Origin of the sequence: Parabacteroides chongii (genome assembly GCF_029581355.1) — a bacterium.
Lineage (GTDB): Bacteria > Bacteroidota > Bacteroidia > Bacteroidales > Tannerellaceae > Parabacteroides > Parabacteroides chongii.
In genome coordinates this window covers 4,585,864-5,508,609 of sequence record NZ_CP120849.1, presented here as the reverse complement: position 1 = coordinate 5,508,609, position 922,746 = coordinate 4,585,864, and the positions used below count along the sequence as shown (strand labels likewise).

At 44.3% G+C, this 922,746-nt stretch carries 736 protein-coding genes, 15 tRNA genes and 15 pseudogenes (2 of these 766 cut by a window edge); 438 read left to right on the top strand and 328 right to left on the bottom strand.

Annotation, left to right across the window (positions count from 1 at the left end):
* On the bottom strand, positions 1-34 hold the 5' portion of the coding sequence (locus tag P3L47_RS21170; RefSeq protein WP_122361489.1) for an HU family DNA-binding protein. The gene continues 560 nt to the left of window position 1, outside the view; the window shows 34 of its 594 coding nt (coding positions 1-34); it begins with the start codon at positions 32-34; its stop codon lies beyond the left edge, outside the window.
* A gap of 499 nt (positions 35-533) precedes the next feature.
* Between P3L47_RS21170 and P3L47_RS21165 the strand changes: the two genes are divergently transcribed.
* Positions 534-2,594: a glycoside hydrolase family 2 protein gene (locus P3L47_RS21165; protein WP_427910576.1), complete on the top strand. Its 2,061-nt coding sequence runs from the start codon at positions 534-536 to the stop codon at positions 2,592-2,594.
* Between the two features lie 126 nt (positions 2,595-2,720).
* Here the strand turns inward: P3L47_RS21165 and P3L47_RS21160 are convergent, their stop codons facing one another.
* On the bottom strand, positions 2,721-3,311 hold the full coding sequence (locus P3L47_RS21160) for a nitroreductase family protein (protein ID WP_129732674.1): 591 nt from the start codon (positions 3,309-3,311) through the stop codon (positions 2,721-2,723).
* Positions 3,312-3,400: 89 nt separating this feature from the next.
* Between P3L47_RS21160 and P3L47_RS21155 the strand changes: the two genes are divergently transcribed.
* Together P3L47_RS21155 and P3L47_RS21150 are read left to right on the top strand one after the other, a co-directional pair.
* The gene (locus tag P3L47_RS21155) at positions 3,401-3,682 is read left to right on the top strand and encodes a hypothetical protein (protein ID WP_277782031.1); all 282 of its coding nucleotides are present in this window, start codon (positions 3,401-3,403) and stop codon (positions 3,680-3,682) included.
* On the top strand, positions 3,679-4,041 hold the full coding sequence (locus P3L47_RS21150; protein WP_199715625.1) for a type II toxin-antitoxin system RelE/ParE family toxin: 363 nt from the start codon (positions 3,679-3,681) through the stop codon (positions 4,039-4,041). The genes P3L47_RS21155 and P3L47_RS21150 overlap by 4 nt, the downstream gene beginning before the upstream one ends.
* Here P3L47_RS21150 and P3L47_RS21145 read toward each other — a convergent pair.
* Positions 4,032-4,877: an endonuclease VIII gene (locus tag P3L47_RS21145; protein ID WP_277782030.1), complete on the bottom strand. Its 846-nt coding sequence runs from the start codon at positions 4,875-4,877 to the stop codon at positions 4,032-4,034. The two genes, P3L47_RS21150 and P3L47_RS21145, sit on opposite strands and share 10 nt — an antisense overlap.
* A 178-nt stretch (positions 4,878-5,055) precedes the next feature.
* Here P3L47_RS21145 and P3L47_RS21140 point away from each other — a divergent pair, with 178 nt between their 5' ends.
* The 4 genes from P3L47_RS21140 (at position 5,056) to map (ending at position 7,663) form a co-directional block, all read left to right on the top strand.
* Positions 5,056-5,670 carry a TetR/AcrR family transcriptional regulator gene (locus tag P3L47_RS21140; RefSeq protein ID WP_277782029.1) on the top strand — a complete coding sequence of 205 codons (615 nt, stop codon included), beginning with the start codon at positions 5,056-5,058 and terminating at the stop codon, positions 5,668-5,670.
* Positions 5,663-6,391: a T9SS type B sorting domain-containing protein gene (locus tag P3L47_RS21135; RefSeq protein WP_277782028.1), complete on the top strand. Its 729-nt coding sequence runs from the start codon at positions 5,663-5,665 to the stop codon at positions 6,389-6,391. The genes P3L47_RS21140 and P3L47_RS21135 overlap by 8 nt, the downstream gene beginning before the upstream one ends.
* Positions 6,388-6,726 carry a hypothetical protein gene (locus P3L47_RS21130; RefSeq protein WP_277782027.1) on the top strand — a complete coding sequence of 113 codons (339 nt, stop codon included), beginning with the start codon at positions 6,388-6,390 and terminating at the stop codon, positions 6,724-6,726. Before P3L47_RS21135 ends, P3L47_RS21130 begins: the two co-directional genes overlap by 4 nt.
* Before the next feature lie 85 nt (positions 6,727-6,811).
* On the top strand, positions 6,812-7,663 hold the full coding sequence (gene map, locus P3L47_RS21125) for a type I methionyl aminopeptidase (RefSeq protein ID WP_277782026.1): 852 nt from the start codon (positions 6,812-6,814) through the stop codon (positions 7,661-7,663).
* Between the two features lie 82 nt (positions 7,664-7,745).
* Here the strand turns inward: map and P3L47_RS21120 are convergent, their stop codons facing one another.
* On the bottom strand, positions 7,746-8,069 hold the full coding sequence (locus P3L47_RS21120; RefSeq protein ID WP_122361496.1) for a hypothetical protein: 324 nt from the start codon (positions 8,067-8,069) through the stop codon (positions 7,746-7,748).
* A gap of 145 nt (positions 8,070-8,214) precedes the next feature.
* A tRNA-Trp gene (locus P3L47_RS21115) sits at positions 8,215-8,287 on the bottom strand.
* Positions 8,288-8,473: 186 nt separating this feature from the next.
* Here P3L47_RS21115 and P3L47_RS21110 point away from each other — a divergent pair.
* On the top strand, positions 8,474-9,976 hold the full coding sequence (locus tag P3L47_RS21110; protein WP_122361695.1) for a glutamine synthetase family protein: 1,503 nt from the start codon (positions 8,474-8,476) through the stop codon (positions 9,974-9,976).
* Positions 9,977-9,994: 18 nt separating this feature from the next.
* On the opposite strand, the gene P3L47_RS21105 is transcribed toward P3L47_RS21110, so the two are convergent.
* The 7 genes from P3L47_RS21105 to P3L47_RS21075 all read right to left on the bottom strand — a co-directional run bounded on the left by P3L47_RS21105 (position 9,995) and on the right by P3L47_RS21075 (position 14,508).
* Positions 9,995-10,570: a uracil-DNA glycosylase family protein gene (locus P3L47_RS21105; RefSeq protein ID WP_122361497.1), complete on the bottom strand. Its 576-nt coding sequence runs from the start codon at positions 10,568-10,570 to the stop codon at positions 9,995-9,997.
* A gap of 21 nt (positions 10,571-10,591) precedes the next feature.
* A complete protein-coding gene (locus tag P3L47_RS21100) occupies positions 10,592-10,906 on the bottom strand; it encodes a cupin domain-containing protein (protein WP_122361498.1) in 315 nt (104 codons plus the stop codon).
* A gap of 8 nt (positions 10,907-10,914) precedes the next feature.
* On the bottom strand, positions 10,915-11,271 hold the full coding sequence (locus P3L47_RS21095) for an arsenate reductase family protein (protein WP_122361499.1): 357 nt from the start codon (positions 11,269-11,271) through the stop codon (positions 10,915-10,917).
* A 12-nt stretch (positions 11,272-11,283) separates the two neighbouring features.
* Positions 11,284-11,919 (bottom strand): hypothetical protein, encoded by a 636-nt coding sequence (locus P3L47_RS21090; RefSeq protein ID WP_122353088.1) that lies wholly within the window; start codon positions 11,917-11,919, stop codon positions 11,284-11,286.
* 64 nt (positions 11,920-11,983) lie between these two features.
* Positions 11,984-12,646: an MgtC/SapB family protein gene (locus P3L47_RS21085; RefSeq protein WP_122361500.1), complete on the bottom strand. Its 663-nt coding sequence runs from the start codon at positions 12,644-12,646 to the stop codon at positions 11,984-11,986.
* 17 nt (positions 12,647-12,663) lie between these two features.
* The gene (nhaD, locus tag P3L47_RS21080; RefSeq protein WP_122361501.1) at positions 12,664-14,094 is read right to left on the bottom strand and encodes a sodium:proton antiporter NhaD; all 1,431 of its coding nucleotides are present in this window, start codon (positions 14,092-14,094) and stop codon (positions 12,664-12,666) included.
* 341 nt (positions 14,095-14,435) lie between these two features.
* A tRNA-Gly gene (locus P3L47_RS21075) sits at positions 14,436-14,508 on the bottom strand.
* Between the two features lie 70 nt (positions 14,509-14,578).
* Between P3L47_RS21075 and argB the strand changes: the two genes are divergently transcribed.
* Positions 14,579-15,352 carry an acetylglutamate kinase gene (gene argB / locus P3L47_RS21070; RefSeq protein ID WP_277782025.1) on the top strand — a complete coding sequence of 258 codons (774 nt, stop codon included), beginning with the start codon at positions 14,579-14,581 and terminating at the stop codon, positions 15,350-15,352.
* A 45-nt stretch (positions 15,353-15,397) separates the two neighbouring features.
* Here the strand turns inward: argB and P3L47_RS21065 are convergent, their stop codons facing one another.
* Positions 15,398-16,063: a 3-keto-disaccharide hydrolase gene (locus P3L47_RS21065; protein ID WP_122361503.1), complete on the bottom strand. Its 666-nt coding sequence runs from the start codon at positions 16,061-16,063 to the stop codon at positions 15,398-15,400.
* A gap of 440 nt (positions 16,064-16,503) precedes the next feature.
* Between P3L47_RS21065 and P3L47_RS21060 the strand changes: the two genes are divergently transcribed.
* From P3L47_RS21060 to P3L47_RS21045, 4 genes are read left to right on the top strand one after another with little or no spacing between them, the layout of a single operon-like run.
* A complete protein-coding gene (locus P3L47_RS21060) occupies positions 16,504-17,949 on the top strand; it encodes an ATP-binding cassette domain-containing protein (protein ID WP_277782024.1) in 1,446 nt (481 codons plus the stop codon).
* Between the two features lie 13 nt (positions 17,950-17,962).
* Positions 17,963-18,406 (top strand): DUF6057 family protein, encoded by a 444-nt coding sequence (locus P3L47_RS21055; protein ID WP_277782023.1) that lies wholly within the window; start codon positions 17,963-17,965, stop codon positions 18,404-18,406.
* A complete protein-coding gene (locus tag P3L47_RS21050) occupies positions 18,403-19,713 on the top strand; it encodes a DUF6057 family protein (RefSeq protein ID WP_277782022.1) in 1,311 nt (436 codons plus the stop codon). The genes P3L47_RS21055 and P3L47_RS21050 overlap by 4 nt, the downstream gene beginning before the upstream one ends.
* A gap of 12 nt (positions 19,714-19,725) precedes the next feature.
* Positions 19,726-21,186 carry a TolB family protein gene (locus P3L47_RS21045; RefSeq protein ID WP_277782021.1) on the top strand — a complete coding sequence of 487 codons (1,461 nt, stop codon included), beginning with the start codon at positions 19,726-19,728 and terminating at the stop codon, positions 21,184-21,186.
* Positions 21,187-21,282: 96 nt separating this feature from the next.
* Here the strand turns inward: P3L47_RS21045 and P3L47_RS21040 are convergent.
* Both P3L47_RS21040 and P3L47_RS21035 read right to left on the bottom strand, forming a co-directional pair.
* Positions 21,283-22,889, bottom strand: a pseudogene (locus P3L47_RS21040) (SusD/RagB family nutrient-binding outer membrane lipoprotein).
* 11 nt (positions 22,890-22,900) lie between these two features.
* A pseudogene (locus P3L47_RS21035) lies at positions 22,901-25,854 on the bottom strand (SusC/RagA family TonB-linked outer membrane protein).
* Between the two features lie 639 nt (positions 25,855-26,493).
* On the opposite strand from P3L47_RS21035, the pseudogene P3L47_RS23800 reads away from it, so the two are divergent.
* The 16 genes and pseudogenes from P3L47_RS23800 to P3L47_RS20955 all read left to right on the top strand — a co-directional run bounded on the left by P3L47_RS23800 (position 26,494) and on the right by P3L47_RS20955 (position 50,400).
* Positions 26,494-29,694: pseudogene (locus P3L47_RS23800) on the top strand (SusC/RagA family TonB-linked outer membrane protein).
* Between the two features lie 193 nt (positions 29,695-29,887).
* Positions 29,888-30,784 carry a RagB/SusD family nutrient uptake outer membrane protein gene (locus P3L47_RS21025; protein WP_277782020.1) on the top strand — a complete coding sequence of 299 codons (897 nt, stop codon included), beginning with the start codon at positions 29,888-29,890 and terminating at the stop codon, positions 30,782-30,784.
* A gap of 64 nt (positions 30,785-30,848) precedes the next feature.
* A complete protein-coding gene (locus P3L47_RS21020; RefSeq protein ID WP_277782019.1) occupies positions 30,849-31,373 on the top strand; it encodes a RagB/SusD family nutrient uptake outer membrane protein in 525 nt (174 codons plus the stop codon).
* 195 nt (positions 31,374-31,568) lie between these two features.
* Positions 31,569-32,778 (top strand): annotated as a pseudogene (locus tag P3L47_RS21015) (ATP-binding protein).
* 285 nt (positions 32,779-33,063) lie between these two features.
* The gene (locus P3L47_RS21010; protein ID WP_277782018.1) at positions 33,064-33,873 is read left to right on the top strand and encodes a TonB-dependent receptor plug domain-containing protein; all 810 of its coding nucleotides are present in this window, start codon (positions 33,064-33,066) and stop codon (positions 33,871-33,873) included.
* A gap of 1 nt (position 33,874) precedes the next feature.
* Complete coding sequence (locus P3L47_RS21005) at positions 33,875-35,590, top strand: TonB-dependent receptor domain-containing protein (RefSeq protein WP_277782017.1); 1,716 nt, start codon at positions 33,875-33,877, stop codon at positions 35,588-35,590.
* Positions 35,577-35,960: a hypothetical protein gene (locus tag P3L47_RS21000; RefSeq protein WP_277782016.1), complete on the top strand. Its 384-nt coding sequence runs from the start codon at positions 35,577-35,579 to the stop codon at positions 35,958-35,960. Before P3L47_RS21005 ends, P3L47_RS21000 begins: the two co-directional genes overlap by 14 nt.
* A gap of 21 nt (positions 35,961-35,981) precedes the next feature.
* Entirely contained in the window at positions 35,982-37,577 is a 1,596-nt protein-coding gene (locus P3L47_RS20995; protein WP_277782015.1) for a RagB/SusD family nutrient uptake outer membrane protein, read from the top strand.
* Between the two features lie 276 nt (positions 37,578-37,853).
* Positions 37,854-38,006 (top strand): hypothetical protein, encoded by a 153-nt coding sequence (locus P3L47_RS23795; protein WP_427910523.1) that lies wholly within the window; start codon positions 37,854-37,856, stop codon positions 38,004-38,006.
* 1,228 nt (positions 38,007-39,234) lie between these two features.
* A pseudogene (locus tag P3L47_RS20985) lies at positions 39,235-42,179 on the top strand (SusC/RagA family TonB-linked outer membrane protein).
* A gap of 22 nt (positions 42,180-42,201) precedes the next feature.
* Positions 42,202-43,782 (top strand): RagB/SusD family nutrient uptake outer membrane protein, encoded by a 1,581-nt coding sequence (locus tag P3L47_RS20980; RefSeq protein WP_345799055.1) that lies wholly within the window; start codon positions 42,202-42,204, stop codon positions 43,780-43,782.
* 503 nt (positions 43,783-44,285) lie between these two features.
* Positions 44,286-45,448, top strand: a pseudogene (locus P3L47_RS20975) (site-specific integrase).
* A 223-nt stretch (positions 45,449-45,671) separates the two neighbouring features.
* A complete protein-coding gene (locus tag P3L47_RS20970; protein ID WP_277782013.1) occupies positions 45,672-46,943 on the top strand; it encodes a replication-associated recombination protein A in 1,272 nt (423 codons plus the stop codon).
* A gap of 188 nt (positions 46,944-47,131) precedes the next feature.
* Positions 47,132-48,199 carry a 3-phosphoserine/phosphohydroxythreonine transaminase gene (serC, locus tag P3L47_RS20965; RefSeq protein WP_122361517.1) on the top strand — a complete coding sequence of 356 codons (1,068 nt, stop codon included), beginning with the start codon at positions 47,132-47,134 and terminating at the stop codon, positions 48,197-48,199.
* A 4-nt stretch (positions 48,200-48,203) separates the two neighbouring features.
* On the top strand, positions 48,204-49,127 hold the full coding sequence (locus P3L47_RS20960) for an NAD(P)-dependent oxidoreductase (RefSeq protein WP_122361696.1): 924 nt from the start codon (positions 48,204-48,206) through the stop codon (positions 49,125-49,127).
* Positions 49,128-49,152: 25 nt separating this feature from the next.
* The gene (locus tag P3L47_RS20955; protein ID WP_277782012.1) at positions 49,153-50,400 is read left to right on the top strand and encodes a DUF1015 domain-containing protein; all 1,248 of its coding nucleotides are present in this window, start codon (positions 49,153-49,155) and stop codon (positions 50,398-50,400) included.
* A 64-nt stretch (positions 50,401-50,464) separates the two neighbouring features.
* On the opposite strand, the gene P3L47_RS20950 is transcribed toward P3L47_RS20955, so the two are convergent.
* Together P3L47_RS20950 and P3L47_RS20945 are read right to left on the bottom strand one after the other, a co-directional pair.
* A complete protein-coding gene (locus P3L47_RS20950; protein ID WP_122361519.1) occupies positions 50,465-51,013 on the bottom strand; it encodes a DUF4833 domain-containing protein in 549 nt (182 codons plus the stop codon).
* A 3-nt stretch (positions 51,014-51,016) separates the two neighbouring features.
* Entirely contained in the window at positions 51,017-51,484 is a 468-nt protein-coding gene (locus P3L47_RS20945) for a WbuC family cupin fold metalloprotein (protein ID WP_122361520.1), read from the bottom strand.
* Between the two features lie 101 nt (positions 51,485-51,585).
* Between P3L47_RS20945 and P3L47_RS20940 the strand changes: the two genes are divergently transcribed.
* Positions 51,586-54,321 carry a substrate-binding domain-containing protein gene (locus P3L47_RS20940; protein ID WP_277782011.1) on the top strand — a complete coding sequence of 912 codons (2,736 nt, stop codon included), beginning with the start codon at positions 51,586-51,588 and terminating at the stop codon, positions 54,319-54,321.
* Positions 54,322-54,497: 176 nt separating this feature from the next.
* Positions 54,498-55,376 carry a carbohydrate kinase family protein gene (locus P3L47_RS20935; protein ID WP_122361521.1) on the top strand — a complete coding sequence of 293 codons (879 nt, stop codon included), beginning with the start codon at positions 54,498-54,500 and terminating at the stop codon, positions 55,374-55,376.
* 191 nt (positions 55,377-55,567) lie between these two features.
* Here the strand turns inward: P3L47_RS20935 and P3L47_RS20930 are convergent, their stop codons facing one another.
* Complete coding sequence (locus P3L47_RS20930) at positions 55,568-56,059, bottom strand: SPOR domain-containing protein (RefSeq protein ID WP_122361522.1); 492 nt, start codon at positions 56,057-56,059, stop codon at positions 55,568-55,570.
* 85 nt (positions 56,060-56,144) lie between these two features.
* On the opposite strand from P3L47_RS20930, the gene dpp5 reads away from it, so the two are divergent.
* The 8 genes from dpp5 (at position 56,145) to P3L47_RS20890 (ending at position 71,664) form a co-directional block, all read left to right on the top strand.
* Positions 56,145-58,250 (top strand): dipeptidyl-peptidase Dpp5, encoded by a 2,106-nt coding sequence (gene dpp5 / locus P3L47_RS20925; protein ID WP_427910522.1) that lies wholly within the window; start codon positions 56,145-56,147, stop codon positions 58,248-58,250.
* Between the two features lie 373 nt (positions 58,251-58,623).
* Complete coding sequence (locus P3L47_RS20920; RefSeq protein WP_486651780.1) at positions 58,624-59,166, top strand: DUF3575 domain-containing protein; 543 nt, start codon at positions 58,624-58,626, stop codon at positions 59,164-59,166.
* Between the two features lie 13 nt (positions 59,167-59,179).
* On the top strand, positions 59,180-60,637 hold the full coding sequence (locus P3L47_RS20915; RefSeq protein WP_277782009.1) for a DUF3868 domain-containing protein: 1,458 nt from the start codon (positions 59,180-59,182) through the stop codon (positions 60,635-60,637).
* A gap of 56 nt (positions 60,638-60,693) precedes the next feature.
* The gene (locus tag P3L47_RS20910) at positions 60,694-62,727 is read left to right on the top strand and encodes an Mfa1 family fimbria major subunit (RefSeq protein WP_277782008.1); all 2,034 of its coding nucleotides are present in this window, start codon (positions 60,694-60,696) and stop codon (positions 62,725-62,727) included.
* Positions 62,728-63,355: 628 nt separating this feature from the next.
* Positions 63,356-64,432 (top strand): FimB/Mfa2 family fimbrial subunit, encoded by a 1,077-nt coding sequence (locus P3L47_RS20905; RefSeq protein ID WP_122361527.1) that lies wholly within the window; start codon positions 63,356-63,358, stop codon positions 64,430-64,432.
* Between the two features lie 20 nt (positions 64,433-64,452).
* Positions 64,453-65,304 carry a hypothetical protein gene (locus tag P3L47_RS20900; protein WP_277782007.1) on the top strand — a complete coding sequence of 284 codons (852 nt, stop codon included), beginning with the start codon at positions 64,453-64,455 and terminating at the stop codon, positions 65,302-65,304.
* 17 nt (positions 65,305-65,321) lie between these two features.
* Positions 65,322-65,804, top strand: coding sequence for a hypothetical protein (locus tag P3L47_RS20895; RefSeq protein WP_277782006.1), 483 nt, complete (start codon positions 65,322-65,324; stop codon positions 65,802-65,804).
* Between the two features lie 13 nt (positions 65,805-65,817).
* Positions 65,818-71,664, top strand: coding sequence for a T9SS type A sorting domain-containing protein (locus tag P3L47_RS20890; protein ID WP_277782005.1), 5,847 nt, complete (start codon positions 65,818-65,820; stop codon positions 71,662-71,664).
* A 78-nt stretch (positions 71,665-71,742) separates the two neighbouring features.
* On the opposite strand, the gene P3L47_RS20885 is transcribed toward P3L47_RS20890, so the two are convergent.
* From P3L47_RS20885 to P3L47_RS20875, 3 genes are all read right to left on the bottom strand, one after another.
* A complete protein-coding gene (locus P3L47_RS20885; protein ID WP_277782004.1) occupies positions 71,743-73,089 on the bottom strand; it encodes an MATE family efflux transporter in 1,347 nt (448 codons plus the stop codon).
* Positions 73,090-73,354: 265 nt separating this feature from the next.
* Entirely contained in the window at positions 73,355-74,119 is a 765-nt protein-coding gene (locus P3L47_RS20880) for a peptidylprolyl isomerase (RefSeq protein ID WP_129735547.1), read from the bottom strand.
* Between the two features lie 18 nt (positions 74,120-74,137).
* Complete coding sequence (locus P3L47_RS20875; RefSeq protein ID WP_075556793.1) at positions 74,138-74,809, bottom strand: peptidylprolyl isomerase; 672 nt, start codon at positions 74,807-74,809, stop codon at positions 74,138-74,140.
* Positions 74,810-74,935: 126 nt separating this feature from the next.
* Between P3L47_RS20875 and P3L47_RS20870 the strand changes: the two genes are divergently transcribed.
* From P3L47_RS20870 to P3L47_RS20855, 4 genes are all read left to right on the top strand, one after another.
* Complete coding sequence (locus P3L47_RS20870) at positions 74,936-76,219, top strand: DcaP family trimeric outer membrane transporter (protein WP_122361532.1); 1,284 nt, start codon at positions 74,936-74,938, stop codon at positions 76,217-76,219.
* Between the two features lie 178 nt (positions 76,220-76,397).
* The gene (locus tag P3L47_RS20865; RefSeq protein WP_277782003.1) at positions 76,398-77,426 is read left to right on the top strand and encodes a FecR family protein; all 1,029 of its coding nucleotides are present in this window, start codon (positions 76,398-76,400) and stop codon (positions 77,424-77,426) included.
* A 218-nt stretch (positions 77,427-77,644) separates the two neighbouring features.
* The gene (locus P3L47_RS20860; protein ID WP_277782002.1) at positions 77,645-81,067 is read left to right on the top strand and encodes a TonB-dependent receptor; all 3,423 of its coding nucleotides are present in this window, start codon (positions 77,645-77,647) and stop codon (positions 81,065-81,067) included.
* A 13-nt stretch (positions 81,068-81,080) separates the two neighbouring features.
* Positions 81,081-82,880, top strand: a complete 1,800-nt coding sequence (locus tag P3L47_RS20855; RefSeq protein ID WP_277782001.1) for a RagB/SusD family nutrient uptake outer membrane protein — start codon at positions 81,081-81,083, stop codon at positions 82,878-82,880.
* Positions 82,881-82,941: 61 nt separating this feature from the next.
* On the opposite strand, the gene P3L47_RS20850 is transcribed toward P3L47_RS20855, so the two are convergent.
* From P3L47_RS20850 to fabD, 8 genes and pseudogenes are all read right to left on the bottom strand, one after another.
* The gene (locus P3L47_RS20850; protein ID WP_122361698.1) at positions 82,942-83,538 is read right to left on the bottom strand and encodes an RNA polymerase sigma-70 factor; all 597 of its coding nucleotides are present in this window, start codon (positions 83,536-83,538) and stop codon (positions 82,942-82,944) included.
* Between the two features lie 113 nt (positions 83,539-83,651).
* Positions 83,652-84,563, bottom strand: coding sequence for a glycosyltransferase family protein (locus P3L47_RS20845; RefSeq protein ID WP_122361536.1), 912 nt, complete (start codon positions 84,561-84,563; stop codon positions 83,652-83,654).
* Positions 84,564-84,745: 182 nt separating this feature from the next.
* A complete protein-coding gene (locus tag P3L47_RS23790; protein WP_122361537.1) occupies positions 84,746-84,901 on the bottom strand; it encodes an alpha-L-arabinofuranosidase C-terminal domain-containing protein in 156 nt (51 codons plus the stop codon).
* Positions 84,882-85,319: pseudogene (locus P3L47_RS20840) on the bottom strand (alpha-N-arabinofuranosidase); the annotation flags it as partial. The gene P3L47_RS23790 and the pseudogene P3L47_RS20840, both read right to left, overlap by 20 nt.
* Positions 85,320-85,344: 25 nt before the next feature.
* Positions 85,345-87,312, bottom strand: a complete 1,968-nt coding sequence (locus P3L47_RS20835) for a hypothetical protein (protein ID WP_233577101.1) — start codon at positions 87,310-87,312, stop codon at positions 85,345-85,347.
* Between the two features lie 298 nt (positions 87,313-87,610).
* Positions 87,611-88,702, bottom strand: coding sequence for a 6-bladed beta-propeller (locus tag P3L47_RS20830; RefSeq protein WP_277782000.1), 1,092 nt, complete (start codon positions 88,700-88,702; stop codon positions 87,611-87,613).
* Positions 88,703-88,712: 10 nt separating this feature from the next.
* Positions 88,713-89,894 carry a 6-bladed beta-propeller gene (locus P3L47_RS20825; protein WP_277781999.1) on the bottom strand — a complete coding sequence of 394 codons (1,182 nt, stop codon included), beginning with the start codon at positions 89,892-89,894 and terminating at the stop codon, positions 88,713-88,715.
* Between the two features lie 227 nt (positions 89,895-90,121).
* Positions 90,122-91,003 carry an ACP S-malonyltransferase gene (fabD, locus tag P3L47_RS20820; RefSeq protein WP_277781998.1) on the bottom strand — a complete coding sequence of 294 codons (882 nt, stop codon included), beginning with the start codon at positions 91,001-91,003 and terminating at the stop codon, positions 90,122-90,124.
* A 140-nt stretch (positions 91,004-91,143) separates the two neighbouring features.
* Between fabD and P3L47_RS20815 the strand changes: the two genes are divergently transcribed.
* The 4 genes from P3L47_RS20815 (at position 91,144) to P3L47_RS20800 (ending at position 95,659) form a co-directional block, all read left to right on the top strand.
* Positions 91,144-91,338, top strand: coding sequence for a Sec-independent protein translocase subunit TatA/TatB (locus P3L47_RS20815; RefSeq protein ID WP_007652767.1), 195 nt, complete (start codon positions 91,144-91,146; stop codon positions 91,336-91,338).
* Positions 91,339-91,341: 3 nt separating this feature from the next.
* Positions 91,342-92,202: a twin-arginine translocase subunit TatC gene (tatC, locus tag P3L47_RS20810; protein ID WP_122361541.1), complete on the top strand. Its 861-nt coding sequence runs from the start codon at positions 91,342-91,344 to the stop codon at positions 92,200-92,202.
* Between the two features lie 103 nt (positions 92,203-92,305).
* A complete protein-coding gene (locus tag P3L47_RS20805; RefSeq protein ID WP_277781997.1) occupies positions 92,306-94,522 on the top strand; it encodes a GH92 family glycosyl hydrolase in 2,217 nt (738 codons plus the stop codon).
* 138 nt (positions 94,523-94,660) lie between these two features.
* Positions 94,661-95,659: an isoaspartyl peptidase/L-asparaginase family protein gene (locus P3L47_RS20800; protein ID WP_277781996.1), complete on the top strand. Its 999-nt coding sequence runs from the start codon at positions 94,661-94,663 to the stop codon at positions 95,657-95,659.
* Positions 95,660-95,738: 79 nt separating this feature from the next.
* On the opposite strand, the gene P3L47_RS20795 is transcribed toward P3L47_RS20800, so the two are convergent.
* Complete coding sequence (locus P3L47_RS20795; protein WP_122361544.1) at positions 95,739-96,602, bottom strand: alpha/beta hydrolase; 864 nt, start codon at positions 96,600-96,602, stop codon at positions 95,739-95,741.
* Positions 96,603-96,738: 136 nt separating this feature from the next.
* Between P3L47_RS20795 and P3L47_RS20790 the strand changes: the two genes are divergently transcribed.
* On the top strand, positions 96,739-98,997 hold the full coding sequence (locus tag P3L47_RS20790) for a monovalent cation:proton antiporter family protein (protein WP_277781995.1): 2,259 nt from the start codon (positions 96,739-96,741) through the stop codon (positions 98,995-98,997).
* A 72-nt stretch (positions 98,998-99,069) separates the two neighbouring features.
* Here P3L47_RS20790 and P3L47_RS20785 read toward each other — a convergent pair whose 3' ends face one another.
* The 4 genes from P3L47_RS20785 to P3L47_RS20770 form a co-directional block, all read right to left on the bottom strand.
* Complete coding sequence (locus P3L47_RS20785; RefSeq protein ID WP_277781994.1) at positions 99,070-100,668, bottom strand: SusD/RagB family nutrient-binding outer membrane lipoprotein; 1,599 nt, start codon at positions 100,666-100,668, stop codon at positions 99,070-99,072.
* Between the two features lie 17 nt (positions 100,669-100,685).
* Entirely contained in the window at positions 100,686-104,126 is a 3,441-nt protein-coding gene (locus tag P3L47_RS20780; protein WP_233577105.1) for a TonB-dependent receptor, read from the bottom strand.
* A 295-nt stretch (positions 104,127-104,421) separates the two neighbouring features.
* On the bottom strand, positions 104,422-105,390 hold the full coding sequence (locus P3L47_RS20775; RefSeq protein ID WP_277781993.1) for a FecR family protein: 969 nt from the start codon (positions 105,388-105,390) through the stop codon (positions 104,422-104,424).
* 46 nt (positions 105,391-105,436) lie between these two features.
* Positions 105,437-106,054 carry an RNA polymerase sigma-70 factor gene (locus tag P3L47_RS20770; RefSeq protein WP_122361548.1) on the bottom strand — a complete coding sequence of 206 codons (618 nt, stop codon included), beginning with the start codon at positions 106,052-106,054 and terminating at the stop codon, positions 105,437-105,439.
* 185 nt (positions 106,055-106,239) lie between these two features.
* On the opposite strand from P3L47_RS20770, the gene P3L47_RS20765 reads away from it, so the two are divergent.
* The 11 genes from P3L47_RS20765 to P3L47_RS20715 all read left to right on the top strand — a co-directional run bounded on the left by P3L47_RS20765 (position 106,240) and on the right by P3L47_RS20715 (position 132,105).
* Positions 106,240-108,942, top strand: coding sequence for a glycoside hydrolase family 3 C-terminal domain-containing protein (locus P3L47_RS20765; protein ID WP_277781992.1), 2,703 nt, complete (start codon positions 106,240-106,242; stop codon positions 108,940-108,942).
* Between the two features lie 5 nt (positions 108,943-108,947).
* On the top strand, positions 108,948-111,260 hold the full coding sequence (locus P3L47_RS20760; RefSeq protein WP_277781991.1) for a glycoside hydrolase family 20 protein: 2,313 nt from the start codon (positions 108,948-108,950) through the stop codon (positions 111,258-111,260).
* Positions 111,261-111,370: 110 nt separating this feature from the next.
* Complete coding sequence (locus P3L47_RS20755) at positions 111,371-112,201, top strand: DUF5032 domain-containing protein (RefSeq protein ID WP_158585874.1); 831 nt, start codon at positions 111,371-111,373, stop codon at positions 112,199-112,201.
* Between the two features lie 306 nt (positions 112,202-112,507).
* The gene (locus tag P3L47_RS20750) at positions 112,508-113,674 is read left to right on the top strand and encodes an alginate lyase family protein (RefSeq protein WP_277781990.1); all 1,167 of its coding nucleotides are present in this window, start codon (positions 112,508-112,510) and stop codon (positions 113,672-113,674) included.
* Positions 113,675-113,725: 51 nt separating this feature from the next.
* A complete protein-coding gene (locus P3L47_RS20745; protein WP_277781989.1) occupies positions 113,726-114,970 on the top strand; it encodes a glycoside hydrolase family 88 protein in 1,245 nt (414 codons plus the stop codon).
* 17 nt (positions 114,971-114,987) lie between these two features.
* Positions 114,988-117,456, top strand: a complete 2,469-nt coding sequence (locus tag P3L47_RS20740) for a glycoside hydrolase family 2 protein (protein WP_277781988.1) — start codon at positions 114,988-114,990, stop codon at positions 117,454-117,456.
* Between the two features lie 99 nt (positions 117,457-117,555).
* Positions 117,556-121,674, top strand: a complete 4,119-nt coding sequence (locus P3L47_RS20735) for a hybrid sensor histidine kinase/response regulator transcription factor (protein WP_277781987.1) — start codon at positions 117,556-117,558, stop codon at positions 121,672-121,674.
* A 160-nt stretch (positions 121,675-121,834) separates the two neighbouring features.
* Positions 121,835-124,972 (top strand): SusC/RagA family TonB-linked outer membrane protein, encoded by a 3,138-nt coding sequence (locus tag P3L47_RS20730; protein ID WP_277781986.1) that lies wholly within the window; start codon positions 121,835-121,837, stop codon positions 124,970-124,972.
* Positions 124,973-124,996: 24 nt separating this feature from the next.
* The gene (locus tag P3L47_RS20725) at positions 124,997-126,472 is read left to right on the top strand and encodes a RagB/SusD family nutrient uptake outer membrane protein (protein WP_122361702.1); all 1,476 of its coding nucleotides are present in this window, start codon (positions 124,997-124,999) and stop codon (positions 126,470-126,472) included.
* An 82-nt stretch (positions 126,473-126,554) separates the two neighbouring features.
* The gene (locus P3L47_RS20720) at positions 126,555-130,544 is read left to right on the top strand and encodes an SUMF1/EgtB/PvdO family nonheme iron enzyme (protein WP_277781985.1); all 3,990 of its coding nucleotides are present in this window, start codon (positions 126,555-126,557) and stop codon (positions 130,542-130,544) included.
* Positions 130,545-130,551: 7 nt separating this feature from the next.
* A complete protein-coding gene (locus tag P3L47_RS20715; RefSeq protein ID WP_277781984.1) occupies positions 130,552-132,105 on the top strand; it encodes a hypothetical protein in 1,554 nt (517 codons plus the stop codon).
* Positions 132,106-132,161: 56 nt separating this feature from the next.
* Here P3L47_RS20715 and trmD read toward each other — a convergent pair whose 3' ends face one another.
* Positions 132,162-132,842: a tRNA (guanosine(37)-N1)-methyltransferase TrmD gene (gene trmD / locus P3L47_RS20710; protein WP_122361558.1), complete on the bottom strand. Its 681-nt coding sequence runs from the start codon at positions 132,840-132,842 to the stop codon at positions 132,162-132,164.
* A 259-nt stretch (positions 132,843-133,101) separates the two neighbouring features.
* On the opposite strand from trmD, the gene nrfA reads away from it, so the two are divergent.
* Positions 133,102-134,577, top strand: a complete 1,476-nt coding sequence (nrfA, locus tag P3L47_RS20705; RefSeq protein WP_277781983.1) for an ammonia-forming cytochrome c nitrite reductase — start codon at positions 133,102-133,104, stop codon at positions 134,575-134,577.
* Here nrfA and P3L47_RS20700 read toward each other — a convergent pair.
* Positions 134,563-136,866, bottom strand: coding sequence for a sensor histidine kinase (locus P3L47_RS20700; RefSeq protein WP_277781982.1), 2,304 nt, complete (start codon positions 136,864-136,866; stop codon positions 134,563-134,565). The two genes, nrfA and P3L47_RS20700, sit on opposite strands and share 15 nt — an antisense overlap.
* 313 nt (positions 136,867-137,179) lie before the next feature.
* Between P3L47_RS20700 and pheT the strand changes: the two genes are divergently transcribed.
* The 3 genes from pheT (at position 137,180) to P3L47_RS20685 (ending at position 141,316) form a co-directional block, all read left to right on the top strand.
* On the top strand, positions 137,180-139,642 hold the full coding sequence (gene pheT / locus P3L47_RS20695) for a phenylalanine--tRNA ligase subunit beta (RefSeq protein ID WP_277781981.1): 2,463 nt from the start codon (positions 137,180-137,182) through the stop codon (positions 139,640-139,642).
* 35 nt (positions 139,643-139,677) lie between these two features.
* The gene (locus P3L47_RS20690) at positions 139,678-140,412 is read left to right on the top strand and encodes a YebC/PmpR family DNA-binding transcriptional regulator (protein WP_122361562.1); all 735 of its coding nucleotides are present in this window, start codon (positions 139,678-139,680) and stop codon (positions 140,410-140,412) included.
* 148 nt (positions 140,413-140,560) lie between these two features.
* Positions 140,561-141,316 carry a hypothetical protein gene (locus P3L47_RS20685; protein WP_277781980.1) on the top strand — a complete coding sequence of 252 codons (756 nt, stop codon included), beginning with the start codon at positions 140,561-140,563 and terminating at the stop codon, positions 141,314-141,316.
* Positions 141,317-141,386: 70 nt separating this feature from the next.
* On the opposite strand, the gene P3L47_RS20680 is transcribed toward P3L47_RS20685, so the two are convergent.
* Positions 141,387-142,433, bottom strand: coding sequence for a 6-bladed beta-propeller (locus P3L47_RS20680; RefSeq protein WP_277781979.1), 1,047 nt, complete (start codon positions 142,431-142,433; stop codon positions 141,387-141,389).
* Between the two features lie 80 nt (positions 142,434-142,513).
* Positions 142,514-143,278 (bottom strand): peroxide stress protein YaaA, encoded by a 765-nt coding sequence (gene yaaA, locus P3L47_RS20675; protein WP_277781978.1) that lies wholly within the window; start codon positions 143,276-143,278, stop codon positions 142,514-142,516.
* 250 nt (positions 143,279-143,528) lie between these two features.
* Between yaaA and P3L47_RS20670 the strand changes: the two genes are divergently transcribed.
* From P3L47_RS20670 to P3L47_RS20660, 3 genes are read left to right on the top strand one after another with little or no spacing between them, the layout of a single operon-like run.
* Positions 143,529-144,167 (top strand): HU family DNA-binding protein, encoded by a 639-nt coding sequence (locus tag P3L47_RS20670; RefSeq protein ID WP_122361566.1) that lies wholly within the window; start codon positions 143,529-143,531, stop codon positions 144,165-144,167.
* 16 nt (positions 144,168-144,183) lie between these two features.
* Positions 144,184-144,879 carry a hypothetical protein gene (locus P3L47_RS20665; RefSeq protein ID WP_277781977.1) on the top strand — a complete coding sequence of 232 codons (696 nt, stop codon included), beginning with the start codon at positions 144,184-144,186 and terminating at the stop codon, positions 144,877-144,879.
* Entirely contained in the window at positions 144,863-145,375 is a 513-nt protein-coding gene (locus tag P3L47_RS20660; protein ID WP_122361568.1) for a phospholipase D-like domain-containing protein, read from the top strand. The genes P3L47_RS20665 and P3L47_RS20660 overlap by 17 nt, the downstream gene beginning before the upstream one ends.
* 56 nt (positions 145,376-145,431) lie before the next feature.
* Here P3L47_RS20660 and P3L47_RS20655 read toward each other — a convergent pair whose 3' ends face one another.
* Positions 145,432-145,806 carry a lipocalin-like domain-containing protein gene (locus P3L47_RS20655; protein ID WP_277781976.1) on the bottom strand — a complete coding sequence of 125 codons (375 nt, stop codon included), beginning with the start codon at positions 145,804-145,806 and terminating at the stop codon, positions 145,432-145,434.
* A 150-nt stretch (positions 145,807-145,956) separates the two neighbouring features.
* On the opposite strand from P3L47_RS20655, the gene P3L47_RS20650 reads away from it, so the two are divergent.
* On the top strand, positions 145,957-146,721 hold the full coding sequence (locus tag P3L47_RS20650) for an ADP-ribosylglycohydrolase family protein (protein ID WP_277781975.1): 765 nt from the start codon (positions 145,957-145,959) through the stop codon (positions 146,719-146,721).
* Positions 146,722-146,764: 43 nt separating this feature from the next.
* On the opposite strand, the gene P3L47_RS20645 is transcribed toward P3L47_RS20650, so the two are convergent.
* The 3 genes from P3L47_RS20645 to P3L47_RS20635 all read right to left on the bottom strand — a co-directional run bounded on the left by P3L47_RS20645 (position 146,765) and on the right by P3L47_RS20635 (position 148,896).
* Entirely contained in the window at positions 146,765-147,625 is an 861-nt protein-coding gene (locus P3L47_RS20645; protein WP_277781974.1) for a hypothetical protein, read from the bottom strand.
* Positions 147,626-147,792: 167 nt separating this feature from the next.
* Positions 147,793-148,383: a hypothetical protein gene (locus P3L47_RS20640; protein WP_277781973.1), complete on the bottom strand. Its 591-nt coding sequence runs from the start codon at positions 148,381-148,383 to the stop codon at positions 147,793-147,795.
* Positions 148,384-148,389: 6 nt separating this feature from the next.
* A complete protein-coding gene (locus P3L47_RS20635; protein WP_277781972.1) occupies positions 148,390-148,896 on the bottom strand; it encodes an RNA polymerase sigma factor in 507 nt (168 codons plus the stop codon).
* Positions 148,897-149,158: 262 nt separating this feature from the next.
* Here P3L47_RS20635 and clpB point away from each other — a divergent pair, with 262 nt between their 5' ends.
* The 7 genes from clpB (at position 149,159) to P3L47_RS20600 (ending at position 157,749) form a co-directional block, all read left to right on the top strand.
* Complete coding sequence (gene clpB / locus P3L47_RS20630) at positions 149,159-151,747, top strand: ATP-dependent chaperone ClpB (protein ID WP_122361574.1); 2,589 nt, start codon at positions 149,159-149,161, stop codon at positions 151,745-151,747.
* 123 nt (positions 151,748-151,870) lie between these two features.
* A complete protein-coding gene (locus tag P3L47_RS20625) occupies positions 151,871-154,558 on the top strand; it encodes a glycoside hydrolase family 2 protein (protein WP_277781971.1) in 2,688 nt (895 codons plus the stop codon).
* Between the two features lie 88 nt (positions 154,559-154,646).
* Complete coding sequence (locus tag P3L47_RS20620; protein ID WP_075558232.1) at positions 154,647-154,988, top strand: DUF6565 domain-containing protein; 342 nt, start codon at positions 154,647-154,649, stop codon at positions 154,986-154,988.
* A gap of 73 nt (positions 154,989-155,061) precedes the next feature.
* A complete protein-coding gene (locus P3L47_RS20615) occupies positions 155,062-155,388 on the top strand; it encodes a hypothetical protein (RefSeq protein WP_122361577.1) in 327 nt (108 codons plus the stop codon).
* Positions 155,389-155,430: 42 nt separating this feature from the next.
* A complete protein-coding gene (locus P3L47_RS20610; RefSeq protein WP_122356242.1) occupies positions 155,431-156,111 on the top strand; it encodes a YiaD family glycine zipper/OmpA-like lipoprotein in 681 nt (226 codons plus the stop codon).
* 306 nt (positions 156,112-156,417) lie between these two features.
* A complete protein-coding gene (locus P3L47_RS20605) occupies positions 156,418-157,089 on the top strand; it encodes a DUF4136 domain-containing protein (RefSeq protein ID WP_277781970.1) in 672 nt (223 codons plus the stop codon).
* A 30-nt stretch (positions 157,090-157,119) separates the two neighbouring features.
* Positions 157,120-157,749, top strand: a complete 630-nt coding sequence (locus tag P3L47_RS20600; RefSeq protein ID WP_075558228.1) for an outer membrane beta-barrel protein — start codon at positions 157,120-157,122, stop codon at positions 157,747-157,749.
* An 83-nt stretch (positions 157,750-157,832) separates the two neighbouring features.
* Here P3L47_RS20600 and P3L47_RS20595 read toward each other — a convergent pair whose 3' ends face one another.
* The 7 genes from P3L47_RS20595 to P3L47_RS20565 all read right to left on the bottom strand — a co-directional run bounded on the left by P3L47_RS20595 (position 157,833) and on the right by P3L47_RS20565 (position 163,962).
* The gene (locus P3L47_RS20595; protein ID WP_199715630.1) at positions 157,833-158,477 is read right to left on the bottom strand and encodes a hypothetical protein; all 645 of its coding nucleotides are present in this window, start codon (positions 158,475-158,477) and stop codon (positions 157,833-157,835) included.
* Positions 158,458-159,261 (bottom strand): metallophosphoesterase family protein, encoded by an 804-nt coding sequence (locus P3L47_RS20590; protein ID WP_122361580.1) that lies wholly within the window; start codon positions 159,259-159,261, stop codon positions 158,458-158,460. The genes P3L47_RS20595 and P3L47_RS20590 overlap by 20 nt, the downstream gene beginning before the upstream one ends.
* A gap of 88 nt (positions 159,262-159,349) precedes the next feature.
* Positions 159,350-160,072 carry an HAD family hydrolase gene (locus P3L47_RS20585; RefSeq protein ID WP_122361581.1) on the bottom strand — a complete coding sequence of 241 codons (723 nt, stop codon included), beginning with the start codon at positions 160,070-160,072 and terminating at the stop codon, positions 159,350-159,352.
* Between the two features lie 7 nt (positions 160,073-160,079).
* On the bottom strand, positions 160,080-160,994 hold the full coding sequence (locus tag P3L47_RS20580; RefSeq protein ID WP_122361582.1) for a CDP-alcohol phosphatidyltransferase family protein: 915 nt from the start codon (positions 160,992-160,994) through the stop codon (positions 160,080-160,082).
* Positions 160,994-161,851 carry an ATP-grasp domain-containing protein gene (locus P3L47_RS20575; protein ID WP_122361583.1) on the bottom strand — a complete coding sequence of 286 codons (858 nt, stop codon included), beginning with the start codon at positions 161,849-161,851 and terminating at the stop codon, positions 160,994-160,996. The genes P3L47_RS20580 and P3L47_RS20575 overlap by 1 nt, the downstream gene beginning before the upstream one ends.
* Positions 161,852-161,854: 3 nt before the next feature.
* A complete protein-coding gene (locus tag P3L47_RS20570; RefSeq protein WP_277781969.1) occupies positions 161,855-162,556 on the bottom strand; it encodes a sugar phosphate nucleotidyltransferase in 702 nt (233 codons plus the stop codon).
* Positions 162,557-162,669: 113 nt separating this feature from the next.
* Positions 162,670-163,962 carry an inositol-3-phosphate synthase gene (locus tag P3L47_RS20565; RefSeq protein ID WP_122361585.1) on the bottom strand — a complete coding sequence of 431 codons (1,293 nt, stop codon included), beginning with the start codon at positions 163,960-163,962 and terminating at the stop codon, positions 162,670-162,672.
* A 433-nt stretch (positions 163,963-164,395) separates the two neighbouring features.
* Here P3L47_RS20565 and P3L47_RS20560 point away from each other — a divergent pair, with 433 nt between their 5' ends.
* A complete protein-coding gene (locus tag P3L47_RS20560) occupies positions 164,396-164,641 on the top strand; it encodes an RNA-binding regulator (RefSeq protein WP_122361586.1) in 246 nt (81 codons plus the stop codon).
* A 105-nt stretch (positions 164,642-164,746) separates the two neighbouring features.
* Positions 164,747-166,000 (top strand): LpxZ family protein, encoded by a 1,254-nt coding sequence (gene lpxZ / locus P3L47_RS20555; protein ID WP_277781968.1) that lies wholly within the window; start codon positions 164,747-164,749, stop codon positions 165,998-166,000.
* A gap of 27 nt (positions 166,001-166,027) precedes the next feature.
* On the opposite strand, the gene P3L47_RS20550 is transcribed toward lpxZ, so the two are convergent.
* The 7 genes from P3L47_RS20550 to P3L47_RS20520 all read right to left on the bottom strand — a co-directional run bounded on the left by P3L47_RS20550 (position 166,028) and on the right by P3L47_RS20520 (position 171,509).
* Positions 166,028-166,405 (bottom strand): cyclic nucleotide-binding domain-containing protein, encoded by a 378-nt coding sequence (locus P3L47_RS20550; protein ID WP_122361588.1) that lies wholly within the window; start codon positions 166,403-166,405, stop codon positions 166,028-166,030.
* Positions 166,406-166,414: 9 nt separating this feature from the next.
* A complete protein-coding gene (locus P3L47_RS20545) occupies positions 166,415-167,440 on the bottom strand; it encodes an FAD:protein FMN transferase (protein ID WP_277781967.1) in 1,026 nt (341 codons plus the stop codon).
* Positions 167,441-167,485: 45 nt separating this feature from the next.
* Complete coding sequence (gene ilvD / locus P3L47_RS20540; protein ID WP_277781966.1) at positions 167,486-169,231, bottom strand: dihydroxy-acid dehydratase; 1,746 nt, start codon at positions 169,229-169,231, stop codon at positions 167,486-167,488.
* Between the two features lie 11 nt (positions 169,232-169,242).
* Positions 169,243-169,806, bottom strand: a complete 564-nt coding sequence (locus P3L47_RS20535) for a manganese efflux pump MntP (protein WP_122361591.1) — start codon at positions 169,804-169,806, stop codon at positions 169,243-169,245.
* A 20-nt stretch (positions 169,807-169,826) separates the two neighbouring features.
* Positions 169,827-170,777 carry a glycosyltransferase family 2 protein gene (locus P3L47_RS20530; RefSeq protein WP_122361592.1) on the bottom strand — a complete coding sequence of 317 codons (951 nt, stop codon included), beginning with the start codon at positions 170,775-170,777 and terminating at the stop codon, positions 169,827-169,829.
* 17 nt (positions 170,778-170,794) lie between these two features.
* The gene (locus tag P3L47_RS20525; protein WP_122361593.1) at positions 170,795-171,325 is read right to left on the bottom strand and encodes a DUF4199 domain-containing protein; all 531 of its coding nucleotides are present in this window, start codon (positions 171,323-171,325) and stop codon (positions 170,795-170,797) included.
* Between the two features lie 110 nt (positions 171,326-171,435).
* Positions 171,436-171,509 (bottom strand) — tRNA-Thr (locus P3L47_RS20520).
* Between the two features lie 650 nt (positions 171,510-172,159).
* Here P3L47_RS20520 and P3L47_RS20515 point away from each other — a divergent pair.
* The 6 genes from P3L47_RS20515 to P3L47_RS20490 all read left to right on the top strand — a co-directional run bounded on the left by P3L47_RS20515 (position 172,160) and on the right by P3L47_RS20490 (position 178,351).
* Complete coding sequence (locus P3L47_RS20515; protein WP_122361595.1) at positions 172,160-173,563, top strand: amidophosphoribosyltransferase; 1,404 nt, start codon at positions 172,160-172,162, stop codon at positions 173,561-173,563.
* Positions 173,564-173,822: 259 nt separating this feature from the next.
* Entirely contained in the window at positions 173,823-175,043 is a 1,221-nt protein-coding gene (pepT, locus tag P3L47_RS20510; protein WP_122361597.1) for a peptidase T, read from the top strand.
* Between the two features lie 14 nt (positions 175,044-175,057).
* On the top strand, positions 175,058-176,143 hold the full coding sequence (gcvT, locus tag P3L47_RS20505; protein WP_122361598.1) for a glycine cleavage system aminomethyltransferase GcvT: 1,086 nt from the start codon (positions 175,058-175,060) through the stop codon (positions 176,141-176,143).
* A 78-nt stretch (positions 176,144-176,221) separates the two neighbouring features.
* Positions 176,222-176,746 (top strand): GNAT family N-acetyltransferase, encoded by a 525-nt coding sequence (locus tag P3L47_RS20500; protein ID WP_277781965.1) that lies wholly within the window; start codon positions 176,222-176,224, stop codon positions 176,744-176,746.
* Positions 176,747-176,844: 98 nt separating this feature from the next.
* Positions 176,845-177,798 (top strand): transporter, encoded by a 954-nt coding sequence (locus P3L47_RS20495; RefSeq protein ID WP_122361600.1) that lies wholly within the window; start codon positions 176,845-176,847, stop codon positions 177,796-177,798.
* A 115-nt stretch (positions 177,799-177,913) separates the two neighbouring features.
* Positions 177,914-178,351: a DUF695 domain-containing protein gene (locus P3L47_RS20490; protein ID WP_122361601.1), complete on the top strand. Its 438-nt coding sequence runs from the start codon at positions 177,914-177,916 to the stop codon at positions 178,349-178,351.
* A 104-nt stretch (positions 178,352-178,455) separates the two neighbouring features.
* Here the strand turns inward: P3L47_RS20490 and P3L47_RS20485 are convergent, their stop codons facing one another.
* A complete protein-coding gene (locus tag P3L47_RS20485; RefSeq protein ID WP_277781964.1) occupies positions 178,456-178,869 on the bottom strand; it encodes a DUF5856 family protein in 414 nt (137 codons plus the stop codon).
* A 147-nt stretch (positions 178,870-179,016) separates the two neighbouring features.
* Between P3L47_RS20485 and P3L47_RS20480 the strand changes: the two genes are divergently transcribed.
* Positions 179,017-179,373: a DUF488 domain-containing protein gene (locus P3L47_RS20480; protein WP_122361603.1), complete on the top strand. Its 357-nt coding sequence runs from the start codon at positions 179,017-179,019 to the stop codon at positions 179,371-179,373.
* A 113-nt stretch (positions 179,374-179,486) separates the two neighbouring features.
* On the opposite strand, the gene thrC is transcribed toward P3L47_RS20480, so the two are convergent.
* The 10 genes from thrC to P3L47_RS20430 all read right to left on the bottom strand — a co-directional run bounded on the left by thrC (position 179,487) and on the right by P3L47_RS20430 (position 190,580).
* Positions 179,487-180,800 carry a threonine synthase gene (thrC, locus tag P3L47_RS20475; protein ID WP_277781963.1) on the bottom strand — a complete coding sequence of 438 codons (1,314 nt, stop codon included), beginning with the start codon at positions 180,798-180,800 and terminating at the stop codon, positions 179,487-179,489.
* A complete protein-coding gene (locus tag P3L47_RS20470) occupies positions 180,797-181,999 on the bottom strand; it encodes a cofactor-independent phosphoglycerate mutase (RefSeq protein WP_277781962.1) in 1,203 nt (400 codons plus the stop codon). The genes thrC and P3L47_RS20470 overlap by 4 nt, the downstream gene beginning before the upstream one ends.
* A gap of 55 nt (positions 182,000-182,054) precedes the next feature.
* On the bottom strand, positions 182,055-182,405 hold the full coding sequence (locus P3L47_RS20465) for a four helix bundle protein (protein ID WP_277781961.1): 351 nt from the start codon (positions 182,403-182,405) through the stop codon (positions 182,055-182,057).
* A gap of 106 nt (positions 182,406-182,511) precedes the next feature.
* Entirely contained in the window at positions 182,512-184,953 is a 2,442-nt protein-coding gene (gene thrA / locus P3L47_RS20460; protein ID WP_122361606.1) for a bifunctional aspartate kinase/homoserine dehydrogenase I, read from the bottom strand.
* Between the two features lie 362 nt (positions 184,954-185,315).
* Positions 185,316-185,609, bottom strand: a complete 294-nt coding sequence (locus P3L47_RS20455) for a nucleotidyltransferase family protein (protein ID WP_277781960.1) — start codon at positions 185,607-185,609, stop codon at positions 185,316-185,318.
* Positions 185,610-185,678: 69 nt separating this feature from the next.
* Positions 185,679-187,229 carry a DHA2 family efflux MFS transporter permease subunit gene (locus P3L47_RS20450; protein ID WP_277781959.1) on the bottom strand — a complete coding sequence of 517 codons (1,551 nt, stop codon included), beginning with the start codon at positions 187,227-187,229 and terminating at the stop codon, positions 185,679-185,681.
* Positions 187,229-188,254, bottom strand: coding sequence for an HlyD family secretion protein (locus tag P3L47_RS20445; protein ID WP_277781958.1), 1,026 nt, complete (start codon positions 188,252-188,254; stop codon positions 187,229-187,231). The genes P3L47_RS20450 and P3L47_RS20445 overlap by 1 nt, the downstream gene beginning before the upstream one ends.
* A gap of 67 nt (positions 188,255-188,321) precedes the next feature.
* Entirely contained in the window at positions 188,322-188,513 is a 192-nt protein-coding gene (locus P3L47_RS20440) for an alpha/beta hydrolase family protein (protein ID WP_122361610.1), read from the bottom strand.
* A 40-nt stretch (positions 188,514-188,553) separates the two neighbouring features.
* A complete protein-coding gene (gene bla, locus P3L47_RS20435) occupies positions 188,554-189,621 on the bottom strand; it encodes a subclass B1 metallo-beta-lactamase, long type (protein WP_122361611.1) in 1,068 nt (355 codons plus the stop codon).
* A gap of 2 nt (positions 189,622-189,623) precedes the next feature.
* Complete coding sequence (locus tag P3L47_RS20430) at positions 189,624-190,580, bottom strand: DMT family transporter (protein ID WP_277781957.1); 957 nt, start codon at positions 190,578-190,580, stop codon at positions 189,624-189,626.
* Positions 190,581-190,719: 139 nt separating this feature from the next.
* Between P3L47_RS20430 and P3L47_RS20425 the strand changes: the two genes are divergently transcribed.
* From P3L47_RS20425 to P3L47_RS20405, 5 genes are all read left to right on the top strand, one after another.
* Positions 190,720-191,457 (top strand): copper homeostasis protein CutC, encoded by a 738-nt coding sequence (locus tag P3L47_RS20425; RefSeq protein WP_277781956.1) that lies wholly within the window; start codon positions 190,720-190,722, stop codon positions 191,455-191,457.
* A gap of 8 nt (positions 191,458-191,465) precedes the next feature.
* Complete coding sequence (locus P3L47_RS20420) at positions 191,466-194,129, top strand: DUF5916 domain-containing protein (protein WP_277781955.1); 2,664 nt, start codon at positions 191,466-191,468, stop codon at positions 194,127-194,129.
* Positions 194,130-194,193: 64 nt separating this feature from the next.
* Complete coding sequence (locus P3L47_RS20415; protein ID WP_122354091.1) at positions 194,194-194,397, top strand: PspC domain-containing protein; 204 nt, start codon at positions 194,194-194,196, stop codon at positions 194,395-194,397.
* Positions 194,397-196,418, top strand: coding sequence for an excinuclease ABC subunit UvrB (gene uvrB, locus P3L47_RS20410; RefSeq protein WP_122361615.1), 2,022 nt, complete (start codon positions 194,397-194,399; stop codon positions 196,416-196,418). Before P3L47_RS20415 ends, uvrB begins: the two co-directional genes overlap by 1 nt.
* A gap of 270 nt (positions 196,419-196,688) precedes the next feature.
* On the top strand, positions 196,689-197,549 hold the full coding sequence (locus P3L47_RS20405; protein ID WP_277781954.1) for an N-acetylmuramoyl-L-alanine amidase-like domain-containing protein: 861 nt from the start codon (positions 196,689-196,691) through the stop codon (positions 197,547-197,549).
* On the opposite strand, the gene P3L47_RS20400 is transcribed toward P3L47_RS20405, so the two are convergent.
* Complete coding sequence (locus P3L47_RS20400; RefSeq protein ID WP_277783725.1) at positions 197,543-199,723, bottom strand: DUF5686 family protein; 2,181 nt, start codon at positions 199,721-199,723, stop codon at positions 197,543-197,545. The two genes, P3L47_RS20405 and P3L47_RS20400, sit on opposite strands and share 7 nt — an antisense overlap.
* Before the next feature lie 162 nt (positions 199,724-199,885).
* Between P3L47_RS20400 and P3L47_RS20395 the strand changes: the two genes are divergently transcribed.
* Complete coding sequence (locus P3L47_RS20395) at positions 199,886-200,587, top strand: Crp/Fnr family transcriptional regulator (protein WP_277781953.1); 702 nt, start codon at positions 199,886-199,888, stop codon at positions 200,585-200,587.
* 116 nt (positions 200,588-200,703) lie between these two features.
* Here P3L47_RS20395 and kdsA read toward each other — a convergent pair whose 3' ends face one another.
* The 7 genes from kdsA to prmA form a co-directional block, all read right to left on the bottom strand.
* On the bottom strand, positions 200,704-201,507 hold the full coding sequence (gene kdsA, locus P3L47_RS20390; RefSeq protein WP_122361619.1) for a 3-deoxy-8-phosphooctulonate synthase: 804 nt from the start codon (positions 201,505-201,507) through the stop codon (positions 200,704-200,706).
* A complete protein-coding gene (miaA, locus tag P3L47_RS20385) occupies positions 201,494-202,435 on the bottom strand; it encodes a tRNA (adenosine(37)-N6)-dimethylallyltransferase MiaA (RefSeq protein ID WP_277781952.1) in 942 nt (313 codons plus the stop codon). Before miaA ends, kdsA begins: the two co-directional genes overlap by 14 nt.
* Positions 202,436-202,504: 69 nt before the next feature.
* Complete coding sequence (gap, locus tag P3L47_RS20380) at positions 202,505-203,506, bottom strand: type I glyceraldehyde-3-phosphate dehydrogenase (RefSeq protein ID WP_007652928.1); 1,002 nt, start codon at positions 203,504-203,506, stop codon at positions 202,505-202,507.
* A gap of 236 nt (positions 203,507-203,742) precedes the next feature.
* The gene (locus tag P3L47_RS20375; protein ID WP_122361620.1) at positions 203,743-204,129 is read right to left on the bottom strand and encodes a hypothetical protein; all 387 of its coding nucleotides are present in this window, start codon (positions 204,127-204,129) and stop codon (positions 203,743-203,745) included.
* Positions 204,074-204,484 carry a phage holin family protein gene (locus P3L47_RS20370; protein WP_122361621.1) on the bottom strand — a complete coding sequence of 137 codons (411 nt, stop codon included), beginning with the start codon at positions 204,482-204,484 and terminating at the stop codon, positions 204,074-204,076. Before P3L47_RS20370 ends, P3L47_RS20375 begins: the two co-directional genes overlap by 56 nt.
* Positions 204,485-204,490: 6 nt before the next feature.
* Positions 204,491-204,712 carry a YtxH domain-containing protein gene (locus P3L47_RS20365; RefSeq protein ID WP_007652933.1) on the bottom strand — a complete coding sequence of 74 codons (222 nt, stop codon included), beginning with the start codon at positions 204,710-204,712 and terminating at the stop codon, positions 204,491-204,493.
* A gap of 88 nt (positions 204,713-204,800) precedes the next feature.
* On the bottom strand, positions 204,801-205,652 hold the full coding sequence (gene prmA, locus P3L47_RS20360; RefSeq protein ID WP_122361622.1) for a 50S ribosomal protein L11 methyltransferase: 852 nt from the start codon (positions 205,650-205,652) through the stop codon (positions 204,801-204,803).
* A 753-nt stretch (positions 205,653-206,405) separates the two neighbouring features.
* Between prmA and P3L47_RS20355 the strand changes: the two genes are divergently transcribed.
* The 9 genes from P3L47_RS20355 (at position 206,406) to P3L47_RS20315 (ending at position 222,979) form a co-directional block, all read left to right on the top strand.
* Complete coding sequence (locus tag P3L47_RS20355) at positions 206,406-206,990, top strand: RNA polymerase sigma-70 factor (RefSeq protein WP_277783724.1); 585 nt, start codon at positions 206,406-206,408, stop codon at positions 206,988-206,990.
* A 57-nt stretch (positions 206,991-207,047) separates the two neighbouring features.
* A complete protein-coding gene (locus P3L47_RS20350; protein ID WP_122361624.1) occupies positions 207,048-208,028 on the top strand; it encodes a FecR family protein in 981 nt (326 codons plus the stop codon).
* A gap of 97 nt (positions 208,029-208,125) precedes the next feature.
* On the top strand, positions 208,126-211,650 hold the full coding sequence (locus P3L47_RS20345) for a TonB-dependent receptor (protein ID WP_277781951.1): 3,525 nt from the start codon (positions 208,126-208,128) through the stop codon (positions 211,648-211,650).
* Between the two features lie 20 nt (positions 211,651-211,670).
* The gene (locus tag P3L47_RS20340; protein WP_122361625.1) at positions 211,671-213,464 is read left to right on the top strand and encodes a RagB/SusD family nutrient uptake outer membrane protein; all 1,794 of its coding nucleotides are present in this window, start codon (positions 211,671-211,673) and stop codon (positions 213,462-213,464) included.
* 84 nt (positions 213,465-213,548) lie between these two features.
* The gene (locus tag P3L47_RS20335; RefSeq protein ID WP_277781949.1) at positions 213,549-214,439 is read left to right on the top strand and encodes a sugar phosphate isomerase/epimerase family protein; all 891 of its coding nucleotides are present in this window, start codon (positions 213,549-213,551) and stop codon (positions 214,437-214,439) included.
* A 100-nt stretch (positions 214,440-214,539) separates the two neighbouring features.
* Positions 214,540-215,796: a Gfo/Idh/MocA family oxidoreductase gene (locus P3L47_RS20330; RefSeq protein ID WP_122361627.1), complete on the top strand. Its 1,257-nt coding sequence runs from the start codon at positions 214,540-214,542 to the stop codon at positions 215,794-215,796.
* Positions 215,797-215,856: 60 nt separating this feature from the next.
* On the top strand, positions 215,857-219,318 hold the full coding sequence (locus tag P3L47_RS20325) for a 3-keto-alpha-glucoside-1,2-lyase-like domain-containing protein (RefSeq protein ID WP_277781948.1): 3,462 nt from the start codon (positions 215,857-215,859) through the stop codon (positions 219,316-219,318).
* Between the two features lie 163 nt (positions 219,319-219,481).
* Positions 219,482-221,854, top strand: coding sequence for a sensor histidine kinase (locus tag P3L47_RS20320; RefSeq protein ID WP_277781947.1), 2,373 nt, complete (start codon positions 219,482-219,484; stop codon positions 221,852-221,854).
* A 72-nt stretch (positions 221,855-221,926) separates the two neighbouring features.
* Positions 221,927-222,979 carry a DUF1848 domain-containing protein gene (locus tag P3L47_RS20315; RefSeq protein WP_277781946.1) on the top strand — a complete coding sequence of 351 codons (1,053 nt, stop codon included), beginning with the start codon at positions 221,927-221,929 and terminating at the stop codon, positions 222,977-222,979.
* Positions 222,980-223,053: 74 nt separating this feature from the next.
* Here the strand turns inward: P3L47_RS20315 and upp are convergent, their stop codons facing one another.
* Positions 223,054-223,707, bottom strand: coding sequence for a uracil phosphoribosyltransferase (upp, locus tag P3L47_RS20310; RefSeq protein ID WP_277781945.1), 654 nt, complete (start codon positions 223,705-223,707; stop codon positions 223,054-223,056).
* A gap of 339 nt (positions 223,708-224,046) precedes the next feature.
* Entirely contained in the window at positions 224,047-224,337 is a 291-nt protein-coding gene (locus P3L47_RS20305; RefSeq protein WP_007652950.1) for an HU family DNA-binding protein, read from the bottom strand.
* Positions 224,338-224,568: 231 nt separating this feature from the next.
* On the opposite strand from P3L47_RS20305, the gene P3L47_RS20300 reads away from it, so the two are divergent.
* The 3 genes from P3L47_RS20300 to P3L47_RS20290 all read left to right on the top strand — a co-directional run bounded on the left by P3L47_RS20300 (position 224,569) and on the right by P3L47_RS20290 (position 227,424).
* Positions 224,569-225,528: a hypothetical protein gene (locus P3L47_RS20300; RefSeq protein WP_277781944.1), complete on the top strand. Its 960-nt coding sequence runs from the start codon at positions 224,569-224,571 to the stop codon at positions 225,526-225,528.
* A 127-nt stretch (positions 225,529-225,655) separates the two neighbouring features.
* Positions 225,656-226,669 carry a UDP-N-acetylmuramate dehydrogenase gene (murB, locus tag P3L47_RS20295; protein ID WP_277781943.1) on the top strand — a complete coding sequence of 338 codons (1,014 nt, stop codon included), beginning with the start codon at positions 225,656-225,658 and terminating at the stop codon, positions 226,667-226,669.
* On the top strand, positions 226,669-227,424 hold the full coding sequence (locus P3L47_RS20290; RefSeq protein ID WP_277781942.1) for an MBL fold metallo-hydrolase: 756 nt from the start codon (positions 226,669-226,671) through the stop codon (positions 227,422-227,424). Before murB ends, P3L47_RS20290 begins: the two co-directional genes overlap by 1 nt.
* On the opposite strand, the gene P3L47_RS20285 is transcribed toward P3L47_RS20290, so the two are convergent.
* The 7 genes from P3L47_RS20285 to gpmA all read right to left on the bottom strand — a co-directional run bounded on the left by P3L47_RS20285 (position 227,388) and on the right by gpmA (position 233,196).
* Positions 227,388-228,290, bottom strand: coding sequence for a hypothetical protein (locus P3L47_RS20285; RefSeq protein WP_277781941.1), 903 nt, complete (start codon positions 228,288-228,290; stop codon positions 227,388-227,390). The genes P3L47_RS20290 and P3L47_RS20285 overlap by 37 nt on opposite strands.
* A 3-nt stretch (positions 228,291-228,293) precedes the next feature.
* Positions 228,294-228,935, bottom strand: coding sequence for an endonuclease III (gene nth, locus P3L47_RS20280; RefSeq protein WP_122361635.1), 642 nt, complete (start codon positions 228,933-228,935; stop codon positions 228,294-228,296).
* A gap of 4 nt (positions 228,936-228,939) precedes the next feature.
* The gene (crcB, locus tag P3L47_RS20275) at positions 228,940-229,326 is read right to left on the bottom strand and encodes a fluoride efflux transporter CrcB (protein ID WP_337940706.1); all 387 of its coding nucleotides are present in this window, start codon (positions 229,324-229,326) and stop codon (positions 228,940-228,942) included.
* A 75-nt stretch (positions 229,327-229,401) separates the two neighbouring features.
* Positions 229,402-230,421 (bottom strand): phenylalanine--tRNA ligase subunit alpha, encoded by a 1,020-nt coding sequence (pheS, locus tag P3L47_RS20270; protein ID WP_122361637.1) that lies wholly within the window; start codon positions 230,419-230,421, stop codon positions 229,402-229,404.
* 236 nt (positions 230,422-230,657) lie between these two features.
* On the bottom strand, positions 230,658-231,539 hold the full coding sequence (locus P3L47_RS20265) for a DUF3078 domain-containing protein (protein ID WP_277781939.1): 882 nt from the start codon (positions 231,537-231,539) through the stop codon (positions 230,658-230,660).
* Positions 231,540-231,775: 236 nt separating this feature from the next.
* Entirely contained in the window at positions 231,776-232,336 is a 561-nt protein-coding gene (locus tag P3L47_RS20260; RefSeq protein ID WP_277781938.1) for an RNA polymerase sigma-70 factor, read from the bottom strand.
* Between the two features lie 107 nt (positions 232,337-232,443).
* The gene (gene gpmA / locus P3L47_RS20255; RefSeq protein WP_277781937.1) at positions 232,444-233,196 is read right to left on the bottom strand and encodes a 2,3-diphosphoglycerate-dependent phosphoglycerate mutase; all 753 of its coding nucleotides are present in this window, start codon (positions 233,194-233,196) and stop codon (positions 232,444-232,446) included.
* A gap of 148 nt (positions 233,197-233,344) precedes the next feature.
* Here gpmA and P3L47_RS20250 point away from each other — a divergent pair, with 148 nt between their 5' ends.
* The 5 genes from P3L47_RS20250 (at position 233,345) to P3L47_RS20230 (ending at position 242,165) form a co-directional block, all read left to right on the top strand.
* On the top strand, positions 233,345-234,373 hold the full coding sequence (locus tag P3L47_RS20250) for a FecR family protein (protein WP_277781936.1): 1,029 nt from the start codon (positions 233,345-233,347) through the stop codon (positions 234,371-234,373).
* A 165-nt stretch (positions 234,374-234,538) separates the two neighbouring features.
* Positions 234,539-237,925 carry a TonB-dependent receptor gene (locus P3L47_RS20245; protein WP_427910521.1) on the top strand — a complete coding sequence of 1,129 codons (3,387 nt, stop codon included), beginning with the start codon at positions 234,539-234,541 and terminating at the stop codon, positions 237,923-237,925.
* Positions 237,926-237,940: 15 nt separating this feature from the next.
* Positions 237,941-239,560, top strand: coding sequence for a SusD/RagB family nutrient-binding outer membrane lipoprotein (locus P3L47_RS20240; protein ID WP_277781934.1), 1,620 nt, complete (start codon positions 237,941-237,943; stop codon positions 239,558-239,560).
* A 226-nt stretch (positions 239,561-239,786) separates the two neighbouring features.
* On the top strand, positions 239,787-240,188 hold the full coding sequence (gene nikR, locus P3L47_RS20235) for a nickel-responsive transcriptional regulator NikR (protein ID WP_277781933.1): 402 nt from the start codon (positions 239,787-239,789) through the stop codon (positions 240,186-240,188).
* A gap of 84 nt (positions 240,189-240,272) precedes the next feature.
* Positions 240,273-242,165: a TonB-dependent receptor plug domain-containing protein gene (locus P3L47_RS20230; protein ID WP_277781932.1), complete on the top strand. Its 1,893-nt coding sequence runs from the start codon at positions 240,273-240,275 to the stop codon at positions 242,163-242,165.
* Positions 242,166-242,485: 320 nt separating this feature from the next.
* Here the strand turns inward: P3L47_RS20230 and P3L47_RS20225 are convergent, their stop codons facing one another.
* A complete protein-coding gene (locus tag P3L47_RS20225; protein WP_122361645.1) occupies positions 242,486-244,792 on the bottom strand; it encodes a cation:proton antiporter in 2,307 nt (768 codons plus the stop codon).
* Between the two features lie 101 nt (positions 244,793-244,893).
* Here P3L47_RS20225 and P3L47_RS20220 point away from each other — a divergent pair, with 101 nt between their 5' ends.
* Both P3L47_RS20220 and P3L47_RS20215 read left to right on the top strand, forming a co-directional pair.
* A complete protein-coding gene (locus P3L47_RS20220) occupies positions 244,894-246,912 on the top strand; it encodes an alpha amylase C-terminal domain-containing protein (protein ID WP_277781931.1) in 2,019 nt (672 codons plus the stop codon).
* Positions 246,913-246,932: 20 nt separating this feature from the next.
* Positions 246,933-247,907, top strand: a complete 975-nt coding sequence (locus tag P3L47_RS20215; RefSeq protein ID WP_277781930.1) for a type I phosphomannose isomerase catalytic subunit — start codon at positions 246,933-246,935, stop codon at positions 247,905-247,907.
* A gap of 108 nt (positions 247,908-248,015) precedes the next feature.
* Here the strand turns inward: P3L47_RS20215 and P3L47_RS20210 are convergent, their stop codons facing one another.
* A complete protein-coding gene (locus P3L47_RS20210) occupies positions 248,016-248,948 on the bottom strand; it encodes a ketopantoate reductase family protein (protein ID WP_277781929.1) in 933 nt (310 codons plus the stop codon).
* Positions 248,949-249,020: 72 nt separating this feature from the next.
* A complete protein-coding gene (locus tag P3L47_RS20205) occupies positions 249,021-249,881 on the bottom strand; it encodes a pyridoxamine kinase (RefSeq protein ID WP_277781928.1) in 861 nt (286 codons plus the stop codon).
* 317 nt (positions 249,882-250,198) lie between these two features.
* Here P3L47_RS20205 and P3L47_RS20200 point away from each other — a divergent pair, with 317 nt between their 5' ends.
* On the top strand, positions 250,199-250,489 hold the full coding sequence (locus P3L47_RS20200; protein ID WP_277781927.1) for a hypothetical protein: 291 nt from the start codon (positions 250,199-250,201) through the stop codon (positions 250,487-250,489).
* 181 nt (positions 250,490-250,670) lie between these two features.
* Here P3L47_RS20200 and P3L47_RS20195 read toward each other — a convergent pair whose 3' ends face one another.
* The 6 genes from P3L47_RS20195 to P3L47_RS20170 form a co-directional block, all read right to left on the bottom strand.
* Positions 250,671-250,904 carry a YecH family metal-binding protein gene (locus P3L47_RS20195; protein WP_122361650.1) on the bottom strand — a complete coding sequence of 78 codons (234 nt, stop codon included), beginning with the start codon at positions 250,902-250,904 and terminating at the stop codon, positions 250,671-250,673.
* A 170-nt stretch (positions 250,905-251,074) separates the two neighbouring features.
* A tRNA-Lys gene (locus P3L47_RS20190) sits at positions 251,075-251,147 on the bottom strand.
* 18 nt (positions 251,148-251,165) lie between these two features.
* Positions 251,166-251,238: transfer RNA gene (locus P3L47_RS20185), tRNA-Lys, on the bottom strand.
* A gap of 115 nt (positions 251,239-251,353) precedes the next feature.
* Positions 251,354-252,157 carry an MBL fold metallo-hydrolase gene (locus P3L47_RS20180; RefSeq protein ID WP_122354047.1) on the bottom strand — a complete coding sequence of 268 codons (804 nt, stop codon included), beginning with the start codon at positions 252,155-252,157 and terminating at the stop codon, positions 251,354-251,356.
* A gap of 46 nt (positions 252,158-252,203) precedes the next feature.
* Positions 252,204-253,262 (bottom strand): asparaginase, encoded by a 1,059-nt coding sequence (locus tag P3L47_RS20175; RefSeq protein ID WP_370449275.1) that lies wholly within the window; start codon positions 253,260-253,262, stop codon positions 252,204-252,206.
* A 30-nt stretch (positions 253,263-253,292) separates the two neighbouring features.
* The gene (locus P3L47_RS20170; RefSeq protein WP_122354045.1) at positions 253,293-253,904 is read right to left on the bottom strand and encodes a trimeric intracellular cation channel family protein; all 612 of its coding nucleotides are present in this window, start codon (positions 253,902-253,904) and stop codon (positions 253,293-253,295) included.
* A 159-nt stretch (positions 253,905-254,063) separates the two neighbouring features.
* Between P3L47_RS20170 and P3L47_RS20165 the strand changes: the two genes are divergently transcribed.
* Positions 254,064-255,539: a DUF3943 domain-containing protein gene (locus P3L47_RS20165; RefSeq protein WP_122361651.1), complete on the top strand. Its 1,476-nt coding sequence runs from the start codon at positions 254,064-254,066 to the stop codon at positions 255,537-255,539.
* Between the two features lie 131 nt (positions 255,540-255,670).
* On the opposite strand, the gene P3L47_RS20160 is transcribed toward P3L47_RS20165, so the two are convergent.
* Complete coding sequence (locus P3L47_RS20160) at positions 255,671-257,314, bottom strand: ABC-F family ATP-binding cassette domain-containing protein (protein WP_277783723.1); 1,644 nt, start codon at positions 257,312-257,314, stop codon at positions 255,671-255,673.
* 194 nt (positions 257,315-257,508) lie between these two features.
* On the opposite strand from P3L47_RS20160, the gene P3L47_RS20155 reads away from it, so the two are divergent.
* Positions 257,509-258,057 (top strand): 30S ribosomal protein S16, encoded by a 549-nt coding sequence (locus tag P3L47_RS20155; RefSeq protein ID WP_122361653.1) that lies wholly within the window; start codon positions 257,509-257,511, stop codon positions 258,055-258,057.
* 98 nt (positions 258,058-258,155) lie between these two features.
* On the opposite strand, the gene trxA (P3L47_RS20150) is transcribed toward P3L47_RS20155, so the two are convergent.
* Entirely contained in the window at positions 258,156-258,629 is a 474-nt protein-coding gene (gene trxA, locus P3L47_RS20150) for a thioredoxin (RefSeq protein WP_122354041.1), read from the bottom strand.
* A 189-nt stretch (positions 258,630-258,818) separates the two neighbouring features.
* Here trxA (P3L47_RS20150) and P3L47_RS20145 point away from each other — a divergent pair.
* Positions 258,819-258,903 (top strand) — tRNA-Ser (locus P3L47_RS20145).
* 17 nt (positions 258,904-258,920) lie between these two features.
* Here P3L47_RS20145 and P3L47_RS20140 read toward each other — a convergent pair.
* Positions 258,921-259,304 carry an LbetaH domain-containing protein gene (locus tag P3L47_RS20140; protein ID WP_277781926.1) on the bottom strand — a complete coding sequence of 128 codons (384 nt, stop codon included), beginning with the start codon at positions 259,302-259,304 and terminating at the stop codon, positions 258,921-258,923.
* A gap of 511 nt (positions 259,305-259,815) precedes the next feature.
* Between P3L47_RS20140 and P3L47_RS20135 the strand changes: the two genes are divergently transcribed.
* Positions 259,816-260,337, top strand: a complete 522-nt coding sequence (locus tag P3L47_RS20135) for a methylated-DNA--[protein]-cysteine S-methyltransferase (protein WP_075558138.1) — start codon at positions 259,816-259,818, stop codon at positions 260,335-260,337.
* Between the two features lie 15 nt (positions 260,338-260,352).
* Here P3L47_RS20135 and P3L47_RS20130 read toward each other — a convergent pair whose 3' ends face one another.
* From P3L47_RS20130 to P3L47_RS20110, 5 genes are all read right to left on the bottom strand, one after another.
* Positions 260,353-261,120, bottom strand: a complete 768-nt coding sequence (locus tag P3L47_RS20130; RefSeq protein ID WP_075558137.1) for a GNAT family N-acetyltransferase — start codon at positions 261,118-261,120, stop codon at positions 260,353-260,355.
* Positions 261,121-261,127: 7 nt separating this feature from the next.
* Positions 261,128-261,973, bottom strand: coding sequence for an AraC family transcriptional regulator (locus P3L47_RS20125; protein ID WP_277781925.1), 846 nt, complete (start codon positions 261,971-261,973; stop codon positions 261,128-261,130).
* A gap of 106 nt (positions 261,974-262,079) precedes the next feature.
* Positions 262,080-262,607 carry a signal peptidase II gene (locus P3L47_RS20120; RefSeq protein ID WP_122361658.1) on the bottom strand — a complete coding sequence of 176 codons (528 nt, stop codon included), beginning with the start codon at positions 262,605-262,607 and terminating at the stop codon, positions 262,080-262,082.
* 3 nt (positions 262,608-262,610) lie between these two features.
* Positions 262,611-263,198 carry a GrpB family protein gene (locus P3L47_RS20115; RefSeq protein ID WP_122361659.1) on the bottom strand — a complete coding sequence of 196 codons (588 nt, stop codon included), beginning with the start codon at positions 263,196-263,198 and terminating at the stop codon, positions 262,611-262,613.
* Positions 263,199-263,217: 19 nt separating this feature from the next.
* Positions 263,218-263,607: a VOC family protein gene (locus P3L47_RS20110; protein WP_075558133.1), complete on the bottom strand. Its 390-nt coding sequence runs from the start codon at positions 263,605-263,607 to the stop codon at positions 263,218-263,220.
* 196 nt (positions 263,608-263,803) lie between these two features.
* Between P3L47_RS20110 and P3L47_RS20105 the strand changes: the two genes are divergently transcribed.
* Positions 263,804-264,688 carry a D-isomer specific 2-hydroxyacid dehydrogenase family protein gene (locus P3L47_RS20105; protein WP_075558132.1) on the top strand — a complete coding sequence of 295 codons (885 nt, stop codon included), beginning with the start codon at positions 263,804-263,806 and terminating at the stop codon, positions 264,686-264,688.
* Here the strand turns inward: P3L47_RS20105 and P3L47_RS20100 are convergent.
* The 3 genes from P3L47_RS20100 to P3L47_RS20090 form a co-directional block, all read right to left on the bottom strand.
* Entirely contained in the window at positions 264,671-265,459 is a 789-nt protein-coding gene (locus tag P3L47_RS20100) for an aspartate dehydrogenase domain-containing protein (protein WP_277783722.1), read from the bottom strand. The two genes, P3L47_RS20105 and P3L47_RS20100, sit on opposite strands and share 18 nt — an antisense overlap.
* A 134-nt stretch (positions 265,460-265,593) precedes the next feature.
* A complete protein-coding gene (locus P3L47_RS20095; protein ID WP_122361662.1) occupies positions 265,594-266,010 on the bottom strand; it encodes a DUF3788 family protein in 417 nt (138 codons plus the stop codon).
* A gap of 57 nt (positions 266,011-266,067) precedes the next feature.
* Positions 266,068-266,406: a DsrE family protein gene (locus P3L47_RS20090; RefSeq protein ID WP_075560046.1), complete on the bottom strand. Its 339-nt coding sequence runs from the start codon at positions 266,404-266,406 to the stop codon at positions 266,068-266,070.
* A 247-nt stretch (positions 266,407-266,653) separates the two neighbouring features.
* On the opposite strand from P3L47_RS20090, the gene P3L47_RS20085 reads away from it, so the two are divergent.
* Positions 266,654-267,076, top strand: a complete 423-nt coding sequence (locus P3L47_RS20085; RefSeq protein WP_233577116.1) for a pyridoxamine 5'-phosphate oxidase family protein — start codon at positions 266,654-266,656, stop codon at positions 267,074-267,076.
* 62 nt (positions 267,077-267,138) lie between these two features.
* Positions 267,139-268,074: a helix-turn-helix transcriptional regulator gene (locus tag P3L47_RS20080; protein WP_277781924.1), complete on the top strand. Its 936-nt coding sequence runs from the start codon at positions 267,139-267,141 to the stop codon at positions 268,072-268,074.
* A gap of 29 nt (positions 268,075-268,103) precedes the next feature.
* Here the strand turns inward: P3L47_RS20080 and P3L47_RS20075 are convergent, their stop codons facing one another.
* Positions 268,104-268,457, bottom strand: a complete 354-nt coding sequence (locus tag P3L47_RS20075) for a winged helix-turn-helix transcriptional regulator (RefSeq protein ID WP_277783721.1) — start codon at positions 268,455-268,457, stop codon at positions 268,104-268,106.
* A 167-nt stretch (positions 268,458-268,624) separates the two neighbouring features.
* Between P3L47_RS20075 and P3L47_RS20070 the strand changes: the two genes are divergently transcribed.
* The gene (locus P3L47_RS20070; protein ID WP_122361666.1) at positions 268,625-269,152 is read left to right on the top strand and encodes a DJ-1/PfpI family protein; all 528 of its coding nucleotides are present in this window, start codon (positions 268,625-268,627) and stop codon (positions 269,150-269,152) included.
* Between the two features lie 6 nt (positions 269,153-269,158).
* Here P3L47_RS20070 and P3L47_RS20065 read toward each other — a convergent pair whose 3' ends face one another.
* The gene (locus P3L47_RS20065) at positions 269,159-269,434 is read right to left on the bottom strand and encodes a hypothetical protein (protein ID WP_277781923.1); all 276 of its coding nucleotides are present in this window, start codon (positions 269,432-269,434) and stop codon (positions 269,159-269,161) included.
* Between the two features lie 26 nt (positions 269,435-269,460).
* On the opposite strand from P3L47_RS20065, the gene P3L47_RS20060 reads away from it, so the two are divergent.
* On the top strand, positions 269,461-271,017 hold the full coding sequence (locus tag P3L47_RS20060) for an ATP-binding protein (RefSeq protein WP_277781922.1): 1,557 nt from the start codon (positions 269,461-269,463) through the stop codon (positions 271,015-271,017).
* 27 nt (positions 271,018-271,044) lie between these two features.
* On the opposite strand, the gene P3L47_RS20055 is transcribed toward P3L47_RS20060, so the two are convergent.
* The 22 genes and pseudogenes from P3L47_RS20055 to P3L47_RS19950 form a co-directional block, all read right to left on the bottom strand.
* The gene (locus tag P3L47_RS20055; RefSeq protein ID WP_277781921.1) at positions 271,045-271,254 is read right to left on the bottom strand and encodes an HU family DNA-binding protein; all 210 of its coding nucleotides are present in this window, start codon (positions 271,252-271,254) and stop codon (positions 271,045-271,047) included.
* 134 nt (positions 271,255-271,388) lie between these two features.
* Positions 271,389-272,924 (bottom strand): amidohydrolase family protein, encoded by a 1,536-nt coding sequence (locus tag P3L47_RS20050; RefSeq protein WP_277781920.1) that lies wholly within the window; start codon positions 272,922-272,924, stop codon positions 271,389-271,391.
* 164 nt (positions 272,925-273,088) lie between these two features.
* The gene (locus P3L47_RS20045) at positions 273,089-274,822 is read right to left on the bottom strand and encodes a fimbrillin family protein (RefSeq protein WP_277781919.1); all 1,734 of its coding nucleotides are present in this window, start codon (positions 274,820-274,822) and stop codon (positions 273,089-273,091) included.
* 11 nt (positions 274,823-274,833) lie between these two features.
* On the bottom strand, positions 274,834-275,787 hold the full coding sequence (locus tag P3L47_RS20040) for a fimbrillin family protein (RefSeq protein ID WP_277781918.1): 954 nt from the start codon (positions 275,785-275,787) through the stop codon (positions 274,834-274,836).
* A 90-nt stretch (positions 275,788-275,877) separates the two neighbouring features.
* The gene (locus P3L47_RS20035; protein WP_277781917.1) at positions 275,878-276,798 is read right to left on the bottom strand and encodes a fimbrillin family protein; all 921 of its coding nucleotides are present in this window, start codon (positions 276,796-276,798) and stop codon (positions 275,878-275,880) included.
* A gap of 38 nt (positions 276,799-276,836) precedes the next feature.
* The gene (locus tag P3L47_RS20030; protein ID WP_277781916.1) at positions 276,837-277,916 is read right to left on the bottom strand and encodes a hypothetical protein; all 1,080 of its coding nucleotides are present in this window, start codon (positions 277,914-277,916) and stop codon (positions 276,837-276,839) included.
* A 399-nt stretch (positions 277,917-278,315) separates the two neighbouring features.
* Complete coding sequence (locus P3L47_RS20025; RefSeq protein WP_129732906.1) at positions 278,316-278,654, bottom strand: hypothetical protein; 339 nt, start codon at positions 278,652-278,654, stop codon at positions 278,316-278,318.
* Between the two features lie 37 nt (positions 278,655-278,691).
* On the bottom strand, positions 278,692-279,633 hold the full coding sequence (locus tag P3L47_RS20020) for a hypothetical protein (RefSeq protein ID WP_277781915.1): 942 nt from the start codon (positions 279,631-279,633) through the stop codon (positions 278,692-278,694).
* 36 nt (positions 279,634-279,669) lie between these two features.
* Positions 279,670-280,335 carry an aquaporin gene (locus P3L47_RS20015; RefSeq protein ID WP_129732908.1) on the bottom strand — a complete coding sequence of 222 codons (666 nt, stop codon included), beginning with the start codon at positions 280,333-280,335 and terminating at the stop codon, positions 279,670-279,672.
* Between the two features lie 44 nt (positions 280,336-280,379).
* Positions 280,380-282,305: a fibrobacter succinogenes major paralogous domain-containing protein gene (locus P3L47_RS20010; protein WP_277781914.1), complete on the bottom strand. Its 1,926-nt coding sequence runs from the start codon at positions 282,303-282,305 to the stop codon at positions 280,380-280,382.
* Between the two features lie 28 nt (positions 282,306-282,333).
* Positions 282,334-284,379 carry a fibrobacter succinogenes major paralogous domain-containing protein gene (locus P3L47_RS20005; protein WP_277781913.1) on the bottom strand — a complete coding sequence of 682 codons (2,046 nt, stop codon included), beginning with the start codon at positions 284,377-284,379 and terminating at the stop codon, positions 282,334-282,336.
* Positions 284,380-284,406: 27 nt separating this feature from the next.
* Positions 284,407-285,474, bottom strand: coding sequence for a hypothetical protein (locus P3L47_RS20000; protein ID WP_277781912.1), 1,068 nt, complete (start codon positions 285,472-285,474; stop codon positions 284,407-284,409).
* Positions 285,475-285,496: 22 nt separating this feature from the next.
* Complete coding sequence (locus P3L47_RS19995; protein ID WP_277781911.1) at positions 285,497-286,771, bottom strand: FimB/Mfa2 family fimbrial subunit; 1,275 nt, start codon at positions 286,769-286,771, stop codon at positions 285,497-285,499.
* Between the two features lie 111 nt (positions 286,772-286,882).
* Positions 286,883-287,680, bottom strand: a complete 798-nt coding sequence (locus P3L47_RS19990; RefSeq protein WP_277781910.1) for a DNA-binding domain-containing protein — start codon at positions 287,678-287,680, stop codon at positions 286,883-286,885.
* A 58-nt stretch (positions 287,681-287,738) separates the two neighbouring features.
* Positions 287,739-289,097, bottom strand: a complete 1,359-nt coding sequence (locus tag P3L47_RS19985) for an Mfa1 family fimbria major subunit (protein ID WP_277781909.1) — start codon at positions 289,095-289,097, stop codon at positions 287,739-287,741.
* 70 nt (positions 289,098-289,167) lie between these two features.
* The gene (locus P3L47_RS19980; protein ID WP_129732915.1) at positions 289,168-289,449 is read right to left on the bottom strand and encodes an HU family DNA-binding protein; all 282 of its coding nucleotides are present in this window, start codon (positions 289,447-289,449) and stop codon (positions 289,168-289,170) included.
* 23 nt (positions 289,450-289,472) lie between these two features.
* On the bottom strand, positions 289,473-290,033 hold the full coding sequence (locus P3L47_RS19975; RefSeq protein WP_277781908.1) for a DUF3575 domain-containing protein: 561 nt from the start codon (positions 290,031-290,033) through the stop codon (positions 289,473-289,475).
* A 151-nt stretch (positions 290,034-290,184) separates the two neighbouring features.
* Positions 290,185-291,492: a tyrosine-type recombinase/integrase gene (locus P3L47_RS19970; RefSeq protein ID WP_277781907.1), complete on the bottom strand. Its 1,308-nt coding sequence runs from the start codon at positions 291,490-291,492 to the stop codon at positions 290,185-290,187.
* Between the two features lie 156 nt (positions 291,493-291,648).
* Positions 291,649-292,524 carry an Rpn family recombination-promoting nuclease/putative transposase gene (locus P3L47_RS19965; RefSeq protein ID WP_277781906.1) on the bottom strand — a complete coding sequence of 292 codons (876 nt, stop codon included), beginning with the start codon at positions 292,522-292,524 and terminating at the stop codon, positions 291,649-291,651.
* Positions 292,525-292,696: 172 nt separating this feature from the next.
* Positions 292,697-292,843 (bottom strand): annotated as a pseudogene (locus P3L47_RS19960) (ORF6N domain-containing protein); the annotation flags it as partial.
* 78 nt (positions 292,844-292,921) lie between these two features.
* Positions 292,922-293,827 carry a DMT family transporter gene (locus tag P3L47_RS19955; protein WP_277781905.1) on the bottom strand — a complete coding sequence of 302 codons (906 nt, stop codon included), beginning with the start codon at positions 293,825-293,827 and terminating at the stop codon, positions 292,922-292,924.
* 15 nt (positions 293,828-293,842) lie between these two features.
* Positions 293,843-294,121, bottom strand: coding sequence for a hypothetical protein (locus P3L47_RS19950; protein ID WP_277781904.1), 279 nt, complete (start codon positions 294,119-294,121; stop codon positions 293,843-293,845).
* 159 nt (positions 294,122-294,280) lie between these two features.
* On the opposite strand from P3L47_RS19950, the gene P3L47_RS19945 reads away from it, so the two are divergent.
* Together P3L47_RS19945 and P3L47_RS19940 are read left to right on the top strand one after the other, a co-directional pair.
* Entirely contained in the window at positions 294,281-296,857 is a 2,577-nt protein-coding gene (locus tag P3L47_RS19945; protein WP_277781903.1) for a hypothetical protein, read from the top strand.
* 91 nt (positions 296,858-296,948) lie between these two features.
* Positions 296,949-297,638, top strand: coding sequence for a CDGSH iron-sulfur domain-containing protein (locus P3L47_RS19940; RefSeq protein ID WP_277781902.1), 690 nt, complete (start codon positions 296,949-296,951; stop codon positions 297,636-297,638).
* A gap of 153 nt (positions 297,639-297,791) precedes the next feature.
* Here the strand turns inward: P3L47_RS19940 and P3L47_RS19935 are convergent, their stop codons facing one another.
* From P3L47_RS19935 to P3L47_RS19925, 3 genes are all read right to left on the bottom strand, one after another.
* On the bottom strand, positions 297,792-298,199 hold the full coding sequence (locus P3L47_RS19935) for a pyridoxamine 5'-phosphate oxidase family protein (RefSeq protein WP_122361679.1): 408 nt from the start codon (positions 298,197-298,199) through the stop codon (positions 297,792-297,794).
* 77 nt (positions 298,200-298,276) lie between these two features.
* On the bottom strand, positions 298,277-299,083 hold the full coding sequence (locus P3L47_RS19930) for an AraC family transcriptional regulator (protein WP_277781901.1): 807 nt from the start codon (positions 299,081-299,083) through the stop codon (positions 298,277-298,279).
* A 38-nt stretch (positions 299,084-299,121) separates the two neighbouring features.
* Positions 299,122-299,397 carry a zinc ribbon domain-containing protein gene (locus tag P3L47_RS19925; RefSeq protein WP_122361681.1) on the bottom strand — a complete coding sequence of 92 codons (276 nt, stop codon included), beginning with the start codon at positions 299,395-299,397 and terminating at the stop codon, positions 299,122-299,124.
* Positions 299,398-299,496: 99 nt separating this feature from the next.
* Here P3L47_RS19925 and P3L47_RS19920 point away from each other — a divergent pair, with 99 nt between their 5' ends.
* Positions 299,497-300,432, top strand: a complete 936-nt coding sequence (locus P3L47_RS19920; protein WP_122351646.1) for a TIM barrel protein — start codon at positions 299,497-299,499, stop codon at positions 300,430-300,432.
* A gap of 402 nt (positions 300,433-300,834) precedes the next feature.
* Here the strand turns inward: P3L47_RS19920 and P3L47_RS19915 are convergent, their stop codons facing one another.
* The gene (locus P3L47_RS19915) at positions 300,835-301,956 is read right to left on the bottom strand and encodes a Card1-like endonuclease domain-containing protein (RefSeq protein WP_277781900.1); all 1,122 of its coding nucleotides are present in this window, start codon (positions 301,954-301,956) and stop codon (positions 300,835-300,837) included.
* 96 nt (positions 301,957-302,052) lie between these two features.
* Between P3L47_RS19915 and P3L47_RS19910 the strand changes: the two genes are divergently transcribed.
* On the top strand, positions 302,053-303,321 hold the full coding sequence (locus tag P3L47_RS19910) for a hemolysin family protein (RefSeq protein WP_122361683.1): 1,269 nt from the start codon (positions 302,053-302,055) through the stop codon (positions 303,319-303,321).
* Positions 303,322-303,426: 105 nt separating this feature from the next.
* Here P3L47_RS19910 and P3L47_RS19905 read toward each other — a convergent pair whose 3' ends face one another.
* Complete coding sequence (locus P3L47_RS19905) at positions 303,427-304,113, bottom strand: potassium channel family protein (protein WP_122361684.1); 687 nt, start codon at positions 304,111-304,113, stop codon at positions 303,427-303,429.
* Between the two features lie 13 nt (positions 304,114-304,126).
* Positions 304,127-305,950: a TrkH family potassium uptake protein gene (locus P3L47_RS19900; RefSeq protein ID WP_277781899.1), complete on the bottom strand. Its 1,824-nt coding sequence runs from the start codon at positions 305,948-305,950 to the stop codon at positions 304,127-304,129.
* Between the two features lie 268 nt (positions 305,951-306,218).
* Between P3L47_RS19900 and P3L47_RS19895 the strand changes: the two genes are divergently transcribed.
* From P3L47_RS19895 to P3L47_RS19850, 10 genes are all read left to right on the top strand, one after another.
* Positions 306,219-306,959 (top strand): NUDIX hydrolase, encoded by a 741-nt coding sequence (locus P3L47_RS19895; protein WP_122361686.1) that lies wholly within the window; start codon positions 306,219-306,221, stop codon positions 306,957-306,959.
* Between the two features lie 12 nt (positions 306,960-306,971).
* Positions 306,972-308,462: a xylulokinase gene (locus tag P3L47_RS19890; protein WP_277781898.1), complete on the top strand. Its 1,491-nt coding sequence runs from the start codon at positions 306,972-306,974 to the stop codon at positions 308,460-308,462.
* Positions 308,463-308,504: 42 nt separating this feature from the next.
* Entirely contained in the window at positions 308,505-309,833 is a 1,329-nt protein-coding gene (xylA, locus tag P3L47_RS19885) for a xylose isomerase (RefSeq protein ID WP_277781897.1), read from the top strand.
* 139 nt (positions 309,834-309,972) lie between these two features.
* On the top strand, positions 309,973-311,520 hold the full coding sequence (xylE, locus tag P3L47_RS19880) for a D-xylose transporter XylE (protein ID WP_277781896.1): 1,548 nt from the start codon (positions 309,973-309,975) through the stop codon (positions 311,518-311,520).
* Between the two features lie 110 nt (positions 311,521-311,630).
* The gene (locus tag P3L47_RS19875) at positions 311,631-313,451 is read left to right on the top strand and encodes an AraC family transcriptional regulator (protein ID WP_277781895.1); all 1,821 of its coding nucleotides are present in this window, start codon (positions 311,631-311,633) and stop codon (positions 313,449-313,451) included.
* Positions 313,452-313,612: 161 nt separating this feature from the next.
* Positions 313,613-313,810: a hypothetical protein gene (locus P3L47_RS19870; RefSeq protein ID WP_129733941.1), complete on the top strand. Its 198-nt coding sequence runs from the start codon at positions 313,613-313,615 to the stop codon at positions 313,808-313,810.
* A gap of 44 nt (positions 313,811-313,854) precedes the next feature.
* A complete protein-coding gene (locus P3L47_RS19865) occupies positions 313,855-314,643 on the top strand; it encodes a DNA-binding domain-containing protein (protein ID WP_277781894.1) in 789 nt (262 codons plus the stop codon).
* Positions 314,644-314,825: 182 nt separating this feature from the next.
* Positions 314,826-316,535 carry an InlB B-repeat-containing protein gene (locus tag P3L47_RS19860; RefSeq protein ID WP_277781893.1) on the top strand — a complete coding sequence of 570 codons (1,710 nt, stop codon included), beginning with the start codon at positions 314,826-314,828 and terminating at the stop codon, positions 316,533-316,535.
* Positions 316,536-316,570: 35 nt separating this feature from the next.
* Complete coding sequence (locus tag P3L47_RS19855) at positions 316,571-317,014, top strand: hypothetical protein (RefSeq protein WP_277781892.1); 444 nt, start codon at positions 316,571-316,573, stop codon at positions 317,012-317,014.
* Positions 317,015-317,022: 8 nt separating this feature from the next.
* Positions 317,023-320,157 (top strand): GLUG motif-containing protein, encoded by a 3,135-nt coding sequence (locus P3L47_RS19850; RefSeq protein WP_277781891.1) that lies wholly within the window; start codon positions 317,023-317,025, stop codon positions 320,155-320,157.
* A gap of 154 nt (positions 320,158-320,311) precedes the next feature.
* Here the strand turns inward: P3L47_RS19850 and P3L47_RS19845 are convergent, their stop codons facing one another.
* On the bottom strand, positions 320,312-321,025 hold the full coding sequence (locus tag P3L47_RS19845; RefSeq protein WP_277781890.1) for a PD-(D/E)XK nuclease family transposase: 714 nt from the start codon (positions 321,023-321,025) through the stop codon (positions 320,312-320,314).
* 162 nt (positions 321,026-321,187) lie between these two features.
* On the opposite strand from P3L47_RS19845, the gene mtgA reads away from it, so the two are divergent.
* Genes mtgA through P3L47_RS19830 form a run of 3 tightly spaced genes read left to right on the top strand, consistent with a single transcriptional unit; the run spans position 321,188 to position 323,528 of the window.
* Positions 321,188-321,982 carry a monofunctional biosynthetic peptidoglycan transglycosylase gene (mtgA, locus tag P3L47_RS19840; protein ID WP_277781889.1) on the top strand — a complete coding sequence of 265 codons (795 nt, stop codon included), beginning with the start codon at positions 321,188-321,190 and terminating at the stop codon, positions 321,980-321,982.
* Complete coding sequence (gene lipB, locus P3L47_RS19835) at positions 321,928-322,593, top strand: lipoyl(octanoyl) transferase LipB (RefSeq protein ID WP_277781888.1); 666 nt, start codon at positions 321,928-321,930, stop codon at positions 322,591-322,593. The genes mtgA and lipB overlap by 55 nt, the downstream gene beginning before the upstream one ends.
* Entirely contained in the window at positions 322,593-323,528 is a 936-nt protein-coding gene (locus P3L47_RS19830; RefSeq protein WP_277781887.1) for a tRNA-dihydrouridine synthase family protein, read from the top strand. Before lipB ends, P3L47_RS19830 begins: the two co-directional genes overlap by 1 nt.
* Here P3L47_RS19830 and P3L47_RS19825 read toward each other — a convergent pair.
* A complete protein-coding gene (locus P3L47_RS19825; RefSeq protein WP_277783720.1) occupies positions 323,488-327,960 on the bottom strand; it encodes a translocation/assembly module TamB domain-containing protein in 4,473 nt (1,490 codons plus the stop codon). The genes P3L47_RS19830 and P3L47_RS19825 overlap by 41 nt on opposite strands.
* Positions 327,961-328,103: 143 nt before the next feature.
* Between P3L47_RS19825 and tsaD the strand changes: the two genes are divergently transcribed.
* The 5 genes from tsaD to P3L47_RS19800 all read left to right on the top strand — a co-directional run bounded on the left by tsaD (position 328,104) and on the right by P3L47_RS19800 (position 332,130).
* Positions 328,104-329,123, top strand: coding sequence for a tRNA (adenosine(37)-N6)-threonylcarbamoyltransferase complex transferase subunit TsaD (tsaD, locus tag P3L47_RS19820; protein ID WP_277781886.1), 1,020 nt, complete (start codon positions 328,104-328,106; stop codon positions 329,121-329,123).
* 181 nt (positions 329,124-329,304) lie between these two features.
* The gene (locus tag P3L47_RS19815) at positions 329,305-329,544 is read left to right on the top strand and encodes a hypothetical protein (protein ID WP_277781885.1); all 240 of its coding nucleotides are present in this window, start codon (positions 329,305-329,307) and stop codon (positions 329,542-329,544) included.
* Between the two features lie 116 nt (positions 329,545-329,660).
* Positions 329,661-330,143 (top strand): CinA family protein, encoded by a 483-nt coding sequence (locus tag P3L47_RS19810; protein ID WP_277781884.1) that lies wholly within the window; start codon positions 329,661-329,663, stop codon positions 330,141-330,143.
* Entirely contained in the window at positions 330,136-330,690 is a 555-nt protein-coding gene (locus tag P3L47_RS19805; RefSeq protein ID WP_277781883.1) for a Crp/Fnr family transcriptional regulator, read from the top strand. The genes P3L47_RS19810 and P3L47_RS19805 overlap by 8 nt, the downstream gene beginning before the upstream one ends.
* A gap of 87 nt (positions 330,691-330,777) precedes the next feature.
* Positions 330,778-332,130, top strand: coding sequence for an MATE family efflux transporter (locus tag P3L47_RS19800; protein WP_277781882.1), 1,353 nt, complete (start codon positions 330,778-330,780; stop codon positions 332,128-332,130).
* 18 nt (positions 332,131-332,148) lie between these two features.
* Here the strand turns inward: P3L47_RS19800 and P3L47_RS19795 are convergent, their stop codons facing one another.
* Entirely contained in the window at positions 332,149-333,006 is an 858-nt protein-coding gene (locus P3L47_RS19795; RefSeq protein ID WP_122374485.1) for a BRO-N domain-containing protein, read from the bottom strand.
* Positions 333,007-333,032: 26 nt separating this feature from the next.
* Positions 333,033-334,769, bottom strand: a complete 1,737-nt coding sequence (locus P3L47_RS19790) for an SGNH/GDSL hydrolase family protein (protein ID WP_277781881.1) — start codon at positions 334,767-334,769, stop codon at positions 333,033-333,035.
* Between the two features lie 124 nt (positions 334,770-334,893).
* Between P3L47_RS19790 and P3L47_RS19785 the strand changes: the two genes are divergently transcribed.
* Positions 334,894-336,885 carry a retaining alpha-galactosidase gene (locus P3L47_RS19785; RefSeq protein ID WP_122360456.1) on the top strand — a complete coding sequence of 664 codons (1,992 nt, stop codon included), beginning with the start codon at positions 334,894-334,896 and terminating at the stop codon, positions 336,883-336,885.
* Positions 336,886-336,984: 99 nt separating this feature from the next.
* Positions 336,985-339,585: a glycoside hydrolase family 2 protein gene (locus P3L47_RS19780; RefSeq protein ID WP_277781880.1), complete on the top strand. Its 2,601-nt coding sequence runs from the start codon at positions 336,985-336,987 to the stop codon at positions 339,583-339,585.
* Between the two features lie 102 nt (positions 339,586-339,687).
* Here the strand turns inward: P3L47_RS19780 and P3L47_RS19775 are convergent, their stop codons facing one another.
* The gene (locus P3L47_RS19775) at positions 339,688-339,879 is read right to left on the bottom strand and encodes a hypothetical protein (protein ID WP_277781879.1); all 192 of its coding nucleotides are present in this window, start codon (positions 339,877-339,879) and stop codon (positions 339,688-339,690) included.
* Positions 339,880-340,169: 290 nt separating this feature from the next.
* On the opposite strand from P3L47_RS19775, the gene P3L47_RS19770 reads away from it, so the two are divergent.
* The 14 genes from P3L47_RS19770 to P3L47_RS19705 all read left to right on the top strand — a co-directional run bounded on the left by P3L47_RS19770 (position 340,170) and on the right by P3L47_RS19705 (position 354,302).
* On the top strand, positions 340,170-340,376 hold the full coding sequence (locus P3L47_RS19770) for a hypothetical protein (protein ID WP_277781878.1): 207 nt from the start codon (positions 340,170-340,172) through the stop codon (positions 340,374-340,376).
* 226 nt (positions 340,377-340,602) lie between these two features.
* Positions 340,603-341,580 (top strand): tyrosine-type recombinase/integrase, encoded by a 978-nt coding sequence (locus tag P3L47_RS19765; RefSeq protein WP_277781877.1) that lies wholly within the window; start codon positions 340,603-340,605, stop codon positions 341,578-341,580.
* Positions 341,581-342,131: 551 nt separating this feature from the next.
* On the top strand, positions 342,132-343,469 hold the full coding sequence (locus P3L47_RS19760) for a DUF3575 domain-containing protein (protein WP_277781876.1): 1,338 nt from the start codon (positions 342,132-342,134) through the stop codon (positions 343,467-343,469).
* A 33-nt stretch (positions 343,470-343,502) separates the two neighbouring features.
* Positions 343,503-344,423, top strand: a complete 921-nt coding sequence (locus tag P3L47_RS19755) for a DUF5119 domain-containing protein (RefSeq protein ID WP_277781875.1) — start codon at positions 343,503-343,505, stop codon at positions 344,421-344,423.
* An 18-nt stretch (positions 344,424-344,441) separates the two neighbouring features.
* Positions 344,442-345,371, top strand: a complete 930-nt coding sequence (locus P3L47_RS19750) for a fimbrillin family protein (protein WP_277781874.1) — start codon at positions 344,442-344,444, stop codon at positions 345,369-345,371.
* A gap of 31 nt (positions 345,372-345,402) precedes the next feature.
* Positions 345,403-346,617, top strand: coding sequence for a fimbrillin family protein (locus P3L47_RS19745; RefSeq protein WP_277781873.1), 1,215 nt, complete (start codon positions 345,403-345,405; stop codon positions 346,615-346,617).
* Positions 346,618-346,685: 68 nt separating this feature from the next.
* Positions 346,686-347,786 carry a fimbrillin family protein gene (locus P3L47_RS19740; RefSeq protein WP_277781872.1) on the top strand — a complete coding sequence of 367 codons (1,101 nt, stop codon included), beginning with the start codon at positions 346,686-346,688 and terminating at the stop codon, positions 347,784-347,786.
* Between the two features lie 68 nt (positions 347,787-347,854).
* Positions 347,855-348,979, top strand: a complete 1,125-nt coding sequence (locus P3L47_RS19735; protein WP_277781871.1) for a BF2992 family fimbrillin-A clan protein — start codon at positions 347,855-347,857, stop codon at positions 348,977-348,979.
* A gap of 19 nt (positions 348,980-348,998) precedes the next feature.
* Entirely contained in the window at positions 348,999-351,701 is a 2,703-nt protein-coding gene (locus tag P3L47_RS19730; protein ID WP_277781870.1) for a BACON domain-containing protein, read from the top strand.
* A gap of 16 nt (positions 351,702-351,717) precedes the next feature.
* The gene (locus P3L47_RS19725) at positions 351,718-351,999 is read left to right on the top strand and encodes an HU family DNA-binding protein (RefSeq protein WP_277781869.1); all 282 of its coding nucleotides are present in this window, start codon (positions 351,718-351,720) and stop codon (positions 351,997-351,999) included.
* 114 nt (positions 352,000-352,113) lie between these two features.
* Positions 352,114-352,536, top strand: coding sequence for a hypothetical protein (locus P3L47_RS19720; RefSeq protein WP_122360440.1), 423 nt, complete (start codon positions 352,114-352,116; stop codon positions 352,534-352,536).
* Positions 352,537-352,740: 204 nt separating this feature from the next.
* Positions 352,741-353,184: an HU family DNA-binding protein gene (locus P3L47_RS19715; protein WP_122360439.1), complete on the top strand. Its 444-nt coding sequence runs from the start codon at positions 352,741-352,743 to the stop codon at positions 353,182-353,184.
* 46 nt (positions 353,185-353,230) lie between these two features.
* A complete protein-coding gene (locus tag P3L47_RS19710) occupies positions 353,231-353,434 on the top strand; it encodes a hypothetical protein (protein ID WP_122360438.1) in 204 nt (67 codons plus the stop codon).
* The gene (locus P3L47_RS19705; RefSeq protein ID WP_277781868.1) at positions 353,427-354,302 is read left to right on the top strand and encodes a D-Ala-D-Ala carboxypeptidase family metallohydrolase; all 876 of its coding nucleotides are present in this window, start codon (positions 353,427-353,429) and stop codon (positions 354,300-354,302) included. Before P3L47_RS19710 ends, P3L47_RS19705 begins: the two co-directional genes overlap by 8 nt.
* A gap of 26 nt (positions 354,303-354,328) precedes the next feature.
* Here the strand turns inward: P3L47_RS19705 and P3L47_RS19700 are convergent.
* Together P3L47_RS19700 and P3L47_RS19695 are read right to left on the bottom strand one after the other, a co-directional pair.
* Positions 354,329-354,403: transfer RNA gene (locus P3L47_RS19700), tRNA-Cys, on the bottom strand.
* 38 nt (positions 354,404-354,441) lie between these two features.
* Positions 354,442-354,513, bottom strand: a tRNA-Cys gene (locus P3L47_RS19695).
* Positions 354,514-354,671: 158 nt separating this feature from the next.
* Here P3L47_RS19695 and rfbC point away from each other — a divergent pair.
* Entirely contained in the window at positions 354,672-355,232 is a 561-nt protein-coding gene (gene rfbC / locus P3L47_RS19690) for a dTDP-4-dehydrorhamnose 3,5-epimerase (RefSeq protein WP_122360533.1), read from the top strand.
* An 8-nt stretch (positions 355,233-355,240) separates the two neighbouring features.
* The gene (gene rfbB / locus P3L47_RS19685; RefSeq protein ID WP_277781867.1) at positions 355,241-356,380 is read left to right on the top strand and encodes a dTDP-glucose 4,6-dehydratase; all 1,140 of its coding nucleotides are present in this window, start codon (positions 355,241-355,243) and stop codon (positions 356,378-356,380) included.
* On the opposite strand, the gene P3L47_RS19680 is transcribed toward rfbB, so the two are convergent.
* Positions 356,381-359,677, bottom strand: coding sequence for an AsmA family protein (locus P3L47_RS19680; RefSeq protein WP_277781866.1), 3,297 nt, complete (start codon positions 359,675-359,677; stop codon positions 356,381-356,383).
* Between the two features lie 87 nt (positions 359,678-359,764).
* Here P3L47_RS19680 and P3L47_RS19675 point away from each other — a divergent pair, with 87 nt between their 5' ends.
* The gene (locus tag P3L47_RS19675) at positions 359,765-360,649 is read left to right on the top strand and encodes a LysR family transcriptional regulator (protein WP_277781865.1); all 885 of its coding nucleotides are present in this window, start codon (positions 359,765-359,767) and stop codon (positions 360,647-360,649) included.
* 2 nt (positions 360,650-360,651) lie between these two features.
* Here P3L47_RS19675 and P3L47_RS19670 read toward each other — a convergent pair whose 3' ends face one another.
* Positions 360,652-361,113 carry an Lrp/AsnC family transcriptional regulator gene (locus P3L47_RS19670; RefSeq protein ID WP_122360433.1) on the bottom strand — a complete coding sequence of 154 codons (462 nt, stop codon included), beginning with the start codon at positions 361,111-361,113 and terminating at the stop codon, positions 360,652-360,654.
* Positions 361,114-361,291: 178 nt separating this feature from the next.
* Here P3L47_RS19670 and P3L47_RS19665 point away from each other — a divergent pair, with 178 nt between their 5' ends.
* The 4 genes from P3L47_RS19665 to glpK all read left to right on the top strand — a co-directional run bounded on the left by P3L47_RS19665 (position 361,292) and on the right by glpK (position 367,671).
* Entirely contained in the window at positions 361,292-362,578 is a 1,287-nt protein-coding gene (locus P3L47_RS19665) for an O-acetylhomoserine aminocarboxypropyltransferase/cysteine synthase family protein (RefSeq protein ID WP_277781864.1), read from the top strand.
* A 128-nt stretch (positions 362,579-362,706) separates the two neighbouring features.
* Positions 362,707-363,648 carry a YeiH family protein gene (locus P3L47_RS19660; RefSeq protein WP_277781863.1) on the top strand — a complete coding sequence of 314 codons (942 nt, stop codon included), beginning with the start codon at positions 362,707-362,709 and terminating at the stop codon, positions 363,646-363,648.
* A gap of 35 nt (positions 363,649-363,683) precedes the next feature.
* Positions 363,684-366,029 carry a transglycosylase domain-containing protein gene (locus tag P3L47_RS19655; RefSeq protein ID WP_277781862.1) on the top strand — a complete coding sequence of 782 codons (2,346 nt, stop codon included), beginning with the start codon at positions 363,684-363,686 and terminating at the stop codon, positions 366,027-366,029.
* A 130-nt stretch (positions 366,030-366,159) separates the two neighbouring features.
* Positions 366,160-367,671, top strand: a complete 1,512-nt coding sequence (gene glpK, locus P3L47_RS19650) for a glycerol kinase GlpK (RefSeq protein ID WP_277781861.1) — start codon at positions 366,160-366,162, stop codon at positions 367,669-367,671.
* A 9-nt stretch (positions 367,672-367,680) separates the two neighbouring features.
* Here the strand turns inward: glpK and P3L47_RS19645 are convergent, their stop codons facing one another.
* The 7 genes from P3L47_RS19645 to P3L47_RS19615 all read right to left on the bottom strand — a co-directional run bounded on the left by P3L47_RS19645 (position 367,681) and on the right by P3L47_RS19615 (position 374,162).
* On the bottom strand, positions 367,681-368,124 hold the full coding sequence (locus tag P3L47_RS19645) for a HyaD/HybD family hydrogenase maturation endopeptidase (protein WP_277781860.1): 444 nt from the start codon (positions 368,122-368,124) through the stop codon (positions 367,681-367,683).
* Positions 368,117-368,857 carry a Ni/Fe-hydrogenase, b-type cytochrome subunit gene (gene cybH / locus P3L47_RS19640; protein ID WP_122360427.1) on the bottom strand — a complete coding sequence of 247 codons (741 nt, stop codon included), beginning with the start codon at positions 368,855-368,857 and terminating at the stop codon, positions 368,117-368,119. Before cybH ends, P3L47_RS19645 begins: the two co-directional genes overlap by 8 nt.
* 11 nt (positions 368,858-368,868) lie before the next feature.
* Positions 368,869-370,590: a nickel-dependent hydrogenase large subunit gene (locus P3L47_RS19635; protein ID WP_122360426.1), complete on the bottom strand. Its 1,722-nt coding sequence runs from the start codon at positions 370,588-370,590 to the stop codon at positions 368,869-368,871.
* Positions 370,591-370,602: 12 nt separating this feature from the next.
* Entirely contained in the window at positions 370,603-371,700 is a 1,098-nt protein-coding gene (locus P3L47_RS19630; protein ID WP_122360425.1) for a hydrogenase small subunit, read from the bottom strand.
* 28 nt (positions 371,701-371,728) lie between these two features.
* Entirely contained in the window at positions 371,729-372,775 is a 1,047-nt protein-coding gene (hypE, locus tag P3L47_RS19625) for a hydrogenase expression/formation protein HypE (RefSeq protein ID WP_277781859.1), read from the bottom strand.
* A gap of 83 nt (positions 372,776-372,858) precedes the next feature.
* Positions 372,859-373,938 carry a hydrogenase formation protein HypD gene (gene hypD, locus P3L47_RS19620; RefSeq protein WP_277781858.1) on the bottom strand — a complete coding sequence of 360 codons (1,080 nt, stop codon included), beginning with the start codon at positions 373,936-373,938 and terminating at the stop codon, positions 372,859-372,861.
* Positions 373,935-374,162, bottom strand: a complete 228-nt coding sequence (locus P3L47_RS19615; protein ID WP_277781857.1) for a HypC/HybG/HupF family hydrogenase formation chaperone — start codon at positions 374,160-374,162, stop codon at positions 373,935-373,937. The genes hypD and P3L47_RS19615 overlap by 4 nt, the downstream gene beginning before the upstream one ends.
* Positions 374,163-374,296: 134 nt before the next feature.
* On the opposite strand from P3L47_RS19615, the gene hypF reads away from it, so the two are divergent.
* From hypF to P3L47_RS19595, 4 genes are all read left to right on the top strand, one after another.
* Entirely contained in the window at positions 374,297-376,618 is a 2,322-nt protein-coding gene (hypF, locus tag P3L47_RS19610; RefSeq protein WP_277783719.1) for a carbamoyltransferase HypF, read from the top strand.
* Complete coding sequence (locus P3L47_RS19605; RefSeq protein WP_122360421.1) at positions 376,611-376,952, top strand: hydrogenase maturation nickel metallochaperone HypA/HybF; 342 nt, start codon at positions 376,611-376,613, stop codon at positions 376,950-376,952. The genes hypF and P3L47_RS19605 overlap by 8 nt, the downstream gene beginning before the upstream one ends.
* 16 nt (positions 376,953-376,968) lie before the next feature.
* Complete coding sequence (gene hypB / locus P3L47_RS19600) at positions 376,969-377,724, top strand: hydrogenase nickel incorporation protein HypB (protein ID WP_277781856.1); 756 nt, start codon at positions 376,969-376,971, stop codon at positions 377,722-377,724.
* A gap of 79 nt (positions 377,725-377,803) precedes the next feature.
* The gene (locus tag P3L47_RS19595) at positions 377,804-379,864 is read left to right on the top strand and encodes an acetate--CoA ligase family protein (protein ID WP_277781855.1); all 2,061 of its coding nucleotides are present in this window, start codon (positions 377,804-377,806) and stop codon (positions 379,862-379,864) included.
* A gap of 76 nt (positions 379,865-379,940) precedes the next feature.
* On the opposite strand, the gene P3L47_RS19590 is transcribed toward P3L47_RS19595, so the two are convergent.
* Entirely contained in the window at positions 379,941-380,576 is a 636-nt protein-coding gene (locus tag P3L47_RS19590) for a recombinase family protein (protein WP_122360418.1), read from the bottom strand.
* Between the two features lie 217 nt (positions 380,577-380,793).
* On the opposite strand from P3L47_RS19590, the gene P3L47_RS19585 reads away from it, so the two are divergent.
* The 6 genes from P3L47_RS19585 (at position 380,794) to rho (ending at position 388,847) form a co-directional block, all read left to right on the top strand.
* Positions 380,794-380,868: transfer RNA gene (locus P3L47_RS19585), tRNA-Pro, on the top strand.
* A 724-nt stretch (positions 380,869-381,592) separates the two neighbouring features.
* Positions 381,593-383,350 carry an aspartate--tRNA ligase gene (gene aspS, locus P3L47_RS19580; RefSeq protein ID WP_122360352.1) on the top strand — a complete coding sequence of 586 codons (1,758 nt, stop codon included), beginning with the start codon at positions 381,593-381,595 and terminating at the stop codon, positions 383,348-383,350.
* 10 nt (positions 383,351-383,360) lie between these two features.
* Complete coding sequence (locus tag P3L47_RS19575) at positions 383,361-384,458, top strand: Nif3-like dinuclear metal center hexameric protein (RefSeq protein WP_277781854.1); 1,098 nt, start codon at positions 383,361-383,363, stop codon at positions 384,456-384,458.
* A gap of 1 nt (position 384,459) precedes the next feature.
* Positions 384,460-385,224 (top strand): zinc ribbon domain-containing protein, encoded by a 765-nt coding sequence (locus P3L47_RS19570; protein ID WP_122360350.1) that lies wholly within the window; start codon positions 384,460-384,462, stop codon positions 385,222-385,224.
* A gap of 79 nt (positions 385,225-385,303) precedes the next feature.
* Positions 385,304-386,644, top strand: coding sequence for a tRNA lysidine(34) synthetase TilS (gene tilS / locus P3L47_RS19565; protein WP_277781853.1), 1,341 nt, complete (start codon positions 385,304-385,306; stop codon positions 386,642-386,644).
* Between the two features lie 187 nt (positions 386,645-386,831).
* Positions 386,832-388,847: a transcription termination factor Rho gene (gene rho, locus P3L47_RS19560; protein ID WP_277781852.1), complete on the top strand. Its 2,016-nt coding sequence runs from the start codon at positions 386,832-386,834 to the stop codon at positions 388,845-388,847.
* Between the two features lie 82 nt (positions 388,848-388,929).
* Here the strand turns inward: rho and P3L47_RS19555 are convergent, their stop codons facing one another.
* The gene (locus tag P3L47_RS19555) at positions 388,930-390,219 is read right to left on the bottom strand and encodes a DEAD/DEAH box helicase (RefSeq protein ID WP_277781851.1); all 1,290 of its coding nucleotides are present in this window, start codon (positions 390,217-390,219) and stop codon (positions 388,930-388,932) included.
* 183 nt (positions 390,220-390,402) lie between these two features.
* Here P3L47_RS19555 and P3L47_RS19550 point away from each other — a divergent pair, with 183 nt between their 5' ends.
* Positions 390,403-391,545, top strand: coding sequence for an ATP-binding protein (locus P3L47_RS19550; protein ID WP_122360524.1), 1,143 nt, complete (start codon positions 390,403-390,405; stop codon positions 391,543-391,545).
* A gap of 16 nt (positions 391,546-391,561) precedes the next feature.
* On the opposite strand, the gene P3L47_RS19545 is transcribed toward P3L47_RS19550, so the two are convergent.
* The 10 genes from P3L47_RS19545 to P3L47_RS19500 form a co-directional block, all read right to left on the bottom strand.
* A complete protein-coding gene (locus tag P3L47_RS19545) occupies positions 391,562-392,386 on the bottom strand; it encodes a transporter substrate-binding domain-containing protein (RefSeq protein WP_122360347.1) in 825 nt (274 codons plus the stop codon).
* A 5-nt stretch (positions 392,387-392,391) separates the two neighbouring features.
* On the bottom strand, positions 392,392-394,527 hold the full coding sequence (locus P3L47_RS19540; protein ID WP_122360346.1) for a putative porin: 2,136 nt from the start codon (positions 394,525-394,527) through the stop codon (positions 392,392-392,394).
* 70 nt (positions 394,528-394,597) lie between these two features.
* A complete protein-coding gene (locus P3L47_RS19535; protein ID WP_122360345.1) occupies positions 394,598-395,140 on the bottom strand; it encodes a 2-oxoacid:ferredoxin oxidoreductase subunit gamma family protein in 543 nt (180 codons plus the stop codon).
* 17 nt (positions 395,141-395,157) lie between these two features.
* The gene (locus P3L47_RS19530; RefSeq protein ID WP_007653276.1) at positions 395,158-395,922 is read right to left on the bottom strand and encodes a thiamine pyrophosphate-dependent enzyme; all 765 of its coding nucleotides are present in this window, start codon (positions 395,920-395,922) and stop codon (positions 395,158-395,160) included.
* A 13-nt stretch (positions 395,923-395,935) separates the two neighbouring features.
* A complete protein-coding gene (locus P3L47_RS19525) occupies positions 395,936-396,106 on the bottom strand; it encodes a hypothetical protein (protein WP_199715370.1) in 171 nt (56 codons plus the stop codon).
* A 5-nt stretch (positions 396,107-396,111) separates the two neighbouring features.
* Complete coding sequence (locus P3L47_RS19520; RefSeq protein ID WP_122351577.1) at positions 396,112-397,191, bottom strand: 3-methyl-2-oxobutanoate dehydrogenase subunit VorB; 1,080 nt, start codon at positions 397,189-397,191, stop codon at positions 396,112-396,114.
* A 7-nt stretch (positions 397,192-397,198) separates the two neighbouring features.
* A complete protein-coding gene (locus tag P3L47_RS19515; RefSeq protein WP_007653280.1) occupies positions 397,199-397,426 on the bottom strand; it encodes a 4Fe-4S dicluster domain-containing protein in 228 nt (75 codons plus the stop codon).
* Positions 397,427-397,621: 195 nt separating this feature from the next.
* A complete protein-coding gene (locus tag P3L47_RS19510; protein WP_277781850.1) occupies positions 397,622-398,995 on the bottom strand; it encodes a sigma-54-dependent transcriptional regulator in 1,374 nt (457 codons plus the stop codon).
* The gene (locus tag P3L47_RS19505; RefSeq protein WP_277781849.1) at positions 398,992-400,236 is read right to left on the bottom strand and encodes a GAF domain-containing sensor histidine kinase; all 1,245 of its coding nucleotides are present in this window, start codon (positions 400,234-400,236) and stop codon (positions 398,992-398,994) included. The genes P3L47_RS19510 and P3L47_RS19505 overlap by 4 nt, the downstream gene beginning before the upstream one ends.
* 95 nt (positions 400,237-400,331) lie before the next feature.
* Positions 400,332-402,626 (bottom strand): GH92 family glycosyl hydrolase, encoded by a 2,295-nt coding sequence (locus P3L47_RS19500; RefSeq protein ID WP_277781848.1) that lies wholly within the window; start codon positions 402,624-402,626, stop codon positions 400,332-400,334.
* A gap of 298 nt (positions 402,627-402,924) precedes the next feature.
* Between P3L47_RS19500 and P3L47_RS19495 the strand changes: the two genes are divergently transcribed.
* From P3L47_RS19495 to P3L47_RS19475, 5 genes are all read left to right on the top strand, one after another.
* Positions 402,925-404,457 (top strand): TolC family protein, encoded by a 1,533-nt coding sequence (locus P3L47_RS19495; RefSeq protein ID WP_122360341.1) that lies wholly within the window; start codon positions 402,925-402,927, stop codon positions 404,455-404,457.
* A gap of 247 nt (positions 404,458-404,704) precedes the next feature.
* Complete coding sequence (locus P3L47_RS19490; RefSeq protein ID WP_233576983.1) at positions 404,705-406,120, top strand: NEW3 domain-containing protein; 1,416 nt, start codon at positions 404,705-404,707, stop codon at positions 406,118-406,120.
* Between the two features lie 30 nt (positions 406,121-406,150).
* A complete protein-coding gene (locus P3L47_RS19485) occupies positions 406,151-406,870 on the top strand; it encodes an ABC transporter ATP-binding protein (RefSeq protein ID WP_122360339.1) in 720 nt (239 codons plus the stop codon).
* 30 nt (positions 406,871-406,900) lie between these two features.
* Positions 406,901-408,436 (top strand): ABC transporter permease subunit, encoded by a 1,536-nt coding sequence (locus P3L47_RS19480; RefSeq protein WP_277781847.1) that lies wholly within the window; start codon positions 406,901-406,903, stop codon positions 408,434-408,436.
* 15 nt (positions 408,437-408,451) lie between these two features.
* Positions 408,452-409,846, top strand: coding sequence for an ABC transporter permease (locus P3L47_RS19475; protein WP_122360337.1), 1,395 nt, complete (start codon positions 408,452-408,454; stop codon positions 409,844-409,846).
* A 412-nt stretch (positions 409,847-410,258) separates the two neighbouring features.
* Here the strand turns inward: P3L47_RS19475 and P3L47_RS19470 are convergent, their stop codons facing one another.
* Genes P3L47_RS19470 through P3L47_RS19460 form a run of 3 tightly spaced genes read right to left on the bottom strand, consistent with a single transcriptional unit; the run spans position 410,259 to position 414,386 of the window.
* Positions 410,259-411,170, bottom strand: a complete 912-nt coding sequence (locus P3L47_RS19470) for a DUF368 domain-containing protein (protein WP_122360336.1) — start codon at positions 411,168-411,170, stop codon at positions 410,259-410,261.
* Positions 411,170-412,612, bottom strand: a complete 1,443-nt coding sequence (locus P3L47_RS19465) for a tetratricopeptide repeat protein (protein ID WP_277781846.1) — start codon at positions 412,610-412,612, stop codon at positions 411,170-411,172. Before P3L47_RS19465 ends, P3L47_RS19470 begins: the two co-directional genes overlap by 1 nt.
* 25 nt (positions 412,613-412,637) lie before the next feature.
* A complete protein-coding gene (locus tag P3L47_RS19460) occupies positions 412,638-414,386 on the bottom strand; it encodes a glutamine--tRNA ligase/YqeY domain fusion protein (protein ID WP_277781845.1) in 1,749 nt (582 codons plus the stop codon).
* Between the two features lie 130 nt (positions 414,387-414,516).
* Here P3L47_RS19460 and P3L47_RS19455 point away from each other — a divergent pair, with 130 nt between their 5' ends.
* Positions 414,517-415,170, top strand: a complete 654-nt coding sequence (locus P3L47_RS19455) for a DedA family protein (RefSeq protein ID WP_277781844.1) — start codon at positions 414,517-414,519, stop codon at positions 415,168-415,170.
* Here the strand turns inward: P3L47_RS19455 and P3L47_RS19450 are convergent.
* The 3 genes from P3L47_RS19450 to P3L47_RS19440 form a co-directional block, all read right to left on the bottom strand.
* Positions 415,157-416,410, bottom strand: coding sequence for an Nramp family divalent metal transporter (locus P3L47_RS19450; RefSeq protein WP_277781843.1), 1,254 nt, complete (start codon positions 416,408-416,410; stop codon positions 415,157-415,159). The two genes, P3L47_RS19455 and P3L47_RS19450, sit on opposite strands and share 14 nt — an antisense overlap.
* A gap of 122 nt (positions 416,411-416,532) precedes the next feature.
* On the bottom strand, positions 416,533-417,849 hold the full coding sequence (locus P3L47_RS19445) for a sensor histidine kinase (protein WP_122360331.1): 1,317 nt from the start codon (positions 417,847-417,849) through the stop codon (positions 416,533-416,535).
* Positions 417,850-417,851: 2 nt separating this feature from the next.
* Positions 417,852-419,204 (bottom strand): sigma-54-dependent transcriptional regulator, encoded by a 1,353-nt coding sequence (locus P3L47_RS19440; protein WP_122360330.1) that lies wholly within the window; start codon positions 419,202-419,204, stop codon positions 417,852-417,854.
* A 250-nt stretch (positions 419,205-419,454) separates the two neighbouring features.
* On the opposite strand from P3L47_RS19440, the gene P3L47_RS19435 reads away from it, so the two are divergent.
* From P3L47_RS19435 to P3L47_RS19365, 15 genes are all read left to right on the top strand, one after another.
* Positions 419,455-420,795, top strand: a complete 1,341-nt coding sequence (locus tag P3L47_RS19435; RefSeq protein ID WP_277781842.1) for a TolC family protein — start codon at positions 419,455-419,457, stop codon at positions 420,793-420,795.
* 53 nt (positions 420,796-420,848) lie between these two features.
* Positions 420,849-422,099 (top strand): efflux RND transporter periplasmic adaptor subunit, encoded by a 1,251-nt coding sequence (locus P3L47_RS19430; RefSeq protein WP_277781841.1) that lies wholly within the window; start codon positions 420,849-420,851, stop codon positions 422,097-422,099.
* A 280-nt stretch (positions 422,100-422,379) separates the two neighbouring features.
* The gene (locus tag P3L47_RS19425; protein ID WP_277781840.1) at positions 422,380-424,755 is read left to right on the top strand and encodes an ABC transporter permease; all 2,376 of its coding nucleotides are present in this window, start codon (positions 422,380-422,382) and stop codon (positions 424,753-424,755) included.
* An 11-nt stretch (positions 424,756-424,766) separates the two neighbouring features.
* Positions 424,767-427,148: an ABC transporter permease gene (locus tag P3L47_RS19420; protein WP_277781839.1), complete on the top strand. Its 2,382-nt coding sequence runs from the start codon at positions 424,767-424,769 to the stop codon at positions 427,146-427,148.
* Positions 427,149-427,252: 104 nt separating this feature from the next.
* Entirely contained in the window at positions 427,253-429,583 is a 2,331-nt protein-coding gene (locus P3L47_RS19415; protein ID WP_277781838.1) for an ABC transporter permease, read from the top strand.
* A 197-nt stretch (positions 429,584-429,780) separates the two neighbouring features.
* On the top strand, positions 429,781-430,461 hold the full coding sequence (locus P3L47_RS19410) for an ABC transporter ATP-binding protein (RefSeq protein ID WP_122360320.1): 681 nt from the start codon (positions 429,781-429,783) through the stop codon (positions 430,459-430,461).
* 122 nt (positions 430,462-430,583) lie between these two features.
* Positions 430,584-432,911, top strand: a complete 2,328-nt coding sequence (locus P3L47_RS19405; protein WP_277781837.1) for an ABC transporter permease — start codon at positions 430,584-430,586, stop codon at positions 432,909-432,911.
* A gap of 706 nt (positions 432,912-433,617) precedes the next feature.
* Positions 433,618-435,990: an ABC transporter permease gene (locus tag P3L47_RS19400; RefSeq protein ID WP_277781836.1), complete on the top strand. Its 2,373-nt coding sequence runs from the start codon at positions 433,618-433,620 to the stop codon at positions 435,988-435,990.
* Between the two features lie 19 nt (positions 435,991-436,009).
* Positions 436,010-438,358, top strand: coding sequence for an ABC transporter permease (locus P3L47_RS19395; protein ID WP_277781835.1), 2,349 nt, complete (start codon positions 436,010-436,012; stop codon positions 438,356-438,358).
* Between the two features lie 96 nt (positions 438,359-438,454).
* A complete protein-coding gene (locus P3L47_RS19390; protein WP_277781834.1) occupies positions 438,455-440,797 on the top strand; it encodes an ABC transporter permease in 2,343 nt (780 codons plus the stop codon).
* Positions 440,798-440,825: 28 nt separating this feature from the next.
* Entirely contained in the window at positions 440,826-443,213 is a 2,388-nt protein-coding gene (locus P3L47_RS19385) for an ABC transporter permease (RefSeq protein WP_122360316.1), read from the top strand.
* 160 nt (positions 443,214-443,373) lie between these two features.
* Complete coding sequence (locus tag P3L47_RS19380) at positions 443,374-445,764, top strand: ABC transporter permease (protein WP_277781833.1); 2,391 nt, start codon at positions 443,374-443,376, stop codon at positions 445,762-445,764.
* A gap of 209 nt (positions 445,765-445,973) precedes the next feature.
* Positions 445,974-448,331 carry an ABC transporter permease gene (locus P3L47_RS19375; protein WP_277781832.1) on the top strand — a complete coding sequence of 786 codons (2,358 nt, stop codon included), beginning with the start codon at positions 445,974-445,976 and terminating at the stop codon, positions 448,329-448,331.
* 90 nt (positions 448,332-448,421) lie between these two features.
* Entirely contained in the window at positions 448,422-450,797 is a 2,376-nt protein-coding gene (locus tag P3L47_RS19370) for an ABC transporter permease (protein ID WP_277781831.1), read from the top strand.
* Between the two features lie 155 nt (positions 450,798-450,952).
* Positions 450,953-453,313 (top strand): ABC transporter permease, encoded by a 2,361-nt coding sequence (locus P3L47_RS19365; RefSeq protein WP_277781830.1) that lies wholly within the window; start codon positions 450,953-450,955, stop codon positions 453,311-453,313.
* 94 nt (positions 453,314-453,407) lie between these two features.
* On the opposite strand, the gene P3L47_RS19360 is transcribed toward P3L47_RS19365, so the two are convergent.
* Entirely contained in the window at positions 453,408-453,653 is a 246-nt protein-coding gene (locus P3L47_RS19360; RefSeq protein ID WP_277781829.1) for an RNA-binding regulator, read from the bottom strand.
* A gap of 388 nt (positions 453,654-454,041) precedes the next feature.
* Here P3L47_RS19360 and P3L47_RS19355 point away from each other — a divergent pair, with 388 nt between their 5' ends.
* The 7 genes from P3L47_RS19355 to P3L47_RS19325 all read left to right on the top strand — a co-directional run bounded on the left by P3L47_RS19355 (position 454,042) and on the right by P3L47_RS19325 (position 473,039).
* Complete coding sequence (locus P3L47_RS19355) at positions 454,042-457,461, top strand: glycoside hydrolase family 2 protein (protein WP_277781828.1); 3,420 nt, start codon at positions 454,042-454,044, stop codon at positions 457,459-457,461.
* Positions 457,462-457,708: 247 nt separating this feature from the next.
* A complete protein-coding gene (locus tag P3L47_RS19350; RefSeq protein ID WP_277781827.1) occupies positions 457,709-459,850 on the top strand; it encodes a TIM-barrel domain-containing protein in 2,142 nt (713 codons plus the stop codon).
* Positions 459,851-459,884: 34 nt separating this feature from the next.
* Positions 459,885-463,067, top strand: a complete 3,183-nt coding sequence (locus P3L47_RS19345; RefSeq protein WP_277781826.1) for a sugar-binding domain-containing protein — start codon at positions 459,885-459,887, stop codon at positions 463,065-463,067.
* Positions 463,068-463,231: 164 nt separating this feature from the next.
* A complete protein-coding gene (locus P3L47_RS19340; protein ID WP_277781825.1) occupies positions 463,232-466,615 on the top strand; it encodes an endo-alpha-N-acetylgalactosaminidase family protein in 3,384 nt (1,127 codons plus the stop codon).
* A 20-nt stretch (positions 466,616-466,635) separates the two neighbouring features.
* Positions 466,636-468,918: a glycosyl hydrolase family 95 catalytic domain-containing protein gene (locus tag P3L47_RS19335; RefSeq protein ID WP_277781824.1), complete on the top strand. Its 2,283-nt coding sequence runs from the start codon at positions 466,636-466,638 to the stop codon at positions 468,916-468,918.
* A gap of 226 nt (positions 468,919-469,144) precedes the next feature.
* On the top strand, positions 469,145-470,530 hold the full coding sequence (locus P3L47_RS19330) for an alpha-L-fucosidase (RefSeq protein WP_277781823.1): 1,386 nt from the start codon (positions 469,145-469,147) through the stop codon (positions 470,528-470,530).
* A 166-nt stretch (positions 470,531-470,696) separates the two neighbouring features.
* Positions 470,697-473,039, top strand: a complete 2,343-nt coding sequence (locus P3L47_RS19325) for a glycoside hydrolase family 3 N-terminal domain-containing protein (RefSeq protein ID WP_277781822.1) — start codon at positions 470,697-470,699, stop codon at positions 473,037-473,039.
* 72 nt (positions 473,040-473,111) lie between these two features.
* On the opposite strand, the gene P3L47_RS19320 is transcribed toward P3L47_RS19325, so the two are convergent.
* Positions 473,112-473,675 carry an RNA polymerase sigma-70 factor gene (locus P3L47_RS19320; RefSeq protein ID WP_277781821.1) on the bottom strand — a complete coding sequence of 188 codons (564 nt, stop codon included), beginning with the start codon at positions 473,673-473,675 and terminating at the stop codon, positions 473,112-473,114.
* 226 nt (positions 473,676-473,901) lie between these two features.
* Between P3L47_RS19320 and P3L47_RS19315 the strand changes: the two genes are divergently transcribed.
* The 18 genes from P3L47_RS19315 to P3L47_RS19230 all read left to right on the top strand — a co-directional run bounded on the left by P3L47_RS19315 (position 473,902) and on the right by P3L47_RS19230 (position 506,989).
* Complete coding sequence (locus P3L47_RS19315) at positions 473,902-474,897, top strand: FecR family protein (RefSeq protein ID WP_277781820.1); 996 nt, start codon at positions 473,902-473,904, stop codon at positions 474,895-474,897.
* Between the two features lie 219 nt (positions 474,898-475,116).
* The gene (locus tag P3L47_RS19310) at positions 475,117-478,521 is read left to right on the top strand and encodes a TonB-dependent receptor (RefSeq protein ID WP_277781819.1); all 3,405 of its coding nucleotides are present in this window, start codon (positions 475,117-475,119) and stop codon (positions 478,519-478,521) included.
* 15 nt (positions 478,522-478,536) lie between these two features.
* Positions 478,537-480,357: a RagB/SusD family nutrient uptake outer membrane protein gene (locus tag P3L47_RS19305; RefSeq protein WP_277781818.1), complete on the top strand. Its 1,821-nt coding sequence runs from the start codon at positions 478,537-478,539 to the stop codon at positions 480,355-480,357.
* Positions 480,358-480,437: 80 nt separating this feature from the next.
* Positions 480,438-481,811, top strand: coding sequence for a glycoside hydrolase family 27 protein (locus P3L47_RS19300; protein ID WP_277781817.1), 1,374 nt, complete (start codon positions 480,438-480,440; stop codon positions 481,809-481,811).
* Positions 481,812-481,897: 86 nt separating this feature from the next.
* Complete coding sequence (locus P3L47_RS19295; RefSeq protein WP_277783718.1) at positions 481,898-483,367, top strand: arylsulfatase; 1,470 nt, start codon at positions 481,898-481,900, stop codon at positions 483,365-483,367.
* A 91-nt stretch (positions 483,368-483,458) separates the two neighbouring features.
* The gene (locus P3L47_RS19290) at positions 483,459-483,683 is read left to right on the top strand and encodes a putative signal transducing protein (protein WP_277781816.1); all 225 of its coding nucleotides are present in this window, start codon (positions 483,459-483,461) and stop codon (positions 483,681-483,683) included.
* A gap of 261 nt (positions 483,684-483,944) precedes the next feature.
* Entirely contained in the window at positions 483,945-487,022 is a 3,078-nt protein-coding gene (locus P3L47_RS19285; RefSeq protein WP_277781815.1) for a SusC/RagA family TonB-linked outer membrane protein, read from the top strand.
* 12 nt (positions 487,023-487,034) lie between these two features.
* Positions 487,035-488,639, top strand: a complete 1,605-nt coding sequence (locus tag P3L47_RS19280; RefSeq protein ID WP_277781814.1) for a RagB/SusD family nutrient uptake outer membrane protein — start codon at positions 487,035-487,037, stop codon at positions 488,637-488,639.
* Between the two features lie 208 nt (positions 488,640-488,847).
* Positions 488,848-491,751, top strand: a complete 2,904-nt coding sequence (locus P3L47_RS19275) for a glycoside hydrolase family 2 protein (RefSeq protein WP_277781813.1) — start codon at positions 488,848-488,850, stop codon at positions 491,749-491,751.
* Between the two features lie 466 nt (positions 491,752-492,217).
* Positions 492,218-492,697 (top strand): helix-turn-helix domain-containing protein, encoded by a 480-nt coding sequence (locus P3L47_RS19270; protein ID WP_277781812.1) that lies wholly within the window; start codon positions 492,218-492,220, stop codon positions 492,695-492,697.
* Positions 492,698-492,708: 11 nt separating this feature from the next.
* A complete protein-coding gene (locus P3L47_RS19265; protein ID WP_277781811.1) occupies positions 492,709-493,287 on the top strand; it encodes an RNA polymerase sigma-70 factor in 579 nt (192 codons plus the stop codon).
* An 86-nt stretch (positions 493,288-493,373) separates the two neighbouring features.
* Positions 493,374-494,384, top strand: a complete 1,011-nt coding sequence (locus P3L47_RS19260) for a FecR family protein (protein WP_277781810.1) — start codon at positions 493,374-493,376, stop codon at positions 494,382-494,384.
* A gap of 225 nt (positions 494,385-494,609) precedes the next feature.
* A complete protein-coding gene (locus P3L47_RS19255; protein ID WP_277781809.1) occupies positions 494,610-497,960 on the top strand; it encodes a TonB-dependent receptor in 3,351 nt (1,116 codons plus the stop codon).
* Positions 497,961-497,979: 19 nt separating this feature from the next.
* Complete coding sequence (locus P3L47_RS19250; RefSeq protein WP_277781808.1) at positions 497,980-499,677, top strand: RagB/SusD family nutrient uptake outer membrane protein; 1,698 nt, start codon at positions 497,980-497,982, stop codon at positions 499,675-499,677.
* 93 nt (positions 499,678-499,770) lie between these two features.
* Positions 499,771-500,874 (top strand): acyltransferase family protein, encoded by a 1,104-nt coding sequence (locus tag P3L47_RS19245; RefSeq protein ID WP_277781807.1) that lies wholly within the window; start codon positions 499,771-499,773, stop codon positions 500,872-500,874.
* Between the two features lie 12 nt (positions 500,875-500,886).
* Positions 500,887-502,020 (top strand): acyltransferase family protein, encoded by a 1,134-nt coding sequence (locus tag P3L47_RS19240; RefSeq protein ID WP_277781806.1) that lies wholly within the window; start codon positions 500,887-500,889, stop codon positions 502,018-502,020.
* Positions 502,021-502,098: 78 nt separating this feature from the next.
* Positions 502,099-504,321: an alpha-N-acetylglucosaminidase gene (locus tag P3L47_RS19235; RefSeq protein WP_277781805.1), complete on the top strand. Its 2,223-nt coding sequence runs from the start codon at positions 502,099-502,101 to the stop codon at positions 504,319-504,321.
* The gene (locus tag P3L47_RS19230; RefSeq protein ID WP_277781804.1) at positions 504,302-506,989 is read left to right on the top strand and encodes a glycoside hydrolase domain-containing protein; all 2,688 of its coding nucleotides are present in this window, start codon (positions 504,302-504,304) and stop codon (positions 506,987-506,989) included. Before P3L47_RS19235 ends, P3L47_RS19230 begins: the two co-directional genes overlap by 20 nt.
* Before the next feature lie 128 nt (positions 506,990-507,117).
* Here the strand turns inward: P3L47_RS19230 and P3L47_RS19225 are convergent, their stop codons facing one another.
* From P3L47_RS19225 to P3L47_RS19165, 14 genes and pseudogenes are all read right to left on the bottom strand, one after another.
* Positions 507,118-507,405 (bottom strand): HU family DNA-binding protein, encoded by a 288-nt coding sequence (locus tag P3L47_RS19225; RefSeq protein WP_122360294.1) that lies wholly within the window; start codon positions 507,403-507,405, stop codon positions 507,118-507,120.
* A 106-nt stretch (positions 507,406-507,511) separates the two neighbouring features.
* Positions 507,512-509,752 (bottom strand): hypothetical protein, encoded by a 2,241-nt coding sequence (locus P3L47_RS19220; RefSeq protein WP_277781803.1) that lies wholly within the window; start codon positions 509,750-509,752, stop codon positions 507,512-507,514.
* An 80-nt stretch (positions 509,753-509,832) separates the two neighbouring features.
* On the bottom strand, positions 509,833-512,685 hold the full coding sequence (locus tag P3L47_RS19215) for a hypothetical protein (protein WP_277781802.1): 2,853 nt from the start codon (positions 512,683-512,685) through the stop codon (positions 509,833-509,835).
* A 155-nt stretch (positions 512,686-512,840) separates the two neighbouring features.
* A complete protein-coding gene (locus tag P3L47_RS19210) occupies positions 512,841-513,593 on the bottom strand; it encodes a DUF4469 domain-containing protein (protein WP_122360293.1) in 753 nt (250 codons plus the stop codon).
* 182 nt (positions 513,594-513,775) lie between these two features.
* Positions 513,776-515,458, bottom strand: a complete 1,683-nt coding sequence (locus P3L47_RS19205) for an AAA family ATPase (RefSeq protein WP_277781801.1) — start codon at positions 515,456-515,458, stop codon at positions 513,776-513,778.
* 219 nt (positions 515,459-515,677) lie between these two features.
* Positions 515,678-516,022, bottom strand: coding sequence for a type II toxin-antitoxin system RelE/ParE family toxin (locus P3L47_RS19200; RefSeq protein WP_122360291.1), 345 nt, complete (start codon positions 516,020-516,022; stop codon positions 515,678-515,680).
* A gap of 34 nt (positions 516,023-516,056) precedes the next feature.
* A complete protein-coding gene (locus tag P3L47_RS19195) occupies positions 516,057-516,362 on the bottom strand; it encodes a helix-turn-helix transcriptional regulator (RefSeq protein ID WP_122360290.1) in 306 nt (101 codons plus the stop codon).
* 523 nt (positions 516,363-516,885) lie between these two features.
* Positions 516,886-517,023: pseudogene (locus P3L47_RS23785) on the bottom strand (GNAT family N-acetyltransferase); the annotation flags it as partial.
* An 89-nt stretch (positions 517,024-517,112) separates the two neighbouring features.
* Positions 517,113-517,271: a hypothetical protein gene (locus P3L47_RS19190; protein ID WP_199715368.1), complete on the bottom strand. Its 159-nt coding sequence runs from the start codon at positions 517,269-517,271 to the stop codon at positions 517,113-517,115.
* 306 nt (positions 517,272-517,577) lie between these two features.
* Complete coding sequence (locus P3L47_RS19185) at positions 517,578-521,099, bottom strand: fibrobacter succinogenes major paralogous domain-containing protein (protein WP_277781800.1); 3,522 nt, start codon at positions 521,097-521,099, stop codon at positions 517,578-517,580.
* Between the two features lie 32 nt (positions 521,100-521,131).
* Positions 521,132-522,085 (bottom strand): FimB/Mfa2 family fimbrial subunit, encoded by a 954-nt coding sequence (locus P3L47_RS19180; RefSeq protein ID WP_277781799.1) that lies wholly within the window; start codon positions 522,083-522,085, stop codon positions 521,132-521,134.
* An 18-nt stretch (positions 522,086-522,103) separates the two neighbouring features.
* A complete protein-coding gene (locus P3L47_RS19175) occupies positions 522,104-523,771 on the bottom strand; it encodes a DUF3868 domain-containing protein (protein ID WP_277781798.1) in 1,668 nt (555 codons plus the stop codon).
* Positions 523,772-523,782: 11 nt separating this feature from the next.
* The gene (locus tag P3L47_RS19170; RefSeq protein WP_199715366.1) at positions 523,783-524,343 is read right to left on the bottom strand and encodes a DUF3575 domain-containing protein; all 561 of its coding nucleotides are present in this window, start codon (positions 524,341-524,343) and stop codon (positions 523,783-523,785) included.
* Positions 524,344-524,905: 562 nt separating this feature from the next.
* Positions 524,906-526,165, bottom strand: coding sequence for a tyrosine-type recombinase/integrase (locus P3L47_RS19165; protein WP_277781797.1), 1,260 nt, complete (start codon positions 526,163-526,165; stop codon positions 524,906-524,908).
* A 193-nt stretch (positions 526,166-526,358) separates the two neighbouring features.
* On the opposite strand from P3L47_RS19165, the gene P3L47_RS19160 reads away from it, so the two are divergent.
* From P3L47_RS19160 to P3L47_RS19135, 6 genes are all read left to right on the top strand, one after another.
* Positions 526,359-527,225 (top strand): AraC family transcriptional regulator, encoded by an 867-nt coding sequence (locus tag P3L47_RS19160; protein ID WP_075557960.1) that lies wholly within the window; start codon positions 526,359-526,361, stop codon positions 527,223-527,225.
* 142 nt (positions 527,226-527,367) lie between these two features.
* Entirely contained in the window at positions 527,368-528,060 is a 693-nt protein-coding gene (locus tag P3L47_RS19155; RefSeq protein ID WP_277781796.1) for an RraA family protein, read from the top strand.
* 15 nt (positions 528,061-528,075) lie between these two features.
* Positions 528,076-529,245 carry a mandelate racemase/muconate lactonizing enzyme family protein gene (locus P3L47_RS19150; RefSeq protein WP_075557958.1) on the top strand — a complete coding sequence of 390 codons (1,170 nt, stop codon included), beginning with the start codon at positions 528,076-528,078 and terminating at the stop codon, positions 529,243-529,245.
* Positions 529,246-529,251: 6 nt separating this feature from the next.
* Positions 529,252-530,043, top strand: coding sequence for an SDR family NAD(P)-dependent oxidoreductase (locus tag P3L47_RS19145; RefSeq protein WP_277781795.1), 792 nt, complete (start codon positions 529,252-529,254; stop codon positions 530,041-530,043).
* A 14-nt stretch (positions 530,044-530,057) separates the two neighbouring features.
* The gene (locus tag P3L47_RS19140; protein WP_277781794.1) at positions 530,058-531,611 is read left to right on the top strand and encodes a sodium/sugar symporter; all 1,554 of its coding nucleotides are present in this window, start codon (positions 530,058-530,060) and stop codon (positions 531,609-531,611) included.
* Between the two features lie 35 nt (positions 531,612-531,646).
* Positions 531,647-534,628, top strand: coding sequence for a glycoside hydrolase family 2 protein (locus tag P3L47_RS19135; RefSeq protein ID WP_277781793.1), 2,982 nt, complete (start codon positions 531,647-531,649; stop codon positions 534,626-534,628).
* A gap of 110 nt (positions 534,629-534,738) precedes the next feature.
* On the opposite strand, the gene P3L47_RS19130 is transcribed toward P3L47_RS19135, so the two are convergent.
* A complete protein-coding gene (locus tag P3L47_RS19130; RefSeq protein WP_277781792.1) occupies positions 534,739-535,206 on the bottom strand; it encodes a GAF domain-containing protein in 468 nt (155 codons plus the stop codon).
* A 76-nt stretch (positions 535,207-535,282) separates the two neighbouring features.
* Here P3L47_RS19130 and P3L47_RS19125 point away from each other — a divergent pair, with 76 nt between their 5' ends.
* The 3 genes from P3L47_RS19125 (at position 535,283) to P3L47_RS19115 (ending at position 538,266) form a co-directional block, all read left to right on the top strand.
* Entirely contained in the window at positions 535,283-536,635 is a 1,353-nt protein-coding gene (locus P3L47_RS19125; protein ID WP_122360282.1) for an MATE family efflux transporter, read from the top strand.
* A gap of 45 nt (positions 536,636-536,680) precedes the next feature.
* Complete coding sequence (locus P3L47_RS19120) at positions 536,681-537,322, top strand: cytidylate kinase-like family protein (protein ID WP_122351505.1); 642 nt, start codon at positions 536,681-536,683, stop codon at positions 537,320-537,322.
* A 173-nt stretch (positions 537,323-537,495) separates the two neighbouring features.
* The gene (locus tag P3L47_RS19115; protein ID WP_122360281.1) at positions 537,496-538,266 is read left to right on the top strand and encodes a sulfide-dependent adenosine diphosphate thiazole synthase; all 771 of its coding nucleotides are present in this window, start codon (positions 537,496-537,498) and stop codon (positions 538,264-538,266) included.
* A gap of 91 nt (positions 538,267-538,357) precedes the next feature.
* Here the strand turns inward: P3L47_RS19115 and P3L47_RS19110 are convergent, their stop codons facing one another.
* Positions 538,358-539,320 (bottom strand): hypothetical protein, encoded by a 963-nt coding sequence (locus tag P3L47_RS19110; protein ID WP_277781791.1) that lies wholly within the window; start codon positions 539,318-539,320, stop codon positions 538,358-538,360.
* Positions 539,321-539,849: 529 nt separating this feature from the next.
* Here P3L47_RS19110 and P3L47_RS19105 point away from each other — a divergent pair.
* The 5 genes from P3L47_RS19105 (at position 539,850) to P3L47_RS19085 (ending at position 548,015) form a co-directional block, all read left to right on the top strand.
* Positions 539,850-540,239, top strand: coding sequence for a DUF6769 family protein (locus P3L47_RS19105; protein ID WP_199715364.1), 390 nt, complete (start codon positions 539,850-539,852; stop codon positions 540,237-540,239).
* A gap of 93 nt (positions 540,240-540,332) precedes the next feature.
* Positions 540,333-541,571, top strand: a complete 1,239-nt coding sequence (locus tag P3L47_RS19100; protein WP_122360279.1) for an efflux RND transporter periplasmic adaptor subunit — start codon at positions 540,333-540,335, stop codon at positions 541,569-541,571.
* Between the two features lie 15 nt (positions 541,572-541,586).
* On the top strand, positions 541,587-544,724 hold the full coding sequence (locus P3L47_RS19095) for an efflux RND transporter permease subunit (protein ID WP_277781790.1): 3,138 nt from the start codon (positions 541,587-541,589) through the stop codon (positions 544,722-544,724).
* The gene (locus P3L47_RS19090; RefSeq protein ID WP_277781789.1) at positions 544,721-545,902 is read left to right on the top strand and encodes a TolC family protein; all 1,182 of its coding nucleotides are present in this window, start codon (positions 544,721-544,723) and stop codon (positions 545,900-545,902) included. Before P3L47_RS19095 ends, P3L47_RS19090 begins: the two co-directional genes overlap by 4 nt.
* 94 nt (positions 545,903-545,996) lie before the next feature.
* The gene (locus tag P3L47_RS19085) at positions 545,997-548,015 is read left to right on the top strand and encodes an SUMF1/EgtB/PvdO family nonheme iron enzyme (protein WP_277781788.1); all 2,019 of its coding nucleotides are present in this window, start codon (positions 545,997-545,999) and stop codon (positions 548,013-548,015) included.
* 182 nt (positions 548,016-548,197) lie between these two features.
* On the opposite strand, the gene P3L47_RS19080 is transcribed toward P3L47_RS19085, so the two are convergent.
* Complete coding sequence (locus P3L47_RS19080; RefSeq protein WP_277781787.1) at positions 548,198-549,148, bottom strand: NAD(P)H-dependent flavin oxidoreductase; 951 nt, start codon at positions 549,146-549,148, stop codon at positions 548,198-548,200.
* A gap of 113 nt (positions 549,149-549,261) precedes the next feature.
* On the opposite strand from P3L47_RS19080, the gene P3L47_RS19075 reads away from it, so the two are divergent.
* Together P3L47_RS19075 and P3L47_RS19070 are read left to right on the top strand one after the other, a co-directional pair.
* Positions 549,262-551,379, top strand: a complete 2,118-nt coding sequence (locus P3L47_RS19075; RefSeq protein WP_277781786.1) for a M3 family metallopeptidase — start codon at positions 549,262-549,264, stop codon at positions 551,377-551,379.
* Between the two features lie 96 nt (positions 551,380-551,475).
* A complete protein-coding gene (locus tag P3L47_RS19070; protein WP_122360274.1) occupies positions 551,476-553,590 on the top strand; it encodes a M3 family metallopeptidase in 2,115 nt (704 codons plus the stop codon).
* Between the two features lie 91 nt (positions 553,591-553,681).
* Here P3L47_RS19070 and P3L47_RS19065 read toward each other — a convergent pair whose 3' ends face one another.
* The gene (locus P3L47_RS19065) at positions 553,682-554,560 is read right to left on the bottom strand and encodes an aldose 1-epimerase family protein (RefSeq protein ID WP_277781785.1); all 879 of its coding nucleotides are present in this window, start codon (positions 554,558-554,560) and stop codon (positions 553,682-553,684) included.
* A gap of 124 nt (positions 554,561-554,684) precedes the next feature.
* Here P3L47_RS19065 and porU point away from each other — a divergent pair, with 124 nt between their 5' ends.
* The 3 genes from porU to P3L47_RS19050 all read left to right on the top strand — a co-directional run bounded on the left by porU (position 554,685) and on the right by P3L47_RS19050 (position 562,623).
* On the top strand, positions 554,685-558,155 hold the full coding sequence (gene porU, locus P3L47_RS19060) for a type IX secretion system sortase PorU (RefSeq protein ID WP_277781784.1): 3,471 nt from the start codon (positions 554,685-554,687) through the stop codon (positions 558,153-558,155).
* A gap of 599 nt (positions 558,156-558,754) precedes the next feature.
* Positions 558,755-559,744: an L-glyceraldehyde 3-phosphate reductase gene (mgrA, locus tag P3L47_RS19055; RefSeq protein WP_277781783.1), complete on the top strand. Its 990-nt coding sequence runs from the start codon at positions 558,755-558,757 to the stop codon at positions 559,742-559,744.
* A complete protein-coding gene (locus tag P3L47_RS19050) occupies positions 559,741-562,623 on the top strand; it encodes a PD-(D/E)XK nuclease family protein (RefSeq protein WP_277781782.1) in 2,883 nt (960 codons plus the stop codon). The genes mgrA and P3L47_RS19050 overlap by 4 nt, the downstream gene beginning before the upstream one ends.
* Before the next feature lie 20 nt (positions 562,624-562,643).
* Here P3L47_RS19050 and P3L47_RS19045 read toward each other — a convergent pair whose 3' ends face one another.
* From P3L47_RS19045 to P3L47_RS19020, 6 genes are all read right to left on the bottom strand, one after another.
* Positions 562,644-563,360: a porin family protein gene (locus tag P3L47_RS19045; RefSeq protein ID WP_277781781.1), complete on the bottom strand. Its 717-nt coding sequence runs from the start codon at positions 563,358-563,360 to the stop codon at positions 562,644-562,646.
* 4 nt (positions 563,361-563,364) lie between these two features.
* Positions 563,365-563,931: a flavin reductase family protein gene (locus P3L47_RS19040; RefSeq protein ID WP_277781780.1), complete on the bottom strand. Its 567-nt coding sequence runs from the start codon at positions 563,929-563,931 to the stop codon at positions 563,365-563,367.
* Positions 563,932-564,006: 75 nt separating this feature from the next.
* Positions 564,007-564,471 carry an aspartate carbamoyltransferase regulatory subunit gene (gene pyrI, locus P3L47_RS19035; protein ID WP_122351489.1) on the bottom strand — a complete coding sequence of 155 codons (465 nt, stop codon included), beginning with the start codon at positions 564,469-564,471 and terminating at the stop codon, positions 564,007-564,009.
* A gap of 14 nt (positions 564,472-564,485) precedes the next feature.
* Entirely contained in the window at positions 564,486-565,400 is a 915-nt protein-coding gene (gene pyrB, locus P3L47_RS19030; protein ID WP_122360268.1) for an aspartate carbamoyltransferase, read from the bottom strand.
* Positions 565,401-565,469: 69 nt separating this feature from the next.
* Positions 565,470-567,164 carry an alkaline phosphatase gene (locus P3L47_RS19025; protein WP_277781779.1) on the bottom strand — a complete coding sequence of 565 codons (1,695 nt, stop codon included), beginning with the start codon at positions 567,162-567,164 and terminating at the stop codon, positions 565,470-565,472.
* Between the two features lie 20 nt (positions 567,165-567,184).
* Positions 567,185-568,360, bottom strand: coding sequence for a M24 family metallopeptidase (locus P3L47_RS19020; RefSeq protein WP_277781778.1), 1,176 nt, complete (start codon positions 568,358-568,360; stop codon positions 567,185-567,187).
* Between the two features lie 318 nt (positions 568,361-568,678).
* Between P3L47_RS19020 and P3L47_RS19015 the strand changes: the two genes are divergently transcribed.
* From P3L47_RS19015 to P3L47_RS19005, 3 genes are read left to right on the top strand one after another with little or no spacing between them, the layout of a single operon-like run.
* The gene (locus tag P3L47_RS19015; protein WP_277781777.1) at positions 568,679-569,236 is read left to right on the top strand and encodes a LemA family protein; all 558 of its coding nucleotides are present in this window, start codon (positions 568,679-568,681) and stop codon (positions 569,234-569,236) included.
* Between the two features lie 2 nt (positions 569,237-569,238).
* Positions 569,239-570,219: a M48 family metallopeptidase gene (locus tag P3L47_RS19010; RefSeq protein WP_122360264.1), complete on the top strand. Its 981-nt coding sequence runs from the start codon at positions 569,239-569,241 to the stop codon at positions 570,217-570,219.
* 9 nt (positions 570,220-570,228) lie between these two features.
* A complete protein-coding gene (locus P3L47_RS19005; protein ID WP_122360263.1) occupies positions 570,229-570,708 on the top strand; it encodes a DUF456 domain-containing protein in 480 nt (159 codons plus the stop codon).
* A gap of 150 nt (positions 570,709-570,858) precedes the next feature.
* Here the strand turns inward: P3L47_RS19005 and P3L47_RS19000 are convergent, their stop codons facing one another.
* Complete coding sequence (locus tag P3L47_RS19000; RefSeq protein WP_122351471.1) at positions 570,859-571,365, bottom strand: ferritin-like domain-containing protein; 507 nt, start codon at positions 571,363-571,365, stop codon at positions 570,859-570,861.
* Between the two features lie 80 nt (positions 571,366-571,445).
* Positions 571,446-572,573, bottom strand: a complete 1,128-nt coding sequence (locus tag P3L47_RS18995) for an alpha/beta hydrolase (protein ID WP_277781776.1) — start codon at positions 572,571-572,573, stop codon at positions 571,446-571,448.
* 200 nt (positions 572,574-572,773) lie between these two features.
* Here P3L47_RS18995 and P3L47_RS18990 point away from each other — a divergent pair, with 200 nt between their 5' ends.
* From P3L47_RS18990 to P3L47_RS18845, 30 genes are all read left to right on the top strand, one after another.
* Entirely contained in the window at positions 572,774-573,115 is a 342-nt protein-coding gene (locus tag P3L47_RS18990; RefSeq protein ID WP_277781775.1) for a hypothetical protein, read from the top strand.
* A 25-nt stretch (positions 573,116-573,140) separates the two neighbouring features.
* The gene (locus tag P3L47_RS18985) at positions 573,141-575,333 is read left to right on the top strand and encodes a DUF4838 domain-containing protein (protein WP_277781774.1); all 2,193 of its coding nucleotides are present in this window, start codon (positions 573,141-573,143) and stop codon (positions 575,331-575,333) included.
* Positions 575,334-575,529: 196 nt separating this feature from the next.
* On the top strand, positions 575,530-577,251 hold the full coding sequence (locus P3L47_RS18980) for a phosphoethanolamine transferase family protein (RefSeq protein ID WP_277781773.1): 1,722 nt from the start codon (positions 575,530-575,532) through the stop codon (positions 577,249-577,251).
* Between the two features lie 30 nt (positions 577,252-577,281).
* Positions 577,282-579,765, top strand: a complete 2,484-nt coding sequence (locus P3L47_RS18975; RefSeq protein WP_277781772.1) for an ATP-binding response regulator — start codon at positions 577,282-577,284, stop codon at positions 579,763-579,765.
* A 367-nt stretch (positions 579,766-580,132) separates the two neighbouring features.
* Complete coding sequence (locus P3L47_RS18970; RefSeq protein WP_277781771.1) at positions 580,133-581,308, top strand: DUF418 domain-containing protein; 1,176 nt, start codon at positions 580,133-580,135, stop codon at positions 581,306-581,308.
* Positions 581,309-581,357: 49 nt separating this feature from the next.
* Complete coding sequence (locus P3L47_RS18965) at positions 581,358-582,677, top strand: sigma-54-dependent transcriptional regulator (protein WP_277781770.1); 1,320 nt, start codon at positions 581,358-581,360, stop codon at positions 582,675-582,677.
* Between the two features lie 34 nt (positions 582,678-582,711).
* The gene (locus P3L47_RS18960) at positions 582,712-583,776 is read left to right on the top strand and encodes a PDDEXK nuclease domain-containing protein (RefSeq protein WP_277781769.1); all 1,065 of its coding nucleotides are present in this window, start codon (positions 582,712-582,714) and stop codon (positions 583,774-583,776) included.
* 365 nt (positions 583,777-584,141) lie between these two features.
* On the top strand, positions 584,142-584,585 hold the full coding sequence (locus tag P3L47_RS18955) for a hypothetical protein (protein ID WP_277781768.1): 444 nt from the start codon (positions 584,142-584,144) through the stop codon (positions 584,583-584,585).
* Positions 584,533-585,837, top strand: coding sequence for a DUF3440 domain-containing protein (locus P3L47_RS18950; protein WP_277781767.1), 1,305 nt, complete (start codon positions 584,533-584,535; stop codon positions 585,835-585,837). Before P3L47_RS18955 ends, P3L47_RS18950 begins: the two co-directional genes overlap by 53 nt.
* Positions 585,821-586,330: an IbrB-like domain-containing protein gene (locus P3L47_RS18945; RefSeq protein WP_122360253.1), complete on the top strand. Its 510-nt coding sequence runs from the start codon at positions 585,821-585,823 to the stop codon at positions 586,328-586,330. The genes P3L47_RS18950 and P3L47_RS18945 overlap by 17 nt, the downstream gene beginning before the upstream one ends.
* Before the next feature lie 113 nt (positions 586,331-586,443).
* The gene (locus P3L47_RS18940; protein ID WP_277781766.1) at positions 586,444-587,142 is read left to right on the top strand and encodes a response regulator transcription factor; all 699 of its coding nucleotides are present in this window, start codon (positions 586,444-586,446) and stop codon (positions 587,140-587,142) included.
* A complete protein-coding gene (locus P3L47_RS18935) occupies positions 587,126-588,493 on the top strand; it encodes a sensor histidine kinase (RefSeq protein ID WP_277781765.1) in 1,368 nt (455 codons plus the stop codon). The genes P3L47_RS18940 and P3L47_RS18935 overlap by 17 nt, the downstream gene beginning before the upstream one ends.
* 226 nt (positions 588,494-588,719) lie before the next feature.
* Positions 588,720-589,499: a class I SAM-dependent methyltransferase gene (locus P3L47_RS18930; RefSeq protein ID WP_277781764.1), complete on the top strand. Its 780-nt coding sequence runs from the start codon at positions 588,720-588,722 to the stop codon at positions 589,497-589,499.
* Positions 589,496-590,551: a ribosome small subunit-dependent GTPase A gene (rsgA, locus tag P3L47_RS18925; RefSeq protein WP_277781763.1), complete on the top strand. Its 1,056-nt coding sequence runs from the start codon at positions 589,496-589,498 to the stop codon at positions 590,549-590,551. Before P3L47_RS18930 ends, rsgA begins: the two co-directional genes overlap by 4 nt.
* A gap of 268 nt (positions 590,552-590,819) precedes the next feature.
* On the top strand, positions 590,820-591,335 hold the full coding sequence (locus tag P3L47_RS18920; RefSeq protein WP_277781762.1) for a GNAT family N-acetyltransferase: 516 nt from the start codon (positions 590,820-590,822) through the stop codon (positions 591,333-591,335).
* Between the two features lie 105 nt (positions 591,336-591,440).
* Entirely contained in the window at positions 591,441-591,749 is a 309-nt protein-coding gene (locus P3L47_RS18915; RefSeq protein WP_277781761.1) for a nucleotidyltransferase domain-containing protein, read from the top strand.
* A 675-nt stretch (positions 591,750-592,424) separates the two neighbouring features.
* Entirely contained in the window at positions 592,425-593,342 is a 918-nt protein-coding gene (locus P3L47_RS18910) for a tyrosine-type recombinase/integrase (protein WP_277781760.1), read from the top strand.
* Positions 593,343-593,832: 490 nt separating this feature from the next.
* A complete protein-coding gene (locus tag P3L47_RS18905; protein WP_277781759.1) occupies positions 593,833-595,305 on the top strand; it encodes a DUF3575 domain-containing protein in 1,473 nt (490 codons plus the stop codon).
* Positions 595,306-595,309: 4 nt separating this feature from the next.
* Positions 595,310-596,248: a DUF5119 domain-containing protein gene (locus P3L47_RS18900; RefSeq protein WP_277781758.1), complete on the top strand. Its 939-nt coding sequence runs from the start codon at positions 595,310-595,312 to the stop codon at positions 596,246-596,248.
* A gap of 48 nt (positions 596,249-596,296) precedes the next feature.
* Positions 596,297-597,247 (top strand): fimbrillin family protein, encoded by a 951-nt coding sequence (locus P3L47_RS18895; RefSeq protein ID WP_277781757.1) that lies wholly within the window; start codon positions 596,297-596,299, stop codon positions 597,245-597,247.
* 115 nt (positions 597,248-597,362) lie between these two features.
* A complete protein-coding gene (locus P3L47_RS18890) occupies positions 597,363-598,334 on the top strand; it encodes a fimbrillin family protein (RefSeq protein WP_277781756.1) in 972 nt (323 codons plus the stop codon).
* Positions 598,335-598,383: 49 nt separating this feature from the next.
* On the top strand, positions 598,384-599,700 hold the full coding sequence (locus P3L47_RS18885; protein ID WP_277781755.1) for a fimbrillin family protein: 1,317 nt from the start codon (positions 598,384-598,386) through the stop codon (positions 599,698-599,700).
* A gap of 26 nt (positions 599,701-599,726) precedes the next feature.
* A complete protein-coding gene (locus P3L47_RS18880) occupies positions 599,727-600,836 on the top strand; it encodes a fimbrillin family protein (protein WP_277781754.1) in 1,110 nt (369 codons plus the stop codon).
* 48 nt (positions 600,837-600,884) lie between these two features.
* Entirely contained in the window at positions 600,885-602,102 is a 1,218-nt protein-coding gene (locus P3L47_RS18875; protein WP_277781753.1) for a BF2992 family fimbrillin-A clan protein, read from the top strand.
* Complete coding sequence (locus tag P3L47_RS18870) at positions 602,086-605,139, top strand: BACON domain-containing protein (protein ID WP_277781752.1); 3,054 nt, start codon at positions 602,086-602,088, stop codon at positions 605,137-605,139. The genes P3L47_RS18875 and P3L47_RS18870 overlap by 17 nt, the downstream gene beginning before the upstream one ends.
* Before the next feature lie 36 nt (positions 605,140-605,175).
* The gene (locus tag P3L47_RS18865) at positions 605,176-605,457 is read left to right on the top strand and encodes an HU family DNA-binding protein (RefSeq protein WP_277781751.1); all 282 of its coding nucleotides are present in this window, start codon (positions 605,176-605,178) and stop codon (positions 605,455-605,457) included.
* 101 nt (positions 605,458-605,558) lie between these two features.
* On the top strand, positions 605,559-606,044 hold the full coding sequence (locus tag P3L47_RS18860) for a hypothetical protein (protein ID WP_277781750.1): 486 nt from the start codon (positions 605,559-605,561) through the stop codon (positions 606,042-606,044).
* 101 nt (positions 606,045-606,145) lie between these two features.
* Positions 606,146-606,772, top strand: coding sequence for a coiled-coil domain-containing protein (locus P3L47_RS18855; protein WP_277781749.1), 627 nt, complete (start codon positions 606,146-606,148; stop codon positions 606,770-606,772).
* Positions 606,773-606,783: 11 nt separating this feature from the next.
* Positions 606,784-607,338, top strand: coding sequence for an ImmA/IrrE family metallo-endopeptidase (locus P3L47_RS18850; protein ID WP_277781748.1), 555 nt, complete (start codon positions 606,784-606,786; stop codon positions 607,336-607,338).
* Positions 607,331-608,416 carry a beta family protein gene (locus tag P3L47_RS18845; protein ID WP_277781747.1) on the top strand — a complete coding sequence of 362 codons (1,086 nt, stop codon included), beginning with the start codon at positions 607,331-607,333 and terminating at the stop codon, positions 608,414-608,416. Before P3L47_RS18850 ends, P3L47_RS18845 begins: the two co-directional genes overlap by 8 nt.
* Here the strand turns inward: P3L47_RS18845 and P3L47_RS18840 are convergent.
* Positions 608,410-609,039: a sce7726 family protein gene (locus P3L47_RS18840; protein ID WP_277781746.1), complete on the bottom strand. Its 630-nt coding sequence runs from the start codon at positions 609,037-609,039 to the stop codon at positions 608,410-608,412. The two genes, P3L47_RS18845 and P3L47_RS18840, sit on opposite strands and share 7 nt — an antisense overlap.
* A gap of 216 nt (positions 609,040-609,255) precedes the next feature.
* Between P3L47_RS18840 and P3L47_RS18835 the strand changes: the two genes are divergently transcribed.
* From P3L47_RS18835 to P3L47_RS18805, 7 genes are all read left to right on the top strand, one after another.
* Positions 609,256-610,359, top strand: coding sequence for a Fic family protein (locus P3L47_RS18835; RefSeq protein WP_277781745.1), 1,104 nt, complete (start codon positions 609,256-609,258; stop codon positions 610,357-610,359).
* 454 nt (positions 610,360-610,813) lie between these two features.
* Entirely contained in the window at positions 610,814-611,254 is a 441-nt protein-coding gene (locus P3L47_RS18830; protein WP_277781744.1) for an HU family DNA-binding protein, read from the top strand.
* 117 nt (positions 611,255-611,371) lie between these two features.
* Positions 611,372-611,557, top strand: a complete 186-nt coding sequence (locus P3L47_RS18825; protein WP_277781743.1) for a hypothetical protein — start codon at positions 611,372-611,374, stop codon at positions 611,555-611,557.
* Between the two features lie 338 nt (positions 611,558-611,895).
* On the top strand, positions 611,896-612,339 hold the full coding sequence (locus tag P3L47_RS18820; RefSeq protein WP_277781742.1) for an HU family DNA-binding protein: 444 nt from the start codon (positions 611,896-611,898) through the stop codon (positions 612,337-612,339).
* Positions 612,340-612,390: 51 nt separating this feature from the next.
* Positions 612,391-612,609 (top strand): hypothetical protein, encoded by a 219-nt coding sequence (locus P3L47_RS18815; protein ID WP_007659354.1) that lies wholly within the window; start codon positions 612,391-612,393, stop codon positions 612,607-612,609.
* Entirely contained in the window at positions 612,590-613,000 is a 411-nt protein-coding gene (locus P3L47_RS18810; RefSeq protein ID WP_277781741.1) for a D-Ala-D-Ala carboxypeptidase family metallohydrolase, read from the top strand. The genes P3L47_RS18815 and P3L47_RS18810 overlap by 20 nt, the downstream gene beginning before the upstream one ends.
* On the top strand, positions 612,997-613,449 hold the full coding sequence (locus P3L47_RS18805; RefSeq protein WP_277781740.1) for a hypothetical protein: 453 nt from the start codon (positions 612,997-612,999) through the stop codon (positions 613,447-613,449). Before P3L47_RS18810 ends, P3L47_RS18805 begins: the two co-directional genes overlap by 4 nt.
* A gap of 25 nt (positions 613,450-613,474) precedes the next feature.
* Here the strand turns inward: P3L47_RS18805 and P3L47_RS18800 are convergent, their stop codons facing one another.
* Together P3L47_RS18800 and P3L47_RS18795 are read right to left on the bottom strand one after the other, a co-directional pair.
* Positions 613,475-614,044: a YdeI/OmpD-associated family protein gene (locus tag P3L47_RS18800; RefSeq protein WP_277781739.1), complete on the bottom strand. Its 570-nt coding sequence runs from the start codon at positions 614,042-614,044 to the stop codon at positions 613,475-613,477.
* Positions 614,045-614,048: 4 nt separating this feature from the next.
* The gene (locus P3L47_RS18795; RefSeq protein ID WP_277781738.1) at positions 614,049-614,864 is read right to left on the bottom strand and encodes a transglutaminase-like domain-containing protein; all 816 of its coding nucleotides are present in this window, start codon (positions 614,862-614,864) and stop codon (positions 614,049-614,051) included.
* A gap of 894 nt (positions 614,865-615,758) precedes the next feature.
* On the opposite strand from P3L47_RS18795, the gene mgtA reads away from it, so the two are divergent.
* On the top strand, positions 615,759-618,413 hold the full coding sequence (gene mgtA / locus P3L47_RS18790) for a magnesium-translocating P-type ATPase (RefSeq protein WP_277781737.1): 2,655 nt from the start codon (positions 615,759-615,761) through the stop codon (positions 618,411-618,413).
* Between the two features lie 200 nt (positions 618,414-618,613).
* Here the strand turns inward: mgtA and trxA (P3L47_RS18785) are convergent, their stop codons facing one another.
* Genes trxA (P3L47_RS18785) through P3L47_RS18775 form a run of 3 tightly spaced genes read right to left on the bottom strand, consistent with a single transcriptional unit; the run spans position 618,614 to position 620,372 of the window.
* Positions 618,614-619,099, bottom strand: a complete 486-nt coding sequence (gene trxA, locus P3L47_RS18785) for a thioredoxin (protein WP_277781736.1) — start codon at positions 619,097-619,099, stop codon at positions 618,614-618,616.
* 24 nt (positions 619,100-619,123) lie between these two features.
* A complete protein-coding gene (locus P3L47_RS18780) occupies positions 619,124-620,149 on the bottom strand; it encodes a TQO small subunit DoxD (RefSeq protein WP_277781735.1) in 1,026 nt (341 codons plus the stop codon).
* A 1-nt stretch (position 620,150) separates the two neighbouring features.
* Positions 620,151-620,372 carry a DUF6132 family protein gene (locus tag P3L47_RS18775; protein WP_075557749.1) on the bottom strand — a complete coding sequence of 74 codons (222 nt, stop codon included), beginning with the start codon at positions 620,370-620,372 and terminating at the stop codon, positions 620,151-620,153.
* Between the two features lie 275 nt (positions 620,373-620,647).
* Here P3L47_RS18775 and recR point away from each other — a divergent pair, with 275 nt between their 5' ends.
* Genes recR through P3L47_RS18760 form a run of 3 tightly spaced genes read left to right on the top strand, consistent with a single transcriptional unit; the run spans position 620,648 to position 622,990 of the window.
* Positions 620,648-621,271, top strand: coding sequence for a recombination mediator RecR (gene recR, locus P3L47_RS18770; protein WP_075557748.1), 624 nt, complete (start codon positions 620,648-620,650; stop codon positions 621,269-621,271).
* An 11-nt stretch (positions 621,272-621,282) separates the two neighbouring features.
* A complete protein-coding gene (locus P3L47_RS18765) occupies positions 621,283-622,458 on the top strand; it encodes a glycosyltransferase family 2 protein (protein WP_183671538.1) in 1,176 nt (391 codons plus the stop codon).
* A 1-nt stretch (position 622,459) separates the two neighbouring features.
* Positions 622,460-622,990 (top strand): GNAT family N-acetyltransferase, encoded by a 531-nt coding sequence (locus tag P3L47_RS18760; protein WP_277781734.1) that lies wholly within the window; start codon positions 622,460-622,462, stop codon positions 622,988-622,990.
* On the opposite strand, the gene P3L47_RS18755 is transcribed toward P3L47_RS18760, so the two are convergent.
* A complete protein-coding gene (locus P3L47_RS18755; protein ID WP_277781733.1) occupies positions 622,991-623,587 on the bottom strand; it encodes a YqgE/AlgH family protein in 597 nt (198 codons plus the stop codon).
* 119 nt (positions 623,588-623,706) lie between these two features.
* On the bottom strand, positions 623,707-625,020 hold the full coding sequence (locus P3L47_RS18750; protein ID WP_075557744.1) for an aminotransferase class I/II-fold pyridoxal phosphate-dependent enzyme: 1,314 nt from the start codon (positions 625,018-625,020) through the stop codon (positions 623,707-623,709).
* A gap of 138 nt (positions 625,021-625,158) precedes the next feature.
* On the opposite strand from P3L47_RS18750, the gene P3L47_RS18745 reads away from it, so the two are divergent.
* A tRNA-Asp gene (locus tag P3L47_RS18745) sits at positions 625,159-625,232 on the top strand.
* 154 nt (positions 625,233-625,386) lie between these two features.
* On the opposite strand, the gene P3L47_RS18740 is transcribed toward P3L47_RS18745, so the two are convergent.
* Positions 625,387-626,016 carry a nitroreductase family protein gene (locus tag P3L47_RS18740; RefSeq protein ID WP_277781732.1) on the bottom strand — a complete coding sequence of 210 codons (630 nt, stop codon included), beginning with the start codon at positions 626,014-626,016 and terminating at the stop codon, positions 625,387-625,389.
* Between the two features lie 128 nt (positions 626,017-626,144).
* Here P3L47_RS18740 and P3L47_RS18735 point away from each other — a divergent pair, with 128 nt between their 5' ends.
* Positions 626,145-627,014 (top strand): AraC family transcriptional regulator, encoded by an 870-nt coding sequence (locus P3L47_RS18735; protein ID WP_277781731.1) that lies wholly within the window; start codon positions 626,145-626,147, stop codon positions 627,012-627,014.
* A 35-nt stretch (positions 627,015-627,049) separates the two neighbouring features.
* Here the strand turns inward: P3L47_RS18735 and P3L47_RS18730 are convergent, their stop codons facing one another.
* Complete coding sequence (locus P3L47_RS18730; RefSeq protein ID WP_277781730.1) at positions 627,050-627,430, bottom strand: ASCH domain-containing protein; 381 nt, start codon at positions 627,428-627,430, stop codon at positions 627,050-627,052.
* A gap of 36 nt (positions 627,431-627,466) precedes the next feature.
* The gene (locus tag P3L47_RS18725; RefSeq protein WP_277781729.1) at positions 627,467-627,943 is read right to left on the bottom strand and encodes a YdeI/OmpD-associated family protein; all 477 of its coding nucleotides are present in this window, start codon (positions 627,941-627,943) and stop codon (positions 627,467-627,469) included.
* Positions 627,944-628,143: 200 nt separating this feature from the next.
* Here P3L47_RS18725 and P3L47_RS18720 point away from each other — a divergent pair, with 200 nt between their 5' ends.
* Together P3L47_RS18720 and P3L47_RS18715 are read left to right on the top strand one after the other, a co-directional pair.
* A complete protein-coding gene (locus P3L47_RS18720; RefSeq protein WP_277781728.1) occupies positions 628,144-628,374 on the top strand; it encodes a winged helix-turn-helix transcriptional regulator in 231 nt (76 codons plus the stop codon).
* 108 nt (positions 628,375-628,482) lie between these two features.
* Positions 628,483-628,911: pseudogene (locus P3L47_RS18715) on the top strand (helix-turn-helix domain-containing protein); the annotation flags it as partial.
* Here the strand turns inward: P3L47_RS18715 and P3L47_RS18710 are convergent.
* The gene (locus P3L47_RS18710) at positions 628,906-629,892 is read right to left on the bottom strand and encodes an aldo/keto reductase (protein WP_277781727.1); all 987 of its coding nucleotides are present in this window, start codon (positions 629,890-629,892) and stop codon (positions 628,906-628,908) included. The pseudogene P3L47_RS18715 and the gene P3L47_RS18710 sit on opposite strands and share 6 nt — an antisense overlap.
* 304 nt (positions 629,893-630,196) lie before the next feature.
* Between P3L47_RS18710 and P3L47_RS18705 the strand changes: the two genes are divergently transcribed.
* Positions 630,197-630,631, top strand: a complete 435-nt coding sequence (locus tag P3L47_RS18705; RefSeq protein ID WP_277781726.1) for a DUF6078 family protein — start codon at positions 630,197-630,199, stop codon at positions 630,629-630,631.
* Between the two features lie 250 nt (positions 630,632-630,881).
* Here the strand turns inward: P3L47_RS18705 and P3L47_RS18700 are convergent, their stop codons facing one another.
* The 4 genes from P3L47_RS18700 to P3L47_RS18685 form a co-directional block, all read right to left on the bottom strand.
* The gene (locus P3L47_RS18700; protein WP_277781725.1) at positions 630,882-631,523 is read right to left on the bottom strand and encodes a flavodoxin; all 642 of its coding nucleotides are present in this window, start codon (positions 631,521-631,523) and stop codon (positions 630,882-630,884) included.
* Between the two features lie 72 nt (positions 631,524-631,595).
* The gene (locus tag P3L47_RS18695; protein WP_277781724.1) at positions 631,596-632,759 is read right to left on the bottom strand and encodes an aldo/keto reductase; all 1,164 of its coding nucleotides are present in this window, start codon (positions 632,757-632,759) and stop codon (positions 631,596-631,598) included.
* Positions 632,760-632,892: 133 nt separating this feature from the next.
* The gene (locus P3L47_RS18690) at positions 632,893-633,705 is read right to left on the bottom strand and encodes an AraC family transcriptional regulator (protein ID WP_277781723.1); all 813 of its coding nucleotides are present in this window, start codon (positions 633,703-633,705) and stop codon (positions 632,893-632,895) included.
* Positions 633,706-633,709: 4 nt separating this feature from the next.
* The gene (locus tag P3L47_RS18685) at positions 633,710-634,537 is read right to left on the bottom strand and encodes a carboxymuconolactone decarboxylase family protein (protein ID WP_277781722.1); all 828 of its coding nucleotides are present in this window, start codon (positions 634,535-634,537) and stop codon (positions 633,710-633,712) included.
* Positions 634,538-634,794: 257 nt separating this feature from the next.
* Between P3L47_RS18685 and P3L47_RS18680 the strand changes: the two genes are divergently transcribed.
* The 4 genes from P3L47_RS18680 (at position 634,795) to P3L47_RS18665 (ending at position 641,672) form a co-directional block, all read left to right on the top strand.
* On the top strand, positions 634,795-635,550 hold the full coding sequence (locus P3L47_RS18680; protein ID WP_277781721.1) for a class I SAM-dependent methyltransferase: 756 nt from the start codon (positions 634,795-634,797) through the stop codon (positions 635,548-635,550).
* Between the two features lie 69 nt (positions 635,551-635,619).
* A complete protein-coding gene (locus P3L47_RS18675) occupies positions 635,620-636,540 on the top strand; it encodes a cation diffusion facilitator family transporter (protein ID WP_165359884.1) in 921 nt (306 codons plus the stop codon).
* Between the two features lie 172 nt (positions 636,541-636,712).
* The gene (locus P3L47_RS18670; RefSeq protein WP_277781720.1) at positions 636,713-637,330 is read left to right on the top strand and encodes a TetR/AcrR family transcriptional regulator; all 618 of its coding nucleotides are present in this window, start codon (positions 636,713-636,715) and stop codon (positions 637,328-637,330) included.
* Positions 637,331-637,424: 94 nt separating this feature from the next.
* A complete protein-coding gene (locus P3L47_RS18665) occupies positions 637,425-641,672 on the top strand; it encodes an acyl-CoA dehydratase activase (RefSeq protein WP_277781719.1) in 4,248 nt (1,415 codons plus the stop codon).
* Positions 641,673-641,677: 5 nt separating this feature from the next.
* Here the strand turns inward: P3L47_RS18665 and P3L47_RS18660 are convergent, their stop codons facing one another.
* Positions 641,678-642,589, bottom strand: a complete 912-nt coding sequence (locus P3L47_RS18660) for a helix-turn-helix domain-containing protein (protein ID WP_277781718.1) — start codon at positions 642,587-642,589, stop codon at positions 641,678-641,680.
* 182 nt (positions 642,590-642,771) lie between these two features.
* Here P3L47_RS18660 and P3L47_RS18655 point away from each other — a divergent pair, with 182 nt between their 5' ends.
* Positions 642,772-643,260: a cyclophilin-like fold protein gene (locus tag P3L47_RS18655; RefSeq protein WP_277781717.1), complete on the top strand. Its 489-nt coding sequence runs from the start codon at positions 642,772-642,774 to the stop codon at positions 643,258-643,260.
* Positions 643,261-643,307: 47 nt separating this feature from the next.
* On the top strand, positions 643,308-643,724 hold the full coding sequence (locus P3L47_RS18650; protein ID WP_277781716.1) for a putative quinol monooxygenase: 417 nt from the start codon (positions 643,308-643,310) through the stop codon (positions 643,722-643,724).
* Here the strand turns inward: P3L47_RS18650 and P3L47_RS18645 are convergent.
* Entirely contained in the window at positions 643,648-644,430 is a 783-nt protein-coding gene (locus P3L47_RS18645) for a zinc-binding metallopeptidase family protein (protein WP_277781715.1), read from the bottom strand. The two genes, P3L47_RS18650 and P3L47_RS18645, sit on opposite strands and share 77 nt — an antisense overlap.
* Positions 644,431-644,544: 114 nt before the next feature.
* On the opposite strand from P3L47_RS18645, the gene P3L47_RS18640 reads away from it, so the two are divergent.
* Complete coding sequence (locus tag P3L47_RS18640; RefSeq protein ID WP_277781714.1) at positions 644,545-645,579, top strand: alcohol dehydrogenase; 1,035 nt, start codon at positions 644,545-644,547, stop codon at positions 645,577-645,579.
* Positions 645,580-646,205: 626 nt separating this feature from the next.
* Here P3L47_RS18640 and P3L47_RS18635 read toward each other — a convergent pair.
* Together P3L47_RS18635 and P3L47_RS18630 are read right to left on the bottom strand one after the other, a co-directional pair.
* Complete coding sequence (locus P3L47_RS18635) at positions 646,206-646,772, bottom strand: sugar O-acetyltransferase (protein WP_277781713.1); 567 nt, start codon at positions 646,770-646,772, stop codon at positions 646,206-646,208.
* Positions 646,773-647,003: 231 nt separating this feature from the next.
* On the bottom strand, positions 647,004-647,513 hold the full coding sequence (locus tag P3L47_RS18630; RefSeq protein ID WP_277781712.1) for an HXXEE domain-containing protein: 510 nt from the start codon (positions 647,511-647,513) through the stop codon (positions 647,004-647,006).
* A 70-nt stretch (positions 647,514-647,583) separates the two neighbouring features.
* Here P3L47_RS18630 and P3L47_RS18625 point away from each other — a divergent pair, with 70 nt between their 5' ends.
* Positions 647,584-647,832, top strand: coding sequence for a hypothetical protein (locus tag P3L47_RS18625; RefSeq protein WP_277781711.1), 249 nt, complete (start codon positions 647,584-647,586; stop codon positions 647,830-647,832).
* A gap of 104 nt (positions 647,833-647,936) precedes the next feature.
* On the opposite strand, the gene P3L47_RS18620 is transcribed toward P3L47_RS18625, so the two are convergent.
* The 3 genes from P3L47_RS18620 to P3L47_RS18610 all read right to left on the bottom strand — a co-directional run bounded on the left by P3L47_RS18620 (position 647,937) and on the right by P3L47_RS18610 (position 651,634).
* Positions 647,937-648,551: a flavodoxin family protein gene (locus P3L47_RS18620; protein ID WP_277781710.1), complete on the bottom strand. Its 615-nt coding sequence runs from the start codon at positions 648,549-648,551 to the stop codon at positions 647,937-647,939.
* A gap of 98 nt (positions 648,552-648,649) precedes the next feature.
* Positions 648,650-650,056 carry an aldo/keto reductase gene (locus P3L47_RS18615; RefSeq protein ID WP_277781709.1) on the bottom strand — a complete coding sequence of 469 codons (1,407 nt, stop codon included), beginning with the start codon at positions 650,054-650,056 and terminating at the stop codon, positions 648,650-648,652.
* A 30-nt stretch (positions 650,057-650,086) separates the two neighbouring features.
* Entirely contained in the window at positions 650,087-651,634 is a 1,548-nt protein-coding gene (locus P3L47_RS18610; RefSeq protein WP_277781708.1) for a 4Fe-4S binding protein, read from the bottom strand.
* Between the two features lie 170 nt (positions 651,635-651,804).
* Here P3L47_RS18610 and P3L47_RS18605 point away from each other — a divergent pair, with 170 nt between their 5' ends.
* On the top strand, positions 651,805-652,704 hold the full coding sequence (locus P3L47_RS18605) for a helix-turn-helix domain-containing protein (RefSeq protein WP_075557326.1): 900 nt from the start codon (positions 651,805-651,807) through the stop codon (positions 652,702-652,704).
* A 3-nt stretch (positions 652,705-652,707) separates the two neighbouring features.
* Here the strand turns inward: P3L47_RS18605 and P3L47_RS18600 are convergent, their stop codons facing one another.
* Positions 652,708-653,214, bottom strand: a complete 507-nt coding sequence (locus P3L47_RS18600) for a hypothetical protein (RefSeq protein ID WP_122360191.1) — start codon at positions 653,212-653,214, stop codon at positions 652,708-652,710.
* Between the two features lie 153 nt (positions 653,215-653,367).
* Here P3L47_RS18600 and P3L47_RS18595 point away from each other — a divergent pair.
* Together P3L47_RS18595 and P3L47_RS18590 are read left to right on the top strand one after the other, a co-directional pair.
* A pseudogene (locus P3L47_RS18595) lies at positions 653,368-653,571 on the top strand (MBL fold metallo-hydrolase); the annotation flags it as partial.
* A gap of 53 nt (positions 653,572-653,624) precedes the next feature.
* Positions 653,625-654,470, top strand: a complete 846-nt coding sequence (locus tag P3L47_RS18590) for an aldo/keto reductase (RefSeq protein ID WP_277781707.1) — start codon at positions 653,625-653,627, stop codon at positions 654,468-654,470.
* Between the two features lie 197 nt (positions 654,471-654,667).
* On the opposite strand, the gene P3L47_RS18585 is transcribed toward P3L47_RS18590, so the two are convergent.
* Together P3L47_RS18585 and P3L47_RS18580 are read right to left on the bottom strand one after the other, a co-directional pair.
* Positions 654,668-655,102: a DUF6078 family protein gene (locus tag P3L47_RS18585; protein WP_122360189.1), complete on the bottom strand. Its 435-nt coding sequence runs from the start codon at positions 655,100-655,102 to the stop codon at positions 654,668-654,670.
* A 90-nt stretch (positions 655,103-655,192) separates the two neighbouring features.
* Positions 655,193-655,753, bottom strand: coding sequence for a YdeI/OmpD-associated family protein (locus tag P3L47_RS18580; RefSeq protein ID WP_277781706.1), 561 nt, complete (start codon positions 655,751-655,753; stop codon positions 655,193-655,195).
* Between the two features lie 199 nt (positions 655,754-655,952).
* On the opposite strand from P3L47_RS18580, the gene P3L47_RS18575 reads away from it, so the two are divergent.
* The 7 genes from P3L47_RS18575 to P3L47_RS18545 all read left to right on the top strand — a co-directional run bounded on the left by P3L47_RS18575 (position 655,953) and on the right by P3L47_RS18545 (position 661,129).
* Entirely contained in the window at positions 655,953-657,308 is a 1,356-nt protein-coding gene (locus tag P3L47_RS18575; RefSeq protein ID WP_277781705.1) for a dipeptidase, read from the top strand.
* Complete coding sequence (locus P3L47_RS18570) at positions 657,305-658,615, top strand: DEAD/DEAH box helicase (RefSeq protein ID WP_277781704.1); 1,311 nt, start codon at positions 657,305-657,307, stop codon at positions 658,613-658,615. The genes P3L47_RS18575 and P3L47_RS18570 overlap by 4 nt, the downstream gene beginning before the upstream one ends.
* Positions 658,612-659,868, top strand: coding sequence for an amidohydrolase (locus P3L47_RS18565; RefSeq protein WP_277781703.1), 1,257 nt, complete (start codon positions 658,612-658,614; stop codon positions 659,866-659,868). Before P3L47_RS18570 ends, P3L47_RS18565 begins: the two co-directional genes overlap by 4 nt.
* A 3-nt stretch (positions 659,869-659,871) precedes the next feature.
* The gene (locus tag P3L47_RS18560) at positions 659,872-660,699 is read left to right on the top strand and encodes a purine nucleoside phosphorylase I, inosine and guanosine-specific (RefSeq protein ID WP_183672495.1); all 828 of its coding nucleotides are present in this window, start codon (positions 659,872-659,874) and stop codon (positions 660,697-660,699) included.
* A gap of 136 nt (positions 660,700-660,835) precedes the next feature.
* Positions 660,836-660,908 (top strand) — tRNA-Gly (locus P3L47_RS18555).
* Positions 660,909-660,957: 49 nt separating this feature from the next.
* Positions 660,958-661,042: transfer RNA gene (locus P3L47_RS18550), tRNA-Leu, on the top strand.
* A 3-nt stretch (positions 661,043-661,045) separates the two neighbouring features.
* Positions 661,046-661,129: transfer RNA gene (locus P3L47_RS18545), tRNA-Leu, on the top strand.
* 80 nt (positions 661,130-661,209) lie between these two features.
* Here the strand turns inward: P3L47_RS18545 and P3L47_RS18540 are convergent.
* On the bottom strand, positions 661,210-661,731 hold the full coding sequence (locus tag P3L47_RS18540) for a TlpA family protein disulfide reductase (protein WP_277781702.1): 522 nt from the start codon (positions 661,729-661,731) through the stop codon (positions 661,210-661,212).
* An 828-nt stretch (positions 661,732-662,559) separates the two neighbouring features.
* On the opposite strand from P3L47_RS18540, the gene P3L47_RS18535 reads away from it, so the two are divergent.
* The 9 genes from P3L47_RS18535 to P3L47_RS18495 all read left to right on the top strand — a co-directional run bounded on the left by P3L47_RS18535 (position 662,560) and on the right by P3L47_RS18495 (position 668,592).
* Positions 662,560-663,525, top strand: coding sequence for a helix-turn-helix domain-containing protein (locus P3L47_RS18535; RefSeq protein ID WP_122360182.1), 966 nt, complete (start codon positions 662,560-662,562; stop codon positions 663,523-663,525).
* A gap of 203 nt (positions 663,526-663,728) precedes the next feature.
* Positions 663,729-663,813: transfer RNA gene (locus P3L47_RS18530), tRNA-Ser, on the top strand.
* Between the two features lie 274 nt (positions 663,814-664,087).
* Complete coding sequence (locus tag P3L47_RS18525; protein ID WP_277781701.1) at positions 664,088-665,326, top strand: site-specific integrase; 1,239 nt, start codon at positions 664,088-664,090, stop codon at positions 665,324-665,326.
* Between the two features lie 74 nt (positions 665,327-665,400).
* On the top strand, positions 665,401-665,943 hold the full coding sequence (locus P3L47_RS18520) for an ORF6N domain-containing protein (protein WP_054349763.1): 543 nt from the start codon (positions 665,401-665,403) through the stop codon (positions 665,941-665,943).
* A 257-nt stretch (positions 665,944-666,200) separates the two neighbouring features.
* Positions 666,201-666,653: a JAB domain-containing protein gene (locus tag P3L47_RS18515; RefSeq protein ID WP_234232310.1), complete on the top strand. Its 453-nt coding sequence runs from the start codon at positions 666,201-666,203 to the stop codon at positions 666,651-666,653.
* A 409-nt stretch (positions 666,654-667,062) separates the two neighbouring features.
* Complete coding sequence (locus P3L47_RS18510; protein ID WP_277781700.1) at positions 667,063-667,596, top strand: antirestriction protein ArdA; 534 nt, start codon at positions 667,063-667,065, stop codon at positions 667,594-667,596.
* A 43-nt stretch (positions 667,597-667,639) separates the two neighbouring features.
* The gene (locus tag P3L47_RS18505; protein WP_032533122.1) at positions 667,640-667,852 is read left to right on the top strand and encodes a hypothetical protein; all 213 of its coding nucleotides are present in this window, start codon (positions 667,640-667,642) and stop codon (positions 667,850-667,852) included.
* A 24-nt stretch (positions 667,853-667,876) separates the two neighbouring features.
* Positions 667,877-668,092: a DUF3873 domain-containing protein gene (locus tag P3L47_RS18500; protein WP_028897889.1), complete on the top strand. Its 216-nt coding sequence runs from the start codon at positions 667,877-667,879 to the stop codon at positions 668,090-668,092.
* A 20-nt stretch (positions 668,093-668,112) separates the two neighbouring features.
* Positions 668,113-668,592, top strand: a complete 480-nt coding sequence (locus tag P3L47_RS18495) for a DUF7258 domain-containing protein (protein ID WP_234232308.1) — start codon at positions 668,113-668,115, stop codon at positions 668,590-668,592.
* A 301-nt stretch (positions 668,593-668,893) separates the two neighbouring features.
* On the opposite strand, the gene P3L47_RS18490 is transcribed toward P3L47_RS18495, so the two are convergent.
* The 17 genes from P3L47_RS18490 to P3L47_RS18410 form a co-directional block, all read right to left on the bottom strand.
* Positions 668,894-669,211 (bottom strand): hypothetical protein, encoded by a 318-nt coding sequence (locus P3L47_RS18490; protein ID WP_277781699.1) that lies wholly within the window; start codon positions 669,209-669,211, stop codon positions 668,894-668,896.
* Between the two features lie 13 nt (positions 669,212-669,224).
* On the bottom strand, positions 669,225-669,674 hold the full coding sequence (locus P3L47_RS18485) for a DUF3872 domain-containing protein (RefSeq protein WP_028897891.1): 450 nt from the start codon (positions 669,672-669,674) through the stop codon (positions 669,225-669,227).
* A gap of 21 nt (positions 669,675-669,695) precedes the next feature.
* A complete protein-coding gene (locus tag P3L47_RS18480) occupies positions 669,696-670,274 on the bottom strand; it encodes a conjugal transfer protein TraO (RefSeq protein ID WP_277781698.1) in 579 nt (192 codons plus the stop codon).
* A gap of 2 nt (positions 670,275-670,276) precedes the next feature.
* Positions 670,277-671,185 carry a conjugative transposon protein TraN gene (gene traN, locus P3L47_RS18475; protein ID WP_028897893.1) on the bottom strand — a complete coding sequence of 303 codons (909 nt, stop codon included), beginning with the start codon at positions 671,183-671,185 and terminating at the stop codon, positions 670,277-670,279.
* A 32-nt stretch (positions 671,186-671,217) separates the two neighbouring features.
* Complete coding sequence (gene traM / locus P3L47_RS18470) at positions 671,218-672,585, bottom strand: conjugative transposon protein TraM (RefSeq protein WP_277781697.1); 1,368 nt, start codon at positions 672,583-672,585, stop codon at positions 671,218-671,220.
* Positions 672,560-672,865 (bottom strand): TraL conjugative transposon family protein, encoded by a 306-nt coding sequence (locus P3L47_RS18465; RefSeq protein WP_022470971.1) that lies wholly within the window; start codon positions 672,863-672,865, stop codon positions 672,560-672,562. Before P3L47_RS18465 ends, traM begins: the two co-directional genes overlap by 26 nt.
* 3 nt (positions 672,866-672,868) lie before the next feature.
* A complete protein-coding gene (traK, locus tag P3L47_RS18460) occupies positions 672,869-673,492 on the bottom strand; it encodes a conjugative transposon protein TraK (RefSeq protein WP_005926197.1) in 624 nt (207 codons plus the stop codon).
* Between the two features lie 12 nt (positions 673,493-673,504).
* Positions 673,505-674,530 carry a conjugative transposon protein TraJ gene (gene traJ / locus P3L47_RS18455; protein ID WP_277781696.1) on the bottom strand — a complete coding sequence of 342 codons (1,026 nt, stop codon included), beginning with the start codon at positions 674,528-674,530 and terminating at the stop codon, positions 673,505-673,507.
* A 19-nt stretch (positions 674,531-674,549) separates the two neighbouring features.
* Positions 674,550-675,179, bottom strand: a complete 630-nt coding sequence (locus P3L47_RS18450; RefSeq protein ID WP_277781695.1) for a DUF4141 domain-containing protein — start codon at positions 675,177-675,179, stop codon at positions 674,550-674,552.
* 4 nt (positions 675,180-675,183) lie between these two features.
* A complete protein-coding gene (locus P3L47_RS18445) occupies positions 675,184-675,540 on the bottom strand; it encodes a DUF3876 domain-containing protein (RefSeq protein WP_277781694.1) in 357 nt (118 codons plus the stop codon).
* A gap of 28 nt (positions 675,541-675,568) precedes the next feature.
* Complete coding sequence (locus P3L47_RS18440) at positions 675,569-678,073, bottom strand: TraG family conjugative transposon ATPase (protein WP_277781693.1); 2,505 nt, start codon at positions 678,071-678,073, stop codon at positions 675,569-675,571.
* Positions 678,070-678,402: a DUF4133 domain-containing protein gene (locus tag P3L47_RS18435; protein ID WP_008775036.1), complete on the bottom strand. Its 333-nt coding sequence runs from the start codon at positions 678,400-678,402 to the stop codon at positions 678,070-678,072. Before P3L47_RS18435 ends, P3L47_RS18440 begins: the two co-directional genes overlap by 4 nt.
* Before the next feature lie 11 nt (positions 678,403-678,413).
* A complete protein-coding gene (locus tag P3L47_RS18430) occupies positions 678,414-678,710 on the bottom strand; it encodes a DUF4134 domain-containing protein (protein WP_005926215.1) in 297 nt (98 codons plus the stop codon).
* A 164-nt stretch (positions 678,711-678,874) separates the two neighbouring features.
* Positions 678,875-679,588: a hypothetical protein gene (locus P3L47_RS18425; RefSeq protein ID WP_277781692.1), complete on the bottom strand. Its 714-nt coding sequence runs from the start codon at positions 679,586-679,588 to the stop codon at positions 678,875-678,877.
* Position 679,589: 1 nt separating this feature from the next.
* Positions 679,590-680,060 (bottom strand): DUF3408 domain-containing protein, encoded by a 471-nt coding sequence (locus P3L47_RS18420; RefSeq protein WP_277781691.1) that lies wholly within the window; start codon positions 680,058-680,060, stop codon positions 679,590-679,592.
* A gap of 4 nt (positions 680,061-680,064) precedes the next feature.
* On the bottom strand, positions 680,065-680,826 hold the full coding sequence (locus P3L47_RS18415; RefSeq protein WP_028897900.1) for a ParA family protein: 762 nt from the start codon (positions 680,824-680,826) through the stop codon (positions 680,065-680,067).
* A complete protein-coding gene (locus P3L47_RS18410) occupies positions 680,823-681,200 on the bottom strand; it encodes a hypothetical protein (RefSeq protein ID WP_277781690.1) in 378 nt (125 codons plus the stop codon). Before P3L47_RS18410 ends, P3L47_RS18415 begins: the two co-directional genes overlap by 4 nt.
* A gap of 356 nt (positions 681,201-681,556) precedes the next feature.
* On the opposite strand from P3L47_RS18410, the gene mobA reads away from it, so the two are divergent.
* From mobA to mobC, 3 genes are read left to right on the top strand one after another with little or no spacing between them, the layout of a single operon-like run.
* Positions 681,557-681,994, top strand: a complete 438-nt coding sequence (mobA, locus tag P3L47_RS18405; protein ID WP_277781689.1) for a conjugal transfer protein MobA — start codon at positions 681,557-681,559, stop codon at positions 681,992-681,994.
* Positions 681,979-683,217 (top strand): conjugal transfer protein MobB, encoded by a 1,239-nt coding sequence (mobB, locus tag P3L47_RS18400; protein WP_277781688.1) that lies wholly within the window; start codon positions 681,979-681,981, stop codon positions 683,215-683,217. The genes mobA and mobB overlap by 16 nt, the downstream gene beginning before the upstream one ends.
* 20 nt (positions 683,218-683,237) lie before the next feature.
* Positions 683,238-685,247, top strand: coding sequence for a conjugal transfer protein MobC (mobC, locus tag P3L47_RS18395; protein ID WP_277781687.1), 2,010 nt, complete (start codon positions 683,238-683,240; stop codon positions 685,245-685,247).
* A 46-nt stretch (positions 685,248-685,293) separates the two neighbouring features.
* On the opposite strand, the gene P3L47_RS18390 is transcribed toward mobC, so the two are convergent.
* Genes P3L47_RS18390 through P3L47_RS18380 form a run of 3 tightly spaced genes read right to left on the bottom strand, consistent with a single transcriptional unit; the run spans position 685,294 to position 688,184 of the window.
* On the bottom strand, positions 685,294-686,124 hold the full coding sequence (locus P3L47_RS18390) for a hypothetical protein (protein ID WP_277781686.1): 831 nt from the start codon (positions 686,122-686,124) through the stop codon (positions 685,294-685,296).
* 34 nt (positions 686,125-686,158) lie between these two features.
* Positions 686,159-687,721, bottom strand: coding sequence for a hypothetical protein (locus tag P3L47_RS18385; RefSeq protein ID WP_277781685.1), 1,563 nt, complete (start codon positions 687,719-687,721; stop codon positions 686,159-686,161).
* Between the two features lies 1 nt (position 687,722).
* Positions 687,723-688,184 carry a hypothetical protein gene (locus tag P3L47_RS18380; protein WP_277781684.1) on the bottom strand — a complete coding sequence of 154 codons (462 nt, stop codon included), beginning with the start codon at positions 688,182-688,184 and terminating at the stop codon, positions 687,723-687,725.
* 391 nt (positions 688,185-688,575) lie between these two features.
* Here P3L47_RS18380 and P3L47_RS18375 point away from each other — a divergent pair, with 391 nt between their 5' ends.
* The 3 genes from P3L47_RS18375 to P3L47_RS18365 are packed head-to-tail and all read left to right on the top strand — an operon-like array spanning position 688,576 to position 692,368.
* Entirely contained in the window at positions 688,576-690,105 is a 1,530-nt protein-coding gene (locus P3L47_RS18375) for a DUF3945 domain-containing protein (RefSeq protein ID WP_277781683.1), read from the top strand.
* A complete protein-coding gene (locus P3L47_RS18370) occupies positions 690,102-690,290 on the top strand; it encodes a hypothetical protein (RefSeq protein ID WP_025814982.1) in 189 nt (62 codons plus the stop codon). Before P3L47_RS18375 ends, P3L47_RS18370 begins: the two co-directional genes overlap by 4 nt.
* Complete coding sequence (locus tag P3L47_RS18365; RefSeq protein ID WP_277781682.1) at positions 690,287-692,368, top strand: type IA DNA topoisomerase; 2,082 nt, start codon at positions 690,287-690,289, stop codon at positions 692,366-692,368. The genes P3L47_RS18370 and P3L47_RS18365 overlap by 4 nt, the downstream gene beginning before the upstream one ends.
* Positions 692,369-692,472: 104 nt before the next feature.
* Here P3L47_RS18365 and P3L47_RS18360 read toward each other — a convergent pair whose 3' ends face one another.
* The 8 genes from P3L47_RS18360 to P3L47_RS18325 all read right to left on the bottom strand — a co-directional run bounded on the left by P3L47_RS18360 (position 692,473) and on the right by P3L47_RS18325 (position 700,394).
* On the bottom strand, positions 692,473-692,994 hold the full coding sequence (locus tag P3L47_RS18360) for a dihydrofolate reductase family protein (RefSeq protein WP_277781681.1): 522 nt from the start codon (positions 692,992-692,994) through the stop codon (positions 692,473-692,475).
* 384 nt (positions 692,995-693,378) lie between these two features.
* Positions 693,379-693,657 (bottom strand): helix-turn-helix domain-containing protein, encoded by a 279-nt coding sequence (locus P3L47_RS18355; protein ID WP_277781680.1) that lies wholly within the window; start codon positions 693,655-693,657, stop codon positions 693,379-693,381.
* Between the two features lie 12 nt (positions 693,658-693,669).
* A complete protein-coding gene (locus tag P3L47_RS18350; RefSeq protein ID WP_277781679.1) occupies positions 693,670-695,712 on the bottom strand; it encodes an AAA family ATPase in 2,043 nt (680 codons plus the stop codon).
* Positions 695,675-696,034 (bottom strand): helix-turn-helix domain-containing protein, encoded by a 360-nt coding sequence (locus P3L47_RS18345; RefSeq protein ID WP_017141651.1) that lies wholly within the window; start codon positions 696,032-696,034, stop codon positions 695,675-695,677. The genes P3L47_RS18350 and P3L47_RS18345 overlap by 38 nt, the downstream gene beginning before the upstream one ends.
* A 209-nt stretch (positions 696,035-696,243) precedes the next feature.
* On the bottom strand, positions 696,244-697,032 hold the full coding sequence (locus tag P3L47_RS18340) for an RteC domain-containing protein (protein ID WP_427910519.1): 789 nt from the start codon (positions 697,030-697,032) through the stop codon (positions 696,244-696,246).
* Positions 697,033-697,118: 86 nt separating this feature from the next.
* Positions 697,119-698,060 (bottom strand): DUF1848 domain-containing protein, encoded by a 942-nt coding sequence (locus P3L47_RS18335; protein WP_277781678.1) that lies wholly within the window; start codon positions 698,058-698,060, stop codon positions 697,119-697,121.
* An 11-nt stretch (positions 698,061-698,071) separates the two neighbouring features.
* Positions 698,072-698,920: a methylated-DNA--[protein]-cysteine S-methyltransferase gene (locus P3L47_RS18330; protein ID WP_191031536.1), complete on the bottom strand. Its 849-nt coding sequence runs from the start codon at positions 698,918-698,920 to the stop codon at positions 698,072-698,074.
* A gap of 151 nt (positions 698,921-699,071) precedes the next feature.
* A complete protein-coding gene (locus P3L47_RS18325) occupies positions 699,072-700,394 on the bottom strand; it encodes an MATE family efflux transporter (RefSeq protein ID WP_225549109.1) in 1,323 nt (440 codons plus the stop codon).
* Positions 700,395-701,260: 866 nt separating this feature from the next.
* On the opposite strand from P3L47_RS18325, the gene P3L47_RS18320 reads away from it, so the two are divergent.
* From P3L47_RS18320 to P3L47_RS18295, 6 genes are all read left to right on the top strand, one after another.
* The gene (locus P3L47_RS18320) at positions 701,261-703,381 is read left to right on the top strand and encodes a KamA family radical SAM protein (RefSeq protein WP_277781677.1); all 2,121 of its coding nucleotides are present in this window, start codon (positions 701,261-701,263) and stop codon (positions 703,379-703,381) included.
* Positions 703,382-703,416: 35 nt separating this feature from the next.
* Entirely contained in the window at positions 703,417-703,962 is a 546-nt protein-coding gene (locus tag P3L47_RS18315) for a ferredoxin domain-containing protein (protein WP_122360178.1), read from the top strand.
* 35 nt (positions 703,963-703,997) lie between these two features.
* On the top strand, positions 703,998-704,954 hold the full coding sequence (locus P3L47_RS18310) for a hypothetical protein (protein ID WP_122360177.1): 957 nt from the start codon (positions 703,998-704,000) through the stop codon (positions 704,952-704,954).
* Positions 704,955-704,988: 34 nt separating this feature from the next.
* The gene (gene radA / locus P3L47_RS18305) at positions 704,989-706,362 is read left to right on the top strand and encodes a DNA repair protein RadA (RefSeq protein WP_277781676.1); all 1,374 of its coding nucleotides are present in this window, start codon (positions 704,989-704,991) and stop codon (positions 706,360-706,362) included.
* Between the two features lie 31 nt (positions 706,363-706,393).
* Entirely contained in the window at positions 706,394-707,974 is a 1,581-nt protein-coding gene (locus P3L47_RS18300) for an NAD(P)/FAD-dependent oxidoreductase (protein WP_277781675.1), read from the top strand.
* Positions 707,975-708,431: 457 nt separating this feature from the next.
* Complete coding sequence (locus tag P3L47_RS18295; RefSeq protein ID WP_277781674.1) at positions 708,432-708,773, top strand: hypothetical protein; 342 nt, start codon at positions 708,432-708,434, stop codon at positions 708,771-708,773.
* On the opposite strand, the gene P3L47_RS18290 is transcribed toward P3L47_RS18295, so the two are convergent.
* Positions 708,770-710,218 (bottom strand): mechanosensitive ion channel family protein, encoded by a 1,449-nt coding sequence (locus P3L47_RS18290; RefSeq protein WP_277781673.1) that lies wholly within the window; start codon positions 710,216-710,218, stop codon positions 708,770-708,772. The two genes, P3L47_RS18295 and P3L47_RS18290, sit on opposite strands and share 4 nt — an antisense overlap.
* A 105-nt stretch (positions 710,219-710,323) precedes the next feature.
* Here P3L47_RS18290 and P3L47_RS18285 point away from each other — a divergent pair, with 105 nt between their 5' ends.
* Positions 710,324-712,756 carry an alpha-2-macroglobulin family protein gene (locus P3L47_RS18285; protein WP_277781672.1) on the top strand — a complete coding sequence of 811 codons (2,433 nt, stop codon included), beginning with the start codon at positions 710,324-710,326 and terminating at the stop codon, positions 712,754-712,756.
* Between the two features lie 83 nt (positions 712,757-712,839).
* Here P3L47_RS18285 and P3L47_RS18280 read toward each other — a convergent pair whose 3' ends face one another.
* Together P3L47_RS18280 and ettA are read right to left on the bottom strand one after the other, a co-directional pair.
* Complete coding sequence (locus P3L47_RS18280) at positions 712,840-713,493, bottom strand: 3-keto-disaccharide hydrolase (RefSeq protein WP_122373225.1); 654 nt, start codon at positions 713,491-713,493, stop codon at positions 712,840-712,842.
* A 24-nt stretch (positions 713,494-713,517) separates the two neighbouring features.
* Positions 713,518-715,206 (bottom strand): energy-dependent translational throttle protein EttA, encoded by a 1,689-nt coding sequence (gene ettA / locus P3L47_RS18275; RefSeq protein WP_075557311.1) that lies wholly within the window; start codon positions 715,204-715,206, stop codon positions 713,518-713,520.
* A gap of 158 nt (positions 715,207-715,364) precedes the next feature.
* On the opposite strand from ettA, the gene P3L47_RS18270 reads away from it, so the two are divergent.
* The 4 genes from P3L47_RS18270 (at position 715,365) to P3L47_RS18255 (ending at position 720,098) form a co-directional block, all read left to right on the top strand.
* A complete protein-coding gene (locus tag P3L47_RS18270; RefSeq protein WP_277781671.1) occupies positions 715,365-717,881 on the top strand; it encodes a glycosyl hydrolase family 95 catalytic domain-containing protein in 2,517 nt (838 codons plus the stop codon).
* Positions 717,882-718,024: 143 nt separating this feature from the next.
* Positions 718,025-718,097 (top strand) — tRNA-Lys (locus P3L47_RS18265).
* Positions 718,098-718,282: 185 nt separating this feature from the next.
* Entirely contained in the window at positions 718,283-719,116 is an 834-nt protein-coding gene (locus P3L47_RS18260) for a helix-turn-helix domain-containing protein (RefSeq protein ID WP_277781670.1), read from the top strand.
* Between the two features lie 22 nt (positions 719,117-719,138).
* Positions 719,139-720,098 (top strand): ketopantoate reductase family protein, encoded by a 960-nt coding sequence (locus P3L47_RS18255; RefSeq protein ID WP_277781669.1) that lies wholly within the window; start codon positions 719,139-719,141, stop codon positions 720,096-720,098.
* A gap of 83 nt (positions 720,099-720,181) precedes the next feature.
* Here the strand turns inward: P3L47_RS18255 and P3L47_RS18250 are convergent, their stop codons facing one another.
* On the bottom strand, positions 720,182-721,057 hold the full coding sequence (locus tag P3L47_RS18250) for an arginase family protein (protein WP_277783717.1): 876 nt from the start codon (positions 721,055-721,057) through the stop codon (positions 720,182-720,184).
* Between the two features lie 289 nt (positions 721,058-721,346).
* On the opposite strand from P3L47_RS18250, the gene P3L47_RS18245 reads away from it, so the two are divergent.
* Complete coding sequence (locus P3L47_RS18245) at positions 721,347-721,493, top strand: hypothetical protein (protein WP_199715412.1); 147 nt, start codon at positions 721,347-721,349, stop codon at positions 721,491-721,493.
* 35 nt (positions 721,494-721,528) lie between these two features.
* Here the strand turns inward: P3L47_RS18245 and P3L47_RS18240 are convergent, their stop codons facing one another.
* The 3 genes from P3L47_RS18240 to P3L47_RS18230 all read right to left on the bottom strand — a co-directional run bounded on the left by P3L47_RS18240 (position 721,529) and on the right by P3L47_RS18230 (position 725,695).
* Positions 721,529-724,549, bottom strand: a complete 3,021-nt coding sequence (locus P3L47_RS18240; protein WP_277781668.1) for a GLUG motif-containing protein — start codon at positions 724,547-724,549, stop codon at positions 721,529-721,531.
* Positions 724,550-724,551: 2 nt separating this feature from the next.
* A complete protein-coding gene (locus P3L47_RS18235; RefSeq protein WP_122360162.1) occupies positions 724,552-724,845 on the bottom strand; it encodes an HU family DNA-binding protein in 294 nt (97 codons plus the stop codon).
* 391 nt (positions 724,846-725,236) lie between these two features.
* Positions 725,237-725,695 carry a hypothetical protein gene (locus P3L47_RS18230; RefSeq protein WP_277781667.1) on the bottom strand — a complete coding sequence of 153 codons (459 nt, stop codon included), beginning with the start codon at positions 725,693-725,695 and terminating at the stop codon, positions 725,237-725,239.
* A gap of 105 nt (positions 725,696-725,800) precedes the next feature.
* On the opposite strand from P3L47_RS18230, the gene P3L47_RS18225 reads away from it, so the two are divergent.
* The 18 genes and pseudogenes from P3L47_RS18225 to P3L47_RS18140 all read left to right on the top strand — a co-directional run bounded on the left by P3L47_RS18225 (position 725,801) and on the right by P3L47_RS18140 (position 745,641).
* Entirely contained in the window at positions 725,801-726,607 is an 807-nt protein-coding gene (locus P3L47_RS18225) for a helix-turn-helix domain-containing protein (RefSeq protein ID WP_277781666.1), read from the top strand.
* Between the two features lie 15 nt (positions 726,608-726,622).
* The gene (locus tag P3L47_RS18220) at positions 726,623-727,468 is read left to right on the top strand and encodes an AraC family transcriptional regulator (RefSeq protein WP_122360159.1); all 846 of its coding nucleotides are present in this window, start codon (positions 726,623-726,625) and stop codon (positions 727,466-727,468) included.
* A 62-nt stretch (positions 727,469-727,530) separates the two neighbouring features.
* Positions 727,531-727,755, top strand: a complete 225-nt coding sequence (locus P3L47_RS18215; protein ID WP_122360158.1) for a hypothetical protein — start codon at positions 727,531-727,533, stop codon at positions 727,753-727,755.
* Positions 727,746-728,060, top strand: a complete 315-nt coding sequence (locus P3L47_RS18210; protein ID WP_122360157.1) for a type II toxin-antitoxin system RelE/ParE family toxin — start codon at positions 727,746-727,748, stop codon at positions 728,058-728,060. Before P3L47_RS18215 ends, P3L47_RS18210 begins: the two co-directional genes overlap by 10 nt.
* Before the next feature lie 231 nt (positions 728,061-728,291).
* The gene (locus P3L47_RS18205) at positions 728,292-729,668 is read left to right on the top strand and encodes an FAD-dependent oxidoreductase (RefSeq protein ID WP_277781665.1); all 1,377 of its coding nucleotides are present in this window, start codon (positions 728,292-728,294) and stop codon (positions 729,666-729,668) included.
* 23 nt (positions 729,669-729,691) lie between these two features.
* Positions 729,692-731,146: a decarboxylating NADP(+)-dependent phosphogluconate dehydrogenase gene (gnd, locus tag P3L47_RS18200; RefSeq protein ID WP_277781664.1), complete on the top strand. Its 1,455-nt coding sequence runs from the start codon at positions 729,692-729,694 to the stop codon at positions 731,144-731,146.
* An 18-nt stretch (positions 731,147-731,164) separates the two neighbouring features.
* Positions 731,165-732,634: a glucose-6-phosphate dehydrogenase gene (zwf, locus tag P3L47_RS18195; protein ID WP_277781663.1), complete on the top strand. Its 1,470-nt coding sequence runs from the start codon at positions 731,165-731,167 to the stop codon at positions 732,632-732,634.
* 47 nt (positions 732,635-732,681) lie between these two features.
* The gene (gene pgl / locus P3L47_RS18190) at positions 732,682-733,383 is read left to right on the top strand and encodes a 6-phosphogluconolactonase (protein WP_122360153.1); all 702 of its coding nucleotides are present in this window, start codon (positions 732,682-732,684) and stop codon (positions 733,381-733,383) included.
* Between the two features lie 77 nt (positions 733,384-733,460).
* Positions 733,461-733,643, top strand: a complete 183-nt coding sequence (locus P3L47_RS18185) for a hypothetical protein (protein ID WP_122373167.1) — start codon at positions 733,461-733,463, stop codon at positions 733,641-733,643.
* A gap of 271 nt (positions 733,644-733,914) precedes the next feature.
* Positions 733,915-737,722: pseudogene (locus P3L47_RS18180) on the top strand (CusA/CzcA family heavy metal efflux RND transporter); the annotation flags it as partial.
* A gap of 695 nt (positions 737,723-738,417) precedes the next feature.
* Positions 738,418-739,335: an efflux RND transporter periplasmic adaptor subunit gene (locus P3L47_RS18175; protein ID WP_277781661.1), complete on the top strand. Its 918-nt coding sequence runs from the start codon at positions 738,418-738,420 to the stop codon at positions 739,333-739,335.
* 13 nt (positions 739,336-739,348) lie between these two features.
* Positions 739,349-740,386: a sensor histidine kinase gene (locus P3L47_RS18170; RefSeq protein ID WP_277781660.1), complete on the top strand. Its 1,038-nt coding sequence runs from the start codon at positions 739,349-739,351 to the stop codon at positions 740,384-740,386.
* Positions 740,383-741,150, top strand: coding sequence for a LytR/AlgR family response regulator transcription factor (locus P3L47_RS18165; RefSeq protein ID WP_277781659.1), 768 nt, complete (start codon positions 740,383-740,385; stop codon positions 741,148-741,150). Before P3L47_RS18170 ends, P3L47_RS18165 begins: the two co-directional genes overlap by 4 nt.
* 127 nt (positions 741,151-741,277) lie before the next feature.
* A complete protein-coding gene (locus P3L47_RS18160; protein WP_277781658.1) occupies positions 741,278-742,180 on the top strand; it encodes a DUF6268 family outer membrane beta-barrel protein in 903 nt (300 codons plus the stop codon).
* Between the two features lie 94 nt (positions 742,181-742,274).
* Positions 742,275-743,363: a sensor histidine kinase gene (locus P3L47_RS18155; RefSeq protein ID WP_122360146.1), complete on the top strand. Its 1,089-nt coding sequence runs from the start codon at positions 742,275-742,277 to the stop codon at positions 743,361-743,363.
* Positions 743,360-744,406 carry a sensor histidine kinase gene (locus P3L47_RS18150; RefSeq protein WP_277781657.1) on the top strand — a complete coding sequence of 349 codons (1,047 nt, stop codon included), beginning with the start codon at positions 743,360-743,362 and terminating at the stop codon, positions 744,404-744,406. Before P3L47_RS18155 ends, P3L47_RS18150 begins: the two co-directional genes overlap by 4 nt.
* Positions 744,407-744,414: 8 nt before the next feature.
* Positions 744,415-745,137 (top strand): LytR/AlgR family response regulator transcription factor, encoded by a 723-nt coding sequence (locus tag P3L47_RS18145; RefSeq protein ID WP_122360145.1) that lies wholly within the window; start codon positions 744,415-744,417, stop codon positions 745,135-745,137.
* A 114-nt stretch (positions 745,138-745,251) separates the two neighbouring features.
* Positions 745,252-745,641, top strand: coding sequence for a GtrA family protein (locus tag P3L47_RS18140; protein ID WP_122360144.1), 390 nt, complete (start codon positions 745,252-745,254; stop codon positions 745,639-745,641).
* A gap of 3 nt (positions 745,642-745,644) precedes the next feature.
* Here the strand turns inward: P3L47_RS18140 and P3L47_RS18135 are convergent, their stop codons facing one another.
* Entirely contained in the window at positions 745,645-747,297 is a 1,653-nt protein-coding gene (locus tag P3L47_RS18135; RefSeq protein WP_277781656.1) for an amino acid permease, read from the bottom strand.
* Positions 747,298-747,393: 96 nt separating this feature from the next.
* Complete coding sequence (locus tag P3L47_RS18130; RefSeq protein ID WP_277781655.1) at positions 747,394-748,119, bottom strand: SDR family NAD(P)-dependent oxidoreductase; 726 nt, start codon at positions 748,117-748,119, stop codon at positions 747,394-747,396.
* Positions 748,120-748,255: 136 nt separating this feature from the next.
* On the opposite strand from P3L47_RS18130, the gene P3L47_RS18125 reads away from it, so the two are divergent.
* Positions 748,256-749,173, top strand: coding sequence for a ThuA domain-containing protein (locus P3L47_RS18125; protein WP_277781654.1), 918 nt, complete (start codon positions 748,256-748,258; stop codon positions 749,171-749,173).
* Between the two features lie 415 nt (positions 749,174-749,588).
* Here the strand turns inward: P3L47_RS18125 and P3L47_RS18120 are convergent, their stop codons facing one another.
* The 4 genes from P3L47_RS18120 to recJ form a co-directional block, all read right to left on the bottom strand.
* Positions 749,589-750,848 (bottom strand): ABC transporter permease, encoded by a 1,260-nt coding sequence (locus P3L47_RS18120; protein WP_277781653.1) that lies wholly within the window; start codon positions 750,846-750,848, stop codon positions 749,589-749,591.
* Between the two features lie 8 nt (positions 750,849-750,856).
* A complete protein-coding gene (locus P3L47_RS18115; RefSeq protein WP_277781652.1) occupies positions 750,857-752,161 on the bottom strand; it encodes an ABC transporter permease in 1,305 nt (434 codons plus the stop codon).
* A gap of 66 nt (positions 752,162-752,227) precedes the next feature.
* Positions 752,228-754,183, bottom strand: a complete 1,956-nt coding sequence (locus P3L47_RS18110; RefSeq protein WP_277781651.1) for a RecQ family ATP-dependent DNA helicase — start codon at positions 754,181-754,183, stop codon at positions 752,228-752,230.
* 9 nt (positions 754,184-754,192) lie between these two features.
* A complete protein-coding gene (gene recJ / locus P3L47_RS18105; protein WP_277781650.1) occupies positions 754,193-755,917 on the bottom strand; it encodes a single-stranded-DNA-specific exonuclease RecJ in 1,725 nt (574 codons plus the stop codon).
* A 209-nt stretch (positions 755,918-756,126) separates the two neighbouring features.
* Here recJ and P3L47_RS18100 point away from each other — a divergent pair, with 209 nt between their 5' ends.
* The 6 genes from P3L47_RS18100 (at position 756,127) to P3L47_RS18075 (ending at position 762,875) form a co-directional block, all read left to right on the top strand.
* The gene (locus P3L47_RS18100) at positions 756,127-756,687 is read left to right on the top strand and encodes an L-threonylcarbamoyladenylate synthase (protein WP_277781649.1); all 561 of its coding nucleotides are present in this window, start codon (positions 756,127-756,129) and stop codon (positions 756,685-756,687) included.
* Positions 756,688-756,689: 2 nt separating this feature from the next.
* Complete coding sequence (locus tag P3L47_RS18095) at positions 756,690-758,090, top strand: sugar transferase (RefSeq protein ID WP_277781648.1); 1,401 nt, start codon at positions 756,690-756,692, stop codon at positions 758,088-758,090.
* Position 758,091: 1 nt separating this feature from the next.
* Entirely contained in the window at positions 758,092-759,876 is a 1,785-nt protein-coding gene (locus P3L47_RS18090) for a chloride channel protein (RefSeq protein ID WP_122360135.1), read from the top strand.
* Positions 759,877-759,879: 3 nt separating this feature from the next.
* Positions 759,880-760,854, top strand: coding sequence for a methionyl-tRNA formyltransferase (fmt, locus tag P3L47_RS18085; RefSeq protein ID WP_277781647.1), 975 nt, complete (start codon positions 759,880-759,882; stop codon positions 760,852-760,854).
* Positions 760,855-760,856: 2 nt separating this feature from the next.
* Positions 760,857-761,228 carry a YbaN family protein gene (locus P3L47_RS18080; RefSeq protein ID WP_277781646.1) on the top strand — a complete coding sequence of 124 codons (372 nt, stop codon included), beginning with the start codon at positions 760,857-760,859 and terminating at the stop codon, positions 761,226-761,228.
* A 96-nt stretch (positions 761,229-761,324) separates the two neighbouring features.
* Positions 761,325-762,875 carry an alpha-L-fucosidase gene (locus tag P3L47_RS18075; RefSeq protein WP_277781645.1) on the top strand — a complete coding sequence of 517 codons (1,551 nt, stop codon included), beginning with the start codon at positions 761,325-761,327 and terminating at the stop codon, positions 762,873-762,875.
* Between the two features lie 123 nt (positions 762,876-762,998).
* Here the strand turns inward: P3L47_RS18075 and P3L47_RS18070 are convergent, their stop codons facing one another.
* The 6 genes from P3L47_RS18070 to P3L47_RS18045 all read right to left on the bottom strand — a co-directional run bounded on the left by P3L47_RS18070 (position 762,999) and on the right by P3L47_RS18045 (position 769,802).
* Positions 762,999-763,541 (bottom strand): flavodoxin, encoded by a 543-nt coding sequence (locus P3L47_RS18070; RefSeq protein ID WP_277781644.1) that lies wholly within the window; start codon positions 763,539-763,541, stop codon positions 762,999-763,001.
* A gap of 11 nt (positions 763,542-763,552) precedes the next feature.
* Positions 763,553-765,583: an alpha-ketoacid dehydrogenase subunit alpha/beta gene (locus P3L47_RS18065; protein WP_277781643.1), complete on the bottom strand. Its 2,031-nt coding sequence runs from the start codon at positions 765,581-765,583 to the stop codon at positions 763,553-763,555.
* Between the two features lie 18 nt (positions 765,584-765,601).
* A complete protein-coding gene (locus P3L47_RS18060; protein WP_277781642.1) occupies positions 765,602-766,978 on the bottom strand; it encodes a dihydrolipoamide acetyltransferase family protein in 1,377 nt (458 codons plus the stop codon).
* A 113-nt stretch (positions 766,979-767,091) separates the two neighbouring features.
* Positions 767,092-767,835, bottom strand: a complete 744-nt coding sequence (locus P3L47_RS18055; protein ID WP_122360128.1) for a lipoate--protein ligase family protein — start codon at positions 767,833-767,835, stop codon at positions 767,092-767,094.
* Complete coding sequence (gene lpdA / locus P3L47_RS18050; protein ID WP_277781641.1) at positions 767,835-769,184, bottom strand: dihydrolipoyl dehydrogenase; 1,350 nt, start codon at positions 769,182-769,184, stop codon at positions 767,835-767,837. Before lpdA ends, P3L47_RS18055 begins: the two co-directional genes overlap by 1 nt.
* A gap of 15 nt (positions 769,185-769,199) precedes the next feature.
* Positions 769,200-769,802 carry a nitroreductase family protein gene (locus P3L47_RS18045; RefSeq protein ID WP_122360126.1) on the bottom strand — a complete coding sequence of 201 codons (603 nt, stop codon included), beginning with the start codon at positions 769,800-769,802 and terminating at the stop codon, positions 769,200-769,202.
* Positions 769,803-770,063: 261 nt separating this feature from the next.
* On the opposite strand from P3L47_RS18045, the gene rpmB reads away from it, so the two are divergent.
* From rpmB to P3L47_RS17975, 14 genes are all read left to right on the top strand, one after another.
* Positions 770,064-770,303, top strand: coding sequence for a 50S ribosomal protein L28 (gene rpmB, locus P3L47_RS18040; protein ID WP_005638129.1), 240 nt, complete (start codon positions 770,064-770,066; stop codon positions 770,301-770,303).
* Between the two features lie 18 nt (positions 770,304-770,321).
* On the top strand, positions 770,322-770,510 hold the full coding sequence (rpmG, locus tag P3L47_RS18035; protein ID WP_005642977.1) for a 50S ribosomal protein L33: 189 nt from the start codon (positions 770,322-770,324) through the stop codon (positions 770,508-770,510).
* A gap of 16 nt (positions 770,511-770,526) precedes the next feature.
* On the top strand, positions 770,527-770,679 hold the full coding sequence (locus P3L47_RS18030) for a DUF4295 domain-containing protein (RefSeq protein ID WP_005638125.1): 153 nt from the start codon (positions 770,527-770,529) through the stop codon (positions 770,677-770,679).
* 222 nt (positions 770,680-770,901) lie between these two features.
* Positions 770,902-772,026, top strand: a complete 1,125-nt coding sequence (gene dnaN / locus P3L47_RS18025; RefSeq protein ID WP_122360125.1) for a DNA polymerase III subunit beta — start codon at positions 770,902-770,904, stop codon at positions 772,024-772,026.
* A gap of 10 nt (positions 772,027-772,036) precedes the next feature.
* Entirely contained in the window at positions 772,037-772,810 is a 774-nt protein-coding gene (locus tag P3L47_RS18020) for a 3'-5' exonuclease (protein ID WP_122360124.1), read from the top strand.
* Between the two features lie 5 nt (positions 772,811-772,815).
* On the top strand, positions 772,816-773,967 hold the full coding sequence (locus P3L47_RS18015) for an iron-containing alcohol dehydrogenase (RefSeq protein ID WP_277781640.1): 1,152 nt from the start codon (positions 772,816-772,818) through the stop codon (positions 773,965-773,967).
* 111 nt (positions 773,968-774,078) lie between these two features.
* Positions 774,079-775,281 (top strand): bifunctional phosphopantothenoylcysteine decarboxylase/phosphopantothenate--cysteine ligase CoaBC, encoded by a 1,203-nt coding sequence (gene coaBC / locus P3L47_RS18010; RefSeq protein ID WP_277781639.1) that lies wholly within the window; start codon positions 774,079-774,081, stop codon positions 775,279-775,281.
* A complete protein-coding gene (gene porD / locus P3L47_RS18005) occupies positions 775,278-776,195 on the top strand; it encodes a type IX secretion system protein PorD (RefSeq protein ID WP_122360121.1) in 918 nt (305 codons plus the stop codon). Before coaBC ends, porD begins: the two co-directional genes overlap by 4 nt.
* A gap of 9 nt (positions 776,196-776,204) precedes the next feature.
* Positions 776,205-777,869, top strand: coding sequence for a DNA repair protein RecN (gene recN, locus P3L47_RS18000; RefSeq protein ID WP_122360120.1), 1,665 nt, complete (start codon positions 776,205-776,207; stop codon positions 777,867-777,869).
* A 67-nt stretch (positions 777,870-777,936) separates the two neighbouring features.
* A complete protein-coding gene (locus P3L47_RS17995) occupies positions 777,937-778,719 on the top strand; it encodes a hypothetical protein (RefSeq protein WP_122360119.1) in 783 nt (260 codons plus the stop codon).
* Positions 778,720-778,777: 58 nt separating this feature from the next.
* Positions 778,778-779,125, top strand: a complete 348-nt coding sequence (locus P3L47_RS17990; RefSeq protein WP_122360118.1) for a DUF1622 domain-containing protein — start codon at positions 778,778-778,780, stop codon at positions 779,123-779,125.
* A gap of 63 nt (positions 779,126-779,188) precedes the next feature.
* Positions 779,189-779,614, top strand: coding sequence for a hypothetical protein (locus P3L47_RS17985; RefSeq protein ID WP_277781638.1), 426 nt, complete (start codon positions 779,189-779,191; stop codon positions 779,612-779,614).
* Between the two features lie 55 nt (positions 779,615-779,669).
* Complete coding sequence (gene rlmB, locus P3L47_RS17980) at positions 779,670-780,422, top strand: 23S rRNA (guanosine(2251)-2'-O)-methyltransferase RlmB (RefSeq protein WP_122360116.1); 753 nt, start codon at positions 779,670-779,672, stop codon at positions 780,420-780,422.
* A gap of 12 nt (positions 780,423-780,434) precedes the next feature.
* Positions 780,435-780,815 carry a RidA family protein gene (locus P3L47_RS17975; RefSeq protein WP_277781637.1) on the top strand — a complete coding sequence of 127 codons (381 nt, stop codon included), beginning with the start codon at positions 780,435-780,437 and terminating at the stop codon, positions 780,813-780,815.
* A 116-nt stretch (positions 780,816-780,931) separates the two neighbouring features.
* On the opposite strand, the gene P3L47_RS17970 is transcribed toward P3L47_RS17975, so the two are convergent.
* From P3L47_RS17970 to P3L47_RS17955, 4 genes are all read right to left on the bottom strand, one after another.
* Positions 780,932-782,494, bottom strand: coding sequence for a TlpA family protein disulfide reductase (locus P3L47_RS17970; RefSeq protein ID WP_277781636.1), 1,563 nt, complete (start codon positions 782,492-782,494; stop codon positions 780,932-780,934).
* Positions 782,495-782,688: 194 nt separating this feature from the next.
* Positions 782,689-784,215: a SusD/RagB family nutrient-binding outer membrane lipoprotein gene (locus tag P3L47_RS17965; protein WP_277781635.1), complete on the bottom strand. Its 1,527-nt coding sequence runs from the start codon at positions 784,213-784,215 to the stop codon at positions 782,689-782,691.
* A 13-nt stretch (positions 784,216-784,228) separates the two neighbouring features.
* Positions 784,229-787,567, bottom strand: a complete 3,339-nt coding sequence (locus tag P3L47_RS17960; RefSeq protein WP_277781634.1) for a SusC/RagA family TonB-linked outer membrane protein — start codon at positions 787,565-787,567, stop codon at positions 784,229-784,231.
* Positions 787,568-787,759: 192 nt separating this feature from the next.
* A complete protein-coding gene (locus P3L47_RS17955) occupies positions 787,760-788,782 on the bottom strand; it encodes a FecR domain-containing protein (RefSeq protein WP_122360111.1) in 1,023 nt (340 codons plus the stop codon).
* 152 nt (positions 788,783-788,934) lie between these two features.
* On the opposite strand from P3L47_RS17955, the gene P3L47_RS17950 reads away from it, so the two are divergent.
* On the top strand, positions 788,935-789,513 hold the full coding sequence (locus tag P3L47_RS17950) for an RNA polymerase sigma-70 factor (protein WP_122360110.1): 579 nt from the start codon (positions 788,935-788,937) through the stop codon (positions 789,511-789,513).
* Positions 789,514-789,549: 36 nt separating this feature from the next.
* On the opposite strand, the gene P3L47_RS17945 is transcribed toward P3L47_RS17950, so the two are convergent.
* The gene (locus P3L47_RS17945; protein WP_277781633.1) at positions 789,550-790,125 is read right to left on the bottom strand and encodes a class I SAM-dependent methyltransferase; all 576 of its coding nucleotides are present in this window, start codon (positions 790,123-790,125) and stop codon (positions 789,550-789,552) included.
* Positions 790,122-790,931: a 4-(cytidine 5'-diphospho)-2-C-methyl-D-erythritol kinase gene (ispE, locus tag P3L47_RS17940; protein ID WP_277781632.1), complete on the bottom strand. Its 810-nt coding sequence runs from the start codon at positions 790,929-790,931 to the stop codon at positions 790,122-790,124. Before ispE ends, P3L47_RS17945 begins: the two co-directional genes overlap by 4 nt.
* Before the next feature lie 121 nt (positions 790,932-791,052).
* Here ispE and P3L47_RS17935 point away from each other — a divergent pair, with 121 nt between their 5' ends.
* Positions 791,053-793,500 (top strand): S9 family peptidase, encoded by a 2,448-nt coding sequence (locus P3L47_RS17935; protein WP_277781631.1) that lies wholly within the window; start codon positions 791,053-791,055, stop codon positions 793,498-793,500.
* A gap of 110 nt (positions 793,501-793,610) precedes the next feature.
* Here P3L47_RS17935 and P3L47_RS17930 read toward each other — a convergent pair whose 3' ends face one another.
* Entirely contained in the window at positions 793,611-795,425 is a 1,815-nt protein-coding gene (locus P3L47_RS17930) for a YgiQ family radical SAM protein (protein WP_122360106.1), read from the bottom strand.
* A 182-nt stretch (positions 795,426-795,607) separates the two neighbouring features.
* Between P3L47_RS17930 and P3L47_RS17925 the strand changes: the two genes are divergently transcribed.
* The gene (locus tag P3L47_RS17925; protein ID WP_277781630.1) at positions 795,608-796,609 is read left to right on the top strand and encodes a malate dehydrogenase; all 1,002 of its coding nucleotides are present in this window, start codon (positions 795,608-795,610) and stop codon (positions 796,607-796,609) included.
* An 88-nt stretch (positions 796,610-796,697) separates the two neighbouring features.
* Here P3L47_RS17925 and P3L47_RS17920 read toward each other — a convergent pair whose 3' ends face one another.
* The 6 genes from P3L47_RS17920 to P3L47_RS17895 all read right to left on the bottom strand — a co-directional run bounded on the left by P3L47_RS17920 (position 796,698) and on the right by P3L47_RS17895 (position 803,893).
* Positions 796,698-798,017 (bottom strand): TldD/PmbA family protein, encoded by a 1,320-nt coding sequence (locus P3L47_RS17920; RefSeq protein WP_277781629.1) that lies wholly within the window; start codon positions 798,015-798,017, stop codon positions 796,698-796,700.
* 52 nt (positions 798,018-798,069) lie between these two features.
* The gene (locus P3L47_RS17915) at positions 798,070-799,602 is read right to left on the bottom strand and encodes a TldD/PmbA family protein (protein WP_277781628.1); all 1,533 of its coding nucleotides are present in this window, start codon (positions 799,600-799,602) and stop codon (positions 798,070-798,072) included.
* A 6-nt stretch (positions 799,603-799,608) separates the two neighbouring features.
* Entirely contained in the window at positions 799,609-800,850 is a 1,242-nt protein-coding gene (locus P3L47_RS17910) for an anaerobic sulfatase-maturation protein (protein WP_277781627.1), read from the bottom strand.
* A 98-nt stretch (positions 800,851-800,948) separates the two neighbouring features.
* The gene (locus P3L47_RS17905; protein ID WP_277781626.1) at positions 800,949-801,962 is read right to left on the bottom strand and encodes an N-acetylmuramoyl-L-alanine amidase family protein; all 1,014 of its coding nucleotides are present in this window, start codon (positions 801,960-801,962) and stop codon (positions 800,949-800,951) included.
* Between the two features lie 499 nt (positions 801,963-802,461).
* Positions 802,462-803,286, bottom strand: coding sequence for an exodeoxyribonuclease X C-terminal domain-containing protein (locus tag P3L47_RS17900; RefSeq protein WP_277781625.1), 825 nt, complete (start codon positions 803,284-803,286; stop codon positions 802,462-802,464).
* A gap of 55 nt (positions 803,287-803,341) precedes the next feature.
* Positions 803,342-803,893, bottom strand: a complete 552-nt coding sequence (locus P3L47_RS17895) for an NUDIX hydrolase (RefSeq protein WP_277781624.1) — start codon at positions 803,891-803,893, stop codon at positions 803,342-803,344.
* A gap of 186 nt (positions 803,894-804,079) precedes the next feature.
* Here P3L47_RS17895 and P3L47_RS17890 point away from each other — a divergent pair, with 186 nt between their 5' ends.
* The 6 genes from P3L47_RS17890 (at position 804,080) to P3L47_RS17865 (ending at position 811,786) form a co-directional block, all read left to right on the top strand.
* The gene (locus tag P3L47_RS17890) at positions 804,080-805,531 is read left to right on the top strand and encodes an SGNH/GDSL hydrolase family protein (RefSeq protein WP_277781623.1); all 1,452 of its coding nucleotides are present in this window, start codon (positions 804,080-804,082) and stop codon (positions 805,529-805,531) included.
* Positions 805,506-806,882 carry a GDSL-type esterase/lipase family protein gene (locus P3L47_RS17885; RefSeq protein WP_277781622.1) on the top strand — a complete coding sequence of 459 codons (1,377 nt, stop codon included), beginning with the start codon at positions 805,506-805,508 and terminating at the stop codon, positions 806,880-806,882. Before P3L47_RS17890 ends, P3L47_RS17885 begins: the two co-directional genes overlap by 26 nt.
* Positions 806,883-806,913: 31 nt before the next feature.
* Positions 806,914-808,521 (top strand): MBOAT family O-acyltransferase, encoded by a 1,608-nt coding sequence (locus tag P3L47_RS17880; RefSeq protein WP_277781621.1) that lies wholly within the window; start codon positions 806,914-806,916, stop codon positions 808,519-808,521.
* Between the two features lie 24 nt (positions 808,522-808,545).
* On the top strand, positions 808,546-810,159 hold the full coding sequence (locus P3L47_RS17875; protein ID WP_277781620.1) for an energy transducer TonB: 1,614 nt from the start codon (positions 808,546-808,548) through the stop codon (positions 810,157-810,159).
* 347 nt (positions 810,160-810,506) lie between these two features.
* Entirely contained in the window at positions 810,507-810,887 is a 381-nt protein-coding gene (locus tag P3L47_RS17870) for a GntR family transcriptional regulator (protein ID WP_122360095.1), read from the top strand.
* A 5-nt stretch (positions 810,888-810,892) separates the two neighbouring features.
* Positions 810,893-811,786 carry a slipin family protein gene (locus P3L47_RS17865; protein ID WP_277781619.1) on the top strand — a complete coding sequence of 298 codons (894 nt, stop codon included), beginning with the start codon at positions 810,893-810,895 and terminating at the stop codon, positions 811,784-811,786.
* Between the two features lie 192 nt (positions 811,787-811,978).
* Here the strand turns inward: P3L47_RS17865 and P3L47_RS17860 are convergent, their stop codons facing one another.
* A complete protein-coding gene (locus P3L47_RS17860) occupies positions 811,979-813,247 on the bottom strand; it encodes a mechanosensitive ion channel family protein (RefSeq protein WP_277781618.1) in 1,269 nt (422 codons plus the stop codon).
* Positions 813,248-813,313: 66 nt separating this feature from the next.
* Positions 813,314-814,483 (bottom strand): mechanosensitive ion channel family protein, encoded by a 1,170-nt coding sequence (locus P3L47_RS17855; protein ID WP_277781617.1) that lies wholly within the window; start codon positions 814,481-814,483, stop codon positions 813,314-813,316.
* A gap of 690 nt (positions 814,484-815,173) precedes the next feature.
* On the opposite strand from P3L47_RS17855, the gene P3L47_RS17850 reads away from it, so the two are divergent.
* The 11 genes from P3L47_RS17850 to P3L47_RS17800 are packed head-to-tail and all read left to right on the top strand — an operon-like array spanning position 815,174 to position 828,849.
* A complete protein-coding gene (locus P3L47_RS17850) occupies positions 815,174-817,087 on the top strand; it encodes a UDP-N-acetylglucosamine 4,6-dehydratase family protein (RefSeq protein WP_277781616.1) in 1,914 nt (637 codons plus the stop codon).
* A 9-nt stretch (positions 817,088-817,096) separates the two neighbouring features.
* Positions 817,097-818,146: an endonuclease/exonuclease/phosphatase family protein gene (locus P3L47_RS17845; protein ID WP_277781615.1), complete on the top strand. Its 1,050-nt coding sequence runs from the start codon at positions 817,097-817,099 to the stop codon at positions 818,144-818,146.
* Positions 818,147-818,199: 53 nt separating this feature from the next.
* Positions 818,200-819,408: a glycosyltransferase gene (locus P3L47_RS17840; protein WP_122360089.1), complete on the top strand. Its 1,209-nt coding sequence runs from the start codon at positions 818,200-818,202 to the stop codon at positions 819,406-819,408.
* 8 nt (positions 819,409-819,416) lie between these two features.
* Entirely contained in the window at positions 819,417-820,940 is a 1,524-nt protein-coding gene (locus P3L47_RS17835) for an oligosaccharide flippase family protein (protein WP_122360088.1), read from the top strand.
* Positions 820,937-822,082: a Coenzyme F420 hydrogenase/dehydrogenase, beta subunit C-terminal domain gene (locus tag P3L47_RS17830; protein WP_122360087.1), complete on the top strand. Its 1,146-nt coding sequence runs from the start codon at positions 820,937-820,939 to the stop codon at positions 822,080-822,082. Before P3L47_RS17835 ends, P3L47_RS17830 begins: the two co-directional genes overlap by 4 nt.
* Entirely contained in the window at positions 822,064-823,113 is a 1,050-nt protein-coding gene (locus P3L47_RS17825; RefSeq protein ID WP_122360086.1) for a polysaccharide pyruvyl transferase family protein, read from the top strand. Before P3L47_RS17830 ends, P3L47_RS17825 begins: the two co-directional genes overlap by 19 nt.
* On the top strand, positions 823,110-824,252 hold the full coding sequence (locus P3L47_RS17820) for a glycosyltransferase family 4 protein (protein ID WP_277781614.1): 1,143 nt from the start codon (positions 823,110-823,112) through the stop codon (positions 824,250-824,252). The genes P3L47_RS17825 and P3L47_RS17820 overlap by 4 nt, the downstream gene beginning before the upstream one ends.
* Positions 824,253-824,293: 41 nt before the next feature.
* The gene (locus P3L47_RS17815) at positions 824,294-825,370 is read left to right on the top strand and encodes a hypothetical protein (RefSeq protein ID WP_277781613.1); all 1,077 of its coding nucleotides are present in this window, start codon (positions 824,294-824,296) and stop codon (positions 825,368-825,370) included.
* A gap of 38 nt (positions 825,371-825,408) precedes the next feature.
* On the top strand, positions 825,409-826,359 hold the full coding sequence (locus P3L47_RS17810; RefSeq protein ID WP_277781612.1) for a glycosyltransferase family 2 protein: 951 nt from the start codon (positions 825,409-825,411) through the stop codon (positions 826,357-826,359).
* A 13-nt stretch (positions 826,360-826,372) separates the two neighbouring features.
* Positions 826,373-827,671 (top strand): glycosyltransferase family protein, encoded by a 1,299-nt coding sequence (locus P3L47_RS17805; RefSeq protein ID WP_122360082.1) that lies wholly within the window; start codon positions 826,373-826,375, stop codon positions 827,669-827,671.
* 35 nt (positions 827,672-827,706) lie between these two features.
* Positions 827,707-828,849: a glycosyltransferase family 4 protein gene (locus P3L47_RS17800; protein WP_233576968.1), complete on the top strand. Its 1,143-nt coding sequence runs from the start codon at positions 827,707-827,709 to the stop codon at positions 828,847-828,849.
* A 139-nt stretch (positions 828,850-828,988) separates the two neighbouring features.
* Here the strand turns inward: P3L47_RS17800 and P3L47_RS17795 are convergent, their stop codons facing one another.
* The 5 genes from P3L47_RS17795 to P3L47_RS17775 all read right to left on the bottom strand — a co-directional run bounded on the left by P3L47_RS17795 (position 828,989) and on the right by P3L47_RS17775 (position 832,927).
* Entirely contained in the window at positions 828,989-829,462 is a 474-nt protein-coding gene (locus P3L47_RS17795; RefSeq protein WP_122360080.1) for an N-acetylmuramoyl-L-alanine amidase, read from the bottom strand.
* Between the two features lie 2 nt (positions 829,463-829,464).
* Entirely contained in the window at positions 829,465-829,596 is a 132-nt protein-coding gene (locus P3L47_RS17790) for a smalltalk protein (RefSeq protein WP_158585845.1), read from the bottom strand.
* A gap of 63 nt (positions 829,597-829,659) precedes the next feature.
* The gene (locus P3L47_RS17785; protein ID WP_122360079.1) at positions 829,660-830,124 is read right to left on the bottom strand and encodes an HU family DNA-binding protein; all 465 of its coding nucleotides are present in this window, start codon (positions 830,122-830,124) and stop codon (positions 829,660-829,662) included.
* A 220-nt stretch (positions 830,125-830,344) separates the two neighbouring features.
* Positions 830,345-830,566 (bottom strand): DUF4248 domain-containing protein, encoded by a 222-nt coding sequence (locus P3L47_RS17780; RefSeq protein WP_277781611.1) that lies wholly within the window; start codon positions 830,564-830,566, stop codon positions 830,345-830,347.
* Positions 830,567-830,794: 228 nt separating this feature from the next.
* The gene (locus P3L47_RS17775; protein WP_345799081.1) at positions 830,795-832,927 is read right to left on the bottom strand and encodes a VapE domain-containing protein; all 2,133 of its coding nucleotides are present in this window, start codon (positions 832,925-832,927) and stop codon (positions 830,795-830,797) included.
* 208 nt (positions 832,928-833,135) lie between these two features.
* Between P3L47_RS17775 and P3L47_RS17770 the strand changes: the two genes are divergently transcribed.
* From P3L47_RS17770 to P3L47_RS17760, 3 genes are read left to right on the top strand one after another with little or no spacing between them, the layout of a single operon-like run.
* A complete protein-coding gene (locus P3L47_RS17770) occupies positions 833,136-833,474 on the top strand; it encodes a hypothetical protein (protein ID WP_233576964.1) in 339 nt (112 codons plus the stop codon).
* Positions 833,475-833,489: 15 nt separating this feature from the next.
* Positions 833,490-834,098: a sugar transferase gene (locus P3L47_RS17765; RefSeq protein WP_122360077.1), complete on the top strand. Its 609-nt coding sequence runs from the start codon at positions 833,490-833,492 to the stop codon at positions 834,096-834,098.
* A gap of 7 nt (positions 834,099-834,105) precedes the next feature.
* Positions 834,106-834,744, top strand: coding sequence for an acetyltransferase (locus tag P3L47_RS17760; RefSeq protein ID WP_122360076.1), 639 nt, complete (start codon positions 834,106-834,108; stop codon positions 834,742-834,744).
* On the opposite strand, the gene P3L47_RS17755 is transcribed toward P3L47_RS17760, so the two are convergent.
* Positions 834,637-834,933 (bottom strand): AAA family ATPase, encoded by a 297-nt coding sequence (locus P3L47_RS17755; RefSeq protein ID WP_255419266.1) that lies wholly within the window; start codon positions 834,931-834,933, stop codon positions 834,637-834,639. The genes P3L47_RS17760 and P3L47_RS17755 overlap by 108 nt on opposite strands.
* Before the next feature lie 189 nt (positions 834,934-835,122).
* Between P3L47_RS17755 and P3L47_RS17750 the strand changes: the two genes are divergently transcribed.
* From P3L47_RS17750 to P3L47_RS17700, 11 genes are all read left to right on the top strand, one after another.
* Positions 835,123-836,433, top strand: a complete 1,311-nt coding sequence (locus P3L47_RS17750; RefSeq protein ID WP_277781609.1) for a DegT/DnrJ/EryC1/StrS family aminotransferase — start codon at positions 835,123-835,125, stop codon at positions 836,431-836,433.
* 39 nt (positions 836,434-836,472) lie between these two features.
* Positions 836,473-837,546 (top strand): polysaccharide biosynthesis protein, encoded by a 1,074-nt coding sequence (locus P3L47_RS17745; protein ID WP_122360073.1) that lies wholly within the window; start codon positions 836,473-836,475, stop codon positions 837,544-837,546.
* A gap of 15 nt (positions 837,547-837,561) precedes the next feature.
* A complete protein-coding gene (locus P3L47_RS17740; protein ID WP_277781608.1) occupies positions 837,562-838,710 on the top strand; it encodes a capsular polysaccharide biosynthesis protein CapF in 1,149 nt (382 codons plus the stop codon).
* An 11-nt stretch (positions 838,711-838,721) separates the two neighbouring features.
* The gene (wecB, locus tag P3L47_RS17735; RefSeq protein ID WP_277781607.1) at positions 838,722-839,864 is read left to right on the top strand and encodes a non-hydrolyzing UDP-N-acetylglucosamine 2-epimerase; all 1,143 of its coding nucleotides are present in this window, start codon (positions 838,722-838,724) and stop codon (positions 839,862-839,864) included.
* Positions 839,865-839,916: 52 nt separating this feature from the next.
* Positions 839,917-841,164: an OmpA family protein gene (locus P3L47_RS17730; protein ID WP_277781606.1), complete on the top strand. Its 1,248-nt coding sequence runs from the start codon at positions 839,917-839,919 to the stop codon at positions 841,162-841,164.
* A 4-nt stretch (positions 841,165-841,168) separates the two neighbouring features.
* Complete coding sequence (locus P3L47_RS17725) at positions 841,169-842,386, top strand: OmpA family protein (RefSeq protein WP_277781605.1); 1,218 nt, start codon at positions 841,169-841,171, stop codon at positions 842,384-842,386.
* Positions 842,386-842,781, top strand: a complete 396-nt coding sequence (locus tag P3L47_RS17720; protein ID WP_277781604.1) for an HU family DNA-binding protein — start codon at positions 842,386-842,388, stop codon at positions 842,779-842,781. Before P3L47_RS17725 ends, P3L47_RS17720 begins: the two co-directional genes overlap by 1 nt.
* Positions 842,782-842,870: 89 nt before the next feature.
* Entirely contained in the window at positions 842,871-843,680 is an 810-nt protein-coding gene (locus tag P3L47_RS17715; protein ID WP_277781603.1) for a polysaccharide biosynthesis/export family protein, read from the top strand.
* 29 nt (positions 843,681-843,709) lie between these two features.
* Positions 843,710-846,064 (top strand): GumC family protein, encoded by a 2,355-nt coding sequence (locus P3L47_RS17710; RefSeq protein ID WP_122360067.1) that lies wholly within the window; start codon positions 843,710-843,712, stop codon positions 846,062-846,064.
* Positions 846,042-846,464 (top strand): helix-turn-helix domain-containing protein, encoded by a 423-nt coding sequence (locus tag P3L47_RS17705; RefSeq protein WP_158585844.1) that lies wholly within the window; start codon positions 846,042-846,044, stop codon positions 846,462-846,464. The genes P3L47_RS17710 and P3L47_RS17705 overlap by 23 nt, the downstream gene beginning before the upstream one ends.
* Positions 846,439-847,524 (top strand): nucleotidyltransferase family protein, encoded by a 1,086-nt coding sequence (locus P3L47_RS17700; RefSeq protein ID WP_277781602.1) that lies wholly within the window; start codon positions 846,439-846,441, stop codon positions 847,522-847,524. The genes P3L47_RS17705 and P3L47_RS17700 overlap by 26 nt, the downstream gene beginning before the upstream one ends.
* 18 nt (positions 847,525-847,542) lie before the next feature.
* Here the strand turns inward: P3L47_RS17700 and P3L47_RS17695 are convergent, their stop codons facing one another.
* The 6 genes from P3L47_RS17695 to P3L47_RS17670 are packed head-to-tail and all read right to left on the bottom strand — an operon-like array spanning position 847,543 to position 852,413.
* Positions 847,543-849,165, bottom strand: coding sequence for an ABC transporter ATP-binding protein (locus P3L47_RS17695; RefSeq protein WP_277781601.1), 1,623 nt, complete (start codon positions 849,163-849,165; stop codon positions 847,543-847,545).
* Positions 849,162-849,455: a PqqD family protein gene (locus tag P3L47_RS17690; RefSeq protein WP_158585843.1), complete on the bottom strand. Its 294-nt coding sequence runs from the start codon at positions 849,453-849,455 to the stop codon at positions 849,162-849,164. Before P3L47_RS17690 ends, P3L47_RS17695 begins: the two co-directional genes overlap by 4 nt.
* 8 nt (positions 849,456-849,463) lie before the next feature.
* Positions 849,464-849,940 carry a S24/S26 family peptidase gene (locus P3L47_RS17685; protein ID WP_158585842.1) on the bottom strand — a complete coding sequence of 159 codons (477 nt, stop codon included), beginning with the start codon at positions 849,938-849,940 and terminating at the stop codon, positions 849,464-849,466.
* Positions 849,941-849,954: 14 nt separating this feature from the next.
* On the bottom strand, positions 849,955-851,313 hold the full coding sequence (locus tag P3L47_RS17680; RefSeq protein ID WP_122360062.1) for a hypothetical protein: 1,359 nt from the start codon (positions 851,311-851,313) through the stop codon (positions 849,955-849,957).
* A gap of 27 nt (positions 851,314-851,340) precedes the next feature.
* On the bottom strand, positions 851,341-851,520 hold the full coding sequence (locus P3L47_RS17675; protein WP_147382970.1) for a hypothetical protein: 180 nt from the start codon (positions 851,518-851,520) through the stop codon (positions 851,341-851,343).
* Between the two features lie 26 nt (positions 851,521-851,546).
* Positions 851,547-852,413 (bottom strand): hypothetical protein, encoded by an 867-nt coding sequence (locus P3L47_RS17670; protein ID WP_277781600.1) that lies wholly within the window; start codon positions 852,411-852,413, stop codon positions 851,547-851,549.
* A 263-nt stretch (positions 852,414-852,676) separates the two neighbouring features.
* Between P3L47_RS17670 and P3L47_RS17665 the strand changes: the two genes are divergently transcribed.
* The 9 genes from P3L47_RS17665 to P3L47_RS17625 all read left to right on the top strand — a co-directional run bounded on the left by P3L47_RS17665 (position 852,677) and on the right by P3L47_RS17625 (position 863,936).
* Positions 852,677-855,538 (top strand): M16 family metallopeptidase, encoded by a 2,862-nt coding sequence (locus tag P3L47_RS17665; protein ID WP_427910574.1) that lies wholly within the window; start codon positions 852,677-852,679, stop codon positions 855,536-855,538.
* 88 nt (positions 855,539-855,626) lie between these two features.
* Complete coding sequence (locus P3L47_RS17660; protein ID WP_277781599.1) at positions 855,627-856,082, top strand: DUF4268 domain-containing protein; 456 nt, start codon at positions 855,627-855,629, stop codon at positions 856,080-856,082.
* 4 nt (positions 856,083-856,086) lie between these two features.
* Positions 856,087-858,642 (top strand): M1 family aminopeptidase, encoded by a 2,556-nt coding sequence (locus tag P3L47_RS17655; protein ID WP_277781598.1) that lies wholly within the window; start codon positions 856,087-856,089, stop codon positions 858,640-858,642.
* 7 nt (positions 858,643-858,649) lie between these two features.
* Positions 858,650-858,967: a DMT family transporter gene (locus P3L47_RS17650; RefSeq protein ID WP_122352747.1), complete on the top strand. Its 318-nt coding sequence runs from the start codon at positions 858,650-858,652 to the stop codon at positions 858,965-858,967.
* A gap of 258 nt (positions 858,968-859,225) precedes the next feature.
* Complete coding sequence (gene hisG, locus P3L47_RS17645) at positions 859,226-860,077, top strand: ATP phosphoribosyltransferase (protein WP_122360058.1); 852 nt, start codon at positions 859,226-859,228, stop codon at positions 860,075-860,077.
* Positions 860,078-860,091: 14 nt separating this feature from the next.
* Positions 860,092-861,372 carry a histidinol dehydrogenase gene (gene hisD, locus P3L47_RS17640; RefSeq protein ID WP_122360057.1) on the top strand — a complete coding sequence of 427 codons (1,281 nt, stop codon included), beginning with the start codon at positions 860,092-860,094 and terminating at the stop codon, positions 861,370-861,372.
* Positions 861,369-862,400: a histidinol-phosphate transaminase gene (gene hisC / locus P3L47_RS17635; protein WP_122360056.1), complete on the top strand. Its 1,032-nt coding sequence runs from the start codon at positions 861,369-861,371 to the stop codon at positions 862,398-862,400. Before hisD ends, hisC begins: the two co-directional genes overlap by 4 nt.
* A gap of 2 nt (positions 862,401-862,402) precedes the next feature.
* A complete protein-coding gene (gene hisB, locus P3L47_RS17630; protein WP_277781597.1) occupies positions 862,403-863,530 on the top strand; it encodes a bifunctional histidinol-phosphatase/imidazoleglycerol-phosphate dehydratase HisB in 1,128 nt (375 codons plus the stop codon).
* A gap of 10 nt (positions 863,531-863,540) precedes the next feature.
* Positions 863,541-863,936, top strand: coding sequence for a lipocalin-like domain-containing protein (locus P3L47_RS17625; RefSeq protein ID WP_277781596.1), 396 nt, complete (start codon positions 863,541-863,543; stop codon positions 863,934-863,936).
* Between the two features lie 87 nt (positions 863,937-864,023).
* On the opposite strand, the gene P3L47_RS17620 is transcribed toward P3L47_RS17625, so the two are convergent.
* From P3L47_RS17620 to P3L47_RS17585, 9 genes and pseudogenes are all read right to left on the bottom strand, one after another.
* Complete coding sequence (locus tag P3L47_RS17620) at positions 864,024-864,341, bottom strand: type II toxin-antitoxin system RelE/ParE family toxin (RefSeq protein WP_122360053.1); 318 nt, start codon at positions 864,339-864,341, stop codon at positions 864,024-864,026.
* The gene (locus P3L47_RS17615) at positions 864,332-864,604 is read right to left on the bottom strand and encodes a hypothetical protein (RefSeq protein ID WP_122360052.1); all 273 of its coding nucleotides are present in this window, start codon (positions 864,602-864,604) and stop codon (positions 864,332-864,334) included. Before P3L47_RS17615 ends, P3L47_RS17620 begins: the two co-directional genes overlap by 10 nt.
* A 253-nt stretch (positions 864,605-864,857) precedes the next feature.
* Positions 864,858-866,270, bottom strand: a complete 1,413-nt coding sequence (gene tnpC, locus P3L47_RS17610) for an IS66 family transposase (protein ID WP_277781595.1) — start codon at positions 866,268-866,270, stop codon at positions 864,858-864,860.
* A gap of 239 nt (positions 866,271-866,509) precedes the next feature.
* A pseudogene (tnpB, locus tag P3L47_RS23775) lies at positions 866,510-866,861 on the bottom strand (IS66 family insertion sequence element accessory protein TnpB).
* Positions 866,848-867,423, bottom strand: a complete 576-nt coding sequence (locus P3L47_RS17605; RefSeq protein ID WP_277781594.1) for a hypothetical protein — start codon at positions 867,421-867,423, stop codon at positions 866,848-866,850. The pseudogene tnpB and the gene P3L47_RS17605 overlap by 14 nt, the downstream one beginning before the upstream one ends.
* A gap of 129 nt (positions 867,424-867,552) precedes the next feature.
* Entirely contained in the window at positions 867,553-870,648 is a 3,096-nt protein-coding gene (locus P3L47_RS17600; protein ID WP_277781593.1) for a GLUG motif-containing protein, read from the bottom strand.
* 2 nt (positions 870,649-870,650) lie between these two features.
* Entirely contained in the window at positions 870,651-870,944 is a 294-nt protein-coding gene (locus tag P3L47_RS17595; RefSeq protein ID WP_277781592.1) for an HU family DNA-binding protein, read from the bottom strand.
* 391 nt (positions 870,945-871,335) lie between these two features.
* Positions 871,336-873,735, bottom strand: coding sequence for a DUF3987 domain-containing protein (locus P3L47_RS17590; protein ID WP_277781591.1), 2,400 nt, complete (start codon positions 873,733-873,735; stop codon positions 871,336-871,338).
* A gap of 35 nt (positions 873,736-873,770) precedes the next feature.
* Positions 873,771-873,995 carry a DUF4248 domain-containing protein gene (locus P3L47_RS17585; RefSeq protein ID WP_122360498.1) on the bottom strand — a complete coding sequence of 75 codons (225 nt, stop codon included), beginning with the start codon at positions 873,993-873,995 and terminating at the stop codon, positions 873,771-873,773.
* 203 nt (positions 873,996-874,198) lie between these two features.
* Here P3L47_RS17585 and P3L47_RS17580 point away from each other — a divergent pair.
* The 4 genes and pseudogenes from P3L47_RS17580 to P3L47_RS17565 all read left to right on the top strand — a co-directional run bounded on the left by P3L47_RS17580 (position 874,199) and on the right by P3L47_RS17565 (position 876,113).
* A pseudogene (locus P3L47_RS17580) lies at positions 874,199-874,673 on the top strand (PD-(D/E)XK nuclease family transposase).
* A 282-nt stretch (positions 874,674-874,955) separates the two neighbouring features.
* Positions 874,956-875,405 (top strand): HU family DNA-binding protein, encoded by a 450-nt coding sequence (locus P3L47_RS17575; protein WP_122360049.1) that lies wholly within the window; start codon positions 874,956-874,958, stop codon positions 875,403-875,405.
* A 37-nt stretch (positions 875,406-875,442) separates the two neighbouring features.
* A complete protein-coding gene (locus P3L47_RS17570; RefSeq protein WP_277781590.1) occupies positions 875,443-875,910 on the top strand; it encodes a glucosaminidase domain-containing protein in 468 nt (155 codons plus the stop codon).
* A gap of 35 nt (positions 875,911-875,945) precedes the next feature.
* Entirely contained in the window at positions 875,946-876,113 is a 168-nt protein-coding gene (locus P3L47_RS17565; RefSeq protein WP_277781589.1) for a hypothetical protein, read from the top strand.
* A gap of 65 nt (positions 876,114-876,178) precedes the next feature.
* Here the strand turns inward: P3L47_RS17565 and ybaK are convergent, their stop codons facing one another.
* The 4 genes from ybaK to P3L47_RS17545 form a co-directional block, all read right to left on the bottom strand.
* Positions 876,179-876,667, bottom strand: a complete 489-nt coding sequence (ybaK, locus tag P3L47_RS17560; RefSeq protein WP_122360047.1) for a Cys-tRNA(Pro) deacylase — start codon at positions 876,665-876,667, stop codon at positions 876,179-876,181.
* A gap of 1 nt (position 876,668) precedes the next feature.
* A complete protein-coding gene (locus P3L47_RS17555) occupies positions 876,669-878,795 on the bottom strand; it encodes a Tex family protein (protein WP_277781588.1) in 2,127 nt (708 codons plus the stop codon).
* A 175-nt stretch (positions 878,796-878,970) separates the two neighbouring features.
* A complete protein-coding gene (locus P3L47_RS17550) occupies positions 878,971-880,380 on the bottom strand; it encodes an MFS transporter (RefSeq protein WP_129733480.1) in 1,410 nt (469 codons plus the stop codon).
* Positions 880,381-880,404: 24 nt separating this feature from the next.
* A complete protein-coding gene (locus tag P3L47_RS17545; RefSeq protein ID WP_277781587.1) occupies positions 880,405-881,712 on the bottom strand; it encodes a bifunctional folylpolyglutamate synthase/dihydrofolate synthase in 1,308 nt (435 codons plus the stop codon).
* Between the two features lie 84 nt (positions 881,713-881,796).
* On the opposite strand from P3L47_RS17545, the gene P3L47_RS17540 reads away from it, so the two are divergent.
* Positions 881,797-882,051, top strand: coding sequence for a TIGR03905 family TSCPD domain-containing protein (locus P3L47_RS17540; RefSeq protein WP_122352810.1), 255 nt, complete (start codon positions 881,797-881,799; stop codon positions 882,049-882,051).
* A 23-nt stretch (positions 882,052-882,074) separates the two neighbouring features.
* Here the strand turns inward: P3L47_RS17540 and P3L47_RS17535 are convergent, their stop codons facing one another.
* The 6 genes from P3L47_RS17535 to P3L47_RS17510 all read right to left on the bottom strand — a co-directional run bounded on the left by P3L47_RS17535 (position 882,075) and on the right by P3L47_RS17510 (position 888,818).
* A complete protein-coding gene (locus tag P3L47_RS17535) occupies positions 882,075-883,847 on the bottom strand; it encodes an SUMF1/EgtB/PvdO family nonheme iron enzyme (protein ID WP_277781586.1) in 1,773 nt (590 codons plus the stop codon).
* A gap of 21 nt (positions 883,848-883,868) precedes the next feature.
* Entirely contained in the window at positions 883,869-884,552 is a 684-nt protein-coding gene (locus P3L47_RS17530; protein WP_075557622.1) for a response regulator transcription factor, read from the bottom strand.
* Positions 884,553-884,565: 13 nt separating this feature from the next.
* Positions 884,566-886,002 (bottom strand): sensor histidine kinase, encoded by a 1,437-nt coding sequence (locus P3L47_RS17525; RefSeq protein ID WP_277781585.1) that lies wholly within the window; start codon positions 886,000-886,002, stop codon positions 884,566-884,568.
* 65 nt (positions 886,003-886,067) lie between these two features.
* On the bottom strand, positions 886,068-886,802 hold the full coding sequence (locus P3L47_RS17520; RefSeq protein WP_277781584.1) for a DUF3307 domain-containing protein: 735 nt from the start codon (positions 886,800-886,802) through the stop codon (positions 886,068-886,070).
* Positions 886,803-886,806: 4 nt separating this feature from the next.
* On the bottom strand, positions 886,807-887,448 hold the full coding sequence (locus P3L47_RS17515; protein ID WP_122360040.1) for a hypothetical protein: 642 nt from the start codon (positions 887,446-887,448) through the stop codon (positions 886,807-886,809).
* A gap of 164 nt (positions 887,449-887,612) precedes the next feature.
* The gene (locus P3L47_RS17510; protein ID WP_277781583.1) at positions 887,613-888,818 is read right to left on the bottom strand and encodes a C45 family peptidase; all 1,206 of its coding nucleotides are present in this window, start codon (positions 888,816-888,818) and stop codon (positions 887,613-887,615) included.
* 271 nt (positions 888,819-889,089) lie between these two features.
* Between P3L47_RS17510 and P3L47_RS17505 the strand changes: the two genes are divergently transcribed.
* The 7 genes from P3L47_RS17505 to P3L47_RS17475 all read left to right on the top strand — a co-directional run bounded on the left by P3L47_RS17505 (position 889,090) and on the right by P3L47_RS17475 (position 893,758).
* Positions 889,090-889,992 carry a helix-turn-helix domain-containing protein gene (locus tag P3L47_RS17505; protein WP_277781582.1) on the top strand — a complete coding sequence of 301 codons (903 nt, stop codon included), beginning with the start codon at positions 889,090-889,092 and terminating at the stop codon, positions 889,990-889,992.
* Between the two features lie 218 nt (positions 889,993-890,210).
* Positions 890,211-890,537, top strand: coding sequence for an ArsR/SmtB family transcription factor (locus tag P3L47_RS17500; RefSeq protein WP_129733487.1), 327 nt, complete (start codon positions 890,211-890,213; stop codon positions 890,535-890,537).
* Between the two features lie 48 nt (positions 890,538-890,585).
* On the top strand, positions 890,586-891,398 hold the full coding sequence (gene arsM / locus P3L47_RS17495; protein ID WP_277781581.1) for an arsenite methyltransferase: 813 nt from the start codon (positions 890,586-890,588) through the stop codon (positions 891,396-891,398).
* Between the two features lie 25 nt (positions 891,399-891,423).
* Positions 891,424-891,948: a DUF6125 family protein gene (locus P3L47_RS17490; protein ID WP_122360035.1), complete on the top strand. Its 525-nt coding sequence runs from the start codon at positions 891,424-891,426 to the stop codon at positions 891,946-891,948.
* A gap of 55 nt (positions 891,949-892,003) precedes the next feature.
* Complete coding sequence (locus tag P3L47_RS17485; RefSeq protein ID WP_122352822.1) at positions 892,004-892,447, top strand: VOC family protein; 444 nt, start codon at positions 892,004-892,006, stop codon at positions 892,445-892,447.
* 198 nt (positions 892,448-892,645) lie between these two features.
* Positions 892,646-893,191: a flavodoxin gene (locus P3L47_RS17480; protein ID WP_122360033.1), complete on the top strand. Its 546-nt coding sequence runs from the start codon at positions 892,646-892,648 to the stop codon at positions 893,189-893,191.
* A gap of 6 nt (positions 893,192-893,197) precedes the next feature.
* Positions 893,198-893,758 (top strand): flavin reductase family protein, encoded by a 561-nt coding sequence (locus tag P3L47_RS17475; RefSeq protein WP_122360032.1) that lies wholly within the window; start codon positions 893,198-893,200, stop codon positions 893,756-893,758.
* A gap of 87 nt (positions 893,759-893,845) precedes the next feature.
* Here the strand turns inward: P3L47_RS17475 and P3L47_RS17470 are convergent, their stop codons facing one another.
* Positions 893,846-894,163 (bottom strand): branched-chain amino acid transporter permease, encoded by a 318-nt coding sequence (locus P3L47_RS17470; protein WP_122360031.1) that lies wholly within the window; start codon positions 894,161-894,163, stop codon positions 893,846-893,848.
* A complete protein-coding gene (locus P3L47_RS17465; protein ID WP_233576961.1) occupies positions 894,160-894,873 on the bottom strand; it encodes an AzlC family ABC transporter permease in 714 nt (237 codons plus the stop codon). The genes P3L47_RS17470 and P3L47_RS17465 overlap by 4 nt, the downstream gene beginning before the upstream one ends.
* Before the next feature lie 193 nt (positions 894,874-895,066).
* On the opposite strand from P3L47_RS17465, the gene P3L47_RS17460 reads away from it, so the two are divergent.
* Positions 895,067-895,519, top strand: coding sequence for an Lrp/AsnC family transcriptional regulator (locus P3L47_RS17460; protein WP_075559998.1), 453 nt, complete (start codon positions 895,067-895,069; stop codon positions 895,517-895,519).
* Between the two features lie 31 nt (positions 895,520-895,550).
* On the opposite strand, the pseudogene P3L47_RS17455 reads toward P3L47_RS17460, so the two are convergent.
* Positions 895,551-899,862, bottom strand: a pseudogene (locus P3L47_RS17455) (DUF4011 domain-containing protein); the annotation flags it as partial.
* A 336-nt stretch (positions 899,863-900,198) separates the two neighbouring features.
* Here P3L47_RS17455 and P3L47_RS17450 point away from each other — a divergent pair.
* Both P3L47_RS17450 and rnr read left to right on the top strand, forming a co-directional pair.
* Positions 900,199-902,568 carry an outer membrane beta-barrel family protein gene (locus P3L47_RS17450; RefSeq protein ID WP_277781580.1) on the top strand — a complete coding sequence of 790 codons (2,370 nt, stop codon included), beginning with the start codon at positions 900,199-900,201 and terminating at the stop codon, positions 902,566-902,568.
* A gap of 161 nt (positions 902,569-902,729) precedes the next feature.
* A complete protein-coding gene (gene rnr / locus P3L47_RS17445) occupies positions 902,730-904,808 on the top strand; it encodes a ribonuclease R (protein WP_345799049.1) in 2,079 nt (692 codons plus the stop codon).
* On the opposite strand, the gene P3L47_RS17440 is transcribed toward rnr, so the two are convergent.
* Positions 904,777-906,417 carry a beta-N-acetylhexosaminidase gene (locus tag P3L47_RS17440; protein ID WP_277781578.1) on the bottom strand — a complete coding sequence of 547 codons (1,641 nt, stop codon included), beginning with the start codon at positions 906,415-906,417 and terminating at the stop codon, positions 904,777-904,779. The two genes, rnr and P3L47_RS17440, sit on opposite strands and share 32 nt — an antisense overlap.
* Positions 906,418-906,643: 226 nt before the next feature.
* Here P3L47_RS17440 and P3L47_RS17435 point away from each other — a divergent pair, with 226 nt between their 5' ends.
* On the top strand, positions 906,644-907,969 hold the full coding sequence (locus P3L47_RS17435; RefSeq protein WP_075559996.1) for a PhoH family protein: 1,326 nt from the start codon (positions 906,644-906,646) through the stop codon (positions 907,967-907,969).
* Between the two features lie 89 nt (positions 907,970-908,058).
* Here the strand turns inward: P3L47_RS17435 and P3L47_RS17430 are convergent, their stop codons facing one another.
* Positions 908,059-909,171, bottom strand: coding sequence for a family 20 glycosylhydrolase (locus P3L47_RS17430; protein WP_277781577.1), 1,113 nt, complete (start codon positions 909,169-909,171; stop codon positions 908,059-908,061).
* A gap of 452 nt (positions 909,172-909,623) precedes the next feature.
* Positions 909,624-910,127 (bottom strand): GNAT family N-acetyltransferase, encoded by a 504-nt coding sequence (locus tag P3L47_RS17425; RefSeq protein WP_075557600.1) that lies wholly within the window; start codon positions 910,125-910,127, stop codon positions 909,624-909,626.
* Positions 910,128-910,285: 158 nt separating this feature from the next.
* On the opposite strand from P3L47_RS17425, the gene P3L47_RS17420 reads away from it, so the two are divergent.
* The 7 genes from P3L47_RS17420 to P3L47_RS17390 all read left to right on the top strand — a co-directional run bounded on the left by P3L47_RS17420 (position 910,286) and on the right by P3L47_RS17390 (position 917,877).
* Positions 910,286-910,876 (top strand): hypothetical protein, encoded by a 591-nt coding sequence (locus P3L47_RS17420; protein WP_122354516.1) that lies wholly within the window; start codon positions 910,286-910,288, stop codon positions 910,874-910,876.
* A gap of 1 nt (position 910,877) precedes the next feature.
* Positions 910,878-911,747, top strand: coding sequence for a DUF2764 domain-containing protein (locus tag P3L47_RS17415; RefSeq protein WP_122360024.1), 870 nt, complete (start codon positions 910,878-910,880; stop codon positions 911,745-911,747).
* 2 nt (positions 911,748-911,749) lie between these two features.
* Positions 911,750-913,507: a V-type ATP synthase subunit A gene (locus P3L47_RS17410; protein ID WP_122354514.1), complete on the top strand. Its 1,758-nt coding sequence runs from the start codon at positions 911,750-911,752 to the stop codon at positions 913,505-913,507.
* Positions 913,508-913,515: 8 nt separating this feature from the next.
* Positions 913,516-914,835 carry a V-type ATP synthase subunit B gene (locus tag P3L47_RS17405; protein WP_075557596.1) on the top strand — a complete coding sequence of 440 codons (1,320 nt, stop codon included), beginning with the start codon at positions 913,516-913,518 and terminating at the stop codon, positions 914,833-914,835.
* A 94-nt stretch (positions 914,836-914,929) separates the two neighbouring features.
* Complete coding sequence (locus P3L47_RS17400; protein WP_075557595.1) at positions 914,930-915,553, top strand: V-type ATP synthase subunit D; 624 nt, start codon at positions 914,930-914,932, stop codon at positions 915,551-915,553.
* A complete protein-coding gene (locus P3L47_RS17395) occupies positions 915,550-917,370 on the top strand; it encodes a V-type ATP synthase subunit I (RefSeq protein ID WP_277781576.1) in 1,821 nt (606 codons plus the stop codon). The genes P3L47_RS17400 and P3L47_RS17395 overlap by 4 nt, the downstream gene beginning before the upstream one ends.
* Before the next feature lie 54 nt (positions 917,371-917,424).
* Positions 917,425-917,877 (top strand): ATPase, encoded by a 453-nt coding sequence (locus tag P3L47_RS17390; protein WP_028729164.1) that lies wholly within the window; start codon positions 917,425-917,427, stop codon positions 917,875-917,877.
* A 64-nt stretch (positions 917,878-917,941) separates the two neighbouring features.
* Here the strand turns inward: P3L47_RS17390 and P3L47_RS17385 are convergent, their stop codons facing one another.
* The 6 genes from P3L47_RS17385 to P3L47_RS17365 all read right to left on the bottom strand — a co-directional run.
* On the bottom strand, positions 917,942-919,327 hold the full coding sequence (locus P3L47_RS17385; protein ID WP_277781575.1) for an ATP-binding cassette domain-containing protein: 1,386 nt from the start codon (positions 919,325-919,327) through the stop codon (positions 917,942-917,944).
* Positions 919,324-920,241: a substrate-binding domain-containing protein gene (locus tag P3L47_RS17380; RefSeq protein ID WP_277781574.1), complete on the bottom strand. Its 918-nt coding sequence runs from the start codon at positions 920,239-920,241 to the stop codon at positions 919,324-919,326. Before P3L47_RS17380 ends, P3L47_RS17385 begins: the two co-directional genes overlap by 4 nt.
* 235 nt (positions 920,242-920,476) lie before the next feature.
* Positions 920,477-922,036, bottom strand: a complete 1,560-nt coding sequence (locus P3L47_RS17375) for a sodium:solute symporter family protein (protein ID WP_277781573.1) — start codon at positions 922,034-922,036, stop codon at positions 920,477-920,479.
* Positions 922,033-922,173, bottom strand: coding sequence for a symporter small accessory protein (locus P3L47_RS23680; protein ID WP_337940218.1), 141 nt, complete (start codon positions 922,171-922,173; stop codon positions 922,033-922,035). Before P3L47_RS23680 ends, P3L47_RS17375 begins: the two co-directional genes overlap by 4 nt.
* A gap of 13 nt (positions 922,174-922,186) precedes the next feature.
* Positions 922,187-922,612, bottom strand: a complete 426-nt coding sequence (locus P3L47_RS17370; protein WP_122360019.1) for an acetolactate synthase — start codon at positions 922,610-922,612, stop codon at positions 922,187-922,189.
* 32 nt (positions 922,613-922,644) lie between these two features.
* Positions 922,645-922,746, bottom strand: partial view of a phenylacetate--CoA ligase family protein gene (locus P3L47_RS17365; protein WP_122360018.1) — the final stretch only. 1,200 nt of this gene lie beyond the right edge of the window; only the last 102 of its 1,302 coding nucleotides appear in the window; the start codon falls outside the window, past its right edge; it ends in the stop codon at positions 922,645-922,647.

The following is a 922,746-nucleotide window of genomic DNA, read 5'->3' as shown; positions in this document are numbered from 1 at the left end:
CCGGATTTCTGAATAGGTTGTAAGTGGCTGACATCTACGGTATTGTTAAAGTGTTTATATAGGTTGTTATTTGGCTCGTCCCGGTCTTCTTTTCAAAAGACTGCCTTCTAAGCTTCCTTTCCTCGCGACAAAAAGTTTGTTCGACCTCCGTCAGACAGCTGTCCGACACTAGTGGGACAGCTATCCCACCCGGGTCGGACAGCTGTTCGATTGCCGTCGGACAAAGATTAGGATAGCACCAAAGATACATTATATTGGGACAAAATGTATCTCTCGCGGCATCTTTTTTTATTTATCCCCGGGTGAAGGCGAAAAGAACTCTTCTATCGGTGCGTGTCGGCCTGCGATTGATACTTATTCGGCTTAGTAGGGACGTTTGGCAGCAAATAGAGACAATCGTGATCGGTAATGAGATGATTTTATTAGTTAGTTTGGGAGTGGAGAGGTATATTTGCAACTCATTCAATTAACAAATCATGAATAAACGAGTATTAAGTTTAACCTTATTGTTAGCCTGCCTGGGATTGATGACGATGCAGGCGGAAGGCCGGAAAGTGGAGTCTTTTAATTCCGGCTGGTCATTTAAGAAAGCTCCGGCGGAAAAAGAGCTGGCCCTTAATGCCCCGAAATGGGAGAGCGGCTGGTCGGAAGTGGAAATTCCCCATACCTGGAATGCCAAGGATATGCAGGTACAGGCCAATAACTTTTATGAAGGGGCGGCTTATTATAAGAAAAACTATTTCTTCCCTGCCGACCTGAAAGGGAAGCGGGTCTTCCTGCGCTTTGAGGGTGTCGGTTCCTGTACGGAAGTGTTCGTGAACGGAATGCTGGCTACTTCTCATAAAGGCGGTTATTCGGCTTTTGCCTGTGAGATCAGTCCGTTGTTGAAGGTAGGAGAGGAGAATGAGATCATCGTAAAGGCGGATAACAAATCGCGTCCGGATGTGATTCCGGTCAACCATAATTTATTTGGTGTGTATGGCGGTATTTATCGTCCGGTATGGTTGATCGTTACCGAACCGTATAATATCAGTGTTACCGATTGTGCCTCTCCGGGCGTTTATATAACCCAGAAGAATGTATCCAAAAAGCAAGCGGATGTGAAAGTAAAGGTCAAACTGGATAACGGAACCTTGCAGCCCGTCCCTGTGACCTTGCAGAATACGATCTACGACCAGGAAGGGAAACAGATTGCAACAAACAGCCAGTCGTTCGAACTGACTGCACAGGGCGAACAGGCTTACGAATCTTCTTTTACAATCAAAAAGCCGACGTTGTGGCAGGGACGTGAAAATCCGTATCTGTATAAGGTGGTCAGCCGTCTGATCAAAGACGGGCAGGTGATCGACGAAATGGTACAACCGCTGGGACTGCGCAAATATGAAATTGTAGCAGGTAAAGGCTTTTATCTGAATGGAGAGAAGTACCCGATGTACGGTGTTACCCGTCATCAGGATTGGTGGGGGCTGGGTAGTGCCCTGAAGAATGAGAACCATGACTTCGACCTGGCTACTATTATGGATGTCGGTGCAACGACTGTCCGTTTTGCTCATTATCAGCAATCCGACTATCTGTATTCGCGTTGCGACAGCCTGGGACTGATTATCTGGGCGGAGATTCCATTTGTCAACCGGGTTACCGGCCAGGAAGCGGAAAACTGCCGTAACCAGTTGCGCGAAATGATCCGTCAGAGTTTCAACCACCCTTCCATCTATGTGTGGGGATTGCATAATGAGGTATATCAACCGCACCAGTACACAAAAGAGTTGACCCAATCGTTGCACGACCTGGCAAAGACGGAAGACCCGGATCGTTATACGGTGTCGGTAAACGGATATGGTCACATGGAACATCCGGTGAACCTTGTTGCCGATATCCAGGGAATGAACCGCTATTTCGGCTGGTACGAAAAGAAAATACAGGATATCAAACCCTGGGTAGAGGGACTGGAAAAGGAATATCCTCACCAAAAACTGATGCTGACGGAGTACGGTGCTGATGCCAACCTGAACCATCAAACCGAATATCTGGGAGATGCCTTGAACTGGACAAAAGAATTTTATCCGGAGACATTTGCCACCAAGACACACGAATATCAGTGGAGCGTGATTGCTGCCCATCCGTATATCATCGCTTCTTATCTTTGGAATACGTTCGACTTCTGTGCCCCGATGTGGGTTCGCGGCGGTGTACCGGCCCGTAATATGAAAGGGTTGGTTACTTTCGACCGTAAGATCAAGAAAGATTCTTATTTCTGGTATAAGGCCAACTGGAGCAAAGAACCTGTACTGTTCCTGACACAACGTCGTAACTGGGATCGTGAGAAAAAGGAAACATCCATCACTGTTTACTCCAATATCGGTACGCCGACAGTCTACCTGAACGGTAAGGAACTGAGCGGTATTCGTGAAGGTTATACGCGCGTACATTATATAATAGATAACGTGACGCTCGATATGGGTAAGAATATCGTAAAGACAGTCGTAGTGAAAGACGGCAAGACCTACGAAGACGAAATCGAATGGATGTATAGCGGAGAAAAGAAACGCGATTCGGACCAGTCGGTCAACAAAGAAGAACATGCCGGATTCTGATCTTTAGTCGATATTAGAGAACGCAGATGACGCAGAAGATACAGAGTCTCGCAGATTTATATAATTATTTAGTCTGCGAGATTCTGCGTTTATCTGCGTCATCTGTGTTCCTTAATATTGTCTTTCTCACCACCCATTGTAATGTATCTGCTTCTTGTTGAATTTATCCTTCGGCTTCTCTATGCCTATGGGGTAGCCAATCGGAATAACCGTAAGAGGAATGACGTGGTCGGGCAGGTGCAGGGCATCTCGCACAACATTCATCCGTTCGGGATAAGGATAGGCGGCCGTCCATACGGCTCCCAGTCCTAACGATTCGGCTGCCAGCAGTACGTTTTGTGCAGCAGCGGAACAATCCAACTGCCAGGCATTGCCGGATTTGACGGTATCGCCACAAACGATAATCGCCTGTTTGGTCTCTTTCAACATACGGGCTAATGGTAATCCGTCTCCCATCGTATCCAGGATATCACGGTCTGTTACGATGATAAACTCCCAGGGACGGCGGTCTCTGGACGAAGGGGCTGCCATTCCTGCACGGACCAATGTTTCCAGCTTCTCTTTTTCAACCGGTTGCTGTGTATATTTACGTACGCTTTTGCGGTTGAAGATTGTTTCCAATGTCTGGTTTTCTTCCTGACTGTCTTTTGGTTCTGTATGGTTGTTGCAAGCAACCAGGACAGAGAATAATGCGATAAAAGAATATGTCCATTTCATACTGCAAACATACAAATTGAAACGGATAAAATCCGGAATTACAATAAGATTATTTCTATCTTTGTGAAGTCACTTTAAAAATCAAAATCATGTCGATCAATTCAATAGACAGGCGTCGGGAAGACTTGATAAAGCAGATCAGTCAAATAGAAGACGAAGAATTGCTGATTTCTCTGGAAGATCAGATATTTGCTTACCAACAGCAAGGTGATCGGGAGCCATTGTCATCTCCGGTGAGTTTTCAGATTCGCTCCGCAGAACATTTTCGTAGCCTGATCGATCAGGTGCTGGATGATGATCGGAATGGGAGGATGATAGACGGGGATGAGTTTTTTGCGGAAATGGATAAGGAATTTGAACTTGACAAATGAAAAGATTAAAATTGATTGTGTCCCCTTTAGCAAAAGGACAAACCCGGGAAATGAAGGTCTTTTATAAGACGATGTATGGTTTGCCGGTTGCCCAGAAAGTTTATGCTTCTATCAAAGAGAATATGAAAACTTTAACTAGTTATCCTGGTTTAGGATATGTGGAACCGACATTGGTGGACTACCCTCAATGTTTTCGGACTTTTGTTCAGCATCCGAATCTAAAGATCGTTTACTGGATTGAGGACGGAACAGTGAAAATAGCCATGTTCTTCGATACTCGTCAGGAACCGGGAAAGCTACGTTATACAATAGAACATAGCTCCGACTGGGTATGTGAAGATATGGAACCTTACGGTTGAGACTGCTTCTGACATTCAAAGCAATAATAGATACTGCCTCCCATATAACTCTCTTTGCGTATATCTTCTCCGCAAACCGGACAAGGCTTGCCGGCGGTATCTTTGGACAGTATGGGGATATAGCGGCCTTTATTCCCGAGCAGGTCTGTTTCCGAATTGCGTCCGCCTGCCTGATAGATTTCCTGAAGTGTCGCTTTAGTGCAATGAAACAACGTATCTTTCTGTTCTTCAGATAATATGTTGATACGAGTCTTAGGATGGATACGTGCTTCGAACAGGATGTCCTGTAATACGCCGTTACCTAATCCCGGAATTGTTTGCTCGGTCGCAAGGAAAGCCTTTGCCGTTTTCTTTTGTTTCTCCTCACTGTTTATCAGGCTCAGAAAATAGGTTTTGTCGAAAGCTTCCGAAAGCACCTGGGGTTTAGTACGTGCCCCTTCACGATAGGAGCTGAAGCCGCAATCGAAAGCACCGTCAGGAAAACACATGACTGCCCCGTACATCCGGACGGATCCCATGATACAACTCTCGTCTTCGAAAGCAATGAGCAACTGGTGTTTTTCCGGTATCTTTTCACCGGGAGCGTAGTACCGGATATTCATTCCGTCTCCGAATAATAAACGCACATCTTCTATATCTATCTCGATCAGACCACCATAAGCATGGGCTTCCCCAATTATCTTACCGGTAAGCATCCCCGAATAATTAGCCGGATCTCCATAGAACCAGGCAAACTTATGAGGTGTATATCCTGCGCTGACAAATGTTATTCTTTTCCCTTTAATCGTTTGATTCATCTGCTCGGAGATGTACAAGGCTTCCGGTGCTTCTATCATTTTTAACAGGTTTATTCGTTACGTATGTTTTTACTTGGTAAACATACGAATATATCTCTGTTTAGAAAGCAGCCGGATCGCTTTTTCTGAAGAAATAAATAAAATAATTAGTTTTTTCTTGTGATGTTACCGCTGGGTAACTTATGTTTGTGACCGAATGGTAACAACAGTAAGAATGATGGAAAAAGAAAGAATGAGTAAAAACAGAGAACTGACGGAGTTGGCTTTCCTGAAGGCGATAGATGACTTGATAGAGGAAGACGGTTTTGAAAACCTTGGAGTAAATGCCGTGGCAGCAAAAGCCGGATTGTCGAAGATGCTGATCTATCGTTATTTCGAATCGTTGGACGGACTGATCGTCGCCTATATTCAACGGACTGACTATTGGATCAACCTGGAGCCGGAATTGCCTGATGTAGCACATTTGGGAGACTTCGTCAAGAAGTTATTTCGTGATCAGATCACGATGTTGCGCGACAGTTACACCTTGAGACGGTTGTATCGCTGGGAACTTTCAGCGAAAAATAAAGTGATAAAAGAGTTACGCGAAAGGAGAGAGGCAAAAGGCATCTGGCTGATTGAAGCAGTCAGCCGATTAACGAACCGGCCAAAAGAGGATATAGCCGTTATGGCGACTGTCCTGACTTCTTCCATCACTTATCTTGTCCTGCTGGAAGAAAATTGTCCGGTTTACAATGGCTTCAAACTGCAAAGTGAGACAGGCTGGGAACAACTGGAGAAAGGATTAGACCGATTGATCGATAACTGGATTAAAAATTATACAAATGAATAAGACAAGTATTTTTGCTGGAGCCTGCATGGTTTTGCTGGCTTGTTGTTCATGCAACAACGATTTGGTGGAGTATAAAAAGAATGACCTGAAAATCACGTTGGAGAAAGGCGAATCATGGTTGCATGACTTTCCCTTGTTCCTGGGAATAAACAAAAAGAATCCTCCCCAGATAGCTATATGGTTGGAAGACAGGGACGGCAACTATCTCTCTACAGTTTATGTGACCCATAAGATCGCGACCCAAAGCTGGCAAATGGCAGGTAACAACAGGAGGAAGGAGTCTTTGCCGCATTGGTGTTACTCACGTGGAGTAAAATATGATGACGGACTGTATCTGCCGACCAAAAAAGAACCTTTTACGGATGGTTTGACTGGAGCGACCCCGCATGACGGTTTCGATGTGAAGATGCAACCTGCGGAAGGATTGAAGCAGTTCAGAGTGAAAATAGAGATCAATCATTCCACTGATTTTAATGACAACTATCCAAAATCGGCTCAGGAGGGAGATAAGAATTATTCAGGCGGAAAGGAGGGGAGCGGACAACCTGCCGTTATCTATGCAGTGGATATCGACCTGTCGTCGGATGCTACATCGTATGTCGCTACGCTGGTCGGACATAGTTCGCCGGACGGAAGTGACGGACAGATATATCCGGATACCTCTTCCCTGACCTCCGCCTTACAGATTGTAAAACAGATCACAATAACGATCCAGCCATGAAACAATACCTGTTCGTATTTTTCTTTATTCTGATCCCTTTAACTGGTAATTTGCAATTCGATCTGTTGAAACCGGCCCGGTTTACTCCTTATCTCGATTGTTCGGCCGGTTATTCTTTTGCTCCTTCCGGAAAGGTGGTGGGAGGATTTTATTTGTTGCCTTCCGTCGGGGTCCGGATGAATATATGGTCTGATAAGAAACTTTTGTTTGCTTTGGGATATGGGCTGCAGGATCTAAAACGTTTACGGGAATATTCAACCTCCCATTTTGTTTCTTCTTATGAAGAATCATTGAATTATCATTGTCTTTCAGTCAAACTGGGTATCGTTTTTTGAACTTTATTAAACTGATTTTACCTGTAAAGATTAAAAACTAATGTACCTTTGTTGTGTTATTACTAAAGAATAACGGAATAAATGTATGAGAAAAAGAAATAATTGGCAGGTAATCAAGGGCCAACCACTTACCGAACTAGATAAAAAGATTCTCTATCTCCAGAATAAAGGTCATTTGGTTCCTTCCCGGAAATTGATTAAAACAGAAGAACAGATTGAAGGTATCCGCAAAAGCGGAGTTGTAAATTCAGGAATCCTCGATTTAGTGGGAAAAGAAATAAAAGCCGGTATGTCGACCGCTGAAATAGATAAACTGGTCTATGACTATACGGTTTCCCACGGGGCTATCCCGGCTCCGTTGAATTTTGAAGGATTCCCGAAAAGTGTCTGTACTTCCGTCAATGAGGTTGTTTGTCATGGAATTCCCAGTGAAAAAGAGATATTGAGAGATGGTGATATCATCAATGTGGATGTTTCTACGATCCTGGACGGTTATTATTCGGATGCTTCCCGGATGTATATGATCGGCAAGGTTTCTCCAGAAAAAGAGAAATTGGTGCGTGTGGCAAAGGAATGCCTGGAAATAGGTATGGAAGCTGCTAAACCGTTCAGTTATGTGGGCGATATCGGTCATGCGATCCAGAAACATGCGGAGAAGAATGGTTTTTCGGTAGTCCGTGACTTATGCGGTCATGGAGTAGGCCTGGAATTTCATGAAGAGCCGGAAGTTACTCATTTCGGCCGTAAAGGAACCGGTATGTTACTGGTTCCGGGCATGGTTTTCACCATCGAGCCGATGATCAATATGGGAACATATCGTGTCTATATTGCGGAAGAAGATGGCTGGACTGTCATTACCGACGATGAACTTCCATCCGCCCAGTGGGAACATACTTTCGTGATGCGGGAAGACGGACTGGAGATATTATCCGATTAATTATATAGGTGAGTGTCAAAAGTCTGTCACATTTTGTTCAGTAATAGATTTTTGACATTCCCTGCTACGATTCTTTATACTATTATTTCTCCTGACAATTATTTTTGCATTTGTTAGGTTGCAGGTAATCCCACTCCTGAAGTTCCCCGTCAAGCAGGCGTAACCGATAAAGTCCATCCTGATAGTCTGAATATCCGAGTGTTTCCTGGTAACCATCGGACGTTTGTTTAACCTCAAGTCTTTTATAAGTATTCCCCATAATGGTTATAACTTCCTGTTTGGTCATTCCCAACTCCAGTTTTTGAATATTGTTATCCGCTGCCAATGCATTGGTAAGAGTTGCCCCGCAAGAAGTTAACAGGCAGATTGAAAGAATGGATATGAATGCGTATTTAATTATATTCATGATGTTATTTGTTGTCTCTTGATTTTTAACCAGTGATAAACTGTACGCAATATACAACTATTATTTGATATAAGAATATGATGTAGATGACGTATCGGGGTTTAGTCTAAAAAATAAAAAAGCGATACAATCTGTATCGCTTCTGCACGGAAGGAGAGGCTCGAACTCCCGACACCTGGTTTTGGAGACCAGTGCTCTACCGACTGAGCTACTTCCGTATTGCGGGTGCAAAGGTAGGGCTTTATTTTTAATATGCAAGAGTTTTTGGGAAAAACTACTTCTGTATTTTTTCTTACGCGATAAAAGTGAAGGAAAACGAAGCTGCCGTAATATCTTTTTTTTATCTTTGGAAGCATATAGAAAATGTAATTGAATCTATACTGTATAAAAACAATCAACAGAAAATGGAAAACGAATTAGAAATGAATTCGAATCTTTTAGTCGAATTCTTACAAAAACCTTCATCTGAGTTTACAAAAGCGGACATTATTTCTTTCATCCGCGAAAAAGGGATCAAGATGGTCAATTTTATGTATCCGGCAGGAGACGGGCGTCTGAAAACATTGAACTTTGTTATTAATAATGCGGCTTACCTAAATGCAATCCTTACCTGCGGTGAGCGTGTCGACGGTTCGAGCTTGTTCTCTTTCATTGAGGCCGGCAGTAGCGACTTATATGTTATTCCTCGTTTCCGGACAGCTTTCGTCGATCCTTTTGCCGAATTGCCGACGGTGACGATGCTTTGCTCTTTCTTTAACAAGGATGGCGAACCGTTGGAAAGCTCTCCCGAATATACTTTACATAAAGCCAGCAAGGCATTTACGGAAGTGACGGGCATGGAATTTCAGGCAATGGGCGAACTGGAATATTATGTGATTGCTGAGGAAGAAGATTTGTTTCCGGCAACCGACCAGCGGGGATATCATGAATCAGGCCCTTTCGCTAAATTCAATGAATTTCGCACACAATGTATGCAATATATAGCCCAGACTGGCGGACAGATCAAATACGGTCACTCTGAAGTCGGTAACTTTACATTGAACGGAAAGATATACGAACAGAACGAGATCGAGTTTCTGCCGACCAAGGTCGAAGATGCTGCCGACCAGCTGATGATCGCTAAATGGGTAATTCGTAACCTGGCTTACGATTATGGTCTGGATATCACCTTTGCCCCTAAGATCACGGTTGGAAAGGCAGGATCAGGATTGCATATCCATATGCGTATAATGAAAGACGGCAAGAATCAGATGTTGGCAGACGGTGTTTTGTCTGAAACAGCCCGTAAGGCAATTGCCGGTATGATGGAGCTGGCTCCGTCCATCACCGCGTTTGGTAATACGAATCCGACTTCTTATTTCCGTTTGGTACCTCACCAGGAAGCTCCGACAAATGTTTGCTGGGGTGACCGGAACCGTTCGGTGTTGGTTCGTGTACCTCTCGGATGGGCAGCGAAGAAGGATATGTGTGTGCTGGCTAACCCACTGGAGTCGGAAAGCCATTATGATACGACACAGAAGCAGACGGTCGAAATGCGTTCACCGGATGGTTCGGCCGATCTGTACCAGTTATTAGCCGGTTTGGCTGTGGCCTGCCGTCATGGATTTGAGATTGATAATGCGTTGGATATTGCGGAAAAGACGTATGTAAATGTAAATATCCACCAGGAGGAAAATAAGGACCGTTTACAGACATTGGATCAGCTTCCCGACAGTTGTGCTGCATCCGCTCAACGTTTGCAGAAGCAGCGTGCTGTCTATGAAAAATACAATGTGTTCAGTCCGAGCATGATCGATGGTATTATCAAAAAGCTGACTTCGTATAACGACTTTACCCTTCGTGATGATTTGAAAAATGATCCTGAAGGAATGCTCCGGTTGGTGAAGACTTATTTCCATTGCGGATAAGATAAAAGGCTGGGGGTGTTAAAGCATCCCCAGCCCTTCAAACATACCCCGGTAAACTGCAGCTTTCTCTTCCAGCGGTTTGGGGTAAGCACGTGAAGAGGATGGCATCCGGTACAACCTGAATGTCCGGTCCAATAAGGTGAAAGTCGAGTAGCTGCCGACTTTAGGTTCTTCTGTCGGAGGCAGAACCGATAGGAGGGTATCCATTGCTTTCTGTCCTGTAACGACAATAGCTTTACATTCCGGTATTTGCGACAAAACCTCTTCCGGGTCGATAGGCTTGATCACTTGCAGGAAGTTATCGGAAGCATTATTCTTTAACCGGATAATTTCCATTGCCGTATCACCGATACCGATTCCTTTTTCCAGGCAAAACTTCTTCGCTTTTTCTTCACTGAACGCTTTCTTACTTTCCAGGAAATATTCCTTATTACTATAAAATAGCAATCCGAGAATACGCCACATGTCATTCTGGATATTCGGATAGTAGAAATTCATAGACCAACGTGGCATGGGAGGGGGGAAACTTCCCAGCATCAAAAGTTTGGTATGTTCAGGCAGGAAGAAACCTAACGGGTGTAATTCTGAAACCATATGCTATGACAGATAAGATGATTATTTTGCTTTTACAGAAATACCGATCATGACGGTCGTACCATCTATATTATTCCATACTGAATGGGGAATATGGCCATTTACGAGAAACGATTCGTTTGCATCTACGATCCTGATCTCGCCATCGAGTTCAACTCTGGCTTGCCCGCTGACCACAATGAACAGATGATTATGCTCGTGAGTATGTAGAGAAGTAGGTCCACCACCGCCTTTTTCCAAATAGGCAATAGAACCGTCGATAATTTCCCCGCAGTCTGCAAATAGCTTTTTTGCCAGGAAATGAATATGATCCGGAGGGGTGATGAACTCTTTCATATATTTTACTATTTAACGGATTCTTCCCATTCTGCAACTTTAAAACCGACCAGAACCTGGTTTTCGCTCACCAGCAAAGGGCGTTTGATCAGTTTTCCATCGGAAGCCAGCAATTCGATCTGCTCTTTTTCGCTCATGGACGGCAATTTGTCTTTCAACTGCATTGCTTTATAGACCAATCCACTCGTATTAAAGAAATTCTTCAATGGTAATTGGCTACGTTCTATCCATTCAGTTAATTCTTCGACAGAAGGATTCCGGTCGATGATATGACGGTCTTCGTAAGAAACCTTCCGTTCATCCAGCCATTTCTTTGCATTCCGACAGGTTCCGCATTTCGGATATTCTAAAAAAAGATATTTCATAACCTTAGGGATTTATTTGTCTTTTTTACGCTGGTTCTTAGCATCTTCTTTGGCTAACAGGACGACATTGTAAACAAAATCCGTCATCCATTCTTCCGAATAGCCTAATGTTTCTTTGTATTTACGGATGCTCCATGCCGTTTTCTGAACGCTGACTTCTTTCCATTCCGAACGGGTTACGATCTCATGGATTGTTTTTGCCGTTTGATTGTATAACAGCTTTTTTACTAGCATCGAGAAACGGAATTTCCATTGCATCAGGTTGTCCAGTAAAGAAAACAAATCGTTACAGAATCCCTGGAAAAGGAAAAAGTACGATTTGATATCGTTCTGCGACTTACAGTTCTTTTTTACCGACGCATCTATTTCTTTGAAAAAACTTTCTTTCATGCCGTAATCCTGCATCAGTATCTTGCGAACCCGTGACTTTTCTGCAATACCTGGTTTGTTATTTTGTGTCGGGATTTTCAGCATCCTTTTGAAAAGGGCCATATCCGATAGCATGTTGATATTGGTTATACCCAGTTGTACTGCCATTACGGCTTGATAATAAACGCGGATAAGCGATACGAATTCTTCCACGCTACCCTTTGACGATGCTTCGGTTTCCTCTTTTTCTTTCTTGAAAAGTTTAGAAATGATATTCATGTGTATTTGTTATATAATGATTACGGGGACAAATATACTAAAACTTGTCCCCGTTTCAGTCATTCTATTCAATTCTCTCGACTGTTACTTCCGGAAAATCTTCCATAAAGAGTAATAACTGGTTGTCGTCTGTACTTTTTTTGGCTTTAATGACCAATGTGACGATGAAAGTATCCACGTCTGAATGGCTGACTTTTTCCATTTGATAGGAGACAAGTAAATAGCCTTTATCATTCAGCACATGCGTTACTTTACTTATAATTTCTTTCTCATTGGTGGAGAAAATGATCATCGAGCTTTTCATCCCCAGGCTTTTAAAGATATAGCTCAGCAGTTCCAGCCCCATTAACGTCAGGATAGTTGCTGCAACTCCGATGCCATACATGCCGGCTCCAATCGCAAGTCCGATTCCGGCTGTTGCCCATATTCCGGCAGCAGTGGTCAGGCCGCGTACAAATTGTTTTTGGATGATAATTGTTCCGGCTCCGATAAAACCGATACCGCTTACTACCTGTGCCGCCACACGGCTCGGATCGAGCGATACACTGTTTTCCTGAATGATTTGTTGGAAGCCATATTGAGACACGATCATGATCAGGGCACTTCCCAGCGACACCAGAAAGTGCGTACGATAGCCGGCCTCTTTAGCCCTGTATTCCCGGTCAAGACCAACTACGGCTCCGAGAATACCAGCAATGAATAATCTCAGAATAAAATCCCATAACATATTAGTGTCTCCTTTTATTATAGTCCCAATAGAACTTTTTGTAAAATATAAACTCCGGCCCCCGATAAATATCCGAGGAATGCAAGTAACGAAATATTTTTGAGATACCAAATAAAATTAATACGTTCCAGTCCCATGACAACGACTCCGGCTGCCGATCCGATGATCAGCATACTTCCTCCGACACCGGCACAATAGGCCAGGAATTGCCAGAAAGTACCATCCATGACAAAGTGTGCCATATAGGTAGGATCTGCGGCTGTAGCGATCATGGCCTCGTTTGCTACCGGATACATTCCGATCGCCCCGGCTACCAGCGGAACGTTGTCTACGACTGCCGACAATGTACCGATGATCAGGTTTACGGCGTATACATTTCCTACGGTTTCATCCAGCCAAAATGCAAAATCAGTCAATACGCCGCTACAACGAAGGGCATCGACCGCCAGAAGGATTCCGAGGAAGAACAATAAGGTCGCCCCGTCTATCCGGCGGACTATTTTAGACAGACGTAACTTTATATCTTCATTTGCGATATTCCGTTTATACATTAATTCCGTATATACCCATAAAATGCCGACCCCCATCAGGATTCCCATGAATGGTGGTAAATGAGTGACTGTTTTAAATATAGGCACGAATATGAGACAGAATATACCCAGTATCAGTATGGATAATTTTTCTTTTGTCCTTAATTCTTTCAGTAATTCGTTATTCTCATTATCGACGAATGCATTGGGTGGAGTTACTTTCCCATGTAAAAAACGCATCATGATCAATACAGGTACCAATGCTGATACTATACTGGGTAAAATCAGATGGGGGATGGTTGAGGAAGAAGAAATATTCCCTCTTACCCAAAGCATGATCGTCGTTACGTCGCCGATGGGTGACCAGGCACCACCGCTGTTCGCTGCAATAATGATAACGCTTCCGAATACCCAGCGTTCTTTGTAGTTGCCAAGCAGTTTCCGCATCAGCATGACCATAACGATGGAAGTCGTCAGGTTATCGAGTATGGCAGACATAAAGAATGTGATACATGCGATCAATAGTAATAGTTTCTTTTTTTGATTGGTTTTGATACGGTTCGTAATAAACATAAAACCTCCGTGAGCGTCTATCAACTCGACAGTGATCATGGCTCCAATCAGGAATATCAAAGTTTCTGCAATTTCACCAATACTGTCGAGTACCTGATGTTCAACGACAAAGCGGGTACACTGTTCGACGAATGGAAGTTCTGCGATGGCCGGATAAGCATCTAAAAATTCTTTGAACTCTTCTGCAGAAGCGAGTGGGATTAAATCTGGCGCAGCAAATGTGTATAAAACCCAAAGTATAGTACCTGTTAATAAGGCTGTTCCGGCTTTGTTTACTTTTAATGGATGCTCTAAAGCAATACATAGGTATCCAATCAAAAAAACAAAAATCATTACTGTCAACATGGCAATTCTTCTTTTTCTTTTTAATTTTAGTTAACTGATGCAAATGTAGGAATAATATAGAACTAACACTCATTTTGGATGAATTGTTTTTATAGACCTGTGCTATTCGGCAATAGACAGTATTGAACAGGTGGAATATTCGAATGTTCGCTTAAACTACATATAAAAAAGTGTTTCATAGTAATGAAACAAGTGTTTCACTTAGAAGAAACAACTGTTTCATTACTGTGAAACACTTTTAACAATACTGTTTTTGTAAGCATTTATCAGTTGTTTGTATTACGTCGAATGCTAAAAAAAACAGGAAGAAAACAGCTTCGTTTTCCTCCTGTTTGATTGTGAGCGGTAAATGGGACTCGAACCCACGACCCTTAGCTTGGGAAGCTAATGCTCTACCAACTGAGCTACTACCGCGTTGAGCGCTACAAAAGTATTAAATCTTTTCTTTTTTTAGTAACTTTGGCGCTAAAATATTTTATCAAATATGAAGAAAGAAAAGCTTACGCTTATAAAAGTCGGAGGAAAAATCGTAGAGGAAGAAGAAACGTTGAAAAATCTGCTTCGCGATTTCTCTCAGATAGAGGGTTTTAAAGCGCTGGTGCATGGCGGAGGACGTTCTGCAACTAAGCTGGCTAGCCAGCTGGGCATCGAAAGTAAAATGGTGAATGGACGCAGGGTAACGGATGCTGAAACGCTGAAAGTCGTAACGATGGTATACGGCGGACTGGTGAATAAGAATATTGTTGCCGGTTTGCAGGCCTTAAATGTGAATGCACTGGGATTGACCGGAGCCGATATGAACCTGATGCGTTCGGATAAACGTCCGGTGGCCGAAGTCGATTATGGCTTCGTGGGAGATGTAAAAGAAGTGAATGCAGATTTGCTGGCCTCGCTTATTCATCAGGGGATTGTTCCGGTACTGGCACCTTTGACACATGACAAACAGGGACATATGCTGAATACAAATGCTGATACGATTGCCGGAGAGGCAGCCAAAGCCCTGGCAAAGCATTTTGATGTGACTTTGGTGTTTTGCTTTGAGAAAAAGGGAGTGCTGAGAGACGAGAATGATGACGAAAGTGTTATTCCCGAATTGGACCGTGCTGTTTTTAAACAATTGGTAGAAGAGGGCGTTATACAGGGAGGTATGATCCCGAAACTGGAAAACTCATTCCAGTCCATCGATGCCGGAGTGAAAGAGGTTATTATAACACAAGCTTCTGAAATCCATCAGGGAAAAGGAACAAAGGTTTATTGAAAATAAAAAGAGGAAAGTCAATCGAACTTTCCTCTTTCCTTTTTATTATAAGCTTCTTACTTTTACGTTACGGAACCAAATCAGGGAGTCTCCATGCTTGCCTTGCAATCCGATGTATCCTTTTGTCGGAAGTTCAGCAAAAGGCTTGGGTAACCAGCTGGGGATTTCGCTGCCATCCGGGTTTACTGTTCCGGAAGTCCATTTGCTCATGTCCATCTCCGTTACTTTCTTTCCGTTCAGAATCACACTGATGTGTTGTCCTGAACATCTGATACGCATATGATTCCATACTCCGGGCTTTTTTACCACTTTGTCCTGACTGGCACCTAAATGACCGTAAATAGCTCCGCATTTTTCATAAGGCTTTCCATTTCCCCATTTTTCACAGTGATCGTCTGCTATCTGTATTTCTACGGAATTGGGAATCCAGTTCTGGGTGTCGGTACAATAGATGACAACACCGCTGTTAGTTCCTACGTCAGTCTTGAAATCCAGATCCAGTTCGAAATTTTCATATTCGGTCTTTGTCCAGATAGATTCATCCTGAACGGCTGCAAGCACGCCGTCTGTCAAACTCCAGACTTCCGGATTGTAGCTGGCATCGGACAGGTTTTCACCAAATAACGGTTTCCATTTGTTGCCGGATATAGAAATACAAAGGATACTGATGATACCCAGAATGAGAATTGAGAAAAAAACTAGTCGTTTCATGTTATTGATTTTAATAAAAATAAATTAGGTGTTCAAAGATAGAGAATCTGTTTTAATCAGCGAGTAAAAAGGATGAAATATTACTCTTGCTTTTTGATTGATAGCAAACTGCGTGCTTTTGTATAAAAAATGATATTTTCTATTGCTTTTTTCCTTTGTTTTATTACTTTTGTTTCATAAAGACTAAGGTCTGATTACTGAATTAAACAGGATAAATAATGAATACGATAAATATGTATTGAATAGAATCGTTGAGTTGAGTAGGGAATTTACAGGCATTAAAATAACTAATTTGTAAGAATTTCATAGACATACCAGGCCTGTATATATAATAAGGGATTGCTCGGGATGAGTAATCCCTTTTCTAATGGCTCCTTTTGCACCGGTATGCTTAATTTTATAAATAAACTATTTACCTTTGGGGAGACAAATTAAGAACAATGGAAAATAATAAAGCGATAGCCTATATAAATAATGTAGTGACCCGTTTGCCGGAACTGCGTTTTGCTGAACCTTTCAGCTGGACAATCAACGAAGGGGAACAGTGGGCGATAGTGGGACCTAACGGTTCGGGAAAAACTTTGATTGCCGATCTGATGCAGCGTAAGTTTGCATTGAAAGAGGGAGAGGTGATCTTTGGTTATGACGACAAAGTCAGTAACCTGATCAAAAGTATAGCATTCAAGGATATTTATTCATTAGCCGATTGCCGGAACACATATTATCAGCAACGTTGGCATTCCACGGAGACAGATGAGGTGCCGACGGTGGAGGAAATATTGAAAGATCATTCCAGAACGGATGATTTGCAAAAGATACTTTCTTTTTTCGGCATCGCAGATTTATTGCCTAAGAAACTTATTTTTCTTTCCAGCGGGGAGCTGCGCAAATTCCTTATTGTCCGTTCTTTGTTGAGCCATCCGCGCATCTTGATATTGGATAATCCTTTTATCGGTCTCGATGCCGCTTCGCGCGATGTTTTGGTAAGTCTGTTGCAGCAAATGGCGAAACTGGAGAATGTACAGGTTATTCTGTTGTTGTCGAATCCGGGTGATATTCCGGAAATGATTACTCATGTTCTTCCTGTACATAACCGGAAACCTTATGAACCGTGTACACGTGCGGAATTTATGGCGGATAAGGAGTTGCAGGCACATTTGTTTCCCTGTCATCCGGAGGATTTGTCATTACCTCTGTCAGACAAAGAACCATCCGTACATGAAATTACATTCCGTATGGAACATGTTTCTATAAAATACGGCAGTCGTACGATCCTGAAAGAACTGGACTGGGAAGTGAAAAACGGGGAAAAGTGGGCTTTATTCGGTCCTAACGGAGCCGGAAAATCTACTTTGTTGAGTCTGATTTATGCCGATAATCCGCAATCTTACGCAAATAGTTTATTTTTGTTTGACCGGAAGCGGGGATCGGGTGAAAGTATCTGGGATATAAAGAAAAGGATAGGGTATGTTTCTCCGGAGATGCATCTGTTTTATATGGAGAATGTGCCGACTCTGAATATTGTAGGTTCCGGTTTTTTTGATTCTATCGGGCTGTATCGTAAATGTACGGAAGAACAGCAGGCTGTTGCTTTGGCATGGATGCGTGTCTTTGGTATTGAAGAGTTGAAAGACCGTTCATTTCTGACATTGTCTTCCGGCGAGCAGCGGCTGGCTTTGCTGGCACGGGCTTTTGTGAAAGATCCGGATCTGATCATTCTGGACGAGCCGTTGCATGGCCTCGATATCAGTAATAAGCGGAAAGCAGCACATGTGATCGAGCAGTTTTGTGCGCGTCCGGGAAAGACACTGATTTACGTAACCCACTATCCGCATGAATTACCTTCGTGTGTCGACAGGCGTTTCGAACTGATTAAACATACTTAAAAATCATAATACCATGAGATTGAAAGTCACAGCTTTCTGGTTGGTTGTATTGGCTGCTTTGTTCGTCTTTTTACAGGAATATAGTCGATTCCATTTCTTTTTTATTGAGCAAAGCCAGTTGTTTCAGTTTACCGGTGAATATATCTCCGGCAAATTGTCTATGCCAGGCGGATTTGCGTTAACCTTATCTGAATTTTTAGTGCAGTTCTTTCGGTATCCGTATGCCGGGGCAGGGATTACGGCTGTATTGCTACTGTTCGCAGGGATTGGAATGAGAGGAATCGTCCGCCGGATCGTACCGGGTACAGGGTTGTTCCTGCTTTATCTGATACCAGTTATTTTGCTTATGTTCCTTCATTTTGATTTCAATTATCTGGTTTTCGGAACGATTGCGTTCAATCTGATGCTTCCGCTCTGTATTTGTGCTTGCGTATATCGGATGATAAATGGCGGATGATAGCAGAGATCGTTGTGACACCGTTGCTTTATGGGCTGGCGGGAGCGGTGGCATGTTTGTTTGCCCTGTCTGTTTTGATTTATGAGTTCCTGAATAAAACTCCGAAGTTTTACTGGGTTTTATTAGCTGTTCTGTTGGGGAGCTTATGTGGAATTTGCAGTGTTTATTTTGCCTTGTTGGGAGAGTACCGTTTTGCCTTTTTACCGGATGCATATTATCATACGGCATTGGAGCCTAAATCTGTCATCTATTATTCATGGATTTCATTCCCTCTCATTCTGATTGTAGCTTTTCTGCTGAGGAAAAGGAAGAAAGAGATCGGTAAAAAAACAAGAATCGCAGGAGTTGTTTTACAACTGGCTCTTTTATTTGCGTTCTGTTGGTGGGGTATTCCAAAGTACGGAGATAGAAAGTCAGCCAAGGTGAAAGAACTGGATTATTATGCAAGAACGGAGCAATGGGATAAGATCCTGGATGCCAGTAAAGGTACGTTGACTAATTATTTGAATATGTGCTATCTGAATCTGGCTTTGGCACAGAGAGGAGAATTGGCAGATCAGATGTTCAATTTCGATCAGAGAGGTCCGCAGGGATTGATGGTCGGTTGGAATAAAACTGAACAGATATCTTCTTTATTGAGTGATATTGCTTTTGCGATGGGCAATTCGGCAATGGCGCAGGAAATGGCTTTTGAGGCTTATGCGACCGCCATAGGAGAGGGGGATCCGAGAATGCTGAAAAGGCTTGTCCGCACAAATATTATTTACGGAGAATATCAGGTAGCGGAAAAGTATCTGAATATATTGGGGAATACGGTTTATTATAAGAATTGGGCAGATGAACACCGGAAGTTTTTATATAACGATGCTGCGGTAGAGCAGGATTCGGCATTAGGATCAAGGCGTAAATGCCTGCCAAAGGAAAATTATCTTTCCGAAATAAACTATATGGAAAAAGATTTGTGCATGGTTGCAGAGGCTAATCCGAAAAATAAAGCGGCTATCCAGTATCTGGGGGCTTTGTATTTGCTGGCGAAGAATATGGATGGCTTCAAAAAGATGGTGGAGACTTATTATGGTACGGAGGTCCTTCCTTCATTGCCGAAATCTTTTCAGGAAGCTGTGATCACTTTGTCGGAGGCTGAACCGGATTATTGGAAACGTTTCGATATTTCTCCGTCTGTGGTGCAGCGTTTTGCCGAATACAAGAAACAGGTATTAGGAAACCGGAATAATAAAAATGCGTTGCCCGGATTGATGAGACGGGCTTATGGAGATACGTACTGGTTTTATTTTATGTTTAAATAAAAGAGATGGAATATGAATGGAAATTATAAATATATAGCTTTGCTGACCCTGTTTTTTTCATGTTCGGATTCGGTTCAGGTGAGTGAAACATTGGATAGAAAGCCAGCTATTGTTCCGGATTATGCGGATATAACAATTCCGGCAAATATCGCTCCTTTGAATTTCTCCCTGAAGGATTCTGTCGAAGATGCACAGGTCGTTTTGTCGTACGCCGGTCAGCAGGTGGAAGTGAGGGCAAAGGATAACCAATTTGTTTTCCCGATCTCTAAATGGAAGAAACTTTTATCGTCTGCAACAGGAAATACGGTAGAGGTGGTTGTCCGTGTGAAAGAGAAGGGAAAGTGGCTGGAATATGCTCCTGTCAAATGGAGTGTGGCGGCAGAACCGATCGATCCTTATATTGCTTACCGTCTGATCGCTCCGGGATATACTCTATGGAATAAAATGGGACTTTACCAGCGCAATTTGGAAAACTATACAGAAACTCCGATCATCGAGAATAAGATGAGTGGCAGGAATTGTGTGAATTGCCATTCGTTCTGTATGCAAAATCCCGATAAGATGTTATTCCACATGCGAGAAACCTATCCGGGAACAATCCTGGTCGATGGTGATAAGATCGAGAAACTGAATACAAAAACGGAACAAACGATTTCATCTTTGGTATATCCTTCCTGGCATCCTTCCGGAAAGTATGTCGCATTTTCTGTGAATAATACAAAACAGGGATTCCATGCAAATGACAGGAACCGTATAGAGGTGTTTGATGAGGCTTCAGACGTGGTTGTATATGACGTGGTGAAACATGAAGTTGTCACAACAGCCAGGCTGTTTTCAAAAGATGCTTTTGAAACTTTTCCCACGTTTTCTCCGGACGGGAAAACACTTTATTTCTGCACGGCTGTTCCCCGTCCTATTCCGGAAGAATATTCCGAAATTAAATATAGCTTGTGTTCTATCGGTTTTGATCCGGATACCCGAAGCTTCGGTTCGGTAGTGGATACTTTATATAACGCTTCTGTTTCAGAACAAAGTGCATCTTTCCCCCGTGTGTCTCCGGATGGAAAACACTTGATGTATACGCTGTCCGGTTATGGTAATTTTTCTATTTGGCATAAAGATGCCGATCTGTATATGGCTGATTTGTCAACCGGCGAAAGCACACCTTTGGATATATTGAATAGCGATGATGTGGAAAGCTATCATTCCTGGAGCAGTAACAGTCGTTGGGTCATCTTCAGCAGTCGTCGGATAGACGGGTTGTATACGCGTCTGTATATCGCTTATATCGATGAGAACGGACAAGCATGCAAACCATTTCTGTTGCCTCAGAAAGATACCGGATTTTATGACCGTTTTATGATGTCCTATAATATCCCGGAATTTATTACCGGAAAGGTGAAAGTAGGAGGGAGAGTCCTCGGGCTAAAAGCAAAAGAAGATAAAGGTATCGATGTGAAGTTTGTGAAATAAATAAAAAAGTTACTTGATAGAAATAAAAAAGAAAGACCGGTAAAGTTCAACAGCAACTTTACCGGTCTTCTTTTTTATTTGAAATGAGTATTTCGTTTATCGGCTTCCTCCGGCCCACCAAACATTTTCAGAAAATACATACTGACCATTGCCATAAGCATTTTTAACATTAGGGTTGGTTGTAACGTCATCGCTGCCGTAAGGCGTGCGTAGCGGAAATTTACCCGGATTCTCGAAGTCATAGATGTCATGACCTTCTGATTTCAAACGGCGTACGCCGTTATAGCATTCGGTTGATTCACCGTTCGCTCCCCAAAATGCCGATACTTACGGATCATTGTTTCTTTTAGCGGATCTGCATTGAACAAAGGAACAACTTCTGTCTCAAAATATTCTTCAGCCTCTGCTATTGTTACAGCTTCTGTTGAGTTACCTTTAACCGGAACAGAGGTGTTTTCCAAAGCTGCATCAACGCTAACTTCCATATTCATCAAACCGGCAACAATAGCTTCTTTCAATGTTGCTTTTGCTTCTTCCAAACGATTTAATCTTACTAAAGCTTCAGCTTCCAGGAATTTAACTTCATGGTAACTCATGAACATAGTAGGCGCAGTTGCAGCAAACAAGAAAATAGATGTGTTATAAACTTCCTGTACCTGTTGAGGCTTGCCGTTGGGAGCCATCATGGATAAGAAGTTCTCTTCCTTTCCTGTTAATTGTTTGCTGTAAAACCTTCGGCACCCGGACTTTCATCGGCACCGAGCATCAGCAAAAGCACGATGTAAGCGTGGATCATTACGAACGATCAGTTTTTTTGTCAGACTGGCACTGGCTGCAGTATATTCGCGGCTATAGAAAAAATCAAACAAAGGGTTTAAATTAGCAACACCGTCATACACATTGAAAGCTGCTTGATCACCAGCATTCTGTGCAGCTTTTTTGCAGCATTCTAAAACTGTATTTAATGCAGCGGTTTTATCTTCCGTCACATTTAATGTATGCATTGTATAACGTGCTTTTAGTCCGTAAGCTAACTTTAACCATTTGTTGGCATCTCCTTTGAACAGAATATCCTGAGCTCCGGGTTTACCTGTTGCATGTGTATCTCCTTTAGGAAGGTCTTCAATAGCGGCATCCAGGTAGGCAATGATAGCAGTGTAAATATCTTTCTGTTTGTCCATCTCCGGTGTCATGAACTGAGGTTTACCATTGTCTAATTGAGGCAATGCTGCCTGGCTGAAAGGTGCATCTCCAAAAGCATCAGCTATCAGACCTGCATTTACAGCAGCCAAAACTTCACCCATACCTTTTGTTGTATAGTTACCGGGTTGACTTCCTTCTTCCGAGCATTTGTCGATAATAATACGTGCATTTTTCAATGAACTATAAACTCCTCCCAAAATATTGTTGAAGGTGGCAGATGAATAAACCTCAGAAACACGGGTTTCAGCATTGTATAACTGATTGAAAATACCAACTTCATTTTCTACATAAGAAGAAAAGTAGTGGTTGAAATCGCCACCGATATTACTGAATGCTGTAGAAGTGATTACATCTGTCAGAATGAATTTAGCATCGACACTGTGCGGATTGTCTATATCCTGGTTGATCTTGTCCATTTTGTCTTCAGAGCAAGAGAACAAAACTCCGGCTACTAAAGCTACAGACAGATATGTTTTAATTTTATTATATCTAACTTTCATATTATTTTTGTTTAAAATTTGAATGTTAAACCGAAACCGTAACTAGAACTTCCCGGCATAGAGAAACGTTCGAATGCACCAGCCATGTTGTTGTTTCCTAAAGTCGCTTCCGGATCAAGACCTGGTAATTGAGACCAAAGAAGAATATTACGTGCAAATACACTAGCAGTAATATTTAAATATGATTTTTCAAAGACAGGGTAGCTTAAAAGATATTTCACGCAGTTTGATGAATGAATTATCGTAAACACTGGCTTCATCGATAGCATTCATTGCGTTGAAGTAGTCGTAGGCATTTTCTCCTTTGATCTTGATATCATTCGGAGAATAAGAACCGTCAGCATTTTGTTTAACCGCTGATTTTTCAAATAAGAATTCGGACATTTTGCGATAATCGGCAGAACGTTGAGTTACACCATAATAGTCAAGAACACCCATTGTTCCGCTATAGATCTGTCCTCCTTGTTTCCAATCAAGAACTGCTGATAAACGGAACTTATACAGTTCGAATGTTGTATTGAATCCTAAACGGAAGTCTGGAGAAACTTTACCGATAACCTGAGGTTCACCTGCTTGAGGCAAACCATTTTCATCGACAATGATCTGTCCTGCATCATTACGCAAATAACCGGAACCGTAAATAACCGGGAATTTATCACCGATACCTGCACGTACCTGAGGTGTTACGAAACCTCCCAACATAATGCTATTTACGCCTTCTGCCAGTTCATCCACATAATTGTCGATTTTAGAGAAGTTAAATCCGAAGTCCCAGTAAATATTCTTTTTCTCGATCGGTTTAACTGTTAAAGTGATCTCATGAGAATTAGTGTGAATAGCCCCGCCATTTGTTACCATAGAACTATAACCGGTAGAAGTTGACAATGGAACTTCAAAGATTTGATCTTTTACGTTTTGGCGAGAGTAGGTATAATTTACAGAAACCAAACCGTTCAGGAAAGTCAAATCTAAACCTAGTTCATAAGATTTGGTGTTCTGCGGCTTTAAATTCGGGTCATATATTTTGTAATAAGGGATATACGCGGTTGTAGAACCGAACGGATATTGAATAGGAGTACCTGCTGAGAAACCACCACCATATCCTGGTGTATAATATAAATTATCTACATAATCTCCGGCCATACCAACTTCTGCATAAGAACCACGTATTTTACCAAATGTAAGAATATTATTGTCTTTCAAAGCGGGTAGTTCTGTAAAGATCCATCCCAAAGAGACAGAAGGATAAGTAAATGAACGACTACCACGCGGCATGGAAGATACGATGTCATTACGAACAGTTGCGTTTAGGTACAGCATGTTTTTCCAAGATAAAGCCAAATTTCCGAAATTACCTACTGTACGCTTTTTAGTTGTACTTTGATTGGCTTGGAAAGTTGTAGCATTACCGATATGATTCCAGCCCGGAAAGTTAAAGTTGTATCCTTCACCGGTTGTAATTCTTGTAGATTTATTTACAAATTCATTTGCCATATAATACATTTAAATCCAATTCCGGAGTAATTTTCCAGTCGTAATTCAATGTGAACAAAGAGTTCATTTCATTGATATGATAACTGTCCTGACGAGAGTAACCACTTGAATAACTTTTATCGCCATATCCGTAATTATCGGAATAAATGGTACTGTAAGCATCTGCTCCTAACTGGTATTTTGCTGTCAGAATATGATTTTCGCCAAATTGGGTCTTATACTGTGTATAGGCATTACCGAAAAAGCGTTGTGAGCGTTCTACGAAAGAGTTATTTTCGCTAGCCCAGTAAGCATTATTGAATGTAGTAGGACGGTAGTTGTTTTGTGTATAAGGGTCGCCGTCTACGTGCGAAGGAATGCCGTTAAAGTCATAGCTGGAGGGTGAACCATAAATAGTTGCGACAACACCTTCATTACCTGCACTCTGTTTTCTGATCTTTGATGTTACAAAGTTTCCGCTGAAACCTGTTGTCCAATGCTCGCTTAAATTGGCTGTAGCATTCAATTTTGCATTGTAACGGTCCATACCTGTATTAGGAATAATACCTTCGGTAGTATTATTACCTAATGAGAATGAATAATTACCTTTATCAAACGCCTGTGCAACATTGACGTTATTGCTCCAGGATACTCCTGTGTTGAAGAAATTCTTGGCGTTGTCGTAAGCACGCGGTGTAGCCCAAGGATCTAATCCGGCTGCTGCACGCTGAGACACATAATACATTCCTTCATGTTTACCATACTGCTGTGTATAAGTATTATCCGTATTACCTCCATAATTGGGGTCATTTGCTAGGTCGGATATTTTCGGTCCCCACGCTAATGAAGATGTAGGAGAGAATGTACCGCTACCTTGTGCAAATTCTTTCTGGAATTCAGGAAGAGTTGATACTTTGTCGAATGCCAGATTAGAAGTGAATGTGATAGAAGGCTTACCTTTTCTTGCATTTTTTCCACTCTTAGTTGTAATAACAATTACGCCGTTAGAAGCACGCATACCATAAAGGGCAGAAGCGGCTTGGCCTTTTAGGATATTGATACTTTCAATATCGTTAGGGTCCAGGTCGACAGCACGGTTAGCAAAGTCTGCTCCAGCAACACTACCAGTATTTCTTTTGTCTGTGTCAATATCTGCAGCAGATGCAATGGGCATACCATCAATTACATACAGCGGAGTATTGTCACCCGTAAAAGAACGGACACCACGAATCGTGATTTGAGAGGAGGCTCCTGGCATACCTGATGAAGGAGTAATATCTACACCCGAAACTTTTCCTTGTAATGCAGAAGAGATGCTAGTGCTGGCTGCACGTGTTAAATCATCTCCTTTTACATCCTGAACAGCATAACCTAATGCTTTCTTTTCTTTAGAAATCCCCATTGCTGTAACAACAACTTCTTCAATATTCTGTGTATCAGAGTTTAACAGAATATTTATCACAGGCTTAACAGAGACTTCCTGGCTTTTCATACCTACGTACGAAATTACCAGAGTCTTTGCAGAACTATGTTTTTTATTCACTTATCACCCATCATTCATGATGAGCAGACTCAGGGGAGTACATTACTATATAGATATGGGTAACTTTTATGCACTTTTTATCTTATTAATTTAGAAATAGAAATATTCTTGATTACGACTTTTTTTAGAGTAAAAAAATAAAAGATCAAGATGCTTTATACGAAAAATGAGTATTGAAAAAGATCCATGCGGCGTTACGTTTCAACAGTGCGTACTGTATTTCTGCATAAATTTAGGGCAAAAAAAGCTTTGTCTTTTCTACCAAAATGGACCCAACACCTTTTTAGAGCATGATTTACTTACCTAGAAGAATAAACAAGGTCCGGTTAAAAATAAGAAAATTTAAACTATCAGCCCTGTTAATTTATGAAATAGGAAGATGAATAATTATCAGAAAACAGCCATTTGAAGGACTATTTAGTTAATTAACAGTCTGTTTTTTGTAAATTCCTGTTACATTTGTAGTGTTATAATAAATTTATTATTACATTTGCAGCTTCTCAGATATGTTTTAGAATAGGTTTTAGGCGAATTATACATAATATAGTACAAATTAGTTATCTATAAGTTAAATAAAAAAGTGTGTCTATGAAGAAGTTGACTTATCTTCTATTTTGCCTGTTTTTAGGCATTGGATTGGCTAATGCTCAGACGACCAAAGTAACAGGTACTGTTATTTCGGCGGATGACAATGAGCCAATTATTGGTGCATCGATTGTCGTAAAGGGTACGATGGTCGGTACAGTGACTGATTTTGATGGTGCGTTCTCTTTGGATGTACCAAGTTCTGCAAAGACTCTGGTAATTTCGTACGTGGGTATGGAAACCCAAGAATTGGCAATTAAGCCTAAACTGCGGGTACTAATGGAGTCTAGTTCACAGGCTTTGGAAGAAGTAATGGTCGTAGCTTACGGTACGGCAAAGAAATCAGCGTTCACAGGATCTGCATCTACAATGAAAGCAGAAAAGATTGCAGAACGCCAAGTTGCAAACGTTACAAATGCTTTGGCTGGTCAGGTAGCCGGTGTACAGGGTGTGAGTGCAAACGGACAACCGGGAAAAGCTGCTACTATCCGTATCCGTGGTATTGGTTCTATGAGTTCTAGCAGTTCTCCTTTATACGTAGTTGACGGCGTTCCTTATGATGGTGATATTGCAGCGATCAACCCGAACGATATCGAATCGATGAGTGTACTGAAAGATGCTTATGCCAGTGCAATCTACGGAGCACGTGGTGCAAATGGTGTTGTATTGATTACAACTAAAAAAGGTACTGCTAGAGAAGCAGTAGTAACTGTCGATGCAAAATGGGGTAGCAATTCACGTGCCGTACCTCAATATAATGTAATGAAAGACCCTGCCATGTATTATGAAACAGCATACAAGGCTCTGTATAACAGCAAAGCTTATGCCGGAGGAAGTGCTGCGGATGCTCGTGCTTATGCATTGAATAATATTTTCTCTTCAGACAATGGTGGAGTAGGATATCAGGTTTATACTACTCCTAACGGAGAAGATTTTATCGGTACAGACGGTCGTATCAATCCTAATGCAACATTAGGTTACAGTGATGGTTCTTATTATTATACACCGGATGACTGGTATGATAATACTTTTAATAAAGGAAATTTACGTCAGGAATATAACGCAACAGTATCAGGTGCTTCTGAAAAGATCAATTATTATTTCTCTTTAGGTTATTTGGATGATGCAGGTATTATTTCCGGCTCAGGTTTTACTCGTTATACAGGGCGTTCAAAAGTAGACTACCAGGCAAAGAGCTGGTTGAAGATTGGTGCAAATATGGCTTATACATATTATGACAGTAAGGCTCCGGATGCTCAGGACAAATGGGGTTCATCTGGTAACCTTTTCTATATTACCGACCTGATTGCTCCGGTTTATCCGATCTATGTAAGAAATAATGACGGTAGCATAAAGGTGGATAATCGCGGTTATACTGTTTATGACTTTGGTAACTCTACAGGTCAGGTTCGTCCTTTCATGCCTATGGCTAATCCGGGCGTAACTTTGGAACTGGATAAATTCCATGCATATACAGATGTATTGAATACTAAATTTTACGCAATCGTTGATTTGTATAAAGGCTTGCAGTTTACAGCAAATGTCGGTGTAAACTCAAGTAACCAAAGAAGTTCTATCCTGAACAATCCTTTTATGGCGGAGCTGTTGGTTCTGAAGGTTATGTAAACGTTAAGAATGAAAGAAATATCGGTTTGAACCAGCAATATTTGCTTACTTATAAGCAAAGTTTCGGTTCACATAATATCAACGCATTGGTAGGTTATGAATCTTATAATCTGAAAATCCGTAAAATGGAAGGTTCAAACAAAAACTTTATAACCCGTTCATTGGTGAACTTAGCAATGCTATCCAAACACCTCCGACTGTAAGTTCCTCTACGGATACTTATTCTACACTCGGTATTCTGGCTCGTGTTCAGTATGACTATGATGGAAAGTATTTTGCTTCTGCTTCTTATCGTCGCGATGCTTCTTCACGTTTCCACCCGGATCACCGTTGGGGTAACTTCGGTAGTGTTGGTGCTGCGTGGTTGATGAACAAGGAAGAGTTCTTCAAGAATCTGGATGCTACATGGATCGACTTGTTGAAGATAAAAGCCAGTTATGGTGTACAAGGTAATGACAACTTGTTGCTTACAGATGGTATTACTCCTAACTATTATGCTTATTTGGATCAGTATACTGTATCTAACAGTGCTGGTGATTTTGCAACATCATTTACTTACAAAGGTAATAAGGATATAACCTGGGAAACTTCATATAGTTTTAATGCCGGTCTTGAATTTACCTTGTTCAAAGAAAGATTAAGCGGTAGTTTCGAATATTTCAGCCGTAAGACAGTCGATTTGCTTTACAACCAGCCGGTGCCTATTTCATTAGGTTATTCAACGATCCCGATGAATGTTGGTTCTATGAGAAATGCAGGTGTTGAATTAGATTTGAATGCTGATATTATCAGAACGAAAGATTTGACATGGTCATTCAATCTGAACATGACTCATTATAAGAACAAGATTCTTGATCCGCAGAGACAGCAAAGAATAATGGCGGTATCAAGAGTTCTGTAACTATCCGTAATGTCGGAGGTTCTTTGTATAACGCATATTTGGTTAAAGATGCAGGCGTTGATCCTGAAACAGGCAAGGCTTTATATTATGTAGATCCGGATAATGGAGACATGACTACTACTGATGATTTCAGTGCAGCCAAGCAATCAGATTTAGGTTCTACTTTGCCTAAGATATACGGAGGTTTCGGTACTTCTGTTCAATATCGCGGATTTGACGTTTCTGTAGGATTGTCTTATCAATTGGGTGGTAAAGTGTACGACTATTCTTACCAACAGTTGATGCACAGTGGTGAGGCAAATACAGCAGGTACTAACTGGCACAAAGATATTTTGAATGCATGGAGTGAAACCAATAAAGGCAGCAATATCCCTCGTATCAGCAGTGCAGATAAGAGAAATCAGGATTTGTCTTCACGATTCCTTCAGAGCTCTAACTATTTGAGCTTGAATAGCGTGATGGTAGGATATACATTCCCGAAAAAATGGACAACTAAATTTATGGTAAATAACTTGCGTATCTTCTTCTCTGGAGATAACGTGGCACTTATCGCTTCCAGAAAAGGTCTTGATGCTCGCCAGAACTTAGGTGTTGCATACTTCGGTAATGATGATGCCGTAGGTGCAAAATATTCTGCACTCCGTAGTTTGTCAGGAGGTATCAGTGTTACATTCTAATTTATTGTAAACAAAAAAGATGAAGATTATGAAATTTATAAATAAATCATGGATATTAATTCCGGGACTGGTTTTGGCAACTGCCTCTTGTACAGATCTAGATACACAACCCGAAGGCGGAAATTCTACTTCTGACTAGAAACAGGAAATAGCGGAAGCAATTCCCGAACGTGTAGCAGCCGATTTGAGCGGTATGTACTTTTCAATCGGTAAACAGTATTGTGTGTATGGTGAAGATAATCCACGTGATGACGACTTCGGTTATCCGGCAGCTTGTTTGTCGCTGGATTTGAATGGAGCGGACATGGTGAGTGATGCCAGTGGATATAACTGGTTCTCCGTTGCCAGTGAATATGCGGATAGAATATATAATTATGCAAATCCGAATATGCGTTGGGCTATGATTTACAACCGCATTAAAATGGCAAACGATATTATCGCCACTATCCCGGAAGATAATACGGATAAAACACTTAATTACTATAAGGCACAAGCTATCGCAACCCGTGCATTCGATTATCTGACACTGGTTCAGCAGTATCAGTTCACTTATAAAGGAAATGAAAGTAAGCCGGCTGTTCCGATTGTGACAGATAAGGTAGAAGGTGATCTGTTGAATAATCCGCGTGCATCTGTTCAAGAAGTATATGACTTGATCATGGACGACCTGAATACTGCAATTCCTTTGTTGGAAGGATACAACAGAAAGTCTAAAAACGAGATCGATCAGAATGTGGCTTATGGACTTCGCGCTCGTGCAAATCTGGTTATGCAAAACTGGGCTGCTGCTTATGAAGATGCAACAAATGCATTAGGCGGATATACTCCTTATAGCCGTGACGAAGTAAGCAAACCGGGTTTCGTTGATTCTAATGACCATAACTGGATGTGGGCGTTGATTCTGACTCCGACCAATATGCCGGATGCTTATCCTTCATGGCCTTCTGTGATTTCTTCTTTCTCTGGTGATTCATATTCTTGTGGTGTTGGATGTTATAAAATGATCAATACGCTGCTTTATACGAAGATACCGGATACGGATGTAAGAAAAGGATGGTGGGTAGATGAAAACTGGATTCTCCGAACCTGAAAAATGTATCTTGGAGAGGCTACGATGGACAACCTATCGGACCGTTGGTAGTTCCTGATGTAAAATGGCATATCTTCCTTATACAAACGTTAAGTTTGGTGCTTATCAGGGTATTTTGGGGAATAACATCAATGCCGGTGACTGGTGTATGATGCGTGCAGAAGAAATGATCTTGATCCAGGCTGAAGCTAAAGCTATGAGCGGAGATCTCGGTGGTGGAAAACGTATCCTGGAAGATTTCGTAAAGAATTATCGTGATCCGTCTTATACAAGCAAAGCTACTTCTGCTACAGGATTCCAGGATGAAGTATGGATGCAGCGCCGTGTTGAATTGTGGGGAGAAGGATTTGCTTTATTTGATATCCTACGTCTTCAGAAAAATGTTGTTCGTTTCAACAATCGTGTCGAGAGTAACTTCCCGGATGGATTCAAATTTAATTTGGCTGCCAACAACGGTTGGTTGCTGATGCGTATCCCGCGTAATGAAATTAATGCCAACAACGGTATTTCGGAATCAGACAATAATAATGAAGGTACATTACCACAGAGTGGTGAAGGTGCAGGTCTGACTGATGGAGTAGTTGACTAATTAGAATTTGCAATATTATAGAAAAGAAGGTGTCCTCCGGGATGCCTTCTTTTTTTTGTTCGCCCAAACATGTTCCCCCTACTCAGTGAAGGATATCAGGTAACACCAAATAACTTTAATTACAAGTAGTATCTATTTCTTATAAGAAATAAAAGTGCTATATTTGCTTTTAGTTTTACTTATAAGTAATAAAAAATGAAAACTCCGGAGTTCTATAATAGAGATTTATATCTTGATCGTATCAAACCATTTGTCAATACACAGATGATAAAAGTTCTGACCGGTCAACGCCGTGTTGGAAAAAGTTTTCTTCTTTTCAATTAATGGATTATATACGCATCTCATACCCGCTTTCGGATATAATCTATATTAATAAAGAATTGTTTGAATTCGACAGCTTAAAAGACTATGCAGATCTGATAAATTATGTAACACAGAAACGTAATGATCCGAACAATAAATGTTTTTTGTTTATTGATGAGGTACAGGATATTGCGAGTTTTGAGAAAGCATTGCGACATTTCTTTGCAGAAGGAAGTTATGATATATATTGTACTGGAAGTAATGCTAATATGCTTTCAAGTGAATTGGCAACCTATTTAAGCGGTCGGTACATCGAATTTAAAATATATAGTTTGACTTATAAAGAGTTCTTACTGTTTCATAAGTTGGAAGATAGTTCCGATTCTTTCACTAAGTTTTATAAGTTTGGAGGTTTACCATATTTAATAAATCTACCTTTTAATGAATTACTGGTTTCGGATTATTTACGAAGTATTTATGACACAATTATACTTAAGGATGTAGTAAATAGATATAATATAAGGAATGTCAGACAGTTACAGGATTTAACAATATATTTGGCTGATACGATTGGTAATTTGTTTTCAGCCAATAAAATAAGTGAATACCTTAAATCTCAACGTGTCGATTTGCCTCCTAAAACCATATTAGAATACTTGAATTATCTGAATAATGCTTACTTTGTAAAAAGGTTACGTCCGTCAGATATCCAGGGAAAACGTCAGTTTCAAATCGGAGAAAAATATTATTTTGAAGATTTGGGGATTCGACATGCGATCCGTCCTTTCAGAGCAAACGATATAGCACAAGTATTAGAGAATATTGTATGCCATCATCTTCTTGTCAACGGCTACACTTTATCGGTAGGAAGGGATGGAGATAAAGAAATAGACTTCGTTGGTGTGAAAGATGGAGAAAAATATATATACAAGTAGCCTATTCTGTAATGGATCCCAAAACTTATGAGCGTGAATTTGGAAACCTCTTAGCAATAAAGGACAATTATCCTAAGATGGTTATTACAATGGATGAAATAGAGGGGATTTCATATGAAGGAATAAAACAGATTCCGATCCGCAAATTTTTGATGGAATTCAAATAACTTTCCCACTTTGTTAAGCAGTTAGAAAACCTTGTATATCGGGTAGAATTTGAGTGTTTATATTTTAATATCAAATTCTACCCGATTTATTATATCTAATTTAAACAGTGTAAAAACTTGTTGATAATCAATATTAAAATACACTTCCGATTTAATAATAAATCTCTAACAAATGTATTTTCCATATTAGTAAACAAATAACATACAAGCATATAACATTCTATTAATCAGTGATTTAGTAATGCGCGTAGTTCTGCAAAGACGCTGGTCGTTTCTTACGTAGGTATGGAAACTCAAGAGCTGGCGGTGTCTTCCAGGGTTTATATCAAGTTGAAATCAGATACACAGAACCTCGATGAGGTTGTCGTTGTAGGCTATGGAACTCAACGCAAGAAAGATGTTACAAGCTCTATCGCCAAAGTTGGAGGCGAAGCGCTTAGCAACCTGGTAGCATCCTCATTTGATACCCAGCTGGCAGGACGTGCTGCCGGGGTACAAGTTACAACCCCTAGCGGAGTACTCGGTGCTGGACCTCAGTTTAAGGTTCGCGGTATGAGTACCATCAGCTCCAGCTCACAACCACTGTTTATTGTAGACGGTATGCCTATCGCTACCGGAGACAATGGAGATGGTAAAACCGGTCTGGGACAGTTGTATGCTTCATTCAATGCCATGTCGGATATAAACCCGAATGATATTGAATCAGTTGAAATATTAAAAGACGGTGCTGCTACGGCCATTTATGGTTCACGTGCAGCGAATGGCGTTGTTTTGATCACTACGAAAAAGGGAACAAAAGGACGTGCTAAAGTTACTTATGACGGATATGTAAGTGCAGCCAGTGCAGCTAAATTACATGATCTTTTGGGTGCAAAAGATTTTGTCATGATCGCTAATGAAAAATTAGAGAACTGGGATGAGAAAGGACAAGCGGTTTATAATGCTTCAGATCCTGATACAAAATGGAACGATTATATCTTCCAGACCGGTTTCCAGCATAATCACAACGTTGCTGCCAGCGGTGGTACAGACAAAAAGTCAGTATTATGTATCTTTCGGGTTTACAGAGCAGGAAGGTATTGTTCGTTCAAATGATATGAATCGTCTGACTTTGAAAGCCGATTTGACCCAGCAGGCAACAAAATGGTTACGTATTGGTTTGAATGGCCAAATGAGCCGGACCAAATTGAATGGTATATCAAATTCGGAAAACTCACTGGGTGGTGTAGGTTTTGCCGGAGTTCGTATGCTTCCGAATGTGGCCGTTTTCGATCCTAATGATGTAACAGGTTACAATATTGATAAAGAAAGCCGTAAAACATTGGGACGCGGAAACAATCTTTCTTATATCGACAATGGTATTCAAAACATCGTTTGGGCATTGGATAATAATGTGAACCGCTCTACCAATACACGTACCATCGGTGGTGGTTGGGCTGAGATCACTATTATAGACGGACTTACACTGAAAACTCAGGGAGGTCTCGATATCTCTAATGTAAAAGACTTCATGTATTGGGATTCTGAATCAGGTGACGGTTATGGACGTAAAGGTTTGCTTGAAGAAGTAAATACAACTTACGAAAACTGGAACTGGCAAAATATCCTGAATTTTAACCGTTCATTTAACGATGTGCATAATTTAAGTGCAACAGCTGTTCAGGAATACACTCACAGTGAGTATGAATATACAGATGCTGCCGTTCAGCAGTTGTCCGACAGGTTCTTTACAGACCATATTATCTCCAATACTTTTGGAATAAAAGATATCGGCGGATACAAAACATTTAACGGGCTTGCTTCTTATATGTTCCGTGCGAACTACAATTATGATAGTAAATATTATGCAGGTGCATCTATCCGTTACGATGGATTGTCCAGTTTGCCGAAAGATACTCGCTGGGGTACGTTTTGGGGAGCTTCTGTTGCATGGCGTTTATCCCGTGAGAACTTACGGAAAGATTCTCAGGTGAACGAATGGTTCAACGATTTGCGTATTCGTGCCAGCTACGCTACATTAGGTAATTCAGATTTGGGTAATAACTTCCCGTATTTGGGAACTTATGGAGCGAAACTGTACGGCTCGCAATCCGGTGTTGCCTGGAACCGCATGGGTAATAACAACCTGAAATGGGAAACGACCGAAACTTTCGATTTAGGCCTGGATGGTTCTTTCTTCAACAACCGTCTGACATTTGAGCTGGCTTATTGGCAGAAAAATTCAAAAGACCTTGTATTGGAAGTTCCGACTCCTCCGACAATGGGTATTCCTTACAATTCATATTACGATAACATTGGTAAAATTAAGAACTCCGGATTTGAGCTGACCGTAAGTGGAACAGTTATCTCAACGAAAGATTGGAACTGGCGTTCAGAATTGAACTTCTCTACTGTAAAGAATACAGTTAAGTCATTGTATGGTGGAACTGATATCATTGACAATTATACAATTATTCGCGAAGGTGAGTCTTATCGTTCACTATACGGATACGACTATTACGGTGTCAATATGGTAAATGGTAACCCTATCTGGAGAAAAGCTGATGGCAGCCTGGTTCAGTTCGATACATTCGGCTCGTATGACTATGTTGAATATGATCCGTCCAATGCTAAAGACGTATCCAAACCATCCTCTTTAGGATCCAGCGACCGTAAAATATTAGGTTCATCTATGCCTACCTGGTATGGTGGATGGAACAATACAATAACCTATAAAGATTTTGATTTGAATGTATTCCTTCGTTTCTCAGGCGGTAATAAAATCATGAATGCCTCTCCGCCGAAGCGCTTTGATGAATATGGAATTTGCTAATAACGGTAAGGAAATTTTAGGCAGATGGGTATCTCCTACACAAACGGGTGATGGTATGACTCCAAGAATCGGTTATAATGACCAGTCTGTCTTGTTTAATGACGGTTTCACTGACTCTCACTTCGTTGAAAAAGGAAATTACCTGAAACTGTCTAACCTGGCTTTGGGATATACTTTGCCGAAATCTGTTTTATCGGCAATAAATATAACAAAGGTACGTGTGTATGCACAGGCTCAGAATTTGTTCACTATCACCGGGTACTCAGGTTTGGACCCGGAAACTAACACTCGTCCGGGCGTAGACTGGAATGGTATGCCTCAGCAGCGTTCGTTTACTTTTTGGAGCAAATGTTACATTCTAAGATTATAAAACAGTAGAAAAATTACAATTATGCTAAATAGAAAACTATATAAAAATATATCAGTTGTAGCATTGGGCGCAGCCTTAATTTCGCTACCCTTATTCACTGCTTGTGAAAGCGATGTGGTGGATCTATCTCCGGTCGATAAATTCTCCGATTTGACAGCTTACGGTACTCCGGCACGATGTGAGTTATCTATGATCGGTGCTTATGATGCAGCCCAGTGCGGCATGTATATCAACTCAGACAATGGCTGGCAACGTGGTTATCCATTCGGGGCTGCCAGCATACAACAAGGTGAAATGAGAGGCGAAGATATGAACTTGACAGCCGTATTTTACGATTACACCTATTCTGCGACCTACAATTTGTCTACGGCAAATAATGTCGCTATGTGGGAGACTTCTTTTGAGGCCATAAACCGTTACAATACAGTTTATGCAGGTCAGGAATATGCCGGTAGCAATGGCATACTCGATGAAGCGACAGCTAATCAATATAAAGGCGAATGCCTGTTTTTACGTGCTTTAACATATCATAATTTGATGGTTCATTATGCACTCCCTTACAATGTGGATGGTAATAATAATTATGGTATGCCGCTTTATATTACGGCAATCAATACACCGGAAGCCATTCAGGAGGCTTTGCTGATCGGTCGTTCAACTGTTGCTGAAACATATGCACAAATCATTAAAGATCTGGATGATGCAGAACAATTATTGCCGGAGGTTGTCACTGCAGGCAAGATATCCCGCGCATCTAAAGGGGCTGCTATTGCTTTAAAGACCCGTGTTTACTTGCATATGCGGAATTGGGCTAAAGTTATCGAAGAAGCTGAAAAACTGGATGGCGGACGTTTCCAATTGGAAGCAGATCCGGTTACTCCGTTTACTTCAAGTGCTGATAACAAAGAATCTGTTTTCTCGATTGAACATACTACGGAAGATAATCCGGACGTCAATGGTTCTTTAGGTCAGATGATGTCGGGTCGTAACGGAGGACGTGCCATTATAACTTCATCTCCTACCGTTTATAACTCCAAATACTGGACAAAAGACGACAAGCGGCGTAACTTGCTACTATACCGTGAATCCGACAAATATTATTACTGTGATAAATATCAGGATCCTACTTCTCAGGACGCATGGGCTCCGATTCTTCGTTACTCGGAAGTTCTTCTGAATGAAGCAGAAGCAGCAGCACGTAGTAACAATAAGACATTGGCTCTTGAAAAATTGAATGAAGTGCGTGACAGATCACTGGCAAATCCGGCACAGGAAAGTTACAAGGCTTCAGATTTCGCTGATACCAAAGCGCTGTTAGAAGCTATTCTTTGGGAACGTCGTATTGAATTTCACGGTGAAGGCCGTCGTTGGGAAGATATTCATCGTCTTGCAAATGACGATCTATTCCCTTCCGGTGGTATCCCGGCTAAAATTGAATACAACAACAGCAAGGGCGTAGGTGCATTCGTTGTAAACGGAGAAGTTAAATCTGAATGGTATAGTTCCAGTAAGAAATTTATTCCTTATACAGACAAACGTTTTATTTGGCCTATTCCGTTGAATGATATCTTAAGAAATCCGACATTGGCAAAACAGCAAAATGCGGGTTGGGAATAAACCTCATATTGACAAGAAGATATATTTTCGAGTCTTTATGCATTAAATAGATATGTTAAAAAATATTAGTCGCCAAGGTATTTTCATTTACCTGGTATATTAATCCGATTTACCCGGTAAGGTAGTGACAAATTGATAATTAGAAAAAAGTGTCCGGTAAATATTTTAACGTAAAAAACAGATAATAACCAACAAATTTGAAATCAATTGATTTCAAATTTGTTGGTTACATCTGTTTTAATTACCTTTGTTTCAATCGAAAAATAGATAAAAGTTATGAATACTCCTTTTGTGTATGGCCGCATAGCCGATAAAGATAATTTTACAGACAGGGTACAAGAGGTTAAGTTGCTTACCCAAAATTTCAATGGCTTGGTTAATACCGTCATTATTTCTCCACGCCGTTGGGGAAAAACTTCTTTAAAGTAAGACGGCACAAATACTTCAAAGTTCAAGTAGGGATTTTATTATTTGTCAGGTAGACATATTTAACTGCCGGACAGAAGAAGAATTTTATGTTGCTTTTGCCAATGCATTGCTAAAAGTTTCAACCTCTGCCTGGGAAGAATTTGTATCCGGTGTAAAAAAATATTTAGGAAAAATGGCTCCGCTTATTTCAGTATCAGACAGTAGTCAAACCTATGAGTTTTCATTCGGAATAAGTTTTAAGGATAATAAGATGGGATATGATGAAATATTGATTTACCGCAAGTCATAGCGAATGATACCGGAAAAAAATCATTGTCTGTATCGATGAATTCCAAAATATCAATGAATACGAAGATTCTTTGGCTTTCCAACGTAAACTGCGCGCTCATTGGCAGAAACAAACTTCTGTCTGTTATTGTCTTTACGGGAGTAAACGGCATATGTTACTGGATATTTTTAATGACTATAGCATGCCATTCTATAAATTCGGGGACATTTTATTTCTTCACAAGATAGGAAGGGAAGATTGATTTCATTTATTTCAGTCGCTTTTCCGATACCGGAAAAGAAATTTCAAAAGAATTATGTAATCAAATAGCAGCCAGGGTAAAGGATCATCCATATTATGTTCAGCAGTTAAGCCAACAAGTTTGGTTACGTACAGAAAAAAAGTGTACCGACAGTATTCTCGATGAAGCATTCTTAAGTCTGACAGGTCAGTTAAGTCTTCTGTTTGCCAATATAATAGACACATTAACATCCAAACAAATTAATTTTTTATTGGCGGTGGCAGATGGTGTCACAAATTTCTCGTCGAAAGATGTTCTTACAAAATATAAACTGGGAACTTCTGCAAATATAAAAATCTAAGAAAGGCGACTTTGGAAAAAGATTTAATAGACATTCTACCCGGAAATATAACCGAACTTCAGGATCCTGTTTTTGAATATTGGATAAAAATATTTATACAGGTTCACTACGGTAAACACCTCCTTTTAGGTAGAATTTGAGTATGCAAATTAGCTACTCAAATTCTACTTTTTTTCAGTATAAATTATCATAAGTTAGATTTCAATAGATCTAAAAAATAATCCATTAGTTTAAGCTGTTTGGATAGGGGTATTTATTGGATTGACAGAGATTTACGCGCAAATTATAATACATTGATTATCAATATATTACAGATAAACGTAGTTCTGCAAAGACTTTGGTAATTTCGTACGTAGGTATGAAAAGCCAGGAAGTAGCTGTAAAACCAGTATTAAATGTAATGTTGGAAGGTGATAATCAAGTGCTTGATGAAGTTATGGTTGTTGCGTATGGTACTGCAAAGAAATCTGCATTTACCGGATCGGCTGCAACGATTAAAACCGAAAAGATTGCAGCACGTCAGGCAGCCAACCTGACAGGTGCTTTGGCTGGTCAGGTTGCCGGTGTACAAACAACCAACAATAACGGACAGCCAGGTAAAGATGCTGAAGTACGTATCCGTGGCATCGGTTCTATTTCTGCCAGCAATAAGCCATTGTATGTAGTGGACGGTGTTCCTTACGATGGCGAAATTTCAGCAATCAGCACTTCTGATATTGAATCGATGACAGTGTTGAAAGATGCAGCATCGAATGCTTTGTATGGTGCTCGTGGTGCTAATGGTGTAATCTTAATCACTACTAAAAAAGGTAAGTCCGGTGATGCTCGCGTGACATTTGATGCTAAATGGGGTGTTAACAAACGCGGTATTCCTTCATACGAAGCTGTAACAGATCCGGGTAAGTTCTATGAATTGGCTTATGCGGCTATTTATAATGGAGACTTGGAAGGATATGCGGCGGCGGGTGATCTAGCTAATGCAAATCTTTATGCAAATAACGCTATGCTTTCCAGCAGTTATTTAGGATATCAAGTATTTACTTTACCGAATGGTGAACGGCTGATCGGCATGGATGGTAGATTGAATCCGAATGCAAAATTAGGATACAGTGATGGTACATATTATTATAAACCTGACAACTGGAGCGATGAATTGTTCGAAAACAATACCCGTCAAGAATATAACTTGAGTGTCAGCGGAGCTACTGAAAAAATGAACTATTATATGTCTGCAGGTTATTTGGATGATAAGGGTATTGTTCCGAACTCAGGTTTTCAACGTTATACAGCTCGTTTGAAAGCGGAATATCAAGTGAAATCTTGGTTGAGAATGGGTGGTAATGTCTCATTTACTCATTATGACAGCCGTGAACAGGATACAGAAGGTGGTACTTCCAATGGTAATGCTTTCTATGCTGCTAATATAATGGGGGCTATTTATCCGATGTATATCCGTGATGCAGAAGGAAATATCATGACTGACAATCGTGGTTACAAGCGCTATGATTACGGATCTGATACAAACTTCAGCCGTGAAAACGTAGTTCCGAATGCGAATCCGCTGGCTAGCTATATGTTGGATAAGAGAAACTATTCTGGTGATGTAGTAAGCGGTAAATGGTTTGCTGATATTGATATTTGGGGTGGCATTAAAGCTAAAATCAATATCGGTGTTGATGCAAATAACGTACGTATGAGAGATTTAATAAATCCATTTTACGGACAGTATTCAGAAACAAGTGGTGTTGGTGGTATTATCAATACTGAAGCTACTCGCTCATTCAGTACAAACCAGCAGTATTTGTTGACTTACAATAAGACATTCAATGATGTTCACAATTTGGATGTTTTGGCAGGTCACGAAAACTATAATTATAAGTATTCTTATCTGTATGGTAGTCGTGAGAAGTTGTATAACCCGAATGTTCCTGAACTGAACAATGGTATCCTGAACCAGAACAATGCATCTTACACAAACAATTATGCTACAGAAGGTTGGTTGTTCCGTGTACAATATGATTATGATGGCAAATATTTCGGTTCTGCTTCTTTCCGTCGTGATGCTTCTTCTGCTTTCCATCCGGATAACCGTTGGGGTAATTTCTGGTCAATCGGTGCTGGCTGGTTGATGAACAAGGAAGCTTTCTTAGCTGATCAGAATTGGATCGATATGTTGAAGTTCAAAATTAGCTATGGTTTACAGGGTAATGATAATCTGATGTTTCAAGGTGGTTTATACCGTAACTACTATCCTTATATGGATCAGCTAACCTTATCTAATAGTAATGGCGATTTTGCAACCTCTTTGTATTATAAAGGTAATCCGGACATCACTTGGGAAACATCACACAGTTTCAATACCGGATTTGACTTTAATTTCTGGGGTGGAAAGTTAAGTGGTACTGCTGAATACTTCTCACGTAAGACAACTGATATGCTTTACTTTAAGCCGGTTTCTCCGTCTATGGGATATTCCCGTTATCCGGAAAATGTAGGTTCAATGGTAAACCGTGGTGTTGAAGTAGATTTGAACTCTGCTATCATTGATACAAAGAATTTTAGCTGGAATATCAATTTGAACTTGACGCATTTTAAGAATAAAGTGTTGGAATTAGCCCCTGAATTGAATGGACAGTTGATTGATGGTTCTCGTATTTATCGTGAAGATGAATCTATGTATCAACTTTATTTGCCTAAATATGCGGGAGTTAATCCGAAACAGGTGAAAGCCAGTGGGCATTATTGGAACCGGATAAAGATGGTAATACAGTTACTACTGAATATTCTGTAGCTTCTAATAATCGTTTTGCTACAGGTGATATTTTGCCGAAAGTATATGGCGGTTTTGGAACTAGCTTCACTGCTTACGGATTCGATTTCTCTATTGCATTTGCTTATCAGTTAGGCGGACGTGTTTTGGATTATACCTATCAAGGTTTGATGAGTGTTGATGCTCAGGGATCTGCTTGGCATAAAGATATGTTGAATGCCTGGACTCCGGAAAATAAAAATACAGATGTTCCCCGTATGAATGTACAAGATCAGTATGCTAACAGATTGACGGACCGTTTCCTGACAAGTTCCGATTATTTGAGTTTACAGAATATCACATTCGGTTATACATTGCCGAAATCATTGACACGGAAGTTCCAGGTTGAGGGTATTCGTTTGTATTTCGTAGCAGATAATGTTGCATTACTCACAGCGCGTAAAGGGCTTGATCCACGTCAGGGTTATGTGTCTTCTGATAATGTTTATTCACCGATCCGCACTATCTCAGGCGGTATCTCTTTGAATTTCTAATCCGTAAATGTATTTAGAGAATATGAAAATGACAAATAAATATTTAATGTTCGCAGGTGTTGCTTTAGCACTGGCTTCCTGTGATTTGGATAAATTGCCGGAAGGTCAATATGTAGGTGGCGAACAAAACGAGGATATTATCGAACAGCGTCCGAATATGGTGATAGCTGGTGTGAATGCAATGTCAGCCCAGTTGAATGTATTCGGCACTATTTCCGATGATGCAAATACATATCACAATGATTATGGTATAGCAGCCGTTTTCCAGTTTTATGATCAAAGTTGTCAAGATATGCCTTGTACGACTTCTGGTTATAACTGGTTTAATCGTTCTCAGAATTATTCAGATCGTCTTTATGATAGTTCTGAAGGCGAATTGATTTGGAAGACATATTATAACCATCTGAAAGCAGCAAATGATGTTATTGCATTGACAGAGGGGACTGATGATCCCACTATGTTGGTTTATCGTGGTCAGGCTTTAGCTGCCCGTGCTTTCGATTATCTGAATTTAGCTCAGACTTATCAATTTACATATGTTGGTCATGAAAATGATCTTTGTGTTCCGATCATTACAGAAGGAATGACAGAAGAAGAAATGCAGACGAATCCGCGTGCTACAGTTGCTCAGGTTTATGAATTGATTATGTCTGATTTGAATCAAGCTGTTGAATTATTGGCAGGTAATGATAACGGTACAAATAAGGACAAGATTGACGAAGCTGTTGCTTATGGTCTGCGTGCTCGTGCCAATCTGTTAATGCAGAAGTGGGCAGATGCTGCTAAGGATGCAGAAAAGGCTTTGGCTGGTGGAACTCCGTATTCTTTGGCTGAAGTGTCAAAACCGGCTTTCAATTCAGCTTCTGCTGATTCCTGGTTGTGGGGTGTGATGATTACTCCGGATAATGATGTTGTAACGACCGGTATCATCAACTGGCCGCCGCACTTGTGTTCATTGACTGGTAACGGATATACAACTTTGACAGGTGCATGGCGTTATGTAAGTTCTGCATTATATAATCAGATTCCGGATACAGACATCCGTAAACAATGGTTTATTTCTCCGGATACAACCTCTACTTTGGTTGATAATGCTTCAGTTGGAGGTGAATCTGTGATTGATTATTTTGGTTTGACACCTTATGCTAATGTGAAATTTGGTGCTTATCAGGATGTAATGGGTAATACGACCAACTCTCAGGACTGGCCTTTAATGCGTGTGGAGGAAATGTACTATATCAAAGCGGAAGGTGAAGCAATGTCCGGAAACGTATCTGCAGCAAAACGTACATTGGAAGATTTCGTAAAAACGTATCGTAATCCGTCATACAGTTGTACGGCTTCTTCTGCTCAGGATTTGCAGGATGAAATTTGGTTGCAACGTCGTATGGAATTTTGGGGTGAAGGTTTTTCTTTGTTCGATGTTTTACGCCTAAAAAAACCTATCGTACGTAAGAATACGAATTATGCTGCTATTGTTCAGTATAATATAGAACCGGAGTCTCAGATTTTGATTTATCGTATTCCGCAATGTGAAATGGAAACCAATAAAGGTATTGCAGATAAAGACAACAATCCTGCAGCGCCTCAACCTACTGTATAAGGTAGTTTTGATATATTGATAAAAATGTTGTAGATGCTTTGAATGATTATACAAACAAAGCATTTACAACATTTTTTTTGGGTAGAAGAACATCTGTTTTTTTCTTGCTTTAATCCCCGGATATATAATAATCTGATACTATTTCTCTTATGAATAATCAAAAAGAGTTACATTCCAATGATTTTTCTTTCTAACATTAGAAAATAATAATAATCTTGTTTTGTTTTTAGAACCGAGTGGGCAAAAAAGGCTTTTTTGTATCCATTTTGGAAAGCTACTTCTTGTTTTTTGTTTTTTATGATTAGTAAGTCTCTTTTATCTTTGTACACTCATAGTAGAAATGAGTTTTCCGGATCATTTGTTTTTTAAGGCAAGGGTAAGACGTGATATCGTCTTTTCGGAACTCCGGTAAATATGTAATAACAAATTTTTAATTTGTCTTAGACATAAGAAAGAACTAATTATTGTTCCTTCGTGTTTCATTCAGAAAATAATTATATATCATGGAAAAAGTAATTTATAACTTGGTGTTCAACCGTAAAAAACAGTTGAACTCAGAGGGTAAAGCTTTGATTCAGGTAGAAGCCTACCTGAACAAGCAGAAAAAGTATTTTTCGACAAAGGTTTATGTCAAGCCTTTTCAGTGGGATGCAAAGAGAAAAGCAGTGAAGAATCATCCTAATATGGAGTCTTTAAATCAGTATCTGACTAATTTCATTGCAGAATTGGAACAGGTGGAGCTTGAAGTTGCTCATAGTGGTAAAGAGTTTTCTTTGAGTGATCTGAAAGAGAAACCTGATGCTGGTCAGACTTCTTTTTCTTTGTTTATGAAAAATGAGATCACTCAGAGTAATCTGAAACAGTCAACGCTGAAGAATCATTTTTCGACATTACAGGTGTTGTCTTCGTTTCAAGCGGATGTGAGTTTCAATGATCTGAGCTTTAATTTTCTTTGCGATTTCGAGCATTATATGCTGGTAAATAAATATCATCGGAATACGATTGCTAAACATATGAAGCATTTGAAGCGCTACATAAACCTGGCTATCAATAAGGATCTGTTTGATTTGCACCGTTATCCTTTCCGCAAATATAAAATAAAGTATATGGAAAGCAAACGAACTCATCTTACACCGGAAGAATTGGAGCAGTTGGAAAGTTTAAATCTGAAAGGTCGCCGGACGCTGCAACGGACACTGGATATGTTCTTGTTCAGTTGCTATACTGGGCTTCGTTTTTCGGATATCGTAAGTATCACGAAGGATAATTTTCTCTTTATCGAAGATAAAGTCTGGTTGATCTATTCATCTGTTAAAACAGATGTCCATGTTCGTCTGCCTTTGTTCTTATTGTTTGATGGGAAATCTCTTCCTATCTACGAGCGTTATAAGAATAATCCGTGGACCTTGTTCGATATGCCAGTCTCTTCCAATTCGAACGTGAACAAGCAATTGCGCCGGATTTGTAAGATGGGAATGTAGATAAGAAAGTCTCATTCCATACGGCCCGGCATACGAACGCTACATTATTATTATATAACGGTGCAAATATTACGACTGTACAGAAGCTTTTAGGACACAAAAGTGTGCGTACAACAGAGATATACAGTAATATTATGGACATGACTGTGGTTCGTGACTTATCGAGTCTGTCAAGTGTTAAATGATATTGGATAATGGCATTAGGGAACGTGGAAGAAATGATGGAGGGATTTCTGTGTTCTCTAATGTTTGTTGACAAAATGCTAGTATTGTATATGTTTGACTTTGGTATTAGGGTTAATCAGTTGACTTTTGTTATAAAAATCTGTTCTCAAACATTTGTTTACGGATTAATTTTTACGCTGGTTATGCTTTGAAAAGTAAATAAAATATCCGACTTTTGTCTGCATGATGAATCAACCTTTAGCAGAGAGATTACGTCCGAAAACACTGGATGATTATATCGGACAGAAGCACCTTGTAGGGCAAGGAGCCGTGTTGAGGAAAATGATAGATGCTGGCCGGGTCCCATCTTTTATTTTGTGGGGACCACCGGGAGTAGGTAAGACCACACTGGCACAGATCATTTCCAATAAACTGGAGGCACCTTTTTATACATTGAGTGCTATCAGTTCGGGTGTGAAGGATGTACGTGATGTGATTGAAAAAGCAAAGAGCAATCGTTTTTTCAATACGGTATCGCCTATTTTATTTATTGATGAAATACATCGTTTCAGTAAATCCCAGCAGGATTCTTTGTTGAATGCTGTAGAAACGGGAGTGGTTACGCTGATCGGGGCTACAACGGAAAATCCTTCTTTTGAAGTGATCCGTCCGCTATTATCCAGGTGTCAGGTTTATGTATTGAAATCGTTGGATAAAAGTGATTTGCTTACCTTATTGAATCATGCGGTCAAAGAGGATATCGTATTAAAAGAGAAAGATATTGTCCTGACAGAGACAGATGCTATGCTTCGTTATTCGGGTGGAGATGCACGGAAATTACTGAATATACTGGAACTGGTCATATCGGCAGAAGAAACGGATAAGATCGAGATAACGGATCAGAAAGTAGTAGACCGTTTGCAGGAAAATCCAGCAGCATATGATAAAGGCGGAGAGATGCATTATGATATTATTTCAGCTTTTATCAAATCGATCAGGGGAAGTGACCCTGATGGAGCTATTTATTGGTTGGCACGTATGGTGGCAGGAGGGGAGGATCCGGAGTTTATTGCCCGGAGGCTGGTAATCTCTGCATCGGAGGATATAGGATTGGCTAACCCCAATGCGTTATTGCTGGCGAATGCCTGTTTTGATGCTTTGAAGAAGATCGGTTGGCCGGAAGGGCGTATCATCCTGGCCGAAACGACAATTTATCTGGCCAGTAGCCCTAAAAGTAATTCTGCCTATATGGCAATCAATGACGCATTGGCTTTGGTAGAGCGTACTGGTAATCTTCCGGTTCCGCTTCATTTGCGGAATGCTCCGACGGCTTTGATGAAGGAGTTGGAGTATGGGAAAGAATATAAATATGCACATGATTATAAGAACAACTTTGTTGAACAGGAATATTTGCCCAAGGAAGTATTGAATCAATGCTTTTGGAAAGGGCAGAATAATCCGGCTGAACAGAAACTGATTGAACAGATGAAAAAATTGTGGGGAGATCGGTTTTAGTAATTGACAATTGATAATTGAAAGCAGAAAATTGACTGTGTAAAAGACGGTGAAAATGATGAATATGTGCCTTTTTGCTAATAATTTTCGGGTTTTGATTTTCAAATTTCAATTTAATTCGTACATTAGCCGCCTGTTTTCGAAAAACACGTTACTTAAATAATATATAACATTAAAAAGAAATAGATATGAAGAAGCACAATTTTTCTGCAGGACCTTCCATTCTGAGCGAATACACGATTAAGAATGCAGCAGCAGCTGTTGAGAATTTCGCAGGTACAGGGTTATCAATTCTTGAAGTATCTCACAGAGGTAAAGAATTTGTTGCAGTAAACGACGAGGCCAGAGCTTTGATCAAAGAGTTACTGGATGTGCCGGCTGGTTACGAAGTTGTATTTCTGGGTGGTGGTGCCAGCATGCAGTTTTGTATGGTTCCTTTTAACTTGTTGAACAAAAAAGCTTCTTATCTGGATACGGGGACATGGGCCTCTAATGCGATCAAGGAAGCTAAATTATTCGGAGAAGTGGATGTTGTAGCATCTTCAAAGGAAGCTAACTACACCTATATCCCTAAAGGCTATAAAGTCGCAGAAGATTCGGACTATTTCCACTTTACATCTAACAATACGATCTATGGTACGGAAATGCGTTATGATCCTGATATGAATGTACGTTTGGTATCCGACATGTCTTCTGATATTTTCTCTCGTCCGATCGATATCTCCAAATATGATATAATTTATGCCGGTGCACAGAAAAATCTGGCTCCTGCAGGTGTCACTTTGGCCATTGTACGTACGGATGCTTTGGGGCATGTAGATCGTGCAATTCCTACCATGTTGAATTACAACACTCATATCAAAAAAGATTCTATGTTCAACACTCCTCCTGTATTTCCGATCTTTGCTGCATTGCAGACATTGAAGTGGTATAAGGAATTGGGTGGTGTTGCTGTTATTGAAAAGATGAATCTTGAAAAAGCAGCAATTCTGTATGATGAAATCGATCGGAATAAATTATTCAAGGGTACGGCTGCTGTGGAAGACCGTTCTATTATGAATGTTTGTTTCGTTATGAATGACGAATATAAGGAACTGGAAGACGAATTTAATAAATTCGCATCTGCAGCCGGTATGGTAGGCATCAAAGGACACCGTTCTGTCGGTGGATTCCGTGCTTCTCTTTATAACGCTATGCCGAAGAGCAGCGTAGAAGCTTTGGTTGCAACAATGAAAGAATTTGAAAAACTACATTGATCCTATGACAAAAGTATTGGTTGCTACAGATAAACCTTTCGCTGCGATAGCAGTGAAAGGCATCCGTGAAGTGGTTGAAGGTGCAGGTTATGAACTGGCTCTTCTTGAAAAATACACGGATAAAAGTCAATTGCTGGACGCTGTTAAAGATGCGAATGCGGTAATCATCCGCAGTGATATCATCGATGCTCCGGTATTGGAAGCTGCGAAAGAATTAAAGATAGTGGTTCGTGCCGGTGCCGGTTACGACAATGTGGATCTGGCTGCTGCGACTGCACACAACGTTTGTGTGATGAATACGCCGGGGCAAAATTCCAATGCTGTCGCCGAATTAGTTTTTGGTATGTTGGTATATGCTGTCCGAAACTTCTATAACGGAACTTCCGGAACAGAACTGAAGGGTAAAAAACTGGGCATTCTGGCTTATGGTAATGTGGGTCGTAATGTGGCACGTATTGCTAAAGGCTTCGGCATGGATGTATATGCTTTTGATGCATTCTGTCCGGCAGAAGTGATAGAGAAAGACGGAGTGAAAGCAGTAGCTTCTACTGCAGACCTGTTTAAGTCTTGTCAGATTGTATCTCTGCATATTCCGGCAACAGCCGAAACAAAGGGATCCATCAATTTTGAATTAATGAATTCAATGCCTAAAGGTGCTATCGTTGTGAATACAGCCCGTAAGGAAGTGATCGACGAAGCAGGTTTGGCAAAGATGATGGAAGAACGTCCTGATTTTAAATATATCACAGATATCAAGCCGGCTATCGATGCGGATTTGGCTGCTAAATATTCGGACCGTTATTTCGGGACACCGAAGAAGATGGGAGCACAGACAGCTGAGGCGAATATCAATGCCGGTATTGCTGCAGCAAAACAGATCGTCGATTTTCTGCAGAACGGTAACGAGAAATTCAGAGTCAATAAATAAGTTGTCAATTGTCAACTGTAAAACTATGGCAAAAATAAAACCATTCAAAGGTATCCGTCCGCCGAAGGATTTGATAAAGGAAGTCGCTTCACGTCCTTATGATGTGCTTAATTCTGAAGAAGCGCGTGAAGAAGCACTAGGTAACGAGAAATCATTATATCATATAATCAAACCGGAGATTGATTTTCCGGTGGGAACAGATGAACATGATCCGGCTGTCTATGAAAAAGCAGCAGAGAACTTTCAGAAATTCCAGGATAAAGGTTGGTTGATTCAGGATCAGAAAGAACAATATTACGTATATGCCCAAACTATGAACGGGCATACACAATATGGATTGGTAGTCTGTGCATATGTGGATGATTATCTGAAAGGGAATATCAAAAAGCATGAGTTGACTCGTCGTGATAAGGAAGAAGACCGTATGAAACATGTACGTGTCAACAATGCCAATATCGAACCGGTTTTCTTTGCTTATCCCGATAATGCGGAACTGGATGCTATTGTAAAGAAGTATACGGCAAAAACTCCGGAATATGACTTTGTCGCAGAACTGGATGGCTTTGGACATACATTTTGGATTATCGATGAGGAAAATGATATAGCCCGTATCACGGAGTTGTTCGAAGCAATGCCTTCCTTATATATTGCAGACGGACATCACCGTTCAGCTGCAGCAGCTTTAGTTGGTGCGGAAAAAGCAAAACAAAATCCGAATCACCGTGGAGATGAAGAATACAACTATTTTATGGCTGTATGCTTTCCGGCAAATCAGCTGACTATTATCGATTATAACCGTGTAGTCAAAGATTTGAACGGACTGACTGAAGAAGAGTTTTTGGCAAAAGTAGCCACAAACTTTACGGTAGAAGAGAAAGGTACAGATATCTATAAACCGGCAGAGTTGCACAATTTCTCCCTTTATTTGGGTGGCAAATGGTATTCTCTGACAGCCAAACCGAGAACATATAACGATCATGATCCGATCGGTGTACTAGATGTTACAATCTCTTCGAACCTGATTCTGGATGAAGTGCTGGGGATTAAAGACCTGCGTTCGGATAAACGGATTGATTTCGTAGGGGGAATCCGTGGCTTAGGTGAACTGAAACGGCGTGTAGACAGTGGTGAAATGAAAGTGGCATTAGCTCTCTATCCTGTCACTATGAAACAGTTGATGGATATAGCCGATACAGGAAATATCATGCCTCCTAAGACAACCTGGTTCGAACCGAAACTGCGTTCGGGATTGGTTATTCATAAGCTGGTGTAAAAAGGTATGTCTGTAAGATAAATAAGTAAGCGAGTGTGTTCTATATGAAATACACTCGCTTTTGTTATTTCTTTATTTTTTCGGAAACTTTGGCTCCGGTACTGGTTGAAATACCTCTCAGTTCAACATAATCTACACTTAAAGGGCTGCCGGATTTGGTCTGGACATAGAGGGATTCCAGTATGGCCGGTTGATTGTCGATCATTGTCATGCAGACATATTTCGAATCCTGCTTGCATATCTTCAGCTTTTTACCCGCATAAGCTGTTAGTGTCACTTCGCTGTAATCGTTTCCTTCCGATATCAGTTTGTATCCGTATGCCATCTTTTTCTGGAAGAAACTTAAACCGTTGGTTTCTCCCGGTCGTTCTTCCCGGTTGACCCAATATACGTTGAGAGGAGATTTGGTGTTCAGTTTTCCGTTCTCCAGATTCACATCGTAGCAAACCAGGTTTTTGTTTGTACTTCGTGCTATGTGGAAAAGCCTTTCGGTTGTCGGATAAGTGTTTTCTTCAGGGTTACCTGCATAAGCGGTGATAAAGGTGAAAAGCAGAACTGTCAGGAATGAAATCACCCTCCTCCCTGTATGATTGATTGTATTGAAATTTTCCATCTTTTATAGTTTGGACGCTAGATAATTCATGTATTCTTTTACTCCTTTTTCATCATTCGGTTCCGGACTCCAGGGTGCCATATTATTCGGATCCAAGGGAGCAAAAGGACCTGGTTTCACTTCATAGACGACTGTATCACGTTCCAGAACGAGCAGGCAATGCCAAACGCCTGGTTTGATTTCTGCACCATAGGACCCAGCCATGGGATCGAGCAGGAATTTTTCCGTAATATTACCTTCGTCGTCAAAAGTAAATACTACAACTTTTCCGCGTAACAACAGGAATATTTCGTCTTTGTCGGGATCCAGATGACGGTGCGGACGGATATAACTACCCGGTTCCATTGCATTCAGCAAACGGTTTACCGGATCGTCCAATCGTTCATGGAAGTTGTAATTCATGCGGAGACGGGGCGATTGTTTCGCCTGTTCGTTTGTCTTGTCAAGTAGCTGCTTATCTATAATCTTCATGTTATGCAATAATAATTTAGAGGACGAATGTACAAAATAAATTTTGTCTGTTATGCTGATAATCCGTACTTTTGTACGAAACCCTGAAAATCGGCTGCTTCATGAAACCCATTATATATCGCTTTTGTCTGTTGATATTTATTCTGTCTCTAACGATTTCCTGTAAACGGGGAGGGGAGGAGAAAGAGTTTGTTGTGGGAATCTCCCATAGCTCTGTTAACGATAGCTGGCGAAAAGCGATGATGCTGGATATGCAAGTGAAGGCTTCTGACTATCCGGGAATGACCCTTGAAATGAAAGATGCCAATGAAGATAATGATACTCAAATCAAACAGATTCGCGAGTTGGTTAAAAAGAAGGTGGATCTTATCATTATTTCAGCCAATGAATCCGGTCCTGTGACAACGGCTGCCGTTGAAGCTTACAGGGCAGGTATCCCGACTATTATCATTGACCGAAAAATCTATTCGGAAGAATATACGACTTTCATTGGAGCCGACAATTACGAGATAGGGCGTGCTGCCGGACTGTTCACGAACTCTTTGCTGAAGAATGGAAAGACAACGATTGTCGAAATTTGGGGACGCGAAGGTTCCTCTTCCGCTCTCGACCGTCATAATGGCTTTAGCGATGCTCTTATTCATAATGATAATATAATCCTGAAAACAGTGTACGGACGCTGGCATCGGGATGAGGCCAAGGTAAATATCGCAGCACTCGGTTCTTTTGAGGATATCGATATCGTATACGCACATAATGATGTGATGGCGTTGGCTGCCAGAGAAGCAATAATGGAAGTGAATCCGCAGGCGGCAGAGAGGATAAAGTTTATAGGTATAGATGCTTTGCCCGGTAAGGGAAAAGGAATCGAAGCGGTTCGTGACGGTTATCTGACAGCCTCGTTCGTTTATCCTACAGGAGGAAGTACGGCAGTAAAGGTTGCCTGGCAGATTCTGAACGGAGTGCCGGTCTCCAAACAGTACGCTTTGACATCGGCTCTGATCGATAAGGATAATGCCGGAACCATCTATTTGCAGACTGAGCAACTGGCGGATTATCAGGAGCAGATTGAAAAGCAACGCAATAATCTGGATAAGATGTTCTCGGAATACCGTTTTTTACAAAATTCAGTCGGTCTGATCCTGCTATTGCTGGGAGTCGTGCTCCTGCTGGCTCTTTACGTGATACATATTTTTCGGAAGGTCCAGCGTAAGAATCATGAATTGAAGCATACCAATATGCAGGTCGAGCAGCAGCGTGAAGAACTGGCAATTGCTAACCGGAAGATCGAACAGGCAACCACCCGTAAGTTACAGTTCTTCACCAATGTCTCCCATGAAATAAAAACGCCGCTTACGCTGATACTCGGTCCGTTGAATAAGCTATCGAAAGAATTGCCTCCCGATTCGCCGATTGTCGACGACATACATATAATAAAGAAAAATGCCGACCGCCTGAAACGGGTAGTCAGCCAGTTGCTCGACTTTCGCAAGGTCGAGAGCAACAAAATGGATATGCGGGTGACGGAAGTGGACCTGGTTGCATTTATAGAAGAGGTTAAGTCGTATTTTGACAATATGGCGCAGAGTAAACAGATACATTATTCGTTTCAGCATACCGTCCGGTCTGTTATGCTCTGGGTGGATACAGACAAGATGGAAAAGATATTGGCCAACCTGTTGTCGAATGCCTTTAAGTTTACTCCGGAGGGAGGAACGGTCACCATCCGTTTGCAGGAACATGCAGGGTATGTGATATTGTCGGTGGAGGATAACGGAAAAGGAATACTGCCCCAAAACCTGTCCGCTGTCTTTGACCAGTTCTTTACGGCCGATCAGGTTACCGGAACCGGTATCGGTTTGCATTTGACACGTGAGTTTGTCAGTATGCATAAAGGCAGTATTCATGTGGAGAGCGAACCGGGTAAACGGACCGTCTTCTTTGTCGAATTGCCTAAAGGAAAATCTCATTTTGATGAAACCTGTACGTTTGCTCCTTCCGTAACTGAATTGTCGAGCGGTGTGGCAAACCTGGATACCCGCGAAATGGACGAGATCGTGAATCGGACCTATGATTATACGATTCTGGTTGTGGAGGACGATCCGGATATTAACGCTTACCTGCAAAAGGAGCTGAAGCCCAACTTCCGTATCCTGGCTGCCGGGAATGGTGCGGCGGCTGTCGATATATTGGCAAAAGAGAATGTATCATTGGTTATCAGTGATGTGATGATGCCTGAAATGAATGGTTACGAATTGTGTAAACGGATCAAATCGGATATCGCTTTCAGCCATATTCCTGTCATCCTGCTGACAGCCCTTTCCGATGATAAGCAGCGAATGTACGGCATTGCCAGTGGAGCCGACGAGTTTATTCAGAAACCTTTCCATATCGAAGAACTGAAACTTCGCATTGTCCGCCTGCTGGAAGAACGTGCCCGTTTGAGAAATGCCTTCGCGCAGGAACTTCAGTCACCTGCCGCTTCCGACCTGAAGATCGGTAAAACGGAAAGCATGGATGATGTATTCATGCGTAAGTTCATGGCGCTGATCGAAGAGGCCTATCCCGATTCCGATTTCAGCATAGAGAAAGCGAGCGATATGCTCGGTCTGTCGCGCGTACACCTGTATCGGAAAGTAAAGGAGCTGACTGGTGTGACACCGACAGACTTCCTCCGTAACTATCGTTTGAAGCGTGCGGCTGCTTTATTGAGAGAGAAAGGTCGTAATGTGAATGAGGTCGCTTATGCTACCGGTTTTAGTTCTCCTCCTTATTTTTCCAAGTGTTTTAAAGCTGCCTATACTGTTACACCCACCGAATATCAGGAAAAAGGATAACAATTGTTACATTCGTGTAACTAAAGTGTAAGGACTCTGTAAATAAACTTGTTATGTAACGAGCGTTATTCTTTCTGTAGCATGAGTTATCGTTTACTTCCATGGCATTCCCTAGTTTTGCACTATCGAAATTCAAGGGGTAACAATCTTGTATTATTAAAAGAATTATTTAGACCATGGAGCAGATGAAGCAACAAAGCAAAAGACCGGTAGTAGTCGGTATAGGTGAACTTTTATGGGATTTACTTCCCACTGGTAAAACAGCAGGTGGTGCGCCTATCAATTTTGTTTACCATGCTTCCCGTTTAGGAGCAGAAGGTTATGCTGTCAGCGCCATCGGTGATGATGAAGACGGAGTCGATATCCTGAAAGAACTGGATAAAAACTCTATTCAATACCTGATTGAAAAAGTCCCTTATCCGACAGGAACGGTCAAGGTCGATCTGAAGGAAGACGGGATACCGGAATATACGATTACAGAACGCGTTGCCTGGGATCATATGTCGCCTACATCGGATGCCGTCGATTTGGCAGAAAGAGCTGATGCTATTTGTTTCGGGGCATTGGCACAGCGTTCGATTCAATCGCGTGAAACGATTCAGGCTATTCTGTCATTTGCACCGGATACGGCTTATCGTTTGTTCGATATAAATTTGCGTCAGCATTATTATAATAAGGGATTGATAGAAGAGTCATTGTATCTATCCAACGTACTGAAGATGAATAGTGATGAGATGAACCAGCTGAAAGAGCTGTTCGGGTTGAGCGGTACGGAAGATGAAATAGCTATCTGGTTCATGGAAAAGTACAATCTGAGAATGGTTGTCCTTACGGCAGGAGCCTCTTACAGTACGGTTTATACGCCGGATGAAGTGTCTACATTGCCGATACCCGAAGTGGAGGTCGTAGATACGGTAGGTGCAGGAGATGCCTTTTCAGCCGCTTTGATTATGTCACTGCTCAATGGCGGCACATTGAAAGAAGCTCATCGACATGCTGTGAAAATTGCGGCTTTCGTTTGTTCCAATAAAGGAGCATGGCCGGTTTACGAATAAGAAAGATAATTCATGTATGTATAGGTTTTTTATTGTTTAAGGCAAAAAGATGGTTAGTTTTAGGTTTTTAGTTTAGGTTGGTTGAAAGGTCCGGTATCTCCGGACCTTTTGGTTTATAGTATCTTAGATAGAATAAAAAAAGGACCGACTATATGGTCGATCCCTTTCCATGTTATTTTATAAAAAGTATATTAGTACTGTCTTTCAAGTAACCATGCATCCTGGAAATCAGGAGCATATTTAGCTTTGATAGCATCGCGGCTGTCGGCTGCATCAGCTTTATCATCGAAGCTGGCAACGATTACGCGCAACATGCCTTGTTCGTTTTCACCTAATACCGCATTGTAGCCTGCATTCTGCATACGCTCTTTCAAAGAGTAAGCGTTTGTCTTGTTCTTGAAGCTACCGATAACAACACTGTAACGTTTCAGACGGCTTGCATCTTCACCTTGTGCAGCGTTGATTCTTTCCGAGCGAGTCGTTGCCGTAGAAGTTCTGGGTTTAGAAACCGGTGCAACCTCTTCAACAATCTCTTCTTCTTGTTCTACTACCTCAACAGGAGCTGTAGATTCTTTTTCTTTGGCTTGTTCGTAAGCAGCCTTATAAGCACTCTGTTTAGGTTTACATGAGCCGAATGCTAATACCATACTTATAGCGGCTCCAAATAACCAAATCTTGTTCATACTGTTCAGTTCTTAAATTACTTGTGCAAAGATATAAATTATATTTACTAATTTCGCACACAGAATATAATATATTATAATGTACATGAATAAATCTATTGCAACAATGGTTATGGCAACATCCGTATTACTAGGTGCTTGTAACCAAGATGCTAAAAAAGCAGAGGACACAAGACCCGTTATCGGACGCTCGGAAATCAAGATTACCGACGGACGAATGACGCCTGAGGCTCTTTGGGCTATGGGCCGTATCGGAGGGATGAACGTATCTCCGGACGGACAAAAAGTCGTTTATACGGTTGCCTATTACAGTGTTCCGTTGAACACTAGTAACCGGGAAGTATTTGTAATGAACGCCGACGGATCTGACAACAAACAGATCACTCACACTCCTTTCTCGGAAAATGAAGCAACCTGGATTAAAGGAGGAACAAAGATCGCTTTCCTTTCGGGTGAAAGCGGGAGCAGCCAACTTTGGGAAATGAATCCTGACGGAACGGATCGTAAGCGACTGTCTGACTATGACGGTGATATCGAAGGATTTGCTTTCTCGCCGGACGAAAAGAAAGTTCTTTTTATTTCGCAAGTAAAGACTGTTCCGAGTACTGCCGACAAGTACCCGGATCTGGATAAGGCAACAGGTATAATTGTTACAGACCTGATGTATAAGCATTGGGATGAATGGGTGACAACCGCTCCGCATCCTTTCGTTGCCGACTTCGATGGAAGCAAAATAAGTAATCCTGTCGATGTGATGGAAGGTGAACTGTTCGAATCTCCGTTGAAGCCTTTTGGCGGTATCGAACAACTGGCATGGAATACAACTTCCGACAAGGTGGCTTATACCAGCCGTAAGAAAACAGGAAAAGCATACAGTCTTTCTACTAACTCGGATATTTATGTATATGATCTGAATACGAAGCAGACGGTAAATATCAGCGAAGGGATGATGGGATACGACACTAATCCGCAGTATTCGCCTGATGGCAAAAGTATTGCCTGGTTGAGTATGGAGCACGATGGTTACGAATCAGATCAGAACCGTTTGATGGTGATGAACCTTGAGACAGGTGAGAAGACTTTTGTTAGTAAGGCTTTCGACTCCAGTGTCGATGGATTTTGCTGGAGTAATGATGCCCGGACAATCTATTTCACTGGTGTATGGCATGGTGAATCACAGGTTTATCAGATCGATCTTGCTGCAAACAACACCATCACTCCTTTGACGAGTGGTATGTACGACTACGAAGGAGTTACCCTGTGTGGTGCTGACAAACTACTTGTTAAACGTCATTCTATGTGTATGGGAGACGAAATCTATTCAATTGCTTTGGATGGAGATCATACTGTAAATCAGCTTACCTTCGAGAATAAACAGATCTACGACCAGTTGAAGATGGGTAAGGTGGAAGAACGTTGGATGAAGACGACCGATGGAAAAGAAATGCTTACCTGGGTAATTTACCCGGCAAACTTCGATCCGAACAAGAAATATCCTACCTTATTATTCTGCCAGGGTGGTCCTCAGAGTCCGGTCAGCCAGTTCTGGTCTTACCGTTGGAACTTCCAGATCATGGCTGCTAACGATTATATTATCGTGGCACCTAACCGTCGTGGCTTGCCGGGCTTCGGTAAAGAATGGAACGAAGCTATCAGCGGCGATTATGGTGGTCAGTGTATGAAAGATTATTTTACAGCAATTGACGAGATGGCAAAAGAACCCTATGTAGATAAAGATCGTCTGGGATGTGTGGGTGCCAGCTTCGGCGGCTTCTCCGTTTACTGGTTGGCCGGTCATCATGATAAACGCTTCAAAGCTTTTATTGCTCATGACGGTATCTTCAATATGGAAATGCAATATCTGGAAACAGAAGAAATGTGGTTCGCCAACTGGGATATGGGCGGTGCTTACTGGGAAAAGAACAATCCGGTAGCTCAACGTACATTTGCTAACTCTCCGCACCTGTTTGTAGACAAATGGGATACTCCTATCCTGTGTATTCACGGGGAAAAGGATTACCGTATCCTTGCCGGTCAGGGAATGGCTGCTTTCAATGCCGCCGTACTTCGCGGTGTTCCTGCCGAACTGTTGATCTACCCGGATGAAAACCATTGGGTTTTGAAACCGCAGAACGGCGTGTTGTGGCAACGTACTTTCTTCGAATGGCTGGATCAGTGGTTGAAGAAATAAGATAGGGACTCTCCAAATACTGTATCAAGATTGCTTCGGTCTTCTGCAACAAAAGCAGACGGCCGAAGCAATCTTTTTTTTTGTCTTATTCGAAATAACATGAAATACATAATGTTTCGAATAACAATGTTAAAACCAGCTTGAATTGGTACTAAACTTCTCTAATTTGATACCATATGTCGTGTACGGACATCAGTCTATTACTGGAATATTTATTTTTGCAAAACGTGAAATGACTTGATTTACATGTTATTTCGAAAAAATAGTTGTTGTAGGTTTACTTATGCTGAAACACAGGTATATAAAGAGAACTAAAAGTACAGTATCTATGAGAAACGTTTTAATACTAATTCTAATCTGCTATACCAGCCTTATGTCTGCGAAAGAGGGCATACAACTGGGAAAAGGTCCTGTAGTTGCACTGAAGAGCAACATCCCTTATTGGGCAACCGCGACTTTTAATGCCGGACTCGAATTCCGTTTGGTCCGTAAATGGACGCTCGACCTGGAAGCCGGACTCAACCCCTTCTCCGGCAAAAACGATGATGGCAGCTACGACAAGTCGCTGAAGCATTTGCGTTTGCACCCGGAAGTTCGTTACTGGTTTTGCGAGAGCTTCTACAAGAGTTTTATTGGCTTACACGTACCTTATATTATATATAATGTATCCGACATTAAATGGCTGGGTACCGAAAGTGAACGTCATCAGGGTTGGGGGACAGGAGTCGGCATCAGCTATGGCTATCAGTGGCTGCTTTCGAAGCATTGGAACCTGGAGGCCACGGTCGGAGTGGGCTATCTCTATCTCGAATTGGATAAATACCCTTGTTCCAACTGCGGCAGCAACATCGAGAAAGAAAAGAAACACTATTTCGGTCCTACGCAGGCCGCTGTAAGTTTTATCTATTTATTCTAAAAAGAACTCCCTTATGAAACGCTTACTAACTATAACATGCATGCTATTCGGTGCCGCAACACTCCTCACAGCCCAGGAAACCGCTCCCAGGGCTGTGCAGGAGGGCACCATCCTGATAGAGCGGAAAATGGTGGAGAAGGCCGATTCTTTTCTGGTAGTGGATATGACTGTCAATATCAGTGGGATAGAGGTAGACCGCAACCGTTCGGTCGTATGCACTCCGCTGATTCACCATGGTGATAGTTTGCGTCCGTTGCCTCCTATTGTTATCAACGGACGTGATCGTCATATCTTGTATGAAAGACAGGAGCGCAAAGCCGAACCGGGATTAAGCTTCGTGGTGCGCCGCCAGAATAAGAAAGAGCAGCGGATCGACTATCATGCCCACTTCCCGTTCAGCAAATGGATGGAGAAGTCGGAACTCTCTTTGGTGACCGACCTTTGCGGTTGCGGCTGGGAGGCCTTGCAAAACGACAGCTCTGTCTTGTTCTCCATCAATATGGCCGACCCGATCTTGCTGGTGCCCCAACTGGCCTATGCCGTTCCGCAACCCGAACCCGTGAAACAACGTGCCTTGGAGGGACGTGCTTTTCTGGACTTCCCGGTCAATAAGACGGAGATTTATCCGGAATATCGCAACAACCCGCAGGAGCTTTGCCGCATACGCGAAAGCATCGAGTCGGTGCGCAACGACACCTATGCAACCATCACAGACATAGATATCAAAGGGTATGCTTCGCCCGAAGGAAGCTATGCCAACAATGCCTACCTGGCGGAATATCGCGCCAAGGCCTTGATGGGATATGTAAACGAACTCTACGATTTCGGCTGTGCCTCGATGCAGGTCAACTTCGAGCCGGAGGACTGGAAAGGGCTGGAAGAGTATGTCGAAAACTCTGACCTCCCCGAAAAGGAAGAGCTTCTGGCCATCATCCGCGCCGACGAGCCGGCCGACTGGGATCAGCGCGAATGGCGACTGAAAACGCTTGCCGGCGGTGTGCCTTATCAGACCCTGCTGCGCGAGGTATATCCGGCCTTGCGGCATTCGGACTATGTGGTAAAATACACCATCCGCAACTTCACCGTCGAGGAGGCGAAGGAATTGCTCTACACCGACCCGAGCCGGCTGAGTGTGGAGGAAATGTTCCGAGTGGCACAAACCTACGAGCCGGGTGGCGACCGCTTCAAGGAGGTATTCGAAATAGCTGTCCGCATGTATCCGGACGACCCGGTTTCCAACCTCAACGCTGCCAACATTGCTATCAGCGAGGGCAAAGTGGAGCAGGCCAAACGTTATTTGGCGAAAGCCGAAACCTCTCCGGAGAAGCAGCTGGCTGAAGCGGGTATTGCCATGCTGGAGGGTGATCTGGATAGGGCAGAGACTTTGTTGCTCCCGTTGAAAGATAACCTTGGTCTGGCTGAAGATGTTGCCAATAACTTGGAGCAGATAGCGACGAAGCGGGCTGAATAGTTTGGACAGAAGAACAAAACTAGATATTAATATTAATAACGTAAATTCTATACATAATGAAAAAGAAAAACTTTTATAGCTTATGGGCAGCCGCGCTATTGATGATGGCGGGAGGTTGTTCCGAAGAGTTGGGAGAGGGAGATGACTCGAATGGCGGTGGCGATGGCACTGGCGATAAGGCGTATGTAACCGTCCGTATTTCTTCTCCGTCAACTGGGGCGAGGACAAAGGCGGGTGATAAGCCTGAAGGTGGAGAAGGTGGTGATGGATTTGTGCAAGGAACAGTGGATGAGAATTACATTAGGGATGTGAATATATTCTTATATAAGACAGAACAGCAACAAGAAGGTGCTGAACCTGATAAATATTTGTCTTTAGAAACACCAATAGTAGGAAGTGGATTTTCAGAGCAGGTAGATAATGACCCTAAGACTCCTTCTAATAATCATACGCCACAAGCTACTGTTGAAATTAATATTCCAAAGCTAGGAGAGAAAATTGAATATTACAATATCTTGACTATAACTAATGCTGGTGAGAAGTTGACTTTTAGTACAGTCAAGCAGTTACGTGATTATTTATTTGAAAAGCAGGATGCTTGGGAGCATGGTGTGGAAAGAGAGGATGGGGAGATAGTTACAACTCACTTCGTGATGTCTACTCATACGATGACCTTAGGCAATGATAAGTCGGTTGTAGGATTGAGCCAAGCTAATAATAATCCTGCAGATGCACCATCTGTAACTGTTTATGTTGAGCGTTTGGCGGCTAGAATTGATCTGAAATTAGGGGACGAAAATGGGAGCTATGATGTTGCAACAGATAAAGTACAACTTACTGCTTTTTCTGTTGTCAACCGATTAAAAGCAGGTTCTTATATGTTTAAGAGAGTGACTGTCCCTGAACTTGGAAACGATATGGATAAACAACCGATTAGAACAGAAAGTGATGGAGATATCTATTTAGGTGATGAATATTGGAATACAGAAGGTTATTATAATTATGTAATTGATCCCTGGACACGTGGAAAGAAGGTGGATTTGTTTACAGCAGATGGATATACTCCAGTTTCTTTAGCTTCACATTATGTGGATAATGGAGAAGCTAAAACTGGTTCTACTTCCTTTGATGATCTGTATATTAATCATTTTAATAAAGAACTTAATGAAAAAGAAACTTTTGTGACTTATGGTGACAACTTACCAAACGCAGGAATAGGGGAGAACGAAGGAAATTATGGTGAGAAAGGTTACAAGCTTATCGCTTATACCTTAGAAAACACAACAGGCTGGGAACAACAACTTAACGGCTTTTCTACTGGGGTGATCTTTAAGGGGACATATACTCCTAAATATGTAATAAAATATAGTATAGAAGAAAATAAAAATGAATCAGTTGAGTATGCCAACCTTGAGAAAGAGGATCAATATTTTTACACAACTAAAGTAACAACAACACAGTCCACACAAGACGACGATGGTAGTACTGGAACAACAACGAAAACGGTTCTATATGCAGATTTGAAATCATTGCTGGTTGGATCATTTAGTGATGATGTTAATGGTGATATTGTTAAACTCTTATTTGGAGGAGCAGGCAGTACTACTACTACTGTAACAAAAGAAGAAGTAGAAGCAGTAGTTAATACACTTCAAGGAAAGTTTGGTGAGGCATATGCGGCGTTTGTAGGAAAAAACATACAGGAGTCTGTTAATATTAGTGATATAAATTATGAAGCTTTTGCACAGACTATCAAACCCAATGATGCCGAAGTTCTAGCTGAAAAATACGACATTCACTATTATAAAGACGGTACCTGCTACTACAAATACTGGATCCGTCACGCAAACAACGGACTGAATCCCCCCGATAATCCTAACCTGGGTATCATGGAATACGGTATTGTCCGTAACAACCTTTATAAGTTGGATGTAACAGCGATTAAAAAGTTAGGTGATCCACTACCGTTTACTCCGGGAGTAGACGATCCTAAAAATCCGAATGAAGACGATAAAACGCAGTATTATATCACGGTTATGGTTTACGTTAAAGACTGGGTAATCCGCGATAACGGGCAAATTGAACTCTAACCATCCAGGTGTGGTAGCACTATAGTCCTACAGGGGCTGGCACTATAGTCCTAACACCCTTAGCACTATAGTGCTACAAACAGCACCTAGTCATAGCGACCGCGAACTCTGCTCATAACGACAGAGACCTTTGGTTGTTACGACTGGAAGCCCTGTAAGGGCGCAACAAGAAATACGACTTTTTTGCAAAAACCGCCCGCTTTTTTTCGCAAACGTCGGCGGCTTTTTCCAAAAACGTCGGCAGCACTATCCAAACGGATAGGCACCCATTCCAAATGGCTGCCTATTCATTACCAAACGGGTCAGCACCCATTTCAACCGGCTGCCGACCCGTTCAAAACCGATAGCCGGGCGAAGCAGACCGGCGGAACTTGTTTCCGAAACACTGCTTCTGAAAAAGTTTTTACAAAAACAGCGTCACTTCCATCACCCTTATAAGCTGTTTCTTGATAATCAATCAATAGAAGGGTGAATGCAGTTGTCTTTCCGGCGTCACCTCGCTGAACGAGTGGCGTCACCAGGTGACGCCGGAAAAAGACAACCCTTCATCTCATTATTCCTTGTATAACAAGGCGTAAAAGGCAAAAAGTGAAAGGTGAACCCAAATTGGGACAAAAAAATATAGCATATGAAACGATTAATTACGTACATCCGATTAGTCTCTTCACTCCTTTTATTGGGAGCGTCTGCCTGCGACTATATCCACGACGACACCTTGCCGCCGTGCGAATTTCGTCTGCATTATGTGTACGATTATAATATGAAGTTTGCCGACGCTTTCCAACACGAAGTCGACCAGGTCTCCCTCTTTATCTGCGACGACCAGGGTACCTTCCTCCGGCAGCGGCAGATTGAAGGCGACGAACTGAAGGCCAACGACATCCGTCTCGACCTTCCTCCCGGCACCTACTACCTGGTTTCGTGGGCAGGCCTCGACGAAGGCACCTACCAACTGCCGCAACTCACCCCCGGCACTTCGCCGGTGGAAGACATACGCGTGCGCACCCTCCGCCAGTCGGACGGCACGCAACCCCGCGAACTGCACCCCCTTTGGCACAGCCTCGACACCATCGTCGTCTCCGGCCTTGCCCACGAGAGCGACACCATCAGTCTGGCCAAAGACACCAACAAACTGCGTTTCGTACTCCAAAACGTGAAAGGCGACAATATGGACGTGAACGACTTCACCTTCCGCATCGTGGCCGACAACGGCTATATGGACTACGACAACAGTCTGCTGCCCGACCCGGCCATCAGCTACCTCCCTTACTACACCGAAAACGTGGAGATAGCTGCCGACCCCGACCCTGAGTCTACGGTCTCCGGCCAGCTGGTAGCCGTTGCCGAAATGAACACCATGCGTCTGATGGCGGGCGAGAACTTCCGTCTGATCGTACAGCATAGGGGCTGGGAAAAAGATGTGTTGAATATTAACCTCAACAATTACCTTTTGCTCACAAAAATGGAGGGTCACGACATCAGTGCCCAGGAATACCTGGACCGTCAGGACGAATATTCCATCATCTTCTTCCTGACCCCAATCACTTGCCCGGATCCCGATCCTGATCCTGATCCTGACCCTGACCCTGATCCCAATCCCGACCCAGACCCTGATCCCAATCCCGAAGATCCGATCATCGGCTATGCTTGTTACACTATCCAGGTAAAGGATTGGGTGATACGGTTGAATGAAACGGATTTGTAAATGGATATAAGTAAATGTGTATGAAATATCAATTCATAAATATCGGCTTCTTGCCTTTGCTGCTGTTCTTGCTCCCCTTCTTCCTTTGCACCTGTGCAGACGAGGAGCCTGTCGGCCCGCTGCCGGGAGATTTTAAGACGGTGGATTTTCATTTGATGCTTAAAGGAAGTGGAGAGGATATCAATTCGACGCAGTATGAGGGAATGGAGGATGTGCTTTTAGTGATTACGGACAGTGAAGGCGTGATTTTGCAAACCCATAGCGAAGTGTTAAAGGAAGAGAACAACAACATGACCGTCTTTGAGAAAACCATCCGCTTGGAGGATGTGCCTAAGGAGGCGGCTTATGTGTATGCGTTTTCTAATTTGAAAAGCGAGCTGCTGACGAATAGTGATGAGATTTTGGCTGCGCTGGAGGTGGGGAAGAAGTTGCCGGTGACGTTTAATGTTGAAGGGGCATTAGTTGGGATGCCACATGTCAGGATAAAGGAAGATTTAGTGATAGACAATGGGAAAGAGGGTACTGAACCTAAAACTCCTCCTATTCCCATGTCCAGTCATTTTCATGAACTAAGAGAAAAGGAGATAAGTATTCCTTTATATCGTATGGTTGCCAAGGTGAAGGTGAGCATAAGCAATAAAATGGAAGATGATTTTACAACCACAGTGGATGTAAGCAAATTTCGAAATAGAGACTCTATTTATACCCTACCTTATAAATCGTTGTTGAATGATATAGGGAAAATAGAGTTACCGTTATTCCCTAATGGTACTACGTCGTTGAATCCTGTTTGGGGGATATTAAATAATGCTGTAGTTGTAGGTGGGGGGGGCCGGTGGAAAAAGTCTTTTATGTACATGAAACTTCGTTAGGTAAAGATAGTATTAAAGTGGATGTTAAGATTACGAAACCAAAGAATGAAACGAAGACCGGTGTAACCAACTTCACCTATGTGCGTCGCAATGACTATTTAATAATACCATTAGTATTGAGCGAATATGCCTTGAATGTATCGGTTAGCGAGCAGCGTGCTCCTATCGGTGGCTACCCGTTTGCGTTTCAACTGGATTTTATCTCCAGCCGTGAGTATCAGATTAAGAATACCGGTGTACTGACGATTCATTTGGAGGCTGTGAAAAAGGCTCTTGGGTCAACTGACACTGAGGTTAACTTTACAATAAAAGATTGTAAACTAATATCAGAGGATGGGGCTATTACTTGGTTGAACGGAAGTGAACCGGAAGACCTTACTGAGGTTAAGGAAGTTAAATTAATGGTTCATAGAAAGGGAACGGCTACCTTATCATTTACGGTAGAGATTGCTAATGATAGCAAAACAAATATCGACTACGAGATAAAGCTTATTTACTAAACAGATAGAAAGTATGAAAAGATTTCAATATAATAACATATTACGCCGACCGGCTTATCTCTTCTTTCTTTTCTTGCTGGCAGCAAGCCGTTTAGTTTCTGCCCAGGAAGTAGAGGGGGAACAGTATGAACGAGGACATATCTGGCATGAAAGAACGGATACAATCTATGTATATCCGGGTGAGCATACACGTATGTTTGTACAGTCCAACTCCTCAGCTGCAAACATTCATGGATTTTCACGTTGGCTACAATTAGGGGATAATAAAGATATAGATGAGGGTTGGTATGAAGAACATTTGCTGTGGAAAAAGCAAAGTGATACTATAGCTTTTAAATATGATCAAAATCTAAAATGTTATGTGGCAAAAACTCAGCAATCAGCAGTGTCTCAGCCTCATTATAGCTATGTGGAATATGTTGCAGATAAAGATAACGTAGGAGGTGTTACCGGTATCCTCGATTCACTGGCATGGGATGCAAGTGCCTGGAACGATTGGAAGTGGAATGAAGATAGTACTAATATTAATCAATTACCCACAGCTATCAATCTCCGCCGTAAGTTCATTATCAAAAATGCAAAGAGTAGATATGAGCAGTTGAAAAAAGCGAAGGAAGAATACGAAGAGGCAGCTAAAAAGCTGGGGGTAAACACCTTGGTCGAGGCTGGTTTCTTTGAAAAATATACTGTACATACACCTCTTCGTCTCAAAAAGAATCATGGAACTAAAGAGTGGCAGACGGGGGTTAATTTCCGTTTGAAGGAAGTGTTGTCGAATTATTATCTCAAGAGTTCTGAAGATATTAAGATAGATAGTATTCATTCTGGTGCAGCTAGATATGTTCGTTGGCGAGTGTTTAATGGGAGTAAAGAGCCTATGGAGTGTACAACAGTACATAAAAAGAAGCAGGGGGATAGTAATAAGGAGCATCTAGTACCCAAAGAAGGGTATGTTATGGAGCATTTGTTTGCTACTTTGGGTGCTACGTATGCTGATTATGTGAAAGGTACTGATCTGCCGGGAAAATTTATTAACAATGCTTCGGTCTTTTATTGTGTCGGTTTGGAAGGAGATGCTACAGCTAATTCGAGTGAGGAGGATCTGACTAGATATATTACGGCTGAAGTCTCTCTTGATGAAAATGATTGGTATCCGGTAGCCCTTATCACGGTCTATTTAGATCCTTATTCAGACCCTAAAACGGCAGAAGAGTTGAAAGGCGCAAACGATTACAACTATGTTAAGCGCGAACAGGATCGCTTGGATGAGGATGTGAACTATGACCTGATTGCCGAAATCAACTTCGATGATCCGGAGGCAGATGGGAATAAGGTTCCTGAAAAGTCTGCGGAAAATTATAGGTTGACACGCTTGAATAAGGGGTCGTCCGATTATGCTTTTGCTGATTTGAGGGCAGTAGATAAGGGGCAGAGAACTCCGATGCAGCGTTCTTTATCCCGTTCCGAATATGCCTTTTTTAAAACATTGGAAGTATATGGTCTTAGTAGCTACAATAACTACTACTATAAACCCGGTGGATATTATGTAAAAACGTATGACCGGCTGTACGAACGGCAGTTATTGAGTGGCAAAACCACCCCGGATAAGATGGGATATTTTTTGTATCTGGATGCTATTGATGAGCCGGGGCGTATCGTTTCTCTGCCGGTAAATACAGAGCTGTGTTCGGATACCAAGCTGTTGGTGACGGCGTGGGTCTGCAATATGGAGTCTACTTCCGCTACTGATGCTGTTGCCGGAGATATCGGTTTGACATTCAAAGGTATTACGGAAGAAGGTGAGGAGGTAGATTTACATACCTTCTATAGCGGTTCCATGCGGCGTACTCCGGCCAGGGCGGACAATGCAAATAATCCGAATCTTATGAGGTGGCAGCAGATTTGTTATGAATTTTCAGTTCCTAATACGCTGAGCTTTCAGTCGTATCGTTTGGATTTATTCAACAATTGTCAGCACTCCGACGGTGCGGACTATGCTGTTGATGAGATTAAAGTGTATCGCTCTACTCCCAATATCTATGTGCGCCGTAAAGCAACTTGCGATTTGAACTCGGTGTTGCTGCGCTCTAATTATCAGACCTTGCTGGAGAATATGAACTTGAAGCCTGGTGATAAGGTATGGAGTCAGCTTTCTGATGATGATAAAAAGAAGTACGCTTTGCTTCGCCTGGGACTTGAAGGTTTGGATGATACTAGTAATGGGGAAGATAAAGATCAGAAAAGTGACTACTTCAAGAATTTGTATTATTCCTTCCTAAGAGACTTTCACGTGCAGCCGCCTACGAGGGATATTTATGATGAAGTGCATGAATGGTTGCAGATGGATTATAACGGGGATGGATTTATTAGTCAATTCGGACGTGTAATCATATCGACGAGAATAGAGGATATACCGACGAATCAAGAGGAGGCAAATGAGTTGTCTAAAAAATTGAACCTTCGGGCTTTGAAGGAATATCAGGAACGGTTTAATGATTTGAAGGATAAAAACATTTTACCGGAAGATGCTAAGGAGCCGAGCCAATATGAGTCAGGTGATTTGAGCTCTGCTTATCAGCTCTTTCACGATTTGGGGATAGCCCCTATCAACTGTGCCTGGTTTATGCCTGAAAATGTGGATGAGGGAGGTTTCCCTACAGAAGGCGATGCCAATCCTGATAAGGGATTTATCTTTTTGGCGGATATACAGACGGGGATGAAGGCCAGGCAGGCTGTGAGAGAATCGGATGACAAAAAGCCAGATGAGTTGCTTCCGGGAGTAGAGTATTATGTGATGTTGCTCAATGGTAATCAGAAAGATGTGTCTGATGGCGGTAGTGCCGACCCGCACTCCAAATGTGCGTTGATTGCCCCGTTTCATGTGATGGATCCGATCCGGTTGGTGATTAACGGACAGGCGGAATATGACCCACATGGGTTGTGTATGAATAATCCGGTGAATGTGAATGCTGCTTTGCAGGCGGTTGATCCCGATGGTAATGTTATCACGTTTGCACCAACTTATTACTGTTTCGACTGGTATTTCTCGCCCAACGATCCGGAAGTGGAGGGCGAGGGTGAAGTACCGTCGTATATATGGGAGTTGTTTGATGATCTACAAACTTTCAGAAAGGAACTGAATAAGGACTTGTCGCCCAATGACCGGAAAGAAGGTACGGAAGAGGATTTGAGGAAATGGCAGCCAAGTTCTCAGACATTGAAAGAGATACAGCAGAGGCTGATAGAAATGGTAGATGACGGCCAATTACTATTGTCTGTTCATGATCCGGAATTTATATTGGATAAAGAGCGTCTAACTTTCTACTCCCTGCCTTTTTCGGTAGATATGGATAAGTTGCTGGAGGAGATAGAAAATAAGACGAATCGAGCCGGTGCATTGCTTTGTATGAATCCCCGTCAAATGATACTTGAAGCGACAGAGACAGCCCCTGTAGTACAGTTGGGGCTGCCTGATATAAAGTATCCGGATGATATGTTGCAAGTACCTTTGCGTATTGGGACTCATTACGTAAAAGAATGCAGAAAGAGTTCTATGGAAGCTAATGCGGGCAAGTCATTACGGATACCCGTACGGCATTTTAAACTCTCACAAGCTGAAAATGCTGATCATTTAGGTTTTTCAAAAGGAGTCTCCGATACAATCAGATTGTATAGTTTGAATGGTAATTATGTGGAGGGAGAGCCAGCCAGGGCTGTACTTACTGGAGCAGATATAAAAACATCATTAGCCAATAATAATTATATCCAACTTCAGTTTCTGCCAGACTTCAAGCCGTTGGAGGGTTTTATTTATACTTTAAAAATTGAGTTAGAGGAACAGCAAATAAGTGGTGAGCCAACCAATAGTTGCCATGGTATAGTTTATCTGCCTCTGAAGATTGTTCCTAAATATCTGACATGGGTCAGCGATGGATCTTCGCGTAACTGGAACAACGATGGTTTGTGGCGTCGTTCGAATCAGGCAGAGCTATATGTGGATGGAAAACTGGAAAGTGTGGATGCAAATAAGACAGATGGACCAATACGAACAGACCTGGAGTTTGCCTTTGCTCCGATGGATTTCTCGTATGTAACGGTTCTTAAACCGGAAAATAGTTCCTGGTTATATAAACTGGATCAGAAGAATGATGATCAATCTTTGGATATGAAACCGAATATTCAGGAAATTCAGCAAATCGGCGATGCCACTGAGCGTATAGAATATGATATGGTGATAAAGAGTTCTCCCTCTGATAACGTATATTCGGTAACTCATTATTATGGAAATACGTGCAATTTTATTTACTTTAAACCTAGAGCTACCTTGATGCGACAGGATTTGCTGCATTACAATAAGGCAAAAGTTGAGTTTGAAATGGATAAGAATAAAAAGTATTTCTTGTCTTCTCCTTTGCAAGAGGTGATAGCGGGTGATATGTATTCCACAGGAGGTACCGGACGACAGGAATCTCCAGTATTTATAGTGTCGAGTTCTACTGGAGGGGAGTATACAATAAAATTTGATGAAAAAAGCAATAACCGTTTTAATCCTGCTTTCTACCAGAAGATATGGGATAATAGTGCAAAGATATATTTAAAAAATGGAACGGCAGATGAAACATATGCTGCTGTCGCTTCCAACTGGAGCGTAGAATATAATGATGTGTCAGTTCCTTATAAACCGGGTACCGGCTTCTACAGCAGTGTGGAAAACTTTAGTAATGATAGGGCTTTGGTGCGTTTGCCTAAAGGTGATACATGGTATAATTATTATGATACAGAAGGTAAGACAGAGGAAAGTGATAAATATTCTATTAATCAGGGAATTATATCTTTACGTGATAAACTAAGTTTTGATGCTGACACACCGGAGCAAGAATTAAAAGCAACAGTTACCAATGCTACTAACGGTACCTTCTTCTTTGTCGGTAATCCGTTTATGACTTATCTGAATATGGATGCTTTCTTTAATGGAAATCCTGGATTGTCTCGTACTTATTGGACGGAATACGATGCATTTGTATTAAAAGAAGATGGAACAGTAGTAAGTACCGGCGGTAGTACCGGCGGTTTCCTGAAGACTATGCAAGGTTTCTTTGTGCAGAAGAATAGTACTCAGAAAGAAGGGGAGAATCCATCCCTTACCGTCACTTTCACTCCGGAAATGATGGCGGCAGATTATGCCTCTACGTTGGAGACCCGTTCGTCGGAAGAAGAAGCCTTCCCGACTCTTTACATCTCGACGGAGCGGAAAGGGGAGCGCAGTGCTATTTCCATCATCAAGCGGGAAGGGGCGGATGCCGCCTACCGCGTCGGTGAGGATGCCGTCGTCTTGTTGGATACGGACGAGAAACAGCATCCGGCTCTTTACAGTGTAGCCGGAAGCCAGGCGGTGGCCATTAACCAAACGTCGGACATCAGCAACATCCCATTGGGTATCTATAGCGATGATGCAGAAGATGTAACCCTTACCTTCGAAGGCATCGAGCAGTTTGACAGCCCGCTCTATCTCTACGACGCCCTGTTGGATGAAAGTATCCGGCTGGATGCCTTGAACACGAAGATAACTGTGCCCGGCTCTACGCACGGCCGTTATTTCCTGAATGGAGGAAAAGAAGGGCTGGATGCAGAAAGTGATATTGCTATCTATTCACCGGTAGCCGGTGAAATCATAGTGGCCACCTCTGCTTCCGACCTGCTGAAGACAATCCGTGTATATGACCTTGCCGGTCGTTTGCAGCTCAGCCTCCAGTCAATCAACGAATCGGTCAAACGCCTCTACCTGACAGGCGGAGTCTACATAGTAAAGGCTTCAACAGAAAAGGGAGAAGTGAAAGGTGGTAAGGTGATTGTGAGGTAGTAAAGTGGATAGATATAAAAAATCCCTTTTGTAATTGTTTGTATACTATACAACATTGATTACAAAAGGGATTTTTGATTATAACTTTATAGGTTTCAGAGTAAGCCTATTAAACCGTCTCCATAATAATACTCCCAACGTTGTCAGGCTAATTGGGAACCCGCACCAGATACCGATCGCTCCCCAATCGAAAACAAACCCGCAAATATACCCGATCGGCAACGCTAGTCCGAAGTGGCAGATAAAAGCGCAGTAAGCCATATATTTCACATCGGATATGCCGCGCAAGGCGTTGGCAAACAAAATTTGTAGTCCGTCGCCGAACTGATAAAGAACAACCGACCACGACAACAATGCCACCATCGCCACCACATCATGCTCCGGTGTAAACAAATACCCCATATTCTTATGGAATAACATGATAAATGAAACGAACAGGACGGCAACCCCCATAATCAGATGCAACCCGGCAAAGGAAGCCTGACGGATATTCAGCCAATCGCTATACCCTTTAAATACGCTGACCCGTATCGTAACAGCTGCCGCTATTCCATAGTAAACCATAAACCCCAGCGTGGTGATAACCCCCAATACCTGATGCGCTGCCAACGCCGTACTTCCTATCCAGCCCATCATAATAACACTTAGGCTGAACGACCCTGTTTCAACTCCCATCAACAGCCCGACCGGAAAGCCTAAACGTATCAGCTTAGAGAGATTCAGCCGGTTGACAAGACCCTCTTTGAAACCTTTCAGATATTCTTTGTATTTTTCCTTCCGGGTAAATAAAATAAAGAAAACAACAAAAGTCAGGATACGGCTGACGAGCGTAGAAATACCGGCCCCTGTCAGCCCCAGTTCGGGTACACCGCATTTACCATAAATAAGGAAATAATTGCCTATGATATTCAGCACATTCGCCCCCAGCATGATCCACATCGGCGTAACCGTATCGGTCGTACCGTCGCTGAACTGCTTAAAAGAATTGAACAGCATGGCAAATATCACCGAGAATAGTTGCAGGATGTAGTAAGGAACGATATACGGCATCAACTCTTCCGGCTGTTTCAGTATATCGATATTCAGTAAGAGAAGAAGCATCAGACAACTCAACAGGACACCGACGATGAAGTTAATAAAAAGGCTGTTCTTCAGTGTCTCGCCGGCTTGGTGATATTCCTTGTTGGCATGAAGTCCGCCGATAATAGGAGTGAGACCGTATGAGAAACCCATCCCGAAGATAAAAGCCAGATTGAAGAAATTATTGACGAATGAGGCGGCAGCCAGTTCGTTGGTGCTGTGATGTCCCACCATGATGTTGTCGGCAAACCCGACAATGATAATGCCCAACTGTCCCAACATGATCGGAACACCCAGGCGTATCGTTTCTTTATAATGTTCTTTGTAAGCAGAGAGTTGTATCATGTAATTCTGTCGAATATTAGTCTGTTTAATGTCAGATTAGTGAATTGGCGAAAATAGGTTATGCGGCTAAGACATAATTGATTACAGTTTCCTCGTAGTTTCTTGCTTTGGAAACTCCAGTTCCCTGCGCAGGAAACTCTAGTTCCCTCGGCAGGAAATTGTAGTTTCCTCCTAAGGAAACGCCGGTTTCTTCAGCAGGAAACTGTAATATCCTCCCAAGGAAACCGGCGTGTTACTATATGCTACGGATTGGAATACCGCTTACTTATATTATTTCCACTGATTCGATAACCACATTTTCCAACGGACGGTCCTGTCGGTTGGTCTTGACATTTTGGATGGCATCCACAATGTCCAATCCTTCTACCACTTCGCCATAAACCGTATATTCATTATCCAGGAAAGGAACACCTCCGATTGTTTTGTAAGCCTCACGCTGTTCGGGAGTCAGCTTGGCTTCATCCTTACGCTTTTCGGCTTCGAGTTCGGTCTTGCCGATCAGCGTATCGCGGATAACAGCCAGTTCGGCTTTGTCGCCACTTTGGTAAGCCGCTTTGATCTTGGCACTGTTTTCTTTTTGCAAGCGTGCAAAGATCGCTTGTTTCAGACGACCTTCTTTTTGTTTCTCCATCTGGTCCAGTTCGGCGTCTTTGTAAACCTTTCCGGTGACGATATAAAACTGGGAAGCAGAAGATTCTTTCTCCGGATTAACCTCGTCACTGGTACGGGCGGCAGAGAGAGCCCCTTTTTTATGGAAATATTTCGGATAAACAAATTCGGCCGGTACGGTATATCCCAGGTCGCCGGCACCTAGCTGTTTATTCATAGGAGCATCTTTTGAGGTTACATCACCACCTTGCACCATGAAGTCCTTGATCACACGGTGGAAAAGCAGGCCGTTGTAAGTTCCGTCCTCAACCAGTTTGATAAAGTTATCGCGATGTTTCGGTGTTTCGTTGTATAGTTTCAGTTTAATGTTACCCAGGCTGGTTTTCATCAGCACCTGTGTCTCTTTTGCTTGCGTTTCCATTCTTATTTTGTTTAATGATTATTTATCGACAATAGTCATTGTCTTGATCTTTATATTCTTTAACGGCCTGTCGTCCTCATTTGTTTCGACAAACTGGATTTTATCTACAACTTTCATTCCTTTAACAACTTCACCGAAGACGGTATATTTGTTATCCAGATGGGGAGCCCCGCCTTCAAGCATATAGGCCTGGCGTTCTTCGGGTGTAAAGGTTTTATTGTCGCTTTTCTCCATCTTATCCAGTTCCATTTCTGTGTAGAACTTTCCGGTTACGATATAGAACTGTGTGCCTGATGAAGCGCGTTCCGGATTTTCGTCGTCGCTGGTACGGGCTGCACATAGCATGCCGCGTTTGTGGAAATATTTCGGATAAACGATCTCTGCCGGAATCGTATAACCCGGATCGCCGTCGCCTAGATGTTGTTCGATAGGTGCATCTTTCGAATTGATGTCGCCGCCTTGTATCATAAACTGTTTGATCACACGGTGGAACAGTAGACCGTCGTAACGTTTTTCTTTTACATTTTTGATAAAATTATCCCGGTGTTGGGGGGTGTCGTTGAACAACTTCACCTTAATCTTTCCCATGTCGGTATCGATCTGAACGAGTGTCTCAACATCCTGCGCTTGCGAATGAACGGATGTCAATAATCCGGCAACTAATAAACATATAGCAAACAGCTTTTTCATCTTCGTTTTATTTTGTTATTAAGGCAACAAAAATAGTTACTTTTAGTCGTTAACGCAACCTTTTAACACAACCTTTTCAACCAACGCTTGTTCCTTACTGGTAAAACGTCTAAACAAAACACATTTATGAAAGCATTTGTTAAAGGAGCAGTCTTTTTGCTCGGGTTAGGAATTTTCTCCTCCCATGCGCAGGCTCAGAAAGTGATCATTAAGGATGAGGAGCCTAATTCCATCATGTTTATATCCCGCGACAAAGCGGGAGATGAAATTATCCGGATACTGAACGAAACACAGAGTCCGCGTTTCCATGAACCGGGTATCCCTCGTTTCCTGCTGACCGATCGTAAGGGGCGATTCGCTTTAGGTATCGGCGGATATGTAAAAGCAACAGCCGAGTATGACTTTGGCGGTATTTCCAAGGATATTGATTTCTACCCGGCGCTGATTCCCAACAAAGGCGCTTCACATGTTAGAAACCAGTTTCAGATGGATGCAACGACCAGTACGGTCTTCCTGAAATTGGTAGGACATACCAAGCATCTGGGAGACTTTGTGGTTTATACTGCCGGAAACTTCCGTGGTGACGGTAAAGGGTTTGAGTTGAGAAATGCGTATGCTTCTTTATTGGGCTTCACACTCGGGTACGACTACGGTTCATTTATGGATCTGGCGGCTATTCCACCGACGATCGATTTCGCCGGGCCGAACGGGATGGCTATCTATCACGCTACCCAGTTCCGTTACGAACGTGCCTTCGGAAAAGGATGGAAAGCCGGTATCGGTGTGGAAATGCCGGTAGTAGACGGAATTACCAATGATAATTTAAGTATCGGTTCCCAGCGTATGCCTAACTTCCCGGCTTATCTGCAATATGGGTGGAACTCTAAAAGCCATCTGCGTGCCGCCGCTATCGTAAGAAGCATGACGTATGATAACCTGGTGGCTAATAAAGCCGAATCGGAAACCGGCTGGGGTGTTTTACTTTCTACGACATTCAATCTTTGTAGTAAAGTACAGGTGTACGGACAAGGTGTCTACGGTAAAGGTATCAGCCAGTACATGAACGATTTGAGTAACCTGAACGTGGATATTGTTCCCGATCCGGCCAAAGCTGGCCGTATGCAGGTACTTCCGATGATGGGATGGTATGCCGGTTTGCAGTATAATATCACACCGAAAGTATTTGTTTCAAGTACTTACAGCCAATCCCGTTTGTACAGTGACAACGATTACCCTGCAACTCCGTCGGAACAATATCGTTATGGTCAGTATCTGGTGGCTAACCTGTTCTGGAATATAACTCCCGATCTGCAGGTAGGAGCCGAATACCTGAGAGGATGGCGCACGGATTTCAACGATCAGACACGTCATGCCAACCGGATGAACCTGGCGGTTCAGTATAGTTTCTAAGAGTAAACCGAAAAATTAAACAGATAGCGACACGGGGTTTATTTGCTGGGCAAATAGATCCCGTGTTTGTGTTATTTGCTAATATGTGTTAAATAAATAATTCCGACCCCTAGATGAACATGTATTGTGTGTATACTTTATAAACGGACCAGAAAATGGTACTATTATAAGGAAACATATGCAGGATACAAGCGTTATATCTCTTTTACAGAAGTATATAAAGAACCAATGTACGGAAGATGAATTGCGTACATTGCTTCAGTGGCTGAAAAAGCCGGATGATTCGGTTAGTCTCGATTGGGTTATAAAACCTTTATGGGATACGATCGATAAGAATATGATATTGCCTGATTGTGAGCGGGAAAATGAGTTGCAGAAAGAAGTCTCTTTGCTGTTGTCAAATATGAAACGGAAAGAGCTAAATTCTGCCGATTCTATTTTGAAAGTCAGAAAGAAAAAATATTTGAATGTTTTTTATCGCGCTGCAGCTATTGTTGTTTTGGTACTCAGCGTTACTTTAGGTTTATTGAAAGTTACGGAACAAGCACAGGAAACAATTACATATACAGAAAAGATATCGAACAAAGGGGAAACTAAAAGTATTTTCCTGGCAGACGGGACAAAAGTGATCCTGAACTCGGACACAAAATTGACCATCCCCAGTGATTTTAATCAGGAAGAACGTATTATCGAAATGGAAGGAGAGGGCTTTTTCGATGTCACTCCGAATCCGGACAAACCATTTATCATAAAGAGCGGTGAAGCGCAGGTCAAGGTATTGGGAACCTCATTCGATTTTAAGTCATATAAGGAAGATGATTTTATTAAACTGACTGTATCGACCGGCAAGGTTCGTGTGAACGTGGTTAATCAGGATATGCAATTATCAGTCTCTCCGAATGAACATTTATCTGTCAATAAGGTAGATGGTACTGTCAGCAAAGAGGCGATCAGAGAAAACAACTATATTAAATGGATACAAGGTTCTTTATATTTTAATAAGGAACCGATACGTGAAGTTATAAAAACCATCAATCGTACTTATAATCGTAAAGTTGTTTTGCAATGTAAAGGCAGCTGCGATTATAAAATTACAGGGACTCATGACAATAAAAATATAGAAGCTGTTATCGAAGCTATTTGTTTTACAACCGGCTTGTGTAGCCGCCTGGAAGGGGATAATATTATTATATATGATAAACTTTAAGTCTAACATAAATATACTGCCTATGACAAATACCGGAAAATGAGACACTATAAAAAAGCAGTAGCGCTGTTACACTACTGCCTTTAAAAATTTTGCAGAGTCCTAGGAAACAGTATTGAGCCACTGGGTTGTAAGGTTTCTCTGCCTGTTTTAACAAACATCATTCATTAAAACATTACAAATGTATGAATTATAATCTAAAATTAAACAAGACTGTTATGCGAACTTCGTTAACCGTATGTACTATAGCTTTATCATCTCAGTTGCTTTGTGCAGAAGGTGCTTTCGGACAAAGTCTGAAAGAGAATGATATTACTTATGTCGTAAAGCAGACTTCTGTGAGCGAAGTATTTGAACAGCTTAGTAAAATGACTGGCTTTAACTTCTTTTACGACGAATCGGTATTGAAAGGACTGAAAAGTGTATCTGTAAAGGTAAATGATGCTTCGATAGATACTATCTTAAACGAATTGTCACGTCAGACAGGTCTGTCTTTCAAAAAAATAAATAATACTATTTCGGTAAGTAAGCCACAAGTAAACATGGTTCCTCAAAGTATTGCCCAGGATTCGAAAAAGCTGACCGGTCAGATTTTGGACAATCATGGTGAGCCTGTTATCGGTGCCAATGTAATCGTAAAGGGCACCACCAGCGGTACGATTACAGATATTGACGGAAACTTCTCGCTGGAAGTTCCTCAGAGCGGTACACTGATTGTTTCCTATATTGGTTATCTGACAAAGGAAATGCCGATCGGGAAACAGAATAATTTGAAAATAACATTACTTGAAGATACACAGGCGCTTGATGAAGTAGTTGTAGTCGGATATGGCGCTCAGAAGAAAGTCAATCTAACCGGTGCGGTTGGTACGATCGATTCAAAAGTGCTGGAATCCCGTCCTATTATGAATTCGACAAGTGCTTTGCAGGGAACAATCCCTAACTTGCAGATCACATCGAATAGTGGAGAACCTGGAACAAGTGCAACGCTGAACATTCGCGGTACGACTTCTATCAATGGCGGTAGCCCATTGGTGTTGGTCGACGGAGTTGAAATGAACCTGGATATGATCAACCCGAGCGATATCGCTAATGTGACGGTTTTGAAGGATGCTGCCGCATCGGCTATTTACGGTGTGCGTGCTGCCTACGGTGTTATTTTGGTAACAACCAAGAATGCGGGTACTGACATGAAGACTACCGTTTCTTATTCCGGAAACGTGGCGTTTTCAAAACCCACGGTTTTGCCCGATATGGTCGAGTCGAGTTGGGAACATGCCGAATTTGTAAACAGGGCAATGACAAATGCCGGACTCGATCTGATGTATAGTCCGGAGACTGTGCAGAAAATGAAAGATTATGCTGCTGATCCTCAGAATAATCCGGAATATGAAGTATTGAACGGTTCGATGTATTATTACGGTCATTCGGATTGGGTGGACTTGATGTTGAAGAAATTGACGCCTTCTCATCGCCACAATGTAAATATTTCGGGTGGAAATGAAAAAACTAAGTTCTATTCTTCCGTAGGATATCTGAATCAGTCGGGTATGTATAAGATCGGCAATGACGATTACCAACGCTTGAATACCCGTCTGTCAGTTGAAAACCAGACAACACCGTGGTTGAAATTAGGAGCAAAGGTTTTGTATAACTATACTTCTGCTGATAAGCCTCATAAATATAAGGATGATGTTTGGCAGCAGATGGTGTTCTCTACGCCTACACGTATGGCCAGACCTTGGGGTGTCGATTCGCGTTACCCGGAACTGGATCAGTATGCCGGAAAATATTTCGATGATCAGAATCCGATTTCTCTGTTGGAGATGGGGGGACGCGATAAGAATAAGACGCATGATGTATGGTTGACTGGTAGTGCAGACTTTACATTTACGAAAGACTGGCGTGCACGTGTCGACTTTACCTATAACTTGAGTTATGATCACAACTCGGAACACCGTAAAAGAGTAGATATGATTACCAACAGTTTTGTTGAAACCGAAGGTAATACGAATAACAATAGTTATGCCTGGAAAAATAATAATAAGGATTATTATTCATTCAATGCCTATACGGAATATGAACACACTTTCGCTGAAAAGCATTACGTAAAAGGTATGTTGGGCTTCAACCAGGAGCTGACAAAGTATATTACCAGCACGGCAACTCGTCAGGATCTGATTTCTCAAACGTTGCCGTCATTAAGCTTGGGTACGGGTATGCAGACTGTGGTTGAAGATGGGTACGAATGGGCTTTGCGCGGTGGTTTCTTCCGTTTGAATTATATCTATGACGACCGCTATTTGCTGGAAGTGAACGGACGTTACGACGGAACCTCACGATTCCCTTCAGATAACCGTTTCGTATTCCTGCCTTCTTTCTCAGCTGCATGGCGTATTTCGGAAGAAGCCTTTATGGAGTCAACCCGTACCTGGCTGGATAATATGAAAGTACGTGCCTCTTATGGTATATTGGGTAACCAGCTGCTGACGGCTGAGGACTGGAAAGGTAATACCAAATATTATCCGTACATTCCATTTATGTCTTCCGGTTCGGCAGATAAATGGCTGTTTACGAACACAGAGAAATCTTTGTATATTAATCCGGCCGGTCTGGTGTCTAATAGCTTGACATGGGAGAAGGCCTCTACAGTGAATGTGGGTCTGGATATGACTTTCTTGCAGCAAAAACTGGATGTGTCATTCGACTGGTATCAGCGTACAACATCTGATATGCTGGTCAAGGTTGAATATCCGGAAGTGCTGGGAACGACGGCTCCTCCTGCCAATATGGCTGCACTTCGTACACGCGGATGGGAACTTTCAATCAACTGGAACGACCGTATCGGTAAGGACTTTACCTATAGCTTAGGACTTATTTTGTCAGACTCTCAGGCTGAGATCACAAAATATACCAATAAAAACGGTTCATTGAGTGATCATTATGTAGGAGAGAAGATCGGTGAAATCTGGGGATATGAAACAGAAGGTTTTTATCAGACAGAAAGCGATTTGACCAGTCATGCCGATCAGGCAAAGCTAGGCTCCAACTGGGATTTAGGTGACATCATGTATAAGGACTTAAATAACGACGGCAAGATCGATAATGGTTCGAACACACTGGCTGATCACGGTGACTTGAAAGTGATCGGTAATACGACTCCGCGTTACCAATATGGTATTACCGCCAATCTGGGATATAAGAACATATATATGAATATCTTCTTCCAGGGGATCGGTAAGCGCGATTACTGGCCTAGTAGTCAGCCGTTCTGGCCTGTCGCTACTCAGTATTATAATACGCAGAAATGGTTTGTTGCCGATTCATGGTCGGAAGATAACCGTGATGCTTATTTTGCCCGTCCGATTGCCCGTGAAACCAAGAATCAGCAGAAGCAGACCAAGTATTTGCAGGATGCATCTTACTGCCGCCTGAAAAACCTTTCTGTCGGTTATGACTTCCCGACAAACTGGACCAATTTTCTACATCTCTCGAAAGCCAGTATTTACTTTAGTGCGGAAAATTTGTTTGAATTTACCAATGTAAAGGGAGCATACGACCCGGAAGCAGCCGGTAAAAACGGTACAATGGTATATCCGTTCCAGCGTACTTATTCATTCGGACTTAATGTTACATTCTAAATAAACCGATAAGATGAAAAATATAAAATTAAATATAGCAGCATTGGCTGTGTCATCCCTGCTGGTGGTGTCCTGTAATGATTCTTTTTTAGATAGGAATCCGACACACGATTTGAATGATAATAGCTACTGGAATACAGAAACGGATCTGGAAGTATATAACAACGGAATCTACAACGAGGCCGCAGATGCGTCTTACTATCGTTTTATGGTAGGACATACTGGTGACGCATGGAGTAGCAGTTATGCCGATTACTTTTGGAAAGATGTACAGAGTGATAACTTCGTGTCGAAAAGTAATTCAAACCATACGAGCTATACCCGGATTGCTGCCGGAAAGGAAACAGTTCCTAACGACCCCACTGCGGGCGGATGGTATTGGACACTACTGCGCCGCATAAATGTCTTTTTTGCTAATTACGACAAGGTTGACGTTCCGGAAAGCGTTAAGAGCAAATATGCGGGCGAAGCTTATTTCTTCCGTGCCTGGTTCTACTTTGACAAGGTGCAGATGTATGGTGACGTTCCTTACATCACTGAACCGCTGACAACGGAGTCTGAAGAATTGTATGGTCCGAGAACCCCGCGCAAGGAGGTAATGGATCATGTGCTCGATGATATCAACAAGGCTTGTGAACTCTTGCCGGAAAGTTGGAGTTCGGATAAAGGCAGTCGTGTTTCGAAAGGTGCAGCCCTGGCCCTGAAATCACGTATCTGTCTGTTTGAAGGCACTTATCGCAAATATCATAACCTGGGTGATGAGCAGAAATATTTGGAAGAAACTGTAAACGCTTCTCAGGAATTGATGAACATGAAAAAGTACAGCATTTATAATACTGGAAATCCGGATTCTGACTATGCAACTTTATTCAATAGTGAGGATCTCGAAGGTAATCCGGAAGTCATTATGTACAGAAAATATGTGCTTGGTCTGCTGGGACACCGTTTGTGTGGTTATTTGGTACAGTCTGGAAATGGTGCTACAAAAGATTTTGTGGAAGATTTTTTGTGCAAAGAATCTGATGGCAGCGTAAAGCCTGTTTCGTTGAGTCAGTCTTATAACGATGAAAGCATAGAAAACGAATTGGACAACCGCGATCCGCGTCTGACTCAGATTGTGTTGGATCCGCGTCACTCCAAAGAGATTCTGTACAATAAGGATCAATATATATTTCCACGTGTTGCAGGTATGACCGGCTGGGAGTCTGCTACCGGATATCATGTTATTAAGCACTATGCTGCTGAGCAGGATCAGAAAGGATATGGCAATGAAACTCATGATGCGCCCTTGTTCCGTTATGCAGAAGTGCTGCTGAACCTGGCGGAAGCAAAAGCCGAACTGGGAACGATTTCACAAACAGACTTGGATCAGACTGTCAATGTTTTGCGTGACCGTGCCGGTATGCCTCATTTGACATTGAATCCGGTTATGGACCCGAAGTATACCGATTTGGGTATTTCTTCCTTATTGGTTGAAATACGTCGTGAACGTCGCGTTGAACTTTGTTTTGAAGACACCCGTTACCAGGATCTTATGAGATGGAAACAAGGCAAGCGACTGGCGCAGCGAGTTTTGGGTATGCGCTTTGAACCCTCTTACTTCGATCTGCCACGCTTTACACCGGAAGAGGGTAAGGCCGATCCAAACCGTGTCAAGTTGGTGGAAGTGAACGGAAAGCATTATATTGATGTATTTGCCGGAACAGACTGGGAAAATCGAGTATTTGATGAAGACAAGCATTATTTACATCCGATACCTGTAAATGTGATCGGTAAGAATACTGAAATAAAACAGAACCCGAATTGGGATTAATGTTTATCTCCTGAGAGTTTTATTATCCCGGCTTCATCTTTATGGTGAGGTCGGGATTCTTTTAATTGAGGAAAGTGAATAAAGGAAATAACAGAGTCATCGTAAGGTCAGCATGTTTATTGAAATATAACTTGATAAACTTTAAAGCTTCAGAGATATGTTCCTGTACTGTATTGACTGAAATACCTAATTTCATAGCGATTTCCTTATGCGACATGTTCTCGACACGGCTCATATTGAATATTTTTTTTCTTTGTGCAGGTAAGAGGTCTATTGCAGCCTGAAGGATCTCCTGATATTCGGTGTAAATAAGTTGTGATTCAGTGGTTTCTTCAACAGTAATTTTTTGTGTAGTCAGTATTTCTTTCACTTTTATATCAATGTCCATATCACGAAAATAATTCATGATGCGATTTCGTGCCATGGTGTAAAGGAAAGAAGAAAAAGATAGTTGAGGGTTTATGAAAGAACGTGATTCCCAGATACGGATAAAAATATCTTGTACAATGTCGTTGGCTTCTTCATTTGATTTAAGCAGATAGGAACAGAAATAGAATAATTTGTCTTTGTAACGTATATATAACTCACTAAATGCAGCTTCGTCATTTTGTGTGAGTCGTGTTACAAGGTCTACATCTGTTTTTTCTTTTAATCTCATCAGCATTCCATAAATGTATGACAATTATTATGACTTTTTTCATCAAGATAAAAAATCCCGGTAGATTACCGATTTTAATGAGTCTACCGGGATTTTATGATATGTTTTGCCTATTAAAACAATTTATCAGGATATTCACCAGCATTCACTAATGCCTGGATCTTATCAACCACTTCCTGGCGGTCTTCCGGATAAGTGACACCGAACCATTTACTGTTTGTATCCAATACTTTTACAGTAGCTGTATCGTCACTAATCAGTTTGTCTACCATCAGCGGGATGAAGAATTCGCTTTTCAAGTTTTCCATGTTCTTCGGATCACTCAGGAACACTTTGAAGAACTCCTTGCTGTAAGCAAAATAATCGGGAGTGAAGCCCCAGAAGTTCATACTTACCGGAGTCGTATCGGGGGTTGCTACCCATTCGCCATCGTCGTCGATGTATTTTACTTCGCCGTCCAAACGCTGGATCTTAGTACGTTCAACAACAGATGTCAGCAGCTGGTTGTCGTCTGTGCTGCAAATACCACGGGAAACAGTTCCACTTTCGCTCAATGTATTTCCTACGCGGAAACCTACCATTGCATATGTGTTTTTAGAACCTTCAGGCAGTTCAGACAGGAATTTACCCATTACCTGGAAAGAGTCGCGACCGTAGAAATCGTCGCAGTTGATTACGGCGAACGGTTCTTTGATAACGTCGGCACCCATCATAACGGCATGGTTTGTTCCCCATGGTTTAGTACGTTCAGCCGGGCAAGTGAATCCTTCGGGCAGGTTGTCGATAGCCTGGAATACTAATTCACAAGGTATATGACCTTCATATTTAGAAATGATCTTATCACGAAAATCTTGTTCAAAATCTTTACGGATAACAAAGACAAGCTTTCCGAAACCGGCTTGAATAGCATCGTAGATGGAATAATCCATGATTGTTTCTCCGTTAGGACCCAGTCCGTCCAACTGCTTCAAACCTCCGTAGCGGCTGCCCATACCGGCTGCCAATAGAAATAATGTAGGTTTCATAATTCTTTTATTTTAATTAGATAGTGTATTTTTCATTACTGCCGACAAAGGTAGGAAACAATTAATAATACACAATTGTGATTTGTGATTAATTTCTCTTTAAAACCCGAACTGCCAGGCAATAGTCTCCGGCTTTGAGATTATCGGTAACGATAAAATATCCCTGGTTATACATTTAACGCTTATTTTACTTCAAGTACGACAATCGATTGAGCCGGGAGAGTGATTTTTAATTGACCTTTCTCAACTTTTGCCCCATTAAATACTGTCGGCTTTACCAGTTCGGGTTTCTCAAAAGTATTGTGGTCATTGATGGTTCCATGCCTTGTCACGACCATTCTGGCAACGTAAACGGGCCATCGGACTGTCACCTTCCGAAGTCATATATTCAACCCATTTCGCCATTTCTTCCACTGTACCGCTACCTACATTGGCACTGATATAGGGTTCACATCCCAACAATTCGCAAAGGTTGAGGAACTCGTGGGTTCCGAAGCTATTGTCTTCGATCGCTCCACCCCAGTTGTTGTTTACCATTTTGGGACGGTTCTCTTTCGGACCGATACAGTGGTATTCGTCGGCAAAGCAACCGCCTGGCCAGCGTAGATTGGGGATTTGCAAATTCTTCAACGCACTGAGAACATCATTACGGTATCCTTGTGTGTTCGGAATGTCAGAATCCGGACCGACCCAAAGTCCACCATATATACAGGTTCCCAGATGTTCGGCAAACTGCCCGTAAATATGTTTACTGATCTGTTATGTTCCTTCTACAAATATTCTACTCTATTTGTGGCAGATCGATAGCATCCAACTTCCTTAATGTTTCCAGTCTGAAAGCTCCGGGCCAGGCGACCAGCCATGAGTTGATCCGGTCAAAACGGGGAGCGGCATCCCAATTCCAGAGACTTTGCAGATAGGCTTCATTTTGTGAACCGGCAGGGCGGACACGTCCGTTAATTACCAGCGTCCCGTCGGAAATTAATTGACATCCGTTATTCCATATGGCAACAGCTTTTTCTTTCCATTGGTTATCACCGGTAAGTTTTGCCAGTTCAAACCATTCCGGAATCCAGAATAAGGCGTATGGATCCAGATGATGATGCTGAACGGAAACCGAAGTGGCGCCGAATGTCTTATAATTGTATTGGGTAAAATTATCATTTTCAGGATAAATACCATTGTAATGCCATAACCAGGTAGATAAATAATAAGATACGGCAACGGCATCGTCCAGATATTGCCTGTCATTTGTCAGTTTAAATAATTTCAAAGCCGAACGCAGAAGGGAGATGGATGACTCTTTATCGATACACCAGGTATCCAGAGCACCCGCTGTAGAATATCCTTTTGTTTTCAGTTCGCTGACATAATGATCATAGGCCCTGGCAGCAGAAACAAAATAAGTACTGTCTTTAGATCTGCTGAAAGCCTCCAGCATCGGAGGAACCAGAAAACAGCCGATCGTTCCTTCCCGATAGAAACATTGTCCATTCGGATACCATCCACGGGCATATACGCCGTTGGCCTGCTGATCACTTTTGACAAAGTTACAAATGCCGAAAGCCAGGCGTTCATATTCTGGTCTGTATAATCCGCATGCTTTCACCAGTTCTGCTGCTTCAAAATAATTGAGAGCAGCCGTTCCCAGGTTACAAGCATCCAAAACAATGTTATCGTTCAGGTTTTTCTGGTTGGAGACACGATCATAATTCGTGATGAACAAGCCGTTGGGCAATTGGCAGAGTTTAGCCCATGCGTCGAGAGTGGCCAGTCCTTTTTCTAAAGATTCTTTATTCTTGTATTTGATGTAATCGAAAAGGAGGGAATTGGCAAAAGAAGCATTCTGTCCGCACCATCCGATTTCATACCCTTTGCGTTTACTCCATTTTCCGTTTTTCTCCGGTGAGAAACCGATTGTGAAACCTCTGAAAGCACCGTCTTCTACCCATAGGTATTCTTTGGCATACCGAAGACCTAAGTTCCATATTTTTTCAGGGGGGTAAATATCTGTATCCTGTTTGTCTGCCCGGTCCCATGCTTCGCGCAAAAAGTGGCGCATCGCGTGATGGTGAGGTTCCTGCTCGCTGATAGTAAGGTAAGCAGTCAGTGTGACTGTTTCTCCTTCAGAAAGTTTTTCCTGTTTCTGATATCCTGGTTTGTAACGGTCTCTGGCTGCGTACATAACAGGCATTTCTTCTTCCGGCCATATCAGCCGATGGGTAGTGGTTTGCTTCTCCGGAATGAGAGAGCAGGAGAAACTTTCTTTTTCATTTTGGGGAACATCGCTCCACATGGCAACGGCGAATTTTGTTCCTTCCGAATAAGTTGCCCCGGGTATAGGAGTACTGCGATAAGAATAAGTTCGCCATTTCCCGTTTTGTTGTGCTCCTTTTGGCTCTTTTCCTCGTCCCCAATTATTTCCGTTGTAAGACACAGAAGGAATCATCCAGTAGTCTGAGGTCGATTGATGTACAAAATCCAGGTAAATCCTGGCTTGTTCGATATTTTCCAGTGCAGTAAACTGGCTGGTAATCTTAAAAGTACAGGAATCGAGTTTTTCAATCTGATCCGTACGGTTCATTCCTTTGGTGACAGATGGATTCAGTTCTCCTACAATGGTTTTTCCGGACATGAGAATCATTCTGTTATCCTGATCCTTCCAGTGATATTTATCCTGGGTATGACAGGAGCAAAGGACAAAGCATAAAATGAAATAGAATGCGTGTAACTCCCTTAATGTTTTCATAACCAAATAACTGATGAATAAGTGTATACAAATGTAAATAAAATATCCGGATAAAGTGTTTAAAATAACCTTTTGTTTTGGAGAAAAGAAACAAGGAGATACTCTTCTTTTTACATTACATGATAAAAATATTTATTAAAATAATTACTTTTTCATATTCGTATATGTTTAATTGTTTATTCAGGTTATTTCTATCTTTATCTACTCTATTCGGTTTTCGATAGTCGAATGGCATCTGTAGCACATTCTGTTTTGTCGGTTATACTACCATTTTTACCACCAAATCTGTTTCCCATTCTCATACGTAATTATTGAAAAACTCGACAATAACCGGATTATCATCTATTTGGCACTGGATTTCTTGACCTTGCTTGTCAGTTAGTTTTTGGGGGATTTCCTGTAATTGGTCCGGTTGCAGATAGAGCAGCAGACTGTTTTCGCTGTCGCCTACGCTGATGGTTGACAGGAATGAGCCGTAGGTAAATTCGGTGGAAGTCATTTTTCCGTTATCTAGCTTGGATAAGTAGTTCTTATCGGCGTGACGGATTTGTAGCCAAAGCGTATTTCCAAGAGGTATTATGTTTGACAGATGCGTGCCGTTGTTTGCTTCGCGGATAAAATCAATTCCGAATGTACTGTATAATTCAATTAATTGTTGGTCGGTCAGGTAATCGTTTTGAGGGGTATATACGCCTCTGCTGAAAGTCTCCGTTTCCGGATTGAAGGAGACGTAGGAGTTGGACATTCCCAGTTGGAACAAATATTCATTCTTGTATTTGACGAATTGGACGGCTCTGAATAGGAGGAAGGGGACCTCTTTTTCCAAGTATTCGGAAAGAATGTTTCCTTGTTCGTCCGTCAGTGTTAAGAAATGGTCATTTTGTCCGGTGACCAATAGAAGATGTCCGTTTTCCATTCGTTTGAACTTGTATATGGTGAAAGGAAAACTGATTTTCCGGAGGAAGGAGCCGTTGTTGGCATCGTATATTTTCAGGTTCTCGTAGTCGGAGATCCATATTTCTGTTTGGCCGTTGATGCTGTATATGTCAAAGTCTTCCACATGGATGTATTCTTCGGGGCCTTGTCCTTTCTTGTTCAAAGACATGACGTGTTTTCCCTCGTTGTTGAAGCGGTGGATGGAGGAGCCGGATGAGGCTATGTAATATTCGTTATTAAACTTCTTTATTTTGTCGATGACTCCGATCATGCAGGTTGAATCGGTCTCCAATGGGGTGGCGGTGTAATTGCTGGAGAAGAGTTCTGACCATTCTAGGTGATCTTCTTGCGGAAGAGAAAGATCTTCCAACAGGGGTTGCTGCTTTGTTGTGTCGCATGAGAACAGGGTGAGGAGACACAACAGGACGATGAATAAAGCTAATATATGTTTCATAATAAGACGATTATTTAATATTGATAGTCAGTAAAATCCAGTCGTTCCTGTCTGCTGAGAAAGACGATGTTATTTTCTTTATGGCAGGGTAGGAGCATCTTATGTTTGCATAATGTTCCATCAGTTCGCTTTCACGTGCCAGTACATAGAGTTTTCCTCCCTCAGATCCGATAAAAGGATTTATATGTATAGATTGGAAATTGTCAAACAATCGGTCGAACCGGTAAAGGGCATTGGTTTTCCGGTCAATCATGCAAAAGTTTTCCTGTTTACCTTTGAGTTTAAAGAATAGTTTGTCGGAGGCTTCGTAGAAGCTGTAATGACTGTAGATATATTGGCGTTGAGTGATGATCTGATGCATTTTCTGATCATTTTCCGAATATTTGTCCAGTGTTAGAAAGTCGCCGTGAAAGTCGAGTGCATAGAGCGGGAACAGTTCCTTTTTCTGATAATTGTAGGAATAAATAGTGTCTATCCTTGCCGGGAAGATAAAGATGTTTTTGTTCCTATCTGTTGTGTAGATATTATAAGATGCATAAGGCCTTTTTTGTTCTCCCCACATGGGAATGAAGAGGTTGTGTATGGCTTTAAAGTCTGTCAGTGCCATAAAATGACCTTCGATGCTGCCGCGTTCATGGTTGGCTCCTCCCGAATAGACAAGAAACTCTCTATCTTTTGTCGGAATGATATGGGTACAGGGGAAAGGCAAGGACACTTTCGTTAGGGGGGTACCGTCCAGTTTGAATTTGTTGATTATTTTGAAACGACTGACAACCCATAGTTCTTCTAATTCCGGTACAATGCACATGGAATTGACTATTAATGCGTCCGAGAAGGTGATTTCTTTGATAAATTTTCCTGCAGTGTTGTAAATGACCAGATTTCTTCCGGCTATGGAATAACCCATGAGATAGAAATAGTCTTTATACTGTATCATGTTTATGCATCCGTCAAACATGTTTTTCTCTAATCGGGTACATGAAATATCGGTTACCAGGCTGTCGAAGCTGATGGTTTGATATTTGTTCATATCCATTTGAATGATGTTTTTGTCTGAAGGATAGGTGTCTGCGCATTTCCCATCGTAAGCAAACAAGACAAAAGCGAAGAGGATAAAGAACACTTTTGTTTTCATGGCGTGAATGCCGGAAAGGGGGCGTTGGGTCGGGACATTGTAATATGTTGCCTTCATATAGCTTGTTATTTAAGTTTAAGTCTCCAAATATATGAATTATTTATTACGATATAATCGTATTTTGTATGTTTTTTAGTGCATTACGATTTGTTAGTATGTTTTGGCGTGTTTCGGTTTTGAGAAAAGGAGGAATATCGGAAATAATAGGAGAGGATAAAAATAAAAATGGGGAAGAAGAATGTCTTACCATCCTTTTCCCCCATTTTCTTTATAGTGGAGTGACTTTATTGCATGCCTTCAGTCGTCATTTCCTTATTGATCTTCTTAACCAATCCCTGGAGAACTGCACCCGGACCTAATTCGATAAAATGGTCAGCACCGTCAGCGATCATGTTCTGAACGCTCTGAGTCCAACGGACAGGAGCAGTCAGCTGTGCGATCAGGTTAGCCTTAATCGTTTCAGGATCAGTTTCACCTTTTGTGCTTACATTCTGATAAACAGGGCAAGTCGGTGTATGGATCGGAGTCGCTTCAATAGCAGCAGCCAGTTCGGTACGTGCCGGTTCCATCAGCGGAGAGTGGAATGCACCGCCTACTTTCAGCTTCAAAGCACGTTTTGCTCCTGCAGCCAGCATCTTTTCGCAAGCAGCATCGATTCCGGGGATTGAACCGGAGATAACCAGCTGGCCCGGGCAGTTGTAGTTTGCACAAACAACCACTTCATCATTAATACTTGCACAGATTTCTTCAACAGTAGCATCCGGCAAAGCCAAAACAGCTGCCATGGTAGAAGGAGTGGCTTCGCAAGCTTTCTGCATAGCCATGGCACGTTTGGAAACTAATACCAGACCATCTTCAAACGACAATGCTCCGGCTGCAACAAGGGCAGAGAACTCACCTAGGGAGTGACCGGCCGTCATATCCGGTTTAAACTGGTCGCCTAATGTTTTGGCGAGGATAACCGAGTGTAAGAATATGGCAGGTTGCGTAACCTTTGTTTGTCTCAGATCTTCGTCTGTCCCTGCGAACATAAGGTCTGTGATGCGGAAACCGAGAATTTCGTTTGCTTTCTCAAACATCTCTTTTGCAAGGGGATTGTTATCGTAAAGGTCTTTTCCCATTCCGACAAACTGTGCACCCTGACCGGGAAATACATAAGCTTTCATCTTTCTAATCTTTTTCTAATTTCAGTTTTTTAAGACGGTGCAAAGGTAATAAATTTAGAATAATGGAGTGACTATTCGTTACAAATAGTATCTTTGCCGCATATAAAAGGCGAATATTAACGACTAATTATTATAATATCATGAACGAATTACTATTTTTAGGAAATTTAGGTACAGGCGAAATTGTTATTATCGCCATTGTTGTGTTGTTACTTTTCGGTGGTAAGAAAATTCCTGAACTGATGAAAGGTATTGGTAAAGGAGTAAAGAACTTTAAAGACGGTGTAAAAGGTTTGGAAGACGACATTAAGCTGGACGACAACGATAAGAAATAGGAAATGGAAGAAGAATTGGAACAAGATGAAATGTCATTCTGGGACCACCTGGAGGAACTTCGTTGGACTTTATTCCGTTCTATTCTAGCGCTCTTTGTTTTTGCTATCGGTAGTTTTGCCTTTATGCGTGATCTTTTCGATCACGTTATCATGGCTCCATGCTATGCTGATTTTATTCTTTACCGTTGGTTGTGTGAATTGAACAAGTGGCTTATCGATATAAGTCCTTGGTTTGATGTACTGCCTGATTTCTGTAATGATACTTTTCACGTAGATATCGTGAATATCAAACTGGCATCTCAGTTCTTCACTCACATGACCACCTCATTTTGGCTGGCCCTTGTATTGACTTTCCCTTATCTGATGTATGAGGTGTGGAGATTCATCAGTCCGGCTTTATATGAAAACGAGAAGAAAAATATCAGATGGGTATTCTTTTTCGGAACGATCATGTTTTTCTTGGGATGTGCCGTAGGTTATTTTATGGTATTCCCGATGACACTCCGTTTCCTGGCAACGTACCAATTGAGTGCTAATATTACAGAACAGGTCTCTTTGGATTCGTATATGGATAACTTCCTTATGCTGATCTTCGTGATGGGAATTGTTTTTGAAATGCCGTTGGTTTCGTGGTTGCTGTCGAAGCTGGGATTGTTGCACAGAGGATTTTTCCATAAGTACAGACGACATGCTATTGTCGGATTGCTGGTTGCTGCAGCATTCATTACTCCGAGTAGCGATCCGTTTACACTGAGTGTCGTATTCTTCCCATTATACGGATTGTATGAATTAAGTGCATTCTTTGTAAGAAAAGCCCCGGTAGAGCAGCCGGATGAAGAAGACGAAGAAGAAAACGAAGGTTAATAAACCATAGACATTAGAAATTAGTTATAGAAAGAGACGTACATGTTTAAATGTTACGTCTCTTTTTTTGTATATTTGTCAGGACTTAAACAATTTATAAACAATGAGGCACTTTTCTTTATTGGCGGTCTCCTTGCTGGCTTTAATGGCCTGCACGTCAGAGAAACAACAGGAGATTGATTATGCGCAGTATGTAAATCCTATGATCGGTACGGATTTTACCGGAAATACTTATCCGGGAGCACAGGCTCCTTTCGGTATGGTGCAGTTAAGTCCTGATAACGGATTACCCGGATGGGACCGTATCTCCGGTTATTTTTATCCGGATACGACCATAGCCGGTTTTAGTCACACGCATCTTTCCGGTACAGGAGCTGGTGATTTGTATGATATCTCTTTTATGCCGGTGACACGTCCGTATAAAGAAGCTGAAGCGCCGTTAGGCATTTATTCTACTTTTTCTCATAATGATGAGGCTGCTTCTGCTGGGTATTACCGGGTATTGTTGAAAGACTATAATATTAATGTAGAGCTGACAGCTACCGAACGATGTGGTATCCAGCGTTATACTTTTCCGAAGGCGGAAGCCTCCGTTTTCCTGAATCTGAAAAAAGCGATGAACTGGGATTTCACACTCGATTCTTATATAGAAGTAGTCGACTCGGTGACGATCCGCGGATATCGTTTTTCACAGGGCTGGTCGCCTGACCAGCATGTCTATTTCCAGACCCGTTTCTCTAAACCTTTTGCAGGGTATCATATGGATACGACGGCTATTATAACCAAAGATAAGGGACGTATCGGCACAGCGTATATAGCACGTTTTGATTTTAATACGGAGAAAGATGAAGAGATTCTGGTGAATACGGCCATTTCCGGTGTCAGTATGGAAGGTGCTGCTAAGAATCTGCAGGCAGAAGCTCCTCTGAATGATTTCGATAAGTATCATAAAGAGGCGGTTGCCCGTTGGAACAAGGAACTGTCGAAGATCGAAGTCAATGGGAATAATACGGACGATTTGGTTAAATTTTATACGGCTATGTACCATACTATGATTGCTCCGACCATTTTCAGTGATGTGGACGGCTCTTATTATGGACCGGATAACCAGATTCATAAGACGAATGGCGGCGACAATTACTCTACATTCTCTTTATGGGATACTTTCCGTGCTGCTCATCCGCTTTATACGTATACGGACCCGGAACGGGTAAATGATATGGTTCAGGGTTTCCTGAATTTCTTTGATCAGAACGGTGCGCTTCCCTTGTGGAATTTGTATGGACATGAAACAAATATGATGATCGGTTACCATGCGGTACCTGTTATCGTGGATGCTTATCTGAAAGGAATCGGTAATTTTAATCCGGAAAAGGCATTGCAGGCTTGTATAGCAACGGCGAACCGGGACGATTACCGCGGTATCGGATTGTATAAGAAATTAGGTTATGTTCCGGCATTCAGTGATCCGGAGAAATGGGAAAACTGGTCGTTGTCCAAAACGCTTGAATATGCTTATGACGATTATTGTATCGCCCGTATGGCAGAAAAGATGGGCAAGAAGGATATTGCCGATGAGTTTTACAAACGTGCGCAGAATTACCGGAATGTCTATAATAAGGAAACGACCTTTATGCAGCCTCGTGATGAAAAAGGAAACTTTGTCACTCCGTTCGATGCCAAGGAATATACGGAAGATATTTGTGAGAGTAATGCCTGGCAGTATTTTTGGTATGTGCCGCAGGATTTGGATGGTCTGATCGGCCTGCTGGGGAGCAAGGAACGTTTTACAGAAAAGCTGGATAGCATGTTCACTTATGCACCGGATGCAAAAGAAGATTTGCCAATCTTCAGTACGGGTATGATCGGGCAGTATGCACATGGTAATGAGCCGAGCCATCATGTAATCTATCTCTATAACAAGGTAGACCAGCCCTGGAAGACTCAGAAATATGTAGCTCAGGTATTGCACGACCTGTATCTGAATGCCCCGGATGGTATCTGTGGTAACGAAGATTGCGGACAGATGTCTGCCTGGTTTGTATTCAGCGCAATGGGCTTCTATCCAGTCGATCCGGTGAGCGGCCGGTATGAGATCGGTACACCTTTATTCCCGGAAGTGAAAATGAATTTGGCAGATGGTAAAGTGTTTACAATCCTGGCTCCGGGTGTGGATGCAGAAAATATTTATATCCAATCGGTTAAGTTGAACGGCAAACCTTATGATAAGAGTTATATCACCCACGAACAGATCATGAGTGGTGCAACGCTTGAATTTGAAATGGGCAGCCAGCCGGGACCGGTTTGGTATAAGAAATAAATATCTTTTATAGAAAAACAATAGCCCCTGAGTCCTGCGATTCGGGGGCTATTGTTTTATGGAAATGATGATTCGATTGTGCGGATTACAGCTTATTTGTATTTTTGTCGGAAACTATCATTTAATCTATTGTACGATATGTTTAAGAATTTATCTTATTTGATTATTTTGCTATTTAGTGCAGCCACTAGCTTACAGGCTGAAGAACGTGAATATGTGATTGTAGTGCACGGTGGTGCCGGAAACGTTGGCAAGCTGGAAAACGATCCGGGACGTTCCGCTCAGTATTATGCGGCGCTCGATTCGGCTCTGACTATTGGCGACCGAATTCTTTCTGCCGGAGGGGAAGGTCCGCAGGCTGTTATGGCGGTAATCAATTATTTTGAAAACAATCCGTTATTCAATGCCGGTAAAGGAGCGACCTGTACGGCTGAAGGTACATTTGAACTCGATGCTTCCATAATGGAAGGTAAGGATCTTTCTGCCGGAGCCGTTGCCGGAGTAAAGACTGTTAAAAATCCTATCAATGCTGCATATGCTGTTAAAACACAGACTCCGCATGTCATGTTGTCCGGAACCGGAGCAGATGCTTTTGCTGCCAGCCAGGGGTTAGAACTGGTAGATAATATGTATTTTGCAACTCCGAAGACCATGGAATGGATCGAAAAGTTGAAGAAGGAAAGTCGTAAGAATGGTACTGTCGGTTGTGTTGTTCTCGATAAACAAGGGAATCTGACTGCCGGGACCAGTACCGGAGGAACGTTCAAAAAGAAATGGGGGCGTATCGGTGATTCACCTGTCATCGGAGCCGGCACTTATGCTGATAATAACAGTTGTGCTGTTTCCTGTACCGGACATGGCGAGTATTTTATCCGTCATGCCGTGGCTTTCAATCTTTGTGCACGCTATAAATACCTGAAGGAACCTGTTGAACAGGCGGCAGACTATATCATCCATACGGAATTGAATGTGAATGCTGGTGAGGGTGGTCTTATAGCTGTCGATAAAAACGGGAATATCGCTATGCCGTTCAATACGACCGGAATGTTCCGAGGCTATTTGTATAAGGAAAAAGGAAAATCGGCGATAGAGAAAAGGATCGGCATTGGTGAGAATATGATCACTCCGGATCGTTAGACTGTTTTGGTTTATCTTTATATTTAAAAACTGCGTTCTTTTCCGTTGTGATACGGTTGGGAACGCAGTTTTTATTATATTAGTTATTTCTGCGGAAGGCTCCGCTTACGAATTCCAGTACTTCCGGCAAAGCTGTACGCCAGTACAACCATGTATGGCCACCGCCACGAACACGAAATTCATGTTTCATACCTTTCTCGCGCATAATCTGGTGAGCCTGGAAATTCCCTTCCAGTAAACCGTCCTGGTCACCACAGTCGATATAATAACGGATACGCGGAAGATTCTCCTTATCCAGATCAGAAAGCATTTTCAATACGCTGTTTTTATGCCAGTAGTCGAGTCCCGGACCAAACAGGCGGTTGAACAGGTCTTTGTGTGACTTGGCCTGGCGTTGCTCCATAACGCTGTCATCGAAAATGGCTGCACTAAGTGGTGCGCAGGCACTGAACATATCCGGATGATGTAAAGAATAGAGGAATGAACCGTATCCGCCCATGGAAAGACCGGCAATAGCACGGAATTCTTTGTTGCTTCGGGCACGGTAAGTCTTTTCGATATAAGGGATTAACTCTTCAAAAAACATATCCTCATAAGGAGCTTTCCCGTCATATTGATTGATATACCAGGTATCCCAGGCGTTCGGCATGACAACGATCATAGGCACAGCCTGATCGCTTTTGATGGCGCGATCGGTTATTTCCTGCATTTGACCGGTTTGTATCCACATAGTCTCATCATCGGTATAGCCGTGTAACAGGTAAAGTACCGGATAATGGCGGTCTGAAGTGGCATAACCATCAGGCAGGTAAATGGAGTAGGAGACTTCTTTTCCCAACTTTTTACTCTGGAACTTCACAGATTCATGAACCGTACTTTGAGCTATTCCTGCAAAATTAATGCAGAAACATAAAACAAGGAAGAGGATAATCTTGTTTTTCATATGCAAACAGATTTAAGTAAATAGATAGATGTTTTTGTTTATTTCTAGCAAAGTTAGGAAAAAGCATTGTCTATACCGGATAAAATCTGAAAAAATATTATTTTTGTTAGCTAACTGATTAATCCAAATTGTATATATGTCGCATTTACCAGATTTAATTTCAGATCTCGCTTTAATACTCATATCCGCAGGTGTAATAACTTTATTATTTAAATGGCTGAAACAACCGCTCGTATTAGGATACATCGTTGCCGGATTGTTGGCCGGGCCATACGTTCATATCTTTCCTACTGTTGTCGATGTGGAGAATATCAATCTTTGGGCGGAGATGGGAGTTGTTTTTTTACTGTTTGCCCTGGGGCTTGAGTTTAGTTTTAAAAAACTGATGAATGTGGGTTCGACGGCATTTATTACAGCGATGACAGAGGTAATAACGATGCTGATCGTGGGGTATCTGGTCGGACATTTATTGGGATGGTCTACTATGAACTCTATATTTCTGGGCGGAATGTTGTCGATGTCGTCTACGACTATTATTATAAAGGCTTTCGATGACCTGGGATTGCGAAATCAACGATTTACGGGGATTGTATTCGGAACGTTGGTGGTGGAGGATTTGGTAGCTATTATCATGATGGTGCTGCTGTCGACTATGGCTGTGAGCCAGGAGTTTGCCGGAGAGGAGATGGTTGGCAGTATCCTGAAGGTCGCTTTCTTCCTGATCCTTTGGTTTTTGGTAGGAATCTTCGTTATTCCGGCTTTGTTGAAAAAGGTGAGAAAACTGATGAATGATGAGACATTGCTGGTAATTGCATTGGGCTTGTGTTTGGGAATGGTGGTGGTAGCAACAAAAACCGGTTTCTCCGCAGCTCTTGGTGCGTTCATTATGGGATCTATCCTGGCAGAAACAATTGAAGCGGAACGTATCGAGCATATTATCAAACCGGTCAAAGACCTGTTCGGAGCTATCTTTTTCGTATCGGTGGGCATGCTGGTCGATCCGGCTATCCTGGTGCAGTATGCTTGGCCGGTTATTCTGATAACGCTGGTTACTATTGTCGGAAAGGCTTTCTTTTCTTCATTTGGAGTTTTATTGTCCGGTCAACCGTTGAAAACATCCATACAATCGGGGTTTAGTTTGGCACAGATTGGCGAGTTTGCTTTTATTATTGCAGCTTTGGGTGTCTCGCTGAAGGTTCTCGACGATTTTGTATATCCCATCATTGTTGCAGTATCGGTGATAACAACTTTTACTACTCCTTATTTTATCCGCCTGTCGGGACCGTTTGCAGAATGGTTGTATAGGGTATTACCGGATAAGGCACGTGATTTTCTGGACCGGTATTCTTCCGGATCGAAGACGATCAATCATGAGAGCGATTGGCGGAAGCTACTGAAGCTGTATGTCGGAAAGATATTGATCCATTCTGTTTTATTGACAGCTATTCTGTTGTTGTCTACCCAGGTTATTCATCCGTTGCTGGTAGAAAAGTTTCCGGCTATGGAGATGTGGGGGAGTATTATTATGAGTGTATTGACGCTTCTCCTGATGACTCCTTTTCTCTCCGGGTTAGTAGCCAATAAAAACAACTCTCCGGAGTTGTTTATGAGTTTGTGGAAAGATAACAAATATAACCACGGGAAGTTGGTGGCGCTTGTTCTGTTTAGAGTGTTTGTCGCTATTCTATTTGTTTCGATTGTATTGATCAAATATTATCATGTGCAGTATGGTATCGGTGCGATCATTGCGGTGGGAGTCCTGATCTTGATTATTCTGTTCCGCCGCGATTTGAATCAATATGCAAAACTGGAAGCCCATTTCCTGACTAATCTGAATCGTCGGGAAGAGGTGGACCGGAAACGGAACCCTTTGAAGACCAGCTTTAATAAGCAGTTGAGTGATAAGGATATTCATTTGGCAGTGGTACCGGTTTCACCTTGTTCTCCCTATGCCGGAAAATCGTTGGCGGAATTACCTCTCAGAAAAGACTTTGGAGTGAGTATTGTCGAGATCATTCGGGGTGATTATAAAATTTATATTCCCGGAGGTACAGATCATATCTATCCGCAAGATAAGGTTGTTGTGGTTGGAACGGATGAACAGCTGAAAGCGTTTCAGGCGAAGCTGGAAGATCAGGAGAATGGGCATAGTTGCGGCAATCAACCGGAAGAGATTACCGTCAATTCCTTTATTGTTGATGAGAGTTTCCCTTTCCTCGGACAAAGCATTACACAGTCGAATGTGGGACGTCGATATAATTGCCTGATCGTAGGTCTTGAACGTAACGGTGACTCACTGATAACACCGGATAACGATACGATTTTCGAAATGGATGATCTGGTATGGGTTGTGGGCGACAAGAGTAAGATAGAGGAAATGATAAAAGGAGAATAACGAATACCAAAAGAAAGAAAAGGGGCAGCCAGCGTAAAGCAGGTTGCCCCTCAATATTTGTAAGAACTTTATTTATTCTTTATCCCACCATACGCGTGAAGTCATTTTGTCTCCACCATTCATACGGCTGATAGCCTCCTGATAGTTAGCCTCGTTGTTTTGGCTTTCTGTTACAGGGTACTGGAAACGACGCGGAATGGTTCCGTTCGTTACACAGGTTGAGTAGCCTTTATTTACTGGGGTTAATACCGGGTAACCCGAACGACGCCAATTAGCAAATGTTTCATATTCATCACAAAAAGTCGTGATATAATATTGTGTGTTGATTTGCTCAAGAGCTTTGGACTGATCAAAAGGATTATCAGCCAAATATTTATCGATAGCCTCGGCATTCAGATATCGATTGTAAGAACTTTCAGCAGCGGAGTAGAAAGAGAACTGTTGCATGGCAGATCTTACACCTGCTTCATAATAATCTTTAGCGCTCCCCGAAATCCAGCCTCGGTAAGCTGCTTCGGCCAGTAATAGCTGATTTTCGGTATAAGTCAGCAACATTGTCGGAGCATCTGGCCGTGCATAGGTCTGACGATTCGGTAAAGAATAGTAGGATCTCCAGTTTGTGCCCGGATAGCCAGGAGCATTAGACAAATCCCATTTTTCTCCTTTTACATCATAGCCAATCGGCAAACCGACCTGTTTGGACGGGTCATTATCTCCGAAATCAAAATCACCCTGCCATTTTTCAGACGGAGTAGTACAAACTGTTGCGATTAACGGCAAACGAGGGTCATTAGAGTTTTTCAACATGTTGATAAAGAATTCGCTCAGATAAAATGCTTGTGGATCTTCATGACTCAGCACTTTTCCATAAGGTTCGGCTGAATCGTCAGTAACCAGGCCGTCTGAATGTTTTACCATTGCATTATCAGCTGCACTCTCAAACAAGCCGTTGGCAATAGCTTTTTTTACCCATGTTTCGGCTGTCCCCGGGTCTACCTTTGTTAAGCGCATGGCCAGACGTAACATCAAAGAGTTGGCAAATTTTTTCCATTTAGTAACATCTCCACCATAAACTAGATCTTCATTTTTTACTGTTGTGGCTGCGGATGTACTTAAGGCTGCCTGGGCTTCGTCTAACTCTTTAAATAAATCATTGTAAATCGCCTGCTGTGTATCGTATTTAGGATATCCGACACCTTCTATTCCTTTGGAGGCATCGAAATAAGGAACATCACCATACAAGTCAGTCATGCGATGGAACATAAATGCACGTATGATACGGCACATTTGATATTCATTCTGATATTCAGGCCTTTCTTTCCATTCCTGCATTACCAGATAGACATTGCGGATAGCAGCTCTATCGCCGCTGTAATATCCATCCCAGTAAGCGGCATTATATCCATCCGAATAAGCATAGAATGTACCATAATCCCAGTCTACAGAGGTAGTATGTTGTAACATACTTGCACTATAGATCATACCGTTACGCCAGACATCCCAGTCTGAACCGCAAGCTTGTGACATGACTTGTGTAAATACCAGTTTAAAATCCAGGATAGACGGGGTCATCTGTTCAGGATCGTTGTTTACGTCTCCAAAATCGCTACAACTTGTTGCGCTTGTTATTAAAGAAAATGCCGCCGCAGCATATAATATTGCTTTTTTCATATTACCAATGCATTAAATTAAAATTTGACATTCACATTGAAACCAATGCTTCTTGTTGCCGGATAGCCGTTCAACTCTAACCCTTGACCGTTTGTATTGTTATACGCTGATTCAGGATCGATGTTGTCGGTATGTTTCAGAATAGTCCAAAGGTTACGTCCAACTAATGAAATGGATGCCCCTTTCACTATATTTTGTCTGCCTAACAATGATTTCGGGAATGTATAACCAAGGGATAATTCGCGTAACTTGATGAAGCTCGCATTGTAAATAAACTCTTCTGCTATGTTGTTACTTACGATACCTTGCCAGTATGTTTGAGCAGAAACAGCAACATCATTAGTTACATAATTTCCGTTACCGTCAAGTTTAACACCTTGACCTATGATAGTACCTTTACCGTTGTCCCCACGACCTTCCAGTGTGTTTTTATGTAAACCATCGTTATACAAACCATAATTTGTTCCCGAGAATAGTTTAGCACCAGCCTTGAAATCGATCAAGAAAGACAATGTCCAATCTTTATATGTGAATTCATTACGCCAGCCTCCGGTCAGGTTATAAACACCACTTCCCAAATTTTCTGTTTTTGAAGTTGCTTGTGCAATACCATCTTTGAATACAATGTTACCTTTGTCGTCTCTCAAATATTTGAAACCCACTAGTTCACCATAAGGCATTCCTACGATATTCTTAACGGTCACATTTCCACTTCGTGCGCTCGCACCATCAATACTCAGACTGCTTACACCTTCTCCAAGATATTTAACTTCGCTATTGTTATGAGCGATATTGAAAGTTGTGCTCCATTGGAATTTACTGGTTTGTACCGGTACGGCATTCACCATAATTTCTATACCGTTGTTTTGGATCTCACCGATATTTTGGATAGCAGATGAAAAACCGGATGCATTACTGGTGGTTACCTGAGCAATATCATCTTTCGTATTTTTCACATAATAAGCAGCGTCTAAAGTCAGGCGATTATTAAGGAACGATAAGTTCAAACCAGCTTCCCATTCTGAGATACGTACCGGTTTCAACATACTGTTAGGAACTGTACTGTTATTGACTGTTGCTACAGATTGACCGTTTATCTTATAGTTCTGAAGTTTGTAGGTCAGATAATTCTGATAAGGGTTTGTTCCGTTTGATGCAGAAGCATAAGAAGCACGTACCTTACCGAAAGTAAACCATTCCGGCATTTCAAAAGTATCACTGAACACCCAGGATAAACTTACAGAAGGATAGAAATAGTGATTATCATCCGGGTTCAATGTGGAGAACCAGTCGTTACGTCCGGTCAGGTTTAAGAATACCTGATTCTTCCATCCGATATCGGCAGTTGCATAAACCGAATTAACGCGATATTCCGTATAGTCTTTTAAATAGGTACGATTGCTGATGTTGTTGGCAGATTCGAATCCTGGAACCAGGAAGCTCTTGATGTTGCCGTCAGTACCCCACTGTTTGGTTATATTACGCTGACGGTTACCTCCGATAGTTGCGCCTATATTCCAATCTCCGAATTCTTTATTAAAACCGATCAGGTAGTTCAGGTTCATTTCAGAATAGTTTTTTTCATATTCTTGCAAATAACCGGCAGCATCAGCTGCTGCACCATAAGGCTGCACATTTCTGAATTCAAAGCTAAAACCGTCACGGGTTATGCCTCCCTGAGCATATAACCAGTCAAAGATATCATATTTCAATGTGATACCACCTGTCAGACGGTTCTTATTGGTTGTGTTTACTTTCCGGTATTGTAGCCAATACGGGTTATTGAAATATTCATTCGTACCGCCGATCATTTCTTTTCCACTGGCCGTTGTACCCCAGTCACAGTCTTCGTTTTCACGTTCCATCCAACGAATATCGAATGTGTTGGCACGATATAACAAAGATGCGTTGGTACTGCCATTTCCGTCAGATAGGTTGGAACGGCCCTGGTTTTTCTCAAATACATAGTTCGCATTTACACTCAAATGCAGGTTTTTGAGGATATCATAAGTGGTATTCATGTTGATACCCTGCTGACTGATGCTGGCATTAGGAAGGATACCTTTTTCGTACGTATTGGAAACGCCAAAACGATAGGTGATTTTATCACCGGCACCGCTGATAGCTAGCGAAGTCGCATTATTAACGCCTGTACGATAGAAGTTAGACCAGTTGTCGACCGGAGAATAAGCATATTCTCTTCCAAGAAAGTTGACTGCTTTGCCTCCATCCATACGTTCACCCCAGCTCAAGACTTCGGTTGCTTTCGCTGCATCGGCAGTTAGAGGACGTTGTCCTTCCGAACCTTGACCGAATACATTCTGGAAATCTCTGTAGTCATAGATGGTATTGAATGTCAGGTTGTTGTTGAAATCGATGCTAACGGGTTTTCCTTTCTGACCGGATTTTGTTGTGATCAGAATAGCTCCATTACCTCCGCGATAACCATATAATGCGGACGCTGCAGCTCCTTTTAGAACCTGAATATCTGCAATATCGTCGGGGTTGATGTTTGACAGACCGTCACCGAGGTCGAGACCGCCCCAGGTTCCGGCATTACCCATATTCGAATTGTCGAAAGGTACGCCATCCACCACATACAAAGGCTGGTTATTACCTGTTAAAGAAGCATTACCACGAATAACAACACGGCTACTACCACCGCTACCTGTAGAGTTTCCGGCAACTGTAACACCGGCAATTTTTCCGGACAAGGCATTACCCAGGTTTGGATCACGGGCAACCGTAAAGTCATCACCTCCTACGGTTGTGGTAGAGTAACCTAGTGCTCTTTTCTGACGTTTGATACCTAAAGCTGTTACGACAACTTCATCTAGAGTCTGTGTGTCCTCTTTTAGAATAACATTAAAAATAGTCTGTCCGTTGACGGGAATACTGACTGGAGCGTATCCGATATAACTGAATTCCAGTATGGCATTGGCTGGTACTTCCAGTGTGAAGTCTCCGTCCAGCCCGGTCATGACACCGTTAGTCGTTCCTTTCTCGATGACATTAGCTCCGATGATAGGTTCGCCGGTTGCATCTTTAACTATACCTGTTACTTTTTTGGTTTGTTGTGTTATACTTGTTCTTGCATTATTTTTGGAAGTGTTTGCGGCATAAAGTACAACGATGTGATTTTCTATTTTGTAGTTAACGCCCGTATTTTTCAGGGCTTGTTTTAGTATAGATTCAATACTTTCATTTTTAGCTTTAACTGATACGTTGTTTACTTTGATTGATTCCAACGCATGATCGTAGCTGAATACGATATCAGTTTGCTCCTGTAGCATATCTACTACATTCTTCAATGTTACTTGATTAAGAGAGAACTGAACATCAAACTTCTTTTCAAATGCGCTGTTAGATGCAGCTTGCGCTCCGCTTGCCATACAGCATAAGGAAAGTCCTATGCAGAGGCTTTTGACTGCAATAAAGTTTTTACTTTTTCTTTTCATACATTCTTTTTATTTGTTTTCTTAAGATTAACTGGTAACAATTTACTCTTTTTCTGTCCAGGGTTAAAAAACCGAGGTTCTTTTTTGTGTTTCACATAGGCTTCTCTTTTTAGTTTAACATAATTGATTTATAGTACATTATATTGATAATGCGTGTTCTCATGAAATCCCGCTTTATGATATGGCGAACGGGTGTATTTATTATGTAGGAATGGCGTTAGCATTACGCTTTTACCACTCGTTACATTATAAATACAATTTTGTTTAAAGAAATACCTAAAGGAAAATTATTTTTTTATTCGGATAGGACAGTCGCTTGCACACCAGTGAGATAGAACAGGTGCCGTAGCGCGTCTTCCAGGCTGTTTGTTTGTTTGAATGAGAAGTTATAACGGCGATCAGATAATTGATGGATGTCCATCTGTATTTTTACATGATAGATCTCTTCCAGGCTGGAAAGTATTTCATCTAAAGAGACGTCGGAGAGACAAACCAGTCCGAATCGCCATAAGGTATGCTGACGTGCATCTATTTTGTTTACTTTGACAGACGAATAGTCGTTGGTAAATAACACTTGCTGGCCCGGTTGAAGAACAACCAGATTTTCTCCGTTGGCTTTTTCCAATTGGATGGATCCTTCCAGCAATACCGCTTCCCCCATATCTTCTGTATTGCTGGTGTTGATGCTAAATATAGTACCCAGTACTTTGATACGGTATAGTTCGGTGGAAACGATAAAAGGATGCAGTGAGTCTTTGGCTATTTCAAAGAAAGCATTTCCTTTCAGATTGACAGATCTGGTGTCGGCTGTAAACTCATCAGGATAGCTTAGAGATGCTCCGGAATTTAGCCAGACAGTACTGCCGTCTGTTAATTTTATTTGCATGACTGAGTCGGTGAAGACATTGGTGATTGTATGCATCGCCAAGGATACTGGTCGTTTCATCGTATAGAAAACCGAGAAGATAAGGAAGATGGCTATGATAGCGGCGGCACTACTCCATAGATACAGATATTTCCTGGAGAATAGACGCTTGTTTGCTTGTTTTTCCACATTGTCGATGCGCTGGTTTAAATTGTTCAATGAATGCTTCAAAAACCATGGATCTTCTTTTTTTTGTTCGGAGTAAGTATGCCATATTGTCTTTAATTCAAAGAACAGAACTTCATTCTCTTTTGAAGCCTTTATCCAGTTCAAAACAGCTTTATCCTCTTCTTCTGTAGTCTGACAGGTGAAATATCTGTATATAATATCCTCTTCCATTTGCTAACTCTCTTATTGTTATATACAACTTTATAAGAAAAAATACCTAATTCGTTTTATAAATAATTTCTATAATTTTAAACAAGACCGGAATGAACAGTAAGCCTCCTTTATAGGATTTCAGTTTTGTCCGGAGAATTTTAAGAGCGTTGTAGATATGATTTTCTACGGTGCTTTGGGATACTCCTAACTTTGTACTGATCTCTTTAGCAGACATATCATATAAGAAACTTAAAGAGAAAGCTTCTCTACAACGGGGTGGGAGGCTTTCAATAGCTGCATTCAATTCAATTCTGAGATCTTGATTATATAAATTCCGTAATGTATCATTCGTATCGGGATTATAGTACTGATATCCGATTTCTTCAATCTCTTGTTTATATATATTACTATAATTGTCTAGTAAACCTTTGCGTTTCAGTATATTTAAGGCAGTGTTGTAAGTAGAACGGAGCAAATACCCACGTAAAGAAAGGGTTTCATTCAACGTATCCCGATGTAGCCACAAATTGAAGAAGACATCTTGAACGACATCCTCAGCTTCACTTTCATCCAGCAATAACCTGGCGTATGAACGGACAGAAAAATAATGCTGTTTATAAAGATCATCAAAAGCATTTCGATCTCCATTTTTGATTCTTTCTGTTGGCGAGATGTCTTTCATCAAATATTCCTTTAGACTCGTTTTCAGAGGTCAAATATATCCCTTTTTTTCTTCTTTTCCATTTGTTTTATTCGTTATTTTTTTTGAATATTGCACATGGAAGTGGTTGTGACATATATACTAAGCTATATGTGCACGACCACTTTTTGTTTATTATTGTGTAATCATCTCTTATATTATTATGTATGAAAATACTTGGTTATTGTTGTATTTTGATTTTGTTTCTGTGTTCCTTTACCCAGTCGGAAAAACGTTTGCCTTATAAGGATCCGACATTGCCGGTTGAAGAACGGGTGAAAGATTTGTTAAATCGGATGACGGTTGAAGAAAAATTTTGGCAGATCTATATGATGCCGGGCGATCTGGATTTGGGAAAGGAAAAGTTCTCCCATGGGATTTTTGGTTTTCAGGTGTCGACTGTCGGGGCGGATAATCCTGAACTGAAACAACTTTTACAGTATAATCCGACTTTGACAGCGCGTGAGACGGTTAAGAAAATAAATGAAATTCAGCGTTTTTTTGTAGAAAAAACCAGGTTGGGAATTCCTATTATTGCTTTTGATGAGGCTTTACACGGATTGGTGCGTGGCGGAGCTACTGCTTTCCCGCAGGCGATAGCGTTGGCAGCCAGTTTCGATACTACTTTAATGAAAAAAGTATCTCATGCAATCGCTATGGAAACAAAGACACGTGGTATTCGGCAGATTTTGTCACCAGTTGTCAACCTGGCAACGGATGTACGTTGGGGACGTGTGGAAGAGACGTATGGGGAAGATCCTTATTTATCGGCTTGTATGGGGGTAAACTTTGTGAAAAGTTTTGAAGAATTGGGTGTGATAACTACTCCCAAGCATTTTGTTGCCAATTCCGGTGATGGCGGGCGTGACAGCAATCCAATCCATTTTACCGAACGTTATTTGGAGGAAACACATTTCGTACCGTTTAAAGCCTGTTTTATGGAAGGTGGTTCACAATCGGTAATGACTGCTTATAATATGCTGGACGGAACACCCTGCACGGCCAATCCCTGGTTGTTGATAGATAAACTTCGGGGTGAGTGGGGCTTTGACGGCTTTACAATAGCCGATGCCGATGCGGTCGGTATCATTCATAAATTACATCATACTGTTAATAATTTTGCAGAGGCCGGTGCTGATGCTGTTAATGGTGGACTGGATGTTATTTTTCAGACGACTTATGATGAGCATCTTCCTTTTTTACAGGCTTGTTTGGATGGTCGGGTTACAAAGGAGGCTCTCGACCGGGCTGCCGGACAAGTATTGAAAGCTAAGTTCCGTCTGGGACTATTCGAACATCCTTATGCCGATGAAACCGAAGCAGATCGGTGGAATGCTTGTGCAGAACACAGGGCTTTAACTCGTGAGGCTGCCTGTAAATCGATGGTCCTGCTGAAAAACAACGATCAGGTATTGCCTTTATCCAAACAGATCGGTCGTATTGCACTAATAGGTGAGGATGCTACCGCTGCACGCTTAGGAGGATACAGTGGTCCTGGAGTAAAGAAAGTTAGTATATTGGAGGGATTGAAGAATAAATTGGGCGATCAGACAGAGATCTTTTGTGAAATGGGGTGTAAACGGGTTAATCCTGCTTACGTAACAGTACCAGGTAGCTCTCTTTTCACTTCGGATGGAAAACCGGGATTGGAAGGAACTTATTTTAATAATATAACCTGTGACGGACAACCGGATCTGAAACGGATTGATAAACAGATCCAATTTTCCTGGACGCTTTTTGCTCCGGATACTTGTTTGGCAGTTGACTGGTTTTCTGTCGAATGGAATGGAAAAATGCAGTCACCTGTTTCCGGAACGTATCAATTCGGCCTGGAAGGCAATGACGGTTACCAACTTTGGATAGACGGGAACAAGTTGATAGATAAACCTTATAAAACATCATTCGGAACTTCTCTCGTACCATTCTGTTTTGAAAAAGGAAAGGTCTATGATATAAAGATCCGTTTCTATGAGAACACTCGTAATGCTCGTATTCGTTTGGTTTGGGATTATGGAGTTAAAAGTGAAGATGATAGTATTGAACGTGCGGTACAGGCGGCTCGTCAGTCGGATGTGGCGGTTGTGGTGGTCGGTCTGGAAGAGGGAGAGTTTCGCGATAGAGGTTATCTGACTTTACCAGGAAGGCAGGAGGAATTGATCAATCGGGTGGCTGCAACCGGAAAGCCGACAGTTGTTGTACTGATAGGAGGAAGCGCTGTTGTGATGTCGGAATGGATAGACAATGTACAGTCCATATTAAATGCTTGGTATCCAGGTGAAGAAGGAGGAAATGCAGTTGCCGATGTCTTATTTGGCGATTATAATCCATCCGGAAAGCTTCCGATTACATATCCTATCGATGAAGCCCAGCTGCCATTGAACTATAGCCATAAACCGACTGGGCGCAGCGATGATTATCTGAATTTGACAGGAGAACCTTTATTTCCGTTTGGCTACGGATTGAGTTATTCGGAATTTGATTACAAAGATCTAAATATAGAACCTGCTCCGGGGAATACCTCTTCTTATACAGTCTCATTTTGGGTAAAGAATACGGGAAAGTATCCGGCAAATGAAGTCGTACAGCTTTATTTACTTGATAAAGTTGTCTCTGTCACACAGCCTATTACCCGGTTGATCCATTTTAAACCGGTGTCGTTGGCTCCGAACGAAGCCCGGAAAGTGAGCTTTCTGATAACAGAAGAAGACCTGTCGATGTTGGATAAAGATTTAAACCGTGTAGTAGAACCCGGCGATTTTCGTATTATGATAGGACGCTCCTGCAAAGATATCCGTTTGAAAGGAACTATCCGTCAACAATCAAAAATAAATCTGGGAACTGTTTTCCGTTCTTCACAAGCTAAATTATAAGTACAATGAAAAGAACATTCAAACAGATAGTAGCAGTAATGCTGGCAGTTTTGTTTTTGTCATGTACAAACGGTGATAAAAAACTGTCGGCTGATTATCATGTCATACCTCAACCGGTAAAAATAGAAGAAGCCGGAACTTCCTCATTCATTCTTTCCGGAACAACGCGTATCGGATATTTCACTGGTAATGAAAAAGCGAAACAGTTGGCTTCTTTCCTTTCCGGATATATAAAAGAGGCAACTGGATTTCAACCGGAAATAGTGGAAGGAGCAGTATTTTCTAACGGAATAAATCTGTTGTTAGAGGATATTTCTGAAAACTCTCCGGAAGCTTATTGGTTAGAAGTGAATGATAAAACAGTTTCCATTACAGCTAAAAGTGAAGCCGGACTTTTTTATGGAATACAAACCCTGCGTAAATCGTTAGTGTCAGAAGTTGGGAATAAAAAAATAATTCTTCCGGCAGTTCAGATAAAAGATCGTCCCCGGTTTCCATACAGAGGGATGCACCTGGATGTAGGACGGCATTTTTTTTCAACAGATTTTATCAAACAATATATTGATATTTTGGCTTTACATAACTTTAATACCTTTCACTGGCATTTGACGGAAGATCAGGGATGGCGGATTGAGATTAAGAAATATCCCCGCCTGACGGAGATCGGTTCACTGCGTAAAGAGTCGCTACTGAACGATGGTTCCGGTAAGTTTGACGGAACTCCTTACGGTGGGTTTTATACACAGGATGAAGTTCGTGAGATTGTAAAATATGCAGCAGACCGTTATATAACGGTTATTCCGGAAATTGATTTGCCGGGCCATATAACATCAGCACTGGCAGCTTATCCGGAACTAGGGTGTACAGGAGGACCGTACGAGGTCGCTACGACGTATGGTGTTCATAAAGACGTTTTATGTATTGGAAATGAACAGTCTCTTCATTTTGCGGAGGATGTTTTATCGGAAATTATTGACCTGTTCCCGTCACATTATATCCATGTTGGTGGTGATGAATGTCCCCGAGACCGCTGGAGTGTTTGTCCTAAATGCCAGCAGTTAATTCGTAAGATGGGCTGGAAAGAAACGAAAGAACATAAAGTGGAAGATAAGCTACAAAGCTATTTCATGACCCGTATCGAAGAGTTTGTGAACAGCAAAGGTCGCCGGATAATCGGTTGGGATGAAATATTGGAAGGTGGTCTTGCCCCGAATGCAACTGTCATGTCATGGCGTGGCACGGAAAATGGAATTAAAGCGGCACAACAACATCATGATGTGATTATGACACCAGCCGGAATCCTTTATTTTAGTAGTAAGCAACTGCTGGAACTTGGCGGAAATCGTGGTGTCAAACGAGTCTATGATTTCGACCCTACTCCGGATTCATTGCCGGCAGATGTGCAGAAGCATATTATCGGTGTTCAAGGTTGCCTTTGGTCGGAACGTATTGAAAAGCCGGAACGGGCAGAGTATCTGATTCTTCCCCGTATTGCCGCTTTGAGTGAGTTAGCATGGTCTGCTCCTGAAACACATGATTTTGATGATTTTATGACAAGACTTTATCGTCTGATCAAGTTGTATGATCAGAAAGGTTATGTCTATTCGAAACATGTTTTTCAAATAACGGAATCATTTGATCCGGATACGGTAAAGGGTAATTTAGCAGTTTCACTGTCTACCATAGGGAATCGTCCGGTTTATTATACGATGGATGGAAGTATACCGGATACACATTCGTCTCTCTATACAGAACCTGTCCGAATCGATAAAGATGCGGTTTTGCAAGCGCGGGTCATTTTGGATAAGGATACAAGCGAACTGTTTTCTGAAACTATCCGGGTAAATAAAGCTACATTTAAGCCTTGTCGATTAGTAACCCCTCCTCATTCTAACTATACGTTTAGTGGAGTCTCTACTTTGATTGATGGTCTCACAGGAAATACGAATTATAATACTGGACGCTGGCTCGGTTTTCTTACGGATATGGACTTGATAATTGATCTGAAGGAAAAGACTCCGGTCAGGATCGTATCGTTTACTGCGAATATATCCAAAGGGGCGGCAGTGATGGGCCCTGTCGGATTTGAAATCCGGCTTTCCGATAATGGTACGGATTTTCATACTGTTGCTTCCCGGTCTTATCCGATACTGAACAAAGATGATAAAGATGGTATTTATCCTTATTCACTAAGTTTTCCGGAAACGGAATCTCGTTATGTACGTATGGTGGCAAAGGTGACTCCGAAACTTCCTGCATGGCATATGTGGCCGGGAGCTGCTGCTTTCTTGTTTGTAGACGAGGTTTGTGTAGAATAAAAAAGGTGTTATTAAAATTTAGTTATTACTTAAAATAAGTTACTTCGTTCTTTATTTTGCCAAATGTTCTACTTTTGTGACGTTGAATAGTTAATATAGGAGAGATGAAAATGAAGAAGTATGTTTTTTTATTAGTGGTAATGACTTTAGGTTTATTATCATGTGGGGATGATGATAAACCTGTTATACCGGAATTGGACAAGTTAACTAAAGTCGTTTGTGCTAAAGGTACGGATGTGCTCTATTTTGCATATATCAATTATACCGATGACGGTAAGATCGCTTCTATGGATTTTGTTAATGGTAAGAATGTTCCTTTCATATATGTAGGAGATAAAATCACGATGGTTAATCCGGATGAAGATATCGAACGTATTGAATATCTTATGAATGGAAATGTTATTATTAAGAAATCCGTTAATAAAAATAATCCTTTTAACAAGGAAGTATATACGAGCGATGAATATAACTACCTGTATAACGGAGCCAGTCTGACTAGTGCATCTCTGACAATGAAGTGGCCGAAAGAAGGTGAGAGCGGCTATGAATCGCAGAAGTTTGATAAGGAAGAAGCTTATATATGGGAGAATGGTAATGTCACTCTGTTTACCCGGGATAAGAAAAGAATAGAATATAAATATAGCAGCACGGCTCTGACTCCGCGTAACTTCCCGTGGCGTGTAATCCCATCTTTTAATCCGGTGGGATTCGACGCTTTTTCTCCTATAAATCTGCTTTATGGAAATCAGAGCAGAAATTTGCCTGAATCAGCCAATTCCTACAGCCTGTCTGGAGATGATGATACGACTGCAAGTTATACGTATCATTTTACTACTACCGGCGATTATATTACAGGTTTGACAATTCGGGAACAGATTAGTTCTACCGATAAAATAGCAGAGGTGAATACGTATGAATATACGTTTATTTATTCAAAATAAGAATACATTATACTATATATAGTAACTTCTTTTCCGAAAAACGAACTTTTTGCTTGTCGACAATTATCGACAAGCTTGTTCATAATAATGAACAGGCTTGCCGACAATTGTGAGCAGGCCTGCCGATAACTATCCACAAGTCAATAGGATGATTCTTTTCTTTTTAGGATATGACTATCTGTCGGTATTGTATAAATATCTCACAAATTTCCTCTTTTGCAATAAATCTACAAGCTTTTGCGATAATATTAAAAACGAGAAAGGGGGACAAACTGTATTTTTGAGCAAGAAAAATCTGTCTATGCCATGAATACGAAGTTTTTATTATTAATTTCAATAACAGCATTTATTTTTTGTTCTTGTTCTGTCAAAACAGAATTAAAGCAACAAGTGTCAGACTTGCTACGCCCCGAAATTATCCTCCGGGGAGATGATGCATTAGGAGAGGAACCTGTTACAATAACCTCTTTTGTGGCAGAACGGAGTGCCGGGGGAATTCATGATTTTTATTCAGAAGGCGATTACTGGTGGCCGAATCCGGTAAGTCCGGATAGTGCCTATATCCGTCGTGACGGCGAAACGAATCCCGATAACTTTGTGGCCCATCGCCATGCAATGATCCGTTTCAGCACCGTCGTAGGCGATCTTACTTCTGCCTGGATCGTTACTAAAGATACCAAATACATCGAACAAGCCCTGAAACATGTTCATGCCTGGTTCATTGACCCTGAAACAAGTATGAATCCGGACCTTCAGTATGCCCAGGCTATCAAAGGTATTGTGACAGGGCGGGGAATAGGGATTATCGATACGATCCATCTGATGGAAGTCGTGCAGTCTCTGATCGTAATGGAACAGAATGGTTTGCTATCAGCGGAAGAGGCGGTTGCGACAAAAGACTGGTTTTCGAAATATCTGCATTGGCTGACCAATCATCCGTATGGGAAAGATGAAATGAATGCGAAGAATAACCACGGGACCTGTTGGGTGATGCAGGCAGCTTTGTTTGCTAAATATACAGGGAATACCGAAGTACTGGAGTTTTGCAGAGAACGTTACCGGAATGTATTATTGCCGGATCAGTTGGATACGGACGGCAGCTTTCCATTGGAATTGAACCGGACAAAGCCGTATGGATATTCTCTTTTTAACCTGGATGCAATGGCAACAGTCTGCCATATCCTTTCGGATGAAAATCATAATTTATGGCAATATACAACGGAAGACGGACGGAATATGCAGAAAGGAGTTGCATGGTTGTATCCTTATATAAAGGATAAATCCGTATGGCCGTTTAATAAAGACGTGATGTATTGGGATGAATGGCCTGTTGCCCACCCGGCTTTGCTGTTCAGTGCCTGTGATACACCTAACGGAGACTATGTATCTCTTTGGACAATGCTGGAACATTTTCCTGTCAATGATGAAGTGGTAAGGAATTTGCCTATCCGTCATCCGTTGTTATGGTTGTAAAAAAACAATGTTTTATAGGACAATAAACTATATTTTATTCGTTAAAAAACTATGGATTTTAAAACACCTCTTTTACTTTTATTGGTTGCCTTCACTTCTTGCGGAACCGATCAGCCTGATCTTGTTCAGGATAATTTCTCTTTTGCTTCGACGCAATTGAAGCAGGCTTTTGTTGAAATGGATGCTGTACGTTCCGCAGAACCCAGGGAAAAGCAGGCTTTGCGCGATAAACAGAATCTCGGGCCATTAGCCAGTCCGCGTAATGTGGAAGCCGACGGTACGTTGCATATGGTCATTTCCCGTGACTGGACCAGCGGATTCTTCCCGGGCGAACTTTGGTATATGTATGAATATACCAAGGATGATTTTTGGAAAGAAAAGGCTCAGAAACAAACGGCTTTGATTGAGCGTGAGAAGATGAATGGCGGGACACATGATATGGGCTTCAAGGTTTATTGTAGTTTCGGGAACGGTTATCGTCTGACGGGCGATGCTGCCTATAAAGATGTATTGCTGCAGGCTGCTTATACGTTGACTACGCGTTACAAGGAGAAAGCAGGAGTGATCCGTTCATGGGATCACAGTCGTGACAAATGGGATTGCCCGGTCATTATCGATAATATGATGAATCTGGAGCTTCTTTTTTGGGCATTCAGGACGAGTGGTGATTCTTTGTTCTATGATGTAGCTGTGAATCACGCCCGTACAACGATGAAGAATCATTTTCGTAAAGATTATAGTTCTTATCATGTGATCGATTATGATACGATTACCGGAGCTGTGCTAAAGAAACAGACACATCAGGGGTATTCACATGAGTCGGCATGGGCACGTGGTCAGGCATGGGGACTTTATGGATACACCCTGTGTTATCGTGAAACTGGTTTACCTGAATTTCTGGAACAAGCTGAACATATAGAGAATTATATCTTTACTCATCCGAATCTGCCTGAAGATCTGATTCCTTACTGGGATTTCAATGCGCCGGGGATACCAGCCGAACCTCGTGACGTGTCGGCTGCAACGGTAACGGCTTCTGCTTTGTATGAACTGAGCATGTACGACCCTGTCAACGGCAAGGATTATATAACGAAAGCAAATACCATTTTGGAGAATCTATCCAAAAGCTACCGTACAACACCCAGCAAGGACAGAGGTTTTCTGTTATTACACAGCACAGGTTCTAAAATGCATAATGTAGAAGTAGATGTACCTATCGTCTATGCCGATTATTATTATTTGGAAGCCCTCCTTCGAAAACAAAAACTAGAGAACGAAGGAACAGCCATATTATAAATATAAAAACAAACATAATGAAAAACATTCTTTACACCTGTCTTTTCCTGTTCTGTTGTTTTTCGATGGCGGGAAAAGTACCGACAAAACAAAAACAACGGTTAACAGAAAACTGGGAATACCTGAAAGGTGACCTGGGAGGAATTTGGGAAGCCGTACGTCCATTCTCGCCAGGAAATCCGGAATCTGTCCCCATCTGGCAGAAAGTCACTTTACCTCATTGCTTTAATGCTGAAGACGCAGTAGATCCGGATATCAATTATTATCAAGGACCGGGCTGGTACAAAACGCTGCTGACGATCGACAATCCGTACGCCGGCGGTCGTGTCGTACTTGACTTTGAAGGTGCCGGACAGAAGACGAAAGTCTATATCTACACAACACTGGTCGGTGAACACGTAGGAGGTTACGATGAGTGGAGTGTCGATATAACCGAAGCTGTAAAGGACTTTATGGCTGATGATAAGTTAATGAAACGCTTCAAGGGAAAAGTCCCTTTGTCTATCCGTTGTGACAACTCGCGCGATGTGGAGATGATCCCGTCCGACCTGTCCGACTTCAATCTTTATGGCGGCCTGTACCGTTATCTGAATCTAGTCTATTTGCCGAAAGCTTCTTTTGAACAGATACGTTTGGAACCGGAGCTTTCTGCCAACCGGAAAGAGGGGACAGTCAAAGTAAAAGCCTCTTTCTATAATCCGGAAGATGTCCGTAAGGCCGACGTGACTGTCACTATCTATGATGCCGGGCATCAGCAAATATATTCTCAGACAGTAGAGAATATCCTCCCTTTGGGTGACCAGTTCCTGGTAGAAACCAAGATCAAGAATCCAGCCTTGTGGGATGTCGATTCTCCGAATCTATATACCTGCGAGCTGACTATCAAAGCTGACGGTCAAACCCTGACAGCCAGTGAGCGCTTCGGTTTCCGCCAGGCAGAATTTAAGGAAAAAGGCCCGTTTTATCTGAATGGCCGCCGCCTTCTGCTTCGCGGAACACATCGTCATGAAGACCATGCAGGCGTAGCACAGGCTATGACGGAAGAGATGATGCGTACCGAGATGCAGATGATGAAAGACATGGGTGTCAACTTTATCCGTCTCGGACATTATCAGCAATCGGATATCATCCTCCAATTATGTGACGAGCTAGGTATTCTTGTATGGGAGGAAATCCCTTGGTGTCGTGGTGGTTTGGGTGGAGAGACCTACAAGAATCAAGCACGCCGTATGCTGACAAATATGATCAATCAACATCATAACCATCCTTCCATTATTATTTGGGGATTAGGAAATGAAAACGACTGGCCGAACGATTTCAGTACGTTCGATAAAGGTGCCATCCGTGCTTTTATGAAAGAACAACATGATCTGGCACATCGCCTGGACGATACCCGTATGACCGCTATCCGCCGTTGTGAATTTTGCAGCGACATCGTCGATGTCTATTCCCCCTCCATCTGGGCAGGCTGGTATCGTGGTGTATTCACTGATTATAAATCCGTATCCGAAGAAGAGATGAAGAAAGTCAAACATTTCCTGCATGTGGAATGGGGAGGCGACAGCCATGCCCGTCGTCATTCGGAGAATGTTTTTGCCAATCTGAAAGGAATTGAATCGGGAAAAGGTGCTGATGAGCGCGACGGGGATGCTTCCCTTTACGGAGGTGCCGCCCGTGCATCCAAAGATGGCGACTGGTCGGAAAGTTATATTGTCCGCCTGATCGACTGGCATCTGAAAGAACAGGAAACGATGCCTTGGCTGACAGGTGCCGCCTATTGGCCATTCAAGGACTTCTCAACACCTGTCCGTCCTGAAAATCCGGTTCCCTACGTAAACCAAAAAGGCGTTATCGAACGTGATTTCACTCCCAAGGAAAGCTATTATGTCTTCCAATCTTACTGGACGACTGAGCCGATGGTACATATTTATGGTCATAGCTGGCCTGTACGCTGGGGAAACAAAGGCGACCGTAAGGAAGTTTTGGTCTACTCGAACTGCGAAACCGTAGAACTGTTCGTCAATGGCATCAGCCAGGGAGTAAAGAAGCGTAACAGCCAGGATTATCCGGCTGCCGGATTGCGCTGGAACTGTGTGTACGAGGAAGGAAAGAACGAGATACGTGCCGTTGCCATACAGGGAAAAACAAAGGTGACAGATGAAATCAGCCAGGAATATCAGACTGCCAAGTGGGGCAAAGAATCAGCTGCTGCTGTATCAATCGTTTCGCGTGAAGGCGATACTGTTTTACTGGAAGTCCAGCTTTTGGATAAGGACGGTATCCGTTGTCTTGATTCGAAGAAATATATTGAATTTGAAATAGCCGGTGACGGATCACTGATACAAAATCAGGGAACATCTACCGGTAGCCGAAAGGTCCAGGCATACAATGGACGGGCATGCATCAAAGTGAATCTGAATAAAGGCAAGAGTCTTGTTGCTGTTAAGGCGAAAGGCATACCGACTGCTTTTATTGAATTGAAATAATGATGAAAATAGCGACAGGTGGTAACGGATAAATACATATCTGTTACCACTAACCGAAACTTTTACTATTTTTGCTTTATCTAATCAGATTCGACTGCCATGGAAAGGAGATTTTCGTTTATATTGTTTCTAGCCCTTTTTTTATCTGCTCTACATGCAGAGAAGGCTAACTATTTGTATTCCTTTAACTCTGACCTGAACGAAGGTATCTCTCAGCTGTCTGTCATGGATATATATCAGGATTCGAAAGGTTACCTTTGGTTTGCCACCAAGAACGGGCTGAATCGTTTTAACGGCAAGGAATATGTAATCTATCGCCACGAGGATGGAAATGAACAGAGTTTGTCTAGTAATTCGATCTCCTCCGTCACTGAAGATCATGAAGGCTATTTGTGGGTCGGGACCTATAACGGATTGAACCGGATCAATTTAAATACGAATCAGGTTAAGCGATATGGTTCAGGACTGCATGGCTTGATGCCTGGGGGAATTACTAAAGTATATACCGATGCTTCCGGTTGTCTCTGGGTTGGAACATGGGGTGGATTAAATCGTTATAACAGGGAAGAAGATTGCTTTGAACAGATTCTTTTGGATAATGAATTGAATGATACTTCCATATCCGTTTTATTTGAAGATAGCGCAGATCGGTTGTGGATCGGAACAGTGGCAAAGGGTGTTTATTTGTGTGATAAACAACTGAATATTATAAGCCATTTTACAAGTCAATCCAGAAATATGCCATTGAATAATAATAATATTACCAGTATATATGAAGATTCGCATAAACAGATATGGATCGGTAGTAAATATGGATTGAATAAGATTAATTTGCGTGATAATGAGGTTCAGTCATTTACAAGTAAAAATAGTCAGTTGAGTAATAATACCATCCGTTGTTTGATCGAATGGCAGGGAAAGCTGTTGATCGGAACTTTTGACGGTATATTTGCTTTGACTCCGGAATCCGGAAAGATAACGAAAGTGGCTGGATATGACGATATAAATCATTCTTTAAGCCATTATTCCGTTTATTCATTTTGCGTGGACAAGGATCATACATTGTGGGTCGGGACATTTGCAGGCGGTATCAATTATCTGAATAAATTTACCAACCGATTTGTGCTTCATCGTCCGGAAGACGAACTGAATATCCGAACGGGTATTTACGGTGCAATAACCTATGAATCCCCTTCCAATTTATGGATCGCGACAGAGGGTTACGGATTGTTGAATTACAATAATCAAACTAATGAATCACGCTATTATCTGATCGATCCGTCCACGCGTTTTACTTTTAATACGAATATTATCAAGTCTGTTTTTTATGAAGACGGAACTGTCTGGTGTGGAACGACGAAGGGGGAAATATATAAATTTGATATCCGGACAAAAAGGTTTACTCTTTATCATAAATATCCGCAGGAATATTCCATCTATTCTATTTTGCGTGACAATAAAGGCCGGTTATGGATAGGAGGGGCATCGACGGAATTCGGTCTGACTTGTTTTGTTCATGACCAGTTGGTCATGAACTTTACCAATAACGTGGATGAACCTTTTATAATTTCGAACGTCCGTTCTATTCTGGAAGAAGAAGACGGTATATTATTGTTGGGTAGTACGTCTGACGGATTGCTTCGTTTCGACACGAATAAAAAACGGATGACAAAATATTCCAATGAGGCAACAGTTGATAGTTACCGTATTCCTAATAACTATATCTCTTCCATTATCCGTACGAAATCAGGTGAAATATGGGTATCGACCTACGGAGGCGGTATATTTCAGTTTGATAAAACAGAGCATGTAAAGCGGGTGATGACCACCCGTGAAGGATTGCTGGACAATAATATCTGTTCGTTGGTAGAAAGCAGCGATCAGAAGTTGTGGATGAGTACGGTGAACGGGTTGATTATGGTTGATCCCGTAGGAGGTGAAGTTAGGAACTATCATCGTCATAACGGAATTGATATCCGGGAGTTTACGTTGCATAGCGGGATTGCTCTTCCGGACGGGTCTCTTTGTTTTTCCGGCAGTAACGGTTTTGTCACTTTCCAGGCCGCCGAGATGGATAAGAACGAAAATATACCGTCGGTAGTACTGGAACAATTATCCGTCAACAACCAGCCGATTGAAGTAGGAGACCAGTCGGGTATTTTGGATAAAGTATTGGACAGCACGGATACGATTCGCCTGCTCTATAATGAGAATAATTTCTCAATTACCTATCAGGCATTGAATTATATTTATTCTACGCAGAATCAGTATGCCTACAAACTGGAGGGCTACGATGACAACTGGAACCAGGTCGGCGGACGAAACTCGGCTTTCTATACGAATCTGAGTCCGGGCAAATATATTTTCCATGTAAAAGGTTCCAACAATGACGGTGTATGGAATGAACAGGGTCGTTCGTTGGTCATTATCGTACAACCGCCTTTATGGAGAACCTGGTACGCTTATTTATTCTATATAATTGCATTGGCTGCCATCAGTTATGCGATTCTTCATTACGCGACAATTAAGCGAAATCTGGAAGCCGGGCTAAAACTTAAGCAAATGGAAAAACAGAAACAGGAGGAGTTTCACGAAGCAAAGATCCGTCTGTTCACCAACTTCTCCCACGAGTTGCGTACACCTTTGATGCTGATCATAACCCCGTTCGAAGAGTTGGTCAAGCGGGTAGACATTCCTGCTGAATTGCATGATAAACTTTCTATTATTTATAAGAATGCCCAAAAACTACTGCTTTTGGTCAATCAGCTGATGGATTTGCATAAGAACCAGGCGGGTAGTTTGGAACTGAAAGTCAGTGAAGGGGATATTTGCGAATATATAAAGGAAATATATTATGCCTTTAATCAAATTGCTCTCACTAATGAAATTAAGTTTTCATTGAACTGTACGCCTAAAACGATCGATGCCTGGTTTGATAAGTCACTTTTAGAAAAAGTTGTATTTAATCTCTTGTCAAATGCTTTCAAATATACACCCTCCGGAGAATCCATCACCATGGAGGTTTCGGAAACCTCATGGAACGGACTGAATCCGAAACATATAGACAGACTATATAAAGATGAGAATGCGAATTATCTTGTATTGCGTGTAAAAGATTCCGGTAAGGGTATAGAAGAGGGAGAGGTGGATAAAATATTCACTCCTTTCTATCAGATTCCGGAGACATCCGGTATCAACTTGTCGGGAACAGGTATTGGGCTGAGTCTTGTCTATACGATTGTTCAGCTTCATCGCGGTGTTATTTATTGCGATGTGGATAATACAGAACAGGCAGGTGCTTGTTTTGTTGTCATCCTTCCGATTTCCCGATCTGCGTTCTCTGACGATCAGATTGAAAGTGTAGAATTAGATAAAATTTCGGAAGTAGCCAATACTGATGATATTTCAGCTTCACTTCCTGCACCGGAAAAGGCTGAAGGAACGAAATATAAAATTCTGCTGGTTGAGGATGACAAGGATGTGCGTAGTTATTTGAAAAAGAGTCTGGAAGCTGAATATACCGTTATTGAAGCGGGTGACGGAGTACGGGCCTACGAAAAAGCAATTCAGGATTTCCCGGATTTGGTGCTTAGCGATATCATGATGCCGAAGCGTGACGGACTGGAACTTTGTACAATGATTAAAAACGATCTGCGAATAGGACATATCCCTGTGATTTTGATGACGGCACGTTCTATGGTTGTGCACATAAAAGAAGGGTTCCAGGCGGGAGCTGACGATTATATCGTCAAGCCGTTCAATATGGACGTGTTGCAAACCCGTATCCGTAGCCTGCTGGCTTCGAGGGAACAGTTAAAAAAGTTATATGGAAAGCGTTTCTCTCCGGATGTACTGGGAATAGAAGTTAAATCGGCGGATGAACGTTTCTCTCAGAAATTATTTGCCGTAATTGAGCAGAACATCTCCAACGATAAACTGGATGTGGAACTCTTATGTACGGAGATTGGTATCAGTCGTGCCAACCTCTACCGCAAACTCAAATCTATTACCGAACTTTCGCCTATGGAGCTGATCCGTAATAAACGATTGGAGATGGCGGCGAAACTATTACAAGATTCGGAAATGAATGTATCTGAAATTGCCTCACACCTTGGTTTTAATAGCCACTCTTATTTCTCCAACTCTTTTAAGACTTTTTATGGTTGTACTCCGACCGAGTTTGTGCAATCTAAAGGAAAGTTGGAACAGGGAAACTGATAAATTTGTATCAGTTTCCTGTTACTTTTGTCTCAAACTATTTATATAGAATAATTTAATACTAAATTGGGAAGTATGTTTTCTTTTGTGAAAAAGAAAATATGTTTCTTTGTGTTATTGAATTTGTTGAAATTTTAAGTCTAATTAAATCCATGATTAAATGAAAAAGAGAATTAAGAAGGTCACTGTATCGTTTTGGCGATTATTATTATTAATGGTGGCATTTAACTCAAGTCTAAGTTTGTTCGCGCAAACACAGTCTGTCTCCGGAATCGTTCTGGATGAATTCGGGGAACCGATGATCGGAGTGTCTGTACTAGTAAAAGGAACAACCACAGGTATCATTACAGATGTAGACGGTAACTTTACCGTGTCGGCAAAAAATGGCGATGTCTTATTGGTAAAGTATCTTGGTTACAAAGACCAGGAAATAAAAATTACCGGTAATGGTCGTCTGAAAATTACTCTCCAGGAAGATACTCAGAATTTGGATGAAGTAGTTGTAGTAGGTTACGGTACGCAGAAGAAAGTAAACCTGACAGGTGCCGTTGCTGCTGTGACGGGTGAAGAAATAGCTAAACGACCGGTAGCAAACACTTCGACAATGTTACAAGGACAGATGCCGGGTCTGCGCATCACTTCCGACAAAGGGCAGCCGGGTAATGAAAATGTTCAGATCCGTGTACGTGGACAGGGTACATACTCGGGAACAGGCTCCAACCCATTAATCCTGATTAATGGAGTCGAGGGAGACTTGGCCTCCCTCGATCCAAACATTATTGAAAGTGTTTCAGTATTGAAGGATGCAGCTTCGGCGTCTATCTATGGTTCGCGTGCCGCAAACGGTGTAATTTTGATTACTACTAAAAATGGTTCGGAAACAAAAGACCGTATTTCAGTTCGTTACAATGGAAACTTTGCTGTTCACAATCCGACAAACTTGCTGGATGTGATTTGGGATTCTCCTACATATATGAAATATTTCAATATGGCAAAAGACAATTCCGGTGCTCCGGCAACAGACCGTTACTCGGATGAAATGATTGCGAATTACACGAATCCATCCGATCCGACTAAGTATCCGAGTTTCAACTGGCTGGATTATATGTTTGATCCTGCTTTCGTTCAGCAGCACAACTTGAGTGTTGCCGGTACGACTGGTAAAACTTCTTATAATGCTTCTTTAAGTATGGTCAATCAGCCTGGTACAATGAAAGGACAGAAGTTCAAACGTTACAATGCAACATTGGACCTGACTTCACAGGTAAATGATTGGATCAGATTCGGTATGTATTTTACGGGTAGCCGCAGTGATCGTCAGGAAACACGCCAGGGTGATACCGATGCTTATTTGTCTACTATTTCACAGGCCCCGACTTATATGCCTTGGTTACCGGATGATGGAACGGGTGTTAAGCGTTACACAATGAAAGCTTTTACTTTTGAAAGTAATAATAAAAACATGGTTGCTATCACTGAAACAGAGAACTTTAAAAACTATATAAATACAGATGTCAATGCGCAGGCTTGGTTGGAAGTTAGTCCTATCAAAGGTCTAAGCTGGTATACTAAGGGTGCTATGCGTTATAAACAACAGCATACAAAAGATTGGGGTGCATTGCCTACACCAGTTTATTATTATCATGACGGTGTTCAGAATGGTACTTTGAATACAAATGGTACGGGTTTAACTAGTAAAATGGATAATAGCTCTTACTACAACTTATATACTTATTTGAAATATGATTGGGCAACTCCTAATCAAGAACATGATTTCTCTGTAATGGCTGGTTATAACCTGGAATATTATAAATTAGATAATCTGGAAGGTTATCGCCAAAATTTTGACTTCCCGTTGCATGAACTGAATACTGGTATTTCTTCGGTACAGACCAATAAGGGGTATTCAGAAGAATGGGGTATTATGTCTGCTTTTTTCCGTGCTAACTATGCATTCAAACAACGTTATCTGTTAGAAGTGAATGCTCGGTACGATGGTTCTTCCCGCATTTCTTCGGATTCTCGCTGGGGTATCTTCCCTTCTTTCTCTTTGGGATGGCGTGTAAGCGAAGAAGAGTGGATGAAAGAACTGAACTGGGAATGGTTGAATAGCCTGAAATTACGTGGTTCATGGGGTATTTTGGGTAATCAGAATATTGATCTTTATTCTTACTATGCTTTAGTTACAACAGGTAAAGATTATAGCTTTGACAACTCAAATTTGGATGCAGGTGTGGCACAGACAGCTCTTACTAACCGTGATCTGAAATGGGAATCAACTTCTATAGGTGACTTTGGTATCGATATTACTGCTTTCAACGGTTTCAATATTACTTTTGACTGGTATAAGAAGAGAACATACGATATTCTTCGTGAAGCACAGAGTAATTCATTGTTAGGTTTGAAGTCTCCGTATATCAATGCCGGTGAAATGGTAAATAAAGGTATTGAAGTTTCGTTAGCTTATAATGGATATATCAAAGAAGGTGTATTTAAGGGGTTAAATTATAATGCCGGTGTATTTTTTGATCGTACGAGAAACGAATTGACGAAATACGGTGCAGATTTTATAGACTCTTCTAAAGGCTTGATCTATAAGGAGGGTTTGCCTTATGAGTCATATTATGGTTATGAAGCAATTGGTATTTTCAGAGATGAAGAGGATGTGGCTAATTCTCCTAAACAGTTTAATGACAAAACGTTGCCGGGGGATATCAAGTATGCAGATATCAGTGGTCCGAACGGAGTTCCGGATGGTATTGTTGATGAAAATGACCGTAAAGTTCTTGACGGGCGTTTACCGAATTTCGAATATACAATTAATCTGGGTGCCAACTGGAAAGGTTTCGACCTCTCTTTAATGGGACAAGGCGTACAGGGTGCCAAACATTATGCCAGCGGTTGGGGATTGCGTCCGTTCTATCAAGGAACGCCAATTTCACAGGATTATATTGATAATATGTGGACAGAAGATCACAAAGACGCTAAATATCCACGTTTATATTTTGCAGATTTAGGCGGAGCAAAGAACCAGCGTGAAAGTACTTACTGGTTGTATAATGCTTCTTATTTCCGTTTGAAGAACTTGACATTCGGTTATACATTGCCGAAAGCATTGACAAGTAAAGCGAAAATTGAACGTCTGCGTTTCTATTTCTCGGGTGATAACTTGTTAACGATTACCAAATTCCCGCAGGGTGGTGACCCGGAACGTAATTATAACTCTACGAAGGGTACACGTTTGGTTTATTATCCTCAGAACCGTATTATCTCATTCGGTGTAAATCTTGAATTCTAATTAAAATGTAAAATAATTATGAAAATGAATAAACTATCATATATTTCACTATTGGTTGCCGGTATGATGACAGTGTCTTCCTGTTCTGATATTTTGGATACTCCTCCGACAACTTCTCCGTCAGAAAGTATTTTCTGGCAATCAAAATCTGATTTTGATTCGGCTTTGACCGGCTGTTATCAAGGTATGCAAGCTAAAACATTATCTTATGGAATGGTTGTTTATGATTGTTTGACAGACAATGGTTATGGTAGCTCCGGTTCCAGTTATGTATATAAAACGGACTTGATTCAGGCTGATAATATAGACCCGTCCATGCAGGGATTTGTTCCGGATCTTTATAAGGAAGCATATGAGGCTATTACTCGTATGAATATCTTTTTATATCAGTTGAAAAATTATCAAGGTGGGGACATGAGTAATGTTCGTAACCAATATGAAGGTGAAATTATGTTCCTGCGCTCTTATTGCTACTATCTGCTTTATCTGTGTTATGGTGAAGTTCCGTATCCAACGATGCCGTTGGATCTTACGACACAAAATATGCCGAAAGAAACGCTTGATAATGTATATAAGAATTTGATTGCCGATTTACAGACTGCGATTGATAAATTGGATGATAAAACTTATAAGGGATCCGGCGGACATGTAACAAAAGGTGCAGCAAAAGCACTGAAAGCTCGTGTACTTATGTTCCATGCTTTTGGAGAAGACGGAAAAGTGGCTAATCGTGATGAGGTTCAGGAAGCTTATAATTTGTTGGACGAAATCAAAGGGTACTCTTTGGCTGATCGTTATGCTGATAACTTCACTTATGATACACAAGAATCTAGTCCGGAAATCCTTTTCTCTATTAAGTTCTTGGCTCCGAATAACTATAATAATTTTGACCATATATATGGTAATTATTCCGGAGTTCGTCCGGTTGCAAACCTGACGAATGAGTATGAAGAAGGTGATAATCGTTTAGGACAGATCGTAGCTTTCGATGATAAGTACCAATGGCCGGGCGGTGAAGTTGTTTCTTTGAATAGAAGTGACTTAAAGAAAGCTATGGTGAAATGGTTGACCCCATTGATGAAAGATGGCGATATGTGGCAGGCTAGTACTCGTAGTGAACAAGATTGGGTTTTCTTGCGTTGGGGTGAATTGTTATTGTTGAAAGCTGAAGCAGCTAATGAACTGGGTATTACTGGTGCCGCCGATATGGTAAATCAGGTACGTAAGCGTGCCGGATTAGACGATTTGGCAGCTAATCTGACTCAGGATCAGATGCGTGAGGCCATCCGACATGAACGTCGCGTTGAGACACCATTTGAGTTGATTCGTTATTATGATATGAAACGTTGGAAGATCATGGATAAGCTGAATGGTCTTGAACTCGATCCGTTATTGGCCGGACATGTAACGGCTTGGTCGAAAGCCCACGAATATTTCCCGTTGCCACAGAGTCAGATCGACTTCTCTAACGGAGTCTTGATCCAGAATCCGAACTATTAATCGTTCGCTAATAATTAATATGGGTGAGGAGCCTCGCTGTTATTGGCGGGGCTTCCTTCGCTGAATATAGGAGATAGATATCATGGAAAAGAGATTAATTATTTTATCAGCCTGCATGGCTTTTTCACTTTCTGCCTTTTCCCAAAAGCAGAAAAAGCAAGTGAATACACCTGCTTCCTGGCCGGAAAGAATTGCCGTAGCCAAACAGAATGCCTATGAGCAAATGAAGAAAAGCTCTCTTCCGGTCGCATCCAAAGTGATCAAGGCTAGGAAAGCTGCTGAAAAGTTTACAGCCGATGTAACAGGGCTGGATGAAATGGTTCTTTACACCTGGGGGACTGTCGACGGTACAGCCGACGACCAGGCAGTATGGGCAAATGCCCGGCTGATTGCAGCCGACGGATCATCAGTTTGGCTGAATGACCTGAAAGATACATTTAAAGATACCGGCACAGGCCGTCTGGTCTTTAATGCCAATGCGAAAGATGTCCCGGTCGTTATGGCTGGGAAAACCTATGAGCGGACGATCATGGCGAATGCTAATGCACAGATCGTCGTGCCTTTGGATAAGAAATATGTCCGCTTTGAAGCTGAGATCGGACTGGAAAGCCGTTCTTCTACAGGAACAGTTATTTTCCGCTTACAGGGGATAACCGGAAAAGAGTTATCCGAAGAGATTATTGCCGGATTTCCGGGTGAATCGGCACAATTCCTTCCGTTTGCCGGAGGTGACATGAAAGCACTGGTCACAACCTACACATCCGACATAGAAAAACATATAGCTCAATCGGTCGCAGACTTGCTGGCGGATAAAAGCTATTTTGCAACTCGTATTGCTGCAGCCGATCAGGAAAAAGAGTTGGATAAACAGGTGATCGCTTATCTGGACATAGCACGGGATGCTATGCAGGTATACGAATTGCAGGAGTCTTTGAGCTGGCTGAATGTGCGGGCCATCGAAGAGGCTTTTAATGATATGAAACGTAACAAGTCATTTGACCAGGCTGCCAACCAATCCAGGCTTTCTACATTGAAAGCATTGGTAAATAAAGGATTTGACGGTATCTACTCAAATGATGCGACAACTATAAAGGAGGCAAAACAAGCCTTGCAGTTGAAACGTGATATCCTGCTGGCAAATCCGGAACTGGATATGGATAAATTGATCGTCGGCCGTTATCATATAGGGACGGCTGCACGGAAAATCAATCCGCCGGCATTAGGGACACAAAATAATAACTGGTCGAATCAAAGTAACGCTTCCCGTCGTGGGTTTAATGCAGAAATCGTCGAATTGTCGAATCTGCGTGGTGATGTTCAGTCGCGTACCATTTTCAAACCGGATAACGGATCGTCCGTACCTGACCTGAAATTGCATTGGAATGCAGACCGTGTGATGTTTTCGATGGTCGATACCGATAACCGCTGGCAGGTTTTCGAAGTCGGGATGGATGGAAAAGGATTGAAGAATCTGATCGAATCTCCCGAGAAAGATTTGGAGTTTTTTGATGCGACCTGGTTACCTTCCGGAAAGATCATGGCTGTATCCAATATCGGTTACAACGGTGTGCCCTGCGTGAACGGGAATTCCGAAGTCGGTAATATGGTTTTATATAATCCGGAAGATAAATCCTTGCGCCGTCTGACATTCGACCAGGACGCAAACTGGTCGCCGGTAGTGATGAATAACGGAAAGGTGATGTATACCCGCTGGGAATATACCGACCTTACCCATTATTTCTCCCGCTTCGTCATGCATATGAATCCCGACGGAACGGAACAGAAAGCCCTTTACGGCAGCGGCGCCTATTTCCCGAACAGTACTTTCGATGCGAAACCGATCCCGGGTCAGGCATCCGGCTTTATCGGAATTATCTCCGGACATCATGGCGTTGCCCGTTCAGGTCGTCTGATCCTGTTCGATCCGTCCAAAGGACGTAAATCGACATTGGGAATGGTTCAAGAGTTACCTTTCCGTGACCGGAAGATCGAACCGATTGTAAAAGACCGTTTGGTGGATGATGTATGGCCCCAGTTCATCAAACCTTATCCTCTGAACGATAAATATTTCCTGGTAACAGCCAAATTGAATCCGAATGCATTGTGGGGTATCTATTTGGTAGATGTATTCGACAACCTGACGTTGATTGCAGAATACGAGGGTGAAGGACTGATCCATCCGATACCGGTACGGAAAACGCAGGTTCCTCCTGTTATTCCGGATCGTACAAAACCCGGAACGAAAGAAGCAACTGTCTTTATTCAGGATATTTATGAAGGTGAAGGTTTGAAAGGTGTACCACGCGGTACGGTGAAAGCTTTCCGTGTACTTGCTTACGAATATGCTTATAACAAAACACCGTCCGACCATTGGGCACAGGGCATACAAAGCGGATGGGATATAAAACGCCTGCTGGGTACTGTTCCGGTAGAAGAAGACGGTTCGGCTTTGTTCTCCATACCGGCGAATACGCCAATCTCGCTTCAGCCGCTCGATTCATGCGGGCGTGCCGTGCAATGGATGAGAAGCTGGCTGACTGGTATGCCGGGTGAAACCGTTTCCTGCATCGGCTGTCATGAAGACCAAAATCAGATACCTATTCCGAAACGTGTGGTCGCTTCGACGATTAAACCGCATGCAATCACCTTGCCGGAAGGAGGACAACGTCCGTTTACATTTGATCTGGAGGTTCAGCCGATCCTGGACCGTGCTTGTATCGCCTGTCATGACGGTTCCAATAAATTAGCCGATTTCACCGGTGGTACTATCGATGAATTTTCCGGATATGGTAAAAGCTATCTGAACCTGCATCCGTATGTTCACCGTCAGGGACCGGAAGCTGAGATTGAAGTTCTGAATCCTTACGAATATCATGTATCTACCAGCCAGTTGGTCAAGATGTTGAAGACCGGTCATCATGGTGTGGAGTTGACAGATAAGGAATGGAAAACACTTTATAACTGGATTGACTTTAATGCTCCTTATCACGGTACGTTTAAAGCCAACCTGTTTAATGGCATCGAACAGATCAGCCGTCGTATAGAACTGACCGATAAATATGCAGGTTCGGGCGTTGACTGGCAGGCAGAGATTCGCAGCTATGCAGACTATCTGAGCAAGCAGCCGAAGCCGTCTCCCGTAAAACCTGAACGTCAGGAATATAAGGATAAAGACGTGAAAGTAAAAGGCTGGCCGTTTGATGCGGATGCAGCAAAAGCGATGTTGGTAAAAGAACAGGAAACGAAGAAAAGTATCGAGCTGGCTCCGGGTATCGTCATGAACTTTGTCCGTATCCCGGCAGGTAAATTCGTCATGGGGACTAACCGGAAGCATTCCGATTATTCACCGGCAAACAAGCAGGAAGTGAAAAAAGGTTTTTGGATGGCTGAGATCGAAGTAAGTAACGAGCAGTTCCGTACGATCTTCCCGGATCATAACAGCCGTTTCGTCAACCAACTTTGGAAAGACCATGTGCATGAAGGTTATCCGGCAAATAATCCGGAACAACCTGCTATCCGTGTCAGCTGGGAAGAAGCAATGGCATTCTGTGAGAAGTTAAGCGAAAAAACAGGGCTGAAAGTGACATTACCGACAGAGGTACAATGGGAATGGGCATGTCGTGCCGGTAGCGGAGACGATTTCTGGTACGGTGCATTGAATACCGATTTCTCCCGGTTTGAAAATATGGGTGACAAACAGTTGAATAAACTGGCGGTAAGAGGTGTAAATCCCCAGCCGATGAGTCCTAATGACTCCTGGTATAAATATTATACTTATCAGCCGAAGGATAATAATGTAGACGACGGCAATATGCTGATGGTAAAAGGTGGCGGTTATCAGGCAAACCCATGGGGATTGTATGATATGCAGGGTAACATTGCCGAATGGACCCGCTCGGATTATCTGCCTTACCCGTACAACGAGAAAGTACAGGGTAACGGAGTGGAGAAAGTGGTTCGTGGCGGTTCATGGACCGACCATCCGAAAACATCGACAGCATACTATCGTAAATCTTATCTGCCCTGGCAGAAAGTACATAATGTAGGTTTCCGTGTGATCATAGAAGATTGAGTATAAAGTGGGCGCATTTAAATATGTAATAATTGGATTGGCAGTCGGGGTAACATTCGTTTGTAATGCACAAACGAAGTTACCTCCGGCATGGCAATCTTCTTTTGTCAGGATCAGTGATACGGGCACTTTGACATATATCCCGGATGAAGAAGGAAATACGATTCCGGATTTCAGCCGGGTCGGTTATCATCATGGAGATAGAAGCATTCCTGCATATCCGGTTGTGAAAGAGGTTCTTCCTGCAAAAGAGGGAGATAGCGGAGCATTGATACAGCAGGCTATCGATGAAGTTTCACGCAGAAGTCCGGATGAGAACGGACATCGGGGTACCATTTTATTGAAGCGCGGAGTTTACGAGATTGGCGGTACGATTACGATCCGTACAGGCGGTATTATCCTGAAAGGAGAGGGGGATAACGTCAATGAAACCTGCTTAATCGCTACCGGAAAAGAAAGACGTTCACTGATACAGGTGAAAGGTAACGGTACTATGGAGGAAGTTCCGGGTACAAGAGTGAAGATCACAGATGATTTTGTACCGGTCGGCAGCCATTCTTTCCGTGTCTCTTCAACCGAAGGGTTTAAAGTGGGTGACCGTGTGATCGTTTACCGCCCCGGAACGCAGGAGTGGATACATGATATAAAGATGGATCAGATCGTAGAGCGAAAAGGTACGCGCCAATGGACACCGCAGGAATATAATCTGGCGTTTGAACGGGAGATTACCCAAATAGAAGGGAACCGTATTTTCATCGATAACCCTGTCGTTATGCAAATGGATAAAAAGTATGGCGGGGGTGAAATCTATAAGTACCGTTTTGACGGTCGTATCGGCGAAGTCGGTGTATCTGATATCTGTTTCGAATCAGAGTTTGAAGATTACGAAGATTTGGAGCATGGCTGGATCGCTGTGGAACTGGATAAGGTGGAGAACTGCTGGGTAAAGAATATTACTGCCCGTTATTTCGGTTACTCCGCTGTCAGTTGCGAACGTTTTGCCAAAAATGTTTCTGTGATAGACTGTCGTTGCCTGGAATCGAAATCTCTGATAACTGGCGGATACCGCTATTCTTTCAATAACTGGGGACAGCAGAATCTTTTTATGAACTGCCAGGCTACGGAAGGTCGTCATGATTATGTGACCGGTGCTCAGGTATGCGGGCCGAATGTGTTCTATAATTGTACAGCTTCCCAGACATTTGCTGATATAGGCCCCCATCATCGCTGGTCTGTCGGAACTTTGTATGATAATATTGTAACCGATGGGGAAATAAATGTGCAAGATCGCGGTCAGATGGGGAGCGGACATGGTTGGGCAGGCGTGACACAGGTATTATGGAATTGCCGGGTAAAACGTGCTGCTGTACAGAATCCGTGGACTTCCGGGAAGAATTATTGTATCGGACTGAAAGGGGAGAAGTATCCCGGTCATTTTACGGACCGCCCGTATGGCATCTGGGAAGGACAGAATGAGATCAATATATTCCCCCGTTCATTATATATAGCCCAATTGATGGCGCGACAGAAAAAGAGTCATTTGTGTATTTTAATAAAATAGGTAGTTAACAGAGAAAAGGCGTAGAACGATATTCATTCTGCGCCTTTCGTATATAATCATTTCTCTTTCAATAAGTCCGGACGTAATCGTGCAGTCCGTTCGTGTGCCTGCTGCAAACGCCATTCGTCTATTTTCCGCTGGTGTCCGGAAAGGAGGACATCAGGAACTTTCCATCCCTTATATTCTGCCGGTCGTGAATAAACCGGCGGAGCCAGCAAATCATCCTGGAAAGAATCGGAAAGGGCACTTTGTTCGTCACCGATGGCACCGGGTATCAGCCGTACGACCGCATCGGTAATGATGGCAGCCGCCAGTTCGCCGCCCGTCAGTACATAATCGCCTACCGATATCTCTTTGGTGATCAGATGTTCCCGGATGCGATAGTCTATACCCTTATAATGACCGCATAAGATGATCATATTATTTAATAATGACATACTGTTCGCCATCGGTTGGTTGAATGTCTCACCATCGGGCGAAGTATAAATCACTTCGTCGTACTCCCGTTCGCTTTTTAAGGCAGAGATAGCCCGGTCGATGGGTTCGATCTGCATCACCATTCCGGCTTCGCCGCCAAAAGGATAATCGTCGACACGTCTCCATTTGTTAGTGGTGTAGTCACGCAGGTTATGTAAATGGATTTCAGCCAGGCCCTTGTCCTGTGCCCGCTTTACGATGGAGCAATTAATCATTCCATCAATCATCTCAGGAAGTACGGTAAGTATGTCGATACGCATAATAGGAATCTCTCGTTGGATATTTTTATCTGATAAAACGATGCAAAAATACGATATTATTTGGGATGCGTATGCAAATAGGTATAAGAATCGTTCGGGAACGGAGGATATGCAGAGTGGCATTTAATCTTTTTCTGTTATAAATAGGTGATAAATCTTGGCTCGTTATATCTTTTTACTAAATTTGTGTCGTGGTCTGAAACTTTGGAAAATCAAAGCTTTTTGAATGGCGTAGGGTTGAATGAACAAATTGATTTGGATGAATAAAAAACTAAATATAAAATATCATTATTTACTATTAGGAGGAATCATACTGGGAAGCTTGGTTGCGTCTGTCGTATATTGTTTTACCGGGGAGGATAACATTACTTTTATCGATGATGTAAATACAGGAAATCAGGGAATAAATGAGAATTTATCAACGGATAAGCTCGAACTACGTAATTCAAATGAATACCGGAGCTGGAAAAATACGACGGATACGAGTTTTACCAGTCTGTTTAATGGAAATCAAGCGGTAGACCTTTTGGCTGAACGTCCAAACCTGGTTATTCTGTGGGCCGGATATGCATTTTCTAAAAGTTATAATACACCGAGAGGGCATATGTATGCAATCGAAGATATGGATCTCAGTTTAAGGACCGGTGCTCCAAAAGGAAAAGAGGATGGCCCTCAACCGGCTGCTTGTTGGGCTTGTAAAAGCTCGGATGCTCCACGTCTGATCGAGCAAGTAGGCCGGGAAGCTTTTTATAAAAGGAAATGGGCAGGCTGGGGCAGTGAGATCGTGAATCCGGTCGCTTGTGCAGATTGCCATGATCCGGAGAGTATGGAGTTGCACATACCTCGTTTATTTCTGACGGAAGCCTGTACGCGGAAAGGAATGAACATCGATAATGTCTCGGAACAGGAAATGCGTTCGCTGGTCTGTGCTCAGTGTCATTGTGAATATTATTTTTCAAAGGAAGATAAACGGGTAGTCATACCTTGGGATAATGGATATTCGGTAGAAGATATCGAGGAATATTATGACCGGATGGACTTCTCCGATTATATTCATAAATTGAGCAGAGCCCCTTTGTTGAAAGCACAGCATCCCGATTATGAACTGGCACAGATGGGTATTCATGCCCGCCGGGGAGTCTCTTGCGGAGAATGCCACATGCCGTATGTGGGCGAAAATCAGGAAGGCTATAACGATCACCATATACAAAGTCCTCTGGCTATGATCGACCGGACCTGTCAGACCTGCCATCGTGAGACGGAAGAAACTTTACGGCAGGATGTATATACCCGTCAGATCAGAGTGGCTGAAATACGTGAACGGTTGGAAACAGAATTAGCGAAAACCCATATCGAGGCTAAGTTTGCATGGGATCGGGGAGCAACGGAAGAGCAAATGAAAAATATATTGAAATTAATCCGGCAGGCACAATGGCGTTGGGACTTTTGTGTTGCATCTCACGGAGCGTCTTTTCATGCATCGCAGGAAGTGTTGCGTATAATGGGAAACGGTATCGATAAAACCCTGCAGGCACAGATGGATATAATGAAAGTTCTTTTCAAACTGGGATATTCAGGCGATGTTCCTATGCCGGATATCTCCACGAAAGAGAAAGCCCAAAGATATATCGGCCTTGATATGAAAGCCGAAAATGAAGCCAAGGAGATATTCCTGAAAACAGTAGTACCTCAGTGGCGTGAAGAAGCCAAAGCGAATAAATTACTGACCGAGTGAGGATGGTTCATAAGGCAGTGATACTATAAATTTGCTGCCTTTCCCTTCTTCGGATTCCAGCTGGATCGTCCCTTTGAAAGTCCTGATGATACTTTGGCTGATCGCAAGTCCCAAACCCGTACCTTTGGCAAACTCATCCAGTTTCTGAAAGCGTTCGAATACTTGCTTTATCTTTTCCTGGGGAATGCCTTTCCCCGTATCTTTGACAGAAAGCAGGATGAACCGGTTATCGTCGCTGTATTCATACTTGATTTCGATATATCCTTCTTCCGTAAATTTTGTGGCATTATTGATGAAGTTTGTAAGAACCTGGGTTAAGCGGATGCGGTCGGTATTAATGATCGCTGGTTTTTCAGGTACTTTCTTTCGTAACTCCACTCCGTCAGGCATCAGTAGCCGGTGCGTATTATAGACATCATCCATCAGTTCGCTCAGATTACATATTTCGTAGGCGAATGAAATATGACCGGATTCTATACGTGACAAATCGAGTATGTCGTTGATCAGTTTAAGCAATTGATCGCTGTTCTTGTTGATCAGACTGATAAACTCTTTTTTTTCTTCGTCTTCCAGCTGCATCTCTTCGGAAGCTATCAGCTGGGAGAAACCGACTATCGCATTCAGCGGCGTACGTATTTCATGGCTCATATTAGCCAGGAACACAGATTTCATCTGATCCGATTCTTCTGCTTTTTTGCGGGCATCGATCAGTTCCTGTTCTGTATCTTTTGTATGCTGGATATTCAAGCATAGACCGTTTACTTCGACCTGATTGTCTGCGCTCTGACTGTTTAGATTGGTGTTTTGTGCATAACGGAATTCCCACCAAAGGTATCCCTTTTTGTTAAAGTCGTATCGTCTTCTGGTAATCTGACGGGAAGTGAAGCCATGATCCAGCTTATAGCGGTTTAATAGAAAGTCAGCCTGTTCGCTTGGATGAATGGCCTGTTGGAAACGGTCTGCGCTGATTGGCTCTTCCGGCATATCCAGATAATGATAAAACTCTTTGTCGAATAGGAATGTACCGTTTTTGTAACGGAAAGTAAAAATGTTACCGCTTTCCAGGGCGAATGAGAGAAATTCCTTTTCCTGCCTTAGGTTCTCCTGTATTTCTATTTTACGTGCATTCTCTCTCTTATAGAGTATCCGTTGATAAGTGATAATGATGATGAATGAGATTCCGACCAGAATAAGCAAGAATATGATATATATTTTATACTGTATATAAAAAGGCATGTTTACGAACAGGGAACCGGCGGGTAATTTGCTTCTGCTGATACCCCATTGCTCCAGTACTTTATAATCGAAGATATAGGCTTTGCTGGTTTCTGTGATCTGTGAAAAATCACTGGGAGAAGCTCCTTTCAGTATGCTGGCAATACGGTTTGCTGCAAGAATTGTCAAATCTTCGAGTGGCGAAACGAAACCGCCAACCACTCCATTGTTGCTTCCGATCATTTCATAAATGACGGAAAAGCCCGGAAACGAACTGAAACGTCCCAATGAAAGAGTCAGATAATCCCTTTTGGTAGCAAGGTAGGCTTTATTGTAATAATTTTCGCCTAATCCTTTGACCAGCGATCGCGTGGACTTTCCGTTGATCGTACTGACATACATGGTATCCGGTTCTATTTTCTTTTCTCCGTTCAGCGAAATGCCGTTCTTTCCGGAGATGCGTATCCTGTCAGGCGAGTAAAGGTCGTTCATTTTGCAGATGTTTTTGATCTGCTCGTTCATGTCTTTTAAGATAAGTTGATCGATGTACTCTCCGTCGGTAACCCTGACTACGATACATTTTCCGATCAGCTGTTCAATCAGTTTGATATTTGTTTTATAATCCGGCTTGTCGTGGAAGCCGGTAATATTGGGATATTTTTGAATAAAAGAAGCATTGGGATAATTCACTCCGGTGAAAACAACCGGAATCGTGGCTATGCACGGATGGCCGCAACTTAGTAAAATATTCAATGCCTGGTCGTCGAAAGTCAGGATGATGTCAGGCTTCCAGGGGCACAGTTCGTTCAGCTTCCCGAAAAGATTTATTTTTTGCTTTTTCTCCAGATTCTGTTCACAGTCCAGATAGTAGGAATAGACTTCTGCTTGTATGTCTTTTTTCTGTAATCGGGATGCCAGGATCTTTTTCATTTCCTTATAGGCAGGAAAACTGGATTCATACGATTGAATGATCAATATATGTTTTTTCTTTGCGGCCTGCGAACAGGAGTTGAAAAGCAGGAGAGCCAACAACGGGAAAAGTATGAATTGTACCGATAAATATTTGCCAGACATATCGTTATAATAAAGAATACTAGTGTTTTAGAATGTTAGATTTGATTTTCAAAACGCTTTCTTAGTATTCAAGCTAATCTTATCGGTTGAAAATGCGCATCTAAGGTAGAGTGATTTTTTGTATTAGGCAAGGAATATCGAAATGAATTGCCGATATTATTCATTGATTTATAAGATTTTTCCGGCAATGTGAGAATAAAGTCAGTGCACGTTTTGAATAATAGTTCTATTATTTGTACTTTTGCCAGTCAAATTGCCGTAAGCGGGAAATACCGCAGACGCATAGTAACTTGATTGAATAAATTTTAGAACAATGAATATATCTTACAACTGGCTGAAAGAGTATCTTGATTTCGACTTGCAGCCTGAAGAAGTATCAGCAGCACTAACCTCTATCGGTTTGGAAACCGGCGGAGTTGAAGAAGTTCAAACAATCAAAGGTGGACTGGAAGGATTGGTTATCGGTGAAGTTCTTACCTGTGTGGAACACCCGAACTCTGATCACCTGCATATTACCACTGTAAATGTAGGCGGTGAAGAACCTTTACAGATCGTTTGTGGCGCACCTAATGTGGCAGCAGGCCAGAAAGTGGTCGTTGCTGTGAACGGTACGAAACTGTATGACGGTGATGAAGTCTTTACGATCAAACGCTCGAAGATTCGTGGTGTTGAATCGAACGGTATGATCTGTGCGGAAGACGAGATCGGTATCGGAACAGACCATGCGGGTATTATCGTACTGCCGGCTGACGCAGTTGTAGGAACTCCGGCGAAGGAGTATTATAATGTAAAGAGCGACTACGTACTCGAAGTGGATATCACTCCGAACCGTGTGGACGGAACCTCTCATTTCGGTGTAGCCCGCGACCTGGCTGCTTATCTGAAACAAAACGCTAAGCCGGCAGCTTTGAAACGCCCGTCGGTAGACGCGTTCAAGATCGACGATGAAACTCCGGCTATCGAAGTGATCGTTGAAAATACGGAAGCCTGCCCGCGTTACTCCGGCGTGACGATCAAAGGTGTAACGGTAAAAGAAAGTCCGGAATGGTTGAAGAACCGTTTGACTATAATCGGTCTGCGTCCTATTAATAATGTAGTGGACGTGACCAACTATGTGTTGCACGAAATGGGGCAGCCTCTGCACTCGTTCGATGCAGGTAAAGTGAAAGGAAACAAAGTGATCGTGAAGACACAGCCGGAAGGAACGAAATTCGTTACTTTGGACGGTGTTGAACGTACGTTGACCGATCGCGACCTGATGATCTGCAACACGGAAGAAGCGATGTGTATCGGTGGTGTGTTCGGTGGTCTCGATTCAGGTGTGACGGAACAGACTACGGATGTGTTCCTGGAATCAGCTTGTTTCCATCCGACATGGATCCGTAAGACAGCTCGTCGTTTCGGCTTGAATACCGATGCCTCTTTCCGTTTCGAACGTGGGCTGGATGCTAACAATACCATTTATGTCTTGAAGCGTGCCGCTTTGTTGATCCAGGAAGTAGCTGGCGGTAAGATCACCGGTGCTATTCAGGATGTCTATCCGAGTCCGATGCTGCCTTATACGGTCGAACTGACTTATAATAAGATCAATGCCCTGATCGGTAAGGATATTCCGGTGGAAACGGTTAAGAGCATTCTGGAAAGTCTGGAAATGGAAATCGTTTCAGAGACTGAAGAAGGTCTGACTATCCATGTACCGGTTTACCGTATCGACGTACAGCGTGATGTCGATGTCATTGAAGATATTCTCCGTATCTACGGATATAATAATGTAGAGTTCAGTGAAAATGTAAAATCGAATCTGAGCTACAAGACAGCTACCGACCGTGGTTACCAGTTGCAGAATCTGATCTCTGAACAGCTTTGCGGTTCGGGCTTCAATGAGATCATGAACAATTCGTTGACTCGTTCCGCTTATTACGACGAACTGACTACTTATCCGGTTTCTCATTGCGTCATGCTGATGAACCCGTTAAGTGCAGACCTGAACGGTATGCGTCAGACGTTGTTGTTCGGCGGTCTGGAAAGTATCGAACACAATGCGAAACGTAAGAACGGCAATATCCGTTTCTTCGAATTCGGAAACTGCTACGATTATAATGTTGAAAAGAAACGCGAAGACGCAACTTTGGCTGAGTTCTCGGAAGACTATCGTTTGGGATTATGGGTTTGCGGTAACCGTGTAGAGAATAGTTGGGCACATGCCGACGAGAAATCCAGCGTATACGAACTGAAGGCTTATGTTGAAAACATCCTGGCACGCCTGGGTGTCGACAGAAAGAAAGTGATCTTCGGAAACCTGAGCAACGATATCTATTCGTCAGGTATCAGTATCACGACCGGTTCAGGACGCGAGCTGGGTACTTTCGGTATTGTCAGCCGTAAGATATGCAAGGCGATGGATATTGACTTTGACGTATATTTTGCCGAATTATCCTGGACACTGCTGATGAAAGAAACGAAGAAGAGCAAGGTTACTTTCTCTGAGATATCTAAGTTCCCGGCAGTAAAACGTGACTTGGCGTTGTTGCTTGACAAGTCGGTACAATTTGCCGAAATCGAGAAGATTGCCCGCGACAGTGAGCGTAAGCTTCTGAAGGATATCTCCCTGTTCGACGTTTACGAAGGCAAGAACCTGCCGGCAGGAAAGAAATCGTATGCCGTAAGTTTCTTCCTGCAGGATGAGACAAAGACATTGAACGACAAACAAATCGATGCGATCATGCAGAAGATCCGGAAGAACCTGGAAGACAAACTGGGCGCATCATTGAGATAATGATTCATTTATAACAATAAAAACATTCATATAATATGGGAAGAGCGTTTGAGTTCCGTAAAGCAAGAAAATTTAAACGTTGGGGCAATATGGCCCGCGTATTCACGAAACTGGGTAAGGAAATCACTATTGCAGCGAAAGCGGGCGGTCCTGATCCGGAAAACAATCCCCACTTGCGTGCATTGATGCAGAACGCGAAGAAGGAGAACATGCCGAAGGACAATGTTGAACGTGCCATTAAACGTGCTGTAGAAAAAGACTTCACCGGTTATAAGGAAATGAACTATGAAGGATACGGCCCGTATGGTATCGCTATCTTCGTGGAAACAGCGACTGATAACACTACCCGTACGGTTGCAAACGTGCGTAGCTATTTCAATAAACACGGTGGTTCGCTGGGTACAAGCGGTAGCCTTGAATTTCTGTTCGACCATAAGTGCGTATTCCATATTGCGAAGAAGGAAGGCATTTCACTGGAAGACCTGGAACTCGAACTGATCGACTATGGTGTGGATGAAGTAGATGAGGACGAAGAAGAAGTGGTTATCTACGGCGAGTTTGCACAGAACTCGGCTATTCAGAAATATCTTGAAGAGAATGGCTTTGAGATCACAAGCAGCGAGTTTGTCCGTATCCCGAACGACTTGAAAGAAGTGACTGCCGAACAGCGTGAAGCACTGGATAAGCTGATCGAAAAGCTGGAAGAAGACGATGACGTTCAGAATGTTTTCCATAATATGAAGGAAGATCTGAGCGAAGACGAAGAATAAAATTCTATCCGATATGTTAAAAGGAAGTGGTGCAGGAGTAATTCATGCACCACTTTTTTTATGTCATTCCCTTTTTTCGTACTTTCGCGGACTGACTGGTATATAGCAGTAAACTCAGAACTAGTATACAATATTAAACTCTATTAGTATGAAAAAGGTGATTTTCCTTTGGGCATTCGTATGCCTGAACGTATTGTTTAATCCCGTTTCCGCTCAGAAGGAACTGGGAATTTTCAACTCTCTTTCGGTAGGTGTAAGTGCCGGTACGATAGGTATCGGTGTCGATGTGGCAACTCCTGTCACGCCTTATTTTGCTATTCGCGGAGGTGTTTCAATCATGCCGGGTATTCACATTAATACAGATGTGGATGTAGACCTGGTTGCTGTGGATGAAGGTGTTAATTCGAAACCTGAGGTGCGTTCTCTTGATATGACAGGTAGCACAAAGCGTGCTTCCGGTGAATTGCTGGTCAATTTTTATCCGTTCCCTAATGCTTCCTCTTTCTTTGTGACTGCCGGTGCTTATTTCGGTGGTTCTAAGTTGCTGAAGATAGACGGACATAGTGATGAACTGGCTGAGTACGTGCAGCATGAAGGTTTTGCCGGAATCGTTATCGGCGACCAGACTATTCCGGTGGATAAGAATGGTAATGTTTCCGGTGGGCTGAAAGTGAATGGATTCCGTCCTTATGTCGGTGTGGGCTTCGGGCGTGCTGTACCTAAAAATCGTATCGGTGTGCAGTTTGAACTGGGTGTACAGTTCCATGGTTCACCTAAACTTTATTCAAGTGCCGGTGACTTGGGTGACGCTTTTACGGATGGAGATGATAGCTTTACAAAGATTATGGATAAACTGACTGTTTATCCGGTAATGAAAGTACGCTTCTGTGGCAGATTATTCTGATCCTGAATAAATTTTGACCAGGTATTTGCCTTCATCATTCATTTTAGGAAGGTAAATGCCTGGTCTTTCATTATGCCTTCATCCGGACGATAAACAGAACCGGATTATCTTCTTCCGTACGATCCGGAAATGCGTTTTTCACTTCTTCCCCCGATCGGCAGTAACAGAAAGAACTGTTGTAAACATCCAACGCCTTCAAATCGGGTACTCTTCCCGTATGATAGAAATTATCTTCGAAACCGCCTGTTACATTATAAGCATATTCTTCGCGGCGGTCGTAACAGAACGTGTAATTCTCTTCTTCGTCAGCTGCATTCGAATAAGTGGAAACCAGGTAACGTCCGGCAATGCACAACGGCAGGATCGAGGAATAATCATTATGGATATTCAGCTGGTTCCGGCTGATCAGATAAAGTGTATCGGCCAGTAATTCGTCCGGTTGCGTGGAGGGTGAATAGGCATACACATTACCGTCGGCAACAGAAAGCTCCGTGGAGAAGCAGGTGCCGAGATAGAAACGTCCCAGGTCGGCAGCCGTCAGTTTACGTGCGTCCTGCAGGTTGAGTGTCGTATCGAATTTGTAAAGCCACTGGTCCATGCATTGTGTGTCGGCATCTTCTTTGGAGGGTGACAATGCTTGTGCTGTCAGCCAGATATGGCGGTCGTAATACATCAGGCGGGTAGGGGCTTTCAGCGGATTGATTCCGGCAAGGCTTTTCCTTTCCAGCAACGTTCCGTCGTAATCGTAGTAATAAACATTTTCCTCGTTATCCATGACGATCAGTTGTCTTTCGAGCGGATTGATGACGTAATCGGCAACGGGGAAATGCTGGTTGCTGGTAATGCGGTTGACGAACTTGCCGGAGCAGTCGAAATGATAAAGCTGCCCGTTGCTAACCAGGAACAATTCATTCCTGTCGCGTTTGATCTGTGTGGCATATTTCAGCCGGCAGTCCGATTTCGTTTCCAGCGGAATGGCTATCACCTCGTCGGCAATGTCCGATAGGGAACCTTTGGTGGTACTTTTCACCGGCATATCGTCGCTGATAATCCGGAAACCTTCATGTATATAGATTATCCCGACGAGCAAGAGTAATAGTAAACAGGTCTTTTTCATTTCATAAGTCGTTTAAAAAAGGAACGTAAATATAACGTTTCTCTTCCTGAATTATTGAGTGGAAGGGCAATCTTTTGTATTTAGCTTTGCAGGAAAACCCAATTATCCCCTTCTGACAAGCTCTCGTCATAAGTAAACCCTTCCCAGGAGAATTGTTTGAGCTCTTCAGGATCAGTGATCCGGTTTTTCAGCATATACCGGGTCATTTGTCCGCGTGCCATTTTCGTGTAAATGACAATTGTTTGTGCTTTTCCGTCTTTCCAAACCTTGAACTCCGGCGTGATGATGCGGACGGCTTTTTCCACCTCTTTCCAATTGTAGGCTCCCTGTATCTCCTGGCTGGCAAGGTTCATCAGGATATTACCGTTCTTTTTCACTTCATCGATCAGCAGCTGGGTCTGACGCGGACGCCAGTAATTATACATATTCCCTTCGCCCAGTTCCGGCAGTTTCACTTCATATTCCATCCGGTAAGGCTTGATCAGGTCGAGCGGACGGAGCAGGCCGTAGCAGATGGAAGCGATCCGCAGATGGTCGTTGGCGTACAGAAAATCTTCTTCCGAAAAGTCCTTCGGGTTGATATTCTTGAAAACAACGCCCGTGTATGCCAGCAACGCCTGTAGCGGATGCACTTCTTCCGTATGGAATTCCTGGAACCGGTTGTAATTCTCCAGCGCCAGCTTGGGGTTGAGCTTCAATATCTTTTTCAGTTCATCGGCAGAGAACTGTGCCATATTCAGGGCTATTTCCGTCGCTTCCTGTGTGAAACGGGGTGTTGTCCCTGCGGGCGCTTTTATCTTGGAAGTACCGGTCATTGTTTTTGCCGACGTTAATATAATTAGCATATTTATATGTTGTTTCTGGTTTATCGGGTAAATTTAGTGTTTTCTTTCCTATATTCTAACTCAAAACATACGAATAACTATTATTTTTCTCCCTTATTTTTTTACTTTTGAGCAAGCTCGAAATCAATTTTCAGCATGCTCGAATTTGATTTTTAGCTAGCTCAAAATTGATTTTATGCTTGTGAAAAAGAAAAATTATTGCTATCTTTCGAACTAAATAATAAGGACTTAAAACTTAAATCTACTGTATATGTGTGCTAAATATACGTTTTATAAGAATCCACCGAACCGGGAAACGGGAGAAACAGGTTCGCTGTATGCCAAAGTCGTCTCCGGTGGTAAGATCACGACCGACCAGTTGGCTGAAGAGATAGCCGGACGGTCGACATTCACTTCAGGTGACGTAAAAGGGGTTATCAGGGCTTTGTCCGAACAGTTGCATTACCATCTGCGTGAGGGTGAGACGGTTGATATCGAAGGCGTCGGTAACTTCTCTGTGACACTAAAGACCCCGAAAGGTATCACTGACCCTAAACAAATCCGTGCCGAATCGATCAGTTTCAACAATGTTGTCTACCGTACTTCTCCGGACTTGAAACATAAGTTGAAAGTGATGCCTCTTGTCCGTGCCGTCCTTCCGAAACGCAAAGAGATCGCAGAAAAAGAACGGCTGGATAACATCCTGTCCAAATTAAAAAAGGAGCGACTGGTCTCTTCCACCGATTGTATGTTGTTCAACCATTGCAGCCGTTACCAGGCACTGAAGGATTTGAAAAAGCTGAACGAGCAGGGCAAGCTGACCTGGCTGGGGAGAGGGAAGCAGAAGTATTATGTGTTGCGCGAGAACTGGTTGAAGGGGATGCGTAATGAAGATTTGAAGGAAGAATAAAATAAATGCATTAAATATGTCGATAAGGGATTTGGAAAATAAGTTGTTTGATGACTGGAGCTCTTCGTATATTGCTCCTTTTGTTATGGACGGATTGGTTAATGAAGAATGCTGGAATGCTGTAAACCGAAAGATCTTGTTTGTGCTGAAAGAAGCGAATGCTGGAAATCGTTTTGATTTAAGACATGAGTTGAACAAAGGTGGCAGACAAGAAACTTGGCAAGTTTTATCAGAATGGGCGTATGGTCTGTTACATTTAGAAGAGAATCTGTCGTTTAGAGAGGTTGTTGAGGTGTTTGGAAAAATTGACCGTAAAGATATATTGAGGAACTTATGTATTGTCAACATCAACAAAGAGCCTGGTGGTTCAGTGTCTAAAAATAGAAAGTTGAAAGAGACCTTTCATGAAAAAGATAGAAAATACTTGCCAATGCAGTTGAGTTTGTATGAAGGTGTCGAGATAATAATCTGTTGTGGTAGTGTTATAACTCCATTGTTTGTTATTTTATTTGAGGATTTATATGGTTATAAATATCAACCTGGCCAAGGCCATAAATTTGGTGGAGTTTGGACATATCAGATAAAGAATGGGCCTTTGTTAGTTAGCTTTTATCATCCACAACAAAGAAGATATTCAAAAGAACTTTTATATAATAAACTATTGAATGCTGTTAAAGAAGGATTAAAGTTGAATTATGCTCCAATACATTAAAAACGAACAACATTACTCTTCCCTTATCGAGGCTATCCGGCAGGCGAAGCGGACGGTATGGATCGGTACGGCTGATATAAAAGACCTTTATATCAAAGAAGGAAAAGACGCTGTGCCCCTCCTGAAGCTGTTGGAGCAAAAGGTGAAGGAAGGTGTCGAAGTACGTCTGATCCATGCTAAAGAACCGGGACAGAACTTCCGCGATGACTTTGACAAGTATCCTTTGCTTTGGAGTCGGATGGAGCGTGTACTTTGTCCGCGTGTCCATTTCAAGTTATTGATATTCGACCTGAAGCAGGTCTATATCGGATCGGCAAACTTGACGGGAGCCGCGTTAGGCATGAAAGGAAAAGACAACCGTAACTTCGAAGCGGGAATCTTCACCTCCGTAGAAGAGCTGGTGACGGAAGCCGTCGAACAGTTCGATGAGCTTTGGATGGGGATTCCTTGCAAGACATGTAAGCGGAAGAAGTATTGCTCGGACAGGATTACATGATTGAAGATCAGCACTGTCTGTAAGACGGAATCCGTATTACAGACAGTGGCTTTCTTTTACTTTTTTGTATATGTTCTGGTGTAACTGTCTTGGGTGAGCGTCAGGGAGTTTTCAGATATCTTGTCAATCTTTAGTGTGTCGGAGAAGGAGAGTGTTTGCCCGTTGCCGATACTTTTCCCCTGAAGTACCAGGGCATCCGCTTTGTCCAGTTTTATAGTTTCCCACTTCTCATAAACCAATGTTGCCATATTGATGGAAGAGGCAAGTCCATTGTCTTTCAGTTCGAAACCTTCCATCTGTTCGGGCATACCGTTGATAGGAGCGACCCAGGAACCTTTTAATTGGTTTGTAAGATCATTATTTCCGCTGCAAGCAATCAATGCCAGTGTGGCGATAGGTAATAGGAAGCCACACGTAATCATCTTTTTCATATTAAATACTGTTTTGAATTTGAATAAGTACACAAATATATCTGAAGGATATAGGAATCCGATGATTTATATAGTTTTTTTAGTACAAGCGAGTAAGGTTTGAATATATTTATTATATTTATGCAACCGAAGAATATTAATTAACATACTATGATAGGTGCAATAGCAGGAGACATTATCGGCTCCGTTTATGAATTCGATAATATAAAGATAACGGACTTTCCGCTGTTTACGAGTGAAAGTGATTATACGGACGACACGATCATGACGGTTGCCGTTGCAGACTGGCTGCTTAATGGGGGAGATCTGACCCGTGTCATGCAGGAATACGGACGTAAATATCCATGTCCGATGGGAGGTTACGGCGGTCGTTTCAGTGGTTGGCTTCGGGAAAAGGATCCGCAACCGTATAATAGCTGGGGAAATGGTTCGGCGATGCGGGTAAGTGCTGTCGGATGGAAATTCGATTCGTTGGAAGAGACTTTGGATATTGCCAGGGAAACAGCTATTGTCTCTCATAACCATTCTGAAGGAATAAAAGGAGCACAGGCTACCGCAGCTGCTATTTATTTGGCACGAATCGGAAAAAGCAAGCAAGAAATCAAACAATATATAGAAACTACTTTTTCCTACGATCTGAACCGTACCTGTGACGAGATACGTCCGACCTATCATTTCAATGAAAGTTGCCAGGGCACCGTTCCCGAAGCAATCATCGCCTTCCTGGATAGTACAGATTTTGAAAACGCCATCCGCCTGGCTGTCTCTTTGGGTGGCGATAGCGATACGCTAGCCTGTATCTCCGGAGGGATAGCCGAGGCTTTTTATGGCGTACCGGACGGAATCCGGTCGGAAGTATTTAAACGGATACCACGGAAATTTCAGGAGATAGTGAAGCAATTATTAGTAGGCTAACTTTTTTATAGTAAACATTATGACACGACAAATATCGATACCTTTATGGCATCTGACTCCACACCTTGTTCTCTATATCTTCGATTGAAAAGTTGTCTATTTCTTTGTCATAAGACAAAGTGAATTTGTAGTAAGTATCTGGGTTTGTGTAGTGACGTGAGTTTAGGTATAGATCACTATTGGGCTCAGAGACGTTTATTTTGGGGCTTAATTTGATACAATAAATTTTATTAGTCATAGTAATATAAAGGTCTGCATAACCATCTCCACAATAAGAAAAGACGATCGCCTTATAATGCTGCGGATTCGTCTTCTCTCTGAATGGTTGGATAGGCATCCGGCTTTTTATCATGACGGTTGCAGATTCGGGAACATTCTTCAACTTAAAATCCAGAAAAGAATTGTAATGAACTAAAATACCGGAAAGATAGGTCGATACTTTTCCTGAATATTGGCAAGACAAACAGTCGGCGGCAAATAACTTCTCTTCAGTTGTTTGATCAAAGTTCATTTGTAATGTAGTGTCGGTTCCGGATATGAAATTAGAGTAGAAACTATGAGATGCAAAGTGAAGATACGGACCTAATCCCGAGATAATCCAATCCTGCCCATCCTCATTTTCTGTTATGTATGGACCATATATATAGCTGAGGGTATCTTTAGGAGTAGCTTTAATTATATTTTTATCTATGGTATAATTGTATATACAATCGAAGTTCATAATCAGTATCCAATTCTTTCGGGCAGACAGGTCAATATTTGAAATGGCTTCAAATGTTTCAATAGGAACATCCTCCTTCTCTTTCACTTTGTCTTTCTCATTCAGGAGATATTTATTACACGATATACATCCTGATATACAGAGAATAGCAAATAATAAACCGAATATGTTTTTTCTAGTCATGCTGCCGATATTAGACTAAGCTTTTCAATGTGAAAACCTTGATGCACAAAGATATTCTTTTATTTCAAAAACCAACAGGATTATACATCGTTAATTCGATATAAGTTATATAGCGACAGATATGATCTGCCGCTATATTTCGAACACACAAATGATTTTGAGTTTGCCTATTCCTCTTCCATCCTCCGAATCTCCTCCATCTCCTTATTCAACCGTTTGAACTGTGCCGGTAAGACATATTTCAGATTTATGAATATGGAGGCAGCCATGACGGCCATGATGAGTAACAACATGACAGCCCCTTCGGTAGTAGTAAACAGAGGCGCATTGATCATCAGGAAAATACCGGCTATTCCCACCGGGCTGCAATAGTAATTCCTTTTCGTCACATTCAGTTTATACAACTTCAGTTCCCGTATAGTCTTTTTATTTTCAAGATATGAATCTGTTATATCCAGCTTTCTCAGATTCAGATAATATTTTATCAGTCCCCATGAAGCAAAGCAGGCAAAAGCCAGAAACAACACTATTCCAATATAGAAATTAACCATGTTATGGATATGAATGTGTGAAAATAATATAGCAAGTATAACTACCGGAAAAGGGATTCTGAACAACAAGAGTAACAGATTCTTTCTTTTCATACGGTTTGTTTCTGCCGAGATCTTTTTCATCAGGGCTGTTCTATTCAAATGTACATTCGCTACAATTTGCTGGTTTTCCTGTTTCCAGCTGTTTTTTATATTATCGAGTTCCATAACGATTCATTTATTGGGGTTCATTTGTTTTCTTAATTGCTCTTTTATCCGGTTCAAACGTGTACTGACATTCGTCCTGGACAGACCGAGGATTTGAGAGATCTCTTCGTACGATTTATCATCCAGATACAATAGGATAATCGCCTTGTTCTGTTCCGATAAACTTTCGATGCACTGATAGAGTTGGCCGATTTCGGAGGAGTTGTCGGTCGGGACTTCGAGGATATCACTGCCGTCCGCTACCTTCAACTCATCGAAAAACAATACTTTGTTATTGTCCCGCTTTCGTTTGACATTCAACGCCACGTTGAGCGAGACGCGATAGATCCAGGTTGATATTTTGGAGTCGCCTTTAAACTTCGGGTACGACTTCCACAATTCGAGGATGATGTCATTGATCAGGTCTTTCCTGTCGTGCGTGGTATAAGCATACACCCGGGCGATTTTGATCAGTATGCTTATGTTCGATTCCAGCGCAGAAAGGAAGTCTGCTTCACCTTTTACCATATTCATTTCTCTTTTAGTTTGTATTGGATTAGTACCTCGGCACGTGAAAAAGTCACACATCTTCTGCAAAAGTAAACCTTTTTTGCTTCCCTGTTGTTTTCTTACCGAAAGTGCAAAATATGTCGTTAATCCCGACTGATCGGCATAACTCTTTCTCTTATAATTAAATAATACTGACAAAATGACTTGTTTTCGATCTGGTATTTGTTTTGTAGAGTTATCAGTGAAAGTTTAAAATAAAGAAGATAACAAGAAAGTAATATAAGGTATGAATTTAAACAATTTTACAATTAAATCACAAGAGGCTGTTCAGCAGGCGGTGCAGTTGGTTCAGAAGAATAACCAACAGGTGATCGAACCTGTTCATTTGCTGAAGGCTGTCATTATGACGGGCGAGAGCATCACGAACTTCCTCTTCCAGAAACTGGGTGTGAATATCCAGAATCTGAACATGGTGCTGGATCGTCAGATAGAATCCTATCCGAAAGTATCCGGTGGCGAACCTTACCTGTCGAGCGAATCGAATGCCGTTTTGCAGAAAGCTATCGATTATTCCGGTAAGATGGGTGACCAGTATGTTTCTCTAGAACATATCATTCTCGCTTTGTTCACCGTAAAAAGTACGGCTTCGCAGATATTGAAAGATGCCGGTGTTACGGAAAAAGAACTGGAGAAAGCGATCGAGGAATTGCGTAAGGGAAATAAAGTAACGAGCCAGTCGGCTGAAGACACATACGACTCTCTGAATAAATACGCCATCAATCTGAACGAACGTGCCCGTAGCGGCAAGCTCGACCCGGTGATCGGCCGTGATGACGAGATCCGTCGTGTACTTCAGATCCTGAGCCGTCGTACAAAGAACAACCCGATCCTGATCGGTGAACCGGGTGTCGGTAAAACAGCTATCGCCGAAGGCTTGGCACACCGTATTGTTCGTGGCGACGTTCCGGAGAATCTGAAATCAAAACAGATTTACTCTCTGGATATGGGGGCATTGATTGCCGGTGCCAAATATAAAGGAGAATTTGAAGAACGGTTGAAATCCGTAGTCAACGAGGTGACCAAGTCGGAAGGCGAGATCATCCTTTTCATCGATGAGATCCATACATTGGTAGGAGCCGGTAAGAGCGACGGGGCTATGGATGCCGCCAATATCCTGAAACCGGCGTTGGCACGTGGTGAATTACGTTCTATCGGTGCGACGACACTGGATGAATATCAGAAATATTTTGAAAAAGATAAGGCGTTGGAACGTCGTTTCCAGGTTGTGATGGTCGAAGAACCGGATGAACTGGATACTATTTCTATCCTGCGTGGTCTGAAAGAGAAGTACGAAAACCATCATAAGGTACGTATCAAAGACGATGCCATTATCGCTGCCGTCCAGCTTTCGACACGGTATATTACCGACCGTTTCCTGCCGGATAAGGCGATCGACCTGATGGATGAGGCTGCTGCCCGTCTGCGTTTGCAGGTGGATTCGGTGCCCGAATCATTGGATGAAGTTTCCCGCCGTATCAAACAGCTGGAGATCGAACGTGAAGCCATCAAACGTGAAAACGATAAGACGAAACTGGAACAGTTGAACAAAGAAATCGCCAACCTCAAGGAAGAAGAAAAGAAACAGAAAGCCCAGTGGGAAAGCGAAAAGGAACAGATCAACAAGATACAGCAAAATAAGATTGACATCGAGAACCTGAAGTTTGAAGCCGATAAGGCAGAACGTGAAGGCGATTACGGCAAGGTTGCCGAGATCCGTTACGGCAAACTGCAGGCGAAAGAAGAAGAGATCAAGGAAATACAGGCCAAGCTGCACACCATGCAGGGTGCTGCCGCTATGATCAAAGAGGAAGTCGACAGTGAAGACATTGCCGATGTGGTATCCCGTTGGACCGGTATTCCCGTCAACAAGATGATGCAGAGCGAACGCGACAAACTGCTCCGCCTGGAAGACGAATTGCACACCCGTGTGATCGGTCAGGAAGAGGCTATTACAGCCATAGCGGATGCCGTGCGTCGTAGCCGTGCCGGATTGCAAGATCCGAAACGTCCGATCGGTTCGTTCATCTTCCTCGGTACGACCGGTGTGGGTAAGACAGAGCTTGCCAAAGCGTTGGCTGAATACCTGTTTGACGATGAGAACAGCATGACCCGTATCGATATGAGCGAGTATCAGGAGAAATTCAGTGCGACTCGTCTGATCGGTGCACCTCCGGGATATGTCGGTTACGATGAAGGTGGACAGTTGACGGAAGCAATTCGCCGTAAACCTTATTCTGTCGTTTTGTTCGACGAGATCGAAAAGGCGCATCCGGACGTATTCAATATCCTGTTGCAGGTATTGGATGACGGTCGTCTGACGGACAACAAGGGACGCGTCGTGAACTTCAAGAACTCGATCATCATCATGACCAGCAATATGGGTTCATCCCTGATTCGTGAAAGCTTCGAGAAGATCACGCCCGACAACCGCGAAAAAGTGATCGATGAAACCCGTATCCAGGTACTGGAATTACTGAAGAAATCCATTCGTCCGGAATTCCTGAACCGTATCGACGAGATCATCATGTTCACTCCGCTGAATGAGGAAGAGATCCGTAAGATCGTTACCTTGCAGTTGAACAGCGTGAAGAAGATGCTGGCAAACAACGGTGTCGCCTTGAACTTTACGGATGCTGCCGTCGATTTTATCTCGGATGCAGGTTACGATTCCCAGTTCGGTGCCCGTCCAGTGAAACGTGCTATCCAGAAGTATGTCCTTAACGAACTGTCGAAGGAGATACTGGGTATGAAGATCGATAAGAACCGTCCGATCATTATCGATCGAGAAGGGGATGGACTGGTATTTAAGAATTGATTCTAAATAGTCCGAATCTATCCCGGCAACATTAATAATATTTAAAGAGGAAGGCTTCTCCCATTTTCGGGGGAGGCCTTTTATCTTTTTATTGTATATTACGCCTATTAAATAGAATACATTATGAAACATACAACTCTTTCTTTTATTGTTTTGCTGTTGATAGCAAGCGGAGTATTCTCTGCCTTTGCACAGGAAAATACAATAACAATCCCTGAACCCGGAGAAAAAGCTTTGCTTAATTCCGGCTGGATGGCACGGAGAGCCGGTGAGATAAAGACAGACGGAAACCTTTTAAGCTCTGCTCCCCTGGAAACAACAGGTTGGATGCCTGCCCGTGTCCCCGGGACAGTACTGACCACTTTACTGGAAAACGGTCTGTATCCTGCACCGGAGTTCGGAATGAACAATAACCTGATCCCCGATATTTATGAAGCCGGCAATGATTTTTATACATTCTGGTTCGTTTGCCAGTTTGAAACTCCGACAGTACCGGACGGTAGGATTGTCTGGCTGAACTTCCGGGGAATAAACTATAAAGCAGAACTGTTCCTGAACGGCAAACGGCTTAATAATACCACCCATGAAGGAATGTTCCTGCGGAAATCGTTTAATATAACGGAACATCTTCAAAAGAAAGGAACGAATGTTTTGGCTGTCCTCGTATATCCTCCGACATACCCCGGTGATCCGAATGGCGGCCAAGGCGGTGACGGACAGATCGCCCGTAATAACACTATGCAATATACGCCCGGCTGGGACTGGGTTCAACCCATCAGGGATCGTAATACCGGTATTTGGGATGAGGTGTCGGTTACTACTACCGGTGCTGTTACCGTCCAGTCGCCATATATCGTAACGAAAGTACCGGGTGTCCGCTCTCCGGAAAAGAAAACGCAGGAGGATGCTTTGGTAAAGACCTCTGTTGAGGTAGAGAATGTCACCGATACACCACGCAAAGGTCTGTTAGTCTGCGAAACAAACGGTATCCGTTTAACGCAACGTCTCACCTTGTCTCCATACGAAAAAAGGGAAGTTCATTTCGACCCGATGAAAATAAAAAATCCGCAGTTGTGGTGGCCCAACGGAGTAGGGGAACAGCCACTATACGATATGCATATTTACTTTGAAGCAGATAACCGGGTCAGCGACAGCCAACAACTCAAATACGGAATCCGTGAGATCACAACAGATAAATGTCCGGACAACGGAGGCCGTCGCTTCTATGTGAACGGCCAGAAGATTTATGTAACCGGAGGTAATTATATCTCTTCCGACTGGTTACTGCGCCTTTCCCCTGAACGTTACCGCGATGAAGTCCGTTTCCATGCCGAAATGAATTTGCGTATGATCCGCGTATGGGGAGGTGCCCTGCTCGAACGTCCGGAGTTTTATAATGCCTGTGATGAATACGGAATACTGGTCTTCCAGGATTTATGGGGCAGTGGCGATTGTAACGGTGCCTGGGAAGACCCGATGAAAATGGACTCCCGCGAACGTCGTTGGGAATATCCCGACAATCATGATCTTTTTATCGCCTCGGTAAAAGACCAGGTCAAAATGATACGTAACCATCCGAGCCTTTGTCTTTGGTGTGGAGCTAACGAATGGCCGTTGGCTAAAAACATCGACAAGCAACTGAAAGAAAAAGTCTTCCCGGAGCTTGATCCCGAACGCCTGTTCGTCAGCTATTCGACCGACTCCCTCTTTACCCGCAACCTGCTGGGCGATAACGGCGACGGTCCTTACGGTATTCAGGAGCCGGAATGGTTCTTTACTTTCCGTTCGCATCCGTTTAATCCGGAGGCAGGCTCCGTCGGTTCGCCGGAGGTGGAAAGTATGCGGGAAATGATGACGGAGAAAGACCTGGCAGAATTTCCTAGAAAAGGTTTTACCCGTAATGCCACCTGGCGTTATCATCGGGATCTGGGATATCAGGATCATTTGGAACGTTATGGCGAGGTAAAGGATATCGAAACTTATTGTAAATATGCTCAGGTCGTGAATTACGATCAATACCGTAGCTTTATGGAGGGCTGGGGTTCGCATCTTTGGGACTGGTATACCGGCATACTGATCTGGAAAACCCAGAACCCGTGGACTTCCCTGCGCGGACAGATGTACGACTGGTTCCTCGATGTAAACGCTTCCCTGTACGGTACACGTAAAGGATGTGAACCCCTACATCCGTTTTACAATCCCGTTACTCGGCAGGTAGAACTGTTGAATACATCCCTGTCTGATTACCCGGATCTGATCGTAAATGCCCGTATCTACGACACCAGCGGTAAGATCCGTTGGGAAAAAGAAATAAAGTCGGAAGCCAAAGCCAATACGGTAGCGCCCTTGTTTGATGTTCCCGTTCCGGAAGAGATACAAGGAGTCTACTTCCTTCGCCTGTCTATGCAGCCGGCTGATCCTGCCCGGCCTTCCAACGTAGCCGTCGCATTACCGGACGCCCCGAATATCTATTGGCTGACCACGCTTCCGAAAGATTATTCCGACTTATCCCGTTTGCCCGAAACAAAGCCGGAGGTGAAAGTTTCTCTGCAAAGGGAAGGAACAACCTATTCTGGTATGGTATCGCTCCATTCGAAAACGAATATTTCTTTTTTCAACCGTATCAAAGTACTGGATAAGGAAACCGGCAAGCGTATCCTTCCCGTACATTATTCGGATAACTATATCACGCTTATGCCGGGTGACCATTGTACTTTAACGATCAGTTTTACCTCTTCTTTACCCGCAGACCGGATACAGATAGTAGTTGATAGTTGGACGGCAGACCGGATCGTAGCTACAGCCGATTAATACCTGCCCGGCAGTTTCATTCTGCCGGACAGTGCAGATCCTCTTTTTTTGTTTACTTTTGTTGGAATTAATCTAAAAAGGAAAAGATATGAAAAGGTTTTTAATGATGATGTTTGCAGCGACGGCTCTTTTTGTCATGAGCAGTTGTGGGGAATCGAAAGATTCATATATAAAGGACTTTACAAAATTCGTAGAGAAGGTACAGGCGAATGAAGATAAGTATTCGGAAGATGACTGGAAAGAGTTGGAAAAGAAGTATGTCGAATTTGCAGAAACGAAATATGACAAGTACAGTTCCGAACTATCTACGGATGAGATGATCGGCATTACGAAGTTGAAAGCCATTTATCTGACGATCCAGACAAAACACGGCATTATCGACAACATTCTGAAAGAAGGAGATAATGCAGTAAGATCTGTATTTAAATAATTTATTCGTTTTACAAATAAATAAAAGATACTTATCTTTGCATGAGTATGTAACCAATTAAACTGAAAAAGTTATGAGCGACAAAGACGATTTAATTTACGATGAAGACGAATCTGTAAAATTTATTCAGAACTATCTTCCCCAGGAATTGAAAGGCAAATTCAGTAATGACGATATTAACTATATTGTAGACCTGATCTACGATTTCTATGAATCACGCGGTTATCTGAACGATGATGCAGACGATGATGTCGATGTGGAAATAGATGAAGATGAATTGATTGAATATGTAGTGAAGAATGCGCAAAAGGATGGTGTCGGTAAATTCGATCCCGAAGCAATCGGTTTTATTGTGCAGGGAGAACTTGAATATTGCGATTCTATCAACATGTTCGATTGATAAACTGTTATATTCATATAAAGTTTATAAAAGAGCAAAAAGATGAAACATTTTAAGTTATTATCCATACTGTTATGTATGGCGGTAGTATTTACGAGTTGTGGAACATGGAATAACACAGCAAAGGGAACTGCGATAGGTGTAGGTGGCGGTGCTGCTGCCGGAGCCGGTATCGGTGCGTTGGCAGGTAACACGGCATTAGGTGCTGTTATCGGAGCTGCCGTAGGCGGTACAGCCGGAGCCTTGATCGGTAAGAAGATGGACAAACAGAAGAAAGAACTGGAAGCTACTTTGCCACCCGAAACCACTGTTGAAACAATCAATAACGGTGAGGCTCTGAAAGTGACTTTCGATTCAGGTATTTTGTTTGCAACCAACTCAAGTACATTGAGTGACGCTTCACGCAGTGCATTGCGTAAACTGGCTGTCAGCTTGAATGAAAATCCGGATACCGACATCAAGATCGTTGGCTATACCGACAATACGGGTAAGGTAGACTATAATCAGACCTTGTCTGAAAAACGTGCCAAAAGCGTATACGACTATATGATGGTCGACCAGGGTGTAAGCGGACGTCGTATGGAATATGAAGGTAAAGGCGTTCATGATCCTGTTGCCAGCAACGATACGCCGGAAGGACGTGCACTGAACCGTCGCGTAGAAATCCTGATCCTTGCCAACGAAAAGATGATACAGGATGCACAGCAGGGTACTTTAAGGTAAGCTGAAACACGCTATTACCGTACGCAGACGACGCAGATAACGCAGATTCACGCAGATAAATAATTAAAAAGTCTGCGAAAGTCTGCGTTTTCTGCGTCGTCTGCGTTCCTTACCTGATCTTTTCTTTTCCGTAAAAAATCTATCTCGTTTAACTATCGTTTATAAGCATTTTGAAGTCTTACAAGAAGTTAATTAACACAGCCAAAATAACATCAAAGAGAACCTTTTTTTAGTATTTGCTGTTTCATGGATAACTTATATATAAGCACAAATAATAGTATAAACTGTTTTAAACGTTAAAATGAGATGAAAAAGATTATTCCTTTTTTCTTGTTGATCCTTTTACTGGCATCCTGTCAGAAAGATCCGGATATGTCAAAGCTGGATAATGATTTCGTGGTGTACACAAACCATGATAGCAAAACGGATTTTAAATCGTTCACTACATTCTATGTACCTGACAGCGTGCTGGTAATCGGTAGTAGTGAAAAACCTCAGTACTGGACAGCATCAGAAGCTGACAATATTATTTCTACAGTGATCGGCAATATGGAAAGTCGTGGTTATACACGCACAATGGATAAAGAAGACGCAGATCTGGGTCTGCAGGTTTCTTTTGTAGAAAATGTAAATTATTTTACAAACTGGTATAATGATTATAATAATAACTACTGGTGGTGGGGTTACCCAGGTTATTGGACACCGAATTATTGGAGACCAGGATGGGGGCCGACATGGGGATATGACTGGCACGATTGGTATTATCCGTACCCGGTGGTTTACAGCTATAGCGTAGGTTCACTGCTTGCTGAAATGGTTGATCTGAAAGCTCCGACTCCAAAAGCTGATACTAAACTGCCGGTTGTCTGGACTGCTTACATGGCTGGATTATTGTCCGGTTCTGATAAGGTCGACACTCAGTTGTCAATCCGTGCAGTCGATCAGGCATTTGTTCAATCACCATACCTCAGGAAATAATTAAACGCGAATCAGTAAAATTTGAGTCTTATGAAAAAGATAAATAAATCAATAAAATTAGTCGCTTTACTTATCGCCTGTTTAGCGATGCCCTCACTGGCTGGCGCCCAGGTTGTAAACAATATGTATTTCAATATCGACTGGGATATTAACACTCCGTTCGGCAATAGCTTTGCCGACAAGACAAGCGGTTGGGGTGCTCACGGTGAAGCCGGTTATTATGTAGTTCCTAATTTTGCAGTAGGTGCATTTATTTCTTATCACACGAATAATAAATACATCGACCGTCAGACACTCAATGTAGGCGAAACTTCTGCTATCACATCCGATCAGCAACATTCCTTATTCCAGTTGCCTTTTGGTGCAGCATTCCGTTATAGCTTTACACGTGAAGGTCAGTTCGAACCTTATGTATCAGCTAAATTGGGTACTGAATACAGCGAAATGTCGACTTATATGAATGTAATGAAAGTATACGACCGCCAGTGGGGTTTCTATGTAGCTCCTGAAATCGGTATGAATATTTTCTTTACTCCGGAAAAGAAATTCGGTTTGCACGTAGCCGCTTATTACAACTATGCAACAAACAAAAGCAAAGTCCTGACTTATTCCATGGACGGAATAAATAACTGGGGCGTACGCTTCGGTGTTGCATTCTAAAATAGAAGTTTGTTCTTTTAAGTGTTTTATGTAGTTTATTAGAAAACAGGAGGTTATCTTGAATATACCTCCTGTTTTGCGCTTTATAGAATTTGCAGTTTGAGGCCGAACGAAAGACTCAGGTAGTCTTTGGGTTTCAGATAACGATTCCCGATTTTGTTTATCAGGTATAGGTCGCAAGTGCTGAGTTCGTAAAAGAACGAAATGGATTTATGCCAGCTCTTTTGTGTATTCAATTTTAAAGTGAATCGTTCTCCTATGAACACATGCGTACGGATGCGTGTCGAAAACCAGTAATAACCTTGTGGATACTTGTCCGGTTGCTTACCCCAAAAGTCTTGATCCAAAAGTGTATTGATGTAGATACCGCAGGCAAGAGGTTCGAAAGACAACTTGTCGGTGATATGGATATTCCAGGGGTAATAATTCTGTTTGAGCGTAAGGGTTGCCATTGCATGGCGGTCTGAATTACGGGGAACTATTCCCAAATATACATCTGTTTCCCAGTGATTGCGATAATAATTCCAACCGGTTCCGAGTGAAAGCATTCCCATGGAACCGGCATATTGGAGTTTGCTGTAGCGTGGAATCAGCTTATTCCATCGGGAAATGTATTTTTCTACACGTTTTTTATATCGCACCTCATCTATTTCTCTTTCCGTTTGAGCTTGTAGGGTACTTGTCAAAGAGAGAAACAGGATCATCCATTTAAAAATTGATAACTTCATACGTGTAGTTGTCAGGAGTTAGGGTAAATAATAGGTAGTTTCGTTTAGCTATATTACTGCAACCATAATAGATAATTCCATCGTTAAACAGGTCTTCTATTTGTAGGTTATGGTCATGTGCATTTAAGCAAAACATTAACGATGGAAATTCACGGATGTATAATTGGAATACATCTTTTACGTTATTGTCAAATTGTTCACTTCCTGGACGCGCATGCATGGCTACGACTGTACGACGATACGGACGCGAACTATCCTGTAGCTCTTTTTTAAGAAATTTGAAATCGGGGACAGGATGGGAGTAGTCGTATTCGATAGCATTGGTGTTGAGACAAACGAATTTGACATCCCTTACGATGAAGGAAAAGTTTTCTTCCCCGAATAATTTATGGAAAACCTGGTCTCCATTGCCTATTACATCATGGTTTCCAATCAATCCGACATAAGGGGTATTGAGTTTGGATAGGATATCAATAGTCCATTCATATTCCTTTTTCATCCCGAATTCGGTATAGTCTCCTCCGTGAATGATAAAATCAATGTAATCTTTTTGGGCATTGATATGTTTTACAAAATCTTCAGTTTCATCGTAATTGCGTTGTGTATCACCTGTCAATACGAAACGTATGGTGTCTTTCTCTTTTGTAGTTGTCTCGATTAGCGATATATTTTGATTATTGATGTTACGTTCGGGAATGGTCAACCTGCCATCGTAGGGATGGTAGTCTATCAGGTTACACGAAGTGAGTACAGCGAACAGTAATAATACGTATTTTTTTAACATAATAAAAGCCCTATCTTTTTTATATGCAAAGATAGGGCGACTTTTATTTTCTGAAAGGTTCTGATTGAACCTTTGATGGTCAGAATACCTATAGGGCGAATACTTGTTCCAGTTCTTTGAAGTCAGAAATAACAATATCTGCTGTCTCATTTCCCGCGTAATCGCTCCAGCCGATGCTTTTCAACCAGATTGTTTTGCATCCGATAGTAGTGGCCGGTACAATATCTTTGTCGTAGGAATCGCCGATAACGACGATCTCTTCAGCCGGAAGCGATAACTCTTTGACTCCTAATCCGAATATGGCAGGATCGGGTTTGCGGATACCGACTACGGCCGATTCGACAATCGACTGGAAATAGCTGTCCAGGTGGAAGTCCTTCAATACCGATTCGATGTTGCCATAGAAGTTTGAAACCAGTATTAACGGGTACTTTTGTGATAAAGCTTCAAGTATAGGACGTGCCGTGTCGATGGATTTTCGTGCATAAGCATAACACCAGTCGGCAAGCCGTTGTTTTAATCCGGAGGTTGCGTAAGCTTCCGGAATAAAGTCGCCGGCTTTGAGCCATTCAATTTGTATGTCTGTCTTCAGGCGCAGCATGTCGAGGAAAGTGTGGTGAGGCTTTACGATAGGGTTTTTACCTAACGTTCGTTCGCCGTGCACATAGGCATTCCGGAAGGTTTCTTTACTGACCGGAACTTCTTCCGCCTGGTAAGCCATCCAGATTACTTCGGCCCAATGCATGCCATTGCTGTCGATGGTGCCGCCGTAATCGAATATGATTCCTTTTATCTTGTCTGGTTCGAACATATATTTATTATTTTGATTCAAGCTCTTGGGTGAATACTGTGCAGATGCGCTCGTGTGTAACGATCATATATGCCAGCATGATATTCAGTACCGTCATTTCGAATACGAAATATAACCACGGCATGTCGATAAAAAGACTGACAAATAAAGCAATGACACGTGTATTGAATGACAGCATATTGGTATACTTCATCAACGGGAGGCTCTTTTCACGGAAAGCTTTCCGGAACCATTCCGGTGCTTCGTCGTGATATTTGGTCCGGATCACATGCATCATCTTCTGAAACTTCGGTGACAGCGATTCCTGTCCGACTGTATAGTTGATATAAAATGTTTCAAAAAGCTTGTAGATGAAATCCTTTTTCCAGCTCATTGTTTTGTATTTCTCTTTCAGGACAGGGGAGTGGGAGAGTTCGCTGCCAGCCTTTCCTTTCAGAAAGAGCAGATGGATGTTCCGGTAATAATCCGCCATCGCTGCTTGTTTGCTATGGAAAAAACCCGTGGTGGCTGCCAGTATCCAGATCCAGATACCCCATTCCGGTGTCAGTCGAAGACAGATGGCTGCGTAGATGGCGATAAACCAACAGTCACCGGCTGTCCCATCCAGGATACGTCCCAGGGGAGTCTTTTTGCCGGTCATGCGTGCCAGCTGTCCGTCAGCACTGTCGTATGAGTTTGCCCAAATAAGCAGCAGCATTCCTATGATATTAATAGTCAGGCTCTGATAATAAAAACAGATACCGGCTGCAATACCGATAAAGATGCTGGCGACTGTGATCGCATTGGGTGATACTCCCAGTTTATTAAAGAATAATGCCCAACGGTAACCGATCGGGCGATAGAAATGAATATCGATGAACTCTTCGGTGTCCAAAGATTTGAGAGTAGATTCTATATTGGGTCTCTTTGTTGTTTCTTCCATTATTTGCTGATTAAATTATATATACGGCGGGCAATGTGGGGAGCAGCATCGTCCCGACAGGGAGCAAAGCTTGGCCAGTCATTAAAGTCTATCAGACGGATCGAACCGTCGTCGGAGATAATACAGTCGCCTCCGTAAATATGTATATTCAGTACTTCCGCGGCCTGGCTGCAAAGCTGTTGCAGCTTTGGACTGTCAAACGGAATGCCTTTGGCCGTTCCGTTTATTTGCTCTAAACCGAACTTACTGTGATGTTGGTTTGACGGGTAGAACCAATAAAAGAAATCGGTACCGGTCACACCGTAAAACTTAACCAGGTCACCAACGAGGTGTTCATTAATCACGGCTGTTTTGATGCCACGGATAGCATATTCTTTCAGTATCGTTTTGGCTTCTTCCGGATTTCTGACGTAGGTGACGTCTTCCCTGTGGATAGCGTGAAAGTCACCCCGTTTGATCCAGCTATTAAAAAATCCGGCCTTTTCAAGCGCTTCGGTCGGGTCTTCATCGGTCGGAAGGATCAGGCTGGCCGGATGTGAGATATTGTTTGACATTAACAGGCGAGTCATTTTCTCGCGTGTACAATTTTCAATTCCATAGCCGGAGTTGATAACCGTATAACCCTGGTCTTCCATTTGTTGTAGCTTATGAATGGAAGTCCAGTTTCTTACCATGTTAAAAATAGCCGGTTCGGTAAAATCACGGACTATCAGGTCTGATTCTATGTATTCGTTTACTTCGCATCCCAAATTGCGCAAATGCTGAACTGTGAGGGAAAAGATGGCGGCATCGTTTCCGATATGATTAGGGGAAAACTGATTTTCCCGACGAATACCTGCTATAGTTAGTTTGCTCATTACTTATTGTTTTAAAAACTCTTCGGCTTTTTTGATATCTTCTGCATGATCTACGTCTACGATCTTACTGAACGGATAAGCCCTTAACGTTAATCCTTCGACTATAAGCTGACGTTGGTAATTACGCATGCGCGACATTCCTTGTTCGATGGCATTGTTCAGCACTTTCAATCCGGAGCGTTGTAAGCAATATATTCCGCCGGAGATGTAGGTGCATGCCGGTTCTCCCTGTTTGTCCAGAAAGCCGCGGATCATTAAATCTTTGTCTGTATCTACATATAACGGCTTTTCATCATCGATGAAATCTGTTACAGCCATCAAGCCGTCCAGCCGGCTGTCTTTCAGGAACTCCTGGATGTATCCGCCGAATTCTTCTTCCCTGAAGATGGTGTCGACGGTGGTAAGGCAGATATTGTCGCTATCCAGATGGTGACTTAGCTCGTAAAAACTATGCATCGAACTGGGAGTGGATTTAACCAGCAGATAGAAAGGAACCGGTAGTTCCATTTTTCGCAGGTGTTCCTGCACTTCCGTCATTTCTTCATTGACGATAATGCTGATAGATGTGGCATTGTTTTTCAGAAAAACATTGATCAACCGGTCTATTAGCGTCATACCGTTTAATTGCACCAGCGGTTTGGGGCATTTTACTCCTTCTTGCACCAATCGGGAACCTTCGCCTGCTGCAATGATTGCATAATCCATATTTTATCAGAAACTATTTGAATAAAGAAGATTGATATATGAACAAGAATTTCTTCTATCCGTGGAAATTGTATTTGAACGGATAGAAGAAATCTTTCTTTTATATGTGTGTATCAATCCAGATAGCTAGGTGCTTTTTCTCCGATCATATCACGCAGTGTCTGTTTAACCATTCTCCACTGCTGGAACAGGTCGTGAACAGGCTGGTGTTCGAAGTCATGCATCGGGCTCTTGCAGAAGAATGACAACCAGGTTTGGATACCGGACATACCGGCACGCATAGCAAGATCACTGAACAATACCAGGTCAAGAGCGATAGGAGCAGCAAGGATAGAGTCGCGGCAAAGGAAGTTTACCTTGATTTCCATCGGATAACCCATCCATCCGAAGATATCGATGTTATCCCATGCTTCTTTATTGTCTTTACGGGGCGGATAGTAGTTGATACGTACCTTATGATATACGTCACCATACAGATCCGGGTATTTTTCAGGTTCGAAGATGTTGTCGATCACTGACAGTTTACTAACTTCTTTTGTCTTGAAGTTTGCAGGATCATCCAATACTTCACCGTCGCGGTTACCTAAGATGTTGGTAGAGAACCAACCGCTTACACCCAGCATACGTGTTTTGAACATCGGAGCCAGTACGGTCTTCATCAATGTCTGTCCGCTCTTGAAGTCCTTACCGGAGATAGGAACGTTCATCTGTTTGGAGAATTCCCACATAGCAGGCGTATCTACGCACAGGTTAGGAGCACCCATGATGAACGGAGCACCTTCTGCGATAGCAGCGTAAGCATAACACATACTTGGAGAAACAGCTTCGGTGTTGTTTTCCTTCATTGCTTTTTCCAATGCTGCAAGCGACATGTGTTCTTCTGACAGCGGAATATAAATTTCCGTGCTTGCAGCCCACAGAACTGCCATACGTTCGCAGTTGTTTGCGGCTTTAAAGTCGCGGATGTCCTGACGCAGTTGTTCTACCATTTCCCAACGGGTGGCAGCTTGTTTGACGTGCGTTCCGTTTAAGCGTTTTGCCCAATTGTGATCGAATGCGGCCGGCATCGGTTTGATAGCCTGCAATTCCTCTTTCACGTTGTTCAAATCTTTTTCTTTCAGTACTTCAGCATACATGGCAGCCTCGTATGCATTATCGGGGAATATATCCCAGCCGCCGAATACAATATCGTTCAGATCAGCCAAAGGCACAATGTCTTTGATTGCTTTCTCTTCCCCGTTCTCCAAACGCATTGTCGCCATCTGTGCGATCGAGCCGATTGGTTTCGCTACCCCTTTACGAGCTGCCAGAGTACCTGTAATCATGGTGGTTGATACTGCACCACCTACACCCACAACGAGAATGCCAAGTTTACCTTTAGCTTCTTTTACTTCGATTTTTTCCATGTCAATTTAAGTTCAAAAAATAATTGTGCAAATTTAGCCCTTCTTAATTAGATTAAAAAGGAGAAATATGCGATATAATTGGTCAAAAATACTATAATTTTCAATAACTCGCCAATTTTTAAAGTAAATAGCCTCCGTATTTAGTCCTAAAGGCTTGTTTTTTGAGCCTTCTGAGGGATGAAAAAATATTTCTTGCTTCGGTTATTTGTTACAAAAATATAAAAATAGATTCGATTGACAAATAATTTGGATGAATATAGTTGATTATCGAATAAAAAGAGTTTCCTTTGTGCCATGTGAACAACATAGTTTTCAGAAATAGTTCTTTTATCTCCGATGTAATATTCAACAATGAATTTATTTTGTAGTAATCGACCTTTCCAAGATTATTTGTTACAGTTTTTTTTATTAATTATTTTATATCATTTTTTGTATGAATATTTACATTGGTAACCTGAACTATCGGGTTAGAGAATCTGACTTACAGCAGGTTTTGGAAGAGTATGGCGTTGTAGAATCAGTTAAGTTGATCATTGATCGCGACACAAACAGATCTAAAGGATTTGCATTTGCTGAATTTACTAACGAAAGTGAAGGAAGAAATGCTATCAACGAACTGAACGGTGCTGAATACGAAGGTCGTCAGATGGTTGTTAAAGAAGCTACTCCGAGACGTTGAGATAGTTTTAACGAATAGCATAAGAAAGGGATACAGGAATTAAACATCTGTGTCCCTTTTTTTATTACTGATAATTTCTTACGTTTGCTGCAAATTTTGAAATAAATGAAAACTTTTCTTGTGAAACCTGCACGCCTCCTTCTGTCAGGCATCTGCTTTCTGTTTGTCAATTTGTTTGTTCTATCTCCGGTACGGGCCCAGATATCCGATCAGGTTTTTAAGTCGGATCATCATATCGATCCGGAAAAGAAAGGACAGTTGTTTGTCGAACTGGACAATATAAGTTTTTTTAAAGATAATGAGTATTCGGGTTCTATCATGAAAGGATATTCATTACCGGGTTTTTGGATACAGCCCAAAGCTGTTTTTTATCCTTTAAGTAATATCAAGCTTGAACTGGGAGCGCATATGTTGCGTTATTGGGGAGCTAAAAAATATCCGGCTTTTGCCTATCAGGATATTGCCAAATGGAAAGGTGACCAGTTTCAGCATGGCTTTCATGTGCTTCCTTTTTTTCGTGCACAGATAGCCTTGTCCGATCATGTGAATATTGTGCTGGGGGACATTTACGGCGGAGCAAATCATAATTTGATCGAGCCGTTGTATAATCCGGAACTGAACCTGACTGCCGATCCGGAAGCCGGACTTCAGCTATTATATGATTCCCGCCGGTTTGATCTGGATGTATGGGTGAACTGGGAAAGTTTTATTTTTCATGAAGATACGCATCAGGAAGCTTTTACTGTTGGTCTGTCGGGACGTTATAAATTGAATGATCCGGAAGCCCGTTTCCATTTCTATGCGCCGGTACAAGGCCTGGCTCAACATCGGGGCGGAGAAATTGATACGATATATACTAATTCGGTACAAACGTTGATGAATGGTTCTGTGGGTGTTGGTACAGTCTGGAATACAGGTAATCCGATCTTTCGGAATGTGAATCTGGAGTTTGACGTGACAGGGTATTATCAGCAGGCTGGCAAGTTGTGGCCTTATGACAGCGGTTCCGGTTTCTATGTTCGGGCTTCTGCCGATATTTATGACTTTAGGGTGAAAACATCTTACTGGAATAGTGATAAATTCATCTCTATGTTTGGAAGTCCGTTTTACGGAGCAGTGTCTACGTCCAACGACGGGGTCACTTTCGACGGGCAAAATATGGTTTATCTGGGGCTGGAATATTCAAAAAGCTTCGGGAAAGGATTTTCTATGGGGGTAGATGTGGATGTGTATCATCATTTATCTGTGGATAAGTTCGGACCGGGCATAGGAGAGGTGAGCAAATCCGGTAGCGCGACCAGTTTCTCTGCAGGAATTTATTTCCGAATCAATCCGTCATTCCTGATAAAAAGTTTCTGATAAATAATATGGAAAGTAAATAAAGGTCTAATTTAAATTAGACCTTCTTTCTTTCTGATAGGATTCAAGCAGGAAAAGTGTTTTTGCCAATGATGGAAAGGTAGGAAGGACTACCGGGTTTTCCGGATTCCATTCCGGATCTTCTGTAATCATCGTAGATAAAGTTCCTGCATGCATAAGTACCGTTTGCGCATCTGTGATAGCGGTTATTATATGACGTTTTTCAGCCGGCAACAAGACGAAATAACCTTCATTTACTTCTACTACCGGAGTTGTTGCTATCGAACAGATAAGAAGTTTACCGGCTGTAACAAAAAGTAATATGTTTCCCATTTGTTCTGTGTCATATACAACTTCGCCGGCTTTTACTTCTTTACACTCAAATTGATTAATAAAATTCTTCATAAAAAATTGCTACTCATTGAGCATCGCCTCAATCTTCCTGTTGGGAAGGTATTGGAGCATGCCGTCAGAGTATTCTATCTGATGTTTACCGTTTTCATCGGTGTAGATAACATAGTATTCGATTCCGGGAATGTTTTTAGCGGTTTCGCGGGCCTTTTCAAGTCCCATGGCCATAAAAGCTGTAGCATAGGCATCTGCAGTAATACAGTCTTCCGCTACGATCGTTGCGCTTAATATGCTTTGTTCGGATGGATATCCGGTTCGCGGATCAATGGTGTGTGCATACTTCTTACCGTCTTTGATATAAAAATTACGATAATTACCGGAAGTCGCTACACCTCCTTTTTTACATAATTCGACCACTTCTCCTACATCATTCTTTATGCCGGTTGAATCGTCTTCCGGTTTGTTAATGCCTATACGCCAACATTTCCCATTTTGATTAACGCCTTTCATTGTGACTTCGCCGCCAATTTCGACCATATAGTTTTCGATGCCTTCGCGTTCAAGCAAACGTGCTATCACATCGCTGGCGTAGCCTTTGGCGATGGCTGAACAGTTCAACAGGATACGGGGATCATCTTTTACGATCTTGCGTCCGTCCAGTCTGACCTTCTGGTAGCCGACAAATTGTTTGATGCTGTCGATCATCTGAGGTGTTACGCTGTCCATTTTGCTGAAACCGAATCCCCAGAGATTAACGAGCGGGGCACAGGTGATATCGAAGACTCCTTCCGAATGGTCGGATACGTCTTTCGCTTTGTTGAATACCTCCATGAACCAGTCGTCAACCTCGACAGGCTCATTTTGGTTTACTTTCGAAATGATAGAGTTCGGGTTGAACGGATTCAACGAAAGATTGAATTTTTGAAATTCAGCATCGATCTTCTCTGTTAATAATTCAGAACCTTCATATTTGATATGATAGATTGTATGGAAAACGGAACCACTTTCTTCAAAATATTGTTTCTGTTTTGTACAGGCTGTGAAAATGAGTATCCATAAGCAAGCCACTAAACTTATCTTCTTGCACATCTCTTTAATTTTTAGCGCTGCAAAGATACGAAATTTTATTGTAATTCAACTAAAGTCAATGGTTAAGCCTTTTTTGTTTTCCATATAAGCGCCTTTCATGGGAGATGCGCAGTTATGAGTGAAAATATCCAAAATGCCGCGAATATGACGGGATGCCGGTTGTTTCCACCGTTTGCGGCGTTCAGACAGAACACGGTCGATTTCTTCCGGAAGCAATGGCTGTCCGTTTATTCCTATAATTTCAAGCTTGCGGGCGGGTATATCGATACGGATCAGGTCGTTGTCTTCAACCAGTGCAATAGGTCCGCCTTCATAGGCTTCCGGCGAGACATGTCCGATGGCAGGGCCGCGTGTAGCTCCGGAAAAACGTCCGTCGGTAATAAGGGCGATGCTTTCCGCCAGTTCGGGATCGGAGGCGATGGCTTCCGTCGTATAGAACATTTCGGGCATGCCACTGCCTTTCGGACCCTCATAACGAATAAATACGGCATCTCCCGGATGGATGTTTTTTTGTAATACGGCTTGTAAGGCCTCTTCTTCGCTGTTGAATACGCGAGCTGTCAGAGTTGCCTGCATCAGGTTGGGAGAGATGGCTGCATGTTTTACTACGGCCCCTTCCGGTGCGAGATTCCCTTTTAATATGGCGATCGCTCCCTGTTTCCGGATCGGTTTATCAAAGGGCTTGATGATATCTCCGACTTTTACGCCCAACGGGGACAGGTATTTGTGACATCCTTCGTAAAAGCCATTTCTTTGTAATGTTTCCAGATTCTCTCCCAGGCATTTGCCGGTTACCGTCCGGACATCCAGGTTTAGTACACCTTTCAGTTTCTCCATAATAGCTGGAACACCTCCGGCATACCAAAAATATTCGCCGGGCCAGAAACCGCTGGGGCGAATATTTAATAAAAATGGAATCTCTCTGTGGATCTCGTCGAATAGTTCGGCAGGAAGTTCGATGCCTAATTCATGTGCAACAGCCGGTAAATGCAACAGGCTGTTACTGGAACCGGCAATGGCGGCATGTACCATAATCGCATTTCTGAAAGCGTCGATTGTCAGAATGTCGGATGGCATTAATTCCTCTTTTGCCAGTTCGACGGAACGTTGACCGGCATTTCGGGATATCTCTTTTAAATAATGTATATGCGTGGGGATCAAAGCAGAGCCCGGCAATGCGATACCTAATGCTTCCGCCATGACCTGCATGGTAGAGGCGGTTCCCATAAACGAGCAGGCTCCGCAAGTCGGGCAAGCGTCTTTTTTGTAGGCGAAGAATTGCTCTTCGCTAATTTCTTTTCGCTCATACCGGGCACTGTATGTTCCGATTTGTTCCAATGTCAGCAGGTTGGGGCCGGCTTTCATTATACCTCCGGGCAGGAGAAGTGCCGGCATATTCAAACGTGCGATAGCCATCAGATGAGCAGGAACCGATTTGTCGCAACTAGTAATGAATACTCCTGCATCGAAAGGGGTTGCTTTGACGTGTATCTCCATCATGGCTGCCATCAGGTCACGCGATACCAGTGAATAATTCATGCCGTCATGCCCTTGCGCTTCACCGTCACAAATGTCAGTAACGTAATAATTGGCAGGCCGTCCGCCGGCATCGTTGATGCCTTTACCGACTTCGTCTACCAGCTTGTTCAGATGGGCACTTCCTGGATGGCTCTGTCCATAACTGCTTTCAACGATGACCTGTGGTTTGCTGAGCTCTTCGATGCTCCAGCCGCTACCGAGACGAAGTGAATCGAGCTCCGGTGCCAGCTTACGTAATTCCTGACTTTTCATATATTTCTTTATTAACCGAAGAACAGATGTTCTATTAGTATTTTTGCTCCGATACCGATCAGGATCAATCCGCCGATCAGGTCGAGTTTTAAATCCACTTTGCGCCCGAAGCGACTCCCGAAATAAACGCCGGAAACCGACATCAGGAATGTGACGATCCCGATCAGTGAAGCCTGGATGATGATATCTGATTTCAGAATTGCCAGCGAGATACCGATAGCCAACGCATCGATGCTGGTGGCTATGGATAGTCCGAACAGTGTCTTGTTACAAAGCGGATTCGTTTTGCAATCTTCATCTTCTTCCTGCGTGCTGTCGTAAATCATTTTACCGCCCAGATAAAGTAACAGGATAAATGCGATCCAGTGGTCGAAGGCTGTGATGTATTTCTGGAATCCGACACCCGCTAGATACCCTAAAACCGTCATTGTGGCCTGTGTGATACCCATAAAAGAACCGATCTTCACCATATTGCAAACAGTGCAGTTTCGGATAACGGCACCTCCGGTTACAGACACGGCTAAACTATCCATCGACAGTCCGATGGCTAGTAACACTATTTCTATAATTGACATAAATTAAAAGAGTAGTGTGTTCATATTTCTGATTCTATCTTATAATTGTTTCTGTTTGACGAATTTCGGGAAATCAGTTCACCGATGAATCCTGCCAGGAACATTTGGGTTCCCAGAATCATTGCAGTAAGCGAAATATAGAAATACGGGGAATTAGTTACCAATGGGCGCAGATCACCGGAGAACATGGATATAAGTTTCATGGTCAATACGAAAACCAGCGCGATGAAACCGATAAAGAACATCACGCTCCCCCATAGTCCGAAGAAATGCATCGGTTTCTTTCCGAATTTGGAAGTGAACCATAAGGTGATCAGGTCGAGATAACCATTCACAAAACGGTTCAGCCCGAATTTGGTTGTTCCGTATTTGCGTGCCTGGTGCTGTACTACTTTTTCGCCTATCTTATGGAATCCGGCAATCTTCGCCAGATAGGGAATATACCGGTGCATATCATTATACACCTCGATATTTTTTATTACGACACTCTTGTAGGCTTTCAGTCCGCAGTTGAAATCGTGCAGGTTGTTTATGCCAGAGAATTTGCGCGCAGTCGCATTGAACAGTTTGGTCGGGATTGTCTTGGATAGCGGGTCGTAGCGTTTCTTCTTCCATCCGGAAACAAGATCGTATCCATCTTCCTTGATCATGCGGTATAGTTCGGGTATCTCGTCCGGACTGTCCTGCAGATCGGCATCCATGGTGATGACGACATCTCCTTTTGCACGTTGGAAACCGCAATGCAATCCGGGAGATTTGCCGTAATTCCGGCGGAATTTGATCGCTCTGATACAAGAGTTCTTTTGTTGTAACTCCTGGATCACTTCCCATGAATTGTCTGTGCTGCCGTCGTTTACAAATATAATTTCGTAAGTAAAGTTATGTTCTTTCATTACCCGCTCTATCCATGCTTCCAATTCTGGTAGAGACTCGGCTTCGTTGTACAACGGAATAACTACTGATATATCCATTATTGTATTGTTTCTCCTTATTGTTCTTGTCTGATTGCACCGGTTTCATTGTTCCTGCACAAAATGGCTGCTACCGGTATCGATAGTATGATTCCATAGAATATATTATTGAAAATACCTTGAATAGCCATGTGGATAGGAGTGAAGTTGGTTTTTCCGATCGTTTCCATTACTTCGGTACTGACCTGCGAATCTTTCAGGATATCCATCATCTGACTCACGGAGTTTGCCAGAAAATCAGCAGGTGCGATGAACTGGAAAAATACGAAATGTTCCAAAGCTACGATCAGGGCTGCGAAAAAATACAGCATTGTTCCGAAACGCCAGGCATGAAAGAAACTGATCTTTCCGCCGATATCCTGTTTATATCGTTTTGTCAGATAGTAAGCGATGAATGGTACTGTCAGAGTAAGCACTATATATATAATGTTTAGCGCAGGAACCGTGTTACTGAAAATAAAGAACAAGTATTTTATCACCCAGAAAATTCCCATGGCTAATCCATAAGTCATCGCGCTTTTTAATAGTAGACCTTTATTTTCTTCCATTATATTGCTGTTTTAAAGTTTCTATCAGCAAAATTAATCCTTTTGTTATAATATACAATGTATAACAATAAAAAAGAGGAAGCTTATTTGAATAAACTTCCTCATTTCTGAGCCTCTTGTCGGATTCGAACCAACGACCCCGAGATTACAAATCACGTGCTCTGGCCAACTGAGCTAAAGAGGCAAGTGGGTAAGCTTACTACATCGCGCCGCTACAACCAAGTACCCTTGCTGCGGTCAAGCCCTGGGGGATTCCGAGGGAGCATGCCGTGTAGGACTTACCCGGGTGCAAAAGTAGATATTATTTTTTACAAAACAAGCGTTTTCCTCTCTGGTAAGTGATATTTGTTTCTAAGTGACTGTAATCCTTTTGTTTTCTGTGTAGTTAAAAAATGTTTAGGTAGTTCCTCGCTGTTTTTTGTCGACAAATAAATTTAATAGTAAACCTGGTTTATCAAAGCACAACAGGAGGGACAACCCTTTTTATTACTGAGCATGAACCTAAGTCAACCTCTTTTATATATTAGACTGGAAGTAGTCAACTAAAATCGTTAAACTACAATTAGATAGAGTTTCATAATATATGGAACTAATGTTTCACAATATATGGAATAAAAGTTTCATAATATATGGAATTAAAGTTTCGTAATTTGTGAAACTGTATTTAGGTTGTACTGTTTAGACTGTTCAAGTGAGAGCAAAGGATAAGGTTGTCGGCTTGCGAAAAAGCGTGGGTCAGTCATATTTTTTGATAGATTATGATCTACTCTGGTATATGTATAAATATTCTTGTAACTTTGTGCCCAAATTCAAAAATCAAAAACACTAAGGACAATGGGTGGTTTTTTCGGAACTATTTCTAACTCAGCCTGTGCCACCGATTTATTTTACGGCACAGACTATAATTCCCATTTGGGAACCCGCCGAGGCGGTATGGCAACTCTTCACGAAGGCGTATTCAAACGTTCGATCCATAACCTCGAAAATTCTTATTTCCGTACTCGTTTTGAAAGTGAACTGGAAAAATTTTTGGGAAATTCCGGTATAGGTATCATTAGTGATACTGATCCTCAACCTATCTTCATTAATTCTCATTTAGGTAAATATGCAGTTGTAACGGTCGCTAAGGTGAATAACCTCGAAGAACTGCAGAATGAACTGTTGGATAAAGGTTGTCACTTCTCTGAAATGAGTTCCGGACAGATCAATCAGACAGAGTTGATATCCTTACTTGTTTCCCAGGGAAAGACATTTGTTGAAGGTATAGAAATTGTATTCGAAAAAATAAAAGGCTCCTGTTCGATGCTTATCCTGACAGAGGAAGGTATTATTGCAGCACGTGATAAATGGGGACGTACTCCGGTGCTGATCGGAAAGAAGGAAGGGGCATATGCCGCATCTAGCGAACCTTGTAGTTTCCCGAACCTGGGTTACGAGATAGAATATAATGTAGGACCGGGTGAGATCGTAATGCTTACTGCCGATAAGATGACACAGTTGCGTAAACCGAACGATAAGATGCAGGTTTGTTCGTTCCTGTGGGTTTATTACGGTTATCCGGTGTCTGAGTATGAGGGAGTAAATGTAGATGCTTCCCGTTATGCAAGCGGTTTGGCGATGGCAAAAAAGGATGAAGTGGATGCTGATTTTGTTTCCGGTATTCCTGATTCCGGTATCGGTATGGCTTTGGGATATGCTGAAGGAAAAGGCATTCCTTACCGTCGTGCTATCGTTAAATATACACCGACCTGGCCACGTAGTTTTACTCCGGCCAACCAGGCTGTCCGTGATCTGGTAGCTAAGATGAAGTTGATCCCGAATCGTCATCTTTTGAATGGCAAGCGTGTTATTTTCTGTGATGACTCGATTGTTCGTGGGACGCAGCTTCGCGATAATGTGAATATATTGTATGGATATGGTGCGAAAGAGGTACATATGAGAATCGGATGTCCTCCAATCCTGCATGCTTGTCCGTTTGTCGGTTTCTCTGCTTCCAAGTCACATCTCGAACTGATTGCCCGCCGGATTGTCAAAGAACTGGAAGGGGATGATGCAAAGGATTTGGATAAATATGCAACAACCGGAACCGAACAGTATAACCAGCTGGTAGAACGTATCCGTGAAAAGCTGAATATTACAACATTGAAATTCAATACGGTTGAAGACTTGATCGCCTCGATCGGCTTGCCGAAGGAATGTGTTTGTACACATTGCTATAATGGTAATGGTTGTTTTTAACTACTTTTCCCTTGATGGAAAAGTAGGCAAAAGATCAAGGCTGCACCGACTTCGCTGTTACGGTGAAAGACTATGCTGAAAAATCCGAAACTCGCTGCGCTCAGACAACGGATTTTTTTAACCGCTTCGTCTTTTTCCTCCGCGGGTGTAGCCTTGATCTTTTGGTTACTTTTGGATCAAGCCAAAAGTAACATTCAATTTATTTTGTTATTCGTTGCTCTTTATCTACTTTTATGCTTTAAATATAAAAGTATAACTTATGACAGTATTAGATAGATTTCTGAAGTATGTCACGTTCGAAACCCAATCGGACGAAGAGACACGTACAACACCGAGTACTCCGGGACAGCGAGTATTTGCAGAAGCATTAGTAAAAGAACTGGAAGAGTTAGGTCTGGAAGATATTTCTTTGGATGACAATAGTTATCTGATGGCCACCCTTCCTGCCAATACGGATAAAAAAATACCGACCATCGGTTTTATAGCCCATTTGGATACCAGTCCGGATATGTCGGGAAAGGATGTGACTCCGCGTATCGTTAATTATAAAGGCGGCGATATTGTATTGTGTGCCGAAGAAAATGTCGTTCTTTCTCCGCTTATGTTCCCTGAACTGAATGATTATAAGGACCAGGATATTATTGTAACCAACGGTAAAACCCTGTTGGGAGCAGACGATAAAGCAGGAGTAGCAGCCATTATCGGAGCAATCCAGTATCTGAAAGAACATCCGGAGATTGAGCACGGAAAGATTCGCATCGGCTTTACTCCCGATGAAGAGATAGGAGAGGGTGCCAATCATTTTGATGTAGAGAAGTTCGGTTGCGAATGGGCCTATACGATTGACGGCGGACAGATCGGTGAACTGGAATATGAAAACTTCAATGCTGCTGTTGCCAAAATCACTTTCAAAGGGCTGAATGTCCATCCGGGTTATGCAAAGAACAAGATGCTGAATGCTTCACTGCTGGCTATTGAGTTCGCTTCCTGGTTGCCTGCTTCACAACGTCCAGAACATACACAAGGATATGAAGGTTTCTATCATCTGACCAATATGTCGGGCACGGTAGAAGAGGCTTCTTTATCTTATATTATCCGTGATCACGTACGTACCTTGTTCGAAGAGAAGAAAAAACAGCTGGAAATGTGGGTGAAACGTATGAACGAAATTCATCCGGGCAGTACGAGTCTGGAACTGCGTGACCAGTATTATAATATGCGTGAAGTGGTTGAACCGAAGAAGCATATCGTGGACCTGGCATTCGAAGCGATGGAAGCAGTCGGTGTCAAACCGTTGGTTAAACCGATTCGTGGCGGTACGGACGGAGCACGTCTGTCGTTTATGGGATTGCCTTGTCCGAATATATTTGCGGGCGGTCTGAATTTCCACGGACGTTATGAGTTCCTTCCGGTCAACTCGCTGGAAAAAAGTATGCAAACAATCATAAAAATAACCGAGCTGTCAGCTCAAAAATCTTAAACGAAATTAATAACATGAAGACGACTCCGTTTACCGATGTGCATATCGCATTGGGAGCAAAAATGCACGAATTTGCCGGCTATAACATGCCAATCGAGTATACCGGCATCATTGATGAACACATGACCGTTGTGAATGGCGTAGGTGTATTCGACGTATCTCACATGGGCGAATTTTGGGTGAAAGGTCCGAACGCTTTGGCTTTTATCCAGAGTATTACTTCCAACGACGCATCTGTTTTACCTTTAGGCAAAGCACAGTATACCTGCTTCCCGAACGATAAAGGAGGTATTGTGGATGACCTGTTGGTTTACCACTTCGAACCGGAAAAGTATTTACTGGTAGTAAATGCCGGTAATATCGCAAAAGACTGGGATTGGTGCGTTAGCCATAACACAGTAGGAGCAGAACTGGAAAACTCTTCCGACCGTACTGCCCAGCTCGCTATACAGGGACCGAAAGCTGTTGAAGTACTTCAGCGTCTGACTCCGGTCGATCTTTCTTCCATCCCTTATTATTCTTTTGTAACAGGTGAGTTTGCCGGTTGTAAGAATGTGATTATTTCCAATACGGGTTATACCGGTGCGGGTGGTTTCGAATTGTATTTCTACCTGGATGATGCGATGACTATCTGGAATGCTATCTTTGAAGCCGGTAAGCCGGAAGGTATCAAACCGATCGGTTTGGGTGCACGCGATACGCTTCGTCTAGAAATGGGATTCTGCCTGTATGGTAACGACCTGGATGATACGACATCTCCGATCGAAGCCGGTTTGGGTTGGATCACTAAATTTGTAGACGGTAAGGACTTTACCAACCGTGCAGAACTGGAACGTCAGAAGAAAGAGGGTGTGACACGTAAACTGTGTGCATTTGAATTGGTAGACAAAGGCATTCCTCGTCACGGCTATGAAATCGTTGATGCAGAAGATAATGTGATCGGTGTGGTAACATCCGGAACCATGTCTCCTGTCTTGAAGAAAGGTGTCGGTATGGGATATGTGAAACCTGAATACGCGAAGGTCGGTTCTGAATTTTTTGTAAAGGTTCGTAATCGTAATCTGAAAGCGCAGGTGGTAAAAGCTCCGTTCCGCAAATAAAAAGACTATCATAAATCATAGAAGTTAGCCGGATAGAATTATTCGGCTAATTTTTTATCAAAGAAATGAGCCGGACTGATGAAACAGATTAGAGTAACAAATAAGCAATCTCCCTTATATACAGATTTTGAACAGTTATATCGGATTAGTTTTCCAATCTTCGAACAACGGACGGAGGAACAGCAGATGCAGGCTTTCTCTTCGTCTTCTTATCATTTAGCTATTTATGTAGAGGATGGAACGTTTGTCGGTTTCATAGCCTATTGGGTATTTACCCATTATTTATATATCGAACATTTTGCTATCCATCCGGATCTGAGAGGAAAAGGATATGGCAGTGTTGTCCTGAAAACTTTGCGGGATAGTTGTGCTAAAAGGCTTTTGTTGGAAATAGACCCAGTCACGGATGATGTTTCGGCTAAACGACTTCATTTTTATAAATTGAACGGCTTTTCTGCAAATCCATATCCTCATATCCATCCACCGTATCGTAAAGGATTCCACGGGCATGATCTGGTTGTCCTGACAACAGGGGGAGGAATAACGCCGGATGAATATAAACAGTTTGCGAGGGATTTAAAAGGGATCGTTATGTGTTTTTAGTTTATTCCGGAATGCATTTGTTGGATTTCGACGACATTATAGTCTGAAAGTAACAGATGTTTTGTAAGTTTGCAGCGGAATAAAATAGAATAGTTCTCATGCTGAATTTTCTGAAAAACTGGACATTGCCTATTGCAATGCTTGCCGGTGCGTTAGGTTATTTTGTATTTGCCAACTTCACATTTCTGGAGCCGACAAAACCGTTTGTAAATACGTTCATTGCATATATTACCCCTTTTCTGATCTTTGCACAACTGCTGCTTACTTTCTGTAAAGTGGACTGGCGCGAGTTGATGCCTTCCCCCTGGCATGGATGGCTATTGCTTTTTCAGGTCGTATCGGCATCGGCTTTAGCAGCTTTACTGATCTTTATTCCTATGGATGGTTCTTATCGGGAGGTGTTTGAAGCGGCTATGGTATGTCTTATTTGTCCGACGGCAACGGCTGCCGCTGTCATTACGGGTAAACTGGGCGGAAGTGCTTCCAGTCTGACTACCTATACATTATTATCTAATATATTGGCGGCAATAGCCGTCCCCTTAATATTTCCGTTGGTGGAACCGCATGCGGACATCACTTTCTTTACTGCTTTCCTGAAAATATTGGGTAAAGTATTCCCTTTACTGCTGTTTCCATTTTTCCTGGCCTTGTTTTTCCGGTATGTTCTTCCGAAAGTCCATCATTTCCTGTTAGGCTTTCATGATCTGGCTTTTTATTTGTGGGGTATGGCGTTGGCTATTGTTACCGGACAGACGGTGAAGTCCTTAATGACCAGTGACGTTTCGGGAAGTGTACAAATACTGATTGCTTTAGCCGGTTTTATTACTTGTGCCCTTCAGTTCTACCTGGGCAAACGAATCGGAACGATTTATAAAGACCGTATCAGTGCCGGTCAGGCTTTGGGACAAAAGAATACAGTGTTGGCTATTTGGATGGCTTATACTTATCTGGATCCTGTTTCCTCGGTGGGTCCGGGCTCCTATGTTCTGTGGCAGAATATTTTTAATAGCTGGCAGTTGTGGAAGAAGCGGAAGAAAGAAGAAATGCTATAAAACTATAAGGAAAGAGCCTTTAAACTTTCTTTTGTGGTTGATAGTCTTTTATTATCTTTGTATGTGAAGTTCTGCTTTAGATTTTTTTGATTAGTAAACAATAAAAAGAACATATATGCGATTAAGCAATGAATGGTTTACTGCGCTTTCGGAAGACGAGGCCGGTCATTTGGTTACAGTTAGCGGGCGTGATGAGTTGACGGAGTTTATTCAGTCGGGTAAATTCAAAGAACGTGTCGAGATTACCTGGAAGTATGAAGGGGATGATAAAGGTATGCCGGCTGAAGAGCTGGCAGAGAAAATGGAAACTGTTCAGGAAACATTGCAGAAAGCGATGGAAAAGGATAAATTAGCCATTCAGACAGGCGTCTATACCGGAGGAGGAGAGAGGGTGTGGGTTTATTATACCCGTACGGTTCGTGTTTTCGGTGAACGGTTGAACGAAGCACTGGCATCATTCGAACTGCTTCCGATATCTATTTATACGGAAGTCGATCCGGAGTGGGAGGAATATCTGGATATGTACGAGATGAAACAGTGGGCGTTAGATTAATTGCGTAAATGTTATTCTATAAAATATGAAAAGGCTGTCTCCTTTAAAGAAGACGGCCTTTTTCTATATAAACTTTAATATAACTGTAGAGGATCAAATTCAGTTTACTGCAATCTAACCAATCTGTAAAGTAACTGTTGGATTGCTTCCTGATAGTCGTCGATGATAGACTGTGAGAAAGCTTCAGGGAATAAGTCTCTGTGTTTTTCTACGTAGTTGTAGAAGTCTGATGCATGTTTCACAATGTCCTTCGGAGTTTTTGTTTCGGGTATTGTAATTTGCAGATCACCTACCATTGCGTATGTTGTTTCTGTAATTCGGTCGATCACATCGAGTACTGAAGCAACCGCTTCATCCAATGCCATGTGTTTAGCATAACTACCTGTTCCGGTTACGCTCCAATGGAAAAGTTTGAGACTGCTGTTAAATGAGAAAAGTTCTCCGATAAATGCTGCGAGCTCTTTATTTGAAGTATGGGCTGCTTTTTCTTTTTGTTCCGATTTTACTGTTGTACTCATAATGCTTTAGTTTTATGTTTTGCATTTAATAAACACCATGAACCGCAGTAAAGTTTAGAAAAAATGCAGAAAATATGGAATGTAATTTATGCTAACAATACGTCGATAAACATTGTTTATTATAGAAGATGTAATGAATAAATGAGTATGACGCAAATAAGATTAAAACGGATATATGAAGATCCGGAAAGTACGGACGGCTATAGAATCTTTGTCGATCGTTTATGGCCGAGAGGCATGAAAAAAGAAGCTGTTCATTACGATGTGTGGGAAAAAGACATAACACCTTCTCCTGAACTACGCGGATGGTTTCATCAGTCACCCGATGAAAGATGGGAAGAGTTTGCCGCATTATATAAGAAAGAACTGAGTGGTTCGGATGCGGTAAAAAAGTTTGTTGAAGAGATAAAGAAGTATCCGGTAGTGACATTACTTTATGCAGCGAAGAGTCCGGACCATAATCATGCTTTGGTATTAAAAGCGTATTTGGAGCATGTAATGTAGGCATCCGGTAAATGTAGAAAAAAAGATAGGTCTTTTGAAATGTTAAGTCCTGACTTTTGAAATCAAAATAAGGGACTTTTGATTTCAAAAGACCGGTCTTTTTTTACATGCTTTTATTGGGCCAATAGATAAGACTTAAATGTCTCAAAATCACTGCTTAGCTCGATGCTTTGCTTCGTTCCCTGCATGAAGGCTTGCAACTTTTTCGGGATCTCTATATCTGCACCGAGAATACGGTCAACCGTTCCTTTGAATTTCACCGGATGAGCTGTCTCCAGGAAAAGACCGGTCTCGTCTGTGTCGAGTGCATATTGTATCAAAGCCTGGAAACCACAGGCTCCGTGAGGGTCGAGCAGATATCCATCGTTTTTATATACATACCGGATAGTATGTTCGATCTCTTCGTCTGTGAAACGGTATCCGCTGATACGCTGGCATATTTCATGATGTTTATCGCCATAGATATCGAATAGATCCATGATACGGGCAAAATTACTCGGATCGCCGACATCCATAGCATTGGCTATGGTTGCAACAGAAGGACGCGGAGTGTAAACGCCGGTTTTCAGGTATTCGAGGAATACGTCGTTGCGGTTATTAGCTGCGATAAAGCGCTTTACCGGCAATCCCATCCAATTGGCAAAAAGACCTGCAGTGATATTCCCGAAGTTTCCGCTGGGAACGGAAATCACCAGATTATCCGCTTTGCCTATTTTATCTAATTGTGCATACGCATTAAAATAGTAAAATGATTGCGGAAGGAAGCGGGCCACATTGATCGAATTGGCAGAGGTCAGCTTCATGTGGCGGTTCAGTTCATCATCCATAAAAGCTGATTTTACCAATGCCTGGCAATCGTCGAAAGTACCGTCTATTTCCAGTGCTGTAATGTTCTGTCCGAGAGTTGTGAACTGGCATTCCTGGATCGGGCTTACTTTTCCTTTCGGATAGAGCACATACACATGGATACCCGGTACGCCCAGGAATCCGTTGGCTACAGCACTGCCGGTATCTCCCGAAGTGGCAACCAACACATTGACCTGCTTCAGTCCCTCTTTCTTAATGAAATATCCCAGCAGACGTGCCATGAAACGACCGCCGACATCTTTGAATGCCAGTGTCGGACCATGGAACAGTTCAAGGCTATAAATATTTTCACAGACGTTTACCACCGGTGTGTCGAATGCCAGTGTGTCTTTTACGATCTCGTTCAATGTTTCTGTTTCGATATCTTCTCCGAAGAAAGCTTGTGCTACCGTACAGGCTATTTCGTGAAAAGACTGATTCTTCATATTGTCGATTGTCGCTTCATCCAGACGGACAATACGCTCGGGCATATATAACCCTTTGTCTCCTGCGAGACCTTTTACAACGGCTTCTTCGAGAGTAGCCAGGGGAGCTTGTTTGTTTGTGCTGTAATATTTCATAATAATTCTCTTATAAATTCATCTTTTTCAAGTACGCCATATTTTCCGTTCAGAACGCTGAACTCATCGAAACGAGTGACAGTATCCGGTTCCTGTCCGGGTTTATAGATCAGGAAAGGGACAGGAGTATTGGTATGGGTACGGATCGAACAAGGAGTCGGGTGATCGGGGAGTATGGCGATAGCTACCGGTTCATCCCACTTCTGTAGTTCTTCGTAGATGATGCGGATCGCCCGTTTATCCAGATATTCGATTGTTTTTATTTTCAGTTCGACATCTCCTTCGTGGCCTGCTTCGTCGCTCGCTTCCACGTGGAGATAAACGAAATCATTTGTTTTTAATGCTTCGAGGGCAGCATATGCTTTCCCTTCATAGTTGGTGTCGTACAGACCGGTTGCACCTTCTACGGTGATAACTTCCAGACCTGCATAAACTCCGATACCTCGTATTAAGTCCACTGCCGAAATTACGGAGCCTTTTCCGAATCCGTACATTTCCTGCATGGTCTGCATGGCAGGGCGGTAACCGGGAGACCAGGGCCAGATGCTGTTTGCCGGATCTTTTCCTGCCGCTATACGCTTCAGGTTGACCGGATGATCTTTCAGTATCTCCTGCGATTTCAGAATCAGGTCATTCAACAGGTCGGCTGTCTCTTTTGCTTCCGGTACTTCCGGCTGGATCATTAGTGGACGGAAAGGATGGAGGGGAACATCGTGAGGAGGTGTACAATCCAACCGTTTGTCACCATTCTTGATGACCAGCAGGTGACGGTATGAAACGCCAGTATAGAACTTAACTCTATTGGAACCCTGCTTTTCGTTGAGGCATTGGATTAGTTCGTCGGCTTCTTCTGTAGAGATATGTCCGGCGGAATGATTCTTCAGGATCTCTCCTTCAACACAAATAAGGTTACAACGCATAGCCATCTCACCCGGTTGTAAGGTAACGCCGATGCTTGCTGCTTCCAGTACGCCGCGTCCTTCATATACTTTAGGCAGGTCGTATCCGAGTACGGCCATATTGGCAACTTCACTTCCCGGGTGGAAGCCGTCGGCGACGGTTTTCATTTGTCCGGTTACTCCCAGGGCAGCCAGTTTGTCCATATAGGGAGTGTCTGCATATTGCATAGGGGTTTTGCCTCCTAATGCCTCGATTGGCTCATCTGCCATTCCGTCTCCTAAAATAATAATACTTTTCATCTTTATCAGTTGACAGTTGACAAGTGACAGTTGATAGTTTGGGGAACTGTCTAAGTCAACTATTTAGTTTACTTGTTTTTACAATACTGATTGTTAATCTTATTAATTCTCTGCAATCATTGATGATTGAAGTATATTCTGAATAAGTAAGATATTGAGTATCTTTAAGAAGCATGATCCAGTATTCGCTTTCATTGGCTTCTTTTAAAGCTATATTTACTTTATTAATGAAATCGGCACGTGACTGAGCATGTTCACTTTCCTTCAATAAAGCTCCAATAGATGTACCACTACGTAAAAGCTGTTTTGATAAAACAAACTCTTTCCGTCCACACAACACTTTATAAAGCTTAACAATACGTATGGCGAATTTGTAAGCTTTTTCTCTCGTAATACTTTTTTCCATAGTTAATACTGTTATTGATTATTTTTGCATTAATATAAACAATCAACAAGTAACAATTAGAATTTTTATCTGTCAACTGTTACTTGTCAACTGTCAACTTCAATTGCTAACGTATGTTAGCAATTGATATGATATCGGCGAAAACGCCTGCCGCCGTCACATCGGCTCCGGCTCCATAGCCTTTTATTATCATAGGATACTCGTGGTATCTTTCGGTAGAGATCATAATAATGTTGTTGCTGCCTTCCAGTTCATAGAACGGATGGTGGCTGTTCACTTCCTGCAAACCGATTTCGCAGGCTCCTTTTTCCATCTTTGCAACGAAACGGAAACGTTTCCCTTCGGCTTCCAGTTGCTGACGTTTACTTTCAAATCCGGCATCCAGTTCCTTTACATTACACCAGAAATCGTCAAGCGAACCTGCAAAATATTTATCCGGAACGAACAGGTTTCGTTTTACATCTTCCTGTTCTACTTTATAACCGGCTTCACGAGCCAGGATAACCAATTTACGTAATACATCCTTGCCACTCAGGTCGATGCGAGGATCCGGCTCCGAATAACCTTCTTCTTTTGCCATCTGGATCGCTTTACTGAAAGGTATATCCGCACTGAGTGTATTGAATATATAATTTAATGTACCCGAAAGCACGGCTTCCAGCTTCAGGATATGGTCACCGCTGTTTCTCAGGTCGTTCATCGTGTTAATGATAGGAAGTCCGGCTCCCACATTTGTTTCAAACAAGAACTTGATACCGCGATGACGGGCTGTTTCTTTTAGTTTGATATAATTGCTATAAGAAGAAGAAGCTGCGATCTTATTGGCTGCGACTACTGAAACGTTATTATATAGCAAAGTTTCATATAAGTCGGATACAGCCGGAGTTGCCGTACAATCCACGAATACGGAGTTAAAGATATTCATCTTTACGATCTCGTCTCTCAGATGTTCGGGTGAACTTTCTTCGCCGTTCTTTTTCAGTTCTTCGATACAGTTTTCCAGATTCAGACCTTCGCGCAGGAAAAGGGCCCGTTTACTGTTGGCGATACCTACGACATTCAGCTTTAGACCGTTTTGCTCCATTAGCTTAGGTTGCTGGATACGTATCTGTTCCAGCAGATTGCCACCGACTGTTCCTACTCCTGCAATAAACAGGTTCAAAACCTTATACTGTGACAGAAAAAAGGAGTCGTGGATAGAGTTTAACGCCTTACGCAGATATTTGAGCTTGATAACGAAAGATATATTTGTTTCGGAAGCTCCCTGCGCACAAGCGATTACGCTGATACCTGCACTACCCAGTGTACCGAACAGTCTGCCGGCGATACCAGGTGTACGTTTCATGTTTTCTCCGACGATAGCGACTGTTGCCAGGTCTTTCTCGGCAACCGTATCATTCATATCTCCCTGGGCACGTTCGAGGGCAAACTCCTCATTCAGAACCTCTACTGCCAGGTCTGCATCCGCATTACGGACAGCGAAAGTCGTATTGTTCTCAGAACTAGCCTGTGATACCATAAATACACTGATACCGTTTTTAGCCAGTGTTTTAAAGATACGGTAGTTGACACCGATCACACCGACCATACCCAAACCTTGTACGGTAATCAGACAGGTATCATTGATAGAAGAAATACCTTTGATAATGGCTTTTCCTTCTTCCTTTACTTTCTCCTTGGAAATATAAGTACCCGGTGCTTCCGGATTAAATGTATTCAGGATGCGGATAGGTATATTTTTATGATAAACTGGATAGATCGTCGGCGGATAGATCACTTTGGCACCGAAGTTACACAACTCCATGGCTTCGGTAAATGTCAGCCGGTCGATAACGTATGCCGAACTGATCACACGCGGGTCGGCTGTCATAAAGCCGTCCACATCCGTCCAGATTTCCAAAACGGAAGCATCGAGGGCGGTAGCCAAAATAGAAGCGGTATAGTCAGAACCTCCGCGTCCCAGATTTGTTACTTCTCCGTTTTCCGTGCTCGAAGAGATAAATCCGGGTACGAGCGAAACTTTCGGCAGCGGATTGAATGTCTCTTTGATCAATTGGTTGGTTTTCTCAAAATCTACAGTATGCTTGTTGAACTGTTTGACTGTTTTAATGAACTTCCGTGAATCGAACAATTTGGCATCTTCGATCACATTGGATACGATCAAAGAAGAGATGCGTTCCCCATAGCTGACGATCGTATCGGATGTCTTGACCGACAGATCATTGATCAGGTACACACCTTTGAAGATATTTCCCAGTTCGTCCAGCAGGCTCATCACTTTCTTCTGTACCTCGATGCGTTTCATCTTGTCCGGAATAACTCCCTGGATCACGTCCAGGTGACGTGTTATGATTTCGGAGAATTCTCTCTCGTATCCAACATCCCCTTTGGCTGCCATGGCAGATGTAGCCAGCAGTTTGTCGGTAATGCCGCCCAAAGCAGAAACGACAACGATTACAGGCTCTTCAATAGCCTCTACTATCTTCTTTACACTCAGAATACTATTCACGGAACCTACGGACGTTCCGCCGAATTTCAATACTTTCATCGGTATGTATTATTTTAGTTGACAATTGACGGTTGACAATTGACAATTTATTTGTAACTAAATTAATTGATAATAAGAACCGGATGGAACCGGCATAAAGGATGCAATACAAATGATTGCAACAATGCAGGACGTGGCCGCTGCGCTTGTTTATTTGTAAATTCTAACCCCCCAAGGGGTCATCAATGCCCATGTATAATATGCTATACCTGCAATCATTCTTTTCTTTTTCTAGTTTTCATATCTTATTGCAGGGGCAATATTACACATTATTTTTCAAATGCAAGCATTTTTTCAGTAGAAAGTGATAAAATAGTGGAAAGTTGACAGGAAAAAGGGTGTAAGGGATTACTAAATAGATATCAGATATAGATTATATCTCGTTCTACATTTTGGCGAAAAGCGGCGGTTTGGTTTTCATGTAAAGTTATAACATCGACTTTGTTTCTGAATAAATTCTCCAGGTCTTCCCGGATATAGAAATGTGTGAAATAACTGGGCTTCTGCATTTTTATAACCACATCAATATCACTGCGGTCATCCTGCTCTCCACGGGCACAACTACCGAACAAGCCGAGACGTTCAATCCCGTATTTCTCAGCAAAAGCGGCTTTATAGTCGCGTAATTTATTGAGGATTTCCTGGGTAGTTTCCATTTGGCTATATTCTTTATTACTTTATATGGAAACAAAGATATGTTTTAGTTTGGATAAAAGCAAGTAGAGTCACTTTGTTTTTCTCACCCTTTGAAGCCAGAAAACCGGGAGGATACAAATCATTGTGACGATGAATGCGATGTAGAAATCGTCGTTGATACCGCCGATGTATGCTTCGAGTTCGAGCCGTTTGGTTATGACCTGTTCGGCCAGGGAGCGGGCGGACTGTTCGGTGGCTCCGGCGGTTTGTGAGGCGAAGGCACTTAGCTTGTCGATGGTCTGCTGGTAGACTTCTCCGGTATAGTTCAAGGCTTCGCTGTAACGCTGGGTATGATAACTGGTACGCCCGGTAAGCATGTGGCTGAAGATTGCAACGCCGAAGCTACCACCCATCTGGCGGACGATATTGGTGATGCTGGATGCCTGTGCCATCATATCCACTCCGATTTTAGCCAGCGACAAGGTTAATAACGGGGTGAAAAGTATTCCCATGCCGACACCGCGCAGGTAAAGACTCAGCATGATATACCATTTCTCCGTAAGAAAAGAAAGATAAAAGTTGAGATAGAAGCTGAGTGACATTAGGATCAGTCCGGCGGCAATCAGTATCTTCGGGTTGATCTTCTGTCCTAAAGCGCCGGCGGCGGGCGAACAGAAACCCTGGATGATCCCCACCGGGATAAAGAACATACCAGCCTGAAACGCCGAATATCCCAGGTTGTTTTGCAGATAAAGAGGGATCAGGAACGTACTTCCGAACATTCCGATACCGAATATGAACATCATCAGGTTGGAGAGTGCAAAATTACGATCTTTGAATATACGCAGGTTGATAAGCGGATATTTCACAGTCAGTTCGAAGTAGATGAACAGAATAAACATGATAGCCGATACCCACATGGAACCTAATACTGTCGGACTGTTCCACCCCTGTGTGTTGGTCGACGAGTTGACTTCCGACAGGCCATACATAAATAAAGGAAGGAAGATAGCTGATGTAATAAATCCCGGTATGTCGAAAGGCTGTACCGTCTGCGCTTTATACTCTTTCTGCAAAATAGCCGTAAAGAACAAAGCCAGTGCCCCGACCGGAACGTTTACATAAAATATATAGTTCCAGTTCATATTATCTACCAGGTAACCCCCGATAGACGGGCCGAACGATACCGATGCTGCCGAAGCGATCGCCCAGAACCCCAGTGCCATCCCTCGTTGTTCGGGAGGGAATACATTGCTCACGATAGCCATACCCACCGGCATGATAGCCCCGCAGCCGAGTCCTTCGATCACGCGCCAGAAGATTAATTCCTCGATAGAGGTGGAGTTGCCGCACATGAACGAGCCGAAAGTGAAGACCAACAGGGAGAGGAAATAAATCTTTTTATATCCGAAGCGGTCGGATAACCAGGCAGCTGCCGGAAGGATACTGGCGATTGCCAGCATATAACCGGTAAGCACCCATTCGGCCGTATTGATACTTGCCCCGAGCGTACCCATAATGGCAGGCAGTCCGGTATTGACAACGGTCGAGTCGAGCACAGCCATGAATGTACCGATCATAATATTGCCCAGTACCAGCCATTTATACGAACTGTTGCTTGTGTTATCCGTCTTGTCCATCATTTTGACTTTTCCTTTTCGATCTTAACGGTTGCAGACATTCCGGAGACAAGTTTCGGCTTTTCTACTTTGTCTTTTTTCCCTACGGTCTTGTCGATGGATATTTTCAGAGGGATACGTTGTGCCACTTTCGTATAATTGCCCGAAGCATTGTTGGGAGGGATAAGCGAAAACTCCGAGGCCGTATTCGTACCTATATAGAAGATCTTTCCGGAGAAGGTCAGGTCGGGGAAGGCATCGAGCGTGAAGATTGCCGGTTGTCCCATCCTGATGTGGTCGAATTTAGTCTCTTCGAGATAGACGGCAACCCACAGGTCTTTACCTTCGTTGATGGTGAAAAGCGTTTGTCCCGGTTGGATGATATCGCCGGGCAGCGACCAGCGTTTCGCTATCACCCCGTCGACCGGAGCCGTGATCCGGTAATATCCCAGGGATACGCGGGTGGACTCGATAGCGGCATTTGCCGAAACGATAGCTGCTTCTCCGGCGGCGATCCGTGCTTGCGATATCTTGATTTGATCTTTGGCAACATCCACTTTTATGGCGGCACTTTTATAGGTATCTTCCGTATTTTGGAATGTCTCTTGCGAAACAGCATCACTTCCGTATAACTTTTTGTCGCGGCGGTAGTTTACTTCAGCCTGATGATAGTCGATCTCTGCCAGGCTCAGGTTCTTGATCGCCGTGTTGAGATTCTCTTTATCCAGTTTCAGGTTGGCAACCATTTCCTCCCGGCGTGCAACGGCTTCCTGCAATTGGGCAACAACCGTGCTGCTATCCAGTTCGGCCAGGATCGTACCGGCTTTCACCGTATCGCCTTCCCAGGCATACTGTTTAAGCATCGGAGCCATAACTTGCACCGCAACGCTAACCCGGAAACTGTCGAGGTTTGCATCGTCGGTCGAGATATATTTGCGGTAGTTCCACCACCAAAGGAAAGCAATGCCAACAGCAACAATCAGTATGACGATAAGCCATACCATACTATTGCCCGATGTTTTTTTAGAGGGACTTACTGTATCCATAGTTTTGACGTATATTTATTGCATAAAACAAATAAAATATACAAAGGTTCAGGGTTTGCCGTGTGGACTACTCTTTCTTCTGATGCTGTAACAGCCAGTCAAAGATATTATTATCCTTATAAAGGTATTGGATGCCATGTCCTTCACCGGGTAAGCGAGTGAACTGGATATGGCCATACGTTTCGAGTTTGCTTACAACCCTTTCTGTTTCATTTATCGGGATCATATCATCTGCTGTCCCGTGGAATAGTTTGTTCATGCGTAAATGTTTTAGGCTTTTTTCTGAACGTGGGGTATTCTTATCGTATAGCTTCTTTCAATATGATTAATGCATCGACATAGTCATTTTCTAATATGATAGTCAAATCTTTGAAATATAAATCTTCTGTCAATATATTTGTTTCTATATCATATATTTGCAATCGACCACTTTTTGAAGATATGATCTTACTTTCTGTGTTATCATGTCTGATCCCGGGAGATTGTATTTTCAGATATCTATTCTTTTTCTCTTGAAGTACATATACAGTGGCATTATTCAAGTGTCTATCATTATTATCGGTAAAATCGCTTTCGGCTATTTCAAATAGAGAACCACAATTATTGAATATCGGTTTTACCTGTTCATTATTCCATTTTAAAATTCGTCCCCATAAAGAAGGCTCGTATAGATTAATGGTGTAATCCAGTAATTCCGCATTGCTGGATTCTCCATGTCCCGGGATAACAATTTCGGCACTTCCATATAATTCTTTTACCCGTTTGATAGTATTAGACCATTCTCGCAGGTTGGCATCTTCTATGTTTCCATACCATCCTTTGCTTCGTACTTCATTACCTCCAAAAAGAATTTTTTCGTTCGGTATCCACACGACAATACCATCGCTTGTGTGTGCTTCTCCCAGATAATGACAAATTAGTTTACCTTTTCCTACTATCAGTTCCATTCTGGGGTTAAATCCTTTTTCAGGAATCGGTAGATTTCTATGTTGTGCTATTGTTCTAGTTCCTTCGTATGCATATGAAGGAATACCCGCTTTTTTAATTGTCTTTAATCCGCCCATAGCATCCGGATGCCAACGGTCGACAATACAACCAATAATCTGTGCTTTTAAATCTTTACGGATATAGTTTATTAGGTTATTCGTTTCTTCATCATTTTCAGGAGTAGAGATAATTACGGCCTTTTTGTCGTTTACATACACAATGCCATTATTACCATTCTCGGTATGTATATATACGTGTTTGTTTAATTCTATCAGATGTAATTTCTTGCTTACTCTAATTGTGTCAGCATAACAATCGGGTAAAAAGGTCAACATACATCCCAGTAAAAATATTTTTAGATATAAGCCGTATGTATTCATTTTCAAATGTTGTTAATTTGATTGAGATTTTTGTTATTAACGAATTCTACTTTTTCCAAATCAGCCCGGCTTTTACTTTGTGTAACCAGGTAAACCCCGACAAAAACAAGGACTGCCGATACTCCTTTTTGTAATGAGAAAGTGTCTTGTCCCACCATGACGGCGATCAGCGAAGCGATGATCGGTTGCACATAATTATACATACTCACCGTGGTAGGGCGGATGCGTTTCAATGACATGGGAATGAGTAAATAAGGAATAAACGTAGCCCCGATCAGTACGAAACTGATAGCTCCCAGTTCTTTTAGGTCGAACACTTCCCGCTGAAAAGCCGGTGTGTCGAGTACATGCTGATATGTGAAAGGCAGTAAAACGAGTGTAGAGAAGAGGAACATCCATTTCATCATGGTCACGGCGGAATAGCGTAGACTCAATGGTTTCGACAAAACCAGATAGATAGAATAGATAATGCCACTCGTGATTATCATCAGGTTACCATCCAGACTACTGACCTGTCCGGTTGCATGGGTGGAAGCCAGGATCAGCGAGATGCCACCTGTACATCCTAATAATACGCCGAATGCCTTCATTTTCGTGATCGGTTCCTTTAGGATAACGGCAGCTAGGAGCATGACGAAGATCGGAACGGCTGTCGCAATGATGGACGCATCGACCGGAGAGGTCCGGTTCAGTCCCACGATAAATAATCCCTGATTGAAACCTACGCCGCAAAGAGCGCAGACGAAAAGCATGCTGAGGTCTTTCATCGTGACTTTCTCCCGTTTCATAAACAAGGAAGCTGCCCAAAACAGCAGACAGGCAGATCCCATTCGCATGATGGTGAGCGCTTCGGGCTGCACATGTGCCGGTAACAGATATTTTGAAATGGGCATATTGATAGCGAACAATATATTCGCTATCAGAATCAGTATATGTCCTTTTAGTTTTTCTGAGTTCATCGTCTTGCTGCTTTAGTGAACGCAAATGTAGTCATAATACTTACACAACTGTCTCATGTCCGTATGATTTGTAAATCTTGATTCAAATATAATCCTTATCTTTGTGTTTGATAAAAAACAAACATAATAAAGAATATATATGAAACCGACCCGAATAATCGAGATCTGTGCCAACTCGGCACAAAGTTGTGTAGAGGCAGAAGCCGGAGGCGCTAAACGTGTGGAACTTTGTGCAGGAATACCTGAAGGGGGAACGACTCCCGGCTATGGTGAGATCAAGACAGCACAGGCATTAACTTCTTCTATCGATATAAATGTGATCATTCGTCCGCGTGGTGGTGACTTTCTGTATACTCCGGCAGAGATAGACTCTATGTTGCTGGATATCGAACTGTGTAAACAACTGAAAGTACATGGCGTTGTTTTCGGGTGTCTGACGAAAGAAGGAGATATCGATGTCCCTCTGATGCGGAGACTGATAGAAGCAGCCAAACCGTTGTCCGTAACCTGTCACCGTGCTTTTGATGTATGCCGTGATCCGTTTGCCGCTTTGGAACAACTGATAGAACTGGGCTGCGACCGTATCCTTACTTCCGGCCAGCAGTCGGATGCAGTGAGAGGCATTCCTCTGATCGCCGAACTGGTAAAACGTGCCGACGGACGTATAATTATTATGCCTGGTTGCGGTGTGCGTGAAAATAACATCGCACAGATTGAAGCGGAAACCGGAGCGAAGGAATTTCATACATCTGCCCGCAGCATTGTCTATAGCAAGATGGAGTACCGGAATGAAAATGTCCCGATGGGCAGCAGCATCGTTTCTTCGGAATTTGAAACAGTGGAGACGGATCGTAAAAAAGTATCAGCTTACCTGTAAATAGAAGAATGAAATACCGATTGTCCTTTGTTGCCTTCATGTTGTTTTCCTGTGCTTTTTGTAAGGCACAGCAGGATTCTATCGTCCCCTTTGATAAGGCTTATAAACGGGTTTACAATATAACGAAGGTGACCGGGACAAAGCCGGTCATGGACGGACGCCTGGATGAAGATTTCTGGATGAAACAGGGAGAATGGTCCGATTGTTTCGTCCAGATCATTCCTTATGAACGGAAAATACCGGATTCTCCCACCCGGGTAAAACTGTTTTACGATAATAAATACATCTATGTTGGTGTCTATTGTAAAGATATCCATCCGGAAAAGATGATCCGTTTTATCGGCAACCGCGACGATAATAGCATGGGAGACCTTATCAGTGTGGCTTTCGATACTTATCATGATTATCGGGCAGCCCCGGAATTTAATATCAACCTGGGTGGAAACAAGACTGACCTGGTCGTTACCGATAAACTGAATGTCAATCTGAGCTGGAATGCCGTATGGGAAGGAAAGACACATATCAACCTGCCGGATTCGAGCTGGACGGCTGAGTTGCGTATCCCGTTCAGCCAGTTGCGTTATAACCAGCTTTCGGACGATGGGATATGGGGACTTCATGTCCGTCGTATCATCCGCCGGAACAACGAAGTGCAGAACTGGAGTATGATCCCGTTGAAGAATAACGGTCATGTCTTCTCTTTTGGCGAAATGCACGGAATGACTGATCTGCCGAAACCGCGCGGAATAGAATTTCTTCCTTATGTCATGGGCAAATACCGAAATGAACCGAAGATCCCCGGCAGTCCTTATCAGAAAGGACATAGTTGGGGAGGAAACGTCGGGTTGGATGCCAAATTTGCCCTTTCCGATTTCACGTTGGACCTGACGATCAATCCTGATTACGGACAGGTGGAACTGGACCCGTCAGTGATGAATCTGACCGCTTATGAAACCTTTTATGACGAAAAGCGTCCTTTCTTCCTGGAGGGAAAACATATCCTGGATTTCGCCAACGGAAGCGATATGATGTTCTATACCCGTCGTATCGGTGCCGCACCGTCTTATACTCCGCAAGGAATTGATAATATAAACAGTTTCGCTGACACTAAAGACAATGTGCCGATCATAGGTGCTTTGAAACTGACGGGAACGAACAGGCACGGAGTGACTTTGGGTGTCGTCCAAAGTGTAACAGCCCGCTCTTCTGCGAAAGTGACCCGTAACGGACTGGAGGATGTCGAAGTCGTGGAGCCTCTGACCAATTATACGGTGGCACGTGTCCAGAAGAACTGGAAAGGCAATAGCTTGCTGGGCGGAATGCTGACTTCAGTCAATCGTGCGCTCGATCAACCTTATCTGGAAGATTTTATGGTGCGCAATGCGTTTACAGCCGGGATCGATTTTACGCAGTATTTCAATAACCGTCTTTATTATATAGATGTAAAGGGAATGTTCAGTTCTCTGAACGGCAGCAAGGAGGCGATCTCCATTCTGCAAATGAACCCTGTTCATTATTATCAGCGGGAATCCGCCGCAGATTATTTGGGAGTAGATCCGAACCGCCGCTCCCTGAACGGTACGGGCGGCTATGTGAAAGCCGGTCGTAAAGGAAATGCCAAATGGGCTTTTTCCGAAACATTCAGCTGGTCGTCTCCCGGTTTCGACCTGAATGATATGGGATATATGAAGGAAGCCGATAACCGGACGAATGAAACCGAGATCGTTTTCCGGCAGACGGATATTTGGAAACATTTTCGGTATAATGCGTTTACGCTGACGCAGAAGAATCAGTGGAATTATGGCGGAACGCCTTTCAGTAATGATGTGGCCCTCCGTTGGCAAAGCATGACGATGAAACGTTATGAGGTGGATATGAAGGAAACATTCGTCTGGAACCGCCTGGACAGCCGTCTGCTTCGTGGTGGTCCCGACATGCGGCTGAACCCTTATTTTCAGACTTCGGTCAAGGTGAATACGGACAAAGCCCAGCGGATGATGTTCATGCTGAAATATGAAGGAAATCACAACCTGGACGGCTATAATCGTTTTAATACACTGATGCCGAGCCTTACTTTCCGTTTAGGTAACCATGTCTATTTGTCGGGACAGGTGGATTATGCCTGGAATACGGACGATATGCAGTATGTCGGTACATTGAAATCGTCGGCTGCTTCATCTGACCGGCATAATTCTTCACCGGTCTATCTGATGGGGCATATGGATCAGAAGACATACGGGGTAACGATGCGTTTACAGGTGAACGTGACACCGGATATATCTATTCAGTTCTACGGTTCGCCGTTTACTTCGACAGCGAAGTTCAGTGATTTTAAAGAGGCTGCCGATACGAAGTCTCCTACTTATGACAAACGTTTCCATGTCTTTTCAGGAGACGAACTTAGTTTTGCTGACGGAACCTATCATATAAAGAGAGAAGGTCGTGAGGCCTCCTTTAAAAATCCCGATTTCAGCTTTAACGAATTCCGTTCCAACCTGGTGGCGCGCTGGGAATACTTGCCGGGTTCTACCTTGTATTTTGTCTGGGAACACCGCATGTCCAATCAGGAGAGCCGTAGGATAGGGGGCTGGGGGAATAACCTGGACCGTATGTTCGGACTTCCGGCTACCAATACATTTATGCTGAAGATGAATTACTGGTTCAATTTATAACCCGATTTTTTCAGCTATACAGATTAAATAGTATCTTTACAAAAACAAAATAAAATAGAGCATCATGGAAGAAGCACCAAGAAGACTTTATCGTTCGAATAACGGAATGATTGCCGGAGTATGCGGTGGCATAGCCGATTACTTTGGCTGGGATCCGACACTGGTACGCGTCGGTTATATCCTGTTGAGTATATTTACTGTGTTTTCCGGGGTAATCGCTTATCTGATACTTTGGATAGTTATACCTAAAAAAGGACTATACGAATAATGAATTTCGAGTTATCTTCACCATTCAGCCCGACGGGGGATCAGCCGGAAGCAATAGCGGCTCTTTCGGAAGGCATTCAGAGTGGTGTGCCTTTCCAGACACTGCTTGGAGTGACAGGTTCGGGAAAGACATTTACTATTGCCAATGTGATCAAGGAGGTGCAGAAACCGACTCTGATCCTAAGTCATAACAAAACACTTGCCGCGCAGCTATATAGCGAGTTCAAAGCCTTTTTCCCGAATAATGCCGTAGAGTATTTCGTTTCCTATTACGATTATTACCAACCGGAGGCCTACCTGCCTTCTACGGATACCTATATTGAAAAGGATTTGCAGATCAACGAAGAGATAGACAAACTGCGTCTCCGTACCACAGCTTCTTTGTTGTCGGGACGGAAAGATGTGATCGTGGTCTCTTCTGTCTCCTGCCTGTACGGTATGGCGGACCCGACGGCATTTGCCGAGAAGGTGACGCATTTGGAAAAGGGGATGCAGATCGACCGCGACAAACTGTTGCGCCGGTTTGTGGACGCTTTATATGTGAACAACAAACTGGAGTTTAACAGCGGTTGTTTTCGTGTGAACGGCGATACGGTCGATATTTTCCCCGCCATCGAATCGTTTGACGGCGTGGCTTATCGCATCGAGTTTTGGGGAGATGAGATTGACCGTTTGTCTTCTTTCGACCCGAAGACAGGGCAGGAGATAGATGAACAGGATGAACTGAATATCTATCCGACCAACTTGTTTGTTACTACACAGGAGCGCATCAATGCGGCGATCGGGCAGATCGATGTCGACCTCGGTACGCAGGTGAATTTCCTGAAAGAGATCGGCAAGCACTATGAAGCGAAGCGTCTGTACGAACGTGTCACTTTCGACCTGGAGATGATCCGCGAACTGGGGCATTGTTCGGGTATCGAGAATTACTCCCGCTATTTCGACGGACGTATGGCTGGTGAGCGCCCTTATTGCCTGCTCGATTATTTCCCGAAAGACTTTCTGTTGGTGGTCGATGAAAGTCATGTGACGATACCTCAGATACGTGCCATGTACGGAGGAGATTATTCCCGAAAGAAGAATTTGGTGGAATATGGTTTCCGTCTGCCGGCGGCGATGGATAACCGTCCGCTTATGTTCGATGAGTTCGAATCGCTGACTCCGCTGGCCATTTATGTCAGTGCGACACCGGCTGATTATGAGTTGGAAAAGAGTGAGGGAATTGTTGTCGACCAGGTGATCCGTCCGACCGGATTGCTCGATCCGGTCATTGAGGTTCGTCCGACATTGAATCAGATCGACGACCTGATGGAAGAGATCACACAGCGTTCAGCCAAAGATGAACGTGTCCTGGTAACGACCCTGACCAAACGCATGGCGGAAGAACTGACTGCTTATCTGACCCGGATGGGAATACGTTGTAATTATATCCATAGCGATGTAGACACCCTGGAGCGTATCCAGATCATGGACGACCTGCGGAAAGGTCTGTTCGATGTGCTGATCGGGGTGAACTTGCTTCGTGAAGGGCTGGATTTGCCGGAAGTCTCTTTGGTCGCTATCCTGGATGCGGATAAGGAAGGTTTCCTTCGTTCCCATCGGTCCCTGACACAGACAGCCGGACGTGCCGCCCGTAATGTGAACGGAAAAGTAATCTTTTATGCAGATAAGATAACAGCCAGTATGCAACTGACCATGGATGAGACGACCCGTCGCAGGGAGAAACAGCTTGCCTACAACGAAAAGCATGGCATTACCCCGAGACAGGTTATCAAGACCTCTGTTTCTTTGTTGGGTGAAAAGCAACCGGCAACAGCCGAACCTTATGCGTATGTCGAACCGGAACCAAACCTGGTTGCCGATCCGGTGGTGAAGTATATGACTCGTCCGCAGCTTGAAAAAGCGATCGACCGTACGAAGAAGCAAATGACGGAAGCAGCTAAGAAACTCGACTTTATCGAAGCGGCCCAGTTCAGGGATGAATTGATTAAGTTGGAGGAGTTACTGAAAACAAAGGTATAAAGAAACTTGTATTATCTGCTTATAGTACAGGAATGTCATGACGATGACAGACTAGTGCCATGCTTGTGGCAGAGCTTTGCCACGGTTATGGCAGAACTCTGCCACAGGCATGGCAAGACTCTGCCACAGGCATGGCAAGACTCTGCCACAGGCATGGCAAGACTCTGCCAATAGGATGGCAGTCCCGTTAGCATGGTATGAATCCTTTCCTTATTAACCGGTTTGAACCGGAAAGGATAGGGAAGACAAACGATTTAAAACAAAAAAACGATGAACAATAGGAAGAGCTTTTGGATCCTGCTTTTTACCTGTCTGGTTTTTTTCCAGGGACAGGCTGCAGATAAATTATACTGTACTGATGCCGACCGTGCCATCTTTGACCGTTATCTTTCCGAAATGACTCCGGATAAGTCGTTGCCAACCGGAGAACTGATGGTTCAAACTGCCCGCTTCTTCCTGAATGCGCCTTATGTGGCAGCCACCTTGGAGAAAGAGCCTGAAGGCTTGGTGATTAATCTTCGGGAAATGGATTGTATGACATTGGTCGAGAACGTCATTGCTTTAACGAGAACGATGCAGTCTGCCACCCCCTCTTTTGACGAGTTTTGTAAGAACCTGCAAACAATTCGTTATCGTAACGGGGAAATCCATGATTATACCGACCGTCTGCATTATACGACCGACTGGATTTTTGAGAACCAGCGAAAAGGAATCGTAAAAGACGTTACCCACGAAATAGGAGGGATCTCCCTGCCGGTCGATGTATCTTTCATGTCTGCGCATCCGGACAGCTACAAACCTTTGAAAGACCATCCGGAACGGGTCGCCCGGATCGCAGCCAAAGAAAAAGAGATCAACGCCCGTCCCTATTATTATATTCCTGAATCGGAGATCGACCGACTGGCGGAAGGAATAAAGGAGGGGGATATTGTCTGCTTCGTTACAACCATTAAAGGACTGGATATTTCTCATGTCGGTGTCGTTTGCCGGGTAGGGGATAAGCTGACCTTTATCCATGCTTCTACTACACAAAAGAAAGTGATAGTCAACGAAGCTCCTTTACAGGAATACGTAGAAAGTATCAAGCGGAATAGCGGTATAATGGTCGTCCGCCCGCAAATGCATCATTGAAATAACTCGAAGGCGAACTTGATGCCGATGTTCTGATATTTCCATCTGTCGAATCCGGCAAAGGCGGCTATATTGAAAATATGGTTACCGAAACCATATCCTACTTCTGTATAACTCGGCAGAACCGGGGTCCATAGCTGGCTGAAGTAAAACCGCTCGGACAAAATATACTTGGATGTTTTTTTCTTGAAAAGCTGTGACAGGATGAAGGGACTTTCATACATGATATGTCCCTGCACATATTTGTCGGACGCATTGTACCAGAAACTTTTTAGCTGATTGAACACTCCGCCAAATTCATCTCCCCATGATTCCGGGAACTGACGTCGTGAAAAATAACGGAAATCGGCAAAGTAGATAGACTTGGGATTCAGATACACACCTCCGCTGAGATGATAATTGAGTTTCCTGGACAAACCGAGCGCAATGCTTTGGTGAATATCCGCCTCGATCCGTCCGTAGTCACCGGAACTTTTGCCTACTCCCGGAATTGCCCGGGCAAATTCGACTGAGATAGTCGGATAATAGGAATACAGATACTCTTTACGATATCCGTCCATCCAGTAATACTGGCGCGGCGTATATGAAAAACCGACGACAGGAGTAAAATCATGATAGTTCTCATTGATGATCTCTTCGACTCCTTCTCCCGGATTCGATATCTCACTCTTTTTCTTTACCGGAATGCGGCGGTGGTAAGAAACTCCTCCCCACACCTGGAAGCCGTTGAACAGTTCTATATTATTACGTATTTCCGCATAATAATGTTTGAAGTATTCCAGATTCAAATCATCGAAATTGAACGTGGAGTCTTTCAGCTGTTCATTGATCTCTTTCATGATAGTCGAAGAATAACTTTGGTTTCCGTTACCGATCGAGAGACTCACCATTCCTTTTTTCTCCGGCAGGTACTCCCAGTCGCCCGACAGGGTGAAGAATATCTCCTTTCGCTTGAATACGAAACCGATATCCGGACGGAAACGGATCTGCCGGTCCTTGTCGAAAGTCTTGCTGATACGCAGGCGCTGGCGATATGTGATTCCGTTATGCCCCGAATATCCTAACTGGAAAGGGTTGAATATGCCCGAATATTTGAGACGGGTCGTCTTGTAGTCCATGCTGATCGTATTCGTGAACTTCTCCGTCAACTTCAGATATTTGGTGATATTCGTTGAATCTATTTTCTGTCCATTGTTGTCGTTGTCTACATGATATAGCGATTCTTCTTCCTTCGTTAAGGGAAGATCCCGCTCTTTGTTCCAGAAAGCGGTGTCTGTGATGATAGGGACTGTGTCTGAAGATAACTTATAATATCCGGTCAGGTCCAGCGATCTCTTTTGCTTCGTTTCATTGTCTTCTTCTACCCATTCCACTGCTTTATAGGTGAAAGAGGAATGGTAGCTGGTGGCAATGGCATTCCCCAAAACATGATAGCGCAAATACAGGCTGGCTTTATCCGGAAGGATAAAACGGCGGTAGTCGCGCCCGAACGTCATGATCAGGTTGAATTCGGCAAAGTCGAAGCGGCCGTTCACGTCTATCTTGTCGATGATCCAGGACTGGTCACGGATATACAGGTCACCGCAGATTAGTTTCTGGCTCCATAACTTCGGCATGAAACGTATTTTATAAATCTTTAGTCCGCTGCTGTCACTCACGCTTTCCAGGTCGAAAGTATAGAATTTAAATGCCTGGTTGGTCATGGGCGTGATGATCCCTTCATTATAAATAGTGGAAGAATATACATTCATGTTGAGGAAGCCGAGGGCTTCCTGTTGTTTCTTGTTGTTGGGAATGCTATTCCCGTTTACTGCCCGGAAGTTATGGAGGAAATTGTTGGGGGCATTGAATTTGGAATCGCTGATCATTTCGAAGATCATATCCTTGTTTTTCCGGTCTACGGGGAAAATATGATGGGCAAAACGCATCAGAAAGTTTTGCTTGAGTATTTCCGTCCGTCCCTTTATATATATTTCCGCTTCGTACCGGGAAAGGACATGCTGGTATTTTTCAGCGTTTTTAATGACCTCTTCCATAATGGAATCGGCTTTTATCGATGATTCTTTTTTCTCCTTCAAGTCGGGCAATACCTTATTTCTATAATTGCTTTCAACTTTGGCGAGAGCATCTATAGTCAGTAAAATCAGAGTAAATATCAAAACGTATCTTTTCAACAAATTATCACCCCTTTTGATGCAAACGTAACGAATAAAATTGAAATGAGTAGCAAAAGAAAGTAAAATGTATCCGGTAACACAATTTATAGTATCAAATATTTTACTATTTCAAAAGAAAAGTTGTACATTTGTGCTTCATAAGTATGTTATAAAACAGTCGTGGTTAAGCAACAAAAAGAAGAGGTCGATCTGTCGGCCAGTTTAGCAGAAGTATGGAGAGTTCTGACCGAAAAGGAACGGGACATTCTCCGTAATAATTCGACGATCCAGCATTTCAAACGTAACGAGTTGATCTATTGCGAGGGCGACGAACCAAGGGACATGATGTGCTTACTGAAAGGCAAAGTGAAAATCTTTAAGGAAGGTGTCGGCGGTCGTAGCCAGATCATCCGGATGATCAAGCCTGTACAGTATTTTGGTTATCGTGCTAACTTTGCTCAGGAAAACTATCTGACGAATGCGTCTGCATTTGAGGCATCTGTTGTTTGTCTGATACCGATGACGGTTGTTACTGAGCTGTTGATGGGTAACCCGAACCTGGCCATGTTCTTTATTCGCCAGTTATCGTTTGACCTGGGGGTTGCGGACGAACGTACCGTTAACCTGACGCAGAAGCATATCCGGGGTCGTCTGGCAGAATCTTTGTTATTCCTGAAAGATAGTTATGGATTGGAAGAGGACGGGGCTACTTTGAGTATTTACCTGTCGCGTGAAGATTTGGCAAATTTGTCGAATATGACCACTTCCAATGCGATCCGTACTTTATCTACTTTTGTGGCTGAGCGTATCATCGCTATCGACGGTCGGAAGATCAAGCTGATAGATGAGGATAAGCTTAAGAAGATCAGTAAAATGGGATAATAGAATAATTGAAAATTGAAAATGGATAATTGAAAATGAAGAGATTGTAGTCTCTGTTTTTCAATTATCCATTTTTATTTTCTATTAATTTTCAATTTTCAACTCTCAATTTTCAATTATCTAACCGCTTCCCGGATACGTACTAATCGGGTTAACAGACCTTCCAGCAAGTCTAACTGTAACATGTTCGCTCCGTCGGATTTTGCTTTAGCAGGCTCCGGGTGAGTTTCGATGAATAGTCCGTCGGTTCCTACGGCAATGGCTGCTTTCGCTATTGTCTCGATCAGGGCGGGCAGACCTCCTGTGACACCCGATGTCTGGTTGGGTTGTTGTAAGGAATGGGTGACATCCATGATGACCGGATAACCGAATTCCTGCATCTGAGGGATTCCGCGATAGTCGACAACCAGGTCTGTGTAGCCGAATGTTGTGCCTCGTTCGGTGATCATAACGTTGTCATTTCCTGCATCGGCCACTTTCTGTACGGCAAACTGCATGGCTCCTGGAGAAAGGAACTGGCCTTTTTTGATATTGACAATCTTTCCGGTCTTCGCTGCGGCAACCAACAGGTCGGTCTGACGGCAGAGGAAAGCCGGGATCTGAAGGACATCGACATATTCGGCAGCCATGGCTGCTTCGTGTGTTTCATGGATATCCGTAACGGTCGGAACGTTGAAAGTTTCGCTGACCTTGCGTAAGATCTTCAAGGCTTTCTCATCGCCGATCCCGGTAAATGAGTCCAGGCGGGAGCGGTTAGCCTTGCGGTATGAACCTTTAAAGATGTAAGGGATATTCAGCTTTTCGGTGATGCCCACAACCTTTTCTGCAATGCGCAGAGCCATATCTTCCCCTTCGATCACACACGGACCGGCCATCAGGAAGAAGTTGTCTTTATTCTTAAAATCGTTAACTGTTATCATAATTGTTATGTTGTTTTAATAACTCCAATGTCCTTTCGATTTTCTCTTCTGTCGGCAGGGTCGCATCGATCCAATGGATGGTGCATCCCCGGCGTTCCATTCCCCGGAACCAGGTCATTTGCCGTTTGGCAAACTGATGAATAGCTATCTCTAACTGAGAAACCATTTCTTCGTAAGAAAGTTCACCTATAATATATAATGTAAGGTATTTATATTCCAGACCGTAATAAATAAGATCTTCCGGCTTGACACCCGAAGCAATGATACCTTTCACTTCATCCACCATGCCCTCGTCGAGGCGGGCACGCAGTCGCCTGGATATTTTCTCCCTCCGCAGCTCCCTGTCGATATCTATGCCGATGATCAGACTGTCTATCGGATCATATTCGTTCGCATCCGGAGCCTGTGTTTTGTAATATTCTTCAATCTCGATGGCACGGATCGCCCTCTGTGCCGAATCGACATCCGTCTTGTTGTGCAGCACCTTGTAAGTTGCCAGCATCTCTTCCAGTTCAGCCAGCGATTTATTTTTCAACGATTCCCTTAACTCCGGATTCTGCGGAACATCCAGCAGTTTGTATCCTTTCAATACCGCTTCGATATACATCCCTGTTCCTCCGCAAAGGATCGGCAGTTTCCCTTTTTCCTGTATCGCCTGATAAGCGCGGAAAAAATCATGTTGATATTCGAATACATTATATTTATATCCCGGATCACAGATGTCGATCAAGTGATAGGGGATTAGTTTGCCGTTTACGGTATAATCAGCCAGGTCTTTACCCGTTCCGATATCCATGCCGCGATAAATCTGACGGGAATCAGCGCTGATAATCTCCGTATCCAACCGGTCGGCCAATGCTGCAGCAAAAGGCGTTTTGCCGGAAGCTGTCGGTCCAAGTATCGTTATAAGTTGATATGTTGTTCTCATGGGAACAAAGATACAAAAAAAGCCGTCCCCTTTACAGAGGACGGCTTCCATATACTGATTTGTATTTGATTACTTACCAGCGATAACGCGAGCCATTTCACAAACTTTGTTTGAATAACCCCATTCGTTGTCATACCAAGAAACGATCTTAGCGAAGTTGTCATCCAAAGAGATACCAGCTTTAGCGTCGAAGATAGAAGTGTTAGAGCAGCCACGGAAGTCAGTTGAAACAACTGCATCTTCTGTGTAACCCAGTACACCTTTCAATTCGCCTTCAGAAGCTTCCTTCATAGCAGCCTTGATGTCGTCCATAGTAGCAGCCTTTTCCAGAACTACTGTCAGGTCAACAACAGAAACGTCAGAAGTCGGAACGCGGAAAGCCATACCAGTCAGTTTACCGTTCAATACCGGCAGAACTTTACCTACAGCCTTAGCAGCACCTGTAGAAGAAGGGATGATATTTTCAAGGATACCACGGCCACCTCTCCAGTCTTTTTTAGAAGGACCGTCTACTGTTTTCTGAGTAGCAGTAGCAGCGTGAACTGTAGTCATCAAACCTTTAACGATACCGAACTTGTCGTTCAATACTTTAGCGATAGGAGCCAAGCAGTTAGTAGTACAAGAAGCGTTAGAGATGATGTCCTGACCTGCGTAAGTTGTGTGGTTAACACCATAAACGAACATAGGAGTAGCATCCTTAGAAGGAGCAGACATGATAACTTTCTTAGCACCAGCCTGGATATGTTTGCGAGCTGTTTCGTCAGTCAGGAAGAAACCTGTTGATTCAACAACAACTTCAGCACCAACTTCGTCCCATTTCAGGTTAGCAGGATCCATTTCTGCAGTCAAACGGATTTTGTTACCGTTTACTACCAGGTTGTTACCTTCTACAGCAACTGTACCATCGAAACGACCGTGTACTGAGTCATATTTCAGCATGTATGCCAAGTAATCAGCATCCAACAAGTCGTTGATACCTACGATCTGAATATCATTGCCGAAGTTCTTAACTGCAGCGCGGAACACCATACGTCCGATACGGCCGAAACCGTTAATACCTACTTTAATCATTGTAATAAAACTTTTATGGGTTTATTAAAAATATTACATAAAATCCAATTAACAGCCACAAGGAGTTGCACATGAAGCCAATATCGTCAGCATTGCGGTGAATGCCATAAAGAGAATCAAATTATGTTTCATTTTTATCCTTGTTTTTAACGACTGCAAATTTAGTCCTATTTTTTTATTCTTCCTTTATAAAAAGGAGAAAAATATGTCCTCTAACATAAATTAAATGTTAGGAGTTATTTCTTTTTCTTAAACAGAAGATTCGTGAACCAGCTTTGGGCCTTTCGGATTCCCCATGTCAGCAAAAAGGGTCTGACAACATCCCAGGCAACCGGGAGCAGTCCTTGTGCTATGCTCAGATAATCGGCGAAACCGATCGGGGTTGCCGGCTGGTCGTTTGTGGCGGCAATAGCGTCGGACGATTCTGTTTTTTTCGATTTAGTGTTTGGAAAGAGTAAGCCGGTAAAGCCGGAAATCAACAGACTGCCTGCATTTTCCTGGATATACAAAAAATCGTCATTCAGTTTTTGTTCCTGTACGACACATTGCCTCCGGATCTGTTCTTTGTCAAAAATCAGCTTCTCCAGCGGTGTCAGCGGCTTGTTTTGTCTCTGTTGTTGCATCGTCTTTTTCGTCGTTACCGTTTAATGCTGCAATCACAACGTTGAGAACGGTGTTGCAGATTCTTTGTTTGTTCATTATAATGAGTCCGATCAGGAGAAGATACAGCACTGCTACGAAAGCAAACCCGGTTCCCATCGAACCGAAAACGTCTCCCATGAAGAACCCTAGTGCCAGGAATATGAACAGGATGGCAAAGAAAGCCAGAAACAATAAGATTAAGCCATACGAAAGAACCGCGATCAACTGCCCGCTTCTCTCGTATGTGCTTAACTTTAAAAGTTCAAGCTTTAACTCTACGTAAGTTGAAACGTCTTCTTTCAGCTCACGAAAGATTTTTCCTGAATCTTTTTCCATAAATGATTATTCAGCTACGATTTCTTCTGTAGCCTTTACAACTTCAGTCTTACCTTCTTTGTACTTGGCGAGAGCGGAATTAAAGCCTTCTTTTACTTTTCCAACTACACCGTTCAATTCTTCCAGTAACTGTTCTCTCTTATCGGTAGCTGCCAGATATCCGACTGCTGCACCTACTGCAGCTCCAACTACCAAACCTAGTAATAATTTAGAATCTACATTTTTCATAACTCTTACATTTAAATGTGTCTACTAAAGTAACGCTTTTCTTTGGATGATAGTTTACTTCAGCATTAACTTTTAATGTTAAATAAAGTTACTGTTTCTGCGTTTTGACTGCCACCCAGTTGTTTTTTTCTGTATGGGAGATGAGATTCAATCCGTTTCGTTTGCATTCGTCTTCGATGGCGGGAATGTCCTGTGTGTAGAACCCGCTCATAAAAAGTAGTGCTCCAGGCTTCATACAGCTGGTATAGTGTTGTATATCGTTCAAAAGTATATTGCGGTTTATGTTGGCAAAGACGATATCGAATGTTCCGAAAGCCGGGATTTGTTCGGCTCCGCCCAATGCGACCTGTATGTTTTCGGTATTGTTCAGGCGGACATTCTCCAGCGCATTGTTGTAAGCCCATTCGTCGATATCGATACCGACCACCTTGCCGGCTTTTTTCATTTTGGCAAGGATGGCGAGAACAGCCGTTCCGCAACCCATATCGAGCAGGTCTTTACCTTCGAGGTCCAGCTTCAGCATTTCACTGATCATCAGGAAAGTCGTCTCGTGGTTACCTGTCCCGAAAGCCATTTTGGGGTCTATTATAATATTATATGTATAGCCTGGTTCCGGTTCGTGGAAAGAGGCGCGGATGATGCATTCGTTGCCGATGCGGATGGGCTTGAAGTAATTCTTTTCCCATTCCTCGTTCCAGTCCTTGCTTTCGATAAGTTGTTCGGTGTAACGGATCGTCACGTTTTCCAGAGGGAACTCTTTCAGTTTGTCGTCCAATGCCTTTACATTATATAATTGATCGGAGATATAAGCCTGCAGGCCGTCTTCGTTTTCAGTGAAACTTTCAAAACCGATCTCTCCCAGTTCGGATGCCAGCACATCGCTGATGACCGTCGTTTCGATAGGCGATTCGTATGTAAATCTCAGTTCGTAATAGTTCATATTTCTATTCTTTAATCATTTGCGGGGACAAAGGTATCGAATATATTTAAATCGTTGGTTGTTCGCCGGATCAATTCTGTTATAAGAGCAGGTTTGGAACCTACTCCTACGAGGTTGGTTATATTGTTTCTCCAAAAACTCGTTTAAAACGAACCCGCATTTCGTTTAAAACGAGTTTTTTTTCGTTTAAAACGGATTTTAAGCTCGTTTAAAACAAGTTTTCGCTCGTTTAAAACGAGATTTGGGTTCCCTGATTGACCTGTATGTATTATATTGTTGATAATTATCGAATTAGCTTCGATTTGATATAAAAAATAGAGCTACCCCGTTTCCGTGCTTAATATTACAAAAATACACAAAAACGTGAGAATAGGGCGATCGGTCTTCGTGAAAACTCCACTGTAAGAAAAATAATTGCCAGTATCAATAAGTATATTTTTCTGTAATTTTTGTATTTATATTTTTTGATACGTATCTTTGCCATACATACTGAAAAAACGTAGAAGCGTTAAATATTATCCTATATTTGAAATCTGGACAATTTCATCACACTGGATAATATCCAAGATGCTCCTACGCCTATGTTGTTATATACTTACCTCAAGAAGGAATCTATATACAATCATAAGCGTGGGGCTATTGTATATTATAGTGTGATGGGCCGTCCAGAGCCTCAAATGTAATAATATCAATAGCTCCTACGCTTTCTCTCTAAATTATACACTTATGTTTGATGTTTCTTTGTTAGACTAGATAAAAGAAGGAAACCGGGAAGCTTTTAATAGTCTTTTTCGTTATTATTATCCCCGTGTTATGGCGTATACTGCTGCTATGGTGGAACAAGAGGTTGCTGAAGATATCGTTCAGGATGTTTTTTTATATGTATGGGAAAATCGCAGGAAGTTATATGCGGGAGAGGGTTTTCATTCCTACTTATTTCAATCGGCTTATACGCGTTGTCTGGATCATCTAAAGAAACAACAATCGGTAGGAAAATACAGTCTACATGTAGAAGAGGCTTATTTGAAGGAGTATAACGAATTATTTAAGGTAGAATCTTCTGTTATGGAAGATTTATATTCGAAAGATTTTTATAAACGGTTGTATGATTTGTTAGATCAACTGCCTGCTCAGCGACGTAAAGTCTTTATTCTGACTTATATAAATGGAATGAAAACAAAAGATGTTGCTACACAAACTCAAATACCACAAAGAACAGTGGAAAGTCACATTTATCTGACTCTTAAATATTTGAAGGGAAAGATGTCTAAAAAAGACTTTTACCTGTTGTATATTTTACTACTTACAGAAGGAATGATTCTGAAAAATATTTCCTGATTATCTCCGTAGTTTTTCCCGTTCGTTCGTTTCGCTTATAAAAAGAGAAATTGACGAATGACATTTGATTACGGACTTTTGGCAAAATATTTAGCAGGTGATATCTCTTCCGATGAAATGGAAGAGGTGATCGATTGGAGCAATTTGTCTTCTGAAAATAAAAAGATATTTTCGGAAGTGATGCGCTTGCATGTTTCATGGGATACAATCCGTTATAAAGATACAGCCTTTGTCGATCAGGCTTTGATGGAAGTTAACAAAAAGATTGATGGTTTAAGTCGTAAACGGCTTCTGCATAAGGTTATGCAATATGCAGCAGTACTTTTGTTTTTGTTTTTCTCCTCTTATGGAGGTTATAAATATTTCAAGTCTGAGACACCTATAAGCATCGTCGTTAAGCCGGGTATTGACATCAAAAAAGTTGTACTTGCTGATGGAACATCTGTTTGGCTGAAAGGCGGATCAACGTTGAAATATCCGAAATCCTTTTCAAACGAAAGTCGTCAAGTTTCTTTGCAGGGAGAAGCTTTCTTTGAAGTGACGAAGAATATGAAAACCCAGGCGTTGTTTAATGTTTTTACCGATTATAATACGATTCAGGTAAGAGGAACTTCATTTGATGTCAAGGTGGATGAAAAAAATAAGACAGTTGAAACGATTCTAGTTAGTGGACGAATAGAAATGTTGGATATGGAACGGAATAAAGTGATGGATGTCTCTCCGGGTGAAAAAGTAACGTATAGTTACAATGAAAATGAATATACGACAGAGGCGGTAGATATAAATATCCAGACGGCTTGGAGGTTAAGGCAGTTTGTTTTTGAGAATACGACTCTGCGCGAAATCGTAAATAAGTTATCCGTAAAATTTAATGTAAACATTAATATCGAATCTTCAGCTCTTGCACAACGTAAATTTCGCTGTGTGATCAATGAAGACGAGGAGCTGGTCGATATTCTGAATCTGTTGGAATATCTGGCTCCGATCCGTTATAAGGTGGAAGGTAAGGAAGTTTTTATATATGAACGAACTAAATAAAAGAATGCCTATGATAAAATAATTGGGAGTGAAAAAAAGACTATACAATGCAATTTTTTAACTGAGAAAAAAATACTAACATTATCAAATCACGTGTATGATTAAAAAAGTTTCTATTGCTACATTAGCAATGTTTTTGGCTGCATCGTCCATGACGGCAACAAACGATGCTGAATCTTTGTATGTGAATTTGGCATTGACGCTTAATCGGACTACGGTCGGTGCTGTTATACAAAGTATTAGTAAACAAACTGGATATGAGTTTTCTTATGATGAAAGTTTATTAGGGAGGAAGATCTCTAAAGTTTCTGTCAACATGGAAAATACACATATCGAGAATGTGTTGAAAGAGGTTTTCAGGAATACAGGTATTTCATATAAGATTGTCAACAATCGTGTTTTTCTGAAGGATGAAACGAGAAAATCGGCTCAGCCTGTTGGGGCTGTTGGGGGTGAAGTTTCTCAACAGAAAAAATCAGTAACAGGTGTTGTTATCGACAATACAGGTTTGCCCGTTATTGGTGCAAATATTGTGGTGAAAGGTAGCACAGATATAGGAACGATAACAGATATAGATGGGAATTTTCAGTTGGATAATGTCCCCGATGGAGCTACTTTGTTGGTTACTTATATCGGTTATATTGAACAATCGGTTTTGATAACAAATGATAAAAAGGCCTATCAGATCACATTACATGAAGATACACAAAAGCTGGACGAAGTGGTGGTGGTAGGATATGGTGTACAAAAGAAGGTGAATATGACCGGTTCAATCTCCAATGTGAAGGCTGATGAATTGTCGGTTATTCCGAATACCAACTTATCCAACTCCCTGGCTGGACGTGCTCCAGGAGCTACGATCAGAGGTAACTCAGGGTTGATGGGAGCTTCTTCTGAAATCCGCCTGCGTGGTGGTTTTGGCGATCCTTTGTTTGTTATCGATGGAGTGATCCGCGATAAAGAGGCATTTGATAATTTGGAACCCTACGAAATTGACCAGTTGAGTTTTCTGAAAGATGCCGCTTCGGCTTCTATTTACGGATCGGCTGCCGGTAACGGGGTTGTGCTGGTAACCACGAAAGGTGGTACAAAGAACTCGAAGCCGGTGTTCAACTATCAAGGATCTTACGCATTTAGTAAATCGACTCAGGAGTTGTTTGCCGACCGATGGACAGCGATTGATGACTTGAACTATCAGAATGCCGTAGCCCGTTTCCAGGGAACGAAAGAACCTAATGGCGAAGCTGAATATGCGTATTTCCGCGACAACAACATCAATTATAATGTAAACGATTATATTTGGCAGAATCCTTGGAATACGAAACATTCTTTGAGTGTAACAGGAGGTAGCGAAAAGGTACAATATTATGTGATGGGATCTTTCCTGGCAGAAGAAGGTTCTTATGTCTCTTTGGAAAACAAGAAGTTCTCTTTGCGTTCGAACTTGACCGTCGAGTTGAGTAAATATATCAAAATGAATGTAAACCTGGATGCAAATCAGTCTAACGACAGACGTTTCTATTGGCCGTTCTCTGATGATGATGACCAGGCTGTATATGATTTGTATCGTTGTACATTCAATGCGATGAAGACGACCCCGTTTTATTCTAACTTGGATGGAACTCCTTCTGCTACTATTACAGATTATCCTATTTATCAGGATTATGGATCATGGCAGGGATGGAACCCGGTAGATCAAGTAGTGGGCAATCGTTATTTGAAAACGCATCGTCGTAATATGAATGGCATTGTTTCGTTTGATTTTAATCTTGATTTTATCACGAAAGGTTTGAGTACGAAAATCATGGGTAGCTATATTGGTCACGATTATTCTCGTAAAAGATTTATGACTTTCCAGAAGAACTATAAGTTTCAGCAGGCTGATCCTGAAGGAAACCGCTTTTTACCGGCTCCGCTGAACCTGAATGAATATAATACATTCAACTTTTCTCAGAATTATGAGAATTTGGATTATCGTATGAAGCAGTTGTGGACAGAACAGTTTAACTGGTTTGTAAACTATGCAAATACATTTGGAAAACATGACGTAGGCGGTATGATTGTATTTGAACAAGCTGCCAATGGAGGAGAATGGACACAGGCTAAAGCCGAACAGCCGTTGAGTAATCTTGATCAGATGTTCAATTATTCACAAGATACCGAACGTCGTTTTGGAGATGCTGAAGAATATACGGGAGGACGTCTGTCATGGATTGGTCGTTTCAATTATACGTTCGACCAGAAGTATATAGCAGAATTCTCTTTCCGTTATGATGGAAATACGCTGTTCCCGGATGGACATCGTTGGGGATTCTTCCCGTCTGTATCTGCTGCATGGAGAATCAGCCAGGAACCGTTTATGGAAAAAGCTTCCAGCTGGTTGAGCAATTTGAAGTTGCGTGCCTCTTATGGTACAACAGGTAATGACTTGGATTTGAGTAAAGATCCGATTGATAAGATTACTGCTTTTTCTTATTTACAAAAGTATAATACGGGTGAAGCCTATATCTTTGGCAGCAATTTGGGTAGTACGATTACACCGGGTGCTACGCCTAACCCGACATTGACTTGGGCTACTTCTACGACTTATAATGGTGGTATTGACTTTGGTTTCTTCAATAACCGTTTATCAGGTACTTTTGATGCTTTCTATCGTAAAGAGGTAGATATTCTGGGACCACGTACGGTGACCATCCCGAGCACTTATGGACAGACATTGGCTCCTGAGAATTATGCAGAACGTTCATGGAGAGGTGGCGAGTTGGCTCTTACCTGGATGGATAAGGCTGCTAATGGATCCATTGATTATTCTGCGTATGTCAATTTAGGTTTTGCACGTGATAGATGGGATGTGTTGGATGTGGCTGCTACTTATAAAGAGGGTGGAGCTCTCTATGCGTTGTCTCCTGTAGGAAAGCCTGAGGGTATTTTGACAGGTCTGATTGCAGATCATTTGTTGACAGACCAGGCTGAGGTAGATGCGCTGAAAGCACAGGGATTTAAGCAATATGGACGTGATCCGTATTTGGGTGGTATTTTGTATAAAGATACACGTGGCGACGGTTATTCAGAAGGTCCGGATGGACGTATTGATTCGAATGACGCATATAATTTGTTGAGTGAAAATAGCACTCCGCGTATCAATTATGGCTTTGGTGGAAGCATTAAGTGGAAGGGTATCACCGTGGATGTTCATTTCCAAGGTGTAGGTAAATATGATCGCTTTGTTGGTGGTGTAGATGGTGGTTTTAACCAGCATGGTGGTGCTGTTCGTCCTTATTTCCCGATCTGGACAAGCGACAAAGTATATGATCCAGAATATAATCCGGATGGTGTTTATCCGCGTATCACAGGTTCAAACTGGTATGAATCGGGAACAGGAAATACGAGCTACTGGCTGCGTAACGGAGCTTATCTTCGTTTGAAGAATCTGAATATCGGTTATGATTTGCCAAAAGCAATTCTTCGTCCGCTGGGTATTTCTCATGCACAAGTATTTGCTAATGCGACCAACCTGTTCTGTCTTTCAGCAGTAACAGAGTTCTTGGATCCTGAACAAGAATATTATGATTCATATCCATTGATGAAAACATTCTCTTTTGGTCTTAATTTCTCATTCTAAATTTTAAATCTGAAAGAATTATGAAAATGAATAAAATAAAATATACAATTATAGGTGCTGCTTTCGTTTTAGGTGGAATAACGACCAGTTGTAATACACTGGATATCGATAACCTAGACAGCTATGACGAATCTATGGTATGGCACGATGTCAATCTGGCCACAGCTTATGTAAACAATCTTTATTCAGAATGCTTTACTAATTGGAGTTCGGCTGCGGATAATAATTCAGAGCAGGTGACAGGTATGCCTTGGTATTTAGGTACTATAACTGAGACCGGAAGTGCTTATAAGAAATGGGATTATACAAAGGTCCGTCATATCAATGAAGCCATCAAGCGCTTGGAGGAAGGTTTACTGGATAGCAAAACAGCAGCTGGGCTGCTGGGCCAAGCCTATTTTATGCGTGCTTATACCTATTATTGGATGGTTCTGCATCATGGCGGTGTTCCTTATATTAAAGTTCCTCAGGATAAAGATCAGGATGATTTGTTTGTAAAGCGTAACTCTACACCGGAGTGTTTCCAGTTCATGATTGAGGATTTGGATCACGCTATTACGTTGCTGCCTGAAAAGATTGCTGGCAGTTCTGCTGATTACGGTCGTATTGATCAGTGTTTTGCTAAGGCATGGAAAGCAAAAACTTTATTGTTGAAAGCTTCTCCGCAGTTTAATCCTAGCAATCCTTATGGAAACGCTTATTGGGATGAAGCCTATATTGCCGCTAAAGAGGCGTACGATTTCTGTATAGCTAAAGGAATTGCTCTAACTCCTGAGTATGGAAATATATGGATAGAGGAGCAGGGACCAGAAGTTGTATTTCCTGTAGTAAACTCAAATCCGAATAAAATATCATCTTGGGAATATACGACTCGTCCGGCATCAGTTAGTCGCGATAAGTCTTATTATAACCCGACTTGGGAATTTGTAAAGGAATTTCCGATGATGGACGGTAAGCGCTACGATGATCCGACTGGTAAATATTATGTAGAGAATGAAGAGGCTTTTCTAAAATCTTTTTGGCAGAATAGAGATCCGCGTTTTAACAATGTGTGTTTATATAATGGTCGTGAATATCCGGTGGCTGGAAAATCTGCGGATTATAGACAATATAATGCACTGGGCGTAAGTAGTCCGGATGATCAGTATGGTGTGAATCCGGCCGCTCATACAAATGCTGTGAATAATGATATTTTCTCCGGTTTTTATATTTATAAAGGGGCAGATCTGACATTAACACAGGAAAAGGTAATGACGTATGATATAGATTATATTCTGATGCGTTTTGCTGAGGTCATGTTTATTTATGCTGAGGCTGCTAATGAAACTGGACATTCGGATGTGGCAGTAGAGATGCTGAAACAGATCCGTCAGCGTGCTGGTATCGAAGCTGGTAGCGATGGATTGTATGGTTTGAAGGTTAATAATCGTGAAGAAATCCGTCAGGCTATTCTGAATGAGCGTAACATTGAGTTGTGCTTTGAAGGTCATCGTTTTTGGGATTTGCGTCGTACGCGTAATATGATGCATCTGAATGGCTGGACAAAGCATGGTCTTGAGGCTATTGCGATTAATCCGGATGGAACAGATATGAGTTTGAATGAAGCGAGAGAAAAGATCAGCAAAAATGAACTGACTACGGGCGACTTCCGTTATGTAATTCATCAGGTTCCTTATACAGAATCGGCTGAAAGAGAGTTTGTGATTGAAGAATCTTTTTACTTTTTCCCGATTCAGAAAGTTAATTTGGATGAAAATCCAAATTTGGAACAGAATAATAACTGGGGTGGAATGTTTAATCCGACCATGGAATAATTAATCCTAATAATATTTAAGACGGAAAATACGAAAAGGATTTTCCGTCTTATCTTTGTACGGACTAAAATAAATTTCTACATTATGAAAGTAAAGCATTGTTTGGTGGCAGCAGCTTTGTTGTTTGCCCTTACAACGGCACACGCCGCTGATAAAATCACGATCGGTGTCATCCAGTATGACCTGACTGATATCGATAAAAGTTTCAAAGACTTGCATGAGCAGGGATTCGGTTCGTGCGAGATCAATTACCGGAAAAATACGCTGACGAAAGATTTTGCCGAAAAGGTGAAAGAAGCTTCGAAGAAGTATGATATCAAAGTGACAACCTTGGTCGGTGTACCGGGTAGCAAAAGTACGTGGAACTTCCGGAAAGGACCGGCAACGATCGGGCTGGTGCCTACCGAAGAACGGGCTGAAAAGATCAGAGTATACCATGAAATGATTGATTTCTGTGCAATGGCGGATATCCCGGCGATGCATTCCCATTTCGGATTTATCCCGGAAGATCCCTCTTCTGAACAATATAAAGATTTTATCAAGGTCATGCAGGACCTGGCGAATTATGCGAAAGAACGCAATGTCCTGATCTATTTTGAAACAGGGCAGGAGACGCCGACCACCTTGATCCGTGCGATAAAGGATATAGGAACCGGGAATGTCTTCATTAATTGTGACCTGGCTAACCTGCTGATGTACGGAAAGTCTAACTCCCTGGATGCCGTGAAGCTGTTTGGTCCCCTTATCAAGGAGTTTCATGCCAAAGACGGGAAATATCCGGACCCCAACAACCCTTATGAACTGGGGGCGGAAGTGCCGATCCCGACCGGAGAGGTTAATTTTTCGGCAGTCATCGCCGAATTGAAGAAACAGGGTTTTCAGGGAGCGGTCACTATCGAATGCGAACTGAACGGTTCACAGCATGATTATGTCATAAAAACTCGTAAATATTTGCAAGAGTTATTGGATAAATAATATCTTTGTGAGACGTTAGAGGGACATTTTGCTTTCTATCGTCTTTTTTAATACGGAAAAAATTACAATTGCTAATCAATATTATACATTAATTTGTACTATGAGAACAAACAGAAGGGACTTCCTTAAAACCCTTGGAGGAATTGCGGCCTTTACGATTGTGCCGCGCCACGTGCTAGGGAATGGATTTATCGCTCCGAGCGACCAGTTGACGAAAGGTATTATCGGTACAGGCGGAATGGGACGTGGTCATGTGGACTATGCCGGAACACGCCTGGTGGCCGTTTGCGACGTCGACAAGAAGCATCTTGAACTGGGCAAACAACTGGTGAAAGATAAAATTGCTGCTTATCACGATTTCCGTGATCTGATACTCGACCCGAACGTAGATATCGTACACATCGCGACACCGCCGCACTGGCATGGCATCATGTCGGTCGAAGCTGCTAAAGCCGGAAAAGATATCTGGTGCGAAAAGCCGATGACACGTACCATCGGTGAAGGAAAGCGGGTGATGGAAGCGGTGAAACAGAACGGACGTATGTTCCGACTGAATACCTGGTTCCGTTTCGCCGATCCGTTCTACGGACTGGGCACGCCGGTGAAGCCGTTGAAGAAATTGGTTCAGAGCGGTCTGCTGGGCTGGCCGTTGAAGGTGACGATCAGCAAGCATACCGGTTTCGACTGGAAATTCTACTGGGTGGGCAAAGAATATCTCGAACCGCAGACGGTTCCTTCCGAACTGGATTATGACATGTGGTTAGGCCCGGCTCCTTATAAACCTTATAACGCGCACCGCGTTCACCAGACTTTCCGCGGATACTGGGACTATGACGGCGGCGGATTGGGTGATATGGGACAGCATTATATCGACCCTGTACAGTATTTCCTCGGAAAAGATAACACCAGCCCTGTGAAAGTAGAAGTGGATGCTCCGCAACAGCATCCGGATGCCGTAGGGACATGGCGCTCTATTACCTATACTTACGACGACGGTTGTCAGATCGTCCTTTGGGGTGGCGACTTCGGTGATCCGAACACGCCGTATATCTCCGGTCCGAACGGTAATGTATATAAGAATTTTGTATGTGATATCCCTGATTGGGAAAAGAAACTGGCAGATTTCCCGGAACCTGAACCACAGGTGACCGACTTTATCGAATGTGTAAAGACACGCCAGCCTTTTGCCTTGAATGAACGAAACGGATTCCGCTCGTCTACGATCGTGAACATGGGTGCGGTGGCACTGCGTCTGAACCGTACGCTGGAATTCGATCCTGTGAAACTGGAGTTTGTGAACGATGAGGCCGCCAACCGTCTGCTGGATCAGCCGATGCGTGCGCCCTGGAACATTTAGTTAATTGAAAATTGAGAATTGACAATTGAAAATTAAGGGAATTACATAAAAGAGAATAAAATGAGAAAAGCATATATATCGATTGCCAGCTTGCTATTATTCGGCAGCGTACTGATGGCTCAGTCTCCGACAAACCGTACAGCTAAAACAACTGCGGCAGATGTACTGGCCCAGATGCCTGCTGAGAAACAGGCTGAATATAATAAACTGATCAATGACCTGAAAGGGACCGGCGAAGAGGGTGTCCTGATGTTGGTCAACATGATAAACGCTCCCGGAAAGGGAAGCAATGCGCAGGTGGATTACGCCTTGAGCGGCCTGACGCATTATGTGATGGCGAAAGGCGAAGAAAGTGCCCGCCTGGCAACAGCGAATGCCTATCTGAAAGCGCTCGACCTGGTGACTGAACGGGAAACAAAGGCGTTCATCATCCGCCAGCTTCAGATCATCGGACAGGACGAATGTATCGATGCGCTGTCGGCTTATCTGAGCGATGAGAGCCTGAGCGGACCGGCTGCACGTGCGCTGGCTGCGAATGGCAGCGAGAATGCAGGCAAAGCGCTGAAAGCGGCTTTGATGCGTCGTATGGGCACTCCGAAGACACAAAAAGATATCATCGTGGCGATCGGTGAAGCACAGGTGGAAGGTGCGGAAGACCTTCTGAAGGCTTTGCTGGGTTCGGGTGATGAAAATATGCAGAAGGCTGTCCTTCACGCATTAAGTCGTGTGGGTAGCAAGGCTTCCATAAAGGAACTGGCTGATGCAGCGGCGGCTTCCGGATATACAATGACGAAGACGAATGCGAACGAAGCATACATCGCGTTGTTGAAGCGGGTGGCTGCACAGGGTGATGTGAAGGAAGTGGAAAAGGCTGCCAACGACCTGTTGAAGAAAGCGACCAAAGCCGGACAGACGCAGACTCGCGACGCTGCCCTGCAGATATTGTTATCGCTGAATAAGGAAAAAAGTACCAAATTACTGCTTTCTGCTTTGAAAGACGGTAACAAGGAATATCGTAATGCAGCTTTGAATTATGCATCTGATTTTGCTAATAAGGAAGTCTATATCGAAGTGATGAAGGCGATGCAGAAGGCAAAACCGGAGGTGAAGGTGGATATCACCAACTGGATCGGCCGCGAAGCCAAATGTCCGTCTAAACACGATGTGGTTAAGAATCTCGAACTCCGTTTCGACCTGACGGCTATGCAGGTGCTGCTGGCTCAGCTGAAAGATGCGAATTTCGATGTGAAGCAGGCTACTGCCTGGACGCTGGTGAAGATCGGTGACAAGCAGGCAATCCCGGCGCTGGCCGATTTGCTGACAAGCGATAATAAAGATATAATCCTGCTGGGACAGGATGCGCTGGCTGCTTTCGGCGGCGATATCGACCAGGCTGTGGCACGCGTGATTCCGTCTGCTACGGATGCAGGAAAGATTGCCGGTGCTGAGTTGCTGGCTATGCGTAAGGCGACGGCTAACCTGACGACGGTGCTCGAACTGATCAAGTCCGGCTCACCGGAAGTGAAGAAAGCGGCTTATACGGCTTTGAAGGATGTCGTTTCGGAAGGCGACCTGGTGAATCTCTGCGGAATGCTGGAGACTGCCGATGCGTCTGCGGTAGCTCCGCTCCAGCAGGCTGTGATCTCTGCCATCTCTTCCATGTCTCCCGCGAAACAGATGGAAACGATCAGCCGCCGTATGTTGCAGGCAGGCGACAGCAAGAAGCATTTGTATTATATCGTACTGGCTACGACCGGCGAGAAGGATGCACTGGCTACGATCGTGAAAGGATTGCATGAAGGCTCGGGGGCAACCAAAGAGGCGGCATTCGATGCTTTGCTGGCATGGAAAGGTATGGAGGCTGTGGATGAATTATTTGCAGTTTGCCAGTCTGCTTCTTCCGAACAACAGTTCGACCGGGCGTTGAAGCGTTATGTGCAGTTGGTTTCCAATCCTTCTTTTACGGCAGAAAATCGTTTGCTGAGTTTGCGTAAGATGATGGATATTGCCAAGACGGCTGAACAGAAAGTACTGATTCTGCGTCAGATCCAGCGGGCGGATACGTTCTTGTCTATGATGTATGCTGCTGAGTTTTTGGATGCGAAAGATGCGAAAGTTCGCTCGGCTGCCGTGTATGCCATTTGGAATATTGCGCGCAATCATCCGGAATACAGAGGCGAAAATGTGAAAGCGATCCTGAACCGCATATTGCCTATGCTCGATGGAGAAGATGCCCGTTACGATATCGATGCATTGAAAAAGCATCTGGCTGAAATGCCGGATGAAGTGGGCTTCGTTTCTATCTTCAACGGCAAAGACCTGACAGGCTGGAAAGGCTTGGTAAAGAATCCGATTGCCCGCGCGAAGATGAAACCGGCCGAGTTGGCGAAAGAACAGGCAAAGGCTGACGAGGTTATGCGTAGCGGCTGGAGCGTTGAAAACGGAGTTCTTGTCTTTAATGGAAAAGGGGACAACCTGTGTACGGAAAAGCAATACGGTGACTTTGAAATGTATGTAGACTGGATGCTCGATCCGGCAGGTCCTGAAGCTGATGCTGGTATTTATCTGCGCGGAACGCCTCAGGTACAGATTTGGGATACTTCGCGTGTGAATGTGGGTGCCCAGGTTGGTTCCGGCGGTCTGTATAATAACCAGGTGAATCCGAGCAAGCCGTCTAAGGTGGCAGATAACAAGCTGGGCGAATGGAACAGCTTCTACATCAAGATGGTGGGCGATCGCGTAACGGTTATCCTGAACGGAGAAAAAGTGGTGGACGACGTGATCCTTGAAAACTATTGGGATCGCAAGCAACCGATCTTCCCGATCGAACAGATCGAATTGCAGGCGCATGGCAGCAAGGTATATTACCGTGATATCTATGTGAAAGAGTTGGAACGCAAAGAACCGTTCAAACTGTCTGCAGAAGAACAGAAAGAAGGTTTCAAGGTGTTGTTCGACGGTACGAATATGCACCAATGGACAGGCAACACGGTCGATTATACGATTGAAGACGGCTGCATCTCTATGATCCCGAGTAAAAGTTACGGTGGAAACCTGTATACGAAAGATGAATTTGGAAACTTTGTTTATCGCTTTGAGTTCCAGCTGACTCCGGGTGCAAACAACGGTGTGGGTATCCGTACTCCGATGGAAGGCGATGCTGCTTATGTAGGTATGGAAATTCAGATTTTGGATTGCGAACATCCTATTTATAAGGATATTACCAAATATCAGCACCACGGTTCCGTTTATGGCATTATCCCTACGAATGCCGATCACCACAAGGCCTTTAAGCCGGTGGGTGAATGGAATGAAGAAGAGATCGTTGCCAACGGTGATAATATCCGTGTAACTGTAAACGGCGTAGTGATCCTGGAAGGAAATATCCGCGACGCAGTTAAGAACGGCACACCTGACGGTAAGGAACATCCGGGCTTGTTCAATAAGAAGGGACATATCGGATTCCTGGGCCACGGCTCACCTGTGAAGTTCCGCAATATCCGTATCAAGGAATTGAAATAACAGATTTTTATCTGGCAAGGAAGGCGGAGGTCGGTTTTACCGGTCTCCGTTTTTTTGTTTTCATGCGAAATCTTTGAAAAGCTTTGAATATAAATGAATTTTAATTTGGGAAAATGCTTTTTAATACCGTATTTTGTATTCATACTAGTATGAATAAGGTAAAATGGATACAGCTCAATATAAGTTATTGTTGGATGCGGCACAGGTTGGTTGGTGGGAGATTGACTTTGAAAAGAAATGTTACATCTGTTCCGATTATTTGGTGAGTCTGTTGGATTTGGATGGTAAGACAATTCCGGCAGAAGATTTTCTAGGTCTGATCCGTGAGGATTACAGGGCGAGGATAGCCAATGAGTTTGCTTATTTCAGGGAAGTGGGCATTTATGAGCAGACATTTCCGATCGAGACCTGTTACGGCACAAAGTTTGTCCGGACAAAAATTTGTAAACGAGAGGTCGATGCTGATGGGAATATTTATGTGTTGGGCATCCTGCAGTTAGTACCTTTTTGTGAAGTGGATGGGAATAAACCGGCTGTGGATAATCAGGTGGACAGCCTGCTTCGCCATCTGAATACGATATCTCGTGCTCTGCATTCTTTCATCCAGACAAACGACTTGTTGACCTCTATCCAGTTGGTACTGACGGAGATCCTGTTTTCTATCGATACGAGAGGACGTGCCTGTATAATGGAGTATAGTGATGACAAACAAACGATCAGTTGTACGTATGAGGTGTGCAGTGACGGCGTTTCCACTGTCCGTTCATCGTTGCAGAATATTCCGGTATCTACTTTACCGTGGTCGACCCGCCGGATACGGAATCTTTATCCGGTGATGATCAATAATCTGGATGAACTGCCGGTCGAAGCCGCCGAAGAGAAAAAGTATCTGAAGCGGAGAGGTGTTCTTTCTTTTATACTTATTCCTTTGATCATTAAGAAAAAAGCATGGGGTTATATCGGTATCGATATCGTCGATAAGTATCGCATGTGGAATCTGGAAGATTATCAGTGGCTTTCTTCCATAGCCAATATCATCAGTATCATTACAAAGATGGCACGTATCAATGAAGCGCTCGACCGTGGTGAAAAGTTGTTGCGTAATATTTATACGAACATACCGGTCGGAATCGAACTGTATGACAAGGATGGTTTCCTGGTAGATATAAATAATAAGGATGTAGAGATATTCGGTTTGGCATCTAAGAGAGATGCCATGGGAATCAATGTTTTTGAAAATCCGATCCTTCCGAAGGATGTACTGGAGAAAATGAAACAGAAGAAACCTGTTTCATTTCGGTTGAATTATTCCTTTAACGATATTTCATCCAATAACTATTATCCCACGCGAAAGAGCAGTTCGATCGACCTGATAACGAAGGTCAGCATGCTTTATGACAATAAAGGGGAGCTGATAAACTATCTTTTTATTAATCTGGATAATACTGATAAGACGATTGCTTACAACCGTATTGAAGAGTTTGAATATTTCTTTACCCTGGTTAGCCGCTATGCGAAAGTCGGATATGCCAAATTCGACCTGCTGACTCGTGAAGGGTTTGCAATCAGCCAATGGTATCAGAATCTGGGTGAAAAGGATGGGACATCTCTGACTGAGATTATAGGTACTTATAAAAGTGTACATCCGGAAGACCGGGCTGTGATGCTGGAGTTTTTCGATAAGGTGGAGCGGGGAGAAGCGACCAGTATCCGCAAGGAATTGCGTATCAAACATGAAGATGGCTGGAAATGGATACGTGTGAATGTGATGTGCACTTCGCAGGAGAGAGAACAGGACAAGATCGAGATGATCTGCGTGAATTATGATATCACAGAACTGAAGGAAACGGAACAGCAGCGGGAAAAGGCGGAAGAACTGGACCGGTTGAAATCAGCTTTCCTGGCGAATATGAGCCATGAGATACGGACTCCGTTAAACGCGATTGTCGGTTTCTCGACCTTGTTGGTCGATGCGGAAGACAGGGAAGAGCAATTGCAGTTCGTCGAAATAATCCAAAAGAACAATGAGCTTCTATTACAGTTGATTTCCGATGTGCTGGACCTGGCGAAGATAGAAGCGAACACGATTGAGTTCAAGCCTATGGATATCGAGTTGAAAGGATTCCTGGATGATTTGGTGAAATCCATGAAAATTAAAATTCACGGTGATGTGGAACTTCGTTGTCGGCCGGGGCTGGAGCCTTGTGTCTTCCGGTTCGATCATGTACGGCTGAGCCAGCTCTTTTCTAATTTTGTCAATAATGCGATCAAGCATACCGCAGAAGGTTCCATCACGCTGGCTTATGAACTTCGTCCGGATGAAATCGAGTTTTCGGTAACGGATACGGGTGAGGGAATGAGTGAAGAGGTCCAGTTGCATGTTTTCGACCGTTTCTATAAAGGAAATGACTTCAAACAGGGAACGGGCTTGGGACTTTCCATCTGTAAGAGTATCGTAGAACAACAAAAAGGAAAGATCGGAGTAAGCTCAGAAATCGGCAAAGGTTCGCGTTTTTGGTTTATCTTACCCCGATAATCTTTTGAAAACAACTATCATACTATCATTTATTATAAAATCAACGAATAATTCGATATCTTCGTGATTGTTATGGTAACTGATAAACTACTTATCACTACTGATTCTGGTATCAGAGTTGAAGCAACAGCTCCGATCATAATTTCTGCCAGTCGGTCGACAGACATTCCTGCTTTTTATGCCAGGTGGTTCTTTAATCGTTTGGATAAAGGATATTGTGTGTGGTATAATCCGTTTAACCGACAGAAAATGTATGTATCGTTTGGGCGGTGTAAAGTCATTGTGTTTTGGACAAAGAATCCGAAACCGATATTGCCTTATCTGAAAGAACTGGATAAACGTGGCATTCATTATTATTTTCAAGTGACATTGAATGATTATGTGAATGAAGGTCTTGAACCGAATGTACCAAGTGTGGAACAACGAATAGACACTTTTCGGCAATTGTCTGATCAAATCGGTCACGAGCGAATGATATGGCGATTCGATCCGTTGATTATCACGCCGACTATTACACCACGCATGTTACTTAGCCGGATATGGAAAATTGGAAATCGTTTGAAAGGATATACTGACAAACTCGTATTCAGTTTTGTGGATGTAAAGGCATACCATAAGGTGCAGAACAACCTGGTAAAGGAAACGAATTGTTTTACGAAAGAGGGTGTGGAAACAGCAGAGATGAATGCGATGCAACGTCAAGAGGTTGTAGAGGGTTTGGTAAAGTTGAGAGAAGTCTGGGCTTCTGAAGGTTGGCATGTTACGCTTGCTACTTGTGCTGAGGATATTGATCTTGTTGTTTATGGTATTGAACACAATCGTTGCATTGACGGTGAACTGATGGAGCGTGTCTTTGGGGATGATTACGAATTGGTTTATTATCTTCGGACAGGTAAATTTCCAGAACCTGATCTGTTTGGTCTTTTACCAGCTATTCCTGACAAACAAAAGAATTTGAAAGATAAAGGACAACGAAAGATTTGCGGTTGTATGGTGAGTAAAGACATCGGAATGTATAATACTTGCCGCCATTTTTGCGTATATTGCTATGCTAATACAAACAGAGAGTGCGTGAAAAGGAATATGACACGGTATTCAGATGATAGTGAAAGTCTGATAGAATGAAAAACCTTTTGTTAGTTCTGCATATATAAGAAAAAAGCTATGGGTTAAAGAACCATAGCTTTTTTATATCTCAATTATTCCTTTTCCCCGTAAGCCAAATCACCGGCATCACCCAATCCGGGGATGATGTATGAATGATCATCCAGTTCATCGTCGAGTGCGGCGATCCAGATTGTTGTCTTGTCGTCCGGCATTTTTCGTTGCAGGTATTCGATAGCCTGTTTGCTGGCGATGATGGAGGCTACGTGGATGTGAGACGGATGACCTTTGGTCAGTAACGCTTCGTAGGCGAGTTCCATCGAACTTCCGGTTGCAAGCATCGGATCGGTAATGATCAAAGTTTTTTCGGTCAGTCTTGGAGAGGCTATATATTCGATGTGGATATCGAAATTCAAGCGGTCTTTGTATTTGCGGTAAGCAGAGACAAAGGCGTTTTCTGCATAATCGAGATAACTCAAAAAGCCCTGATGATAAGGCAGTCCTGCACGTAAGATAGTGCTGATCACGATCCGGTCGTCGGGTGTGTTCATCGGCGCGATGCCCAGTGGCGTCTGAATTTCTTTCCGGCTGTAAGCAAAATCTTTGCTGATCTCGTAAGCCATGATTTCACCGATACGTTCGATGTTTCTGCGGAAACGGAGGCTGTCTTTTTGGATATTTACATCTCTGAGTTCGGATACGAACCTGTTCAGGACGGAGTTTGATTCCCCAAGATTAACTATTTTCATTTGTATTCAATTGTGTTATGCAGACTAATTTTTTTCGGAGCCGAAATTATATATAATTAGAGCACCACACAAATGTTTCTCTGTAAAATTCTAAATTAGGGACAAAAGTTTCATATTCCGAAACAGGGAGGGTTGTTCGGATTCCGAAATTGCGATAATTGAGTTGGGGACATGCTGTGGGTTGTTTAATTAGAACCGGGGTGCTCTGTTATTCGTAAAAAATACCTCATTTTACTAAGAATCTGTGTGTACTTTTGCAGATATGATCAGATAAAAGAAAAGGAGGTATAAAAAACTTCCTTCCTGCAGAGGCAAGAAGGAAGTTATAGAAAAATCATATTATTTTTTCTCTCCAGTACCGTTCATAGCTTCCAGCAAGAATTTACCGGGTTTGAACTTTACCGTTGTTCTGGCTGGAATTTGTACCGGAGTACCAGTTTTTGGATTACGAGCCAGGCGACTTGTTTGAGGTCTAGGTATTAAAGTACCAAAACCAATAAGAGTGATTTCCTCTTTCTGTGACATTTTTTCGGTTACGATCTCGATGTAAGCATCTAATACTTTTTTTGCTTTCTGTTTTTGTAACCCTGCCTTATCTGCTAAGGCTTCGATAAGTTCTGCTTTGTTCATGAGTGTTTCTTTTTAATGATTATATACATTGCAAATGTAAGCCATTGCTTTTTTTATATGGTGTCTTTTTCCAACTAAGCAAATTGGCTTTCATTTCTTATTAAACAATAGCTCCGGGCTTTTGTTACGATTTGAGAAACAAAAAACGTTAATTCACACCCGGTTGCGGTAATCGAAACAAACGCTATGAAAATGTATGAGTAGAAACAGTAAAATAACACGCTAATAATTATGAAAGATGCATTGAATAACGGGCTTATAAAAGCCATGAGAGAACATCTCCCGGAGGAGACGAATCTGGCCAATTATATTATGGATGTCATATCCATAGGAAAAGAGGCTGTCTATCGCCGGTTGCGCGGAGAGGTTCCGTTTACTTTTTTTGAAGTATCATTGTTGTCTCAGAGCCTGGGTATCTCGCTGGATCAGATTGTGGGAACCAACCGCTCGGAAGGAGCCGTTTTTAATCTGAACGTTTCCAATACCATGAGCCAGATGGATAATTACCATGATATTCTCAAACGGTACCAAAAACAATTTGCTTTCCTCAAGGACGATCCGAAATCAGTCCTCAGCACGGCGTGTAACATTGTGCCGTTTACTTTATATTCGCCTTTTGAGCGTTTGACCAAATTTCGTCTCTGTCGCTGGATGCATCAGAACAACGGGATGAAGATAACGGCGAGCATGTCAGATATAGTGGTGCCTGAGAAGGTGCTGGAGTCGCAGCGCCGGTTGATGCAGGAAGTCCGTCAGGTACCGTCGTCCTATACAATATTAGATAGCAACATTTTCCAGTCGCTGGTCAGGGAGATCAAATACTTTGCCGGATTGAATATGCTGACCGACGACGATATCGACGTGATGAAGCAGGAACTTCACCGTTTGCTGGACGAAATGGAACAGATCGCGGCGCGGGGAGAATATCCGAACGGCAACAAAGCATATATGTATCTGTCGAATATCAATTTCGAAGCGACTTACACGTTCCTGGAGAAAGGAAGTTTCCAGTTGTGCATGTTCCGCCTGTATGCAATCAACTATATGGATTCGCAGCATCCGGAAGTATGCCGTGCCCAGAAAGAATGGATCCAGTCGTTGAAGCGTTATTCCACCTTGATCTCGCAGAGCGGAGAGATACAGCGAATGATCTTTTTTACGAAACAGCGTGAAATCGTCGATACCCTGTGATAATTGATAATTGAAAATGGAAAATTGAAAATGACCGATTAAGAGTTTGATGGAATAATTTTCAATTTTCAATTCTCCATTTTCAATTTTCTGGCTACTTTTGTCCTGCAATAAATAAACAGATATTATGAGGATAGAAGAAAATTACTCCCTGGAGAAGCATAATACATTTCATCTGCCGGTGAAAACACGGTGGTTCATGGAATATACGAACGAAGAAGAATTAGGACGGATCTTACGGGACGAGTATTTTCAGGAATGTTTGTCATTACATATCGGATGCGGAAGCAATCTGTTATTTATAAATGACTTTAACGGTATCATTCTACACTCTGCCATCAAAGGTATCAGCGTGGAGAAGGAAACCGACGAGCATATCTGGCTGCGTGTCGGGGCCGCTGAGAAGTGGGACGACGTTGTTGCGCATGCCGTTGCCAACGGCTGGGGAGGGATCGAGAACCTGTCTCTGATCCCCGGTGAGGCAGGTGCTGCCGCTATCCAGAATATCGGAGCCTACGGAGCGGAGATAAAAGATGTGATAGAAAGTGTCGAAACATACAACCAGCTGACTTTCGAGAAACGGATTTTCACGAACGAAGAATGCCAGTACGGTTACCGCTCCAGCTATTTCAAAAACGAACATAACGATCCGTACATTGTTACATATATATTATTGCGGTTGGATAAGAAACCTGTTTTCTCCATAAATTACGGAAACCTGAAGGAGGCGTTGTCTGCTTATCCGGAGGTTACTTTGGATGCTGTTCGCCAGGCAGTGATCACGATCCGTGAGGAGAAGCTGCCCGATCCGGAAAAGCTGGGAAATGCCGGCAGTTTCTTTATGAATCCGGTTATTCCGTCGGCTCAGTTCGACAAGCTGAAGGAGCAGTATCCGGCAATACCTTCTTATCCGGCAGGCGAGGGAAAAGTGAAAGTGCCCGCCGGCTGGTTGATCGAGCAATGCGGTTTCAAAGGAAAGTCGCATGGGCAGGTCGGAGTATACGAAAAGCAGGCGTTGGTCCTCGTCAATCTGGGAGAGGCGAAGGGGCACGAGATCGCTTTGGTGGCTGAAAGTATCCGTACCGCTGTAAAAGATCGTTTTGGCATCGAGATAATGCCTGAGGTTAAATATGTAGGATAATGAAAATTACATTTTTGGGAACGGGGACTTCGACCGGAGTTCCCGAAATAGGCTGTCAGTGTGAAGTATGTACAAGTAAAGACCCTCGCGACTGGCGTCTGCGCACATCGGTATTAGTAGAAACAGAGGGCAAACGTATTTTGTTGGACTGCGGACCGGATTTCCGCTGGCAGATGATACAAAGCAAAACGTATCAGCTGGATGCAGTTCTGATCTCGCACGAGCATTATGACCATGTCGGAGGGCTGGACGACCTGCGTCCCTTTACCCGCGACAAGAGTGTGGATATCTACGCGGAGGAGAATGTGGCTGAAGCGATCCGTACCCGCATTCCTTATGTCTTTCGCGAACATAAATATCCCGGTGTTCCGAAGCTGGAGCTTCATGATATAGACGATACACCTTTCGTTGCCGCCGGTTTGCCGATCGTGCCGGTCCGCGTGATGCACGGGCGCTTGCCTATCCTGGGGTATCGGATTGGGAATATGGCTTATCTGACTGATCTGAAGTCGCTTCCGGAGGAAGAGTTTGCCAAGTTACAGGGATTGGACGTACTTATCCTGACCGCTCTCCGGAAAGGGGAGCATCCGGCACATGAGAGCCTGGATGAGGCGCTTGCCCTGATCGAATGCTTGCGTCCGAAAGAAGCTTTCCTTATCCATATGAGTCACCGGATCGGATTGCATGCCGAGGTGGAAAAGATGCTGCCTGAGCATGTTCATCTGGCGTATGACGGGTTGGTGCATCCCGTGTAAAAGAACTTTCCGTCTTCTTCGTAGATTTGGTTGGAGATATGTAGCTGGGGGAAATGTTGTTCCAGCCTGAGGGATAAAGTATCGGCTATCGTACGGAAAAGTGTGTCAGCAGGTTCGAGATAAGGCAGGTTGCTGAAATAACAGATATTTCCTTCGCTTTCGAACAAGTCGGCTGCCAGCCATCTGTCACTGACCCTCCACAAGGTCGAATCGTTGCTTTTTACGTATAAATCCAACAATTTCGACTGGATCATCAGGTTGAGCGGAGCGTTGCTGTCGAGTGTTTTGCGGAGCTGCATCTGTTCTTTCGACAGGCTGTTCTGCTGTTTCCTTTGTATGGATGCCACTTCTTCCAGCAACTTCTTGCTGTAACTTGCCACCCAAATGCCGTTGTACTGGTAATATCCGAAGAATCTGTTCCCCGCATCCGGGCAATAGGTGAATGTAATTCCCCCTTTGGACTGTTGCTGGGGAGCGAACGATTTGAAGAAGTGTTTCTGTACATTCTCCTCGATTTGCCGGACGATGCTGTTGTCCGCTTTAGCGTACATGACAACCCCTTGCGGATGAAACGAGAAATGCAGCGAAGCTATCTCCGGATTCTTCCGGATAATGTTCAGGTATATATCCGGTATTTCGGAGGCGAACGCCTCGTAAACAAACTCTTTCGTCAGTATGACTTTGGCGAAGACGGCAGGGCGATTGACAGCGAGTATAGCTTCCGAAGCCGGGGCAGTCAATGTGTACAGGTCGGTTTGTGCCAGCTCCTTACTCTTTTTCATGTCGCCGAAAAAGTAGTAGACTGCTGACAGGGTAGCGAGAGCAGTTAAGAGGATGATCACTATTTCCCGCCTGTATATTCTCATGTGTTATAGTTTTACCTTCAGGAAATGTTTGCACCAGGGCGTCAGGCCGCAGGATTCACATTTGGGCTTTCGTGCCACGCAGACGTATCGTCCGTGCAGGATCAGCCAATGGTGGGCGATCGGTATCTGTTTTTCCGGAATATTCTTCACCAATTCCTTTTCCGTTTCGAGCGGTGTCTTGCTGTTGTTGGTCAGACCGATGCGGTTGGCTACACGGAATACATGCGTATCTACTGCCATTGTCGGTTTGTTGTAGACAACGGAAGCGATGACATTCGCTGTTTTACGTCCTACACCGGGCAGTTTCTGCAGTTCGTCGATGTCGGACGGCACCACGCCGCCGAAATCGGAGACCAGCATCTTTGCCATTCCGACCAGGTGTTTTGATTTATTGTTCGGGTAAGAAACGCTGCGGATATATTCGAATACCACTTCCGGTGTCGATGCCGCCAGTACTTCCGCTGTAGGGAAATCCCTGAACAGGGCAGGAGTGATCATATTCACACGCTTGTCTGTACACTGAGCCGACAGGATGACGGCAATAAGCAGTTGATACGGATCGTCATAATGAAGCTCCGTTTCCGCAACCGGTACGTTTTCTTCGAACCAGTTCAATACACCTTTATATCGTTCTTCCTTTCTCATATCGTTATTTCAATAAAGATAAGACATTTTTTCCGAGTAACAAACCCAAAAATACAGCAATAAGTCCTAAGATATTGCTGGCCAGTATATTTATAAATGCTAATTTATAATCGCCCGTTTTCATGAGGGACATCGTATCCAATGCAAATGAAGAGAAAGTGGTAAATCCGCCAAAAAGTCCGGTGAACAGGAAAGCTCTTGTGTTGACAGAGAAATTATAGTCTTCGGCAAGGCTCCAGCAGAAGCCGATCAGAAAAGAGCCGATAACATTCACGGAAAGTATCCCAAAAGGAAAGGAGTAAAGCATCGACCGTTGCACCCACATGGAAACCCAATAGCGTAGTGCCGATCCGATAGCTCCTCCTGTAATTAAAATCAAAACCTTTATCATATTTCATCCTCCAATGTGTTTTCCCCGGGCTGGTTAAAGGCCCGGGGATGATGGTACATGATTTAGGTTTTCAATTTAATTGGCTGATTCGAATTGTTTCAGGAAACGGACATCGTTTTCCGAGAACATTCGAAGGTCTTTTACTTGGTATTTCAGGTTGGTTATACGTTCGATACCCATTCCCAAAGCGTAGCCGGTATAGACTTTGCTGTCGATACCGCAATTTTCGAGCACATTCGGGTCTACCATACCACAACCGAGGATTTCTACCCAGCCGGTATGTTTACAGAATGCACATCCTTTACCGCCACAGAGGTTGCAGGAAATATCCATTTCCGCAGAAGGTTCCGTGAAGGGGAAGTAGGAGGGGCGCAAACGAATTTTCGTTTCCGGACCGAACATTTCTTTTGCAAAGAAAAGCAATGCCTGTTTTAAGTCGGCGAATGAGACATTCTTATCGACGTAGAGTGCTTCCACCTGGTGGAAGAAACAGTGAGCGCGGTAAGAGATGGCTTCATTACGATATACGCGTCCCGGACAGATGATACGGATAGGAGGTTCTTGATTCTCCATCACGCGGGTCTGTACCGACGAAGTGTGTGTACGAAGTAAAACATCCGGGTTATGTTGTATGAAGAATGTATCCTGCATATCACGTGCAGGGTGATCTTCAGCAAAATTTAAAGAAGAAAACACATGCCAGTCATCTTCGATCTCCGGTCCTTCAGCGATGCTGAATCCCAGTCGTCCGAAAATATCACAGATTTCTTTTTTAACGATGGAAAGGGGATGGCGCGTACCCAGCTGCACCGGATAAGCGGTACGGGTCAGGTCGATGTCATCGTCGCCTGTCTGTACGTTGTCAAAACCTGCTTTCAGTTCGTTGATCTTATTTTGAGTAGCTTCTTTCAGCTGGTTCAGAAACTGTCCCACTTCACGCTTCTGATCTGCCGCAACATTGCGGAAATCGTTCATCAGGGAAGATATCTCACCTTTCTTGCTGAGATATTTGATACGTAAAGCTTCCAGTTCTTCGGCATTTGCAGCCTTCATATTCTCTACTTCCTGAAGCAGAGCCTTAATTTTATCGATCATTTCTAATCATATTTGTTTTCGACGTGCAAATTTACTCCTTTCTTTTGGATACTGCAACCGATTATAGCAGGTTTTTTATTAAAAACGTTTTTCTATAGGTTGGTTGCTTTATTAAAAAGGAATTGTCGGGATTAGATGACGCAGAGAACGCAGACGCTCGCAGACTTATTTTTTCTTTTAAATAAAATATCTGCGAGCGTCTGCGTTTTCTGCGTCATCTGCGTCCCCTAATATTGTCAGAAATTGTAAGCAAGCCCTACACCGAGTATCTCTTTGAACTGTACTTTTGCGCCGTGTTTCGTACCGTTGTCGTCGAAAGTTTTCACGTCGTTATCGTATTTCAGCGTCGTGTTGAGCGTAGCTGAGAGGAATTTGTTGATCTTCATGCTGATCAGCATATCCCAGTTGACGTCGATGTTTCCGAACTGGCTGTCGTACGGGGTGAAGAAGTCGGCGGTCGTGATCAGGCTCACGTTTTCCATCAACGGCATTTCCGCACGGGCTTTCAGGTAAGCGCCGCATTCGATCTTGAAACGGTCGCCCGGATCGACGCCGAATGCGCCCAGGTCGGAGAGATAATCGTCTGCCACCCAGGTCATCTTGGCGGAAACAGGAGAGAGGAAGATCGAATAGTTGCTTTTAGGGCGGTATTCCATACCCAAAGAGATGTTGGAATAAGCAGGAGCAAAGAAGTTGGAAATGTAATGTTCCTTGTCCGGATAATTGTATCCTTTAGCGAACTGCGTGTTCAGATCGCCCATCAGCGTGTAGAACCAGACATTGTTGGTCGAGTAGCCCAGCTGGGTGGAGAGTCCGATCTTGTCCGTGCTCTTGCGCATGCCCTGCGATTTGGTTTTCGTCAGTCCGTAGTCGAGAACGAGGTTGGTCACCCAAAGCCAGTTGCCGCTTTTATGTGTCAGCGATCCGTTCAGGTAGGCGTTTCCGGCAACGGAGTTTTCGCCACCTGCCGACCAGTTGGTCATGGCTGTCTGCGACAGGTTAAGACCCGATACGCCTTTTAACACAAATTTTCCTTCTTCATATCCTTTATCGTCAGTCTGACCGTATGCGATAGTTGCCAGTGCGACGAACAATATCATTAAGTATGTACGTTTCATATTTTCTTTATAATTTAATTCAGTAATCTTTGAAGGCCCTCATTATTTAAACAGGATTGATTAATTTTTGTTCATTTATATCCATAAAAGTGACTTATTGTATTTTATTTGTAAAAGTGAATTTGTGGGGTAAAACATTCTGTCCGGGAGAAAAAATAATTTCTTTCGGAAGAAAATCAAATTTCATTCGAAAGAAATTATTTTTTGTTCCGAATGGGGTGTCAGGAGGATATAGGTTAATGTAATAAAGCGATCAGCAGCGGCATGTAATCTTTCAGTTCCGTGCGGAGTATTTTCAATGATTGGGAAATGCGGTAGGCGATGGTTTTGGGAGAGACTCCGGTGCGTTCGGCTATCTCGTTGTAGGTAAGGTGTCCGAAGCGGTTCATCTCGAACGCTTTTCGGTATTCTTCCGGTAGCGCATGGATAGCCTTGGTCGCCAATGCGATCAGCTCGCCTTCCATATAAAAGTCGGGATCTTCAAACTGGTTTTCGAACTTGGCGTATAACGCCTCGTGTACCCGTTGTTTGATCTGGTTGTGGGTGATATTGTTCAGGCATTTGTTTTTCACCATAGTGAACAGCAAGGATTTCAGGGACATTTCGGGAATCAGCGCAGAACGGTTTTCCCAAAGCCACATCATTACTTCCTGCACGATTTCTTCAGTTTCTGTTTCGGCCACATATTGGGATGCAAATGCGCATAGCCCCCTGTAATATTGTTTGTAGACCGTATCAAATACGCTTTCGTCGCCGGTTTTTAGTCTATTTAAGGTCTCTTCGTTGCTTGTAATCACTGATAGTTACTTTGATTTAATGCAAACTTAAACAAATATTTGGTGAAAAAAGAATCAACGCCCGGAAAATTTCCAAAAAAATCCCGGGCGTGAGTTATGAAAAACAACTATTTTTTATCTTTTTTTCCCTGGTTAGCAACGGCTTCCATCAATTTCTTGATTTCTTCCGGATCACCCAAAAAATAATCTTTTATAAGGTTCAGGTCGTCATCGAATTCGAGTACGTAAGGAACGGCGGTAGGCAGGTTCAAATGTACGATATCCTCATCCGGAATGTTGCGTACATATTTAATGATACCTCTCAGGCTGTTCCCGTGAGCCGTCACCAGAATTTGGTCGGCTGTTTCGAGCGACGGAAAAATCACCTCTTTCCAGTAAGGCAGGATGCGGTCGATGGTATCTTTCAGCGATTCCGTGCGCGGCAACTCCTCGTCGGGTACATCTTTATAACGGATCTCGAAACGTGGGTTACGCGGATCGTCCTCGCTCAGGGCATGCGGTGCCACGTCGTAACTTCTGCGCCAGATCAGCACCTGTTCGTCGCCGTACTTTTCTGCCGTCTCGCTTTTATTGAGACCCTGCAGTGCGCCGTAATGCTTTTCGTTCAGCCGCCAGCTTTTTTCCACCGGAATCCAGTCCTGGTCCATCCGGTCGAGTACATTATTTAATGTCTTAACAGCACGCTTTAAATAAGATGTATAGGCTTTATCGAAAACATACCCTTCTTTCCGCAGCAAATCGCCCGCTTTACGGGCTTCCTCAATACCTTTTTCGGTAAGATCGACATCGGTCCATCCGGTAAACCGGTTCTCCTTGTTCCAGGCACTTTCGCCGTGACGGAGCAAAACTATCTTTTTCATGTTCTTTTTTATTTATGATAACTGTCTGTATTTTAGATAACAACCGGAGACAGGAAAAAGATTTTGAATTTTTTCTTAAAAAAATCACATTTCCGTTTAGTACATCCTTTTCCTGAATTGTATTAATAATAGAAACAGGAAAAAAACGATGATAGTAGACGAATATATACTGATAAGATACATCGACGGCACACTGCCCGACGACGAACGCTCCCAGGTTGACGACTGGGTGGCAGCCTTGCCGGAAAATGCGAAGTTACTGGAGCAGGTCTATTTTACCCTGCAGGTGACAGACCGCGTACGGGTGATGGAGTCGGTAGATCCCGAAATGGCTCTGGTCCGTTTCAAATCGAAAGTTCGTAAACAAAATAAAAAAGTTAGTTTACACCGTTCCCTACAGATGCTGCAAAGAGTTGCAGCCGTACTTTTTATCCCGGTGTTAATTATGTCTGCCTATTTCTTTATGCAGATGGGGCAGGAGAGGGTGCGCATGGTCGAAGTGCGCACCAATCCCGGGGTAGTTTCGACGTTCGACCTGCCGGACGGTTCGAAAGTTTGGTTGAACGCAGGGAGTTCTTTGAAGTATCCGGCTAATTTCTGGCCCGAATGCCGTCAGGTCGAACTGACCGGGCAAGGGTATTTCGAAGTGACGAAGAATCCGGAAAAACCTTTCATCGTGAAAGTCGATCCGGTCTATTCGGTAGAAGTTTTGGGAACCCGTTTCGATGTTTCCGCCTATAAAGATGACGATTTTGTCTCGACCACCCTTGTGGAAGGCTCGGTACAGCTGAACATCTCGCAGGCAAGCGGTCACATTACCCACCAGCTCCTGAAGCCCGATGAGCGGGCGGAGTTTACGCGGGTGGGCGGTAAATTGTACATCACTTCGGTCAACGCCGCCAACAATACAGCCTGGCGGAACGGCGAGATCATTTTCAAGAATCAGCCCATGTCGCGGGTACTCAAGGCGTTGACGCGCCATTATAATGTGCGCTTCGACGTGAAAGACAAGGAAGTGCTTGAAGCCATCATCACTGCCAGGTTTAAAGACGAACAGTTGCCGCAGGTGATGGAATATCTCAAACTGGCATCGAACGTCAAGTTCAAGATCAACAAACCGGCGATAACCGCCGACAACCGGCTGGAAATGTCAGTCATAGAAATATCAAAAGAGTAAAATAGAGTGTAGAACCTTTTTAAATCAGAATTGCCTATGTGGAAGTAGATAAAAAAGTCCAAAAAACATACGGAAAGATGTTGACGCATCTCCCCGCATGTAAAAGTCCAAGCTGTTGACGCAGCTATAGTTAACTTTATATTAAATAATAAGCATCACAAAATTATGAATAAAATTGTAACCTTAGAAATTATCGGGAAGAAAAGTTTTCATCTTTTCCGAAAAATACCATTAGTTATGAGATTGAGCGTTGTATTCTTTTTCCTTAGTCTTGGTATCGCAGTAGCGGGTAATACGTATGCACAGAATGCTACGCTCTCGCTGGATATGTCGAACAGTACGATAGCCAACGTGCTGGAAGCCGTTGAGAACCAAACGGACTTCTCTTTCATCTATGATGCCAGTATCGTGAACACCAGCCGTAAAGTGTCGGTGAAAGTGGACGAAAAGAACATTTTCGATGTGCTGAACAAATTGTTCGGTGAATCCGATGTCGCCTACACGGTAGTAAACACCAAAATTATCCTCAATAAAAAAGAGGTGATTATGCAGCAGGCAGCCAAGACTGTCAAAGGAGTTGTTACGGATAAATCCGGCGAACCGATCATCGGTGCGAACGTGTTGCAGAAAGGGACAACGAACGGTACGATAACCGATGTCGACGGTAATTTCACATTGACCGTGCCCGATAATTCCATCATCGTTATATCTTATATCGGATATAACCCACAGGAAATCAAATATGCAGGACAATCATCTTTAAAAGTGTTGTTGGAAGAAGATTCCCAAAATATCGAAGAAGTGGTGGTAACCGCTTTGGGTATCAAGAAAAAAGAATCCTCCCTGACTTATTCGACCCAGCAGGTCGGCGGCGACGAGCTGACTCGTGCCAAGGACCCGAACATGATCAATGCCTTGGCTGGTAAGACTGCCGGTGTACAGATCAGTAAGAGTTCTTCCGGTTTAGGTGGATCTGCCAAGGTTTCTATCCGTGGTAACCGCTCGGTAAGCGGTAATAACCAGCCATTATATGTAATCGACGGTGTGCCGATGCTGAACAGCAGCAATGAACAGGCTGTCAGTGCGATCGGTGGTACGGCGGATGCCGGTAACCGTGACGGTGGCGATGGTATTTCCAACCTGAATCCGGACGACATCGAAAGTATGAGTATCCTGAAAGGTGCTTCGGCTGCTGCATTGTATGGTTCGCAAGCAGCCAACGGTGTTATCCTGATCACAACGAAGAAAGGAAAGGCTGGTGTGCAGAAAGTAACTTTCTCTTCCAACCTGACAGTCGATCATGCAATGAGTTTGCCGGAATTTCAGAACGAATATGGTATGGATAAGGAAACGAAGACCAGCTGGGGACAGAAAGGTAATCTGACTGCTTATGATAATGCAGGCGATTTCTTCCAGAACGGCGTAACCGCTATCAACTCCCTGTCTTTGACAACCGGTAACGAAAAGATGCAGACTTACTTCTCCTATGCCAACACCAGTGCCAAGGGAATCGTGGAGCATAACAAGATGCAGAAGCATAACCTGAACTTCCGCGAAACCGCCAGTTTCTTCGATGATTACCTGAAACTGGATGCAAACGTGAACCTGATGTCGCAGAGTATCAAGAACCGTCCGGCTTCCGGTGGTTATTATATGAACCCGTTGGTTGGTCTTTACCGTTTCCCGCGTGGTGAGAATATCGGTGAATATCGCACGAACTTTGAAACATTTAATGATACCCGCAACCTGATGGAACAAAACTGGTATACGGATGCCGAACGCGATATGGAACAGAACCCGTACTGGATCACGAACCGTATCAAGAGTAACGACAAGCGTACACGTGCCATCGCTTCTTTGACTGCCAGCCTGAAGATTACGGATTGGCTGAGCCTGCAAGCTCGTGGAACAGTCGATTATACACACGATACATATAATCAAAAGATGTATGCTTCAACCGCACCGGCTATCGCTGGTTCAAACGGTCGTTATATCGACCTGAATCATACAGAGACATTGTATTACGGTGATTTTATGGCTATGTTCAATAAGAAATGGGGCGATTTCGCTTTGACGGGCGCAATCGGTGGTAGCATCAACAGTACGACTCTCAACTCGTTGAGACTGGACTCGAAGACAGCTTCCCTATATTATCCGAACCAGTTCTCGGTTGCCAACATCATGATGTCAACAGCTTCTTATATCGACCAGCAGATCGATCAGAAACGTGTGATGCAGTCTCTCTTTGCAACTGCCCAGCTGGGATGGAAAGAAAGCTTGTACTTGGACCTGACCGCCCGTAACGACTGGTCGTCGACTCTGGCGTATACGAAACACAGCAGTTTCTTCTATCCGTCGGTAGGTTTGTCATGGATCATCAATAATTCGCTGACGATGCCGGAATGGATCAACTTCGGTAAGGTAAGAGGTTCATGGAGTAAAGTAGGTAATGACCTGCCTCTTTTCATCAGTAACCCGATTGCGGGAAGCAACGACCTGATCGTGGCTGGCGGAGCTATCCAGACCAATTCAAAGGCTCCGTTCGACGAACTGAAACCTGAAATGAGTACTTCATGGGAAGTGGGTACGGAATGGAAATTCTTCGACTATCGTCTGGACTTCGATTTTACTTACTATAAGACAAACACGAAGAACCAGTTGTTTACGTTGCCTTCTTCTGCCGGTGCAGCTTATAAATATTACTATGTAAATGCCGGTAACATCCAGAACCAGGGTGTTGAAATCAGCTTGGGGGTCACTCCGGTGATGACGGAAGATTTCCGTTGGAAGACCTCTTTTAACTTCTCGACAAACAAGAACAAGGTGATTGAACTTCATCCTGACCTGAAGACATTTGTTTATGGTGACGAAGGTTTCTCTTCTTCTTACTCTATGCGCCTTGTTGAAGGTGGTGCACTGGGTGATATCTATGGTAAGGCGTTCGAACGCGACGATAAGACCGGAGAGATCGCTTTTACAAAAGATGAAGACGGTGATCTGATCCCTAACGTAGTCGGTTCAGGTAATACGGTCAAAGTAGGTAACAGCAATCCTGATTTTATGTTGGGTTGGGGCAATACGCTGACTTATAAAGGATTCAGCCTTTACTTCTTGATCGATGGCCGTTTTGGTGGCGATGTATTGTCACAGACACAGGCCGATATGGACCAGAAAGGTGTGAGCATTGAATCAGCCGAAGCCCGTAATGCCGGATTCGTAGACCTGGAAGGTACGCATGTCAACCCGTCAAAATTCTATACGGCTGTCAGTGGCCGTAACGGATGTACGGAATATTATATGTATAGTGCAACCAATATCCGCCTGCGCGAACTTTCTTTAGGATATACATTCCCGAGGAGATTGCTGGAGAAAACAAAGGTTTTCCAGGATGTACAGTTGTCATTTGTAGGTCGTAACTTATTCTTCTTCCACAAATCGGCTCCTTTCGATCCGGATGCAGTCCTTTCGACAGGCAACGACAACCAGGGTATCGATGTATTCGGTATGCCGACAACCAGAAGCTTAGGTTTCAATGTTAAATTTACATTCTAATAAAGACAGTATATTATGAAAAAGAATTATAAATATATAGCCGCAATCTTTTTGGGCGGATTGATAGGTTTTTCAGCTTGTACGGATGATTTTGAATCTTTTAATACGAACGAGGCTGGTTTCCCGGATAAGTCGAAGGAGCAGGAATTTAATAAATACGGTATTCCTCTGGGAGTCGTTCAGCAGGGTATTTACTTCAACTACGATTGGGGTGGCGGTAAAAACTGGCCGTTCCAGGTCATGCAGAATCTGAGCGCCGATATGTTTTCAGGTTATGTACACGATTTCAACCCGTTCAACGAAGGGCGTGCGAACACGACCTATAACATGCAGGACGGATGGAACGGATCGTTTTGGGAGAATACCTACGGATATATCATGACGGAGATTCAGAAATCCGAAGATCTGACGGAAAAGGATTATCCTTCATTCTATGGGATTACCAAAATATTGAAAGTGGAATTGATACATCGCGTATCCGATTTATACGGTCCTGTTGTTTATACGCAGTTCGGTTCGAAAACCGGTTCCATGCCGGATACACAGCCGGTTGCCTATAAGGCTTTCTTTGAAGACCTCGATACGGGAATCGGTTTGATCCGTGCCTATATGGAAGCGAATCCGGACGTGGAGAACTTCGCGAAGTTCGATATCCTGATGCCGCAGGGCAAACGGACCTATGCCGAATGGATCAGATTCGGTAACTCGTTACGCCTCCGCCTGGCTGTCCGTATCGCTATGGCCGATCCCGTACTGGCTGCAGCAGAAGCGAAAAAAGCCTTGACGGATGCAGGAGGTTTATTGGAAGAAGATAACGATATCGTTGCTGTATCTACGGATGGTACCGGTTATAATAACCCGTTTGGTGAGATCAATAAGGGATGGGGAGAAGTTTTCCTGAATGCAAATATGGAGTCTTATATGGGGGGGTATGACGATCCCCGTTTGTCGAAGTATTTTGATAAGGCTGCCGGCGGCGAAGGTACTGAGATCATTCCGGTAAAGGGTACTTACAAAGGTATCCGTCAGGGAACAGGATTCAACCATAAAAATTACAGCAAACATTCGAAAAGTACGATTGCGCAGACATCCAATGCTGTCTTGATGACGGCTGCCGAAGTATGGTTCCTGCGTGCGGAAGCTGCCTTGAGAGGCTGGTCTTCCGAAGATCCGGGTTCTTGTTATGAAAATGGTGTCAAAGCCTCTTTTGCCCAGTGGGGTGCTAAAGATGTAGCTGCATACCTGGAAAGTACGAAGACTCCGAAAGATTATCTGGATGCTTTCGATGCTTCCTTCAATGCAAAAGCTGTAGGCAAAGTAACGCCGGCATGGGATAACGCAGCAACCAATGAAGAAAAGTTGGAAAAAATTATTACTCAGAAATGGATTGCCTGTTATCCGGAAGGCTGCGAAGCATGGACAGAACAAAGACGTACCGGTTATCCTAAGTTGTTCCCGGTTTTGGTGAACGACAGCCAGGGCACGATCGATTCGAACCTGGGACCGCGTAGATTGAATTTCTTTGTCGGCATCAAAACAGCTAATCCTGAGCAATATTCAGCTTTGGTAACGGCTTTGGGTGGTGCAGACAATTGCGGAACCCGTCTGTGGTGGGATACCGGAAGGAACTTCTAAGGGATACGACGTTATTTAGATTGATAACACAGAGTTATTAGATTAAGGTTTTGAGTATTAGGTGATGGAAACGGGAGTTGCAGGGATGTGGCTCCCGTTTTTTGTGTAATCAGTAATATAGGTAATAATATCTGTAATTTATATTACATTATTTCTTTTTAGACAAATTACCTTTGTACCGGTAATAAAATTGTATATTTACCGCTCAAAATAAATGAAGCACTATATGTCGATAAAACGTTTTGGTGTCTCTTTGGAAGACAACCTGTTAGAATCATTGGATCAGTATGTGGACGAGAATGGCTTTGCCAACCGCTCACAGGCCATCCGCTTTCTGATAGAAAAGAACGTGGCAGAGAAGAAATGGCAATGCAATCACATCGTGGCAGGTACTATTATCATTATGTACGACCAGAAGAAAAAGGCTATTTCTGCAAAGATTGCCGGTATCGAGCAGGATTATCAGAACGTGATCCTTTCCTCTTCCCAGTATTATGTCAATCAGCACTTTTGTCTGCACATCGTTACAGTGATGGGGACAGCCCACCGATTGACTGAATTGTCAGATAAACTGACTGCTATCAAGGGTATTAAGCATGGAAAGTTGGTGATGAGCCGGGCGGATTGAATATATTTTTTTGCCTGAATGGTAACACGTTTTTATTGTTTTGTGTTACCGTAGTTGACGATTAATGTTATACAAGAATAAATTATGAAGAAAGGATTTTTACTTATTTCGGGATTATTGGCAGGAGCGGCAGCTTATGCAACTGAACCTGTCGAACCAATGGAAATAGACAGTCTGATCAATCTGCAGGGGGTCGTCGTTTCCGCGAATAAGATACAGGTGAACCGTAACAGTGTTCCCCTTACTGTCTCGGTGATAGACAGGGATCAGATAGAAGCGAGTAGCGAGTCGGCTTTGCTGCCGGTGTTGTCGGAGCGCGTTCCCGGGTTGTTTGTGACGGAAAAAGGCGTGACCGGCTTTGGCGTTTCCTCGGGATCGGCAGGGACTGTGAACATCCGTGGGGTGGGACAAGGAAATAAAGTTCTTATGTTGTTTGACGGCCAGCCACAATGGGCAGGTGTTTTCGGGCATTCCTTGCCGGATACGTATGTCGCATCTGATATTGAAAGGGTAGAGGTGATCCGCGGACCGGGTTCGTTATTGTATGGATCGAATGCGATGGGCGGCGTGGTCAATATTATTACCCGCCAGCACAAGCAACAGGGGCGTCGTACACAGGCTCGTGTGATGTTCGGTTCTTATAACACACAGAAGTATATGATTAATAACGGCTATAATATAGGAAATTTCAGCAGTTTCATATCGGTGAACCATGATCGTTCGGATGGTCACAGGCCGGATTCCAAATTTGATATCACTAACGGCTTTGCTAACCTCGGATACCGGATCAACAATGAATATAAGGTAACCGGCAATTTAAGCCTGGCAAAATATAATACCGAAGATCCGGGAACAATCACCAGCCCATTGCTGGATCATGACATGCATATTCTTCGTGGTACAACTTCGTTCGCTTTGGAGAATCACCATGAAAAGACAAGCGGCGCCCTGCGTGTTTTTTATAACTGGGGTCATCATAAAATCAATGACGGACATGCGGTAAATGCCGATCCCCGTTCGTTCCTGTTCTATTCTGACGACCATAATACGGGTGTTCAGTTGTATCAGTCTTTTCGTTTGGTAGAAGGAAATACGTTTACTGCCGGTATCGATTATAAGAACTGGGGAGGTCATGCCTGGAACGATACGATTAACGGACCGATCGGCGAGATCGTCAAGAAATCGGTAAACGAGGTGGCTGGTTATGCGATCATGCAGCAGGATCTCTTTGATATCCTGAGCCTGAATGCCGGTGTGCGTTACGAACATAGCAGCGCGTATGGCGGCGAGTGGGTTCCGCAGGCGGGATTTGCCCTTCGCCCGTTCGAAGGAAATACGATCAAAGGTTCTTTCTCTAAGGGATACAGAAGTCCGACGTTGCGCGAATTGTATATCTCTTATCTTCCTTATTCAAAAGCGAATCCGGACCTGAAGCCGGAAAGTATGCTGAGTTATGAATTATCTGTCGGACAATATCTGTTGGATAATCGTTTGCACGCTGAGCTGACTGCTTTTTATATTGAAGGAAAAGATATGATCTCTGTAGTAAACCGACAGATGTCGAATATCGGACGTTTTTATAATAAAGGGGTCGAATTTGAAGCCGGTTATCAGATTCTGAACAACCTGAATTTGGATATGAACTACAGCTATCTGCATATGAATAAGGATATAGTAGCTGCCCCGGCTCATAAATTCTATGCCAGCGCAACTTATATGCCCGGACGCTTTACCTTTAATCTGAGCGTACAGTCCATATTTGACCTGTATACGAATGTAGGAAATAAGCCGGAAGATAATAAAAAAGAGGACTATACAGTGCTGAATGCCCGTGCTTCTTACCGTTTTGGCTCGCAGAATAAGGGACTGAAGCTGTTTGTCAAAGGAGAGAACCTGACGGCAACCCGTTATTCCATCAACGAAGGTTACCCGATGCCGAAAGCTGTGTTTATGGGCGGGATCGATGTGACGTTCTAGTATACAGTTTCTCCTCGAATAAACAAAAGTTTCTTGCCGAGGAAACTCTTGTTTAGTGCTTGGAAAACAAAAGTTTTTCAGGCACTAAAACTAAAGAACCATAGCGGGCGAAGAATGATAAGTAGGGAAGGAATAATAGCAATCTACAAGTCAAAAGCTGCATAATAGTGGTAGATACAATCTTGAAGTGGTAGATAAAAAACATCTACCACCACTGCTAAAACCATTTATTTACAACATATACAGGATGAACTTGTAGATGTTGTAGATAATAATGGGAACTTGTAATTACAAATAGATGGACTTGTTATTTATCCTGCTTATTCTTCTGTTTTCTCCTTATGATTCAGAATCAGAGTCGACGGCATCTTCTGCAACGCCTCGCGACGATGTTCGGAAACGTCATTCCAGCTATCATAACTGATCAGCATGAAAGTGTAACCGTTGAAAAGTGAAGCTGTCATATCCTTCTCTGCCAGCAGGTTCGCCTGCTTGGTCGATTCGACAAACTGGCGGATGGCATATTGTATCTTCTCGCTGCCCGGTGTCGTTGAACTGCTCCGGTCGAGAATACTTACCGAACCATGCGTCGTTTTGAGTAGCGTGGAGGCATATTCCAGGATAAACAGATCTTTTTCCGAATCGATTACTACAATCACATTACTAGCCTTGACGAATCCCCGGTTTACGAATACACCTACGTCACAATTACTTTTCCCGATAAACATCTTCGTTTTGTCTTTCAATAATGCACCCGGGTAAAACCATGATTCAGGTGCCTTGAAACGGCGGAAGAAACGATTGTAGAACGACGTACGGTAACGGTTCGCTTCGATATCATCCGGCTGGTTACTCATCGAGATACCTGAACCTACCAACAGAAAGTCGAAACCTTCTGTGTTGACAATGTCGGTGATGTCCTGTCCGGCGTTGTTCGATACCTCGTAGCGTGTATCTATATTAATCCCCAGCTTTTTGGCTCCGTACAGGATGGGACCGAAACTTACCTCTTCGAAGTTGTCCGTATGCAACGGGTTCACGTCCGAACCGACGGTAAGGTGAAGTGCCGTGAGATCCACCTGATGCCGTTTATGGGCAAACATCTGGTACGCCACATCGAGCATGATCTGTCCGTTGGCAGCCCGTCCGAATGAGAGCAACACCTTGTAAGTACCGTCTGCTACGTCCACAGTCTTGTATTCTTTGATTTTCTCCCGTGCCTGGAAGCAGAACTTGATGAACGAAACCAACGGGATCGTCATGAATGTCGTCACCAATGTCATCAGCACCAGCATGACGAAAATAGAAGGAGGGAGGATGTGCATTTCGTAACCGATGGTAAGCACTACAAGCTCCATCAGCCCGCGCGTATTCATCAGCGCGCCGATATATAGACTGTCTTTCCAGCTTTCGCCTACGAAACGGGCGGAGAACATCGCTCCACCGAATTTACCGACGATGGCCACTACGATAAATACCCCGCACATCCACCACAGCTCCGGGCTGTTCAGCAAACCGATCTCGGTGCGTAACCCTGTCGAGACGAAAAACAACGGCAGGAACAATGCCAGTGAGACATCTTCCACCTTCTCGGTCATGATCTTACGAAACTTCACATTACTCGGCATCACCACGCCTGCGATGAATGCTCCGAACAACGCATGCAGCCCCAGCATTTCCGTCAGATAGGAGGAGATTATCAGGAGGAGGAACATAAAAGCTACCAGCCCTTTGTCGATCACTTCCTTATTATGATATACATGCCCGATCATCCGGAGGAACGGACGCACGGCAAAAAACATGAAAGCGATATAAAGTACGGAGAAAAGAATGTTGTAGATCGCACTCAGCATCGTTCCCGCCTGTGCGATGGCGATCACGACAGCCAATAGGCACCAGGCTGTAATATCACCGTTGGCAGCACTGGCGAGCGAGATCGTTCCCAGGTGCGTTCGCGTCAACCCTTTCTCCTGTATGATACGTGCCAGCACAGGAAAAGCAGTGATACTCATCGCGATACCGACAAATAGGGCAAACGACAGGAAAGGTGTACTTTTATCTGCATAGGTGTCATAAACGAAGTAGGCAGTAAGCATACCGCAGAAGAAAGGTACGATCGTACTCGTATGGCTTATCAGGATGGTTTCCTTTAATTTCTTTCGTACTTCGGTAATATCCAACTCCATACCAATGGCGAACATGAACAGGATCAGCCCGAACTGGCTCAGGATCGTGATATTGGCGAGCGACTCGACCGGGAAGAGAAACCCCGAGACTTCGGGTGACAGATGTCCCAGCACCGACGGTCCCAGCACGATACCCGCCACGATCTCGCCGATAACGGTCGGTTGCCCTATCTTCTGGAACAGCCACCCGAACAGGCGGCAGGTCAGCAGGATCGTGATGATCTGCAACAATAATATTCCGATAGGCGACTGTATATGGTGCGTCATCAGCTCCCAAAACAAAGAAAAACCTTCACCAAGGTCTTTCGGGGCGTCGTAGGCAGCAGTGATGGCGCTTTCAATCTGTTGTCTTTCTCCTTCTTTGGCGATCAGATACATTAATGAACCAAAAACCAGGATCATTATAAAATAAAAGGCAATACTCTTTGTTCCTTTACTCATATGTTATATGGGTTTGACGCAAAATTAAGAAATATCTACGGAATATCAATACGGTATGTTTTTTTCTTTTATCTTTGCGCTAAACCAATCTCAAATAAATCATGGAGTCTCTGAATCTAATAAAGAATGACCCTTGGCTTGCCCCTTATAAAGAGGCGATAGAAGGACGGTATCAATACGTGATTGATAAGGAAAAGAGCTTGACTAACAAGGGGAAACAAACCTTGTCGGAAATGGCTTCCGGATATCTGTACTTCGGTTTACACAAAACCAACAAGGGGTGGGTATTTCGCGAATGGGCCCCGAACGCCACGGCCATCTACCTGATCGGTACATTCAACGACTGGAAAAAAGAAGAACAATATAAAATGAAGCGCCAGGGCTATGGCGTGTGGGAGATCGTTCTCGAAGAAGATCTGTTGCACCACGAAGACCTGTTCAAGTTGCTGGTCGAATGGGACGGAGGAAGCGGTGAACGCATCCCGGCATGGATACGCCGTGTCGTCCAGGATCCTGTGACGAAGATATTCAGTGCTCAGGTATGGAATCCTGCTACGCCATATACATTTAAAAATAAGCGTTTCAAACCGGATACTTCCCCGCTGCTCATTTACGAATGCCATATAGGTATGTCAACGAACGAGGAAAAGGTCGGCTCATACGATGAATTTCGCCTCAACGTTCTGCCCCGTATTGCACGTGAAGGTTACAACGCCATTCAAATCATGGCTATCCAGGAGCATCCTTATTACGGATCTTTCGGTTATCATGTCAGCAGTTTCTTCGCAGCTTCATCACGCTTCGGTACGCCCGAAGAACTGAAACACCTGATCGACGACGCTCACGGGATGGGTATTGCCGTGATCATGGATATTGTACACAGCCATGCTGTTAAGAATGAAGTGGAAGGTCTCGGACGTTTCGACGGTTCTTACAACCAGTATTTCCTTAGTGGTTCCCGCCGCGAACATCCGGCATGGGATTCGCTTTGCTTTGATTACGGAAAGAATGAGGTGCTGCATTTTCTCCTGTCCAACTGCAAATTCTGGCTTGAAGAGTATAAGTTCGACGGTTTCCGCTTCGACGGCGTGACCTCCATGCTTTACTACAGTCATGGGTTGGGCGAGGCTTTCTGCAATTATGGTGATTATTTTAACGGGCATCAGGATGGCGATGCGATCGCTTATCTCACCCTTGCCAACAAACTGATACATGAGGTCAATAAAAATGCCATCACTATTGCTGAAGAAGTGAGCGGTATGCCCGGCCTGGCAGCTAAATATGAAGACGGCGGCTATGGCTTCGATTACCGTATGGCGATGAATATTCCCGATTACTGGATCAAGACAATCAAGGAAAAGAAAGACGAGGACTGGCATCCTTCTTCTATCTGGTGGGAAACGACCAACCGTCGTGCTGACGAAAAAACAATCAGTTATGCTGAAAGTCACGACCAGGCGCTGGTAGGAGATAAGACTATCATTTTCCGCCTGATAGATGCGGATATGTACTGGCATATGCAGAAAGACGACCATAACTTTATGGTTGAACGCGGGGTGGCACTCCATAAGATGATACGTCTTGTGACGGCTTCGACTATCAACGGCGGTTACCTAAACTTTATGGGTAATGAGTTCGGACATCCGGAATGGATCGATTTTCCGCGCGAAGGTAACGGCTGGTCACATAAATATGCCCGACGCCAGTGGGATTTGGTAGACAATATGGATTTGAAGTATCATTATTTGGGCGATTTCGATCGCGAGATGGTCGAACTGATCCGCAGCGTGAAGAATTTTCAGTCTACTCCGATACAGAAGGTGTGGGACAGCGATGGCGACCAGGTTCTGGCGTATATGCGTAAAGACCTGGTGTTCGTCTTCAACTTCAGTCCTACGAAATCGTACACCGACTACGGCTTCCTTGTGCCTAAAGGTGAGTATGAGGTGGTATTGAATACGGATGCTACCCGTTTCGGCGGTTTTGGTATCGCGGACGATTCGATACATCATTTCACATTACTCGACCCATTATATAAAAAAGAGAAAAAAGAATGGTTGAAGCTGTACATTCCGGCACGTAGTGCTGTTGTACTCAGAAAAGTAAAAGTAAAAAAATAACCAAACAACAAAACACAGTTATGTTATATCCAATGACATTTAAGCCTATCCTCAAGAAGATCATTTGGGGAGGCTCAGACATCTGCCCGTTTAAGGGCATTACGCCAGTAGAAGAAGGGATCGGCGAAAGCTGGGAACTTTCTCATGTAGAAGGAAACTATTCTATCGTCGATAATGGTGATTTGGAAGGTAAGTCACTCGATGAACTGATCCGTACATACGGCAAACAGTTGCTGGGAGAAAAGGTAATGGAGCAATTCGGTTCTACATTTCCCCTGCTTATCAAGTTTATCGATGCTCGCGATGATCTTTCCATTCAGGTGCATCCTGACGACGCACTGGCTATGAAACGCCATAACTCTTTCGGTAAGACAGAAATGTGGTATGTGATAAAGGCAGAGAAAGGGGCGGGGCTGTACTCCGGCTTCTCACAGCAGATCGACGCGGAGGAGTATGTGAAACGTGTAGGTGATAACACGATCATGGACGTTTTGCAGCGCTATGAAGTTTCTCCGGGCGATGTTTTCTTCCTGCCTGCCGGACGCGTACATGCTATCGGTGCCGGATGCTTTATCGCTGAGATACAGCAGACCAGCAACATTACTTACCGTATCTACGATTACGACCGTAAGGATGCCAGCGGCAACGGACGTGAGCTGCATACCGAACTGGCAAAGGATGCGATCGACTATACGACGCTCCCCGACTACCGTACGCATTATAAGGCACATACCAATGCCACGGTTGAACTTGCCAATTGCAAATATTTCACCACCAACCTGCTCGACCTGGATACGATGATGGTGCGCGACTTCTCTGAACTCGATTCGTTTGTCGTATATATATGTATGGAGGGTAAGGCTTCTATCCGTGACAATAAAGGAAACGAGATCTTCATCCATCAGGGACAGACTGTTCTGATCCCGGCCGATACGGAAGTGGTGACAATCTCACCGGCTCCGAATGCAAAGTTCATGGAGACTTATATCGGATAATCGGATAGTTTTCCGGAATCTTGAAGCCGCCTGCAAGCGGCATAAAATAAAGAGAGGAATGCTGAAATTCATCAAAAATGAAAATCAGCGTTCCTCTTTATTTGTTTCTTACCGGGGGTAGGGGAATTGAGTCAGTCCCTTGTACATAAATTGGTAGGTAGGAACTTCCAGCTTCAACGCCTCTGCTTCGCGTATCACGTAACCGGTCAGTGTCTCTATTTCGGTCTTGCTTCCCCGTCTGAAGTCGGTGTGCATCGAAGTGGTTGAGCCGTTTGGCATCATTTGTTGCGACTTGATCGATGAGAAAACGATATCCTCCGGCAATTTGATACCTTTGGCTTCCGCTACGCTCTGCAGTTCGTATCCCAGGGTGATGAACAGGTCGATATGCTTATCTATCACTTCGTTGATCGTCTCGTTGAAATAAGAGGTGATCGTTGCCGCAGTGGAGATCATAAAAAACTTTTTCCAGACCTCGAAGTCTATGTCGGCAGGATTGGTCGACAGGATACGGGCGCTGCTGAGTAACTTCTGTAACTCGACCTGCTTTTCTTTATCCTTGCTGTTGTGGCCGAAGAAGAGACGGTCTTTCAACGTGAATTTTTGTACATGGCCGGGTGAGACAAGGCGTGATCCGATGTAAACGCAGCCTTTCCATACCTTGTTGTCGGGCACTATTTGCTGTATCCGTTCGGATATATCCGCACCGTTGAGCAACGGGATGATGATGGTGTCCGGGCCGATTACCGGCGCAAGATCCCGGATATTATCTTCCAGATCATAGCTTTTGGTGCAGCAGAACAGATAGTCCACCGGTCCGATTTCTGTCGGATCGTCAGTAGCCAGTGTTGGCATGGCGGTTATTTTCTTAAATGATTTTTTTATTTCTAATCCGTCTTTTCTGATAGCCTGCAGGTTTTCACCCCGTGAAATGAAAAAGATTTCCACTTCTTCTGAGTTTTGGTAGTACGCTGCCAGCAACCCACCGTAATATCCCCCTACAGCCCCTATTCCGGAAATAGCAATTTTTATTTTACTCATGTCGTAATATAGGCAGTTTCAAGTTAATACTTTATATAATAACGCAAAGATGAAAAATAAAATCGAAACCATTTATATGAGTTTCAGTTCTTTTAGAAAGTCGGGGAAACTTTGTTCAAAATTAACACCGAAACGATAGTCCGTCTTGGCTTCATAGGTTCGTCGGATGCTTTCGGCGGTGAAATGCACGGCGATGGCGGCCGATCCGATCAGGGTGAAGTCATTCAGCAAAGCTGCCAGTAATGCGCTTGCGAATACGTCGCCTGTCCCGTGGTAGTAGCCGGGCACTTTCCTGGTAAAGACATAATCGATTGCATCCGTCGTCCGGTCGTAGGTGGCTGCTCCCAGTTCGTCGTCTTTGAAGAAAACACCTGTCAGGACTACCTGTTTCGGTCCCAGTTCGCTTAGTTTTCGCAGCAGGCTTTCGATGTAGGCATGTGTATAGGGGCCCGGACGATAAGGTTCGTCCAACAATAAAGCGGCTTCGGTAAGGTTGGGGACGATGATATCCGCTTTTTGGCAGAGTGATCTCATTCCGGCGGCAAATTTGCGGGTGAAACTGGTATACAGCTCACCGTTGTCGCCCATCACCGGGTCGACGAGGATCAGGTTGTCATCTCTCCTGAACGTGTCGAAGAACTCTTTTACGATGTCCAGTTGCTCGAATGATCCGAGATAACCGGTGTATATGGCGTCAAATTGTATGTCGAGCGATTTCCAGTGCTGCATGATCGGACGCATGTCCTCTGTCAGGTCCCTGTATGTGTATCCGCTGATTCCTCCGGTATGGGTGGAGAGAATAGCTGTGGGAAGCGCCGAGGTTTCGATTCCTGCAGCTGATAAAATGGGTAATGCGACTGTCAGCGAGCATTTTCCGAAGCCGGAAATGTCGTGTATGGCTGAGACTCTTTTTTGATGTGTCTTATTCTTCATTTTCTTTATTTTTATATCAATACAACAGCAGGCATACGGGAAATGTTGGAGGCGTATTTCCTCCGTTTCTGCCAGCCGTTACAAAATAAGCTGATTTTATCAACAAACAATCTGTTTTGACAGAAAAGGAGGATTTTTTCTTCCGGTTCTCTCGTTTTGGCATATTTGGAGTATTTGGTCTCTGCTACGACCTACATTTATAAATTTCGTAAATAAAATAGTTGAAGATGGGTGCAAAACAGTGTTTCCGGAGGAATACCTTTACATCAGAGTTTTTAAGGCTCTTGCCAGGGTAACTAGAGAAAATTTATATATAGATGATTGTAGTTGAATATTTTGGAGCTGAAACTAATTTCTTCCCCCGGAAGGGTGGAGGGAACAAAAGAAGACTGAGATCAGTGTATGCCGTCTGTTTCGCAAGGCGCAGACGTGGTGCTTCACCGGTATGGAATTGTAAAAACTCGCCGAACGGCGAGGATAATCCCCAGGAAGTGGGTTACAGATCTGATTATACGGGTGCTTTTATTACGGATTGGGAAATCCCTATGGAGCCGCAGGGTACAAGAGAGGACCCCGGCGTTGATTTTGTAGTTGATTGGACTAACTAATTTTTTTATGAATTCAATGTAATTGGTGAAATCATACTTTTTACTCTATAACGTTAATCCTCATATCTAATAACGTTGTATCCCAAGCCCTTTAGTGGGCAAACATCCGCCCTGTTCGTGAGAATAGGGCGGTTTTTATTTATGATGCTGACAACAAATATGCAGGATGGTGTTGTATAGCCTAATGGTTGCAAACTTTAGTGATATCCACAGTGAATCCGTCATCTTTCGGCATGAATTTCCCTTTTTGTTTCAGAAATTCAATCAACTCATCCACATTCATATTTTCAGCCGAACAAGCATAAAAACGTTGTTCCTTGCCAAATTTCCCAATGATTGCTTCCCGCAGGCTGGCTTCCGAATAACTATTTCCTTCCATCATGAAAAGAACTTCGTGTGCATGTAACTGTTCCATAAATTTATCTTATTAATTAGTTGGAACAAAAATACACTGTTTATCCATTTAAAATTGTAACATATGTGACAGAAAGGAATAAATTAGAATGATTAACGATTGATCAGGAATGTATATATAATGGGGAAATAAAAAAGGAAGATACCACTTTCGTAATATCTTCCTTTAAGTGACCTGGGAGGGGCTCGAACCCTCGACCCAATGATTAAGAGTCATTTGCTCTACCAACTGAGCTACCAAGTCGATGTTGGTATCTTGGAGTGACCTGGGAGGGGCTCGAACCCTCGACCCAATGATTAAGAGTCATTTGCTCTACCAACTGAGCTACCAAGTCAATCTGTTGCTATCTTCGTTTCCTGATCGTGATCTTTGTTTCTCGATTGCGGGTGCAAAGATAGGGGTTTAATTTTTCTTTGCAAATTTTTTTGTCGCTTTTTTCTGACTAAATTTTACTCGAATTCAAATATATCAGACGGAGTCGTACGCTTAAGTGCTATAAGTGAGACATCTTTGCCGACACGGACACCCTCCTGGAAAAGGCGGATATCGACGGTTTTATAGGCTAGCTCCGGATGATTATTGTCGCGGCTGAGGTGGCACAACCAGATATCCTTCAGTTTGGGGTCGTAGTTGGCGGCCAGGAATTCGGCAGCTTCGCGGTTGCTCAGGTGGCCGGTCGGGCTTGCTACACGCTCTTTCAGGAAAGCGGGGTAGGTGCCGAACTTCAACATTTCCTCGTCATAGTTCGCTTCGATGATGAGATGGGTCGCCAGCCGCATGTAATGGCTGACCGTATCCGTGATATGGCCCACGTCGGTAGCGAAGGTGAACTTATGATCGCCATACTCGATATAATAGCCGACGTTGTCGGTGCTGTCGTGCGGAACTTCAAAGGCGGTGATCAGGAAATCGCGTATCGAGAAAGGCACTTCCTTCTCGATGATCCGGCGCGAACCGATCAAGGTTTCCTCCACATAGCGGCTCTTTTCGATCCCCCGGTGGACGGCGGCGGTAGAATATACCGGAATGTTCATTTTCTCTCCCAGGCAACCTACCGTCTTTATATGATCGGCGTGGTCATGGGTTATCAGGACAGCCACGATTTTAGAAAAGTCGATCGCCTTATCTTTCAACACCTTCTTTATGGTACGTATTCCGATACCAGCATCAATCAGTATCCCGAACTCGGGAGTACCCAGATAATAGCAGTTACCACTGCTTCCACTTGCTAAGCTAAGAAATGATAGTTTCATGTTTTTCTATTCCGCCTCGCGGCTCATTCTGTTTTACATAGTATATTCAGGAACGGAACGTATCAGGGATTGTCACTTCCCCGATCAGCGAGCAGTTCATGTGGTCCTTCACTTCCTCCGGAGAAAGTCCGTGGCCGAAAAGGAACATCAGCTTGGCGACGGCACTTTCCGTTGTGCTGTCGAACCCGCTTATAACGCCGGCTTCCAGTAATTTATGGCCCGTTTCGTATCTGTGCATCTCAACGCTTCCGGCGCAACACTGGGTTACATTTACGATCACGATGCCACGGTCGACCGCCTCTTTGAGCATCTTCAGGAACCAGTCGTAGCTCGGAGCGTTTCCGCTGCCGAAGGTTTCCATCACGACCCCTTTCAGGTCGGGAATATTGAGGATGCTTTCCACCACTTGCGGCGAGATGCCGGGAAACAGCTTCAGGATCGCTATGTTGCGGTCGAGCAGATAGTGGGGTTTCAGCGGTTTGCGCGAAACAGGGTGATAAATCTGGCCTGTGTCATATTTGATATAGATACCGGCATGCGCCAACGCCGGGTAATTGTATGAACGGAATGCGTTGAAATTGTCCGCATTGATCTTGCTTGTCCGGTTGCCGCGCAACAGGTCGTTTTCAAAGAAGATGCAGACTTCGGGTACGATCGGTACGCCGTTTTCCTTGGCAGCAGCTATTTCGATCGCCGTGATCAGGTTTTCCTTCCCGTCCGTCCGCAACATGCCGATGGGCAACTGCGAACCGGTGAAGATGACCGGCTTGCTCAGGTTTTCGAGCATGAAACTCAAGGCAGAGGCGGTAAACGACATCGTATCCGTGCCATGCAGCACCACGAAGCCGTCGTATTTCGCATAATTGTCTGCGATGATCTTCACGATCTTCATCCAGGAGTCGGGGCCCATCTCCGACGAGTCGAGCACCGGGTCGAACTGATAGGTCGAAACCGCGTAACCGAGCTTCTTCAATTCCGGCATATTGTCTCTAAGATGCTGGAAATTAAATGATTCTAATACTCCGGTTTCGGGGTTTTCAATCATACCGATTGTTCCGCCTGTGTAGATGAGCAGGATGGAGGCCTTATCTCGCTGATCATTCATATTTACTGTCATAATGCAAAGGTAATAAATTTATTCTTCTCCCTTCAATACGGGAACGCTTATGTGATATTTTACAGCTATAATACGTGCCAGGAATATGCCCAGCGCCGCCGCGAACTGGGTGATGGAGGGATTCAGCCCGGCAAGCATACATAAATAATATACGCCTCCGCCGAACACGCACGCCAGGGCATAGATATCTTTCCGGAAGATCAGCGGTTCCTCGTTGATCAATATGTCACGCATCATACCTCCGAACGACCCTGTGATCGTTCCCATCACGATTGCCACCCACATGGGGAAGCCGAATTCGAGTGTTTTGGCGATCCCGACCACGCCGAACAGCCCCAGGCCGATGGCGTCGAATATGAAAAAGGTATTATTCAGCCGGATCACATATTTCCGGAAGATGATAACAAATAATAAGGCGAGAGCCGAAACTGTTAAATAAGAAGTCTGCTCCATCCAGAAAGGAGTCGCGTTCAGCAGGATATCGCGTATCGTACCGCCTCCGACGGCCGTCACCAGCCCGACCACATAGGCACCAAACCAATCAAATTGTTTGGCAGAAGCTAGTCTGATCCCACTAATTGCGAAGGCGAACGTTCCGGTGTAGTCGCAAAAGGTAATGAAATCTATCATTTTGTTTTTTTCTGCAAAAGTAAGTATTTCCTTTGAATTGTGTCTGTTTCTAGCAACACAACCTAAGAATAATTTAAACCAAACGAGTTCCATACTGTTAATTATGTATAAGTTTGCATGAGTTAGTTGATTAGTCTTTAAGGCACAAGATTGAAAAAAATGAAAAAGTTTATTTGGATAGGGGTGCTGGCTCTGTTTTCGACCCAATGGATTCGGGCGCAGCACTTCCCAAAAATGGATACAAGAAATTACGTGAGCGACTCGACCACCTTTATGCCTAAGAAGCCTTGGCTGGCAGCCGGTGAGGTGTTTGGCCTGAACATGGCGATCTGGGCCTTCGACCGTTTTGCGATGAACGAAGACTTCGCCCGCATCAATGGCCGTACGATCAAGAACAATTTCAAGACAGGTCCCGTCTGGGACACGGATAAATTCTCTACCAACCTGGTGGCGCATCCTTATCATGGATCGTTGTATTTCAATGCTGCCCGTAGCAATGGGATGAACTTCTGGCAATCCATTCCCTTCGCCGCCGGGGGAAGTCTGATGTGGGAGTTTTTCATGGAGGCGGAGCCGCCCTCCATCAACGACCTGATGGCTACCACATTCGGCGGCGTGGAGCTAGGTGAGATCACCTACCGCTTGTCCGACCTTTTCATCGACGACCGTACCTCGGGAGCCGAGCGTGTCGGGCGCGAGATCCTTTCGGGATTGATATCGCCCGTGCGCGGCATCAACCGTCTGATAACAGGTGAGGCGTGGCGTCATCGTCCGCACAAAGGCCGTACCTATTCGTTTGTGCCCGTGAACTTTATCGTGAGTGCCGGTCCCCGTTTCCTGGCCGAGCAGGAGCATTCGAAGCATGGCACGACCAGTATGCACCTGTCGCTGCGGCTGGATTATGGCGACCCGTTTGAAGATGAGTTCTATTCGCCCTACGAGTGGTTCCAACTGCGTGCCGGTTTCGATTTCTTCTCCAGTCAGCCCGTCATCACCCAGGTGAATGCCATCGGCGCCCTGTGGGGGAAACGGGTGTGGGAGAAAGGTCCGCGCACGTTGACGGCAGGCATCTTCCAGCATTTTGACTATTATGACTCGCAGCTGCGCGACAGCGAGGGCGACAAAGTTTCCCCTTACCGCATCTCGGAAGCGGCAGCGGTGGGTGGCGGCCTGATCTATTACAAACGGTCGGAACCGAGTGACAAGGTGGATGCTTACGGTGAATTTTATGTGAACGGTGTCGCCCTGGGCGGTGGCTCGTCCGATTATTTCCGCCTCGACGAACGCGATTACAATATGGGAAGCGGTTACAGTGTGAAGGCTTTCACGGGGTTGACTTACAACAGGCACTGGTCGTTTCTGCTGAATATGGAGAACTACCATATCTTTACCTGGAAAGGTTACAATCCGGACATCGATTTGAGTACGGTCGACCCGAATACCTTCAGCGTACAGGGTGACAAAGGGCATTCACGCCTGACGGTGATGGGGCTTAAATTGGTTTATTCTTCCAATAAGAAATGGCATATAGCGTTGTCGAACCGTTACTTCTCGCGGAGGACGCATTATAAGTATCATGAAGATGTCAGCCGGTCTACCTATGATGTGATGCTGACGTTCGGTATACGCATTTAGTATCTTTGTTATGTCAAAAGTGTTTCACCCTAATGAAACAACTGTTTCTAAGTAATGGAACAACTGTTTCATTAGGGTGAAACACTTTTGGGCTAGTAGGGAAATAAGCGAAATTAACGGGTGATGGAGTTTTATTTCCCCTTGCTTCGTTCCAACTCGTTCAGGTTTTCCATCTTCTTCCGTTGCAGGAATTCGTAGATGCCTTCCAAATGTTCCGTCACTCGCTGGTTGCCGAACTCGTAGACTTTGGTTACCAAGCCGTCGAGGAAGTCACGGTCGTGCGACACCACGATCAGCGTACCGTCGAAGTCGAGCAACGCCTGTTTCAGGATGTCTTTCGTTTTCATGTCCAGGTGATTCGTCGGCTCATCGAGGATCAGCAGGTTGACCGGTTCGAGCAGCAGCTTGATCATCGCCAGACGTGTGCGCTCGCCTCCCGACAAAACCTTCACTTTCTTGGCTGAATTTTCGCCGCCGAACATGAACGCGCCCAGCAAGTCCTTGATCTTGTTGCGGATATCGCCCACCGCCACGTCGTCGATGGTCTGGAAAACCGTCAGGTTCTCGTCCAGCATCGAAGCCTGGTTCTGCGCAAAATAGCCGATCATCACGTTATGCCCGATCGTCAGCGTACCGTCGTGTTCGATCTCTTTCATGATACATTTCACGAGGGTGGACTTTCCTTCACCGTTTTTCCCTACGAAAGCGATCTTGTCTCCCCGTTCGATGGTCAGGTTGGCGTTGCGGAACACCACATGGTCGCCATACGCCTTTGACACGTCCTCCACGATCACCGGATAGTTGCCGGAGCGGGGAGAGGGCGGGAATTTCAGGCGAAGTGCCGAAGTGTCTTCCTCGTCCACCTCCAGTATCTCAAGCTTTTCAAGCATCTTGACGCGGCTCTGCACTTGTAGGGTCTTGGAGTATGTACCTTTGAAACGTTCGATAAATTCCCTTGTTTCGGCAATCATCTTCTGCTGCTCGTCGAAGGCTTTCTGCTGCTGTACGCGGCGTTCCTGGCGGAGTTGCAGGTAACTGCTGTAATTCACTTTGTAGTCGTAGATGCGGCCCATCGTGACCTCGATCGTACGGGTGGTGATGTGGTCGACAAACGCGCGGTCGTGGCTGATCACAACCACCGCCTGTCCGTTGTCGATCAGGAAGTCTTCGAGCCACTGGATCGATTCGATGTCCAGATGGTTGGTCGGCTCGTCCAGCAGCAGCACGTCGGGTTTCTTCAACAGCAACTTTGCCAGCTCGATACGCATGCGCCATCCGCCGCTGAACTCGCTGGTCTGCCGCCCGAAGTCGTCGCGCTTGAATCCCAGTCCGAGCAATGTTTTCTCGATATCGGCGTCATAGTTGATCTCTTCGATCGAATAAAACTTCTCGCTGAGTGTCGAGACACGCTCGATCAGCTCCATATAACTGTCCGATTCGTAGTCGGTCCGTGTCTCCAGTTCCTTGTTGATCGCCTCGATCTCCGCTTCCATCTCATGCAGGTGGGCAAAGGCCTGTGCCGTTTCTTCAAAAACCGTCCGGCCGTCTTCCGTCATCAAGTGCTGGGGCAGGTAAGCGATCACCGTATCTTTGGGTGCCGACACTTTTCCGCGTGTCGGTTCGCGTGTCCCGGCAAGTATTTTGAGCAAAGTCGATTTGCCCGCACCGTTTTTCCCCATCAGGGCGATCCGGTCCTTCTCGTTAATCACGAAAGATATATCAGAAAAGAGGGTGCTTCCGCCAAACTCTACTGTAAGTCCGTCTATAGAAATCATACGTACATTATATATATGTGTAAAAAGAAGGCGCAAAGGTAGGAAAAATGTCTGTAAAAGCAACCGGCGATCCAATTTGTCGCATAAAAAGTCCGGATTTCCCGGATATTTTCTCTCCGAAGATTTGTTTTATGAATCGAAACAACTTATCTTTGCACCCGCTAATACAAACAGCTTAAATTAATTATTCAAACATGGCAACAAAAATTAGATTGCAGAGACACGGTCGCAAAAGCTACGCTTTTTATCAGATCGTAGTCGCAGACAGCAGGGCTCCACGTGATGGAAAGTTTATTGAAAGGATAGGTTCTTATAATCCGAACACTAATCCTGCTACAGTAGATTTGAACTTCGAAAGAGCTTTGTATTGGTTACAGGTAGGTGCACAGCCTACAGACACAACTCGCAACATTCTGTCACGCGAAGGTGTATGCATGAAAAAGCATTTACTGGAAGGTGTAAAGAAAGGTGCATTCGACGAAGCAGCAGCGGAATCAAAGTTCCAGGCTTGGTTGAAAAACAAACAGGCTTCTGTTGAAGCAGTAAAGACAAAAGACAGCGAAGCAGCTAAGGCAGCAGAAAAAGCTCGTCTTGAAGCAGAAAAAGAAGCAAACAAGGCAAAAGCTGAAGAAGTAGCTAAAAAGAAAGCAGAATTAGCAGCAGCTGCTGCAGCAAAGGCAGCTGAAGAAGCAGCAGCCAACGCTCCTGCAGAAGAAGCTCCCGCAGCAGAAAGCGCTGAATAATTCGCTCAATGCCAAATAAAAAAGAGGACATCTCGTTGAGGTGCCCTCTTTTTTTATGGTTGAAACCACGTGGAATGATATAACCACGTGGCTGAAAATTACTTTTTGCCCAGCAGGAATCCGTTGATCTGTTCAACGAACTGTTCCTTTGAAAGTGCGCCCTGTGCGATCTGCGGTTTTCCCTTTGCCGGGATGAACAGCAGGGTAGGGATGCTCTGTATGCCGAAAGCGGCGGCCAGTTCCTTCTCGTTGTCGACATTGATCTTATAGATGATGATGTCGTTCTTATACTCTCCGGCCAGTTCCTTCAGGATCGGCGACACTTTCTTGCAGGGTCCGCACCAGTCGGCATAGAAATCCACGATGCAAGGTTTGGTGCCTTCGTACACCCATTCCGATTGATTTTTTTCGTAATTATATACTTTGGTCAGGAAATCTGCCTTGTTCAGAACGACCACTTCGCCCTGAGCAGCGACACCTCCCGTTTCATTTTTATCCGATTTGGCAGACATGGAGCAACTGACGAGCAGCAACACGACTGAAATCAGGAATAAATCTTTCAACTTTCTCATATAAAACTTATTACTTCATTGATAATTATAGAATACAAAAATAGCAATAAAACGGATACAACGCTTATTTGGCAGAGTTAAAAGAAAAATATTAGCCTAAAAAGAAAAAAGCGCCTTTGATATTTGGATATAAAAAAATAATCACTACCTTTGCACCGCAATCGAGAGAAAACGATAGCAAAACATATTGGAGAGGTGGCAGAGTGGTCGATTGCGGCGGTCTTGAAAACCGTTGAACTGCGAGGTTCCCGGGGTTCGAATCCCTGTCTCTCCGCGATATAAGGGTGTAAATCAGTCGTTTATGAGATTTACACCCTTTTTGCATTCAATATAAGGTCGTGTATTTTTATGTTTTTTAGCCAATAGCCTTACTCTGTCACCAATATGAATATGATTTTCATCCATCATCGTACAGTTATTATTGATGATCGTCTTTTCTCCGATAAAAATATGCTTACCGCATTGACAAGTGAAGTTATAGCCTATGCTCGAATGATTCCCGATGCTTCCTAACATCTTGGAAAGGATTTCTTTTCTTTCCTTTTCTGTGGTCGTTATATCATTCAACACAGATAGACACTTTTGGGTTTTGACTATCATTTCTAAAACTTCTGCATCCAAATAGTTGCAATATTCTCCGGACAAAAAACGTTGGTAGTTGTTTATTTCTTTCATTATTTTGAATCCCGATTTAAGATATATATTATGGTATAAAGGTATGAAAAAAGAGCAATCTTAAAAAAAACATAGGTGTTTTGTTTCTTGAATACGTAAGTATTTTTCATAACCGTCCGGCAGCTTTTTTCAAAAAGATAGGCTGTGTTTAACAGATGGGTAGGCAGCGCTTTGTAAACGGGTAGGCATTCATTTTCAGGCTTCGTACTTTTCGAGATTTTTTTTCTTAAATCAGGATTCACCTGATCTGTATTTGTGGTTTAGGTATTGATATTTATAGAGTAACTTGCTGACGCCACCTTAAAAAGCGGCGTCACCTTTCAGTTTTAGCGTGGTGACGCTGGAAAAGAGCTCCGGTGTCACCACATTATTCGTTGAATATCAGAACGTATGTTCTGTATTTTTTTAGTGATGCCGAGAATCTATCTAATTTTAATTAGAGATTTACCTTATTGCTTTCTTCCTATTAAATTCGTAGATTTGTTGTGAACAAATAAAAACGATACCCTAAATGGAAGAAACTATTCGGATACAGTATTATCAGTCCCCTTGCGGAAAATTGATTATCGGTTCATATGGAGGTAAATTATGTTTATGTGACTGGCTGAATGAGGAGCGTAGAAAGCTGATAGATGCCCGGCTTCAGAAAGAACTGCATGCCGTATATGAGGAAGGTACGTCTGCTATCATTGAAGAGGCAATGACTCAACTTGATGAATATTTCGACCAAAAACGCAATGTTTTCAATATTCCTTTGCTTTTCGCCGGAACAGATTTTCAGAAGAAGGTTTGGAATGAACTGCTGAAAATACCTTATGGGATGACAGAGTCGTATGCCGGGCTATCACAGCGTTTGGGTAATCCCAAAGCCGTACGTGCAGTAGCTGCTGCCAACGGTGCGAATGCCATTTCGATATTCGTTCCTTGTCATCGTATTATTGGCAGCAATCATCAGCTGACAGGTTATGCCGGAGGGCTTGAGGCGAAAAAGTTATTGCTCGAACTGGAATCGCCTGCAAGCTTGTTTGGATAGTTGGTAGACCGATGGCTAAATCCCGACAATCTTCTCGAACCGCTTCTCCATACATACGCTGACGTCGGTCGTAACGAACTTCCCGTTGTAGAAAAGAGTGAACAGGGTAGCCGGGGTAGGAGCGTCCTGTGCCTGTTCCATCGTCTCCAGTTTGATGATTTTCAGCGGTATACCTTTCCTTTCGGCCATCTCTGCCAGCGTACCGCGTACATGAAATTCCGTGAACGGGCAACGGTTGGTGTAATAGACGACCGCGCCGTTCTTCTCCTCGCATTCCCCGCTTCGCACGCTTGCCCTGAACGACGGGTCGGGGGCTTCGGAGTCGATTTTCAAAGCCAGCAGGCTGAAACCGTCAGGCAGCTTCTCCACCGTTTGGAAACCCTGGCGCAAAAGCCATTTGGTGTCGCTCATAAAATGGAACTTGGAGGTGCCCGCTACGGTGACCAGCCCCGCCTTTCCCTGTGCCCTGGCATCGTCGATGGCGGATTGCAACAGGGCCTTTCCGTGCCCGCATCCTTTGTACTGCCCTGAAACCCAGAAGCAGTTTATCATCAGATAACCGGGGGCATCGACGGGAACCCATGCCTTTTCGGCGGGAACATATTCGATAAATACCTTGGCGCGTTCGTCGAGACGGCGGAATACGTATCCGTTATCGAACTCTTTCCTGAGCCATTCCTTTTTCAGCTCGTAACTTTCCTTGCATTTCTTGTCGGAGAAGGCGCAGCAGATATGTTCGGTTGCGATGTTTTCCTTCGTCAGGGTGATGTATTTCGTTTCCATGATGATCTTATTTTATGGGTATGTAAATCTTGGTTAGAGCCGTTTCGCTGTCCGTCCCGGTGTAATGGATGTATTCCTCGAAAGGCATCCCGTGGCGGATGGTGTGGTTGAAGCTGACGCTGATGTTGTTGTAAAACTCCTGCAGGCTGGAATAACTGCCTTTCAACGTATAAACGGCATATTTCCCTTTCCGCAGCCGGAGTGTGCCGAAGACGCCTGCCGCTTCGACCGGCTTATCCACCGTTGCACAGGCGTAGAAGCGGCATTGTCCGGCTGTGGTGACATTCGGATCGTCGAAGCTCAGGCCGATGAAGCGGGTGGCGGCGGATAGTGCCTGCTTTTCTTCCAGGAACTTTATCAGCTTGTTCCAGGCCGTTTCGTAAGGCTTTTCCTCCCCGTATTGTCCCACGATGCGGATATAAATCAGATTTAGGTCTTCCTCCTCGCAGATTTCCGAAGGGACGGTTTCGTATTTGCCACCGCTGCTTTTCACATATTCCTGCAAGCGGGCGTTCAACCCGTTGATATAGGCTTTCGGCGAGATTCCGAACAGCTTCCTGAAGGCTTTCGAGAACGATTGCGGATTGTCGTAGCCTACCCGCGCGGCCAGCTCGGCCAGCGTCATCTCCTCCGTCTGCATATACATGATGGCCCGTTCCATCCGCTGCCTGGCCATGTAGGCATAGAGGGATTCGTCGAGGGCGGAGCGCATGATGCGGAGCAACTGCCGCCGGGATACACAGATCCTTCCGGCTATAACGTCCAGTTGTAACGGCTGGTGCAGGTTAGCGCTGATGTAATCGATTACCTGGTTCACCTTTTCCTGATAGATATTTTCGGTACTGCTTCGCATGCTTCTGATTCTTTAGCGACAAAAGTAGGCAATCTATACTGACCGGGAGTTGTCCAATCCGGCCAAATTCGTTTTCGTTTCGATTGCCTCTGTGCATCCGTCTCTTCTATCTGTTACGGAGATGGTTGAAAACGTCTTTTATTTTTGCCGTCCTTATTTTTTCCCTGTGCTTGTGTACATATATAAGAAAGAAAACAATAAAAGTATTTAAGTATATATCTTTCAGGTCGAAAATAAACAAGGGTTTGAGATAGATGAAATCCAATACCCCCTTTTCCCAGACTATATTGCTGAGCAAAGCACAGATAATCCCCGATGTTTGGAAGATGATGGCAATGTCGAGGAGCTTTGTCTTTTTTGACAGGCTTCTCAAGAATACGTATAATACCAGTATGATACATTCGGCAACGGCGAAGATGACCATGTGTATCCAAAAGCCTATATTGATATTCAGTTTTTGGTTCAGAAGATAGTTGACGTAGCTGTGTTTGTCGTTGAATACCGGCCTGAACTCGAAGAGCGAAGGGATAATATCGAAATGGGTGTCCATATAAAAATGATAGATCACGATCTTTGTCGCCTGATCGATGAGGATCAGCAGGAGTGTCCACCATATAATCTCTCTGGTTTTCATAATTTATTCTGTTTTTGAAGGATGGGTAATCTGTTCTTTTGCCCGGTTCGTTATTTCGCGGATGAAACCGGTTTTCGCATCGGTGTAGCCGTCGCGGTCATGTTCATACTCTTTTTGTAGTTTGACTTTCAATTCTCCGTAGGCTTGCGCCGTGTCGGGATGGGAGAGAAGGTAGTCGCGGAAATAGAGTTCGTCCCAGTCGCCGGAGTATCTTATGTGGAGGTGGAAGGCCTGACCTTTAAAGCCTTCGGGGGTATAGCCTTTCATAAACATCATATGGGGAGGCGGATTCCCGGGTTGGGGGGAATAGATGTAGCCTTCCGCTTCGATGGTCGGGATGAGGCGGGCAAGGTCGGTTTCCTGTTGTATTTCTAGCAATATGTCGATCGTCGGTTTGGCTGTCAGTCCCGGTACGGATGTGCTTCCGATATGGCTGATGCGGACGATGTTTTCCGCTCCTATGGCTTTCACGAGGCGGTCTTTTTCTGTTTCGTAACGCTTGGGCCAGTCCCGGTCGTGTGCCGAGAGGATGATCGGGAACAGCTGCCAGAGTTCTTCGTTACTCATTTCGTTCAAATTCTTATTTTTCATGGCGGTAGGGTTGGAAAGGTTATTCCGGTTCGTCCGTATCCAGGCAGAAAGGATGGCCGGAGGGGTCGAGCAGTGTACGGGAAGTTTTGAAGTATTGCTCGCCGGCCAAGCTGGCTCCCAGGCTGAGGGCGTGGCGGACGGCTTCCTCCAGGTCGTCGACGTAGAAGTCGAGGTGGAGCATTTGTCCCTGTCTCCCTTCTTGCCAGGGCCAGACGGGTGGTTCGTATTCTTCTATCTCCTGGAAGGCGATGACCATGCCTGTGGGCGAGGTGATGGCCGACCAGCCGTTTGCCTGCGGGTGTGTCCACTGCCAGTTGAGGAGGCGGCTGTAAAAGGAAGCCATGAGGCCCGCGTCCTTACAGTCGATCACGATGTTGATCCGGTTGATTGTTGCTTGCTTTGTTTCCATGTTTCCAAAGATAAGATAAGTTTTCGAGATATGGAATTTCCGGGAAAGAGATGCTATTCGATGGCATAACAGATGCTTCCCGGCAGCATAACAGATGCGCAAATAGGGGAGAGAAAGGAAGAATGGATGGAAATAGTCTTTTGTTTCTTACCGAAAAGGATTAATTTTGTGAGGAAACAAATAAGCAGAAATATTCATGTTCAATAAATTAGTGGCGATAGAGCCTGTAAGCCTGATTCCGTCAGCAGAAAAGAAATTGCAAGATTTTGCGAAAGAAGTAGTTATGTACGATGACATACCCGCGGGGGATGAAGAGGTGGCTGCCCGTATCGGGGATGCGGACGCTGTCCTTTTGAGTTACACCTCCCGAATCGAACGGGCGGCACTGGAGAAATGCCCGAATGTCCGCTATATCGGGATGTGCTGTTCCCTTTACTCGCCGGAGAGCGCCAATGTCGATATCCGCTATGCCAACGAGCGGGGGATTGTTGTGACCGGTATCCGCGATTATGGCGACGAAGGGGTGGTGGAGTATGTTATCAGCGAGCTGGTTCGTTGCCTGCACGGCTTCGGACAGGAGGCATGGGATGAGATGCCTCGCGAGATCACCGGATTGAAAGTGGGGATCGTCGGGCTGGGTAAGTCCGGTGGGATGATTGCCGATGCCTTGAAGTTCTTCGGTGCCGATGTCGCCTATTTCGCCCGGAGCGAGAAGGAAGAGGCACGTAGGAAAGGTTACCGTTTCCTGCCACTGGGTGAGCTGCTGGCACAAAGTGAAGTGGTTTGCTGCTGCCTGAATAAGAACACGGTCTTGCTGCATGAAGCGGAATTTAAGCAGCTCGGTAATAAAAAGATATTGTTCAATACGGGGTTGTCTCCCGCCTGGGACGAGACCCCGTTTGTGAAGTGGCTGGAAGGCGACAACCTTTGTTTCTGTGATACTGCAGGTGCTTTGGGCAACGCCCAGTTGTTGAGCCATCCGCACGTACGTTGCATGCAGGTGTCGACCGGCCGTACACGCCAGGCGTTCGACCGCCTGAGCGAAAAAGTACTGGCCAACCTCTCAGAATACGATGGGTGAGGTGATATTGAGCAGGGTGTTCACTACCGACCATCCTGCTATCTCTGCCGTTGCGCTGTAGACGTCGATGACGGCATGCACCTGATCGTTCCTGATCTCTACCCGCTGGGTATCGCCCGTAAATCCGGGGGTGGACTGCATTGTCACCTCCATGTTCGCTGGTCCTACCGAAGCCCGCGAAGCCGCTACCGTAACATTGACTTTCGTCGGGAAGAGCCGGATGGCTTCCACTGCATTTCCGGAGAAGACGACGCGCTGTTCCGTTTGCAGCGATTCATCGTAGACGGCGGTTCCTTTCAGGGCGTTAGGGCCTTTCTCGTTGAAAAAACGGGCGGTGGCGTTTCCCATCAGGGCGGCAGTCCGCAGCACATCGAAGCCGCCGGTAGCCCCGGAGGCCAGGTAGACACGGGTGCCGTTTGCCTTGGCTGTCTCCGCTACCTCGCGATAAAAGAGGTCGTCGGCCAGTGCCCCGATCGAAAGGGTGACAATGGAAGTGCCGTTTTTCAGTGCAGGCACCGCCAGCTCTTTCATGGCGGCAGGCGAGGCGGCTTCCACTAGATAGTCCGGTTTCAGGGCAAGCAATTCTTCGATGGTCGCACATACCCGGCAAGGTTTCCCGTGTTGTTGCATCCGGGCAGCCAGGTTTTCTGCTTTGGAGACTGTGCGGGAGTAGACCCCCACTAACTCATATTCGGGCAAAATGCCTTTGATTACAGCGTCGGCCACGATACCTCCGAGCCGTCCGCATCCGACAATTACTAACTTTTCCATGCAGGCAAAGGTACTTGATTTTAATCTGATTTCCCAAACGGGACTGGCGAATATGCGAAGGCAAAGCAGCCTCCGCAGTGAAGTCCGCAGGGGGCGATATGTTTCTTTATGATCTCGTAGGGTTGCATATGCGTCTATTTTAATCCTTTTTTGAAAAGTATCATCGATAAGGCATCCTTCACCTGCTCTTTTTCGGTGATGGCAACGGTCATAGGGATGAGTTTTCCGCTGGGTTTGGCCCGGTAGAATTCTTCTTTGATACTTTCCGTAATTTCCATTCCGGCGATACGGTCCAGGTGTTTTTCCGTGAAGTAGGAAGTGACTTTGAAAAAGCTTTGGTAGACGACCAGCCAGGCAAGGTTTTTCTTTTTCGACAGGACTTTGCATAACCAGGCCTTCCCGTCGTTGTAATAGTTCCACTCGAGTGTCAGATCGGCGGCTGCGGCCGATGCGCTGAATTCTTCGAATGCGGGAAAACTTGCCTTCAGAACGTCGGCGATGACTTCATTAGTGGGGAAAACGTTTTTGTCTTTTAAAATCAGAGGTTCCATAATGTTGTGTATTTCGGTGTATAAAATAAAGAGAATTATATAAGGATATGTTGCCCGTTAAAGGGTCAATATTTTTTCTCCGTTCTTGAGATATTCGGTTAGCGGGGCTCCCATGTATCTGACGGTAACACCCAGTTTCTCGATGATTGGCTTCACTTCGAACCTTTCGCAGCAGTCCTGGCAGGCTTCGACGGTGACGCCTGCTTGAAGCATTTCCAGGATTTCCGTCTGCACCTGCGTATCTTGGGCGGCGAGCTTAACGGAGGCTCCCCAAAGGATTACGTTCACTTCTTTCCACCAGCCTCTCTTTTTGGAGTTGAGGGTGTACATCGATAACATATTGAATATGGTGTCTTTATTGTCGGTTGTCCAGAGAATGTTTAATTTGTCGTTCATAATAAGATGATTTATGTATATGGTTCTATCGATTCGCAAATGTATGAAAAAGAAATAGATATTGTCCGAAAATATTCATGGGCAAAAGTAAAGAAAAAATTCTATGAAGAGAGGCGGTGTGTTCGAGAATATATTTTCGTAATTAGTACGAAATAATCTCTTCCCTGCTGACATACTGTTGTCACCCCCTCCCCATACCTTTGCTTCACAGTTCAAATATTAACATTAAAAAACTACGAAGATGGAAATGAAATTGTTTTATTTAGGGGAAGTTGCGGGGATGACGAAAGAGCAGGTGGAAGAAGCGGAAAAGTTCATCCGGGGATTTGAATATGGTATCGTTGCCACCAACAATCCGGAGACGGGACCGCGCCTTTCGGGACTCAACAACCTGGCAGGCCAGACCTTGCAGCAACTCCATTTTGCGACAGAAGCCAGCTGTCAGAAATTAGCGAACCTCCGCCTGGATCCGCGCTGTGAAGTGATGTACGCTACGATGGAGAGCGGGCAGGTCCAGATCGCAGGCAAAGCCGAGATCATCACCGACGAAGCATTGAAACGCGAACTCTGGCAAGACTGGATGAACGAATACTCACCCGAAGGACCGACGGGAGAGGGCATCTGTATCATCCGCCTTATCCCGGCTTCTATCCGGGCGATGATCTGCTGATCCCGCTGCCGGTAACGTAAAAGTTGTATCTTTGTCACCAATCAATCAGACAAACGCACACAATGAACCGCCTGGAACGAATATCCGCTATACTGGTCAAGCTGCAATCCCGCCCGGTCGTCACCGCACGTGAGATTGCGGATCAGTTCGGTGTAAGTCTCCGGACGGTTTATCGCGACATCCGTTCGCTGGAAGAGTCGGGGATCCCTGTCGGTGGTGAGGCTGGGCTGGGTTACTCGCTGGTGGACGGTTTCAAGTTGCCGCCCCTGATGTTCACGATCGACGAGGCCCTCTGTTTCCTCGTGGCGGAGAAACTGGTCTGCCATCAGACTGATGGCGATACCTACGATGTATTCCGCAGCGGGATGGACAAGATACGCGCCGTGCTGCGGACGGCCGACAAGGATATCCTCCATCATTTCGACCCTTATATCCGTATCTCGGGCATCCACCAGAATACGCGCACCGCCTCTGCCAACGTCCTGCAAACCCTTATGAAGGCGTTGCTGAACAAGAAGCAGCTCGTCATGACCTACAAGGCGGGCTACAACTACCAGGTCACCCACCGCACGATCGAACCTCAGGGTATGTTCTTCATGGGCGGCATCTGGTATGTCCTCGCCTGGTGCAAGTTGAGGAGGGATTACCGCACCTTCCATCTCGGCAGAATCGTCCACCTCTGTCTGGGCGAAAACGGTTTCGAGGAGGAGCATCTTCCGCTTGACGAGCTGATCCCCCGGATCTATGATGTAGAGGACGAGGTCGAAGTGACGCTCCGTGTCCACCGCGACGTGGCACGCGATACGGAAGTCTCCAAATACACCTACGGACTTTATGAGGAGGTGGCGGAGGGGGAGTACTTCGTCCAGAAATACCGGACCTATTCGCTCGACAAGTTCGGCCACTGGTACCTGTCGTTTGCCGACCGGGCGGAGATCATCGCGCCGGAAGCTTTGAAAACGGTCGTCCGGGAGTTGATCGGCAAGATCCGCATCTGAAAGCGGCCGACTTCATTCCCCTGTATTCTTCATCCCTTGGCCATCTCCCGGCTGGTCAGAATCTCGTCCATATGTCCGAGTGCCCAATCTACCAGGCTCTGGATATGAGGCATGAGTGTCGTGCCCATTTCCGTGAGGCAATATTCCACGCGGGGCGGCACTTCGGGATAGACTTTGCGGTGCACAAGGCCGTCGGATTCGAGGGTACGGAGCGTGACAGTCAGCATCCGTTGCGAGATATCGTCGATGGTCTTGTGGATGTCGCTGAAACGCATCGTGCCGTTCGCGCTCAGTGTAGTCAGGACCAGCATCGACCATTTGTCGCCAAGACGGCTGAGGACGTCACGTACCGGGCAGTATCCCGTAGGATGAAAGTTTTTCATATTTTTAATATTCTGATATTCCATTGAAGCTCAACAATTGTTATCTCTATGTAAGTTGCTTATTCCGAGGTGCGTTCTTGTTTGGACGAACCGGATAATCTACATTTGACGAACAAAAGTAATAAACTTACGAAAAATAACTATTGTTTCATTTAATAATTAAGATCATGGCAAAGAAAGTAGCAGTTTTGGCAGTGAATCCGGTGAACGGATTCGGTTTGTTCCAGTATCTGGAAACATTTTTTGAGAATAAGATACCTTACAAGGTGTTTGCGGTGGCAGATTCGACGGAGATAAAAAGCAATTCCGGCGTTACGCTGATCGTGGACGATGTGATTGCCAACCTGAAAGGGCATGAGGACGAGTACGATGCGCTGGTATTCGGTTGTGGCGACGCTGTTCCCCAGTTCGGTGAAAATGTAGGCAAGCCTTACAACCAGGATATGCTGGCGGTCATCAAAGTATTCGGCGACAAAGGCAAGATCATGATCGGCCATTGCGCGGCAGCCATGATGTTCGACATCGCAGGGATCACCGCAGGCAAGAAAGTGGCGGTTCACCCATTGGCAAAACCGGCTATCAAGCTGGGCCATGCCACCGACGAGAAATCGGAGATCGACGGAAACTTCTTCACTGCCCAGTGCGAACATACCGTGTGGACGATGATGCCGCAGGTGGTCGAAGCACTGAAATAAAAAGAGTCAGCCTTGTGCACCGGAACGAATAGTTTTCTTATCCGGTATATCGAAACGATCGAACCGGGCGGTATCCTTTGTCGGAGCCGTCCGGTTCGATGTGTCAGAACCTAACGGTTCGACAGGGTGGAGTCGTCCGATTCGATATGTCGGAACCGAGCGATTCGCCCGGATGAAGCCGTTCGGTTCGGTATATTTCGCCCCGTGTGCTGGCTGTATATGGAAAACAATCGCTATCTTTGTCTTTGCCTGACGGTTACCGCCCGGTGTAAATTGAATCATTAATCCATAGGATAGGAGAACCGATTATGAATGAAATACTTTATCCCATCGGGATTCAGAACTTTGAGAGTCTTCGCAAAGACGGGTATCTCTATGTAGATAAGACGGCATTGATCCACCGCCTGGTTCGTACGGGTACCTACTATTTCCTCAGCCGCCCGCGCCGTTTCGGTAAAAGCCTGCTGGTGTCTACCCTAGAAGCTTATTTCCGAGGGAAGCGCGAGTTGTTTGACGGTCTGGCGATGGAGGAACTGGAGAAGGAATGGACCGTCTATCCCGTATTGCACCTCGATCTGAATATCGGGAAGTATAACACACCCGGGGAACTGGAAGCCGTCCTCAACAAGGCTTTGCTCGACTGGGAGGCAGTTTATGGTGCGGGTGAAGGCGAAACGACCCTTGCCCTCCGTTTCGATGGTATCATCCGGCGCGCCCATCAGCAGACCGGACAGCGGGTAGCGGTTCTCGTGGATGAGTATGACAAGCCGATGCTGCAAGCGATCGGCGACGAAGAGTTGCAAGACGCCTACCGCCTGACGCTGAAAGCCTTCTACGGCGTGCTCAAATCGAGGGACGGTGACATCAAGTTTGCCTTGCTCACCGGCGTTACCAAGTTCAGCAAAGTGAGTATATTCAGCGACCTGAACAACCTGAAAGACATCTCGATGGATAAAAGGTTCCTCAATCTTTGCGGCATTACCGAATCGGAGCTTCACGCTTATTTCCGACCGGGCATCCGTGCGCTTGCCGCGGCGCAAGGAATGGAGTACGACGCGATGTGCGCCCGGCTGAAGACCTATTACGACGGTTATCATTTCGCCCCCAACTCCGAAGGCATTTACAATCCTTTCAGCCTGCTCAATGCGTTGGACAAGGAGGAGATGGGCAGCTATTGGTTCGAGACCGGCACGCCTACCTACCTGGTGGAACTGTTGCAAAACACCCGCTACAATCTGCATTGCCTGGACGGGGAACAGACCACTGCCGAGGTACTCAACAGCATCTATACCACGGACAACAGCCCTATCCCCGTGCTTTACCAAAGTGGCTACCTTACCATTAAAGGCTACAATCCGGAGTTTGGCACTTACACCCTTGGTTTCCCTAACCGTGAGGTGGAGGAAGGCTTTGTGAAGTTTCTCGTGCCATTCTATACTGGTGTGTCGGAGACCGAGACGGGATTCGAAATAGAGAAGTTTGTGGGTGAAGTCCGCGCCGGCGACCCCGAGTCTTTCTTCAGCCGCCTGCGGAGCTTTATGGCTGGTACGCCTTACGAGTTGATCCGCGACCTGGAGCTGCATTATCAGAATGTACTTTTCATCGTTTTCCGCCTCGTGGGTTTCTACACCCGGGTGGAATATCACACTTCCCGCGGTCGGATAGACCTGGTGCTTCAGACCGACCGCTTCGTCTACGTGATGGAATTTAAGCTGGACGGCACCGCCGAAGAGGCGCTTCGCCAGATTGCCGAACGCCGTTATGCCGACCCGTTTGCCGCCGATCCCCGGCGTGTGTTCCGCATCGGGGTGAATTTCAGCAGCGCGGAACGTAATATCGAGCGTTGGATAATCGAGGAGGGGTGACCCCCTCCTCATGCTTTTTAAGGAAACTTATTCGATTTCGGGCCGATCGTCGCCACCACCGCTACTGCCACCGCCTACCACGCGGTATTCGGTTCTTTCCTCGACGATGGCGCGTGCCACGTCGGTGATGTCGAGCGACTGGATCGGTTTAAGGATGGCTTTGTAGTCTTCCAATACGTCTTTGGTCATTAAGTACTCTTCGAGGTCGAATTTCCATACATACTTTTTTATTGCCATAAAGCTTTTTATTTTAGGTTATTAATACTGTGTTTGTCGGTTAGCAGGGGCGTGTGTCAAAACTCAGTGTAGGATGCGATCCCGGGTCAAGCCCGGGATGACAGGACAGTGCATTTTGACACAACCTCCGTTTGCTATATGAGGGTGGGCTGGGGGTGATTTTCCCGGATTGTTGCTTCAAAATCCTTGAACAAATTCTCCAACTCACTCTTTAACTGCTCCTTGTCCTCGTATCCTAGGAAACCGTATAGGATGCTGTTTTTGACAAACTCCTTGATTTCCGGATACGAGAATCCGTAGCGCAATGTTGCCAGCGTATATTGCTCGGTGAGCGAGGTGCGCAGGATACCGGGATCGTCGGTGGAGATAATGATGGGGACACCGGCCTTATGATAAAGCAGGATGGGGTGTTCGCTGTCCTTCACACCGAGGATGAATTCGTTGCTGGTAAGGTTGATTTCCACAGGAATTCCCGTAGGCTTATCCTCTGTTTCCCCCTCAGGCTCTTTCTTCATTGTCTTTAAAATTTCATTGCTGTTTGATTCGAAAGGCAGGTCTACGCCGTGGCCGATGCGGTTTGCTCCGGCAATGTTTACAGCCTGGTCGATATGATAAGTCAAGTGTTCGGGGCGTGTCAGGCCGAGGGTCAGTTCACCGGCATGGAGCGAGGTGTTGACTTTGACTTTGACTTCGCCTTTGTTTTCGTTTTGTTTATCGGCAAGCACGGCGAACATTTGCATGTGCAGGTGGTAATAGAGCATCGACTTTTCCCCATTTTCGGCGGCGACAATATTGCATCCCACCAGCAAGTTCTCTTTCTCATCGGACGAAAGCAAGCATGCCTTATGTACAACGTAGAGCTGGGCGAATACTTTCAGAGGTTCCCCACCACGCGAAGAGTATCCTTGATAGCGGCACAGAAGCTTTCTTTTGCCGTTGTCGGTCGTGGTTTCCCAAGCCTCTTCGTTGATTCTGCTTTTCTCGTCCAACTGCTTTATAAATTCGAGGTAGTCGGCAGCGGCTTCAGTAGCTTTCGTGTCGATAAGATCATAGATTTCGCCCAGCAGTGCCTTCGCTTTATCATCATCCCCTTTCTTTACATAAGATTTCAGGTCTGTGTCATATTTCTTGTAGTCGGCTTCGTCGAGGAAACAGTATTCCGGGACGTGGGGAGAAGATGCCATCACTTCGAGGTATTGCACATTCTCCTTGACGGCGCGTTTTTTCAATTCGCGCATCAGATGGGCGAGGTCGTCGATATCCGAGGTCAGTGCCGAAAGGAGGCCGAAGGTACCGAAGAAATATTCGTCCGGGCCGAGGGGATACTTGTAGGGCTGGAAGTTGCGGATACTCCATTTGTCGATAAGCTCCATGCGATGGTTGTGGAGGTCGTCCATATCTTTGGAGAGCCGGACGACCTTTATACCTTCCGGTTTGTCCTTATAAAGTTTGCCTGTTGTCATATCTACGTACATTTCTTTTTTCGCTGCCATCTCGAAGTAGGTTTCGGCATACGCCGAGCCGGTAAGATGATTGTGAAGGTCGCCGCCTTTGGGCATGGCGGTGAAGAACTGGCGCAAGGCTGCACGGTCGTTTTTGATATCCTCGAAGTATTTCGATGTGTCCTGTTCCTCAACCGTGGGTTCGTTTTTGTCTTCTCTTGTTTTCATACTTGTTTCTTTTTAGAAAGTTTATAATCTTGTTCAATACATACCCGCCCGTTTGCGTTGCCCTCCTTTCTTTGACGGGGCGGGGGTGAATTATCCGGTTTATTGCTGTCGTTTCAGCCGGGGGCTGAACCTAAATGGCTGACTTCGTTTCCGGCTGCCCGGCCTCAGAAGGCCAATACGGCGCGGACTTTATATGAGTCGGATTTGGGTTTCGCATTATAAAGCTCGTCTTTCTTTTCGGGGTAAGCCTGCCAAGCCATATTCCCTTCAAAATCGGAATTACTCCAGTATCTCCCCGTCATCTTATTTCCATTGGTTTTTTCAATCTGACTATTGATATTCTTCCAATGTTCGATAGTTTGGTCACCGATATCATTGGGCGTACCGAAAACTATCGTGGCCAGCTCATTCATGCCCGGGAAGAACCAGCCGCTACTCTCCTCCGGTGTGGAATTGGCGTTAGCGTACTCTTTCACAGCCTGATAGGCCGGGAATTTGCTGCCGGCGTTGTGGGTTGTGTACAGATCGATAATGGCACTGCGGGAATAACCGTAGAGGGTCCCGGACAATATTATATTATTCCACTTCGATTGTTCATCGTTTGTGAATTCACCGAAATTCTCAGCCCAGAGCCCAAGGGACTTGTCGTCCTCTATATCTGGCCCCCATTTGGCTCCGTTGGTGGCATCCTGGAGCGCCACCACCATGCCGTGCGTGCATCCAGGATGGTCATACATCAGGAGGCGGTCGCCTTTCCTATCTCGGGTCTTTGTCCAGTGATACTCTCCCTTCTCGCCCACCCAGAAGACGACGCCGATGCAGTCATCCTTCACGTCGTCGGGTAGGTTTCCGCTGCTGAAAGCCTCCTTCGGGAGGACGGTGCCGTCGTTCATGTAGAAGTCGCCTTCCGCGAGCGGACGTTTTGTGGTGGTCTCCTTGCCGTCGTCGACGGTGTAGATTTTGTATTTGCCACCTGGTACGTGCCCTGTATTTGCAGTCGCCGCGAACTTGTGTTTATTAAACTCGGAGTCATAGTAGTAAGAAGTAGTGCTGGCGTTCCAATCGTAATCGGGTTTTATTATGCGGCGTGCCGTGTAATGATTTTCCTGCCACCACAGGTCCACATGGCCGCCTGCATAAAGGTTGTAGCTTTTCTGCACCTCCTGTCCGCCGATGGTTTCGGTATAGGTGCAGATGGTGTGCGGCAGGCGGATGACTGCCAGCTTCATCTGATGCTCCATCGTGAAGGTGAGGGTAGAGCCGGAGGGGGAAGCCTGGCTGCCGTCCGGAAGGGGAGCGACTACGCCACGCGCCACCATCAGGTCGCAGTCGGTGTACGTGGCGTAGGTGCTCTGGTTGTCTTCGACATTCCAGCCGGAGATAAGACTCCCGAAGAAATATTTCGCGTCGTCTTCTTTGATAGTTACTGTATATTTGGACGACATGTCCCCCTGGTAGGGATAATAGGCAAAGTAAAGGTACTCGTCATCGTGGGGGATGGACGGGAGTGCCTGACTTTGTTCAGCTTTCCATGTTTGGCCATCATAGGTGAATTTCCCGTTTTCGAGAATTACCTCTCGCGCCTCCTTCGTCTTCTTCACCACATAGATGCCTATCGCGTCGCCTTTGGTAAACTCGGTGGCAAAGCCTCTTTCCACGGCGCGGGTCACGGGTGCGCCGTTGTTTGTCGCGGCATTGGCGGCGGAGGCTTCCGGGGTGTCGGTTACCGGGGCGGCGGCATAGGCTCCGTCGGTAACGGTGATGGTGAGCACGGCGGCAGGATCGGTGCCGTTGCCGGGGGCAGCGTTATCGAATGCGTCGTCGGGGGTGCAGGCTGCTGCCAGCATCAGGAGCGTCAGCAGTACCGCTGTTCGGTATAATTGTTCTGTTCGTTTCATGGGGAATGGATTTATGGGTTATTACTTGGGGTGCTATTGGCATCCTTGCTATCGATGTTCTCGTCCCCGCCGCCCTGCTCCCATGTCCCGCCGGTGGGGGGCGCGAGGGTGAGACCGTCGTCGTTTACCGTCACGTTGTAGGTGTAGTGGCGGTTATCTTGAAACGTGGGATCACCTAGCCGCGATATCATCTGATACGAATAGCCATTGTTGCCGTCGATGGTTATCTGGATGAGTTCGATGGTTTCGTCTTGTTCAAACACTATTGCCCCCACGACCGCATCGAACGTTCGGATATAGCCGGAGGTGGCCGGGGTACGTTCGTGGGGGTAAACCGGGCCTGATACGCTTCCGGCATCTATAGTAATAGTCCCGTCCGAATTCGGCATATAATTATTCATCTTGAATGCGGGAAGCTTCACTGTCGCTTGACGCAGGGCTGCCTCGCTTATGCCTGTTCCCGCACGGAGATTCACCGTGATGCGGGCGTTATAGTAATGTTCGAATAGAAGGCTCGTCTGCGTACGTGTTATCGTGATTTCCTCGGCACCAAGAAAGTTTGCGGCGTCAAAATTCTCGTCGGAGCTTTGGTCGGCGGATAGGTCGGTGAATTCGTCCATCTTCACGTTGGGATACCAGGCGGTGAGGGTTTTTTGCTCGTTGGCGGTGCCCTGCCAGCGGATGGCGTCGGCATCGGTGGCGGGGACGAACTGTCCGCTGCGGTAGACGTAAGTCTTTGCCTTCGTGTCGCCCTTAGAGATAACGCCTATCGTGTTGCCTTCCTCGAACGTTCCGTCCACGGTGGCACGGGTCTGTGTGTCGCCTGTCATCGGGGCGACCGTAGCGCTGAAGGTCACGATGTCGCCGTCTGTTGCTGCGCCGCCTTCGGTCAGCCCGTCGCTGCATCCTCCTGCCGGTATCAGCAGTGCCGACGCAGCTATCATATATATAATGTATGCTTTCATAACTTATCTCTTATTTAATTTATCCTCTCTTTATTCTCTCTTCTCTCTCATCTGTCAACTGTCATCTGTCAACTGTCAACTGTCAACTGCTCAGTTCCATGCCGGGACATCTTCTCCATTATCGCCGTTCCCTTTCTCCCACGGCTTTATCGTGGCCGGGCTGATGGTGAGCGCGGATTTGTTCACCTTTATATTATAGGTATAGGAATAACCGGCTGCAAATTCGCGCTTGCGGCTGTTTTCCGGGTTCTCCGGGTAGTCGATCGTCGCGGAATAAACCGCATCGCCCAGGGTGACTTCGATCTTTGCGCTATTCTGCTGTTGCGGGAAAACAATCAGCGAGGAGGACATTCCGCTTGCATTGGAGGGAACCTTCCGGGTCAGCTTCTTCGCTTTTGTCCCTTCCGTTTTCCCCGTTGCGGTATCGAATGTTCCCTCCAATGCAAGTGCATCGATGGTGTATTGAAGGTCACCGAGCGTCGGAATGCCTTTGCCCGGCAGGAAATTCAATACGATGAGGCTCATGCAATGACGGAACCGGAACTGCACGTCGGGTTTCGCCGCGCTGCCGGTGGCCCGGGCGAAGAGGAAGTCGTATTTCGCCTGCCCCGCGGCTGTCTGGTCGTCGGCGTTTGCGGTGACCTTGCCTGCTGGGGTGCCTTTACTGCCTGCATAGGGATAGTAGGCGGTGAAATCGACGGGGTCGGTGTTTTGGAAGTAGATGCCGCCCGTTGCTCCGCCGTCCGGGGTGAATATGCCGTCGGCTGCCGTGGTGGTGAATTTCACATTCCTGTACTCCGTCGTTCCCGACTTTCCGGTTATGCCGATGGCGTCGCCGTGCGCCCATACCGTACCTGCCGCACGGGTAGCCATCGCGTCGATGACGGAGGTGATCCGTGCCTCCACGAGGGGATGGTCTGCCGGGCTTGTATTCTCTTTCTCACATCCTCCTAAGAGGGTGGCTGCTGTTGCCACGAGGGCAACGAATCGGATTTGATTGATTGTTTTCATGCTTCTGCTTGTATTTATTTTTATATGCTGTTATTCGGTTACATGTTCGCATCCACGTCGTCGCCCTTGCCGTTGCCCGAGGTCCAGTCGATGATCGTTCCGTTCGGCCCGGCCCCCACGGGGGCGAAGAGGCTGCCCGTGACGTCGAGCGGGGTGAGCTTGTCCGCGTTGAAGTTGCGGAGGAGATCGGTTACGTCGGCGATGGTCGTGATATGGTGGCCGTCGGAGAAGGTGAGTGTCGTTACGATGCGGTGTGTCGCTTCCACAACGATACCTGCGGTCCATACATCGGCAGTGAGCCGGTCGGCGGTGCGGGCGAACGGTATCCGTACGGCGGTGGAATCGCCTGTCACTTCACCTGTCCGCAGCTCTATTGCCGCCGCTACGCCTTCCAGGCGGGATTCAACGGAGGCGATACGCTCCGGGTCGCCCTCCGTGACGGTGAGGGTGAAGTGTATCCGGCGCATCCGTTGGTGCATGGGCAGCGTGATCCGTACGGTGTCGTCGGCAATCGCGTCGGCGGTTGCCGTACCGGAAAAGAAGACGCCTGCATCGGGGATGAGCAGGGTAGGCGGTGTACCGTCTGCCGCAGCATTTGCCGCAGCGTCCGGCATTGTGTTTATCGTGGCGATACCGTCGTTCACGCTGACGCCTGCCGGGAGGTTATAGGCGAGCACTTCCACGGTGCCCGGCTCGAAAAGTCCGGGTACGACGAATGCCGTACCGTTTGCCGTGGCGGTGTTGCCGGCTGCTTCTACACGGTACTGGGCAGGGATTGCCACGTCTTCGCCGCGCTGCGACCATTCCGTGGTGCCTGCTACGGCACCTTTGTCGGGGTGCGAGGTCTTGTGGCCGTCTTTCTTGTCGCAACCGGCGGGTAGGAGCAGGATTAAAAGCAGGATTGCCAGGACGGCAGGGGAGACGCTTGCCTTCGGGGTACGGGAACGGAAGGGGGTTGAACGGGCGTCTTGGGTACGGGATGAAAAGGCTGCGGCGGGCAGGTGACGGATCAGCGCTGCGTTGCCGTACGGTAAACGGGCGGAACTGATATCAGTTCCGTATCCGGGCGATGCTACTATCGCCCGGATACTTTTCCTTAGATGAATTGTTGTAGGCATAAACAGATTCCTTTCTTTATTATTAATAATAGTGTTGTTATGGTGATGACTGATTTTAGCCTAAATGTAGTCGGACGCAACAAGGAATCTGTAACAATTTGCAAAATGAGACAAAATAATTGGGGTTTTCGGAGAGGTTTTGAGACGATTGATAGGAATACCACTGCGGTGATAGGTTTACCACCCTCGATTATTTTACTCGGCACACGGGAGATGAATAGTAAATAAATAAGAGAAAAGAGGGGAAAAGTTCAAAAAGATGAGCTAAAATAAAATCAGCCAGGCGGCTTTTCATGTATAGCAACCTGGCTGATTCGATTTATAAGCAATTCCTTTTTCCATGCCATCTTCCAAACGGGTATCTGTTCAGTTCTTCGGGTAATCGTTCCATGATCTACTTTATGAATCGATCTCCTTCTTTCGTTTATTGAACTCGACTCGCCAGCGGGTGCAGGCGATTATGTCGTCGAGGACTACTTTTATATATTGTTCGCTTACCGTTGTATTATGGCCGGTGAATGTTTTTACAGCGAGTCGGTCGGGGATACGGGTGGTATAGACAACCTCCTCTTCCGAAGTTGTTAGTTTCTGTGCTTTCAGTTCCAGCGTGTCGAACAACTTGGTGAGCAAATAAGCTGAGAATTCGTATGCAATGAACAGGTTGTTTACCAGATCGATATAGAGGTATATTTTATGGGTATTCTTGTTCTCTAACGCTAATATTTGTTGAATGTCCATAGTATTGATGATTTGTTTGCTATGAGATTACGTCGGCCTACAAGACACAGCTAATCTCATAAATCTTATTCCGCTCTATCGTCCCGTTGTTTATCAGGACCGGCTCGTAGACGTGGGATGCAGCGCCGACGTCACCAAAGTGTGCGGAGATATATAAGCGTGCTTTGCCATACTCATCCCCTCCTGTATAATTCGGGTAAACGTAAAACCGGTAAAAACCCGTGTTGCTCCTCGATATGCTTTTATAATACCGGACTGGTGTGGTGACAGTGCCTCCCGGATGATAAGGGACGGTTGCCGCCTGGTCGATGATCCGGAGAAGGGCTCCATCCCTTGAAAGAATTCCGCTTACAGTGATATCCAGACGGGCTACGGTGCGGGAGATTTCGACATTAAACGTTTTCCTGTTGCCCTTGTCGTGTATGAACGAACCGTGCCCGAAAAAGGAAATGCCCGGTGCTGCCGCAGAGCGTTCGAATTGCTGTTCGTTCAACGCCATGAATGCCCCTTTGGTCATTCCTGAGTAGGGTGGGGGAGTCGATGCAGGCAGACTGGCGAGGACGAAAATGTCGTATTCGCTGCCTGCCGTGAGCTGAGTAAGGAGTGAATGGTCGAATTCAATACTGCACCCGGCCTCCGAATTTAGTCCTGTGGCGGACTGAAAAGCGGCAGCAGGAGTACTTTCTGTTGCATTTTTAGTATAAAACAACACGTATGCGTTGGTGATCAGGCTTTCACCTGGCAGCGGATCGAGCGATGCCGACCTGGTGGTAATTCGCCCGGTACGCATACTTCCTGCAACCGACCGGAACAGGGTAGTCTGTGCCTTTTCCCCGCCATCGGGGAGCGGATCTGCCACCCGGAGGTTGACCGTAATGCCGGAAGTGTCGCCGGTTATGTCCGGCAACTCTTCTTTTGTACATCCTGCCAGTAGCAGCAGGATGACAAACGGGAGTAAAATATGTTTGCTATGTTTCATACAGAATATCTATTTGGTTGTTTGCAAAATCCTTCCTTATTCTTTCTTCTCTCCAATTACTTTCCATAGTATGGCAGCTAATGTAGCACCGGCAAATGGAGCAAGAATAAATACCCATAATTGCTGCAAGGCAATCCCGCCGGCAAACAGGGCCGGAGCAATGCTTCTCGCCGGATTGACAGACGTACCTGTGATAGGAATACAAACAATATGTACCAGTACCAGGCATAATCCGATCGCTAATCCCGCCCAGTTGGAAGTCTGGTTCTCTTTTGCCGTTGTGCCTAAAACGACAAAAACGAAGATCGCGGTAAAGATGATTTCGGCCACGATCGCAGGGATCAAATGACCTTCCCCGTATGAATTGGCCCCGGTTCCTTCGAGTCCCATACCGGATGCGATAATATATAAGAATGTCGAACCGACCAGTGCTCCGACTACCTGTGCACCCATATAGCCAGCCGCTTCTTTGCCGGACATTCTGCCGGTCAGCAACACTCCCCAGGTGATTGCCGGGTTGATATGGCATCCTGAAATATGTCCTATTGCATATGCCATTGCTACAACAGACAATCCGAATCCGAACGCGATTGTCAAAACTGCTGCGACCGAGGTCGCTCCTCCGTTGAATACTGCGGTACCGCATCCCATTAATACCAGTACCATCGTGCCGATTGCTTCCGCTAATAATTTTTTATACATACTTCTCTTTGTTTTTTATATTAAATTAATACTTATGATTGGTCTTATTCTTTTACGCAACGTACCGGAAATCCCCACGAAGGATTGTTGTAAGTGCAATCTGAACCATCCTCCTCACTGACATAATGATAAGTTACCAGATTAAGTGATCCATATTGTTCACAAGTCCAGTGATATACCTTTGAGAGATCTTTAATACTTTTTCCGTCGTCTTTGTTTATACAATATGTTATAGGAAAGAATATGCCTGAGGTTTCTGCTTTATAACCGATAACTTTTGCACTTTCATTTACAGGAGTGTATTTGATGTTGTTCCAAAAATCTCTTGGAGGTACGCACCAGCCTTCCGGACAAGGATCGAAAATAGTTTTGGTAGAAAGCTTCCATAAATTATCTTCGTGAAAATAGTTATCATTTGCAAAGGAGAGCGGGATAGCTATTAACTCGCTGATATCATTTTTTATAATATTGTCACCACCGTTATTGACTTTTACCTCATTCCCTTCTGCGTCGTAGACAGGGGCGAGTTGCAGCTCTCCGTTTTTTTTGACCGGAAACGGCGTAGGGCGTCCCCATTGGTAATATGTACCGATTACGTTCTCTTCGCCCGTATTGGTAAGGGCACCGAGGTTCCGGTCCATATAGGTATATGTCTTAGTACCCGTCGTCAGCGTTCCTCCGGCGGCAGTATCCGGATTGTAATCGGTTACCCAGATTTGCCAGCTCCATTTGATATCGCCTCCAACCTTCCGTACAGCCACTACGCTGTTACCGGGTTTTGTCCCGGGAGTTACCAGCAAGGAGGCTTCAGGACCTCTGCCGGTTATCTGTATATCTGCAATAGATGCATCGACAGCCATTCCGAGTCCGGAGACGGCTCCTTTCACATCTGTCCAGACCAGCACGGCTTCCAGATTTTCCCAGGCTGCTATGACCGGGATGGAGCTGTTTACCAGGTTAGCCTGGTTCGGACGGCCTACCGGGATACGGATAGGCTTGCTGCCGGGGGCTACAATATAGGTGTTTGAGTACGGTTGCGAGGCGATATTGCTGAACGAAGGCGCATTATTTTGTATTTCACTCCAATCGGTCGGCTTGTCGGTCGATACAGTGATATCGTTTTCAAATAGTGTCAGGGTGATGTTATAGATATAGTTTCGTTTGATTTCGCTACTACCGTCGGGCTGTACCGCTATATAGTGGGAGATAGGTTCGCCTCCCAAGGTAGTCCCGCTGACATATATGCGGACAGGCCGGCTTCCGGTAGTATGTTCGTACAAATAGAAACGATAGCGATTCCCGGCTATATTGCTGGCCGGTTGGTTGGAGTTCGTAAGCGGACTTTCGGTTTTGTCTTTCAGATAAAAGACGGATGACGGTTCTTCTATCAGCGTAAGCGTTATATTTTGTGCGGATGTCTGATTATCGAGCGTAATGTCGAAACGGGCCACCGTACGCTTCAGATCGATTATCTGTTCACCCAGTGTGCCGGTAGTATAGGTCGACGTGCCCGAAAAGGAGATAACCCGGGATGAAGCATTCTGGTCGGTCAGCTTCTCCTGCATATCCAGAAGCGTTGCCTTTGTCGTTGTTGCTGTCGGTGGTATGACACCGTCGGGTAAGCTGGCAAGCGCGTAGACATCGTAGGTGACGTGAGGTTCGAGTTGCGGCATTTCGGTAGTTTTGAAAGTTTTGCTCCAGGAGCCGCTTTCGGCATTCAGACCGGTCTGGGCGTAAAAGAATACGGGAGCATCCGTATCTGCTGCACCCTGTGGGTAAAACAACAGATAGACGTTTGTAATAGTACTTTCTCCGGCTTCGGAGTCGAGACTTTTAGACAACACTGCACCGGGTATATTCAGTGTAAGCCTGATTTCACCGGGTACAACAATTCCTGCTTCATCCTGCGTACAGCTAGCGAACGACAGAAGAAGTAAAAACGATAAAAAGATGTATCTGAGGTATGTCATGATTATAATATTTTTTTAATGCTATTGCTTATTCTTTTACACAGCGTACGGGAAGGCCGAAATAGTCCGGCATATCGGAAAAATATTCTGAATTGCCATTGTAGCAATAAGGTCTGTTTTCCAGATAAGTACTTGCGGTCCAAAAGAATGGTTTGAATTTACCATCAATTGAATTAAATGCCATAAAAGCCTGCGATGTGGGATAGAACCCCGCATCTGTCTGAACTCCATTTGTCTTAACTTCACCGAAATTAGCACCGTCCCATGCAGTCTTGAGCGGCACACGCCATCCCGCCGGACATGGGTCTAAAGGTGTTTTTTTCCCACCGTTATCCCATAATTCCTGCTTTGCACTATAATTGCTTGTAAAAAAAGATAAGGGTCTTTGGGATACTTGGCCGATTGAAATGGGCACAACCTGATCCCGGACTTGTATGGTCCCGTCTGCATTATATATTAAGGCAGGTAAGTCACCGGAAAAGGCTTTTGACTGTAGGGGAGTGTGACGTCCCCATTGATAATATGTTCCGACCACACCGGTACTGTTATCTCCGGAAGAGGAAGGTGTATTACTAAGGGCACCGATGTTCCGGTCCATAAATGTGTAAGCTCCGTTAACTATATTGTCTGTTTCCGGATCATAATCCGTTACCCAGATATGCCAACTCCATCTGTCTGCATATTCAGTTCGTATGGCAACCACACTGTTACCCGGTTGTGTGCCGGCGACTACACGGAGTAATGCATCCGGTCCTTTTCCTAATACTTCGATTTCGGCAACAGAGGCATCATTTGCCAGCCCCTTTCCGGATGTGGCTCCTTTCACATCTGTCCAGATCAGTTTGGTAGTCAGTTTTTCATCTGCGGCAATAGGGGTAATGGTACTATTGAAATTATAAGCATCCTGTACTTGCGATACCGGAATGAGGATTGTACTTCCCGGCTTTACGATGTAGCAATTGGCTTTAGGTGCTATGTCCATTGGCTTTTCCGCTCCGCTGGCATCAACCTCCCCATCCCAGGGTAGAACTTCGGTTTTCAGCTCTACCGAACCGGCTTTCAGTGTCAGGTTGGCGGTCAGGCTGGTATTTCGTTCGAATGTATACGAACCGTCGCTTTTTTTCAAGTCTATCGTGTATTCAAAAGGAGTTTCGATATTGTTTTCATTATAACGAATACCATTTACCTTTACCTTAATCGGGGCAGATGTTGTATGGACTGCCGATGTTTCGTTACAATTCAGATAGAAAGGCCCGACTGTCAAATTATCACCTGGCGGATAGCTTAAAGTAGTTGTTCCGATTCCCGCATTTTCAGTACGGCAGGCAGGACTTGCGGGAATTCCTTCATTCCATAAATAGGTGGCGACGAAATCGTTGTAAAGCTTGATCGAGCTTATTCCCCAGCTATATTTTCCGTCGAGATATTTGTCGTAGTCGAATTCGGCATCCGTAATAGAAACTTTTATCCGTATCACGGCACGTTGCATATCCAGCGATATCGTCTGATTATCATTGGAAGTAATTTCGTAGTCCGGTATTGTCCCGCTCATAGGGACAACGCTCATTCCCCAGGCACCTGCTTGTTGGTATTTCGGCAGAGGTGGCGTTAGTGATATCACCTGCTTTTTTGTCAGGGTTTCCGCATTTGCGGGGATATAGTTTGCGATTGCATAAATCGCCACATGCGATCCGAATCCGATACCGGCCCGTTTTAGTTCATCGGCGGTCAATTGCATCCGGTTGGCCTGGTTTTGCTGAGCGGGATTATTTGTCACCTGGATGGTTTTTGTTAATAAAGGTCTATCGCTGTCTGTCGCATTTGTAGCGAACAGGAATATAGTCAGATATCTTATCCAGGAACCATTTTCGTTTCTGACATCTGTCGACGGGTCGTCTGAAGCCCGTGTCGGAATGCTCGGGCTGACAGCCGCCATGATGGAGAGGGAGGGGCCGTTGCCCGTCTCTTTCCCGGGACCGACGGCCTCTTCTTCGGAACAGCCGCTAAAAAGGCATGCTCCGATAAAAAGAAGGACCATCAGACGGGTTGAAGTTGTATATACATATCGTTTCATCTTATCAATGTTTTTATGGAGTTGACATCAGGGTGCAACAGGGGGAATGACCGGTTTATCGTCTTCGAGGCTCAGATTCAGGTCTGTCCAGGAGCTGACGGAAGCGCCGACTGTTACCGTATTGTTGGTGATAAAGGCGGTGAGCGTATAGTCTTTGTTCCGTAAGATAGTATAATCTTTCGGTACGTCGCTGCTTCCTGCGGCATGCCCGATGGCACTGCTGTATGATTTGTCGCCCGTATCTTCCGTGACAGTAGCTTTCAGTTGTATAGCCTGGCTGCTGTTCGTTTTATCAGCGAATATCCACGAAGGCAGCAGGATATCTGCCTGTTCCGAAGCGATCGGATAGGCCGGGTCGGAGGAGATGACAGGGTTGAATTTACCTGTCTCTACCGTCTTGACCGGTCGTGTGTCAGGGGTGATATATGTATCGTCGAACAAAGGAATTTTATCCGGCAGGTTATTGAATTCCACAGCCTTCAATGTCCCGTTGCTTTGTTTGAGCGTCAGTTTCACCTTACTGGCCATCCGGGTGAGAGAGACAGGCAGTTCGTGTCCTTTGGATACGCCGGCTACTGTGACGGATGCCGGATTTGTCGACGATACTTCGCCTTCCGGTGCTGTGATATTTACTTGCTCTACTTTGCCGAACATCGGAATGTTTTCCATATTGCGGTCGGCGGGTGAGTAGGGCAGGGCTACCTGCCTGATACCTGTCAGGTTCCTTACGTTTCGGAGAGGGGTAAACTCGGTGCCGTCGGGCATCTCGTTGGCCACTACATACACATCGAACATTCCGCTGACCACTTTTATAAGCAGGGGGTCGGTCGGGCTGCTGACGAAGCGGTTACATACCACTGTCCGGTCGATGTTATTCCTGTTGACCAAAAGGATGCGGAGCGTATTCACCTGTTCGCCGGATACTCCGGCGTTGATCGCCCGGTTGCTGAGGCTGATCATAACGGGTTGTCCCGGCTCTTCGTAGGAGAGAGGCTCTTCGCGGGTACATCCTCCCTGGCTTCCCGCCAGCAGGCAGGGAAGCAGCAGGGTGATGCAAAAGTGTGCCAATCGTCCGTATTGTCTTGTTATTATCATGATCTGTTACTTTTTTATATTATCAGAGGTCTATATCTCCGTTGTCTACCAATGTCCAGCCGTTGATGCTGATCTTAACGGCAATCCAGCTTTCTTTGCCGGGTTTATCGGGGTTCACCGGAATGTCCGGAATGTCCGGAACGTCAGGGTTGTCGGGATTGTCGGGATCGTCGGGGTTGTCCGGGTTGTCCGGGTTGTCCGGGTTATCAGGATTATCAGGATTGTCCGGTTCGTCCGGTTCGTCCGGTTCGGAGACATGTTCGCAGGTGAATTCGAGTTCGATGTTGAAAAGGTCTTCCCGGTCGAGCGCCTCCTGTGTTTTATAAAGCCGGGAGATGAAGTCGTTCATCAGTGCGGCCCGGTAAACCGTTTTTTCGGAACCGTCGGGTTGCAGGCGGCAGATGCGCAGGCCCGGGGTGGAAGAGGTCATCAGGCGGAGCATGCCGGCCTGTGCATGCAGGGTTGCCGCTTCGTCGCCCTCACTGTCGCTGTTGCCGGTAGCGGACGTGCTTTTACCAGCCTGTCCGCCGGAGAGGTAGACGGGTATGTAATTGAGGCTGTCGGTTTGTACGGGCAGGTTATCGAAACCGATGGCTCCATAATTATCGTCGATATAAATGCGGGTGGAATCCGCGTGCATCCATCGGGGGCAGAGTTTCTGCGTGTCTTTGTCGCGCCAGCTTATGGCGAAACGGATGCGGTTAGTGTCGCGCGTCAGACCCGAGGGGATGACGATCTCCTGGTCGTAACCATCGTTTGCGCGAATGGTAAATGTCTGTGTGTCGCCGTGAAACAGCGGGATGGGTTCTGTGGCGGCGTTGGGTGTGACTTTGAGTGTGAGGTGCCGGAGTTGCACCTGCATCTCGTCGAAAGTGGTAATGCCTTCCTGCGGTTCGGGCAGGAGGATGATGTCGGGATTGGCGTGCAGGTTTACCCAGCTGATGGCGCGGTAGTCGCCGGGGGCAAGTTCCGTTTGTAAACGGTAGTCGTCGGTGAACGGCCCCTGTGTGTCGGTCTGTTTTTTGATAAATCGTCCGCCGGCATCAAAAATAAAGATTTCTACGCTTTGGGTATAGCGGGCAAACAGGTCTTCATACGTCCCGTCTTCCCCCATCTGATTGTGGAGGGTGAAGGAGAATTTGAACCATACTTTGCCTGTTTTTGCAGGTGGCACGGGCGGGCATTCTTCCAGGTCCTGCATGACGCATCCCGGTAGGATACAGAGTGCTATCAGCATAGCCATCAGGTGGATAGCGAACCGATTGGCGGAAATTGGACTTTTCATCTTTCTCTTCATTTTGATCTTATTGTTTTAACATGTTTTAGGCGGACGGCCTTCCGGTCTGTTGCGAACCGGCTTTCCAGTCTGCTGCACGATCTGTTTCCAGTAGACTGGAAGGTATGTTTCCTATTCAATCTCGGGCCGGTCGTCATTTTCAATCACCGGCCGGTCGTCTTCCGTGCTTCCTACGGTGAGGAGGATGGGATAGCGGAAGGTGCGCATGTTTTTCACCAGTTTACTTCCGGCAGCCGATTGGGTGCGTATCTCCACGTAATAGTTTCCGGCGTTGAGGTCGGGGGCTACGACGGTGAGTTCGGAAGGGTTGTTATGTACGATCAATAAAGCGGGCTTTTCGGTCGTACCGTCTTCGGAGATGAAGAAGAGACCTGCTGTTGCCTCCTTAGTGTTTTTTTCGGCGGTTGCCACTTTCAGGTTGGCACCGGCGATGATCAGGGGCAGGTTGGGCAGGATAGTCGCATTGACCTCGCCGGTCATCGGGTTGGTGATCGAGTTGATTACCGGGCCGGTAGTGGCTTTGTTGGTTTGTATCTCGATCCGTTGCATGGCTTTACGGAGGGCCTTGCCGGGGGTGTAGGAGATAATGAGGCTGTGTTTGGCGGGATCGAAAGGGGCGGTTTCGCCGTCGAAATTGCCTTTTATCTGGATCATAGTCTGACCGACGCCGTCCACCACGCTTTTGCCTTCGGCGAGTGCTTTCACCTTTTCCTGGTCACCCATGTTGAGAATGTTTTCGATGGTATCTTTCCGGTATTCGGAACCGCGGTCGAGGATACGCTGGGCGAGGTTGCTGTTGCGCAGGCTGCCTGAGATGCGGAGCCGGGCGGTGTAATCGCCGGCTTCTTCCGTAAGCAGGTTGTCGTAGAGGTCGGCTTGTAGGATGATTTTTTCTTCTTCGTTTGCCATGATGATTGTTTTTTATATTCCGGCCCCGGATGTGTTTATCCGGAGCCGGGGGTTAATATTACTGGAGGTCTACGTCTCCCATCGCGTTAGCAGTCCACGGTTCGACAGCAATGGTCGTCTGAATCCAGGCTTCCGAAGCGATCGGAGTGTTGTCGATAGGAAGTGCCGGGAATCCGGGAGCTTTGATGCTGTTGATATTAACGGTATACAGGTTGTTTCTGAGAACACCGTACACTTTCGGTGTTGCACCGTTATGAATATAAATTGTCCAATAGCATTTACCGTCTTTGTATTCATTGAAGTAAGTGGCTTTATCACCGCCTTTGATTGTTGCATATTGTCCTGCCGCAGTCTCATCAAAGAATGAATTGGCAGCCAACTCTCCATCTGCTGCTTTCAAGGTGTAGAAAGTAGTACCTTTAGCCAGGTTGTTAGCAGTAGTTGCGGTGAATTTTCCAGATCCTGCATCGGTTACTTCTTTATAATATGTTTTAGGAGAACATATTGCCATCACCTGAATAGTCGTTGTATTTTGATTGGTGTAATCGTTAGCGCTACCGTGTGCGTTTTCTTTGCAATACTGTAAAGCGGCAGCCTCACCTATGGCAGGAACGGCCTCAGTTGGGTCTAGGTTGGGATCAAAATTTGTATACGGGCTGATGATGTTACCTGCTTCAAAATTGAGTCCTGCCGCAAATTTAACAACCGGATACAGGGTGGCCGGCTGATTTGCGATGTTCCATTTGACGTCGTATATCTTACAGAAACCACCTTCATCATCGATGCCTGTACCATCTGTAGATGTCAAAGAAGAAGTCAGAGCTACTTTGGCTACGGCACGACGCAGTGTGACTGCTGCAATGTTTGTAGCTACAGAACCAGCTTCTACGTCAGCTTTCGCCGCTGCAGCGGCATTTACCTCTACAATATCCTTGCTAAACATAACGAAACCTTCACCGCCTCCTGTTTCATCGATCAGGCTTGCCAGTGTTTGTGTGAGTTCCTGCGGAGTGTCGTGTGTAACACCTGCGGCTGTCAGACCGGTGATAGGAGCTGCCGTATTAGCCGTCACGAAGATATTGTTCGCACCCACTACACCTTCGATGGCAGCATTTACAGTATAACCTCCGCTTGCATCCGCTGTGGCTTCGGTATCAATATCCACTGTCGTGGGCGTACCGATGTTCATACCTGTCCAGCAATAGATGTGCAGTGTTTTCAGGCGGTTTTCATTAGCAGTACCTGCGGCATCTGTTGCCCCTTTTGTCACTGTTCCTTTGGGAAGTTGGATAGTCAGGCCGATAAAGGTCTTCTCTGCTCCATTTCCATCTGTACCTTTTCCGGGTACGTCGTCATTGTTACATGCTGTGAATGCCAGACCTGCCAGCGCAACAGCGAAAATGTTTCTTAGTTTCATAAGATTGATAATTAAATTAATAAAATGATTAAGTTGTTTCTCTGAAAATTTGAGCTTTATTGTAAAGTAATTATTTCTGTTTGTTCACAGTTTCAAGCAGTAGCTTTCCCGGCTTGAAACGGACGGTAGTACGGGGAGCCAGCATGACGGGCTCGCCTGTTTTGGGGTTGCGTACCGGGCGTGCTCCCTGTTCTTTCGTTTGCAGGCATCCGAAGTTGTGAAGTGAGATCATATCGCCTTCTGCAAGAATATTGGAGACGGTCCGTTGAAAGCTATCGATAAATCCTTTGGCTGCAACGAAAGTCACTCCCATGTCCTGGGCGATTGCTGTTATTAGTTCTGCTTTGTTCATTTTTTATTGATTTAGATTATATATTATTTAAGGATATAAATAAGAGAGAATGCTGCTTTGGTCGGGCCGAAGTAATGTTTGGTGTCGCCAGACAGTTTCTTTCCGCAAGTACCGCAAGGATAACGGTCATAATCGAGGTAGGCGTAGCCCAGGCCGATGGCTGCTTCCAGTTTCCAGCGGTCGCTGAGTTTCCAGTTATAGCCGTAGGTAAAACCGGCTCCCAGCAGGTATCCCTGGTGACGGACTTCTTTGGTATGGAGGAATTTGAGGTTTCCCACATTGAACTGGCCTCCATGTGCATGCAATCCTATAAAATGTCCGTCGAATTTTTTGGAAAGCCAGTAACGGGCCTCGGGTTGGATGAGCCAGTGACGCCATTGTTTGCCGCCTCCGAATGTCCAGGCATTGAGATTGCCGGAAATATCCAGTGTGATGTCAGGAGAAAGTCCTACTTCAGCACCAATATTGAGAGTTGTGGTTACGTCATAGAGTAGATTGCTTTTAAGTGCTATCTTTTGGGCGAAGGCGGATGATACCGTCAGTACTATTGCCGATAAAATTAAAAATATGCGTTTATCCTTCATACTAGTGCGTTGTATTTAGTTGTTGCTTTGATCTGTTTAGCCTCTCTGAATAAGTAAGTCCGAATGTCCGTCTCTTAACAAGAAACGGACATTCGGAAAATTACAATATATAGGCTCTGAAAATCAAGGCATATTTAAAAAGGTCGCTGTTTCAGTACAGCTTGTTTACACTAATTTGAAAGCCTTTTTCAGCAAAAAATAATAGGATGTGATGAAAGAATATTAAAAAACAATGCTTCTCTGGCTTTTTTATATAAAAGGTTTTCATTACTTTTGCCGGCGTGATTCGGACAAGTAAGTCCGCGAATGTCCGTTTCTTGTTAAGAGACGGACATTTTTTTTCTTCGAGATCCTTTGTTTGACAAGCTTTCTCTGTTTTCTTCGTCGTTTTTGTCCGGTGTTTCTTTGTTTTGGGGGGAGAAACTTCTTTTTGTTCTCCGGGTTGACGTATGTACATATCGAGCATCGTGTCGGTCGCCTTGTCCAATTTTTCGGTCGTGAGTTTCGACAGGTAGATTTGTGTCGTTTTGATGGATTTGTGTCCGAGGCACTGGCTGATGAGTTCGACGGTGGCTCCGGATGAGAGCATCAGGGTGGCGAAGGTATGACGCATGACATAGGTGGTAAGGGACATTTCGATTCCCAGTAGTTTGCCGATTTTTTTGAGGTGGCGGTTGGTGCGTTTGAGGGCGGAGTCTTCATTCAATGGGCCTGCCGCTTTTTCTTTCCTCCGTTCGTGCAGGAAAGGGAAGAGGTAGGGGCTGTCGGGGTTCCGATGGCGCTGGAGGATATATTTCATTTCATCGGTCAGCTTTACTTTGAGGGGGACGTTGGTTTTACTGCGTGTATATAGAATGTAGTCGGGGGCATTCATCTGGTGGTAGGTGAGTGTGAAGAGGTCGTGGAAAGAGATGCCCTGGCAAAAGAAGATAAATAGGAAGAGGTCGAGTGAGTCGCGGCAGGCGGGGGTGAGTTGTGCGTAGAGGTTTCTTTCGCTCAGCCGCTGTACCTCTTTTTGGGGAAGGGCGCGTTTGAAGGGGACGGGGCTTTTTATCGATACGTGGGCAAAGGGGTAGCCGCTATCGGGGTAGGTGACCTGACCTTGTTCGACGGTGTGGTTGTACATGGCTTTGAAGTTGCTGAGGTAGAAGCCTGCCGTACCGGGGGTATCGGGGTGCTGCCGGTATAACCAGGCTGTGAAATCCTGTACCCATTGGGTGTCGATGTGGTGCAAGCGGAGGGTGGGGAGGGGACGGTTACCGTTGGCATTACGGTTATTGCTATCGCTATCGCTCTGTTCCGAGAGGTAGGTCTTTATTTTGGCAATAGTTGTACGGTAGTTTTTGGCTGTTCTTTCCCTTCCCAGGTCAATTTTTATCTTGACCTGTTCCTCAAACGCTTTGATCAGCAGCTTGCTTTTCGGCGTTTTGTCGTTGTTCTGTGTTTTATCTTTATTCATTATTATTTGTCTGCCGTTTAGTCGGCGTTCCGCATAATAGTGAATAAATAACGGGGAAGGGGATGGAAAGGTTCAAAAGGTGGACTCAAACAAAATCAGCCAGATTGTTTTTAATGTATGGCGATCTGGCTGATTCGATTAATAAGCAACTATAGATTACAATTTACTTATTTCTTCTACCGACAATCCGGTACATTGCGCAATCGTATCGATATTTATTCCCTGTTTTTTTAAGTTGGCAGCGATAAGGCGTTGTTCTTCTGCCTTACCTTTTTCCATCCCGTCTTCGAAGCTGGTATCGAGGGCAGCGGAGAGGTCACGTTCGACGGAGAGGCTCAATTCGTATTCAAGCCGTTGGTCGGGAGTCATACTCGCTACTTCCACAATGCTTTTCAGTTTGCGGAAAATTTGGTTGTTGAGTTCTTTAGGTAATCGTTCCATGATCTCGATATTGTTTAAAACATATAACCACTTCTTATAAAAAGTGTCGCATAGACGCAAAGGTAACACAAATTTCGGCATTTCAAGATAAATCTCGTTAAGCGTTTCGCTGAAGGGCACCTTCAATTCGCGATCCATGCGCACGATATCCCAGCGGTATTTCTCCGGGTGGGACGGGTCCATGATGTAATTTAGTACACAAACGACATACACTTTACTGATATGATAGTTCCATCGTTTGCGGATCTTTTCCTCCGGTTCTTTCTCCAGTTTTTCTTTTATGATCATGGATTGTTGCTGGATAGCAAAAGAGGCATAATATAACACCCGGTCGGAGAAGTATTTCTGACGGCTTTTCTGCATCTCGCAGATAAAGACTTCCCCTTTTTCGTTCTCGCAGAAGATGTCGAAAACGGCTCGACGCTGGTCTTGTTTCAGACCCAACATTTCCACATTACGAAAGGTAATGTCTACGATTACTTCCTGTTGAATGACTTCATTGAGGAAACTGATGATAAGATCTTTGCTTACTTCACTGCCGAAAATTCGCTTCCAGCCGTAATCCGAGAAAGGATTGATAAATTTGTCCATAATTAATTGTTTTAGTTATACATCTGTTAATAGATGTTTGGCAAAGATAGATAATTATTCTTGTTGATTGGTTATAAGAATGCGATTATTTTATAGCTGAGTATTGATTACAAAATAAACCTTAATTACTTTGGCTTCACAAAGCCTACCGGGTTACGTGGCTTATCTGAAACTTACGAGTACCACCCCATCTTGATGTTCCATTTTGGAATATCAAGTTTTGTTCTTCAAACTCTTTTTTTGTTAGCTGAAACATAAAATCAACGGGAAAACGCTTAATGTTCCTTTGAACTGCTTTATTCAGGTTTCCGGTTGTAACATTTGTTTTAGCATGCTTAAAGTCTTATTTTTTATTCTCAGGTAGGATTTTAAGACTGTGAGGTGCTAAAATTACACCTCAAACTGAGACACTTTTAAAATGAAATCCCCTCTCCGCAATATAAACCCCGCTCAGGATAAAGACCGATCCGATCAGGGCGATCACCGTGATGATTTCGTCGATCACGATGGCGGAAGTGATCAGCGTCACCAGCGGGACAATATAGATATAGTTGGCCGTGCGGAACGGACCCAGCTCTTTGACTGCCGTGTTCCACATGATGTAACAAAGCATCGATGCTACCACACCCAGGAACAGCAGGTTAGCTGCAACGACCGGGCGGAAGAGTATCGCCGTATCCGTATTCAACGGATGGAGCAGGAACATCGGGGTTAATGTGACAGGCCCGTAGAAAAACACCTTCCGGGTAATCAGCAATGTCGGATACCGGTTCCCCATCTGTTTCAGTATCAGACAGTAAAACGCCCACATCAACGCTGCGATCAGCGTCAACATATCTCCCAGTGGATTGATTTTCAGTAGAAAACTACCATTGAACACGACAAACGCCACCCCGATCAGTGCTATGACCGAGCCGTAGATCAGATTCGGTTTGATCTTCTCCCTGCGGTAAAACAGGAGCGAAAGAAACGCCGTCAGGATAGGAGCGGTGCAGATGATGAGCGACACGTTTGAAGCCAGCGTGATCCCCAGCGCCGTATTTTCGGTAATAAAATAGATCGATCCCCCGCAAAGCCCGGCGGCTACGAACATAAGTTCATCCCGTTTGCTCCTGGCGAACAGCACCTTGGGCGAAATAAACCAGATGCAGACATAAGCCAGCGCGAAACGGTAGAAAAGAATGTCGACGGGAGACAGCCCGTTATGAATCAGGATTTTTGTCGAAACGAAAGTCGTACCCCAGATAATAACCGTGATGATTGCGATCAGATGATACCAGTAAGTCAGATTATTCTTTGCCATATTTTTATGAGAATTTCAGAAAGAGAATACTTTTAATATGATCCATAATAAGATAAAGGCGGCAAGGGCAGCCAGTAAAATCACATATTTTATTTGTAAGAAGTACTTTTGTTCATCTTGTTCGCGTTCTTTCACCTGCCGGTTGATCCGGTCGAACTCTTCGGCACTGATGTCCGGGAGTTGTGAAACATACTTTGCACGGGTGTCTTTTCCCCGGTCACGGAGTTGTCTGAGCATCTCCCGATCCTCTTTGTTCCTTCGTATCATATCGAAAACATGGCCAGCAAAACTCATAAGCTTTTCTTTTTAAAGGATTCGTTTATTGTCTGCTAAAATACGAAAAAAACTGGATCAGGCTGCCAGGCGTTATGAGCAAAACAAGTTGAATGCCTGCTCTGTTATGTAAATATACAGGTGTTACTTGTTTGAATATAATTGTGATTCAGTTTGCAGATGATGAAATTACATGTTTATACTGTCTGTTACTATATATTATTGTTGGTCCTGCTGTTTTTTCCGTCTCCGGAGGCGGCAGCGGATCTATTGTTGCCGGTCGACAGTGCCGGTATGACCGAAGGTGATTCGCTGGTCCGAAAATCGATCTACCCGTCGTCGGCCACTGAGAAAAGTGATTTTTATAAGATGCTTTGGGGAGAACATTACCGGAAATTATATTCTATCCCGATCACCGTGCCTGCCGTCACCCTGCAAACGCTTTGGGGTGGGATGAAGGTGGTGGAGCAGGCTACTGATTTCCAGGGATTACTTTTGGAAAACGATCAGGCACAGTTATGTCTTTTGAAGCCGCTAGGCGGATATACTACCTTCCTCGAATCGAAATTCTTCCAGGAAGTCTATAGCAAACAAGTATTCAGAAATACATATCTGGACCAGTTCATCGGCGATGCCTATACTATTATCAATCCGTTTACCTTTATCTCTGCCGATTATCTGGCGCGTTCGTCGGGGCTGAACTCAAATAATTCGCGAATCTTTTACTTGCCCGAGTATTCTACAACCGATACAGTAGCGGATGGAACGCCTATCGGAAATAAGCTGGTCAGTGTCATCGATGTGCCCGATTTTAATACCCACCCGAATATTCTCCTGACAGAAGATTTGCTGGATACTATCCGGACGGATAAGAATTATCAGGTGAATCAGGAACTTTATATCCGCGAACGTCTGTTGGATATGGTGATAGGTGACTGGAATAAGATACCCGAAAACTGGAACTGGATAGCGCGTAAGCGGGGCGACAGCCTAACCTTCGACCCGATCGTCATCGACCGTAACCATGCTTTTACGAAGGTTGACGGCGTTTTGTTCAAACAAATGCTCCGGGTGTTGGGCCTGGGTTTCATTGTTAATTACGATCCTTCGCTGAAAAGCGTCCGCAAAGAGAACGCCTTGGGTTTTTCTTTGGATATGGCGTTGGCTTCCCAAAGTGATGCCGATGTATGGATGCAGCAGGCCCGATTCATCCGCCGGACACTGACCGATTCGGTGATAGACGATGCTTTTTCGCGTTTGCCGAAAGGAATAGAGAATAAGGAGATCGAACGGATCAGCGTGATCGTGAAACAGAGACGGGATAGGCTGGAGGAGATAGCAACGGCTTATTTCGATCAGTTGCAGCGAACCCCGGTTCTGACGGGAAGCAACCGTTCTGACCGTTTCGTCATCGATCGTACTAATCCGGATAGTTTGTTTATCCGCATCTACGATAAAGAGACAGACCGACTGGTGTTCGACCGGAAATATAGCCGGAAAAAGACCAAGGAACTTTGGCTATACGGCCTTGAAGGTGACGACCGTTTTGAAGTGAACGGAGAAGCAAAGAAAGAAATGCCCGTCTTCTTGATTGCCGGCCGTGGTGAGAATAGCTACCGGCTGGCCCCGGGTCATCATATACGGATTTACGAGTATAAGTCGGAAAAGGCCCGGTTAGACTCCATTCTTCATGCCCGTAAAGTTTTTTCGGATATACCGGAAATACATCAGTATGACTACAATAAGATCAAATATCATAAAATGTCGCTCACACCCTGGGGGATTTACGACTCGGATAAAGGATTCAGTCTCGGCACATTCTTTACCTATACGATGTATGGCTTTAAACGTTCGCCGTTTACTTACCAGCACCGTGTCGGGTATAATTACCTGCAAGGGTTCATGTACCAGGGGATTTTTCCTTCTTACGACGGAAAGAAATCGTTCAATATAGAGGCTACAATCAGTTCGAAGAGGAACTTCTATAACTTTTTCGGTTTCGGGAATAATACGGACGGATATAAGGAAGCGAAGAAAAATTACAACCGTGTCCATATCCGCGAGTTCAAACTGTCGCCTTCTTTTCTGCTCAATTTCGGAAAGAATGAAAAGCTGACTGTTCGAACTTCGCTGGAAATGTTCAAGGCGAAGGAAACGAGCGACCGTTTCATCAACCAGTATTATCCCGAAGATCACCGGATTTTCAAGAATAACTACTTCTTCGACCTGGGGGCTACGCTAGAGACGGAGAAAGAGCTTTCTTCTTTTATTCCCCGGATCGGTGGAACTGTAACAGCCGGTTGGATGATGAATCTGAGGGATGCCGGACGTAATTTCCCTTATGCCGGTGCTTCTATGGAGCTGGACGTACGGATTACCGATCGTCTGACCTGGGCGACGATGGCGAAATGTAAACTGCTCTTCAACAATAAATACGAATTCTACCAGGCGGCATCTACCGAGCTACGCGGTTACCGGGATAACCGTTTTATCGGGAAACAAGCTTTTTACCAATATTCGGATATCCGGTTGGATATGGGGAAACTTAAGAATCCATTCACCCCTTTGAAGTACGGAGTGTTTGCTGGGTTCGACTACGGTCGTGTCTGGTTCCCGGGTGAAGAATCGAAAAGGTGGCATACCTCGTACGGAGGAGGGGTATGGCTGACGTTGATCAACAAGGTCACGACGAAGTATTCATGGTTCGGTTCGACCGATAGTTTCCGTTTCATGTTCGAGCTTGGACTGGGATTTTAGCGGATGGCTTGATTTTCCGGAAGGTTTGACTAAACAAACTGAAATCCAGGTTGTTTAATAAATAGTACATAAAATTAAAACAACTTAGGTGATGGAATCTAATAGTGAAAAGAAAATCAAGGTTCTCCCGAACGGACCTTACGAAGTGATCGGGGATATCCCGTTGAATCAGTTACGTTATATCGGCGACCGGAAAGGAGCTTCCACCGGTTATAAGGAAATACAAAAGTATTCCGTTGAAGGCGTATATCATCTGTGCCGCTGTGGTGGCTCGCACAACAAACCTTTCTGCGACGGAACGCATAAAAAGATTGGCTTTAAAGGAGATACGACGGCCAGTCACGATTCGTACGATGAAATGTCTGTCCTTTATGAAGGCAAAGTGATCGATATGTTGGATGCCGAAAGCCTTTGTGCGGTAGCCCGTTTCTGCGATACGCACGGTACTGCCTGGCAACAGGTGGAGGAGGGTGACTCGAAGGATACGATTGAAATAGTAAAACAACAGTGCGCCAACTGCCCCAGCGGTCGTCTGACAGCCGTTACGAAAGATGGCAAACGGATTGAACCCGAACTGCCCGAAGGTATCAGTATCCTGGAAGATGTCCCTGCCAGCGTACACGGTCCTATCTGGGTGAAAGGCGGTATTCCTATAGAAGACGAAAACGGACGTGTCTATCCGGTGCGCAACCGCGTTACATTATGCCGTTGCGGTCTTTCACAGAACAAACCCTTCTGCGATGGCAAACATATGCGGAATCAGGGAGAGTTGGATGATTAATGTCTGAATGTAAACTACCGTTGGGTTTAAAATAAGTATTCATTCGACAGTTGTTCTCTATTCGTTCGATAACTGTTCTTTATTTATTCGATGGTTGTCGAACGAATAAAGAACGGTTATCGAACGAATATTTATTTAAAACGTATATGATGTTTACACTTTCCCCTTCACGAACTTATGGCCAATCCAGTAGGTTGCATGTTCGGCGGTGAACTTCAGGATACAATATTCCGGGTCTTCCACACCTTTGGGGAAATGCTCATAAAACCAGTCTACCCATAATGCTTTCTTTTCCGCAGCGTCTTCGACTACTTCGATGGTGCCTGTCAGCGTCACACTGTCGCCTTCCTTGAAGAAAGCGACGCCTGCTTTCGGGTTTTCGATAAAATTCTTTGTTTTTTCAGAACTCGTTCCCGTTGAGAACCAAATCGTATCGATCCCGTCTGTCTTGATCTTCGAAATGACTATAGGACGGGGATAACCCTGCTCGTCGATGGAGGCTAATGTCAACACCTCGCAGTTATTCAGCAATTCGATTGCCTCTTGTTTGATCTTTTCCATAAAACTATTTTTTTGTTTCGGAGGCAAACATAAGGGAAACTTCGCGGTTGCTGTTGTAAAAAATCGACTTTCTTCTATTATATATAGGTAAGCGGATCGTCTTCCGGTATCGGTAAAGACATGAATGCGGATGGATTGCTTCCAGATAATCTTCTGAACTCTTTGATAAAATGAGATTGGTCGTAGTAGCCACAGTCGATGGCTAACTGCTGCATGTCTGTATCTTTTATGCCCCTTAAAACTCGGGTTGCGTTCCTGAATTTGATGATCCTGCTGAATTCTTTCGGTGTATAACCAGTGACGTGTTTGAACTTGCGCTCGAAATGACGTTGGCCGAGATATAATTTATCGGTCAGTTGACGGATGGGGAGCATCCCGTTCGACCGGATGATCAGATCGGTTGCCTGCAACATCTGCCGGTCTATGGGAATGATAGCGGACAGGCGGGAAAGGAGGAACCTTTCTATGATTTGTATGCGTTCCTGCAAAGATTCTCTTTCGCATAACATTTCTGCAAAACTATTGTCGAAAAGCATATCCAATTCGGAAGCATCGATTCGCATGTCGGTAAATTCTCCCAAAGGAACCTTTGTGAATGCCGCCAGTCCGCAAGGAGAGAAGCGTACACCCATCATATGAAGGTTGGTCGAACGTGTGACCAGTTCGGAATAAACCCGCATGGGACCGACGAAATAAAAACGGTAAGGCTGCATCAGCATTTCACCGTTCAGAGGTTGCAACGGTTCCTGGATGGAAAAGATGAAATCCGCGCATCCGTCAGGCAATATCTTATAACGCATGTCGTATTCAGTCTCGCCTTTCACCTCCCAATATTTGTCGATATAGGGAGCCAGTGACGGGCATGGAGGATATTCCTGGTACATAATGGCGTATTACACAGTTTGATTGGATTCGTAGAGGTTCACTCTTTTTTCCAGCGTTTCAGTTGAGGAAAATAATACTGCATGCCGGCAAGCGCTTCTTCTTTTGTGTAGCTTTCGCCGTTGTCGTGTTTGAAAGAATCTGAATACTGAAGACAGATTTGGATCATTTCATCCATCGTTACATCCTGTACAAATTTCCCGTCTTTAAAACAGAACGCGCAATACTCTTTGTTTTTACTCCCGTCCTGGTTTGTTCCATAATCCGTATCGGATATCAGCGGCATACCGCAACTTTGACAATAAATAGGTTCCATACTCTTAAATTTATTTATAAGCCTCTTATTTTAGAACAAATATAGAATTATTTTTCAGATTAAAAACAATACCTTTGAAGACTTAAATTTTAATAGACCATGGTAAATAGACGAAATTTTCTAAAAAGTGCCTCTGTCCTGACTTTAGGGGGGCTGGTAGCCGGAAAGGCTGAATCATTACATGCAGCCACTCCCGTCGTATCGGAAACGACTGCTGCCAAAAGTATCGGTTTACAGATTTATTCTTTGGGAGGTGAACTGATGAAGGACGTTCCCGGTGGAATGAAGAACCTTAAAAAGATGGGTTATTCCACTCTTGAACTGGCGGGTTACAATAACGGCAAGATCAATGGTGTCGATATGATGGAATTCAAGAAGATGGCAGAAGATGCCGGATTGAAGATCACCAGTTCTCACGTGAATCCTCCGACAGGCGAGTACACGCCGGATACCCGCAATATGATTATGGAATATTGGAAAAAGACGGCAGACGATCATGCCAAGTTAGGTGTGAAATATCTGGTTCAGCCCGGACAACCCCGTACCCGCAGTGTGGAAGAGGTAGGCTATGTTTGCGATGTTTTCAACGAAGCCGGAAAAATTGTAAAAGCGGCAGGTATTCCTTTTGGCTACCATAACCATGACTTTGAGTTTGCCAAAGTACTTCCCGGAGGTAAAGAAGCTATATTCGGCCGCCATAACAAAGGCGAAAAAATCTATGATCTTTTCCTGAAAGATACGGATCCTGATCTGGTATTCTTTGAAATGGATGTATATTGGACGGTGATCGGGCAGAATGATCCGGTGGAATACATGAAGAAATATCCGAATCGTATTAAACTGTTGCATATCAAAGATCGTGCAATCCTTGGACAATCTGGCTTTATGAACTTTGAGATGATCTTCAAACAGGCCTATCAGATCGGTGTAAAGGAATATTATGTCGAACTGGAAGGTATGCCGGATGGCCGTACCCAGTTTGACGGGATAAAAGGTTGTGCCGATTATCTTTTGAAAGCCAAGTTTGTAAAATAAGTAAAGTATAATATATAAAGGTACGTGTGAAAGCCGGTCTAGGAATAGACCGGCTTTTTTAGTGTGGTGTGGAAAAAATCCACACTTCCACATCGATTCCACACCACAGTTGTGAGATGTGCGGAAATACAAGATGTGATATAAAATGTTTTTATCTGTTGATAGTTAGTATATTAGATAGGTATATCCCGACTTTATATTCTTTTGGCACGTCATTTGCATAAATAAAGGTGTTGGGGAATAAGTGAGTTCCCCTCTATGAATATGATGATGAAGTTTAGAATTTAGAATAAGTGTAAGTATCTATCTCCCGATATTGTTTTCTAATATGTATTAGATTAGCAAAAACTTATCGATTGATAAAGGCCGTTCCGCCTGAGAAGGTAGAACGGCTTCATTTTTTTATAACTGCAGGGAGTTGGACAGCTTTTCCAACCAGTCGGGAAGGGTATCCAAATGATGGATACGATCGTCGATATAGGCAGGGGCAAATAAATTGATCTGCAGATCCTTGCATTTTTCCTGTAAACTGTCTTCCACTGGGTAATAACTGGCTAATACAGCCAGCGAGATATCTCCGCCATAGGTTTCACGTACCGCATCTACCTTATATATATCATTCTGCGTTACATTTCCTGATTTACATTCGATGAATATCAGTTTCTGTTGGTTGTTCAACAAGACATCCACTTCGTTTTTTGTCCTGGAACTGTTGTTTTCTGTCCTGAATAGAACGCTCTGCCATACCTCGGGACGGTTGGGATGTCTCTGGCTCCATGTCCTGACTTTATGGGCAACGAGTGTTTCCCACCAGCGTCCTTTGAAAAATAACATACCTGCGTTGGGAGTCGTTAACCTGAGCAATACACGGTTTTGCTGTGCAATGAGGAAAGTATCCTGTCTTTGCTTGAAGCGCAATCCGCTCTTGAAAACCCGTGATGACGGTAAGCGAGATAGTTCCTTATTGCAGAATATATTGAAGAACTTCTGGATCATGGTATGTTCTTTCGGGTATTGTTCGATAAACTGCTTGATGGAGACGGAAGCCTGTATGTCGGCATCGCTCAATTGTTTGGCGTCCTGGTATTCCGTCAGGATATTTCCGCTCAGGCCCAATATCTCTTTATTATCCAACTGGCTTTGCATCGGATGCTTTTCAAAGTTTTCCAACCGGATCAGATCGCCCAGTTGAGTCAGGTAGAAGGCCGGGGCGTTATATTCTTTGGCTATTGTAAATGCGGCGAATGCCATCAGCTTGGTTCCTTCCGAAAGATTATAGGCAAACTTGTCGGTAGGATAGGCCTGGTGTATCTTGCGGCATACATTGCGAACGTTCTCTCCGTCGTACGGTTCGGTCCGGTATAAGGTCCGGCGGATACTGGCGGGGAGTAGCGGAAATAAAGGGGCAGCTACATCTTTTGTCTCGTTCGTGCAAAGAAGATGCACATGGTCGGGTGCAAACTCTTTGATCCCGTGATAAACAGAGGTGATATCTTTGCCAAGTAATATGATCTGATGTTTCATGTTTTATATCATATATTAATTAAGGTTCTAAATGTAGTATTAATTTCGATATAATTCATATCTTCGCTCCCTAATCAATCGCTGTATATATAGCAAATGGAAATTTTTATTATTGTCGGCCTTATTTTGTTGAATGGTATTTTGTCGATGTCTGAGATCGCTTTAGTGTCTGCCCGTAAGGCCCGGTTGGAACTAGAGGCAAAAAGAGGTAATAAATCTGCGCAAACAGCCCTGAAGTTGGCTGGTGAACCCGATCGTTTCTTATCTACTATCCAGATCGGTATTACGCTAATCGGAATCCTGACCGGTTTGTATTCAGGAGAGGCTTTCGCCTATAACCTGGCAGAAGTGGTTCGTCATGTTCCCGTACTCGAACCTTATGCTCTTGGATTATCAAAGACTGTAATCGTTATAATCGTTACTTATCTTACTTTGATCATGGGTGAGCTTGTGCCGAAACGTATCGGCATGGGATATGCCGAACGGGTTTCGATGCTGGTTGCCAGACCCATGTTTCTGCTATCAAAGCTGGCTTTACCCTTTGTATGGTTATTGTCTAAAAGTACTTCCTTTGTTATTAAAATTACCGGAATTAAAGCAAATGAAGAAAATAAAGTAACGGAAGAAGAGATCAAGGCGATCGTCAAAGAAGGCTTTGACGGAGGTGAAGTGCAGGAAGTAGAACAAGACATTGTGGAACGTGTGTTCAACCTGGGAGACCGTAATGTCGGTTCGATTATGACACACCGGAGTGACTTGGTTTGGCTGGATGTAACGGACAGTATCGAAAAGATTCGTGAGAAAGTACAGGAAAACCTGTTTAATATATATCCGGTAGCTTCCGAAAAGTTCGATAATATCAAAGGTGTCGTTTACCTGAAAGATCTGTTTGGACGGATCGATGAACCTGATTTCTCTTTGGAGCAGGTAATACGTCCGGCTCAGTATCTGCCGGAGAATCAGAGTGTTTATAATGCGTTGGAGCAGTTCAAACAGGCGCGTGTCAAATATGGTATCGTGACGGATGAGTTCGGAGGTATCCAGGGTATCGTTACTTTGAAAGATATCATGGAAGGTTTGATCGGTCAGGTTCCGGAAATTGGTGAGGAGGCAGAGATTACTCAGCGCGCCGATGGTTCCTGGTTGGTGGACGGACAGTATAACTTCTACGATTTTCTGGAATATTTCGACCTGGAAGACCTGTATGCCGAACATGATTATAATACGTTGAGCGGTTTGATCCTGGAAATTTTGGAACGTGTTCCGAAAACCGGTGAAACATTAACCTGGCTGAATTTCGAATTCGAGATTGTAGACATGGATGGGGCGCGTATTGATAAAGTGCTCGTTAAGAAGATCGACTAGTGTCTATCGTTATAAAGTAGGCATCACCTTTCCCTATGGTGATGCCTACTTATTTCGGGAAAAGCGTAAGTCTTTAAGGAAAAAGACTAGCGCTTTTTTTCTTCCTTATAGTTCTTTTATTTTATGAAGCACCTCCATCTTCCCGAAGAGTATTAGCCTGTCTTCTGCTTCCAGGACCAGATCGTCGCTCAGCGGATCTATTACATAATATTGCGTTTGCTTCAGTCCGATCAGGTTGCGTATTTCTTTTGCCCGTTCAACTCCCACCAGGCGAATACCGAAATTCGTTTGAAAATCGATTGTCTTTAAAGATTGCCCGATCAGAGCGCCGGGTGTTTTTATTTTATACAGATGATGCGTTTCCGTTACCTGATACCAACGCTGGAACAGATCGCCCAGTAAGCTTTGTGAAGCATATGTAGCCGCATAATCCTGTTCCGGACGAATGATCTCCGACACTCCGATGGAACGGATCACCGTTTCATGGATAGGAGAGATCGAGCGGACGATCAGCCTGCCGGCATCCAGGCTCTTTAATAAGGCGACTGTCTGTACCGAAGTTCCGAAATTCTTTCCGTAAGTCACAAAAATAGCATCCATCTCGCTTAGAGGGAGCGTGTTCAGCGCATCCCTGTCGGTCGTATCGAGGCTGACTGAACCGGAGATAGTCTGTTTGACAGCTTCCACTTTATGCAAATTCAAATCGACACCTATCACTTCATCGCCGATGCGGGTCAAATTTTCCGCGATGGCACGTCCCAGATTTCCTAATCCTATAACCAGAAATTTCATAAGGCATTTCTTATTACATTAATATATTTTCCTGAGGGTATGTGTAATCCCTCTTTTTGTATTCTCTTATAAAGCTGACCATAAAAGTCAGTACCCCGATACGCCCGATCAGCATCGCACAGATAATGATCAGCTTTCCCGACATGGAAAGCAAAGGAGTAAAATTCAGGCTCGATCCTACCGTACTCAGCGCAGAGACAACTTCGAAGGTAAGCGTAAAGACCGGTGTCCCTTCTTCCGTGTAGGACAACATCCAGACTGCTACCGAAGCAAAGATAAAATAAAGGACAATCGTCGCGAAAGCCCGGCGGATCGTAGAAGGAGATATCTCCCTTTTACGTACTTCTACCTTTTCTTTTTCACGGGCCACATTCAATGCCGTTACGATTGCTACAAAAACAGTCGTTACTTTCAGTCCACCACCGGTAGACATCGGTGCGGCACCGACCACCATCAGGATAAGCGTCAGCATCAGTGTTACCGGACGAAGCGTTCCCATGTCGGCAACCGTAAACCCCGCTGTTCGCGGAGTGACTGCCCCCAGCAAAGAATCTGCCAGTTTTCCTTTCATCGACAGTCCTGCCAGCGTGTTGTCCGTTTCAAAAATAAAGTAAAGGATCGTACCGCCGATGATCAGCACCAGCGTACTTATCACTACAATATAAGTATGTATGTTGATGATGCGGGGGGTATGGATATACCGCTTCTGCATCCTTGTAGCTACCATAAACGTATTTACAATAAAATGCCTTAACAATTTCAGGTAGTTGAATACAATCGGAAATCCCAGTCCGCCAAAGATAATCAGCAGAGAAATCCACACATGCAGATTATAATTGTGGGCAACCAACGGATCACACATATTGCCGCTCAGCGTAGATATACCGGCATTACAGAAAGCAGACACCGCGTGAAAGATGGCAAAGAATATGTCATCCTGTAACGTGGCACCCGGTAATGTCCCTCTTATATCCATATAAATGAAATACGCCCCGATCCCTTCAATAAAGAACGTGACGAACAGGATATTCAGTATCACCCGGAACAATCCTCCGATCCGCTCCTCGTTCAGCATATCTTTCAGCATCAGTTTGCTGGTAAAAGAAGAATGTCCCATAAAGGAAAGCGCAAAGAAACTCGTGAAAGTCATCACGCCGATCCCCCCGATCTGTATCAGGATCATAATGATCACATGCCCGATATGGGTGAAAGTGGTTGCCACATCCACTGTGGTAAGTCCCGTTACACAAACTGAAGTCGTAGCCGTAAACAAGGCATCCACGAAATGAATCGGTCGGGTAGTGGCGTTCGGTAACATTAATAATCCCGCTCCGATCAGGATCACGAAAATGAAACTGAGCAGGAACAGCAGGGACGGTTTGATGCGGGTCTGCATCAGCGTAAATGTCTGCCGCGACAGATGGATGACACTGAGCAGCAACATCAGCATATATACGAACAGCGGTTTCGAGAGAAAAGCGAGATAAGGCAACGACTGTTCGATAATATCTTTGAAAAAGACCTTCGCCGAAAGAACGGCAAACAAAAGAAAATAGATGCCGATATCCAGGTACAGCAACTTTTCCTGTATGATCTCGTTAAACCGGACTATATACCTTAATGTGATCCCAATAAAGAATCCCAGTAAAATATAGATGCGGCTCAGATATAAATGATGTATGGTTTCGCTAGTCTGCTGAAAACCGAACTGATACACCAGAACAAACAGGGAGGCGATGGAAGCCAGTAGTATGATGCCTTCTGCCCCTATATTCAGCAGTCCTTTTGCGTTGGCCCAGTACATCCGGCACGTAAACTGTATATGTTTTATGTCCATGATCAAGTAAAATCTGTAACAAATGTATTAATAAAAGTATTCCGGACTGGGAATAGTTCAGAAAGTTTTGATAAAGCATGTTAAAGAGAAAAATATCAGAGCTTTACTGCAATATTGTTTTGTTTACATTATGGGGGATAAATGTTATTGTATGAGGTAAGATAGTAAAATCACAGATAAATAAGCTGTTATAAATATTGAAAAAAATGTTTTGTATGTTTTGTATATTGGATTAATGATTATATTTGCAACTGTTTAACGTAATATCATGGAAACACATATGGAAAACAAGAAAATGCTTTATTCGCACGTATCTGTTGATTGCGTGCTACTGGGAGTAAATGAAGACAAGCTTTGCGTATTGCTGGTAGAACGGAAGGTGGATAAGAGCGATGAGAAACATTACAAATTACCCGGAAGTCTTATTTATGAAAATGAAGATCTGGATACGGCTGCTTACCGGGTATTTAATGAGGCCACCGGTTTAAAACGAGTTCCTCTGAAACAGTTCCGTAGCTTCGGGTCTCCTTCACGTACAAAAAATGCCGACGATATGCAATGGCTGGAAAATGCGATGAAGCTGAAGATCGAACGGATCGTCACGGTAGCTTATCTGGCACTGAGCAAGATCGGGCGGAAGTCGAATCCAACCAATAAATATACCTCATTGGCCTGGTTCCCGGTCGATTCACTACCGCCTCTGCCTTTCGACCATCGGGAGATCATCGGAGCTGCTGTGGAAGAAATACGGGAATGGGTGGAAAAAGAACCGTCTATCATCTTCGACTACCTGCCGATGAAGTTCACGGCTTTCCAGTTAAGACGTACTTATGAGATCATATATAATAAGGAAATGGACGTCCGTAACTTCCATAAGAAAATGAGTTCACTGGAATACATAGTGCCTACCGACGAGATTGAAACCGGAGTTGCCCATCGTGCCGCCCGCTATTATCGTTTCGATAAAGTGAAATATAATAAGTTACATTCAAAATTTAATAAGAATTAATCACGTAAGAATATGTATTTATTAGGTTGTGACATAGGTAGTTCTTCTGTAAAAGCATCTATTGTGGATGCCCATTCAGGGCTGACGGTCGGTGCCGATTTCTATCCGAAAGAAGAAGCTCCTATTAAAGCTGTAAAACCCGGTTGGGCAGAACAGGAACCGGATGACTGGTGGAAATATCTGAAAGAAGCCATAAAAGGCGCCATTGCTCAAGCCGGTATTCAGGGAACGGATATCCGGGCAATCGGTATCTCTTACCAGATGCACGGACTTGTGCTGGTAGATAAGAAGATGGAGGTGTTGCGTCCCTCTATTATCTGGTGCGACAGCCGTGCCGTTCCTTATGGCGATCGTGCTTTTAAAAATATAGGGGAGAAGAAATGTTTGTCCCATTTGCTGAATTCTCCGGGAAACTTTACTGCGGCGAAACTAGCTTGGGTAAAAGAATTTGAACCCGAGCTGTTCCGTTCCGTCCATAAGTTTATGTTGCCGGGTGACTTTATAGCCATGCGGATGACGGGAGATATCGTTACTACGGTTTCCGGTTTATCGGAAGGTATCTTTTGGGATTTCAAGAATGAGACGGTTTCCGAGGATCTGATGAACTTCTTCGGATTCAGCAACGATCTGATACCGGAGATCCGTCCGACTTTCGGCTTGCAGGGCGAGCTGCTGGGCTCCGTTGCAACGGAACTGGGATTGAAAAAAGGAACTCCTGTTACCTATCGTGCAGGCGACCAGCCTAATAATGCTCTATCACTTAACGTTCTGAATCCGGGGGAGATTGCTGCCACAGGAGGTACTTCCGGTGTTGTGTATGGTGTAAACGGGAAAGTAAACTTCGACACGTTGTCAAGAGTAAATACATTTGCCCATGTGAACCATTCATCCGAACAGACCCGTTTGGGTGTACTGCTTTGTATCAACGGTGTCGGTATCCTGAACTCATGGGTGAAGAAGAACGTGGCTCCGGAAGGTATCAATTATCCGCAGCTGAATGATCTGGCTGCCACTGTGCCGGTTGGCTCGGAGGGCTTGTCTATCCTGCCGTTTGGAAACGGTGCAGAGCGCATGCTGCAGAATAAGCAGATCGACTGCTCTATACACGGACTGAATTTTAATATTCATAATAAGGCGCATATTGCCCGTGCCGCCCAGGAGGGAATCGTGTTCTCCTTCAAGTACGGTATGGATATTATGAACGAAATGGGTATCGACATCGGTGTGATCCGTGCCGGTAGTGCCAATATGTTCCTGAGTCCGATTTTCCGTGATACCCTGTCAGGTGTGACGGGAGCGGTGATCGAGCTGTTCGATACGAACGGAGCCGTCGGAGCCGCTAAGGGAGCCGGTATCGGTGCCGGTATCTATCAGTCGGCAGAAGAGGCATTCGCCTCTTTGAAGAAGATCGATGTGATCGAACCTGACGGATTGAAAGCAGATAAATACTGCGCAGCATACAGTATCTGGAAAGAACGTCTGGATACGTTGATGGGCATGTAATAATATACCAATGTAATATAAATCATTAAAACATTTAATTTCATGGACTTTTATAAAGGTGAAAAAGAATTCTTTCCCGGAATAGGAAAGATTCAGTTTGAAGGAAGCGATTCTAAGAATCCGATGGCATTTCATTATTATGATGAAAACAAGGTTGTGATGGGTAAAACGTTGAAAGACCATTTGCGTTTTGCTATGGCTTACTGGCATACACTGTGTGCCGAAGGCGGTGATCAGTTTGGCGGCGGAACAAAAACATTCCCCTGGAATACAGATGCCGACCGTATCAGCCGTGCAAAATATAAAATGGATGCTGCTTTCGAATTCATGACCAAATGTAGCATTCCTTACTATTGCTTCCACGATGTGGATGTTGTAGACGAAGCTCCTACACTCGCCGAATTTGAAAAAGACCTGCATACGATGGTGGAACATGCCAAAGGTCTGCAGCAGGCAACAGGCAAGAAGCTGTTATGGTCTACTGCCAACGTATTCGGCCATAAACGTTATATGAACGGTGCCGCAACCAATCCGTATTTCCCGACTTTGGCTTGTGCCGGAACACAGATCAAGAACGCTATCGACGCTTGTATCGCCCTGGGTGGTGAAAACTATGTATTTTGGGGTGGCCGTGAAGGATATATGAGCCTGCTGAACACCGATATGAAACGTGAAAAAGATCACCTGGCCATGATGTTGACCATGGCACGTGACTATGGCAGAAAGAATGGTTTCAAAGGAACTTTCCTGATCGAACCGAAACCGATGGAACCGACTAAACACCAGTATGATGTGGATTCTGAAACTGTGATCGGCTTCCTGCGTCATTATGGCTTGGATAAAGACTTTGCCCTGAACATCGAAGTGAACCACGCTACTTTGGCAGGACATACATTTGAACACGAATTGCAGGCAGCTGTTGATGCTGGTATGTTGTGCAGTATCGATGCGAACCGCGGTGACTACCAGAACGGTTGGGATACTGACCAGTTCCCGATGGATATCTACGAACTGACTCAGGCATGGCTGGTGATCCTTCAAGGTGGCGGTCTGACTACAGGAGGAACAAACTTTGATGCGAAGACTCGTCGTAACTCGACTGACCTGGACGATATATTCCTGGCTCATATCGGTGGTATGGACGCTTTTGCCCGTGCTTTGATGACAGCTGCAGCTATCCTTGAAAACTCCGATTATAAGAAAATGCGTGCCGAACGTTATGCCAGCTTCGATAATGGCGAAGGTAAGGCTTTCGAAGACGGCAAGCTGACATTGGAAGACCTGCGTACGATCGCTCTTCGCGACGGCGAACCGAAACAGATCAGCGGAAAGCAGGAGTTGTATGAAATGATTCTCAATTTATATATATAAAATTAGTTACAAAGAGTGACTTTTTCCCTTCCAGGGAGTGGGTAGGAGGTGTGTGATTTATGTGTTTCCAAATGAAAGCACACCTCCGGGCCCATCTCCGGATCAGAGAGGTTACTTTTTGTTTCTTAGTCTGATAGATATGAAAAACAACAATAGTTATATTTTTGGCCTTACCCTCGTTGCTACCCTTGGAGGGTTACTATTCGGATATGATACGGCTGTTATCTCCGGAACTGTAGAATCACTAAGAAAATTCTTTATCGAGCCCTACGGATTACCTCTCGATCAGGCTAACTCGCTGGAGGGATTTGTGGTCAGTAGTGCGCTGATCGGTTGCATCCTGGGTGCTTCTTTTGCCGGATGGGTGAGCCAGCGGTATGGTCGTAAGCCGACGTTGGTCGTTGCGGCTATCCTTTTCCTGCTCTCTGCGATCGGTTCCGCATGGCCGGAATTCGGACTGGGGTTACCTGGTAGCGGGGATCATACATATATGTATTTGTTCGTTGCTTATAGAATATTGGGTGGCGTAGGAGTCGGACTGGCTTCTATGGTTTCTCCTATGTATATCGCCGAGGTGGCACCTGCCAATCGTCGTGGAAATTTGGTTTCCTGGAACCAGTTCGCTATCATTTTCGGTATGTTAGTGGTCTATTTCGTGAACTATACTATTGCTCTGCAAGGAGATGCATCTTGGTTGCATGCTATTGGCTGGCGTTGGATGTTTGCTTCCGAGATCATTCCGGCTCTGTTATTCCTTATTTTCCTGATGTTCGTGCCGGAAACTCCCCGTTATTTGGTCATGCGTGGTAAGACAGAGAAGGCTTTGTTTATTCTCGGTCGTTTGATGGATAAGGAGGAAGCTTCGAAAGAGCTGTCGGATATCAAAGATAGTTTTAAGGAAAAAGCACCTTCCATGCGTCCTTACTTCCAGTTTATGGGAACATGGTTAGTTTTGTTCCTGATCTCTTACGGAGGATTGGAGCTGGCAGGTAATACGAGTGCTTTGGAGATTGCCTTGATAGGTAGCTTCTTTGTTTCTCTGATACTTCCGATCCGCTCATTTGGGCTTTTGATCATTTTGGTGGGTGTGCTGTTATCTGCATTCCAGCAGTTTGTCGGTATTAACGTAGTATTATATTACGCACCGGAGATATTTAAGACGATGGGTGCCGCTACCGATGCCGCATTGTTGCAGCAGATCGTGGTAGGTGCCGTGAACCTGTCGTTTACCGTATTGGCAATCTTTACTGTCGATAAGTTCGGCCGCCGTCCGTTGATGATTATCGGTGCTTTGATTATGGCTGTTTCTATGATAATACTGGGGACTACCTTCTATACGCACTCGGTAGGCATCGGTTCGCTGGTCTGCATGCTGGTTTATACAGCAGGTTTCGCCATGTCATGGGGACCGGTTTGCTGGGTATTGCTGGCAGAGATATTCCCGAACTCTATCCGTTCTACCGTAATGAGTATTGCCGTAGCCGGACAGTGGATAGCCAACTTCCTCGTATCTTGGACTTTCCCGATGCTCGACAAGAACCAGTACCTGACCGAAACATTCAACCACGGTATGGCCTACTGGATTTACGGTCTGATGGGTATCCTGGCTGCCGCTTTTATCTGGAAGTTCGTGCCCGAAACCAAAGGGAAGACGTTGGAGCAGATGGAACAATACTGGAAACGGTAGTAAAAAAATAGCCTGTTTGATACGTATTTGTTGATTTTTCAGCCTTTCGAGTCATACTTAAGCCTGAAAAGCTTATATTTGCATCTCCGGTGAATATTAAAGGGAACGGAATGCAAACAAGCAAAACAATACATATACTAATTGGTATCGGCCTTTTACTCTCTGCCGCCCTTGGGGCAACAGAGAGTAGGGCCGATACCCTTTTTCTGCCTGATTTCGCATCCGACCTGCGTTACATACCCGAGATGCAGGCCCGTGCAGCCGACAGTATCTACCTTCCGGGAAACAACGAAACCCGGATCCCCGATCGCGACAGCCTTCTGGCCCTTTGCGCACAAGTCGGATACGAAGCGATAGAGGATCAGATGCAACGTTATTACGAAGAAGCCATCGACGCCGTCCCCGAGGATGCCGACCGCCGCGAAGCCGTCCGCCGGATGCGTGAAACAGTCGGACGGATCGGAGGGAGCATCCTCAGGCGCGAACTGGAATATGGCGAAGCTATTGCCCTGCCCGACAATACGCCGGAAAAGCGCGATAAGAAAATAGCCGTATTCTACGCCCTTGCCGATAAATCCGTCGCCCGCGGGGATGCCTCTATGGAAATGAGGGCGCTTATCTATATCTTCCGCAAACTCTGCATACAGGAACAATACCATGCCGCTTTCCTTTGTGCCGAACGTATTGCCGGACGGCTGGAAAAGATATCCGACGCCGATTACCCGGAAAAGAAAAATATCCGGTACGACTTGGGACGTGCCTACTTCGACTTCCGCGATTACGAACAAGCCGTCCCCCTCCTGAAAGCAGCCCTCAGCGACGAATCCGTTCCGCGTTTCTATAATATGTATAACCTCCAGGCACGTAATGTACTGGGTCTCTATTACCGGGAGACCGGCCAGTTGGACAGTTCCGACTACTATTTTCGCTCCATGCTCGAATGTAAAGACCGTGTCAAGCAGCGTCCCATGTTCGACTGCATCGCCTTGAGCAACCTGGCCTCCAACTACCGCCTGCGCGGCCGGTACCGCGAAGCACTTACCTTGCATGCTGCGGCTTTGCCCGCCTCGCAGGCGGAGGGTGATCATAGCTTCACCTCGGGTATCTACGTCGGGCTGGCGGACTGTTACCTGGAACTGGGCCGTCCGGATAGCTGCAAGGCCATGATCGACAGCGCCCTTTACCATATCGAACAATGGCCCTGGGTGATGTCGTACCGTTCGTGCGACCTCTATCCGGTGATGGCCCGCTATTATGCCCGCATCGGCGACCGGGAGCATTCGATTGCTTATATGGACTCGACTACGGTGGCAAACCGCCGGCAGGACGAAAAATACAGTGGCCTTCTGGTTCTCCGCGCCAAACAGGAACTGTTCGAGTCGGAGCGTGCCCGCAAGGAGGCGCAGCTCGTTACCTTCCGTCACGTTTCGGTCATCATGAGTGTGACCGCGGGGGTAATCTTTGTCGCCCTGCTCGTCATCTCCGTCCTTTACAGGAAAAAGCATCAGGCTTATCGCAGGCTGGCCGCCCGTAGCCGCGAATGGGCGGAGCAGGTCCCGGCTGTCGTGCCTCCGGCAGAGGCAGATGCTATCGACAGGACCCTGATGGAAAATCTCGGCCGCCTGACCGACGAAGAGCAGATTTACCTCGACCCGCACCTCGATCTCGAAACCCTGTCGCAACGCATGGGTGTTCACCGTAACATGATCTCGAAAGCTGTAAATACCGTCCACGGCAAACCATTTTCCGCATATATCAACGAATGCCGCGTTCGTCAGGCCATCCTGCTACTTTCCGATCCGGCCAACGACAACCTTTCGCTCGAAACCATCGCTTTCGACTCCGGCTTCTCCAACCGCCAAACCTTCTACCGTGCCTTCAAGGTACAAACAGGTCTCAACCCGGCTACTTTCAGGAAGAATAGGGGGTAGGATGAAACATGGGAGTTATTGAATAACCCCGTCTTTAAAGCGGTTGACTCAACAAACACATCTGATTATTCGGCAAATTCCCCCACTATTTTGTAACATTTTGCAAAATGTTACAACATTCTCCCCCTTTTTCTTCACCTTGCGGCATAAAAATAAAGCACATGATAGGAATGCAACACATCGATGATAGGAATACCGCCGTACCCGATTGGTTCGTCGCTTATTATGATTCCGGGTATTTTTGGGTAGGTATGGCGGTGCTGAGCCTGCTGATGGTCGTATTGATCGTGCTGGCGTGCCGGCTCTATTTCGAGATGAAAGAAGCGCAACGCATCCTCGACGAACACGAAAAGGAATAAACAAACATAATTATCACTAGTATTAATTTTAAACATTAATTACCATGGCAACAAAAAAGTATGTATGGAAATTCGATCTCGAAGAGTATCTGATGACAAAGGACGTGAAGGAAGACTTCGCGGCCAAGGTGAAACCGATCCAGACGTTCTACATGGCGGACGTGGCACGTCTCATCTCGGAAGAACGTACCGAATACCGTGTCGATACGATCGTGAACATCACCAAGCTGGTGGAGGAGAAAATCCGCCAGTTGGTTTGCGGAAACAACATTGTAGTGACCGACAACGTGCAGTATTCGCCCGCCGTCAGCGGCCTTTTCCTCGGGAAAAAAGGCCTGGTGGACCCGGCGAAGAATAAAGCCGTTATCAACATGATCGGCACCGCCGCCATGCGTGCCGAGGCCGATCTCGTAACCCTCGAATTTTCGGGCAACGTGCGCGACATGGGCGGCGCCGGCTTCGGGCTGGTGAAAGACGTGACCACCGGCAAGACCGACGGCACCGTCACCCCGGGCGGAATCCTCGACGTTTCAGGCGTGAAGATACGCAGCGTCAATGCCGACGGCAGCGGGTTGGGTACGCTTACCCTGGTCAACATGGCCGACCGGACGGTGGCTGCCACCATCACCCTGTTGGCTATCAACGATCCGAAACGTTTGATGTTTAACATTCCTGCCGATCTGGCGGAGGGCAGTTACCAGCTCACGCTCGAAACCTGGTTCAGCACCAACAGCTTGCAACTCAAGCAGTCGCGTACCCTGGTCTATGCCATTCCGCTGGTGGTAGGCAACCCCGGTGGCGGCGGTGAAGACGATCGTCCGGTGATCGAATAAACCCTATCCCCGGGCATGGATCGGCTCGACGGCGTCGAAGGCTTCCTCTCACCGGCGTCGGGCGCTTCCTCTCGATGCCGTCGAATCGCCCGTTTCGATGGCATCGAACAAGCCGCTTCGATTTCACCCGGCAGGCAAACGGCTCTTCCGGCATTTACAAACAAGCTAAAATGATATCACTTATGAAACATGTTACATCTTATATATTTCTGATTATGGCCCTCCTGCTGTTCGGAGTAAACGGGGCGGCGGCACAAGAGCAAGACTGTCCTTTTAAGGTTTCCGTTGTAGAGGGAAAAAATACTGATATTTCTTACGATAATAAAGTACTTTCCATTAGAAGTAGTGAAAACGTAACCATTACAGGAAACGGAAAACCTACCGACTGGGGAATTGAAATAGAATCTTTAGCCACCTATCTCCGGGTGACAATAAAAGACCTGAATATCGAAAGAAAAGGGGTACCTCTGAAAATAGAGAGGGGGGAGCCCGGTACTATCATAATAGAAGGAACGAACCGGTTTGTTTCGACAGGCTCGTCGGGAACTGCCGGAATAGAGGCCGGATATCTCTACTTAGAAGGAAGCGGTTCCCTGACTGCCATAGGGGCAAAAGGAGCCAACGGTACTGGCGGAGGAGCAGGGATCGGTGATGGATCATCCCTGACCATAGGGGGTGGCATCATCCATGCCGAAGGCGGGGCAGGTGCGCCCGGCATCGGTGTAAGCGATCCTGCAGAGGACATGACGATTCAGATCATCGGAGGCACGGTAACCGCCATCGGCGGTGGCGGCGAAAATCCGGCTCCCGGCATAGATGGCGGTACCTCCTCCAATTATCCTTCCATCGAATTAAACGCCTTTGTCATAGCCATCGACGGGACGGATCACGAGGGTAACCCTGCGACTACCGAGATAAAGAGACATAGTAAAGGCCTGTTTATCCGGGGCAAGCAACTGCCCGGCGGCACCATCGAGCAGACCTCTTCCGCTCTGGTAGGCAACGTCACATTGGAGAGCAACGCCGAAATTCCCGCTTGGGCTACGGTCACTATCGGCGACGGGCAAACCTTTACCATTGGCCCGAATGTCACCCTTACGAATAGCGGCACTATCTACAACAAAGGAACCCTTACAGGCAACCCCATCACGGGTAATTTGCTGTACCATAACATCACCTTTAATGCCAACTATTCGTCACTCCCTGCTGTTGAAAAATATATCCTTCAAGGCGATGCACTCCCGACCGATATCTTCACCCGTCCGGACTACACCTTCCAGGGTTGGTACGACGTTTCCGGTGGCGGAGCCAAAGTAGAGACCATCGACAAGCCGCAAACCCTCTATGCCCGGTGGAAGGCGGTGCCCGAGCCTGAGCCCGAACCCGAACCGACCCCAATCTACTACACAGTCACCTTGCCCTTTGTAGAGGGTGCCGCGACCGACCCCGTGGCAGGTGATTACGAGATAGAATCGTGGAGCACCTTCCGCTTCTACCTCACATTGGATGCAGATTACAGCGAGTCGCAACCCGTAGTCACCACCAGCCGCGGCGAGACCCTTCAGCCCCGCACTTCCGACGGCGCCTACCTGGTGAAATACGTGCGCACCGACGTGGAAATCTTCATCGACGGCATTGTGAAGAACCTGCCGCCCGTAGCCAACGAACCGATCCGCGCCGCCGCCTCCGAGCCGGAGATATGGAGCGAAGACGCTTGCCTCTGCATCCGCCTGCCGGAAGGCATGCCGACGTCGCCCGTCCGTATCTTTACACCCGAAGGTCGCCTGCTCGACAGCTTCCGTTCAGTCCCGGGACTGAACCGTCGGCAATTGCCGACGGGCATCTATATCGTACAGGTCGGTGCGACGGTGCGAAAGGTGGCGGTAAAATAGTCCGTTATGACATAAACAACTAAAAACAACATATCATGGAAGAGAAAACATTTATCAGCAACAACCATCTGAACGGCGTATTCCGGGTACACCAGGAAATGCCCATCTTCCAGGTGCGCGGTTACGATATGGCAAACATCTCCTTTCCTTACGTGAACCGTTTCAGAAGAAAGCCGGGCGAAAGACCTGACGGAACCGCCCCTAAAGGCGAAGGTAAGGGTGCCGAGTATTATCCTTTCGACAAAGATGATCTGAATACCTGGAAGAAGTATTGTTTAGAGGGATTCGAAAAGGCAAATAGAGATGACAATATATGGCAAATTTACAATGAGAACATTCGATTTTGTGGAAATGGCGATGCGAGTAATAAAAACCTGGGAATCGGTCAAGACGGAGAGTTCTACGGTTCTGAACTCCTGCATTTCCTCTATCTGTGCTACCGTTTCCTATACGTTATAAATAATAAACAAAACCAATAAGATAGATTATGAAACCGATAACAACTTACCGACAAACAGTCTGCCGCCTTTTGGCGGCTCTGTTCTTCCTCTGTCTCTTTGCCCCGATGGCGGCAGGGCAGGATAACCCGGCAACGGATAACTGGAAAGACCATTTAAATAGCGTGGATAAGCTGGCAAACACGGGTGGTGGCAACGGCTTATCCTGGGAGAATGCCATCGAGATAGCCTCCGCCGAAGAGCTTGCCTACTTCGCGCAGCAGGTGAATAGCCAGGGTGACATCGCTTTGGGTAGTGGCGGCGGCCCGATCGAGCATAATGGCAAAGGTGGCGACGCAACAGGCTTTAAAGGCTACTACTTCGCCCTCGCCGCCGACATCGACCTGTCGGATTATGATTGGACGCCAATAGGGAACGATACTAATCCTTTCGAAGGTAATTTCGACGGCCGGGGGCATTGTGTGAACGGCCTGAAGGTGATGAAGGTCGAAACCGGTAGGGCTGTCTATGCCGGCTTGTTCGGCTATGCGTATGTCGGAACCCTCCGTAACCTGGGTGTCCGTCTGGCGGATGCGGGGATACAGGCAAATTTGACGGAAGGTTCTGCTTATGTCGGTGGAATAGCCGGGTACGCTTATGAAATCTTTAACTGCTATGTAGTGGGAGAGGGGACTATTGAGGCAAGTATTTCAGGATATGGTTTCAATGTCAATGGGATCTGTGCCGGTGGGATCGTAGGATATATTGTCACTGGAGGTTCGCTTACTAATTGTTATGCTACTGTAAATGTAAAGGTAGAACCTAAAAGTACGGTTTATGTTGGTGGTATTGTCGGGTATGGTAGTTCTAATTCAACGATCTCCTGCACCTATGCCACGGGAGATGTTGAAACGGGAACAGGAGAGAATAAATATTACGCCGGCGGTATCTGCGGATATTTGCAGAACATACTCAAAAACAGTTTGGCCGTCAATGGACGGATAATAGGAGGCAACCCATTAAGTAACCGGATAGTTGGTAAAAATGAGAGTAATTCCGCTCTCACCGACAACTACGCCTCCCCCGAGATACGGGTAAACGGGAACTCGGTAATCGGCGGTGCAGCCAATGATGCGAATGGCAATCCCGGGGTTGATCTTGATAACTTTCGTTCTGTAATTACCTGGGGCAAAGGCTGGGATACAGATGATGATATGCATCTGCCGCAATTAATGATGCAAGAGGGGGAGGATGAAAATGGTATCCCCACTTACTCCCCCTGGCCTACCGGCAACGGTTATACCCCTCAACCCTTGCTCGATGCCACCCGGTATCTGAACACTGAGTTTGCTGGCGATGGCAACGAGGATAACCCCTACCAGATAGCAAACCGTGTCCAACTGGCTTATTTGGCAAAACAGGTGAATGCCGGGAAGGACAATGGCGGGACGGACTACGAAGGCAAGTACTTCATCCTTACGGCTGATATTGATTTGTCGCCGTTTTTCTGGACGCCGATAGGGAAAGACTATGACCATTCTTTCAAAGGCAATTTCGACGGCCAGGGACATTGCGTGAAGGGGCTGAAAGTGTACGTGGAAAGCGATGGGATATATACTGTCTGGGCCGGTTTGTTCGGCTGTACGAATACCGGAACCCTCTGCAACCTGGGTGTATGGCTGGCGGAGGAGGGAGTACATATTGTCTATTCCGGGTCATCGGATGCCTATGCCGGAGGAATAGCCGGACAGGCTGAATATATCTTCAACTGCTATGTGACGGGAGAGGGAGAGGTAAAGGCAGAGGCTACATTTCCTTCTCAACGCGGACCCAGGTTGTGGGTCGGCGGTATAGCGGGATACATTACCGGTGCTCTCTCGGATTGCTATGCTATTGTCGATGTAAAGGCAGGAGGAATAGGTCGTTTAAACTATGCCGGCGGCATTGCGGGAAACGCCTCTATTGAGAGCACTTTTTCCCGTACCTATACCACGGGAGCTGTGGAGGCGGCAAGTGGTACGGAGAACTACGCCGGCGGTATCTGCGGGCGCATCGATAAGGGTACTCTTTCATATAACCTGGCCTTGAATTCAGAGATAACGGGAGACGAAGGAAAGAGCGGTCGGATAACCGGGTTACTAAATTATGCGTCCTCTTCCGCTAACTATGCCTCCACAAAGACGAAATGCAACTCTAAGGACAACCTGTACGGTTCCGACGGTACCCCCACCTGCCTGGAAACCTTTCTCGATGATCTGAAAGACAATGGCAAAGGCTGGGGGGATAGCTGGGATATAAGCAACGACGGCAATCTTCCGAAGCTAAATATGAAGAAACAGGATGGCGGCTATGAACCCTGGAACAAGTCCGCCACCGCGCAGCCGTCGCTGCTGGCATCAAACTATCTGTCTGCCTTACCGAAGCTCCATATCGTTTCCCTCACCGGAGGAACCCTGACGGCAAGCGACCAGGACGGAAATGACGTGCCCAACGACACCAAGATTCGCCCCGGCACCTCCCTGACACTTACGTATGCCGAAAACACCAACTACCGCTTCTCGCGATACCTTTCCGGCAGCAGTGCCGACAACCTGCAAGCCCTTTCCGGCAACACGATCGAAATGCCTGATGCCGACCTGTGGCTGAGTGCCGACTTCAATTACCAGGATCCCACGCCGCCACCGCCACCGCCTACGGTTTACTACACCGTCTCCCTCCCTTCGGTGGAGGGTGCCGTCACCGACCCGTCAGCCGGCAGCTACGAGGTGGAGTCGTGGAGCACTTTCTGTTTCTATCTCATGCCGGAGCCTGATTACAGCGAGTCGGAACCCGTAGTCACCACCAGTCGCGGCGAAACTATCATGCCCCGCACTTCCGACGGCGCCTACCTGGTGAAATACGTGCGCACCGACGTGGAAATCTTCATCGACGGCATTGTGAAGAACCTGCCGCCCGTAGCCAACGAACCGATCCGCGCCGCCGCCTCCGAGCCGGAGATATGGAGCGAAGACGCTTGCCTCCGCCTGCCGGAAGGCATGCCGACGTCGCCCGTCCGCATCTTTACGCCCGAAGGCCGCCTGCTTCACGCTTTCCGTTCAACCCCGGGGTTGAACCGTCGGCAACTGCCGACGGGCATCTATATCGTACAAGTGGGGGATACCGTCCGTAAAGTGCTGATAAAGTAGCTTTTGACACACGACCCCTACGAGGATGGTCATATTGGTTCGAATCCGGAAATAATTGAAATATCAATGCAGGGTAAGGGTAGAATCAAAATCAGCCAGGTTGTTTTAACACATAACAACCTGGCTGATGAATTATTTTATGGTTAATAAGAAACTACAATTCCTCGATCTCTTTTACTGACAATTCAGTAAACTCAGCGATCGTTTCAATAGCGACTCCTTGCTTTTTCATTTTTGCTGCGATAAAACGCTGTTTTTTCGCCTCACCTAGCTCTATGCCTTCTGCCTTACCTATCTTTATCCCTTTTTCCTTAGCCTTTTCCACTGCATATTCCGTCGTAGCATGCCAGTCGCGGTAGATCTTCAGGTTCTCTTCGTAAACGGCACGCTCATGATCGGTCATGGCATTGAGGTTCGCCACGTCGAGCAAGCGTCTGAAAGCATCCTCTTTCTCCTTGAATGGAGACATATCAAATAAATTCATATTCTTCAATATATAAACCGTATTTTCAAGAGGAGTCTTACATTCCTCTTTCGTTAGATTGAACAAGTCGAACGACAGATAAATCTGTTCCTGACGGGAGACCATTCGACAAAGATAATAGAATCCGCGGTTAAAGAAATAACGTTGCGGGCAATTCTGCATCTCCAAAATAAATTTACTACCGTCTACATCTTCGCAAAGGAGATCGAAGATCACCGTACGTTGTTCTACTACTTCCGGTTGGATTTCTTTATCGAGATAAGTCAGGTCTTTGACTTGTCGCTCACCCAAGAGGGCGGCATTGATAAAATCAATGGCTACTTGCTTTACTCCGAAGACAGTTTTAAAGCCCTCATCAAGCATGATATTCACGTATCTTTCCATATGTTAATGGTTTTAATGGTCTGTTATCCAATAGCGGGTAACGGGGCAAAGATAGTCGTTTTTTATTTATTGCAATGGCGGGATATGCTTTTCTTTCAAGAGAAAAGTAATATTCAAATCTGATAAAATTCGTACATTTGCCGGCAGTAAACGATATTGAATATGCCTATTATAAAACGGATTCTGATCTGGTGCAGGAATATCTTTCTGTTTCTTTTTATATCCAGCATCCTGGTGGTGGTGGCGTATAAGTTCGTCCCTGTTTATTATACGCCGTTGATGCTGACGCGGTTGTACGATCAGTACAAGGGAGGGAAACCCTTCAAACTGGAACATAAATGGGTTCCGTTGTCGCAGATAGCACAACCGTTGGTACAGGCGGTTGTCGCTTCGGAGGATAATTTGTTTCTCGATCATAACGGTTTTGATATTGAACAGATACAGAAAGCACGCGATGAAGCGGAAAAGGGGAAACGCGTACGCGGTGCCAGTACTATCTCTCAACAGACAGCTAAGAATGTATTTCTTCTTCCTGCTAAAAGTTATATAAGGAAAGGAATCGAAGCCTACTTCACCCTCTTGATCGAGTGGATATGGGGGAAAGAAAGAATCATGGAGGTCTATCTGAACTCCATCGAGATGGGCGACGGTATTTATGGAGCAGAAGCGGTAGCCAAGGCCCATTTTAAGAAGCAGGCTTCTCGGTTAAATCGCGAGGAGGCTGCGTTGATCGCTGCATCTTTGCCGAATCCCAGGAAATTTAATTCCGGTAAACCTTCTCCCTATATGTTGAAACGACAGGGACAAATCCTTTCCCTGATGGGTAAGTTGTTGAAGATACAGATGGGTTACGGAGCCGGTGAGATCGATAATACGAACGGAAAAATAAAAAAGAGAAAGAAATGGAGAGCTTCACTTTTCACGACCTCGGACGCATTGATTATGCAGATGCGCTAAAGGTTCAGACAGATGCTTTTGAAACCTTGCTTCAGGCAAAGAAGGAGGGAGGCAGCGAAGAAAATAAGTTGTTCTTCTGCGAACATCAACCCGTGCTGACGATCGGAAAGAGCGGGAAAGATGCCAATCTCCTGATACCGGAACAACTGTTGCAGCAGCGTGGCGTCTCTTTCTACCATATCAACCGGGGAGGGGATATTACCTATCACGGCCCCGGGCAGATAACCGGTTACCCGGTCTTCGACCTGGAATATTGGCAGTTGGGACTCAAACTGTATATCCATCGGCTGGAAGAGGTCATTATTCGTTTCCTCGCCCTTTACGGGATACGCGGAGAACGTCTCGACGGTGCTACCGGCGTATGGATCGATCCGGATGTAAAAGGACGTGCCCGCAAGATCTGTGCGATCGGAGTAAAGAGCAGCCGGTTCGTTGCTATGCATGGTTTTGCCCTGAATATCAATACTGACCTGAGTTATTTTTCCCTGATTAACCCTTGTGGGTTTACGGATAAAGGTGTGACCTCGCTGGAGAAAGAATTAGGGGAAAAGCAGGATTTCAAACAAGCTAAAACACAGCTTCATTCATTATTTTCAGAACTGTTCCCCTGATGGAGTACAAGATACATTTTGCCCCTTTGCAAGGCTATACGGATGCCGTGTACCGGGAAGTGCATGCACAGGTATTCGGAGGAGTCGAAGCCTACTATACCCCTTTTGTGCGGGTGGAGAAAGACGGTTTCCGGAACAAGGATCTTCGGGATATAACGCCCGGCAGGAATGTAGCTACTCCGGTCGTTCCCCAGTTGATAGCGGCCACGCCTAACGAATTCCGGCGTCTGGTAACTTTATTTCTCGGACAAGGATACCGGCAGGCAGATATCAATATGGGGTGCCCTTTCCCGATGCAGGCGCGTCTTCACCGCGGAGCAGGTATCCTGCCTCATACGGGAGATGCTGCCGCCCTGTTGCAGACAGCCCGTGAATTTCCGGAAATGAATTTCTCTGTCAAGCTCCGGTTAGGATGGGATTCACCGGACGAAGTCTTTGCTTTGCTTCCCTTTATCGATTCGTTGCCGCTTACACATGTGACTTTGCATCCCCGGATAGGGCGGCAACAGTACAAAGGGCATGTGGATATGGACAGCTTTACCCGTTTCTACGAAGCATGTGCACACCCGCTTTTCTATAACGGCGATCTGAACTGTCCGGCCGATATCGACCGGATCATTCGCTTGTATCCCCGGTTGAGCGGGGTGATGTTGGGACGCGGCTTATTGTCTTCCCCCTGGCTGGCGAAGGAATATATGGCAGGAAAGGAGCTGCCGGACACGGAAAAGAAAGCCGGACTGTTCCGTTTCCATACACTTTTATTTGAGAAATACAGCGCCATACTTGAAGGCGGAGAGCACCAGGTGCTTGCCAAAATGAAAACTCTTTGGGATTACCTCTTGCCGGACGCAGAAAAACGTTTGCGGAAGAAAATACTTAAAAGCAACCAGTTATCTACTTATCAGCAGGCGGTAAAGGAGTTGTTACAGCCGTAGTATCCGTCTTTGCCGGCGAGATAGTATCAGCCGGAGCAAGCGGCACGATCGGCAGCAGTCTTTTCCGTCGGCGGAAGAACTCGGAAATGTTACTGAAGTCTTTCCTGAACATGACACCTACCCCCTGGGTCGTTAAGGCCCGGTTCAGATACTTATACATATCATTGGCATGGTTGTAAGCTTTCAGACGGATTTCTCCGCTTGGGGTCAGCTTATACTCCAGGTCAAATTCACCGACGAAGTCGTTCTTCCCCTGGTTCATATTATTTCTGTATCCGAAACTACCGTTGAATAACAGGCGATTGTCTAGTAATTGGCTGGATAGCAACATTTCCACTTCCGTATCTTGTATGCCGTCATCGCTGGTGCGGATGTTCGTACCGATCTGTACCTTGTCCGTCAAGCTGTTGAGTATGCTCGACAGTTGGGAGGAGATGGCGGAAGAAGCCACGGCGCTAAATTCGCTCGAACGGTAGGCGTTCTGGCTGTATTCAGGGGTGTAGAATTTGTTCAGCACCAGGAGGTAGATAATTTGGCGCGTCATCATGTCTTCCGTATCGACCAACGCTTTCATCTGACGTTCTATTTCTTCGTTTGAACCGGGAAGTTCCAGGTCGAACGAGATAGCTGGGCTGCGTAACATGCCGTCGAGGTTAAGTACGCAGTTGACGGGTATGTTGGTTCGCGGACTTTCCAGTGCCAGGTTTTCATCCAGGTCGCGCAGGTTGGCAGTTACATTATAAATGGCATTTATTTGCATCGTGGCATTGAACGGGTCGCCCCGGAAGTCGATGGAGCTGCCTTCACGTATCTTAAAGTCCTTATGGATGATCTGTTGCAAGCTGAAATTATAGTTACCCTTGATGATGCCCATGTTTCCATACATGCGTAAATCAGTCTTTGTCCCATATTCTATCTGCATGCTTCCGCTGCAATTACCGGTGATCTTATCTCCGGCAATTGGATCCATGATCAGCTCGATATTGGCATCAGGTGTAATATCGAGCAGGAAGTTCATACGCATTTCAGCACCTTCTTCTTCGTTGGTGGCAGCCATTTTCAGGGAATCGGGCGAGATTGTCCCGTTGGCAATCGATTCCTTTAACTGTTTCTTATCGACGAATGTGATAAAATCATATTCGGCAGCCGTTGTATTGTTTATGAAGTCGAGTGTGATGGCCGTTTTGGGATCGTTTCGCATATTGATGTCGAAGTTGATCAGCTTGTCATTTCCTTTGATCGACGCCGATCCGCTACCGAAGACTGTTCCGTAAATCAACGGATTTTGCTTGCGGGTCGCATTAAACACCAACATATTGTTTGTCTTGACATTCACGTCGAAACTGACATCTTTGAAATGATTGTGATAGACACTCATGTTGACGATACCCGGATTACCGAACTCGTCATGGACGGTCAGGTTCCGCATATTGATGGAACCGGCATCCAGATGGATGGAGTCGGAGAAGGTATAATACGTATTCGTATATTCGATGCCCAGCCCGCCGTCCAGCACATACGCATCTCCCTCGACAGTCAGCGACTTGAACGGACCGTGCAGGTGGACGTTTCCGAAACCCCGTCCTTTCATATTCTTAGCCACCTTTTCCACAAAGGGGTGGAGAAATCCCAGATTGATATCGTTGGCTCCGAAGAATAAGGACAACCCGGCATTCTGTCCTACCGGGAAGATGTAACCGCTTACGTCGGTCCATGTCGTATCGTTCTTATAGATACTGCCGAGCATCAGGATACCCTTTTGCTCATCGTCCCATTCGCTGAAAAGGTTCAGCCTGCCCAGCGGTGTCTGGTTGAATGAGAAGTCTTTTATCTCCAGATCGGTGTTCAGCATACGACTGCCGTACAGGTCGCTTATATTAAATGTACCTGTCGCTTTCCCGGCAAATTGCAATACCGGGATATTCAGTATATCGAAAATGTATTTGAGTTCGACCTGTTTCAGGTCCATCAAAAGCGTATCCGATGGATTTTTGGAGATGTTTCCGTCCAGCAGCAACGATTGTTTCTCATTGCCTACCCGGAATTTACGGATACCTATCTGCCCGTCGGAAATTACAATATTCGAGGGATGGATGGTCCACAAAGAATCGTTCAGCACCAGTTGGCTCTCCTTGACGGAAATATCGGTTCGCAGGGTAGAAGGCCTCTTTTCCTGTTCTTTTTCAGTGAAGAGGGCAGACGCCGACAGCTCGGCACGGAACACCTTTTCCTTATTGTTCGCCCAGCCGATCAGCGTATTGATCCGGTTGTCGCGGGCATCCGCTTTCAGGTCGAGGTAGTTACGAAGTCCTTTCAGGTTGTAGTTGGTTGCCCTCAGTTGCAGGTTGATATTATCCTGCGGGTTGTCGCAAGTCAGGTAACCGGATTCGAACAGGGAGTTTCCCAGTTTGAATTTAGGGAGGAAAGCCTCGATGCGGAATTTATTATACAAGTTATTGTAGTGTCCGGTGATGCGTGCCTGGTTGACCATCGTCACCGGCAGTTTGAGTGTTTCGGATATCTTTTCCGTATTCTCTACTGTCAGCAACAGCGAGAAATTGTTCTCTTCTACTTCTTTTTTCTTCTGCGTCGCATTGATCAGTGCTGGGATATATCCTTTGAAAGTGTTCATAAAACTCGGTACGATCGTGGTAAAGGAGTATGCACCGGTAACCTCTCCGTTCAGGATATCGGACGAGATAGTCAGATGGCGGTCCAGTGAATGTCCGGATGCCGTTACCTGGAATTTTTTCAGGAAGAAGCTGCTTGGAGCCGTCAGGAACGAAAGGCTGTCTATCGTGATATTACCTTCCAGGTTATCGATATTATTCCCCGTAAAATCGGCATTCAGGGATAGCGAGATATCCGGCGATTCATATTTGTCGATCAGGTTGAGGCTGTCGGGACGAAAATGTTCCAAATTGGCGGTGAAGTTGAACATAGAGTTCTTCCCCTCGTGGCGGAACATACCCTGGGCATGCAACTTCCCGTTCGGGTCGTTCACCTGTACCATGCCGTCGAAGCTGTTCTTTTTGAAATTTCCGGACAGCTGGATATCCTCGTACTTGTATTTTTTGAACTCGAACTCGTTGATGTTCGCTTTAATATTTCCGAAGAAACTGCTGTTGTTGTAGCGTTTGGCATCCAGCGAGATGCTCAGGCGGGTGTTCCCGTAAGGGTTGCCATCGTTGAACAGTTCGTTCAGATGCAGGCCGGAGGTAGAAATATGTCCTTTCAGGTATGCCGCAACATTGTTTTCTTTGTCTGTACCGAATATCATGTCGGTCTGCACCGAACCGATCGCCGAAGAGAACTTTCCGAACGCCACCAGGTTATCGAAGAAGCCGGATATCTCTCCGGTAAAATTGATCGTACCCAACCTGACGATAGGATCGGGCAGCACGACCGGCTTCTTGTTGAAATTGTTTACCAGGCCCGCCAGTCCGTCGGTCGTGATATACATCTTGTTTACCTGTCCGAAGATATAGGCATCTTCTGGATGGCTGATCCCTTTCAGGTCCATTTTTCCGATAAACAGCATCTTGTCGCTGTAACGGATTGTCAGCCGTTGCAGGTTGATATTGTTGACGGAGCCGGACGCTTCTGCCGATAATTCGATGGTCTCAGTGAAGTTGCTGAAAGCCGGGACGAAAGGAGAGAGGTCTTTCAGACAGATTTGCGACGGGGAAATATTCAATTCCAACGGGGCATGGTTTAGCAGCTCGGAAGCGTTCTTTACTTCCTGCATGTCGATCTTTGCCCGGCTGATTTTCAAATCCGTTTCCGGTAGTTTTATTTCGAAATTGTTGATGAAAGCACTGTCGCGGTTGCTGATAACGTTCATCGACAGTTTATTCAGCGTAAGGCCGGAAGCCTCGTCGAAGCTCATCTTTTTGATGTTGGCGTTCAGGCTGTCCTTGTTGAAGGCCTTCATGGAAATCTTCGCACTCAGGTTTTTGATAGCCACATGTCTGGCGTTGAATTTTCCTGGCGTTTCGGCCTCGCTTTGCACGTCGTACCGGAAGTTTCCCCGGCGGATCAGGATCGAGTTGAAACGCAGGTCGATATTCGGATTCTTCTTGATCGTGTCCCTGCTGGCAAAAGCATCCAGCACGAACTGGAGATTGAGCGGACTTTCGGGTGTCTTTTTTTTGAGATTGACGGAAAAACCGAATAGCCGCACGGTAGTGAAAACGAATTTTCCTTTAAACAACGGAAGAACTTCAAAGCCCGCCGCTACATGATTGGCTTCGAATAATGTCTGACCTTCCTGATCTTCGAGGTATAAGTTGTCAAGGACCAAACGGTTGAACCATTCGATATTCACATTTCCTATCTTTACGGGCACACCGAGATGGCCGGATAATTCGGTCGATGCAATGTCGGAAACCTGATGTTGGATGTAGGGTATCTTCAACAAGATAAAGGGCATCGCATAGAATATCCAGAACAAAACAAGTAGGGTAATGATTATGTATTTGAGTCCTCTGATATCTTTACTATATTTTAAACGCAAATCTACAACAATATCGCGATAGAATTCATTAAATTTGCACAAAAAAACGAGAGAAGAGTATGAGTGTAACAATATTGGGGATAGAATCATCCTGTGATGATACTTCCTCTTCCGTAATACGCGACGGCGTGATGCTGTCGAATGTGATAGCCAGTCAGGCGGTTCACGAAGCATATGGTGGCGTGGTTCCCGAGCTGGCTTCACGCGCACACCAGCAGAATATCATCCCGGTGGTGGCAGAGGCTATCAAGCGTGCAGGTATCGATAAGTCGGAACTGAGCGCCGTTGCGTTCACGCGCGGGCCGGGGTTGATGGGATCTCTGCTGGTCGGAACCTCCTTTGCCAAAGGGTTTGCGGCTTCTTTGGACATCCCGATGATCGAGATCAACCATTTGCAGGCGCATGTACTGGCTCACTTTATCAAGGAAACGCCGGAAGACGATCATGCTCCCTCGTTCCCGTTCCTGTGTTTGCTGGTGTCGGGCGGTAACTCGCAGATCATCAAAGTAAATACTTATAACGACATGGAGGTGATAGGGCAGACGATAGACGACGCAGCGGGCGAAGCCTTCGATAAATGTGCGAAGGTGATGGGGCTGGGTTATCCGGGTGGTCCGGTGGTGAACCGCTTGGCCAACGAAGGAAATCCGAAAGCCTTTACTTTCAGCAAACCGCATATTCCGGGATACGATTATAGCTTCAGCGGGCTGAAGACTTCTTTCCTCTACACCTTGAGGGATAAGCTACAGGAAGATCCGGACTTCATCGAAAAGAATAAACGTGACCTTTGTGCCTCTCTTCAGTCGACAGTGATCGATATCCTGATGGGTAAGTTGCGCAAGGCAGCGAAAGACCTGAATATAAAAGAGGTGGCGGTGGCCGGCGGTGTTTCGGCAAACTCCGGTTTGCGTGATGCCTTCCTCGACCATGCGAAGCGGTATGGTTGGAAAGTGCATATCCCGAAGTTCGCGTTTACTACAGACAACGCGGCGATGGTTGCCATCACTGGTTATTATAAATTCCTCGATAAGGATTTTTGTCCGATGGACGCTGTTCCGTTCTCACGGGTGGTTATTTAAATTACTTTTGGCTTGATCCAAAAGTAATCAAAAGATCAAGGCTGCACCGGCTTCGCTGCTACGGGTGAAGACTACGCTTGAAAAATCCGAAACTCGCTGCGCTCAGACAGCGGATTTTTCCGGGCCGCTTCGTCTTCCCCCTTCGCTTACGCTCACCCGCTGAGGCCTTTCAGAGAGCGCTTTGCGCTCTTTGAGGATTGCCGATACCGACACCTTTAAAACAGGCGGTATCGGCAATTCTAAGAGGAAGCTTTGCTTCCTATGTCAGGCTTCAGCTGGTGAGCGTAAAGCGCAGCAGCCGGAGAGAGCGCCCGGAGCATCTACCGTAGGGGTCGTTCGTGAACGACCCTTACCTATCGACAGCAAACGTAGGATGCGGAGTAGCGAGGCAGGTGCAGCCTTGAAAAGCCCGGTTAAGTGAGTGCATATCCAAGCTCGCTTGGATATGCCGAACGATAGGGCTTTGGCCGTCTGGACGGCAACTTTTGGTTACTTTTCTTTCAAGAGAAAAGTAACATTCAATTAGATAAAAACAATATGAATTCAATAAGCGAACAATTAGGCAAACTTCTTCGAACGAAGAAGTTGTCGATGGGGACGGCGGAAAGCTGCACGGGTGGCCGGATAGCCAATATGATCACGCTGGTGGCAGGTAGCTCCGATTATTTTGTCGGGGGAGTTGTCTCTTACAGCAACGAAGTGAAACAGCATGTATTGGGTGTTTCGGAAGAAAGTCTTCGCCAGCATGGGGCCGTCAGCCGCGAAGTGGTGGAACAGATGGCGCAGGGAGCGATCCGTACCCTCGGATGCGACTGTGCTGTAGCGACTTCCGGTGTTGCAGGACCCGGCGGAGGAACCCCGGAAAAACCGGTCGGCACGGTTTGGATCGCCGCAGCCCTGAAAGGTGAAATCGTCTCACATTGTTTTCATTTCGGAACGGTCAGGGCGGAAAATATACAGGCGGCGGCGGATGCTGCGTTGACCCTGTTATTGGACTTGTTACAAAAACAGTATGGATAAATTCATAGAACAACAGCGGGCGGTTTATCCCATGTCCGACGAAGCGATCCGGTTGCTGGTCGACGAGATGGAGGAGGTGGCTTTCTCGAAAGGAGAACTTTCGACGAGGGAAGGCGACCGCGACCCGTTTGTCAGGTTCGTCAAAGAGGGATTGGTCCGGGCATATGTCGAACTGGATACGAAAGATATCACCTTATGGTTTGCCAGCGACAGCGAAATGATCAATTTCGTTTACCGCGACATCTCGGTCTATAACGTGGAGATGGTGGAGGATACCGTCCTGTTCCGCATCCCTGCCACGAAACTGGACAAACTTTTCGAACAGTCGCACGATATCGCTATCTGGGGATTGAAGCTGCTCGACTATTACCTGCGGGAATATGAGAACTATTTTATCAACGACAGTTGGAGTGATGCCCGCGAACAATACGAGAGTCTGATGCACTCGCGCCCGGATCTGTTCCAGCGAGTGCCGTTGAAACATATCGCTTCCTACCTGCAGATCACGCCGCAATCGTTGAGCCGTATCCGTTCCTCTTCTAAATAAAAAGAGCAAACCGAAATTATCTTATGGTAATTTTTCTCTGAAAAGACCTCCTTACCTTTGTAGCCGGAACCAAAAGCAAGTTGTTTTATGAGTAAGGAAAAAGCTCTCTTCCGCCAGGAAAGAGAGAGGTTATTGTTGACAGGTGAGATTCCCCGGTTATTTACAAAGTATGCACTTCCCGGCGTGGCGGGACTATTATTTCTGGGTATCCAGTCCGTGATCGACGGGATTGTGCTCGGACGGTTTGTGGGCGCTAATGCGCTGGCTAGTGTGAATCTGATCTTACCGTGTTATAGTTTGATCTCGGCGTTTGCCATCGTGATGGGCATCGGGGGACAGACGATTGTCAGTATCAGTCTGGGAAAAGGTGATAAGCAGGAAGCGGACAACGCGTTGCGTTCGGTATTCCTGTTCCTGATTGCCATGTCTTTGGCGGTGAGCCTGTTGATTTATTTATTTGCGGGAGAGATCGCTTCTTTCCTGGGGGCGAATGCAGTGTTGCAGGGGGATGCCGTAGGATATATCCGGGCATTGGTCCCTTTCTTCCCGTTTTTGTGTACGATGTTCTTCGGCGACTATATCATTAAGGCGATGGGGCATCCCTTGTATGCGACTTCGGTCATGGGGACGACCGTGATCCTGAATATTATTCTCGACCTCGTGTTCGTTGCCGTATTGGGTTGGGGCATGATGGGAGCCGGACTGGCGACCGGTATTGCCTTTACGATCGGTGCTTGCCTGAATGTGCCCCGGTTGTTTTCGCGTCACGAAGTCGTTGCCGTCCAACGTGGACGCTACAATTGGTGGCTGGTATGGAATGCTTTCTATAACGGGTCCTCGGAGGGTATGTCTGAACTGTCGGTAGCAATTACCGTTTTCCTCTTCAATATCACGATGATGAAGTATCTGGGTGAAAGTGGGGTGGCGGCGTTTACGGCAATCAATTATATCCTGTTTATCGGAACCACCATATTCCTGGGGATATCGGATGGTATCATACCTATTATAGGATATAACTACGGGGCGAAGAAGCAGGAACGTATCAAGTCGATCCTGGGACTTGCCGTGCGGGTTAATTCCGCGATCGGGATCGGTTTGTTCCTGGTATTGTTATTGTTCGGCGAACAGATTATCGGATTGTTTTTCAACGATCACAGCAACGAGGCCTTTGCTATTGCGTCGCGAGGTGTCTCGATCTATTGTTTTGCCTTTTTGTTGTGTGGTCTGAATATCCTGGCATCCAGCTATTTTACGGCTATCGGGAATGCGAAGATTTCGATCATTATATCAGCTTTGAGAGGACTCATATTCGTAGGAATCGGCATACTTGTCCTCCCCGCTGTATTCGGTATTGACGCCATCTGGTATGATATACCGATCGCTGAGATTTGCACGTTGTCAGTCTCTTACTGGCTGGTGCGCAGGTCGTTAAAGAGATAAGGTTGACATACTGGCAGCCTACTCTTCTTCAGTCTTTTCATTCTCTTTTTTGTCTTGTTGCAAAGACTGAATATTTTTGGCATTAAGAGGGGTGACAACTGGCTGTCCTGTCTTTTCCTCCAGCTCCAACCTGGCGTTGCGTGCTACTGTAGCTCCTTGTCGGGCTACTTCAGAGTGCTCATCGAAAGAGTCTGGACCTATGGCTTCCGAGATCTCTTTCGTTGAAAGCTCTGCAAGCATGTTTAGAACTAATTCTTTGTTAGTCATGTTATCACGCAGGTTCTCTTTCTTTAGGTTCTTGAATTGTTTGTATTCTTTTGCCGTTTTTCCCGCCCATGTCTTATAAATAATATCTGTAAGAGTAGCGAACTGTACGCCTTCTTCCAGGCCGTGACGTTTCCATTCATCAGTCAGGTCTTTACGTATCTCGATACTTTTAAGACGTTGGTTGATCCAATTGTCGGAATAGCCCAAACGTTTGTAATCGGTCATAGCCTGTTCGATGGATAATTCCGGGTCTTGCATCTGGTCAAGGCGCTCTTTTGCTACCTGAGCCATCCAGAGTTTAAAAGGCTCTGCCTTAGGCGAAGGGACAGACTGGATCAGGCGGAAAAGTTGCTCGGTGGTGGCTACGTCGGTTTTGTAGTATTTGCCATCACCAGAGGGCATTTTCAGTTGTACGATTTTAGCGTACAACTGACTTCCTTCTTTTGATAACTTACGTTTCAAGTCGCTCCAATAACGACGTGGGTTATCACTATCCGTCAATACGGCAATTACATCCACTATGGAAAAATACCATTCTTCCGTTTCGCTATCCCATACGGTGCGTACTTTTTTTTCTTCAAAGATTTTGATTGCATTTTGCTGTGTCATAACTTGCTGTCTTTATATCTGTTGCTTTAATCCTCGGCTATTGTTTTAGCTATTAACTGATACCCTTTTTCGTTCGGATGCAGGCCGTCGTTGAAAAGCGATTCGTCGATCTTGCCGGTGGGCAGGAGCAAGGTTGTTCCGGCATCGCTGAACAGGCAGTTTTCCTCGTTTGCCATTGTGCGGATTTGCAGGTTGATGTTTTTCACCCAATCCTCGTGTTCCCGGCGGGGAAGGATACCGATCACTTTAACCGTCGCTTTCGGTTGGCGGTTACGGATAGCTGTGATGAGGAAACGCAGACCTTCTACAATATCTTTGTCCGGGCTGATTCCCATATTGTTCGTTCCGATCATCAGGACAACCTTATCCGCTTCATATCCATCCAGCTCACCGTGGTAGATACGCCAAAGTACGTTCTCTATACGGTCGTAACCGTATCCCAGATTCTGGAATCCGGCCGGTTCCATGATCTTCTTCCAGCTTTTCGCACCGTTGCTTCTCGGTCCTGCCGGTTCTCCTCCCCAGAAATGAGTGATCGAGTTGCCGAGGATGACGGCTTTGGGTGGGTTTTGCTCGATATGCTTCAGGATGTCGCGGTGGCGGGTCTGCCATTCGTAATTGTTCGGTTCGCGACGTTGGGTAACAGGCTGAGTCGTCGGGCGGTCGCCTACCGGCAGCCGGAGGATGTCGCGTACTTTCTTTTCAACGGCTGTGGCCTGGTAGGTGGCTCCGAGGTCGGAAGGGTGTACATAGTCTACCCAGGCATCGGGCGGAAAGTTCAGCTCTTCATGTGTCAGGTAATACAGGTCTTTGACACCTGCTTGCAACAAGGCTTCGTATCCTTTGCGCGAAGCGGCGTTCAGGCGGGTATATAATTCGTATTGTCCTCGATTGCTGGGAGCGTTGCTGTATCCGGCATGTTCTACCAGGAGGATGGGAGCGTTTCGTTTTTCTCGGATTTGTTTGACGGCGGCAATTACCAGGGCGGTTACTTCTTCATTGGTTTTTTGTGTGAGGTTGGGCAGGCAATCCAGGATGTAGAGGCGGGCATCCTGCTCAACGATGTAGTTTAGGACTGCTTTTTCGAGTTGCCCGTTGCCTGAAAATCCCAGATTGATCAACGGATAGTCCAGCGAACGTTGCAGGATGTTTGCCCACGCCATGCCGGGGCGTGAGGAGCAAGCGCCCTGTGCGATGGAAGTACCGTAAAGAACGACCGGCTTCTCCGGCGATTGGGGAATGAAAGTCAGTTCGGTTCCTTCCGGTGTGCCGATCTCCATCCATTTGATACTATTATATAAAGGTAAGTAGAGCCTGTATTCAAACCCGCGGTTATGGAACTTGTCTTGTCCCAGGTTTGTATAGCTGTATCGGATCGTATCTCCGAATGAGTAGTTACCGAAACAGAAACTCCACTTGCCCTCGCTGTCGATGCTGTACAGGTCGAGCCCCGATACGCCGGTCGATTGCATGTGCGGCATAGCATACCCACCGCTTACCTGGTAACGTACGGTTATTTGGGGGGAGTTGCAATAAAAATGAATAGCCAGTCCGGCAGAGTTGCGGGAGAGGTTCCAAACCGGTTCCCTGACTTCCGCCTTTGCCCGGTCGGGCAGGCGTACATAGGTCTGTCCGATCTCATCAGGCCAGCCTTGGTTCTGAATTACGGGGAAACTTGCCTCCATCGGATTCTGCCATTTCCATTCTGCCCCGGCAGAGAGGCATACCATACATAGAATAAAGATACTCAACAGTCTTTTCATAGGTCGATCTATTTGTTTACAATGCTTTTTGATACAATATTGACAAAGATAATACAATATTAGAATTTTTGTTTTCGTTTATTCGTGTATATTTGCCTCAGTTAAAAACAAAAATTCAGATACGATGAAAGCACAAGTATTGCTTACTTTCCTGTTGTTGGGAAGCATGCCTTTATTGGCTCAGAAAAGTTATCAGTTGCAGTCGCCCGACAGGAAACTGCACACTGTTGTGACGGTTGGAGATAATGTAGAGTTCTCGTTGAACCATGACGGGACGGAGGTGCTGGCTCCTTCTGCCATATCTATGACCTTACAGACCGGCGAAGTGTTGGGAGGTAACAGCCCTAAAGTTTCGAAAGTGACGAAAGGTTCCGTCGATAAGTCGATCCCGTCGCCGTTTTATAAGAAATCGGAAGTAAGCGATATATATAATGAGATGACGATCGCTTTCCGTGGCGATTACAGTATCGTGTTCCGCCTGTATAACGACGGTATGGCCTATCGTTTCGTGACGAAGAAAAAAGGAGATATGATCGTGAAAGATGAAGAAGCATCCTATAACTTCTCTACCGACCATAAGACCTTCGCCGCTTATGTGAACAGCACCAAGCCGACTTTCGAAGAACAGTTCTCCAATTCATTCGAGCAACCTTATTATAATGAACCGATCACCAAGCTGAACGACAAGCGCCTGATGATCCTGCCGTTTCTGGTCGATCTCGGAAATGGAAAGAAGGTTTGTATCACAGAGGCCGACCTCGAAAGCTATCCGGGTATGTTCCTGAATAACACGACAGACAAGCCTTCCCTGAAATCAGTCCATGCCCCGTATCCGAAGGTGAAACAGCAAGGCGGACATAACCAATTGCAGATGCTGGTTAAGGAACGCGAGAATTATATAGCGAAGACAAAAGGAAACCGTTCTTTCCCCTGGCGTGTATTCGTTGTTTCGGAAAACGACAAGCAGTTGGCCGATTGCGATATGGTATATCGCCTGGCGGCTCCCTCTCGTATAAAGGATATCTCCTGGATCAAACCGGGTAAGGTAGCTTGGGATTGGTGGAACGACTGGAATATTTCCGGAGTCGATTTCCGTGCCGGTATCAATAACGAAACGTATAAATATTATATCGATTTTGCGGCCGACCATGACATCGAATATGTGATCCTCGATGAAGGATGGGCTGTAAACCTGAAAGCAGATTTATTGCAGGTGATCCCGGAAATCGACTTGAAGGAGATTGTATCGTATGCAAAATCGAAGAATGTGGATATTATCCTGTGGGCCGGTTACTATGCCTTCGACCGGGATATGGAAAATGTGGTGAAACATTATGCCGATATGGGAGTGAAAGGTTTCAAGGTAGACTTTATGGATCGCGATGATCAGGAAATAATTGACTTCTTGTATCGTTCGGCGGAGACTTGTGCCCGTTATAATATGTTGGTCGACTTCCACGGGATCTGTAAACCGACCGGGTTGCAGCGCACCTATCCGAACGTGATCAATTATGAGGGTGTGAACGGACTGGAGCAAATGAAGTGGTCGCCCGAATCGTACGATATGGTTACTTACGATGTGACTTTCCCGTTCATCCGTATGCTGGCCGGTCCGGTCGATTATACCCAGGGGGCTATGCGCAATGCGATCCGTCAGAACTACCGTCCGGTCAATTCTGAACCGATGAGCCAGGGAACACGTTGCCGCCAGTTGGCTACTTATGTGATCTTCGAATCGCCTCTGAATATGTTGTGCGACAATCCGACGAATTATATGCGTGAAAAGGAATGTACGGAATTTATAGCAGCTATCCCCACCGTATGGGAAGCAACCCAGGTGCTCGATGCAAAAGTATCCGAATATATAGCAATAGCTCGCAAACAGGGCGACAACTGGTACGTAGGTGCCCTCACCAACTGGGAACCGCGTGAGCTGGAGCTGGATCTTTCTTTCCTGGGTGACGGCGATTACAAACTGGAACTTTTCAAGGATGGTATCAATGCCGATCGTGCTGCCTGCGATTATAAAAAAGAAATCATCCCCGTCCCGGCTGATCGTAAGTTGAAGATCAAGATGGCTCCGGGAGGAGGGTATGCGGCCAAAATCTGTAAATAATAGTATCCGTTAGATCTTAGTATAAATAGAAGGGGAACAGCAAGTAAATGTTATTCTCCTTCTGTTCTGTTTTTTTTCGCCATTAATATTAAAGTACTTATGAATAAAAAAACTCTCGTAACGATTATTTTCTTCTTGCAGATTATGATCTGCTGGAATCTGAATGCCGCCCCTGTTCGTCAGCAAATCAATTTGAACCGTGGCTGGCTTTTTACTTTAGGTGACATGGAAGGAGCACAACAACCCTCCTTTTCCGATCAAGGTTGGGAACAAGTAAATCTTCCTCACTCATTTTCTCTGCCTTACTTCATGTGGAAGAGCGTATACAATGGGTATGGTTGGTACCGGAAGACGATTGAAATGCCGGCAGAATGGAAGGGTAAACAAATATCGGTTGAATTTGAAGGCATATTTATTCAAAGCGAAGTTTTCCTGAACGGGCAGCGGGTAGGAGAGCATACCGGAGGATATACCGGTTTCTGTTATGATCTGACTCCTTTCCTGAAACCCGGAAAAAACATTTTAGCGGTCCGTGTCAATAATCTTTGGAAGCCGGATGTAGCACCGCGTGCCGGTGATCATCAGTTTAGCGGAGGTATCTACCGCGATGTGTATTTACATATTACAGATCCTTTACATGTCGCCTGGTGCGGAACGTTTATCACAACACCGGAAGTGTCGAAATCGTCTGCCTCTTTCAAGGCAGAGACAGAAATAAGAAATGACCATGCCCGTCCGCAACAGTTTACGATCCGGACAGAGATCGTTTCACCCAAGGGTAAAATTGTCTCAAAAGCAGAAACAAAAGAAACGCTTGAAGCCGGCAGTTCCCGAATATTCACTCAGTATCCGGCAAATATCGCCGACCCGGCTCTTTGGCATCCGGATAGTCCGAACCTTTATAAAGCAGTGACAACGATTCAGCAGGGGAATAAAGTGACCGACCGGAAAGAAACCGTTTTCGGTATCCGTTGGTTCGAATGGACAGCAGACAAAGGATTCTTCCTTAACGGCGAACATTTTTACCTGTTGGGGGCAAATGTCCATCAGGATCATGCCGGTTGGGGAGATGCCGTAACAAATGCCGGTTTCCGCCGGGATATACAGATGATGAAGGATTGTGGTTTCAATACGATCCGCGGATCACATTATCCGCACGACCCTTCGTTTGCACAGGCTTGTGATGAGATCGGCATACTGTTCTTCCCGGAGAATGCTTTTTGGGGTATGGGAGGCGGTTCGGGCGATCGTGACGGTTGGGGGACTCCTTCGTCCGGTTGTTATCCTCCGAATCCGGAAGACCAGGATCGTTTTGACCGGAGTGTGTTATCCCAGTTGAAAGAGCTGATCCGAATCAACCGGAACAGTCCTTCTATTACGGCATGGAGTATGAGTAATGAACCTTTCTTTACGGATGCTTCCACCAATGAACGGATGAAGCAATTGCTGAACAGGGCAACCGACAGTACGCATGTATGGGATCCGACGCGCCTGGTCGCTATCGGCGGTAGCCAGCGTAAAGGCGTAGATAAACTAGGGAAGAATCAGATAGCTTTTTATAATGGCGACGGGGCGGGTTTCCTGAATCCCGGTGTGCCTAGTATGGTTTCTGAATATGGAAGTGTAACGACACATCGTCCGGGTGCGTTCGAACCGGGATGGGCAGACCTGAAAGATGGCTTTAACCGTCCGGAATGGCGTGGAGGACAAGTGATCTGGTGTGGCTTCGATCACGGGACAGTCGGTGGAACCGGCTTGGCTATTATGGGATTAGTGGATTATTTCCGTATCCCGAAGCGTTCCTGGTACTGGTACCGGGAGGCTTATGCCAAAGGAAACAGGAATCCGGTTGAACCGCAATGGCCTGAATCGGGTATTCCTGCAAAGATCGGTTTGTCTGCGGATAAGACAACGATCGCTGCTCCCGACGGGACAGATGATGTTCATATCCTGATCACTTTGCTGGATGCAAGCGGCAAACCGGTTAGTAATGAGATCCCTGTTAAGCTATCTATCCTGTCCGGCCCCGGTGAATTTCCAACAGGTTCGTCCATCCAGTTTATGCCTCCTTCAGAAGAGGAAGCCTCCGATATTACGATCCGTGACGGAAAGGCAGCAATCGAGTTCCGTAGTTACTATGCCGGAACTACCGTGATCGAAGCGTCTGCTGAAGGGCTACCGGTGTCTACCCTCACTATCCGGACATTAGGACAGCCAACCTGGGAGTCGGCCGGTCGTCCGAAAGTGGCGGACCGTCCTTATAAACGCTATATTGCCCCGAAGAAAGAAGAGCCTGTAAATGAATTGTTATTGGCGGTTAATCGCCCTTCTTTTGTCAGTTCGACAGCGGAACTTTCTTCCCGTACTTTATCGAATGACGATGACGATCAGACCGCCTGGTTTGCCGATCCCTCAGATAAGGCTGCCTGGTGGAAGCTCGATCTGGAAGCCTCCTATGATCTGAATGCGATCGAACTGGTCTTCCCGACAGCCGATATGCATCGATACGTTATTGAAGTATCTTCCGATAACCAATCATGGATAACCGTATCCGACCAGCGCACCAGCAATAAGAAAGAAAAGAAGCAGCGTATAGATGGTGACCTCGGAAAGAATATTCGCTTTGTCCGTATCAACTTTGTTTCCGGGAATGCCGGATTAGCCGAGGTCAAGGTAGGAGGGAAGCCAACGAATTTCTAGTTTTATCAAACGCTTAGGAGTTAATAATCCTATGCATATAATAAACATTCGAGCCATCCGCATAATAATTATGGATTATGCGGATGTGTTCGAATCCGTTTTTTACCCAGTCACCTCTGCCAAAACATCCTCTAACAGGAACGGAATCACACCCACATACATTACACCGTCCTCGTCTGCCCAAAGCTTGCGGCTACCGTCCAGCACAACAATCTTGCGAAAGAAGTCACCAGTGTTATCATAATAATGCACTCTTAGGATGGTTATGAAATTTTGGTCGCATATTACAACCATTTTGTCAGTGCAAAAATACTCTTTTTCTTTTGACTATCCAAAAAATCTTTTTTACTCCCCGAAATAAACCGATCAAAATGTCATTCTGTTATTTTCCCTTTAGTTTCTTTGCATTGTAAGTATCTATCTCCAGTTCGCCGGTAAAATATGGGGCTGTACAGAAGTTAAGGATTATCTTTTTGGATACAAGTTTTCTAATAAGATGGAAAAATGATTGTCGGGCTGCATTTATCTGTACGGATAGATGTAGCCCGGATTTTTTATACCGTATTTATATATCGGAATGTAAAATGGAAGTCAAGCTGTCAGAAGAGGCTTTTGGAAGAAAAATAACTGCTAATCAGGAAAAAATCACAATCTTTTTGTCCCATACCAAGTTATGCTTTCTTTTCTTTTATCCTCATTTCATTTATCTGCGCGGATTGTTTCAGCTGGCTGCTTGGATTATTGTAACTACCCGGGCTGTTTGTCACGATGATCCGTACGGATGGCGGTGACTACCTGCCGGGTAGTGTACGTGACCTGCGCGGGTAGTGACAGCTATCCGGTAGGGAATGATCAGATGTTGATCTGTTTGTCTCTTTTTATAAGATATTGATGTTAGCAGAGAAGTTAAAAAGCTTTCATTTTGTTTGTGTTTTTCAGATATTACTAACTTCTCTTTCTGTTATTTTGTTTACTAAACTCACTTTAGTGATTATCGATTAGTAAATAATAATGTATATGAGAAGAGACAATGAGAAGAGTGCAGGCAGGCGGCAGAAAGTGGAAGTGCTGCAGTTTATGCGAGAGAAGATAACCCGTTTGGAAGATGGGGGGAAGAAGAGTACGGCGCATAATTATAGCAGTGCGCTTAATTCGTTCCGGCGTTTTTTATGCGGGAAGATAGTGTATGCGGACGGGGTGGATGGGAAACTGATGACGGCGTATGAACATTGGCTACAAGAAGAAAAGCCGGGAGGGAAGAAGTTGGGGGAGAATAGTTCTTCTTTTTATCTTCGCCATCTGCGGACTATATGGCATGAGATGGTGGCGACAGGGATGGCCGACCGGGGAAACGAAGATCCTTTTAAAAATGTTTTTACCGGTGTGAAAAAGACGGCTAAACGGGCTGTGCCTGAAGCTAGTATTACCCGGTTGGAAAAGGCGGTGTCCCGGTTATCCCCCAATCTTGCATTTGCCCTTTCGATGTTTTTGTTCAGCTATTATACGAGAGGGATGTCTTTTGTGGACCTCGCCCATCTGAAAAAGACAGATATCCAGGGTGGAGTTCTTACCTATACGAGAAGTAAAACCGGTAAGGTTTTGCATATAGAGCTATTGCCTGAGATGATAATGATCATCCGGCGGTATGCGGCGGATGTGAAAGACAGTCCTTACCTGTTTCCTATCCTGAATGTCAACGGTGAAGGATATGAAAGTGCCTTGAGATTGCAAAACAAACGGCTCAACCGTATTTCTCTGATTTTGGAACTGAATGTGAAACTGACCACACATGTGGCACGCCATTCCTGGGCAACGGTTGCACGAGACAAAGGGGTGGATATCGAGACTATTTGTGATGCACTGGGGCATTCTTCCATTTTGGTGACCCGTATTTATCTGGCAGAACTGAATAGTTCCGTGATCAATAAGGCCAATCGGATTGTATTAAAAAGAAAACAGGAACCAAAAATAAAAAGATATGAATCAGCAGGATAGACTTAGAAGCTGGTTCTGTTTCTTAGCAAGAAACGGAACGTTGATAATCAATGATAGTATTACACTGCAAAAATAATAACTTTATTTCTTATAATGGTTATGAAAACCCGAAATTTTGCACATGAAACCCTGAATATTATACTCTCCTTATTCTCAAAGAGTAAATATTACAAAGTAGGGCATAGGTGTTCTTGTTATTTATACTAATCAATTTGATCTCTATCAAACGTCAAAGTATCAGTTGTTTATGGTTATTTTCGTAAATGGAATTATTCTTTTCTTTCTTCTTTTTTAGTTCATCTTATTGTCTTTTTATAGTAGAAGTATTCTTACGAAGATTACTTTCCATACAGACCTGCTTTTCTTGTGTTTCAAAAACATTCATGATCTGAAAAGAAAAAAAGCTGACGTAAAGAATGGTTCATATTGTATTCTACAACTATAAAGAATACTTCTGTTATGCATATAAGGCATTGTATACCATTTGTTTACGTCTGTGTTTTTGTTTACGTTCCGTTTCTTGCTAAGAAACGGAACAGATACGGGAAGTTATGAAAAGAGTTTTGTACATATTGTTTATCATGCTCCTATTGTTGAAGGGGAATATTCTTTGGGGACAGGATTTCCAACAGGCGAATGCTTATGTCTATTCTTTTCCCGAAACGGAAAACCGTTTGCTGGCAGATTATGCGGACAATGCCGGGGAGCTTCAGCGGATGGCAGAGCTGTTGAAGCAAAACCGGATTGCCTTATTGGAGGGAACTTCCCATCTATTGATTGTGGCTCACCTGGCTTCCTGGCAATACATGGAGACAGAAGCCGTCAATCAGGTTTCGCTGCGTGCCGAACGTATCCGGAATTATATTAAAACGAAATTGAAATTACCGTATGAATGTATAGCCTTTTATATCGACCGTAGTGGTTCGAACCGCGATCAGGTACATGTCTATTATCTGGATACTCCTGTGCCGTGGTTTGCCAATCAGGAAATATATTATAGTGAAAGCCATTATTCCCGTAGCATGGAAGAGGCTGTCGGAAAATATGGGGCTATCCCGTTTGTGGAACAGTATAAACGGATGTCGGGAGAAAAGGAAAATCGTATTGTCTATATGATATGCGATGCTTTGTTTGACAAGGAAGAAGTCAGCGATTACCGGTTACTGATCTCGAAAAAGACGTCCCTTTCCCAAACGGTAAAACCGAAAAAACAGGTAGAACGTCCTTTTGAAAAGGAGGTGATGCCTGAAGAAGTGAAGCCGGAGACGGCTCACTCGACGGTTGCTACGGCAGGCCTTTCCGGTACCCGTCCTTTCAATCTTTCAATAAAGACGAACCTGCTGCCCTGGTGTACGCTGGCTCCGTCGGTGATGCTGGGGAATGGACCGGTCGAATTTAACAAGGGAAGCTTTATGCCTAATCTGGAACTGGAATATTGTTTCGGGGAACGCTGGTCGGTAGATGCCTCCTTTCTTTATTCCTATTATACGTATGGAAGTGATCCGGATAACCTCTGGGGCGTTTCGTCCCTGACGCTGGAGCCGCGTTTTTGGTTGAAAGGGGATGATCGTTTCCGCTGGCTATGGGTCGGAGCGTTCGGACAGTATGGCGATTTTGATGTACGAGGGGAGAAGATCAGCTCCGACGGTCTTTATGGCCGTACAGGTAAATTTGCTTCGGGAGGGTTGGCAATAGGGTGCATGGTTCCATTAGGAGCCGGTTTCTGTACGGAGGCGGCTTTACAGGCTGGCTACCGTTCTGTTTTTGGCGGAGAGAAATACCGGTATGACAAAGTGGATGATAAGAATTATCAGGAAAGCCTGTTCAATGCAACGGGTATGATGATCGGATTCAGGCTCAGTATAGTGTATAGGATAGGGGTTAGGTAATTGAAAATTGAGAATTGAAAATTGAAAATTAAGATGGGGAACAAGATAAGGGATTATGTGGGGGGGCTGTTGATTGGGTTGCTATTCACGGCCTGTACCTCCCTGACGACCGACAAGGACTGGACGAGGAACGGCAAAGTCCGCTTAGTCCTGGACTGGGGGACACGTGCTGCTCATACAGGTGTTTTCGATTATTATTTTTATGCCGATGGCAATCCGGTTCCCCTCGTTCGTCGCGGCGATGCTTCGGGATATGAGGGAACCATCCCGCAGGGACGCTATAAGATTGTGGCATGTAATCCGGATGGCATCAATCTGGATCTATCCATGAATAACGGATATGACAAAGCCTTTGCCATAGCACGTTCGGGAGCTTACTCAAAAACAACCGGAGGCATTATCAGTCAACCTGCGAACTTGTATGGAGTCGGGCAGGAGGGTATTGTCGCTGCTGCGGAGAGTAAAACGGTAGTCCTGACACCTGTCAGCCTCATCAAAGAGGTGATACTGAATATCCGTATTGAGGGAGATACTGAAGTTGTGGTGATAGGCGGTGAGTTAAGCGGCATTCCTTCAGAGGTATGTATCCCGACGGGTAAACCTTGTGCGGGAAGTTCCGGTTCCGTCCGATTTCCAGCCGGAGCGGACGGGGAAAATCGTTATACGGCTTCCCTGTCGCTTTTCGGTCTTCGTTCGGAAATGAATGCAGACGGAACGGACCTTCCTGTTACCTTATCATTGACGGTGGAACAGGAAGACGGGCAATCGTTTGTATCGTATACGGATGTGACCGATGAGGTAAATGAAGCAGTTCTGCATGGGTTGTCTGCACGTATCGAACTGGATATGACGATCCATCCGCTGGAAACGGGTAGCTATGCGATAGAGGTAACTCAATGGCGTGACGGAACGGCGGAAGCAGAAGGTACAACCGGGAACGGTATCGCCGGATAGATAGCGTAAAAGGAGAATATGGAGAAAAGAGAAAGGATAGATAGGGTGAATAAATGGTCGGGAATATTTTTGATGTTCGTCGTGACGTGCGCCGGCTGTGACAACCGGAGTATGCCGGAGCCGGCATCGGAAAATGTGCCGATCCGGTTGGTAACGGAGTTCCCTTCTGCGGCACAGCCGACGATACGATCTGACATTTCGGTATTTAACGGAGAAACTGTCGCTTTTGCCATTGGAGATGCTTCCGGAACATACAGTGAAATATGGGAAGCAAGGGTAACGGGGAAGGAAGCCGTTCTACTGGAACCGCATTATTATCCCAAAGACGGAAGCTATCTGTATCTGCGGGGATATTATCCTCCGGTAAAGCCGGGTATTAACGGGGTCGCTTATCGGCTGGATGGCAGTCAGGACCTTCTTCTTAGCAACGAACAGTCCGGTTCTTTGACGGATATGTTCTGGCAGGAAAGTAAGAAGTTCCGGTTTACTCATTTGCTTACCCGGTTGGGCTTTCGTGTTCGTGTAACGGATGATTATCCTGCCAATGCTTGTTTGCTTCGGTTACAGATAGGAGGCAGTCACCGGAATGTTTTGCTGGATTTGAATAAAGGCAGTTTGCTGCCTGTAGGGGATACAGGGACGCTCATAGTTTGGGAAGCCGATGGAACCGGTCCCTTATTGTCGAACAACTTTCCTGATACCCTGATCACTTCGGTTATGCTGGAAGCGGGTGTCCCGTTGACATTGGCGGCTACAGTCAGTCTGACAGACGGTACGAACCTGGTTTATGAAGATATTCCCATTCATTTCGAGGAGCCGGATAGCCTGTCCCGGGCAGGTACGTCCTATACGGTCTCAGTGACTTTGGATATGGTGAAAGAAAAACTGTCCCTTTCCACTTCGGTGGACGACTGGACCGAGCAAGAAGGGGGAGAAGTTGGCTTATAGAAACAATAGTAATATTTAAAAACAATAGGAGATGAAACAATTAGTGTCTTTGGCAGCAATGGCTGTTTTGTTGGTGCCGGCAGGTTGCACGCAGCATGAAATATTTGTCGATGGGTATGAAGAGGGTGAAGCGACCGTGCTTGGTATATCGACCGGTGTACAGACAACGGAAACGAAATCGGTGGTCGGTGGGGATATGATCACGTACACTAAGGCTGATTATGTGTCGGATGCTTTGGGGCTGGGAGTTGTCATATTGAATGAGGCAGGTTCGGCTGCTTATTCCGGCAATATAGCAGATGATCATGTTTGGTTTATGGGGGATGAGAAAGGAGAAAACTGGAAGTCTATTTCTGAGAAAGGGGCTGATTTTGCATCAGCGACGACAGCTCCCTATACGCTGAGTGATGCAGTGGGGACAGTGTATGCCTATTATCCGAAAACGGATGCTGTCACAGGATCGAGTGCAAATGCATTGACAATTCCGGCTCCGCTTCAGAAGACGGGAACGATCACGATAGATAATGATGTGACGAATGCCGATCTTCGGTTTGACGGTTCTTCCTGGGCTACGAATTCTTCAACTAATAAAAAGAAGATCATTTCAGCTCCAACGGAAACGGATTATCTGTATGCCGACAATAAAACTCGTACCGTCAGTAACGGCAGAGGAGATGGCAGTCCGCAACGTTCTATCAACCTGACAATGGCACACGCGCTGACGATGATCTCTTTCCGTCTATACAATGACGGCACACTGCCGGGAGCTGGTAATCTGACGCAGATCGAGATAAAGAATGCGGATGCTAAAACGCTGATCAAGACAACTGACGGGGCAACCATGAAGCTGGCAGACGGAACGATAGCGGGGTTGACGAATAATACTTCAGATAAGCTGACCCGTACGATCAACGGATATACAATACCGAAAGAGATCAAACAAGGCGAGGTGGAAAGTGCTACGACTTACATTGTAAATGGAGCTCAGGTAACCGGTCCGAAAGTAGCCCGTAAGGTCAGCGTTCTGACTTATCCCATTGCCAGGATTTCGGATAAGGAAATAGAAGTGGTCTTTACGATCGATGGTACGACCTATACTGTCTCTTTGCCGGTCACGGACGTTTGGGCATGGCAGGCAGGAACAAACTATGTGTATACGGTCTGTGCTTCGCAGCGTAAATTGGAAGTGACGAGTGTGAGCGTTGCTGAATGGAGTGAAGAACCGGCTGGTAATATCGAGTTATGATGCGCGTATTGGCTTGTTCATGCTGTTTTGTCTTTTTTTCGTGTACGGCAACGGAAATAGATTTTCCGGTGGAAACTCCTGAAGAAGGGAAAAATGTCTGCACATTATCTGTCAACACCTTATCTCTTGGGGAGAATACAAAGGCTGTATATGAGGATATCGGAACGGATAAGGCGGCAAACCATTTGGAATCTATCGGGGTGTTGGTGACCCGAGGAAGCGATCCTAAAGAATACTATTCTTCCCTTGTCAAAAAGCAGATATTTACCTGTAATGATAATGCGGATAAAAAGATATGGACCACGGTTACCCCATTGAATTTGGATAATGTAGACGGAACGGTCTACGCCTGGGCTCCGTCTGATATGGAAGGTAAGCTGGATGGCAACAGTCAAGCTGTTCCGATCCTTTGCGATCCTGTCATATTATCGGATCAGTCTTTTGCTTATGGCAATGAATGGGAAACAAACCAGACGGATTATCTCTATGGAACGGCTGCGGATAAAACCGCTCCGGTCGTGAATCGTCTGAATTCGTCTGTGACACTTTCCATGCAACATGCCTTGGCCAAAATAAGTTTCCGGGTGATGAAAGCAAAAGGGCAGGCTGTGACGGTGGAGGATTATGTGAAGAGGATTGAACTGACAAGTGATCAATCCGAATTTGCAACGTCTCCGGACCCGGCAACGGGAGTGGCGTTACGCCTGACAGATGGAATATTGACGGGGACGACACCAGCGAAAAGCCTTATGCTGACAGCTGCAATGGGCAAACAGGGGCAACTTGCCGAATGGTCTGAAACGGAAGAGGGAGTACAGGATTTTGCACAAATTACTTTTCCTCAGGTATATGGACTGGTGGCTCCTGCCGACTGTTCCCCTACTCCTGAAGTTGCCGGATCGGTCTTTAGTCTTTGGCCATTAGTGAGATACCAGGCTGGAAGTGGTGGGATAGGTGTGAAAATAACGTTGGGACCTGCCGGAGCCCTTGATACCGATAAAGATCATACCTATCAGACAGCTAACAATACAACCGTCGCAGCCAACTGGGAACAAGGCAAACATTATGTTTATACCATGACGGTGACGGATCGCGGTATCGAATTTAGCCAGGTGCAGGTGATTGGTTGGGATGATACTCCACCGACAGTCAATGTGCCTGTGGAGTAAATTTGTTTGCTAATGAAGTTCAATAAATAAAATGAGTAATGGAGCGATTTTCTATAAACGTCTTTTTTATGTTTGCACTTTCCCTTTTATTCGGTATGGGGTGTACGGGCGGTTTGGTGGAAGACGGGGAGGAAAAAGCTCGTTTCATAACGTTGTTTTTTGATCAACCTTCCCTAGCTGCTTCCCTTCTTACAACTCGGACAGAAGCTGCTCCGTTACCCGCTGGGAGTACGGTACGTATCGCGGCTTATCGTATTGGGGAGTCAGTGGAAGAGGCAGTGTCTGCCGATCTTTCGGTTACGGCTCCGACAACGGAAGCTACTTATGTTATTGGTTGCGACGGAAGTTTGCAGCCTTGTTTGGTAGATGGAAATGGGAAACAAATCTCCGGAGAAAGTTCGGATATGACGGTGGTGGCCGGTGTATATGATTTTTATGCTGTTTCGCCGGCACGTCCTTTCACTGAAGTTTCCGAAAAAAGGCAGATAACCGATATTCCGCATCAGGAAGATGTGATGACTGCATTTGTGCGTGGTATCCTGGTTTCTCAATCTTCACGACAGGTTGCTTTGGGTGATTTTCACCGTAAATGTACACAGGTACTTTTTGAGGTAGCACCGACCAGGGATAATATAGTGCCGATCAGCTCCCTTTGCGGGACGCGCCTCGAACTGGCGGGTGTTTCCACGGCCGGTGCCAGCCTGATTATAGGGGAGAATGAAAAGATTTCGCCATCCGGAGGGGATCAGACGGAGGCGGGGAAACTGTCGACGACAGATTTTGTCACCTTGCCTGATCCGGAAAATCCGGAAGAACCAAGCAAGCTGGGACTGAACCGGGCTACAACGATCCTATTGCCGAAAAACGGTGAACCTTTCCAGGTGGCTGTAACGGTTGCCCGCAACGGTATTGCCGTAACGCTGAAGGCTACGATTGCAAAAAACATTGTTTTCGAAGAGGGAAAACAATATGTGTTCACGCTGGAAGTGGAGAACGACCGTAGTCTGCTTCGGTTGAGTGTCTATGATTGGACTCCTTTCGGGTTGACGGATAATAATGTAGGCGGTGCTCCGGACGGACGTCCGACTGATCCGGAGGTTACTCCCGGAACTCCTTTCGGTCTGGTTGTTGCCGGTTGGGATCATATCAGTTGGACGGGAGGAGAAACGATTGGAGGGGCAACAATTAACTAATATCATAATAGTGGAAAGAATGAATTCAGGAGGTATAAAGATGAATAAAGTCGTATTTGCCGGTCTTTTTTTGCTGTCTGTGTGTTGCCGTTGTACGCAAAGCGAAGTGGTTAGTGGTGACGGCCATAAAAAAGGGGAAGAGATAGAGGTCGGTTTCCGGTTGAATGTACTGACAACCACCATGCTTCAGACCCGTAGCGATACAACCGTTGTTACCCGGTCGCAGACGGATCCGGGAGAAACCGCTGATAAAACCCTGCAAAACCTTTGGGCGGGACAGTATGATAGTAAAGGGGATCTGGTTGCAGAGGAATATTTTTCTTCTTTAGCAACGCAGGAAAGCGTGAATCTGCCGCTGAAACGGATTGAAGGGATCTGCCATGTATGGGTGGTTGCGAATGCTGGCAATTTATCAGGTAAAGCCGATTCTGAAAACGATTTGAATACATTGACTACCTCCACGGCTTTTACGGAGGAGGGACTGCCTGTCGGTAACCTTTGTGTAATGACCGGCATGTGGTCCGGAACAATCACAGAAAATATTGATGCGGATATCCAGTTGAAGCGTTCACTGGCAAAGATTAAATTCGCTTACTCGGTGGGTGGAGAGAATTTCTCTTTTATACCGTCCACGCTTGAATTATGTAATGTTCCGAAGGTAATGAAATATACCGGAGAGAATGCCCCGGAACAACTGTCGGGTGACGGAAATTACAAAAACTATACCGTTACTTCTCCGGGGACCAGTGGTGTTCATTTCTGGTATGTGCCGGAAAATCCGGCAGGAATGGGAACCAATGGCGGGGATAGAGCAACGGAAAAGACGGGTGAGGGGGTAAGTTATGCTACTTGTATAAAACTAAGCGGTGAAGCTGTACAGGATGGGGTAACTTATGGAAATGTGGTGTTTACCTTGTATCCCGGTGCGGGAAATAATGACTATAATGTTGTCCGGAACGGTTTTTATGCCATTGAAGTAACGCTGACGGGTATAGATTTTACGGATAAACGGGTGACAGTGGGGAGTGTACCGGAGATGGAAGACCCGGAGAATTTGGGACCGGAAAAAGGGGCTACAGGTATCTTTCAGGTAACTACCCGTCCGGGGGTATCCTGGGCTTTTACTATCCCCGGCTGGTTATCTGCCACTGTGGGAGGAAAAACGTATGAATCGGGAAACCGGCTGGATTTTATCGGTCCCTATAAAGTAGAGTTTAATACGACGACAGCTAATCCTCGTGCCGAAGTACGGGAGACTTCTTTTAAGGTAGGAGAGAAAGAAATAAAGGTAAGGCAAGATCCGTCTTCTTTAGAGGTTGGGGCACAGTCTGTATCGTTGGCGGCTGAAAATGGTTCTACCGGAAGTGGAACATTTAAGGCGACAGCTGGATTGCCGTGGTCGGCTACTTTGGAAACTGAATGGGGTAACTGGTTAGGATGGAATGGAGACGCTCCGGTATCGGGAACGGAGGCTTCAGGTACGAATGAAACATTGGCAATTAAAACTTTATCTGCTAATCCGTCTGCCTCTTCCCGTACAGGAACCTTACTTATAAAAGGAGGAGATGCAATCAGTGATGCAAGTTATCCGGACTTAACCGGAAGCATATCTGTCACGCAGGCAGGAGCTACTGTTACTTCTTCCAAAAAATCATATAGTATAAGTCCGGAAAAAGCGGACAACTTATCCGTGGACTTTACGGCAACATCCGATTTACCCTGGGTAGCCTCAGTAACAACAGGTGATGATTGGCTGACATTAACGTCAAAGAGCGGAACGACTACAGGAACTTCACAATCTGTTGGATATAAAGCATCTCTTAATTTATCGTCATCTACACGTTCCGGGAAGATCGGTGTACGTGTAGGAAATGAAGCCGGAGATATTCATCCGGGACCATTGGCAGATATAACGGTTGAACAGGCTGGGTCTACCTTTAACGTAACACTACCTTCTTCAGATATAAATGCTGATGGAGGCTCTGTTAATGGTCATATTTTTGCGACTGAGGGGTTGTCTTGGATTATTAAGCCGGAGAATGATAATGGTATAACTGTAAGTCCAACGAGTGGTCTAGGAAATGCTGATTTGACTTTTAGTGCTCTTAGCAATGCAAATTCTGCTCGCTCAGGAAATTTTGTTGCATCCGTGGTTTCTGCTCCTTCTCGAGCTATTAATATTACTGTATCACAGCAAGCTGGTGTTGTCTATATAATTACTATCAATCAATCAACAGTAGATAGCTATGTTAGTAAATTGAACAGAAATAAGAATTATCCACCATTCAATAGTGATGAAGGTATACTTTCTGGTACAGCAGGGAGTGATTATAAAGGCACATCATCTACATATACAATCTCTACTCCCTACACAATAGAGATAGAAGATACTCAAAGCACTGAAACGTATGTTTATAGTACAAATGATGCTTGGACGCATTGTACAGTGAAAGGAGAAGGTTGGCGTTTACCAACCCATATTGAGTTATTTGCCATGTGGGATAAATGTAAAGGTACTAATAATAATGCTAGTGATGAAGAGTCAAACTCTAATACATTTGGTGCTAAATTTCTTGGTTATTGGTATTGGAGTTGTTCTGTTCGTACAGATAATATGAACAAACGGTGTGGACTTAATTTTAGTAATGGAAATATTGCAAGTAACAAAGATGGAATAACAAGTGATAAAGAATATGTACGTTGTGTACGTGATTTGAATTAATAAAATAATAAAGAACATGAACAAATCAGATTTAACACGGAAGATCGCAGAAAAGATGTCAATCTCTCAAAAGGAATCTCTGCGGTTTATAAATATCTTCGAAGATGTAATGGTTAGTGAACTAGCAAAAGATAATTCCATTATCCTGCATGGTTTTGGCACTTTATCCCCTTGGAAACAGAGTGAACGTTTTGGACGTAATCCCCGTACCGGTATTTGTGTTTTGATAAAGTCTCGTACTAGTGTCAAATTCAGGCCTGGTAAAGAGTTGTTGCGATTATTGAATGAACGTAAATAAATATGTTGTTGTCACAGTGGTGCATTCAGGCAGGGATAAACCATTCCCCTGTCTGAATGCATTATGTATACAAAGCTAAAAGAACTCTTCGGGAGAAAAACACCTTCCGTAAAAATGTTTAAGTCATTATTGGAAAACTTGCCAGAGCCGGAACAAGAACTTTATAAAAAGGCTGCCGTTGATACGGCCTTTTGTGACTGGGAAAATACACCTCCCCGCTACCGCTTATTTCTGACCGACTTATTTCAACACCATTGGCAAAAATCATTGGATTTTCTATTATATAAAACGGTAATCGGTTCGCTCGGCTATGAGTTGCAACAACCGGAACTCCTCCGAAAGGTATTCTCTTTACTGGAAGGAAAGCGGGAGGATGGTTTTATGCCTTCTTATCTACACCTGTCTTTTGTGCTTCTCCTTGTTTTTCACGATAATAAATCGGTCGAATATTTGGGAGATCTACTTCGTAAAGAATTTACTTCGGATGATTTTAGTGACCTGCTTGATCTATGGAAAGCTGATAATGAGCCCAAATAGTAGCCTTCTGATTAATAAAACTTAATTCCCCCCTTCTGAAATCTACAAGGATTGTCTCGTATTTTTATTTAAAACGCCGACAGCCTGCCTGCAGGTCTTATATGTGCTGCATATTTCAGCATATTTCATTTTTTTACCGGTTTATCTTTGTTGTATTGATGTCGATAAAGTACTTGAATATTAATCTATTAAATTATTGTAGTCATGAGTGTAAAGTATAAACTGGTGGTTAAAAAGAATTTGGGAAATGATAAGAAGGATATCCCGGAAAAGAAGTATGCACAAATTGTTTCGGGTGATTTTGTGGGATTTGATGAATTTGTGGAGGAGGTAGGCGATAGCTCCGGGGTAGGTAGTGCTGTGGTGAAAGCTGTGTTGGACCGTATGAATGTCATATTAGTGCGTCATCTGCAACATGGACGACGTGTCACTGTCGGGGAATTGGGTACTTTCCGTTTTACTATCGGGTCTCCCGGGGTGACGGACGAAAAATCTTTTGATACAAATCTGATCCGTGAACCTAAGGTTCGCTTTTTCCCGGGGAAAGCACTCCGTACCATTAAAAGCCAGGTCAGCTTTGAGAAGTTGTCTGAAAAGAAGGATGAAGAGAATGGCGGTGGGGAAGACGATAGACCGGTGATAGAGTAGTTGACAGTTGACAAGTGACAGTAGACAGTTAAAAGGGTAGAGGTTTATGAAACGGATAACGATTCAGTTAATTATTGCAGTCCTGCTCACAGTGAGCGGGATTGTTCTTCTCTTCAGCGGTTTTTGGGTAGCCCCTGACGGATTGATAGATAGTAGCGTACTGGTGGCCTTTGGTGAGATCAGCACATTTGCAGGAGCTCTTTTCGGAGTGGATTATACATATAAATTTAAAATCAACAATCATGAGTAACACAACACATAAAACCATGCTGAGCGAACATTTCAGCAAGGAGGAACTGACTTACAGTAATATAGCGGTAGTAAACGGTTTGGATAACGAACCTCCGTCTGCGGCTTGCCACGCCCTGGCTTATCTTGCCACTCATTTACTGGAACCGTTAAGGCGGTTGAATAATGGTCCTATTGCCATTTTGAGCGGGTATCGCAGTGATGCGGTAAACCGTTTGGCCGGTGGCGTTGCTACTAGTCAACACCGAAACGGGGAGGCTGCCGATTGTTATATACCGGAAGGGCCGGGTCGGTTACTGGAGATACTGAAAAAGTCGGGGTTACTTTTCGATCAAGCTATCCTGTACAGAAAACGAAAGTTTCTGCATATCTCCTTAAAAGAAAGAGGTCATAACCGGATGCAGGTGTTATTTTATATGTTGTTATGTTTACTTATTCTGTTACCCTCTTGCCGGATACGACAGGAAAGTGTAAAAAAGGGACAGGCTATCCAAATAGATTCACTGGTACATTCTCTTAAAGATTCTTCTTCTTTAAGCCATAAAATATACACGAAAGATTCCATAAACTGGAATATAACCCGGATGGTCTTTTCACCACCCGATAGCACTGGTTATCAATATACTACAGAAATAACCTTACTACAAGGCAACAAATATCATAACATGATCGATACGATCGATCATACGAATAATTCATTATTGGAGATAATCCATCAACAAACAAACCAGTCCTCTTTCTCTGAAAATAAGGAATATAATCAGTCATCCTCTATAAGGATCTGGAAAATTTTCGGTGTCGTGTTAATAGGAGGATGTGTGTGGTGGAAGGCTTGTTGTTCCCCTTCAATGAAAATAAAAAAGGATTAGAAATTTACTTTCCAATCCTTCTGTTTTGGAGGTTCCTGGCGGATTCGAACCGCCGTACATGGTTTTGCAGACCACTGACTAAGCCACTCATCCAAGGAACCGGACTTTGTTTTGCATTAACGATGAATTATCTCTTTTGAGGTTCCTGGCGGATTCGAACCGCCGTACACGGTTTTGCAGACCGCTGACTAAGCCACTCATCCAAGGAACCGTTTGTTTCAAATAACGTCTTATCGTTTTTGCGAGTGCAAAGAAAGGCATTATGTTTGGAATATGCAAATCTTTTTCATTCTTTTTGCAGGCGTTGATTGTTGCAGAACTAAGGAAAAAGAAGTTACTTTGTCTTCTGTTAGTTATAAAAATGAAAGGATGAATTATATTGAGACAGAAATTCCAGGTATGTGGATTATTGAACCTAAGGTTTTTAATGATGCACGGGGGTATTTTATGGAAGCCTGGAAGAAGGACGAGTTCGAACAACATATCGGTAAGGTAAATTTTATTCAGGATAATGAATCTTGTTCTTCCAAAGGAGTACTCCGCGGATTACATTATCAGCTGGCTCCTTATTCGCAGTCGAAGTTAGTACGGGTAATCACCGGACGTGTTCTGGATGTGGCTGTAGATATTCGTGTCGGTTCACCGACGTTCGGAAAATATGTGGCTGTCGAACTTTCGGCAGAGAATAAACGCCAGTTTTTTATCCCTCAGGGCTTTGCTCATGGATTTCATGTGTTGAGCGACGAGGCTGTATTTACATATAAGGTAGATAATCCTTACATGCCAAGCCATGAAAGGGGATTACGCTTTGATGATCCTTCGATAGGGATAGATTGGAAGATCACGGATGCGGAAGCATTAACCTTATCGGAGAAAGACACAAAATCTCCCCTATTGAGCGAAGCAGAAATTAATTATACATATAAATAATACGGACGATGAAGACTTATCTGGTTACAGGTGCCGCTGGTTTTATTGGTGCCAACTTTATCAAATATATGCTGGCTGAGCATCAGGATATAAAGATCGTAGTTCTTGACTTGCTTACTTATGCAGGGAATCTGGGTACAATAGCGGAGGATATCGATGGCGAACGTTGTGAGTTTGTAAAGGGAGATATCTGCGACCGTGATTTGGCTGATGAACTTTTTGCAAAATATAATTTTGATTATGTCGTTAATTTTGCCGCAGAGAGTCATGTCGACCGTAGTATTGAAAACCCGCAGTTGTTTTTGGTGACAAATATTCTGGGGACGCAAAACTTACTGGATGCCGCGCGCAAAGCCTGGGTAACGGGAAAAGCCGAGACCGGTTATCCGTTGTGGCGCGAAGGCGTACGTTTTCACCAGGTGTCGACCGATGAGGTATATGGCAGTCTGGGAGCGGAAGGCTATTTCCACGAAACGACTCCATTGGATCCGAGAAGTCCTTACAGTGCATCCAAGACCAGTGCCGATTTGTTTGTAAAGGCTTATGCAGATACCTATAAAATGCCGGTAAGCATTACCCGCTGTTCCAATAATTATGGTCCTTATCATTTTCCGGAAAAGCTGATTCCGCTTATTATAAAAAATATCCTGGAAGGGAAATCTTTACCTGTATATGGCGACGGCACCAATGTAAGGGACTGGTTGTATGTGGAAGACCATTGCAAGGCGATCGATGCGGTTATCCATCGAGGGCGGGCTGGCGAAGTATATAATGTAGGCGGACATAACGAAAAACAGAATATCGAGATTGTGAAGTTGACCATTCAGACAATCCGCCGGTTGATGACTGAGCAACCTGAATACCGTCAGGTATTGAAGAAGAAAGAGATCGGTCCTGACGGAGAGATTAGGATCGACTGGATCAATGAAAGCTTGATTACTTTCGTAAAAGACCGGCTCGGACACGATCAACGTTATGCCATCGATCCGACAAAAATATCCACAGAACTGGGTTGGACACCTGAAACCAGCTTTGAGGTCGGTATCGTAAAAACGATCCGCTGGTATCTGGAAAACCAACAATGGGTAGAAGATATTACCGGCGGCGATTATATGAAATATTACGACCGGATGTACTCCGGCCGTTGATTACAGAACATTGGTTTCTCCATCCGGAGAAGTCGCTGAATGATTTGAAGAGAGGCTGCTCACCAGTTCGGGAGCAGTCTCTTTTATTTGTTTACGTATCGATTCCCGTATCTCTTTGCGGATATTTGTGCGCGTGCTATCCAGTTCGGCTTCTTTGGCCGGCTTGAAGAGATCTTTGTAGCGGCATTTCACGATCTTGTATTTGAAATCGTCCAGGTTGCCGGTGATATCTATTCCCAGTTTGAAAGGAACGGGTGATTTGAGTACGGATAGATGGTAGTTGAACGTCATATCCAGATTGTGCGTTCCTCCGACTGCCACTTTGTATCTGTCCATTTCAACCAGGAAGGGAAATACCTCGATTTTATTGTCCTTAATGGCCAAGTCTACGGAGATACTGTCTATCACATTTCGTTTCTTATTCTTGAACATAAGCGTCTTGGATATTTCCGTAAAAGTTTCGCCATCGAGCAGCACCATATTTTCTCCATGCAGATAGCAGGCTGAATTTAAAGAGGGGAGATCGAGTGACATTACTGAGTCCATTTTGCAGGTGGCTGTGATCTGGCAGTCTACTACGCCTTCGAAAGAACGTAACATAGGAACCAGGGTATCGATGGCGGGGTATAATCCGATTAATTTCTCGACCATGACATTTTCCAGATCGAGATCGAAACCTGCAGAAGCACCGCTTTCATCCTTAGCCGTGTAGAACATTGTCATATTTCCACGACCGATATTCGAATCCATCTTGAGGTTGCTGAGGTTGATGCTCTGATCGCGGATGATCACTTCACCAAGGACATTGCTCAGTTCGACATCTTTGAAATCGATCTTTTTCGCATCTGTATGAAGCGTCATATCCAAATAAGCAGGGATAACGAATACCCGGTCTGTCGTGTCTAATGTGGCTGTAGCCATGGAATCCTGCAATGTATGGGTATCCATTGTGACGAGATTTTCTTCGTCGATAGCTGACTGGTCGGCTGTTGCGGCATGTTGTTCCGAATATTGCATGCCTGAGTTCATCGCTTTCATTAGCTGGTTACAGTCGATATAGTCGGATGTCAGGGAGAAGTTGCCCTGTAATTTTCCTCCTCGCAACATGGCTTGGCGGATACGTTTTATTTCTCCGTTCAGCATGAAATCGCTTTTTCCCAGATGCAGGTGTGCATCGGTGAGTGTAATGTCGTTGGTGTTGAACTTCATGGTTGTCTGATCTATTCTCATCGGTAGAGGCAGCAGGCGGCTGAATCCGCGCATTTTGTTGAACGAAAGACTGCCGCGTACTTCCCAGCGACGTAATAACTGCGTTGTCACATCGGTTGTGTCTGCCTGTACCTGACCAGGTATTCTTGGACGGCGTGTACGTGTTACTCTTGCAGCTGTTTGCGTAGTCGTATCGGTCCGGGCCAGCCTGCGTTGACGTATGGCATCCCGGTAGGGAAGAGCTTCTATATTAAATGTATTTCCGGAGAGGATCATTCCGGTACGCATCGGCAGAATGAAATAACGCAGGGTATCGACAGAGATGGTAGCTCCGGCAGTCGGTATGAGTTTGTTGGATGCGGATGATTTGATGCCGCCTTTCATAACAGTCTGTCCGGCCACCAGCCATACGGAGTCAGGAAGACGGGTGCGCAGATAATCGAATTTCAACTGTGCTGTCATTGGGATAACGGCTGTCGTATCGATTACCGGTGATGTTTTTGCCTGTATAGCCAATCGGCTGATGTTGGTACTGATGTCGTCCTGATATTTGACGTTCAGGCTGTCGACGGACAGTGTTATGCTTAACAGGTCCTTATTTTCCAGGTAAGAACTACTTAACTGGGTTGAATCGACCGAGAAAGCTGCATTGGTAATAAAGACATCCATTCCCAACGGTTTACTGTAGGCTTTCAATGTATCGATATTCAAACGGCCTGACGCATGTACTTTTCCGTACTGGCTGTTCAGCAGGTCATCCACATTGAACGAGGCAGAAAGGTCGGCATCCATTACTCCCTGGAGGAATAGGGTGTCCGGGTTCAGGAATTCTTTTGCCAGCCGTGTGAAATCTATCTTTCCTTTAATATTTGTATCTATATTGGGAGAAGTCAGCAGGTTGGTGACTTTTCCGCTCATATCCAGGGAAGTTGTCAGACCTTTTAATGTCAGTTGTTCCAACGAGACGAAAGAAGAGTCGGGATACATGCCGTTCAGATGGAGGTCCATATCCATCTGTAGGGTGTCGATCCCTTGTTTGAGACCTTTGACGTGGTAAGAGCCATTCTCTATTTTACAGCATAGGTTAACCGAGGGGACAATGCTGTCGCCCAGGTAACCATGTATGTTACCTTCCACGATGACTGCACCTTTAGCTTCTATTTTTTCTCTGTGTTGGAAGTAGGCATCGGGTATGAATTTCAGCAGATCGTTCATATCGGATACTTTAAGCCCGACTTCCATGTCTATTTTGGTCTGTTTCAGCGGCGGCAGGCTGCTGACAGAACCGTTGGCTGTAAAAGGCAGGTTGTTTACCAGCAATTCGGCATCGTTCAATGTGATTGTATTGAAGTTGTCGGATAACAGGAGTTGGCTTTTTAGTTTCAGCGCCAGTTTATTTTCTAATGTATAGGTCGGACTACTGAAAAGAATAGAGGTAGAGCCGGTTTCAATGTCCAGCTTGTTCTTCCCGTCGGTCAGCGAGCCGTCCATGTTAAGGAAGAAACCGTTGATCTCGGCAAATAAGTCTGCTTCACGGTCGTCGTAAGTGAAACGGCCATTTGAGATACGGACTTTTTGCAGGTCGATAGGTGGCAAAGGCTTTTTGTCGGTCTCGGCAGAATCGGGTTCACTGGAATAAATATCCCAGTTGGCAGCCCCTTTTTTATTGACGTAACCGTAGAAGCGGGGTTCTTCGAGGCTGAACTCGCCGATGGTTATCTTGCCGCCGAAAAGAAAGTCGGTTGGCCGGAGGGAGATAACGGCTGTTTTGAAAGCAAGCAACGAGTCGGATGGGATGGCCAGTTCTTCTTCGTGTGCAGTAGAGTCTTCTGCTGCATGCGAGATCAGGTGACCATTCGTAAGCCGGATACCTAGATGCGGGTATGTTTCGAAATAAGTAAGCTCGATCCGTTCGCAATCCAGGTGGGCATCAAGGAATTTATTGGTCTGTTCGATGACAAGCGGAGTCAGTTTCTCCGGAGGGAGAACACCCCAGTTCAGAATACTGAAGCCGATACCCGGCAGGATAAAGAACAGGGTAACAGCAATAACGATAATAGTTGTAACTACTTTTTTATTGATCTTCATATTGTCTTCATGTATTGGTCATACAAAAGTATGTAAATAAACCCATATCTTTGTACCAGATAAGTTTATTTAAAAGAATATAGGAATATGGATTTTCGCCTGAAGGTATTTTACAGCGTAGCGACTAACCTGAGCTTTACGAAAGCTTCCAAAGAGTTGTATATAAGCCAGCCCGCTATAAGCAAACATATTCATGAACTGGAGATGCAGTATAAGATGCCGTTGTTCGACCGTACCGGTAGCCGTATCGTGCTGACACGGGCAGGGGAATTGCTTTTGTCGCATACTAATACGTTGCTTGCCGCTTACCGGCAACTGGATTTCGAGATGAATCTGCTGACCGATAATATCTGCGGCGACCTGCGCCTGGGGGCGAGTACCACGATTGCCCAATATGTTTTGCCTCCTATATTATCTTCTTTTATCAGGAAGTTTCCCGATATACGCGCTTCTTTGCTGAACGGTAACAGCCATGATATCGAAAAGGCTTTGTGTGAAGGAAAGATCACTTTGGGGCTGGTGGAAGGGAAGATTCGCCAGAGCTCCCTCCACTATACGCCTTTTATGAAAGATGAGTTGGTGGTGATTACGCATACCGGCAGCAAGCTCGCTCATTTTGAAGAACTGTCGCTGGAGCAGCTTTGCACTCTGCCGCTGGTGCTCCGTGAAAATGGCTCGGGAACATTATCTGTCCTGGAATCTACGCTTGCCGAGCATCAGATCAAATTGTCTCAATTAAATGTTCTGATGCAATTGGGAAGTACCGAAAGTATCAAGTTGTTTCTTGAAAATTCGGATGTCCTTGCGATCGTATCGGTGCGTGCCGTTACCCGCGAACTGATGTCGGGTTCATTGAAAGTGATTGATATCACGGACTTTTCAGCCGAACGTATGTTCTCCTTTGTGCAGTTGCAAGGGCAGAGCGGCGGACTGGAGGAGAGTTTTATCCGGTATATGCAAGCCTATAAATAAGGTCAGATATGGATACCGTAATCGTGTTTTACTTCATCCATCACAAAAGTACTTTCCAGTGATCCCAGGCTGTCGATCGTTCCCAGGACATTCAGGATAAATTCTTGATAATGCTTCATATTGGGGGCATGTATCTTTAGCAGGTAATCGTAACTGCCTGATATATTATAACATTCGGTTACTTCAGGTATCTCCTGTATGATCCGTGTGAAATCAGTCGCTATCTCTTTATTGAGCTTACTGAGTTTGACGCGGCAAAAGACGACAAAGCCCAGGTTCAGCTTTTCCGCATCCAATACGGCGATATACTTCTTTATATATCCCCCGTTCTCCAAACGTCTGAGACGTTCGAAAACAGGTGTGGACGAAAGGTTTACCCGGGCGGCAAGCTCTTTCGTCGTTAATCGTGCATTCTCCTGCAGCGTACGAAGTATCTGCAAATCCTTTTTATCAAGAGTCTCCATAGAATAAAATTCTTTTATTGGGGCTATTTTAACTATTATCCGGTTTGTTTATTCTGTGTACTGATGCAAAAATAGGGTTATTTTCTGTATTATCAATATTTCTTGTTTGATATTTCCATGTATTGTACTTTTGCTGGTGAATAATTCGATAATCAGTTAAACTAAAAAGAATACGATCATGGCAAAAAGAGAATTGCATTTTGAGACTTTACAGCTTCATGTGGGACAGGAACAGGCAGATCCGGCAACAGATTCACGTGCAGTTCCTATTTATCAGACAACATCTTATGTGTTTCATAACTCGGCACATGCCGCAGCCCGTTTCGGTCTGCAGGATCCGGGTAACATATACGGACGCTTGACTAATTCGACTCAAGGTGTTTTTGAACAACGGGTAGCTGTCCTGGAAGGCGGTGTAGCAGGGCTGGCTGTAGCCTCCGGTGCTGCTGCTATTACCTATGCATTTGAGAATATTGCCCGTGCCGGTGACCATATCGTTGCTGCTAAAACCATTTATGGCGGTAGTTATAATCTGCTGGCGCATACATTGCCCGCTTATGGGATAACCGCCACCTTTGTCGATCCGGCTGACCTGTCGAATTTCGAGAAAGCCATTCAACCGAATACAAAGGCTGTCTTTATTGAAACCCTGGGAAATCCTAATTCCAATATTATAGATATAGAGGTAGTCGCTGATATTGCCCATCGCCACAAGATACCCTTGATCGTCGACAATACGTTCGGAACTCCTTATCTGATCCGTCCGATCGAGTACGGGGCTGATATTGTAGTACATTCTGCGACCAAGTTTATAGGCGGGCATGGCACATCGCTGGGTGGTGTGATTGTCGATTCCGGTAAGTTCGACTGGGTCGCTTCCGGTAAGTTTCCGCAATTGACAGAGCCCGATCCGAGTTATCATGGCGTACGTTTTGTCGATGCAGCCGGTCCGGCAGCGTATGTTACCCGTATTCGTGCTATCCTCTTGCGTGATACCGGAGCCTGCATCAGTCCTTTCAATGCATTCATTTTATTACAGGGGCTGGAGACACTTTCTTTGCGTGTGGAACGCCATGTGGAAAATGCCTTGAAAGTCGTGGATTTTCTGAAAGATCATCCGAAAGTGAAAAAGGTAAACCACCCGTCACTGCCGGACCATCCCGACCATGCTTTATATAAACGTTATTTCCCCAAAGGCGGCGGTTCCATTTTTACTTTCGAGCTGAAAGGCGGTCAGGAGGAAGCACACCGCTTCATCGACAGTTTGGAGATTTTCTCTTTGTTGGCAAATGTTGCCGATGTCAAATCTCTTGTTATTCATCCGGCAAGTACGACCCATTCTCAATTGAGTGCCGAAGAACTGGTAGACCAGGAAATTTATCCGGGAACAGTTCGTTTGTCGATCGGGACGGAACATATTGAGGATTTGCTGGCTGATTTGGAAGAGGCGCTTGCCAGAATCTGAACAATCAGAATGAAAGGAGGGTTATAACTTCAAGTTATCATCTATTCCATAATGTGATTGGTATGATATCTTTTTTTAATTTACTTTTGCGCCGTCAAAAATATAAGGATAACTAAGATATTATAGTAATGGACACAATTGAACAAGTGCTTGCGAAGTATAACAAACCTCTTTTCATTCTTCTTTTTATTTTATGCCTGATGCCTTTTATATCGCCCGCAATAGCCCTGTTTCTAGGGCTTACACTCGGGATGACAGCCGGGCAGCCTTTTCCTAAGTTTAGTAAGAAGACATCCAAATATCTGCTACAGTTTTCGGTCGTTGGGCTCGGGTTCGGTATGAATCTGCATGAGTCGCTGAAGACAGGGAAGGAAGGCATGCTTTTCACCATTGTGTCGGTGGCGGCTGTACTGGTGTTGGGTATATATCTGGGCAAACGCCTGATGATGGATCGGAAAACCGCTTATCTGATCTCTGCCGGGACAGCTATTTGCGGCGGTAGCGCCATTGCAGCCGTAGGGCCGGTAGTGAAAGCTAACGATAATGAAATGTCGATGGCACTGGGTACGATCTTTATCCTGAATGCAATTGCGCTGTTTATCTTTCCCCCTATCGGTCATTTACTCAATATGACACAGGAGCAATTCGGCATGTGGGCGGCTATTGCTATCCACGACACCAGTTCGGTGGTCGGTGCCGGTGCCGCTTATGGCGAGGAAGCGCTTGAAATCGCTACGATGGTTAAGTTGACGCGTGCTTTGTGGATTATTCCGATTACGATCGTGACCATGTTCCTCTTCAAGCAAAAAGGTGGTAAGATTGCTATCCCCTGGTTTATCTTCTTTTTCATTTTGGCAATGGTTGCCAACACCTTTTTAACGATCCCCGAAACAGTGACAGGTTCGTTGGTTTGGTTGGCTAAAAAGGGATTGACTGTCACTCTCTTCCTTATCGGAGCCGGATTATCAAGAAAAGTAATCAAACAGGTCGGTGTCCGTCCGATGGTACAAGGGGTAGTGCTTTGGGTTTTCATCGGTTTAATTAGCCTGGGAGTTATATTATTGGTTTAATTTCTTATCTTTGCGATTTCTAAGCGAATAAGAAGATGGCTTCAAAAATAACAAAAGGTATTATAATTACATTCTGGGTACTGTTTGCGGCAGCAGTAGGGACTGTATTTCTGATTTTTACCGCAATAGCGAATGGCTCTATCGGGTATATGCCGCCGGTGGAACAGCTCGAAAATCCTATCGATAAATATGCTTCCCAGATCATTTCATCTGACGGAAAGACATTGGGAAGTTATGCCCATAGTCAGGATAACCGTATCATGACAAATTATAAGGATCTTTCTCCCGACCTGGTGAAAGCCTTGATAGCTACCGAAGATATTCGTTATGCACAACATAGCGGTATCGATGCGCAGGGATTGTTCCGCGCTGTTGTGAAACGCGGTATCCTGATGCAGAAGAGTGGTGGCGGTGGTAGTACCATTACCCAGCAGCTGGCAAAACAGCTTTTCTCACCTAGTGCCGATAACTTTATGGAACGCCTGTTCCAAAAGCCGATCGAATGGGTGATTGCCGTTCAATTGGAACGTTATTATACAAAGGAAGAGATTATCAGCATGTATTTGAACAAATTTGACTTCCTGTATAATGCAGTCGGTATTCAATCGGCTGCACGTGTCTATTTCGGAACAACCCCTAAGAATTTAAAGATAGAAGAAGCGGCGACACTGGTGGGAATGTGTAAGAATCCTTCTTATTTCAATCCTGTTCGTCAGAATGAACGTACCCGCGGACGCCGTAACACCGTTCTGGATCAGATGGAAAAGGCGGGGTATATCAGCCGGGCGGAATGTGATTCTCTGAAAGCATTACCTCTGACTGTCCGTTTCAGCCGTATGGACCACAAAGACGGACCAGCTCCTTATTTCCGTGAATATCTTCGTCTTGTCCTGACGGCGAAGAAACCGGAGCGTAAGCGCTATGCCTCCTGGCAAGGTCAGAAATTCTCGGAAGACTCGTTGGCATGGGAGACGAACCCGTTATACGGTTGGTGTAATAAGAATAAGAAAGCGGATGGACAATATTATAATGTATATACAGACGGTCTTAAAATTTATACGACTATTGATTCGCGTATGCAGCAATATGCCGAAGAAGCTGTTCGTGAACATATAGGCGGAACTTTGCAACCTGCTTTCTTCAAAGAAAAGAAAGGACGTAGTTATGCTCCGTTTTCCCGTGATGTGAGAGCCGGACAGGTGGATACGATGTTGATGCGCGCTATGCATCAGACAGACCGTTACCGTGCGATGAAGAAGGAAGGTATGAGCGAAGCCGATATGCGTAAGGAGTTCCAGAAGCCGGTAGAAATGAGCGTGTTCAGCTGGAACGGTCCGGTTGATACGATTATGTCTCCATGGGATTCTATCCGTTACCATAAGAGCTTCCTGCGTACGGCGTTTATGTCGATGGACCCGCGTACCGGATATGTGAAGGCATATGTGGGCGGGATAGATTATAATGATTTCCAGTATGATATGATCAATGGCGGCCGCAGGCAGGTGGGTTCTACTATTAAGCCGTTCCTGTACTCGTTGGCGATGATTGAAGGCTTTAGTCCGTGCGATGAAATGTTGCATGTCGAACAGAAGTTGACGGATGAAAACGGGATACTTTGGGCTCCAAAGAATGCCGGAGCCAAGAGGGTCGGTGAAATGGTTACGTTGCAGTGGGGATTGCAGAACTCTTCGAACTGGGTGACTGCTTATTTGATGAAGCAGCTTTCTCCTTATACGTTTGTTCGTCTGTTGCATTCTTTTGGAATAAAAGGGAATATCGATCCTGTTATTTCTGTCTCTTTGGGAACACCGGATGTATCGGTAGGTGAAATGGTAGGAGCTTATACGACCTTTGCCAATAAAGGTATTCGCGTCGAGCCTATGTATGTAACCCGTATCGAAGACCAGTATGGGAATACGATAGCTAGTTTCAATCAACAAATGAGTGAGGTGTTGCCGGAAGATGCTTCCTATAAGATGTTATATATGTTGAGGAGCGTGATTGATGGTGGAACCGGAGGACGTGTTCGTTTCCGTTATGGTATAAAAGCACCGATGGGTGGTAAGACTGGTACGACACAGAATAACTCCGATGGTTGGTTTATGGGATTCACGCCTAGTTTGGTGTCCGGTTGTTGGGTCGGAGGAGAAGACCGTTCTATTCATTTCGACCGTCTTCAGGAAGGGCAGGGGGCAAGTATGGCATTGCCTATCTACGGCTTATTTATGCAGAAGGTGTATGCCGACAAGACGCTCGGTTATTCGGAAGAGGAAGACTTCGATGTTCCTGAACAATATGCCGATCCTTGTAAAACGATAACGGAAGAAGAACGAAAGAGTATCCCGGCAGATGCAGGAGGTATCGATAAAATGTTTGAATAGTAGACTGGATTAGTTGAAATACAACTCCCGCAAATCTAAATTATTTATTAGATTTGCGGGAGTTCCTTTTTTAGGATAAACTGAACTTATTCCTAAGGAAAGTGGTTTACTGATTATAAAGTGATATAACATGAATTTCAGACATAAATATGTATTGGCTATCGATCAGGGAACAACAACATCCCGTGCCATCCTGTTTAATCGTCAGGGACAGGTCATCACTCTCTCGCAGAAAACATTCCAACAATATTTCCCCAAGCCGGGTTGGGTAGAACATGACCCGAACGAGATTTGGTATACGCAATCGCTCGCGATCAAGGAAGCGATGGCAAAAGCCGACGTGACGGATGATCATATTGCCTGTATCGGCATTGCCAACCAACGGGAGACGACAATTGTCTGGGACCGTGAGACGGGCTTCCCTGTTTACAATGCGATTGTGTGGCAGGACCGACGGACGGCTGACTACTGCGAGGAATTGAAAGCGGAGGGTTATTCCGATTTCATCCAGCAAAAGACCGGATTGGTGATCGATGCTTATTTCTCGGCGACAAAGGTCAAATGGATACTGGATCATGTGAAAGGTATCCGTGAACGGGCGGAGCGGGGAGAACTTTGTTTCGGTACGGTCGATTCCTGGCTGGTCTGGAAACTGACGCGGGGTTCGCAGTTCATTACCGATGTCACGAATGCTTCCCGAACTATGTTATTCAATATAAATACCTTGCAATGGGATCAGGAGTTGCTCGATTTGTTCACGATTCCATCTTCCATGTTGCCGGAGGTGAAGAGCAGTAGCGAGGTCTATTGTGAAACCTCTACGCCGATATTTAAGACCGGTATTCCTGTTTCCGGAATGGCAGGCGACCAGCAGGCTGCTTTGTTCGGGCAGTTGTGCCTGGATAAAGGGATGATGAAGACGACTTACGGAACAGGGTGTTTTATGATCGTAAATACAGGCGACAAGCCAGTACTTTCGCAGAATAACCTGTTGACGACGATTGCCTGGAAGTTGGGTGACCAGGTGACTTATGCGCTTGAAGGCAGTGTGTTTGTCGGCGGTGCGGTTATCCAGTGGCTTCGTGACGGTATCGGATTGATTCCGAATGCTCCGGTAACGGAACAGATGGCGAAATCGGTTTCCGACAATGGCGGTGTCTATTTTGTTCCGGCACTGACCGGTTTGGGGGCTCCGTACTGGGACCAGTATGCACGTGGTGCAATCATCGGCATTACCCGTGGTACGACGGCGGCGCATCTGACACGTGCGGCTCTGGAAGGTATTTGTTATCAGGTATATGACGTACTGATCGCGATGGAAAATGATATTCAGGCCAAACCGAAGGAGATCCGTGTGGATGGCGGTGCGATAGCAAATAACTTCCTGATGCAGTTTCAGGCAGACATCAGCCGGTGTCCGGTAGTACGCCCCAGCATCATTGAAACAACGGCTTTGGGGGCTGCTTATCTGGCGGGATTGGCTGTGAACTATTGGAAAGATACGGATGAACTGAAAGAGCAATGGTCGCTCGATACTATATTTACCGCCAAGATGAAACCTGAAACAGCTTTGGCTTTACTTACAGACTGGCATAAGGCGGTCGGACGGACAATGAACTGGGCAATGGATAGCGAAATATAGTCATTCTTCTTATATCAGCTCCCGTATGATCTTTATTACCTTCGGGATGGAAGCTTCCACTTCCGGGGTCAGTTCCATATTTACTTCATTCAGATTGGCTGCCGAGACGACGATCAGATGGACTTCCGGCAGATCACCCGTCAGGATCATCGTTTCGATCATGTCGCGAAGTCCGATTTCGTGTGCACTCATTAGGGGAGGATAATCGCTGGCGTATTTCGGACGGATGAGACGGACTGTTCCCGGCGGATTGGTGTCGAGGGTGGCGTCTACCATGATGATATGGTCATAACCCGTCAGCCAGCTGATCAGATGCAAGCCCCCCGTCCCGCCATCCATCAGGGTGACATGGGCGGGAAGCGTTTCTCTCTCCAGGGCACGGATCACGTGGATACCGACTCCTTCGTCTTTCAGCAATAGATTGCCGACACCTAATATAAGAGTTTTATTCATGTTTCTTCGCGATCTTGGTGATTGTCTCGGCTGTCTCTGTAACCTCTTCCTTGTCTGCAATGTCTTCTTCAATGAACTTCCAGCCTCCAATGATAGAGGAAGTTTCACCGCGTTGCTCGATGTAATCGTGGTAGAATACCAGATATACATGGACAATGGCGAACAGGATAAAGAACCACATCAGGAAATGGTGGATCTGGCGTGCCATCAAATCGCCGCCCATTAAAGGAATGGTCCAGGCAAACAGTTGAGGGAAGACCGACTGGCTCATTTTGGCATACAGTCCGAAACCTGTAATACTTTGTAACAGGAATGCCCAGAACGTGCCGAAATAGATCAGGCTTGCCAGTGCATTATGCCCGATACTGTCGACCGGCTTGTTCTTTATCATTAGGATATCGACCTTGATCACTTCCCATACTTCCTGCCATTGCGATTTCTTTAGCGGGATGAAGTTGTTCCATCGGGCGAAGCGGTTTCCCACAAATCCCCAATACAGGCGGAACACGAAGTTGAAGAAGAAAACGAAAGCCGCTACAAAATGGATGAAACGGACCACTCCGAACCAGTAACTGAAATAGGCTTCCGATGCATTCAGTATGGCAGGAGGATCGGCAATGATAAACCCGGTAATACAAAGTATAACGATACATAATGCATTTACCCAGTGATAAATACGTACGGGAAGCTCCCATACGTATACTTCTCTCAGACGTTTCTTACGACTTTTCATAGCAATACTTTTTAAAACGTATCCATTTGGTGCACATACTTCCCTTCCTCGTCATACAGATGCACGGCACAAGCCAGGCACGGGTCGAAGGAATGGATCGTCCGGAGGATTTCAAGCGGCTGATTGGCATCGTGGATCGGTGTACCGATCAGGGCTGATTCGTAAGGAGATAAGTTTCCGTTCTCGTCTCTCGGCGAAGCGTTCCAGGTGGTGGGAACAACCATCTGATAATTCTTTACCCGGTTGTTTTCGATAACGATAAAATGAGCCAGTGCACCGCGCGGAGCTTCTGTCAGTCCTACGCCTTGCGCTTTCTTCGGCCAGTTTTCGTTTTCCCACATGACCGGATTCGCCATACGGGAATCTCCGTTCTCCAGGTTCTTCATCAACTGGTCGAAAAATTCGAGCGACCAGCCGGCAACCAGTTGTGTCTCGATTCCGCGGGCAGCCGTGCGTCCCAGAGTGGAAAACAGGGCTTCAGCCGGGAGGTTCAGTTGCTTCAATACATTATCGACTGCTGTTTTCTGAGGTTCTTTGCCTGCAGCGTATGCCACGATCAGGCGGGCAAGCGGACCTACTTCCATCGGCTGGCCTTTCCAGCGCGGCGTTTTGATCCAGCTATATTTATCTTCTACGTCCAAATGTTTATAAGGAGGCTTCGGACCGGTATATTCCAGGTTTGTCTCTCCGTCGTACGGATGCAGGCCGGCTTTGTCACCTTCGGTATATTTGTACCAGGAGTGGTAGATATATTCTTTGATTTCTTCCGGAGAATTGGCATCTACCGGATGGACTTTGCTCAGGTCACGGTCGAGCACGATACCGCGCGGACTCAGATAATCTTCGATACCGGCATACCCATGCAAGGGGAAATCGCCGTATGACAGATAGTTGCTTACGCCGCCGCCGATCTTGCTCCATTCGTCTTTATAGACTTCGGCGATCATCAGCAAATCCGGGATATATACCTGGTCGATAAAGTCTTTTCCTTCCTGGAGCTTTTGCTTAACCAGCGCCAGGCGTTCGGAATTGATCGCATTTGCCTCGTTGAGGTCGATGCTGCACGGCATACCGCCTACCAGGAAGTTCGGATGCGGATTCTTACCACCGAATACGGCATGTACTTTGACAATCTCCTTTTGCCATTCCAGCGCATCCAGATAATGGACGGTTGCAATCAGGTTCTGTTCCGGTGTCAGTTTATAGGCAGGATGACCCCAATATCCGTTGGCGAAGATACCGAGCTGTCCGCTGGCAACGAATTTCTTCAGGCGTTCCTGTGTATTTCTGAAATATCCTTCCGTATTTTTGGCCCACGGCGATAGTTGCTGGGCGAGGAGGGCTGCTGCTTTCGGGTCTGCTTTCAGAGCCGATACGATATCGACCCAGTCCAGCGCATGCAACTGGTAGAAATGGACTGTATGGTCATGCATGTAAAGTACTGCTTCCATAATATTGCGCACCATCTCCGCATTGGGAGGAATGGTGATGTCCAACGCCTGTTCCACCGCACGCACGGAGCAGAGCGAATGAATGGAAGTACACACACCGCAAACACGTCCCACAAATACCCAGGCATCGCGGGGATCACGGTTGCGTACAATATTTTCTATTCCGCGTACCATTGTACCGGAACTGTATGCCTCTTTTATTTTGCCGCCTTCGATGGCTGCTTCTACCCGTAGATGGCCTTCAATGCGGGTGATGGGGTCTATGACGATTCTTTCTGACATGGTATTGAGAATTTAGATGTTAGATTTACTTTCCGGTTCTTCGTTATCGATCAGTTCTTTCTTACGGATATTGGTTGCTACGGCATGAACGGCAATACCGGCAGCTGTGGCGGCTCCCAGGGCAAGACCGATCTGGTCTGCCGTTGCTTCGATGCCGAAACCGTGAACATCGGGCATTCGTTTGTAGAACGGACTGTTGTCCCAAAAATTCTCTTCACTGCAACCCAGGCAGGGATGGCCGCTTTGGATCGGGTAGCTGGTTCCTTCATTCCATTTGATGATACCGCATGAATTATAAGTGCTGGGGCCGTTACATCCTACTTTGTACAGGCAATATCCTTTCTTCGCATTTTCATCGTCGAAGCTTTCCACGAAAAGGCCGGCATCGAAGTTGGCGCGACGGTAACAGGTATCGTGTACGCGGCGGGAGTAGAACATCTTCGGACGTCCCAGGCCGTCGAGTTGCGGCATACGGTCGAAAGTCAGCATATAGATGAGGACACCCGCCATCACATCTGCGATAGGAGGGCAGCCCTGTACATTTATAATAGGTTTACCTTTGATTACTTTATGGATCGCTTTTGCCCCTGTAGGATTCGGGTTTGCTGCCTGTACACAACCGGCACATGCGCAGTTACCCCAGGCGATAATGGCTTTTGCCCCTTTTGCCGCCTCTTCAGTAATCTGCAGGGCACTTTTGCCGCCTACACAGCAATAACCTTCGTCTTTTGTCGGGATCGATCCTTCGATCATAAGCAAGTATTCACCATAGTACTTTTTCATCGTCTCTTCCTTGGCCGCTTCCGCCTGTTCGCCGGCGGCAGCCATTAACGTTTCCGTATAGTCTAGTGATACCTTATCGAGTAGAAGCGTTGCCACGATCGGGTGTGCAGCGCGGATGAACGATTCTGTACAACAGGTACATTCCTGGAGATGGAGCCAGATAATCGGTAGGCGCGGTTTGGTTTCCAGCGCGTTGACAACCTGGGCCACGCCCGTGGATTCTAGTCCCATGAGAGCAGCCATGGTGGTACAGAATTTCAGGAAATCCCTTCGGGTGATGCCTTTTTGCCGGCATTCCTCGTAGACGGTAGGTCTTTTATTTTCCATATTTTCGTAATTTATTGGTTTCTTTATTTCAGCAGATACGTGGTAACTGTTCGCCGCTTAACATATCGACGATCCGATAGTTGCCATATAGTGTTTTCATTTTAACGATTGCATGGTCCTTTCCGGTTATGCGACCGATAATCGTTGCATCCTTTCCTTCCGGAAAGTTTTTCATCACAGCCAAAGCCTCTTGTGCACGGTTTTCCGGCAGGATAACCAGCACTAATCCCTCGTTGGCGATATAAAGCGGATCGAGTCCCAATATTTCCGAAGCGCCTTTCACGGCATCGGGTATGGGAAGGGATACTTCATCTAAAACGATTTCAACCTGGGCTGTATTTGCTATCTCGTTCAGTGTTCCGCTTACTCCACCGCGTGTCGGATCGCGAAGCACATGAACTTCCTCTATATTTTTTAACAACTCAGCGAGCATATTGTTTAACGAAACTGTATCACTTTTCAGATTTGTTTCAAAACCGAGACTTTCGCGGGCAGAAAGGATCGTGATGCCGTGTACTCCGATCGAACCGCTACAGATTACCACATCTCCGGGCTGCACGCGATCGGGAGCGATACGGATACCTTCCGGTACCACTCCGATACCGCTGGTATTGATGAATAGTTTGTCACATTTGCCGCGTTCCACCACTTTGGTATCGCCGGCAACGATCTGCACACCGGCTTTGTCGGCGGCTTTACGCATGGAGCGGACGATACGTTGCAGGTCGGCAAGAGGCAGACCTTCTTCCAGTATGAATCCGGCTGTCAGATAAAGAGGCCGGGCACCGCAACAGGCCAGGTCGTTTACTGTGCCGTTCACCGCCAGGTCGCCTATATCGCCGCCGGGAAAGAATATCGGATCGACAACGAACGAGTCGGTCGAACAGGCCATGCGTCCTTCCTGTACGGGGAAAACACAACCGTCATGATCCTGTTCCAGCAACGGATTGCGGAATGCGGGATAAAAAACAGTGCTTATCAGCTGATGTGTCATTCTTCCGCCGCCGCCGTGAGCCATCAGCACACAATCGGTATCGGTAAAAGGAACCGGACAGCTAAAATCTTCGTTCTTCATATCTTTATAGTTGACGGTTGACAGTTGACAAGTGACAGTTTAGGCTTCGTGTCTGAAACCTGTCAACTGTCACTTGTCAACTGTCAACTATATTTATAGTATGCAGCACAAACTCCTTCCGATGAAACCATCGGTGCTCCCACCGGATGTCCCGGCGAACAAGCCTTTCTGAAGAAAGGACAGTCGGACGGTTGCTTCACACCTCTCATGATGTCTCCGGCAATACATTCGGATGAAATTTTAGTTTCTTTCGGAAGAAACTGGAATTTCTCCCGAGAGGAATAGTTTGCATATGTTTTCTTCAATTGTAAACCGCTGCCGGGAATTACACCGATTCCGCGCCATTCCTGATCGCATGGTTCAAGTGTTTCGTCCATTAAAGTACGGGCAGCCGGATTCCCTTCTTCCGGTACGGCACGGCGGTAGGCATTTTCTACAAAATAGCTTCCGTTCTCCAGCTGTAGCAGGCAACGATAAATACCCAGCAGCAGGTCGACCGGCTCAAAACCGGTGACTACCATCGGTGTATTATATTTTTGAGCTAATTGATGGTAAGCTGAATTTCCGGTGATCGCACATACATGACCGGCTGTCAGAAAGCCGTCTACCTTACTTTCCGGATCGGAAAGGATCGCATCTATGGCGGGCGGGACGGTGAACAGTGAGGTCAGTAAAGAGAAATTGGATAGTTTCTTCCGTTGTGCTTCCTTCAATGCCATCATGTGGACGGGAGCTGTCGTTTCAAAACCTATGGCGAAAAAGACAACTTCCTTTCCGGGATTTGTCTCCGCCAGTCTGACTGCGTCGAGTGGAGAATAAAGCATACGGATGTCTGCTCCGCGTGCTTTCGCCTGCAACAAATCTTCGTTGGTCCCCGGCACACGCATCATGTCTCCGAAAGAAGCCAGTATGACATCGGAACGTTTGGCTAATTCCAAAGCCTGGTCTATCAGAGTAACCGGTGTGACGCAGACCGGGCAACCGGGACCATGAAGCAGGCGGACCTGTTCCGGCAACATTTCTTCCAGACGATAACGGGCGATGGCATGTGTCTGTCCGCCGCATATTTCCATAATATGCCACGGTTGGGTCGTTACTTTCCGGATGGCGCGGACGAGCGCCTGCACCTGATCGTTGTCCCGATATTCGTCGACATATTTCATATGCGTTCCAGTTTTTTCAGGTCCTCCAGCGTCTCTTCGGCTTCCCGGGCATTGACGACAGATATTGCCATACCCGCATGGGCGAGTATATAATCGCCTTCCGTTGCATCCACCCATTGGATGCAAATGTCTTTCGTAATACCGCTGAAATCGACCTTAGCCATTGCCAGATCAGGCATCGAACGGTCTATACTTACTATTTTACCAGGAACAGCCAGACACATAAGCTTATTTGTTTTTTATTAACAACTCCAAAAGTAACCAATATGTTCGGGAAAAGATGTGTTAAATGATACATATTATCTATTAAGTGATAAATAAAAATTATCGGCATTGCCGGATGGATGGTTTGTTTATTATGGGTAAACCCTCTATATTTGTTCGGACTGTAAAACAAGGAAGGGTGAAGATATCAAAATTGATAATCCGTGGATTGGTGCAAGGGGTTGGCTTTCGTCCGTTTATCTATCGTATAGCCAGTGAAATGGGGATAGAAGGGGAGGTGGATAACCGGAATAACGGTGTTTGCATTCATGCTGTTCTGACACCGGAGCAACAGGAGGTATTTATTTCCCGGATCAGAGAAGAACATCCTCCGGTCGCTTTTATCCATAGCATACAGGTTTCGGAAACGGAGCAGGAAGCCGGCGGATATACCGGTTTCACCATTATTCCCAGCCACTCCGATTCGGAAGAAGTGACGCAGGTGGCGCCTGATATTGCCGTTTGTTCCGAATGCCTTCATGACAGAAAGGTACAACCGCATCGCCTGAGATATCCTTTTATCAATTGTACGCATTGCGGTCCCCGTTTTTCAATCATCCGTGATCTGCCTTACGACCGGTATCAAACGACTATGTCGGCTTTTGCCATGTGTCCGGATTGCCGGAAAGAATATACGACGGTCAGCGACCGGCGTTTTCATGCACAACCTGTGGCCTGTAATCATTGCGGGCCTTTTTATTATGCTATATATAATAATGTAAAGATAGATGACTATACTGAATTGCTGGACCTGTCCGTTCGCTTGCTTGCGGAAGGTGAAGTGATTGCAGCGAAAGGTATCGGCGGCTATCATTTGATATGCGATGCTTTGAATGAACAGGCTGTAACCCGCTTGCGGATGATAAAACAACGTGACAGCAAGCCTTTTGCCGTTATGTTCCGTGATATGGAACAGTTGAAGCGATATGCAGCAGTCAATCCGGTCGAAGCAGATTGCCTGCTTTCCTGGCGGCGTCCGATCGTGTTGCTGCAACAAAAGAAAAGGCTGGCAGCCGATATAAACCGTGATATGCAGACATTGGGTTGTATGCTGCCTTATATGCCGCTGCATTATGACTGGTTTGAAGCCCTGGATACTCCGGCTTTGGTGATGACCAGTGGAAACTTGAGCGATTACCCGATTGCTATAACACCCGCTGAGGCAGAAGAACAGCTGTCCGGTAAAGTCGCCTTGCTGCTCCATCACAACCGGGATATTCATAACCGGGTGGACGACTCGGTTTTACAGGTTTGCGGAGGTCAGCCTTGTCTGATCCGTCGTTCGCGGGGCTATGTGCCGGAACCTTTCTTTGCAGATATACCGGTAGAAGGTATCCTGGCTTTTGGTGCGGAGAAAGTGAATACGTTTGCCCTGGGGAAAGGGGATACGGTTTTGCAAAGCCAGTATATCGGTGATTTGAAGAACTGGGAAACTTACAGTTTCTATACAGAGTCGATGGAACGGTTCCGGCATCTTTTCCGTTTTACTCCCTCTGTGCTTGTATGCGACATGCATTCCGATTATCTGTCTTCCCGGGAGGCAGAACGTATAGCGCTACGTTCCGGATTGCCTTTGCTGAAGGTACAGCATCATCATGCCCACGCTGCCGCCTGTATGCTGGAACATGGTTTGCATGAAAAAGTCGTTGCCATCGTATTGGATGGGACCGGATTAGGGGATGACGGGAAAGTCTGGGGAGGAGAGTTTTTTCTCTGTGACCGAAAAGTGTATAGCCGCCTGTCGCACTTTGAATATGTACCTTTACCCGGCGGCGATAAGGCAGCCTTAGAACCCTGGCGGATGGCTGTAGCTTATTTATGGCATTATCGGGGAAGCTCCGCCTGCTTTCCGGAAGGATTTACTGAACGGATAGGCGCTGATAAAATCCGGCTGCTGACAACCATGATGGAAAAGGGTATTAATACACCTTATACATCCGGTGCGGGCCGGTTGTTTGATGCCGTCGCTTCGCTGCTTGGTCTCTGTGATGTGTCGACGCATCAGGGGGAAGCCCCGGTGCGGTTGGAACAGGCGGCGGGAAGTGAACAATCGACACATTATCCGGTTCTGATAAAAGAAGAGGTTGTTTCTTTCCGTCCTTTATTTGAAGGAGTGCTGGATGATCTGGCTTCCGGAGTCTCTGTCTGTGATATAGCGGCGAAGTTCCATAATACAATGGCTTTTCTTCTGCTGGCGGAAGCTAAACGTCATCTGCGACAAACCGGTGCGACCCGGGTAATCGTTTCCGGCGGTTGTTTTCAAAACAAACGGTTGACGGAACAGTTGCAGCGTTTATTTGCGGATGAGGGCATTCCTTTGTATGTCCCGGGCCGTATACCTTGTAATGATGGGGGAGTTGCCGTTGGCCAGCTGGCGATTGCCGCTTCCCGAAAAAATAGTACTGATTATGCATGAAATGTCTATTGCTCAAAGTATTGTCGAGCTGGCAGAGGAACAGGCGCGCAATCGTCATTCGGAAGCCGTCGAAGAACTGGAACTGGAAATCGGACGCCTGGCGGGTGTGGAATTGCATACGCTTGACTTCGCCCTTGAAAGTGCGGTGAAAGGTTCCATGCTCGAACATGCTTCGATCGTTCGTCATATTATCGACGGAGAAGGGGCTTGTACGGATTGCGGGCGGGTCTTTCCGATGGATGCTTTATTCACGCCTTGTCCGGCATGTGGTTCTTATTGTGTTAAAATCCTTAAAGGAAAAGAACTTCGTGTGAAATCGATTGTTATTAAATAATAAATACAAAACGCTTATGTGTGGAACTTGCGGGTGTGGAGAACACCATCATCATCACGAACACGACCATACTCATGATCATGGCCATGAACATCATCATCACCACCACGATGAAGATAAGGTAATAACACTTGAACAGGATATACTTCAGCGAAACAATCTGCTTGCTGAACGCAACCGCGGTTATTTTGAGGCAAAAGAAATCTTTTGCCTGAACCTGATGAGTTCGCCCGGTTCCGGAAAGACGACATTGCTGGAAGAAACCGTCCGTCGTTTGAATGGGAAACTGCCGCTGTATGTTATCGAAGGCGACCAGCAGACATCCAACGATGCAGACCGTATTGCGGCTTTGAATATCCCGGTTTTCCAGGTGAATACCGGAACAGGCTGCCACCTGGAGGCAGATATGGTGAACCATGCCGTCAAACATCTTTCTCCGGCAAATGGCTCGATATTGTTTATTGAAAATGTCGGTAATCTGGTTTGCCCTGCCATGTTCGATTTGGGAGAGGCAAAGAAAGTCGTTATCGTAAGTACGACCGAAGGGGATGACAAGCCGTTAAAATACCCGCATATCTTTGCGGAAGCAGATGTCTGTGTGATCAATAAGACAGACCTCGCACCCTATCTCAATACAAATATAGAGACATTGAGGAATAATGCTTTAAAGGTAAATCATCATTTGGAAGTATTCGAAGTGTCGGCTACGAAAGGCGACGGGATGGATGCCTGGTGTGACTGGTTATGCCGGGAATGCACAAAATGTAAATAAATAACCCTGAATCCGATGAATAAATAGATGAAAAAAGCTATATTTGTTCCGGTTCACTGAATTAAATAATCAAAATGTTATGATTAACCGAGAATTAATCGACCCGAAGAGCATAGTCGTTGTAGGCGGCTCAAATAATGTACACAAGCCGGGCGGGCGTTTGGTACGAAATCTCCTCGATGGTAAATATAAAGGAGAACTGTATGTTGTGAATGCGAAGGAAGACGACGTGCAAGGTCTGAAGTCATATCATTCCGTAAACGATATACCGGATACGGAAATGGCTATCATATCGATTCCCGGTCCTTCCTGTCCTGAAGCTGTCGATATATTAGCGAAGCAGAAGAATGTAAAAGCTTTTATCGTAGTCTCTGCCGGATTCGGCGAGGAGACTCATGAAGGGGCGATCCTGGAGAACCGGATGCTCGAAAGTGTGAATGAAGCAGGAGCATCCATGATCGGTCCGAACTGCATCGGACTGATGAATATGAATTTTCATGGTGTATTTACACAACCTATACCCGAATTTCATCCGGACGGAGTGGATTTTATCTCCAGTTCCGGTGGTACGGCACTTTTCATTATTGAGTCGGCGTTGACAAAAGGTTTGCGCTTCTCGTCTGTTTGGTCTGTAGGTAACTCCAAGCAGATCGGAGTGGAGGAGGTGATCGAATACATGGACCGCCATTTCGATCCCGTACTCGATTCGAAAATCAAGATGCTGTATATCGAACAGATCAAGAATCCCGACAAACTGCTTTATCATGCTTCTTCGCTGATCCGCAAAGGATGCCATATCGCAGCGATCAAAGCGGGAAGTACGGAGTCCGGCAAACGTGCCGCCTCTTCACATACCGGTGCGATTGCCAGTTCCGATTCGGCTGTCGAGGCATTGTTCCGTAAAGCGGGTATCGTGCGTTGTTTCAGCCGTGAAGAACTGACGACTGTTGCCAGTATCTTTACCTTGAAAGATGTAAAAGGGAAGAATTGCGCTATCATCACACATGCCGGAGGGCCGGCTGTTATGTTGGCCGATGCTCTTTCGAAAGGCCGTCTGAATGTTCCTAACCTGGAAGGGCCTGTTGCTGCGGAATTGAAATCCAAGTTATATCCGGGAGCAGCAGTAGGTAATCCAATCGATATTATCGGAACCGGAACGCCGGAACATCTGGCTACGGCAATCGATTATTGCGAAAATCATTTCGAGGAAATCGATTTGATGATGGTCATTTTCGGAAGTCCCGGACTGGTCAAATTATATGACGCTTATGAAGTGCTTCATAAGAAGATGGAAGAATGTAAGAAGCCTATCTTCCCGGTATTGCCTTCTATCGTGACAGCCGGACCGGAAGTGCGTAGCTTCGTTAAAAAAGGGCATGTGAATTTCTCGGATGAAGTAACATTGGGTACAGCACTTTCGCGTGTGCTCAATACGCCGAAGCCGATGAGCACGGATATACAACTCTACGGAGTCAATGTGCCTGAAGTACGCCGCATCATCGACCAGCTCCCGTCAAACGGGTATCTGGCTCCCGAACAGGTCCGTACCTTATTGGGTGCTGCCAATATTCCGCTGGTGGAAGAGTTTACTTCGACCGATAAGGATGAGTTGATTGCTTTTGCCAAACGGGTAAAGTTCCCGGTTGTGGCCAAAGTGGTCGGTCCGGTGCATAAAAGTGATATCGGAGGTGTCGCCCTGAATATCCGTAGCGAAGAGCATCTGTTGTTTGAGTTTGAACGTATGATGCGTTTGCCGGATGTGACGGCTGTCATGGTACAGCCCATGTTGAAAGGGCAGGAATTGTTCCTGGGTGCTAAATATGAAGAAGGTTTCGGGCATGTGATCCTTTGCGGTCTGGGCGGAATCTTTGTCGAAGTGCTGAAAGATGTATCTTATGGTCTGGCACCTTTGTCGTATGATGAGACTTTTTCAATGATCCGTTCTTTGCGGGGATATCCGATTATAAAAGGAACGCGTGGACAGAAAGGTATCGACGAACAACAGTATGCCGATATTATCGTCCGTCTTTCTACAATACTGCGTTTTGCGTCTGAAATAAAAGAAATGGATATCAATCCGCTTCTGGCGACCGACCGTGGATTGTTTGCGGTAGATGCCCGTATCCGGATAGAAAAATAAATCTGACAAATAAAAAAGGGGAATTGAAAACATAAGCCTGTCGATTGTTTCAATTCCCCTTTTATTTATATTGTCATTATTCCGTCTCTCTTCTTCTCCGCTTTCGTCCGGGATGGGAAGGTGAAATATTGTTTCTGACAAAATTTTTAAAACAACTGAGCGATACCTGGTAGAACTCGGCTAATTCGGCATAGGTCGCATTTTCTCTGTTGAGTTCCTTTTCTATCTGCTCTTTCTGAGCCATCAGATGATCCATTTTAGGAGTTCCTTTCGGTCGTCCGAGGACTTTACCCCGGCTTCTGGTTATCTCCAGCGATTCTTTTGTTCGTGTCGAGATCAGTTTGCTTTCGATTTCCGAAACCAGCCCGAAAGTAAATGCTAACGTCTTGCTGTCAACGTTATTTTCAAAAGTATAGCCCTCTTTGAGACAATAAAGGGTTATCTTTTTCTCAATACATAATAAGATCAAATGCATAATTTCCATCAACCTCCGGCTCAGGCGTGTAACATCGGCTACAATCAGTGTGTCGCCAGCGTTCATATTCTTGATTATTTCTTCAAGCCTGTTTTTGTGTCGTGAGGAGGTCGTACGTGTATCTTTATGCCATTTATCTATAGAAATGTTATTGTTTGCGGCAAACTGTTCAATCGCATTTTTTTGATTGTCACTTTGTTGCTTGTTTGAATATGTTCGTGTATAGGCAATTATCATACTGTTTTCAATGTTGATATGTTTATATTATAACATATTGTCTAGCAATATGTTCATCCTTATTTTTCTCTTCTTTCTGCTGTTTTTCCTCCTTTCCTTTAAATCATGTAAATAAACAGATGCGAAAATAATCAATTAAAAAAGAACACGAAATATTTGGAGGATAAAAATAAATGCTTACCTTTGCACCGCAATCGACAATAAAGGGGTTGTAAAACGGGGTGTAGCGCAGTCCGGTTAGCGCACCTGCTTTGGGAGCAGGGGGTCCCAGGTTCGAATCCTGGTACCCCGACAGGTGAAGAGAATCAACGTGTGTTGGTTCTCTTTTTTATTTAATTCAATTTATTATTGGCATTGGCGGATTCTTTTTCTTATAGTTTTTTGTATTTATACTGTCATACTATCATTAAAACATTTTGAGCCCTGAATATCAATATGTGTATTGATGATGGTTGCTCGGGATAACTATCATGGCAACTATCACTACTATCATTTTTTCGTCAGGACTATTTCTTTTTTTAATAACATTACTACTTATTTATTACAGAATAGGCGGATTTCTTTTCTGAGACCCCCATTTTATCCCTTTTCACACCCGGGTGCGGACGATGCAGAGACCCGGGTGTGAAGGGAGCCGACACCCGGATCTCAATAAGAATATCTCGTTATCTTCTTGAAAATAAATAGTATGCTATGTGATAAAATACAGGCATCTTCGTGATAGTGTGATAGTATTATTTTCGTGTATCATCTCTACTATCACAGGAGTGTATATAATGAATATCAATTAATGTAAGAAGAAAAGTGATAGTGTGACAGTTGTTTCTTGTTCATCGTGATATGTCTATTTAATTCGCTTCTTCAGTTTTTCTTTTAATTTCAATGAAATTATTATAGTTAATGAATATAGTATTATCTTTGCAAACCGGCTGCGTGTAAAGTATAATCATATTTTACAGATACTCTGTATGCATACTTTTGATTCATGAAATTAAAACAAATAAATCTTATTTAAGATGTATAGAACAAGAACATGTGGAAACTTGCGCCTGGCAGACGAAGGTCTGGTGGTTACTTTAGCCGGATGGGTGCAGAGAACTCGTAAGATGGGCGGTATGACATTTGTCGATCTCCGTGACCGTTATGGTATAACCCAGTTGGTATTCAACCAGGAAGTGGATGCCGATCTTTGCGAAAAGGCAAACAAACTGGGACGCGAGTATGTTATTCAGGCAACAGGTACGGTTAGGGAACGTTCCAGTAAGAACAAAAATATCCCGACTGGCGATATCGAACTGATCGTTTCGGAGATGAATATACTGAACGCGGCGGCTACTCCTCCTTTCACTATCGAAGACGAAACGGACGGGGGCGATGACCTGCGTATGAAATACCGTTATCTGGATTTGCGTCGTAACGCAGTTCGTAAAAACCTCGAATTGCGCCACCGCATGGCTTTTGAAGTTCGTAACTATTTGGATAAACAGGGATTTTTGGAAGTGGAAACTCCGGTACTGGTCAATTCGACTCCCGAAGGTGCACGTGACTTCGTGGTTCCTTCACGAATGAATCCGGGACAGTTCTATGCATTGCCACAGTCTCCGCAGACCTTGAAGCAGTTGTTGATGGTGTCTGGCTTCGACCGTTATTTCCAAATCGTTAAATGTTTCCGTGACGAAGACCTGCGTGCCGACCGTCAGCCGGAATTTACACAGATCGACTGTGAAATGAGTTTCGTTGAACAGGAAGATGTGCTGAATATCTTTGAAGGTATGGCAAAACATTTGTTTAAGGTGATCCGTGGTGTCGAGATCAAAGAGCCGTTCCTGCGTATGAGCTGGCACGATGCAATGAAATATTATGGTAGCGACAAGCCCGACTTGCGTTTCGGTATGAAGTTTGTCGAATTGATGGATGTCATGAAAGGGCATGGCTTCTCTGTATTCGACGACGCGGCTTATATCGGTGGTATCTGTGCCGAAGGGGCAGCGACCTATACACGCAAACAGTTGGATGCACTGACTGAATTTGTAAAACGCCCGCAGGTAGGAGCAAAGGGGATGGTATATGCCCGCGTGGAAGCCGACGGAAACGTGAAATCGAGTGTGGATAAATTCTATACACAGGAAACTTTGCAGCAGATGAAGGAGGCTTTCGGTGCAAAACCGGGCGACCTGATCCTGATTCTTTCCGGCGACGATGCGATGAAGACACGCAAACAGCTTTGCGAATTGCGTCTTGAAGTGGCAAGCCAGTTGGGATTGCGCGATAAGAATAAGTTCGCTTGTCTGTGGGTTGTTGACTTCCCGCTGTTCGAGTGGAGCGAAGAAGATCAGCGTTTCTACGCTATGCACCATCCGTTTACATCTCCGAAACCGGAAGATATTCCGTTGCTGGATACGGATACCGGAGCTGTACGTGCGAATGCTTACGATATGGTTATCAATGGTGTTGAAGTGGGCGGCGGTTCTATCCGTATCCATGACAGCAAATTGCAGGATAAGATGTTCCAGTTACTGGGATTCACTGAAGAGAGAGCACAGTCTCAGTTCGGCTTCCTGATGAATGCTTTCAAATATGGAGCACCCCCTCACGGAGGTCTGGCTTATGGTCTGGACCGTTGGGTTTCGTTGTTTGCCGGTCTCGATTCGATTCGCGACTGTATCGCATTCCCGAAGAACAACTCCGGTCGCGATGTCATGCTCGATGCACCGTCGGTTATCGACGATTCGCAGCTGGATGAATTGTGCCTGAAAGTAGACGTAAAAGAATAATTTATTGCTTATGATACGGATAAAGGATGTACTGAAAGAATTAGAGCAATATGCTCCGTTGCCATTGCAGGAAAGCTTTGACAATGCAGGTGTACAGGTTGGCGATGTAAACCAGCTTGCAACCGGTGCGCTTCTGTGTCTCGATGTCACCGAGGAGGTGGTGGACGAGGCGATAGAACTGGGGTGTAATCTGATCATTTCCCATCATCCTTTAGCCTTTAAAGCGTTCAAGTCATTGACAGGCTCTACCTATATTGAGCGCTGCATGATGAAAGCCTGCAAGTATGACTTGGTGATCTATGCCGCTCATACCAATCTCGATAATGCAGCGGGCGGAGTGAATTTCCGTTTGGCAGAACTGATCGGTTTGGAAAACGTGCGTGTGCTGAGTCCTCAGAAAGGGGCTTTGCTGAAATTGGTTACATTCGTGCCCGAAGCGTATGCCGAACTGGTACGGACTACCTTGTTCAATGCGGGTGCCGGAACTGTAGGAGCTTATGATTCATGTAGTTTCAACCTGGCAGGGAACGGAACTTTCCGTGCCGGCGAAGGTACAAACCCGTTCTGTGGTGAAGTAGGGGAGTTGCATGTCGAACGTGAGATCCGTATCGAGACGATATTGCCTGCTTTCCGTAAGCCGACGATCACACGCGCTTTGCTTTCCGTTCATCCGTATGAAGAGCCGGTATTCGATTTCTACCCGTTGAGCAATACCTGGGAACAGGTCGGCTCGGGCGTCGTGGGCGAGTTGCCGGAAGAAGAGGACGAACTGGCTTTCCTGCAACGGATAAAAGACCTGTTTCAGGTTGGTTGCGTGAAGCATTCAGCCTTTACGGGTAAACCGATACGCGAGGTGGCGTTATGTGGCGGCAGCGGCGCGTTCCTGGTGAAAGACGCGATTGCCTATGGTGCGGACGTATTCATTACGGGGGAGGCCAAATACAATGACTTTTATGATGTAGAAGATCGTATTCTGCTGGCTGTAATAGGCCATTATGAATCCGAAGTATGTACAAAAGACATCTTTTATAACATAATATCGAAAAAATTCCCTACCTTTGCCGTACATTTTTCGAATGTTAATTCAAACCCGGTAAAATATTTATAGAATGGCTACAGATAAACAATCAGCTGAAAAAGAGTATACAGTTGAAGAAAAGCTTTCTACGCTTTATCAACTTCAGACGATGATGACTGAGATTGATAAGATCAAAACGCTTCGTGGAGAGCTTCCCCTGGAAGTTCAGGACCTGGAAGATGAGATTGCAGGATTGGAAACCCGTCTTCAAAACTATCAGTCGGAGATCCAGGATTATGAGAATGCTGTTGTTGAACAGAAACACAGAATTACAGAATCTACCGGACTGATCGAGAGATATAAATCGCAACTGGATAACGTGCGCAATAACCGTGAATTTGATAACCTGTCAAAGGAAATCGAATTCCAGGGACTTGAAATCGAATTTTCTGAAAAGAAGATCCGCGAATTCGGTGAGTCGATTAACCATAAGAAAGAAGAGATCTCCCAGCTCTCTGAAAGACTGGATGGCCGTAAGGCTGACCTGGTTCAGAAGAAGAGTGAATTGGAAGAGATCATTTCTGAGACTAAGCAGGAAGAAGAAAGATTACGTGAAAAGGCTAAAAAGTTGGAAACAACGATCGAGCCTCGTTTGCTTACTGCTTTCAAACGTATCCGTAAAGGTGCCCGTAACGGTTTGGCTGTCGTTTATATCCAGCGTGATGCCTGTGGTGGTTGCTTTAACAAGATCCCGCCCCAGAAACAAATGGATATCAAGTTGCGTAAGAAAGTGATCGTTTGCGAATACTGCGGACGTATCATGATCGACCCGGAACTGGCAGGTGTAGAAGAATAAATACTGATACAGTAGATAAAAGCTTGTGGCTTTAGCTGAATGATATATGTTTGGCTAAAGCCATAATTTTATATGGCAGATGAGAAATATTGTTCGTGCATATATAGAGAAGCAGCAGCTGTTGTCTGCTGACAGGCCTGTGCTGGTTGGACTGAGTGGAGGAGCTGATTCGGTTGCTTTGCTTGCTTTGCTTGTGCAGTTGGATTTTCCATGTATTGCTCTCCATTGTAATTTCCATCTGCGTGGTGATGAATCTGTGCGTGATGAACGGTTTGCCGAAGATATGGCATGCAGGCTGCATGTGCCTTTCCATAAAATAGATTTTGATACGACTGCCTATGCGACGGAACATCATCTATCTATCGAGATGGCAGCCCGTGAACTGCGTTACAGTTGGTTTGAAGAAATGAGGCAGCGCTGGGAGGCACAGGCTATTGCTGTGGCGCATCATCGTGATGATAGTGTGGAAACGGTGTTGATGAACCTGGTGCGGGGGACAGGGGTCCGTGGACTGGGAGGTATCCGTCCGAAAAACGGGTATGTGGTGCGTCCGTTGCTGACGGTCAGCCGCAGCGAGATACTGGACTGGCTGGAAGAACAGCAGTTACCCTATGTTACCGACAGTACCAATCTTTCGGATGCTTATACACGTAACTTTATCCGTCTTCGCGTACTTCCTTTATTGGAGGAATTGAATCCCTCCGTACGGTCGGCGATAGCGCGCACAGCCGATCATTTGGCAGAAACTGAAACTATCTACCTGCATGTGGTAGAGAAAGCCCGTCGGGAACTGATGGAAGCGGGGAGCCGTATCCCGATTATCCGTTTACTTCGGTATCCTTCGCCCGCAACAATCCTCTATGAATTGTTGAAGCCATATGGTTTTTCCCGTCAAGTAGCCGATGATGTATTCCGTTCATTGGAGAAAGAGTCGGGTAAAATGTTCTATTCATCCGATTATTGTTTATTGAAAGATCGTGAATATCTGCTGCTGGAACCGAGAAAACAAGAAGCCGTTGTGGAATATGTGTTTACGGCGGAAGATATTTTGGAGGATATCTGGCGTGGTCCGATTGAACTTTCTTTCTTTAAATCTGTTATTACTAATGACTTCTGTATCCGGAAAGATAAGCATATCGCTTATTTCGATTACGACAAACTCTCTTTTCCCCTGACATTGCGTAAATGGAAAGAAGGGGACTGGTTCATTCCTTTTGGGATGAAAGGCCGTAAGAAATTGAGTGATTATTTTTCCGATCATAAATTCAGTCGTATGGATAAGGAGCGGACGTGGCTTCTTTGTAGCGGTGAAAACATTCTCTGGATTGTGGGAGAGCGCTCCGATAATCGCTTCTGTCTCGACAAAACGACTAAGAGTGTGCTAATTGTGAATTTTTTTTCGACAAAAATAACAGAATAACTAAAAATCTTTATACATTTGCAAAGATTTACTCCGCAGATGTGTTACTAATGATTCAAATTAGCTAAACAATCCGGTTTTTACATTGAAATTTTTATTATCAAAAACTATTAAGATACAATGATAGCGGTAAGCACGTGTTGTACAATCTTTGATCGTGTGCCGTTTTTATTACTCACTTCTCAATATGCAGAAATATAACATTCTAGAACTAAATGAAAAACTCCTTCCTGAATTGCAGAGTATAGCGGAAGAGTTAGGAATTAAGAAGATAAGTTCTTTGAAAAAAGAAGAACTTGTTTATCGTATTCTTGATGAACAGGCTATCTCATATGCAGGTTTACAGGCAGAAAAGGAGAAAGAAAAAGAAGCTAAGAAAGCTGAAAAGCAAACGAAAGCAAAGAAGCCTTCTAAAACGGCGGTAGCGAAAGCTCCGAAAACCGAAAGCAAATCGAAAGCTGCAAAGTCCGAAACGGCTGCGGTTGTAGCTCCTGAAGCCACACAGCCGGCTGAAGAAAAGAAAGTAGCGGTTGCCGTAGAAAAGAAGGAACAGCCCGAGCGTAAGAAAAGAGTACGCATTGAAAAGAAAGAAAAAGTGGCAGGTGCAGTTGTACCGGCTAATCAGACCGACGATGTAAAGGTTACTAAAACTCCTCAGACTGTCTCTACGGAAGTAGCTGTGGAAAAACCTTTGTTGCCGCCGGTTGTGGTTGAAGGTGCTCCCGAAGAGTTGCCGGCAGTAGAAGTTGTTCCTGAAATTCCGGCAGTACCGGTACAGAAAACAGCTGAAGTACCGGCTGTTGAAACTCCGGCAGCCAACGAACCTAAAAGAGTTGTATTCAGACACCCTGACACCAAGTCGGTTCTCGATCAACTTTTCCCGTTCTCTCCTTCACCTGCTAAACAGGAAAAAGCAGCTCCGCAACAACCTGAACAGCAGAATGCCCCGCAGCAGCCGCAACAGCAACAGCAGCAAAATGCTCCCCGTCAGAATAATAACAGACAGAACAACCAGAATAATCACAATAATCAGCGCAACAATACTAATGCATCGCAAGACAAGCAGTACGAATTTGATGGAATTCTGATTGGTACGGGTGTATTGGAAATGATGCAGGATGGTTACGGTTTTCTGCGTTCGTCGGATTATAACTACCTGACTTCTCCGGATGACATCTATGTATCACAGTCACAGATCAAACTGTTTGGTTTGAAGACAGGTGATGTGGTAGAAGGTGCTATTCGTCCTCCGAAAGAAGGTGAAAAATATTTCCCGCTGGTAAAAGTCGACAAGATCAATGGCCGTTCACCGGAAGATGTACGCGACCGTGTTCCTTTCGATCATTTAACACCGCTTTTCCCGGATGAAAAGTTCATGCTTACGGCCCGTAAAGCTCCGAAAGTATATGATAATATAGCTGTTCGTGTAGTCGATCTGTTCTCGCCGATCGGTAAAGGACAACGTGGTCTGATCGTGGCACAGCCTAAGACCGGTAAGACGATGTTGCTGAAAGATATCGCTAATGCGATTGCTGCAAACCATCCGGAGGTATATATGATCATCCTGTTGATCGACGAACGTCCTGAAGAAGTAACCGATATGGCTCGTAGCGTAGATGCTGAAGTGATTGCCTCTACTTTCGATGAACCGGCAGAACGCCATGTGAAGATTGCCGAGATCGTATTGAACAAGGCAAAACGTATGGTGGAATGTGGTCACGATGTGGTAATCCTTTTGGACTCGATCACTCGTTTGGCACGTGCTTACAACACGGTTCAACCTGCTTCCGGTAAGGTTCTTTCCGGTGGTGTGGATGCGAACGCATTACAGAAACCGAAACGTTTCTTCGGTGCTGCCCGTAACATTGAGAACGGCGGCAGCCTGACGATTCTGGCAACGGCATTGACTGAAACAGGTTCGAAGATGGATGATGTGATCTTTGAAGAATTTAAGGGAACAGGTAATATGGAATTGCAGTTGGATCGCAAGCTGTCTAACAAACGTATTTATCCGGCTGTCGATATCACTGCGTCAAGTACTCGTCGCGATGATCTGTTGCAGGATGAAAGTACGCTGAACCGTATGTGGATACTTCGTAAATACCTGTCGGATATGAACTCGATCGAAGCAATGGAGTTTGTAAAGAAACGTATGGAGCAGACGTATGACAATATGGAGTTCCTGGCTTCCATGAACGGATAATCCGGAATAAAATAGATAATAAAAAAGGGGTGCATCGATATGCATCCCTTTTTTTGTTATCCGATATTTGAAGTTCTATATTTCAGGATTCTTTTTTAGGTCTTCCGCAACGGTTTCCGTTACCGGGCTTTCCTCCCGGACGGTTACCTGGTCTGCCTCCTCCGTTGCCTTCTTTACGTGGACGTCCGCGTCCGCGACGCATGTTTCCGTATTTTTCAGGCTCGTATAGCGGTGTTTCACCAAACTTAGGATCGACGGGAATCTTGTATACTTCCTTTTCCAGGAAATCCTCGATGCGTTTGAACTGGGCTTGTTCTTCTATGCTGATAAATGTGATAGCCAGTCCTTCGCCTCCGGTTCCACGGGCTGTACGGCCGATGCGGTGTACGTAATCTTCCGGGTCGTGAGGTATATCATAATTGATTACCAGTTTGATGTCATTGATATCGATACCGCGTGAAACAACGTCGGTGGCAACCAGTATGTCGATGTGTCCGTTTTTAAATTCTTTCATCACCTCTTCACGCTGGGACTGCTCCAGGTCGGAGTGCATGGCAGCGACGTTAAACTTCATCCGTTTCAGTGTGGCTGAAAGTTCTTTTACCTTCATCTTGGAGGAGGAGAAGATGATGACGCGCTGCGGGCGGCTTTGAAGGAAGAGGTCTTCAAGTATCTTTAGCTTTTGAGGATCGTAGCAAATATAAGCTGTTTGCATGATCGTTTCGGGTGGGCGGGAGATGGCGATCTTGACTTCTTCGGGATTCTTCAGGATTGTTTTAGCTAGTGTCCGGATTTTAGGGGGCATGGTGGCAGAGAACATAATGGTCTGGCAGGTAGGAGGCAGCTGCTTTTGTACCTGCATGATGTCGTCGTAAAATCCCATATCCAGCATACGGTCGGCTTCATCGAGAACAAAATAGGAGACCTGTGAAAGGTCTACAGTTCCCAGTTTCAGGTGCGATAATAAACGCCCCGGAGTGGCGATAACGATATCGGCACCCATCTCCATTCCTCGTTTTTGTTGTTCCCAGGCTACTCCGTCAGTCCCGCCGTATACGGCTACAGCCGAAACCGGAACGAAATAAGTAAATCCTTCTATTTGCTGGTCTATTTGTTGAGCCAGCTCGCGGGTAGGAGCCATAATAACAGCGTTAACGGCATTATCCGGATGATTACCCTTACTTAATTCATTGATCAGAGGCAATACATAGGCAGCCGTCTTTCCTGTACCGGTTTGTGCACAGGCAATGATATCCTTCCCTTCTAATATTACTGGAATCGTTAATTCCTGTACAGGAGTTGTTTCCAGAAAATTCATAGCATCGAGACCGTCTAATACGGCCTCTTCCAAATCCAATTCGTCAAATCTCATCTTCTATCATTAAATTCACCGTAAAGGTAAATAATATTTGTCAAATTCTATACTAGTAATGTTGGCTCTTGTAATAAATGTCTTGTATTTTTCTATAAGCTTTGAAAATTCATATCTATCTATGGTACTGTACCATAAAAAATTAATATCTTTATGCCCATATTGGAAAAATTGCAAGTTATTATGGGAACAAATGATAGCTTTGACGGCTTTCAGAAGAAGGCAACCTTAAATGAATTAGATACTGTTCATGAGTTGCTTAACACGATATTAGATCATTTGCCTTTGGGAGTGTTTGTAAAAGATCCGGAGAATCATTACAATTATCTCTACTGGAACAGATTTATGGAAGAGATTACAGGGATTGATACTTCTCAGATCGAGGGGCATGATGACTCTGAAGTACATTATAATGCGTTAATGTCGATAGAAGAGCGGTTGGAGGTAGATAAAAATGTTATCAGTTCGGGTAAAGTGGCTGAATTTCATGGTTGGCTCAAGACAGCTTCCGGTGATACCAAATATATTGAAGTGGCCAAGTACCCGATTTCTTTAAGTAACGGAAAACCTCTGTTGCTCGCCTTGTGGAGTGATGCCACAGTAAAGCGGGCAATAGAAAAACGCCTGGAAAGTGAGCGCGATAAAGCTGAACTGGCTGATAAGTTGAAATCAAAATATCTGGCAGACATGAGTCATGAGATCCGCACACCTTTGAACGCAATAACCGGCTTTTCGGAGATGATGGCGTTTGCGGATACAGACGAAGAGCGTATGTCTTATTATGAGATTATCAAAGCGAATAATCAGTTACTCATGCAGCTGATCAACGATATCCTCGACCTCTCAAAGATTGAAGCTGATGCGATAAAGATCAGTTATGCTCCGATCGACCTGAATGAAATGATGGACACGACGTATGCTTCTATAAAACCCCGTATGCCGAAAGATGTGAAACTGATCCTCGAAAAGGGATTGGACAGATGTACTTTTGGTGCCGACTATGTCCGTTTACTCCAGTTGATCAATAATCTGGTCAATAATGCGATCAAGAATACGAAAAAGGGCAGTATCACAATGGGGTATAAATCCTTAGGCGATGGTAAGCTGAACTTTTATGTAAAAGATACCGGACAAGGAATAGCAGAGGCACAGTTACAGAATCTGTTCAACCGTTTTGTCAAAGTAAATGACTATGTGGAAGGTATAGGTTTGGGGTTGGCTATTTGTAAAGGACTTGTTACGAAGATGGGCGGCACTATCCAGGTTGAATCGAAGCTGGGCGAAGGGTCTACCTTTTCGTTCATTTTGCCTTCACATGCCTGGTGATGTTGTTTTAAAGTAATTACTTCTTTCCGTAGTAGCGTTTGTATATCTGGTCATACAGACCGCTTTTCTTGATTTGCGACAGCCAGCTGTTCAGGCTGTCGAGCAGGATAGGGGAGTCTTTGCGTACAGCCCATGATTGAAGTTGGGTGAAACTGATATCTGTATCGATATCTATTTCGGGCAGATTTTCTTTGGACAGGCGGGCTATTTGCTGGTCACATACGGCATAATTGATATCCCCTTTGGCTACCATGATAGCCAATTGTTCACTGGAATATAGTTCGTCTTCCTTTACATAAATGGTATCGCCGATTTCATGTGCCAGGTTTTGCAGGCGCAACAAAGCGGGAGAGTTTTTAGGTATATACAAGGTCTTTTGTGCCAGATCGAGCTGATTACGAATCGGTTGGATACCGTTGTTGGCTTCTTTCGTACGTTGTACCAATACCTGTTTGTTGAAAACGATCGGTTCGGTAAACAGATAATTCTCTTTTATTTCACTGGTAATAGGAATGTTGCGGGCTATAACGTCGCATTGGTTATCCGATAGCTCCCTGAAACTTTCGGCAAGGCTCATTTCCAGCTGGGTCTGTACTTCCAGTCCCGAGAGGGCGGCAATCGCTTGGCTCAGTTCGTATTGGAAACCCTCAATAGTATCGCCGGCTATATAGTAACCGGATTGATTATATTCGGTTACCATTCGGAGGATACCCTCCTCCTTGATTTCCGGATAATCCCTCGGAGCGACAGGTTCTTTTTTGTACGGCCATAAACGGAACATGACTATCAGTATACATACCAACAGGATGATATAAACAACCAGCAACTTCCGGGATTTCATACGACTTAGTTATTAAATGTAACAGCAATACCCATTTTCAGCACCATCGGATTCAACGGATAGTGTGCTAGAGAGAAATAATTAGGCTCTGCAAACTTACTGCTCAGGTTATATGCCATAACGAAGAAACGAGCCTGTTTCAGGTGGAAGTTCACGTAAGCGTTGATCAACGGATAGTTGCCTACTTTTACTTCGTTCTGAACCTGGAACTGCTGGGTTGCCGGTTCGTAATACGGTGCATAATAAGCCGTGTTGTAATACACGTTGGCTCCCAGTTGAACTGTCAGTACTTTTGCCAGCTTAACGGCCAGATACATGTTCGAATAGGCGCTTAACGATGGAAGCGGAAGTACGCTTTTGTCGCTGCTCAATTGCCAGCAGGCTTCATTTTCCCATCCGAAAGCACGGAAACGGAAATCCTGTTTGATACGTGCACTGACAACCTGCAGGTTGCTTCCGTGCTGTACAGGGAATCCTTCTTTATTGAAATAAATATAGTTCTGAATACTTTCCACACCCGCTTTTAATGTCGTCTTTGAAGATTCCAGATAGACTTCACCTCCCGCATAGATTTGCTGTGTCATGTTAAAGTTCGGATTATCCCACCAAAAGTAACGGGAATGATTGTGACGCAGGTAAAAAGCCGGCGTTGTATTCTTGATGTAAGCATCCGCTTTGATGACGGCATCTTTCTTGAACAATTTGAAGCGCGTCTGCAAATCTCCGGTCACACGAAATTCACCGACATCGCTACCGACCATACACAGTTCACCCCGCGCATTATAAGTCAGGATACTACCCTGGCGTTTGGAGAGTTCCGCTCCGACATAGGTGGAAAATTCATCATAGATATCCGCTGTCGGTAGATTTTTCAGATCGACATTATCGACAGAGAAGTAGGGGCCTCGTCCGTATTCGCCATAATCGATTCCCTCAATTTTAGGCTCCAGTTTGAACCGGCGCTTTTCCAGTCGGACGAAAGCTGTCAGACCGAATTTTACCCAGTCCTGGAAACCTTCCCGCAACGAAAGACCGATCGTATTCTTCAGATTCCAGGAAGATGTCTGATCATCGAGTGTAGCCCCCAATCCATAGATGCGTGGAAAACGCAAACCATTGTCATCGACTATGTAAGACGAATCCATCAGGGCGGTATTGTCTGCAATGAAACGGCGGCGGTTATCTTCGTAATCGATCGTATGGATGATGCTGGATACCGGGACGAACATTTCTTTCGGATTCCCTTCTTCATCTGTTTCTTCCAGTTCACGAGTGAAGCCGAGGTTATATCGCTGGGTCAGGAAATATCGTTTTCCGCGTACACGGTTCCACGCATTTGTCAGATAACGGATATCATATGACTTGGTATCGGACGGACGTCCCTCCGGAAAATATTCGTCAGGATGGTTGATGGTAGAGTCATTATCCAATCCTCCGTTCTCGTAATTGACAAAGTTGAAGTTGCTTAATGAAGCATGCAATTCGTAACGATCGGTCTGGTAACTGCCGAAGAAACGGTAGCTTAATAGTTTGTTACCGTTGTTTTTATAATGCCCGCGACCATAAATATAATCGATATCGCCACCCACATTGATCTTCTTGCCGAAGTTCATTGTCATAGTCCCTTTCAACTGCTCCTCCTTGTTGGTACTACCACCTGCGGTAGTATACATAATGTTGGTGTAAGGGATTTTAGTGTTGTAGAAATAGGCATTTTCGGGTGTTGTGATATAATAGTCATAGGCATCCGCAAAGATGAAATCACGTGCCTCTTGCCGTTCGGAGAATATTTTGGTTTGTGCCGGAGAACCCAGGTTTGCCAGATAACCGATGGCAAGCGATTTGCTTTCAACCAATGTCGAATTACTGAAATTCAGTTTGTTTGTATCCAGTGGCGCTACATACGGTTCACCTAAAAAAGGAGTGAGCCGATAAGCCGTGATACGTTTGGAATTTAAAGCGGCGCTGTCTGCGACCAACAGGCTGTCCGGTATCTCTTTCTGTGATGATGTCAGGTTCGACAGGGAGAAGCCCCCACGTCTTCCTCCACCTCTCTGATCTGCCCGGCCACCTTCGCGCTGTGCCTGAACGGTTACGGCAGATACTATCAGCAACAATAATATGTATAAGCAATGCTTCATGGGTTGCAAAGATAAAACAAAAGGGCATTTCTACGAAAGAAACGCCCCTCTTTATATTCTTTTTGCAAGATTACATTTTCTGTATGATCTCCATGCCTTTCTTTATGGCAGCTTCGTTCATCGGGATCAACTTGTGATGACGTTCGGGCAGGGACTTCTTCAGGCCCAGCAGGACGTTTTCCAGTTTCACCATCGGAACGATCTTCAGCAAACCGCCTAAAATAAGCATGTTGAATGCTTTTTCATTCTTCATTTCCGTAGCTGCATCCATGGCATCTACCCGATAGATGTTGATGTCGGAGCGTTTAACCGGCGTATGAATACCATAGCCGTCATAGATCAGGATACCACCCGGCTTTACCTTGCTTTCGAACTTATCCATAGATGGCTGGTTCAGTACGATGGCGATATCATATTCATTCAAGATCGGAGAGCTGATAGGATCATCGCTCAAGATCACTGTCACGTTGGCTGTACCGCCACGTTGTTCCGGTCCGTATGAAGGCATCCAGGTCACTTCCTTGCCTTCCATCAAGCCTGAATAAGCAAGTATCTTACCCATCGACAGAACACCTTGTCCACCAAAGCCTGCTATAATTATTTCTTGTTTCATGTCGTTTTTGTATTTACTTATTCTTTGTTCTTCAAGTCTCCCAGCGGATAGAACGGGAACATGTTCTCTTCCATCCATTTGTTTGCTTTTTCAGGAGTCATCTTCCAGCCGGATGAACAGGTGGAAACGAATTCGACAACTGAAGTTCCTTTGCCGGCCATCGAGTTTTCAAAAGCTTTGCGAAGCATCTTTTTCGCTTTACGCACGGCTGCAGCAGTCTGTACACTCTGGCGCGTAACCAGGCAGGTACCTTCCAGCTGTGCCAGCAGATCGCCGATCTTCAGCGGATAGCCGTTCAGGGCGATGTTACGTCCGTAAGGGCAAGTCGCTGTCGGCATGCCTTCCAGTGTAGTAGGAGCCATCTGACCGCCGGTCATACCATAGATCGCATTGTTCACGAATACGATTACGATGTTTTCACCGCGGTTGGCAGCATGGATAGTTTCGGCTGTACCGATAGCGGCGAGGTCGCCGTCGCCCTGGTAAGTGAAGACCATCTTTTCCGGATTCAGGCGTTTGATCGCTGTTGCGATGGCAGGTGCACGTCCGTGAGCAGCTTCTTCCCAGTCGATATCCAGGTAGTTATATGCGAATACGGCGCAACCTACCGGGGAGACACCGATTGTTTTTTCTTCCATTCCCATTTCGGCGATCACTTCAGCGATCAGCTTGTGTATCACACCGTGGCTGCAACCGGGACAGTAGTGCATGGGATTGTCGTTCATCAATTCCGGCTTTGTATAGACCAGATTCTCCGGTTTAATTATTTCGTTGAGTTCCATAATTGTTGCTTAATTAACTAATAAATCTCAGTAGATATTGAACAAGTCTGAAGCATACGGCAGCCCCTCCGCAATAGAGGAATACATGACGGTCGTCGACTGCAAAATAGCAAACGATCGCTGCTGCTGCCAATACCATGAACAGGATTGTCAATATGCTGTCTGTTTTACTTCCGCGTATCATAGAAATTAGAATAACTTTTCTTTTAACGCGTTCAGTACTTCATCCGGAGTAAACACGATACCACCCAGGCGGCCGAAGTGTTCAACCTTTACTTTTCCGTTAACAGCCAGGCGGATATCTTCCACCATCTGGCCGGCATTCAATTCGACAGAAAGCATACCTTTCACCTTGTCGGCATAGGCGGCAATTGCTTTTGTCGGGAACGGCCACAACGTGATCGGGCGCAACAAGCCGAGTTTGATACCTTCTCCGCGTGCGATCTCTACCACTTTTTGGCAGATACGGGCAGAAGAACCGAAAGCAACCAGCAGATATTCCGCGTCGTCGCACTGGAACTCTTCGTAGCGTACTTCATTTTCTTCAATCTTACGGTATTTAGCCTGGAAGCGAAGGTTGTTTTCTTCCATCTTCGCCGGATCGAGTTCCAGTGAAGTGATCACATTGGCTTTACGATTTTTCGTTTTGCCTTGTACAGCCCACGGACATTCGGCGATGATCTCTTCTTCTGTCTTACGCGGACGGAAAGGAGGCATAACCACTTTTTCCATCATCTGGCCGATGATACCGTCGGCAAGGATAATAGCCGGATTGCAATATTTGAAAGCGAGGTCGAATCCTAATCCGACAAAGTCTGCCATCTCCTGTACGGAAGAAGGAGCAAGGGTGATCAGGCGATAGTCGCCGTGTCCGCCACCTTTCACTGTCTGGAAATAGTCTGCCTGGCTCGGCTGGATCGTTCCCAAACCGGGACCGCCACGCATGACGTTTACAATTAAACAAGGCAGTTCAGCACCTGCGATATAAGAAATACCTTCCTGTTTCAAGCTGACACCAGGACTGGAAGATGAAGTCATTACACGTTTGCCTGTACCGGCACCACCATACACCATGTTGATAGCTGCTACTTCACTTTCGGCTTGCAGTACTACCATTCCGGTTGTTTCCCACGGCATTTCGGCCATCAGGGTTTCCAGGATCTCCGACTGCGGAGTGATAGGATATCCGAAGTATCCGTCTACACCGTAGCGTATAGCTGCATGGGCGACGACTTCGTTTCCCTTCATTAATTTGATCTCTTCTGCCATATTTGTTTTATATTTTTACTTTGTAGATGGTTAAACAGCCGTCGGGACAAACCAATCCGCAACTGGCGCAACCGATGCAAGCATCAGGGTTTTTCATGTACACATAATGGTACCCTTTGTTGTTCACTTCACGCGGGTGTAATTCCAGTACATCGCTGGGGCAGGCAACTACGCATAAGTTGCACCCTTTGCAGCGTTCCTGGTTAACAACGACCGCTCCTTTTATCTTTGCCATAGTATAACTAATTATGTTTTATGTCGTGTAAGACCTACAAAGTTAAGAACTAATGTTATAAAAACAAGGGTTGTTTTGTTTTTTAGTTGACGGATGGTCGTCGGGAGGTGACAGTTTAATAATTTACACATTGATTTTTAAACTGTCGCTTGCCGATCTTCAGCCGTCGGTTATCGCTTGTTAATTATCCTGTTATCACTTGTCTGTAGCCGAATCCAGTCCGTACCGCTTCATTTTATTGAACAATGTTTTCCGGCTGATATTAAGAGCTTCGGCTGTCAGTGTCCGGTTGAAATTATGCTTCCGGAGCGTTTCGAGTATCAGTTCTTTTTCCATTTGCGCATTAATCTCCCGGATACTGTTTCCGCCGCTCCCTGCTACGGGTTGCTCTTCCGCCAGTTCGTATCCTTTCACCCGGTCGGGCAGATGTTCTGGGCGGATCGTGCCGTCGGTACAAAGTATCATGGCACTTTGTACGGCATTCTCCAGGTCGCGGACGTTTCCGGGCCAGTCGTAGGAACCAAGCAGCTTCACGGCTTCGGGCGTAATGGATTGTACGTCGAGACTCAATGTCCGGTTGTATTTGCGGATGAAGAAATTGGTCAGCAGGGGGATATCCTCTTTCCGTTCGCGAAGTGGCGGGAGGATAAGGGTAAAGACATTCAGGCGATAGAGAAGGTCGAGGCGGAAACGGCCCTCTTTCACCTCATCGTCCAGATTACGGTTGGTAGCTGCTACGATACGGACATCAACCGGGATTGCCTTTTTCCCTCCGATGCGGGTGATCTTCCGCTCTTCCAGTACGCGGAGCAGTTTCACCTGGGCATCCAAAGGCAGTTCACCTATTTCGTCCAGAAAAAGAGTTCCGCCGTCTGCCTGCTCGAAAGTACCGGCCTTTGCCTCTTTGGCATCCGTAAAGGCACCCCGTTCATGGCCGAACAGTTCGCTTTCCATCAATGTCAGCGGAATGGCTCCGCAGTTGATGGCAACGAACGGACCGTTGGCACGCAGGCTGTTGGAATGAATGGCACGGGCGATCAGTTCCTTTCCCGTACCGCTTTCGCCGTGGATCAGGACGGTGGCATTCGTTTCTGCTACCCGTCGCACCTGTATCATCGTTTGCCTGAGTCCGGTATTTTCTCCGATAACGGAGCTTTGTTTCTCGCCGAGTGTCTTCTTCAGCGTCGACAGTTCACCTTTCATCCGGCTGTGTTCAACGGCACGGCCCACGGTGAGCACCAGCTTGTCGTTATCGAACGGTTTTTCGATAAAATCGTACGCTCCTTTTTTTACTGCGTCTACCGCCAGGGAGATGGAACCGAAAGCCGTGACGAACAGGACGACCTGATTCGGGGAAATACGTTTGATCTCTTCCAATGCTTCCACGCCTGTCAGTACCGGCATCTGCTGGTCCAGCAGGATCACATCGGGATGGAAGGAGAGGAGTGCCTCTACCGCTTCCCGTCCGTTTTCGACAGGCATAACGTCGTATCCCTCATCTGTCAGCAGGCGGGCAATCATCTTGCGGATGCGCGGCTCATCGTCGGCTACTACTATTTTTGCTTTCATATACGTTGCGGTAGTTTTATGTTTATGCAAGTGCCTTTGCCTGGTGTACTTTTCACCTCGATCTCGCCTTCATGGCGTTTCACGATACCGTAGCAAATGGCTAATCCCAATCCGGTACCTTCCTCTTTTGTCGTGAAGAAAGGATTGAATACATTCTCGATGTCTTTCTGGTCGATCCCTTTTCCGGAATCTTCGAATGAGACGATCAGATAACGGGAATGCGTATTGATGGCAGCTCCCTTTTCTATACTTATTATTAATGTACGCGAGCGATCGGGAGTATTTTTACCCATGGCTTCGACGGCATTTAGAATAATGTTCAGGAAGACCTGCTTCAGTTGCTCCGTATCGGCCTGTATCGTTGTATTGTCGGTGAAGTATTCGAACTCCACTTCGACATTCTGTTTGCGTAGCGTGTTTGTCACCAGCAGGAGCGTCTGGTTGATCAGTTGCTCGATGTTTACCTCCGACGTATTCAGCTCCGAGGGGCGGGCGAACGACAGCAAGCCCTGTACGATCTTATTGATACGTTCCACTTCCGAGATCAGTTCCTCCATCATCTCCTTTTTTGTCGGATCGGCATTGAAGTCTTTGCTCAGATACTGGATCGTACTGCGAATGGCAGTCAGCGGATTCCGTATCTCGTGGGCGGCACCGGCTGCCAGCTCACCCAACGTAGCCAGGCGGTCTGTGCGGTACATCTTCTTCAGACGTTCGGTCTGTATCTCGTAGAGCGAAGCATGTTCGATGGCAAAAGTAGCCTGGTTGATCAGGATGGAGAGCAGTTTCAGTTCCTGCGGAGTGAAAGCGGTTCCGTCGGTTTTCTTTCCGATAAAGATCGTTCCGTTTATCTGGTTCATCACCTTTAGCGGGAAGATCAGTTCCGCATCCAGTTGCCGTAATGTTTCCTGTTCTTCCGGAGGAAAGTAAGCGATGATATCCGGATGTTCGGATACCGTCAGATGCTTTTCGTTTACCGACAGCCAGCTGATCAGGCGGCTCCGTTTGATCAGCGTCACCGGTTTGTTTCGGGTTTCGTTCTGCTGTTTGTAATTCCCCGTGTTCTCATCCAGCAGGAAAATATAAATACTTTCGACAGGACATATTTGTTTTACTTTGGCGGCGATGTTGCCGATAAGTAATTGCTTGTCGACAATCAGCGTAAGCGACTGATTGAACTCCGAAAGCAGTTGTTCCAGATTCGGTTGCTTGGGCTGTTCGTTCTTTCTGAATAGTGGCATGTTGTTTCTGATCTTTGTACAAAAGTATAAAAAACAGATGAATTTGCCGGACGGTTACATAGAATAATGATTTCGTCCGGCAATGCAAGCCTGTCTCAGAAGCACGTATACCCTGGTTTATCGCCCATTTCGAGTAAAAGCACTCCGCCGGCGGTAATGGCAGTAAAAGGTATTCGCGGCTGTTTTAACTCCTTGCCGTTCAGATATGCTTTCTGAATATAGATATTTTCTTTTGAGTTGTTGCGGGCTTCGATCGTGAACGTCTTCCCTTTATAGTAATCAGGATCCAAATGGATGGTTACTTTGTTGAAGAGCGGACTGGTCAGTTCCAATTCCGGCCGGAGGGAAGCACCACCGTTCATTTCGAACAGGCCGAGGGCACTCATCACATACCAGCCGCCCATCTGTCCTTCGTCTTCATCGCCTTCCCAGCCATGATAGGGCGTCGAACCGTAGAAACTGTCCAGTATGGCACGCGACCATTTCTGTGCCAGCCACGGCTTGCCGGAGTAGTTGAACAGAAACGGCGTACACATATTCACCTCATTCCCCTGGTTGATATAAAATTCGGCAGCCTGTCCCATCGTACGGTCGAAGACATGGGCAGCGAACTTATGCTTTTCCGATTTGATGAAACCTTCTTCCAGCCGGCTGTTGAAGAGGTCTTTTCCCAACAGGTCGACCAATCCCGGAATATCATGCGGCACATACCAGGAGTATTGCCAGCTGTTCCCTTCGATGAACCCTTTGTTGGAGAATACGTTGAAGTCAGGGTCCCAGTTGCCGAGACTGTCCCGCTGCATGACAAACTTCTTTTCCGGATGGAATACATTCTTATAGTTCATGGAACGTGCCTGCAAGGCTTTTCCCTCTTTTTTCTTTCCGAGGGCAAAGGCAAGCTGGGCGACGCACCAGTCGTCGTAAGCATAATCGAGTGTTTTGGATACAACGCCCCTTTCCATCGGCATATAGCCATATTGAATGTAGACATCCAGTAAAGGATTGCCGCAATAACCGCCACAGGGATGCTTGATACCTGTTTCCGTTACATTCTTTCGGACGGCTTTGTAAATGTCCTCGCCGTCTTTGCGTATTCCTTTCTGGTAAGCCGCCACCATCAGCGCGGTTTCGTGCGAGCCTTCCATGATCCCCGAATATTCCAGTCCTGCCGGACCTTTGCTTGTCCATCCCGTATGTTTGAACATCTCCAGTTGTGTCGTTACCCAATCGTCTACGATGCGAGGGGAGATGATCGACCAAAGACCGTTCAGGTTCCAGAAACTGTTCCAGAAAGCATCTCCGCCATACATATTGCCGTGATCCAGTTGCTGTATGTTTTCGCAGGCATCCCGGTATTTGCCGTTCACATCGTTCCAGGTTTGTTTTCCGGCATAAGCGCGATACAGGTTGGTATAGAACTTGGTCTTATCCACTTCGTCCTGTCCTTCTATCTCTATTTTTCCGAGCAGTTCGTTCCATTTAGCACGGGTTTGTGCCACTACGCGGTCGAAGTCGTATTGCAAGGGAGCCAGTTCCGCTTCCATATTTAAGCGCGCCTGCTCGATGCTGACCAGCGACAGACCGGTAGAGACGGTGATGCTTTCCCCTTCTTTCGTGGAGTAAAGAGCATAGACTCCGATATCGTTTTTGCCGGCGATGGATTGTATGTCATCGGCTTCCTTTCCTTCATTCCATCCGTTCAGTTGAGAAAACGGTTTGCTGAATCGGACGATGAAATGCAGCTTGTAATCATTCCATCCGCTCCAGGGACCGGACTGGCAGTCGGCATAACCTTCCAGCTCCGTGTCGCTTACTTTGGTGATGCAGGCATCCTTAACGCTGAATCCGTAATCCCATTCGGTAGGAAACAGGAGGTCTATCAATATCCTCGACTCTTTTCTCTCAGGGAAGGTGTACCGGTGGATACCGCAACGGGTAGTGGCGGACAATTCGGCTTTCACTTCATGATCGTATAGATAGACGGAATAATATCCCGGCGAAGCCTTTTCCGTTTCTTTCAGGATACGGGAATGATAGCCGGCGTTTGCCCCTTTATACGGAGAGTCGGAGGATGGATTCGACAATGCGAGATCGGCTGTTGTCGGCATGATCATCAGTCCGCCCATCGTCCAGGCATGCAGGTGGCTGAAACCGGAAACACTGTTGATAGCGTATTCGTATCCGCCCATCCAGACATTCCCCTGGTTGTCCGGTCCGAGCTGTACCATCCCGAACGGCTCCTGGGCATAAGGTCCCAGCATCCATCGGGAATTGGAAGTTCCGATAAACATATCCACGTAATCGACAGGCTCTTTGACCGTCGCAGAAGCCAGCGTGGCAAGGAACATAAAAGATAAAAACGTATTACGTATTACTTGTCTTATATTCATGGTATTACTTGTTTGTTTTCGATAGACAAAGGTATGTGTTTTCTCTTGTTTGGAATTAGAACTTTCTGCTGAATCGGTTGTATTATCTTCTGAAATAGAGCGAATGGGTAAGAAATTACCCAATTTGGGTAAGGGTAAAGGCTATTACCCACGAGTAAAAAGTGACCCATTTCAGCGAGGCACGTATAATCAGCCTGTTACGATTTTGGCACGCCGTTTGCCTTGCTATATACGTGTGAATAAACAAAAGAAGATAATTGGGTAACACATTACCCGGAAAGACTTAATTCGATATAGTATGAAAAGAAAATTACTGGTATCTCTGTTAATGGGATTTGCTTTGGCAGGGCATGCTGAAACGGAAACACCCCGTACAATTTCTTACGATGAAGCGATACGGATCGCTTTGGGCGAGAGTTATACGGTGAAATATTATAAGGAAGATATGGATGCCACCCGTTATTCTTATCTGTACACCAAGGCGCAGTTCAAGCCGTTGCTTAACTTCGATTTCTTTACTCCTTCATGGACGGAAGAGCTGACGGAGATTTCGCAGGCGGACGGCCTGCCGGTGTATAACTCCACCGGTTCCCTGCAGGTGGGAGGCAATCTGAATTTTACCTACGTATTGCCGACCGGCGGTAATTTTGCCCTCAGTTCTAAAATGTATTGGGAGAATTACCGGACTACGCTTTCACAACAGGATTATGCGGAGCTGAAACGCGACCAGGTGTACAGTCGTTTCGCCCTCTCTTTCAACCAGCCCATCTTTACGGCGAATAAACTGAAAGAGAACATGAAGGTGGCTGAACTGGATTATAAGAAAAGTACCTGTTATTTCACCCGTGTCCAAATGGATATCGTATATAATGTAACGGATGCTTTTTATAATGTATATAAACTGGCGTACGAGCACAAGATCAACCAGGACCGTCTGGTCAACTCCCGTGAGGCTTATCGCATCACCAAGCTGAAACAGGAAACGGGTAATCTTCCCGAAGGGGAAATGCTGATTGCCGAGATCACCGTAGCGCAGGATGAGGCGCGCGTGATGGAAAGCGAAGGTAAGCTGTCTACGGCAAAGGACCAGTTCAAATTGCTGATAGGCTTGCCTCTGAACGAAGAGATCGACCTGAAGGCGGACATGGAGTTCGAGGCCTTTATTGTCGATATGCAGCAGGCGATCGACGAAGCATTGCGCAACCGAATGGAGATCAAGGAAAACAATCTCGACATCGAGCTGCAGGCGATCGAAGTGAAGCGTGCCAAACGCGAACGGGAGTTTAAAGGCAACATTTCCGCTTACTATGATTTTACCGGATTAAGTACGCGCGACGGCGGCACGGTCGGTCAGCTGGTCGGTTCTTCGTTTGACAACATGCGCGACCGTCCGTCTAACCGGGGAATAGCCCTGACGGTCTCTTATCCGCTTCTGGACTGGGGACGCGCCAGGAATCAGGTCCGCCGTGAAGAGGTCCGCCTGAAGCAGCGCAAGCTGAACCTCGACAATACCGAACGTACCATCGAACAGGAGATACGCGAGATCGTCCGCAGCGTGTATGAGGCCGAGAAGCGTTACCGCATCAACCGCCGGAACCAGGAAGTGGCGATACAGAGTTACCGGATCAGCCAGATGCGTTTTGAGAACGGCGATATGACGAGCCAGGAACTTTCCATCGAGCAGGAACGCCTTTCGCAGGTACAGCTCGCCTACATCGACAGCTATATCACGTACCGTCTTTCTGTGGCGGATCTGAACCGTAAGACGATGTATGACTTCGAACATAACCGTAGCTTCCTGCCGGAAGACAGGGAATTAGTTGCAAAGTAAGGAGATACTAATGATTATATAGGTACTCATTGGTTCTTTTCATAGGACATTTTAATCTTTTTGGCAAGCGTGAATTTAATTTTTAGCATGCTCAAATTTAATTACCAGCATGCTAAAAATCAATTTTTAGCTAGCTCAAAAGAATAAAAGTATAGCATTTAAATAGTAAAAATACGTGACCTGAAGATTAAAAGTCACAGTGCTAAAGAGTAATTATTAATAAGATAACAGACAAATGATGACACAGATGATTAGAAAGATTCCGCTTATACTGGCGGCATTACTGCTGGTTTGCAGCGTTCGTGCACAAGGGGACGATGAGGCTTCCTTGCTGCTCGACCTGAAGAAGACGCGTGCGGATTATGAAGTAGCGAAACAGAAGTATCAGAACGATACGAAGTTGTATAATGAGAAAGCCATCTCAGCCAACGATTTCAACCGTTCGAAGAATGAGTTGCTGAGTAAGGAGGTGGATTATCAGAAGCTGATCCTGAAACTGATCTCGCAGCAGAGTTACATCACGGTAGAGCGTGCCGTGAAATATCAGGACCAGCGTGGCGAACGCAAGGTAAAGATCACCCTGAAAAGTGCGCTGGAAGGGAATGAAGAGTATCTGAGCCAGTTCAAGGAACATTTCGATGTTTTTACACCCGAGATGCGTTCCGGTAAGATATATAATATATATGTATCGCTGGTGGATAACGAATCGAAGACGATTATCGGTTCGCCGTATGAGTACCGTGTGCCGTCTATCGAACTGGGAAAGGTGGCGACTGCCGATTTTGAATTGCTGAAAGATGCGGAAAACCTTACGGTGTCATTGAACTACAATAACCGCAAGGATGAGAAGAACATCTATCTGAAGAAAGATGCCAGTGTGAACGTGATCGATATCTCCTCCATGCAGTTCAGTCAGGAAGCGGACCTGAGCAGCAAGGCGACGTATGACTTGACACTCGAACGTTTCTCTACCTCGGATGATGTATATCGTCTGGAAGTGCTCGACCTGCCGCGTCAGATCACTTACGACTTTATGGACGGAGAAAGTAAGGTAACCCAGATCAAATTTGCGCAGGGCGTAAACATAAAGAAGTTATCTTTGCAGGTATATTTACCCGACCGCGATGACCAGCAAGTAGTGATCGATCAGCCGATCAAGTTCCAGGTTCAGACTGTTTCTGCTTCTAACGGCGAGAAGGCGGGTAGCGAAAATCTTGAGATCATCCCTCGCGGGAAAGGAAAGATCGAAGTGCGTGCAAACAACCTCTACCACGAAACAACCGTAGGAAAAGAAGTAACAATGGATGTGACCGTGCGTAACGGCGGTAGCCGTCGCCTGGACAACATCAAGCTGACTACCGAGAAGCCGTTGGGCTGGGATACCCGTATCGAACCGGATGTGATCAGCAGCCTGGATCCGGAAAAGGAAATGACCGTACAGGTCACCATCATCCCGCCGAAAGATGGTGGAGTAGGTGCCCAGGAAGTAAAGATCAAGACGGAAGCCATGGCAGATAACCGCAAGGTGGATACGGAAGACAAGACGGTCCGCATACAGGTGAATGCCGCCACATCTATCTTCGGGACAATCTTTTTGATCCTGTTGCTGGTGGGCTTTGTGGGCGGAATCGTCTGGTTCGGGATGAAACTTAGTAAGCGGTAAGATAATAATAATAATTAAAATAAGAACACTATGTTACAAGCTATCGATTTAACAAAGAGATACGAAGACGGCAACCTGGCTTTGGATGCCTTGAATCTGGAAATCAAACCGGGAGAAATATTCTTCCTGCTGGGTGCTAACGGCGCCGGAAAAACCACTTCCATCAATATCTTCCTGAACTTTATCGAACCGACTTCGGGTCATGCCCTGATCGACGGTATCGACGTTATGGAAAAACCGCTGGAAACTAAGAACCATGTCGCTTTCGTTTCTGAAAACGTAATGCTCTACGGTAACTTCACCGCCCGTCAGAACCTCGACTTCTTTGCCCGCCTGGGAGGGAAGACCAATCTGACGAAAGACGATTATTATAACGTCATGCGCCGTGTCGGCCTTCAGGAAGAAGCCTTCGAACGCAAGCTGAAGACATTCTCCAAAGGTATGCGTCAGAAAGTAGGTCTTGCCATCGCCATCATCAAGGATGCCAACAACATCGTCATGGACGAACCGACTACCGGACTCGATCCCAAGAGTGCAGCCGAACTGATGCAGATACTGATCAACCTGCGCAATGCCGGTAAAAGTATCCTGATGTGTACCCACGACCTCTTCCGTGCCAAGGCGGTAGCCGATCGTGTCGGTATCATGAAAGAAGGGCGCCTGGTCATGCTCCGTAGCCGCGAAGAGTTCCTGCAGGACGACCTGGAACGGATCTATCTGGACTATATGCAGGAAGCTATTTTAGAATAAGAGTACAAACTGTCTAATACGATACATACTATGATTTGGTTAATAGCAAAGAAAGATTTCCTGCTGAACTTGTTGTCAGTCAGGTTTATTATAGGGTTTGTGCTCTGCCTCCTGGTAATTCCGTTCACGATCATTGTCAGTGTGGACAATTACGAGAACCAGGTTCGCGTCTATAAGATCGAACAGGCGCAGGCGGACAGGGAATTGAAAGAGAGCCGGGTGTGGTCGGCGGTACGTCCTACCATCGTTCAGGAGCCTGAACCTCTGAGTATTTTTAGTACGGGCATAATGACGAATGTGGGAAACAAGGTAAAGATCGCTTTTTGGGAATATCCGTTGTTTCCTTCGGGTCATACGATTACGCGTGATAACCCGTCATTGAATGCCTTTTTCTCGATAGACTTTTCAAAGGTTATCGCTATCCTTATTTCGTTGCTGGCACTCGTATTCTCATACGATGCCATCACCCGTGAACGGGAAGACGGAACGATGAAGCTGACATTTACCGGGCAGGTGAGCCGTATCTCCTTTCTGATAGGTAAGTTGCTCGGACTGTTGCTGATATTGCTTCCTATATTGTTGTTCTGTTATCTGCTTGCCTGTCTGATTATCGTGGTCAATCCGGGAATCTCCTTTTCTGCTTCCGACTGGGGAGGGGTGACATTACTGTTCCTGACTTCTGTCATTTATATGATGGTGTTCCTTTTGTTGGGTATGTTTATCTCCAGCAGGGTTACGCATTCGTCTTCATCCATCATCATTAGCTTATTGTGCTGGATTTGGTTCCTTTTCCTGATGCCCAATATTGCCACTTATCTGTCGCAGGGTATCTCGAAAGCACCTCTATATGACAATGTTCAGGCTGCGATGAGTGATTATGACGATACCTATATGAAGGAGTATCAGGAAGAATGGCCGCGCGCTGCTCAACGGGTGAATATGAAATCCCTAAGTTACAATAATTGTAATGGGGATGGTCTGGAATATCTGGAACTGGCCGGAGGGCCGCGGGAAACGCCCCTGTTTCATCAACAGATGCAGATTTGGGCTACTCCGGTCATGTTGAATAATGCGGATAAGAAATGGGCTTTGCAACGCGATTACCTGGATGGGTTGATGCGGCAGCAACACCTGCAACAGGTGATCGCCTGGTTGTCTCCCTCCGAATTGTTTAGCCAGACGACGGATGCTTTGTGTCATACCAATGCGAATTGTTTTCTGAAATATATGGAGAGTATCCGGAATTACCGGGAGAGCCTTATTACTTATTTCAAAGATCATAAGTTGTTTGAATCCATCTCTTACTTTACGGGACAAAAGCTGGAGGAATTTCCTACCCGTGCCGAATTGGATACAGGAGACCAAGAGGCACAAAGGAGATATGAAAGAGGAAACAGTGAATTTCCATATTTGGATACCGGTAGTGTACCTCGTTATATTCCTCAGCCGGTAACACTTTCCGCTGCTTTGGGCGATGCACTGGGACGCTTATGTGCCTTGCTGGGGTTGGCGATCGTATTGTTGGTCGGAACAATCGTGTCGTTTATGAAATATGATGTCAGATAATAAATAATTACAGTTATGTTTACAACTTTATATATACGGGAATTGCAGAACTACTTGTATAGTCTGCGTTTTCAGGTTTCTTTCGTCATTGTTGTGCTGGTCTTTAGCCTGGGAAGCATTTCGTTTGTTTCTTCTTTTAAAGGTATGCATGATAATTACGCCAAGTACAACCAGGCTCAGCAGGAGACATTGGCTAAACGTGCCGAGAGTTTGTCGAAGGTGGCGACTCAACGGAGCAGTTTTGTGACTTCTCCGCGTGAAAACAGTGTGATTGCTGATTGTAAAGAAAGCTATTTACCTAATCGTATCGAATATAGTGCCTACAACGTGTTCGGTTACTCGGTGCGGCACGATAGCAACAACCCTTTGTTAAGTCGCGGAGACAGTCTGAGCTGGTCGTTCATTGTCTCTATGTTCCTGAGTTTTATCACGCTGCTTTTTGCTTTTGATGCGATATCGGGTGAGAAGGAAGAGAGGACGCTTGCTCTGGTCTTTTCGAATGCTGTACCGAGGCGTACTTTCCTGTGCAGTAAACTGCTTAGCATCGTCACGGTGGTAGGTATGATGGAGTTGGTCGGCATTATAATCAGTCTGCTTATCCTGGCTGTTTCGGGACAGGTGCAGCTGAACGGGAGCTTTTTGATGGAGACGGGCGGTTTTGTGCTGATCAGTCTGTTGTTTATTACAACTTTTGCTGTATTCGGCTTGCTATCGTCGGTTGTAACGCGTTACTCGAATATCAGCCTGCTTATATCTCTTTGCTTTTGGTTGTTTGCTGCGGTGATTATTCCTAATACGTCTGTGTTTTGGGCGAAAAAGTTATTCGGTATTCCGGCATCGGAAGAGGTAGACCGTAAACGTATGGAAGCGCGTGATGATATTAACCGCAATGCGCCTCCGGGCAGTTGGTCGTCCAACGGTGGCGATGCTTTCTTCCCAAGGCATGAACTTCGTGCGAAGAATATGACCAATCTGATGAATAATGATAAGATGTTCAATGATGCTTATTATCTGCAACAGTTCCGCCAGTTCGAACAAACCCGCAATTTCACTTTGCTCTCACCGATTGCCCAGTTCGATTATATGAATGAGGCATTCCTCGGAGGTGGTTACCTGCGTTTCCAGAAGAACTGGAATGACCTGCATATTTTCCAGGAACGGTTCCTGCAATGGTTTAAGGATATAGATGCCAAAGACTCCGGCAGTCCTCACTGGTATAATCCGTATGAAGAATATTCTACCAGTAAAAAGGCTGTAGCCGTCGACCAGATTCCGCAGTATCAGGAACAGATCGCCTCCTTCGGCCAGCGCTTCGAATTTATCAGCGGTTACCTGGTCGCTATGATAATCACGATCGCTGTTCTGTTCATGGCTTGTTTTTATTTCTTTACACGCTATGATGTAAGGTAATACTGTCTAAATTTTATACATCAGTGTCTAATAATTGGACAGAATGGAATTAGTGAATAATATTTATAAGCTTGATAGATAGTTGTTTGTATGTTTTGGCACGCTGTTTGCATTATAAGCGGCGATGCCGGATACAGTAAGTAAAACCGGGCAGATGTCCATAATCGGACATGCCCGGTTTATTTAATGGGCTTAATTATCAGATAGATACATTTTTGGCATGCTATTTGCTAATAAAGAAGGTAAAAAGATAAACAATACTAAGAATATGTGTGTTTTCAACATGAAGGGAGCAACTCTGGCGAACTGCTCCCTTCCATGACCTTGAATAAGGTTAACATAATTGATGAGGTTCTCTTTGGCGAGAGAACAAGCTCTTCCTCGTGCGTGAGCATAGGGAAGAGATTATTTTTTAAGCCTTAGCTCCTTTCATAGATAGCTTTTCAAGGAAATATACGATGGCGAATCCCAAAATCATTAATCCTACGGCTTCCCATACCAGTTGGTTGGGCAGGATATTCGCTTCAACCAGGGGTTTGATCACTCCGTGGCTGTCGGTGTAGGTTTCAATCGTCTCTTTCCACGGCCATACTTTGTTTAGCGAACCCAGCATAAAACCTGCCAGTACAGAGATGGTCGTATCATGAAATCTGCGCAGGGCGAAAGACAATACACGCGAGAAAGAGGTAATACCTATGGCTGCCCCACAGATAAATACGAGCATGACCGGTATATTGAAAGTCTTTACCGCTTCCATAATATAGAAGTATTTACCCAGTAATACCAGGATGAAACTGCCGGAAATGCCGGGCAGGATCATGGCACAGATGGCTATGGCTCCGCAAAGGAATATAAAGAATAGATTAGTCGGAGTTTCTGCCGGAGTAGCCACTGTTATATAGTAAGCGATGACGGCTCCGATAATAAAGCTCAGTATTGTTTTCCAGTTCCATTGCTTGATATCTTTCGAAACAAACCAGGTGGAAGCTAGTACCAGTCCGAAGAAGAAAGCCCACACGAGGATCGGGTGTGTAACCAGTAACCAGGTGATGATCTTTGCCAGCGAAAAGATACTGATACCGATGCCGGCAACGATAGCCAGCAGGAAATTGGCATTTATAGCTTTCCAGAATGAGGCGATCTTACCGGTGAAGAGTAACTTCAGGCTTGCTCCGTTAATACTCTTGATCGAATCGATCAGTTCTTCATAAATACCAACAATAAAGGCAATCGTACCGCCTGATACGCCGGGCACGACATCGGCTGCGCCCATTCCCATGCCTTTCAAAAGTAGGAGACCGTAGTCTTTTAGATTTCTGTCCATTAGTTGTTATTGTCTTTGTTATTGAGGAATTCCTTCGTCAGATCTTCCGGCGGGATATGTTTTCCCAGCAGTTGCTGCTCGACGTCACTGAAATCGATACCGGAGTCTTCCAGGTATTTCACCAGTTCTTTCGGAGAGGTCTGACTGAAGTGTTCGCCGAAATGCTTCATGTCGCCTTTTGCCAGGTAAGCCATAGCCATATGAAGGTGCATGTAAGGCAGGTCCGGATTGACGGCATATACTTTTTTATAGTATTTGAGTGCTTTATCGATGTCACCTTTCATATACAGGTATTGACCTGCATGGAAAAGACTTTCATAATCTTCGGGCAGATAGTTTTCCCCTTTATCCAGGATATCGAACAGACGTTCGGTTGTCTCTATAGCCTGCTTGTCTTTGCCGTTTTCCACGTAAGTCAGAGCCAGTAAAGAGAGTATCCGGACATTGTTGGGAAATAGTTCGACCGCTTTGTTGAGCGTTTTCGATGCTTCCCGGTCGCGTTCCGTCTCTGCACAACACCGGATGAAATTGATGTAGGCTGCCGGTTCATTGGCAGTCGCTTTTTTACCGATAATGTCTTTCAGTAGGTTATATGCTCCTTCGAAATCTTCCAGCTTGATATAACATTCTGCCATCAGAGGTTTGATGCGCTCTGCCATTTCGGAGGTGGCATCGATATCCTGATATACTTCGAGTGCTTTTTCATAATTCTCATTCATGTAGAGGCAGTAAGCTTTCAGTATTTTCAGTTCCGGATCCGAATCGTCACAAGTCAGCGCAAAGTCGAATGCTTCAATCGCTTTGTCAAATTCCGATTTGATGGAGTACAATCGTCCGAGTGTGAACCAGTATTCGTGAGAGTAGGGGTCCTTATCGATCAGTTCGTTGCACAGGTCGATCGCTCCGTCGATGTCTCCTTCCAGTTCCATGTTGTAGCATAACTCATCCTTTAAGACTAGATTGTCGGGGAATAAAACAATGCCGCGGCGTATGAAATCTCGTGCTTCATCGTTCATTTCCATATCACTTAAAAGGGGAGCGGTACATTCGAATACGGTTTCTAGATAATCGCATTTTTCTTCGATCAGTCTTTCCGTGTATTCAATGAGCTTGTCGTACTGGTCGAGCATGCAGTAACATTCCAACCGTAATAAGTCGAGGTCCTGGTTATCTGTTTCGGCAATGGAGTCGATCAAAACCAGTGCACTTTCATAATCTTCATTATAGACATAAAGCTTGCACTGTCTGATCTGTAAATCCGTATTACCGGGATGAAGCTTTAACCCTAAGGTTAAAACTTCATCGAAGTATTCATAATTGTCCGATTCTTCAAAGCTGCCCAACAGTTCATCAATTTCATCTGCATCGAAATAGGGTTCTTTTCCCATTTCGCGGGCAGACAGATAACGTTGTAACAAGCGTGAGATATCATCTTTTTTCATAGGGAATAATTTAATTGGCACATTGTTAAGCCTTGTCTTTCACTTTGCTCCAGGTATCTTTTAGAGATACGGTACGGTTGAAGACGAGCTTTTCCGGCGTAGAGTCTTTGTCTACATTAAAATAACCGATACGCTGGAATTGTAAATAATCTAATGGTTTGGCATTTGCCAGATATTTTTCAACGTAGCAGTTTGTCAATATGTTCAGAGAGTCCGGATTGATGATTTCCTTCATGGCATCCAGTACGGAGCAATCTTTTACTTCGCGGATAGCAGCCAGTTCATCGCGCGGATTTTCGACTTTCCACAGACGGTCGTACAGACGGACTTCTGCCGGCAGGCTGTGTGCACAGCTCAACCAGTGAAGAGTACCTTTCACCTTACGGTTGCTGTCTGGCATGCCGCTCTTGGTGTTCGGGTCGTATTCGCAATAAACTTCTACTACTTCACCTGCTTCGTTTTTCTTGCAGCCTGTACATTTTACGATGTAGGCATTCTTCAGGCGCACTTCCTGTCCGGGAGTCATACGGAAGAATTTCTTCGGAGCATCTTCCATGAAGTCGTCTCTTTCCATCCACAGTTCGCGGCTAAATTCAATGATATGGCTGCCTGCTTCCGGATCTTCCGGATTGTTGATGGCTTCCATCTCTTCCACCTGTCCTTCCGGATAGTTGGTAACAATCAGCTTCACCGGATCGAGCACAGCGGATACACGTGTGGCACGGGCGTTCAGGTCTTCACGAACGGCGCTTTCCAGCAAGGCAAATTCATTCAGGGCATCGTAGGTGGTATATCCGATCTTATCGACGAATTTGCGGATAGATTCGGGGGAATAACCACGACGACGGAATGCACAGATAGTCGGCATACGGGGATCGTCCCAACCGTCTACCAGCTTTTCTTTTACCAGCGTAAGCAGGTTACGTTTACTCATTAATGTATAGCTCAGATTCAACTTGTTGAACTCGGTCTGACGGGGACGGTTGTCGTCCAGGTCTTTACCTTCTTTCAGCCAGTCGATGAACAGGTCGTATAACGGGCGGTGTACCACAAATTCCAGGGTACAAAGTGAATGCGTAACGCCTTCGAAGAAGTCGCTCTGTCCGTGTGCAAAGTCGTACATCGGATATACTTTCCATTTGTCGCCCGTGCGATGGTGATGTGCAGTCCTCAATACGCGATAGATAATCGGATCGCGGAAGTGCATATTCGGATTGGCCATATCTATTTTGGCACGCAACACCATGGCTCCGTCTTCTATCTCTCCGTCAGTCATTTTCTGGAACAAAGCCAGGTTTTCCTCGATAGGACGGTCACGGTAGGGACTATTGATACCCGGCTGTGTCGGTGTTCCTTTTTGCTGGGCGATAACTTCCGAACTCTGCTCGTCGATATAGGCTTTTCCTTCCTTGATCAGACGGATGGCAAAATCCCACAATTGCTGGAAATAGTCGGATGCGTAATAGATGTTACCCCAATGGAATCCAAGCCATTCTATATCTTCCTTGATTGCATCGACATATTCTGTATCTTCTTTTACAGGGTTCGTGTCGTCGAAACGAAGGTTACAAACTCCGTTGTAACGTTCTGCAATACCGAAATCCAGGCAGATAGCTTTGGCGTGTCCTATATGCAGATAACCGTTTGGTTCAGGTGGGAAACGAGTTTGTATACGTCCGCCGTTCTTTCCTTCTGCCAGGTCTTTTTCAACATTTGCTTCAATAAAATTCAGGCTCTTTTTGCCTTCTTCTTCGTTCGTTTTGATATCGCTCATATCTGTTATAAATATGTTATTTCCTTATTAACGGAACAAAGGTAGCGATTTCTTTATTCGCTGCATAGCAATACAAGTTTTTTCCTATATTTGTGGCTTAATTTTATCGAACAGATTATAATACATTTGTATGGAATACTTCAATCTCCTGATTGATTTCGTGCTGCATATCGACACCCATCTGGCAGCGCTTGTGTCAGCCTACGGCATTTGGATATATGCCATTTTGTTCCTGATCATTTTTTGTGAAACAGGATTGGTAGTAACACCCTTTCTTCCGGGTGATTCGTTGTTATTTGTGGCGGGAGCGCTGGCGGCTTTGCCGGGTAACCCGATGAATGTGCATCTGATCGTACTGGTGCTGATTGCCGCGGCCGTACTGGGAGATGCCTCTAACTATATAATAGGCAGGTTCTTCGGTGAAAGGCTGTTCAGTAAACCGGATTCGAGAATATTTAAACAGAGTTATCTGGAGAAAACGCATAAATTTTATGAAAAGCACGGAGGGAAAACCATTATCCTAGCCCGTTTCGTTCCCATTGTGCGTACGTTCGCACCGTTCGTGGCGGGGATGGGGCATATGAATTACCGTCATTTCGCTTCGTATAATATCGTTGGAGGGATTGTCTGGGTGGCCCTGTTTTCATATGCCGGCTATTTCTTCGGCGGAATGGAGATCGTTCAAAAGAATCTGGAACTGCTGATTGTCCTCATCATTTTTATCTCCATCCTGCCGGGAGTGATTGAAATAGTCCGGAATAAATATTTTGTTAAAACAAGCTGATCAGCAAGGCGATATTCAATACGGTCACCATGGTTCCCAGCAACAGCAACAGGATGGTGGTCGAACGTGAATTGACATATTGCCCCATCACTTTTCTACTGGAGGTAAGATATACCTGCGAAAAGACGGTGATGGGAAGCTGTACGCTGAGTAACATCTGCGAAAGAATCAATCCTTTGAACGGGTCGCCGATCAGGAAGATGATAAGCAATGCCGGAACGAACGAAAGAATAACCCCCAGTTTGGAGTGTAAGTCTTTGTGATTGTATGCCTCCCCGTAAAAACCGGCAAAGATGGATGCTCCGGCAATTCCGGATGTGATCGTCGAGGAAATACCGGCAAGCAATAAGGCGGCGGCAAAGATAACGCCTGCATTGTTTCCGACCAGCGGAACCAGCAATTGCTGTGCCTGGTCCAGTTCGTCCACGGTAATCTTTTCCTTGAAGAAAGTGGCTGCTGCCAGGATGATCATCGCCGAATTGATTGCCCAGCCGATCACCATCGACAGGAGCGTATCGTAAAATTCATATTTCAATTGTTTCTTGATAACGGATTCATCTTCCAGGTTCCATTCGCGACTCTGAATCACTTCCGAGTGCAGGAACAGGTTATGCGGCATGACAACGGCACCGAGCACACTCATGATGATCAGCATTGAATTTTCGGGGAAAGAAGGTTTTACCCATCCCACGACAGCCTGTCCCCAGTTTACATCGACCAGGGCTAGCTCGTATAAGAAAGACAATCCGATGATGGAAACGAACATGATGATCCAGCGTTCGATCTTGCTGTATGTATTACTGAGCAGCATGATCAGACAGGCCACCGTAACGATCACGGCACCGACCTTTATCGGTATGCTGAACAGCATTCGTAAAGCAATGGCTCCACCCAGTATCTCCGCAAGTGAGGTAGATATACTGGCAAGCATTGCCGATCCTAGAATAGGCCGGCTGAGTGCACGGGGCATATATTTGTTGGTCGCTTCCGATAAGCAAAGTCCGGTGACGATCCCCAGATGGGCAACGTTGTGCTGGATGATGATCAGCATAATGGATGAAAAGGTAACGACCCATAACAGGGCATAACCGAATTCGGATCCGGCGGCAAGGTTGGTTGCCCAGTTTCCCGGGTCGATGAATCCGACAGTGACTAATAAACCGGGACCAATATATTTCAAAAGGTCTAATCCTCCGGAACGAGGTTTGTGATTGATTTTGAGTTTGTCTAAAAGTTTCATGTCTTGTCTTATCTTTTTGTTTTTAATACTTACAGTGTCTTGTTTAATCTTTTCATGCAACGTGAGCGCCTCGGCTCATAAGACCTGCACCAGTCGGCTCATGCTTCATGAGCAACTTCCTTTTATGGGAACGTCAGAATAAACGACGTTTTGTTTATAGCCGGATTGCTCTTCAACGCGATACTGCCACCCGACAGTCGCATGATCTGTCGCGAGATAGATAACCCGATACCGCTGCCGCCTTCTTTGGTGGTGAAGAACGGGACAAAGATATGTTCCGCTTCTTCCGGCGGGATGCAGGGACCGTTGTTGCTGACCTCGATGATCACGGATTCATCCGGATTGCAAGATGCGTTCAGTTCAATTCGTCCGTCCGGTTGTTCGCTGCCGATGGCCTGCATGGCGTTCTTTAGCAGGTTCAGTACAACCTGCGTGATCAGTTTCTCATCAGCGTAAACGATCAGGTCGGCCGGCTCTATATGTATATTAATCGTTATATTGGGGAATTTGTTGTGATGGCGGGCCAGATTTATCATCCGTTCCGCGAATTTCTGCACATAGAACAACGACGGTTCAGGGGTTGGGATATGGGTAAACTTGCGATACGATTCAACGAACGATATCAGGCTCTTGCCGGTCGTACTGATCACTTCCAGTCCGTTCCGTATATCGCTGTCGGCATCCTCATGGATGGATAATAAGGTGTCACTCAGCGAAGTAATAGGAGTGACGGAATTCATGATCTCGTGAGTCAGTACACGAGTCAGGCGTATCCATGAATCGATTTCCTTGTCATCCAGTTCGCTGTTGATATCGTTGATTGCCAGGATACGTACGTGTTTTTCCTGCAGGGTCATTTCGGAGACGCGGATAGACAGGTTGACCGTGCCGCGTTCGTTTACGAATGATATCTGATGTTTATCCCCCGGGAGAATATTGGCGATTGTGGCTTGTAGTTTGTCGTCGATGCGTGCCAGCTGTTTGACATGGGTAAAGACGGAAAGCCCCAGCAGGCGGAGTGCTTCATTGTTGGTCTGAAAGATATTGCCGGTATCGTCCAGTACGATGATGCCGGTATTGACCGAATTCATGATCAACTCATAATATTTCTCTTTTTGGACGGCATCTGCTTTTGCCTGGAACAGAATCTGGGTGATACGGTTCAGTGATTCGCTGACTAGCTTGTCGTTGGATGAACGTCCGCGGGTGGCGTATTGGAATGCATAGTCGCTGTTGTCGATCGCATCGAACATAAAGGCAACTTTCTGGGCATTACGTTTGAATAACTCGCTCATCATCCGCATGGAATAGAGCCAGCCGATAAGAATGAGAATGAGCCATTCCCATTGCCGGGTCATGGCGAAGTAGGTCCCGCAGCCGGTAAATATACCGAACAGACCCAGCCGGAAAGTCAGGCTATGATAGATACCTTTTAACATTATTACAGCTCGTAACGTTTGATTTTGTTGTACAGTGTCTGACGTGAAATACCCAGCTGGCTGGCAACGAGCGAAAGATTGCCATTGTATTTATCCATGGCATTTTTGATCATGTTGTATTCCATTTCTTCCAATGTGGTAGCTTCTTTCAGAGGAGATTCTTTCTTACGGGGAAAATCGAAATCCGAGCTGTCGAGCGTTTCTCCTTCGGAAATGATCACTGCCTTTTCGATGGTATGCTCCAATTCGCGGATATTACCGAACCAGGGTTGTTGTTTCAGTTTTTCCTTTGCGTCCGCATTCAGGCGCATGGATGATTTTCCGTAAATAGAGCAATATTTAGCGAGGAATATCTCTGTCAGCGGCACGATATCTTCGGGGCGGTCGCGGAGGGACGGTATTTCCACATGTATCGTATTGATACGGTATAAAAGGTCTTCGCGGAATTGTTCTTTCTGTACCATATCCTGCAGGTCGCGGTTTGTCGCACAGATCAGGCGGATATTGACCGGAATAGGCGTGTTGCTTCCCACTCGTACTACGCTGCGGCGTTGTAGGGCAGTCAGTAATTTGGCTTGCAGATGGTAGGAGAGGTTCCCTATCTCATCCAGGAAAAGGGTCCCGTTGTTGGCTGCTTCAAACTTTCCCGGACGGTCGGCGCGGGCATCGGTAAAAGCACCTTTCATATGGCCGAACAGTTCGCTTTCGAACAGCGTTTCGGTGATGGCGCCCATGTCTACTGGAACCATGGCTTCTTTTTTACGGTTCGACAACATATGTATTTCTCTTGCCAGCATTTCCTTACCGGTTCCGTTCTCTCCGGTGATCAGGATGTTGGCATCTGTTTTTGCCACCTTCTCGATCAGGTTGCGGAGTTGCTGCATCGCATTGCTTTCGCCCCAAAACATACCGCTTTCCTTCGAGACAACCAGTTTGCTGTTTTCGTGAGGAATACCTTTCTTGTTGGCTGTCCGGATATCATAAGCCGTTTTCAACGTTTCCAGTAACTTGGCGTTATTCCAGGGTTTGACAACGAAGTCGGTAGCGCCTTCCTTGATTCCCCTTACCGCCAGGTCTATATCAGCATAAGCGGTGAAGAGAACAACCTGTACCGACGGGTCTTCCTTCTTTATTTCGGAAAGCCAGAAAAGCCCTTCATTTCCGGTATTGATACCGGCACTGAAGTTCATATCGAGTAAAACAACGTCTACGTTTTCATTATGCAGGGTTGTTTTGATTTTGTTTGGGGTAGAGATAGTTATCACTTTCTCAAAACAGGTGCCTAACAGCATCTGTACTGCGGTAAGAATCCCCTTATTGTCGTCTACGACCAGTATGGTGCCTTGTTTAGCCATATATGATAATATGTATATATTTAGTGCAAAGATACAGGTTCGGTTTTATACTTCCTAACCAGTGTCTAATATTTAGACAGATAAAATAGGAGGAGGAAACGAAGAAATACCGGCTGTCTAATATTTATACACCATTGTCTAATTTTTTTACACATTGGAAAAATATCTGTTTTGTCAATAGGTTGATAAGCAATGTCTTAAATGGTTTGGCACAGTCTTTGCCTTTCTATTGGCAGAAAATAACACAAAAATGAAACAGATAATATTTACATCGATTCTTTCGTTTAGCCTGGCAACAGCCGCCGTGGCCCAGGAAAAGCTCTGGACAATGGATGAATGCATGCATTATGCCGTTGAAAACAGTCCGAAAGTGAAGAAACAAACTTATACCAGTGATTCTTATAAAGCAGAGTTAAATTCCTCTGTAGCCTCTTTCTTCCCGTCTATGAGTGCAAGTGTAGGAGCGCAATACAGTTTCGGACGTTCGATTGACCCGGAGACTAACGTGTATAATAATACATCTACTTTCAATAACGGATATGGTCTGAATGTTTCTATTCCTATATTTAACGGAGGGCAGTTAGTCAACCAGTGGCGTATGGCAAAAGCAAACCGTCAGTTAGGTATGAATGATATCCAAAAGGAAAAAGACGACCTGGCAATCAATACGATGCAGGCTTTTATGGATGTGGTATATTACCAGGGAACAGTTAAACTAGCTGCTGAACAATTAGAAGAAAATAGCCGTATCTTGTATAAAACACGCCGTCAGGAGGAGCTGGGATTGAAAGGTAAAGCAGATGTGGCACAGATAGAAGCGCAGGTAGCAGCCAACGATTACAATCTGACCCACCAGCAGAATTTGCTTAATACGGCTTTGTTGACACTGAAGCAGAATATGAATTACCCTTCCGACATGGAACTGGATGTAGATACGATGCTTTTGGATAAATCGTATGCAACAATGATGGAGTCGGTTAATGAAATATATGATTACGCATCAGAAAATAATCCGACAGCCTTGCAGGCGAAACTTCAGTTGAAATCCTATAAAATGCAATACATGATGGCAAAAGGACGTTTGTTACCATCCATTTCTTTCTCAGCAGGGGTTTCTACGAATTATTATGAGAATCTGAAAGCAGATAAGGCTCCCGCTTCTTTTAGCAATCAGTTTAAAAATAACCGTGGTGAATATATCTCTTTCAACCTGAGTTTCCCTTTATTTGACGGATTGAGTCGTCTGACCAACCTGCGTAAGGCACGCAATAATATGCGTATCGCCCAGGAACAACAGACAGAAGTGCTCCGTCAGTTGGAGACAGCCATCGAACAAGCTATTCTCGACCGTGAGGGCTATGCCAAAGAAACTATTCAGATGGATAAAAAAGCAAAAGCGGATGAAATTGCTTATCAGGTAACTTTACGTAAATTTGAAGAAGGTCTGATGAGCCCGATCGATCTGCAAACCAGTGCAAATACATTACTTCTGTCAAAAGCCGACCTGCTGCAGCGGAAGCTGATGTATCTGATGAAATGCAAGCTGGTCGATTATTATAAAGGGAAACCTTTGATTGAAGGCATTCATTGAGAATAACGCGAATAACTAGGAAACAAACAATAAAGAAATAAAAACATACAACAATGGATATACAGTTAGAAAAGAAAAAAGGCATTCAAAAGAAACATTTACCTTATGTAGGTGGTGGTGTTTTATTCCTGGTACTGGTGGGATGGATCATTTTCGGCGATCATGCATCGACCCTGAAAGTCGATGCTCGCGGAATCAGTATCGGTAATGTGACTAAGGAACAATTCAATGATTTCGTCCGCGTAGACGGACAGGTACAGCCTATCACTGTCGTGCAGTTGAGCCCGGAAGAAGGCGGTATCGTACAGGAGAAGGTAGTTGAAGAAGGTGCCCAGGTGAAAAAAGGCGATGTCATTGTCCGTCTTTCCAACTCCGGTCTCGATTTGCAGATTCTGGATGCGGAAGCTCAGTTGGCTGAAAAACAGAACTTCCTGCGTAATACCCAGGTAGCGATGGAACAGGACAAGCTGAATAACCAGTTGGAGAAAGCTCAGCTCGATGTCGACATCGCCCGTTCACGCCGTGCTTATACGCAACAAAAGAAGCTCTATGATGAAAACCTGATCGCCAAGGAAGAATTTCTGAAAGCGAAGGAAGATTATGAACTGGCAACCAAGAAATATGCTCTTGTCGTTGAACGTTTGCGTCAGGATTCAATTTCCCGTACGATCCAGATGGACGAAATGGAAACGAGTTTGGCTAATATGCGCCGTAACATCCAATTGGTGCACGAACGGAAAGAACATCTGAATGTCCGTTCACAGATCAACGGCGAACTGGGTTTGCTGGATGTAGTCCTCGGACAGAATGTATCAGCCGGTATGAAGATCGGTCAGATCAACGACCTTTCCGATTATAAGATAGAAGCCATGATCGACGAACACTATATCGACCGCGTTAAACCGGGATTGGGTGCAGCCTTCGACCGTCAGGGTACAAGTTTCGCACTGGCTGTACGTAAAGTATATCCGGAAGTTCGTGAAGGTAAGTTCCGTACCGACTTTGTCTTTACCGGCGAACGTCCTGACAATATCCGCAGCGGACAAACGTATTATATCAACCTGGAATTAGGACAGCCGACGGAAAGTATCATCATCCCGCGCGGAACGTTCTTCCAGAGTACAGGAGGCAGCTGGATATTCGTTTTGGATAAAGATGGCAAAAAGGCTTATCGCCGCAAGATTAAGATCGGTCGTCAGAACCCGCAGTATTATGAAGTGACCGAAGGTTTGGAAGCCGGTGAAAAAGTGATCGTATCAAGCTACGAAAGCTATAAGGATAATGAAGTCCTGGTGTTGGAATGATATTTCAAGAATAGGAAATAATGTGCCAATATAGAATATCCATTTGCATTAAGGAACGCAGATGACGCAGACGAGCGCAGATAAACGCAGATAATATATTGTTTTTAAAGAAAATAAAAAGTCAGCGAGCGTCTGCGTATTCTGCGTCATCTGCGTCCCCTAATACGATCTGAATAGGTTCAATTCTGACAAGATCTGAACTTATTGCTATCTCCATTGGCACATTGGCATATTTGCGCATTATTTTACTGAAATAAACAACCTGTAAAAGATAACCACAATGAAGAATGTACATATCGCTTTCCGTTCCCTTTTTAAGAAAGGAAGACATAATGGAATTAAAATAATTTCATTGGGCGTTGGTCTGGCCATGGGCTTGGTACTGATTGCTAAAGTATGTTTCGAACTATCTTATGATAACTTCTATCCTGAGTCGGATCGTGTTTTTGCCATACAGGAAAATGTATCCGTAGGAGAGAAGAAAATAGAAGGCTATCCGCATGTAAGTGCAGGTGTTCCGTCGGGGATGAAAGCTGAAATACCCGGTGTGGAATCGGCTACCTGTGCCAATGTAATAGGGGAGTATCTTTTTACTACTTCCGATAAGAAAAAATACACCGGTAACTTTGTAATGGCAGACCAGTACTTCTTTGATGTCCTTCCCCGTAAAGTGTTGGCCGGTAATGCGAAGGAGACTCTTTCGCGTCCATTGTATGCCCTTGTATCCGAAAAGATAGCTGCTAAGATAGGCAGTGGAAAAGATGTGGTAGGACAGACTTTTGAAATCGCCTCTTTTCCCGGACATCTTTTTACGATCGGCGGAGTGTTTGAAGAAGTACCGGATAATACCCATCTGAAATATAACATGCTGGTTTCACTGGCCTCTTTCGAGACAGTAATGGGGTGGTCGAACCTCGATCAATGGTTTGGGGGAGATAGTTATAATGGGTATGTTCGCCTGGAGCCCGGTATCGTTGCCGAAAACCTGTTGCAGCCGATGGCCGAGATGCTCGACCGCCATGTCGACTCTGCCCAATTGAAAGAGCGGGGAATCGATTACGCTCTGATGTTGTGTCCGCTGGAGGAACTTTATGCCAAGTCGCCGGCAACGAAACGGATGGCTGTCATGCTCGTGGCTATTGCATTTGCTATCCTTTTTGCAGCCTTGATGAATTACGTTTTACTGGTGATCTCGTCACTGGTAACCCGTTCGAAAGATATTGCCGTACATAAATGTTACGGTGCATCCGGATGGAATATCTCGGACATGATCTTTTCGGAAACCTTTCTTAACCTGCTTGTCTCGCTGGGGATATCTGCTTTGTTGATACTGGCACTCCGTGAGATGGTGGAAGAATTGCTCAGTGCGTCGTTGTTATCGCTGTTTACGGTCGATACCGTTCTGATGCTGGTAGCTGTTTGTGTAATTGTATTTTTAGTGGCGGGATTACTGCCTTCGCAACTATTTTCGAAAATACCGGTAGCATCGGTATTTCGCTCCTATAAAGAATCACGCCGTTCATGGAAGAAAGTGCTGTTGTTTATCCAGTTTGTGGCCGTCGGTTTTCTAGTATGCCTGCTGGTGGTTATCGGTTTGCAGTATAATAGAATGGTGAACGATAATCCGGGATATAAATACGAACGGCTGGCTTATTGCAGGATGGACGGTGTGCCGGGTTCTTCCCGTCGCGCCTTGATGGATGAACTTAAAAAACTTCCGGAGGTGGAGGACGTATCTACTTGCAGTAGCTTACCTGCTTTCAGCGGTTCAGGGGATATGGTTTATCGTCCGGGAACAAAGGAAACCATTATTCATTTCGCCGACCTTTACGGGGCGAATGCCAATTATACCTCTTTGATGGAAATGTCCGTTATCCAGGGAAAAGGATTCGATCATTCTTATTCCGATTCTTCCCGCGTGGTAATGATCAGCCGGATGATGGCCGACAAACTGGCTTTGGCACTCGACTGGAAAGACGGTGTGATAGGAAAGAAAATATATGTGAGCGGTCATGGTACGCCTAACGATTTCGAGATAGCAGGCGTGTACGACGATGTTCGTGTCGGGGCTATCGGAAGCGAATTGATGGGACCTTCGGCGCTGTTTTATAGCGGTCGTCCGCAGAATACGCTGGTCATTAAACTGAATAAAATGTCGCAGGAGAACATGGCACGGCTGGACGAAACCATCAAGGCCACTTTACCGGATAAGGAGATGCCTGTATCTTCTTACAGTGTCAGCATGGCGAATATGTATAACTCTTCGCGCCTTTTCCGCAACGCGGTGATGCTGGGCGGTATCGTAACGCTGATCATCACTCTGATCGGGCTGATCGGGTATATCAATGATGAAACCAACCGGCGCGGAAAAGAAATAGCCGTTCGTAAGATCAACGGGGCAACGGAAAAGGATATCCTTTCGCTGATCGCTTCCGATGTGACCTGGATGGCTTTTCCCGCTTTGTTGCTGGGAGCCGGTGCCTCTTATTATGCAGGCGAGAAGTGGTTACAGCAATTTGCCGAAAAGATATCGATGAATGTCGGTGTGTTCACGTTGAGTGTGGCAGGGGTACTGTTGCTCATTTTAGGTACCGTTGTCTATCGTAGCTGGATGGTTGCCGTATCCAATCCGGTGGAAAGTTTGAAATCAGAATAAATGATATAAATATGAGGAATTTTAGTATGGCATTCCGCTCCCTGTTTAAGAAGGGAAGGAACAATGGGATTAAGATACTGGCGCTTGCCGTTGGACTGGCAATGGGTCTGGTGTTGGTTGCAAAAGTATGTTTCGAACGTTCGTATGATAACTTTTATCCCGACAACGACCGTATTTATCTGGTCAAGTCCGGCTTGAACAAAGACGGGAAGAAAGATACCTGGGGACAGGTGAGCGGTGCCGTCGCTCCGGGTTTGAAAGCGGAGGTTCCGGAGGTGGAAGTCGCTACGCGCTATACCCGCATAGGACCGGCCAATGAACTGATCATGTCGCCGGAGAAACAATTTTATAAAGCGACCATCCTGCTTGCCGATACCAGCTTTTTCGATATATTCCCCCGTCCGATTCTGGTGGGAGATCCGAAAGATGTTCTGTCCCGTCCCGGTTATGCGATGATCTCGCGCTCGTTGGCCGAGAAAATGGGCGGAGTAGGGAACGTGGTCGGCAAGACCTTCGTTCGTGACGCAAACCGGAACGCTCCGCAAACCATCGGTGGCGTATTTGAAGATATACCCGAAAACAGCCATCTGCGTTATGATGTGCTGGGATCGCTGGCAAGCATGCCGGAATGGAGTACGACCAACTGGCTGGGTAACGACCGTTACATCGCCTATGTAAAACTGGTTCCGGGTACTGATCCGGAAGGGCTTGCCCCGGCTATCCGCCGTATGCAGGAACGCAACCAGGATATGGAAGCGCTGAAACAGGCCGGTGTCGATTTGTTCTATACCATCTCGCCTTTGCAGGATATCCATAATAATGATAAGGAGGTGAAAGACATGAATGCCATGCTTCTCTTCCTGGCTACGATCCTGATTCTTATAGCCGTGCTGAATTATGTGCTGGTCGTTATCTCTACACTGATCGGACGTACGAAAGAAGTGGCGGTACATAAATGTTACGGAGCTTCGGGTAAAAATATATTCGGAATGATCTTTTCCGAATCCTTGCTGCATCTGTTACTGGCACTCTTGCTGGGAGCTTTCCTGTTGATCCTTTGTAAAGGGAAGGTGGAGGAATTGTTGTCGGCTTCGCTGTCTGCTTTGTTTACGGTACCTACTTTGATGATTTTGTCGGGTATTTGTATCGTTGTATTCGCCGTAACCTGCCTGGTGCCGACTTGGCTCTTCCTCCGTATTCCGGTGGCATCGGCTTTCCGTAGCGTAAAAGAATCGAAGCGTTACTGGAAACTGTGCCTGCTTTTTGTACAGTTTGTCGCTACGGCCTATCTGGTGGCATTATTGATCACGATCAATCGCCAGTATAGTGCTATGATTTCGAGTGATCCCGGCTATGCCTACGAGAATCTGATCTTTTGTAATACCCGCGGTGTAAGTGCCCTGGAGCGTGAGCGGGCGATGGACGAACTGCGTCGTTTGCCGCAGGTAGACCTGGTGTCGGCCAGTTGCGAGTTGCCTTTCAAATATCCTTCGGGTAATAATGTCGGTTTGCCGGGTGATAACCGCGAACTGTTTAACATTGCCGATATGTACAGTGTCGGTGATAATTATTTTGAACTGATGGAGATACCTATTCTGGAGGGCCACGCTTTCCGCCAGGGTGAGGCTAACGGCGATAAAATAATGGTTAGCCGTCGTTTTGTCGAACAGATGGAGAAGGTGGCGGGCTGGACAGGAAGTGCTATTGGTAAAGGTGTGATGATATCCGAACATAGTAATGGAAATCAGGTATACACCATTTGCGGTGTCTATGAGGACTTCCGTATCGGCTCCATCAAAGGTCCCGACACCCGTGCCTCGGTTTTCTTCTACGACATGAAGCCGGGTGGAATTGCTCCTACGGAAAATATCTTGATAAAGATGCATGATATGACATCGGACAATATAGCACAGGTCAACCAGATCCTGACAGATGCAATGCCGGATAAAGTGGTGGAAGCTTCTGTCTATAAAATGAGTCTGGCTCAGCAATACCAAGGCGACCGTGAGTTCCGCGACTCCATCTTCATCAGCGGCATCGTCTGCCTGATCATTGCACTGATCGGACTGCTGGGATATACTGCCGACGAAACCAACCGCCGCGGACGTGAGATAGCGATCCGCAAGGTCAACGGTGCGACTGCCGCCAGCATCCTCCGGATGATCTCGCGCGACATCTCCTATATAGCCGTTCCTGCTCTTACGATCGGTGTAGTGATTGCCTATATCAGTGCCTCCGACTGGCTGGAGAAATTCTCGGAACGTATCCATCTGAATGCCTTCCTGTTTATCATCGCGGCTTTCTTCGTTTACCTCGTCATCATTGGTTGCGTATTGTATCGTGCCTGGGCGACGGCCAATGAGAATCCGATCGACAGTCTGAAAGCGGAATAACATATATTTATATCATTTACTTTTTAACCGGAAAGCATCCCTCTCATATGAGGAGGGTATGCTTTCCTTATGTCCTAGTATGAAATATTAAAAACACGAATTAAATGAATAACCTGGTAAACTTTAAGTCATTTTTCAAATTTCTAAGCCGAAACAAAACCTATACGGCAATCGATATCTTCGGGTTATCCGTATCGTTGATGTTCGTTATATTGATAGCCGTTTATTCGGTACAGGAATTGTCTACCGACAAATACCATGAGAAAGGCGACCGTATCTACGTGTTAAGCAGCGAAGCCAATACCGGATCGGCCTATAAGCTGGCCTACCGTTTGCAGGAACGGTATCCGGAAATAGAAAAAGTATGTCCGGTCGCTCCCTGGGGATTCTATCATACATCTGTTACGGTGGCCGATAAAAACTTCAACGCCGAATTAATGTTCGCCGATACGACTTTCTTCGATTTCTTCTCTTTCCCGCTGTTGGTTGGCGACCGCAATCATGTGATGGATGCCGATGACTATGGTGTGATCTCCGAAAGTTTTGCCCGCAAAGTATTTAGCGACAGCGATCCGATAGGGCAGGTCGTTCAGGTGAACGATTCCATCCGTATCCAAGTGAACGGGATTATGAAAGATATTCAAAACTCTACGATTCCGTATTGCGATATCCTGATGGGAATCAAACAGCTCAAATATATGGAAGAGGGAATAGACAGCGACCAGTTCTATAATACCGGAGCCGTCAACAATTTCATTATGGTAAAGGAAGGAGCAGACCTGCTTGCCAAAACGGATGATATCGTCGCTTATTTCAAAGAAGTATTTTGGATGTATCAAAGAGGAATTTACAGCAAAGTGCTTCTGAATCCTCTGGAGGATTTCTATTTCTCGGATATGGGTACCTATACGCTGGCTAAAGGGGACTGGCAATTTGTAATGATCCTGCTTTCGGTGGGGATACTTATCCTGCTGTTTGCCATCATCAACTATATTAATCTGACAGTGGCGCAGACGGCTTTCCGGGCAAAAGAAATGGCTACCCGCAGATTATTGGGCTCGTCGAGAGGAGACCTGCTCCTGCGACTGATCATGGAGTCTACCCTGATGACTTTCATTTCTTTCCTGTTGGGTATCTTTATGGCAATATTTTTCTCTCCTTATGCCTCTCAGTTGTTGAATGCCCGTATAAATCTGTCGGACTTTGTTACCCCCGGTTATGTATTGCTGGCTGTAGCCGTCATTCTGTTGATCGGTATACTTGCAGGATTGTTGCCTGCCATTGTGATTTCCAATGCCAAGCCGATTGAAGTGGTGCGGGGTACTTTCCGTCGGCAAACCAAGATGGTGTTCAGTAAGTTCTTCATTACTTTTCAGAACGGGATCACGATTGCCTTGGTGGCAGCTTCCATTACGATGGTAGCACAGGTGAATCATCTCATACATGCTCCGTTGGGATATAAAACGACGAATGTGATGGATGTTCCGGTCGAATCTTATAAAAGTAAGAAAGATATAGAGACATTCGCTAATGAGGTGAGCCAACTGGCTTCTGTTAAGCGGATCGCTTTTTCACAGGGCACTCCTTTTAACCGGGGGAATAATTCTACGGAAGAGATCAATGGCAAGCAGGTCAGTTTCCAGGTATTCAGGGCCGATACGGCTTTTCTGAGTATATTAGGTATTGAGATAATACGTGATAATCATCTGGCCGGTCCTAAAAAGACCTATCTGAACCAGCAGGCTATGCGTGAAATGGAATTGCCGGAAGATTCTCCTTCCATCAAAGTGTGGGGGCAGGAATATCCTATTGCCGGTGTTGTGAAAGATTTTCAGTTATCGAATATCATGTATCAGAAGAAGCCGGTCAGCCTTCAGATTAGGAATGATATAAAAGAATGGACCCCGTATAATGTACTGCTGGAAGTAGAAGGCGATCCTGTGGAATCCTATAAAGATATACAGGAAATATATGAACGTATCGGCCATGTCGGCTTTGAAGGGAAATATATAGATACGCAGATACAGGAATCATTTGCCGCACAGGAAAGGACTTCCCGGATCGTTTCGATCTTTGCTTTCGTCGCCATCCTGATCTCGTTGCTGGGGTTGCTGGCTATGTCGACCTACTTTATCCAGCAGCGTTCATCGGAAGTGGCGGTGCGTAAAGTATTCGGCTCGACTAATTCCCAGATATTATACCGGCTGATCCGTACTTTCCTTGTCTATGTATTGATTGCTTTTGTGATCGCTACACCGATCATCTGGCGATTCATGCAGCAATGGTTGTCCGATTATTCTTACCGGATCGAATTGAGCCCGCTTATTTTTATAGCAGCCGGTCTGTTTTGTTTATTCGTATCGTTCGTTACGATATTTATCCAGAGTTACCAGGCTGCCAATCTCAATCCGGTGGAAAGTATAAAGAATAAATGACGGGTTGCCTGCAGAGTGTAAAAAAACTAGACAGGAGTGTCTAAATATTAGACACTCTTCCGGAATAGGATAAAGTATATAGTTTTGAATATCAATAATTTATTAAGTTTGGCACGCAATTTGAATTAAATATAGAAAACAGAGTGTTTTTTTAAGGGAATATCAAAGTATAAATGTAGAATTAAATAAATAACATTATGATTAAGATTGAAGGATTAAGTAAGCATTTCCGCACAGAGGAGGTAGAAACTATTGCATTGAACAATGTATCATTGGAAGTGAAGGATGGAGAATTTGTTGCCATCATGGGACCTTCCGGTTGCGGTAAATCAACATTATTAAATATCCTGGGCTTGTTGGATAACCCTACTTCAGGTGATTATTACCTGGCAGATAAAGAAGTGGGCCACCTGAAAGAAAAAGAACGTACCCAGGTGCGTAAAGGGAATATCGGTTTCGTATTCCAGAGCTTCAACCTGATCGACGAACTGAATGTGTATGAAAATGTGGAATTACCTTTGACTTACCTGAAGGTAAAAGCTGCCGAACGTAAACAGATGGTAACAGATATCCTGAAACGAATGAATATCAGCCATCGTGCCACTCACTTCCCGCAGCAGTTATCCGGTGGTCAGCAACAACGTGTTGCCATTGCCCGTGCAGTCGTTTCCAACCCGAAAATCATCCTTGCGGATGAGCCGACCGGTAATCTGGACTCTAAGAACGGTGCCGAAGTGATGCAGCTGCTGACCGAACTGAACAAGGAAGGAACTACCATCGTCATGGTAACTCACTCCAAACATGATGCCAGTTTTGCACACCGCATCATCAACCTGTTCGACGGTAGCATCGTATCTTCAGTCAGCGAATTTATCTGATTGTATTTTCTATACATAACAAAGCATATAGCTAAATTTATAAGTTTAAAAGAAAAACCGACATATCCTACCTGTGAAGGTAGGATATGTTATTCTCTCGCCTAAATGAAATCAGTAAGAAGATGAATAACTTATTAAATATAAAATCATTCCTCAAATTTTTAAGCAGGAATAAAGCATATACAGCGATCGATGTATTCGGACTGTCCGTTTCATTGATGTTTGTAATCCTGATTGCCGTTTATACCGTACAGGAATTGTCGGTCGACAAGTTCCATAAGGATGTAGACCGCATTTATGTGTTGGCTAACGACAGAGGACCGAGCACGGCGTTGCCGATCGCCTACCGCCTGCAGGAACGCTATCCTGAGATCGAGCAGGTCTGCCCGGTTATTACAACCAATGTGGGTAATCAGATCGTAAAAAATAATGATAAAAAATTAACTGCCAGAACAGTCCCCGTCGATTCTTGCTTCTTTAACTTTTTCTCTTTTAAACTCCTGGCAGGAGATAAGAACCGGGTATTGGAAAACAGAAGCAATGTCGTTCTCTCAAAGACTTTTGCCAATAAACTGTTCGGCACGGAAGACCCGATCGGACAAAGCGTTATTATCGGCGATTCGCTTTCTTTCCTGGTGAGCGGCATTATGGAAGATATCAAGCACTCGACGATCCCGTATGCTGATATCATGTTTCGTGTGGAGCGGGCTCATGAGTACAACTGGTCGATCAGTATGGATCATCCCGGAAATGCCGGCTCGACAGTCGCTTTCTTAAAGATGAAGCCGGGTGCCGACCTGCGTCCGAAGATACCGGATATCCTGAGTTATTTCAAGGAATCGTTCTGGATTTACCAGCGTGATATGTCCAAAGTAGTGAACTTGATACCGATAAGTGAACTTTATTTCTCTGAATTGAACGATTTCGGATCTGTTCAAACAGGGAATAAGCGTTTGGTCATTGTTCTCTTGTCTATAGGTATCCTGATCCTGGTCTTTGCCATATTCAATTATATTAATCTGACGGTCGCACAGGCAGGTCAGCGGGCGAAGGAGATGGCTACAAGACGTTTGTTAGGATCGTCACGCGGAGATTTATTCATACGTATGATGATAGAATCGACTTTGCTGACTATAATTTCTTTCGGAATAGGCTGGTTACTGGCACATGCGGCGGTTCCTTTTGTGAATGATCTTTTGCAGACGCAGATCGATCTGATGGCGACTTTCACTCCTGGCTGGTGTCTTGCCGGTATTGTCTTGATTCTTCTGATTGGCGTTGTTGCCGGACTGTTGCCGGCTGTATTGATTTCTTCCGTGAAGCCGATCGATATTGTGCGCGGAACGTTCCGTAAGCAGACGAAAATGGTGTTCAGTAAGGTGTTTATCACTTTCCAGAATGGAATCACCATCGCTATGATTGCGGCATCGATCGTCATGATCCTGCAATCGCGTCACTTGATCAATGCACCGTTGGGCTATAACACGAATAGTATACTGGAGGTTGCGAATGGTTTTGCAAACAACTCCGACCGTAATGCAGCTATCGATGAGTTTGGGCGTCAACCGTTCGTCAAACGAGTAGGGCTGGCAGCCGGGATGCCTTTGAGCGGAAGTAATAATATGTCCAGCGAATATGAAGGCAAATTTCTCGGTTTCCAGCAGTTCATCATGGATAGCACAGCGTTCAATATGTTGGGATATAAGATTGTCCGTGATAACCAATTAGCAGAAAAGAGCTGGTATGTGACTGAAAAAGCCATGCGGGATATGGAGTTGCCACAGGACGCTCCCAGTTTCCTATGGAATAAAAATGCAACGCCGATTGCCGGTATTGTGCAGGACTTTCAGTTGGGAAATATTACGAATGATATGCGTCCCGCCATGCTTCGCATCGACAAACGGAGTGAAATGTTCCCCTGGAGTATTCTTATCGAAGTGGAAGGTAACCCTTATACAGCTTATAACAAAATACAAGAGATCTATAAGGAGGCTTCCGGTGGGTTGGATTTCAATGCCACCTATCTGAATGAACAGGTTCAGAAATCGTTCGAGTCTGAAGTCCGGATGACAAAGATTGTTTCGCTCTTTGCTTCGATTGCAGTTATTATCTCTATGTTGGGTTTACTGGCCATGTCGACCTATTTCATCCATCAGCGTTCGCAGGAGGTGGCTATTCGTAAAGTGTTTGGATCTGATAATCAGGCTGTTTTGTTCCGTCTGATCGGTTCGTTTTTGGTTTATGTAGGTGTGGCCTTTATTATAGCAACACCGATTATCTGGTATTTCATGAACCAGTGGCTGTCCGATTATTCATACCGGATCTCCCTGAATCCGCTAATCTTTATTGTCTCCGGTATATTCTGTCTCGTCATTGCACTTGTAACGGTATTTTTCCAGAGTTACAAAGCTGCTAATGCCAACCCGATAGATAGTGTATCGAATAAGTAACAAGAGGTAGAATGTAACCAGTTCCTAACCGGTACCAGGTGAGCATCTATTGTATGCTATGTCGAAGATTAGTGCATATCTGCCTGTTTGCAAACACTAGGGTGTACAGGATAATCCGGTACGATGTACAGGGTAATCGACTAGGGTGTACAGGGTATTTTGTTATCCTGTACAGGCTGAGAATAGAAAATAAGCAGGGAGCTATTAATGCATAGTAAATTAGCTGTTAGTGGATGTTCGGAAGGAAGATAGTTGCCGGAGAATACTATCAAAGGGAATAGATGAGATATACTACACTTTGAAGTTTGATCAGTTTTCGGTGTCACTAAAAAAAATGTGACGCATGTAGATTGATATTCAATAATTGTAGGGTGACGCCGGAGGTGATTTCCGGCGTCATTTCTTTCTAATATGGGGTGACGCTGTTTTTCAAGGCGGCGTCACCTTTTTATGTTATGAATATCAATAGTTGGAGGCTAAAATATAGATGGTGAAGGGTTGTTTTAAAAAACTTTGTATGGCTGTTGTAAATAAATAGACTGATAGCCTTCGGATGTCAAAAAACTAGACAGAACTGTCCAATTATTTGACATAGATATTAAAAGAATGATTGGTTATTTACTTGATTATCAGTAATTTACTAGTTTGGCATACGATTTGAATAGTCAAATATGTAAAAAGAATAGAAGACAAAACATTAGTATAGATGAAAACAATATTACGAAACTTTGTGAACGTACTGCGCCGCTTCAAGATGGCGTCTTTTCTGAATGTGGTGGGGCTGACTGTCGCCTTGACTGCTTTTCTGGTGATTATGATGCAGGTTCAATATGAACGGACTTTCGACCGGTGTTATCCGACCGCGTCCCGTATTTGCCGGGTAGATATGAATCACGGCGAAGGAGATATTTATGCATCAGTGATTCCCCAGGCGTTAGCGAATGCTGCTTTTACTTCGTCTCCGCATATTGAAGCCTATACATTGCTGAATTCTTTTAGTAGTAAAACCTATGTGAATGTAGGAGAGGGAAATGATGAAAGAGGTTTTAAAGAACTATTTATCCCTTGCTATCCGGATTTTCCCAAAGTATTCGAACCGACTTTGGTGGAAGGAATGGCAACTTGCCTGGAAGATCCGGAAAAGGTAATGATATCTGAAAGTATGGCTAAACGGATGTTTGGCAAGGAATCGGCTATAGGCAAAAGTATTCGTTCGAAAGATAGAATGTTTTATATAGATGAAATGAACTTTACCGTCGGAGCTGTCTATAAAGATTTTCCGGAAAACTCGCAGATGGAAAACGGGATTTATGCCCGAATGAATAAACACTTTGAAGATGATTGGCTTTCTCAGAACTTTATGGGATATTTATTGCTCGATTCACCTGAGTCTCGCCAAGTAGTAGAGGATAACTTCAATAGTACATTCGATTTTGCTAAATATAATGTCAATAAAGAAACCCGCTTGCAACTGATACCTATCACTGACATTTATTATATGCCTGGTCAGTTGGATGATTTTATTAAGACTGGAAATGTCGATACGATGCGGTTATTGGTATTGATCGCTTTACTGGTCATCGTCATTGCCGGGATCAATTTTACGAATTTCAGCACTTCACTGGCTCCGATGCGGATAAAAAGTATCAATACCCAAAAGGTATTGGGCAGTTCGACAGCAAGTTTGCGGGCAAGTTTGGTAGCCGAAGCGGTATCTATTTGTGTATTTGCCTGCCTGTTGGCCTTTTTATTGACCTGGATATTGAACAGGACGGAAGTTTTATCATTCGTCGAAGCGGATACGAATTTACTGCATTATATACCGCTGTTATTTATGGTGTTGGGTATTTCTGTATTATTGGGGTTGGTAGCCGGTCTGTATCCGGCATGGTATATGACCTCTTTCCAACCGGCACTGGTATTGAAGGGTAGTTTCGGCCTGTCTGCTTCAGGACGGAAGTTGCGTACGGCCTTGATCGGTTTCCAGTATGTTGTTTCCATCGGTTTGATTATCGGTTCTTCTTTTATACAGATCCAGAATAACTATATGCGTTCTTACAAGTTGGGATTCGATAAAGACCAGGTAGCGATGGTGACATTGAGTCAGGATATAGTCACGAAGTCCGGCGATCTATTGGTAAACCGGCTCAAAGAGTATGCCGGTATCGAGGATGGAGGATTTGCCAATACCATAGTAGGAGCTTCGGATGTCTATTCTGCCAATTATTTCCGTTGCAATAATAAAGAATTTAATAGCGAAGTGATCGATGTTTCATGGAACTTTCTGAATGTGATGGGTATTCCCGTCACCAGCGGACGTGATTTTAGCCGTTCGGATGCACAAAGTGATTCTACTTATGCTTGTATCTTTACCAAGCGGATGCTGGATGTTGTTCCTGATATGGAACCGGGATATCCATTGGAAAAGAGCTGGATGGGTACAGGTAGTATCGCCGGCTTCATCGACAATATAAAGGTTTCTTCTCTGCGTTCGTCTAACAAACCGTTGATGTTCAGGGTTAGTAAAAGATTCAGTGGTTTGACTATTTCTTATATCCGTCTGAAAGTCGGAACAAACGTGGAAGAAGCGGTAGCCCATATCCACCGGGTGATTACCGATATTGATCCGGCTTATCCTTTCGAAGTCGAGTTTTACGATACGGTATTCAATAATCTCTATCATAAAGAACAATATCTGAAAAAGATGATCACCTTGTTCAGCCTGTTGGCTATCGTTCTGTCGATCGTGGGCGTATTCGGTTTGGTAGTCTTTGAGACACAATACAGACGGAAAGAGATCGGCGTTCGGAAAGTGTTCGGTGCGACGGTACAGGAGATATTGAATATGTTCAATAAAATCTACCTGAAGGTTGTCAGTATATGTTTTGTCATAGCAGCCCCGTTTGCTTATTACGGAGTACATAAATGGCTGGAAAACTTTTCCGACAAGACACCGGTCTTTTGGTGGGTGTTTGTTTTGGCTTTTGCCGTTGTGGCAGCGATCACGATGCTGACGGTTACTTTCCAGAACTGGAAGGCAGCGAATGAGAATCCAGTGAATAGTGTTAAAAGTGAATAACTAATTTAGTATCGATATTATGAGTAATATTTTAAATTTCAAATCATTCTTTAAGTTCCTGGGACGCAACAAGGGGTATACTGCCATCGACCTATTCGGCTTGTCTGTCTCGCTGATGTTTGTGATTTTGATCGCAACCTATGTGGTCGGTGAGTTGTCGACCGACCGTTACCATGAGCATGCCGACCGTATCTACGTTTTGACGGATGGTCAAACGAGCGGTGCGGCTTATCCGTTGGGTACTCGTCTGGAGGAACATTATCCGGAGATTGAAAAAGTCTGTCATACAATGACCCGTGTCTTTGAAAATACTCCGATCCGGAACGGGGAGAATAATGTAACGGCAAATATGATGCTTGCCGATGCGACTTTTTTCGAATTTTTCAATTTCCCGTTGGTACAGGGAAGTAAAGAGCAGGCATTGGCGGCAAAGAACTATGCCGTGATCTCCGAATCTTTTGCGAATAAGTTTTTTGGAAATGAAGACCCGATGGGGAAAACGATCCGTATCAATGATAAACTGTCGCTGATGGTGAATGGTGTGATGAAGGATATCCGGAACTCCGTTATCCCGGATCAGGATATCCTGTTCAGGATCGAAAATATCAATACCTTAATTCCTGAAGGTTGGATTGCTAACTACAACAGTTATGGAATGACCAATGTCTTTGTGATGGAACAGGAAGGTGCAGATATTACTTCCCGGTCGAAGGATATCATGGATTGGTTCAATACCTTTGTACCGGCATATATGAATGGATCTGTAAAGGGACTTAGCTTCATTCCGCTGACAGAGTTATATTTTTGGGAACAGACCAATCCGTATGGATTTTATGCGATAGAAAGAGGCAACTGGCAGTTTGTGATGATCCTCTTGTCGGTAGGTTTGCTTATTTTGTTGTTTGCCGTCATTAATTACATCAACCTGACAGTGGCACAGACCGGTTTCAGGGCAAAAGAAATGGCCACCCGCCGTTTGCTGGGTTCCTCGAGGAAAGAATTGTTTTCCCGCTTGATCATAGAATCGACATTGTTGACAACTATTTCTTTCTTAGTCGGTTTGTTGCTTGCTTTCTTCTTTGCTCCTTTTGTGAGTGATCTGTTACAGAAGAAAGTAGATCTGGTTGAAATGATCACTCCGTTGAATGGTATGATTGTGATACTGCTGATCGCCCTGATCGGATTTATAGCCGGTTTGTTACCGGCAATCGTTATCTCGAATGCAAAACCGATCGAAGTGGTGCGGGGTACGTTCCGTAAACAGACGAAGATGGTATTCAGCAAGTTCTTTATTGTTTTTCAGAATACGATCACGATTTGTCTGATTGCAGCTTCTGTTACCATGTTTTTGCAGGTAAAGCATCTGATCAATGCTCCGTTAGGATATAATTCAGTCAATATTATCGATATAAAAGGAGATGAATTGCCGGAGAATCAATCCTGTAATACTCTGGTGAGTGAGTTGAAACAGTTGGGTAGCGTCAACCGGGTAGGATTAGGACAAGGTACTCCTTTCAATATGGGAATGAATTATAATGCCCGTTACGATGATAAGACGATTCCTTTCCAGATCATTCGTTGTAATAAAGAATATAGTGATATTTTGGGATTTGAATACCTGCGTGATAACCATGTAGCCGATCCGGATAAATATTTTCTTGCCGAAAGTTCGGTAAAAGCTCTGGGATTGAAGGAAGACGCTACGGATTTTGATTTCAGCGCCTGGGGAAAACATCCTGTTGCCGGTATTGTAAAGGATTTCCAGTTACGTAATATAATACAAAAGAACTCTCCGGTCGTTCTGATTCTCACCGAAAGTAAAGAGGAACTCGATCGTCCTCATAATATCATCGTAGAAGTGAATGGTGATCCGTTTACTGCCCGCCGGGAAGTGGCTGCCACTTATAAAAAATTGACCGGTCTGGACTTTACTGGTAAGTTCATGGATGAACAAATCGAAGAATCGTTTACGGTTCAGAAAAGAACTTTGACAATCGTTATGATCTTTGCCGGTATCGCGATCCTGATCTCGTTGTTGGGGTTGCTGGCCATGTCGACTTACTTTATCCAGCAGCGTTCGTCTGAAATAGCAGTGCGCAAGGTATTCGGTTCGACCAATGCACAAGTACTGATCCGGTTGGTGAAAGCCTTCCTGACCTATGTGGGGATTGCTTTTATCATCGCTATACCGTTGATCTGGCATTTTATGAACGGATGGCTGACCGATTATTCGTATCGGATCGAACTTTCTCCCTGGATTTATGTTGTTGCCGGAATGTTCTGTCTGATCGTCTCGTTTGTAACTGTGTTCATACAGAGTTATCAGGCGGCAATAGCCAATCCGGTAGAAAATATAAAAGATAATTAGGCTTTTGCCTGATTATCTTTTAGCCAAAACGACCAAAACCTTATCCATATTATATATAGCTAATGAATTAGTAGTAACATATAGAGTAACACCACAATGAACAATGTATTGAATTTTAAGTCCTTCTTTAATTTCCTGGGACGAAACAAAGGGTATACGGCGATCGACCTGTTCGGTCTGTCCGTCTCGCTGATGTTTGTGATCCTGATTGCAACCTATGTGGTCGGCGAGTTGTCGACCGACTGCGGAAATGAAAATGCAGCCCGTATTTATGCTGTAAGTGATGGCGAGGATATCGGATCGGCTTACCAGATCGGATATCGTCTGGAAGAACGTTATCCGGAGATAGAGAAAGTTTGTCATGTTTTGTGCCGGATATTTGACAATACCTTGATTCAACGTGGAAATGAAACGCTGACAGCCAATCTGATGCTGGCCGATACGACATTCTTCGACTTTTTCAATGTTCCGTTGATACAGGGGAACCGGGAACAGGCATTGGCCGCCAGAAACTATGCGGTGATCTCCGAGTCTTTTGCCAATAAGTTCTTTGGTAAAGAAGACCCGATGGGTAAAACGATTCGTATCAATGATGAGTTGACACTGGTGGTCAATGGAGTGATGGAAAATATTCGTCATTCGGTCATTCCCGATCAGGATATTCTGTTCCGGGTCGAGAATATCAAAGCGGTAGGACAGAATATGTTTGACGATTATAATAGTGCCGGTGTTGTGAACGTCTTTGTGATGGAGCGTAAAGGTACTGATATTGCTTCCAAATCAGAAGAGGTAAGAGACTGGTTCAAGACATTTTTCTGGATGTATGAAAGAGGCTTTTCTACAGAAGTTGTATTTATCCCGCTGAATAAGTTGTATTTCTGGGAACCGGAGGGATCATTCGGAGCTGTTACAATAGAAAAGGGGGACTGGAAGTTCGTGGTCATTCTGCTTTCGGTTGGCTTGCTGATCCTCCTGTTTGCCGTTATCAATTATATCAACCTGACGGTGGCACAAACGGGATTTCGGGCAAAAGAAATGGCTACCCGCCGCTTGCTGGGTTCTTCGCGAAAGGAGCTGTTTACCCGTCTGATCATGGAATCGACCTTGCTGACGGCTATTTCTTTTATAGTCGGTTTATTCCTTGCCTTTTTCTTTGCTTCCTATGCCGGTGATCTGTTGCAGAAAAAGATAGAGATCACCGAGATGATCACTCCCGTGAATGGTATTATCGTCATTTGTCTGATCGTCCTGGTCGGATTTATTGCCGGGTTGCTGCCTGCCATCGTGATATCGAATGCGAAGCCGATCGAAGTGGTACGGGGGACGTTCCGGAAGCAGACGAAAATGGTGTTCAGTAAGTTCTTTATCATTTTCCAAAATTTGATAACGATCTGTCTGGTGGCTGCCTCACTTACTATGTTTTTGCAGATCAGGTATCTGATAAATGCTCCGTTAGGATATAATACGGTGAATGTGCTCGATATCTATGCAAGAGAGTTACCTGATCAGAAAAGCAGCTATACCCTGGCAAACGAATTGGAACAACTGGCGTGTGTCAGCCGGGTCGGACTGGCGGAAGGAACTCCTTTCACTATGGGTATGAACTTCAGTGGCCGTTACGACAATAAGAGTATCAGCTCACAAGAGTTTCGGGGCGATCAGACCTATTTCGATATTCTGGGCTTTAAGATACTGCGTGACAATCATGTCGCCGGATCGGTCAAATACTATCTCTCTGAAGAGTTTATGAAAGCTCTGGAACTGCCGGAAGATGCTGCCTCGTTCAAGCACAGGGCTGCGTTCGATACGCCATTGGCCGGTATCGTTCAGGATTTCCAGATGAATAATATCCTGATGCAAAAACTTCCGGGACTTGTGATACTTTGTTCGAACCGGGAAGATATGAATCCGCGCAATATCATTGTAGAGGTGAAAGGGGATCCGTTTGCTGCCCGTAAAGAGATAGAGATTGTTTACGAGAAATATACGGGAATGGAATTTATGGGAATGTTCATTAACGAGCAGGTAGAGCGGTCGTTTGCCGCCCAGCAAAGGACCTTGAAGATCGTATCGATCTTTGCCATGATTGCAATCCTGATCTCTTTACTGGGATTGCTGGCGATGTCAACCTATTTTATCCAACAGCGTTCTTCCGAGATAGCAGTACGTAAAGTCTTCGGTTCTACAAATGCGCAGGTACTTGTCCGGCTGGTAAAAGCGTTCCTTACCTATGTGGCAATCGCCTTTATCATCGCCATACCGGTAATCTGGTATTTTATGAATGGGTGGCTTTCGGATTATTCGTATCGAATCGAGCTGTCTCCCTGGATTTATGCGGCAGCGGGTGTATTCTGTCTGTTCATCTCGTTCTTTACCGTATTGGTACAGAGCTACCAGGCGGCTACTTCCAATCCGGTGAATAATATAAAAGATAATTAAGTTAGCCATATATAAACAACACAAAGAAATGAAAACAATTATTCGAAATTTTATCAGTGTATTGCGCCGTTTTAAGATGGCAACTATTCTTAACATCCTTGGATTATCTGTGGCTTTTGCCGCTTTTATGGTGATAATGATGCAAGTGGACTATGATAAGAACTTCGATACGTTCCATAAGAATGCGGATAATATCTACCGAGTGGAGCTTCAGTGGGATAAGGAGTCGACACAGGCTGTCCTGTCACGTCCGATGGCTAATGTTTTTATGAATTTCTCTCCGCATATTGTGGCAGGGGCGGTTACCTCTCCGTTTTATAATGAAACATTTTATTCGGTCGATAAAGGAGTAGAAAAAAGTACCTATATGGAACCGACCATGATTGTTGATCCTTCTTTTACGGATGTCTTTGACTTCGATATATTGGATGGTTCGGTAGATGCTCTGAAAGAACCGGGTAAGGTGCTGGTTCCGGAAAGTTTGGCGCGTAAAATATTCGGAGAAGAGTCGGCTGTTGGTAAACAGATTACAGCAAAGGAGAGTAAAGGACTGTTGGTCGGTTTTTTCACTACACCGGAAGGAAATTACACGATAGGTGGCATTTATAAGGATCTTCCCCTTAATAGTATTATCCGAAATGCTATTTTTTTGAAGATGGATGAGAAAGCAGATTTGCATAATTGGGGAAATTCAAGCTATAACTTTTATGTCCGTCTTGACCATCCTGAGTCAGCAAAGGATCTGGTGAGTGATTTTTTAGTCTATTATAAAAAGAATGAACTGGGAAAGAATATGTCGTGGTATTCAGGTGAGCCTAATTTTCGCTTGACTCGTTTACCGGATGTACATTATGCAATGGATGTAACTTTCGATATGACTCCCAAGTCTAGTCGGCAAACGGTATTGGTTCTTATCGCTATTTCATTGGTCATACTGATTATTGCAGGTATAAATTTTACCAATTTCAGTACGGCACTGACGCCGATGCGTGTGAAAAGTATTAATACACAAAAGGTGTTGGGCAGTTCCGATGGCGTATTGCGCTTCTCGCTATTGATGGAGGCTGTTTGTATCAGTACGGTGGCTTATTTACTGGCTTTGTGGATGGTCCATATGGCTGGCAACAGTACGATAGCGAAGTTGGTAGATGCGGATATGTCTTTGTTTGCCCATCCGTTGTTACTTTCCGCAACGGCTTTGATCGCATTGCTGACCGGATTACTAGCAGGTTTGTATCCTTCCTATTATATGACTTCTTTTTCTCCGGCATTGGTTTTGAAAGGGAGTTTCGGTCTGTCTCCAGCAGGACGAAGATTGCGTAATGTGCTTATATGCATACAGTTTATAGTTTCTTTTACTTTGATTATCGGTTCGATGTTTATGTCTTTGCAGAATCGCTTTATGCAAAATAGTCCGTTAGGGTATGATAAGGATCAAATAATTGTGACGAACCTGACTGCACCTGTATTGAAGAGTTCGGACGCTTTCAGGAGTAGCCTGAAGACTTTTTCAGGTATAGAGGATGTCACTTATGGTGAGTTCATGCTATCGAGCCAGGATCAATATATGGAGTGGGGGCGTGAATTGAAAGGCGAGAATATACAGTTCCAGTGCATGCCGATAGATCCGTCGTTTCTTAAGGTCATGAATATTCCTGTGACTGAGGGCCGGGATTTCCGGGAGGAAGATGCTTTGACAGCCGAAGGGGCTTTCATATTTAATGAACGGGCGAGAAATCTATACGATATAAGTTTGGGGGATAAGATCGATGGAGCCAACATAGTCGGCTTTATTCCGGATATAAAATTTGCGTCCTTCCGTACAGAAGTTACTCCTATGGCTTTCTATGTGCGTGGTAAGGGGTATGGCGGTGGAGCGGATTATGCTTATATAAAGGTAAAGGGTGATTCGAACCTGCAAGCAGCAATGGCTCATGTGAAAAGTGTACTAAATGAGATACATCCGGATTATCCGTTTAACGTTAAGTTCTTCGATCAGGTATTAAATACTTTGTATGAGAAGGAAGAGAACCTGAGTTCGCTGATAACCCTATTCAGTTTGATTGCCGTGTTCATTTCGATGGTCGGAGTATTCGGACTGGTGGTATTCGATAGCCAATACCGCAAAAAAGAAATCGGCATACGAAAAATAATGGGCTCGACTACTTCCGAGATCCTGATCATGTTTAATAAGACTTACATATATATATTATGTATCTGTTTTGCCTTGGCGGCTCCGGTTGCCTACTATGCTATCCATAAATGGCTGGAAAACTTTGCCCTCAAAACACCGGTTTATTGGTGGGTATTTATGCTTGCTTTCTTATTGGTTTTCTGCCTCACCATTCTGACGGTGACTTTCCAGAACTGGCGGGTAGCCAATGAAAATCCGGTGTACAGCATAAAAGATAATTAGGCATATTCATGGTTTGTTTTGTCTAATTATTATACATCAGTGTCCAAATATTAGACACACCCGGCAAGGCGTTATATTTATAACGCCTTGTTTATTATTAGCTTATCTCTTTTGGCACAGTATTTGAATTATATTGACCAGAAAGAAATGAACTATAGATATGAAGACTATTATTAGAAACTTGTTAAGTGTATTGCGCCGGTTTAAAATGGCGACACTGTTGAATGTATTGGGACTGAGCATTGCTTTTGCAGCCTTTATGGTAATCATGATGCAGGTCGATTATGACAGGAATTTCGATAAATTCCATAAAGAGGCCAACCGGATTTACCGGCTGGAAATGAAGTGGGGCGATGATGATGGCTTACAAGCTGTTCTCTCCAGGCCGTTGGCGGATGCGTTTTTCAATTTCTCACCGCATATTGTTGCCGGTGCGCTGACTTATCCGATGTACAGCCAAACGGTTTTTCTGGCCGATGTGGGCACAGGAGAGCGGGTCAGCTATATGGAGCCGAATTTGCCGGTCTATTCTTCATTTGCCGATGTGTTTACTTTCGATATGCTGGATGGCTCGGCAAAGGCTTTGGAAGATCCCGAGAAGATACTGATTCCGGCCAGCATGGCACAGAAGATATTCGGTACGGAGTTTGCCGTCGGACGTCACATGAAAGCTGCAGATACACAAGGACGCTTTTCGGGAATGTTTACCATTGCCGAGATCGATTATACGGTAGGAGGGGTTTACCGCGATTTCCCCGTGAACGGTATCCTTCAGAATGCTGTCTATCTGAAAATAGATGATAAAGAAGGATTGCATGACTGGGGAAACTCCAGTTACAATGCCTATCTACTTCTGGACAATCCTGCATCGGCTGAAAACCTGGTCAGCGAGTTTCTGGATTATTACAAGAAAAACGATCTGGAGAAAAATATGTGGGGAAACAAAACTGCGAATTTCCAGTTGACCCCATTGCCGGAACTGCATTACGTAACGGATGTAGCCTTCGATATGGCTCCTAAAACGAGTCGGCAGACGCTGTTGGTGCTTATCGCTATTGCCTGTGTGATTATACTTATTGCAGGAATCAATTTCACCAATTTCAGTACGGCACTCACGCCGATGCGTATCAGGAGCATCAATACACAGAAAGTATTGGGAAGTTCCGATAGTACCTTGCGTTTCTCTCTATTGATGGAAGCGGTCGGTATCAGTTTCATCGCATTTATATTGGCACTGGTGGCTGTCTATCTGGCTGCTGATACTCCACTCAAGGCATTGGTCGGAGCTGATCTCTCGTTGACGGCTCATCCGGTATTGATTAGCGTAACCGGCGTGCTTGCCATCCTGCTTGGTGTGTTGGCAGGACTTTATCCGGCTTACTATATTACCTCTTTCTCACCAGCCCTGGTGTTGAAGGGTAGTTTCGGACTTTCTCCTAAAGGACGGTTGCTGCGGAATGTACTGATCAGCGTACAGTTCATCGCTTCGTTTGCTTTGATCATCGGGGCCATGTTTATGTATATGCAAAACAACTACATGCGGACAAGTTCCCTGGGATATGACAAAGATGAAATTATCGTGACCGACCTGACTGCTAAAGTTATGAAAAATAAGGATTCTTTCAAGAATCGTCTGAAGTCTTTCTCCGGTATCGAGGATGTGACTGCAGCTGGATTTCAGTTGTCGGGACAGGACCAGTATTCGACCTGGGGACGTGAGTTGAATGGTAAGCACATCCAGTATCAATGTCTGCCGGTCGATCCCTCTTTCCTGCAGGTATTAGGTATTCCGGTCAATGAAGGACGTGACTTCCGTCCCGAAGATGCCTTGACGGCAGAGGGTGTCTACGTTTTCAACGAATCAGCCCGGAAAGCCTACGATATTCAGTTGGGTGATAAAATCTACGGAGCGGAAATAGTTGGTTTCTGCCCGGATATTAAAGCGGCCTCTTTCCGGATGGAGATTACGCCGATGGCCTTTTATGTACCCGGAACCAGCCGTAACGAACAATCTACCTTCGGCTACATCCGTGTGGGAGCCGGAACGGACAAGCTGGCTGCTATGGAGCATGTAAAAAAGGTGTTGAGTGAAATCCAATCGGATTATCCTTTTAATGTCCGCTTCTTTGATGATGTACTGAATAATTTGTATGAGAAGGAGACAAACCTGGGTGCATTGATTACTCTGTTCAGCCTGATCGCTGTCTTTATCTCGATGGTCGGGGTTTTCGGTTTGGTCGTGTTCGACAGCCAGTATCGCCGGAAGGAAATAGGTGTCCGTAAGGTATTGGGTTCGACTACTTCTCAAATCCTGATCATGTTCAATAAAACGTACATACGTATTTTGGCTGTTTGTTTTGTACTGGCAGCTCCGGCTGCCTATTATGCTGTCAATAAATGGCTGGAAAACTTTGCTTATAAAACTCCGGTTTACTGGTGGGTATTTGCCTTGTCTTTCGCTCTGATTTTCTTTATCACGATCCTGACAGTAACTTTCCAGAACTGGCGGACAGCAAATGAGAATCCGGTATATAGCATAAAAGATAATTAGACAGATTCATGGTTTGTTTTGTCTAATAATTATACACCTGTGTCTAAATATTGGACACTTCCGACAAGGCGTTGCATAAGCAACGCCTTGTTTTTTACATATTTATGTCTTTGGCACATTATTTGAATGGATTTAGCCAAAATGATATAACGGATAGCGCAGCATAAGAGGATATATCATTCAGATTATAACGTTAATTCGATACGATTATGAAAACAATTATCAGGAATCTGTTGGGAGTAGTTCGTCGGTTTAAGGTGGCAACCCTGTTGAATGTATTGGGGCTTAGTGTTGCTTTTGCAGCTTTTATAATTTTAATGATCCAGCTGCAATATGACTGGGGATTCGACAGGTATCAGAAAAATGCGGAACGGATCTTCAGGGTAGGACTTTATACGCCGGATTGGGGAAATCAGGTAGTTGTATCTCCTCCTTTTGCCAATGCTTTTATTCAATCGTCTCCTCATATAGAGAAAGGAGCATTGCTTAATTCTTGGGGAGCTCGACTGGCCTTAAAGGCTGAAACCGGAAATAATGACGATGCTGGCTTTTGGTGTACAGTGAACGGTATGACTCCGGAATATGCCGCTATTTTTGATTTCCAAATGCTGGAGGGTAATGCTGAGAGTGTAGAGAATCCGGGTACTGTTCTGATTTCAAAGAGTCAGGCCCAAAAGTTTTTTGGAGAAGATCAGGCTGTCGGTAAACTGTTGATGACCGATAATTCATCATTTACAGTCGGTGGCGTATATAAAGATTTTCCAGCAAATTCTGTGATACAGAATGCTGTGTATAAAGGAATCAATGGGAAAGTAGACCAGGATAACTGGAATGCTAATGGTTATCAGTTGTATGTTTTATTGGATGATCCTAACCAAAAAGATCAGATAATAGCTAATTTCAAAAAACATTTAAACAGGCAAGAGTATGATTGGGAAACGCGTGATGTAAGGCTTACCCAATTAACCGATATTTATTATGAAGCGGATTCCCAGTTCGATTCATTGAAAGATAAAGGTAATCGTACATTGGTCTTGATTCTGTTCACTGTGGCTCTATTGATAGTGTTTATTGCCGGGATCAATTTTACAAACTTCAGCAATGCATTAGTTCCAATACGTGTCCGTAGTATTAATACGCAGAAAATACTGGGAGGTTCCGATAGGATATTACGTTGTGCCATGCTGGTAGAGGCAGTAATGATTTGTCTAGTTTCTTTTGTTATTTCGCTGTTTATTGTCAGAGGAATGGCGAATACCTGGCTTGCAGATATGATAAGTGGAGACATGTCGCTGGCTTCCAATATTCCTTTGTTGGCATTGACGGGGATATTGGCCATAACAGTGGGAGTTTTAGCGGGGGTATATCCTGCCTGGCGTATCACTTCTTTTTCTCCGGCATTGGTGTTGAAAGGTTCATACGGGTTGACTCCTGCCGGAAGAAAATTAAGAAGTCTTCTTATTTCTTTCCAGTTTGTCATCTCTTTTGCATTGATTATAGCTGCCTTGTTTATTTATCTGCAGAATCATTATATGGTTTCTTCTTCTTTGGGCTTTAATAAAGATCAGGTTGCTATTGTTGAGTTGAACGGGAAGTTGATAAAGAATACAGGAACATTGGAAAGCCTGTTAAAGAATGAGTCGTCTATACAAGAGGTGGCTTTTGCCGAAGATTTATTGTCAGGAGGAGATCAATATTCTACTTTTGGACGGGGCTACAGAAACAATGATCTAACATTCAAATTATTCACAGTTGATCCCAATTTCCTTCAGGTAATGAATATTCCGGTTATATCCGGTCGTGCTTTTTATCAGGAAGATGCAGCATCGGCAGGAGGAGCTTATATCTTTAATGAAACAGCCAGGTTACAGTATGACCTGGTGGCAGGTGAATATATTACAGGAAATGCTTATGTTGAAGTACCTCCTGCCGTGATCGCCGGTTTTATAGATGATGTAAAGTATGCTTCTTTCCGTACCACTGTCGAACCGATGGCTTTTTATGTACCGGATGAAAAAGATTTTCATCCGAGATATGCCTATATAAAGATAAAAGCCGGAGCCAATATCCGCGAAGCCATTGCCTCCATTGGTAAAGCGTTTACTTCGGTAGACAAGGATTTTCCGGTTGAGGTATCGTTTTATGATACGATCCTGAATAATCTCTATAAACGTGAGTTGAGTATCGGTTGGCTGATCTCCCTGTTCAGTCTGGTAGCTGTTTTTATTTCGATAGTAGGGGTTTTGGGCTTAGTGATCTTCGAAAGTGAGTATAAGAGAAAAGAAATAGGTCTCCGAAAAGTACATGGTGCAACTACCTCACAGATATTGATCATGTTCAATAAAGTATATGCGCGTATTTTGGTAATTTGTTTCATCCTGTCGATACCTGTTGCTTATTATGCAATGAACCGGTGGCTGTCATATTTTGCCTATAAGATACCTTTGTATTGGTGGGTGTATGCGATTGCCTTTGTTTTTGTTTCAGCTATCACGATCCTGATTGTTTCGTTCCAAAATTGGAGTACAGCCAGCGAAAATCCGGTAGAAAGTATAAAAACAGAATGAGAATCATGCAACCTCTGCAAAATTATTACGTATTATTATAATAAAGTTGTTTGTGGGAACAACCTTAAATCGAAGTAATAATTAATCGATATGAAAACTCTTTTTAGAAACTTTATCAGCGTGCTTCGCCGTTTTAAAATGGCGACACTTCTGAATGTGTTGGGATTAAGCATCGCTTTTACCGCTTTTATGGTGATCATGATGCAGGTAAATTACGACAATTATTTCGACTCCTGCCAGCCGGAAGCCAATTCGATCTATCGGATGGATATGGATTTTCAAGGCAGCATGAGTGCTGTTATCAGCCGTCCTTTTGCAAGAGGATTTACAGAATCATCCCCGCATGTAAAAGCCGGAATGATTATGTCTTCCTGGAATTCCGAGTTGTTTTATAGCGTGGACCAAGGCGGCGAAAGGCAGAATTTCAAGGACCCCGTTGTAAACACGACAGCCGGGATTACCCGTGTATTCCATTTTGATATGGTAGAAGGGAATGAGACAGCACTCGATCAACCGGAAACAGCTATAATCCCTGAAAGTATGGCGCACCGCCTGTTCGGAAATGAATCGGCTATAGGTAAACGCTTGATGGGTGCGGAGTCCGAAAATACATTGGCTACGATCAGCGGTGTCTTTAAAGACTTCCCCCGTAACTCGTCTGTCAGGAATATTATTTACCGGCGAATGTCCGATAAAGAAAATTACAATGAGTACGGCAACCAGAATTATTTCTTTTTCTTCCGTCTGGATGATCCTTCCAACATAGAAGTTGTCAAAGAAAACTTCAAAAAGAATTTCGATGCCTCCCAGCAATTCGGAAAAGATTTCAAGTGGGAGAAAGACGGCATTGAACTGATGATGACACCGCTGCCTAAGTTACATTTCCTGACGAATGTCTCTTTCGATTCCATGCCGAAAGCCAGCCGGCAGACGATGCATGTTCTGTTTGCAATCGCTTTTGTCATCCTATTAATTGCCGGCATTAACTTTACCAATTTCAGTACCGCTTTAACACCTATGCGTATCAAGAGTATCAATACACAGAAAGTGTTGGGTAGTCCCGATAGCGTGCTCCGGACGAGCTTGCTGGGAGAAGCTGTCATTGTGAGTATCGTGGCTTACCTTATTTCGCTGGGTTTGTTATTTATTGCCGGGCAGACTTTTGTCGCATCTCTGGTAGATGCTGACATGTCTTTTTCGGCACAGTCGGGTATCATTATGACTACAGCTGCCATAGCTGTGGCGGTAGGTGTATTAGCGGGTATTTATCCGGCTTGTTATATCACTTCTTTCCCTCCGGCGTTGGTGTTGAAAGGCAGTTTTGGTTTGTCTCCGAAAGGGCGGGTACTTCGAAGTGCACTGATAAGTATCCAGTTTGTCGCTTCATTTATCCTGATCATCAGTTCTCTGTTCATGTATTTACAGAACCGGTATATGCAAAATACCCCCTTGGGATATGATAAAGACGAACTGATCGTGGTTGAATTGAACAGTAAAGTCAATAAAAACCAGGATGTCCTGACCAGCGAGGTGAAGTCGTTCTCCGGAATAGAAGATATCACTTATGCGGAACAGGTGCTGTCCAGCCGTGACTTTTATATGGGTTGGGGGCGTATGTACAAAGACCAGGATATCAATTTCCAGTGTATCCCTGTTTCTCCCTCTTTCCTGCGTGTCATGGGAATCGAGATAACAGACGGTCGTGATTTCCGCCCCGAAGATGATTTGAAAGAGAACGGGAGCTATATTTTTAATGAGAAAGCCCGGGAGATGTATAATCTGGAACTGGGAGAGAAGATCGATGGCGATGAGATCGTCGGTTTTATTTCGAACGTCAAATTCGCTTCTTTCCGAAATGAAGTGTCGCCGATGACCTTTTATGTATGGGGTAAATACAGATGGGGACAGGAAGTCGACAGTAAATATTATTCTGCTGCTTACGTAAAAGTGAAAGCGGGCAGCGACCTGCGGGCTGCCATGGAACATGTGCGAGCCTGTTTAACAAAGATAGATCCGATTTATCCTTTCAAAACTACATTCTATGACGAGATCCTGCAGCAGACATACGAAAGGGAATTGAAGATCAGCAACCTGATCACCCTGTTCAGCGTTATTGCAATCTTTATCTCTATTGTCGGTGTATTCGGCCTGGTTGTATTCGAGAGTGAGTACCGCCGGAAAGAGGTGGCTGTCCGTAAAGTGTTGGGATCGTCTACCTCCCAGATACTGGTCATGTTCAACAGAAGCTACCTGATCATCCTTGCCGCTTGTTTTGTGCTGGCTACTCCGGTCGCTTTTTATGGAATGTACCGTTGGTTGGAAAACTTCGCTTACCGTACACCAATGTATTGGTGGGTATTCCTGCTGGCTTTTGTTATTATCTCTGTTATTACTTTCGTTACGGTCACTTTCCAGAACTGGCATGTAGCCAACTCTAATCCGGTTGAGAGCATAAAGTCTGAATAACACTGCTTCTTTTATTTGTTTCAATGTCTAATAATTATACATAAGTGTCTAATTATTAGACATTGTTGTTTTGCCTTGTTTGCATAAATAGTTGAAATATAGCTAAATAACTTTTTGGCATATATTTTGAATGATAAAAGGTAAATACAAATAATATGAAAACAATATTAAGAAACTTTCTGAGCGTATTGCGGCGTTTCAAGATGGCGACCCTTTTGAACGTGGCTGGGTTGGCTGTGGCTTTTGCTGCCTTTATAGTTATTCTGATACAGGTGAACTACGAGCGTAGTTTTGATCGCTGTCATCCGACTGCCGATCGGGTGTATCGCCTTGAATTAACACAGGCAGGTACTTTTGGATTGATCCTGCCACGTGCTTTTGTAGAGTCGGTTATCCAGTCGTCACCCCATATTGAAGCAGGTAGCCTGATCTATCCGTACAATCCTGCTGTCTATTTTTCTGTTGTGAAGAACGGGCAGAAGATCGGTTACCGGGAGTTGGTACAAACTTGTCATCCGGATATAGCCAAAGTGTTCGATTTCCCGATCATTAAAGGGGACCGCGATTGCCTGAATGATCCGGAAAAAGTAATCCTGCCTGAGAGTGTAGCCCGCAAGATGTTCGGTGACCAGCCGGCTGTGGGAAAAGCACTTCATGCGGAAGAAAGTGTACAATCGAAAGATAACCGCGAGTATACGGTAGGAGCTGTTTATAAGGATTTTCCCGGTAATACCCAGATGCGTAACCTGATCTATACAGCTATCGGTGAAACCTATCAACGGGATAATTTCGGAGCTAGTAATTATGTTTGCTATCTGTTACTGGATAATCCTGAATCAGCACAGACCGTAGTGGATAATTTTAATGCCAACTTTGACTTCTCCAAGATAGATAAAGGGGAGGATACACGTATCAAACTGACTCCGTTGACAAGTATCTATTACATGAATGAGAGCCAGGACGGAACGATCTTCCGAAGTGGAAATAAGGAAGTGACCATGTTGCTGTTCTTCATCGCTTTATTGATTATCATTGTGGCTGCTATCAATTTTACGAACTTCAGTACATCACTGACACCGATGCGTATCAAGAGTATCAATACCCAGAAAGTATTGGGTAGCCCGGATGCTGTATTGCGACGTGCCCTGCTGGCGGAAGCAGCTATCATCAGCATGATTTCCTGGCTGTTGAGTTTATTCATTGTTTGGATATTGGGACGTACGGAAGCCTTGCCTTTCGTGGATGCAAACCTGGCAATAGTAAGTAACCTGCCTGTTATATTACTGACTGGAGTTGTAGCCTTGTTTACCGGGATCGTTGCCGGATTATATCCGTCATGGTATGTGACCTCTTTCCCGCCGGCGTTGGTACTGAAAGGCAGTTTCGGACTTTCTCCTTCCGGGCGCAAGCTGCGTACGGTCCTGATAAGCATTCAGTTTATCGTTTCCATCCTGTTGATCATCGGCGCCAGCTTTGTCCGCCTTCAGAACAATTATATGCGCGGATATTCTTTGGGGTTCGATAAGGATCAGATCGCTATTGTCCGTTTGAGCGGGGAGATCTATAATAAGTCGCACGATACGTATGTGAATCGTCTGAAAGAATATTCGGGTATCGAAGATGTGGCTTTTGCTATGGAAAAAGTAGGTTCGAAGGATGGTTACAGCACCAATGGCGGTTATGTAAAGGAAAAGGAATTACACTTCTTTATGATAGCCGTATCACAGAATTTCCTGCGTGTCATGGGTATTCCGGTCGAGGAAGGGCGTGATTTCTCGCCTGCAGATGAACTGTCGGAAGATTTTGTGTATATCTTTAACCATACGGCTAAGATGGAAGTAAACATGGAAGCCGGTGATCAAGTAACATCGTGGAAAACAGGTCGTATTGTAGGTCTGACCGGTGATGTGAAGTTTACTTCACTCCGTAGCGGAGAGAATAATATTGCTTTTGTGACAGGTAATATACCTTTTCCTATGACTGTTTCCTATATCCGCCTGAAAGCCGGAACAGATATACGCAGTGCTGTTTCCCATATCCGTAATACGATGGCAGATATAGACCCGTCTTATCCGTATGATATCGAGTTTTATGATGAGATATTTAACGAACTGTATCATAAGGAAGAGAACTTGCGTAGCCTGATCACGGTGTTCAGTATACTGGCTATTATTATATCGCTTGTAGGTGTCTTTGGGTTGGTTGTATTTGAAACCCAATACCGCCGGAAAGAGATCGGTGTCCGCAAAGTGCATGGTGCGACGAATATGGAAATATTGGAGATGTTGAACCGGTCGTATATTTATATTGTCCTGGTCTGTTTCGCGCTGGCTGTCCCGGTAGGATATTATGGCATTAAAAAGTGGTTGGAAAGCTTTGCCTATAAAACACCGATGTATTGGTGGGTATATTTGTTGGCCTTGCTGATCGTACTGGTTATTACTGTCGGAACCGTCACTTTCCAGAGCTGGCGTGCTTCCAATGCCAACCCGGTAGATAGCCTGAAATCAGAATGATACAGGTTGCAAAGTACGCATATAAAAACAAAAAAGGATATCTGTTACAGATATCCTTTTTCTATTGATGTATTAACAATAATATGTCAGTCAATTAATTTCTTGGAAGTGCTTCTTTGACAACCATGGCGCGTCCTTCGTATTCTGCACCGTTCAATTCGTTGATAGCTTTCATAGCTTCCGAGTTTTCAGGCATTTCAACAAAAGCAAAACCTTTTGATCTTCTTGTGTCGCGGTCTACAATAAGTTTTACAGAATCAACTGTTCCAAACTCTTCCATTACATCTCTCAAATCTGATTCCTTAACATTGTAGCTAAGGTTACCAATATACATGTTCATAAATATAAAAATAAAAAAATTAATAATTTAACAATAAAACTTTAGGAAGGTCTTTATCAGAGATGGAAATGCCCGGTGTTTGAGAACCGGAAAGATACATGTTAGAGTAAGATCGAAATAAATCTCTTATTGTTTCTGATGCAAAGTAACGGAAACAATTTGGATAAAACACTATACTTCTTGATTATTCTTTGATAATACATTATTATTATGAAATAAAGCCATAAATTGGGAAAGAGGCGGTTGGATGTTTATGGCGGACAGTTCCGTTTTGTACATCTTTATGAAAGAATAGTTCCCTCACGCTTCTCTTTTCATTTATAATATATAGAGGGTAAGCTGCCGGATATTTGTAATATTGCAGTATGAAATATTAAACAAAAGCGGAATGAATAACCTTGAACAATCCAGGCATAGAATGCCTCTTCTAAGCACCTTGATAATATTACTCTCTGTCCTGACAATAAGTGCACAGACTACTTCCTTGTACCCGGTCGCTTCCAACGATTGCGGTATGGACGGCAAACAGCCGTTTTTGGTAAAAGGCGATAATTATACGATGCCCGACGAAATAGGCGGAAGTGCCACGGCACGGACATGCAATTTCGGAGGAACCGTTATTTATGCTTTCGACCGGATGGATATCCAGGCTGACTACCAGTTGGAGGTCGTTTATCTCTCTGACAATGAGCGTCAGCAACGGATCGTTGCCGATGGAAACGAAGTACAGGCTCCTGTTCTGCTGGAAAAAGGAAAAGAACAACGTTACCGCATCGACCTGCCGAAGAAAGCATTTGCTTACGGGCAGCTGGTGTTGGTTTTCGAAGTATTGAAAGGTCCGAATGCACTGGTGTCCGAACTGAATCTGTATTCTTCCAACCCGAAGAAACCGATTCCATTCGAGGGCGACCAGAAACAGGCATTGATACATACGCAAAGTTACCGGGTGGATACGACAGTGAATGCAGAAGAACATTTGCCGGTTTATACGGCTGTACCTTACAGTGTTCCGGGCGTATATGATCCGGTTCTTTCGTTGAACGGGACCTGGCAGTTCAATCCTTCCCCGAAAGCCGGTTTTCAGAACCGGGAGGCTGAAGCAGGGGAATGGCATCCGGTCGTTGTACCGGGGCAGTGGTCGATGCAGGGCTTCAAGGTCGATTCGGCCGGATTCGGAGGATACATGACTACATTTACCTTACCTGCCGACTGGAAAGGAAAACAGGTGAAGCTGCGTTTCGACGGTGTCTCCAGCGAATGTACCGTCTGGCTGAACGGACAAGAAATAGGTACCCACATGGGAGGTATGACTGCGTTTGAACTGGATGCTACACCGGCATTGCGAGCAGGTACGAACCGGTTGGCTCTGAAAGTCCGTAGCGAATCGCTTGCCGATATGCTGGGTAGCCTGACGCAGTATGCCGCTCACCAACTTGGCGGTATCACTCGTAAAGTGACGCTTTTTACCGTCCCGGATGTACATATATCTGATATACGTATTGTAACGGACCTGGATGAAAAATATAAGGATGCCGACTTAAAAGTCTACCTGGCAGTAACGAACTCCGGGAAAGAAGCTGAAGAGAATATAGCTGCCCGTCTCTCCATTGCCGGACTGCCGGTTGTGCTGGACCAGCAGATTCCTTCATTGGCTCCGGGCGAGACATGGAACGGTTGGCTGATAGGAAAAGTACGTGATCCGCAGAAATGGGACAATGAGCATCCCCATTTATATACGATGAAGATTGAATTGAGTACTGGTGACCGTACGACTGAACAGATTGAGAAACGCTTCGGTTTCCGGGAGGTACAGATCGTTGGCAACCGTCTGCTGGTAAACGGAACACCGGTGAAACTGAGAGGTGTCTGCCGTCATGAAGCGCACCCGCTTACGGGTCGTGTCATGACTCCCGAGCTGGAACGGAAAGATGTGGAATTATACCGTGCGGCAAACTGTAACTTTATCCGTACTTCGCATTATCCTCCCTGTGAGGAATTGCTTCAGATTTGCGATGAACTGGGTATGTTCGTCGAGGTAGAAGCACCTGTCTGCTGGATCGGCCATCATGCCAACGAAAACTGGAAAACACTCGATTACCAGGATAGCAAATATTATCCGTATGTCTTGCAGGCAAATATGGAAACCATTCATTTTTACCGGAATCATCCTTCTGTGATCTTCTGGTCGATGGCTAATGAATCTTACTGGAACAAGGAGTTTGCCCAGGTGGAAGTCTATGTGAAAAAGGCAGACCCTACACGTCCGCATACGTTCCACGACCAGGCATACGGTGGCTTCAATAATCAGGGAAGTACGGCACCGATAGCGAATATTCATTATCCGGGACCGGACGGATATAAAGTTGCAGCCAAAAGTGACCGCCCGATGGTATATGGCGAGTATTGCCATCTGAATGTATATAACCGGAGCGAACTGGTTACAGACCCGGGCGTGCGCAGTGACTGGGCACTGGCTTTGTCTCCGACATGGGATAATATGTATAAGACAGACGGTGTACTGGGTGGTTCCATTTGGTCGGGTATCGACGATATTTTCCAAATGCCGAACGGAGATGCGGTCGGTTACGGGCCATGGGGACCGATCGACGGATGGCGTCGTCCGAAACCGGAATATTGGGATATGAAGAAGATATACAGTCCTGTACGGGTACATACCGCACAATTGTCTCCGGCTAAGGAACTGACCATCGCATTGGAAAACAGATATACATATACGGATTTCAGCGAGTTGCAGATCCGTTGGAAATACGGGGAGGAGCAGGGTATCTCTTTTGCTTCGATCCGACCGGGAGAGAATGGGCTGATACGTATCCCGATCGAAAATCCGGATAAAGCGAACGAACTTTATCTTTCATTCACCGATCCGCGTGGCTTTGTTGCCGATGAATATATCATTCCGGTCGGTAAACAGGTCCAGAACGAATTGCCGGAACTGCAATCATCAGCTACTCAACTGAAGAAGAGCAATGACGTTTACCGTATTACGGGTAAGAACTTCTCCTGCGAGGTGAGCCGTACGACCGGACAAATCCTGTCTCTAAAGCAGGGAAAACAGGAGATACTGAACGGAGGTCCATGGCTGATGGCATTGCCTTTGAATGGCGGAGGTTGCTTCCCGAATCATAATGCAAACACGCCTTTGTTTAATGATATCTGTACCGAATGGAAACCGACGGAGATAGATGCTGTCAAAGAAGGAGAGAACGTTGTTGTTACCGTTAAAGGAAGCTATAAGGAGTTTGAGGGAAGTTATAAGCTGACTGTCAATGTCGGAGGAAAACTTTCCGTCAGCTATTCTTTCGATGCGCTGGCAGACGTGAATCCCCGTCAGTGGGGACTGGTCTTCGAGGCTCCCGCTGCATTCGATAAAACATTCTGGCGGCGTGACGGTTTGTGGAGCGTTTATCCCGACGACCATATCAGCCGTCCGGTAGGAGAGGCAGAGTTGTTCTATTCCGGTCTGCCCGCCCGTCTGGATCCCCGTGTGGAACCGAGCTGGTCCTGGAGCCTGGATTATAATGAGTTGGGAAGTAACGATTTCCGTTCAACCCGCCGAAACATTTGGTATGCCGGTCTGACAGACCATTCAGGAAATAAGGTAACAGCTGTTTCCAACGGAAAACAACACTGGCGTTCATGGCTGGAAAAAGACCGTATCCGTTTCCTGGTTGCCGATTTCGTCACGGCAGGAAATGAAATGTTCCTGGGCAGTTATTATGCTCCGTTCCGGAAACCGTTAAAGAAGGGAGATACGATTGGCGGAACAGTTATGTTGTATGTAAAATAAATTCAATTATAGAAAGGGAGTCTTTTTCTATTTATATACATGCAAAATAGAAAAAGACCCCATACTAATTCAATTTAACCAAGGTACAAAATTAAAGGATACAAAATGCAGAAGATAAGGAAGAAATAAGCCTTTCGTATAAAGATTAAACCGATCACAATATTATCCATCTTTTAATATCTCCCATCCATTTGTTATTCTGATTAAATAGTTTTATTTTGCATCTAAATATGTAGAACACAATATCATGAGAAAACTTACCTTATTATTTGCAGCTATTGGTTACGTGGCTGTTTCTTTTGCTCAATCGAATGTCGCTTCGAAAGATTGGAGCACTGGTGAGTACGCCGGAGTTTGGAAACTATCTGTCGGAAAACCGGAGAAAATCAACCTGTTAAGTGAACTCGATATCACACCGAAAAAAGAGGCTCTTCAACAGATGCCGGAAGGTGTTTTGCCGATATCTCCCGCCGATGTGAAGGTGGAATTGAGAGATGGTAAAACGTATATCAGCTTTCCTTTGGAAAAGGAGGAGAAGATATTCGGACTGGGACTTAACTTTAAAACTGTTGAACAACGCGGAAGGATCATGCGGCTTCACATGGACCATTATACCGGCAGCGACAACGGACGTACCCATGCACCGGTTCCTTTCTTTATCTCTTCGCGCGGATACGGTGTATTGATCAATTCGGCCCGTTACATAGATCTTTGGGTAGGAACTGCCGTCCGCAAAGGTCCGAATGCTCCCGAAGAACAGGATCGTAATACTGACCGGACCTGGCCCGCACAGCCCTATTCAGATAATATAGAAGTATTGGTTCCCGCCGAAGGTGTGGAAATGGTATTTTTTGCCGGTCCGACGATGCTGGATGTTGTCCGCCGTTACAACCTGTATAACGGGGGAGGGGCTTTACCTCCGCGGTGGGGACTCGGGTTCTGGCATCGTACACCGACTTTGTTTACCGACAAAGATGTGAAAACGGAAGTCGATGAGTTTGAGAAACGGGGATTCCCTCTGTCTGTGATCGGGCTTGAACCGGGATGGCATAGCAAAGCCTATCCGTGTACCTACGAGTGGGACAAGGGGCGTTTTCCGGATGCTCCCGGTTTTGTAAAGGATATGCTGGATAAGAATATCCGGTTGAATCTGTGGATGAATCCGTATGTATCCAAGCATAGCGAGGTATATGACAAGATAAAGCCCTATACCGGTTCGCATACCGTTTGGTTGGGCGAAGTGCCTGACTATTCCATGCCGGAAGCCTGTAAGATCATGACCGATCATTTCCGCAAGCACCAGCTCGATCTCGGTATCAGCGGTTATAAGATGGATGAAAACGACGGATATGATTCCTGGCTTTGGCCGGATGTAGCTACTTTCCCTTCCGGTATTCCGGCGGAACAGCTCCGTAACCTGTATGGTTCGCTGATGCAGCAGGCAACCGTAAAGATGTATCGTGAGAAGAATATGCGTACCTACGGACAGGTGCGTGCCGGTAATGCAGGGACGAATGCCTATCCATATGTATTGTATAATGATTATTACGATCATCGGGGTTTTATTACGGCATTGATAAACAGTTCTTTTATCGGGGTATTGTGGACACCGGAAGTTCGTTCTTCCAAGACATCGGAAGAGTGGCTCCGACGGATGCAGACGGTTTGTTTCTCGCCGATAGCACAACTGAACGCCTGGGCGGATGGTACGAAGCCGTGGACGTTTACGGATGTAGAGGACGACATTCGTGAAATAGCATTGTTGCGTATCCAATTGATTCCTTATTTATATACCGCGTTTGCTGATTATGCTTTTTACGGGACACCTCCGGTTCGGGCGATGAACCTGGAAGAGGGATATGCGGCTGAAGTACAGACGGTAGAAGGACAACTGGATGCGACGGACAATCCATATGCAATGGCTATCCGCCGGGAAGTGAAAGATCAGTTTATGGTAGGAGAGAATATCCTGGTAGCTCCGTTGTTTGCCGGAGAGAAAGAGCGCAAAGTGGTTTTGCCCCAAGGAAAATGGTTTGATTTCTATACCGGAGAGTTTGCCGGTGAAGGAGAAGTAATAACGGTAGCTCCCGGCCGTCATATTCCTGTTTATGTAAAGGATGGCGGTATAATTCCTTTATGGCCTGCTATGGCGAAGTTTGAGGATAGGAAATATCCGTTGGAAGTACGCCACTACGGAAATAAACCGGCAACCTATTCTCTTTATGATGATGACGGTTCATCCTATGATTTCGAAAAAGGTGAGTATACCCGCATCGACTTGACTGTTACGGTCGACAAAAAAGGCAAAAAGAAGGGTAAGGCTGTTCTTCCGAAGGGAAAACAAGTTTGGTCATTCAGTGAGTATAATTTCCGGTTTATGACCAAATAAGGTTACATTTACTTTTGACAATAACAAAATACATATGAACAAAAAACTCTCTAAAGTAATCTTTTTTTTAGTAGCCAATTGGTGCATATCGGCTTTTGCACAGATACAAAACAATCAATCTTTAAGCGGTTCCTGGCAGTTTAAGCTCGATCCCGAAGACAAAGGGTTGAAAGAAAACTGGCAGGGAACCTCTTTTACCGATCATATAACTTTACCGGGAACAACCGATGAAGCGCATTATGGTGAAAAAACGTCCGGCTCCGATTTCGGTATCCTTACACGTGCTTATAAATATTATGGTCCTGCCTGGTATTCGAGAGAAATTGAAATCCCATCCGAATGGAATGGAAAACGCATCCGGATGGAACTGGAACGGGTCTTATGGGAATCACGTGTTTTTGTCGATGGAAAAGAAGTATCCGTACAGGATGCACTCTCCACTCCCCATTACCATGATCTCGGTTATTTGTCTCCCGGAAAACACCGGTTGACGATCCGTATCAATAACGATCTGATCTATAATATCGGCGATAAAGGGCATGTGTATACCGAATATACACAAAGTATCTGGAATGGTGCAGTTGGCCGCCTACAGTTGAAAGCTGTCGAAGCCATCCATTTCTCCAATCCGCAAGTATTTACCAAGGTTTCTCCCTGTACTCTGCAGGTAACAGATACGATCATGAACACATCTGCTAAGAAAGTGGATACCCGTATCTCCTGGCAACTGACGGAGCGGGAGAGTGGAGCGGTCGTTTTTAGCCGGATAACTGAACAACTTTTACAGAAAGGTGCGAATGTGCTGGACTTCCAGGCGGCGATGCCCGCCGGCATCAAGCTGTGGAATGATGTTACCCCGAATCTGTATCGATTGAAAGTTACCGTACAGGATAAAAAGAAAACATACGATACCCGTGAGATAGAATTTGGCTTCCGTGAAGTAACTTCTTCCAAGTCGAAGATACAGATCAACGGAAAACCGGTATTCCTGCGCGGAAATCTCGATTGTGTTCATTTCCCATTGACCGGTTATCCTTCCTGTAAGGTAGAGGATTGGGAACGTATCTTCCGTATCTATAAAGATTACGGATTGAACCATGTCCGTTTCCATTCCTGGTGTCCTCCCGAAGCTGCTTTTGTGGCTGCCGACCGGATCGGTATCTATATCCAGGCAGAAACGATCTGGATAGACTGGTGGATGTCTGTCGAACAAAAGGAACGGAAAGAAATGGATACGAAAGGTCATCCACAGGGACTGGGAAAAAATCCGTCTGCCGACCGTTATGTAAAACAGGAACTGCACCGTATGATCAATGCTTACGGCAATCATCCCTCTTTTGTGATGCAATGTATCGGTAACGAGTTGGGTAATTCCGATTTTGAAGTGATGGAATCATGGATAAAGCCTTTACGTGCAAAGGATTCCCGCCGTTTGTATGCCGTATCGACTGCCCGTAAGATCATGCCAGTCGATCAGTATATGGTCACGCATTATATCGATAAGTTGGGCGCAACACGCGGTTTACGCGGAGGAGCTTCCACGGCATGGGACTTTGAGGATGTTTATTCCCAGTCAAACATACCGATCCTTTCCCATGAGATCGGACAATGGCCGGTCTATCCCAAATGGGAGGAGATAAAGAAATATACCGGTGTCCTGAAAGCCCGTAACCTGGAAGAGTTTCGTGAGCAGGCACGTAAGAATAGGATCGAAGAACAGAATGGGGAGTTTGTTGCAGCTTCGGGTGCGCTCAATCAGATCATGTATAAATATGAGATAGAATCCTTCCTTCGTACACCCTCCTGTGCCGGAATCCAGTTGCTCAGCATGCAGGATTATCAGGGACAGGGAGAAGCGCTGATCGGATGGCTGGATGTATTTTATGATAGTAAAGGTATTACTACGCCCGAACAATTCCGGGCACATCATGATACGACGGTCACTTTGCTGCGTATGCCGAAATATGTTTGGGAGAACAAGGAGCCGTTTACTGCCGAGATGCAACTGGCTCATTACGGAACGGAAGATTTGCAGGATGGCCTTTACTGGAAGATAAAAGATGTGAATAGCAATCTAGTCGCTTCCGGTGAGACGGCTTCACGCCGTTGGCCTGTCGGAAGTTCGGAGTTAGGGGGAAAGATTAGTTGTGACCTGTCACAGATAACTACGGCTCAGAAGCTGACGGTGGAAGTCGGTCTGCAGGGACGGGCGATAGCTAACCGCTGGAATATCTGGGTGTATCCGTCGGTAAATACTTCTGCCGACAGGCAGAAAGAGTCGACTGGAACTGTTTACGTAACCGACCGGATGGATGCAGCCTGTATAAAGCATCTTGAAAACGGTGGAAAGGTTCTTTTGCAGGCAGCCGCACTGGGTACGGAGGAAACATGCGATAAGATCAGTTACTATCCTTTATACTGGTCATTGACTTTCTTCCCTGGTCAGGGAAAGAATACGATCGGCATGGTGGTACGCGATAAACATCCGTTGTTTGCAGAGTTCCCGACCGATTCTCATAGCGACTGGCAATGGCAGTCTGTCTATAAAGATGCGAGGGCATTTTATATAAATGATTATCCGGAAGCATATAAACCGATCGCGCAGCCGGTAGACGATTTCCATCGGAATAACAAGCTGGCGGCCATCTTTGAGCTGAAAGTTGGTAAGGGTAAACTGGTTGTCTGCGGCTTTGATCTGAAGGATGAAAAGAATCCGGTTGCCCGTCAGCTGAAGAAGAGCATATTGCATTATATGGATTCTGAAGACTTCAATCCTTCGCTGGAGAAAGATATCCCTTCACTGCAAAAGATGTTTACTTTTGTCGAACCGCTGAAAAGTACGGTAACGGGTGAGTTCAGTAATGCTTTATTATATATCGATTGTGCTAATTCGGACAAGACATTTGCCAATAAAAAAACAACCTGGAAAGTATCTCCGGGATGGCAGGGCAAGGAGATGGAGTTGACTATCGAGTGTCCGCTGGGAATTATCGGTTCTTTATATGTTTGTTTTGCAGACAAGGATAAGAAAGGACGTACGGGATATCTGGTTTTCGAAGGTCGCGATTACGAATCCGGCAAGCAGGATCAGGAAGAGTCATGGGTTAAACTGCATATTATGCGTGAAGACTCCAACGACGGTATCCTTCGTCTGAAAGCGAAAGTAAAGAACGGACCGGATTTGGTCATCTCGAAAGTGGCGATAATGGAAGAGTAAAAAAGGAATAATCCATGTCGAATGTTTGCAAAATAGGTGATATATTTTGCAAAATACGAGATTCAGGAAAAGAGAGTGGAAATATGTTTCTCTAATATATTTTCACTCTTTATCTTTGTATATTCAGGTAATATATCATATAAGCACTATAAATTTTGAAACAGATGAATAAAATCCTAACTATAGGGACTTTTTGTTTGATCTCAGTAACTTCTTTCGCCTCTCCGCAATTGGAGAAAGGTATAAACGATTCTTTCTGTACCTGGTATTTGAAAAGCGGGCAGGATAGCCTGGTATGGGTGGATAGTTTTTCGGCTGTCAACAGTACGGTCGAGTTCGACCTGTTGCCACAAAATTCATCGGCACAGGTGGGTGTATTGCTCCGTTATGTAAATGAAAACGACTGGATATATGTAGGATGTGATAAGGCTACAGATCATTTGGGCTTTGCCTATTGGTATGTGGAAACACCGAACGGTAAGACGGAGATAGCCCGTGATATTGCTAAATTATATGCACATCATTTACGGCATATCAAAGTAAATTGTATCGGACGTACACTGACAGTATATGTGGACGGGGAACAGATTACTCATAAGTATATACCGGATCTTCCTCTCTCGCCCGGTCGGACAGGTTTCCGCGTGCATGATCAGGGTAATGTGCAGATATCCAATGTCATTTGCCGGGAGTTGAAAGCACCGAAGAGGGAGATTGCTAAAAAGAAAAGCGGTTATACTTTGTCTTCATCCCAGATAGAAGTAGTATTGAACAAAGATTTTCCATCCGTGCAGTCTTATCTTTGGAAAGAAACTCAGTCCCGACTAGACGGACAGCCTTTTGGTGTAAAAGATATCCTGATCAATGGGGATTATTATCAGCCTCAGGTGGCAAGCAAAGCGGAAGCTGACCGGATTCTGTATACATTAAAAGTAAAAGAGATAGGTGTTACGATGCAGGTCTGCTGTCAGGTAACCGATAACCTGTTTCAGCTATCCGTAACCGAAATAGAAGAAAAAGGAAACTTCAAAGTAAAGACGCTGGCTTTTCCGGATCATAATTTGGTATCCCTATCGGATACGGTTCCGGGAAGTTGCCTGTCTGTAGCAGATAATGTACATGCCGACAGATTCTATCCGTTGAAAGAGAAGGCTGTCGATAATACCAGCCAGTATGGTTCCATTGTACTGCTGAACTCAGATAAGTTAGTGGCAACTCTTGAGAGTAATTCTATTTATGCGACCCGTCAGTTTTTGTATCAATCGGTACAGACACCCGGTTCGGTGGTGACAGGTATTTGGGGGAACGAGTGGATGTATCGGGGACATGACGGAAAAGTGGTCGGACTGCCTTATATAAAGGTAATCCTCTCCGATGATTGCAATCGGGACAATAAAGTCGATTGGCAAGACGGAGCTGTTGCTTTGCAGCAGGTATATCCGGCTCCTTTCGGCGTAGACAGGATACAGAACTCGTATGCTACGATTACTATGAATTTTGCCAGCTGTGCTCAGTATCCCTTCCTTCGCCAGTTGGATAATATCAAGAAGTTTTACCTGGCAACCGATGGCTTCGGACAGATGCTCGAACTGAAAGGATATCAGAGCGAAGGGCATGACAGTGCCCATCCGGACTACTCAGGTAATTATAACGAACGGGCGGGCGGAAAGGACGATCTGGCATTTCTGGCAAAAGAAGCCCGGAAATATAATGCACATATCGGAGTTCATATCAATCATAGCGAATCTTATCCAGAGGCGAGAGCTTTCAATGACCGAATCGTGACGGATATGCCTGCATGGAGCTGGCTGGACCAGTCTTATTTCCTGAACAAAGAGGCGGATATGCTGGCAGGTTCTTTTGAAGAACGTTTGAACCGGCTGAAAGCAGATGTGCCCGACCTGTCTTTTGTTTATCTCGATACCTATCGGGAATATCGTTGGCTGGCTCATCAGACTGCCCGGTTATTCAACCAAAATGGCTGGGCTGTATGGACGGAAGATGCAGATGTGTTTGATAAGGAGGCCGTATGGATCCATTATAATCCGGAGGCTAAAAGCTTGATACATCGTTTGGTTCATCATCAGTACCGGGACGGCTATGCTATGCATCCGGCTTTACTCGGAGGATATAACCGGGGAGCGGAGATCGGTTTTATGGGCTGGCAAAAAGGACGTGATTTTAAAGGTGTGATTCATAACTTTTTTACCAAACAGTTGCCTTACCGGTATTTGATGCATTATCCGGTATTGCAGCTGGATACGGCACGTGCTGTATTGGAGAGTGGTTTACTTGCCGTGGGAGACGGGAAGAACGGAACAGTCATTCAGAGGGGAGAACAGACTCTAATGACGGGTGACTGTGTATTCATTCCCTGGAATCCGGAAACGGAAGAAAAGATTTACCACTATAATGTACAGGGAGGGAAAACGACCTGGCAGTTACCGGAATCCTGGAAAGGACAGGAAACGGTTTATTTGTATGCCTTGAGCGATTTGGGACGTAAGTTGGCAGGAACGCTTCCTGTCCGTAACGGTCGGATAGAGATAGATGCTTTGCCGGACCAAGGGTATGTCATTTATAAGCGGGAGATGGCTCCTTTACCGGAAATGATTTGGAGCGAGGGGAGTCCGGTAAAAGATACAGGTTTCGACAGCCAGTCGTTTGACTATTGGCAGAAGCAGGGAGCTATGGATGCTTTGGCTGTCAGGGAAACAGCTTACGGACAGGACTATCTGGAGATAAAGGGAAAGGATACTGCCGGTGTCAGCCAGGTGGTGAACGGACTGATACCAGGTAAGGAATATGTAGCTTCTGTTTGGGTCAATGTCATCGGCCGGAAAGAAGCGAGACTGGCGATACAAAGCGGAGAAGTGTTGAAGGTACAAACCTCCATCCGGGAAAGCCATGTCATGAATTATACAGATAATACGGATCGTTTCCGGACGACCTGGCAGCGTTTGAAGATACCATTCCGTATGCCGACTGGTCAAAAAGAGATTGTTCTTTCACTGAATGGCGGTGTCGCTTCAGAGGATACGGCAGCCGTATGTTTCGATGATGTTCGTCTGGTGGAATGCCTGCAAACACAAAAAGCCGGTTATACTTATTTTGAAGATTTTGAACATGTCGATGAGGGCTGGGGACCTTTTATAGCTTGTCAGCCCAGTGCATTTACTACGCATCTGTCTCAAAAACACGATGTTTATACGGATAATACAATTCATGGGAATTGGTCGTTGGCTACCTGGCGCGAAAGAAACGGGGAGGTATATCGTACTTCTCCTGCCATGATCCGTTTCGCTCCGGGACAGGAATATGAAGTCGAATTTGATTACAAGGTAGATACCAGGGATGTTTACAAGGTAGTCGGAAGATCCTTGTCGACCGGTAAAGAGGTCTTTTCCTACGATTTGAATCGTTCCGGAACATGTAACGTCCGTTTCACGACTCCTGACTGTACGGATTTTTATATCGCCGTAGTGAAAGAGGGGAACGGATTGCTGGTTATCGATGATTTCGGAATAAAAGGAGAGTTGATAAAATAGAATTTTAGATGTATTATGTTATGAAGAAAAACTTATTACTGACATTGAGTGTGTGGCTGTTGACAGCCTGTAATGTATCTGTTGACCTGCCGGTGGTATCATCGGACAGCGATCTGCAGTTCCCGGATCTGGCAAAGACCTGGGATGAAGGAATGCCGTTAGGTAATGCGACGGTCGGCGCCCTGGTGTGGCAGCGGGATTCGGCGTTACGCTTTTCACTGGATAGGACAGACCTTTGGGATCTTCGCCCGATGGATAGTATTTCGGGACCGAACAACCGGTTTGCCTGGGTTCGTGAGCAGGTGATGAAAGGAGATTATCTGCCGGTGCAGAAGAAGTTCGATCACCCATATAACCAGCAACCGGCTCCATCCAAAATACCGGGAGCGGCGTTGGAGTTCTCGTTGGAAAAACTGGGGTCTCCGTCTGATGTTCATTTGTATTTGAACAATGCACTTTGTGAAGCGACCTGGGAAAACGGGGCGACATTGAAAACATTTGTCCATGCTACCGAACCAGTCGGCTGGTTTGTTTTCGAGAATTTACCGTCGTCAATCACTCCGACCTTGATTTCTCCTAAATACAATACCGGTGGAAATGAAGCCGGTAGTTCTGTAGAAGGACAGGATTTGCGTCGTCTCGGATATAAACAGGGGGAAATCAATGAAGATGCCAATCAGATTACCTATCATCAGGAGGGGTGGAATGGTTTTTCATATGATGTAAATGTCCGCTGGGAGCAAAAAGGAAAAACACTTTGCGGAGTGTGGAGTGTGACTTCTTCATTGGTACAAGATAAAGCATCGGATGAAACGCAGGAAGCGATGACGCGCGGTATAAATCAGGATTATCAGTCTCATTTGGATTTTTGGAAGAGTTATTGGGCGCAGTCTTCCGTAACACTTCCCGATCCTGTTTTACAGAAACAATATGATAATGAAATGTATAAGTACGGCTCTGCTACCCGTGAGGATTCATATCCGATCTCGTTGCAGGCTGTCTGGACAGCGGATAACGGTAAGTTACCACCCTGGAAGGGCGACTATCACCATGACCTGAATACCCAGCTTAGTTACTGGCCGACCTATACGGGCAATCATCTGAAAGAGGGTTTAGGTTATCTGAATACGTTGTGGAATCAAAGGGATGTTTACAAAGAATATACCCGTCAGTATTTTGAAACAGACGGTATGAATGTGCCCGGTGTTTGTACTTTACTAGGTGTACCGATGGGCGGATGGATACAGTATTCTATGTCGCAGACTGCCGGAGCATGGTTGGCACAGCATTTTTATTTTCACTGGAAGTATTCGATGGATCGTGAATTTCTGAAGGACCGTGCTTATCCATTCCTGAAAGAAGTGGCTACATTCCTGGAGCAGATATCCGTAGTGGATGCACAGGGTGTCCGGAAACTGACGATGAGTTCCAGTCCGGAGATATATGATAATTCGATCAATGCCTGGTTCAAAGATATGACTAATTATGATCTGGCCTTAATGAAGTTTGCTTTCGGTGCTGCTTCAGAACTGGCAGGTGAACTGAATATTCCGGAAGAAGCCGCCCATTGGCAGATGCTGAATGAACAACTGCCGGAACTGGATACCGATAAAGAAGGTGCCCTGACCTTTGCCAAAGGTTTCTCATACGATCAATCCCACCGTCACTTCTCTCATGCGATGGCTATTCATCCGCTGGGGTTGCTGGATTGGAGCCAGGGAGAAAAATCGCAGAAGATTATCCGGGCTACCATTCAGAAATTAGAAGATTATGGACCGGATTGGTGGTGTGGCTATTCATACAGTTGGTGTGGTAACATGAAGGCCCGTGCTTTCGACGGCGAAGGAGCAGCCGACAAACTGCGTACATTTGCCGAATGTTTCTGCCTTCGAAATACATTCCATGCGAACGGTGACCAGACAAAGAGCGGTAAATCGAAATTTACTTATCGTCCGTTTACCCTGGAAGGTAACTTTGCTTTTGCATCCGGTATTCAGGAAATGTTACTGCAGAGTCACACTGGTATTATCCGTGTATTCCCGGCTATCCCTGCCGGCTGGTCAAACGTTTCATTCGATAACCTGCGTGCTATGGGGGCTTTCCTTATTTCGGCAGAAAAACAGAATGGAAAGATCACCAAACTGCGTATCTATCCGGAGCAGGGCGGCACTATCCGGATCGCTTCACCGTTTGGAGCGGAGGAAGTGGTTGTCACTGGAAATGCTGGTGAAGTTACGAATGAGAACGGTATCCTTTCTTTTGAAACGAGCAAAGGGGAGTGGGTAAATATCATTAATAAGTAAATAGTAAGAGAAATACTTTAGCAAAAGTTATTTGGTATTATTGTTAATTGGATGAAGATGTGCGGATCGGCGATGAGATCCGTGCATCTTTTTTTTGTTACATACTGTCAGAATTACATTTTGCTTTTTAGGATATTTTCTGTATCTTGCCGTGCTTTTTTAATCCCCGTTAAGAGTAGACTTAAACGAAAAATTAATAATGTACAATAATTAAAACGATGATTTTATGAAAATCCTGAAAACACTATTCGGATGCCTGACAGGAGCCGTTTTGACGATAAATGTAAATGCCCAACAGGTACAAGGTTTTGTTCACGAACGTTCAACTGACTATGAATGGCCTACAGATCAAAAGGTTTTGGATAAACTGGATAAATGGCAAGATCAGAAATTCGGTGTTTTGTTCCATTGGGGACTTTATTCTGTTCCGGGCATTGTAGAGTCATGGTCCATCTGTTCCGAGGATGTAGACTGGATCTCCCGCAAAAAAGATATGACCTACGATGAATACAAGAAGTGGTATTATGGTTTGAAGGACTCTTTGAACCCGACACAGTTCGATCCTGCTAAATGGGCGGATATTATGCAGGATGCAGGAATGAAATATATGATCTTTACAACGAAGCATCACGATGGTTTCTGTATGTTCGATTCAAAGTTTACGGACTTCTCCATCGCAAACGGTCCTTTCGGTACTGATCCGAAAAAAGATGTGGCACGTCACGTGTTCGATGCTTTTCGACAGAAAGATTTTATGATCGGATGTTATTTCTCTAAACCGGACTGGCATTGCGAATGGTTTTGGAATCCTTATTTCGCAACAGCTAACCGTCGTCAGAATTATAAGAAAGAAAATCATCCGGACTGGTGGAAAAACTACCAGGATTTCACTTATAACCAGATGAATGAATTGATGACAGATTATGGTAACTTCGATATCCTTTGGCTGGATGGCGGCTGGGTGACCGGTGACGATGTCAATCTCGATAAGTTATTGACAAAGGTGCGTACCTCCACACAACCGGGGTTGATCTCTGTCGACCGTACGATCCGCGGAAGAAATGAGAATTATCAGACTCCGGAACGTAGCATCCCCGAAACGCAATTGAATAATCCGTGGGAAAGCTGTATTACATTGAGTAATGATTGGGGATGGGTTCCTAATGCACCTTATAAATCTCCAACTAAAGTGATTGGTCTTTTGGCTGAGATTACAGCCAAAGGTGGTTGTCTGTTATTAGGTGTAGGTCCGACTCCGCAAGGAACTATCGAAGATGCAGTAGCAGAACGCCTGCATGTTATTGGTGACTGGTTGAGAGTAAATGGAAAAGCGATTTATAATACCCGCATCACTCTGGTTTATAATGATGGCAATGTTTGGTTTACTGCGGATAAAGACGGTAAGACCTTATATGCCGTTTATGCTTTGCCGGAAGGAGAAAATCTGCCTGAAACGATCGAATGGAGCGGAAATATCCCGACAGGTAAGATGAAAATGCTGAAAGGAAACAAGACCGTGAAATACACCTGCAAAGACGGCAAAGTAAAGGTTACTCTTCCGAAAGGATTAAAGAATGAACCGATAGCTTTACAGTTTTTAGTTGACAGATGACAAGTGACAGTTAGGCTTCACTCTCGAATATAGGAAAAACTGAGTCTTTTATGAGGCGGAGCCTGCGGCACAAGGCGTTGCCTTGTAATGAAAGATATCTCACATCTGATAATAATTGAAACATTCAAAACTGATAATTTCTTAAATAAAACAACAATATAGTTATATGAGTAAAACAACATCTTTACTGATCGGCCTTATTGCTTTTGCAGGGCAGGCTATGGCTCAGCAGCCGTTATATAAACAGGCTACGGTACCTGTCGAAGATAGAGTAAAAGACCTGGTAGGACGTATGACCGTCGAAGAAAAAGTCGGTCAGCTGTGCTGTCCGCTGGGTTGGGAAATGTATACCAAAACAAAAAATGGCGTAGTAGCCTCCGACCTTTATAAAGAACGGATGAAAGCAATGCCTATCGGTTCATTTTGGGCGGTTCTCCGTGCTGATCCCTGGACACAAAAGACATTGGAGACAGGCTTGAATCCCAAATTATCAGCCAAAGCACTGAATGCTTTACAGAAATATGCAGTGGAGGAAACCCGTTTGGGAATCCCTGTCTTATTTGCCGAAGAGTGTCCGCACGGACACATGGCTATCGGAACCACTGTTTTTCCGACTTCACTGGCGCAGGCAAGTACCTGGAATGAGGAACTGATGTATAAAATGGGAGAGGCGATCGCTTTGGAAGCCCGCTCACAAGGCGCTAACATCGGTTATGGTCCGGTATTGGATATTGCCCGTGAACCTCGTTGGTCGCGTATGGAGGAGACTTTCGGGGAAGATCCTGTGCTGACCTCTAATTTAGGCGTTGCTTTTATGAAAGGTATGCAGGGCAATGAGCAGAATGACGGCAAACATCTTTTTTCCACTTTGAAACATTTTGCCGCTTACGGTATTCCTGAAGCCGGACATAACGGTGCACGTGCCAATGTCGGTATGCGCCAGCTTTTCTCCGATTATCTGCCCCCTTTCAAAAAGGCAGTGGAAGCAGGCGTGGGAACGATCATGACTTCCTATAACTCTATCGACGGCGTTCCTTGTACTTCTAATAAATATCTGCTGACGGATGTGCTTCGTGATCAGTGGGGATTTAAAGGCTTTGTCTATTCAGACCTGACAAGTATCGAAGGAATTGTCGGAGCGAGGGTGGCAAAAGATAATAAGGAAGCCGCCGTCCTGGCACTGAAAGCCGGTCTTGATATGGACCTGGGAGGAAATGCGTATGGCAAGAATTTGAAGAAAGCCTTTGAAGAAGGTTCTATCACTATGGAGGATCTCGACAGGGCAGTCGCTAACGTACTTCGTTTAAAGTTCCGTATGGGATTGTTCGAGAATCCGTATGTTTCTCCGGAACAGGCGAAGCAGCTGGTACGCTCAAAGGCACATAAGGAGCTGGCTCGTGAGGTAGCCCGTGAAGGGATTGTCCTGTTAAAGAACGATGGAGTATTACCTTTGAAAAAAAATATCGGAAGTATCGCCGTGATCGGTCCGAATGCCGATATGATGTATAACCAGCTGGGTGACTATACGGCTCCTCAGGAACGTGAAGAGATCGTTACGGTATTGGATGGCATACGGAAAGCGGTTTCTCCTTCTACGAAAGTGAACTATGTGAAAGGCTGTGCGATCCGTGATGTAACGGCCAGCAATATCCCTGCAGCGGTGGAAGCTGCCCGTGCTGCCGATGCGGTAGTATTGGTAGTCGGTGGTTCCAGTGCACGTGATTTCAAAACGAAATATATAGGAACCGGTGCTGCCGATGTTTCTACGGATGGAATCCAAGTGCTACCGGATATGGATTGTGGCGAAGGATACGACCGTAGCACCTTGCGTTTATTGGGTGATCAGGAACCGTTGCTGGAAGCCCTTGCCGCCACAGGTAAACCGTTGATTGTTGTTTATATACAGGGACGTACACTGAATATGAATCTGGCTTCGGAGAAAGCCCAGGCTTTGCTGACTGCCTGGTATCCGGGCGAGCAGGGAGGAACAGCCATTGCCGATGTTCTGTTTGGCGATTACAACCCGGCCGGACGTTTGCCGGTATCCGTTCCTCGTAGCGAAGGTCAGTTGCCTTTGTTTTATTCACAGGGCAAGCAGCGTGCTTATGTAGAGAGTGAAGGAACTCCTCTGTATGCTTTCGGTTATGGCTTGAGCTATACTAAATTTGAATACAGCCAGCTGGAAATGCAAAAGGGTAACGGCAAAGATGCCTTACAAACGGTAAGTTGCACGGTAACCAATACCGGCGACCGTGACGGGGAAGAGGTTGTCCAGCTTTATATTTGCGACAAAGTAGCTTCTGTATCCCAGGCCCCGATCCTGTTAAAGGCTTTCGAGCGGATTGCTTTGAAGAAAGGTGAAAGCAAAAAAGTTACTTTCACGTTGGGTGAAGAGGAATTGTCTCTTTATAATATGGAAATGAAACAGGTGGTCGAACCGGGTGATTTCAAGGTAATGATTGGAGCTGCTTCGGATGATATTCGGTTGCAGGGAGAGTTTACATTGTAAAAAAATAGTTTATTGATGAATGTATAGGGCTACGGTGAAAACGGTAGCCCTTTTTTATTGGAGAATTTCATTTTAGGAGATTCCTATGCATTGATATAAGATATATCCTACCATAGGCATTAAGTCCAGTTTTCTAAGATGTGACCGGATTTCTGCTAAAGCCTTACTGATATGCCCTTCTACAGTTTTCTCGCTGATATTTAATTGTAAAGCGATCTCTTTATTTTTAAGCCCTTGTCCACGGCTTAGCAGAAACACTTTACGACATTGTTCGGGCAACGTATCTACACATGAAATGATTTCTTCTGATACTTCTTTCAGTAATAATGAATCCTGCAGATCGAAGCTGATAATTTTTTGCTGTAATTGTAATTTGATATTTTGCTCGTCTATATTGACATTCTCTTGCAATGAATTAAGATAGGTGATTGACTTATTATATGTGGCTTTATACAAATAAGGCTTTATTGGGTCGTTAAAGTTGATCGTGTCCCGCTTCATCCATAAAGCCATAAAAACATCCTGCACTATATCTTCGGAAGCCTGCCTGTCGTTAGTATACTTGTTGGCAAATGCAAGTAGGGAACAGTAATAGATATGAAATAAATCCTCGAAAAAAATGAAGTCTTGTTTCAAGGCCTTGTTTTTTGTTATGTCGTATCCGTTGTGCATTTTTTCTCTGATCAAATAAGCTTTTTCTCTTCTACAAAGATATTTATTTTATAGATCGATACAAGTTTCTATCCGAATTTTGACTTATTCGGCTGTTTGTAACAGACTATGTGTTAAATGATGTTTATTTTTAAGTGTCGGGCAAGGGATAAATGAAAGATTTATGTGATAGATATAAACAAGGAATAAAATGGAAGATATTATTATAAAATATTTGAATCAAACTGCTACGGAAAATGAAATGAGAGCATTACTGGAGTGGTTGGATGAAAACATAGATAATCAGCGGCAGTTTGCTATAACGAGAGATTTATGGTTTGCATCGGAAGCCTCTGTCTCTTCACGCTATGGCGAGAGTGCCAATGCTTTCATCCGTTTCAGGGAAAGTGCACTGGCATTTGAAAATAGAAAGAGTAAAAATGGTATCTCTATACGTTTGGTAAAGATTGCAGCTTCGATCGCTTTGCTGATAGCCTGTTCCGCCATGGCATTTTTTATTGGAAAAGAGAGTACACCACATACATCTCAAATAGTGAATGTTGTCATGAACCAGGCTATTATGGGACCCGGGCACAAAGGTTCTGTGACATTGCCGGATGGTACATTGGCATGGCTGAACAGTAATAGTAAATTGATTTACCCGGATCAATTTGAAGAGGGAGTTCGTAAAGTGAAACTAATAGGAGAAGGTTATTTTGAGGTAACGCCAAATGTAAAAGCTCCTTTTTATGTAGAGACATCCGATATGTCGGTCAAAGTATTGGGTACTCGTTTTGATGTTCAGAATTATGAAAAGAAAAATATTTCGGAAACTGTTCTGTTGTCAGGTAAAGTTGAAGTTATGATGAAAAGTAACGGAGAAAGGCGTGTTCTTTCTCCAAATGAAAAGTTATCTCTCGACAGGCAGACAAACCGTTATACAGTAGATCGGGTAGATGCTGCCGAATATGCATTATGGACTGCAGAAAAGTTAGTCTTTGCGGATGAACGTCTTTCCACTATCCTTCGGAAAATGGAACGATGGTACGGCATTTCTATTTCCTGTAAACAGGGGGTTCCTTTGGATTCCAGGTATTCATTGACGATACGAAATGAATCGAAAGAGGAAATCCTGAAGATGTTGTCTATATTGGTTCGTATCGATTATACCATAAAAGACGATACCATAGTTCTTTATAAAATATAATATTCACCTTTTTAAATCTGATAGCCTATGATATAAATGTCAAAATGAAAAAAATTAGGCAGATGCTGGAAACATCCGCCTAATGTGTGTAATTAAAATCAGCTCTCAAAATGCGACAATCGGGAGCTTCTTATTAATTTAAAGCAATACAAACATATGAAAAAAAAATCCACGAGAGGGAATGATATGCCCTTTCTTAACATTAATTCATTTAGGAAAATGAAACTAATACTATTTTTGGTCTCTGTTACTTTTCTTCAATTATCAGCGGTTAATGGTTATGCACAAAAAGCATCTATTGATTTACATTTATCTAATGTTTCGCTGAAAGAAGCTATACAGGCCATCGAAAAGCAAACTGAATTTGTTTTCTTTTATAGTACGGAAGAGGTCGATTTGACCAAAAAGGTAGATGTCAATATTCGGAAAGGGAATATTGAAGGAATATTAAGCGATGTATTCAGAGATTATTCCTACCGGATAGAAAACAGAAAGATATTATTGACTCCTAAACCCACACAGAAATCCCATAAGATAACAGGTACGGTAAAAGATCATACCGGAGAAAGTATCATCGGGGCAAATATTTCAGTGAAAGGCACTACCAACGGTACTATTACAGATATTGACGGAGGATTTACGCTGGAAGTTCCTTCCGATAATGCGGAAATTATCATATCTTATATAGGGTATAAGCCACAGGAAATCGCATTGAAGGGTAAAACAATCTTAAATGTCGTTTTGGCAGAAGATACACAGAGTCTGAATGAAGTGGTGGTAGTAGGTTACGGTACACAGAAAAAAGCGAATTTGACGGGAGCTGTTTCTGTAGCCAATATGGATAATGTGGTAGGTAGCCGACCGGTGACTTCTATGTCGAAAGCACTGGAAGGGGCTGTACCTGGGTTACAAATCAAAACAGAAAATGCAGCTCCAGGAGCAAGCAGCAAGATCAATATCCGTGGAACGACCAATATAACCGGAGCTGAACCTCTGATTTTGATGGACAATGTTCCGGTAGATATCAATACGATCAACCCGAATGATATTGAGTCTATTACGGTATTGAAAGATGCTTCTTCTGCTGCCATCTATGGTGCCAGAGCTGCTTATGGTGTGATTTTATTGACTGCAAAGAAAGGTAGTAAGGATGAAACCCCCAGGTTTAATTATTCAACCAACCTGACTGTCAGCAAACCTTATGAGCTGATAGAAAAAGCAGGAGTATATGAAACAGTAAAGGCTTTTAAGGATTTCGGTTATTCGACATACTGGAGTGGACAGGATGTGGATAAATGGTTGTCTTATCTGGATGAATATCAACAAAATCCCTCAAAATATCCGGATGGTTATACGATGGAGGGGAGTACTCCTTATCAGCTAAGATTGAATGATATAGCAAAGGATATGACACAGAAAGGTGGAGGTTTTGAGCAAATGCATAACCTTTCAGTAAATGGCGGGACAGCCAGGACTGCTTATCGTTTCTCATTTGGTTATACCGATCAGAATGGTGTACTCGTGTCTGATAAAGACAGGTACACGAGAATGAATATCAGCTCGTATCTGAGTTCGGATGTTACAAAATGGCTTACTGCCCAGTTAACAATCAACTATGCGAAAGGTAAAACTTCTGCACCGAATACAAATGGAGGTGGCGATCCGTGGAATATAATGACTCAATTACCCGGATATTCTCCGCTGGGTTACTATAATAATGGAGATGAAGAATTGCCTTTCAGAACTCCCGGAAACCTGATCAATCTGTTGGAACCTATTGAAACGAATGACGAAGTATTCCGTGCATTGGGAAAAATAATAGTATCCCCATTGAAAGATCTGAAAATTATCGGTGAGTTCACCTACGACAAGAAAAATACGAGAAAAGATCGTTATGACAAGAAGGTTGATTTCGTACAGGGAACGAATTTCCTGGTGGAGTCGACCAGAACAAACTCTTTCTATCGTAAGGATATGAGTAATACGCAATATATGGCTGCCAATATTTATGCTTCTTATGAGAAAGAATTTGGAGGGCATAATTTTGCATTAACAGGTGGTTTCAATAGTGAGAACAACCGTTATGAGTTGCTTTGGGAAAGTAAAACGGATATGATCAATCCGGATCTGCCTTCAATATCCAGTGCCACGGGAACGTTGGACGGAAAGGATAGTTATTCCGAATATGCTATTTTGGGAGCTTTCTATCGTTTGACATACGATTATAACGGAAAGTATTTATTTGAAACGAATGGGCGTTATGACGGTTCTTCCAAATTTCCAAGCGGACATCGGTTCGGTTTTTTCCCATCTTTCTCATTAGCCTGGCGTTTGTCAGAGGAAAACTTTATGAAGAATATTGATTTTCTGTCTAATTTGAAATTAAGAGGAACATATGGTAATATTGGCAACCAGGTTATTCCGGCTTATCAATTTCTGTCGGTTATGAGCCCTGCTAAATCGATCTGGTTGGGAAGCGGAGAAACTCAGTTTTGGACATTGAATACTCCCGGACTGGTTAGTCAGAATTTTTCCTGGGAGAAAGTGCAGACAGTAAACGGTGGTATCGACCTTGGTTTGTTTAAGAATAGATTTACTGCTTCATTCGATTATTATGTAAGACGGACAAAAGATATGTTCGGACCGTCAGCTGACCTGCCGGATGTGTTGGGTACGACTGCTCCTTTTATGAACTCTGCCGATTTGAAGACTAAGGGATGGGAATTGCAATTGGATTGGAGAGATAAGATAGGTAGTGTAAATTATTCGATCGGCTTTAATCTGTTTGATTCGCAGGCAACTATTACCCGATTTGAGAACGCGACGGGTAATCTGGCTAATAACTGGGATACGGATGCTGACGGAGAGAAAGATGCAAACTTCTATACAGGAAAGAAAATGGGTGAGATTTGGGGATATGTAACAGACCGTTATTATACAGTCGATGATTTCGTCGAAGGTTCCCTGGATGCCAATTTGAAAAACGGAAAATTAAAAGACGGTATACCTTATATTAAAGGGACGGCAACTCCCAATCCTGGTGATATTCTGTATAAGGACCTGAATGGAAGCGGTGATATTTCTCAGGAAGAGAATACGGTTCATAATCCGGGTGACCGGAAGATAATCGGCAATAATACCCCACGGTATCATTTTGGTATCACAGGTGGTGCCGCATGGAAAGGTTTTGACTTTTCTTTCTTTATTCAAGGTATAGGAAAAAGAGACGTATGGGCTGTCAGCCAGCTTTCATGGCCTCTATGCGGAGAGTTTGCAGCTTTGCATGCTAATACACTCGATTATTGGATGCCGGATAAAACAGATAGCTATTACCCGCGTATTTATCAACGCGACGGTGAAAATTCGGCACGTAACAGATATACTCAAACGAAATATTTGTCCAATGGCGCTTATTGGAGAATTAAGAATATCACGTTAGGATATACATTCCCGCAAGAATGGTTAACTCGTATAAAGATCAATCAGGTCAGAGTGTTTGTCAGTGGAGAGGATCTTTTTACGAAGCATCATTTGGCCAAAGGACAGGATCCGGAACTGACAACGAGCGGAGCTGTTTATCCTTTGATGACGAAGTATTCTTTTGGTCTTAATGTTTCATTTTAATCAGTAATGAATGTCATGAAAAAAACAAAAATAATAGGAGCGATTGCCCTGGTCTCTTCTCTGTTTATAAGTTGTGATGATTATTTGGATAAGTTCCCGATCGAATCACAGACGGAAGCGACAGCTTTTAAAACATACGATAATTTTAAAACGTATGCATGGAATCTTTATGGTATTTTTGATGAATTTTCTTATAAGGGGGAAAGTGATCCCAATATAATCAAAGGGGATAGGAACTCAGATAATTTATCTTATTCTTCGGCAGGAAACGAGTCGATCTTTGCATTCGACCGTCTGACTCCAACCCAAAATATGATTAATTATGATTATGCTTTTATAAGAAAGGCGAACGTAATGCTTGATAACATTGAAACATCTTCCATGAGCCAGGTAGATAAGGATTATTGGAGAAGTGTCGGACTCTTTTTCAGATCTCTGCGTTATTATCAGTTGTTATCTACTTTTGGCGACATACAGTGGGTTGAGCATACTTTAACGGAAAACGATACGGATATCCTATACGGAGAGCGCGATCCAAGGGATCTTGTTGCAAAAAATATATTGAATGATTTGATATGGGCGGAAGAACATATTAAAGCTGACGGAGAAGGCAGCAATACAATCAATGTACATGTCGTAAGAGCACTTTTATCTCGTTTTGCCCTTTATGAAGGTACGTGGCGTAAATACCATAATTTATCGGAGCCGGAGGTTTACCTGAATGCATGTATAAAATATTCAGAGAAACTGATAGATGCCTATCCGAATGTGTGTAGTCGTTACGACCTGTTATTCAATTCGGAGAAACTGGGAGGTGTCGACGGGGTTATTTTATACAGGGCTTATGCAACCTCCAATGGTACGCATATGCTGAATCGTTATAACAGAAGTTCTTCCTGGTTCTATGATATGAGTAAGGATGGGGTTAATAGTTATTTATGTACGAATGGGAAACCTATCTATAACCCGGAATCCGGTTTTGCCGGTGATAAGACGATGTATGACGAGTTCAGGAACAGGGACAGACGCTTGTATTATACGGTTACTCCTCCCTATAAAGTAAATAAAGGAACTCCTAACACAACCTGGACATATACCGATGATCCGCAGGACAGAGAATATATCGATCTGATGACAAAACTGGAAACGACCAGTGAGGGAGGAAGCGGTACAGGTGTGAAAGCACTCCCTGTAACAAACTGGAATACGGGCGAGATCGTCCAAAATAATCCGAACTTCAGAAAACAGGCGAGCCCGGGGTTCTTCCTGACCGAATTGGGTTATATTATCTATAAATACTCTTTTGCAAAAGCCGGTGAACTGGAGAATACAACGGATTGTCCGATTTTCAGAATTGAAGAGGCTTTGCTGAATTATGCCGAAGCCAAATGGGAGATGGGGCAGTTTGACCAGTCTGTCGCTGACCGGACAATCAATAAACTCCGTCCGAGGGCAGGTGTTGCCTTAATGAAAGTTTCAGATATAAATGCTTCATTCGATCCGAAGCGCGACCAGGCAGTGGATCCGGTGTTGTGGGAAATCCGTCGTGAAAGAAGAGTGGAGCTAATGGCTGAAGGCTTCAGAATGAACGATCTGAAGCGGTGGCATAAAGGTGAATATGTAAATAAACAGCAAACCGGTGCCTGGATAAAAAAGGCTGACTATCCGAAGCTGGAAATAACAGGAGGTACCGATACGGAAGGATATATAAAATTCTTCAATGATCCTGTAGCCATGGGATTCGGCTGGAAAGAGTATATGTATGTTTATCCGATTCCTCAAAGCGCGTTGACTAAAAATCCGAATTTGGGAAAAACTCCGGGTTATGATTATTGATCCGTAATGTATAGCAGGTTGCCACTTTTTGTGGCGGCCTGTTTGTACATGATTTTACTATATCGTTAAATATGATCTTTATGGATATGAAGAGTTTCTCTATCTGTTTTTTCTTTTGGGTGAGTCTGTTCATGCATTCAATGACACAGGCACAGACTGGGTTGTTGGCGGATAAACCTCCTATGGGATGGAATAGTTTCAATTCTTATGGAGTTTATTGTTATGAAGCAGCAGCTTTTGCAAACCTGGAAGCGATGAATACAAAATTAAAATCCTATGGGTATGTCTATTTTGTGATCGATAATGGCTGGTTTGGGGAATATGAGTTAGAGGAGAATACTCATTTTTCTGTTGAGCGGCATGCATCGGATATTCATATCAATGAATATGGATTGTTTGAACTTTCCAGAACATACTTTCCGAATGGCTTTAAGAGTCTCATCGACAGTTGTCATGCCAAAGGGCTAAAGTTCGGTTTACATTTGATGCGGGGGATTCCCCGTAAAGCTGTACTTTTAAATACTCCGGTAAAAGGAACGGATTTTCGGGCGGCAGATATAGCCGACACTTTGAATGTTTGTTCCTGGTGTACTTATAATTATGGAATTGATATGGATAAACCCGGAGCCCAGGCGTATTATAACAGTTTGATCAGCCACTTGGCGGGGTGGGGTGTTGATTTCATAAAGTATGATGATATTGTTCCTTATCCGAGAGAAGTGGAAGCAATAGTGAAAGCTATTGAGCAATGTGGTCGTCCCATCGTTTTAAGCCTTTCTCCCGGTGATAAGGTGGAAGAGAAAGATTTGCCGGCTTTACGGAAAGCCAATATGTTGCGGGTTACTGCAGATATTTGGGATACGCAACATAGCATCGATCTTTCTTTTGATGCGTGGAAACGCTGGCAAGGAAAAGAAGAACCGGGTTTTTGGCCGGATTTGGATATGATTCCGTTTAGTGAGTTGCAACTGATGTCTCCTCCTGGCCGGAAGACGAAAGACCAGAAAGAAATAGCATTAGCCGGACGTGGTACCCATCGTTGGAGCGAACTGAATGAATCTCAGAAATATACATTTATAACCCAACGTTCGATGGCTGCCTCTCCGTTGTTTTATGGAGGGAATATAGTATCCATCGATGATTTTACTCTTCGTTTGTTAACAAACAAGGATATGCTTGCCTGTAATCAAAATGGGGTAATGGGCAATTTAATCTATGAAGAGAATGGCATTGAAGTTTGGACTGTAAAAGAAAGAGACCGGCAAGCCGGATGGATCGGTATTTTTAATCGTACTCAACAGACTCAGAGCAGGAGATTTGTAAAAGAAGAGTTGGGGCTGGCTCCGGAAAAGGATTATCGTCTTTTAAATATATGGGAAGACAGAAAATCTGTAAGTCTGGATAAGATGATAGAAATCCCAGGGAATGGTGTCCTGTTTATCCGATATGAATAACAACATAAAGAATAATGACAAATAAAAGAAAGATGAATCATTTTTTGTACAACAAATATGTTTGTGTGCCTGTCCTGGCAACTTTAATGTTTTCTTGTAAAGAGCAGACAGAAGTGGCTAAAAAGCCTAATATCATTTATATTTTAGCGGATGATTTGGGATATGCCGAATTGGGTTGTTATGGACAGGAAAAAATAGAAACGCCTAATATAGATAAGTTAGCAGAACGGGGAATGCGTTTCATGCAGAATTACTCCGGTTCTCCGGTTTCTGCTCCGTCCCGTTGTGTTACATTTACCGGATTACATTCCGGTCATGCTTATATCAGAGGTAATGATGAGATGTCGGAAAGGGGAGCTGTCGGAGATTATCATGCTATGTTGGCTGATTCTACATTGGAAGGGCAACGTCCTTTACCTGCTGGTACAGCGATGATTCCTTCTGTATTGAAACAAGCCGGTTATGTAACCGGTTGTATCGGTAAATGGGGACTCGGCTATCCGGGGTCGGAGGGAACTCCCAATAAAATGGGATTTGATTTCTTTTACGGATATAATTGTCAGAGGCAGGCGCATACTTATTATCCTCCTTTTCTCTACCGGAATGAAGCGCGTGAATATTTACCGAACGAGTTGCTGGTCCCTAATACGATGCTGGATAAAGGTGCGGATATTTATAGCGAAGATAGTTATGCGAAGTATACAAAAGAAGTCTACAGTTGTGATCCGATGTATGATGAGATATTGAAGTTTGTAGAGAATAACAAAGATACGACTTTCTATTTGGCATGGACTTCTCCGTTGCCGCATGTCCCTTTGCAGGCTCCGGAGAAATGGGTAAAATATTATGTCGATAAATTTGGAGAAGAAGAGCCTTATACGGGTAAGCAGGGATACTTCCCTTGTCGTTATCCGCATGCAACCTATGCGGCTATGATCAGTTATTGGGATGAGCAGATTGGTGGACTTATCGATAAGTTGAAAGAACTCGGCATATATGACAATACGGTAATCATGTTTACCAGCGATAATGGTCCTACATTCAACGGAGGTTCGGATTCCCCTTGGTTTGATAGTGCCAAACCTTTTGAATCTGACTATGGATGGGGAAAATGTTTCCTGCGTGAAGGAGGAATCCGTGTACCTTTAATCGTTACCTGGGAAGGACGCATTAAAGGAAAGACTGTCAGTAATCATGTTTGTGCTTCGTGGGATGTAATGCCTACTCTTTGTGAATTGGCGGGAATAGGTGCTCCACGTACGGACGGAATTAGTTTTGTTCCGGAATTGTTAGGTAAGGAGCAACAAGAACATGACTATCTTTATTGGGAATTTCCGGAAGGGCAGGGAATGAAAGCTATCCGTATAGGAAAATGGAAGGGGTTGATACTTAACATTAAAAAAGAGGGAGAAGGCAACTTTCTGTTATTTGATTTGGAAAACGATCCGAATGAACTGGTCAATGTTGCTTCCGAACATCCGGATATAGTGGAACAAATGAGGAATCGGATGAAAGAAGCCCATGAAGAGTCCTCTTTAGAGGTTTTTAGAATGTAATGTTTATGTATTAGATTGCGACTAAAAAGCTTGTTTTTCCAAATAAAAAAACATATCTTTGAGAAATAAGGACCTCTAAATTCATAAAGGTATGGAAACAATTTATTTGGCAACATTAGATAACGAATTCCAGGCAACCTTGTTGCAGGATTTGTTGAGAAATGACGGTATTGAGTCTTTTCTAAAAAACGAGATCATCTCTTCCGTACTGAATATCCCTGGTTTTCAAAGAGAGATATATGTAATGGAAAAGGATTACGGGAAGGCAAAAGAGATACTGAAACAGGCATTGCCTGAATTGGTAGGAGAAGAATAAAGTAGAGTTATTGCTCTGTAAATATAAAGGTCGGGTGTGAGTGAGTCATACCCGACCTTTTTTGGTTATTGTTATGGTAACAGGATGTTTTTTGGTGTCAGTTCCTAATTTGATACATTATTAAAAAATCTGTTCCGAATTTAAAAGTTCTTACTCTAAGTATGATACCTGCTGAGAATGAGATCATAGCTTACTTTGCAATTGTAAATCTTTATCGAATTAAGCATTGTGTAAAGTAGTTTTCATTAAAGCATTATTATTATGGGAAACAAGAAAAAGTGTGTTTGGAAAAGAGGGAGATACTTGTTTGTTGCGACTTTATTAGGCGCGGGTTCTTTCTCCAGTTATGTAAAGGCCGGAACTGATTATAATCAGTTCAACTCGGTAACAACCGAGTTGAACAATGATGTAAGTCAGCAAAAGAGTAAAAAAATTACCGGAACGGTTGTCGATGAAACAGGTCTTCCTGTTATTGGGGCCAATGTTGTGCAAAAAGGAACGACTAATGGTATTATAACAGATGTGGATGGGTATTTCTCTTTGGAAATCCCGGAAGATGCAACACTGGAAATTTCTTATATCGGTTATCTGACACAGTCAATACCTGTAAGAAATAAGTCATCTTTCAAGATCACTCTTCGGGAAGATACTCAAAAACTGGATGAGGTGGTTGTAGTTGGTTTTGGTACACAGAAAAAAGTAAACCTGACAGGGGCTGTTTCTGCGGTGTCAGGAGATCAGTTGAGCGGACTTCCGGCTACGAATGTCGCCAATATGTTACAGGGAAAATTGCCGGGTGTTTCTATTACGGCAGAAACCGGACAGCCCGGACGTGAAGAAACTTCTATCCGTATCCGTGGTGTAGGTACGATGAATAATTCAGACCCGATGATATTAGTTGATGGGCTGGAAAGTTCAATGAATGATGTCAATCCGAACGATATTGAAAATATCAGTGTTTTGAAAGATGCGGCGGCAGCTTCTATTTATGGAACCAGGGCTGCGAACGGAGTAATCCTGATAACAACCAAACGGGGTAAAACAGGAAACCCAGTATTGAGTTATAACGGATATGTCGGATGGCAGAAAGCAATCAGGACACCGGAACATTTATCTTCTGCACAATATGCAAAATTATTTAATGAAGGAAGAATTAATGAAGGTTCAGCTCCTGCTTATACGGCAGAAGATATTGAAAAGTATCGGAACGGCTCTGATCCGGATAATTATCCGAATACGAAATGGATGGATCTTCTTTTGCAGGGAAGTGGATTTACCCATAATCATAATATCAGTCTGAATGGTGGTACCGATGCGACACGTTATGCAGTATCGTTGGCTTATTATAGTCAGGATGGTTTAACGAAAAATACTTCACATGAGCGATATAATGTCCGTATCAATTTGGATAGCAAAGTGACTGAATGGTTGACGTTCGGGATAAATTCAAGTTTGTCCCGCAGGGAGATTGTAGCACCGACAAATCCATTTTCGAATAGTATGGGTCAGTTCTTCCGTCAGGCCAATCGTATTCCTAATACTTTTGTCAATCAATATTCCGACGGAACTTACGGGCGTCATATCGATGGTAATCCGATCGCCTGGATCGAAGCCGGAGGAAAAGCAACATCGGTTTATACTCATGCATTAGGTAGTGCGTTCGGTGAACTTAAGATCATTGATGGGCTGACCTTAAAAGGTATTGCCGGTATTGATTACAATTTTGATGATGGAAAAACACATATTAAAGAAATTACTTATGGGGATGGTTCCGTACAAGGTCCTAACAGTGTAGAAGATTATCTGGATCGTTGGATGACAGTCACTCTCCAGGGATTATTGAACTATCAGAAACAAATAGGTAAGCATTCATTTAAAGGAATGTTGGGAGTATCGAGGGAATCTTATAAAAAGAATCTGACGAAAGCATACCGTAAGAATTTTCCAAGTAATGAGTTGACTGAGTTGGATGGCGGTTCAACAAATGGATGGAGTAATAACGGTAGTGCACTTGAAACAAATATAGGTTCTTATTTCGGACGAATCAACTATGATTATGCAGACAAATATTTGTTGGAATTTAATCTGCGAAGCGACGGTTCTTCCAAGTTTGCAAAAGGACATCGTTGGGGAACATTTCCTTCTTTCTCTGCCGGATGGCGTATTTCCGAAGAGGCTTTCATGAAAAATATCCATTGGTTGGATAATCTGAAGATTCGAGGTTCATGGGGTAAGCTGGGTAACCATCGTACGGATGATTATCAATATATTGCAATGATCGCTTTAGGACAGAATTATAATTTTAATAATGTCGTGGCAGATGGTGCCGTACAAACAAAAGCGAATAACGGCAATATAACCTGGGAAACGACTAAAGAACTGGATTTAGGTTTTGATGCCGGTTTTAAGAATAACCTGATCAATGTTTCTTTCGATTATTATGACCGGTATACCGATAATATTTTGGCAGTAGTACCTGTATCATTGATTTTTGGACTGGATGCTCCCGTATCTAATGCCGGAGCCATGAGAAACAGAGGAGTAGAGGTATCGTTGGGACATTCCTATAAAATAGGAAATGTAGAATATGATATCAATGGTTATATGGCATATAATAAGAATAAGGTTGATAAATATCCAAACCCAGAGAAAGGGGATAATGTTAAAATGGAAGGTTATTCCTGGGATTCTTTTTATGGATATGAATGTACTGGTATATTTATGTCGGACGAAGAAGCTAAAAATAGTCCGGTTCATTCTGTCTACTCTAAAGCTGGCGATTTGAAATTTAAAGACCAAAATGATGATGGAAAGATAGATGCAGAAGATCGTGTCGTTTTAGGAAATACGATTCCGAACATTACTTACGGATTTAATCTGAATATGAAGTATCGTGATTTCGATTTTCTGGCTTCTTTCCAGGGAGCGGCGGACGTTTATCGTACTGTCGATCGTGAGTCGATGTGGGGATTTATTGATGGAGCGAATGCGCAGGAAAAACACCTCGATCGTACGATCGTAGAGAACGGACTGGTAACGCAGTTAGGCCATTATCCGCGTATATTGATCAATCAGTCTCACAACCGTGTCATGAGTTCTTTTCTTGTGATGAATGCCAGTTATCTACGTTTGAAGAATTTGCAGATAGGATATAACTTACCTCAGAGTTTGTTGAAAAACATTCATCTGAACAGAGCCAGGTTATATGTAAGCGGACAGAATTTATTGACTTTTACCAAGTTTCCGAAGGATTTCGATCCAGAGGTGAAGAGTGGCAGTGCCGGATCTTCATATCCACAGATTGCAATTTACACGATAGGTTTGGATATAACATTTTAATACGTACAGATTATGAAAAAGAATATAATAGGATTTGCACTGATGATGGGTTTATTGTCATGTGGCGATAGTTTTTTGGATGTTGCGCCAAAGGATAAATTGTCGGATGCAACATTTTGGCAGAGTGAGAAAGATGTGGATATGGCTTTGAATGGCTGTTATAAAGGATGGGAAGCCATATCGAATGTTGTTTTTATGGATGCGGCGTCTGACAATGGTTATGAGCAGTTTGACTATAACTTTCAATCTATTGGGAACGGACAGATATTACCGACTTCTGCTCCAGGATTGAATGCTCCTTGGGTAGACGGTGATGCAACTCGTTGGTTCAGATACGACCGTATTCGTAAATACAATAATTTCCTGGAAAAGATAGAAGCTGTAGAGATGGATGCTGATAAGAAAGAACGTTATAAGGCTGAAGTTCGTTTCCTGAGAGCATACGATTATTATGGAAAGATTATGTATTACGGGGATGTTCCTTTGGTTGATAAAGTGATAACTTCTGCCGAAGAAGCTAATTTGTCAAGAACCCCCAAAGTTGAAGTTGAAGATTTCGTATTGAAAGAACTTGAAGCTGTTGCTGCCGTATTGCCAGTTCAAAACACGATAGAATCGGGAGGACATATCACGAAAGGAGCTGCTTTGGCGTTGAAAGCTCGTCTAGAACTATATCTTGGAAAATATGAACAGGCACAGGCTTCGGCTGAGGGAGTGATAAATATGTCTTGTTATGAGTTGTATCCTGAATATGAGGAGATGTTTTGGCCTTCTGCTGAATCGTCCAATAAAGAAGCTATTTTGGATGTACAGTATATGAAGAATGACTATTTCAATATGCTTCCCCAACTGAATTTACCGGCAACGGAAGGAGGATGGTCTGCTTTGAATGCACTTTGGCCGTTTATTGAAGCATTCCAAATGGAAAACGGTAAATATATCGATGAAACGGGTTCTGGTTATAATCCGAACGAGCCATTCAAAGGTCGTGATCCGCGATTGACTAAGATCGTTCTATGTCCAGGGCAGAAATATAACGGACGTTATTATAACCCGCTCGATAAATTTATTGATGGTCAGGCAGATCGTAAGAATTTGGATTACCATGAAGAGGCGGCAGCTTCGAGAGGTGGTCTGCTGGTGAAAAAGTATATTTATCCGATGTCGGTGGTTGATGCTAACAACCATGATGGTAATGCTATCGTAATTCGTTTGGCTGAGATGTATATCACATTTGCCGAATGTGCTTTACAGACCGGAAAAGATAAAGACAAGGCTCTCCGTTATATAAATGCCATTCGCAAACGGGCTGGTATGCCGGAGGCTACGGAGCTGAATGAGAAAATAGTCCGTTATGAACGTCGGATAGAATTGGCATTTGAAGGTTTGCGTTATTTCGATCTTAAGCGTTGGGACCTAGGACCTACTTTATTGAATGGTTGGGCCATAGGCAGTCGGAATGGTACAATTGATTCTAAAACAGGAAAGGTTACTTGGAGTGATGATTTTATCAAATTGGAAGAGCGTATTTTCCAGGCTAAACGGAATTATCTGTTACCGATTCCTCAGACAGAATTGGATCGGAATCCTAATATGAAGCAGAATCCGGGGTATTGATACATAGGGTGCAACTTTTTATGATACTTGTTATTTGACAAGTTTAATAATGAGTTTGCACCTTTTTTTATTAAGTTCCTTATCCGAATGTATTTTATGGAATCCGTGCCGAAATATATCATTTTAAGTTTCGCATCGTTTGGGATTATTCTGAAAAAGCATATTTCTTTGTATTTACGATCTTTTGAAATCAAATAGTAATATAGATATGAAGTTATACCGATTTTTTCAATTGCTGCTTGTTGCATTATTTGCTTTGCCGATTCATGCAACAGATTTCATTATCCCTCGTCTTTCCCCTTTACCGGTGGAAGTGGAGAATCAAAAAGTACCATTATCCGGAAGATGGCAATTCAACCCGTCACCGGAGAAAAACTTTTGGGAGAAACAACAGGTTAATCACTGGAAAAATATTGAAGTTCCCGGTGAGTGGGTGATGCAGGGATTTGAAGTGGAGAAAGGGAAGGCAGCAGGGTATTTCCGGACATTTACTGTCCCCTCGTCCTGGAACGGACAGCGAATAAAACTGCGTTGTAACGGGATATACAGCGACAGCCAGATTTTTATTAACGGCAAGAAGGCCGGTTCACATTTGGGAGGTTTTACGGCTTTTGAACTGGATGTGACCAAGCTGGTAGAAATCGGAAAAGAGAACCGGATAGCTGTTTCGGTTAAATCGGAGAGCCTGGCGGATTCCACATCGAGCGGTTCTCAGTATGCAGCTCATCCGTTAGGAGGGATTCCGCGTGATCTATATCTGTTTGCTTTGCCGGAAGTGAATTTGTCGATGTTCCATGCCGCTACATTGTTCGATTCGACATACACGGATGCTACGCTGAAAACCGAGTTGGAAGTTACCAATGAATCGATGGCAGCAGCCAAAGGTGTATCACTACATTTCACGTTGAAAGATAAAAACGGAAAAGAGATTACACTGAAGCAAACCACAAAATCAATTAACACGATAGGAGCAGGAGCTTCCGAGAAAATGGAAGTCTCCTTTCTGATCCCGAAGCCGGAGAAATGGGATTCGGAACATCCCAATCTGTACACCTTTACCTGTCAACTGAAAGAAGGAAAAAAGGTGTTGTACGAAACGACTCGTCGTATCGGTTTCCGTCAGATAGAAGTTCGTGGCAATCAGATGTATATAAACAATATGCCGGTAAAGCTGCGTGGTGCATGCCATCATGAAGTGATGCCCTTGCGCGGACGTTCCGTGAACGAAGATATGTGGCGTAAAGATGTTGAACTGTTCCGTCGTGGAAACGTAAACTATATCCGTACTTCCCATTATCCGCCCGATGAAGCTTTATTGGAGGCTTGTGATGAACTGGGTATGCTTTTGGAGGTAGAGGCTCCTTTCTGTTGGGCACATAACACGAAGTTTACGGAAGATGATCATGCCCGGTTGATTAATCAGCATGTGGAAATGGTGAACTTGAACCGAAGCCATCCTTCTGTCATCATGTGGTCGATGGGAAATGAATCACTCCTGTATAAAGAATTCTTTTCAAAAGCAGCAAAAATTGTCAAACAAATGGACCCGACCCGTCCACGGATCTTCAGCCAGTGGGGACCGGATGCGGATGAAGGCGAACTGGAAGTGACCAATCATCATTATCCCGGACCGACCGGACCGGATAAATACCGTAATAGCAAACGCCCTGTCACCTTTGATGAATTCTGCCATCTGAATGCCTATAACCGTCTGGAACAGGCTGCCGATCCGGGACTTCGTTCGATGTGGGGACCCTTGTTGGATCGGATGTGGAGTGATATGTATCATAGCCAGGGGGTACTGGGAGGGGCTATATGGGTCGGTATAGACGATACATTTTTCCTCCCGGGAGAAAAGGCTGTCGGTTATGGAACCTGGGGGCCGTTAGATGGTTGGCGTCGTGAAAAACCGGAATACTGGGAAATGAAGAAAGCCTACAGTCCGGTGAAGATCAGGCTAAAAGGAAATATGTCTGCCGACGGCAGGGTTCGTTTCGAAGTGGAGAATCGCCATAACTTCAGTAATCTGTCGGAATGTGCAATCGAATGGAAAGTGGGTGAAAAGAGCGGTAAGGTGGCAGTAGATGTAGCTCCCCGTTCAGAAGGAACATTCGAAATCCGGTTGCCTGAATCTTTGTGGAATACGAAGATGTTGGAATTGACCGTTACTGGCGTGCGTGGCTATAACATCGATGAATACCGCTTCGGTCTTCTGCCGGAACAACAGAAACCGCAGGAGCAGATTCAGGCTGGCAAATTGTCTTACATGGAAAAGGATGACGTGATCGAGGTTCAGTCAAAAGGCGGAATGTTTACAGTGGATAAACGTAACGGGTTATTGTCTGCCGGTCAGGGAAACAATGTTGTGTTGCTGCAATCTCCGACGTTGATGGTACTGCCGTTAAACGGAGAAGGTGGAGGTATCCAGATGACTGGCGAAAACCAAAAGTTTGATCCCTACAACCCGACTTGTGAAAATTGGGTGGCTCAATCTATTACCTGCCTGCCTGCCGATGATCTTGTTCGTATAAAAGTAAAAGGAATTTATAAAGAAGCGGAAGGCGCATTGGAATATCGTTTTCATAGAGATGGGAACGTGACATTCGCCTACGATTTCACTATGCTTCAGGATGTTTCTCCTCGTCAGACCGGATTGGTATTTACTTTGCCTTCTTCTTTTACTCACTTGGACTGGAAACGGAAAGGTTATTGGAGTGTATATCCGACAGATCATATCGCAGCCCTGGAGGGGGAAGCAGAAGCATTCGATACCTCTCTACCCGTATCCGGACTTGCCGGTCCTTCCAAACAACCGGTAAACTCCTGGTCGTATGACCAAACGGCAGCCGGATCAAATCTGTTCCGTTCCACAAAAGAAAATATCTATTCTGCCGAATTGAAAGATAAATCGGGAAGATCCATAACTATCCTGTCTGACGGAACACAGCATGTTCGTTCCTGGATAGAGGGCGATGCGATACGTTTATTGATTGCCGATTATAATAATCCGGGCAAGGAAAATTTCCTGATTCCTCATGCAGAAAAAGAATACAGACCGTTGAGGAAAGGCGATAAAATGCAAGGAGAAGTAACGGTTTCTTTTCATCCGTAAAGATAGATCTATGATACCTGAAAAAAAGGTCCGGTCTTTTGAAATGTTAAGACAGGACTTTTAATTACAAAATAAGGGACTTTTGAATTCAAAAGTCCCTTATTTTTTTCGAGTGTTTAATACATGCAGATCGTGAATACAATGTCATCATGAGAATAAGGACTGGCATGAAATGAAAAATAATCAGATAAACAGTGCCATAATTGTAATGCGTTTTATATCTTTACAATTGATTTAAAGGATACATATTCTATTTTTTTCAAAAAATGCAGAAAGCTTTATATTTTATTTTTTTAGTTATTTATTATGTATAATATAAGGAATCGCATGGCTTACATCGGATAGAAATATAGTTACTGTCAATCACTTGTATAAGATGTTTACTGACAATAGATTAAGCATGAATAAGGATTGCACCTTTACATCGGATATTACATCGTAATATGTGTTAAATAAATTAGATGCTATGAATGAGTTCCGGTCAGTCAATGAGAATCAGGCTATCGATTTAATGGGATTGTCTTATGTGAAAATTCCACGGTATACACTGAATTTGATAAAAAATCCAGCTACCCGTCAGTTGGGACAGCTTCATTTGTTGTTGTTCGACATTTGTTTTTTTGCTGATGGTTGTGCCAATTTAAACGGACGGAAAGTGCCGTGTAAAAGGGGCGAGTATGTTGGAACACAACAGCAATTAGCGGATATGTCCGGTATCAATATCGGTTCGATCAATCGTTTGATCCGCAAACTGGAAGCTATGCATCTGATCTCTGTGACCAAAATACAAGGAGGAAGTTTAATCAAAGTACATGGATATACAAGCTTGATTGATGTTCCGGAAGTAAAGAAGTATTCCCAAAAGAAGAAAGGAAAGCAAGAGGTTGTTGTCGATCTTTTTGCTGAAGCAAGAAGGTTGTATGGAGGAGGGGACCCGATAAACTAATTGGCTTTAGTATGGTTTCAGAAAAGCATATTTATGAATTAACCGCTTTGGAATCGTTGTTCAAACGTTTCTACAAACCGTTGAGGGCTTATGCATTCCGTTTTGTCAATGATATGGAGCTGGCGGAAGATATTGTACAGGATACTTTTTTTGAGTTATGGTCCAGAAGAGATATGATTGAATTTGATGGGGCTGTGAAGTCGTACTTATTTAAATCGGTCTATAACCGTTCATTGAATGTGCTCAACAAGAAATACCAGAATAAAGAATTTTCATTGGATAAAGAAAATGAACAGGAGATCTTGGATCAATATCTGGCATCATATATTGAGAACTCAGAACAAAGTCTTATATTGAAAGAACTGGAAGCCGAAATCATTGCTTATGTAGATACACTCCCTTCCCAGTGTAAAAAAATATTTACGTTAAGTCGTTCTTATGGTTTAAAAAATAAAGAGATAGCCGAACAGTTAGGTATCACGGTAAAAGCTGTTGAGAAACAGATTAGTAAGGCATTGTTCGGTTTGAAAAAACATTTAACGGAGGAAGGTTTAATCACTTTATTATTTTTTCTTTACGAGGGTTATTAAGAAAAAATATTTTTGTTTGAAAAAAATGCACTAGTAGAGGTAGGGCAAACTTCTCTTTTTTTGTATTACTAGTAGAAGATTGAGATATGGAAACAAATACAACTGATATAAATCTAATTATAATCCGCTATTTGGATGGTTCAGCAACACTGGAGGAGAAAATATTGCTTCTTCACTGGTTGAAACAATCTGATGAAAATCGTGAAAACTTTACAGATACACGTGATTTGTGGATTTCATGTAATGCGGCAACTACAGATGAATTAGAGGTCGACATTGCTTTGGAACGTTTGAAGTCACGAATTATGAGCGTACAGGGCCGACAGCCGGTGAAAAAGGTTGGAGCTCCTTTTGTACGCTGGTATCAGATAGCTGCTGTTTTTCTGTTTCTTTTAGGAATGGGATATTGGTTCGGTTTCTCTAATAGATCATCCCAGCCGGAACTGTTAGTTAGGAATCAGTTGATTACAGCAAAAGGAAGTAAAGGCAAATTTTCTTTACCCGATGGTACCATTGTCTGGTTAAACTCAGAAAGTAGTCTTAGTTATCCGGAACAATTTGCAGGAGAGAAACGTACGGTCAATTTGAATGGTGGGGCTTATTTTGAAGTAGTGAAGAATACGGAAAGACCGTTTATTGTCCGGACTGGTGATATCGACATAGAGGTTTTAGGAACAAGTTTTAATGTATCCGCTTATTCTTCTCATGAAAGTATTGAAACAGCTTTGTTGACGGGGAGTGTAAAAATAACGGGTACAGGCATGGATAAGGACATTTTTCTGAAACCGGATGAAGTCTTTGAATATGAAAAGACAAACCATATATCTTCTGTGAAACCGGTTAATGCCAGTTTGTATGCTGACTGGATTAAAGATCGCCTGGTGTTTGATAATACCCGTTTATCGGATATTCTGATCAGTATGGAGGGATGGTATAATATAGAGATTGTCTGTCCTGAAAAATTCGCTCAATCAACACAAATGTCGTTTACCATACGGCAGGAAAATATAGAGGAGATATTGAAGGCAATGAGTTTTATTGCTCCTATCAGGTACCGGATAGAGGGTGAAAAAGCTTATATAACTCCGATAAAATAGTATTAACCTTAAAAATAATAGAAATATGAAGCCTGATACATAAGAAATAGAAAAATAGGTGGGTGCGGGAACACTCACCTATTCCATAGATTTCAATTAAACAATCACATCTCTTGGCAGGGAATGGGATTAAATGTCTAACTTAAAAATCCATGTAAAAATATGAATAAAAATTGGAGGAAGGGATTATTGTGTCCTTTCTTAACACAAAAAAACTTTCGGGTTATGAAATTAACGTTGGCTTTGTTAACCGTAGTCCTCTTGGAAGTTTCGGCAGTGGAATCGAATGCCCAGACGGCAAAAATCAGTTTGAAAGTAGAGAATGTAACTGTAAAAGAAGCTTTGAAGCATATAGAGAAAAAGAGTGAGTATACATTTTTTTATAATGATAAAACGATTAATGTGAATAGTTTTATATCTCTAAATGCGGATAATCAAACTGTATCGAATATACTTCTTTCTATTTTACCCAATTGTGAGTTTAAGGTAAATGGAAAACAAATTGTGATTATGCCTAAAAATGAGGATACAACATCTGTGCAACAGCAAAAAAAAACAGTCTCAGGCGTGATAAAAGATACTCAGGGGATGCCTATTATTGGAGCCAGTGTGTCAGATAAAGGTACGACAAATGGTACGATTACGGACCTTGATGGTAAATTCTCGTTGGAGGTTTCTGCAAACTCTATGCTGCAAATCTCTTATATAGGATATTTGACACAGGAGATCAAAATAAAGGATCAGACAGATTTTAATATCACTTTACGTGAGGATACACAAGTTCTGGATGAAGTGGTTGTTGTCGGCTACGGAATACAGAAGAAAGTGAATTTAACAGGATCGATCTCTTCTGTTAGTACGGATGAAATACAGAATGTTCCTGCATCAAGTTTATCGAATGCCCTTGTCGGTAAAATTGCAGGTGTATTATCTACTCAATCGGGAGGAAAACCGGGGGCAGGTTCTGATATGACGGTACGGGCCAAAGGTACCTGGAACGATACGGAACCTTTGTATGTGATCGATGGGATTATCAGGGATAAGTTTGCTTTCGATGGTTTGGATGCTAGCGAAGTAGAAAATGTTTCGGTCTTGAAAGACGGAGCTTCTGCTGCTATTTATGGAGCCCGTGCCGCTAACGGTGTCATTTTGGTTACAACTAGAAAAGGACAGATCGGTAAACCTGTGATCTCTTATACCGGATCTATCGGTTTATCGGATGCAACCATGATTCCCGAAACACAAAATGCATATGATCAGGCTGTTTTAATTAATGATTATTTGAGGGTAGAAAATGTAGATCCTTCAGATATGCGGTTCTATACGGATGATGAACTTGAATATTTTAAAAAGAACAGTTATAATTGGTTGGATGAAGCATGGAAACAACCGTTGTTGACAAGACATTCTATAAATGTAAGTGGCGGAAATGATCGTGTACGATATTTTATAGGAGGTAATTATTATTACGAAACGGGTTCTTTAAAGAATCTGAGTTTTAAGAAATATAACCTTAGGAGTAATTTGGAGGCTAATATTACAAAAGATTTGATTGCCACTTTAAATATTAATATGGATATCCGGAATGATCATAAACCTTATTGGAAGTACGATAAGGATAATGATACTATGTATGATTTGTTCAATGGCTTACTTTTCCGTACAGGACAAGTTCCCCCTTATATCGATGGCCGGCCTGTCGGAACATTTAATGAATTCCATCCTCTGGAAAATTTAGAAGATCATGCCGGATACAACAGAAAAAAGTATTCGAACTATGAAGCTAATATAGCATTGCAATATAATGTACCTTTTGTAAAAGGGCTAAGCTTGAAACTTTTATTCAATAAGTATAACAGGCATACTTTTGTAAAACAGTTCAGCCGTCCGTATTCCATGTATGAATATCAGACGACGGGAGGACATAATCATATTATAACGGATGTCGTTTCGTCTGTAAAAGTGAGAAATGACGGTGATTTCCTTTTGGAAAAATATGATAATCAGGATAGCTATCAATTGAACGGATATGTTACTTATGCCAATAAGTTCGGAAAACATGATGTTGGAGCTTTGTTTGTCTATGAACAGTCGGAAGGGACGGTAGACTGGTTTAACGGGCAAAGGAACTATTTCCTTTCATCGGCTATCGATCAATTGTTTGCAGGTAACTCGGATTCTAAGAATTCAACGGTAGATGGTAAGGGGGAAGAAACCGGACGCATTTCTTATATTGGTCGTTTGAATTATGGTTATGATGATAAATATTTAATTGAAGCATCTTTCCGTTATGATGGGTCTGTCAATTTTGCTCCTAAAAATCGATGGGGATTTTTCCCTTCTGCATCATTGGCCTGGAGGGTCTCTGAAGAGAAATTCTTCAAAGACAATGTGAAGTTTATCAATTATCTTAAATTGAGAACTTCTATCGGTTTATTGGGGAACGACCGGATTGTATTGGCTGATAAAAATGCAGTAGCCGGCTGGCAATGGATGCAGCGTTATAATTTTACAAACGGAGCTTATTTCGGCTCATTGAGTGATGGTATCGCGACTGATGTAATACCGAATATAGATGTAACCTGGGAGAAGTCTTTGACATACAATTTGGGTATTGACTTGAATGTGTTGGATAATAGATTGTCGTTAACGGCAGATGCTTTTTATCGGCATACTTATGACATTCTCGGTGACCGTGCGGCAAGTATTCCTGCTACTTTCGGAGCTAAAATGCCTTCGGAGAATTATGCTGTAATAAATGCAAAAGGATTTGAAGTTGAATTAGGCTATAATGATAAAATCGGGAAAGATTTCAAATATTATATAAAGGGAAATTTAGGGTATGCTGTCAATAAAGTGATAGAGAAAGACGAAGCGGAAAATCTTCGTTCCTATAAATCTGAAATAGGTTATAGCTCGGACCGAAAGATGGGGTATATCGCAACCGGTATTATCCGGACGCAGGAAGAACTGGACGCATTACCGGAAGGGTATACCATATTAGGGCAGAAACCGGAATTAGGAATGTTGAATTATAAAGATTTGCGAGGTGCTAATAGTGATGATCCGGATGGTGTAATCGATGAGTATGACCAGGACTGGATTATTAATCATACGACACCCCCTTTGAATTATGGAATTTCTCTGGGAGGTTCATGGAAAGGATTTTCATTGGATATATTCTTACAGGGAGTTGCCGGAAATGATATAATGATTGATATGAGAACAACACAAGGACGTCCGGAAGAAACTAACTTCAATTATTGGACAGACCATTGGACTCCGGAGAATATAAATGCCTCTTTCCCTCGTGCTACTCGCAATGCTGCTACTGTACAATCTACCTTTTGGGTTCGTGACGGTTCGTTCATGCGTTTGAAAAATGTAAATCTGTCGTATGCTTTGCCTAAGAGCCTCTTGGATAAATGGGGAGTGGCCCAGCTAAAGTTTTTCCTGACAGGTAATAATTTATGCTTATTACAGAATAAGTTGAAATATTTTGATCCTGAAAATGCAGGAATCAGGAATTATCCTTTGATGAAAAGTTATTCTTTTGGAGTGAATCTTAGTTTCTAACATATAAACGTATAGTATTATGAATATTAAATATTTGTTATTTGGATCCTTATTGACCGTCAGCATGGGCTGTTCGGATATCCTTAATAAAAAAGATTTATCATCGGTAACAGATGACCAAGTGTGGAGTGATGCCAATTATGCTACGGCTTACCTGAATCAATTGTATGCGAAAAATTTGCCCAAATGGGCAGGGGAAGAGGAGAGTAATAGGATTTATTATTCATCCTATTCCGATGAAGCAGAAGGAGAAACCGATGTCTTGTACGGACAATTGACTATTGCTTCGATAGACCATTGGTATTACGAAGATATCCGTAATATAAATTTGTTGTTTGAAAAATTAGAGGATAATTTGGCGATAGATGCAGAAACATCTACAAGTTTAAAGGCTCAGGCTTCTGTCCTGCGCGCATGGAGATATTTTGAGATGGTTCGAGTGTATGGAGGGGTTCCGATGCTTTTGCTGCCTCAAAAATTGACGGATGATTTGTTGGTGTCGCGAAATAAGACTTCTGACTGTATCGATATCATATTGCAGGATTTGGATTATGCATATGCTAATTTGCCTTGGAGTTGGACAGGAGATAATGTTGGAAGAGCAACGAAAGCTGCTGCACTGGCATTAAAGGCCAGGATATTACTTTATTATGCCAGTCCTCAATTCAATCCTGATAATCTGATGGATCGTTGGGAAACAGCCTATAAAGTAAATAAACAGGCAAAAGAAGAGTTGGCTGAAAATGGTTACGGGTTATATACTGATTATGAAAATATATGGTATGACGAAATGAACAAGGAAGTTGTCTGGGGACGCAGGTATCAGGAGCCCGGTGTAACAAATGCCTGGAATGCCGCATCCCGGCCTTTGTCCGAAGCACAGAACCGTACAGGACAGAATCATCCTACACTTGAGATGGTCGAATCTTATCCGATGGTCACAGGTGTACCTATTACAGAATCGGCGGATTATGATCCTGTTTTGTATTGGAAGAACCGGGATCCCCGTTTTAGGGTAACGGTTGCATATAATAGTTGTTTGTGGGAACTGAGTGGCAAAATTGGTAGAAGGCAGTGGACGTATGCGGGTGCAGAACTTAATTATCCGACACAGACCGGTTTTTATTGTAGAAAAGCCGTTGATCCCAGTTATACACCTTATTATACGGAAAGAAGCAGCACTGATTGGATTGAGATACGTTATGCGGAAGTATTGTTGAATTTTGCAGAGTGTGCAGCTGTGATGGGGAATGTGGACGAGGCATACGATATTCTGAAAATAATTAGGGAGCGGGCAGGTATATTGGCAGGAAATGACGGGATGTATGGCTTGAAGAAAGGCTTATCCGGTGAGCAGATGATTGATGCGGTTATGCTGGAAAGAAAACTAGAGTTAGCATTCGAAGGGAAACGTTATTGGGATTTACGGCGTAGACGTCTGTTTGCTACGGAGTTGAATGGGAAAGTTCGTCATGGTATTTTACCAAAACTGAAGATTGCAGAAAGTGAGTTCAATACAATGAAAGACACCATTGATTTTGAAAATAATTATGCGGCCTATTTTAAGGATTCATTGGTTATTTTGGATAAGAAATTTGCAATTGATTTTAAAGACAATTATTATTTCTATGCTATTCCGAATAAATATTTAGAAACGAATTCCAAGATGGAGCAGACACAAGGTTGGAGTGGAGGAACATTTAATCCGTTAGACTAACCGATAAATTACAGACAAGTGTTTTTCCTTTTATTGTAAAGTATTCCAGGAAAAACACTTGTTTTTTGTTAAAAGTAATACTCAAGATATAATATGGAAAAGCAATTTAGACGTCTTCAATCACTGGATGCACTCCGGGGATTTGACATGTTTTTTATAATGGGAGGGGGAACGTTGTTTATAGGATTGGCAACATTGATCCCGACACCTTTTTTTGAAGCTGTAGCAAAACAGATGCATCATGTACCTTGGCATGGATTGGCTTTTGAGGATACTATATTCCCTCTGTTTCTTTTTATTGCCGGAATATCATTTCCTTTTTCATTAACGAAACAGAGAGAAAAAGGAATGTCGGATACGGCTATTTATAAAAAAATAGTCCGGAGAGGACTGACTCTTGTTCTTTTGGGATGTATATATAATGGATTACTTAATTTGGATTTTGAACATCAGCGTTATGCTAGTGTTTTAGCACGGATTGGTTTAGCCTGGATGTTTGGAGCCTTGATATTCGTTAATACGAGAACCTTAACACGAATATGGATTACGGTTGGTATTTTGATAGGATATTGGTTACTATTGGCATTGGTTCCGGCTCCGGATGGTAATGGTGCGGGTGTCTTTACGCGGGAAGGATGTCTGGCTGGTTATATCGACCGGCTCTGTTTACCTGGCATGCATGGTTTGATGGATCCGGAAGGTATCTTATCGACTATCCCTGCTATTGGAACAGCTTTGCTGGGGATGTTTACCGGTGAATTTATTAAATTCGGGAAGGATACTTTTACAAATACTAAAAAGGTTTTCTATTTATTGATAACCGGATGTTGTCTGCTTGTAATAGGTCTTTTGTGGGATCTTGTTTTTCCGATAAATAAACGTTTATGGTCCAGTTCTTTTGTTTGTGTTGTCGGAGGATACTCAACTGTATTATTTGCATTGTTTTATTATATCATAGATGTAAGGGGCTACCGGAAATGGACTCCTTTTTTCACCGTAATCGGGATGAATTCGATTACTATTTATTTGGCACAAGCATTCATTGATTTTTCTTTTACCAATGATAAAATATTCGGTGGATTGATTCATTTGTTTCCTGAATCGGCTCAACCATTTATGAGTGCGATAGGCTACATTGTTTTATGTTGGTTGTTTCTTTACTTTTTATATCGTCAGAAAATCTTTTTGAAAGTGTAAATTATTAATAATATGGAAAAAACAAGCTATAAACGTCTAGAGTCGTTAGACGTGTTGCGGGGTTTTGATCTTTTCTGTCTCATACTCTGTGAAGCAACTTTCTATTTATTGAGGGATGCAATAAATGCTCCCTGGTTTAATAAAGTGATGTGGAATTTTTCACATGTTTCCTGGGAAGGGTTTTCTCCCTGGGATTTAATTATGCCGTTGTTTATGTTTATGGCGGGAGTTTCTATTCCTTTTGCTTTATCCCGCTATAAAACGGAATCTAATAAATGGCTGGTTTATCGACGTATTGGAAAGCGTGTTTTGTTGTTGTGGATTTTTGGAATGATGTGCCAGGGGAATTTACTGGCTCTTGATCCGAATCATATTTATTTATATTCGAATACATTACAATCGATAGCGATGGGATATCTGATCGCAGCGGTATTATTTTTGAATTTCCGGACATCTACGCAGGTTGTTGTGACGGTAATTTTATTGTTGGCATATTGGGCTGCCATGCAATTTATAACGGTCGATGGTTTCGGCGGTGGCGATTATACCCGTGACGGGAATCTGGCTGAGTGGGTAGACCGAGTGGTTTTAGGGCGTTTCCGACATTTTGCTGAAATAGAAAATGGAGTGGTTCTTTTTTCAAAAGGCTATCGTTATACCTGGGTATTGAGTAGTTTGAATTTTGGCGTGACTGTGTTGACCGGACTATTTGCAGGCGAAATATTGAAAAGGGGACTTTCTCCGAAAAAGAAATATCAATATTTGTTCGGAATAGGTATGATTATGGTGATACTTGGTTGGTTATGGAATTTCCAGATGCCGGTAATCAAACATATTTGGACGAGTTCGATGGTTTTGGTTAGTAGTGGGTATTGTTTCTTATTAATGGGGTTATTTTATTATTGGATTGATTACAAGGGATATTTTAAGAATAACACTTGGCTGAAAGTTTTTGGCATGAATTCTATTGTGGCATATATGTTGGCGGATGTGGCAAATTTCAGATGTATTGGTGCATCTTTATTTCATGGTTTGGAACAATATTTGGGGGCTTATTATCCAGTATTGATAGGTTTGTCGAATTTTATTGTTATTTATATCATATTATGGATATTGTATAAACATAAGATATTTTTAAAAGTATAAAGTCTGTTTATTTGTATAAATTCATAGGGTAAACCTCCTTTATTACGTCTAGTAAGAAATAATTTAAAGTTTTATACCATGAAAATGCTAAGTAAAGTATTCTTGCTTTTTTGTTTTTTATCTTTGATGTCCTGTCAGAAAGACCCGCAGATACAGGCGGCTTATGACCTGATCGAACGTATAACTCCTGGATATGGCAAACAGTTTTGTCTGGAACTGATCGGGCCGGAGAACGGGAGCGATGTCTATGAAGTGGCCGGGGAGAACGGCAAAGTCGTGTTGCGCGGGAACAATACGGTATCGTTGGCAACAGCTTATAACCAGTACCTGAAATATCATTGCAACGCCCATGTCTCCTGGTTCGGCGATCAGTTGAACTTGCCGGAGACACTGCCTGTTCCGGCTGAGACGACACACCGGATCATTAACGGTAAGTATCGTGTCTATTTTAATTATTGTACGTTGAGCTATACCGGTGCCTGGTGGGATTGGGAACGCTGGCAGCGTGAGATCGACTATATGGCTATGAACTCGATCAATACGCCTTTGTCGGTTGTCGGACTGGAAGGCGTTTGGTATAATACACTACTTCGTTTCGGTTTTACGGATGAGGAAGCACGTTCTTATTTGGTCGATCCTGCCCATTTTGCCTGGCAGTGGATGCCTAATATCGAGAGCTTCGGCGGACCGCTGCCGAAATCATGGATCGATTCGCATATCGCATTGGGTAAACAAGTGGTAAACCGTCAGTTGGAGTTGGGAATGACACCGATACAGCAAGGTTTTTCCGGTGCTGTACCTCGTAAGATGATGGAAAAGTTCCCGGAGGCCAAGATACAGAAGCAACCGGATTGGTACGGATTTGAAGGTATCTGCCAGTTAGACCCGCTCGACCCGCTGTTTACGGAACTGGGAAAAGCCTTTCTGGAAGAGGAACAAAAATTATACGGGACCTACGGACTCTATGCAGCCGATCCTTTCCATGAAAGCAAACCACCTGTGGATACGCCTGAATATCTGAATGCAGTAGGTTCTTCTATCCACAAATTGATGAAGACGTTCGACCCGGATGCGTTGTGGGTGATGCAAGCCTGGAGCTTCCGGAAAGATATTGCATCCGTCGTACCGAAACATGACCTGCTCGTATTGAGTCTGAACGGTGCGTTAGGGGGAGAAGATCATTTCTGTAACCATGATTTTGTGGTAGGTAATCTGCATAATTTTGGCGGACGTGTCAATCTTCACGGAGATTTGCCGCTGGTATCGTCCAATCAGTTTATGAAAGCGAAGCAGGAAACACCGAATGTGGTAGGCTCCGGTTTGTTTATGGAGTCGATCGGACAGAATCCCGTATTCTATGAGTTAGCCTTTGAGATGCCTGTTCACCAGGACTCGGTGAAGCTGAAAGAGTGGTTGGATAAATATGCGCAGCGTCGTTACGGCGCACCTTCCGAAGCTGCCGGTAAGGCCTGGGAGTTATTGCTTGCCGGTCCTTATCGTGCCGGGACGAACGGGGTGGAGTCCAGTTCGATCATCTGTGCCCGTCCTGCTGTAGATGTAAAGAAGTCGGGACCGAATGCCGGTTTCAATATCCCTTACGACCCTCAATCGTTGATAGAAGCCGAAGCTTGTTTGTTGCAGGATGCGGAACAATTGAAAGGTTCCAAACCATATCGTTTCGATATTGTCGATGTGCAGCGTCAGATCATGTCTAACCTGGGACAGGAAATACATAAAAAAGCGGCAGAAGCATTCAAGAAAAAGGATAAAGAGGCGTTTGCCCTGCACTCCGGACGTTTCCTTGAGTTATTAAAAGATGTAGATATCTTGCTTCGTACCCGTACAGAGTTTAACTTTGACCAGTGGTTGACGGATGCCTGTGCCTGGGGAACGACCGACGAAGAACGTAATTTGTTTGAAAAGAATGCCTCTTCGCTGGTGACTATCTGGGGCGGACAGGTCGATGTTCGTCAGTTCGATTATTCATGGCGCGAATGGACCGGTTTGATCGAGGGATATTATCTGCAACGCTGGACGAAGTTCTATGATATGTTGCAGGGACATCTCGATAACGGAACGGCTTACAGGGAGGAAGATGCAAAGATGGATTTAGGCCGCCAGGCTTTCCGTGCGAATGAGTTTTATGATTCATTGGCTGACTGGGAGTTGGCTTTCGTCGATCGTCCGGGTAAGGCGCGTACTCCGATAACGGAAGGAGATGAAGTGACCGTAGCCCGCCGGATGCTGGACAAATACAAACAATTATCAAAAGAATACTACAATGTTGAGAAAACAAATTAAGTACCTGATGGTATATTCGCTTCTGACCCTGCCTTGTGTGATGCAGGCGCAGGATGATGTAACGAATGCCTTCGATGACTTGAAACGACAAGGAACGGTGAACGAGCAGGATTCGGAAATGCGCCGTGTGGCTTCGTCGGATGCGGTGAAGAAGTTGATACAGGAAAACCCGGAAGCCGGTTATTTCTGTTTTACGGAAGACCGGGAACACGATATCCGTATGACGGATGCGATACCTGTGCGTTGGGTGGAACGGTCGGCCGATTCACGTACAAAGTTTCAGGGCGATTGTCTACCGGGTGAGTTCTATACCTGGCAGGTAGGAATCTTCGCCCCGTATCAAACTGTATCGGACCTGTCTGTCATTTTCTCCGACTGGAAGAATGAAAAAGGGAACAAGATTCCAGCTTCTGCTTTCCGTTGCTTTAACCTGGGAGGAACCGATACGAATGGTAAATCTTTTAAGAAGACAGTGAATGTTCCCAAAGGAAATGTACAGGCATTATGGATCGGCTCTGATGTGCCTGTAACGGCTGACGGTGTTTATAAAGGAAAAGTGACGATCAAAGCAGCTGATGCAAAACCGGTAGAGATTGCCTGCGAATTGACCGTACAAGGTTCTCCTATCGCGAACCACGGAGATAACGAAGGGTGGCGTAAAACCCGTCTGCGCTGGCTGGATTCTTCCATCGGTAATGCGGATGAACCGACGGCTCCGTATATTCCCGTTCAATTACAGAAACAAACGATCTCCTGGCTGGGAGGGACAATGGAACTGTCGAAAGAGGGGTTGCCTCAATCCCTTTCTACCCGCTATGATCGGAGTAACCAATTGAACGATCAGAGCAATAACCCTGTCCTGGCAGGTGAAATGCGGTTCGTGATCGAAACGGAGAATGGCGAAGAAGTATTGAAAGGCGGTTCGCTGCGGATCACCGGACGAAATAAGGCGTCGGTAAACTGGACGGCTACCCGGAAGAGCCGTCATTTTGAAGTGCAGTGTTCAGGTACCTTCGGTTTCGACGGTCTGGTCGATTACCGGATACAGGTGAAGTCGCTGGGAGACGTGAAGGTGAAGGATATCCGTTTGGAAGTACCTTATACTGCGTATGCCGCCAAGTATATGATGGGCTTGGGGCATAAAGGCGGTTTGCGCCCCGACTCCCTGATCAACTGGCGATGGAACGTCGACAAGCATCAGGATAAGATCTGGATGGGAAATATAAACGCCGGTCTGAACTTCTGCTTCAAAGATGAGAACTATGTGCGTCCGCTGGTGAATATCTATTATGGTTTAGGTAAGTTGAACCTGCCTGCTTCGTGGGGCAATGCCAATAAGGGCGGTATCGACATTCAGCCCGATAAAGACGGCACAGTCCTGATGACAGCCTACAGCGGTGAACGTTCGATGCAGAAAGGCGATGTCCTTCATTATAATTTCAATATGCTGGTTACGCCGGTGAAACCGCTTAACCTGCCGGAACTGGCGGAAAAACGTTTCTACCATTCCAACAGCGATGTGAGTGCCGGTTATATCCCTGCTGCCCTGAAAGCGGGAGCCAATATGATCAATGTGCATCATAAGAAAGATATTTACCCGTTCATTAACTATCCGTATTACGATGAAGCCGTTCCGGATCTGAAACGCTTTATCTCGGATGCACACAGCAAGGATTTGGATGTCCGGCTTTATTATACGACCCGTGAGTTGACGGTGAAGATACCGGAGTTGTGGGCATTGCGCAGCCTGGGCAGTGAAGTGATTCATGACGGTCCCGGAAAGGATGCCCGTACACTGATCCATCGCAACGGTCCTCACGAATGGTTGAACAAGAACCTGACGACTCATTTCATCCCCGCCTGGTATAACGCTTTCAAAGAAGGTAAATATGCCGGCGATATGGATATCTCGGTTATCACCACCCCTGACTCCCGTTGGAACAATTACTACCTGGAAGGGCTGGACTGGATGATTAAAAACCTGGGCCTGGATGGTGTCTATATCGACGACAGTGCTCTGGATCATCAGACCTTGCAACGTGCCCGCCGTGTAATGGATACCGACGGTAAACGCCGCTTGATCGATATCCACTCCTGGAACCATATGAATCAGTGGGCCGGCTATGCAAACTCGTTGCATCTTTATTTGGAGTTACTGCCTTATGTAGACCGTACCTGGATCGGTGAAGGTTTCCCTGCAAACAATACGCTGGACTTTTGGCTGGTGGAAATGTCCGGTATTCCTTTCGGATTGATGAGTGAAACGTTGGATGCCCGGAATGTGTTCCGTGGAATGGTCTACGGTATGCTTCCCCGCCTGCCGTGGAGTGGAAACCCTGTTCCGTTTTGGCATATTTGGGACGATTTCGGTATGAAGAATGCCGTGATGAGAGGCTATTGGGATGAACGTTGTCCGGTAAAAACAGATAATACGAATATCCCGGCTACCGTTTATATCAACGGAGATAAAGCGCTTGTCGTACTGGCAAACTGGACCGATCTTCCTCAAACGGCAAAGATCACTTTGGATGAACAACTGCTTGGCTTCAAGCCGTCTTCCTATCTGTTGCCGGAGATCCGGAACACACAATGGGAAGGAAAACTGTCTTCCCTGAACCAATGCGAGATCATGGGACGTGGCGGTATGATCATTTTACTGGAAAAATAAAAAGGATGTGATTGAGAGGATAGGAATAATGTTTCCGTTCCTTTCAATCCCATCACGTCAAAGATTGTTTCCGACCGAAGCCGGGTTGTTTGCAGAAGGCAGTTTATTCTCCTTATTTAGCGGTGCAGTTATTGATCTACCCTTTTGTTGAGTTTTTTCAGTAAATTCTTTCCTGCCTTGAACTTGACGCTGTTGCGGGAAAGGATCGGTACTGTTTCCCCTGTTTTGGGATTCCTCCCTGCCCTGGCAGTTTGTTCCCATAGGTGAAAGGTGCCGAAACCTTGCAGTACCAGAGAATTCTTTTTTTCCAGCTCATCGCTGAGAATGTCGAGCAAAGTATTCAGATGGGAAGTGCATTCCTGCTGTGTGGTATTCAGTCGGGAGGATAGTTCTTTTATTAAGTCGTGTTTATTCATTTTAGTTCAGTATAAATGTAGAGTTTAGAAGAGGATATGCCAAAAGTCCGTTTTGTCATGGCGGACTTCCGACATATCCTCCGTTAGTTTATTTACGGATATTCCTTTACGGAACAACCGGAACGATTGTCGTAGACACGTCGATTGTCAGGTCGCCTCCTCCGGTGATAGCATTCGTCAGCAAGATGCTGCCCGATTTAGCCTCGGAGAGGTTAGCTTCTCCGACGATCGTGAGCGTCAGGGTCGTCGTATGCGAACCGTTGCTGTTCACTACATCCTTCGAAGTGACCTTCAGCCAGTTACTGCCTGTATTAACGCTCGGTGTGATGCCTTCCGGCGAGTTGACCGCCAGCGTACAGGTAGAAGCAGCAGTTGCTTCGCCCAGTAGGATGGAGGCATTCCCTCCGGCGGCAGGCGTAAAGGTGTTGTTCGTATTGTCGCCGTTACCGAACTGTGAAGCTATGGGAGCGGTGATGGCCGGATCTTTCAGCTTGACGCTGACGGTTGTTGCGGCGGTCGAAGCGGTGGAAGTAACCGTAACGGTTGCTGTGGTACTCATGTCCTGCGCACTACCCAGTGTCAGCGTATAATCGCCTTCGGCTGTGTCGAGGTTGGTTGCATCGGCAGTGAGCCATGCCGGGCTGTCCTGTATAGCCAGCGTACTGCCGGTCGAACCGGCGCGGTCTTCGGCCACGACGTGCAGCTTGGCAGTTTGGTTGGCTACGTTGTAGATCGTCAGCATACCGTCTTTGAACGTACTGAAGCAGCCGCTGGCATTGTCGCCGAGTGTTACCTCAGGGCCTGCGGTGGGTGCCACGACGATGTCTTTGCGTTTGCCGCTTGCCGGGTTTTTCAGGCGGATGGTGACAGGCAGGAGCTTTCCGCTGAGTGCCTCTTTATCCACTTTGTAGGTATAGGTCGTCTCGATGGAACCGGCCTTGGTGCGTGTGTCGGCTACGATCCATTGGGCCGAACCTTCTTTGTAGGCCAGTTCTTCCTCCAATTCCGTGTTCGATCCCAAAGTGAAAGCGAACTTGCTGCCGTCTTGCGGCAGTACGGCGATCGATCCGTTTGCCATCACATAAGCGCCCGTAGAAGCACCGCCATCGGTGATAAGCTCGACGGCAGCCTTGTCGAAGTCGTTACCCTTGTTCGGGTCGTACTCGTCGATATCGCCTTCGTCCGACCATTCGGATACGTTGAGGGTGAAATCCAGGTGATAGGTGTCGGCCTTCGTGATGGCGATGGTGTAGCGGTGGTTGTTGGCCACTTCGATATAGCTGCCTACGCCGTTTGCCATCTGCTGGAAAGGAACCTTATAAGAGACGTCCTGCGTTTCCGTTTTGTTGACGGTATATTTCCCTTTCAGGATCAGATAACCCTGATCGTTCTGCGGGCTGGGCCAGCTGTAGAAAGCGCCGGTTGTCGTGGCGTTGCCTTCTACCTGGTTGTCGGCTGTTATGGCGCGTGCCGGGTAAGTGATCCGGTCGGTTTCCGATTTTCCCAGTGTCTTGACGGGGAAGAAGCTTGTCCCCCTTTGTCCGTTGCCCATCGAGATGCTTTCGACCGTGAATTTGGAGGTAGCCGCATTGTTCACGATATCGAAACGGGCGGCCATACGTGTCAGTTTGAAACTCAGTTGCGTACGTGCCGAGACGGAAAAATCGGTCAGGTCGATCGGAGTCGTATGCGATCCCGTCATCGGCAGCGGTGTCTGCAGGATATCGTCTTCCGTCGGAACGGCGGCAGCGGGGTCGATCAGTGCCGTGTGCAGTTTGAGGAAGTCTTTTTCCGTCGGAACACCATCGACCACATTGTTTACCGGCTGTCCGGGTGCATCCTGCCGGAGCGGGGTGAAAGCGGTATAGGCTTCCACCGTTCCTTCAGGGGTTGTCTGATAGAGTACAGTCCGGTTGACTACGCAATAGAGCTTTATGAACAGTCCTTTCTGCAATTTCAGCAAGGCTGTTGTTACGTTGTCTTCGGCAGAAGCCAGCAGGTTGAAACTGTGTGCCCAGTCGCCGTCGCCTGCCACGGTGGAGGCGTCGTCGCGGTAATAATGGAGTTCCTGGAAGGTGTAACCGTTGATTTCGTCTTTCGAGCCGAACACGTAGATGTCCAACGAGCGGATATAGTTTTCCTCGGCGGTGGCGATCGGGTCGCCTTCGGCTTTCGTCTTGCCGGAAGCCACATTCAATTTGTTCTTGAAGGTGAGCAACACTTCCCTTTTGGCAGCGTCGTCCTGTCCGGTTTCGTCGGGTGTCGGGTTCACCAGCTCGTTCTCGCTCGTGCACGCCATCAGCAGAAGGGAGGCGGCGAAAACGGATAGTTTATATTTTATGTTCATATGCTTGTTTGTTAGAGAGGTATGTCGGCTGTCGGTATCCGGCGTTTGCCGGTCGTTACCCCGACATACCCCTGTTGGTTTTACTTCTTGACTAAAGTGATTGTCTTGTCGCCACCATTGGTAACACCGTTGGTAACGGTAATCGTGATGTTGCCTGTATCATCTGTATTAACGGCTGTTGCGGCAGAGAATGTGATTTCGGCTATTCCGTCATCCCCGATAGCGGCAGGTGTCTTACCGGCAATACCGGCCCATGTGTTGCTTAAATCAGGAACGGAGATAGCAGAACCTTTGTAGCCCTTAATTGTGATTTTCAGGGTTCCGTAGTTATCGGCAAAGGTTGTTCCCGTTACATTGATATTATCTCCCTCGATAGAAGCAGCATTGGCTGAGTCCACTGTCTTTTCGAATGTGATAGCCGGATCCTTCCAGGTAATCGTAAGTTTAGCCTTACGTTCGGTATCGCTACTGTTGGAAGCAACCAATTCCGTAGTGGCATCGGTGAGCTGTGAAGCGTCGGTAACCTTGATTTCGTAATTATCGTCGCTCTGTTTCGTCACGCTTAATCCGCTCACGCTGGCGAAGGTAGCAGCTTCCGCACAAGTCATCTTGATGAAGACCTTGCTGTCGTTAGCCTTGTACATGTTGACCGTTGCTGAGTAGCCGTCGGCTGCAATCGCCAAAGCTTCGTTGAACTCGCTCTTATCTCCGCTTGTGGCAGCATCCAGTTTCGGTTTGCTGTAAGCCTTGTTCATCGTTACCGTCAGCTTGTCGTTTGCGTCCAGTTTGTTGATGAATACGATATCGAAATCGTCGTATGTCTCAACACTTGATTTAGCGACCCGGTAAACCGTGCAGGTTCCGTCGAATGCCGTCTGTTCTGTTACATTGAGCCATTTTCCTGACGGGAGCTCGACAGTTACACCCAGCGGAGAATTGATCTTGAAGGTATAGTTGCCGGAAGCCAACAGGTCTATATCCGTCTTGATCGTATAAGCAGCCGCACTACCGCTGATGGTAGCGATATTATTGGCATCCGCATTCAGTTCGGAAGTCATGTCCGGTTCTTCCAGGGTCACCTCGATGTCACTCTTGACAGTTTCGTCTTCGGCATTCTGTACGGAGATGGTAACAGAACTTTCTCCCAACTGGGCTACATCGCTGATCTTCAATTTGTATGTAGCGGTGTAGTCGGCGATTTCGCCTACCTGTTCGGCTGCGGCAAATCCGGCAGGAACTTTTACTTTCACCCCTTCGATACATTTCGCCTGGATCGTGATGTAGCTGCCGTTTACCTTATACATAGAGGCGGTAACCGGAGTTACGTCCGTCTTCATCGTGTTGCCCAGGCTGTGGCCTGCAGCGGCTTCGGTCAGTACGGGAGCAGCGAGCGGTCCGTAGAACACCAGTGTTTTCCAGAGGGCCGGATCATAGGAGGCGGCTTCGTTGATGAAATTCACCAGGATCGGCTGCTGACCGGTAGCGTTGGTAGAAGTGAGCGTGAAGGTAGTATACCATACGCCGTCTTTTTCTTCTGTTGCCGGGTCGCTGATTTCGAGCCAGCCGTCGGTGGGGGTTTTCGTGTAGGCAGACTTTTCGGCACGTACTTTACCGGTAGCGGCAATCGTTACCTTGAACGACTTGTTGTCGACCACTTTGAATTCCGTTGTCGAAGTCGTACCGTCGGCATTCGTGATGGCGACAGGCAGGTCGGCATTGCTACCGGCGGCATCGGGTGCAAATCCGGTAGCCGGGTCGAATACCGGTGTGTCGTTATCCGGTTTGATGTTGATACCGCCGCCCGAAGTCCAGTCTTCTATCTCGAATGTACCGTAGATGGCTGCCTGTGTCACATCGGTGATCTTCAGCTTGTAACGGCTGTTGGCCTTGATATCGACATATTGGGCATCCGCGCCGTTGGTTTTCTGGATAGGTACGTTGTAGGTGACGGGCACCTGCTGGGTTGTCACCGGGCTTTTATACGTACCTTCGATCACGAGGTAGCTTTCGTCGGTTGCCAGTCCCGGGTAGACATAGATGGCGCTTTCCTTCACGCCGTTGTTGGCTCCCGTGTTTTCTGCGGGGAAGGTGACGGGGGCGTAGGTCATCAGATCGGCAGCCTTGTCTCCGACGGCGCTCAGCGTGGCATTCCACAGGGAAGTGTTCTTACGGGCATTTGCCAGGGTGATGGTCTCGATGGTGAGGTTCGATTTCGACGTGGTGTTGTCGATGTCGAAACGGGCCATGGCGCGGCGCAGGGTGATGTTTACCTTCGACACGCTGCCGCTGATTTTGGTCTGTCCGTCGCCGGTCATCAGAAGCGGGGTCAGGATGATGTCTTTCGTCCCATCCGCCTCATTTTTCATCTGGCGGGTATAGGCCGCTTTGAAGGCTGTTTCCGTCGTTGCTGCATCGGCATTGGTGATTTTACCATCGTTGTCGGTCGTTACGGCTGTCAGTGGGGCGGCGGCATTGAAAATCTCCGTACCGTCGGCATCGTAGAACTTGCCGTCGGTCACGTCGTTCGATCCGTTATTTGCCACACACAGGAGTTTGATGAAAGGTACGCCTTTCAGCTCGTTCGGATAGATCGAGGCTTTCCAGGAAGAGCCGGAAGCCTGTTTCTTGAAGTTGGTGGTTGTGGGGTTTGCCGGGTCGTAGGCCGTCCCTTCCTGCCATGTTTCCAGGTAGTAGTAAGGGCCGTCCTGCTGGGCGGCGGCAAAGAGGTAGACCTTGAGGTCGTTGATCTGGTTCTCACTTTCAGAAGCGATCGCCTTGGTATACTCCTGGCTCTCGCTGGTTCCGCTCATTTCGATTTGAATTTCGCTTCGGGTACCGGTCGCGGAAGAGTCGCCTCCGTTCTCGATATCTTCTGAGCAACCTGCTCCCAGGCCTGCGATGGCGAGGAGCAGCATTAAACTTTTAACATTCATGTTCGTTGTTTTTTAATTAAACATATTATTCGTTGAAAAATTGATATTTGTTTCATTCCGGGAAGTTGCGGTTCCCGGTGTTGGGAAGTCACAGTTCCCAGTACTGGGAAGAGACACTTCCCAACGCTGGGAAGGGCGGCTTCCCGGCTGTTGTCTTATTCGATGACGGGGCGATCGTCTTCTCCGCCGCCTCCGGCTCCCACATGTACGTCGACGGATACTTCGCGCGGCTCTTTCAGCAGATGGTTGCTGGTACCGAACTGGGTACGTACGGTCAGCAGATAGTTGCCGTCGGCCAGGTCGGCGGGGATCAACAAGGTTAGTTCGGACGGGTTGTTTTTCGTGATCATGTCGTCGTCGAGTTTCACTACGGCTTTCGTTTTCGTATTGGTCAGGCTGACGCCTACGGATGCGTCGGTGCCCGTCACTTTGAGGTTGGCACCGCGCACGAAGAAGTTGCGTCCCGGTGTCATGGTACCGTCTTTCAGGCCTGTCTTGCGGTCTTCCGTTCCGATGATGTACATCACGTCGGCTTTTTCGCCCAGGATACTGATGGCGGTTTTCCCGATCTCTTCGCGTACCACCTTGTTTTGTGTGAAGGCTACGTAGATGTTGTTCGTTTCAGGGTTCCATTTGCCGTCTTCCGCCAGCCCCAACAGGCGGGGTACGGCGTAGAACAGCCCGGTGTTGAGTTGCCATCCGTTCATCAGCATACGGGCACAGACGCGCTCGAAGAGGGTGACAACATGTGTGATGGTTTCGGGACGCAACCCGGTGTCTTCGGCACGCATTTCTTCGTAGATTTTGTCGATGTTGGCATTGCCGGTCGTTTCCAGCAGAAAGATCCTGTCTTTCGGGTCGGATGTCACCGTATTGGGTGCCATCCAGACTTTCAGTGTGTTTGCCATAATTTATTCTTTTGTGGGACAGCGTTTTTTTATTCTGTCCCGGTTAATACCAGTGTTATTTCAGTTATACGAACGCACACGAACAGTTGCGCAACCCCCGGCCTGGAGGCTGCGTAACGATCGGTGCATCCGTTTATTGTTTACAGATGCGATTGAAAGGAATGGAATTATTTGTTATTCGGTTATTCGACAGTCTTCACATAGACCTGCTTGCCGTCGAAGGTGATCGCCATTTTAAGTATCTCGCCGACACCGGCCTGGCGGAGCGTAGCGGCGTATTGTTTGTCTTCGATCTGCCGGAGGGCGGAGTCGAGGATGGCTTCGACGGACTCGTCGTACAACGGGTCGTAGAGCTTGAGTTCGATAATGATACCCCGTTTACTCAGGTCGCGTGGCCGTAGCAGGATGTCGTAACGTCCGAGGCCCGATTCGCGGTTGCTGCTCACTTCGTAGGCGCTGTTGCTGACGAGCAACCCCAGCAGGAAGGCCTGGTAGACTTTCTCCGGATCGCGTCCGGAAGTGTCGTAATACGAAAGCGAATTGACGACGAAGTCGTTGAGCAGGCGGCGGAAGATCGGCATATTGTTTTCGTCCAATGCGCGGAGCATGAGTTCGAGTCGTTCGTTCTTTACGGGGCTGTTGTTGATCCAGCTGCGGATGATGGTAAAGAATACCGTCCTTACTTCCCTGTTGGGTACCTGCAGGGTGTATTCGGTCAGGTCGTCGCCGGTTTTTACCGGGTCGTATGCTTTGAGATATCCGCTGAAGAGCATGAACGACCAGATGTTGAATGTTTCGGCCAGCAGATCGGGAAAGGCGAGCTTGTCGTTGATCACGCTACGCAGCGGATCGCCCTGTATCAAAGCTTCGATACCTTCGCGTATCTGCGAAGGTCCGTCGGCGAGCAGGTGACGCAACAGAACATCGGAACCGGTGTTTACCCAGTAAGGAGCGAGTACGCCGTTATACATTATAAAGTTGAGCACTGACCAAGGGTTGTAGACGGTCTTTCCTCCGAAAAGGTATCCGTCGTACCATTGCTTCACCTCTTCTTTATAAGTACCGAATGAGTAATCGTCGAGCATCCTGTCTGTCTCTTCCTGTGTGAACCCGAAAGAGGTGCACATCGGTCGATCCAGTAAGGAGAAAACGGCAATGTTATTCAACCCGCTGAAAATCGACTCTTTGCTGACCCTGAGTATGCCTGTAATGACTCCGCGGAAGATATCCGTATTGTCTTTGAATACCGTACTCATCAGGTTTCGCATGAATCCGATCATCTTGTCGTAATAGCCTTTGTCGAAGGCTACGTGGATAGGGGTATCGTATTCGTCGAGCAGGACGAGAGGGGGTATTCCCCAGTGGGCAGTGAGCAAATCAGATAATAAACGCAAGGAATTTTGCAGGATAATGCTGTCAGCCTGCAAGCGGTATATTTTATCAAACCATTCCCGATTGATCTCTGAAAGCTGGTCATCCGACAAATACCGGTGGCGTTCGAACTCTTGTTGCAATTGTATGCCGATTTGCATCAGGGTCTCTTCGAACGTATCGCCTTTGCAATCCTTGAGTGTGATCATGATCACGGGATATTTCCCCTGATACTTATCGAAGTCTTTCCACTCTTCGATCTTTTTCTCCTTGAAAAGCGGGCGGAATTTGTTTCCTTCCGTTTTCTCGAAGAAATAGCGCAGGGTGGAGAGGTTGAGCGTCTTGCCGAAGCGTCGTGGACGGGGGAGGAGTGTGATCAGACTTCCCTCTTCTACTATCTGTCGGATAAAATCTGTCTTATCCACATAATAATAGTCTTCGCTGATCATCAGCTTGTAGTCGCTGATGCCTATCGGTAGCTTTTTTCTGTCCATAAGCTTAATTGTTTTCGTATTTGCAAATATAGGAATATATTTCCATTCCTTTCAATCCCATCATGTCAAAGATCGTTTCAGGCCGGAGCCTGCCAATTGGCCGCCCGCTGGCGGCTGTTTACACAAACGCACACGAAAAGCTGCGCAATCCCTTGCTGGGGGCTGCGTAACGATCGGTGCATCTGTTATAGGTTACAGATGTGATTGACGGGAAAAAGACTAAAGATTCTTGCTTTCGAAATACTCTTTCATTAAAGACAATGCTTTTTGTATTTCACGAGCCGGAGTTTTCCGGCTCTTTTTCTGAAAGCCGTTGAATAAGACAATGAGTTGTCCTTCATCGAAACAACAAAAGATACGGATAATATTACTTTCAGCCTCTATACGTATTTCGTAGAGGCCTTTTGTTCCTTCAATGTGTTTGATAAATTGTTTGGGGACAACTTGTTCGTAGCGGAGTACATCAAATACAAACTTGATTTTCTTTTGCATCGGTGTATTTTGCTGCTTAATGAAGTCAAAGGCATAATTGCCGTAGAAGAAAAAATTGCGTATAGTTTTCATAAGTTAGGTTGGTTTTAAGAGAAGTACTTTTACGTTACATAATGGTAAAACTGATTTGTTTGCCTACCGCCCTGAAAAGGTCGAATAAGGTATCGATACTAATATTCATTTTTCCATTTTCTATAAGTGACAAGTCGCTTCTTTTTAAACCGACCTTTTCTGCTAATTCCTGCTGAGTTAATCCGGCATCTTTCCGGGCTAATTTCAGTCGTTCACTGATACGAAACATTTCGCTTTCTTTTTCCAGTTGGTCTCGTTGTGGGGTTCCTTTTGGTCCGAAGAGTTCATCTTGAACATCATCCCAACTGCGACAGTTCTTTGGAGGTAAATTTGTAGTCATAATTAATTTGTTTTAATAGTTCCGACAAATTTATTGATAATTTGTTAGATCGTCAATAGAATTTACCTTATTAACTGTTCGTTTTCACTTATTGTCAGAATTGAACTATTTTATAGTGTCTGTTTATGGCGACTGATGGTAACTCTTTCCCCTCTTGAGAGGGGATAAGGGGTGTGTTAAAGCCAGTTATATGCCGAAACTATAACACACCCCCTGCCCCCTCTCAAGAGGGGAAAAGTTACTCCCGTCACTGTAAATGGATAGCTCACTTCTTTCTATATCCGATCGCGAAGCCTAACTGTCAACTGTCACTTGTCAACTGTCAACTGAAAAAGGTAGAACCTTTTTCCTTTCAATCCCATCATGTCAAAGATCGTTTCAGGCCGGAGCCTGCCAATTGGCCGCCCGCTGGCGGCTGTTTACACAAACGCACACGAAAAGCTGCGCAACCCCTTGCCTGGGGCTGCGTAACGATCGGTGCATCTGTACCCTATAACAGATGCGATTGGATTTTAACAGACTATTAAAGTAGGAGACACAGATCGTAATACATCAGTCTTGTATGATCGTTAACGTCTTTTTGTGTCAGATATTCAAAACCGTTTTTCTCGTAAAAAGCAAATGCAGTTCGGTAAGCATCTACTGTGATAAAACGGCATCCGGGTCATCATCACCACAATCGAATGACTGTAAATCAGTCTTATCGGAAAGAATTTGTAAGTTAAGATGTTTTGGTTGCATAGCGGTAATTTATTTGGTTGTTATTGAAATCATATATTCATACGCTTTACGGATACGTTGTTTCTCTTTTTCCGTAGCTTTATGCGTTTCATTATACTTCATTCGTTCATCAAAACGCTTTGCGTCATCACCGTATAAAACGGGAGTTTCTTTAATAGGTCGTGCCATAGCTTTACATGTTTTGTTTAACAGAGGCAAAGATAAACAATACTAATAAGATAAACATCATGTATTTACAAAATCTATCCTTTCACCAACGATTTTTCAGATCGCTGTAAAATACCAATCCCATCATGTCAAAGATCGTTTCAGGCCGTGGCCTGGTTTTCGTTAGCCACCCGCTGGCGGCTGTTCTTGTTTACGGTGTACGGTTATTCGAGGAAGCCGGAGGCTTCGAGGATGCGGTGTTTATTGGGGCGGGCAGGGGACATCGGCGTGGTGATGAGACTGCTGCTGGGTAAAAGGGTTGACATGTTATTTGTTTTTGATGCAACGGACGTTGAGAGTACTATTTAAAGTAGCTCCTATTCTTGTGGTTCCGTTTGATTCATACCAATACCACAGACTTGAACTTACGGTCATTGCAGCACCAGTGCCGCTATCTTGATAACTCCCCCAATAAGCGACTAACCCCTTTGCGTCACTACCCAATCCAATACCTGCCGGATCTGCTCCCGGAAGATATATATCAATCATCTTTTGTCGATCGTTTTTTATAAATACTCTATAATCATTTAGGTCGGGCAGTTTCCATCCATCCGGACATTTCGTTTGTGCATCATTCCAGTTAGCCAACCCTTCCGTTATCGGTGCCACCCAGTAACTAGTCATTTCCAAAGCCGGTGCTGTTTGTCCCGTACTCTTTGACGTATAGGTAACCGTTTGGTCCTTTACTGTTATGTTGTAAACCTGTTTGCTTGAGGCATTTAGATAATTGGTAATCGTCAATGTCCCGCTTGCCGCTGCGTTATAAGCCGCATCCAGTGTATAGCTGGCTGTGTAAGCTGTGTTGGAAGCTGCTCCGGTTAATTTTAGTCCGGCTCCGGATACAGTGACTTTACTGCCGCCCAAAGAGAGGACTTTCAATGTTATTTGGGCATGGTAGCCGGTGTTGCTTGACATCTTAACCATATTGATTGCCGTACCGATCAGATTATTACCGGTAGATGAAGTCTGTTCAGCACTGATAAATTGATAAACCGGTGTTACAGTAAAGGTTTTTGCAACTCCTCCTGTAATTTTGTTTGTCAGCGTAACGGTCGCTTTCTGTATGTTCGTCAGCGTCGTGATATTACTTTTGGTCGTCATTTTGAGAGCCTGGTTATTTGCATTGAAGTTTGTGGCACTCAGATCGAACCAGGCTTGTCCGCCGGTGCCCCAGCTCACGGTAGCCGTACATCCTTCGGGCGAGTTGATCGTATTGGTCACGTTCTGTTTGGTTAATGTATTCATATTCAGATTGTCGGTAGCCGTAATCGTCGTAGGCAGTGCACTGACCGTGTAAGTGGCGGTCTCCTTTGTTTCATCCGATTTGTTGGCAATAATGAAAGAAGCCGATTCCCCGCTTTTCCAAGTGACCACATATGTTTTTTCTGTATTGTAATTATCATCGGCAGTCACGGTGATATCGCCCGTCAGTTTTTTGACATAGGTACCGCCTAAAGCATTCGCTTTGAAGCTGACTTTTGAATCTTTTACCTGATACAGTTTGATGGTCGTGCCCGACATCGTGTTTTGCGTGGGGGAGTTGCTTCCGCTGACAAAAGCGACGGTGGGGACAAGGAATACGGGCGAGACGGTGAAGACCGTGTTTTTGCCGCCTACCTTGTTTTTGAGTGTGACGGTTGCTTTTTTTGCACCTCCCAGCTTGTCGTTGTTGAGTGAAAAGGTGAGTTCTGCATTCTCATTGTAAGCCTTGGTTACGTTCGCGCCTGCGGCTTTTAGCCATTCGGGCCCTCCGTCGAAGTCCATGCCGATCTCGATGCCCTGCATGGATTTGCAATTGACGGCGAAGCTGTTTGCGTCCGAAATTTGCATATTGATGTTTGCCGGGGTGTCACCGACAGGTGCTTCATAGCTGTTCTTTGAGCCGTCGATCGTAGAATTGGTGAAATCCGGTTTCAGGGTGGCATCCAGCAGTTGCACGGTGATATCCGTTTTGAGCTCTTTCGCTTTGCTGTTGCGGAAAATGACGGTGCCCTTATCGTCGGGGACGCCTGTGATGTCGCGGTCGTTGAGCGTGAGCAGATAGATTGTTTCCGCACCGTTCTGTTTGTCGATGGTCACGTCGATCCAGTCGGGTTTGCTTTCCACCTCTGTCCCGTCGGGGCAGGTGATACGTACATGCGCCTTACTGTCGGTCGTGCGATAGAGGTTTACCTGCAGGTTTTCAGCATCGAAGCTGTTAGGGTTGTTTTCTCCCGGCTGTGTCGTGTTGTCTGCCTGCGGAGCGGCTACCGCCTCGATGAAGAAGGTCGTCTCGTCTCCGTTCATGGTATTGGTGAAGCGCAGTACGGCACGCGGATAACGTCCCAGTGTATATCCGTCTTTGAGCGAGAATGTATATGCGAAGTTTAACGCCGTTTTTGTGGAGACGGCCGGTTCTGAGACTTCGAGCCAGTCGTACTGCTGTGCCGTCAGTCCTCCCACGTATTTTTTCTCCACCATCAGGTTGGATGAAGCGGTGGTTTCGAGTTCGAATTTGCTGTCGGGTTTTAACGACATGCTGACGGAGCGTGTGTCCGGATCGTATTTGGTATCGTCCTTGAATGCGTCGGGAATGGTAACGAGTAGCTCATTGTCGTCTTCGTCGGGGTTGTATTCGATGCTCCCGTCGTCGGCCCAGTCGGCCACCGTCAGGGTAAAGTCGAGATGGTAGTCGTCGGCCTTCGTGATGGCGATGGTGTATCGGTGGTTGTTGTTGATCTCCAACGAGGTTTCGTTGCCATTGCCGTCGGTTTGGGTGAATGGTATCTGGTAGGAAACGTCTTTGCTCTCGGTCTTGTTGACCTGGTATTTCCCTTTAAGTATCATATAGCCTTTATCGTTAAGCGGTGAAGGATAGGAGTAGAAGGCTCCTGTCTGGGTTCCGGTGTTGGCGTTGTCGCCATAGAAAGCCCTGAAAGGATAGGTGATAAGCTCTTCGGGTTGTGCGTCGGGCGTTTTTCCGTAGATGCGTATAGGGAAGAGGGTCGCGCCTCTTCTACCGTTGCCCATCGAGACAGTCTCGATGGAAAAGCGGGACTCTTCCGCTTTATTGATGATATCGAAACGTGCGGCGAGACGTGTGAGCTTGAAGCCTGCCTGTACGCGTGCCGAGCTATTGAAGTCGGTCAGGTCGATGGGTGTGGTGTAGGCCCCCGACATGGCGAGCGGTGTACGGAGGGTGTCGCCCTTCGCTGCGGTATTCAACAGGGGGGTATGGAAGGTGAGGAAGGTTGTTTCTGTGGGCTGCCCCAATGTAGCGACCTGCGTGCCCTGTTCACCGGGTTTGGTGAAGGTCAGGGGTACGAAGGCGGCATCGGTAAGGGTTTCGTCTTCGTGTGCCGGGTCGACCAATGCCGTTTGGTTGGCGATGCAGTAGAGTTTGGCGAACAGGCCTTTCTTAAGGTTGAGCAAGCCTGTCGTTTGTGTATCATCCTTACCCGGAGTGAGTTCGAGCTCGGAGGCGCCTTCGGGCAGTTCGCTGCCGTCGGCGCGGTAGGCGAAGCGTTCCTGGAAGGTGTATTCGCCGTTTTCATCGGCTGCGGCGAAGACGTAGAGGTCGAGGGTGGAGATGGTATTCTCCTCCGCCGTGGCGATCGGGTCGCCCGCCTTAGTGGAAACTTCTTTCAGTGCCAGTTTGTTTTTGAGCGTTAGCAATACTTCGCGGCGCTGGCCGCTGTCTGTTTCACCTGGGTCGGGCTTGTTGTCGCCGCCTCCGTTTTGTGTTTCTTCCGTACATCCGGCCAGTAAGGCTGCCAGCAGGATGGCTGTACATTTTAATACCTGTTTCATTTCTCTCTAATTTAAATATTACTATTCATATTTTATCCTATCGTGCCACCTTCATCCCAGTCGGCTCCGGCTGCCTGGGTGACAACGATCTTATCTTCGTATACCGTGATGAGCAGATCGAATTCCTGCTCCATGTTCGTATCCATATCCATCGGCAACTTCTTGAAGAAGGTGCTCAGGTCCAGGTCGCGTATGATCTGTTCGTTATCCCGCCAGAGGCTCCACATCTGGTGTGTGGCGGAGGTGTAACGGAAGGTGACGAACTCGCCCGTCACTTCCCCGTCGAAGTTCATCGCCGCCCGTGTATCGTGGTAGGTGATCACGCCTCCGATACGCGGGATGGTATAAACCCCGTCGCCGCCGGGGGTGATATGCTCCGATTGCCCGGTGAAGTTGTACACAGCCGGGATACCTTTCAGGTGCATCCGGTAAGTACCGCCTTCGGGCGGAGCGTCTGCCATCCACTGTACCGTGATCGAGAGCACGGCGTGTGCGTGGGAGAGGTAAACCCGTTGCCGCTGGGTGACTCCGTTCTCTACTTCGAAGTTGGCCGTTCCGTAATATAATCGTCCGGTATTTCCCCTGAACCCGGGCGGAACGCCTTCCGTCACGGCGCTGAGCGTCATTTCACCCAGCAGGGAGTTGTTACCGTTTTCAACATCCGTTTGCATATCGTTACCTTCTCCCACGTTTCCCCACAGGACGGCGGTGTATCGTCCGTCGGGCAGTTCCCCTTCCCAGCCGCTTATGCTGTCGCCGCGCAGGGTCTCGGTCGAGATCAGTTTTCCGTTGCTGTCGAAGAAGAACTGGCGCAGGTTGTCTACATAGACCGGCAGCGTGTTTTCTACATTGCTGCCTGCATACCAGTACTCCATCCTGATATTATAGGGACATACGGAGGGCTCGTCGCCAAACGTGCATCCTGCCAGTATCACTGCCAGTATAATGCTCATCACTCCGAGCCTTCCTTTCTGTCTCCTTTCCACTACTTTGTATCCCTATTATTAATATGAACTCTTACTTATCATTCCTTCCGCTATCTGCAAATTCTTTCTCGCCTTACGGGGGTCGATGCCTACCGCCTTACGAAACCAGACGGCAGCCCCTTCGGGATTGCCTTCCATCAGGGTGAGCACTCCTATATTATTCCAGGCACGCGGATCGGCTTCCACCTTGCTCAGGTAGTTCCACGCCGATTTCAAATCGCCGGTCAGCATGACGGCCGATGCGGCATTGACATTGGCGGTCACTTCGTCCGGGAAATGGAAGGCGGCTACTTCGTACACTTCGCGGTACTGATCCGTGCCCGGACGGTAATAGCGTGCCACATCATACATTTCTTCCAGGCTGAGCAGGTCGGGATGCGTATAGATCATTTCGGAAGCTTCACCGGCATCGAGCGGACGGATGCGGTATTCTACCGTGAACTCGATACGGCGAAGCTTTGGGAACAACCTTTTCAGCATATCTTTATAAGGGGCACCCCCCTGAAGGTCCATCAGGTGCTTTTCGCGCCCGCTGAAAATGCCGTACCGGTGAATGATATCGATTGCCTGTCTGTAATAAGACGGCTTTGTCTGTCTGAGTATTTCTTCCAGTCCGTCCCAGTCTTCGGCTACCGATGAGACGTCGAACAGATGGGCGGGTAAGTCGTAGGCCCGCTGTACATACCAGGCAAACAGGCGGGAACGGTTTTCTGCCAGCCGTTCATTGTCGCCGTAGTTGCCGTCGGGCGAGGCGCATCCCTTTATCCGGATACATTCCAGTTGGGTAAAACCTTCCGATAAGACCGGCAGCAGGCTTGCGTCTATTTTGTCGATCTCTTCCCGGTTATTTCTGTATTCCGGATATACTTCGTCTTTGCCTAAGGGATAATCTATATATAAGGTAGCACTTTTAGAGCGTCTCTTGTTTTGCCGTCCGGAGGCAGGAGTGAGGAACGACACCATCGATGCGTAGGTATCGAGAGCCGTAGAAGAAAGGACGATATTCGTAATAGCCGGAACCGGTCTTTGAACAGGAACGGTTGCCGGAACTGTCACCTCCCGGAGGTCGGCAGGAGCGGTTACCGCAGCGATGTTCCCGGCAACCGATGTCTTTGCCCGGGCGATAACCGGTTGAGGCATTTCTTCGGCGTATACAGGTGTTGTTGCCGGTTTATTTTTAAGTCTGATTTGCCGTGTAAGCGTATCGACACCCAACAATTGCAGGTCGCAGCAGTCTTTCAGTTCCTGGCGAAGCAGCAGGGAGGCTTGCTGCATCCATGAAGTGTAAGGTATGGTCACCTTATAGCTGACGGTCTTCGATCCTGTCCGGCTGTTTTCGAGCAGTACCAGGAATGGGCTTGCCGGTGTTTCTTTTCCTATGGCTAAAGCCCGTTCGCGGCGTTCATAGCGGTAACGTTTGCTTCCGGTTATGATGACGGGGGGCAGTGGCACGAGATGGGTATTTCCTTTTTTCCCTTTTAGTTCGGGGGTAAAGATGACGGCTGTCTGTGAGTTGACGTGTACGCTGTTCAAATCCATGTCCAACCAGATGTGCAGGCTGTCGTTCTTTATCGCGAAAGATTTGGGGACAATCCGTACGCCTTCGGCTACTGCCGTCCCGGCGAACAGGAACGTACAGGATGCGACGAAAGCATACATTATAATATGTAACAGATAGATTCTCATACCGTCGTTTTTTATCGTAAGAAATAAATGATAGAGAAACCGATACGTGTAGGTCCGAAATAACTCCGGGTGAAAGAACCGACCCTCTCCCCGCAATCGGCACAGCGGTATTTGTCGTATTTCATATAGGCATAGCCTCCGCCTATCATGGCTTCCAGTCCCCACCGTTCGCCTAACGCCCAATGGTAACCGTAGGTGAGGCCGCCGCCATAGAGGTCGCCACGCAATACATACTCTTTCAGGCCGGAGAAGAACGGTATCTGTCCGATATTGAAATGGCCGTAATGCCCGTGAACACCGACAAAGTGCCCTTCAAACTTGCGGCAGAACCAGTAACGGACTTCCGGTTGTAGGAGGTAAAGGTTCAATTTCATATCGTTTTTGAATTTCCAGGCGTTGTATGCGCCCCAGATATCGAGGGTGAGCTGACGGGTGATACCCACTTCCACACCTGCATTCGGAGTTGTAGTTCCCCAAAAAAGGATATTTGTCTTCAACGCTGTTTGCTGGCTATGCAGGCAAGGTGACAGGCAAAATAAAAGTACAATTAGTAAGTGGTATTCCCTATACATAATATTAATACTGTTGAGTGTTTCCGCTTGTTCTGTCTCTTACCAAGAGACGGAAGGAGGAAAGGTGCATTTCTGAAGACGATTGAAATTTATGCCAAACCGGATGGAATGTGAGAACACCTGAAACAGAACGTCAAACAAATTGTAAAACAAACATATCCCCGAATCAGGGCTGTTTTATGCTACAATTCCATTTTACAGGCTTTCAGAGCTTAAATAAAAAGGCTGAGACAAGTAAAGGGTGGAAGACAATATCGGATGAATTTCAAACTAAATCGCAAAACAACCGTAAAACAATTGTTAAACGACTGATAATTAAATAGTAACATGTAATTAAAGCAGGCATTTAGAGTGACATAGTTATCTTGGAAAGAGCTTTGACTTAAGTCGTTCTTTCCTTAAAAGATGTTTTTATATTCAAGATAAGCTTGAATATTAAGTACTTTTGCTTAAAATAAATGGAAAAGCATTTGTTTTTTCACAAAACGTCATTACCTTTACGGCGTTTTAACAATTAACAAAGCTATGACTTCCGTCTCTTGGTAAGAGACGGATTTTTTATTTACAGCATTTGCTTTCTCCCCCTATATTCATAGGGCGAACCCGGTGGTTGTTTTTTACCTGTAATCACATATTCATTCATATTGTCCAGTCTCGTATTGTTAAACTTTCGAATATATATCCACGTTGTCTTTACCGAGGTATGCCCCATTCCTTCCGATATCAATTCATCGGGAACGCCTTTGCTTTTTGCTGCGCTGGCCCATGAGTGGCGGGGGACGTGAGCCGACAATTTTACACCGATCTTTTTCCCAATCTTTTGCAGGTGCAGGTTCTGCAGGCGCAGGGCGCTTTGATACTTTTTATCGCTGTCAGCCCCGGTATTCAATATGGGAAAGAGGTAAGGACTCTTTTTGTCGCGGTACCGGTCGAGCAGCTTTTTCATGACGGGAAGGATTTTTACCTGAAGTTCCTGTCCGGTTTTCCTGCGTTTGTAGACAATCATATCGCCATGCATATTCTTTTTGGTAAGATAGGCAAGGTCGATAAAGGCCATGCCCCTAGCATAGTAACAGAACAGGAAGAAATCGAGCGACATGGCCAGGTTGCCGGGGAGGGTGTCCCTGAGATACTCCAGTTTCCCGATAACATCGGTATCGACAGCCCGTTTCTCTGTTTTCTCGATTCGGGTATTGACCTCCCGGAAAGGAGAGGGGCGCTGTTCGATCAGTCCGGCCCGTACCGCCTTGTTCCATACTGCGCGGAATGTCCGGAGATAGAATGAGACGGTATTGGGCATGAGTCCTTTCCCTACCAGAAACCCTTCGTATTCCTTTATCAGCCTGTCGCTGATATCCCTCAGCATGATTACCCGGTGTTCGAGGAAGGTGTTGAAGCTTCTCTCAAGGCTGCGGTAATGCCGGGCGGTCGAGTCGCATCCTTTCTCCCGCAAGCCTTCTATCAACTTGTCGAGGTAGGCAGTCCAGGCAATCGAGCCATTCCGCTCCTGATGGGCAGCAACTATTTCTTCAACGGTAACGTCCGTTGAATTTGCGAGCTTGCTTATTACCGTCCGAATAGCGGAAAGTTCCTTTTCCAACCGGTCTGTAGCCCGTAGCAGATACTCCGTCCTCTCACGGGATGTCCCTGGCGGGATGCATACATTTTCGAAGAGCGGGTCCCATTCTTCTTCGTAAAGCCGCAAATCATCGAGCGGGATGCGTCGCATCTTCCGTTTGCCGATAAGCTGTACGAAAAGAGGCACCGCCTTTCGCTGTACCATGCTCTTACGTCGTTTTACTTTTACAGATACATTTATCATAAGTATTCTTATTATAGTGAGTTTATATAACAAATGTCCACCAAATATTTATTAAGCCGAAAAGAATTAGTTCCGTTTTGTATAAGTTAAAGGGCCGAATGATACCATTTCGGCCCTTCTTTTTTTTCGGAAGTGTAAAATCCGGTACTGCCTTTTCTCTATCTTTGCTTCTGAATAAGGGAAAGGAAATACCATGGATAACAAGACAACAGAACAGTCTCTCTGGGGACTTTTGGAAGGGATAACGGATAATCTGAAGTACAAACGACTGGCGGATGTCTTCCGCTTTGTCTCTTTCCAGCCATTTGAAACATTCGGACCACACCAGCATCTGCGTATCGAGATCAACTATGTAAAGAAAGGAAATTGCATTCTGCACCTGGAGAACGAAAGTATCAGCTTTAATGAGAACGAGATGATGATCATCTGCTCGAATGTGGAACACACCTTCGAGGCCGGTTCGGAAGGGACGACGCTGATGCAGCTGGAATTTCTGCCGGAGATCTTCTCCCGCTTCAATCCGCATGCCCAGGATGAGACAGGCGAATTGACGCCCGTCACTATCTTCTCGGAAGAGAACCGGCTGATCAAGATCGTGAATAATGTCCGGATCATGCGGGCCGTTCAGCGTATCGTGAACGAGATGAACCTGAAAAACAAATACTATCAATACCTGGTCGTGATGTACTATGCGGAACTGCTGATTCTGATCTACCGCTATATGGACGAATCCTACCTGCCGATTTGTACAAATGAATCGCTGAAAAAGGCAATTTCTTATATCCGCATGAACTATCAGACAGATATCTCCATCACCGACGTGGCCGGGCAGACCGGAATAGGGGAACGTTACCTGCGCAAACTCTTCGCCCAGCATCTCAATCTCTCTCCACTGGATTATTTGAATCAGATACGGATCAATAAGGCGATCGAACTGTTGAGGAATACGGAAATGTCTATAAAAGAGATCTGTTTCATCTGCGGGTTCAAGTCGCCGCAATACTTTTCTAGGGTATTCAAACAGCAGATGGGGATCACTCCGAGGGAGGTTACCAAATAGTTTTCCGTTTTGTACACATTTTCCTCTTAAAAGGTCCTACCTGCATACGTTGCAGCTTTGTTTTAAGCCTTACTTTTTGTACACTCCGGCTAACTTTGTGATCAGTAACAGGAGTAATAAATACTGATAAACTATAAGTAAAATGAAAGAATGGAATGATGATAAAGCGTTGTTCTCTTTGATAAAGGAGGAGCTTTATACCGCAGTGATCGGTGACATTATGGATAAGATGGGATATACCCGTCAGTTTCTTCCCCCACAGATACGTCCGCTTCGTGACGATATGCTGGTTGTCGGACGGGCAATGACGGTGCTGGAAGCAGATGTGTTGGAGCATGGAAAGGAATGCGGGGAGAATCCGTTGTTGAAACGTTCTTTCGGATTGATGCTCGAAGCGCTGGACGATCTGAAAGAAGATGAAGTCTATGTCTGTTCCGGTTCGTCTCCCTGTTATGCCTTATGGGGTGAATTGATGAGTGCCCGTGCTATGCAGTGCAAGGCAGCCGGTGCTGTGGTGAATGGTTATTCACGCGATACGAAAGGGATTCTGGCACTCGACTTCCCTTGTTTCTCTTACGGCCCTTATGCGCAGGACCAGGCTCCGAGAGGAAAGGTGATCGACTATCGCGTTCCGATTGAAATGGATGGGGTGCGTATCGACGACGGGGATATCCTGATAGGAGATATCGACGGTGTATGCGTCGTACCGCGCAGCATCGAAGAGGAAGTGTTTACCCGCGCACTGGAAAAGGCTCGTGGCGAACGTATGGTATTGAAGAAGATTCAGGAAGGAATGAAAGCCCGTGACGCTTTCGATCAATTCGGTATAATGTAATAAACAAAGACAGACATGAAGATCACAGATGTTAAAGTATGGTTGGTACAAGGTATCAAATACAACTGGACGCTACTTAAAATATATACGGACGAAGGATATACCGGTGTGGGCGAAGCGACCAACTGGCCGGGAAGCCCGATCGTCTTTGAAGCTGCCAAGCATGTAGGGCAGCGTATCATCGGTCTCGATCCGATGAAGACGGATTTTATCTGGACAAAGCTCTATCGCGATCTGAACTGGATCGGCCCGTACGGTGCCAGCCTTTGCGCCATCAGCGGTATCGATATGGCTTTGCTGGACCTGAAGGCAAAAGTGCTGGGCGTTCCCTGCTACGAGTTGCTGGGCGGCGCTTATCGCAAAAACGTCTTATTATATGCCAACTACTGGTTTACCGGTGGCGGACATAATGCCAAAGACTATACGGAACAGGCGTTGAAAGTAAAGGAGGCCGGTTTCACTGGACTGAAGTTCGACCCGTTCGCACATACGAACTATTTCTATGGGGAAGACCTGGCTTCCAATCTGACCCTGACGGCAGAACAACAAGACCTGGCTTTCGACGTATCGAAGGCGGTACGTGATGCGGTAGGACCGGAGTTCGATATTATGATCGAGACACATGCCATGCTGAATTACCGGGTGGCGGTGAAGATGGCCGAACGTCTGGCAAAGCTGGATATTACCTGGTATGAGGAACCAGCCGGACCGGAAAGTTCGCAGACCTTGCGTGCCATGCGTGAACGTATCCCTTCCGATGTCGCTATCTGCGTAGGCGAACGCCATTATACCCGCTTCGGTATCCGTTCTTTGTTGGAGAAACATGTATGTGATGTCATCATGCCGGATATCACCCGTTGCGGCGGACCGTCTGAAATGAAACGTATGGCGACGATGGCGGAAGCCTACAACGTCCTGATCGCTCCCCATAACCCGAACGGGCCTTTATCGACGCTTGCTTCTTCGCATGTGTGTGCTGCGATCCCGAATTTCTTCCGTCAGGAATTTATGTTCAATGATGTTCCCTGGAGGGATACGGTGATCGACCATCCGATAGCGGAAATGGTGTACGACGGCCATCTGCACCTGTCCGACCGTCCGGGACTGGGCGTAGACCTGGTGGAGGAAGAGATGGAAAAGCATCCGGGTATTACGACGAACGCGCCCGCTAACTTCTATATATAATAACGTATGAGCTTTACGATAGATTATAAAGATAAAGTAGTACTTGTTACCGGTGTATCTTCCGGTATCGGTCTGGGTACTGCCCGGGAGTTTGCCCGGGCGGGTGCTCATGTCGCCGGATGTGCACGAAAAGCGGCGGATGATCCGTCGGCAGCCGCTTTCCGGGAGGCTGTCGAGTCGCAGGGAGTCCGGTCGTTGTATGTGCAGACCGACGTCACTTGTCCCGAACAACTGGAGCAGCTGGTGGAGGAAACGATCCGTACTTTCGGGCGGTTGGATATTTTGGTCTCCAGTGCGGGAATGAATGTATTCGAGGGTGCAGCCGGGTGTACGGAAGAACGCTGGCTGTATAACCTGGATCTGAACCTGGCATCCCACTGGCGGTTGTCGAAGCTATGCAAACCCTATTTGGAACAGAGTGGGGAAGGCGTTATCCTGTTGATGACTTCCAACCATGCGTTCGGAACGATTCCCGGATGCTTTCCGTATAGCGTGACGAAAACGGCGATCACCGGCCTGGTCCGTAACTTGGCAATCGAGTGGGGGCCTGCTATCCGTACGGTCGGTGTCGCTCCGGGCTTCATCGATACGGCGGGCAACGATACCTGGTTCGATTCTTTTCCGGATGCCCGGGAAGAGCGTTTACGTACGATCAACCTGCATCCGGTCAAACGGATCGGGACGGTAGAGGAGGTGGGTGACCTCTGTGTCTATCTTGCTTCGCCTATGGCGCGTTTCATTAGCGGGACAACGATCCTGATGGACGGTGGCCGGTCGGCTCTTATGCAAGATGAATAACGAATATGAATACCATGAACACAATAGATCTGATTGTTTTTATTGCTTACTGTGCCCTGATCCTCTTCGTAGGATTGTTTGTCTCACGAAAGAAGAAAGGCGAAGAACGGGATGCCGGCGATTATTTCCTTGCCGGACGCGGACTTGCCTGGTGGGCGATCGGTGCTTCGATCATTGCATCGAACATCTCTGCCGAACAGTTTGTCGGTATGTCCGGCTCCGGGTATGCGATCGGGCTGGCAATGGCTACTTATGAATGGATCGCCGCACTGGGATTGATTATCGTAGCCAAATACTTTATTCCGATATTTCTGGAAAAGAAGATATTCACGATGCCGCAGTTCCTGGAAGAGCGGTTCGATAAGCGGGTGAAGACGGTCATGGCTGTCTTCTGGCTGGCGGTTTTTATCTTTATCAACCTGACTTCCATACTGTATCTCGGAGCACTGACGATCGAGAAGGTCATGGGTATTCCTCTGTTTTGGGGAGTAGTCGGATTGGCTGCCTTTGCCGGTATCTACTCTATCTACGGAGGATTGAAAGCGGTTGCTTTGACTGATGTCATTCAGGTGATCTTCCTTATTGGAGGCGGACTGATAACGACTTATATTGCTTTGGACCTGCTGGGAGCCGGTGAAGGAGTATGGCAGGGTATCACGAACCTGTATGCACAGGCGGAAGATAAGTTTCATCTGATCCTCGATAAATCGCATCCGAGCTACAAAGACTTGCCCGGTATCTCTGTTATTCTCGGTGGACTGTGGGTGGCAAACCTGTATTACTGGGGATGCAACCAATATATTATTCAACGGGCTTTGGCTGCCAAGTCGGTGGGAGAGGCGCAGAACGGTATGTTGTTTGCCGGGTTTATCAAACTGTTGGTTCCGTTGCTGGTTGTGATACCGGGGATTGCTGCGTTTGCTTTGAATGCTCCGCTGGAAAAGTCGGACGAGGCTTATCCCTGGCTACTCAGCAACCTGCTTCCGGTAGGAGTGAAAGGGATTGCTTTTGCGGCGTTGACGGCGGCGATTGTCAGTTCGCTGGCTTCGATGATGAATAGTATATCCACTATCTTTACAATGGATATTTATAAGTCCTTTTTCAGGAAGGAAGCCGGTCAGCATGAATTGGTAAAGACTGGAAGATGGGCGAGTTTTGGGTCGTTGCTGGTTGCCGTATTGATCGCACCGATGTTGTCGGGACTGGATCAGGCGTTCCAGTATATTCAGGAGTTCACCGGATTTATCAGTCCGGGTGCTTTGTCGATCTTCCTGGCTGGGTTCTTCTATAAACGGGCGACGGCAAACGGAGCATTAGCGGCTGCTTTCGGATCGTTTGTATTCTCTACGTTGATGAAGTTCCTCTGTCCCGGTTTACCGTGGATGGATCGTATGATGATCGTTTTCTTCCTCTGTTGCGGATTGATCATCCTACTGGGTAGCCGTAAGCCGATGGAAAATGCCTATACGACGCATCGGCCCGGATTATTCCATACGAGCCGCCTGTTCAATATCCTGTCGTTGGTCGTGATAGCTATATTGGTCGCATTCTATTGGTTCTGGTGGTGACATTAGAAATAACAACTATAAAACATGAAACATATATGAAAAAAACATTATTACTCTTGAGTAGTTGTTTCCTGCTCAGTCAGGGAATAGGTGCGGCAGATTCATCGGAGACACTCTCTCCGGAGTCTTCTTTCCTGATCCCTTGTAAAATAGCGGGGGTAGATTCACCCTCTTTGCTATTGAATGGCGATTGGCAATTCCGTTTTTCTCCGAAAGGAAAATGGAATACCGTCCAGGTTCCCGGCGAATTGGCTATGCAAGGTTATGCCATCCAACACGATACTCCATACCTTTATCGTAAATCATTCACTCTTCCTGCGGATTATAAAGGCAAACGTACGATACTACGTTTCGATGGTGTATATAGCCATGCAGTTCTTTCAATAAACGGAAAACAGGTCCGTGAGCATCATGGCGGCTTTACCCGTTGGGAAACGGACGTGACGGATTATGTTCGTCCGGGTGCGAAAAATGAGATACAACTGGATGTAACTGACCGTATAGACGATATCTCTTATGCTTCCGGATACGCCCATCATCCGATAGGCGGTATCCTGCGTGATGTGACTGTTTTTGCTTTGCCGGAAACCTGTTTCTTTAATTTTGCAGCGGAGACACACCTCGATACGCTTTACCGCGATGCCGTGCTGAAAGTATCCTATACCGGTAGGACCACGGGAAATACAGAGGTTACCTATGCCTTGACCGATCCTTCCGGAAAGAATGTTCCGTTGTCTCAATCTGTTTTTGCACTGAAAGAGAATGATAATATCCATGAACTTCCGGTGTCTGCCCCTTTGAAATGGGATGCCGAGCATCCGAACCTTTATACCCTTACCGTAGCCCTTCGTGAAGGAGGAAAGGAGATTGGCCGTTTCACTAAGAAAATAGGTTTCCGGGATGTAAAGATCGTAAAAGACCGTATGCTGGTTAACGGAAAGCCGGTCAAGTTACGCGGTGCTTGCCGTCATGATATCCATCCGACATTGGGACGTACTACGACGGTTGAACTCGATAGCCTGGATGCGATCCGTTTCAAACAGTCGAATATGAATTTTGTGCGTACCTCGCATTATCCGCCTTCGGAACATTTCCTTAATTTCTGCGACCGCTTCGGTATCTATGTAGAGAGTGAGACGGCTGTTTGTTTTGTCGATACCTATCGTCAGAAGAATTATGCGCCGGGAAAGACACAGGATAGTGCCGAGTTTACACCTCGTTATTTGTCGCAATGCCGTGAAATGGTAAAGTCGTTCCGCTCGCATCCATCGATCCTTTTCTGGTCGATCGGTAATGAGAGTGTGTACGGAAAGAATTTTCAGGCTTGTTGGGATTGGGTGAAAGCGACGGATACGACTCGCCCTGTTATCTTCAGTTATCCCGGTTCGGTAGGCGAGAAGAAGCCGATATATGATATTCTGAGCATGCATTATCAGGATGTGGATGGAAACCTGAACCAATGGGGACGCGCCACCCGTAACTTCCAAGGACATGGTATTCCGGCTCTTTTCGACGAATGGGCACATCCTGCTTGCTATACCTATAAAACATTGCAGGACGATCCGAATATCCGTGAGTTCTGGGGAATCTCCCTCGATAAGATGTGGAGCGGTTTGTTCGATGCTCCCGGCGGTTTGGGCGGTGCCATCTGGGGATATATCGACGAGACATTTATGTTACCCGAGCCTAAGATGGGTACTTCTTTCTGGAAGGAGTTTGCCCGTACTGCCAAGCCGGAAGACTTTCAGGGAAACTGCGTAGGATATGGCGAATGGGGTATTGTAGATGTTTGGCGTCGTGAGAAACCGGAGTTTTGGTCTACTAAGAAAGCCTATTCACCTGTACGCCTGTTAGCGGAGCAGGTCAGTGATTATACAACGGGTGAACGTCTGGTTCTTCCGGTATATAACCGTTTCGATCATACGAACTTGAATGAGATAAAAGTACGTTACCAATATAACGGGATGGAAAAAGATATCCGGATGGCTTCCATCGAACCGCATCAGAAAGGTGTCCTGATCCTTCCCGCTGAAGACTGGAAAGAAGGCGGCGAACTGCTTGTCAGTTTCCTTACAGCGGAGGGAGATTTGATCGATGCCTCGCTTGTCACATTAGGGCAACCTAAAATCACACTGCCGCAACCGGATCGTAAAGGTTCGCTACTGGTCGAGGAAAGTGCTGACCGTATCGTGGTAAAAGGCGATCGTTTTGAAATCCCGTTCAGTAAAGAAACCGGCCTGATCTGTCATGCAACGGCCGACGGACAGGTCTTTATAGAAAAAGGTCCTTTCCTGAATCTGGATATCAACCTGAACCATCTGACGGGAGCCGAAGTGCGTAAGAGTGCAACCAAGTTCCTTACATCGGATGCCGACTGGCAGAAGCAGAGCATCACTTATACAAAACAAGGCGATAATGTCCTGGTTATCCTGAATGGTCGTTATAATGATGTGGATACGGATATCCGTCTATTGATCTCTCCCGAAGGACGTATGGAAATCAATTACCTGACGAACGGACAACCGAATGGTTTCCTGCGTGAAACAGGTCTTTCTTTCCATCTTCCTGAAACGATGGACCGGCTGAAATGGAAACGCCGGGGACATTGGAGCTATTATCCTTCCGGTGCTTTTGCAGGCAATGAAGGAGAAACCTCTTTCTATAATCCGAACAAAGTGCCTTATGGAGCCCGTCCGGAACAACCCTGGCAGAGTGATACGCACAATTATTATTATTGGGCAGATGCCGGAGCGAATTGCGATCGCCCGCTTACTCAGATGGCAAAAGGAATGAAAGAAAATATCTATTTCTATACGTTGAATGCCGGTAATACAGGAAAAGGCTTATCGGTTCTTTCACCGGATGCCACTGTTGCCTGCCGTTCAAGTAAACGTGCGGATGGTCAGTTGATCCTGTACGTCAACAACCGTTGGGATTATCCGGAAATTGCCTGGGGAAATTATTGTAAGATATTGGAGGCTAACCCTTGCTATGGCAGGATAGAGATTGTCTTCTAAATATTACAAAAGCCTATAAATGAAGATGTGTCAAAATAGATAAACCGTCTGCGTTATCTGCGTCTGGTAAATATCAATTCTGGCACATCTTCATTTATATTATGTTACGGTTAAATCAACCGGCATATCTTCTCCAGATAAACAGCATCTGTCTCATCGAAACTATTCAACTCATCGCTGTCGATATCGAGTACAGCTACCACTTTCCCGTCACGAATAACCGGAACTACAATTTCAGATTTCGAATCGGAGTTACAGGCTATATGTCCGGGGAATAGATCTACGTCTGGAACAATTTGAGTGGCTGTTTCTTTCCATGCCGTACCGCAAACGCCTTTGCCATACCGGATACGTGTGCAAGCTATCGGTCCCTGAAAAGGAGCGAGCACCAGCATATCGTCTTTGACGATATAGAAACCGACCCAAAAGAAATTGAATGTCTGTTTCAGTGCCGCTGCTACATTTGCCATATTGGCGATCGTGTCGTTTTCACCAGCCAGTAATGACTCTATCTGGGGGAATAGTGTTTGATACTGCTGCTCTTTATTTCCAACGCTTATGATTAAGTTCTCTGCCATCTTTTAAACTATTATAGTAGAACAAAGGTAAAAATTAATCGGAAATATCCGTACCTTTGCATATCAATTGGTTTTTATGGCAAAAGAAAACTCTCCTTTGGTATTAGGTACCGAACGTATTGGAAAACTGCTTACGCAATACGCTATTCCGGCGATTATCGCCATGACGGCATCTTCGCTTTATAATATGGCAGACAGTATTTTTATCGGACATGGAGTTGGGCCGCTGGCTATCTCCGGTTTGGCTCTGACCTTTCCGCTTATGAACCTGGCGGCAGCTTTCGGTTCGTTGGTCGGGGTAGGGGCTTCTACGCTTGTGTCTGTTAAATTAGGGCAGAAAGATTACGAGGGTGCAAACCGGGTTCTCGGCAATGTATTAGTGCTGAATGTTCTTCTCGGCGTCGCTTTTACGTTTGTCTTTTTGTTCCTTCTCGATCCGATCCTTTATTTCTTCGGGGCTAGTGAGAATACGATATCGTATGCACGCGATTATATGCAGATTATTCTCTATGGAAATGTGGTTACACACATGTATTTGGGATTGAATGCCGTATTGCGTTCATCCGGTTTCCCGAAACTGGCCATGTATGCGACACTGGCTTCGGTCGTGATAAACTGTATATTGAATCCGATCTTTATCTTTGGATTCGGCTGGGGAATCAAAGGTTCTGCATGGGCAACTGTGATTTCTCAGGTGATTTCACTGGCCGGGCAGATGATCCATTTTTCCAGACCGTCGCAATTGCTTCATTTTAAGAAAGGTATTTATAAATTGAAGAAGGAGATAGTAAAAGGTATCCTGTATATCGGTATGTCCCCTTTCCTGATGAATCTCTGTTCTTGTCTGATCGTTATCCTGATCAACCGTGGATTGAAGGAATATGGCGGAGATATGGCTATCGGGGCCTATGGTATTGTAAACCGTATCATCTTCCTATTTGTAATGATCATTATGGGCTTCAACCAGGGTATGCAGCCGATTGCCGGATATAATTTCGGCGCCCGTTTATATCCTCGTGTGACGGAAGTGACCAAGCTGACGATGAAGTGGGCGATAGGCGTTGCAACGACGGGTTTCCTGTTATGCCAGTTGTTCCCGACCCTGATTGTGAATATGTTTACAACCGACGATGAATTGGTGAAAGCTGCCGTGTTCGGTCTTCATATCGTATTTGCCGTCTTCCCGATCGTGGGGTTCCAGATGGTGGCAACCAACTTCTTCCTTTCGATCGGTATGTCAAAGAAAGCGATCTTTTTGTCGCTTACCCGTCAGTTATTATTCCTGATCCCTTGTTTGATCATCCTTCCCCGTTTCTTCGGAACGTTAGGTGTCTGGATCAGTATGCCGGTAGCCGACACGATCGCAACGGTCGTAACAGCAATTGTACTGGTAAATCAATTCAGGAAGTTTAAACATGTACCAAACTAAAAAAATATTGTATATTTATCGCAGGATAATCAAATCTGGTAATTTATGGATAACAAGATCATATTGACCATTGGCCGTCAATTTGGCAGCGGTGGACGAGAAGTAGGGCAGAAGTTGGCGAAAGCGCTGGGCATCGCTTATTATGATAAGGAACTGATGGCGATAGCAGCGAAAGAGAGCGGCTTGAGTGAGGAGTTTTTTGAGAAAGCGGACGAACGGGCTTCCAGCGGACTGTCATATGCATTTACGATGGGATATTCCTATATGGGAATGTTTACACCTTACAACGACATTTTGTCGAACGACGGATTATTCAAGTTTCAGAGTGACGCTATCCGCAAGTTGGCGGCTGAGCAGTCGTGTGTCTTGGTAGGACGTTGTGCAGACTATATCCTGCGTGACGATCCCGACTGCCTGAGTTTCTTTATTCATACCACTCCCGAACATCGTATCCAGCGTATTATAGAAAGACAAGATGTAACTGTCGAGCAGGCAAAAGAATTGATGATGAAAACCGATAAATCGCGTGCCGCTTACTATAATTATTACACCAATAAAGAGTGGGGAGTTGCTTCTTCCTATAATTTCTCTATCGATGTATCTGTATTGGGTGTAGACGAAACAGTCGGGTTTATCAAAGACTTTGTTGAACGGAAAATGAATAAGCGGCCGCCACATTTCGGATAATTTATTATCTTTGCTGCGACTTATCATAGGGGTGCCTTAATATACAGGCTGAGATTATACCCATAGAACCTGCCCGGGTAATGCCGTGAAGGGAGAATCGGTAGAATTGCTAAATAAAGGAGAGCTTTACCTCTATGTGCTCTCTGATGTTTAAACACTAATTATTTAATGTAATGGAACAGATCGTTTCAACAGGAATTATTGACTCTTATTTTGCAAAACTGAAGAGCAACTTATCAATTGATGTGGCTATCGTAGGTGGTGGTCCTTCCGGTATCGTAGCAGCTTATTATTTGGCTAAAGCCGGTAAGAAAGTGGCTCTTTTCGACCGTAAACTGGCTCCCGGCGGAGGTATGTGGGGCGGTGCTATGATGTTTAATGATATTGTCGTACAGGAAGAAGCTATGCCGATCATAAAGGAACTGGGTGTTTCTTATCATGATGCAGGCAACGGTACTTATATAATGGATTCAGTTCATACTACTTCTGCATTGATCTATCAGGCAACAAAAGCCGGTGCTACTATCTTTAACTGTTATTCGGTGGAAGACGTAGTATTCCATAACGATGCCGTAGCCGGTGTTGTAGTGAACTGGGCTCCGGTAATCCGCGAAGGTATGCATGTGGACCCGCTGACTATTATGGCTAAAGCTGTATTGGAAGGTACAGGACATGACTGCGAAGTAGCCCGTACAGTTGCCCGCAAGAACGATATCCGACTGAATACCCCGACAGGCGGTGTGATCGGTGAACGTTCATTGAATGTGGAACTGGGTGAACAGACTACCGTTGAAAACACAAAAGAGATCTATCCGGGATTATTTGTTTCCGGTATGGCTGCCAACGGAGTTAGCGGAAGTTTCCGTATGGGGCCGATCTTCGGCGGTATGCTGATGAGCGGAAAGAAAGCCGCAGAACTTATCTGTGAAAAGCTGGATAAGTAAGATCTGATAATGATATCATATGAAAAGGACGGAAATCTATAGAAGATAACCGTCCTTTTTCAATTATAGTAACATAAAAACTCATGCCTTATTACATATTCTCTACAATCTCCCGTTGTTTTTTGAAGAATTGTATCCGTTGCATTTCGCCGCTTTCGGATATCATCGTGGAGAATTTACGTAAGGACTGAATCCATTCCTTCATATTTTTGCACATCTCTTTATCCCTCGAAGTGATCGAGTTGATTGAAAAAATCCGGATCAGACTTAATTGCTGGTTCGATGTTTCCACATAGCTGTATGTGGCTTCAAAATTGATGTTGGATATATATATATGTATATCCTTACCTGAATCAAATTTCCCTCTGGAAGCGATTGTTTCCAGATCGTTTAATAGTTGCAGGAGTTCCTCCTGTAGTTTGGTGACTTCTTCTTCTGTAATTAAATGAACACTGGCGAAATACTTTATGTCGTTCACCAGATAATGAAACATCATGCTATCCCATATATAATGCGTAGTCTGTATATATGAGCTTGCTTCTACGAATGCCTTTTGGGCGCGTTTGAGATCATCTGGTATATTCAGTTCTGAAAAGTACTTTACACAATTTACCTTTTCATTCTGGTACATCCATTTGAATAGCCGGAACCTGGACAAATTATCGTATTTCAGGTAATAAGTCTGGGGGATCATATTTGAAGCCGTACTAAGTTCCGAGGTCGGATCATCCCGTAAGGATTCAAATAATTCAACATAGTGGTCAAGAATCGCGTAATACGTTTTGATAGGATCTGAATAATGTAAAAGATTCAGGTCGAACATTGCGTTATTAGTATAGCTTATACCCACGATCTGATCCAGGGAAACTCCCAATTTTTTTGAAATTATAGAAGCTTCATTGAGGGTGAAAGGGACTTCGCCGCGTAATCTTCTGTATACGGCTTCTTTTCCTATATAAAGAATATCCATCAGGGTGTTCGCTAAGTTGACCCCATCCGGAATTTTATCTTTCATTACCTCGATCAGATTTGTATTTAATACATCTGTATTCATTCCAATTCTCCCTTTTAAATAATATATATGTTCAATTATTAAACAATAAACAATGCGTATTGTTTCGGAAAACGCAACAATAGACGTTAAAGTGTCTCCATGTTACTTATTTTCGAAAAAGACGAGTCGGTAAATACTTGAATGAGAAATAGACGCGTCTCAAAATACCTTATTTGCGAAATAGAACTCCCGTATTTGCTTCGTAAATTCGCATATCTCAATTAAGAGAGACGGCAATGATGGTTTGAACGAATAGTTATTGCAGTTTAATATTAATACTAAGTGATGTTAATTGAAATAGCATTAGAATGGATGAACTTTATTTTATTTTAGTCTTAGATTTTTTGTTTATAAATTATTGACCTAACCAAACATTTGCTTGTATAATCAGAATGAGTAGACCGCTAATGCTAATACCATGAATAACCGGACCGGCTGGGAGGTGACTTTCGGCCGGTCTTTTTTTTCTATATATCTGCTGTTTGCCTTTGAGTTGCAAAATAAACTTTTTACTTTTGCAACATAAATCATGAGAGCGAAGAAACATATAATCCGTTACATAATGCTGGTGGCAAGTATCATCATGCTGCTTTCGGTTGTGGTGCCACATCATCATCACAGTAACGGTATGCCTTGTTTCAAATCGTTGACTGAACATAACCATAAAAGCTCGTCTTCCCACGATTGCGGATGCAACGGGCATAATCTGGCCCTTTTTACATCTCTTTTGTCGCATGTGACAAATGCTGATGTAAGTCACTTACTTTTCCCTTTGCAAGTTTTATTTGATTATATTAACCCTCCTGTTCCGTTGCTGTACGGACAAACGTTCGATCGCGAACGAGCCTTTTATATTGAGTCTCTGCACGATACCTGGGTTACGTGCTCCGGCGGACTGCGTGCCCCTCCTGTGTTATAATTGTTTCTGATAGGAGCGAACCTTATTCGCATTCCGGTGTTTTAAGCAAGACGCCGAACTATTTTATTTGCATTTATAACATATTATAATACAATGAGAAAGATATATTTATTGTGGGTTTTATGTGCCTACATATTCGCAAGCTGTGGCGGCGGAGCTGCTAAGCCTGAAGAGCATAACCATGATCATGAAGCACATGAACATGAAGAAGGACACGATCACGAACATGAAGGTCATGATCACGAACACGAGGGAGACGAGCATGAAGGCCATGATCATGGGAACGAAGCTGCAGCAGGTGCACATTCCAACGAAATCATTTTTAAAGAAGAATTGGCGAAAGCTGTCGGGTTGCAGACAAAAGTGATGGAACCGGCTTCTTTTACGGATGTTATAAAAACCAGTGGAAGCGTACTGGCAGCACAGGGGGATGAAACAACGGTGGTTGCGACTGTTCCCGGTATTGTGACATTCGGTCGTTTATCATTTGTTGACGGTACTCCGGTAAAGAAAGGGCAGGCGATCCTGAGCCTGGCTTCCAGTTCCCTGTCGGAAGGGAATGTAGCTGCCCGTGCCAAATATGCATACGAAACAGCCAGGAAAGAATATGAGCGTATGCAGCAGTTGGTAGGAGATAAGATTGTTTCGGCTAAAGATTTTGAACAGGCACGTTTGAATTATGAAAACGCAAAGGCTGCTTATGATGCTGTTGCCGGTAAGCAGACAGAGAATGGCGTGTCGGTGGTATCTCCGATGAACGGATATTTGAAGAATCTTCAGGTAAAAGAAGGGGACTATGTGACAGTGGGGCAACCGCTGGCAACTATCTCTCAGAATAGCCGTCTGGTGCTTCGTGCCGAGGTTTCGGAAAAGTATTATCAATATCTTCCGGCTATTCAGTCTGCTAATTTCCGTACTCCTTATGATGAGCAGGTATATAAGCTCTCCGAGCTTCACGGACGGTTGCTTTCGTATGGAAAAGCGTCGGATACCAATTCTTTCTATATTCCTGTTACTTTTGAGTTTGATAATAAAGGAGCCGTTATTCCCGGTTCTTTCGTCGAGATTTATCTGCTTGCTACTCCGATGCAGGAGGTGTTGAGTGTCCCTGTTTCCTCCCTGATAGAAGAACAAGGTATTTATTCTGTATTTATCCGTCTCGATGAAGAAGGTTATAAAAAGCAGGAAGTAAAACTGGGAGCGAATAATGGTTCTGAAGTACAGATATTATCCGGCTTGAAACCGGGTGACGTGGTCGTAACGCAAGGCGCTTATCAGATTAAACTCGCCTCTGCTTCTAATGCTATTCCGGCTCATACTCACAATCATTAATGGGAGGAGCAGAATATGTTGAATAAGATAATATATTACTCGCTGCATAACAGATTGGTTGTCCTGATCTGTGCATTGCTGCTGATGATAGCGGGAACTTATACAGCCTTTCATACGGATGTAGACGTGTTCCCCGACCTGAATGCTCCGACCGTGGTTATCATGACCGAAGCAAACGGGATGGCTCCTGAAGAAGTGGAACGTCTGGTTACTTTCCCGGTCGAAACGGCTGTAAACGGAGCGATGGATGTACGCCGTGTACGTTCTTCTTCTACCACCGGATTTTCGGTTGTATGGGTGGAGTTCGACTGGGGAACGGATATTTACCGTGCCCGTCAGATCGTTTCCGAGAAACTGGCGGTTGTAAGTGAAAGTCTTCCCGAGAATGTAGGGAAGCCGACACTGGGACCGCAATCTTCTATCCTGGGAGAAATGATGATCATCGGCTTGACGACTAAGGATAATGAAAATAACCCCGCCGGTACGGGCGGTTCGCGAACCGCCCCTGCGGAAACCGCCACCACCCAAATGGACCTGCGCACAATTGCCGACTGGACGATCCGTCCGCGTTTATTATCTACCGGAGGTGTGGCACAGGTAGCCGTGATTGGGGGAGATATCAAAGAATATCAGATCTTACTCGATCCTGCCCGCATGAAACATTATGGAGTAGGGTTGAATGAGGTGCTGACGGTTTGCCGTAACATGAACCGTAATGCAAATGGTGGTGTCTTGTACGAATACGATAATGAGTATATCATTCGTGGTGTCCTTTCTACTCCGAAAGCGGAAGAACTGGCAAAAGGTGTGATCAAGACTGTGGACGGTTTTCCTGTTCTGCTGGAGAATGTGGCTACAGTGAAAGTAGGAAGCAAAAGCCCTAAATTGGGTACGGCATCCGAACGGGGCAAACATGCTGTCCTTATCACGGTTACCAAACAGCCGAATACCAGTACGATCGACCTGACAAATAAACTGGATGAAATTGTGGCTGACCTTCAAAAGAGTTTGCCTGCCGATGTAAATATATCTACCGATATTTTCCGTCAGAGCCGTTTCATCGACAGTTCTATTAATAATGTAAAGAACAGTTTGTTTGAAGGAAGTATCTTCGTTGTGATTGTGCTCTTCCTTTTCCTGATGAATATCCGCACAACGGTGATCTCATTGGTGGCGTTGCCTCTGTCATTGCTGGTCTCTATCCTGGTTTTGCATTATATGGGGCTGACCATTAATACGATGTCGCTGGGAGGTATGGCGATTGCCATCGGATCGTTGGTGGATGATGCCATTGTCGATGTGGAGAATGTATTTAAGCGGATACGTGAGAACCGGATGCTGCCGGAGGCAGAAAGACGGTCGATCCTGGATGTTGTATATGATGCTTCCCGCGAAGTGCGTATGCCGATCCTGAACTCGACATTGATTATTGTGGTGAGCTTTGTTCCCCTGTTCTTCCTGAGTGGTATGGAAGGCCGTATGTTGGTTCCGCTGGGGATTGCGTTTATTGTCGCCTTGTTCGCTTCTACGGTGGTGGCGCTTACTTTAACACCGGTTTTATGTAGCTATCTGCTGAACCGTAAAGCAACCGATAAGAAAATAGATAAAGAGTCGTGGGTTGCCAGCAAATTGAAGAATGTGTATGGTGCTGCATTGAAGGTGGCTTTGGCTCATAAGTCGATTGTGCTGGGCTGTACGATAGGGTTGTTCGTCATATCGTTGGGTATATTCTTTACGTTGGGACGTAGTTTCCTGCCGCCTTTTAACGAAGGCTCGTTTACGATCAATGTAAGTTCATTGCCCGGTATCTCGTTGGAAGAGTCAGACCGGATGGGACACCGTGCAGAAGAGCTGCTGATGCAAGTTCCGGAGATTCAGACAGTGGCTCGTAAAACAGGACGTGCCGAACTGGATGAACATGCCTTGGGTGTAAACGTTTCTGAGATTGAAGCACCTTTCCAATTGAAAGATCGTAGTCGCGATGCCGTCATGAACGATGTGCGTCAGAAGCTGTCGACCATCAGTGGTGCCAATATTGAGATCGGCCAGCCTATTTCTCACCGTATCGATGCAATGCTTTCGGGAACGGAGGCCAATATTGCAATCAAACTGTTCGGAACCGATTTGAACCGTCTGTTTACGATCGGCAACGATATCAAAAGTGCTATCGAAGGCATTCCGGGCCTGGTCGATTTGAAGGTGGAACAACAGATCGAACGTCCGCAGCTGACCATTACTCCCAAACGGGAACTGATGGCAAAGTATGGAATACCTCTGCCGGAGTTTGAAGAATATATAAATGTCATGTTGGGAGGTGAAGTAGTCAGCCAGGTCTATGACGACGGAAAGACATTCGACCTGACCGTAAAGACTTCCGACGAAAGCCGTGCAACCATGGAGGATATCCGTAATCTAATGATCGATGCACAGGGAAAGAAGATCCCATTGAGTTATATCGCCGAAGTTCGCTCCGTAACCGGTCCGAATACGATTAACCGTGAAAATGTACAGCGTAAGCTGGTGATTAGCGGGAACGTATCCGAACGTGACCTACGCAGTGTCGTAAACGATATCCAGAACAAGATCGGGAATTCTATCCAGTTGCCCGAAGGATACCATGTGGAGTATGGCGGACAGTTCGAAAGCGAGCAGGCTGCCAGTCGCACATTGTTATTAACCTCTTTCATGTCGTTACTGGTAATCTTCCTGTTGCTTTATAATGAATTCAAGAATGCGAAGGAGAGCGGTGTGATCCTGTTGAACCTGCCGTTGGCTTTGATCGGTGGCGTGCTGATCTTGTGGATGACATCCGGCGAGATCAGTATTCCGGCTATTATCGGTTTTATCTCCCTGTTCGGTATTGCTACCCGAAACGGTATGTTGCTGATCAGCCACTATACTCAGTTGCGCAGTGAAGGTTTTTCTGTATATGATGCGGTGATACACGGTTCGCTGGACCGTCTGAATCCGATCCTGATGACAGCCTTGAGTTCTGCGCTGGCTTTGATCCCGCTGGCATTGAACGGAGATCTGCCGGGTAATGAGATACAAAGCCCGATGGCCACTGTGATCCTGGGAGGGTTGCTGACGTCTACCTTCCTGAACGGATTTATTATTCCTATTGTCTATCTTTTAATGAATAAGGAGAAATGAAACAATTCATAGTAATTACGCTGTTGGCTTCGGCTGTGTTTTCTGCAAGCGGACAAAACTCTGTAGATGAAGTCCTTCGCAGTATCGAAGCCAACAATAAAGAATTGCAGGCGAATAAGCAGCTTGTCGCTTCCCAAAAACTGGAAGCCAAGCTGGATAATAACCTCGCCGACCCGACCGTTACCTATTCCCATCTTTACGGGAATAAGGAAGGTATGGGATTTACCGGCGAACTCGTAGCTTCACAATCGTTCGATTTCCCTTCGCTTTATGCTCAGCGTGGAAAGTTGGCGAAGTTGCGTGGAGAAAGTATCGAACATCAGGGGGAAGAGTTTCGTCAGCAAATCCTGCTGCAAGCGAAAGAAGTCTGTTTGGATCTGGTGTTGCTCAATCAGCAAAAGAGCCTGCTGGATGTACGTCGCCAAAATGCCGAACAGCTTTCAGCTCTTTATGAACAACGTTTGCAGAATGGCGATGCCAATATCCTGGAGACAAACAAGATCAACCTCGAATTGCTGAATGTTCGTAACGAAGCCCGGATAAACGAAGCCAACCGAGTTGCTAAACTTCATGAGTTGGCGATGCTGAACGGTGGTGTCGAGATCCAGTTTACCGATACCGTGTATACGCCGGTAGATGCGCCCGTATCGATTGCCGATCTGAAGCAGGAAATTATTTCTTCCGACCGTCGTTTGCAGTCGCTGCGCAGTGAACAGACGGCTGCCCGGAAACAAATCAGTGTCAGCCGTACGCAAGGTCTGCCTTCTTTTGAGTTAGGCTATCGCATGAATCCATCTTCGGGCGGCGAACGTTTTAACGGTTTTCTGGTAGGTGTCAGCATTCCGTTGTTTGCCAATCGCAACAAGGTGAAACAGGCCAAGGCGCAGAGCCTTTATACGGAATTGCAGACGGAGAGTATGCAGACGGCTGTCGAGAGCGAACTTTTGCAGCTTTATAACCGTTCTGTATCCTTGAAGGCTTCCATCGATGAATACAGCGAAGTATTGAAGAAGCAAAACAGCCTGGCATTGCTGAATAAAGCCATCCAAAGCGGGCAGATTAGTATGATCGAGTACTTTGTCGATGTGACGACACTTTATCAAAGCATGCAGAATTATATGCAGTTGCAGAATGAATATCAGAAGGTGATGGCGCAACTTTATAAATACAAGTTGTAATACTCTTTTTGAGTGAAATAATTAAGGTCCATGTCTTTTCAGGCGTGGACCTTTTTTGTATCTTTATTCCCGGAATATGGAAAAATGAATGAATATGAAAAACGCTACGATCTTATGTTGCTGTCTGATAGTTTTAGGTGCCTTTAATTCCTATGCCCAGGAAAAGAATAGCCTGGGAATGCAATTAACTCCGATTCCCGCAGGCTCCTTTCACATGGGAAGCCACGGACAAGGCGAGCATTATGACGAATTTCCGATCCATCCGGTAACGATCACGAAACCTTTCCTGATGGGCGCCACCGAAGTCACTAACGCCCAGTACGAACAGTTCGACCCTTCCCACAAAGAACTACGTGGCAAATACGGCCTCTCGAAAGGCGACGACGAGGCTGTTATCTTTGTCGATTATTACGAAGCGGAAGCCTTCTGTAAATGGTTATCGAAGAAGGAAGGTAAAACTTACCGTCTGCCGACAGAAGCAGAATGGGAATATGCCTGCCGTGCCGGTTCTTACTGGAACTTCTGGATGGATGACGGACTGCATGGCGTGTATCATAAAAACCAGCAAAATGTGTGGGGAACGGATTCGACTATCTGTCTCCAGGTTGGCAAAACACCTCCTAATCCTTTCGGTCTCTACGATATGCATGGCAATGTAGAGGAATGGTGCAGTGACTGGTACGGCCCGTACGAAGCCTCTGCACAGACAGACCCGGTCGGTCGTGCTGACGGTTTATACAAGGTGACACGCGGCGGAAGCCATAGCACACCGGAACGCTTCCTGCGTTCGGCAAACCGTATGGCCATGATGCCGGAGGATAAACACTGGCTGACCGGATTCCGTGTCGTGCAGGCTGATATGCCGCAAAGCCAGCCACTTCCAGCCCTCGAACCAGCTTCGCAGGAAACAGTTTCCCGGCAAAAGTATAACTGGGGAACTCCGTCGAGAGCCCCGTTCTTTGCCGAACCTCTTGTTTATGTAAATACTCCGGACTGCTCTTCGGGCGTTCCGTTCTATAAACATAACCATTGTCCGGCTGTCAGCTGGTGCGATAATGGCGATCTGCTGGCTATCTGGTTTACCTGCGATGAGGAGTCGGGTAGGGAAATGGTAATCCTTGAGAGCCGACTGAAGCCGGGGGCAACCGAATGGACCGAGCCGCGTGAATTCTTCCGGGTTCCTGACCGGAATGTGACCGGTTCGTCCCTGCTGAATAATAACGGAACATTGATTCACATGAACGGTATGGAGGCTGCCGGAACCTGGGAAACACTGGCTATGATCATGCGTACGAGTAAAGATAACGGTGCAACCTGGAGTCGTCCCCGTATGGTTGCCCCTGAGCATGCCCGCCGTCACCAGGTGATAGCAGGCTCTTTTGTTACGAAAGAAGGCTGGTTGGTACAAGCCGCCGATGCAACGCCACGAAGTAACGGAGGTACAGCCTTTCATCTCAGTAAAGATAACGGTCTGACTTGGGAAGATATGGGAAAGACTAATCCCGGTACATTCAAAGCGGGGGCTTCGGGCGGAACCATTGCCGGGATTCATGCCGGTGTAGTGCAATTGTCTGACGGGCGTTTTATGGCTTTGGGACGTGGCGACGGTATTGTCGATAGAAACGGTTTGGAGCGTATGCCCATGAGTATCTCGGAAGACAACGGCCGTACCTGGACATATAGTGCATCCGAGTTTCCTCCGATCGACGGTGGTCAGCGCCTGGTGTTGATGCGTCTGCGTGAAGGACCTCTTTTACTGATCTCGTTTACTAACCATCCTTTCCGCTTGAAAAACGGATTGAACGGAATGACTTTCAAAGATAAGGACGGTAATGAGTACACCGGTTACGGGATGTATGCCGCCCTGTCTTTCGATGAAGGGAAAACATGGCCGGTGAAGAAGCTGCTGACGGATGGTAAACGCCGCTTTATGGACGGTGGCGCCTGGACAGGCTTTTTCAATATGGACAGTACGCATGCCGAACCCCGTGGTTATCTAGCTGCCACACAGTCACCGGATCAGGTCATCCATCTGCTGAGTAGCCGGAATCATTACCGGTTTAACCTGCCGTGGCTGGTCGAAAATACAGGCTTTCAAGGACAAATAAAGTGATCTCTTCGGTTTTGCCTGAATAGGTTATCAGTCAGGGACTTGCAGTTTCCTAAATTTTTTTAATAAGGAAACTGTAGTTTCCTGCGCAGGGAACTGCAATTTCCTCGGCAGGGAACTGGCGTTTCCCAGGCAAGAAACTCCAGTTTCCTAACGAGGAAATTATCAGGACACCGGATACCCGGTTAGAATAAGTTAGCTTCGTTGTTCAGTCCGGCAAGCGCTTTTCGATAATCGGCAACAAGTTCTTCCATCACTTCGCAGACTGTCTGCTCTTTTCTGAATAAGGCGGCAACCTGTCCGATTTCCAGTTCTCCTTCTTCCAGATTCCCTTCGAATATACCTTTCTTGGCTCTGCCTTTGCCTAGTAAAGCGCGCATATCTTCTACGGATGCACCTTGTGCTTCGGCTTCTTCCACTGCCGTTTTGAAATCGCCTTTTGCCAAGCGGGTAGGAGCCAGCTTTTTCAATAATAGCTTTGTATCTCCCTCATTGAGACTGAGGCAAAGCTGCTTGAAGTTCTCATGAGCGGAACTTTCTTCCGTCAGGGCAAAACGGGTACCGATCTGTACACCTTCCGCACCGAGGGCAAAAGTAGCCAGCATAGCATCACCGGTACCTATTCCTCCGGCGGCTATCAGTGGGAGAGAGGTAGCCCGGCGCACGGCAGGGATCAGGCAGAGCGTCGTCGTCTCTTCGCGTCCGTTATGCCCTCCGGCTTCAAAGCCTTCGGCAGCAATGGCATCGACACCTGCCTCTTCACATTTGACGGCAAACAAGGAGCTGCTTACCACATGGACGACTGTCATACCATGTTCTTTCAGGAAAGGAGTCCATTTCTTAGGACTTCCGGCAGAGGTGAAGACTATTTTTACTTCTTCTTCCACCAGAATATTCATCAGGCTCTCTATTTCCGGATACATCAACGGGACGTTCACTCCGAAAGGCTTGTCGGTAGCCGCTTTACATTTGCGGATATGTTCGCGCAGCGTGTCGGGATGCATAGAACCGGCACCGAGCAATCCCAGTCCCCCGGCATTGCTGACAGCCGAAGCCAGTCGCCAACCGCTGCACCAAACCATCCCACCTTGTATAATGGGGTATTTTATACCGAATAAGTCACATATTCTATTCATGGTTACTCTATTTATATTGTTAGGAGAACAAAGTAAAATAAAACTTCCCTATCTTTGTACCACCTATTATATAATTAATGTAGACATAAATTAATTCTTACAATATCATAGTTATGAATAAAACGCTTATGGCTGCCAGCCTGGCAGTAGTCTTAGGAGCCTGCAACTCCTCAAAGAAAAGCGATGTAGCCGAGTCTACACCCAATCCGTTTTTTACAGAGTATACGACACCGTTCGGTGTTCCTCCTTTCGATAAGATAGAAGTAGCACATTACAAGCCCGCTTGTGAAAAGGGAATGGAAGAACACAAAAAGGAGATTGATGCCATTGTCAATAATACCGAAAAGCCTACTTTCGAGAATACGATTGTGGCTCTCGATCAGGCAGGCGAGTTGTTAAACAAGGTCATGTATGCCTTCGGTGGGCAGTCAAGTGTGAACACGACCGACGAAATACAGGCACTTGAGCAGGAGTTTTATCCGCTGCTGTCTGCCCATTTTGACGATATCAATCTGAACCCGGCTCTTTTCGCCCGTGTGAAAGCAGTTTATGATCAGAAAGCATCACTGAACTTGGATAAAGAACAGGCCAAGTTGCTGGAAGAAACATACAAAGGTTTTGTGCGTGGCGGTGCAAATCTGGATGCAGACAAACAAGCGAAGCTACGTGAATTGAATGAGAAGATTTCTGTGCTGGAACTTACTTTCGGACAGAATGTATTGAAAGAAACGAACGCTTTTAAACTGGTAGTCGATAAGAAAGAAGATCTCGCCGGCCTGCCTGAATCAGTAGTTGCCGCTGCTGCTGAGACTGCCGCAGCCGATTCGATGGAAGGCAAATGGGTCTTCACCCTTCATAACCCAAGCGTGATGCCTTTCCTGCAATATGCCGACAATCGTGCGTTGCGCGAAAAGATATTTAAGGCTTACATCAACCGCGGAAACAACAACAATGCCAATGACAACAAGAATGTCGTTAAAGAACTGGTTGCCGCGCGTCTGGATAAAGCGAAGTTGTTGGGGTACGAAGACTTTGCTGCTTTCGTGCTGGATGAGAATATGGCTAAGAATGAAAAGAACGTGTATAACCTGCTCGACCAGGTCTGGACACCGGCACTGAAAAAAGCGAAAGAGGAACTCGCAGATATTAACGCTGAAATAAAGAAAGAAGGAGGTAACTTCAATGCAGAAGGTTGGGACTGGCGTTATTATGCCGACAAAGCGCGTCAGGCAAAATTCAATATGGATGAAAACGAAGTACGTCCGTATTTGGAACTGAACAATGTGCGCGAAGGTGCTTTCTATGTTGCTAATAAATTGTATGGAATAACCTTTACGGAAATTAAGGATATCCCGAAACCGGATCCGGATGCTTTCGCTTTCGAATGCAAGGACAAGGACGGTTCTTTACTGGGCGTCCTTTATATGGACTTCTATACCCGTCCGGGTAAAAGCGGAGGAGCCTGGTGCGGCAGCTACCGTTCGCAGACTTACAAAGACGGCAAGAAAGTTGCCCCGGTCGTTACAACGGTGTTCAATTTCAGTAAACCGGTTGCCGGACAACCAGCCTTGTTGAGCGCGGATGAAGCTGAAACTGTCTTCCATGAGTTTGGTCATGCGCTGCACGGATTGTTCTGCGACGTTCATTATTATGGTGTTTCGGATGTTCCCCGCGATTTCGTAGAACTGCCTTCACAGGTCATGGAACACTGGGTGTTCGAACCGGAAGTCTTGAAAGTATATGCCAAACATTATCAGACCGGCGAAGTGATTCCTCAGGAGCTGGTGGATAAGATCGTAAAGAGTGGTAAATACGGACAGGGTTTTGCTACCATCGAATATCTGGCAGCTTCTTTGCTGGATATGGATTATCATATTCTGAAGAAACAATCGGCAAATATGGATGTAGAGGTCTTTGAAGCCGATGTAATGAATAAACGAGGATTGATCAGCCAGATTCCTCCCCGTTACCGTACTACTTATTTCAGTCATACAATGACAGGCGGATATACTGCCGGTTATTACAGTTATATTTGGGCGGAAGTACTGGATGCCGATGCTTTTGATGCTTATAAAGAGACGGGTGATATCTTTAACCAGGAAGTGGCTACTAAATTCCGTCAGTGCGTCCTTACTCCGGGTGGTATCGATGACGCTATGGATATGTATAAGAATTTCCGGGGAAAGGAGCCGAGCATCGAGCCGTTGCTGAAAAACAGGGGACTGAAATAGTTGACAAGTTAGTTGACAGTTGACAACTGTCATCTGTCTTGTCAACTGTCAACTTTTTTCTATCTTTGTGCAAATTAGTAACTTAAACAAAACATAATGAAGAAAACAATTATGGCTGCCGGATTAGCCGCTGTTTTGACAGCCTGTGGTTCGTCAGGAAATAAAACAGAAACCATGACAGAAAACCCTCTTTTAACTGAGTTCAAAACTCCGTTCGGTGTTCCTCCTTTCGATAAGATCGAACTGGATGATTATATGCCTGCTTTTAAAGAAGGTATCGCTCAACAGCAAAAGGAAGTAGAAGAGATTGTAAAACAGGAAGCTGCTCCCGATTTTGAAAATACGATTGTCGCACTCGACCAAAGTGGTGATCTGTTGCGTAAGGTAAGTGCAATTTTCTACGGGCTCAACAGTGCGAATACAAATGATGAGATGCAGGCATTGAGCCGTGAATTATCTCCGTTACTTTCAAAGAACAGTGATGATATTCGTATGAATCCGGATTTGTTTGCCCGTGTAAAAACGGTGTATGAGAATCAGGAATCGATGAATCTCAATAAAGAACAGAAGAAATTACTGGAAGAAACCTATAAAAGTTTTGTCCGTGGCGGAGCAAACCTGGATGCAGAACAACAGGCTCGTTTGCGTGAACTGAATAGCGAAATATCCATGCTTCAGTTGACTTTCGGACAAAATATGCTGAAAGAAACGAATGCTTTCCAATTAATTGTAGATAATAAGGACGACCTTGCCGGATTACCGGAGAGTCTGGTCATGAATGCTGAAGTAGCTGCCCGTTCGGCTGGTCTGGAAGGCAAATGGCTTTTCACGTTGCATAATCCGAGTGTGATGCCTTTCCTGCAATATGCCGACAACCGTGCGTTGCGTGAAAAAATTTTCAAAGGTTATATCAACCGAGGGAACAATGGCAATGATGCCGACAACAAAGACGTTGTACTTAAATTGATCACTCTCCGTCTGGAAAAAGCCAAACTGATGGGTTATGACAACTACGCTTCTTTTGTGTTGGAAGACCGTATGGCAAAAACGCCGGAACAGGTATATGCTCTCTTGGATGAGATCTGGAAACCTGCACTGGCTAAAGCTAAAGACGAACTGGCTGATATCAATACAGAGATCAAGAAAGAAGGCGGCAATTTTGAAGCGGAAGGTTGGGACTGGCGTTATTATTTCGAGAAAGCTAAAAAGGCTAAGTTCGATTTGGACGAGAATCAGGTCCGTCCTTATCTGAAGCTCGAAAATGTGCGTGACGGCGCTTTCCTTTTGGCTAACAAGTTATATGGTATAACATTTACTCCGATCAAAGATATACCGTTACCTCATTCGGATGCTCAGGCTTTCGAATGTAAGGATAAAGACGGTACGCATCTGGGGGTTCTGTATATGGATTTCTTCCCTCGTGCCAGCAAACGTGGCGGAGCCTGGTGTGGAACATATCGTTCGCAAACTTACAAAGATGGTAAACGTCTCGGTCCGGTTGTTACGATTGTATGTAATTTCTCCCAACCGGCTCCCGGACAACCTGCTTTGCTGAGTGCAGACGAGGCGGAAACATTATTCCATGAGTTCGGTCATGGCCTGCATAACCTGTTTAAGGACGTGCATTATTATGGCGTATCGGGTGTTCCCCGCGATTTCGTGGAACTGCCATCACAGGTTATGGAACATTGGGTGTTTGAACCGGAGTTGCTGAAAGAATATGCAAGACATTACGAAACAAATGAAGTGATTCCTGCCGGACTGATCGAGAAACTGGATAAGAGCGGTAAATACGGACAGGGTTTTGCAACGACCGAATATCTGGCTGCTTCTTTGCTGGATATGGATTTCCATGTATTGAAAGAAGTACATGAAGGTGCCGATGTGATGAAGTTTGAAGAGGCTGTCCTGGGCGACCGTGGCTTGTTGAAACAGATTCCTTCCCGCTATCGTACGACTTATTTCAATCATACGATGGGTGGCGGATATACAGCTGGTTATTATAGTTATATTTGGGCGGAAGTATTGGATGCCGATGCTTATCAGGCTTATAAGGAAAGCGGTGATCTTTTCAATCAAGACGTAGCTCAGAAATTCCGCCAGTATGTTCTTACTCCGGGCGGTATCGATGATGCAATGGATATGTATAAAAACTTCCGTGGCAAGGAACCGAATACGGAACCGCTGCTGAAGAATAGAGGTTTAAAGTAGAGTTACTTTTCTCTTGATAGAAAAGTAACCAAAAGATCAAGGCTGCACCGGCCTTGATCTTTTGATTACTTTTGGATCAAGCCAAAAGTAATTAATAAATTTCGATAAAATAGGAAGCCTCAAATACTTCTCCCGGCTCCAAATGTTGTATCCAGTCTTTATCCTTATATTCTCCTGTATAATTGACCCGGTCACAGCGTCCGTACCACGGTTCGATGCAAACAAAAGGCGCATTTTTAGCAGGAGGCGACCAAAGGCCGACAACCGGTGCCGTGAAATATACGGAGAGTGAGGTGCTTCCGTCCTGTTTCAATAAGTCGACCCGGTTGATCTGGTTGTTTTCAATGACTAACGCATCTTTGTCGAAAGTGTGTGTATCCAGTGGTAACAATCCTTCTTTGTCAAGTACAAGCGGATATTCTTTCTCTCCGATGCATCCTTTCTCCTCGACCAGTTTGTATGTCAATCCCTGTGTTTTATCAAAGGCAAAGAAACCTCTTTTCTGATCTTCTTTGTCGTAGTCCGGAAAATAGAAAGCCGGATGTGCCCCGATCTGGAAATGAAGTTCTTCGTTTCCGGTATTTTTTACGTACCATAAAACTTCGATCTGGTTACCGGCCAGTTTATAACCGATCTCCAGGCAGAACGGGAAAGGATATATCTGCAATGTCTCTTCGTTTTCTTGTAGCCGGAAACGCAACTCCGTATCAGTTTCCTTTATTAGTTCAAACTCCCGGTCCCGTGCAAAACCATGTTGCGATAGTTTGTATGTCTTTCCGTTATGGCGGTATTCGTTATTCCACACACTACCCACGATAGGGAATAAAACGGGCGAGTGGCGTTTCCAGAAAGCCGGATCTGCCTGCCATAAAAATTCTTTACCGGTCGCGTTGGCAACGATGCTGCTGAGTTCGGCTCCATGTGGTGACACCTGAATAGTCAACAGGTTATTCGATAATGTTTTCTTCATCTGATCTGTTTGTTTAAGTCATTTTCAATTTCAACAAAGTTAGTGAACTTATTTTTTGATTCTCCAGCTCTTTTATAATAAATCAAAACAGAAAGCGTTAAAAGATCATTGAATAGTTGAAAATATGAAGCTACACGAAAAAAGATTCTCAGCAATAACTAGTATTGCATTCCTACTTTGTTTCTGCCTTTCTTTTTCATTGGAAGCAAGTGGACGCTATGCGGACAATTCTGTATTAAGCAAAGGACACTGGGTGAAAATACAGATCGAAAAAGACGGAATATATAAACTGACTTATTCCGAATTGAAGAATATGGGTTTCGATGATCCCTCAAAAGTCGCAGTCTATGGCTATGGCGGTTGGCCGTTGGAAGAAGATTTTACCAAACCCTATGTGGATGATCTGCCTGCTGTTCCGGTATTAAAAGAAGATGGATACCTGCTTTTTTATGGAAGGGGAACAACAAAGTGGAAACAGGCTACTACTAATAATGATAATGAGGCATTCAATCATTTTATTCATATAAATAACCCATATTCCCTCTATGGATATTATTTTCTGACAGACGGGGCCGAAGCCAAGGTGCCGGTGCAAATTAAAAGCAGTGATAAATCTGCCAGTCGGAGGATTCAAACTTTTGATGATCATCTGTTGCATGAAAAGGATTTGACATCTGTTAATTTGTCGGGCAGACGTTTGTTTGAGAAGTTGTCACAACACTCTCAGACCTTTAAAGACTTTGGAAATCCGGAGATATTGGGAATAGTTGAGGATGGCATTTACGTCGATTGTCAATTGGTCGTGCAAACTACTACGGCAGAGATGACAGGTGCAGTCACATTATCATTTGCCGGTAATGAACCTGTGGGTAGGAATAAATCTTTATTGGGTGGAACCTATACCAAAGGGTATGATGTAAATGTGGTTAAGGAATATCAATACAAAGCCGGAGATGATCTGAGCGTTAAAATAGAATATCAAAAGGGGCAGAAAGCAAGTACGGATGCCTTGGTGGATTACATTCGTTTGAACGTAAAGCGCCAGTTGAAGGCTTATAATGAACCTTATACTTTTTTCCGGTCCTTTGAAGCCTTGAATAATGTATCCAGGTTTGTTATAGAAGGAGCAAATTCGGCTTGCCGGGTTTTGGATATAACAGATCCGGTCAACTGTAAAATAATGGAAACCGAATTGAGCGGTTCTACTTTATCATTTACTATTCCGGAAAGTAAGATACTGAGGGAGTTTGTTTTGGTTCGGACTGATCGTTCAGATTTTCCGACACCGGTCAGCAAAGGAACAGTCGAATGCCGCAATCTCCATAGTTGGTCTGATATCGATATGATTATTATTTCTCCATCAGCTCTGAGAAAGGAAGCGGAGAGATTGAAGGTTGCACATGATGATATACGTGTAGAAGTGGTGACCCCCGAAGAAATATATAATGAATTTTCCAGTGGAACACCTGATGCTACTGCCTATAGAAGGTTCATGAAAATGCTGTATGATAAAGCCGTTGCAGAAAAGAATCGCCCGAAATATTTGTTACTGTTCGGTGATGGTGCCTACGATAATCGTTTTGTTACGGAATCATGGAGTAAGATGAGTGATAAGGAGAAAGCTAATTTCCTGCTCACATTTCAGTCGGAGAATTCATTAGATCAAAACTCTTATGTGTCGGATGACTATTTCGGCTTTTTAGAAGATAAAGAAGGCTCGGAAAATTATCCTATCGAGATAAGTACAGTGGATATAGGCATTGGACGATTTCCTATCCGTTCGGTATCCGAAGCTCGGAAAATGGTCGATAAAGTGATCCGTTACATGAATAATGATGAGTTGGGAATCTGGAAAAGTGAGGCTTGTTTTGTGGCTGATGATGGAGGTAATGCGGATAATGCAGATGCAAATGACAAAAAAGCCAACGATCATATGAAGTATGCAAATAATGCTGCAGAAACAGTAGAGAATCAGGCGCAGGATATGCTTGCCGGCAGGTTGTTTTTTGACAACTACGTGAAGGATTACTCTAATTCAAATCCATATTTGGCTGTGACGGAAGACCTGAATAAAAAGTTGAAAAATGGCTTGATGTTGGTTAATTATACAGGACATGGTAATACAACTTCGTGGTCTGACGAAAAAGTCCTGACGCAACAGATGATCGATAAGTTTGTTTATCCTAAATTGCCTTTGTGGATTACTGCTACATGCGATTTCTGTCGTTTTGATGCATTGGCGACATCGGCTGGAGAAAGTGTTTTTCTAAATGAAAAGAGTGGTGGTATTGCTTTATATACAACTGTTCGGGTTGCTTACGGATATGATAATGATGAGATAAACAATAAATTCCTTCATGAATTATTTAAACCGGATCTTAATGGTCTGTATCCGGCTTTGGGAGATGTCGTTAAAGAGGTGAAGAATTCTTATCGTTTTAAGAGATCGAAGAATCTGAACTTTACCTTTATTGGTGATCCTGCTTTAAAGCTGAAAATACCCTCTCACAAAATACGTATAAATACGGTTAATGGTGAAGACGCCATTCGACATACGACAAGTTTAAGAGCTTACGATGAAGTGAGTGTGGAAGGGGAAATCCTTGCTCCGGATAATTCCTCTCTTGATAATTTTAACGGAAGGCTGGAAGTGAAAGTAATGGATAGTAAAGTAGAAATAACTACACGGAATAACTTTAAAAATGATACGGCTTTTAAATATAAGGACTATAAAAACCTTATTTATAAAGGTTCTACTATGGTACAGAATGGTAAATTCAATTTCTCCTTTTATGTTCCCGGCAATATCTCCTATTCCGGAGCAGCCGGCAAAATGATTTTATATGCGGCTGATAGTGACCAAAAGATAGAAGCAAAGGGCAATTTTACCAATTACACAGTGAAAGGAACTTCCGACAATCCGGTAGAAGATCATGAAGGGCCGGAAATATTAAAACTCTATTTGAATGATTCAACGTTTGTCAGTGGCGACAAAGTAAACGCGACTCCTTTCTTTTATGCCCATTTATGGGATCAGACAGGAGTTGATATAACTGAAGGAGGCGTTGGACATGATATCATGCTGATGATTGATAACAAACCATTCACCAGTTATAATCTGAATTCCTACTATGATAATGTATTTGGACGGAAAGGAGAAGGTGAGGTAAGATTTGGTATACCACAGTTGAGCGCAGGTGAGCATGAAGCTGTTTTTAAAGTATGGGATATAAAGGGAAATCCGACAACTCATACTTTCCGGTTTAATGTTGTTGAAGGTCTAAAACCTTTCATCACCAATGTGATCGCAACTCCTACGCCTGCGAGGGGAAATGTCGAATTTCATATTACGCACAACCGTCCGGAATCCCGGATGAAAGTAGGTATCATGGTTTACGACATGACAGGTCGTCTGCATTGGAAGCATGAAGAGACAGGTTCTTCCGAACTGTTCAAAGACTATACGATAGACTGGGATTTGAGAAATAATTCGGGAACTCATGTGCGTCCGGGTGTTTATATTTATCGCGCAGCGGTAAGTACTGATAATTCTAAAGAAGCAACGGAAGCAAAGAAGATGATTATTTTGTGGTGATCCTTTATAACCAGTAGATTGAAAAAGTAACTGTCATACTATCATTCTATGTTTTGAATACATTGAAATTCATGCTGTTTACTCTGTGATAGTATGTATGATAGTATGAAATTGTACTGTCATACTATCATAAAAATACCTGTTTGTTTTCACGAAGTATACTTCTTATTTTCAATAACATACTTACTAAATATTATTGAGACCCGGGTCTCGACACCTTCAAGACCCGGGTCTTAGCATCGTTCAGATGGGGGTGTAAATGGCATTCAGATGGGAGACTTGGAGAAGATTTCTGCTAAATAAGACGTAGTATTGCTGAAAAAAAGAGTATGTTCTGTGCAAAATAGCCTGTTTTGTAATGCTTTTGGATACCTTATTTTTCGATGAAAAGGGCCAAAATGATAGTTGAATGACAGTTTATGATAGTTGCATGATAGTTGTTTTGGGTAACTATCATGTTTTTGTTGCATGAAATTCAATCGGTATGCCGAAAATATGATAGTATGATAGTTGATTTGTGCAAAACTATGTTCGACACTAAAAAAAGACTGTGTCCGATATGCAATTTTTATATACATTTGTAAGAAATAAAATGCACCATGGAAAGTATATATACACCAAATGAAAACAGATACGCGGAGATGACGTATCGTCGTTGTGGACGCAGCGGTATCTTATTGCCAGCTATTTCTCTGGGGTTATGGCATAACTTCGGCAGTGTGGATGTTTTCAATAACTTTATCAAGATTGCCCATACGGCTTTCGATAACGGGATTACCCATTTTGACCTGGCGAATAATTACGGGCCAGTCTACGGTTCTGCAGAAGAAAATTTCGGCAGGATTCTGAAGAAAGGACTGGGAGCTTATCGGGATGAGCTGCTTATTTCGACAAAAGCCGGTTACGATATGTGGCCCGGTCCGTATGGGAATTGGGGTAGCCGGAAGTATTTGATGGCCAGTCTCGATCAGAGCTTGAAACGGATGGGACTCGATTATGTGGATATCTTCTATTCCCACCGTCCCGATCCGGAAACACCGATAGAGGAAACAATGGGAGCTTTGGCGGATATTGTCCGTCAGGGGAAAGCATTGTATGTGGGCATTTCAAACTATAATGCCGAACAGACGGAAAAGGCGCTGGTCGTATTGAGAGAGTATCGTGTTCCTTGCCTGATCCATCAAGCACGTTATTCCATGTTCGACCGTTGGACGGAACCTGATTTGTTACCTTTATTGAAGAAAGAAGGCGTAGGCATGATCGCTTTTTCTCCTTTGGCACAGGGAATGCTGACCAATAAATATCTGCACGGAATACCGGAAAACTCAAGGGCTGCCAGGTCGACAGGACATTTGCAGCGTGAGCAGGTGACGGAGGAAAAAATAAACAAGATACGCCTCTTGAACGAGTTGGCTATGGGACGCGGGCAGACGTTGGCAGAAATGGCGTTGGCATGGTTACTGAAAGACGATCGTGTGACTAGCGTCCTTGTCGGAGCCAGTTCGGTAGAACAGTTACTGGATAATTTGAAGGCGTTGAATAATATTAGTTTTACATCAGAGGAACTGGAAAGGATTGAATCGATATGACACCATTCTTATACCAGGTAGCCTCTTTGTTTTATCAGCAATACGGAGCGGAGGTCAGTAAGCTGGCATTTGTTTTCCCTAACCGGCGAACAGGCCTGTTCTTTCAAAAATATCTTTCGGAGGTGGCGGACAAGCCGCTTTTCTCTCCGACGATCCTGACCATCAACGACCTGTTTGTGCAGTTGAGCGGCAAACAGGCGGCAGATAAGATCAATATGCTGTTCATGCTGTACGATATCTATATCCGGCATAGCGGCTCGACGGAAACCTTTGACGAGTTCCTCTATTGGGGGGAAATGTTGCTGAACGACTTTGATGATGTCGATAAATATATGGCAGATGCCCGCATGTTGTTTACGAATGTGACGGACCTGCGGGAGATAGAGAACGATTTCAGTTTCCTGGATGAAGATCAGATTGCGGCAATCCGTACATTCTGGTCGTCTTTCTATCCGAAGGGAGATTCTCCGAACCAGGAAGAATTTCTGGCTGTCTGGAAAATCCTGTATACGTTGTACACCGATCTGCGTGAAGCGTTGGCGGCGGAGGGAAGAGGCTATGAAGGTATGATCTTCCGTGAAGTCGTTGAACAGATGGAGCAGGATGACTGTTGTGACCTGCCTTATCTGAAGGTGGTCTTTGTCGGTCTGAATGCCTTGTCTGTCGCGGAGGAACGTTTCCTGATGCAGTTGCAGAAACGGGGAATCGCTGATTTTTATTGGGATTATGCTTCGGATAAAGTGACGGACCGGGATAATAAAGCGTCCTATTTTGTCGAACGGAATCTTAAAAACTTCCCGTCGCAGTATCCGCTTCCTCCGGAAGAAAAAACGGAAACACAGATTGAGGTGATCGGTATTCCTTCCGGTATCGGTCAGGCAAAACAGGTGTACACATTGCTGAACGAACTTTGCAAGGAGGATGAAATGTCGCCCGAGGAAGCGTTGCGTACAGCCGTTATCCTGCCTGACGAACATTTGCTTATTCCGGTACTGAATGCCATTCCCGAACAGATACGCCGTATCAATGTGACGATGGGGTATCCGTTGGCAGGTACGCCAGTCGCTTCTTTGATGGAGTATATCCTGGCATTGCAGAAAAATGTACGTTATGTAGACCGTCAGCCGGTTTTCTATTTCCGTGACGTGCTGCCTATCCTGAACCATCGGTATGTCAGTTCGACCGGTCCGGAAACGGTCAATGCCCTGGTAAAAGATATTGCGGAAAACAATAAGATCTATATTTCTGCCGCCGATTTGGGAAAGACGCCTCTTTTGTCCGTCCTCTTCCTGCCGGTAACAGATGTCAATACCTTTTCCGATTACCTGATCAATGTCCTGCAGGAACTGAATAAGGTGATGCACGCTTTATCATCCTTCGGTGAAGAGGAAGAAGATGCCACCCAGCGCACCAACGACCTGGAGCAGGAGTTTATCTTCCATTACTTCACGACCGTCAACCGTATGAAAGAGATCATGCAGGATGCCGGGATCGAGATGAAGATCGACACCTATTTCCGCCTGCTCAAACGGGTGACCGATACGATAACTATCCCTTTCCGGGGCGAACCGTTGTCCGGTCTGCAGATCATGGGAGTTCTTGAAACCCGTGCACTGGATTTCGACCGGCTGATCATCCTTTCCATGAATGAGGGTATATTCCCACTCAGGAAAGCGGCCAACTCGTTTATCCCTTATAACTTGCGAAGAGGTTTCGGCCTACCCACTTATGAGCATCAGGACAGTGTGTGGGCTTACCATTTTTATCGTCTGATTTATCGGGCGAGCCATGTCAGCCTGCTCTACGATACCCGCAGTAATGGTTTGCAGACAGGCGAAGTCAGCCGTTTTGTCCATCAGCTGCACTACCATTATGAAGAGCCGTTGCAGAACAAACTGGTCGTCTATAATGTCTCGTCCGCGAAAACCCCGGCTTTGCAGGTCCGGAAAACGGACGAAGTGATGCAACGGTTGGAGGCTTTCCATAAAGGAGGGCACAGGGCCATTTCTGCCAGTGCGGTCAATACCTATCTGGATTGTCCGCTGAAGTTCTATTTTTCGGTGGTCGAAGGTATACAGGAGGAAGAGGAGGTCAGTGAAACGATCGAGAGCAATGTGTTTGGAAGTATCTTGCACAAAGTGATGGAAGAGTTGTACATGCCTCTTTGCGGAAAGATGGTAACAGCCGATTTACTGAAGGCGATTAAGAAAGATACACCTGTCCTGACCGGTGCTATTGCACGGGCATTTGCGGAGATCTTCTTTATGTCGGATGTCGTACGTCCTTTGACGGGGCAGAACTTCCTGATCGGTGAGATGATCCGGAAATATGTGGAAAAGATACTGGAGCGCGACAGTAAACTGACACCTTTCCGTTATATCGAATCGGAGCGGAAGATCAACCGCCTGTTTACCCTGGGTGACGGTCGGACGGAAATCCAGTTGAAAGGTTTTATCGACCGGATCGATGAGGTGCGTGATACGGTCCGCATCATCGATTATAAGAGTGGGAGCGGGACTTCGGTATTTACTTCTATAGAGAGTCTGTTCGATAAAGAAGATAAAGACCGTGCCAAAGCCGTGATGCAGGTTTTCATGTACTCATGGATGCTGGGCGACGTGCCTGCAGGAAAGACCCTTCAGCCGGGAATTTATTATATGCGTACGCTCTTTTCCGATTCGTTCGATGCAGCTGTGAGCCGGCGCGTGGAGCGGATGAAAACAGAGCCGGTAACGGATTTTTCTGTTTATTCGGCCGACTTTGAAGCAGGACTGCGCCGTTGTCTGGATGAGATATTCGGACAGGAAACTCCGTTCGTGCAGACGATGACGGAAAAAGCCTGTGCCTGGTGTCCTTTCAAGGATATATGCGGAAAATAGGCGGAGAAGAGTCAAACGGATCAGAACAGGAAACCGAGCGAGAAGCTCATCATATTGGTCCGCTTGTCTATCGAGATATTTCTTTCTATCGGGGTTAACGAGGATTTGTCCTTAAAATCGGACTCAACCTTGTTAAGCCCGAATTCGTAAGTGAATTCGAAAAACAGACGCCAGATACTCACACCCAGCCCTGTGGCGATGCCCAGTCCGAACGGTGTACTGTTATTGATGTATTCGTTGGTGACTTCAGAAAAATGGGTCGTATAACGTGACTTGTAGTTGTATTTCACTTTGGGTCCTACCATCAGGCTGAGGGCATAAGGACCTTCCTTTACAAGATAATAACCGATCATGACCGGCATTTCCAGTGAAGTCGTTTTTAGTTGGAGCCGGTCTGTTTCCGAAATACTTCCGGCTGCCTGGTCTGATTCGGTAGCTTGCGGCAATGAAAAAAGGACATCTCCTTGCTTGCGCGACCATGTCAAGTCCGGTTGGATAAAGAAACGGTCGATATTGATCCTGCAAAAGAAAGAAGCCTGATAACCGACTTTGTATTGCAGACGGATATTTTCGGCTTCGACACCGTCTATTGTCAATGAGTTAATGATCGGGAATGTAGAATTGACTCCCACCTTTGCACCAAGGTAGAAGATTTTATCTTCAATCTGTATGAGCTTCTGTGCCTGGACTGAAATGCACAGAAGAAATAATGGCAATAGAAGGAGAGTCTTTTTCATACGTTTATTTTTTCTTTTTTACGGACCAACCGAATTTACCTACAAACTCACCTAACCCATAATATTTACCGTGCGAATAAGCCAGCAGGTCTGCCCGTTGCATATCGAATGCATCTGTTTGTGGATCCAGGTATTTATCATCCGCCTGGACGTTGAGAACATCGGCGATGAACATATCGTGGCTGCCCAGTGCAATCACTTCTTTTACCCGGCATTCGATACAAAGCGGTGCTTCTTCGATGGTGGGGCAATTCACCAATGTTGCTTTACCCGGCGTCAGTCCCATTTCTTCAAACTTATGATGATCTTTTCCTGAATTAACGCCGCACCAGTCGGTGGCATAAGCCAACTCGCGCGTGGTCAGGTTGATCACAAATTCCATATTCTTTTTTAGGATCGGATACGAATGGCGTTCCGGACGTACGGATATATAACACATGGGTGGATTGGTACAAATCGTACCGACCCACGCCACAGTTATAATATTATATTCTGAAGGTTCGCTGCCACAACTAACCATTACGGCCGGTAAAGGATAGATCATGGTACCGGGCTTCCAGTTTTGCTTCATATGAATTGAAAATTGAAAATTGAAAGTTGAAAATGGAGAAGAACTAATTTTCAATTCTCCATTTTCCATTTTCAATTATTTAATAATAATGTCTTCTTTATTGATCTTGCGTTCGCAATAATGACATTTGATCGTGCCTTTCTCTTTGTCGATCACTTCGAAACGGCTCGGCATCGGTTCATTATTGGTGATACATTTCGGATTGTTACATTTAACCAGTCCGACCAGTTCGTCCGGCAAAGTAACCGTCTTTTTCTCTACAACCTCATAGTCGCGGATAATGTTCAGAATCACTTTCGGAGCGATCAGTGCGATACGGTTGATCTCATCTTCTTCGAAGAACTTATCGGATATTTTGATCACGCCTTTACAACCCATTTTCTTGCTTTGGAAATTGTTGCCGATCGTGATCGTGTTGTCCATATTTTCAAGTCCCAACAATTTGGCGACTTTAAATAACTGGCTGGGAGGAATATGGTCGATAGCAGTTCCGTTCTCCAGGGCGGCAACCTGCAATTCTCTTTTCTTTTCTACTGACATAACGATTATCAGAATTAAATATTGATACCTAAAACTTCACAAATAATAGCCTGACGGGCAAACAATCCGTTGCGTGCCTGCTGGATATAGTAGGCTTTCGGATTATCATCCACATCGTAAGCGATCTCGTTTACGCGGGGCAGCGGGTGGAGGATACGGAGATTTTCGCGGCTTCCTTCCAACATTTTGTTACGCAGGATATACACATTCTTTACCCGTTCGTATTCTTCCAGGTCGGTAAAGCGTTCGCGCTGTACGCGGGTCATGTAAAGGATATCGGATTGGTTGATCACCTCTTCGTCGAAAGTGGTATGCTCGTAATATTTGATGCCGTGTTCGTCGCAGAAATTCTTGTATTCGTCCGGCATGCGAAGTTCGTCCGGAGCCACGAAATGAAAAGTAGGATTGAAGTGCGACATGCCGACGATCAGCGAATGTACCGTACGGCCATATTTCAGGTCGCCCACCATTGTGATATTCAGGTCGGTCAGTTTTCCTTGTGTCTTTTGGATCGAATACAGGTCGAGCATGGTTTGCGAGGGATGCTGGTTTGCTCCGTCTCCTGCGTTGATGATTGGAATATCGGTTACTTCCGAAGCATAGCGTGCTGCACCTTCCAGATGGTGTCTCATAATGATCAGGTCGACATAATTGCTGACCATCAGGATCGTATCTTTCAGTGTTTCCCCTTTGGAAGAACTGGTCGTAGAGGCATCCTGAAATCCGATCACTCGTCCGCCCAGGCGGTTGACAGCTGTTTCGAAGCTTAATCGCGTGCGTGTAGAGGGTTCAAAAAACAGGGTGGCAGCAACTTTGCCTTCCAGCACCTTTCGGTTCGGGTTTTCCTCAAACTTCCTGGCGTTATCCAGAATACGAAGAATGTCCTCTTTGGAACATTGATCGATAGAAACTAAACTTTTACTTTTCATTTTGTGTATAATCTGTCTTTCTTGCAAAAGTATAAAAAAAGCGGAGACCGAATAGTCTCCGCTTTATATTTATTTCAGATAATCTGCCAGCTTCGTCGGGAGATAGAATGTATTGTTCTTATCTACATAGACAACGACTGAATTCAGCCGGACTTCTTCCTGTCCTTTCTTACCGATTGTAACGATATTGCTGAACGGTGTGATGTTGATCTGTTTCTTCTTATTCTTCACGACTAATGAAGGAGAACCTTTCTCATCTTTAGCGGGGATAATCTCACATTGGTAGTCTTCGAATACTTCTGTGTGAGGGGCGAAGTTCTCTGCCGTAAGTTCATCCAGCTTATCGCGGTCCATGCCGAACAAAGCACACAGGTAGGCGTTCAGTTCGATATTGGTATGCATACCGATCGGCAGGCTGGCCTTGTCGGGATGGTAGGCTGCCAGGAAAACATCTTCGCCGGTATGACCGCCGGTGGTAAATCCGAAACAGGTTTTTGAGGTAAGTAGTTTCGACATGAAAGAGGTCAGCGAACCGCTATACAGTGAACCTTTGCCTTCAGTTTTGCGTTCGGCTTCCGGGATCGGACTGTTTTTATAGTCTTTACAATGGTTCAAAGCATCCAGTTCTTCCGGGCTTAGTTCGAAACCTGCATATTCACGGAAGATGTTCTGTACTTCCGAATTCGGTTCGCTGTTTACTTTCTTAGCGAATCCTTCTGCCGTCAGTTTATATAGAGAGAACTGGTGGAATAACTGGTCTTTCGTTAGTTTGTCGTATCCTTTGCAGTCGGCACGACCGATACTGATACCGCTGTTTCCGTGGTCCGGAACCATGATAACAGCTGTTTCACCGTTCTGGCGGGCAAATTCGAGTGCGGCACCGCAGGCACGGTCGTAAGCCAACATGTCTGTAGCCATGCCGACTGGGTCGTTTGCGTGAGCGGCCCAGTCTACTTTACTGCCTTCTACCATCAGGAAGAAACCTTCCGGGTTTTTGGATAGTTTTTTGATAGCGATGCGGGTCATCTCTTCCAGGTCCGGTTGTTGAGCCGGGTCTCGGTCGATGTCGTAAGCCATTTCACGGTCACCGAACAAAGCCCACATATTGTCGCCGTTATAGTTGCGCATACCGTTGATGTCGTTTTTGAATACGCCGTATCCGTTACCTTTTAGGTAGGCTTCACTTTCTTCAGGAAGGAGGGAAACACCGCCACCGATCACTACATTCAGATCGTTATGAGCCATCTGCGGAGCGATCCATTCATATTTGCCACGGTTGTAGCTATGGGCGGAACAGTCTGCCGGTGTAGCGTGAGGAAATTCGCAGGTGAAAACAAGGCCGGTCGATTTGCCCTGTGTTATTTTTGCGGCTTCCAATACAGTCGTAAGCGGCTGGAAAGCACGTTCGGGATCGGTCGGATAGATATCGTTGTCACCGTCATTTTCCGGATAAGTAGAGACATAGCCGGTACGGCTCGGATAGCCTGTCATGTAACAGGAAGTAGTCGGGGCAGAGTCGCCGATCGGAGCATTTGATGAGTGTGTACGTACGGTACCGCACAGGTACGGGTCCAGATTCAGGTTCGGTTTGTCCGGGTTGGTATACCATTGCAACCAGCGTGCCATAGAAACGGTAGCCAGTGAAGTTCCGTCCGGTATCAGAAGGATAACGTTCTTGACCGGTTTTACATTTTCCACATCTGCAGCTTTTGCCGGCATAATGATGAATGCCAGTAGAAGCAGAAAAGTAATCGTCTTTTTCATGTGCTTTTATTGTTTATTAATTAATGTAATTGAATGATCTCTTCTTCGAAATGAGTCAGTTTCTCGATACCTGTTTCGGTAACCAGGAAACTGTTCTCGATACCGACGGCTCCTACACCCGGAATGACGAATTTAGGTTCGAGGGCAAATACCATATTCGGTTGCAGCTCTTCTTTGGAACGGGGAGTCAGCACCGGAAGCTCGTTGATCTGGATACCGATACCGTGTCCGACGAATTTAGCCTGCTGTTTGGTTCCCATGAAGTTTCCGGCAAATCCTTCTTTCTCTGCGATACCGGCAGCGATGTTATATAATTCCGAACAGACGACACCCGGACGGGCGACATTTTCTATTTCATTTTGTATCGTTAATGAGGTCTGATGCGCACGATAAGCTTCTTCCGTCAGTTTACCGACTGAAAATACGCGGGTCATGTCGGTCATATACGGTGTATAATTACCTGCCATATCTACCATGGTGGCTGTCCCATCTTTCAGGATCGTGCCGTTAGCTCCGAGCGGGCAGGATGCGTCCATGCCGTTGCCTCCCAGGGCAAAGTCGAAAGGAGAGGGAGCTTCTGCGTTCTCACCTGCCAGGATGCTTCCCATAAAGATATCCATGTTAGCCCCGAATGCACGGAAGATTCCGATCGAACCGTTCTGGCGCATGCGTTTTTCTATTTCATACTGAAATTCGAGGTCGGTCATTCCCGGACGGAAACATTCGGTAATTTCCGAGTATGTCTTGGCATGTTTTTCGGCAGAGATACGGAACTGCGAAATTTCCCACGGTGTTTTGATCTCGCGCAGGGTTCTCATCAAGGCGGTTGCATTACCTGTTTCTTTCGGGTTGAATATGGATTGCAGGCGGATATAATCGTTGTATGTCAACTCGTCGGCTTCCAGTAACAGTTTTTCCGGCATCGGGATACCGCGGGCGGCGAATATCTCGGCTATTTGTTCGGGTTTGCGGATATATTCGATATGATCGTCGGTCAGGCCGTTCGGACGTTTGACGAAGAACCAGGGTGCTCCTTCTGCAGGCAGATAGAAATATCCGCTGAAAATCCGTCCGGTTGTATAATACAGGTTTACATCTACACTCAGCAGGCAGGCATCTGCATGCTGTGCTTGCATTGCCTGTTGTATACGACCCCATTTAAGTTGCAGGTCGTCGATCAGTTCTTTTTGTATCATCTCCAACTTTTATTTTTATGTGGCTTCAAAGGTATTAAAATCTATCGGGAAAAAATGAGTTTGATATTAAATCTTGATTAAATATCATCTGTATTTTCTCTTGTAATATTGGTTGGGCAATTTTGTTTCATTGGGAAGAAACAACTGTTTCACCCGGTGGAAACAACTGTTTCTCCTAGGTGAAACAAATATTTCGAAAACACGGGACAAGGTTCTGAAATAGTAGTATTGAATTACAAATATCGGGCGAAGAATCATGACTACAAAATACTTTTTATATCTTTGGGCAGATTCTAACTTATATAATAAAGAAAGAAAATGGTACTAATAGTTTCTATTGTAGTAATTGTCGTGCTGGCGTTGCGGATAATCTCGTTGTATAATTCGCTGGTCAAGCTGCGGAACAACCGTGAAAATGCTTTTGCTGATATAGATGTGCAGCTTAAGCAACGGCACGATCTGATCCCTCAGTTGGTTGCAACGGTTAAAGGATATGCTGCCCATGAAAAAGATACGCTTGAACGGGTGATCAATGCGCGTAACGGTGCGATGAGCGCTCATACGATTGACGAAAAGATCAAGGCGGAAAATGCGTTGTCATCTGCATTGGCAGGGTTGAAGATCACTTTGGAGGCTTATCCCGACCTGAAAGCAAATCAGAACTTCCTCCAGTTGCAGGAAGAAATAGCCGATCTGGAAAATAAATTGTCTGCTGTAAGACGTTATTTCAATTCGGCTACTAAAGAGCTGAATAATGCAGTGGAGACATTCCCGTCCAATCTGATCGCCGGAATGTTTGGATTCCGTAAGGAGATCATGTTCGATCTGGGCGCACAGCGGGCCACTTTGGAAGAAGCTCCCAAAATTGAATTCTAAGTATGCAATACGTTGGTATACAAACACAGCAGAGCAGGAATAATTTTCGTTCGCTGCTCTTGCTTTGTCTTTTTCCGGTGCTGGTCTGTGTGCTGGTGTTGCTTTTTTGTTATCTGTATGTGATGCTTCTCGGCGGTGGCGGAGGAGACTATCGGATGCCGGGGGAGGTTACACAGATGCAGTTGGCTATGGGCTTTTTCGTACAGATCGCACCGTATGTGCTGGGTGGCGTGCTGATTTGGTTTCTGATTGCTTATTTTGCCAATACGAGTATTATCAATTCAGCGACCGGCTCCAGGCCTTTGAGCCGTATGGAAAACAAACGGGTGTATAATCTGGTAGAGAACCTCTGTATGAGTCAAGGTATGACGATGCCGAAAATAAATGTGATAGACGATGATTCTCTGAATGCTTTTGCCAGTGGAATCAATGAGAGGAGCTATACGGTGACACTTTCGCGGGGAATCATCGATAAGTTGGATGATCAGGAGCTGGAAGCAGTGATCGCTCACGAACTGTCGCATATCCGTAATCATGATGTCCGGCTGCTTATCATATCGATTGTGTTTGTCGGCATCTTTGCGATGGTGGCGCAGTTGGCTATGCGTTCGGCTTATTATTCTTCTTTTTCAAGAAGGAGAGATGAAAAGAACGGAGCCGTTCTGCTGATGCTACTGGTTTTGTTGGTGGCAGCGGTCGGTTATTTCTTTTCCATACTGATGCGTTTTGCCATCTCCCGGAAAAGGGAATATCTGGCGGATGCCGGATCGGCGGAGATGACAAAGAATCCGTTAGCTTTAGCAAGTGCGTTACGGAAGATTTCAGCAGATCCCGATATCGAGGCTGTCGAACGTGACGATGTCGCCCAGTTATTCATCCAGCATCCGGGAAAGCAAGCCGAGAGTGCATTGAGTGGAATGAGCGGTTTGTTTGCAACGCATCCGCCGATAGAGAAACGGATTCAGATTCTGGAACAGTTTTAGCGGGAAGATATGGATATCTTTTTGATCATATTAGGGGCTATTTGCCTGCTGGTCGGGTTGGCGGGTTGTTTTTTACCCGTTCTGCCGGGACCGCCTTTGTCTTATCTGGGACTTTGGTTGCTTCATTTTACGGATAAAGTGCAGTTCTCCGTTACTCAACTGGTTATATGGGGAGTTTTAGTCGTGGTAGTGCAGTTGCTGGATTATCTGACCCCGGTACTTGGTACAAAGTATGGTGGAGGAAGTAAATGGGGCAACTGGGGTTGTGTGATAGGGACGGTTGCGGGGATATTCATTTTTCCTCCCTGGGGTATATTGTTCGGACCGTTTGCCGGTGCAGTGATAGGCGAATTGCTTGGAGGTAAAAAGTCTATAGATGCTTTTAAAGCCGGAATAGGAGCGTTTATCGGATTCCTGCTCAGTGTGGTGGTGAAGATGGCGCTTTGCGGATATTTTGTCTATTGTTTTATAAAAGCTATCATAGGATGAAACCTGGATCTGTGTTTAATACACTAAATGGCACACAGATGACACAAATTAAACAGATGAACACAGATTTTTTATTGATTTTCAATTTGTTTATCTGTGCTCATCTGCGTGCCATAGTGTGACTTTTGACACACTCTCTTGTTTTTGTCATTATTCAGCCGGAGTGCCGCCCGAAGAAATAATTTTGCTACGTTCGATAGATTGTAATGCCAGATAGTTTGCACCGAAGTTTTCCATGTTTTCGATTTCTGTTTCGAACTGGTCGAGATGACCTTCTTCTTCGATAACCAAACCTTCAAATACCTTCTTGGTAGCAGAATCTGCATGTTGGGCACATTCGTTAGCCCATGCATTGTAATCGTCTACACTTCCGGTTTCCATTTCTGCCGCTTTTTCGAGCATTGCTTTTACATCGTGGATTTTTTCTACCGGGCCGGAGCATTTCATTTCTACTTCACCTTTCAGAAACAGGATACGTTCGGCAAGGCGTTCTACGTGCATCATTTCAGTAATGGCAGTACGTTTGAAAAGGCTTGATAACAAGTCATATCCCATATCATCCAGACGGAAGTGGAAATACATGTACTGGTTGACTGCTGTCATTTCATCAGCTACTGCTCTGTTCAGCAGTTCAATACTTTTCTCTCTTTTAATCATAATGCGTTAATTTTAGTCGGAATATCAGATTTTTAATTCGTTTATAGGCCCTAAAGTTAATAGATTTTTTCATCCGTGGTTCAGTTGGATAGATTCTTATTGAAAAATATTTCCAACTTATCAAAAGGTATTACGTCCATCCGATCGTATAAATCTACGTGGTTCGCTCCCGGGATAATCATCAGCTCCTTATTATCTCCTTTTAGTTTTTTGAAAGCATCTTCACTGAAATAGCGGGAGTGAGCTTTCTCACCGTGCATTACGAGTACGGCACTACGAATTTCGTCGCTATAAGAGAGCAGCGGCATGTTGATGAACGGCAAGGACGAGGTCTTGTTCCAGCCATTATTCGAGTTGAGTGAACGGGGATGGTAACCGCGTTCAGTCTTGTAATAGTCATAGTAGTCTTTCACGAATTGCGGAGCATCGGAAGGCAGCGGATCGATTACACCACCGGCAAGCGCATACATGCCGTTCTTCGCATCCTCCGTCCGCTGGGCGTTGAGTTGTTTCCGGAGTTCGTAACGGGCATTGGCATCCATCGAGTCGAAATAGCCGTTGGCATTGACGCGGCTCATGTCGTACATCGTCGAAGTTACCGTTGCCTTGATGCGGGTGTCGATAGCTGCTGCGTTGAGTGCCATGCCGCCCCAACCACAAATACCGAGGATACCGATACGTTCGGGATCGACGTCATCGCGTGTCGAGAGATAATCGACTGCTGCACTGAAATCCTCTGTATTGATGTCGGGCGATGCTACGTATCGGGGTTCACCGCTACTTTCGCCCGTATATGAAGGATCGAATGCTATGGTCAGGAATCCGCGCTCGGCAAGTGTCTGGGCATAGAGGCCCGACGACTGTTCCTTTACGGCACCGAACGGACCGGAGACGGCGATGGCAGCCAGTTTGCCGGTGACATTCTTCGGTATATACAAATCTGCTACGAGCGTAATACCGTAGCGGTTACGGAAGGTCACTTTACTGTGATCAACCTTGTCGCTTTGTGGGAACACTTTGTCCCACATCTGCGTTAAATTCTGATTTTCGTTCATTGTTATATCAGTTTTTAAATGAGTACTTGTCGCTTCGGATATGCCTGTCGTTGTAACAACATTTTTGGTGGAGCTTGCAACGAATAAGCTTCCCATGATGCAAAAGCATGCGACCATTATAATACGTAGTTTCCGGAATGAATTTCTTGCCATACTTTTAATGTTTAATTAGGTAATGTCATTCTCTATTAATTTCACATTACAAAATTACCGGATTACAACAAGCGGCTTTGTACCAGAATCAAGGATATATTTACCTAATTTACGGATTCTCAAAAATGTGTCGGTGTGTTTTCGTGAGTCAGGGATATTTTGTGTAGATTTGTCCTACAGAATTTAATTGAAAGAGAATTATGACTAAGATACAAGAATTTCTGGCTGCTCTGCCAGAAGATAAAAAAGCGTTGTTTATCCCAGTGTTCGGTAATGTAGATAAATTTTACACGGTCGTATATCTGATTGCTCGTAATGAACATGTTACAGATATGGAAAAACCGGATCGATATGAAGATCGTTTGCTGGTGATCCGGCAGATAAGAAGTAAGGTGGAGGATTTGGTTTCTTCCTATGGCCTGGAAGGGAAAGAGATCGTTGCCGATATCGCCAGTGATTATTTTGAAGATTATGTGAATTACAAAGAGCCGGAACTGGATATAACGAATGAAGAATTTATAGGAATCATACAAAAGCTGTAAAAACAGCTACTAAACACTTATGAACATGAGAACACTAAACCTATGTACTGCATTCCTTTTATCTGTAGCCACCTGTCTGCAAGCCCAGGTGACTGTAGTGAAAGAGGGTAAACCTGTGTCCCGTATTCTGATAGAAAAGGATAATTCCGTAGATAATCAGGCGGCACTTCTTCTGCAGGATTTTGTGCAACGGATAAGCGGAGCATCTTTGCCTGTACTGACGGATAAATCCCCCCGTAAAGGAGATATCGTGATTGGAGGAAAAGATACCTCCGGTCTGACTGAAGACGGATTTCGCCTGAAAACAGATAATGGAATTGTTTATATCAGCAGTGGCGGCGATAAAGGAAATATCTATGGAGCCGTAACTTTGCTGGAAGATTATCTCGGAGTAGCCTATTATAGTGCTGATGCTTATAGGCTGGAGAAACGTTCTACTGTGGTTATTCCGGAACTGGACCGTGCGGAGAATCCAGCCTTCCGTTACCGCCAAAGCCAGTGCTATGCCTTGCGGGAAGACCCTGTCTATAAATTATGGTTCCGTTTTGAAGAACCATCCGAAGTCTTTGCCGGAGGAATGTGGGTGCATACGTTCGATCGTATTCTTCCTTCGGACGTATACGGAGAATCGCATCCCGAATATTATTCGTTCATCAATGGCGAACGCCGCCCCGGGAAAGCCAGCCAGTGGTGTCTGACCAACCCGGAAGTGTTCGAGATAGCTGCGCAGAAGATCGATTCGATCTTTAAGGCCAATCCCGGAAAGAATATGATCTCCGTCAGCCAGAACGACGGTAATTTTACCAATTGCAGTTGTCCGTCATGTAAGGCGCTCGACGAACAGGAGGGAGGCCCGTCCGGTAGTCTGATCCATTTCCTGAATAAACTGGCGGCCCGTTTTCCGGATAAGGAATTTTCGACGTTGGCTTATTTATATACCATGCATCCGCCCAAACATGTCAAGCCGCTGCCGAATGTCAACATCATGCTTTGCGATATTGACTGTGATCGCGAAGTGCCGTTAACAGACAATGCTTCCGGACAGGATTTTATGAAAGCGATGGAAGGCTGGTCTGCTATCAGTAATAATATATTTGTATGGGATTACGGAATCAATTTTGATAATTACGTTTCCCCTTTCCCGAATTTCCCGATTCTGCAAAAGAATATTCAGTTATTTAAAGATCACCATGCTACCATGCATTTTTCGCAGATCGGAGGATCGAAGGGCGGAGATTTCCCGGAGATGCGCGCTTATATGGTCAGTAAGCTGATGTGGAACCCTTATCAGAATGCCGATTCACTGATGCGGGCATTTATGGATGGTTATTATGGGGCAGCATCTCCCTATATCTATCAATATGAGAAACTATTGGAAGGCGGTTTGCTCGCCAGTAAACAACGTCTCTGGATCTATGATTCTCCGGTTACGCATAAGGATGGTATGCTGAATACGAATTGCCGTAAGCGTTATAACGAATTGTTCGACCAGGCAGAGCAAGCGGTTGCTGACGATCCCGTTCTGTTGAAACGGGTACGATTATCCCGTTTGCCGTTGCAATATGCCGGACTGGAAATAGCACGTGCTGAAGGAAATCACGACCTGGAAGAGGTAAAAGCCAATCTGGCTCTGTTTGAAGAACGTACGCGCGAGTTCAATATTCCGACGCTGAATGAACGAAACAATCCGCCGGCTGAATATTGTAAACTATATACTGAGCGTTATCTGCCCGGCAAGGCAAAGAACCTGGCAAAGGGTGCGAAGATTATCTGGTTGCAGGAACCGTCCGGTAAATATAAAACTTTAGGTGAGGCAGCCCTGACCGATGAACTGTTCGGTGGAACCACTTTCGTGGAAAGTTGGATAGGATGGGAGGGGATCGATGGTTCCTTTATCCTCGATTTGGGAAAAGACATGCCTGTCCGTTCGGTTGAAAGTGACTTCCTTCACCAGCTGGGGGCATGGATATTACTTCCTCGAAAAGTAACTTATTCTATCTCTTCAGATAATAAGACCTGGCAGTCGTTCGGCGAAAAGAGTTTGGAGGAAGACCGTTCCGTACAAGTGAAATTTGTAGGAGTCAAGTGCGATATACCTTCTCCTGTAACGGCCCGCTATATAAAAGTGGAGATTGAAGGTGTTAAAACCTGTCCGTCCTGGCATTATGGAGTAGGTTATCCGGCCTGGTTCTTCCTGGATGAGGTTACAGTTCAGTAATATTTATTTGTGACAAATAGCAGAATGTAAGTTCTTAATCAAAAGGACTTGCATTTTTAATAATCATGAAATAACTTTTTTTGTATGTGTTGAGTATGAGTATATGCTGAATAACACCTACTTTTGCAATTCGCCCGTAAATGAATGCGGGAGAAGAGAAAAGAATAGTTGTTTTTTAGGAATTTACGGTATATCGATGAGTTATTTTATAAAGTTGAGGGATTGGTTCACATCCCAGGAACATTTACTGTTCCTGTTTGCGTTGCTGTTTATTGTTCCTAATTGTGTCCTGTTCTTTACAGAACCGTTGCCTGTCACAGTTGGGATTGCTTCTTTGATATTACCTTATGCTTTTTGGGTCGGTCTGCTTTTGCTGGCACGTAAGCCGGGAATCGTAGTTTGGTGCCTGTTGCCGAAAGTCATACTGGACGGAGGGCAATTGGTGCTGCTTCACCTTTTCGGCGAATCGGTCATTGCAGTGGATATGTTCCTGAATCTGACCAGCTCGACAGCCTCCGAAGCCAGTGAATTGCTTGGAAATATCTTTTTGGTGATTATAGGTGTCTTTTTCTTTTATACGTTGCCGACTTTATTGCTGGCTACCTGGTCTGTCCGGATGAAAGCGAAATTGACAGGGCCTTTCCGTAAGAAATGGGCCATACGGAGTTTCGGTGTTTTCATTTTGGGGATTATTCTTTGTTTGTTGGCTCCGATCCAGGGGCATCAGGTCTCTCTGAAAGATGATTTTTATCCGGGAAATGCCCTTTATAATCTTTACTTCGCGATCAATAAAGCGGAGAAAAACAGCAACTATCATATCACATCCGCTGATTTCAGATTCAATGCGATGAAGCCGGAACAGGCCGACGGGAAGCGTGAAATTTATGTGCTGGTAGTCGGAGAGACTTCACGTGCTATGGAATGGAGCTTGTATGGCTATGAGCGGGAAACGACTCCCCGGATGGAAAAACTGGATGGATTGGTTCATTTTACCGATGTGGTGACACAATCCAATAATACGCATAAGAGTGTCCCCATCATTCTGTCGGCAGCCAGTGCGGAGGATTACGGAGTGATATATGATGAAAAAAGTATCGTTACCGCTTTTAGGGAAGCCGGTTTTCATACGGTGGTGATAGCCAATCAAAATTTGAGCACTTCGATGATCGGTTCGTTTTACCGGGAGGCGGATGCTTTCATCGATATGAGTACATTTAAACCGAAATCAGCTTATCTTACTTCGCTGCATGACGGAGAATTGCTCCCTTATCTGCAAAAAGAACTGGATAAGACAGAAGGAAACCTGTTTTTTGTGATTCATACTTACGGATCGCATTTTAATTATCACGAACGTTATCCGAAAGATTTTTCTCTGTTTAAGCCGGATAAAGCGGAAGGAATCCGTGCCTCCTATAAAAAGGAGTTGCGCAATGCTTATGATAATTCAATCCTTTATACAGATTACGTACTGAGCGAAATTGCCGGTATGCTGGCAAAAACGAATGCCTGTGCTTCCATGCTTTATCTGAGCGACCATGGTGAAGATATTTTCGATGATGCCCGTGCGCGTTATCTGCATGCATCTCCGATCCCGACTTATTATCAGTTGCATATACCTTATGTGATCTGGTTCTCGGATACATACCGCGAAACTTATCCGGAAAAATATCAGATGGCAGAAGCACATCAGGCTCTGCCGGTCAGCACGAACAGCGTGTTCCATACAGTGCTGGATCTTGCCGGAATACATACGGATGTTTCCGATTCTACATTGGCGGTGTCTAATTCGTCTTTTACGGTCCGTGATCGTATGTACCTTGGAGATCATGATGATCCCGTACCTTTCTGGAAAGTCGGACTGAAGAAAACCGACTTCGAGATGTTGGACAAATGGGGAATTGTTTACGACAAGGATTGATTTTTTGAGATAAACTTCTACCTTTGTTTTATGGCAGAACAAAGTGGACATATTACCCTTAAGGTTATTCTGGGATATTTGTTGTTGATTGCAATAGCGATCTGCTCTGTCGTATATATCTATCGGATCATCGAACAGGTGGCCGGTGAGGAAGAACCGGACGGAAAAGCCCGCCAGAAAGTTTATCTTGTAACAAATACGTTATCACTGCTTTATGAAAGTGAGGCATTGGGGCAGTTGGTCGGTATGCCTCAGAATGATGTAAATCACTTTAACCGGACATTGAATAAGGCTCACCGCAATATGGACTCACTGCGTGTCCTGATCACCGACTCAGTTCAATTATTGAAGATCGATACGATCGATATGCTGCTAAGGCAGAAACGGTTGAATACCCGGCGTTTGCTGGAAACCTGGAAAGAAACGAATACGGAACATCTTTATACGATCAATATCGAAAAGGTGATAGCCGAACAGGATACATTCATCGAGCAAAAGGAGATAAAAGAACATGTGGTAGTCAAGCAGGATACCATCTTTTCCCAAAAGAAGCCGCGCGGTTTTTTCCGCCGTCTGGCAGACGCTTTCTCTCCCAGCCGTGAAGATACGAGTATTATCGTCAATACAACCCGCCAGATCGTGACGGATACTCTGGTGAACGCTTATAATCCTTCGGATACGATTGCCAGTGTGCTGAAAAGCCTGCAGGATAGTGTTGCGGGACAACGTAAACTGTTGGCGGATCAGTTACTGGAACGCGCTGCTAATCTGAGGTATAATAATAGTATAGTTACCCGTAAGATCAACCAGATATTACGTGATATCGAAGAAGAAGAGGTGAACGCTTCGCTGGAACGCATGCAGAACAAACAGTTGATTTTGCGTGAAACATCTTTGCTGATTGCCGGTATTGCCGTCGTCTCTGTTATTATTGTGATCATCTTTATCTTTATGATCACCCGTGATGTCTCGAAAAGTAAATATTACAGAATGCAATTGGAGAAGGCGAAGCAGTATGCCGAAGACCTGTTGCATAGCCGGGAAAAGATGATGTTGACGATCAGCCATGATATCAGGGCTCCGCTCTCTTCCATCATCGGATATATAGATCTTTTGCTGAAAAGGCATCCGGACGAACGGCAACAGTATTATCTGGAAAATATGTCCGGCTCTTCTAGTCATATCTTGTCACTGGTCAATGACCTGCTGGATTTTCACCGGCTTGAATCGGGGAAAATGGAGATACAGCGGGTTCCATTCAGCGTGTCGGCCTTGTTCAATGAGATATTTACCAGTTTCCGGCCGATTGCCGAATCGAAGGATCTTACATTTGTCCTGAATCTGAAAGAGGAAGGGACGGATAAGTTATATATCGGAGATCCGATCCGTATCCGCCAGGTGGTGGGTAATTTGTTGTCGAATGCCCTTAAGTTTACGCGTGAGGGACGGGTTGTCATGGTGATATCCATCACTGCTTTAACAGATAACAGTGCGCGGCTGAATGTGCTGGTAAGTGATTCCGGTCCGGGAATCCCTCCCGAAGAGCAGGAACGTATATTCGGAGAATTTACCCGTCTTTCTGCCACTGAAAAAGCCGAAGGGTTTGGATTGGGCTTATCTATCACTCGGAAGATGACGGCATTGATGGGAGGAGAACTTTCATTGAAGAGTGTAGTCGGACAGGGTTGCGACTTTACCATCGAGTTGCCGCTTACTGTGGCTGATGTTCAGGTTCTTCCTGCACCGGAGGAAGAAATTACGGTGGAGCCGTCCGGACCTTCTTTTGCCGGGCGTGAAGTTTATTGCCTGCTGGTCGATGATGATCCGCTACAGTTGGCTCTTACAGAAGAATATCTGCGGCAGAATCATGTGGAAGTAACTTGTTGTACCGATCCGTTCTCGGTAGTTTCTTTATTGCAGAACACCGCTTTCGATGCTGTCATTACAGACATTCAGATGCCGGGAATGGATGGTTACCAGTTATTGGAAAGCATACGTAAATCCGGCATTCCGGGTAGTGATTCGATCCCGGTCATTGCGCTTTCCGCCAGTGTGGAGAATGAGCATGACCATTATCTGGAATCCGGTTTTACCGGTTTTCTGAATAAGCCTTTTACTGCCCGCCAGTTAATCTCTTTATTGAATAAACTGTTGTCGACGGAATTGGTGATAACTTCCGATTTCAACTTTGATTCGCTGACGGCTTTTGCCGGTGAAGACAGGGAAGCTTCTGCATCTATCCTGAAAACATTTATTGAAGAAACAGGTAAGAGTAATGCTCTGCTTGAAGACTCTTTACGTGATAACGATCGGGAACTATCTGCAAAAACATCTCATAAAATGGTACCCTTGTTCACAATGCTGGGTGCAACATCTCTGGTTGAAAAGCTACGAACTATAGAAAAGAATGCTGCCACATTGCCTGAAGAAGAATGGAAATCGTTGCTTTCAGAGGTAATTGTCGAAGTGAAAAAGATTATCGATCAAGCAGTGAGCCTGGTCGGCAGTTGTTAGTTGATAACAGCCTTTTTGTGGAATAGGTTTGTAGAAAAAATCCCCAATTGTGTATTGTGTTCCCCAGCATCTTCCTTGTTATATTTTTGTTAGCTAAAACATTTTATCTCTCTTTTCTGTTAAGTTATAAGAGTTTATAAAATAGACGAAGACCTTTTACGGATTCTGGCACGGTATTCGCATTCATATTTACAGAATCGTAAGTGGACGTTTCTACATTTAAGCCGTTTAAAACAAAGAAAGATTATTTCTGAGTATTCTATTTAAGTCTGCGAAACAAAAAAGGCATCTGTTGGGGATGCTTTTTTTGTTTGGTTAGGTTTATTTGTTAAATTCGTGCCCAATATTAAAAAAGACCTGTTTTACCATGGAGCACGAAATGCCACTCAAGTCACCACGCATTGAAGTTGTTGACGCATTAAGAGGATTCGCCGTTATGGCGATTATGTTTTTACATAATATCGAACATTTTAATTTCTACGAATTTCCGGAAGTCACTTCTGATTTTATGAAAAGCCTGGATAAAGGAGTCTGGGACACACTGTTTTTCCTTTTTGGAGGGAAGGCCTATGCGATCTTCTCTTTATTGTTCGGGTTCAGCTTTTTTATTCAGTATAATAACCAGGCCAGGAAAGGCAAGGATTTCCGTTTGCGTTTTCTGTGGCGGCTCTGTTTATTGTTTGTTATAGGTTGCTTCAACGGGGCTTTCTTTCCGGGAGATATACTTGTCCTTTATGCAATAATCGGTGTCGTACTCATTCTTGTTTGCCGCTGGAGTGATCGTGCTGTATTAATTGCTGCCGTTATCCTGATGTTTCAGCCTGTGGAATGGGGTAAATTCTTTTATGCAATGCTGCATCCTGATTATATGGCTTCGGCCGAGCAATGGCTGGTGCATCACAGAAAAATGTATCCATTCCTCAGCCAGCCTGATTTTTTGGAGATGGTCAAATCGAATTTATGGGATGGCCAACTGTTCAGCATTCTATGGGGCTGGAGCTACGGACGCTTTTTCCAGACTGCATCTTTGTTCATGTTGGGTATGTTGATCGGACGTAAACAGTTGTTTGTGAATCTTGCGGAACACCGTACTTTTTGGCAACGTGCCTTCTTGATCGGTCTTATTTGTTTCATCCCTCTGTATTATTTGTCTTTGTCGTTGCCGGATTTATTGACGAACAGGAGTATGCTTACTCCGATGAATACGATTGTATCCTCTTTCCGTAACTTTTCATTCATGTGTGTCCTGGTTTCTGTCTTTGTTTTTCTGTGGCAACAGGCAACTTCCCATAAAATTTTATATGGATTAGTTCCTTATGGAAAGATGAGCTTGACTAATTATCTGAGCCAGTCGATCATAGGTTCGTTTATCTATTTCGGTTATGGTCTGGGACTGTATAAATACCTGGGTGTCATTGCCAGTTTCGGAGTAGGAGTGTTGTTGTTCATCCTTCAGTTAGGCTTCTGTCATTGGTGGTTAAAGAATCATAAACAAGGGCCGTTCGAAGGAGCATGGCGTAAAGCGACCTGGATTTGTTCCTGATTTTCCGTTAAAATATATATCTTTGTCAGAGGTTTTAATCTAATAATGTATGCCGTCGATTCTTATAGTAGAAGATGATATAACTTTTTCTTTGATGCTAAAGACCTGGTTGGGTAAAAAGGGCTTCGAAGTAAAAACATTTAGCTCTGTTTCAGATGCAAAGCGTCAGATAGAAAACGGAGGTTACGATCTTATCCTGTCCGATTTGCGTTTACCGGATGGCGACGGGATCGATCTGTTGAAATGGGTAAAAGAGAAACAGACCTCTTTGCCGCTGATCATGATGACAAGCTATGCAGAAATACAAACGGCTGTTCAGGCAATCAAGCTGGGTGCTTCTGACTATATAGCCAAACCGTTGAATCCGGAAGAGTTATTGGGAAAGATACGTGAATTGATAAAAACGGTACCGGCAGAACATCATCCGGCTGCAAAATCATCGGAGAGTAATACTTATATTGAAGGTCAAAGTCCCGCTGCCCGACAGTTGTTCGACCATGTGCGTCTGGTGGCTCCGACGGATATGTCCGTGTTGATAACGGGGGCGAGTGGTACTGGAAAAGAATATATTGCCCGTCGTATCCACGAACAGAGTAACCGTAGTAAAGCGCCGTTTATCGCTGTAGATTGCGGTGCTATCCCGAAAGATTTGGCTGCGTCCGAGTTTTTCGGTCATGTGAAAGGTTCGTTTACCGGGGCGATAGATAATAAAACCGGTGCATTTGTAGCGGCACAAGGCGGTACGATATTTCTGGATGAAATAGGTAACTTGACTTACGAGGTACAAGTGCAGCTGCTTCGTGCCTTGCAGGAGCGTAAAATAAAACCGATCGGAACGAACGATGAAATAGCTATTAATGTACGGTTAATTTCGGCAACGAATGAGAATCTGCGTACTGCAATAGAGAAAGGGGATTTTCGCGAAGACCTTTATCATCGTATCAACGAATTTACGGTTCGCATTCCGGACCTGAAAGAACGTAAAGAGGACTTATTGCTTTTTGCTAATAATTTCCTTGACCAGGCAAATGCGGAATTACAGAAAGATATTATCGGTTTCGATAACGAGACGATCCGACTTTTCCAGTCTTATTCATGGCCGGGAAACCTGCGTCAGATGAAGAATGTCATCAAATATGCAACACTTCTGGCTACAGGACGTTATATTACGCGTCATGAACTTCCTGAAGAACTAACGGATGCCCCTGCAAAAGACACCCGCATCCTCTTGAAAGACGAAGCTCACGAAAGCGAATTGATCAAACGTGCCCTCCAGGAATCCGGCAACAATAAAACCCGTGCCGCCCAACTATTGGGAATCGATCGGAAAACGTTGTATAATAAGTTGAAACTTTATAATTTGGATTGATAGGGTAATATATATTTAATTAAAAAATCTTAGCATGAAAACCGACACTTATTTTATTCAAGAGCTTTCAGGTAATAATTCATTGGTTGAACGCATAGAAGCATTGATAACGGAAGCTCGTAAGCGGGTGGTTTCTGCTGTTAATACGACTATGGTCTATACCTATTTTGAGATAGGAAGAGTGATCGTAGAAGAAGAGCAGAACGGAGAGGAAAGGGCTGAATATGGTAAAAAACTATTAGAAAATCTATCTATTCATTTGACAGCCAGATTTGGAAAAGGATTTTCTCCACAGAACCTTGCAAATATGAGACAACTTTACAAGATGTACTCTTCTCGAATTTTCCAGACGCTGTCTAGAAAATCTGAAAATAATCAGATTGTAACTCATGAGTTTAATTTTTCACTTAGTTGGTCTCATTATCTAAAACTAATGCGTATAATTAATCCGGAAGAACGTAATTTCTATGAAATAGAAGCAATAAATAATAATTGGAGCCTGCGTGAATTAGAGCGGCAATATGATTCTTCTCTTTATGAACGTTTGGTTTTGAGTCGTGATAAAGAGGCCGTGCAATCCTTGTCTGAGAAAGGACAACTTATAGAGAATCCGCAAGATGTTATAAAAGATCCGTATGTTTTAGAGTTTATTGGATTACCGGAACTTCCCCAATATAATGAAAGTGAATTGGAACAACGACTTATTGATAATTTGCAAATATTTTTGTTGGAATTGGGAAAAGGTTTTACTTTTGTTGGAAGGCAAGTTCGTTTCACTTTTGATGAACAACATTTCCGGGTGGATCTTGTCTTTTATAATCGTTTACTTCGCGCTTTTGTTTTAATTGACCTAAAACGAGGAATGCTGAAACATCAGGATTTGGGACAAATGCAGATGTATGTCAATTATTATGATCGTTTTGTCAAATTAGAAGATGAAAGTCCTACTATTGGCATTCTTTTGTGTGCTGATAAGAGTGATGCGATGGTCGAAATTACTCTTCCAAAAGAAAATAATCAAATTTTTGCAAGTAAATATCAGACTATATTGCCAAGTAAAGAGACTTTGAAGAAGTTGATCGAAGAACAATATAAATAAGGGTCCTTTTATTTGGGTTCTTGCTAATCAATTATACATCAAAATGTCAGCCTGAAAATAACTGGCGGAAAGTCCTACCAAGAAACAAATCAGGATAGGGATAATAATATTCAATGCTTTTCTCATGATCTTTCGTTTTTCTAATTGAATAACAAAAGGTAGGATGATCTTGTTGTCCCGAATGACAAACTTTTTGTGATGTATCTAGTCGGGATGGTAATACATTTTGTTTTCTGCTACTTTTGAAAATTAAAGGGTGAAGCTCGCTATTTAAAGTTAAAATATTCGCAAATAATGAACCTGGAACAGTATTTTGTTTAATTTTGTATTTCAAAAGATTTTTGTTGTCCTAGTCTCTTTGGAATATGAGTATAGAAGTATTATCCGGAATTGCCCCTAGGCTATACGAACTGGTCGCTCCACTGGTGATGAACTGTAGCGTGCTGCGGCAAAATAATAATTACCCATTCAAAACTTCTAAACACTATTTATGGTTCGTCGCTATTGAAGGAGACATGGTCATAGGCTTTATACCTGTTGAGATTAAAAGTACCTGTGTGGTTATCAATAACTATTATGTGAGAGGGGAGGACAGTAAAACGATGTCATCCCTGATCGATGCTGTTCTGGAGCATTTTAAAAACACTTCAATCATACGGGCTGTCGTTCATACCCGGCATGAAGATATTTTTGCTTCAAATCATTTTTTTGTAACTCAAAAGTGGAAACTATATATTAAAATGGAATATAGATGCGATGATGAGAGAAAAGATAAATGTTTACGAAGCAGTACAAGCGCGGTTGGATAAGATATTTTCCGACTTCGATAATATATATGTATCCTTTTCCGGTGGTAAAGACAGCGGTGTGCTGTTGAATTTGTGTATTGACTATATACGTGAACACCGGTTGAAGCGAAAACTGGGTGTATTTCATATGGATTATGAGGTGCAGTACCAGGAAACGACATCTTATGTAGACCGGACACTGGCTTCTAATGCGGATATTTTGGAAATATATAGAGTTTGTGTTCCCTTCAAAGTTCCGACCTGTACCTCGATGTTCCAAAACTATTGGCGTCCCTGGGATAAGCTACAGCAAAATATCTGGGTAAACAAAATGCCTGAAAACTCTTTGAAAGCTGAAGATTTTCCATTCTATAATGAAGATATGTGGGATTATCAGTTTCAGTTGTTGTTTGCAGGATGGCTGCATGAGAAAAAGCAGGCTGGAAGAACTTGCTGTTTGATCGGGATACGTACTCAGGAGAGCTTCAACAGATGGAGGGCTATCCATATAAAAAGTAAGGTACAGACCTATCGGCGGTTGAAATGGGTTCATCAGGTAATGCCTCGTGTCTATAACGCTTATCCTATCTTTGATTGGAAAACGAAAGATATATGGATTGCCAACGGTAAGTTTCAATGGGATTATAATCATTTGTACGACCTGTATTATCAGGCCGGAGTGCCTCTTGAAAAACAGCGGGTGGCAAGTCCTTTTATTTCCCAGGCGCTGGCTAGCCTGAAACTATACCGGGCGATAGATCCCGATATGTGGGGAAAGATGATCGGACGGGTCAACGGTGTCGGTTTTGCCGGATTATATGGCGGCACTTCCGCTTTGGGATGGCAATCGGTCAAGTTGCCTAAAGGAATGACCTGGAAGTCTTATATGGAATTCCTGTTAAAAACATTGCCTGAGAAGACGCGTAACGGTTATTTACAGAAGTTGTCTGTCAGCATAAAATTCTGGCGGGATAAAGGAGGATGCCTTGCTGAGGAAACGATCGAGAAACTGCAACAGATCGGGGTCCCTATCCGGGTGGAAGACAGCACGAATTATAAGACAAAAAAGAAACCAGTCCGTATGGAATATCTGGATGATATCGATATTCCGGAATTTAAGGAACTGCCGACCTATAAACGGGTTTGTATCTGTATTCTGAAAAACGATTACTATTGTAAATATATGGGATTCTCATTGAATATTCATGAGAGAAAACAAAAGGAAAATATTTTACAACTTTATAACTCTGAATTATATGGAGGAATATACTAGCCCTGTCTACAAAGTAAGACCTGTTCCAGTTGAAAAAGTAATGGCTAACAGCTATAACCCCAATGTGGTTGCTCCCCCGGAAATGCAATTACTGGAAGTCTCCATCTGGGAAGATGGCTTCACCTCACCTTGCGTATGCTATTACGTACCGGAGAAAGATATGTATGAATTGGTTGACGGTTATCACCGTTATATGGTCATGAAAACGTCGAAACGTATATATGAACGTGAACACGGAATGCTTCCCGTTACTGTCATAGAAAAAGATCTGTCCAATAGAATGGCATCGACGATTCGCCATAACAGGGCACGCGGCACCCATAATATCGAGTTGATGAGTCATATAGTCTCCGAACTTTCCAAATGTGGTATGTCCGATGCCTGGATACAACGTAATATAGGAATGGATAAAGATGAAATATTGCGTTTGAAGCAGATATCGGGATTGGCTGAATTATTCTCTAATAAGGAGTTCAGTTTGTCGGAAGAATAATGTTTTCTTCTTTGTATGGGATAGATGCATACCTGAGAGGGGTGATGCCTGATTTATAATTAATGATTATATTTGCAGATATCATTCACTGTAATTTGTAAAAGCCTTTTCCCATGACAAGAATACTGGTAGTAGAAGATGAACAGCGTGTAGCGGAGCTCCTGAAGGTCGGTCTGGAAGATTCCGGCTATCAGGTGTCGGTGGCTTTTGACGGGGAGATGGGGTTGCGTCTTTTTCGGGCTTCGGGGTTCGATCTGGTGATCTCTGATATTATCCTGCCTAAGATGAATGGCTTTGAGCTGACGAAAGAGGTGCGGCAACTGAATCCGGATATCCCCGTTCTGATGCTTACAGCTTTGGGTACAACCGACGACAAGCTGGACGGCTTCGATGCCGGGGCGGACGATTATATGGTCAAACCTTTCGATTTCCGCGAACTGGATGCCCGTATCAAGGTGCTGCTGAAAAGAAAAGTTGTCGCTTCGCAAACTGCACAACCCCAGGAGCTAAACTATGCCGATCTTCGTATCGATCTGTCCGGCAAGTCTGTCTTTCGCGATGGACGTGAGATAAAACTGACACCTAAAGAGTTTAATTTGTTGGCTTATATGATGGAGAACCCGGAGCGTGTCCTGTCGCGTGCGGAGATAGCCGATAAGGTTTGGAACACTCATTTCGATACGGGGACTAATTTTATCGATGTCTATATCAATTATCTCCGAAAGAAAGTTGACCGTGATTTTCCTGTTAAACTGATCCATACTAAGCCAGGCATGGGTTTTATACTGCGTACCGATGAAAATCAGGACTAAACTGACGATCCGTTATACGGCAGTCACAGCTACTGTCTTCCTGTTCCTGATGGGAATGATCTGGTTCTTGTCGGAAAGTAACCGGAAAAGTGTTTTCTATCGTGACCTGAAAAAGGAAGGGATTACGAAAGCCAATCTATTCCTGCAACATAAGGTCAATGCCGCTACTATGCAATCCATTTACATGAATAACCGGGAGTTTATCGATGAGGTGGAGGTGGCTGTTTACGAGCCGGATTTCAATCTACTCTATCATGATGCCAAAGAGATAGACCGGGTGAAAGAAACTCCTGAAATGATCCGGCGTATTGTCGAAAAAAAATCCATCGAGTTCTTTGAAGGAGATTATCAGGTGGTCGGACTTTTGTATCCTTTTGAGGGGAAAGACTATGTTATCACGGCTGCTGCATTTGACGGTTATGGCTATGCGAAACTCGATGCTTTACGGAATATCCTGCTGATATTATGGGGTGTCGGATTGGCAGTACTGGCTGTTGTGGGGTATTTTCTGTCGCGAAGTGCTTTGTCGCCCGTCTCGAATATCGTCAGGAAGGTGGAGAAGATAACGGCATCCAATTTGGACGAAAGAGTTCCGGTAGCGGACGAGAAAGACGAATTGGGAGAGTTGGCTGTGACCTTCAACCATACGCTCGACCGATTGGAGCAGTCGTTCGATGCGCAGAAAATGTTTGTCAGTAATGTCTCCCACGAACTTCGTACGCCTATGGCTGCCTTGATCGGTGGCCTGGAGGTTACGCTTCTCAAGGAGCGTTCCGGTGAAGCCTATCGGAAAGCGGTGGAAGAGGCTTTGACGGATGCGGATAAGGTGGTGAAATTATCTGAGGGCTTGCTTAATCTGGCTCGTGCCAGTTATCAGCCGGAGCAGATCAGTATGGAAGAGGTACGTCTGGACGAATTGTTGCTCGATGCCCGCGAACTGGTTCTGAAAGCCAATAAGGAGTATAAGGTCAATCTGCTTTTTGAAGAAGAGACCGACGATGATGCCATGATCACCGTCTCCGGGAATGCTTATCTATTGAAAACTGCCTTTGTTAACCTGATGGAGAACAACTGTAAATTTTCCGATGACAAGACTTCCTCAGTGCAGATATCTTTCTATGAAGAAAAATCCATCCTCCGCTTTTCTGATTCAGGCATCGGAATCCCCGCAGAGGATATGGAACATCTTTTTACCGCCTTTCACCGTGGCAGTAACCGTAACTATGCTGTTGGCAATGGAATAGGGATGGCGTTAGTTCAAAAGATCGTTTTCCTCCACAAAGGAAATATCTACGTTCATTCTTATCCGGGTGAAGAGACTGTGTTTGTGGTGGAGTTTCCGCATATATAATTAGCATAATACAAAATATTATGTACCTTTGCCGCATGTTAAACAAACTATTTAAATCGGATTTGGTGTAGTAAACAATCTGTATTCCTTGTACAGGTTGTCCTTTCGTTTATTCTCGGGTAATTCTGCTCGGGTGTAATTTCTATTGTATTAATTCAATTTTAATCAGTGTACAATGATGACGGCATTGTTATGCTTTCACGGGTATGCTATATACATAAAGAAAATGAGTAACGAAAATAAAACAATTCACGAATTCGATTTTAATTTAATCTGCGAATATTTTTTAAACACGGAACGTCAGGGACCCGGAAGTCCTGAAGTGACCCTTAAAGCATTGAGTTTTATAGACAACCTGACCGATCGGTCTCTTATTGCCGATTTGGGTTGCGGTACAGGCGGACAGATAATGACATTGGCGCAGCATGCTCCGGGACATATTACAGGTCTCGACTTTTTTCCGGGATTCATCGACCGGTTCAACGACAATGCCAGGAAACTAAATCTTCAGGATAGAGTGGAAGGAATTGTCGGTTCAATGGATAACCTTCCTTTTGGAGAAGGTGAATTAGACCTGATCTGGTCGGAAGGAGCTATTTATAATATAGGCTTTGAACGCGGACTGAACGAATGGCGTAAATATCTGAAGACAGGAGGATATATCGCTGTTTCCGAAAGCACATGGTTTACCGAAGAACGTCCCGCAGAGATCCATGATTTTTGGATGGAGGCTTATCCGGAAATAGAAACCATTCCCAATCAGGTGGCCCTGATACAAAAGGCCGGATATCTTCCTGTCGCTTCTTTTATTTTGCCTGAAACTTGCTGGACAGAGCATTATTTTGCGCCTTTGGTTAAAGCACGGGAAAAGTTTCTAGCCAAATATCCGGGAAATAAAACTGCCGAAGAACTTGTCGCGATGTCACATCACGAAGAGGAATTATACCGTAAGTACAAAGGATTCTACGGCTATGTGTTTTATATCGCTAAAAAGATAACGCTATGATCTGTTTGGATATGTATGGTTGGAATGACAGGTTGAACCAACTGAAACAAAAATCGGCATATAATACGTTATCTCACGGACGGATAGCCGTCGTGCATCGCACCTGTTATGAAGTTATTTCCGAAGACGGATTGTTCCAATGCGAGTTGACGGGAAATATGATGTATGGAAGATCTGACTTTGAACTGCCTTGTACAGGCGATTGGGTTCTGTTTCAACCTTTCGACGATAGTAAAGGGATTATCGTCGATATGCTGCCCCGTGAACGGACATTGTACCGTAAGAAAAGTGGGACAGTAGCCGAGAAACAGGCGATTGCATCGTATGTGGATAAGGCGTTTATTGTACAGAGCCTCGATGATAATTTCAATATCCGCAGGGTCGAACGTTTTATGGTTCAGATACTGGAAGAAGGTATCGATCCTGTGTTGATACTCAATAAATCCGATCTGCCTTTTGATAGACAGGTAGTAGAAGAGGCGATCAAACATCTTGCCAGCAGGATGCCGGTGTTTTTCACCAGTATCCATCATCCTGAGACAGTTTCCCGGTTACGGGAATCCATATCGGAAGGCGAAACGGTGGTGTTTGTCGGTTCGTCGGGTGTGGGGAAGAGTTCTCTTGTTAATGCACTTTGTGAAAGATCAGTGCTGCTGACATCGGATATAAGCCAGTCCACAGGGAAAGGAAGGCATACTTCCACCCGCCGGGAGATGGTCTTGATGGACGGTTCAGGCGTTTTAATAGATACTCCGGGTATTCGTGAATTTGGATTGGCTGTAGATAATCCCGATTCACTTGCTGAAATGCTGGAAATTTCCAGTTATGCAGAATCGTGTCGCTTCAAGGATTGTACACATACCAATGAACCTGGTTGTGCCGTGCTGGAAGCGGTCGACAAGGGCCTGTTGGATACAAAAGTGTATGAAAGCTATCTGAAACTAAAGCGGGAAGCCTGGCATTTCTCCGCCTCCGAACATGAGAAACGTAAAAGGGATAAATCCTTTACAAAGCTCGTGGAAGAAGTGAAGAAGCGCAAAGCAAATTCCTGATTTTATTTATATGGTGCAGGTTTCTTCGGATTCCTGCACTGTATTGTATTATTTTTTAGACATACAAACTTTAGGGTAGAATGATTTTTGTTTTGTCGATAAAATGATAAATATGTATTTTTGTTTTGTGTGTAAAATAAAAATGGACAATATTTGTATTGTTAGTAGAATAAGTATAGGAAGATATAGAAATGTATGGAAAGAAAGCTCTTTTGTTTGAGTGCGAAGGAATGGATGTCATCAAATAAAATACTATAACGAAAAATCTATGATAAATAAGAAAGAACTTGTATTAAAACCTCTGATGGATGAAGATATACCATATTTTGATAAATGGTTGGATAAGGAGTATATATCGAAATGGTTTGGTGATAAAGAGGATTGGCTGGATGAGATAAGGGAAAGAGACGGGAAATATGATTTCTTAAAGCACTTTATTGTTTACCATGAGGATCGGAGGATTGGGTATTGTCTTTATACTGATTGCTTTTTCTTGAAAGATTTGGAAGAAGACGGGCATGATTTTAATGCACTGTATGGAGATGTAGTAGAGGAAAATCATACATTTGAAATTGGTTATCTGATCGGTGAAGAGGAATATTTGAATAAAGGTCTTGGCAAAAGGATTATTCAGATGTTGGAGGAAAAGCTTATTGAAATCGGAGGCAAAGAAATTGCGGCAGATCCGGTGGAGGAAAATATGATTTCTATAAAGGCATTACTGAGAAATGGCTTTCAGAAGAAAAGCGACGGAGACTATAGAAAAGTAATAATAGATCGTTAAATCATTCAATTATGAATATTACAATACTGAAATCCTCTTGCTATTCTCTCCGGATTTGTTACATTTGCAGAGTACATATATTATTAATAAAGAAAGGAGAATCCTATGAAACGTCCTGAAATAGTAAATCGCATCCGTGAAGTTCTTCGTCGTGTTGCCCCAGATGCTCAAGCTATATTTTATGGAAGTGAAGCGCGAGGGGATGCTCGTCCTGATAGTGATATAGATGTACTGATACTGGTAAATAAGGATAATATTTCACTGAAAGAAGAACAGGAAATAGCTTATCCTCTTTATGATATCGAGTTTGAAACAGGTGTCATAATTAGTCCGCGAGTTTTCCCTAAGAAGTTTTGGAATAATCTGATTACTCCTTTTTATGAGAATGTAATGAAGGAAGGAGTAGTATTATGACAGACGATGAGAGAACCGTTTGATTCGTTGGAAAAACTGATTTTAGAATAATTGTATTGTTATAGTAAATTGTCAATTTGGTAATTATCCTCTTATTTCCCGGCTCTCGATGAAGAGGGGAGATAAGAGGATAATTTTTTTCTGCTTCACCGGGATTTGAGGTTTGACATAAAGATATTCCATAGAAGATAGAAGTATATTTTAGTTAGGTGATAAAGCCCATCATTGTAATGTTTTCAGAGCAAGTGGTAGGGAAAAGGCGAGACCAGCTACAATTTGTTTATTGAAAACGATCAGTCAAAAAGATGCTTCTAGCTTTTGGGAAGTTGTATATACTCCATTTTAGGGAGTAATATTTGAAGAAAATCTATTCCTTTTTCATGTGTTAAATTTTTCATCACAATGATTACCCCCCTTCATTGTGATGAGTGTGCGGAGTCATTGTGATGACTTCGTGGGGAGATTGTGATGATGGGGGAGAATCATTGCAATGATTTCAGGAAGGAGTGGGGATGAAGGGAGGGAAACGGGGCGGTGAGGTCGGTTTGTTCCTCTGGAACAAAGATTTAGGAGGGAAGTGCTGTTAGCTGGGGAGGTGAAAAACGAATATTTTGAAAGGGGGGAATGTTTATCTTTATCTTTTTGATCAATCTGAAAATGAATGGAGGAAGAGTTATGAAGAGAAAAGATTTTTGCGGGCTGATGGCGACGCAGGAACAGGATAAACGTAGGCGGGGAGATGAGAGTACCGCCGATCTGTATAGAGCTGTGCGGAACCATTTCGAATGCTTTATCACAGATGTAGGGCCGGCACATAAGGATGTGACGGCGGAACTTGTGCAGGACTTCCAGTTGTGGCTGCAGAGGAAAGGGCTGCGTGTCAATACGGTGAACAGCTACCTTAGTTGCCTTCGGGCGATGTATAACCGTGCTTTGCCGTTCGGTAGGGGACGGCAGGAGAGATCGCCTTTTGCCGGACTGCGGTTGAAACGGGAGGAGACACGTAAACGGGCTGTGCCGGTGGAAGTGATAAAGAAGATCGCTTCGCTCGATCTGAAAAAGGAACCGGCCAAGCAACTGGCGGCCGACCTGGCACTGTTCACTTTCCTTGCCTGCGGTATCCCTTTTGTGGATATCGTGCATCTGACGGGTGAGAACCTGGTGGAGAACGGTACGGTGCTGGAATACCGCCGTCAGAAGACGGGGGTACTGATCCGGATGGAAGTGTCGGCGGAGATGCGGATGCTCATCGACCGCTACCGCAGTGCAGAGCGGCACTATCTTTTTCCGGTATTATCGGAAGATATGACCCACGAACAGTATAAAGCCTGTCTGGCAACGGAAAACCGGTACCTGAAAGATATCAGTGTGATGCTGAATTTGCCGGAAACATTGACGACCTATTCGTTCCGTCATGCTTGGGCTTCGGAGGCGTATCACCTGCATGTACCTATCGGCGTGATCAGTCAGGCATTGGGACATACGTCGGAAAGGACAACCCGTATCTATTTAAAGGAGTTTGACGTATCGGAAGTTGCCAAAGCAAACCGTCAGGTTTCTGAGACGATCGGCTGCTATTTGCGGGTGGGATAAACCTTATTTATATAATAAGGGAGAACAGCCTCTTTCCATCTTACAATCAGTGTTTTATAAATAATAAAAAATCTGAATTGTAATGAAGTACGTGGCAAACGTAAGAAGAAAAAAATGAAAAAACAAGGAGTGTAGGTTGTTTTCTTAAAAAAAGAGTATTTATTTTACTAAATTTCACAAGTTAACCTATTTTTTAGCCATAGAATATGAATTTCATTACAAGATGGCATAAGACGGGCTGGGACTGCTATCGTTTTTAAATCTGTTAAGAGAAAACTGTTATTCCGACAGTACCGTTTCTTCCTCCAAAAAGACTCAAAAAGACATCAATCCTTCATTTTTCACCCTAAAAATTTCCTTAGCGGACACTTTCAGGGAGGGCTTTTTTTACCCTCTACCCTTATTATATAAATAAGGTGGACATTAACCGGTAGTTGGTGATAATCATGGCTGCTGTTTGATACAGGATATACTGGTATTATATATTAATATGTATAGGATAAAAGATTCACACCGGAAAATACAGGCAAGAACAATTTTCCTGTTACTGCTCAACTTCCTTTTGGGGATAGGAGCGGATGCCCAGACTACGACCTATTACAAGTCTGAATCATTCCTTTTCTCTTTCCGCCGGGACAACGACCTGTTCCTTGCCGATTACGGAGACAACGCTTATCAACTGGAACGTATGGGCGGTTTACTCGACGCATCCCGCGATCAAATCCTGAAAGGCGACTGCCACCTTTTGATCGTTTCGCATGTGAATGCCTATGAATACGAAGATAAAGAGGTTGTGAACGAAGCCTCACTGCGTGCAGGTCGTATCCGTGCCTACCTGAAAACCCGTTTTGATATTCCCCATGATTGTGTCGCCTTTTATATCGACCGTAGCGGAAACTATCGCGATCAGGTACATGTCTATAAGGTATATAAACCACTTCCTTGGTTTGCAAATATCTCGATTCATTACAGTGAGAGCCGTTACCCGGTAGCGGTAGAGGCTGCCATCGGTGAATATGGTGCAGTCCCTTATGTAGACCTGTACCGTCGTGGTGAGACAGGAGGTTACGACCGTGAAGTGTACCGTATCGACGATCCTCTTTTTGACCGTTCGGAACTGGAAGATTATCGTCTGGCTTCTGTAACGGATACGGTACGCCGTAGTAAACGGATAGAAGAGCCGGACATTGCTTTAGCAACCACCGTAACAACGAGGGAAACTGTGCGAAAGGTGACAAAGTATAAAGAGACAACCGAGAAAACGGTTGTCCCCGAGAAAACCGGATTGCAAGCAGAGAAAAAAGTACAAACGGAAAAAGACGGTAAAATACAGCCAACCGAATCTGTAAGGATGGAAGAAACTCCGATGAAGCAAAGCCCTGTATATCTGGTCGTAAAAACGAACCTTCTACCCTGGGGTGGCGTAGTCCCTTCGATCCGTTTAGGAACGGGTGAGACGAAAATAGAAACAGGCGCATTTATGCCGAACCTGGAAGTGGAGTGTTGTTTCGCTGGTCGTTGGTCGGTAGCCTTGTCGGGCATGTATTCCGACTTTGCCTATAAAGACAAGACGCGCGATTGCTGGGCTGTATCCGAAATCTCCCTCGAACCCAGCGTCTGGCTATCTCCTTCGGGAAGGTTTACCGGCTTGAATACCGGCTTATTTGCCGAGTACGGTGACTTCGATGTACGTGGCAGCGCGATCGATAAATCTGAGGATATACTTTACGGCCGGACAGGTTGTTTCTGGTCGGCAGGCCTGTCGGCGGGTTACCGGTTCTCTTTGGTCGGTGGTTTGGGGATGGGGGTAAGTGTACGTGCCGGTTACCGTTCGGTCTTCGACGGGAAGAAATACCGCTATGACGCGCCGGATGACCGGAATTATTTGGAAACCCGTTTTGCCTCGACAGGATTTATGTTGGGACTGAGGATCAGTTTGTCGTACCGTTTTCAAATCAGATAGGAAGATGGAAAGGAATAAAAGAAATAAGAAATATCGTATAATGCAACTGATGGGTTGGATGATATATGCCGTATGGACTGTGGCGGTCTTGTCCTGTGCGTACCGTATGACGGACGAGGATTGGGAGAAGAACGGAAAAGTACGTTTACTGCTTCGCAAGCAAAACAGTGGTTGCCCGGATAATATGGCATGGTATTTCTATCCGGAAGGTTCTGACAGCCCGCTTATCCGTACGGGGGACGTTTCGGGGTATGAGGGTACGTTGCCTTCGGGCTGTTACCGGGTGGCGGTCTGCAACAGAGGCTGTACGGGTGTCACGCTTGAAATGGAGAAGGGGTATGAGGAGGCCTGCGGAAGGGCGCAACAGCTTTCTTCCCTGAAATCTTCATCGGTACAGATAGCCTGCCCGGGTAACTTGTACGGGGCAGGTTTAGACCGGATCGAGGTGGGCGGAAGAGAAGTCGTGGCAAAGGAATTGTATGCGGTGAATCTTGTCCGTACATTGGAAATGAATATAAAAGTCACAGGAGGGGATAAGGGTGATGTCGTTCCGGCGGTCTTGTCCGGAAGGTTGACCGGTGTTTCGTCACGGGTTCATATACCTTCGGGCAAGCCGCTGTTCGATGCTCCGGCTTTTATGATGTTCGAGCCGGAAGAGACCGGACCTGGCGTTTATACTTCTACTCTGAACCTGTTCGGATTGTCCCCGGGTGAGGAAAGCGGTGAACCGGTCGACCTGACCCTAACAATGACGCTGGCAGACGGAAAGGAAATTACTTCATCCACGGATATAACCGAGGAGGTGAAAGAGGCATTCGCTGTCGGAATTACGACACATGTGATACTGGACCTTGTTGTCCGCTATGATGAAATGTCCGGTTTGACGATTACACTGAAGGAGTGGAAACAGGGCAGCGGCGGTTCGGGTGTGGTGACTCCCTGAAACGAAATGAAAACGATTGTAATAGTAACGATAAAACACTGGTATAATATGGAAAGAGGAAAATTATTGATCATGAGTCTGTTGGCGACAGCTTTCTTAAACAGTTGCACCAACACGGAAGAGCCGGTGACGGAAGGAGCGGCTGAAGCAATAGAAGTGAATGCCGGAATAGCGGAGTCTACCCGTGCAGTGATCGGTGGCGGTTATACGAATGACCTGGAAGTATCGTTTGCCCGTTTGGATAATCCCGGCACAACGGGTGCTGCATGGGCCTCTATCGACGCTGTCCGTACTGGTGGTGCAGGTAATAGGGCGCTGACTTTTGAGCCGGAACAAACCTATCTGGCGGAAGAGGGTGAGTCTGTTCTGATAGGCTATTATCCCCGCAGGGAACTGAGCAGAACCGCTAACCCTGCCAGCGTCACTTACACTATAGCGGGCGACGAGGATATCATGGCGACAGGAGTGCAGACCGGTTCGCTGCTCGATAAATTTGAAACTTTTACTTTCAGCCACCTGCTAACCCAGTTGCAGTTCAAGTGTGTGGGTTCAGCCGGTGCGATCGGCAAATGGACGGCGGTCGTTTCCATTAAAGTAAAAAATGTAGCCACGGGATTGAAGCTGTCGCTGGATAAAACAAGCGGAGCCAAACTGACGGTCACGGGTACGGCCGACCAGACGCTAACAGTAAAAAACTGTCCGTCTACGGTCTCTGCTTTGGATGTCGAAACCCCGCCGACCGGTTATCTGCTGCTTTACCCGACGACCAATATGGGAACAGGGAATTTGCCAATCAGTTTAGAGGTGAAAGGAACGTATGAAGGGAATGCGAAAACCCTGAACGTTGCAGTTGCGAATATCGGTGAAGGGGTGAAAGCGGGTTATTCGCACCTGATCACGCTCACCTTTACGGAAGACGGTAAAATAGCGGTAGAATCCGGTATCGCCGAGTGGCAACCGGGTAATGGCGGCAGTTCGGTGATCGTTCCGGGAAATTAACAATAATGGCACACAGATAACGCGGATCAGACAGATGACCGCCGATTTAAATATATGATCTGTGTAAATCCGTCAAGATCTATGTTATCTATGTGCCATAATGAATATGAACAAAATGAATAAACTCATAGTAATAACAACCTTTGTCTGGCTTTGGGGTCTTGCCGCCTGTTCGGACAGCTATCCTACACCGCAACCGATCTTGGCAAAGGAGGTTTACCTGGAAGGTGCGATCGAAGCGTCGACGACGCGCGGGGTGATCGGCGCCGGCTATGAAGAGGTTTTGGAAGTGAGCTTTGCCCGTCAGGATGAATCGACGGTTTCAACGGGTACATACGGTGGGTGGGCTGTACACAAGGCTGTGCGTCAGGGTGGAAGGGGGAACCGCCCGATTGTATTTGCCGAGTCTCAGTTGTACCCGGAGGATGGCCGTCATATCCGCCTGCACGGTTATTACCCGGTAGAGGGTGAACCGGAAACTGTTGCAGAAACGGGCAAAGTGACTTTCAGGATAGACGGAACGACGGATATCATGGCGACGGGTGTGCTGACGACCAGCGGTTTTCAACCGGTTCTGAGCTGTACGTTTCGTCACCTTTTGACCCAGGTCCGCCTGGCCTGTTATAGTGACCGGGGCGATGCATGGGGAACGATACAAACGATCGAGGCGGCAGATGTACATACCCGTCAGGAACTGGATTTGGCCGCGGAAACGCCCCGTCTGACAGATATATCCGTGGCGAAAGATATCAAGAACCTCCCGGTGCAGGATATTGCCGGTCTACTAATCCCGCAGGTCGCGGCCGAAGGATCGTCCCCCGAGGCACAAGGCTATCTCCTTCTTCCGGTATTCCCGGATGACGGGACGGCGGATCATCCGCTCCACCTTCGGATCACGACAACGAAAGACGGCAACGGTAATCCGAAAGAAACCCTCTCGGATGTCTTCATCCGGATAGAGGGCGGTTTTCAGATCGGCAAAAGCCATATCGTCTCGCTCTTTTTTACCGGAGCAGGCAACATACAAACCACGCATGTCAGTGTGGAGGCGTGGACGGAGTATGAACAGGGTGAGATGCCTATATGATAAAATACGAATGAATAAACAGGAAATAAAACTTTTAAAACGAACGAAAATGAAAACGATCACGACAAAGTGGGCCATGCTGATAGCCCTTGTGACAGCGTTAAGCTGTACGGAAACAGAGACAGGAATAGAACCGGAACCGGGTGGCGGTGACGGGCAGGTGGCACTGGGTATCAATCCGAACCTGAAGGTGGAAGCCGGAACGAAAGCGGTAACCAAATCGGTGGTAAGCGGCAGTGCGATTACCTATACCGATTATAAAGATGCTCCGGGGTTGGGTGTCGTGGTAACCAACTCGGATGCAACCGGCTGGTATTCTCCCGATGCATCGAGTTCCGGTTATACGGGCCATCATGTATGGTATATAGGCGACACCAAAGGGGCTAATTGGATTTCGATTGAAAACAAAGGTAGCAGTTATGACCCCAAAAATGAAAAACCTTACTATCTGACGGAAACGGTAGGGAAGGTGTATGCCTATTATCCGTTTGATAATGATGCATTAAATAACCTGTTAAGTATTTCGGGTGAAGGCAGTCTTAAAATCCCGGTAAGCGTATCGGCTAGCGGCGATATAGATGCTAAGACAAATAATGCGAATAAAATCTGGAATGAAGGTAGTAACTCATGGAGTGCGAATAGCACGACAAACAAGGCGATAAACCTGTCTGATGCGGGCGAAAAAGATTACCTGTATTTTGCGGCTGAAGAAGGCGGCCGTAATGTCAACAACGGTCGTGCCAAAGTAGGGACACCTTTTGACCCGGAGCAAGGTCCGAAAAATACCGATACCCAAAATCCCGGTTATCTGATCAACCTGGATATGAAACATGCGATGGCGATGGTTTCCTTCCGCGTGTACGACGGCGGTAATCTGAGTAGTAATGATGTGAAATTTACAAAGTTCGTGATAAAGAATCATGATAGCAGTCCTAATAATTACATCAAGACCGGAGAAGGCAAGATGTCGTTGTCAGACGGTACAATAAGCGAAAACACAACAACCGGTACTCTGACCCGAAATATCACAAACTACATCTTGATGAAACAGATCAAAGACGGAGAACAAAGCGATAAAGCTTTTATCGAGAATAAATCGACCGTCAACGGACAGTTGGTATCCAAAAAAGTCAGTACCATGGTTTATCCGGTCGCCAGTTTCGGAGAAAATGAAATAGATGTGGTCATCACTCTTCAGGAAAGTTCAAATACGCCTGTCGAATATACCGTCACCCTGCCTGCTCATGAATGGATTGCGGGTACTAATTGCATCTATACCTTCTCTGCCGGTCGTAACAAGTTGACAGTGATGGATGTAACGGTGGCAGACTGGGAGGAAGACGAACAGGAGGATATTCCGTTGTAATACATAACTTAAAAAAAACAAATCCCATGAAACAGTTCTTATCCCGTTTGGTGCCTGTGTTTTTGTTCCTGTGTGCTGCCTGTACAGAGGCGGATATCGTTTCGCCGGGACCTGGTGGTGGCGAAGCGGAAGAGGGTGTTCCTTTTCGAGTGAAGAACCTGGGCATGTGGATGGAGGTGGAATCGAGAAGCGTCGTTACAGGCGGCCCGGGAGAAGCGGATAGAAACCCGAACCCGCTGACGGAGGTAGGGGTATGTGTCACGAAAGAGAGCGGCAGCGGTACGGTAAGTTTGTATAACACCAACGTCAAAAGCCAGCAGTTCGTCTATAATGCCGCAAAGACCCCTCCTTCCTGGGAACCTGTGGAAGAAGAGGAACCGCTTCTGTTGTACACCGAAAAAGGAACGGTATACGGTTATGTGCCTGCCGAAAAGAGCGTTTCGCTCACGGGCACTCCGAAAGCTCCTTTGATGAGTGGGATAAAGGTGTTGGATAAACAGAAATTCTACTTCAACGATGGGGGTAAACAGGTGGATACTGCCACCGATGTGCAGTGGGAAACCGACCAGGAGGATTACCTCTATTGCACGGCTGCGGCGCAGGTAGACCGCTGGCATCCGGAAGTATCGCTCGAGATGCAGCATGCGCTCTCGAAGGTGAGCTTCCGGGTACTGGAAGAGGGCTCGGTTTTTGCCGGTTGCTATGTTGAAAAGGTGGTGTTCAAAAGCAATGGGGAATTAAAAAAGTGCACGTCCGCCAAGCTGAACCTGGCAACGGGGGAGGTGGAAGGGACGATGACGGCGGTGGATCAACTGGTTTTTACCGCGGGTGGGGATACGCGTGCGGTAGGCGGGGAGTCGGGAGAGACGACGACGAATGTTCCGGTGCAGGCCTTCGGGTTGGTGATCCCGGTCAGTGGCGTGAATGTGACGTTGGAACTGACGTTCGACGACGGGCGTACCTTTACGATGAAACCGTCCGGAACGGGTGAAGGCCCCGGGACCTTTACTGCCGACTGGAAAAAGGGATACAACTATATATACAACCTCCGCATGCAGCCGCAGGGCATAGAGTTGGCGGAAGTGAAAGTGGCGGCCTGGAACGACGGCGGGGCGTATGACGTACCGATGGAATGACTCTTGTCACTTATTGGAACAAAGAATTAGAACACAAAGGAAATCGAAATGAAACGGGATCGAATACAGTTATATCTGATTGTTCTGCTGGCCGGAGGTTTGCTGGCCGGATGCACGGCAGGGACTGTGGAAGATGTCGTGCCGGAAGAGAGTCGCCCGGTGGAACTTCGTTTCAGTAAACCGGACTTGGGAACCCCGGTCCTTCTGAGCCGTGCGGGGGAGGAGGCTACCGTTCCTGCGACATCTGCAACCCCGCTGCCCGAAGGGGCTACGGTGCGCATTTACGGTTATTTGCGCGGTGAGGTGGGGGCGGCAACAGCCGAGGTTCCTTTCTCTACTGCGCAACCATCGTTTGAGGTGGCTTATGTGGTGGAAAAGGACGGTTCTATGTCGCCTTGCCTGGCGGATGATGCGGGGGTACGTCAGCCGGGAGAGGGCACCGGTCCGGTGGTGCGCGGAGGCGTTTACGATTTCTATGCCGTCTCACCGGCACGTCGGCTGGTAAAAGATGCGGAAGGGAGGTATGTGGTAACGGCAATCCCGCATAAGGAGGATGTGATGACCTCTTTTGCCCGTGGGGTGACCGTTTCGCGTTCCTCGCGTGTGGTCACGCTGGAAACTTTCCGTAGACAATGCGCCCTGCTGGTGTTCAATGTCGCTCCCGCCAGGGAGAATGCGCTTCCATTCGATGAGCTATACGGAACCAGGCTGGAACTGAGTCATATCTCCGTCTCCGGTGCGACTCTGATAGCAGGGGAGGATACGGGAATCCTTCCGACGGGCGGAGAGAATAAAACGGAGGCGACCGTTGTGTTTGAAAGCGCGGAATTTGTCGCGGTGGAAGCGGGTTCCGATCCGGATGGTATGGGTCTGAATAAAACAACGGGCATCGTCCTTCCCAAAAACGAGCGTCCTTTCGGAGTGGAAATCAATGTACAAAGGAATCATGAAACGGCGACCCTGAAAGCGACCATAGACCAACCGATCGCTTTCGATGCGGGCAAGCGGTATGTATTCACCCTGGAAGTAAAGAATGACGAAAGTCGTCTGAATCTGAAAATAATAGACTGGAATGCTATTTCCTTTTCCGACGGCGAGGTAGGTGCTCCCCCCGGCGGTTCTTATCCCGACCCGGATATCCAGGAGGGGATCGGAACAACCATCACGGTGGCGAAGTGGACAAAAATAGAGTGGAGAGACACAGATGTCGGAGGAGGAGAATCATTGAAACAATTAAAAACGAAAAGTAATGAAACGGATCAGTAAAACCGGATTGTGGGTGTGTTTGCTGTTGTTGGCGATGAGTTGTACGCGGACGGAGGTGGAGGAAAAGGATTTACCGCCCCATCCGGCGAAGGAGGTGGAAGCCGTTTTTAACCTGAACGTGCTGGCTAACCGCCCCTTGCAAACACGCAGCATCACTTTTACTCCGGAAGGAACGTTCGAAATCGATTCGGTTGTTCCCGGCATGACGGATTCGGTTGCAACCAAATCGGCAACCGCCTTGACAGGAGGGGATGAGAGCCTGATCTCCCAGCTATGGGTCGGGCAGTATGATACATCAGGCAACCGGGTATTCAGCCATTACATTTCGCCTGTGACCGGAACGACGGTGAACCTGAAGCTGAAAGAGAGCGAAGAAGCCACACACCATGTCTGGTTTGTTGCCAATTGCGACGATTGGGGTGAGATCGCTACGGAAACGGCATTGAAAGGGCATGTATTTACGTATGCCTCGACCGTAGATGGTTTACCGGATAGCCGTTTGTGCGGTATGACGGGAATGTGGTCGGGTGTGATCCGGGATAACGGTGTGGAGAGCATAGGAGTCGATATGACCCGGACGGTGGCAAAGATTTCGTTTAGTTATCTGATCGGTGGAGACGGTTTTAGTTTCGATCCTTCCTCGGTAAAGCTGAAATCGGTACCGAACAAAATACGCATGGAAGAAACGACAACTCAATTAACCGATGTAACGTATGGGGAATATACCGGAGAAGCTGATGCCAACGGTGCGACGATGCACTGGTATCTACCGGAAAACAGGGCCGGTGTGGTAACTGATGATAACGCCGCCGCGTCGGAAAAGGAGAAAACAGGCCGGGGAGTGAGTAATGCCACTTGCATAGAACTGACGGGAACGGCTGTACAGGGCGGTGTCACTTACGAAAACGTCACCTTCCGTTTTTTCCCGGGCAGTGAGGATATGAATGATTACAATATCAAACGCAACCATTATTATACTATGAGTGTGACGTTGAAGGGAATAGACGTCACCGACCAACGCATCACGGTGGGAACAATCCCCCCGATCGATACCGGTGGCTTGCAACCGATGCCTGCAGGTAAAGGCGGCACGACCGAGTTGCAGGTCACTGCCCGCCCGGGAGAGCAGTGGAGCATCAAACTGCCGGATTGGTTGTCAGCGCTGATCGATAACACAATCCAGGCTGGATACGGAGCCAGGATAGATCATCAGGGTCCTGCAAAGATTGTTTTCAAGGCTGAAACGGCCAATCCGACGGCCCAGCAGCGGTCATTTCCTTTTAAGATGGACGTAACCGGCGAGGAACAAAATATTGAAATCGTACAGGAAGGATCGACCTTGAATGTAGGTAGCGCCATCTCTTTGGAAGCCGCTTCCGGTTCGGAAGGTCAATCTACATTTATCCTAACAAAAGGTTTGAATTGGCGCGCTATTTTATCCGACAGTTGGCTGAGTTGGGCGTCACGCAATCCGGCCAACAGTGCTGATGAAGCCACAGGAGAGGAACAAAGTTTAATAGTCAAAGCGGCTTCCAGTAACCCTTATGCATCAGCACGCACGGGCAGCATAACGGTAGAAGGCGGTCAATCGGTCGGCAGTTCTACATATAACGATCTGAAAAAAGAGATATCCGTATCCCAAGCTGCTTCCACAGTCGTTTGTCCCACCCAACCGATAGAGGTAAGTGCGGAGGGAGCGACCGATGCGTCTTCTCACTTTACAGCCACTTCCGGTTTACCGTGGAAAATAGCAGTTTCGGAAGCTGATAACTGGATCGAGCTGACCGGTCAAAAGACGGGGCAGACAACGACAACTCCTCAAAATGTTGTTTTTAATGTTCCTGTCAATCTCGATTCCAAGGAACGTACGGGTGAAATAACAGTCCGTGTGGGAGATGAATCCAAAGGGCCGACGGGTAATATAGCCGTTCAGCAGGCGGCTTCATCCTTAACAGTAGATGAAATTTCCACATCTTTGGCACCGACAGCGGAGGCTTCGGGCTCTGTCGCTTTTACGGCAACGAAAGGTCTTTCCTACGCTATCACTTACCCCGAGTGGCTCACTTTTACCGGTGAAACAACAGGTTCGGTAACCGGCACAAAACAAACCATTGGATATAAAACTAATAGCGTGAATAAAAATAAGGAAGTACGAGAAGGTCAGATATCGGTGACAGCCGGAAACATGGCAGAGAAAACGACGATATCACAGGAGGCGTCGACGTTTAAAGTGGAACCTCGAACGATCGAATTACCCAATACTGCCTCTTCCGCCGAGGCGACAATTACAGGTACATTCGGATTACCATGGACATTAACGAAATCGAATACAGGAGATGCAGCAATAACAACTACGGCAACCGGCGGAGATTTATCCGGTACTTCCCACACCATAACATTCACTGCTCCGGCAAACGAAGGTGGAGAACGTTCAGCGGATTTTATCATTGCTGTAACCGGCGGTAATCATTCGGAAACGGTTACGGTTAAACAAGCCAGTGGGTTGAATACGATTACTATCGACCAGAAACTTGCAGATTCGTTTAAAAAATATCACGATGAAAATTTTCCGACAGCTAAGACACCTCCATTTAATTATGATTTTGGAAATTATGCCGCTACCGGTTCTTATGGTAGCGATTACAAAGGGAATTCTACAAATTATACCATAGATAAACCTTATACGATAGAGGTGGAGGCTAAGCAAAGCTCAGTTCGTGAGCAATACCTAACAGGTCTTCCTATACAAGAATGTACCAAAAAAGGGGAAGGATGGCGTGTCCCGACAATGATAGAGTTATATGCAATTTGGAATATATGTAAGGGTGAAAATTCGGATGCAACAGACGACGAACCAGCGACAAATACATTTGGTGAGGGTTTTATATATAGCGCTTATTGGAGTAGTTCGTGTGGAGAAGGAGCAGTTTCTACGCGTGCAGTGATTTATTTTATGAATGGACAATTCAATACAAGCGGTACAAGTTCTAGTCCAGGAAAAAATATATATCCTGTTCGTTGCGTCCGTGAAAAATAGAAGACTTTAAGTTAATCCATAAAAATAGATGTAATTATGAACAAAGCAGATTTTATCAGCAAACTGGCTGTGGAAATGAATATTTCGCAGCAGCAATCACGTGAATTTATGAAAGCCTTTCAGGTAGTGTTAACAGAAGCAATGAAACAGGATAATCCTGTTATGCTTCAAGGTTTCGGAACTTTTACTCCATGGTCGCAAAAAGAGCGTATCGGCCGTAATCCCCATACCGGTATCTCTTGTGCAATACCTGCACGTACAAGTGTCAAGTTTAAACCCGGAAAGTTTTTACTTAGGGATTTGAACCTATCCAAATAGAGAGTAGGTGGAGACACAGATATTTTTAGCTATTATGTGTCTCCACCTGCTTCTGTTTTTTTATTTCCCTCAATTATTTATTAACGCCTATTAGATACATCATGAAGAAACAAAATAAATTAGAAGCCTTATTCCCCAACGGAAAAGTGCCGGAAGCGAACGAGTTTAACCGTAGCCTTGACGAAATGTCAAAAGAAGGCCGTAACCATTTACGTGAAAAGATTTACAAATTAGCATTTACCGTATGGTCGACCTTGCCTAAAAAACATCAAAAATTTATTGAAGAAATCATCGTCCATGATCGTCAATCCTATGTTGATTTCATCATTGAAAAAACAGTGATGACCTGTCTCCGTTGCCCCCTCCGGTTTCCCGTCTTGTTTATCCGGATGCTCCATTTAACGGAAGTAGTAGAGCGTACTGCGCAAACTTCAATAAATCATTTATCAATGTCTGTTCTTATCTGTTTCCAAATTTGCGGCAAGATCGGCACGCTTGCCGGACATATCAGTAAGGGAGGGATTACTTGTGAAGAGGTGCTTGTGTTGGCGGGGAAGGTGAGGGTGGGGGATTATTGTGGATATTAAAATAAAGTCTATTGATTCTTCTCAAAAGTTTAAATATTTTATTGTTTTAGTAGAATTTTTCTATATCTTTGTTGATATAGTATATCTTAAATTGAGTTTATATGGGAAATAACACGATATCAGGAATTATCGGTGGAGTAACTGTTATTATGTTTTTATTAGTAGTATGTGCTTTCTTTGAACCTTTTAATTATAAGTCTGTATATATTGCAAATCCGAATGGAGTATTGATTGAAAATAATTCAATAATAAATGACACTATAACTTGTTCTCGTATTGAGGTCTTAAAAGATCTGGAAAATAAAGGACTATTGTTAACGCCAGGTGAGTATACATCACATATATCTAGTTATTATAGTACATTAGTTACTTTTCTTATAGGTTTATTTGTTTTATTTACTGTTGGCAGCATTTACAGTATAAAAATAACATCAAAAAAAGAAATTGAAGACATAAAAAATGAATTAGATAATAGAGAAAGTAAAATACAAGATAAATTGAAGAGTAATATTCGAGATTCTTTAAATGAATTATTGAGAGACTCTATCTCTTTCAAAGAAAGTGTTATTAATGCTCTTTATGGTCGTATTGAAGATGAATTAGTGACTGTGTCAGATAAGGAGATTATAGAACGTAAATTAAGTGAACTTGAAGAAAATATAAATCTTTTATATGAAACTTTTGATGAATTATCTGATAGGAAATTATCTAAAGAAGAAATAGAGTAAAAAGAAATATTATGGGAATAAAAGGAAATAGACAAAAAAATAATGCTTCTACAAAGTTTCAAGAGCCTGATTTACTTGTAGGTGTAGATGATGTGTTAAAGTCAGCACATGAAAAAGGATTTTATACAGGGAATTCATTAAATATAGAAGAAGTTGTTAAATCTTTTAATGATATTCAAATTGTTTATGAACAAATGGAGGCTAATCAGTCAGGTTCTATTAGTAATATAAATGGGAAATGGGTTATTTGTATTAATAAAAATCATAATGTTAAAAGACAAAGATTCACTTTAGCTCATGAATTAGGACACTATATCTTACATAAAGGAAAGAATGTTGAATTTGTAGATACAACTTTTTTTAGAAGTGATGAAATGGATTCAATCGAGTATAGTGCTAATGAGTTTGCTGCACGTTTATTAATGCCGGAAATTGTTGTTCGAAATTTAATAGATAATGAACATATAAAGAACATAGGAGTGTTAGCAGAACAGTTTGGAGTTTCATCTCTGGCTATGAAATATAGGGTATTGTCATTAGGTTATAAAATGAAAGATAATGGATAAAAAATATACTATAATTATTAAAACAAGTGATGCAGAAATTAGGGCTGTAGAAAATACAAGTAAAGCTCAATTGTCACAGATATTTCCTGTAATAGAGATAACTAGAGGACGAAAAATAACTAAAAATAAAGTAGAGGCATATCCTTTTGATAAAAGACTCTCTAAAATGAAGAAAATTTTTGAGAACCAGGTTGTTTCATTTGATTTAACCTCAGAGGATTCGCTTTCATCTGATGAGATTAATTATTTATACAATCCTCAAAATGGGTATAAAAATTGGGTTGATTTTCTTATTCAAATAAAAGAAGAAGGGGTTTTTGAAGAAATTATTCCTACTCTAATTTTAAATTTGGATGATGAGAATTTTGAAGAAAACCTTCTGTTGCAAGTCAAAAATATAAAAAAATATTTTAAGTCAATATTATATCGAAACTCTATTGCTGATGAGAATTGTTATGATGATTTTGAATTGATTAAGGATGAACTTGTTGGTGTGAATCTTTATGTTTTAGTAGATTGTGGTTATACGCCACAAGCCTCGTATAGAAATGTTGCATTAAAAAGTGTAGCTCGAATTACTAATTTGCAATCTATTTTAGATGAGAATGTGAATTATATAATTTGTTCAACATCTTTTCCTAATAATGTGCGAGATTTAGGAGATGTTGATTCTGATACATTTAGTATTTCTGAGATTGATATTTATGATATAGTTAAGCAGGAATGTAATAATGTGATATATGGAGACTATGCTTCTATTAATCCTATACGTAATGATACCGTAGTAATGGCTAGAGGCTGGATTCCTAGGATTGACACCCCTTTGGAGACGAGTATATTTTATTATAAGCAACGTCGTCCTAGAGGTGTTTCTGCTTATGCTTCTACTTATATTCAAGTTGCTCAATTAACAGTGCAAGATCCTCGTTTCCCAATGTCTATTGAAAATAATTGGGGAATTGAACAAATTAAGGCATGTGCTAAAGGAGGAGCACCTTCATCATCTCCTTCTTTTTGGATATCAGTACGTATGAATATTTATATAGCACAACAACTAAAAAGAATATATGGCTATTGAATTTCAATATTGGATGATAGTATTGGTATATCATCAATGTGAGTAATGATCCCTCTGTCAGATAAAAAAAGTTGGTATTTTTCTTTTATTCTTAAAGAAAAGTATTGACAAAGTAATTTGTGTATATAATTCATGTTTTTTTTAGCAACCAATTCTCTTATTTCATCTGAATTTAATTTTTTATTTATATTCAATTCGGTTTTTAAATATTTTGAATTCATTGTGTATAATATATCAATTTTACTCTGTTTGTTTTGTTTTTGTGGAGTTTTTATTTTTTTTATACTGTTTTCGGTTATAAGATATATGCCAATATCATCTGAAATAATTTGGTTTAGTTTTTCTAAATGAGTTTTAGTTGTACAAATAATGATATAGTCGAATATTTTTTTGCATTCGTTGATTTGTTCTTGTAGTTTTCTTAAGTCATCATTATCTCCTTTAATCTCAATAGCAATTAATTGATTATTTTTAATAATCAATAAATCAACGACTTTTCTTTTTATACCATACATAACTTCATTTCCAATAAATATGTTATTGAATTGTTGAATAAAAAAATCAATTAAGCGACTTTTTAGATATTCAGCCGAGGTTTGATGGTAAATTACAGTTCTTTTCATATAGCAAAGATAAGTATTTTGATAAAGAGATAAACCCTATTTCCTTTTTATTATTAATAATGTATATAATATTTGTTGCTATACTATTGATTATCAAAAAGTATATTCTTTTGCAGAATTAGGGTAGAATCGATCTACGAGAAGGAATCTATAATAAATTATTAATTTAAAGTTTATGGAAAAATTCTTATATTTACCGCAAAATATACGGAGAATATGAATGCTATCTATATTTGGCAACAGACAGACTGGCCTAATTTTACCTGGGATGATGCAAAGCTATCTTATAAATTAGGTAAGGTACGAGGGCTACAAGGTAAACTTGTAGGTAAAATGAGTGCGTTAGGCTTTGATCTGAAAAATAGTGTAATACTTGATACATTGACGGCTGATATCACCAAATCTTCAGAAATTGAGGGAGAAATATTGAATAGTGATCAGGTGCGTTTTTCTGTAGCTCGTCATTTGGGTATAGAAACTGAAGGGCTACCTGAAACTGATCGTTATGTCGATGGAGTAGTGCAGCTAATGATGGATGCGACTCAAAATTATATGAAACCGTTAACGGATGGACGTCTTTTTAACTGGCACGCAGCGTTGTTTCCAACCGGTAGAAGTGGATTGTATAAAATTACGGTTGCAGATTGGAGACAAGGTGTAGAACCTATGCAGGTTATATCGGGTGCGATGGGGAAAGAGAAAGTTCATTATCAAGCTCCTGATTCGGATAATATACCTTTCCAAATGAAATTGTTTTTGGATTGGGTAAATGATGATCAGAAGATAGATCCGGTTTTAAAAGCTGCTATTGCTCATTTGTGGTTTGTGACTATCCATCCGTTCGATGACGGAAATGGACGTATAGCTCGTACTATAATGGATTTATTCTTAGCCCGTGCCGATGAAATGCCACATCGTTTTTATAGTATGTCGGCAGAGATACGTAAGCTGCGTAAAGGCTATTATGAGATATTGGAGAAAACACAAAAAGGTGGTGTAGATATAACGGGGTGGCTTGAATGGTTTCTTGATTGTTTGGAAGCGGCATTGGTCAATACTGAAAAATCAATCAGTACGGTTTTACGGAAAGCCGCTTTCTGGGATAGGTATCGGTTAGTCTCCATGAATGAACGGCAAATAAAAATGGTGAATTTGCTTTGGGATGGTTTTGATGGAAAATTAACCTCTTCTAAATGGGCTAAGATTACAAAATGTTCTGCTGATACGGCTTTACGTGATATACAGGATTTGATGACAAAAGGTGTGTTGCATAAAACGGATGAAGGTGGAAGAAGTACCAATTATGAACTTGTAATGTGATTGTTTGCGGAGATTAATGTCTGTATTTGCCGTATAATATGCGGAGAATATAAGTGCAAATCTCCGCATACAGTATACTGGCATCACTTGTTTTCTATAAATGACTTATATTCTGTTATTCGATACCCTCTCGGGTATTTATTACGTGATTATATTAAAAGGAGTACCCGAAAGGGTATCAAATTTGTTGCGAGAAGTCATTAAATAACCTAAATCTATCCCTAAGAATCTCACGTAATAATCATTATTTTCCTGATAAACGTTAAATAAGAATTTGAATCTATCGGTGTGATGGTTCGCGAAAAATGGTATTTTAAGATTTTGAATGTTCTTAAAGTCTTATTATATACTGCTTTACACGATACTCTCGCACCGATCTTTGCATATATTCCTACCTGTACCTTTGTATCGTTCCCCTGGAAACAGTAGTATTAATCATTAAAATAGAAAAGCTATGACACTGAAATTTAGAAAGGTGCAGCGCAAGGTTCTTAGCGGTGACGATAAGGACAAGGTGAAGACTTATGCGATGGCACGGTCGTTGAACTATTGCGATATGGATAAGTTGTGTGAATTGATCTCCAGTCGCTCGGCGATGTCGAGTGCTGATGTGAAGGCAATACTCGATTCGTTAAACTGGGCGATGAGCCTGGAGCTTCGCTCGGGTAGTATTGTACAGGTGGGTGAGTTCGGTAGTTTTCGTCTTTCGATTCGTTCGAAAGGGGCGGAGACAGCGGATGCTTTCAATGCTTCTCTGATAAAAAAGGCACGGGTGATATTCTCGCCGGGTACCAGTCTGCGCTGGATGAGTGAGATCGTGAAGTTTGAAGAGGATGAAGATACGAAACCTAAAAAAGAAGAAAATCCGGATGATGACAGACCGGTGATTGAATAATTAAAAATGGTAAATAGGGGATTACCTGATTGAAAGAGAAAGGGGGGACGTATGAAAAAAGTTTCCTTTATTTTAGGAAAGAAAATGCTTTTTTTGTCCTAAAATAAAGGAATACTTATGAGGAAAGAGGTTCTCAAATCGCTGATTGCTATTAAGCAAAGTGAAATCCTGTTTGATGTGATAGAACGGGATGTGGAATTACCAATCGACCGTAAGAAGATTATCACTATCCCAGGTGTACATTCTTTGCAGGAAAATGAATTCCCTTTAAGTGGGGGAAGATATATTGACTTATATTTTTAATTATTCGATACCCTTTCGGGTATTTATTTCGTGATTATATTAAAAAGAGTACCCGAAAGGGTATTAAGAATGTTATTGGAAGTTATAAATAAATTAAATCCATTCTGGAGATTCCTGCGGAATAATCATTATTTCCCTGATAAACGTTAAATAAGAGCCTGAACCGATCAGTGTGATGGTTCGTGAAAAATGGTATTTTAAGATTTTGAATGTTCCTAAAGTCTTATTATATACTGTTTTACATGATGCTATCGCGCCGATCTTCACATATATTCCTACCTATACCTTTGTATCGTTCCCCTGGAAACAGTAGTATTAATCATTAAAATAAAAAAGCTATGACACTGAAATTTAGAAAGGTGCAGCGCAAGGTTCTTAGCGGTGACGATAAGGACAAGGTGAAGACTTATGCGATGGCGCGGTCGTCGAACTATTGCGATATGGATAAGTTGTGTGAATTGATCTCCAGCCGCTCGGCGATGTCGAGTGCTGATGTGAAAGCAATACTCGATTCGTTAAACTGGGCGATGAGCCTGGAGCTTCGTTCGGGTAGTATTGTACAGGTGGGTGAGTTTGGTAGTTTTCGTCTTTCAATTCGTTCGAAAGGTGCGGAGACGGCGGATGCTTTCAATGCTTCCCTGATAAAAAAGGCACGGGTGATATTCTCGCCGGGTACCAGTCTGCGCTGGATGAGTGAGATCGTGAAGTTTGAAGAGGATGAAGATACGAAACCTAAAAAAGAAGAAAGTTCCGGTGGAGATGACAGACCTGAGATTGAATAATTGAAAATGGTAAATTGAAGATTACTTGATTGAAAGAGGAAAGGGGAACGTATGAAAAAAAGACTGACTATTCAATTGGTAATGGCAATCCTGCTCGTAATGAGCGGGATTGTTCTTCTTTTCTCCGGTTTCTGGATTGCTCCGAAAGGGGAGATTCATAATAGTGTGCTGGTGGCTTTCGGGGAAACCTGCACATTTGCCGGGGCTTTGTTTGGAGTGGATTATTCGTATAAAATTAAATCGGTACAAAATGAAAGAGAGGATAAGTAGGAATTTTACCTGGGAAGAAATGACGTATAGCCGGGTAGCGGTAGAGAACGGATTGCTGAATGAGCCACCGTTTGAGGTGAAGCTGGCTATAAAGGAGTTGGTAAAACGGTTGTTACAGCCGTTGCGGCTGGCTTATGGGAAACCGATTGCGATCACAAGCGGTTACCGGAGTCCGGAGGTGAACAGGTTGGTGGGCGGTGTGCCTTCGAGCCAGCATGTGAAGGGGGAGGCTGCGGATTGTTATGTGCCTGATCCGAAGGTGTTACTGGATGTGTTGCTTTATTGTAAGTTACCTTTCGATCAGGCGATTCTTTATAAACGAAAGAAGTTCCTGCACTTGTCGTTTCGGGTAAATGGAGAGAATCGTTATCAGGTGATCATTAATAAATGAAGGGGATAGGTATGGATATGTGGAGGAGAAGTTTACTTGTTTTGGTTGGTTTGTTGGTTGTTTTGCTACCCGGCTGTAGTGCCGGGCGGCGTAGTGTACAACATCGGGAGATAAGGGAGGAGGTGCATAGCATTCATAGTGATAGTATGTTGTTAAAAAATTTGTATCAGGCTTCCCGCAATAAGGTGATCAATATAGAGCATATCGTGTTCGATAGCTGCCGGTTGAATGGGGTACAGTCTGTTACTCATGTCGCCATTAAGGTACAGGGGGAGGAAGTTGTTGAGTCGGTTGTTAGTTCTGGTTCTGTAGATGAGAACTGTTTTGCCGGTTCTGATTCTTTTCAGAAAGGTAGTATTGTGGAGTTCTCCTATCCCAAGCGGATGTTGGTGATTGGGGTGGTGGTTTGTTTGTTATATATAGGTATAGCATTTAGAAAACGGAAGTAAAATTCATGCCAGCATTTTATTGGGATTAATAGTATTTTCCAATTCCCCCAAATCCTGCTATAATTTTATTTTCTTTCGTTTTATTGATAAAGTTGTTTAGTCGTTTTTCAAATTCTTCAGGCCGTTTCCTGGCTGCTTCAATGTATGCAATTCGGATACGTTTATATGGGTCGGAGAAGTGCAGATAGTTTTTCCATGCTGTTTTATCTTCTTTCAATCTGTCAATTATATCATCTGGAAAAATAAAAGGGTCAGATAAAATAGTTCTTATTTTATCCTCAAATTTAGGGTGTATCATTTTATTTTCCAATAACCATTTAAGTCTTTCTTTGTTGGCTTGCGAGTATGTGCTTTTAGGGTTTCTAGGCGTGAAACGCTGAATTTTATGTTCTTTGTCAAGCGCCTTTATCGTACTGTCGATCCACTCGAAACAAAGGGCTTCTTCAACAGCGTCGTTGTATGTAATACTTTTTTTGTCTGACGACTTACAAGGGAAGACGAACCAAATTTCGTCTTTGGTTTCAAAGTTGTCTGTCAACCACTTTCTCCAATCTTCTCTATTTTCAAAATACTTTATTTTATCTTCTGTCGTCATGGGGTTATTTCTTTGTAAACTCGATCGGCTCGATGTCATAATTTAGGGTTCTGATGTCGCAGTCTTCGTAATCTATTCCGTAACGCATCCTGATTTCTGCAAAATGCGGACAGATATACGATGGAAGTGTTGGGTCGACAGAACACCAACCTGCACCTTCTATGTAGCATTCAGGCCAGGCATGGGTACTTTCGGTATTCCATTCAGGGACATTCCAATATCCTACAGCAAAACGGGTCGGTATATTCATATAGCGCATCAGTGCGGTAAATAGATTAGTATATTCGCTACAAGTACCTTTTCTTGTCTGGATAACTGTATTGACATCTACGGTTCTGCAAATCCCTGCATCGATCTGTTTGGCAATGGAATCGGAAGGTGACAGATAGGTATAGACAAATTTAAGGGCTTTCTCTATTATGACAAAGGTCTGCGTTTCATCTTTGAACAGTGTATCGGCAATTTGTCTAACGTGTTCGTTTTGTGCATCTATCAACGGAGTAGATTGTAAAAATCTAGTGATCTCTCTGTCGTATTCCCGTGATTTGTCATACTTGGCTTCTTTCATTTTAGCCAGTTTGCTTCCATCTAGGTAGGGGTTGATAGTGGTGAGTGAAATTTCGTAATTTTCCCCGTTTTTCGATATTTGGGTAATCTGTTGAGGATAACAGTCTATTGCCTTAATATCAGGTTTCCTCACAGTAAAAGTAAAGTTGACGGTATCCTGATTTTCCAGGCGAAAGTATTTGGAATATGATTGCGCAAAAGCAGATTGTGCAATAAACAGGCACGTAATCAGCATAAATGGATATTTACTCATGACGTTTCGTTTTATGATTTACAATTGGCGGCAAAGGTAGTAAATATTTGAGATGTTGGTGTGAGGATAGGATGCCAATAAGAAGTTAGTAACGATAAGTCTATTAATGAATCAGTTAGGTTTGGTGAAATTTGGAGAGCATAAAGAGTTTCGTGGTGATTGTAATGTTTCGGATATAAAGGGTTCATATTCATTTATTTCCTTTATTTTAGGAAATAAAACCGTTTTTTGTCCTAAAATAAAGGAAAGGTCATGAGAAAAGAGGTTGTCAAATCACTGATTGCTATCAAGCAAAGTGAAAATCCGTTCAATGTGATTAATGTTGTTTCGGCTTGGAAATGGTTGTTACAAAATGATTGATTGGATTTAAGAATGATCAAACAGGAAAATACACAAGGGGCAAGAAGAGGATATGATACTCTTTTATATTATATAAAGTTGTATATATCCCATGCCTGAATATGTCGTATTCCATTCCTTGAAGGTAATGTGATTTCATCTAATATCACTATATACTTTTCATAGTGATCTGTAAGCAGGTCAAAAGGAGCATACGTTCCAGAAGTCATATTTTTCCAATAGCTATAATTTCTTATCCATAATCATTTACGTTTTACGGGAATGCGATGGGAAATATTCAGGTAGAGCTGAAAAAACACTCTTTTTTGAGAGAATTTTCAAGTCTATCTGAATATTTTTGTTTTGCAGAGTAAGTAAAAGCAGAAGTAAATTGCAAAATTCTAATGGTTCTCTAATACCCTTCTAATAGTTCTCTAACGGCTTGTCTGGCCGGGTGTCTCTACTTTTGTGCTGTCAAAAAGAGAGACATAAAACGAATACCAAACCGGAGACCTCCTGCTTTGGGAGCAGGGGGCTTCACAAAAGAGAGTTATCATGTGGATCAGAAGAAAGAAAAGAAAGAACAACAACGCAATCTCTTTCAACAGCGAACGGGTGTTCCTGGCTGCTACTCAACCACTGAAATCTGTGTTCAGTTATTTCGACACTTCACGTCTGGGACTGACGGAAGGAGAAGTTACAGACCGTTTACGTTTTCATGGGCCTAACGAAATCATACGCGAAAAACGTGACCGTTGGCTGATCATGTTTATTAAAACCTTTATCAATCCTTTTATCGGTATATTGATGGCATTGGCAGTTGTTTCGCTGGTGATCGATGTCCTGATGGCCGCGCCGGAAGACAGGGAATGGGTGACCGTTATTGTTATTACGGCGATGGTGATGCTGAGTGCAGTGCTTCGTTTCGTGCAGGAATGGAAATCGGGCAGAGCTTCGGATGCCTTGAAACGGATGGTGAAGAATACGGCTACCGTCTACCGTCTGGGTGCAAAAGACGGACAGGAAGTGAATATCGCTGAACTTGTGCCGGGGGATATCGTTTACCTGGCTGCCGGAGATATGGTGCCTGCCGATATCCGTATCGTGGAATCTAAGGATTTGTTTGTCAGCCAGTCGTCGTTGACGGGCGAGTCGGATGCTATAGAGAAAAGGGCGGAACTGGGGAACAGGACGCATCGGACGGGCAGTGTGGTCGAGCTGGATGATATCTGCTTTATGGGGTCGAATGTGGTGAGCGGATCAGCAATAGGCGTGGTGTTTGCTACCGGGCGTTCTACCTATCTGGGGACGATTGCCAAAAGCCTGACGGGGGTGCGGGCGCAGACGAGTTTTGACCGGGGAATCAATAAGGTGAGTTTGTTGCTGATACGGTTTATGCTGGTGATGGTTCCGTTTGTGTTCCTGATTAACGGGTTGAGCAAAGGGGACTGGTTCGATGCTTTTCTGTTTGCCGTGTCGGTTGCTGTCGGTCTTACGCCGGAGATGTTACCGATGATCGTTACCTCCAATCTGGCAAAAGGGGCTGTCAGCATGTCACGCCGCAAGACGATCGTGAAGAATCTGAATGCGATACAGAGTTTCGGGGCGATGAATATTCTTTGTACAGATAAGACGGGGACGTTGACGCGCGATAAGATCGTGTTGGAGAAATATCTCAATGTGCATGGGGATGACGATTTGCGTGTGTTGCGACATGCCTATTTCAACAGTTATTTCCAGACCGGACTGAAGAACCTGATGGACAAGGCGATCCTTTCGCATGCGAAGGAACTGGATTTCGAACATCTGGGTGATAAATACAGGAAAGTGGACGAGATTCCGTTTGACTTTACCCGCCGCTGCATGTCGGTGATCGTGGAAGATAACGACGGTAAACGGCAGATCATCACCAAAGGGGCGATCGAGGAGATGATGCAGATCTGTTCGTATGTGGAATATAACGGTGAAGTATGCCCGATGACGGACGAACTGAAGCAGATTGCCTTGACAATAAGCGGGCGGATGAACCGTGACGGCATGCGTGTGCTGGCGGTTGCCCAGAAGAGTTGGATAGAAAAGGAGCTGGATTTCTCGGTGGAGGATGAAATGGATATGGTGCTGATTGGTTATCTGGCTTTCCTCGATCCCCCCAAATCGTCGGCTGCCGGAGCGATCCGACAGTTGCATGAGCATGGTGTAGAGGTGAAGGTGTTATCCGGTGATAACGAAGCTGTGGTAAAAGCGGTCTGCCGTCAGGTCGGTGTAGATATTACGCATACGTTGCAGGGACCGGAGATCGAGAAGATGACGGATGAGGAACTGGTGAAGGAGCTGCAACATACGACGGTTTATTCGAAACTGACTCCGATGCAGAAAACGCGTATTATCACGTTACTGCAAAAGGGTGGGAATACAGTCGGTTTCCTGGGGGATGGGATCAACGATGCGTCGGCCTTGCGTCAGTCGGATATCGGGATTTCGGTGGATACGGCGGTCGATATTGCTAAGGAGAGTGCTGATATCATTTTGCTGGAAAAGGATTTGATGGTGCTGGAGCAGGGTGTTCTCGAAGGGCGTAAGATATTCGGCAATATTATGAAGTATATTAAGATGACGGCGAGTTCAAATTTCGGTAATATGTTCAGTGTGTTGGCGGCGAGTGCTTTCCTGCCTTTCCTGCCGATGCTTCCGATTCATTTGCTGGTACAGAACCTGTTGTATGATATTTCGCAGACGACGATACCGTTTGACAAGGTCGATCGTGAATACCTATTGAAGCCGCGTAAGTGGGATGCTTCCGATCTGAGCCGTTTCATGATTTGCATCGGGCCGATCAGTTCGATATTCGATATCACGACTTATCTGTTGATGTGGTATGTGTTCGGGTGTACTTCGCCGGAACATCAGGCTTTGTTCCAGAGCGGTTGGTTTGTGGAAGGATTGCTTTCGCAGACATTGATCGTGCATATGATCCGTACACGAAAGATACCGTTTATACAGAGCCGGGCTTCATGGCCGGTATTACTCACCACTTTTGCGATCATGGCGATCGGTATCCTCCTGCCGTTTACAGGGATAGGTGCATCTATCGGGCTTGTACCGCTGCCGCTGAGTTATTTCCCCTGGCTGCTTGCTACTTTACTTGGATATTGTATGTTGACTCAATTCGTAAAACAATGGTACGTAAAACGGTTTACACGCTGGTTGTAATAGTGTTGCAGATGGGCGAGGAGAGAGTGGTTTTCCATTTTATACGGACTGGAAATGAGAGGTATCATATTGCGATGTTGAGGGTGGTGGTGAGTTATTAGCTTCTTTACCGGATGCAGACGAACGCGGAGTAATCCTGCGTCGTCTGCGTCTGGTCCCTTTATTGGGATACCTCTTTTTTAGTTATGGATAGAATGCTTTTACTTTTTCAGTAAAATAGTTTCAATCTTTTCTTTTAATTGATCTTTAGGCAATGCTCCTTGAAGCATCTGGGGTTTCCCTGTCATGGGGATGTACAGCAATGCCGGGATACCTTGTATTCCGAAAACCTGTGCCAGTTCAGTTTCCTTGTCGACATCTACTTTGTATATATCGATCTTTCCGGCATATTCTTTGGCTAGTTGTTCCAAAGAAGGAGCGATCATTTTACAGGGGCCACACCAGTCTGCATAAAAGTCGATGATGGCGGGTTTGTCGCCCAGATATTTCCATTCGTTGGGGCTGGCTTCGTAATTGTATATCTTTTTCAGAAAATCAGCCTTTGTGATATGGACAGGTGTATTGGCTGTTGTTTCCTGGCTGTTTTCTGTTTCACCGACAGCGTTTTTGGCTTGTCCTTTGCAGGAGGATAAAGTCATGAAACCTACGACCAATACTAATAATGTGAAGATTTTTTTACTGTTCATTTGGATTTGAATTGATGTTAATAATTAATTTTTCAGTTTCTGTTTCCAGGTAATGCCGCTGATATCTGTCAATGTCAACTCGTAGTCACCTTTGGGCAGATTGGCGAGTGTTTCATCTTTTATTGTCAGCTCCGCTTTGCTTCCCAAAGGGATGACAAGGCTATGCTTACCAGGAGCCACTTTCGCTATATACATATTCCGGATATCTGTTTCCGGAAATTCAGATAATTCCTCTCCGTTTCTGTCGAGGATGATATTGCCATTTGCATCTTTCAAAGTAACGCCGATCAGGAAGGATCCGTATACATCCACACCTTCTACACGATAGACGGTGAATGACAACTTTTCTTTGCCCAGATTGGCATCGTTTATTTCTATCTTCGGCTTGACCGACTTATTATGTAGCTTTCCCCATACTCCATTATGGAATACCTGATTGGTCAGGAGGGAGAGAAACAATATGGCTGTTGCGCCGACTACCGAAAATCTTCCCGATAACTTCTCATCGAGTGGAAGCGGACCGGATGTCAACCAGGTTGTCCAGACATACTTATTTAGTAGTGGAATACGCGGAATTATCATGTTGTCCAGAGAATATTTGCCTCCGCCGGACAGGAGTAGGGTAAAGCCTGCTGCGACACCTAATATCCCGATTTGCCATTCATCCACGCAAGTGGTTCCCAGCCATCCCGAACCTAATAATATACCGGTTGCAAGGCTCAACACTCCGATACTCATCAACCGTGTAAAGAAGCCGAGCATAAAAAACAGACCTACAATTCCTTCAATGATCGTGAAAACGACCATCGCCCACCAAAGTTGATCCGGATTTGAAACGAGATATTCTATCACCGGTTTTATTCCGAATGCGTTAGGGAGGAAATGGTTGAATTTCTCTCCTATATAACCTGCCGTATCCGGGATAAGTTTATTCTCAAGTACTAATCTTCTCCAAAAAGCGGAAAAATAAGTCCAGCCGACTACAAGCCGTAGTGCCAGTGTAAACATTCCGAACAGTGAATATGCCTGTTTCTTGTATAGCGCTTCCATATTATTGATCTTTATCGGTTGATATTTTATTTTCTTTCTGAAAAGAGCTGAGCAATAAACCTCCTATAATTGCTCCCCAAACCGAACTATTGATAGGAGAAGATGTGATAGGGCAGGTTCCTGTTGTGCAACCAATAAAATTCCAGTATAGAAATCCCCCTGCGGCGCCGAGTGCTATCCCTAGCAGTGTAAGCCAATGTCTCTTGAAAAATAACTTTGCCATGCGTTTACTTATTTGTTTTCTACTGATAAATATTTCTACTTGCAATGATACTGCAAACTTATATTCTATTTTTTAATAAAATAATTTTCTAGTAGAAAATATTCTGTGTGCTAACATTGTTTCACAGATATGATTTTATAAGGGCTGTATGGATGTGTCAAAAATATGAAGTTTTTGATTGGTTTGGTATTTTTAATAAAAACGGTTCGTTATTTATTACGGATAGAGTTGTTTGTGCGGAATTAATTATCTTTGTGGTCAAAGAAAGGTAATCAATGACTCAGAAATATCCGTCCGTTTTATTGGAGAATGCTGTGAACGAGCTGGCTTCGCTACCGGGAGTAGGAAGAAAAACGGCTCTCCGGTTGGCTTTGTATATGCTTCGCCGGGATGAAGGTTATACGGAAAACTTTGCTTCGGCTTTGCTGGCTTTGCGGAAAGAAGTGAAATATTGTAAGGTGTGCCACAATATTTGTGATGACGACATGTGTTCGATTTGTGCCGATCCGCAGCGCGACCATTCTACCGTTTGCGTAGTCGAGAATATAAAGGAGGTGATGGCTATCGAGAATACCGGGCAGTTCCGTGGCGTTTACCATGTGCTCGGAGGAATTATTTCCCCGATGGACGGTATAGGGCCTGGAGACCTGCAGATAGATAGTCTGGTGCAGCGGGTGGCGAATGACGAAGTGAGGGAGATCGTGCTGGCACTTAGTACAACGATGGAGGGCGATACGACGAACTTTTTCATATATCGCAAGTTATCTCCTTATGAAGTGAAAATTACGGTGATTGCCCGTGGGGTGTCTATTGGTGACGAGATTGAATATGCTGACGAAATAACTCTCGGTCGTTCCATTGTGAACCGGACTAGCTTTAATGATTCGATAAAAATTTAATCAGACTCTTTATGTACGAAACCAAGATATCCATTATTATTGTAAACTACAATGTAAAGTATTTTCTGGAGCAGTGTCTGCTTTCGGTTCGTGCTGCCATAGCCGGACTGGATGCGGAGGTTTTTGTTGTTGACAATAATTCGACTGACGGCTCCATCGATTATTTGCGTCCTAAATTTCCGGAAGTCCTGTTTATAGAGAATAAAGATAATCCGGGATTTGCAAAAGCGAATAACCAGGCTATCCGCCAGTGTAAAGGAGAATATGTTTTGTTGCTGAATCCTGATACGGTGATAGGAGAGGAGAGCTTGCGGACCCTTTGTTTCTTTATGGATGAGAATCCGAACTCCGGTGGTATCGGTGTGAAGATGTTGGATGGGCATGGCGTTTTCCTTCCGGAAAGTAAACGAAGTTTTCCTTCTCCCTGGGTTTCGTTCTGCAAGATATTCGGTTTGTCGAAATTGTTTCCTAAATCGCGTATATTCTCCAGGTATAGCTTGGCTTATCTCGATAAGGAGAAACAGCATAAAGTCGATGTATTGGCTGGTGCTTTCATGTTACTCCGTCATGAGGCCTTGGATAAGGTCGGCTTATTGGATGAAGCGTTTTTTATGTATGGTGAAGATATTGACCTATCGTACCGTCTGGTATTGGGTGGATATAAGAATTACTATATTCCCGAACGTATCCTTCATTATAAGGGAGAAAGTACCAAGCATGGCGACATGAAATATGTGAAGGCATTTTACGGGGCTATGCTGATCTTTTTCAAAAAGTATTATCCGCAGTCCGGCTGGCTGATGGGATTTTTTATCAAGATGGCTATCCTGTTGCGTGCATCTCTGGCTGCTTTGTCACGGATGTTGGGAGTTCGGACAAAGCCGAATAACAAACACCGCCGTCTGCTGGTGATTTGCCGGGAAGAGCATTTCGAAGCAATGAAAGCGGCTTGTGCCAAGCGTATGCCTGAACTGGAGCATATTAATCTATGGAACTTGAGTGAAGAGCGTGTGATGGATGCCATTTGCCGCCGTAATCAGATGAAAGAGTTCACGGACTATGCCTTTTGTTATCCGGATGCCCGCTTTGAACAAATGCTTTTGTTTATGGATAAGCTGGTTGACAAAAAAGTAACCTATCATATTTATAGTACAGAGAGCGGACAATTAATATCACCAGGAAAGTAATATGGCACTACTGGAAAATGAAATGATCCGGCTTCGTGCACTGGAGCCGGAAGATCTGGAACTTTTATATCGTTGGGAGAATAATCCTGACCTATGGGAGTTGGGTAACACTATGTCCCCATATTCCCGTTATATATTGAAAGAGTATATCCGGGAGTCACACCGGGATATTTTCGATACCAGGCAATTGCGTCTGATGATCGAGTTGCGTTCGACAGGAGCAGCTATCGGCACGGTCGACTTGTATGACTTCGAGCCCCATCACCGGCGTGCAGGCATCGGTATTCTGGTCGATCCGCTTTATCAGGGGAACGGATTTGCATCAGAAGCGATGCATGTATTGATGGAATATGCTTTTATGTTTCTGAAATTGCACCAGTTATTTGTTCATATCCCGATAGAGAATGAAGCCAGTAAGGCCTTATTTACCCGTTGCGGGTTTGTTCTTTCCGGAATAATGAAAGATTGGGTCCTGACGGAAAAAGGATATTCCGACATTTTGGTAATGCAAAAGGTACGGACTGAAAGATAATTAGTTAAGATACGGATCCTTGGGATATTTTGTCCATGCTTCATAATTGCTGCCAAGCTCTCCCAATGAATCTTTCCAAAAATCCTCTCCGTCGGCCAGCAACACATTTTCTTTCGATGCGTGGCTTACTACCCATGAGTTATGGTTGATCTCATTACCCAACTGACCTTCTGTCCAGCCTGAATAACCGAGGAAAAATTTTACTTTCCCGTCAATAGAATGACCATTCAGGATATAACGTTTTAACGCTTCGAAATCACCGTCAAAATAGAGATGGTCTTTTATCTTCAGGGAATCAGGGATAATCAGATCACCCAGTGAGTGAATGAAGAACAGGCGATTGGCACTTACAGGGCCTCCCAGGTAAATCGGTATCTCCGGGAACTTCTCCAGTTCCGGAAAAAATGTATTGACTACCAGATCCGTTTTTTTGTTTAAGACTAATCCCATTGATCCGTCATCTGTGTGTTCTACGAGCAGAACAACGGAGCGTTGGAAATAGGCATCTTGCAGAAAAGGTTCTGATATGAGTATGCTACCTTGTGCAGGCAGGAGATTATTATGCGTTATTTTGAAGATATTTTTGTATGATGCCATGATAAGATCGCTTAACTGTTAATACACAGCGACAATATATGGCTTTTGATGTTAAGAAGCAAACGAAAAACCCGGCATTTGGGTTAATAAGTGTAAAATAAATGCCGGGCTTGTGTTAATTATAGGGTATGATTTTCTTTGAATAGCTTTAAACGCTCTTCCAGAAGGTCATATTGGTGCGGTTTGATGAACGAAGTGCAGGCGCGCAGACCTTCCTGGTTACTGCCGGTTGTGCTTAAAGAAATGGCGCTTACTCCGTAATAGATTAATTCTTCCATCAACTCTCCGCCGGTCATTCCGGGATAAGCGATCGTGAAATAGAAGCCGTCGGCAATCGGTTCATCCAGGTCATGATCGTAAACGATCGTGAAGCCGTAGTCTGTAAAAATCTTTTTCAGTCTTTCGGCGCGGCGTCCGTATTCCTTTACTTCCGAGATAAAATCGAACTGGCCGTCGGAGGCTGCTTTGAACATGGCAGCCAATGCTACCTGCGCCGAATGGCTGGTTCCTGATGACAGGGCGTACAGTACACGATGGATGTAAACAGTACCGAAAGTGCCGCCGCCATAACGCTTCGTCAGTCCCGGATAAGCACGGTGGTAAAGTTTGTTGGAGATAGCAGTTACACCGATACGTTGTCCGGCATAGCTGAATGCTTTCGAACCGGAGATCTGTAAGATGTAATTATCCGTATAATGGGCAACGCTTGCCTGATAAGGAGCTTCGAAAGGTTTGCCGAGTTCTTTGCGAAAATCCATAGCGAAGTAGGCGAGGTCTTCGATCACGATCGTATCATATTTGTTTGCCATTTCTCCGATGATCTTCAGTTCTTCGTCTGTCAGGCAGAACCAGGCAGGGTTGTTCGGGTTCGAATAGATCATAGCTGCGATATTGCCTTTTGAAAGGTGTTCTTCCAGGATGGCACGCAGTTTCTCTCCGCGATATTCATAGACGTCGAATGATTCGTATTTATATCCCATCACGACGATCTGTTGTTTCTGAACCGGAAATCCGGGATCGATGAAGAGGATAGTATCTTTTCCTTCCGTGCATTGTCCGCTGGTAAGGAAAGAGGCAAATGTTCCTTGCATGGAACCGGTTACCGGAACACAGCATTCCGGTGCTATATCTATATTGATAAATGCCTTGATGAATCTGGATGCTTCTGCTTTTACTTCCGGCGTACCGTTGATATTCGGATAGATGGAGGCGATACCGCTCTTTAGTGCGTTTATTTCCGCATCGACACCGACTTGCGCTGCTTTCAGTCCGGGAACACCCATTTCCATATGTATGAACTCGGTTTTTGTTTCCTGTTCCAATTGTGTGGATATGGCAACAACTTCACGGATTGTAGCTTTCCCGAAATCCGGTAATCCGTAGCCATCTATTATTCGTCTGGCAGTCTGATAATCTACTGGAGTATTCTTCATGTCTGTTATAGTTTATATGGGGGACAAAAGTAAAAAAATAATCGATCCGATGTGAAATATTTGTATGAAACTGTTGTGTAATTAAAAATATTATCTACCTTTGCACCGCAATCGAGAGAGATGCGATATAAAAACATTGGTTCGGTAGTTCAGTTGGTTAGAATACATGCCTGTCACGCATGGGGTCGCGGGTTCGAGTCCCGTCCGGACCGCTTTCGAAAGAAGCAAAAGATATAAAGCTCTGTAATTTAATATTACAGAGCTTTTTCTTTTTTATCCCTTGGTAGATAACTGAATATAGACATGCTGATACCTACATAAAATACTGGTTATCAATATCAATCTGTGTCCTTTCATTTTTACGACCTACCAGATGTTTTTGTGAATTCTCTCTTTTACTCGAATATCTTTCTGCTTACATATATGTGCATCCTCAGCCGCATAACCGATGGCAAGAAAACAGGTGAACTCATATCCATGGGGAGCATTAACGAGATGTTTCACATGCTCTGGTTCATTACCGATGGGAATACGGAAAGCACACGCCAGTCCTTCTGCGGTTGCAGCTAGCAATATGTTTTCTACAGCCGCCCAAGCCGAGGCAAAATAGTTTAAAGAACTTTGGTCTGCTGGTTTACATAAGGGATAGTCCTTTTGTCTAAAAAACGGCAGAATAAGACAATTACTTTGGATTAGCATACGCTGTTGTTTTGGTAACGCATCGACAAACATGTCATATCCGTCTTTGTCCATTGCGTTTGCGGCAGCTTCTAGTCCAACCTGTTGAATGTTTTTGGTGTTTTCTGCCACTGGTGATATAAGTTGGGTAATATTTTTCTGCCCTCTCACGACAATGAACTCAAATTGTCGTAAGTGGTCGTTTGTAGGGGCTTTAAAAGCTGCCGATAATACTTTTTCCAATACTTCGTCCGTTACTTCCTTATCGGAAAAGTCGCGGATAGTTCTTCTTTTCTCTAATACTTGATAGAAATCCATAACAATACATTTTAATAATTATACTTGTTGTTTTCGGTAGCAAAGTTATGCCTCTTTCTTGTTGCATATTTGTGGTATTGTTTCGTATAATTGTTGTATATTTGTATTAAACCATTTTATATACAATTATGGAAGAAATGATTACGCCTTATGAACTACCCGAAGTAGAAAATCATTCATTCTTTTTTATAGACCAACGAATTGATATTCACATAGAAGCCAAATTGCATCAGCACGATGCATGGGAGTTATATTATGTGTTACATGGATATGGAACCCGGATGGCAGGTGATACGTTACAATCTTTTTCGACAGGTGATGTGGTATTGATACCGCCATCTATGCATCATTATTGGGAATATACACCTTTATCGGCAGACAGTGACGGGTGTATTCATTATCTAATGGTCGCTTTCAGCCACTCTCTTGTTATGAGGTGCATGGAGATATTTCCTGAATTGCGGAACCGCTTAGCAGGTCTTGCATTTCCTGTTAATGCATTAAAATTTGGATTAGAAAGCTCTCGTATCATTCGCAAGATATTATTGCAAATGAACGATATGGACGACTTGGGGCGATTGTGTGAAATGTTCCGTTTACTACCTGTCATATTTACTTCGTCCGACCATATTTTTGCAGGTAGACCTGTAAATCTAGAGCGAGATGTGAGACGTATGCAGCAAATTTGTAGCTATGTGATGGCTCATTATATTCATGCTATCTCTTTAGATGATATTTCTGCCGAAGTGGGAATGAACCGTTCTGCGTTTTGCTCCTACTTCAAACGATGCAAAGGAATGACATTTTCACAATATGTTACCCAGTATCGTTTGAATACAGCTTGTGAACTTCTAAGACACACAAAAAAACAGGTATCGGAAATCTGTTTTGCAGTAGGATTTAATGATGTTCCACATTTCAATCGGATTTTTAAAAAATTAAAAGGAGTAACGCCACAAGAATATAGAAAGAAGATTGTTTCCCAAGAAATATTTTAGACTAACAATCAATATTAAGTATTGTTTATTATTTATCAATGAGTTATAACCTTGAACCACTCACAAAGTAGTTTTGTTTCTCCTGTAAGCTTTTTCCCTATTTTTTCTAATAATAAAGAATAATATTCCGTATGTATTCTTAGCCAGTTTTCTAAATTTCCATCACCCTCGGCAATTGCAAATTCTTCTGTTATATTTTGAAATTCAACAATTTCAATCTTGTTGATTTGTATGATGCATACCTCTCTACCATGTGAATCCAATATAGAGGCATATTCATTCTCTTTTATTGTTTCCTTTAGGTTCATACAATAATAGTCATATAAGGAAGATGTTGCTATCTTTTCTTTTGTTAGAACTTTCTTTGCTAATTTATCGGTAGTAGTTCCAAACTGTATTTTATGTTTTATTTCCATATTTATTGTATTTGTCTTTTTGTCAATAAGCGAACTCTAATAAAACTTATCCTCGTTTAGCACTTTGATTATGGTTTTAGCGATACGGTCAGCTTTGGTTTGTTCTGTTTTGGCAGAATTGATCCAGTCGATAAATGCCTTTTTCTGACCATCGCTATAAGTTTCAAACTTTTCTAATGCTCCCTCTTCATATTCCATACATAAAAGCAATTCTTCCGGAATTATCAATGGAGTTTTATCCTCATATAAAGTAATATGAACTGTGTCGGGAGCTTCCTTTTTGATTTTCTTCCTTATTGCCGACTTGATGGGTAAACCGATATTTCCGTTCCCGATAGGCATCATATTTAAATTAGAAAACTCATAATCATCTATCTTTCCTTTTACCTTCAACATCCCGAATGATGTTTTGGGCATAGGGATTTCAGGAATTTCGACAAAGGTCCAACCTCCTTTACCTCCGATTTTGAATAATATATAATCTTTGTCTACTAATGGTTTTTCTGTATTCATAATATGATATTTCTATTTTAGTTTTAAAACAAAGATACTAAGTACGAATGACAGCAGTATGTCAGCAGCACAAATTATTTTTATTCTCTGTTTACCAGACGTAGAAGAAAGTTCCTTCTTTCGTACGACCCTCGAAAGATGTAAAGTAAAGTCCTGTAATTATCACATTGCAGGGCTTTACTTTACTTTGATAAAATGAATTGTATAAACTTATCCCGTCTATTTCTGAGAAAATGCTTTCAACAGCACTTCGTTCATTGGAAACCGACGGTTTGGTGCATCGCAAAGTATATCCGGAAGTTCCCCCACGTGTAGAGTATTATGTTTCTGATTTTGGGATGACTTTAATACCTCATCTAGAAAATATAATACAGTGGGGACAAGAGAACTTCTCGACTATTATGGATAACAGGAAAAAGAAAGTAACTTGACTTTCAAGTTTACCGAAACTACGGGAAGCATTACCATTATTACGGTTTCTTTCTATGCGATGATGAGGATAAGGAAAAAACGAATTACTTTTGTAGTGGATCAGAGGATTGATATGTACCAATATCGAATTGCTGCTGGATTATTGCATGCGCTTTTATGACCGTCAGTTTATCACACGACAGGGTATGAACCTGGACGTATTGGCCCGTTTTGAAAGATTGCTTGACGAATATCTGGATTCCGGACTTGCCGCTAAAGAAGGATTGCCTACGGTTAACTATTTTGCAGACAAGATTTGCCTGTCTCCCAACTATTTTGGAGATCTTGTAAAAAAAGAAACAGGCAAATCTGCTAAAGAGTACATCCAATTGAAAATGCTCAACTTGGCTAAAGAGGAATTACTGAACCCGGAGAAATCAATCACACAGGTTGCTTATTCACTGGGATTCCAGTATCCCCAACATTTCGTTCGCTTCTTTAAGAAATATGGAAATATGACACCCAGTGAATATAGACGCGCAAGTTCGTCTTTATAACCCGGTTGTCCGTTCCAGTTCTTCGGGATAACGGTTGCCTGTCAGTTTTATTTTAGAACTGGCTTCATTGATGTTTTTCAATTCATCATCTGTCAGGTGAATTTCGGCTGCACCCAGGTTCTCTTTCAGACGGTGCAGTTTGGTCGTTCCCGGTATGGGAGCAATCCACGGTTTTTGTGCCAGCAGCCATGCCAATGCTATTTGGGCGGGCGTTGCTTCTTTCTCTGCGGCAATCTTTTTCAGCAAATCGACTATCGCCTGGTTAGCATCGAGTGCATCCTGTGTAAAACGTGGGAGCTTATTGCGGAAATCTTCTTTGCTGAATGTAGTCTGTCTGTTAAAACTTCCGGTCAGATATCCTTTGCCCAGCGGACTGAACGGAACGAGGCCTATACCCAGTTCTTCCAACGTAGGAATGATCTCTTCCTCAGGACGACGCCACCAGAGAGAATATTCACTTTGCAGGGCAGCGACCGGTTGAACGGCATGTGCCCGGCGAATGGTTTTAGCTCCAGCTTCCGACATGCCGAAATACTTTACTTTCCCTTCCTGAATGAGGTCTTTTACGGTTCCGGCAACCTCTTCGATAGGAACATTCGGGTCTACGCGATGTTGATAAAGCAAATCGATGTAGTCCGTCTTTAATCTTTTCAGGGATTCTTCTACTACCTGACGGATATGTTCAGGGCGACTGTTAGTTCCGGCTTGTTTGCCATCGACTATATTGAAGCCGAACTTAGTGGCTATAACTACTTTATCCCGGAAAGAGGCAACTGCTTCACCTACCAGTTCTTCGTTGGTATAAGGGCCGTATACTTCGGCTGTGTCGAAAAATGTTTCCCCCAGTTCGTAGGCCGAACGGATTACCTGTATCATTTCGTTACGGTCGGGAAGGGGATCGTAAGCAAAACTCATACCCATGCAACCCAGTCCGATGGCTGACACTTCCAGCCCGTTGTTTCCTAATTTTCTTGTTTTCATATATTCTTTTTTAATAATAGTTCTTGTCACGTTTTCCTGTTATTTCTTCTGTGCCCAATGTACGTTTGAGGTGATTAACTGCATGCCGTCAGCAGATTTATTTTCTATTGCAAAGTACGGAAGAATGTATGATAGATTTGGTAGATAGATTACGGATATACTAACCTTAATTACAGGTAGCTATTATAAATCATTATCTTTTTGCCGGAATCACTCTGTTTACACCAAAAGAATGCTTACATTTACACGATTGGTTTGATTAATCTTATATCGAAAACTAACACAATAAACACTTATCACTAGTATGGAAGAAAAACATCTTTTCCCGGAAATTCCCTTCAACTATGCTTTATGCCTTAAACGGGAGTGCCCCAAAGCCTCTACTTGTTTGCGACAGTTGGCAGAACAGGATATTTCGGACAGCGTCGAGCGTTGGATGATTATTAGCCCCAAATACCAGGCTACACTGGAGGGGGAGTGTCCTCATTATCGTCCTGACGTGAAAGTAATTTATGCCAAAGGCTTTACACGTTTGTTGGATAACCTGCCTTACGCACAGATGAAAAGCGTCATCTCTCGTTTGAGAAACCTTTTCAGTGAAAGAACTTACTATCGGGTTCGTAAAGGCGAACGTTTACTTTCTCCTGCCGAACAAAAAGAGATACAGCACATTCTGGTACGATGTGGAATTGATGAACCACCGAAGTTTGATGCCTATGTAGAAGATTATGCCTGGTAGTAACGGGAAAAGGATTTTGCCATAGGCTTGGCAGGCCACTGCCATCGTAGTGGCAGAGCTCTGCCATGCCTTTGGCAGACTCTTGCCATTACTATGGCAAAACATTTTCATCGGCATGACAAGACACTGTCATTTAAAGAACAGAGCGTCTTGCACGGGAAGAGGATTTTCCAACTGTGCAATTGCTGCTCGCTGCACTTCCTGCATGCCGATATCACCCATAAAAAGAGGTGTTATCATTATCTGCTGTTTAATTGATCTCATTCAGCCAGTCGGCAATCATCGAGTGACAGTTGGATGTTTGAGATGAACGTATCCATAGGCTTGGTGTGAGGAAGTTTCCGCCCGGAATGAGCCGTTTGGCATCGGACTCGACACCGTTGATCCCGCTGCTTGCACTCGATACGATCAGACCGATGTTTTTACCTTCCATCTGACTGCCGTATTGAAATAGGAATGTTTGCAGGGGCGCAGCCATATTGCTCCACCAGAGAGGTGCGCCTATGATGATTCTGTCATAATCGGACAGGTTATCAATTGTCGTTTCAATAGATGGATAAGAATTCGCATCGTTCGGATTATCCTGGATTGCCTGAATCAATGCACTGCCAATCGCATAATTGTTGGCGGCATAGTCTATCCCTTTTTCGGTAGGTTCAACCCTTACTACATCGGCTTCTATTTGCGTCTGCAGATCGTTGATAATAGAATGTACATTATTCGTGTAGCTGTAATATACAATCAGTGTCTTGCCCGTTGGGGCCGGATTCGGATTGTCGGGTGTTTCCGGAGTCTCGGTCTGCGGGTTGTCCGGCTCATTATCATCGGGAGAACATGCATTTAATCCTACCGCTATAAAAGTGGCAAACAGTAGATACAGGTACTTTTTCATATGATTCTTATTTTTATAATTAAACAATTATTCCAATGCTGAAAGTTTGAGAAGTCTTGCTGGATTGATTCTTTAGCGGCCTACCTGACGTTGTTGCTCGGCATTGTATCGGTCTCCGACAACGGGAATAGCGGCTACTGCATCCTCCAGCTCTTTCCATTCTTCGGGTGAAAGAGTAAATTCCTGCGTGCGCAGGTTCTCTTTCAGATGCGCCAGTTTCGTTGTTCCGGGGATGGGGACGATCCACGGTGCTTTCCGGAGTAACCAGCCGAGTGCCACTTGTGCCGAAGTCATGCCTCGTGTGCGGCCGAAGGCTTGGAGCACATTCACGATACGGGTATTCGCACGCATCGCTTCCGGTTGAAAGCGTGGCAGGGTTTGGCGGTTGTCGTTGTTTACATCAAAAACCGTGTATTCATTGATGCAGCCACCCAAAAATCCACGGTTCAGCGGGCTGTACGGAACAAAGCCGATCCCCAACTCCTGACAGGTATCGAGCACCCCGTTTTCCTCTACCAGCCGGTGCATCAGATGATACTCGCTTTGGATAGCCGTCAATGGACAAACAGCGTGAGCTTTGCGGATGGTCTCGGCACTGACTTCGCACATGCCCCAGTGTTGTACCTTGCCCTCTTTCATCAGGTCGGCAATGGTCGATGCCACTTCTTCTGCCGGAGTATCCGGATCAGAGCGGTGCTGGTAAAACATGGGAAGCGATTCGAGCCGGAGGCGATGGAGCGACTCTTCGCAATAGCGACGAATAGTCTCCGGCCGACTGTTCTGACGACCCGTGGCTTTCCCGTCGATAACTTCATGTCCGAATTTAGTCGTTACGTTGATCCGGTTTTTGAATTCGGACAATGCTTCTCCGGCTAGATTTTCGTTAGTCAACGGCCCATAGATGATAGCCGTGTCGAAGAGTGTTATACCCCGATCCACCGCTTCATGCAACAATCGGATGCACTGTTTTTTGTCTGGATGCTGACTGCGGTTGTAAGTCATACCCATTACACCAAAGCCGAGTGTCGATACCTCGAAAGCTGCCTTTCCCGTACCTAATATACGATGTCCCGTAATATGAGCGGCATCGCTGTCGTTATCGGAGACTGCCGTCTGTTTCGTTTCCGCTGCAAAGACTTTATCCAGTCCGGTGGGCATGGTCAATGCTACTCCTGTTAAGGTTGCCGTCTTGAGAAATCCGCGACGGCTGAGATTCATTTGATTGTTCTTTTCCATAATTTTTTGTTTTAATGTTCTGTAGGCAAAGGTAAAAAGAGAGCCTCGTAACGACTTTGCTGCGAGGCTCAAAAGGGTTTGTTATAAAGTTCATTTAGTTAAGTAGTGTTTTATGAAAATACATCTCTGTTTTTTACCATGATGGGGCAACCCCATACGCTTCCTTATATATTTTGGAGAAATGAGACAGGTTTTTGAAACCCACATCGAAACAGGCTTCCGTCACTTTTTTTCTACCTGATTTTATCAAATCATGTGCAGCCTCCAGACGACGTCTGATAATCCATTTCTGTGGTGTCAGGTCACTGATTTTGGCGAAGTCTCGTTTGAAAGTCGCCAAGCTACGTCCCGTATAACTTGCAATTTCATCCATCGAAAGGTCGCACATATAATTTTTATTCAGATAGTCGAGAATGTCTATTTTCCACGGTTCCACAAAATCGAACAACGAGGCGTAAAGGTTCCTGTCGGTATTGAGTAGTACATATACTCCCTCAATCATTTTTAACTTCAGTACATCTTCAGACGGTTTTTCACCTGCATCGAAATAGGGTATGATGGATTCGAACAGTGAACGAATGTCCGGTCTGTTGCCTGGCAATACACGCAGACTTACTTTATCGCGTTTAGAATCAGTCGGAATTTGTTGCCGGTTAAGAGTCTGATAAAATTCTCTCAGAAAAGGTCTTGAGAATTTCAACACGACAGAACGGTACGGTTTCCCATCCTCGACCTTTTTCTGCAACCACATCCGGTTATCGCGCCGCATGAAAGCACAATCCCCCGGATGCAACACGGTTTTCTTGCCACGCTCTTCTATCTCCAGTTCACCGGAGCACAGATAAATAAGCGTATGTTCCCTGTTTTCGTGGGCACATCCCCGGTCGTCAGTGAAATAGCTCGCTATAAGCACATTCGAGCAATCGAATACATCTAATTGTTCCATATATTTATTGCTTGTTCTGTTCGAGTTTGTTATACTCTTCATCCGTCACCGGTTCGAGCCATTCATTGGAAGTATTCTCTCCGGGGACTTCGAATGCTAAATGAGCGAACCAACTGTCGGCTGCAGCTCCGTGCCAATGCTTGACGTTAGCAGGGATATGAATTACTGTGCCAGGCAGAATCTCCACCGCCGGCTTGCCTTCTTCCTGATACCAACCGCGTCCGGCTACGCCGATGAGCATCTGTCCGCCGCCGCTTTTTGCGCGGTGTACGTGCCAGTTGTTGCGGCAACGAGGTTCAAAAGTAACATTGGCTATCGATACTTGCTCTCGGGATACGGGAGCAAGGTAGCTGTTACCGATGAAGTACTGTGCATATGCAGTATTGGGTTCGCCGATAGGGAAAATCATTTCGCGCTGGAAAGCGGCCTTGGCGTCTTCACCGGTAGAATCTTCCGCCCATACGCCTTTGGCCAGATTGAATGCCGCCCACGCTTTGGGCCAACCGGCATAGAAACCGATGTGGGTGATTATTTCGGCAATCTCGGTGCGGGTAATACCGTTCTTCTTTGCCGACTGAAGATGGAAAACGAGCGAATTGTCGGTGATACCCTGGCTAATGAGGGAGGTGATGGTCACTAAACTGCGGTCGCGCAGACCAAGTTTGTCGGTGCGACTCCATACTTCGCCGAAAAGGACATCATCGTTGAGTTCTGCAAATTTGGGGGCGAACTCGCCTAATTGGGTGCGCCCTGCTGTCTGTACTATTTTTTCTTGTGCCATGACATTGAGTATTAAAATGCTGAGTACTGAAATTAAAAGAATCTTGTTCATTGCTATTTCATTTATAGGATGAAATTATTTGTTTTTATTGATGCAAAGTTACCAAGACCTGTAGAAGTTGTTGTAACGATAAGTGGGAAGTTTGTACCAATTTTACTGATTTTGATGTGCTCAATGTATTAATTTATTGGGGATTTGAAATAAAGCACTAATTTTATGCCGAGTCATTTGACAGTACAGCACCGTAAAATTACAATCGCTTAAGTCAAATCGATAAAACATAAAACAATAAATCTTGGAGGACATAAATGAATAGTGATTATAAAGTTGGTGATTTAATTTATGATGCAAATATTTATGATGGCATGAATACCGGCCTAACTGATTTGCAATTTTATAAACGGTGGCTGCCGAAAGGTAAGGATACCCGAATACTCGAACTTTGTTGCGGCACAGGCAGACTTACTGTTCCAATAGCACAGGACGGGTATGATATTACCGGGGTTGATTATACTTCTTCAATGCTTGACCAGGCAAAGATTAAAGCATCCGAAGCAGGATTGGAAATTCCTTTTATTGAAGCAGATATCAGGACTTTGAATTTACAGGAAAAATACGACCTTATTTTTATTCCATTTAATTCAATCCATCATTTATATAAAAATGAAGATTTATTTAAGGCATTCAGTGTCGTTAAAAATCATCTCAAAGACGGAGGTTTATTTCTGTTGGATTGCTTTAATCCGAATATTCGTTATATCGTAGAAGGCGAAAAAGAACCGATGGAAATTGCTGCTTATACAACAGACGATGGAAGAGAAGTATTGATAAAGCAGACAATGCGATATGAAAATACGACTCAGATCAATCGAATCGAATGGCATTACTTTATTAATGGCAAGTTCAATTCGATTCAAAATCTGGATATGAGAATGTTTTTCCCGCAAGAATTGGATTCATATTTGGAATGGAACGGTTTTAATATTATTCACAAATACGGAGGATTTGACGGGGAAGCATTTAATGATGATTCGGAAAAACAGATATTCGTTTGCCGGTGTTAGTATAGTCTGGGGATCCTTGTGAGATCATTAAAAATGATTACTTTTACCACTTATTTTCACAATAATAATATGTCACGAGAGAAAATCTTAATTAGAACTTCATGGGTAAGTACGATAGGCAACGCGATACTGTCCGTATCCAAAATTGTTGTCGGCTTGTTGTCGGGGAGTTTGGCTGTAATAGGAGATGGTATTGATTCGGCAACCGACGTGGTTATATCTGTTGTTATGATCTTTACGGCACGTTTGATGAACAAGCCGCCTTCCAAGAAATATGTGTTCGGTTATGAGAAAGCGGAGAGCATTGCCACAAAGGTGCTTTCGTTGGTGATCTTTTATGCAGGCGCACAGATGTTGGTGTCGTCGGTTGAAAGTATCTTTTCGGATGAAACGAAAGAGATTCCATCGGCTATTGCCATCTATGTTACGGTCTTTTCTATTGTCGGTAAACTTTTGTTGTCTACTTACCAATATAAACAAGGAAAGAAAATCAACAGTTCCATGCTGATCGCGAATGCTGTCAATATGCGTAATGATGTGGTTATTTCATGCGGTGTCTTGTTGGGGTTGATATTTACATTTATATTTAAGTTGCCTATACTCGACTCGATCACAGGATTGGTGATCAGCCTCTTTATCATCAAATCGTCTATCGGTATCTTTATGGATTCCAATGTCGAACTGATGGATGGAGTGAAAGATGTCAACGTATATAATAAGATATTTGAAGCTGTGGAGAAAGTTCCCGGTGCAGGTAATCCGCATCGTGTCCGGTCGAGAATGGTAGGTAATCTGTATCTGATTACGCTTGATATAGAAGTAGATCCGCAAATGACTTTAATGCGTGCCCATGAGATTGCCGATGAAGTAGAGAAGAGTATAGAAGACTCGATAGACAATGTATATGATATTTTAGTCCATGTGGAACCTGCCGGAAAATGTCAGACGGATGAGAAATTCGGTATCGACAGAGATATGGTGAAACAGTAAATATTTTAGATGCAGGTATAAATCAGGGGTGCAGCAATAATCAATACGTCTGTATAACTGTTAGGTATTTAGATAGATACGTTTGGTCATTGCGTTGATGATTATTAACAGTAAATGTTTTGTCACGTTTAAACGATCGTTTAAGTTTGCTTAAACAATCGTTTAAATTAGTATGGTGAAAAAGCAATCGACATCGGATGTAAGTGACCGGATACTGAATGTAGCCCGTGACTTATTTATTAAAAATGGCTATGCCGGAACCAGTATCCGCGATATAGCGGCAGCTTCAGGTACTAATGTTGCCCACATAAAATATTATTTTGAGTCGAAGTATAATCTTTTCGAGATAATATTCGACGAAGCATTTGAAATTCTCTTTAAACGTGTTTCCGCAACTTTGACATCGGATATGCCATTCTACGATATGGTAGAAGCATGGATAAGTACCTATTATGAGATATTGTCCGAATATCCTCAGATTCCTATTTTTATCCTGAATGAAGTCAATCAGAGTCCCGATACTTTGATCAGGAAGTTGCTGGAACGTGATCCTCTGGCAATATTTACAAGATTGTCCGAAAGGATAGCTGAGGAAGTGAAAAAGGGAACGATAAAGGATATTCCGGCAATCGACCTGGGCTTAAATATCTTGTCGTTATGTGTATTCCCGTTTATGTTCAGGGGATTGGCCATCCGGATAGCGAACCGGTCGGAAACTGAATATAATGAAATTTTGGCAGCACACAAGAAACGTGTGATTGATTTGATCTTTAGTGGGTTGAGACCATAAGTTTTTATCTGCTACATATATAATACCAGGGTAACCACTAATAATATAACCCTCAATTTAGATTGTCGTATAGATTTATTATAATCGTTTTAATATGAAACCAAATACTATTTGTAGTATCGGGATCGATGTCGGTTCTACTACATTGAAAGTTGTTGTTTTGAATGATCGGAATGAAATCATTTACAAAGTTTACAGACGTCATAAGGCCGATTTTAATACCTTATTTGTTGAAGAACTGAATACTGTCACTTCCCGATTCCCTGATTGCCGGTTTACGATAGCCATTACGGGATCGGCTGGCATGGGGATATCCGAACGGACAGGGATTCCTTTTGTTCAGGAAGTCGTTGCATCTATAGAAGTAGTAGATAAAGAATATCCGGACACACATACGCTGATAGATCTGGGTGGTGAAGATGCCAAAATGGTATTCTTTAAAGACGGAAAACAACCGGATATCCGTATGAACGGAAGCTGTGCCGGCGGAACGGGAGCTTTTATCGACCAGATGGCCGACCTGATGAATATTCCTGTCGAAGAACTGGGGCGTCAGGCGCTGAAGTATGAAAAGTTATACCCGGTAGCTTCCCGTTGCGGTGTATTTGCGAAAACGGACGTACAAAACCTTATCTCGCGCAACGTGCCGGTTCCTGATATATCCATGTCGATCTTGCGGACTGTCGCTGTGCAAAGTGTGACTACGCTTGCCCGTGGATGCGATATACAACCGAAAATACTTTGTATAGGCGGTCCGCTGACGTTTATCCCTGCATTACGAGACTCTTTTGTCGAACTACTGAAGCTGGATGAAGCAGATCTGATCGTTCCGGCAAACAGTGAGTATTTTCCGGCATGGGGAACAGCCCTTTATAACCGGGAGGGAGAGACAATCGAAGACATATCCTTGCTGATACAAAAGCTGGGAATAAAGGATCATAAACGGAAAGATGTATTACCTGCTTTATTCGCTAGTGAAGAGGAATATCAGTCCTGGAAAGAGAACCGGAAGGTAAAACCTTTAAAACGGGCAGAACTCGGTTCGAAGAAAAATATCGAATGCTTCCTGGGTATCGACTCCGGTTCCACGACGACCAAGATACTGATCATGGATACGGACAGTGATATCGTTTATACGTTCTATGGCACCAACCAGGGAAATTCCCTGAGGAAGGTGATCGAGGGACTGAACGGATTTTACCGGGAAGCCAAAAACAAAGGAGTTACATTCCGCTTTATCTCATCTGCGGCGACAGGCTACGGGGAAGACCTGATCAAGTCGGCATTAAATCTCGATTACGGGATCGTGGAAACGATGGCGCATTTATCCGGTGCACAATATGTAGACCCGGAAGTCTCCTTCGTACTGGACATCGGCGGACAGGATATGAAATCCATATTCACCCGCAATGGAGTCATATCGAATATCGAGCTGAATGAAGCCTGTTCATCCGGTTGCGGCTCTTTCCTTCAGAACTTTGCGGCAACCATGAATATGGGGCTTTCAGAGTTCACGAAAGCAGCCTGCCTGGCAGAATATCCCAGTGAGCTGGGTTCACGCTGTACTGTTTTTATGAATTCGAAGGTGAAACAGTCATTGCGTGAAAATGCGGCATTAGGCGATATTGCAGCAGGTCTGGCTTATTCGGTCATCAAGAACTGTCTGTTCAAGGTGCTGAAGATTACGAACCTTAACCTTTTGGGAGAACATATCGTGGTGCAGGGCGGAACGTTCCGCAACGATGCTGTTTACCGTGCACTCGAACTCCTGTCCGGCAAATCGGTCAGTACCACCGACTATCCCGAACTGATGGGAGCGTTAGGAGCTGCTTTATATGCCCGGAAGATGTGGCAGGCTGATAAGAAGCTGACGTTGTTTACCGGAGAGGAAGTATTGCCGGATGTAAATACGGTGGATACAAAAGAATTACAGTGTAAAGGATGTACGAACAAATGTTCGATCCTTCGTTTCCGGTTTGATAACGGGAATATTTGTTATGCAGGAAATAAATGCGAGAAAGTGTTTTTTAGCAAAGCCACGGCTGCGGAGAAAGGCTATAACGCTTTTGACAGAAAGAATGAGATTCTTTTTGCCCGTAGTGGTGAAAAGCAGACGTCTGTATCCGGTTTGCGGATTGGTATTCCGCGGGTGCTGAATATGTTTGAGAATTATCCTTTCTGGCATACCTTGCTTACCGAATGTAATTTGGAAGTGGTATTGTCTCCCGAGTCTACGACGGCTCTTTACCAAAAAGGAGTCGGGAGTGTGATGTCTGACAACATCTGTTTTCCGGCCAAGTTGGTGCACGGGCATATCCTGGCATTGGCAGAGCAAAAGGTCGACCGTATTTTCTATCCGATGATCGTGAAGGAAGAAAAAGAGTTCGACTCATCGATCAATTCATACAATTGCCCGGTCGTGAGCGGTTATCCGGATGTGATCCGGAGTTCTATGGAACCGGAGGAAAAGTTCGGTATTCCGTTCGACAAACCTGTCGTTACTTTTAGTAATGACAAAGCACTGGAGAAAGCTTGTTTTACTTATCTCTCTTCTTTGGGCGTATCGGAGGTTGTTTTTAGAAAAGCCTTTGTGAAAGCGCTGAAAGAACGCAATGAGACGAAAGATGCTTTGCGGGATAAACAAAAAGCTTTGTTCGACCAGGCGGTCAGAGAGAATAAGCTGGTATTCGTGGTAGTGGGCAGACCTTATCATACAGACCCACTGATCCATCAGAAGGTAGGGCAGATCCTTTCGGATATGGGAGTATATGTGTTCACCGATGATATTTTCCGTCATAAGGAAAGTAAAGGGTTCGGTAAACTGAATATCGTCTCGCAATGGTCTTATCCTAACCGGGTCGTACAAGCAGCCATGGAAGTCGCAAAACTTCCCCAGAACGTGCAATTGGTACAACTGAACTCTTTCGGCTGTGGTCCCGACTCTTTCTTTATGGATGAAACCGGGGAAATATTGAAGCAAGCTGGCAAGAACCATACGATCTTACGTATCGACGAAATAGCCAGTCCGGGTTCTGTCCGGTTGCGTATGCGTTCCCTGATCGAGTCTTTGAAGGTGATAATACCTGATCCGGTAACAGGAACGAAGACATTCCAGGGCTATGATGTTGCCTATAAGAAAGAGGACAGGCAAAAGACGATACTCGCTCCCTGGTTTGCCGATTTTATCTCGCCTTTCATCCCGGCTCTCGGAGAACTGGCAGGTTATAAGATCGTCAATCTGCCAAAGACCAATACGGTTTCAGCGGAGGCCGGACTTGTCTACGGGCATAATGAAGTCTGTTATCCTTCCACATTGATTTTGGGAGATATTATCACGGCGTTGCAATCGGGTAAATATGACCTGGATGATGTTGTGGTTGCCATTACGCAAACAGGCGGTCAGTGCCGGGCTACGAACTATCTGGCACAGATCAAATCAGGTTTGATGAATGCGGGATTTTCCAATATTCCGGTGTTGGTATTTGCTGCCGGAGAGGTTTTCCAGAACGATCAGAAGGCGTTTAAACTTCCGGTTCTTAAGTTGATGGATATTGTCGTTTATATGCTTCTCTATGCGGATGCATTGCAGCAGATGTATAGCAGTACGATCATTCGGGAAAAGAAGAAAGGGGAGACGCAGCATCTGTTTGATTTCTATATCGACAGGGGGGTGGAAGCGATCCGCAGAAACGATCATAAAGCGTTGCTTTCCTTGTTGGAACAGGCTGTGGCCGACTTTAACGGAGTTGACATCTACGACCGTGAGTTTACGAAGATCGGCTTGGTAGGGGAGATCTATGTGAAATACAATAATTACGGACAGGCTCATATCACCGAATGGCTTCGTTCTCGGAATATGGAAGTGGTCACGCCTCCTATCATTGATTTCGTGATGCAATATTTCGTAAATTCTCTGGCCAATGTAAAGAATGGTTTGCAGAAGGATAATCTCTTTAAGCATTGCCTGAGTCCTATATTCTGGAAATATATGAATGACAAGATCAGGAAGGTGGAAGGAATCGTGAAGAGTTGTCGTTTTCATGTGCCGTCCAAATCAATATATGTAAAGGCAAAATATGCTTCGGAGATATTGGATTTGTCCAATCAGTTCGGTGAAGGTTGGTTGATAGCCGGAGAGGTGGCCAGCTATGCCCGTCAGGGGATAAAGAGGGTTGTCTGCATTCAGCCGTTCGGCTGCATTGCCAATCATATTGTAGCGAAAGGTATTGAGAAACGGTTGAGGAAGTTCTATCCGGAAATGAACCTGCTGTATCTGGATGTCGATGGCGGCATGGCAGAGGTGAATTTACAGAACAGGTTACATTTCCTGATGAATGATTAAGGGGCTCAGTTCTGCATCCGATATTCATTGGGAGTTATTCCAACTACCCGTTTGAACATGCGGCTGAGATGTTGTGGATACTGAAAGCCGAGGTCGTAAGCTATTTCGCTCATCGTTTTGTCGGATGAGAGTAATTTTTCCTTTGCCACTCCTATTACTCGGTCCTGTATATACTCAGAGGCGGTACGTCCAGTTTGTTTACGTATCATATCGCCAAAATAGTTGGGGGAAAGGAAGACTTTGTCGGCGAAATATTTCACGGATGGCAATCCCTCTTTTTGCGGTGCGTCTCCCTCGAAGTAATCATTCAGTAACTGTTCGAAGCGGACGATGATGTCGCTATTCACTTCAGCCCGTGTTTGAAACTGACGTTCATAGTAACGCATACAGTAGTCGAGTAATAATCCGATATTGGCACAGATCAGCCGACGACTGTGTTTATCGATGGCATGTTTCAGTTCGTTTGAAATATTCTGTAAGCAGTCCATGACAGTTTGCCGCTCTTCTTCGGAAAGATGGAGTGCCTCGTTGGTCTCGTAAGAGAAGAAAGAGTAGTTTCTGATTTCCTGACCGAGGGCGGTACCATGTATCAGGTCAGGATGAAAGAGAATACCGTGTGCATGAGGCTGTATGTTCGGTAGCATTTCCAGGTCGGTTACCTGTCCCGGAGCGAAGCAGACGATAGTTCCATCCTGATAGTCATAGTATTGACGACCATATTTGATGTTACCGCATTTGACATCTTTCAGGAATAGTGCATACACCCCATATCGGAACCAGGCTCTTTCAGGCCATTGTGTGGACTGGGCCAAATCGACGACACTCACCAAAGGATGCTGGGTTTCAAGTCCGAAGATTTTGTTGTAACGATCTACGCTGTCTAGTTCGATAATTTCATCTTTATTGATCTCTTCCATATCTCTTTCTATTTTTATACATTACAAATGTAGTTCTTTTCTTCATACGATTTCTATCGTTGTTTCAGAATCCATGATTAGGATACAATTATCAGTAAAATGTATAAAGTCCCGGTGTTTCTGAGACTCTATTTTTGTATCAGAATAATTAAAACAAAGATAATCTGATAAATAGTAGTGATATGAAAAAGTTTTTATTAATTCCATTGATGCTGTTGACCGTTATGTCGATGGCTGCCTGTGGAGGATCGGACGATGATCCGGTGATGCCTGAAACACCTGAACAACCTGAACAACCCGAAACTCCTATAACATCTATGAAACTAAATATTACAGTCGGGAGCCGGACGATTACGGCTACGATGGAAGACAATGCTGCTGCACGAGATTTCCTCTCGCGTTTGCCTTTGGAGGTGACTCTGAATGATTATAACAATATTACTGAAAAGATTTTTTATCCGTCGCCTGCGCTGACGACGGCTGGTGTGACACGGGGCTGCTCACCCGCACCCGGTGATATTACGATTTATGTACCGTGGGGTAATGTCGCTATTTTCTGTAAAAACTGGTCGCGAAGCAACGATCTGATTAAGATCGGTCGTATCGACGGTGATGGTATCGGGGTTTTGAATGTGGTGGGTGATATAGCGGTGAAATTTGAAAGACAATAAAACCAGCGAAGTTTGGTTTGAGATAAGAAACAAAATAAATAAAGCAAATGAAGAAGTTACTAATCGTTTTATTGCTCACAGCTGTGATTATTCCGGTAATCGCACAAGAAACTGAAAATATGGTACGTCTGTCGAAAATTACAGTCGATCCGGAACGGTTAGCTGAATATAATGCTCATCTGAAGGAAGAGATAGAAGCCTCCATGCGGTTGGAGCCGGGTGTCCTGCTACTTTATGCAATGGCTGAAAAGGATCATCCGAATAAGGTGACTATACTTGAAATCTATGCGGATGAAACTGCCTATAAAAGCCACATCGAAACTCCTCATTTCCAGAAATACAAACAGGGAACGCTCGATATGGTAAAACATCTGGAACTGATCGATACTACTCCGTTGATTCCCGGGTTAAAGATGAAATCTCCTTCAACAGCCGTGAATACGGTTCGACCGAGGCCTTTCTGATCAGGACTCCTTTTTCTCCATGAAGTTCCCCTGAAGCCGGTAGGCAAAGACTAAGACAAGGGAGAGGAGGGAAAATACCTTCAATACCTTTGCCGTAATCCCAGGTTTCATCCGGTTCGGCTTGATGAACCAGCGTGCAAGGTTGTTCTGAAGACTGGAGGAGTTGAATGATATGATAACCTGTCAGTATATCGAATCCGCGGTCATTCTCTATGGAAAAGGCCGCTTCGTCTTCCCATCCCTCTTCGGTTACGTCCAGTATGATGCCGAGGGCGAGGTGAACTTTGTCTTTGTGCAACACATTCATCACTTCGATGGCGCCACCCGAATGGATTTCTTCATCCCCGGTAAATGCTATAACTACATTGTTATTCAGTTCATCACGCAGCATCAGGTCGATGATTACGGCATTCGTCGCACTGTTGTCGAAAGTCCCTTTCCAACAATCACCGGCCTCTTCCATAAAGCAATTTTGATAGACACAATCGATATGAGAGGATATGAGTGTGTTCCATTCGGCCGGATCTGTTTGCCGGGCATAAATAAGTGAAAGAGGTCCTTCGTGAATTAACCGGTAATTACTTGATTCCAGCAGTCTTTTTATTTCATCTACCCGGTTGCAGATCGTAAATTTATTCCCATCGTCTTTGCTGTCGATGGTGAGACGTTGGAGCAGGGTGGAATACGATAGAGAGTTATGTTGCATGAATATTATGGATATGTTTTTCGAATACAAAAGTAGGAAGTTTTTTTAAGAGTAGGATATGATTATCGTGTAATCGCTATCTTTGTAAAATCTATTAATCAACAGAAAGAGATTATGCTTGCATATACATATATTGAACATGGTAAATTCGAACTGCGCGAGAAGGCGGAACCGGAAATAAAAGATTCACGTGATGCTATCGTGCGTGTGACGCTGGGTAGTATCTGTACGAGTGACCTGCATATTAAACATGGTAGTGTGCCACGTGCCGTACCCGGAATAACGGTAGGGCATGAGATGGTCGGTATTGTGGAGCAGGTAGGTCCTGATGTTATTTCCGTCGAACCGGGGGACAGGGTAACCGTAAATGTAGAGACATTCTGTGGGGAATGCTTCTTTTGCAAACATGGGTATGTCAACAACTGTACGGATCCCAATGGCGGTTGGGCTTTAGGATGTCGTATAGACGGCGGTCAGGCAGAATATGTCAGGGTCCCTTATGCCGACAGTGGATTAAACCGTATTCCGGAGACGGTTAGCGACGAGCAAGCTCTATTTGTTGGTGATGTGTTGGCCACAGGTTTTTGGGCAGCCCGCATTTCGGAGATTTCCAATGATGATACAGTGCTTATCATTGGTGCCGGTCCTACCGGTATCTGTACATTGCTTTGTGTGATGCTGAAGAAGCCACGACGGATCATTGTCTGTGAAAAGTCCCCTGAAAGAATCCGGTTTGTCCGTGAACATTACCCGGATGTGCTGGTGACAGAACCCGAAAACTGCAAGGATTTCGTACTTCGTAACAGCGATTACGGCGGTGCAGATGTGGTCCTGGAGGTAGCGGGTAGCGAAGATACTTTCCGTTTGGCTTGGGATTGTGCCCGACCCAATGCGATTGTCACCGTTGTTGCCCTCTATGATAAACCCCAACTTCTTCCTTTACCGGATATGTATGGAAAGAACCTGACCTTTAAAACAGGAGGCGTGGACGGTTGCGACTGTGCCGAGATTCTTGAATTGATCGAGCAGGGTAAGATAGACACCACTCCGCTTATTACTCACAAATTTCCGTTGAACGAGATTGAAGAGGCTTATCGTGTCTTTGAAAATCGTTTGGATGGGGTTGTGAAGGTGGCTATTTCGGTTTAGTGATACAATAAAAAGTTTTCAAAATAAATCCTTCATTCCTTCATGTTGTTATATTAACTATTTGATTATGTGTTTTTTATTGATGAAGGATGTTTGTCAGGATGAAGGAATGTCTTTTGAATTGTCGTTTTTTCATTCACTAATGATGATTCCGAAACGATAAAAAGAGGGAGTATCCACCGAAAGGTTATTTGTATGCTAATGTTATTTTAGTGCAAGGATAACTGAGGCTTAGCCTGGTTGTCCTTTCTTTTTTCCTATTTGTTATCTGTCGGACGCTTGTTTGTCAGTTATCAAACGCTTGTTCGATAGTTGTATTATAAGCGTTTGACAATTGACAAACAATAAAAAGATAGTAACTCTCATAATAATAAGTAATTATAGATATCCTTACTGCTTATTATTTCAACCTTACTCCCTACCTGGCATATAAAGTTGAATCAGGTAGGAATTTTAGGTAGGAATATGAAGATTTCAGCCCCCAATAAATCTGTTTCCTTCATGTTGTCAAAATTCCTTCATGTACAAAATATCAATAACCAGCTTGTTAGATCAAGGATGAAGGAATGAAGGATTTATTTTGTGAAATTTTTGTTGAGAAATTTTTGAAGATGTGATGCTTCGTTTTATATTTCTATGTTCCGGATGAACTTTGCCGGAACACCGCCAACTACCGTGTTTGCAGCCACGTCTTTTGTTACGACAGCTCCTGCTGCAACGATGGCATTGTCGCCAATGGTTACGCCTTGTAAAATAGTGGCATTCGAACCGATCCAGACATTTTTGCCAAGTACAATGGGAGCAGGATAGGTTGTCTTACGGTCTTCCGGTGCAAGGCCGTGGTTGAGGGTAGCGAACACAACGTTGTGTCCGATTTGACAATCATCACCGATCGTAACACCACCGTGATCCTGAAAGTGACAGCAGGCATTGATAAAAACATTTTTACCAACTTGTATATTCTTTCCAAAATCAGTATAGAATGGAGGAAATACACGCAGTGTCGGATCGACTTCGTATCCGAACAATCGCGAAAGTAATGCCCGAACCTCGTCGGAGGTATGATAGGAACCGTTCAGTTCGAAGGTAATGCGTCGTGCCTCGTTGCTCATCTCATCCATGAAACGATGGATTTCCGGTGTATTGAGTGGCCCCCGTGTCCGGATAACTTGTAAAAAATCCTTGAGTATCATAAGCTTAATTTTTAGATGTATATTTTCATAATGCAAAATTACAAGAAATATACATCCTGTTCTATACCCAAACCAGGGGAAAGATTACCCTTTTTACGGTTTTTACACCATTCTACTATTCCTTTGTACGTTTACCATAAAATTCCAAATATTTCTCTATATTGGATTTTATATATTCAATACTATGATGGCCTGGGAATATGTGGTTTTGAGAATTAATTGCTCTCAATATTATATAAGTTTATCTAGTTTAGGTGTTATCTTGTGAACCAATATTAAATTAGTAATAGCAACCAATAATCCTATGGAGAAACAGATTGCAATTTCTTTGAAGGAAAATGAATGAATGATGTAATCGATCCCGATAATAATATAGGGAATAGATAAAAAGGAAGTTATTATGACAGGAATATATTTTCTGATAATTATAAATTGAATGATATGTATGCCTATATGAAAAGCAAATGCAGTAAAAAAGGCTAGCCATGCATAAGGCCATTCAAAAAGTAAATAAATTATTGTGGCTATACTAATCAGTATGAATTCTTCTGCGACTGCTAATGCAAAAGAAGGTACGGACATTGTTTCTAAATGACTGATTTGTTCTCTAAATCGGGGATATTTAGCTTGTAACCATGTACCATTTTTTGTAAACCATGCTTTGAAGCCTATTATCTCTTCAAAGTCATGTATCATAAAGACGAGAGGTAACAGATATATAATGATTTCAGAATTGCCCATTTACTTTGATTTTGAATTACAAAGTTATTGAAATTTCAATAAGAATGTTGATATTCCAAAATTCATTTGTATGAAGGGTGTACCATCTTGTAGTCCTTTATACGAACATTTGGCACACTATGAAGGGAATCTGAAAATCTACCGTGACTGGCGTGCTACGCTGGAATATGCTGTGGAGGAAGCCGAGGAAAAAGGTTTAAAGAAAGGCAAGAAAGAAGAACAACGCCTTATTGCAACAAACTTTAAAAAGCAGGGAGTTTCAGTCGAAACGATAGCCCAATGCACTGGGTTGTCGGTTGAAGAAATAGGCGAATTATAATTTCTTATAGCTTGTTAGTTGAATCAGCCAGATTGTTTAATACATAACAATCTGGCTGATTTTGTGATTATGTCTCTGAATGTCTACAGATGAGACAGATAATATTATCTGATAAAGTTCGTTATTTGCCGCTCTTCAGTTTCCGGCAATGGCTGTGCCCCGGCTTTTATGTTTTTCAGTAACCAGGCCATATTCTTACCGAGTGTCCGCATGATTTGTAAACCTTCGGCATCCTGTGCAGCCTCGCCGGGCAGGCGGCCGTGTATGATGTTCCAGTATTGCGAAGAGACGACAGGCATGTTGTTGATCGTAAAATATTTGTTCAGCCGGTCGATGGTAGCACTGGCTCCGCCACGTCGGCAGACTGCAATTGCGGCTGCCGGCTTGTATGCAAGCATATCCGAACAGGAATAAAATACTCTGTCAAGGATGGCACAAAGCGAACCGTTAGGCCCGGCGTAATATACGGGAGAACCTACTATCAATCCATCTATATCCTGAAGATTTTCACGTATATCTTCATACAGTTTATCTTTGAAAACGCATCTCCCCAATTCGTTGCACTTGTTACAGGCAATGCAACCTTGTACGGCTTTATTGCCGAGTTGGATGATACGGGTTTCGACGCCATTCTGTTCCAAAGCTGTTGCCACTTCAGACAAAGCCAGAAATGTATTTCCCTCTTTCCGGGGACTTCCATTAATAAGTAACACTTTCATATATATAATCTTTATTGGACAAAAGTAGCAGTTTTAAGACAATGCCCTGTTCTTTATTCGTTCAAATTGTTTTTCTTTTTAGCTCATATATCCGGCTGCTATAATAAGTTTTGTTTCAACTGTTCCGTATATTTATCTATACGTAATAACTCTTTCGGAATATCGATGTTCTGCGGACAATGCGGATTGCACTGGTTGCAGCCGACACAATGATTGGCCTGACGCAGCCGGGGAACACTGCGGTCGTATCCGACAAGGAAAGCACGACGCGCTTTCGCATAATTTTCATCCTGTTGGCTTTCGGGAATATTTCCGGCATTAATACAACGGTTATAATGCAAGAGGATCTCAGGAATATCCAAACCATACGGACAAGGCATACAATATTTACAATCATTGCAAGGGATGGTAGGATAACGGAGCATTTGTACGGCAGTCTCTTCCAAAAAAGCCAGATCATTATCCGTCAGCGGTTCCAGTGGGGAGTAGGTGCGGAGGTTATCCTGCAAATGTTCCATATAAGTCATTCCGCTTAATACCGTCAATACACCCGGGAATGTTCCCGCGAAACGGAAAGCCCATGAAGCGACACTCGACTCGGGACTGCGTTGTTTCAGTTTCGCTGCAATATGGTCGTGTACGTTCGAGAGACGGCCTCCCAGTAACGGCTCCATGATGATGGCGGGGATGTTTCGTTTCTGTAATTCGCCGTATAGATATTCAGCATCGGTATTCCGGGTGTTGACCTCTTTCGCATGTTTCCAGTCAACATAGTTGAGCTGTATCTGGACAAAATCCCACTTAATTTCGTTCTGACGGGAGAGGAGGTAGTCGAATACTTTGATATCTCCATGATAAGAGAAACCCAGGTTGCGGATACGGCCTGCCTTTCGTTCTTCAAGCAGAAAATCGAGCATGCCGTTGTTTATATAACGTCCTTCGAAATCTTCCATACCGTTTCCCATACCGATACCGTGCAATAGGTAATAGTCGATATAGTCGACTTGCAGCTCTTTCATAGAGTTACGATACATAGCCATCGAGTTTTCACGGCTCCATGTCTGGGGCGCGAAGTTGGATAATTTGGTGGCAATATAATAGGTATCGCGCGGATAACGGCTGAGAGCGATACCTGTGGCATGCTCCGAACGTCCTTTACAATATGCAGGCGATGTGTCGAAATAGTTGATACCATGTGCGATGGCATAGTCGACCAGGCGATTGACCATTTCCTGGTCGATCTCGTCACTACTGTCTCTTGCACTGCTGTTGGAAACTGTCGGCCAACGCATACAGCCATATCCTAACAAGGATACTTTATCGCCTGTCGTGGGCGTGGTGCGATAGGTCATTTCGGCAGGAATATCACCGGAACCGTTTCCCCGGAAGGATGCGTTTTTGTCCGGTTTGCAACTATAAAGTGAGGCTGTCGATGCCAGTGTGCTTCCGCCTAAGACTTTCAGGAATCTCCGTCGGTCTATATTCTTTTTATTCTTTTCTTCCATGATGCTTTGTTTTGATGATTTTCGGGTATATTAAATGGTCCGGTGCATTTCGTGTCCTTCCACATAGATGGCACTCAGTGGGCGGGAGGGACAAAGATGTTCGCAGGCTCCGCAACCGATACAACGTTCGGTATTGATAACCGGTATTTTTGGTGAGTCGAGTGCTTCGGGATCTTTGGGAACCATCTGTATAGCAGCTGTCGGACAATGACGGGCACAGTTGCCGCAATCGACACCGTCGGTATTGACTACGCAAAGGTCTTTGATCCATACGGCATGCCCGATCTGAATGGCAGATTTATCGGCTACACTGATCGGCTGTATGGCACTGGTGGGGCATACGTCCGCACATTTGGTACATTCCGGTCGGCAATACCCGAGTTCATAGGACATTTCCGGTTGCATGAGGGTCATAAGGTTTCCGGACGGACGCAGTACCTGGTTGGTACAGACGGATACACATAATTGGCAGGCAGTACAATGTCCGGTAAAGTTTCGTGCGCTTAATGATCCGGGAGGAGTGATAGGAGTGAGGCGTTCCGGTTTTTGTTTGTCTTCGATCGGAGCTAAACCGCCATCTACATTCTTTTCGGGTTTGACTTGTGCCTTCAATGTGGCTGATACGGCAAACAGGGTGGCAACCGATAAAAAGTGACGACGTGAAGCAGCGGATTTTTCTGTGGCTGGAGCCGATGCCGATGGTAATACTGACGCCGAAGCCGATGGCGAAGTTGTTGTTTCAACCTGTTTCTTCGTCAGCGATTGTCCCGGTACATATTTCAGAGCATTCCGGCGACATTTCCCGATGCAATCCATACAAGCCACGCAACGGCTGTAATCGATCCAGTGTTCTTTGGTATCGATGCATGCAGCCTTACAATTCCGGGCACATAATCCGCAACCGTTACATTTTTCGGTATCGATAACCGGTTTGAAATAAGAATACCGGGCAAGGAAACCGAGGATAGTTCCTACCGGACAAATGGTATTGCAGTAGGTTCGTCCGTTACGCCACGCTAATATAGCCAGTACGATAAATGTTATGATGGCTATGCTGAAAGTGGCTATTCCTTTCATCCAAACATCTACCGTATAAAAGGCATAGCTATCCATCCGTTCAGCGAGATAAGCGAGTCCATTGTTTGCCCATTGATAGAAAGGAGCGAACAGATTGGAGGCGATCCGCCCATAGGCACTGTATGGAGCCAGCAAAGCCAATAGCGAACCAAAACCTCCAATCATCGCAAGTACAAACATAGCAAGTATCCCATAACGTAACCAGCTAACCGCCGGGGAATACGAAAAACGGTTCTTCTTTTGTTTTCCGGCTATCCATGAAACAACATCCTGAAATACTCCCAGCGGACAAATAACCGAGCAGTAGATCCGTCCGAACAGTAATGTCAGGACAACAAGCCCTATCACTATTCCTATATTCACCGCCAGCAATGCCGGAAGGAATTGTATCTTCGCCATCCAACCGAACCACTGATGTATTGTCCCCGTGAAATCAAGGAACAACAAGGTGATCAGGGTAAAGAAAATGACGGCAGCAGTTAGTCTGATTTTTCTTAACATATACGTCTCTGAATATTTTGTTGATTATTACTGATGCAAAATTATTCTTGTTTTTCCCGTTAACGATTACACATATTACAGGTATATCTACCATTATTACTGATTTGCTTTAACAGATGAAAAAATGACGCAAAAAACATCTAACTTTGTGAAAACAAAACAGAAAGCGTATGATGGAAATTAGAGAAATGGATCACATTTATCAGTATAATGACCGGATGGGGCTGGAAACATTGCATCCGCTGATCAGTATTGTCGACTTTTCAAAATGTGAGGTACAGGTAGAAAGTGCACGTTTGAGATATGGCTTTTACTCAGTCTTTTTGAAAGATGTGAAATGCGGTGACCTGCAATACGGGCGTAATTATTATGACTATCAAGAGGGCACGATGGTTTTCACTGCCCCCGGACAAGTGGTAGGTGTTGCCCGAAAAGGAGAATATATCCAACCGAAAGGATGGGCGCTGCTTTTCCATCCCGATTTGATCCGTGGTACTTCTCTCGGTCGTAACATTAAGAATTACCGTTTCTTTTCTTATGAAGTGTATGAGGCACTTCATCTTTCGGAACAGGAACGGCAGATAGTAATCGATTGCCTGAAAAATATAGAACTGGAACTACATCATGGAATAGATAAGCATAGTAAAATGCTGATCGTATCGAATATCGAACTGCTATTGAACTATTGCGTCCGTTTCTACGACCGTCAGTTTATTACCCGCGAAGAAGCAAATAAGGATACACTGGCTAAGTTCGAGAAGATCATGAACGACTATTTCCAGTCGGATAAACCGCAGGATATCGGGCTGCCATCTGTTCAGTATTGTGCCGACCAGTTACATCTTTCGGCAAATTATCTGGGTGATCTGATAAAAAAGGAAACGGGTAAATCTGCGCAGGAGCAAATCCAGCTATATCTTATCGATATGGCAAAAGAGAAAGTGCTCGATACCAGCCGTTCCATCAGTGAGATCGCTTATGAATTAGGCTTTAAGTATCCGCAGCACTTTACCCGTTTGTTTAAAAAGTGTGTGGGAACTTCTCCGAATGAGTATCGGATGCAGAATTAAGTTTTATTTCTTTTTGCGGGTAGCGAAAACTTTAGCTAAAGTGATCCATTCCCCGTCTTCGTTGATGGCGGTACTTCGCCAGGTGAAAGAATTGTCTGTAATATCAGAGAATATCCACTTCATACCTTGCGAAGTTATCTCCGTCAGGACAATTTCGTCTCCTTCTTTCCGGGCTTCCAGTCGGGCACATTCTTCCGGGCATCCATAGAAGATTTCCCAAACCTGTTTTTCCGGGTTAAATAATCTGAGAGTAGTCCCGTAAGCTGCGTCCGGTTGGATATCGATCAATCTTTCTGTTCGCGACGGGACAATAAAGACATCTTGTACTGCCATTCCGTCGAGTACCCATGAAAAGATCCATTCTCCTTTTACACGTCTGGGAGTAGGTGTGTTGAGGTGGTCGTTCCAGTCGAGATCCCATTCACCGATCACTTTACCAAAGAAATTGTACTCTTCCGGTATTCTTTCACTCTTTCCTTCGCTGACTAGTGCTGCTTCAAATTCTTTCATGATTTCTTATTTAATTTGATTCAAGGTTTAATATTTAACAAAGATAAGCGAAAATCAACAAATAAGAACAGTGATAATGGTAAAAATATCAGTAATCCATATACCATACTTCTGAAAAAAGAGAAGTACTTTTGTTTTATATAATAAGGATTTATCCATACTATGCCTCGGTATTTGGGGCAGGCAGCCAAAGATTTGAAAGCCCGTAAGGTCATGACTGTCCATCATTCCAAATACGCATTAGCCTCACACCGTTGGGACGAACCGTTGAAAAACGAAATTGAGATGGCAAAAGATAACTCTTTGGAGTTGATCATTCCGGTGATCGGACAGGTGGTGAATTTGGATAATAAGTAGATATAATTTAGTAGCTTTGTCTCAGATGAAAATAATTGATAATTAAAGAGATTATGGAAACAGTAAAATTGAATAATGGCATTGAAATGCCAATTTTAGGTTATGGAGTTTATCAGGTGACACCCGAAGAGTGTGAACGTTGTGTATTGGATGCTTTGAGCGTAGGTTATCGTTCTGTCGACACAGCACAAGCCTATTTTAATGAAGAAGGTGTAGGGAATGCAATCAGTAAAAGTGGTATTCCACGGAACGAATTGTTTATTACAACCAAGGTTTGGATATCCAATGCCGGATATGAAAAGGCAAAAGCATCTATCGATGAGTCTTTGCGTAAACTGCAGAGTAATTATGTCGATCTACTCCTGATACACCAACCTTTTGGTGATTATTACGGTACTTACCGTGCGATGGAAGAGGCTTATAAGGCAGGAAAGGCACGTGCTATCGGAGTGAGTAACTTTTATCCCGACCGTCTTGTCGATCTGGCGGAGTGCTGTGAGATAAAACCGGCAGTCAATCAGGTAGAAACACATGTCTTCAATCAGCAAATAGAACCCCAGAGGATCATGGAGGAATATGGAACACGGGTCATGTCATGGGGACCATTTGCAGAGGGTAAAAATAACTTTTTTACTAATGAACTATTGAAAACAATCGGTGAAAAGTATGGAAAGTCGGTTGCACAGGTTGCTTTACGTTACTTGATTCAACGGGATGTGATCGTTATTCCGAAATCGACGCATAAAGAACGTATGATCGAGAATATGGATGTGTTTGATTTCTCCTTATCAGAAGAAGATATGCAGGCTATTACCACGCTTGACCAAAAAAAGAGTCTGTTTCTCTCTCATACTGATCCGGAGATGGTAAAATGGCTGATTAATCTGGTGAAAAAGTAATCGTAGCGAAATCTAATTACTGTTTGATAGATAGTCTATTACAGTTTTCTCGTAGTTTCTTGCTTTGGAAACTGCAGTTCCCTCGGCAGGGAACTGTAATTTCCTTAGGAGGAAACTGGAGTTTCCTGCCGAGGGAACTAGCGTTTCCACCGCAGGAAACCGGAGTGTCTTTGCGAAGAAACAGAAATGAGATTACTTCACCAATTATACGACTCTACATATCCGTCGAAATACTCTTCCAGAACCACTCCCAACTCCTTGGCAAGAGCGACAATATATTGTTGTTCGGCAGGTGATAAAGGTGATCCTCCTCTACGTTTTAGATAGTAATTTTTCCGGCCGAGATAGGAGATCATCCGTAATCGGAAGGTATCTGCCACGCGAAGGGTCAGTGCATTCACGGTACGCATGAATCCTATTGCATTCTGTATTTTGGTGTTGGGACGGTAGAGTTTACACGTCCCTTTCATTTTCTTTAATGTGTTTGGGTTCATTATTAGCAGGAAAGTTATATTTTCCGGAGCATGTTTTAAAGCGATTTGGCGTAGACAGGTTGTTGCTTTCGGGCAGTTCTCTGCTGCACACATACCAAAATCATAGGGTACTTTTGAGTAATCGAACGATTCTTTCATGATTGTAAAATTCAAGGTTTATTAATCCGATAAAGGTACGATATATATCGGGTAAATGCCAAACATCAATGCATGAAAAGAATATTCTTTTTACATTAACTTTTTATTCTGCTCCAATAACCCGATTATTTTCTCTAATCTTTTCAGCCGGGTATCTTCTCTTTTCGCTTCAAAGTAGAAACCGACAAAATTATTTTGAGTCGACTTTGCTGTCGTAAGATAATTAGTATAAGCCAGATCGTAGTTTTTTATCAGGGATTCGAACTCAGACTTTTGAGTATCGGTAACATTTCTATCCCGTACCTTTTCCCATTCTCCGCTTCTTTTGGCTTCTTCGATGGCCTGCAGTCCGAACCCGGTCATTCTTCCTTCTTTGATAAGCTTTTCTACAATCTTTTTATTCTTTTCCGACCATTTACTTCCTTTCCTTCTTTTGGAAAAGTACTTTTTGTATCTGTGTTCGTCGATAGAGTTGATCAGCCCGTCGATCCACCCGAAACACAATGCTTCTTCCAACGCCTCTTCTGCAGATAATGTTTTTAATGTTTTTGTTTTCCCTAATAATAACCAGACACCCTCACTTGTCTGGCCGTAATTCTTTAACCACTCCTGAAAGTCTTCTCTTTTTGCGAAAGTTAATTCAGCTCCCATCTTACTTATTATATTCGTGAGTAATAGTATTCTGTGGTCACAAATATATCTAAAGATAGTCATATAGCCGTAATACGGGAATGGAAAGTTAACATTCTGATATATTTTATAGGACAATAAAAGGTAGATTTAAGTAATTTATTCGTAAACTTGTAACCCTAAATAAAAACGTTAAATTTAAAATTAAATCTCCAGTTTTATGACAGTCAAATCGTATATAGAATCCAATAAAGATCGTTTCCTGGAAGAGCTGTTCAGCTTGATCCGTATTCCGTCAATCAGTGCAAAACACGAACATAAACCGGATATGAAAGCCTGTGCCCAGCGGTGGACAGAGTTGTTGTTGTCTTCCGGTGCAGACAAAGCGGTAGTTATGCCGACAGAAGGAAATCCGGTAGTTTATGGTGAAAAGATCATTTCTCCGGATGCTCCGACCGTACTTGTTTATGCTCATTACGATGTAATGCCTGCCGAACCGTTGGAACTGTGGAAAAGCCAGCCGTTCGAACCGGAAATACGCGATGGTCGTATCTGGGCGCGTGGAGCCGATGACGATAAGGGCCAGTCTATGATGCAGGTAAAAGGTTTTGAGACAGCGTTGAAACTCGATTTATTGAAATGTAACGTGAAGTTTATCTTTGAAGGAGAAGAAGAGATCGGTTCTCCCAGCCTGGAAACCTTCTGCCGCGAACATAAAGATTTATTGAAAGCAGATGTAATCCTGGTATCCGATACCAGTATGGTCAGTGCCGAAACACCTTCATTGACAACTGGTCTGCGTGGTCTGGCCTATTGGGAAATCGAAGTGACGGGGCCTAACCGTGATCTGCATTCCGGTCATTTCGGTGGGGCAGTAGCTAACCCGATCAATGTATTATGTAAACTGATGGCGGATATAATCGATGCCGACGGACGTATCACGATCCCCGGATTCTATGATGATGTAGAAGAAGTTTCTCCGGCAGAACGGGAGATGATCGCACAGATCCCGTTCAATGAAGAAAAATATAAAGCGGCGATCGGTGTGGATGCCCTGTTCGGTGAAAAAGGATATTCGACACTGGAAAGGAACAGTTGCCGTCCGTCATTCGACATCTGTGGTATTTGGGGCGGTTATACGGAAGAAGGAAGCAAGACCGTGTTGCCGTCGAAAGCCTATGCAAAAGTTTCCTGCCGGTTGGTTCCGCATCAGGATCATACGAAAATATCTCAGCTATTCGAAGAGTATATAAACCAAGTGGCTCCTGCCTGTGTTAAGGTAAAAGTCACACCGAAACACGGTGGACAGGGTTATGTTTGTCCGATCGACCTGCCTGCTTACCAGGCAGCGGAGAGGGCCTGTACGATTGCTTTCGGAAAGAAGCCGCTGGCTGTACGTCGTGGAGGAAGTATTCCTATTATCTCCACTTTCGAACAGGTATTAGGTATAAAGACCGTCCTGATGGGCTTCGGACTCGAACAGAACGCTATTCATTCTCCTAACGAGAGTTGCATGTTGGACTTCTTCTATAAAGGGATTGAATCGGTTGCCGAATTTTATAAAGAATACAAATGACACAAAATGAGATCGTAGCCCGTGCCTTATCGAATACAGGTATCGAGGCGTTGAATGAAATGCAGCAGGCCGTATTGGATGCCGGTACAACCAAAGATATGGTTTTGCTTAGTCCGACGGGATCAGGCAAAACCCTGGCATTCCTGTTGCCTTTGCTTACTACATTGACTGACGAGGAGAAAAAGATACAAGCGCTTATCATCGCTCCGTCGCGTGAACTGGCTTTACAGATAGAGACGGTATTTCGTTCTTTGGGTGCCGGATATAAGGTGAATTGCTGTTATGGAGGTCATCCGATCCGGACGGAAAAGAAGAGTCTGGAACATGCGCCGACCGTATTGATCGGAACTCCGGGACGAATCCTCGACCATCTGGAACGGGGTAATATTGATTTGGATACTGTCCGGACATTGATTTTGGACGAGTTCGACAAGTCTTTGGAATTAGGCTTCCAGGATGAGATGAAAGACATTCTGGCACATCTTCCGGGCGTGCGTCGCAGGGTGTTGACTTCGGCAACGGAAGCTGTCGAAATACCGCCTTTTACCGGTATTACGGCACCGGTACGTTTGTCATTCCTGACAGGTGTAAAGGAAGCGAAAGGTTTGACTTTGCGTATCGTGAAATCTCCGATCAAGGATAAACTGGAAACGTTGTACAAACTGTTGGGCGAACTGAAAGGTGAATCGGCTTTAGTGTTCTGTAACCAGCGTGAGTCGGTGGAACGTGTCAGCAATTACCTGACCGAGATGGGTGTGGATAATGAATATTTCCACGGAGGTATGGAACAGCCGGAACGTGAACGGGCTTTGTCGCTTTTCCGTAATGGCAGTGCTTCTGTCTTTATTTCCACCGATTTGGCCTCCCGTGGACTGGATATTCCGGAAGTGAAAAATGTTATTCATTATCATCTTCCGATCAATGAAGAAGCGTTTATCCACCGAAACGGGCGAACGGCCCGTATGAATGCGGAAGGAAATGCCTTTATGATCCTGAACGAAGTGGAGACAGTCCCTGAATATATCACCCGTGAACCGGATGAGTTTTTCCTGCCGGAGAAAGCCAAGAAGCCTCTTCGTTCGGAATGGGTGACACTGACGATCAACCGCGGTAAACGGGACAAGCTGAGTAAAAAGGATGTGGTCGGTTTCCTTTTCCAGAAAGGCGGTTTGGAGAAAGACGATCTCGGCATTGTCGAAGTAAAGGAAAGTTGTGCTTATGCGGCAGTAAAACGTGATAAGAAAGCAGACTTGCTGGCACGTATCCGTGAAGAGAAGATAAAGAATATGAAAGCGAAATTTGTATGAGTATATTGATCAAAGAGGTAGAGCTGAATGGAGTTGCTACCGATATTTATATAGAAAACAAATATATCAAACAGATAGGCACAAACCTTCCTGTAACGGCCGATACTGTTATTGACGGTCGTCGTAAAGCCGTAATTCCCGGTTTTGTGAATACACATGGTCATGCTGCAATGACCTTGTTTCGTGGTTTTGGCGACGATATGCCGTTGATGCCCTGGTTGGAAGAAAAGATATGGCCTAACGAAGCCAAACTGACAAAGGAGGATGTTTATTGGGGAGCCAAACTGGCTTGTCTGGAAATGATAAAAAGCGGGACAACCACTTTCTTTGATATGTACCATAAGTTCCATGCGACAGCAGAGGCTGTGGAAGAGATGGGTATCAGAGCTAATATTTCCAGTGCCTGTTTCGACCAGTTTAAACCGGAGTTGACGGAGAAAAGTAAACAAACGATCCAAAAACTATATAATGAAATGGATCGTTACAGCAAGCGGATACATTTTTCGATAGGTCCGCACGCTATTTATACCGTTTCCGGCGAATTACTGCAGTGGGCGGATGCTTTTGCACGGGAACACAATGTTTTGATCCAGCTACATCTGGCGGAAACAGAAGGTGAAGTGGAAAACTCCGTGAAGAACTTCGGATTGACACCTGTCCGCTATTTATATAAGTTGGGAGTGTTGTCTCCCCGGTTGTTGATCTCCCACGGCATTTATGTCGATGACGATGAAATTCGTATGTTGGCAGACCATGAGGTAAAAGTGGCACATAATCCGGCATCCAATATGAAACTGGCTTCCGGGATGCACTTTAAGTTCCAGGAGATGCGTGAGGCAGGTATTTTGATTGGATTGGGAACGGACGGTTGTTCGTCATCCAATAATCTCGATATGATAGAGGCAATGAAGCTAGCTTCTTTATTGGGAAAGGTTTGGAGAAAAGACCCTGAAGCCGTTACAGCCGACGAGATATTCCAGTCTGCGACAGCCAATGGAGCGGCTATTGCTAACCTGAAGGCAGGAAAAATAGCTGAAGGCTATCTGGCCGATCTTTCTTTGATCGATTTGAATATGCCCGCATTTACACCGAATTTCAATTTCATATCCAATCTGGTCTATGCGGCTAACGGAAATTGTATCGATACGGTGATCTGTGACGGGAAAGTCCTGATGCAGGATAAAAAGGTACCGGGTGAAGAAGATATCATGGAGCGAGCTGCCCAAATAGCTTATAACTTAATTAAACGATAAATTATGAATCTGAGTTATACGAACGAACAATATCAGGAAGCGGCAGCATTTATAGCCGCGCGTATCACTGGCAATCCGGAGACAGCCATTATCCTGGGTAGTGGATTGGGTTCTTTGGCAGACCGGATAGAGGAGGCTATCGTGATCCCTTATGCCGAAATACCTCATTTCATGCATTCGACGGCTGCAGGACATAAAGGTAACTTTATCTGTGGTAAGTTAGGCGGAAAGCAGGTACTTGCCATGCAGGGACGCTTCCATTATTATGAAGGCTATTCGATGCAGCAGGTTACTTTTCCTGTTCGCGTGATGAAACTGTTGGGAATAAAGAATTTATTGGTGTCGAATGCGGCAGGCGGTATAAACAATACGTTCAAAGTAGGTGACCTGATGATTATCCGTGACCATATCAATATGATGCCGAATCCGTTGATCGGTCCGAATAATGAACTGTTCGGAACCCGCTTCCCGGATATGACACGTGCTTATGACCGCGAGTTTATCTGTGCGATAGAAGAGATTGCCGCTTCACATGCTATACCTTTAAAGAAAGGTGTATATGTAGGATTGACCGGTCCGTCTTTTGAGACACCTTCCGAATATGCTTTTTATGGTCGGGTAGGAGGCGATGCTATCGGCATGAGTACGGTTCCTGAAGTTATTGTAGCACGTCATGCCGGATTGAGAGTGTTCGGTATGTCGGTTATCACGAATGAAGGATATCATTTTGCAGACGATTTTGTGAACGACGGAGCTGATGTGATCGTTGCTGCTAATAAAGCTGCAGCTGTAATGACTACTTTGTTCAGTGAACTGGTTTCCCGCATCTGATTTTTTTTCAGAGTGAAACTCACTGTATTAAAATAAGATAGGAAATTGAACGGGTTGGAAAGAAAAAAATAGTATAAAAAAACTATCTTCCGGTTTTGGAAAATAAAAAAATACCTATATCTTTGCACCCGTTATCGCGAAAGTAGCTCAGTTGGTAGAGCATAACCTTGCCAAGGTTAGGGTCGCGGGTTCGAGTCCCGTCTTTCGCTCACAGATAATAAGAGCGGTAAGAGGCCGCCTTTTTTATATAATGGAAATGCCCAGGTGGCGGAATTGGTAGACGCGCACGTTTCAGGTGCGTGTGTCGCAAGGCGTGCAGGTTCGAGTCCTGTTCTGGGCACCATTGGCGTAGGTGGTGAAATTGGTATACACGCTACTTTGAGGGGGTAGTGCCGGTTACGGCGTGTGAGTTCGAGTCTCATTCTACGCACATTATTATAGCGAAAAAGAATATAGTCCTAATAATCAAGTAAAATATTATTGATTGTTAGGACTGTTTTTTTAGGTCTGCTATAACTCTCGTATCTTATCAATCAATTCCTTTGCAGAAATATCCAATGATTCGACAGACATCCATACGACATTCTCTTCAGGGCCGATGAGATATATACGTGGGATGGTGTTGTTGGCAAAGAGTGCAAAGACATTACCACGGGTGGGATCCAGATAAAACGGCATTGTAAATTGATTCTCTTTCCAGTATTCAGAAACAGTTTCGGCTGTCTCTTCCCGGGAAATCGTCACTAACTGGAACTTGTCGTCTTTTTTCATTTCTTTCCAGACTTCTTCGATAACCGGTAGAACCTGTTTACAATTGGGACAGTAAGTACCGAAAAATACCAGTAAGGAGTGTTTGTCCAAAAACTGCTTGGAGCTGAATGTATTACCAGTTGTATCTTCTACGGCAAATGAAGGAACCTGATTGCCTACATTTATGTAATTGATAACAGATTCATCTTTATCATCCTTTATACAAGAGAAGAAGAGGAAGGATAGGGTTGTTATGAATGATAGTATTTTTACGATATGCATATTATATATTATTTTAGTTTACGAAGATAAGGAATGTATTTGAATCTCTGAAAGAAAAGGAGCTGCCGTTTTGTAGATTTCACAACCTGTTGTCAGAACGGACAACCCCTTTTAGCAGCATCCCCTTTTTTACCGCTGCGATTTTTATTTTACTGCTGAGAAAGATTTTGGCTTTTCTTAATTGATTCGGATTCACATTCTTAATTACGTTATGAGAGGATGCTGTCATCCTGTTTGGGTTCTTCGACTATATTTACATAAGTAAATGTATGTTTTTTTATTTGTGTATGTTTCTCTGATTATAAGTATTGTGATTTGATTTTTTATAAAATGAACAACTAAACATCCTGTTTGATCTATAATAAGAGTTATTGAGAAACGAGAGGCAAAATAGGACTTTTTTTGTTGTGCCGTCTGTCGCTTTTCTCTTTTTTCGTCGTTTATAGTTAGTGGGAATGGTGATTGATGTAAATAGTATCATATCGCTCGATCGTTCGGTCTATGAACATATTTCATCCTGGCTCCAGGCTATTATCAGGTCGTCGACAACCATTTCGGTTAGTGGCACCAGGCAACGTGCCCAGTTTTTTGCGAAACAGCGTGAAGTTATAAATACATTGTGAATATCTGAGAATGAAGTTATGCATTATTAACGAAACTTGTTGTTTTTCTCGGTGACCGAGATTCAATCTCTGTTCGTTTTATTAGTCTTTTTTAGGTATCCGAAAGAGTTTTGCCTGTTTGTCCGGCAACTATTTTAGGGTTCCTTATTTATCTTTGTGTCAAAACAGTAAAATCTATAGATATCAAAACTTATAATTCTATGACATGAAAAAAGAACTTTTGTACGATAATCTTTTGAATTCGATCAAGGAAGAATTCCCCCAAAAAACAAACCTGGTAACTGCGTTAGTCGATTTGTTATGTATAGAGAAAGAGGCGGTGTATCGGCGTTTGAGGGGAGAAGTTGCATTTACATTTGCTGAAATTGTTACTATTGCAAATGCTTTTGGCATATCGTTGGATAATTTGGTTGGTACGGTCACGGCTAAAAGCAGACCGTTTCAACTAAAGTTGGTAGACTTTGTGAATCCAAAAGAGATTGACTACAATATGTTGGAGCAATATATCGATGTACTTGGCTTGTCGCGGGAAGATGAGAAATCGGAACTGATCGATTGTACGAATATATTGCCCCAGCAACTTTATATGAATTATAAATACATTTCGCGCTTCTATCTTTTTAAATGGTTGTATCAATGCGGAGCACCTGGAAAAGCAAAGCGTTTTGATGAGATTGGAGTCGGTGATCGTTTTACCGGGATACAATTGGCCAGCGTGGAAGAGTCAAGATATATCCGTAATTCTTATTATATACTTGATCCACTGATATTCCACTATTTGGTAAATGACATCAATTACTTTATGAGTATTCATCTGATCGGGGCAGAAGAGGTCAAATGCCTGAAGGATGAGTTGATGAAGTTTTTGGAGGAGATGGAAGCCCTCGCGACACGCGGCTATTTTGAAGAGACAGGAAATAAAGTCTTTATTTATATATCGAGTGTGAACTTTGATACAAGCTATTGGTGTGTGCAGGTTAAAAACTATCATATAAGTATGATAAAAACGTTTATTCTGAGTAGTGTCGCTTCTTTGGACGAAGGTACTTATGATAAATTGCGGAAGTGGCTACGGGCTCTTATTCGTTCTTCTATTATGATTTCAGTTAGTGGTGAAAGACAAAGGGTGGCTTTTTTTAAGGCACAACGGGAATTAATTCAAAGTTTATGATGTTTCTTTTTTGTAAAGATTATCAGAAACTTAAATAGTAAAATGATATTTTGTAAATGTTTTTTTTAAGAAACAATGCAAAAATAATTCCGGAATATTTGGAGCGTATTAATCTTTTACCTACTTTTGCACCCGTAAACAAGAAGCGCTAGATGCTTTGAAAAGCAACGTTTGAAAAAACGTTTTGACAGTTTCGGTTTATTGGAGAGATGGCAGAGTGGTCGATTGCGGCGGTCTTGAAAACCGTTGAACTGAGAGGTTCCTGGGGTTCGAATCCCTATCTCTCCGCTGAACTAACCGGACAAAACCGGACAGTAAGCAGACAAGTCCCACAAATTCAACGATTTGTGGGACTTTTTTTATCCCCTTATGTCTGCCCTACCGGACATCATTTAGCCCCTAAAAGACAAAATTAGTAACCTAATTCGTACCCCCGACAACCGAAAGTCTAAAAGGGGTACACTTAGTCCGAAATTGGCGAACTTCTGTCGCTATTTGGCGAGCCTGTATAAACTTCACTTTGAGCTAATTAACGTAGTTTTGTAACCCAAAAAGTGAGTTTATGAAGAGTACATTCAACGTCCTTTTCTTCGTGAAAAAGGACAAGCAAAAAATCAATGGCAGTTACCCTATTTTCGTCCGTATCACGATTGATGGTGTGGCAAGCCGTTTTAATTCCAAGCTGGACGTTCAACCCAAACTTTGGGATGGCAAGGCAGGCAAAGCCGCCGGACGTTCTGCGGAAGCTACCCGCATCAACCGATTGCTGGATGATATAAACGCATCCCTTAATACCATCTACCACGAACTACAACGGCGTGACAATTATGTTACCGCCGAAAAGGTGAAGAATGAATTTTTAGGTCATAACGAGAACCACGACACCATACTTAACCTTTTCCAAAAGCACAATGATGATGTGAAACAGTTGGTCGGCATATCCAAGACGATTGCCACTTATCGTAAATATGAAGTGACCCGCCGTCATCTTGCAGAGTTCATCCAAAGCAAATATAACCTGTCGGATATTTCTATAAAGGAAATAACCCCGATGTTCATTACCGACTTCGAGTTATATTTGCGTACCACCTGCAAATGTGGCTTTAATACGACCGCCAAGTTTATGCAGTTCTTCAAACGCATTATCCTGATAGCTCGTAATAATGGCATCCTGATAGGTGACCCGTTCGCCAACTATAAAATACGTTTGGAAAAAGTGGATAGGGGATATTTAACAGAGGATGAAATAAAAATCATCCTTAAAAAGAAAATGGTTTCCGAACGGTTGGAACAGGTGCGTGATGTTTTTATCTTTTCCTGTTTCAGTGGTTTGGCTTATGTGGATGTAGCAAACTTAAAGGAAGATAATATCCGTAAATCCTTTGACGGTAATTTGTGGATAATTACCAAACGTCAGAAAACGAATATAGACGTGAATGTCCCCTTGCTGGACATTCCTAAAATGATACTGGAAAAGTACAAAGGTAAATTGCCGAACGGTAAGGTACTTCCTATTATCAGCAATCAAAAACTTAATGCGTATTTGAAAGAAATAGCGGATGTATGCGGAATTAAAAAGAACTTGACATTTCACCTTGCAAGGCATACTTTTGCCACGACAACCACGCTTGCAAAGGGTGTACCTATTGAAACAGTTAGTAAGATGTTGGGACACACCAATATAGAAACGACACAGATATACGCCCGCATTACCAATAATAAAATCAGTAACGATATGCAGGGGCTTGACAAGAAGTTTGTCGGCATTGAAAAAATCTATAAAGAAGTATCTATAAAATAGGTATATAGGGAAACTTATCACAAATTGTGATAAGTCCCTTTATGCTTTATTACTCACCATTAAATAATAACATTATGGACTTACAAATCATCCAAAACAAGATTTATGAAATCAGAGGTTGCCGGGTTATGCTCGATAGTGACCTTGCGGCACTTTATCAGGTGGAAACAAAAGCGTTGAAACAGGCTGTGAAACGTAATATAGAACGTTTCCCGGAAGATTTTATGTTTGAACTGACAAAGGAAGAAGTCGAATGTTTAAGGTCACAAATTGTGACCTTAAAGAATAATCCCGATGAAACGGAAGAAGAAACCAGTTCAAAACGTGGTAAGCATACTAAATATTTGCCCTATGTTTTCACGCAAGAGGGAGTAGCCGCCCTGTCCGGTGTACTGCGCAGCCCTATTGCCATACAGGTGAATATTTCTATCATGCGGGCATTTGTAGCCTTGCGTCAAATGATAACAGGCTATCAGGAGTTACTAAAGCGCATTGAAGAACTGGAAGAAAGTACGGATGCACAATTCAGCGAGGTTTATCAAGCACTTACCCAGCTACTAAGCAAGCCTGAACCGAAGCCACGCAAACCGATAGGATATAGAACCTATGACGAATAACGTTTAAAGGTATTTGGTTGTCTAAGGGGTGTCACCAGTGATACCCCTTTTCAGTTCCTTAAAGTAATGTATCTCAATCACAAATTTTAGCAAAGTTACAGCCCGGTGGGGACAAATACCAAATCCGAGCCGTTCCGGTTTTCTAAAAAATCTCCACACCTACGGGTCGTATTTTTTGAAAAGATATGGTTGAAGTCCCCGCCAAACTGTGGGTGTCCGGCAAAATTTCTTATTGTTTAATTTAAATTTCAGTAGTCATGAAAACAACAGAATTTACCATGCCGGAAATCACTATCTCTTATAAAGACAATGTAAAAGCATCCGAAAGGGTAAAAATACTCTCATCCGAAACGTCCTACTCTTACCTGAAACCGTTCTATATCGAATGTATGGAACATCACGAGGAAAGCCATGTAATGTTTCTCAATCGGGCAAATAAGGCTTTAGGCGTTTCCCTTATCTCTAAAGGCGGCATGGCTGAAACTGTAATGGACGTGAAAATCATCCTGCAAACCGCCTTGAAAGTCCATGCTTCGGGCATAATCCTCTCACATAACCACCCATCGGGCAACCTATGTCCGAGTGAACCGGACAAACAAATTACCTCAAAAATAAAAGAAGCCTGCAAGGTCTTGGATTTACATCTGTTAGACCATATCATCCTGACAGAAGAAAGCTATTATAGTTTTGCAGACGAGGGGCTTATCTAAGCCCTTTTTTTGTTACTGGCAACAAAAACACAATATCCTACTTTTAAAATAAAACCATTTTTCCAGTTTCTCCTATTGTAAATCTTCCTCTTAGGCAGTCCCCAGCCGAAGCAGTCATTATCGTATCACATAGGCAAAGGTATTTCCGTGTTCTTCACGTCTTTGCAAGGTCAAGCCCTAAAGGGTTTAAACAAAAATCTTCCTGTTGTACTTCGTCCAAAGAGTATTTTTCTTTAAAATCTTGCAAAGCCTAAACACTACCCTTTAAAGCCTATATGAAACGAAAACGACCGCCCCGACCGGAAACGCATAAAAAAAAAGTCAGATTTACGAGAAACAGGAAAAAAGGTTATGAAACTTTGGCTCCCTTACCTCTCAAATCCGCATAAATTTTAAAAGACACAGAATTATGGAAGCAGTAACATTATCAGAAGCAAGAGTTTATGTAGGTACTTACAACAAGTATAACAACGGTTTACTTTTCGGCAAGTGGTTAGACCTGTCCGACTATTCAGATAAGGACGAATTTATGGAAGCGTGCCGGGAACTGCACAAGGACGACCAAGACCCGGAATTTATGTTTCAGGATTACGAAAATATCCCGGAAGCCCTGATTTCCGAAAGTTGGCTTTCTGAAAAGTTCTTTGAGCTTCGGGATGCCATCGAGAAACTAAGCGAAACCGAGCAGGAAGCGTTTTTCGTATGGTGCGACCACCACAACAGCGATATAAGCGAAGAAGATGCGGACGACCTTATTTCTTCCTTTGAGGACGAATATCAGGGAGAATATAAAGACGAGGAAGATTACGCCTATGAAATCGTAGAGCAATGTTACGACCTGCCGGAGTTCGCAAAGACCTACTTTGACTATTCGGCTTTTGCCCGTGATTTATTTATAACTGATTACTGGATGGATAACGGTTTTGTTTTCCGTTGCGCCTGATTACTAACCGGGTGGAGCAATCCACCCGCAACACACCAAGGCAATGAAAGTAAATAATAAGATAGCGACTTCTTTACGATGGTTCATACTTGCTTTTATCATCTATCAGGCAGCCACCAGCACCGCCGGAATGTGGATAGCCCTAATCATAGGCTTTTTTATTATCCGGTTCGTTCTCCGGCTGTTTATCTCCGCCGTTTACCTGTTTTGTATGGCGATTATTTTCATTGTGTTGCTCTCATTTTTGATTATCTGATAACTCATTATAAATTATAACGATATGGAAACTTTAAACAAAAACGGGGTAAGCATTACCCAAATACCGGGAGAAGAAAAATATGTGAAATGCTGTTTAGGCGCATTCAGGGGACAGATTTATTTCCAGTATGATTATCGCCATACAGATATGGAACTGTTCAGCACAGTGGCTAAAACGCTTGACGAATGTCGCAAACAGCGGGATGAATGGATAGCGAAAAAAGAAAAGAAACAATAACAATATAAATAAGTACATTTATGAAAACGACAGAAGTAAATAAAAAGATTATCGGCAGACGTTGCAAGTGCATATTTACCGGATTGTTGGTAACGGGTGTTATCGAGGACACCACAGAGGATAAATACACGGTCAGCGTGAAAGTACGTTTTGACACGCCGCAACAGTGGGGTGATGAACTTTATTCTTATGACTGGTCTTTCGGACGGAAAGCAGATGATTTCGGTTCATTGAAGTATTTGGAACTACTACCCGACAAAACAACATTCGATGCAATGATAGTTACTTTCGGCGAACCCATCGACACGCTGAACGACATTTTTGAGGACGTGAAAGCATGGGGTGTCTGTTCCCTGAAAGGGTGGATAGATAGCTATGAAAGCACCCGTTTTACGCCCATAGACGTAGATAAGGCGGTTATAACGAGCGAATATAACATGGAATGTGTCAAAGAGTGGTTGGAACATAACACACCTGTAAAGAACATTATAATCGGTTAATAAAGAACGGTGGCAAATGCCGCCGCTACTTTCTTTCTGTGAGCCGAAACGGACAAAGAAAGATAGCAAAGAAACCTGTTTCCATTCCCTATAAAAAAGATAACCCGGCGGGTATTTCCCGGCGGATTATCTACCATAACATTACGCATTACGTATCATTCCAATTCTTCGCCCCATAGTTCTTTATCGGTTGGAGCGTGTTTCATTTCATACCAGCACCAGCAACCAGCCAGCAGGTAAAAAGCAGCCAAAGCCACAAGGAATTTATCTATCATACGGATAAAATACATGAAACTCAATATCATCCCTCATGGAGCAGAAAGATAACTTTCAGAATGCACACCATTTCTTCATCTTCGGAATCAAATTTCCAAGTCCGCTTTTTTACAACCATTTCCGTATCATAGTCGAAATAACTCAATGCCGGAGAATCATCTTCTTCATCCGCCCACTTGAAAGCTTGATTGGACGGTGTTTTCCTTAATGCTATCCGGTCAGATGGTGAAATGCTTTCTTTATCCACTATCACAATATCACCGACTGCCGGAACTGCATCCGTTTTCCATGTGGTACTTACAAAAAATGAAATACCGTTTATATCCAATTCTATTTTAACCATGTTCTTTTTGTTTTTAATTGTTTTCTTCTTCCTTACTGTTGTCATTGTTAAATGAAAACGTAAGTTGTTCTAACTGCCCGAAGCTATCCTGAAAATACACATCTACCGTCTGTTGGTCGGTTGATGCAGAGGTATAGTAAAGCCGGAATGTTTCGCCCGGAAGAGGGTACAGGTCATTCGGCAGTAGAACCGTCCCATCGGACATTTTCAGCGTTCCCGCCCCGTCCGGCTGGAAATAGCGGATGAAATACTTTGTTTCCTCATACCGCCCGTCCCGGTGAAGCTGACACCTGATTTCGGCGGTTTCACCCACCTTTAATTTCTTCGGTACAGGCATCGTTTCAATACTGAACGGGTAAGACTGCTGTATATCCACATCGTCATTACACGCACCCACAAATAAGATGGCGGCCATTATATAGCAGCCCATTAAAATACGGCTTAAAATCTTTCTCATATACATTATATATAATAGGTTAGTTTATCACATTATTATCTTTAGACCGATACCGAACTGTGTATGGAACTTTCCGACTGAAGAACCGAACAGACATCTTTCCCGTGCGTTAATCAGGAACACCACCCGGTCGGTAATATAACTCTCCAGTTCCAGCGTCAGCGCACCGCCATAGACAAAACCGTCCTTATCGGTCAGGGTAGAGCCATCGGGCAGCAGCTTGTCACCCCAATTACTTGTTTCGTACCCGGCAAGGGCTGACAATCCCAGCGAAAGGAAAAAGGTTTTCTTCCGGTCTGAAAGGAAGTTCAGGTAGTAACCGCTCTCACCTGTAAACTGGCTGACTGGTATCTGTAAATCCTTATAGGGGTAATGCTTTTCGAGGTATTCCCCGCCGATAACCCACCTGTTCCCGTTTTTGGTATAGGTGGAAAGAGCCGCCCCGAAGTAATAGGCAAAATCACCTTTACTGTTCCAGTGAACACCGTCCGCCATGCCGCCCGTGACCTGCAAACCTTTCATTCCCGGTAGACATCTTTGTGCGTGTGCCTGGTTAAAAGTCAGGCACAGCGCAAAAAGGAACATCATACAGCATATCCTTTTCATGTTCATTTGATTTTAAGTTCATTAATCACTTTGGCTGCCACTATATCCGAATTTTCCACCCGGATAGTCTGGTGTCTGCCCCCGTTCTTTTCCACCAGTTCGATAACCAATATCTTATCGTCAGGGATAGTGAACTGTGGAACGGTGTACACGGTGCGGACGGTACTTTTACCACCGATAACCAGTATCTCGTTATAGCTCCGCACCGGGTCAATGACCGTTTCCTGAATAGCCGTTCTTTTGGCTACTTTCTTATCTACAATCTTGAAACGGATAAAATCGGTATCAAACGGTACGTTTGAACTGTTCCTTGTTTGTGTGTGGAAGTAGAACAGTCCGTTATGCGAATAAATGCCCTTTACCAAGAACTGCACCCCGAAACGCTTGCATCCCAAATGTTTTATTTCCCGGTCATTGTTCTTGTAGATGGACTGCATAATCAGCTTTACCAAAAGCGGGCTTTCGTTACCCAGTTCACGGAAATAGATGTTCATCCGGGTATGGCTGAAATCTGTCGTGTCCTCATTCTCCAAGAAATCTTTCATTTCGATGTTCAGCATTTCCGGTTCGTGTGCGTATTTCGCATTGAAACTGTAAAAACTGCCATCCTCACAGATAACGGAAAAGTTCGTTTCACCGGGAAAGCCCTCTGTCGTAGCTTTCACACGAACAACATTTTCCGCCCCGTCCGCTTTTCCGGCAATAATGTAGTTACTGCCTAAATCCACGTACTTAACGGCAGACGGGAAAATGATATGTACTGTTTTGGCGAACGTCACCTGTACGCCGTAAGGTGTCACCATTTGGCGGTAAGGCAGCTTTTTAGTGATGCCCTGATACAAATCGTTACTTTGTGCTTTCACTGAAACCACTCCCAAAACAAGAGCGAATAAAATCATTAACTTTTTCATTTGGATTGAAATTTTTATGGTTGATAAATAAATTACTGTTGTTTGGCGTAAAGCATCACCTGATAGTTCGCTTTTAGGTGTACTTTTACCGTTCTGAACTTCTTGGCAAGGTATTGCGACCCGCCCTGCATCAAGCCTCTTGTAATATCCATTGCGACCTGCTGTCCGGCACTTTGCGCAAAGGAAATACTCGTACCCAGTCCCGCACCGATATTCGCCATCGCTTCTTTTGCCGCTTCCTGTTCCAGTGACGAGGGGACGGAAAGCCCTTTCTGCCCGTCACTGTCGTAAACGGCAAGTTCCACCGGAATGATGTTACCCGCATATTCGAGCGAGGACACCAGTATTTCGAGCCGTTCACCCTGAACTTTGGCACTTCCCGATACAAGGCTGTTTTTCGGAACAATGACATTGCCCGCTTGCAACGGTTCTAACAGTCGCAGTTTGACAGTCTGCCCGTCCATAAGTGTTTGGTCGTTATGAACGCACGCCCGGATAGTGTTCTTTCCCATCGAATAGCTGCTGCCGACTGCCGTATTAAATCCGTAATTGCGTGGCTTGCCGTATTCGGCGATAAATTCGCTGTTGCTCATGGGCTGTTGCAATCCTGAAACCGTCCTGTCCGATACCGCCTTTACAGAAGCGGTACTTCCTTTTTCTTGAATGGGTGCAGATGACGTAACCTGTGCAATCTGTCCCGGCTGTGAACTTTGCCCGTTTTGTCCGTTCATATACTTTGCCGCCAGTTCGTAGGATTTTTCCATAAGAGCCACCTGTTCATCCATGCTACCCGCCCCGCTTTCTTTCGCATCGAGCCGGGCTGTGAGTTCTTCCACCTGCCGTTTGAGTTCCTCTTTTTCCTTGTCCTCTTTCGGCGTTTCGTAGAAACTGCCTAACTGACGGTTCATGTCCCGGTAAGCCGCCGCCGAAGACTGGATAGAGGAACGGGTATTGTTCGGCGCACCCGCCCCGAAGTCTATTACATTGGTTTTCGGCTTTTCCGCCGGAGCATCATCTATCAGGGTCAAATCTTCCCCGTTCCCGTTTTCCTCTCCGAGTGAAAAGGCAAAATCCTGCAAGGAACGCATCTTGTCCGCCTGTTTGTTCTCCATCTGTTCCTGTTCGTAAGCTGTCTTTTTATCGCTGATTATCCCGTCCCCTTTGGGTTGCGGAATATCGGCGTTAAAGCCGCCCACGCTTTCCACCTTTGCTTCATCCTTTTCGGACGGTGCAAAAATCAGATACATAGACCCTAAGAATACCAGTCCCATAAGCGGATAAACCAGCATCTTCTTTCGTTGCTGTATCTGTTGCGGGGTAAGTTCCTTTTTCTCTTTTTCTTCTTTCTTCCTGTCCGTTTCCGGTGCGGGAACTTCATTCTTCACTTCTTTTTCTTCCATTGTCTGACTGATTAAAAATATTCGTACTGTCTTTACTTTGAAGTTGTAACTGCCTGATATGTTCTATCCGTATGGTTTCGCCATCCTCTTTGCCTATCCGGTAAATGGATGATACCGTAAAGTAGATGGATAACCCGCCGAAGAACAGGAGCATAAGCAGGATTACCGCCAGCCTTATTTCCGGTGTCATGCGCCCGCACAGGTGGCGGAGTTTTTCATCCGCCCAGTCCTGTACATGGGTAACAGCCTGATTCACCGGAGAGAGTATTTTCCGTATCATGGCTTACCGCTTTATGGTGTTCAAGTCCTTGTTTTCCGTTATCTCGAAACTTTCCATCATAAAACCGTGCGGGTTATTATCACTTCTTACAGCGTTCAATAACCGGCAACGGGTGACAAGGCTTCTTTCGGTCACGCTGCTTTCACGGATAATCATTTGCCGGGCATAGGTAGCCACCGCATACGGGTACACATCGAAATTGCATGAAACGCTGTCTATCCGTATCGTTTGGCTGATATTGCCCGATATGATACGGTTGTAATACCCTTTTTCCGAGAGGTCACGGTAATAGTTAAATGCGCTCTTATCGGCAAGGAACAGCGACCGTTTGATATTGCTTTCGATAGCGTTCTTATCGGGTGAGAGCGTGAAAAAGAGTTCGTGGAAACGTTTCACGTGTTCCCTTGCTTCAACCGGACGGTTTTGCGAGAGGTCTTGCGAAAGCGCAAGCATCAACGATTTGCCACCGTCCAGCACATAAATCTTCTGCCGTTGCGCTTCGGCAAACGTGTAGGAGTTCCAAACGGCATAACCTGTTATCAGGGTACACATCACGACAAACACAATACCGAAAAGCCGTATCTGTTTGAAACTGGTTTCAATGTTTTTTAAACTTTTAAATTCCATCTTGATTTTTAATTATTGATTACCTTTGATTAGTTTACCGCCGACCCTGCCGCCAGCGTTTCCGGTTGCTGCCCCGGCTACCGCACCGACACCGCTACCCGCTTTGTTAGCCGCACTGTTTATGTTCCGGCTCATGTTACCCATTCCGCCAGCCTGAATAATCCAGTTCGATACGGTGGGGATGGTGAAGTAACCGACAATGCCGATTGTCATAAAAATTATGTACACGCTGTTGCTGCTGTCCGGTATGAAATTGGGGTCTGATAGCTCTTGAATATCCTTTTGCAGCATAAGCACCTGTATTCGGGCAAGAATGGAACTGAACAGGTCGGAAACGGGCAACCACAGGTAAACGGAAATGTACCTTGTTATCCATTGGGTCAGTGTCGCCTGAAAGCCATCATACACGCTGATGGCAAAGGCTATCGGCCCCAGTATGGCAAGGACAATCAAGAAAAAGGTTCGGATAGTGTCTATCACAAGGGCTGCCGCCTGAAAGAGCAGTTCCAAAAGTTCCCTGAACCAGTCCCGGACGGATTGCTTGATATTATGTGCCGCCCTATCCATATACATGCCGCCCATCGTGGCTATGTCTTTGGCAGACCATCCCAGTTCATCTATCTGCTTGTCAAACGCTTCATCCGAAACAAGATAAGCCGTTTCCGGATTACGTACCATCGCTTCATATTCCAGCTTGTCCTTTTGTTCCCGGTAAGCGTTCATATCGAAAGTTTGCGTTTCGAGCATATTGTTACAGCCCTTGACTACTGGCGACATCACGCTGTTAATCGTACCCAGTACGAATGTGGGAAAGAACATAATACAGAAGCCAATCACAAAAGGACGGAGCAAAGGGTAAACGTCTATTGGTTCGGCACTGGCGAGCGACTGCCATACTTTGGCAGCCACATAGAACAATGCGCCCAGTCCCGCTATTCCTTTGGCTACCCCCGCCATGTTCCCGCATAACGGCATCATGTCCGTGTACAGACTTCGTAAAATCTGATGCAGGTTATCAAATTCGATTGCTAATAACATACTTGTCTGTTTTTAGAGGTTACCAGTAACGTTCATCCGCCGAGCCGTAAAGAGCCATTACCCGGTCGGTGTCCTTTTTCTTTTTCGCCCGCAGGTAGGAAACGGAAATATTCTTGCGGGTATAATAACTCACCAAGTCCCGATAGTTCCTGATGGCGTTATACGTCCGGTCGATTACGTCCATCCGTTCCTTGTCCGACATGGAAAGCCCGTTGATGTTCACCACGCTTTTCATTTCTTCCAGTACATCGGAACTTTCCTGCAACAGTTGGGTATAGCCGTAAGCAATCGCCGAAAGTTCGTCCGGTGTATAGTTTTCATCCGAAAGCATCTTCTGAAAACTGTTCACGTATATATCGGAAATCTCCCCGATAAGCAGGATGGACTTTTGTACTTTCCGGGCATCTTTGACAAGGTTATGCACTGATTTTAAGGCATCGTAATATTCTTTACCTTGTTGATAAATCTTTACCGTTTCCTGAAAATTCTTTATCATGTTCTGTGCGGTGGATGATGTCTGTACGATGTTCTTTGACGCATTGATAATCCCTTGCGCCAAATTACCGGGGTCACTCACCACCCACTGTGCGTTCACTTTTCCGACGAACAGGCTGCAAAGCACGAGCAGCATTATAATCTTTGTTCTCATACGCTTATTTCTTTATTGGTTGTTTACTCCGTTTGTATTCTCCACCGGGTGAAAGTAGAATCCGGTCGTTCTCTTTGTCGTAGGTCAGCAAGACGGAAAGCCCCGTTTCGATGAACAGGTTTCCGTCCTGTTCTGAAATCTGATAGGTTTCCGTTTGAATAGTTCCCCGGTAGGTCTTTCGATAGGTCGTTACCCGGTAATGTCCGTTTTCCTCAAAGAGAGTAAACGCCGGACGGTTTTTCACGCTTTCCCAGTCACCACGCATCGCCCTAAGACGGTCGGCGTTCGTTTCCTTACAGGAGGAAAGCCCCAGTAACAGGGTGCATAACAGCACCGGAAACAAATATTTTAAATGTTTCATACTGATTGATTTTTAAATTGTTGATTGATTATTTTTCAGGATTGCGCTTGCTTTCGGCAAGCCGTTTGATAGCCAGTTCGAGGTTGCCGCCCAACTTTTCGGACAAGGCGAAAAGTTCCATCTTTTCCGTTTCTTCCGTTGTGAACGTATAATATTCTTCCAAACTCACTTCTGTGGCATATACGGCGGATTGTGTACCGCCCAAGCCTATCCAAACTTCCTTATATTTCCGGTTGGGATGGTTGGCAAGGTTGATGGAAAGCACCTGTGAACGTTCCTTGTCGGTCAGTCCCAAAAGGTTCTGTATGCTATCGAATTTATTAAGGTACTTCCGTTGGTCGAGCAGTATCTTACAATCAGAATTGTTTATAATACTCTCTTTTACAATGGGTGAGGAAATAATATCTTCGACCTCTTGGGTAACAACAATCGCTTCGCCGAAATACTTTCTAACCGTTTTGTAAAGGTATTTTATGTAATCCGCCATATTCGCCGATGCAATCGCTTTCCACGCTTCTTCTATCAATATTAATTTCCTGATACCCTTTAGTTTACGCATTTTGGAAATAAATACTTCCATGATGATAATCGTAGTAATCGGGAACAGGATTTTGTGGTCTTTGATATTATCCAACTCAAAGACAATGAAGCGTTTATGCAGTAAATCAAGCTCTTTGTCGGAGTTCAACAGGTAATCGTATTCGCCGCCTTTATAGTAAGGCTCTAATACATTCAGGAAGTTATCTATATCGAAATCCTTTTCCCGGACGTTCTTTTCTTGCAGGTGCGCCCGGTAGTCATTCCTCACATATTCATAGAACGTATTAAAGCAGGGAGTAATCGAACTGTCCTTAGTAATCAGTTCGATATAGGAACTTACAGCGTTTGACAAAGCCACTTCTTCCGCCCGTGTGGGTGCTTCATCGTCTCTTTTCCACAGGGTCAGGATAAGCGTTTTAATACTCTCTTTCTTTTCAATATCAAATACCCCATCTTCCACATAGAAAGGATTGAACGCTATCGGATTTTCGGTGGTATAGGTAAAATATATCCCATCTTCCCCATGCGTTTTTCGGTTAATCATTTCACACAGCCCCAAGTAACTGTTTCCGGTATCGACCAACAGCACGTGTGCATTTTGTTCATAATACTGGCGTACCATGTGATTGGTAAAGAATGACTTGCCGCTACCACTCGGCCCAAGTATGAACTTGTTACGGTTGGTAATAATGCCCCGCTTCATGGGTAAATCTGAAATATCAATGTGCAACGGCTTTCCTGTGACCCTATCCACCATCTTGATACCAAAGGGAGAAAGTGAACTTTTGTAGTTCGTTTCTTCGGTGAACAGGCAAAGAGCCTGTTCGATGAATGTATAGAAACTTTCTTCCGCCGGAAAGTCCGCCTGATTGCCGGGTATTCCCGCCCAAAACAGGGTCGGCGTGTCGGTGGTGTTATGGCGTGGCTTGCATTCCATAAGTGCGAGCTGTGACCCCACATCATTTTTAATGTGCTTTAATTCGTCCCGGTCGTCACTCCACGCCATGATATTGCAATGGCATCGCACGGAAATAAGCCCCTGTGAATGGGCTTCGTTCAAATATTCCTCTATCCAAGCCTTGTTTATCTGATTGGCACGGCTGTATTTGGAAAGGGAGTACATATTGCGAGCCATCTTTTCAAACTGTTTCAAGTTCTCCGTATGGTCGTCAATAAAGATATACTGGTTATAAATATGGTTACAGGAGAGCAGCACACCCACCGGGGAAGCAAACGACAAACGGCAATCGCTCCGGTCGGTGGATAGCTTTTCATAACGGGTATCTGTGCCTACTTTTCCCGGCATATCTTCTGCATCCGAAAGGGTATGCAGGCAAAGAATATCATCGCCAATCTTCATTTCGTCAGCACCCAGTGAAATATCTTTCAGTGTGGTAGTGTCAGTCTGTGAGAGTGAAAAGTATTTCTCCACGATACCCGCCGTTTTCCTTGTCCCAGTTACCTCGTCCGAAGTCAGACGGGTAAGGGTAATGAAACCGCTATCGTTCATAATACTTTCAAACTGTCCCACCGCTTCGAGGAACTTTGTAACCGTTTCCATATCCTTTATCTCTTTGGGTACAAGGAAACCCCGGCAAAGAGTGGAAAAATTGCTCTGCATCCGGCTGCGTTCCTTTGTCGTTTTCGTCAGGAACAAATAGCAGGTATGGTTCAAGAACGGTCGTTCATTGAAATGGCGTTCAAAGGAACGGGAAAGGAAACTCAAATCATCCTTTTGAATGTCAGGTGCATAGTTTTCTTTGATGAACCAGTCCTGTTTGTGTACGATGCTATAATCGGGCAGCACCTTTACCGCCTTGTTCCAAGCGGAATGTATTGCTTCGTATTCGGCTGCCGTGACGGTGAACAGTTCGGGCAGTTCCACCCGGAACGCCACCGTTATGTCGGCATCTTTGGAAACGATGCACCCGTTTTCCACCGTGAACAGTGGAAACTTGTTTTCCAGCGTGGTAGCTTTTAATATATTTCTCATTTCGATGCTTGTTTCTGATTTTTAGTGAATAATCGGGATATGGCTTTTCGGTTGATAATATGGAAAGGGTGGCTTTTGCGTGCGGACAATTTCATCAACCCGTGTGTCCCGTACTTTTCGTTTAACCGGAATGTGAGCCATACCAGCAGCGTTGCCGAAGTAACGCCGAAGATGATGCACACCCACTGGTTGATACCCACCATGTACATAATGATGAAAAGCACGAACAGGGCTAACAGCCCGCCCGCAAAAATGAAAAGATATTGACTTTTCAACCCTTTAAATTCAACTGGCTTACCTATTCCCCTGTTAATCGGATAGTCTGCCATAGCTCATTTCTTTAGAGGAAGAATGAACGTAGGATGGTGGCAGCCACAATCAGGAAGATACATGCACCGAACCACGAAGCCGCCGTTTTACTGGTGTCAGGGTCGCCACTGCTGAACTTGCCGTACACTTTCACGCCGCCAATCAAGCCGACCACCGCACCGATAGCGTAAATTAACTTTGTCGCCGGGTCGAAATAACTGGTTACCATATTGGTAGCTTCGGTAATACCCGCCATGCCGTTACCCTGTGCAAAGGCGGAGGATGCAGCCAAAAGAACGGCTGCTGAAAAGAGAACTTTCTTTTTCATTATAAATATATTGATTTTTAAATTGCCGGACGGTTGGATAGTCCGCCCGGCGGAGTGATTAATAATTGAATTTTTGTGGTTGTGGGGAGTGTTCCCCATGTTCTAAAAGGTCTGTTTAACCGTAATCTCTTTGTTTCATCATCTTACTTATTTAAAGTTTACCATTAAAGAAAATCGTTCATATCAAAGGCTGCCATTTCATTACTTCCGGCAGCCGGGACGATGGCAGGCACGGGTATCTCATGCTTTTGTAAAAGTTCCGCTACCCGTGACCTGCCCCCGTTAATCTGTTCCACCAGCGAATGAAAGAGGTTTGTTTCCGTCCGGCAGATGGTCTGAACGGCTTGCCGTTCTTCCGTGTCAGACGCTTGCTTAACCTGAATGACCTGTACCATTTGACCCAGTTCCCCCAGCGTGATACCTTGCGCCATTTCCGGCTCACCGTCACCCATGTAACAGGCGATTTCTTCCGCTTCAATTTCATCTGGCGAAACGTCCGTTTCTTCCGCATCTTCTGTTTCAAACTCCATCTCAAACTCGGTTTCAATCGCTTGCGGGGTATCGGCGTTTTTTTCATCTGCCAGCTCGTTATCAAGCGTTTTCGTTACCGTTTCCTCGCTTTGCGGGACAAATATAGAAGCATTATCAACCCCTTTTGAAAGGTGTCCTAAGATGTCCCCGCTTGTCCTCATTTGTCCCATCCGGTAACGGCTTGCACCTACAAGAGAATCACCGTTTCCGGTTTTCACAGTCGTTTTACTTTCCGGTTGTTCCGGCTGCTTTTTCCTATCCGTGAACCATGTTCCCAAGCTATCCCGGTATCGCCATAAGAGAACGGCGTAATACAGGAGCGTTCCGATAATAAACCATTTCAACATATCAGAACGGCTTTTTAAATTTGCTTTCGTACAGTTCGTTTATCTCGTCCTGAAACTGGTCGAAATGCCGGAGCAGGATATTTTCTACATAGCTACTCACGGTTGCCTTGCGCCCGCCAATAACGGTTACTATTTTCATTAACTTTTCGTGGGTGGTACGGCTGACGTACAACGGCTGGCGGTCGGTCAAGTCCACCCGCATGAAATAGGTTTCCCCGTAATCGCCCGGAGTGTTCTTTTTCCGGTGTGCAGGTTCTTTCACCGCTTTTTCTTCCTTTGGTTCTGCCTTGATTTCCGGTTTATCTCCCGTTTCCACTGTACCCGTTTTATCGTCCGGTTTATCCGGTGTTTCTATTTCCGTTTTCACCGTCACTGTTGGCGTTTCCTTTTTCTTCACGGGTAAGCCCTGCGAAATAATCTCTTTCATAAAACCCTCGTCAATTTGCGGTTTCCCGCCGCTTTGCTTTGCCATATCGTTACAGTTTTATAAGGTATGCGATTTCGGTTATCAGTTCTTCCATGTTGCTGCCCTTTACCAGCCGTTTGTCCGCCGGGAACAGTGTAGAACGGAACACGGTTTTACGCTGTGCGTCCAGTTCCTTTTTGAATCGTTTCGTGTCCGGGATAAATACTTTCATCAGGGGTAGTTCCAATTCCCCGATAGTCTGTTCATACAGGGTGTAGAGGTCTGTTTTTTCCCGTCCATCTACCATGTTCCAAAATAGGTGCAGCCCTTTCAGTCGGCACGCTTCATTCTTTACCAGCAGTTTATGGATAGCCACTGCAAACGAAAGGCTGCTTTCCAATACCACCCGGTCGGCGGCTATGGGGGTGAAAATATAATCCACCCCTGAAAGGGAGTTGATAACACCCTCGCTATTTACCGTTCCGGGCAGGTCGAAAAAGACCACATCATAGTCCATCCCGGCAGACGCAAGATATTCATCCGCCGTTTTTATCGCTTCGTCCGGTGAACTGCAAAGGACAGGGTACGCTTTCTTTCCCAGTGCTTTGAACTGGCTGAAAGCAAGCCGTTTGTAATACTCATCACTGTTCACCTGTTCGGCATCCCGTTTGCGCATGGCGGAAATGGAATGTTGCGGGTAATCGCAATCCACGACTGCCACGTTATACCCTTTGAGATAATACAGGTAACTTGCCACCAAGACGGTGAACGTTGTTTTGCCGACCCCGCCTTTTTGGGTGGAGAAAGCCACATACAAGGTTTCTTTCTTCATTGTAATAATTCTTTTTTGTGATACATCTTTATTTCATTCCATCCGTACAGATTGACGGATGGTTTTCTTTCGTTCCATGTTGAAACTCCGAAAGAGAGAATGACTTCTTTTTTTCTTTCCTTGTTTCTTGCTACCTTTCTACAAAGACTGCCTGTTTTCTTCCTTGCTTCTTTGTTTTCATTCATTCCACAAAGACAGCTTGCTTTCTTTGCAGACAGTTTGCTTTCCCGATTGAATGACTGTTTCCTTTCAATCATTCCATCCGGTTTGTTTTCTTGCTTTCTTGAAATATTGCAATCTTGAAATCTTGTTTTCAAGTTTTCAAAACCGCTTTCTTTCCGTCCGCTTTCCATTACATATTTCCATCTATCCATATTGCTTTCTTTCTTAAATCCGGGACAAATAAACGTAGAAAAACAACCCCTTTTGAAAGGTGTCCTCAAATGTCCCCGTTTGTCCTCATTTGTCCTATAACCTGCTATTTCACAGCATTTTTAATACCCGTTACTTTGCAACCGAAAGGTATCGGTCAGGCTAACCAAGCCCCCGAAACCGGGAACGTTCCAATCTCCGCCAACTCCAATCCATCGGTAGATGGATTTTTATTTGCACTGGCAAATAGCAAGGTGTGTTCAAAGCTGCTTGAAATTCTTTCAGCAGCTTTGAACGCCTTGCCCGGACGAAGCCGGGATAGGGTCACTCCGAAGTCGTAACCCTTAAAAAAAGAAGCATGAAACAGAAAAATGAAAATGCGCCCCGTCCGGGTGGCGCAGGACGAAAGCCCAAAGCAGACCCGGCAGTGTTCCGGTACTCTATCAGCTTCAATGCGATAGACCACGCCCGTTTTTTGGCATTGTTCGACCAGTCAGGTATGCGCACGAAAGCGCACTTTATCACCGCCCGCATCTTCGGCGAACCGTTCAAAGTGATAAGAATCGACAAGGCGGCAGTCGAATATTATACCCGGCTGACCGCTTTATATTCCCAATACAGGGGTATCGCCGTGAATTATAATCAGGTGGTAAAGGCTCTCAATACCAATTTTTCAGAGAAGAAAGCACTCGCATTTCTCTATAAACTGGAAAAGGCAACGATGGAACTTATCGACCTGAACCGCCAAATTATTGAACTGACCCGTGAGTTTGAAACAAGATGGTTGCAAAGATAAGTGTAGGCAGTTCCCTGTTCGGTGCGCTCGCTTACAACCAAAACAAGGTCGATGAAGAGCAGGGAAAGGTACTTTTAAGTAACCGTATGTTTGAGAGCGAGGACGGAAATTTCAGCATCCGGCGATGTATGGAATGTTTCGATATGCACCTGCCAGCAGACCTGAAAACGGAAAAACCGATTATCCATATCTCCTTGAACCCGCATCCGGACGATGTGCTTTCCGACAATCAGCTTGCGGATATTGCCAAAGAGTATATGGATAAGTTGGGGTACGGCAATCAGCCGTATATGGTGTACAAGCACGAAGATATTGCAAGGCATCATATACATATCGTTTCCATCCGGGTAGATGATACGGGCAAGAAGATAAATGACAAGTTCGAGCATGTACGCAGCAAGCAAATCACCCGTGAACTGGAACAGAAGTACGGGCTGCATCCGGCGGAGAAGAAACAGGCAGCCGACCGCCCGGAGCTTAAAAAGGTGGACTACCGGGCAGGGGATGTAAAGCACCAGTTATTCAATACGGTGAAAGCCCTTGCCGGAAGTTACCGTTTCCAGAGTTTCACCGAGTACAAAGCACTGCTATCTATATATAATGTACAGGCGGAAGAAGTGAAAGGGGAAGTGAACGGTAAACCTTATAACGGCATTGTCTATTCAGCAACCAATGACAAAGGAGAAAAACAGGGAAATCCGTTCAAATCTTCCTCTTTGGGAAAGTCGGTTGGTTACGAAGCCATTCAGCGACATATCAAGAAATCGGTAAAGGACATTCAGGACAAGAACCTGAAAGAGCGCACCCGCCGGACGGTCAGCCCAGTGATGAAATACGCCCGCAACCGGGAACAGCTTATTACGGAGTTGAAAGCGAAAGAAATAGATGTGTTGTTCCGGCAAAACGATACAGGTAGGATATACGGTGTAACATTCATCGACCACGAAAGCCGTACCGTTATGAACGGTTCACGGTTGGGAAAGGAGTTTTCCGCCAATGTGTTCAATGACCTGTTTACTGGCTCCCGCAGTTTGACGGGAAATATTAAACAGGAAACGCAGGAACACGTACCGGAATTTAACCCGACCGGACACTTTTCAAATACAGGCAAAGCCATTGCGGGACTGTTCAGCCTGTTTTCCGGTGGTGACGATACGCCATCCGACAACCGACAAGTTCCACCACCCAAGAAGAAAAAGAAGAAGAAACAAAAACGTATTTAGTAATCCTAAAAATTTCAATTATGCAGAATGAAGATGATTTAAGAGGACTTGCAAAGGTCATGGACTTTATGCGGGCAATCAGTATTTTATTTGTAGTGATAAACATTTACTGGTTTTGTTACCAATCATTCAGGGAGTGGGGCATCAATATCGGGGTAGTCGATAAAATCCTGCTGAACTTCCAGCGTACCGCCGGGCTGTTCTCCAATATCCTGTACACCAAACTTTTTTCGGTGGTGTTCCTTGCGCTTTCCTGTTTGGGTACAAAAGGAGTGAAAGAGGAAAAAATCACATGGAACAGGATTTATATATTCCTGACAATCGGTTTTATCCTGTTTTTCCTAAACTGGTGGCTGTTGGTTCTGCCGTTGCCACTGGCGACAAACACGGCATTGTATATCTTTACCATGACAGCCGGGTATCTTTCACTGTTGGCTGCCGGAGTATGGATTTCACGCCTGTTGAAAAATAACCTGATGGATGATGTATTTAATATAGAAAATGAAAGTTTCGCACAAGAAACACGCCTGATAGAAAACGAGTATTCTGTAAATCTCCGCACCCGGTTTTATTATAATAAGAAGTGGAACGATGGATGGATAAACGTTGTATCGCCCCAACGTGCGTCCATCGTTGTTGGAAATCCGGGCAGTGGCAAGTCTTTTTGTGTTATCAATCAATTTATCAAACAGCAAATTGAAAAAGGCTTCGCAATGTATCTGTATGACTACAAATTCCCCGATTTATCGGAAATGGCTTATAATCACTTGCTTAACCATTTGGACGGATATAAGGTAAAGCCTAAATTTTATATCATTAACTTTGACGACCCACGCAAAAGTCACCGATGCAACCCGATAAATCCGGCATTTATGACGGACATATCGGACGCATACGAAGCCAGTTATACGATAATGTTAAATTTGAATCGCAGTTGGATCACGAAGCAGGGGGACTTTTTTGTAGAAAGCCCGATTATTCTGCTCGCTTCTATCATTTGGTATTTGCGCATCTATCAGGGTGGTAAGTACTGTACATTCCCGCACGCCATCGAGTTTCTGAACAAGAAGTATGCCGATACATTCACGATATTAACGAGTTATCCCGAACTGGAAAACTATCTTTCACCGTTCATGGACGCATGGGAATCCAATGCGCAAGATCAGTTACAGGGGCAGCTTGCAAGTGCTAAAATTCCGCTTTCGAGGATGATCTCACCCGCCTTGTATTGGGTAATGACAGGGGATGACTTTTCACTGGATATAAACAATCCGGAAGAACCTAAGATATTGGTGGTAGGCAATAATCCCGACCGCCAAAATATCTATTCCTGTGCTTTGGGACTGTATAATTCCCGTATCGTGAAACTGATAAACAAGAAGCACCAACTCAAAAGTTCCGTGATAATTGACGAGTTGCCGACAGTATATCTTCGGGGACTGGATAACCTGATAGCAACGGCACGAAGCAATAAGGTAGCGGTCTGTTTGGGCTTTCAGGATTTCAGCCAGTTACGCCGGGATTATGGGGACAAGGAAAGCAAGGTAATCGAAAATACGGTAGGTAATATTTTTTCCGGTCAGGTGGTTTCCGAAACGGCAAAAACGCTTTCAGAACGTTTTGGAAAGGTATTACAGAAACGACAAAGCATGACTATCAACCGGAATGATAAATCAACCTCTATCAGTACGCAAATGGATAGCCTGATACCGCCCAGTAAAATATCCGGCTTGACACAGGGTATGTTTGTGGGTGCGGTCTGCGACAGTTTCGATGAAAGGATAGAGCAGAAAATATTCCATTGCGAAATAGTGGTGGATAACGAGCAGGTGAAGCGGGAAACAGCCAACTATAAGAAGCTGCCCCAAATTATAGATTTCAGGGACGGGGACGGGAACGACCGGATGCAGGAAGAAATACAGGCGAATTACAACCGGGTCAAGCAGGAAGTCCAGCAGATTGTCACAGATGAAATGGAGCGGATAAAGAACGACCCCAATTTGCAGCATCTTATCAAAACAGAAGAATAAATTATAACAAATTAGGAAGGGTAAATAGATACTATTTTATCCCTTCCTAAAAAGGTAAACTATTCAGATTCAACTTTTCTGCAATATAATCAACCAACTTATTGGACAAATTTAATAATTCATTAATTTCATTTTCTGTAATCTTAACAATATCCCCATCCAATGTCTTTCCATTTCTATGAACGACATCATTTCGTATGCCAGTGAGATGTTTCTTTAAATCTTCAAATGCTGGGAAATTTATATTGAACGCAGAGTTGTAATAAACAGATACCTTCTCTAAATTATGATAGTTCAAGTTCATCAAAGCTGATTTTACCATTTTTTGTTTCTCGCTATTAGTTTTGTTAGCTATAGCTGGTTCTTTATATCGAGGATGATTAATTATAATATTATCAACATATTTGCTATTTGATTTTGTTAAATTGATAATTGTTTCATATAGAAATAGTTCTAAAGAAGACACAATACTACAATATATTTGTTTTCTAAATATTTTATCCAATTCTTCAGTTTCCAATTTTATTTTACTTAATCTATCAATATTAATTATACTTTGTTGATATTCCTCGTGTGAATTTTTATAAGGTATTGATGTGTAAGTATAGTCTTCGTAGTCTTGGCTATCTAATTCCCATGAATCAATCCATACTTGGTTGTTATTATCAATTCTATTTATCTTTTTTAAAATATCTTGTGGAGAATCTTTTTTGAAAGATACAACATAGCTATACAGAGTTTCATCATATCCTGTATATTCTTCAATAACAGGTTCTAATATATCTAATTCATCTGTAGTTATACCTAAGATACTAGCCAAACGGCTATTGTATTTCTCTTCCAACATATCAAAATAATATTCTTTCATTATTCCCATATACACTTTCCTTTAAAAATTAAACGAATATATATTAGCACGAATACTTGTTGTTTTCTGCTATTATATCTCCAATTGGAGATATAAGTTCTTCTGAAAATTTATCAAAAAAATAAGAATCCAAATGAATTTTTTTCTTATATTCATCAAGTATATTGTTTTTTTCCATTTTGAAGAAACTGGATATTCCTTCTATTGCCATTATTTGGTAATCAATCTCAAAAGTATCTATTGAGATGATTTTGTATTTGCTTTTTTGAATAATTGAAATATCAATATGCTTCTTTTTAAGATATGCTTCTGCAATCCGAGTTAAGCAATCATTTATGCCTGGACACCCGGCATACCATTCTTCAATCGTCACCATTATTGGGATAAATGTTTTGTTTTCATTATAAGGTAATTGGGGTATTTTATTTGATTTATAATCATTGTAAACTTTATATATTTTCCCTATCTCTTTTCCTAATATGATAATGTCTTTAGTTAAAGTATCTGGAATTGATTTAATATAATTTTCATCATTAATCAAGTTGTTATTAATGACGTAATCTATATTTGTTATATCAAAAGTCCATTGTTTTTTAGATTTAGCCATCAAGCGTTTAGCCTTACATTCAATGAAAAGAATATTTTCTGAATCTGAAATAATCCAATCAGATGTTTTATTATTATCTTTTCCGTAGGGAATTTCGGGGGATATGAAATAAGAAGAAGGACTGTAATGTTTTATAACTTCTCCTGTGTATTTTTCAAAACTTTTTCCAAAAGCTCCAGAAACATTATTTTGCGGAATGTTTGCAATGTAATATATACCAGAATTTAATTGATTTAATAAATATCTTGGTGATATACAATAGATATTATTGTTATATTCAAAAAGAGGATAGATTATATGTGGAGAGTTATTATAATTAAATAGTTCTTCGTCTGTATATTTTGTATTCAATCTTGACATTTCCTTATGTTCTGATAAAGTTTTACAAAATATTGATATAGTTTTTTGAACATTTTCGGCACTAAATGGAGTTCCTTGATAATTTTCAGGAAAGGAAATTAAATGATTAAGTCTAAATGCAAACTGTTGAGTAAATTTTGAATATAACCAAAAAGCACAAATAACAAAATCTTTGTATTTCATATTAATGTTATCCTCAATAACTTTACAAAGTTTTTCATCTTTAAAAATCCAATAGTAGCGATATGTTTCATAAATGATATTTGTTGAATTTTGCAGCTTTGTTTGGTTAAAGCAGAATGAATGTAACCATGTCCATATATCAGTATCTATCGCATCTTTATTTATTTTTTCTTCTAATTTGGTAAGTTCTACAACTATTCTTAATCTATCTTTAAAGTTGCCAAGATAGTATTTCCCTTTATTAAAAGTGCAGTATTTTAGAGAATTAGCAATTAGAAAGTCACATATATTAGGCATAAGAATAACACTGTTACTATTCTCTATGTGGGGAAGTCTATTATATCCTATTCCTTTTTCAAATGCAAGTAAATATTGACGAATAACAAACAGATTATCAATAATATTGTAATCTGTCAACTTGTTTAATATAGGTTTAACACTTGAAAAATAATCCATTTTACAAAGTATTTATATAATTAAATAAATTCAAAATTTCCTCTTTCCCTGCAATTATTGTGACTAATGAACTGATGAAACCAGCTAATGCAATAATTCCAGAAATAACATTCCAAAAATCACTATTTATAATACTCCTAACTCGTGATGATGATATGATACCAAACCAATTAAAAAGAAACGGTATGACATTAATTATACTTTTCACTCCTTCTCGAAACCATATAATTGGATTTTTAATTTGCCTTTTTATACAATTTATTCTCTCATTTTGATAACCTATATATCTTAATAAACATTCGTCTGTTGAATATATGTCAAATTTCTCAATGTCGTGATTTCTAAACTTTGGTATTGTATTCAAAATAACTTCATAATTGCGGATATAGTATTGAGCAAATGCAGGTTTATAATCCATCTTTCCAAATCCACTAATTATATTCTGAATATGTTGAGAATTCATAATAAGCCAATTATATAACTCAAGAGAGGTTGATTGGTTATTATTACTATTGAACTGATTACAAAATTCTATGAACTTATCTCTATATTCAATTACGCTGTTATTATCTTTGATGTGTTTGTTAAGATTGCATTTTATACTACTCCAACCCATCAAGAATAAAATAATCAATATTATTAAGGTTATTATCATATCTACTTTAATTGATGATTATACAAAACGATATTCGCTTTCAAAGATAATAATTTATAGGCAATTATTGATATGCTTGGACAAATAAAGCCAAACGCGGACTAATGAAGCCACCCGTTCCCAAATCCTTAAATATACTCTATTTCATCCTTACTTTTACTTCCGAAATTTTTATTTACTCACTAAAATTCAAAAAGTTATGGATGTAAACACAGCCAATCAATCCACCACTGACGAACAGATGATGGATATTCTTCTTGTACTGGATAAGGAGAAAAAGACAATCAGCGTAGTGAAAGGCGTGGATGAAAACGGGGAAATCCAAACCGTCCCGCCGGAGAATAACAGCGAACTTTTGAAATTCGACCGTCACGGCGATTTCTTTTCCAATTTCTTTTCCAACATGATGAACCAGTTGAAGAATCCGACCCGTTTCAACTTCTTCAAAATTCCTAAGATTGAACTTCCCAAGATTACACCGATAATCAGGGACAACTTCGATCATCCAACACCTGAAAATGAAGCGGACATAGCACGCTACCGGGTAACACCCGAAACACAGAAACAGGAAGTGAAGAACGAACAACCGAACCAAACACAACAGCAGGTACAGCAACCGCAGCAGGAAGCAACAGCACAAGCACCGCAGCAACCTGACAAAAGCAAGTATGTTATCGATCCTGATAAGGTGGACTGGGAAGCTCTAAAAAACTTCGGGCTTTCCAAAGAACAGCTTGAAAAGGCAAAGGCTTTAGAACCCATGTTAAGGGGGTACAAGTCGCCCGGTGCGTTCTCCATCGCAGGTAACTACAATTCCGCCATTATGAAACTGGACGCACGCCTATCTTTCCGGCATGACAAGGATGGGAAAGTGGTTTTGGCGATACACGGCATCCGCCAAAAGCCGGAACTTGAACGTCCGTTCTTCGGGCATGAATTTTCCAAAGAGGATAAAGCCAATCTTCTTGAAACGGGCAATATGGGACGGATCGTAAACCTGAAAAACTACATCACGGGGGAAATGATACCTTCTTTCGTCAGCGTGGATAAGGTGACGAATGAACTGGTTTCCATGCGTGCAAGCAGCGTCCAAATCCATGATGAAATAAAGGGTGTCAAACTGAACAAGGAACAAAAGGAAGCCTTACGGGAGGGAAAAGGAATATTCCTTGAAAATATGATTTCCAACCGTAAAAATCCCTTTTCAGCTACCGTTCAGGTCAATGCCGACAAGAAAAGTCTGGAATTTATCTATCCCAATGCCAAACAATCACAAGAGCAACGACAGAAACAGGAACAGCCGAACAGCCTTGTTACCAGTGACGGTGTAACCATCCCCAAGAGTATTTCAGGAATAGAACTATCCCGCCAGCAACAGCAGGATTTAGTCAATGACAAGACCATCTTTGTTGCCGGGCTGAAAGACAAGCGGGGGGTCGAATACGATGCTTACATTCAGGTGAACCACGACAAGAAGAAACTCGGCTTTTACAGTGACAACCCCAGTTTTGACCGTTCAGCCGTGAAAGAGATTACTCCGGCAAGCAAGAACCGTACACAGGTAGCGGTCAATTCGGAGGGCAAGACCAACGAAGTCACCAAGAAGGTGAAAGAACCCTTGAAAAAGGGTCAGGACAAGCCCACTGAAAAACAAAAGACCAAGCAGGATAAAAAGGAGAAGCAGGAGCAGACGGACAAACCCAAACAAAGCAGGGGACGCAAAAGATGATAGCGGTATTAATCCTTATCCCGGTTGTCGGTTTCGTCCTGTTCGTTCGTGCCCGTTACAAAACAGACTGGAAAGCCATAGACGAACAGAACCGACAATTTTATGTAGATGGTTATCACATCTACTATGACCGGAAAGTCCTAAGACAAAAAGAAGTGGAACAATTAAAATCAAAATTAGAATGATTGCAGTAATCGGAGAAAAACCAAGTGTGGCAAGGGATATTGCCCGCATTTTAGGAGCGAGTGAAAAACAGGATGGCTACCTTTCAGGTAACGGGTATCTCGTTACCTGGGCGTTCGGCCATCTTGTAGGTTTGGCAATGCCGGAAGCCTACGGCATACAGAGTTTCCGCCGGGAAAGCCTGCCTATTATCCCGGATAGTTTTCAACTTACACCCCGACAAGTGAAAGCGGAAAAAGGGTACAAGGCTGACCCCGGAGCGTTAAAACAGCTAAAGGTAATCAAAGAGGTATTCAGCCAGTCGGACAAGATAATAGTCGCTACGGATGCAGGGAGAGAGGGAGAACTTATATTTCGCTACATCTACCAGTATATCGGATGCGACAAGCCTTTTGTCCGTTTATGGATAAGCAGCCTTACGGACAAGGCAATCCGTGAAGGACTGCAAAATCTGAAAGCCGGTAGCCTGTATGATAACCTGTTCCGTTCGGCACAGGCACGTAGCGAAGCGGATTATTTGATAGGAATAAACGCAACACAGGCTTTAAGCGTGGCAGCCGGACAAGGAATATTCTCTTTGGGACGGGTACAGTCGCCCACGTTGGCAATGATATGTACCCGCTTTTTGGAGAACAAGAACTTTGTCCCGCAAAAGTATTGGCAACTGAAATTACAGTCGGCAAAGGATGATATAGCTTTTACGGCACTATCAGTAGATAAATACGATACGCAGCAAGCCGCCATCGACACGCTGCAAAGGATAAAGGAAGCAGAAACGGTACAGGTGAAATCCGTAGAACGTAAGGAAGTGAATCAAGAACCGCCCTTGCTCTATGACCTTACCACGCTGCAAAAGGAAGCGAATACGAAACTGAATTTTTCCGCAGATAAAACATTATCCATCGCACAAAAATTATACGAGGGTAAACTTATCAGCTATCCCCGAACCGGAAGCCGTTACATATCACAGGACGTATTCGAGGAAATCCCGGAACGGTTTATTAATTTGGAGCAGTACACCCGCTTTTCCGGGTATGCCGCAGGAATGAAAGGCAAAGCCTTAAATCCCCGTTCCGTAAATGATGGCAAGGTAACAGACCACCACGCCCTGATTGTGACCGAGAACCTGCCCGGCAAGATGGAAGCGGACGAACAGGCAATCTATGATCTGATAGCCGGACGGATGTTGGAAGCCTTTTCTGAAAAATGCGTCAAAGACGTTACCAGTGTAACGCTGGAATGCGCCGGGTCGCTTTTTACGGTTAAAGGATCTGTAACCAAGTCCGCCGGATGGCGTGCCGTATTCGGTGAGAAAGAGGACGGGGAAGATAACACCGCTTTACCCGTGATGCAGGACGGTAACAGTCTGCCGCTTTCCGGTATCGAACTGTTGGAGAAGCAGACGAAGCCCAAACCGTTACACACGGAAAGCAGTCTGCTTTCTTCGATGGAAACGGCGGGTAAGGAACTGGAAAACGCAGAACTGAAAGCAAGCATGAAAGACACGGGTATCGGTACGCCCGCAACAAGGGCAGCCATTATCGAAACGCTGTTTTCCCGCCAGTACATCATCCGGGAGAAAAAGAACCTTGTCCCGACCGAGAAAGGGCTTGCCGTTTATAACATCATCCGGGACAAGAAAATAGCGGACGTAGAAATGACGGGCATGTGGGAAAATACGCTTGCCAAGATAGAAAGCGGGGAAATGAACCCCGACACGTTCCGCAAAGGTATCGAGGTGTACGCAAGGCAAATCACGGCTGAACTTTTGGATGTTCAGCTTTCGTTCGCTTCGGGTGGTAATTGTGTCTGCCCGAAATGCAAGACCGGACGTATTCTGTTTTATCCGAAAGTCGCCAAGTGTTCCAATGTGGATTGTTCCGTTACCATCTTTCGCAACAAGAGCGAAAAGCAGCTAACGGACAAACAGATTACCGAACTGGTGACTACCGGGAAAACCGGGCTAATCAAAGGGTTCAAAAGTAAAAACGGCAAAGTCTTTGACGCTTCACTTGCTTTTGACGGGCAGTTTAATGTTACTTTCGTATTTCCTGAAAAGAAAGGAAAGCCCAAGAAATAAGATGGAAATCGTTATATTTGCCACGGAAAGTTTCATTATAGATAAATTTATAATTGAAATTTTTGTGGTTGAAGCACCCGGAGGGATACCGGGTGCTTTTTTAATCACTCTCCTTTATATCGGTAGGTCAGGTAAACGACTTGATTATCCAGTATCTTGTTTTGGGTCAGTTTCCACTTCGACCCGAATGTTTTTCCTATGAACCTGATACCGTCCCCCAGCATGACCGGAACAATATACAGGGTTATTTCATCCAGCAGGGACGCTTCAACCAGCGAGGTTATGAACTTACTGCCACCGATAACCTGAATGTCGGTTTCCGAACTTGATTTAAGTTCATTGACCGCACGTAAAGGCATATCGGTAAGAAAGGTTACATTCTCCTTTTCCGTCACATTGGTATCGTAGTGGGACACTACAAAAGTCTTTTTACTTTTGTACGGCCATCCGCCACAATGTTCAAAAATATAAGTGTAGGTATTCACTCCGGCAAGCAATACGCCGGGTTGTTCGTAGGCTGCTGAAATCTCTTTCTTTACGTTTTCAGGCATCCAATCCAATTCATTATCCTTTCTGGCTATGAAACCATCGAGAGATAATGCAATACAAGTTTTTAAATGTTTCATAATTGGGTATTTAACAGTTTCCATTAATAAACTGTTCGCCAGTGCATCAAAAAAGAAGCGTGAACTTACACTGCTTCAAAGTAGAGGTACTGGCATACCTAAATGACGAAACAGGCAAGCCCACGCTATGTTAAAACATAGCATAGACATTGCGCTGAAAATCTCGTCATTATTGAAAAGTGCCAGTTTTCTACTTTGAGACGTTCTGCGAACGAATATGTTATATATAAAGACGAAATCACAGGTTACTGTTCAATCGCCGTTATTTTCTTATGTAACTTTTGCAAAGTTAGCTAAATCCCTGAAAAGTCAGGCATACAAAACAAAGAAATCCTGCCTTATCTCACGACAAAACAGGATTAAAAGCCATTAGAAAAGAAAAAATTAATCGGTTTTCTCCCGTATTAACTTGTGCACGTCCGTGGCACGATAATAACACCTGCCATCCAGCATAAGGAAAGGGAGTATTCCTTTTTTTCGGTAACGGGTTAGCGTCCGGGGGGCTACTTTCAGAAGCAGACATAAGTCCTGATTATCCAGCAGTTGTTCACCGTCCAAACAGTTACGCCCCTTAATTACCCGGTCTATTTTTTTGTCCTGCATATCGAACCTATCCATGATACGTTCCATCCATGCGGTAAAATCGTCTTTATCTATATACATAAGGCTGCCTGATTAAATTAAACCAATCATAAAATAACTTTGGTTGGACGGATCTTTGACGATAATATCCTTTTCCCGCATGAAGCGGATATAGCTTTTTGCGGTACGTTCTTTCACGTCCAAGATTTGCTGTATCTGTTCGCATAAGTCTATGTAGGTGATGTGTTCCTGTCTGCCGAACACGTCACGGGCAACACCGACCAGTTCCTTTTCCTTGCGTTTTTCTTTTTCCTCTCGTGGCTTTTCTCCTTTGTAAAGGTGCATTCCGGCTGTTTTATCCCATGCGAACAGCATCAAAGGGACATCCAACGGGCTACCATCCCTTACTTTCAGGGCTTTTACTACCGATTGTGTAGGCTCTTCATCCTTTTCAATGGAAAGGATAGTTGCCGCCTTACGTTGTAATTCCGAGCCTAAATGTCCCCGCAGCTTCAATCCATTGGGTACGAAATGCAGCACGCAAAGAATACAGGTATTATAAATTCCTGCCAGTCGGTACAGTTCATCTATCACCGCCACGCTTTCCACTTCATCATTGGCACTCTTTACAAGGTCGGCGATACCATCTATCACTACTAATTGTATGCCCCCGTATTGGTAATAAAACTTATCCATACTTTGAACAATGGCGTGCAGCCGTTCTTTTCGGGACATACCTGTCAGACAAAATGCTTTCAGTTCTTCCGGTTTGTCCGGTTGCTTCGCACGTGCCAGTAGGTTACTTACATTCTTGAACAGTTGCACTTCGGACTGTTCTGTATCATAAAGTAATACCGCTTTATGTTTACTGTTGGCGGCTATCTGTATGCCAAGCGTATCTACTTCCTTATCAGGTTGGTAGATACAGCCCGCCAACATTGCGGCTATATAATTACTTTTTCCTGTTCCCTCGCCGCCTGTAATACCGAACAAGTTTCCTTGTGTCCCCAATGGAACATCTCCGGCGGAAATTATCACCTTTGCTTTTGCCGGAGGATTATTGAAGTCTATTTCGCACGATTTAAGCATAATCAATGTATCACTATATAGGTTATCTAAAAATTCGATAAACAATTTCAGGAAATCTTCACGGGTATTCCCAGCCTTGAAATAATCGGAAATATCCTTTTCCTCTTTCGTTCCGGGAAGTGGTAGGAGCAAGCGTTTTACCCCCAATTCTTCCAACTGTTTTTCCTGTTTGCGTGCGCTTTCCTTGCCCGTCTTATCGGTATCATATAATAGGATGATATGCTTAAAACGGAATGTCAGTTTATAAATCAGGGTAGGCGGGATAGCTACTGTTTCACTGTTGAAGCAAATAGCATGGAAACCATGTGCCGCCAATGACATGACATCTTTTTCACCACCAGTAATAAAAAGTGTATCACCTTTTGCGGGTAGTTGCTCCAATCCGAAACAATAGTTTTCCCCGAAGTTACCACCATATAGAAAACGGGTTTTTGAGAATGGACGGTACAATTTTATATACCGTTTATTCTTATACCCGTACATCGGTTCTGTCACTGATGAAGTATAAGTGAACGGTGTCCCATCCGCCGTTATACTCTGAAAATCCCGTAAGGAACACACCTTGTAGAGTTCCAACACTTCCGGTGTGATACCGTACTGTTGCCAATACATCAATTCAGCAAGCGGAAATTTCTGTTCCCTGAATTGGTAAGGTTTGCTTTCTTTTTCAGGTGTTTCTTCCGGTATATCATCTACTATACGGAAAGAAGTACGGGTAACAGGTATTGGATTGCCTATTGTCAGTCCCAATCCCAAATCCCGGTCTATGGTTTCCAGTATTTCCACAAAATCTATCGAATTATTGCAGTCCAACCCTTTAAGTTGCCCCACGAAAAAGAAACAATCACCACTATAATTGTCATTGCCGAAATCTTTCATCTTATAAATACCGCTTCGGCGGTCGAAATAGATGTTACAGGACGCTTTATTATCTTCATAAAGCGGGTTTAAGAAATTTCGACCTATCCGCCAATTACCGGGTACATAGTGTTTGAACACGGATAACCCGTTACTTGTCCTTTCTAATATTTCTTCTTTCCTTAACATATAGCTGGTGGTTGGTTATCAGGTCATTAATACTGTCCTTATCTCGTTTAATCAGGCGTTCTTCCAATAATCGTTTTATTTCTCCGATTTTGTAGAAATAATGCCCCTTGATGTTGGAATAGGTGATAGTCCCTGCAGCCCGTAAGCGTTGTAATGTCCGGTCACTGATTTTTAAGAATGTACAGACTTCGTAACTATCCACCCAAATTTCATCTTCATTAGTGTTTTCCGCTTCTGTGTGATTGAATATATAATCGGCGATAGCGGTAATTTTGTTGTCTAAATCCTTATAGGCTTTTGACTCGAATGTTATTATCTCCATTTTGCTAACTAATTGATTTGCTGCAAAGGTCGGGAGTTGCAAAAGATAAAACTTACAAGATACCACCAAGTTGGTTGATTTATTTTTTGTGGAAATTGGTGCTAAAACAGGGTGAAACAAGGAGAAAAGAGGGTGAAAATCTACTTTAGAATAGGGCATAAAAAACTACCAAGTTGGTAGTAACTTGGTAGTTTTTTCAAGGAAGTTTATTATAACTTATCGTCTTCGTCCATTTTTTGCAGGAGCTTATTTATAAGGTTGGTAAGGAATGATGTCTTATCTTTCTTCCTTTCTCTTATTGCAAGATAAGTCCGGTAATAATCCCCTAAATCTATTTTGAATGATGCTTCTATATAAGTCATTATCTCTTTTATATCAGCGTTTCCATTATTAAGTACTCCGGCAGCATAGATAGCATATCCCAATTCGATAGCAGCTATTTTTGTGCCTGTCCATAGGAAAGGATTGTCAGGTAATGAAGTCCTGCTATTTTCTATTACTTCTTTCCTTTCAAGTTCCTGTAATCGTTGTTGCAGATAGATTTCCAACATATCATAAGCCAGCATCTTAGCAACCCTATGGTCGCAGCAAGTTGAAAACAATGGGTCTTTATCAAACATACCACAGTTATGGCATAGTTTGTAATTCTCATGTTCTCTAAGAAAATAATATCTATCTAAGTGTGTGGCTTTAGAACGATAATATTGGTAGAAGTCAAGATTAGCATTGCAAAACTCCGTTATTGCCGTTTGCTTTTTTTTATAATACTCTTTTAGAACTTCTTTGCTGCCGTTCGGCTTTCTTAGTTCAAGTAGATATATGTCATTAAAATATATCAGTTTGCTTAAAATGAATGGCTTAATATCTTTGAAGAATAATATTTCTTCATTAGCATCCTGAAAAGTATATTGGTGGATAAACTCTCTTAGTTCTTCAAATAATGGTCTGATGAAATCAATCATATATATAGCTTTATCGGAAGATACGTCACTATCCATACAGGACGTTTCTATCTCTGTATTGATTTTAGACAATAACTTATCTATGTATTGTTTCATGTGATTTGCGTGAAAAATTGTTTGTACTATATTTCTTTAAAACAGTCCATGGAGTATTGATAATCTTTTAAAGAGACTGTCTTTTTATTTGTTATATTCTCTTTACCAGTAGGATAACCTGTTAATATGGGATAACATGGATTATATTGCATTTCTTCATTTCTACTTATAGTGGAATATGCAGTAGCATAACAATAACTGCATCCATGTTTACAGGTATTATAGACTCCAATATCAATACTTTCAATACATCCGCAATTCTTTCTCTGTCCAATATCTTTTCGAGCATTGAGCTTACAGCCAATAATACTTTCTATTTTTTCTTTATCAATGCAAGTCGAATGGTATAATCTATACGAACTGTAATCTTGATTTTCGCTACACATATAAAGTTTCAAATTATAGGCGGATGCAATATTCACTAAATTTTCCACTATATTTTCTTTCACCGTTAAAGGTATTTCGGTGAAATTTGGGCGGATATGCCTATAAATATCAATAAAACTAATAATACATTTATTCGTATATCCTGCCAACGATTTGCATAATTGTTCAAAACGATTTAATATCCAGCTTTCTGTAAACTGTTTATTGATAATTATAGGATCGAACCGCCAATCTACCCGATTAGTGCCAACTCTATCGCTTAGTCGTTGAAATACTTCTATAACGTTCTCTTTTTGTGGAAGATACTTTTCTACTTTATCATCATAGGCTGTAATTGTAAATTCAAAATAATAATCTTTATATCCTAAATCTTCAATAACATCTAATTTCCTTAGTAATGGCAGTGCGTTTTTAGTCCAAAAAACAATACAATCTATTTTTTGAGGAGACAATGATATACGGCTTAACTGATTTGGATTATATGGATTAGGAATTAACACATACTCTTCACGTAAACGGTTAATAAACCATTCTGAATAAAAAGCAGGGATGTCAGTTCTACGACTTACTGATAATATCATTATTAATCTTTTTAGATATTATTTATTGTTTTATTCTTAATCGCTTTTTCCCAGCCGATGATAGTTGCTTTTCTTTCTTTCTTCCAATGATAATCGCCTATAATTCCGGTATTACGTATTACTCTGTGACAAGGAATTACAAAGCCCACAGGATTATTCGCAACGGCTCTTCTTACAGCAAAGGTTGATTGCGTATCTCCTATATTTGTGGCAACTTGACTATAAGATGTTACACTTCCAAATGGAATTTCAAGTAATGCCTTCCAAACTTTTATTTGAAATGGAGTTCCTTTCAACCATAGCGTAAGTGATTTGTTTTCTGCATAAGGCGAAAAAATCTTTTCTGCAATCTCTTGAGCCATCCCGTCATTTTGAAAGAATTGTGCATTTGCCCATCCGTGCTTTATTTCATTTATTAGAGAGTTTCTATCGCAATCTGAAAATTGCATTTCACATATCCCTCTTGATGTGGAAACTATAAAACATTCTCCAAAAGGAGTTGCGGAAAAGCCATATTCAAAACGAATACCTGCTCCTTTGCTCTTGTACTCTTGTGGTGTGACGGCTTCTATTTTTACAAATAAGTCATAAACTCTCGATTGGGCAGATAGCCCCACTTTTTCGGCTGCTTCAATCAGGTTGGAAGTATCTTGTAACTCTTGTTTCAAGGCTTCTATCGTGAGATGTTCCAAAAATTTCTTTGGGCTTATTCCTGCCCATTCCGTGAATATTCGTTGGAAATGAAAAGGACTTACGCCAATATATTGTGCTAATTCATCTAATGTTGGCTGTTGCTTAAAGTTCTCAACCAAATATTGAATAGCTTTTTCAATTCTTGTATAGTTTATATTTTCAATCATAATAACCATGTTTGATAAATCCTAAAGATGGTTCGCTCTCGGTACTATATGAAATAGGCGCAAAGATAGGGATTGCTACTAATGCCTACAACCCATTTCTTGCTATTGTATGCTAAAATGTTATATCACAAAATATTATATTGATACTTCATTAGATTTTCTTATTTTGCCAGTTGCCTTTCCATAGATAAAAAAAAGAAGTGAAAATCATGGCATAATAAACAATATCCGAAGTCCAACATATTGCAACATCCATTTTTAGGTAAACCGCAATATATACGATGTAGCCGACATATATACATAGGCTGCACAACTCAATAAATAAGGTTGAACGTGTACTGCCTGTTCCCGAAACTGCAAAGAAATAGACAAAAGCCGGAACAGCAACTATATATGCCGACAACATTACCCAAAGTGACGGTAGGGCATTTGCTATCAAATCCGGAGTATCTGTATATATACGTAGGAACATCGTAGGAAATATCGCAATAATAATAGCCAATGGAATTACAAAACAATAGCAGTTTCTAATTATGTTGTTGCATAGTGGCATCACCTTTTTAATTTCTCCATTCCCTATTAAATTGCTAACAAGCGAACTACCTGTAGATGCAAAAGCATTGACAAAAATAAATAATAGAGCAGAAGTATTCCGTACTATGTTAGTTATGGCAAGAGAACGTTCTCCAAGATGTTCTATCGCAATGAAAAAGACCAACCATGAACCAGTAGATATAAATGACTGAATCATTGTCCAAAAAGACACATTCAATATTTCTAACAGGGTCTTTATTTTAAAGCCTGCAAAATGGAATAACCTATATAGTTTATAGTTTACCTTTTGGTGAGTGTATATACAAAAGAATATAACCGATACAGCTTCCGAGATAGAAGAGGCGATAGCTGCACCAGCAATCCCCATAGCTGGAAATCCTAATTTACCAAAGATTAAAATATAATTCAATATCATATTGGTAAGTACCATAACAACAGAATTGATTGTTAATGTCTTTGTCTGTGTTGTACCGATATAAAATGCACGGAACATCACTGATATGAAAGAAAAAAAGAAGCCATATACACGCCAGTCCATATAATCTATTGCGGCATAGTACACATCTTTAGATTTTATCATCAAATGTAGTAACTGCGGGGAATAAACTTTTGAGAGGATGAATACACAGGTTGCTATGACTAATAAGAATAATGTTCCTTGCATGAAAATAGCACCTATGCGATGGTACTGTTTTTCTCCATTACGGCGGGCTATTAAAATTTGAGCACCCACACTAAAACCAAACCCTAACATATAAATGGCAAGATAATACATACTTGCTACAGCCGATGCGCCTAATTCAACTTCTCCTACACGTCCTAAATATGCTGTATCTGTTAATCCTATCAGTTGTTGCATTAATAGGCTGATTAATACTGGATATGTGATATGACGAATTTCTTTACTTGTAAATTGCATAATTGAGTTATTTTATAAAATAGCCGCAAATTACGTAATAGGATTTTATGGGAGCAACCCGATTCTTGCTTTAGGTGTAAGGTGCAAGTATATATCTATATATAGCTTGCACCTTACACCTAAGCTGAAACATTTATATTCAGACATTTGCGTAATCCAAAAAGAAGCAGTATCTTTGAACCGAAGTTTTAGGCAGACAATGAACAGTCAAAGGACGACAGATAAACGTCTTTTTTGAAACCTAAATTGTACCCCCTAAGGCATTGACATATTGATAAAGAGTTGAATTAAAGCGACATAAGGAGATGGGTTCATTACCCTGTCTCTCCGCAAGATTACCGGATTGCAGGTAAAATATAAGAGGTTCTACAAGGTATTTGTAGGACCTTTTTTAGTATATTATAATTTTAATGGGTTGATTTGTCGTAGTTAAGCCGGTTTCGACTATAATGAAATAAAAAAAAGTCTACTTTCACAAGTAGACTTTTCGTAATACTTATAATGACCAATACCTTTACCTAAAATGAGAGGCTTTAGCCTCAAATATTACTTTCTACAAAGATAGAAAAAGTTTTTGATAAAAACAAAATCTAACTCATATTTTTCAAGGTTTATGTAAAAGTAAAAATATCCTCTTTCTTATATAAATCCGGAAATGAAATCAAAATGTAATAAAAAGCTCATAAGAATGTCATTTTGCTCTTGAAATTTTATCAATTAGGATGTTTTAAAAGTGAAAATTCATGCGTTTCCGATTAAAAATATTATATTTGTAGACAAGTGTAATGTATCCCCGGACATAATCTCTCCAGGTAAGCGGCATGATTCACATATTATTCTAATCTATCTAAAAAGCAGTGATGTTTATGATTAAAAGAAAAGAACTAACGTACGACAATTCTTATTTACTCAGAGTGTTTAACAGGGACTTTCCTCATTTGGTGACAATGGCGGAAGAGAGTCTGAACGTGAAACTGTTCAGGGAGGCTCTACGCTCGTTTGTTTCTTCCCGGATTGAAATCAACGGAGGTGGCAGTAATATGGGAAATGCCGTGGCGAAGCGTATTTTGCTTTTAATAGAATATGACGGATCGCCGATAGATGAACTTTCGACCGGTGAGGAGATGCCTATACAGACTATCACTTATTTTTGGCAATTACTGGCAGGTAAATTAACAGAAGAGGTTTCGCCTGACCTGTTTATAGATCTTTACCATCAGTTCATGTTGCTGGAGCATCCGGAAGTGGCGGAACCGGATCGTGCTTTGGTAAAACGCCAGATGAATCGCTGGCCTACAGGATTGGATGAAGATGTTATTGCCATACGTGAGGCTAATAAAGACCGTATAATAAAGCGGCTGATCCGTAAGATCGAGCGGAGGAATGCACCTTCGTCCCGTTTTCAGTTCTCACCGGAAATGACCTATGATGAAAAGTACGATCAGGTGAAAGAATGGTGGAATACAGCACGTTTCCATTTGTCTCTGGCAATCAAAAGTCCGACAGAACTGAATTATTTCCTGGGAGAATCTCTTTCGGAAGAAATGATGCATCTGCTTGCACGGGCTAGGAAGAAAGGTATGCCATTTTTCGTCACCCCTTATTACCTGTCTTTGCTGAATCCGGAAAAAGATGGATATGACGACCAGGCAATCCGCTCATATATCCTTTATTCAAATGAATTGGTCGATACCTATGGAAGTATAAAAGCCTGGGAAAAAGAAGATATAGTGGAAGCCGGTAAACCGAATGCTGCCGGATGGCTATTGCCGGAAGGACATAATATTCACCGCCGTTATCCGGAAGTTGCTATCCTGATCCCTGATTCAATGGGGCGTGCCTGCGGTGGTTTGTGTGCTTCCTGCCAGCGTATGTATGATTTTCAGAGCGAGCGTCTTAACTTTGATTTTGAAGCATTGAAGCCGAAAGAAACATGGGATAAGAAGTTACGCCGTTTGATGCATTATTTTGAAGAAGATGCCCAGCTGCGCGATATTCTGATCACCGGCGGAGATGCTTTGATGAGCCAGAACGCTACATTACGTAAAATATTGGATGCCGTCTATAAGATGGCTGTCCGGAAGCGCAAAGCGAATGAATTGCGTCCGGAAGGGGAGAAGTTGGCCGAGTTGCAGCGGGTCCGTCTGGGATCGCGTTTGCTGGCCTATCTGCCTTTGCGAATAACCGACGAACTGGTCTCTGTCCTTAGAGAGTTCAAGGAAAAAGCATCGACTGTCGGAGTTTCCCAGTTCATTATCCAAACACATTTCCAGTCTCCTTTGGAGGTAACTCCGGAAGCAAAACGTGCTATAAAAGCGATACTCGATGCCGGTTGGGTGATTACGAACCAGCTGGTTTATACCGTTGCTGCTTCCCGTCGCGGACATACGGCTAAATTGCGGCAAACACTCAACTCTGTCGGGGTGATCTGTTATTACACCTTTTCTGTGAAAGGCTTCCATGAAAATTATGCCGTATTCACACCAAACAGCCGTTCACTCCAGGAACAGCATGAAGAAAAGATTTTCGGAAGAGTTCCTGATGATAAATTGGCTGAACTGGACGATATAGTGACCAACAAGCGTCCTTTGGGCAGGAAGCTGTATAATTTCCTGCGTGAGAATCATTTGCTGTTCGCTGCGACAGATCGTAACGTGCTGAATCTTCCGGCAATAGGCAAGAGTATGACATTTAAGACTGTAGGATTGACAGCCGAAGGAAAACGTATCTTGAGGTTTGACCATGATACCGGTCGTCGCCATAGCCCGATCATCAATAAATTGGGGCAGGTATATATTGTAGAGAACAAGTCGGTGGCAGCCTATTTGCGGCAATTGGAAGAGATGGGAGAGGATGTGAAGGAGTACCGCAGCATCTGGAATTATTGCGAGGGAAAGACTGAACCACGTTTCAGCCTGTATGAATATCCCGATTATCCGTTCATGATTACAGAAAAGATGACCAATCTTGAACTCGAAAGCGAGTAAAAGTGTATCTTTGTTCCTGCTAAACCAATAAAAAGATGATACAGAACGAAAGAGAAATACGGCACGAACATGTGTTAGAGGCTGTCCGTCAGATGATGACGGCTGCCCGTACGGCTCCCAAGGGGAAGGGAATCGATATTATAGAAATAGCAATGGTTACTGACGAAGATATACAACGCTTGTCTGACGAGATGCTGAAGGTGGCAGCTGAAACCGGATTGAAGTTTTTCTTACGTGATGCGGATAATGTTCTGAGTGCCGAAGCGGTCGTGATACTTGGTACACGCCAGCAGGTGCAAGGTTTGAACTGTGCACATTGTGGTTTTGATACCTGCGTGGAGAAACCGGCAGAAGTGCCGTGTACCATCAATTCAGTGGATTTAGGTATTGCCATCGGGTCGGCTTGTGCTACGGCTTCCGATTTACGTCTGGATACGCGTGTTATGTTTAGTGCCGGCCTGGCTGCGCAGCGTTTGGGATGGCTGGGGGAGGATAGTAAATGCGTCATGGCTATCCCTGTCAGTGCTTCTTCGAAGAATCCGTTCTTTGATCGTAAGCCAAAAGAACACCCCGTGAAATAATTAGCTGGAATTAGGACAAATAACACGATGACTTTATGATAAAGTTTGACAACAAACTTGAACTACGTTATTCATTTAACGATAAATCCGCTTATATGGATGCCTGGATTAAACATCGGTGTGAGAAAGAGATACTTTCCATGCTGCGTGTCCTGGCAGATCTGCTGGATGTGAAGATGACTGCCCATTGTGAACCCTTTTCACAGGAAGGCGGATATCGGGTCGTATGGCCGATAGCAGGCGAGAGTTCGCGCTCTATCTCGGTAGTATTAAATATTCTGATGCAGGTTTTAACAAGGCCGACCTTGTCTGTCGGCGGGCAGCCTTTGGTAGACCGGACCAATACGGATGAGGAAGATATGCAGAAAGAGATCTCCCTCCTGAAACGTTCGCTTAAATTGAAGCAGGCGGGAGCTCTGATACCTCGCGAATTGGTAGAACTGTTGGCTTCCTGGCCGAAATTCTGTAAATATAAATCCAACTTCTATGAAGCGTTGCGCGGATATCCCAAAGTGACGAAAATTAATGTACGGGAATTAAATGACAAGAATCGTGCTCGTTCAGGTTCTCTGGAAGTGAAACGAGAACAGTTCGATTACTTTATCCTTCGTTCGGACGATCTGCCGACTATCAAGGATAATAAAGCAACGATTGAAATAATCTCGCCGGTATTGAAAGACAGTCGTTACCGTTGGAAAGGCATTTATAACAAAGGGGGCGAGACGATCGACTTCTATATGTGTGACGAAGATTTCAAAAAGCAGATGTTCGACGAAAAGATTTCTTTTACGAGCGGAATGTGTATCGATTGCGTACTGGAGATCGCACGTAAATTAAGCGAGCTGGGTGAGACGGTCAACATCAGCTATACGGTGACCACCGTGATCCGTACCCGTTTCGATAAAATGGAAATCGTTACCCCGCAAGGCAAGCGTCATCTGCGTAAGCTGGAGGCGGAGAAGAAACAACTTACACTCGACTTATTTGGCTAACTTTTCCTATCTTTACGTCAAATCTTAAAGATGTATGGCTAAGACAAAAACAGTATATGTCTGCTCCAATTGTGGAGCAGACTCTCCTAAATGGATCGGTAAGTGTCCGAATTGCGGCGAGTGGAATACGTATGTGGAGGAGATCGTAGCAACTAAAGATCCTGCTGCAAAACGGATTATTCCTGGTATAAGAGAAACAGGGAAAGTCCGTCCGGTACTGCTTCGCGACATTACATCCGAAGAAGAAACACGAATCGATTTGAAAGACGAAGAGCTGAACCGTGTCTTGGGAGGCGGTTTGGTTAAAGGTTCATTGGTACTGATCGGCGGTGAACCGGGTATCGGTAAGTCGACTTTGGTTTTGCAAACGGTTTTGAGGCTGAACAATCTGAAAACGTTATATGTCTCCGGTGAGGAAAGCAGCCGGCAACTGAAACTTCGCGCCGATCGTATCGCTCATGAAAACCCGGAATGTTTTATTCTTAGTGAAACCAATCTGGAACAAATCTTTATCCAGGCACGTAACGTACAACCGGATTTATTGATCATAGACTCTATTCAGACAATCTATACGGAGCTTGTAGAATCTTCTCCCGGCAGCGTGTCGCAGGTACGTGAGTGTAGTGCTGCCATCTTGAAGTATGCCAAAGAAAGTGGTGTTCCTGTCCTGTTGATAGGGCATATTAATAAGGAAGGAAGTATTGCCGGACCAAAAGTATTGGAACATATCGTCGATACGGTTCTTCAGTTCGAGGGTGACCAGCATTATATGTACCGTATCCTCCGAAGCATTAAGAACCGCTTCGGCAGTACGGCGGAGCTGGGAATTTACGAAATGCGCCAGGATGGTTTGCGTGAAGTCAGTAACCCGTCGGAACTGCTGTTGACACAAAACCATGAAGGACTGAGCGGTGTGGCGATTGCCGCTGCCATCGAAGGGATTCGCCCTTTCCTGATCGAGACACAGGCTTTGGTCAGTTCGGCTGTTTACGGAACCCCGCAACGTAGTGCGACCGGGTTCGATCTTCGGAGGATGAATATGCTCCTGGCTGTCCTGGAGAAACGTGCCGGATTTAAGCTGATACAGAAAGATGTCTTTCTGAATATCGCGGGCGGATTGAAGGTGAACGACCCGGCAATCGACCTGGCTGTTATCAGTGCGATCCTTTCGTCGAGTCTCGATATCAGTATCGAACAAGGTGTGTGCATGTGTGGTGAAGTCGGTTTGTCGGGAGAGATCCGTCCGGTCAACCGTATCGAGCAACGCATCCTGGAAGCTGAGAAGCTAGGCTTTACCCGTATTATTATCCCTCATAATAATCTGAAAGGATTCGATACGGCAAAATGTAAAATACAGATTATACAGGTCAAAAAGGTCGAAGAGGCATTCCGTCAATTGTTCGGTTAAATACCCATTTTTATCAGCAAAGAAATAAATAATGATACAAGAATTACAACTCCGCATTTTGCCGGAAGAGGCAGCAAACGAGCAGTCGTTGAAACAGGTGGTAGCCCGGGAGACAGGTGCTGCTCCGAAAGAGATACAGGCTGTCAGGGTTCTGAAACGCTCTATTGATGCCCGCCAGCGTACGATCTATGTAAATGTCAAACTACGTGCTTTTATTAACGAGCAACCGGAAGAACCGGAGTTTCAGTCTATAGAATATAAAGATGTATCGGCTGGAAAACAGGTCGTGGTAGTCGGTGCCGGTCCGGGAGGCTTGTTCGCAGCCCTTCGCCTGATTGAATTGGGTTTGCGTCCGGTCATCATTGAAAGAGGAAAGAATGTACGTGAGCGTAAGAAAGATATAGCTCTGATCAGCCGTGAACATACGGTAAACAGTGAATCGAATTACAGTTTCGGAGAAGGTGGGGCAGGAGCTTATTCCGATGGAAAACTATATACCCGCAGCAAGAAACGCGGATCGGTAGATAAGATATTGAATGTTTTCTGCCAGCATGGAGCGAGTACCTCCATTCTCGCCGATGCTCATCCGCATATCGGAACGGACAAACTGCCCCGCGTGATAGAGAATATCCGCGAGCAGATCATCCGCTGTGGAGGAGAGGTTCATTTTGAAACCCGTATGGATGCTTTGATCATCGAAAAAGACGAAGTGATCGGAGTGGAAACCCATACAGGTAAAAGTTTTTATGGTCCGGTTATCCTGGCAACAGGCCATTCTGCCCGTGATGTCTACCGGTATCTTTATGAGAAACAGATTCCTATCGAAGCAAAAGGTATCGCTGTCGGTGTCCGTCTGGAACATCCGCAGGAACTAATCGACCAGATTCAGTATCATCGGCGGGAGGGAAGAGGCAAGTATCTTCCGGCAGCCGAGTATAGTTTTGTAACCCAGGCAAATGGTCGGGGAGTCTATTCTTTTTGCATGTGTCCGGGAGGATTCGTAGTGCCGGCGGCGAGTGGTCCTAAACAGGTTGTTGTCAATGGAATGTCTCCGTCTAATCGCGGCTCCCGCTGGTCCAATTCCGGCATGGTGGTGGAGATCCGTCCGGAAGACTATTCCGAACTGATGAAACAGGAAGAAATGACAGTTCCTGCCGATTCTCCATTAGCCCTGCTGGCTTTTCAGGAGCGTTTGGAGGAAGTCTGCTGGTTGAACGGCGGCATGAAACAGACAGCTCCGGCACAGCGTATGAATGATTTCGTCAATAAGAAAAACTCCTTCGACTTGCCTGTGTCATCTTATACGCCCGGTTTACTGGCTTCACCGCTTCATTTTTGGATGCCCGAATTTGTAACCAGCCGTTTGCGGGATGGTTTCCGTTATTTCGGGAAAACATCGAAAGGCTTCCTGACCAACGAAGCACTGATGATAGGAGTGGAGACACGTACGTCTTCCCCTGTTCGCATTCTTCGTGATCGCGATACGTATCAGCATATTACCCTAAAAGGACTTTTCCCTTGCGGGGAAGGAGCAGGTTATGCAGGAGGGATTGTCTCCGCCGCGATCGATGGAGAACGCTGTGCGGAAGGAGTGGCAGCAATGGGGACGTAGTTCACGTAGGACTAAGTTTTTCTGTGTTCAAAGATATATATTTATTTTAAAAGAATTGATCCTTAGGCTTTATTTTGTAAAGACCTGCCTGAAATAGCTTCTGGCGCTGATTGTATCTTTTTTTTGCCTGTCTCACAGAGGACGGTACACATTCGGTATCCGGAAATTTTCTCGGAGCCGTTCTGCTTTCATGTACACTTTGCCTCATTTTGGTGAAAAGTGAGTCTGCATGCGACAAAATCTCTTGTTTATCATCTATAAAAAGTCTGTTCTCTTACTGTGACATAGTCCTACGTGAACTATGATTCTAGCATTTTTATCCTTTGACAATCATCCAAACCTAGCTTCTGCCTAGCCTAACGAATGCAATGGCTCTTGCAACAGGAATACGATCACCGGATAATAGCGGTAAAATCAGGGTAAATAGTACTGTTTTTCTACTAAAAACAATCAACTTATGACACAGGTAACAGACATTGACTTGATTTATTTTAACGAAGTAGATAACGACAAATACGTCTACCTTTACCTGGAAGACGATTGTTGGTGCGCTTATGAGCGTTCGGCATACCATCTGGTAGCAAAGGATTTTCCAGTGAGCCTTGCCAAAGAGGTTGTTTATGACGGTTGTGAAATCATTATGAAAGCCTCTTTCAACGTAGACCACATGCGTCTCCCTTTGATTCCCTCCGCCGTCTTGATAACTGTTGCTGACGACCGTCTCCTTTTCCAACTCGATAAACCAATCGACGGTTTCGTCAAATGGAAAAGGGAACAGATAGGCAGTTTGCCTGCTTAATTCGTTTTCGTCTCTTCTTCCTTGGGGATCGTAGAAGCATTGCCATTCCGGAACGCCGTGTAATGGGGCGACATGATCTCTACGCCAGCCTTATCGAAATAGTCCTGAATATTCTGGTGAAGGGCCGAATAGATGGTCGTCATATTGTTCGCCTCCTGGATATAAGCGTTGATCTGGTAGACAGGGTAGAAGTCGCTCAGGGCCGTTTCGAGAACGAAGGGAGCCGGTTCAGGCATCACGCCGGGTGTTGCTTTGGCGGCATCTATCAGAAGTTGATGCACCTTGCGCCAGGGAGCATCGTAGCCGATCGTTACCTCCGAGTGGATGATCAGTCCGTAGGTGCGTGCCGACGATGTATAGTTGACTGTTTGTGATGACATGATGAAGGAGTTCGGTATCGTCACGATCTCATTCTTGATGGTGCGCAGACGGGTGACGAAGGCGGTCTTTTCGATCACATTGCCCACCGTATCGTTCAGTTTGATCCGGTCGCCCTGCTTGAAGGCACGCATATATGTAATTACGAAGCCGGCAATAATATTTCCGATCACCGTGCTGGAACCGAGCGAGACGATCAACCCGACAAAAACAGATACTCCCTGAAAGACTCCCGAATTGGCTCCCGGCAGATAAGGATAGATCATCGCAATCATAAATGCATACAACAGGAACCGGATAATATGATAGGTCGGCATTGCCCAGTCCGAATAAAAGCCGTTAATCTTCAACCTACCCGCATCTATCTCCGTGGCAAGATACCGGATGCCCTTAATGACGTATTTTATAACCAGGCAGATCACGATGATCGTGAAAAGATTAGGAATATAGCCGAGGATGCCTTCCAGGATATCTTTTACGGGATTCCAGATATAATAGGCGATCTTATATGCCAGTTCCTTTGTCTGCGGGAAGATGGAGAAAAGGATCGGTATCGTTAAAACCAGCAGGATGAACAATAGGAAATAGCGGAGGATATTCGCCAGGAAGATCAATAGGGAGACCTGTTTCTGCGTATCCAGTATCTCATAATTCTGTATGGAGATCGGTTTCAGTTTGGTATCTTTCAACTGCTGAATACGGTTTTTCAGTTTCTTGTAAAGCCAGGAAGATAGGCGGAACAGCAGGAATTGCCCCAGCAATACCAATACGAAATAAAGTATATGTTTCCCCGTCTGCCACCAGCTGTCGTGATATTTCATCTCTTTCTCTTTGGCGACCGACTCTTTCCGTAGCGAGTCGAGTTTCTGTATCTGTCCACTTTTCAGCTTGAAAGTCGCATCGTATTTTTGTAATTCGGACGAATCGATAGAGTCGGAGTCGGCATGCTCCGTCGTTATTTCGTCAGCCGAAAAAATATCCTTGATAGCCTTTTGCAATTGCGCCTGCCCCGTTATATGCATAACCAATAGTAGCAGAAGAAGATATAATGATCTGTACAGTCTCATGTTGGCGTTCGTTTTATTGTTGACTTAGATACAACAATGAAGAAACCGATTTGTTACGTGATATTTTTATCTTATATTTGTAGATGTACTAAATATCAGTGGCTTATGAAGAAATCATTTCTTTTAATCATTCTGTTTTTTTCTTGTTTGCCTGCTTTTTCTCAATTACCGACAAGCGGTGTGGAGCGTAAACTTCAGATTCAGCGGGAATTGTATCCCCAGGAAAAGTTACATCTGCATTTGGATAAGCCTATGTATTTGTCCGGTGAGAAAATATGGTTTCGTGCTTATCTGGTCGATGCAGCAAGTCATCAGCCTGTAGCAAACAGCCGTTATGTTTATGCGGAGTTGATTGCCGATAATGACTCTATCGTTAATCGTGTGATGATCCGTCCAGACTCTTTGGATCATTATTATGGTTATTTACAGATACCAGAACATACGCAGTCTGGTGAATATAATATTCGGGCCTATACAGCTTATATGAGAAATAAAGAAGATTATTTTTTTCAGAAAAATATTTATATCCTGTCACATATAAAGCAAAAGATAGAGAAGAAATACGCTGGAACGGCATTCGACTACGACATTCAGTTTTTTCCCGAAGGGGGACGATTGCCGCAGGAGATAGTTCATAAAATAGCTTTTAAAGCTATTGGAAAAGATGGTTTACACCGCAACATAAGCGGATATATTTTGGACGAGAAACAAGATACGTTGACTTCATTTACCTCTACACATCTGGGGATGGGATATTTTATGTTGAAAGCATTACCCGGTAAGCAGTATTATGCGGAATGTATCAATGAATTTGGAGACAAGAAACGATTCAAGTTGCCCGAAGCTGAAAATACAGTCGCATTGAAAGTGGAACGAAGCCGGGGTAAGGTCGTTATTTCAGTCTCTGAATCCGAAGCTTTAAGTTATCCGAAAGATTCTTTGTTCGTCCTGATCCATACACGTGGATATATGCAGTATTGGGGACGTTGGAAAGCAGAGCAGGATTATTTGATACTGAATTCAGAGAGCTTTCCGTCCGGAGTTTCACAGATTACATTACTCGATCCTGCAGGGAATGTACTAAGTGAACGCTTGATCTTTTGCTTGAATAAAGATCAGGCAACTGTCTCTGTTTCTGTAGATAAACCTGCGTATGGAAAACGGGAAAAGATTGTTTTGGATATTTGTCTGGATGATGCAAGAGGAGTAGAAGAGAAGGGCTCTTTTTCAGTGGCAGTTACCGATGACAGAGACTTGTCGCCCGATACAACCTCTTCCATTTTGTCGGACTTGTTATTGACATCCGAGTTGAAAGGATATATTGAGAATCCATCTTATTACCTGCAGTCAGATAACCGTCTAGCTATAAATGCCGCCGATGTACTTATGCTTACACAGGGGTGGCGGCGTTATAATATCGTTTCTCTGATGAAAGAAGAATATATCACTCCTGTGTTGCCGTATGAAACTTCTCAGCATTTGACAGGACAGGTAAAAGATGGATATTTTAAAAAAGAGGCGACTGATGAGGCTAGTGTCATTCTTTATATGCCAGAAAATCATTATTCGGACATTGTCGTTTCAGATAAAGAGGGGCATTTTAACTTTAGCGGATTTGAATTTCCCGATAGTACCCTTTGTGTGATCCAGGCTATGACAAAAAAAGGAAATTCGGAGAATATTGTTTTAACAATAAATGAAGATACTTTTCCTGTTGTGAAGCAGTTTCACCGATTTCCTCCTGAAGAGGCCGATAAAAAAAGAAAGGCGATAGCCTATCAAACGAAGGCGACGGAGAAATATCTGAAAGATCATAGTATAAGAACGATCGAGTTACCGAATGTCGATATTCCCGGAAAGAAGCGTGAATCTGTTTTGGCTAAGAAATCATTCTTTGAGCGTTTGAATCTACATGAGATAGGAGAGGAAGAGATCAGTCGTAAAAATCCGGTCTACACATATGATTTACTGAATGATTTGCCAGGTATGATGCAGTATAGGTCTTATTTTGAGAAATTAAGTCGGGGAGAAACGCATGAGCCTCCTCCTTGTTTGATCATTATTAATGACCAGGTAATGGCTAACGGTTATGATATTAATATGATACCAGCCTCTTCTATTAAATCTATAGGTGTGATTTCCGGCTCCAGGATGCTTATTGTGGGAACTGACTATTCAACATTTGGACAGACTCGCGGGGTGAATCTGGATATGATACCTAGAAAAGCTTTGGTTATTACTACCAAATATGGGGAGAAAATAAAAAAAGACAACACATCATTATTTAATAGTGTGTTATCCGGTTACCAAAAACCGGAAGCGTTTTATGCACCTAAATATTTACTCTCAGATACGACCCTGCAACCTGATCTACGTACAACGCTCCATTGGGAACCTGCTGTTTCTTTCGGGAAAGACCGGAAAGCAAAAGTCTCTTTTTACTCTTCAGATAATGCTACGACCTACAGTGTCATCATCGAAGGAATTACGGAAAATGGCACTGTTTTTACTTCAAAAAGTTGCATAGAAGTAGAATAATATAAAAGCGGTAGCTTGTAGATTTTACTCTGTCAAGCTACCGCCTCTGTTTCTATTTAGCAAATTCTGTGTTTATTGCAATCTTACCAGGGAGTGAGCGTCACATTACGGAACTCCACTTCTTTCCCTTCGCTCTGCAAGCCGATGTAGCCGTCTTTCTGCTTGTTCCATCCCGTGTTCTGGTAAACGCCGTTGATGTAGACGTTGATCTTACCGTCTTTCACGTAGATGTTGGCTTCGTTCCACTCTCCGGCAGGCTTCTCGCTGCTGGGAGCGTTCTTTTTCACTACCGGGAAGCCAGGACGAGGTTCGCCGGGCTTGCCTTGATACTGTGCCAGGTCGGAACCGCCCAACAAGACGAAATCACCGGCACTGCCTAACATCAGGTTACATTCGATACCGTTCGGGAACGGATTCTTCGGTTCGGCGATCAACAGGAAAATACCGCTGTTCGCACCCTGGTCACCATTCGGCCAACGCCATTCCACATGCAACTTATAGTTGTCGTATTTCTCTTTCGTGTACATGTAACCGAAAGGCTGTCCTTTGATCTTGATCACACCGTCGCCTACGGAATAAACCTGTTCGGCCGGAACGGAATTTTTGTCGACGACAAAGTTCCAGTTGGAAAGGTCTTTCCCGTTGAACAACTTGATCGTTTTCTGTGCGTTAGCATCGCTTCCGAAACAGAGGAAAGCAGCAGCGATAGCTGCCATGCAGAGCATTCTTTTTTTCATGGTTCTAAATGAATTATATAGTAATTAATCAACAATAAGTTTACGGTAACGTACACGTTTAGGCTCTGTATCGCCGCCCTGTTTGCGCTTGTATTCTTCATATTCAGAATATGTTCCTTCGTAGAAGACCACATTCGAATCGCCTTCGAACGACAGAATATGCGTACAGATACGGTCGAGGAACCAACGGTCGTGAGAAACGACAACGGCACAACCGGCGAAGTTTTCCAAACCTTCTTCCAGTGCACGCAGCGTGTTCACGTCGATATCGTTGGTCGGTTCGTCCAGCAGCAGCACGTTGGCTTCAGCCTTCAGCGTAATGGCGAGATGCAGGCGGTTGCGTTCTCCACCTGACAGGACACCGCAAAGTTTTTCCTGATCGGCACCTGCAAAATTGAACCGTGACAGGTAAGCACGCGAGTTGATCTCTTTTCCACCTACGCGGATAAATTCCTGTCCTCCGGAAACAACCTGGAAAACGGTCTTTTTCGGATCGATATCTTTATGTGTCTGGTCGGCATAACCTACTTTCACGGTTTCGCCCACTTCGAATGTACCTTTGTCGATACTTTCCATGCCCATAATCATCTTGAACAGCGTTGTCTTACCGGCACCGTTCGGACCGATCACACCGACGATTCCGTTCGGAGGGAGCATGAAGTTGAGGTCGTCGAACAGCAACTTCTCACCGAAAGCCTTCGCTACATGCTGTGCCTCGATCACCTTATTACCTAGACGCGGACCGTTCGGGATAAAGATTTCCAGCTTGGCTTCACGTTCTTTCTGGTCTTCGTTCAGCAACGCTTCGTACGAGTTCAGACGTGCCTTACCCTTGGCCTGACGGGCTTTGGGAGCCATGTTGATCCATTCCAGCTCGCGCTCCAGCGTCTTACGGCGTTTGCTGACCTGCTTTTCTTCCATAGCCATCTTCTTCGTCTTCTGATCCAGCCAGGAAGAGTAATTGCCTTTCCAGGGAATACCTTCGCCACGGTCGAGTTCCAGAATCCAGCCTGCCACATGGTCGAGGAAGTAACGATCGTGTGTGATACAGATCACAGTTCCGGCATATTGCTGCAGGTGTTGTTCCAGCCAGTCGATCGACTCGGCATCCAGGTGGTTGGTCGGCTCATCGAGCAGCAACACATCCGGCTGCTGAAGCAACAGGCGGCAAAGGGCAACACGGCGGCGTTCACCTCCTGACAGCGTATCGACTATCTGATCTTCGGGCGGACAGCGCAGGGCATCCATCGCACGTTCCAGGCGGCTGTCGAGGTTCCAGGCATCGGTCGCGTCGATCTTGTCCTGCAATTCCGCCTGACGCGCAATCAGTGCATCCATCTTGTCGGGATCATCCAGCACTTCCGGATCACCGAATTTTTCGTTTACTTCTTCGTATTCTTTTAATGTGTCTACAATATCCTGTACACCTTCCTGTACGATTTCTTTCACAGTCTTGCCAGCTTCCAGTTTCGGGTCCTGTTCCAGGTAACCTACCGAATAGCCGGGCGAAAATACTACTTCTCCCTGGTATTCTTTTTCAATGCCTGCGATGATCTTCAGTAAGGTGGACTTACCGGAACCGTTCAAACCGATAATACCGATCTTGGCTCCATAGAAGAAAGACAGATAAATATTCTTCAATACTTGTTTCTGGGGCGGGAAAGTCTTGCTCACACCAACCATCGAGAAAATAATTTTCTTATCGTCTGCCATATTAATTAAAGTATGTTTATTAATTTTTTTCCAGGACAAACTTACGGAAATATCTTCAGATTCGAAAATAATATCTTATATACCCGATGATCTTTCTTTTGCACCTATAATAGTGTACATTTACAGTCTTGAATGGAAAAACGAAATATAGAAAATCGATGAATAGTAAGTTAGCCTTTCTGATTCTGCTGCCGGTCGTAACACTGTTTGCATGCACGCCGGCTGTGACGCGTGAGGATACGCAGCGTGTGTGGTCTGATCGACCAGCTTTTACAAGAGTTTTTGAGAATGAAGATGAACGGGGACTGACTTCCGATCTGTATGATAATGTATGGGAAGACGATCTCGTGCCGCAGCTGCCGCGTGTCCCTGATCCTTCGCCGGAGATCAAACGTTGGCAATCTAACGAGGGACAGGATTATCTGGATGAAGAAACGGATGCGGCAACCGGCGGGAAATATCCGAATCCGGTCCGTTTGTGGGAGGGAGAACCTTATCCTATAGGCAACGGACGGTTGGCTGCATCGGTCTTTCATGGCAGCGGGCGTGATCGCTATGCCCTGAACGAAGTCTCTTTCTGGTCGGGTGGCCGTAATGGCGGAACGATTAACAACAAAGGCGACAAGAGCTTTGACGGTGAGAACGGACCCGATGTGACCGAGGACGGTTTTGGCGGGTATCAGCCTGTCGGGGATTTTATTGTCGACTTCAATGCTCCTGTAAAACGCGGATCGTTTGTCCGTGAAATCTTACTGGATAGGGGCGAGGTGGCTTCTGTCGCAACCCGTAACGGAGTCACCGTGTCAGGTACGGCTTTCTGCAGTTATCCGGACCAGGTGATGGTATTGCATTACCGGGCCGATAGACCGGGCGGACTGACTGCCGGCTTATCTTTTGCCTTGCAGCGGATACAAGACCGGATCTCAGTAGGGAAACAGTCGCTGACACTGGCCAGCCACCTGGCGAACGGAATGAATTGCGAGGCGAAAGCAACCGTTGTTCATTACGGCGGAACGCTCGAAACGGGACCGGAGAGCTTGCGTCTGGCGGGTGCCGATTCCTGCACGGTCATTCTTGCGATCGAAACCAATTATGAGATGGATTTCCGGAAAGGCTGGCGGGGTGAAGAGCCGGCGGCGAAGATCGCACAACGGATGGAACGGATTCGTGGTCTGGACTATCCGGAATTGCATAAAAGACATTTGAAAGATTTCGGGGAATTATTCGGCAGGATGGAGTTGGATTTGCCGTCATCGCCCGATTCACTGCAGCGGTTGTCTGTACCGCGTCGTCTGGAGGCATACAGGCGGCAGGCGGCTGATCCGGGATTGGAGGAGATCTTGTTTAATTTCGGGCGTTACCTGATGATCTCGACTTCACGTCCGGGCAGTCTGCCCGCCGGTCTTCAGGGAATATGGAACGGGATGATCGCCGCTCCCTGGGGAAACGATTACCACAGCAACATCAATTTCCAAATGGTTTACTGGCTGCCTGAAACAGGAAATCTGCCGGAGTGTCATCTTCCGATGATCGACTACCTTTCCGCAATGCGTGAACCGAACCGCCTGGCTACGCGCGAATATCTGGAGGCTATCGGTGACCGGGGCGGGACACAAACGAACGGCTGGATCGTTTATACTTCTCATAATCCTTTCGGAGGAAACGGCTGGCAGGTGAATTTGCCGGGTTCAGCCTGGTACGGTCTGCATATCTGGGAACATTTTGCGTTTACACAGGATACTGCTTATCTGCGCCGGCAGGCTTATCCGATGATGAAGGAGTTATGTGAATACTGGGAAAGTCATTTGAAAACTCTGGGTGAAGGCGGTAAAGGTTTCGAGAGCGAATATAAGCCGGTGGATGTCTCTTTGTATCCGGAGCTGGCGGGTGTGAAAGAGGGGACGTTGGTAGTTCCTAACGGTTGGTCGCCGGAGCATGGTCCTCGTGGCGAAGACGGTGTGGCGCACGACCAGCAGATTGTTTCCGAGCTTTTCCTGAACACGATCCGGGCGGCACGTATCCTGGATGTCGACCGGGAATGGGCGGCTGCGCTGGAGGAAAAGGCTGCACGTCTGTATCCTCCCCAGATCGGCAGGAAGGGTAATTTAATGGAGTGGATGATCGACCGTGAACCGGAGACGGATCACCGGCACACGTCGCACTTGTTTGCTGTTTATCCGGGAAGTACGATCAGTATTGAAAAGACTCCCGAACTGGCTGAAGCTGCCCGCAAGTCGTTGTTATGGCGTAAGAATACGGGGAACAGCCGCCGGTCGTGGGCATGGACCTGGCGTTCTATGCTTTGGGCACGGTTACAGGAGGGAGACAAGGCGCATGCTATGCTGGAGGGGCTGATGACTTACAATATGCTTGATAATCTGTTTACGACGCATCATATCCCTTTGCAGATCGACGGCAATTACGGGATTGCTGCGGCGATGATCGAGATGCTGGTGCAGTCGCATAATGATGTGATCCAGTTGTTGCCTGCTCCTTGCCGGGCGTGGCCGGAAGGGCAGATAAAGGGTGTCAGGGCACGGGGAAATATCAGTGTCGATCTTTCTTGGAAAGACGGGAGAGTGACTGACTGGAAATTGTCGTCGCCGAATCCTTCACCGGTCAGGATTTTGGTGAATGGTGAACATCTGGAGGTGATACCGGAAAAAACGGAGTAAAAAAGTAGTGTTTGTTATGTGCAGTAAGCCAGCGTGTTTTTAACCGCTGACTAAAATTTATGTAAAAAAGTTATTGGAATATTTGCATAATATAAAACAACCCTCTATCTTTGCACCCGCATTACAGAAGTAACGCATAGGATGATTCGCTAGCTCAGCAGGTAGAGCACATCCCTTTTAAGGATGGGGTCCTGGGTTCGAACCCCAGGCGGATCACTGAAAACAAGCTAAGTGCTTAAAAAGAATAACTCCTACAATATTCAGGTATTGTAGGAGTTTTTTTATTTCTTATTATGTGCAGAAGTCTGTGTTCCAAAATGCTTTTTTCTTTCCTCGGGCATTCATATTTGTCCTTTTTTTACACCAGGCGGATCATGTAATAACCTTAACTTTGTCCCGATATGAATAAATTTAAAGTCATACAACCTTCCGTGTTGCTCGCTCCTTATGTGAAGCAATATTGGTTTCTGCGGATGGAAGATGTTGTGAGAAGTTCACAACGCCTTGTTCCGTTGGGGTGTGTGGTATTAAGTTTTCATCGGGGGAATTTTACTTATTCATCACAGGAAAAAGATTATTTGCCCCGGTCGCATTTCTATGGCATAACGGCTGATTATACAGACCTTGTCTTTTCCGGTTGTGTAGATTTTATTAGCATTGTTTTTCAGCCGGTGGGGACCAGCCGATTCTTCAAAATACCTCCTGTAGAATGGAAGGATCGTCCTGTTCCGCTCGATGCATTGGAGGACCCGGAATTACTTGATTTGGAACAATGTCTAAACGAGACGACTGATGATTTATCATGTGTCGACTTGATAGAAAAATTTCTGTTCCGCCGTATGTACCGGCTCGATAAAGAGGATGATAAACGGATTCATGCGGTGATAGACTCTATCCGGCAGGGAAATGCCGATATAGATAGTCTGGCGCAAACCGCCTGTCTGTGTCACAAACAGTTCAGACGTGTTTTTTGTGAAAAGATCGGAGCGAACCCGAAAGATTTCCTGCAAATCATGCGTTTTCAGAAGTTGCACCATTTGATGCAGTTGCATACCGGCATGACATTGACAGAACTGGCTTATGAATGCGGTTACTATGACAAGTCGCACCTGATAAAAGAGCTGAAAGATTTTTCTGGATTTACACCGGCCCAGCTTTCCAATGCCTGTGAACCGGTCTATTCCGGATATCACGGACTGTTCCGTTCGGCGTTTATCGATCTTCCTTCCGAATAGCAAACAATAAATATATTTCAGTATGAAGATTCTTATTTTTGGCGCGGGCGTGATTGGCTGCACCTATGGTTGGCAATTGACCGAGGCAGGGCATGACATCAGTTTTCTGGTTAGAAAGGGGAAAAAGAAATCGATAGAAGAGAATGGCATACATATTCATTGCACGGATTTCAGGAATGGAGGAAAGGTAAAAGCGGAGATCGTTTTCCGTCCCAAGGTCCTGGATATTCTTTCGGTCGACAATGATTTTGAATATATTATCGTGGCGACCAATAATCTCCATCCCGAAGAAGTCTTGTCTGTTCTGAAAGAATCTGCGGGAAAGGCCCATATTCTTTTCTTTCAGAATATATGGTATGATGATCTAGAAAGAATAAGTCAATATATATCGCCCGGACAATATTTCTTCGGTTTTCCTTTTATGGCAGGAGGAGGTCGGAATGAAAGAGGGCTCGATACGATTATTTCAGGCTCTGAATATTCAAAAACAATGCTTGGTGAAATGTCCGGTGAAATAACGCCGCGTGTACGGAAAATAGCGGATGCAATGGATGATGCCGGTATGAAGCCATTTATATCCGGTCAGATCATCACATGGCTTCTTCCGCATTGTGCGTTTATAGCCGGGTTTTCGGCCGGAGTTCTGAAAGCCGGAGGTACAATGAAGGCTTTTCTTAAAAATCGGGAGATTGTCAGGGAGGCAATAATGGCTGTCAGAGACGGTTTTCATGTCTGTTCCGCGATGGGAACCGATCCTAAAAAAGAAAAAGTGAACAAACTGTATTATCTGCCTTTGTTTATTTGCATTCCAATCATACGGAAAGTTTTTAGTGATGAAGCGATGCAGGCTATGTTCGATGGCTATCTGCGAAATTCTACAAGAGAAGTGAGTAGAATGTTGGCTGATATTATCTTATCAGGAGAGGAGCAAGGGGTAAAGACTATAGCTCTGAAAAGATTGCAACAGGATATTTTTAACTGATCAGCTTTTCTTTCCGGTTGTTTTTCGTATGTGCATGCATGGAGAAAGACCATAGCTGCACATACGAAAAACGACTATTCCTGCTACTCTTTCAGTAACGGTAACCGGTTGAGCATATTTCTGAGTTTGATGGCGATGCGCGGCATCGGTTCGGCTATGGTCAGGCTTATGAGGTCATAACCGGCGGCAATATCATTTATTACACGAATCACTTCATCCATCTTCATCCCGTCAGGATCGACACCGACACCGGCAATGATTTCGGCTGGGTCCAGCACGTCCAGGTCGAAATGAATAACGACCTTCGAGGCACCGGTCCCTTTCAGCCATTCCATGATTGCCGCGCTGTTATTGGCAACCTCTTCCGGTGAAAGGCCCTTTATCCCCAGTTCTTCCTGACGTTCCTGCATACCTTTATCCCATGAGCGCAATCCCACGAGCAGCGCTTTCGAAGCATCGACCTTTCCGGGCAGCGTGCCGATAATTTCCTCGTCGCCCATCCCCAGGCAGGCGGTTAAAGCCATGGCATGATAGCCTTTGTAGTCATCGTAAGGCAGATTTATATCGGGATGGGCATCGATCCAGACAATCGCCACATCATCCGGATATTTTGCAGCCAGGTAAGTAAACGGCACGACACTCACCGAACATTCGCCACCGAGCGTAACGATCTTTTCCGGAGCGTTTTCCCTGATTATTTCGAGGGCGGCTTTTGTCTGTTTCAGGATGACGTTGCGTGCACTGACCCCTTTTTCCGTTTTCCGGTCATTTATATCCAGTGAAACCGGTACTTCCACTGTCTTTTGTGAACTTTCGGGAGCCAGGAAGTTCAGTAACTGAGCTCCTAGATAGTAGCCTCTTGAAGCATCGTCTGCCGGAATATCGGGCATCCAATGATCCACAATTCCACCCTGCCATTGCGGGTAGATCAAACGAAGTGTTGATGTTTTATTTTCCATATTCTGATTATTTGTAAATGCTTTACCGTGCGCGTATACCGAAACTGCGCCTATGAATAAAACAACTGATAATAAAAACTTTCTCATGGTGTTGTCTTTTGATACAAAGGTAGATAGTAGGGAACAATCCTGCAAGTACAGCTGAATTATTCATATACTGATAAATTTGTCCCTATACTGACTGACAGGGGGAAATGTGTCGAAAGACGGGTTTTCTGCGACATCTGTGTACGTTTTATTTGTTTGTACACCGTCATTTTATTTGTACCTTTATACCAAAATGACAAGTATGTATAAGAAGAAAATACCTTTTGATATTGACTGTGGCATAAAGATCACAATGGAGGTGATCGGAGGGAAACGGAAGCAGGTAAAACACTGCTTCCGATTATCGAACAGATGGAGAGGTGGGGAGACAGTTTCCGCCCGGAGATGAAGAAGATCCTCGGGATAAAGGACTGAGAGGGAAGATTATTTTCCCGTTTGTATTTTAAACCGTTTCTCTCCGGCTATGACTATATAATTACCTTGCGGCAACCGGACGGTCTTGTCGCCTGACAGGGCAGGGTATCTTTTCAGTAATGCTCCGTAGAACGTGTAGATAAATACCGTTTCGGGTTTCGACGTGTGAAGATGCAGATAAGCGCCTTCTGCACGGACAGTTGTCTCGTTTGTGCTGATCGTTTCGTTGGCTACCGGATCGGCGTTGCGGACGATGCCGTCGATATGGATGACGATGGGCTGGCGTACATATTTGATAATGTATGCACCGTCGCTCGCACGTGGGGTGATCGTTTCGCCCCGGTCGGTGGTGACGATGGGAGAGGACTGGTCGTATGCTTCATCCAATGTCAGGTAGAAACGGAAACTGTCCCAGGCTTCCACTTCGTACTCGCCGGCGACAGGGTCGGTGGTCGCTCTTTCCACAGCGGGGAGGGTGACGGTATGGTAGACCGGAGGAACGGGTGTTGGATCGGGTTCGGGCTTCGGGATTTTACTGAAGGTAGCAGAGATTGTGACATCTTTCAATACAGTCAATGTAGTTCCGGAAGAACTGCCATTTACCGTTATCCCGTCCAGTTTATAATTATCCTCGGGCGTGGCAGTAATGGTAAGTACGCTTCCTTCCGGCACTTGATCACTTGAGTTTATTGTCTTTGAAGCTTGATCGACAACTGTGATCGTTCCGTGATCCGGATTGTTGATAATGACGGTATGAAGTTTTTTACTGAAGGAAGCAGAGATTGTGACATCTTTCAATACAGTCAATGTAGTTCCGGAAGAATTGCCATTTACCATTATCCCGTCCAGCTGGTAAGTATCCTCTGGGGTGGCAGTGATGGTAAGTACGGTTCCGCCTTGTACCTTATCTCCGGATTTTATAGAATTGGCAGACTGGTCGGTAACGGTTAATTGACCATGCTCCGGGGCATCGAATGTGATCGTGTAATCTACCAGACTTGCGATGGGGATAATGGGCTGTCCTTCTATTTGATCCTGTGTGTAACTACCGCTTTCGTCGATCTTTTTTAGACTAGGCAGTTGATTCGGATTACTGAAATCCCAAGCATCGGATGATTTGAAAGGAAAAGTAGATCCATCCCAGTTGCTACCGTTGTTATCAGTTTGGTTGGTTTCCCATCCAGTCGGTATATCTTTATGAGCGGAGTTGTTCGTTAAAGTAGTTTGATCTTGATACCCTACAATGCGTCCGGGTGTTGTGCCATCGTTGTATGTAATACCTCCGGTGTTAAGTGCCAGGCAGTTTTCGATCGATTGTGTACTTATTCCGGCAATACCTCCGACATGTCCACGGGGATCTGTCGATTTTAGCTTATTTGTTCCATCAATATAATCTGCAGTTACCTTGCCTGTGGCGTAACAATTTTTTATTTCGTTTTCATTATTGCCAACAATTCCTCCGACACTATTTGTATTGCCGGTTGATGTGATATCTCCTGTTGAGTAACAATCTTGTATCGTATGAGTATTATATCCGGCAAGACCACCCACAGAATTCGTGTTTCCTCTAGAAATGACAGTAGCGGTAGAAATGCAGTTTTTAATAGTATTGGAACATTGTCCGGCAATTCCACCGCAGTAAGAAACAACTCCATTCGTTGTAACAGTACCTGATGCTACACAATTACTCATAGGGGCTTTTAAAAGAATGCCTGCAATACCGGCAGCATATGCTTCTGTGTTAGGTAAATCAGTTGTTGCTGAAACCTTGGCTGACGATTCGCAATTCAGAATTGCAGCTTTACTGTATCCGGCGATACCTCCGGCGGTACATAAATTATTACTTAAATTATTACCCGAAGATTGATCCTCTATTAATTTTACAGAAATTGTTCCGGATGTAGTACAATCGGTTATGGGAGGAACGGTGGGAGCTCCTCCTATGTTATGAGTTCCTGCAATGCCACCGACTGAGACATTGTAGTTACTTGATTTTAGTTTATATATAAATATTATATCACAGGAAGAAGTACACTTCTTTATTGTGTATTCAGGATTCGAGTTTAAAGGTTTTACATTTTCCGAGACAATTCCACCAACGACACTAGTTGTTCCATCAAGAGTGACATTTATAGATCCTTCTGCACTGCATCCTTCTATGACACCTCTATTACTTGTTGTAATACCTCCGACTGCAGCTTGAATTACCTCGGCTGTTATCTTGGCATGACAGTTTGTGATGCAACCGTCTGTTTTGGTAGATGCATTGTTCGTTCCGGCTATTCCACCGACATAGCCGGATTTACTGCCTCCATAGGGAGTTAGCGTAAGCTGGTAATCGAACTTTCCTTCAAAGTCGCAGTCTTTAATGATTGCTTGTGTGTTGTCAGTTGATGCGTTTTTACCGGTTATACCACCTACATACACTGCAGCTTCCCCTGTATAGCTGATTGTCCCTTGAGCGTGACAATTTTCAATTGTAGAGGAAATGCTTGCACCAGCTATACATCCGGCATAAATGTCTTTATTAGAAGAGGTATTGCTGCCTTTTTTAATACAGCAGTTTGTTAACTTGATATCCTTTATTGTTGCATGATCTATTTGCCCAAAGAGTCCCGCTGAGCAATCGGAGACAATCTTCATATTCGATATGGTATGGCCGCCTCCATCAAAAGTGCCTTTGAAAGGTCTAGTAGTTTTGGCATCCGCCCATTTTTCTCCTATCGGTATCCAATTATGATTAGCCAAGTCAATATCTTGGGTGAGTGTTATCGTCACTCCTTCAAACCCTTTTTTACTGGAATCTCCGGTATCTTCATTGTCGTTTACCATTTTTGCCACCCAAGCTAATTCGGTTGCGGAAGATATGCTAATCTCAGTAAAAGAAGTACTCCAGTTCGCAGGTGCGCTTGCCAGGTTTTCCCATGTGTCCGGTGAGGTATCTTCTGCCTTTATCCCTTTGGAGAAGAAACATAGAAACGCTATCGTTATTAACAGACGATACGAGATAAGATGTAAATTCTTTTTCATCATCATTTATTTTTAGTTTGCGTATTATTAAGTTCATCAAGAAGTTGTTTTCCCGGTTTCAGCTTTACGGAGAAACGTGCGGGGATGGTATGAGGGGTACCCGTCTTGGGGTTGCGTGCCGGGCGTTCGGGCTGATGCCATCTTGAAAGGATAGCGAAACCCTGCAGGCGGATTTCTCCACCTTGCTTCAGTTCGTTGGTGATGATACCGGTTAAAGATTCGAAAACCTTTTGGACTGTAGTGCGAGTGAACCCTGTCTGAAGGGTCAGTTCGTTGATTAATTGTTGCTTGTTCATAAGAATGACTAGAAAAAACGTTCCTTTTTTTTAGTCATTTTCCGGAGTGTCTAAAAAAATAAATGTTTCCGGAAAAAATTGAACGAATAAGATTTGAAAAATATTGAAAAACAAAAGAAAGTAAGATTATCAAAGTTTATTCGCGATAAGTTTGAATATAAAAATATAACCCGTAACTTTGTGACTAATTTAAAGGAACGATTAATTTAGTCATTCTCCGAAATGTCTTTTAGTAAAAAACTAGCGGTTAATTTTGAAAATACTTACGTTTTTTGTCCGAAATACTTAGCCTTTTTGTATTGAATACTTCCGGTTTCTGACATTTTTTTCACGTTTTGTATTTCAAAAGCTCGCCACTCTCGCCATTTACGCCACTAAAGTTATTTCATTTTCACCTTTCATATTTATCGATCTTTTTCTGATATTTACCGACTGATAGTCTGATGATTAGGCCTTCTACTATCCATCTTTTCAAATGCCTGTCGATGGTCCTTTCGGGGATTCTCAGGGACACGCCGATGGCCTTCGCCTGCGAAGTTTTGAAAGACATGCGGGACATGGTCAGTGTGGAGACTGTCGCCATGTCCCGCTGGCGTCCTTCGAGACCGGGACGAATCATGTCCCTCAAAAGGGCTGGAGCGGCATTGAAAAGGTCCTTGTCGACATTGGGTAGAGTGGGTGTAACGTTTTGATTGACAACGATATCCTCTTCTTTTTCGACAGAAGGGTATTTTCCAGTATCTTTAGTGGCGAAAGTGGCGAGAGTGGCGAGCTTTTTGCTGCCGGCTACCTTGTTTTCGCGTCGGTTCGCCCCATGTTCCGCTTGCGCAATGGGTTTCGAACGTGTCAATATGTCTTATTCTTTTAACTAAAGATAAAATCACACAACATAATAAACTAAAATACACCTTTTTATGTTTACCCGAAAATTAAATTACAGACAAAAAATAGGATGATGAAAACAGAAAGAATCTTACCTGTGGATCTTTATAATTCCGTGTCGACGCCGGAGCTGAAGCTTGAAAGTTCGCTGAAGATCCTCTATGTGAAAGAGGGAGACGATGATAAATTGCTACCGTTGGATTCGGGAACGCTGGCAGTAATCTGTACCGGAGGCAGTTTTCGTTGCCAGGCACTGCACCACGCGTATGAGGTGACACCCGGACAACTCCTTCTGCTGGCGAGCGATGATGTGACGGAGGTAAAGCCTTTTCATGATACCGGATTTATAGGGATCATTATTTATGTTTCGGAAGAGTTGCTGATCAACCGCCAACGTCTCGTCTACCGCGATATCCCCTCGGACGAGGTCGAGGAAACACGCATTTATCTGCGCCTGATCGAATCGCAGATCGAGCAGATGAAAGAGATGCGTGCGAAGGTGGTCGAATCGTTGCTCCGGGCTCTAATCATAAACTTACAGCAGGGAAAAACGATCGTCGACGTGCCGAAAACAGAAAATTCACTCTTTTTTCAACAATTTGCGACCTTAATTAGCAGATATCACCATTCTCCTGCGTACTTTTACGCGGAGAAACTAGGGATCACCTCGCAGGAACTGAATATCCGGTGTAAACAAGGTGCCGGAATATCCGCTGCCGAGTGGATCAGCGAGTTCGTATTGCTGGAAGCAAAAGACCTGTTATCGAAGACCCGTCTGCGTCCTTCGCAGATCGCCACGATGCTGGGCTTTGCCAACCACGATACTTTTTCGCGCTGGTTCCGCAGGCATACGGGCGAGATCCCTACCGAATGGAGGTAATATAAATTGGGTACTATGAATTTATCATTTGAGAACAGCAAGATAAAAGGGAAAGTCGTTTTATCGGATTCGTTGCATGAAAGTCCGGCATTGTTGAAGGACAAGTCTTTGTATAAGTTTATTTGGGTGCTGTCAGGACGATTGGAGCTGGATGTCGATCATCAGTCGGTCGTACTGGAAGCCGGCCAGTTGATGACTTTATCGCATCTGCATCATCTGGAGTTTGTCCGGGTGGAGGGCGAATATCTCTCGCTGTTGTTCAATGGTAATTTCTACTGTATCCATGGCAACGACCATGAGGTGTCGTGCAACGGACTGTTGTTTCATGGTTCCTCGCATGTGGTGATTTTCGATCTCTCCGACGACGAGAGGCGGAAGATCGATACCTTAACGGGCATCATGCGCGAGGAGTTTGAAAGCCGCGACCATCTGCAGGAAGAGATGCTCCGTGTGTTGCTGAAACGCTTCATTATATTATGTACACGTATCGTAGGGAACCGGCAGGGGATGAGACAGGAAAACAGCATGCAGTTTGAGACGATCCGTAAGTTTTATGTCCTGGTCGATACCTGGTTCAAGGAAAAGAAGCAGGTGCAGGAATATGCCGATATGCTGAACAAATCGCCGAAGACATTGGCAAACCTCCTTTCCACCTACCAGCAACCCTCTGCCATACGCATCATCCACAACCGCATTCAGGCAGAAGCCGAACGCCTGTTACTCTACTCCTCCAAAAGCTCCAAAGAGATCGCCCTGATGCTGGGCTTCGAAGACCAGGCCACCTTCAGCCGCTTCTTCAAGAACGCAACCGGAATGAGTGCAACCGAGTACAGGAAGAAGAATAAGATTATTAAAGAATAGTATCATCCAAATTTATTGTTTACTTTTGCCTGTATAACTTAAAAGAAGAAAGGACTCCTGTTATGTTTGCAAAGAATTATTCCGATCCGGAAAAAATGCCGCCTGACTCATCTCTCAATGAGCCGCAATCTGTTTACGGATCGGGAATTGACCGGTCTGATGTAGAATGGTGGAACGAAATATCGGAACAGGATCAGCAGGCGATAGAAAAAGGGCTTTCTGATATAGAAGCCGGTCGTACGATACCTCACAGTGAAATGAGGAAACGCTACAAAAAATGGCTATGACTAATCTTTATGAAATAGAATGGTCTAACCAGGCAATCCATAACTTTGAAGAGATCGTTGGATATCTTTCAAACAGCTGGAATGAAAAAGTTGTGAAAGATTTCGTTCGTTCTGTCGACAGGGCAGTTACTCATATAACTATGTTCCCATATGCTTTTCCGGCTACTTCTTACAAACAGGGAGTAAGGCGTTACGTGTTATCGGATATCAATACAATTTATTATGTCGTAAAAAAGGATATTATCAATATAGTGGCTATCGGTGATAATCGACGTGATCCTGTACGCTTGAAAGAAATGTTATGAGACGTTTGGTTTCATCAAGTTTACTGCATATTTAGCCAAATCGCCAACTTTTCAGGAAAAATGAACATCCTCTTAACCGTCTGCATTCTTTACTTTTGTATCGTCAGCCTTTGCTATTAGGGCGGGGTGATAGATAACAATTATCAGAATATAGATAAAATTTTACGAACAATTAGGTTAAAACAGCTGTTCTGTTAATAACTTAGTCTAAAAAAAGAGGAGGATTGTAGGATGAAAAAGTATGATGCAATTATCATTGGGTTTGGTAAAGCCGGTAAAACACTTGCCGCAGAGTTGGGAAACAGAGGCTGGAATGTCGCTATTATCGAGCGTTCGTCCGGTATGTACGGAGGAACCTGTATCAATATCGGTTGTATCCCGACGAAAAGGCTGGTGCATATTTCGAAAGTCATTTCCTACCGCAAACCTTCTTCCTTCGAACAGTATGCCGAAGAGTTCCGCCAGGCGATTGCCGGGAAAAGGGAACTGACCTCGCTGCTGCGTAAAAAGAATTTCGACAACCTCGACTCAAAAGATACCGTGACTGTCTATACAGGCATCGCCTCTTTCCGTTCTCCTTACGAAATAGAAGTAAAAGCAGGTAACGAAACCCTCCTCCTGGAAGGTAAAAAGATATTTATAAATACGGGAGCATCTACCATCATCCCGCCCATCAAAGGTATAGAAGGAAATCCGTTTGTCTACACCAGTACCTCGATCATGGAACTGGACAAACTACCCCGCCGGCTGGTGATTGTAGGCGGCGGTTATATCGGCCTGGAATTCGCCTCCATGTTTGCCGGTTTCGGTTCGGAAGTGATCGTGCTGGAAGGGGGAGACAAGTTCATTGCCCGCGAAGACCGCGACATTGCCGATGCGGTAAAAACGGTACTCGAAAAGAAAGGAATCACCATCCGTCTGAACGCTTCGGTACAGTCGATTGAACACAATGGCTCCGGAGCTGTTATAACATATAAAGAGAAAGAAGGGAACGAAGTACAACTTCCCGCCGACGCTGTGCTGCTGGCAACCGGACGCCGTCCGAACACCACAGACCTGCATCCGGAAGCTGCGGGGATAAAGATCTCCGACCGGGGAGCCGTCATCGTGGACGACCATCTGCGCACCAATGTCCCGAATATCTGGGCAATGGGCGATGTGACGGGCGGTCTTCAATTTACCTACATCTCTCTGGACGATTATCGTGTGATAAAAGACCAGCTGTTCGGTAACGGACGGCGAACGAAGGATGACCGTGTGGCGGTTGCCTATTCCGTATTCATCGATCCCCCGCTATCACGCATCGGGATGGGAGAGGAAGAGGCGCTGCGTTCCGGAAGGAAAATAAGCATTGCACGGATGCCGGCTGCTGCATTCCCGCGGACACGTACCTTCGAACAGACGGACGGACTGCTGAAAGCGATCGTCGATACGGAAACAGGCGAGATACTGGGATGTACCCTTTTCTGTGCCGAGTCGACCGAGGTGATCAACACCGTATCGCTGGCCATACGTGCCGGAAAAGACTATACATTCCTTCGGGACAGCATTTATACGCACCCGTCGATGAGTGAATCGTTGAACGATTTGTTTGCATTAATAAAATAACGAAATATAAAATAGAACAAAACATGAAGAAAGCTGATATCGGACTGATTGGTCTCGCCGTGATGGGTGAGAACCTGGCTCTAAATATGGAAAGCAAAGGTTTTACCGTTGCAGTATATAACCGTAGTTTCCCCGGCGAAGAAGGAGTGGTGGACCGCTTCGTGAACGGCCGTGGAAAAGGAAAGAATTTTATCGCTACCCATTCGATCGAAGAACTGGTGGATGCCGTGAAGTGTCCCCGCATCATTATGATGATGATCAAGGCCGGTGCTCCGGTCGACGAAATGATCGAACAGCTCTTGCCTCATATGTCGCCCGGCGACGTGATCATCGACGGCGGCAACTCCGACTTCCATGATACGGAACGACGTGTGAAAGAGGTGGAAGCCAAAGGTCTGTATTTTGTCGGATCAGGTATTTCGGGAGGTGAGGAAGGTGCCTTGCACGGCCCGTCTATCATGCCCGGAGGTTCTCCCGAAGCATGGCCCATCGTAAAGGATATTTTACAGAGTATCGCAGCCAAGCTGGATGACGGTAAGCCTTGTTGCCAATGGATCGGCGAAGGCGGTGCCGGGCACTTTGTCAAGATGGTGCACAACGGCATCGAGTACGGTGACATGCAGCTGATCTCCGAAGCCTATTCCCTGTTGAAGAACCGGAAAGGCCTGGACAATGATGAAATGTCCGTCGTCTTTGAAGAATGGAACAAGGGCGAACTGGATAGTTTCCTGATCGAGATCACCACGAACATACTCCGCTTCCGCGACGAAGACGGCAAGCCGTTGCTGGATAAGATACTCGACGTTGCCGGCCAGAAAGGAACGGGAAAATGGAGTGCCATCGCCGCGATGGACGAGAACGATCCGTTGACGCTGATTACCGAGGCCGTGTACGCCCGTATGCTGTCCGCCCTCTCTGACGAACGCGAAAAGGCTTCCGGCTTGTATCCGGAACCGGTGCAGTTGGGTGAAAACTTGTACGTGGAAGAGATACGCCAGGCGTTGTATGCTGCCAAGCTGATCTCTTATGCGCAGGGATTCTCCCTGATTCGCCGTGCTTCCGAACGTTATGGCTGGAAACTGGATTTCGGGACGATCGCACAGATCTGGCGTAAGGGTTGCATCATCCGTTCCGTCTTTCTGCAGAAGATCACGGAGGCTTACCGGAAGAATCCGGAACTCGAAAACCTGTTGTTCGACGATTTCTTCCGCACCAAGATACAGTCTGCTTTACCTTCCTGGCGTAAAGTCGTTGCGGAAGGTGCCCTGAGCGGTGTCGCCCTGCCGGCCATGAGTTCCGCCCTGAGTTATTTCGACGGGTTGCGTACCCAGAGCTCGGCAGCCAACCTGATACAGGCGCAGCGTGACTATTTCGGTGCTCACACGTATGAACGGACAGACCGCGACCGTGGTATTTTCTTCCACACCAACTGGACGGGCGAAGGGGGTAATACGGTTTCAGGAACCTATACAGTTTAACAAGTGGAGGACCGGAGAATGAAAAGAGCAAACGATCAACTACTTGTTATTTTCGGGGCATCGGGCGACCTGACGGGCCGCAAGTTGCTGCCCGCACTTTTTGAATTGTTCATCGGCGATATGTTGCCCGAACATTTTGCCATACTGGGAGCTGCACGTACAGCGTTTACGGATGATGAGTTCCGTGCCGAACAACGTAAACATATCCTGGAAGCACGGGGAAATAAGGAAACAAACAGCGCAGATCTGGATAGATTCCTCCAGATACTGTTCTACCTGGCATTCGATTCGACCAAATCCGCCGAATATGTGAAACTGAAAGACCGTGTGCGCCTGTTGCTGCAACAGGAGAATATCCCGGACAGGATCATGTATTATCTGGCTACACCGCCGCTGATGTACGAGCTGGTACCGAAGTACCTGCAGGAAAACGGCATGAACGTGGCGGAATCGGAAGACGGCTGGCGTCGCGTGATCGTCGAGAAGCCTTTCGGTACAAGCCTGGAGACGGCGCAGGAGTTGAACAAGCATCTCTGCCGCATCTTCGACGAGAACGAGATTTACCGTATCGACCATTACCTGGGCAAGGAGACGGTGCAGAACATCCTGGTACTCCGTTTCTCCAACGGTATTTTCGAACCGTTATGGAACCGTAATTATGTCGATTCGGTGGAGATCAGCGCATCCGAAACACTGGGCGTGGAGAACCGCGGTAAATACTATGACGGGGCAGGGGCCCTGCGTGATATGATTCAGAATCACCTCATGCAACTGATGGCGTTTGCCGCTATGGAATCGCCCGCCGTGTTCGATCCTGAACCTATCCGCGACGAGATCGTGAAGGTCTTCCGTGCCATCCGTCCCTATACGATCCGCGAGATCAACGAACAGGTGGTCCGCGGGCAGTACGACGGCTATCGTGAAGAGAAGAATGTCGCGCCGGATTCGAATACGGAAACCTATGTCGGCATGAAGTTCTTCATCGACAATTGGCGTTGGAGCGGTGTGCCGTTCTACTTCTTTACAGGGAAGAAACTGCCGGAGAAGTCGTCGGAGATCGTTATCCATTTCAAATCGACACCCCATCAGCTTTTTGCCGGACAATGCTCGGGCAGTTCATGTAACAAGCTGGTGATCCGTATCCAGCCGGACGAGAGTATCACGCTGCGTTTCGGCCTGAAGATGCCGGGTGCCGGATTCACTGTGAAGCAGGTAGGGATGGAATTCCGCTACGATTCCCTGTCAAAGACCCATTTGCCGGATGCTTACGAGCGTCTGTTGCTGGATGCCATGCTGGGCGATTCGACCTTGTATGCACGTAGCGACGCTTTGGAAGCCAGCTGGCGCTTTATCGACCCGATCCTGCATCACTGGAAAGAGGAAGGTTCTAAGAATCTCTTCTTCTACGAACCGGGACAGAACGGGCCATTGGAAAGAATGATGTTAGGCGCAGGTTTGGCAGGAGACTCCTGCGATTCCTGCGGTTAAACAACGTAGGGGCGGTTCGTGAACCGCCCCCCTCAAATGAGAAACATATGAAAATAGAGAATTACAAAGACAATAAGGATGCTTTGCGGGCTTTGACCAGCCAATTGATGGATTATATGGCCCGTAAAGAAGAGCAGACGCCGTTCAACCTGGCTTTGTCGGGTGGCGAGACGGCCAAACAGATGTTTGCTCTATGGGCGGATGAGTATAAAGATAAGATCGACTGGGAGAACATGCGTTTCTTCTGGGTGGACGAGCGTTGTGTGCCGCCGACAGATGCGGAGAGTAATTTCGGGCATGCGAACAAGTTATTGTTCGAACCCCTGCAGATACCTAAAGATCATATTCACCGGATCCACGGTGAAGGAGAGCCCGGCACGGAGGCGATGCGTTATTCGCGTATCGTGAAGGAATATCTGCCCCGTCACGGGCAGTTCCCGTATTTCGATTGTATCATCCTGGGGATAGGAGGCGATTCGCATACGGCATCCATCTTCCCGGATAATCTGCCGTTGCTGACGGACAGCCGGAATTATGCCGTATCGCAGCATCCGGAATCGGGACAGTTCCGTATTACGATGACGGGCCCGCTTATCCTGAACGGTTCGCCGCTGCTTGTCCCTGTGTTGGGTAAAGGCAAGGCGGCTGCGATAGAGGAATTGAAGCAGGGCTATTCGGCTACGAATGCAACGCCGGCTGCGTATATCTTGTCGCATGCGGTAGATTCGATCGTTTATACGACATTGTGATTATTTTTTCCTCTTTCTGTCAACAATTATCGTCTGCAAGCTGTTAGAATAGTATATCAACAATAAAATCAACGGTTATGACGAAGATTATGCAAACACTGTGGGACGAGAGCTCGGATCTGACCGACGAAGCGATGGCTTCAGATGCCTCTGTCCTGTCTAACACCTATACAGCAGGTGATATTAAAGACGTTACGGAAACAATAGAGGGCGGCAATCAGGAAGCTGATGACCTGAACGAAGAAAATGACGTCCCCTGACATACTAATTCCGGGAAAGATCGCGCACTAAGAGCTTGTTCTTACGCAAACACATGTACCCCTTTTAATTACAGCATGTATCCCCTTTTAAAAAAACGAAGCTCTGATCTTTCCCGGGATTCTTTTATTCGCTCCTTTCATCTCTTTTTCCCTTTTCCTTTAAAGGCTGATAAGTACGCTTCAACTCCCAATCTGTCAGCTTCACTCTTTTATTATATGTAGGCTTCTTTAGGGTCGTTAGCTTTGTAATGTTATTTAAAATTACAAAGTGATGTTTAAAGCTATAGTACATTTTTCGATCCGCAAAAAGCTGTTTGTCGCACTCACGACCTTGTTCCTGCTTGCCGGAGGGATTTACGCGATGTTGACGTTGCCAATCGATGCCGTGCCCGATATCACCAATAATCAGGTACAGATCGTGACCGTCTCGCCGACCCTTGCCCCGCAGGAAGTCGAGCAGCTGATTACTTTCCCTATCGAAATTGCCATGAGTAATATTATGAATGTGGAGGAGATACGTTCCGTCTCCCGTTTCGGGTTGTCGCTCGTGACGGTGGTCTTCAAGGAGAGCGTACCGACACTGGATGCCCGGCAATTGATCAATGAACAGATACAGACCGTAGCCGGTGAGATTCCCACGGAGTTGGGGACGCCCGAGCTGATGCCGATCACGACCGGACTGGGCGAGATCTATCAGTATGTATTGAAGGTGGCTCCCGGTTATGAGGATAAATACGATGCGATGGAGCTGCGCACGATACAGGACTGGATCGTCAAGCGGCAGCTTTCCGGTATTCCGGGAATTGTGGAGATCAATAGTTTCGGAGGATACCTGAAACAGTATGAAGTGGCGGTCGACCCCGATGCCCTGTATTCGCTGAATATTACGATCGGCGATGTCTATGCCGCTTTGAGCAGCAATAACCAGAATACGGGAGGCAGTTATATAGAGAAAGTCGACCGGGCATACTATATCCGTTCCGAAGGAATGATCAGCGAAACGAAAGATATCGAACGCATCGTGATAACGAACCGCGGCGGCATACCGATACATATCAGTGATGTCGGCACGGTGCGCTTCGGTGCGCCGAAACGTTTCGGAGCGATGACCAAAGACGGTGAGGGCGAATGCGTGGGCGGTATAGCCATGATGCTGAAAGGGGCGAATGCCAACGTGGTGACCAAAGAACTGGAAGCGCGGGTGGACAAAGTGCAGAAGATGTTGCCCGAAGGCATCAGCGTGGAACCTTACCTGAACCGTTCGGAACTGGTGAACCGGAATATCTCGACGGTAGTCCGCAACCTGATAGAAGGGGCTTTGATCGTCTTTTTGGTACTGATTGTCTTCCTCGGTAATGTGCGTGCCGGCCTGATCGTGGCTTCGGTCATTCCGTTGGCGATGTTGTTCGGCTTTATTATGATGCGGCTGTTCGGTGTGTCGGCGAATCTGATGAGCCTGGGGGCGATCGACTTCGGTATCGTCGTAGACGGTTCGATCGTTATCCTGGAAGGGGTTTTGGCTCATATATATACCAAACGGCTTGCCGGGCGGACACTGACGAAAGAAGAAATGAACCGCGAGGTGGAGGAAGGGGCAAGCGGGGTAGTGCGCAGTGCTACTTTTGCCGTATTGATTATCCTGATCGTGTTTTTCCCGATCCTGACGCTGACCGGCATCGAAGGCAAATATTTTACACCGATGGCGAAGACGCTCGTTTTCTGTATTATCGGTGCACTGATCTTGTCGCTGACCTATGTGCCGATGATGGCTTCACTGTTCCTGAAGCGGACGATCTCTCCGAAGCCGACATTTGCCGACCGTTTCTTCGAACGGTTGAACCGTCTCTATAAATCCTGTCTGACGTTTTGCCTGCACCATATCTGGGCGACCGTTTGTTCTGCCTTTGCGCTGCTGGCCGCCTCTTTGCTTCTCTTCACCCGTCTGGGTGCGGAGTTCATCCCCACACTCGATGAAGGCGATTTTGCCATGCAGATGACGCTTCCCGCAGGAAGCTCGCTGACGCAGAGTATCGAACTTTCCCGACAGGCCGAGAAGACACTGATGGACCAGTTTCCCGAAATCAAGCATGTAGTTGCCAAGATCGGTACGGCAGAAGTCCCGACAGACCCGATGGCTGTGGAGGATGCCGACGTGATGATCATTATGAAGCCGTTCAAGGAATGGACATCGGCAGGCAGCCGCGCGGAGATGGTCGAGAAGATGAAGAAGGCACTGGAGCCGATCACGGGAGCAGAGTTCAATTTCAGCCAGCCTATCCAGCTCCGTTTCAACGAACTGATGACGGGAGCCAAGGCGGATATCGCCATCAAGCTCTACGGGGAAAATATGGAAGAACTCTACAGCAAAGCGAAAGAGGTGGCGACCCATGTGGAGAAAGTGCCCGGGGCAGCCGACGTGATTGTCGAACAGGCAATGGGACTTCCGCAGCTGGTAGTGAAATATAACCGTGGGAAGATAGCCCGTTACGGTATGAATATAGAAGAACTGAATACAATCATCCGGACAGCATATGCCGGTGAGGCGGCAGGCGTGGTCTTTGAGAACGAACGCCGTTTTGAACTGGTGCTGCGGCTGGATCATGAGAAAGTCTCCGACCTTAATCTGGATAAACTCTTTGTCCGGACCGCCGAAGGCATTCAGATTCCGGTAAGCGAAGTAGCCAGTATCGAACTGGTGAACGGTCCGCTACAGATCAACCGGGATGCGACTAAACGCCGCATCGTCATCGGTGTGAATGTGCGTGATGCCGATATCCAGCAGGTCGTTTCGCAGATACAGGATACGTTGGACAAGCATATCAAACTGAAGCCCGGTTATTATTTTGAATACGGAGGGCAGTTCGAGAATTTGCAGAATGCGATCGATACATTGTTGATCGTGATCCCGGTGGCACTGGCTTTGATCCTGCTGTTGTTGTTCTTCGCCTTCAAGAGCGTGACTTATACACTGGTCGTATTCTCGACGGTTCCTCTGTCGCTGATAGGCGGTATCGTGGCGCTTTGGCTGCGCGGTTTGCCTTTCAGTATCTCGGCGGGAGTAGGGTTTATTGCCCTGTTCGGTGTGGCGGTGCTGAACGGTATCCTGATGATCAATCACTTTAATGATTTACGTAAAAAAGGAACTTATAGAATGACTACGAATCGTATTATAGCGAAAGGTTGTCCGCATCTGCTGCGTCCGGTCTTCCTGACCGGACTGGTTGCCTCGCTGGGATTTGTTCCGATGGCGATCGCGAGATCGGCAGGAGCGGAAGTGCAGCGTCCGTTGGCGACGGTCGTGATCGGCGGACTGATCGTTTCCACCATATTGACTTTACTGATCATTCCGGTATTTTACCGGATTGTCAATGCCTTCCCGCTGATGTGGAAGAGAGTAAGAAAAAGTAATAGCCTGAAAGATCTGTCCCTGCTCGTTTTGCTGTTTGCGCTGTCATCGCCTGTCTGGGCTGAAGGAAATGCAACAGGACGTCCTGCGATGGAAGATGCGACACAGCCAACCGTCCTGACATTGAACGAGGCACTTTCTGTGGCGTTGGAAAATCATCCCCGTTTGAAGACAGCCTCCGCAGCTATAGACCGCTCGAAGGCTTCCAAAGGTGAAGTCTGGGAGCCGGGTGCGACCTCCGTCAATTATTCCTGGGGACAGCTCAACGGGGAGACCCGTAGCGACAACCAGCTGGAAGTAACCCAGTCGCTGGGTTCTTTGCTCACGCCGTTCTATAAGAATGCGCTGGTCAATAAGCAGATCGCGACAGGTGAACATTATCGTGAAATGGTGAAGAAAGAGATCGTCGCAGAGGTGAAGCGTGCCTGGTCTTATTACCAGTATGCCGCCAATCTTTGCTCGCTTTACCGCGAACAGAATGAATGGGCACTCCGTTTGCAGGAAGCGGGAAAGCTCCGCTATGAACAGGGCGATATCACTTTGCTGGAGCGGAATATGGCAACTACGCTGGCTGCGGACCTGCGGACCCGGCTGATGCAGGCGGAAGAAGAGCTGCAACTGGCTGTCCGTCGTTTTACATGGGCTTGTTATGCGGATCGTCCGGTTGTTCCGGAAGACAGTACGCTGGCGTTATTCCCGGCGGAGACAGCGGAGGTGGAATTGGCGGATGTCTATCGGGATTATTTCCGGAGCATGGCGGACGAGAAGAAGGCGATGCTGCAAGTGGAGCGTAGTCGTTTCTTTCCGGAATTGTCGGTAGGCTATGTCCGGCAGAAGATCGCGCCGCTGTCCGGATTGAACTCCTGGATGGTCGGAGTCTCTTTCCCTGTCTTGTTTTTCCCGCAGCAAAGCCGTGCGAAACAGGCGCGGATAGATGCCTATATCGCACGGACGGAGGCGGAAGCCAATACGCGTCAGCTAAGTAATAAAGTGAATGAGTTGCAGACGATGCTTCGCCGCCAGGGGGAAAGTATCCGTTATTATACGACCGGTGCCTTGCCCGAAGCCGATGCACTGGTAAAGAGTGCCGAGATACAATTCAAGGAGAGTGAAACGGATATCATGCAGTTTGTGCAGAGTCTGAACAGCGCCCGCGAGATTCGGAGAGGGTATATCGAAGCAGTGTATAATTACAATATCTCCGCATTGGAACTGGAGCTTTATACTCGTTGAAAAAAGTCCTTTCGGGAGAAATTATATTTTCTCCCGAGAGAAATCCGGATTCCTTCCGAAAGAAAAATAAATCTTGTTCGGATGTATTTATAGGTAATGAAATAAATAATACAATTAGATAGATAAACAGACAAAATGAAAACAATCTTAATACCGATAACAACCTTATTGTTGGTGGCCTGCAATGCACCAGTCAAAAACAATGAAAACGTAGAGCCGGATGAAGGCGTTCGCCCGGTTGCCATTGAATCTGTAGAGGAAACTATCCCGGTTACTGAAGATTCCGCGGGTGTGGATGCCGTCACGTCGGCTACGGCCATGGCGAACCATTCTTCTTTCAACGGAAAAATGATCGTCCCTCCCCAGCGCCATGCCACCGTCACCTTGACTATGGGCGGCACTGTACACACGACTTCGTTGCTGCCGGGTGATTATGTAAAGAAAGGAACTGTCCTGGTCACGCTCGAAAATCCGGACTTTATTCTCTTGCAGCAAACCTATTTGGATGCGCATGCACAGACGGAATATCTGGCAGCCGAATATCATCGCCAGGAACGGCTGAGTTCGCAGGAAGCCGCTTCACAGAAACGGTTCCAGCAGAGCAAGGCCGATTATCTCTCCATGAAAAGCCGCCTGGAAGCTGCCGCGGCGCAACTGACTCTGTTGAATATCCAGCCCGAGGACCTGCTCAAAAACGGTATCCGTCCCTATCTGGAGATCCAATCGCCACTGAACGGCTATATTGCCGGAATGCCGGTGAATTTGGGGAAATACATCCCTGCCGGTGAGCCTGTTTGCGAAGTGATCGACAAAGGAGAAACGCTTCTTTGCCTGACTGCTTACGAGAAAGACCTGGACGACCTGACTCCCGGCAGCCGTATCCGGTTCCGTGTGAACGGTATGGGAGAAAAGACGTTCGATGCAACTCTGCTGTCGATCGGGCAGGAGGTGGATGCAGTCAACCGTTCCCTCGAAATCTATGCAAAGGTAAAAGGAAATAACGAACGTTTCCGTCCGGGCATGTATGTAACGGCGCGTGTAGAAAAGAAATAAGTATCTTTGTGGCATGAAAGTAAATATAGATAAATATGTATTGGCAGTCGTCGTCATCTCCGTAGTGGTGGCGTTCCTGACTCATTTCCCGGAACTGATTTCGTTATTCGACCATTCGGGGCAGAACAGTTTGTTTTCGGGAATGAGCATGGCAGATGTAGCCAACGAGATTCTTTTTACTTTCGTCTCGTTGCTGATCCTGTTTGCCATGAATACGGTTCTGTTCGGCTTCAACCGTCCGACGGCACGGATCACATGGGGGAAGATGATCTTGTCGTTTGTCCTGACGGGCTTTGCCAGCAACCTGATGGGACAGGGGTTTGTCTTTCTGCACCATCAGTTTGATATTCCCGCCATCGATGCGATGGTACATCATTATCTGCATCCGTTGCGCGATTTCATCATCACCTGTATCGTTACGGGAAGTTGCTATATGATCCACCTGATCCGAAAAAGCCAGCAGGTGTCGGTCGAGAACGAGCAACTCCGTAGCGAGAATCTGGTCAATCAGTTTGAGGCGCTGAAGAACCAGCTGAACCCGCACATGTTGTTCAACTCGCTGAATACCTTGCGCTCGCTGATCCGCGAAACACCGGACAAGGCGCAGGATTATTTGCAGGAGCTGTCGCGCGTCCTTCGCTATACCTTGCAGGGCAACGAGTGCATGAGCGTCACTTTGCGGGAGGAAATGGAGTTTGTCAGTGCTTACAACTTCCTGTTGAAGATGCGTTATGAAGATAACCTGGAGTTCGATATCCGGATAGAAGAAGAGGCGGAGACGCTTCAGCTTCCCCCGATGTCTGTCCAGTTGTTGATAGAGAACGCAGTCAAGCATAATGAGATCAGTAACCGGCATCCGCTGGTCATCCGGGTCTGTACTACAGGGAAACAACTGACAGTCAGCAATCCGATCCAGCGCAAGAAGACGGCAAGCGGCGGTTTGCAGATAGGACTCGCCAACCTGGCCAAACGCTACAGCCTCCTGTTCAAAGAAGAGATAGAGGTGCGTGAAGACAATAATACATTTATCGTAACTATTCCATTGATATGAATGCAGTGATCATAGAAGACGAAAAGGCTGCCGTACGCAATCTGGTGGCGTTGCTTTCGGAGGTGGCTCCGGATATAGAGGTCGTGGCAGTGTTGGACAGTATCGCGGAGAGCGCCGACTGGTTCCGTATCCATGAGGCTCCCGACCTGGTATTCCTGGATATTCATTTGGCGGACGGCTCTTCTTTCGAGATATTCGAGCAGGTGGATATTTCCTGTCCGATCATTTTCACGACAGCCTACGACGAGTATGCTTTGCGCGCATTTAAAGTGAACAGCATCGATTACCTGCTGAAGCCGATCGGGCAGAGCGACATCCGGAAAGCGATCGGAAAGCTGAAACTTTTACGTTCGGAAACTCCGGCGAAGGAGTTCGACTATAGCCGCCTCGTCCATCTCCTGAAACGCCAGGAGAGTTATAAGACGCATTTTTTGGTTCCGGTGAAAGGAGATAAGTTATTCCCTTTATCGGTCGATATGATCTTGTTCTTTTATATCAACGACGGACTCGTGAAAGCGGTAGTCGGCGACGGCAAGGAATATACTTTTACCCAAACGCTCGATGAGTTGTCCGATTGCCTGAATCCGAATCTCTTCTTCCGGGTGAACCGCCAGTATCTTATTTCCCGGAAAGCCATATTGGATATCGACCTTTGGTTTAACGGGCGCCTGTCTGTGAACCTCAAATTCCCCGTGCAGGACAAGATACTGGTCAGCAAAGCGCGTGTGTCCGAGTTTAAGGAGTGGTTTACGGGTAGTTTGTAGTCCGTTATATACTGAAACCTGCGTTTGGTCTATTATTATCCCCGTGTTTGTCTATTAATCTGCAGCGCCATGCTTTGTTCGAATAGTTTTGCAGCGTATTAAACTGTAAACTTAAAGTGAATAAGGTATGAAGACTGCATGGTTGTGGATGATTTTACTGTTTGTTTCTGTATGTCAGTGTGGGAATGCCCAGGTTTGGCTGAAGACTGAATATATCGGCTCTTCCGGCTTCCGAGATGCGGATAACCAAAAGGTTGGCGGCAAAGGGGATATGAAGGTGATACAGGGAGGCGTGAATATCCCCCTGTCTATGAAGATGGATGAAAATAACCATCCGACCGCCTGGATGGTGGGAGTGGGCGCAACGTACGCATCGATGAATAACAAGAACCTGGCGGGGTATGTCGATCTGAAAGAGATATTCAATGCCCAACTGGCAGTGTCGTATATCCGCCCGTTGAATAAAAAATGGTCGCTGCTGGCAAGTGTCGGGGTGGGGACATTCATGGATACGCCCAACCTGTCGTATATCCGTTTCAATAATCTTATGGGAATAGGCATGGCAGCTGCGATCTGGCATCTGCGGGAGAACCTCGATGTGGGGATGGGACTGGCGTTGAACACGACGTTCGGTTATCCGATGGTCTTCCCGGCAGCTTTCGTGGATTGGCGGATCGAGGGACGTTATATGGTGAATGTCTCGATGATGGACGGGATCGAGCTGTCGGGCGGTATCCAGCTGCATAAGTTGATGCGCCTGAAGCTGATCGCTTCGATGGGCGGAATGATGGCTTTGGTGGAGCATGGCGGGAAAGATCAGATATTTACACAGCAGTATGTCGTCTGCGGACTTCAACCCGAACTGGTCTTGTCGAAATCGTTCTCCATCCCGCTGACGGTCGGAGTGTCGGCTTACCGTGCCGCTTATTATAGCGACCGGACATTGAAAGCATTCTTCAAAGGAGATGAATATGATCCGCATTTCATGCCTTCCTTTTATGCAAGTCTGGCCTTGAAATATGGTTTCTAAGTCGATGACATTTTTGATAAATCGGGTGGGATCGTTTTGTTATTACCGGGAAATGTAGCACCTTTACTTCTCATATATAAATTAAGTTCGTGTTATGCCGAAGTCGGAAGGGACCTATAATAGTTTTATGATCAATTTTCTGATCGACAGGAAATACAGGGTAGCGAGACATTTGCTGCTTATACTGTTTTTCGTGTTCGTGTCGTTCAATCTGCCTTTTCTTACCTGCGCGGTTTTTTTGGATCAGGTGGATCATATGGTTTGGTATGTTAGCCTGGCATTACTTGTTTCTTATCTGGGAGGAGTTTATCTGCATCTGTATGTTTTGTTGCCGGAACTGCTGTTGAAGAACCGGTATGTGCTTTACACGATTACTGTCTCCCTGCTCATCTTCCTGATGATACTGATCTCTTTGGGGGCCGATTATGGAGTAACGCGGTATTACGACCAGGAGCCGACACATTATTCTTATTTCTATAAAGACCGGATACCGGCGATGGAAATAGCTGGAAACTTCTTCCTGTATGCACTTCTGATTGCCGGGACGTCCATTACGATTCTGTTGCGCCGTTGGATGCAGTTCAGCAAGCGGAAGAACGAACTGGAGAAAGAGAGCCTGAAAACGGAGCTGGAATCTTTGAAGGATCAGATAAATCCGGAGTTCCTTTTCAATATGCTTGACGAAGCAGGGGAGCAAACACCCAATGACCCTGGGCAGGCTTCTATGATATTGATGAAATTGAGTAAGCTACTTCGTTATCAGCTGTATGACGGAAAGCGGGAGAAGGTACTGCTTATCTCTGAAATTTCATTTATCGAAAACTTTCTTGATTTGGCGAAGGTTCGTTACACGGGCTTGAACTTTACAGTGACGAAGGAGGGGAAGCTTAGTCGTAAACTGGTGCCGCCTTTGCTATTTATCCCGTTTGCTATCTATTATGTGAAACTGTTGCCGTCGGTAAGTTCACCGATGGATATTCATTTCACTTTCCGTGCCGGAGAAAAGGAGCTATTCTTTTCCTGTATCTGTTTTGCTCCGGGAATAACGGATAAAGATCCGGAAAACGGTCGGGAGCTGGAAGATATAAGGCATCGCTTGAGCTTGTTGTTTAAAGAATCCTATACGCTGGATACGGTGGATGAGGGAGCTATTTGTAGAACGAATTTGTATATAAAGCTATGAAGAATACATCCGGTTTTCTGTTACGCTTGCTGGTCGATCCTCGTTACAGGATTTGCCGACATATCCTGCTGTTCGTTCTTAGCGTAATCATTCTGTCTGTAAATTTTTATGTCGATGTAATAGAAGACAGCCGCTTCCTGGTAAGCAATGTCATTCAGAGTGCTTTGTTGCTCGTCCCGATCTATTTGAGCGTATTTGTCCTCACACCCCGTTTATTGCTGAAAAATAAGGTTGGAACTTATGTGATTTCTGTTGTGTTGGTGATTCTTTTGGCACTTTTGTTCTCTTATATATTGCGGAAAGAAGCGATTGAGGAAGAATATGAGTTGTTCCAATTTTGGTTAGCCGCTTTCTTTTTCATCTCGTCCATTATTCAATTGTGCCTGATCATTGCCGGTGCTTCGGCTGTGATCGTCTTCCAGGATTATGTGAAATACGGGCAGCGGATCGACGAATTGAAGAATGCGACGATGCAGTCGGAACTGGAACAGTTAAAGAATCAGATCAATCCGCATTTCCTGTTCAATATGCTGAATAATGCGAATGTGCTGATACGAGAAAACCCGGTGGAGGCAGTGCATGTCCTGTCCAAACTGAAAGATCTGCTAAAGTACCAGTTAAAGGACAGCACTTCAGAGAAGGTATTCCTGGCTGACGACATCCATTTCCTGAACGATTATCTCAATCTGGAAAAGATACGGCGTGATAATTTCGACTTTATCATCTCGACGGAAGGGGAGATTGCGGATATAACCGTTCCTCCTTTATTGTTCATCCCTTTTGTGGAGAATGCCGTGAAACATAATAACGATAATGAGAAGCTGTCTTATGTGCATCTTTATTTCAAGGTGGAGGAAGCTGCGCTCATCTTTATCTGCCTCAACTCCAAACCGGCGGAACAGAAAGAAAAGGCGGCAGACGGGGGGATAGGGCTTGCCAATATCCGCCGTCGCCTGCAACTTCTGTACGATACGGATTGTTCTCTGGAAATAGATGAAACCGACATAACATATACAATAAATCTCCGTTTAAAACTAAAATAGATAATTATATGAATTGTATCATTGTAGATGATGAACCATTGGGCCGCAAGGCCATCCAACTGTTGGTACAGGATACACCGGCGTTGTCTTTGTGCGGGAGTTTCGGGGATGCTGTTTCTGCGGGTAAGTTTATGCAGGCAAGCCCGGTCGACCTGGTCTTTCTCGACATCAAGATGCCCGGCGTGAACGGCTTGGAGTTTGCCCGGACAATCCCGTCTGAAACACTCGTGATCTTCATTACCGCCTATGCGGAATATGCCCTCGACAGTTATGAAGTGGATGCGATCGACTATCTGGTGAAGCCGATCGAGATCGAACGTTTCAAACGGGCGGTACAGAAAGCCCATGCCTATCATTCTTTGTTGAAAACGGACAACAGCAAAAACCAGGTGGAATCGGTCTCTGCCGATCATATCTTTGTGAAAGCGGAGCGGCGTTATTTCAGGATACAGCTGAAAAATATCCTGTTCATCGAAGGTCTGAAGGATTATGTCGTGATACAGACACCCGAACAGCGGATCGTGACGAAGATGAATCTGAAGTCGATCCATGAGATGCTCCCGAAGGATGTTTTTCTACGGACAAACAAGTCGTATATCGTTAATTCCGACCATATTGATTCGTTTGATAACAACGATGTATTCATCGGAAAGTATGAAATATCGATAGGCAACAGTTACCGGGATGCCTTTTTCGAGAAGTTTTTTATGAAGAATAATTCCACGGATTAAGCTCCGTTCTCTTTAAAATCACGTATATTTGTCACGGAAAAATGAATAAAATTAACGTAAGATGCCTAAAATAGCCCCTGATAAGATGGCTGCACTGGCCTATGGGAGATTGATATGAAAGAATCGGTACGGATATTCCGTTTTATCATTGTGGGGACACTGAATGCACTTATTACCGCCCTGGTTATCTGGGTGCTGATGAGTGGCATCGGCTGTAATTACCTATGGTCGAACATTGCCGGATATGTAGCTGCGTTGATCAATAACTTTTGCTGGAGCAAGTACTGGATATTCTCTTCCCGTAGCGGAAAGTTCGAACGGGAGATTCCTCTTTTCCTCGTTGCTTTCGGATGTGCCTATGGCCTTCAGTTCCTGTCTCTGCTACTGATGGTGGAGATCGGAGACATGAATGAATACCTGGCACAATTCCTGGGCATGTTCGTTTACGGAGCCGTCAATTTCACGATGAACAAACGGCTCACTTTTAGGAGAATGGAGGGATAAGTCCTACGCTTGTGTCGTCCCTTTCCATATCCTGATCATATAGAATGGCAGGTGGGTAAATGCAAAGACAAATGAAATGATCAGCAACACCTTACTCTCATCCCAACCGACCGTCTGCTGATGCCACAACCCGGTGATCACACATAATACCGATAAGGTTATCCCAATCATATTGAGTGACAGATTTCCTCTGCGGTGCTGTTGCATATATTCCAGTTTGCTATGTTTGATACCGTAGCATGCATAGATGTCAAGTCCGATAAGCATCCATAACACGAGGCGGATCCAGGTATCGGCAGGCAGGAAAAGCATCATACAAAGACAGGTGACGATACCTGCAACCGGCACGAACGGTACGAGCGGTGTCTTGAAAGCCCGCTGCACATCCGGCATCGTCTTTCTTACCACCAGTACACCGGCACAAACCAATGTAAAAGCGAACAAGGTACCGATACTGGTCATTTCTCCCGCAACCTGTGCAGGAACGAATGCGGCAAGCAATCCGACCAGCAACATAAACAGAAAATTACTGCGTGCCGGCGTGCGGAATTTCTCATTGATATGCGAGAAGAACGGAGGCAACAGCCCGTCGCGGCTCATACTCAGGAATACACGGCTTTGTCCCAATAACGTAACCATGATGACCGAACAGTAACCGAACAGGATAGCCAGTACGATCGCCTTATTCAGCCACGGATAATCCGGCTGTATCACTCCGGCAACATCTGCATGCCCCATGTGGGAGATCGCTACGGCAACAGGTGCAATGCCTTCCTGCCCGCTGAACTGGCTGTAGTGCGCCACTCCGGTCATCACATGTGCAAAGAGCATGTAAAGGATCGTGCAGACCAGCAGCGAAACAAGAATACCGATAGGCATATCCCGTTTCGGATTTTTTGCTTCCTGTGCAGCGGTCGATACGGCATCGAAGCCGAGGAAAGCAAAGAATACGATGGCAGCTCCACGCAAGACTCCCGAGAACCCATATTCTCCCAGCGTTCCTGTATTAGCCGGAATATAAGGAACGTAATTGTCTGTCTGAATATATTTCCAGCCCAAAGCGACAAAGACCAATACAACAGAAACTTTCAGAAATACGATAATCCCGTTGAAGATCGAACTTCCTTCCGTTCCCCGGATCAGGAAGATACTCATCAGGACAACGATCAGGAATGCCGGGATATTGACAATACCGCCATCCCACGGACAAGCCGTTAAAGCATGCGGCAGATGAATCCCCAACCCTTCGAGGAAGACGACCAGATACCGGCTCCAACTGATACTGACCGTTGTCGCCGCTACCGTATATTCAAGAACAAGGTCCCACCCGATAATCCAGGCGATCAGTTCTCCCATAGTGGCGTATGAATAGGTATAGGCACTTCCGGCAACCGGAATCATGGAGGCAAATTCAGCATAACATAGTCCGGCAAAACAGCAGCCAAGTGCAGCGATGGCGAATGATAAGGTGATGGCAGGTCCGGTATATCCGGCAGCAACGGTTCCGGTAATGGAGAATAGTCCGGCTCCGATGATAACCCCTACGCCCAGGGCGACCAGGCTCCAGGGGCCTAATACCCGTTTGAGTGTTTTACTGCCCGATTCGTTGGCTTCCGCCTGCAAGGCGGCTAACGGTTTCTTTATAAATAATCCCATTTTTCAATTTGTTTAAGTAAGGGCACACGCCTGTGTCCCCCTTTTATTTTTGATAATCGGGCACAAAGGTAGAGATTACGGGAAAAATATACAAATTCAATTATGTATGGACAGCCGTTCCCAGATATACTTGGGGATCAGATTCCAAAGAAAGACAATGGCGACATATCGCCAGTCGATTATGACAGTGCGCTTTTTTCGTTTCAAAGCCCGTACAATTCGTTGGGCAACCCGCTCCGGACGCATCAGCAGAGGATATGTATCATTCTTCAGCAAATCTGTTTTAACGAAGCCGGGACGTATGTCGGTGAAGTCGATCTGTAGTTTCTCCATCCTTGCCAGTTGTGCCAGGGCATCGATATATGTATTCTGAAAACATTTGGTAGCCGAATAGGCGGGGGCGGCTCCCAGACCTTTCGTCCCGGCAATGGAACTGATAACGGCCAGATGTCCTTTACCTTCTTCCCGGAAATAATTGAAAGCGGCAGTGACCATGCGGGTAAAGCCGATGGCATTGGTGTTTACCGTAGCCAGTTCGATGTCCGGATGTAATGCCCTGTTTTGGCTGCCGACACCCGTACTGAGAAGGAACAAGTCCATGCCTCCCAACTTTCCGATCAGCCGGTGGAGTTTCTCTACTGCATCCGCCTTGGTGACATCAAGCTCCTGTATTTCTATTTGTCCGGGTGCCTGTTCTTTGAATTTCTCAAGTAGCTCCAGGCGACGGCCTGCTACTCCGACATGCCAACCCAACTGGCGGTATACCTTTGCCACTTCGTACCCGATGCCGGAAGTAGCTCCGATGATAACAATCCTTTTCACGATTTCTTTTGTTTAAATAATAGAAGAACAAATGTAATTAAAACTTTATTAATTCAAAGTCATGCCTCTTACTTATTGGCATTTGTACAATATTTATTACATTTGCTGCAACAAATCTTTAAACCATATTTATACCATGAAACATTTATTCTTAGGAAAGCTATGGGTTGTGTTGCTCTCCCTTTTCTGTGTGTGCTCGGTTTCTGCACGCAAACCTATCAAGACGTTGCTGATCACCGGACAAAACAATCATAACTGGCAGGTTAGCCATGTCGTGTTAAAACAAATACTGGAAAACTCCGGTCGTTTCTCCGTCGATTTTGCCGTGTCGCCTTCACAAGGACAGGATATGTCGGGGTTTGTACTGGATTTTACGCCGTACGAATTGGTCGTGCTCGATTATAACGGCGATTCATGGCCGGAAGAAACCAATAAGCGTTTCCTTGAATTTGTACAGAATGGCGGGGGAGTCGTCGTTTATCATGCCGCAGATAATGCCTTTTCCAAATGGCCGGAGTTTAACAGGATATGTGCTTTGGGAGGATGGGAAGGACGTAATGAAGATTCCGGTCCATATGTATACTGGCAGGATGGAAAGTTGGTCAAGGATAGTTCTGCCGGTCCCGGCGGTTCGCATGGCCAGCAGCATGAATATGTATTGAACGGACGTAACAAGGAAAACCCCATCGTGAAAGGATTGCCGTTGAAGTGGCGTCATACAAAGGATGAACTGTATGATCGCATGCGTGGTCCGGGCAATATAGGCGATTTGCTTTATACGGCCTATTCGGATAAGGAAACCGGAGGTTCGGGGCGCGAGGAGCCGCTGGTCTTTACCGTCGATTATGGTAATGCGCGTATTTTCCATACCATGCTCGGACATGCCGGTGCTACGGTGGAAGATAATACGGCTATGCAATGTACAGGTTTCCAGGTCTTGTTGCTGCGTGGTGCAGAATGGGCAGCGACAGGAAAGGTAACCCAGAAGGTCCCGAAAGACTTCCCGACTGAGACGCAATGTAGTTACCGGAAAGATTATAAAGAAAAGAAATAAGATAGATATATCATACGAATTTGGCGAAAAACCATTCACCCTTCACCTTTCGGGCATAATATATTGCAATATAGGATATTGGTCGGGTGAACAGTTGGTGAATGGTTTGCAAAAAAGGTGAATGGTTCGGTCAAACCATTCACCTTTTTTGCTTTAGCCTATTCAATTTAGTCTTTAAGTAGGCAAGCGGGTAACCTTTAAAAAGCATGCAAGTAACCCGAAAGAAGCATGCAAGTAACCTGAAAGATATTACCTGATAGCTTTGCGACGATGCTCGTTAAGCTTACCGACGTTGCTCGTTAAGCTTGCTGACCTCTGTCGTTAAGGTTGACGGCGGTGGTCGGCAAGTGAAAGGGTAGTATCTTTACTGTTAGTATATAACTACCTTTGAAAGAATACCTCGCTGTCTCGTCCTTTATTCGCTCCGTAGCGTATCTGCCGGGGCTATTCTTGACGACAGGTAAGCCGGATACCAGGCGCCCAATGTAATAAAGAGTGCCATAAGCAGATAAGTTGAAATTAAACCGGTAAAGATGCGGAAGAACGTAACCGGCATGATATTCGTCCCGACAAATTCCAGTTTGGCTATATTAATGCAAATGATAGCGGCAGGGATAGCTACCAGGCTTAACAGCAGCCAGCCTTCGCCGATCATCATTTGTAATATCTGACGGCGTGTGGAACCGATCGCCAGGCGCAGGCCGATTTCCGGTTTTCTGTATTCGTTGCGGAACCAGAAAGTACCGATAATTCCCAGGAAAATATTGAAGACCAGGAATACCATAAAAGCTATCCGGTAGCGGATGGCATCTGTCACTCCGTTGGTAAGATAGAGCCTGTCCCTTAAATCAGCATAAGAGTCCACTCTGGAAAGTACAAAGTTTCCGATATTTATCTGCTCCCTCATATCCCGCTGGAAATTGGAAATGAACTCTTTGGGCCGAAGTCCTGGCTTTGCCCGCAGGCTGATGCCCAGTGATCCGGCGAGTTGCCGCTCGTCCCAATCACTGAATCCGGACGTAGACAACAGAAAATAAGCCGCCCTTTCTTCCCGGCTGTAATCATCCCGTTTTAACGCTCCGCAAACACCTCCTATGCGGAATGAATTGTCATCATTCATGTAAATGGAATGGCCTTTAGCCTGTCCGTCGGGAAAAAGAGTTTCTGCCAGTTTACGGGAAATGACAATATCCTTTTCTGTCAATGCATTTTTTAAGGAAGAGGGTTCTTTTCCGTCTAAAGACCGGACTTTGAATACATCGAAGTAGGAGGGAGTAACCGGCAAATATTGAAATTGGACCATTTCGGAACTGTCCCTTCCCATCCGGTTATCCATGTAACTGGGGTTGTAAGGGCTACTGTCGAGTGTCAGGCAAACATCTTCTACCTGCGGATATTGCCGGATACGTTCGATAATGGATAAATACTGGTCGACAGGCTGTTTTTCTGCGTTTTCATACCGGATGTAATTCGGACTGTTTACAGGAACGGTCGTGAGTCGTATCTGATAAGTATCTTCTATATTATAAGCATTTTCGATCGAATCGGCATACCGGATCGTGGTAAAGTAATCCATAATATACCACACTAAAATGAACACAAGGAACAATTCGGCTACAATCCAGGCATTTTGTCTGCGTTGTTTCCATATGAGTTTTAAGAGATGTTGTATCATAGTTCTTGTTATTTATCGTTTATAGCATCAACAATGGGTCGTCTGAGTGCACGCCAGGCAGGAATAAGGGCAGACATCAGGTTTAAAACCAGGCAGAAGAGCAAGGTATATCCGAAGATGGCCGGATTGATCAGCATACCGGGTGAAAGGTCGATGGAAGCAACCAGGGAAGTTCCGTCCCAGCCATAATTGCCCAGCAGCCATCCTTTCAGAGAACAGATCAAGCCATAGGAAAGAAGTAATCCGATCAGTCCACCTAACAGGGTAAGCAGTAGATTTTCGTATAGAATCTGCATAAGCAGTGTCCGGTTCTGAGCACCGAAAGCTTTGCGGATACCCAATTCTTCCATGCGCTTTTTCATGCGTGAAGCAGTCATGCCTGTCAAATTGATGGAAGGTACCAGTAACAGCAGAAGCACTACTAATACGAATTGCAGGTAAATCTTCAGATAATCCGGCATGTTGAAAGAGTCTTCTTCGTGTAACCAGGCACGCAGTACCGTGTCCGGCTGGCCATTTAATACGTAGTTGAATTGCGGATTTCCGTCACTGTAACGTTTGCAAAGCTCTTCGGCTTCCTGCCGGATGGCATCGAAGTCACCCGGCTCTTTTGCCAGAATGCACACGATCATATGGCCTAAAAGATAATTGCACCATTTACTACCCTGTATCTGTTCGGGGCGGTTGGTGAAGGGTATCCACATCTCGGCATAACAGTATTTTGTTATGGAAGAGACATCTTCTACTACACCGGACACCTGGTATTCTTCAAAATTTAACAGGAATGTTTTACCGGTTGCATCGGATGTATTGAATAGCCGGCGGGCCAGTGATTCACTGACGACTGCTTTTTTGATTCCCGATGTGAATTCTTCCTCCGTATAAGGTTTTCCCGACAGGAATTTGAATTGGAAGACTTTCCAAAAGGCAACGTCTGTCCCCATCACAAGCCCGTTGTAGACATCGTTGTTTCCTTGAACCTGTATAAATTCTATCTGTTCTCCGATCGGAAGGATGGCGGTGACGGCTTCCGGTTTTTGCAAGGGATAAAAACATTCTTTGATGGTCGGGTAGGACAGTTTGCTGCTTCCGTTTCCTTCTCCTTTTTCTTTGTTAAGTATTTTACCATGCTGTATGATCATCATCCGGTCGCGGTTACTTTCCGGCGTAATATTCCCTGTGCGGAAATAATATAAGATAGCCAGTACCATAACCATTGTAATGGCCAGGCCGGTACCGGTTATATATACGATACTGAAAAACTTGTTTTGCCTCAGCATCTGCATTGCCTGCCTGAAATAGACTTTATACATAGGAACTTTGTTATTGTTGTTTGATTTTCATAATAGCAAAGTCTGTGCCATAAAGGTAAATGATTGTTATTCAGTTCTCGACTGCGTTTCGTGGTGTTCGTTATCGGACATAGTGTTCGTTTTCGTAAGGCTTACTATTCCGTCTTCCAGCGAAAAGCGTTCATCATGTTCAGCCAGGAAACGAATGGCGGTGATCAGCTTGTCGGAAGGAAAAGGTAAATTCTCCGTCAGACTTTTGGCTTCTGCCGGACCGTCCGCCAGTGCTTTCAGCAAAGCGTCGCGTATGGCATTGAATGTATGATTGTTCAGGCCGGAATCGTTTTTAGCCAGGCAGACGTCACAACAACCACAGTCGGAAGGATCCTTTTCCCCGAAGTAGGAGATCAGCATCCGGCTCCGGCAGATCCGGTCTTCGTTGATATATTCCATGACCCGGTTGATCCGGCTTTCGAAACGTTCTTTACGCTCTTCATAGGCCGAACGGGGGATGGAGAGGTATTTAAGCTCTTCGCGGGTCCGGGTATAAATGATAAGAGGCGTTTTCTTATGAGGAATATAATTTACGATTCTGTATTTGGACAGGCCGATCAATACATCGTAGATTTCCTGCTGGCTTAAACCGGTCCGGGTAGAGATCAATCCTTCATTAATATATACGTAATCCGAAAATAGTCCGGTATAGGAACGGAGGATACATTGTATCACCTCGTCCGTTTTCTTATCCTGATGCAGATACTTGTAAAGTTCGTCGCGCGTAGCCGTAAATACAAGGCGTGAAGCATTCTCCTGTTCTTCCGTGTACTCTATGTAGCCCGCCAGTTCCAGTATCTTCAAGGCATGGTGTGCCTGCAGATGCGAAAACTTATAGGCCGTACAGAAATCGACGAGTGAGAAATCGTGTACCGTATCCAGTCCGAAGCCCATTGCTATCTGATAATAATTGCCCAGGGCTTCATAGACCCGGCAGATAAAATCCCTGTCCGGAAACTCGTCCGCCAGCCGTTTCTTTAGTTTCGTACAATCTATATTGGAGCATAACGCAACGGCATAAGCCCTCTGTTCATCACGTCCGGCACGTCCGGCTTCCTGGTAATATTCCTCCAGCGATCCGGGCATATCCAAATGGACCACCAGGCGTACATCCGGCTTGTCGATACCCATACCGAATGCATTGGTCGATACGATTACCCGGCATTCGTTGTTCTTCCAACGGCTTTGACGCAGGTTCTTTTCATCCCGGTTGAGTCCGGCATGGAAGAAGTCTGCTGAAATACCCGCCTGTTGGAGCATGACTGCCACTTCCTTGGTCCGTTTCCGGTTACGTACATACACGATAGCCGTTCCGGGCACTTTCCCCAGAATATAGACCAGTGAGTTTAGTTTATCCTCGGTCTGCCGTACGATGTACGAGAGGTTTTTCCGTACGAAACTCTTCTTGAATACATTTTTCTCCTTGAAATGCAGCCGTTCCTGAATGTCGTTGACCACTTCCGGAGTGGCTGTGGCTGTCAGGGCGAGTACCGGTACCCCGGGAAGTTCCTCACGGATATCGGCAATGCTCAGATAGGAGGGACGGAAGTCATATCCCCATTGCGAGATACAATGACTTTCGTCGATGACCAGTAGGTTGACGTTCATCGCCTGCAACTTGCTCTTGAATATATCGGTCCCTAACCGTTCGGGAGAAACATACAGGAATTTGTAATCGCCGAAGATACAGTTCTCCAGTTGGGCGATGATCTCCTGTCGTGTCATTCCTGAATAGACGGCAGTCGCTTTGATTCCCAGTCGGCGGAGATTGTCGACCTGGTCTTTCATCAAAGCGATCAAAGGGGTCACGACAATGCATATTCCCTCCATGACCAATGCCGGCACCTGGAAGGTAATCGACTTGCCTCCCCCAGTCGGCATCAGCCCGAGTGTATCTTTTCCCTCACAAACGGAGTGAATAATATCTTCCTGCAAAGGGCGAAAAGCAGGGTATCCCCAATACTTTTCTAATATCTTATGGTAGACGTCCACCGGTTTCCTTCATATGTCATCGACCTTTATGTCTTTAATCATGAGCTGCAAGGTCGTGTTACCGTTATATGTATTTTCTTCGATCGTGTAGCAGATATTGAAAGGTTTCATACCTTTAATATGTGTGCTGTGCTGATGCATTCCGAATGCGATACCGTGGATCGGCGTGTTCGACTTGTCGTCTATCAGTTCCAGTTTGATGTGTTCCAGTTCCTTTCCGACCAGTTTGCTTGTCCCGTAATCTTTTACGTTCAGCGAGCAGAACACCGGTTTTTGGTTGTCCGGACCGAAAGGATTCATTTTCTTCAGTTCACTCATGAACTTGGCATTGATATCTTTCAGATCCAGAACCGCATCGATATCGATTTGCGGAGTCATCTGTTCCGGAATAATTTCGTCGGCAGCCAATTTCAGGAAACGTTCGGTAAAAGCATCCAGGTTTTCCTCCCTCAGGGAAAGGCCGGCAGCGTAGGTGTGTCCTCCGAAGTTTTCCAACAGGTCGCGGCAGTTCTCGATCGCCTTGTAGATATCGAAACCTGTGACCGAGCGGGCGGAACCGGTAATCAGTTCGGACGATTTGGTCAGTACGACTGCCGGACGGTAATACTTTTCCGTCAGGCGGGAAGCGACGATGCCGATCACGCCTTTATGCCATCCGCGGTTGTAAACGACAATCGCTTTCCGGTCCTCCATATTGGCAAATTCATCGATGATGGCATTCGCTTCGTCGGTTATCTTCTTATCCAGCTCCCGGCGTTCGTCGTTGTATTGATTGATGTTTTCGCTCTTTTCACGCGCCGATTCCACATCCTTTGCCAGTAACAGTTCGACTGCTTCCTTTCCGTTCATCATTCGTCCGGACGCATTGATGCGAGGACCGATCTTGAAAACGATGTCGCTGATGGTTATATCTTTTCCGGTCAGTCCGCAGATGTCGATGATACCTTTCAGTCCCAGGCTCGGGTTACTGTTCAGCTGTTTTAGTCCATAATAGGCCAGGATACGGTTTTCACCGGTGATAGGCACGATGTCGGAAGCAATGCTGACGGCTGTCAGTTCCAGCAGTTTTTCCAGTTCCGAGAACGGGAAGTTATTGCTTTTGGCAAATGCCTGCATAAATTTAAAGCCTACGCCGCAACCTGACAGATGCTCATAGGGATAGATGGAATCCACCCGTTTGGCATCCAGTACAGCCACGGCATCCGGCAGTGTATCATCCGGCATATGGTGGTCGCAGATGATAAAGTCGATACCTTTGCCTTTGGCATATTCGATCTTTTCGATTGCCTTGATTCCGCAATCGAGTGAAATAATTAATGAGACTCCGTTGTCGGAGGCATAATCGATCCCCTTGTAAGAAATGCCGTATCCTTCATCATAACGGTCCGGGATATAATAATCCAGGGATGAAGAATAAGGTCTCAGGTACTTGTAGACAAGCGATACGGCTGTTGTACCGTCCACGTCATAATCGCCGTAGATCAGAATCTTTTCTTTATTCCCCAAGGCTCTGTTCAACCGCTTTACCGCCTTATCCATATCCGGCATAAGGAACGGATCGTGCAGGTCGTTCAGGTTGGGTTTAAAGAATTTTCTGGCCTCTTCAGCCGTCGTGATCCCTCTCTGAACAAGCAGCAGGCAGATGATCGGGCTGAAGCCGATTTCGGCTGCCAGTGCATCTCTCTTACGTAATTCTTCTTCTGTAGGGGTTTGAAAATTCCATTTGTTAATCATTATATATTGTTTTTTTCTTTTTCCTTATCGCAGATAATGTGTCGATTGAATCACATTATCATCGAGGGTGAATACCCCTCTTCTTTTGAACCCGTAAAGTTAGAAATTAAAATGGAGAATATCGATGAATATGGCATATAATTATTTCCCCGTTTATATAGTTAGTTGGAAAATAAACCTGTATATTTGTCACAATATTTTAAAAAACAATGACGGAAGATATAAAAAAAGCCTGTGAGGTGATGCAGGCGGGAGGGATAATTCTTTATCCTACAGATACTATCTGGGGAATTGGTTGCGATGCGACCGATGAGAAAGCCGTACAGCGTGTGTACGACCTAAAGAGAAGAGCTGACAATAAGGCTATGCTGGTCCTGATGGATAGCCCGGCCAAACTAAATATGTATGTGAATGATATTCCGGATATAGCCTGGGATCTGATCGAAGTGGCGGATAAACCGCTGACTATCATTTATTCCAATGCAAAGAATCTGGCTGAAAACCTGTTGGCAGACGACGGAAGTGTCGGCATACGTATAACCAATGAAGAGTTTTCACGTCGGTTATGCGAACGTTTCCGCAAGCCGTTGGTCTCGACTTCAGCCAATGTGAGCGGAGATCCTTCTCCTGCTAATTTCTCTGAAGTGTCCGAGGTGATAAAGGATGGCGTCGACTACATCGTTTCTTATCGTCAGGATGATATGGGCAAGGCACAACCGTCGAACATTCTTAAACTGGGTGCCGGAGGTCTTATTCAGGTGATCAGGTAATAATGAAAAGAAACAGACAGGCAGTAAAATACATAGTATCGGATTTTGTATCGGCAGCGGTCGTCTGGTTTTTATTCAACTGGCTGCGTTTTGAAGAGATGGCCATGTATGAGGTGGCTACTTCTTTTACTAACTATCTGACCTACATACAGGTCTTGAAAGGACAGTTGTTCGTACCATTCTTCTGGCTGATATTGTATTATTTTTCAGGTTACTACAACAAACCGCTGGGTAAGTCGAGGCTGACGGAGTTATTCTCCACGTTCGTGACTGTGTTGATCGGAGTGGTTTTTATATTTTTCGTGGTGGTGCTGAATGACTTGCCCCGTTCTTTTCATATTTATTATGAGCTGTTCTTTGCTCTTTTGGGATTACAGTTTTTTATGACTTATATTCCCCGTCTGATAATCACACAAAGCGGTTTGCGAAAGATCAAGAGCCGGGAGTGGGCGATGAATGTCTTGATTATCGGAGCCGGAGCGAGGGCTGCCCGTATTGCCGGCGATCTTTATCGGTTGGGATTTCATATTTCCGGGTTCATACCCGAAGATGAAGTAACGCCGCTGTCGGTGAAAAAGGAAGAGGTGGTCGGGACGTTATCTGATTTGGCATCGGTTATAGCAGACAAGAATATCGACGAACTGGTGTTGGCGGCTGAAACGGACGATAACAAGAAACAGCTTACCATTCTTTATTCGCTTTATTATTATGGCTTGCCGATAAAGGTTTTGGCGGATAAGCTAAGTATGTTGTCGCAGGTGAAGATAAAGACGATCCGGGGTATTCCTTTGGTGAATGTGACGGAAAATAATCTATCGGCAGTTGAAAAGAATATCAAGTATGTGATGGATAAAGTTTTGTCTGCGTTGGTACTGGTGCTGCTCTCGCCGATGTATCTTTATATAGCCTGGCGGGTGAAGAAGGATTCGCCCGGACCGGTGTTTTTCCGGCAGGAACGGATCGGATATATGGGAAAGCCCTTTTATATCTATAAATTTCGGACGATGTATACCGACGCGGAGGATAAAGGTCCTCTGCTTGCTTCGGAGAAGGATAAAAGGATCACTCCTTTCGGTCATGTTCTGAGGAAATATAGGTTAGACGAGTTTCCGCAGTTTTGGAATGTGCTGAAAGGGGATATGTCGATTGTCGGCCCGCGGCCTGAGAGAAGGTTTTTTATCGATCAAATCGTGAAAAAAGCTCCTTATTATTATTTGTTGCATAATGTAAGACCGGGTATCACTTCGTTGGGAATGGTGAAATATGGCTATGCCAATGATGTCGATAAGATGATAGAGCGTTTAAAGTATGATGTATTATATTATGAAAATATGTCGTTGGTACTGGATATAACCATATTGATTTTTACAGTGCGGACGGTGTTTACTGGTAAAGGTATTTGAAATGGCAAAAGAAGGTTTATTTTACAGGTTCCTGTTATGGAGGGACAAGCATATAAAAGAAAAGCATTTTATTCTGGTGATCAGTTTTCTGGTCGGTATCTGTACGGCTGCGTCTGCGATCATCTTGAAACAATTGATCCATCTGATACAACATCTTCTTACCGGCAATTTCGATGTAAGCGGGGTGAACTACCTGTATCTGCTTTATCCGGTGATCGGTATTTTGCTGGCGGGTTTGTTTGTGAAGTACATTGTACGCGACGATATCAGTCATGGGGTGACGAAGATCCTGTATGCCATTTCGCAGCGCAAGAGCCGCATCAAGCCTCATAATACCTGGACTTCCATTGTGGCGAGTTCGGTTACGATCGGTTTTGGCGGATCAGTAGGAGCGGAGGCCCCGATCGTATTGACGGGAGCTGCTATCGGTTCTAACCTGGGGCGTTTGTTCCGTATGGAGCAGAAGACATTGATGCTGTTGGTCGGTTGCGGGGCAGCCGGTGCGATTGCCGGTATTTTTAAGGCGCCGATTGCCGGACTGGTCTTTGTGATCGAGGTGTTGTTGCTCGACCTGACCATGACATCGGTGTTGCCTTTGCTGATTTCATCGGTGACGGCGGCTACGGTCTCCTATATCTTTACAGGTACGGAAGCTATGTTTAAATTCTCGCAGACTGAAGTATTTGAGATTGAACGTATACCGTATGTGTTGTTACTGGGTGTTTTCTGCGGATTGGTTTCTTTGTATTTTACACGGGTGATGAACCGGGTAGAAGGAATGTACCGCAAACTGGGCGTTTACTGGAAGAAGTTCCTGCTGGGCGGTGTTATGCTGAGTGTGCTTATCTTCCTGTTCCCGCCGCTGTATGGTGAAGGTTACGATACGATCGGTTCGCTGCTGAACGGGCAGTTTTCGCATATTATGGACAAGAGTTTGTTTTATAACCTGAATGATACCTATTGGGGGATTCTTGTATTCCTGTTCCTGATCCTGCTGACAAAAGTGTTCGCATCGAGTGCGACCAATGCCGGTGGCGGTTGTGGTGGTATATTTGCACCTAGCTTGTATTTGGGTTGTATCTCCGGATTTCTTTTTGCACATGCTTCCAATTACTTTCCCTTCACCATGTATATTTCTGAGAAGAACTTTGCTCTGTTGGGAATGGCAGGAATCATGTCGGGGGTTATGCATGCTCCGCTTACGGGTGTGTTCCTGATTGCGGAACTTACCGGTGGATACGATCTTTTCCTTCCGTTGATGATCGTTTCCATCAGTTCGTATCTGACTATTCTGATGTTTGAACCTCATAGTATCTATTCAATGCGTCTGGCTCAGAAAGGGGAATTGCTTACGCACCATAAGGACCGTGCCGTTCTGACTTTGCTGAATACGGACAGTGTGATTGAAAAAGATTTCCAGACCGTTTCACCGGAAATGTCGTTGGGGGATATGGTGAAAGTCATTGCGAAATGCGGACGAAATATTTTCCCGGTGATCGATGAAAAGGGCGTTTTATTAGGTGTCGTGCTATTGGATAATATCCGCAACATTATGTTCCGTCCGGAGTTATATAACAGGTTTCATGTATCCAAGTTTATGGTGTCGGCTCCGGCAAAGATACAGATCGGGACACCGATGGAGCAGATCATGGGTATCTTTGACGATACGAAAGCATGGAACTTGCCGGTTGTGGATGAAGAAGGACGCTATGTCGGCTTTATGTCGAAATCAAAGATATTTAATTCATACCGCGAAGTATTGGTAGAAAACTTTTCAGGAGATTAAAAAATGGAAAAAAAAGAGTTACGGATTGTATATATGGGCACTCCCAATTTCGCAGTGGAGAGCCTGCGTGCCTTGGTGGAAGGCGGATATAATGTAGTAGGAGTGATAACAATGCCGGATAAACCGGTAGGGCGTCATGGAAGTGTTTTACAGGCAAGTCCGGTGAAGGAATATGCTTTGTCACAGAATCTTCCGGTGTTGCAACCGGAGAAGCTGAAGGATGAAACGTTCCTGGATGAACTGCGTGCGCTGAAGGCCGATTTGCAGATAGTGGTTGCTTTTCGTATGTTGCCGGAAGTGGTGTGGGATATGCCACGCTTCGGAACATTCAATCTGCATGCATCTTTGTTGCCTCAATATCGTGGTGCAGCTCCGATCAATTGGGCTGTTATTAACGGGGATACTGAAACGGGAGTTACAACATTCTTCCTTACACATGAAATCGATACTGGAAAAATTATCCGTCAGAAACATCTTCCGATAGCCGATACCGATAATGTGGGAACGGTACATGATGCACTGATGGCAATAGGAGCAGGGTTGGTTACGGAGACGGTCGATCTGTTGCTGGCCGGTAAAGTCGATGCCATTCCTCAGGAAGAGTTTATTAAAGATGTCACCGAGTTACGTCCTGCTCCCAAGATATTTAAAGATACCTGCCGTATCGATTGGAATCAGCCGTCAAAGAGAATCTATGATTTTATCCGTGGTTTGTCTCCGTATCCTGCGGCCTGGACGGAGCTGGTGGCTTCGGATGGAAGTCGTCAGGCTTTAAAAGTCTATCAGGCCGAAAAGCGTCCTGCTTCTCATAACCAGGCCATTGGTGTTATTCTTACAGATGCAAAGAGTTATATCGATATCGCCGTGGAGGATGGTTATATCCGTCTTTTGGATCTTCAACTGGCTGGTAAGAAACGAATGGGAGTAAAAGACTTCCTGAACGGAAACAGACAAATCGGAAATTATACCATAAAATAAGAATGGGAGAAACCAGACGAGTTATCTATATCATCCTGGGTTCTTTCTTCCTGATACTAGGAGCAATCGGCATATTTGTCCCATTGCTCCCGACTACTCCTTTCTGGTTATTGACCTGTTGGTTTTATATCCGCAGTTCGGAGAAGTTATACAACCGGGCGATGAGTAATCGCTATTTCGGCTCTTATATCAGAAACTACATGGTTGACAAAGCTATTCCTTTACAATCGAAGCTTATCTCTATTTCTGTTATGTGGCTTTCTGCCATATTGACTTCTCTCTTTCTGATCGAATATCTCTGGGTGAAAGTGCTGCTGATATTGATTAGCATTGGGGTAACCTGGCATATCCTGTCATTCCCTACCAAGAAATAAACGTAAGATTCTACAATGATCGCTCCTGATTGTACAATAAATATATGGGGCAGAATATCTATTTTTGCTTTTACAAAATTCTAATCGTAACATATCATGAAAAAGATCGTAAGGCATCTGTCTGTCATGTTCATATTATGGGGCTTGACTTTCTGCTCTTTATTATCCTGTGGAAATAAACAGAAAGAAATATATGTAACTTCCTGTTTGTTTCCGGAAGGTGTTTCTGTCGATGAAAAGGCGCGTTTGGCTGCCCATGTCGTACCTTCCGACCGTCAATTGGCATGGCAGCAGATGGAGTTTACCTGTTTCATCTGTTATGGTGTAAATACTTTTACCGATAAAGAGTGGGGAACGGGGAAAGAAGATCCGTCCGTCTTCAATCCGACAGAACTGGATGCCCGGCAATGGGCACGGACGGCGAAAGAGGCTGGGATGAAAATGATCCTGCTGACCTGCAAACATCATGATGGCTTCTGTCTATGGCCTTCGGCTTATACCGATTTCTCGGTGGCATCTACTCCCTGGAAAGATGGAAAAGGCGACCTGGTCCGTGAAGTGGCTGATGCTTGTAAGGAATATGGTCTGAAGTTTGCCGTTTATCTCTCTCCCTGGGACATGAATCATCCGGATTATGGAACGGAGCAGTATAATGATTACTTTGTTAACCAGCTGACCGAACTGTTGACACAATATGGTCGTGTCGATGAAGTCTGGTTTGACGGAGCCTGTGGTGAAGGGCCGAACGGGAAAAAGCAGGAATATGATTTCATGCGTTATTATGAACTGATCCGCCGCTTGCAACCTCAGGCTGTTATTGCTGTTATGGGACCGGATGTGAGATGGGTAGGAACGGAGAGCGGCTACGGACGTGATACGGAGTGGAGTGTATTGCCGGCGGCAATATCCAGTTTGACGGCTATCGCGGAATCTTCCCAACAGGAAGCCGGTAGCGGTACTTTCTTGCCGGAAGGAGATAAGATGGCACAGGATTTGGGAAGCCGCACTTTATTGGCTGATGCGAAAGGTGCGATCTGGTACCCTTCCGAGGTAGATGTTTCGGTCCGTCCGGGCTGGTATTACCATGCGTCGGAAGATACGTCGGTGAAGACTCCTCAAAAGTTGATCGATATCTATTACAGTTCGGTAGGGAAGAACTCGTTGCTGCTATTGAACCTGCCTCCGGACAAGCGGGGATTGATCCATGAGAATGATTACGCCTCTTTAATGAATATGAAGCGGATATTGGAAAAGACATTTGAAAAGAATCTGTTGGAGAATGCTGTTTCGTCTGTCGGTGAAATCGGTGATTTGACGGATGGCAGGCTGGAAACTTATTGGCAAGGTTCCGGAAAAACAAATACGATAGAAATATCCTTTGAAGGAGAGCAGGAGTTCGACCGTCTTCTTTTACAGGAAAATATCACGGAAGGTCAGCGGATCGAAGAGTTTGTATTAGAATGCCGGGTGGATACTGAGTGGATACCGGTAGCGGAAGGAACAACTGTCGGGTATAAGCGGATTCTACGATTTGATCCGCTACGTTGTAGTGAAGCACGTATTGTAATCAAAGAATCGAGGGATATCCCTCAAATATCGGAAATAGGTTTTTATAAGGCATCGGAGGAAGAAACGGCTAAGGAATAAACCATCCTTTCGTGGTATCGGGAACCCCGGCGTTCCCCCAACGGGAACCGGAGTGTTCCGATACCGCGAAAGGGCGGTTACTGATGCTGCAACAAAACTGGTTGTCCTGCCTGCTTATTTGATTTAGCAATTGAACGAATTATCTGTTGAGAGTGATTCACTTTCAAATTCATGTTTTACTTGATCAACCCAATGCTTGATCCGTTCATCTGTCTTTTCGGGCTGGTTTTCGATGTCCAGTACCAATCCCACAAACTTTCCTTTTTTTACTGCCTGGGATTGATTGAAGTGATATCCTTCCGTAGAGGTTTGACCTACCACTATTGCTCCCCGTTCAGTAAAAGCTTCTGCCAGATAGCCGATCGCATCGACGAAATTATCCGGGTATTTAACCTGGTCTCCCAGGCCAAAGACGGCTACCTTTTTCCCTTTCAGGTCAGCAGAGGTTACTATCGGCATTATTTCATCCCAATACGTGGGTAGTTCTCCGTCAAACCAGGTTGACGAACCTGCAATGATATAATCGTATGTCTCGAAATCGCTCTCTCCTGAGTTTTCAACCGGGATAATATCGATCTGAACATCATGGAATGCATCTTTTATCTTTTGAGCAACTGCTGCCGTCTTTGCAGTAGACGAACCATAAAATAATCCAATCTTTTTCATATTTCATTCTATTAATAATCCAACAATTCTTTAGCAGCGTTATAAATTTTCTCCTCATTGGGAAGGATAGCCTTCTCGAGTATCGGATTGAATCCGACGGGGGTAAAGATCGAACCGACACGCTGTATCGGGGCATCCAGATATTGGAACAACTCGGCACCGATCATACTGGCAATTTCAGCTCCAAAACCGGAGAACACTTTGTCTTCATGTACGATCAGTACTTTACTGGTCTTTTTAACAGATTCAAAAATAGTCTCTTTATCCAACGGAATAAGCGAACGGAGATCGATCACTTCGACATTCCTGTTATGCTCTTTCTGTAACCGTTCGGCAACATTCAGGCAGAGATGAGTGGTATTACCATATGTAATAATACTCATATCGTCGCCTGCCCGGCGGATGCGTGCCTTGCCGAATGGGACTTCAAAATCATCGGGAACGACGGCAGATGCTTCAACTGCATTATATAAAGCTTTCGGTTCGAGAAACAGGGTGAAGCCTTTCGACCGCATGCTCGTCCGGAGTAAACCGGCAGCATCATCGGCAAAAGAAGGGTAGACGATCCGTGCACCGGGCAACGTAGTCAGCGCCCCTTCGATAGTCTGGGAGTGATATAAACCTCCTCCGATATAACCTCCGGAAGCCAAACGAAGCGTGATGTTGGGAGTGAACCGTCCGTAACTTCTCCAGTATTCGTGGGTACATTCCACATACTGTTCTACTGCGGGCCAGAAATAATCGGCAAATTCGGCCCCTTCTATTACAACATGGATTTTAGGATCGAAACGGCACATGCCATTAGCCGTACCGACGATATAGTCTTCGGCAATCGGGGCATTGAAGACACGGGCATCGCCGAACTCTTGCTGCATTCCTTTTGAAATATTGAAAACGCCGCCTTTCTCTTTGTTGGCAATATCCTGTCCCCAGATAAACGTGTCCGGGTTGTGACGGAATTCTACTTTCAGTGTTTTGTTGATGGCGGTGACCAATGTTTCTTTTTCTCCGTTTTCATCGTGTATGCCGTCCGTATATTTGGTAGGGATATAAGGCTCGGGCAAAACAAAGTCAGTGACAGTGGCAGGATCCGGATCGGGTGCGGCCAATGCTTTCCGGTTGGCTGCGCTCAGGTCTTTCTTTGCTTTGTCTTCTATCTCCTTCAGTTCTTCTTCCGTAAATCGTTTGTAACGGAGAAGCATACGGCGGAATTTGTACAAAGGGTCGGCTGCCTTTACATAGTTCAGCTCGTTTTCGTCGCGGTATAAAGTATGTTTATCCGAATTGGAATGGGAACCGATACGGACACAGTTTGCCTGTACGATTACCGGTGTACGGTTCAGGGCATATTCTTTTGCTTCCGTCATGGCATTCATGGAGTCGAATACGTCCTTACCGTTACAATGGATAATCTTCAGGTTTTTGAAACCGGAGAAGTTATCGGCCACCTTTCGGTTAGCTGTCTGATCCTCCTTCGGAACAGAAATGCCGTACCCGTTGTCCTGAATAACAAAGATAACCGGCAGGCGTTCCGTGCTGGCACCGTTTATCGCTTCATACACGAAACCTTCGGAAGTGGCGGATTCACCGTGGGAAGTGATAGCAACTCCTTTGTGTTTGTAATAAACCATCGCACGTCCGACACCAGCCGCATGCAGGTCGTGTGTACCTGTTGCGGAAGAGATATTTTCTATGTTCCACTCCGTTTTGGCGAAGTGGTTCGACATATGCCGTCCGGCACCAGTCAGGTCGGTCGCCTTAGAGATGCCGTTCAGTATAATTTCTTCAGGAGTCATTCCGGCCGATAATACCGTGAGCATGTCCCGGTAATAGGGGAACAGGAAATCTTCTCCCTTTTTGAAAACCTGCCCGATCGCAAGTTGAATCCCGTCATGTCCGGCGTATGGAGCATGATATGACCAACCTAACGATTGTAGCAGGTAGGCAGGGGCCTTTTCGTCGAGAGCCCGGCCAAGTGTCATCAGATAGAACCACTTTTTCAGGGTTTCTTTATCCGTAGTCTTTATATCGTACTTTTTCATGTTTGAGTAATTTAATTATTAAAGATTCCAGTTTTCCAGATAATCGGCAATGTAGCGCAGGAAAGCACCGCCCAAAGCACCGTTGATAAGACGATGGTCGTATGACAGGGACAGATACATCTTATGGCGTATTCCGATCGTATCGCCTTCAGGTGTTTTAATGACAGCCGGTTTCTTTTCTATATAACCGACACCCAGGATGGCTACCTGCGGTTGATTGATGATCGGAGTGGCAAACAGGTTCTTGAATGTACCGAAGTTAGTGATCGTGAAAGTTCCTCCTTGTATATCATCCGGCGCAAGTTTATTGGCACGTGCTTTATTGGCCAGAGAATCGATGGCAACGGCAAGGCCGTTCAGATTCAGCTTGTCGGCATCACGTACGACCGGGACAATCAGGTTGCCGTCATCCAGTGAAACTGCTATTCCTACATTGATATGCTTTTTCAGAATGATCTGATAGCCGTTGACAGAGGCGTTAACCTGCGGAAATTCGGCTAGAGCTTTAGCTGTCGCTTCCGTGATGGCCGGCATATAGGTCAGACTGATGCCTTCGCGTTTCCGGAATGCATCTTTTGTGCGGGAGCGCCATTGAACCAGTTTGGTTACATCTACTTCCACAACCGTTGTGACATGAGGTGAGACGTTCTTCGACATGACCATATGATCAGCAATGATCCGGCCGACACGATCCATCTCGACTATTTTGTCCTCGCCGTTTGCCGATATGGGTATTGACGGAGCAGAAGCCGGAGCGGATGGGGCAGAAGTAACCGGAGTTGCAGAAGCTGCTTTGCTTTGTGGAGCAGGTTCCGGTTTGCTGGCTGGTACTGCCTGTGAGGGCTGCTGCGCTTGCGTTCCCGAAGCGGTATTTTTCTTTCCGGAGAGGTAATCTTTCATATCTTTTTTGCTCAAACGTCCCATGTAACCTGTTCCGGGAATCTGATCCAGTTCCTCTTGCGACAGATTGGCTTCGCGGGCCATTTGGAGTACGACAGGCGAATACCATCTCCCGTCTTCTTTGGCAGCCTGCGCTTTAGGTACCGGTCCTGAAGATATCGTGTTGCTATTCCCGGCAGGAGCAGCGGCTGTCGTTCCTTTTTCAACTTTTTGTTCTGAAGCTTTGTGATCGGGTGCATCCTCTTCTTCCGAACCTTCCAGCAGGATTACTGCGACTGTTGTACCTACTGCAACCGTATCACCTTCCTGGAATAATATTTCAAGTACTTTTCCGGCAACGGGGGAAGGTATTTCCGCACTGACCTTTGCCGTACTTACTTCGAAAAGTACATCGTCTTCTTTGATGAGATCACCTGTTTTTACAGACCAGGAAATAATGGTTCCTTCTGTAATACTTTCGCCCAGTTTGGGCATTTTTATTTCGAATGTAGCCATAGTATAATTAATTTATTTCTTTTTGTTATCGCCGGATAAATAAATCGACCGTGAATATTTCGGTCTGTTCTATTGTTATAATGGAACAAGGAAGAGATATGGAAAGTTCTATATTACAGGGCGTAAGTATTGAATATCCAGTTTTCGTCAGCATATTTTTTATTCCTTAACAACCGAATCTCCTCCAGGTCCTGGTCCGTGAATTCGTATAGTCGGAAGGTTGTGCTGCGCGCAGAGAAATAAGTCAGCAAAGACTGCTTGAATTTGTCGATGGTGATGGGGACAGGCAGTTTGCCGCACAGATTGGTCACCGGACTTTTTACCGACGGAACGAAATAGGGACGGGCTGCCGTATCATGTCCGGTGGTATATTCTGTCGATGGGTGAAGCACATGTTCGAGCGTTTCTAGATCGGTGGAAAACAAAAGAGTGGCATGGTGCAGCATCCTCCGTTTATGGATGGCTTGTGCGCTACCGGATACTTTCAGACCGTCGATAGTCAAGCCCTGTCTTTCGTCGGAGCAGGCATGCAAACCGTAAGTCTCCAGGAAATCTATGATGCTGTTGGTAAATCCGGTCGGGCGGATCTGACTGCTGTTTTCGATAAAAGAAAGGTTCAGATTGCCCATGTCGTGATATACGGCACCTCCGCCGGAGTAACGGCGCGCCAGTTTGATTTGCTTTTGTCCGGCATATTCAAGATCTGCTTCCGCCCATATATTTTGATATTTACCGATAACGACGGCCGGTTCATTCTGCCATAACATGAAAATGTCTTCAGAGAAATTCTTCAGAAGATACTCTTCTGCTGCCAGATTGAACCAGGCGTCTGTATGAGAGTTATGAATGCAGAGCATTACATATATAAACTTTCGTGAATGACTTCCCCGACTGTCGGATGGGGAAAGATATTCTTTTTGAACTCTTCCGTCGTGAAACCGTTTTCGATAGCGATACCGGCTGTAATAATGATTTCGGAAGCCGGGTTTCCCAGCAGTTGGCAACCGATGATACGGTCGTCCGTATCGGTGATCAGTTTGCATAAGCCGGTGATTCCTTCGTTCTCTGCCATAAAACGGCCGGAATAGGTCATCGGTATCTTTACTACATTATATATATTGCCGGCAGCCAGCAACTCTTCCTCCGTTTTCCCGACACTGGCGACTTCCGGATTGGTGTAAACGACAGCCGGAATCGCATTATAACTCATCTGGTCGTCATGTCCCAGCAAATGATTGATAGCAACTTCCGCTTCCCTGTATGCTGTATGGGCCAGCATGGAGAAACCGGTGACGTCTCCGCAGGCATAGACATTGGGGTGGGAGGTTTGCATGTATTCATTTACTTTTACGTCGTTCCGCAAGAGTTCGATGCCGATGGTTTCAAGACCCAGATTCGCTGTATTGGCTTTTCGTCCGACACTGACCAGTATTTTATCTGCTTCGATCGTTTCCGTCTTTCCGTCTTTTTCAACGATCACGCTGTCGGAAGTGACTTCAATAACCTTGGTTTCAAGAAAGAACACAACACCTTTTTTAGTGTATTCTGCCCGGAGCATGGCGGATATTTCCTTATCCATCGCACCGAGTATTTCGGGCATCATCTCAATGACTTTCACTTTTACACCCATGCTGTGAAAAAAGGATGCGAATTCCATGCCGATCACTCCGCCGCCGATAATGGCGACCGAACGGGGTAGTTCTTTTATGTCCAGAGCTTCTCTCGATGTCCAGTAGGCAATATCCGACAGTCCTTTTATCGGTGGAATGACGGTTTCCGAACCGGTACAGAGCAGAATGTTTTTTACCGCAAATACTTCTTCACCGCATTGGATCAGGATGTATCCCTCTTCTTCTCCGCGGATCAAGGCTTCACCCTGCACGATTGTTACACCGTTCCCGTTCAATTTGGCTTTCACGCCCAGTGTCAGTTTCTTTACGGTCTTATTTTTTCGTGCGATGATCTTGCCGAGGTCGAACCCCGGATTATCATCTGCCTGTATTCCATATTTGGAGGCACTCTTTATGCTATCCAGTATTTTTGCTGAATATAATAATGTCTTGGTAGGAATACAACCTTCGTTCAGGCAGACTCCGCCAATGGCATTCTTTTCAAAGAGTATTGTTTTTAATCCATTCTCGGCGGCCCGTTCACCGGCTGTATAGCCGGCGGGTCCTCCTCCGATAATGGCTATGTCATATTTCATAACCTTTCGTTTTAATTATTCAAAAGTAAGGAAACGTTCTCCCATCGGGTCGAATTCTTTTCCTCCCGGTCCTTCGGTCGGTGTACCGAACGGCATTTGTGCGATCAGCTTCCAGTTCGGGTCGAGTTTCCATTCATTTTGCACCATTTCATCGATTAACGGATTGTAATGTTGCAGGGAAGCACCCAGGCCGGCATCTTCCAACATCGTCCAAATAGCGAACTGATGCATGGCGGAAGTTTGTTGTGACCAGATAGGGAAATTATCTTTGTAACTCGGAAAAGCTTTCTGTAAGTTTTCTACAACTGCCATATCTTCAAAGTATAAAATAGTTCCATACCCGCAGTCGAAGCTGGTATTGATCTTTGCAAGCGTTTTTTCAAATGCTTCTGCCGGAACAATCGCTTTTAATGCTTCTTTTGTGATATCCCAAAACTTCTTATGGTTCTTTCCTAAAAGAAGAACTACCCGTGACGATTGCGAGTTGAAAGCGGAAGGTACGTTTTTCACTGCAAATGCGATGATCTCTTTAATCTCATTGTCTGAAATAGGAGAGCTGTTAGTGATGTGATAGTATGTTCTCCTGTGTTCTACTGCTTCTTTAAAATTTCTAGCCATTTTTACGTAAGTATTTATGTTTATTATTATTAGTAAAACCAATAAAGTTGTATTTTTGTTGCACAGGAATACATATGTAAGTATAGGTAAAATTTATCGGAGATTTGTATGGTAGAATCAAAAATAATTTTTACCTTTGCGCCCTGTAAAGAGAGAAACTCTATTAGAATCTTCGTTCTGATCATGATGCTAGTTCGGAAGGGAAGACAGATAGCAGGAGTTGTAATTAATTTATTGCGTTAATAAAAAAAGAAGATAGCAATGTCTAAAATTTGTCAAATTACCGGAAAGAAAGCAATGGTTGGCAACAACGTTTCTCACTCTAAGAGAAGAACGAAACGTAAGTTTGATGTTAACCTGTTTACTAAGAAGTTCTACTGGGTAGAACAGGATTGTTGGGTTAGCCTGAATATTTCAGCCGCAGGCTTGCGTACTATCAATAAGCTGGGCTTAGATGCAGCAATTAAAAAAGCAGCTGAAAAAGGTTATTTAAACGCTTAATTTGGAGGAAAAGAAGAAATGGCAAAGAAAGCAAAAGGTAACAGAGTTCAGGTTATTCTTGAATGTACTGAACACAAAGAAAGTGGTATGCCGGGTACATCCAGATACATCACTACAAAGAATAGAAAAAATACAACTCAGAGATTGGAACTGATGAAGTACAATCCGATTCTGAAGAAGATGACTTTACACAAAGAAATTAAGTAATAGGAGATTTTAAACGATGGCAAAAAAAGCAGTTGCAACATTTAAGAAAGGTGACGGCCGTACTTATTCAAAAGTAATTAAAATGGTTAAGTCTCCGAAAACTGGTGCTTACATCTTCCAGGAAGAAATGATTCCTAACGAAGCAGTAAAAGATTATTTTGCGAAATAATCTTTCGTAATAAGATATATAGAAAAGAGGTCCTTCGTCATGGAGGACCTCTTTTTGTTTTCATATTTGGTATGTTACTTTTGGTTACTTTTCTATCAAGAGAAAAGTAACGGAGATTATAATGGATAGAATCAAATATTTTTTTACTTTTGTATGGGCGTTGACGACGCGTCACTAAATAATGTACAATAATAAAATTAATAATATAAACAATTAAGAACCATGAGATTTGATGTATCCAGCACTGCGCTGTTATCACGTTTGCAGTCTATCAGCAAAGTTATTGCGTCTAAGAATTCTTTACCGATCCTCGACAGCTTCCTGTTCGACCTTGATGGTAATAAACTGACTATAACAGCTTCGGATGCTGAAACACGTCTGGTTACTTCTGTTGAGGTGATGAATGCAAAAGGAACCGGACTTTTCGCCGTTTCTGCCAAGATTCTGCTCGATCCTTTGAAGGAGCTGCCTGAACAACCGCTTACTTTTGATATTAACGACGAGAACCTGGAGATCTTTATCCATTTCCAGAACGGTAAATACAATTTCATCGGCCAGAAAGGAGATACTTACCCGCAACAAAAGCCGTTGAATGATAATGCTATCGCTATCATCGTCAATTCACAGATGTTATTGAACGGCATCAGTCGCTCGCTTTTTGCTACAGCCGACGATGAGCTTCGCCCGGTGATGAACGGAGTCTATTTCGATATCCATACCGATGATCTGACTTTTGTCGCATCAGACGGACACAAACTGGTTCGCTTGCGTAATCTGTCAGTGAAATCACCCGAAAGAGCTTCTTTTATTTTGCCGAAAAAGCCGGCTAACTTATTGAAGAATCTGTTGGGTAAAGAAACAGAGATGGTGAATATCAAATTCGATGATAACAATGCTTATGTAAGCTGTGTAAACTTCGAAATGGTTTGCCGCCTGATAGAAGGCCGTTATCCGAATTACAACAGTGTGATTCCGCAGGACAATCCGTTCAAGGTAACAATCGACCGTGTATCTTTCTTGAACGCCTTGAAGCGTGTATCCGTGTTCTCTAATCCGGCAAGCAGCCTGGTTAAGCTGCAGTTGAAGGAAAGCGAAATGGTTGTTTCCGCACAGGATATCGATTTTTCTACTTCCGCTGAAGAAAAGATCGTTTGCCAGTTTGACGGAACTGAACTGAATATCGGTTTCAAGGCAACCTATCTGATTGAAATATTAAGTAACATCAATTCGGAAGAAGTAATTCTTGAATTGGCAGATCCCTCACGTGCCGGCCTGATCGTTCCTGCTGAAAATGAAGAGAACGAAGACCAGCTGATGCTGCTTATGCCAATGATGTTGAATGACTAATAAATAAAAAATGCAATTAAACCTGAGAAACCCGTTAGTCTTCTTTGACCTGGAGACTACGGGTATAAATATCGTCAAAGACCGTATCGTTGAAATCTCTTTTGTGAAGGTTCACCCTAACGGCAAAGAAGAGTGTAAAACGAGACGTATCAACCCGGAAATGCCCATTCCACCGGAATCGACAGCGATCCACGGCATTACGGATGAAGACGTAAAAGATTGCCCAACCTTTAAAGAAATAGCAAAATCACTGGCTGCGCAGATTGAAGGCTGTGATTTGGCAGGATATAATTCCAACCGCTTCGATATACCTTTGCTGGCTGAAGAATTTCTTCGTGCGGGAGTGGATATCGACCTGAACAAGCGTAAGTTTATCGATGTGCAGACTATTTTCCATAAGATGGAACAACGTACGCTTTCTGCCGCTTATAAGTTTTATTGCGATAAGAGCCTGGAAAATGCTCATACTGCAGAAGCCGATACAATGGCGACTTATGAGATTTTGAAAGCACAGCTCGACCGTTATCCGGATGATTTGCAGAACGATATGGAATTTCTTTCCAAATATTCCAGCTTCACCAATAATGTGGATTTTGCAGGCCGTATGGTTTACAATGAAGATGGTAAAGAAGTCATCAATTTCGGTAAATACAAAGGCAAGCTGGTGGAAGAGGTGCTGAAGAACGACCCGGGTTATTATTCTTGGATCATGAATGGCGATTTCCCGTTGAATACGAAGAAAGTGCTTACCGAAATCAAATTGAGAGGTTTTAATTCGAAATAACAGCAATGAACAACTTTGAGTTTGCCAATCCTGTAAAAGTAGTATTCGGGAAAGGTACGATTGCACGTTTATCCGCGCTGATTCCTGCCGGAAGCAAGGTACTGATGGTTTATGGAGGCGGAAGTATTAAGAAAAACGGTATCTACGACCAGGTAACAAATGCGTTGGAAGGTTTTGAAGTAACCGAATTTCCGGGTATCGAAGCCAATCCGCATTATGAAACCTGCATGAAAGCGGTAGAGATTGTAAAAGAAAAGAAAATTGATTTCCTGCTGGCAGTAGGAGGTGGCTCCGTTATCGACGCTACTAAATTTATTGCAGCAGCCTATTATTACGAAGGCGAACCCTGGGATATTCTTTCCAAAGGGGGCGTTATCAAAAAAGCATTGCCCCTGGGCGTTGTATTGACGTTGTCGGCAACCGGTTCCGAAATGAATGAACGTTCTGTCATTTCGCGTGCGGAAACCCGTGAGAAACTGAATTTCGCAAGTCCGCTGGTATTCCCGCAGTTTGCCGTACTCGATCCGGAAGTGACTTATTCATTACCGGCAAGACAAGTCGCCAACGGCGTTGTCGATTCCTTTATCCATGTTGTAGAACAATATCTTACCTATCCGGTGAATGCCAAAGTGCAGGATGCCTTTTCCGAAGGTCTGATGAAAGTGATCTATGACGAGGGTATCAAGGTTTTGGATCATCCGCAGGATTATGATATTCGTGCCAACCTGATGTGGGCAGCCACCAATGCGCTGAATGTATGGATCGGACAAGGCGTTCCGCAGGATTGGTCGTCTCACCGTATGGGATATGCGTTGACAGCCCAGTTCGGTTTGGATCATGCACAGACGCTGGCTATCCTTTTGCCGGGTGTAATGACCTATATGTTCAAGGAAAAGCAAGCCAAACTAGCCCGTATGGGTGAAGTTGTCTTCGGTATCACTGAAGGAACGGAAGAAGAACGTGCCCGTAAAACGATTACGGCCTGCGAAGACTTTTTCCGTCGTATGGGACTGAAAACCCGTTTAAGCGAATGCGGCATCAAAGAAAGCGATTTGGATGCACTTGCAGCTCCGGTAGACAAGCAGGGCTGGCATTTGGGTGAACATCATAATATTGACAGTAAGGTAACACGTGACATCCTGATGTTGCGCTTATAAGAAAAAGATACATCCGGAAGGAAAATAAATTTCATTCGGAAGAAAATCGGATTTCATCCGAATGAAATTAAAATCCCTTTCGGATGAGTGTTTATTTGAATAACAACAATGATGCTGAAAGGTAAACATATCATACTGGGAATTACAGGAAGTATAGCGGCTTATAAGGCGGCTTACATCATCCGTGCATTGGTAAAAAAAGGAGCTGAAGTGCAAGTTGTGATCACTCCGGCAGGAAAAGAGTTCATTACACCGATAACGCTTTCTGCTTTAAGTAGTAAGCCGGTTATCAGCGAGTTCTTCTCTAACCGTGACGGTTCTTGGAACAGTCATGTCGATCTTGGATTATGGGCGGATGCCATGCTGGTTGCTCCGGCAACAGCTTCGACAATCGGTAAGATGGCGAACGGTATCGCAGATAATATGCTGATTACGACTTATCTGTCATGTAAAGCTCCGGTGTTTGTGGCTCCGGCAATGGACCTGGATATGTTTGCCCATCCTTCTACACAACAGAATCTGGAACGTCTCCGTTCTTTCGGAAACCATATTATCGAACCTGCCGAAGGCGAGTTGGCAAGTCATCTCGTAGGCAAGGGCAGAATGGAAGAACCGGACAAGATCATTGCCGTTTTGGAAGAGTTTTTTGCTTCCCGAACCGTTCTTGAAAAAAAAAAGATTGTAATAACAGCCGGTCCGACGCACGAAAAGATTGATCCCGTACGTTTTATAGGTAACTATTCTTCCGGGAAGATGGGATTTGCACTGGCGGAGGCTTGTGCACAGCAAGGGGCGGAGGTCACATTGATTGCCGGTCCGGTATCGCTGACAACCGTGCATCCGAATATACATCGGGTGGATGTGGAGTCCGCCGAAGAGATGTACGAGGCGGCTATGGCAGCCTTTCCGGATGCGGATGCCGGTATTTTATGTGCGGCAGTAGCCGATTACCGTCCGGAGACGCAAGCGGATGAAAAGATCAAACGCGAAAGCAAGGGCGAGATGACGCTGCACCTGGTTCCGAATAAGGATATCGCTGCTTCTTTAGGAGCTATCAAGCGGGAAGGGCAGGTATTGGTCGGCTTTGCATTGGAAACGAACAATGAAGCGACGAATGCCGAAAGCAAGTTGAAGCGGAAAAACCTCGATTTCATCGTGTTGAATTCGCTTCGTGATGCAGGTGCCGGTTTCCGTTGCGATACCAATAAAATATCCATCATCGACCGTCAGGGAGAATCGGTCAGTTATCCGTTGAAGTCAAAACAAGGGGTAGCTGCTGATATCGTAAACAAGTTGGCAACATTATTGAAATGAAAATGATTAAAAGACTGTTATTCCTGTTCCTGTTGGGAACAATTCCTTTTATCGGTAAGGCGCAAGATCGGGCAAATGAGTTTAACGCCCAGGTGAAGATCAATAGTGATAAGATCCAGGGAACTAACAAGCAGGTGTTTACTACGCTGCAGAACGCTTTGATCGAGTTTATCAATAACCGGAAATGGACGGATGCGACCTTTGGTATCAACGAACGGATTGACTGTACTTTTAATATCATTATCAATGAGATGCCTTCCGATAATAGTTTCAAGGCGGAATTACAGGTACAGGCCAGTCGCCCGGTCTATAATTCGAGTTATATAACTACTTTGTTGAACTTCCGCGACACACAGCTCGATTTCGATTATACGGAGTTCGAGCCGTTGGAATATACGGAAAATTCTTTGAATAATAATCTTACGGCTACGATCATATTTTATTTGTACACCATCCTGGGACTTGATTTCGACAGCTTTTCCCCGAAAGGTGGAAGTGCTTTCTTCCAACAGGCACAACAGGTCGTTACACTGGCGCAGGCACAAATGTCATGGAACGGGTGGAAAGCCTTCGACAGCGATCGTAACCGCCATGCAATAGCAACCGCACTGACCGAAAATTCCTCAGAGGGTTATCGTGACATGTGGTATAATTATCACCGGAAAGGACTCGATGAAATGGCTGCAAATGTCGATCGCGGGCGTACTACGATCCTTTCTTTATTGCCTGCCCTGGAAGAATTGAAGAAAACACGGCCCAACTCTGTCTTGTTACAGATGTTTGCCGATTCCAAACTGGACGAAGTCGTTGCCATTTATTCCAAGGCGACCACGACTGAAAAGCAGGAAGGATATAAAATGCTGTCCAATCTGTATCCGGCAATGACTACGCGTCTGGAGCCGCTCAAAAAGTAAAAAAGTATTATGCTGAAATCTTTATTTATACAGAATTTTGTCTTAATCGACAGCCTGGATATTCAGTTCGATAACGGCTTTTCGGTCATCACCGGTGAAACGGGAGCCGGGAAGTCTATTATTTTAGGGGCCCTCTCGTTGGTGCTCGGGCAACGGGCAGACGGGAAGAGCATTAAGAACGGCTCGGATAAATGCGTGATGGAAGCTACTTTCGATGTCTCCAAATATCAGCTGGAAGAGTTTTTCCATGTGAACGACCTGGAGTATGATCCGGATATTTGTATCCTTCGCCGGGAATTGTTCGCTTCCGGTAAGTCGCGTGCTTTTGTCAACGACTCACCGGTTCCTCTTACCGTAATGAAGGAGCTTGGAAGCCGTCTGATCGATATCCATTCGCAACATCAGAATCTGCTGCTGGGAGATAACCGTTTCCAGCTGAAAGTGATCGATGTAATGGCTGAAAACGAAATACTTCTGATCCTGTACCGCAAGGAATACCGGCGTTATCAATCCCTGAAGCGGGAGTTGAAAGAGCTGGAAGAAAAGGCTGGTCAGAACCGGCAGGAAGAGGATTATATCCGTTTCCAACTGGAGCAACTGGCAGAGGCCCGTTTGGTAGCAGGCGAGCAGGAAGAATTGGAGCAGGAGTTGGAAACCTTGTCCCATGCCGAAGATATCAAGAGTTCTTTATATAAAATCACTGAATTGCTGAATGGCGAAGAACAGGGGAGCGTCCGGCTTATCAAAGAAGCCCTTTCCACCGTCGATTCGTTGGAGCGGTATTATCCGAAAGCCAAAGAAATAGCCGAACGTCTGCGCTCTGCTTATATCGACCTGAACGACCTGGCTTCGGAGACGGATGTCCTGAAAGAAGACATTGAATTTAATCCGGAACGCCTGGAATGGGTGAACGAACGCCTGAACACGCTGTATACTTTGGAGCAGAAGCACCGGGTTGCCACCGTGGAGGAGCTGATAGCCATACAGGATAAGTATACCGAACAATTGCACGATATCGATTCATTCGACGAGCAGATCGATGCTCTGAAAGGGCAACTGGATATCTCTCATCAGGAACTGCTCCAGCAAGCAGCTGTTTTAAGCGAACAGCGTAAGATTGCATCCAATGCAATAGCCAGGCAGCTGGTGGAAATGGTTCTTCCGCTGGGAATGCCGAATGTCCGTTTTGCCGTGGATTTTGTTTCCCGGCAGGAACCGGAAAGCGATGGAATGGACGATATCCGATTTCTTTTCTCCGCCAATAAGAGCGGCGAACTGCAACCTGTCGCCCAGACAGCATCCGGTGGTGAAATCTCCCGCCTTATGTTATGTATAAAAGCAATGATTGCGGGATTCACGGCTCTTCCTGCTATTATTTTCGATGAAGTGGATACGGGTGTTTCCGGTGATATTGCCGATAAAATGGGGGATATTATGCAGGATCTGGGTTCAAAGATGCAGGTGATCACGATTACTCATTTACCCCAGATTGCAGCCAAAGGTAAAGATCATTTCTTTGTTTATAAAGAAGATACATCCGAACGTACGATAACCCGGATCAAGAAACTCAACAAAGAAGAACGGATCAAGGAAGTGGCGCGCATGTTGAGTGGCGCATCGTTGACGGGAGCATCTATAGCCAACGCAAAAGAGTTGTTGAAGGTCAAACGTTGATCGGACCGTTAAACCATTCTTTCTTTAATTGGTCATAGTAGTAATTACTAACTAAAAACGAAAAGTCATGAAACGGATTAGCTTTATATGTGTGTTGATTTTGTTGTGCAGTTTGCCGGGACAAGCTCAGTTTTGGATCAGTTTTGGTTGGAATGAACCCCATTGTCAGAGTTGTCTCTGGATGGAACAGGCCATGCGGTTGAATGGGAGGCAGGCAGCCGATTACCATAATATCGTACATAAATACGGTCAGAAGATAGAGAAGGAAGCCCGTAAGCATTATCGTTACTGGGACCAGTCGGCAAAGAAGATCTTTAATCTGCGTATGGAGCGCGACCGCAGGTTGCAACGCGTACTTTCTCCTTCGCAGTTCCGTCTGTATGTTCGCTTTGTCCGCGAACGTCCGCAGCGTATCCATGATTATCAGGGTTGGTATAACAATCCTCATTATCCGAACTATCGCCCGTCAGATGTCTGCTGGCGTTATGAAGACCATTACTGGCATAATCAATGGGAATATTCAAACGGACGATGGAATGGACGTTTTGATGACGGTAAATGGTATCGGGGTAAATATGACCGCCCGGGTCATCATGATAACGGACAGTGGCGTCCGGACAATCATAACCGCCCCAATCCAAATCATAACCAGCATTTCAATAAACCTTCGAAACCGGGAAATAATGACCGGTATGACAGAGATAAAAGATCCGACAAGCGGAGCGACAGTTATCGTAACAATGATAAACGCAATGATAAGCGCGATAAAGACAAAAAAGAGAAGGATAAAAAAGAAAACGACAATAAACGGCAGCAAAGTAAACGTTCTGAAGTGTATCGCAGAAGCTGATAATTGCTGATTGAACTTTCCTGAACATGAGTTTGTTCCTATTATAAAGAATAAACTCATGTTCACACATTTTCTAAATATCCTGGCTACGGCTATCAGTGTGGTAAGTTTACTGATCGTTACTTACGGGGCGCTGGTTGCTTTTATCACTTTTCTCGGGAATGAGCTCAAACGATTCACCGGACAATATTCAACTGTCAATATCCGCCGTTTGCGGGCTGAGTTAGGTACTTATTTGTTATTGGGATTGGAGTTGCTGATCGCTTCCGATATTCTTAAAACCGTCCTGGAACCCAGTTTGGACGAACTGGCAATCCTTGGCGGTATTGTTGTTTTAAGGACTATCCTTTCTGTTTTCTTGAATAAGGAAATTAAGGAATTGGAAAGTGAAAAGAATGCTTCATAGCCTTGTAGTAATTAGGATATATCGTTAAAAATCGTACTTTTGCATTGCAGTAAAAGTAAATGGATGTTCAGAGTCAATAAGCAGATATTATTATTTATAGCAGGTTGCGTATGGATCATAGCCGGAGTTAATATTCTCCGGATCGGGATTCTTACGTGGATGCACGAAGCACATTACTCAGTACTGAAAGTGGGAGAGGCAGTGATTGTATTTCTGTTATTCCTGAATTTTGTATTTTTGCGTTTATTCCGGAAACATAGTCGGCGCATCGCCCAAAAAGGCGAAAAGAATAACCCTTTCTCTTTCTTTGATACCAAAGGTTGGGTTGTGATGTTCTTTATGATTATTTTAGGGATGGGAATCCGCCATACCCGCTTATTACCGGACTCCTTTATTTCTGTTTTTTATACCGGTCTCTCTTCTGCTCTTATCATTACCGGAATATTATTTCTTATTCAAGGGGTGAAGGAACGTCGAAACAGAAAATAATGTTTGTATATTTGCATTCGCATTCAATTGACAACATACAGTTAATATATATTTGATGAAAGAAAACGAAATGGTATTCGGCATACGTGCCGTGATCGAGGCTATTCAGGCCGATAAGGAAATAGATAAAATTCTTATAAAGCGCGAGTTGCAGGGAGAACTTTCCCGCGAACTGTTTGAAGTGCTGAAAGGGCGTGAGATTCCTGTACAGCGTGTACCGGCAGAACGTCTGGACCGCCTGACGCGAAAGAATCATCAAGGCGTGATCGCTTTTATTCCGGCTGTCACTTATCAGCGTCTGGAAGATATTATACCATTCGTTTACGAACAGGGCAAGAGTCCTTTTATCGTCTTGCTGGACGGTATCACGGATGTCCGTAACTTCGGCGCGATAGCCCGTACCTGCGAATGTGCCGGTGTGGATGCCATTGTCATTCCGGCAAAAGGAAGCGTTACGGTCAATGCGGATGCGATCAAAACTTCAGCCGGAGCGTTGCATGTGCTGCCCGTCTGCAAAGAGAAAAGCATTGAAGAATCCATCCGTTTCCTTCAGGCAAGCGGCGTGAAGGTCTATGCTGCCAGCGAGAAAGCATACGAAAACTATACATCTATTAAATATGACGGTCCGGTCGCTATCGTAATGGGAGCAGAGGACAAAGGCGTGTCGATGGATAACCTGCGTATCTGCGACAGTATGGTGAAAATACCGCAGTTCGGAACGATCGGTTCGCTGAACGTATCGGTAGCCAGCTCTATCCTGATCTATGAAGTAGTCCGCCAACGTATGAACGATGAACAAAACAACTAAAAGATAAACACAATGAAAAAAGTTATTGCAACAACAAATGCGCCTGCCGCAATAGGTCCTTACAGCCAGGCTGTACAAGTCGGAAATATGCTGTTCGCTTCCGGACAACTTGGTATCGATCCCGCTACCGGTAATATCGTGGAAGGAGCGGTTAAGGAACAAACTGCTCAGGCTTTCAAGAATGTAAAAGCTATCCTGACGGAAGCCGGATACGAAATCAGCGATGTCGTAAAGACCACTGTATTTCTGGCTGATATGGGTGATTTCGCAGCGATGAATGAAGTATATGCTTCGCAATTCGAAGGCGTTTTCCCTGCCCGTTCCGCTGTCGCTGTAAAGACTTTACCGAAGAATGGTTTGGTAGAGATCGAAGTGATCGCTGTAAAGGCTTGATAATCACTGCTGAAAAAATAAGGGACTTTTGAAGTTAAAAGTCAGGACGTTCGTTTTTAAAAGTCCTGTCTTAACATTTCAAAAGTCCCTTACTTTTTATACGGGCATCTGTTATCCTATTCTTTCGTCAGCGGCAAGCCTAAAACTTTGAAGCAGGAATCGCAGTCACTTTCGATGAAATCGACTGTTTTTGTGTCAGCGGGCAGGGGAGGAAAATGCAGTTTAAAAGAATATTCTCCCGATTCGGGCATGGTGAAGCGTTCTTCAGGTGTAATGCCGTCTGCTGATTTCAAAGGAAAATGCGTGCCGTCTTCGGTTTTCAGATACGTATCCTTGCTGATGCTTACCCAATATCCCGGAGCATTGAATGCCTTCATGTGAAAGACTGTTTCCGTATCGGTCAGTTCTATTCGGTTGATCTCTATCGTTTCCGTATTGCTGGATTTCTCTATCGGAGACTCGACGATCGTCGTGTTCCCTTCCTTTTTTACAGTCATGACACGGTTTGCCTTGTTTATCCATTTGTTGAGCTTGCGTTTGAGTAATCCTTTGCCGTATCCGCTCCAGGAATGCAGGATGATTCCTTCGGGGGAGATAATGACATAATGAGGTATTCCTCTCACGTTATATTTTGCAGCCAGTCCGCTCATTCCTCCAAAGTCATTCAGGTTTACCCACGGCATATCTTTTGTCTTGGAGACTTCTTTCCAGCCTTTTTCTGTGTCCGTACTCAGACTGATAACAGTAACTTTGTCCTTTTGGGTTTCGAATATCTCTTTCATTTCCGGTAAAGCCATCATACAAGGACCACAACCACGGCTCCAGAAATCAATCAGGAGATATTTCCCTTTGTAATCAGCCAGATGATGAATGTTCCCTGCCAGGTCGTACAAGTCGGCATCCGCCATTTCATCGCCTTCTTTGACTGTAACGGGAGGATATAAATAGACGGAAATTTCTTTACCTATTGCTGATTGTTTCTCGTCATCCGATAGTTTTTCATACAGGGCAAAGACTTCTTTTTTATACGGAAAATCTTTCATGTATTTCATCTCCATACTTAATCCCCGTAATTTGTCCATCCAAATAGTTTCTACAGGTGTTTGCTGCATGATTTCAATCTCTTTTTTGGAGATGATGTGTCTTACTGAATCTTGTTTCTTTTCGAGTTCGGTCATTTCTCTTTTCAGCTTTTCACTCTCCTCTGTAGAAAGATTTCCGGATCGCAGAAGAGGCATTTTCTTCATCCTTTCGATGGATAATTCCTGATCCTGATTAGTTTCGTCGATTGTAGCTCGCCTGTATCGGTTCAATATTTGCTGTTCCTTGATAGTACTGGATACATCCCAGGTACGTAGCAACTTATTATTGCCTCTGACGGTACTGACTGTGTTCGGAGCTACCCATACATCCAGCCAGGTACTGGGGAAATCTTTATCCCTCGCCATGATCATTAATGCTTCCGGCTTGTCTTCCGCAGTTTTCTCCTTAAAGCAGAAAGATTCATTAAAGACTGTATCCTGGGCGATCGAACTCATGACCCGTCCGTCACTTCGGTAGAGCATTATCACGGTACTGTCTTTTAATCCGGTTACTGTTCCTTTTATTGTAAACTCGTTTTGTGCCTGTGCAGATACCGCCAGAATGAGCGATATGCCTGCAAAAAGTGCTTTTACCATATTTGTATGAATTAAGTAAATGCAATATTACGAATTATTCGTAATAAACAAGCGGGATGACCGGAATATTATTGCTTAACTTTACAATAAAATTATGGGACAGGTCTTTTTTTAATGATATATACGAAAAAGGGAGTAACCGATCACTGGCACTCCCTTTCTTTGTTTCCTGACAGACTTTAGTCTGTTCGGTTTTATTTCAATATCCACATGACATCATTGATGTTGTCGCTTCCACCGAACTGACGGCTTAACGCTTCTTCCAGATTCGTGCGGTTGTAATTGTATTCACGTTCCGGATACATGTAGCGAACAGGTATACGGTCCGGAGCAGTTACATTCTTACTTGATTCCGGATTGATCGGCAATACAGGGTAGCCGGTTCTTCTGTAATCATAATAAGCCTCATACGTGTGCTGCAGATAATAAGAAATATATTTCTGCGTAATGAGTTTTTTCAGATCTTTTTCAAAGGAGCCGGTCAGCTGGATTTTAGCATTAGCCAGATAGGAATTGATATACTCGTCTGTCATTACACGTCCGTGAGCATATTCTTCCGGTGTGCAGTCTCTGACAAATTCCATATGCGCCTTGATCGCTTTTTTATAGTAATCACCGGCATTTCCACTGATCCAGCCGCGCAGGCAAGCTTCTGCCAGGATGAATTGCTGTTCACTGTATCCCAGGCGTATCAGCGGTTCACCTTCTACATGAGCTTCAGAGATGTAACGGAGATTTGGACGGCAGAACAAATTGGCACCATGCGCTTTCGATACTTCTCCGTACGGAAGGGACGGGTCAACTCCTACATAAGCGTCGAAATCACTTTCCGCTTTGCCCTCGTTTGTTTTAGCGATAGACGGTTCACCGTAATAGAATAAACGGTAATCTTCATATTCTTTCATTTGGTCGACCAGTACGGAAGACATCATTGCATATTTAGTCTGGTTTGATGTCAAATCGTTGAAAGGATATTTCATCCCTTGCTGATCTCTGTAAACCAGCTGGAAGTTATCCGTATTGGATGTCATTAAAGAACCGTTCTGGACGATATCGGCAAAACGTGATTTGATGTTCATATCAGAATCACTTTCTTTTTTAGACAGATTGATCAGGACTTTCAACTGGAATGCTGTAACGGTCTTCTTCCAGTTCTCCTTATTTCCGCCGAAGATGATATCTCCTTCGAATGCTACGTCATCGGCTTCGGAGAATGCCTGGTAAGCCTTGTCCAGGTCGCTGAGAATATTCAGCATTACATCTTTCTGAGGTTCGTATGGAGGACGTGTATTTCCATCTTCTCCCTCGCCGGCATTGCTATAAGGTATATCTCCTATATTCAAGGTGATATAATAGAGCAGGTACGCTTTGGAGAAAAGAGCCAGACCTTCGTAACCCTTTTGTCCGGGCGACTTGGCTACCATATCGCTGCAATTGGTTACCTGTAGGAAACCATCGAAATCGCCGCGTCCGATATTATTATACTGCAGGTCTGAAACGCCTTCGTTCCATACGATTTGTTTGGCTAATACGCCATCATTTACATATTCTTTTACGGTACGGTCTTTCCGGACTACCTCATAGATCACTTTGGTAGCCAACATCGAAGATGGGACAGTCGTTGCCGTATCCGGGTCCGTATTCAGCTTTTCAAAATTATCACAACCTGTAAATATAGATAGTGAAATGAATAGTAACAGAAATTTATTTATATGTTTCATAATAACTCAGTTTTTAGAAATCAAGTTTAAGATTCAAACCAACATAACGCATGGAAGGAGCATTCAGTAACTCGGCATGATCTTCTGTGATGGCATCCGGGTCGGAATATTTGAAGTCCTTACTCCAGATAAACAGGTTTTGTCCGACCAGGGAAACATGGATATTGTCAAATCCGATCTTTTGTGCAGCCTCCATCGGCAGTTTGTATCCGATAGATAATTCACGCAGCTTCAGGAAAGTCAGGTCATGTATGTTTTGGCTTCTTTTACTACCGTTCCACGGCTGATAGTTTTTGGTGTATGCTTCGTAAGAAACCGCCACGTCGTTCGGTGCGAATACACGTGTATCTTCCAGGATATTTCCGTAAGAATCGTATTTCACGGAACCGGAAACCACTTTGACACCCTGTCCGACATAATTGGTCAGACCATTCACCACTTCGTCGTAACGCCATTTATTGTCGCTGTCGATATGTGTTCCTGAGTTCCACATCGCTTGTTCCAAACGGTTATATGCTTTACCGCCGACACGTCCGTCGAAAGAAACATCGAGCGTAAAGTTCTTATAGCTTAAATGGTTGTTGAAACCCCATACCCAGTTAGGACGTTCGAATCCGGCTTTTGTCGGATAATCGCTCAGTACCGGCAGACCACCGCTGTGTACGATGTTTCCGTTCGGATCTCTTTCCCAATCATATACTTCGAACCAGTCCCAACGTTCGCCCGGTTTAACCCAAGGTCTGTCTGTTGAATAGGTTTCGTCGATCTTGTGGTAGTAGTAACGGTCGCGTCCCCAGTTGAAAGAAGAGGTCCAGCTCCAGTCTTTTGTTTTGAGGACATCACCGGAGATAGTAATTTCCCATCCTTTTTTCATACGTTCTTCGTCATAGTTGTTCAACGTCTTTTCGAAACCGGACGTATAACTTAACGGAGATTCATGCTGGATATCTGTCATCAGCTTCGTATAGTAAGCCACGTCAAAACGCAGGCGGTTATTCAGGAAATGAACGGCAGCGCCTACTTCAAAAGAGCTGGCCTTTTGAGGAACTAACGTAGCATCGCGGATCATTGTCGGATAGGCTGCAGTGGATTTACTGTCCCATACATTCTGTTTGATTGTGTACACCTTGTTGATGTCATATATATCGGCGGCTGTTTTAGTTACTGTCCATGAACTTCTTAATTTCAGGAAGCTCAGATAGTCGGACATATCGATCAGTTCCGACAGGATCACACTACCGGATACAGATGGGTAGAAATAAGATTGTTCGGATTTTGCCAGTGTGGAAACCCAGTCGTTACGGCCTGTGGCTTCAATGAAGATCGCATTTTTCCAGGAAAGGTCTACTTTACCATAGACACTGTTGGTCTGTTTGGTTTTTACTGTAGTAGACACGGAAGGTAGGTCTTTCGAAGCCTTTAGTGAATAGAAGCCGGGAACTGTCAGTCCGCCGTTCGTATTTGCATCGAACTCATCCTTTTGGAAATAGTTCAACCCCATACCCAACATACCGCCGACATTGAAGTCGCCCAGTTTCTTGTCTGCAATCAACAATACATCGCCGATGATACCGTATCCTCTGCGTTCGTATTTTTCAAACTTACCAGTCTGGCTGTTACGGGCGCTGAGAGGTATTTTGTATTCATATTTCTTCGAGTAAGTATCCGAGCCGACACGTGCGGTTGCTTTCAACCAGTCTGTAATTTCGTAGTTGAGAGTAACCTGTGCATTTGCGCGGTTCTGCAATTTTGATTTCGTCGCTTCGTTAGCCAGGAAGTAAGGGTTGTTATAGTCATATTTATACAACCAGTTCTGTTCGATATCTTCTTTTCCTTCTTTCCAGTAATTCTTGAATTCGCGAATGTCAAATTCCGTACCGGTCCATACGATCATATTATAAAGGTATCCGTCCCAGGCATACCCTTCACCTCTGAACTGCGGGCTGTAGCTGCCGTTATAGGTGATGGATGCATCCAGTGAAAATTTGCCGAACTTCATGTCACCGGCAACGGTGTAGGTAAAGTTGTTCAGCTTGTTTCCGGGGAACTGTCCTTTATTGTAGACATGTGTCAATGAAGTTCTGAAGCTGCCGTTCTTACCTTTATAGGTTACGTTCACGTTGTTGTTGGTAACGAAAGACGTTTCCAGCAAGTTATTGAAGTTGTTTTTCCCTTTTGATACCAAAGGCATTTCTCTCCATTCATATGTATTGGGATCATATTGTACGGAAGTTCTTCCGATATCCAGTTTGTCACCCCAGACATATTCGCTCAGTTCCTGCAGGTATTTACCCCCTGAACCGCTACTGTAAGAGGATTGAACCTCCGGCAATACCAGATAACCGGCGTTGAACATTGTGTTGCTGTTCACACTGACAGCCAATCCTTCTTTGGTTCCGCGCTTGGTTGTGATCATGATGGCACCCGATGCACCTTTTTCTCCGTACAGTGCGGACGCGGTAGCACCTTTCAGTACACTCATCGATTCGATATCATCTGCAGCTACATCACCTAAAGCCGTGTTCTCAAACGGGACACCGTCGATAACGATAAGCGGTTTTTCACCACGTAAAAGGATTGTCGGGTCTTCATTAAACGCATTCGTGTTGATCACGGATACACCGGCGATCTTACCGGAAAGGGAAGTGGCAATATTGGCTCCTTTTACAGTCGTAAATTCATCGCCTCCGACTTTCTGGACCGAATAACCCAATGCTTTTTCCGAACGTTTGATACCCAATGCGGTAACAACGACTTCAGAGATCATTTCGGAAGATTCTTTCAGTCGGATGGTGAAATTAGTCGTGTTGCCGACCTGCAGTTCCTGTGTGTCATATCCGATAAAGGAAACCTGGATGACTGCGTTGTTATTAGGTACATTCAATGTGAAATCTCCATCGATACTGGTCACCACACCGTTTGTCGTACCTTTTTCAATCACGTTGGCACCGATGATCGGATCTCCGTTCTGATCTAGTACCACTCCGGTAATATTCTTTCCGGACTGTTGTGCCGCGTTGGCAACGTTACTAGCTGAAGCTACTTCACCTTTACGGGTAGTCAGGATGATATTCTTGTCCAGTACTTCATATTTGATATTCGTATCTTTGAATAATTCATCCAGCACAGAGAAAACATTTTTACCGGCAGCCTTGATAGATACCAGCTTCTTTGTATTGATCTGCTTCGTGTTATAGAAGAATTGAAACTCCGACTGAGACTCTATCTGCTCAAGTACCGTTTGCATGGTCTGGCTCCTTGCTTCTATGGAAAGAGCCGTTGTCTGACTATACGTATTGCTCGCACTTACTATTGTAAAAGAGGCTATTAGCAATAATGCAGTTATTTTCATACGTAAAAGTGTTTTCGTTTTGATATTACTTCTTTTTCGCATACATTTGTAATGATTTAATGGTAAAAACTAATTTTACTTGTCCCCAAACAAGTGCTTGTTTTTCACACGAATAAATACCCCAATATTTATTCGTGTTTTTTTTCATGGATCTCTTGCATTCATAATAGTTCGTTTAATAATTGTTAGACTTTAGAATAGTTCAACACGGCTTTTTATGATTTCTCCGTCTTTATCAAGTTGATGATCGATCTTGTATCGGATGCCGGATGCCCGTTTAAAATGTTCCAGTACACGTTCGAGCTGCTGATTGGTGAAGATACCGGTGTAAGATTGTTTGTAGAGTGCCGGATCTTTTATCACGAATTCGACATTGAAGCGTTTGCTCAATGTCCATAAAATATCGGACAACGGAGTTTCCTTTAAAACGATCTGTCCGTTTCTCCAGGCGATATCCTTGGGAACATACGTTTCTTTTTTAGCTGCCTGATACGTCTTTTTATCATACAATGCTTGTTCATTCGGCTTCAGGAGCATCGTCTGGGCCTGTTCGAATTTGTTGTTGTAGCTGAATTCGACAGAACCTTCGACAAGTGTAGTGGCTACGAAATCGTTATAGCTGTATGCATCTATATTGAATTCCGTACCCAGGACCTTCACTGATGAATTTTGGGTATGTACGATAAAAGGCTTGTTTTTATCTTTCGTAACTTTGAAATAGGCTTCGCCGTCCAGTTCGACATCACGGGAGTTTTCTGTGAAAACACTCGGATATCTCAGATAGGAGGAAGAGTTAAGCCAGACTTTAGTGCCGTCCGGCAACACGGTAGAACCTACCATACCGGGTGTCATCCGTGCTTCCAGGTAAAACAGATCCTGTTTTTCTTTCTGTTCAAACAACAGGTAACTGGAAAGGATCAGTAAAGGCAATGTTAAAATAGCTGCCACCTTCTGAAGGCGGATAAGCAGGTTGTGCCGGTTTGTTTTCCGGTCTATCCGCTTATTCACTTTTTCGAGTGCTTTTTGCGGAGCGGAGCGTTTTATGGATTCAAAGGAGGTGATTGCAAAAGACAGGTAGTAAAAGTCTTCGGCCATTTTTTTGTTCTCTTCCGAACTGTTCATCCATTCTTCCACTTCAAGGCGTCTTTCTTCCGTCAATTCGTTTTTTACGTATTGAAGCAGGTCAATTTCGTTTATATCGTTATTATGGTTCATTATATCTTTGTTTATATTAAGGCAGTTCAAAAATGAAAGTTCCTAAACAAATTGGATAAAAAATATATTTTTTTTTAAATTTGCATAGTTGAATGATAAATGTGGTTGATTTTTAGTGTTAATCTTTTTATAAAAAAGGAGGGAAATAGAAGTTGACGGTAATATGTGATAGCTTGTTTGAGCCTATCCGGGCAGGCGATAAAAAAGCGTTTGATACTTTTTTCTTGAAGTATTATCCTATATTGTGTGCTTATGCCACTCCGTTTGTCGGAGCTGATGATGCAGAAGAGATCATTCAGGATCTTATGGTCTGGTTGTGGGAAAGCCGGGAAAATATAATTGTGGGTACTTCGCTGCCTAATTATATGTTCAGGGCTGTCAAAAATAAATGTATCAATCATATATCCAAGACTCGTTTGCATGAACAGGTTCATGAGTGTTTACAGAATAACATACAGTCGCAGTTTGAAGATCCTGATTTTTATATTGTAGAAGAACTCACTCAAAAAATAGACGAAGCGTTGGCACGTCTTCCGGAAACGTATCGGGAGGCTTTCATCCTGAACCGTATTGAAGGTAAAACGTATAATGAAATAGCTGCCTTGTTGAATATATCTTCCAAGACTGTCGATTACCGGATTCAGCAGGCATTAAAAAATCTCCGGGTACATTTGAAAGATTATCTTCCATTGTTATTACCGATCCTGATGGCCATCGATTCAAAAATATAAAAAGTGAAGTACTGCTCGACAGTTACTTCCCATTAATTAGTTTCGGATTCCGCTGACCATATAAAGTTGGTCACAGTCTTCCATCGCATCGATATGAAAATAGGGTTCCATCAGGGCGGCGACTTCCCGGGCGGGAGGTAGTCCGAACGATATTTTGTTGGCTTGTTTATTGTGATGTCCGTTTATCTGTTCCCTGCCTTCGCTATGGCAGATCACAAGTTCGCCTCCCGGCACAAGCAGAGCTGCCAGGTGACCTATCACTAGGTTCGGATGTTCGAAATGAGGGAAGACACTATAGGCTATGATGTAATCGAACTTTTCATCATTGAGCTCCATAACATCCATACAACGGAAATCGACGATCGGTGTGGCATATTTCCTGCGCGCTTCTTCGATCATCCGGGGAGAGAGGTCGATACCCGTAATATGGATAGGAGCATAGGTCAGCAGATATTGTTCCAGTACGCCGGTTCCGCATCCGACATCGAGTATACGCAGACCTTTATGCAACGTGGTATGTTCAAGTATGTGATTGATCTTTTCCGGTGCATGGATACAAAGTTCGTCCCAGCGGTCGGCCAGGGCGTCGAAGAAATCGGCTATAACAGTCATGGCAATTGTCCCTCCCAGACAAAACAATCGGTGAATTTATCTTTTAACTGTGTTGGAGTTTTAAACAACCCGAAAACAGAGGAACCGGAGCCCGACATGGAGGCATAGACGGCTCCAGTCTGATAAAGGCTCTCTTTGATCTGACCGACTACCGGATATTTGCTAAAGACACTCTTTTCAAAATCGTTTATCATCCAATCTTTCCATTCGGTAACCGGTTTATTTATGATCTCTTTTAAGGAAATAGCCGGAACTGTCGGAGTAACCAGCGAGTAGGCTTCGGGAGTGGATACGGCTACATCCGGTTTTATCAGACAGAAGTAATAACCCTGTAAAGATAACTGGACCGGTTCGAAGATATTTCCCGTACCGGAAGCAAATACCGGTGTATTGCGGATAAAGAAAGGGCAGTCGGCACCGATGGTTGCTGCTGTCTTTTCCAGTTCATCGTCTTGTATATTCAGCTTGCAGAAATCGTTCAGCAGCTTCAGCATGAACGCTGCATCCGCTGATCCGCCGCCTAGTCCGGCACCGAAAGGGATGGCTTTCAGTAAATGAATCTCTAAAGCGGGAATATCATAGTGTGTTTTAAGCAGGTTCAATGCTTTTATAACCAGATTCTTTTCCACAGGCGCGTCCACTTGTATGCCTGTTTGACTGAAAGACTGCTCTTCTGCATGTACTATTTCCAGTGCGTCTTTTACTGGTATGGGATAGAATACAGTTTCAATATTATGGTAACCGTCCGGCCGCTTGCTGACAACGTTCAGACCCAGGTTTATTTTGGCATTAGGAAAACAAATCATAGATAGAGTTTTTTAATTATGTTTTGTAGACAAACGTAGACAAAATAATTAGTATAAACAAGTTGTTTATGAATGTCTGGTAAATAAATAATTTACTACTTTTGTGTAAAACATATATATAATGAAAAAACATTTACATCTACTCTTATTGGCGTCAGGGCTTTTTCTTGTTCAGGGCGTGAGTGCACAAACAAATTCAGCAGACGATCCGCTGCCGGGTTATACGCAGGCCGAGCGGTTTGCCGGTGATAAATTGCCGACGATGTTGTTTTCTACTTCGGTAGATCCGCATTGGTTTAAGGCGGGTAACTGCTTCTGGTATGAATATAAAACCGGAAACGGAACTGTATGGTATGTGGTTAATCCTTCCGCCAAATCGAAACGTCCTCTATTCGATCAGGATAAGCTGGCGGCTGAACTGACGGAGATCGTAAAAGATCCGTTTATCGCTCAACAGTTACCTATCCGGAAATTGGAGGCGGGAGAGGACGGACGTACTTTTACGTTCCAGGTAACTTCTTCACAGGATGCAAAGAAAGATAGTACGGATAAAGAGAACAAGACAAAGAAAGAAATTTTCTATTTCTCATACGATTATCCGACGCGTAAACTGACGCACTTGGCCGATAAGAAGAAAGACACGGAATATCCTGACTGGGCTTCTATTTCGCCGGACGGTAAAACCGTTGTTTATGCAAAAGACCTGAATCTCTACCGCATGTCGCGTGAAGATTACGAGAAACTGAAAAAGGATGACAAAGACAGTACCGTTACGGAAATACAGCTGACAACCACCGGAGTAAAAGACTTTGGTTTCGGACAGCCTTACAGCATTTTAAATACGGATACATTATGTAACGGCAAAAGAAAAAATCCGGGTTACTTATTGTGGTCACCCGATTCACGTCACTTTGCCGTATCTATCTCGGACAGCCGCGAGGTAAAAGACCTGTGGGTGATCAATGCCATGGCAACCCCGCGTCCGACATTGGAAACGTACAAGTACCAGATGCCGGGTGAAAAAGAAGCGCCGATCAGTCATCTGTATCTGTTCGATATGAACAATAACTCTTATAAAGAGATCAACACCTGGGCTTTCAAAGACCAGACTATTCGCATGGCTTACCAACCTCGTTTGCAGAAACAACGTGATATGAAGGAACTGCCGAGTATTTGGTTGGGTGACAATAACCGTTTCTTCGTTACCCGTTCCAGCCGTGACCTGCATCGTATCGACATCTGTACATATACCATCGGTGAAGATTCGATCCGTCCGATTATCGAAGAGCGTATGAATACCTATATCGAAGTCCGTCCGCTGGCGTCCGTAAATAATGGAAAAGAACTGATCCATTGGAGTGAACGCGACGGCTGGGCACATCTGTATCTCTATGATGATAAAGGTAACCTGAAAAACCGTATCACATCAGGTCCCTGGCATGTCGACCAGATCGTAAAGGTGGATGAAGCCAAGCGTGTCGTTTATTTTCTTGCCAATGGAAGGGAAAAGGACGAGAACCCCTATTATGAACATCTTTACCGGGCAAACCTGGATGGAAGCAACTTACAGATGGTTTCAGCCGGTGATTATTTCCATGAGGTCCGCATAGATGATAATGCACAATTCATTGTCCATAATTACTCCCGTATCAATACGGTTCCTAAGACAGACCTGTTGGATAATACCGGGCGGAAGGTAATGGATTTGGAAGAAAGCGATTTCTCACAACTGTTTGCCGCCGGTTATCAGTTCCCGGAACCGTTCAAGGTGAAAGCTGCCGATGGCGTAACGGATCTGTACGGTGTGATGTATAAACCTTTCAATTTCGACTCGACTAAAGTATATCCTATTATCGATTATGTTTATCCCGGTCCGCAGGTGGAAGCAACCCGCTATCCGTTTACCCGTATGAGTGTCCGTACGGACCGTTTGGCACAAGCCGGATTCATTGTGGTTTCTGTCGGTAACCGTGGCGGTCATCCGAGCCGTTCGAAATGGTATCATAACTTCGGATACGGTAATCTGCGCGATTATGGACTGGCAGATCAGAAAGCCGCCATCATCCAGTTGGCTGATAAGAATAAGTTTATCGATATCCATCGTGTCGGAATCCACGGACATTCGGGTGGAGGATTTATGTCGACAGCAGCAATCCTGCAATATCCGGATTTCTTCAAGGTGGCAGTATCCTGTGCCGGTAACCATGATAACAAGATCTATAATCGTTGGTGGAGTGAAACACATCATGGTGTGAAAGAAGTAGTATCGGAAAAAGGCGATACGACCTTTACATACAGTATCAAGAGTAATCCAGAACTGGCTAAACAGTTGAAAGGCCATTTGTTATTGGTCCACGGTGATATCGACAACAATGTTCATCCGGGCAATACGATGCGCGTTGTAGACGGTTTGATCCGAGCAAACAAACGTTTCGATATGCTGCTCTTACCACAACAACGTCACGGCTTCGGTGATATGGACGAGTATTTCTACTGGCGAATGGTCGACTACTTCTCAGAACATCTGTTAGGTAAATCGGATAAGTCGGTGGATATACCGAAACGATAAATATTAGAGTCCTGTAAGGACGAGATAAATTAGCCCAGGGTTTCAACCCTGGGTGTTTATAAATGCAATGTAAATTAAGCCCTGTAGGGGAACAACAAAAGGATTGTATTTTACTTACCGAACAATTTATTCAATAAATCTTTCTTACCCATTTTCTGTAATGCCTGTGTGATTTGCCGGCGAAATTCCGGTTTGTACCAGAAGAAGAATTGTCGTTGAGCCAGTTTCTGCTCTTTTGTGCGAGCCGTATATACTTTCTCTAATGTATAAGGATGATAGCCTGTGTAATATATTTCTGTAGCCAGTGTCATAGGTGTAGGAGTGAAGTCCTGTACCTGCTCCAGCTGGAAATGTAACTTTTTAGTTTCGATAGCCAGCTTTGCCATATCTTCTTCCGTACATCCCGGATGGCTGGAAATGAAATAAGGAATTAATTGCTGGTTCAGTCCGTGTTGTTTATTGATACGGTCGAATATTTTCTTAAATTGCCCGAATTGCTCGAAGGAAGGCTTACGCATCATCTTCAAAACATTCTCTTCCGTGTGTTCAGGAGCGACCTTCAAGCGACCGGATACATGTCGGGCTATCAGCTCTTCCGTATAGCTTTGTGCTGACTTATTCACGGTTTCATCGTCATAACGATGCAGAAGCAGGTCGTAACGTACACCACTACCGATAAACGAGCGTTTGATGCCAGGCATATTGTCCACCGCTTTATAAATATCGAGTAAAGGCGTATGATCTGCGTTCAGATTCTTACAAACGACGGGAGAGATACAGGAAGGCTTTTTACATTTGGCACAGATACTCTGATCTTTACCTCTCATCTTATACATATTGGCTGAAGGACCTCCCAGGTCGCTGAGATTTCCTTTGAAATCGGGCATCTCCGTGATAGCCTTTATCTCTTTCAGAATAGAATCTTTGCTACGGGAAGCGATGAACTTTCCTTGATGCGCCGAGATTGTACAGAAAGCACATCCCCCGAAACATCCCCGGTGCAGATTGACTGAGAACCGGATCATTTCGAATGCCGGAATCACTTTCCCTTTATATTTGGGATGGGGCAAACGGGTGTAGGGCAGATCGAATGAAGCATCGACCTCTGCCTCCGTCATGGGAGGGAAAGGAGGATTTACTACGATGGTCTGTTTTCCGACTTGCTGAAGAATGCGTGATGCGTTGTATTTGTTTGATTCTTCCTCGATATGGCGAAAGTTTTTAGCCTGTTTCAGTTTATCCCGCAGACATTCTTCATGTGAGAAAAGTACGATGTCATCGGGACTTTTTTCCACTTTACCGGTCAGATAAGCCGTTTGCCGGATGTCTTTTATCGAATGGAACGATTCGCCCGCTAACAAGCGGGTAACCAGTTCTTTTATGGGAAGTTCTCCCATGCCATAAATAAGGAGATCGGCAGGGCTGTCGACTAAAATACCCGGACGGAGTTTATCCTGCCAGTAGTCATAATGAGTCAACCGGCGCAAAGAAGCTTCGATTCCACCGAGTATGACAGGTACGTCCGGATAGAGTTCCTTTAATATTTTGGTATAAACAATACTGGGATAATCCGGGCGCATGCCGGCCCGGCGATCCGGTGTATAGGCATCGTCGCTGCGCAGGCGCTTATTGGCGGTATAATGATTGATCATTGAATCCATCGCTCCGGGGGAGACACCAAAGAAAAGCCGGGGGATTCCCAGTTTCTTGAAATCACGATAATCTCCTCGCCAGTCCGGCTGCGGAACAATAGCCACCCGCAGTCCCATAGCTTCCAGGGTACGTCCGATAACGGCAGCACCAAACGAAGGATGGTCCACATAGGCATCCCCGCTAAAAAGAATCACATCTATATAATCCCATCCACGTGCTTCGACTTCTTTCTTGGTGGTGGGCAACCATGCTTCCGGTCTGAATGTTTTCATGCTGCAAAGGTAGGATTTTAAGCTATAACTTTAGCTTATAGGGAATAGATTTTAATGATTGGCATATGAAGAAAGGATACTTTACCTTTGTAACCGAAAAGAAAAACGGAGGTGAAACAGTAAACATTATCAATAAGATATGTGTTCTCTTAGCAAACATAATTATTAAAAAATAATACAGTATGAAAGCATTAACAGACGAAAAGCTCACTATCGTAGGAGCAGCAGGTATGATCGGTTCAAACATGGCCCAAACAGCTTTAATGATGGGGCTAACCTCTAATATTTGTCTTTATGATCCTTTTGCTCCGGCTTTGGAAGGCGTTGCCGAAGAAATGTTCCAGTCCGGATTCGAATATGCCAATATAACATATACTTCAGATATCAGTGAAGCATTGAGAGGCGCCAAATATGTTGTTTCATCCGGTGGTGCAGCTCGTAAAGCCGGCATGACACGTGAAGACTTACTGAAAGGAAATGCTGAAATCGCTGCCCAGTTCGGTAAGGATCTCCGTTCGTATTGTCCGGATGTAAAACACGTAGTCGTAATCTTTAACCCGGCAGATATTACTGGACTGATCACCTTGTTATATTCCGGTCTGAAACCTTCACAGGTAAGCACATTGGCTGCTTTGGACAGTACACGTTTGCAAACAGCCTTGGCACAGCATTTCGGTATCCGTCAGAACTTGGTTAAAGGTTGCCGTACTTATGGAGGACATGGCGAACAAATGGCTGTTTTTGCTTCAACTGCTACGGTCGACGGTAAACCGTTACTGGATCTGATCGGTACACCAGAGCTGACTGACAAGCAATGGGAAGACCTGAAAGTAAAAGTGATACAGGGTGGAAAACGCATCATCGAACTTCGTGGCCGTTCTTCTTTCCAGAGCCCGTCTTATCTGTCGATCGAAATGATCCGTGCCGCTATGGGAGGTGAGTCATTCCGCTGGCCTGCCGGTACTTATGTTCATTCCGGTAAATTCGACCATATCATGATGGCGATGGAAACAGAAATTACCAAAGACGGTATCTTTTATAAAGAGGTAGAAGGAACAGCTAAAGAAAATGCTGAACTGGCAGATAGTTATGTACATCTGAGCAAACTGCGTGATGAAGTAATCAGTATGGGGATCATTCCGGAAATTCATTTGTGGCACACATTGAATCCTCACATGAAATAAGCTGTTTTTTAATGATATATATACAAAAGAGAGGGTGGCTTCCTTTGGAAGTTCACCCTTTCTTTATCGTTTACTCTGAATTATCTTTTTATAATCCGCTGAAATCGACACCATCGAATAGCAATGACGGAATACGCCAGCTGGAGAACAGGCGCGGGTCGTTTCCGACTTCAGCCAGGTTATTCCATAACGAGATCATATTTCCTGTCGCATTCATTTCCGAGATCGGCTGTGTCAGTTTACCTTTTTCAATGAGGAAGCCTTCCACACCATAAGAGAAATCACCGGTTGTGCTGTTGCAGTTACCACCGTTAAAGCCTGTGACAAGAATACCCTTATCCACTGATGCAATCAAGCCGTTCGTATCTTTGTCACCCATCTGCATCGTCAGGATGGAAGGAGAAGCGATTGTAGGCTTGATATCCATTTTGTTGGCAGAATAGGTATCGATATAATAGGTTTTCAATACACCGTTTTCAAAAACAGGCATACGTTTGGTTGCCACTCCTTCACCGTCGAAATAACGGGCTCCGGAAGCTTTGACCAGATGCGGTTCGTCGATCAGGGTCAGTTTATCGCCCAACACTTTCTGATCGAGTTTGTCGAGCAGGAAAGAGTTTTTCTGTTGAATGGATGAACCATATAAGGCATCCAGTACGGGAGATAACAAACGGCCGGAATTCATATTGTCGACGATCATACGGTATTTACCGGAAGCCACCTTCTTTTGTCCCAGTTTACGGAAAACACGTTCCAGCGCCTTTGTTCCCAGTCCTTCCTTGATCATCGTATCGAAATACAAAGAAGAATCGTACCAGTAAGATTCCGGACGGGCATCGCCTTCGCCGCGGATACTGACGCTCGCTACCAAACTGAAAGAAGAGCCACAGGCTTCGCCTTCAAAGCCATTGCTGGCAACCATATATTTGAAGTCTTTTTCGTCGCTGTATGAAGAATTGGCAGAAATGATACGGTCGTCTTTTCCCATCATCTCTTCACAGGTATTCATCGCCAATGCTACTTTCTCGTCCGGCTGTATGGAGTCGAACTTCGGGTCGATCAGCTGCAGGTCGGCACCGCCGCCTTTATAATAGAGCGAAGCGTCGGGCAAGGCGCGTGCCTTGTCTTCTGCCAGATAACGGGTCGAATCGATACCATTGCGGATAAACTTTTCCAGTTCCTTTTTATCCAGGCGATTGGTAGAAAATGAACCATAACGTCCGTCCACGAACAACTGGATAACCAGACTGTTTTCGGAAGCCTGCTGCAGGCGGTCGATCTTCATATCACGGATCTCGAACGAACTGCTGGAACCATTATACAAACTTACACGTGAAGCCTGGCAACCGTTCTTTAAAGCGAACTCCATGGCCCATTGAGCCAGTTTTTTATTCTCGTTAGTTATCATAATCGTAATCTCTTTTTTAATTGTCAACTGTCAATTGCCAATTGTCAACTGTTTAATTTTCTCCTCCTACAGTAAGTTTACTAACCAGGGCGGATGGCATACCGCAAGTTACCGGACATGATTGACCGTCCTTACCGCATGTCCATGTGCCGTTATCCATCTTATAGTTATTTCCGACCATTGTAATATCGGCCAGCGCTTTCGGTCCGTTACCGATGATATTGATGTCTTTGATCGGCTGTGTCAGTTTGCCGTTTTCGATCAGATAACCGTCTTTCACGAAGAAAGTGAAGTCGCCGGCACCGATCTGCACCTGTCCGTTGGTGAAGCCGGAAGCATAGATCCCTTTCTTAACGGTCGAGATCATCTCTTCTTCCGTCACATTGCCTGCTTCCATATAGGTTGCACGCATACGGGGAATAGGCATCTGGCGGAACGATTCGCGGCGTCCGTTACCTGTCGACGGGATACCGTAATGCTTCGCACTGATACGGTCGTGCAGGTAACTTGTCAAGATACCTTCTTTCACGATATAGGTTTTTTGTCCTTCCACACCTTCGTCGTCGATATTGACAGAACCACGGTTGAACGGGATAGTTCCGTCGTCCACTACGTTGATATGTTCGTTGCAGACCTTCTTATTCAGCTGGTCGGAGAAAATAGACGTATTCTTACGGTTGAAGTCGGCTTCAAACGCATGTCCGATCGCTTCGTGCAACAAGATACCCGAACCACCGGCACCCATTACGACCGGCATTTCACCTCCCTTAGGCTTCACCGCCTGGAAGAGGATAGCCGTTTTCTCCACCGCTTCTTTTGCCACTTCGCTGATGATCTCATCGGTCAGGAACTCGGCACCCATACGGAACGCACGCGAAGCATACGAGTTTTCAATCTTGCCGTTGTCTTCCATGATGCAGACAGCAGCCAGGGTAACCATCGGACGATAGTCGTAATACATCTGTCCTTCCGTGTTGCAGAACAGGATATGAGATGTCGTATCGCCCAGGGAAGCCATCACCTTATGCACACGCTTGTCGAGCGCAAATATCTGGTCGTTCAGCTTTTGCAGGTAAGGCGTTTTTTCTTTGACGGCAATTTCGTCCCAGGGAGTCTGTACGCCATAGAAATTGCCCGCAATCGGTTCCTCGGTCAGTTTGGCCGGACCTTTTCCAGCAGCGCCGTTTGCGATGCGTGCGGCTGTACGTGCAGCTGTCAGCATCTCGTCCAGCGAGATATTTTCGACGTAGGCATAGCCTGTCTGGTCTCCGGAGAGGACACGTACGCCCATTCCGAAGTCTATGTTTGAAGAGGCACGGTTGACCGCACCATCCTGTAAACCGATATTATTACGGTAAGAGTGTTCGAAGAAAAGATCAGCATAATCTCCTCCCTTTTCCAGTGCTGCATTCAACACCTTTCTCATGTCACCTTCGCTCAACCCGAAATGGTTCAGCGCAAACGAGATACCGGCAGCTTTATCGGCTGTACTACCGGCACAACCTTCTAAAAAAGACGGAACTGCCAGTGAACCAAGCATAACCATACCTCCTGTTTTAATAAAATCACGTCTGTTGTATTTCATGTTGTTTTATAGAGTATCTCTATTCTCTTTTGCCCATTGCATCACGTTTGCGGGCGGACGCTGGGCTAATAATTCTTTCTTCATAAAATCCATATACGGTGCTACATGTTTGAAAAACTTTTTGTAGCCTTTGCATAGATAGTTTAGTCCCGGCTCACCGCTGGCTGTATGCAGAAAACGGTTTTTGGGACACTCCCCGTTGCAGGCAAAAAGAAATTCACATTCCTTGCATTGAGCGGGTAGTTTATCGTATTTGTCGGCACCGAACTTCAACTGGCTTTGACTATACATCATTTCCGTCAATGTCTGCGTATAGATATTGCCCAGCTTATATTCCGGGAAGACAAAATGGTCACACGCATACAAATCACCGTTGAACTCCATCACTCCGGCATGCCCGCATGTCCGTGCCAGCGTACATACGCCCGGCTGTTCTCCGACCCAGTTTGCGAGCGTCGCATCGAACAGTTGGATATAATAATTGCCCACATCTTCCTTCAGCCATTCATCGAAAATGGCACAGAGGAAATCGCCCCATTTTCCGGAATCGACAGAGAAAGGAGCCAGTTTGATATTGGCGTCCTGTTGTTCCGGAGAGGTCAGTTTCGTCCCGTCCTGATGGAATCCCAATCGTTCGACGATAGGGGCGAACTGGATAAAATGGCAATCTATTTCCTTGAAAAAGTTATAAAACTCCAGTGGAAAATCAACGTTGTAGTCGTTCACCACCGCCATTGCGTTATATTCTACCTGATGTTTTTTCAGCAGTTCGATTCCCTTCATCACCTTGTAGAAGGAGGGAAGACCCTGCCGGTTCCGGCGATATTCGTCATGGAACTCCTGCGGACCGTCGATCGAGATGCCGACCAGGAAATTATTTTCTTTGAAGAAACGACACCAGTCATCTGTCAACAGTGTTCCGTTCGTTTGGATACAGTTGTCGATCTGACGGCCGCGACCGTATTTCTGCTGAAGTTCGAGCGCTTTTTTGTAGAAGCTGATCGGACGCATCAGCGTTTCGCCGCCATGCCAGGTGAAAAGTACCTGGGGCATCGTCTGACATTCCAGATAGTCTTTGATGAATTTCTCCAGCAGCTGCTCGCTCATGATGTGATTCTTTACCTCCGGATAGAGCTTTCCCTTTTCCAGGTAATAGCAATAATCGCACGCCAGGTTACACACCGAGCCGACAGGTTTCAACATCACATAAACGGGTTTAGCAAAAGGAGATATATAAGAATTATTCATGGTTATTTAAAACGATTCAACAATAAAATTATACAAAGGTACGATTAATCTGCGGATTAATCGGCATTTCAGAGGCTAATAATTCATTATCAAGGTATTTATTTCAGCTTTTTCTTGTAACGTTTGTAATCGGTTACAAAACCTTCGCACAGCCAGTTTGCCAAAGCCTGGCGATTATCACTGAGAATAAACCGTTTTTGGTCGAAGCTGTTTTGTATATTTCCCAGTTCCACAAATACAGAAGGAGGAGTTGTTTTTCTTAAAACATACAATCCGCGCTGGCCTACTGTTCCTGTAAATCCACGTCCCGGCTGATGTCTGTTATATTTATGCTCGAAAGTGGACTTCATGGTCTTTGCTAAATGCTTGCTTTCGGAGTTTTTATCCTGATAATAGAAGAAAACATCAGTCTGATGACTTTTACTACGGCTGTCGATATGCATGAAGATAGCGCGTTTGTAAAGTTCTTTATCTTTTTTGAACAAAGAATTGATCTTTTCGCTCCGTTGTTCGAGGCGGCGTACCTGGTTGAACGGGATCGGGGCGCCCATGCATGTTTCACGCTTGGTGTTGTTCAGGAAACGGTCATTGCGGATGCCGTCTTTGGCATCCTGGATGATAATGTGGACTTTGGCTCCTTTCATCATCAGGTTGCGAGCAAGGCGCAGCATGACATCGTAGGCGTATTCATCTTCATGGAGTTCTACGTTGCCCATTTTACCGATAGCACCGGGGTCGGGACCGCCATGTCCGCTGACCAGGTAGAAGCAACAGCCTTTCAACTCGGAGGAGGTGACTTGATATTGAGCTAATTCCTTGCCGAATAAGGGCTCGTAATTAGGCTTCTTCGCTGTTGTAGCCGCTGCACCCTTTAACGGCGGCAAATGGTATTTAACGCCCATTCTAAGCGAGTTTCCACTGCCGAGTCTAGTCTTGTTTAATTTGATAAATTCATCGTGATACTCTTTTCCGACACGGTTATGACGTTTCAGGAAAAGGGTAACTCCTTCTCCTTTCTTAGGAAATGCTTTCTCTTGTGCTATGAGAGAGGCGTTGAAAATAAAGAGTACAACTAAAGTTGATAGTATGAGTGTTATTTTTCTTGCGAACATGTTTTCCGGTTATAATGCGGTAAAGATAAAAAAAGATGTTGAATAACAGAAATGTCGAAAAAGAAAAAGAGCTTTTGCAAATCTCTCTCGCGTGCGCATTTTGCTGTTGTGTTTTTTAATGTAGTATTATCTGTTTTAATATAGTATTATTTACTTTAATATAATATATGCACTTTTTGTCATGTTTCCGAGGGTTTCTGTAGCAGAAACCCCTGTTATTGTTACATAAACACTGTTTATGCTGAGTTGATGAATGTTAACTGATATTTGTGTGCAGAAGCCCATAGTTTATGTCTGCTATTTAGTTTTTTATTATCTATTGCTGAAAAGAACGGTAGCCTTCGTGTATTTTTTATATAGATATTCAAGAGTAGCTAAAATAAAGGAATTAAATACTCTCGGGAGAAACTAAATTTTCTTCCGAATGAAATTCAAATTCTTCTCGGAAGAAATTAAAAATGGATTCGAATGGAATTTTATCAGATAAAAGCTTATTGTATTATTTAAACTTTACATATCCTAATTTCGTATACCGTATGTTTCGTGACATATAATGTTTGATTACCTTGGCAGAGCGTATATGTAGTTTTTCTCCGACTGTGTAAGCATGGTCGGAATTGCTTAATTTCCCGCTTTCGAGACTGCGGTCGGTGGCGCGGATCGTAAAGAAAAACAGGTTTTCCGAATCATCTGCGGCAATGATCTTTTGATCGACATAAAAGTGGGTGGTTCCCCGGATTATACTGGTTTTGTACGGATTGTCTTCTATCTTGACCCGGCGGATCGTAAGATGTAAGTCGGTTAATTTTTCGTCTATTTCTCCGACAAAACGGCTTACCGGCATTTTATGTGTCCGGGAGGTGTTGAGATCCTGATAGACCCATGAATAGGTAGTCGCCAGCTCTTTGAAACGCCGTTCGCTTTGGATGCGTGCTTCATATTTGTTGGCTATCCAGGTAACATATTTGGGGTCGATCAAGGCGACTTCAAACAGATGATATCCACGGTATTTGCCGAAAGAGATCATGTCGTCGGCATTGTGTGAAATGGAGGCGAGACGTATTTTGATCGTTAGTTTGGCAAAAGAGTTTGCTACAGTTGTCATCGCTTTTCCTATCGAGTTAATCACGTTGACATCCAAAGTGGAAAGGAATACATTCGGGTGATATTCCGCCGTCGGGTTATAGAACCAAAGCGTATAATAGGCAGTCTTTTCGTTTGGTAAAAGAATGTAATATACGCCTTTATCCTCATTTCTTCCTTCATTAAACACATTCAGTTTATCAAGGACAAATTGTTCGATATAATCTGAAATGTTACTCATACTCATCCTCCTCATATTCTTCCATAACAAACATAAGGAAAAAGAATGAATTATCCTAATTTTCAGCTATATATTTCCAAAGAGGGGCAGCATGTATAGCCTGTTTGATCTGGTCGGTTTTTAATAGTTCCAATACATTTTCGAGTGTGAGAATATGGACTGCCAGGTCTTCCGTATCTTCCAGGTGCTGGGGCGCGACGGGTTCGACATCGGTGGCCAGGAAGCAGTGCGTCAGGTTGGTATGCGTACCCGGATTGGCTGAGATGGTCATGTATTCACTCCAGTTGCCACCTCCGAAGCCGGTTTCTTCAAGGAGTTCACGTTGGGCGGAAACGAGGGGAGAGCCGTCTTCTTTTTCGCATACGCCGGCACAAAGTTCATAGGATGTTTCTCCCAGTCCGTGACGGTATTGACTGACAAAAACGAATTTTTTATCTTTGGTGATGGCAATTACATTGATCCAGTCGGGATATTCAAGCACAAAGTATTCAGGGATTTGATTGCCGTTAGGCAGTTCAACCCGTTCGCTTCGTACCGTCAGCCACGGTTTGCGGTGAAGATAGGTGCTTTCAAGCACTTTCCATGTTCTTTCTTTTAACTTTTCCATTGTAATATATTTCTAAATGTAACATCCATTCGTATCGAAATTCTTTCCTCCCTTGGGGAATAAATATTGATACAATCTAAACGTAGCTCTCTACTTAATTATTATAATCTCTTCTTTCTAATTCTGAAACAATAAACGAACATACCAACTTTATCTTTATCTTTGCACCTTCGTAAAAATGAGTAAATGAATAAAGAAGATAATTTCGGCAGACTGTTGGCTCTTTTGCTGATTACGTTTGGCATCTGCCTGGGACTATATTATCTGCCGGACAGAATATTCGGCCAGAAAATAAAAAAGGTTGACTTACTTTCGGATTTACGGGTGAAAACGCAGTCGTTGTCTATGGACTCGCTGCGTAAACAGCTCGAACAACCGGATACATTGGAAATAGATTCGGTAGCCTTGCGCGATTCGGTCATCCGTTCGACGGGGATTGACTCGGCGGCATTGGCGTTACGCGATTCTTTGTATAACGTGATGTATTCCGTTCAGGGAGCCGATTCGCTCGGTACGCATATCGAAGATTATTCGGTAGGGCATATCGGGCTGAAACGTTTCTTTGCAGCGTTGAAGAACAGGGATCAGTTGAACCGTCCGGTGCGCGTTGCTTTCCTGGGTGATTCGTTTATCGAAGGGGATATCGTTGTGGCTGATTTGCGTTCTGCCCTGCAAAAGGAGTTCGGTGGACGCGGGGTCGGTTTTGTGCCTATTGCATCCGTTGCCGCCCAGTTCCGTCCGACAATCGAGCAACGTTCGGAAGGCTGGCATACCTGGTCGATGCTGACCGATCATGAACATGGTTATACCCTTTCCGGTATGATGTTCGAACCTAAAAAAGATGGGAAGGTAACCGTCTCTCTCAAAACAACCAACCGTTATCCGGAACTGGAAACAGCTTCATCATTGAAATTCCTGTATGAGCAGAATACGGGAACACGTATGGAATTACACTATAACGGAGAGCCGGATACGATCCGTGAACTGTTGCCACCCACCACAAAGATCACTCAATATGTACGTAAAGGGAACTTTACCGAAGCTGCTTTTTCTTTTACGGAGACGGAAGGTTTCCGGGCTTTGGGTGTTGCGCTGGAGGATAACTCGGGAGTCGTAGTCGATAATTATTCGTTACGCGGAAACTCCGGCATGATTCTAAACCGTTTGGATAGCGCACGTTGCCAGCATTTGAACGAAATACGACCGTACGATCTGATCATTCTTCAATATGGACTGAATGTTGTAAGCGACAGTGTCTTGCAGTATGGCTGGTATAATAAACGTATGGTGGAAGCCGTCCGCCACGTACAGGCTTGTTTCCCGCAGTCGGATGTATTGTTGCTGGGTGTTTCCGACCGCAGCCATCAGGAGGACGGGGAGTTTGAAACGATGCCTGCCGTGTTGGCTATGCTTCATACCCAGCGGCAGATCGCCCGTAAAGTAGGTATCCCGTTCTGGAATACGTTCGGTGCGATGGGAGGCGAGAACAGTATGGTTCGTTTCGTGGAAAACAACTGGGCAAGTAAAGATTATACCCACCTGAGTTTCAGGGGAGGACGTGAGATAGCCACGGCGTTATTCAACGCATTATTATTAGAAAAAGAATTTTATGATGAAGCAGACAAAGTGGTTCATTAACCTGTCGGTTTTGTTGGCGTTGATCGCGATCACCGTCGGGGCAAAGACTCTGTCGCCTTCCCGTACGACGTTGAAGGATGGCGTTCTTTTGCCTGATACGCTGACGGTTCCGGATACGGTTGCTTTGCCTGCCGTTTCTTATAAGATGGGGGCGGCTGTCGATTCCGTCCTGTTATCGGAAAAGGACAGTTGTGTGAGTGATTATGCCCCTCTGCATCATTTTTTTGCAGCACTCGATTCCTTGCGTGCCGGAAAAGATACGGTCGTAACAGTCGTGCAATTGGGCGATTCCCATATTCAGGCGGGTCATTATAGCGGACGTGTCATGCGGCTTCTGCAACAGCAGTTCGGTAATGCCGGACGGGGCTGGATCGCTCCGTTCAAACTGAGCAAGACGAATGAGCCGGACGATTATTTTATTTCGTCTGTTATTAAAGAATGGGTAGCCGGACGTTGTATCCAACATAACAGGAAATGTCCGATCGGACCGGGAGGTATTGGTATTCAATCCGTGTCACCTTCCATTAATTTCGATATCAGCATGGCTCCTAACAATGGGGCGGGTTATTCATTTAACCAAGCGGTTATTTATCGGGGCGAAAAGTCCATGCCGATGCTGCCAGCCGGAAAGAGGAAGGATTCGGTGGAGACGGTTTTAGGTCAGACGGCTTGTGCTCCGGGAGTGATTGCGGATACGTTCCGTATTTCCGGTCTGATCGATACGTTGCAGTTGCAGAGTACCCGCCGCAAACAAGGGACCGACAAGTTGCTGCCTGCTTCTTCTTTCAAAAATCTGTACTATGGTTTTAACCTGACCAACGGTCAGCCGGGGATTCTGTATCATTCGGTGGGAGTGAACGGTGCTATGTACGTGAATTATACGGATGAAGAGTATGTTCGCCAGCTTGCTCTGCTGAATCCGTCGTTACTGATTATTTCTTTGGGAACGAACGAGACGTTCGGCAGGCGTTTTAACCGGAGTGAGTTTGCCGGACAGATTGAAGATTTTATTTCTTTGGTGAAAAAACAGATGCCTCATACGGCTATCTTACTTACTACGCCGCCCGAATGTTACAAACGGGTATATGTAAATAAGAAGCGTACGTATGTGCGCAACGAAAATACGGAACGCGCCGCAAAGGCAATTGTCGATGTGGCCCGTCGGGAAGGTGTGGCTTGCTGGGATTTGTTTGCAGCAACAGGAGGTAAGACTTCGAGTGCCAAATGGCATAAAGCCGGATTGATGGGGAGAGACCGTGTTCATTTTACAAAAGAAGGCTATCAGGAGCAGGGTACGTTATTGTATCGCGCACTGATGCAAACTTATAACAAATGGAAAATTGAGAATTGAGAATTGAAAATTAGAAGAAAGTAATAGCGGTATGAATAGCGAAATAATAACAAACTTCATAAAACGAAATGTTGAGATTTGCAGTTTTGACGGTTCTACATTTTCAATTCTCAATTCTCAATTTTCAATTGCCAAACTGGGTGATGTGCTTACTTATCAGCACAATGCGCCGATACTTTTTAGTAGTGGCCTGTTTTTCTTTCTTTTCATTGGTTTCCTGATCATATACATGTCACTCAGGAAGCATTTGCTGGCGCGTATAATTTATGTGACGCTTTTTTCCCTTTATTTCTATTATAAGAGTAGCGGATTCTGGTTTTTCCTGTTGCTGTTTACGGCTACTTCCGATTTTTGTATTGCCCAGGGAATATTTCACACGGTGACTCAATGGAAGCGTAAGTTGCTGGTCGTTCTAAGTTTATGTATAAATCTCGGTTTGCTGGGGTATTTTAAGTATTTCAACTTCCTGCTGGAGATCATAGCTTCTGTTACGCGGGAGTTCGGCTATCAGTTCGGGAATACCTCCATGCAGAGCGTGACATATCAGCCGTTGGACATTTTTCTGCCTGTCGGTATTTCGTTCTTTACATTCCAGACAATCAGTTATGTTATCGACGTTTACCGGGAAAAGATCACGCCGCTGACCCGTTGGATCGATTATGTATTTTATGTGTCGTTCTTCCCGCAGCTGGTGGCAGGACCGATTGTGCGTGCCCGCGATTTTATTCCTCAGATCTATAAGAATCCGACAGTTACCCGTTCCGAGTTCGGGGAAGGTTTGTTTCTGGTTTTGTGTGGTCTGTTCAAGAAGACGGTAATATCCGATTATATCAGCATGAACTTTGTGGATCGGGTCTTTGATGCACCGCTACTTTACACCGGAGTGGAGAATTTGCTGGGTGTGTACGGATATGCTTTACAGATTTATTGTGATTTCTCCGGCTATTCGGATATGGCGATCGGTATTGCCCTGTTGCTGGGATTCCGTTTCAATATGAACTTCGATTCGCCCTATCAGTCGGCTACGATTACGGAATTTTGGCGTCGCTGGCATATCTCTCTTTCTTCCTGGTTGAAAGATTATTTGTATATTTCTCTCGGCGGAAACCGGAAAGGAAAGGTGCGTACATATATAAACCTGCTGATCACGATGCTTTTAGGTGGTTTGTGGCATGGGGCTTCCATGAGTTTTATCATTTGGGGAGCTATACACGGGGTGGCACTGGCTATCCATAAGTTTATTATGGGACGATTCAGCAGTTTCAAACAGTTAGGATCGGAGATGAAACCCTGGCGCAGGGTGTTGGGGATATTTATTACTTTTCACCTGGTTTGTTTCGGCTGGATATTCTTCCGTGCCGATTCACTGCAGACGGTGAAAGAGATGCTTTCGCAAATCTGTACAAATTTCCATCCGGAGGTGTTTGCACAATTTGTTACCGGTTACAAAGGCGTTTTTATATTGATGATAATCGGTTATGTATTGCATTTTATGCCTAAATCGGCAGAGAATGCTTTGCAGGGTGTGGTTACCCGTTCTCCGCTAGTGGTACAGGCAGTGATCCTGGCAATCATGGTCTTCGTCGTGGTACAGTTCAAGAGCGCCGGCGTACAGCCTTTTATCTATTTCCAGTTCTGATGTAAACTAAATATTTCTATAATTATGAAAGCAACCCCGATATTGTTCCTGCTCCTGGCAGTTTTTGCCAGTGGAATATCAGGAGTAAAGGCGCAACAGAATAGTTTGCCGGAAGAGCAACTTCATTTGCGTCAGGAGGTCAGACCTTATCTGGATAGTCTGATCATTGAAGAACCCAAACCGGACGATACGGATATTTCCCGGTTTCGTTTGGAAGCAGTCTTTCCGGTCAATAAATTGACTCGCTTTGGAACAAACGAAGGTGAGTTTACTGCTTTTACGCCTGATAATCCCAAGTTGAAAGGGCTTGTAACCGAGCCTGTCCCTTTGTTGGGTGGTGCCCGGATCAGTTTGATCTATTCCTTTGTGGATGATTACGAGAATGCGGTCCCTATTGCCTGGAAGTATCGGTTTGAAAGTGTGCGGCAGAAAGGCGAATCGGGAGAGGAGATGGCTTGTCAGTCTCTTTATCTGCATGTATTGAACGATCTGCGTTTTTCCAGAATTAAAGTTGGATTGATGGATGTCGTACTGTTGCCGCCGGATAATGACGGAAAACAGATAAATAATGTACCTAAGTTGGGATACCGTTCCATGAGTTTCAGCCGTGCGAATGACGATCAATATATGCTTACTTATTTGTTGAAGACAAATGAGGGTGTTTATAGTCCGATCGATCGTTCCGAAGGTTCTGACCGTACTTTTCCTGAATATATCGGCGGATCATCGGCACAATTTTGGTTTATCCGGCAAAATATGGAATATCCGGAGAAAGCCCGGGAGGAAGAGGTGAGTGGAACCGTTCTTATCTCTTGTACGGTTGAACCTGACGGCTCGGTGACTGATCCGCATGTCTTTCTCGGTTCGGAGCCGTTACTGAACGATGAAGCGATCCGTCTGGTAGGTTTGACAAGTGGAAAATGGATTCCGGCAACCCGCAACGGAGAGAATATTGCTGATGAAAAAGTGATCCCTGTTACTTTCGATCTGAATGATGATGGAATAAAAATAGTGGAACATACGAAAAAGTCCGGAAAGAAGCTGCCGCTCAAGGCTTATCTGTTTTTTGGGGCAATAGCTGTTGCCGTTATTCTCTATTTGAGAAGTAAGTTCCGGAAAAAGAACCGGAAGCCGGATCCGGCTTTACGTCCTAATATTTCTGTCAGCAATGATAAAATAGTGATCGTTGTCGGAGTGGAAGAAGCGGACGTGGAACAGATGTTACGTGTATTTACCGATATATATAATAGTCGCCGGTATGATGCGATTATTCGTATCCATCCGATGGGCAAACAGGTATTTGCCTTGACTTTCCCGTATGATATCAGCTGGGAGGTTTTCATCGAGTTGATGGATCACCTGGTGTATTTTGATGATAATGAGCATAAGGCACAGATCAGAGCGTGGCTGACTTTACCGAAAGAATGTGAACCGGTTGCCGGACAGCATGTCATGTTGTTCTTTCAGGAGGATGATAAAGACTTTGAGCCTCTCTATATATCAACCCAATACAATCGTATCTGGAAAATAGATTACGAAACCAATACATTGAAAGAAGCAGAGGCTGGAGAAGAGTATGCTAAACCTCCTTTCGCTTATAATGAAATTGTACAGGTGAATTTTATAGAGATAGACTGATTGAAGAATCCTGTATAACAGGCTAAAACAGTTTGAATACAAGGGTATATAAAAAACGAAATGGCCAGCTTTCACAAGAGGGCCATCTCTAAACCAAAACCTTAACTATGAAAAAATTTACGTTTTTCACTTGTAAAGATACTATTTATTTTTATATAGCCTCACAATATTCTCTTTATTTTGTGTCATAAACGCACTTTTAACATAATGGCATAAGATCGGTGGTTTAGCCAAGCAGATAAAATCTTTTTCAAAAAAGTCAGAATTTAATTTGGTGGAATAAATATTTTTCGTTCCTTTGTCATATAGAAATAGTACAATGTTTGTATAATATAATATTTACCTATATGATAAAGTTCTTATTAGATTATTCCAGTGGCGTCCCGGTATACCGGCAAATCATCGACCAGATCATATTTGGCATTGCATCCGGACAATTAAAACTTGGTGAACAGCTCCCAACGGTCAGAGCCCTTGCAGTAGAACTGAAAGTGAATCTGAACACGGTCTCTAAAGCTTATAAGGAATTGGAAATTAGAAATATCCTTGAAACCCAACAGGGCACCGGTACCTTTATCAACAAAACAGAAAATGTAATAGACGAAAAGGAGCGGAAAGACAAATTAAAGGATATTTGTATGCAGCTTTCCTCTGTCGCATTTAGTTATGGCTTTACTCTCAACGACATCATACACGAATTAAAGAATATTGAAACCTCTAAAAAATAATACTTATGACAGCAAATGTAATCAGCAAAGGATGGTTTAATCCCATTTCTATTTCAGTTTTGTTAGTACTGATTTTCATATCAGTTGTTCTGCATATTTTACATATTGTAAGTACGCCGGTGTTGTTGTTTCTGATCCTCTTATCGGGATTATTGGCTCTTTCGATCCGCATTGCCGACCAATGGGAGCGGGCAGTGGTGTTGCGTATGGGTAAATTCAAGGGCTTGAAAGGTCCGGGCCCGTTTATGATTATTCCTATTCTTGATAGCGTATCGGCTTATATCGACCAGCGTGTGCGTGTAAGTACTTTTAAAGCTGAACAAACTTTGACAAAAGACACTGTACCGGTAAATGTGGATGCAGTTGTATACTGGACGGTTTGGGATGTGGAAAAGGCAGCCCTGGAAGTACAGGAATATCAAAAAGCCATCGAAAACATAGCCCAGACCGGTTTAAGAGATACGATCGGCAAACATGAACTGTCTACTCTATTGCAGGAGCGCGATAAGATTGCCGAAGATTTGCAGCACGTCTTAGACAGGAATACGAATCCCTGGGGTATAACCTGTCAAACAGTAGGTATTAATGATATTGCCATACCGCAGGATTTGGCTGATGCAATGAGTAAAGAGGCACAGGCCGAACGTGAAAGAAGAGCCCGTGTTATCCTGGGAACGGCTGAAACAGAGATTGCCGATAAGTTTGAACAGGCCAGTAAAAAATATACAGACAACCCTGTCGCGTTGCATCTCAGAGGCATGAACATGCTCTTCGAGGGCTTAAAAGAGAAAGGTTCAATGATTATTGTACCAAGTTCGGCACTGGATACTATGAATCTGGGAGTTATGGGAGGATTGGTTTCGTTGGCAAAGAGCAATGAGGCTTCGTTTAAGGAATAGTTTTAAAATTGATTTGTAGAATATTTTCTTTTATTTGAAATTCAGTAGACAAGTCTATTACTATGTCTTACAAATTAGAGGTACGTCTAAATCCATTTACACGTACCTCTAAATTTATTTACACCTGCCTCTGTCTCAAAGAACTATTCGGATGAACGAATAAAATTTCATCATCCTGTGAATAACAGAAGCTTAATCTTTTTCAATCCTTAGATGGCGTAGATCAGAACCTGAAACCTCTTGGAATACCTGCAGTCCGAACTCAGGCAAAATAGCTAGAATATGGTCGAACACATCCGCTTGAATACCTTCGTATGGAATCCAGACAGTTGTGGCTGCGAAGAAATATAATTCCATCGGGATCCCTTTTTCTGTCGGTTGCAGTTGGCGTACCATGCACGTTAAATCTTTGTTCACGTCAGGATTACTTTTCAGGTAATTCACCAGGTAAGCACGAAAAACACCGAGGTTGGTTTGGCGGCGTCCGTTCACTTTGATAGAATCATCTATATTATGCTCTTCATTATATCTTTCCAGTTCCTTTTGCTTTGTGTCGATATATTCGGTTAATAAGGATATCTTGCGGAATTTGGCTAGCATTTCCGGGGTACAAAAACGTACACTGTTCATGTCGATATTGATCGATCGTTTAACGCGTCGACCGCCTGATTCCTGCATGCCTCGCCAGTTTTGGAAAGAGTCGCTGACAAGGGCGTAAGGTGGTATCATGGTGATTGTATTATCGAAATTCCGTACTTTGATCGAGTTCAGTGTCACTTCGATCACAGTTCCGTCTGCGCCGTATTTAGTCATCGTGATCCAGTCGCCAGGACGGAGCATATCATTGGCCGATAGCTGGATGCCGGCAACGAATCCGAGTATCGTATCTTTGAATACCAACATAAGGATAGCCGCGGATGCCCCCAATCCGGCAAACAAGGTAGCGGGTGATTTCCCTATCAGTATACTAATGATAATGATAAACCCGACAAAGAATACAAGCACCTGAATGATCTGCACAAACCCTTTCAGCGGCTTATTCTTGAAGGCTTCTTTCCTGTTGTATATTTCGAGGAGCAGATTTAATGCCGCATTAATAAAACGCAATATGACGGCAACAATATAGATACTGCAGATCATTTGGAGAATACCGAGCAATGTAGGCATCTCACTCCTGGGAAGTGCCAAAGGCAGCATGATATAAACCAAAATGGCGGGGATCAGGTGCATCAGCTTGTTGATGATCTTGCGTTCCACGATCAGGTCGTCCCATTGGTTTTTGGTCCTTTTGGCAAAGCGTTTAAATAATCCGAGGAAGATGTAACGGCAGGTATAATCAATGCCGACGGTTACTGCTATAACGAGAAGCAGTACGATCAGGTTATCCCATATATTTGCCGAATCGCGTACTAAACCCCATTTGATCAGATAACTGTTAATCCATTGTTGTAATTCACTCATACATTTGTCTTTAAAGTTGCGAACACAAATATAGGTAAAAAATCAGAGTCTCCCAAGTGACCGTTATCAGTCCGAGTATTGATATACTTTCAGTTCGAACTTAGGCACCATCGCAAAGAAATGATCGAATATATCCGACTGGATGCGTTCATACTCTTTCCATACTTTATTACGGGAAAAGAAATAGATTTGAATAGGCACGCCGTATTCGGTCGATTGAAGCTGGCTGATGATCAGGTCGAGGTCTGTGTTGACAACAGGCAAACTGTTCAGATAACGTTCCACATAGATACGGAACATCTGCGAATTGGTGGGCGTAACCCCTTTATCCGGCTGGTAATCGGAGAGGAGAGGAATCTCCTTGCGGAACGTATCCAGCATATCCGGTGTACAGAATTTAATTGTATTCAGATCGAGAAAGATCGATTTCATGACCCGTCGTCCGCCGGATTCGACCATTCCCCGCCAGTTTTGGAAGGAATTATTGACCAATGTATAGGGTGGAATTGTGGAAATCGTATTATCGAAATTCTGTATTTTTACAGTGTTCAACGTAATTTCCTGCACGACACCGTTGGCATTCGATCCCGGAACTGTGATCCAGTCGCCCGGTCGCAACATATCGTTGGCAGAAAGTTGTATGCCTGCTACAAATCCGAGTATCGTGTCTTTAAACACCAGCATTAGGATCGCTGCTGAAGCACCCAGTCCGGCAAACAAGGTGGCGGGTGATTTACCGACCAGAATAGCTATAATTACAATACCGCCGATAAAGAAAGCCAGCACCTGGAATACCTGTATGAAACCTTTTATCGACCGGTTTTTATTCACTTCCTTGTGATTGTATATATCCATTATCACAAGGATAAATCCGTTGATCGCCAATAGTAAGACGAATACGATATAGACAGCGCACACTTTTTGAGAGAGCAGCAATAACTCTTTTCCCCGGATAAAAGCCATAGGAAGCAATGCGTACACCAAAATACCGGGAATGGCATGCACCAAATTGTGCACTACTTTTCGTTTGATCAGCAGTGTATCCCAGAAATAGTGACTTTTCTCCGACAGCTTCCGTACACTACCCACAAAAATAAACTGACATAGATAATCGATGCCGACCGCTAAAACAATCAGCAATGCAGCAATGATAATCTCATCGAAAGTGTTTGCAATTTTTGGATCGACTCCCCATCCAATGAGGATCTTGTTCATCCAACTACCTAAGTTCACCATATTATTTATATCTATTTCTCTATAAAGATAACATTTATAATTTGAAATGTGCCTGTAGGATCTACTTTCACATTAATCACATACACCTTAACAACAAAAATTAATTCATAAAATGAGATCTTATTTTGTGAAAAAACATCATTTGATCTAGTCGAAGTGTTAAATAATCGCCATGGAGACTATTGGATTCTGTAAGATTTTTAGACATAATCGATTATATATTTTAGTTAATATGTGTATAATGTGTGATTGTCGTTTTAGATAGCTGTGTATTTGTGTATATGATTGATTATTAGTGTGTTGATAAAGCATAATGACTAGAAAAAACGTTCCTTTTTTTTAGTCACTGCAAAGTTATAATAAAAGTTAGAACAAACAATAGCGTATTTTCTATATCCCTTATAATTCATACAGTATAAGAAATTCATTTTTTCATCTCGTAACAAATAAAATGACGCAAAAAAAGGAACGATTAATCTAGTCATTCTTATAGGGACATTGTCGATTTATTATTTAACAATATAAATCTTCAAATTGCTATGATTTTTAATGGCTATTTTGAAATTTAGTATTATGTACATTACAGTAAGTTACTCTGTGACTGACGTACTTTGTTATATGCAATAACGAAATTCTATAACTTTAAAACTATTGATTGTTAATCGTTTTTCATCCATTAAAATTGATCCTATGACGTTTATTTCACTGTTTCGTTATTTCTCCAAATTAAGGTATTTTAATCAATGGATAATTTTCTTGATTGATTTGTTCCTTTCCGGCTGCTCTACTTTGATTTCTTTGGGGCTTCTCTCTTATGTTTTAGCTTTTAACTATTCGATACACATATTTGCCATAGCACTGTTTTCTTCTACATTATGCAGTGCCCTTAGCTTTGTCTGCTTTAAGAGCTATAAAGGTGTTATTCGCCATTCTGCCTTCACCGAGGTTGGCCGCATCCTTCTGGTCACTTTCCTGAAGATATTGCTGTTGATACCGGTTATCGCTTATCTGGCAACCGAACTGACTTTCCGTAATATCTTATTAGGAACTCTGATCGATCTGTTCTTAACATTCTTCCTGCTGACCCTTTTCCGGGTGACACTGATTACACTGTATCATTTGGTCCTGAATATATCCAATCGCGACAAGCTTCTGATTTACGGAAGTGAAAACCGTACAACAGCCCTGTTCGGAGCCTCCTTGAATGATAAGCTGATGTACCAGGTTGAAGGATATCTTCGTTTCGGCAATAAATCTTCATTACGTATAGGCGGATATAAAGTCTATTCCGTTAGAGATCAGATTGAATTTAACAGCTTGGTTAACAGGAAAAATATCAAAGCCATTCTTTTCACAGACTTCCAAGCCATCAAAGCCGAAAGCGAACGCCTGATCCGTTACTGTGAAAAGAAGAAAGTCCGTATGCTGATGCTTCCGACTATCGACGAACTCAGAGAGGGAAGCAAAACATTGCATAATCTCCCTGCCGTACGTATCGAAGATCTATTGGGTCGTGATGAAATCCATATAAATATGGAGGAAATCGCAAACTCCCTTCAAGGAAAAGTTGTTTTGGTAACCGGAGCAGCCGGTTCGATTGGTAGTGAACTATGCCGTCAGCTATGCCATTTCGGTTTAAAGCAATTGATCTTATTCGACAGTGCGGAAACACCGATGCACAACATACGCCTGGAACTGGAAGAAAAATTCCCCGAAGTCCGGTTCGTGCCTGTCATGGGAGATATCCGTATGATCGACCGTGTCGAGAGCGTATTCAGCCGCTTTCATCCTCAGATCGTCTTCCATGCCGCCGCCTACAAACATGTGCCTTTGATGGAGGAAAACCCCTGTGAAGCCATTCATACGAACGTCTATGGTACTCACAACGTAGCCGATATGGCAGTAAAATATGAGGTAGACAAATTCATCATGATCTCTACTGACAAAGCCGTAAATCCAACGAATGTAATGGGTGCATCCAAGCGCCTGGCCGAAATCTATGTTCAAAGTCTAAGTACTGCGATCAGTAGAGGACTGCATCCCGGAAAGACTCGTTTTATTACGACTCGTTTTGGAAATGTCCTGGGAAGTAATGGCTCGGTTATTCCCCGTTTCCGGGAACAATTGGCAAAAGGAGGTCCGCTGACAGTAACTCACCCCGATATTATCCGTTACTTCATGACTATCCCGGAAGCCTGTCGCCTGGTGCTGGAAGCCGCTTTTATGGGAAAGGGAAATGAGATATTCGTATTCGACATGGGAACACCTGTAAAGATAGCCGATTTGGCACGCCGTATGATTGAACTGGCAGGTCTTGTCCCTGATAAAGATATAGAGATTCAGTACACAGGTCTTCGTCCGGGCGAGAAACTCTACGAAGAACTTTTGGCTATAAAGGAGAATACGCTGCCGACATCGAATGAAAAGATTTATCGTGCCCAGGTTCGCGAATACGATTTCAATGAAATCAATAATTTAATGGAACCGTTGGTTCACCTGGCTCTCTGCGTTGATAAAGTCGGAACGGTGAAGATGATGAAAGAGATTGTTCCGGAGTTTAAGAGTAAGAATTCGGAATATGAAGCCTTGGACAAACAACAATAAAGACACAGAGTGAAAAGTTTAAATAACTTTTTCCAGATATTCTTTGTTGTATTATCCATCCTCTGTTTTATCGGAGGACGCTATGTTGAAGGAATTTGTATTTGGCTTTCTCTTCTGACTTTAGCTGTTTGGCCGATATTGGCCGCCAATCTGTTGATGGGAGTCATACAATTGTTCACAAAGAAAAAATGGAGATGTTCTATTTCTCTCTTTGCCATTTTGCTCCACACCAATTATTTGCTGGCAGTTTATCAACTGCCTTTCTGGAATCAGCAAGAAGTAGCAGACTCGGAAGGAACCCCATTGACTGTCGTTACTTACAATACCAGTCATTTTTATTGGGGCAAGAAGTACACAATGAATGAAGCTGCCGCTTATATAAAGGAGCTTCAGCCCGATATTGTCTGCTTTCAGGAAGCACCCGGCGATGGTTATTACCACCGTGACAGTATCCGATACGCCTTTGATTATGTTTTGTATAAATATATCAGCCGGCGTACCGACCATTTACCAACAACGATTTACAGCCGTTACCCCATCCATTCGGTAAAGGCTCTTTATTATGAAAATTCTCAGAACATGTCATTGATAGCTGATGTACGGATAAACAATCAATACATCCGCGTAATCAACAATCATTTTGAGACGACAAGCGTCAATGCTTATATAGGTAGAATCATTGCGCCTAATAAAGAGTTTAAGATCCGTATGAAAGCCATCAAAGAATTGTTTCTACAGATGAATCGCAATAACCGGAAACGGGCAGACCAAGCAAATACAATCCGTACAGAGATTGAAAATTCTCCTTATCCTGTACTTGTTTGCGGAGATTTCAATGATACACCGGCTTCTTATGCATACCATCAGGTTCGAAAAGGGTTGACTGATGGCTTTCGGGAATGTGGAAGTGGGTATCAATATACATTCCGACAGTTGTATAAGCTTTGGAGGATAGATTATATTTTTTATTCGGAGTCGTTGAAAGGGAGAGAGTGCTATTCTCCGGAGACGTCTTATAGTGACCATAATATGGTAGTTTGGAAAGGATTTGTGAATTAATCTCACCAACGGATACAATGAGAAGTTTTTGAAAAGAAATCAACAGTTATATAATGAAAGTACTTCAAATTAATGCAACTTATGCTAATGGAAGCACTGGTACCATTGTTCAGGATTTACAACAATGTTGTGAAGAGAATGGGATTGAGTGTCATGTTGCTTATGCAATTTCAAGGATACCACAGCATGAAATAAAAAATGGCTATAAGATTGGCAATATTGTAAGTAATAAGCTACATGCTTTGTTATGTAGAATAAATGGTAAACAGGCTTATTTCTCATTTCTGCCTACATTGAAACTATTGAAGTATATTGATAAAATACAACCAGATGTAATCCATCTTCATAACTTGCATAGTAATTACATCAATTTAAATATGTTATTACGTTATATTGCTAAACATAATATTGCGACAGTGATTACTATGCATGATTGTTGGTTCTTTACAGGTGGTTGTTTTCATTATACTGATATGAATTGCTTTAAATGGCAAGAGCAATGTGGAAATTGTCCTAAGAAAAAACAGGATACACCAGCTTATTTGTATGATAAATCCCATGAAATCTTGATGGATAGATATAAGTATCTCAATGCAATTAAAAATTTGACTGTAGTAGGCGTTTCTGATTGGATTACAAAAGAAGGAAAGAAGTCAGTTTTTAAAAACATACATTGCATGAGTATTCATAATGGTATAGATACTATGGTTTTCAAACCGACACCTTCTAATATCAGAAAACAATATGGTCTTGAAGATAAGTTCGTATTACTTGGACCTGTAACTAAATGGTTGAGTACAATAAATAAAGATGTTTTAAAAACTTTTGTTGCAGGTTTTGATAGTGATATGGTTCTATTGCTGTTTGGTTATGATAAGAGGTCGATAGAATTGCCAAATAATGTCAAGGTTATAGGTTATACTTCGAGTAAAGAAGAATTAGCTAAATTATATTCAATGGCTGATGTTTTTGTAAATTGTACACGAGAAGATTCTCTACCGACTATCAACATGGAAGCGCAAGCTTGTGGCACTCCTGTTATTTCGTTTGCTAATACAGGAGTAACAGAAACAGTGAATAAGCAATATGGTGAATGTGTAAAAACAGGAGATGTTATTGCATTATTAACTGGTATTAGAAAGATTAAAAATGATAAGCAGCATAATTATTCTGAAGGTTTGGTTAAATGGATTTTGTCTGAATACAAAAAAGAAGTTAATTATAAGAAATACATAGAATTATATAAAGGAATTTTACAATAAGTGGAAAAATGGCTATTAATCAGTTAAAAGTAGGGGCTGCACTAAGTTATGTTTCTATTGCTTTAAATATGGTGATAGGATTAATATATGCACCTTATATGCTTCGAATGTTGGGGCAAGCAGAATATGGTCTTTATTCATTAGCAGCTTCCATAATAGCTTACCTTACAGTGCTTGATCTTGGTTTTGGCAATGCTATTGTACGTTATACTGCCAAATTTAGAGCTGAAGGAAATGTTCGTGAGCAACAGGAAATGTTTGGAATGTTCTTAGCTTTATATGTAGGCCTTGGACTTATTGCAGTCATAGTCGGTAGTATATTGGCTATTAATGTAGAGGATTTGTTTTCATTAAACATGACTGAAGATGAGGCTTGTAAGATGCAAATAATGTTATGGTTAATGACTTTTAATCTAGCATTTACTTTTCCGATGAGTATTTGGGGAAGTATTATGACTGCATATGAAAAATTTGCATTTCAACGGATTGTAAGCATTGTTAGAACAATTTTAAATCCACTAGTGATGGTATTATTGTTATCGATAGGGTATAAAGCTGTTGCGATGGTAGTAGTAACTACTTTATTCAATATTTTTACGTTACTAATCAATTTATTTTATTGTTATTCAAAACTGAATATAAAAATAAAATTTGGAGTATTTAACCCTATTTTGCTAAAAGAAATATCAATATATAGTTTTTGGATTTTCTTAAGTGTGATAATGGATAGAATATATTGGAGTACGGGACAGTTTGTACTTGGTATTTTCAAGGGTACAGTGGTAGTTGCTATTTATTCTGTTGCAATTCAACTAACCCATATGTTTATGATGTTCTCTACATCTATCAGTGGTGTATTTTTACCAAAAGTAACAGCTATGGTTTCTACTAGTAATTCAAATAAAGAAATTTCAGATTTATTTATCCGTACTGGAAGGATTCAGTATATTATCATGTCTTTTATTCTTAGTGCTTTTATCATATTTGGACAATCTTTTATAAGAATTTGGGCCGGTGAAGCTTATGAAGAAGCATATTATATATCGTTACTGTTTTTTTTTACTTTATTACCCCCTATGATTCAAAATCTAGGAATTACTATACTTCAAGCCCGAAATCAAATGCGTTTCAGAGCAATTAGCTATGTAGTTATTGCTATTTTTAGTTCTTTATTCTCAATTTATGGAGCTAGAAGATGGGGGGCTATAGGATGTGCCTATGCGACAGCTGGTGCATTGTTACTTGGTCAAGGTTTACTTATGAATATTTATTATAAAAAGAAGCAAAAAATAGATATTCGAAAATTTTGGTATGAAATAATAAAGATGTCAGTCATGCCTGTTGTTTTTGTTCCTATTTGTATATTTTGCATAAATAGTTTAAGTATAAACTTGGATAACATATCTACTTTTATTTATTCAGCAATAATATTTACCTTATTGTATGTACCTCTTTTTGGATTTATAAGTATGAATAAATATGAACGAAATTTGTTCACTCGTCCCATCAATATGTTAATAAAAAGGGTATGAAAAAGTTAGTGTTAAAGAGTGAAGACTGCTGTGGATGTGAGGCTTGTGTGCAACGATGTCCACGTAAATGTATTACATTAGAAGTGGATTGTGAGGGATTTCTTTTTCCATATATAGATGAAAATTTATGTATAAATTGTGGTTTATGTAAAAAGGTTTGTCCTGTAATTCACTCTAACATTTCTAGTATTCCTATTAAAGTGTTTGCTGCAATAAATTCAAACGAAGAAGTTCGTTTAGAGAGTTCTTCTGGTGGTATATTTTCTTTATTGGGAGAGAAAATATTGAAACAAAAAGGAGTTGTTTTTGGAGCAAAATTTGATACTGAATTTGGAGTGATACACGATTTTATCGAAATGAAAGAAGAACTTATTTTGTTTCGAGGTTCAAAATATTTACAAAGTCATATAGATAGAAGTTTCATCCAAGCACAATTTTTCTTAAAACAAGGTCGTAAGGTACTGTTTAGTGGTACTCCATGTCAAATAGCGGGACTCAGAAGATTTCTTAATTACGATTATGAAAATCTTATGACTGTAGATATTATATGTCATGGGGTTCCAAGTCCTTCTGTATGGAAGCGTTACCTTTCTGAAAATTTTCATCTAAAGCCATCATATAATATTTCATTTCGTGATAAATGTAGAGGATGGAAAACTTATTGTTTTTCTATAACAGATTCATTGACTGGGGAAAAAATTTTCATTGAACCTGCTGTTAAAAACTCATTTTTATCTGGATTTGTAGCGGGGTTATTTTTAAGAAAATCTTGTTACTCGTGCAAATTTAAGAATAACACAAGTGGTAGTGATATTACTCTTGGAGATTTGTGGAATGCAAAACGATATGATGATTGTGTCATAGATGATGATAAAGGTATAAATGTGGTATTAGCAAATACACAAAAAGGAATATCCTTATTAAAAGAAGTGGGTTATTTTCCTTCTATTGACTATCTAAATGTTATCATGGATAATCCTTCGTTAGTTTATCCAACTAAAAAAACAATAAAACGTAAAGTATTCTATAGTTGCAATGATTTGACTGTTAACGAAATAGTGAACAGACTATTAAAACAATCATTTGTACAACGGAATGTTTTTCTAACTTATAGTTTATTTAAATGTCTAAAAAGAAAATAGGAATTCTTACTCATCCTTTGATAAACAATTACGGAGGTATTCTTCAAACTTTTGCTTTGCAAACTTATTTGCAGCATTTTGATTTTGAGGTAGTGATACTTGACCGCCGTAATAACAGAGGGGTTATAAAGAGGTTGGCACTTGCAATGTTGAATGCGATTCCTTTTACCCCATATTGGAAGGCCAGAATACGAGTGAGAAAATTAACTTCATTTATCAATACTCATATTCATCGGACTAAAGCTATTTATAGTGATTGGGAATTTAAGAAGGTTTGTGACAAGAATATTTTTGATGTTATTGTAGTAGGGAGTGATCAAGTATGGCGTGCAGACTTTGCTTCACCACGTGGTGGATTATATTTTTTGGATTTTATACCTAAGAATTCAAAGACGAAAAAGATAGCCTATGCAGCTTCGCTAGGGTATGATGACTGGCGGTATACTTTTGAAACAACTATTAAGATACAAGAATGGGTATCTGATTTTATAGCGGTATCTGTTCGTGAGGAATCTGCGGTAAAGCTTTGTAAGGAGAATATGCATGTGGATGCTACTCATGTGTTAGACCCTACATTCTTATTGCCTGTTACAGAATATGACAAGTTGGCTTCAACTAGATTAGTTATAGGGAAGTATATTTTTGTCTATTGGTTAGGTGATAGGGAAAGTCTTCGTAAAGCTATACTTCCGTTTATTAATAAAGGATATACAATTATAGAACAAAGTCTAAGAGGGAATAATATACAGATGTCTATTGAAGATTGGTTGTCGTATATCAAGTATGCAGATCGTGTAATTACAGATTCTTTTCATGGATGTGTTTTTTCTTTGATATTTCATAAACAATTTATTATTCATGCTAATCAGTCGGGAGGAACGACTCGTCTTGCATCGTTGTTTAAGATGCTGAATATAGAAGGAATATTTAATAACTCTGACTATATGATTGATTATATTGCATTAGATAATACATTAATAACTTTGCGAAATTTTTCAAAAGAATTTCTCTTTAAGGCATTAGAAATATGACTATAACATTCTACTCTAATTTTCTGAATCATCACCAACTTTCTCTTTGTAATGAATTCATCAATATAATAGGTTTAGATAATTTTAAATTTGTAGCCTCTCAAAAAATTGATTATGAGCGTATTGAAATGGGTTATGAGGATATGAATGTGAAATATTCGTTTGTGATAAAAGCTTATGAAAGTGAGGCTGAATTAATGATGGCGAAGGAGCTCGCAAAAAAAAGTGATGTGGCTATTATGGGGGCGAATAGTAACCAGTTTTGTAAGATTAGGATGAAAGTCAACAAATTGACTTTTCGATTTTCAGAACGTTTTTTTAAAAATGGAACTTGGCATCGATTTATTCCAACAACAGCTTATACAATTTATAAAAACTATACTCTTTATCGAGAAAAGTCTTTGTATGTTTTATGCGCAAGTGCTTATTTAGCAGAAGATTTAGCTTTGTTGGGATTTCCTAAGTCTAAGTGTTTCAGATGGGGATATTTCCCAGCAATGAAATTCTATGAAGGACCAGTGATGAGTCTTAAATCATCAGATAAGATTGAATTACTTTGGGTCGGTCGAATGATTTGGTGGAAGCATCCAGAAGATGCGGTATATACATTAGATTATCTTCTTAAAAAAGGACTTTGCTGTCATCTTACCATGATTGGTGAGGGGAAGAAGCGTAAAGAGGTAGAAGCTCTTTCGCGTAAATTAGGAATTCAAGAAAATATTCTTTTTAAAAATTTTTGTTCAGAGCAAGAAGTTCGCCGATATATGGAATATGCAAATATTTATATTTTTAGTAGTGGTCGTGAAGAAGGTTGGGGAGCAGTTCTAAATGAAGCGATGAATAGTGGTTGTTTGGTTGTTGCGAACGAACATGCAGGTTCTACACCTTTTCTTATCCAACAAGGAAAAAACGGATTAGTCTATAAAGGTTCTCATCACGGCTTGATGAAATGTTTAGATATGATTGTTGAGGATAAATCAATAATATCAAAAATGGGAGAACAGGCTTATTATTCTATTTGTGAAATTTGGAATTACCGTGTAGCTGCAAATAACTTCGTAAAACTATCTCAGGCGTTGATGAATAATGATAGTGAAAAATCTATATTGTTTGGGCCGGGTAGTGCATATTATTATTAATGAATGATTATGTGTTTCTATATAATCTTTAAATAGTTCATATGAAGGTTTGTAATTTAATTTATATTTTTCCTCTTCTAGCTTTTTTTGTAGTATTGAATGTGAATCCTAATGCTGCATATGTTGATTTGGAAGCTCAATTATATGATTTGTCTTATATAGAAGATACCAATATCTCAGAATATATAGAAAGTCAATCTCTTATAGGAAGACCATTTCTTTATCAATCAGTATATGCAATATTGCATCAATCAATTGGACTTAATGCAAAAACCTATATCGCTATATTGACATTTGTTTATTATTTAATATTGATAATTGTTGTCAATGTTTGGAATAATAAATTGAGAAAAAATACAAATATAACAATAAATAAGACATTTGCATTTATAATACTTTTTACATCTATGAGTCCACTTTTCTTTGCGGTTTCTCGGTTTTTCTTTGCGGTTATATTGGTTATAATGGCTCTAGCTTTTGGATTAAAAAAGATATATTTTATTGGAGGAATATTATTATTGTCTGCTCCGTTAGCCCACGATGGTATTAAAATTATATTTTTAGTATTGTTTTTGGCCGTATTGTTTTCGTGGCGATTCAAGAGTAACTTGAGTCAAGTTTCTCGGATGAATAGAAATGTATGGATTACAATTATATGTATAGCGGCTTTAATGGGTTCAACATCGTTGATACAATTATTGGGACGTTTTTTAATAAGATTAGGATTACTTCAACAAAGCTATTCTGATAGTTATTTGGATTCAGTTGGTAGCGAAGGATACTTCAAATTTGTCATTGTGTTAATGATGCTTGGCCCTCTTCTTGCATTGTATATTAACACAATCCTTTATAAAAGAACTGATTTCCTTTATTTTTTAAGTGTTTCTATTTTGATATGTGTGTGTGCTGTGTTTAATTATAGAATATTTATGGTGCAGAGGTATATGATGTTTGTACCATTTATACTAGCATTAACTACTCAAAATATAATGAATGATTATAATTATAGAGTTTGTAATATGCCAGTATGGTATCTATCAGTATTAATGTTAATACCCTTTTGTTTCTTTTTACAGTTATATCTTTCATCGCGGTTCTTTTTCCCATTTTTTTATTGATAAAATAAAAATGGGAAAAATCATATAAAACTTAATATATGCAGTCCAAAATTACAATTATAGTTCCAGTCTATAAAGTAGAAAAATATATATATCGTTGTATAAATAGTGTATTAGCTCAAACTTATTCAAATTGGGAATTAATTCTTGTTGATGATGGTTCACCTGATAAGTGTCCTATTATTTGTGATAACTATGCTAAAGCTGATGGACGTATTAGAGTGATTCACAAAGAGAACGGAGGATTGTCATCTGCACGCAATGTAGGGCTAGAGTACTTGTCTGGTGATTATGTAACTTTTTTGGATAGTGATGATTTTATTCATTCTGATACACTTCAAGATACTTTACTATTAGCAGAGAAAGAAAATGCAGATATTGTACAATTTTCTTTTTTAAGGGGGAGAGAAGATGTTTTTCCTTCTATTAAAAAAGAAACTTCTGTTCGTCGTTTTGATAATCACTCTATATTTTGCAGTAGTGTTCAGAAGATTATTGTGTGGGGGAAATTATATCGTAGTGAATTGTGGAAAGGAATTAGAATGCCTATAGGTAAGGTTAATGAAGATGATGCTACGACTTGGAAATTATATTATAGGAGTAGTCGTATTTTATATGTGAATACACCTTATTATTATTATTATAAAAATTCAGAGAGTATCATGGCTAACCAAAAAAAGGTTCTCAAATTAGATTTCATTAGCGCTTATGAAGAACGTATTGCTTTTTTTGAAAATGAAAGAGAAAAATTATTGACGGACCTTTCTAAATGGCGTTTTTGTTTACCGTTAATGCTGAATTATGCGTATGGTAATGTGAAAAAAACAGAACTTCCTGTTTTATTAAAATACTTTCAGCTTCATGTTAATGCAGCTATAAATTGTTCAAAAGTCCCATTATTACATCGTTTTATACTCTCTATGTTCCGTATTTATCCATATTTTTTTAGATTCTTATTTATGTTTTTAGGAAGAGCCCGTAATCTATAAATAAAAATTGAAGATGAAGATACTACTGATAACAGACGAAGAATGGAATGATTATGTGTATGGCAATGGTGTATTGACCAATTGGTTTACAGGTTTTGATGCCGAATTTGCTCAGATTTATTGTAGTCCAGGAGAACCTGTTAATTCAATCTGTAATCGCTATTTTCAAATTACGGATGGTCAGATGGGGAAATCTCTATTGGGTGGAAAAAAAGCTGGTGGTAGCATTAAGAAAAAAACAGATGTAGAACAAATTCACTATTTAAAACAAAATGCTCAGCGTAAGGGAATTTATGGGTTTATGAAGAAAGTATCAATCTTTTTTCATACGCTAGTAATGATACTTCGTGATTTTATTTGGTGTACAGGCAGATATAATAAGGAGGACTTGAATACTTTTGTGAAAGACTTTAATCCTGATGTGGTATTTTGTCCAAGATATATAACTCCCAAGTTGATGAGATTGGAAAAATTAGTATCTGAAATGACAAATGCACCTTTTGTTGCATTCACTGCGGATGATGAAGCTTCTTTGAATGGAATTAGTTATTCTCCTCTATATTGGATGAGAAAGTCTTTTGTTCATTGCTTGTTTAAAAAACATGTTTCAATTTATTCGCATTATCTGATGTTTTCGAGTGATCAGGCGGAAGAGTATAAAAATGAGTATGGTATTGAAACGGAAACACTTTATAAGTGTTGGATATTTAAAGATTCCTTTAGTCCGAAGAAAGTAGGAAAACCTATTCGGATGGTATATGCAGGAAGACTCTATTGTAATCGGTGGAAATCTCTTGCAGAGATAGGAAAAGCACTTAAAGAAATTAATAAAAATGAGATCCGGATTGTGCTTGATGTTTATACAACAGAACTATTGACAAAAGAGCAAAAAAAAGCTCTTTCTGAAGATTGTTTTATTTATGTAAGAGGTAAGGTGACTCCCGCTGAACTTATAGAGATATACCATAAAGCAGATATCGCTTTACATGTAGAATCAATGGATAAGAAAAATAGGTTGTTAACGCGTGTTTCTTTTTCAACTAAAATTATAGACTTAATGGCTTCATCTTGTGCAATACTTGCTATTTGTTGGGAAAAACATACAGGATATCAATATCTGAAAGAAAAAGATGCAGCATTTTGTTTATCTAGTTATAATGAAATATTACCTCTTCTCAATGAAATATGTGAAACACCTTCACTTATACAAAAGTATGCAGAAAAAGCCTACACTTGTGGTAAGATATATCATAATAGAGGAGTGATACAGGGACAATTAAAAAGGGTTTTTGAAGAAATAATTACTCGGTAGAAGATTATTTATTGTTGCATTATATGCTAAAAACTATGATTAAGAGAAAATTCTTTATAACAACAACTGTCCCTACGACACTGGGCTTTTTTAGAGGGCAATGTAAGGCTCTGAGAGAAATATATGATGTATGTGTTGTATCTTCACTTGACAAGGAATTGATACCATTTGCAGAGCAAGAAGGTATTAGATATAAAACTTTGACCATGAAGCGGGATATATCAATCTATAATGATTTATTGTCATTATTTAAATGGATATGGTTACTTATTATTGAACGTCCTTTTGTAGTTCATGCAAATACGCCTAAAGCTTCGTTATTGGCGATGATTGCAGCATGGTTGACATTTCGTCCAGTGCGTATTTATATGTGCCATGGTTTGCGATACCAAGGCTGCGAAGGCAATAAACGCAAGTTATTGATGGTAATGGAGAGGATTTCGTGCTTCTGTGCAAACAAGGTGATTTGCGTAAGCCAGGGAGTTAGAGAACAACTTGCCGAAGATAGTATTTGCTCTTTGGAGAAGTCAAAGGTCATAATGTATGGTAGTGCCAATGGTGTAGATACAGAGCGATTCAATTCTGAAATAGTTGATGAGTCTGCTGTAAAGTTTCAATATGGTATAAAGGAAGATGATCTGGCTTGTCTCTTTATTGGCCGCATGGTTCGTGATAAAGGTGTGGAAGAGTTGGTGGATGTAGTTGTTCGGCTGCATGAAGAAAGTTTGCCTATTAAATTATTGTTGGTTGGTGGTCGTGAAGAAAAGCTAGATGCATTATCTGCTAGTACAGAGCAATTGATTAAAGAATCCAATTATATTATAGAGTGTGGTAAACAGTCGGATGTAAGGCCTTTTATAAAGGCCTCTAAGATACTTGTACTTTCTTCATATCGTGAAGGTTTTGGCCAGGTCTTGGTTGAAGCAAATTCTCTTGGTGTTCCGGTTATAGCCTCTAATATTGTTGGTTGTAAGAATGTTGTTTCACAAGGCATCAATGGTCTGTTATGTGAACCTCAAGACAAAGTTTCTCTTTATGGTTGTATGATTAAATTATTGAATGACATGGAACTCTTTAATTCAATAAAATTGCAATGTAGACAATACATCTTAGAGCATTTCGATCACAAAATGGTTTTAAAAGCTTATGTGGAATATTATAAGAGCTTTTTAGATTAATGGTAAGTAAATAATTTGCAAGAAAATCCATGGAACGTTTTGCTACAAGAAGACAGAAACTATTTTGCAAAATTTAGCACGCAAACAACAGAATCTATTTTATCAGTTTCCCTATCGTCTGCGTGCCCAAAAGAAACCCTCAAATCCCCCGATACTCCCACTCAGCATCAAAACAAGGACACGCCTTGGGTGGTCGCGGATTGAGGCGGTTATGTCCGGTAATAAGCGCTCCGGGATAGAGCCGTCGGAGAATCGTCAGCAACTCTTCCAGCCGTTCGCGCTGGCGGGGCGTACGGGTATCGGCAGGATTCCCATCGGGATCAAGTCCGCCCTCGTAACAAATACCGATCGAGCAATGGTTCAAACCCTTTACATGGGCACCCACCTCGCCAAGCAGGCGAGGGTGGGTGGTAGTTCCGTCAGTGCGGATGTAAAAATGGTAACCGGTCGTGCGAAAACCTTTGCTCCGGTGGTCGTGTTCCAGCTGTTCGGCGGTATAAGGCCGGTTGCAACGGGTGGCGGAACAGTGGACCACGATAAAACGGACACTTTCCGTAGCATGGCGCATGAGTTCGATCTCGCCCTGCAGGACGGTTTCGCAGATGGGAACCATGGCTACATGCACGACTGGAGTCCCAAGGCTCCTAAAAGGGTGGCTACTACGGTGGCGATCACCTTTAACACAATGCCCCAGATTTTGCGCTTGGGGTTTTCCGGTGCCGGATTGGTTTCGATGGTTTGTTGCATAGGTTTGTAAATTTAATAGGTTTGTAAATGTATGGATTCAATCAGATGACGGTGGGACCGGTTCTATTCGATTACCGGTCTGTCGTCTTCATCATCTTCTTCCGGTACTTGCGCACCATTGATGTTTACTTTCACCAGGGATGTTTTTTCGCCCAGGAGCGAGTAGCGGCGGCTGCCGTTGATGCGCGTGAACGAAGGAGTAAAACCGGGAATGATGCTCCGGATTTGGGTGGCTTTCGCCTCTTCGGCCTTTTCAACGCCTTTTCCTGTGACGAAACGGTTGTAGACGGTGCCGAATCCGAGCAGTTCCACCTTGTACCCCTTTTGGAGGTTGACGATGACATAGCGCTGGTAACGATCCAGGACATTCAATACATCCCCTTTAGTGAGGGACGATTCTTCGGCAATCTGCTCGGCGGCATCGGCAGTCGAGAGTGTCCCATAATAAAAGGGCGCAGGTTTAAAAACTTCTTTCCGTGGTTCTTCACCCGGAACGCGATACTTGCGGATCAGAAATGCTTGTGGCATACGCTTTAAATTTTAATGGTTGAACAATGTTTACAATGCAAATGTACGACAGTGGGCAAACGCGAGTGATGCCGGATGATGCGGACGGTGAGGCCCAGCGATAATTTTTTACACTGCCTATCGTAAGACCCTAACAATAGGCATTGTAAGCACTTAACGATGGGCAACGTAAGATTCTTACGATAGGGAATGTTGCTTTATCCTCTGAAGGTACATTCGGTTAAAAACGCTCTCCCGGTTCCCCCAGGTACCGGACAATGAGCCGGACCTGTAGGGGCGTAAAAACACGTTGGCAAGGAGAATAGCCGCATTGGAGCAATTCCTCATGCAGTTGTTTACAACGGATAATCCAACGACGCAGGCGATTACATGCCTGGTGAGGGGCCAGCTCCGGAAAGTAGAGGCAGGCGAGGGTTGATTTTTTGAGGGGATAAGACTTCATGATAGTTGACAGTTGATAGTTGACAATTGACAGTTGATGATGGATAGATTTATGATTGGGTGGTGTGACAGGTGTGAAGACTGTGAGTGCCGTTTTGTAAACTTTTTGGGAATACAAATAAAATACGGGGTGCCTTTAAAGGGAGGGCGTATTTTATTTATTTTCTCGCATAGTTTACAAAAAGGGGGTAATATTCTTCACACCCGTCACAACGAACAGAGGTTAATCCTAGTCAGGGTCTTCTTCTTGCGCTTCCGGCAGGATGGTAGCGATTTCGTCTGTGGTTCGCTCGACGACCAGCCAGAAGTTGCCGTTGCGAGTATGCAGACGCGCAAATCCCAAATCTTTCAAGATACGTCCTACTTGTCCGGGTGTCAAGCGAATACTATTACCGAAGCGGGCCACAATCTGGCTGGCGGTGATGTAACGTCCCCTTTCCAATCCGTAGGGTTTGCGGTAAAAGGCGAGGATCAGCTCACGGGCAGGGTTGGGCGTCTCGAAACGTCGGTTGTGTCGGTTGAGTTCGTCGATCTCTTCGCCTTGAAACCAATAGCGGAAACCGCTGTCGAGCAAGGCTTTTGCTTGTGCGTAGACGGCATCGTGGTCGATCGGGTGTTCCCACGGGTTGTCGATGTCCGTCACTTCAAAAACGAGCCAACGGCGATTGCCGGTATCGTCGGTAAGGAAGAGCGGATTGTTGCCGGTGGCGCAGAAAGAGGCGACGTGCGGCAGGCGTACTTTGTTGCGGCCATAGGGAAGTCGTTCGTCGATGTAGAGAGCGGTGGTCATCGCCTTGAGCTGGTTCAGCTCCGCCGGGCGCATGGTGTCGATCTCTTCGAAATTAACCAGGAGGAACTCCGAGAGGGTCAGCAGGTCGTCCTTACCGAGCCGCTGGCTGTTGGTCTTCGTCGTGAAGTAACGTCGGAGGCTGGGTGGCAGCAAGTTTTGCATGAAAGAAGTTTTATAACTTCCCTGGCGGCCGATCAACACGAAGATGACATGGTTGACTGTCCGTTCGTCCAGTGCACCCGCCAGCATGCCCACGAGCCAGCGGCGGAAGTAGGAGGCGAATTTTTCAGGCGTGTTGTCCGTTGTATGTACCATCGCAGCCAATTGACCGATCGGGTCGCTCGTGCCGTCCCAGGGCGGGAGGGCATTGAGATAGTCCGCAAGCGGATAGTATTCGGGTACGAAGTCGCTGGTCAACAGCGTGCGCAAGCGGGAGAGGTCTGCGTTGACCCCTTCCTTCTGCATGGCACGCCACAGGGAGTTTTCGATGGTGTCGGTCATGCGTTGCCACTCTTCACTGCCTTGCAGTCGTACTTCCGCCTGTTGGGTGAGCCGGTTGCGGCGGATTTCCATGTAGCCGTCGATGAAATGTTCCATCTCTTCGACCGAGGCATAACTTCGGGTGCGGACTTCGCCGGAAGCCGCCTGTTCAAACTGCCGGAGCTTTTGTGTAGCATGTTCGGCCGTCAGAGCGTAGCAGCTTTTTGCTGTGGAGCGGATGGCAGTCGCATCATAGTCGGCAAACGTATCGAGTGCCCATGCCGTAGCCTCCTGTTCCGGTATGCCGAACCGGTTCATCCAGTAGAGACAGCGGCAGATGTAGTTGTTGTGACTATGTGCCTCGTAGGCAATGCCTTCCTGTTCGACAAGGCGGCGCACGGTCGGTGCTGCCCGCTGAATGGAAGGCTTGCGGCCGCGTTTTTCCTTTTTGCCTGTCGGCTTGCCGCTTTTATCGTCCGGCAGCGGGAAACAGAGCGCGTCGGGCTGATAGAAAGTATCGGGATCATAACAGATGACGGACATACGGGTCGCGTTTTTGCATTTGCAGTCATATTCGATACCGGTCAGCCGGGCATAATGTTCGTTGACATGCTTCCAGGCCAGCGGGAAATTCTGTTTTGTAATGCTACCATCCATCCGTGCGAACACCCGGATACCGGAGCCGGAGATCGTGGTGTGGGCCAGGAAGGTATGCGCATCGTCCTTGACACGGGCAAGTGTCTCGGCGAACTGCCCGGGAGGAATGCCATCGATGTCGACCATGATGAATCCGGAATAGCCGATGGTGTGTTTGGAGGTACGTCCGCCTGTGAGCGCGACCGAGGCGACGAAGGCCGGCTGGTCTTGTTTGATTCGGTCTTTTTCTGCCTTCAACTTGGGGAGAAGCTGATTGTCGCCGTCCTGTTCCGCTTGGTGCAAGCGGGCGATTGTCTGTCGGTACAGTTCAGTTTGCACTTTATGAAGTGCGCCAGTCAATTCATTGACAATCGCTTTCCATGAAACGGGAGCCGGTGTTGTAGCCCGCAGGGAGGCGAAGCGGCTTGGCTGGAATGGAATCGTGTTTTGAGTCATATAAACAACAGTTTGTTTAATAATTAATAAAAACAGAGAAAACTGAATATGAGAGACATGCTCTTTCATACTAGTGCTAAAGATATAGTTCTTATTTTTTAGCGTGGTACATAGATGGATGTACCAAATGTAAGATATAATAGCATAGATTAAGGTTTATTTTGTTTTCGGGTCGCTTCATGGGGGAGATGCCCTCATTGGAAGCGAGATGTCCCGGCAACTTTTCGGCGTAGGTTCTAATAAATGGATTATAGTTGCTTCCGATGAAGTCTGGCAGATACAAAAAAGGTGGGGATTGTTATCTTTCAGGCAGTTGTCTGCCTGTTTGTACATCGACCGCCGTACCCTTTCAAAACTGGATCGCCACCATCCGGACGGCACACTGACACTTGAAACGCTTGATCGTATTTATGCAACTTTCATACATCTCTGCCCGGAATATTTTCCTCTAGAAGATGTGGAAGAGGAACGCCGTCGGTTAGCCGATTCGCGTATTCGCATTTTGATGTGTTCGGAGGTGAGTTCTCAGGTGTTGGGACAAAAATGAAATATTTAAAATAATATGTACAAACATTTCTTTAAACGACTGATCGATTTTATTATCGTCTTTTGTGTATTGGCAGTGATTTGGCCGATATTGTTGATCATTACCCTTTGGTTGCATTTTGCTAATAAAGGGGCGGGGGCGTTTTTCTTTCAGGAACGGCCGGGGAAGGATGAGAAAATTTTCAAAGTAATTAAATTCAAAACGATGACGGATGAACGGGATGCTACAGGAAATCTGTTACCGGATGCAGAGCGTTTGACTAAGGTAGGTCGCTTTGTCCGCTCTACTTCCATTGACGAATTACCTCAGTTGGTTAATGTTTTGAAAGGGGATATGGCTTTGATTGGACCAAGGCCTTTGAGAACTTATTATTTACCTCTTTATAGTAAAGAGCAAGCGCGTCGCCATGATGTGCGTCCAGGTATTACGGGATGGGCACAAATAAATGGACGAAATAGTATTACTTGGACAGAGAAATTTAAGTTAGATGTTTGGTATGTTGATCATCTCTCTTTGTGGTTAGATGTAAAAATAATTTTCTTGACAATCAAGAAAGTTATATGTAGAAATGATATAAATAATGAGACAGTTGCTACAATGTATCCATTTGATGGAACTAATTAATTAGAGAATGAAAAGTGTAATAATTGGTGCAGGTACCTATGGTGAAGTTTATTTGGCATATCTTCAAGAAATAGGGGTAGAGATTGTTGGATTCTTAGATGATAATCCAGATTATCAAAATACTTATATAAAGGGAGTTCCTGTATTAGGTAAAGTTGATTACTTGAGTTCGTTGCGTGAAAAGTTTGGAGTGGAAGCTGTTTATTGTCCTTTGGGTAATAATAAGTTGAGAGTGAAACTACTTAAAAAAGCGAAAGAGTTAGGGTATAAAATTCCTAATTTTATTCACTCCAGTGTACTCCTATCACCTGATGTAGTGATAGGAGAGGGTGTTTATATTCTACTAGGTTCAACTGTTATGCCGTATACTATTATCAAAGATTATACAATGATAAGCATGGGAGTACATTTAGCACATCATGTGGTATTGGAAGAAGGCTGTTTCTTGTCTACAGGTTGCAATTTTGGGGCTTCGATTGTTGCTCATAAGTATACCTATTGTGGTATTAGTTCAACTATCATGACAGGGCTTCATGAATTAGGAGAAGATTGCTTGATTGGGGCAGGTGCTGTTGTTATTCATGATGTAGAACCCAAGGCCGTTGTTGCGGGTGTTCCAGCAAAGGTGCTTAAATATAAGAATTAAGGCAGTGAGTTGAATTTTCGGGATTATTCCTGTTTGACATATATGCCAAAGAAGGTATTCTTCAAAATTAATATATATGATATTGGCATTCGGCTCTTCTTCAAGAACTTGTTTCATGAGCTGGAAAAGCAGGAAACTTTTACCGACACGTCTTTGACCGGTTAATACTTTGGCTATGCTTTTTCTCATGAAAGGCTTGATTCTTTCTGAATAGCCTTTTCGATTGATGAGTGTTTGAGGTAAATCCATTTGCTGAAAGTTTTAAGTATAAGTGAAACTTATGGCAAATATGCGAAAAGTTTTAATCATACTTAAAACTTACCCTTGAAACACGAAAAGTTTTAATTATAAGTAAAACTCTAATTATCTATCATAACAATGAACAAACGAATTTACCTTTGCCTCGCTCACATGAGCGGCAAAGAGCAAGGCTTTATAAAAGAAGCCTTTGATACCAACTGGGTTGTTCCACTTGGCCCGAATGTGAATGGATTTGAAGAAGCACTGGAGCACTTCTTAATTGACAATGGACAATTGACAATTGACAATGAGGGGAAGACAAAAAATTGTCAACTGTCAACTGTCAACTGTCAACTGAAAAAAGTCGTTGCACTCTCTGCTGGTACGGCCGCTGTACATTTGGCTCTTTTAGCCTGTGGTGTCGGTCCGGGCGATGAAGTGATTGTACAAAGTTTTACTTTCTGCGCCTCTTCACACCCTGTTACTTATTTGGGAGCAACTCCGGTCTTTGTCGATTCGGAAGCCGAGACTTGGAATATGGATCCGGAGTTGTTGGAAAAGGCGATTGTCGACCGAATAGCGACTACAGGTAAGAAACCGAAGGCAATTGTCCCCGTCTATCTCTATGGAATGCCGGCTAAAATTGAAGAGATTATGGCTGTGGCAAATAAATATGATATTCCGGTTATCGAGGATGCTGCTGAAGGATTGGGTAGTCGCTATGATGGTCAGGTTTGCGGAACATTTGGACAGTATGGGGTACTTTCTTTTAATGGTAATAAAATGATTACGACCTCTGGTGGCGGCGCATTAATCTGTCCGGATGAAGAAGCGAAAAAGAAGATCATGTTCTATGCAACCCAGGCACGCGAATCTTATCCTTATTACCAGCATGAAGAGATCGGTTACAACTATCGCATGTCGAATATTTGTGCCGGTATCGGTCGCGGTCAGATGACAGTGCTGGATGAACATATTGCTCATCATAAACATACCTGTCAGCTTTATAAGAAACTGCTTGCCGGAGTAGAAGGGATTACATTGCATGAGAATCCTTCTTCTCGTTTCGATAGTAACTATTGGTTGAATACAATCTTGCTCGATTCAGGTTTATATGTGAAAGGAGAAGAACATGCATACGAGGCTGCTGTACAGGGGGCTGTGGGCGGTGCTGCCGGTGTGACACACGAGGCTTCTTCTTTACATACTAATTCGGAGCCGAACCGGAATGTGGAAGCTATGCGCATGGTATTGGATGCTGCCGGTATTGAATCTCGTCCGCTATGGAAACCGATGCATTTACAACCTGTATACAGGAATAATCCTTGTTATGCGAACGGCGTAAGCGAATCTTTGTTTAAGCAGGGGCTATGTCTGCCGAGTGGTCCTTGTGTGACGGATGAAGATGTGGCTTATATCGTCCAGGAAATCAAAAACTCTATTTTGTAATCTGTAATGAATTCATTCGAGTTTTAATAGAATATATATATGTCAGTATTTAAAGACAAAACCCTTCTAATCACTGGTGGTACCGGTTCCTTCGGTAACGCCGTCCTCCGGCGTTTTATCAATTCGGATATCAAGGAAATCCGAATCTTTAGCCGAGATGAGAAGAAGCAGGACGATATGCGTCATGCTTTACAAAATCCTAAAGTAAAATTTTACATAGGGAATGTGCGTAATAAAACATCTGTGGATGTCGCTATGCGCGGTGTGGATTATGTGTTTAGTGCAGCTGCATTAAAGCAAGTCCCCAGTTGTGAATTCTTTCCGATGGAAGCTACGCGTACAAATGTGGAAGGAACAGAGAATGTGCTGCTTTCTGCTATTGAACATGGCGTAAAGAATGTAGTCGTCCTTTCTACGGATAAAGCCGCTTATCCGATCAATGCGATGGGTATCTCCAAGGCTCTGATGGAAAAGGTGGCGATTGCTAAGGGACGTGAACTGGGCGAAGGGGCGCAGACTACTATCTGTTGTACCCGCTATGGCAATGTGATGGCAAGCCGTGGTTCTGTAATTCCTCTTTGGGTGGAACAGATGGAGCAGGGCAGGCCGATTACCATTACCGACCCTGAAATGACCCGCTTTATGATGACGTTGGATGATGCCGTCGATTTGGTAGTCTATGCCTTTACACATGGTCATAATGGTGACCTATTTGTTCAGAAAGCACCGGCAGCGACCTTGTCTGTCCTGGCACAGGCCTTGAAAGAAACATACGGACAGATCGATCCGAAGTATCTGGATACGGAAGTGAAGGTAATCGGTACGCGTCACGGAGAGAAACTGTATGAAACGCTGGTAACCCGTGAAGAGATGGCGAAGGCAATCGATATGGGTGAATATTACCGCATTCCTTGTGATACACGCGATTTGAACTATGACAAGTTCTTTACCGAAGGAAGCGAATGTCTTTCTAAGATTGAAGACTATCACAGCCATAACACCACACGTTTGGATGTGGAAGGCATGAAAAAACTATTACTCCGCTTACGTTTCATTCAGGAAGATCTTGGACTGATCGAACGGGCAAAACCAAGAGAAATCAGAAGCGAATAAATCAATTTTAATGTAATGAACATATTAGTTACTGGCGCCAAAGGGTTCGTCGGTCGGAACCTTGTTTCCCAACTCCATAATATCCAATCAGGGAAAGCCCGGAATTATTCTGTTTCGGGAACTGATCTAAAGGTCTTCGAATATGATATAGACAGCGATCCGGCTGAGTTGGATGTCTATTGTAAGAAAGCTGATTTCGTCTTTAACCTGGCGGGTGTGAACCGTCCGAAAGACCAGGCGGAATTTATGAAGGGTAACTTCGGCTTTGCTTCTACTTTGCTGGACACATTGAAAAAGTATAACAATACTTGCCCGGTGATGATCTCATCATCTACGCAGGCGGCATTGGATAATCCGTATGGCGAATCGAAAAGGGCAGGAGAGAACCTGTTGTTCGAGTATGCGAAAGAAACCGGAGCGAAAGTATTGGTTTATCGTTTCCCGAATGTGTTCGGAAAATGGTGCAGACCGAATTACAATAGTGCTGTGGCTACTTTTTGTAATAATATTGCTAATGACTTGCCTATCCAGGTAAATGATCCGAATGTGGTGATGAATTTGGTCTATGTGGATGATGTGGTAGACGAATTGATTGCTGCTTTATCTGGTAATGAACATCATGAAGGAGATTATTGTGCAGTACCGGTCGTTCATACGATTACGCTAGGAGGCATTGTCGATTTGCTCTATTCTTTTAAAGAGATGCCTGCGAACTTGAGTGTACCTAATCTAGGCGATTCTTTTACGAAGAAACTCTATTCAACTTATTTGTCTTATTTGCCGAAAGAGAAATTCAGTTATCCGGTACAGATGAAAACAGATGACCGCGGTAGTTTTACTGAGATTATCCGTACGCCGGATCGTGGTCAGTTCTCTGTGAACATTTCTAAACCAGGGGTAACTAAGGGGCAACATTGGCATCATACCAAAAATGAAAAGTTTGTGGTCGTAAGCGGCCATGGTCTGATTCAGCTTCGTAAGATTGGAACAGATGAAATCATCAACTTCGAAGTAAGTGGTGAAAAGATAGAAGTGGTCGAAATGATTCCCGGTTACACTCATAACATCATCAATTTATCCGATACGGAGGAGTTGGTGACCTTTATGTGGGCTAACGAACCATTCGATCCGAATCGTCCGGATACTTATTTTGAGAAAGTATAAAAGATAACACTATGAGCAAACTAAAATTAATGACTATAATCGGTACCCGTCCGGAAATTATCCGTCTGGCTGCCGTTATTAAGCGATGCGATCAATACTTCGATCAAATCCTGGTCCATACCGGACAAAATTATGATTATACATTGAATCAGGTCTTTTTTGATGACTTGGGACTTCGTGCTCCTAACTATTATCTGGATGCAGTGGGTGTGGACCTGGGGGAAACAATAGGAAATATCATTGCCAAATCGTATAAATTGATGGTGGAGGTGAAGCCTGATGCCGTTCTGGTGCTGGGAGATACAAATTCTTGCCTGTCGGTTATCGGGGCGAAGCGTTTACATATTCCTATCTTCCATATGGAGGCGGGTAACCGTTGTTTCGATGAATGTCTTCCGGAGGAAACAAACCGTCGCATTGTGGATGTGACAGCCGATGTCAATATGTGTTACTCCGAACATGCACGTCGGTATCTAAATGCTGCCGGTACACCGAGAGAACGTACCTATGTAGTCGGTTCACCTATGGCAGAGGTATTGCATAATAACCTGGAAAAGATCAAGGCTAGCGATGTTCTGGAACGTTTGGGATTGAAGAAAGGAGAATATATTTTACTGTCTGCCCATAGGGAAGAGAATATCGACACGGAAACAAACTTCTTCAACCTGATGAATGCGGTAAATGCGATGGCCGAGAAGTATGATATGCCGATCCTGTACTCTTGTCACCCTCGTTCAAAGAAATATATCGAACAACGTGGTTTCCGGTTCGATCCGCGTGTCATTCAGCATGAACCTTTAGGATTCCATGATTACAATCATCTTCAGATGAATGCTTTTGCCGTAGTATCTGATTCGGGGACACTGCCTGAAGAAAGCAGTTTCTTCCTGTCTGTCGGTAATCCGATTCCGGCAGTATGTATCCGTACCAGTACGGAGCGTCCGGAGGCATTAGACAAAGGGAACTTTATCCTGGCTGGTATTACGACCGAACAGGTCTTGCAGGCTGTAGATGTGGCGGTCGAAATGAATAAGGATGGCGCTTTGGGAATCTCTGTTCCCAATTATGTGGATGAGAATGTATCGGTGAAGGTTGTTAAACTGATACAAAGCTATACCGGAGTCGTAAATAAGATGGTTTGGAGAAAATATTAAAACCAAAGTCATGAAACTAAAAAATAAATCTATCTAACATAAAATTAGTAATATGATTAAACAAGCAGTTTGTATTGTAACCCTCTTGCTAGCACTACCATACGCAACGAGGGCACAGGAGGTTAAAACTGACACCGTTCGGGTGGCCCAACTAGACAACATTATCAGTGAGTTGGGCGATTCGACAGACATTGTTGTGGCCGGTAGAGGCCGCTCTTCCAACTGGTTTATCAGTGGAGCGATTGGTATGAATGGTTTGGCAGCAGAGGCGAATCGGGAGTATGAAGGCTTTATTAAGCGCATGCAGCCCATGGGGCAGATATCAGTAGGTAAATGGCTTTCTCCGTTGTGGGCATTCCGTTTTCAGGTGGGGGCCGGAAAGCTGTGCGGACATTCTTATCCGTTTGCTTTCTACAACATGTTCGATAAGGTGCCTGACCATACGGTGATACCCGAAGAGGCTAAGCCTTATTTCTCGGAGAAAAATGGAGAAACTTGGTTCCACCGTCAGTTCGCTTACATGGACTTCCAGGTGAACCTGATGAGCAATGTGGTGCGTTGGTTCACAAGAGACGAGAAACCGGTCAATTTCTATCTTTTCCTGGGACCCGGTTTCTCGCATACATTTGAGAAGCAGGGAATCACGCCGGATAACTCATTTTCATTGAATGCCGGTGCACAGTTGGATGTGAAGTTGAGCGATAAACTTTCATTGATAGCCGAGTTGCAGGGAACTATCGTCGATGAATCCTTTGACGGACAGATTGGCGGCCTTTCCTCCAAAACGAACCGTACCGTAGAAGGCTACGGTGGTCTGAGCATTGGTATCACTTATAAGTTCGGAGGACAGAAATTCAACCGTTATACAAAGGTGAACCCGGTTGTGCTGGAAAGCGTTTATTACACGCCGGCCCCTGTTGTGGTGGAAGTACCGGCTGCCGAACCGGAATCATTGGTGACCGAATTTCCTGTTCGTTTCCTGATCGACCAGTCTACGATCGAAGAAGATCAGATGACCAACATCCACCTGGTTGTCGATTATTTGAGAGAACATCCGAAGGCTAAACTGAAGCTATGCGGTTATGCCGATAGGGAAACTGCCTATCCGGCCTACAACATGAAGTTGAGCGAACGCCGTGTAAAAGCCGTGAAGGATTGTCTGGTGAAAGAGTTCAATATCGACCCTGACCGCTTGCAGACTTCTGCGAAAGGAGATATCGAACGGGCTTACGAAGAAGACTACCGCTGGAACCGTGCCGTAGTGATGGAAATAATCGAAGACGAAACAGAAAACAAGTAAAAGGATGAAAAAGACAATATTGATACTTCTCCTGGCAGCTGTGTCGGCAGGGGGATATGCACAAGAAAAGCGCGTGGAGTCTCGCGTGGAGTCTACTATTATGATGGATACGCTTGAAGTGGACTATAAGACCAGATATGTATCTTCTTTCTGGAGCAATTTCTATATACAGGGTTCGTTTGCCGGTCGTGTGATGTGTGCCGAAGATGATAACCATCTGTCTGTCGGCAAGCGTCTGTCTCCGGGATTCTTGCTCGGTATCGGAAAGGATTTGAATCCGAATCTGAGTCTTCGTTTGAGCTTTGGTGGTATGCGTCTTACGGGTTGGAATACGGGTATTCCGGGTATCTACAAGCAGTATGCCAACTGGAGCGACGGTAATGATCCGGTACGCGAATACCTGGAATCGCAGGGAGTCGATACGAAGGATGGCTACAAGCAGAAGATGAAATATCTGGAAGTGAATCTGGATTTGATGGTCGACTTATATAATTTGTTCCATGAACAGAAGCGTTTCGACCGTCGTTGGGACTTCGAGGCTTATTCCGGTTTGGGTTACCTTTATAATATGCGTTGGCACGGTATGGGTAAGGAGAACAAGATTGCCTTGCGTCTGGGTGCTATCGCAGGATATAATATCACAGACCGCCTGGCCGTCAATGCGGAGATCAGTTCTTCCATTACCAGCGCTACCTTCGACGGCGAGATCGGGAAAGGCAACCAGTTCGATACCTTCTTCTCCGGATTGGTCGGTTTAAAATGGCGCTTCGGAAAGCAGGGCTTCCAGGTCGTACGCCTTGTTCCGACGGAACAATATGCTGCGTTAAACAACAGCGTAAGCAAGATACGTCGTGAGTACACCGAACATTCAAAAACGGTTCACCGTACTGTTACTCACGTCGCTACAGGTAGCGAACTGCTGATTCCGGCTGTTGTCTTCTTCCCTGAAAAAGATACCTACAATGAAGAATTGCAACAGGTTAATATCTTCGAGGTGGCTCATTTCATGGAAGAGCATACAAACTACAAGATTACAGTTATCGGTAACAGCCATCAGGCAAGCGACAGAGTCGCTCGCAAACGTGCAGAACGTGTCAGAAACATCCTGATCAACCGCTATTCCATACAGCCGTCGCGTCTGGTGGTACGTGTGAAAGACATGGGTTCCGTATCTGATCACATGGAAGATAACCAAACGGTTAATTTTGCAATAGAACAATAATGACAAAAAAACAACTGGTATCTTATTTAGCAAAACACTGCTCGTTGCCATTGGCAACGAGCAGGTTGGTCGTCAATACGTTAGCAGATGTGGCGACAAAAGAGTTGAAAGCCGGTCGCGGTTTCAGTATCCATGGCTTTGGTTCACTGGAACCTTGGTATCAATCCGCCCGTCCGGGACGTAATATACGAGCAGAGCTTCCCTGCATGATCGCTCCGCGCATAAGTGTAAAATTCAAGCCCGGCGTATATCTGCTGGCCGCTCTGAACAACAACGTTCTTGCCGAAGAGAATCCCGATACAGTCGAGGAAGAGGCTGTAGCTCATACAGATCAGCATCACTTCCGTTTCCCTCATAAGGAGAGAGGAGACTCAGAAGGAGCAGGCAGAGAATGAGGACAGAGGTAGTCATCGGCTGCCGGCGTTGGTTTACTTTGACTTACGGAATATATCAGGAATTAATATTAAACTTTTATTTATTTGTTATGAGAACGAAGAATTACCATTCGTTGGGTCTGTTGGCTGTAGCACTGGTGTGTGTGGCAGTACTTTTCACGGGCTGCAGGTCTTCAAAGAAGATTGTCTATCTGCAGGATGTTGTTCCTTTAAAGCAACAGGAAATCGAGCAGAAATACGAAGTGTTTATCCATAACGACGATTTATTGTCGATTATGGTGAATAGTAAGAATCCGGAGTTGGCGCTGCCGTTTAATATGCCGCTGGTGTCGTATCAGCTTGGAAGTGAAAGTCCCGGTGCACAGCGTGTACTGGGTTATCTGGTGGATGTCAACGGGAATATAGATTTCCCGATTCTAGGTAAACTGCATGTTGCAGGGTTAACCCGCCTGCAATTGACTGAGATGATTAAGGAGCGTCTGATAAGCGAAGACTTAATTAAGGATCCGATTGTAACCGTACAGTTTCTGAACTATAAAATTTCAGTCATGGGTGAGGTAAGCCGTCCGGGATCGTTTGATATTTCCAGCGACCGGGTCACATTGCTGGAAGCATTGAGTATGGCTGGCGATCTGACTATCTATGGTCGTCGTGACCGGGTAGCCGTTATCCGTGAGAAGGATGGAAAGCGGACTATTCTGTTTCACGACCTTCGTTCGTCCGATATCTTCAACTCTCCCTGTTATTATTTGCAACAGAACGATATCGTGTATGTAGAGCCGAACAAGGTGAAAGCCGAACAGAGTGGAATCAACCAGAACAAATCGGTAGGAGTATGGTTGTCTGCCGCTTCTATTCTGGTTTCCATAGCTTCTTTGGTTGTGACATTGACAAAATGAGAACGAGTATAATTTAATTTATTGCGATAATGAAGAATGAAGAACTAATAGAAGATGGGACAAATGCTTTGAACCTGATAGACTTGTGGTACATGTTCAAGCGTTACTGGTATTGGTTTGTCCTGTCGGTTATGGTTTTCCTCGGGGGGGCAGTCTATTATGTGAAAAGCACTGCCAAGATATATACCTGTGTCGCTTCCGTTTTAATCAAGAATGATTCGAAGGGAACAAGTCTGGCCAGTGAGGCTGCGGCCTTTGAGGATTTGAATGTATTGAATACCAAAAGCAGTGTGGATAATGAAGTGTTGGTGTTTCAATCCCGTAACCTGATGATAGAGGTGGTCCGTCGCTTGAATCTGAACATTTCTTACAGGGTGGAAGCCGGTCTTCGGGAGATTGAATTGTACAAGGAATCTCCTGTTGTCCTTCGCTTTCCGGATGCCGAAGAAACCAGCAGTTTACAAATGGTGGTGACACCTTTGGACGATAAAACGGTTATGCTTGCCGGATGGAAAGGTGACGATGAGGAATGGAAGCAGAAGGTGGCTCTGAAGGATACGGTAGAAACGCCTGTGGGAAAGGTGGTCGTTACGCCTACTTTATATTATTCCAAGATGTATTATTCGGTGCCGGTCACTGTCACGAAGTATAATTTGCTTCAGGTAGCGAAAGCCTGCAACGCCGGTCTGCGTGCTTATTTGGCCGACAAGAAAGCTTCTATTATCAATCTGGCTATTGAAGATGTATCTAAAGCGAGAGCGGAAGATATTATCAATACATTGATCGTTGTGTATAATGAAGATGCGATTAACGACAAAAATCAGGTAGCGATCAATACATCCAATTTTATCAATGAGCGTCTGATTATCATTGAGCAGGAGCTGGGAGGCGTGGAATCGGAAATCGAAACGTTTAAGAAAGAAAACCTGTTGACGGATATTGTGTCGGAAACAGGTATCTATCTGCAAAACTCCAACCTTTACCAACAAGAGGGGCTGGGATTGGAGAATCAGTTATCGCTGGCACGTTCCATCAAAGAGTATTTGCATGACCCGCAGCATGAACGGGATTTGATTCCTTCCAATACCGGTATTCCGGATGTGAATATCGAGCAGAGTATCGGCAAATACAACGAAATGTTGCTGAAGCGAAACAAATTGCAGGAAAACAGTAGCGAGAAGAATCCGATTATCCAGGAGTTGAATGGTTCATTGTCGGCTATGCGGCAGACCATTGTGCGCACGGTCGACAACCTGATTGCCGGTCTGAATGCACAGTTACAGCGTATCGAGCAGCAAGAAAGGCAGGCCAACCGACGTATTTCGGCTGTCCCTTCTCAGCAGAAGTATGTATTATCGGTTGAGCGTCAGCAAAAAATCAAGGAAGCTTTGTATTTGTATCTGTTGAATAAACGTGAAGAAAATGCCTTGTCGCAGTCGATTACTTCAAGTAATGCACGTGTGATCGATCCGGCTATGTGTAGCGATATGCCGGTAGCTCCGAAAACATCTATGATTTTGCTTGCTGCTTTGGTGGGGGGCTTTGCCTTACCGGGACTAATCCTTTGGTTGATTTTTAGTCTGAATACGAAGATAAACAGTCGCAGGGAACTGGAAGAAAAGCTGACCGCTCCGATATTGGGAGAGATCCCTTTGCTTCCGAAAAAGCATAGACGGAAAGAACATGAGATTTATGTGTCGGAAAATGGACGTGATGCCATATCTGAAGCTTTCCGTATTGTGAGAGCAAATATGGATTTTATGGAGGTGAATACAAACCGTCTGCAGGTGATTGTCTTTTCTTCGTTTAATCCGGGTGCCGGCAAGACATTTCTGTCAATCAATATGGCAGTAAGTATGGCTACCGGAGGCAAGAAAGTCGTGTTGGTCGATTTGGATATCCGAAAAGGTTCTCTGAGTGAACGCATTGGTCATAAACATGAGGCTGGGGTTACCAATTATCTGTCGGGAAAGGAAACGAACCTGGATAATCTTCTGGAAAAAGGAAAGTATTATCCGAACCTGGACGTTTTGTATAATGGGCCTATTCCGCCGAATCCGTCGGAGTTACTGCGCAGTAAGCGGCTGGATGATTTGTTGGAATGGTTGAAAGAGCGCTACGACTACGTGATACTGGATAATGTGCCTTCTAATATGATTGCGGATGCAATTATCGTTAACCGTGTAGCCGACCTGACACTTTATGTATTGCGTGCCGGATATATGGACAAACGATTATTACCGGAGGTAGAAAAGCTGTATAAAAGCAATAAGCTGAAAAATATGGCTATTTTATTGAATGGCGTAGATATCCGTTATAACTATGGGTATGGATATGGTTATTACGGAAAAGGATATACTTATGGCTACGGAAGTAAAGATTGAAACATTGCAGTTGATCTATCATGTGTTTAAAAAATACATGATACAGGAACTGCGTTTCAGATCGCCCGCTATTTCTTTGCGGGCGGTTGCTTCCGCATGCGGAAGCAATGATAAATATCTATCGATGGCAATTCGTTCTTTTAGCCGTGAAAAGACCTTCTATCGGTATTTGACCCATCTGAGACTGAAATATGCCTGTTATTTATTAGTGAAGAATCCCAACTATAAGATCGATTATATTGCGAACCAGTGCGGGATTCTTTCGAGAAGTACCTTTTATCGTATTTTTAAAAATGAATACGGGCGTGTTCCGGAGAGCGTGCGGGCTGATTTTGCAGGGAAAGAATTTACTCATTTAAAATTTGAGGAGTTTGATGATGAAGCGTTCTATGGAAAATAAGGCGGAAGCAGCCTTTCTGGAGTTGATAAAATCCGGGATATGGGATAAAGAGCCGGATGTTTCCTTTTTTGAGGGATTGGATGCCTCGGAGTGGATGGTGATATGGGAAGCGGTGCACGACCAGGCAGTAACAGGCATCTGTTATGTGGCGGTAGAACGTTTGCCGAAGGCTTTTCGTCCTCCCCGGCAACTTTTTTTCTCCTGGATGGCGGAGGCACAGGCTATTCAGGGATATAATCTGAAAATCCGGAGTGTCTGGACCGAAGTAAATGCCAGTTTGGAACAGGCCGGAGTTTACCCGATTGTGATGAAGGGAATTGGCATTGCGCTTCTTTATCCGCAGCCTTTGTTGAGAATGACTGGTGATTTGGATCTTTATATACCGGATTCGTATGACAAGGCTTTAAAGTGTTTGAAACAATGGGGAGAGATAAAGTTTGATCCCGAACATGATCTTATTTATATTCAGGATATATTGGTAGAATTACATTATTCACATAGTTCTAGCCAATCTTCTTTACAAAATAGAAAAAGTATACTTATAAAGAGAGAGGGAATTTTATATCGTATTCCGGGAGTAGAGGAAAATGCAATTATGTTGTTGAAGCATGCGGCAAAGCATCTTTTTAATGGTGGGATCGGTTTGCGACATCTGTGTGATTGGGTACTTTTTATTAAGCAATATCCGGATTTGAATTATGTTTATATAACGAAAGAGCTCAGGAAAGATGGAATGGAACGATTTGCACGTGTGTTTACAGTTTTGGGTCTTGAGTATATAGGTGCTGACCTAGTAGATCTTCCGGCTTCTTGGTTATTGGATTTTAAAGATAAATTGATAAAAAATGTATTATGGGCTAAGATTTTAGAAAGTGGTAATTTTGGACAAAGAAAAAGAAGAGTGCAGCATTTTAGTATTTGGAATAAGAGTACTAACCCGTTTTTTCAGGTATTAAAACAGGTTTGGCGGCATATAGAGAGATTAGAATATATATTAATTTTATCGCCATTATTTACTCTACAATTAAAAAAGAAATTAAAAGAACGTTTTTTACACTAATTTACCTTTCAACTAACTTCACTCCAACGAATACACCTTATCACACAACTCCACCACCTGTCGCTTATGCGATACCAATATAATAATCCTATCTTTTACATTGTTTTTGAGTAAAGCCAGGATTTCTCGTTCGGCTTGTTCATCCAGGGAAGAAGTGATTTCGTCTAATAAGAGGATTTTTCCCGGGCAAAGCAGGGCGCGGGCGATGGCCAAGCGCTGTGTCTCTCCACCGGACAAGCCCTCTCCACCTTCTCTTAATTTCAAATCTAATTGTTCTTTTGTTTGCAGGATGAAATCGGCAGAGACCGATTTCAATACCTGCAAAAGTTCGGCGTCTGTAGCTAAGGGGGCTGCTGCTTTTAAGTTATCGCGTACCGTGCCGGAGAAAAGGTAGTTTCCTTGTGGCACGTATGAGAAATTGATACGGGTCTGTTTTCCGATTGTATGGATGTGGCCCTGGCTGTCTGTCAGGGTGATATGGCCTTGGGAGGGAGATACCAGTGCCAGAAGCAGGCGGAGCAGGGTTGTCTTGCCGCATCCGTTGTGACCGACCAGGGCAGTGATTTCGCCGGAGCGAAATTCCATATTTATATCTGTCAGGACAGGCTTTTCCGGCGTGTAGGAAAAGGCGACCTGTTGAAGTTGCAGCTTCGTGCAGTCTATTGGGCGGAGAGAAGCTTCCTGTGTCTCTTCCGGAAGGGAATTGATTTCTTTCAGGCGTTCGGCTGATGTGTAGGCAGTGATAAAGCCGGGGATGGTGTGCACCAGACCGAGAGCCGGGCTTTGAATCATGCTGACCAGTTGCAGGAAGGCTGTCATGGTGCCGAATGAGATTTCACCGCTTTGGAGGCTGTAAACGCCCCAGGTGAAGGCTACCAGGTAGCCGGACAGAAAACCGACGGACAGTACCAGGTTGGAGAAGATTGAGAAGGTGTTCTGCTGTCTGACCTTGCCGATGTAGTCCGACTGGCGGTTGTCCAGTTGGCGCAGGAGCAGGTTTTCGAAGCGGAGTGCCTTTACTATTTCGCTACGCTGGATGGATTCCTGGAAGAATTGTTTGATATGACTGGACGACTGTTTGATTTCAGTCGATAGTTTTCGCATTTTCTTGAAATAGGCCTTGCTGAGCAACAGGATGAAGGGTATCATTCCGACTATGACACCGGCCAGGATGGGCTCCATCGTGTATAGAAAGTAGAATGCTCCGCACAGGCTTAATAGCATCAGGATGACCTGGGGAATGGCGGTGACGAAGGTATTGACTACGTCGTTGATATCGGTGTGCATCCTCGACATGATATCGCCGCTGTGAAAGGCTTGCGCCGGTTTCCACTCGGCATGGAGCAGGGTGGAGAAGTAACGGTGGAGCAGGGTGTTTTGTAGACGGGTTTGCAGAAGCACAGACCATCTGGAAAGGAACGTCCGGCAGATAATGGAGAGCAGGAAACAGCCTCCGAGCAGGAGCAGGGGCGGGAGTAAGGCCCCTTCGCGTGAGTGAGTTGCGGTGTCGATTACCCGTTTGGAAAACCATACGATGATAAGCGAGAGCGCAACTTCGATTGCTCCCACGGAAATGAGTCTGATTATCTCTTTCCGAAAGCCTTTGGAAAGATGGAAGAAATAGTAGAGTATCTGCTTCATGCTTCTTGGATGTCGGTATCCAGGATATGTAAGTTTTGCAGGGTGTTTATCAGTTCTTCGATATCGGATTCGGCGGTAGAGTGATCTACGTCGAATTGGTCGGCCAGGGCTGTTGCCAGCTCTTCCTTGCTGTATGCTTTTTCGAGCAGCATTTGAATCAGGAAGGTGGAGGTGGTGTTGAGCACGAGCATATTGGTGAAATCCACATTGGCCATATCGACAGGGAAAAGGACTTTTTCTTCTGCTATTTCTTGTATTTTATAGCCTTGTTTAAGTTTAAAGGTTTTCATGAGTTTGATTATTTTAGGATTTTTCGAATGTATTTTTTTAAGCCTGAGAGTCGGAGCCGTAGCGGATATGAGTGTATCCAGAGGGAGGAGATTAGTTGCCATCCGAAGTGTTCGGGAGGCATCCATCGGGTTCCTCGCTGGATGGAGGTGACGTATCCTACGACAGCATCTTTGTCTACAATTTCAAGTGGAAATCCGACTCGATTGTCACCGCGGATATAAAGCTGTGAGGCTTCGATACGGATAATCCGGTGTAAGAGATAAACGGGACCGTATTTGAATAATACGATTTGCCCGCATCTGAGTTGGTCCGGATGAATGGATTGCAGCCGGACGGCGTCTTTCTCATGGCGCAAAAAGGGGAACATACTGTTCCCCTTTATACGTATGGTAGCTGTTTGTCCTTTACGTAAACATGTTGCCACTTCTTGAATGATTAATTCATTCGGCAGCTGGATGATACGGGTAGAGGAGGGGAGCTCCATGATATGTTTGTGCGTTATTTGGTTAAATATTCGAATTCAACATCAGCATCTATCATTGTACCGAACAGTTCATCTTCAACAGCAGAACGGGTGACAAGTGATTTTGAAATAGGTCTACTTAATAAACCTCCTAATTCAGATACATTTAGGGCATATAATACAACAACATTTGTGTTTCTTGCCATGATGTCGGCTGCGGCGAATTCTCCCGCAATAGTACCTCTATATAAAGGAGTTTCCCCGTTTGTATCCAAAATTTCAAAAGTCATATAAATCATAGTTTGATTGTTACTATTTCTGAAATCATGTGGAGTGATATAAGGAAGGGACATATCTCTGAAACCGGAGAACTTTCTACTTGTACTGACTAATGGAAAATCCATTTCGTTTACAGGAGAACACCATCTATAGCTAATGGCTGTATATTCATCAGTGCTTGCCGATATCGGTGCTGTTCTTGTCATGTCATATGCATTAGGATAACCAGTAAAGAAGAAACGAGCACGGAATTGTTTATTTATATCTGTAATTAACTCTTTCTTTGCTACCTGATTAAGGTAGTCTTTGATGTAATCAGCGTTATTTGCTGAATTCCCTGATTCTGTTTTGATAGCAAGTTGTACATTTAATAATGTTGTAGCACGTTCCAAATGAATCATACTCATTGTTTCCTGAGTATCTTCTGATGATATAGGTAATTCATATCGGTCTTTTTGGCCTGTACTTATAGCATTTTCAGATTCAAATATAATCTGTTCATTGTCGATATTAACGAATAAGGCTGCTTCACTAATAAATAAGATATCACCAATAGGGGCATATACATCACCTCCCGGGATGGTCAAAACATCTGATTTCTTAGCAGTAGCTTTTGTAATATCTTTTGTGGAAGCAAAATATACTTTATCCCCCTGTTTTAAATTAATAGGATTATTGCAATCTGAATCTTCACCTTCTCCTTTTATCGAAATTGAATTATCTGAATCAGTGGAAAGTGATAGCTTCCAAGTCAATGTCAAATCATTTTCATTTACTTGAGTTGCTGTTGCTATACAGTTATTATCATTATCGACCTTTACTAAATAAATCTTATGTCCTACGTTCTCTAATGGATAAATAGCTTGAAGTTGTTCGTCGCTACTTCTTAATGGTGTTGATTCTGGCCATATTTCTCCATTTCCCGTTTTTGTTAGAGGCAAGTCTTGTTTATTGTCAAAACCTTGAGCAGTATTCGCAAGTTGCATCGTGACACTTGTCCATTTTATATCGGGAGTATCAGTTCCTTTTCCATTATCATCCATATCGTTACTACATGCAGTAAACATGGACAACGACAGACTGCTAATTACTAATGTTTTGATAAATGTTTTCATTAATTCGTAATGTTTTTGTTTAAATTATTAATCGATCCAATTATGCTCCCAAGGAGAATTCCCATCTGTTCCTGTTCCAAAGTTGTGACGTTCGAATTTCCCTGCAGAAATTTGAACAGCACCACTACCAGCGATACACTCATTCAAGTGGATTTCTACGACTTCCACTTTTGGTTTCTCGTACATTTTTAAATTTTTCTTTTTCACTTTCTATTCGTATTAAAATTAAACAATTATCTATCTCTGTTGTAAGACATTTCGGCAGCTTCTCGTTCTGGCCTTGATTGCAAATGGTAGCCAGGAACGGTTCCTGCAAGTCGGGCCAAAGTCTGACTGATCGCATTGAAAGTCGGCTTGTCGTGGCGTATCATAGATGCGGAGGCCAGTAAAAGTCGGAATGTGTCAATGGCAGACAATCGCTTCAAGCGGTTTTCTTTCGCTTGCTCCATTTTGTAGAGGGCTTGCAGCTGAGATCTTTCGTTTCGATAATAGTCTCTTTTTCCACTCCAGGGAGTGCCATATATATAAGGTATGTTTCCTATTATACGAACTGCCGGCTGGTCGTCGTTCAATAAAGTAGAACCGGGGATGTATTTCAGCCACAGGTCGGAATGGGTGCTTTTGCCGATTCCGGAAGGGCCTAAGAAAGCAAATCCCTCTTCTTCTTTTTTGATGGAAGACGCGTGAATCAGAACTGTATCATGAAATGAAGAGCTGTAAATAAAGGCCAACATGAGAAACAGATTTAAGACAGTCGGACTTTCGGCACTTGTGGTCGGAACAAAGTCGATTGTGAGTTCTTTCCATGTTTTGTCGGCCAGCAACCGGTATTTGTTGCCTGACTCGGCAGACTGGTATATGACTATATTCAAATCATCGTTTTGATATATACCATAGGAACCTGTTTCTGTGGTGGTTGAATACACGAATACGGGTATATCTTTTATTTCTCTGCCAGGATCGACAGAGATGGTACACAGGTCTGTAGCTTGCTTCTCCTGGCTTTTTCCGATGAAGGGGATAAAATTCTTCATTTCGAGAAAGGGGTTGAAGTCAAAATCCAATAATATATTAAAACCTGCGATATTCAGATATTGCATACTAGTGTTCGCTTTCATTATTGTTCCGCAAAGGAAAGAATAAATATGAGTTTGATACAGTTTTATAAAGTAGCAGGTGTCTTAATAAAAGGAAAACGCAGTCCCATTTTCTAGAAAGGGAGCGGGGAATATTGTTTTATGCTTCAGATTTGAAAGAATAGTCCAAAAATATCTTATCAAATCCTATTTACTTGTGGGAATGAGCTATCTTTGTAAGTCATAAATGATGGTGAAAATATACCATGAAAGCATTTTTGACGATGATGTTAGTTACAACTGGTACAAATCTGTTAACCGCTCAGAATACAAAAGCGCTTGAAGTAAAAGAACATACACTAAATAATGGATTGACCGTCTGGCTGAATGAGGATCATAGTCAGCCGAAGGTGTTTGGAGCTGTCGTTGTGAAGGCCGGGGCGAAAGATTGTCCGGACACAGGGATTGCCCATTATTTCGAACATATGATGTTCAAGGGTACCGACAAGATCGGTACGGTGAATTATGAAGCAGAGAAAGTACTCCTGGATTCTATTGTCATGAAATATGACAAACTTGCCCGGACAAAAGATGAAGCAGCCCGTGCCGATATTCAGAAAGAGATAAACGAACTGAGTATCCGCTCGTCCGATTATGTGATCCCGAATGAGTTCAATCGTCTGATTTCCAAATATGGCGGCTCAGGACTGAATGCCGCGACCTCCTATGATGCCACCATCTATTTCAATACTTTTTCCCCGCAATATATGGAGCAATGGGCGGAAATAAACAGCGAACGCCTGTTGAATCCTGTCTTCCGCCTGTTCCAAAGCGAGCTGGAGACTGTTTATGAAGAAAAGAACATGTACGGCGACTTTATCGGCGGTCCAGTTATGGAACGTTTGCTTGCCCGCTATTTCGCACCGCATCCCTATGCCTATCCGATCATTGGAAGCACGGAGAATCTGAAGAATCCGCGTCTGACAGAGATGCGGAAGTTTTTTGAGGAGTATTATGTGGCATCCAATATGGCTTTGATTTTGAGTGGCGATTTTGACTCGGACGCTGTACTGCCCATTCTTGAAAAGACTTTTTCGCGCATCCGTCCGGGTGAAGCTCCTAAAAAAGAAGTTGTTGCTCTGCCACCGTTCAAGGGGAAGGAGATAATGAAAATAAAATTTCCTGTCCCTTTGGTAAAGGCGATGGGATTGGGGTTCCGTGGTGTCCCTGCCAATCATGAAGACCAGGTCGCACTGGCTGTCGCAGTGAATATGCTGAACAATGCAAACGGAACCGGCTTTCTCGACAAACTGATGGTCGACAGGAAGATCATGGCTTCGATGGCCATGAACGAGAGCATGAACGAGGCCGGAATACTGGCAGTAGCCATTATCCCGAAGCTGATGTTTCAGACATACGGCAGAGCGGAAAAATTAGTATGGAAAGAGATAAACCGGGTAAAAGAGGGAGATTTCAGTGACGAAATATTTAATAGCCTGAAACAGGAACAACACCGCCAGTACGCTTCCGACCTGGAAAATATAGACTCGCGTGCCCGTATACTGATGTCGCTGTATTCGCAGGGTAAAAGCTGGGAAGAGTATCTGCAGGAAGTAGCCCGGATCGAAGCTCTGACGCGGGAGGATGTTATCCGTGTTGCCCGTAAATATTTTAGTGATAACTATTTGTGTGTCACTAAAACAACAGGCAAATACCCGAAAGACAACCTGGCAAAGCCTGATTTCAATCCGGTTGTTCCTAAAAACTCGGAAGCATCATCCGAATATGCCAAACGGCTGGAGCAATTGCCCGTGCAGACGGTTGCCCCGCGTTTTATCGATTTCGGGAAAGACGTACAGATAAGCCAGCTCACTCCATTGGCTACTTTATATGCAACGGCAAATCCGGTTACGGATATATTTACGCTGAATATGGTGTATCAGATCGGGATGCTGGAACAGCCCCGGTTAATGCTTCTGGCAAATTATCTGCAGTTCCTGGGCACGGACTCCCTGTCGTACCAGGAGTTCCGGACGCGGTTGCAGGTGCTGGGCAGCGCGCTGTCTTTCGATGCAAACGAGAAACAGTTTATTGTCCGCATTACCGGTTTTGACAAGCATTTTGAAGAGACCGTAAAGCTGGCAGGTGATTTTATCGCGCATGTAAAAGCCGATGATAAACAGATACGCCAGGTAATAAATGGAGCTAAAGTGATAGAGAAGGCTTTCTTCGAATCGAGCGATAACATTGCCCTTGCCATGTTGGAAATGGTGAAGTATGGCGAACAATCGAGGTTCCTTAAAAAATTGTCCCTTTCAGAGATCAAGAAGCTGAAAGGAAAGGATTTGCTGAACGTTTTTGCAGACGTCCGCCGGATGGAATGCGATTTGCATTATTGCGGGACACTGCCTGCCGGTCAGGTTGCAGAGCAGATAAAGGCGACGCTTCCGTTGCAGGAGATCACTGTTGCGGTAAAAGAACCCTACTATCGGGATGCAAAAGCATATGATAAACCGGTTGTGTATTTTATGGATATGCCGACAGCCTCGCAAAGTATCGTTTACGGCTTTGCCAAAGGAGAAGTGACGGATGATGCCTGGTCGCGTCATGCTTCCCGGCTGTTCTCTGCTTATTTCGGCGGAGATATGTCCTCTTTGATGTTTCAGGAGATCAGGGAGTTCCGCTCGCTTGCCTATCGGGTGAACGGGCGTTATCTGTTACCGCCCCATCAGTTGCCGGGAAAGGCGGGAGAGTTTGTCACGATGCTTTCCACACAGAGCGACAAGACGCTGGATGCCATGGAAGTGATGAAATCGCTGATCGGTGAAATGCCGGAAAAACCGGAGCGGATCGAAACAGTCAAGCAGTCGATCATCAATCAGGTAAATAATGATTTCCCCTCTTTCAGGGAACTGTCGGAAAAGGTTGCCTATTTCCGGAGAAGCGGATTCGACCGGGATCCGAATGAAGCCTTGTTGGCCGACCTTTCGGAGATGGATATGCAGGATATTGTCCGTTTTTACAGGCACAATGTCCGTCTGAAGCCGGTTGTCTATGTGATAGTGGGCAATTCCAGCCGTATCGATATGAAGAAGCTGGCGGAATATGGAGAAGTTATCAGATTGAGGAAAAAAGATATTTATAAATAGTTGATAGTTGACAGATAACAGTGGACAGGTGTTTTTGGCTCCTTCTTTTAACTGTCATCTGTCAACTGTCAATTGTCAACTAAAAAAGATGTATAGTAAAGACGAATTAAAGAACCTGAAACTGGAGTTTTGGGAAAGTTTCGCCGCTTATTGTGAAGTACAGCCTTATCTGCGGGGGCGTAAAAAAATATGGACTTTATACGATACTAAAGTCAAAGGTGTCGAGTTGAAGTTCGATATCAGCCGCAGCGGTGCTTATGTGATCCTGGAGGTGAACCACCGGAGCGAAGAACTTCGCCTGGAGATGTACGAACGTCTCACCTGGTATAAGGAAACGCTGGAGATGGATTTCCCCGAAGGACTGATCTGGGATATTTGTTTTGTCCGGGAGACGGGAAAAGAAGTCGCCCGAATTTATACAGCCAAGGAAGGAATCGATTTTCACCGTAAACAGGATTGGGGAGAATTTTTTACTTTTATGGCGTCGCAAATGTATTTACTGGAGCGCAATTTTATGTCGATAGCAGAATATTTGAGAGAGTAAAAGGATGGCACATTCAAATCATATTATTTTTCAAGTGGTAGGAATAACAGCTGTGGGCCTGTTGTCAGCCTGTGCAACACAGCAGAAAGACGTTGTCCTGCAGGAAGCAGGCGTGAGCCATGAACTGGCTCAGTTCAGGAAAGAACATTTCGGGCAGGTGAAATACGATCTGTTTTTCTCCATTCCGGAGTCCAGGCAGGAACCGGTCGGGGGAAAGGCTGTGATCCGGCTGTTTCTGAAAGAGAAGCTCCCGATCATTATAGACTTTCGAGGAGAGGCTTCGCAGGTCGCTTCTGTACGACTGAATGACGAGCAGGTGCCTTATGAAGTGAAGAACGAACATATTATTATCCCGGCAGACCGGAGTAAAGTCGGTGAAAATAAAATAGATATAGCATTCACCCCGGCGGACCAGTCTTTGAACAGGCGGGATGAATTTCTGTATACTTTGCTGGTGCCTGACAGGGCGCGGACAACTTTCCCTTGTTTCGACCAGCCGGACATGAAGTCCTTGTTTACACTGACACTGGAGGTCCCGGCAACCTGGCAGGCTGTCACCAACGGTGCGATAGGGAAGACCGACACGCTCTCTGTTCCGGACCGGAAAATCATCTCTTTCAAGGAGACGGAGCCGTTGAGTACCTATCTGTTTACCTTTACAGCCGGAGAGTTCGTTCGCGAAACGTATACGCGGGAGGACAGGGAGATTTCCATTTACCATCGTGAGACAGACCCTAAGAAAATAGCTCAATGTCCGGAGATCGCCTCCGAGGTTTTCGATGCCTTGGCGTGGCTGGAGGAGTATACGGCTGTTCCGTATCCGTTTGCCAAATACGATCTCATCATCCTTCCCGGCTTCCAGTTCGGCGGCATGGAGCATACGGGAGCTACGTTCTATACGGACCGCCGGATGTTCTTGAATGAAAATCCGACACTCAATGAGCAGTTGAGCCGCAGTGCCCTGATTGCCCATGAGACGGCGCATATGTGGTTCGGCGATTATGTGACGATGAAATGGTTTGACGATGTCTGGACGAAAGAGGTGTTTGCCAACTATTTTGCCTCCCAGATTGTCGAGCCGTTGTATCCGAATGTCAATCATGCCTTGAACTTTATGCAGAATTATATCCCGCCGGCTTATTCGGAAGACCGTACAGCCGGTGCGAATCCCATCAAGCAGGACCTGGATAATTTGCGCAATGCCGGTTTGGTGTATGGCAACATTATCTATGACAAATCGCCCGTCGTACTGGAGATGCTTATCAAGAAGATGGGAAAAGATGCTTTCCGGCAGGGAATCCGGGAATATCTGAAAACATACGCTTACGGAAATGCAACTTGGGAGGGATTGATCACTATCCTGGATAAATATACGGATGACGATCTCGAAACCTGGAGTCATATATGGGTGAATGAAAAAGGCATGCCTGAAATCACGGCTTCTTTGGTTGGCGATAGCCTGGTTATCTCGCAAAACGACCCGTTCGACCGGGGACTGAACTGGCCGCAGGATCTCTCTTTCCGGATTGTCCCGAAAAATGGGGATCCGGAAGAAATTTCAGTTTCTCTCGGGAGAAATTCAAATTCCTTCCGAAAGAAACTGAAAAGACTCCCGCAAGAGGGTAGTTTCATTGTCCCGAATATAGATGGAAAAGGATATGGCTTTTTCCGTTTGAGCGAAGCGGATGCGGAGGCTTGTGCTGCCTATCTCCCGGTTTGTAAAGAGGAACTGCTGAGAGGCTCCATCCAGGTCACTTTGTATGAGAACCTGTTGAACCGGACTATTTCGCCAGCTTCTTATATGGAAGCTATGCTGAAATATTTGCCGGAGGAGAATAACTCGTTGCTATTCTCTGCCGCTTTGGGTTATATCGGCAATTGCCAGCGGCTGTATCAGACGGATGTTGCTCCATTGGAAAAGACGTTATGGCAGATCGTGACGACTTCCTCCGTTCCGCAGCACCGTTTACAGGCTTTCCGCTCGTATCGTTCATTGGCGAAGTCGCCGGAATCGGTCGCTGCATTATATGCTATATGGAAAAAGGAACAGGCTCCGGCGGGCTGTGCACTGAGTGAGAGCGACTATATCAGTCTTTCTTACTCGCTGGCGCTCCATCTTCCGGAGCAGGCCGATGAGATTATCGCTATGCAGCAATCGCGTATCACCAATTCGGACCGGAAACGGGAATATGCATTCATTTCGCCTTCCGTTTCTCCTCATAAAGAGGTACGCGACAGTGTCTTCGCTTCCTTGCTGATTGCAGAGAACCGTCGTGTCGAACCGTGGGCATCCGCTGCATTGGCAAACCTGAATCACTCCTCCAGGCAGGAAGAAGCGATAAACTATATTCGTCCGGCTTTGGATATCCTGCAGGAAGTGCAGCGTACCGGCGATATCTTCTTCCCGACAGCCTGGACGCGTGCGCTGCTTTCCGGCCACACGTCCGCGGAGGCGAGGGCAGAGGTCGATGCATTCTTTGCCGATCATCCGGACTATCCGCCTATGCTGGCTAATAAAATACGGCAACAAGCCGATCATTTATATAGATTAAAACACTGATGTAATTATGGGATGGATTTATTTATTGCTGGGCGGCCTGTTTGAAATAGGCTGGCCTGTCGGTATGAAACTGGCGCAGACAACGGGATCACGTTTTCTTTATCTTTCGGTAGCTGTCATTTCGATGGCGCTGAGCGGATACTTTTTATATTTGGCTCAACGGACCATTCCGATCGGAACGGCTTATGTGGTCTGGACCGGTATCGGGGCGGTCGGCACATTATTGATCGGCATCTTTATTTTCGGGGATTCGGCAGGTATATGGCGTATCCTTTCTGCCATGCTGGTGATATGCGGGATTATCGGTATAAAGTTGGCATCCTAGAAAAAAGTTTGCCGAATCGCTAATCTTTTGATAGTTTTATTTGCATTTTCAATTATTATTGTAACTTTGTGGCATCAATAAAACAACAAATGAGAAGAAAAGTATCACATCACCATCATCATCATTACAACGGGCAATAGTTCGGTGGGCTGTGAGGTGTGTGGATACGCATAATATAATCTAAGTAAGGCTTGCCGTTATTCGGTAAGCCTTATTTTGTTTTCGGAAAGAATATAATTATTAAAATAAAAAATAAACATGTTACGAATTGCAGTACAATCGAAAGGTCGTTTATACGACGAAACAATGCTATTATTGGAAGAAGCAGGTATCAAACTGAACAGAGGGAAACGTATTTTACTTTTATCGGCAAAAGGTTTTCCGGTAGAGGTGCTGTTCCTGCGTGACGATGATATTCCTCAGTCTGTGGCAAACGGAGTATCTGATATAGGTATTGTAGGCGAAAACGAATATGTTGAAAAAGGGGGAGAAGCCCGCCTGGTGAAACGGCTGGGATTCAGTAAATGCCGTGTGTCCCTGGCTATCCCCAAGGATGAAGAGTATCAGGGCGTAGAATGGTTCGAAGGAAAGACTATCGCTACTTCTTATCCGGAGATACTGAAGGCTTATCTGAAGGAAAAAGGGGTAAAGGCGGATTTGCATGTGATCAGCGGTTCGGTCGAGATAGCTCCGGGTATCGGTCTGGCTGACGCTATTTTCGATATTGTCAGCTCGGGCAGCACATTGGTCAGCAACCAGTTGAAGGAAGTGGAAGTGATCATGCAGAGCGAAGCGCTTCTGATTGCCAACAATAACCTGTCGGAAGAAAAGCTGGCTATCCTGGATGAACTCCTGTTCCGTTTTGAAGCGATCCAGGTAGCTGAAGGAAAGAAATATGTATTGCTGAATGCTCCGAAAGACAAGCTGGATGAGATCATAGAGGTATTGCCGGGTATGAAAAGCCCGACAGTGACACCGCTGGCAAACGGCGACTGGGTTTCTGTCCAGTCAGTGATTGCAGAGAAACATTTTTGGGAAATCATCGGAAAGCTCAAAGCGTTGGGCGCAGAAGGCATCCTGGTTCTCCCGATTGAGAAAATGATCTTATAGAAAGTATAGTTGTTATGGAAATAATAAAATACCCGTCAAAAGAAGATTGGTCATCTCTGGTCAAGCGTCCGGCGCTGGATGTGACGACTTTATTCGATACGGTTCGTACCGTACTGGATGAAGTGCGCCAGGAAGGAGATGCTGCCGTAAAACGATATGAAGAGAAGTTTGACAAAGTAACGTTGGCGAATCTTCAGGTATCGGAAGCCGAGATAGAAGAGGCTTGTGAACTTGTCTCCGAAGAATTGAAGCAGGCCATTCGCACAGCGAAGGACAATATCGAAAAGTTCCATGCTTCCCAACGTTTCACGGGACATAAAGTAGAAACGACTCCCGGCGTGACCTGCTGGCAGAAAGCTGTTGCCATCGAGAAAGTCGGTCTGTATATCCCCGGAGGAACGGCTCCTCTGTTTTCTACCGTTTTGATGCTGGCTGTTCCGGCCCATATCGCCGGTTGTAAGGAGATCGTTTTATGTACGCCTCCGAATAAAGAAGGCAAGGTACACCCCGCCATCCTTTTCGCAGCCCGTACAGCCGGTGTCAGCAAAATAGTTAAAGCAGGCGGTATACAGGCGATTGCCGCTATGGCATACGGAACGGAATCCGTCCCCAAAGTCTATAAGATATTCGGTCCCGGAAACCAATATGTAACGGCAGCCAAGCAGCTTGTCAGCCTGAAAGATGTCGCTATCGACATGCCGGCAGGTCCTTCCGAAGTAGAAGTGATTGCCGACGAGACAGCCAACCCCGATTTCATTGCCGCCGATTTCCTTTCGCAGGCAGAGCATGGAGCCGACAGCCAGGCTATCCTGGTTACAGCCGCCGAAAGCATGGTGTCTCCTGTTGCCGATGCCATCAGCCGTCAGTTATCCGAACTATCCCGTAAGGAAATTACAGAAAAGGCATTAGAACACAGTCGTATAATCGTGTTGAAGGATGAACGGGAGGTGATCGATTTCACCAATATGTATGCTCCGGAGCATCTGATTATACAGACCAAGAACTACGCGCATATCGCCGAACAGATCGAGAATGCCGGCAGTGTGTTTATGGGTCCTTATACACCGGAAAGTGCCGGCGACTATGCTTCAGGCACCAATCACACGCTTCCCACCAACGGATATGCCAAAGCATACAGCGGCGTGAATCTGGATAGCTTTATCAAAAAAATAACCTTCCAGGAGATCACTGCCGAAGGTATCAGGAGTTTAGGTGGAACCATCCAGGTCATGGCGGGTAACGAACAGCTGGATGCCCACCGTAATGCAGTAACAATAAGATTGAAAACAATATGATGGATTTAAAAGACCTTGTCAGACCCAATATTTGGGAATTGAAACCATACTCTTCTGCAAGAGACGAGTTTCACGGTAGTGCATCTGTTTTTTTGGATGCGAACGAGAATCCTTATAACGAGCCTTATAACCGTTATCCCGATCCTTTGCAGTGGGAACTGAAAGACCGGATTGCCGAGCTGAAAGACGTTGACCGCAATTCCATCTTTTTGGGAAATGGCAGCGACGAACCGATCGACCTCGTGATCCGTGCTTTCTGTGAGCCGGGAATCGATACCATCGTCAGCATAGCACCTTCCTACGGTATGTATGAAGTGGCGGCGAATGTAAACAATGTCGATTTCAGAAAGGTTAATCTCACCTCCGATTTCGAATTGGATGCAGATGCTTTGCTGGACGAAGTGGACGAATGGGTGAAAATAATCTTCCTCTGTTCTCCCAACAATCCGACGGGAAACAGCCTGGACCGGGAGGAGATCTATAAGATATTGAATCACTTCGAAGGGATCGTTGTCCTGGATGAAGCCTACATCGATTTCTCGGCAGAGTCTTCTTTTCTTCCGGAATTGAAGAAATTCCCGAACCTGATCGTGCTGCAGACGCTATCCAAAGCCTGGGGTGCCGCCGGTCTCCGCCTGGGCATGGCATTTGCTTCTCCTGAAATTGTAGCGATTTTGAACAAGATCAAATATCCTTACAATGTCAATATGTTGACACAGAAGCAGGCATTGGAGCTGTTGAACAACGAACGGGAGATGCTGGACCAGTTGCGCCGTATCATGTCTGAACGTATCCGTCTGCAGGCGGCTTTGCCGGAACTGCCGATCGTTCAGAAAATGTACCCGACCGACGCCAACTTTATTTTGGTGAATGTAGGTAAGGCCGATTCCGTATATAATAAATTGGTAAAGAAAGGCGTTATTGTACGTAACCGCAATAATGTGACGTTGTGTAACGGTTGTCTGCGCATCACAGTCGGTACACCGGAAGAAAACGACGCCTTGTTGAAGGCTTTAAAAAATATGTAAGCATGAAAAGAGCCCTCTTTATCGATAGAGACGGAACTTTGGTGATAGAACCTCCTGTAGATTACCAGCTGGATAGCCTGGAGAAGCTGGAGTTCTACCCGAAGGTGTTCCGTAACTTATATTTCATACGTAAGCAACTGGATTTCGAGTTTGTCATGGTAACAAATCAGGACGGATTGGGAACGTCTTCTTTCCCGGAAGATACTTTTTGGCCGGCTCATACTAAAATGTTGAAGGCACTGGAAGGCGAGGGGATTGTTTTTGACGATATCCTGATCGACCGTTCCTTTCCGGAAGATAATTCGCCGGGTCGCAAGCCGCGTACCGGCATGCTGGGCAGCTATCTGACCGGTGAATATGACCTGGCAAACAGTTATGTGATCGGTGACCGCCTGACGGATATGCAACTGGCTGTGAACCTGGGGGCGAAAGGCATCTGGCTGCGTCCTGCCGACGAAGAGGCGTCGCAGTTGCAGGCCGAGAATCCATCCCTGTCGCCGGTCCTGATAACGGATGACTGGGATAAGGTGACCGAATTTCTTTTTGCCGGTGAGCGTCGTGCCGTCGTACAGCGCACCACCAAAGAGACGGATATCTATGTCGAAGTAAATCTCGACGGCAACGGAAAGACTGAAATCTCGACCGGATTAGGTTTTTTTGACCATATGCTGGACCAGATAGGAAAACATTCCGGTATGGATTTGGTTATACGTGTAAAGGGTGATCTGAACGTCGACGAACATCATACGATTGAAGATACGGCGATCGCTCTTGGAGAGGCATTGCTGAAAGCCCTGGGCGATAAGCGCGGTATTGAGCGGTACGGCTATTGTCTGCCTATGGATGATTGCCTGTGTAGCGTAGCCCTCGATTTCGGCGGACGTCCGTGGTTGGTCTGGGACGCTGAGTTCCACCGTGAGATGGTGGGAGATATGCCGACGGAAATGTTCCTTCATTTCTTTAAGAGCCTGAGTGATGCCGCCCGCATGAATCTGAATGTTAAAGCGGAAGGAACGAACGAACACCATAAGATAGAAGGTATTTTCAAGGCTTTGGCAAGGGCTGTGAAAATGGCTATACGTCGTGATATTTATAAATATGAACTACCAAGTACAAAAGGTTTGTTATAATATGAAAGGAATGAAATACTGGATAATAGCCGCTGTTGCAATCTTGATGGCTGCATGTAATAATGATACGGAACACAAGCTGGAAGGCAAATGGCAACTGCAGCAGGTGGAGGCGAACGGAGAAGTGATACAGGCTGATACGGTATTTTATAATTTTCAGAATATACTGTTTATGTATCAGATATATCAGCCTGATTCCAACTCTGTTCTTTACCGTTATGGTTACAATACGGTGGATGAAAACAAGTTGACATTGGAATTGGAACACAATCCGAATACCTTGGACAAGTTTTTGCCCTATACGGATTGGAACTCCAAAACGCGTGTATTTACTATCGAGAAACTGAGCGGAAAACAGCTTATTCTGGATAGTGAAGGGAAAAGGTATATATTTAGAAAGTTCTGAATTTACTTATATTGGAGCAACTGGGTGCAACAGGCTGTGTGAGACTGACGGATGTAGCAAAGGTTAATAGGTTGAAGTGAAAAGGATCTACTTCAACCTATTAACAAGATTTTCAGGGGCACGGCGTGTATCCCAAATATCAACGATATTAATTATATTTTTTTGTTTGTCGATAAAATAAATGAGTTTATAATGGCTGTGCTCCACAATACTACGAAATCCTTGCGGGTATTTTTCTAATAATATTTCGTATTTTCCCATTAAAGGGTTTTGGGCTAAAAGTATTTCATAATGCCTGATTCGTTGATAAACGTTGCTTGCTGTTCGTTTCCCAAATGTAATAAGGCAATACTCGACAAGGTCGTTAAGTTCTTTTTCTGCGTCAGGAGACCATATTACTTGCATAGCCAAGGATATTTTTGTTCCATTTTATGAAAAACCTCGCTACTGGGAATACCTTTTCCTGCATCTAACTCTGCAATAGAGTGGTCGATACGGGCATGAAGTTCTTCCAAGGTATATGGCGTAAGTTGCTCTTCCTTTTCATGGAAATCCAGAATATCTGTCAACCGGCTTTTGACTTTATCCAAAACATCTTTACTTGTGATAGATAGGATTGCTTTCGCTAATTCTATTTTATCTGCATCCAGTCTCATATTTGCATCCATTTTAATTCTCTTTTAAGGTTTGTATTAGCCTTATTCTATCTGATCTATTTGTTCGATGAATAGTATTGCAAAGATAGAAATTGTTTTCAATATCGGAAGGAACGCCGGTTCAGAAACTAAGTAATGATGGTATTAAAATAGTCAAACTTCAATAATATCATATATAGAAAAGCCTCAAAAGATGAATAATTGTATAACCATCCGCGATAGCAGATAAGGCAATAAAAAATAGCCGTCCAGTTTATTTGGACGGCTATTTTTGCGTATGTATCCAACGATCAGGCAGTAAATCGCGATATTTTTCTATGGGAGTGTTTGGTGCCCATGCAGCACATTTGTCAATGATGTCACAGAAGTAATCAAACACATAAACTCCACATCGGTGACATGTTATTGCCAACGAGTGATACAATGCAGCAGCTTCGGCTCCTGTGTGGGAGCCTATTGTAAACCTGCGGCGCGTCAGGGATATGTAGCGATTGATCCGCTCCACTTCATTGTTGTCAAGTCGATATGTCGGTGATGCAAAAATCAACGGTATCTCATGCCATTGTTTAAGAGCGTGATTAGTAGCTGCGAGCAAAGGGTCATCGGGTGGTATGCCAGTACGGTCTTTTGCAGCAATTAGCCTCATGTAGATTTTCTCAAGTATCACCTTTGAGTATCGCTGTCTCCACTGAATGTGTGTGTTCTCTGTCCATCCATCTTTACCGATGCGATGCATGTGCTCAAAGTGATACAGCAAACCAAAGAGTTTTGCTATTTCCTGAGCTTGACTATTATCCTTTATATCAAGAAACTTGCGCTTTATATGCTGAAGACATGGCAGTCGTTTTATTCCGGTCATCTCACCGATGCCGATATTGCGATAGCCGTAGTAATAATCGCATTGAAAGGCTCCTTTGAAGCCCTTAATCTGGCGTTCAAACACCTCAGCACTGCGTGAGCCGTCATCATAAAAGAAGAAAACAAGACCTGTGGTCATACCGACGAATACCCATATATATCCTTTTTTGATTTTCTTTCCCGATGGAGTAGCTACCTGAAGTCGCACTTTTTGATATGTTTCATCACCACAGATATAATTGTCATCAAGTATGGCTTTAGCAAGAGCCTTATACAGATTTTCCAGTTGCACCTTTGTCTTGCTGACAAGTTTCTGTGCGGTACCCTTGTCAAGATCAAAGCCGTGTGCACGGAAGTATTCGACTGCATTCTCAAGTGGCATTCCATGTAGATAGCGCAGTTCCGCGAGTCCGGCTATAAAAGATGCCGTATACTGAGAGTTGAAAAGAGGCGCTACAGGTGCCATTCCTTTGAAGACCTTGTCATCCTGAACATACTTCTTTATCTTGTATATTTTCTTGATAAAGCGTGTTGGTATCATTTCATACCGTACCACCTCACATGTTCCGATAAATGTAGCCAACTCAGCTCTGAAGTCAGGAGTGTCAGGCTCAACCTCGATAATTTCAACCTTACACTCCGGATGAGTTTTTCTTTTAGCACCATTATTAGTCCGTTTTCTTTGAGGCTTCTGCTCTGTCTGCCCGGCAACAGCTTCTATCGGTTTTGCCTGCATTTCAGAGGATGAACCTTGTAAACGCTGCACCGCTTTACGTGCAGCCTTCTCTTTGCTTAGTTCTGCACCTTTTCCTTTGACCACATCCTCCAGCGAGATTATCTGTTTGCGCAGTTCTTCTACGGTTGCAATCAGTTTTCATTTGTTAAAGTAAGCGAACTGACAGAACTCAGTGCCACATCTAACTTCCCTTGAAGAAAGTCGATTTGGCGTTGTAACAGTTCTATCAGTTCATCTTTTTTCATACTCTAAAGATATGAAAAATATCTGATACAGGCAACTTTAATAGGTGTTATTATTGCTGATTGTCAATACATTAAATACTATTTAACGGCCATTCTGAAGCGACTTTCGACTGTAACCTTTACAGGCGTCAGACCTCTCATCAACATATAAAAATCGTCCCACTGAAGCCGGCGAACACTCGTATCATCTTTTTTGGCGACTTCTCTGAAATGCCCTTGCGACAATCTTTTAGTGTACATTAAAAATCCATCGCCATCCCATCTTAAAGCCTTCATGGTCTTGCGGTCACGTGAACACATAAACATCACCCGAGGCAGGTGAATGGCCTTTCCATGACCACACCTTTTGTGTCAGTCCGCGTATACCATAACGCATTGATACCGGAGATGGGCATACCCATAATCGCAAACCCTGTTCAAGCCCCCACATAACCTGCCTCCTTTCTTGTCCTGTCGACAAACTTTGCTATAACATCAATATCTGTGTCAGAGGGAAAACTGACAGTTACGTGTCCATCCACTTTCACTGTTATAACACGGTCAAGGGTGGAGGGAAGAAAACCTGCTTCTTCAAAGATAATGTCTTCAAAAGGTACTTCCTGGTATTGTTCTCGTTTATGCCCTATCGGTTCCGAGTATCCGGGCAAACCGACAACCTTTAGTTTGTGGGAGTTAAGATAATTGTGTATTTGCTTACGGGTTACTCCATGTTTGTCACAAAAACTTTGGAATGTTCCCGGTTGTTTTCCTTCAGCACACAGTTCTTTAAAATCATCGTAAATTTGAGAGTAAAGGAGGCCTTTCCCTGTTAGTCTTCTATATCCTGTAATAGTTTGTACCTGTTGGAATTCACCCTTGAGAACAATTGGCATTTGACATTGAGACACCCCATGTTCCCGACAATAATCACTAAATGAACCTGGTTGCTTTCCTGAAGCACATAGTTCTTTAAAAGCAGAAAAAACCTGCCTGTAGAGTTTAACTTTATCCATAATTTTATTTTTATGGCAAGGTTAATATTTCTACAGGCAGGCTACAATACGCTATCGCGGATGGTTATACGAATAATTCTTTTGAGGCTTTTTCTATATGGAGGCTTGCCTCGTTAGGGTGTCCTCGTGTTATTTTTGTATCTGTATCTTGAAACTCTTATTTCCTGCTATGACAATATAATTGCCTTGCGGTAACCAAAGAGACTTATCTCCCGATAGGTTGTCGTATTTATGTAAGAGTGTCCCGTTGAACGTGTAGATGAATACCGTTTCGAGATGGGACGTGTGGAGATGTAGATAAGCGCCTTCTGCACGGACAGTCGTCTCGTTTGTGCTGATTGTTTCGTTGGCAACCGGGTCGGGATTGCGGACGATACCGTCGATACTGATCGCGATAGGTTGGCGTACATATTTGATAATGTATGCACCGTCGCTTGAACGTGGGGTGATCGTTTCGCCCCGGTCGGTGGTGACGATGGGAGAGGACTGGTCGTATTCCTTGTCGAGTGTCAGGTAGAAACGGAAACTGCTCCAGGCTTCTACTTCGTACTGGCCGGCTACAGGGTCGGTGGTTGCTCCTTCTACTTGAGGGAGGGTGACGGTATGGTAGATCGGAGGAACAGGTGTTGGATCGGGCTCGGGTTTCGGGTCGGGTTTCGACGTTTTACTGAAGGTTGCGGAGATTGTGATATCTTCCGATACAGTCCATGTCGTTCCGGAGGCGAAAGAAGTGCTATTGACCGTTAGTTCGTCCAGCTGGTAGGTATCCTCTGGGGTGGCAGTAATGGTAAGTACGCTTCCTTCCGGCACTTGATCATTGGTGTTTATTGTCTTTGACGCTTGATCGACAACAGTGATCGTTCCGTGCTCCGGATTGTCGATAGTGACGGTATGAAGTTTTATGAAGGTAGCGGAGATTGTGATGTCTTCCGATACGATCAATGTAGTGCCGGAAGTGAAAGGTTGATCATTTACCGTTATCCTGTCCAGCTGGTAAATATCCTCGGGAGTGGCTGTGATGGTGAGTTCGGTTCCGCCTTGTACCTTTTTTCCGGATGAATAGGAGGTGCCATCTGCAGTGCTAACTGTTAGTGTCCCATTCACCAAAGAGTTGATTGTAATGGTGAAGTATTGTAGATTTATGAGAGGAATGTCCGGTTGGTTGGCAACCATATCGCTGTAAGATATTCCGTCTGCGTTGATCTTTTTCAGTTTAGGCAGTTGGTTGTCTGTGAAACTCCAGGCATCTGATGATGCGAAAGGATAGTTTGTTTCGTCCCAGTCGCTGCCATTCAGGTTTGTATTACTAGTGTCCCATTCTCCGGGAATCTCTGAATGGGCATAATTATTAGAGGTAGTAGCTGTTCCTGTCTTAATATACCCATTTATGCGACCAATATTAGCGGTACTGTTTGAGATTCCGGCTGTATTTAGTGCAACACATTTTTCTATAGAGGCATAGTTTGTTCCGGCAATGCCACCAACGTAACTCTGAGTACTCGAATTTGTCGCTTCTATTTTTCCTGTTGCATAACAATTCAGGATTGAACTCTTATTATATCCAGCGATACCGCCAATCTGTTTTTGGCCATCATTGGCTGATGTAATATTCCCTGTTGTATAGCAGTCTTGAATATTTCCTGTATAAGGGCTAGATATGTTATTATACCCGGCAATGCCTCCTGTATAATTACTACCTCCTTCTGAAGTAATATGGGCTGTAGAAAAGCAATTCTTTACATTTTCATAATTTCTACCGGCAATACCTCCCACATAACAATTTGTTCCAGTCGCTGTGATGGAGGCACTACCTTGACAATTAGTGATAGTTGCAAAGCTGTATCCTGTTATACCTCCGCTATAATTATAGTATCCGTTGGTAGTCAAACTACCTGAAGCAATGCAATTCGTTACGGGTTTAGATATATATCCGGCGATTCCTCCGGCATAAACACTCGTTTTGGTAAAACTGGCTGTAGCCTGTATATCGGCGGATGATTCACAATCAATAATATTACTTTGACTATATCCGGCTATTCCTCCGGCATAACAGCTATTTCCGTTCAGGTCAGTCTGAGGGGTATCGGTTATTAACTCCATTGAAATAGTTCCGGAACTTGTGCATTTAAAGATGGGTTTGATCTTGAGATCATGCCATCCGACAATACCTCCAACTTTGGAATAGGTATTAATATCTGTAGACTTGTTCGAACTACTTATTTTATATTTCACTTCAATATTGCAAGAGGAGGTGCATCCTTCAATTGAATACTCGGTAGTTGTGCCTGAAGATGTGCAACTGGCTATTCCTCCGATCCCGTAATTGGTTGCAGCTGTTGTAATCGTAATTGTGCCTTCAGAGGAACAATCTTTGATATAACCTTCGTTTATCGTTGTTATTCCTCCGGCATGTCCATACTCTGATACAATGGTCGTATTATGTGTTTGGCTGTTTTTTATGGTACCAATGTCTGTTTGGTTGCTTTTGTTGTTTCCCGCAATACCTCCGATAAAAGTCGAAGATGTATTGGGAAAGTCGCCTGCTGTGGATTTTAATGAACCTTCAAAAACGCAACCATCAATGCTACCTCCGAAATTGTATCCGGTGATACCTCCCATGTAGCCTCCTTGTGCCTTCAGATAAGTCAAAGATCCTTTGGCAGAACAATTGTTGATTTCTGAGAGTTGGCTGTATCCGACTACACATCCTGCATAAATATCGGAGCTGCCGGCATCATTTGTATTGTGTTTCTTTTCAATACTACATTGTTCCAGATTAACGTTTTCTATTTTGGCATTCTTGGCATGTCCGAATAATCCGGCTGCAAACTCGGTCGATATATTCATGTTTTGAATGAGGGAGTTTTTCCCATCAAAAGTTCCTTTAAATGGATAGTTTTTTGTTTTACCGATCGGTATCCAATTGTGTCCTGTCAGATCCAATTCTTTAGTAAGCGTTATCTTTACTCCTTCAAACCCTTTTTTGCCGGAATCTCCAGTATCTTCATTGTTGTTTACCATTTTCGCCACCCAGGCTAATTCGGCTGCGGAAGATATAGATATTTCGGTGGAGTAAGGGGAAGTACTCCAGTTCGCAGGTTCGCTTGCCAGGTTTTCCCATGTGTCCGGTGTGGTATCATCTGCCCGCATCCCTTTGGAGAAGAAACATAGAAACGCTATTGTTATTAACAGACGATACGAGATAAGATGTAAATTCTTTTTCATCATCATTTATTTTTAGTTTGAGTATTATTAAGTTCTTCAAGAAGTAGTTTTCCCGGTTTCAGCTTTACGGAGAAACGTGCGGGGATGGTATGAGGGGCACCCGTCTTGGGGTTGCGTGCCGGGCGTTCGGTCTGATACCATCTTGAAAGGATAGCAAAACCCTGCAGGCGGATTTCTCCACCTTGCTTCAGTTCGTTGGTGATGATACCGGTTAAAGATTCGAAAACCTTTTGGACTGTAGTGCGAGTGAACCCTGTCTGAAGGGTCAGTTCGTTGATTAATTGTTGCTTGTTCATAAGAATGACTAGAAAAAACGTTCCTTTTTTCTAGTCATTTTCCGAGGTGTCTAAAAAAATAAAAGTTTCCGGAAAAAATTGAACGAATAAGATTTGAAAATTATTGAAAAACAAGAGAAAGTAAGATTATCAAAGTTTATTCGTGATAAGTTTGAATATAAAAATATAACCCGTAACTTTGTGACTAATTTAAAGGAACGATTAATTTAGTCATTCTCCGAAATGTCTTTTAGTAAAAAACTAGCGGTTTATTTTGAAAATACTTACGTTTTTTGTCCGAAATACTTAGCCTTTTTGTATTGAATACTTCCGGTTTCTGACATTTTTTTCACGTTTTGTATTTCAAAAGCTCGCCACTCTCGCCACTTTCGCCACTAAAGTTATTTCATTTTCACCCCTCATATTTATCAATCTTTTTTTGATATTTACCGACTGATAGTCTGATGATTAGGCCTTCTACTATCCATCTTTTCAAATGCCTGTCGATGGTCCTTTCGGGGATTCCCAGGGACACGCCGATGGTCTTCGCCTGAGAGGTTTTGAAAGAAGAGGGCAGGTCATTGAAAAAACGTTCGTAAATATTGGGATCGGAGAGGGGCGTGAAATCTGAATCATGCTTTAACATGGTACTCAATGTGAGTATATGTTGCTGGAACATGAGCACAAACATCATGGCAATGTCGAAATCGACATCTGAAACGATCTGATCGTCGAGGGTGCTCTGTCGCTCCACTTTGCGCAGGGCGGCGAGGATCATGCAGATACAGAAATGAGAACGTCCCAGACGGTGCACAACACTCAGCCGGTCTTCGTCGCCGAACAACTGTGCCTGTTCCGACATGCGGGAGAAACGGTGGTTCATGCGGTTTCGCTGTTTTTCGGTGTAATGGACGAAGGTGGGGTTATTGTCGAGGAAGATACCGGCTTCGAGTATGGCGGCACCAACCTCTGCATAATAACGGTCTGCATTCAGGCTGTCATCTTCGCTGGTGAGCAGTTTCCATTTGGGAGCCTCGTTGAAGGTGTAAGCCAGGAAACGGCTGAAGAGCCCGTCGTCGGCGGACGGGATGAAACGGGCAAACTGTCCGAAAGTACCGCTGGTGAGCAGTCCCATAAGCGGACGGTCGCAGCTCACTGTCCCGCCCGATATGGATGAACGGTCGATCATTTCCTGATGGGCAATTTGGTTGAGCAGGTAGGTGTATTTGCCATGATCGTTGTTGATGGCTTCGATCAGGACACCTATTTCCGACTCCTGCATCAGTGCGGGATAATGTTCGTTGGCTTTCAGCTGCTGTACGAGCTTCGCCTGGGTGATGGTGCCGGCAATTTTCAGTTCCATCTGAAGAATTTCCTCCGGTCGGGTGATCATGACCGGCTTTCCGTTTTTCTTGCTTCGTGCCACGGCATCTTCGTACGCTTCTATCTCTTCCCTGTTTTTCTTGACATACGAAGCCGATTTCGAGCGTACGTAGTAATGCCAGGGACGGAGTAGCTGGTACATCCCGTTGATTACTCCCTTGCCGGAGCCGGCACGTGCGACGATGTAGAGGTAGAGCGTGGGTGCAATTGTGCCGTCATGATAGCTGCCTCTTACGTGAGGCATGACAGTGGATAGCATGGTCAGTGCGGAGACCGTCGCCATGTCGCGCTGGCGTCCTTCGAGACCGGGACGAATCATGTCCCTCAAAAGGGCCGGAGCGGCATTGAAAAGGTCCTTGTCGACATAGGGTAGAGTGGGTGTAACGTTTTGATTGACAACGATATCCTCTTCTTCTTCGACAGGAGGGTATTTTTCAGTATCTTTAGTGGCGAAAGTGGCGAGAGTGGCGAGCTTTTTGCCGCCGGTCACCTTGTTTTCGCGTCTGTTTGCCCCATGCTCCGCCTGTGCCTTGCCGTATGCCGATGCGATTGTTTTGCAGATTTCCTTCGCATCGAAATCGGGTTCGGCATAACGGCGTACGCATTCGTTTTCGACTGCCTGCTGTCCGAAGCCTGCACGGTTCAGACAAAAAGCCAGGCTGACCAGCTGCGCATGGCGCTGTCCTTTCACCCAACAGTTTCCGCGGTCCGCCTGGTCCAGATAGAGGTCCAGTCGCTCCGTCTCTGTCAACGGCTCCGTATTTGTCTTTGTCTCCGTCTTTTCCCTACACTGTCCGGAGTTACCTTCCTGGCGTGTGGAGTAACTTTTCCCCTCAGGAGAGAGGGCAGAGGGTGTGTCAACGGCATTGATCTTGAATATCGTTGCCTCCGGATTGTAGTAGCACCCCGCATCGTGGCAAATCAAGCTCGTCCGCGTGATGTCGGTGCATCCCCTGTCTACCGCTTCTCCCAGCGTCGTTTCAACAATATCATACAATGCCAGGCAGGTCTCCGCATGATGCACGGTATCCGTTTCCACCCGGAAGATCAGATGTACGCCTGCTCCCCGTGCACTGACATAAGCCAGTGCCAGCCAGGGGAAGCCTTTGCTTTGCTCCATGTATTCGGCAACCGGTGTCTTCATGCCGTCAACGTCCACCAGCACGTAGCCGGTATGCTCACCAGCCTGTTCCGTCAGTCTTTCGTTGGGAAAGAGTGCCGATACGGCAATGGCGGGCAGTTGCAGTTTCGTTCGTTTGGCTTCCTGGTGACGACCTTCGGCACTTAGCCGCCGGATCTCTTTAGTAATAAACTGAAGAGAGTTGCCTTTAATAAATGCATCGAGCCAGCTGAGTGTCACTCTCTTTTCTTCCCTGGTCTTGTAAAGACTGCCGTACCAGGAGAATTGTTGTTCTTTGTTTTGTTTCATAAGTAATACACTAAAGTTGTAAACTGTTGGGTTCGCTAAGGTTCACCCAGATGATTGACGATACACATAGCCTGTTTGGGGGTAAGTAGTTTCTGCCCCGGTTTCCAGTCCAGGGCGGTCAGCTTCTCTTTGAGGTTTCCCGAAAGCCTGATCCATCGTGTCAGCTTCTCACTGGCATTCTTAGGTGTCGATTCTGGGAAATAACACAGGGCGAGTTCGTAAAATGCCCAGACACGGCAGTAATTTCGCTTTTCTTCCATGATCGTTATATTATTGATTGCTTTACGTAAGGTAAGGATAAAATCTGAGAAAAACAAGAGTTTACAGATTGAAAATCATGGTTTTGTGAAGATTTTTTTTGCTTGCTCGGGACAAATAACCCGTTTTCTTTTTTGTCCGAAGGAAATATTCTATATCTTTGTCACACCGCCTGTTATTGGGCGGCGACCAAAATTTATATGCTATGGGGAAGTTTATCAATCCCTTCACCGATTTCGGTTTTCACCGGATTTTCGGACAGGAGGTACACAAAGAGTTATTAATCGATTTCTTAAATCAACTGCTGGAAGCATATGGATACATTAGACAGAATGCCTTTCAAGGCACAAAAGGCCGTATTCGACAAACTGCTCGAAGTGGCGGATGTGGCTAATCTGAACAAGGATGAGCGTGTCCTGTATGACGAAGCCTTGAAGCGTTATCGTGATTATAAAAATACGATAGACTATGCCGAAGAGAGGGGCTTGGAAAAAGGATGGAAAGAAGGTAGAAAGGAAGGACGGAAAGAAGGACGAAAGGAAGGTCTCGAAATAGGAGTGGCTCAAGGGCGTAAAGAAGGCGTTTATTCGATGGCAAAGGCGATGAAAGAGAAAGGACTTCCTTTTCAGACAATCGCAGAGGTGACCGGCCTCAGTGAGATGGAAATACAGACATTATGATATTCACAATAAATATGTAAAGAGACAAGGCAGCTTCATTTGAGGTTGCCTTGTTTTCTTTATAATAGCTTTGTCTCTGTTACTAATATGGTATCGGATTACTCTATCCTGTTTTACCATTAAATATCCCATTACACACTCCTGTGGCTGACTATGACCGTCCCGGCGCCTTGCCGTGTCGTATCTTTGTAATGTAATCAAATACGAGGCCCTCTATACATATATATGATTACATCTGTCAGTTGTCAACTGATTAAAACACTAACCCTTAAATTTAAAATTATGTCAGTAAGGTACAAACTGGTCTTACGTAAGGACCTGTCGAAAGATGCTCCTGCGGGAGCACAAAAGTATTATGCATCCGTCAACAACAACGGTACGCTGCCTTTCAAGCAGATGTGTCAGTCGATCGCCGCCTATTCGACGGCTTCGCCCGGTGATGTGAAAGTGGTGCTGGACGGCTTGATGTTTTTCATGAAAGATGCCCTGTTGCGCGGCGAGATCGTGCAGATGGGGGAAATCGGGAATTTTCAGATCAACGTCGGCAGTACGGGGACGGCTACTGCCAAGGAATTTAAAGCCGCTCTGATTCGTAAGCCCCGTATCGTATTCCGTCCGGGCGTCGAATTGAAGGAGATTCTCGACAAAGTGAGCTTCGAACGCATCGATGCGGAAACCGGCTCTTCTTCCGGAGGCAGCGACGGTGAAGACGACCGCCCTGTGATTGAGTAAAAGTATTTGTAAGTGAGTAACAGTAAATCGTAAAGCTATGGTTGCACAACAAATCAATTTCGTAAAAAAACTCCTGCCGGCAGCCGTGTCGGCAGGAGCAGCTTTCAACATGAATCCGGTAGCTATCCTTTCGCAGGCGGCGTTCGAGAGCGGATGGGGAACCAGTAACCTGTCGGAAAAATATAATAACTTCTTCGGTCTGACAGCTTATGGAGCTGCCAACGAGTATTGGCATGGCGGGAAAACGACCATAAAGGCCGCCGATTACGCGATGGATTTCCGCCGCTACGATACGTGCGGGAACTCTTTCCTCGATTTCGCCCGGCTGATCCGTAACAACTACCGTTCCGCCTGGTCGGTGAGCGACGACATCGCTGCCTATGCTAAAGAGATTGCCTACAGCCCCTACATCAGCGAACTCAATGGCGACGACCGCGAGGTCTACCGAACTAGCCTCGTCAGTATCGAACGGACGATCCGGGCGGTGATGGCGATTATTCAGTGATAGGTTAAATTATTCATTCTAATAAACATTTTCTTATGTCCAAATTCAAACGAATCATCGAATTTATCCTGGCTTTGCTTAACTTTTTGTTTCACTTTAAACCTGTACCGGATGATGAAACACCCGATGTTATCGAATCTTATCCGAGTCCTGTGCCGTCTTCTCCGGCACGGGCTGATCCTCTGTTTGAAACTATCCCTTAGGATACGTTTCCGCTGACCCTTTTATGAAGAAGGTGCGCTGACTTTCGACACACCTTCTTTTTTTATCACTCTTCTTTTTCGGCTATCAGATCCGCACTCTCCGCTCTTACTTCGCGAATCAGGTCTGTCGGGGCAATCTGTACCTGTAATCCCCGTTGGCCGGCACTGATATATATCTTTTCATATTGTTCTGCCGTCTGATGAATATAGGTAGGGAAATGTTTCTTCATGCCTATGGGCGAACATCCGCCGCGGATATAACCGGTCAGAGGCAGTAACTCTTTCACAGGGATCATTTCACACTTTTTATTTCCGGATACTTTAGCTGCCTTTTTGAGATCCACTTCATCGGCTCCGGGAATTACGCAGACAAAATATCCGCTTTTATCCCCGTGAAGGATCAGTGTCTTGAAGACCTGTTCGATATTTTCTCCTAACTGCTCTGCCACATGGATGGCACTTAAATCATTTTCGTCTACTTCATAAGGAACCAGCTGATAAGCAATCTTCGCTTTGTCCAACAGCCGGGCTACATTCGTTTTGTTAATCTTCATATTACAATCCTTTCATAGATAACTGAACCCGTTTACGGACCAGATCCACACTCAATACCTTCACTTTTACATGCTGGTGGATGGATACGACCTGTGTCGGATCACTGATGAAACGGTCTGCCAGTTCTGAGATATGAACCAGTCCGTTTTCTTTTATACCAACATCGACGAAGCATCCAAAGTTCGTTATGTTAGTCACGATTCCCGGTAAAACCTGTCCTTCTTTCAAATCTTCGATCGTTTTAACCGTCGGATCGAAAGAGAACACTTGAATAGCCTGGCGTGGGTCACGGCCCGGTTTATCCAGCTCTTCCATAATATCGAGCAGGGTCGGCATACCGACTTTGTCGGTGATATACTTTTTCAGGTCCAGCTTTTTCTTTAATTCTTTATTCGTGATCAGCTCTTCTACAGTGCATTTCAAGTCCTTTGCCATTTTCTCCACGATCGGATAACTTTCCGGATGGACGGCAGAATTGTCGAGCGGTGTTTTCCCTCCCTGAATACGGAGGAATCCGGCACTCTGCTCGAAAGCCTTTTCGCCCATGCGGGGAACTTTCAGCAGTTCACGCCGGGATTGGAAAGGACCGTGCGCTGCCCGGTAGTCGACAATGTTTTGTGCCAATGTCGGTCCCAGACCGGAGATATAGGTAAGCAAATGCTTGCTTGCCGTATTTACGTTGACACCCACCCTGTTCACACAGCTTTCTACTGTCTGATCCAGGCTTTTCTTCAGCGCGGACTGATCTACATCATGCTGATACTGACCGACGCCGATACTCTTGGGATCAATTTTCACGAGTTCCGCCAGCGGGTCCATCAACCGGCGACCGATGCTGACGGCACCGCGTACCGTCACATCATATTCAGGAAATTCGTCCCGCGCTACTTTCGATGCCGAATAGATGGATGCACCATTCTCGCTGACAACGAATACCTGAACTTTCCGGTCGTAACGGATGTTGGTAATGAATTGCTCCGTTTCGCGGCTTGCCGTCCCGTTGCCGATGGCAATGGCTTCGATGGCATATGTCGATACCAGCTGGGATACTTTGGCGGCAGCTTTATTCTTCTCGTTCTGAGGTGGGTGAGGATAGATCGCTTCGTTATGCAGCAGATTTCCCTGGGCATCCAGGCAGACTAATTTGCATCCGGTACGATAACCCGGATCGACTCCCAACACTCGTTTTTGCCCTAATGGCGGAGCCAATAACAGTTGTTGCAGGTTCTCGGCAAAGACACGGATCGCTTCTTCATCGGCTTTCGCTTTACTCAAATTGGCAAATTCCGTTTCGATGGAAGGTTTCAGAAGCCGTTTAAAGGAATCGTCCACCGCGTTGGCGACCTGGTCCGAGACTTCATTGTTTCCTTTTACAAAACGTCTTTTCAGCCGGTCGAGCGTCGTATCCACATCCGGAGATATGCTGACACGGAGGATGCCTTCCGCTTCCCCGCGCCGCAAAGCCAGCAGGCGGTGGGAACTGCATCGGTTCAGTGGTTCGCTGAAATCGAAATAGTCCCGGTACTTGGCACCTTCTTCTTCTTTCCCTTTGATGACTTTGGAAGAAATGATTCCTGTGTGGGAGAAAGAGTTACGAACGGCGTTACGTGCCCCTTCATTTTCGTTCACCCATTCGGCAATAATATCGCGTGCCCCTTGCAAGGCTTCTGCGGCATTTTTTACTTCTCCTTTGATAAAGTTTTTTACTCTATCCAACAGATTCGGCTCATTTTGAATCATGATGATCTTGGCAAGCGGCTCCAGTCCTTTCTTGCGGGCAATCTCTGCTTTAGTCACCCGCTTGGGTTTATAAGGCAGGTAAAGGTCTTCAATCTCCGTGCTGTCCCAGGATTCTGTGATACGTTTTTTGAGTTCGGGAGTTAGCTTTCCCTGTTCCTCTATGGAACTTAATATGGTGTCTTTCCTCTTTTGGAGTTCCGTGAGCTTATCCAGCTGATCTTTGATGTTTCCGATCTGGACTTCGTCCAGTCCCCCGGTAACTTCTTTCCTGTAACGGCTGATAAAAGGGATCGTAGCCCCTTCATTAAGCAGGCCGATTGTCTTTTCGACTTGTCCGGCAGGAATGTTCAATATCTGTGATATCAGTGTATTGAATGATGTTGTCATATAGATTTTATTCTTTGTGTTCGATACGCAAAGATAAAACAGTTTATGGCATAACCATTCGGAAATCGGGCAAAATCTGTTCGAAAGCTCTTTCCCATCGGGGTATCATATACAAAAAGTCCCGGTATTTTCTTCGAGTAAAATACCGGGACTTTTTTATGTTTACCTTAATTCATTAAGGCTCTGCAATCGTTTCTTCTGCGAGGATACGTGCTTTATCGGCATCGCTCTGGATATTGGGTTGCTCCAGACCGTAGTGTTTGATCTTGTCTTCACGTTTCAAGAGGAGGGCGATAATCAAAGCCAATACACCGAAACTGGTAAAGATTGCCATCGGCAGCGTATAATCGTATGCCGGTTTTCCCGTACCGTTATCGATCTTGCAATACGTATCCAGTACCCATCCGATCAGAAGTGGAACCATGCTCAATCCGATATTCTGTACCCAGAAGATCAGGGCATAAGCAGTACCCAGCTGTTTTTCCGGAATGATTTTCGGAACGGATGGCCACATAGCCGACGGAACCAGTGAGAAAGCGATTCCCAGTACAATCATTACGATCGTGGCAAACCACCATTCGTTCAGGATCGGCAAGGTGAACAGCAGGTGTACACCGATCAGCATCAATGCACCGCAAATCATGATAGTTGCGCCTTTACCTTTACGGTCGTACAGGTTTCCGAAGAACGGTGTCAACAGGATCGTACCGAAAGGCAGGATGGCGGGAATGTTGCCGGCGAGGTCGGGGCTTACATTATATTTGTTGACCATCAAGTCGGTTGCATATTTCAGGAATGGGAATACGGCAGAATAGAACAGTACGCATAACAGGGCGATCAACCAGAAACCTTTGCTGGTGATGATCAGGCCGATATCTTTCAAGCGGAACGGTTCTTCCTCTTCTGCCTGTTCGACAGCACTCATGGAAGCATCCAGCTTGCGGTCCATTACACAGAAAACAAGGAAAGCGATCAAGCCGATGCACAGCATACAGAGGCAAAGCAGGATAGGAGCGGAGATGCTACCGAAGAACTTCGATGCCGGAACAGTGATCGACAATGCCAATGCGGTACCCAGACGGGCTGTAGCCATTTCGAGACCCATTGCCAATGCCATTTCTTTTCCCTTGAACCATCTTACGATGATCTTGGAAACAGTGATACCGGCAGTTTCCACACCTACACCGAAGATCGCGTATCCGAGGGCGGCTACCATTACCTGGGCTTTCCATCCGAACAGTTCACCTTCCATGGTAAAGAAATCGGATATTGCATAATATTTAAGTGAACAACCGATAATCATTAAAATACAGGCACCGACTCCGGTAAAACGGACACCCATCTTATCCAGTACGATACCCCCGATGATCAACATGAAAAGGAAGACATTGAACCAACCGTAGGCACTCGTGAAGAAGCCATATTCGGTACTGTTCCAGGAAAGTTGTTCTTCCAGCATCGGTTTAAGCGGGGCCATCACGTCGGTGAGGAAATATCCGCAAAGCATGGTAAATGCGACGAGCGCGAGTACGCTCCATCGAGCTACTTTTGAGTCGCTCAGTTTCTGGTGAATTTGTTCAATCATGATATTTGTTTTAATTAAGTTATATTATTTGTCTTGTTTCATGAAAAGGGGGAGTGCATCGGCTACGATAAAGGTACTTCCTCCGATAAAGATCGTATCTTCTTCATGAGCCTGTTCCAGGGCACGTGCAATGGCATCGGCTACGCTGTCGCAGACCACTCCGCTCAGTCCGTGCCCGACCGCCATCGCTGCGAAATCGGTGGCAGGCATCGCCCGTTCGACGGATGCCTGAGTGAAATAATAGAAGGCATCTTTGGGCATCAGTTCTAGTACGCCGTTAATATCCTTGTCGTTTACCATTCCGACGATCATGTGAGTTTGCCGTGAATGTTTTATTACTTCATTCAGTTGTATATTCAGGTATTCCCAGCCACCTATGTTATGGCCTGTATCGCATATCACCTTCGGTTTTTCCTGTAAGGTCTGCCAACGTCCCATTAATCCGGTCAGTTCTACTACATGTTCAAATCCTTCCCGCACGGCTTCCTGCGAAATGTTCACTCCTGTACTCTCAAGCAGATTGAGGGCTGCCAGTACGGTTTTTGCATTTCTGACCTGGACTACGCCGCCCAGTTCTCCGAATAACTGTCCGTATTCTACGGAGTTGAGATACCATTCGCCGGTATCCATTAGATAAGATTCTTCGAGCAGGTCCTCTTCTGAAGCGAAGTAAACCAGGGTGTTGTTTTTTACGGCGGTCTCGCTGAATACTTTGGCTACGCTATGGCTATATACTTCTCCGACCAGGGCAGGTACTTCCGGTTTGATGATACCGGCTTTCTCAAAGGCTATCTTTTCGACCGTGTCACCCAGGAACTGGGTATGGTCGAGGCTGATATTCGTAATGATGCTCAGGATCGGTGTGATGATGTTTGTACTGTCCAGACGACCGCCCATACCGACTTCTATTACAGCGAAATCGACCTTTTCGGCACGGAAATAATCGAATGCCATGGTAGAAGTCAGCTCAAAAAAAGAGGGGTGGAGAGGTTCGAATGTGGTACGGTGGCGTTCTACAAAATCTACAACATATTCCTGGGGAATCATTTTGCCGTTGACACGGATACGTTCGCGGAAATCGATCAGGTGGGGCGAAGTGAAAAGTCCGACTTTATATCCTGCCTGCCGGAGGATGGCTGCCAACAAATGGCTGACCGAACCTTTCCCGTTTGTACCCGCTACATGGATCGTTTTGTAGGCTTTGTGCGGATTACCCAGATAATTATCCAGTGCGATACTGGTATCTAATCCCGGCTTATAAGCGGATGCGCCGCTGTGCTGAAAAACCGGAATGCTTGTATATAGATAGTGAAGCGTTTCTTCGTAAGTCATGCTGTTCGTTTTTATAATTCGCAAAAGTAGTTAATTTTATTTATACCTTTGTCGCCCGTAATATAAAATAAGAGTAAAAAGGAGATGAATAAACAACGTGTCGCTTATACTCCGGTTGGGGGAGTATGTTCAAAAATGATGATTGTGGATGCTGAAGATAACATTATTACCGGTGTACAGATCGTGGGCGGTTGCCAGGGTAATACGCAGGGGCTGAGCAAACTGTTGATCGGTATGGCAGTGCCTGAAGCTATACAGCGCCTGGAAGGTATCGACTGCCGCGAACGGGGTACGTCCTGCCCGGACCAGTTGGCACAGGCATTACGAAAACTTAGCTGATTGCCGGAGTACATTCGACCGGTTTACGGATTTAGGGGGATATCTTTTACCAACCTGAATCCGTTGTTGAAGTGTTTACTTCCCGGGTAGATATAGTAATGACAGGTAGGCCGGCAGGTTGCCCGTTCGTTAAACCAGGTGCCGCCGCGTACGACAGCATATAGTTTGCCGTCTTTTTCAAATGTATCGGAACACCATTCCCATACATTCCCGCTCATATCATGGATTCCCAGTTCGTTCGGTTTCTTCATACCGACAGGGTGCGGTTTGCCTTCCGAGTTTCCGGCATACCATCCGAGGCTGTCGAGTTCCATGCCGCCGCTATATAAATGGTCCCGTTTGCCATACATGCCGCCGCGAGCAGCATATTCCCATTCTTCCTCTGTGGGTAAACGTCCGCCTGCCCATTGGCAATAAGCATTAGCTCCGTACCAGGTGATGTAAATGGCTGGGTTGGCTTCGTAGCCGGGGACCGGTTTTCCGTTTTGGATTCCCCAGTTACATTCATAATATAAAGGCTGTCCGGCGTCGGGACCTTCTTTGATTACATTACTTTCGTATGTTTTCAGGAACTGGGCGAACTGGAAGTTGGTAATTTCATATTTGCTGATGGAGAAACTGTTCACTTTCACTTCATGAGGTGGATTGTTGTCTTCTTTATAGGTCGAGCCCATCTTAAAAGTACTTCCTTTCACTTCGATCATTTCCGGATTGATGTTGGTTGATAACCATTTTCGGAATTCAATCTCTTTCATCCGTTTCCGGGCTTCATTCCGGTCTTCTTCCCTGACATCGCTTTCAATGAATTTATTGAGGTAGGAGATAGAGATATCGTACGCTTCGTTTCCTTTCAAAGGAAGCAACCGTTCGTACATGGTTGCCAGTGCAATGTATCCGTCGGTACGTTCCGGGTCCAGCCGTACGCCCTGTTCATAGAGTCTGTAAGCCTCTTCGGTATATTTGTACATGTTAATCGGGGTACCGCTAAGAGAGAGCAGGTTGTCTGCCTGCCGGATGCAATTATCGGCATAAGGGTTGATCTGGCTACTGATCAGGCGGGCGAATTTTGTTTTCTTCATCTCCACCGGAATCAGACGGTAGAACTGTCTGAGTGAATCGGGCGACAGTTTTTTCATGATACGTGTCAGGAGGAACTGGCCCGCATATTTATCCATATTCTCTCCGATGAAAGCAATTCGGATAGAATCTCTTTTCTGCTGGACGGCATGCAGTTCGATATCTACATCCAGTTCCTGGCTTCCCCGTACCGGTTGAGCATTCAGATTGCTCAGGGATTGGAGGAAGGCGGGCTTCTTTTTCTCTTTGCCGTCGGAACGTTTTTTACCGATGGCACCTAGTTCGTGTTGGGCCATCGAGACGGCATTCAGGCTGTCTATCCTTTGGTTAAGGTCGTGCGTCTCTTCCAGGTAAACGGCATATCCCATGTGTGTGTCAGCTCCTTTGAAATGCAGTCCGTTAGGAAAGTCGGAGAGATGACCTTCCACGTATAATGTGTCTTTGTCGATGAGAAGGTCGCAGTAATGGAACTCGTCGTCTATCGTTGTGCATAGCCATAAGTGTTGGGGTACGTCGGACAGTGTCCCTTTCATCTGGAATTTTCCTTTTTCGATCCGCATGGAGTTGATGATGCGCTGGTTGTCGAACTGTTTGAGGAAGAACACCGTGCCATCTTTTACTCCGCCGATGTGTGCTTCTATGACATACCGGTCGTTATTAGCCGTCAGAAAAAGGCTGAAACAGGCAAATAGTACGGATAGAAATAGTTTAGTCTGCATACGGATCGTTTATAAGGTGATTTAGTCGATGATCAGTTTATAGCCTATTCCCCGGACATTCAGGATCTTTATCGAGTCGTCTTTCGATAGTTTATGTCGCAGTTTGGTAATGAAGACGTGCAAGCTACGGGCATTGAAGAAAGAGTCGTCTCCCCACAGGTCGAGCAGTACGTCTTTCATTGGCAATACATGGTCTTTGTTTTCGCAAAGCCGTTTGAGTATTTCCGATTCGCGGTTGCTCAGGAGTTGTTTCTCCCCGCAATATAATAATGTTTGCGTAACTGCATCGAATGTATATTGACCGAGGTTGAAGGTTGTTTTTTCTTCCTTGCGTACTGTAATTTTATTCAGCAGGGCTTTGATACGGACAATCAACTCCGCCATGCCGAAAGGCTTTTTCAGGTAGTCGTTGCCGCCCAGCTCGAAACCTTCGACAACATCGTTCGCGGCAGAACGAGCGGAGAGGAAGAGGACAGGTATCTGGCTGTCTGTTTTACGGATATGCCGTATCAGGGTGAAGCCGTCTATTTTAGGCATCATGATGTCGGTCACGATAATATCCGGTTTGATTTCTTTGTAAAGCGCCAGTCCTTCTTCGCCGTCGGCAGCCAATACGATATCGAACTCTTCACCATCCAGCGTATCCTTGATGATCATTGCCAGTGTCGGTTCGTCTTCTACTAATAATACTTTTATCTTTGCCATAGTTTTTTCTTTTTTAGTTTTTGAAATGGAGGGTGAATGTCGTGCCTTTTCCCGGTTGACTCTTGACGGTCACTGATCCCCCATGTTTCGACATCATATCTTTTACGTAATATAGCCCTAGTCCGAAACCTTTTACATTGTGCAGGTTGCCGCTGGGAACCCGGTAAAACTTATCGAATATGTGTTGCAGATTCGTATCGCTGATGCCGATACCGTTGTCCGTAACGGATACACGGATCTCGTTCGGCTGCATCTCCGCACTGACAGATATTTCTGCAGGTTTATCGCCGGAATATTTTACCGCATTGTCGATCAGGTTACCCAATATATTATAGAAATGCGTACGGTCGGCAAATACTGCAATGTTCTCTGGTATATTTGTTGTGATATCGACCTGTTTTCCAGCTTTCAGCTTGTGTTGTTCAATGAGTGGGGCGATCATGTCAGCTACGCGGATCGATTCCTGTTTCAGCCGGAAGGTATTGCGGTTCTCCACAGAGAGGGTGAGTATCTGTTCGACCAGGCCGGTCAACTGTGTGAGTTGTTCCCGGACGATACCCAGGTATTTCTTCTGTTTCTCGCTGACATGGGTGTCGTAGTTGAGCAAAACGTCGTTGGCAGCATAGGCGACGGATATCGGGGTTTTTAGTTCATGTGTCATATTGTTGGTAAAATCCGTTTTCAACTCTTCGATCGTCTTCTGTCTGAGGATCGTATAAAGTAGGTAGATGAAAGCGATCAGAATCAGGATGACCAGCAGAAGAGATGAAGTGAGGATGCCTGCCATTTGTTTGAATACCAGTTGGGAGGGGGCTTTTAATGTTAGTTGGTAATATAGTTCCGGTTCTACGCTTTTGATCGGATAGCTGAATTGTACTCCTTTATTGTCGAACGTCTCGACTGACCGGAATGTCATAATGGTTTCGGGCACGCTGTCCTTCATCTGAATTACTTCCAGTTTATAGGGGACGGAAATATCGTACTGTTTGAGTTCCATGACGAGCAAAGTATCGTACAGGATATAGTCGATAGGTATCAATGAATCGAGTTTTACGTGCAAGGCCTCTTGTATCTGACCTTCCAGTGAGGTCAGCAGGTCAAGGTATTCGTTGAGCGATTCGGCTGCTTCGTTATATTTGAAGGGGTTCTTATCTGCTTTTATGGAAAATGTATCCATTAATCCGTTTCGTGAAATTTCTTCTGTGCTATCCTTCGAAAGTTTAATCTCGGAGGTGATTGTTCCGGATCCTTTATTCTCGCTCAGTGAATCCATACGGATGAATAGCTCCTTGTAGTCAGCCATACGCATGGCATCCTGTATATTTCCGTTTACTTGTTCCCAGGTTGAATCGTAGAGTCCCTTCAACCAGTATCCCTGTGAAAACAATAATGCAGCCAGTGACAAACAGATCAGTGCAGCAATAATCTTAAAACGTAGTTTCGTTTTCATCTTTCATTTTCTTCTTTCCGACAAAAATAAAGGATAAGTTTCAGAATCTACAGGTTATGGTAAGACTAAATAACACTTTGTTGAAAGACCATCAGTTTGACCATAATTAATCCAATGAGAATAGCAATCGTGAAACTTGCCAAAGTTCCAATCAACACATATTCAGTGGTCTTAATTTCTTTACTTTTATTCAATTCACCGAAACGGAAAATAGATTTTGCAGCCAGAAGAAATCCTATCGCTTCTATCTGACCGATCAGAATGAAAGTAAGAATGAGTATTCTTTCCAGATATCCGATCCATTGACCTGCATTTTGAAGACTTTCGGAAACATTTCCTCCTAAACTCCATCTTCTGGTAAAGAGTCCCAGAAAGATAGAGGCAGGTTTTAGAACAAGCAGGTATCCGATCAGGATGATCCAACATTTATTGCATTTCATTAATTCCCGACATGATTCTCCAATCATGCTATATTGTCCGGTAATGGCTATCCATAGGATAAAAAGTACAATAATGTGTAATATTTGATCGAAAATGAAAGAAGAGAGTCTCTCTTTGTATGTTATTTTCCAGTAGTCGATAACAAAATGAGTAACAAAAATAACCGGTATGATAAACCAGCAATTCCATAGACCAACGATCAGATATGCAACGAGCGCTTGTGTCAGGCTATGAATGACGTGATACAGGCAATTCCCTTCTTTCTTTTTCCTGACAATGGAGTTCGTCTGTAACAGGAAATCGACGACAAGATGAGAGAATAATAGTTTTAATAGAAGATCAAGGTCTGTCCATTCCATAATATTATAGGTTTTTGGTTGATATGAGTTGTTCGTAACGGTTAAGGTATAGTTCAATTAAATTAGCTTTACCACCGATTAATAATTTACTGATGGCCTGAGAAGATTTTTGGAGGTCGTCTGCAATTTCTTTTTGTGTTTTACCTGTCAATAGAGACAAATACAAAGCCTGTGACTGAGTGATTGTCCAATTGGATGCTATATCATCGACAAAAGCTGTACTGACTTTGAACTCGTCATTGAATTCATCCCAGGGAGTTTTAAGAGCCAGGTTTTTAGAACGTCCCAATTTATCGAATTCCCAACCGGAAAAACGGAAAGCTTCCCCGTCGGATTCGATAACACTTTCTTCTTTTTCAAAATCTATAGTACCTATACCTAAAGCCATCCGTGCATCCCACCTGAAAGATGTAGGTGACTTTGCCTGCAGGCCGATACGCAGCAACAAAACTGTCCGTAATGCCTTGACCGGATTGTTGATGATGATTTGAAAACTATCGCCACGATAGATATCTAATCGGATGCTTCCCCATTTCTCTGTGTCATGCACAATGTTGTTGATCGTATCCAATAACAGACTTCTGTTTGCCGGATCTATATGGGTCGATTGAATGATGTCTCCTGTTATAACTCCTTTTATTTTCATACAAACGATTTGATGGATTCATTTAGGAACAAATATACTGTTATTTATGAATAAAACAACCTAATCGGGTTGATTTTAGAAAAACAACCTAATTGAGTTGATTTAAATAAAACAACCTGATCGGGTTGATTTTAGGAAATGATCTAAGACTAAATAACACATCTTTAATAAGCCCCGAGTTGCCTATAGACAACAGAAATGATTGATTCTGCCTGTTTATAGATATCCTTTGTTTTCTTCGTATCCAGTGTATCATGGCTGGATGAAGCAGTTTCGAATAGCTTGAATACCTGTGTTTCCACCGGCTGTAATTGCTGTATATAACCGGTCTTTTCATTATTCCAGAGAAGTCGCCAGTGAAGATATTTTTGTCCGTTGCCACGATGGATCGCATAGACTTTGTCTTTCAGGCGGGAGGAATAATAACAGAGAGGGGCAGTCTTTAAGGCTGCATTGTATTGTACCAGGGAGGGTTGGTCTTTTCCCATTTTTACCCATAGCGGCAGGGCTACCGAAACAGGAGGATATCCTAATGCGGTCCACATGATGGTGTGTTCTGCCGGCATACCCGGTTTTACTCCTTGTATCACGATAGAAGCCGTACTTTCGGCTCGTGGAATGAAATCCTGTTCTACAAACCATCCGGAATGATTGTTCGGGCTTTGTTCCGGATTTTTCAAGTCTATGTCAAGCAGACTATTGTAAAATGAACGGGAGGCTTCCCGGAAGATGCGTTCCGGGGTAAATCCTTCCTTTTCCATTTGTTTGAATATCTTTCGGGCGTTATCATAACGGATGTATCCCAGTCCTTCATCAGTGCGGCCTTCGAAAGAAAAGTTCGTATAGATCAGATATCCTTCCGGAGCCAGGGTGGTATCGTTGACATCTTTTTTATAGTAGTGTTTATTATTTGTTTCATAATAGGCAGCGCCTCCATAAGCATCGATCACACCAAAGTTGGCTTCTACACGTAGAGGGCGGGGAAGGGTATCGAGCAGGTGCTCAAAGTCTTGTATGGTTTTGCATACTTTTAGTGCCTGGCGCATCAGTAGTCCTTCATGATCCATTTCTTTTACGTCATCGTCTTTTAGATTATAGGAAGCCGTATTCATAATGGAGAAACCTGTTTCATTACTACCGGTCCATACAGCCCCGTCCGGATCATCGCTGTTCACCAGTCCAAGGAAACGATAACCTCCTTCGTCAATATAGGTAATATGATTGTAAGGGGCACCGGTATCACGATGTTTCCACATCAAAGGGCGTCCGTCGGGGGTTGCTTTCCCTGAGATAATGATAGAGGTACAAGCATGTTGTTGCTGGATAGAAAAGCAGAAACAGAGAATTGCCGCTAAGATGAGCTTTTTCATGACGTATAAGTATTATGCATTTAGTGGCAAACATATACACAATAATCAATATAGACAAATAAACGACGAAATTAATCGTTTCCTTGGTAGATGAATTACGACTTATATAACCCCAATTACAGATTTATGAAGCAGACGAAATATGTAAGTTTATGTAATCCGTAAACAAGGTTATACAATCCGTAATTTGGGTTGTAAAAGTGACGGAAGTATCCCGTATTTTTGTAATCGAGATACGAATACTGTACACTGAATAATCTGTAAGTAGGATATGGAAAAGAAAAATACATTGGATTTTAAGACCGTATATGATTGTAACTGTTGTCTGGCCTGCAAGACGTTGCATCCACAGGTAAGTCTTATCAATCTGGAGAGCCCGTCGTTGGAACAGGATACCGTCAAGTTTGAGTTTTATGCTATCTTGCTGATAGAGAATTGCCCTGACGAATGTTCATGTTGCGGACGGAAATACTATGATTATTCCAATGCAACAATGGTATTTCTTACCCCCGGCGAAATTTTCCGTATGAGTGAGGAGAAAACCTTGCCCGGCAAAGGCTACCTGCTGGTGTTTCATCCGGACTTGCTGTTTCAGACCACACTGAAGAACCACATAGAGAATTACACTTTCTTCCATTATCGTAAGGAGGAAGCATTGCACCTGTCGCAGCGTGAAACGGAGAAAGTCACCTGCTGTCTATGGAATATAGAGGAAGAACTGCATCATTCGATCGATATGCATAGCAGCACTATCCTTTCCCGGCACATTGAATTGTTACTGGACTATTGTACCCGCTACTACGAACGTCAGTTTATCACCCGTGAGAATAAGAATAAGACCATTCTGGAAAAAATGGAGCAGTTGCTCGATGACTATATAAGTTCCGGCAGATTGCAAAACGGCAAACTGCCTGCACCCGACTATCTTGCGAAGAGGCTCAATCTTTCTACATCCTATTTCAACGACCTGCTGAAATTTGAAACAGGCAAGACGCTGGAACAGTATTTCGAATTCAAACGATTGGAAGTTGCTAAACGAATGTTACTGAAATCCGATGCCACACCTGCCATCATAGCCCGCCAACTGGGTTATCCGAATGTGCAGTATTTCAGTCTTATATTCAAGAAAATAACAGGTGTTGCACCCTGCGATTACCGTTATTCGCAAAATTGAAAATTGTCATTCTGATAATTATCGCCTTAATTCCCGGTTCTATTTGGATATAGGGGATGCAAGGGGTTGTTTTTTGTGTTTCAACTGTTGGTTGGGAAGATGACGATTGTGGAGTTTTGCGGGGGATAGTGGATTATGTATTAAAAAAGAATAAATGATCGTTCGCAATATTACGAATTGAATATTGTTCGTATATTTGCGAACAATATTTTTATTCTATGTCAAGAAAAGAATTTACAACTGAACAAGAAAGATTGGCTCGTTTTGCTAAAGCATTGGGACATCCTATCCGTATAGCCATATTACAAATGCTGGCAAGTCAGGAATGTTGTTATCATGGGGACATGTCGGAAGTGCTGCCAATTGCCAAAAGTACCCTTTCACAGCATTTGAAAGAGCTGAAAGATGCCGAATTGATACAAGGAGAAATTATTCCTCCTACGGTTAAGTATTGCATTAATCAGAAGAGTTGGGAAGAGGCGAAAAACTTATTTTCTTTATTCTTTGTCGCTATTGATAACAAAGAAAACTGTAATAATAAATAGAAATATCCATTATATCCGTATAAGTACGGATCGTTTAAAATTATATATATGAAAACGAACGAAGAGAAAAAAGCATTAGTCAAAGAACAGTATAGCCAACTGGCACTAAACAGTAATTTATTAAAATCCGGTTGTTGTTGCGGTACAAAACCCATGGCTCCCTCAAAAAAGGTCTTTACCATTATGAGTGAGGATTACAGCCAGCTGAAGGGATATGAAGCTGATGCCGATTTAGGTGTAGGGTGCGGACTTCCTACCCAATATGCCGGTATAAAGGAAGGAGATATAGTTTTGGACTTGGGTTCGGGAGCTGGTAACGACTGCTTCATTGCCAGAGCCGAAACTGGTGAAAGCGGTAAAGTGATCGGGATCGATTTCTCTCCGCAAATGATTGAGAAAGCCCGTAAAAATGCGGTAAAACGAGGGTATACGAATGTGGAATTTATCGAAGGAGATATAGAAGACATCCCACTGGCTGATAATTCAATAGATGTGGTCGTAAGTAATTGTGTCTTGAATCTTCTTCCTGAAAAGAATAAGATTTTTAAAGAAATACATCGTGTTCTCAAACACGGAGGTCATTTTTGTGTATCGGATGTGGTTTTGAACGGCATATTTCCAAAAGAGTTTACAGACAATGCCTCCATGTATGCCGGTTGTATTGCCAGTGCAATTCAACGGGAAGATTATTTAGCTGAGATTGAAAAGGCGGCATTTGCAAATATCGAAGTCAAACGGACAAAAACAGTCCTGATTCCTGACGAGGTATTGGAAGAACATTTGGATGAATCGACAATATCCAGCTATAAAGCGGGGAATGTAGGGATATATTCTATCACTGTGACCGGTAAAAAAATATAGTAGTAGCTATTTTAATTTGAAGAATATGACAGATCAGCTTGACCTATTGACAAAAGAGGAATTAAAAGATTTGGTAAGAATATATGCCAGGAATATTTATGCTCTTGACGGAGTGTGGTTTCAGTCCGTGGAAGCGGAATGTGGAATGGATGACGCTATGTTGCATGATAAGCAAGCGTGGACGAGGTTTACCCGTACCGAGGCCTTAAGAATTAAGAACTTTCTGAACCTTCCCGAAAAGCCGGGGCTCGACGGGCTAGAGAAAGCGTTAGCTATTCGATTTTCAGCTTTGGCAAATCCTTCTGTGGATCTTTTCAGGGAGGGCGAATCCCTGATCTACCGGGTGAATGTTTGCAGGGTACAATCAGCCCGAAAAGATAAAGGAATGCCTTATCACCCTTGTGCGCCGGTCGGTTTTATCGAACATGCCGGTTTCGCCAGCGCAATCGATGAAAGAATCGTTACAGAAATGGTTAGCTGTTTCCCGGATGTAACAGATCTGTCGTGTGCTTGTTGCTGGCGGTTTACGATCAGTAATTCGTCTAATTGACTATATTTGTATCTTGATTATAAGAATCTAATTACAAACCATTAATCAGAAAACAATGAAATTCAGTAATGTAAGATTATTAGTAAAAGACTTCGCTAAATGCTTTAGATTCTACACCGAACAGCTTGGATTAGAACCAGCCTGGGGAGATGAAAATAGCGGATATGCCAGTTTTAAAGTAGCCGAAGGAATAGAAGGCTTCGCCCTTTTTGTATCTGACTGGATGGCACCATCGGTAGGTAATGCCGATAAACAGCAGCCCGTAGCGATGCGCGAAAAATCAATGGTCTCTTTCTGTGTAGATAACGTAGACGAAACCTTTGCCGCCCTAAAAGTAAAAGGCGTGACGTTTATCAGTGAACCTACGGATATGCCCGATTGGGGAATGCGTACCCTGTACCTGCGCGATCCCGAAGAAAATCTTATAGAACTCTTTACCCCTTTGGCTGTGGAGCAATGTAGCCAGGAACTCCTCGAAGAGGATAAGAAATTTCAATAAGAGATATTGCTAAAAAGAAACGGCTTATGTAAGTGAGCCGGACGAATGACATTTAATGAACCCTATAGTGATGCTGCTATGGGGTTCATGCATTTAAATTTACCAGTAATTTGGGTTAGATAATCAGTGATTTATATACTTTTATATTGGATACTATTCTGTAATTTTGTGTCATAACAATAAAAATAAGAATTACATATGACAACAAGGAAAGTTAAAGGTATGATTATAGTAGTGATCATGATGTTATGTATCCCCATAAATGCACAGACGCAGAGTGATAAGACATTGGTCGCTTATTTTTCGGCAACAGGAACAACGGAGAAAGCTGCTAAGTTGATTGTAGAAGTTACAGGTGGAACGCTCTACGAAATACAACCTGAAAAAGAATATGTCGCTGCTGACCTGGATTGGCATGACAAATCCTCGCGTAGCAGTGTAGAGATGTCAGATGCCAAATCACGTCCTGCATTGAATTCCAAACCTGAGAATTTTGCAGATTACGATACCGTTTATATAGGTTTCCCTATTTGGTGGAATTCTGCTCCGAGAATCATCAATACTTTTATTGAGAGCAATAATTTTGCAGGCAAGACGATTATCCCGTTTGCAACATCGGGTAGCAGCAGTATTTCTAATGCAGAAAAAGAGCTGCAGGAAACCTATCCTGATCTGAAATGGCAGAAGGGCCGACTTTTGAATGGTGCGACAAAGGAAGATATTAAGAAGTGGACTAAAAAATAAATTATTATGAGAAAGAATTTTGGGTCAAAGCCCTTTACTTATCCGCAGCCGGTGTTTATTATCGCTGCTTATGATGAAGATGGAACTCCCAATGTTATGAATGCCGCTTGGGGTGGTATCAGCGAGATGCATGAAATTAGTATTTGTATCAGTGAGGGACATAAAACGACAGCAAATATCCTGAAGCGTAAAGCTTTTACCGTGAGTATGGCAGAAGTCGGGCAGGTGGTTGCCTGTGATTACGTGGGTATTGTTTCCGGTAATAGAGTTTCGGATAAATTCGCCCGTGCAGGTTTTCATGCTACTCGTTCGGAGTTTGTGGATGCACCGTTGATTGACGAATTGTCTGTAGTGCTGGAATGTAAATTGAAGGACTATAACCCAGAGACCTGTATTTTGCGAGGTGAAATAATAAACGTAAGCGTAGATGAGCGCGTTCTCGACGAAAACGGTAAAGTGGATGTATCCAAAGTGTCTCCCATTATATTCGACCCGTTCAATAACGATTACCTGGAAGTGGGTAAAAAGGTAGGTAATGCTTTTTCGGATGGTAAGAGGTTGAAATAGGGAATCTATGCCATAACAGACGAATATATTGAGCTGCTTCATCGCCTTCTCCCATATTCGGGAGAAGGCAGTCACCATAGCTATATTTCAGTTCACAAGAAGAATATATAACCCTGTCCCTAACAAAATAGAACAAGCCATGTTTTTAAAAAGCATTTGAATAACTACCACACAGATTCCCGATACTATTTCCGGGATGCCGTATGAAGGTGATAGAAAATCCGTATCCTTGTAGCAATAGATCACCAACATACCAAATATGGCAGGAGGTAATACCCTGCCCAAGTAGTTTACATACTGGGGAGTGTGTGCGCTAGACCTGAAGATCCAGAATGGAATCCAACGGGTTAACTGTGTGGTGAGTGCCACAATAAGTATGGTGATAATTTGTTCCGTAACCGTCATGTCAGTTTCTCCTTATCTTTTGTAGTCAGCCAACGAACCATAAAAATTACAGTGATAATCAAGATCGTAGGAAGCATGAAATATGCCTTGCCGAAAAGCATTAGGCACGCGCCTGCAACTAATAGTCCTAATATAGAACTGCCGTGCGTTTGTTCTTTTTGCCACTGGCTGATGAATATCACGATAAACAGGGCTGTCATGACAAAACCTACTCCCTTAGTGCTTGCAATGGCTTCACTGGCAGAAATCGCACCAATAATAGTTCCTCCTATCCATGACACATAAAGATAGACCGAAACAAAGAGCATGAACCAATTCCGGTCTGTTCCAGGAGGGACATCTGTCATATAGTTGAGTGAAAACGCTTCATCTATCAGTCCGGAAACAGCCCATATTTTCTTTTTCCCCATGTCGCTATACTTTTCCAACATGGATATTCCATAGAACAAATGTCTTCCGTTCACTATCAACGTTAAAAGCAGGGCATAACCGGGATTGAACGTACTAAGCAATAAGCTAACAGTAACAAACTCCATCGAACCGGCAAATATAGTAGCTGCCATGCAGACAGGCCATATTATGCCGAACCCGCAGGAACGCATATATACCCCATATCCGACACCGAGGAAAGCTATACCGAGCATTACCGGAAATGCTTTAGTCAGTGCCAGTTTACGCGCATTATAAAAAGCTTGGTTCTTATTATTCATCAAGTACAGTTTGAATATTCTTATCTTTTTAACTTCTAGAATTATTTCCTGTGCAAAGATAAGAAATTCAATATATATGCTGGGTATCATGTTGAAAAATGAGGAAGATGTTGTATTTTTGCGTATAAAACAGGAAATAATCCTGCATAACTAACTAAATAAAAAAGATAAACAGGAAAAAATACGGTACAAAATGGACAAAACGGATAAAATCATATTAAATGCACTGCAAAAGGATGCCAAACAGAACATGAAAGTATTGGCAGATGAGTTAAACCTATCCAAAAGCCCTTTATATGACAGGGTAAAGCGTTTGGAAAGCGATGGATATATCTCTCACTATGCTGCTATTGTAAATAAAGACAAAATCGGTAAACCGTTAGTTGTGTTTTGCCGTCTTGCGTTATTGGTTCATGAGCATGAGAACTACGCCCGTTTCGTAAATGAAATCGTTCAATTGGAAGAAGTTGTCGAATGTTATTCCATTGGGGGTGAATACGAACTTTTAATCAAAATCGTTCTTGAAGACTTGGATGCCTATGATAAATTCAGATTCGAAAAACTGACACGCATAAACGGTATTGCCAAAATAAACAGTTCAATTACAATACGTGAATTGAAAAACACTACATACATAAAACTTTAGTGGAAGCATATTAAAAAATTAAAAGTTAACAAGAGAATGTTATATTCAGATTGTGATCAGATCTGAGGGTAGAGAAAATGATCATCTCATATCGGGCACGGGATACAGCCACATTCAGTCGTCGTTCACCTCCTTTATTATTTAAAGGACCAAAGTTCATGGATACATTTCCGTTTTTGTCCGGACCATATCCAATAGAGAATAGAATTATATCACGCTCATCCCCTTGTACGTTTTCTAAATTTTTTATGAAAATAGGCTCATCACATTGGTATGCTTTCTCTTCCAGTTCCGGATATTTACTTAATTCTTCGAGGAGCATATCTTCTATCAAGTTCTGTTGAACCTGGCTGAAAGAAACAACACCTATACTTTTTCCGGAAAGTTCCGGTGTTCTTAGACGGCGAAGTATTTCATTTACTATAGCTTCGCTTTCCGCACGGTTACTGCGTGTGCGCCCTTTGTCATATGAGCCGTCGACCCTAAACAGGCGGACTTTGGATATCCGGTCGTCAACAGAAGGAAAAGTATATAATTTAGCCCCGTAATACTGGGCATTACTAAAAGCGATAAGACTTTCGTGTTTACTACGATAGTGCCATGTCAGATAACGTGATGGTATGGAAAGCTATATGCAGTCATCCAGGATACTTTCCATGTCATCGAATGCGGCATCTTCCTCATTCACTTGAGTAGAAGAGAAGAAACTCGTTGGTGGCATCTGCTTAGGGTCTCCGACGACAACCAGTGCTTTGCCTCGTGCTATTGCTCCAACAGCCTCATTGGTGGGCATTTGTGAGGCTTCGTCGAAAATCACAAGATCGAATTTCTCAGCGCTTAAATCAATGTATTGGGCTACAGATATCGGGCTCATTAACATACATGGGCATAGCTTCGGAAGTAATGTCGGTATTTGGTCTATGAGCTTACGGATCGATGTGCCGCGTCCTCCGTTGGATATATTTCGTTTCAAAATGCCAACCTCAGAATTGGAAGTCGCTTCCATAGTTAATGAAGGTATGCGTGAGGCCAATCTACTATATAGCTCTTTTTTGCTTAATTCTTGAAACTCGTAGGTTAGTTGTTTGTATTTGGTAATTATCTCCTCAAAAAGCAATCCATTGAATAGGCGTAAGGTCTTGTCAGCGTCAACAGTTTTTAAGGCGAGTTTATGATAGATACCTTTAAGAAGTGCATTAGAGGCTTCGGTACCGTTCTTATGCTCGTTTAGGATATAATTCGTAACCATGGATAAACCTCGTGCTTCAAGTTCTCTTTTCCGGATGCACCATTGATACCAATCTTTAGTCATATTCAGGTGCTCCTTCCAATTTTTTAGCAGTACTGGAAGTTGCGTTTCAAGGTTGCTTTCCGGCAATTCGATATTACATAATCCTCTCAAATCATGGATAACCTGATTCATCTGATCGGATGTTTGTATCAACTGGTTCAGTAAATTTTTGTTGGACTGTAAGAATAGGTTCCAGTCATCACCCATTTTATCGGAAAAACGGTTAAGTGTCTCCGGCAAGCTTCTTTGGGTGAGCCGTGCGTATTCTAATAAATTCTGATAAACACCTGGGATAGCCGATAAAATAGAGGTAATCTCATCCCATTTCTCTTTATTACGTCTCCCCAAATGTCCAAAAAGAGATTGTAGTTCCGATGAATGTTCTTGGACGATCTTATTCTGTTTTTGATAGGTCCCAAGTTGATCGAGGAGATTCGGGATCTTTGTCTCTTGCAGGCTGGGGCTATAAAATCTCAACTTTTTTAGGTAAGAGCGTTTGGCAAAGTATTTAGGGAGGAACCATTTCATTTCGATGGCTTTCCATTCTTGTTGGAGGGTAAACACGTTTTCATCCAATATTTCCGGCGCGTAATCTTTGGAAAGTTCTGCCAATATTCTGTCACGTTCTTGTCCGGAGTTAGTGATCTCCTGCCATTCCCCAATCAGTTCCTCTTTGCCTCCCAGTTCCAGTAAGCCTTTGTTCAGATAGGGGATAGCGACCAGTCTGCTACTCATCTGGGCCATTAACTTAATCCCCTCCCAGCTGTCAGGGATTACGAAATCCCAATTGTCGGAGAAAAAAGTTCTTCCGGTGGATATTATCGGAAGTAGATCCATAAGACGGCTGATACTATTCTCTAACTTTTGGTTACTCTCAAGTGAAATATCATATGGCTCCAATCCTTTTAGCGGATGTGTTTCCGGCTGTCCTATTATCTGAAAGATTGTATCGAGCTCTTTTATTTTTTCTGTAAGGACCGTAAGCTCATCTTTCGTAATGGAATCCAATAGGGTAGAATCGATTACTAACTCATCACCCTGAATGGATAAATAATTCGTAATACAGTCAAAAAGGGAATAACCGTATGCATGAGGGTTATGCAAGGCCTCCATATAATCGATTAATTTCCTCCTACGTTCAAATAATTGCTTGGAAATACTCTCGAATTCATGAGGAGACTGGATATGTACAACCTCGATCGCTTTCTGAAGCTGTGCAAGGAAATGAGTTTTAGTTACTTTATTGGAATGTAGTTCCAGGCAGAATGGCTCCAAGCCGATCTTGGCTAATCGGTTTTGGACGACTGAGAGTGCTGCCATTTTTTCTGCGACAAATAAAACACGTTTCCCTTTGTATAAAGCATTAGCTATCATATTGGTGATAGTCTGGGACTTTCCGGTTCCTGGAGGCCCGTGCAGGATAAAGTTCTTTCCTTCTCCCGATTCGATAACTGCTTCCAGTTGGGAAGAGTCCACATCAATTGGAATCGCAAAACCGGAAGGTTCTATATATTTGTCAATTTCCCTTGCGTCAACTTCTTGGCTAGTATCCTGCCATTTAATACAATTCTCCATCAGACTGGCTAGAATAAGGTTCTCCTTCAACTTGTCAGCATTGGTATGGATGCCGTTCCACATAACGAACTTGTTGAATGAGAACAGTCCGATCATGGATTCTTCCACCACGTCCCAGCGTTTTTGATTGCGGATACAGGTACGGATTGCGGCAAATATCTTTTTTACATCTACTCCACTGTCATCCTTGGGTAGTGGATTAAGTCCGGAAAGATTGATGTCGAATTGTTGTTTTAATAACTCTACCAAGGTGATATTCAATATGATCTCTTCGTCCCTGGTTCGAATTACATATCCATTTGTACCTCCTCGTCGTATAATATCAATCGGTAACAATAAAATAGGAGCGAAACGAGGCTTTATACTTTTGGGGGTCTCATACCATTTGAGAATGCCCAGTACCAGAAATAATGAATTTGCCCCATTTTCCTCTATCGCTGTACGGGACGTCCTGTACACAAACTTCAGTGCGTTCTGGAGCTCGCTCTCGGTTAGGTAAGAACGGATTCTTTTGTTTTTCAGCTCACTGATCACCAACTCCTCAAGTTCGTTTTTCAGTAGTGAGGAATCATACATGCCGGTATCTCTCGGCTCTAATTTCCCTTTAATGGGGCAGGGTTGTATCTGATAATTCTCTCCGGCCTGCAATCGGTCTTCCAATTGGTCGATCTCAAAAGAGATAAACGGTATTACTCTTTTGCCCAACTTCACATTGATCAGATTATTTCGTAAGGAAAAATCTAATAATTTTCGTTCCCAGATAATTTGTTTGGTGGTTTCTTGTTTGGTAGTATCCAACTTTATCTCGAATCGGTCCAGGCTGTTTACCTTTTTTGTGGCATTTTCATGTTCAATGCCTTCATTTTTTACTTGCCATTTTCCATTATTTTCAATGCGTTGGGGGAGGGTCTGATTTTATTCAACCGACAACGGTAGACGTCTATGAATAAATCAAATCTGTTCTCGTCCTTCAGCTCATTCTGCGCTAATAAGACCGCATCATCAAATGCTATACACGTACACGATTTGGGTCTTGTGTCTGGTATTCGTCTAATGCGGAATTGCCGGTCCATTCTTCAAGGAACCGTGACGCGTTTACGCTAACCCTCGATAGCAACGGATGGTTAGGGGTTACAAAAGAGGCCAGGAGTTCAGGCATGATGCTGGCGCCGGGCCATTGGTCGTACGCCATTAATTGGATGGGGTAAGCCTGTTGATAAAGGACTTCGCCACCGGTTGAGATGATCAGGTTAAAAGTAGTATCTATTCCTTCCGTAAGTTCGATTAATCTTTCAACTTCGGGAGATATTTCGAGTGAAACGATTTGTATATTTTGTCCCTGTGGCACGATATCAAGAACACAATCGGAATATTTGATGAGTTCTCCGCTTATGGAGATCTTTACCTCGTTCCAATCTATCTCGTCATTATTTATCAATTCACAAAAACTGAATGCTGGTACATGGTTATGTATCATTGCATAATTGATACATGGCAAATATTCCAAATGAACAGTGCCGTTGAAATTCTTGGAGATTTTATCGCTACTTCCCATTACAGATTATATTTATGTAGCGCATCTTAACTGTGTGATTGCTTTTTGTAGCTTTTAATCTAAGGCGCTATGTTATTAATAGTCTCAAAGATATAAATTAAATATCAAAAAAGTATTCTTGGAATTATTTTATAATCAATTCTCGTTTTGTTTTCTAATCGGCGGTAAGACTAAATAACACTTCATAAGCCAACGGTAACACAGTTTCTCATTGTAACTCCTTTCCTTTGCAATGAGAAACAAATAAAATCGATGGATATGAAACGAATACTTTACTACATGATGTTTTTGCTGGTTACCGGTAATGGGATGTTGATCGCTCAAAATACGATTCACGGAAAGGTAACCGATATGGATAATGTTCCGATAGATGGCGTAGCTGTCGTACTTCAGACATTGGATTCCGTTTATGTGGATGCTGTGGTGACCGATAGTCTCGGACAGTTTAACCTGAACCGGACAGCTGATCAGGCTTACCGGCTTCTCTTTCAACATCTCTTATACGAACCTTTCCAGCAAGAGATTTCACAGGCGGATGCCGGAACGATTCGTCTGACAGCTAAAGATTATGAGCTGGACGGAGTGGTGGTAAAAGCCGAACGTCCGAAGGTCAAAGTGGAGAATGGCGCATTGAAATACGATGTTCCGCAACTGATGAAAGATAAATCAGTGAGTAATGCTTTCGATGCTGTAAAACAATTACCCGGTATTATCGGCGGTGCAGACGAGATTCAATTGTTGGGGGCAGGGGCTCCGAGAATTATCCTGAACGGACAGTTAACGACGATGTCGCTGGACCAGTTGATCACGATGTTGAAGAGTATTCCTTCTTCGCGGGTAAAAAATGTAGAGGTTATGTATAATGCCCCTGCAAAATACAATATTAAAGGAGCTGTTATTAACGTTATATTAGATAAGGGGTCGGCAGAAGAAACGGCTTTACAGGGTGAAGCCGGTGTTGATTATCTGCAGAAACATTTTGCAACAGGTAAGGCACATGCGAATCTCTTATATTCTACATCTAACCTGACTGTCGATTTTTTGGTAAACGGAGAGAAAGGACGATATTTTGAAGGGGAAAATATTATGGCAAGACATACCCTGGAGAATAGTGTGACGGAAATTTATCAGTCAGGCCGTGGCAATGGCCGTATAAACAGCGGAGATATGCGGTTTGGCGTAGACTATAAATTGAAGAATGAAGATAAGTTATCTGCTGCATATACTTTGGGTGGCAATAATATAAAAAAGAATCGTGTAGCAGAAACTTCTTTTTCTGTACTGCAAGATGCAGAGACAAGTGACCAACGTTTCAGCCGGACTACCGGAGAGGATAAAATAACTTTACATAATATCCGTGTACAATATGACGGTCATACGGGTATCACTGCCGGAATGGATTTTACACTCTATAAATCTCCGTCTTTCCAAAACTTTTTGGAAAACCGCGGACAGGAAACGTTGACGGATATGCAGAATAATTCCAGGCAGAATATTTCACAATGGGCACTATTTGCCAATCATACACACACTTTTGCCACCGGATGGACACTGAACTACGGTGTCCACGGTGGCTACACTTCCTCGAAAACTTATATCGATTATCTATATAATAAAGGTAATGGGTATGAACCAGATCCGGATTTATTGGAAAATAATACGCAAAAGGAATATACGGGCAATCTCTTTGCGGAAGTGTCCAAGAATTTCGGAGAGCATTTTTCGGCAACCGCTTCATTGAAAGGAGAGTATTTCAGGTCGGATTATAACTCTAACGGGAGTAAATCGACTCTTTGGAATGACTGGACATTTTTTCCGAATGCTTCTTTGAGTTATGTTTTTACACCGCAACATATTTTGCAGTTAAACGTGAACAGCGACAAAACCTATCCTTCTTATTGGGAAATAACACCGCAGATAACACCCCTAAATTCTTATTCTGTCGTGATGGGTAATCCGGCTCTGAAGCCTTATCGTTCGTATGAAGGGCAATTCCTCTATATCCTGAAACAGAAGTATACCTTTATGGTTTTCGCGCAGTACGAACCGGATTACTTTGCCCAGTTGCCGTATCAAAGTTCTACGGAACTGAAAAATGTGTTCCGTTATGAAAATATGGATTATAATTTAACGGCAGGAATAGGGGCTGTTATTCCGTTCCGTATCGGTGAGTTCATGAATAGCCAGTTTACGGCACAGGGAATCAGGATGCGTCAGAAACTGGATCATTTCAATGATATTTCATTTGATAACAGTAAATATCTGGGACAATTCTTTCTGAATAATACGTTCACGCTTTCCAAATCACGTCCGAACCTGAAGCTGGATTTGAATGGTTATTATATAACAGGAGCAGTGCAGGGTATCTACGACCTGGGTTACGTATATAATGTTTCAGCCGGTTTGAAATGGCAGTTCGCTAATGATAAAGCGACGGTTCTCCTGAAGTGCGATAATATCTTCCGAAGCAATCTTCCGAAAAAGGTAGAGATTAATCAGGCAAACCAATATAGTCGCTTGACGAAGATTGACGATACACGTTGTGTGACGGTTTCCTTTATATGGAAGTTCGGTGGTTATAAAAGTAAAAAGCATGATAAGGTAGATACATCCCGGTTCGGTAAATAAAAATCGCATATATCTGCTTGTTTTAGAAGGAGAGAAGTAGTGTGATCCTTTGATTGATGGTCTCTCTGTTGTTAAATATTTGTAGGATACTAGGCGAATATCGATAATATTCATTTAATTTTGTGTATTGATTATAAATGTTAATTACACGAAAATATTAGATGAAGAAAAGATATATATTACAGCATGTTATGGCTCTAATATTTACTCGGTCTCCTCATAAACTATTTAATTATAAACAGATAAGCAAACAAATCGGTATTGTAAAACCCGAGGAAATGTTGCAAGTCGTAGAAATTCTTTATGATCTGGCAGATGAAAATTTCATTACAGAGATAAATCGCGGACGTTACCGTTACAATGATAAGGGAATCATTTTATCCGGACGGTTTATTCGTCGTCGTAATGGAAATAACTATTTCCTTCCGGATGATAGTACACCCCGTATTGCTGTCGGCCTTCATTGTTCCTTTCGGGCATTGGATGGCGACTTGGTGAAGATCAGGCTGCTGACGAAGCGAACAGGTCCTTCACCTGAAGGTGAAGTGATTGAAATACTTCACAGAAAGGAACAACGGCTGACAGGAACATTATGCATAACGAAGGGACTGGCTTTTTTGATTACAGAAAGTAAAACATTGGAAAATAATGTTTTTATTCGGTCAAACAGACTTCATGGCGGGAGAGATGGCGACAAGGTACTTGTCCGTATCATTTCATGGAATGAAGATCAAGACAATCCTTCCGGTGAGATTCTCGAAGTGTTGGGAAAGGCTGGGGAAATCCAAGCAGAAATGAAAGCCATACTGTTAGAATACGGTTTGCCTTATCAATATCCGCCTCATATCGCAAAGAGGGTGGATAGGATTTCTTCCGCAATCTCCGAGAATGAAATAATCAACCGAAGAGATTTTAGGGGAATAAAAACATTTACAATCGATCCGGCAGAGGCTAAAGATTTTGATGATGCACTCTCTGCACGCCGTCTGGACAATGGGAATTGGGAAGTCGGGGTGCACATTGCAGACGTTACTTATTACGTAAAACCAGGAAGTGCGATAGACCGGGAAGCTGCATCCCGTGGAATGTCTATCTATATGCCAAATCAAACGGTCCCGATGTTACCGGAGCGTTTATGTAATCAGATTTGTTCTCTACAGCCGGACGCGGATAAGCTCTGTTTCTCCGTCATTTTTGAGTTGGATAATAGGGCTCGCATCAGTAATATGGATGTTTGTCGGACTGTGATCAGGAGCAATCGCCGTTTCTCTTATGAAGAGGTTCAATGCATATTGGAAATTGGTAACGGCGATTACAAAGATGAAATAATAGCATTAAACCAAATGGCCCGGTTGTTACGCAAAAAACGTTTTGAGCAGGGAGCTGTCTGCTTTAACCATGGTCAAGCCCGGTTGGACTCTCATAAGTTGATCGAAGAATTTATGTTGTTGGCCAATCAAAGTGTGGCCAAATTGGTTACTTATATGCCGAAGGAAGGCAAGCGAAAGAGACCTTTTATCTATCGCGTTCACTCTTCTCCTAAGAAAGAAAAGTTAGATAAACTATGTGATCTGATTTATTATTATTTGCCGGAAATAAATAAGAAACAGCTGAAAGATTCGCGAAATTTGAACCACTTGTTGGAAAATATAACCGATGACTCTCTTCGAGGTGCTTTGGAGTTATTGTCTATTCGCCACATGCACAAGGCTAAATATTCTACCTGCAATACCGGTCACTATGGATTGGCTTTGGATTGTTATTCACATTTTACTTCTCCCATTCGGCGTTATCCGGATATGCTGGTACATCGCTTGCTCGCACATTACCTGGCCGGAGGAGCTTATGTGAGACGAGCTAAATATGAGGCAGCTTGTAGGCATTGTTCTGAAAAAGAAGCGATTATAGCCAGTGCCGAACGGGATTCGGTTAACTATATGCAGATTGAGCATATGAAAGGAAAGGAGGGAGAAGTATTTCCCGGTATTGTCGTGAATATAAAGTCTTGGGGATTATATGTGGAGTTGATCGATCTAAAATGTGGGGGACTGATTCCTGTCCGTAGCTTGGGAGACGAATATTTCGATTATAATGAAGAACAGTTGAACCTGACCGGCCGCCGCACCAAACGGAAATTTGTTTTGGGAGACTTGGTAACAGTGCGGTTGGAACAGATCGATCAGGTTCAGAAAGAGTTATATTTCAGCCTTATCGGGGTACGATCTCAAAAGGAATCCTGATCGATACGCCTAGTTTCATCAGATTCATCAAATTCGGATACATCCTTTCTTTGAACGAATCCCAGTTACGATACTCCATTTGCGTCCATCCGGCTTCTGCCAGAGCCAGCCCGCGCGGATAAGTCATATAGGTTACCCGGTTGATATCTTTTATCGCTTCTCCCCATAATGTGCCGGAGATACCCAGGATATGTGCCTGTTGTGCTGTCGGAAGTCCGTAACCCGGATCGAATTGATAACAGGTTTCCAGTGTGGTAACAGGCATTCCCCAGTTATTAAATTCCGGAAGGTCGCCTTTGAACTGAGGATAATCCAGGTAGGTGTATTCACCCGGAGCCATGATTAGCGAGTTGCCGTGTTTGGCTGTCAGTTCAATACATTTAGGAGAAAGTCCGGCACGCCAGGTTATCAGTGTGGCATCTTTGGGATAGTCGAACAGATATTCATTGGCCGGCATACGGATATTGTCCAACTCGCACCATAATACCGGCTCTTTTCCGTATTTGCGGACAGAGGCCAGTATCTTATCGAAGAAATAATTCATCAATTGTGATTCTTTGGTATAGCCTAATTGCTTCATTAATGACTGGCAACGGTCGCATTTCGTCCAGTTCTTTTCGATAACGGCTTCGTCGCCTCCCAGGTGTATTTTGGGGGAAGGGAAAAGTTCGGCTATCTCTTTGATGACATCGTCGTATACGGTATATACCTTGTCGTTATTGGCACAAAGCATCAGGTCGACCGTCTTACCCATGATTTTTTGAATCGTATCGGTATGGGTACAGCCGAGTTCCGGATAAGTGGCCAGTACGGCAACCGTATGTCCTGGTATATCCAGTTCCGGGATGATCTCTACGTTCCTGTCGGCTGCATATTGGATAAGGTCTTTCAGTTGTTGTTGGGTATAATAGCCGTTATCCGGTCCGTTAGGTCCGGTTTGGGGATTACGGAAGGCACCGGTTTCAGTCAATCCCGGATGCTTCTTTATTTCGACTCGCCAACCCTGATCGTCCGTCAGGTGAAGTTGCAGTACATTATATTTGTATTTAGCCATCTGATCGATGTAGAATTTTACATCTTCGACAGGAAGGAAGTGACGGGCGGGATCGAGCATAAGGGCACGGTAGTCGAAACGAGGTTCGTCGTCGATACGAATGGGGGCGATCTGTTTATTTGCCGTGTTACAAACATCTCCCAATAATATTTGATCCAACGTCTTTAATCCGTAGAAGAGAGCATCTTGTGTGGCTCCTTTGATGGAGACTTTATTCTCTGATATATCGAGAATATAATGTTCTTTCCCTTTTATTCCGGGGTCTGTCGATAATTCGATCAGGGAGTTTCCACTGGCGGTAAAACCTCCCATAATCGCAGGTTGGCCAACTCTATTCCTTAATATACGCTGCAACTCGAATAAACAAAATGCCTGTTTCGGTAAATTTGTTTTTACAGTTGTCTGCGGAGTGATAGTGAAATTTTTCTTGCCTGTAACCTGTTCGATGTGATTGGGCAAAGGCAATAATGCGGACGTGTTACTTTGCCCGAATGAGCAAGCCGCTGTTAATAGAAACAGAGATACGAGTTTGAGTTTTTTAGTACTAAAGATCATAAGTGTTAGATTTTATTGTTTGTAAAAAATCATTGTACGGCAAATATACATACAAGATTTATATTTGAATGAATCGAGAGGGGAGATATTGTTATTTGGATAGGTTTTATGCAATTCGCCTAAAAACGGAATAAATTGGTCATTCAACTTTATTTTACCTTTTAAACTAAATAAGTCTCAAAAATGTTTTTAACTTAGAAGCGATAATCATTAAATCGAAATGATCATGGGAGCAAAGAAGAATTTTGTATTGGATACGAACGTTATCTTGCATGACTACAAGTGTATCGAAAATTTTCAGGAGAATGATATCTATCTTCCTATCGTCGTGTTGGAAGAGTTGGATAAGTTTAAAAAGGGGAGCGACCAGATTAATTATAACGCCCGTGAATTTGTACGCGAGCTGGATCTGATAACCAGCAATGATCTCTTCCTGAAGGGTGCTTCGTTAGGAGCAGGTTTAGGAACATTACATGTGGTAACCGGCGATAAGTATCAGGAAAAGATTGCATTGTCTTTCCCGGAAAAGACACCGGATCACCGGATTTTATCCTGTACACTTTCCGTTGCGGAAAAGAATCCGAAAGTACAGACTATCCTGGTAACGAAGGATGTCAATCTTCGTATGAAAGCCCGTGCTTTGGGTATTCAGGTGGAAGACTATATCACCGACAAAGTGGTCAATGTCGATATCTTTGAACGGGCACAGGATACCTATGAAAATATTGATCCTGACCTGATCGACAAGATCTATTCGACACCCGAAGGACTTGATGCGGATCTGTTTGAATTTAAGTCGAAACTGGAGCCAAACGAATGCTTTATATTAAAGAGTATACGTGCTTCTGTTTTAGCTCGTTATAATCCGTTTACAGGAAAGATAAAGAAGGTGGAAAAGAGTTCGAATTATGGGATACAACCCCGTAATGCGGAGCAGAGTTTCGCCTTTGAAATATTGAATGATCCGGATGTTAAGCTAGTTGGACTGACAGGTAAAGCCGGAACCGGAAAGACGTTGCTGGCCCTGGCTGCTGCCCTTAAACAGGCTGGGTTATACAAACAGATTTTACTGGCCCGTCCGATCGTTGCATTGGCGAATAAAGATATCGGATTCCTGCCGGGTGACGAGAAACAAAAAGTGGCTCCTTATATGCAGCCTTTGTTCGATAACCTGAATGTAATTAAGAACCAGTTTGCTCCGGGAAGCCAGGATGTTCGTAAGATAGATGATCTGCAGAAGAATAACCAGCTGGTTATTGAGGCTTTGGCTTTTATCCGCGGCCGTAGTTTGTCAGAAACATTCTGTATCATCGATGAAGCACAGAACCTGACACCGCACGAGATCAAGACGATCATCACCCGTGCCGGAGAAGGAACGAAAATGGTCTTTACCGGTGATATCCAGCAAATCGACTCGCCATATCTGGATGCTCAGAGCAATGGTCTGGCCTATATGGTGGATAAGATGAAAGGGCAGGAGTTGTTTGCCCATATCAATCTGATCAAAGGTGAACGAAGCCAGTTATCGGAATTAGCGTCCGATCTATTATAAATCGATGATTGTAATATAATAAAAAGAGGCCGGGCTTTTTAATAAGTCCGGCCTTACTGTTTATTAATTCCTGTACTTTATCAGGAAATCTATTTATTATCCATTTCTTTATAAGCCTCGATCAATCTTTTGATGACAACAGCCTCTGATATATCCTGTTGGTCTGTTTCCGGCTTATAATAACTTTCCAGAAAACGATCGGCACCTGACCATACGGTTTCGATAATACCCTGGAAACGGTTACTCATTTGAGAGCCGGATTGCTGACGGAAACGTTTCATGTCGTCCAATTGTTTGAGGGCAACTTCCGGTTTACGCCAGGGACAGGTGGCAACGTCGAATCCCTTCATGGCAAAGTATACGGCAGTCTGTTCTGGACGCTCGTAATGCCAGTCACAGATGAAAACCTCTTTGGGGATAAGGTCTATTGCACGGTAGGTATTATTCATGCTGGCTTCCCAGGCACCGATACCGGTCGTTTTTCCATCGATCAGCCGGTCGCCCCAAATCATTAACCGCTTGCCTTGCTGTGCTAGATGATTTTGTATTTTAGTCACTTCTCCTGCATATAATTCGGCTTTATCCCGGCCACTGCAACGGGGGCATTTATCATCGCCAATATAGAAAACTTCATCCATGCCGGCATGAAACAGATTGGTTTCGAAAGCGTCTGTCAGTTCGTCGACCAGGGCAAATACAACTTTATGAACATCGGGATGGAGCGGACAGTAGCTTTTGCAATATAAGCCATCCGGGTTAGGCCATCCGGTATAGTTCTTAGTGTCTACATGAGGCGTTTCATCGAATTCCGGATACACCCGAAGCAGGGCATAAGTTGTTTCTGCCCATGACTGATGACCGAGCAAATTTATCTGTGGAGCTATCCGTATGTTATGTTTCCGGCAGGTGGCGACAATCCGTTTTACATCCTGAAGCGTAAGCGGGTTGGGATCGCTTAATTCCGGATGCGATTTGTAGTCGTAATTCCAGTCTACCCGCAGAATAAGCAGATTGAAATGTCCGGGAGCCAGTTCTTCTTCTATAAATTTCAGGAAAAGGTCCATCTTCTGTACGGAAGGTGCAGCTATTGCCAGACCTCGGGTGGGGATAATGCTGTCTAGCGAGACTGTGCCCGTTTGAGCCAAAATACTATTGGTTGTCATACAGACCAGGAAGCATAAAATGGCGATGAAGTGTTTCATGGTATTTAAGTATTAAATTTGTTGGTACGAATATAATCAAATATATTGGATTTCGAACCTTTTTGTTTTAATAAATGAAGTGTTGTATAAGGTTGATATTCATGGAGATATAATACCTCGAAAAAAGACCGGTCTTTTGATTTTAAAAGTCCAGTCTTTTCTCTTTAAAAGTCCTGTCTTAACATTTGTAAAGTCCTATGCTTTTTCAGAGAGGGTATTTTCTCAAATTATTTATCGCCCTCCCTTTGTATTTATTATATATAATATTAATTCTATATTAAAGAGAGCTGCAACCACCGCTGTAATCATTACTGATCGTAACTTTACTATATGTCTTGCAAATCAATATTTTTGCAAAGTGACTTTCACGGGACTTAGGGTGGGACACTTCGGATGATAAATAATTAACGAATAAAAGTGATAATTTGTAAGTTCTATAGGCTTACAAATTATTAGTTGTCCACCTCCATCCGCATAATGTAATCATTCATATAATACCCATTACCGATATGGAAATCACGTGTTGCATGTTCATGGAACCCCATATGTTTATAAAAACCGAGAGCCGGGTTTTCGCGGTTTACATTCAGCTCGACAGTAAATGGTCCCGGATGGATACTTTTCAGGTAAGCAACGCCCTGTTCGATGATAAAACGTCCGATACCCGAACCATGCAAAGAGGGGAGTGAATAGATTTTCTGGAACTCGTACAAGTCTTTTTCTACCGTTTCGATAGAGAGATAACCTGAAGGCTCGCCGTCTTTGTAGATAATGAAGAACTCGTGATGAAGTTCATTCATTTGATTGAGAATACTTTCCGGGGCATACATCATCTCGAACATGTAGTCGAGCTGCTCGCGGGAGAGGATAGAGCCATAAGTAGGCTCCCATATTTGAGATGCCAAGTTTCTGATTAACAGGACATCATCTGTTGTCGTTTTTCTAATTGAGAACATATTATGCGAATTTTAGACGAGCAAAATTAAAAATTAATTTATAGCGTTTTATTTTTTAGCTTGATTTTACATTTATTTCAATGTTTATTCACAGAAAAGAATAACTTTGTAGGCGTTTAATATTATTGAAAAATACAATTTAATAAATATATATAGAAATGGATACAAAGATTCAGGAACTGACCGACAAGATCTACAAAGAAGGAGTAGAGAAGGGGAACGAAGAAGCTGGACGGATCATTGCCGATGCAAATGCTCAGAAACAAGCGATTGTTAGCGAGGCGGAAGCAGAAGCAAAACGTATTGTAGCAGCAGCGCAAAAACAGGCTGCCGAACTGAAAAAGAATACAGAAGCCGAACTGAAGTTATTCGCAACCCAGGCTGTAGAAGCGCTGAAGAGCGAAGTGGTAAACCTTATAACCGGAAAGATTACTTCCTCGAATGTGAAAGCGATCGTTTCTGACACTGCATTTATGCAGAAGGTGATCCTTGAAATGGCTAAGGAATGGGCTAAGAAAGAAGCGATCACTATCCAGACAGCCGATGCGGATGCATTAACTAAATATTTTGAAGCAAATGCCAAATCGTTGCTCGACGGTGGCGTGAAAATAGAAAAAGTAAGCGGAAAGAAAGCCGATTTTACCATTATTCCTGCCGACGGATCCTATAAAGTAAGTTTCGGGGAAGACGAGTTTGTTGCATTCTTTAAAGAATTCCTGCGTCCCGGGCTGGTAGAAATGTTGTTCTGATATGAGTAAATACTACTGTCTGATTGCCGGACTCCCTAATATATCATTGGATGATAGTAAGCTGACCTATTCCGTTTCTGAATTCAGAAAGGAGTTGGACGGTATTCTTACATCCCGTGATAAGAAGCTGGTAGACTTGTTTTTCCTCAAATTCGATAATAAGAACCTGCTTAGTTTCTCACAGCGTCCGGACAGTGACCCGGATGAAAAGGGAAGTATAACATACGACGAGTACAAAAGTCTGTTCGATGCTTTGAAGGATGGCGAGAAGCCGCCCAAGAACAAACAGATTCCTCCTTATTTCATAGAGTTCTTCAAACAGTATCTGGATAGCCAGAAGAAAGAGGAAAAGCAAACGATCTCCTGGGAAGACCGTCTGGCAGCCCTTTATTACGACTATGCGATGAAATGCAGCAACGGTTTCATCCGTAACTGGTTTGAACTGAACCTCAATATCAATAACATGCTGACCGCCATAACCTGCCGCAAGTATGGATTTGATAAAGCAGAATATATAGTGGGAAACAACGAGGTAGCCGAGGCTATCCGTACTTCCAATGCCCGTGATTTCGGATTGGGAGATGCGGTAGACTATCTGCCCGATCTGCAACGCATTGCTGAAGAGCCCGACCTGATGGCCCGCGAAAAGAAAGTGGATTTGCTGAAATGGAAATGGCTGGACGATAATACGTTCTTCAAAACTTTCGATATCGAAAGTGTGTTCGCCTACTTGCTGAAACTGGAAATGATCGAACGCTGGGTTACTCTGGATAGGGTGACAGGCGAGAAGACTTTCCGCGAAATAGTAGGAGCGATGAAGAAGGGAAGTGATAATGCGTTGGAAGAATTTAAAAGAAACAATAATAAATAATTATGGCTACGAAAGGAATTGTTAGAGGAATCGTATCCAACCTGGTAACCGTCGAGGTGGATGGGCCGGTTTCTCAAAATGAAATCTGTTACATTTCCGTAGGAGGCGTCAAGCTGATGGCGGAGGTTATTAAAGTAATAGGGAAAGATGCCTTTGTACAGGTATTTGAAAGTACACGTGGGATGCGTGTAGGTGACGAAGCCGAGTTTGAAGGGCACATGCTTGAAGTGACATTGGGGCCGGGTATGCTGTCGCGTAACTACGATGGTTTGCAGAATGACCTGGATAAAATGGACGGCGTGTTCCTGAAACGTGGTGAATATACATTTGCACTCGATAACGATAAATTGTGGGATTACAAGCCGCTGGCGAAGGTTGGTGATACAGTGACTGCCGGTGACTGGTTGGGCGAAGTGGATGAAAACTTCCAGCCTCACAAGATCATGGTCCCTTTCACGTTTAAAGGCACTTATACTGTAAAGAGCCTGGTGGAAGCCGGACAATATACCATCAACCAGACGATCGCTGTATTGACAGACGAAGATGGTAAGGATATCGATATTAATATGATACAGCGCTGGCCGGTAAAGAGAGCCATCACTTGTTATAAAGAAAAACCGCGTCCATACAAATTGCTGGAAACAGGTGTTCGTACAATCGATACGGTAAACCCGATCGTCGAAGGCGGTACAGGATTTATCCCCGGCCCGTTCGGTACAGGTAAGACAGTGCTTCAGCACGCTATCTCCAAACAGGCGGAAGCCGATATCGTGATCATCGCTGCCTGCGGTGAACGTGCGAATGAGGTAGTGGAAATCTTTACCGAGTTCCCCGAACTGATCGACCCGCATACAGGACGTAAATTGATGGAACGTACCATCATTATCGCCAATACTTCAAACATGCCTGTGGCAGCCCGTGAAGCATCCGTATATACGGCGATGACTCTGGCTGAATATTACCGTAGCATGGGACTGAAGGTATTGTTGATGGCGGACTCTACTTCCCGTTGGGCACAGGCCTTGCGTGAGATGTCTAACCGTCTGGAAGAACTTCCGGGACCCGATGCGTTCCCGATGGACTTGTCTGCGATCGTGGCTAACTTCTATGCCCGTGCAGGTTTCGTTCATTTGAATAATGGGGCGACAGGTTCGGTAACCTTTATCGGTACGGTATCACCCGCCGGTGGTAACCTGAAAGAACCGGTAACGGAAAATACGAAAAAGGTAGCCCGTTGTTTCTACGCTTTGGAGCAGGAACGTGCCGACCGTAAACGTTATCCGGCCGTAAACCCGATCGACAGTTATTCAAAATATCTGGAATATCCCGAATTTCAGGAATATATCGCTAAACATATCTCTCCGGAATGGATCGACAAGGTAAACGAGATCAAGACCCGTATGTTGCGTGGTAAGGAAATTGCCGAACAGATCAACATCCTGGGTGACGACGGTGTACCTGTAGAATACCATGTTACTTTCTGGAAATCGGAATTGATCGACTTCGTGATCCTGCAACAGGATGCATTCGACGCGATCGATGCCGTGACACCGCTGGCCCGTCAGGAATTTATGCTGGACAAGGTGGTGAAGATCTGTCATGCGGAATTCCGTTTCGACACCTTCCTCGAAGTAATGGAATATTTCAAACAGATGATCAACATCTTCAAGCAGATGAACTATTCCGAATACGAAAGCGATCAGTTTAAGAAGTTCAACGATCAACTCGACGCCCTGCTCGCAGAGCGTATGGAAAAATAACAGAACGTATGGCAACAAAAGCATTTCAAAAAATATATACGAAGATTACCCAGATCACGAAAGCTACCTGTTCGCTGAAGGCAACGGGAGTTGGGTATGACGAGCTGGCTTCCGTAGATGGCAAGCTGGCACAGGTGGTAAAGATCATCGGCGACGAGGTTACGCTGCAGGTGTTCTCCGGTACGGAAGGTATCCGTACGAATGCCGAGGTGGTATTCATGGGCAAAGCGCCTACACTGAAAGTAGGCGACCAGTTGGCCGGACGTTTCTTCAATGCGTATGGCGACCCGATCGATGGTGGTCCGATCCCGGAAGGAACGGAAGTGGAAATCGGTGGCCCGTCTGTAAACCCGGTTCGCCGTAAACAGCCGTCAGAACTGATCGCTACGGGTATTGCCGGTATCGACCTGAACAATACGCTGGTAACCGGACAGAAGATCCCGTTCTTCGCCGATCCTGACCAGCCGTTCAACCAGGTGATGGCGATGGTAGCCCTGCGTGCCCAATCGGATAAGATCATCCTGGGTGGTATGGGGATGACCAACGACGACTACCTGTTCTTTAAAAATACATTTAGCAACGCCGGTGCACTCGACCGTATCGTGAGCTTCATCAATACAACCGAAGACCCGTCCGTAGAACGTATCCTTATTCCGGATATGGCGCTGTCGGCTGCTGAATACTTCGCCGTACAAAAGAATGAAAAGGTGCTGGTATTGTTGACCGACATGACCAACTACGCGGATGCCCTGGCGATCGTATCGAACCGTATGGACCAGATCCCGTCGAAAGACTCTATGCCGGGTTCACTTTATTCCGACTTGGCAAAGATCTACGAAAAGGCGGTACAGTTCCCGGCAGGTGGTTCCATTACCATTATTGCGGTAACGACTTTGTCCGGTGGCGATATCACACACGCCGTGCCTGATAATACCGGTTATATCACCGAAGGCCAGTTGTATCTGCGCCGTGATAGCGATGTCGGTAAAGTAATTGTCGACCCGTTCCGAAGCTTGTCACGTTTGAAACAGCTGGTAACAGGAAAGAAGACACGCGAAGATCACCCGCAGGTGATGAATGCTGCCGTTCGTCTGTATGCCGATGCTGCCAATGCAAAGACCAAGATGGAGAATGGTTTCGACCTGACGGACTACGACAACCGTACACTGTCTTTTGCAAAGGATTATTCGGAAAAGCTGTTGGCTATCGACGTAAACCTCGACACAACCGAAATGCTCGACGTGGCATGGGGCTTGTTCGGCGAATACTTCAAACCGGCGGAAGTGAATATCAAGCAGGAGTTGGTAGACAAATACTGGAAAAAGTAAGAACGGTCCGAAAACCGTTCCATTCGGATGAAAAAAGAATTTCTCTCGGAAGAAACCGGAATTCCATCCGAAAGGAATTAAAAAACGATATAATATGGCAATAAAGTTTCAATATAATAAAACCTCTCTTCAGCAATTGGAAAAGCAGCTGAAGATGCGCGAGCGTTCCCTGCCTACGATTAAAAGCAAGGAAAGTGCGTTGCGTATCGAAGTGAAGCGGACCAAGGATGAAGTGACAAAATTGGAACTTCAGCTGGAAAAAGAGATTCAGAGCTACGAGAACATGGTGGCTTTGTGGAACGAGTTCTCTCCCGAACTGATTGCGGTGAAGGATGTGACACTCTCTACGAAGAAGATTGCCGGTGTGATCGTTCCTGTATTGGACGAGATTCAGTTTGAGATCGGACATTACAGTCTCTTTAATTCCCCTGCCTGGTTTACCGATGGTGTCGAGCTGCTGAAGAAGTTGGCGCGTACCGGGATAGAAGCCGAGTTTTCGGGAATGAAGTTGGAGTTATTGGAGCATGCCAGGAAGAAGACCACTCAGAAGGTAAATCTCTTTGAGAAGGTACAGATCCCCGGCTATAAAGATGCGATCCGTAAGGTGAAACGATTTATGGAAGACGAAGAAAGTCTTTCCAAGTCGTCACAGAAGATCATGCGGGCTAACCAGGAAAAGCGTAAAGCAAAAGAACAAAAAGAGGAGGCTGGCGTATGATAGTAAAAATGAGTAAATATGCCTTTATGGTATATCACAGGGAATATGATTCGTTCCTGGCACAATTGCGCGAACTGGGTGTCGTGCATGTGAAAGAGGGCAAGTCTATTCTCGATAATGCAGAACTTCAGGATATACTGGCTATACGTAAGCGTGTCAACTTGTTAATGCGCTTTTTCAAGAACCTGAATTCAGGAACGAAGGACCTTCAGTTGGCTCCGGCCCGTGAACTGGATAAGAAAGCGGGACTGAAGTTGATCCAGAAAATAGAAGAATTGCAGGATAAGAAAGTGCAGCTTCAATCTGTCAAGGCATCCCTTGAAAAGGATATTGCTTATATGGAGATCTGGGGTGATTTCAGTTGGGCTAATTTCAATCGTCTGAAGAAGGCTGGATATGATATTACGTTCTGGACTTGCCCGACGGCTAAATATGAACCGAAATGGGGTGATGAGTACAATGCTGTATTGATCAACAATTTCCAGTCGGTTACTTATTTCCTTACTATAACGAAAGTCGGTACGACGATCGACATAGATGCGGAGCGTCCGAAGATGCCGGATAGAGGCTTGCAGAAATTAAATGCGCGTCTTGACCTGTTAAAGCAGGAAATGAAGGTATTGGATGCTGAAATGAAAAAACTGGCAGCGTCTGATTATAATACGCTCGATTTGTTTGACAAGAATTTGCAGAATGAGTTCAATCTGTCGAATGTGCTTGTGCAGACTGATCGTCAGGCAGGCGATAAGTTGATGTTGCTGGAAGGCTGGGTGCCTACTGAAAAGGCGCAGGCAATGGAAGAAGCTCTTGAAAAAGATGGCTATTTCTATCAGGCATTGGAGATCGAAGAGGGGGATAAAGTTCCTATCCTGCTAAAGAATGGTAAGTTCGCCAAGTTGTACGAACCGATCACGCGGATGTTCTCTTTACCTAACTATGGCGAGTTTGACCCGACACCGTTCTTTGCACCGTTCTTTATGTTGTTCTTCGGACTTTGTTTCGGAGATGGCGGATACGGATTACTGGTAATGATCGCTTGTACGATCCTGAAACGGAAAGTCAATCCAGATTTCAAACCGTTCCTGAGTCTGTTCCAGTATCTCGGACTGGCGGCACTGATCGTCGGTACTTGTACAGGATCGTTCTTCGGTATTGCTTTGGTCGATATACCGGCTTTCGCATCGGTGAAAGATTACTTCGTTTCGAGCGATAACCTGATGACGTTCTCGATCATAATCGGATTGGTACAGATCCTGTTCGGAAAGACGATCGCAGCACTGAAGATCATGTCGCAGAAGGGCAAGAAATATGGCATTGCACCGTTGGCATGGGTATTCATTATCCTGGCATTATGTCTTGTTTTCGGTTTGCCGATGCTGGACGTACAGTTACCGGAAGTGGTGAAAAATGTCTTCTTGGTGATAGCCGGCCTGGGATTGCTTGTCGCTTTCCTTTACAATACACCGGGTAAGAATATCTTCCTGAACTTCGGTACTGGTCTGTGGAATACCTATAATATGGCTTCCGGACTGCTGGGTGATACATTGTCTTATATCCGTCTGTTCGCTATCGGTCTGACCGGTGCGATCCTGGGTGGCGTATTCAATTCGCTGGCTGTAGATATGACGGAAGGTATGAACATCGTATTGCGTGTAATCTGTATGTTGCTGATCCTTTTGGTCGGACATGCAATCAACATCGGTCTGTGTACCATCAGTTCACTGGTTCACCCGCTCCGTCTGATCTTCGTAGAGTATTATAAGAATGCAGAGTTCGAAGGTGGCGGTAAGGCTTACCAACCTTTCAAAAAAGCATAAACAAAACGTGATTTAAATAATAACAAAAAAATAATTAAACAAACAAATTTCATTATGGAACCAATTTTATTAGCTTATCTTGGTATTGCGTTGATGACAGGTTTAACCTTTATCGGCAGTAGTTATGGTGTAACAATCTGCGGTAACGCAGTAGTAGGAGCAATGAAGAAGAACCCGGATGCACTGGGTACTTACATCGCATTGAGTGCGTTGCCTTCTTCACAGGGTTTGTACGGATTCGTAGGTTATTTCATGATGCAGAAATTCCTGGTTGCAGACATTACCATGTTGAATGCAACAGCGGTATTCGGTGCCGGTCTGGTATTAGGATTTGCAGGTTTATTATCTTCCATCCGTCAGGCAGAAGTTTGTGCAAACGGTATTGCCGGTGTTGGTGCTGGTCATAACGTATTCGGTGCAACAATGGTAATGGCCGTATTCCCTGAGTTGTATGCTATCTTGGCTTTGCTGGTTGTTATCCTGATCGGCGGAACTCTTCCGGTGTAATATTTAGTATTTAACATAGTAGTATCCCCTGTTTTATCGGTTGATAAGACAGGGGATTTTTAGTTTATATATAATTGACAGCCGTTAGTCGAATGATCACCGAAGCAAGGCGGTCTATTTCTTCCTGGTCGTGTGATGTGAAAATAATAGTTTGTCTGTAGCCTGCCTGTCGCGCGATTATACGATCGATAATGCGGATGGTAAGTGCTTTATCCAATCCTTTGAACGGTTCGTCGAGAAGCATCACTGCAGAGGGATATGCCAATGCCCGGGCAAGAGCGACGCGTTGTTGTTGCCCGTAGCTGAGTTCGTTCGGATAACGCTTTTGAAATGCTTCCATTTCGACAATCTCCAATGCTTTCCGGGCTTCCTGTTCCGAATAGGCAGGATCATAGTCGGATGCCAGCGGCAGACAGATATTTTGCATGACCGTCAGATGAGATAAAAGTTCCGGCTCCTGAAATACAACAGAGAATAGTAGTTGTTTACCTGATGATACTTCTCCATGGAGAGGCTTCAGTGAGCCGTCCAACAGATTCAATAAAGTGGTCTTTCCACTACCCGAAGGAGCTTTTATGCCATAAATGACACCCGGCTCGAAAGTATATGAAAAGTGGGATAATACTTTGGTATCGGCATACCGGAAAGTAACATCCGTCACTTTTATAGGATAAACAGGGGAGATGTGATTATTTTCCCGCGTCGTATTGCTGAACTGTATGTTCCATTTTACTTTCGACAGCAGGTTAATTCCCTTATCAAAGAAGAAACTTATCAGAATGGCTATAATAGTCCAGGCAATCAATTCCGGCACAGATATAAAGAGTTGTGCACGTTTCATTTCCCCGCCAATCCCAAAAGCACATTGTGAGAGGACTTCACCCATAATGATCGCACGCCAGCCGAATCCGATGGCAGAGGTAAGTCCGCTGAACAGGAACGGTTTGAGCTGGGGATAGAAAATGTGCATCAGCTTGTTTTTACGACTGATTCTGAACTGGTCCGCCATGATGGAAAGTCCGGGGTTCAGATTGATAATTCCTTTTGTCAGGTTTTCCGCCAGTAAGGGGAACATGGTCAGAAAGGCGATCATCAATGGAATCCCCTCAGGATCAAGAAAGATCAAAGCCAATAAGATGAAAGAAATAACCGGAACAGACCGCATAATCGTCAGCAACGGTCGGGATAGCTCATAAAGCAGCTCATAACGGGCAAATAAAAAGGCTGCCGTAATTGCGGCAGCGAACGACAGCAATATGCCGGATATACCACGTAAAACGGTAGCAAATATGCTTTTATAAAAGGTTCCGGTGGCAAACAATTGGAATAAGGCTTTTATAAGATCGGGAACCGATGGTATCAGTTCCGGTTGATCCATAGAAAGGGCTGTCAGTTGCCAGACCAGCAATAACAGGCATATAGATATAAATGAGATCAGTCCTTTTTTCATTGTTTCTCCGGCATAAAACCATTGTCCGGAAGTTTTCCGCCTATGGCTTTCGGTTCATATTTTTCTATCAGACGAAGGAAGTCAAGGATACTCTCTTGGGCTTCTGCCGTTGACAGGTATTTAATTTGACATCTTTCTATACTTTCCGGTGTCAGTGATCCGGGTATAAATATATTCCGGTTTTCAAGTATCCGGATCGTTTGTTCCGGTTGGCTGACTGCAAACTGGCAGGATTCATTCAACAGACTGTCTAGTTCAGCTCTTTTCCCTTGTAACGCAGGTGCATATACAATGGCAGTCTGGGAAAATCCGGGAGAAAGACTGTCAGGATTGTTCAGGCTCGATTGAATATAGATCGTACTGTCTTTCCCGAGGATAAGGCTTAAAAACGGTTCAGCCATTACGGCTGTCTGAACCTGACCGCTAAGCAACCCCTGGCTTATCTCGCGGGGAGTAGAGAAAGAATAATTCAAAGAATAAGTCAATCCGTTTTGTTTCAGATAGTAGCGGGTTAAAATATCCGGTGTAGTACCTGCACCAAAGACATGTAAAGTATTTGTTTCCCGGGAGAGAACATCAGTATCCTTCTTTTTAACAATATAAAGGTTTCCCCACACAGGACATCCCAGTAAAGCGTATTTCAGTCCTTTGTTATATAAATTAGCTGCATTGATCATGGGGAGTGCCGCCAGATCTGCTTCACCTTTTATCAGCAACGCCTGCATTTGTTCCGGCGAGTCCACTATATCGACCGACAACCGTTTACCTTCTATTTCGGGAGAGTCTTCAATCATCTTGGCGAATGCTATAACAGAAGGACCGCGGAGAACGGCAACATGGAGTACATTCCGTCTTTTTTCCGTTTTATTACAACTGCATAAGATCAGAAGAAACAGACAAAAGTATTTGATCATCTTTTTTGAGTACAAAGGTAAAAATTTAGGACTAATAGATAAAATAAAAAGAAAGGAGGTCTATAAAACATTAAAGGTTGTCATCACGACAACCCCTAACCAACTTTGTTAACCTTAAATCTAATACTATTATGAAAAAACCACAGTACAAATGTACAGATCTTTTCATAAGTAGCAATAGTTAAAATGCTAATGTATGTTTTCTAACATGTAATAAATATTAATGTGTTTCATATTATATGTTATTAGCCTTTTCCTGCGTCATCAAGCTGACTATGATGATAGCAGCGACCGACAACGGAAGAGCAAACAGAATAGGATCTATTGCAAACCAGGGGTATACATCGATCAGTACGTCTTTTCCGGTTAAAGCTTTGCATAAACCCACTGCACTTGCTTCTGCTTTATGAAGGAATAACATAGCAAACATACTTGCCAATGCGCCGGTCCACAGGCTTGCTAAAGCACCTTGCCTGGTTGCCTTTTTCCAATATAAAGCACAGAAATACGCAGGAAGGAATGTAACTGCACAAACTCCCATGAATAAGGCTGTACCTCTGGCTATAATACCTGCACTCAACGTGTAACAGATTATGTAACTCAACAGAATGGAACACAAAACGCCTATACGGACTCCCATAGTGGAATTGGTATTTTTACGGCGTCCGAGATTCGGAAAGGCATCTGCCCCGAATGCAGCTCCCATAGTGTGGAACTGTGCGCTTAGGGTAGACATGCTGGCGGACAGGATACACAGCATAAAGACTGCACCGAACCATTCCGGCATGGCCCGGTCTATAAATAACGGAATGATCTTATCCATATCTTTTATTGCTTCGGAAGCCACAACGCCTTCAGTCTTTATAAAAAACAGATTAGACAATGCTCCGACATGATAGATTGCTCCGACAGAAACAATCAGGAATACACAACCGATAAGCACTCCGCGGTTCAATTGTTTGGTACTTTCTACCATCATAAAACGCACGACTAATTGAGGTTGCGCCAGACAACCGATACCTACACCCAAGATCAGCGAAGTAACCAAAGTATACCATTGAGGTGAACCAGTGACCGGCATCGCTGTCCATCCCTGATGGCCCAGTTCCTTGAAGCGGTCGGGGACAAGATGTGAAATCTCTGTCAGTTTTTGATTCGCTTCTATGAATCCCATATCCATTACATGGTAAAACCAGAATAAAAGGAACAACATGCAACCGAACATGATAACGGCCTGCAATGCATCCGTATATAAAACACCTTTGATCCCCCCTGTAATTACATAGGCAGCAACGATCAGCGTAAATATCAGCAGTGCCAGATGCAGGTCGATATGGAACATCTGTTCGATAAAAACAGCTCCTCCTTTCATGACGACAGCAGCATACAACGGCATCCCTATAAATATAACCGTAGCTATGAATATCTGGATACTACGCGAATTATAATGCATCCCCAACAGTTGCGGAAATGTACGTGCATTGTGCTCTTCTCCCAGCTTCCGGGTTTTTCTGCCGAAGAAAATAAAAGCCACAACCACTCCCATAAACATATTCAACAGGCACAACCATTGAATACCCATACCGAAAGTAGCGGCAACACCGCCAAAACCAACGATAGCTGATGCGGAAATAAATGTAGCCCCATAAGAGAGAGCCATAACAATGGGGTTGACTTTTCTTCCCCCTAATAAGTAATCACTGGCATTTTTTGTCTGTTTATATCCTATATAGCCTAACCAGGCAATAACGAACATGTAAACAATAACAATAATTCCAAGGGTAAGGGTACTCATTTATCAGATTGTTTAGGGTTATCACTCTCTTTATCTCCTTTATTCCAATAGGTAATTCCGAACCATAAAGAAAAAATTAAACACGCGAAGGCTAACAAGTAGGCTAACCAGATACCGGGATCTTCTATTCCGAACATTTGTTATTTGTTTTTATAATTTCATCAAGTCGCTTTCGCAGATATATTCCAGATTCTGACGACGGATCACTTCGCGGGCAGCTTCCCGGTTATTGGTGCGCAGGATCAGGATCGATTTGTCATTCAGAGAGAAACAGTACATATATTCGATACTTAAACCAGCTTTTGTAAAGTGTGTCAGCGTTTCAGCAAAACTTCCTGCACAGGAATTGGTAACGATCGCCAATACATCTGTTAAGTTTGCACTCACATTATTACTCTTCAGTATCTTATATGCTTTTTGAGGATCGCTTACAATGATGCGTAGAATACCATACTCCGATGTATCCGCAACTGTCGCAGCAATGATCCGTATCTTCTCTTCAGCAAGCAAAGCCAGGATTTCACTAAGTTTTCCATATTTATTTTCCAGGAAAATAGAAATTTGATTTACTGTCATAGCTGTATCTTTTTATTTGTTGAACAATTATTTTAACAGAACTTACGCAAGTCTTTTACTCTTATGGCTTTGCCTTCCTGCACAGGTAATGAACCTTTGGCTACCAGTTTCAGGCGCGGGGTGAGCAGCAGTTC

Bases quoted from the DNA above. Each gene is read 5' to 3' on its own strand.
- P3L47_RS18945 (WP_122360253.1), top strand. From the start codon at position 585,821: ATGGAGGAATATACTAGCCCTGTCTACAAAGTAAGACCTGTTCCAGTT.
- P3L47_RS20970 (WP_277782013.1), top strand. From the start codon at position 45,672: ATGATGAATCAACCTTTAGCAGAGAGATTACGTCCGAAAACACTGGAT.
- glpK (WP_277781861.1), top strand. From the start codon at position 366,160: ATGAATTTCAGACATAAATATGTATTGGCTATCGATCAGGGAACAACA.
- P3L47_RS19435 (WP_277781842.1), top strand. From the start codon at position 419,455: ATGAAACAGATAATATTTACATCGATTCTTTCGTTTAGCCTGGCAACA.
- P3L47_RS20375 (WP_122361620.1), bottom strand. From the start codon at position 204,129: ATGCAACAACAGAGACAAAACAAGCCGCTGACACCGCTGGAGAAGCTG.
- P3L47_RS17605 (WP_277781594.1), bottom strand. From the start codon at position 867,423: ATGGATAAAGTTAAACTCTACAGGCAGGTTTTTTCTGCTTTTAAAGAA.
- rho (WP_277781852.1), top strand. From the start codon at position 386,832: ATGCAGAAATATAACATTCTAGAACTAAATGAAAAACTCCTTCCTGAA.
- P3L47_RS20980 (WP_345799055.1), top strand. From the start codon at position 42,202: ATGAAAATGACAAATAAATATTTAATGTTCGCAGGTGTTGCTTTAGCA.
- gap (WP_007652928.1), bottom strand. From the start codon at position 203,506: ATGATTAAAGTAGGTATTAACGGTTTCGGCCGTATCGGACGTATGGTG.
- P3L47_RS19505 (WP_277781849.1), bottom strand. From the start codon at position 400,236: ATGCCACTATTCAGAAAGAACGAACAGCCCAAGCAACCGAATCTGGAA.
- kdsA (WP_122361619.1), bottom strand. From the start codon at position 201,507: ATGATAACAGTTAACGATTTTAAGAATAAAGACAACTTCTTCCTGATG.
- P3L47_RS18095 (WP_277781648.1), top strand. From the start codon at position 756,690: ATGAAAAGAAACAGACAGGCAGTAAAATACATAGTATCGGATTTTGTA.
- P3L47_RS20110 (WP_075558133.1), bottom strand. From the start codon at position 263,607: ATGGAAACAAAGCAAGCAACAATCAACCGGATCAACATCGTGATCGAC.
- P3L47_RS18615 (WP_277781709.1), bottom strand. From the start codon at position 650,056: ATGGAAGAAAAGAATAAAAAGAATATAGACCGACGGAGATTCCTGAAA.
- P3L47_RS19855 (WP_277781892.1), top strand. From the start codon at position 316,571: ATGGAAGAGAAAACATTTATCAGCAACAACCATCTGAACGGCGTATTC.
- P3L47_RS19915 (WP_277781900.1), bottom strand. From the start codon at position 301,956: ATGAAACATCAGATCATATTACTTGGCAAAGATATCACCTCTGTTTAT.
- P3L47_RS18830 (WP_277781744.1), top strand. From the start codon at position 610,814: ATGACACTGAAATTTAGAAAGGTGCAGCGCAAGGTTCTTAGCGGTGAC.
- clpB (WP_122361574.1), top strand. From the start codon at position 149,159: ATGAATTTAAACAATTTTACAATTAAATCACAAGAGGCTGTTCAGCAG.
- mgrA (WP_277781783.1), top strand. From the start codon at position 558,755: ATGGAAAGTATATATACACCAAATGAAAACAGATACGCGGAGATGACG.
- P3L47_RS19430 (WP_277781841.1), top strand. From the start codon at position 420,849: ATGGATATACAGTTAGAAAAGAAAAAAGGCATTCAAAAGAAACATTTA.
- P3L47_RS17745 (WP_122360073.1), top strand. From the start codon at position 836,473: ATGTCAGTATTTAAAGACAAAACCCTTCTAATCACTGGTGGTACCGGT.
- P3L47_RS20700 (WP_277781982.1), bottom strand. From the start codon at position 136,866: ATGTCTGGCAAATATTTATCGGTACAATTCATACTTTTCCCGTTGTTG.
- P3L47_RS20830 (WP_277782000.1), bottom strand. From the start codon at position 88,702: ATGAAACATATATTAGCTTTATTCATCGTCCTGTTGTGTCTCCTCACC.
- P3L47_RS20550 (WP_122361588.1), bottom strand. From the start codon at position 166,405: ATGAAGAATTTTATTAATCAATTTGAGTGTAAAGAAGTAAAAGCCGGC.
- P3L47_RS18215 (WP_122360158.1), top strand. From the start codon at position 727,531: ATGTTTGCAAAGAATTATTCCGATCCGGAAAAAATGCCGCCTGACTCA.
- P3L47_RS19130 (WP_277781792.1), bottom strand. From the start codon at position 535,206: ATGGCAGAGAACTTAATCATAAGCGTTGGAAATAAAGAGCAGCAGTAT.
- P3L47_RS20490 (WP_122361601.1), top strand. From the start codon at position 177,914: ATGCGATTAAGCAATGAATGGTTTACTGCGCTTTCGGAAGACGAGGCC.
- P3L47_RS19495 (WP_122360341.1), top strand. From the start codon at position 402,925: ATGAAAAGAAAATTACTGGTATCTCTGTTAATGGGATTTGCTTTGGCA.
- P3L47_RS21150 (WP_199715625.1), top strand. From the start codon at position 3,679: ATGAAAAGATTAAAATTGATTGTGTCCCCTTTAGCAAAAGGACAAACC.
- P3L47_RS18090 (WP_122360135.1), top strand. From the start codon at position 758,092: ATGGCAAAAGAAGGTTTATTTTACAGGTTCCTGTTATGGAGGGACAAG.
- P3L47_RS19225 (WP_122360294.1), bottom strand. From the start codon at position 507,405: ATGAATAAACACGACTTAATAAAAGAACTATCCTCCCGACTGAATACC.
- P3L47_RS19775 (WP_277781879.1), bottom strand. From the start codon at position 339,879: ATGGTTGTAATATGCGACCAAAATTTCATAACCATCCTAAGAGTGCAT.
- mobA (WP_277781689.1), top strand. From the start codon at position 681,557: ATGAAACAGAAAAATGAAAATGCGCCCCGTCCGGGTGGCGCAGGACGA.
- P3L47_RS19890 (WP_277781898.1), top strand. From the start codon at position 306,972: ATGTATTTATTAGGTTGTGACATAGGTAGTTCTTCTGTAAAAGCATCT.
- P3L47_RS19020 (WP_277781778.1), bottom strand. From the start codon at position 568,360: ATGATACAAAAAGAACTGATCGACGACCTGCAACTTAAATGGGGTCGT.
- P3L47_RS20055 (WP_277781921.1), bottom strand. From the start codon at position 271,254: ATGGCAATAAAAAAGTATGTATGGAAATTCGACCTCGAAGAGTACTTA.
- P3L47_RS19105 (WP_199715364.1), top strand. From the start codon at position 539,850: ATGAGAGCGAAGAAACATATAATCCGTTACATAATGCTGGTGGCAAGT.
- P3L47_RS21010 (WP_277782018.1), top strand. From the start codon at position 33,064: ATGGAAACTCAAGAGCTGGCGGTGTCTTCCAGGGTTTATATCAAGTTG.
- P3L47_RS18995 (WP_277781776.1), bottom strand. From the start codon at position 572,573: ATGGCAAGAAATTCATTCCGGAAACTACGTATTATAATGGTCGCATGC.
- P3L47_RS18335 (WP_277781678.1), bottom strand. From the start codon at position 698,060: ATGATATTATCAGTAAGTCGTAGAACTGACATCCCTGCTTTTTATTCA.
- P3L47_RS20250 (WP_277781936.1), top strand. From the start codon at position 233,345: ATGATAGTAGACGAATATATACTGATAAGATACATCGACGGCACACTG.
- P3L47_RS18020 (WP_122360124.1), top strand. From the start codon at position 772,037: ATGCAATTAAACCTGAGAAACCCGTTAGTCTTCTTTGACCTGGAGACT.
- P3L47_RS18520 (WP_054349763.1), top strand. From the start codon at position 665,401: ATGGACTTACAAATCATCCAAAACAAGATTTATGAAATCAGAGGTTGC.
- P3L47_RS19940 (WP_277781902.1), top strand. From the start codon at position 296,949: ATGGAATCTAATAGTGAAAAGAAAATCAAGGTTCTCCCGAACGGACCT.
- P3L47_RS19100 (WP_122360279.1), top strand. From the start codon at position 540,333: ATGAGAAAGATATATTTATTGTGGGTTTTATGTGCCTACATATTCGCA.
- P3L47_RS20215 (WP_277781930.1), top strand. From the start codon at position 246,933: ATGTTATATCCAATGACATTTAAGCCTATCCTCAAGAAGATCATTTGG.
- P3L47_RS18350 (WP_277781679.1), bottom strand. From the start codon at position 695,712: ATGTTAAGGAAAGAAGAAATATTAGAAAGGACAAGTAACGGGTTATCC.
- mobC (WP_277781687.1), top strand. From the start codon at position 683,238: ATGCAGAATGAAGATGATTTAAGAGGACTTGCAAAGGTCATGGACTTT.
- P3L47_RS17570 (WP_277781590.1), top strand. From the start codon at position 875,443: ATGGTTGCACAACAAATCAATTTCGTAAAAAAACTCCTGCCGGCAGCC.
- P3L47_RS18800 (WP_277781739.1), bottom strand. From the start codon at position 614,044: ATGACGACAGAAGATAAAATAAAGTATTTTGAAAATAGAGAAGATTGG.
- P3L47_RS18345 (WP_017141651.1), bottom strand. From the start codon at position 696,034: ATGGAGATAATAACATTCGAGTCAAAAGCCTATAAGGATTTAGACAAC.
- P3L47_RS20920 (WP_486651780.1), top strand. From the start codon at position 58,624: ATGTCTGCGAAAGAGGGCATACAACTGGGAAAAGGTCCTGTAGTTGCA.
- P3L47_RS19665 (WP_277781864.1), top strand. From the start codon at position 361,292: ATGGCAAAAAGAGAATTGCATTTTGAGACTTTACAGCTTCATGTGGGA.
- P3L47_RS21105 (WP_122361497.1), bottom strand. From the start codon at position 10,570: ATGGTTTCAGAATTACACCCGTTAGGTTTCTTCCTGCCTGAACATACC.
- P3L47_RS17810 (WP_277781612.1), top strand. From the start codon at position 825,409: ATGCAGTCCAAAATTACAATTATAGTTCCAGTCTATAAAGTAGAAAAA.
- P3L47_RS21145 (WP_277782030.1), bottom strand. From the start codon at position 4,877: ATGATAGAAGCACCGGAAGCCTTGTACATCTCCGAGCAGATGAATCAA.
- P3L47_RS19235 (WP_277781805.1), top strand. From the start codon at position 502,099: ATGAAAATGCTAAGTAAAGTATTCTTGCTTTTTTGTTTTTTATCTTTG.
- P3L47_RS18270 (WP_277781671.1), top strand. From the start codon at position 715,365: ATGAATAGTAAGTTAGCCTTTCTGATTCTGCTGCCGGTCGTAACACTG.
- P3L47_RS19950 (WP_277781904.1), bottom strand. From the start codon at position 294,121: ATGAGTTTTGCTGGCCATGTTTTCGATATGATACGAAGGAACAAAGAG.
- P3L47_RS20650 (WP_277781975.1), top strand. From the start codon at position 145,957: ATGATAGGTGCAATAGCAGGAGACATTATCGGCTCCGTTTATGAATTC.
- P3L47_RS19930 (WP_277781901.1), bottom strand. From the start codon at position 299,083: ATGTACCAGGAATATCCTCCATGCCCGTCACTGGCTCCCTATATCGAC.
- P3L47_RS19005 (WP_122360263.1), top strand. From the start codon at position 570,229: ATGGATATCTTTTTGATCATATTAGGGGCTATTTGCCTGCTGGTCGGG.
- P3L47_RS18170 (WP_277781660.1), top strand. From the start codon at position 739,349: ATGAAAGTAAATATAGATAAATATGTATTGGCAGTCGTCGTCATCTCC.
- P3L47_RS17830 (WP_122360087.1), top strand. From the start codon at position 820,937: ATGAAAAAGTTAGTGTTAAAGAGTGAAGACTGCTGTGGATGTGAGGCT.
- P3L47_RS18065 (WP_277781643.1), bottom strand. From the start codon at position 765,583: ATGAAAAAGTACGATATAAAGACTACGGATAAAGAAACCCTGAAAAAG.
- recR (WP_075557748.1), top strand. From the start codon at position 620,648: ATGACTCAGAAATATCCGTCCGTTTTATTGGAGAATGCTGTGAACGAG.
- P3L47_RS20195 (WP_122361650.1), bottom strand. From the start codon at position 250,904: ATGGAACAGTTACATGCACACGAAGTTCTTTTCATGATGGAAGGAAAT.
- P3L47_RS21085 (WP_122361500.1), bottom strand. From the start codon at position 12,646: ATGTTATGGGATTTTATTCTGAGATTATTCATTGCTGGTATTCTCGGA.
- hypD (WP_277781858.1), bottom strand. From the start codon at position 373,938: ATGAAATATGTCGACGAATATCGGGACAACGATCAGGTGCAGGCGCTC.
- P3L47_RS18325 (WP_225549109.1), bottom strand. From the start codon at position 700,394: ATGCAATTTACAAGTAAAGAAATTCGTCATATCACATATCCAGTATTA.
- P3L47_RS19515 (WP_007653280.1), bottom strand. From the start codon at position 397,426: ATGGCAAAGATAAAAGGAGCGGTCGTTGTTAACCAGGAACGCTGCAAA.
- P3L47_RS18490 (WP_277781699.1), bottom strand. From the start codon at position 669,211: ATGGTTAAAATAGAATTGGATATAAACGGTATTTCATTTTTTGTAAGT.
- P3L47_RS19605 (WP_122360421.1), top strand. From the start codon at position 376,611: ATGCATGAAATGTCTATTGCTCAAAGTATTGTCGAGCTGGCAGAGGAA.
- P3L47_RS18420 (WP_277781691.1), bottom strand. From the start codon at position 680,060: ATGGCAAAGCAAAGCGGCGGGAAACCGCAAATTGACGAGGGTTTTATG.
- P3L47_RS17765 (WP_122360077.1), top strand. From the start codon at position 833,490: ATGTACAAACATTTCTTTAAACGACTGATCGATTTTATTATCGTCTTT.
- P3L47_RS19075 (WP_277781786.1), top strand. From the start codon at position 549,262: ATGAATAAAACGCTTATGGCTGCCAGCCTGGCAGTAGTCTTAGGAGCC.
- P3L47_RS17525 (WP_277781585.1), bottom strand. From the start codon at position 886,002: ATGAAAACGAAACTACGTTTTAAGATTATTGCTGCACTGATCTGTTTG.
- P3L47_RS20265 (WP_277781939.1), bottom strand. From the start codon at position 231,539: ATGAAACGTACATACTTAATGATATTGTTCGTCGCACTGGCAACTATC.
- P3L47_RS18160 (WP_277781658.1), top strand. From the start codon at position 741,278: ATGAAGACTGCATGGTTGTGGATGATTTTACTGTTTGTTTCTGTATGT.
- P3L47_RS20955 (WP_277782012.1), top strand. From the start codon at position 49,153: ATGGCAAAAATAAAACCATTCAAAGGTATCCGTCCGCCGAAGGATTTG.
- P3L47_RS20010 (WP_277781914.1), bottom strand. From the start codon at position 282,305: ATGACATACCTCAGATACATCTTTTTATCGTTTTTACTTCTTCTGTCG.
- P3L47_RS19485 (WP_122360339.1), top strand. From the start codon at position 406,151: ATGTTACAAGCTATCGATTTAACAAAGAGATACGAAGACGGCAACCTG.
- P3L47_RS18955 (WP_277781768.1), top strand. From the start codon at position 584,142: ATGAGTATAGAAGTATTATCCGGAATTGCCCCTAGGCTATACGAACTG.
- P3L47_RS18300 (WP_277781675.1), top strand. From the start codon at position 706,394: ATGATACAAGAATTACAACTCCGCATTTTGCCGGAAGAGGCAGCAAAC.
- P3L47_RS20900 (WP_277782007.1), top strand. From the start codon at position 64,453: ATGAAATATCAATTCATAAATATCGGCTTCTTGCCTTTGCTGCTGTTC.
- P3L47_RS19045 (WP_277781781.1), bottom strand. From the start codon at position 563,360: ATGAAAAAGACTCTCCTTCTATTGCCATTATTTCTTCTGTGCATTTCA.
- nikR (WP_277781933.1), top strand. From the start codon at position 239,787: ATGTCGATAAAACGTTTTGGTGTCTCTTTGGAAGACAACCTGTTAGAA.
- P3L47_RS18235 (WP_122360162.1), bottom strand. From the start codon at position 724,845: ATGAACAAGCAACAATTAATCAACGAACTGACCCTTCAGACAGGGTTC.
- P3L47_RS18060 (WP_277781642.1), bottom strand. From the start codon at position 766,978: ATGGCTACATTCGAAATAAAAATGCCCAAACTGGGCGAAAGTATTACA.
- yaaA (WP_277781978.1), bottom strand. From the start codon at position 143,278: ATGCTAATTATATTAACGTCGGCAAAAACAATGACCGGTACTTCCAAG.
- P3L47_RS20345 (WP_277781951.1), top strand. From the start codon at position 208,126: ATGATTAAAAAAGTTTCTATTGCTACATTAGCAATGTTTTTGGCTGCA.
- P3L47_RS21045 (WP_277782021.1), top strand. From the start codon at position 19,726: ATGAATGGAAATTATAAATATATAGCTTTGCTGACCCTGTTTTTTTCA.
- P3L47_RS17500 (WP_129733487.1), top strand. From the start codon at position 890,211: ATGTCAAGAAAAGAATTTACAACTGAACAAGAAAGATTGGCTCGTTTT.
- P3L47_RS17385 (WP_277781575.1), bottom strand. From the start codon at position 919,327: ATGAAAAAAGGACTGATCTCATTTATATCTATATGCCTGTTATTGCTG.
- P3L47_RS20855 (WP_277782001.1), top strand. From the start codon at position 81,081: ATGAAAAATATAAAATTAAATATAGCAGCATTGGCTGTGTCATCCCTG.
- dpp5 (WP_427910522.1), top strand. From the start codon at position 56,145: ATGAATAAATCTATTGCAACAATGGTTATGGCAACATCCGTATTACTA.
- P3L47_RS21140 (WP_277782029.1), top strand. From the start codon at position 5,056: ATGGAAAAAGAAAGAATGAGTAAAAACAGAGAACTGACGGAGTTGGCT.
- P3L47_RS19900 (WP_277781899.1), bottom strand. From the start codon at position 305,950: ATGGACATAAAACATATACAGTTTACGTGCCGGATGTACTGGGCCAAC.
- P3L47_RS20040 (WP_277781918.1), bottom strand. From the start codon at position 275,787: ATGAAAGCATACATTATATATATGATAGCTGCGTCGGCACTGCTGATA.
- P3L47_RS20020 (WP_277781915.1), bottom strand. From the start codon at position 279,633: ATGAAACATAGCAAACATATTTTACTCCCGTTTGTCATCCTGCTGCTA.
- P3L47_RS18445 (WP_277781694.1), bottom strand. From the start codon at position 675,540: ATGAAACATTTAAAATATTTGTTTCCGGTGCTGTTATGCACCCTGTTA.
- P3L47_RS20590 (WP_122361580.1), bottom strand. From the start codon at position 159,261: ATGTTAAAAAAATACGTATTATTACTGTTCGCTGTACTCACTTCGTGT.
- P3L47_RS19275 (WP_277781813.1), top strand. From the start codon at position 488,848: ATGAAGTTATACCGATTTTTTCAATTGCTGCTTGTTGCATTATTTGCT.
- P3L47_RS19830 (WP_277781887.1), top strand. From the start codon at position 322,593: ATGGAGTACAAGATACATTTTGCCCCTTTGCAAGGCTATACGGATGCC.
- P3L47_RS19230 (WP_277781804.1), top strand. From the start codon at position 504,302: ATGTTGAGAAAACAAATTAAGTACCTGATGGTATATTCGCTTCTGACC.
- P3L47_RS18825 (WP_277781743.1), top strand. From the start codon at position 611,372: ATGAGGAAAGAGGTTCTCAAATCGCTGATTGCTATTAAGCAAAGTGAA.
- P3L47_RS17985 (WP_277781638.1), top strand. From the start codon at position 779,189: ATGTTCAGAGTCAATAAGCAGATATTATTATTTATAGCAGGTTGCGTA.
- P3L47_RS19910 (WP_122361683.1), top strand. From the start codon at position 302,053: ATGGAAATTTTTATTATTGTCGGCCTTATTTTGTTGAATGGTATTTTG.
- P3L47_RS20960 (WP_122361696.1), top strand. From the start codon at position 48,204: ATGACAAAAGTATTGGTTGCTACAGATAAACCTTTCGCTGCGATAGCA.
- pgl (WP_122360153.1), top strand. From the start codon at position 732,682: ATGAAAATAGAGAATTACAAAGACAATAAGGATGCTTTGCGGGCTTTG.
- P3L47_RS20720 (WP_277781985.1), top strand. From the start codon at position 126,555: ATGGAAAAGAGATTAATTATTTTATCAGCCTGCATGGCTTTTTCACTT.
- P3L47_RS20690 (WP_122361562.1), top strand. From the start codon at position 139,678: ATGGGAAGAGCGTTTGAGTTCCGTAAAGCAAGAAAATTTAAACGTTGG.
- P3L47_RS20445 (WP_277781958.1), bottom strand. From the start codon at position 188,254: ATGGATACAGTAAGTCCCTCTAAAAAAACATCGGGCAATAGTATGGTA.
- P3L47_RS20780 (WP_233577105.1), bottom strand. From the start codon at position 104,126: ATGAAAAGAAAAAGTAAAAACTTTATTGCAGTCAAAAGCCTCTGCATA.
- P3L47_RS20325 (WP_277781948.1), top strand. From the start codon at position 215,857: ATGAGAAAAGCATATATATCGATTGCCAGCTTGCTATTATTCGGCAGC.
- P3L47_RS17965 (WP_277781635.1), bottom strand. From the start codon at position 784,215: ATGAAACATATAAATAAATTTCTGTTACTATTCATTTCACTATCTATA.
- P3L47_RS17890 (WP_277781623.1), top strand. From the start codon at position 804,080: ATGAATAAAGAAGATAATTTCGGCAGACTGTTGGCTCTTTTGCTGATT.
- xylA (WP_277781897.1), top strand. From the start codon at position 308,505: ATGGACTTTTATAAAGGTGAAAAAGAATTCTTTCCCGGAATAGGAAAG.
- P3L47_RS18890 (WP_277781756.1), top strand. From the start codon at position 597,363: ATGAATAAACTCATAGTAATAACAACCTTTGTCTGGCTTTGGGGTCTT.
- P3L47_RS18640 (WP_277781714.1), top strand. From the start codon at position 644,545: ATGCTTGCATATACATATATTGAACATGGTAAATTCGAACTGCGCGAG.
- P3L47_RS17930 (WP_122360106.1), bottom strand. From the start codon at position 795,425: ATGAAAACATTCAGACCGGAAGCATGGTTGCCCACCACCAAGAAAGAA.
- P3L47_RS18985 (WP_277781774.1), top strand. From the start codon at position 573,141: ATGAGAACACTAAACCTATGTACTGCATTCCTTTTATCTGTAGCCACC.
- ilvD (WP_277781966.1), bottom strand. From the start codon at position 169,231: ATGAAAAGTCAGGAATTACGTAAGCTGGCACCGGAGCTCGATTCACTT.
- P3L47_RS17540 (WP_122352810.1), top strand. From the start codon at position 881,797: ATGAATAAACAACGTGTCGCTTATACTCCGGTTGGGGGAGTATGTTCA.
- P3L47_RS18580 (WP_277781706.1), bottom strand. From the start codon at position 655,753: ATGGGAGCTGAATTAACTTTCGCAAAAAGAGAAGACTTTCAGGAGTGG.
- P3L47_RS19725 (WP_277781869.1), top strand. From the start codon at position 351,718: ATGAACAAATCAGATTTAACACGGAAGATCGCAGAAAAGATGTCAATC.
- upp (WP_277781945.1), bottom strand. From the start codon at position 223,707: ATGAAAATAGTTAATCTTGGGGAATCAAACTCCGTCCTGAACAGGTTC.
- P3L47_RS19460 (WP_277781845.1), bottom strand. From the start codon at position 414,386: ATGAGCGATATCAAAACGAACGAAGAAGAAGGCAAAAAGAGCCTGAAT.
- P3L47_RS20680 (WP_277781979.1), bottom strand. From the start codon at position 142,433: ATGAAAAAGACCTGTTTACTATTACTCTTGCTCGTCGGGATAATCTAT.
- gcvT (WP_122361598.1), top strand. From the start codon at position 175,058: ATGAAGACGACTCCGTTTACCGATGTGCATATCGCATTGGGAGCAAAA.
- P3L47_RS20105 (WP_075558132.1), top strand. From the start codon at position 263,804: ATGTTCAATAAATTAGTGGCGATAGAGCCTGTAAGCCTGATTCCGTCA.
- P3L47_RS17755 (WP_255419266.1), bottom strand. From the start codon at position 834,933: ATGAGAAAAAGCATAGCCAAAGTATTAACCGGTCAAAGACGTGTCGGT.
- P3L47_RS20940 (WP_277782011.1), top strand. From the start codon at position 51,586: ATGAAACCCATTATATATCGCTTTTGTCTGTTGATATTTATTCTGTCT.
- P3L47_RS20795 (WP_122361544.1), bottom strand. From the start codon at position 96,602: ATGAAAAACAAGATTATCCTCTTCCTTGTTTTATGTTTCTGCATTAAT.
- P3L47_RS17480 (WP_122360033.1), top strand. From the start codon at position 892,646: ATGACAACAAGGAAAGTTAAAGGTATGATTATAGTAGTGATCATGATG.
- tatC (WP_122361541.1), top strand. From the start codon at position 91,342: ATGGAAGAAGAATTGGAACAAGATGAAATGTCATTCTGGGACCACCTG.
- P3L47_RS18630 (WP_277781712.1), bottom strand. From the start codon at position 647,513: ATGGGCAATTCTGAAATCATTATATATCTGTTACCTCTCGTCTTTATG.
- P3L47_RS18850 (WP_277781748.1), top strand. From the start codon at position 606,784: ATGGGAATAAAAGGAAATAGACAAAAAAATAATGCTTCTACAAAGTTT.
- P3L47_RS18075 (WP_277781645.1), top strand. From the start codon at position 761,325: ATGAAAAAGATCGTAAGGCATCTGTCTGTCATGTTCATATTATGGGGC.
- P3L47_RS20050 (WP_277781920.1), bottom strand. From the start codon at position 272,924: ATGAAAACAAGAGAAGACAAAAACGAACCCACGGTTGAGGAACAGGAC.
- P3L47_RS18320 (WP_277781677.1), top strand. From the start codon at position 701,261: ATGATTAAAAGAAAAGAACTAACGTACGACAATTCTTATTTACTCAGA.
- P3L47_RS18210 (WP_122360157.1), top strand. From the start codon at position 727,746: ATGGCTATGACTAATCTTTATGAAATAGAATGGTCTAACCAGGCAATC.
- P3L47_RS20335 (WP_277781949.1), top strand. From the start codon at position 213,549: ATGAAAGTAAAGCATTGTTTGGTGGCAGCAGCTTTGTTGTTTGCCCTT.
- P3L47_RS19955 (WP_277781905.1), bottom strand. From the start codon at position 293,827: ATGGCAAAGAATAATCTGACTTACTGGTATCATCTGATCGCAATCATC.
- P3L47_RS20180 (WP_122354047.1), bottom strand. From the start codon at position 252,157: ATGAAACTATCATTTCTTAGCTTAGCAAGTGGAAGCAGTGGTAACTGC.
- P3L47_RS17905 (WP_277781626.1), bottom strand. From the start codon at position 801,962: ATGTTCGCAAGAAAAATAACACTCATACTATCAACTTTAGTTGTACTC.
- P3L47_RS17815 (WP_277781613.1), top strand. From the start codon at position 824,294: ATGAAGGTTTGTAATTTAATTTATATTTTTCCTCTTCTAGCTTTTTTT.
- P3L47_RS18965 (WP_277781770.1), top strand. From the start codon at position 581,358: ATGCCGTCGATTCTTATAGTAGAAGATGATATAACTTTTTCTTTGATG.
- P3L47_RS19490 (WP_233576983.1), top strand. From the start codon at position 404,705: ATGATTAGAAAGATTCCGCTTATACTGGCGGCATTACTGCTGGTTTGC.
- ybaK (WP_122360047.1), bottom strand. From the start codon at position 876,667: ATGAAGATTAACAAAACGAATGTAGCCCGGCTGTTGGACAAAGCGAAG.
- P3L47_RS20060 (WP_277781922.1), top strand. From the start codon at position 269,461: ATGAATGAAATACTTTATCCCATCGGGATTCAGAACTTTGAGAGTCTT.
- P3L47_RS18880 (WP_277781754.1), top strand. From the start codon at position 599,727: ATGAAACAGTTCTTATCCCGTTTGGTGCCTGTGTTTTTGTTCCTGTGT.
- P3L47_RS19175 (WP_277781798.1), bottom strand. From the start codon at position 523,771: ATGAGAATCTATCTGTTACATATTATAATGTATGCTTTCGTCGCATCC.
- P3L47_RS19415 (WP_277781838.1), top strand. From the start codon at position 427,253: ATGAATAACCTGGTAAACTTTAAGTCATTTTTCAAATTTCTAAGCCGA.
- P3L47_RS19530 (WP_007653276.1), bottom strand. From the start codon at position 395,922: ATGGAACTCAACGAAATAATTAAACCGGAGAATCTGGTCTATACAAAG.
- P3L47_RS20030 (WP_277781916.1), bottom strand. From the start codon at position 277,916: ATGCCTACAACAATTCATCTAAGGAAAAGTATCCGGGCGATAGTAGCA.
- P3L47_RS17510 (WP_277781583.1), bottom strand. From the start codon at position 888,818: ATGAAAAAGCTCATCTTAGCGGCAATTCTCTGTTTCTGCTTTTCTATC.
- P3L47_RS18655 (WP_277781717.1), top strand. From the start codon at position 642,772: ATGAAAAAGTTTTTATTAATTCCATTGATGCTGTTGACCGTTATGTCG.
- P3L47_RS20735 (WP_277781987.1), top strand. From the start codon at position 117,556: ATGGAAAGGAGATTTTCGTTTATATTGTTTCTAGCCCTTTTTTTATCT.
- P3L47_RS19400 (WP_277781836.1), top strand. From the start codon at position 433,618: ATGAAAACAATATTACGAAACTTTGTGAACGTACTGCGCCGCTTCAAG.
- P3L47_RS17390 (WP_028729164.1), top strand. From the start codon at position 917,425: ATGGAACCAATTTTATTAGCTTATCTTGGTATTGCGTTGATGACAGGT.
- P3L47_RS18740 (WP_277781732.1), bottom strand. From the start codon at position 626,016: ATGGATTTCTATCAAGTATTAGAGAAAAGAAGAACTATCCGCGACTTT.
- P3L47_RS18240 (WP_277781668.1), bottom strand. From the start codon at position 724,549: ATGAAAAAGAATTTACATCTTATCTCGTATCGTCTGTTAATAACGATA.
- P3L47_RS18700 (WP_277781725.1), bottom strand. From the start codon at position 631,523: ATGAAAAAGTACCTGTATCTACTGTTTGCCACTTTTATAGCGGTAGGA.
- P3L47_RS17440 (WP_277781578.1), bottom strand. From the start codon at position 906,417: ATGATCTTTAGTACTAAAAAACTCAAACTCGTATCTCTGTTTCTATTA.
- P3L47_RS19325 (WP_277781822.1), top strand. From the start codon at position 470,697: ATGAGTAAAACAACATCTTTACTGATCGGCCTTATTGCTTTTGCAGGG.
- P3L47_RS21165 (WP_427910576.1), top strand. From the start codon at position 534: ATGCAGGCGGAAGGCCGGAAAGTGGAGTCTTTTAATTCCGGCTGGTCA.
- P3L47_RS19355 (WP_277781828.1), top strand. From the start codon at position 454,042: ATGAATAACCTTGAACAATCCAGGCATAGAATGCCTCTTCTAAGCACC.
- P3L47_RS19280 (WP_277781814.1), top strand. From the start codon at position 487,035: ATGAAAAAGAATATAATAGGATTTGCACTGATGATGGGTTTATTGTCA.
- P3L47_RS19735 (WP_277781871.1), top strand. From the start codon at position 347,855: ATGTTTGCACTTTCCCTTTTATTCGGTATGGGGTGTACGGGCGGTTTG.
- P3L47_RS18100 (WP_277781649.1), top strand. From the start codon at position 756,127: ATGACGGAAGATATAAAAAAAGCCTGTGAGGTGATGCAGGCGGGAGGG.
- P3L47_RS19390 (WP_277781834.1), top strand. From the start codon at position 438,455: ATGAACAATGTATTGAATTTTAAGTCCTTCTTTAATTTCCTGGGACGA.
- P3L47_RS18670 (WP_277781720.1), top strand. From the start codon at position 636,713: ATGGTGAAAAAGCAATCGACATCGGATGTAAGTGACCGGATACTGAAT.
- P3L47_RS19935 (WP_122361679.1), bottom strand. From the start codon at position 298,199: ATGGAAAAGATCAAACAAGAGGCAATCGAATTGCTGAATAACTGCGAG.
- P3L47_RS20755 (WP_158585874.1), top strand. From the start codon at position 111,371: ATGAAGAAGTATGTTTTTTTATTAGTGGTAATGACTTTAGGTTTATTA.
- P3L47_RS19875 (WP_277781895.1), top strand. From the start codon at position 311,631: ATGCAAACAAGCAAAACAATACATATACTAATTGGTATCGGCCTTTTA.
- P3L47_RS19450 (WP_277781843.1), bottom strand. From the start codon at position 416,410: ATGAAACTTTTAGACAAACTCAAAATCAATCACAAACCTCGTTCCGGA.
- P3L47_RS20870 (WP_122361532.1), top strand. From the start codon at position 74,936: ATGAAAGCATTTGTTAAAGGAGCAGTCTTTTTGCTCGGGTTAGGAATT.
- P3L47_RS20575 (WP_122361583.1), bottom strand. From the start codon at position 161,851: ATGAGCAAACTAACTATAGCAGGTATTCGTCGGGAAAATCAGTTTTCC.
- P3L47_RS18675 (WP_165359884.1), top strand. From the start codon at position 635,620: ATGTCACGAGAGAAAATCTTAATTAGAACTTCATGGGTAAGTACGATA.
- P3L47_RS17705 (WP_158585844.1), top strand. From the start codon at position 846,042: ATGGCTACGGAAGTAAAGATTGAAACATTGCAGTTGATCTATCATGTG.
- P3L47_RS19190 (WP_199715368.1), bottom strand. From the start codon at position 517,271: ATGGCACGACCTATTAAAGAAACTCCCGTTTTATACGGTGATGACGCA.
- P3L47_RS18505 (WP_032533122.1), top strand. From the start codon at position 667,640: ATGAAAGTAAATAATAAGATAGCGACTTCTTTACGATGGTTCATACTT.
- P3L47_RS17915 (WP_277781628.1), bottom strand. From the start codon at position 799,602: ATGAAATACAACAGACGTGATTTTATTAAAACAGGAGGTATGGTTATG.
- serC (WP_122361517.1), top strand. From the start codon at position 47,132: ATGAAGAAGCACAATTTTTCTGCAGGACCTTCCATTCTGAGCGAATAC.
- gpmA (WP_277781937.1), bottom strand. From the start codon at position 233,196: ATGAAAAAGATAGTTTTGCTCCGTCACGGCGAAAGTGCCTGGAACAAG.
- P3L47_RS19945 (WP_277781903.1), top strand. From the start codon at position 294,281: ATGATGAAATTACATGTTTATACTGTCTGTTACTATATATTATTGTTG.
- P3L47_RS20530 (WP_122361592.1), bottom strand. From the start codon at position 170,777: ATGGATATATCAGTAGTTATTCCGTTGTACAACGAAGCCGAGTCTCTA.
- P3L47_RS19990 (WP_277781910.1), bottom strand. From the start codon at position 287,680: ATGGCAAACGAAGAAGAAAAAATCATCCTACAAGCCGACCTCTACGAC.
- pepT (WP_122361597.1), top strand. From the start codon at position 173,823: ATGACAGTATTAGATAGATTTCTGAAGTATGTCACGTTCGAAACCCAA.
- P3L47_RS19290 (WP_277781816.1), top strand. From the start codon at position 483,459: ATGGAAACAATTTATTTGGCAACATTAGATAACGAATTCCAGGCAACC.
- P3L47_RS19210 (WP_122360293.1), bottom strand. From the start codon at position 513,593: ATGGCAAACACACTGAAAGTCTGGATGGCACCCAATACGGTGACATCC.
- P3L47_RS20285 (WP_277781941.1), bottom strand. From the start codon at position 228,290: ATGAGAATATACAGGCGGGAAATAGTGATCATCCTCTTAACTGCTCTC.
- P3L47_RS19155 (WP_277781796.1), top strand. From the start codon at position 527,368: ATGAAAGAATGGAATGATGATAAAGCGTTGTTCTCTTTGATAAAGGAG.
- P3L47_RS18310 (WP_122360177.1), top strand. From the start codon at position 703,998: ATGATAAAGTTTGACAACAAACTTGAACTACGTTATTCATTTAACGAT.
- P3L47_RS18415 (WP_028897900.1), bottom strand. From the start codon at position 680,826: ATGAAGAAAGAAACCTTGTATGTGGCTTTCTCCACCCAAAAAGGCGGG.
- P3L47_RS18495 (WP_234232308.1), top strand. From the start codon at position 668,113: ATGAAAACGACAGAAGTAAATAAAAAGATTATCGGCAGACGTTGCAAG.
- P3L47_RS19675 (WP_277781865.1), top strand. From the start codon at position 359,765: ATGGATTTTCGCCTGAAGGTATTTTACAGCGTAGCGACTAACCTGAGC.
- P3L47_RS17505 (WP_277781582.1), top strand. From the start codon at position 889,090: ATGGAAAAGAAAAATACATTGGATTTTAAGACCGTATATGATTGTAAC.
- P3L47_RS21130 (WP_277782027.1), top strand. From the start codon at position 6,388: ATGAAACAATACCTGTTCGTATTTTTCTTTATTCTGATCCCTTTAACT.
- P3L47_RS19905 (WP_122361684.1), bottom strand. From the start codon at position 304,113: ATGAAATTTCTGGTTATAGGATTAGGAAATCTGGGACGTGCCATCGCG.
- trmD (WP_122361558.1), bottom strand. From the start codon at position 132,842: ATGCGTATCGACATACTTACCGTACTTCCTGAGATGATTGATGGAATG.
- mgtA (WP_277781737.1), top strand. From the start codon at position 615,759: ATGTGGATCAGAAGAAAGAAAAGAAAGAACAACAACGCAATCTCTTTC.
- P3L47_RS20995 (WP_277782015.1), top strand. From the start codon at position 35,982: ATGCTAAATAGAAAACTATATAAAAATATATCAGTTGTAGCATTGGGC.
- trxA (WP_277781736.1), bottom strand. From the start codon at position 619,099: ATGAACAGTAAAAAAATCTTCACATTATTAGTATTGGTCGTAGGTTTC.
- P3L47_RS18280 (WP_122373225.1), bottom strand. From the start codon at position 713,493: ATGAAAAAAAGAATGCTCTGCATGGCAGCTATCGCTGCTGCTTTCCTC.
- P3L47_RS18990 (WP_277781775.1), top strand. From the start codon at position 572,774: ATGACTAAGATACAAGAATTTCTGGCTGCTCTGCCAGAAGATAAAAAA.
- P3L47_RS23680 (WP_337940218.1), bottom strand. From the start codon at position 922,173: ATGTTCGGAATAGAAGATCCCGGTATCTGGTTAGCCTACTTGTTAGCC.
- P3L47_RS17370 (WP_122360019.1), bottom strand. From the start codon at position 922,612: ATGACAGTAAATCAAATTTCTATTTTCCTGGAAAATAAATATGGAAAA.
- P3L47_RS18865 (WP_277781751.1), top strand. From the start codon at position 605,176: ATGAACAAAGCAGATTTTATCAGCAAACTGGCTGTGGAAATGAATATT.
- P3L47_RS20565 (WP_122361585.1), bottom strand. From the start codon at position 163,962: ATGGAAAAAATCGAAGTAAAAGAAGCTAAAGGTAAACTTGGCATTCTC.
- P3L47_RS20240 (WP_277781934.1), top strand. From the start codon at position 237,941: ATGAAAAAGAATTATAAATATATAGCCGCAATCTTTTTGGGCGGATTG.
- P3L47_RS19780 (WP_277781880.1), top strand. From the start codon at position 336,985: ATGAATAAAAAAACTCTCGTAACGATTATTTTCTTCTTGCAGATTATG.
- P3L47_RS20835 (WP_233577101.1), bottom strand. From the start codon at position 87,312: ATGAAAACATTAAGGGAGTTACACGCATTCTATTTCATTTTATGCTTT.
- P3L47_RS19335 (WP_277781824.1), top strand. From the start codon at position 466,636: ATGAAGAAAAACTTATTACTGACATTGAGTGTGTGGCTGTTGACAGCC.
- porU (WP_277781784.1), top strand. From the start codon at position 554,685: ATGAAGCTACACGAAAAAAGATTCTCAGCAATAACTAGTATTGCATTC.
- P3L47_RS17550 (WP_129733480.1), bottom strand. From the start codon at position 880,380: ATGATTGAACAAATTCACCAGAAACTGAGCGACTCAAAAGTAGCTCGA.
- P3L47_RS17865 (WP_277781619.1), top strand. From the start codon at position 810,893: ATGACAGCAAATGTAATCAGCAAAGGATGGTTTAATCCCATTTCTATT.
- P3L47_RS19040 (WP_277781780.1), bottom strand. From the start codon at position 563,931: ATGAAGCAAAACTGGAAGCCCGGTACCATGATCTATCCTTTACCGGCC.
- nth (WP_122361635.1), bottom strand. From the start codon at position 228,935: ATGAGAAAGGAAGAACGATATAAAGGTGTATTGAACTGGTTCGAAGAA.
- rpmG (WP_005642977.1), top strand. From the start codon at position 770,322: ATGGCAAAGAAAGCAAAAGGTAACAGAGTTCAGGTTATTCTTGAATGT.
- P3L47_RS20875 (WP_075556793.1), bottom strand. From the start codon at position 74,809: ATGAAAAAGCTGTTTGCTATATGTTTATTAGTTGCCGGATTATTGACA.
- P3L47_RS19300 (WP_277781817.1), top strand. From the start codon at position 480,438: ATGGATATGAAGAGTTTCTCTATCTGTTTTTTCTTTTGGGTGAGTCTG.
- P3L47_RS19385 (WP_122360316.1), top strand. From the start codon at position 440,826: ATGAAAACAATTATTCGAAATTTTATCAGTGTATTGCGCCGTTTTAAG.
- P3L47_RS18340 (WP_427910519.1), bottom strand. From the start codon at position 697,032: ATGGATAGTGACGTATCTTCCGATAAAGCTATATATATGATTGATTTC.
- hisG (WP_122360058.1), top strand. From the start codon at position 859,226: ATGTTACGAATTGCAGTACAATCGAAAGGTCGTTTATACGACGAAACA.
- P3L47_RS17680 (WP_122360062.1), bottom strand. From the start codon at position 851,313: ATGAAAACATTTATCAAAACATTAGTAATTAGCAGTCTGTCGTTGTCC.
- P3L47_RS20450 (WP_277781959.1), bottom strand. From the start codon at position 187,229: ATGGACAAGACGGATAACACAAGCAACAGTTCGTATAAATGGCTGGTA.
- P3L47_RS17970 (WP_277781636.1), bottom strand. From the start codon at position 782,494: ATGGTAAAAGCACTTTTTGCAGGCATATCGCTCATTCTGGCGGTATCT.
- P3L47_RS19860 (WP_277781893.1), top strand. From the start codon at position 314,826: ATGAAACATGTTACATCTTATATATTTCTGATTATGGCCCTCCTGCTG.
- P3L47_RS17850 (WP_277781616.1), top strand. From the start codon at position 815,174: ATGACGTTTATTTCACTGTTTCGTTATTTCTCCAAATTAAGGTATTTT.
- P3L47_RS20220 (WP_277781931.1), top strand. From the start codon at position 244,894: ATGGAGTCTCTGAATCTAATAAAGAATGACCCTTGGCTTGCCCCTTAT.
- P3L47_RS19120 (WP_122351505.1), top strand. From the start codon at position 536,681: ATGGATAACAAGATCATATTGACCATTGGCCGTCAATTTGGCAGCGGT.
- P3L47_RS18370 (WP_025814982.1), top strand. From the start codon at position 690,102: ATGATAGCGGTATTAATCCTTATCCCGGTTGTCGGTTTCGTCCTGTTC.
- P3L47_RS17800 (WP_233576968.1), top strand. From the start codon at position 827,707: ATGATTAAGAGAAAATTCTTTATAACAACAACTGTCCCTACGACACTG.
- P3L47_RS19010 (WP_122360264.1), top strand. From the start codon at position 569,239: ATGCAATACGTTGGTATACAAACACAGCAGAGCAGGAATAATTTTCGT.
- P3L47_RS18440 (WP_277781693.1), bottom strand. From the start codon at position 678,073: ATGAGAAATATATTAAAAGCTACCACGCTGGAAAACAAGTTTCCACTG.
- hypF (WP_277783719.1), top strand. From the start codon at position 374,297: ATGGGTAAACCCTCTATATTTGTTCGGACTGTAAAACAAGGAAGGGTG.
- P3L47_RS18585 (WP_122360189.1), bottom strand. From the start codon at position 655,102: ATGAAAGAATCGTTCGATTACTCAAAAGTACCCTATGATTTTGGTATG.
- P3L47_RS20005 (WP_277781913.1), bottom strand. From the start codon at position 284,379: ATGAAACGATATGTATATACAACTTCAACCCGTCTGATGGTCCTTCTT.
- P3L47_RS19480 (WP_277781847.1), top strand. From the start codon at position 406,901: ATGATTTGGTTAATAGCAAAGAAAGATTTCCTGCTGAACTTGTTGTCA.
- P3L47_RS18735 (WP_277781731.1), top strand. From the start codon at position 626,145: ATGGAAGAAATGATTACGCCTTATGAACTACCCGAAGTAGAAAATCAT.
- P3L47_RS20890 (WP_277782005.1), top strand. From the start codon at position 65,818: ATGAAAAGATTTCAATATAATAACATATTACGCCGACCGGCTTATCTC.
- P3L47_RS20160 (WP_277783723.1), bottom strand. From the start codon at position 257,314: ATGATTTCTATAGACGGACTTACAGTAGAGTTTGGCGGAAGCACCCTC.
- P3L47_RS19370 (WP_277781831.1), top strand. From the start codon at position 448,422: ATGAAAACTCTTTTTAGAAACTTTATCAGCGTGCTTCGCCGTTTTAAA.
- P3L47_RS20090 (WP_075560046.1), bottom strand. From the start codon at position 266,406: ATGAACGACAAATTAAACATTCTCTGGACAACCGACAATAAAGACACC.
- P3L47_RS20130 (WP_075558137.1), bottom strand. From the start codon at position 261,120: ATGGAAACGAAATACATCACCCTGACGAAGGAAAACATCGCAACCGAA.
- P3L47_RS17655 (WP_277781598.1), top strand. From the start codon at position 856,087: ATGGCACATTCAAATCATATTATTTTTCAAGTGGTAGGAATAACAGCT.
- P3L47_RS18760 (WP_277781734.1), top strand. From the start codon at position 622,460: ATGGCACTACTGGAAAATGAAATGATCCGGCTTCGTGCACTGGAGCCG.
- rfbC (WP_122360533.1), top strand. From the start codon at position 354,672: ATGAATTATATTGAGACAGAAATTCCAGGTATGTGGATTATTGAACCT.
- P3L47_RS19050 (WP_277781782.1), top strand. From the start codon at position 559,741: ATGACACCATTCTTATACCAGGTAGCCTCTTTGTTTTATCAGCAATAC.
- P3L47_RS18175 (WP_277781661.1), top strand. From the start codon at position 738,418: ATGAAAACAATCTTAATACCGATAACAACCTTATTGTTGGTGGCCTGC.
- P3L47_RS20905 (WP_122361527.1), top strand. From the start codon at position 63,356: ATGAAACGATTAATTACGTACATCCGATTAGTCTCTTCACTCCTTTTA.
- P3L47_RS18845 (WP_277781747.1), top strand. From the start codon at position 607,331: ATGGATAAAAAATATACTATAATTATTAAAACAAGTGATGCAGAAATT.
- bla (WP_122361611.1), bottom strand. From the start codon at position 189,621: ATGAATACATACGGCTTATATCTAAAAATATTTTTACTGGGATGTATG.
- P3L47_RS23790 (WP_122361537.1), bottom strand. From the start codon at position 84,901: ATGGTCGTGACAAGGCATGGAACCATCAATGACCACAATACTTTTGAG.
- traJ (WP_277781696.1), bottom strand. From the start codon at position 674,530: ATGTTATTAGCAATCGAATTTGATAACCTGCATCAGATTTTACGAAGT.
- P3L47_RS20640 (WP_277781973.1), bottom strand. From the start codon at position 148,383: ATGGAACTCGATAATATAAAAAACAGCTGGAAACAGGAAAACCAGCAA.
- P3L47_RS19800 (WP_277781882.1), top strand. From the start codon at position 330,778: ATGAGTAAGGAAAAAGCTCTCTTCCGCCAGGAAAGAGAGAGGTTATTG.
- P3L47_RS20405 (WP_277781954.1), top strand. From the start codon at position 196,689: ATGAACAATAGGAAGAGCTTTTGGATCCTGCTTTTTACCTGTCTGGTT.
- P3L47_RS17880 (WP_277781621.1), top strand. From the start codon at position 806,914: ATGAATAGCGAAATAATAACAAACTTCATAAAACGAAATGTTGAGATT.
- P3L47_RS18860 (WP_277781750.1), top strand. From the start codon at position 605,559: ATGAAGAAACAAAATAAATTAGAAGCCTTATTCCCCAACGGAAAAGTG.
- P3L47_RS17405 (WP_075557596.1), top strand. From the start codon at position 913,516: ATGGCAACAAAAGCATTTCAAAAAATATATACGAAGATTACCCAGATC.
- rfbB (WP_277781867.1), top strand. From the start codon at position 355,241: ATGAAGACTTATCTGGTTACAGGTGCCGCTGGTTTTATTGGTGCCAAC.
- P3L47_RS19240 (WP_277781806.1), top strand. From the start codon at position 500,887: ATGGAAAAAACAAGCTATAAACGTCTAGAGTCGTTAGACGTGTTGCGG.
- P3L47_RS20080 (WP_277781924.1), top strand. From the start codon at position 267,139: ATGAACCGCCTGGAACGAATATCCGCTATACTGGTCAAGCTGCAATCC.
- P3L47_RS19770 (WP_277781878.1), top strand. From the start codon at position 340,170: ATGGAAGTCAAGCTGTCAGAAGAGGCTTTTGGAAGAAAAATAACTGCT.
- P3L47_RS19440 (WP_122360330.1), bottom strand. From the start codon at position 419,204: ATGGCTAAACAAGGCACCATACTGGTCGTAGACGACAATAAGGGGATT.
- thrA (WP_122361606.1), bottom strand. From the start codon at position 184,953: ATGAAAGTATTGAAATTCGGCGGAACGTCCGTAGGTTCCGTGAATAGT.
- rlmB (WP_122360116.1), top strand. From the start codon at position 779,670: ATGAAAGAAAACGAAATGGTATTCGGCATACGTGCCGTGATCGAGGCT.
- P3L47_RS20770 (WP_122361548.1), bottom strand. From the start codon at position 106,054: ATGAAAGACATCTCGCCAACAGAAAGAATCAAAAATGGAGATCGAAAT.
- miaA (WP_277781952.1), bottom strand. From the start codon at position 202,435: ATGAGAACAACATATCAACTTATAACGATACTTGGACCGACAGCTTCC.
- P3L47_RS18185 (WP_122373167.1), top strand. From the start codon at position 733,461: ATGACGAAGATTATGCAAACACTGTGGGACGAGAGCTCGGATCTGACC.
- P3L47_RS18385 (WP_277781685.1), bottom strand. From the start codon at position 687,721: ATGGATTATTTTTCAAGTGTTAAACCTATATTAAACAAGTTGACAGAT.
- P3L47_RS19845 (WP_277781890.1), bottom strand. From the start codon at position 321,025: ATGGAAAGATACGTGAATATCATGCTTGATGAGGGCTTTAAAACTGTC.
- P3L47_RS17450 (WP_277781580.1), top strand. From the start codon at position 900,199: ATGAAACGAATACTTTACTACATGATGTTTTTGCTGGTTACCGGTAAT.
- hisC (WP_122360056.1), top strand. From the start codon at position 861,369: ATGATGGATTTAAAAGACCTTGTCAGACCCAATATTTGGGAATTGAAA.
- P3L47_RS20860 (WP_277782002.1), top strand. From the start codon at position 77,645: ATGCGAACTTCGTTAACCGTATGTACTATAGCTTTATCATCTCAGTTG.
- hisB (WP_277781597.1), top strand. From the start codon at position 862,403: ATGAAAAGAGCCCTCTTTATCGATAGAGACGGAACTTTGGTGATAGAA.
- P3L47_RS18450 (WP_277781695.1), bottom strand. From the start codon at position 675,179: ATGAGAACAAAGATTATAATGCTGCTCGTGCTTTGCAGCCTGTTCGTC.
- P3L47_RS18840 (WP_277781746.1), bottom strand. From the start codon at position 609,039: ATGAAAAGAACTGTAATTTACCATCAAACCTCGGCTGAATATCTAAAA.
- P3L47_RS17535 (WP_277781586.1), bottom strand. From the start codon at position 883,847: ATGCAGACTAAACTATTTCTATCCGTACTATTTGCCTGTTTCAGCCTT.
- P3L47_RS19965 (WP_277781906.1), bottom strand. From the start codon at position 292,524: ATGGACAAATTTATCAATCCTTTCTCGGATTACGGCTGGAAGCGAATT.
- P3L47_RS18255 (WP_277781669.1), top strand. From the start codon at position 719,139: ATGAAGATTCTTATTTTTGGCGCGGGCGTGATTGGCTGCACCTATGGT.
- P3L47_RS18685 (WP_277781722.1), bottom strand. From the start codon at position 634,537: ATGAACAAGATTCTTTTAATTTCAGTACTCAGCATTTTAATACTCAAT.
- P3L47_RS18970 (WP_277781771.1), top strand. From the start codon at position 580,133: ATGGAGCACGAAATGCCACTCAAGTCACCACGCATTGAAGTTGTTGAC.
- P3L47_RS19420 (WP_277781839.1), top strand. From the start codon at position 424,767: ATGAGGAATTTTAGTATGGCATTCCGCTCCCTGTTTAAGAAGGGAAGG.
- P3L47_RS19745 (WP_277781873.1), top strand. From the start codon at position 345,403: ATGAAACAATTAGTGTCTTTGGCAGCAATGGCTGTTTTGTTGGTGCCG.
- P3L47_RS19785 (WP_122360456.1), top strand. From the start codon at position 334,894: ATGAAAGCACAAGTATTGCTTACTTTCCTGTTGTTGGGAAGCATGCCT.
- P3L47_RS18150 (WP_277781657.1), top strand. From the start codon at position 743,360: ATGAAGAATACATCCGGTTTTCTGTTACGCTTGCTGGTCGATCCTCGT.
- P3L47_RS21050 (WP_277782022.1), top strand. From the start codon at position 18,403: ATGATAGCAGAGATCGTTGTGACACCGTTGCTTTATGGGCTGGCGGGA.
- P3L47_RS20930 (WP_122361522.1), bottom strand. From the start codon at position 56,059: ATGAACAAGATTTGGTTATTTGGAGCCGCTATAAGTATGGTATTAGCA.
- P3L47_RS19270 (WP_277781812.1), top strand. From the start codon at position 492,218: ATGAATGAGTTCCGGTCAGTCAATGAGAATCAGGCTATCGATTTAATG.
- P3L47_RS19315 (WP_277781820.1), top strand. From the start codon at position 473,902: ATGGAAGATATTATTATAAAATATTTGAATCAAACTGCTACGGAAAAT.
- P3L47_RS17595 (WP_277781592.1), bottom strand. From the start codon at position 870,944: ATGAACAAGCAACAATTAATCAACGAACTGACCCTTCAGACAGGGTTC.
- P3L47_RS19215 (WP_277781802.1), bottom strand. From the start codon at position 512,685: ATGAATGTTAAAAGTTTAATGCTGCTCCTCGCCATCGCAGGCCTGGGA.
- P3L47_RS18635 (WP_277781713.1), bottom strand. From the start codon at position 646,772: ATGATACTCAAGGATTTTTTACAAGTTATCCGGACACGGGGGCCACTC.
- P3L47_RS20790 (WP_277781995.1), top strand. From the start codon at position 96,739: ATGTCGCATTTACCAGATTTAATTTCAGATCTCGCTTTAATACTCATA.
- P3L47_RS20305 (WP_007652950.1), bottom strand. From the start codon at position 224,337: ATGAACAAAGCAGAACTTATCGAAGCCTTAGCAGATAAGGCAGGGTTA.
- P3L47_RS18290 (WP_277781673.1), bottom strand. From the start codon at position 710,218: ATGAGACTGTACAGATCATTATATCTTCTTCTGCTACTATTGGTTATG.
- P3L47_RS21060 (WP_277782024.1), top strand. From the start codon at position 16,504: ATGGAAAATAATAAAGCGATAGCCTATATAAATAATGTAGTGACCCGT.
- P3L47_RS17790 (WP_158585845.1), bottom strand. From the start codon at position 829,596: ATGCAACAAACCATCGAAACCAATCCGGCACCGGAAAACCCCAAGCGC.
- P3L47_RS17740 (WP_277781608.1), top strand. From the start codon at position 837,562: ATGAACATATTAGTTACTGGCGCCAAAGGGTTCGTCGGTCGGAACCTT.
- P3L47_RS19250 (WP_277781808.1), top strand. From the start codon at position 497,980: ATGAATATTAAATATTTGTTATTTGGATCCTTATTGACCGTCAGCATG.
- P3L47_RS19465 (WP_277781846.1), bottom strand. From the start codon at position 412,612: ATGAAAAAAGATGATATCTCACGCTTGTTACAACGTTATCTGTCTGCC.
- P3L47_RS17695 (WP_277781601.1), bottom strand. From the start codon at position 849,165: ATGAAGCAGATACTCTACTATTTCTTCCATCTTTCCAAAGGCTTTCGG.
- P3L47_RS18905 (WP_277781759.1), top strand. From the start codon at position 593,833: ATGTATAGGATAAAAGATTCACACCGGAAAATACAGGCAAGAACAATT.
- P3L47_RS19150 (WP_075557958.1), top strand. From the start codon at position 528,076: ATGAAGATCACAGATGTTAAAGTATGGTTGGTACAAGGTATCAAATAC.
- P3L47_RS19715 (WP_122360439.1), top strand. From the start codon at position 352,741: ATGAGTGTAAAGTATAAACTGGTGGTTAAAAAGAATTTGGGAAATGAT.
- P3L47_RS20535 (WP_122361591.1), bottom strand. From the start codon at position 169,806: ATGTCAATTATAGAAATAGTGTTACTAGCCATCGGACTGTCGATGGAT.
- P3L47_RS17715 (WP_277781603.1), top strand. From the start codon at position 842,871: ATGAGAACGAAGAATTACCATTCGTTGGGTCTGTTGGCTGTAGCACTG.
- P3L47_RS17400 (WP_075557595.1), top strand. From the start codon at position 914,930: ATGGCAATAAAGTTTCAATATAATAAAACCTCTCTTCAGCAATTGGAA.
- P3L47_RS18915 (WP_277781761.1), top strand. From the start codon at position 591,441: ATGAAACGTCCTGAAATAGTAAATCGCATCCGTGAAGTTCTTCGTCGT.
- P3L47_RS18950 (WP_277781767.1), top strand. From the start codon at position 584,533: ATGATGAGAGAAAAGATAAATGTTTACGAAGCAGTACAAGCGCGGTTG.
- P3L47_RS19985 (WP_277781909.1), bottom strand. From the start codon at position 289,097: ATGAAACTAAGAAACATTTTCGCTGTTGCGCTGGCAGGTCTGGCATTC.
- P3L47_RS20545 (WP_277781967.1), bottom strand. From the start codon at position 167,440: ATGTGCAAGAAGATAAGTTTAGTGGCTTGCTTATGGATACTCATTTTC.
- P3L47_RS20665 (WP_277781977.1), top strand. From the start codon at position 144,184: ATGTCGATAAGGGATTTGGAAAATAAGTTGTTTGATGACTGGAGCTCT.
- P3L47_RS18205 (WP_277781665.1), top strand. From the start codon at position 728,292: ATGAAAAAGTATGATGCAATTATCATTGGGTTTGGTAAAGCCGGTAAA.
- P3L47_RS17575 (WP_122360049.1), top strand. From the start codon at position 874,956: ATGTCAGTAAGGTACAAACTGGTCTTACGTAAGGACCTGTCGAAAGAT.
- P3L47_RS19670 (WP_122360433.1), bottom strand. From the start codon at position 361,113: ATGGAGACTCTTGATAAAAAGGATTTGCAGATACTTCGTACGCTGCAG.
- P3L47_RS17840 (WP_122360089.1), top strand. From the start codon at position 818,200: ATGAAAGTACTTCAAATTAATGCAACTTATGCTAATGGAAGCACTGGT.
- P3L47_RS20465 (WP_277781961.1), bottom strand. From the start codon at position 182,405: ATGGAAAAAAGTATTACGAGAGAAAAAGCTTACAAATTCGCCATACGT.
- P3L47_RS20290 (WP_277781942.1), top strand. From the start codon at position 226,669: ATGAAAATTACATTTTTGGGAACGGGGACTTCGACCGGAGTTCCCGAA.
- P3L47_RS17600 (WP_277781593.1), bottom strand. From the start codon at position 870,648: ATGAAAAAGAATTTACATCTTATCTCGTATCGTCTGTTAATAACAATA.
- P3L47_RS17685 (WP_158585842.1), bottom strand. From the start codon at position 849,940: ATGGAGCTCCCCTCCTCTACCCGTATCATCCAGCTGCCGAATGAATTA.
- P3L47_RS18710 (WP_277781727.1), bottom strand. From the start codon at position 629,892: ATGAAAACAAGAAAATTAGGAAACAACGGGCTGGAAGTGTCAGCCATC.
- P3L47_RS19980 (WP_129732915.1), bottom strand. From the start codon at position 289,449: ATGAACAAAGCAGAACTAATAACAGCAATCGCCCAGGACATGGGAGTG.
- P3L47_RS19710 (WP_122360438.1), top strand. From the start codon at position 353,231: ATGAAACGGATAACGATTCAGTTAATTATTGCAGTCCTGCTCACAGTG.
- P3L47_RS17665 (WP_427910574.1), top strand. From the start codon at position 852,677: ATGTTAGTTACAACTGGTACAAATCTGTTAACCGCTCAGAATACAAAA.
- P3L47_RS18960 (WP_277781769.1), top strand. From the start codon at position 582,712: ATGAAAACCGACACTTATTTTATTCAAGAGCTTTCAGGTAATAATTCA.
- fabD (WP_277781998.1), bottom strand. From the start codon at position 91,003: ATGAAAGCTTATGTATTTCCCGGTCAGGGTGCACAGTTTGTCGGAATG.
- P3L47_RS19645 (WP_277781860.1), bottom strand. From the start codon at position 368,124: ATGAATAAAACTCTTATATTAGGTGTCGGCAATCTATTGCTGAAAGAC.
- P3L47_RS19525 (WP_199715370.1), bottom strand. From the start codon at position 396,106: ATGATACGCGGAAGTAAAACAGACAGCATATTGACAATCCTGTTCATG.
- P3L47_RS20000 (WP_277781912.1), bottom strand. From the start codon at position 285,474: ATGATAATAACAAGACAATACGGACGATTGGCACACTTTTGCATCACC.
- P3L47_RS19805 (WP_277781883.1), top strand. From the start codon at position 330,136: ATGGATAAATTCATAGAACAACAGCGGGCGGTTTATCCCATGTCCGAC.
- P3L47_RS18605 (WP_075557326.1), top strand. From the start codon at position 651,805: ATGATGGAAATTAGAGAAATGGATCACATTTATCAGTATAATGACCGG.
- P3L47_RS18225 (WP_277781666.1), top strand. From the start codon at position 725,801: ATGAAAACAGAAAGAATCTTACCTGTGGATCTTTATAATTCCGTGTCG.
- P3L47_RS19545 (WP_122360347.1), bottom strand. From the start codon at position 392,386: ATGAAATCCCGGAAGTTGCTGGTTGTTTATATCATCCTGTTGGTATGT.
- nrfA (WP_277781983.1), top strand. From the start codon at position 133,102: ATGAATAAAAAACTAAATATAAAATATCATTATTTACTATTAGGAGGA.
- P3L47_RS18515 (WP_234232310.1), top strand. From the start codon at position 666,201: ATGAAAACAACAGAATTTACCATGCCGGAAATCACTATCTCTTATAAA.
- P3L47_RS18650 (WP_277781716.1), top strand. From the start codon at position 643,308: ATGAAGAAGTTACTAATCGTTTTATTGCTCACAGCTGTGATTATTCCG.
- map (WP_277782026.1), top strand. From the start codon at position 6,812: ATGAGAAAAAGAAATAATTGGCAGGTAATCAAGGGCCAACCACTTACC.
- P3L47_RS19510 (WP_277781850.1), bottom strand. From the start codon at position 398,995: ATGAAAGCAAAAATAGTAGTAGCCGACGATGAGCCGCGCATCCGCAAG.
- P3L47_RS19380 (WP_277781833.1), top strand. From the start codon at position 443,374: ATGAAGACTATTATTAGAAACTTGTTAAGTGTATTGCGCCGGTTTAAA.
- P3L47_RS21120 (WP_122361496.1), bottom strand. From the start codon at position 8,069: ATGAATATAATTAAATACGCATTCATATCCATTCTTTCAATCTGCCTG.
- hypB (WP_277781856.1), top strand. From the start codon at position 376,969: ATGTGTGGAACTTGCGGGTGTGGAGAACACCATCATCATCACGAACAC.
- P3L47_RS20935 (WP_122361521.1), top strand. From the start codon at position 54,498: ATGGAGCAGATGAAGCAACAAAGCAAAAGACCGGTAGTAGTCGGTATA.
- P3L47_RS18980 (WP_277781773.1), top strand. From the start codon at position 575,530: ATGAGTTATTTTATAAAGTTGAGGGATTGGTTCACATCCCAGGAACAT.
- P3L47_RS20175 (WP_370449275.1), bottom strand. From the start codon at position 253,262: ATGAATGATCAGCGAGATAAGGCCTCCATCCTGCTCATCTACACAGGC.
- P3L47_RS19825 (WP_277783720.1), bottom strand. From the start codon at position 327,960: ATGCCCTTTATCTTGTTGAAGATACCCTACATCCAACATCAGGTTTCC.
- P3L47_RS18525 (WP_277781701.1), top strand. From the start codon at position 664,088: ATGAAGAGTACATTCAACGTCCTTTTCTTCGTGAAAAAGGACAAGCAA.
- P3L47_RS17670 (WP_277781600.1), bottom strand. From the start codon at position 852,413: ATGCAATATCTGAATATCGCAGGTTTTAATATATTATTGGATTTTGAC.
- dnaN (WP_122360125.1), top strand. From the start codon at position 770,902: ATGAGATTTGATGTATCCAGCACTGCGCTGTTATCACGTTTGCAGTCT.
- P3L47_RS19870 (WP_129733941.1), top strand. From the start codon at position 313,613: ATGATAGGAATGCAACACATCGATGATAGGAATACCGCCGTACCCGAT.
- P3L47_RS19160 (WP_075557960.1), top strand. From the start codon at position 526,359: ATGGATAACAAGACAACAGAACAGTCTCTCTGGGGACTTTTGGAAGGG.
- P3L47_RS19755 (WP_277781875.1), top strand. From the start codon at position 343,503: ATGGGGAACAAGATAAGGGATTATGTGGGGGGGCTGTTGATTGGGTTG.
- P3L47_RS21160 (WP_129732674.1), bottom strand. From the start codon at position 3,311: ATGAAATGGACATATTCTTTTATCGCATTATTCTCTGTCCTGGTTGCT.
- P3L47_RS19085 (WP_277781788.1), top strand. From the start codon at position 545,997: ATGAAAAACGCTACGATCTTATGTTGCTGTCTGATAGTTTTAGGTGCC.
- P3L47_RS18535 (WP_122360182.1), top strand. From the start codon at position 662,560: ATGAAAAAAGAACTTTTGTACGATAATCTTTTGAATTCGATCAAGGAA.
- P3L47_RS18645 (WP_277781715.1), bottom strand. From the start codon at position 644,430: ATGCAACATAACTCTCTATCGTATTCCACCCTGCTCCAACGTCTCACC.
- P3L47_RS17710 (WP_122360067.1), top strand. From the start codon at position 843,710: ATGAAGAATGAAGAACTAATAGAAGATGGGACAAATGCTTTGAACCTG.
- mobB (WP_277781688.1), top strand. From the start codon at position 681,979: ATGGTTGCAAAGATAAGTGTAGGCAGTTCCCTGTTCGGTGCGCTCGCT.
- pheT (WP_277781981.1), top strand. From the start codon at position 137,180: ATGAATATATCTTACAACTGGCTGAAAGAGTATCTTGATTTCGACTTG.
- P3L47_RS20620 (WP_075558232.1), top strand. From the start codon at position 154,647: ATGAAAAGGTTTTTAATGATGATGTTTGCAGCGACGGCTCTTTTTGTC.
- P3L47_RS19730 (WP_277781870.1), top strand. From the start codon at position 348,999: ATGAATTCAGGAGGTATAAAGATGAATAAAGTCGTATTTGCCGGTCTT.
- P3L47_RS17545 (WP_277781587.1), bottom strand. From the start codon at position 881,712: ATGACTTACGAAGAAACGCTTCACTATCTATATACAAGCATTCCGGTT.
- P3L47_RS20495 (WP_122361600.1), top strand. From the start codon at position 176,845: ATGCTGAATTTTCTGAAAAACTGGACATTGCCTATTGCAATGCTTGCC.
- P3L47_RS20045 (WP_277781919.1), bottom strand. From the start codon at position 274,822: ATGAAACGAACAGAACAATTATACCGAACAGCGGTACTGCTGACGCTC.
- P3L47_RS19025 (WP_277781779.1), bottom strand. From the start codon at position 567,164: ATGAAAAAGACGATTACTTTTCTGCTTCTACTGGCATTCATCATTATG.
- P3L47_RS17380 (WP_277781574.1), bottom strand. From the start codon at position 920,241: ATGATCAAATACTTTTGTCTGTTTCTTCTGATCTTATGCAGTTGTAAT.
- P3L47_RS20655 (WP_277781976.1), bottom strand. From the start codon at position 145,806: ATGAAAAAGATGATTACGTGTGGCTTCCTATTACCTATCGCCACACTG.
- P3L47_RS20560 (WP_122361586.1), top strand. From the start codon at position 164,396: ATGAATATTTACATTGGTAACCTGAACTATCGGGTTAGAGAATCTGAC.
- P3L47_RS20135 (WP_075558138.1), top strand. From the start codon at position 259,816: ATGGAAGAAACTATTCGGATACAGTATTATCAGTCCCCTTGCGGAAAA.
- P3L47_RS17470 (WP_122360031.1), bottom strand. From the start codon at position 894,163: ATGACGGTTACGGAACAAATTATCACCATACTTATTGTGGCACTCACC.
- P3L47_RS17795 (WP_122360080.1), bottom strand. From the start codon at position 829,462: ATGGTTCCCATCTGCGAAACCGTCCTGCAGGGCGAGATCGAACTCATG.
- P3L47_RS19360 (WP_277781829.1), bottom strand. From the start codon at position 453,653: ATGAACATGTATATTGGTAACCTTAGCTACAATGTTAAGGAATCAGAT.
- P3L47_RS20950 (WP_122361519.1), bottom strand. From the start codon at position 51,013: ATGGAAAATTTCAATACAATCAATCATACAGGGAGGAGGGTGATTTCA.
- P3L47_RS17920 (WP_277781629.1), bottom strand. From the start codon at position 798,017: ATGATAACTAACGAGAATAAAAAACTGGCTCAATGGGCCATGGAGTTC.
- P3L47_RS19470 (WP_122360336.1), bottom strand. From the start codon at position 411,170: ATGGACAGAAATCTAAAAGACTACGGTCTCCTACTTTTGAAAGGCATG.
- ettA (WP_075557311.1), bottom strand. From the start codon at position 715,206: ATGGCAGACGATAAGAAAATTATTTTCTCGATGGTTGGTGTGAGCAAG.
- P3L47_RS18725 (WP_277781729.1), bottom strand. From the start codon at position 627,943: ATGAATACAGAAAAACCATTAGTAGACAAAGATTATATATTATTCAAA.
- P3L47_RS20805 (WP_277781997.1), top strand. From the start codon at position 92,306: ATGAGGCACTTTTCTTTATTGGCGGTCTCCTTGCTGGCTTTAATGGCC.
- P3L47_RS20730 (WP_277781986.1), top strand. From the start codon at position 121,835: ATGAAAAAGAGAATTAAGAAGGTCACTGTATCGTTTTGGCGATTATTA.
- P3L47_RS20100 (WP_277783722.1), bottom strand. From the start codon at position 265,459: ATGGAAAAGTTAGTAATTGTCGGATGCGGACGGCTCGGAGGTATCGTG.
- P3L47_RS19540 (WP_122360346.1), bottom strand. From the start codon at position 394,527: ATGAAGCATTGCTTATACATATTATTGTTGCTGATAGTATCTGCCGTA.
- P3L47_RS18600 (WP_122360191.1), bottom strand. From the start codon at position 653,214: ATGAAAGAATTTGAAGCAGCACTAGTCAGCGAAGGAAAGAGTGAAAGA.
- P3L47_RS18755 (WP_277781733.1), bottom strand. From the start codon at position 623,587: ATGGCATCATACAAAAATATCTTCAAAATAACGCATAATAATCTCCTG.
- P3L47_RS17835 (WP_122360088.1), top strand. From the start codon at position 819,417: ATGGCTATTAATCAGTTAAAAGTAGGGGCTGCACTAAGTTATGTTTCT.
- P3L47_RS17425 (WP_075557600.1), bottom strand. From the start codon at position 910,127: ATGTTCTCAATTAGAAAAACGACAACAGATGATGTCCTGTTAATCAGA.
- P3L47_RS19310 (WP_277781819.1), top strand. From the start codon at position 475,117: ATGAAACTAATACTATTTTTGGTCTCTGTTACTTTTCTTCAATTATCA.
- P3L47_RS17650 (WP_122352747.1), top strand. From the start codon at position 858,650: ATGGGATGGATTTATTTATTGCTGGGCGGCCTGTTTGAAATAGGCTGG.
- P3L47_RS18485 (WP_028897891.1), bottom strand. From the start codon at position 669,674: ATGTATATGAGAAAGATTTTAAGCCGTATTTTAATGGGCTGCTATATA.
- P3L47_RS18805 (WP_277781740.1), top strand. From the start codon at position 612,997: ATGAAGGGGATAGGTATGGATATGTGGAGGAGAAGTTTACTTGTTTTG.
- P3L47_RS19140 (WP_277781794.1), top strand. From the start codon at position 530,058: ATGAACACAATAGATCTGATTGTTTTTATTGCTTACTGTGCCCTGATC.
- P3L47_RS17430 (WP_277781577.1), bottom strand. From the start codon at position 909,171: ATGAAACACTTCATCGCCATTTTATGCTTCCTGGTCTGTATGACAACC.
- P3L47_RS18590 (WP_277781707.1), top strand. From the start codon at position 653,625: ATGGAAACAGTAAAATTGAATAATGGCATTGAAATGCCAATTTTAGGT.
- hisD (WP_122360057.1), top strand. From the start codon at position 860,092: ATGGAAATAATAAAATACCCGTCAAAAGAAGATTGGTCATCTCTGGTC.
- P3L47_RS17700 (WP_277781602.1), top strand. From the start codon at position 846,439: ATGATGAAGCGTTCTATGGAAAATAAGGCGGAAGCAGCCTTTCTGGAG.
- P3L47_RS18260 (WP_277781670.1), top strand. From the start codon at position 718,283: ATGAATAAATTTAAAGTCATACAACCTTCCGTGTTGCTCGCTCCTTAT.
- P3L47_RS19080 (WP_277781787.1), bottom strand. From the start codon at position 549,148: ATGAATAGAATATGTGACTTATTCGGTATAAAATACCCCATTATACAA.
- P3L47_RS18930 (WP_277781764.1), top strand. From the start codon at position 588,720: ATGAGTAACGAAAATAAAACAATTCACGAATTCGATTTTAATTTAATC.
- P3L47_RS20320 (WP_277781947.1), top strand. From the start codon at position 219,482: ATGGATACAGCTCAATATAAGTTATTGTTGGATGCGGCACAGGTTGGT.
- P3L47_RS19015 (WP_277781777.1), top strand. From the start codon at position 568,679: ATGGTACTAATAGTTTCTATTGTAGTAATTGTCGTGCTGGCGTTGCGG.
- P3L47_RS18140 (WP_122360144.1), top strand. From the start codon at position 745,252: ATGAAAGAATCGGTACGGATATTCCGTTTTATCATTGTGGGGACACTG.
- P3L47_RS20585 (WP_122361581.1), bottom strand. From the start codon at position 160,072: ATGTTCGAACCAGACAAGATAAAAGGAATCATATTCGATTACGGCGGC.
- P3L47_RS20120 (WP_122361658.1), bottom strand. From the start codon at position 262,607: ATGAAAACCAGAGAGATTATATGGTGGACACTCCTGCTGATCCTCATC.
- P3L47_RS18620 (WP_277781710.1), bottom strand. From the start codon at position 648,551: ATGAAAGTGTTACTTATTAATGGAAGTCCCCGGAAAGAGGGAAATACA.
- P3L47_RS20065 (WP_277781923.1), bottom strand. From the start codon at position 269,434: ATGATTCAATTTACACCGGGCGGTAACCGTCAGGCAAAGACAAAGATA.
- mtgA (WP_277781889.1), top strand. From the start codon at position 321,188: ATGCCTATTATAAAACGGATTCTGATCTGGTGCAGGAATATCTTTCTG.
- P3L47_RS17945 (WP_277781633.1), bottom strand. From the start codon at position 790,125: ATGACTGTTATAGCCGATTTCTTCGACGCCCTGGCCGACCGCTGGGAC.
- P3L47_RS20670 (WP_122361566.1), top strand. From the start codon at position 143,529: ATGTGTGCTAAATATACGTTTTATAAGAATCCACCGAACCGGGAAACG.
- P3L47_RS17555 (WP_277781588.1), bottom strand. From the start codon at position 878,795: ATGACAACATCATTCAATACACTGATATCACAGATATTGAACATTCCT.
- P3L47_RS18680 (WP_277781721.1), top strand. From the start codon at position 634,795: ATGAATAGTGATTATAAAGTTGGTGATTTAATTTATGATGCAAATATT.
- P3L47_RS17730 (WP_277781606.1), top strand. From the start codon at position 839,917: ATGATTAAACAAGCAGTTTGTATTGTAACCCTCTTGCTAGCACTACCA.
- P3L47_RS18435 (WP_008775036.1), bottom strand. From the start codon at position 678,402: ATGGCAGACTATCCGATTAACAGGGGAATAGGTAAGCCAGTTGAATTT.
- P3L47_RS20880 (WP_129735547.1), bottom strand. From the start codon at position 74,119: ATGGAAACGCAAGCAAAAGAGACACAGGTGCTGATGAAAACCAGCCTG.
- P3L47_RS18115 (WP_277781652.1), bottom strand. From the start codon at position 752,161: ATGTATAAAGTCTATTTCAGGCAGGCAATGCAGATGCTGAGGCAAAAC.
- rpmB (WP_005638129.1), top strand. From the start codon at position 770,064: ATGTCTAAAATTTGTCAAATTACCGGAAAGAAAGCAATGGTTGGCAAC.
- P3L47_RS19200 (WP_122360291.1), bottom strand. From the start codon at position 516,022: ATGAAAACTATACGCAATTTTTTCTTCTACGGCAATTATGCCTTTGAC.
- P3L47_RS18690 (WP_277781723.1), bottom strand. From the start codon at position 633,705: ATGGAACAATTAGATGTATTCGATTGCTCGAATGTGCTTATAGCGAGC.
- P3L47_RS18940 (WP_277781766.1), top strand. From the start codon at position 586,444: ATGACAAGAATACTGGTAGTAGAAGATGAACAGCGTGTAGCGGAGCTC.
- P3L47_RS19245 (WP_277781807.1), top strand. From the start codon at position 499,771: ATGGAAAAGCAATTTAGACGTCTTCAATCACTGGATGCACTCCGGGGA.
- P3L47_RS19535 (WP_122360345.1), bottom strand. From the start codon at position 395,140: ATGAAACAAGAAATAATTATAGCAGGCTTTGGTGGACAAGGTGTTCTG.
- P3L47_RS17720 (WP_277781604.1), top strand. From the start codon at position 842,386: ATGACAAAAAAACAACTGGTATCTTATTTAGCAAAACACTGCTCGTTG.
- P3L47_RS18360 (WP_277781681.1), bottom strand. From the start codon at position 692,994: ATGAAACATTTAAAAACTTGTATTGCATTATCTCTCGATGGTTTCATA.
- P3L47_RS17820 (WP_277781614.1), top strand. From the start codon at position 823,110: ATGACTATAACATTCTACTCTAATTTTCTGAATCATCACCAACTTTCT.
- P3L47_RS18220 (WP_122360159.1), top strand. From the start codon at position 726,623: ATGAATTTATCATTTGAGAACAGCAAGATAAAAGGGAAAGTCGTTTTA.
- murB (WP_277781943.1), top strand. From the start codon at position 225,656: ATGAGGATAGAAGAAAATTACTCCCTGGAGAAGCATAATACATTTCAT.
- P3L47_RS19070 (WP_122360274.1), top strand. From the start codon at position 551,476: ATGAAGAAAACAATTATGGCTGCCGGATTAGCCGCTGTTTTGACAGCC.
- P3L47_RS20500 (WP_277781965.1), top strand. From the start codon at position 176,222: ATGAAACAGATTAGAGTAACAAATAAGCAATCTCCCTTATATACAGAT.
- P3L47_RS20230 (WP_277781932.1), top strand. From the start codon at position 240,273: ATGAAGAAAGGATTTTTACTTATTTCGGGATTATTGGCAGGAGCGGCA.
- P3L47_RS18665 (WP_277781719.1), top strand. From the start codon at position 637,425: ATGAAACCAAATACTATTTGTAGTATCGGGATCGATGTCGGTTCTACT.
- P3L47_RS18885 (WP_277781755.1), top strand. From the start codon at position 598,384: ATGAAAACGATCACGACAAAGTGGGCCATGCTGATAGCCCTTGTGACA.
- P3L47_RS19550 (WP_122360524.1), top strand. From the start codon at position 390,403: ATGGGAACAAATGATAGCTTTGACGGCTTTCAGAAGAAGGCAACCTTA.
- P3L47_RS18390 (WP_277781686.1), bottom strand. From the start codon at position 686,124: ATGGGAATAATGAAAGAATATTATTTTGATATGTTGGAAGAGAAATAC.
- hypE (WP_277781859.1), bottom strand. From the start codon at position 372,775: ATGAAGAACGAAGATTTTAGCTGTCCGGTTCCTTTTACCGATACCGAT.
- P3L47_RS20365 (WP_007652933.1), bottom strand. From the start codon at position 204,712: ATGAAAAATGTAGATTCTAAATTATTACTAGGTTTGGTAGTTGGAGCT.
- P3L47_RS20725 (WP_122361702.1), top strand. From the start codon at position 124,997: ATGAATAAACTATCATATATTTCACTATTGGTTGCCGGTATGATGACA.
- P3L47_RS19095 (WP_277781790.1), top strand. From the start codon at position 541,587: ATGTTGAATAAGATAATATATTACTCGCTGCATAACAGATTGGTTGTC.
- P3L47_RS19660 (WP_277781863.1), top strand. From the start codon at position 362,707: ATGGACACAATTGAACAAGTGCTTGCGAAGTATAACAAACCTCTTTTC.
- P3L47_RS17620 (WP_122360053.1), bottom strand. From the start codon at position 864,341: ATGCAAGTAATATGGTCTCCTGACGCAGAAAAAGAACTTAACGACCTT.
- P3L47_RS18575 (WP_277781705.1), top strand. From the start codon at position 655,953: ATGACAGTCAAATCGTATATAGAATCCAATAAAGATCGTTTCCTGGAA.
- P3L47_RS17875 (WP_277781620.1), top strand. From the start codon at position 808,546: ATGAAAGCAACCCCGATATTGTTCCTGCTCCTGGCAGTTTTTGCCAGT.
- P3L47_RS19615 (WP_277781857.1), bottom strand. From the start codon at position 374,162: ATGTGTCTGGCTGTTCCTGGTAAAATAGTAAGTATAGACCGTTCGATG.
- P3L47_RS18815 (WP_007659354.1), top strand. From the start codon at position 612,391: ATGAAAAAAAGACTGACTATTCAATTGGTAATGGCAATCCTGCTCGTA.
- P3L47_RS20205 (WP_277781928.1), bottom strand. From the start codon at position 249,881: ATGAAGAATAAGACACATCAAAAAAGAGTCTCAGCCATACACGACATT.
- P3L47_RS19000 (WP_122351471.1), bottom strand. From the start codon at position 571,365: ATGATTAAAAGAGAGAAAAGTATTGAACTGCTGAACAGAGCAGTAGCT.
- P3L47_RS20750 (WP_277781990.1), top strand. From the start codon at position 112,508: ATGAATACGAAGTTTTTATTATTAATTTCAATAACAGCATTTATTTTT.
- P3L47_RS21135 (WP_277782028.1), top strand. From the start codon at position 5,663: ATGAATAAGACAAGTATTTTTGCTGGAGCCTGCATGGTTTTGCTGGCT.
- P3L47_RS20415 (WP_122354091.1), top strand. From the start codon at position 194,194: ATGGAAGAAGCACCAAGAAGACTTTATCGTTCGAATAACGGAATGATT.
- P3L47_RS20685 (WP_277781980.1), top strand. From the start codon at position 140,561: ATGAAAAAGGTGATTTTCCTTTGGGCATTCGTATGCCTGAACGTATTG.
- P3L47_RS21020 (WP_277782019.1), top strand. From the start codon at position 30,849: ATGGCATATCTTCCTTATACAAACGTTAAGTTTGGTGCTTATCAGGGT.
- P3L47_RS20760 (WP_277781991.1), top strand. From the start codon at position 108,948: ATGAAAAGAACATTCAAACAGATAGTAGCAGTAATGCTGGCAGTTTTG.
- P3L47_RS17960 (WP_277781634.1), bottom strand. From the start codon at position 787,567: ATGAAAATAACTGCATTATTGCTAATAGCCTCTTTTACAATAGTAAGT.
- traM (WP_277781697.1), bottom strand. From the start codon at position 672,585: ATGGAAGAAAAAGAAGTGAAGAATGAAGTTCCCGCACCGGAAACGGAC.
- recJ (WP_277781650.1), bottom strand. From the start codon at position 755,917: ATGATTAACAAATGGAATTTTCAAACCCCTACAGAAGAAGAATTACGT.
- P3L47_RS20850 (WP_122361698.1), bottom strand. From the start codon at position 83,538: ATGAGATTAAAAGAAAAAACAGATGTAGACCTTGTAACACGACTCACA.
- P3L47_RS17925 (WP_277781630.1), top strand. From the start codon at position 795,608: ATGAAAGCATTAACAGACGAAAAGCTCACTATCGTAGGAGCAGCAGGT.
- P3L47_RS21000 (WP_277782016.1), top strand. From the start codon at position 35,577: ATGGAATTTGCTAATAACGGTAAGGAAATTTTAGGCAGATGGGTATCT.
- P3L47_RS17725 (WP_277781605.1), top strand. From the start codon at position 841,169: ATGAAAAAGACAATATTGATACTTCTCCTGGCAGCTGTGTCGGCAGGG.
- P3L47_RS17775 (WP_345799081.1), bottom strand. From the start codon at position 832,927: ATGACTCAAAACACGATTCCATTCCAGCCAAGCCGCTTCGCCTCCCTG.
- P3L47_RS17615 (WP_122360052.1), bottom strand. From the start codon at position 864,604: ATGGATGCAAATATGAGACTGGATGCAGATAAAATAGAATTAGCGAAA.
- P3L47_RS20440 (WP_122361610.1), bottom strand. From the start codon at position 188,513: ATGAACAAACTATTCCACGGGACAGCAGATGATATGATCCCGATAAAT.
- P3L47_RS19555 (WP_277781851.1), bottom strand. From the start codon at position 390,219: ATGAGATTTGACGAATTGGATTTGGAAGAGGCCGTATTAGACGGTCTC.
- P3L47_RS17955 (WP_122360111.1), bottom strand. From the start codon at position 788,782: ATGAACCATAATAACGATATAAACGAAATTGACCTGCTTCAATACGTA.
- P3L47_RS18285 (WP_277781672.1), top strand. From the start codon at position 710,324: ATGAAGAAATCATTTCTTTTAATCATTCTGTTTTTTTCTTGTTTGCCT.
- P3L47_RS18750 (WP_075557744.1), bottom strand. From the start codon at position 625,020: ATGAAGAATACTCCAGTAGATTATCAGACTGCCAGACGAATAATAGAT.
- P3L47_RS18775 (WP_075557749.1), bottom strand. From the start codon at position 620,372: ATGGCAAAGTTATTTTTCAAGAGACATTGGCTTACACTGCTAGGGATA.
- P3L47_RS20245 (WP_427910521.1), top strand. From the start codon at position 234,539: ATGAATAAAATTGTAACCTTAGAAATTATCGGGAAGAAAAGTTTTCAT.
- P3L47_RS17590 (WP_277781591.1), bottom strand. From the start codon at position 873,735: ATGAAACAAAACAAAGAACAACAATTCTCCTGGTACGGCAGTCTTTAC.
- P3L47_RS20800 (WP_277781996.1), top strand. From the start codon at position 94,661: ATGTTTAAGAATTTATCTTATTTGATTATTTTGCTATTTAGTGCAGCC.
- tsaD (WP_277781886.1), top strand. From the start codon at position 328,104: ATGAGTGTAACAATATTGGGGATAGAATCATCCTGTGATGATACTTCC.
- trxA (WP_122354041.1), bottom strand. From the start codon at position 258,629: ATGAGAAAGTTGAAAGATTTATTCCTGATTTCAGTCGTGTTGCTGCTC.
- P3L47_RS18465 (WP_022470971.1), bottom strand. From the start codon at position 672,865: ATGATACGGAAAATACTCTCTCCGGTGAATCAGGCTGTTACCCATGTA.
- P3L47_RS18070 (WP_277781644.1), bottom strand. From the start codon at position 763,541: ATGAAAAAGATTGGATTATTTTATGGTTCGTCTACTGCAAAGACGGCA.
- P3L47_RS18045 (WP_122360126.1), bottom strand. From the start codon at position 769,802: ATGGCTAGAAATTTTAAAGAAGCAGTAGAACACAGGAGAACATACTAT.
- P3L47_RS20115 (WP_122361659.1), bottom strand. From the start codon at position 263,198: ATGAAAAATAAGAATTTGAACGAAATGAGTAACGAAGAACTCTGGCAG.
- P3L47_RS19750 (WP_277781874.1), top strand. From the start codon at position 344,442: ATGGAGAAAAGAGAAAGGATAGATAGGGTGAATAAATGGTCGGGAATA.
- P3L47_RS20785 (WP_277781994.1), bottom strand. From the start codon at position 100,668: ATGAAAAAAGCAATATTATATGCTGCGGCGGCATTTTCTTTAATAACA.
- P3L47_RS19655 (WP_277781862.1), top strand. From the start codon at position 363,684: ATGGCTTCAAAAATAACAAAAGGTATTATAATTACATTCTGGGTACTG.
- P3L47_RS19425 (WP_277781840.1), top strand. From the start codon at position 422,380: ATGAAGAATGTACATATCGCTTTCCGTTCCCTTTTTAAGAAAGGAAGA.
- P3L47_RS19125 (WP_122360282.1), top strand. From the start codon at position 535,283: ATGGCAAAAGAAAACTCTCCTTTGGTATTAGGTACCGAACGTATTGGA.
- P3L47_RS18695 (WP_277781724.1), bottom strand. From the start codon at position 632,759: ATGGAAAAGAACAATCAAATGAATCTCAGCCGTCGCGGATTTCTCAAG.
- tilS (WP_277781853.1), top strand. From the start codon at position 385,304: ATGAGAAATATTGTTCGTGCATATATAGAGAAGCAGCAGCTGTTGTCT.
- P3L47_RS19395 (WP_277781835.1), top strand. From the start codon at position 436,010: ATGAGTAATATTTTAAATTTCAAATCATTCTTTAAGTTCCTGGGACGC.
- P3L47_RS18365 (WP_277781682.1), top strand. From the start codon at position 690,287: ATGATTGCAGTAATCGGAGAAAAACCAAGTGTGGCAAGGGATATTGCC.
- P3L47_RS17475 (WP_122360032.1), top strand. From the start codon at position 893,198: ATGAGAAAGAATTTTGGGTCAAAGCCCTTTACTTATCCGCAGCCGGTG.
- P3L47_RS20125 (WP_277781925.1), bottom strand. From the start codon at position 261,973: ATGCGAAGCAGTACCGAAAATATCTATCAGGAAAAGGTGAACCAGGTA.
- P3L47_RS18935 (WP_277781765.1), top strand. From the start codon at position 587,126: ATGAAAATCAGGACTAAACTGACGATCCGTTATACGGCAGTCACAGCT.
- P3L47_RS20095 (WP_122361662.1), bottom strand. From the start codon at position 266,010: ATGGAACCTCTGATTTTAAAAGACAAAAACGTTTTCCCCACTAATGAA.
- P3L47_RS20825 (WP_277781999.1), bottom strand. From the start codon at position 89,894: ATGAAGGCAACATATTACAATGTCCCGACCCAACGCCCCCTTTCCGGC.
- P3L47_RS18795 (WP_277781738.1), bottom strand. From the start codon at position 614,864: ATGAGTAAATATCCATTTATGCTGATTACGTGCCTGTTTATTGCACAA.
- P3L47_RS21100 (WP_122361498.1), bottom strand. From the start codon at position 10,906: ATGAAAGAGTTCATCACCCCTCCGGATCATATTCATTTCCTGGCAAAA.
- P3L47_RS19680 (WP_277781866.1), bottom strand. From the start codon at position 359,677: ATGAAGATCAATAAAAAAGTAGTTACAACTATTATCGTTATTGCTGTT.
- P3L47_RS18155 (WP_122360146.1), top strand. From the start codon at position 742,275: ATGCCGAAGTCGGAAGGGACCTATAATAGTTTTATGATCAATTTTCTG.
- P3L47_RS20210 (WP_277781929.1), bottom strand. From the start codon at position 248,948: ATGAGTAAAATAAAAATTGCTATTTCCGGAATAGGGGCTGTAGGGGGA.
- pyrB (WP_122360268.1), bottom strand. From the start codon at position 565,400: ATGAAAAGTAAAAGTTTAGTTTCTATCGATCAATGTTCCAAAGAGGAC.
- P3L47_RS17990 (WP_122360118.1), top strand. From the start codon at position 778,778: ATGTTCACACATTTTCTAAATATCCTGGCTACGGCTATCAGTGTGGTA.
- P3L47_RS18705 (WP_277781726.1), top strand. From the start codon at position 630,197: ATGGAAGAAAAACATCTTTTCCCGGAAATTCCCTTCAACTATGCTTTA.
- P3L47_RS17410 (WP_122354514.1), top strand. From the start codon at position 911,750: ATGGCTACGAAAGGAATTGTTAGAGGAATCGTATCCAACCTGGTAACC.
- P3L47_RS19185 (WP_277781800.1), bottom strand. From the start codon at position 521,099: ATGAAACAGGTATTAAAATGTACAGCCATCCTGCTGGCAGCCTTACTG.
- P3L47_RS20915 (WP_277782009.1), top strand. From the start codon at position 59,180: ATGAAACGCTTACTAACTATAACATGCATGCTATTCGGTGCCGCAACA.
- P3L47_RS20745 (WP_277781989.1), top strand. From the start codon at position 113,726: ATGGATTTTAAAACACCTCTTTTACTTTTATTGGTTGCCTTCACTTCT.
- P3L47_RS20170 (WP_122354045.1), bottom strand. From the start codon at position 253,904: ATGATAGATTTCATTACCTTTTGCGACTACACCGGAACGTTCGCCTTC.
- P3L47_RS18430 (WP_005926215.1), bottom strand. From the start codon at position 678,710: ATGAAAAAGAAAGTTCTCTTTTCAGCAGCCGTTCTTTTGGCTGCATCC.
- coaBC (WP_277781639.1), top strand. From the start codon at position 774,079: ATGCTGAAAGGTAAACATATCATACTGGGAATTACAGGAAGTATAGCG.
- P3L47_RS17690 (WP_158585843.1), bottom strand. From the start codon at position 849,455: ATGAAAACCTTTAAACTTAAACAAGGCTATAAAATACAAGAAATAGCA.
- P3L47_RS18145 (WP_122360145.1), top strand. From the start codon at position 744,415: ATGAATTGTATCATTGTAGATGATGAACCATTGGGCCGCAAGGCCATC.
- P3L47_RS17395 (WP_277781576.1), top strand. From the start codon at position 915,550: ATGATAGTAAAAATGAGTAAATATGCCTTTATGGTATATCACAGGGAA.
- P3L47_RS19995 (WP_277781911.1), bottom strand. From the start codon at position 286,771: ATGAAGAGAAAGATGAAAAGTCCAATTTCCGCCAATCGGTTCGCTATC.
- P3L47_RS18855 (WP_277781749.1), top strand. From the start codon at position 606,146: ATGGGAAATAACACGATATCAGGAATTATCGGTGGAGTAACTGTTATT.
- P3L47_RS21110 (WP_122361695.1), top strand. From the start codon at position 8,474: ATGGAAAACGAATTAGAAATGAATTCGAATCTTTTAGTCGAATTCTTA.
- P3L47_RS20015 (WP_129732908.1), bottom strand. From the start codon at position 280,335: ATGTATAAAAAATTATTAGCGGAAGCAATCGGCACGATGGTACTGGTA.
- P3L47_RS17785 (WP_122360079.1), bottom strand. From the start codon at position 830,124: ATGCCACAAGCATTTCTGATCCGCAAGTATCGCGTTCCGGGTGAAGAA.
- crcB (WP_337940706.1), bottom strand. From the start codon at position 229,326: ATGATAAAGGTTTTGATTTTAATTACAGGAGGAGCTATCGGATCGGCA.
- P3L47_RS20600 (WP_075558228.1), top strand. From the start codon at position 157,120: ATGAAAAAGATAAATAAATCAATAAAATTAGTCGCTTTACTTATCGCC.
- P3L47_RS20910 (WP_277782008.1), top strand. From the start codon at position 60,694: ATGAAAAAGAAAAACTTTTATAGCTTATGGGCAGCCGCGCTATTGATG.
- P3L47_RS18165 (WP_277781659.1), top strand. From the start codon at position 740,383: ATGAATGCAGTGATCATAGAAGACGAAAAGGCTGCCGTACGCAATCTG.
- P3L47_RS19170 (WP_199715366.1), bottom strand. From the start codon at position 524,343: ATGTATAGGGAATACCACTTACTAATTGTACTTTTATTTTGCCTGTCA.
- P3L47_RS20580 (WP_122361582.1), bottom strand. From the start codon at position 160,994: ATGGAAGAAACAACAAAGAGACCCAATATAGAATCTACTCTCAAATCT.
- P3L47_RS17935 (WP_277781631.1), top strand. From the start codon at position 791,053: ATGAAAAAACATTTACATCTACTCTTATTGGCGTCAGGGCTTTTTCTT.
- P3L47_RS20140 (WP_277781926.1), bottom strand. From the start codon at position 259,304: ATGAAAGAAATAAACAACTACCAACGTTTTTTGTCCGGAGAATATTGC.
- P3L47_RS17805 (WP_122360082.1), top strand. From the start codon at position 826,373: ATGAAGATACTACTGATAACAGACGAAGAATGGAATGATTATGTGTAT.
- P3L47_RS21065 (WP_122361503.1), bottom strand. From the start codon at position 16,063: ATGAAACGACTAGTTTTTTTCTCAATTCTCATTCTGGGTATCATCAGT.
- P3L47_RS19285 (WP_277781815.1), top strand. From the start codon at position 483,945: ATGGGAAACAAGAAAAAGTGTGTTTGGAAAAGAGGGAGATACTTGTTT.
- P3L47_RS19575 (WP_277781854.1), top strand. From the start codon at position 383,361: ATGATACGGATAAAGGATGTACTGAAAGAATTAGAGCAATATGCTCCG.
- lpxZ (WP_277781968.1), top strand. From the start codon at position 164,747: ATGAAAACTTTTCTTGTGAAACCTGCACGCCTCCTTCTGTCAGGCATC.
- P3L47_RS20815 (WP_007652767.1), top strand. From the start codon at position 91,144: ATGAACGAATTACTATTTTTAGGAAATTTAGGTACAGGCGAAATTGTT.
- P3L47_RS20155 (WP_122361653.1), top strand. From the start codon at position 257,509: ATGGCAACAAAAATTAGATTGCAGAGACACGGTCGCAAAAGCTACGCT.
- P3L47_RS17435 (WP_075559996.1), top strand. From the start codon at position 906,644: ATGGGAGCAAAGAAGAATTTTGTATTGGATACGAACGTTATCTTGCAT.
- P3L47_RS20485 (WP_277781964.1), bottom strand. From the start codon at position 178,869: ATGAGTACAACAGTAAAATCGGAACAAAAAGAAAAAGCAGCCCATACT.
- P3L47_RS20070 (WP_122361666.1), top strand. From the start codon at position 268,625: ATGGCAAAGAAAGTAGCAGTTTTGGCAGTGAATCCGGTGAACGGATTC.
- P3L47_RS20370 (WP_122361621.1), bottom strand. From the start codon at position 204,484: ATGGAAAAAGATTCAGGAAAAATCTTTCGTGAGCTGAAAGAAGACGTT.
- P3L47_RS18900 (WP_277781758.1), top strand. From the start codon at position 595,310: ATGGAAAGGAATAAAAGAAATAAGAAATATCGTATAATGCAACTGATG.
- gnd (WP_277781664.1), top strand. From the start codon at position 729,692: ATGAAGAAAGCTGATATCGGACTGATTGGTCTCGCCGTGATGGGTGAG.
- P3L47_RS20570 (WP_277781969.1), bottom strand. From the start codon at position 162,556: ATGGATTATGCAATCATTGCAGCAGGCGAAGGTTCCCGATTGGTGCAA.
- P3L47_RS19810 (WP_277781884.1), top strand. From the start codon at position 329,661: ATGAATTCAATAAGCGAACAATTAGGCAAACTTCTTCGAACGAAGAAG.
- P3L47_RS19260 (WP_277781810.1), top strand. From the start codon at position 493,374: ATGGAAACAAATACAACTGATATAAATCTAATTATAATCCGCTATTTG.
- P3L47_RS17770 (WP_233576964.1), top strand. From the start codon at position 833,136: ATGTCCCGGCAACTTTTCGGCGTAGGTTCTAATAAATGGATTATAGTT.
- pheS (WP_122361637.1), bottom strand. From the start codon at position 230,421: ATGATCGATAAAATTAAGGCTCTGCTTCAGGAAGTAGAGAATATGAAG.
- P3L47_RS19265 (WP_277781811.1), top strand. From the start codon at position 492,709: ATGGTTTCAGAAAAGCATATTTATGAATTAACCGCTTTGGAATCGTTG.
- P3L47_RS17565 (WP_277781589.1), top strand. From the start codon at position 875,946: ATGTCCAAATTCAAACGAATCATCGAATTTATCCTGGCTTTGCTTAAC.
- P3L47_RS17760 (WP_122360076.1), top strand. From the start codon at position 834,106: ATGAAAAGTGTAATAATTGGTGCAGGTACCTATGGTGAAGTTTATTTG.
- P3L47_RS17585 (WP_122360498.1), bottom strand. From the start codon at position 873,995: ATGGAAGAAAAGCGAAATTACTGCCGTGTCTGGGCATTTTACGAACTC.
- P3L47_RS18410 (WP_277781690.1), bottom strand. From the start codon at position 681,200: ATGGATAGATGGAAATATGTAATGGAAAGCGGACGGAAAGAAAGCGGT.
- P3L47_RS19330 (WP_277781823.1), top strand. From the start codon at position 469,145: ATGAAAATCCTGAAAACACTATTCGGATGCCTGACAGGAGCCGTTTTG.
- P3L47_RS18015 (WP_277781640.1), top strand. From the start codon at position 772,816: ATGAACAACTTTGAGTTTGCCAATCCTGTAAAAGTAGTATTCGGGAAA.
- P3L47_RS19165 (WP_277781797.1), bottom strand. From the start codon at position 526,165: ATGATAAATGTATCTGTAAAAGTAAAACGACGTAAGAGCATGGTACAG.
- P3L47_RS19350 (WP_277781827.1), top strand. From the start codon at position 457,709: ATGAGAAAACTTACCTTATTATTTGCAGCTATTGGTTACGTGGCTGTT.
- P3L47_RS18895 (WP_277781757.1), top strand. From the start codon at position 596,297: ATGGAAAGAGGAAAATTATTGATCATGAGTCTGTTGGCGACAGCTTTC.
- P3L47_RS17420 (WP_122354516.1), top strand. From the start codon at position 910,286: ATGGATACAAAGATTCAGGAACTGACCGACAAGATCTACAAAGAAGGA.
- arsM (WP_277781581.1), top strand. From the start codon at position 890,586: ATGAAAACGAACGAAGAGAAAAAAGCATTAGTCAAAGAACAGTATAGC.
- thrC (WP_277781963.1), bottom strand. From the start codon at position 180,800: ATGAAATATTACAGCACAAACAAACAAGCTCCCCTGGCTACTCTCGAA.
- P3L47_RS19375 (WP_277781832.1), top strand. From the start codon at position 445,974: ATGAAAACAATTATCAGGAATCTGTTGGGAGTAGTTCGTCGGTTTAAG.
- P3L47_RS20660 (WP_122361568.1), top strand. From the start codon at position 144,863: ATGCTCCAATACATTAAAAACGAACAACATTACTCTTCCCTTATCGAG.
- P3L47_RS19365 (WP_277781830.1), top strand. From the start codon at position 450,953: ATGAAAACAATATTAAGAAACTTTCTGAGCGTATTGCGGCGTTTCAAG.
- P3L47_RS19520 (WP_122351577.1), bottom strand. From the start codon at position 397,191: ATGGCAGAAGAGATCAAATTAATGAAGGGAAACGAAGTCGTCGCCCAT.
- P3L47_RS20330 (WP_122361627.1), top strand. From the start codon at position 214,540: ATGAGAACAAACAGAAGGGACTTCCTTAAAACCCTTGGAGGAATTGCG.
- P3L47_RS18295 (WP_277781674.1), top strand. From the start codon at position 708,432: ATGACACAGGTAACAGACATTGACTTGATTTATTTTAACGAAGTAGAT.
- P3L47_RS19295 (WP_277783718.1), top strand. From the start codon at position 481,898: ATGTTTTCTTGTAAAGAGCAGACAGAAGTGGCTAAAAAGCCTAATATC.
- P3L47_RS17750 (WP_277781609.1), top strand. From the start codon at position 835,123: ATGAACAAACGAATTTACCTTTGCCTCGCTCACATGAGCGGCAAAGAG.
- P3L47_RS20035 (WP_277781917.1), bottom strand. From the start codon at position 276,798: ATGAAAACAATCAATCAAATCCGATTCGTTGCCCTCGTGGCAACAGCA.
- P3L47_RS17415 (WP_122360024.1), top strand. From the start codon at position 910,878: ATGAGTAAATACTACTGTCTGATTGCCGGACTCCCTAATATATCATTG.
- P3L47_RS20350 (WP_122361624.1), top strand. From the start codon at position 207,048: ATGACATTTGATTACGGACTTTTGGCAAAATATTTAGCAGGTGATATC.
- P3L47_RS20945 (WP_122361520.1), bottom strand. From the start codon at position 51,484: ATGAAGATTATAGATAAGCAGCTACTTGACAAGACAAACGAACAGGCG.
- radA (WP_277781676.1), top strand. From the start codon at position 704,989: ATGGCTAAGACAAAAACAGTATATGTCTGCTCCAATTGTGGAGCAGAC.
- P3L47_RS19850 (WP_277781891.1), top strand. From the start codon at position 317,023: ATGAAACCGATAACAACTTACCGACAAACAGTCTGCCGCCTTTTGGCG.
- P3L47_RS18610 (WP_277781708.1), bottom strand. From the start codon at position 651,634: ATGTTAAGAAAAATCAGACTAACTGCTGCCGTCATTTTCTTTACCCTG.
- P3L47_RS18135 (WP_277781656.1), bottom strand. From the start codon at position 747,297: ATGGGATTATTTATAAAGAAACCGTTAGCCGCCTTGCAGGCGGAAGCC.
- P3L47_RS18080 (WP_277781646.1), top strand. From the start codon at position 760,857: ATGGGAGAAACCAGACGAGTTATCTATATCATCCTGGGTTCTTTCTTC.
- uvrB (WP_122361615.1), top strand. From the start codon at position 194,397: ATGAATTTCGAGTTATCTTCACCATTCAGCCCGACGGGGGATCAGCCG.
- P3L47_RS19925 (WP_122361681.1), bottom strand. From the start codon at position 299,397: ATGGAACCTATTTATTGTCAAAGTTGCGGTATGCCGCTGATATCCGAT.
- P3L47_RS19220 (WP_277781803.1), bottom strand. From the start codon at position 509,752: ATGAACATAAAATATAAACTATCCGTTTTCGCCGCCTCCCTTCTGCTG.
- P3L47_RS18975 (WP_277781772.1), top strand. From the start codon at position 577,282: ATGGCAGAACAAAGTGGACATATTACCCTTAAGGTTATTCTGGGATAT.
- P3L47_RS18330 (WP_191031536.1), bottom strand. From the start codon at position 698,920: ATGATTGAAAATATAAACTATACAAGAATTGAAAAAGCTATTCAATAT.
- P3L47_RS18510 (WP_277781700.1), top strand. From the start codon at position 667,063: ATGGAAGCAGTAACATTATCAGAAGCAAGAGTTTATGTAGGTACTTAC.
- P3L47_RS20315 (WP_277781946.1), top strand. From the start codon at position 221,927: ATGGTAACTGATAAACTACTTATCACTACTGATTCTGGTATCAGAGTT.
- P3L47_RS18820 (WP_277781742.1), top strand. From the start codon at position 611,896: ATGACACTGAAATTTAGAAAGGTGCAGCGCAAGGTTCTTAGCGGTGAC.
- P3L47_RS21055 (WP_277782023.1), top strand. From the start codon at position 17,963: ATGAGATTGAAAGTCACAGCTTTCTGGTTGGTTGTATTGGCTGCTTTG.
- aspS (WP_122360352.1), top strand. From the start codon at position 381,593: ATGTATAGAACAAGAACATGTGGAAACTTGCGCCTGGCAGACGAAGGT.
- P3L47_RS19405 (WP_277781837.1), top strand. From the start codon at position 430,584: ATGAATAACTTATTAAATATAAAATCATTCCTCAAATTTTTAAGCAGG.
- P3L47_RS17900 (WP_277781625.1), bottom strand. From the start codon at position 803,286: ATGAGTAACATTTCAGATTATATCGAACAATTTGTCCTTGATAAACTG.
- P3L47_RS19410 (WP_122360320.1), top strand. From the start codon at position 429,781: ATGATTAAGATTGAAGGATTAAGTAAGCATTTCCGCACAGAGGAGGTA.
- P3L47_RS20340 (WP_122361625.1), top strand. From the start codon at position 211,671: ATGAAAATGAATAAAATAAAATATACAATTATAGGTGCTGCTTTCGTT.
- porD (WP_122360121.1), top strand. From the start codon at position 775,278: ATGAAAATGATTAAAAGACTGTTATTCCTGTTCCTGTTGGGAACAATT.
- P3L47_RS19305 (WP_277781818.1), top strand. From the start codon at position 478,537: ATGAAAAAAACAAAAATAATAGGAGCGATTGCCCTGGTCTCTTCTCTG.
- P3L47_RS20470 (WP_277781962.1), bottom strand. From the start codon at position 181,999: ATGAAAAGTATTATTATTTTAGGAGACGGAATGGCAGATGAGCCAATC.
- zwf (WP_277781663.1), top strand. From the start codon at position 731,165: ATGAAAAGAGCAAACGATCAACTACTTGTTATTTTCGGGGCATCGGGC.
- P3L47_RS17460 (WP_075559998.1), top strand. From the start codon at position 895,067: ATGGACAAAACGGATAAAATCATATTAAATGCACTGCAAAAGGATGCC.
- P3L47_RS18375 (WP_277781683.1), top strand. From the start codon at position 688,576: ATGGATGTAAACACAGCCAATCAATCCACCACTGACGAACAGATGATG.
- P3L47_RS20610 (WP_122356242.1), top strand. From the start codon at position 155,431: ATGAAACATTTTAAGTTATTATCCATACTGTTATGTATGGCGGTAGTA.
- P3L47_RS20025 (WP_129732906.1), bottom strand. From the start codon at position 278,654: ATGGACATTCAACAAATATTAGCGTTAGAGAACAAGAATACCCATAAA.
- P3L47_RS19345 (WP_277781826.1), top strand. From the start codon at position 459,885: ATGAACAAAAAACTCTCTAAAGTAATCTTTTTTTTAGTAGCCAATTGG.
- cybH (WP_122360427.1), bottom strand. From the start codon at position 368,857: ATGAAAAGTCGTAAGAAACGTCTGAGAGAAGTATACGTATGGGAGCTT.
- P3L47_RS19110 (WP_277781791.1), bottom strand. From the start codon at position 539,320: ATGAATACAGATGTATTAAATACAAATCTGATCGAGGTAATGAAAGAT.
- P3L47_RS21025 (WP_277782020.1), top strand. From the start codon at position 29,888: ATGTACTTTTCAATCGGTAAACAGTATTGTGTGTATGGTGAAGATAAT.
- P3L47_RS19115 (WP_122360281.1), top strand. From the start codon at position 537,496: ATGGAACAGATCGTTTCAACAGGAATTATTGACTCTTATTTTGCAAAA.
- P3L47_RS19255 (WP_277781809.1), top strand. From the start codon at position 494,610: ATGAAATTAACGTTGGCTTTGTTAACCGTAGTCCTCTTGGAAGTTTCG.
- P3L47_RS18425 (WP_277781692.1), bottom strand. From the start codon at position 679,588: ATGTTGAAATGGTTTATTATCGGAACGCTCCTGTATTACGCCGTTCTC.
- P3L47_RS19760 (WP_277781876.1), top strand. From the start codon at position 342,132: ATGAAAAGAGTTTTGTACATATTGTTTATCATGCTCCTATTGTTGAAG.
- P3L47_RS20420 (WP_277781955.1), top strand. From the start codon at position 191,466: ATGAAATACCGATTGTCCTTTGTTGCCTTCATGTTGTTTTCCTGTGCT.
- P3L47_RS19630 (WP_122360425.1), bottom strand. From the start codon at position 371,700: ATGGAAAATAAAAGACCTACCGTCTACGAGGAATGCCGGCAAAAAGGC.
- P3L47_RS19705 (WP_277781868.1), top strand. From the start codon at position 353,427: ATGAGTAACACAACACATAAAACCATGCTGAGCGAACATTTCAGCAAG.
- P3L47_RS17530 (WP_075557622.1), bottom strand. From the start codon at position 884,552: ATGGCAAAGATAAAAGTATTATTAGTAGAAGACGAACCGACACTGGCA.
- P3L47_RS17660 (WP_277781599.1), top strand. From the start codon at position 855,627: ATGTATAGTAAAGACGAATTAAAGAACCTGAAACTGGAGTTTTGGGAA.
- P3L47_RS17485 (WP_122352822.1), top strand. From the start codon at position 892,004: ATGAAATTCAGTAATGTAAGATTATTAGTAAAAGACTTCGCTAAATGC.
- P3L47_RS18055 (WP_122360128.1), bottom strand. From the start codon at position 767,835: ATGCTCTGCATTCATAACTCTCATACAGACGCCTGGTTCAATCTGGCA.
- nhaD (WP_122361501.1), bottom strand. From the start codon at position 14,094: ATGTTGACAGTAATGATTTTTGTTTTTTTGATTGGATACCTATGTATT.
- P3L47_RS17490 (WP_122360035.1), top strand. From the start codon at position 891,424: ATGACAGATCAGCTTGACCTATTGACAAAAGAGGAATTAAAAGATTTG.
- P3L47_RS18660 (WP_277781718.1), bottom strand. From the start codon at position 642,589: ATGGAAGAGATCAATAAAGATGAAATTATCGAACTAGACAGCGTAGAT.
- P3L47_RS18125 (WP_277781654.1), top strand. From the start codon at position 748,256: ATGAAACATTTATTCTTAGGAAAGCTATGGGTTGTGTTGCTCTCCCTT.
- P3L47_RS21090 (WP_122353088.1), bottom strand. From the start codon at position 11,919: ATGAATATCATTTCTAAACTTTTCAAGAAAGAAAAAGAGGAAACCGAA.
- P3L47_RS19195 (WP_122360290.1), bottom strand. From the start codon at position 516,362: ATGACTACAAATTTACCTCCAAAGAACTGTCGCAGTTGGGATGATGTT.
- P3L47_RS18765 (WP_183671538.1), top strand. From the start codon at position 621,283: ATGTACGAAACCAAGATATCCATTATTATTGTAAACTACAATGTAAAG.
- fmt (WP_277781647.1), top strand. From the start codon at position 759,880: ATGGAAAAAAAAGAGTTACGGATTGTATATATGGGCACTCCCAATTTC.
- P3L47_RS18625 (WP_277781711.1), top strand. From the start codon at position 647,584: ATGAAGGGTGTACCATCTTGTAGTCCTTTATACGAACATTTGGCACAC.
- P3L47_RS19790 (WP_277781881.1), bottom strand. From the start codon at position 334,769: ATGAAAAGACTGTTGAGTATCTTTATTCTATGTATGGTATGCCTCTCT.
- P3L47_RS19135 (WP_277781793.1), top strand. From the start codon at position 531,647: ATGAAAAAAACATTATTACTCTTGAGTAGTTGTTTCCTGCTCAGTCAG.
- P3L47_RS19595 (WP_277781855.1), top strand. From the start codon at position 377,804: ATGATTAACCGAGAATTAATCGACCCGAAGAGCATAGTCGTTGTAGGC.
- P3L47_RS18910 (WP_277781760.1), top strand. From the start codon at position 592,425: ATGAAGAGAAAAGATTTTTGCGGGCTGATGGCGACGCAGGAACAGGAT.
- P3L47_RS19765 (WP_277781877.1), top strand. From the start codon at position 340,603: ATGAGAAGAGACAATGAGAAGAGTGCAGGCAGGCGGCAGAAAGTGGAA.
- P3L47_RS20775 (WP_277781993.1), bottom strand. From the start codon at position 105,390: ATGGAAGAGGATATTATATACAGATATTTCACCTGTCAGACTACAGAA.
- P3L47_RS17860 (WP_277781618.1), bottom strand. From the start codon at position 813,247: ATGAGTGAATTACAACAATGGATTAACAGTTATCTGATCAAATGGGGT.
- P3L47_RS18780 (WP_277781735.1), bottom strand. From the start codon at position 620,149: ATGGAAGCGCTATACAAGAAACAGGCATATTCACTGTTCGGAATGTTT.
- recN (WP_122360120.1), top strand. From the start codon at position 776,205: ATGCTGAAATCTTTATTTATACAGAATTTTGTCTTAATCGACAGCCTG.
- P3L47_RS20525 (WP_122361593.1), bottom strand. From the start codon at position 171,325: ATGGAAGAAAATAAAGGTCTACTATTAAAAAGCGCGATGACTTATGGA.
- P3L47_RS20430 (WP_277781957.1), bottom strand. From the start codon at position 190,580: ATGAACTCAGAAAAACTAAAAGGACATATACTGATTCTGATAGCGAAT.
- P3L47_RS19865 (WP_277781894.1), top strand. From the start codon at position 313,855: ATGGCAACAAAAAAGTATGTATGGAAATTCGATCTCGAAGAGTATCTG.
- P3L47_RS20455 (WP_277781960.1), bottom strand. From the start codon at position 185,609: ATGGAAACTACCCAGGAAATCCTCAATAAATTACGCGACTATAAAGCC.
- P3L47_RS18875 (WP_277781753.1), top strand. From the start codon at position 600,885: ATGAAACGGGATCGAATACAGTTATATCTGATTGTTCTGCTGGCCGGA.
- P3L47_RS20425 (WP_277781956.1), top strand. From the start codon at position 190,720: ATGAAACCGACCCGAATAATCGAGATCTGTGCCAACTCGGCACAAAGT.
- P3L47_RS17465 (WP_233576961.1), bottom strand. From the start codon at position 894,873: ATGAATAATAAGAACCAAGCTTTTTATAATGCGCGTAAACTGGCACTG.
- P3L47_RS20885 (WP_277782004.1), bottom strand. From the start codon at position 73,089: ATGATACAACTCTCTGCTTACAAAGAACATTATAAAGAAACGATACGC.
- P3L47_RS18245 (WP_199715412.1), top strand. From the start codon at position 721,347: ATGTATAAGAAGAAAATACCTTTTGATATTGACTGTGGCATAAAGATC.
- P3L47_RS19065 (WP_277781785.1), bottom strand. From the start codon at position 554,560: ATGAAGAAAACATTATCGAATAACCTGTTGACTATTCAGGTGTCACCA.
- P3L47_RS17885 (WP_277781622.1), top strand. From the start codon at position 805,506: ATGAAGCAGACAAAGTGGTTCATTAACCTGTCGGTTTTGTTGGCGTTG.
- P3L47_RS23795 (WP_427910523.1), top strand. From the start codon at position 37,854: ATGAATACTCCTTTTGTGTATGGCCGCATAGCCGATAAAGATAATTTT.
- P3L47_RS18870 (WP_277781752.1), top strand. From the start codon at position 602,086: ATGAAACGGATCAGTAAAACCGGATTGTGGGTGTGTTTGCTGTTGTTG.
- P3L47_RS19475 (WP_122360337.1), top strand. From the start codon at position 408,452: ATGTTTACAACTTTATATATACGGGAATTGCAGAACTACTTGTATAGT.
- P3L47_RS18030 (WP_005638125.1), top strand. From the start codon at position 770,527: ATGGCAAAAAAAGCAGTTGCAACATTTAAGAAAGGTGACGGCCGTACT.
- traK (WP_005926197.1), bottom strand. From the start codon at position 673,492: ATGGAATTTAAAAGTTTAAAAAACATTGAAACCAGTTTCAAACAGATA.
- P3L47_RS20200 (WP_277781927.1), top strand. From the start codon at position 250,199: ATGATTGTAGTTGAATATTTTGGAGCTGAAACTAATTTCTTCCCCCGG.
- P3L47_RS21155 (WP_277782031.1), top strand. From the start codon at position 3,401: ATGTCGATCAATTCAATAGACAGGCGTCGGGAAGACTTGATAAAGCAG.
- P3L47_RS17995 (WP_122360119.1), top strand. From the start codon at position 777,937: ATGAAACGGATTAGCTTTATATGTGTGTTGATTTTGTTGTGCAGTTTG.
- P3L47_RS18565 (WP_277781703.1), top strand. From the start codon at position 658,612: ATGAGTATATTGATCAAAGAGGTAGAGCTGAATGGAGTTGCTACCGAT.
- P3L47_RS19090 (WP_277781789.1), top strand. From the start codon at position 544,721: ATGAAACAATTCATAGTAATTACGCTGTTGGCTTCGGCTGTGTTTTCT.
- P3L47_RS20625 (WP_277781971.1), top strand. From the start codon at position 151,871: ATGAAACATACAACTCTTTCTTTTATTGTTTTGCTGTTGATAGCAAGC.
- P3L47_RS19920 (WP_122351646.1), top strand. From the start codon at position 299,497: ATGGTAAATAGACGAAATTTTCTAAAAAGTGCCTCTGTCCTGACTTTA.
- xylE (WP_277781896.1), top strand. From the start codon at position 309,973: ATGAAAAACAACAATAGTTATATTTTTGGCCTTACCCTCGTTGCTACC.
- P3L47_RS17780 (WP_277781611.1), bottom strand. From the start codon at position 830,566: ATGAAGTCTTATCCCCTCAAAAAATCAACCCTCGCCTGCCTCTACTTT.
- P3L47_RS19500 (WP_277781848.1), bottom strand. From the start codon at position 402,626: ATGAATATAAGACAAGTAATACGTAATACGTTTTTATCTTTTATGTTC.
- P3L47_RS20740 (WP_277781988.1), top strand. From the start codon at position 114,988: ATGAAAAACATTCTTTACACCTGTCTTTTCCTGTTCTGTTGTTTTTCG.
- P3L47_RS18315 (WP_122360178.1), top strand. From the start codon at position 703,417: ATGATACAGAACGAAAGAGAAATACGGCACGAACATGTGTTAGAGGCT.
- P3L47_RS18730 (WP_277781730.1), bottom strand. From the start codon at position 627,430: ATGGAAATAAAACATAAAATACAGTTTGGAACTACTACCGATAAATTA.
- pyrI (WP_122351489.1), bottom strand. From the start codon at position 564,471: ATGTCAGTAGAAAAGAAAAGAGAATTGCAGGTTGCCGCCCTGGAGAAC.
- P3L47_RS17870 (WP_122360095.1), top strand. From the start codon at position 810,507: ATGATAAAGTTCTTATTAGATTATTCCAGTGGCGTCCCGGTATACCGG.
- P3L47_RS19340 (WP_277781825.1), top strand. From the start codon at position 463,232: ATGAATAAAATCCTAACTATAGGGACTTTTTGTTTGATCTCAGTAACT.
- P3L47_RS20165 (WP_122361651.1), top strand. From the start codon at position 254,064: ATGAAAAAGTTTATTTGGATAGGGGTGCTGGCTCTGTTTTCGACCCAA.
- P3L47_RS17520 (WP_277781584.1), bottom strand. From the start codon at position 886,802: ATGGAATGGACAGACCTTGATCTTCTATTAAAACTATTATTCTCTCAT.
- P3L47_RS18500 (WP_028897889.1), top strand. From the start codon at position 667,877: ATGGAAACTTTAAACAAAAACGGGGTAAGCATTACCCAAATACCGGGA.
- P3L47_RS19795 (WP_122374485.1), bottom strand. From the start codon at position 333,006: ATGACACAGCAAAATGCAATCAAAATCTTTGAAGAAAAAAAAGTACGC.
- P3L47_RS18920 (WP_277781762.1), top strand. From the start codon at position 590,820: ATGATAAATAAGAAAGAACTTGTATTAAAACCTCTGATGGATGAAGAT.
- P3L47_RS20085 (WP_233577116.1), top strand. From the start codon at position 266,654: ATGAAATTGTTTTATTTAGGGGAAGTTGCGGGGATGACGAAAGAGCAG.
- P3L47_RS18540 (WP_277781702.1), bottom strand. From the start codon at position 661,731: ATGCATATCGTAAAAATACTATCATTCATAACAACCCTATCCTTCCTC.
- P3L47_RS17895 (WP_277781624.1), bottom strand. From the start codon at position 803,893: ATGGAAAAGTTAAAAGAAAGAACATGGAAAGTGCTTGAAAGCACCTAT.
- P3L47_RS17825 (WP_122360086.1), top strand. From the start codon at position 822,064: ATGTCTAAAAAGAAAATAGGAATTCTTACTCATCCTTTGATAAACAAT.
- argB (WP_277782025.1), top strand. From the start codon at position 14,579: ATGAAGAAAGAAAAGCTTACGCTTATAAAAGTCGGAGGAAAAATCGTA.
- lpdA (WP_277781641.1), bottom strand. From the start codon at position 769,184: ATGAAATATGACATAGCCATTATCGGAGGAGGACCCGCCGGCTATACA.
- P3L47_RS18120 (WP_277781653.1), bottom strand. From the start codon at position 750,848: ATGATACAACATCTCTTAAAACTCATATGGAAACAACGCAGACAAAAT.
- P3L47_RS17515 (WP_122360040.1), bottom strand. From the start codon at position 887,448: ATGAAAATAAAAGGAGTTATAACAGGAGACATCATTCAATCGACCCAT.
- wecB (WP_277781607.1), top strand. From the start codon at position 838,722: ATGAGCAAACTAAAATTAATGACTATAATCGGTACCCGTCCGGAAATT.
- P3L47_RS19205 (WP_277781801.1), bottom strand. From the start codon at position 515,458: ATGGACAGAAAAAAGCTACCGATAGGCATCAGCGACTACAAGCTGATG.
- rsgA (WP_277781763.1), top strand. From the start codon at position 589,496: ATGATCTGTTTGGATATGTATGGTTGGAATGACAGGTTGAACCAACTG.
- P3L47_RS19145 (WP_277781795.1), top strand. From the start codon at position 529,252: ATGAGCTTTACGATAGATTATAAAGATAAAGTAGTACTTGTTACCGGT.
- P3L47_RS21005 (WP_277782017.1), top strand. From the start codon at position 33,875: ATGAATCGTCTGACTTTGAAAGCCGATTTGACCCAGCAGGCAACAAAA.
- P3L47_RS19455 (WP_277781844.1), top strand. From the start codon at position 414,517: ATGGAATACTTCAATCTCCTGATTGATTTCGTGCTGCATATCGACACC.
- P3L47_RS18250 (WP_277783717.1), bottom strand. From the start codon at position 721,057: ATGGAAAATAAAACATCAACACTTCGTTTGATCTACCCGCAATGGCAG.
- P3L47_RS17625 (WP_277781596.1), top strand. From the start codon at position 863,541: ATGAAATACTGGATAATAGCCGCTGTTGCAATCTTGATGGCTGCATGT.
- P3L47_RS20865 (WP_277782003.1), top strand. From the start codon at position 76,398: ATGCAGGATACAAGCGTTATATCTCTTTTACAGAAGTATATAAAGAAC.
- lipB (WP_277781888.1), top strand. From the start codon at position 321,928: ATGGAGAGCTTCACTTTTCACGACCTCGGACGCATTGATTATGCAGAT.
- P3L47_RS20635 (WP_277781972.1), bottom strand. From the start codon at position 148,896: ATGAATATGGTAAAAGGTGAAGCAGACTTCCTTTCTGCGCTGGAATCG.
- P3L47_RS21095 (WP_122361499.1), bottom strand. From the start codon at position 11,271: ATGAAATATCTTTTTTTAGAATATCCGAAATGCGGAACCTGTCGGAAT.
- P3L47_RS19970 (WP_277781907.1), bottom strand. From the start codon at position 291,492: ATGAATAAAGATAAAACACAGAACAACGACAAAACGCCGAAAAGCAAG.
- P3L47_RS20845 (WP_122361536.1), bottom strand. From the start codon at position 84,563: ATGAAACCTACATTATTTCTATTGGCAGCCGGTATGGGCAGCCGCTAC.
- P3L47_RS20515 (WP_122361595.1), top strand. From the start codon at position 172,160: ATGGGTGGTTTTTTCGGAACTATTTCTAACTCAGCCTGTGCCACCGAT.
- P3L47_RS19720 (WP_122360440.1), top strand. From the start codon at position 352,114: ATGTTTAAGTCATTATTGGAAAACTTGCCAGAGCCGGAACAAGAACTT.
- P3L47_RS20615 (WP_122361577.1), top strand. From the start codon at position 155,062: ATGAGCGACAAAGACGATTTAATTTACGATGAAGACGAATCTGTAAAA.
- ispE (WP_277781632.1), bottom strand. From the start codon at position 790,931: ATGATTTGTTTTCCTAATGCCAAAATAAACCTGGGTCTGAACGTTGTC.
- P3L47_RS17855 (WP_277781617.1), bottom strand. From the start codon at position 814,483: ATGGTGAACTTAGGTAGTTGGATGAACAAGATCCTCATTGGATGGGGA.
- rnr (WP_345799049.1), top strand. From the start codon at position 902,730: ATGAAGAAAAGATATATATTACAGCATGTTATGGCTCTAATATTTACT.
- P3L47_RS20595 (WP_199715630.1), bottom strand. From the start codon at position 158,477: ATGAAGTTATCAATTTTTAAATGGATGATCCTGTTTCTCTCTTTGACA.
- P3L47_RS19895 (WP_122361686.1), top strand. From the start codon at position 306,219: ATGGAAACACATATGGAAAACAAGAAAATGCTTTATTCGCACGTATCT.
- P3L47_RS19590 (WP_122360418.1), bottom strand. From the start codon at position 380,576: ATGATAATTGCCTATACACGAACATATTCAAACAAGCAACAAAGTGAC.
- P3L47_RS18835 (WP_277781745.1), top strand. From the start codon at position 609,256: ATGAATGCTATCTATATTTGGCAACAGACAGACTGGCCTAATTTTACC.
- P3L47_RS20300 (WP_277781944.1), top strand. From the start codon at position 224,569: ATGAAAGATGCATTGAATAACGGGCTTATAAAAGCCATGAGAGAACAT.
- P3L47_RS19445 (WP_122360331.1), bottom strand. From the start codon at position 417,849: ATGTTAAAAGGTATCTATCATAGCCTGACTTTCCGGCTGGGTCTGTTC.
- P3L47_RS20605 (WP_277781970.1), top strand. From the start codon at position 156,418: ATGAAAAAGATTATTCCTTTTTTCTTGTTGATCCTTTTACTGGCATCC.
- P3L47_RS18560 (WP_183672495.1), top strand. From the start codon at position 659,872: ATGAATCTGAGTTATACGAACGAACAATATCAGGAAGCGGCAGCATTT.
- P3L47_RS17975 (WP_277781637.1), top strand. From the start codon at position 780,435: ATGAAAAAAGTTATTGCAACAACAAATGCGCCTGCCGCAATAGGTCCT.
- P3L47_RS18480 (WP_277781698.1), bottom strand. From the start codon at position 670,274: ATGAAAAGGATATGCTGTATGATGTTCCTTTTTGCGCTGTGCCTGACT.
- P3L47_RS19635 (WP_122360426.1), bottom strand. From the start codon at position 370,590: ATGTCAGAAAGAATCGTCATAGACCCCATCACCCGCATTGAAGGCCAT.
- P3L47_RS20765 (WP_277781992.1), top strand. From the start codon at position 106,240: ATGAAAATACTTGGTTATTGTTGTATTTTGATTTTGTTTCTGTGTTCC.
- P3L47_RS18380 (WP_277781684.1), bottom strand. From the start codon at position 688,184: ATGAATTCTCAACATATTCAGAATATAATTAGTGGATTTGGAAAGATG.
- P3L47_RS20645 (WP_277781974.1), bottom strand. From the start codon at position 147,625: ATGACTAGAAAAAACATATTCGGTTTATTATTTGCTATTCTCTGTATA.
- P3L47_RS18570 (WP_277781704.1), top strand. From the start codon at position 657,305: ATGACACAAAATGAGATCGTAGCCCGTGCCTTATCGAATACAGGTATC.
- P3L47_RS20225 (WP_122361645.1), bottom strand. From the start codon at position 244,792: ATGAGTAAAGGAACAAAGAGTATTGCCTTTTATTTTATAATGATCCTG.
- traN (WP_028897893.1), bottom strand. From the start codon at position 671,185: ATGAAAAAGTTAATGATTTTATTCGCTCTTGTTTTGGGAGTGGTTTCA.
- P3L47_RS18810 (WP_277781741.1), top strand. From the start codon at position 612,590: ATGAAAGAGAGGATAAGTAGGAATTTTACCTGGGAAGAAATGACGTAT.
- P3L47_RS19975 (WP_277781908.1), bottom strand. From the start codon at position 290,033: ATGAAGGATAAACGCATATTTTTAATTTTATCGGCAATAGTACTGACG.
- P3L47_RS19570 (WP_122360350.1), top strand. From the start codon at position 384,460: ATGGCTACAGATAAACAATCAGCTGAAAAAGAGTATACAGTTGAAGAA.
- prmA (WP_122361622.1), bottom strand. From the start codon at position 205,652: ATGAACTATTACGAACTGAGATTTACATACGAATCGCCTATCGAAACG.
- P3L47_RS17375 (WP_277781573.1), bottom strand. From the start codon at position 922,036: ATGAGTACCCTTACCCTTGGAATTATTGTTATTGTTTACATGTTCGTT.
- P3L47_RS17910 (WP_277781627.1), bottom strand. From the start codon at position 800,850: ATGAATAATTCTTATATATCTCCTTTTGCTAAACCCGTTTATGTGATG.
- P3L47_RS20075 (WP_277783721.1), bottom strand. From the start codon at position 268,457: ATGAAAAACTTTCATCCTACGGGATACTGCCCGGTACGTGACGTCCTC.
- P3L47_RS18355 (WP_277781680.1), bottom strand. From the start codon at position 693,657: ATGTATATAGATAAAGACGATTTTACCGCATGGATGGAACGTATCATG.
- P3L47_RS20480 (WP_122361603.1), top strand. From the start codon at position 179,017: ATGACGCAAATAAGATTAAAACGGATATATGAAGATCCGGAAAGTACG.